The sequence below is a fragment of the Acinetobacter radioresistens DSM 6976 = NBRC 102413 = CIP 103788 genome, from assembly GCF_006757745.1.
Taxonomy (GTDB): domain Bacteria; phylum Pseudomonadota; class Gammaproteobacteria; order Pseudomonadales; family Moraxellaceae; genus Acinetobacter; species Acinetobacter radioresistens.
The window spans coordinates 173,015-1,095,760 of record NZ_AP019740.1 but is presented as its reverse complement, the minus strand read 5'-3'; the positions used below and the strand labels follow the sequence as shown (position 1 = coordinate 1,095,760).

Here is a 922,746-nt window from a genome sequence, read left to right as displayed (position 1 = left end):
AGCTGATTTTCAGTTGCCTGATGAGCGACCACCGCAGTATAAAGCTTAACAATTTCAAAATCAGGGTCAGATAAACTACTTTTTACTTTAGGCAACTGGTTAGCCCGTAGTCTTGCTTCGCTCATGCGCTGTGAGGTTAAGGGATGAGTGAGCCAAAAGTCTGGCATAAAACTGACACGGCTAGTAGAACGGTTCATCAGCTCAAAAAAATCTGCCATGCCTTGTGGATTGTAGCCAGCCGAGTACATATATTGCATGCCTATACGGTCTGCTTCACGTTCCTGGTTGCGGCTGTAGGTTAGCTGTTTATCCATTAAGGCAGCTTGAGTACCGAGCATAACTGCTGTGCCTGCTTCTCCATCAGCCTGTGAAGCAATGGCTGCTCCCACCAAAACACCAGCCAGTGCAAGCAGCCCTTGGCCTTTAAATGCCTCTTTAGAACGGCTGTAATGGCGCTGGGTAACATGCGCAATCTCATGCGCCATCACCCCTGCCACCTCATCAATATTACGGGCGGAAGTTACCATCCCCGTATTAATTGCAAACAGCCCGCCCGGCACAGCGAAAGCATTAATTTGAGAATCTTTAATTAGTACTAGTCCAATTGGCTGCCCTGCTTGAGTCTGACTTAAAATACGGGTGAAAATAGAATATAACTGGTCTTCAAGCCAGGGGTTTTGCATGACCGGCATTTGTTTATGAACTTCACGATAAACTTTTTCACCAATGAAGCGTTCTTGCTGCTGATCAATTAACCCTACTCCTCCACCAATATCAGGTACTTCTACCTGACCAAATGAAGAAGGAGCGTCAAAAGTAAGTGCTGGACTGAAAGTGGTCAGACTGCTCAGTCCTGCTGCAAGCAAAAACTTTTTCAATCTTGATTCCATAGCTGAATTCATCTTTAGCTAATATAACACTCAATATTGAAGAAAAATGCAGTGAAGTGTTATGAAGCTTTAGTTAAAGCCAGGGTTAACCAGATACCGTGGAATTTGGCCTTCTAGAGCCTGTACCAAGTTCTGATAAGCCAGCTCGGCCATTTTTTTACGGGTTTCTCCAGTTGCAGAACCCACATGAGGCAGAGTAACAACATTCGACAGGTTAAAAAGTTCAGATTCTTGTAAAGGTTCTTTGCTATAAACATCCAGACCGGCAGCAAAAATCTTGTTCTGTTTTAGAGTATTGATCAGTGCTGCTTCATCTATAACTGAACCACGTGCAATATTGACGAATACAGCATGGGATTGCATCTGATCAAATTCTGCCTGGCCGATGAGAGCTTTAGATTCATGATTTAAGTCGACTGCCATGACTATAAAATCAGAGTGCTGAAGCAGTTCACTCATTGAACAATATTTTGCTGCAAGAGGCTGGGCAAGTTCAGGTTGCTCACGGCGGTTATGATACAGAATATCCATATTAAAACCATAATGTCCACGACGTGCGACTGCCGCACCAATATTCCCCAAACCAATAATACCTAAAGTTTTGCCAAAAATATCTTGACCAAACTGCTCAGTACCCGCCGTACGTTTCCACTGACCCTGCTTGGTCCATTGGTCCAGATAAGGTACTCTGCGTGCTGCACTCATCAATAAACTAAAAGCCAAATCAGCAGTAGTCTCTGTTAAGACATGCGGAGTATTTGAAAGCCAGATTTTTTTCTGGTTTAGATAATCCACATCATAATTATCATAACCAACACTTACAGTTGAAATAACCTTAAGCTGCTGTGCACTCGCCAGGTTAGATTTATTCAGCACTCGTCCCGAACCAATCATGCCATCAGCATTTGTTACTGCCTGACGGATTTGCTCATTAATATCACCTGATTTAGGATTTAATACCTGAACTTCATATTGCTGTTGCAAACGCTCAAGAATGGCCTGATCAATCTGGCTAAATACGACTACGCGCTTTTTATCCATTTTTGTATTCCTATTTCTCTGCTATTCCATCTTTTTATACATAAATTGCCACAGGCGTTTCTTCAGTAACGGTTTATCCAGCATTTCCTGCAAACTGGCTAAACGGATAACTTTTGAATGATTCAGATATGGAATATCACCTAGGCTTAACACTGATTTTTCATAGGCAATAGCATCAATAAAACCTTGTACATAGCAACCTACACCACGATTATCCTGAAAATTGGGCAATGGGAAAGGCCATTCCAGCAAACTATACTGTCCTGACAAGCTACGCTGAATATTTAACCATAGCTGTTGCTGCGGCTCAGTTAGACGGGTAGCATTTATTAAAATTGTACAGTGCGCCAAACTATAAGCCTGCACACTAAAAGCTTCAACTTCTACTATAGGATTGACAGCCTCTACAGCATTTGCATCCTTGGAAGCTGCTGACAGGTGCTCTTTTTCAGCTTGGGGTGGTAGTTTATCAACAGCTACCTGCTCAACAATATCCGTGATTTTTTTTTGCAGGTTTTCTGTAGCAGAATCAGGCTTAACATCTTTTACATGATCATGAAAATGTAACGGCTCAACCCGTGCTGTCTGATCACGCCAGATTGGTGTATTGCCAAGGCGTGCTGATACAGTACCTCGAGGAATCCAGACATCAATTCCTAAAGTTGCCAGTATTTTCCGCTCATGCCCAATCATGTTACTACCCTAATTTTCCTGAAAGCTATTCTAACGGGCTTTTATATGCTTTGCTGTAGTTTCTGGCCGGTTCAGATATTTTATTCATTCATCATGGTGCATATTCTGATTTAATAAAATCGTCACCAGTTTCAAATAATCATGACACTATTCTTCTTTTGCATCTGGTCAATAATTTCTCTGGTTTCAAAACCCAATCGCCAGTAGAGCAACTCTAGTACATCGAGCTCATCTTGGGTAATAATCCGGTCATGCCACAGGCAAAGCTCGGCAATTCCCAGCATACTTAACCGGTCACGCAGTAATAGCCCCGCAATATCATTTAAAATCTCTGCCAAATCGAGCGGCTCATCAGAAATTTCTTCATATAAAGACAGCTCATCCAGAGTAAGAACCTGCTGTAAAATTCTATATCGCACATCTAGCTGGTTTGGACTATTAATCTGCTGTACATGCAATAGTGCGTCGACCAGCCGTACAATCTGCGGTTTAGCGTCTTCTAAAGATACAGGCATGTGCAAAGGCATCAGATTTAGCTCATATTTAACTTTTTCGAGCAATAAAGCATCGAGTAGTCCAATTTCGCCATCTTCTTGAATAATTTTTGCCAGTCGGGTTAGAAATTGACGGGCAATAGATGCGGGCATATGACCAATATTTTTACAGGCCTCTAAAAAAATCTGGATATGTACACGACCGTCCAGATTCAGCAATGCATCCACAATTGCACGGCTAACTTCAGCTTCTTTAGGAATAAATTCCCGATATTGACGAATCATCAAGATCGCAACCATAACTTCTCTTGACCCAGTAGCAGTCAACATAGCACGCTGGATCAGCTCGGGGCGCTTCATGCCACGACGTATTTCAGGCTTGAGAGGTTTGATTGCATCATTAATAGCAAAGCTGATAGGAGACAAACGTAATAAAGGTAGCGGTTGTGGAGAAGTCCAAGGATTGTAGACTTCGCCATTAATTTCTTCTAGAGAACGAAACAGGCTAAAAAATGGTTGGCTACGCAGCTTTTTCAGGTTTTCAAGCTGCAAGTCTTGTAGTAAGGCAGGATTTAGTTCATAAATTCTTTCTTCAATATTGGGATGAATATTCATCCAGCTCTGCGGACTCAATGAGTTGGCAAAACACATATGGGCAATTGATTCTGAATATTCACTATGAATCTGTGAACCTGCATGATGCACATAAATTCGGAGTAAAGTCTGAATATTGGCATCGTTTTGAATGAGACGCTTGGTTTTAAAATCATTCCGGAAGGTACGTCCACCTAAAGTCAGATATTTGATCAGACGAGTCACCAACACGCCCAAACTGCCAACCAGCCAGATAATACCTCCTATTGCGACAAACGTTGTTTCAAATTGGTGACGTTTATTAATAGTAGTTTTTCGAAACCCCAATTTGGCAATTTTACTCCCCCATTGGCTAAAAGTAGTCAGGCTACTATAAACGATCTTAAGCCGGGTATTTTCAGCTGTTTCGCCAGAAAGTATCTGATTAAACTCATGACTGAGTAACCCGTAAAGTTCTAGCTCATCGAGGTTTTGCAATGCTCCCCATGTCAACACAATTACAATATCCTGGGGATGGAAGCCAGCGGTTAAAGCATTTACACCGATCTCATCCGGCAGCACATATAAAGTCGGAGGATTGATCATGAACTTTTGCGCCAAATGTTCATTTAAATGAATGGCTACACTTTCCTCAGGTGTGCTTTCAATCAGATTAAGACGCCGCGCTTTTAGCTGTTTAGCAAGCGTATGCCCTCCGGAACGAAATACATAGCGTTCATAGGCAACCGAACCACCCATTACCAGTAATAACAATAAGATCAGATAAGGGCTGAATACATGCCACATGACAGCTTGTTCAGGATCAAAAAAATGAACTATTAGACCCAACAGACTATTGAGAATAAATATACTTAAAATGATCGCAAGCAGGCAAATGCTCATAGACCACATCATATTTTTATTAGTAATTAAATAATGGCTGACGTCTTTCAATGTAAAATTTCCTGATTACATTGTTTTGCCTATCTTAAAGTAAAAAAGCGGGCAAAACCCGCTTTTTAACGTGTTCGCGCTTACTCTTCCCTGATTCCGGTCAAATCAACAGAAGCGGCATCAATATTGACATCGATATACGGGTCTTTACCCTTTTTGGCCATATCGTTTCTCAATTTTTCCAGATCTTCCAGATAAATTTCATCAATATTGCCTGTCACATATATACCATCAAATACAGAACAGTCAAACTCGGTCAGATGAGGAACTTTCTTGGTACGAACAGCATCTTTCAAATCTTCCAGATCCTGAAAAATCAACCGGTCAGCACCAATAATTTCACGCACTTCCTCAACACTCCGGCCTGACGCAATCAGTTCAAATTTGGCCGGCATGTCAATCCCGTAAACATTCGGATACATGACTTCTGGTGCAGCCGAAGCAAAAAAGACCTGTTTGGCTCCAGAATCACGCGCCATCTGAATGATTTCGTTACAGGTAGTACCGCGAACAATTGAGTCATCTACCAGCAAGACATTTTTGCCTTTGAACTCCAACTCAACCGGGTTTAATTTTTGGCGTACAGATTTCTTACGCTGCTGCTGCCCCGGCATGATGAAGGTTCGTCCGATATAACGGTTCTTCATAAAACCTTCGCGGAATTTCACCCCGAGAATATTAGCCAACTCCAATGCAGATGTACGGCTGGTATCTGGAATAGGAATCACCACGTCAATATCATGATTTTCGCCCCATTCACGCAAAATTTTTGCTGCAAGTGTTTCTCCCATGCGTAAACGGGATTTATACACCGAAATACCATCAATAATGGCATCAGGACGTGCGAAATAAACATATTCAAAGATACATGGGCGATAAGAAGGGTTCTTGGCACATTGCTGGGTAAATAGCTGACCTTGTGAATCAATAAAGATGGCCTCACCTGGTGCTACATCACGCTCGATTTTAAAACCCAGCGCAGTAATTGCCACAGATTCTGAAGCAATAATATATTCAGTACCTTCTTCTGTTTCACGGGATCCATAAATTAAAGGGCGAATCCCGTTAGGATCGCGAAACCCGACTACACCATGTCCGGTAATCATGGCTACTACACCGTAAGCTCCCTTACAGCGATCATGCACACGGCTTACAGCATGGAAAATATCTTCTGCACATGGCTCTAACTTGCCACTCTTCTGTAACTCATGGGCAAATACATTAAGCAGCACTTCTGAATCCGAATCAGTGTTCATATGACGCAAGTCAGTTTTGAACAGGTCTTCATGGATATCTTTTGCATTTACCAGATTACCGTTATGTGCCAAGGTAATCCCATAAGGTGAATTTACATAGAAGGGCTGTGCTTCGGCACTACTTGATGAACCCGCAGTAGGATAACGTACATGTCCGATGCCGTAATTACCCAGTAAGGCACGCATATGACGCGTATGGAATACATCGCGTACCATACCATTATCTTTTCTCAAGAAAAGACGTCCTTCATGGCAGGTTACAATCCCAGCTGCATCTTGTCCACGATGTTGCAACATCGTCAAAGCATCAAACAACATTTGGTTAACTGGCGCTTTACCGGCTATACCAACTACTCCACACATAACAACCTCGCAGACAGGCTAGGATTAATAAAAAGGATTATTTGTTGAATGGTTTGAACGCTCACTGGCAGCTGTATCATTGGACTCACGCCGAGAAGGAGAAGATGCAGGCTGTTGTTCAGACTTCATTTCATCTAATGCATGATTCGCCACATTTTTAGAAATTTCAGTTGCCATAGGCGCATAAGGTAATAAGGCTTGTATCAGTCTGGACTGCTTCCAGTGAGGAGAACTTTCCACCCAAGGGCCTAAGCCTTGCATAGTAATCAAGACTACCAGCAGGCCTTTAAGCGAACCAAAAGCTCCACCAGCCAAACGGTTTAATGGACCTAATTTAAATGTTTTCAGAATACCATTCAGAAATGCGGTGACAATCCAGGTCAGCACAACAATGATCAGGGCAATAAATGCAAAGGCGGCAATTTTCTGGACCACCGGATCATGACTGAGTACCACCATAGAAGGCGCGAGAATATTGGCATATTTTGCACCAATAATCAGTGCAAATACCCATCCTACCAAGTTCGCAAAGGCCTTTACAAATCCTTGTCGCAAACCGTTAAGCCCTCCAATGAGCAGGATAATCAGGATAACTATATCGATGGTATTCATAAATTAATTCATGGCATCAACACAGTCTTTGATCAAATTTGGTCCAGTATAGATAAGACCACTGTAAATCTGTACAAGCTGGGCACCATACTGTTGTTTTACAGCAGCCTGGTTTCCAGACACAATCCCACCCACACCCACCAGAGCGACCTGACCTTTTAGCCTTTTCGCAAATTCCTGCAAACACTGGTTACTTTTCTCAAATACTGGTGCACCAGACAATCCACCGCTCTCATCTGCACAGGCCAAACCCTCTACTCCTTCACGGGATAAAGTAGTGTTAGTCACAATCAGCCCATCAATTTTGAAGATAACCAGCTGGGAAGCAATAAATTCGATATCCTGCTGGCTCAGATCCGGCGCAACTTTTAAAACTAGAGGCACATAATGCTGATATTGCTCTGCGAGCTCAAGCTGTCGGTTTTTCAATGTTTTAAGCAACTCGGTCAAAGCATGACCACTTTGCAGATCGCGTAAATTTTTGGTATTTGGGGAAGAAATATTTACTGTCACATAAGAAGCATAATTATATACTTTTTCAAGACAGGTCAGATAGTCCGAAACTGCATTTTCTACAGGGGTATCAGCGTTTTTACCGATGTTAATTCCCAGAATGCCTTTATATTTCGCTGCTTTTACATTCTCAACCAGCCGATCAACACCATCATTATTAAAACCCATACGGTTAATGATGGCCTTTGCCTCAGGAATCCTAAATAAACGTGGCTGAGCATTACCGGTTTGGGGACGTGGAGTAACTGTTCCGATTTCAATAAAACCGAAACCCAATGCAGCTAAAGCATCAATATAAGCGCCATTTTTATCCAAACCTGCTGCTAGTCCGACCGGGTTGGGAAATTCGATTCCCATACAGGTCACAGGCTTATGGGCAACTGTCTGATGTCCAATTCCAAACTTATGGGCTGATTTTAGCAATGATAAGGTCAGTTCATGTGCACGCTCTGGTGCTAGCGAAAACAACATGGGGCGGGCCAGAGAATAGAACATATCAGCAAAAATCTACCGCTTTACAAGTTGCCATATTATAGGCACAGGTTACATAAAAGGCTATGCCTGAACTATGTTTATTTTTACAGCTTATTGCACGGTCACAACGAGCCTGATTTGCTGGTTTTGATTTATAAGCTCCATTTTTTCAATATTTAAACCCATCTGTGCCATTTGGGTTAGGAAGTTGGCTAATACAGCATAATTATCATGCTGCACTGAAATCTGAAGCTGCTTTCCGGTGGCCTGGATACTGGCTGATAACCCCTGCTGTTGAGAAATACGCTGCACCTTCTCTACCGGCGTCAGCTGCGACTCTCCCGCTGGTTTCATGGTTACTGCATTGGTCTGCATCCGGACCATAAGATCCTTGAGGTCATTTAAACGTTTTTGCTGGTCATCCGCAGCTTTATGCATGGTCCAGAGTGACCATCCAACGGCTGTGACCAGCACAAAGACTGTGGTAAAAATTACCATGATTCTTTCGCGCAGAGAAAGTCCGTCCAGATAGTCTTCTATACGCTCAGCTAGGTTTTTCCATGAATGGTCTATTTTCTCAAATATTTTCATTATTGTACTTTCACCAAACCGATTACTCCCGCCCCCTGGGTTTGTACATTACCAAGTTCAGCTTTAAAACCTTGCTGGTTTAACTGCTGGGTAAGTGCCTGCAACTGTTCAGATGAACTGGCTTTCAAATCAAGACTTAATATTGATGACTCATATCCTACCCGCTCTGCCAGAATCTGCTGCTGGGCCAAGATTGGGCCAACCCGGCTCAAAATTTGCAGTGCCTCAGTATTTGCACTACGGCTCATACGCAATTGGCTTTCAAACTGACTTTGTATATTTTCTTCAGTAATACGGCTATTGGGTCCAAACCAGTCTTGATACTGGTCAATTGCCTGTATCGCAGTCTGATCAGCCAGTTTTTTTAATTTTGACCAGCGTAATACATCATAACTCAACTGTACTATAAGAATGGCACAAAATACTGCTGCACAAGCTTTCCAATAACCAGAAAACTGTTCACTTTTTTGTGCTTTAGGCAAAATATTGAAGGGATGCTGTTTAGGCTTTTTAATAGGCTCGAACTGATAACTAAAGTACTGTCTCTGCTCTTGAGTAGTTACTGCATCTAGTACTATTTGCTGATCTGGACTCAGCCCGCTACAACGGAAACGGGTCTCCGGATGAATAAATTCCAGATAAACTCCAAGCTCATCTATTGAATTGCCACTAAACTCATTTTCACGTGCAAGTAACCGCTGATGAATATTTGCAAGTATAGTTTCACCGGGATCAGGCTGGGGTAAAACCAGGAAATCTGGCAAAAGTGCAGCAACTTTTAAAGGAAGTAAATTCAGTGAATGCAGTAATGTTTCTACTAAATTCAGTGCTACTCCCATGACTGTTAATCGTTCTTCAGCAGCCTGAAAATAGTGCAGTACTTTTAGCTGATCAATCGGCTGTATTACATACTCTTCCAGCAGATAGCGTACCCCTTCTGTACCAAGCTGCTTATATTGAGATTTACTCATCTGCTGCTGAAGCAGTTGTAGCCCGCGACTTGGGAAAAAAACAACTATTTCTTCACCTTGATATATTTTAATTTCCTGAATCAGCTGTTCAAGACTCGAGCTCTCACTCCAGGCATCCCCATTTGACCATTGCCAAACTCCATTGGCTTCTGGCATCCATAAATACAACATTAAGTCTGATCTACCATTTTTCTAATTTATTTTAATGTACTGGAATAAAGTTCTGCTGTTGGACTGCCAGGCCATTTGCAATTACGGGAAGTTCATAAATTCGCGCTTCAGCCAGTGCAAAAGGATGAAATGGCTCATGAATAAGCTGCTCGGCAATATGTGCAATAACATTCATATGACACACGACAGTAATCGACTGGTAAGGTAGTTGTGCTAGCCAGTCAATCGCATCTTTTGCCTGATCATCTGGTTTAATTTTATCACAGACCAGTACCGGAACATCAGGGAAATTCTTTTGAATATGGACCAAGGTTTCTTGTGCCCGTAATAACGGACTCACAACAAAAACCTCTGGCTGTATCAGATCTTTCAAATATTTTCCAGTTTCCTCAGCCTGTGTATGACCCCGCTCAGTCAAAGGTCGCTTGCTGTCGGTTACTTGCAGCGGATGGGCTGCCTCACCATGTCGAATCAGAACCAATTGCATATACTATCCCCATTACTTCAGACCTATCATAACGTTTTTTCATGACATTTATGATATGTCTTGATGATTAGACCTGATTATGTGGCAACACAAATTCTACATCACTGCGATGACCATTTTTCATCAAAGATAAGGCTATTGTTAGTGGCGGCGCATTTTCAAAAATAACTTCATACAAAGCATTAGTGATCGGCATATATACCTCAAGCTCTTGTGCTCGTGTACGTACCTGAACGATAGTATTGATCCCTTCCGCAGTTTGTCCTAATTCCTGCGTAGCCTGTTCTAAAGTTTTGCCTTTACCCAGAGCAAAACCCACTTGATAGTTACGGCTGAGTGGACTGTTACAGGTAGCAAACAGGTCACCAACACCAGATAAACCTAAAAATGTTAAAGGATTAGCACCCAATTTGACAGCAAAACGGCTCATTTCAGCCAAGGCACGTGTAATAATCATACTTTTGGTGTTTTCACCTACATTATAGGCCGCCGCCATTCCCATCGCGACTGCATAAATATTTTTTAAAGCACCGCCAAGCTCTACTCCATGTACGTCATCACTGCCAAAAACACGAAATAAAGCGCTATGTAAAGCCTGTTGCATCGCATAACGCACCAGTTCCGAGTGGCTGGCGATTACTGTACCCGCCGGCATACCTGCCATAATTTCTTTTGCCAGGTTCGGGCCTGAAAGCACTCCATAAGGAACTTCTGGCAACTCATCACGAATAATGTCACTCATAAAGCTAAAGGTTTTAGCTTCAATTCCTTTCGTAAGCGAAACCACTGCCTGCGCACTGATAAAAGGTTTAATTTTTTGTATAACATCCCGAAAAGAATGGCTTGGAATGGCTACCAGAATAATATCACGGTCGCGTACTGCCTCTTCAAGATCAGATACTGCCTGCAATTCTTTCTCTAAAGGATAATCTGGCAAGTAGCGCTGGTTGATATGTGTCCGGTTAATTTCCCGGGCAATTTCTTCATCGCGAATCCAGATCTTGGTATCACAACCATTGCGTACAGAAATATTAGCCATAGCTGTACCAAAACTTCCACCACCCAGTACAGTGATTCTTAATGCAGTTTTACGGTCAATTTCAACAGGTTCAACCAGATCGCTAAACTTCAACTCTGACATTATTTTTATCCTTCATGTTCCATACTATGGAAACAAAATCATTCAGACCAGTAACTTACAAAATTCTGTGTATCTATCTCTGTACGCGGTGCAATTGCTTTAGCTGCTGTACCAATATAGATAATGCCTGAAATTAAATCATGTTCACGCAAATTCAAAGCTTTTTTTAGCAAGCTGGACTCTACCACAGCACCTGAACGCCACATTGTTGAAAACCCTTGCGCTTGCAGGGAAAGCAAAAAGTTCTGGATAGCTGCTCCTGAACTTAATGTTTGTTCAAAATAAGGAACTTTTGGGTGATCTTGAAAACGGGTTAACGCCAAGACCAGTAACGGAGCACGCAAAGGATGATTCTTTACCCGTTCAATCTGTGCTGCTTCCATTGTACCCATATCAGCCACTGCCTGTGATAATAGTTCACCAAATGTTTCGCGCTGCTCAGATGCAATAACCACAAAATGAGTCGGTTTTAAGCGGTGATGGTCTGGTGCTGTTAATGCTGCCTGAAAGGCGAGTTCAAGCTGTTCTGCATTTGGAGCAGGTTCAACCAGATGTCCAATTGATTGCCGCTGATGAATATTGTGATGAATCAGCTCTACAGTATTGTCTGCCATTAATTTTTAAATATAAGATTCAAGATCAAACTAGATTAGCACAATCTTTTCATTTTATTGAGTTACAGACAATCTGCCAGTAGCGCTTTTAACAGCTTTCACAAATAATATCTATAAAACTTCAATTTCCATACAACCCATTCAATATGATTCAGAGTAAATATGCTCAAATAGTTCCAATCTTTTAATAATAGTTTTAGGGTGTATGATGAAAAAAATTCTAAGTTTGGGTTCCCTATTTGCAGCTTCGCTCATGCTGACCGCCTGTGCTACCACCCCAAAAAACAGTCTGGCAATTCAGAAGGAAAATAATCAGTATGAAGTGACTGGAATTGGTAAAACCAATATTATTTCTAAAAATAATGCTATTAGTGCAGCTAACAGCACTTGTGGCAGTAAAGCAACTGCTGTAGTTGTAGATGAGAAAACCAGTTATAACGGTGTACTCAAAGGCGTGGTGGATGAGCAGACTGGCCAAATGGTACAAGCTGCTGCTGGTGTGCTCGGTGCGATTACCGGTAACCGTACAGATATCTCCCGCGACGACGATTATCAGACTGTATTAACGTTTTACTGTCGCACTAATTCATAAATAAGCTTCATAGAAAATCCCGGCATATTGACCGGGATAATTCATTTAAACACTTTAATTAACAATAACCATCTAAACGAGTAAGTGGCAGTTTCTGTCCAATTGCTTTTTCAATGGCTGGCAGATAAAACGCATCGTCTTCTGATAAAAAGCTGATACTAACACCCTGTGCACCAGCACGACCAGTACGACCAATACGATGAACATAATCATCTGACTGTTCAGGTAAAGTAAAATTAATAACATGTGAAACATTATCAACATGAATACCGCGTCCGGCCACATCAGTAGCAATCATAATGTTATGCTTGCCATTTTTGAACTGATCCAGCATTTTCAGCCGTTTATCCTGAGCAATTTCACCTGAAAGCATAACGACTTTGTAACCATCCTTTTTCAAATGATCATAGAGACGGCGCACCTGGTCACGACGATTTGCAAAGATCATAACCTTTTCAATTGGTTCATCACGTAAAATTTCTTGTAGCAGCTTATATTTGTCCCGGTTCGCTACCATATACACACGTTGTTCAACGTCGGCATTGGTTTTCTTTTCAGGTTCAATTTCTACTGTAACAGGCTCGAATAACCATTGCTGAGCCAAGTTCAGTACATCATAACTGAATGTAGCCGAGAACATTAGAGTCTGACGTTGTTCTTTACGAGGTGAAAACCGTACAATCCTTTTCACTGAAGGAATGAATCCCATATCCAGCAGACGGTCAGCTTCATCAATCACTAAAAATTCGATCTGGTCCAGCCAAACCTCTTTTTGTTCTACAAAATCTATCAAACGTCCTGGAGTTGCCACAATAATGTCGACAAAATTCTGATCAAGCTGCTTTTTCTGCTTATCAAAATCTACACCACCCAGTAATGTAACCAGATGCAGATCTGTGAATTTGGTTAACTCTTTAGCATCACTTTCAATTTGCAGAGCCAGTTCACGTGTAGGAGCCAGGATTAGGGCTCTTGCCTCACCACGATAACGCTGTTCTTTAATCGGATTATTAAGCAGATCATTGATTACACTGATCAGGAAGGCTGCGGTTTTACCCGTACCAGTTTGCGCACGACCAATTGCATCGTGTCCAGCCAAGGTATAATTTAACACCTTCTGCTGGATAGGAGTCATTTCCTTGAACCCTAAAGCATCAATCGCTTTTTTCAGTTTCGGATGTAAATTCAAGGTTTCAAAACCAGATGCCATATACGTGCTCTAACTATTAATCACCCAAATTGGCGTTCATTATAAACAAAAACGCCCCAATACGAAAATTGGAGCGCCTCTCATCAATCAAAATTGATGAATTAGTCTAAAGGCTGCACTTCTTCAGCCTGAAAACCTTTTTGACCTTTTACTACGCTGAATTCAACGCGTTGACCGTCACGTAGTGAGCGATGGCCTTCACCCATAATCGCACGGAAATGAACAAATACGTCATCACCACCGTTACGCTGAATAAAACCAAAACCTTTAGTGTCGTTAAACCACTTTACTACGCCTTGTTCACGAGCTGTCATAAGTCAATCCTCAGTTGCTTCAATTAAAGGACCTTCCGGTGTTGCAAACAGCAGAGCAAACAAGATTTAAAAATAGTTATTATTTCTAAGCTTGTAATCATTCTGTAAAACTATTAACAAATTCCCGGTTACATCCATAAATATTTAAGTTTCACCACAATTTAGGTAGTGGTAATCCCTAAGTACGCAACGAGCTTAGCATGGGTTTATGACAATTAATAGTTTTTTTAATGAATTCTTCTTTACGTTCGTTTATGTTTTTGTATGATAATTGAACTGAATTCTATTTTTAAATATTTTACTATTGATTCCTAATGCAAATTCAGTCAGCTGATTTTATTTGCTAAAATACCTTTTATGAAAGCTAATTTTTTCTGAGTTCAGATTATGAACGAAACTTTTGGGGCAACCCCTGTAGAAATCGATGCATTGGGTCAGCCCTGCCCAATGCCACTACTAATGTTAAAACGGGCCTTAAAGCAAACCAAGGCGCCATTTATCTTTATTTTAAAAGCTTCCGATCCAAATAGCGAGATAGATATTGTACGTTACTGCCGGCTCCATCAGATTAAATGTACCCTGACTCAGAATCATGCTCAAGAATACCACTATTTAATTGAATCTTAATTATTTTCCTTTAAGATAATACAGTGTTAAAGGTATAAAACTTTACATTTTTCTACCCAATATTCCTTAATTATGGAAATCTTTCCGATTAAGATAAATGCATTGGTACGATTATCGTCCTACAAGGAGAACTCATGAGTGACAGCAGCAATCAATTGATGCCCCTGTCATTATCTGCGCCAGGGGTCAATCTCGGTGCATATATTAGCACCGTTAACCAGATCCCCATTTTAACAGCCGAGCAGGAAAAAGAACTTGCTGAACGTTATTATTATGATCAGGATCTAGATGCAGCGAAAATGCTGGTCATGTCGCACCTGCGTTTCGTTGTTCACATTGCACGCAGTTATGCAGGTTACGGCTTGCCTCAGGGTGACCTGATTCAAGAAGGTAATCTGGGACTAATGAAAGCAGTCAAACGCTTTGATCCAAGCATGGGTGTACGCTTGGTGTCTTTTGCAGTTCACTGGATTAAAGCCGAAATACATGAATACGTTATTCGTAACTGGCGTATTGTAAAAATTGCCACCACTAAAGCACAGCGTAAATTATTTTTTAATTTGCGTAGCTTGAAAAAGTCCAGTAAAAAGTTAACGCTCGAAGAAGCGCGCTCAATCGCAAATGATTTAAATGTAACACCAGAGCAGGTTCTGGAAATGGAAGGCCGTCTTACTGCCTATGATGCTGCTTTTGAGGCACAAGGTGATGACGATGATGATTCATCTAGTCATGTGGCGCCGGTACTTTATCTGGAAGACAGCCGCTATGATCCTGCCCGTCTGGTAGAAGACGAGGACTGGGAAGAACAGAGCAACTCGGCATTACATAATGCTATGGATCAGTTAGATGACCGTTCACGGAATATCCTGCAACGCCGCTGGCTCGATGATGACAAGTCAACCCTACATGAACTGGCAGCAGAATATAATGTTTCAGCAGAACGTATCCGTCAGTTAGAAAAAAATGCGATGGAAAAAATCAAGGTTGCCATGTCTGCAACCTGATTATTTTCTCAAAAGCCAAGGGCATTTATTGCCCTTTCTTATTTTTTAGTTTCTCATTTTTGTTATTTATTAGCCTTATTCTCTATATAAATCTATGTTAATGTTCATCTAGTTTTTCAGGTGGTTATGGCTTATGTGGATTGCAATCTCCGCACTCAACCTTGCCTTGGCGGTCATGGTAGGTGCTTTTGGTGCACACGGTTTAAAGACTCGTGCCAGTGAAGCTCAACTGGCTTGGTGGCACACAGCAACAGAATACTTTTTTTATCATGCTTTAGGCTTATTGATTTTAGGTGTGATAAGTAAGACTTTGCCTCAACTCCCAATTAAAGGCAGTTTCCTGCTCATCCAGTTTGGTATTTTTCTGTTTTGTGGCTCACTATATATTATGGCTCTAGGGCTTCCGCGTGGTCTTGGCGCGATTACACCTATTGGGGGGGCGCTGATGATTGGTGGATGGTTATTGCTGGCCTGGAATGCATTTAAATATTTAAGATAAGAATGGAAATAATGGTATGCAGATCTATTTAAATGGCGAACTTATGCATACGCCCTGCCAGAACCTTTTAGAATTGGTCCAGTCACTTGCACTAGAGGGTAAGCGTTTTGCAGTAGAAATGAATGAAATGATCATTCCTAAAAGCAAACTGGAACATACCCCTATTTCGGATCAAGATCGTATTGAAATTATTCACGCTGTCGGTGGCGGCTAATCTGGAGCTCTTCCATGCAAGATACCCCTTTAATTATTGGTTCCCGTCAATTCAGTTCACGTTTGCTGGTTGGCACCGGAAAATATAAAGACTTAAATGAAACTGATTTGGCTATTCAGGCAAGTGGTGCTGAAATAGTAACTGTTGCCATCCGGCGCGTGAATATTGGACAGCATCCAGATCAACCTAACCTGCTCTCTGTTATTCCTCCAGAAAAATATACGATCTTACCGAATACAGCAGGCTGCTTTGATGCTGATAGTGCCATTCGTACCTGTATGCTGGCACGTGAATTACTTGATGGCCATAATCTGGTCAAGCTTGAAGTACTAGGTGATGAAAAAACATTATATCCGAATGTTACAGCTACACTAAAAGCTGCACGTACCCTGATTGACGATGGTTTCGAGATTATGGTTTATACCTCGGATGACCCAATCGTAGCCCAAGAACTCGAAAGTATGGGCTGTGTAGCGATTATGCCACTTGGTAGCCTGATTGGCTCAGGTTTGGGAATTCTGAATCCTCATACTATTTCGATTATTAAAGAAAATGCCAAAGTCCCGGTACTGGTTGATGCAGGAGTAGGTACAGCAAGTGACGCTGCAATTGCTATGGAGCTTGGTTGTGATGGTGTACTCATGAACACTGCAATTGCTGCTGCACAGCAACCGGTAGTAATGGCCTCTGCTATGAAAAAAGCAGTTGAAGCTGGCCGTGAAGCATATCTGGCTGGTCGTATGCCACGTAAACGTATGGCAAATGCTAGCTCCCCAGAGACGGGCTACTTCTTTAAATAGTATTAATAAAAAAAGGACTCAATATGAGTCCTTTTTAAAGCAACCAGCTTAAGGAATCAAGCCTTCATCACGCATTGCAATCTGAACAGATTGACGTTCTGCAATTTTGTTGCGTAAAGCCACAATATTCTTATATGGGCTCAGGTCATGTTCAATATGATTTGACCAGTTGGTGAGTACAAATAGATAAGCATCAGCCGGACCAAAATTATCATCAACCAGATAATCGCATTCCCAGTTTTCTAGATAATTGTCAATATACGTTAGTAGTCGGTCAACCTCAGCATAGGCCTTTTCTTTTTCATCATCCCCCAGTTTACCTGTAAAAAATACAGCGTAAGCGTCATGCAGTTCAGAATTCAGATATCCCAGCCATTCAAGTACTTTGGCACGTCCCATGCCTGATGGCGGAATTAGATCCTGTTTTGGGTCATGCTGGGCAAGAAAAGGAAGAATGGCTACATTTTCAGTTAAAATTAGACCCGGATTGATCTCAAGCGCAGGCACATAACCCTTTGGATTGATTTCGTAATAATCAGTACCTTTTTCTGTTTTATGAGTTTTTAAATTCACTCGCTCTAAATCAAAATCAACATTAATTTCATTTAAAATAATATGCGCTGCGAGTGAACATGCACCTGGAGAATAATAAAGCTTCATATATGATCCTTGTTATTTAACTCATAATGTTTTAAAACGCTTCATAAAGACTTTCAAGTCAACAAAGTTATAAATTGCAAAAAAGCGTAAATATTGAAATAAAATTTACTTTATACAATATTGAGAATATTCAATAATTTTTCAAGTTTTAAAGTGCTATTTTTAGTACCTGCATGTTTTAAGCTTAAGTGAGTGCAAAAAATTTGACTTGCCCTTTTCAGTCTTTAAAATAGCGTTTTCAGATTTTAGTACTGCCAAGATTATGTCAACCGATCAGTTAGAAACGCAAATTACCGAACTGGACAATTTGCCTGAACATCGTGAAATTGTGACATTTATGCGTCGCTCCTCACCGCTAAATACTTCACAGCGCACAGCTCTGGAACAGTATCGTAATTTGATTTTAGAGTATCCAGTGGGTGACTTACGTCAACACTTTGAATACCCTGAACGCCCGCTGACTGTAGAAATTGGTTTTGGTATGGGCCGTTCGCTAGTGCTTATGGCCAAAGCCAATCCTGAGCGTAATTTTATAGGGATTGAAGTACATGTGCCCGGTATAGCACAATGTGTCTATGAAGCAGGTATGGCAGGACTAAAAAATCTGCGTTTACTGGATGCCGATGCTATTCAGGTACTGCGTGGAATGCCAGATAACAGTATCAACTGCATTCAGCTGTATTTCCCAGATCCCTGGCAGAAAAAACGCCACTTCAAACGCCGTTTTGTAGCTCATGAACGTATGGAACTGGTTGAACAAAAGCTTGAACTCGGTGGTACCTTCCACTCGGCTACTGACTGGGAACCTTATGCAGAATGGATGCTTGAGGTTCTAGACAATCGTCCTAGACTGGAAAACCTTGCAGGAAAAGGTCATAGTTATCCACGTCCGGACTGGCGTCCACAAACCAAATTTGAGCGCCGTGGCATTGAAGCGGGCCACAAAATTAATGACTTTATTTTTAAAAAGATTCAATGATTGAAAAAACAAGCTGGTGAATTAAAGTATTCGCCAGCTTAACGCTGTACAATAAACCCCTCATAACATAAAAGCTGGGTAAATCTTTTGACTTGGCTAAAGCCAGCCTGTTTTAAAAACTGGAAAGTCTCCTGTTCAGACAAAGCGAAAAAATCATCTTCTAAACGTTGAAGCATGGTTTCAGTCTGCTTTTCACTGAGACCGTTATTTTCACATATATACTTTAAGCTGAGTTTTTCCTGCAGTGATACTATTTTTACCAGATCAAAAGTTATAAACATTCCGCCTGGTTTTAAGGTCTCATAGATCTGTTTTAAAAATTTAGATTTCTCAGTATAACTAATAAAATGTGTGACTAATATAGATAAGGCTGCATCAAAATTCTGATCAGTATCTAGCTGACTCATATCACCCAGAATAAAATTTACTCGATTATTGCCATCAAACTGTTGAACATATTGTTTGGCCTTATCAAGCATGGTGTCAGATATATCAATTGCAGTAAATTTCCATTCTGGAAATTGCTGAAGCAGATAACCCAGCTCATAGCCAGTACCGCAACCTATAATTAATAGGTGTACTTTGTTACCGGCAATATAAGCTTTCAATAAAGCCTGAATTTGCTGATGTACCAACTCATAACCTGGAATCAGTTTACGGATGTGCTCATTATAAGTTTTCACAACTTTGGAGTTATTAAAATCCTTTGCCATACTTCGGTCCTGTTTTTTTACTGCTCCGAGTTTGAGCGAGTTCAATCTTTTTATTTAATACATTGATGTGATTTTAAAATACTTTGACTCATCACTTGGTATATTTCCCTTAAATCTTCACGCTCAGCGTGATTAAGTAGCTGCATATGCATATTAAGAATATTTTGGTCTCCACGCACTGCAGGACCAGTTTGCATTAAATGTGGATCATGTTGCAGTGCCTTCTGGGCAGTTTCACTGATCAAGGGATAAAGCAGCGAAAAATCCACCTGTTGCTGGTCTACTATCTGTTTGGCCAGATCATAACAATAGTTAGTAAAATTACAGGCAAATACGGCAGCGAGATGCAGGCTTAAACGTTGGGCTGAAGAATAATTATATATCCTTTGACTTAGGCTATTTGCCAAATATTTAAGAATTTCCAGATTCTTAGCTTCAGTTGCCTCAATAAATATTGGAGTAGCCTGCCAGTCAATCTCACGTTCAAAACTGAAAGTCTGCAACGGATATAGAACACCCGCATGAGAATAATGTTGCGATAGTATATTTAAAGCAGTACTTCCGGATGTATGTACGACGAGACTGCTTGATAAATACGGAGCTAACTGAACAATTGTTTCTGTAATTGCCTGATCACTTACTGCAATAATTATCAGGTCAATCTGTGAATTGATATCATGATAGTGGTCAATTGGTTCAGCATTGAATTGCTCTGCAAGTTGTCTGGCATGATCCAGATTACGGCTGAACACCTGAACAATTTGATGCTGTTTTGCAAGTCCCCGTGCCAGATGAGTCGCTACCTTGCCTGAACCGATAAAACTAATACGCATAGAAGACTGATAGTGAAAAATAATGCTCTAGCATGCCAATAAAAAAAGGGCGAATCAATCCGCCCTTTTTTTTTCAACAGTCATCCATTAAAACAGGTTATTGAGATAGACACTACGTTCAGCAGTTTTCTGATTAAAGCATTTGGTGTACTGCATATCCTGATTTTGCTGCTCCATGGCTTTATCCCAGTAATTTGACTGCTTTTGATAAACCTCGCGTTCTGCTTCAGGAATCTGATAAACACTTCTCTGCGAGATTACCTTACAATCTACATCACGTTTTTCAAACCAGTCAGACTGGTCTTGCTTTAACTGAGTACGCTGCTCTTCTGTCAGACTGTCCCAAATCTGGTTCAAACGTTCTACCTGCTTCTGTTTTTCAGCATCCAGTTCTTTTTTGCGGATATCCATTGCTTTTTGTGCAAGTTCAGTCTGGACAGTATTCTCATGAACAGATTCTTTGATAGAATTTTGAATTTCCTGATTTTCTTTGACGTAAGCTGCATATTGCACTGCTTTTACCGTCACAAAAACCACACCATCGATGACTGCGTTCTGATTAGGAATATCCAGACTCAAGCCTTCTTTGTCAGTCTTGCTAATGTCATAAGAAAATGTACCGCGCAACTGGTTATTATTTAGGGATAAACCTGATTCACCTTCTTCCAGATAGTCAGCTATAGTCGTTCCGCCCTCACATTCTTCACAGTTTTCCAAGTATTTCTGATAGGCATTTTCTGCACGTTGCAATAAGCCTTTTGGAAAATGTACAACCAGCTGACTTTCACAGTTTAACTGATTCGCATTCTTAGGATCTTCGGTCACAGTACGCACATTTTTAACCTCAAATCTTAAGCTCTGGTTGATCTTAGCCAGAAGCTCCCGGTCTGCTTCATAATAGTCAGACTGCCTGAGGTGCTTTTCAACTTCTTTTAAATATTCACTTTTAAGGTATTTTTGAATCTGGTTCAGATTATCCTGATTGGTACAGCTCCAGTCTGCCATATCCTGAACAGCTGCCTGATCCTGTTTATCTTTATTTTTAAAGCCATCACATCCCCCTAATACAGCAATACATGAAAGCATTGATAGGGCTAATAATTTTTTCATCTTTAATCCAGAGTGTATTGTAATTTTATGGGGCGTATTTTAATCAAGTTTTGAGGTAACTGACCAGATTTCTCATGCTTATTTTTATCTACAGTTCAAACTAATAAAATAATATAAACCTTTTTTATATTTTATTATTAAAGCGCTTTATAAAACACCAAGAATAAATCTGCTTTAATCTATCAATCGTTATTTTAAATTTTTATCTTCATTAAAATATGAAAATTCAAATGATATAGAAAGGCCAGTTTAACTGACCTTTTTAAAAATATTTGTTTTATCTAATATTAAAATCATGAAGCAGGTTTAACGCCTTGTTCATTTACTTCACGAACTACACCCGTATCCGTATTCAAAATTTCAAACTCAATCCGGCGATTCTGAAATTTGCCTTGACTGGTTGCATTATCAGTGACCGGCTGGTCCTGACCATATCCTAAAGCTTGCAGCTTACTTGGGCTCACCCCCCGGCTTACCAGATAATTCACTACAGCCTGGGCACGCTGTACAGACAGATTGTTATTAACAGCTTCACTGCCTTCAGCATCGGTGTGACCTTTTACAGTGACGACTACATTTGGCACACGTTGCAACAGGGCGGCCGCCTGATCAAGAATCGGTTTATTAACATCCGGTACTTGTGCAGAACCGCTGGCAAAATGAATTACTTCAAGATTCAGTGCGGTAGCTATATCTAGTGGTTTAATATTATCAGGATTAATTTGTGATAAGGTACGTTCAGCATCTGTAACTCCAGCATGGGTTGGCTGAGGATTGCTGGCAACGAGTTGTTGGGTGGTGATAGTCATATCTGGTACGAGCAAGCGAATCTGACTAACCAGACTCTGTGCATCACTATTACGGGAAGACTGGATATTAATTTCTTTACCTGTCCAGGTAATTGAAGAATTTGGTACACCCTGTACGATTTTCAATACGCTTGGTAAAGCATCCTGATTCATAAAACTTGCATGATAGATAGACTGGGTATCTACACCACAACCAGAAGGATGACTAAAAGTATACTTAACCTCGCCTTGTAAAATATCTACATATTTTAAATCACTGATTCTTATCTGGCAGGTAATCAACTCACCTTCATCTCCAGTGGTTAACTGAAAGTATGCTGGCTGGGTTCCATTGACTACAGCCTGCTGATCAGTCTCTTGATCATCATCACACGCCCTGAGCATCAATGCTGCCAGAATTGCTAAAACAACAATACCAATCAATGGCCATAAAACATTGGTTCTTCGATCCTCTATAATGACCGGATCTGGTTCCCGTGGCGCCTGATAAAGAGTTTCCCCTGCGGCAGGATTAATACCTAGACCGGCTAATAGCGCCATTGCCCAGTGTGGTAATACTGCCAGAATAATATCCTGATGAGTATAAAGCAGATGTCTGATCGCTTCCGGGTCTGGACTACCCGCCTCTTCGATTAAAACAGCCATTGTCGGTGTAATAGACTGGTTTAATATGCGCTCGGTTTCGAGATGAGGAATACTACCACTTACCTGATTTAAAAATTGTTCTTTAAGAGCGATATGATGTCCGAATAATTCATTTAGAGTCGGATTTAACTGGTTTTCTAAAGAAGGTATCAGCTCAGGCCGAGCTTTTAAAATGGCCAGTAAAACTGGATAAAATTGTGCCAGTGCATCAGACTTTTCTACCAGATAAGTGGTCTCACCTTCTAGAACAATAGCTGAAACCTTTTGCCTCAATAATTCAATAAAATTTATACTCATCATCATTCTCTCTTTTATTGGCATTATTATTGGAATTAATGCATTTAAAATAAGCTGTTTTTTATACTATGCTGAATATTAATACGGTTACTAGCGAAACTCTTTAGAAATAACAAAATGTTATAGAAATTTTAATAAATCACTGAAAAACTCAATAAGAAAGCCAGCTTATGCTGGCTTTTCTATTTCTTCCATATCATTCTGTTTAAGGCAGGAATATTTCTACAACCTTACCTTGCACCTTTTGCTGAATCAGTGGTGTATTTTTACCTTTAGACAGCATATTTTCCTTACTGACTGTCCATTCCAGATCAGGATCAACCAGTACCCAGCCTGATTCTGACTGCCAGCGTTTTACCATATTGGCTACTCGTGCCGGCTCCAGCGTTACTTTTTCTACCCATTCTAACGGGCTGAACAGGCCTTCTTTAACCAGCTGGATACCAAACGGAATATAAGTATCAAATGCACTGATTCCCGGCAAGGTTTCTGCAAACGGCGCCATTTTAGCAGAACCGGATAAGGGTTCATGATGCGTACAAATGGCATCAATTATTCCCGATTTCAAGCCTTGGCGTAATAGTTCCTTATCCTGTGCTGAGCGTAGAGGAGGACGTACATGCGCCAGTGAATTGAATCCATCTGTTAACTGGTCAGTTAAATGCAACTGGTGCATGGCAACATCAGCAGTTACAGGTAAGCCTTTGGCCTTAGCAATCTGGATCAGTTCAACAGATGCGCCACAAGACAGCAGACCAAAATGGGCACGTACTCCGGTTGCCTCTATCATAAGCAGATATTTAGCAATAGCGACGGTCTCTGCCATAACCGGAATCATAGGCAAGCCTTGGCGTGAAGCGACAAAACCTTCATGGGCACAGCCATCTTTGGCAATTTGTGGCTCTTCAGCATAAAACACAACGGTCATATCCAGACCCGCTGCATATTCCAAGGTACGGATAACTACATCATCATTCTCAAAAGGTGCATGAGCATTAGAAACTGCAGTACATCCACCTTTTTTCAGACCCGCCATATTAGCAGGCTGCTTACCATTTAGACCTTGAGTCTGTGCACCGATAATATGCAGATAAATACCACCATCTAACATAGCTTTCTCTTGTAAGCCATGGATCAGCGAGCCATTATCCTGAACAATCGGCTTGGAGTCTGGCGGTGTAATCACATGCAAAATACCATTATGACGTGCAGCCCGGCCTTCAGATTTTAATGTCCCATGCTGCTGCTGACCCGGTTCGCGCAAACGTGCACACAGGTCAACCATAGTTGGCATAAGCCATTTACCTTGTCCATTAATAGTTCTTTCGACATCATCACTGGCATCGACACGCGTACCATTTTGCAAAAAGATTGTTTCAATCCTGTCAGTTTTGGCGATCGGGTCAAGAACGCGTACATTTTCAATTTTGACAATACTCATTTCTTTACCCTTATATCGCCAACGCTTCAATCAAACCTTTCTCTTCTAACTGCCCTTGCATTGTTAGTGCCAGCACAGCCATACGTACTGCTATACCGTTGGTCACCTGACGCAAGATTACTGACTGCGGACCATCAGCGATGCTGGAGTCGATTTCTACGCCACGGTTCATTGGGCCTGGATGCATGACAATACAATCCGGTTTTGCTAATGCCAGCCGGTCTTCATTCAGTCCATACATTTTATAAAATTCAGACTGTGAAGAAAGTGCAGGTGAATCAATACGTTCATTTTGGATGCGAAGTGCAATAATGACATCGCAATCTTTTACGCCTTCATCCATGTTATTAAAAAGTCGGACTTCCGGACCAAATTCCTTAAAGCCAAAAGGTAATAAGGTATTCGGCGCAATGACGCGGATATCTTTACAGCCTAAGGTCTGTAGCGCGGCTACATCCGAACGTGCTACCCGTGAATGTTTGATATCACCAATAATGGCAACACTTAACTCTTCAAATGGCCGGGCAGTTTCACGACGGATCGTAAGCATATCCAGCATAGCCTGGGTGGGATGGGCGTGACGTCCATCTCCCGCGTTAATGATCCCGATATTCGGGCACACATCTTTCGCAATAAAATGTGCAGCACCTGAAGATGAATGGCGTACAACAAAAAGATCGGCCGCCATTGCTTCAAGATTCCACAGCGTATCACGCAGGGTTTCACCTTTAGATGTACTGGAACGGGCGATATCAATATTTAGCACATTGGCTGATAAACGTTTAGCAGCAGCTTCAAAAGTTGTGCGGGTGCGGGTTGAGTTCTCGAAAAATAGGTTCATGACCGTACGGCCTTCGAGTAAAGGTGAGGTTATGAGTTGATTTTGATCACTAAAAAAGGAAGAAGCAGTATCGAGAATTTTTATGAGGGTTTGCTGGGAAAGGCCTTCAATGGTCAGAAAATGTTTAAGATGACCGTATTGATTGAGCTGAATCTGACTCGGCGTATGCAGTGCAGCCAAATGCATGAGAGATTCCTTAGACGTTAAGTTAATGCATTATATAGATTCTCCCTCAGTTTGGGCAGCCAGATTTTTCAAAATTTTTAGTAGAATTATTTATTTTATGAACTATTAACCAGCTATTTCAAAAAGATAAATTAAATCAGTTCTTCATATTAAGAAATTATTTTTCTTTATTTAAATTAAAATCCAGATTAAGTCTTAAAACTTCCCTGTTTAGAGCATTATTATCTGAGTGCACCAATATAATGATGAGCTACCTGCGCCTGATAATCTGGCTCTTTCGTCACCTCTCTATCAAACAACTCAGTGCTCTCTTCATTATTTTGTGCTTCCACCTCTGCCATGATTGGCGGACAAACTAGAGCAGAGAGACGTGTTACCAAACGGATGAGTTCTGCATCCTGCGTTTTCTTGGCCAACTCCATGACATACTGAGTGTAGCTTTCACTTTCCACCATATACATCACATCAATTACGCGTCCAGATACACGGCGTAAGCGTGTATAAATTAAAGTTGCGATAGAAAAAATATCACTGTGATTTGAAGATAAAATATTCATAAAATCCCCTTATTTTATTTTAAAAAATATTAAGTCAGTTTTGTACATGGTTAGTACATCTGCTTGTATGGCAAATAAACACTAATATGCTCAAGAATTTAGCAAGATACATACCAGAAATTTAAAATATGAAAGGAATTAAGTTTAAACCTGTTTAGCTTCATCAAGAGAAATCATTCTCTTTAATAATGCGTGGGATAATGAAGATAAACAATTTCTGAAATAACTTCTTAAGATCATCCGCCTAAAACAACGAAAATACGTTAAAATTGTCGTTTGCTTGTCTGGTTTGGAAATTTGCATGAATGCATCGCAACGTTTATCTACTTATTGGGTCACCTGTGCTGATGGTTTGGAGCTCTTGCTTGAAGAGGAAATCGCACAACTCGGTGCGTCAAATGTAGAACGTAAACCAGGCCGGTTAGTTTTTCAAGGTTCTCTGGAGACTGCTTACCGTATCTGTATGTGGTCACGTCTGGCCTCACGCGTATTGTTACCCATTCATACCCAGGAAATCGAGTTTAGTCATGATGCCCGCGATGTGGCTGAAGAACTGTATGATGGTGCGCTTAGCTTTGACTGGTCACTTATTTTTGCACCTCAAAGTACTTTTGCTATCCGTCTGCACGTAGAGCGTGATATTAAGGTCAATACCCAGTTTGCCACCTTACGTGTTAAGGATGGTGTAGTCGATGCCTTTATGGAAGCAGTAGGCCGCCGTCCTAGTATTGATACTAAGCAACCGGAAATTACCTTATACGTATTGGCTGGTAAAACTGAACATACTTATTGTCTGGATTTATCCGGAGATTCCCTGCATAAACGCGGCTATCGTCGCTATATGACCGATGCACCGATTAAAGAGAATCTGGCAGCAGCAATATTACACAAGGCTGGTATTGAAAAAAGAAAGCCGGATATTATTTTAGATCCAATGTGCGGTTCAGGTACGTTTATTATTGAGTCTCTCATGATTCTGACTGACCGGGCTCCGGGCCTGGTACGCCGTTTTGGCTTTAATGGCTGGCATGGTCATGACCGTGAATTATGGATGTCACTTAAAGCCGAAGCAGTAGAACGCCACGAGCAGGCACTTGAACAGCCTTTACCTAAATTTTATGCTTTTGATGCGGACTGGGAAGCGGTTAAAGCTACCCGCCAGAATATTGCTGCCGCCGGATTCGAGAAACAGCTGGAACAGATTCAGGTAGAAGAACGTACACTTGCTGACTGGCCTGAATTCGATGCAGCTGAAAAAACTGCATTTATTGTCACCAATCCCCCATATGGCGAACGTTTAGGCGAGAAAGCTTCTAACCGGGCACTTTATCTCGGTTTATCTGGCCAGTTACAGAAACACTTTCCTAACCAGTATGCAGCAGTAATTGCAGCACAAGTAGAACAGGCAGATGTTCTGGCATTTGAGCATCCTGAAACTCTACGCCTGATGAATGGTAAGCTGCCAATTTATATTCGTTTTGGAACGATCAAACCTGCATCCGATAACGTACCTTTCTTAGAAAAATGGCAGCCTCAAAATGTAGAAATTGAAGGTGCTCAAGATTTTGCTAATCGATTGCAAAAAAATATGCAAACCTTGAAAAAATGGGCAACCAAGGATCGTGTGTTCTGCCTGCGTCTTTATGATGCAGATCTGCCTGATTTTAACGTTGCAGTTGACTTGTACGGTGACCGTTTGCATGTGCAGGAATATGCTCCACCAAAAACGATTGATCCGGAAAAAGCCAAGAAACGTTTTAATTTGGCACTTGCCGCTATCCGGACAGTGACGGGCCTGGGGCGTGATGCGATATTTATTAAAACCCGTGCCCGTCAAGCAGGTAAAGCACAGTATGAAAAGCAGAGTACGGCGTCCAAACGGTTTATTGTTCAGGAAGGACAAGCCAGAATTTTAGTGAACCTGACAGATTATCTAGATACCGGACTGTTTCTCGACCACCGTCAAATGCGCCTACGTATTGCACGTGAGGCTAAAGGTAAACACTTCCTGAATCTGTACAGTTATACTTCTACAGCCAGCCTGCATGCTGCACTCGGCGGGGCAGCCAGTACAACCAGTGTAGACCTGTCAAATACCTACTTAAACTGGTCTAAAGAAAATTTTGTTTTAAACGGCTTAACTGTTGACCATCCTGACCAGCAGCACCAGTTCTTTGCCAGTGACTGTTTTGAGTGGCTTAAAGAAGGCCATGAACAGTATGATATGATTTTTATTGATCCGCCCACTTTCTCAAACTCGAAAAAGTTCTACGGAACCTTTGATGTACAACGTGACCATGTTTCATTACTTAAACGTGCCATGAACCGTCTCACAACCGAAGGTACGCTTTATTTTTCAAATAATTACCGCGGTTTCGAGATGGATGAAGAAATTGAAGCCATGTTTGATATTGAAGAAATCACTCAGGAGACTATCGGGCCGGATTTCAAACGCAATCAGAAAATCCACCGTGCCTGGAAAATCCAGCATTATCCAGTAAATTAAATTTTATCTAGATAAAGTTATGTATAAAATAAAAAAGCCCACATTTAATGTGGGCTTTTTTATACAAATTTAGTTAAGTTTGAGCTTATCAAACTCAAGATGACCATGTTCCCCTTTGATCAAAATATTATCTCCAGCCTGGAATTCACCAGAGAGAATTTTTTGTGCCAAAGTATTTTCTACCTGTGACTGGATAGCACGTTTCAATGGACGCGCGCCATACACCGGGTCGAAACCTGCATCAATTAACAGATCAAAGGCTGTATCATCTATTGTCAAGCTCATATCGCGTTCAGCTAAACGTGAACGTAGACGTTCCAGTTGAATGTCAGCAATACCACGAATCTGTGATTTTTTCAGTGAATGGAAAATCACCAGCTCATCGATCCGGTTAATAAACTCCGGACGGAAATGATGGCTTACTGCATTCATAACCACAGAACGCATTTCTTCATCACTGGCGCCTTCACCCAGTTCCCGAACATCTTGTGAGCCCAGATTCGAAGTCATTACAATGACAGTATTTTTAAAGTCAATCACTCGTCCTTGCGAGTCAGTCAGTCGGCCATCGTCCAGTACCTGTAATAAAATATTAAAGACATCTGGATGAGCCTTCTCGACTTCATCAAACAGAATAACACTATAAGGCTTACGGCGTACTGCTTCAGTCAATACCCCCCCTTCTTCATAACCTACGTAACCTGGAGGTGCGCCTACCAAGCGGCTGACTGAATGTTTTTCCATAAACTCAGACATATCAATCCGGATCATGGCATCGTCACTATCAAACAAGAAATTCGCTAAAGCTTTAGTTAATTCTGTTTTACCTACACCCGTTGGGCCAAGGAACAGGAATGATCCGCTTGGACGGTTTGGATCTGACAATCCGGCACGTGAGCGACGAACAGCATTAGATACCGCAACTACAGCTTCATCCTGCCCAACTACGCGATTATGCAAAAATTCTTCCATATGCAGCAGTTTTTCACGCTCACCTTGCAGCATTTTCGCGACAGGAATACCTGTAGCAGCACTGACGACTTCTGCAATCTCATTATCAGTCACTTTATTACGCAGCAATTTAGGCTCTTCGTGGTCTTCAATCACTTCGTCCTGCTCAAGCTGTTTTTGCAATTCCGGAATAACACCATATTGTAAACGGCTGGCTTCAGCCCAGTCTCCTTCACGTTGGGCTTTTTCTAAAGCAACCCGAGCCTGATCCAGCTCCACCTGTGCTTTTTTGGTTCCCTCTACCAGCGTTTTTTCAGCCTTCCATACTTCTTCAAGATCGTTATATTCTTTCTGAACTTCTTCAATCTGTTTTTCCAGATAGTTGACTTCGGACTTACTTCCAGCATCTTCATCTTTCTTAACGGCTTCAAGCTGCATTTTCAGTTGAATCAGGCGACGGTCCAGCTTATCCAAAGCTTCAGGCTTAGAGTCCAGCTCCATTTTAATTCGTGAAGCTGCCTCATCAATCAGGTCAATGGCTTTATCCGGCAGCTGCCGGTCAGTAATATAACGATGCGACATTTTCGCTGCAGCAATAATCGCCGAGTCTAAAATTTTGACACCGTGATGCACTTCATAACGTTCTTTTAAACCACGCAAAATTGCGATGGTATCTTCTACACTTGGTTCATCTACAAGAACTTTCTGAAAGCGACGTTCAAGTGCCGCATCTTTCTCAATATACTGACGGTATTCATCGAGTGTAGTAGCACCCACACAACGCAGCTCACCACGAGCTAGAGCAGGTTTGAGCATATTACCTGCATCCATGGCGCCATCGGTTTTACCTGCACCTACCAGTGTATGTAACTCGTCAATAAACAGGATCACCCGACCCTCTTGTTTAGCCAGGTCATTTAAAACCGCTTTCAGGCGCTCTTCAAATTCACCACGATATTTTGCACCAGCCAGAAGTGAACCCAAGTCTAAAGACAGTACCTGTTTATCTTTCAAGCTTTCTGGGACTTCACCGTTTACAATACGCTGAGCCAAGCCCTCTACAATGGCTGTCTTACCTACTCCGGGTTCACCGATCAGTACCGGGTTATTTTTGGTACGTCGTGACAAGACCTGAATCGTACGACGAATCTCATCATCACGGCCAATAACCGGATCAAGTTTTCCGGCCAGTGCACGTTCAGTGAGGTTAATGGTATATTTATTTAATGAGTCGCGTTGTTCTTCATGATTATTACTCATGACTTTCTCACTACCTCGAATTTTTTCAATTACAGGGCGTAGCGTCTCTGCAGTTACGCCCACGCCGTTTAAAATAGTTTTACTATTTCCTGACTCTGCTAGTGCCAGCATGACCCAATCGGTAGATATAAATTCATCTCCTGCCTTTTGTGCATAACGGTCAGCCAGATTTAATATTTTTACAGCATCAGGATTTAAATTAATATCTCCAGTAGGGTTAGATAACACTGGCGCATCATTGAAGGCTTTTTCAAGCCGTTGCTGTAGTTCACGAAGATTGGCACCTGCCTGTTGTAGCAAACTTAAGTTGGAAGGTTCCTCAATTAAAGTTGCCAAAATATGGATACTGTCAATTGCAGTATGATCTTTACCCATTGCTAGAGACTGGGCATCAGATAGAGCCTGTTGTAACCGGTTAGTAAATTTTTCGAATCGCATTCTTGTTATTCCTCACAACAATTCTGTACTTGAGTAATAGATGGGAACACTTTTGTAAAATTCAAACAGAATTATATATATTTTTCAAAAGCTTATTAAAACAAAAACATTAGATTTCAGTTATAATATGAGCTCACATCATGAAGGTTTCAAGTATAGGGAGTTCTTTTTCATAAAAATAAACAATAAAAAAATGCCGGTAAAAACCGGCATGCTGATTCAGGCAGTCTAGACTGCTTAAACCGTTTCAATAATTTCATAATCGTGAGTAATTTCTACGCCGCCGTCGGAAAGCATTTTACTGGCAGAACAGTATTTTTCAGCAGAAAGCTCAACTGCCTTGGCAACCTGTTTTTCTTTTATATCTTTACCTGTCACAACAAAGTGCAGATGAATTTTGGTAAACACAGCAGGAATGGTATCAGCACGTTCAGCTTTAAGCTGGCACACCACGTCCTGAATATCTTGGCGAGATTTTTTCAGAATCGTCACAATATCAAATGAAGCACATCCACCCAATCCCATCAGGATAAGTTCCATCGGGCGCGGTCCACGGTTCTCTCCACCATATTCCGCTGACCCATCCATGACGACACTATGACCACTTTCAGATTTAGCTTCGAAAGCAACATTCTCTAGCCAATGAACACTTGTTTGCATTGCAACTACCTAAAAAAAGCTATAAATTTACCAAGTACCTGTACACTAACATAAAACGAGTTGATAAGGAATTTCATCTCTGCTGTGTGACAAGTTCATCTTAGGTCTTGTGCGATCTTCTTATTATCCCCTTCGGAACTCTAGGCATGAATTCTAATTTTTCACAACTCAGTACTGACGCCCTTTCTCCAGGTCAACTACCTGAATCAGTGAAAGCACTACTAAAACGAGCAAAAATTAACAGATTTCCAAAACGTACTACCATTATTGATGCCGGTACAGAATCCAAATCTTTATATCTCATCCTTAAAGGTTCTGTTTCTATTGTACTGCGCGAAGATGATGACCGTGAAATTGTGGTAGCCTATTTAAATCCAGGTGACTTTTTCGGAGAAATGGGGCTTTTTGAAGCCAATCCACAACGTACAGCTGAAGTTCGTACCCGGGAGATGTGTGAAATTGCAGAAATTAGTTATGAGAATTTTCATGAACTGAGTAAACAATTTCCCGATTTAAGCTATGCAGTATTTGCCCAGCTCGTGCGTCGCCTGAAAAACACTACACGTAAAGTAACTGATCTGGCTTTTATTGATGTGTCTGGACGAATTGCGCGCTGCCTGATTGATCTGGCATCTCAGCCTGAGGCCATGATTTTACCTAATGGCCGCCAGATCCGTATTACCCGTCAGGAAATCGGCCGTATTGTAGGCTGCTCACGTGAAATGGTTGGCCGTGTCCTCAAAACTCTTGAGGAGCAAGGTATGATTGAAACAGAAGGTAAAGCGATACTGATCTTTGATAGTTCACTTGAACAGAATAATGAATCATCTGCCTCAGATTTTGATACTGAAGATGAAGAATAAACTCTAGTTTTTATCTATTGAATTAAAGGCAAATCTTCGGGTTTGCCTTTTTCTTGGTAAATATTCTATGAACTATTCTCATACTATCGACCAGTTAGTTATCTATTTCTCATTATTGTGTCGAGTACTATTTTTTCATCCAGAATTTATAGATCAGGCAACGCTTAACTAACCTTAAGACCAAGTTGGCTATCTCTATACCCTGTATTATGCTAATAACAGACTTTTAAAGGGATCATTATGAAATTTCATCCACTTGCCCAGACAGGGATTAAATTACCAGAAATCTGCCTAGGTACCATGACTTTTGGTGAGCAGAATACCCAGTCCGAAGCTTTCCAACAGTTGGCATATGCTTTAGAACAAGGTCTGTACTTCTGGGATACTGCAGAAATGTATCCGGTTCCGCCTAAACCAGAAACCCAAGGTGCCACTGAACGTATTATTGGTAACTGGATTTCCCAACATGGTGGCCGTGATAAATTATTCTTGGCTTCTAAAATTGCAGGCCCCTCTCAAGGCGGTAGCCATATTCGTGATGGTAATACCCGTTTTATTGCTTCAGACATTTCTACTGCACTAGACCAATCCCTACAAAGATTACAAACTGATTATATCGATCTGTACCAATTACACTGGCCACAGCGTCCGACCAATTTTTTTGGTCAACTTGGTTATGGTAACCAGCATGTAGAACTATCTAACCAGGTTACTCCACTAGAAGAGACACTTACTGCCTTAAATGATGAAATTAAGAAAGGTCGTATCCGCTATATTGGCCTTTCCAATGAAACCCCATGGGGGACCATGAAATTTTTACAATTAGCGGAAAAAATGGGACTAGAAAAATTTGTAAGTGTTCAAAATCCCTATAATTTATTAAATCGCACTTATGAAATTGGCATGGCAGAGATTGCCCAATATGAAGGTGTCGGCTTACTGGCTTACTCTCCCCTGGCATTCGGTTATCTGACTGGCAAATTCCGCAATGGCGCACGACCTGCAAATGCACGGGTAACACTCTACTCGCGTTTTTCACGCTACTCTAACCTGCAATCCGAGTGGGCCACCGAACAGTATGCTTTGCTTGCAGAAAAGCATGGGTTAACATTAACCCAGCTAGCACTGGCATTTATTAAGCAGCAGTTCTTTGTCACCTCAACAATTATTGGCGCAACCAATCTAGATCAGCTTAAAGAAAATGTAGATGCCTTTAAAATAGATTTGAGTCCAGAAATTCTGAAAGGTATAGAAGAAATTCATAAGCAGCAACCTAATCCGGCACCTTAACGCAGCCCAATAAAAAAAGGATGCCGTGGCATCCTTTTTATAAAATCAATTTTATTTACGCTGATTATAAATTGCCTGTGCTGCTGGCAGATTCTTACGCATTGCAGCAATACGCTCACCATTTGATGGGTGCGTCGATAACCATGAAGAGCCACCTGCCCCTTCCAGCTTGTTCATTTTTTCCCATAAGGTAATTGCAGCTTGCGGATTATAACCAGCACGTGCCATTAATATTAAACCACCCTGATCGGCACGGCTTTCCAGACTACGTGAATAGGGTAAACCCACGCCTACCTGAGCACCCAAGTCAAGCGCTGCAGAACCTAGGCTTCCAATAGCATCACCCGCATAAGCCTTGCCTACATTTAATGCCAAACCAGTTAAAGCCTGTGCACCAATCTTGCTTTTAGCATGCTCTTCAAGGGCATGGACCATTTCATGCCCCATAACTGCAGCAATTTCTGCATCAGTCAGGTTAAGCTTGTTGACAATACCGGTATAGACCACCACCTTACCGCCTGGTGCAACATAGGCATTAATCTGGTCAGATTTCAAAACAGTTAGCTGCCAATCAAATTTCACACCAGTCTGGTTCATCTGGTCAGCATACGGACGCAAACGGTTAAATACAGTATTTACACGACGGTAGGTACTTGAAGACGTATCTAGCTGATTCTTAGCACGTGCTTCCTGCACCATTTGGTTATAGCTTTGTGCGGCTGTTGCATTTAGGGTCGCAGTATCTGCGCCGGCAAAATCAGCAAGTGTGCTACATCCTGATAATGTCACTGCACCAGCAGCAAAAAAGCTGAGTAGAATTTTGTTGTTCATTATAATGCTCTCCACATGGATGACACGGTCATCCTCAATATAAACAGATGCATTATATTGAAAGCGTCATCACCTTAAAATATATAAACACTTCATAATCATAGGATTTATGTAATTAGTATTTTTTGATTATAAAGGTATTCTTTAGAGCCAATGACTAAGCGCATCAGTGTTTAAACTGCTTAAGGCATGATGTTTTCGTTAATATCACTCATGTCTTGGTTTACAAAATGAGCTTATTGCTTGTTTTCCATTATTTCCTATTATTCTCAAGATCTATCTCAAATAAACCAGTTCATCTTAACCGGATAGAATTATTAGAGAAAACTGATAAGAATCCATGATACTAAACACACCAGATCCAGTACAAAATAAAAGTGGGCAATTGGCTCAATCTTGTCCTCAATATCAACTTTTTTTCGTTTCCATAATATGTAAAAATTCTGAATCAGGATGAGAGGCGCAATGATCGCAGCCAATACAAAAGATAAAGCCAGTAAAGTTGTCCAGTGTTGTTCAAGAGCACCATTAGTCTGTATGTAAATCATCCACATCGCTAATGTGGGTGCGCCTCCAATGGCAAAAAGCAATGAGTAAAACATGGTTTTAGACGTGTTACTTTGCATTTTCTTTCCTGAACATATTCAACTAAAAATTTTAAAAGGCAGATTAATTAGCCTTTACATTTTTTACAGCACGACTTTAGTCGGTGAGTAGCTTGGTGTGCATAAAAAAGCCCCGCTGAAGCGAGGCTTTTAACCGTTTATTATTTAGGCATCAAACGGATGGCGCAATACAATAGTTTCTGCACGGTCCGGACCAGTTGAAATGATGTCGATTGGACATTCAATCAATTGCTCAAGACGTTTTACATAGTTCAATGCAGCTTGTGGCAACTGATCCAGTGATTTCGCACCAAAAGTTGACTCAGACCAGCCTGGCATAGTTTCGTAAATCGGTTTTAAAGTTTCGAATGCAAGCGCATCAGAAGAACCAACACAACCAGAATCTGCAGCTTCATAGCCTACACAGATTTTCACTTCTTCCAAACCGTCAAGAACGTCAAGTTTAGTCAGGCAAATACCAGAAAGTGAGTTTACATCAACTGAACGGCGCAGAATTTCAGCATCGAACCAGCCACAACGACGTTGACGACCAGTAGAGGCACCAAATTCATTACCAATCGTACCTAGGTGTTTACCAATTGCATCACCTGTGTCATTTGCAGCGTCATACACCAGCTCAGTTGGGAATGGGCCTGCACCTACACGCGTTGTGTACGCTTTGGTAATACCCAGTACATAATCAAGATGCAATGGACCTAGACCTGAACCAGAGCTTACACCACCAGCAGTTGTATTCGAAGAAGTTACATACGGGTATGTACCGTGATCAACGTCAAGAAGTGAACCTTGCGCGCCTTCGAACATGATGTTGTCACCGTTTTTACGGTAGTTATGCAATTCAGTAGTTACGTCCACAACCAGTGGAGCAACAACCTTACGCCATTCATCACACAGTGCCAGCACATCTTCCAGTTTAACTGCTTCAACACCGTAGTATTGAGTCAACTGGAAGTTATGGTAGTCCAGAAGTTCAGTCAGCTGAGCTGTAAGATGTTCACCACCACGTACTAGGTCAGCAACGCGGATGGCACGACGTGCAACCTTGTCTTCATACGCAGGTCCAATACCGCGACCAGTCGTGCCAATTTTAGCATTACCGCGTTTTTTCTCACGTGCCTGGTCAAGTGCAATATGGTTAGGCAAAATAAGTGGGCAGTTAGGAGAAATACGCAGGCGCTCTTTTACCGGTACACCTTCTTTTTCCAGAATACTCATTTCTTCAATTAGTGCTGCTGGAGAAAGCACAACACCATTGCCAATCAGGCACAGAACATTTTCACGCAAGATTCCTGATGGAATGAGGTGTAAAACAGTCTTTTTACCACCGACCACTAGTGTATGGCCCGCATTGTGTCCACCCTGATAGCGAACAACTGCAGCCGCCTGATCAGTGAGCAGATCGACGATTTTACCTTTACCTTCGTCGCCCCATTGGGTACCAAGTACCACAACATTCTTGCCCATAATAGCCTCATTACATCATGCTGTTAAAATTGAAAACCAGTTCGAATGACATGAACATTCAAACAGGCGATTAAATTTTTTCGAGATTCCAGTGACCTGCAACTTGCACTAACTGGTGTGTTGCATTCGGTACAGAACTCAAGTCATCTTGTCCAAGCAGCTGAACTACACTTAGCCCTTCAGTACGTAACCGCTCAATCATCTTTAACAAGTCGGTATCGGTACCTTTAGGGGCAACAACAATACTTAACTCATTAAACTGGCCTGCACTTAAAGCATATAAGTCACAGCTAAAACCAGTTGCAGGGCGCGCCCGTCCGAAATGCTCACCAATACCATCATAACGGCCACCCTGTGCCAGTGGTGCTGCACGATTTGGCGCATACACGGCATACATCAGACCAGTATGATAATGGTAAGAACGCAGTTCGACTACGTCGATACCGATATGCAGGTTCGGCCAGCGTGCCTGAATTTCAGACTGCGTCGTTTTCACTGCATCAAATGCCTGTTTAAAGGCTGCATTCTTTAAAATTTCAGCACTTAAATTTGCTTCTAAAGCACCCAGATCACTGGCATAGCGTCCAAGTACATAGAAATCTGAACCAAAATGAAGTGTTTGGGTAAATTCTGCCAGCTCTGGTAGAGCTTTACGCTGGTATAAATCCGAAAGTTGGTGTTCAGTAGCTTTATTTAAGCCTGCCTGTTTTACCAGACTACGGAACAGTCCTACATGGCCCAGATCCAGGTGAATACCATCAGTCAGGTCAGCTTTCTGAATCAGGCTGATCATCAGGTCAACCATTTCAACATCAGCATCTATACTTTCTGAACCAAAAAGCTCGGCACCCAGTTGCAGCGGTGCACGGGTGGCACTAAAACCCTGAGGTTTAGTATGCAAGACAGTACCTGCGTAGCAATAACGAGCCACACCTTCTACCGGACGCACATGTGCATCAATACGAGCCACTTGCGGAGTCATGTCTGCACGTATACCCAGTAACCGGCCTGTTAACTGGTCAATTACCTTAAAAGTGGCAAGGTCCAGGTCTTGATTTGCTTCTGAAAGAGAAGATAGAGATTCGATATATTCTATAAAAGGTGTATAGACTAACTGATAACCTCGTGAGACGAGGAAATCTAAAGCTTTACGGCGCAGTTTTTCAATTATTTGCGCTTGTTCTGGCAATACATCAGCTACACCATCAGGTAATAACCATGTCTCTGAAATGGGCATGCGGTAAACCTAAATTCTTGTCAGCGCGGAAATGATCCGCATAAAAAAATCGGGAACACACCCGATTTCTCCTATCTTAGCACGATCATTTCAGTCATGCACCAGAGTTTTTCAGTTTTATAAAAGCTTTCTAAGCTTGGCCTAATTTTTATGTTTAATGAAATAAAACAGAGACTTTTACCGAGCTTTTACTCTACTGCCTAAACTTTTCATACAGAAAGCAGCTACACTTTATATTTTGTATCAGACTTCAAAGCACAAAATGAATTTTTGAAAATTCAAAATTATAAAGTCTGTTTTAAATATAAATTATCAATTTTACTCTTTTATTTTAGTTCAGTCTTTCCAAGCAAAGCCTGGTATTTTTTAAGCAAAATCACCAACTCTGCATTTTGTTGTTCGAGCGCATTTAGTTTAGTTACGGTCTGGCTAAGAATTTCACGATCAGCATGTACACTTTTAACCAGTTCCTGCATGATTTCTAGCGTACGTTTCAGATTCCCTTCCAGAAGAACAATTTTTTCTTCCAAATGGTGTTGCTGATCCAAGTCCGTTTCCATATTCTGTTCTTTGCGAAAGTTTAGCCAGAACAGAAAAATGACCGCAATTATTAATACAGCAATAAAAGCCCACATCAGTAAAAACATCGTATTATCCCCAAGAAAAAGTTAAAGGCCGTGTTGTAAATATTTTGCGGGTAGTCCTTCTTAATTCATCCTATATATCTGTTATTCAAAAGACTGGCATAAATCCAGCAAACGGTTGGCATATCCCCACTCGTTATCATACCAGGCAAATACTTTGGCCTGGTGCCCGACCACCAGAGTCTGTGATAGATCGACAATTAATGAATAAGGTGAATGGTTAAAATCACTTGACACCAGAGGCTCATCGGTCACCGCCATAATCTGGGCATAATCATATTGCGCGGATTTGATTAATACTTCATTAATTTTATGTACTGTAATAGGCGTATGCGAAATAAAGGTCAGATCAATAGCCGCGACATTAATTGTAGGTACACGAATCGAATAACCTTCAATCCGGTTTTCCATTTTGGGCATAACCCGTTTTAAGGCCCCCAATGCACTAGATGTAGTAGGAATAATATTCTGACCTGATGCCCGGGCACGACGCAGATCGCGATGAGCTTTATCCAGTACGGTCTGGTCTGCAGTGACGGCATGAATCTCGGTCATCATGGCCGTATCTATGCCAAATGCGTCATCAATAATCTTGACGAGTGGTACTAAAGCCTGCGTGGTACAAGACACGCTAGAGATAATCTGGTCACTGGCTTTAATTTCGTGGTGATTCACCCCATATACAATTGCAGCATCCACCGTGTCAAAAGGTGCAGCACCTATAATAACGCGTTTCGCACCAGCCTTAATATGTCGGGTAGCCGCCTCACGTGAACGGAATAGTCCGGTACATTCCAGTACAACATCAACATTAAGCTGCTGCCATGGAAGCGCTGCCGGTTCCGCGATATTTAATACGCGCACATTGAGTGTTTTTGTACCGGCAGAAATATTTAGCACAATCTGTTCATTTTTCTGTGATATTTCTACATTCCCAGCAAAACGGCCGTGAGTAGTATCATACCTGAACAGATGAACCAGAGTTTCTACATCAGCAATATCGTTAATGGCTACAATATCAAAATTAAAGGCTTTCGGGTTTTCAAACCAGGCACGCAGTACATTTCGACCGATACGTCCAAAACCATTGATGGCCACTCGCTGCATGACAGATCCTTGTTTTACCCAGTAAAAGAACGATGCCTATGTTAAAACATCCAGCTTGTACTTGGACACAGCATTTTTGAATAATCCTGGTTTTATCGCTATTTTGATGGTAAAAACGTTGGTGCCCCTTATATTTTCCGGTATAATTTGGCGTTTTTTTAAAGTTTTACCTTTACATCAATCACTAAGCTGTCACCTTTTGACCTTAGAATTAGATGTACCTAACCAAATTAAGACTAAGGAGTGACTTGGTTGTGAGTACTCGTTTTATGACATCAGCTGAAATTCGTGAAGCATTTTTGCGTTACTTTGAATCGCAAGGGCATACACGTGTCGCGTCAAGTTCACTAGTACCCGCCAATGATCCTACCCTGCTTTTCACCAACGCAGGCATGAACCAGTTTAAAGACTGCTTTTTAGGTGCAGAAAAACGCGATTATGTACGAGCAGTCTCTAGCCAGAAATGTGTACGTGCTGGCGGCAAACATAATGACCTCGACAATGTAGGCTACACAGCCCGCCACCATACTTTCTTTGAAATGCTGGGTAACTTTTCTTTTGGTGATTATTTTAAGCGTGATGCCATCAAGTTTGCCTGGGAATTCTTAACCAGCGAGCAATGGCTGGCACTTCCTAAAGACCGTTTATATGCGACGGTTTATCATACTGATGATGAAGCTTTTGATATCTGGAACAAGGAAATTGGTCTGGATGCCGAGCGCATTATCCGTATTGGTGATAACAAAGGTGAAAAATACGCTTCGGATAATTTCTGGGCAATGGGTGATACAGGTCCATGTGGTCCATGTTCTGAAATTTTCTATGACCACGGTGACCATATTTGGGGCGGACTGCCAGGCACTCCTGAAGAAGATGGTGATCGCTTTATTGAAATATGGAACAACGTTTTCATGCAGTTTAACCGTACTGCTGACGGAGTTTTACATGCACTTCCGGCACCTTCTGTGGATACCGGTATGGGACTCGAACGTATTTCCGCAGTTTTACAGCATGTTAATTCAAACTATGAAATTGACCTGTTTCAGCACTTACTTAAAGCTGCTGCCGAAATTATTGGTGTAGATACCGCTTCACTTGAAGCCGAAGCTAAAGAAAAAAATACGCCTGTTCAGTACCCGGCTTCTTTAAAAGTAGTTGCAGATCATGCCCGCTCTTGCTGTTTCCTGATTGCTGACGGTGTTAACCCGTCTAATGAAGGCCGTGGTTATGTTCTTCGCCGTATTATCCGTCGTGCTGTACGTCATGGAAACAAACTCGGCGCAACAGGTACATTCTTCTATAAAATGCTACAGCCGCTAATTGAAGTAATGGGTACAGCTTATCCGGAACTTGAAGCCAATAAAGCACGTATCGAAGCTGCACTGATCAAAGAAGAAGAGCAATTTGCAAAAACACTCGAGCAAGGTTTAAAACTTCTTGAAGGTGAATTGACTCAGCTAAAAGGCTCAATAATTCCAGGCGAAATTGTATTTAAACTTTACGATACTTATGGCTTCCCGGTTGACTTGACAGCGGATATCGCACGTGAACGTGACTTGAGTATTGATGAGGCAGGTTTTGAAAAAGAAATGGCTGCCCAGCGTCAACGTGCGCGTGAAGCAGGCAAGTTTGCAGTGGACTATAACAGCATTGTTAAAGTTGAAGATGAAACCGAGTTCAGTGGCTATGATGCCACTGAAGGTCAGGGCCAGATTATTGCCATCTATAAAGATGGGACTCTAGTCGATGAAGTTACTGAAGGGGACGAAGCTTTAATCGTATTAAACCAGACGCCATTTTATGCAGAAAGTGGCGGCCAGATTGGTGATACAGGTATCTTCAAAAATGAAACAGGTATTTTTGAAGTTCAGGACACTAAAAAATCTGGCAATGCTTTTGTTCACCAGGGCATCGTGACGATGGGTAACCTAAAAGTTACTCAAAATGTAGAAGCAACCGTGAAAGCAGAACTTCGTGCAGCAACTGCGCGTAATCACTCAGCAACACATTTGTTGCATGCTGCGCTTCGCCAAATTCTGGGTTCGCATGTACAGCAAAAAGGCTCTCTGGTTGCTTCCGACATTTTGCGTTTTGATTTTGCCAATGACCAGCCTGTCACTTTCGAGCAGCTTCAACAAATCGAACGTCTTGTTAATGCTGAGGTTATTGCAAATACTGCTGTGACTACCGAACTGCTGGATATTGAAACTGCCAAAACCAAAGGTGCAATGATGCTGTTTGGCGAGAAATATGGCAGCGAAGTGCGTGTGTTATCTATGGGTTCGGTTATTGAAGAGAAAAACTTCTCGGTTGAGCTCTGTGGTGGTATTCATGTTAAACGTACAGGTGATATTGGTCTATTTAAAATCACTTCTGAAAGTGGTGTGGCCGCAGGTATTCGACGTATTGAAGCAGTGACAGGTACGAAAGCGCTTGAGCTGGTTCAAAAGGCAGATTCTGATATTCATCAGATTAACAGCTTGTTAAAAGCACAAAAAGATCAAACTGTAGAGCGTGTTCAAACTGCGGTTGAAAATGTATCCGCATTACAGAAGCAGATTGAACAGCTCAACCAAAAGTTGGCAAACTTCCAGGCAGCTGAACTTTTAAGCCAAGTTCAGACTGTGGCAGGTCGTTCTACACTGATCACCACTGTTCAGGGTATGGATGCGAAATCTCTTCGTAACCTGCACGACAGTACCAAGTCTAAACTAGACCATGCAGTGATTGTACTTGCAGGTGTAGACGGCGACAAAGTCAGCCTGATTGCATCTGTAGCAAAAGACTTCACTTCATCTATCAAGGCAGGTGACATCATTAAACATCTTGCAACGGAACTCGGTGGCAAAGGTGGAGGTAAACCTGACTTGGCACAAGGTGGCGCGCCACTTAACGAGAAGTTTGAACAGGTCATGGCAGATTTAACTGCTTGGCTTGAAGCAAAATAAACTTCACTTTTTGTGTAACTGACCCTGATCGGTGAAATCGGGGTCATGGCTTATATGGAACAACTATGGCATTAATCGTTCAAAAATATGGCGGTACTTCTATGGGTACCCCCGAGCGCATTTTAAATGTTGCTCGTCGTGTGAAGCGCTGGCATGAGCACGGCCACAAGGTAGTGGTAGTAGTGTCAGCAATGAGTGGTGAAACCAACCGCTTACTTGCTCTCGCGAAAGCCATTACCGAAAATCCTGACCCACGCGAACTTGACCAGATGGTTTCTACGGGTGAACAGGTAACGATTTCCATGTTAGCAATGGCGCTGAACTCTATTGGCGTTGACGCTAAATCATTGACCGGACGCCAGGTTGGCATTAAAACCGATAGCGCATTCACCAAGGCACGTATCGAATCAATTGACACTGACGTTATGACCCAACACCTCGATGCAGGTCGTGTGATCGTGGTTGCCGGCTTTCAGGGTGTAGACGAATTGGGCAATACCACAACGCTTGGTCGTGGCGGCTCAGATACAACTGGTGTTGCACTTGCTGCAGCACTAAAAGCAGATGAATGCCAGATTTACACCGATGTTGATGGTGTCTATACCACTGATCCCCGTGTTGCTCCAAAAGCTAAAAAAATTGACCGTATTTCTTTTGAAGAAATGCTGGAAATGGCCTCTCTTGGTTCAAAAGTACTGCAAATCCGCTCTGTAGAATTTGCAGGTAAATATCAGGTTCCTTTGCGCGTATTATCAAGTTTTGACAATGACGAAGATGGCGCATTTGACGAAGAATTCAAAAAGAACGTGGGCACACTCATCACTACAGAAGCGGAAGATAACATGGAACAGCCAATCATCTCAGGTATCGCGTTTAACCGTGACGAAGCAAAACTGACTATTCTAGGGGTTCCTGACGAGCCAGGTATTGCATCTAAAATTCTGTCTCCGATTGGTGCAGCCAATATCGAAGTCGACATGATTATCCAGAATGTTGAAGAAGATGGAACTACGGATTTCACCTTCACTGTTAACCGTGGTGAGCTGGCTAAAGCAAAAGCTATTCTTGAAGAAACAGCTAAAGCGATTGGTGCGCGTGAAGTTGCTACTCGTGATGATATCGTCAAAGTTTCTATTGTCGGTGTTGGCATGCGTTCCCATGCAGGCGTGGCAAGCAAAATGTTTACTGGCCTGGCTGAAGAAGGCATCAATATTCTGATGATTTCTACATCTGAAATTAAGATCTCTGTCATCATTGAAGAGAACTATCTGGAGCTGGCTGTACGCTCTTTACACACTACGTTTGGTCTAGACCGCGAGCATGGTGAATCCAGCGTTCGCGCTTAAGTGCCTTTTCTGAAAGAACAATAGTTATACTGTTCTTTCAGAGAATAAGAATAAAAAATCAAAGCCACTATAGTTTTTTCTATAGTGGCTCTGTTATATTACCGAGGCTTTGTTGCATAAACATTCAAAAGCTGAGTTCTCCCCAATCCATTCAAATTTAAGACACAACTTGGGTGCGAGGTCTACCTAATTCCGTAAATCTATTCAGAACTGCCACACGCGCATGAATTTCATTGACCTGACTTTGAAAATGTCTTGCCGTCAGCCTATCACCTAATAATTTGATGCAATGCATCTTGGTTTCCACCAAACTACGACGGTGATAACCCGACCATTTTTTCCATAGGGTTCTACCTAAATGTTTAACCGTTTGAAGTAACTCATTTCGTTCTATTGAACTTATTTTAGAATCTTTCCAGGGCTTGGCATTCTTTCTGGGTGGAATTACTGCATGTGCTTGACGATCTGAAATCACTTTTCTGCAGCACTTCGTGTCGTACGCGCCATCGGTATAGACAGAATCTATTCGCTCATCTAGTGGAATTTGATCCAGTAAATCACCTAGTACTTGTGAATCACTGACATTATTTGTAGTAAGCTGAACGGCACGTATTTGCAGTGTTTCAGCATCTATACCAATATGCAGTTTACGCCATTGCCGACGGTATTCAGGCTGATGTTTTTTACGCTTCCATTCGCCTTCACCTAAAAACTTTAAACCCGTAGAGTCGACAAGTAGGTGTAACCCATCATGACTTTTCTGATAGCTTATCGCAATATCAATATGCTTTTGTCGTCTACAAAGGGTGGAGTAATCTGGTGCTGTCCAATTCAAGCCACAGAGTTTAATCAGGCTTTGAACAAAGCCAGTAACCATACGTAAAGAAAGACGGAATAGAGATTTGATCATTAAACAGCATTGAATCGCTGTATCGGAATAAGTTTGATTTCGTCCTTGCTTGCCTTGTGGTTGTGCATACCATTGCGTCTTAGGATCAAACCAGATTGAAATATTTCCTCGCTTGATTAAAGCTTGGTTATACGAGGACCAATTGGTTGTACGATAGATTTTAGGTGTAGGCTTCTTCATCTGGAAATTATATTACTGAAGAAGCCTTCAAGAATAGCTTTGTGCAACAAAGCCTATTACCGATTAAGGTTATTGGAAAATTTTAGTAGAATTTATTCAGCTACCTAATTTGTCATATAATCCTGTTAAAATTTTCTCTGATACCAAGGTTGTGACTTTTCGCTTTTTTGATTAGAGCTTTTGCAGGTTTAGCGTTTAGCAAGGAGATAAACATGCTGATTCTGACCCGTCGCGTCGGAGAAACATTAATGATTGGGGACCAAGTCAGTGTTACTGTACTTGGAGTAAAGGGCAACCAGGTCCGTATTGGTGTCAATGCTCCAAAAGAAGTATCTGTTCACCGGGAAGAGATTTACCAACGTATTCAGCATGAACGTGCGATGCATGAACATCTTCAACACCTCGACCAAGACTATCAGCCTTCTTTCGAAGATGAGAATTATTCACAAAATGATTTTAATCGATAGCAGATGGCCATTCTTGATTAGTAAAGCGGCTTTATTGGCCGCTTTAATATTTTAAGGTGATTGAGAAATTAGATAAAATTATTACTCATTTAACAAAGCCAAGACCTTCTTAACCGGCGCATAGCTACGCCGATGCTCATCAATTACACCATGTATACCAATTGCCTCAAAATGAGCTTTGGTCGGATAACCTTTATGTTTGGCAAAACCGTAATGTGGGTAACGTTGATCTAGTAAGACCATTTGCCGGTCACGTGCTACTTTAGCCAGAATACTTGCGGCCGAAATTTCCTGGTATAAAGCATCCCCTCCTACTACAGCTTCACAGCTCATCTTTAGGCCAGCAGGTTCTTTATTACCATCGACCAGCACTTTATCCGGTTGAATTGATAAACCTTCCACAGCACGACGCATTGCCAGTAATGAAGCCTGCAAGATATTTATTTCATCAATTTCAGCAGCGCTTGCTTCTGCAATGCACCAAGCCAAAGCTTTTTCCTGAATCTCGACAAAAAGCTTTTCACGTTTTTTTTCTGTCAGTTTTTTGGAATCATTCAAACCTTCGATTGGACGAGCTGGATCGAGAATGACTGCAGCTGCCACGACAGCACCTACCAATGGTCCACGCCCTGCTTCATCTACACCTGCAATTTTCATCAAACTATTTACTCATAAAAAAGCAGGCTGATTGTATCATCCTGCTCAATACTGAAAAAACTTAATTTAAAACTTCTGCTACACATGCATTAATTGTTTTAGTGACTGCATTGGTTATGATGGCGGTACGTGCAGCCGGATCAATCGCTGCTGTAGCCAGATCCACAGTTGTTATATTTTGTGGAGCCTTATCACTCACACAACCACAAATATCTGCCTGAACTGCCTGTTTCTGCTCAGCTGTCATTACCTTAGTTATATTTTGCCAAGCGGGCTGGTTGTTTAGTTCAGTATTACATTTTGCATTTACTGCCACTTTAATGGCAGCTGCTCCTAATTGCTGTGTAGTTGTGGTGGTATTAGCCGATTGCTCTATTCCTGAAGTTGTACACGCCGATAAAATTAAGGCTAATGGTGCCAGTACATATATAGATTTCTTCATGTTTATCCTTTATCAGTGTATATATAAATTTTGGACCAATTTTAAAGATTATGAAGTATCTGAACACTGTTAAATGTAAATAACTGCCTAAAGAATCTTCAAATCACATATTATCGAGCGCTACTGCCTGTTTAATATCCTTATAAATACTTGGACAAGCTGAATGTACGCGGTTCCAGCTTGGAATAAACGACTGCTGATTTGGAAAATTCATAAACTGCTCTCCCGCCTCAACAATACTCTGAGCAAAAAGTTCAACCGTATTTTCTTCACTATGCCGGTCATAATGTAAACCATTGGTTATTGCATCATAATAATAGTGATCAATCATATCTAAAGCATTTCGATAATAAGTTGCACGAATAATCCGGATATTATCTAGGCTAACTGGAACGCCCAGCGTGGCAAGTTTACGAAAAAGTGCTAGAGCAATATCACGGCTCATACGCTTCAAGCCACCCTCTCCATTTGAATTCACTACATTTTGATGCTTATGTTCATAGCGGTCAGCAATATCTACCTGACAGATCCGTTTGGTAGAATAATTACGATAGATTTCAGAAAGAACTCCAATTTCCAGCCCCCAGTCACCTGAAACTTTTAAATCACGTAATGCATCCAGATGAATTGCCATTTCGCCTGAAAGTGGATAACGGAAGGCTGAAAGATAAAGCAGATAATCCAGTGGACCAAAGACTTTCTTGAGTGCAAGTAAGAGTGGAGAAACCAGCAGACGGGATACCCTGCCATTCATTTTATGCTCAGCTACGCGGGCATAATATCCGTTAGAGAACTGGAAATTAAACTGTGGATGAACCATGGGGTAAATCAACCGCACTAGCATATCACGCTGATATGTACTGATATCACAGTCATGGAGTGCCACGACCTTACTGTTACTTTCAGCTAGCGCATAGCCGGCACAATACCAGACGTTACGGCCCTTTCCACGTTGTGAAGGTGCAACTTTTAATTCTTCAAGATGCTGATGGATTTTCTGTAAACGCGGTCCGTCGTTCCATAAAATGGTATGCGGCTGAGGTAGCTCGGAAAAAAACTCCTTGGCATGCTTAAATTGTTCAGGATTAGCTTGATCCAGTCCGATGATAATCTGCTGGATATAATCAGCTTCTTTCAATTCCTGCACAATTTTAGTAAGTGCAGGCCTTTCCAGCTCAGAATAAAGTGAAGGTAAAACTAAGGTAACCGGTCTATATTTAGTAAATTCACGCAATTCATTTTCATAATCTTCCAGCTGGCGCTGCTTTAGATCATGAATCGTCGTAATCATACCTTCTTGTGCAAAATCGACCATTATTTTCTCTCCATTTATTGTTGTAAAAAGTATTCAAGACCTTCTTTCCACCCTGCTGGAGCCATTTTCTGAGTGTAGTAGACAGAATTATGCGCAAATTGAAGGACTGGTTTATAAGGACGCTTTACAACCACAGCATGCTCACAGGCTTTTAGCATATCAATATCATTCTCACTGTCTCCCAAGCCAATCCGGACAGCTTCAGCTGGATAAAATTGCTGTAGCCAGCGTACTGCTATAGATTTATCACATGCTGTACTCAATACATGACTGAAGCGCCCGCCATGTACTATATGCAAGTTTTTGGCCAAGTGCCGGGCAATAATTTGCTGTTCATATTGTGGATTGCTACCCCAGATAATCACTTCACTATAAAGCCGTTGTAGGGCTTGACATGATTCAGCTAAGCTTAATCCGGTTAACTCAGCAATCTGCTGGGATGTATATTCACTAAAAAGCTGAAAATTCAAATGGTACTGTATACGGAGTTGTTGTAATGCTTCAGTAATGGCTGCCTGCCTGACCGGACTCTGAAACTGATAGAAAGAATTAAAAAATATATATGCCCCGTTTTCTGCAACAAACGGCATATCTACTAGACCTAATTTTTTTTGTAAATTTTTAATTTCTAATGCGGTTTTACTGCTGCATAAAATAATAGGGTAACGTCTTTTAAGCTGTCTGATTAGCTCCAGATTTTCCGTATAAGTATAAGTATCGTGGCCTAATAGTGTTCCATCTAAATCTGTAAAAATAAGATAATCAGGCATAATAAATAATATTGATCAGTTAAATTGCACATTTGTTTCCTGATCATATAAGGCTTTTATCACTATTTTTTTCAGCTTACTTTTTATAACAATAAATCAACAGGCCTACATAGAGTAAACCTATTGATTTCATTTTATTTGATTACAGAGCCTGAATTTTCTTAATCCATGATTGCTTTTCAATATTGTCTATGAAAGCCGCCTCAAAAGAATTAATCGCTAACTGCTTAAGTTCAGCTTTAGACAAATTCAGTGCTTTTTGAATAGCAAAGAAATTATCATTCATATAACCACCAAAATAAGATGGATCATCTGAATTTACTGTTACTTTAACGCCCTGCTGTAACAGACGGTGAATATTATGCTGCTGCATATCATCCACTACACAAAGTTTCAGATTACTCAGCGGACAAACTGTAAGAGGCATTTTTTCCTGAATCAGCCGCTGCATGAGAACCGGATCTTCCTCAGAACGCACACCATGATCAATCCGGTTAACCTTTAACAGGTCTAAAGCCTCCCAAACATATTCTGGTGGACCTTCTTCACCCGCATGTGCGACCACCAGAAAGCCTGCTTCGCGGGCTTTGGCAAAAACCCGGGTAAATTTGGCTGGTGGATGGCCGACTTCACTTGAATCCAGACCTACTGCAATAATCTGATTCTTATAAGGAAGTGCCTGCTCCAGAGTTTTCAATGCTGCTTCTTCACTTAAATGGCGTAAAAAACACATAATAAGGTATGAGCTGATACCTAATTTTGCTTTTGCATCATTACAGGCTCGTTGCAAACCATTCAGAACTGTTTCAAATGCTATACCACGATCTGTATGAGTTTGCGGGTCAAAGAATATTTCAGTGTGTACTACATGATCTTCAGCACATTTTTTAAAATATGCCCAAGCCAGGTCATAGAAATCCTGTTCATGAATGAGTACATTTGCCCCTGCATAATAAATATCAAGAAATGACTGCAGGTTATGGAAATTATATGCCTGTCTTACCTCTTCTACAGACTTATAAGGAATATCAATCTGATTACGCTGTGCAATTTCAAACATGAGTTCAGGCTCAAACGTCCCTTCAATATGTACATGCAGTTCAGCTTTAGGTAAAGCACGAATGAGTTCAGTATGACTCATGGTCTCTCCTTGGAATTCGCAATAAATAAAAAGGGTGCAAACTTCCGTTTACACTCTGAATGATGTATAAAAATTAGCCACCAAAAGCAACAAATTTGATTACCCATAACACGGCAATGATCCATACCATGTAAGGAACCGTACTTGCTTTGCCTGTAAAAAGCTTCACCAGTGCATAGCTGATAAAGCCCATAGCAATACCATCAGCAATTGAATAGGTAAAAGGCATGAAAACGATAGTCAGGAAAGCAGGAACCGCTTCAGTAATATCATCCCATTCAATATGGGTAATACCCTGGATCATTAATACCCCGACAAACAATAAAGCCGGCGCTGTCGCGAAACCCGGTACAGACTGGGCTAACGGTGCCAGGAACAAGCACGCCAGAAACATAAAACCGACGACAACAGCAGTTAATCCAGTACGGCCGCCTGCAGCCACACCCGATGCAGATTCAATATAGGGCGTAGTGGATGAGGTGCCTAGTGCGGCCCCAGCTACAATGGCAGTAGAGTCAGCAAATAATGCTTTCTTCAAGCGTGGTAACTTGCCATCTTTAAGCAGGCCAGCACGATGAGAAACCCCTACAAGAGTACCGGTAGAATCAAACAGGTCAACCAGGAAGAATACAAAAATCACCCCTACCAGACTGGCCGTAAACAGGCCCTCAAAGTCCATTTGTAACAATGTTGGAGCCAATGATGGCACTGCGCCTACTATACCTTTAAATTCATTCAGGCCTAAAGCAGTTGCAATTGCAGTTACGACCAGAATACTGAGAATGATTGCACCACGGACCTTAAAATGGTGCATGATCACAATAAGAAAGAAACCTAACAGGGCCAGTAAAACTGTTGGCTGTTTGATATCGCCCAGTCCCACCAAAGTAGCCGGATTATCTACAATAATGCCGGCATTCTTAAGCGCGACCAAGGCTAAAAACAGCCCAATACCGCCGCCAATCGCCAGTTTTAATGACATGGGAATGGCATTGACGATTGCCTCACGGATTTTGAACATACTGATAGCAATAAATACCAGACCTGAAACAAATACCGCAGCTAGTGCCGTTTGCCAAGGCACCCCCATCCCTAAACACACTGAATAAGTAAAATAGGCATTTAGTCCCATACCTGGTGCAAGGGCAATTGGATAATTGGCCACAATTCCCATAACCAGACAGCCAATTGCGGCTGCAAGACAGGTTGCGACAAAGACAGCTCCATGATCCATTCCGGTTTCGGATAAAATCATTGGATTAACAATAATGATGTAACACATTGTCAAGAATGTGGTTACACCTGCTAGAACTTCTGTTCTAAAACTGGTTTTATTTTCGCTGAGCTTGAACAAGCGCTCAAGCATACCGGCTGAGGTATTGGGAGTTGTCATTACATCGCCCCTGAGAATTAAGATCTTTGCGATTGAATCCTCGGCCTGAAAAGCCTCAAATCACCACACTGCTATAAAATTTAAATGCATCAAAATCAGATATTGTGCAAGTAATTCTGGATAAAACAGCAAGACCTATGCCATCCTAATTACTTCCCATCTTCAAGCTGCACCTGAGCCCAAACTTACTAAACACTTGATGAGTGCCACTAATAGGCGAGGCAAACAAAAAAGCTGCATCATCTTATGCAGCTTTTTCATCTAACCTGTAGAAAAAAGTGCGAACTTAAATCTACCCGCTAAATTTTTTCGGCCAGATTATAACACACTGATTTTATTTTTGATTATCAGGTTTAATCTTCTTAGATTAATTTGGAACACTTACTGTTTTTAAAATATTTAAAATCAGGCGCTTAATTTTAAATAAACTTGCAAGTTTTTTATTTTCTTTCCCGTTAACCCCAAAAACGTATAAAAATCTCTACATTTTTTCAGTCTGAACGGATTTCCCTGCAGTATCAAACGCCGGGAAAGTACTCCGTTCGAGATGATGCGGGTTGTGCTGAGCCTGCTCTAAAGAGCTCTGTGCTTCCTGGATGACCTGCTTGATCTCCTGCTGACGCTTTTGCTGAATAGTATGATAGGTTATATAGCCTACCGAGACGACTGTAACTGCTGCGATTACCGTTATAACTGTTTTCATATCTCTTATCTTTAGTTGTTATCGAAAAATCTTGATGTAATTTTATCAAGAGCGTAATGCTTCATGCATTTTAAAACTGAATTTCTTTTAACACTATGGCCGATAAGATCAGCACCAATTTTCTAAGAACTTGAAACGTGTTATTCTCGGTGCCCTATAATCTAAACCTTCTTACTATTTTCTATGTTTCTTACGCCACCTTGATTACTCATTTCCTAGAAGTAATTTCTCATTGCTATATTAAAGGTTAGTGGTGTGGCGTAATTATGTCTTTTTCACAATATTGTCACCTCACTCGCCTGTTCCAATAAAAATCGGGCTTTCTTTATGTTGTCTTCTTTCCGTGAACAGTGGTTTTCAAACATTCGTGCTGATGTGCTGGCTGGACTGGTAGTAGGTCTGGCACTTATTCCCGAGGCAATTGCCTTTTCAATTATTGCCGGAGTCGATCCGCAAGTCGGTTTATATGCTTCATTTTCTATGGCAGTAGTAATTGCCATTGTAGGGGGCAGACCTGCCATGATTTCAGCTGCAACTGGAGCTATGGCTTTAGTTATGGTTAATCTGGTTAAAGAGCATGGATTACAGTATCTACTTGCGGCTACCATACTGACTGGCATCATCCAGATACTGGCTGGTTACCTTAAACTGGCCAAGCTGATGCGTTTTGTATCTAAATCTGTGGTGATTGGATTTGTAAATGCCCTCGCCATTTTAATTTTTATGGCTCAATTACCTGAACTCATCAATGTCAGCTGGCAGGTTTATCTATTTGTTGCTTTAGGCCTCAGTATTATCTATCTATTTCCTTATGTTCCAAGACTTGGCAGCTGGTTACCTTCCCCGTTGGTGTGTATTGTGGTGATTAGCCTGCTTTCAATCTGGTTAAACAGTGATATACGTACTGTAGGCGATATGGGTACTTTACCTGATAGTCTGGCTGTATTTCTTATACCAGACATTCCGCTTAACCTTGAAACGCTCAGAATTATTCTGCCTTATTCTATTGCTCTGGCTGCAGTAGGCCTTTTAGAGTCAATGATGACTGCCAGTATTGTGGATGAAATGACTGATACTTCAAGTGATAAGCATCAAGAATGTAAAGGACAAGGTATTGCAAATATTGTTACCGGCTTTATGGGGGGTATGGCTGGCTGTGCCATGATTGGACAGTCAATGATTAATGTGAAATCTGGCGGTCGACAACGTTTATCGACTTTTTGTGCAGGGATATTTCTTTTAATTCTGGTGGTATTTATCAGTGATTGGCTTAAGTTGATACCAATGGCAGCTTTAGTGGCAGTCATGATTATGGTTTCAATTAGCACATTTAACTGGCAATCAGTCATACAGTTTCATAAAAACCCGAAGAGTAGCAACAGTGTAATGATCGCAACTGTGGTGGTCGTAGTTGCCACTCATAACCTGGCTTTGGGCGTATTGACTGGTGTATTGCTTTCTGCACTGTTTTTAGCCAACAAACTGGAAAATGATATTCGAGTTGAATCTACTTTAAAGGAAGGTGTCCGAAGTTACAGCTTGGTGGGGCAGATTTTTTTCAGTTCATCCGAACGTTTTTACCAGAGTTTTAATTTTAATGAACAGGTGGAAAAAGTAATTATTGATCTTACCCATTCCCATATTTGGGATGTAACCTCTGTAGCCATGCTGGATTCCGTCATCAAAAAATTTACTGAACGCGGTACTTCCTGTGAAGTAATTGGCTTAAATGAAGCAAGTTCGATCATGATCGATAAATATGGAACTCACGCCAAGATCTGACACCCTCATCCGATTCATACCAAATTATATATCAGAAGTACGAAGAAAGGGTGGCTCCAAGCAACCCTTTCCTTTTAAAAAATTATCTAAAGACTTCTTAATAAAATTAAAGTCCTTGATAATTATCTATCATTTTTGTGGCTTTGTGAGCCTGCTTCACGAGCTTCCTCTGAGGTAAACTCATGTGCATTACCACTTTCATGGGCTGCTTTACCGCCTTTACTAGCGATTTCGCGCTGTTTATCTGCATCCATACTAGCAAAGCCGCGTCCTGAGCTGTTATTACCACTTTGTTGACTTTGCTGACGACTATTTTGGCCGCCACCACCTTGCTGTTTCTGATTATTACTGCCACTTTGCTGTTGCTGATTATTGCTGCCCTGTTGCTGGCGCTGGTTATTGTCGCGTTTATTATCTTGATTAGCCATTTCACACCTCATAACAAATATTGAGTTGGTTTCAGGTTGGTCGTTATCAAACGAACATCTTCACTATAAGGGAGTCAGCAATAAGTTTTGTTATAACTAAGGATGAGTTTTATTTAAAGCATTTGAGTTAGGTATTCATAGGTGTGACTTCAATATACTTATATAATCATTTTTCTAGGATATAAATTTAGACATACTTATAACTACTTTAATATCAATGCTTCATTTATTTTAATGTAAATTTTACCTACTTTTAATTATTATAAGTTTACATTTAAATAATTTTTTACCTTATTTTAAACATCATATGAAATTATAAATCCAGAATATTTTTTATAAAAAAAGGCCTGTTTTCTGGGGTTGAAAACAGGCCTATAGAGTAGCTTTATTCTTTTGTACAATTGTTAATATAGTGGAAATAATTTTAACCAAAATTAAACTCAAATAGAGTTACATCTTTAAGAATAAATGTTAATACATGTTATAGTTAGTATAATTTAATTAATATTCGCATATAAATTAAGCAATTAGCCCAATAGTAAAAATTAAAAAAAACTGAATTTGCTTAAATGGTTAATTTTTCAAATAAAGTCTAAATCTAATTTTAAATTTATCTTATCAATTTAATTAATCTACTCTCTATGCTTTTTCTTCTAGTAACTAAATTTTTCTACTTTTAAGTTCTTTACATTAATTCTTATTATTCCTCTTCTAAAAATTTATAATTTATTGAAATTATCACTTCTTAGCAAATAAAAAAGCCCACTAAAGTGAGCTTAATATTTATAACCGGTACATCTGATTAGGCGCAACATAAAAGCTTTGGCCATCTAGATTAAAATTAATCTCTCTTCCGGAATCAAGTAGAACTTTTTCACCTACTTTTACCCATTTAAAGCCACCAGAAATATTTTGTTTTCTTTCTGAAGCTATAATCTGAACATGAATAATATCACCGTCGATAGATTTCGCGGTACGAAAATTTGGATATTTCAATATATACACCAATACAATAAACTTTAGTAAACTCTTTAGAGCAGTTTTCGAACAATTATTTGATTAAAATAAAATTGTTTTAATTTTAATAACTACAAAATCTCAAGAAAATCTTGAAAAATGGGAGTGGCATCGTATGAGGTTTGCCTTCATTAAGTTTTATATCTTAGCACAGCTTTCCAAAATAACAAGCTTATTAGAAATAATTATAGGTTTTTATGATCAAAAAATTTTTTTAATTTGGTAATAAAGAATATAATAACTATATAATTTATATTCATAGATAAATAATTTTTCCATTTTTTAATTAGAATTTAATTTTAATATTTTTAAAGAAAATCTTATTATTTATCTTTTAATTTTTTAAAATTATAAATCTTTCAAATTTAATAATATAATTTTATTAACTTCTTATATAAAAAATATTATCTATGTTATTTTTATTAATAAAGTATTGATAAAAAGTAATTTACCTCTGTACTTAGTTAAATTTGTTCTATGCTGTAGTAGTTAATCTAAGAATATAATTTAAAGTTTTATAGGAGAAAAAATTGATAAAACAACTTTTTATAGCCTCTAGCATTGCATCCACTTTAGCTTTTGCCGGTTGTGCTACTATGAACAACCCATCTACTGACCGCAACTTGGCTTTATTACAAAACAAGACATGGATAGTAACTCAGATCAATGATGTAAAATATAAGGCTGATCCTCAGCAATCTGATGTTCCAAGTTTAATTTTTGATAATACTCAACTTAGCGGAACTGATGGCTGTAACCGTCTTATGGGAGGCTATGCAGTGAAAGGTACACAAATTACTTTCTCAGAAATAGCCAAAACACGAAGAGCTTGTTTAAGCCCTACAAATTTACCAGATAAATTTACTAATGCTTTGAATCAGGTTACTCAATATAAGGTGAGTGAAACTGAGCTAAAACTGATGGACAGCAACAAGAATACAGTGCTTGAATTTAAAACTCAGCGTTAATATAAAAAGTCCTCACTATGAGGACTTTTTTACGTTCTATATCTATGACAGCGCATATAAAATTAAAAACATTTTATTTTATGAATGCCAGATATTAAAAAAGGCTTCAAGTACTTGTATTTCCTTGAAACCTTTACACCATAAGGTGTCATATTTGGTAGGCATATCCAGACTCGAACTGGAGACCTCTACGATGTCAACGTAGCGCTCTAACCAACTGAGCTATACGCCTAAGTGTTTTGCATCATATGCATTTTTTATTTTTCTGACAAGTTTTTTTTATTCAGCTTTAAAGCAAATGCACAGTCTTTAAGCAATTTCTTAAACATTTTAAGATTCTCTGGCGTGTCCTGTTGCATGAACCGAATTTTCTGGTCAAGTTGAGCTAGTTCATAAAAAGAACTTGTGTCATTACTGTATTGAGCCAATCTTATCATCCACTGTTGAAAAGTCTCATAAGAGTACTTATGCAGTTCAACGGGAAGATTTTTAGTAAATTTTCTTATAGAACGTTCATAAGGGGTCATTTTTTGTAGATTTTGACGATACTGTATCAACAAGTAGATTAGAACCAGCATCACAATACTAATAAATAAAATCAGAATATAGCTATAAATAGATTTTAAACCTAAACGTGCAAGCCAGTTTTTTTGTTTATCAGTATCATATCCTACGACCTTGCTTTGCCATTGATAGGAAGCATAATCACTCCATACCCGAATATTTTTAAGCAAGGCAAACTGTTGATATTGCAAGCCAGAACGGTGATTATTGCCTAGTGTAGAAGGCTCCTGTTCCAGATAGTCCTGCATGCCCGACCCTACCCGTTCTGGTGCTACCGCAGCTGTTGCATCAACCCGATGCCACTGGCCATTTAAATAGACTTCCGACCACGCATGAGCATCCATCTGTCGCACCTCCCAGCTTTGTCCATCTGGAGCCGGTTGTCCTCCCTGATACCCGACTACTACCCGAGCAGGAATACCGGCATAGCGCATCAACATTGTAAAACTACCTGCATAATGCTCACAGAAACCCTGCCGGGACTTAAACAGGAATTCATCTATTCTGTCTTGCCCGAGACGGCCTGGACTTAAAGTATAGACAAAGCCATTGCGACGATACCAGTTCAATACATTCTCTACATACCGGGCAGGTTGCTGATTACTCTGTTTAAATAAATTGCTGGCTAACTGCCGGGTCCGGGGATCAGTGCTACTCGGTACTTTCAGGTTTATAGCCTGAACTGTATCCGAATACTGGGGTGCTACCGTCTGAGCTGACTGTCCCAACCATTGCAGTCGAATGGGCTGTGCACCCTGATTTGGACGGGTTGGAGTAATACTCCAGTCTTGATGTAACTGGAAGTTCGCCTGTAAAGGAATAGACTTTTCAAGCGATATTACCCATTGCTGTTGTGAGTCAGCAGGCAGATACTGGTAATCTAGCCCGTCAGTTATATGAAGAGATGGCAATGTCTTAGGTTGCTGATTAATAAAATGGCTAGTCCAAGTCCGTCCATCAAATTCATCCAGCACCATCGCGCGCCAGTACAGCTGCTCACGCTCAGGTAGTTTCTGTATATTGCCTAAAATCCGGAATGCCAGCGCACTGGATTGAGAAATCTGGGCGATATCTCCTGGTGACATCCGGTCACTTATGCCGGTGGTGGCAAGATCGGTCTGTAATGGTACTGACCAGAGTGGAGGCAACCGTGGGAAAAAAATAAATAGTACTATAAAAAATGGTATGGCATACAGAATCAGCTTAGTTACATGCTGAAAGTCCTTTCTTAAACGGCCTTTAACCTGCTCTTGTTGAAAATCACTTATCTGAATCCGGTACAGCCCGATCAAGCAGCTGATGAGTGAACATAAGATCAGGATAGCCATCCCGATGTTTTGGCTGTAAAGGAACAGGCTGGCGCTTACAAATAGTGCAAAGTTAAAAATAATTAGATAATCACGCCGAGTTCGAGTCTCTAAAGCTTTACCATACAGGCCAACTGCTAATAGTGTTACCCCTGCTTCTACACCGATGAAACTCCGATACTGCCAGTAAATCGCAGCAAAGCTGAATAGAACAAAAATGACCTGAAAAATTTTAGATTGTTTTTTATGGAGATTTTTATGATATTGCCATGCCAAGCTTATTATTACACAAGCAAATAGAAGGCTGTTCATTATAGGAGTGAAAGCCAGTTGTGCCAGCCAGATCAGCCCGAGAGCCAGCAGCATGGCGCCATGAACAGGTCGATTTAACATGGTTAAGCCTGCGCCAGTAATTTTTGTGCTTTCTGAAATTGAGCCTCACCTGATCCGGTGGCCAGCTCGTCCTGTGGTAAAACCAAACGATAAGGGCATTGTTGCTGTTCGCATTGATCTACCAGCCCCATCATTAAACTCAGTTTTTCCTCATGCTCTGAACTTGGCATATGCTCATAGCAAATTTCTATCTTATTCTGCTCGGGATAGCTTTCAAATACCTTGATATAGAGGCCCTGACCTCGAGCAGCCTGCTTCCATGACACCGCATGGTAAGAGTTACCCGTTTTAAAATCACGTAGTTCTTGAAATTCATCCATATCCTGTGCCTGTTTTAATGCATTTTGTGCAGCATTCTCAGCTTTAAAATCTAAAGCCTGGGGAGCAATCCAGCTCATTTGCTCCAGATAAAGATAGGTCCAGGCACGAACCAATCCGAAAGGATAAGTAGAATATATCTGTAGGCGCTGTAAATGTAATGGTCCGCGTTCTTCTGGCCACACCAGTAAATGAAAACGCTGCTGTTTATGCTGTACTAGAACTGGAATGATTTGCTTTGCATAATACAGGTTTAAATAACGTACAATCTCTCGCTCCTGATAAAAAATAATCTCTATTTGCATGGCTTGGCCTACCCGGCCGACTTCAGGCACGATCACTTCTATTTTGAGTTGATGCAACTGTTTAAAAGCAAGATAAAAACTGATACAAAGTACAGCACTGATTAAAAAGCAGAAACCCAGTATCAGGTTATTGGCATAGTTAACGCCGGCAATAAAAGTAATCAGTATGAGAACCAAATACAGGTAACCCTGCTGATACATAAAGACCAGTATATCCCGCTGCTTGAGGGTTCTTTGCCCATCAATCCGGAAACGCTTGGCAAGCCAGCCTTGGATATGTTTCTGCAAATGGTGTGCTCCTAACTAACCGCCACACTTTGCAGAAGCTTATAGCTTTCTGCATCAGTTGTTCCGAGACGATGAGAAACCACAGCATTAAATACGGCCTGTACATCATCTGTAGTCGCATAACTGCGCTTTTCTAATAGAGCATAGGCCTGCGTAGCTTTTTTTAAGGCCAATATTCCGCGGGTAGATAACCCATGTCGGCCTTTACGGGTCATTTCAGCCAAATCCAGAATATAATCCAGCACTACATCACTTAAATAAATATTACGTGCCAGTTGTTGAAGATTCAGAATATCCTGCTGGCTAAAGACATGCTCAATTGTTGATATTAATGCCTGACGCGAGTCCTGTTGTAACAGAATCCTTTCTGCCTGGCGCGATGGATAGCCCAAGGATAATCGCATTAAAAAACGGTCCAGCTGGGACTCTGGCAAGGCATAAGTTCCACTCTGGAATAAAGGGTTTTGTGTAGCAATCACCCAAAATGGCTGAGGTAAAGCATGTCGGACACCGTCTACCGTGACACAACCTTCCTCCATAGCCTCCAGCAAGGCACTCTGTGTTTTCGGACTACAACGGTTAATCTCATCAGCCAGTAAAATCTGGGTAAAAACCGGGCCTGGTTTAAACTCAAAAATATGTTCAGCCTGATTAAATATATTAATTCCAATTACATCACTGGCCAACATGTCATTGGTAAACTGTATACGCTGAAATCTTAAACCGGCAATATGCGCTAATGCACTCGATAAAGTAGTTTTACCTAATCCGGGCAAGTCTTCAAACAGGACATGCCCACCTGCTAGCAAACAACTTAAGGCCAATTTGGTTTGCTGCGGTTTATCCAGAATAATGGTATTGATCTGCTGTAAAAAGCTGTCTATTTGTGAGGCATACTCTCCTATCTGCCTGGCTAGTTTTTTATTCTGTTGATCTTTTTCATTCTTTTGAAGCCTGTTGGTTCCCCACATCCCCTTCCTTCCTGAATAAAAAAACGGTGTATATTTAACATACACCGTTTTTATGTTTTTCTAAGTTACTAAATTATTACTAACATGGACATTTTTTTAAATCTCCACCTGCCGATGGATAACGTGAATCTACACAGTGGCGATAAAATGTTTTAGCGTCCATTGCTTCAAGATCTGGATGGTGCTGTTTCATGTGTTCTAAATAAGTCTGATAATCAGGCACCCCTACCATCAGGCGAAAACTTTGTTGCAAACGTTGCCATAAAGTCGCGATACGTGACCAGTTCTTTGGAGAGAAAATCAGATGCTTTTGCGACAAAAGTGTAAACTTGATTATCTTTGCCAGAACAGTCGTACTATTTTTTGCAAGCTTCAATTTCATTAAGACTCTCCTCTGATCGAAGTTACAGGCGCTGTCTCATCACGATATACCGCGGGTGCTTCATTTACTGTCGGTGTTGGGCTAGCCAAAGCACGACGTACTACACGGATAGATGCAATGACCATCACAATTGCCACAATCATAAAGAAACCGCAGAGGACGGCATTAATCTGATTCGACATGACAATCATCTGCATCTCAGCAATACTTTTTGCCGGAGCCAGTATCTCATTACGAGCAATTGCATCAGAGAAGCGATTAGCCTGCGCCAAGAAACCAATTTTCGGATTTTCATGGAAGATTTTTTGCCAGCCTGCTGTCATTGCAGTGATGAAAAGGAAAATAGTAGGCAAAATCGTGACCCAAACATATTTTTCTTTCTTCATTTTGAAAAGGATGACTGTACCTAAGATTAGTGCCATTGCTGCCAGAATCTGGTTACCAATACCAAATAATGGCCACAAGCTGTTAATACCGCCTAGCGGATCGACAACGCCCTGATATACAAAGAACCCCCAACCGGCTACAGCTACCGCAGTCCCCAGCAGGTTTCCAAAGAAATTATGAGACTGTTTTACAGCCGGAATTACAATACCTACTGTATCCTGTACCATAAAACGGCAGGCACGTGTACCGGCATCGACTGCTGTCAGGATGAATAAAGCCTCAAACAGAATAGCGAAATGATACCAGAATGACATCATGGCACGGCTGTTAAAGATTTCGGAAATAATATGAGCCATACCAATTGCAAATGTTGGCGCTCCCCCTGTACGGGACAAAATCGTAGTTTCTCCTACCTCTTTTGCGAGCAGTGCTAATGCTTCGGGTGTCACAACAAAGCCCAGATTACGTACAGCTTCTGCTGCACTTTCAACTGTTGTGCCCAAAACAGCAGCAGGAGCATTAATTGCAAAATATACTCCTGGTTCCAGTACCGTTGCACAGATCATTGCCATAATTGCAACAAAAGATTCCATCAACATACCGCCATAACCAATCATGCGGATATGAACTTCATTTTCAACCAGCTTTGGTGTGGTACCTGAAGAAACGAGCGCGTGAAAACCTGAAATTGCACCACAGGCAATAGTAATAAACAGAAATGGAAAGAGCGAACCGGCAAATACAGGCCCAGTACCATCAATAAAGTGTGTTACAGCTGGCATTTTTAGTTCTGGCAAGGCAAAAATAATACCAATAGCCAGCCCGACAATTACCCCAATTTTCAAGAAGGTCGATAGATAGTCACGTGGTGCAAGCAACAGCCATACTGGGAGTACTGAAGCCACAAAACCATAAATAATCAGACACCAGGTCAACTGTGTACCTGAAAGTGTAAAAAATGGCCCCCAGTATGGATGTGCAGCAATATTTCCTCCATACACAATGGCTAGCATCATCAGAATGAAACCAATCACTGAGACTTCTGCAATCTTGCCCGGGCGTATATAGCGCATGTAAATGCCCATGAAAATTGCAATAGGAATAGTAGCTGCAATACTGAATACCCCCCAAGGGCTATTCGTTAAAGCCTTGACTACGACCAGTGCCAGTACTGCCAAAATGATAATCATCACCCCAAGTGCACCCAGCATCACAATCACACCGGCAAAAGATCCAAGCTCCTGTTTTGCCATTTCCCCCAGTGAGCGTCCATCACGCCGGGTAGAAATAAACAGGACCAGAAAATCCTGTACAGCACCGGCCAGTACTACACCAGCCAGCAACCAGATCGTTCCGGGCAAGTACCCCATCTGGGCTGCCAGAATCGGTCCTACCAAAGGTCCCGCACCGGCAATTGCAGCAAAATGATGGCCAAAAAGTACATATTTATTGGTTGGGACATAATCCAGGCCATCGGTCATCCGATAAGCTGGAGTGAGCCGTCTGGCATTAAGCTCAAACACCTTGTTGGCTATAAACAGGCTATAAAAACGGTAAGCAATACTATAGACACAGGCAGCAGCAAGCACTAACCAGACTGCATTAACATGTTCACCACGACTGACAGCAAGTATCCCGAAAGATATTGCCCCGATAATTGCTACAATCACCCAGATCAATTTTGAAAAGGGGGATGACTTAGTTTGAATTGATTCCATCTTGACCTCGTATTTCAATTATTTAAGCAGGTTAGTTATTGTTATTCATCGTGCTACTTTCCCTTTGCAAATTTCCTTTTTTGACTCTACTCCTCATCTTTTTGTTTTCATCTAATACTTTGGCATTAAAAAAGGGATGATCATGATCATCCCTTTTGATAATAGTCTATTTTTAAACCATTATGCACGTTCTAAGTATTCACCAGTACGGGTATCTACACGAACACTTTCTTCTTGCTGTACAAATAATGGAACACGTACTACTGCACCAGTTTCCAGTTTTGCCGGCTTACCGCCACCACCAGAGGTATCACCACGTACACCCGGATCAGTTTCAATAATCTTTAAGGTTACGAAGTTTGGTGCACTTACGTTTAAAGGTACACCATTAAACAGCATAATTGTACAGGTTTCATTTGAATCATCTTTTAACCATTTTGCTGCATCGCCCATAGCGTTTTTATCAGCAGCAATCTGTTCAAAAGATTCAGGGTCCATGAAATGCCACATTTCACCATCGTTGTACAAGTAGTTCATTTCTACTTCTACAATATCGGCGCCTTCGAGTGAATCACCTGACTTGAATGTTTTTTCTAATACTTTGCCCGTTTTCAGGTTACGCAGTTTAACGCGGTTAAACGCCTGCCCCTTACCCGGTTTTACGTATTCGTTTTCCATGATTGAACATGGGTTGCCATCAAGCATAACCTTGAGGCCTGATTTGAAATCATTTGTAGAATAATTGGCCATGACTGGCACGCTCCAAACTTACTAACTTAAATCTATTAATGCTAGACTAGCATTATTTTTAACGTGTGGCATGATAAACTATTTATATCAAGAGCAAAACTGGCAATCACAACTCAGTGACCTAATTACTGACCCGCTAGAATTGTTACACGCGCTTCAGCTTTCACCCGAACAGTTATTATCAGGGGCAGTTCTGGCTTCTGAAAAGTTTAAATTACGCGTACCGCGCGCATTTGTTGCAAAAATGTGCATTGGTGACCCTCTTGATCCTCTTTTGCTGCAAGTCTTGCCACATCATCTTGAACTAGAGGATTTTCCAGGATTTGTTACTGATCCTTTAGGTGAAGAGGCAGCCAATCTCTTACCTGGTGTTTTGCATAAATATAAAACACGTTTCCTGCTTACTTTAACAGGTGCCTGTGCAGTTCATTGCCGCTACTGCTTTCGACGTCACTTCCCCTATCAGGAAAATTTACCTAAAAATGAAGACTGGCCAGCAATTAAAAATTATATTTTAAGTCAACCTGAGGTTCATGAAATTATTTTAAGTGGTGGTGATCCACTGACTTTATCCAACCGTAAACTCGGCTTATGGCTGGAAAGGCTTGAGTCTATTCCCCAGATTGATACGCTTAGAATACATTCACGTGTGCCGATTGTGATTCCAGACCGTATTGATCATGAGTTAATTTCTCTTTTGGAAAACAGTAGGCTACGTATTATACTGGTGGTACACTCTAACCATGCTTCAGAACTCGATGACTTCACCTGTTCAAAATTGCATGAACTGGCACGTCGTCAGGTCACTGTGCTCAATCAGGCCGTTTTACTTAAGGGTATTAATGATTCAGCGGAAGTATTAATCAATTTAAGTTATAGACTGTTCGAGGCACGGGTTATGCCTTATTATTTACATGTGCTGGATAAAGTTAAGGGGGCCCATCACTTTGACTTGCCCTCTTCAAAGATTGATGAAGTTTATAAAGAGGTCCTAGCAAGTCTGCCAGGTTATTTAGTACCTAAACTGGTTAGGGAGATTGCAGGTGAGAAGAATAAAACACCGCTGTTTGGGACTATAACAATTTGAGTTTCTATAATAAGTATGATGAATAGTACATTTTCAGAAATATTTCATTCCCCCAATGTTCTTGATAGGGAAAAACTTAGCTTTGCACCTGCTACAGTGAAAGATCTGGAAATGTGGGCAGGTAATCTGTCTTTCATGCAGCTTGGTGACACCTCTAAGTCGCTGTTTCATGCCGTACTCGAAATCTCTCGCTTAAAATGTAGTGAAACACTCAGATTTGACCTGATTCATAGTTTGCATCCTACCATCGATAAAGTACTGGCCAGCTTAGAAAAACATTTTTTTAATCAGGGTCCTATCAGTACTGACCGTAATGAGCATATTATTGAACTGGCTATGCTACTACGCTGTCACTTTGCAGGAGTTTATATTAATATTGCGCGTTCTGCGCACGAGCAGCTCGCTCATCAAAAATTTTCTCTTTTTGCTTTTAATCAGAAAAAAAACTTATCTATAGCTCGAACATTGGCAATTTATTATGCCCTGCAACAACTTGTCAGCCTACTGTATCAACAGCAAATACTTTATAGTCACTATTTTACCGGTCAATGGCTCATTGCTCATCAGCTGTATGATATTGCTTTAAAAAATGATTTTCATATGAACAGTATTAACCAGATACAGGGCACTCAAAATATTTTAGCCAATATTAATCAGACCTATGCCCAGCTGATCTTACTGGACATTTTTAATGCCCATCAAATTCGGCCCTCTGAAATTCAGTCACTTTATGAATGCAGTTTTGACTGGGCCAAGCTGATCCAAATTTTACCTAGAGCAACGACTCTCACCAAATATGTTGTAGATTGCAATAAAGACTACCCACCAATTCACCAGAAAAAACAGAATCCGGATTTTGAACCCAGTTTTTTTATTACTACTCAGGAATTGCTGGAACACATCAATGCGACTTTTGGAAGAACGCCAGAATTTTTATCAAAACATGAACAGAAAAATTTAAGTTTGGCACTCAAATTCCATGTACAAACCATTTTAGGCAGCACGACAGAACGCCGTCATGACCGCTATCAATATTCTGCACAGCTAGATATCTGTTTTAGTTTATTGTCCGCACATTTCTATCTTTCAAAAGCCAAGACTTTTAATGAAACATTAATGCTGGAAAATAATTATGGCTTTCAAAGTGAATCAAAATTATTATTAAACTGGGATAAAGATACGCCTGATACTCTTCCCCAAGTCAATTCTAGCCGGCTATTGGATCGGGAAGCCAAACAACTTTATCAGACCAGCGTGCTTGATGTCAGCTTAAATGGTTACCGAATTAAATGGAAAGGTGAAACCCCAAAAAATTTACGCACAGGCGAATTTATACTGGTTAAGGAAGAAACCCAAGAGAAATGGCGAGGTGGAGTCATTCGCTGGATTAAGCAGTCTACTAATAAAAGCCTGGAACTTGGACTGGAAATTTTGGCACAAGAGATGTATCCGTGCGCAGTTCGAATGCAGATTGATCTTCATACAATTAATTATCATCCTGCTTTACTTATTCAAAAAGCCGTCTTTCAGCAGCAGGTCACCCTTATTTTACCAGGTTCACAAACCTTTAAAGAACACCAAACTATTTACTTGCGCTTGGGCCAGGAAGAAATCAAAATTTGTCTTACCAAGGCATTGTTGATTACCCAAAGCTTTATCCAGTTCAATTTTGAGTTGATTAACGAGCAGCAACAGGGGTTACTCGATCAGTTTATGGATAAACAGGCGCAAGAATTAAATAAACAAGATTTATGGGAAGCATTGAAGTGAGAAACCCGCTACTCTCCAAAAAATTCAAACGTACTGAAACGCGTCTACTCATTATTGATGATAATCAGATCCGTTATAACCAGATTATAGAGATTTTTGCTCAGCAAGATCACCTGGTACAGGCAGTGCTGTTGGATGACTTAAAAAGTTTTGAAAAGCAGCTTCATCTGGATTGGGATCTGATTATTTTCGGCCGGGCCTATGATCTTAAAGTTGAACAGGCTCTTTCAATCGTACAGGCATCAACCCAGCCAAGTTTGCCGGTGCTCCTTATAAAACCTGATCAATATGAACCGGCACAATATAATCACTATATATATAAAGGTATCTATGATGTCATCAACTTGGATTTTCCAGAACGTTTTTATATAGGGCTGGTACGGGCACTTTCATATTACCGACTGGTACAGGCTCAACAGCGTTTAAGTATTGAACTTGAGATGGCCCAGAATCAGGCGCAGACCCTGGTTCAGGAAAGTCATAAAGCTGTTGCTATTATTCAGGAAGGAATTCATATTCAGGCAAATAATGAATACCTGAATTTATTCGGCTTGGAAAAAGAAGATGAAGTTATTGGATTACCTCTTTTAGATATATTACAGCCTGAAGATCTGAATGATTTTAAACAGCGTTTTAAAAAAATCAGTCAGGGGCAGTTTGATCAGGGGCATTTCGAAATACGCACTCTAAACAGTCAGGTTGCCTGTTCATCCGCACTTGAACTTGAATTTGTATCTGCTGCTGAGGAAGACGCTCTACAAATTAGAATTAATTGTGACTCAAGTAATTCTAATACCTTGCTCTCTAATAATAGCTCACCCCAGATATCAGAGAAAAACTCAAATTCAGTTAACCCTTTTCAGCTGGTCAACCGTTATTTAATTAGCCAGCCTGCAAAATTTAATGCTCTGGTGGTATTTAGTCTGGCCACCTGCTCTGATCAGATTTTCAAGAGTGACTGGAATACTTTAAAAACTTACTTTTTGAATATTGAAGACTTTATTAGAGAGCAAACTCATACGCTGGTCTTTAAAGTTCATACCATATTATATGGTGCCCTGTTTCAAGCAGAATCTGAAGAAATATTAGAATCTCAGTTAATGAGTCTGCGCGCCCTCGAAAAAGCCCAGCTTCTGACAGTTAATGATGTGAATTTCTCTTTGCAACTACAAATTGGTTATACACTCATTCCAGATGAAATTCGGGACAATGATCATTTCGAAGAGCTTCTGGAGTATGCATTTAACCATCACCTGCCTGAGCTGGAACATGAGCCTGAACTAGAATTAACTGCTCCGCTTGAAGTTGAGCCGGCTCCGGTACCTGAAGTTCCAGAAACCGCTCTGAGCGCAGCCACCTCTACCCCTTCACTGGTACAAGTATTGGCCCAGAAACTCCAGCAGGCAGATATTCATTTAAGATATCAACAGCTTTATGATAAGCAGGATATCAATCTTTATACTTATGAAGTTACCAGCGGTATTATTTATGAAAATCGCTGGCAAGAATTTTCTGGTTTAGCTGACCTACAAGGAAACAATGAGCTTTCAATCAAACTTGATCGCTGGGTACTGGTAGAAGCCTGTAAACAATTACATAATTTTATTCGCCAGTATCCTGACGCCAGACTGATTGTTAACTTGAATCAGCATATTTTATTTAATGACTCACAGCTTCCTGAATTGGTGGCTAAACTTATTACCATTATTGGTAGTAAACAGTCCCATCCACTTATTTTGCAATTTGCTGAGGAAGAAATTCTTTACAATTTACCGGCAGCACAAAAGCAGATTGCGCTATTACGTCAATATGGTGCAGAGATCTCAATCCGGAATTTTGGAAATTCTATTTATAGTGAATCATTACTAAATCAGATAGAGCTACAGTATGTCACCTTAGATCAACAGTTAACACAATTGATTTCTAATGATAAAGAACTAGGCAACCTGCAAGAAAAAATTATCAATTTCCTGGCAATTAAGCCTGTTGAAATTATTTTGCGTGAACTTGATGACATGAACCTGTTTGCCAATGCATGGAATATTGAAGCACGTTATTTGGAAGGTAATTATTTCCAGAAAAAACTAGAATTCTTAACTGATGTACAGGATCAGTAATTCAGGCTGCTGTTTTGAAGCGTAAAAAAAACGGGCTTACTGCCCGTTTTTTTTTCTAGTATTAACGTTTGATAGAACGTGACATACCAGCGAAACGTTGTTTGAACTTGTCAATACGACCGCCAGTGTCAACATTCTTCTGCTTACCAGTATAGAATGGGTGACAAGCTGAGCAAACGTCCAGATAAAGAGTTTCTTTACCTAAAGCAGAACGAGTTTCGATTACGTTACCACAAGAACAGGTAGCAACAAGTTTTTCATATTTTGGGTGAATATCGGCGCGCATCGTCGATTACTCCTAAGTAAAGAAAGGTTTTGCTATCATCGCAATTGACCACTCTCAAATCATTTGAGGAAGGCCGGGCTTAATAAAAACCACAGCAGATCAACACCACAACAGACCATTCTCTTGGCCCACCGAGACGGTTTCCGTCAGGGCTAAGCACAACAAGTGGCCAGTATTATAAATTAAAAATTAATTTATAGCGAATTATTCTGCCGCCTCTTCACCTATATATTCCTCAGTGTCCTGTTTAGACCAATAATTAGCAATTACGCCGCAGACCATAAGTTGAATCTGATGAAAGATCATAATCGGTAGAACAATCATGCCAAGTGGCTGCCCTGCAAACAGAATCTGTGCCATAGGTACACCACTAGCCAAGGTCTTCTTTGAACCGCAAAAAAATACTGCAATCTGGTCTGGTCTGTTGAATCCCAGCCATTTAGGAATATACCAAGCCAACAACATAATCACTGTCAGAAACACTGAACATATTAAAGTCAGGTTAAATAGAGTCAGCCAGCTTACCTGTTGCCAGAGACCTGTTACAACAGCACCACTAAATGCGCCATAGACCACCATTAAAATAGTGCCCTGATCAAAAGTTTTTACAATGCTTGGCGCTTTTTGCATAAGGGGAAAAACATAAGGCCTTAATAACTGTCCCGCAATAAATGGAACAAGGAGTAATAAAGTAATTTCTATAATGGATGAAGTCGGATCATAATCATGTTTGGATTGTCCAAAAATAAAAAGACTGACAAGAACCGGAGTAATAAACATACCCACTAGATTTGAAAATGAAGCACTACATACTGCCGCCGCAACATTGCCTTTGGCAACTGAAGTAAAAGCAATTGAAGATTGAACTGTAGATGGCAAAAAGCACATAAACAGAAAACCCAAGTATAGTTGCTCACCAAGCATCGGAAGTAGCACAGGTTTGGCTAATAGGCCAATGATAGGAAATACAGCAAACGTAAAAGCAAAAACCACTACATGCAACTTCCAGTGCAATATACCTTCAACAATTGCCTGGCGTGATAATTTTGCTCCATGCAGAAAAAATAAAATGGCAATTGCTATATTGGTAATAACCCCGAAGACTTTAGCTGGCTCACCACTTACTGGTAAAAAAGTTGCCAGTACAACCATTACAATCAGCAATATAGTAAAGCGGTCCAATGCCAGTAATTTTAATATATTCATAATCAACATCCTGTTTTTTTATAGGCTGAAAATTAATAATAGAAAAGCCCAGTCAGACGATTTTACCTTTAGGTAAAGTTTCATCTTACTGAGCGTAATTATTTAAGCTAGTGTTTAGCTAAAATGTTCGGTATTTTCTTTGAACACTTAGTCTTTTACTTAATTGTTCCTGGCATTGTCATCCTGTTGAATTAGCTCAATCTTATAACCATTTGGGTCTTCAACAAAGGCAATTACGGTAACTCCGCCTTTCATCGGTCCAGCTTCACGAACCACATTACCACCACGTGCTTTAATTTCCTCACATGCCTTGTAGGCATCTTCTACTGCAATGGCGATATGACCGTAAGCATTGCCCAATTCATAACTTTCTGTATCCCAATTGTGGGTTAACTCAAGTACTGTATGGTTTGCTTCATCACCATATCCTACAAATGCCAGAGTAAAGCGGCCCTCTTCATAATCACGTTTACGAAGTAAAGTCATACCGAGCACTTCAGTATAGAACTTGAGAGACTGTTCTAAATTGCCTACTCGTAACATGGTATGCAGCATGCGCATGATTAATCACCTTTATGTTCAGATTCTAGAGATTGATGTTCTCGCAGTAATTTTGCTACCCATACGACTAATACCAAAATCGGAATACCGATTAGTGTAGTCATAAGGAAAAACTTCGGATAACCGATATTGGAAACAATAGTACCTGAATACCCTCCTAAAATCTTAGGAGTTAATGTCATAAGTGAACTAAAAATAGCATATTGAACAGCGGTAAAAGAAACGCTGGTCAAGCTAGATAAAAAGGCAATAAATGCCGCACCTGCCAGACCGGACGCCAGATTATCAACAATAATGGCAAAATATAACCAGAGCGAGCTATAAGGTTTAATGACTTTACCACTTACAACTGTTGTGTCTTTTTGGGGGTCAACAACAGAAAGTGGCTGAATATCGATATCAAGCTGTTTGGCTGTTTTTAAATTATTCACTTTATAAGAGTGTGTGGTTTGTAATTTTACCTGCTTGTTTTCTATCAACTCCGCAACAACTGTTTTACTTGGAGAATTGACTAGCAGATGAGCATCTATTGCTGCGCTAAATATACCGTTGTCATCAAGTTTGGCATCGAAATTATGACCATCCAGATGTAAAACTATTTTTTGCTCTGGATTAAAAGCAGGGCCAGCATACTGTCCTCTTACCACCAGGCTATTTTTCTGCTCCTGCTGATCTAGCTGGTTATCACTGGTAATGGGTAGCAACAGCAGTTGAGAACGGTTATGATCCTGAGTTAAATAAGGTATATAGGCATTAACCTGCTCAGGACTATCTGTATACTGAGTTTTTACTGAAATCTGGCTTTGCTGTGCAAGCTGGTTGTTGGGTATTGCTACACTCCAAGTTCCTACTTCATCCGTAGTAGTCTGATAAGTTTGATGACCCACTGAAATTTCAATATCACCTAATGGCTGACCAGATTTAACCAAGCCAATAAAGATTAAGTTGGTAGAACTGGCCAATACTGCTCCTACAAACATTAATTTCATAATGTTAATGCGCTGCGCCAGCAAACCGCCCAAGAAACCACCGATTAGGCTAAAAATTACGCCATACACTTTAACCGCTTCGGCAATCTGTTCTTTACTAAAATTGAGATCCTGATAAAACACATTAGATATAACACCAGCAATAATATCGGAAATTCGGTAAAAACCAATTAACAGCAATAATACCAGAGCTAGTTTTAATCCATAGCGTTTAAAAAAATCTAATATTGGATTTACCCAGGTTTCAAAAGCCATCTGCCGGTTTACAGCGCCCAGTTTTACCAGCGTAGCACCCACCAGTATTGATACTGCGCCTGAGCCTAAAAAGCGCAAAGCTTCAAACAGGAACAAAAGAAAACTATCTTCAATACCCATATTATGAACAAGTGCTTCAACGGCAGTACCTGAGTAAATATAGGCAGTAACGAAGCTGATGACCGCAACAAAAAATACTGCCACCAGCCGGTAGTAATCACTACGTTTATATTCTTTATAGATACGGTTTACTTGTGGCTCGCGAATAATAAGTGTAGTCAATACACCAACTAACATGACGGCTGCCATAACCAGATAAGTAGTCTGCCATGCAGTATAGATGTAATTACCTTTAGCAGTTCCTAAATATGCTGCCAGGAATAAAGCACCTGCACCGGCGACAATCATACCAATCCGGTAACCGGCATTATAAGTAGATGCAAGGACGGTCTGCATTTCTGTTTCAGCAAGCTCGATTCGGTAGGCATCAATTACAATATCTTGTGTTGCTGCCGAGAAACCTAGTAATACGGCACCTGCTGCCATCTGGATCAGATGACTCTGCCCGAGCGCCGGATCAGAAAAAGCCATAATACAAATTGCAGTAATGATCAAACACTGTGCAATGAGCAACCAGGCTCGGCGACGCCCTAGAGTTCTGGTCAGATATGGGACAGGCAGCTCATCAATTAAAGGTGCCCATACAAACTTAAAAGAATAGCCCAATGCTGCCCAGCTAAAAAAAGTCACTGCACTTTTATCTATCCCTGCCTCGCCCAGCCACAGTGACAGGCTTGAAAAAATCAATAAAATAGGGATACCGGCAGAAAAACCCAAAAACAGCATAATAAGGGCTCGGCGGTCAAGAAAGGCTAAGAAAGCAGCTTTCCATCCTGAACTTTGTGTGGACATTGAATAATTATTTTCCAGTGAATCTTAAATTTTGCTATTCAAACGTTTAATTGATCAGGTTTCAATGCTTTTTATGAAATCCGCTGTCTTTTATAATGAAAGCTGATTCGCCTGCTTGATATTTTCCCTTAAACCTGTATACCTTTAAAACTCTAGCGAATATTAAGTTTTGGATTTTACAGTGACCCAAAGACTCGATCAAATGACATCTTCTTTATCTACCACTACTACAATTAATCTTGAGAAACAACTTGATCATGCCTATCCATCAGCATTGGACCGGACTGAAATTCAAAATACTTTAAACTTAACTGCGCTCAAGCCAGAACAGCTTACTCATATTCCTGATCTGGAGAAAATTCCTTCCTCAACAAAACGGATCAAGCCTCTTAATAATTTTTTAGGTCAAGACCGGGCCAAAGCCTCTGTCGAGGCCGGAATTACGCTACCTTATTCAGGCTATAATATCTTTGCTGTAGGTACAGCAGGTCTAGGTAAACGTACTATGATCCGGCGCCTGTTACAGCAGCATGCCAAAGCCATGCCTACGCCAGACGACTGGGTGTATGTCAATAATTTTGAAAATGCCCGCCAGCCCATACTACTACGTTTTCCGGCCGGACATGGACCCAAGTTTCAAAAAGCCCTGCATCAAACCTGGCAGGTTGCACTCAAACAGTTAGAACGGCGCTTTAGTGCCGAGACCTATCACAACCAGATCGAGTTAATTCGTCAGCAAACCGGCAATGAACAACAGCAGGCACTGGTAGAATTAACCAAAGAGGGCGAAGGCCTTGACCTTAAACTGGTCTCCCATCAAGAACAGCATTGCTTTGTTCCTGTACAGATTAAAGATGGCAAACTTGAAGAACTGAGCCAGACCGAAATTAATGCACTGAGCAGCAAAGAACGTGCTGAAATCGCATCCAATATGCGTTATATGGATAAAAAACTGGAGCGATTGGGCTTACATTTGGGTGATCTTGAAGATGAAGCCAGAGATCAGGTATCAGACCTGAACCGCGAAATTGCTAAACAGGTGGTAATGCCGCGAATTGAGAGTATTCTCAATAAATACGCTGAAGTTGCCGGCTTAGAGAAATACCTGAAGCAATATGCAGAAAACATTATTGAAAATGTCGAGATGATTCTGGATCAGGAAGAAGACGAATTCTCGCCTGCTTTATTCAGTCGTGTCCCTTCCCGCTATCAGGTCAATACTATAGTCAGTAATAAGCCAAACAGCGGCGCCCCTGTTATTTTTGAAGATTTCCCAACCCACTACAATCTTTTAGGCCATGTTGAGCAGCTAACTCAAAATGGTACGATCAGTACAGATTTTAGTCTGATCCGCCCTGGTGCACTGCATAAAGCCAACGGCGGATTCTTAATTTTAGAAGCAGAACAGCTTTTAGAACAGCCTTATGCATGGCAGGGTTTAAAACGTGCCTTAAAGTCTGGGCAGCTTAAATTATCATCGCTTGAACATATGCTAACTTTGACTGGCAGTATTTCAATCGAACCTGCACCCGTACCTTTAAACTTAAAGGTGGTTCTACTAGCTGAACCTGAAATTTATTATGAGATTCTGGAGGTTGAACCAGAACTCGACAGTATTTTTAAAATCCGTGCAGATTTTACTGATACATTACAACGTAATGACACTAACGAACAGGCTTACATGCAGCTCATTGCAGATTATGTACAGGCAGACAAGTTATTACCCGGCAGAGTAAAACTTGAAGTGCGACATAAACCACCTAATTAATTTAAAGGGTTTATGGAGTATATAAAATTGTCATACCATCATCTTAACTTTGAAGATCGTACTGCATTAATGCTTGAGTCAAGAAAAGAAGGCTTTTCAGCCAGAAAATTTGCTGAACTCATTAAAAGACATCCTAGTACGATCTATCGTGAGCTTAAAAGAAATAGCATCAATGACGTTTATCAAGCTCGATATGCTTCTGATAACACCTTCGCTAGACGTAGACGTGGTCACAGAAAACTCAAAATCGATTCAATCCTCTGGAAATTTATTGTTGAAGCGATCCGTTGTTTATGGTCTCCTCAGCAAATAGCAAAGCGTTTAAAGACATTTCCTGATTTGGATCAAACAATGAATGTAAGCCATACAACGATTTATTCAACGATACGAGCATTACCAAAGGGTGAGTTGAAAAAAGACTTATTATCCTGTCTGCGTCATGAAAATAAAAAGCGAAAAGCTAACGGTGAACCTAAAAAAGATTCTATATTACAGGATATTAAAACTATTCATGAGCGCCCAGCCGAAGTTCAAGAAAGAAAAATACCGGGTCATTGGGAAGCTGATTTAATTAAAGGTAAAGACAATAAAAGTTCGATAGCAACACTTATTGAACGAAATACACGGCTCTGTATCTTGGCAACATTACCTGATGCAAAGGCAGAATCAGTGCGCAAGGCTTTAACTGAAGCTCTGAAATATTTACCTGCAGAACTGCGTAAAACGTTGACCTATGACCGTGGACGCGAGATGGCAGAACATAAAATACTTGAAGAAGATTTAGGCATAGATGTATATTTCTGTGACCCACATTCACCCTGGCAAAAAGGCACATGCGAAAATATGAATGGTTTAATTAGGCAATATTTACCTAAAGGGATTGATTTAAATCAGGCAGATCAGCATTATTTAAATCAAGTTGCCATGTCACTGAATACTCGTCCTAGAAAAGCGTTAGATTGGCTTACACCATTAGAGAAATTTGCTCAGCTTGTTGATTATCATAAGACTTTTCAAACTGTCGCACCTCATGTTTGAATTCGCCCCCTTTGACCGCTCTGCACTTGCTGCGCTCCTGACAGACTCAAGCCGCCAAGCAGAAGATCAAAGTTCTCTGTCTTTACATGCACTGACTTTAGGTGACCTAATACGTGAAGCTCATCATCATGCCCATCAGGCGGGTGACAAGGTGGTTTCTGCCAAATACATCAATATGGCACTTGATCACCGTAAATATCGCTTAGGTTATTTAAGGGAGCTTTATTGGCAGGACCTGTCCCGCGGTACTCAGCTGATTGAAACGTCTGGGCACCGTCTGGGCCAGATTAATGCCTTATCTGTAATTCATTATGCAGATGTAGAGTTTGGTCTGCCTTCCCGCCTGACTGCATCGGTATACCAAGGCGGTGGAGATATTCTTGATATCGAACGCAGTGTTGAACTTGGTGGTTCTTTGCATGCTAAAGGCGTACTACTGATGTCCAGCTTTTTGAAAGCACATTTTGGCCGCGAGCAAATGCTTCATTTCTCGGCAGCATTGGCTTTTGAACAGAGTTATGGACAAGTAGATGGAGATAGCGCCACTGTTGCAGAGTTATCGGCCCTGCTCTCTGCTATTAGTCAGATTCCGATTGACCAGTCTTGGGCAATTACAGGCTCTATGAACCAGCTTGGACAGGTACAACCGGTGGGTGGCGTCAATGCCAAGATCGAAGGCTTCTTTGATGCATGTAAACTGCAAGGTCTAACTGGAAAGCAGGGCGTCATTATTCCACGCCAAAACATGCAGCACCTGATGCTACGCCAAGATGTGATTGATGCTGTCAATGCCGGCCATTTTCATGTCCATGCTATTAGCACGATTGATCAGGCGCTAGAGATTTTAATGGCCCAACCTGTAGGTATATTAGATAAAAAAGGCCGTTATAGTAAAGGTTCCATCTATGCGGCAGTTATGGAGCAGCTTGAATACTGGCAAGCACTTGAAGATGGTGAAGAAATGAGTGAGGATCCTAAGAAGAAGAAAAAAAAGAAGAAAAAAAAGAAGAAAAATGAAATAAAGATTGCCATTGAAGGGAATACAGTCGATCAAATACCAGCAGGTAATATATCTGCTGAACTTTCTGGTCAGCCCTGACCTCTTAATAAAAAAGCGCCTTTAACAAGGCGCTTTTTTATGGTTGGGCAGTTACTCAAGCTTCTGGAGCTGGGCTATACTGCTCGACCAATGGCTTGAGCTCACCATTTTGAAACATTTCCAGCATAATGTCACTTCCGCCTACCAGCTCACCATTTACCCAGAGTTGTGGGAAAGTTGGCCAGTTAGCAATTTTAGGCAGTGTTGCACGAATATCCTGATTTTCCAGAATATTTACATACGCAAATGGACGGCCAATTTGACTGAGTGCTTCTACAGCACGCGCTGAGAAACCACACTGCGGAAATTGTGGAGTGCCTTTCATATAAAGAAGTACAGCATGTTTAGCGATTTGATCGCGAATTAACGCTTCAGTATCACGTGCTTGTTCAGTCATAGATCAATCCTCAACTATTCTATCGGCCATTATACCTAAAACTGAGGAAAACTGGGTCCGTGTCAAAGATATTTCTATGTTAATTTGATTTTTGGCCTTTTATTCTGAGGCTGTTTTTGCTTATATAAACTTTTTAATCCACCTAACATCAAGAGTTAGCCATGAATAATATTACCCTCGCCCCTGTACAAGCTGATCAACCATCGCATCTGATGCCAGTCTTTGGCCGTCAATCGATCAGTTTTGTCCGAGGTCGAGGAGCGTATCTTTATACCGAAGATGGCACCGAGTATCTGGATGCACTTACCGGTATTGCCGTATGCGGTTTAGGCCACGCTCACCCAGTACTGGCCGAAGCAATTGCCGAACAGGCGATGACTCTCATTCATACCAGCAATCTGTTTGAAGTGCCTTGGCAAACAGCTGCTGCGCAGAAACTGGCTCAGGTCTCTGGTATGGAAGAGATTTTCTTTTCAAACAGTGGTGCTGAATCCAATGAAGGTGCTATCAAAATTGCACGTAAATACGGTTATCAGCAAGGTATAGCTACCCCTAAAATTATTGTAGCGGACAAGTCTTTTCATGGACGGACTTTGGCAACTTTATCTGCCACAGGTAATAAAAAGGTCCAGGAAGGCTTTGCTCCACTGGTAGAAGGCTTTATCCGTGTACCATTTGGCGACCTCGAAGCCATTGAAGAGGCTGCACTTCAGCATCCGGATATTGTCGCTATCCTGATTGAGCCTATTCAGGGTGAAGGTGGCGTGAATACTGCAGCACAAGGCTTCAGCTATCTGGAAGATGTACGTCGAATTTGCAACCAGCACAACTGGCTGATGATGCTGGATGAAGTACAAACCGGAAATGGACGTACTGGCAAATATTTTGCTTACCAGCATACCAATATTATTCCAGATGTACTGACAACTGCTAAAGGCCTAGGCAACGGTTTTCCAATTGGTGCGGTAATGACTCAAGGCCGTGGTGTAGGCGTACTTGCTGCTGGAAATCATGGATCAACCTATAGTGGTTCAGCACTGGGTTCACGTGTGGTTTATACCGTACTTGAACTTTTGGAAAAGGAAAATGCACTGGAGAACGCAGCTCAAATCGGTCAATATATTGTGGACCAGATTCGTGAACAGCTGAAAGAATATCAGGTTAAAGTCCGCGGTTTCGGAATGATGATTGGTATTGAATTACCGAAAGACTGTGGCGAACTGGTAAATATTGCACGCGACGAGTACAAACTGATTATTAATGTAACTGCTGGTTCTGTGGTCCGTTTATTGCCGCCACTTAACATGACACAAGAGCAAGCCGATGATCTGATTCAGCGTCTAATCCCGGCAATCAAGAATTTTCTTGAGGCTTAACAGATAAGAAAGTAATATAAAAAAGCCGCTCAGTGCGGCTTTTTTATACTCTTGTTTAAGATGCTTCCTGATAGACTCTGCCACCGGGAAGTTGACTAAAATACTGTTTCAGAGCATCCAGACAGCGATGAATTTTCATTGGCTGCTGTTCACGTCGAGAGATAATTGCATAAAGAGTAAAAGCAGGCAGTTTCCACTCAGGCAATACCTCAACCAAAGATCCATTAATCAGATCTTTCTGCACATCCAGATAAAGAATACGCGCCAAGCCATGTCCATGCTGACATAATGATTTCGCGACCAGCACATTGTTACTGTACAGACGGCAACGCATTTCCAGGTCAACAACTTCACTTGTCACACCATGCTGGAATGAAAACTGCTGATAATTATTCATGACATTAATTGGAATAAGATCATGATTTTTTAAATCTTCAGGACGTGATATTGGAGCAGACTGGTTCAGGTAACTTGGAGAAGCAACCAGAATCTGCTCAACCCGGGCCAGCGGCACGGCGGTCAGATTAGAATCCTCTATTTTTGAACTCATGCGTACAGCAATATCAATACGGCCTTCAATCAGGTCAATATATTTATTCTCAGCCTCAAAATGAACAGATAAACCGCGATGTGCAGATATCCAGTGAGACAGAGCAGGTACAAGATGCATGGCACCTATTTCTGGCGTGGTCGCAATGCGCAGGTCACCGACCAGTTCATCGCGCAGTTCATTAATTCGAACCTTTCCACGTTCAGCAGCAGCGAGCATTTCTCGACAGCTGTGGAAAAAAGCTTGTCCCGCTTCGGTCAGACTCAACTTCCGGGTAGAACGATGCAGAAGAATTACTTCCATTTCATTTTCTAATGAGCGGATTTGCTGACTGACGGCGCTTGTCGTAATACCAAGTTCACGAGCCGCACCGCTAAACGAGCTTTTTTCAACAACGCAAGCAAATACTCCCATTGCCCGGAGTTGATCTAACATAAAATTCCCTCTGAACTTTGAGCTGTCTTTATTATTCAATATTTGATAAAAACAACTCGTTGTATTATACGGGGATTTTCTAGTTTTGCATTAATTTATTAATTAATTGGTAAAATGCTTGCCGGATTGATCGGTTTACCATCCAGACGGATCTGGAATTCCAGCATAACCTGATTCGTACCACTAGAACCCATTTCAGCAATTTTTTGTCCTGCTGTTACATTATCACCGCTTTTTACCAGCATTTTACTATTATGTGCATAAGCACTAATATAACCATCTATATGCTTAATCAGGACCAGATTTCCATACTCTTTCAAGCCATCTGCCGCATAAACCACCTGTCCGTCTGCTGCTGCAAATACTGGATCGCCCAGATTTCCTGAAAAACGGGTTCCTTTAATATTACTTGCCGGATTATAAGCCTGAAGTACAGGCCCATTGGCCGGTTTCACCCATCGTAATGTCGTACTACGAACCGGTATGCTCGGTGTAGGGCTGGTTGGCTGGACAGTCGTACGAGTAGTTGTGGTTACAGGCGGCGGTGTTGGCAGAGCAACACGCTGACGCTGAATTGGGGCAGCCTGGGTAATCGGCTGGGTTTGACTACGGCGTGTACCTGAATTTTTCAGGCGCAGTGACTGGTTTACATAAATCCGGTAAGGGGCTGAAATATCATTCATTTCAGCAATACTTAAATAGCTCAGACCATAACGCGCTGCAATACCGCTTAAGGTGTCACCAGAGCGTACTGTATAGTAATCTGGTGCAGTTGCATAACGAGTCGGATTATTGATCTGAGGTTTAGAAGCACAACCTGTAAGAATCAGGGTAGAAACAACAGCAACCGACAACACTATTTTTTTCATGATTGTTGTAGTTGGAACAGGAAATAGGCGGTGTTGTGGAACCAATTGCATTGATCTCCCTCTCTTATATAGACTCAAAAAACAACTGCGCTAAGGGTATCAAAAAAGTCCGGTGAAAATCATTTCACCTTTCCTTTTTCACAAACTTATAACATAACTGGTTTGTCCGTGTTTAGCTGAGCTCAAGATCTGTTTGTAAACTCTCCAGTATTGCATAGTTGGTGGCGTCCATCTGAATTGGCGTAATACTCACATAACCATTGGCAATTGCAAAAAAATCTGATTGAATCTGGTGAATATTTTCTCGCGGTTCTGTTACTGCCTCACCAGCCAGACCAATCCAGTACACTTGGCGGCCACGTGGGTCTACATGGCTGGTAATCGGTTTAGATTGAGAACGCTGACCCTGATAAGTAATCTGGGCACCTTTAAGTTCCTGTAGGTCTGGAATATTAATATTCAAGATATGACGTGGCGGTAACTGGGGCAAACCACGAGCAATAAAATCATGAACCCAACGAGCAGCAACCTTGAACTCATCAGGATGTACATATGAGCGTACATTACCGCCAGCAAGTGAAACGGCAATAGCCGGCTGCTTCATGAGACGGCCTTCAAAAGCAGCACCTACTGTACCAGAGTACAGTACGTCATCGCCTAAATTAGCTCCACTATTGATACCACTGACGACCAGATCAAACTCGAAATCAAACAGGCCATTCATAGACAGGTAAACACAATCTGCAGGTGTGCCATTAACAGCCCAAACATCTTCAGCAATAGGTACCGGTCTTAAAGGACGGTCTAGGGTTAACGCACTCGAATAACCACTCCGCTCGGCTTCAGGAGCAACCACAACTACACGACCTAAAGGTTTCAAGGCCTGTGCAAGCGCCTGTAGGCCTGGAGCAAACACACCATCATCATTGGCAATTAGAATATTCACACAAAAATCTCGGTTAAAAAAATGACTGTAGAGGACATTAAATTGAATTATTCAATAAATTATATATATTTGACTCTCTACATCTACCTATAAATTTGTGAAAACAATGATTAAGTCATTTTTATTACGGGGACTAATGAGTCTGGGGTTTGTTGCAGTCATGTCTCAGGTGGCACTGGCCAATGAGGGCTTGACTCAGCAAGAGGCTGATACACTGGTCAAAGAAGATATTGCAGGCACTCAGGTACTGGCAGAGGTATGTCCAGCAATCTTGGGGAAAAATACTCGTCTGGACACTAATATCCAAAAGCTGATTAACAGCTATCTGGGAGAATACTCTGATTCCTCAATGACTTATGCCCGTTTGCAAAATGATATAGAGTATAAGCGTGTGCTTGCTGAAGCACGTTCAGCTGCAAAAGAAGCTGATCAGGAAGAACAGAAATCAGTATGTCAGGATGTTCTGGACTTTGAGTAAAACATCGACTTAAAAATATAACCTGTTTTAGAAATCCCGGCTTTTCCAAGCCGGGATTTTTATGGTGCATGTACAGGCTAGATACACTTTATCTATTTTCTTTCCATGATTTTTGATTAAGCTGTTTTGCTAATTGCTTGTATTATGAGACTAAAACTGTATGAAATTAAAACACTTCTCTAAAATGGGTTTAGGTTTGTTCACAGCTCTTATGTTAACTGCGCCTGGTACTTATGCGGCAGAAAACAACAAAGCTGGTTCTGAAAATATTGATGTAACACCACAGCAGCAGGTTACCCAAGAAGAGCTCGCCGCTATTTATGTGTTGTCTGAGATTTGTCCGGGACTGATTGGTAAAGACCAGAAATTTAATGAGGGATATAGCCGTCTGGCTCAGGCACATATGCCTGGCGAGAAAAATGCAGTTTCTGCCCTAGAAAAACGCAGTAAAGCAAAAAATTTCCAGAGTGTTCTGAAAGAAGCACGTCAGGATGCTAAAAATGCAGGCAAATCTAAAAACACCCAAGTTTGCCGTGACGTCGCTAGTTACGGTGCCTAATACCCGATAGTTACAATACTGTATGAAATAAGCTGGCTTCCTGGTAGAAGTCAGCTGTGCTTTGGCCTAAAATGCTAGCCTCTTTTTGTGCTCATATTAAGTATTGGAACCTCCTAGAATGACCCGAAAAAGTGCCATTGCTGCCCTACTCTTATTACCATCTTTCTCATATGCAGCAACAGTCCTCTCTTCTCCACCAGAATTGAATAATAAATCCTATGTTCTGATGGACTATGAGACCGGGCAAATCCTGGCTGCAAAAAATGAAAATGAAAAGCTGGCACCTGCCTCAATGACTAAAATGATGACCAGCTACATCATTGAGCAAAAATTATTAAAAGGTGAACTCACCGAAAACGAACAGGTTCGTATGAACGAGTCAGCCTGGTGCCGAGGAAGCAGTTCTGAATCATGTATGTACGTTCCTTTAAATGGAACAGCCTCTGTCCTAGAAATGCTGCGAGGTATCATCGTACAATCTGGTAATGACGCATCAAAGGCCGTGGCTGAACACGTAGCTGGGAATGAAGGTACCTTCGCCCATATGATGAATCAGGAAGCAAAACGTATTGGCATGGTAAATACCCATTTCGTTAACTCGACAGGTATGCCAGCTGAAGGTCATGTTTCTACGGCCAAAGATATGGCCATACTTGCACAGCACATCATTAAAGACAGCTCTAAATATTATCCGATCTATTCAGAAAAAGAATTTACCTTTAACGGTATCAAACAGGGTAACCGTAATGCCCTGCTTTATACTGACCCAAGTGTGGACGGCTTGAAAACAGGACACACTGATGAAGCTGGCTTCTGTCTGACTACTTCATCAAAACGTGGTCCAATGCGACTAATTTCAGTAATCTTTGGTGCGCCAACCATGCAGGAACGCGCAACTCAGACTCGTGATCTGCTGGGATGGGGTTATGCCAACTTTGAAACTGCCAATGTACAACCTGCAAAACAGGTTCTGGCTAAATCAAAAGTCTGGTTTGGTCAGGAAAATGAGGTTGAAGTAGGTCTTGCCGAGAACTTTAACGTGACTATGCCAAAAGGTCAGGCCGACAAAATTAAAACCCAGCTGGTGGTTCAGCCTAAACTAAATGCTCCCCTCCAAAAAGGCCAAGTAGTAGGTAAACTGGTGGCTAGCCTAGATGGTAAAGTTATTGCAGAAAAGCCATTAGTCGCATTAAAATCGGTAGAAGAAGCAGGTTTCTTTTCACGTATGATCGACCATATTAAACAGTTCTTTAGCAACTTGTTCTAATTACACTTTTTAAGCTTATGCTAAAGTTAGGGCATCTTTACTGCGGTATGGATGCTTTTTATTTTATACTGACCTGATTTTTGATTGGTTCCCCAGAAATGAATAACAATATTCGCTCCTACCTCGAACATACACCACAAGTTGATAACAGCTGCTACATCGATAGCATGGCAGTCGTTATTGGAGATGTGCATTTGGCTGAAAATGTTTCTGTCTGGCCTTTTGCAGTGGTACGTGGCGATGTAAACAGTATTCGTATTGGAAAGAACAGTAATGTACAAGACCATTGCATGCTGCATGTTAGCCATAAAAAAGCTGATAAACCTGAAGGTTCTCCACTGATTATTGGTGAAGATGTGACGATTGGACATCATGTAATATTACATGGCTGTACTATAGGAAACCGGGTACTGGTTGGCATCAAGACCGTTATTCTGGATGATGTCATCATTGAAGATGACGTAATGATTGGGGCAGGCAGTCTGGTACCGCCACGCAAGCGACTGGAGAGCGGTTATCTATATGTAGGGAGTCCTGTACAAAAAGTTCGACCACTTACAGACAAAGAAAAAGAATTTCTTCCATACTCAGCAAGACACTATGTGAAAGTCGCAAATAATTATCAGGAAAATTAATTTATAGCCTAATGATATCTCTTCTATCATTTAGGTTTAAAATTATCTTGTCCAAGAAAAAATCTATGAAATCTGCTCCAGATCAACACTAACCTAAACATAGTCAGCTATGAGAAAAGACTAAAAATGATATTAAAAAGTATAGCTTCGAAGGCATTTCAGTAAATGCTACGGACAGCTCTCTTTTATATAGTATTAGGCTTTTTAGACTTATCAGCGTTCCGAAAATTATATGATTGAGCTTGTCTGTCGTCAGTAGCATAATCAGCCCTGTAACTGAGCCGGTTGAGCAAGGTGAATTTTATAACTGGAAGAAAAGCTATAATCATTTTTTAAGGAAAGTCGATCCAATTTTTTATTGATCGATGAAAAAAGTTTAAAGACTATTTTGGTATAGCACTCAGCTACTATAACAGCGCTTTTATCCTGCACTTCATCAATCTGGACCATCTGTAAAAGCAGATTCGTTTGACAAGGTTAACTCTGATATAAAGTTTCTGTATGATCAGCCGCTACTTGACCGGAATAATACAGCTATCAATTTTTTAAATCTAAAAATTCAGTTATATCTATAGTTCAGAAGTAAATAAAATTTAAGGGATTAATATTACTAAAGATATAAGTATGGTGGCTTTGGAACACCGGATCTTGAAACATCTGACTGTAAATGACGTTTGTGACCTGTAATATGGATAGGTAGCCAAGTGAAAAAATTTCAATAATTGATCGATATTTTCCAGCACAGATAATAAGCAATAAAATATTATTCAATACTTAGTCTGGCATGAGCATAGCCATATCCACCTAAATTTTGTAGAATACGGCTTTTACCTTACGGTGCTTTTAAATGACTGCTTGGACACCACATGTGACTGTCGCAACCGTCGTAGAAAAAGATGGTAAATTTCTGTTTGTTGAAGAACAGGCTGAAGGCGTAACTCATACTGTATTTAACCAGCCTGCAGGCCATGTCGAAGCAGGTGAAACAGTCGTTCAGGCTGCTGTGCGTGAGACCATGGAAGAAACTGGTTATGAGGTAGAAATACACTCTTTGCTAGGCATCTATACTTATACCCCTCCCATGTTTCCTGATCGTACTTATTATCGTTTCTGCTTTCTTGCCAAGGCAGGCACTTACAATGCTGATGCACCACTAGACACTGGTATTGTCGGCGCAGTATGGATGACTCTAGACGAGCTGACCGAGACAGCCCGTGCACGCAGTCCACTGGTCATCAAAGCAGTTCAAGACGCACTGTCAGGGCAAAAATTTCCTTTATCGCTCATCTATGAGCACCAAAATTCTCCCCTTATTTCAAATCTGGATGCTTAATCCTATGCAACAACGTGTCATCGTCGGTATGTCTGGTGGTGTAGATTCTTCTGTTTCTGCAGCACTTCTTCTTCAACAGGGTTATCAGGTTGAAGGTCTCTTCATGAAGAACTGGGAAGAAGATGACGGCACGGAGTACTGTACTGCAATGAAAGATCTGGCTGATGCACAGGCTGTCTGTGACAGAATCGGCATCAAGCTGCATACCGCAAATTTTGCAATGGAATATTGGGATCGTGTATTCGAACATTTTCTGGCCGAATATGCTGCAGGCCGTACGCCTAATCCGGATATTCTTTGTAACAAGGAAATTAAATTCCGTGCATTTCTAGATCATGCCGTAAAACTGGGTGCAGATTTTATTGCTACTGGTCATTATGCTCGCCGTGGTGAAACTAAATATAATTCGCAAGGTGAAGCTTATGCAGAACTATTGCGTGGCGTAGATACGAATAAAGACCAGACCTACTTTCTGCATGCTGTTCATGGCCGTGAAATTAACAAGACTCTATTTCCAGTAGGAGAAATAGAAAAACCGCAGGTACGTAAAATCGCAGAAGAGCTTGGTCTGGCCACAGCAAAAAAGAAAGATTCAACCGGTATCTGCTTCATTGGTGAACGCCGCTTTAATGACTTTCTTAAACAGTATCTGCCAGCACAGCCGGGGAAAATCGTTCTCGATGATGGTAAAGAGGTTGGTGAGCATCACGGGTTAATGTACTATACACTCGGCCAGCGCGGCGGTATTGGAATTGGTGGCTTAAAAGGTGCGGCTGAAGGTGCGTGGTTTGTGCTGTATAAAGATATTGCGGGTAACCGTCTGGTAGTAGGCCAAGGCCATGAGCATCCTCTTATGCAGAGTACAATTCTTTGGAGTGAAGCGATTGACTGGGTTGCGGGTGAACAGGAAATTCCTGCATCCGGATTACGTTGTACAGCAAAAACTCGTTATCGCCAAGCTGACCAGGATTGTACGGTTTATAAAGATGATTCTAGTACGCAAGGGGTACGGGTTGAATTTGATGATCCCCAACGCGCAGTTACACCAGGACAAAGTGTAGTATTTTATAGTGGTGAAGTTTGCTTAGGTGGTGGCGTGATTCATCATACCAATGCACCTGTTCCCGATTTTATTTAGCAAGGAAGTGATCAGGCATGGTTGATTTCCCCTTTCAACAGCCTCAAACCCTGAGTGAGCGCCAAAACAGGGCTTTAGCCTTGGCAGCCGTATTCCAGGCTACTCAGCTTACTCATATGACCGCCATGTCCGGTCAAAAAAGTATGGGCGAAAGTGGCAATTTCTATTTCGAACAGCTGATTAAAGCCAGTTTGAATATTCGCCCAACTGTTAATCATTCTAGCCAGACACTCGATTTTTTTAATCACCTTGCCGATATATCTTTAGGTTTAAAAACGCTGGAAAGCAGTATAATCCAGCCTTTTTCAAGCACCCCCAAATCTCGTATTCCTAAAATCTCGGCAGCTAAACTGCCCATGTCGTATGCTATGGCCTTGCTGCAATTAGAAAAGAAGGTTTATCGGAATCCGGAATATGTCCAGATTATTGAAAAATCTCAGCAAAAAATATTAAAACAGCTTTCTTTTTTCGATAATAATTATTTGCACCCCAGTATTCTTGCCAATCTTGCCCAGACCTATGTCGATACAGCAGGACAGATTAATCCGCGTATTTTAGTTCGTGGTAACGCTGAAGCATTTAAAGACACACAACATACCAACCGGATTCGCGCCAGCCTGTTTACTGGTCTGCAAATGGCACATTTGTGGCGTCAGCTCGGTGGCAGCTCCTGGAATATGATTTTCAGGAAACGTAAATTACTACAGGATATTCAGGATCTCGCTCGTTTACAGTATCAGGCGGTTTAACTGATGCAAAATGGGCTTGCTGCTTAGCTTTAATTCCAGACTTCAAGGAATCACTATGAACGCTTTAACTGCACTTTCACCACTCGACGGGCGCTACGCAAGCAAATGCGATGCATTACGCCCTTATCTTTCTGAGTTTGGCCTGATCCATGCCCGTGTTACTGTTGAAGTGCGTTGGTTACAAGCGCTCGCAAAACATCCTGAAATTACTGAAGTTGCTGATTTTAGTGCTGCAACCAATGCTGCTCTTGACCAGATTGTTACAGAGTTTTCTGAAGCTGATGCTAACCGGATCAAGGAAATAGAGCGCACCACTAACCATGATGTCAAAGCAGTCGAATATTTCTTGAAAGAAAAAATTGCCGGTATTGATGAGCTAAAGAATGCAGGTGAATTTATTCACTTTGCCTGTACATCTGAAGATATAAATAATCTGTCTCATGCATTAATGCTGAAAAATGGCCGCGATGTGCTACTGAAAAGCATGCAACAGTTATTAAACTCAATTATTGCCCTGGCTGAAACGCACGCAGACCAGCCAATGTTGTCCCGTACTCATGGCCAGACAGCCAGTCCGACTACCTTGGGTAAAGAAATGGCAAATGTTGCCTATCGTCTGGCGCGTCAGATCAAGCAATTTGAAAATGTTGAACTGCTTGGGAAAATCAATGGTGCAGTAGGTAACTATAATGCCCACCTTTCAGCTTATCCAGATATCAACTGGCCAGCACACTCTCAGGCTTTTGTTGAGTCTCTAGGTCTCACCTTTAATCCGTATACAACTCAGATTGAACCGCATGACTACATGGCGGAACTCTTTGATGCCCTACGCCGCTTCAACACCATCCTGATCGATTTTAACCGGGATGTATGGGGTTACATTTCTCTAGGTTATTTCAAGCAAAAACTTAAAGAAGGTGAAGTTGGTTCATCCACCATGCCACACAAAGTTAACCCGATTGACTTTGAAAACTCTGAAGGTAACCTCGGTATCGCTAATGCAGTACTGGCTCACTTGGGTGAAAAATTACCTGTTTCTCGCTGGCAGCGTGACCTGACGGACTCTACCGTACTTCGTAATATGGGTGTAGGTTTTGCACAAAGCCTGATTGCGTTTGATGCATGTCTTAAAGGTGTAGGTAAGCTTGAGCTAAATGCTAACCGCCTGCTTGAAGATCTTGATCAGGCACAGGAAGTACTGGCAGAACCGATTCAAACAGTAATGCGTCGTTACAACGTAGAAAAACCTTATGAAAAGTTAAAAGCATTGACTCGTGGCCAGGCTATGACGCGAGAGATGATGGTAAACTTTGTAAATGGCAATGAGCTGGAAGCCGTGCCTGCTGCTGATCGTGCCCGTCTTGCTGAAATGACCCCCGCAACTTATACCGGCAATGCTGCTGAACAGGCAAAACAGCTTAAAGAGCTGATTGAAAAAATCTAATTGAAAAAATAAAAAAGCGGAGCTTTGGCTCCGCTTTTTTATTATGATGACTTTAACTTATATATTTAAACTTAAAGTTTTCTAAAATTAAAATGATTGATTACCATTTACATGCGAAACATTGGGGTGTCTTTATAATTTTAGCTTTGGCTGTGATGATTGCCAGCATTCATCCAATGGAGCTATCTTCTTATCTTCTCCATCAACTCGGCACCCTATTGATGTGGATTGCTCTGATTATTCTTATTAAGAAAATCGGACTCGGCTTTGGTAGCGTAACTTCTTATATTATCTTTCTGCTGATTCATGTATTAGGTGCCCATTATCTCTATTCTTATGTTCCTTATAATGAATGGTTCATTCAGTTATCAGGGATAGATTTGAATCAGATGATGGGCTGGCAACGTAACATGTATGACCGTCTGGTACACTTTGCTTATGGTTTACTACTCTATCCGGTATTTTTAAGGTTACATCAGGTTTGGCTACCAGATTTGAAACCTTGGATATGGTTTATCCTTGTGATTGAGTCTGTCATGAGTACCAGCCTGATTTACGAATGGATAGAATGGCTGATAGCAATTAACTTATCACCTGAAGCTGCAGAAAACTATAATGGCCAGCAAGGTGATATTTGGGATGCACATAAAGATATATTGCTTGCAACTCTCGGAGCAATAATGACAGGTATCATCGTTTTAATTAAGGAGAATTATAAAACTTTATTAAATAGATCTTGAAATATTATTAAATAATTTTTTTTAATATTTTTATAACATGTAGTTATCTAGATTTATGCTAATATCCTTTTAAACAAAAATTTATTTTACTTAGCTGAAATAAATATACACACATTAATATCCAAAATAAAAAATTAAGCTTGAAAAATTAAATTTATTGTTCATAAATAATTACAATCTACCCTTAATAAAGTTCTAATTTGTATATTACGAGCAATAATTATATTTTATTGAGATTATAACCCTTTTCTCTGTAATTATCATTTACTCTAAAAATACACTTAACTTTTTCTTTGATTATCTTTAATTTTATTAAAAATTATCACAACTTATATAATATCCATTATTAAAACTAACTTTATCAAAAATGTTTTATTAGAAGCTGAATACTATTCATTTTTATAAAAAATAAGAAACAAAATATTAGTATTAATTTTTAATAAAATTAAATATTATAAAAATCAAATTAATACAATATAATTTTTATTATATTCACAAAAGTTAACTATTTCTCTTATTTTAATATTGTATGAATATTATACACATTATAATCAATACAGGTGAAGAAATGGCACATAATATTATTTTAGTTACTTGGAATGAATCAGCACAAGCCTTTGAAAATTTTAGTAAATTTAAAGACTCCCCTATTAAGGATATTAATGAAGTTACGCTTTTAAAACGCCAAGAAAATGGTAGTTTTAAAATTGAAGAACAAATAGATCCCAAACAAAATAATGGGATTTTAAGTGGCAGCCTACTGGGTTCTTTAATTGGAATATTGGGTGGCCCACTTGGCTTACTTTTAGGTTTTACCACGGGTGCATTAATTGGTGGAACCTATGATATTAATCGTGAACAAGATGATTTAGCTGTACTGGCTAGAATTAGCCAAGCATTACCCCTCGGCACTGTGGGTATACTCATTGATATTCATGAAGCGTCTGAAGATTTTATTGATGCGCTTTTTGAAAAAACCGGAGCAACAATTTATCGCTGGGATTATGAAGATGTACAGGCAGAAATTGAAGCCAGTATTGAAACCTGGCAAGAAACTCAACGTATTGCAAACTTGACTTTGAAAGAACAGAAGAAAGCTGAGCATAAAGCAAGACGTCAAGCTAAATGGGAAGCTTTTAAATCCCATTTCCATCGTGAGCATGCTAAATAATTTCTCTGTATAATTGTCCTGTTTTTACATCAATATAATTTCCTATTAAAAAAGCTCACTTTAGTGAGCTTTTTTAATAGGACTTCACGATAATCTTAAAGTTCTGGATCACGCATCTGTACCAGATTGGAACTGGCTTTAGCCAAGGTATCCATTACTTTATTTAGTACTGCTGGCACCAGTGCATCTGCCATTTGCGCGGCCTGAAGACCCAGTTTTTCGCCTAAGGTTGGTTTACGGCGAGTTGAAATAACATACACATCATGCTGTGGTAGAGCACTCAGTAAATACTCATCTGAAGTTTTCAGCTCATCTACTAAATTTAAATCTAGAGCATCCTGACCATACCAATGCTCACCTGTTGCTACTTTCTCAACATTTAGTTTTGGGCGGTATTTTTCTACAAAATGCTTAAACAAAGCATGGGTCTGTTGCAGTTCCTGCTCAAATTTGGCTTTACCTTCTGGCGTATTTTCGCCGAACATAGTAACAGTACGCTTATATTCGCCTGCAGTATAAAGCTCAAAATCGACATTATGTTCTTTTAATAAACGGTTAAAATTTGGTACCTGAGCCACAACACCAATTGAACCAACAACAGCAAATGGTGCGGTAATAATTTCATTTGCAATACAGGCCATCATATAACCACCGCTGGCAGCAACCTTGTCTACACAGATAGTTAAGTGAAATCCTGCATCACGTAAACGCACCAGCTGTGCTGCTGCGAGTCCATAACCATGTACCATTCCACCCGGACTTTCCAGACGCACCACTACACGGTCTTTTCCTGCTTTAGCCGTTGCCAGAATCAAGGTGATTTCTTCACGCAGATTTTCAACAGCTGAAGCTTGTACGTCGCCTTTAAAATCGATGACATAAATTTTCTGGTTATTTTTTTTACGTGCCCGCCCTTCTTTTGCCAGTTGTTGAGCAAGTTGCAATAATTCGAGTTTAGACGCTGTTGTCTGCGCAATTTTTTTTCGTTGTTCATTGACACGCGCATTAAGATGGCTAATACGAATCTCTGCGGGTAACTTTGGCGTATGAAATAACATAAAAAATCTATTCTCAGTTTAATTCGGTTTGTATCTTTAGATTAGGTCACTACTGGCATTTTTCAATAGCTTTATTATGTTTGTTATTTGCTCGTTCTTGTCTGATCAATAAAGCATATTGATTCATGATTGCTTTGATGGCGAATAAACGGAAATATATCCAGAATAATCCTGAATATAATACACCTATAATGAAGGCATTTATTGGCCACCAAGTTTGAATCCAGAAGTTACCACGTCGACCATTTTCAAAAGGGGTAAGCAGTGAGTACATCAGAATAAATAAGGCCAGGAACAGAAGAATAAAGCAATATTCTTTAAAAGGGGTATGCATAAAAGGTTCTTTACCTTTAAGTTGAGCAATGCGATAACGATACATTTTAAAATCAGAATTTGCCTTAATATAAGCTCGCCATTTTTGGCCAACCTTAATATTACTTTTTTGTCGTTTTAATCAAAAATAAAGTACAAAGCCGATTAAACTCGATACAACCACAAAGATGTCATATAACCAGCGATGATAATTGGTCATTCCCGGACTTTGAGATGTTGCAAACAAGCCATGATGGGGTATTAAAGTTGCAAGAGCTATACTCAATCCTACCATCAGCATAGCAAAATATTGATCTATATATTTGGTGCCAAACAGAACCTGGAATAAGTCTTTTAAAGCATGTTTCGAAATTTTTGCGTATTCTCGTTCTTCCGGCGTCAATTGCATTATTTTTTTAGCATGAAATTTTTATATCTCGCATCATAACAAAAAAACAGAGTATCAAGACTCTGTTTTTTTTAATATCTCAGGTTAAATAATTAGCCGAAGCGTCCTGTAATATAAGCTTCAGTCAATTGATGATCAGGCTGTGTAAAAACCTTTTCCGTAGAGTTGACCTCAATCAGATCACCTAAATGGAAATAAGCTGTCCGGTCAGATACACGCGCTGCCTGCTGCATCGAGTGAGTTACAATCGCAATGGTATACTGATTCGAAAGCTCCGAAATCAGTTCCTCTACCTTTGCAGTCGCAATCGGGTCAAGTGCAGAACATGGCTCATCCATTAATATCACTTCTGGACTTACCGCAATAGTACGGGCAATACATAAGCGCTGCTGCTGTCCACCTGAAAGTCCTGTACCAGGCTGATTCAAACGGTCTTTGACCTCATCCCAAAGTCCAGCCTTACGCAGGCTGTTTTCGACAATTTCTTCAAGGTCGTATTTGTCACGTGCCAGACCGTGCAGTTTAGGCCCATAAGCAACATTATCAAAAATCGATTTTGGAAACGGATTCGGCTTCTGGAACACCATTCCGACCTGTGCACGCAGTAATACGACATCCAGATTTGGATCATATATATCTTGCTGATCCAGTGTTACTTTTCCTGTAACCCGGCAGCTGTCAATAGTATCGTTCATGCGGTTCAAAGTACGCAAAAATGTTGATTTACCACAGCCTGATGGTCCAATGAATGCAATCACTTCATTTTCATAAATTTCAAGGTCAATTCCTTTGATCGCTTCTGTTTCGCCATAATAAACATGGACATCATCAGTGCAGATTTTGACTTTGTGTGCTGTTTCTTTTTTAGACGCTGCAGATGTATCGAACTGGGATACAAACGAAGTTGCAGATGTCTTGCCTGATCCGGTGACAGGTATTTGGGTTGGTTCTGAATTCACGGACGGTTCCTGCTTGTAAGCATTCATAACATTAGTATTCATATCTTGTCCTCAATTACCAGCGTACTTCAAATTTCTTACGTAACCAGATGGCCAAGCTGTTTAGGCCAATCATGAGTGCCAGCAGTACAATAATGGCGGCTGCTGTACGCCCTTCAAAAAAGTTACGTAATTCATTGCCCTGCCACAGAAAAATCTGTACAGGTAAAGCCGTGGATTGATCTAATGGGGAGGTTGGCACACTGGCCACAAAGGCACTCATACCAATCAATAATAGAGGAGCTGTTTCACCTAGTGCCTGCGCTACCCCAATAATTGCACCGGTTAAAATTCCTGGTAATGCAAGAGGTAACACATGATGAAAAATAGTTTGTACACGGGATGCACCCAAACCTAATGCAGCTTGACGAATTGAGGGAGGTACAGCTTTTAACGAGGCCCGTGTTGTGATAATAACCGTAGGCAATGTCATCAAACTCAGTACCAGACCACCCACTAACGGTGCCGATAATGGCAGATGCATCCAGCCAATAAAGATCGCAGCACCTAGTAAACCAAATACAATTGAAGGTACAGCGGCCAGGTTATTGATATTTACTTCAATAATATCGGTAATATAATTTTTTGGCGCAAATTCTTCCAGATAAATCGCACTTGCCACACCGATTGGAATCGAGATAAAGATGACAATCAGCATCATAAACAGCGAACCCATAAAAGCGCCAGCCAGTCCTGACGTTGCAGGAGAACTACGCGAATCGGGATTCGTAAAGATTTGAGTATTAAATGAAGTGGTCAATACACCTTGTGCTTCCATTTCATCTGCAAGCTTGCGTACTTCTGGACTTAACTGCTGCTGCTCATCCGGAAGATCACGGTCAATCTGGCCATGCACCCAGACATCCACATTGGCATCAGCCAAAATCTTGATGTCTTGCGTTTTACCAATTAAAGTGGGATTTTCAAATACCATATCGCGTAATCGGTAAGATTCCGAGCTGGTATAAATCTCCCCTAGCTCATCACGCTGTGGCGCCAGTGCAGGTGCTTTAGAGATAATACCATTTACGATCAAGGCATCCCAATCTACCATACCCATCTTTGTTTGCCAGGCAATGTAACGCTCCTGGAACTGGGCTGGACTTTCGCCTGCTTTTTGAACTGGACGTGGTCCGGCGTCAATAATATTAGGGTCAAAATATACAGGTACCGACATACCAGCTTGCCAGAACGCGGGCAAACCTTTAATCAGAATACTGCCAAAAAGTAAAGCCACAAAGAATAGCCCGGCCATTACTGCACTAAAGCCAGCAATACGGAAGATTTTCTCTTTACGATGACGCTTACTGAGTGATTTGGCAATTCTGTCTTTACGTTTTGCGCGCAAATCGGCAGCAGCTTGAGCATCGAATATATCTTTTTGGCCCAGCGGAGAAGTATTGGATGTACTCATTCGTATTGCTCGCGGTATTTACGCACAATGTAAAGTGCAACAATGTTAAGACCCAAAGTAATTACAAACAGGGTTAAGCCCAAGGCAAACGCCACCAGTGCCTGTGGACTGGCGAAATCAGTGTCACCAGTAAGTTGGTTAACGATAGTAACTGTTACTGTAGAGACAGCTTCTAGTGGGTTACCGTGCAGGATTGGACTGTTACCCGCAGCCAGCACCACGATCATGGTCTCGCCAATGGCACGTGAAGCAGCTAGCAAAAAGGCACCAATAATTCCGGGTAAAGCTGCTGGAAGTACCACCTGCCTAATGGTTTCAGACTTGGTCGCTCCAAGTCCCAGTGAACCGTCCCGTAGTGAACGCGGCACCTGAGTAATAATGTCATCTGACAGTGAAGAAACAAAAGGAATAATCATAATTCCCATCACAAAACCGGCAGTCAGTGCACTGGTTGCATTGATATGCAGGCCAACCGTATCTCCCAGCATCTTAAAGAACGGGCCAATGACCATTAAAGCAAAGACACCATAAACAATCGTCGGAATACCCGCCAGAATCTCAATAGTGGGCTTCGCCCAGGAACGTAAACCTGGAGATGCATATTCAGCCAGATAAATCGCAATTAACAGTCCAATTGGGACAGCTACCAGCAAAGCGATAGCACTGACCATGAGTGTGCCCCAGATCAGTGGCAACAAACCATAACTGCCTTCTGCGCCACCTGATGTACTAAAGCCCGGATTCCACTCTGTTCCAAAAAAGAATTCCAGAGGACTGACGAACTGGAAAAAGCGCATTGCTTCACTAAACATCGAAAGTACAATGCCAATCGTGGTCAGAATAGCAACTCCTGAACATAAAATCAGGCCAATATTAATGGCTTTTTCGACCTGATTACGTGCTCGGTACTGCTGACTTACATGTTTTTTTGCCCAGACCAGACCACCTAGCGCTACAGCAATAACCACAGCCATTTTGGAAAAGTTACCAATCATCTGGAATTTGGCTAACTGTTCTGCCGCTGCAACCTCATAAGCTGCTGGTTGATCACTTACCCCAAAACCTGATGCAATTGCCCTGATTCGCTCAACGATAACATCCAGTCCAGCAGGGTCCAGTGCCGTTACAGTCGCTGCCGGTATATTATTAAGGATAATATGCTTTAGAATATTTGGCTCAACCAGATTCCACACAATTAAAATTATAAAAGCCGGTATACCACACCATAATGCAACCAGTGCGCCATAATAGCCCGGACGCGAATGCAGACTGGCAGAATTATTCTCTTTACCTGCCAGTTTACGGCTTTTGGTGAGCCCAACCTGATAAGCAATTGCAATCAGCGCCAGTAACACTCCAATGAGCAGCAGATTCATGTATTCTCCACAATTCTTTCACATGACCGCATGAAAAAATCTTATTTACGCGAAAGCTGATGGCAGGTCTTCCCTGCCATCAGTCTTGAATAAGTCCACCTTACTGAACAGTTTTACCTGCTTTAAAATTTGCCAGTACTTTGGCACGTTCTGAGTCAGACAGTGAAATCAAGCCAGCCTTTTCAAGTTTAGAACCTTTACCTGAAACCTTTTTATTCAGGAAGTATTCTACATACTGCTCAAGTCCTTTGATTGATTTCAGGTGCTCACCTTTTACATAGAAGAACAGTGGACGGGAAACAGGGTACTTACCAGAAAGGATAGTTGCTTCAGACGGTGTTACATTATTTACTGATGCTACACGCAGGCGGTCACGGTTCTGGTCATAAAAACCTAGACCAAATACACCAACTGCGCTCGGATTTGTTTTCAGACGGCTGAGTGTTTCAGTATAGTCACCTGAGATTTCAATGACACGACCATCTTTACGGAAAGTCGAACATACAGTTTTTTGAGTATCTTTATCTAGATTCTTGTTGTACTCATATGCCTTACAGCCCAGATCAACCATTTTTTCCTGGAACACTTCACGTGTACCATGGTTAGATGCAGGAATAACTAAAGTAATCGGTTCATTTGGCAAGGTCTTGTCAATCTGGTTCCAGCGAGTATACGGGTTAGCAACCAGTTTACCTTTAGAAGGCAGTTTTTCTGCCAGTGCCGCATATACATGGTAAGGCTTTAACTTGAATGCTGCCTTGTTGGCATTTGATGCAAATACAATACCGTCATAACCGATCTTGATTTCCTGAACTTTGTTTACACCAGCTTTTTTACAGCTAGCAAGTTCAGTATCTTTAATTTCACGTGATGCATTTGCAATATCAATTGTATTGTCGCCTACACCCTGACAGAACTGTTTTAGTCCGCCTGAAGTGCCACCAGAACCTACAACTGGTGTTTTAAATTGTGGAAAAGTATTACCAAACTCTTCAGCAACAATACTCACATATGGAAGGACGGTTGAAGAACCGGCAATCTGAATGGTATCGCGAGCCGCATTCGCGGTTGTTGCTGCAGCTGCCCCAGTAACTGCTAAAATGATGCCAACATGACGTGGATTTAAGCGCATTCTCTTCTCTCTTAATTTTGCAATTTTTCCGTACTCCACTTGTTTACAGTGTTAGTACATTTTGGATAAGTGCATTTTGAGTTTAAAATATGACAAATAAGTTACACCTTTATGACACTTTCATGATCTCATCTAGAGCACTTCATATATTAAATTAACTATATAATTATATTAGAATTTTTATTTTAAATTTTTTCAAATAACAAGATTAACATTTAAAATTATATTAAAGAGATTGGGTCAAACATTTAATCCCGACATCTTATAAACTAGAATTAATTCTGTATCACTTTTATTAAGGTAGTTTTTCACTGTAATAGATCTATACAGATTCTGAGTTATCTTAAAAAATTTCAGTATGACTAATCTATAAAAGTTAGAATTGAGCTTTCTATATTTATAAGATGTGATATAGCTCACTACATAAATAGTGTACTAGCTAACAGATATTTAAGCCTAATAAGAATTTCATCAATGAGTCCCCTGCTATGGGAGTGCGATCAAGCAGAGCATTTGTATACCTTCTCCAGACCTATAAATAGAAATTTATAGATTGAAGTATTCTAATAGGCTCAGTTAAAAAAATTTTAAAGGAAAGTGATTAATACCTGAAATCTAAAAACTGGACCATTGGTTTATAGATTTGTCTTAAAATATTTATTGTTCATTAATTTATAGTTTTAACATAAAAATATAAAATCCACTTTAAAATCAGGACTTACTCCAGTTTTCAAATCTCCTCTTGAATTGAAAAAAAGAGATCATTCGATCTCTCTTTATATAGAAAACAAAATACTTAAATAACTGTTTTTAAGGATTAGGCTGGATCCCCCCAGTCAATATAACATTTCTTTTGCGATAATAGACAAAATACATAATGGCCAGTGCACTGAGCCATACAGGTGCCAAAATAACGGCTGAGCGCATATCTGGTGTCAGGCTCATGATCGTTAAAATGAAAAACATAAAAGCAATCGTTAAATAATTTGTCCAAGGACTGGCAATAGCTTTAAATGCAGTCAGCCTGTGTTGCTGCTTCATCACTTTTACAAACTTCAAATGAGTGACTGAAATCATAAGCCAGTTAATTACTAATGCAGCAACCACCAGCATCATAAGAAAACCAAACGCTTTTTCTGGAATAATATAGTTAATGACTACGCAAAGTGCAGTAATCGAACCGGATACAGCCAAGGCTGCGACTGGAATTCCACGATGATTCACTTTTTTTAGAAACTGCGGTGCATTGCCCTGTTCTGCCAGTCCGTGCAGCATACGACTATTACAGTAAATACAACTGTTATAAACTGAAACTGCTGCGATCATTACGACCAGATTCAAGACATTGGCTACACCATGATTATTTAAAGACTGGAAAATTAGTACAAATGGGCTCCCCCCTTGTGCCACCTGATTCCAGGGATATAAACTCAACAGAATACCGATTGCGCCAATATAAAAAATCAAGATACGGTAAACAATCTGGTTCGTAGCTTTTGGAATATTTTTCTCAGGATTTCGTGTTTCTGCGGCTGCAATTCCAATTAGCTCTAGTCCGCCAAATGCAAACATAATAGCTGCCATAGCCATTACCAGGCCAGAAATACCATTTGGGAAAAATCCGCCGTGCTGCCATAAATTGGCTATTCCGGCTTCTGGCCCAGCGGCACCTGAAAACAATAAATAGGCACCAAAACCAATCATACTCAAGATGGCAATAATTTTAATGCAGGAAAATAAAAATTCTGTTTCTCCAAAAAAACGGACATTAATAAAGTTAATGCCATTAATCAGTATAAAAAACCCCATTGCAGTAATCCAAGTGGGTATTTCAGGCCACCAGAACTGTATAAATGTTCCAATAGCACTCAATTCAGCCATGCTTACCAGTACATATAAAACCCAGTAATTCCACCCAGACATGAAACCTGCCATACGGCCCCAATATTTATTAGCAAAATAGCTAAATGAACCGCTCACAGGTTCCTCTACCACCATTTCTCCCAGTTGACGCATAATGAGGAAAGCGATGATGCCTGCAATTGCATACCCCAGTAAAACTGAAGGGCCAGCAAGTTTAATGGTTTGTGAAATTCCCAGAAATAATCCGGTTCCAATAGCGCCTCCTAGTGCAATCAGCTGTATATGCCGGTTAGAGAGACCTTTCTTCAATGTATTTTGATTTGTGTCCACAGTTTTATCTCCATTGAAGGCGTAATATCCTTTACACCCTTTATCATTGTTTAGAGAAATTAAGTCAGGAGCACCGAGTAAAAACCAGTGCTCCTCAAGGTCGGATTAAAATAATTTATAAAAAAATAACCGATTGATTTTTAAAAAATTAGAAAGATATTGCATTTTTGCATTCTACATAGTGCTGTTGTGTTTTAAGTTTTTGGTAGCCGAAATTACCATAGTCATAACGCGCTACGACATCAGCAAATTTAAGCAGGCTCACCGGAGCATCCATTGCCGGTAATTTAAGTTCAATCAGGCTTAAACCATCATATGCCTCTACCTGATCTAACGCATTTTTTAGCTGGCCAGCGGTCTCGACCATACAGGTCTGATATTTTTCTTTACCATTGAACACCTGTACCAATTCAGTATATTTCCAGTTCTGAATATCGTTATAGCTGGCATTTTCACCCAGAATTAATCGTTCAATCGTATAACCCCCATTGTTGAGTACAAAAATAATGGGTTTGAGACCATAACGGATAATCGTAGAAAGCTCCTGCACTGTAAGTTGCAATGAACCATCGCCAATAAATAAAATTTGCCGACGTTTTGGTGCAGCGAGCAAACTGCCAAGTAATGCAGGCAAGGTATAACCGATTGAGCCCCATATAGGCTGGCAGATATACTTGGCAGTTACCGGTAAACGTAGCCCAGATAATGCTGTATTTGATGTTCCCACTTCACCCAGAATTACATCATCTGCTTTAAAGAAATTACCAATATATTTCCAAAGGATTTCATGCGACAGCTTCTGGTGTTCTGCTACCTGAATTCGCTCAGTGGCTGGCGTCTCAAGTGTAGGTTTAAGTGACTTTTTAGCTGTGACCCGTAGATTCAGTGCTGTCAGCAATTCGCCCATTTCAATTCCCGGGAAGTTTTTACGTGCAGTATTGACTTCATACCGTTTAATTTCAATATAGCTGTCTTTATTGATTTTATGTGAAAACATACCTGTACCAATATCGGTAAATCTGGCTCCGATTCCAATCAGGCAGTCTGTACATTCGATCAGGTTTCTTACAGATAGTTGACTGGCCGCACCAACATACACACCTGCATAATGTGGTGATGATTCATCCATAATATTTTTAGCTGTGGGAAGACAGGCATAAGAGATACCTGTTTTGGCAGAAAGTTCAGCTAATAATGTTGTGACATTAAAAATATCGGCTTCATTATCAATTAGTAGAGCAGGTTTTTTTGCTTGAGATAAGCATTTAAATAATTCGTCTACTGCCTGTTCAAGTATTTCAGGATCACTTACCGGACGTTCCAGACACAGCGGTTGATCATCTATCTGAATCTTCACATGGGTAATATCGGAAGGCAGCTGAATATGTACCGGACGGCGTTCTAGTGCGCACTGGCGCAGTACCCGGTCAATTTCTGAAGCAGCATTGGCAGGTGTCAGACGGGTCTGGGCTACCGTAAACTCACGCATGCAGTTCATGATATTGTCATAATTACCATCAACCAAGGTATGATGTATTAAAGCACCCTGAGTAACAGCATGCAGTGGTGGAATGCCTGAAATATGGATCAGGGGTACATTCTCTGTATAGGCCCCCGCAATTCCATTAATGGCGCTCAGGTCACCAACACCGTAAGTGGTGGCCAATGCAGAGAAACCATTAATACGCGCATAACCATCAGCAGCATATGCTGCGTTAAGTTCATTACAGTTACCAATGAATTCAATTTTCGAATCAGCTTCAATTTGTTCCAGATAAGATAGATTGAAATCACCTGGCACACCAAAAATATGCTTGATACCCAGTTCGCTTAACCGTTTATTTAAAAAATTACCGATTTCCATGAACATTTTTATCATCCTTCTCATCTATTTTTATTCCATAGAAAGATAATATTTCATCTAAAACTTATATTTCATGCATAATAGAAACGGATTTTAATAAAAATACATGATATGTGTATCATAAAGGAATAAGGTGCATATAATGGATAAATTTGACTGGCAAATCATTCAGGCGTTGCAGAGAAATGGCAGATTGACCAATCAGGAAATGGGTGAGCTTATTGGACTGTCAGCATCACAATGCTCGCGCAGACGGCAATTTCTAGAACAGAAAGGAATCATCATCGGGTATACCGCACGTATTCACCAGCAAGCCTTAGGCCTTGAAGTTACTGCAATGGTCCATGTAAATTTAAGAGTACATGAAGCCAAAAACCAGCTAGCATTTCAGGAGCTGATTGAAAGTGAAGAATGTATACAGGATGCTTTTTCTTTAAGTGGCGATGCAGATTTTATTTTAAAAGTAGTAGCAGAAAATCTGGAGCAGCTTTCGCACTTTGTGACAGAAAAATTATTATCTTGTGATTTTATTGGTCACATAAAATCTTACATTGTTTTGAAAAAATTTAAAGAACAGAATCACTTTATGCTCAAGAATAAAGTTCCCTCCTATACTTCCTAAATTATTCTATGTGAAAAAATCTATTACGAGAGAAACTCCAGGTTATTAATTCACCATGATAAAAAGCCGGTATCATAGACACCGGCTTTTTATAGGAACAATGTTTAGGCAATCGGCGGAGTATAACTACCCTGCTGAATTGATTCCTTGATTCGGTCAGCTTCGGCTAAAACCAGATCAAGTAAATTCTTTACATTTTCTAGTGTTGCTACCGGGCTCAAGGTCGTCATTTTCAGAGACTGTACCTGCCCCACTTTAGTTACGCCAATATTAGCTTCACCGCGGGCAAACAGCTCATCTGCTACATTCTGATTCAATGCATCTAAAAATTCAGCTGGATATCCTGCTGGAACAACACGGAACAATACTGATGCGAATTGTGGTTCAACCAGAAGTTCCAGACCATCAGTTGCTTTGATGTAGTCTGCTACTTCACGTGTCAATTTCACGCCATGATCAATCATTGAACCATAAAGCTCTTCACCCAGTGCTTCAACCGTCATCCATAATTTCAACGCATCGAAACGACGTGTTGTTTGTAAAGACTTAGACACCAGGTTCGGCACGCCATGCTCTTCATCATAAGCTGAGTTCAGGTATTCTGCTTCATAGTGCATGAAACGGTAGTTCGCTTCATCTTTAAGCAAAAACGCGCCACAAGAAATGGTTTGGAAATAATGTTTATGAAAATCGAGTGTCACAGAATCAGACAACTCGATACCATCTAGCATAGAGCGATAATCATTAGACAGAATCAGTGCACCACCCCATGCTGCATCAATATGCATCCACGCACCATATTTATTGGTAATTTCACGGATCTGTTTTAAAGGATCGATTGCACCGGCATCGGTTGTACCTGCGGTTGCCACTACACATGCCACAATCTTGCCTTCAGACTGAAGGTGAGCCATGGTTTTTTCCAGTGCATCGACATCCATCTGGGCATTTTCGTTCACAGGAACAGTGACTACTGACTGGAAACCCATCCCCATCATTGCCATGTTCTTCTGCACAGAGAAATGTGCATTTTCAGAACAGATGACTTTGACATTACGCATTGCTTCTGCAGGAATACCATCACGCTGAACAGACCACGGATTACCGTTTTCATCTTTCCAGTTTTTCGCGATACAGGCATCACGCGCAAGTAATACGCCCATCAAGTTTGATTGTGTACCACCTGAGGTAAATACACCTGCCTGACCTGAACCATAACCTACTTTTTGGCGTAACCAGTCAATCAGTTGCACTTCCATCAATGATCCGGCTGGGCTTTGATCCCATGAATCCATTGACTGGTTAGTTGCATTGATGAGTACTTCAGCAATCTGGCTTGCCACCATAGTTGGGCAATGCAGATGCGCCAGCGAATGTGGATGGTGTACTTTCAGACTTTTATTCAGAAAAAGCTCAACCATACGTTCAAGCGATTTCTGTACACCCAACCCTTCTTTAGAAGGATGAAAGGCGATTGCTTCACGGAGTTCCTTGATACTGCCGCCAGTATACATTTTATCGTTTTGCAACCATGCTGCTACGGCTTTAGTCGCCTGTTCCATTGCTGACTCATAGTCAGCAATGGATTGAGCATCATTGCAGAGTAACGCTTTACGGTGTTCTGCAAAATCTACCATGAATTATGCGCCTCGAACTGCAACAAGAGCTTCAGCAACTGCTTTCTTAAAGCGAGCAATTACTTCTACACATTCTTCCTGAGTAATGATCAGCGGACAAAGTAAACGAATTACTGTACCGTTACGACCACCTTTTTCAAGCAACAGTTTATGATTAAAACACGCTGCCTGAATTGCAGCAGCCAGTTGACCATCAGCAGGATAAGCACCAATATGATTTGGCTGCTGGCGCTCGTCAACGATTTCGATACCGATCATCAAGCCGCGACCACGTACATGGCCGATACATGGAAATTCAGCTGCCAGATTTTTCAGTTCAGACTGCAAGAACTCACCACGATCATGAGCATTCTGTGCAAGATTTTGCTCTTGAATGACCTGAAGTGACGCAAGACCTGTACCCATGGCCAATTGGTTACCACGGAATGTACCAGTATGGCCTGCTGGCTGCCATGCATCAAACTTGCGCTTAATACCTAAAACTGCAAGTGGCAAGCTACCGCCAACTGCTTTAGACATCACCACAACATCAGGTTCAATTCCAGCATGCTCAAAGGCAAACATCTTACCTGAACGCGCAAAGCCTGCCTGAACTTCGTCCAGAATCAACACGATATTGTGTTTTTCAGTCACTTCACGAATCTTTTGCAGCCATTTAGTTGGGGCAACAACTACGCCACCTTCACCCTGAATTGCTTCAAGGATAACAGCCGCCGGCTTGGTAACACCACTTTCAACATCTTCAATAAACTGTTCAAAGTAATAAGTTAAAGCGTCTACGCCCGCTTCACCACCTAGACCCAATGGGCAACGGTATTCATGCGGATACGGCATAAACTGTACACCCGGCATTAAACCATTGACTGCATTTTTAGCAGACAGGTTGCCTGTCATGGCAAGTGAACCATGTGTCATGCCATGATAGCCACCAGAAAAACTGATAACAGAGCTACGACCAGTATAGGTTTTTGCAAGTTTAATTGCTGCTTCAGTTGCATCGGCGCCTGATGGACCGCAGAACTGTAAACAGTAAGCCTCCTGACCACCTGGCAGAGATGCCAGTAGTGCTTCAGTAAAAGCATCTTTTAAAGGAGTCGTTAAATCCAGTGTATGTAATGGAAGACCACTTGCAAGTGTCTCCTGGATACTTTGAATCACCGCAGGATGATTATGACCTAAAGCCAATGTACCTGCCCCAGCTAAACAATCAAGGTATTTTGTACCTTCCACATCGGTAACCCAGCAACCATGTGCTTGTGCGATCGCTAACGGCAATTTGCGCGGATAACTACGTACATTCGATTCCATCTGACTTTGGCGAGTCAAATAATATTCGTTGGTGGAATTGGTGGCAGGGTTTACAGAAGTAACGCTCATATCGGATTACCATCTCTGATAAGGGTAAAAGAAAATAAGTCTGGTGACTTTTGGTCCTTTGACTCGGTGCTTGTTAAGAATCTAGTGAAGACACAAGGTTTTAATATCTTATTACTAGGAGCGCGATGATACCTAATTTTTAAAGAAAAAAAACATTTTTTGTGTACTTTCATAACCGCGTTTTATTGGAAAAAACGTAGAGGTTAAGCACTAAATAAAATTATCTATTGAGTATGTGACACGCTCAAGAATTTACCAAATCAACTATACATAATGGTCAACTCATGATTACAAGCTATTACTTTTATAAAATACTGATAATAAAAAATTTATCCTTAAATATTTTTTATAAAATGCTGACTTGGCTATTACAAAGCCACTACGATTTCTTCAAAAATTCAACATTTGTTATCATTAATATATTTATATAAAGCAATAAAACTTTCTAAAACGAACAAAAGGCTCTCTCATGCGTTATCTTGCTCTTGCCACCTTAGTTACCACTGCTGCTCTTAGTACTCATATTTTTGCTCAGGAAAATGAGAAACTGAATTATAACCTGGTCAATATTCAGGCCGAAGCGAGCCGTCAAATTTCAAATGATGAAATGCATGCTGTACTTTTCATAGAAAAAAGTAGTAAACAGCCTGCCGAGCTTTCCACACAGATTAATCAGTTAATGAACTGGGCCATGAATATTGCGCGTAAATATCCGCAGGTTAAGGTAGAAACAGGTTCACAAACAACCTATCCGGTATATGACAATGATAGTCGTAAACTCAAAGAGTGGCGTGGTCGTGCAGAAATTCAGCTGGAAGGTACAGATTTTCGTATGACCAGCCAACTCATTAGTGAACTGCAGCAACAATTCCAGACAGAATCAATTAATTTTACGGTATCCGATGCGCAGCGCAAAAAAGTTGAAAATGAGCTGATGGTAGAAGCTTCCAAAAACTTTCAGCAGCGTGCACAGCTGCTCTCGCAAGCATGGAATAAAGGCTCATATAATCTGGTTAGTTTAAACCTGAATACCAATAATTATTTCCCCCAGCCTTTAATGCGCAGCAGTATGGTAAAATTTGCTACAGCTGAGGCTGCTCCTGTACAGGATGTTGCCGCTGGTGAATCTAAAGTTACAGTTAATGCTAACGGTACCATTCAGTTCAGATAATCTATTTTTTGCTAACACTGCCTGAAAGTTAATTTCTTTCAGGCATTTTTTTATACACTAACACCGGTTTTTTCTTTCTAGATATTAAATTTTAAAAATTCTTTTTACATAGAGACCAAGAAAACTAAGGCTTATATAAATATCTGAAAATTCCTATATTAACTTTAAAAAATATAAATAAATTAGAAAGTTATTAAAGGTTAATTCTTCATACTTCTCAATCCTGAGTATATTCATCAGTATTTTCTATTTACAGAAAATAAAATTTGAGTTTTAGAGAATAAGAAAGGCTATCTTTAGATAGCCTTTGTGATAGTTAAGCAGACGCTTAAATTGGTTTTACAATATCTTGGTCTAACTGTTTTAACTTTATTTCTTAAAGGGAAAAGCATATTTAACAATACGCCCTACCACTTGACCAAACTGTTTGGCTAAACTGGCATTATTATAATTCAGACCAAACTTGTTACAGACTGCTTCAACCTTAGGCGCCATTTGACGGTAACGGCGTGCAGGTACGTCTGGAAACAAATGGTGTTCAATCTGATGGCTTAAATGGCCTGTTAAAATATGAAATGCTTCTGAGCCTTTAAGATTTGATGAGCCACGAATTTGACGCATATACCAATGGCCACGGCTCTCATCTTTCAGAACAGTTTTTGGAAAAACTTCCACATCCTTGGTAAAGTGTCCGCAAAAAATTACACTGAAGGTCCAGATGTTGCGCACACCATTCGCTACCAGATTACCTGTAAATACAGGTAATGCTGCTGGTCCGGCAATTAGCGGGAAAAATACATAATCTCGGAACAACTGTTTAGTAATTTTTTTCTGTAACGGTTTCCACTCTTCTTTAAACTCTTCTTTTGATTTGCGCTTCATCCAGACTTTACCAATCTCAAGATTCTGGATAGCGACACCCCACTGAAACAACAGGCAGAATGGAATACTATATAGGGGCTGTAATAAAAAGCCTGGTTTCCAGCGTTGTTCTGGAAATAAACGTAACAAGCCATATCCGATATCATCATCCATACCCTTAATATTGGTATAGGTGTGATGTTTATAGTTATGTGTCTGACGCCAGTTTTCAGAAGTCCCTACAATATCCCATTCATATTTCGGACCATTGAATTTCGGATCATTCATCCAGTCGTACTGACCGTGCATAACATTATGGCCAAGTTCCATATTTTCCAGAATTTTGGAAAGGCTTAACAAGCCAGTGCCCAGTACCCAAGCAGGTGGAAACCAGCCAGCAAACAATAGTGCACGTCCAGCTGCACCGGTATAGCGGATAGTTGAATAAATACGACGAATATATTTGGCATCTTTCTCGCCAATATCATCTAATACTTCCTGCTTGATGGCATCCAGCTCTTTGGCGAGCTGATTCATTTCATCTGCAGTTAACTCTCTATTTTTAGGATTTTTAAAAAACTGGTTTTTTATAGGTTTTGCTGTAGAAAAATTTACTGACATATTCATAATGCAAACTCACTCAAAGATCAATAACAAGGTCAGTCTGTGCGGAACTCACACAAAGTTTCAGCAGGTTTCCAGGCTCGGTACTTTCAGCACCATTCACAAGATTTCTAGTTGAACCTTGCACTTTGTTACATGCACATTTATTACAAATACCCATACGGCATCCATGTTTTGGTTTAAGGTTCATTTGTTCCAAACCTGCCAAAATAGACTGACCTTTTGGGATGGCGACTGTTTTCTCGCTTTGTAGCAAAGTAATATTTACGAAACCTGTATCAGAAGAATCAGCCTGACTTAAACTGAATGCCTCACCTTTGAATAGCACTGCCTGACTGAATAGCTCTTCAGCCAGAGAGACAAAACCTGATGGACCACATGCGTATACCGCGCTCTGTTCAGGCTGGCTTACCAAAGATAAATGTTCAGTATTTAAACGCTGATCTGTCTGCTGAGTATAAAAAATCTGGAAGCTGAAATTTTCATTTGTCTCAGCAACTTTTTTAAAGTTTGCTTCAAAAGCTGCATCTTCATAATCTTTAACCCAATACAGCAACTGAACTTTAGCTAGAGCATCAGGCTGCTTTGCCCACGTTTCAATCATGCTTAACATTGGTGTAATACCACTACCGGCTGCCAGCAGCACCAAATTTGAAGCTTCGGGTAATATCATATCGCCATAGGGTTGGCCGAATTCGACCAGATCGCCTACTTGAGCATGTTTAGCCAGCCAGTTACTCACTACGCCCTGTTCAACCTGTTTTGCAGTTAATAAGACATGCTGCTCATCTATACGATGCAGGCTATAACTACGTTCATAACGTCGCCCATCTATTTCTATAAATACGGGATGATGCTGACCCGCCTGCCCCATACGAAAATGTCGGTTACACTTTATTTTCAGACTGAATATGCCATTTGCCGCTTTTTCTTTATGCACAATCTGTCCTAATGACTGGTTAACTGACCATAAAGGATTTAGTTTCTTTAGCCAGAAATTTGCTGCATCCGTATCGAATACGGAACTAGTTAAAAAGGATAAAGGCGAATGTTGCTTTTTTAGAGCTTGCATAGTACATCTGAACTCTGTGGTTTTTAATTATTATACACATGTATATACATTTGTATATAAGTTTATCTGCTGTATTCGTTTCACAACGTTACGCTCTACCGCTATAATAGAATCACTCTTTCAATGTATTGAAATATATGAGCGCATCTTCAATTTCGGCCGAACTAGAGCTAGATACTCATGCAGAAACTGTTCTGCATGAAAAAATGCCTGTACGTACGGTCGGGAGAAAAGCAACCATTACCAAGGAAGAACTGTTTCAGGCGGCTTTAAATCTGATTGGTCCACAAAAAAGTATTTCTTCTTTAAGTCTGCGCGAAGTTGCGCGTGAAGCAGGAATTGCACCTAACAGTTTTTATCGGCATTTCAAGGATATTGATGAACTGGCAATTGCCCTGATTGAACGTTCGGGTATTGTATTACGTCAGATTCTACACCAGGCACGTCTTAAGGCTCTGAAACAGAGCAGTATTATTCGAAGTTCAGTGAACGTATTTATAGAGCAGTTAGATGCAGATGAAGGTAACCTCAGCCTGCTATTACGCGAAGGTTATACCGGTTCACAATCTTATAAGGCAGCAGTTGACCGACAGCTCAACTTTTTCCAGCAAGAACTCCAGGAAGATCTGGTGCGACTGGAACGCTTAAATCATAGCAATATGGCACATCCAGATATAGCAGCAAAAGCTATAACACAGCTGGTGTTTAATATGGGTGCACAGGTTATTAATTTGCCATCAAGTGACCGGCAGGAAATTGCCGAGCAAACTATGATCATGATCAGAATGATTCTTGAAGGTGCCCGTCATCTGGATGAATCAAAAATTCGATAATCTTTTTATAGAGCAGTGAAAATAGCGGCTAAATAGGCCGCTTTCTTCTTTCCGAAAATTCAGTTTAAGTCTGGTTATTTAAAATATTTACTGCATTTATTTACGCTTTCCTTGTAGTTGTTTGCGGTAAAAACAGCTATAAAAAATCCATCTGGTGAGTTTTAAAGGAGCTGAAATGCGCCTGATCAATACTTTCCCTAAACTTCGGCAGCAGTATATACAACTGGATTTATCTCAGCCTCAATCCTGTATTTTAGAAACTATCCATCAAAACTGTGAGAAATTTGACGCAGATATTATTGTTGCTTCTGAACAGGAGGCAGATTATGCCCTGTCCTATGCCTATATTAATCCTTTTATAGCTATAGCCATCAAACGGCCAGCATTAGAAGCAGTTAATTTAGCAACCCTTCCAGCCCGATCACATGTCTGGGTGTATGTAGATGCAGCTCATCCTGCCTATGCAGGTCTAAAGAACCGTTATCGCATGCTAAATAGTGAATATGAATTTGACCATGAAATAGAGCAGCTGGGGCGTTGCCTGTTTCAGTTACCTCAGACATAAATACAAAATACTTATACAAAGAAAGAGCCTCTACCAAGGAAGCTCTTTCTTTAAATATTTTTAAGGTTTAACTACAACCAGCACCTGAATTGCTTCTGGCGTAACCGATAGGCCATCAAGCAAGTTCAAGCCTTCTCTCTGCAGTTTTTGCAATCGTTCAATCTCATCCTGCCGGATACTAGGGTTAAACTGTTTCAGATAACTCAGACGGTCAATTTCATACTGCCATTTGCTACCATAAATTTCTTTTGCCTGCTGCTTAAGCTCAGGCAATGCAACTCTGGCAATATCCAGCGCCTGTTTATAACGTGCATCAATGACTTCACGGCGTGCCTTGACCACCTGACGGCAACTATTACCATCCAGATGATGTAGATAAGGTTTCAAAATCGAAGGATCAATCTTTTCAGATAAATCCTGGCCATTTTCACTCAGTAATACACGTACTAACTGTTTTGGCAGGCTTGACTGTAAATTTAATGCCTTTGGCGCTACTACATCGACCTTAAACCATATTTCAAGCAATACTGAGCCCTGCTTTAATGCATTCGACTTAAGTACTGCAACATTGGTACTCCCGAAAGACTGTGTACGGATCACTTCCATTACACTTTCAGTAAATGGATGCTCAAGTGTCAGATATTGAGCATCTTCACGGATCTGGGCCTGATCGCGATAGAAGGTTGCAGTCATGCCTTCTTCATCTAGAGTCAGACCTTGAACCTGCATCTGGTCAGTTGGTTTAATGATTACTGTACCATTACTTTGCTCATCAAAATCAATATTGGTTGAAGCCATAAAACGCTTCATAAACATTGGCAAAGTGGTATTGTCATCATAATCTTCAAGTGCCTGAACAATTTCCTGTGCAACAATTGGCCGACAAGAGTTATATTCCAGCAAGCGGTCACGACCAGCCTGCAGTTCACTCTCCAGTGCCTGACGTTGTACATTCACTTCTTCCAGTAAATCCTCAAAGGTTTGCCCCTGATCAGACAGTAAACAATCCTTCAGCTCAACAATAAAGTTTTCCTGCAGAGTCTGTGCAGCTGGTGAAATATTACTAAAAATATTCAATGCTTCATTGTACCAGCGGAACATACGCTCTTGAGCTGTACCCACCAGATAAGGTACATGAATCTGGATACGGTTCTGCTGACCTATCCGGTCCAAACGACCAATTCGCTGTTCCAGAACATCGGGATTCGCAGGCAAATCGAATAAAATCAGGTCAGATGCAAACTGGAAGTTCCGCCCTTCAGAACCAATCTCTGAACAGAGCAGAATCTGCGCACCATAGCTTTCTTCAGCAAAATATGCAGCAGCCTGGTCACGTTCCAGCAGGCTCATGCCTTCATGGAACATGGCTGTACGAATACCTGCATGTAGACGTAACGCATTTTCCAACGCTTCAACTACAGGTCCGCTGCGAGCAATGAGCAACACCTTATTATGTTTCAAATCTTTGCGCAGCATTTCCATTAACCATGCAACGCGCGGATCACTTTCCATCCATGCGCCATCGATTTGACCTTCTTCCGGCCACATCTGTTCGCGAAGTTTACCGTCCATTGACCAGGTTTCAGGTGCTGGCAATGGTGCCGGACGGCAGTCACGACCAGGAAAGCCCTGGATGGCCTCCCGCGTATTACGGAACAGAATACGGCCAGTGCCATGCCGGTCAAGTAACTCGTGAATGGCCCGGAAACGCTGTTCAGGCTGGTCTTCAATCTGGTGGCCCAACAGGTCTTGAACAGCATTTAAATGCTGTTCAGAAAGCGGCTCATCAGACATTAAGACTTCAGCAATCTGGGCTGTATGCTGGTACTGCGCTTCTTCATCCAGAAAACGTTCAAGTGAGCTGAAACGTTGAGGATCAAGCAGACGTAGGCGAGCAAAATGGCTCTCTACCCCTAACTGCTCAGGTGTTGCGGTTAATAGCAGCACGCCCGGGGTCTTTTCAGCCAGTTCCTCAATCAGGTCGTAACGGTCATTCCCGCCTTCTTCCTCGCTCCACATCAGGTGATGTGCCTCATCGACAACCAGTAAGTCGAAGCCGGCTTCTACCGCCTGTTCACGCAGGTCATCATGGTCAATCATCAGATCAATACTGGCAATGATGCATTGTTCGGTCAGAAACGGATTTAACTCAGGATCATGTTCCTTGATCGCGGCAGTACGGGTTAAGTCAAATAGCGAAAATTGCAGATTGAAACGGCGACGCATTTCAATCATCCACTGATATTGCAGTGAATCCGGTACTAGAATTAAAATACGTTCAGAACGACCAGTTTTAAGCTGCTGGTGAATAATCAGGCCAGCCTCAATTGTTTTACCCAATCCGACTTCATCGGCCAGTAAAACACGTGGTGCAAAGCGTTGTCCTACTTCATGGGCAATATAGAGTTGGTGAGGAATAAGCCCGACTCGGGGCCCAATCAGCCCTCGTAACGGACTGGTCTGCATTTGTGCCTGCATGATGAGTGCTTCAATACGCAGGTCATACCACTCTTTATAGTCAATCTGACTAGCCAGCAGTCGGTCTAAAGGCTTGGAAAGCTGAATCTGGGCACCTACACGGGTTTCATTCAGCGCTTTGCGTTCCTGTTCACCATTTTCCAAGGTACGGACAACATTATAACGAACTACCCCGTGGCGGTCTTCAAGCGACTCGACCAGCCATTTATGGCCTTCCTGATCCTGAATTTCATCATTAATATTGAAAATGATACGGGACAATGGTGCATTATTTCGCGCATAAACACGAGTTTCATCGCTTTTTGGGAATAAAATGCTGATCGATCGCTCATCAACATCAATAAGAACACCTAAACCGAGTTCTGTCTCTGTATCTGATAACCAACGTTGACCAATAGCGAACTGCTGCAATTTTTCCACCTTTATTTCAAGTTAGCACTACATTTTAAAACTCAAACCCGATAGTTTTTGAGTATGTTTATGTAGTCTTTAAGCAATGTATTTTGGCATAAAGCTCGCCCGAAGGAGAACTCTAATAAATCTCGAAAATATGTATTTTATTTAAAATGGGACCGGGCAATAGAAATTTAAAGCCTCACCGGTCTGCGGATGCGCAAATCCCAGCTGCTCGGCATGCAGGCATAAACGGGGCATCAACTGTTGCTGCTCCAGATCTGCATATAAGGTATCGCCAACAATAGCATGGCCAAGATACTGCATGTGTACACGAAGCTGATGCGAACGACCGGTAACTGGAACCAGTTTGACACGCGTCACCTGCTGACCGTTTATTTCGAATTGCTCAATTGCCTGCCAATGTGTCAATGCTGGCTTATTATGATGAGCATCTGCAATATGCAAAGGCGGATGAGCTGGATCATAAACGACAGGAACATCTATAGTTCCTTCACCTTGCAGATGCCCTGCTACCAGCGCCTGATAGGTTTTCGTTGTCTGGCGTTCCTGAAATTGTCTGGCAATTGAATTTTGTCCACGCCGGGATAAACCGAAAACCAGAATACCCGAGGTATCCCGATCCAGACGATGAATTAAAAGTGTTTTAGGTTCAATTGCGACCAGACGTGTCAGAACGCTGTCAGACAATGCTTCACCTTTACCGGGAACACTGAGTATGCCTGATGGTTTATGAATTACCATAAAGTCTTCATCACGATGAATCAGGTGTTCGGCTAGAAAATTACCCAATGCTTTATTCCGATCGCGAATTTAAAAACAAGCCGGCAATAATAGAAATCTTGGAGAATAATTACAATGCGCATTTAGGCAATTGGTGATGAAATTTCCGATTATGTTAAGAAAACTGCTCAATCAGGGCCAAAATTTTTGCTAACTGCAAAATATAATCGAGCAATTCACTTAGGAAACTATATAACTTGATGGAGCACTCAAATCCCAAAGCCGGGTTAAACTATAACTGTTCATATGGTGCAAACCTTCTTTCGAGATATTTTCTATCCATTGAATATGCTGTTCCTGATTAGCCAGCAAGATGGCATCATCCACAATACAGAGTTGATCCGTCACGCTTTGCAGATGCGGCAGAATCTGTTTGAGCATCGGTGTTACCTGTCCTGTGAAGACTAATTGGGGATGAGTGGAAGTATATTCACCAAGCTGCTGCATACCTTGTATCAGGTCATCGCCATACAGGTCGACCACAGGAATATTTAAAGTTACAGCCTTGTTATTGATTTGAACAAGATTACTCATAAGATCAGTTTTCTGAACCATAGCCTGCATTTTTAAATTATGTAATCCAACCAGTACCAAAACCGAGCCTGATGATGAAATTTGCCATTTGGCTTGAGATGGGGCAAGCTGGATTTTCTTGGGCATCGCGTACAGCATTAAGGACTCTTTAGAAGGATTAAGCACCCATTATAATAACTGATGGGCCGGATTAGAATTTGGAAGTTTTATATATCAGTTATTTAATAAATGTGAGGATTTTTTACGCTAGTATTATTCAGTTAGAGATCATTATTTTTATGATATAAATCTCTCAAGCAAACAGATTAATTTAAAAATATTATTATGGTCACGCTTTATATTGAAAATAAAAAGGATCCTCTTATAAATGATGAGGCGCAGGAATTAATATGCTTTGCTACTGTTCATGAAGTTAAATCCTGGCAAGCTCTCCTTGATCTATATTTCCAGCTTAAAAGACAAAATTCTGTCAAAAAAGTACTTTTTCTTTTAGAAGATATTGGACAATGTGAATACACTTCCATGCATGCGTCCATGGAAGATAGACTATATTTCGATACCACTGAACTTGTTAAAGATGATCTAGACAGTAGTTGGGATAATGTCAAATCCTTTGAGTTTCAATATCATATCCAGCAACTTTTAAAACCTGAACATCTAATAGAGATTAACAGGTTGTATAATAAGTTCAATTATAGTGAGCAGGATTTATCTCTTCTAATTAAAATCAACAAATATCCTGAACAGATTCTAGATGAAATTATTCAAGTAAAATTGGTGGATACTACCAATGAAACTTATAAATTTGCAGCACAACTTAATGGCTACTTTGCTGGTAATTTAAATCCTTTTGAGACCTTTAGCCTGATTCAGCACTTAGATCAAAATTTTGGCTTAGAGTATATAGGTCTAGGCGCAAGTTTATTATTTTTTATTAAAACCACAAGGTTTAATGAAAGCAAAATAGATGAACTTCTGAACGAACTAAAGAAAATTTATCAGTCTAGTCAAATAGGCTATATACAATTAAAACAGCATTTACTTGCTCATCAATATCTTATTTTACCCTACGTAGAGTCGCTAGAAATTTTTGATTTTCACGAATAGATTAAATAAAAAATCTATTATTTCTGCTTTACTGAGAACACACATGAGCAAATAGGTTGAAAAAACCCGACCAGGATCGGGTTGTTCCTGCATGACTTCAAAACTGTTAAGCTTTCATTTCTTCAAATGTTTCTTTTGCTGCCTGAATAGTAAAAGTTATATCTTCATCACTATGGGCTGCCGAGATAAATCCAGCTTCAAAAGCAGAAGGTGCAAGATTAACACCACGTTTTAACATACCGTGGAAAAACTTTTTAAAAGCTTCTACATCACAGGCCAGCATTGAATCAAAACTGGTGATATCTTCCTGATCAGTAAAGTACAGACCAAACATACCGCCGGCCTGCTGGGTTTTAAAAGGTATACCAATCTCATCTGCGGCTTGCTGTAAACCTGTTAACAGTTTCTCGAGTTTAACTGTAAGATTTTCATAAAAACCCGGTTGGCGTAAATTTTTAAACATTTCAATACCAGCACGCATGGCAAGCGGATTACCAGATAATGTACCAGCCTGATATACCCCACCCAAAGGCGCGATGCATTGCATAATTTCGCGCTTTCCGCCGAAAGCACCTACGGGTAACCCGGCCCCAATAATTTTACCCAGTGTAGTCAGGTCAGGCTTAACATCGTAAAAAGCCTGTGCACCACCTAGAGCAACCCGGAAACCTGTCATTACTTCATCAATGATAAAGACGGACTTGTATTCATCACAGACATCACGGATTGCTTGCAGGAAACCATCAATAGGCTTAACCAGATTCATATTCCCTGCAACCGGTTCTACAATGACACCAGCAATTTCATGGCCAAATTTTGCAAAACACTCTTTTAAAGCAGCAATATTGTTGTAAGGCAGAGTTAAGGTATGTTTGGCAAAATCTGCTGGTACACCTTTAGAGGTTGGCTCACCTTCCCCTTTGGTTAACAAACCTGAACCTGCTTTTACCAGTAATGAATCCGAATGGCCATGATAACAGCCTTCAAATTTAACAATCTTGTCTCGACCGGTATAACCACGAGCTAAACGGATCGCGGTCATGGTAGCTTCTGTACCTGAGTTGGTCATACGCACCATTTCAATAGATGGCATGATCTCACAGATAATATCTGCCAGTGTAGTTTCATGAACAGTAGGTGCACCAAAACTCAAACCATCCTGAGCGGCGTTTTGTACTGCCTGAATAATATCTGGATGTGCATGACCCAGGATCATTGGACCCCATGAGCCTACATAGTCAACATAACGCTTATCATCTTCGTCCCAAAGATAAGCACCTGCAGCTTTTTTAATAAAGACCGGCGTTCCCCCTACACCATTAAATGCACGCACCGGAGAGTTTACGCCACCCGGAATATGTTTACTGGCTTGCTTGAATAACTGCTCTTGCTTTGGAGATAAGCTCATGGAAGGTCTCAACTAATAATCACAATAAAATTAAAATATTCAGCTTATATAGCAGGCTGGGTCTCTGCAAATAAAATAGCCCAAGCCTGTACGCGGCCTGGAATTTCTTCGGCCGGCAATGCCAATATATCACTAATGACTGCACAAAGGTCTGCTCCAGCTTGAATCACAGGCTGAGCATTTTCAACCGTTAACCCCCCAATGGCACAAATAGGCAGACTAAACTTCTGGCGTGCCAGCTTTAAAGTTTCCAGCCCGATATTACCTGCTTCAGGTTTGCTGCAAGTCGCATAAATTGCACCAAATGCAATATAGGTTGCCCCATCTGCAATTGCCTGTTCAGCCAGTTCAATTGAGTTAGCGCAGGTCCGGCCAATGATCATATTTTCTGGTAACTGAGTTTTCGCCTCTATAATTTCACCATCGGTTTGCCCCAAGTGCACGCCTAGACCAAACTGTGCGGCCAGTCTAATATCATCATTAATCACCAAAGGAACCTTATAAAAATCGCATAGGGCTTTAATCCGTTCCACTTCATGCAATTGGTCAGCTTTTTCTACTTTTTTACGACGGTACTGCAATATTTCAATTTGATGAGTGGCTAGCGCAGCCTCCAATTTTTCCAGTAAGAGCTCAATTGGATCATCATTGGTAATGAGATATAGACCGCGCATAAAACCTCACTTTTAAATTTAAATAAAAATATCAATAAAGTATAACAAATTTCAGGCTTTTATCAGCTCTGCTTATGAGTCAATTTTATCGTAGCGGCGATCTTTTAGACTTAAATTACCACGCACGACATCGGCAAACATACGCCAGTCTGAAATAAAGCTGTATAAGGGCTGTTTGAAGCTGGCAGGTTTGTTTTTCTCAAACATAAAATGCCCTACCCAAGCACAAGCATAACCAGCCAGCAAAGCAAGTGGAAGATAACGTTTTTTAGATTTAACCAAACTTACACCGAGCAGTAATAAACCTGTACTGCTCCCAGCTACATGTAGACGTCGGCTCATAATATTACGGTGCTCTGTCAGATAGAACCTGTAAAATTCGTGATAATTACGTATTGGCAGCTGATATTTGATTTCTGTGCTCAGTTCATGGGTTGAATGTGTAGTTGTCATGGAATCATCCTGATACCGGTTATTTATTTTCTTTCACGTTACTGCATTTCTTGAGCAAAATAAAGCTGAGCATTTTGAATTGTAATCTTTATAGATTCAAGATAGCAAAAAGATACAATACGCTTATATATGAATAAAAATAAATTAATATAATCAAATAATTAATAATATTATTTTAAATCCGGAAATTTGGTGGTTTATTTTTTTTATGTCATAGTGAAAATTCATGTTTATAGCTGTTCAGCTGGTAGAGCTGATCTGATTAAAATTTTATATCACTATTTTTTTAGCGTGATTGAGAACTCGGAGACTGTTCAATGCTGGAAATCGAATTAAAATTTCAAATTCCTGAGGCTCAACAAAAATCACTCAAGCAGGCTTTGCAGCCAGATACTGCACAGTCTATTCACCTGCAAGCCAAATACTTTGATACACCAGAACGATTACTCTCTAAAAATGGGATGGCGCTGCGGCTACGCAAGGAAGGTGAAGACTGGGTTCAAACTTTTAAGGCAGCTGGCAAAAATCATCTGCATCGTATTGAAGCAGAAGTTGATCTTGGTATATGTAGTGAAGAGCCTGAACTTCCTGATCTGAATTTTTTTGCAGAACATCCTGAAGCTCAAACTCTTCTGGAAAATACACTGGGGAACCAGGTAACCGAGCTAGAATTACAGTTTGAAACTGATGTGCAGCGAATCTACCGGATTTTTAACTTTAATAATGCAGAAATTGAAGTATGTCTCGACCAGGGAGAAGTCCGTACCCAAAATGATATCGATGTTATTCACGAAGTTGAATTCGAACTTAAACAGGGCCCTGCTGAAAGCCTGATTCATTTTGCACAAGGCTGGGTCAAGAAATATCAACTCTGGCTCGATGTTAGAAGTAAAGCTGAACGGGGCACGCTACTGGCGCTCGGCCAAAAAGCCTCCAAAGCAGTACATGCCAAGTCTATTGAATTATCGAAAGAAGACAGTACTGATACTGTTTTAAGAAAAATCGTGGCCAATTGTCTCGATCAAATTTTACCGAACCTGGCAGCAGTTGCTGCAGAGGTTGCTGATGCCGAACATACTCATCAGGCGCGTGTAGGTATCCGCAGATTGCGTAGTGCCCTCAAGATTTTTAGTAACTGGTCTGATGCTGTAGACCCTGTCTGGGAAGAAAATCTGAGTAAGCTCTTCAGCCAGCTTGGTTCAGCACGTGACCGCGATGTAGTAGAAGCAGACATTCTGCCTCAGATTGTCCAGGAAGGTTTAATTACTATTGAATTACCGTCAGCATCTGATGATTCAGAACATCCTGCTGGATCAGTTGTACGTTCAGTCATGGTAATGAACACATTGCTCGACCTGATGGCTTTTGCATATACAGGCAGCTCTGCCAATGAAAACCAGCATAAGTCCACTAAAGTAAAGAAAAAAATTAAAAAACGTTTGGAGAAAATGCATCAGCAGATCGTGCATGATGCATCGCAATTTATGCAGCTCGAAGCTGAAGAACGGCATCGTACCCGCAAACGTGCTAAACGCTTACGTTATGGTATTGAATTTGTGAGCAGCTTATATTCTGAAAAAGAGGTCCAGCACTATCTAAAGCAGCTACGTCCGGTGCAGGAGGCTCTCGGGCATTATAATGATCTAATTATTGCAGAAGAGGTTTTCCGTGACGCAGCTGCACAACAACCTACTGCCTGGTATGCCGCTGGCTGGGTTAAGGCCAGACAAGAATCTGCTTTACGTGAGGCAGCTCAAGCTCTAGAAAAATTCTGCACTGCTCAAACCTTCTGGTCATAGTCTTGAGATAAATTTTTTATATCATAGTGATTTTAAATGCTGCTCAGGATTGGGCAGCATGTATTAACTAGCGATATTTTCCGTAGATTTTCCACACCCCGTTATCAGCCAGTGGATCACTATAGCTGTCACTGCGCTGTTTGCGTGGCTTGTCACGGGCATCTACCAGTTTAAAGTCAGGTTCTACACTCAGCACAATGCCATTTACATAAAACCGGGTACGGGTATATTCACTCTGGCCGTGCTGAAATACATAGGTACGCAGGTCAATAAACTCACGATGTGCTACCAGTGCAGCGGTATCATCACTTTCCAGCCACTCTTTCATAGCGAATACCTGTTCAGGTTCGAACTGGCCACATTTCTCTAGCAGACTGGCAACACCGCGAAACGTTTTAGACTCTTTGGCGCGGGTTTTATTAATACGGATCCGGTCTACATGAAAGAAAAAAAGCGGTAAATTTAAATGACTGGGCAGATGAATTGCATCTAAAATTTCATCTTCCATAAAAGGCTGGAACATTTCTTGAGCACGCTCAATTAAGCCTTGCCACTGCTGATAATATTCTGCCACTTCAGATTTTGAACCATAGTAAATAGGCAAACCTTCCACATGTTCCAGGTGATTAGGTGGCCATATATGCTGGCGTAATAAGGCTATGTCACTTTTCAGACTTTGTACAGCAATGGCATCTTGCATGAGTTTACCTCATTCTAGGCTTAGGCTATTTTTAGATTAAGACAAAGGTTCAGTTTCTGCAAGGCTTTGCCTATAATAGAACATTAAATTTTTGAGTTGGAAAATGTCATGTCTCAAAAGATTCAAGCAACGGATGTTACCGAAGAAGAAGTGTTAAATGCTGCTTTCTTTGAACGTGCCGATGAATTTATTAGACAGGCCAATGAATTTTGCCGTCCTCCCAAAGGTGAAAAAGCCAATCCTACAGAACTTCGTGGTCAGGTTAGTGCGGCCATGTTATTTGCTGCTGCCCGTTTTAACACATGGGTTGCAGCTAACAATTTTAAAGATGGCAACGAGATGCGTGAAGCGAAAGAACAGGTTATGTCCTATCTGATTCAGCAGTTTCAAATGATGCTGGAAGATAACTTTGATGAATATTGCGAACAGTTTGAAAACTATCTGCGTTTTCGTAAAAATGAGGAGTTCCATACTCATAAACATGATCACAAGCATGACCATTGAAATCATTGTTTAGGCCCTGCGGGGCTTTTTTTATGTTTACAGATTTATCTAGAATAAAAAGATGATTCATCATAATCTGTGCTCAGGATATTCAGAAATAAAAACAACATGGAATGATTATGCAAGATCTGGGTTTTAATTTTATTGATTCACATATTCACCAGTGGGATCCACTCAATACTCCACATAGTGCCCGTATGGCAGTTAAAGTTTTTGGTAGGTATCCGGCTGTACTCGACAAAGTTATACGCCTGGTTAAACCTAAAGAACTGATCGAGAGTTTAGGTCAAACTGTCTATGTAACTTCTCCTTACCTCCCCCAGAATTACCAGCAGGATCTTGGTCCCTATCAGTCTGAGCAGGTAGTACATATCGAAGCTCACTGGCATGATGACCGAGGTAAAGGAGTAGTCGGCGAAACCCGTTTTATTGAATCCTTGCCTTTTGATACAACCCGTACTCAACTGGGTGCCATTGTGGCAACAGCTGATCCGCGTCAGAGTAATTTTAAAAAGATTCTCAAACTCCATGCAAAGAATTCTTCACGGCTGCGCGGTATACGCCGAATGGGAGCTGTACATGAAGATAAAGGTATTCTGGCATGGGCAGATCAGCCCCATCTTTATACTGATAAAAAATTCTTAAAGGGATTTGAGCAATTGGCTCAACACCAGCTCAGTTTTGATGCCTGGGTCTACTCTACCCAGCTTCAAGACTTGATTCAGCTGGCACGCAAGTTTCCAGAAACTTCGATTGTTTTGGATCATCTTGGAACACCTGCGGGTATATTTGGAAAAGTCGGAAAAAATACCGGACTGACCCAAACCGGTCGTGACAATATTTTTTATCAATGGCAGGAAGATATTGCAGAACTTGCTACCTGCCCAAATGTTTATACCAAAATGTCCGGACTAATGATGCCGGTTTTAGGACATCAATTTCATAAAAATAAACGTCTGGCCACCAAACAGCAAATGATCGATCTGCTTAGTCCAATGATTCTACACGCACTCAAGAGTTTCGGGACCTACCGGGTAATGTTTGGCTCCAATTTTCCCATGGATAAAGTAAGCACCAGTCTGGTTAATCTGATCGATGCTTATAGTGATATTGTGGCAAGTTATAATGCTAGCGCTTTGAAAAATATTTTTTATGATAATGCACGGCAATTCTACCGTCTGTAAAAAACAGGCTGGCTTTTGATAGCCAACCTGCGTATACATTTATATTCTTTAAGATGAAATAAGCCATAACCGGCTTATTTCATATTTCATTTAGGAGCCTTTCTGAGGCTGACCATACTGGTCTGCCATCACTTCAACCAAGTGCTCCGGCTTGATGTATTTACGAATTACTGTATCAATATCAGCTTTATTCAAACCGGCAATAGCCATATCACGCTTTGCACGGCTTTCCATTCTTTTGCCGCGCTCCAGCTGGCTATTTAGCATGCCATGGATATTACGTTCATCTTCCAGTGCAGTAACGCGCTGTTTCATAATATCAGCTTTGGCTGCTTCAAGTTCCTGCTCGGTTACGCCCTGCTTCAGAAGATCATCCAGTACTTTATGTACCGACTGTGACACCTGTGCAGAACGGCCGGCTGTATAATTTGCTTCAATACTTAAACCTCCAACCGCTGCATCCGGATCAAGCTGTAAATCACTACCAAAACCATAGACCAGTGCATTCTTTTCACGTAGCTCTTGTGCCAAGCGTGATGATAACTGAGAATTGCCCAGAATATGGCTAAAGATGATCAGTGCAGGTGCATCAGGATGGTCCACCCCTACCGGAAAAGTCAGTATGCTCTGGTAGTTGCCAAATTCACGCTGCTCAGAAAGCACATGTACTTTTTGTGCTTGATATACCCTATGTTCAGAGGTCAGCTTTTTATAAGGCTGGCCCCCCTTCCAGTTACCCAGTTCACGCTGCAACAGTTTTTTAATCTGTTCAGGCTTAAATTCACCAGTAACTGCGACCTGAGCATGGTCCATAGCAAAGAACTGCTGATATAGCTGTTTGACCTGCTCTACTTTGGCGGTCTGTATTTTGGATTTCGCCAGTTCGGGTTCAAAATGATAGCGCAGGTCGCCCGGTTGATAAATTTCAATTAAACGTGCCATAGTTAAAGCAGCAACAGTATCAGGTTCAGTATAAGGCCTGTCCAGAGTAGCGAGAGTTTGTGATTTGATCAGATCAAACTGTGACTGCTCAAATTTGGGTTTCTTCAGCAACTCAATTACAAATCTGAAAAAATCATCAAATTTTTCTTTTTTTGCCTGTATCCGGATCACAATACCGTTTTCATCCGCACTGGCACTGGCCTGGCCTCCGGCTTCTATCGAACGGTCTGCAATGTCTTGTAAACTGTACTGATCTGTTCCTCTTAGTAGCAGATAAGCCATCAGTTCCAGAGTTTCTCCACGGTCAAAAAGCGTTTTCTCATCACCGAATTGCAGGGTAATAGTGGCGTAAGTTTTGTCATCACGAGTAGCGGTTGGAAACAGCGCATATTGCATGCCATTTTTGAGGGTTCCCCGCTGAATTTTCTTTTCAGCTTGGTCCAGAAGCTGTTTCGAGTTAGTCAGATACTGGGTAACCTGTTGCTTGTAAACACTGGCGTCAAGCAAGGGTTCAGCTGATACTGCCTGCTGATCAAGTGTTTTTGGCTGCTCGGCAGCCTGCTTTTGTTCCAGTGCCTTCTTCTGTTCTTCTGGTGTAGGCTTGATGTCACCTGAAATCCGGTGTTGCGGTACCAGAAAGCTTTTCAGGGTCTGGTTCAGCTCGGCAGTGTTTAAATTACGCACGGCCTGTAAATCATTGAAATACTGGTTCCAGTTACCCTGACTTGAAACAACATAATCACTGAGCCGTGAACCAATAGCAGTCGCATTGTTCATAATACTGTCTGCCTGATTCTGCATCAGACTTTGAACCCGTTTTAGCTCTGTATCATTGAAATTCTGGTTTTTCTCTACACTGGAAAGCAAAGTATTTTCAACTTTATTTTCATCATGACTTGGCGCATAAATAGCTCCCATAAAGACCAGATTAAAATCCTGATCTAACCAGGTAGTAGACTGGACAGCAGTACTTAATCCGGATTCGACCATACTCTGGTAAAGATGACCGCTTGGCTGCATGGTATACAAATATGGTGCCAATGCCAGTGCCGGCTGAATTTTGGTATTTTTTCCATCCATATAAATATGGAACTTGGCCAGATCGCTGCCTTTTCTGACAATAAAATTACGGTTCTTGATCTGGGTCGAGTCCAGTTTTGGCACTTTAACCTGCTCAGGCACTGAACGTGCTGGAATTGGACTAAACTGCTGATCAATCGTTTTTAATATGGCTGCCTTGTCAAATTTTCCGGCAATGACCATGACTGCATTGTTAGGCGCATACCAGGTACGGTAAAAGCGGTTAAGCTCATCCATTCGGATTGATTTAAGTTCTTCTAGATCTCCAATTGGTAATCGCCCAAGATACTGGTTGCCATAAGCAGATTTCCACATTTGGTCCATGAGCACAGCGAAGGGCTGGTCCAGACGGATTTCGCGCTCACGTTTTACAATCTCGATTTCAGAGGGAACAAACTTTTGCTGTAGTACCAGCTTATCCATTCGCTCTGCTTCAAGATACAAAACTTCATTCAGGGCTTTGCTGTCAGGTCGGACAATATTAAGGTAACGGGTAGAGTAATAGTCAGTACTGGCATTTGTCATTAATGTATATTGGTCCAGACGCCGCTGAAACTCCTCACCTTTTACATTTTGAGTACCTTTAAAAGCCAAATGTTCCAAAAGATGAGCCAGCCCTCCTTTTCCTTGCGGATCATTCAGGGAACCGGTCAAATAAATTGTGTTGATATAAACTTTATTTTCTTTATCATTCGGGGCAAGTACAACACGGAAGCCATTGTCCAGTTTGTATTCCTCGATTTTTTGCTGGGATTTAACCAGAATCGGCTGTGCAAATACTGCTGTATTTAAACCGAGAAGACATAATGAGAGAGTAAGAGTCTTAAACCGCGTTAACATAATTATTCCAATTATTTCAGCTCAGTGAAGCTATTTATTCATCATCATAGGTAATGATTGTTATATTTAACAGCCTATTCTAAAAAAATAGCCGCTTATTTCAACGGCTCAGTGTATAGAAAATATGCCTGTAAATATCTTGGTATAGCAATATTAATGATGTGCCAGTTCAATTTCTTCACGGCTATTTAAAATACTTTTATCGGTCTGGCCCATCAGTTGACTAGTAACAATACCGGCTGTCATTGAACCATTTACATTTAATGCAGTCCGGCCCATATCAATTAAAGGCTCGATAGAAATCAGGAGCGCCACCAAAGTTACTGGCAGGCCCATAGCCGGCAATACGATCAGCGCTGCAAAAGTTGCTCCGCCACCCACTCCGGCTACACCGATTGAACTTAAAGTCACAATTCCAACCAGTGATGCGATCCACATCGGATCTAGAGTATTGATTCCTAAAGTTGGTGCGACCATCACTGCCAGCATGGCTGGATATAAACCTGCACAGCCATTTTGACCAATCGTGGCTCCAAAGGAGGCTGAAAAACTGGCAATCGACTCTGGAACGCCCAACCGGCGAGTCTGCGCTTCAATATTCAAAGGAATACTGGCCGCACTTGATCGGCTGGTAAAGGCAAATGTCAGTACAGGTGCTACCTTTTTAAAGAATTTTACTGGAGAAATGCCAGTAAGAAGTAAAATAATAGCATGTACAGCAAACATGATGGCCAAGCCCACATATGAGGCTATCAGGAAGCCACCCAGATTTAAAATATCAGCAAGGTTAGAACTGGCTACTACTTTTGTCATTAAAGCAAAAACGCCATACGGTGTTAAAGTCATAACCAAACGTACCAGTTTCATTACCCAAGCTTGCAAAGTCTGAATAGCATTCAGAATTCGCTGGCCTTTTACCACATCATCCTTCATCAGGTTTAATGCAGCCATACCTAAGAATATGGCGAAAATCACCACACTGATAATTGAGGTCGGGTTAGCTCCGGTCAACTCGGCAAAAGGATTACCCGGAATAAACGATAAAATCAATTGTGGCACACTTAAATCGGTTAATTTTCCAACGTAATCAGACTGAATAGTATTTAAACGGGCCGTTTCGGCCGCTCCCTGTACCAGACCCTGAGCAGTCAAACCGAATAGATTGGTTACGAAAACCCCGACTAGGGCCGCAATTAAAGTGGTAAACAATAAGGTTCCAATTGAATAGAAACTGATTTTACCTAATGACGAAGCCTGATGTAGTTTTGCCACAGCTCCTAAGATAGAAACAAAGACCAGTGGCATCACGACCATTTGCAAAAACTTCACATAGCCATTGCCCACAATATTAAACCAACTGATAGATTCGGCTAGAACTGGGTGGTTTGCGCCATACACGGCGTGTAATCCGAGTCCAAATATAACTCCCAGAACAAGACCAGCAAGTACTTTTTTAGACAGGCTCCATGTGGTTTTGCGTGTTTGGGCAAGCAAAAATATCAACCCGATAAAAACCACAATATTAATGATTAGGGGTATATTCATTCCCAAACTCCATCTAGTTGCCGGTGCATTCTTTTAAGGTGGCATATTTGACTATAGTCTGTCTTAAACACCTAGCCTTTTTAACAATTTTATAGCATCAAAATTACTACCGATCTGTTTGTAATGCTTAATTATTTTTAAATATATAATTAGCAGTTTAAATGAAGACTAATTTGATGAAAGGATCAAACCGATATGCTTCTTTATCTTCCTGATAGTTTTAGTAAATTCTGATGTTAAGAATCTATTTAAAGCTCTAGCTGGCTATTTCGGTTTTTTAGATATTAGATTGGAATAAAAATTATAGACAAATGATTTTAATCACTATATTAATAACCAGGTCATTTTCATGCATTTATTATAGTGCCTATATTTACCCTTTATTTAATCTGTTCAGTCTGCGGTGTGAATAAAAGCATTTTTCAATTACTACAGTAAAAAGTATTAAACAAGCAAAATATAAAAATAAAAGGTTCTCGAGGCCGAGAACCTTGAATGATAATTTCCAGGTTGAAAAGTATATCTCTAGTCTAAAAAGATTTCTGCAACCATATATAGCTTCGCATAACCAGAAATTTCTATACGTTGATTATCTTTTAAATCACAGTACAGTAATCCGCCGCGAGCAGAAGCCTGATAGGCAACCAGTTGCCGTTTTGAAAGTTTATCGGCCCAGAGTGGAGCAAGACCAGTATGCATGGAACCTGTTACAGGGTCTTCATCAATCCCTTTATGCGGTGCAAAATAACGAGCAATGTAATCATAATGCTGTGCCTTGCTGGTAATGGAAATATCAAGGTCAGCGGCAGTAATTGCTGTGCTGCGCTGATAGGCTGCTGCCAATTCTTTAATTTTATTAAAATCTGGTTTTGCATCACGTACAGCCTGTTCAGATTCACAGACCAAAATAAAAGCTTGCTGGTTTACATAAACTTCATTAAAAGGGCAATCTACTACCTCATTTAACAAGGCAGGATAATCTGGCAAGGGCTCAGGTACACGTACTGGAAAATTCATGGTGATTTTGCCATCTTGTCCTTGTGTGACAATAAAGACTCCTAGGTCTTTTACATGAAAATGAATCGTTTTTGTGGTGGTAAAATCTTTAAAAAGAACAAAACTGCTGGCTAAGGTAGCATGACCACAGAAATCTACTTCAACACTTGGAGTAAACCAACGAATCTCATAATTTTCATCATTTATTATTTTGACGAAGGCAGTTTCTGAAAGGTTGTTCTCCAATGCAATGTTTTGCATAATCCTGTCATCTAACCACTCTTCACATACAAGCACAGCAGCCGGATTTCCCTTAAAAAGTTCTGTGCTAAAAGCATCAACCTGATACATTTTCATAAGATTTTTCCTACGTTCTTTGCTCTGTATCTTAAGGCTTTTTCTGCTAGGCTGGGCAAAATTGTTTTACTGAGAATGCAGATGTTAAATCCACACATTCAACATGTTCCCCTAGAGAAAGCTTATCGTCTGCTGACACACGGTCCTACTGTTTTAGTCTCGAGTAAAGACCATAAAGAGACAGATGTGATGGCTGCTGCATGGGCATGTGCACTTGAGTTCAATCCAGCCAAAGTGACTGTAGTGCTGGATAAAAGTACAAAAACCCGGCAGCTTATTGAGAATTCGGGTTATTTCGCCTTACAGATTCCCAATCTTAAACAACTGGAACTCGTATACAAACTCGGCACTACCAGCAAGATGACTGAACCTAATAAGCTGGAGATTTGTCAGGTTGAGCTGTTCCAGTTTGAAAACTCCGATCTTCCCGTGGTTGCAGACTGTTCAGCATGGCTACTGTGTGAATTAATTCCGGAACCCCATATCCAGCAGGCACATGATCTGTTTATTGGAAAGGTTATTGCAGCCTATGCAGATAATAGGGTTTTCAGTCAGGGCCGCTGGCACTTTGAAGATGCAGATGAAGAGTGGCGAACCATTCACCATGTAGCAGGAGGACACTTTTATAGTATCGGTAAAGCAGTCTCTGTAGAAGAAGCAAATCTGGAGTTATAGATTTCTAGTAAAAACCCGCGATTGTCGCGGGTTTTTATTGGGGAAAATAGAAATTACTCGCCCATATTTTCAATAATTGCCTGTCCGAATTCAGAACAGCGCAGAAGTGTTGCATTTGGCATTAGACGCTCAAAATCATAAGTCACAGTCTTGGCCGCAATAGCGCCAGCAATTCCTTTAATAATCAGATCAGCAGCTTCTATCCAGCCCATATCTCGCAGCATCATCTCAGCAGAAAGAATGATTGAACCCGGGTTGACTTTATCCTGTCCGGCATATTTAGGCGCAGTACCATGAGTCGCTTCATATACTTGAATTGCCCCACCGATATTTGCACCGGGCGCAATACCAATGCCTCCAACTTCTGCTGCAAGTGCATCAGAAATGTAGTCCCCATTCAGGTTCAGCGTAGCAATCACAGAATAATCTGCCGGACGCATTAAGATCTGTTGCAGGAATGCATCAGCGATGACATCTTTAATAATAATATCTTTACCAGTCTTAGGATTCTTAATTTTAACCCACGGACCACCATCTAGCAGTTCACCACCAAAGCGCTCAAGTGCAACTTCATAGCCCCACTCTTTAAATGCACCTTCAGTATATTTCATGATATTACCCTTGTGCACAAGCGTTACACTCGGTTTATCATTATCAATTGCAAACTGAATAGCCTTACGTACCAGACGCTGCGTACCTTCTTTAGAAACAGGCTTAATACCGATACCACAATTTTCTTCAAAACGGATCTTGGTTACACCCATTTCTTCTTTTAAAAACTTTATAACTTTTTTAGCTTCCGGAGAACCGGCTTTCCACTCGATTCCGGCATAGATATCTTCCGAGTTCTCACGGAAGATCACCATATCTGTTAATTCAGGATGCTGGACAGGTGAAGGTACTCCTTCGAACCAGCGTACTGGACGTACACAGACATACAGGTCCAGTTCCTGGCGTAATGCGACGTTTAGTGAGCGGATCCCGCCACCAACCGGCGTGGTTAAAGGACCTTTAATTGAGACAACAAATTCACGCAGGGCTTCGAATGTTTCTTCAGGCATATAAGTGCCGTAAATTTTATTGGCTTTTTCACCGCAATATACTTCCATCCACTCGATCGAACGTTTGCCACCATAAGCTTTTAAAACCGCAGCATCTACCACTGCTTTCATTGCTGGTGTAATATCCACACCAATACCGTCACCCTCAATGAAAGGAATGATCGGATGGTTTGGTACATTCAGTGACAGGTCTGCATTGACTGTAATTTTATTACCATCTGCAGGAACTACGATCTTCTGATAACCCATTGTGCAGGTTCTCCCTTATGTAGCTGACGAATAAAATGTATGCCATGCAGGCACACTCTTCAACTTTCCTTACATGATATACTTTAATCGATCTTAGGGCTTGGTTGAGATTTATACGAGAAATAACAACATTTCTCTATTAAATAAAACGTCGTTATTTTTTGTTGTATACACTGAAGTTGAAATTCCGTATGAAAATTATCATTTTTAATAAGCCTTATGATGTGCTTTCACAGTTTCGTGAAGACTCTAAGCATTTAACACTCTCCCATTTTATTCATGATCCTGAATTACGGCTGGCTGGTCGTTTAGACTTGGACTCAGAAGGTTTAATGTTTCTCACCGATCATGGCGGTTTGAATCAGTTCATTACTAATCCCAAGAATAAAAAGTTTAAAACCTATCTGGCACAAGTTGATGGCGATATTACAGAAGAAGCTCTCGAGCAGTTACGTCAAGGGGTCGAACTGGCAGATGGTATGACTTTACCGGCCAAAGCCCGTAAGGTTGAGCAGCCGGAATGGTTATGGGACCGCGATCCTCCTGTGCGCTTTCGTGCCAGCATTCCTACTAGCTGGGTTGAGCTGCAAATCTGTGAAGGCCGAAACCGGCAGGTGCGCCGTATGACAGCTGCAGTAGGCTTTCCGACTTTACGTCTGATTCGCACACAAATTGGCACTATTGACTTGGTAAAACTTGGTCTCCAACCAGGTGAGCAGTTTGAAATTGAGCCTCTGCTTTATCCGGACTTTAAAGATGTGCCTGCAGATAAGCCTTATACAGGCCGCAGTGCACCACGTAATGCAGCAAAAAAGCCCTTTGAACAGAAAGATGGCAAGTCCAAATTTAATAAAGAACAGCCTAAAGACAAAGGTGCAAACAAAGCAGGTAAAAAGTTACCATCCGGCGGAACAAAACGCGTATGGCAAACAGAAGAAGGTGAGGCGAAGCCACGTCGCAAGACTAATGGGACTACCCGTCCAGGAAAAATTCGTCGATCTAACCGCTTTGGGTAATTAGAGTTAAGAGCAGTTGAATAATCATATAATTCTCTGCTCTTTTTCAATTTTATAAATTATTTTAGAAACTGTATTTTTATAGCCCTACTCTATAGAAATTTCTTGTTGAAACATATCACTGCTATAGACATGGAGCATAATAATAAAGGCTGAGCTACATATATATGCAGTACTTACAAAAGGCTGAATTGTTGCAATCTAAAACTCTTAAAATTGTAATTTGAGATACAATAGTCTGTTAAATCTGACATTTATATAAATTTTTCCTGCATCTAGCTACCATTTTTTTGTTTATTCTGTGCTCAATAGATTAATCACAGGATAGAACGGATGATCAGAGAACTTTCGAGCCAATCCCAAATTTTGGTAGTGCATGATGGTCATACTGGTCATTTAAACCCCTCTCTTGCAATTGGAGAGATTCTTGAACAACAGTTTAGAAATTCTTATGAAACCTTAAAAGTTCCAGTAAATCTGGGCAACTCTATGGTCAGTCTATTAAAGCGCCTTTCTTGGTTTCCTAGATTATTTCGTGTAATGGCAAAGCTAATATTTGGTGCTGCCCCAGTGCATATTGCCCAGTATCGGTTGATTGTGTGTTCAGGTATGTCCAATCTGCTGTATTCAGCTTATCTGTCGCAAGAGTTCGATATCCCTTTAGCATTTTCAGGTGATATAGGTAGTTTTAATGAACACTTAATTCACTGGACTATTAGCGCATTGGCTCAACCTACTCAGGTTGAACAGATTATTTTACCTACACTTCCGGTCAGAAAAAAATTTATTGAACTCCGTGCCCAACCTCACTGTGGTGAGGCAAGTTTGCTATTGGGCGGCCCTACCCACGAATATCCCTTTACACAAGCAGACTATCTTAACATTATCCGTCATTTTGATTTTTTTGTGGAGGCTTATAATATCCAGGGTTATATTGTTTGCTCGAGGCGTACGCCTGCCTTTAATAGCCGAATTAAAAAATATCTCAAGACCTCAGGACTAAAATTTGTGTCTATAAACGACACTACACCAATTGAACATCTGGTTGCGAGAAGCAAATATATTTTTGTGACTGAAGATAGTAGTACTATGCTTTCTGAAGCAATTCAGAGCGGTCGGATTGTACGGTCAGTCTGCCTGAATCCCGAACACAACAACTTGTTGATTGAAAAGTATTTACATAATCATCTTATACAGCGCCAGCCAGCAAATCAGCCCTTTTATACAGATGAACGTTTTCCTTATATTGCCGATCTAGATCTGATCCGCCCACTGGGTAGTCATTTCCGCAATTATTTATTATTTGATGATCATTATGCGCCTTATGATCTGCGCAGGAAATTTGCTTAAAAACAATTTATAAACTCAAGCATTTAAGGAATAAAGATAGGAGTAATAATGTTTAGAGTTCTATCTTATAAATCTAATTAAAACATAAAAGTTAAAAATAACAGTGATATCCTTAGCATATAAAAAATTCATTCTATAAAAGTTTTTTTAGTATTTGATTAAAAAAGCCAGTGCATGTGCACTGGCTTTTATATTATCAGCAGGTTATCCGGCTTTATACAATGTTAAACAGCAACGCTCGAAATTACATTATTGAATGTGGTACTTGGACGCATTACCGCATTTACTTTTGCCTGATCAATAGCGTAATAGCCACCAATATCAGCTGGTTGACCCTGCACTTGTGCAAGCTCGGCAATAATTTTCTCTTCATTTTCAGCTAAGGCTTGGGCCAGTGGAGCAAATTTTGCTTTAAGTTCAGCATCTTCGTCCTGTGCAGCAAGTGCCTGAGCCCAATATAGTGATAAATAGAAGTGACTACCGCGGTTATCCAGTTCACCAGTACGACGTGATGGAGATTTATCGTTGTCGAGCAGTTTACCAGTAGCTTCATCAAGTGTTCTGGCTAACAGCTTGGCACGGTCATTACCTTCCTTAATTCCCATTTCTTCTAAAGAAACCGCCAGTGCCAAGAATTCACCTAAAGAATCCCAGCGTAAGTGGTTTTCTTCAACTAACTGCTGAACATGTTTTGGTGCAGAACCGCCAGCACCCGTTTCATACATGCCGCCACCAGCCATTAATGGCACGATAGACAGCATTTTCGCTGATGTACCCAGTTCCATAATCGGGAACAGGTCAGTCAGGTAGTCACGTAAAATATTACCTGTTACTGAAATAGTATCGAGACCGCGAGCTACGCGCTCAAGCGTATAACGCATTGCACGTACTTGAGACATGATCTGGATATCCAGACCAGTCGTATCATGATCTTTTAAGTATTTCTGTACTTTCTTGATCAGCTCATTTTCATGTGGACGGTATGGGTCAAGCCAGAAGATAGCCGGCATACCTGAGTTACGTGCACGATTTACAGCCAGTTTTACCCAGTCACGGATTGGCGCATCTTTCACTTGGCACATACGCCAGATATCACCTTTTTCCACATTCTGAGACATCAGCACTTCACCTGTTTCAAGATCAGTGATGTTCGCGATACCCGCTTCAGGAATCTCGAATGTCTTGTCGTGGGAACCGTATTCTTCAGCTTTTTGCGCCATCAGACCAACGTTAGGTACCGTACCCATCGTACGTGGATCGAAATTACCATTCCACTTACAGAAATTAATCATTTCCTGATAGATACGTGCAAAAGTCGATTCAGGCATTACTGCTTTACAGTCATAAGGTTTGCCATCAGCGCCCCACATTTTACCGCCACCGCGGATCATTGCCGGCATAGAAGCATCGACAATGACATCATTTGGTGAGTGGAAGTTAGTGATCCCTTTTGCAGAATCAACCATCGCAAGCGCTGGACGGTGCTCTTGACAAGCATGCAGGTCAGCAATAATTTCTTCACGTACAGAGGTTGGTAAAGTTTCAATTTTCTCGTAAAGACCGGCCATACCGTTGTTAACGTTAATGCCTAGCTCGTCAAACAGTTTACCGTGCTTTTCAAATGCATCTTTATAGTAAATACGCACACAGTGACCGAATACGATCGGGTGTGATACTTTCATCATGGTCGCTTTTACGTGTAAAGAGAACAGGATGCCAGCTTCTTTACAATCATCTAATTCTTTTTCATAGAAGTCACAAAGCGCTTTTTTGCTCATGAACATTGAGTCGATAATTTCGCCATCTTGAAGCGCTACTTTTGGCTTCAGAACAATGGTTTCACCAGACTTGGTGATCAATTCCATTTTTACATTACGCGCACGATCAAGTGTCATCGACTTTTCGCCGTGGTAGAAGTCCCCTTCCTGCATATGTGAAACATGGGTTTGTGACCAAGGCTTCCATTCACCCATAGAGTGCGGGTGTTTTTTCGCATAGTTTTTGACTGCAGCTGGTGCACGACGGTCAGAGTTACCTTCACGTAGTACAGGGTTTACTGCAGAACCCAAACATTTACTATAACGTACCTTAATTGCTTTTTCTTCTTCGGTTACCGGGTTTTCTGGATAATCCGGAATTGCATAACCTTTTGATTGAAGTTCTTTGATACACGAGATCAACTGCGCAACAGAGGCACTGATATTTGGAAGCTTGATAATATTAGTATCTGGATCTTGGGTAAGACGACCTAACTCTGCAAGATTGTCTACTACCTTCTGCTCTTCACTGAGGTAGTCCGAGAATTCAGCGAGCACGCGTGCAGCCACAGAAATGTCAGTTTTAACAACTTTAACACCGGCCGGCTTAGTAAAGGTCTCAATGATCGGCAGTAGCGAATAGGTCGCCAGCAGTGGCGCCTCGTCAGTCAGTGTGTAAATGATAGTTGACTTTCCACCAGCCATATATAGCCCCTTGCGTTGGATTGAGTGTTTAAGGATTGAGCTTTTGGCCCTGCCCCTTTAAACCGAAATGCTTAAATAAACCTTGAGAGTATCAGCCCTCATGACCTTTCAGTCAACGCAAGATCTTGTGATAACGACATTTCGATACGAAATAGTAGTGTATAGCTTAAAAGCTTTACTATGAAATATGGTTAGTTTAGGTAAAATATAATATTACTCTTCCAAATACTGAATACTTTTTATACAATTCATCAAAACTGTTATTTCGCCAAGAAATACTATTAAGTTAAGTTGCTTACAAGCTAGAGCAAATATATTACAGCTTGGTGTCTAAACTCTGTTTATAAAATGATGAGCTATTTCTTATAGTTTATATCAAGCAGATCCTATTTTAAGATTTGCTCTACTAAATAATAAGTTCACTCTATAAGATAAAACGAACTATATCTAATTTTAAAATTACAGAATATAAAAAACCGGTACATGAGTACCGGTTCAAGTGATATGTAGCACTTGTTAGACATTTAACCAAGTTTCAATCTTGGCTTGATTATCTACTTTTAGCTCTACAGTAGTTAGATCTGTAGAACCACCTTGCACTTCAAACTGCATCAGTTCATCACGACGGAAAGCAAGCAAGCTATAATTTCCTTGCTGTTTTGCATATTTTTCAATCAGTTTAGTGGTGGCTTTTAAACCATCAATTGCAATAATAATATCATGGGCAGAAAGTCCTGCTTTTGAACCGACTCCATCACGGCGTACAGTCTGCACAACCACCCCCTCGGCTTTATCTGCCAGTTTTAAACCAAATGGTAGAGACTTGTCATTTTTCAAACTGTAACTAAGACCAAACTCCGGCAAGAGCTGCTCAAGTGGCAATTCATCAGTCGTGTTAATCAGATAATTAATCTGTTCAATCCACTTATCACCAGTCAACTGCTCGCACAAATCATAAATAGTACGTTCATTTACCTGTATGCCGTTTTGAGTGTTTTCATACAGTTTACGCATTAAAGCGTCGAGGCTCGAACCACGTAAACGCAGGCCCAGATCCAAACATAGTGCTACCAGGCAGCCTTTGTTGTAATAGCTGGTGCCCGCATTGTTTGAATTTTCATCCTGACGATAAAATTTCACCCAGGCATCAAAACTTGACTCTGCTACGGTCTGCACAAAACGGCCCGGATTTTGTAAATAGCGATCTATCTGGGCTTTGAGTAATTCTAAATAGGATTCCTGCTTGATTACGCCGCTACGCAATAAAATGAGATCGTCATAATAAGAAGTGAAGCCTTCAAAAATCCATAACAGTGAAGTGTAACCTTCCTTGTTCAGATCATAGTCAGCAAAGTTTTCTGGACGTATAAATTTGACCAGCCATGAATGAAAATATTCATGGCTGCACAGTCCTAAAAAGCGCTGATAATCCTTGGAGGGTTCTTCAGGCTCATCAGCCTTAGGCAAATCATCACGTGGAGTAATCAAACTGGTACTGTTCGGATGTTCAAGACCACCATAACTGTTACCTGTAGCCATGGTCATAAAGGTATAATGTTCAAACGGCGCTGAGCCAAACATGGAAATTTCTGTCGCACAGATTTTTTCAATATCCTGCTGCATGCGCTCAACATTCAATGCATGTTTGCCGGATACCACAAACTCATGTGGAATACCTTGTGCTTTAAAGCTGAAACGGGTCTGCTCTGCCAGTTCAAATGGCGCATCAATAAGCTCCATATAATTCTTGGCTTTTAAGGTATAACGGCCTCGAACCAGTGTCTTAGAGCTTAAAGCGGTGGCAAGCTGAAAGTGTTTCAACTCTTCCGGTAAAAATACCTCAGCCTCAATGGCTGTGTCTTCTTGCCCCTCCAGCCCCAGACAAACACAGGCCGGATTTACGTAAAGACGGGTTTGGTCAACATAAGCTCCGCGAACTGAAAGATCATAGGCATACACATCATATTCAACCGTAATCAGCTCATGGTCTGTATTAAACAGGCGCCATTTATTTTTTTCAGTCTTACTGATGTTTAAAATCCGGCCTGCTTCATCATAGGCTTTCACTGCTTCGATATGCTTTGAGAACTCACGAATCAAATAACTGCCCGGAATCCAGGTCGGTAACCACAGGACCTGATTTGGATTGGCCAAGAAGCGTAAAGTTACGTGAATCAGGTGCTGGCGATAGTCATCGAACTCGATTTGATAATGCAACATAAGTCGTAATAAAAGATCAACAGAAAGAAATTAGCATTTAGCTTAGCATTTTTTTACAAAGTGATGCGGATAAGTCTTATTTGTCCTTAAAAGTCGCTAGCATTCAGAAAAAAAAAGGCATAGCATGCCTGTGTTTTTCGCATCATCTGCGATCAATCCGGCATATAAAGGTACTTCCCGTTGAGAATATTTGCTTACCTCTTTATTTTATTTAGCTTGTGCTGTGCCAGTCTGGCCAACGCCCGCCTGCTTCAGGTGGTCCCTGAATCAGTTGAAGCCGCAGCCTGGAGCATTCTGGACCCGCAGTCGGGACAGATAATTGCCGAATATAATAGTGAGGTACAGCGCTCACCTGCTTCACTTACCAAGATGATGGTGGCTTATATTGCCCTCAAGGAAATTGAGAACGGGAAACTGAATCGAAATGAAATTCTGACTGCGACCCCGGTGGTAAAAATGGTCATGTGGGATGAATCTCAGATGTATCTGAAGGAAGGCGAGCAGATTTCAGTTGATCAGCTTCTGGCTGGTCTTATTGTGATGTCAGCCAATGATGCTGCGGTGACTTTAGCAGAGCGAATTTCTGGAAACGTGCCTGCATTCATTGAACGCATGAATCAGGAAGCTCAAAAGCTTGGAATGAAAAATACTCATTTTACCAATCCGGCTGGCATTACTATGGATGGGCATTATTCAACTGCGCATGATCTGGCACTGCTGGGCCAGGCACTGGTAAATGACACACCGGATTATCTCAATTACTCCAAACAGCAGAGCTTTACCTATAACAATCATTTTCATCGTGCTACCAATTTGTTACTCAAGCAGGATGCAACAGTAGACGGACTAAAAACCGGTTTTACCAAAGCTGCGGGTTATAACCTTGCGCTTACAGCCAGTCGCCCTACCATGAATGCAGATTTACCTAACCGCCGCCTGATTGTGGTAGTTATGGGTACAACCAGTGCTGTAAAACGTGCCGAGGTAGCTTATAAGTTGCTAAATCTGGGCTATGCATATACGCGAGATGAAGTTGCGATCAAAGACAAACAACTACTCGGTGAACTGCCGGTAGTCAAGTCAACCTTAAAAATGTTTAAGGTAAAGTCAGCCCAACCGAAGATTATAACGACCTCTTTATATAACCAGCCTTATGCAATTGACCTACAGACTTTTGATAATGCAACCCAGCGTATTATGCTTAATACGGGTAATGGTATATTGCAAACCATCGAACCCTTGCAGACGACCAACACTCATATCAATATTGAACTGAATACCAAGCAGTTAACTGCCCCGTTAATGCAGGTCATGAAACTTGCAACTGTGCATGTCTATCAGAACAACCAGCTGATCAGCACATTTGATATTGAAAATGAAGTGCATATTGAAGAAGCTAATTTTTTTCAGAGAATCTTTTTATGGTTGGTCAGCTTATTTCCGTTTATGAGTAATGATGAGATGAAAACTGCACCAGAAGTATTTAATTCTTAACTGTTAAAATCTATAAACCCATATAAATATAACAAAGAATCAATCAGGAAGATGGCATAGTTTTGCCATCTTCTTTTTTATGTTTCCTTAGAAATAAAATATAAACAGGTACAAAATGGCTCAAGAATTACATCATATCGTCGTGGTCGGCGGTGGCGCAGGTGGCCTCGAACTGGTGACCCGGTTAGGCAATAGTCTGGGCAAGCAAGCTAAAGCAAAAATCACGCTAGTTGACCAGAACCTTACTCATATCTGGAAGCCTCTTCTTCATGAAATCGCTGCCGGTACGCTGGACCCATATAGCGAGGAAGTCAATTATTTTGCTCATGCCGCCAGACATCACTACCAGTTTGTATCAGGCAGTCTATGTAATGTATTACCCGAGAAAAAACAGATTCAGCTTTGCTCCGCCACAGGCAAAAACCTTAAAACGTTAAGCTATGACACGCTAGTACTTGCTGTAGGTTCGGTATCAAATGATTTCAATACCGAAGGAGCTAAAGAATATTGCTATTTCCTGGACAACCGTGCTCAGGCGGACCAGTTTCAGAAAGATTTATTGAACACTTATCTAGATGCACAGTATTCCCAACAGCCTAATCATCTTAATATTGCAATCATTGGTGCTGGTGCAACGGGTGTAGAGCTTGCAGCACAACTGGTCGAGGCTAAAGAAAATTTTTACCGTTATGGCCTGAATCATATACATCCTGATCTGGTTAAAATTACTTTAATTGAAGCAGCAGACCGAATTTTGCCTGCCCTTCCAGAAAAAGTGGCCGAAAATACATTACGACAAATCAAAACGCTAGGCATTGAAGTCCTGACTGGCTATAAAGTACAGCATGTCGCTAAAGACCATATATCTTTTCAGGATGGAAGTGCCTTGCAAACTGATTTGAATATCTGGGCAGCCGGTATCAAGGCACCGCAGGTCATTGAACAGCTAGAAGGTTTTGAAAAAGATCACTTAAACCGTATTAAAGTCTATGCCACCCTGCAGTCTTATAATTACCCGGATATTTTTGCTTTCGGTGATTGTGCACATTGTCAGCTTGAAGCAGACCAGCCACCGCTTGGGCCCCGTGCTCAGGTTGCCAGCCAGCAAGCAACTTTTCTGGTTAGAGCTTTAACAGCCCGTATTGCGGAGAGGCCAATACCCATGTTCCATTTTTCTGATAAGGGCTCACTGATTTCATTAAGCCAGAATAAGGCTGTGGGCCAACTCCTGGGCCAGGTAAATGTCCAGGGATCGGTCGCCAAAGGCTTATATATCTCACTATACCGCTTACATCAGGCTAATATATATGGCTACAGCCAGGCTGGTGCACTCACAGTGAGAGATTTTGTTACACGAAGAATTCGGCCGAAAATAAAATTGCATTGAAATTTCATCACACAACCCCATAATTGAATAAATTGGCTTCAAAAAGATCGAAATCACAGTTTTTTTAGGATTTTTCTTCTAAAAGCGCTGTGTTTCATCTTATGATGTACCCTTCAAAAAATTGACTGGATCAATAATATGACTGCTATTGCAAATAATCATGTGGTTTCATTCCACTATACACTGACCAATGCAGAGGGCGAGACTCTCGACCAATCTCAGGGTGAACCACTGGCTTATTTGCACGGTGCGGGTAACATTATTCCTGGTTTGGAAAATGCGTTGGCTGGTAAAACAATAGGCGAGAAATTTACTGTAAATGTACCTGCTGCTGAAGGTTACGGTGAATATAATCCTGACCTTGTACAGGAAGTTCCAGCTCAAATGTTCCAAGGTGTAGATAATATCCAGCCTGGTATGCAGTTCCAAGCACAAACTGATGACGGTGTTCAGATTGTGACTGTTAAAGCAGTTGAAGGCGAAAACGTACTGGTTGATGCGAACTTCCCGCTAGCTGGTCAAGACCTGACTTTTGAAGTTGAAATTGTTGATATCCGTGATGCAACTCAAGAAGAGCTTGATCATGGGCATGTTCATGGCGCGGGTGGTCACCACCACTAAGATCATCTGATCAAAAAAGGCAAAGCTCAGGCTTTGCTTTTTTATAGTTATTTTTCAGTATTAGAAATAGCTTCAGCTTGATTTTTTAACCATTTTTCTTAATGATAAACATAATGTTATTTTAATTACTGGCTTTTATGTCTGCATATCAACTGGTCTGGTTCCGTCAGGATTTACGTATTGTTGACCATTCTGCATTATGGCATGCCAGACAGACTGGTCCCTGCATTGCGCTTGTTACCCTTTCACCAGTTCAATGGCGGCAACATGATGATGCCGTGATCAAAATTGATCTTTATTTAAGACAGCTTAAAGTTTTAAAAGAACAGTTAAAACAGCTCAATATCCCTATCATTATACAAACTATTCCTCTCTGGAAGGAAGTTCCTGAGTTTTTGCTTGAATGCTGTCAAAGTTTAAGCGTTCAGCAAATACATGCCCATATTGAGGCAGGTATAAACGAGCAGCAACGTGATCAGGACTGTCAGCAACTGCTCGATACATCAGGTATTGCTTTGACTTTATACCAAGACCGCACTCTATTCCCTTTCGGTAGTATTACCAATCAAAATGGACAGCCTTATCAGGTCTTTGGTGCCTTTAAAAAAGCCTGTTATAGCCGTTTAGAAATAGCGCTACCAAAATGTTATACAGAAATTACAGCTCAAAATCCTATAACTCTCCCTGCTCTTGATCAGTTTCAGCAGACAGTGCCAGATATCAGGCAGCTTTGTGACATACCTGTTCCAGAATCCATTCAACAGCTCTGGCCTGCTTGCGAAAACCATGCTCATACATTACTTGAACAATTTCTTGAAAATCATATTCAGCATTATCATATTGAGCGAGACTTTCCTGCACACTCCGGAACCAGTCAGCTCTCTGCCTATTTGAATATTGGCGTACTTTCTATACGCCAATGTATACAGGCTTTATTCCGGCATCAAAGCGGGTACTTTGTGCCTGAACAGGAGGGCCAGAGCATCTGGCTAGATGAGCTGCTATGGCGTGAATTTTATCAGCATATTCTTTATCTGTTTCCAAATGTCTCAAAATATTTACCTTTCAAAGCCAATGCTCGGAATATTCCCTGGCAAGATGATAAAACTGCATTAACTGCCTGGCAGCAAGGCCAAACTGGTATTCCAATTGTAGATGCAGGAATGCGGCAGTTATTGGTCACTGGCTGGATGCATAACCGGGTCCGCATGATTACAGCCATGTTCTTGTGTAAGAATCTTCTGATTGACTGGCGCCAAGGTGAACAGTGGTTTATGCAGCATTTGATTGATGGTGACCTGGCGGCAAATAATGGGGGATGGCAATGGTGTGCTTCCACCGGCACGGATTCAGTGCCCTATTTCCGTATTTTCAACCCGGTCAGTCAGTCCAGAAAATTTGATCCTGAAGGTCAATATATCCGTACATGGATACCGGAACTGGCACATCTGGATGCTAAAACAATTCACGCACCCTATGAAAGTAAAACTGTCCAGCAACTGGACTATCCAAAACCCATAGTAGATTTAAAATACAGTCGTGCTCGGGCTATTGACCACTTTAAACAGTATTTGTAGAACTTCTACTCTTAAAAAGAGACTGGATATTATGCAGATATATGTATTTTGCAGAGATAATATTGATGCTTTTTGACAGCAGATTTCACGTCTGGACTTTAAAACCTGATATAAAAAATTGCATGTCGGGTATTCACTATTCAGATTAAAAATAATATTTATTTAAGTGCAAATTGTATCATGACTTTTAACTGGTAATAAGATTAAAAACTGTAATGCAATTTTTAAAACTACAACCAAAACAGGCAGACTTTTGACCAGTCAAAACCTTGGTATAAGGAAAATAAATAATATTGCATCTTATAACTTGGAACGTTTTTAGAATCCAAGTACAATACTGCGCTAGTCGAGGGATGCTGCGACGTTTTACAGGCACTAAATGTAAAATCGCCAGGCTCGACGATCGGTATGTCTGTTCAAGCTTACCAACAACGGCATCCGCGAACTGAATGATCCATACTATTTTTTCTAGGAGATCCTGATGAACGCGGTTACTGCTTCATTTACAGATTATAAAGTTGCCGATATTTCACTTGCTGATTACGGCCGTAAAGAAATTAAACTTGCTGAAGCTGAAATGCCTGCCCTAATGGGTCTGCGTAAGCGTTATTCAGCAGCAAAACCACTGGCAGGCGCGAAAATTCTCGGCTGTATCCATATGACTATTCAAACTGCAGTTTTAATTGAAACACTGGTTGAATTGGGCGCAGAAGTTCGCTGGACTTCATGTAACATCTTCTCGACTCAAGACCACGCTGCTGCTGCAATTGCTGCATCTGGTATTCCTGTTTTTGCCTGGAAAGGCGAAACTGAAGAAGAATACATGTGGTGTCTTGAACAGCAAATCAATGTAAACGGCAAACCTTGGGATGCCAACATGATTCTGGATGACGGCGGTGACCTAACGGCTGTTGTACATGAAAAGTATCCTGAACTGATTGCAAAAATTCATGGTATTACTGAAGAGACTACTACGGGTGTTGCACGTCTACTCGAAATGTGGAAAGACGGTTCACTGAAAGTTCCTGCCATCAATGTCAATGACTCCGTAACCAAGTCTAAAAATGATAACAAGTATGGCTGTCGTCACTCACTTAACGATGCCATCAAACGTGCAACAGACATGCTGCTTTCTGGCCGCCGTGCACTTGTTATCGGTTATGGAGATGTAGGTAAAGGTTCTGCACAATCACTTCGTCAAGAAGGCATGATTGTACGCGTAACTGAAGTTGACCCAATCTGTGCAATGCAGGCCTGCATGGATGGTTACGAAGTAGTATCTCCATATAAAAATGGTGTTCAGACCGGTAATAAAGAAGATATTAATGTAGATCTTCTCAAAAATACTGATCTGATTGTTACTACAACCGGTAACTATCACGTATGTGATGCTGCGATGCTGGATACACTAAAAGCAGGTGCAGTGGTTTGCAACATCGGGCACTTCGACACTGAAATCGATACAGCTTACCTGCGTGGATATAAATGGGTTGAAGTTAAACCTCAGGTACATCAGGTATATCGTTCAGAAAATGAAAACGATTATCTGATTCTTCTTTCTGAAGGTCGTTTAGTGAACCTGGGTAATGCTACAGGCCATCCATCTCGTGTGATGGATGGCTCTTTTGCCAACCAGGTTTTAGGCCAGATGCACCTGTTTGCCGAGAAATTTGCTGATCTTCCAGAAGATCAAAAACAAGCAAAAATCCGTGTAGAACTGCTACCGAAGAAACTGGATGAAGAAGTTGCTGCCGCAATGGTTGTAGGTTTTGGTGGAGTACTGACACAACTGACCACTGAGCAGGCAGCTTACCTTGGTGTACCGGTAGAAGGTCCGTTCAAGTCTGACGCTTATAAATATTAAGATATCTTAAGGGCAGATGTTTAGGCATCCTGCCCTTTTCTTTGTCTGGCATATTTATAAATTAAACAAAGGATTTGAAAAATGACTAAACGTGTTCCGATTTCTTTTGAGTTTTTTCCGCCAAAAACTGATGCTGGCGCAGAAAAGCTCAAACTGGTTCACCAGGATCTTCAACATTTGAATCCGGAATTCTTTTCGGTGACTTATGGTGCCGGAGGTTCCACCCGTGAACGTACCTTGGCTGCAATTGAAGAGTTTAATGGCAAGGGTACACCGGTAGCACCTCACCTTTCCTGTATCGGGGATGATAAGGCACGTATAGCAGAGCTGCTGGATCTGTATAAATCTCAAAACATTAAACGTATTGTTGCCCTGCGTGGTGATTTGCCATCCGGTCAGGTCGGTCTGGGCGAACTTCCATATGCACAGGATCTGGTACGTTTTATTCGTGAACATTCAGGTGATCACTTTCATATTGAAGTTGCAGCCTATCCGGAGATGCATCCTCAGGCAGAAAGCTTTGATGCTGATATTCGTCGCTTTATTGAAAAGGTTAATGCTGGCGCAAATGCGGGTATTACCCAGTTTTTCTTCAATCCGGATTCCTATTTTTATTTCTTGGATCGCCTTGCAAAGGAAGGGATTCATATTCCTATTGCACCAGGTATTATGCCCATCATTAACGCCAGCAACCTGATCCGCTTTGCTGATGGCACAGGTGCAGAAATTCCTCGCTGGATTCGTAAACAGCTCTCTGCTTATGGCGATGACAGTGTCGCAATTAAGGACTTTGGTCATGAAGTCGTGCTAAAGCTTTGCGAACGTCTGATTGCTGGTGGTGCACCAAGTCTGCATTTCTATTCAATGAACCAGACCGAACCCACCCGCCAGCTTGTACTTGACCTGGGTTTAGCCTGAGCTAAATTAATCATCTGCTTTTTTGAAGAGTAATACATTCATGCCACGTTTTTATATTGAAGCTGATTTAACTGTAGGAACAACAGTTGAGCTTACAGAAACAGTGTTTCATCATTGGGTGAAGGTATTACGTGCACAGATTGGTGACAGTGCCACCCTGTTCAATGGACGGGGTGGTGAATTTGAAGCGAATTTGACAGAAATCAGCAAGAAAACTGCATCTGTTGCAATCAGGTCGTCTAACCCGGCAGATCGTACTCCACCTTTTACAACAGTATTGGGTCAGGTCATGAGCAAAGGTGACCGAATGGATTATGTCATTCAGAAAGCCACAGAACTGGGTGTTACGACCATTCAGCTGTTAACATCAGAACGATGTGAAATGCGCTTAAAATACGATCGCGATCAAAAAAAGCTTGATCACTGGCAAGCTGTTGTAATTGCAGCCTGTGAGCAATGTGGCATGAACCGGATTCCAGAGATATTACCCCCTGTTCCACTCACAGACTGGCTACAGCAGAATTTATCAGCAACCCGGCTAGTGCTTGCTCCCAATAAGCGTCAGCAGAATGTTTTAACCGATGCTCAAACAGATCTGGCACTGTTAATCGGTCCGGAAGGCGGGTTGAGTGAAGCAGAAATAGACATGGCCAATCATGCTGGCTTTAAAAACTGGTGCATTGGAGAACGCATACTACGTACTGAAACAGCGCCTGTAGTCGCTTTGTCTATCTTAAATCACCATTTCTCAACATACTAGACTTATACCAATATACGAAGTTAAATTAAGTCATTATTCATCACTTTTAACTCAAGCTTGTAAATACGTGATTAACTAATGACTAGTTTCAGTTATATTCGTATTTAAAAAAACCCGTAATCATTTTGATATAAGCTCTTATATCCTCTGGGCATTGTGAGCTTTTATTTTCAGCTCGCTTTTTTCTTAAAATATTTTAACTATAAAGCCAGACATTATGACTATAACTTGAGTGAATGGAAAAAGCCTGGTTTTACGCTGGGATAAGCGCTCAAGTAATGGTATATTCGATAAAATTTAGCCAAAACCGACCAGCATGCTGCTGGGCCAACACATGTAACAATCGAGATTCAAATGGACGATCAATCATTAAAACAGCAAGCTTTGTACTATCATGAATTCCCAACACCAGGAAAAATTAGCGTCACTCCAAGCAAACAGCTTGTCAACCAGCGTGATCTGGCTTTAGCCTATTCTCCAGGTGTTGCAGCTCCGTGTCTTGAGATTGAACGTGACCCTTCAGCTGCCGCAAAATATACGGCACGGGGCAATCTGGTTGCTGTGGTCAGTAATGGTACTGCTGTTTTAGGACTGGGGAATATTGGTCCATTAGCCTCTAAACCGGTAATGGAAGGCAAAGGTGTACTCTTTAAAAAATTTGCCGGTGTCGATGTATTTGATATTGAAATTGCTGAAAATGATCCCGACAAGATTGTTGATATTGTGGCAGCACTTGAGCCTACATTCGGCGGTATCAACCTTGAAGACATTAAAGCACCAGAATGTTTTTATATTGAGCGCAAACTCCGTGAGCGCATGAATATTCCGGTATTTCATGATGACCAGCATGGTACCAGTATTATTGTAGGTTCTGCCCTGCTAAATGCCTTGCAACTGATCAATAAAAAAATTGATGAGATCAAGATTGTAGCCTCAGGCGCCGGTGCTGCTGCGTTATCTTGTCTTGATCTGCTGTGTGCGCTGGGCGTAAACAAAGACAATATTATTGTTGCTGACTCTCGAGGCCTGCTAACTACCTCACGTGATGGGCTAGATGAGTCTAAAAAACGCTATGTACAGGACATTCCGCAAACCCAGCTCCATGAAGTCATGGCCGGTGCAGATATGTTTCTGGGGCTTTCTGCCGCAGGTATCCTGACCAAAGAAATGGTCAAGCAAATGGCAGAGAACCCGATTATCTTCGCACTTGCCAATCCGGACCCTGAAATTCTGCCTGAACATGCTCATGAAGTTCGTCCTGATGTCATTATGGCAACTGGCCGTTCAGACTATCCGAATCAGGTCAATAACGCCCTGTGCTTCCCGTATATCTTCCGTGGCGCACTTGATGTGGGTGCAACTACAATTAATGAAGAAATGAAAATTGCCTGTGTACATGCGATTGCACGTATGGCACATATTGAAGCAGATGCAGCGACATATGGCGAAAAATCAGCTTCATTTGGCCGTGAATATTTAATTCCGCGTCCACTGGATCAACGCTTGATTCTGGAAATTGCTCCTGCTATCGCTCAGGCAGCGATGGATTCTGGTGTAGCTACCCGCCCGATTGAAGATTTCTCAGCTTATCGCCAGCGTTTGTCCGAGTTTGTTTATAACTCGGCATTTATCATGAAGCCAATTTTTGCACAGGCGAAGACTGATCCGAAACGCATTGCTTATGCTGAAGGTGAAGACCTTCGTGTATTACGTGCTGTTCAGATTGCAGTAGATGAAGGTCTGGCTAAGCCGATTCTGGTTGGACGTACTGCGGTTATTGAAGCTAATATCAAAAAACTAGGATTGCGTCTTGAACAGGGCGTAAATATTGAAATCGTAGATCAGGAAAAGAATCCTGACTATGAAAAGTTTGCGGACGATTATTATCAGCTAATGCAGCGTAAAGGTGTAACACCCGAATATGCACAGCGTGAGGCACGTCGCCGCTCCACTTTGATTGCAGGCATGCTGGTACGTCATGGCAAAGCAGACGGTATGCTGTGCGGTACATATTCAAGCTATGACATTCACCTAGATTTTGTTAAAAATGTCATTGGGTTACGTGAAGGTCGTAGTACGTTCTTTACTTTAAATGCATTAATGCTTGAAGACCGCACCCTGTTTATTGCAGATACCTATGTCAATACTAATCCGACTGCCGAACAGCTCGCTGAAATGACAATTCTGGCAGCTGAAGAAGTACGCCGTTTTGGGATCGCGCCCCGCATTGCTCTGCTATCACATTCAAGCTTCGGTTCTGACCAGACGGATGCAAGTGCACAAAAAATGCGTCAGGTATATGAAATTCTGTCACGCATTGCACCAGAGCTAGAAGTTGAAGGCGAAATGCACGGTGATGCAGCACTTGATGAGAATATTCGTCATTTTGCATTCCCGAATTCACGCTTCAAAGGTTCTGCCAACTTGCTGATTATGCCAAATCTGGATGCAGCCAATATTTCGTTTAACCTGCTTAAATCTACTTCAGGCAATAACGTAACAATTGGCCCGATTCTGCTGGGTGCTGCCAAACCGGTGCATATTTTAACCCCAACCGCCACCACCCGTCGTCTGGTTAATATGACTGCACTGACTGTTGCTGAAATTCAGCAAGCTGAGGTATAAGCTTTAACTGAATAAAAGCTAAAGTTCTTTACTTGAGAAAACCTCTATTCTGTTGCATGATTGCTTGAAGAATAGAGGTTTTTTCATGCAAGTTTATTTAGTAGGCGGTGCTGTCCGGGACCATTTGCTTGGCCATCCCTATCAAGAAAAAGATTATGTTGTGGTAGGAGCAACGCCTGAGCAGCTTCTCGCTCAGGGTTTTATGCCAGTTGGTAAGGATTTTCCAGTATTTCTGCATCCTGATACTAAGGATGAATATGCTTTAGCGCGTACTGAGCGTAAATCCGGTCAGGGCTATCACGGTTTTGAATTCCATACGGATAGCAGCGTGACTCTGGAAGAAGATTTAATCCGTCGCGATTTAACGATTAATGCTATGGCCATGGATGAACAAGGTCAGGTATATGATCCATATCAAGGCCGGCAAGATCTCAAAAATAAAGTTTTACGCCATGTTTCCGATGCCTTTATTGAAGATCCGCTTCGGGTATTACGTGTTGCCCGTTTTGCTGCTCGCTATGCTCCTTACGGTTTTAAGATTGCTGAAGAGACCATGAGCCTCATGCAGCAACTGGTCAATACGGGCGAATTGGATACTTTGACCCCAGAGCGGGTCTGGAAAGAAACCTCTCGTGCCTTAATGGAACAGCGCGCTGATGTCTATTTTGAAGTTTTACGTGAATGTGGCGCCTTAAATATCCTGTTACCCGAACTGAATGCCCTGTTTGGAGTTCCTCAACGGCCAGAATATCATCCTGAAATTGACTGTGGTATTCATACGCTGATGTCCTTACAGCAGGCATGTCAGGCGAATTATTCACTTGATGTACGTTTTGCGGTACTGGTTCATGACCTTGGCAAAGCTCTTACGCCAACAGATATTCTACCCCGCCATATCATGCATGAAGAACGTGGTGTAAAACCCGTAACTGCTGTATGCGATCGTTTAAAAGTTCCTGCTACTACCAAGCAACTGGCTCTGGCAGTCTGCAAAGAACACTTAAAATGCCATCAGGCTTTAACTCTAAAACCTGGAACCTTATGGCGCCTGCTGCAACGTTTAGACGTTTTACGCCGTCCGGAACGGGTCGAAGCTTTTGTACAGGCATGTGAATGTGACTCTAGAGGCCGCTTAGGTCTAGAAAACCGTCCTTATCCGCAAGCCAGCTACATGTATCAAGTCATCGAGATTGTCCGTTCAATCAAGGCACAAGACTTACCTCCGGAAATACAAGGGCCGGATATTGGAGAAATGTTGATTCAGCGCCGAATTGAAGCTATTGCCACATTTAAGGCTGAGTTTCTTTCTTCTCAATCCTCTAACCAGTTTTAGTTTTAAAATAAATATAAAAAAAGCCTCCATATAGAGGCTTTTTACTGGAAGATTAACGGCGAGGTAATGGAATAAACTGGGAGTCCTGATTCTGAACTTCACGCTCTCCTACATTTACGTTTAAGGTCTGCTGCTTACCTTCGCGCTCCACCAGAAGCTGGATAGTGCTGTTCGGTGCTTGCAGAGCGACATAATTGATTAAATGAGATGTTGAGGTAATCTGCTCATTATTCACTTTTAAAATGCGGTCCCCTACCTTTACACCGGCTTTGGCAGCTGGGCCATTACCCAGTACTCCCGCAACCACGACACCTGGCTCACGTGGTGCCAGTACATCAGTTTGTGCAGGTGGGACCAGACTGATACCTAGCCATCCTCTTACTACGCGGCCATCTTTCAAAATGGCATTTAACACCTGCTGACAGACTTTAGCCGGAATGGCAAAACCTATTCCAAGTGAGCCACCGGTCTGTGAGAAAATTGCCGTATTTACCCCAATCAGATTACCTGCAACATCGATTAATGCACCGCCTGAGTTACCCGGGTTAATTGCAGCGTCTGTCTGGATAAAGTCTTCATAGGTATTTATTCCCAAATCAGAACGACCAGTTGCAGAGATAATTCCCTGCGTTACCGTTTGCCCTACCCCAAACGGGTTACCAATTGCCAACACCACATCACCGACTTCATTACCACTGAGTTTAAAAGGTAAAACAGGTAATTTATCCAGTTCAATCTTGATAACGGCAAGGTCAGTATCAGGATCAGTACCAATAATTTTTGCTTCAGCACGGCGACCATCATTTAAAGCCACCACAATCTGTTCTGCTTGTGCCACTACATGGTTATTGGTCAGGATGTATCCATCAGGACGTACAATAACACCTGAGCCAAGACTGTTTTCATTCTGCTGGCTATTAAACTGGTCTGGTAGCTGGTCCCCAAAAAATTCACGAAATGCCGGATCATTTAATAAGGGATGATTCATCTGCCGAACTTTTTGCGTGGTAAAAATATTAACCACCGCAGGTGCAGCAACTTTTACTGCCGCATTATAAGAGACTACTCCTCCAGAACGGGAGGTATCAATTAAAGGTTCAACTTTTTCAGCAGGCATTTTTACGCCATCAGCAGCGACTGGCGCTTTGGGCTGATGGAATTTCTGCCAGCCAATAAAACTGATAATCACAATGACCAGCAGTACCCAAGGTAACCAGGCAAAGGTTCGGCGCACGTTATTATCCTCTAGATTCTTTTGATTTGTTAATGCGTAATAGATCTAGGTGATTGTAATACAAATACAAAATATACGCTTTAAAACACACTAAAGTTTTGTCTGGCTTTAGTTACAAGATAAAATATGTTTCTATATCCCATTGTCCAGTTTAATTATTAAGGTAAATCATGGCCAGGTTGACTGATATTCTTCAATGGTGTGATCAGACATTGAAAACTTCCGAATTTCGTGACTATGCGCCGAACGGTTTGCAAATTGAAGGCTCGCAGGAAGTAAATAAAATTTTGTGTGCAGTTACTGCATCACAAGAAGCTATTGATGCGGCGATTGCACAAAAAGCAGATCTGTTATTGGTTCATCATGGTTATTTCTGGAAAGGCGAACCCTATCCGATTACCGGTATGCGCGGCAAACGTATTAAAACTTTAATACAGAATAACATCTCTCTTGTCGCTTTTCATTTACCTTTAGATTCGCACCCAACATTGGGTAATAATGCTGCCATTTCTGATTTACTTGGCCTTGAGCATCTTGAAGCACTTGATCCATCTGAACGGCATCCGGTGGGTAACATTGGTTATTTACCAGAAGCATTAAGTCCGGAAGCATTTAGAAATTATCTGGCAGAACGTTTAAACACCCAGGTACTTCATCTACCTGCGGAAAAGTTATCTGTGCAAAAAATAGGTTTTTGTACTGGAGCTGCTCAGGATTTCATTACTAAAGCAGCTGTCCAGGGTTGTGATGCTTATATTTCCGGTGAGGTTAGTGAGCGAACTTATTATGAGGCTCAGGAACTAGATGTGCATTACTATGCCTGTGGGCACCATGCGACTGAACGTTATGGTGTACAACGCTTAGGTCAAGCACTGGCTGAACAGTTTGCCCTCGAATATCATTATCATGAACTGAACAATCCGGTTTAAACCTTATGTTACGATTGGAATTGTTTACAAGTTTATAAATTCGGCCTTTATTATGTATTGTTATTTAAAAAGCGTGGCCTACCATGCAGATAATCAATTACAATAGAGGCACTTAATTGTATAACCCAGCAAATGCAAGGAATTAGAACATGACAACCATTACTTTACCTCCTCTTCCTTATGACTACGATGCGCTTGAGCCGCACATTAGTAAAGAAACTTTAGAATTCCACCATGACAAACATCACAACACTTATGTGGTGAATCTGGTTAAAGCAATCGAAGGTACTGACCTCGAAGGTAAAGAGCTGGACGACATCATCAAAGCAACTGCGGGTGATGCATCTAAAGCAGGTATTTTTAACAATGCAGCCCAAGTATGGAATCATACATTCTACTGGAACTGTATGACTAAAAATGGTGGCGGTAAAGCTACTGGTCCTGTTGCTGAGAAAATTGATGCAGCTTTCGGTTCTTATGAAAAATTTGCTGAAGAATTCGCAACTGCGGCTACTACACAGTTTGGTTCAGGTTGGGCTTGGTTAGTGGCTGATGAAGTAAATGGCAACCTGTCAATCATGAAAACTTCAAATGCAGATACGCCATTGGCTCATGGTAAAGTAGCGATTCTGACCATTGATGTATGGGAGCATGCATATTATATCGACTACCGCAATGCACGTCCTAAGTACATCTCTACTTTCCTTGAAAGCCTGGTAAACTGGGAATATGTAAATGCAAAACTTGCAGGCCAGCCTGCTGGAGTTGAGAAATAATCTTTCTCTTGCCTTAAAAAGTCACCCTGCGGGGTGATTTTTTATTACATTATTTTATAAATGAATATTTATAGATCAATCAGTTTATTCTTATAAATTATTTAATTGACGCCTATATAATTGATCCGTAGAATGGCCCACAGATTCTCCCATAGCTCAGTCGGTAGAGCGACGGACTGTTAATCCGCAGGTCCCTGGTTCGAGCCCAGGTGGGAGAGCCAAGATTCTAAAAAGCCCGCTTATTTAAGTGGGCTTTTTTTATTACGCCAAGAATATATCCAAGTTATTCCTATTGATGGGTCTTATTGTTCGCCAAGATTCACTTACTGAATATTTTTAAAACAAACGCTTTAAATCTAATGATTTTTTAGCTGTTTCCACTTGACCATTTATCTCTTCCTCCATAGAATAGCCCACAGATTCTCCCATAGCTCAGTCGGTAGAGCGACGGACTGTTAATCCGCAGGTCCCTGGTTCGAGCCCAGGTGGGAGAGCCAAGATTCTAAAAAGCCCGCTTATTTAAGTGGGCTTTTTTTATTACGCCAAGAATATATCCAAGTTATTCCTATTGATGGGTCTTATTGTTCGCCAAGATTCACTTACTGAATATTTTTAAAACAAACGCTTTAAATCTAATGATTTTTTAGCTGTTTCCACTTGACCATTTATCTCTTCCTCCATAGAATAGCCCAAAGATTCTCCCATAGCTCAGTCGGTAGAGCGACGGACTGTTAATCCGCAGGTCCCTGGTTCGAGCCCAGGTGGGAGAGCCAAGATTCTAAAAAGCCCGCTTATTTAAGTGGGCTTTTTTCTTATAGAAAGATCTTACTGTGTCAGAATTTATTCATAATTCATTTCTAATTATTGGTATCTTGGCAAGTCTTGGACTCGTATATTTAAGTCTTCAGCAGTACCTTACTTCTAAAAAGCAGTTTTTGGCTAAACCGGTCATTACTGCCTTTGAGAAGCGCATGTTTATTCGCCTTAAAGAGGTTCTCCCACAGCAGCATATACTGGCTCAAGTGGCATTTAGTGCACTCATTACGAGCGATGACTATAAAATCCGTCAGAAATTTAATCGCAAAGTTACAGATTTTGTCGTTTTAAACACTCAGTTTGAAGTGATTGCCATAATTGAACTTGATGACCCTACACATCTTTATAAAGAAGAAGAAGACCGGCAACGGGATACGATGCTCAAAGAAGCGGGCTACAGGATTATACGATATACAGAAATTCCAACTATTCGACAGCTTCAAAAAGATATACTTTAAGCTTTTGAGAATATATTTAATAACTCTGCTTGAAATTTCATTCTTTCTTTAATTTTTCTGCTTCTTCACGTGCCTTGATTTTTGCCAGTTGTTCAGCTTGTTGCTGTCGGTACTTTTCCTGATTCTTGGCATCACTGTTTACTGCAATATAAGCCATACTGACCAGAAAAATTGGAATCAATAAACCCAGTCCCATCAATACCCATAACTTAGCTTTCGATTGCACCGTTTCTTTATTCATAGAAATATTAAAGATAAATAATTTAAAACTGACCCAATATAACAAAAAAGGGCCTTCTTTAAGACCCTTTTAGTTTGATTATTTTAAATACAAGAAATTATTGAGCTACTCCAGTACATTCAACATTTTTACTTGCATCTATTACTGATGGATCAAGCACTATATTGGTTCTAGCTGGCATCTTAGATTGTACAAATTGATAAATTTCAGCATTTCTACATACAATCGCCTGAGTATGAGCGGCTCCGTTAACAGGGACAAATGTCACATCAGTTCCCATTTTTTTAAGTCCCTCTTGTAAGGTATTAGTAACAGGATATGGTACAGCCATATCAGCAGTTCCCTGAACAATCATAACAGGTGAATTAATTTTTTTAGTAGCAGGCTGATTATCAGCCAAGAATTTCTTCACCGTTGGATTCTCTTGGAAATTACCAGCGAGACCAGGATAGTCCATAACTGTTTTACCAGCATTAGTCGCAAGAAAATCACGGATATCATCTGCAAATTTGTTATGCAAATCAGTTAAACACATTCCATTTTCGCCCGTAGTGCCTTCTGCAAACTCGGCTATACTTTGAGAACGTTGCTGGAAGATTTCACGATAATTAAATTTAGGTTCATAAGCAGTAATACCCACTGTGGTATATGCAGCATATGCAAGTAGCTCGGCATATACTTCTACAGCTGTGCCAACAGGCGCAGTACCCGCCTGTTCTCTTCCAAGAATATCTTGAATTGCCTGTGGTGCAACTACAGAAATAATATAGCCAAGGCTGGAAGCTGGTGCTGCTGCAACCGCTCCTTTATAGTTACTGTCGTTATTAGCAAACTCAGCTGTTCCTAATGAGGCATGCCCACCTTGAGATTGCCCAATCGACATCCATGAACTATTCAACTGACTGCCGTACTGATCTTTAGCAGCTTTTACTGCTGCAATTGCAGATTTAGCTTCACTTCCCAAATTAAGGTATGGATGGATTCCTCGAGTACCTAAACCTTCATAGTCCGGAGCAATCACCACATAACCAGCTGCCAATAATGTATCAGCTAAAATTTTGAAGCGTGGATTAATAGTATTATTGCTTGGTGCACAGCTATCCCCTACGCCTACAGTACCGTGTTCCCAAACTACTACTCGATAACCATCCTTAGGTTGAGTAACTTTAGGGAACATCACTAGCGCAGTGGCTTCCGCTGTTTTTCCTTGTACATTGACCATATTATAGGACATGATTTTTATAGATGAAGCGCCACTCAAGCTATCTTTAGAATAAGACTTTTCAGAAATAAATGTCTGATCCGGATTTACCCCTCTATAATCGTCATTCTCATCATTACAGGCTGTAAGAAATAAAGCCGAAACTAAACTTGTTATAGTTAAAGCAATTCTTGAACGTCTCATAAAATATCCTTTTTATCAATTATTTATTCTGCATAAATTTATGCACAAATATTAAGACACAAAAAAAGTGTCCTGCATAGAACACTTTTCAACCTGAGTACTATTTTTACGATATAAAATTTAAAAATATTCCCAGAAAAATTATGAATCCAACCCAACGATTATGACGAAATGCCCAAAAACATATTTGGGGATTGCGGTCCTTGGTTTTAATTGTTTGATATATAAAATCGAATGCAACCACAACTAAAGCGATCATCGACCATGGAAATAAAATATTTTCTAAATACAGGGCTGTACCAATTAGAATAAGACTGCATAACTGTAAAAGTACGATAATTTGAATGTCATAACGACCAAAAAGGATGGCTGTAGATTTTACACCAATCTTTAAATCATATTCACGGTCAGTAATGGCATACTGCGTATCATAGGCAACAGTCCAGCACAGATTTCCAAAATAAAGCAGCCAGCAGATTAAATCTGGTGTCTGGCCCACTGCGGTATAGGCCATAGGAATAGACCAAGAAAAAGCTGCACCTAAAAAGACTTGTGGCAAATGAGTATAGCGCTTCATGAAAGGATATATGAATGCAAGCAATAAAGCGCCAAATGACCAGTAAAAAGCTTGAATAGGGAGGAAAAATAACAGACACGCGCTGGCAGCAACCAGAACCAGAAATACTAAAACCGCTTCTTTAGCACTAATTATACCAGTCGCCAAAGGCCGGGATTTGGTACGTTCTACATGTGCATCGACCTTCCGGTCAGCAAAGTCATTAATAGCACAACCGGCAGCACGCATAAAAATTACGCCTAAAGTCATAATAAAGAGAATTTTTAGGTCCGGTATACCTTTTGACGCTATCCAGAGTGCCCACATGGTTGGCCAGAAAACCAGTTCGGTGCCAATCGGTTTATCAAAACGGCATAAATAGTAATAAGCTTCCAGGCGCTCACGCCAAGTAATCTGATGCACAGTTGCCATGACTGTCCTTAACGAGGTTATTGCTGAATAAAATACTCAAAAGCTGGCAGGAATGTCTCCTGCACAATAAATTTGCAGCCATGCCAAGTATAGCAGCTCTGACGGGTCCAACCCTCTTCCAGATAAACTACACGCCGCTCACAGGCGGGCCGGGTACGCTGAAATAAAAAATGTCCAATTGGCTTTTGACCAATGTGTTGAAATAAACGTGCCCGTCCTTGCAGGCTTAGTATCGGAAAGATACTTTTCGCCTTGACCCACGGCTGTGTCTCACAGCCATATAGATAAGTATCACGTACCCAGGAAGTATGCTGAGCTGGCATTTTCATCCACTGGCTGTCAGCGAAGTTAGGGCGTTGAAAATATTCATTAAGCGTCTCGACCCTAAACTTTCCGCCAGCCAGATCGGTTAACTGTCGGGTTAAGGAACCTGATGCATATAACCAAATTTTTAGTGCTGCAGGAATCTGCTCAGCATGCTTGTTTTTATATTTTGAACTCACAACTTTCCCAACTTCACAATTAACCATTATCTGTTTTAGCAATGACTACATATGTCCCGCTCGGTAATTTCTTTAAGATCAAGCCCTCGGTAGTGAGATAAAAACTTTTTGGATAATCATAGTCCAGAGCGAATTCAGGATGTCGCAGTGCAACAAATTCTGCCTGTTTATAACCTTCAGGTGTACGTCCTATTTCTATATAAGTCACTTCAGAAAAATTCAGTTTAAAACCTTTATTGTGATCCTGAGGATCAATCCATGGAAAAAATCCAGTATTTTTTTTGCGTGGTGCCATAACATCATATCGTTTATCAATTACAGCATCATACAAAAAAACCCGCACAAAGGCGGGTCTTTTTACAGTGAAATTCAGAATAGATTTACAGGCTGTAGTACATATCAAACTCAACTGGGTGAGTAGTCGTATTAAGACGACGCACATCTTCAGTTTTAAGTTCGATATATGCATCTAACATATCTTTAGTAAACACGCCACCTTTTAGCAGGAATTCGTGATCTTCTTTCAGTGCTTCAAGAGCCATATCGAGGCTATGGGCAACTGTAGGAATTTTTGCTTCTTCTTCAGGAGGAAGATCATACAGGTTCTTGTCAGCCGCTTCACCCGGATGGATTTTATTCTGAATACCATCAAGGCCTGCCATCAACAATGCTGCAAAACCCAAGTACGGGTTCATCATTGGATCTGGGAAACGTGCTTCAATACGCTTGCCTTTAGGGCTAGACACGTAAGGAATACGGATAGAAGCAGAGCGGTTACGTGCTGAGTAAGCCAGCATAATTGGTGCTTCAAAGTGAGGCACTAAACGCTTGTACGAGTTTGTAGAAGGGTTAGTGATTGCATTCAGTGCACGAGCATGCTTGATTACACCACCAATGAAATACAATGCCATTTCTGAAAGGCCTGCATATTCATCACCAGCGAACAGGTTTTTGCCATCTTTGGAGATCGACATATGCACATGCATACCTGAACCGTTGTCGCCTACCATTGGTTTAGGCATAAAAGTAGCAGTTTTTGCATACTGATGTGCAACATTCCAAACTGCGTATTTGAACTGTTGAACTTCATCTGCTTTGCGCACCATGGTATTGAAGCTCACACCAATTTCTAACTGGCATGATGCAACTTCATGGTGATGTACTTCTACACGGCCTGGTCCCATGATATCTTCAATTTTTGCACACATATCTGCACGCATATCCTGTGAAGAATCTACTGGCGGAACTGGGAAGTAACCACCTTTTACACGTGGACGGTGGCCAGAGTTACCTGCTTCATAATCTTTACCTGTAGACCAGGCAGCTTCTTCAGCGATCAATGTATGGCGTGCACCAGACATATCGATGTCCCATTTTACTTCGTCAAATACAAAGAATTCTGGTTCAGGGCCAAAGAATGCAGTATCGCCGATACCGGTAGATTTTAAATATTCTTCTGCGCGACGAGCAATGGAGCGTGGATCACGTTCATAGCCTTGTCCAGTTGATGGTTCAATCACATCACAAGTTACTACAACTGTTGGCTCTGCAAAGAACGGGTCGATAAAGCCAGTTTCTGCATCTGGACGTAAAATCATGTCCGATGCTTCAATCCCTTTCCAGCCAGCGATTGAAGAACCATCAAACATTTTGCCATCTTCAAATGTATCTTCATCAATACTGTCTGCCGGGTAAGTAACATGCTGTTCCTTGCCTTTGGTATCAGTAAAGCGAAAATCGACCCATTTTGCGCCACTTTCTTCTATGAGTTGAAGGACCTTGTTCGCCATGCTCATTTTGCTCCGATGAAATTTTGTTGCACTTATCGAGTGCATGTTAGTAGTTGCTCAATATAAAGCAATTCCCATACCAACTTTAGAATACTAAGCTAATGCTTTGAATTTCTTAATAGTGTGAAGATTAAAAAAACCTTAGCTATGCGGGTATTATACTGTGTGCAGATTGAATTGCACTATCATCAATCATTCTTAAATTACTTTATTCAGAATAATAGAATTATTGAACCAAAATAGTGCATTTTTTTAGAAGTTAAGACTGTGTTTAGTTATTTTTGTATGATTTTATTTTTAAGGAGCTCTAATAGATATTCTAAATTTAATAAATTATTTATTTTTTAATTTCTATCGGGAATTTAGCTCAAAAATTTTGATGATAGTCAGCTTTTAACAGTTATTGTTTATTTTTGATTCATAATAGCTGTAGCTCAGTTACTCACTGTTTTTTTATTCTCCCTACGCATGATTTTTTTAAGTCTTAGGCCATCCTTAATTTTTGATTTAAGAGAATTTGCCAGATTTTTTAATATTAAGTATAAGCCTCAACACCATAATAGAAATAGTTCAGCAGCAATTCATGATTTTTTGCTATGATATTGTTCGCTCTAATTTTTCTTTTTGCATTTATTTCTAAATCTGGGTTTCCTGTTTTTAGTCAAATATTTTCTTAGAGTTCATCCGAATTAAAGACACATAGGTGTATACATTTCAAAAGGTTAAAAGCTCATGCTTCTAATGATCGACAATTACGACAGCTTTACTTATAACATCGTTCAGTATTTTGGCGAGTTAAATCAAGAAGTTAAAGTCGTTCGCAATGATAGTGTCACATTGGATGATATTGAGCGATGGCAACCCAAGTATCTTGTGATCGGTCCTGGTCCCTGTTCTCCAACAGAAGCTGGTATTTCTATTCCAGCCATCCAGCATTTTGCCGGTAAAATTCCCTTACTTGGTGTGTGTTTGGGGCATCAAAGTATTGGACAAGCATTTGGTGGAAAAATTATACGGGCAAAAACCGTCATGCATGGCCGTCTATCTGACATGTATCACAATGATACTGGAATTTTCAGTCATTTACCTTCACCCTTTTCGGCAACTCGTTATCACTCTCTGGTGATTGATCAAGCGAGTTTACCAGACTGCCTGGAAGTAAATTGCTGGACGAAGGAAGCAGATGGCTCGATGGAAGAGATCATGGGTGTAAAACATAAGACATTACCAGTAGAAGGTGTGCAGTTTCATCCTGAATCAATCTTGAGTCAGCATGGCCATAAAATTTTCCAGAACTTTTTAGAAATTTACGCTTAAGTGATTTATATGAACATTCAACAAGCTCTTAATCATATTACAAAAAATATTCATCTGACTCAGCCGCAAATGGAAGAAGTCATGCGTAGCATTATGCAAGGCAGTACAACAGAGGCCCAAATTGGTGCACTGATGATGGGTTTGCGCATGAAAGGTGAAAGTATTGATGAAATTACTGCTGCCGCACGAGTTATGCGTGAGTTTGCTATTAAGATTGATGTAAGTGATATCCCTTATCTGGTTGATATTGTGGGTACAGGTGGAGATGGTCAGAATCTGTTTAATGTATCTACAGCATCAGCATTTGTTATAGCAGCAGCGGGCGCTACAATCGCCAAGCATGGCAACCGCGGTGTATCAAGTAAGTCTGGTTCTTCCGACCTGCTTGAAAAAGCAGAGATCAATCTTGATCTGAACATGCAGCAAACTGAGCGCTGTATCCGTGAAATGGGAATAGGTTTCCTGTTTGCACCTAACCATCATAAAGCCATGAAATATGCAGTAGGCCCACGTAAAGAACTGGGTATTCGCAGTATTTTTAACTTGCTTGGCCCGCTTACGAATCCGGCCGGTGTCAAACGTTTTGTAATTGGGGTATTTTCTGATGAACTTTGCAGCCCAATTGCAGAAGTAATGAACCAATTAGGTGCCGAGCATGTCATGGTGGTACATTCCAAAGATGGCCTGGATGAAATCAGTCTTGCAGCACCAACTACAGTCGCTGAACTAAAGAATGGTGAAGTTACCGAATGGATACTGAATCCTGAAGATGTGGGGATAGAATCTCAGACATTGACTGGTCTTGTAGTAAATAGTTCTGATGAAAGTCTGGCGTTAATTAAAAACGCATTAGGCAAAAAGAAAACGCCGGTAGGTGAAAAAGCTGCCCAGATGATTGCTCTAAATGCAGGTGCCGGACTGTATGTTTCTGGGTTGAGTCAAAGTTATAAACAGGGTGTCGCTTTAGCGCATGACATTATTTATGGTGGACAGGCACTTGAAAAAATGAGCGTATTATCAGAATTTACTAAAACTTTGAAACAGTACGAAGTATAACGGTCAGGAATAAACAGTCATGGTAGATATTGCAAACACAATTCTTGGTAAAATTGTTGACCGTAAAACTGAAGAACTGGCTGCGCGTTTAAAACAGCGCAGTTTAAAAGATATAGAAGGACTGGCACAGGCCGCGACACCTGTGCGTAGTTTTGTGCAGGCACTGTCATGCAAGTATCCTGGTGTAATTGCAGAGATCAAGAAAGCTTCTCCGTCTAAAGGAATCATTCGTGAAAATTTTAATCCTGCAGAAATCGCCCGGCAGTATGAACAAGCAGGTGCAGCCTGCCTTTCAGTACTAACTGATGTCGACTTTTTCCAGGGTGCTGATGAAAACATCCAAATTGCGCGCACGCACTGCGGCCTGCCCGCATTACGTAAAGACTTTCTGATTGATCCCTACAATGTTATTGAAGCTCGTGCTCTTCATGCTGACTGTATTTTACTGATTGTTGCTTCATTATCTAACCAGCAACTTGAAGAAATGTCTCAAACCGCTTTTGAACAGGGAATGGATGTACTGGTAGAAGTACATGATGAATATGAACTGGAACGTGCTTTACAGCTTTCAAACCGTTGTTTGCTTGGCGTAAATAACCGTAACTTGAAAACCTTTGAGGTTGACCTCAATACATCATTACGTTTAAAGAAACTACTCGACCCTGCTCGACTGTTAGTCACAGAAAGCGGTATTGCCAGTCCGGATGATGTAAGGCTAATGCAGGAATATGATATTCATGCATTTCTGGTTGGGGAGAGTTTTATGAAGCAGCCATATCCTGATCAGGCTTTCACGGCCCTGTTCGGTCAGCCACAGAGAGTTAAAACCTTATCTTATGAGTAAAAAAGACTCTACACTTTCTAAAGACCAGCAAAACCTGCTGAAACAGTTTAGAAAGCAGATTTCTATTCCTCAGTCTTCACCTGAAGCGAAGCAGACTGAAGTTCAATCAGCCCGGGATGACAAAGACTCTGGTGAAGACTTGGATCTGTTTAAAAAAGCCTTGCAGGGTGTACAACCTCTGCAGGGTAGTAATATTGCTCAGGTGGAAAAAACACGAAAGTTTAAACCCAATGCCCAGATCTTGGCTAAACGTGCAGCTGCTGAGGGGCCGCGTGAAGTTGAGCTGGCTGAACTCTCAGATACCCAAGCTGTATTAAATCCGGTTGGAAGCCAGTCTAAACTGAGCTATCGTATCGCGACCTTGCAACATAAGGTATTTGAAGACTTAAAAGCGGGAAATTTACGCTGGTTTGAAGCGGTCGACCTCCATGGCTGCACGGTAGAAGAAGCACGTGAAGCAGTTTTGCAAATTATTCAGATGGCAAAAGATGAAAATCAGAATGTCATCAAAATAGTGCATGGTAAAGGTCCAGAAGCTGTGCTTAAAACCTATGTAAATGGCTGGTTGCGTCAGCACCGTGATGTACTGGCCTTTGTCAGTGCACCTGAAAATCAGGGCGGTACAGGCGCAGTGTTGGTACTACTTAAGCGTGCTGAAAAAAATCTGAAATTTAAACAGTAATTGGCATGCTTATTAACTCTCAGACTTTTGATAGTTTTCTGTTACAATGTCGCCCTTGTTCAACCAGTGTAAGTGAACACGCCTTATGTCTATGCAGCAATCCTACGCAAATATCCTAACCGCCGTTGGTGAAGACCTGAATCGTCCCGGTCTTAAAGATACGCCGATGCGTGCTGCCAAAGCGTTCTCATACCTCACGTCAGGTTATAGCAAGACACTGGAAGAAGTGACCAATAATGCGGTTTTCCCTTCGGATAACCGTGAAATGGTACTGGTTAAAAATATCGAATTTTATTCACTCTGTGAGCACCATCTTCTGCCATTTTATGGCCGTGTACATATTGCTTATTTGCCAGAAGGTAACGTTTTGGGTCTGTCCAAATTCGCCCGCATTACTGAAATGTTTGCCCGTCGTTTACAGATTCAGGAAAATTTGACCCAACAAATTGCTGAAGCAGTAGCAGAAGTGACTCAAGCACGAGGTGTTGCGGTCATGATTGACTCTGCACATATGTGTATGATGATGCGTGGCGTAGGTAAACAGGAATCTACTACACGCACAGTTTCTTTTATAGGTGACTTTAAAACAGATAAAGAAGCTCGCCGTGAATTCTTGAGTGCTGTGCCTGAAAGTTACTAAGCTTAAAATTAAAAAGCCTTGCAAACGCAGGGCTTTTTTTATCTCTTGCTGTATAGGTAATGCCGTTATTTATCCCATATATACATTGTTTCGACCATTGTTTTTAGCCGCATATAAAGCCGAATCTGCGGCATCTAAAAAGCGTTGGTAATCAGGATGCCCATCATATAATACGGCGCCTACACTGACTGTAAAATTAAAGCTGACACCCATAGTAGACCGTATAACGGTTTCTTCAATCCGCATACGGATATTTTCAGCAACGCTTTGAGCCCGGCTCAGGTCGCTATCGACCAATAACAGCAAAAACTCCTCACCCCCTATACGAAAAGCATAATCACTGCCTTTGGTACATTCGAGTAAAACTTCAGCCAGAAACTGTAAGGCCAGATCCCCTGCTGCATGACCAAACTTGTCATTAATGCCTTTAAAATGGTCAGCATCAATTGCCAGTAAAGTTAAGGGCGAACCATTTTTACGGGAAAAATTAATTTCCCGGTTAATAATCGTATTTAAATAACGACGATTAAGTAGCTGGGTTAAAGAATCATTACCCGAGCCGATCTACTCGGAAACCTGAAATAACTGATCAACCAGATGCTGTATTTCACGATTTTTTTCACGAATCTGCTGTATCAGGGCAATCGCATTGGCTTTATCCTGGCTCTTAAGTACCGCCAGATTAAGTTTATCTACCTCATATATGCGATCAATAATAATCTGTACCTGGTCTGTGCCAGAAAAAGCATAGGCTGCTTTATGAATAAACCAGAGACCAAATTCTGATTTGGACAATAGCAGATGATTAAAGCTAGCACTGTCTGAAAATACTTTAAACATCAGCTCATTTTCCCAGTCTAACAAGGAACTGCGCTGTTTATCCTTTTGAATCGATACATCCTGCATCGCAGAAAATAAACGGTAGGTATGTTTAATATCATTATTAATTTCAATATTTGCTTCGTAGGAACGGCACATAATTTCAGAGGCAAAACCAATGCTCTGTACAATATAGTTGGTTACAGTATAAATATTCTGCTGGGTTCTAGAAGCTTGCAGAGAAAAGACTTTTTTTTCGATTTCACGTATTCCTCGCATGATTAGCCAAGATGGAATACCAATACGCGCATGCACATTGCCAATCACCAGTTGACGTTGTACAACTTCTTCATAATTCTGTTTAAACGGCATATTAAAACAATCGAGTAACCACTGATTTAATGTAGTTTTCAGGCGGCTTTGTACAATCTCATCAGATAAAAAATAGGATGCCTCTTTCTCCTGCATCATATTTTTATAAAACTCATCGACCAGTAAAAACGAGTTATCCTGGATAAATTGGGCAGTATAGTTTAAATCAGTTGCAGAATATTGCCCGCATATATCCTTCCATTGCTCGGCAAGCATGGTAATACATTGTTCATTCATACAATTGATTCCAGAGGGCCTAAATTATCCTTTAACAGGCCCACCAATATAACAAATTATCGTATGATGCGCTTCAGGGTATTTTAGATGTAGTCTACTAAAACCTATCTTTTTAATTGGATTTAGAAATATCTGATATATCCTAAACTGGTTTTAGTCCAGTTTTTATGGTCCTGCTGTTGATATTCCCAACCCAAACGCAGAGCATTTTGTGGAGTAAAGGCATATTGCAACTGGGTGTTAAGTTTTAACTGCCATTGGTGAGCATCCTCCCAGTAGGGTAAGGCCACCTGCACCAAGCTGTTCACTCGTTCTGTCCAGATATTCTGACATCCTAACGTTGGTCCGGCGCCAATGCGCCATCCTTTATCTAGAGCCTTCCCAGCTTGTAAATATGTCTGAGCTTGTACATAACATAAATGTTCACGGGCCTGATCAGCATAGCTATACCCGCCCTGAACATTAAAGTTTAATACACCGTGTTGACGGTCTTCACTAAACTGTCCATCGTGTTCCACACTTTCTTGTTGCCAACCAAAATTGAATCCCCATGATAAAGGAGTTTTAAAAGGGGTAATCGGGTTATATGAATTTACTGATAAAAAATCAAAATGCTCCAATTTTAACTGGTCATTCCGATACTGTATTGAACCATCCCAGAAATTTAACTGCGTGCCGGTGCGAAATCCGCCCTGTGGATCAATAAGATCATGATAAGCCTGACGGTGACCAAGTTCTATAAAAGACTGGCCCTGCACCTCACCGGTTTTAACTGAAATATTACGTGCTTTATGACTCTGAGTAGGATCAATTTTCGGTCGTTCAGGTTCCTGACGCTGTTTATCCAGATTAATCTGGCTTCTTAGGCCCAACAGCTGACGAAAACGTGGCTGGGCAAAACTTTCATCAACCTTGCGTCTTAAAAATTGTAGATAGAGGTCATCATAAGCCATTTCCAGGATTTTAGCCTGATCATTCGCTGGATAGTCCCCTACAAGACTAGGCATTTCTTCAGTTTCGGAAAAAGCAACCTGATGAGCAGTTTTAGCTAGAGTTTTACCATGTTGCCGTGCCTGTGCCAGTAATTGGGTTTCTAAAGCCGGACGATATATTTTGTTTTTAACGAGCTCCTGCTCATCCATTGCTTTTAAGGTTTCTACCGGTATCGCAGCATAATCGAACTGTTCCTGTAAATTAGCTTCTGGACGTACCAGATCAATTAAGCCTAATAAACGGTAAGCACAGTTGTCACTAACAAAATAATAGGGGAATGTCACTTTCTGCATTTCCCAGATATGTTCAACCATAAACCGGGTTTCTTCTGGATTTAAATCCAGTTCATATTCCCATAGATCACGGCTTTCAAAATCTCCATACTCTTTTACCTTACGGTAATACGGCATGAGGGAATATTCACCAGGATACCGGCCAGTTAAGCCTTTCCAGGCAAAAGACCAGTTATCTGTACCGTTTACTGTAGCTGCATAGTTGACTGCATAAGAGACCAGATTTAACTGTTTCTGGTCTTTAGGGTCCAACCGCAATAAAGTGTGCCCAAACATGGAGCTTGGGTTGCCCATAAAGTCTGTAGCATAAATAAGGGTAGCCTTATAAGGCTTAACCTGCTCGATCCAGCTTTCAAATTCAGGACAGCTGGCTTGAGGCAACTGGTATTCGGAAATTTGTAGTTGCTGCATTAACCAGCGGCTACGGGCGGGAAATTTGCATCGGACAGATTGATTCGGTTCAGCGACCTGAAATAGGGCTTGAATATCCTGCTGCATTTCCTGTTGCAGATTTCTCTTTCCATCTGGCGCAAGAAAATATCCTTTATAGCTCACCTCACTGTGGCCGGCAGTATTGGCATACATTAAGCGCTGCCAAGTGATATCTTGGGCCAGCTTTTTCTGTTGAGCAAGATTTAAATAGTAGGATACATCTGGTGTCGTATCTGCTGCATGGCTCAGGCCAGCTACCGTCAGGGCAAGGATCAAAAAAACAGGTTTCATGCAGTAATCTTTTTCTCTTTATATAAGAAAAACCCTGTCTTTAAGACAGGGTTTTTTGAATATCTAATTAGACATAAGCTTTAAGAACTTCATCTTTTGCCATTACGGTTTGAAGGGAAGCCAGTACCTGTAAAGTATTCTGGTTATCAGCCGAATAAATTTCAGAGAAATTCTGTTTAGATACCGCAAAGAAACGTGCTTTATCTTCCTGTTTAATATTCATTAGTTCAGCCAGCACATTCAGGCTTTCACCTTGGCCTACAGACATATCACGAGCTAGCGTCTCGGCATTTTCATTAGTAAAAGTCACGACCTGAGCAGTTACTGTACCGCCTTGGCTACAACCTAATGTACCGAAAGTAATCCCGAGCCATTGGTTGGTAAAAATCACGTTTGTGGTACCAGCGAACAGTTTAGGAATAATCCCACTCTGACCTTGCCAAACCTGACTACCTACACCACAACCAACATCATTGTCAGCCATTGCTACACTTGAACCTGCCGCTAATACAGCAGCCAACATCAGTTTTTTTAACATACTTATTCTCCAGTTATTCTCATGCAGTGTTGTTATCGCTATACATGTGTAAATTTTATTACACAGTAGTGAGATTATCCGGAAGTGAAGCGCTTCGCAATTAAAAAAATGCACTGTTAAACAGAAAGATAACAATTCATTTATCTGCTGTTTTTTTTAATTGCCATCGGCCTCGACGATCTCTGTTGCCCAGTATTTTTAATACCAGTACCAAACTCAACAGTAGCAGTAAATACCAAGAACCCAGCTTGCCCCACCCTACCATATGCCATGCATCGACTTGGCTCGGATATAACCAGATTTTATAAAATGTACTAATATTTTCGGCAATCCAGATAATAAAAGCCAAAATCAGAAGAACTGGCAACATCGGTAGTTCAAAACGGCTATAGCTCAACTGGAAATACACCCGGGTTTTCCAGAATAAGGCTATACTCCAGAAAAACAGAAGATAACGAATATCTGGAATGAAAAACTTGCTCATAAAATTAATATAAGACAAGAGAGCCAAAACCAGCATAGGTAAAAAGCCTGGCAGATGTGTAAAGACGACTTGATATAATCGTAACGATCTTGCAAAGAAGCTGCCTACGGCAGAATACATAAACCCGGCAAATAGTGGAACAGTCAATATTTTAAAAACAGCTGGCTGTGGATACTGCCAAGAAGCAATCGCAGGATGGGTAAGAAAAATTTCCATCAGCATTGCCATGACATGAAATAAGGCTATTACTTTAGCTTCTGCCCAAGATTCAAGCTTTAAATACAGCAGACAAAATTGAATGATCAGAGCATATAACAGCAGATAGTCATACCGGAACAAACCATAGAAAGCCTCACTCCCCATATTTGCCGTCAACATAAAAGCCAATAGCAATAAAATTCCAAATAAGGCAGCCGAAGCTGCCTTATAAAGAAATTCAAATATGTTTTTAAGAAGCAGAATCATCCGTACATATTATCCCAGATATTTAGCACTGTACTCGTGTACAGTATCAATAAATACTTTCGGATGTGCTGGGTCTACCCACTGGGTAATTCCATGTCCAAGATTTGCAATATAACCCGTCTTTTCACCATTCAGATAGGCATCATCCAGCATAGCTTTGGTGGCTTTCTCAATTGTAGCTGCTGAACCGTATAGAGTCGCCGGATCAAGATTTCCCTGTAGCGCAGCCCGGCCATTTACAGTCTGACGTGCTACATGAAGTGGCGTGGTCCAGTCCAGTCCAAATGCATCTGCGCCAGTCGCAACCATCTGTTCAAGCCATTGTCCGCCGCCTTTGGTAAACAAGATCACCGGAACATGTCGGCCATCTTTTTCACGTTGCAAGCCAGTGATAATTTTCTGCATATAATTTAGCGAGAATTCAAGATATTCACGATGTGCTAAAGCCCCGCCCCAGCTATCGAAAATTTGAACCGCCTGTGCCCCGGCGTCGATCTGGGCATTTAGATATTCAGTGACTGCTACTGCCAGACGATCCAGCAAAGCATGTAATACCTCTGGCTGCGCATACATCATCTGTTTGGTAAAACGAAAATCCTTACTTGAGCCGCCCTCTACCATGTAAGTTGCTAACGTCCATGGGCTTCCCGAGAAACCAATTAAAGGCACTTGGCCGCCTAGAGCAGAACGGATAGTACTGACTGCGTTCATGACATAGTCTAAATCCGATTTGGCATTAAATGCGGGCAGATTTGCCACATCCTGTTCTGTACGTACTGTCTTTTTAAATTTTGGCCCTTCACCTGCCTCAAAATACAGACCTAGTCCCAGAGCATCAGGAACAGTTAAAATATCGGAAAATAAAATCGCTGCGTCAAGTTCATAACGGCGTAAAGGCTGTAGAGTTACCTCACAGGCAAACTCGGTATTTTTACATAAAGACAGAAAATCACCAGCCTTGGCCCGGGTCTCACGATATTCAGGTAAATAGCGACCTGCCTGACGCATCATCCATACTGGCGTAGAATCTACAGGCTCACGTAACAGGGCACGGAGAAAACGATCATTTTTCAGGGTCGTCATTTACTTTCCTAACATGGTCTTGGTCTTGTTGCCATCATAGCAAAAAGGCCGCATTTTGAATAACTTCTTCCCATGTTTATACAGTTTCATAAAATCACTTAAAAACAGTTTTAAAAGTATGAATTACACAAAACAAATACTGCATCTCCGTAATTTTTCTGCAATACTTAACTAAATTTACACCCAGCATATGAATAATTCTTAAGGTTGATTTCCATGTTTGTTCGCTCATTACTCGCTATGAGTTTAAGCTGTATTATTACTGGTACAGCCCTGGCTGCTCCAACTGCTGAACAGCCGCTCAATCCTAAAGTTGCCGCAACAAATACGGTCGAAGATCCAATCGACCCTCTAGAAGTCGGTGAAGATACACCAGCGAATAAAACAGAAACTGCAACGACCGATTCCCGTATTACTGCTCAAGAAGAGCGTGATCTGGACCGCGCTTCAACCACCTTGCAAAATCTGGCCCGTACTGAAGATAAAAAGGCGGATGTTGGTACCGCTCCTTCTGCTGCAAGCAAGACCACCAATACTCCGGCTAACGTAAATCAAGCCGCTAAAACTGCTTCATGGACTTTGGAAGGACTGAATAATGCCGAGTGGTATGATGCAATTGGCAAGGGCCAATTTCCAGTCTATGCCCGTGCCCATGTCATGTTAAATAATGCACATGCTTCACCTGGTGCAATCGATGGTATGAGTGGTAAAAATACATTAAAAGCAATTGCCTCTTTTCAGCAAATGAATGGTTTAAAACCTACAGGTGTTTTAACCAAAGAAACCTGGGACGCATTAGTTGCTAAAACTGCCGGTAAACCAGCTTTTGTTGAATATACAATTACGGAAGATGACCTAAAAGGGCCATACGCCAGCTCAATACCTTCAGACTACGCGCTACAGGCCAAAATGAAAGGTTTATATTATGTACGTGTTTCTGAAATGCTGGGCGAAAAGTTTCACATGGATGAAGATTTTTTAAAGAAACTTAATCCGAAAGCGACTTTTAAAAAAGCTGGTGAGAAAATTATTGTAGCAAATGTACGTAATGACTTGCCTGAAGATATTCACTTAATCGTTGCCCATAAAGGTGCAAAACAGCTGTATCTGTTTAATAGCCGTAATCAGATGATTGCTTCTTTCCCGGCAACTATTGGTAGTACGGATACTCCTTCTCCAGCAGGTACCTATAAAGTTACAGGTGTAGCACCGAATCCATGGTATAGCTATTCACCAAGCAACTTCGTTCAGGGTAATAACAAAAAGCCTTTATCATTGCCGCCTGGTCCGAACGGCCCTGTAGGTAATATCTGGATTGGCTTGAGCAAAAAGTCCTTTGGTATTCATGGTACCCCGAATCCATCACTCATTTCTAAAACAGCTTCACACGGCTGTATTCGTTTGACCAACTGGGACGCTAATGATTTAGGTAAAAAAGTACGCTCTGGCGTTACTGTCAAATTCCTTGAGTAATCGCTATCAGTTAAAAAACCACCTTCGGGTGGTTTTTTGTTTAAAGAACATAGCTATAGATACCAGATGTATTCTCTTACAAAACTGCTATCAACTTTCACGTTTTTAGACAACTTGGCAATTTCTTTAAAATGCTTTGATGCTAGATTAGACCTAAACCTATAGTAATTAGAATACTGTACCTGATGCTTAATATTTCATAATGACTCTTGATTAACCAGTTATCAAAATGGTTATTCAAGCAGTAGAAATGACTCATCCTAGATATAGAAGAGGTCAGCCATGAGAAATGTATATGAAAAATTTAAAGAATTTATTGGTCATCAACCTGATCACCTGGATATGACAGCTAAAGCTGAAATTAGTGAAGATAACGAAGATTATTATCTGATTACCCAAGGTATGCCTTATTCCTTCCACCGTGATGGTGAAACCACTTATATCACCTTTAATGGTGAAACCGAGAATATTGGAATGGATACTTTCCAGCAGCACAAAGATCAGATTCTGGCATATCTACAGCAAGTCACCAGACAAATTTAGAATCAACTTAAAAGTTCAGTTTTAGATAGAAAAACTCTCCTGCATAAGCTGCTTAGCTAGAGCCTTATATGCAGGAGAGTTTTTAATATTATTTCTTTCATCAAGCTGCCTGTACAGTTTGCTGACCAGATAGTCTGTCTTGTGTATCACCAAATTGTGTAAAGAAATCTGCGATTAAGCGATGAGCCCAAGAGCTGGCTTTCCAGCCTTCATAATAGGCACAGTGACTTCCTTTTGGTGTAGTGACCAGCATGATATTATCTTTTTCGCAAATTTTATCCAGATAGGCTTGAGCATTTTCCAGGCGGCAGACCGGATCATCTCCTGAATTGAGCATCATCAGTGGGCTGGTTACCTGATCAAAAACATAAATTGGGTTTGCTGCTTTCTCATAAACTTCATAGCTTTCAAACCCTGCCAGCTCATAAACCGCAAGTTGAAATTCATGCAAATCTCTGGCGGATATTAGCGCCTGATAAGTTGAAAGCTGAGAGGTTTGATCCTGATGAGCTAAAACAAATGTTTTAATAAGCTGATGCGTCATATATTGACTGTAAGCTTTATGTGCAACTTTAAATACTTCATTTAAGTTATAACCGGGACAATAGGCGAAGGCAGCTTTAAAGGCAGATTTCTTGCCCATTTCTCCTAAATACCGGACCAGCAGACCTGTTCCTGCCGACACGCCAACACAATAAAGTGAGGACGTTTTAAAACGTTCCCGCACAACAGATATTTGCTCACGCAAGTCATCGGTAGAGCCGACAATACTTAAACGTGGAGTAGTCAATTTTAAGTCAGCATGTCCTCGCCGTAAACATAGTACTACCCTCCATCCTGTCATCAAACGCAGATCACGTACCAGTTCTCGCATACTTTGTGGCGTTCCCATTATAGTGTGCAGTACAAAAACCGTAGGTACATCATCCGGTAAATCATAACCCGACCAGTAAAGCGCGGTTGTACCTCCATCTTGCATGGTAAGAAGTTCTTCATGATCATATTCTAGTTGGGTAGTTTTTTTGCGGATCATATCAAAGTAGAAGAGCTGTAGATGAGTATTAAATAGCCAAGGTGTAGGTATATAGGGCTGATTCAGGAGAGCAATCTGCTCGGCCCATCTCTTGGCCTGTCCTGTAGGGTTATAGTATAAAGTGGGTTGTGCAGCTCCACTAAAATTTTCAAAAAGCTGGGTTACCGTGTTTAATTTTTCATACAGAGACTGAGTATTTAATTGTAGGTGTAACATAGCAGGCTCCTTATCTCTTTTTTATTAGTAAGAACGCTATTACTTTGTCACCCGCCGCTTATAACGGGCCGACTTTGAGTCTTTCCTAGACTTAGGATGATTATTAACGATAAAGACACGGTCCAGTTTGATCTAATTGTAATTTTCTGGGCTTATTATGTGAATCTTGCCACAGTTATTTATTTTTATTCTTTTACTCTTTAGGCAGTTTTAGGTTTAATTTGTAGCACTTTAATTTTCTCCTATTACGCTATTCTGTTTTGGCAATAGTTTACATCCGCATGCCAATACATCATTTGCACGTGCTACAGCTTTGCCCATGACTTGCATGTGCGAGTCACCTGATATAATTGTAGTAACGGTTTTATGTTTTGGACAAGTTGCTTTATCTCCTACACACGCTACTGGAATACCTTCCACCAGAAAAGTATTATTTCCGCTGATAACTTTTCCACCACCTGTGGTCGGACAACCAATTACAATATAAGGAATTGCCATTTTAGTTTTCCTTTATTTTTTAAGAGGTACTAAAGTACCTCAAACTCAATACGACGATTTTTCTTGCGGCCCTCTGCAGTTGTATTATCAGCAACCGGTTTGCTTGAACCCATACCTTCCGTACTCAGATTTTCTGCTTTAATATTTTTAGCAATAAGATAATTGCGTACAGCCATCGCACGTTCCTGGCTTAGTAAAAAGTTTTTATTGCCATCCCCCGAACTGTCTGTATGACCAATGATTTTAACTTTTTTTCCGCCTACCTTATGTAAGGCTACTGCCATTTCTTCCAGAATCTGACGTCCAGCCGCTGTCAACACCGCACTGCCTGATTCAAATTCAACAATCCGGTTTTTTAAAGCATCATCAATAATTTTCTGCTCGGCCTGATTTACAGATAATTGGGCATTAAAGCGATATGGTTGCTGTATAAGCATTTGAAAATTTGCAGTAGTAGGTTGAATATCATTCGGATGACTAACCTTACCATTAAGCTCGATTTGTGTACCTCGTACGCGCAGCTGTCCCTGTCTGACTTTTTTAAGTTCTGGCGTAATTACACGAGCCACAGAATCACTCCAGCCATTTGGGGCTGCTACAGGCCGCACCTGAATTTTGTCAATCACTTGGTTTGCACCATATACAGACTGCATTCTCATCAGAATCGCCTGTTTACTGGCTTCATTTGGTACCACTCCCTCTACAACTACAGGTTCTGCCCAGACTAGCGAACCTCCTCCCAAGCCAATAACACAGACTACAGCATATTTTAATTTTTTATAAGATCGCATATTTATTCATCTAAAAAAGTTTGGCGAAAGAGTTTTAAGCCTTGATTTAAACTTAATTGCCGCTGGCATAAAGCCTGTTCTAGAGTAGCTAAACCAGCATTCTGCTCCAGATATGGATCAATCCATTGGGCCTGAACTAATGATACCCAGTGTTCACTCTGCATATTGTTAACAAAAATATCACTGAGGGCCAATATGTCAGCACCTTGAAAGCCAAATAATAGGACTGGCTTTTCTTGATGCAAAATACCAATGAGAACTTCAGTTTGGGCTTTTTTTAAAAAATGCCCGATCATACTTACCCATAGGGTCGCCACTTCATAACAATATATATGGCTATTAATTGGAAGAATCAGTATCTTATTTAATCGACTGGTTCCATTTTTCAAAATGGGCTGTAATAACAGACCTAAACCAATCATACTTTGTACCAGTTCATATACACTAATTTTCATTAACTGAGCAAATGTATGCATCGTATGATTTTCATAAAATGCCTGTGCTTCAGCTATGGTAAATGACTGAATCTGGTCAGGGAGATTTGCCAATTTATTCAGCATGATATCGCTATTATGAATTGTTCTTAGTACCCTGTTTCTCTGGAATAGGTCAACTAAAACCGGTTTATAACAATAAGGTGCTAGGAGTAGATTCTGATAGGGTTGTTCAACTTCCAGTAAGTGACTTAATACCATAGGAAAAGGCCGGCCCGAGCTATCTTCACTGGTGATGAGATTAGCCACCAAAAACATTTTTTCGTGAGGGTTAGCGATAAAAAAATCTAGAGATGGTAAAGCTGCATAGTGCTGCTTAAAGCCAGTATTCTGCATGGCCTGTTCCAAAGCTTCTGTAATCCACTGATCAATAACCTGTATCAGTGCATACTGCCCCTTTGATTTCAGGAAGTCGCCGCGTGCAGGGGTTTTTCCATAATATAAAGGCGTACTTTTTAAATACTGCATTGTTTCGTTCCTTGAATATCCTTATTCTCTTGCATCAGGAAGTACCTCCTGTCTGCGGTACGACAGCAGATCCAGCTGGTTTTAGTCCAACTGTAGATACTGCCGGTGCAGGCTGTGCAGAAACAACTCGTACTGCCTTGTCAGTTGTGACTTTATCGACCAGCTGCAAACCTGAGTATCCACGGCTTGAACCGATTCCTCCTGAACTGCTACCACTAATCAGGCGGAAATTCACTTTTACAAATACCGATGGATCAGTTTTACTGCGCCATACCATTTCAAAGCTGCCATTTTGCTCCTTACGCTGAGCAGAATCGATCAGGCGATTAATGCCATATTCACCTGGCTCATCAAAAATTGTATGGGTTTGCCCTTGCAGGTCTACAGCAGTAATACGCGCTCCAGGAATTGCACTACGGTTCGGCCAGACAAAGTTTACCCACTGCTGAATCCCATTTTCATAGAGCATACGTTGACCATCAATATCGATGGTATAGGACAGAAGCTGTGGATTCTGTAATGGATAGAACTGGAAATTCGACTGGTTCGCTGCGGGCGTAGCAGTCGGCTGGTCAAGTGTACCTGTTGCCATACCATTGATTGGAGCAACATAACGCTGAAAGTTTAGGACAAATTGTGGATTCAGGCTAATACCCAAATCTTTCCAGGTTTTGGACGTTAAAGTATAACCACGGCGAATGACCAAGGGGTCTAATATTTCTTTTACAAAACGGGCAATACTACCGGTATCGCCAAAAATTTGCCCGATTTCATTACTGGTAGCTTGTAATGAGACAGAGGAATTAAATGGATATTTTTGGCTTAAGTTCGCTTGAAATGGCTGATATGCCTGAATTATCCAAAGCTTATTAATCTCTTCTTGTGCAGGTGTAATCAGGCTGGCAAAAGACTGGGTCAAAGGACTCACTAAAAGTTTCTGTATCATCTGCTGATCAATATCGTTCAGTCCTACCAGCATTCTCTCATCAATATGCTTTTGTGCAGTATTAAAAACTGAGTTCTGATCACTGATAGTCTGTTTAACCAGTGCCATAGCACTCGGACCAATTTCACCAGCATTCTTCAGGTCATTAAATTTACTTCGCACCTGGGCAAGATTCTGCATGTATTCATCAAGCAAGGATTTATTCTGCTGATCGTCACGTTTACGTACCAGTTGATAGAACATCTGATATTCCTGTGAGATTGGTCCTTGAGCTTTATTTGATACCTGTTGTGACATTTGCGCATCACTGCGGTTTAACACTTTACGTTTAAACCAGGCAATAAAACCTTTTTGTGGCACAGCCAGTTCAGCCTGTACTACCGGGTTATCCCAATTTGTTTCAATAGCAATACGCTCAAATAGAATACGGATTGGTGAGTTCTGTGGTTCACCCAGTATGTCAATATTTTTAGACTGCTGACTAAACTGGGGAGCTTTTGCATAATAAATACCATTCAGGAATTTTTTCCACTCTGCAATATATTCCTGCTTGTAGAGAGCAACTAGCTGCTTACGGATCTGCTCTGGACTGCCAGAGAACGTCAGGTCATCTGACTGACGGCTGTTGAGTACCCAGTCTTTACTATCTGTCGGTTTATTGGCTGCTTCATCAATTGCACTACTAACATATTCATCCCATGCCTTTTGGGTAAAAACGCCTGGAAGAGCATAACTGCCGAGCACAGCACCTTTATTATTTTCGCCAACAATCTGGCCCGCTGTTAAGGCAGGAAAGCGTACAGCCGCACGCATCTTGATTTCATTATAGACACGGTCACGTGCAGGCATACCGCGAATGACAGACAATAAGACCTGACGGGTCTGATCTACCAGCTGAGTATCTGCATCAAGTACCGGAAACTGCTGATCACCAGTTAATGTCATAGCATAAGAGAGTACCTGTTCAGCCTGCTGGATCATATCTCCCCGAGACATTTGACCACGGTTAGCATCCACCCATGACCGCCAGAAACGCGTAACCTGATCACTTAAATGCCCTGCATCCATATATTGCGGGTTGCTCATCATCAGATAAGCTTTCAAAGCATTATAAGCATCTTGTGGATTGGTATCTAAAGGTTCCAGATATTGCCCAGTCTTAGCCACCTGCTTGACTTCAACATTGATATGATTAGCTTTAAGTGTTTCTTCATTATTTTTAACCCGCTGCAAATATTGCGCAATATTTTGCTGGGTGGGCTGCAACACAATCTGACGAATACCTTTTAAATACTCAGCCTTTAAAGTCTCACGGAGTTGGTTTCCCTGATACAGGCCAAAGCGGAACTTTAAAGGGCGATGTTCATCAAACTCATCGAGCTGCTGTAAACGCTCCTGCAAGATGAGTAGAGCCTCAAGCTGCGTAGAAAGCTGCTGGCCAGAAGCCTTTTCTAAATGTACCACTTTATCTAAATCAGCCTGCACATCTGCAATCAGCTGCTGGTTGTTACGATATGACCATACCCATAAACCGAGAATAATAGATACACCAAGCAGAGCTCCTATAAATGCCAGATAGCGCTGACGTTTTCTGCTTGGATTAATATGCTGTTTTACCAGATTTTTATCTTTTAAAATAATATTAGAAAATAGTCCCTTCAGAAAATATCCATGATTCTGTAGAGCAATGTTATGATCACTAGGTTCAGCTTGGGTAATTTGAGAAAGATGAAATTCCTGTGCAATCTGCTTTGTCATCGGACTTTCAATTATACCTTCTTGCAAGGCACTGGTGAAATAAAACCCCCGGAATACGGGCTGAAACTGATAAGGATTATCTTCAAACAATGTGCTGATAAAGCTTTTTAATGCCGGTTTTAAAGTTTTAAACTCGAGCGGGAATGTCATTACACTTGGTGAAATATTCTGTGAATGACGACGACTCAGATGCGTCGTACTGACCCCCTTTAATCCATTGTAAAGTAAATTGTAATGGTGTTCGAAAAGCTCAACCGCATTTTGTGATGAATTCTGTTCATACGGCAGAGTTGCACCCCAAGCCTGGTTATATTCTTGTGCTTCATAACAATCAAAAAACTCAGTGAAACCTGCGATCAGATCCATTTTTGAAAAGACCAGATATACTGGCACCACTACTTCCAAACGCTCGGTTAAATCCTGAATTCGGGCGCGCAAGTTTTTTGCCAGTTTAAGTGAATTTTCTGGGCTCTGACCAATCAATTCAGCAATACTGACAATAACAATGAGCCCATTTACTGGTGCCTTAGAGCGATTCTTTTTGAGAATATTAAGAAAACCCAGCCATTCAGAATGATCTTCTGCATAGACAGAATAACGTCCAGCAGTATCCAGTAAAACGCCTTCTGTAGAGAAGAACCAGTCACAGTTCCGTGTGCCGCTTAAACCTGCTGAAATCATTTTCTGGTGCGTCTCCTCAAATGGAAACTTTAACCCCGAATTGTAAATTGCTGAACTCTTGCCTGCTGCCGGATTACCAATAACCATATACCAAGGTAATTCATAAAGTGCGGCATTACCTTTTTTATCTCCCAGCTTTGACTTGCGAATTAACTGGATAGAATCTTTCATCTGCTGGTTAATCAGTTGAAGTTCTTCTTTATTTTTTTGCTGGCCATACTCGGCTTTTGTATCCTGCTGAATTGCATTAGCAAGTTCTTCCCCTTGCACCGTATGACGTCTGCGCTGTACCAGCCAGTAAATACCATAGCAAATAAGTCCCAGCATGTAGCTGGCTGCCAGTGCCCAGAAAATGTGTCGTGGTAAAACAGAGTAAGATGATACCAGAGCAACAAACAATGATAAGGCAATAATAGCCCTAGGATTGGTAATGTACTGCCACAAGTAACCTAAAATGATATACATTGAGTTCTCGTATTTCTAAAAATAATTAATCAGCTATCAGTTATTGCTTCCCGAGGTCCTATCTCCTCAGGAATATCTTGGATAATTGCCTGTATATCCTGTCCAAATACCACAGCGACCTGTTCCGGCGGCAGTAACATACCAAGCATCATTCCATAAATTTTTTCCAGATTTTGTGTATGACCTAAACTTGCTCTACAGTATAAATAGTGGTGTGGCTCAATCGGACTCTGCTCAAAATATTGCTCTATTCTCTTTAATGTCTTGATCTGTGTAATATCATCAAGTACCACCACAAAAGGTTCTTCATTTTTATACTGTGGTAGTTCATCAATATTCAGTTCTTTCAGAATATGTCTGACCTGATTCTGGTTTATAGCCAGCACTAACCTTTTTAAAGGTAAGAGCTGTTCAAAATTGACCTTTGTAGATGCTATACAACAGCTGCTCGAAAATTCTGCTGGCAGATAATGGTCAGAGATCCAGATGCGCTCATCAATTATCTCCTGATCAATTTCAGAATCAGCACTAATGATCAGAGAAATTTCCTGGGTCTGATCCTGCTGCTGTTTCAATAAAATTAAAAAATCATGTACTACTGTTTCTGCGCCAAGAAAATGATATGCCAGATGTATTTTTTGCGGAATAATGCCAAGGTTACTGAAAAACTCCTGTAACCGGTTTTGGTGAGCCGTTTCATTCCAGACGTGCTGTAAATCTTCAGATAAAAGAATATGCAGATTAAGACGATCGAGTCTTTCCACCTGTTTAAGTTCTGGTACAGCAACTTCATCTGGATCATATTCTGCGCCTGGGTCTATCCAAGCAGGATGCATACGGTAGTCATGAATTTGTTGAGTTTCATAGAACAGACTGGAGTATTTTAGATGTTCAGCAACCTGACGAAGTACCTCAACATTTTTTTCAAGCTGATGCTCTACTAAAGCCATAATACGTTGTTGGCGTACCGAAAATGTGGTAAGCCCATCTGCATCTTGCTCCGGTCCAAGTTCTTCATCCAGCTTTTCAATACGGTAAGAGAGAATTGGCAGCCCATTGCTATTTTGTAATTTCAGGTCCAGTTCAGGACTTGTATATTCTTTTAACTGCTCAAGAATGGCTCCATCTTCACCTAAAGCACTGTAAACATGCGCAGCATAAATGTTCAGCTTTAGCCACTCAATCTGTTGCGTCACCTGAGTACTTGGTGCTTCTTGTGCTTTCTGTTGTGCCAATTCAGCCTGATTTTTTTTACTCTGATAGGCCTGATAAGCTAGATAAATCAACCATGGCGAGAGTAAAAGACATGTTATAGCAAGAGGTAAGAGCCCGAAATAGATCAGGAAATCCTGACGTTCTGGTTCATATTGAACATCTCTCCAGTACAGAATGATCAAACTACTTAGCGTTAAAAATACACCAATAAAAGTCGCCAGGATTTTTTTCAACATGAAACCGCTCCTATCAGACTATAGCAGGTTTCATAGTTATGCTGGGGTTGCTCCGGTGGCATCAGAAAACTACCTTGTCCCAGACCAGCAGACTGTTGATGCTCCAGATGCGTGGCCTCAATTTCACTCCGGTCCAAGATTAATCGCACATCAATAAATAATGTTGGACTACACCAAGACTGCACCAGACGTTTAAGTTTTATGTAAAGCGGCTGCTGTGGTAAAAATTCCAGATACTGTGCCCGTTTCATAGGGCCTATCTGTATTTCAATTTTTCCATCAACCTGCTGAACGGTATCGCCACAAAATGTATTTAGTCCCAAAAGGCTGGGTTTGTGACTATTGAGACGGGTTTTTTGTTCATCGGCTAATTTAAAGGTTTCCCTGATGAATTCCCGTATATGTATGTTCTGCTTAAAGATACAGCTCAGCATGGTTTTCAGCGCATGAGGAGTATTATTCTGTCCCTGCATCAGGCCCGCGAATTCCGCAAAATACTCGTCCAGCTCAGTTTGCTGATGCTGGGTACGAATATAACCATTTAATGCATGCAAGATATCCAGATAGCGGTTTTCCTGTTCAACTTCATAACGTATAGGTAAATTATAGCTAATACTCGAATCTACGTACTGTGCGGCCAGTTTATGATTAAATAAGCCCAAAAACTCTTTCACTTCCAGGCGTTGCTGCCGGGTACCCTGTTTAACCTTACAGGTATAAGCATAAGGTAAAGCACCCTGAACACCAGTAAGTCCTACTACCAGATTAGTCAAATGCAGGTGCTGCTCTTTAAATTCCAATTGCTCCACTTCTGATGCAGGGAAACTTAGATTAAAAGCAGGTTCAAACTTAAAAGTATCTGCCCACGCAGAATTGCCGCGTAAATACGGAACATGTCTCAACAGACGTGTTGTCTGAATAAACTCAAAAGTACCTGCTTTATTAAATAACTGGTCAATTACAGAAGAGTTTTGCCACCAACGTTCTGCACGCATTGGTATAACTCCTGCTGACTTAAACTGTCTGTGATTACCACATCAACGAAGCTGTTGATCTGGACCTTCAAATTAAAGATATGACTAAGTAAATAACTGAATATATATAAACTATGGCCCCTGAAGACACTGCTATTTATACTTAACTCTGCTTTAACACCCCGAATAAACATGGGAAAAGGTTTTGCATCAACCAGTTTATGGGTTAATGAAAACTCTAATTGATCAATTGCATTAATAATTAAGTGATTTTCTTTAGAAGACGGCAGATTATATAATGCAAGCAATTCCTTAACATGGCTTAGGCTGTCGCCTTTCATTAAAGCTAGCGTATTCAGTGAAAGATGAGAAATAATACGCCACTGTTCAGTTTTATTCTGATCAAAACTATAAGGTACCGTTGGACGTTTAAGTATTAATGCCCGGCGTGCCAGACTGCTATCATTCAGATTTAAAATATTATTAGACTGGCTTAATGCCTCATGAGCTAAATCACGGTTCGAACATAATAAACGGATACTGATAAAATCAGATTTAATCTCAAGGGGTTTTAAATGTTTAGAGATGATTGAGTAGCGCATCTCGACAAAATTGGTTTGTATTGGCTGATAATCCAGCGCATAAAAAAACTGTACCTGTTCATTTTTATAGTGGCTGATAGCAAAAAATGGTAAAACACTAGTATAGACCTGCTCCTGATTGGTTTTCTCACGCACCATATTCATTTCAAGAATTGAATATACTTGATAAGATTCAGGATGATGTGTATCCGTAATTAATGGATAATATAGCTGGGTATGAGTGATTTTCTGTGGTTCAGCTTGCTTTTCAAACAGGTTGATGGCTGGTGAAGTAAACAGCTTAAAATTTGCAACATTCAGTTCAGAATAATTACGAATCATTGATTGGTCATTCAGATTCAGCTTAAAATAAATTAGAACCTCAAAACTCTCATACTGCTGAATACGGCCTTTTAAAATACCAAGATCAAGATTTAAATAATTAAATTTTTCGGGAAAACAAAAATATTCCATCAGTAGACGATAGGCATGATGGGTATGCTGATCTACTGGTAACAGGCATTCTTCTTCTGCAAAACCTATGATACTAAAAGGGTTATCTATTTTTAAGATCTGTTGACCAATTCGCAAGGCAAATCCAGTCTCAGGCCTAAAAATACTGTCTAAAACCTGTAAAGGGAAATTTGAGATTGCATCCAGGTAGATAGATAATCTTTCCTGTATCAGAACAGCTTGTGCATTATTAAAAATGTCAAATTTTAAGCTCAAGCTTGCATTCTGGCTTAAATGTATATGTGCACTTGGTGATGTTTTAAATTCAAGTTGACTTAAGGCAACAGGAAGCAATATTACCTGTTGACTGGTATTAAACTCACACTGTACCCCTCTAAAACTGCGCGACTTCAGGGTTGTCTTTTTAGGAATAATATGTCGGCCAGTCAACTGTCTGATTTTATTTTCGTCTTCAAAACTTACTATCGTACAGGCTGGAAAATGCCGCAAATACTGCGGAAACATTACTTCAAATAATGCCCGAGTAAATACGTCATAACTATCTTCAAGCTTTTTATCAATCCGAGCTGCAATTAAAGAAAAAGCCTGAATTAACCGTTCAATATGCGGATCATCAATCTGTTCTTGATTTAATGATAAACGCTGGGCAATTTTAGGATACTTCTGTGCAAACTCTCGTGATTGCTGACTGAATTCTTGTAATTGCTTTTCATAATACGGTAAGAGTTGTTCTATCACAGGAGGCCCACATTAAGTTCTTGCAGAGATAACGTATTGTTGTGTTGTTGGTTTTAATAAAGCATCAAAAAGTACAGGTTCATATAGAGGATAAATATTTAAATAAGCCTGAATGCTCAAGCAAAGTGACCCCATATTATGCCCATCAAGTAACATTTCTACTTTGACCTGCTTAAGACGTGGCTCATGTGCTTCAATAGACTGCTCGATAGAATGACAAATTGTCTCCCGATCCAGTGGATTAGCTGTAGAAAGTCCCACAAAGTCAATAATCCCAAACTGTAAAACAGATTTACGGGCCAGTGGATAAGCTGCCATCTCTTGATCAAATTTTGCCACACGGCTGTTTAATAAATCTTCTAGATCATGAGCAACAGATTCCCGTAACTGCTGGATTGAAAGTCCCTGTAAATAGCGGTCTTGCTCTGGAATCAGGCGATCAAACAATGTCGAACGGAATCCATAAGGGTATAAATGGTCTAGATTCATTTTTTAGTTATAAATAAAAGCTTAATAGAAATAGAGGTTAACCAGGTGTTAACCTCTATTCAGGGTAATCACTTGACTATTATGCAGCGTAAGATGCTGTATTATTAGAAAGTGACCATTTCTTAGTAACTGCGCCTTTTGCTGTACCATTAATATCCTGTTGGTTATAAGTCCACTCAACAGCGGCATATTTCAGACCAAACGCTTCTGTTGGCACACCCTCTTCATTTACAGTGGGTGTTACGCTTGAAACAAGTACATGCTTTAACTTGATTTGCAGATATTTAATACGTTTATCGCCATTGGCCCGATAAAAGTCAATCTGTACTTCATCAAAGGTATAGCCCGCAGAACATGCTTCCCATAATTTAGGGCTGGTTGCATCCAGATCTTTTACAAATATCATGTCTGAATGCTCAACACGTTCAGCCGTATGCCCCCCTACACTACTTGAAGTTGCAGATTTAGGCTGACGAATATTATGAGACCAAGAGTTAACCTCAAGCCATCCCTTATGCTCACTGTCACGTGACTCACCATCTACTTTATATTTACCTCTAAATTCGATATAAATATCTTTCATTTAATAAACTTCCTCTTTTAATTTAAAGTTATTATGTGGTTAGGTTCTTTTTAGTTGGAAGACTGGGGTAATTCAGTCACGAGTCGCAAAGAAACAGACAACTCATCCAGCTGGAAATGCGGTCTTAAAAAGACCACCGACTTGTAGTGTCCCGGTTGCGCCGGATCTTCTACAACTTTTACTGATGCTTCACGAAGCGGATACTGTGCCTTGGCTTCTTGTGATGCACCATCATCAAGTAATACGTACTGCGATAGCCATTCATTTAGAAATGCCTCTACATTACCTGCTGAAGCAAAGCTGCCGACCTTGTCACGCATCATTGCTTTTAGATAGTGAGCAATACGTGATACGGCCATGATGTATTGGATCTGGCTAGACAGTGCAGAATTTGCATTAGCTGTATCGTTGTCATATTTTTTTGGTTTCTGAGCTGACTGGGCACCAAAGAAAGCTGCATAATCTGTATTTTTGCAGTGAACCAGCGGGATAAAACCAAGGTCGCTTAACTCTTTTTCACGTCGGTCAGTAATGGCTATTTCTGTTGGGCACTTGAGTAACACTTCGCCATCTGGGGTCTTAAAAGTGTGCACAGGCAGTCCTTCTACCAGGCCACCGCCTTCTACACCGCGAATTGCTGCACACCAGCCATATAAATCAAAAGCATTTGTCAGACGCGTACCGAATGCATAGGCTGCATTCATCCATAAATATTCGTCATGATGCTGACCAGATACTTCCTCAGCGAAATTAAAACCCTCTGTTGCAGTACCCTCTTTAGGATGATAAGGCAAACGTCCCAATACGCGTGGCATAGTTAGAGCAACATAGCGCGCATCTTCACTATCCCGAAAGGAACGCCATTGTACATATTCAGCAGTTTCAAAAATTTTGGAGACATCTCTTGGACGGTCAATATCAGTAAATGACTCAAGACCCAGAATACTTGGACTGGCTGCGGAAATAAAAGGTGCATGTGCTGCAGCAGCGATATGAGAGATCTGCTCAAGCAGATACATGTCTGAAGGAGTACGGTCAAATTCAAAATCACCGATCAGGGCTGCATATGGAGCACCACCGAAGGAGCCATATTCCTCTTCATAAATCTTTTTAAACAATGTGCTCTGGTCAAAATCAGTTGCACCCTGAAAATCTTTTACCAGTTCCTTCTTAGTAGTATTCAGCATCCGGATTTTGATCATCGGATTAGAAGGTGTTTCTTGGCAAAAATAATATAACCCGCGCCAAGTCGACTCGATCTTCTGAAATTGTTCATTGTGCATGATCTGGCTAAGCTGGCCGGAAATCAGTGCATCAATTTCTGCAATACGCTTGTCAATTGAAAGCGTCATATTTTCAGATACTGTAATGGTTCCTGCCATTACTTCTTTTGCCAGCTCGCCAATCAGGCTTTTAGCACGGTCATGTTCTTCTTCATTTCGCGCAATGCGGCTTTGTTCAACAATAGAGTCCAGCAGATTGACCGGTTCATTTTCCAGAGCAAATGCAGTAGCTGCCTGAGTATTATTCATGTTCAGCCTCCGCGCTCAGTTTACGTATCTGGTCAGTACTTTTAAGTACTTCATCCAGTAAGTCTTCAAGCTTTTCACTATTGGATATCTTGTTACGCAAATCTGTCAAACGTTCACGCGCTTCCACAAGTTTGCGCAAAGGTCCTACCTGCTGAGCCACCTGCTCCGGCCGAAAATCCTTCATAGACTTAAATATCAATTCTACAGACATGCGGCCGCCCTCCTCAGTCAGAGTGTTATTTACCTGAAAAGCAGCACGTGGAGCAAGTGACTCCATGACTTCATCAATGTTATCCAGATCAACATTAATGAATTTCTTATCTTTTAATTTAGTCTTTTCCAGTTCAGAAGCAGCAGAAAAATCCCCTACTACTCCAACTACAAAAGGTAATTCTTTGGCTTCTTTACCATCACCAATTTCAACGTCGTAAGTGAGCTGAACACGTGGTGGACGAATCCGCTGAAGCTTTTTCTGTACGCTTTCTCTTTTCGCCATAATGTTGTATTCCGAATAATTTATTTAAGTGATTCAAATGGATTCGTGCCAGTTTTACTTATACTTGCTGAATTTGGCTGTTTAGTTGCTGTACTTTGGCGGGCTTTCACCGGCGCTGTACGAATGTTGCTATTACGGGAAGGCTTTGCTGTGGTGGTACGTTTGGTTGACTTTACTACTGAACGCGCTTCGCGAGTTTTTATCGTCTCATCAGTAATAGCTTTGGTATTTATCGTCTCAGGTACGGGCATAGCCATACGGATCGTATCACTTAACTCTTTGGCAGGTGGGTAAGTCAAGTCATTACTCAAGAACCGCATTTCATTAGTACGCATATCCTGTAAGGCCTGTTTGGCAATTCCTATTCCTGCAAGAAAGGTAACATCTGTTAAACCTGCACCTCGAACATTTTGCTGTTTGAGTTGTTGTGCAAGCGCTAGTGCATTTACGGGCTGATTCAACTCGTACATACGCAAGGCAGCCTGAACAAGCAGGTCATTTTTACGCGCAGCATTATTTTTATCACAAACTTGTTGATAAATTGATAATAACTCAGGATCTGTTTGCCCTGCAGCCAGTGGATTCTGCTTAACACATTTGCTTTTTAATTTGATGGAGTTCACATTATCTGCTGCATAAGCCAGATTAATTCCACTTGGTAAATTTATACCTGTAAATAGGAGCGCTATTAAAATACCTTTCTTCAAAACATGCCTCATTTTTTATTTAAGTTTTTAATTGATAGGCTAAAAATTATTTTTAAAAAATACTTATCTATCAATCTTTATACATTAACAAAATAGATTTGCCGAATTTAACAAAAAAACTACGATTAATGTCAAGTTGAGTTACGTTTATTAAACAATCTCCATATTTCCTCTAGAAAACTGCCCACAAGCTATTTTATGTAATATACATGTATATTTTTTTACACAAACTTCACATTTTTATTGTAGAATAATAAGAGAATTCAGTCATGGCATACAAGTTATTGAAATATATAATTTTATCCATTTAAAATATTAAAAGAATATCAAATTAATATTATTTTCTAGATTTTGATATTCAAAAAATTTGCGAGTTATAAATGAGTAATTTAAAAATTCTAATTACAAAATTATCTTTTCCTGCCCGTACAGCCTTAGAAAAATCAGCAAATTTTTGTATTAAGTTACAGAACTATGAAATTGAAATTGAACATTTATTTATAGAATTATTAAATCAGGAAGTGCCCAATGATATACAGTTATTATTAGAAAAATATAACATTTCTAATGATAATCTAATCAATGATTTAAAGGAAACTATTTGTTCTTTACCGAAAGGAAATACTCGTACTCCTATTTTTGCCAAGTCAATTATCCGATTATTTGAACAGGCATGGTTAATCGCTTCAGCTGACCAAATTCCAGTTATTCGTAGTGGACACTTACTGGTAGCTCTATTAACGGCGCCTGATCTTTATCAGATTGCAACTCGAGCTTCAAGTCTGTTTGATTTACTGCCAATCGACAGTATGAAACACAAATTTCTGGAAGTATGTACATTAAGTACAGAACATAAAGTTGAGCGGTCTTGCTCTACAGAGCAGAACCATCTCCATACTCAACAAGAGACCATACCCTCTATATCACCTGCTATTAAAACGCCAGCACTCGATCAGTACACTATTAATCTGTCTGTAAAAGCCGAGACCGGTAAAATTGATCCTGTGATTGGGCGTGAACATGAAATCCGTTTAATGCTGGATATCCTATTGCGTCGTCGCCAGAATAATCCCATTCTAACTGGTGAACCGGGAGTTGGAAAAACTGCTGTAGTGGAAGGTCTGGCACTAAAAATTTCTCAAGGACTGGTTCCAGAGGCGCTACGTAATGTACAGCTTCATGTTCTTGATATGGGGTTATTGCAAGCAGGAGCAAGTGTTAAGGGAGAATTTGAAAACCGGTTAAAACAGGTTATTCAGGAAGTACGAGCCTCACCCCATCCTATTATTTTATTTATTGATGAAGCACATACCCTTATCGGTGCAGGTGGCCAAGCTGGGCAAAATGATGCAGCGAACCTCTTAAAACCGGCTTTAGCCCGAGGAGAGTTACGTACAATTGCAGCTACGACCTGGGCCGAATATAAACAGTATTTTGAAAAGGACGCAGCACTAAGCCGCCGTTTTCAGGTCGTAAAGGTAGAAGAGCCCAGTGAAGAAGTAGCAATTGATATGCTGCGCGCCATGATTCCCGTTATGCAGGCTCACTTTAACCTGCAAATTGATGATCAGGCAATTATTACTGCGGTACAGGCATCTCATCGTTATATTAGTGGTCGGCAGCTCCCTGATAAAGCTATTAGTGTGCTAGATACTGCTGCGGCACGGGTGGCTCTTACACATAATGCTCAGCCAGTGAAACTAGATCAGCTAAAGGCTCAACTGCACAATTTGACACTGGAACAACAGATTCTGCAAAATGAACATCGCCAGATCCCTATACACCGTGAACGCCTAGATGAGCTTGAACAGTGTTTGGTAAGACTGCAACAGGAAATTCAGGAGACAGAAGACCAGTGGCAAGCAGAGCTGAAACTGGTCAAAAATATTCAAAGGCTTAAACAACAGGATACTGATGAACAGGCTGCTGTTCAAAATGAGATTACCAGATTACGTGCAGATTTAAACGCATTGCAGGGACAACAGCCTCTGGTCTTTGAACGTGTTAACGCCCAGATAATTAATGAAATTATTTCTGACTGGACCGGTATACCAGTTGGCAATATGATCAATGACGAAATCAAGCAGATTTTGACCTTAGAAAACAAACTTGCGCAGCGTGTTATGGGGCAAAGTTGTGCACTTGAGCAGCTGGTACAAGGAATTAAAACTTCAAAAGCTAAACTTGAAGATCCCAATAAACCTCAGGGTGTATTTCTGCTTATCGGTCCAAGTGGTGTAGGAAAAACTGAAACTGCCTTAGCTCTTGCTCACGAACTCTATGGTGGTGAACAGCATCTAATTACTATTAATATGTCAGAATATCAAGAAGCCCACACCGTCTCTTCTCTCAAAGGTGCTCCTCCGGGATATGTCGGATATGGTCAGGGTGGAGTTCTAACTGAAGCAGTGCGTCGTAATCCTTATAGTGTGATCCTACTTGATGAAATTGAAAAAGCGCATAGTGATGTGCAGGAATTGTTTTATCAGGTCTTCGACAAAGGCACACTAGAAGATGGTGAAGGCCGTGTAATCGATTTTAAAAATACTATTATTTTACTGACTTCAAATATAGGATCTAGTGCCATTATGCAGGCCTGTCTGAGTCAGGAAGTCCAGCAATGGCCAAGTACCGAAGAGCTGGTCGAATATTTAAAACCAAGCCTGTATAAACAGTTTAAGCCTGCATTTATTGGACGTATGCGCATCGTGCCCTATTTCCCACTGCATGATGATTTACTGGTTCAGATCATTGAACACAAGCTGAATAAAGTTACTGCCCGCATCGAGAAACAGTATGCAACTGTGGTGCAATATTCAAATGATCTGATTGAGTTACTGCTTAGCCGGTGCACCGAAGTCGATAGTGGAGCGCGTAATGTAGATAACATTTTGAATTCTAGCATATTACCGGCTCTGGCTACCCATTTATTAATAGCGTTAGCGGAGCATCAACTTCCTAAAAAAATTACAATCGATGTTGAAAATGATGAAATTATTTATCGATTTGATCCGATTGAGAAAGTAAAAAAGAAACGTACAGTAAAGAAAACCAAGATAGAAGCTTAAAAAATTAAGAGTCACGTATTATATGAGTATCAATATCTCAAATTTTCTTGAGCCCATTAGTGAAGATAAATCTTGTGGAGAGGATTTTTCCTTTTCTAATGATTTTCACGAAATCAAGAAGGCAAAAACTCAAGATGACTTTTTGCTGGATCAGGGTGACTGGATTACCGAACGCAAGCAAGCAGACTGGGACTTTGTATCCAATAAATGTAGTGATCTTTTACAAAGCAAAAGTAAGGATATTCGTCTATTAACTTGGATTAATGAAGCTTGGGCGTATCTTTTTGGTTTCGAAGGTATTTCGAAAGGGCTGGAATTAAGCCACCGCATGCTTGAGCAATATTGGCAGTCCATACATCCTGAAATTGAAGATAATGATCTGGACCAGCGTATCGGTTTATTACAGGGTCTTCTTAACCAGTTAATACCTTTAATTAAAAAAGTTCCGCTGGTCAATACTGCACCATTTTACACTCTGCTGGACTATGAAAATTTTTTATATCATCAGAATATTCGTCGCAAGCAGGTAGATGAAGATTACTCTACAGAGCATGCTGCTGAACTGGAACAGTTCGAACAGGCACTTTTTAATACCTCCAAAAGCTTTCAATACCAGAATTATCAGCATTTTAGTGAGATTTTACTGCAATGGAACATAATCAAACAGGTATTAGATAATTTGATGGGGCTAGATGCTCCAAGTTTTGCTGCAATTGACTCAAGTTTGGCTGATATTCATGCAACATTAAGAAAAATCTATAAAGCAGAAGCTTTCGGTAGCATCATGACCCATTCTGTACCAGATACAGTCACTGAATCTGTCCCCTTGACTCCTCATATGATTATATCTGAGGAGCCAGCTGTGTTGCAGAACTCACTGGCCTTTCAGCCTCAGATTCAATCTCACATAGCAAACCGTGAGCAGGCTATGCGGGTTTTACAGGATATTGCTGATTATTTTCAAGCTAATGAACCGCACAGTCCTGTCAGCTATATGCTGCAAAAAACAATTAAATGGAGCCAGATGCCATTACATGAGTGGCTGGCACAAGTGATTAAAGATGACCAGCCGTTACAGATGGTAAAGGACATACTGGGTGTACAACCAAAGAATGAATATGAATAAGATTGGTAATTAATTATGTTTAAAGCAGAAAAAGTTCTTTGGGGCGAGGGTCTATTTTTACGCCCTCAGCATTTCCAGCTACAGGACTCTTATCATGAGCAACGTTTAAACCATACGATTCGTGCCACTATTCCTTTTGCGTATGGCATACAAAAATTGCAGTTTGATGAAGTTCAGCTCAGCACACATGTGCTGGCTTTAGAAAATATTGAAATGATCTGGCAAGATGGCGAGATTTACCAAGCACCAGCTCAGGATCTGTTACCTGCTCCTGTACTACTCGACGAATTAAGTCTACGTGGAGAGATGACAATTTATCTGGCTTTACCTATCTTACAGGCAAACAAGAAGAATGTTTCAGATGAACAGGCGTCACAGTCCAGCCGTTATCATGACTATTTGGTAGAAACACATGATTTGTTTACTACCGCTATGCCAGCAGATATTACTTTGTTACGGCGTCGTGCAGAATTTAAACTGCTTGAGACACATGTTCATCCGAATCAAGAATTAGAAGGTTTTTTATATTTGCCTGTTGGAAAATTAAAACGACAAAGTTCCGGTATATTTGAGTTGGACCGAAAATTTATTCCTCCAATTCTACAGGTTGAGGCCTCAGAAACCTTAAATTCTAATTTAAGACGAACTCTAAATATAATTAAAGCCAAGATTAAAACCATTCAGAACAATAATCGTGAAAACGAGCAGAAACTCATTGAATTCCGTTCGGGTGATATTATTTCATTCTGGCTGGTAAATGCACTAAATACTGCACATGCAGGATTAAACCACTTATTGCAGAACCCACAGGTTCATCCTGAGCGGCTCTTTTTTGAATTATTACGGCTGACAGGCTCATTGCTGACTTTTTCTACTGCTTATGAAGTTGAACATTTACCACAATATAAACACCATCAGCTACAGGAAAGTTTCCAGCAGCTCGATGTTATTTTAAGAGATTTACTCGATACCATTATTTCTAATCGTTACATTAGTATTGCCCTCAAGGAAATTCGCCCATCTTATTGGCTGGGTAGCCTAGAATCAGACAAAATTAATCGTGACACACGACTCTATATTGCTGTATCAAGCAGCATGATGCAGACACATGAGTTGATTCAAATTGTTCCTTTACGATTTAAAGTAGGTAGTACTGTTGATGTAGAACAGCGCGTGGTTGCAGCCTTACCGGCTATTCCACTGCATCATCTTGTACAGGTCCCGACTGCAATTCCAGTACGCTCAGGGGTAAGTTATTTTGAAATTGAAGCTCATCATGAATTATATCAGCGCATGATTGAGTCTGAAGCAATCTGTATTTATGTTCCTGCTGGCTTTCAAGACATCAGTATTGAACTGATTGCTGTTGTAAACGCTTAGAGAGGCTGGCTATGACACAACATCCTATGGGGGCACCTTCACTTTTTGATGATGGTAAAATTGGCACAGGTATACCAAGTTCCAGTCAGCCACAGAGTAAAGTCCAGACTATTAACCTGATTGATTTAATGCATGACGGTTTTTACATTGTATTTCTAATTCGAAATCAATACTTACCTGGGGATCCGGCTGAGTTCCGTCAGAAAATTCTGGACCTGCTTAACCGCTTTGAACAGCAGGCCAAAAAACTGCATTTTTCTGCTGATGACATTCAAGATGCGAAATATGCTTTTTGCGCACTGATTGATGAAACTATTGTAACCCAGCAGGATCCTGCGTATTTTAATCTGCAAAATGCATGGTTAATTAGCCCCTTACAGCTGAGCTTATTTGGTTCTCAGCTAGCTGGTTACCGTTTTTTTGAAATACTGGAAGAACTGCACAGACGTGGTAAAGACCGCCTTGCGGCTCTGGAAGTTTTTCATTATTGCCTATTACTGGGGTTTCAGGGTAAATACCGGATTGAATCCATTGAGAGTCTCAATCATCTGGTAGCCAGGGTGGGTGACGAAATCGATTATCTCAAAGGAAAAAAGGCAGCTTTTTCACCTTTCTCGGCTATTCCAGACCAGATCAGGCATATTATTCACCGCGAACTCCCATTTTTCTGGATTCTGTTTTTTCTGCTGCTTTTTGCACTGTTAACCTTTGCCGGTTTACGTTTTATGCTGTCCAAACAAAATCAGCAGGCTTTGTTGCCCTATCAGAATGTGATTTCAGCACCTGCAGAAGAAGCTCATATTACTATCCATTTACCTTAGTAGATTAAAATGATTCAAGAGAAACCGACCTCCTTACGAATCTTGCAGCCATCCAAGAAAAATTCTCTATCACCTGCTCTATATATTCTGATCGGATTTATTTTAGGTATTTTATTCAGTGGTATAGCCATGCTCTTTTTATTTAGAGACTCTTCTGCACCCGCAGTAGTGGAATCTTCTGAAAAGGCTTTTACCCAGAGTAACTCTTCTTTAGCAGCGCATACTGCCCATGCAGAATCCGCGCCAACTTTGTTAGTTACACAAGAGCAGATTCAGGCTACTGAAGAAGAACTAGCCTCAGCTAATGATAATGATAATGATAATGATAATGATTTTATACAGCCTAAAGAGAGTGAACTCAGCAAGCTATTTACTCCCCCTCCGGTTACTCCAACTGCTACTCCACCGCGAGTTTCACCTTTTGAACATAAAGCTGCTGAGGTGAAAAATCTTCATACAATTCCTAAAACCGCACCTCATCTGGAAACTAAAAAAAGAGAAACTGCTCCTGCTAATGCAAAAATTGAAGCTAAATCGGAAATCATACCTGTTAAGGAAAATGAACCTGAGCTACCTAAAGCGTCGTTACAAATTAAAGTAACTCAAAAACCATTTTCCTTAGATGAATCCTAACTAGTATGATTTTTCTAATTTTCTTCTGTTTTATTTGCCTAGCAGTCGGACTGGGCTTTTTAATGTCTTATGAACTACGGGCACAAGGTTCACAGTTTATTAAAATGCTTTTACCGCAAGGCAGAAAAAAACTTTTAAACGTTCAACAGTTCGCCCATCATATGCACCATGCTGCTGCACCAGACAAATTACAGTCACACTGGTACTTGCAACAATGGTGGATACTTTTTGCAGGTTTTTTACTTTTTTCCAGTATTTTAATTTTTGCCTTTACCCGACCTGTCAGTTCGACACGGATAGAAGCGGATTATTTAAAAGAAGTTGATCCACAGATTTATGCTTTGCTCAATGGTGAAATACTGAGTTCTCCCCCTGAAGTTGATGAAACATTAATTCAGGAAGCTATTATAGAAGCCTCTCAACTAGAACAAGCCTATATGGCACAGAACATTAACTCTGTCAGTGCTGCTAATATAGAAAATCCAGCTGATCATCATCATGGATTATTGGATACCACGATGGTTAATCGTAAATGGGAGAAAATGAATCCGCGTTATAAGCAGCGCTTGCTGATGGTTTTTAAAATCATGAAAGAGCAGCACAATTATGAATTGGTTCTGCTGGAAGGTTACCGTAGCCCATCAAGACAGAATTTACTTGCTGGAAATCCGAACACAACACGCGCTAAAGGCTACCAAAGCTATCATCAGTTTGGTCTAGCCGCAGATGTAGCGTTCAAACGTAATGGTAAAGTAGTTATTTCCGAACGTGACCCCTGGGCAATGCGAGGTTATCAGATTTATGGAGAGGTTGCGGAATCTGTAGGGCTTACCTGGGGAGGTCGCTGGAAGTCCATTCAGGATTATGGCCATACAGAATACCGGATGCCAGGGCTGAAGAAAACACGTGAGATGGCTGAGAAATTAATTGCTGAAGCCCAAGTTAATATCAGTACAGACGGTTAATGATTTTATAAATAAGAAGAGGAAAAAATATATCATCCTCTTCTATAAATCTGTCTTATCTATACAGAATACTGTTTTGGTGTTTTTTGTAAAGTTACCCAGTGAACCGGAGTAAACTCTTCAATTACCTACTGGTCATTAAAGCGTCCCTATCCTGAATTTTTTCTCCACCAAATGGTGCAATGGTCTGATCATCTACTGAAGTATCATTGATATGAGTCATACCTGCTTCTATACCTAAAGCAAACTTCCAGCCTAGCTCATAATCTTGAGTGCATACAGCACTCGATAACCCATTTTCTGTATAATTTGCCAGAAACAGTGCATGAGTTTCGTCTTGAGCTTTGAGTACTGGAAGTATCGGACCAAAGCTTTCTTCCTTGGCAAGTACAGACTCAGGATCAGTTTCAGTAAAAATATACGGAGATATAATATTACCCTGAATCTCCCCTTTTAAAGCCAGTTTTGCACCTTGGGATATACCATTATCCATCAGGTGCTTGATATTTTTAACCTGTTTACCGTTGATGATTGGCCCAATTAAGGTGCTCTCTTGAGCAGGATTACCATAGGGTAAGGATTGTACTTTTTATCAGTTTTTCTAGGAATTCGTTGTGACTTTTTTAATCCACAATTATCCGTAACCATACTAGTTTTTACCCTTATTTAAATTCATTATTCCATGTAATTTTCAAATTTAAGATAAATTAAAGCTTGTATTCCTGCTGACCAATATGATGATAACAGCGATTGAAATATATCAAGCCATGACAACTCTCTTTATTCTCATTCATTTTAATGGCCTCAACCTCACAGTAAAAAATTGTATGTGTCCCAACATCATTCATTTGTCTGATCCGGCAGTCGAAACTGACCAGCGCATCTGAAAGAACTGGGGACCCAGTCAGCAGTGTAGTCCATTCTCCATGGGTAAAGCGTTCGTCCATAGGTATTCTGGAAGCAAAAGCTTGAGAAATCTGCTGATGATGTGCGCCCAGCACATTGACCGATAAAATTCCATTATTCTTAAAATGACAGTGAGAACTTGATGAACGATTCATGCAGACCAAAAGTGTGGGAGGCGTGTCAGTTACGCTACACACAGCCGATGCGGTAAAGCCGAACCGTCCTGTTTCCCCTGCTGTGGTAATTACATTGACTGCGCCCGTCAGCAATGACATGCCATTACGAAAATCTGTTGTTTCTACCATGACTGTCTCCTTTGTCATCAGATATCCAGTACCAGGCGAGCCGACTTAGAACGCGAGCAGCACACCAGAATCTGTTCATTACTTGCCTTTTCTTCATCGGTAAAATAAACATCCCGATGATCCGGCTCTCCTTCAATTACATCACACATACAGGTACCGCATACACCCTGCTCACAGGACATTTCTATTTCAATACCTTCTCTGGCTAAGGCCTGTAAAATGGTTTCTTCGGCATTGACCAGAACAATTTTACCACTACGCTGAGCCATAACTTCAAACGCTTCGCCGCTGGTGTCAGTATCAACCTGAAAATATTCTTTATGGATCTGCTGCTCTGGGAAATTCTGGGTTTGTGCCAGATTAATCAACCAGTCCATAAACCCGGACGGACCACAGGTATAAATATGGCTCTGTCGATCAAGATCCTTTATAGCTGACTGAAAAAATTCGCGGTGACTGGCACCTTCAGATTTGAAATGAAACCGGGTAAATGCAGCCAGTTCACCATTTCGAATTTCATTCACGAAAGCACAGTGTTCGGGGCTGCTGCCACAGTAATGCAGTTCAAACGATGCGCCTTGATGCAGCAATTCATAAGCCATGGTAATAAGAGGCGTAATGCCAATTCCCCCACCAATCAGCACAGTATGTTTAGCCTGAACCAACGGAAATAAATTACGTGGTTCACTGACCTGAATCTGCATGCCGTTTTGAATATCGTCAAATGCCGAGACCGAGCCACCACGTGATGCCGGATCTTTCAATATACCCAAGCGAAAAACACCCTGCTTTGCCGGGTCCTGACACAGTGAATATTGACGGACCATCCCATTAGGCAGGTGTACATCAATATGTGCGCCTGCTTCCACTTTAGGTAAAGGCTGGGCGGTTGCCGATTCAAATTCCATGACTGCAATATCACCGCCTTCGATATGCCGATGTTTCACGACTACATCATAAAGTGCTGTCATTCCAAACTCCTTTTACTTCATCAGCCGCAGGGCTATCGCATAAATAATCCACCATTAATGTCCCAGGTAGCACCTGTGACAAAATGGGCATTCGGGCTGGCCAGCAAGGCACAGGTTTCAGCAATGAACTCCATACTGCCGAGTGCCTTGACCGGAATATTCTGGATGAACTGCTCTATCTTTTCATCCGGCACTACGCTATGCACAATGGGTGATTCCATCGGTCCAGGCGCTACCGCATTTACGGTCACGCCTTTGGCCGCGAACTCCTTGGCGAAAATTTTAGTCAGCGTCACGATTGCCCCCTTACTTGCTGCATAATGTGCGCCTGTAGCCGTCCCCCCATTTTGACCCGCCAGTGAAGCTATATTGATAATCCGGCCATAGCCCTGTTCAGCCATGTATTTGCCAATAATTTGACAAGCCTGGAAAGTCCCGCGCTGGTTTACCTGGGTGATCCAGTCAAAATCCGCAGCAGAAATCTCCAGTACAGGAGTAGCTTTGGTTACAGTGGCATTATTAATCAAGACATCAAGCTGGTTAAATTGCTGTCTGATGCACTCAACTGCTTTATGAAAATCTGTTTCTACAGAGATATCCAGTTTCAGGGGAAAGATATTTTCCAGAAAGCGGCTATTTTTTTTTGCATTTTCAGCTTTTTCCAGTGTGCTGGCAGAAAGAATAACCTGATGGCCCTGCCCGGCAAAATGCTCCGCAATTACATTGCCAAGGCCGGAAGCAGCACCTGTCACTAAAACCACTTGTTTCATCTATATGCTCCTACAGGATATAGCTAATACCAGCCAAGGTATCAGTTGAGTTGACCAAGCTGATAATCTTTCGATGGATACGAAAGCTGTTGTCCTGATCGCGCATCAGATGATAGGTTACATCTGCCGTATAGTGACGCAGGTTTTCTTTACGGAACTCACGCAGATTTTGGGCACAGCGCAGGACAATCTGGTCATCCTGCTCGTCAATAATCCGTATCCGTGAGATACTGCGCACCGTATTGGCTTTAGGTGAAGTTGAAATGGCTTCACCATTAATCAGACGCTGAACACGTAATGTACGCATATGATGATCGTCATAGGCATAGTTCAGGTTATTTTCATAATCAGTCAATGCCGGATCAATCGGGATAATATATCTACCATCTTCATTCCAGAGAGCAAGCCATTGCTGGTATTCAGCATGATCCAGCATATCTGCCTCAGTCCAGATAAAAGCAGTGGCTTCATTTAACAGGTCTAAATTGATTTTCATTGCTCTCTCCTTAAGCCGTCATCATCTTTTTCCACTGCTGATAGGCACCGCGCATACCTGTCTCAGCACTGACATCGCTTTTTAAACCATCCTCAGTTTTAACTTCGCCTGGCAAGCCGCGGTTTAACATGATCCATAAATCATTTCCGGCACTGGCTCCATGCTGTACACGTTCCCAGGCTTCTGCATCATCAGGTGTACCAAATCCAAATGGTCCCTGAAAATGTTCATGCAACCGCAAGCGATACTGGTTGGCAATCTGTGGGCCGCCATCCATGGTAATAACTGAATGATGAATCTCAGTTTCCTTGACTGAAACTGGCTGTAAAACGCGGAAAAATGCCATAGAGCAGGCAATGTTAGGGAACAGGTTCAGGTTAAAACCCGAGCCTCCTACTGCACGGACAATACGTCGCACTTGTAGTTCTTCATGGCCTTCATTGCGCAGGGCCTGTGCCAATTCTTCAAAACGTTCCTGAATCGGACGTTCCATCAGGTCTTCTTCAAGATCAACCAGCTCAGGTATCATAACCATAACGCTGTGGCCATTGCCTAAATCTTCTACGAAACCTGGCTGATTTTCAAAATTAAATAACTCTTCAGTTTGATCATCAACCGAGCTTAAGAATGACTTGTGCACTAATGGGAAATGATAGGCATCAGTTGTATTTTCCAGCTGTATTTTCCAGTTACCCGGAAAGCGGAAACGATGTTCGCCTAGTACCTTGACCGGATAACCGGCACCCTGTTTCATAAACAGGTCGATCCATTTCTTGGCTGGCCCCAAGAATTCTTCCAGAGATTGAATATCCCGCTTAAATGAGGCAAAAATCATACCGTTATATTCTTCAACGCGCAGGCTGATCAGAGGGAATTCAGATTTATCCAGACATTCGCCATAACTCTCTGGTGAGGGCACACCACGCAGGCTGCCATCCAGGGCATAGCTCCAGCCATGATAAGGACAGACAAAACTATTAGTTTTGCCCTTTTTATGTTCACACACGGTAGCGGCACGATGACGGCAACGGTTTAATAAAACGTGAACTTTCTTTTTACGGTCCCGTACAGCCACGACTGGCTGCTTACCAATATTAATCGTTTTATAACTGCCCGCCTCAGGAATTTCGCTGGCATGGGCTACCCATACCCAGGTGCTATAAAAAATTTTTTCCATTTCATCTTCAAAGATTTTTTCATCTTTATATAAAGAAGTATGGACACGGTCATGCTGGACCAGTTCATTATAATCGGTATCAATGTTATGCATCGGAATAATACTATTCATGGCAACTGTCCTTTTAAATTTTTCCTGTCTTCATTCCTGAGCCGGTACTGGCAGTTCAGCTTCACTGTTCCAATGCGAAACAGGACGGCTAAATATATTTTCAGTCTGGAAATGCTTGATTTTCCACAAACCGTCAGACTGTTTTCTAAATTTCACAGTGAGCCTGGCTGCATTTAAGTGGCTATGGGTATCACGGAAGGTCGAGGTCTGTAACATCAGCCAGCGACCTGTCGCCTCATGGCCATTGATATCAATCTGTTCTGAGCTGACAAAGTGCGCATTCAAGACAAAATGTGATTCTTTCTGGGTATAGCTTTTGAACATGTCATAGATTGCTTGCCATGATTCAAACTGACCGAAGGACCTGGAGTATTTTTCTCCGATTCCTTCCCAGATACTGTGACGGTCAAACAGGCCCATTAACTCGTTCAGGTCAGTATCTGCATCTAGAGCATCGCAGATTTCCATATAACGGTTTATGCAGTTACGAATCGCATTTTGTGCCTCAAGCTGTTCAAGCCGCATTAATACAGAGGCCAAGACTACTCCATCAGTCATTTATGTTCATCCTTAACGCTGGATCACCAGTTCACGGCCTACACGTGCTTCAACCTTGCAGTATTTCCAGAGCTTGAATGGTCCTTCTCCTACCACTGTGGTTCTAAACAGGTTGCAGGCTGCATGAACCGTTTCTATATCTGGCACATCTGCCAGCAAGTAGGTTGTCCATGGCCAGCCAGCACTTGGCCCTACCATACTTTGATCATCGTCTAAACTTCCATATACGGTTACGCCCGGGAGGTCATGAATACCATGCCACATTTCACCAAAAGCAGCCCAGACTGCCTTAGCTTCTGCTGGCTCTGCATCAAAAAAGTTCTGGTTAATCCCCATACAGAACAGCACACGTAAAGTCTTTTTCGCTTCCATTTCAAGATTCCTTTTTTAAATAATGCGTTAAGTTTATAAATAGCCGGGTGTCGGATTCAGCCCAAAACTGATTGCACCTGCATTTTGTAAAGTAGCGTCTCCCATAAAGGCATGCTGGGTGACCACGTTGGTATCATTTACAAAACGGCTAAACGGATGATTGGTATAGATCGCGGTCATACCGGCAAGCATTTGCATCTTTCGGGCGACTTTGGCTGCTATACGGGCAGCATGTGTGCATGACAACCGCATATCGCTAACCTGCTGGGCGGTTGGTTTGCGCCCTTCACTTACTTCCTTCCATACCACATCCATAGTCTGATAAAACCAGGTTCGGGCAGCCAGAAATTCGGCTTCTGACTGGGAAAATTCATATTGGGTGACTGGTCGCTGAGCGATCTCTGCCCCGCCCGTAATTGATGCCTTACCCGGTGCAAGCTTTTTAAACTCATCCAGGGCTGCAGCGGCCACTCCAATCCCTACCACCGTTAATACCTGAGTGGCTAAAGATAATGATGGGTACTTAAAAAATGGCTCGGGTAATTTTGAAGGCTCACCACGAACAAAGGTCCATTCCTTGGGTACCAGTACATTTTCCACAACCAGGTCATGACTGCCCGTTCCTTTCAGGCCCACAGTATCCCAAGTCATTTCAATTTTAGCTTTACTGGCGGGCATAACTGCCATACGTGGCAGGCCATGTGCTTCATTATCTTTTCGTGGTGCAATACCCACGCCGACAATATCAGCGCCCATGCAACCGCTTGAAAACTTCCAGCGTCCCTTGACCAAAACCCCGTTATCCGTAATTTCTGCCGGCTGAGGTGGAAAAATCCCCCCTGCAAAAACTATATCAGGGCTATCCTTGTAAAGTTCCTGAAGAGTAGTTTCAGGCAGGCTGCCCAAATAAGCCGGACTCATGCCGAAGCTTGCAACCCAACCGACTGAACCATCTGCCATAGACAGCTTTTCAATCAGTTCGCAGAATTGACGTGGTGAGCACTCATCTCCACCAAAACGTCGTGGTACCAAAGCACGATATACGCCCAACTGCTTCAAGCGCTCAATAATATCTTGGCTGACATACGCCTGATTATCAAATTCTCCAGTGCAGGCGCGCTCACGAATTTCCTGACATAAGGCATCCAGATTGACCACTGGCCTGACTTTTATATCCAATTCCTTGGCAGATAATTGATTCATTAGCTAACTCCTTGTCATTTAATGCGCTGCCTTAATAATAAAATCCGCGACCGCACATAGCTGCTCGTCTGCATTTTTCCTGCCTACCAACTGCAAGCCCACTGGCATACCTGTCATAGTTTGTAAAGGAATATTCAAAGCAGGATGACCTGATAAATTGAATGGACGCACCAGTGCAGTAAGATTTAAAAATGCTACAGTATTTTCAGCCTCTGCCACTCTAGGGGGTATCTGCGGTAAGGTAGGTAGAATCAGGACATCATACTGTTCAAGTAGCTCATCAATTTCCTGAGTAAACCTGGCTTTTACATCTTCTGCCTGCCGAACCTGCTCTAAAGTCGTTTTCGCCGCGTTAAGTAGTCGCTGTTGAACATCTGGACTGATTTTTCCGCTTTCTGTAAGCGTTCCATAAGCTTGCCAGTTTTCATAATTAATAATCTGCATCCCGGCTTGAAAGGCTTCACTAAACGTAGTTACCTGTACTGGCTCTACTTTTAAATTTGTCTGAGTCAGATAGTCTTTAACACAATCCCAGACTGCTGAATCCGCTTCTACATTAAGTACCGCCAGTTTAGGTTGATGCTGGATTTTTTCTGAAGACTTAAAAGTAGGGTCAATAATCTGCATTGCGGTAATAATCATTTCGACTGAACTGGCAAATGGTCCGACACAGTCCAGTGAGCTTTGCACAGGATAAACACCTTTACGGCTTACCCGCCCAAAACTGGGTTTAAAACCAAATACGCCACAGCAGGCTGCCGGCATGCGGATAGAACCGCCCGTATCTGTGCCCAGACTAAAATCGGCCAGGCCAGCAGCCACCGCGGCAGCCGAACCGCTGGATGATCCCCCTGGAATCAGATCTGGATACTTTGGATTAACAGGTGTACCAAATACAGGATTAATTCCTGTAATACCAAATGCCAGTTCATGCAGATTGGTTTTTGCAGTTATGACGCAATCAGCTTTCAAAATAAGGTCTACAACTTCTGCATTTGCCAATGCAGGCTCTACCTCCATGAGTGCCTTACTTCCTGCCATAGTTCTTAGGCCCCGAATGTCGATAGAGTCCTTAACCATGACTTTCAGTACACCTGTACCTTCATAGACTTCCTGTGCGATAATATTCATTCACTTTTCCATGTATTTTTATTTTATAAGCTTAATATCTGAAAATTTAATGTAATTGTCAAGTAACTTTTATGAATGATAAGAAAGAAAATATTTCATAATTTTGTTTATAATGAATTTACATTTTTTCAAAGATATGGCTTTGTCATGCTGAGTCAGCTAGAACAGTTTTTACCTAATAAAGATCCAAATAGCTTAAAAAATTTCCCATTTTTCTGGATTTCTCAAATTAATGGGAAATATACTCAACTTATTGAAAAATCTATAAAAAAATTAGGAATAGACAATACCCGACGTAAAATTATTTTAAGTGTAAATGCAGTAAGTGAAGCCAGTATTACTGAAATTGCCAATCTTTCCACAATTAAATTGACGACCGCAACCAAAGCTGTTTATCGTCTGGTTGAAGACGATATTGTGGAAGTTTTTTCCTCACAACTTGATGAGCGGGTGTCTATGGTGAAACTTACTGAAAAAGGCCAGCAGATGGTTGAACAGATCAACCAGATCAGCCAGGTAACCCTGGCCGGAATTCTGCATGCTTTTGAAGAGGATGAGCTGCATGACTTAAACAAGCAGTTAAAAAAATTGTTTGATCTGATGCCTTCTAATTGATGCCAGTCTTATTTATTGATACCGGATGCTTTAAAATATCCGGTTCAGGCTGTAGACCTGCTACAGCAATGCGAGTGGTAAAGGCCTTCAATACCTGTAATTTATAGCTATCAATATCTACCGTATGATAATTATAAAAGCCCTGTTTTTCACGTAGCCCATTTCTTTTATTTTGCATGTTTTCAGCAATAATAGCCGGGGCACTATAACGTGTACCCAGTTCTTTTTCCAGATACTGTGAAGCATAAAACAAAATATCACCTCCACCCCAGTCAATAAACTCAAGCAGGCCCAGTACAGAAAAACGCAGACCAAATCCGGTTCTAATCGCAATATCAATATCTTCTGCCGAAGCTACGCCTTCTTCAACCATACGGGCAGCTTCATTCATGGCCAGTGCCTGAATACGCGGCACAATATAGCCCGCACTGGCCTGACATACGACGGGTACCTTACCAATAATTTTTAAAAATGCTTTAAGGCGCTCTACCACTAAATCTGAGGTTTCTGCTGTCCGGCTTAACTCTACCAAAGGCATCAGATAAGCCGGATTTAGCCAATGTGCATTGATTACCCGTTCCGGTACAGAAAGCATCTGGGCAATCTCGCTCACCAAGAAAGTCGAAGTAGTAGATGCAACAATACATTCTGATGGCAGATACTGATCCAGCCATTTAAATATTTCCTGTTTAATCTCTTTAAGCTCAGGGACAGCTTCCATTACCAGCTCACAATGACTTAAAAAGTTCTGTGATTTATTTCTGCTGGTTACTTCAATACGTTTTAAAATAGTTTCAACGTATGTTTCCTGAATAAAGTTGATACTAACCAAGAGCTGCAACTCCTGAGAAATATCGCTAATAATCTTCTGTCTGTATATATGGAATTCTTCTGGATCGCGTTCTCTGGCATCTATCAACTGAATATTTAATCCTGCATAGGCAAAAGCAATCGAAATTGCCTTCCCCATACGCCCTGCTCCAACCACAGCAATTTGTTTGATTAACTGCATATCAGGCTCCCTGCTGTAAAATGGCAGACATTTCCTGACGGCTTTTTTGTGCTAGTTGCAGATTTTCCAGGGTACGACCAGTTTGATAGAAATTCTCTCCTGTGACTGCCGAGGCAAGATTCAGTAAACCCTCGGCAACCGGTGTCGGTACTCCAGCCCAGCGCCCAACAGAAACTAGAAAAGACAACCCCAACTTGGTATCTTCGAGCATATATCGGTGGGTATGCAGATCGATATCTTCACGCCAGTCTCCACTGTCGGTCAATTTTCCATGTGCCCCGCGGCCATACATCCACTCATCACCCTCTCCTTCTTTATTATAATGATCTGCCAGAGGAAAATGTGGTGCACTATAACCAAGCGCTTCACGAACTTGAATACGTTCAGTATCCAGCTGAGTAGTCACCCTGCGAATAGACTGTTGAGTCCCTTCATTGTGAATATCCCAGGTTTCAAAATACTCTAGTGCTCCGGCATTCATTAGTATCAGGGGTGGATGGATTACTGGTCCGGCATTCATCAGTGCTCCACTTAGGCTATTTTCAAGTGGCTCAATACTCGGATAAGCCTGCTGAAGTATCTGAAAAGCCCGCTCAGATAACTGGCTCGGAAAAACACCGGTAGGTAATCGGGTAGCGTAGCCACTCACCACAATCTGGTCAGCAGCGTGTTTACGGACCAGATAAGGTAACGTACCTGTTTCTGCAAATGCGACTTGGGCATAATTTTCTGCCTCTTTCATGGCTTGCGCGAAGATATAACTTCCAAAAGTCCCCGGCGGCAGAAAAACCACTTGTCCTTCCTGCAAGTAGGGCGCTATCTGTCGGGCCAGATCCTCATGAGTTGTCGCTGGTAAAGGTATAACGATAAGCGCTACCTGTTGAACCGCTTGCTGTAAATCCTCACATAAAGTGATCTGACTATTCTGAAATCCGACACTGACTGAACGGTTACCCTGATAGTCCTTGATTTTTAACTTGCCTGCTTCTGCTAGCCGCTTTAGAGCCTGTGTATCACGGCGCCACCATATTACCTCGTGATTTTTTTCAGCCATTTCTACTGCTGCTGCATAACAGCCATGGCCACCGCCCAGTACCGTAATTTTCATTGGTAATTTTCCTGATCTGCTTTTACTTGATGCTAAACAGGAGAAATCGGGCTGTCTTACCCGATTACGAACAGATTGTTCAGTTTACGAAATAAGATGAGCAATGCGGATGTGCCTGCCTCAAAGTCTGTGATGGCAGACAACCGTACCGTTTTTTATAAAGTGTAGAAAAATGCCCTAAACTGTTAATACCATTACGCAGCAGAATATCAGTTACAGTTTCATGCGCTTGGCTATGCTGTAACTCATGATGGATGAGTTTAATACGCAAGTCTCGAATATAGTCAATTGGGGTTTGATGGAAATACTGGTTAAAGCCTTTTTGCAGGGTCCGCACCGATACTCCGCACTGCTTGCCCAGCTCTGCCAGTACAATATTATTTCGGATATGCCGGGCAATATACTGTCTGGCTTTGTTCATATAGCCAGGTAATATAACTTTCCCCCTTTGCTGCAGTTGCGCAGTATAATTATTCGGAACCTTCAGTAAAATCAGCTCAATCAGATATCGGCCGAAGCTTTCAGAAATAGTATCCCAATGCTGGATGTTGTAATGGGCATGACAAAGATAGTTCAGAGTTTCGATAATCGCCTCGACACCTTCTGTCGTACAGGATATACCGCAGTCAAACAGTAGTGGCTCTGCTACCATATGGCCGAGCATTTTGTAGAGCTGTGTATCAACCTCCTGTCTGGACAGCTTCAGAATAATATTACGACAGTGCTGGCTGGTAATAATCCGATTTTTACTATGGGGATGTGAAACCGTCATAATACCAGGTGACTGTATAATCAGCCGGGCATCATGTTCGATCTTGCACTCGCCCTCAAGCGTAACTCTGAACAGATAATGGGCAGAAGATTCATCTATAGTAATTGCCACAGGCGCACTGTATTTCAGATCATAGAGTGCTGATGTGCCAAAGCTAAAACCATTAAGACGCGTATTTAGAATCTGGCTGGAATCTACCTCAAACTGATGGGGGCACAGATAATGGCTGATCTGCTGTTTAATAGTGTGATAGTCGGTCGAACTGAACAATAAAAAATGATCAAGATAATGCAGACGGTCTAGTTGTGAAATCAGGCTCATATTCCAGCTCCATCTAAGTTTTATTTATTTTTAAATAAAAAATGCCTACTGCAAGCAATAGGCATAAATATGATATGTTCTCTTCCTAAGCTGCATGTTCCTTTTGCATACTTTGGGCAAACGCTTTACAGCCAAATTTCAGCAGCAGAAAAGCCACTACACATGAAATTGCGCCAACAATTGATAAAGACATGCCTACCATCAATGGATTTTCAAAGATTTTGTCAGTAATTAATGCAACCAGTGTCGTTCCAATTCCTACTGCAACCAGATTACTGATTAGCAGAAAAATTGCCGAGATCTGAGCACGTAACTGGTTTGGTGCCAGCATTTGCATCGCCGTAGTGGAAATAGGCATTGGAAATGACGCAAAGAACATTGCAGGCACCAGCAAGGTAACAGAGAGCCATAATGGTTCAACTTGCGTAAAAAACATGATCGGCAAAATTAACCCTGTGATTCCAATAACACCTGTAATCATAGGGGCATCTTTACGGCCTTTTTTAACAAACCAGTCATTTAACCAGCCTGCACAGAATACACCTAAAGTATTAGCTACCAGCAATACACTACCTAGCATATAACCGGCTTCTGTCGGGGTCATTCCATATTTCCGCATATAAAAAGCAGGTGTCCAGCTGGTTAAACAGTACAGTGCCATCGCATAAAATGTAAAACCCAGATAATGGCAAGTAAAAGTTTTACGGTGCTTTCCAATAAAACTGAAGCTGGATTTAAAACTGACTTTTTCTACTTCACCCTGAGCATTAAGACGCTGACCTTTACGCTTTGGCTCTTTCACAGTGAGTATAAACAGCAGGCCAATAAAAATGCCGGGTAATCCAACAATAATAAATGCCATTTGCCAGGCTTTTAACATACCAAAAAATGGCACATCAATCAGGCTTGTGTCCTTCAGCAATCCAATAACATAGCCACCGACCAGAAAGGCAATGCCGCCTCCAACAAAAGAACCAATCGAATAAACTGCTACTGCACGTCCCAGTTTTTCTTTGCTAAACATGTCGCTAAACATTGAGTAAGCAGCAGGTGACAGAGCAGCTTCACCAATTCCGACCCCCATACGGCTCAAGAAAAGCTGCACGAAGTTTTTACTGAGTCCGCAGAATGCTGTAGCCAGACTCCAGAAAATAATTCCGATAGAAATCAGTTTTGGCCGGGAAAAACGGTCAGCAATATAGGCAAGTGGCAATCCCATAAAGGCATAAAACAGGGAAAAAGCCAAACCATGCAGCAGGCTAAACTGGGTGTCAGTCAGATTCAGGTCAGCCTTGATCGGCTCGATCATCAGTGCCAGAATCTGCCGGTCAATAAACGAAAAAATATAGGCCAGCATACACAGCAGTACGACGTACCAGGTATATACACTTGATTTACTTATACTTCCTTCTGTCTGTATATTGAGATTACTCATATACTTACCTCCATGTCGGTCCTGTGTATCGGTTCAGGACCATTTTTCTGTTCAGTACTTATCATTTTTATATAATCTTCTTCTCATACTGTGCTCTACACCTGATCCGTGGCGCTTGAATAACAAAATCTAGTGAATGTAAGCCTTATTATTCAAAATTATTGTTATTCATTGAGCTAAATTGCTGCTGAGCTCCGGGTCTATATTATGAAAAGTACTCCCCCTCTATACTGAATAATTATTTGCTTTTTATCTGTAATTTTCCACAACTTTTTAAGTATAATTTTATACCTTAACTTGTTTTATCTCTAAGTATTCCTGTTGGTAGTTTTAATAAGTTAATGAAAAAATTAATTAATCTAGAATTATTTTATTTCTAGAAGAATAAAGCCCTAAATAAATGCATTATTTGTTTAATATGATGGTTTTGATTAGCCTTGTAATCTGTTTTTTCACCGCCTTAAATATAATTATATTTATTATTTTAAAACATATAGTTAAATTAAAAAATATAAACCAGTTTTAGCTTGAAATTCTATAATTACTCTTCTGCTTTGTAGGCTTGGCATTCATTTTGCTTAATCAGTATTACGTTTTATAAAATTTGTAATATTGAGGGGCAACACTATGAGTTACGTTGCACATGAACTCAGTTCAAGAAACAAACTGCTATTTGGCTTGGGGTCTTTTCTAATACCAGTTTTAATTTGGTGTGCAGTCAGTTATTTACCTTGGATCTGGCATCCACAAGTCCAAATTACGGATTCAGGTAGTGTTGCCTATTTACAGGTTGATAGTCGTATTGATAAAAATACCTTTTTTTCTGCTGCCCAGTCTGCAATAGATCAAGGTCTTGCTCCACCGCAAGGTATACTCGTCAATCCAATTTATTTGCCCGCACCGCACGAAGTTGCAACTGCACTGGTCACAGCTTTTACCACTGCACCTGCTCAGGCCAATGTTCCCTGGTTTCATGAAAGCCTTTGGCACAGTATCAAGCTGGTGTTTACGGCATTCTTTATTTCTTCACTGATTGGTATTCCACTCGGTATTTTATGTGGTTTTTCCAATAAACTTTCCCAGTTGACCGAACCTTTTATCGAGTTTTTCCGCTACCTGCCTGCCCCGGCCTTTGGCGCGCTTGCCGTCGCTATTTTAGGAATCAATGATGCACCCAAAATAGCCATCATTGTCATCGGCACCCTGTTCCAGCAAATTCTAATTATTGCCAATACCACACGTCTGGTCGATCGTAGTCTGATTGAGGCCGGTTTCACTTTGGGTACTAATAAAATTAAAAGTCTATTTCATGTGGTGATTCCGGCAGCCATGCCAGAAATTTATCGTAATCTGCGCGTGCTGCTGGGTTGGGCATGGACCTATTTAATCGTGGCTGAACTGATTGGTAGTACCTCGGGTATTACCTGGTTTATTACCCAACAGGCTCGTTATCAGAACTTTGCAAATGTCTTCGCAGCTATCTTGATCATTGGTGTGATTGGCCTGGTTTGCGATTTAATTTTAATGAAACTGGGACAGCGCCTATTTAAATGGAAACCGGGAGCAAACTAATGCAACACACTGAATTTAATACCCGTGAATACTTTGACAAAATTTACGCCCGTCCGGTGATTCTTGAAGCAAAGCAACTGACGCAAAAATTCAGTCATGGCAAAACCGAGCGTACGGTTTTAAATGCACTCAATTTGAAAATTCATAAGCGGGAGTTCATCTGTGTGATTGGGCCTTCCGGTTGTGGCAAGTCAACCTTTAGCCGTGTAGTTGCAGGACTTGACCCTTATAGCAGTGGTGAGATTCTGGTGGATGGCCAGCCGATTACCAGCCCAAGTCCGGAGCGTGGCATGGTGTTCCAGGGCTATACCCTGTTTCCATGGAAAACCGTCAAGGAAAATGTCATGTTTGGTCCGCGCATGAAAGGCCAAAGTAGTGCAGTAGCCGAAGCACAGGCCCGTGAATGGATCAATATTATTGGTCTGGAAAAGTATGAAAACCAGTATCCGCATGAGCTGTCTGGCGGGATGAAACAGCGTGTCGCGATTGCCCGTGCATTGGTCAATGAACCGAAAATCCTGCTGATGGATGAACCTTTTGGGGCACTTGATCCGCATACGCGGCAAAAAATGCAGCGTCACCTGATGGATCTTTGGCAAAACATTGATATCACCATCATTTTTGTGACTCACGATATGGATGAAGCCATTTTACTGGCTGACCGGATTGTGGCACTGAAAGCCAATCCGGGTGAAATCAAGGAAATTATTGAAGTAGATCTCCCTCGTCCACGCCACCCGGAACTGATGCTGACTCCAGAATTTAAACAGTTAAGACAGCATGTCGATCATCTGGTGCATGCTGAAGAAGATGAACTGGATCCGGCACTGGCAGAACTGCCGGTCATTCCGCGTATGACCAAGGTCAGCAGCAAGAAATAATCTTATTCAAAATGCCTTTGGGACGACCTGAAGGTTTTAATCGCTGTGTTGGACGACCAACATTAGAGGTGATTGTCATGCAAGCGCAATATGTACTCCCACTGGTTGATATTTCAAAATTGCAAAGTCCGGATTTAGCTGATCGTATTGAAGTTGCTCATGCTCTGGATCAGGCTTGTAAAGAGGTTGGCTTTCTTTATCTCAAGGGTGACCAGTTCAATTTTGATCACGCCAAAGCCCTGATTGAAATGGCCCAGTCCTATTTTTCTCAGGATCTAAACACCAAGATGCAGCACTATATTGGCAAATCAAAAAACCATAGTGGCTATGTGCCGATTGGCGAAGAACAGTTTGCAGGCAACAGTTATGATTTAAAAGAAGCCTATGATGTCAATTATGATTATCAGGGTACACAAAAAAACTGTCCTTTACTTGGCCCTACCTTATGGCCAGACCATCCGGATTTCAAGACTGTTGTCAGCCAGTATTATGGCCACTTGCGTGGAATCAGCCAGCAGATTTTTTCTGCCTTTGCACTGGCATTGGGCGTTCGTGAGGATTTTTTCGAAAGCAAAATTACTGATGCACCAAGTCAGCTACGCTTGATTCATTATCCCTATCATCCGGAAGTGCAAGATGCCGAAGGTATAGGTGCCCATACCGATTACGAATGCTTTACCTTGCTGTTACCGACCGCACCCGGCTTACAGGTTTTGAATAAAGCCGGTGAATGGATCGATATTCCATTGATTGAAAATACTCTGGTGATGAACATTGGTGACATGATGGAAATTCTGTCCAATGGTAAATATCTGGCCACCAAGCATCGGGTGAAAAAAGTGTCGGAAGAACGTTATTCATTTCCGCTGTTTTGTGCCTGCAATTATAACACCGTGATTGAACCGGTTATTCACACTGAAAACAGCAAATATGCTGCCCTGATTGGTGGTGAGCACCTGTTTAATCAGACCGCCCAGACCTTTCAATATTTAAAACAGCGCGTCGCTAGCGGTGAATTGGTCTTAAAAAATGCTGTACCACTTTCCTCTTTTGGACTTGAAGAACAGGCGGAGACAACATCATGAATCTGTTCGAAGTGATTAAGACTTTAAAACCTACGACTACTCAGCCAGAGATGATTCCGGACTTTTTATATGGGGCTTTCCGGCGTAAAAGCATCAGCTTTTTTAATGGCCTGACTGATGAAAATACCATTGTGTATTGGTTTCAGTCGCGCAGTTTTACCATTGATCTTCGTCTAAAAAGCCAGACAGGAACAGCTGTTCAGGAACGCCAAGGCTGGATTGGCAATACGCTTTGGGATAGCGCCAGCCAACTTTTGTCCTGGGAAGTGAAAGACTACGCCAATTACCAGAATCATGTGCAGTGGCCGGAACCAGCCAAGTTACATGCGATTGGCAACTGCATTCTGGAATTTTCTCCAAGTCATGTCTATGTCGAAGACTGGCGCCAGCAGGTACAACGTGGCCTGTTTTTAAGCTTGCGGCTTCAGTCTGCAATTGAAGTGCAATCTGGTCAGACACTGGAAATGGATGGTGGCCTGATTATTTGTGCTGATCATATTGCCTATGCCCTGACGCGTTTGCCTGAAGTGCAAAGCGCAGTCGCTCAAATGGACTTTAAAGCTGTCGATCCGACCGTGTTTGCCTTGTTGGAAAGTTTTGAGGTTTCTATCGGGACTGATGCTCAAGCTAAAACTTACAGCACCCGCACAAGCGAAACAGGCAAAGCCTTTAATCTGGAAAATTTTGAAGTGCTCAATGAAAGCAGTCTGATTCAGCGTGTGGTTCTCGATGACCGTAAAATCGATCTGATTTTTGAGCTGGATATATACCAGCCGGATTACCACTTTCAATATACAACCTCCACGACTACACAAGCTGAAAACTGGCTGAAATCAGAACAGGATCACCTGATGCATCATGCAGAACGGGTGCTATAGGGAGAAATATGTCTTTTTTATATCTTTCAATTGCCATTATTGCAGAAGTTATTGCAACATCTGCACTCAAAGCTTCAAATGGTTTTAGCGTGTTCTGGCCTTCACTTGCCACCATTGCCGGCTATGCAATTGCCCTGTTTTTTCTGTCACTGACTATGAAAACCATTCCGATGGGTATTGCTTATGCGATCTGGTCAGGGGCTGGTATTATCCTGATTTCAACAGTTGGCTTGCTGGTATTTAAACAGCAACTGGATCTTCCTGCACTGATCGGTCTGGCGTTTATGATCATTGGCATTATTTTTATCAATGTCTTTTCCAAAAGTACGCAGCTTTAATTTTTTAATCTTCATCTGACTATAAAAATCCCCAATCTGGGGATTTTTTATAGCTTTAGTTTACATTCCGGAATGAGGCGGCAAGCTCTATTTGAGTTCTTGTACCAAAGTTGGAACAATCACACCATCCACATTCATTTCCGTTGTATAAATGCCGTTAGCCACATTGAACTTGTTCACATGATAGGTTGAGCCATAAATTGAATCAAAACCATTACCTTTGGTAAATACTTTCTTGTTGGCTGCCAGATCCAGTAAATGTGTACCGTCAATAAACTGCATATAGGTTTTTGGGTCAACACCGACCCGTTTGGACATGATCTGTGCAGCGTCTTCTCGAGTCGCCGGATCATTGATGTATTTGACGGTTTTATCCCAGACCTGAATTACCTTTTTCCATTGCTCTTTATTGGCTTCCAGATGGGCCGGGTTTACAGTCAGGGTATCGTAGATCAGGCCAGGTTTATCTTTAGAGGTAAAAATGATTTTTGAACCAGCTACCGCAGATAGAGCCTGATTTGCCACCGGCTGCCATACAGCAATCGCATCAATATCAGGTGTGGCAAACACCTGTGGCAATTCATTGGTCATGGTATTGACCAGCTTAACCTCATTCAGGCCAACTTTGGCATCATCCAGTGCAGTGGATAGCAGCAAGTGATCCACCAGACCTTTTTCAGTCGCAACAGTTTTTCCTCGCAAGTCCTCTATAGAGTTAATTCCGTTCTTGGCAATGATTACATCATTTCCAGCTGAATAGTCAGTTGCCATGATCATCACGCCTTTGGTACCCCCTGAACCGGTGACCAGATTATCGCCATTAGTGACCATTACGGCATCCAGCTGATTGGCTGCAAATGCAGAGAGTGAAGAAGAATAATCAAACCACTTAAAATCGGCATTGATACCTGCTTCTTTAAGCCAGCCTTTTTCAATCGCTACCTGCCAGGCTACAAAGCCCGGCCAGTCGCTATAACCAATCCGAATCGGCTGGTTTTGCGTACTCTCACTTGCTTTGGTATTTGATGCAGGAATTTTTGCAGTATTGTCACAGCCACTAAAAAGGATTACAGACAGTACGGAAACGGACATCAGTGCTTTTTTGATCATTTTGCGACTTCCCCTATGCATTCACATTTAAATTTGGTATTTGAAAGTTGTCTAGATTTCATAAATTCGCGCCAGCCACCGAAATGACTGATATCTGTGGCATCTTCAAGCGCATAACCTTCACAGATAAAACTTTTGACCCAAGTACCATCAATCAGCTGGGCATTGCCAATGCCCAATGGTGCCGGTACTTCTGCAACAATGTCCCCGAATAGGGCACGCGGAATGTCCCAGACCTCTACTTCAATCGAGGAACCTGTCGCGTTGTATTGCAGGCCAGGTTTTGGCGGTGTGGTATTTTTTAAGGCATAGAGTTTGTAATGCGAAGCAGTCCGGGTCTGTTTGATCAGGGTGCCACCACGTGTGGTCAGCTGAAAATTCAGCGGCATGCCGGTCAGATGTGTACCGACGACAGCCAGTTTGACGCTGTGACCCGATGAGATTTCAGTTGTTTTTTCATAGTTGCGTTCAGAAGTTCCCAGTTTTAACTGGCTTGCCTGCTGCCATTTTTGCCCGAATTTGGCCAGTGCCTCATCCATCCAGGCTGGCGCAATAAAGGTCACGCCCGTTGGCAAACCATCGGCACGAATGCTATTTGGTAGCGCCAAAGCCGACAGATCGGCAAAATTGACAAAATTGGTATAAGCGCCCATGTGGCTGTTTTTGACCAGAGGATCAGCTTCTACTTCTGCAATACGATAAATGGTAGGTGCGGTCGGCACCATCAAGGCATCATACGCTGCCAGCGTATTTTGAATAACACGGCTCAGGCGGGCGCGTTCATATTCATCCTGCATGACATCGACCGCACTGAACCGGTCTGCCTGCGCAATGATTTGACCAATGACCGGATGGGTCTGCTTGCGTTGCACCATTTTTTCCACGGCACTGGTACGTTCAGCCACCCAAGAGCGATTATACAGGGCCGCTGCCAGTTGCTGAAATGGAGTAAAATCAATCGGCTCAACCGTATAACCCAAACTTTGCGCACGTGTGATTGCCAGTTGAAATACTTTTTCAGTTTCGGCGTCGCCATAAAATTCTAGTGTATCCGGAATGGCAATTTTCCCTTTTGAAAATTGGCTCGGTACATTCTGAGGATGCATTCTGGAATAATCATCGCTGGCATCATAGCCCTGCATGACTTGCGCTACCTGCCAGGCATCATCCACCGTTAAGGCAAAAATCGAAATCACATCGATGGTGCGACAAGCCGGAATCAGGCCGGTAGTCGAGAACCAGCCTTTGGTCGATTTGAGCCCGACAATGTTATTGTGCCCTGCCGGTACACGTCCTGAACCTGCAGTATCTGTACCCAGTGAAAATGGCACTAATCCGTTTGCGACGACTACACTGGAACCCGAACTCGAACCGCCACTGATATATTCAGGATTAAAGCTGTTCTTCACCGCGCCGTATGGAGAGCGCACCCCAACCAGACCCGTCGCAAACTGATCCAGATTGGTTTTACCCACGACAATCGCACCGGCAGCTTTTAATTTGGCTACTGCTGTTGCATCGGAAGTCGCCAGATAAGCTGCCTCTTTACATGCTACTGTGGTATAGAACCCTGCAACATCAATATTGTCCTTGACCGCAAATGGCACCCCATAAAGTGGCAAGCTTGCACTATCTGCACCAGTCAATGCATCAATTTGTGCCTGTAATTGTGCTGCCGTCGCAATTGAAATCCAGGCATGATCCTCATTATTCAACCCGGCAACATACTCAATCAGGTCACTAAGCTGGATATTGTTATTCTGGTAGGCGTGTTGCCAGTCCTGTACAGTCCATAAATTGTGCACAGCTGTTCTCCTTAAGTGTGTTCGGTATTTTGTGGAATGGGCGGCATGACGGCATCCATCAGTTCGAGATGGCCTTTAATCACGCCTTTCAGTGCAATAAATTGTTCGCTAATTTCTTTCAGATCACTGCTCGCGCCCTGCATCAGCATGACTTGCAAGATTTTTTCATCATCCAGCTGGATATGAAGTGAATTGATCACTTGCGCCAGATACTGCTGCTGCAGATCGACCAGCTGACTGCGCAGCGGTTTCAGACTGACGTCATAGAGCAAAGTGAGTGTGCCAACCATGACTTCATCGCGAATCACCAGATCATCAATCAGGTGACGGTTAATCATGTCGACAATGGCTTGCGAGCGGCTTTCATAGTGCTGCTCGACAATTTTTTGATCCATTGCATGCAGTGTGGTTTCTGGCACGGTAATACTGATACGTGCCAATTTTTGTTTAGGCACGATGTTGATCCTTGGATTGATATTGTGAAGATTGTTTAATGTGAAAGCCTGCGCGTACGCTAAGCAGCTCAACCAGAAAGTGAAGCCATGGATGCATTTTTTTATTTGATGTCGGATTGTTCATGTGCATCTCCTGTGGATATTACAAAACCAGAATTTCGTATTACTTAGGAAAATGCAGAAAGCGTGCCAGTTTTTACTTATTTGGATGAGGTAAATAAAGTTACATAAAAGGGTGAAAAAAAGCCCCATAAGATTGAAATGGGGCTTGTTCTAAAGCAAAAGTAAGTTTTGTATTTCACCGGTTTATTCCATTTTGATTGCTCATGTCCTTGCTATTCTTTTTATACATGAATGGTTAACCGATGTTTGGAATTTAGTGGTCAAGTGCTTTATTCTCCTCTATTTATAGTTGTATATAAATAAAAGCATAAAGCATGCCATAATATAAAATAGAATAGATTTAAGCAGAATGCGTGGGGAATTAATTACATACGCAAATTGAGGCAAAACAAGAATGATTTATTTTTTAAGTATGCCTAAAAAATATGCCATTTTGCACCATTGGGGTTCGAGTGTGCATCAAAGTGTGGCTAAAGGATGTTTAATAATGGCAAGCACTTCTTAGATAATTTTTTACATCTTTTATAGATGGCATCTCGACGATCTACATCTAGTACCAAAACGACAATTTTGAAGTCGATAAGCTGATATACTAAGCGATAGCCTGCCGATCTAAGTTTTACTTTAGATAAATCAAATGATCCACTAAGTTTATTTTTGGAATCTTAGAATTTTCCAAAAAAATGGTTTCGAGCTTACGAATGAACAATCGTAAAATTTAAAACCGTTATTTAATTTCTGAAATTAATTTTTTTGTAAGTTAAAAGCCTCTAAAGAAACCTCTCGATTTAAATAACTAGTTTCATCCTTAGGTAGAACCTTATACTTATATTCTATTCTACCTTCTTTATTTTTTGTTTTTTCAACCACCTCAAAAAGAGGATTAATAATGGTAGTTTTTATATAAATCTTGGTTGACTTAACCTTAGTGTCTAACAATATGAAATTACTCAATTTTCTATTTTCAAGAATAATAATTTCATAGTCTTCTTGTGCAAAGATTGCATCTAATTCTTGTTTTTCATTATTTGGAATAAAATTACTGAACGCAGAAAATTTCTTTTCGTGACTTTTATTTGCTAACAACTCAACTATTTCGTAAGAATTGTTAATTTCTGTATTATTTAGTGGAAAATCAGACCTAAAAAGAACATCTACCTTTAATTTTTCGCTGATTTTTCTAGCATTTTCTACATATTCTAATAATATATACATAGAGTTTATCCAATCTTTTTGAAAATTTTCAGTAATTACAGATGATATTTCAATTCCATTTACTGAAAGTCTAACCTTTAATTGATTACATTCTGCGAGAAGCTTATATACTCTTTTAATCTGATTAAAATAAGTTAGTCGTTCGACTGGTATATCATCCCAATTTTTAAGATGGATAGAAATCTCAAAATGTATTTTATTCGGCTCTCCAATTTTGATAGGTGAATTTTTATACTTTATGGTCATTAAACCTTCAAATTTCGTAATTTCTAAAGAATGTGATTTTTCTCCATAAACCACCTCAGAATTACCACTCAAGATAAGATTTTCTTTTTCATCAAAAAACTCTAACTCTCCTCTTAAATCGCTATTTTTCTTAACATATAGCTTTCCATCCTTTATCTGAGAAGGAAAAATAACATTTAAAGCTTCTGAATTAGAACTAATGGCATCAACATCTATTTCAAAAGTTTCCCCACCTTCAATTAACTTAGTATATTTCTTGGTAAACTCTTCAGCACTATTAGGTTTAAAATTAATTTTTACTGACTCTTCACTATCTTCTGCCACATCTATTCTATAATGAGTTGTGCTATTGATATAGTCACAGGAAATATTTAGTCTTGGATCAAGTATCCTAAGCTCTTCTTGAACTATTTTAGAAATAGTATTTAAAGAAGAATTTGCCACACCTATAAAGCTTTGACCTGATCTATGACTTTCAAGCACCCTTAATTGTGCTTCCTTTTGAAACTCACTTTCCGCATATAGAGGACTATTACTATTCGCCAATAATTTAAGCTCAGCTTTATTTTTCCACTCTTTTAATAACTCAACAGAATATGCATCAGGTTCTATATCAATTTTTCTAGCACAATGATTACATAACCAAATTCCATTCTCTATAGATTTTCTCTCTTGCTGAGACATAGTTTCATCATATCTTGGTCCTCCTACACTTGCTGCACATATATGTGCGGCTGTACCAGTAAGATTAATTTTATCTAAGGTAGCTTTTTGTGGCTCAATTGTTTGCTTACCACAATCTGGATTAGAACAAAGATTATTTACCCGTTCTCTTAATGCTCTCACAACAGGTTTTGAAAAATTATCTCTTCGTGTATTTGTCATAACATTAGAAAATTTATTGTAAGTATAAATATCATTTTAAACTAAACTATTAATTCATTGAATAAAAAAACCGCCCTTACGGACGGTCTTTTTTATTCCTATCTCATCAAGCCACTGGTGCCAATGTAAACAACACCTGCCCCGTTTTCACCGTTTGCCCTTTTTCAATGGTAACCGCATCGACACGCATACGCTCAGGCGCAATAATTGGAATCTCGATCTTCATCGCTTCAATCACCGCAAGCGTCGCACCTTCTTCCACAATATCACCCGACTGACATTCAATTTTCCAGATTGAACCGGGCATATGCGATTCCACCGCACAACCACCTTCAGGCACTTCAACACCTTCACCATCATCCACAGCATCTAGGCTTTCAGAGACATATTCCGCCAGTCCTGCTTCATGCCAGCGACGGCGCTCTGCATCAAAATTAGCTTGTTGCACCGCTTTAAATGCTGAAATAGATTCTTGGTTTTCAGTTAAGAATTCGTTGTATTCTTTAAGGTTGAGTACGCCTTCTTCAATGCGCAGTTTTAAACGCCCTGCTTTAAAGTCCTCACGCATGTGCATCAACTCGGACTCAGACACTTCATAAAACTTAATTTGGTCAAAGAAGCGCAATAACCACGGCATATCTTGTTCAAAATCAGGGTTTTTACGGTAGCGTGACCACATTTGCGAAGTACGACCCACAAACTGATAGCCACCCGGACCTTCCATGCCGTAAACACACATATACGCACCACCAATACCGACGGCATTTTCAGGTGTCCAAGTCCGTGCAGGGTTATATTTGGTGGTGACTAAACGCTGACGTGGATCAAGCGGTGTTGCCACAGGCGCACCCAAATACACATCACCCAAGCCCATAACCAAATAACTCGCGTTATACACCACATCTTTCACGGCTTGTTTGTCTTTTAAACCATTAATACGGCGGATAAATTCGATATTGTCCGGACACCACGGTGCATCTGGACGTACGGTTTGCATATAACGCTCAGTTGCAAGCTGTGTTTGTGAATCTTCCCAAGCCAGTGGTAAATACACAGTACGTGATGGCACTTGCATTTCCGTCACATCAGGCAATTGTTCTTCTGCGACTTGAAGCATATGCAATAAATCAATTTGATCGAGCTTGGTCGAATCAAAATGGATTTGCAGTGAACGAATACCCGGTGTCAGGTCAATAATGCCTTGGATATTTTGCTCTTTGACCCATTGCATCAGCGCATGAATACGGAAACGCAGGTTTAAATCTAAAACCAGATCGCCATATTCCACCAGCATATAGTTGTTGCTCGCAGGACGATACACCACATCAGGCGTACCATTTTGACCTTTCAAAGTGTCTAAAATGGCGGTTTTCAGCGTACTGATTTCAGGATAGAACGATTCATTAAAAGTGACTATTTGCGTATCTGTTGATACCAATTGTGCATGATATTTTTCATTGAGTACTTTGGCTTGGGTATAGCTCACAGGCACAAATTTCACTTTATCGCCTGCTTTGAGCTGACCCAATTTCCACAGTTCAGAATTGATCACCACCGCAGGACACACGAAGCCACCAAGGCTTGGACCATCTGGACCCAAGATAATCGGCATATCACCAGTGAAATCAATCGCACCAATGGCATAGGCATTATCATGAATATTGGATGGATGCAGACCTGCTTCACCACCGTCCTGACGAGCCCATTCAGGTTTTGGTCCAATCAAACGGATACCGGTACGGCTTGAGTTAAAGTGAATTTCAAATTCATTGGCAAAGAAGGTATCAATGTCATTTTTGGTAAAGAAATCAGGCGCACCATGTGGACCATACATCACTGCAATTTCCCAAGAATTTGAGAATGTCGGGATTTGATCTTGGCTTAATGCTTTGCCATCACTTGATGTAAATGCCGTGATTGGAAGCATATCGCCAATGAGTAAATTACGCCCTGCATGCCCACCAAACTGACCTAGGGTAAAGGTTGCTTGTGAGCCTAAATATTCAGGGACATTGAGACCGCCGTTAATACCAATGTAGGTACGACAACCTGTGGCGATCTTGCCACACTTCAGCACCTGACCTTTACGCACATTCACGGTTTGCCACATTGGTACAGTTACGCCATCCAAAGTCGATGGCATATCGCCACCTGCAAGCACGATTTGACTGTCACAATGGAATTTTAAGCTTGGTCCTTGCAAGGTACATTCTAGACCTGCGGTATTCGGTGCATTACCTAACAGTTGGTTGGCGACATTTAAAGACAGCGGATCGATTGCACCCGATGGTGGCACACCGACATCCCAATAGCCCAAACGCCCTGTAACATCCTGCACGGCGGTTTGAATGCCTGCTTGCAGGACTTCAATCTTTTGGGTTTTCCACTCAAAGGTATTTAAGAAGCGTGTGGTTTGCGTACCCGCTTTAAATACATCACAGTCGATAATGTTTTGTAGATATTCAAGGTTGGTTTCAATGCCTGCCACAGAAGTTTTGGCAAGTGTATCGGTCATGGCTTGAATGGCAGAATCACGATCATCCGCAGTCACAATAATTTTGGCAATCATTGGATCATAGAATGACGATACGTTGGAGCCTGTTTCTACCCACGTTTCATTACGGGCATTGGCATCAAACTCGACATGAGTCAGTAAACCTGCGCTTGGTTGGAAGTTTTTAATTGGGTCTTCAGCATATAACCGCACTTGAATGGAATGACCTTTAGAATCAAGCTGTGCTGTTGGTGGCGTCCAATCACCACTGCCTAAAGTCACCATCCATTCAACCAAGTCCACACTAAACACTTGTTCGGTGACACCATGTTCGACTTGTAGACGAGTATTCACTTCCAAGAAATAGAATTCTTGCGTGTCGGTATCCATCACAAATTCAACCGTACCTGCCGAGCGGTAGTTCACCGATTGCATCAGTTGGATCGCAACATTTTGAATATAGGCACGTTGTTCATCGTTTAAATGTGGTGCAGGTGTTTCCTCAATCACTTTTTGGTTACGACGTTGTACCGAACAATCACGCTCGCCCAAAGCCAAGACTAAACCGTGACCATCACCAAAAATTTGCACTTCAATATGACGGGCATTTTGCACGAACTTCTCTAAGTACAAACCTGCATCTTTAAAGTTGGCTTGCGCTAAATATGACACCGTTGCATAAGCATCTTTCAGCTCTTCAGCATTCCAGACCAAACGCATGCCGATGCCACCACCGCCTGCGGTACTTTTCAGCATCACAGGATAGCCAATACGTTCCGCTTCTAGCAGTGCTTCGGCTTCATCAGCCAACAATTGACTGCCCGGAAGTAATGGCACATTGGCTTGAATTGCCAATTCACGTGCGGTGTGTTTCAGACCAAAAGCTTTCATTTGTTCGGCATTTGGCCCTAAGAATACGATGCCTTGTGCTTCACACAGATTACAGAATTCGGCATTTTCAGAGAGGAAGCCATAGCCCGGGTGAATCGCTTCTGCACCGGTTTGTTTTGCGACTTCTAAGATTTTATCGACATTTAAATAGCTTTGGCTCGCAGGTGCATCACCAATGAAAACAGCTTCATCTGCTAAAGTCACATGTAATGAATCACGGTCGGCTTCTGAATAGACGGCAACCGATTGGATGCCTAATTTTTTAAGGGTACGAATAACACGACACGCAATTGCACCACGGTTGGCGATGAGAACTTTATTAAACATGGCTTATTCCTCGCCTTCACGGACAATCAGTTGAATTTTTGTCGGGTTATAGGCATTACACGGATTATTCAGTTGTGGACAGTTTGAAATGAGGACAATCAAATCCATCTCCGCTTTAATCTCCACATATTTCCCCGGAGCAGAAATACCATCATCAAATTTCAAATGACCATCTGAAGTTACAGGTACATTCATAAAGAAATTAATATTTGGACCGATATGGCGCACATTCAAATCATGCTTTTTCGCAATCGGATGTTGTGACAATGCAATCATGAAATTGTTACGGCAACTGTGCATTGGGTATTTGTCATGGGCATAGCGCACTGTGTTACTTTCACATGAACATGCACCGCCTAAGGTGTCATGGCGACCGCAGTTATCATCGTTGATGGTGGCGATTTTATTGCCAAAATTGGTGTATAACGCTGTGCCTTTTTCTAAATATATTTGACGATTCATCGCCAAAGTATCGGTTGCGCTATAACGCTCTTCAGGGTTATGTGCGGAGATAAATAAGGTATCTACCGCCTGGTTGCCTTCTAGATCTACAATACGGAAATACTGTCCTTTTTTGACTTCGCACATCCACGCTTCACCGGCAGGACAAACTTCGCTGAGTACTGGTTTTTCATGATTTTGTGTTGGGTTTACGAGTGCAGTCATGATCATTCCCCTTAAGCAGTTAAAGCGTAGTAGCGGTTATTATTTTGGAATGCACGCTGATTTTGCGGGCATGAATCACGGCAGACATCTGTCTCGCCTAAAGGAAGTGCTTTAAAGAGTGATAGTTGAATATCAGCTGGTGCATATTCAGATGAGTTATCTAAGGCATGCGGTGCACTCGATAAAAACACCAGACAATCCATTTCAAAACGTAGTTCAATCACTTGATGAGTATTGTCAGATGCCACATAGCTGAGGTTGCCGTTATCATCAGGTTGAACTTTAGAAAACAGATTTAAAGTACTGCTGAGGTCAGTTGCCGATAATCCAAATTTGGTCATTTCCAGTAATAAACTGTCTTTGCCGTTGCGGTACATCTCATTACGGGCATCTTGAAACGTTTTTGAACCAAATTGATTTTCGATTTGCTGTGCAGTACTTGGTGCGCAGAAGGCATCATTCCAACCGTGATCATCTTTCACAATCGAGATCATGGCACGACCCAAATCAGAGGCTAAAATGTGCCCTGTACTTAGAAATGCGGTATGTTGCCCTTTTAAGCTGTCTGGCATGTTATAGGCTTCCAGCTTGTCTTCTGCATTGACACAGAACAGCGAAACATTGGCATTTGCGCCCAAGGATTTGAGTTGTAAAACTGCGCCACGTTGAATGCGCGCAGACCAGTGATGGCCACCCGGTAAAAGTTCAGTCCACAGTGCGGAATCTTCGTGATAAGTAGTCGTGCTCATAACAGCCTCTGCATCTAACTTGTACGGTTTACCTCCCGGGCTTTTATCCCTCCGTGTAGCTTTGGTTTTGGAAAACCTAGCCGTGAACTCTCGGTCTCAGACGCAGGCTTTAAAAAATAACTGCCGGAACCCTAGATCACTTTATGCTGTAGAGGTAAATGCAAAGGGTATGCCAACTTAATCATACGGATTTGGTATTTCGTAATACTTTTCTATAACACTTGTAGTGCGTTTCGATAATGATGCACTGTTACTGAGCACTATATACAAACAACTCTTGAGTTGATGCTTGATAAAGGCTGTAATGCTGATAAGTGTATGTGCACTTTTTCAAACATTTTAATAGGGTCAATTCTTAGACTCGTATTTAAAACTCAGAGTCATCAACTGGATTAATTTAAAGCAGCCCTGAATTAGAAATATTCAACGATAAAATGGGTTTAATTACTAAAGCCTGTAGAGATAGAGAAATAATTTCTATTTATAAATTGGTAAAATATATCTTGAATAAAAATAAAGATCTTTGGGGAGCATTTTGAAGATGATGTAGAAATGCTTTATTTGCTTGACAGGGTTTAGTGAAATTTTTATTAAATACAGATTTTTCACTAAATTTTCACGATAAATATATGAAAGATAGCCTACTTTAAATTATATTTTTAGTGAGTTCTGGATAGCTTTCTGGGCTCTGATTCTTGCGCTTCTTTATGACTTGATCAAAATTTAAATTTAAACCTGTTTAATATAGAAACCTTTCTCTCTCAACTTTCTCCTATAGGTCAGGCTCTAGAATTCTCAAATTAAGAATCAAGCCTGTTACCAGGCAGATAGAACAGACTCATGATCAGAAATTACAGGCTTAATCACTTCTCTTTAAAAAACCTGATAAAACATAATTTTTGAAATAAATTAATTTATATCCAATATTTTAAATAATAAAATTAGCTTTTCGAGAAGTTTAATGACTGTTTTTATATATAAATCATAGCAATTATTATTTTTTATCATTATGGCTTAATAAAACGAAATAATTAGGATCTTTATATTCTTTAAGACCAATTGATTACATAAATAGTGACTAATTACATCTAAATTATCTTATCAAAAGTTAAAATTTCATTCCTATTTATTTATACTTCTATGTATGAATACATATTTAGAAAAATGAATACTATATGGCGAAGAACTGGCTTATAAGAACAAATCAGTCTATTACCTTTTTACCTATGATCATTGTTATATTTATAGGTTTAATTGGCTATGAATGGTTGCGTGCCGAGTTAGTAGGTAGCTGGGCGCTTTTTATTGCCTTGTTATTATTAGGACGTTTTCTTAATCTGGTTCAAGCTGTTATTCTTAGTGTACTGATATTTCTACTGTTCTTTATTTATCTTTTATTTGATATTCAAAATACCAACTTTGATACCAGTACTAAAATTCTACAACTTTTTATTTTACCTATCGCCCCGTTATTTCTAAGTATCTATTATGAAATTATGTCGACTAATCAGGAGACAGATAATTTACTGGATGCTTATAGAAAAAATTTGACCTATAGCATTTTACCAATTGGTAGCTACCAATATAACCATCTACAATTTCAGCGTATGCTTTCACTTAACATGATTCAAAATTATGCTGAAATTAGGGTGGATATTACCAATCACGAATTATTGCGTGACATGCTGCAAGTTGACGAGTTTAAAGCAGTACAGCAAAAGATTTTTGATGTACTGGGAACCCAGCGTACTTTACCTCACTTTTATTTCACAGATACCCGCCTTTCCATTATTCGGATTATCATTATTACAGATGGAGATTTTAGCAAGGTTAAAGAACTGGCTGAACAGCTCAGAGTACTTGACCTGCTTAAGATGCAAATCACAATAAACACGCATACGGTAGAAGAATCCTCCTCGGAGGTTCTCCAATGAGCACATTAATCTATGTTTGCGGCCTATTGCTTTCGGTCAGTACCTTACCGGATCTTACTCTCTCATCTTACTATCAGACCTATTATGATTGTCCGTTGCGGCCTGCGAATACTTTAGAATCCAAAAATGTTTCCAGTATTTATCAGATACCAGAACACTTTCCTACTGAAAGAAAATTATGGCCTGTATTTACTGTTGATCAGGTTCATTCAAAAAACTTTAAACAGATCATGGATCAGGGCATTAAACCGGGGTTATTGATTCCAGAAAATTTTATGAATCCTCTCATTTATTTCCAGTTAAAAAGACAGATAAATAGAGGTGCCATACCTTTACTTGACTTTAGTAGCGTGGAACCTTCACGTTTTAACAGCCTGGCTACTCTAGCGACCAGTGCCGGCCTGCGGCCTATGGGTGCTTATGTTCATGATGGCTGGAATCCTTTATTAAAAACTCTTCCAAAAGGGTTATATATTATTCAGGCCAACGAAGGCCAGATTCCCCTACCTGCTTTACCAATTCAGAGCGGACAGCATTTATTTTATACCGCTTATCCCAATTCATATGGTTTTAATGGGACGGGGATTTTATTAAATCCGGAAGGCAATCTTTCAAATGAAGATATTAATTATCCGGTGTTAGGAATTGGTTGGAAATTCCTGAATGTCTCCTTTTACAGTCAGCCCGACCGGATCCATACCAGTATTGCTGGGCGTATGCTGCTAGCTGCTGGTCTAATGATTCTACCGCTCCATCTGATCTTGTCTCTTCATTATCCTGAATTACTGGGTTTCTGGGGTACATCCACATCCTGGTTATCTGTATTCATGATTATTGTATTAATGATTATCCTTGTAAGTACCATGCTATGGAGGATATTCAAGAAATCATGAATACAATTGATATCTGTTTTATTGTTGGCTTTATTGGTATCTGGATTCCCCAAGCTTTTTGGGCTTGGCTGAGTTTTTCGGCTTGGCGTTATTCGATTCGGGCCAATCAGGAACTTTCGAATTTACCTGTACCCGAACGTTGGCCAATGCTGAGTGTACTGATACCGGCTTACAATGAAGAAGTAGTTATTGAAGATACATTGCGGGCTTTAGCAGCACAGGACTATCCGCCAGAAAGCTATGAAGTACTGCTGATTAATGACGCTTCCAAAGACAGGACACAGGAAATTGCTGACCGGATGGCAGCCGAGTACCCGGTAATTCGTGTCATCAATGTTCCTAAAGGCCAAGGTGGTAAAGGTAAGTCCCGCACTCTGAATAATGGCCTAAAACATGCCCATGGTGAGCTGATTGCAGTTTATGATGCAGACAGTACCCCTGAACCAGATTGTGTAAGACTTATTGCTCAGACCCTTCTGGCTGACTCAAATCTGGTTGCGGTTAATGGTAAAGTTCGGACCCGCAACTGGAAAGACAGCCCGCTAAGTACATTTATTGCCATAGAATTTATTTATTTCCAGTGGATTTTTCAAGGTGGTCGCTGGTTACGCTTCCGTCTTTCTACCCTCATGGGAACCAATTATGTAATCTGGCGTGATGCGCTGGATATTCTAGGGGGATTTGATGAAAAATCCCTGGTTGATGATACCGAAATGAGTTATCGCATTTTTCTGGGCCATAAACGCATTAAATGGGTACCTTATGCAATTGGATGGCAGCAAGACCCGGGTGATCTAAATATTTTTATTAAACAACGCTCCCGCTGGACACAAGGAAATTTTTATGTCACACGCAAGTATCTAAGTACGGCAATACGTCATCCTTTCCCGATTGGCATGGAAATTGGCAACAATATCATGTGTTATATCATGTTTGTGCCCGCTTTATTTTTAAGCCATATGACACTGGTCGTAGGACTGCTCGGTATTGATGGCACAACTATACCTGGGCCTTTTACTTTACTCTTTATTCTTGCATTCATTCTTTACCTTACACAAATCTGGTTTACTCTAAGTCTGGAAAAAGAAGTTCCAAAACGTTTTTATTTTTACGCGTTCATCGCTTACTTTACTTACTCACAGGTGTTTCTTTTAATCGTGTTTAAAGCTGCCTGGGATATGCTTAAAAGTAAAATTAAAGGTGAAGGTATAACCTGGTATAAAACAGAGCGAAAAAAGGAAAAAAAATGATCAGTCACTTTAAAAAATCCCGTTTTACGGTGTTATCTTCTGTTCTTCTTTCCTTATATGGCTCTCAGGTCTATGCTGATACCTGGCAGCTAGATGACCTGATATCACGTACTGCCCAGTACCAGTCTCCTTATTTCTTTTATGTGGGCAAGGGTGAAACCTGGCAAAACATACAGTTCAATAGCCAGTTTGACAGTCATGGCGAAAGCACGCTGGTAGTCCGTTATGATAATCAGATGATTCATAGACAGGATTTAAATGGTAAAGGTGAGTTGAGCTTTACCTTACCTGCAAGTACTGCCGGTTTTCATCGCCTCGATGTCATGCTTTTACAAAAGCCGTCAGTTAACGGACCCATCAGCAATAATTACTGTGTAGAGTCCACTAATCTTTATACAGCCCTAACCAAACTGACATTAAACTATCAGGCTCAGCATGGCATATTACAGCTCAATCAACTGCCTGATGCCCTGTTTAATACACAGCTGAGCCGTACAGCGCCAATTAAGGCTTTACTACAATTTAATAACCAGAACCGTTTAGAAGCATCCATGATTGCCCGCCTGGCTACAGCATGGAAGTTTAACACCCCAGTTCAGTGGCAAGTTACTGAGTCTACCCAGCAAGAAGCACCTGATTTTGTAATTAGCATACAACAGGTAGAACAGCCTCTAGCAGGTGCAAAAATCAGTTTAAGCCGGAATAATGAGATTCCCCGGCTAAATATTGAATACTCATCAGAATCCCAGCTGCTTATGGCAGTTAATGCTTTAATAAACCAGAATTATCTGCAACAGCTTAATACAGCTACTGCTACATTAAGCGAACCGGTTGCCGAGCCAGCATGGGCGGTAATACGCAAATTTGAGACGCTGGCTGACTTGGGTATTTCTGATTTTGCTCTCGACAGTTCATCTAAAAATATTTCTCTAGTTTTCCCGCCTGTATGGGAAGCAACTGATGTGTTAAAGGGAAAATTAGCCTTTCGGGCACAAAGTGGCTTATTACAAGGCTCAACTTTACAGGTCTGGTTAAACGAATATTTGGCCGGCAGCTTAAGTCTGGCTAAACTAGATTCAAATCCGGTTGAGCGCCGTTTTGATTTCGTTGGTGCGGATTATCCTTATGTCAACAATTACAATATGACTTTAATAAACTCTCAATTAAACAATGAAGCCTGTTTGCCAAATGCGGGCACTGCACTATGGATTGATGCAAATAAATCACTTGTTAACCTCCCCCATCAGATGAAACAGGGCGTAATCAATCTCTCTACCATTTTCGCCAGTACTCCAGAGATAGCCATCAACAATCCGGCTGCCACCAGTATGGCCATTACTGTAGCAAATGTTGCGAAAACAATGCTGTTAAGCGACCAGCCTGTACCTGTAAACATTACTGAGCTGAATGCTAATAGGCTTAAAAAAATCAATATATTAGTTAATACAGCCCGTTTTAATGATGAATTACAGCGATACAGCCAGCTACTTTACTTACCTGCTACGGCAGGCGGATTTATTGTTTCTGTGAAAGATGGCAGATTCTGGATTAATACGGATAGTGCAGCCGGAGCACAGACTTTTACCCGTTTTTGGCCCGTAATCCAGCAAAGCATTCCCAACAATACAGCAGTACTATTTGTTTCAGCACAAGGCCAGATTACGGTTTTGAGTAAAAATTCGGTGAATAAAGCTAAGGCGCCCGTTGTCGAGCAAGTCTCTACCCGTACTCTTGTTATTGTTCTCACCATAATTACACTGATTATTATCGCTTTAATTCTATGGCGCAGAAGCCGTCGTAAAGTCAAGGGAACAGGTGAATGAGTATAAGGCAGTATGCATTTATAGGTTTACTGATATTTATATGTTTTCCTGTGGCCGTGTTTGTACTTTCTGCTTTATTAATGGAGCAGGCAGATGCCAATACAGCAGCACCTAAAATTGAGGGTATTTTTTGGCAAGTCGACCAGATGAGCCAGCCTTCTGGTAACTGGCAGCTTTTGGGTGTAGATACGCTGGTTAACCAGTGGAGTATTGTAGACGGACGGTCTTTTTTTAATGAAATTCCGGTGCAGCCATGGGATGTGCAACCCGATTGGCAACATATTGGTAAACAGCCTTGGGCAAAACATGTAATTTTAGGGCTGGCCGGCAGATTTCAGGAACCTGTAGCCCGTGAAAATATTGATCAGCTTTATCAGCAGTCTAGGCAGATTATTCAAGCCAAATTACCTGTACCAGTCACAAGCTACTATTTTCCTGTAGAAGCTGACCCTACATGGAATGGTGTCCATACTCTAGGACAATATATTGCTCAGTTTAAATTACCTGTCTGGGTAAGTATTTATAGTGCAGAACCTGAAGCCCCATTTCTAGAATATTGGTTAGAAAGCTGGCTGCCCCCCAATGCAAAAGTTTTTTTCCAGGATGGCGTGGGTGTAGGAACGCGCAGTCCTGAAGAAGCTGCACAAATTTATGAAACTTTAAAAGAGCAATTTGGTGAAGACCGGGTGGTAATTATTTTAGAGGCATTTCGACTAAAAAAAGATGGAACATTCAGAGCTGCCTATCCTTGGGAAATCAGTAAACAGCTTAAAGCCTATTCCGGACAGCGAATTTTCATTTTTGATGGTCCCCACTATTTAAATAGAGCCAGTGTTTTATGGCTCTATATATGGATGAAAATCAATTTTTAAGAGGAAGCAGGGTTTAAATCTTTGATAATCTGCTCAAGAATGCGACCCGATGCCCGGCCATCACCAAATGGGTTTTCAACTTCAGCATGCTGAAGGTAATATGAATGATCATCCATCAGTCGTGAAAATTCCTGAACGATTTTAGTCACATCTGTGCCAACCAGAACACCACAACCAGCCTCCACTACTTCTGGACGTTCAGTGACATCCCGTAAAATAAGAACTGGTTTTTGATAGGTTGGACTTTCCTCCTGAATCCCTCCAGAATCTGTCATAATCAGATATGAGGCCTGCAAAATAGCAAGCAGGTCAGGATAATCTAATGGACTAAGTAAATGTACCTGCGGATGTTGAGCGAACTCCTGATGAGCAACTGTATGCACATGCGGATTAAGATGAACTGGCCAGGCAAAATGCAACTCTGGATAACGTTGACATAGCTCATGTATGGCCTGACATATATTCTGTATACCCTGCCCAAAATTTTCACGTCGATGGGCAGTAATTAGAACCAGTTTATTTTTTTCCTGCAGATTTAAGCTAAGTCTTTTTAAACGCTGTTGAGATTGTTGTGAAGAAGCCTGCATAATCTCACGCGCACTGTATATGGCATCTACTACCGTATTACCTGTGACAAAAATATGTTCTTCAGGCACATTTTCCTGTAACAAGTTACTGGCCGAAAGTGCAGTCGGGGCAAAATGCCAGCGTGCCAGACGAGATACTAACTGACGATTTCCTTCTTCTGGAAAAGGATGCAGCAAATCGAAAGAGCGCAAACCAGCTTCTACATGAGCCAGTCCAATATTTAAATTAAATGCGACTAAAGCACCAGCCAGTACTGTTGTTGTGTCGCCCTGCACCACAATAGCATCACATTTTGACATTTGGGTATAGACACGGTCCAGTTCGGTTAGAGCCGTGCTCAATAAAATATTCAAGCTTTTGCCCGGCTGCATGACCTGTAGATGATGGTCAATTTCAATCTGGAAAAAATCTATAGCATCACGTACCAATTCTAGATGCTGCCCGGTAAATACTACACTTACTTCGAAACGGAAATCTTGTCGTGCTTGTAAAATTACTGGAGCCAGCTTAATCAGTTCAGGGCGAGTTCCGAAAATAAAAGAAATATGTATTAGCATTATTAGAAACTCCGGTAAAACGTTAATTCAACACGGGTATTATCAAAGCTACTATCTACAGATGCCGGGGTTCCATTAACATATTTCCCGTACATTTGTTCAATACGTAGTTTTAACGGCAGCCCTGCTGGTTGCCATGCGATGCCGGGCCCTATTTCTGCTATGTTATTATAATATTCCTGTTCACTATCATTAATGGTATGCAGTTTCACATAAGCCTGTATATTACCCCAATCATTATAGTTAAAATTCCAGCCTGTCCGTAATCGCAAATCACTGATCAGATTATAATCCTCACGTGAATAAGCAGCGGCATTACCATAAAGTTCAGCAAAATACTGATTACTTTGCTGAGCTGGCATATGGCTGGCCTGATCCATCCCCCAGTACCACTCCTGATAGCCTGTTAAACCACCATTAATGCTTTCCCTAAATTTTTTCCGGTTCAGATCAATCAGATCATAGCTACCACCTGCTTCCAGATATAGGTAAACAGGCCATTTCCACGGACGGTAGTTTACCCCCAAACCTACTATGGCGGCATTCTGGTCAATAATTTCTGGACGGGCGCCGCCTGTGGAACGGGTATCACGATTGACACTGGCAAATCCATAGATCTGGCCTTGATTGTTTTCATCGAAATAACGGCCATAACGAATCTTTAACGGTAAAATTGTAGTGTCATAACGTCCTTCATAAGAAGGCGAGAAATAAACATCAGCAAAGGTTTTCTTGGCTGACGTATTACCTGTTCCTGACAGGTTCTGTACCGCCTGTTTAGACTGGGATGCAATTTCCTGATTGGAAGAGCTTTGTAATTGCTTGAATATAACGAGTGCTTCATCATTTCTATTCGCCACATTTAACAAATAAGCTTTTTGCATGAGAAGCTGATCATCAGATGAGTCTAAGGCAAGCGAACGATTAATATATTCTAAGGCTTTATTATTATCATTTTGACGCAAGGCCAAGTATGCCCAAGTTTTCCAGACTTTAGGATCATTTGGTGTCTTTAGGGCAATCTGGTTAAGTAAACTGTCTGCTTTATTAGTATCCTGACTTTCAACCTGGTAATACTGCTCCCACAATGGATAAACGTCAGCGGTATCCATTGGGTTATTTTGAGCCTGTACCCCTAAACTTATCACAAACCCAAAAATCGTTAAGTAGATTTTTTTCATTGTTTTATAAATACTATAAAGTCACCGAGATAATGATTATCTTATATTCTCTAAAATAAAAATACAGATAAAACCGATAGTACTGTGAGAAAATTATTTATTGATTACATATTAATTTTATTTAAAACAGGGAATTAAATAATAAGAAGACTAATCTTTTTAACAAATTCTAACATTCAATAATAAGGATTAAATAGAAATTATTTTGCTACATTAATTTTTATATTTTTATTGTCTACACTACTCTTATTAATAAATGGCTATTATTAAAGAGACAATGATAAAAAAATAAGCCGCTAGATAAGCGGCTTATTTAGAATTCTGGCGGAAGCGGTGAGATTCGAACTCACGGAGGGCGTGAACCCTCGTCGGTTTTCAAGACCGGTGCATTAAACCACTCTGCCACGCTTCCAACGAGCGCTATCATATAAACTATTCGTAAAATTGGCAAATCATTTTGTAGATTTAATTGGACAAGTGTTCAAAATAGAACCAGATATTATAAATTTTATGGTTTTTCATAACGAATTGCATTGATATACCACTGCTTCTTCCCTGAAGGGGTCATAACTTCAATCTCATCATTCACCTGTTTTGAAAGTAATGCCCTAGCCATAGGTGAATCAATTGAAATATGTTGAGGATGATAATCATAAATCTCATCTACCCCGACAATTCGTAAAGTTTTCTGTTCACCATATTCATTCTCAATATCTACCCAGGCACCAAAGTAAACGCGCCCGTCCTGTTCAGGTGAATGGTCAACAATTCTCAGCTCTTCCAGCCGTTTTCCTAAATATCTTACCCGACGATCAATCTTGCGTAAGAGCTGTTTATTATATTGATAATCGGCATTTTCACTACGATCGCCCAGGCTGGCAGCCCAGTTAACTTTCTTGGTTATTTCCGGACGTTCTTCGTGCCAGAGCTGTTGTAATTCAGCCACCAACCGGTCATAGCCGGCTCGAGTAATTAAGTTAGATTTCATTATGAATATTCAGTTTAAACACGTATTCAATTTATATAATTATCTATTATGCCATACAGTTTCAACATATTATCACAATCTTAATTTAAAATTTATTAATATCAATTATTTATATAAATATCGCCCAGCTATTTTTGATCAAAATTTGACATAATAAAATTTGCACTTTATTATCCGTTCACTTTTTAGTATTTATGTTCTTTTTATCTATGTAGTTAAACTACACAGTTTTATTTCATCCCTGTCATTTTAAATGACTTCATGACTGCCCATCCTCTTATTGAATTTATCAACTTATAAAAGTTGCAGACCCGTTTTTGTCTGCCTTTTAGGGCATAAGTTACTTTAGCGGAGACACCATGCACAGTAGTTCAACTTTTGGGTCAAGGCTTAGCCTTAACTCTTTATTTTCTACTCTCCCTGTTCGATTACTTGTATTAAGCACAGCTCTTGTACCTTGGCACAATATTAATGCAAGTAAAGCTTCACAATATAATTCCGTTGTGAATACCAATACGTTAACTGTGGTCACGGTGGAAAGCCCAACGACCTTATTTAAAGATGGCAAGATTATGTATGGCTTCGGCTATGATCTTGTCCGTAATTATGCTCAAAACCTGAATGTCAGGCTCGAACTAAAGACAGTTGCAGACAACGCAACAGCTTTAAAATGGGTCGCTCAAGGCAAAGCCAATATGGCAATGACTACGGCTGACTTTAATACTATTGAAAAGCACCAGCTGACGTCTTTCTCTGCAAGCTGTGGAGATACAACCAGTCTGGTTAAAAATGGTTTAAACCCAGCATTGAACTGGGTATTCAAGCAGGCCGAAGAACCGCTAGCTGCTACTGCAAGTGGCTATATTTGCCAAGGTAAACAAAATGGGGCCATTCGTCAGTTGGCTTCTTTTTACAACCGTAATGTAGTACAGCCTGATGCCTGGAAAACCATTCAGCGTGATTTGTCAAAACGTATGCCGATTTATAAAGCGAGTTTTCAGCAAAGTGCTGAACGTTATGACCTGGACTGGCACCTGCTGGCTGCAATTGGCTATCAGGAATCTTATCTAAAGCCCAATTCAGTTTCACCTACAGGCGTACGTGGCCTGATGATGCTCACCAGTAGTACAGCTAAAGCTATGGGAGTACAGAACCGTACAGATCCCCATCAGAGTATTCAAGGCGGGGCCAAGTACTATGATTTAATGCTCGACAAGTTTTCTGACGTTCCTTATCCGGACCGTCACTGGTACGCCTTGGTAGCTTATAATATGGGTCCTGGTGCTGTTGGCCAGATTCAAAAACGTATTCAAACCCAAGGCCGTAATCCAAATAACTGGGTAAATCTTTATGATTATCTGGAACGCCATCAGACCAGTAATGGTCGTTATCATCAGGCTGTGCAATATGTTACCCGTATTCGAGCCTATCTTGAACATATCAAGAAGTCTGAGCTGGTCACAATTTAGACAAAAGTGTTATATATGATATAGAATGTAAGACAAAGAATTTAATTCATAAAAAAAGCTTACCTTCACGGTAAGCTTTTTTTCTCTTAAACTTCTTTTTTCAAGAAGTTTGCGCAAGGATATTCTTAAACAGGTCTTTCTGCTCTTGGCTTGGCTTTACAGTCTGTAATGCCATCAATTGTGACATATCGCCCTGCACCTTAATTTTGCCTGTCATAAATGCTTGCATCGCAGCTGCCATATCGAATTCAAGGAAGACTTTACGCAGGGTTTCGCCATCCATATTCAAAGTAGTTTTAGCATTTGAAGACAGACCTTTCTGGATTTTTCCACCATCTAATGAAAGTTCAGTCGTATTATTGTCTGCATTTACAACTACAAGATTAATTGCCAGATTAGCCAAGGCTGGTGGCAGGTTCAAATCACCTGCTTCAGCAGTTAATTTATCAACAGTTGCAAACCAATCATCAGTGAGTAACGCAGGCATAATTTTTCCTCAAGTATATTTTTCAATTTATAGAGCTGTCTTTCCAGACAGCATATTCATGAAGCTGTGAGCTTTTATTTTGTTATAGCATGTAATGAGGCAATTAGAACAATTTTTTTGTACTGATCATTCAGTTTTTGATGTTTTTATGTATTACTGATTTAAATAGGCACCTTAACTGGGCAAGATGCCTAATATTTGCTTTTATTCAGCAGCAAAACTCAAATTAACTACATCCAGACGATTAGTTTTTTCCGGTTCTTTGAAGTCATACTCACGTTGCGAATCAAGTATCTCAAAATCGAACAGTTCACGGTCAGCCAGCTGAGATGGTGATACGTTCTGCAAAGCGCCGAAAATACTGTGCAGACGTTTCGGATGGGCTTTATCCCAATCACGCAACATATCATTAATGATTGCGCGCTGCAGATTTTCCTGAGACCCACAGAGATTACATGGAATAATTGGGAACTGGCGCAGCTCCGCATATTTTATAATGTCTTTCTCTTCCACATAAGCCAGTGGACGAACCAGAATATTCTTTTTGTCAGATGACAACAGTTTTGGTGGCATGGCTTTTAGACTGCCACCATGAAACAGGTTCAAAAAGAAAGTTGCCAGAATGTCATCACGGTGATGTCCAAGAGCAACTTTAGTTGCGCCGATTTCCTGGGCAAAACCGTATAGGGATCCACGGCGTAAACGAGAGCACACAGCACAGTATGTTTTACCTTCCGGTGTCAAGCGTTTGGTAATGGTATAGGTGTCTTTTTCCAGAATGTAATATGGAATATTGTTTTCTTCCATATAACGCGGCAAGACATCCTCCGGAAAACCAGGCTGCTTCTGGTCTAGGTTGACAGCAACTACATCAAAGTTAATTGGTGCAATACGCTTGAACTGTAGCAAAATGTCCAGCAAGGTATAACTGTCTTTACCACCCGATACGCACACCATTACCTTGTCGCCATCTTCAATCATCTTGAAGTCACGAATAGCATGGCCAACTTGGCGACGCAGCTTTTTAAGCAGACGATAATAGGCTGAACTGGTTGGCAGTTCTGGCTTGAAATTAAATCCCTGGTTGGACTCAACTGGCGAGTACATAGAACAGAATTACCCATAAAAGAAATACCGCGCGATTTTAGCCGATCTCCCTCCGATTCGCATCACCGAATTACAATTAATGTGGAACACCACTGGTCAGAAAAAAATAAGCCTTTGTATAAAAAATAGACGCTCGCGTTCAAAATTGTATCAAAATGCTTATATTTTGGACTTTTCCACAGTTTTCCACAAAACCTGTGGATAAAATTGTGGATTTCTCTAGGCTTGACAGGGGGTGTAATCGGCCTATTAAGGGTTTTATTTAAATTGATCATTTTTTGATCAATTAATATTTATTAATAATTACAATTACTTATATATGTCAAGCTATACTTTTTAAAAAATTTTTTTTATTTATTTGGTTATTTTCAAAACAAATAGTCTTGCTTTTTTTTCAATTTTTTTTGTTAAAGAAACTCAAGTTTTTGGTTTCCATTGTAGAGTTTTTTGTTAAACTCAGACTGAATTTTGAGCTCCAAGTTGCTTACAGATTACTATGAAAACTTACTTTGATATTTCACGCTTGGGTATCTGGGGATGTGCCGTACTTGTACTGACTTCAAGCTATAGTAGTGCAGGTCAAATGTATGTCTATAAAGACCAAAGTGGCAGCACCCTCCTGACTAACCGTAAAATGAATGACAGTTCATTAAAGAAAGTTAAAGTTACTTATTATCCCGAGAGTAATATTCACAGTTATAGTAACTGGGGAAAGTCAGAAGCGGCGGTATTGCCAAGCTATAGCAAAAATCGTGATGCTTTTGATCATATAATCAAACAGGCGGCTCAGCAGCATGGTGTCAGTGAAGGTCTGATTAAAGCAGTTATGCACACTGAATCAGGCTTTAATGTAAATGCCCGCTCTCCTGTAGGTGCACAGGGCTTGATGCAATTAATGCCTGCAACAGCACGGCGCTTTAATGTCTCAAATGCATATGATCCTTATCAGAATATTCTAGGAGGAGCCAAATATTTAAGCTGGCTCCTGAAACGTTTTAAAGGCAACACGCATCTTGCTCTTGCAGCCTATAATGCAGGAGAAGGTAATGTTGCTAAATACGGTGGTATTCCCCCATTCCGTGAAACCCAGGATTATGTTCGTCGGGTCACCAGTCGTTATAGCAACCTTTACTCGGGCGGAGCTCTAAACCTTACTGCCAGTAATAATCCGGAAAACGGGTTGCTGGTTCAGGAAACAGTGAATTCTGCTGCAAATACTCAAGCTGCAGGCCGGAGCTATGCACCCCGGCAAATTATTACGCTGGCAGATGGCTCCTATACAGATGCACCAGGCACTTATGTCAGCTCTAACGCTACAGCCTCAGCACGTATTCATATTTCTAACTGATCTTTTGATTCATTTTTTCTATATATATTTTTCAAGTTTTTCTTGAATTTTAACGAGCATCACCGCATATTAGTTTTACGATTTATATTTCAAAATCGATTTATTTTTTCTATCAAAAGAGGATTATCTCAATGATGCGGATTGGTTTGTTCTTGCTAACCAACCTCGCGGTACTGGTAGTAGCTGGCATTATTTTGTCGCTCTTCGGAGTCGGAAGTTATCATGGTGCGGGTGGCCTTAATCTGGGCAACCTTTTAGTCATCTGTTTTGTATTTGGTATGGTGGGTTCTCTCATCTCCCTCTTTATGTCCAAATGGATGGCTAAAAAGGCGACCGGTACACAAATTATTGACCCTAATGCTCCTCAAAATCAGGCAGAAGCCTGGTTATTGCAGACCGTTGCTGAATTATCACAGCGTTCTGGCATTCAAATGCCAGAAGTGGGCATTTTTCCGTCTTATCAGTCTAATGCATTCGCAACAGGCTGGAACAAAAATGATGCACTGGTCTCGGTCTCTACCGGTTTGCTTGAACGTATGAATAAGGATGAACTGCGTGCAGTACTGGCGCATGAAATCGGCCACGTCGCTAATGGCGATATGGTTACACTTGCCCTGATTCAAGGGGTAGTGAATGCTTTTGTCATGTTCTTTGCCCGTGTAGTAGGCGACTTCATTGACCGTAACGTATTTGGCCGTGAAGATGGTGAAGCACCTGGGCTGGCTTACTTTGCAATTACGATTGTACTGGATATTGTATTTGGTATTCTTGCCTCTGCAATTGTCATGTGGTTCTCACGTTACCGTGAATATCGGGCCGATGAAGCGGGTGCACAGCTTGCCGGAAAACAGGCTATGATTTCTGCCCTGTTACGTCTACAGGCAGAGTCTGACATGCCAGATCAGATGCCTAAAGAAATGAAAGCCTTTGCAATCTCTTCTGGTAAAGAAGGTGGTTTTAGTCTGGCTGCTCTGTTTATGACACACCCGACTATTGAAGACCGGGTAGCTGCTTTACAGCGTCTCAACTGTCCATAAGTTTTTCTGTTGATTCATCCAGATTCAAAAAAGCCTCCTGCGTGGAGGCTTTTTTACATTTAACCTTTTAAGCTAATGCAGTGTATATTTTAAAAATACTGCTGTGCCAGCCTGATAGCAAACCACAAACCGGCTGCAAATAGAATCAGGAACAGAACTCCGACCAAGTCAGGTATATGTAGCCATAACCAGGCCACCACTGGCTGGCGCCAGAAAGTAGAATGTTGCTGTTTACGTTCTAACTTCTCATGCAGATAGGGATGCCTTAAATGAATATCTGTAGTCATCTGATATTCTATGCGGATATGTTCATGCACAATATCAAGTGCCTTGCGGCTCGGCCGGATAAATATATCAAATACCGTACCGATTACAGGCACAAAACCGACTACTGCATCCAGGGCAGCCATTTTAATAACTGGCCGCAATTTATGGGAAGGCACGCCAATCTGGCGCCCTTTGTAAACTGCATAACAAGTCAGGGCAAAGCCTGCCAGATCTCCTGCAATTGGTACCGTGCTCAAGGCTGCATCCGCACCGATTCCCTGCTTGGTAAAAGGAATACGAACTAAAGAGTCCATGATATTGGCAAACTTGGCCAGATCACGCTCCAGACGGATCACTTCTTGCTGAGTAAGTTTTTTTTGTTTTTCAAGCCCGGGCATTACCAATTCCAGTCATTAGAGAGTCATCAGCATAAAACAGATTAAAACACGAGACGTATTAATCTGTGTACTAAAACAATAATTTGGATGCTACAAATAAGTAGATAATCACGCCTGTAGCATCACAGATTGAGGTAACTAAAGGTGCTGAAGCACTGGCAGGGTCCAGTTTCAACTTATTTAAAATAAAAGGCAAGCTCATACCCGTCAGACAACCCATGAGTACAATCCCTACCATGCTAATTGCCAGTACAATCGCGACCATGAGATCACTGCGAATATAACCTAGCATGGATACGGCACAAGCCATCGTTACGCCTAAACAAAGTGCCACCACAGTTTCACGGCCGAGCAAGCTGAACCAGTCTTTAAACTGTACATCTCCGGTCGCCAAGGCACGCACCATGAGAGTAGCAGACTGCGATCCGGCATTTCCCCCACTGCCCACCAGTAAAGGGAGAAAGAATACCAATACAATGTGAGTTGAAATAATCTCTTCAAAATGTGCAATTCCAATTCCCGACAGTAAACTGCCAAAGACCAGAATAACCAGCCAAAATACCCTTTTTTGGTATAAGGTTATGATGGGAGCAGTTTTCAGGCTGAGCTCAGCTAACGGACTGACTGCACCGGATTTTAAAATATCTTCGGTAGTTTCTGCCTCTACAATATCCATCACATCATCATAAGTGATAATGCCCAGCATTCTTTCCTGCTCATCCACTACAGGTAGAGCGATTAAATCATAGTAAGCCAGAGTTTTAGCAACGACTTCCTGATCATCATAGGTATAGACATAAATCACATCCCTTTCCATTACCTCTGCAATTGTAGCTTCGGGCCTGGCCTGAATAATCTGGCGTAGAGAGATGACACCTATCAGCTGATTCTGCTCATTTACAATATAAACCAGATAAAGGGTTTCCCGTGTTGCGGCGATTATACGCAGCGCCTGGATGGCTTCATCCATGCATAAGTCTTGGTGTAAGGTAACAAAGCTGGAACTCATCATCGCACCAGCTGTACCTTCAGGATAAAGCGCCAGTTTTCTTAAGGTATTTTGAGACTCCTCAGATAGCAGTGTTATAAGCTGTTGTTTTAATTCTGGTGACAGTTTTTTATAAATATCGACAAAGTCATCAGAATACATATTATCAAGAATAGGGATGAGATCAGGAACAGGTATAAATTCAGCCAAAACAGCTTGCTGGCTGAGCGGCAAATATGCAAACGCCTCACTTGGCTCATCCAGTTTCTGCAGGATCTTGACCTGTTCTGTAGGGGTCAATCCTTTTAATACACTAGCCTGATCAGCAATATTTAATTCATTTAAAAGGCCAATAGCCGTATTGAACTTTTCAGAACGGAGCTGTTGGCGAACATATTGTATTTTCTCTGCAATCTGCGGCATGCCTGTCTCATGATAATTTATTGATTAAATAAAAATTTATTTTTGATCAGGGGGATTAAACTACTTTTATCATGCTCTGGAGAGTTTTCACTATAATTTTGCAATACGCCTACATTTATCGAATAAAGTCATAAACTGAGGGCGGTCTTTAAAGTAAGAAAACCTGATCTCGTCAGGTTTTTTGAAAGACAAATCAAGATAAATCAACTAGCCAAGGTGCTGTTTTCTTGTCATCAGATTCCGGACCAAAACATACATGAATGGAATGAATATTACTACCAAGACCGTTCCAAACATGACTCCACCTAGAACACTGGTACCAATTTCCTGACGGCTGGCAGCTCCTGCACCAGAGGCAAACACTAGCGGTACTACACCAGCACCAAAAGCCAGAGAAGTCATCAAGATCGGCCTCAAGCGCAAGCTGGCGCCTTCCAGAGCTGCTGCTACTGCATCTTTGCCACGTTGCTGGGCCAGTGCAGCGAATTCAACAATAAGAATGGCATTTTTGCATGACAGACCAATTGTTGTCAGCAATGCGATCTGAAAGTAAATATCATTAGGAAAGCCAGCTAGATAACTGAACAGGATATTCCCACCAATACCAAGTGGTATTGCTGCCATAACCGCTGTCGGTATGCTCCAGCTTTCATAAAGGGCAGCGAGGCACAGAAAAATAAAGCCAATCGACACCAGATATAACCAGATTGCCTGATTACTGGACTGCTGTTCCTGAAAAGATAAACCGCTCCAGGCTAAGTCAATGTCAGGAAATTGATCAATCAGGGCCTGGACATCCTGCATCGCTTCACCGGTACTAAAACCAGATCCTGCATCTGCTTCCATTTGTAATGCAGTATAGCCCATGAAACGGTTAACTACTTCTGGCCCGCCAGTCCATTCAAAACTGGCAAATGTAGAAAATGGAACCATTTGACCAAGATCATTACGGACAGACCAGAAATATAAATCTTCAGGTTGTGCCCGATAAGCTGCATCACCTTGCATAATGACCCGCTTAATCCGTCCCCGGTCAATAAAATCATTAATATAACTACCACCCCAAGCAGCCGCCAGAGTACTGTTAATCGCAGGCTGACTTAAGCCTGCTGCCATTGCCTGTTTCTGGTTAATATTGACCTTCAACTCAGCCTTATCCGGATTAGCTTTTTTGTCCAGATTTTGAAAACTGTCATATTGATTAGTTTTGGTCTGTAATGACTTAAACTGCTGTTCTAGATAAGTCCGGCCTTGGCCGTTAATATCGCGAATCCAGAATTCCAATCCATCTGTCTGCCCGAGACCACGAACAGCTCCCGGCATATTGACCATAATTCTGGCATCAGGATTATTACTGAAATACTTTGTAGCACGCTCACGAATTGCCTGCGCAGAATTTTCCTGCCCCGGACGATCATCCCAGTGCTTGAGCGCAATGAAACCCTGTCCAAGATTTTGACCTGTACCAGAAAAGTTACGGCCATAGCGGATAAGTACCAGTTCAACATTCTCTTGTTCTTCACTCAGGAAATAACGCTGAATCTCTTCTCCTACTTGCTGGCTTTTAGCCATTGGAGCGCCATTTTGCAAGCTAAACTGGATATTAAGCGTGCCCTGATCTTCACTTGGAATAAAACTGCTAGGTAGTGCACGATAAAATAGCGCAAATACAGCAATCAAGGCTATAAATACGACTGAATAAATCATTTTGTGCTGCATGGAACTCTGGATCACTTTGAGATAATACTGTCTAAGTCGCTCCAGTTTTTTATTGAACCCATTGGCCCAGCGAGCATGTTGCTGCTTGGGTTTTAAAATCAATGCACATAAAGCAGGAGTCAAAATCAAGGCGACTAGCAATGACAATGCCATTGCTGCCACCAAGGTAATTGAAAACTGCCGGTAGATGACACCAGTTGAGCCACTAAAAAATGCCATCGGAATAAAGACAGCAGTGAGAACCAGCGTAATACCCACTAGTGCACCGCTAATTTCCTGCATTGACTCTAAGGCAGCCTGTTTTGGGCTGAATTGCCTCTCTTCGATCAATCGCTCGACATTTTCAACCACAACAATCGCATCATCTACCAGCAGGCCAATCGCCAGTACCAGAGCAAATAGAGTCAATGTATTTACACTTAAACCTAATACGTACAGTATGGCAAAGGTTCCTAAAATTACTACAGGTACAGTAATGGTAGGAATTAAGGTTGCACGCCAGCTTTGTAAAAACAGGAACATCACCAAAATTACAAGAATCACTGCTTCAATCAGAGTTGTAACTACCTCTTTAATTGACTCTTGAACAAAAGGTGTATTATCACGTGGATAAACAATTTTATAACCGGCTGGTAGCTTCTCGGTAAGACGGTCTATGGTCTGTTTAATCAAGGCGGAAGTCTGCAAAGCATTTGCGCCTGTAGCCAGTGAAATGCCCAGACCTGCTGATGGATAACCATTAATGGTATTAAATGACTGGTAGTTCTCTGCCCCAAGTTCAATTCGGGCAATATCTTTTAAATATACAAAGCCGGCATTAGCAGAAGATTTAATTATAATATTTTCAAACTCTTCAACCGTTTTTAAACGTGAACCCGAACTGACTTTAGCATTCAGATACTGTTCACTAGCTGTAGGCAAGTCTCCAATACCCCCTGCTGCCACCTGAGTATTTTGTGCTTCTACAGCTGCACGAATATCACTTGGCATTAAATTATATTGTTTTAAACGATCTGGATTCAGCCAGATCCGCATTGCATATTGCGAGCCAAAAACATCGACTTCACCAACTCCTTCAATTCTGGAAATTTCCTGTTCCAGATGGGTCATCATATAATCAGATAATTCGATATTATTACTTTTACCAGTCTGGTCATAAAGGCCTATGACCATATGCGTATCGCCTAGCGATTTCCATACATTAACACCTTGCCGCTGTACATCCTCCGGCAGACGGCTGAGCACGCCATTAATACTATTTTGTACCTGAACTTGGGCCGTATCTGGGTCTGTCCCATTCTCAAAACTAATACTGATCCGGCTACGTCCCGCTGAATCACTGCTGGAGCTAAAATATAAAAGATGATCAATGCCTTTGATTTGCTGTTCAAGCAGCTGCGTTACACTCTCTTCTACGGTTTCTGCAGAAGCGCCATTATATGTAGCCGCTACTGTAATCTGCGGTGGAGCAATATCCGGATAGCGTTCTACAGGCAGGTTTATGACAGAGAAAATACCAAATGCCATTACAATAATGGCCAGTACTCCTGCAAAGATGGGACGTTCAATGAAATATTTCGACAACATAAATGTTCAGGCCACCTGCTCGGCTAGAGTGAACGAAAAAAGAATATGGCGTACCACAGTCTGGCAGATTAAAGTTATAACATTGAACAGGTATGACGAAAATTCATTATTCTTACGCATTTACATAAATTTATATAATCTAATAGATGAGGAGAGAATATGAAGAAAAGTGGTTTAAACACTATTACTATAGATGTAATTGAAGTTATTGGGGCTTATAAACCATTTTCTTAGTCTGAGCTGCTGCTCATTAGAATAGTTATTTAAGAGATCATTATGAAAATAAAATTAGCGAAATTTTGGATATAACGACCTTGCCAATTTACAAGGTAATAAAAATTAAAAATGGCTTCACATGAAGCCATTTATTAGAAATTATTTTTGCAAGACATTATTAAAATAGACAGGTATCCAGAGATACTGTTCATTGGCAACCTTAGAAATATGTCCAATACCCGGAAAAGGTAAATGTGGTGCAGCCACCCAGCTACCTTCATCTGCAATTTTACTGAACAGTTTAAGTCGGGTTTTTACAGCCTCATCTGGCTGGATATCATACTCAATAGCAGTACGCGGCGCTTCAAACTGCACACTGTGCGAATGCACTGTATCTCCAATAAAAACCATTTTATCTTTATTCTGCTCCAGCACAAAACTGTGGTGGCCGGGTGTATGGCCACGTGTATCCATCACCTGAAGGCCAGCAATCGATTGCCCCTCTTTAAAAGTTATAAATTGTTTATCTTGTTGATAAGGTGCTATCGCGTCCTGAATTTTGTTGCGGGTTGACTGATAATTTTCCAGTTGTTCTTTAGACAAATTTACTGGTGTCTGACCTAACCAGTAATTTACTTCACGTTCATGAGCATAGACTTTAGCGTTTGGAAAAACTTTTTGGCCCTCTTTAGTTAAACCGCAGACATGGTCAGGATGTAAATGCGTCAGTAACACTACATTCACGTCCTCAAGCCGATAGCCTGCCTTGACCAGATTACTGCTCACTGAACCGAGATGGGGACCAAAACAGCTAGCAGCACCACTATCTACTAAAACTAGCGCTGTTCCAGTATTAATTAGAAAAGCATTTACCGATGTTTGTACACCCTGTTGCTGATCATTATGGTATTTTTTTAAAATCTGCTGAATATGTTTTACCTGAGAATTATTTAGCGTTTTAAATAGACTAGGTGACATATAATTGGTGCCATCCAGTAAAGCGGTAACTGTATATTTACCCCACTGCTGATGATAATAACCCGGCACCTGTTCAGTTGGTGTAGCTGTTGAAGCCATGCCAGTTGAAGAAAGCACTGTAAAACTAACCAAACTGATGAGTGTTTTAAATATTTTCACTGCTTACCTGCTATATTAATTAAGAGCATGAACTGTTTTTAATATATTTTACCCCATTAAGCGAGTCTGTTTTTGGGCACTCGCCAATTTTTATACCCTTCTGATAACCGATAAGCTCGTTACAAAAAGTTCTATACTGATTTAGTTTATAATATGGAAGAACATTATATTTTTTATCAACCGATTTTTACCCTATAGGTTCTATAGAAACATTGTTAAAGTAGCAATGAACAACCCTATACATAGTCCTAAAATAATTAAAATCATCTTTTTTTGAAATTCAGCAGCTCGTCTATCTTCAATTAGAATATCCTGTTCAAATTGCTTGAACTCTCGATAAAGCTGGTCACCTGATTTGGAGCCCGGTGCACCTTTTAATTTAAAATTATGCATACCACTCTTTCTCGCTTTCGCAAACCTGAAAATCTATTCTCATAGAGAAAATCTAGTAAAAAATCTGCTTTTTCTAAAATAACCAGGATATTTGCTTTGAGACAAACTAATTTTAAAAAATGAAAAATTTAAATCTATATCCAGCTAATTATTTTATAATTCAATTAAATAGTTACACTGGCAACACATTACACTTTTATAAAAAACTTAAATCTAGGTATCTTGGACTATTTCTTTATATTTAGCTTATACCCTTACTATTTATAAGGGTTTTAATTATTTTTAAAATCTTTCTCTAAAATGAGCTTAATTTCGCAATAATTTTTTAAATTATCTCTATGGTATTTTTTTCCAAATTTAATTATTTTTCTAAAATTTTATATATTAAAAATTTTTTAGCAATAGGAATAAACCATAGGACTGAACTCTTAAATTAAATATTTTTCAGGTAAGCCTCTCTGTTTTAACTAACGATTCATAGAGTAAATATTTCAGGAAATAAAAAAGGTCGCACAAAGCGACCTTTTTTATTCACTCCACTATATCAAGAAAACTTTTGTAGTGAAGCGATAAATATATTCAAGCCATATCCATATATGAAATATCAATGGCTTAAATAAAGCTTGGACAGATTACATCATGCTTCACAACCATGTCCGCACGTATAACCTTGCATTACCATGATACTTAACCAATTGTTTTTAATAATGTTCCGGAATTACCACGCGTCACCTTAGTACACGTGACATTACTAAAATCTGTGAGTAACCTTGTGAGTAACGAAATCAATTATAAGGTCTTACTCACATCCTCATGTTAAATGATTTTCAAATCAAGCAATTAAAAGCCAAAGATAAAATGTATCGTGTTGCAGACCATTTTGGGCTATGCATTGAAGTAAGAACATCAGGAAGAAAATTCTGGCGTTACCGCTACCGTTATTTAAACATCCCCAAAATGTTAACGATTGGTGCCTACCCAGAGATTAGCTTATCTTACGCTCGTGATAAGACACGTGAGTATCGTAGTCTTTTAGCTCAAAATCTCGACCCTGTAACAGAGCAAAAGAAAGCGCTTGATTCCGCATTGGATGCAATACAGCATACTTTTAAAAGTATCTCGAATGAATATTTAGAAAAGTACAAGGACACTCACTCACAAGAATGGTATGAAAACAGGCTGAGATACTTTAAAAAAGATATCTATCCCGTCATTGGCAATAAGCCAATCAAAGAAGTGAATTCAAATGATATTCGAGTGATTTTGGATAATACCATTACACGAATTCGCAAAAGCAAAAGAGGTACTGGTGAAGTTAAAGCAATCTATGTAAGACAAATCTGCGCTGAAGTCATGCAATACGCAATTATCACACTGAAGATAATCAATGATCCTACAATTGCGCTACGCAGCTATATCAGACGTCCTCCTGTTAATCACGCTACCCCTTTAGAAGAAAAAGATAAGAAAGTGATTCTGGCTTTGATCAATCAATATGGTGGAACTACTGGCACACAGAATGCTTTAAGGACTGCCTTATACAGTATGCTACGTACGATAGAAATACGCAGGGCTAAAAAGTCTTTTGTTAATCTAAAAGATGCGACCTTAACTATTCCTCGTGTATCAAATGCACAGATTAAGGATGGTAAAAGGAATATGAAGAAGAATAGGACGCATGTTGTACCTTTATCTACACAAATGCTAGAAATTATAAAAGAGCAGTTACAGCTTTACCCTGACAGTATTTACTTATTCCCTGGGGATGATGGCATATCAATGTTGGGGAAAAATACACTCAATGAAGCACTCGTTAACATGGGTCTAGGCCATATTACCATGCATGACTTCCGTGCAACTGCATCCACCTATTTAAACGAACAGAATTACAGTAAGGACTGGATTGAATTACAGTTAGCCCATGTAGATGGTGACATGTCCCGAGCTTCTTACAACCATGCAAGTTGGTTAAAAGATCGAAGACAGATGATGCAGCATTTAGCTGATACTATTGATCATTGGCATGAATGACATCAAAAATAATACTGTTAGATTAAATCACCCATGACATCTAACAGTCTTTGGTTTTTATGACGTTCAATGAGCCTTGCCTTCATCCCTAAGGAAATAGGTGTTTCAACATCCAAAATGGGATGATCTCCAATAAAGAGCATTTCTGGAAAATCACAGCCAAAATGTGCCTGAATCACCTTATAAATTTGATGTTCAGGCTTTATGGCTCCAACCTCATAACTAAATACAACAGCATCAAGAAAATCAGGGAGTAGTTTTCTAAGTTGTTCACCATAAGGCATCGCCAAGTTGGAACAAAGCGCAATTTTAAAACCTCTTTCTTTTAAAATTTGCAGCGTAGGCATTGTATCTTCATACAGTTGAATTGTGCTTAATTCAAGCTGAAGATCATTGTTGATCTCCCTCAAAAGTTGCCCTGGTAGTTCTACTCCGAACTTCATCGCTAATTGTGCAACATCAACAGGATTTGACATGATGATCTTTGCATCTTGTGCACTTGGTTTTCTACCATTAGCTTTTAGCCACTTCATCAACTTACGATATGGGGATCGGCTCTCACCAATTTTGACAAGTGTCCCAAAAGCATCAATCACAATAACTTTAGGAAAGTGATTCATCATTCTTACTATGGATAAATATTTTATATTGAGTTTAGCCCAGTAAAGACGAAGAGAGTTTGTAAAATTAAATAAAGTTGCGTTGAATAGCCATCTATCCAAATAAGCAGAAGTGCAGCAGGAATTGATACAGTTAGTCCATGTAGATGGAGATATATCACGAGCACCTTATAACCACGCAAGCTGGTTAAATGACGGAAGAGAGATGATGCAGCATTTAGCTGATACTATTGATAGTTGGTAAAAAAAATAGTTAATTATTTGTTCTAGCTCAAATCTGAGCTAGAACAAATAGAATAAGATCAAACAATACCATCAATAAAAAGCTTTAAAATATTTTTTTCAATCGTGAGCAGTCCTGTAAAGCAGTTGATGGCAACTACCCTATTATAAACAATGATAAGAACTTTGATTTTCCTACTCATTAACTTAATAAAATAAGGGGATTACCCTTATAAACTAATTCAATATAAAAAGATCTTGCTGAACTTTTTGAATTACATTCTCTTCAGGTTCTTTATTTACCCAAACTCTTTGCTCTACATCTTGAATTAAACTACTAGCATGATTCGTAGGTTTAATACTCATTGCATTGAGTTTCTCAATCAAAGACTGAACCATATTTTCACGTTCAATTGACCAACTCGATGCAAAGCATCTCCAGAATGTCCATCCTGCACGTTCTAAAGCACGTTGACGAATCATATCATCATGCCATTGTTCTGGCCCATGATAGCTATCACCATCACACTCAACTGCTAAACGCTGATCTCCATCCGATTCAACCACTAAATCAATTCGATAGCTTCCAACCTTGACCTGTGGAGTAACTGTGTATCCCATTTTATGTAATACCATGAATACAGATTTTTCAAACTCTGATTCACATAACTCTAATTTTGCTTCAAATGATGCTTTTTGATCCTCTTGCAAATCATAAAAATGATTGAGTAAATTCAGCCTTAAATCTTTTGGTGATATATGATCACCACTCACGGAGTGGACAAGATACATCCGTTCACGAGCACGGCTTGCAGCCACGTTAAATCTCTGTTCATGATCGGATCTACTCAAAGCATGACAATTCTGAGGATCTGCTACCATAGATAGGAAAATAATATCTCTTTCTGCACCTTGGAATGCTGAGGCATCCCCACAAGCAAATTGAACTTGGGTAAGAGCCCCTGCACCAAATTCATTCAAAGCTTCTGATTGAATGAACTCAGCCTGTGCTGGCCCCAATAATGAGATCACGCCAATTGATCTATTCGCATATCGTTCATCTTTAAGAAGAAGCTTCATTTCCTCAATAATTGCTTTCGCTTCTATTCGATTAATATGTTTGCTGTTTTTAGATTCTCTATACCCCTGCGGTGTATAAATTGCGACTAAGGCTGGGCTTAACTGCTCAGATTTCTTCGATAATCGCATTGGCTTAATACGGTTACCATAAAAGTTTTTATTACTGTAACTAATGATCGCAGGATGACAGCGGAAATGCTCTAGAAGCATCACGCTTGACTCATAGATAGAAGAAGCCATGTCGTATAAAGACATATCTGGTGTTAAATATGCAGCATGTGGCTGACCATGTAGATAACGATTTCTTAATACATCAATTTGAGCACTTGCTAGACCGACATTACTTGGAGAAACCTGTTTATTATCCCCTACAACTAATAATTTTTTAGCACGCATTAAAACAGGTAATACGTCAATTGATGATTGTGACGCCTCATCTACAATCACTAAATCAAAGAGACCTAATTCAGCAGGCATAGATTCAGAAACCTGAAGATGTGACATGACCCAGCAAGGAATAGCTGCTGTTGCCTCTTTAAGGGCCGCTTGAGCATCTTTTCTATAACGTGGAGCGTTCTTGCCTGTCCCTTTTCCATAGTGTTGTACAGCAATTTTATAGCGCTGTAATGCAACTAAAATTTTATCTGAGGCATTTTCCTTTAATGCCAACCACGTCTTGTTTGCTGCCAATTGAGCGTAATTCTGAGACAGATTCTTCTCGTGAATACGACGACGCTCATACAAGTTTTCAATTCGACTTGTATTACTAATAGTCATTACAAAAGTCTCAAGACGCTTCCATTCCCAAGCCTCGACCAATGTGTTACGTAATATAGGATCCTCAATTTCTTGGGCGTAAGGAATCTCTAGAATATCTTTACTAAGAATCACAGCATTTGTTTGGCTCAATTTAATACTGGCCAATTTAACTCTGTCAAAATCCTCAGTTAGATCTTTCAAATGAGCTAATTTCTTTAATAGATCGGCATATTCTCTTAATTCATTTTCATATAGCGAATCTGAATCAACCTGGGACACAATTTTTTTCAACTGATTTGATATTTTATTATCAAACTCTGATAAATAAAGTATTTGATCAGCCAGTTGCTGTTGATAGACTTCTAAATTAAATATTTTTAACTTCTGACCTAATAATTGAATCAAGTCATCAATATTTTTAGGTAATCCATAGAAATCAAAAGATTTAGCTCTACTAAAAACTTTTAGATAATTGGCACTAAATACATCCAAATACTTATTTTTCAAATCTAGGCATTTTTGGGTTCTAATGATGAGCTGCGTGAACTCTTTTAATATTTCATCAATACCACGATTATTTAACTCGATTAAAGGGATATCTAATTGTGCTGCAATACTATTCCATTTACTCATAAAAACATTAAGAGTTTGCCTTCTATCAATATATTCTTTAACTCTTTTCCACTCATCTGATGTATCAGGATATTTTCCAGAAACTTTAATTGACTTAAATAATTCTTGTAATTCAGCAGTACCAAAATGATACCAATTAAATGGCTTACCTATATCAACAGCACGTTGAACAGCTTGGTATTCTTTTGAGTTTGGTTGTATCTCAAAATTCAGCTCTATGGGATCAGTTAATAGCGATTTTCTGTATTCCACTAAAGGTTGAACTTCTTGAATAAGGTTCGTATAGATATCCAGCTCCATACCCTTATCTTCTGAATTTATCTTTTTGAAATAACTCAATAACCATGGTTCTGCATGATCAAGAACAAGATTTAGATCTTCCAGATAAATCTTTAACCAATCTCTTAGCTCATTAATTTCTACTTCAGAAGTAATTTCCTTGAAACTATGTTTGTCATTTTTCTTTAAGAATTCCTCAATCTCATCCTTTTCTTTTAAGAATTCACTTAATTTTTTTAGACTCGTCGAATCTAATAATCTCTCAGGAACTGGCAGAGAGCCATAATTTATGAATGGTAAATCTGTACCTATTTTCTTCCTTGAGTCTCTCAGTTGAATCAATTCAATCTGGGAAAAAGGAAACTGGTCTTTATTCTCTAAAGTTAATTGGTCGGTAAACCATTCATAGGATGCTCTACTTTCTAATACCGTCTTCACGATATCCATAGGTAATTTTTTATTACCATCTACCTCAATATTCTGATAATGCTTTTCTGCAAAGTTATATATTTCTCGATCAATCAAAGCCATTTCATGATGATTATGATCCACTTGTTGTTTTAAAACTTCAATCGTTCTTTGAACCTCACCAACATTCATCTGAGTAATCTTTTGGACAATCAGATCAATTGAAGATTCAAGCTGATTTTTACTTTCTTTACTTGAGCCAATTCTACTAACTACTAAAGGTTTTAACTCATCAGGAATCTTCTCATGTACTGTTTTCAGAACATGTGACTGCTGTGCAGTTACTAGTACTTTTTTTCCATTCGCCAAATAATGGCAGATAATATTTGCAATGCTATGTGTTTTACCCGTACCTGGCGGACCTTGCACCACTACACCACTGCTAGTTAGCAGGTTCTGAACAATAGTAATTTGTTCTTTGTTATAAGGCAGTGGGAAATAAAGCTCTTCAACTTTTGATCCAAATCCTTCAGTTCCAGAACGCCCCCTAAAACTGTAAGTCTCCTTTTTATTAATATTATTACTTAACTCTGTCACTAATGATAAAGGTTGTTCAGGTATAATTACTGATGGATCATTAAGCCTAGTTTTTAATAACTCAATATCATCACTTAAAATAGAATTTCTTTTAGGGCGACTAAACAGTACCGATGTTAATGTCACTGTTAAGTTCTTAGATGGTATCGCTCTATTCTCTGCCTCAACAATTGTTCCTCTTGAGAAGATATTAGCAACAAAGGCTTCGACTAGATCTGAATATGTTTCTCCTTCAAATAATGCTAGTGAACGCCCATTATCTAAGTTTTCTTTTAAAGCTAATTTCACTTGCCCTGAAGTGGGTATATCATCCTCTAATAAAATGGCATCCATTTCGATATTGGCACGTGTATCTTTAGCACCTACACGTATTAATCCATTTTTTTCTATTTCCATTTCTAAAGGAATAGTAATTAAAGGATATGAATAAGATTTTTGAGTAGTAGGAAGTACCCAATCAACTAAACCAAAACCTGCAACAATTTCCTCACCATCGCCTGTTCCACCTAGGTTAATTGCAGTATTCCAAGAGAATAATTTGTCATAAACAATAATGGATTTTTTAATCTCATCATTGTCTTGTTTCCAAAGTTCCCAATTATTTCGATAATTTTCAAATTCTTTAAACAACTTCTGAATTATGCCAATTTTAGTGATCAAATCATTTGCCACTAAAAAGTAAGCTAATCGCAAGTGATCAACTCGCTTAAAAGATACTAGCTTATTTAAACTAGCATAATTAAAAGTCGGTACTTTTTCAGTTTCAACATGGATGTGCAAAGACAGTTGTTTAGATGGTATAGGCATCGATTGAAGTTGTAAGCGTTCAATTTGAAACCACCAATCACTATCATTCAGAATCTTTAAACCACGAAGTTTTTTAAGATCATAGGAATAAAATCTATTACCATTAATTTCATATTGAATTTTTTGAGTATCCTCAGCTTGATGAGATACATAGTCCAATAATTGGATCAGCCTATTCTTAGCAAAATTACTAATTTCATGTTCATGCTGCATAATCAAATTTTCTACTTTCTTAGGTACTTCTATTTCGGATATGGAAGAAATTATTGACCATCTAAAATTGTCATCTTTGAAAAAATATTCTTGATTTTTATCAAGGAAGGAATTTACCTCCTTCTTTTCAACACCAAGAATTTTAGCAATTTCCCTTCCCGTTAAATTAGGTTGAGTATGCAGAATATTTGCAATTACATCCTTCATGCTAAAAATACTTCCTGATGATCTAACAGTTACAATAAATCATATATCAAAACTTCTAATCCCCACTTAATTATTTAGTATGGATACTAATGAGCAATTCATTTGAGGTAGATCAGAAAATTAACAACTATATTTAATATGAATCTTAATAATATAAATAAAAAGCTACTCATATTTTATATAAATCAATAACTCTCCCACTTCTACTTCTAAAGCAGTACAAATCTTATCAATCGTCTCAAAATCTATACGAACGGACTCGTCGTTATACAGTTTATAAAGCGTACTTTTATTAATACCTGTCTCTTTTACAAGATCTGCAACACGCATTTTTCTTTCAGCTAACAATACAGCCAAGTTCGACTTAATCATACTTTTTCCTAGTTAAATAGTAAAAAATACTTGAAATCCCGTAAAATTATGATAATTTACGTCTAAGGAATAAATTTTCCTACTTTCCTAGTACTTTTTATGAGGTTGATTATGCCATAGCTGCAGATAATTCCCCATATATTTTACGAAGAACAAAAAATTCAGGCCTGTGCAAACAACTTATACCTCTCTCGCCAAAGTGAACCATAAGTCGTGCAAACAAGCCTGAGATACCACCAAGACGTAAATCATGAGGTACTTACCAATGATAAAGAAAATAAAATCTAAACGAAATCCCTATTTCCTTGTACTGCCTAATTCTGGCTGTCAGGAGATTCACCATGTTTGATAAATCAGTATTTGATGGTGTCGTCGTATGTGAAGCTGCCGATGCAATGGCAAATCATATTATCACTGAGTTTGAAATCCCTCGTTTAGATCGTTTGGCTACTAAGCTCAAAGTAAATAGCTGCTTCAATGATCATCAAGCCCTTCGTCTTTGGGCTGATCGTTTATGTGAAAACTATCCCATTACCAATGATTTCACCGTATACGACTTAGAAGATCTCATACAAACGGCTCGTATACTTTTTTTAAAAATATTTTCTTAATTCTCTTCTGGGGCATGTTTGAAATGCCCCTACCTTTTGTAGGTTCAAAATGAATACTGACGCAACAATTTGGATGCCACTGTATATTGGTGATCTTCAAGCGAAATTTACTCGACTTTCGAGCGAACAAGTGGGTGCTACCCTTTTTCTCATGATGGACTTTTGGAAGAATGGTCCTATACCAAGTGAACCCAACATTTTGATGAGTGTGACCAAACTAACTAGTCCTAAAACCAAGAGCCTAATAACTACATTAAAAATCCTGAATCTTTTTGAAGAAGTAAATGGATTTATTCAATCTAACTACATCACTACATTAAAAGAACAAGCTATTCTCAATCAAAAGATGAAATCTGAACGTGGGAAATTAGCAGCACAAGCTCGTTGGAATAAAAGCTCAAGTAATGCTGATGCATCAGATTCGGAGTGCTCTAGCAATGCACAAGCATTACTTAAAGAATGCCCTTCACCTTCACCTTTACCTTTACCTTCATCTTCATCTTCATCTTCATCTTCATCTTCATCTCAAAGGAAGGATGATAAAAATGAAGAAAAACCGATTAATCGAAAATGGATTTAGGAGTAGATGATGAATATAGGAATTGATCTTTTAAAAACTCCTAAGGAAGTTTTAAGCACCCTCTGTACAAAACATGGCTATCCATTAATAAAAATAGGTAGTCATCAAGTGTGCAAAGTCTGTGCGAAAGAAAATCTTGAACAAACGAATAGAGAACACAAGGAAGAGTTACAGCAAAAGTTGTTACAACACCGTATTCATAGCTCAGGACTAAATCAACGCTACTTGGAATGTGGTTTTTCTAATTATAGTGCTAGTACTATTGAACAGCAGCAAGTTGTCGAATGCTGTCAGAATTTCACACAGCAATTATTAAACGGATCGAAATCCAACCTTATCCTTTATGGCACACCAGGTACTGGAAAAACGCACCTAGGATCAGCGATCATTCGCAATGTTATCTATAAAACCAAAATGTCATCTCGTTATATAACGAGTGCTCAGATAGCAAAAACCATTATGAATTCATGGAGTATTGAAGACCAATCTGAGGAGCAATGGATTCAATTTTTTGCTGATTTTGATTTACTCGTCTTAGATGAATATGGGCTACATGATCGTCATTCATCTCGTTTAGAACTTGTTCATAAAGTGCTATACAAACGCTATGACATGATGAAGCCAACTATGATTATTTCTAATTTTGTCCTTGATGCGCTTGAGACTGATTTAGGTATGAGGCTTTGGTCAAGATTACATGAAAATCAATTAATCACTTTGCCTTGTTATTGGTCTGACTACAGAATGAAGTAGCAAAAAAAGCCTTGGCAGTACCAAGGCTTTTTAATAATGGTCTAAAGTTTTACATTTCAAAACCTGAGTGAGTTATTCGATTTAGAGATCGGTTGTTTACGTTACTGTTTAGGATCAGCTGATATCAAACCATTTTCTTAAAGAATTAAACTAATGATGTAACGATTATTGCCTACATCGACAACCGCATAATCGTATGCACTAGTAGCTTGCTTCACTGCTAGGTTTTCCTAAAAATCAAAATCGGCATTCGAATCATTTTCCTGTTTGGTTTTTAATTCAGGTTGAGGTTGAATATCTGTGATCTTCAATTGAGCTTCATTAGAACTTTGATAGATAGTAAATGTGAAGGTTTTAATTCGCTCTTTGATTTCACCGAAGTTTTTGAGGCACGAGAGATATGAAGCTCTTTGATCTTCAAGATGATTATTTTTATGGGAGAGGATTGAATCACATTTTAAGTAGTTCAGCATCCTTTCATCATTTTTGATGATTTCTGCGATTCTTTCATAGTCATGACTGTTGATATGTCTTCTAGCTTCCGTCATGTATGCTAGGAGTTTTTCGGTTTTTTGCTCCGTGATCTCAATTAGCCACAACGCTTTTTTATCCTCATAAGCCTGTTGTTGCTGTGCTGATAGCTCTTGGTAAGCTCTAATATAACCAGGATAGTATCCATCAAATCTTAGCTGCCAATCTGTTGCTGGCTTTGGCTTGCATCGAATTTCAGCAACGATAGGTTCTAATTGCTCAAGTTTTTGATTAAGGTCATCAAGCGTTCTACAGTTTCCCCAAGCATATTGATCTGCTTGCTTTGCATCTCTAAGTCTTCGTAAAAGTCGTTTGGTGGCTGAAATTGCAATATTTCCGAGAGTGCTTTCTCCAAATCTATCTGTTGTTTGCTGATTACCTGTTGAAAAGGGCTCAATTCGCTCTGCACTAAGTTTCTGACAGTGTCTTTCAAATTCAGCTGACTTAATACTATCGTTAATTGCCTGTGCAATTGGATATTCAAGTTTTCTTGAAATTCTCGCTGTAATTGCTCCGAAAATTCGCCCTGTTCTAAATTTGAAAGTTCTGCTTTCATTGCTGAAATCAAAGCGGTTTGAGCTTCTTTCTCTATATTCAATGTCTCGATTTTCTTCACTAAACGCTGCTCTACTTCGTTGTAGCTGATCAAAATGCTTTTTAATGAACTGACCTGTTTGCTCAAGGCTTCGTTTTGTTCTGCTAACAAGCTGTTTTGTTGTTGCAATAAGTTTGTTTGTTCTATCAAATATTGATCTATTTCGGTCTGCATGACTTACCTTTGTAATCTCTTCAAATACTCGATTTGGGCGGTGATTGATTCTGAATTCTGTTGAATCACCTGTTGTTGTGCTTTGATGGTATTGACGTTTGTACCTGTTTGATAAGCCGTAAATAAAGCGATTAAAAGACTCAGCAGTCCAATCAAGATCCCCCCACCCAACATGTATGTCGCTTTTTGCGTATCCAGTTTTTCCGTAATCAACATCGCTATACTGCTCTCTATCGGCTTGCTTTGGTTGGCGATCGCTTGCTGTATCTGGACTTGAATACTCTTTTGTAAGCTGGGTTGGTCTATTGAGATCTTCTGCAATTGGGTGTTTATTTTGGTCTGTAATTCTTGAATTGATATTGAAAATGAATCTATGCTCGATTTCACTTTTGAAACTTCCGCAATATCTATATTGGCAAGTTGAGACTGGAGTTGATTGATTTGTGCTGTGTAGTCCTCTGTCAGTGTTTGTATGGCTTGGGGTGATAGATTCCCTATCTCTTTCAAAAATGAGTTGAGATGCATTTCCAATGCTATTGTCGTCCCCTGTACGCTGTGCAAAAGCGTAGTGCTTTCGATTATAGGCTGCTCGCTTTGCTCTATAAGTTTCTCGAAATTGATCAGCGTCTGAGAGAGCTGCTGCAAGCTCATTTGGAGCTTTTCGGCTTTCTGCTGCTGCTCGGAGACGCTCTGAATAAAGTCCAATTTCGAATTGTTCATGATAAAAATCACCTCTGAGTCTGTGTGTTTTTCCGTTGATAAGTTCAACTGCTAAATACTCTTTGCTTTGGTCAACGGACTTAACAGCTTTGAGTTGCGATATACATTTGACAATATCCGCTCTGTTTTGAATTGTTTGTGTCTTTAACAGCGTTTTGACGTGATTATCAATCGTCTTGCAAAACTGTTTTTTTGTAAGTGCAATAAAGTCTTCCCTTGCGTAGAGTTTTTCAGCTTGTGCATTGATTTTGGCCACATGATTTGGCTCCTGTGTGGTCTGCATCAAAAGCAAATCATCTGGCCGTGACCACTGATATTTTGTATTGAAGTAATCTCTTAATGCATCAAAGTGTTTTTCATGCCCAGGGGGAGCAATATTGAGTGATTTCCCGCTTTGAATGTCGAGCCGTGGTGCTAAAACATGAATGTGCTTTGAGCCATCATCATCTGTGTGTAACACAGCAAATAGGTGATACTGTGATTGTTCCAATCCTGCAAATGAATGCTCCTCAAAGTCCGTTAAAACTTCCATAATCTGAGCATCAGTCGGATCATCATCTTTGGACCAAGCGATGACTCCACTCGTATATTTCCATAGGTGTGGACTCGCATGACAAATAGCATTGAATGTGGTGGCATCGCCCAGTAAAACCTGAACACCTGCACGAACATTTCCACGATGATCAAGTCGCTCTAAAAGGTATGCGGAAGCATGTGCAGCTGACCCTTTGCCATGCTCTAAAAATTTAATATGCACTTTCATCCTTCTCCGCTAACACGATAGAAGGTTGTGTCTGATCAACGTTTAGATTTTCGAGTTGCTTGCGAAGCCTATTCGGACGTTGCCTACTGATTTTTGGTAAAGTAGGAAATATTTGTTCTAACTCATTTTGAATACCTTTTAAGACCAATAACACATGAAAAATATCAAGCTTACGCTGATCTCTTGGATCCGCATTTTTGATGATGTTTAAAGCACGGGCTATTTGATTCAGGTTATTCCCAATTTTAGATAAGGCCAGTAACAAATCAGGATCAGTGATTTGATAAAGTTTAACGATTTCAACTTCGGTTTTAATTTTGAGTCTCGGCTCCTTCTCATCTTCAATCATCCCTCGAACCGTAACAGCATCATGCATCACTTCACGTTGAATTAAGGAATGAATAAAGTCAGTAAAGTTAGTACGTTCTTTTTCAATGTGTAGCTCCAACTGCTCTAGCTGCAATTGAGTAAGTCTAAAATTTTTGGTTTTACTTCTCATATACAATCACGCTAACCGTTCTTTGCTTTTGCTTTTAAGTCAATGAAGTTGACTTGCCCATCTGTGATGGGCTGGGAGGTCTTAGGAGGGTTTCCCTCCTAACAAGCCCTGTACATAAAAAATTCGAAGAATTTGTATGTACAGGTAGGCTTGCTTATTTCCATCACGGATTTTTATGACATTAGCAAAGAACAAAATTACGGATCGGTTTTGGTGGTGATTTTGAATTTTTTAGCTAGTTTTTAAAAAAATGGTAATCCAATTAAAAAATCCCATTTAAACAAATGGGATTTTTATTAACTTTGAAACCTGTTTAAAGAGAGGGTGTAAATAATTCTGTGTAAATACAGTTTTAAAAATACTTGGTTACACGCTCTTCAAACATGATACTAAAGCGATTCATGGCAGCTTTCCAATTCTGAATAGGCATCGTCCATTTTTTGCTTGCTGCCATAATTGCTAAATATACCACCTTTTTCACGGAATCATCAGTTGGGAAGATTTTTCTTTTCTTGGTTGCATGGCGGATAACGCTGTTCAATGATTCAATCGCATTGGTCGTGTAAATCGCTTTGCGAATATCCATAGAGTAAGCGAAAAACGTGTTTAGATTCGACCAGTTGGCAAGCCATGACTTGCTGATTTGAGGATACTTCTCATCCCATTTTTGTCCAAATTCATCTAAAGCCTGTAAGGCTGCGTCTTCTGTAACAGCTTGATATATCTTTTTTAAATCGGCTGTGACAGCTTTGTAGTCTTTCCAACTCACATATTTAAGATTGTTGCGTACCATGTGAATGATACACAACTGAATATGCGTATCAGGGTAAATTGTATTAATCGCATCAGGAAACCCTTTCAATCCATCTACGCAGGCAATCAGAATATCCTTTAAACCACGATTTTTCAGTTCTGTAAGCACTGAGAGCCAAAATTTAGAACCCTCGTTTTCTGACATCCACATACCTAATAGGTCTTTCTGTCCGTCTGTATTGACACCTAATGCCAGATATACCGCTTTGTTAATAATCGTACTATCTTGACGCACTTTCACGACGATACAATCCATATAGACAATAGGATAAAGGGCATCCAATGGTCTATTTTGCCATTCTATTACTTGTTCTTTAACTGCATCCGTCACTTTGGAAATAAGCGTTGGGGAGACGTCCGCATCGTACATTTCCTTGAATGTGGCAACAATATCTCGTGTCGTCATGCCTTTGGCGTATAGGGATAGGATTTGGCTATCCATTTGTGTGATACGGGTTTGACTCTTCTTGATCAACTGGGGCTCAAAAGTGCCATCACGATCTCTAGGCGTGTCTAGTTCAAATTCACCATCATCAGTAAATAGCCGTTTAGTTGTATAGCCATTACGTGTATTTTTGCCTATACGAGGGCTATTCTTCTCATAGCCTAAATGTTCAGTCAGTTCAGCATTGAGTGCAGTTTCAACGGTGAGTTTCTTTAAAGCTTTACTGAAATTATTCAGGTCAGCTTCTGTTTTTAAGTTCTTAGCAAATTCTTTTGCCAATGCCAGCATTGCTTCATCTTTCATGGTAAACACCTGTGTTGCCCCCAACAGCGTTGAGGGATAGTTTAAGCGTTTACACAGTTTTATTTACAGTCTCTTTAAAGATTAAATTTTCTCAAATAGTTCATTTGCAATTTTTCTTGCTAAAGCATCTTGAGCTTCTGGCAAATCAGGTAAGTTAATGACATATTGAATTGCTTCACGACCTGAAACTTCCATAGGTCCATAGTCATCATATGCTTCGCCTGTATAGGCATTGTAAGCTCGTAAATCATCTTGCGTAAAATCAACATCACATAACTGAGCTAGATAAATATATAGCCATGCTTCACCAGTATTCTTAAATAGTCTTTGGTAAAGGAAGTGTTCAATTGCCTCAGTATCACCTTGATTGCATAGATACAACATCTGCTGATAGACCTCATCCTCATCTACATCAAAATTTATTTCCGCAAGATTTAATGGATAATCTTTGATATACGATTCGTATAATTCGGCTTGCTTTATATATTCATCATATTTTTCTTTATTCTTTGTAGTTTCCTCAGATTTTATATATTTTTGTTTGTCATTATCCCAACAACTACCGAAATTCGAACCATTTCTACCATAAGGTGCAATTTGATTCGCTAGGTAACGATAATATCCAGCAACTAACGCATAAGCATCTAGATTCTTACGATCTTTTGCATAAGACAATATACTCTCAAGATGCTCTCCTATTATATTGAACTCGAAATCATCACCTTCAAAATATCCATAGTCAGACTCATACCTAAGTTCAAATGTATTTAGTAATCCATTATCAAAGTAAACATGACTCAAACTTTCTCGCATCACTCTAAAATTTATAACTTCTATATTTAGATATAAAAGCTCCTGATAGACAGTTTTAGCAATCGAAAAGTGAATCTCTTCTGGAATATCTAATTTCGATAAACTTTGCAAACGAGTGATAAGATTTTTGATTTGATCTAGTAATTGACGACCTTCATAGTCATCCCAATGTAGATCATCTTCATCATAATTCGAATAGTCTGATTCAGGTGGATTTTTAAATACTTCTAAGCTTAATGCGTTGACGAGCTCATGCTGATAATATTCTTCAGAATCATCATATTGGACTTGAATAATTAAATTTTGACTTACAAATGCATTGTACGTTTTATAGCCTTGGTCTAAAGCGATTAATTCATAAATATGCGAACGACTAATCTTTACAGAATGCTGTTCCTGAATTTTTTTTGATAATTTAAATGCGAAATCTTGAATAGACATAATTTTCTCTACAGCCAACTCTAAATTCTTTTGTTCAAAGAATTTCTTGGTGTCATATGACTTATAGCAACGCATGTTTAAATGCTAAGAACCAAACGAGTTGATGCTTAAGAAAATTAAAATATAGATGTGGTTTGTAAAATTAAACCAATAAAACTCAACCCCTTTTCTACTCATGCGTAAGTACGGTAGGCGACCTTGTTTTTAATTTAACATTTTTTTTGAAAATTACAATCATATAAATCAAAATAGATGTTCTTTGAAATATAAAAAATTATTTATCAAATCAGTTATCCTAACTCACACAACTATTCACCAACCCAAGTCATCATCTGTTGGTAGATTTTGATTAGTTTTACGACTTGCTCTTTGTCGAATCTTGCCTCGTAATTTCCATAGCTGAATTGGTGAAATTAGCTGTTCTGGTAAAAATAAATCTAAATGATCAACTAGGTCTAATGTCATCAAAATCGCGATCAAGTTTTCTAATGTGACCTGTCCCGCTTCTGCATTCATCACAACTTTTCTAGAGACTCCTGTGTGTTGAGCTATCTCCAGTTGTGTCAGATTTAAGTTGAGTCTAGCTCTTTGTAATCTTTGCCCTAACTCAATAGCAAGAGCATGCGCTGTCTTAGAATTATGCCGTGTCATGTAAAGTCACCTATATGGTACTTAGATCGCTGAAATACCAATTAAAGTTCAATTTAAGGCACTTTAGAACATATACTATTTTCATTATTTATTTCAAAAAATTCACACAACCAATTACCGTAAGAATTCTAAAGTCCACACTCAATTTAGAAATTAACCATTTTTTTGAAGTTTTGCATAAATATCCTTTTTCAAAATTTGATCCTGCTATGTTTAGCTTAGTGGCATATTTCATGTGATGAACTCATAAAGAAATGATGCGCATTAAAAACTTTAAACACTAGCATATAGGAATTGAAATGCTTGATTTAGCAATATTTTTAATAGATTACTTTAATCTATCTCTCAAACATCATTTGTTTTCTGTTGTTAGTCATTAATTCAGGGGAATGGTATGGGATTTACAATAGACCTCACCAATACTGAACGACGGGTTTCTACCGCTGAATTTGCACTACGTATGAATATCAGTGAAAAAGAGCTCTATCAACGTATCAAAGATGGACGTATACAGTCACCGATCAAGGATGGTCGTAAAAATTTTTGGCTGAATAGTTATGTACTCGCTTGCATCACAAGCTCAGGAACTTATCTTAAGCCCCTTTGAAAAAGCTAGAATAAAAAAGGTCGCTATAATAGCGACCTTTTTTTACAACAAATTATTTTGTGAGTAATACTGTGAGTAACTTATAAAAATTTTATGAATAAATATATAAATTACAAAGTATTAATCACAGCATAGGCAGATTACATCATGCCGCCCATGCCACCCATACCGCCCATATCTGGCACAGCTGGTTTGTCTTCTGGAATGTCAGTAATCATGCATTCAGTGGTCAGCATCAGGCCAGCAACAGAAGCAGCATGTTCAAGCGCAGAACGCGTTACTTTTGCAGGGTCAAGAATACCCATCTCCAGCATGTCGCCATATTCACCTGAAGCTGCGTTATAACCATAGTTACCTTCGCCGCTCTTCACTGCATTGATTACTACTGAAGGCTCATCACCTGCATTAGAAACAATTTGACGAAGTGGTGCTTCAATAGCACGACGCAGAATATTGATACCTACATTCTGGTCATCATTGTTACCAGTTAGGCCATCAAGTGCTTTTGCAGCACGAACCAGCGCTACGCCACCACCAGCAACTACACCTTCTTCAACCGCAGCACGCGTTGCATGCAATGCATCATCTACACGGTCTTTCTTCTCTTTCATTTCAACTTCAGTTGCAGCACCAATTTTGATCACTGCTACACCACCAGCTAATTTAGCAACACGTTCCTGAAGTTTTTCTTTATCGTATTCAGATGTAGATTCTTCGATCTGTGCACGGATTTGCTGTACACGCTCAGCAATTGCATCAGCATTACCTGCACCATCAACAATCACTGTATTTTCTTTAGATACAGTAACTTTATGTGCAGTACCCAGATCTTCAAGGTTAGCCTGCTCAAGAGACATACCCACTTCTTCAGAAATTACGGTTGCGCCAGTCAGGATAGCAATATCTTGCAGCATGGCTTTACGGCGGTCACCAAAGCCAGGAGCTTTCACTGCACACACTTTAATAATACCGCGCATGTTATTTACAACCAGAGTTGCCAGCGCTTCGCCTTCTACGTCTTCTGCGATGATCAGTAACGGCTTACCTGTTTTTGCAACAGCTTCAAGTACAGTAATCAGTTCACGGATATTACTGATTTTTTTGTCAACCAGAAGAATGAACGGATTTTCCAGCTCAGCCGTCAGAGTATCTTGCTTGTTTGCAAAATATGGAGAGATATAACCGCGGTCAAACTGCATACCCTCTACAACATCAAGCGAGTCTTCAAAGCCTGAACCTTCTTCAACGGTAATTACGCCTTCTTTACCGACTTTTTCCATTGCCTGAGCAATCAGCTTACCTACAGTCTCATCAGAGTTTGCTGAAATTGAACCCACTTGTTCAATAGCTTTAAAATCATCTGCTGGCTTCGCTGTAGCGCGGATATTTTCAACTACAGTCTTCACTGCAAGATCAATACCACGTTTCAGGTCCATTGGGTTCATACCCGCAGTTACTGATTTAATGCCTTCATTCAGGATTGCTTGCGCAAGTACAGTTGCGGTTGTTGTACCGTCACCCGCGATATCATTGGTTTTTGAAGATACTTCACGTACGAGCTGTGCGCCCATATTTTCGAATTTATCTTTTAGAGAAATTTCTTTAGCAACGGTTACACCGTCTTTAGTAATATGCGGTGCACCAAAAGAACGGTCAATCACTACATTACGGCCTTTAGGACCTAAAGTTACTTTAACAGCATCTGCCAGAGTGTTTACACCAGCAATCATTTTTGTACGGGCTGAATCACCGAATTTTACGTCTTTAGCTGACATTTTTAACTCCAATTTTTTAAGAAATACTTGATCTGATCACAAATGAGTTAAACGTAAATTAGCCTTCTAACACCGCAAGGATGTCAGACTCTTTCATAATAAGAAGCTCTTCCCCATTTACTTTTACAGTTGTACCGGCATAAGTTCCAAACAGAACCTTGTCGCCAACTTTTACGTCAAGTGCACGTACACCATTATCAGTAATTTGACCATTACCCACTGCAATGATTTCACCTTGAGAAGGTTTTTCTGCCGCAGAACCTGGCAATAAAATACCACCCGCAGTTTTTGTTTCTTCTTCTACACGACGAACTACTACACGGTCATGTAATGGACGAATATTGCTCATAATTAACTCCATCAGACTAAGTCTTTTTTAAGTAATCAGTTATTACTTTATTTATAAGTCTAAGTAATAACCTAAAGTGTTTTGATGACACTTTTGTGGGGATAGAAAAAAACGCTTCAAGGGGAAAAATAAAAAAAATTTGTATTTTTGTATTTTTTTTAACCGCTCGACAGATCTTGGGTAATTATTTAATCACATCTGTCCGTAAAACAAATGATTGACTCTCTTCATTAAACCAGTATTGCAGAATTTCACCAGATATTGAAACAGTGTTAAAACTGTTCGGCAGGTTCTTGTGCAAGCGCCAGGAAGTCGCAGTACCGGCATGAATATTATAAATAGGATGATCAACTTTTAAATTATACAGTCGGGTCAGATCATAGATCGCGGTTTTATGTAAATGGCCATGTAAAATACCAAACAATTTATATTGTCCCCAAACCTCTAGAGCCATACGGCCGAGTACCGGACAGTCTTTTAAACCATGGGGGTCGTCAGGTTCAGTATAAAACGGCTGATGTGACGTAATAATTTTAAGTTTATGTAAGGGGGCCTGTTCTAGTTTCTCACGGGTTTCATGAATTTGCTCTAGTGAGACATGACCACGTGTATGATAACGCCGTCTTACACTATTGACTCCAATAACATAAAAGTGTTCGGTTTCTAGTACATTTTCCAAATTACCGAAAAAATACTGGTAACGGGTAAACGGGCTAAAGACACGATTCCACAAATGATAAAGTGGTATATCATGATTGCCAGGTACAACCAGATAAGGAATCTGGAGACTCTCTAAAAACTGCTTACAATAATAAAACTGGGTAAACCGGGCACGTTGGGTCAGGTCCCCACTTACCACGAGAGCTTCGGGTTGTTGCTCTTTACAGAATACTCGTAAGGCCTTTATACATTCTGGCCGCTCGGTACCAAAATGCAGATCAGAGAGATGGAGCAGCATAGGGCACCATTATGTTAAGCGCATTTTTTTCAACTGTAATTTTTAAAGGTGTCTGCAACTCGACAATTTCTCCATCAATCGCCACTTTAATATTTTTTTTAGCTGCATGTACCTGAACCTGATCTGCGCAGAAGCTATAGACCTGTGAAGCCTGTTCAAGCTTGCCTTGTATCAGTTGAAATAGCAGTTTAAACAAAGTTCTTTTATCAGTATTTGCTACAGCCACACCGGCAACCCGGCCAGCTGCCGCACAGTCAGCAACACGCAGACGCATTTCCTGTAGCTGAAGTTGATTATTACCAAAAAAGACCAGCGGTGTATTTAAGGGATATCTTTTACCATCCACTTCTAAAGTCAGTTTTAAAGCTTTGCGGTCTCGAATCATGACATCCAGAGCTGAAGCATATGCATTAAATGTGAAGCGGCCAAACCGCTGGTTATATGCCTCCCTTCGCTTAATAAAGAGTGGATATAATCCTAGACTTGCATTGTTCAAATAAATCTGATTATTAAGTTTTGCCACATGAATCGCCTGAGGCCGACCAGAAATAATTACCTTTGTAGCTTCAAGCAAATCTAAAGGAATATTCAGGGCCCGCGCAACATAATTAAATGTCCCTAAAGGTAATAAGCCTAGCGGTATGTCAGTATGCAATAACTTTGCCCCTACTGCATTTAGAGTACCATCCCCCCCAGCTGCGACCACAACCCCTACATCTGGCCCATTTAAATGACGATCCAGCACATCCTGCATCAGCTGGTCAAAATCTGAGTTTGAATGTAATTCCAAGACCTGAATTTCGAAGCCATGTGTACTGAGTTGAGTTAGTATTTCTTCATAAAGCTCATCGCGACGGGCTGCATGAAAACCAGAATTTCTGTTATAAATAATAGTTAGAGGGCGCAATTGCTCATTCATAAACAATAAAAATTAAAGTAGTTGCTCTAATTTCGTCCAATTAATAGACAATTAAAATAGGCATTATGTAAAATTTAAATGAGTATGATTTATTTTACCAATAATAGTAAATTCAATTTTTTTTAACGTAATTATTTTATTTTTAATAAAATTTTTTAAATAAATACCATATATTTTTATTAAAAATAATTTGATATAAATTTCTTAATCTAATTTAATATATTGATTTTAAGAAGATTTATATAAAGATCTATATGTAATTACTTTCAGCCTTTAGTCTTATTTTTTTTATTAATTTATGCTTTAATACTGCCACTTTTTTTATTCATTTTGTTTGTCTTGTTTAGACAGACGAATTTGTACTTGTACTTTGTACATATTTTTAATAGGCCTCACCATGACCCAAGTGAACGCACCAGAATTCGTTCGTCATCCTAAGCTTATTGCATGGGTTGAAGAAATTGCAAAATTAACGAAACCTGCAAAAATTGAATGGTGTGACGGTAGCGACGAAGAATATCAACGTCTAATTGACCTGATGATTGCTAACGGCACCATGAAAGCATTAAACCAAGAAAAACATCCTGGTTCGTATCTTGCAAATTCTGATCCTTCCGACGTTGCTCGTGTTGAAGACCGTACTTACATCTGTTCTGAAACGCAAGAAGATGCCGGTGCGACCAATAACTGGGAAGCTCCAGCCGAGATGCGTACCAAACTGAATGGTTTGTTTGACGGTGCTATGGCTGGACGTACCATGTATGTCGTACCTTTCTCTATGGGCCCGCTGGGCAGCCACATTGCACATATCGGTATTGAATTGACCGACTCTCCTTATGTTGCAGTGAGCATGACTAAAATGGCTCGTATGGGTAAAGCCGTTTATGATGTGTTAGGTACTGATGGCGAATTTATTCCATGTGTACATACAGTAGGTGCACCGCTTGCAGAAGGTCAAAAAGATGTTTCTTGGCCATGCAACAAAGAGAAATACATTGTTCATTACCCAGAAACCCGTGAAATCTGGTCTTACGGTTCTGGTTATGGTGGTAACGCATTACTTGGTAAAAAGTGTCTGGCACTTCGTATTGCCTCCGTCATGGGTCGTGACCAAGGCTGGCTAGCAGAACATATGCTTATTCTGGGTGTAACCAACCCTCAGGGCGAAAAACACTATATCGCTGCAGCATTCCCATCAGCCTGTGGTAAAACGAACTTTGCCATGCTGATTCCACCTGCGGGTTATGAAGGCTGGAAAATTGAAACTGTAGGCGATGATATTGCCTGGATCAAGCCAGGTGAAGATGGTCGCCTGTATGCAATTAATCCAGAAGCTGGTTTCTTTGGTGTAGCACCTGGAACCAATACTAAAACTAACCCGAACTGCATGGCAACGCTGCATAAAGACGTCATCTATACTAACGTTGCTGTGACTGAAAATGGGGAAGTATGGTGGGAAGGTCTGTCTAAAGAAATTCCAGCAAATCTTACGACCTGGAAAGGACAGCCTCATGCTGAAGGCGAAAAAGCTGCGCATCCGAATGCCCGCTTTACTGTTTCAGCAGCTCAGTGCCCTTCTATTGATGCAGACTGGGAAAACCCGGCAGGCGTACCTATTTCTGCATTTATCTTTGGTGGACGTCGTGCCGATACAGTACCTTTAGTTTCAGAAGCTTTTGACTGGGTAGATGGTGTATACAAAGCAGCAACTATGGGTTCAGAAACCACTGCTGCAGCTGTAGGTCAACAAGGCATCGTACGCCGCGATCCGTTTGCAATGCTTCCATTTGCTGGTTACAACATGGCCGACTACTTTGGCCACTGGCTAAGCATGGGCGAAAAAGTTGCTGCGCAAGCTGAAGCACATGGCAACCATTTACCGAAAATCTTCAATGTAAATTGGTTCCGTCGTGACGCTGAAGGCAACTTTGTATGGCCTGGTTTTGGCCAGAACATGCGTGTTCTAGAGTGGATCATTGACCGTTGTGAAGGTCGTGCAAGTGCAGTTGAAACTCCAATTGGCTATGTTCCAACTTATGAACAGCTCAACTGGACTGGTCTAGACTTTAGCAAAGAACAGTTTGATACTGTAACTTCTCAAGATAAAGACCAGTGGATTAAAGAACTGGAAAGCCATACTGAGCTATTCAGCAAGTTAGGTGACCGTTTACCACAAGCACTGAAAGATCGTCAGAATCAGCTGCTTGATGCTGTAAAATCAGTTTAAATCAATAAAATAAAAGAAGGTCGCAATTGCGACCTTTTTTTATTTTAATTTTATCCAAGCTCTATTGATCAATCACCAGAGAAAAATTGCTATTATCATTTACCCATTAAATTGATGTCTTTAACATTTACTTAAAATTTCTTCAGCTTACTGAAGCATATCAGTCCTTAAGATTGCTTATTTCCGCTAGTTCTATGCCATACTTGAACCTATAAGGATAAAAGGCTTTCTAATTATGAAGAAAATAACTTTATTGGTTACTTTACCATTATGTTTTATTATAACGGCATGCCAGACTAGCCCTCGCCAGTACAATGGTATTACAGGCTATCAGATCGAGAACAAGTCTGCCCAATCAGCGACGATTGCCTATACTTTGGCATTACGTGCCAACCAGTCTATAGATGAAAATAAATTGCAGATGGCTTGTCAGCAAGTATTAGGTACTGGTAAAACTTATAAAATTTCAGTATTAAGCGCCAATGAGATTCCAAATCCTGCTGCTACCCAGCAGGACAATTATGGTATACAACTCGGCCAGAGTCGGGCCTTATTCAGTTTATCTGATACCCCAAGTTTAAATAACAGTGAAGATTACGCAACTCGACAGGCGCTTGAAGCCAAGCCTGCAATTCTACGCGTCATTCGCTATACCTGTTCGTAATATTTTATGTTTTATCAGCTCAGACGTTATTTAAACTTATAACGTCTTATAAAAGCTGACATTGCGAAATTCTTTAGCTTCATCGAGGTCTGGCCAGGTGGTGGCACTACGTTCTTCAGTTTTGCAGTAACGAGAGTGGCTAAAGTTTTTTACCCGACTATCTGCCACCCAGACCGTTGAAGTGAATTTCAGAAATTCATCCAGAAAGAAGCGGTTACTCTGATCGTAAAGTACATCAGCCGCTAATAGCACATCAACCTGCTCTGCCTTATACAAGTCATCCAAATACTCAAGCTCGACATCATTAAGCTTTGCATTCTCGCGACAAGCCGCCAGACTGACCTGATCGATATCACAACAGATTACGCGCTTGGCACCTGCCATTTTAGCGGCAATAGCTACTACTCCAGAACCAGCACCAAAATCCAATACCACTTTATCTTTGACATGCTGTGGCTCGGCAAGCAACCACTGTGCCATAGCAAGTCCTGAAGCCCAGCAGAAAATCCAGTAAGGCGTATCATTCCAGATACGTCGAATAACCTCATCATCGAGGCGGTCAGTAGGAAAAACTGGCGGTATTAACCATAATAAAATAGGGGTTTCAGGTAATTGCTGTACCTGTAGTTCACACTGTGGTATAACCTCATGTAAAGCTTGAAGAAGATGCTCAGAAGCCTTAGCCAGTTGAAAAGTACAACTCATCAAAAATTTAACCTTTATTAAAGCGATTCAAAGTTATTAAAGCTTAATATGATACGCACTCTAGTCATACCCCACTGTTTAAAGCCAGAGTTTATAATAAAAGAATAATTCTGCGCCCTATAATTTTTTTAATACTTTTTAACGAGTTTCGCAGGCCGCAGATAGTTTTTCTGCCTTTTTCAAAACAGAAATAAAGTGACCAGCCGATTAATTCAAATAAAGATCAGGATAAACAGGCGATGAAAATAACTTTAAAAGCTTTATTAAAATAAAAGCCATGCAAACTTAATATTTACATAGCTTTTAATAATGCTTTTAAAATCAAGCCAAGGCTTTCTCAGCAGCTTCGACTGTCTGGCGAATTAAAGTCGTGATTGTCATTGGCCCTACGCCACCTGGAACAGGAGTATAAGCAGAAGCCAGCTCTTCAATACCTGCTAGTTGAATATCCCCTACACCACCGCCATCACGCGGATGAAAACCAGCATCAACCACCACAGCACCCGGCTTGATCCATTCCTTTTGTATAAACTCGGCTTTTCCAACAGCCCCTACAAGGATGTCAGCCTGTTTAACAAATTCAGAGAGGTTCTGTGTACGCGAATGGCAAATCGTCACTGTAGCATTAGCCTGAAGCAACATCATTGCCATTGGCTTGCCCAAAATAGCAGAGCGGCCTACAACAACGGCATGTTTACCTGCAATTTCAATATTATTTTCTTTTAAGATCGTCATGATTCCAGCAGGTGTTGCAGAGCCATAGGCAGCCTCTCCCATTGCCATACGACCAAAACCCAAGCAAGTCACGCCATCTACATCCTTTTCTAGCGATATGGCATCAAAACAGGCACGTTCATCAATCTGTTCCGGAACAGGATGCTGAAGCAGAATACCATGTACATCAGGGTTTTCATTTAGCTTTTCAATTTCTGCCAGTAACTGCTCGATAGTTGTTTCTTTTGGTAGTTCCACTTTAAGAGAATCCATACCAACACGACGACAGGCATTCCCTTTCATACGTACATAAGTAGCTGAAGCACCATCATCTCCTACCAGGATAGTTGCCAGAATTGGCGTACGACCTGTTTTTATCTTTAACGCCTCTACACGTTGTAACAAGTCAGCTTCTATCTGTTTCGCCAGTGTACGACCGTCTAAAACCAATGCCACAGCACATCTCCCAAGTGGATATGAATCAATTTTGCACATAATACATGATTATTTAACCGTTTTTATTTTAGTTGCTGTTTTTATGTGCATATTCACCATACATCCTATTGTTTTTTTTTCAAAGATTGCTAATATGTGCATCACCAAGAGATGGCGGGGTGGCAGAGTGGTCATGCAGCGGACTGCAACTCCGTGTACGCCGGTTCGATTCCGACCTCCGCCTCCAATCTTGTGTAACGCCCGGGTGGTGAAATAGGTAGACACAGGGGATTTAAAATCCCCCGCCCACAAAGCGTGCCGGTTCGAGTCCGGCCCCGGGCACCATTTTAAAGCTAAAATAAAATGGTGTAATAAAAAATCCAGCATTAAGCTGGTTTTTTTATGCCTGTAATTTCTTGAATATAAAAATATAAATTTTACAATGATCAAGTTTATTCAAATTACGATTTCCTGCTCTTGTACCTCAACAGTTTAGTAGCTTGAGTATTCAGACATTTTTAAATACAAGTTCTGGAATTATTTAAAAAATAGCTCATCAAGTAGATAATCATCGCATATCACAGTGCTGTACTCTCAGTCACAGCTACTGTGCTTTAAAATTTAATAATTAAGGAAATAAATAACCATGAGAAAACAAGAGTGATAATTCCGGCAAAAGTTAAGGATGTATACCCTTAAGTGGAGCAAATATTATATTTAACGATGACAGGATTGCAGAAAAACATTTAGGACAATACTGCCAACTATAGAATGTCCTTAAAAAACTATAAGGCCTTGCAATAAAATTATCTTACCACTCCCTATTGGCAACCAGTTCTTCCATATCAATATCCAGATAACCAGCCTCCTGTACCACCATCATCATAGCCTCAGCAATATAATCAGCTGCTGCATCATCTAGAGATGAATCCATCTGCTCAAACTTGGGTTTCATTTTATTGATTTGAACTATGATCTCCTGAGCAGAAGAATATATATCTATCTGACTCAAAGAACTTGCTGTAATTTTTTCAGAAAACTTTAGCAGCAACTGTTTAATACGTGATACCAGCTCATCAGGATAGTATTCATCCTCAAACATAGGAGTTAATAACTCATCATTCATTACTTATTCTCAAAAATAAAAATCCGAGCCTAAAGAACCCGGATTCAGTCAAATATAGAAACCATCAGGCAGACAGTGTAGCACACCAGATTTTAATCGCATCACTGGTAGCCTTCACATCATGTACCCTTACGATAGATGCCCCCTGCTGTATACTCAAAAGATGCGCTGTGACACTGCCAATTATACGATCTTCTACCTCTGCGCCCTCCAAGGCCTCACCAATGAAGCGCTTACGCGACAGTGCAGATAGAACCGGATAACCTAATTCATTAAGCCGCCAGAAATCCTGCAACAGTTTCAGGTTATGGCTAGCATTCTTGGCAAAGCCAAAGCCTGGATCAATAATGATATTATCTGCCCGCACTCCTGCTGCAATGGCTGCCTCAACTCGTACAGTCAACTCACGAAGCACTTCTTCAACTACATCTTCGTAATTGGCCAGCTGGTTCATTGTGGTAGGCTCACCACGCATATGCATGATGACTACAGGTATATCCAGCTCTGCCGCCACTGCAAGTGCATCTGGGCGACTCAATGCCCGCACATCATTCCAGATATGAGCTCCCTTCTTCACTGCTTGGCGGATTACCTCAGGCTCACTGGTATCAACAGATATAATTACATCATGTTGCGCCAAAGCTTCCACTACAGGAAGTACACGTTGAAGCTCTTCTTTAACCGATACTGGAGTAGCGCCTGGCCGGGTAGATTCCCCTCCAATATCAATAATAGTTGCCCCGTCTTTTATCATCTGTAAAGCATACTGGAGAGCTTGCTCTTTATGGTTATATTTTCCGCCATCACTAAAGGAGTCAGGAGTAACATTTAAAATCCCCATAATATGCGGGCGAGCTAAATCCAGACTTACATCTTTGCATTGTAAAGTCTGTTTAGGTAATGGCATTAGCCGCATTGGTCTCTCCTGATCTTATGATTGATACATTTTAACAAGTTAAATTCAGGCTGAGTGTTAAGTTATTTTCATGCTTCTGTTTTTACATAATAAAAAAGAGCCACTTGAAGTGGCTCTTTTCTAAATAACTGTATTTAGTTCATTGCTGGCAATGGAGGCGGTGTAGACGGACCATTTTTAGGTGGCTCCAGATCTGCAACCGGATTATCTGCAACATAAACTTTAGGTGGCTGAGGATCACGACCTTCCATAATGTCACGGATCTGCTCACGATCAATAGTTTCCCATTCCATCAGAGCTTTAACCATTTTATGTGCAATATCCTGATTACCTTCAAGAATATCCCAAGCAACTTTATATTGCTCATCCAGAATACGGCGCACTTCCTGATCGACTTGTTGCTGGGTAGCTTCAGAAATAGTGCGACTATTCATACTGCCCATAAATGACTGCTGTGAATCATCTTCATAGACCATTACACCCAGTTTGTCAGACATACCGTATTTGGTGACCATCGCGCGTGCCATTTTTGTTGCACGTTCAAAGTCGTTAGATGCACCCGTTGACTGCTGATGAATAAAGATCTCTTCTGCAATCCGGCCACCGAACAAAATAGATATCTCGTTCAGCATTTTGTCCTTGTAATGGCTGGTCTGATCAAACTCTGGTAACTGCCAGGTTACGCCTAAAGCCCAACCACGCGGCATAATTGTTACCTTATGGACCGGATCAGTACCGGGCAGCATCTCAGCAACGATTGCATGTCCTGCCTCATGGTAAGCAGTAGCACGACGCTCTTCTTCACGAAGAACCATCGATTTACGCTCTGGCCCCATATACAGTTTATCTTTTGCATCCTCGAAGTCATGCATGTCGACTGTGTTCTTGTTGCGACGTGCCGCAAAAAGAGCTGCCTCATTGACCAGGTTTGCCAGTTGGGCACCCGAAAAGCCAGGTGTACCACGCGCCAACACTTTAACATCTACACCGGTAGTTGAAGGCAGTTTTCTTAAATGAACATTCAGAATCTGTTCACGACCCTTAATGTCTGGTAGACCCACCATTACTTGGCGGTCAAAACGACCTGGACGAAGCAAGGCTTTATCGAGTACATCAGCACGGTTAGTAGCTGCAATTACGATAATACCTTCATTTCCTTCAAAACCATCCATTTCAACCAGCATTTGGTTAAGAGTCTGCTCACGTTCATCATGTCCGCCACCTGTACCTGAACCACGATGACGACCCACTGCATCAATCTCGTCAATGAAAATAATACAAGGTGCATGACGTTTAGCCTGCTCAAACATGTCACGTACACGCGAGGCACCAACACCAACAAACATTTCAACAAAGTCAGAACCGGAGATGCTAAAAAACGGTACTTTTGCTTCACCGGCAATAGCTTTGGCGAGCAAGGTTTTACCTGTACCCGGCGGGCCTACCATTAAAACACCTTTAGGAATGGTTGCGCCTAGACGCTTAAATTTTGCCGGATCTTTCAAGAAATCGACAATTTCAACCACTTCCTGTTTGGCCTCATCACAGCCCGCCACATCGGCAAAGGTTACTTTGATCTGGTCTTCAGATAACATTTTTGCTTTGGACTTACCAAAGCTCATTGGCCCGTTCTTGCCACCTGCACCGCCACCCATATTTCGCATAAAGAACATGAATAACAAGATGATTAGAAGTACAGGAAAGCTTGCAATGAGTAATTGCATCAATAAACCTTGACGTTGCGGTGCTGTACCCTCAACGACAACATTATTTTTGATAAGGCTCGGCATAAGCTCAGGGTCTTGAACCGCAGGACGAATGCTTTCAAACTCTGAACCGTTGACTTTTTCGCCATTAATACGCTCGCCATCAATTGTGACTTGCTTAATTTGACCGGCATTAACCGCTGCCACGAATTCGGAATAATTCATCGCAGTCGGCTTGTTGCGGTCACTGATGTTACTGAAAATCAAGATCAGAACACCCAGTATTATTAGCCACAATACGGCATTCTTGAAGAGATCGCTCAAAGCTTTATTCCCATATCAATCTAATTTGATCATGCCCAAAATTTCTGGGGTGACCCTAACAAAAAACTGTAAAACAGCATGCAATGTCTAAAAAAGTACAAAATGCACAATTTTTGACGGGTTGGCAAGTAAAGTTTATTGCAACGCTTTTTTACGGCCTTGTCCAATTAAAAACACTTCTTTCGAACGGGCTCGTGACGCGGCGGGTTTAACAGTTTTTAACACATCAAAACTATCAACCACTTGCTTGCGAAACTCATCAAAGCCAGCCCCTTGGAATACTTTTACCACAAACTGTCCGTTGGGTCCGAGTACCTTTTGTGCAAAATCTAAAGCAAGTTCACACAAATATATCTGGCGGGGCTGATCAACCGCCCTATTACCAGATGTATTGGGGGCCATATCCGAAATTACAACGTCTACCTGACGTCCATTTAAAATATTTAACAATTTTTCGAATACTTCTTCTTCACGGAAGTCACCCTGCAAGAAAGTGACATCTGCCAAAGCATCCATCGGAAGAATATCGGACGCAATTACCAGTCCTTTATCCCCTACCAGTTTACCCGCTATCTGCGACCAGCTCCCTGGAGCCGCTCCCAGATCAACTACAGTCATACCCGGTTTGATGAGCTTATATTTTTCCTGGATCTCAAGAAGTTTATAGGCAGCGCGTGCACGATAGCCTTCCTTTTGCGCCTTTTTTACAAAAGGGTCGTCCAGATGCTCTCTCATCCACGCACGACTACTTTTAGATAACTTCTGGTTGGTAATGCGTGTTGCCATAACTACTAAATATTGAAATAACTTCTATTTTTTTATTGTACGTGAAAAATGTGCAGCTTGCAGTATACATCTGTATCTAAAGCGCCCTCCCCAACGGATATTTTTAATAAGCTTCATCGATAATTTAAGAGTTTTAGAGTGTTTGAATTCGGTTTTTGCTATACTGGGGCGTTTTTAAATTTAGGTTATATTTCATGGCGGCTCTCTCTATTCAAGAACGCAAGCGTTTACGTCAAATTGGACATGCTCTTAATCCAGTAGTAATGATCGGGGGGCAAGGCCTGACCGAAGGCGTGATTGAAGAAACCAACCGCGCATTAAACGATCATGAACTAATTAAAGTGAAGATTGCTGGCGAAGATCGTGAAGCACGTGGACAGGTTATTGATGCGTTAATAGAAGCTACTGGTGCTCAAGCAGTACAGAAAATTGGTAAAATTGTTCTGCTTTATAAAAAGGCAGCCAAACAGAATCAGCATTTGTCGAATCTGGTTCGTCACGCGCATCTTTCAAGCTGATCATTTTCTCTTATGGCTAGTTACGAACTTAATCCTTTTAAAAGGTTTTCTGCTATTTCCTTGGTAGGTGCAGTTGAACAGCAAGATCAGGCTTCTTTAAATATCGGTTTCTGGATTAGTGACCCAAACCAGCTAATCCTTTGGCCAGATAAAGTCGCATCAAATCCACGCCGTGACTATCTATGGGAAAATACCTGTTATGAAATTTTCATTGGTGTAAAAGATCAAGATTTTTATCGGGAAATTAACCTTTCCCCTTCTGAAGCTTGGCAAGCCTACCAGTTCGAAGAGTATCGCTATCCGGAAGATATTCCTCCAAAACCAGCTTATGATATTGAGTTAAATCAGCTCAAGCGGACACATTATGGTTTAAATGTGAGTCTGGATCTGGGACGGTTTATGGCAGACCATGAATTGAAGTGGTCAGATTTATATCTTGGCTTGTCGGCAGTACTTAAGACTTCACAAGAAGTACATTATTTCGCTATGCAGCATAGTAGCCCGCAACCAGATTTTCATAATAAGCGTGACTGGCTACATCAGTTTTGAAACTTCCAGTAATAATTTAAAAAAGTGAGTTTATACTCACTTTTTTATTATTTATTCAACTTAATTATGACGCTGAACCTTATTCCACACTTCAACAGCATTTGCTTTAGAGCGTTTAAATGTCTCGGTAAGGTTTTCTTTATGTTTTAATGAAATCTGGCTGATGTCTGCTTTCAAATCTTGGCTTAATTTGGCAAGCTCATCCACCAGATGAGTAAATTCACTTTTAACCAGATTTTTTAATTCAGAAATTTCTTGGCCCGAAAAGGTTAGTTGACTTTTTAATGACTCTAAACGCGCCCATAACGCCTGGTTGGATTCACGCGCAGGCTCCTGCTGTGTTAACGCTTCTGATGCTGTGTTGACAACTGGTGTAGTCTCAATTACTTCATTCTTTTGTTCTTTAGCCAATGGCTGAGCTGCTTTTTTAGCTTTCTGAGAAGAATTAGTCATAATAATATTCCCTGCTTTGATGAAAATTATAAAATCATCTTAATTTATTGAATAAAAAATGATCTATTTATTGTCTGACAATTATTAAAAATCTTGCTTGCTCTCTCATTCTTTTCTCATGGAAGGCTTGCGCTTGTGTTTATTTGAAGTTACAAGCTCCCTATCTGATATAAACATTATAATTAGCGTGGACTTTTAGACTCTTCATGCGTACAATACGCTGTTAAGTTACAAGCGAGCAGACCAAAAGGAGGGCGTGTTTTTTTTAGACAGCCACCCTTTTTTTATGTCTACTCGCTTTTTTACAGCCTAAAATTCAGGAGCTTTGGTTTGAGCATCCCCGCCATTTTAGCCCTTGCAGACGGAACTATCTTTAAAGGTAAGTCTATCGGTGCATCGGGTTGTACGACTGGTGAAGTCGTTTTTAACACCGCCATGACTGGCTATCAAGAAATTTTGACTGACCCAAGTTATGCACAACAGCTTGTGACATTAACTTATCCTCATATTGGCAATACTGGCTGTAATGCTGAAGATGCCGAGTCCGGCCGTATTCAGAAAGTCTGGGCCAATGGCCTGATTATTCGCGACCTGCCTTTATTACATAGCAACTTCCGTGCAGATATGTCTCTTGGTGAATATCTTGAGCAGAATAATGTTGTTGCGATTGCAGATATTGATACCCGCAAACTGACCCGTATCTTGCGGGATAAGGGCGCGCAGAATGGCTGTATTCTTGCAGGTGAAAATATTACTGCTGAAGAAGCATTAGAAAAAGCGCGGGCTTTTGGCGGTCTTGAAGGTCTAGACCTGGCAAAAGAGTGCTGTGATCCAGAAGGTTTTGAATGGACCGAAGGCTCATGGGCATTAGGTCAAGGCTTTACCCAGCCTGAATTAAAATATCATGTAGTAGCATATGACTATGGTGTCAAAACCAACATCTTGCGTATGCTTGCAGATCGCGGCTGTAAATTGACCGTTGTACCTGCTCAGACCCCTGTTGAAAAAGTACTGGCACTTAATCCTGATGGCGTTTTCCTGTCCAATGGACCAGGTGACCCGGCTGCATGCGGTTATGCAATTAAAGCTGTAAAAACTATTGTCGAAACAACTACACTACCGGTCTTCGGTATCTGTTTAGGGCATCAAATTCTGGCTCTTGCAAGTGGAGCAGCTACCCTCAAGATGGGTCATGGTCACCATGGCGCCAACCATCCTGTACAGAATATTGAAGATGGTACAGTGATGATCACTTCGCAGAACCACGGTTTTGCGGTAGATGAAAGTACCTTACCTGAAGTGTTACGTGTAACTCACCGTTCGCTGTTTGATGGTACAAACCAAGGTATTCATCGTACTGATAAACCGGCTTTCAGTTTCCAAGGACATCCTGAAGCGAGTCCTGGTCCGCATGATTGCGCACCGCTGTTTGATCATTTCATTGAACTTATCGAAGCATCTAAGAAGTAATTAAGGAGCGAAATAATGCCTAAACGTACGGATATTAAAAGCATCTTAATTATTGGTGCTGGCCCTATTGTAATTGGTCAGGCATGCGAGTTTGACTATTCAGGTGCACAAGCATGTAAAGCGCTGCGTGAAGAAGGCTACCGTGTTATTTTGGTGAACTCTAACCCGGCAACCATTATGACCGACCCTGCAATGGCAGATGCTACTTACATCGAGCCAATCACTTGGCAGACTGTTGCCGCGATCATTGAGAAAGAGCGTCCGGATGCGGTCCTTCCAACCATGGGTGGTCAAACTGCGTTGAACTGTGCGCTTGCACTTGACGCAAATGGTGTATTAGAGAAATATAATGTTGAATTGATTGGGGCGACCAAAGAAGCGATCGAAAAAGCAGAAGACCGTAAACTGTTCGACCAAGCAATGCGTAAGATTGGTCTTGAGTGTCCAAAAGCTGCGATTGCAGAGTCAATGGAAGAAGCGCTTGAAATTCAAGCTCGTTTCGGTTTCCCAGTGATTATCCGCCCATCATTCACCATGGGTGGTTCTGGTGGCGGTATCGCTTATAACCGCGAAGAATTCCTTGAAATCTGTGAACGCGGTTTTGACCTTTCTCCGACTAAACAGTTATTGATCGATGAGTCTTTAATTGGCTGGAAAGAGTATGAGATGGAAGTTGTTCGTGACAAAAACGACAACTGTATCATCGTATGTGCGATCGAAAACTTTGATCCAATGGGTGTACACACCGGTGACTCGATCACGGTTGCACCTGCACAAACATTGACTGATAAAGAATACCAATTGATGCGTAATGCATCTTTAGCAGTTCTTCGTGAAATTGGTGTTGAAACAGGTGGTTCTAACGTTCAGTTTGGTATCAATCCAAAAGATGGTCGTATGGTGATCATCGAGATGAACCCGCGTGTATCACGTTCCTCTGCGCTTGCATCGAAAGCAACAGGTTTCCCGATTGCAAAAATCGCAGCGAAACTGGCAGTTGGCTATACCCTTGATGAACTGAAAAATGATATTACTGGTGGTACAACTCCAGCATCTTTCGAACCAGCAATTGACTATGTCGTCACCAAAGTTCCACGTTTCAACTTCGAAAAATTCCCGCAAGCTGACGCGACTTTAACAACTCAGATGAAATCTGTCGGTGAAGTCATGGCCATTGGCCGTAACTTCCAGGAATCTGTGAATAAAGCACTTCGTGGATTAGAAGTGGGCGCTTCTGGTTTTGATGAAAAAATCGAAGTGGGTACTGAAGGTGCACGCGAGAAGATTCTTCAGGAACTTAAAGTTCCAGGTCCAGAGCGTATCTGGTATGTAGCGGATGCATTCCGTCATGGTTTCACTTTAGACGAAGTATTTGCAGCGACCAATATCGACCGCTGGTTCCTGGTCCAGATCGAAGACATCATCAACACTGAAAACCAGATCAAAACTTTAGGTTTCGGTGACTTGAACGCGGACAACATCCGTTCATTCAAACGTAAGGGTTTATCGGACCTGCGCATTGCGAACTTGATGGGTATTTCACAAAAACAATTCCGTAAACACCGTTGGAACCTGGGCGTAACCCCTGTTTACAAACGTGTGGATACCTGTGCAGCTGAATTCGAATCGGATACAGCATACATGTACTCAACTTACGATGAAGAGTGTGAGTCTAACCCATCGAACCGTGACAAGATTATGGTGATCGGCGGTGGACCTAACCGTATTGGTCAAGGGATCGAGTTCGATTACTGCTGTGTACACGCGGCGCTTGCAATGCGTGAAGATGGCTATGAAACCATCATGGTGAACTGCAACCCTGAGACTGTTTCTACGGATTATGACACATCAGACCGTTTGTACTTCGAACCGATTACCTTGGAAGATGTACTTGAAATCGTTCGTACAGAGAAGCCTAAAGGCATCATCGTACAATACGGTGGTCAAACGCCGCTTAAATTGGCTCGTGCTTTAGAAGAAGCGGGTGCGCCAATTATCGGCACATCACCTGACGCGATTGACCGTGCAGAAGACCGTGAACGTTTCCAGCAAATGATTCAACGTCTGCAACTACGTCAACCAAACAACAGTATCGTAAAATCTGCTGAAGAAGGTATGGCTGAAGCAGCGAAAGTCGGCTACCCGCTTGTGGTACGTCCTTCTTACGTTCTTGGTGGCCGTGCGATGGAAATCGTATACAACGACGAAGAACTCAAACGCTACTTACGTGATGCGGTTCAGGCATCTAACGAAGCGCCAGTTCTGCTTGACCGCTTCCTGGATGACGCAATTGAAGTTGACGTTGACTGCGTGTCTGACGGTAAAGACGTTGTGATCGGCGGGATCATGCAGCATATTGAACAAGCGGGAATTCACTCAGGTGACTCAGCATGTTCTATTCCTCCGTACTCGTTATCAAACGAAGTACAGGACGAAATGCGCCGTCAAACCATCGCGATGGCGAAAGAGCTTGGCGTAATCGGTTTAATGAACGTACAGTTTGCGGTGAAAGGCGACGATGTTTACATCCTGGAAGTGAACCCACGTGCATCACGTACAGTGCCTTTCGTTTCTAAGTGTATCGGCGAATCTTTAGCGAAAGTCGCTGCACGTTGTATGGCAGGTCAATCTCTTGAGTCACAAGGCTTCACGGCTGAGATTATCCCTGAGCACTTCTCTGTAAAAGAAGCCGTGTTCCCATTCAACAAATTCCCTGGTGTTGACCCGATCCTTGGCCCTGAGATGAAATCGACAGGTGAAGTGATGGGTGTGGGTAAAACTTTTGGTGAAGCATTCTATAAAGCAGTGCTAGGTGCAAATGAACGTTTACCTGGTCTTCCAACTGAAGGCGAAGTGAAACATGCATTCATCTCTGTACGGGACTCAGATAAACCGCGTGCTGTCGGTATTGCGAAACAATTAATTGACCTAGGCTTCAAGATTCTTGCGACTGATGGTACATTTAAAGTGATTAGCGAAGCTGGTCTTGAATGTGAACGCGTGAATAAAGTGACTGAAGGTCGTCCTAACATTGTGGACCGTATCAAAAACGGTGAAATCCACCTTGTCATTAATACGACTGAAGGCAAAAAGGCACAAGAAGACTCATTCTCGATCCGTCGTTCAGCACTTCAAGGTAAAGTGTATAATACAACTACATTGAATGGTGCGGACGCTGTATGCCAAGCTCTAGCAATTAAATTGCCAATGGATGTATATCGTTTGCAAGACCTAACTAAAGGTTAATTCGCTTCCAAGAAGTCCCGCTACCTTCTTGGTGGCGGGCTTTTTTTTATTTATATATTTTACATCCTTCCACTGACTTTTGAGGGACAACATGCAACGTTATCCTATGACCCCTGAAGGCAAAACTGCCTTAGAGAAAGAATTACACCAGCTTAAAACTGTAGAACGTCCACGTATTACAGCAGCGATTGCAGAAGCACGTGAACATGGCGACTTGAAAGAAAATGCAGAATATCACGCTGCACGTGAACAGCAAGGTTTCTGTGAAGGTCGTATTCAGGACATTGAAGGTAAACTGGGTGCAGCTCAGGTTATCGATATTAAAGATCTTGAGCAGAATGGCCGTGTAGTTTTCGGTGTAACAGTAACTATTGAAAATCTTGATACTGAAGAACAGAAAACTTATAAAATCGTTGGTGATGATGAAGCTGACTTTAAAATTAATAAAATTTCTGTGAACTCACCTATTGCACGCGGACTTTTAGGCAAAAGCGAAGGTGATGAAGCAAAAATTGTTACGCCTCAAGGTGAAGTAGAATATGAAATTGTGAGTGTTGAATATATTTAGTCAAACACGATACACATGAAGCCCCTTTCATCAGGGGCTTTTTATTGACAATATTATTTTCGCTCATCTCAAATTTTAAAATTTTTCAGATATAATCTGCTGCTCTTCAGTATTTAATTTTTCTTATGGATCAGCTGATCAACTCTCCGGTTAAACACTGGTGTGAGTTCGAATTCATCTCGAAGACAGTAAAGAATCCGAATATTCATATTAAAGGCAATTATAGTTATTACTCAGCCTATTGGGATCAAGGGTTTGAACGTTGTGTAGTGCGTTATCTTCATGATAAACCTGCTACCCCAGATAAACCGATTGATCAGCTTTATATTGGTAATTTTGTCTGCTTTGGTGCTGAAAGTGTCATTATGATGGGGGGGTAATCAGCTACACCGTACAGAATGGATTTCAGTGTTTCCCTTTGATACCCGTAGTTTTGTGCCAGCAGGAGATACAATTATTAGTGACGGTTGCTGGATTGGTAGCCGTGCCATGATTATGCAAGGTGTAAAATTGGGAGAAGGCGCAGTAATAGCAACAGGTGCTGTAGTAACTAAAGATGTTCCACCTTATGCAGTTGTCGGTGGTGTACCTGCACGAATTATTAAATACCGTTTTTCTCAAGAAGACATCCAGAAGCTGCTTTCCCTTAAGCTTTATGATATGGACGAAAAGCAGTTATTAAAAATACGCGGGCGACTACAGTCAGATAACGTTTCATCTTTAATAGCATTTTTAAATGAATTTTAATCCGCATCTGATAGAGACTGTATATTAATTTTTATCTTGCTAATTTCCAGACAGAGAGAATTGGGGATCTTAAGTTGATTTGGAAATTCAGGGTAGCCACTGAAATTTTTTTAAGTTTATCTTTCCATTTATGACTGTCAGTCCCTCTTCAATTAATAAAACGGACTGTATATTTTGACCTTGTGTATTTAATTTACTTAGGCTAATTCTACCTTGACTATTAATTACGCGATGCCATGGAATATCAGTTTCTATAGGCAGATTTTTGAGTATATAGCCGACTAATCGTGCATGTTTTGGCAACCCGGCAAGACGCGCAACCTGTCCATAAGTTGCAACTTTACCACAAGGAATCAGACTAATAACTTCTAAAATCTGTCCATATAATTCATGTGCAGAAGAAATAATATCCTCCTTAAAATTTATAACTTTATAAAGTATAAGAAAACTCAAAATTCTAAATAGACTATTACTTAAGTTTAAAAAAATTTTAACTAAAGACAAAAAAGGACCCGAAGGTCCTTTTTTGTTACCTTATATATTTAGAAAATAATTTGGCCATTCTGTAACAGTTCATCCAATGTAATGGCACTTGGCTGATTGGTCAGCTGTAATAATGGAGTGGCAATAAAAGTAGTTCCGGTTCCATCCCGGTCGATGGACAAGGTTACAGTTGATGACGTTGAATTATAGTTTAGCTGGATATATTGTCCCAGATTATTAGCATTAACCTCGCCTCCTAGCAGATCTGACACATCAATCCGGTCAGCCTGGTTATCGGTACGAATATTACCTACATGGAAGTCTGTCCAGGTATCAGTACCATTACCGCCTGTTGCATTAGCGGCAACCAGTAAATCAAACACTACAGTATCAGCGCCTGAGCCACCAGTAATAGTGTCATTGCCTGCACCACCATTAATATAATCATTACCTGCCCCTGCATTTAAAGTATCATCACCATTACCACCTCGCAGGATATCATTTCCTGAACCGCCATTTAACGTATCATTTCCATCATAACCATAGAGGCGCTGAGATACAGTACTATTGCTATTACCCAAGATATTGGCATTAGCATTACCCTCAACAATCGGTGAAGCGCTTCCTGAAAGTAGACCGCCCAACAGATCTACACTTGCGATCTCACCTCGGCTATATGAGGTAGATGAGCCTTGGCTATCTGTAGCAACCACATTCAAATTATTCAGTAAATTCAGATTTAAGATGCCTCCCAGCAAACCACCCGATAATTTGACTGATGCCAAGAATTCATTAATTTCCTGATTATCAAATACCTGCCCTTGTGCAGCTTCAATTGTAATACGAGCTGGACGTCCTAACACAGTGCTACTTTGAGTAGTAACATTATAACCAAACAGATTACGTAACCCTGTTGAGAAGCTAAAATTCTCTCCACCCAGTGATACTGCAGAATTTAATGTAATTTCTACTCTTCTTAAATCGCCATTTGCATCTGCCGCTGCAAATAGTTGCTGATTTAAATCAATCAGACCTGCTACATCTGCGCCTACAACGCCCAGTAGAGCATTACTGTTAACAGCTGCAACAGGTGCAACCTGGCCAATAATATTCAAGTTAAAGTTAGCAGTTGTAATATTACCTGCCGTATCTGTTACTCTAGCCTGCCAAGTATGATTTACACCGGTCGCAGATGAAGACAGCGCTGTGGCAGGCGTATAACTCCAGTTACCACTAGCATCTACAGTAATTGGCGTAGTTATTGTTACACCGTCCTGAATAAGCGTAATGGTACTGTTCGGCGCTGCCCTGCCAAAGATTGTTGGCGTATTATCATCAGTAATCGCACCAGAATAAATATTGCCTTGAATATTACCTACATTATCGCCTGCACCTACGATTGTAACTACTGGCGGTGTAGTATCTAGAGTAATATTACCTAAAGAAGAGGTATTCGCATGATTGGTAGTGTCTGTTACGGTAGCCGTCACATTATAAGTACCATCTGCAAAACCAGCTGGAGGCGTAGCAATCCACCTGCCAGTTGCGGTGTCATACACGGCATTGACGTTCACTCCAGTACCGGAAGCAGATGTATACCTTACCACTACTGTGTTCACATCCGGATCTGCGGTCACCGCGATGCGACCATCTTGGGTGATCAGGTCAGTATTACTGTTACCCGTATCATTAACTAAAGTAACTCTAGGGGCTGTTGTAGAAGTATCTGCAATGTTAATAGTAAGTTTTGCTGTATCTACTGTATTTCCATCAGATAATGTATAAGTAAATACTTCAGAACCGCCTATAGACGCTGGATCTCCATAAGCTGTATAAGTATAGGCTCCTGACGAATTAATGGTAAGTACACCATATAGTCCTTCGACTGTAATATTGCTTCCATTTGATGGAATGACTACGATAGGTCCATCAGCAATTTGTACCTGAGTAATTACACCTCCCTGTGCATCATCTGTACCGCCGTTACTGCTACCCGCACCTGTAATCACATTACCACCTGTTAAGGCTTCATTAGCAAAATCGGTTTCGGTAAGCTGGGTCGTAATATCAGTAGCTTGCAATAGTGTAAGTGTATTACTTAAAAGAGCATCTGCTAGTGAACTCAAGACTGTATTGAGTAATCCGGTAGCAGCAACATTATTCAAAATAGTGACTAATGGATTAATAATCTCATCAACTGGCAAACCATTCAATGTAGTTAAAACAGGAGATAACAGCGTAGTAACTGTTGGCCCTAAAACTGGACCTAATGCATTAGAAACTGTATTGAGTACCAGCGTCTGATTTTCAGGCCCTAAAATGACGCCTGAATTTCCAAGCTCTTGTAAAGATACTCCACCACTATTATCTGAATCTAGCAAGTCAGTTAATGTACTCTCGTCATTACGAACCACAACACGATATGTACCTGGTTGCAAGCCTCTGACTGTAGCAGTTAAAGTATTATCTCCTGTTACACCTAAGACATTTAAACCAAGAACATCACCTAATAGCGAGTTTTGTGTTACTGCAGAATAGACAACATTACCATTTGCATCAACAATATCTAACCGGAAGGCATCTGCAACTGCGGCGAGTGCAGTTTGGCTTATTTCAATATTGAGTACACCAAATTGATCAGGTCCTACAATTACAGTCACACCATTGTCAGTGCCATTATCCGACTCTAATAAACCCAATACCTGAACATCTGTATCGGTCACTTCGGGATAGACTGTAGTGATCTGACTTACAATGTCCAGGTTTACGACATCATCTATGGCATTTGGTGGTGTCAAATCTATTCTTACTGGGTCTGTAGCAACGTTTCCGGCAATATCTGTAGAATTCACGCTAAGCAGCTGGTTATCCGCTACGGAAGCTGTCGGAACATTAAATGTATAGGTGCCGGTTGAACCTACTATCGTACTAACAGGATTGCCCAGATTATCTAAAATTGCTACACCTGTAGTTGTGGTTAAAGTAACAGTAGATCCTACCTCTGCTGTGCCACTCACAATGACAGTCGTCGGATCTGGATTGCCATTATCTGAATCTAAAGCAAAGCGCGCAGTAACCGTAGTGATAGTATCTATAGTAACGCCTACCGCATTAGTTATACTGCTGTTGCCATTAACATCAGTCACGACAGCTCTGTATTGATAGGTGTTATCTGCGACTCCAGTCTGTGCGGCTGTTGTTGCCACCCAGGTATTTCCGCCATCCGCAGAAATCTGGTAGACCACGGTAGAACCTGTTTCCTGACCCGTTAATGTCAAATTAAATGTATTGTCATTACTGATTCCATCAGAGAGGCTGATGCCTGTATCGGAGAAATCTGCCAGACTCAGGCTTCCAGGAATTGGTGCAATATTATCTATTGCAGTCGCGGTATCGGTGGCAATGTTGCCATTAATATCGGTTGCGGTGGCGGTGTAGTTACCGGCGAGAGCTGGCGCGGCAATGCTGCCACTGATGCTGCCATCTGGCGTCACTGTGACCGGCACTGCTGCTCCATCCGGGCCCCGTACGGTTACACTGGCACCCGGTTCGGTGGTACCGCTGAGAGTGGCACTGCCATCAGCATTGATCACCACATTCAGCTCTACGGCTGGTGGCGTGCTATCTGTTGCGGTCGCGGTATCGGTGGCAGTGTTGCCATTAATATCGGTCGCGGTGGCGGTGTAGTTACCGGTGAGAGCTGGCGCAGCAATGCTGCCACTGATGCTGCCATCTGGCGTCACAGTGACCGGCACTGCTGCTCCATCCGGGCCCCGTACCGTTACACTGGCACCCGGTTCGGTGGTACCGCTGAGAGTGGCACTGCCATCGGCATTGATCACCACATTCAGCTCTACTGTCGTAATAGTATCTATAGTCAAAGTTGCTGTATCTGTACCCGTATTACCTGCCTGGTCTATGGCTCTTACAGTAAGGTTATATGTCCCGTCCTGTAATACCGGCAAAGTATTATCTGCTAAAGTCCAGGTGCCATCACCGTTATTTACGGCTTCATAATCAGTACCATTGAGAGTAACCACGATTCGTGCGGTAGTATCATTAACCGTACCACTCAACGGTGGGGTATTATCTCTGCTGGAACTATCATCCAGCACCACCACTGGCGCTGTAATATCAGCTGAAACTGTACCGCTACCCGATAATGATGCATTCCCTGCAGGATCTGTTGCTATTGCAGTAATAATATCACCATTAGCAAGACCACCCGGGTTAGCTACACTCCAGCTGCCACTTTCATCTGCAAGTGCGGTAGCGATCGTGCCATCTGGGAAGGTAACAGTGACAGTAGCCCCAATTTCTGCTGTTCCACTAATCGGATCAGTTACGTTAACCGGATCAAGCTCAGGAGCATCTGGAGCAGCTGTATCTACAGTGACATTAACTGTATCTGTGACACTGCTGTTGCCATTAACATCAGTCACGACAGCTCTGTATTGATAGGTGTTATCTGCGACTCCAGTCTGTGCGGCTGTTGTTGCCACCCAGGTATTTCCGCCATCCGCAGAAATCTGGTAGACCACGGTAGAACCTGTTTCCTGACCCGTTAATGTCAAATTAAATGTATTGTCATTACTGATTCCATCAGAGAGGCTGATGCCTGTATCGGAGAAATCTGCCAGACTCAGGCTTCCAGGAATTGGTGCAATATTATCTATTGCAGTCGCAGTATCGGTGGCAGTGTTGCCATTAATATCGGTCGCGGTGGCGGTATAGTTACCGGCGAGAGCTGGCGCGGCAATGCTGCCACTGATGCTGCCATCTGGCGTCACAGTGACCGGCACTGCTGCTCCATCCGGGCCCCGTACCGTTACACTGGCACCCGGTTCGGTGGTACCGCTGAGAGTGGCACTGCCATCGGTATTGATCACCACATTCAGCTCTACCGCCGGTGGCGTGCTATCTGTTGCAGTCGCGGTATCGGTGGCAGTGTTGCCATTAATATCGGTCGCGGTGGCGGTATAGTTACCGGCAAGAGCTGGCGCGGCAATGCTGCCACTGATGCTGCCATCTGGCGCCACTGTGACCGGCACTGCTGCTCCATCCGGACCCTGTACGGTTACACTGGCACCCGGTTCGGTGGTACCGCTGAGAGTGGCACTGCCATCGGTATTGATCACCACATTCAGCTCTACCGCCGGTGGCGTGCTATCTGTTGCAGTCGCGGTATCGGTGGCAGTGTTGCCATTAATATCGGTTGCGGTGGCGCTGTAGCTACCGGCAAGAGCCGGCGCGGCAATGCTGCCACTGATGCTGCCATCTGGTGCCACATTGACCGGCACTGCTGCTCCATCCGGACCCTGTACGATTACACTGGTGCCCGGTTCGGTGGTACCGCTGAGAGTGGCACTGCCATCAGCATTGATTACCACATTCAGCTCTACCGCCGGTGGCGTGCTATCTGTTGCAGTCGCGGTATCGGTGGCAGTGTTGCCATTGATATCGGTTGCGGTGGCGGTGTAGTTACCGGCGAGAGCTGGCGCGGCAATGCTGCCACTGATGCTGCCATCTGGTGCCACATTGACCGGCACTGCTGCTCCATCCGGACCCTGTACGATTACACTGGTGCCCGGTTCGGTGGTACCGCTGAGAGTCGCGCTGCCATCAGCATTAATGATTACTATAAATTCTAAACTTGGAGCTGTAATGTCTGCATCAACCGTCGCGCTGGCCGGGGCCGAGCTGTTGCCGGCCGCATCGCTGGCCACCACGCTGATTTGCTGGCCATCGCTCAGGTTGCCCGGGTTGGCCACGCTCCAGTTCCCCGTAGCATCTGCCACGGTGCTGGCCGTGGTGCCGTTCGGATAGGTCACCACGATCCGTGCACCCGCCTCTGCCGTGCCGCTGATCGGGTCAGTGACATTGACCGCATCCAGCAGCGGTGCTGCCGGGGCGGTGGTATCAATGCGGATGCTGCCGGTCACTGCACTGCGGTTCCCCGCCGCATCGGTGGCTGTTACGGTTACGTTAATCAGGCCTTCCGGCAGGACCGCGATGATGTTGTCAGCCAGGCTCCAGCTGCCGTCGCCATTGTTGATGGCCTGGTAGGTGCTGCCGTTAATGCTGACTTCAATCCGGGCTGCCGGGTCATTTACCGTGCCACTCAGGCCCGGGGTGGTGTCATTGCTCAGCAGTGCATCCAGGCTGACCTCAGGTGCGGTGATGTCTGCATCAACCGTCGCGCTGGCCGGGGCCGAGCTGTTGCCGGCCGCATCGCTGGCCACCACGCTGATCTGCTGGCCATCGCTCAGGTTGCCCGGGTTGGCCACGCTCCAGTTCCCCGCAGCATCTGCTACGGTGCTGGCCGTGGTGCCGTTCGGATAGGTCACCACGATCCGCGCACCCGCCTCTGCCGTGCCGCTGATCGGGTCAGTGGCATTGACCGCATCCAGCAGCGGTGCTGCCGGGGCGGTGGTATCAATGCGGATGCTGCCGGTCACTGCACTGCGGTTCCCCGCCGCATCGGTGGCTGTCACGGTTACGTTAATCAGGCCTTCCGGCAGGACCGCGATGATGTTGTCAGCCAGGCTCCAGCTGCCGTCGCCATTGTTGATGGCCTGGTAGGTGCTGCCGTTAATGCTGACTTCAATCCGGGCCGTCGGGTCATTCACCGTGCCACTCAGGCCCGGGGTGGTGTCATTGCTCAGCAGCGCATCCAGGCTGACCTCAGGTGCGGTGATGTCTGCATCAACCGTCGCGCTGGCCGGGGCCGAGCTGTTGCCGGCCGCATCGCTGGCCACCACGCTGATTTGCTGGCCATCGCTCAGGTTGCCCGGGTTGGCCACGCTCCAGTTCCCCGCAGCATCTGCCACGGTGCTGGCCGTGGTGCCGTTCGGATAGGTCACCACGATCCGCGCACCCGCCTCTGCCGTGCCGCTGATTCGGGTCAGTGGCATTGACCGCATCCAGCAGCGGTGCTGCCGGGGCGGTGGTATCAATGCGGATGCTGCCGGTCACTGCACTGCGGTTCCCCGCCGCATCGGTGGCTGTTACGGTTACGTTAATCAGGCCTTCCGGCAGGACCGCGATGATGTTGTCGGCCAGGCTCCAGCTGCCGTCGCCATTGTTGATGGCCTGGTAGGTGCTGCCGTTAATGCTAACTTCAATCCGGGCCGTCGGGTCATTCACTGTGCCACTCAGGCCCGGGGTGGTGTCATTGCTCAGCAGTGCATCCAGGCTGACCTCAGGTGCGGTGATGTCTGCATCAACCGTCGCGCTGGCCGGGGCCGAGCTGTTGCCGGCCGCATCGCTGGCCACCACGCTGATCTGCTGGCCATCGCTCAGGTTGCCCGGGTTGGCCACGCTCCAGTTCCCCGTAGCATCTGCTACGGTGCTGGCCGTGGTGCCGTTCGGATAGGTCACCACGATCCGCGCACCCGCCTCTGCCGTGCCGCTGATCGGGTCAGTGGCATTGACCGCATCCAGCAGCGGTGCTGCCGGGGCGGTGGTATCAATGCGGATGCTGCCGGTCACTGCACTGCGGTTCCCCGCCGCATCGGTGGCTGTTACGGTTACGTTAATCAGGCCTTCCGGCAGGACCGAGATGATGTTGTCAGCCAGGCTCCAGCTGCCGTCGCCATTGTTGATGGCCTGGTAGGTGCTGCCGTTAATGCTGACTTCAATCCGGGCTGCCGGGTCATTCACCGTGCCACTCAGGCCCGGGGTGGTGTCATTGCTCAGCAGTGCATCCAGGCTGACCTCAGGTGCGGTGATGTCTGCATCAACCGTCGCGCTGGCCGGGGCCGAGCTGTTGCCGGCCGCATCGCTGGCCACCACGCTGATCTGCTGGCCATCGCTCAGGTTGCCCGGGTTGGCCACGCTCCAGTTCCCCGCAGCATCTGCTACGGTGCTGGCCGTGGTGCCGTTCGGATAGGTCACCACGGATCCGCGCACCCGCCTCTGCCGTGCCGCTGATCGGGTCAGTGGCATTGACCGCATCCAGCAGCGGTGCTGCCGGGGCGGTGGTATCAATGCGGATGCTGCCGGTCACTGCACTGCGGTTCCCCGCCGCATCGGTGGCTGTCACGGTTACGTTAATCAGGCCTTCCGGCAGGACCGCGATGATGTTGTCGGCCAGGCTCCAGCTGCCGTCGCCATTGTTGATGGCCTGGTAGGTGCTGCCGTTAATGCTGACTTCAATCCGGGCTGCTGGGTCATTCACCGTGCCGCTCAGGCCCGGGGTGGTGTCATTGCTCAGCAGCGCATCCAGGCTGACCTCAGGTGCGGTGATGTCTGCATCAACCGTCGCGCTGGCCGGGGCCGAGCTGTTGCCGGCCGCATCGCTGGCCACCACGCTGATCTGCTGGCCATCGCTCAGGTTGCCCGGGTTGGCCACGCTCCAGTTCCCCGCAGCATCTGCTACGGTGCTGGCCGTGGTGCCGTTCGGATAGGTCACCACGATCCGCGCACCCGCCTCTGCCGTGCCGCTGATCGGGTCAGTGGCATTGACCGCATCCAGCAGCGGTGCTGCCGGGGCGGTGGTATCAATGCGGATGCTGCCGGTCACTGCACTGCGGTTCCCCGCCGCATCGGTGGCTGTTACGGTTACGTTAATCAGGCCTTCCGGCAGGACCGCGATGATGTTGTCGGCCAGGCTCCAGCTGCCGTCGCCATTGTTGATGGCCTGGTAGGTGCTGCCGTTAATGCTGACTTCAATCCGGGCTGCTGGGTCATTCACCGTGCCGCTCAGGCCCGGGGTGGTGTCATTGCTCAGCAGCGCATCCAGGCTGACCTCAGGTGCGGTGATGTCTGCATCAACCGTCGCGCTGGCCGGGGCCGAGCTGTTGCCGGCCGCATCGCTGGCCACCACGCTGATCTGCTGGCCATCGCTCAGGTTGCCCGGGTTGGCCACGCTCCAGTTCCCCGTAGCATCTGCTACGGTGCTGGCCGTGGTGCCGTTCGGATAGGTCACCACGATCCGTGCACCCGCCTCTGCCGTGCCGCTGATCGGGTCAGTGGCATTGACCGCATCCAGCAGCGGTGCTGCCGGGGCGGTGGTATCAATGCGGATGCTGCCGGTCACTGCACTGCGGTTCCCCGCCGCATCGGTGGCTGTTACGGTTACGTTAATCAGGCCTTCCGGCAGGACCGCGATGATGTTGTCAGCCAGGCTCCAGCTGCCGTCGCCATTGTTGATGGCCTGGTAGGTGCTGCCGTTAATGCTGACTTCAATCCGGGCTGCCGGGTCATTTACCGTGCCACTCAGGCCCGGGGTGGTGTCATTTGTTAACAATGTGTCTAATGTAGCTTGTGGGACAGTTTGGTCGCCTCCTGTAACCGGAGATTGTCCTGAACTGTTGCCAGCAGGATCTACTGCTTCAATTGTCCCCTGTTCTCCTTCATTTAACGGATTCGGCTCAATGCTCCACTTGCCGTCTTCTCCTACCTTAATTTCAGTCTGATTGCCTTGGCTATCTTTAACAATTACTGTACTGCCGGCTTCACCTGTACCACTTAAACCATCACCATTATTTTCAGTAATAATTGGTTTCTGTGGTGGTGTAATATCATTTCTTGTATCATCGGAAGAATCGCTAGTAGAGGTTACCGCTGCAGCCAATCCTCCTATTCCTACTGCCCCAACTAACCAGGGAACAAAAGCTTCACTCTCTGCTCCATATAAAAGTGGTGTGACTTCTTCTAAGTTTAAATAAGAAATTGGATCTAATATTGCACCACTGGCATCAGTAACTTGAGCCAGTAAAAGCTGATTCTGATCATTTTTAAAGACCAGACTATTATCAGCGGCAAAATAATTTTCTATATAAATTTGCTCACCATTTTTCAAGGTGATAGTAAGGTTATTTCCACTACGATCAATAGATGCTACCTCCTCTGGAGCAACATCAATAACGACAACTACAGGCTCCCCTAATTTAAAACTATTACCTATATGCTCTACTTGCTGAGCTGTTTCTTTTGAAATTATAGAAATATCCGCCATTATATTCTTCCTTACATATTATTAGAGGAGCTAATTTCCTGAATTTTTTATTAAAAATTAGCTTTATTAGATTTTGCTTTGTAACTATTTTCTTCCTAGAAAATTTAATAAGCTTTATAAATAGATAGCATGAAACAAGTAAGTTTTTTATTAAGTTGAGTAAGCAAGTCTGCTTTAAAGTTAAAATATATAAATCAAATACATATATTTTTTATTTTATTAAGTGATTGTTTTAAAGAGATAAAAAAAAGATATGTAAATAAGAAATATTTTCATTTTTTACATAAAAACAACACTGAAATACACGGTAACACTTAGGATAAATTTATTAAAAATAGTCAATCTAGTATCTTGATTTTTATTATTCTTAAAATAGTCTGCATATCAAATTGCCTTTAAAAATTATCAGGACTTTCCAGACGTTTGACTTCTTGTGCTTTTATCGGATGATGGACAGCCGCGATGCCATCATCAGTTTTCTGGTCCATTATTTCCTCGGGCTGATACACAGTAATGGTTTCATTACCATTCGCATCTTCTCCTACAATATATTTAAAACCTTTACGATTCATTTTGTGGCATAAACGTTGATACCATCCTTTAAAGCCTTGAGTCTCTTCATTTGGATTATAGTAAAAAGCATTCATAACGGCTGGTAGTCCTAAACCGCAAACCACACCTGAAAGCAATACACTAATGAAAGTATAGCCAATCAAAATACTGCTATATTCACGTAGTTGTGGAATATTAGCCACAGCTAATATGAGTGCCAGTGAAATACCACCCCGCACTCCTCCCCACGATAAAATGGTTAAGCTACCGTTATAACTCTTTTTGCGAAAAGATGGGAAAAAGGCGAAAGATAAGAAATTTGCGGCAAACCGTGAAATATGCAGGGCAAAAAATGCAAATATTCCTCCAAGGATCATGCTACTACTCAAGTCCAGAATGAACAGCTCCAATCCGATTAATGTAAACAGAAATGAATTAATAATGCCTTCTACAGTATGCCAAAAGTGATTTACTTCACGAATTTCACGATCATGCAGGATTTCTTTCCATTTATTCCCAACAATGAGACCACCAATAACACAAGCAATTGGTGCAGAAGCATGAGCAAACAGGGCAACCAGGTAAGAACCGCAGGCCAGCAGCGCAGTTGTCAGGATCAGGGACTCCATTTCATGCTTGCCGCGCAATAAGCGTAAAATTCCTAAACCGAACCCCCAACCGATAATTACAGCTACCACAATTTCATAGAGAAAATTTTCTAATGTGCCCAATAAGGTAAAATGTTCGCCTTGTAATACATTCAGTAAAGTCATGAAGACGGCGATACACATTGCATCATTAAACAGTGACTCACCTTCGAGTTTCACAATCAAATGATGAGGTGCTCTAACTGAACTTAACACCCCTTTAACTCCGATTGGATCTGTTGCACCTAAAGCAGATCCCAATAACAGCAAGACTAAAATAGGGACCGGATTTCCAATTAATGCCTGAAAACCATAAAGGATGCCACCGAAAAATACAGCACAGATTACCAGTGCAATCGTGGCTAGAATTCCAATGGGTTTCCAGTGACTTCTTAAGTCAGAAATTTTAAATTTAAGCGCAGACGAGGTCAGGATAAAACAGATTACGCCATTAATAAGAAAGTCGTAGAAATCAATCCCGCGTACAGCTTCTTCAATATTATGAATATTAATGACTATAAACTGGTTACCATTAAGTAAGCTCGCACCCCACTGCAAAATAAATACAAAAACTGCCGAGACAATTGGCACACCAATCGCCTGAGGAAAGTCTAAAATACGTTTATTAAAAATTGTAGTTGCGATTGAAAGTGCAAAAATAACCGTTAAAGCTTGAAGAAGAAAAAAATTGCCCATGCGAATCCTTGAATATAACTGCTGGCTTTCTTAAAACGCATCCAATCAGTCACTTCTAGATGAATATCAGTTATAAAACTCTTAACTGGGAATTTTACTCCCATTTCTAGGGGTAGGTCATGGATAATTTTATTTCATTTTAAATAGACCTGGTTCTCGCATAAACAATTCGGCTTTTGCCGTTTCCAGATCATTTCAAACTATAATAATATTTCTCATAAATACTGGCTGTATATTTCTTTTCATGCATCAATCTTTAAAATTCATTTTTCGTCTTATCCTGGCTTTAATCATTTTTACTGTAACTCTGGCACTATTACTGACCTGTTACAGCAAATTCAACACACTGGCACAGGCGAATACGTGGCTAGAGTACCGCCAACAGATTGAGCTGGTTTCAAGCAATCAACAGTCTTATCTGCTCCTGTCTAACAGCCAAAAGCCAGATCGAGCAATTTTTATTGTTTTAAAAGGCAAAGGATATATCAGTAAAATCAGTTGTGAGCATTATCAGACTACGCTCTGTCTTTCTGGCTATGATAAAAGTCCATATAGAGAAGTTCGAAAAGCAGTTCTACAAATTATTGGCCCTTATCAATATATTCAGTCTATAAACTATGTAGATACTCAGACTAACATGCCAAGCAACTTAACCTTAACACAACAACAAGTGATTAATTTCTATCAACAGGATATGTCTGCCCTTAAATATTACTTATTAGGAGTTTTTCTGTTTACGATCATTGCATTAATTTCAAGTATTCGTATCTTGAAAAATTTTCGCAGTTTTTTAACAAAATAGATTATTGAGTACAGTAATAATCTTTTCTGTACTCAATAATTCTTTTAACTGCCTTAAACTGGCTGGTTAAAAGTATCGCACCGGTTAAGATCACCACTCTTCAAGCCGGTCTGGAACCACTGCATACGTTGTGCACTGGTTCCATGCGTAAAGCTATCAGGTACAACTTGTCCAGTTGCACTTTTTTGCAAATAGTCATCACCAATTTTATGGGCAGCATCCATTGCTTCCTGAACATCACCCTGCTCTAGAAACTGGGTACGCTGCTGGTTATGATGTGCCCACACTCCGGCCAAACAGTCTGCTTGAAGCTCTTGCCGGACTGAAAGCTGATTTCCTTGTACTTGACTAGCACGGCTGCGAGCCTGTTGCACTTGAGAAGAGATACCTAACAGGTTCTGTACATGGTGACCCACTTCGTGTGCAATTACATAAGCCTGAGCAAAGTCTCCGGCTTGGTCTTGTCGAGAGAGTTCTGTCTGGTTCTGCTCACCAGAAATTCCCATCTGCTGGCGCATATCTTTAAAGAAACTGGTATCTATGTAAACTTTTTGGTCAGCTGGACAATAAAATGGCCCCATTGCCGCCTGTGCAGTACCACAACGTGAATTAACCACGCCACTGAACAAGACCAGTTTAGGAGGGGTATAATTTTGCCCCTGCTCCTGAAAAATTGCCTGCCAGGTGTCTTCGGTATCAGCAAGAACAGTCCCGACAAAATCTGCGGCTTCTTGCTGCTGGGGCGTTGGATTTTCCAGGCCGACGCTTTCTACCTGCTGTCCGGCGGTTACCTGTTTTGTTGCCTGATAAGCCTGCTGCGGATCTACACCAAAAAACTTCCAGGCGACAAAGGCAACAATCAGACCTAATATACTGATACCCCCTGCTTTTGCTCCGCCTCCACCCCGGCGATCTTCCAGATTAGTACTGACACGGCGACCTTTCCAACGCATAGTTTACCCCTTCCCTATTATTACGATGTCGCAAAAGCTGATAGCTTAAGCAGATTTCTGTTTAGATTTTGGCCAGATTTTTTTAACTCCACTGACTAAAAGCAGAACAATAAAACCCGCTACTATGCCGATTCCCAAATTTATTAAAGTTGGTGTAATTGCTCCTACGATATGCCCCAAAGTAGGAATCAGTTCAACATGATCAACAGTATCTTCAGTAAAATGATGTATTAGAGGAACAGCATGATTAATAATGCCTCCCCCGACCAGAAACATAGCAATGGTACCGACGATTGATAAAGTCTTCATCAAAATCGGGGCAAAGCTCAAAAGAGCCTGACCAATACGCTGTTTAAAATTTGAAACCTGTTCAGTCAAATGCAGGCCCAAGTCATCAATTTTTACGATCATGGCTACCAGTCCATACACGCCTATAGTCATTACAATAGCGATAATACTTAGTACTGTAACTTTAGTCATAAAACTGGCTGCTGCAACTGTACCCAAGCTAATTACTACAATTTCAGCAGAAAGAATAAAATCTGTTCGAATTGCACCTTTGACTTTATCTTTTTCATAGGCATGCAAATCAATCTCATCCTGTTCGAGCTTGGCAACTGCTTCTTCAGGACTATGTGGCTTTTTACGCTGTAGTGAATGCAAAACTTTTTCTATACCTTCATAGCACAAGAATAAGCCACCAATCATTAACAATGGGCTAATTAACCATGGAGCAACTACACTGATAAGCAACGCTAAAGGTACTAGAATAACTTTATTCACAAATGAGCCTTTTGCTACGCTCCAGACCACTGGCAATTCCCGATCTGAACGGACACCACTGACTTGCTGGGCATTTAAAGCCAAGTCATCACCTAGCACCCCTGCGGTTTTTTTTGCAGCCATTTTACTCATGACTGCGACATCATCCAGAATTGTGGCAATATCATCTAATAATAAAAGCAAGCTGCTCGCCATTTTATGTTCCCAATCTTATCGTTATATAGCTAGTTTAAATCGCTTTAATCAGAGAAAGTGTATAAGCTTTATATGTTTATCTATTAAATTTCTCACTTTTTACCAGCTGGAGTTTATTGTAAAGAGGCACTGCCAGTATTTATGCCTTACAATAGACTTCATCAATTAATATATTTTGCTTAATTTACAACCGCTTTGGAATGCATCATGAGTGATCAAGATACCCGCCCAGTTATTTTGACTGGTGACCGCCCGACTGGACAGCTCCATCTAGGACATTTCGTAGGTTCACTACGTTCTCGTGTAGGCTTGCAAGACTCCCATCACCAGCACCTGTTACTCGCCGATGCTCAAGCTTTAACTGATAATGCCGATAATTTTGAAAAAGTACGTCGGAATATTCTGGAAGTCGCTACAGATTATTTAGCAGTGGGTATTGATCCGGAAAAAACCACCATCTGTGTGCAATCTCAATTACCAGCACTCAATGAGCTGACCATGCTCTATCTGAACTTTGTGACGGTGTCGCGTTTGGAACGTAACCCAACGATCAAGTCTGAAATTCAGATGCGAGGTTTTGAGCGCGATATCCCGGCAGGTTTTCTATGTTATCCGGTCGCACAGGCTGCCGATATTACGGCATTCAAAGCTACTGTTGTGCCGGTAGGAGAAGACCAGATTCCAATGATTGAACAAACGAATGAAATTGTTCGTCGTCTTAATCGTCAGATTGGCCGCGAGCTTTTGCCTGAATGTAAAGCCTTACTTTCTAACATGAGCCGTTTACCGGGATTTGATGGTAAGGCCAAAATGTCTAAATCTCTGGGTAATACCATTGTTCTGGATGCTTCAGATAAGGATATTAAAAAGGCAGTTAATGCCATGTATACTGATCCTAATCATTTGCGTATTGAAGATCCGGGTCAGGTAGAAGGTAATGTGGTTTTTACCTATCTTGATGCTTTCGATACCAATAAAGAAGAATTAGAAGAATTAAAAGCCCATTATCGTCGTGGTGGTCTAGGTGATGGCACTGTGAAGAAGCGTCTAGAAGGTATTTTAAAAGAGCTGATCGGTCCAATTCGTGAACGTCGTGCAGAATTGCAAAAAGATCCGGACTATATTATGGATGTTTTACGTCAAGGCACTCAAAAATGTCAGGTTATTACCCAGCAAACTCTAGATGAAATTAAAAGCGGTTTAGGAATGTTCCACTTTTAAAATTGTAGTATTAATACAGGCCCTGCTTTAAGGGCCTTTTTAATTGGAATATTAATTTTTAAAATTCAACCGCATAAAATTTCACAATTTAAAAAATTACAATATAACCTATAGTTTAACGTGATTTAACACTTGTTAACGTGAATACCAAGGAAGTTACTCAGGTATTCAAATATTATACTTTCATGATTTAGAAAGCTTCTAAATTCATGACATTTCTCCTTAACCGAAACTGTGTATGCAGATTCGTTGTTCTGCGCAATGATCACCCCAATCATTGCGTATTTTTTTTGTCTATAAAAAATATGATATATCAAAATCTACAAGTTATAGACTTAAATTAAAGCAAATTACTTATCTAATCTACTTAAATAGTTTGCTTTAAGGTGGACAACTATAGGGTAAACTAAGCTTGAGTTAAACTTACAATCCTAATAGCATTGAAGAAGAATTAATTCTCTCCATCATTCTCATAATAAAAAAGCCCCTTTCGGAGCTTTTTTGCTGTCTACTTAAGCTAGGCCTTTATCTTTCAACACCTGTAACATGGTAGAACCTAGTTCTGCCGGACTCCGTGTATATGCCATACCCGCTTTTTCAAAAGCAGAGAATTTTTCTTCTGCTGTTCCTTTACCACCAGAAATAATTGCACCTGCATGGCCCATACGTTTGCCCTTTGGAGCTGTTACACCGGCAATATAACCCACAACTGGCTTGGTCACATTTGATTGAATATATTCAGCAGCTTCTTCTTCGGCTGTCCCACCAATTTCACCAATCATAATGATCGCATCAGTCTCGGGGTCATCCTGAAACAATTTAAGCGCATCAATCTGGTTCATTCCTGGAATTGGATCTCCGCCAATACCAATACAGGTAGATTGGCCTAATCCCAGACGGGTAGTTTGTGATACCGCTTCATAAGTTAGCGTACCAGAACGGGAAATAATTCCAATACGGCCTGGCTGATGAATGTGTCCCGGCATAATTCCAATTTTGCATTCACCCGGTGTAATGATACCCGGACAGTTTGGTCCAATCAGACGCGTACCGTTACCATTGGTTTCCAGATAACGCTTGGCTTTAAGCATATCAAGAGTAGGTACACCCTCGGTAATGACTACAATAAGTCCAATCCCTGCATCTACTGCTTCTACAATAGAATCCAGTACAAATGGTGCAGGCACATAAATCACAGACGCATCTGCCTGTGTTTCCTGTACCGCCTCGCGCATAGTATTAAATACAGGAAGATTTAAATGACTCTGGCCGCCTTTACCTGGTGTTACACCACCGACTACTTTTGTACCGTATGCAATGGCCTGTTCTGAATGAAAAGTTCCGTTTTTACCTGTAAAACCCTGTACCAATACTTTGGTGTCTTTATTTACTAATACGCTCATGATTGATACTCCTTATGCTTTTACTGCTGCAACAACTTTTTCTGCGGCATCAGCTAGGCCCTGAGCAGAAATAAGTGTTAGACCGGATTCATCCAGTAACTTGGCGCCAAGCTCGGCATTGTTACCTTCAAGTCGTACGACTACAGGAATAGTTACGTTCACTTCCTGAACCGCAGCAATAATTGCTTCTGCAATCATGTCACAGCGTACAATACCACCAAAAATATTGATTAATACTGCCTGAACAGAGCTGTCAGCAAGGATAATTTTAAATGCTTCAATCACCCGCTCTTTCGTTGCACCACCACCTACATCTAGAAAGTTAGCTGGTTGTCCACCATATAATTTGATGATGTCCATAGTTGCCATAGCAAGACCGGCACCATTTACCATACAGCCGATATTGCCTTCTAAGGCTACATAGTTCAGGTCAAATTCAGAAGCTTTAAGCTCGCGTTCATTTTCCTGAGACTTATCACGTAGCGCAGAGACTTCTGGTAAGCGATACAGTGCATTGGAATCAATGCCCACCTTGGCATCTACACAAAGAATGTCACCATTTTCACGTACAGACAGCGGGTTAATTTCAAACAGGGCAAAATCATTTTCTACAAAAGCATGGTAAGCCCCTGTCATCAGCTTAACAAACTGATTAATCTGGCCATCTTTCAAACCCAGTGCAAAGGCTACTTCCCGTGCCTGAAATGGTTGCAGGCCAACCAGAGGGTCTACTGTAACTTTAATAATTTTTTCAGGTGTTTCTTCTGCAACTTTTTCAATTTCAACACCACCTTCGGTGGATGCCATAAAGGTAATGCGACGAGTAGAGCGGTCAACCACAGCACCCAAGTATAATTCACGCTCCACAGGATAAACGTCTTCACAGACCAGTACGCTATTGACTGGCTGGCCATTGGCATCTGTCTGGTAGGTGACTAGGCGTGTACCAATAATACGACTGGTATAATCTGCGGCTTCTTCTTTTGACTTAACAACCTGTACACCACCGGCCTTACCACGGCCACCTGCATGCACCTGGGCCTTAATGACTGCAAACTTTCCACCAAGCTGTTCAAAGGCAGCAACAGCTTCATCAGCATTGGTTGCTAAAATACCTTCCTGAACAGGCATACCATATTTTTTTAATAGCGCTTTGGCTTGATACTCATGTAAATTCATTTACTTACCTTTTACTAGTTCTACTTTCTTATCCATACTTCTATGTACCCTTCCATCACGGTACACATTAGCAATTATTTAATCTTGTCTTTATATTTAGAGGGTTGTGCCAATCATTGCAACCCATGAAGCAAAAAAGAGCGGCTCTTGAACCGCTCTTTCTTTAATCTTATTTACGTTTACGCTGAATTGCGTGAATTGCACGTCCATCGACTGCAAGAGCTGCTTCATGCACAACTTCAGAGAAAGTTGGATGACCAAAAGTCATTAACTGCAAGTCTTCAACACTTGATACAAATTCAAGGGCAATCATACCCTGATGAACGATGTCAGAGGCAGCCGGACCTACTACGTGCATACCCAGTAGACGGTCAGTTTTAGCATCAGCAACAAATTTTACAAAACCTGCGCCCTCACCTGCAGCAAGTGCACGACCATTCACAGCAAACGGGAATTGGCCAGTTTTAACGTCGTGGCCTTTTTCTTTTGCCTGCTCTTCAGTTAAACCGACCCATGCTGCTTCCGGATGGGTATAGATTACACTGATGATAGTGTCATAATTTACTTGTGCAGCGTGGCCATGGATACGCTCAACAGCCATTACGCCTTCTTCCATTGCCTTATGTGCAAGCATTGGACCACGAACCAAATCACCAATCGCATAAACACCTTCAAGAGAAGTTGCGCAATGATCATTTACTTCTACCAGACCACGTTCTGCCAGTTTTATACCTGAGTCTTCAGCTAACAGACCTTCTGCATAAGCTTTACGACCTACACACACAATCAGCTTATCAAAAGTCTGTTCTTTATCTTCGCCGCCCTGGCTGTATTTAACAGTTACTTCGCGACCATTGATCTCAGTACCAGAAACTTTCGCACCAATACGGATGTCCAGACCCTGCTTAGTCAGGATTTTCTGGAATTCTTTAGCCAGTGCTTTATCGGCCATTGGTAAGAATGCATCCATAGCTTCAAATACAACAACTTCTGAACCCAGACGACGCCATACTGAACCTAGCTCAAGACCAATTACACCTGCACCGATTACCCCTAAACGCTGAGGAACTTCAGGGAATTCAAGTGCACCGGTAGAATCTACAATCAGATCTTGATCTACAGGAGCAACAGGAATATTTACTGGTACAGAACCCGATGCCAGAATTACATATTTAGGTTCTAGAACCTGAGTCTCACCTTCAAATGGTACAAACTCAACTTTTTTACCTGCCAGCAGTTTACCTGTACCTTGCAGCCACTCGATCCCATTACCTTTAAGTAGCTGAGCTACACCACCGGTCAGTTGCTCTACCACTTTGTCTTTACGAGCAAGCATCTTTTCAAGGTCAAATTTCACTTCAGCTGTTGTAATACCATGATCACCCAAATGATGAACGGTATCTTCATAACGATGAGAAGAGTCAAGCAATGCTTTAGATGGGATACAGCCAACGTTTAGACAGGTCCCACCCAGAGATGGTTTACCTTTATGAATACGTTTTTCAATACAAGCAACTTTGAAGCCCAGCTGTGCAGCACGAATTGCTGCTTCATAACCACCTGGGCCACCACCGATCACAACAAGATCAAACTGTTGAGACATATTTATCTCCAAGTACCAGGATAAAGGGAGACTTTATCCTGGTTTATTTTGCTGGTAAGTATTAAAGATCAAGGATAAGTTTAGCTGGCTCTTCTAACAATTCTTTGATTGTTACAAGGAAGCCTACTGCTTCTTTACCATCGATTAAACGGTGATCATAAGATAATGCCAAATACATCATTGGCAGAATTTCCACCTGTCCGTTTACAGCCATAGGACGCTCTTGGATTTTATGCATACCCAGAATCGCAGTTTGTGGCGTATTCAAAATCGGAGTAGAAAGTAGCGAACCAAAAGTACCACCGTTGGTAATTGTGAAAGTACCACCAGTCATATCTTCAATTGCAAGTTTGCCTTCACGCGCTTTGCCAGCATATGCACGAATACCGTTTTCAACTTCAGCATAGTTCATACGATCAGTGTCACGCAGGACAGGTACTACAAGACCGCGATCAGAAGAAACTGCTACGCCAATATCATAAAAACCGTGATATACGATATCGTCGCCATCAATTGAAGCATTGACTGCCGGATAGCGTTTTAACGCTTCAGTTGCTGCTTTCACAAAGAAAGACATAAAGCCCAGACGCGCACCATGACGTTTTTCAAACGCATCTTTATACTGGTTACGCATATCCATGATTGGCTTCATGTTAACTTCATTAAACGTAGTCAACATTGCTGTTTCTTGTGTTGCTGCAAGCAGGCGCTCAGCAACACGTTTACGCAGACGTGTCATCGGAACACGTTTTTCAATACGCTCACCTACAGCTACGCTAAGCGCTTGAGGCTGAGCTGCAGCAGCTGGTTTAGACTGATGGTTTGCTACGTCTTCTTTAGTAATACGACCACCACGGCCTGTACCAGAAACATCAGAAGCGTTAATACCTGTTTCAGTCAAAGCTTTACGTACAGCAGGTGCCTGATCCTGTACAGGCTGGCTGCGCTCAACTACAGGAGCTGGACCAGCTTCTGTATTAGCAGATGCATTTTCCACATTTCCATCAGAAGTTACTGCTGTTTGAGCTGGCTCTGCTGTAGCTCCAGCACCTGCTTCAAACTGTGCAATTACTTCATCAGAAAGAACTGTGTCGCCTTCATCTTTAACAATAGCAACCAGAGCACCGTCTGCAGGGGCAACCACTTCTAGAACAACTTTGTCAGTTTCGATGTCACAGATGACTTCATCACGTGAAACAGCTTCACCGACTTTCTTGTGCCAAGTTGCGATCGTGCCGTCAGCAACTGACTCTGGGAATACCGGGGCTTTAATTTCGGTTGCCATTATTTAGAATCTCCTGATTGTTCAGCTTCGATTGCTAGAGCATTATTGATAAGCTGAGCTTGTTGTTTTGCGTGCAAATAAGGTGAGCCACATGCAGGTGCTGCAGATGCTTCACGTCCTGCGTAACTAATACGGACTTGCTTACCTGTTTTCATTACGTCGTCATATAAACGCGGCGCAATAAATAACCAGGCCCCTTGGTTTTTCGGCTCTTCCTGACACCACACGAGTTCTTTCACGTTTGGATAAGAGGCAAGAACTTCAGCAAGGCGTTTTTCTGGGTATGGATACAACTGTTCAATACGAACGATTGCAGTATTGTTCAGTTCCTGCTCGCGACGTTTTTCAAGCAGATCATAATAGACTTTGCCACCACAGAGCACCAGACGGGTAACGTCGGCCTTGTTAAGTGTATCGATCTCATCAATCACTGTCTGGAATGAAGTCGTTGCCAGCTCTTCCAGAGTCGAAGTTGCCAGTTTATGACGAAGCAGCGACTTAGGAGACATAACGATCATTGGTTTACGGATCGGGCGTACTGCCTGACGACGCAGCGCATGGAAAATCTGTGCAGGCGTTGTTGGAGTAATCACCTGCATGTTGTCTTCTGCACATAGCTGCAAGAAGCGCTCAAGACGAGCAGATGAGTGCTCAGGGCCCTGGCCTTCGTAACCATGTGGAAGTAACATGGTCAGACCACATACACGCTCCCATTTAGTTTCACCAGAAGCAATAAACTGGTCAATCACGACTTGGGCACAGTTTGCGAAGTCACCAAACTGTGCTTCCCAAATAATTAGGCCATGCGGAATAGTGGTTGCATAACCATATTCAAATGCAAGTACAGCCTCTTCAGACAGCAACGAATCATATAATGCAAAACGTGGCTGGTTTTCTTTTACATGGCAAAGCGGAATGTAAGTGGAACCATCTGTCTGGTTATGAAGTTTGGCATGACGATGTGAGAAGGTACCACGACCTACATCTTCACCGGTAATACGTACCAGATAACCTTCGTCTAGCAATGTTGCATAAGCCAGAGTTTCAGCAGCACCCCAGTTTAATGGCATTTCACCAGTTTGCATTTTCAGGCGGTCATCAATTACTTTTTGAACCTGACGCTGCATTACAAAACCTTCAGGAAGTTTACGCATGCCTTCGCCCAACTGTTTCAGGCGAGTCAAGTCAAATGAGGTATCCCAGTCATCGGTATAGTCATGGCCAAGATACGGAGCCCAGTCCACAAACATTTTAGTATTTGGCTCAAGAACCAGTGCACTGGCAACATGATTACCTGCTTCAAGATCAGCACGATAATCTTCAACCATCTTGTCAGCAGCAGCACGGTCCAGAACATTTTCCTGAACAAGTTTGTCTGCGTATAAAGTACGGGTTGTCGGTTTCTTGCTGATAACCTGATACATGATTGGCTGAGTTGCTGCTGGCTCGTCCGCCTCATTATGGCCACGACGACGATAACAGAACAGGTCAATTACTACATCTTTACGGAAAGTATGGCGGAAATCATGCGCCAATTGAGTAGCAAAAATTACAGCCTCAGGATCATCACCATTCACATGGAAGATAGGTGCCTGAATCATTTTGGCAACGTCAGTACTATATTCAGTTGAACGCGCATCACGCGGGTCAGAAGTTGTAAAACCAACCTGGTTGTTCACAATGATATGAACCGTACCGCCTACAGTATAACCACGGGTCTGTGACATCTGGAAAGTTTCCATATTCACGCCCTGACCTGCAAATGCAGCATCACCATGTACAATTAATGGCAATACATCGTCACCACCGATATCTTTACGACGTACTTGACGCGCGCGCACTGAACCTTCAACTACAGGTCCAACAATTTCAAGATGGGATGGGTTAAATGCCAAGGCAAGGTGTACTTCACCGCCTGGGGTCATTACGTTTGAAGAAAAGCCTTGGTGATATTTAACGTCACCAGAACCTTTCTTATTCAGCATTTTGCCTTCAAACTCACCAAACAGGTCAGCCGGGTTTTTACCCATAATATTGACCAGGAGGTTTAAACGGCCACGGTGTGGCATGCCAATCACAACTTCTTTACAGCCTACTGAGCCGGCACGCTGGATCAGTTCATTGACCATAGGAATGAAAGATTCACCACCTTCCACACCAAAGCGTTTAGCACCTACATATTTATTACCCAGAAATTTTTCTAGGCCTTCAGCTGCAGTTAAACGCTCAAGAAATAATTTTTTCTGGTCAGCAGTAAAATCATATTTACCGCGTACACCTTCAAGACGTTGCTGAATCCAGCGCTTTTCCTTGGTATCAACAATGTGCATATACTCGGCACCGATTGAGCCGCAATAAGTCGCCTCCATTGCTTCAATCATTTCACCAAGGGTAGCTTCCGTCTTGCCAATTGCCAGATTACCTGTATTGAATACAGTATCCAGATCAGATTTGGTCAAACCATGTGCAGACAGGTTAAGATCAGGAACATCTTCACGTTTTGCCAAGCCCAACGGATCCAATTTGGCTTTCTGGTGCCCACGGTTACGGTAAGCTGCAATTAATTGCAACACCCCAATCTGACGACGTTCATGTTCAGAACTTACTGCACTTTGCGCAACTGGTTGTCCACGGCTACCATTACGTCCTAATAATAGGAATTGCTCACGTACATTGCTGTGAGGCTGATCACCTTTAGGGAATTTATCAAAATACTGGCGCCAATCCTCACCTACTGAGGTCGGAGAAGTCAGGTACTGCTCGTAAAGCTCTTCAATATACGCTGCACTATCAGCGGAAAGTTCAGTGTCAAGACGCAATGCGTCAGCAACTTCTTGCATTTGTGGACCCATTTCCTATTGCAAAAACATTACAGGTTGCTTGTTAAGCATACCCATGCTTGATAATGCCAAATTGGTAAAATGACATTAATACCCACTCGGTACTCAGACCACGGGCGCTATAATCACACCAGAATTGACCGGTGTGTGTTATGAATCATAACGCTCTTACCTGCATCATCATTCATTTATATACTCGGCAATACCGAGCAATTTTTTTGCAAAATCGTCTTAGAAAAGATAAATCGGCGAATTAGCTTTTCTAAAGCAACTTTTAGTAAAATTTTGCTCAACCATCCTCAATATGCTTAATAAATAAACAATAGAATAGCCATTTTTTTCAAATATAACTGTGTGTTATATCGTAACATGAACTCCAGATTGAATTGATTTTTTTGACACATACCTCCTATAAATTGGCTAAATACATTAAAAATTTTATGCTTTAACATACGGTGCTTTATATAAAAAATAGAGCGAATTACAAATAAAGTCCCCTATCTTTTACACAAATGAACAAAAAGAGCGCACACCTGTGATGTACGCTCTTCTTTAGGGATTAATTAACCGGCTTGATCAAGTAGCATATTACGGATATGACCAATTGCCTTAGTCGGATTCAAACCTTTAGGGCAAACAGATACGCAGTTCATAATACCTTTACAACGGAAAAGACTGAACGGGTCATCCATACGTGCCAGACGGTCCTGAGTCGCTGTGTCACGCGAGTCAATAATAAAACGATAAGCATTTAGCAATGCTGACGGTCCCAGGAATTTATCAGGATTCCACCAGAATGATGGGCATGCAGTAGAACAGCATGCACATAAAATACATTCATACAGACCGTTCAGATGATCACGCTCTTCCGGAGTCTGCAAACGCTCTTTTGGCGGTGCAGGCTGATTATTAATCAGGAATGGCTGGATCTTGTTATACTGCTCGTAGAACTGGTTCATATCAACAACCAGATCTTTGATTACTGGCAGACCCGGTAATGGACGAATAGTAATTTCATTTGGCAGGTCATTCAAGTTTTCAAGACAAGCCAAACCATTTTTACCATTGATATTTACACCATCCGAACCACAAATACCTTCACGGCAAGAGCGGCGAAAAGTCAGACTTTCGTCCTGTACTTTTAACGCCAGCAGAGCATCAAGCAACATACGGTGCTTATCAGTCAGCTCAAGCTTGAAAGTTTGCATGTACGGCGCTTTATCCTTATCAGGATCATAGCGGTAGATGTGAAATGTACGAGTACCTCTACTCATCTTTATACTCCTGATCAGAATGTACGCGGTGCTGGTGGAATTGGATCAACAGTCAGCGGGTTGAAACGCACTGGCTTATATTCCAAACGGTTATCTACCGAGTACCACAGAGTGTGTTTCATCCACTCATCATCACGACGACCATATGAATAGGTCGGGTGATCTGCTGGTAACTCATAATCAACCACAGTATGAGCACCACGACATTCTTTACGCGCAGCTGCTGAAATTAAGGTGGCTTTTGCTACCTCATACAAGTTTTCAACTTCCAGAGCTTCAATACGCGCAGTGTTAAATACTTTAGATTTGTCTTTCAAGTGAATATTACGAACGCGTGGTTCAATCGCAAGAATCTGCTTAACACCCTCATCAAGCAAGGCTTGAGTACGGAATACGCCTGCATGATCCTGAACAATATCACGAATCGCATCAGCTACTTCTTGTGCATTTTCACCAGTAGTAGATTCGTCCAGCTTGCGTATACGGGCTACGGTCTGCTGTAAAACATTAGTTGGCAGCGGAGCATATTCATCACCGTGATGTTTAGTCACGTAATCAATAATATGTTCGCCCGCAGCCTTACCAAATACCACTAGGTCAAGCAATGAATTTGTACCTAGACGGTTTGCACCATGTACAGATACGCAAGAACATTCACCAATAGCATAGAAACCTTTTACCGGCTTGGTGTAGTTGTCTGTACCTGGTTCAGGCAGTACAACTTGGCCATGCATATTGGTTGGGATACCGCCCATCTGGTAATGGATAGTGGGCACCACCGGAATCGGCTCTTTAGTAATATCAACGTTTGCGAATTTTTTACCAATCTCGAATACAGACGGCAAACGCTTCATGATTGTATCCGCACCCAAGTGAGTCATATCAAGCAAGATATAATCACCCTTTGGACCACAGCCACGGCCTTCTTTAATTTCCTGGTCCATAGAGCGTGATACAAAGTCACGTGGTGCCAAGTCTTTTAAAGTCGGTGCATAACGTTCCATGAACGGTTCGCCGTCTTTATTACGAAGGATTGCACCCTCACCACGACAACCTTCAGTCAGCAATACACCTGCGCCCGCGACACCTGTCGGGTGGAATTGCCAGAATTCCATATCCTGTAATGGAATACCAGCACGAGCAGCCATACCCAGACCATCGCCTGTATTAATATAAGCATTAGTAGATGCACGGTAAACACGACCAGCACCACCTGTAGCAAACAGTGTTGCTTTTGCCTGGAACACAGCAATATTACCTGTTTCCTGGTCAATTGCTGTTACACCCAGTACCTCACCTTCTTCGTTACGGATCAAGTCAAGAGCGATCCATTCAACGAAGAACTGAGTTCCCATTTTCACGTTGCTTTGATATAGCGTATGCAAAAGTGCGTGACCAGTACGGTCAGCTGCTGCACAGGCACGTGGAACTGGCTTTTCACCATAGTTTGCAGAGTGACCACCAAATGGACGCTGATAAATTGTACCATCTGCGTTACGGTCAAAAGGCATACCTAAGTGTTCAAGTTCATAAACAACTTTCGGTGCTTCACGGCACATGAACTCGATTGCATCCTGGTCACCCAACCAGTCTGAACCTTTTACAGTGTCATAAAAATGGTAATGCCAGTTATCGTCCTGCATGTTACCCAGTGATGCGCCGATACCACCTTGCGCTGCAACTGTATGGGAACGGGTCGGGAATACTTTGGTCAGTACTGCAACTCGCAAACCTGCTTGAGCAAGCTGGTAAGAAGCACGCATACCTGAACCACCACCACCTACAATGACTGCATCGAAAGTGAGGTTTTGAATATTTGAATAATCTTCTTTAGGGGTTATCGCGCCCATGATATCTTCCTATCAATTCGCCCAGAAAATCTGGATACCCCAGATTGCGTACACAAACACAGCAATAATGACTGCAGACGTAAGCACAAGGCGTAAACCATTAGCTGAAGGTCCCATCTGACGGGTAGTTACATAATCTGTAAACACCTGCCACATGCCAATCCATGCGTGTCCGATAAGTGATAAGATCGCCAACAATGAAAATATTTTCATTGGCACTGTCATCATAAAGCCAGACCATTGCTCGTAAGTGAATCCGCCATTTAGTAGGATCCATCCTAAAACCACAACAGTATAAGCTGCCAGTACCACAGCACTAATACGCTGAATGTACCAGTCGCGAGAACCCGAACCTGTTAATCCTGTAGCACTTTTCATCAGAACATAATCCATACAAAGGCTGCGATGATACCAATCACAGACAGAGCCAATGAAATTGTAGCTGCAGTACGACCACTTTGCAGGCCTTCACCCACACCGATATCAGCAAGCAAGTGCTTAAGACCAGTGAAGAAGTGATAAATCAAACCAGCTACAAATACCCATACGATAAAACGTACGAAGAAACCGCTAAAGATTTCCTGAACTTGAGCAAAACCTTCCGGTGAAGATAATGACTTATCTAAGAGCCATAAAAGAACTGGAACGAGTAAGAATACGATCACACCGGAAATACGGTGCAAAATTGATGCAATAGCCACGGGTGAGCGTAAGTTTACTGCTAACACCTGACCCATGGACAAATTGACAGGTCTGTTGCTTTTCACAGCGGGCATCCTGTAGGTAAAAACTCCAGCTGGAGTTTGTTGGAATTAATTCGAAGGAAAGCTGGCATTGTCAGGCAAGCAAATGCCTAAGACTTATAAACGACATCGAATTATAAAACGTGGTCTGTCAAAATACAAACAATCAACTGGCGCTTTTCTATAAAAATCTTATTAAATAAGAATCATTAACAATAAAATAAGTACTTATAGCTTACCATAGAGCAGAAAAATTCAAGCTAAGTCACTCATTCATTTAAATTAATATACAATTTAACCTGATCGGAAAATATAAAAAGATAAAACAAATGTTTTAGACTAAAGATGAATAAAAGCAAACACTTATATTAATTAATATTTTTATTAAACCTTATGTGCTTTTAAAGTAATTATAGACTGAAATGCTCTTAGAACAATTGATAAAAGCAAACTACACGTTTGCTGACTCCATTATTTATGGCTTAAACAGTCATAATTTAAACTTTTTAAATGCCTTTCTTTGTTTAGAAATGGATAAGCTCAATCGATTATAAAATCCGAAATGACTATTTTATAAACAATTTTAGATTAATTTATGAGTCATTTTTTATACAATCAAACGTTTTTTTCGAAAGTATTTATTTGTTTTTTCTATGACCCATAAAAGTCTTTTAAATCTCACTAAACTAAATAAGTTAAAGGTTTCATCATCTTTTGTCACAATCATGTTTCTCTTAAGAAGGAAATAAAATACATTTTAAGGATAAAAATTTGCTTACATTTACGGCAACCACCCTATTTTTTTCTGCACCTGCCCTGTAATTTGACTTATTATAGCCAGCTGGTGCTGTGATTTTATTCATACTTTCCTTACTTGATTATAATGACTAAACCCATGTGGCCACGTCATTTTTTATCCATAAGTATAATTGACAAAATTTCAGTACTCACTAATCTTAGTAGCAATTTTTGATCCGTCTGGTTCGCATTAAAAGATTAGTAACGAATCAGATAAAATATCCACCAGGACAGGAGATCTATTGAATGTCTGAAGCAACTGGCAAAAAAGCCGTTCTTAAGCTTGATGGCAAAGAAATTGAATTACCAATTTACAGCGGCACATTGGGCCCAGATGTAATCGACGTTAAAGATGTGTTGGCCTCAGGTCACTTTACTTTTGATCCTGGTTTCATGGCGACAGCTTCTTGTGAATCTAAGATCACGTTCATCGATGGTAATAAAGGCATTCTTTTGCACCGCGGCTATCCGATTGATCAGCTGGCAACTAAAGCTGACTATCTTGAAACTTGCTACCTGCTTCTAAATGGTGAACTGCCAACTCCTGAACAAAAAGCAGAGTTCGATGCAAAAGTTCGCAACCACACTATGGTTCATGATCAGGTAAGCCGTTTTTATAATGGTTTCCGCCGTGATGCACACCCGATGGCCATTATGGTAGGTGTGGTTGGTGCGCTGTCTGCGTTCTATCACAACAATCTGGATATTGAAAATGTTGATCACCGTGAAATCACTGCGATCCGCTTGATCTCCAAGATTCCTACACTTGCTGCGTGGAGCTACAAGTACACCATCGGACAGCCTTTCGTTTACCCTCGTAACGATCTGAGCTATGCTGAAAACTTCCTTCACATGATGTTTGCGACTCCGGCTGACCGTGATTATAAAGTTGATCCGATCCTTGCAAAAGCAATGGACCGTATCTTCACGCTGCACGCAGATCATGAACAAAATGCTTCAACGTCTACAGTACGTCTAGCAGGTTCTACTGGCGCTAACCCGTATGCATGTATCGCTGCTGGTATCTCTGCGCTCTGGGGACCAGCTCATGGTGGCGCGAACGAAGCTGTTCTTAAGATGCTTGATGAAATCGGCTCGGTAGAAAACGTTGCTGACTTCATGGAAAAAGTGAAAACTAAAGAAGTTAAACTCATGGGCTTCGGTCATCGAGTTTATAAAAACTTCGATCCACGTGCTAAAGTCATGAAAGAAACTTGTGACGAAGTACTGGGTGCACTTGGCATCAATGATCCACAGCTCGCTTTGGCTATGGAACTTGAACGTATTGCCCTGTCTGATGAATACTTCATTAAACGTAACCTATACCCTAACGTAGATTTCTACTCAGGTATCATCCTTAAAGCGATTGGTATCCCGACTGAAATGTTTACTGTGATCTTTGCACTTGCACGTACCGTAGGCTGGATCAGCCACTGGTTAGAAATGCATTCTGGTCCATACAAAATCGGTCGCCCTCGTCAGCTTTATACTGGCGAAACTCAACGCGACATCGAAGGTCGTTAATTCATCTCAACATGAATTAGACTTCAGGAAGCCACCTCAGGGTGGTTTTTTTATACTATCTGTTTATTTAAAAAAGGGATGCAGGCTTCATAAGCCGAACACTCCTGCCCTTTGACTCGCCTTAAAAAATAATCCTGTACCATCTGTGCCTGCTGCTCTATACCATATTCAAAAAACTGCTTTCCTTGTTGCAGTATGTATTGATAACGACGGTTAAATACGGCATTACGGATCACGTTCATTCCCTGCTGGTATTGCCAAACGTGAGTAAGTTCATGGATCAGCCAGGACTGTATGGACAATGGAGCCATAGAAAAATCTTCGCGCCAGTCCTGAATGTTAAAATAGATATGACCATTTGGGCTCATTGCATAGTTTTTTAAAATCGCGTGATGAGCAATGATTTCAATATGATCAAGTTTCAAACTGGAGTGAAATACAGAATAGGCTAATTCACGCTCTCCCGGAGTAAGCAAGCGTCTTTTAATAATAAATATATTCGTTAAACGTTTAGCTACATGCTGTAAAAAAAGTGCCATAAACCTTTGCCTGAAATAAGATATTTTATAAGTACATATTTAAATACTAGAATATGTATTTTTTTCGACTACAATACGGCAAAATCTTGTTCTTTTTTCGTTGTATAGCAGACAAGTGTGTTATATCAACCTATTAAATTTTATTTGTTTAATTGTTTTTAATATGTGTACACGAAGTTGGAAAATTATAACTTCTAAATCAACATGTTGTGTATTTTATACCCTATAGAAATAGGATTAGGTGTGAATGAAAAGTTTTAAGATCGCCCTGGCTCAGTTCTCTCCACATACTGGTAACTTTGAACTTAATGCTCAGAAAATGGTTGAGCAGGCAAATGAAGCGAAAAAACAGCGTGCTGATATTATTGTTTTTCCAGAACTGTGCACAGTAGGTTACTCAGCTGAAGATTTATTGTTGCGTCCAAGTCTGAGCAAACGTACACAAAAGGTCTTTGAAATTCTGGGACAAGTTAAAGATATCGTCATGGTATTTGGCTTTGTTAATCAGGCTGAAACCGGGCAGCGATATAACTCGGCTGCTGTGGTTAAAGATGGTCAAGTACTGGGGGTTTATAATAAACAAAACCTGCCGAATTATAGCGTATTTGATGAAAAACGTTATTTTGCTTCTGGTAACCAGCAACTTGTATTTGAATATATGGAACACAAGTTTGCTGTATTGATCTGTGAAGATATCTGGTCAATTAATACAGTACAGCAGCTAACCCAGCTTAAGGCGCAGACCGTATTGGTACTTAACTCTTCGCCATATGAAGTAGGCAAGCCACAGCATCGTATTCAGACCATGCAGCAGCTGGTCAAACAGCTCAATTTTAATCTGGTGTATGTGAACCAGGTATGCGGCCAAGACGATATTATTTTTGATGGGTCAAGTTTTGTATTAAACCCGCAAGGTGAACTGGTTACACGTGCACCTAGCTTTCAAGAATGCCTGCACTACGCCGAATATAGTGCAGATAAAGACGCCTTTATAGTTCAGGAAATCGCACCTGAGCTTGACACTATGGCCGAGATTTATCAGGCGTTGGTAATGGCAACCCGTGACTATATCCAGCGCTCCGGCTTCCCCGGCGTTATTCTCGGGTTATCTGGCGGAATCGACTCTGCCCTGACCTTGGCTATTGCTGTTGATGCGATTGGAGCCGACAAGGTCCAGGCAGTAATGATGCCTTATACTTATACCGCACAAATTTCTGTTGAAGATGCTGCAGCACAGGCCAAGACTATGGGTGTAACTTTTGGCATTGCTGAAATCAATCCGATTGTGAATGGCTTCTTGCAGACTCTATATCCATTCTTTGGAAACAGTCCGGCAGATACGACAGAAGAAAACCTACAGGCACGTGCCCGTGGCACTTTGCTCATGGCACTATCTAACAAGTTTGGTAATCTGGTTCTATCTACCGGTAACAAGTCTGAAGTAGCTGTAGGTTACTGTACATTGTATGGTGACATGGTAGGTGGTTTTTCGGTATTAAAAGATGTTTATAAAACTATCGTTTTCGAACTGGCCAAATATCGAAACAGTTTAAGTGAAGTACCAGTTATACCTGAACGTGTAATTACCCGTCCACCTTCAGCAGAATTAAGTCCAGATCAGAAAGATCAAGACTCTTTACCGCCTTATGATATTCTGGATGCAATTCTTTATGCTTATATCGAAGAAGATATGAGTCAGGAAGATATTATTGCCAAAGGATTTGAACGGGCAACCGTTGAGAAGGTAATTAAACTGGTTGACCGTAATGAGTACAAACGCCGACAAGGTGCGATTGGTCCGCGGATCAGCTCACGTGCTTTCGGACGGGATCGACGTTATCCGATAGTAAATGGCTGGAAACCTGGTGTCTAATAATCAAAAGACTTATAAAATCACTCCAAATGAACTTGCTCAAGCACTTTTGCTTGAGCAGGTGAAGTTTTTAAAACAACACTATATTTATTCTAAAGATCATCCAGCTTTAAAAATTTTGATCCAGCAGCTTTATCATTATTCGGAAAAGGTGCAGCTTAAACAAGTAATCAATGTGTCTCAGCTCCATGCTGTGGTACAACGCTACGCCTTTGAAATGAATCTGGGTGCAGAAATACTGGAACTGATCGGAATAATGTCGCAAAAGCTGCATCAGTACGCCCTACAGTCGGATACTGAACTTCAAGATCTTATTTCAGATCAGCAATATCAATTCTGGCTTACAAAGCTCGTCGAGCTGACAAATGTCCGCTTATATTTACGCGATTTATTACTACAGAGTCAGCAGGTAGATGAAGTCTGTTTGCAAATGGCGACTTATATTATTGAAAGCAAGACCCCGTGGTTAAATCAGTTACGTTATAGCAAATATAAAGTGGCAGGTATTCAGCAACGGGTTTTACAGTTTATGCAGGAACAGCAGCAGACTATTGAAGCCAAGCTCGAATTCAGGCTTGCAAATATAATTAAAGAACAGCTCAGTGAGCTTCTGCTGCTTCCTTCAGAAGATCTGTATGATATTGCAATGCATGTATGGCAGGAATTCAAATACAAGAGTCTGCAAGACAGTATGTCGCAATTTACTGCAATTGATATAGAAGAGTTCTTTGTATTACTTTATGAATCTTGGCGGGAATTACGTGAAAGCAGCTATTTACAGCAACTGATCCTTGAAGGTGTGAATATTTTTTATCACTACTTCCAGGAACATTCATTAAAAGAACTGCTGAATGCCGTAGGATTGACCCAGGATGACTTAATGAATGAAGGTTTACGTTTCATTCCATCTGTACTGCAAGCGCTCGATCAAAATGACATACTTGACCCATTATTGCATCAGCTGTTATCACCATTTTATGCAGCACCGCACACAATAGAGCTCATCCGGCAGTATCAGGTAAACCAATAAATATATTGAAGCTTAATTTTTATAAGATTGGGCTGATGATTAATCAAAAATATTTGACAATAATTTTTAGGCACAAAAAAAGAGACCAGACTGAGAGCCTGGTCTTTTAAAATGGTGGCTATGACGGGACTCGAACCTGTGACCCCAGCATTATGAGTGCTGTGCTCTAACCAACTGAGCTACATAGCCGTAAACTGTGTGCGCATTATCTAAACTTCATTGCTCAGCGTCAAGAACTATCTTTAATGAATGCTCAGTCTTTAAGCAAAAAGATGTGTTTTGCTGAAAAATAATACACATATTTGATTTTACGTAGAAAATAATTTGAGAACCTTATCAGGACACAACATGAAAATTAAAATGATGATCGCCAGTACTGTCTTGTCCGGATTTACAGCCTGCAGTGCGATTAGTCCAATCTTTGTAGATTATAACGGCGTACGTATGGATGTAGCCAAATGGATTAATCACCAGCAATTACTTAGTATGCAGCAAAAGCGCAGCTTGGCACAGCTCAGTCGGGCACAGCAGAAGCTTTATCGAATTGATGAAATTACAGAGAGTCAAAAACTCAGTATTGCCAAGGAGAATCAGATAGCACTGCACTGTGCTAGACAATATTTGAGTGAAAAGAAAATTACACAGCTACAGGAACAGGTCTTTGGCAAAGATCAACGCCAACAGATCTTAAATACATATACAGAAAGGTTTCCACAAATCAAACTGGATACCGGCTCAATAACCTGTGACTAGTAAAGTCCTCTACCCGCTACTCAAACGATAAAAACACAGACAAAAAAAGACCACGTTTTAGAGAACGTGGTCTATAAAAATGGTGGCTATGACGAGACTTGAACTTGTGACCCCCGCATTATGAGTGCGGTGCTCTAACCAACTGAGCTACATAGCCGAAAACTGTGCGCGCATTATCTGCATTTATCTTTAGCAGGTCAAGCTTTATTTACAGGAAAATTGTTGAAGTGAGCCTGTAAGCCGGGTTCTGTCGAGGACGGTCATTCCTCTAGGCGTACAATCACTCATACGCTCAAGCGACCTACCCGAATCCAGTACGGGCCGTACCTCAGGATTCCTATTTGGTCTTGCTTCTGGTGGGGTTTGCCATGCCGTATACTGTTACCAGATACGCGGTGCGCTCTTACCGCACCCTTTCACCCTTACCTCACGAATGAGGCGGTCTACTCTCTGCTGCACTTTCCGTCGGCTTACGCCGCCCAGGCGTTACCTGGCACCCTGCCCTATGAAGCCCGGACTTTCCTCCCCTGCTTTAGTCACGAAGACCTCCACAGCAGCGACCGTCCGGCTCACTTCGTCGCGCATAGTATCAAATTTATCTGTTAATTGCTCGCACTTTTTTGAGCAGTCAACATTTTATATTTCTGCATTAGCTCATCTTCTGTTTCCACATGGTTTGGATCATGGGGAATACAGTCGACCGGACAGAACAGCTGGCACTGAGGCTGCTCATGATGTCCGACACACTCAGTACAGAGGTCAGGATGAATTTCATAAATCATCTCCCCCATAAAGATAGCTTCATTGGGACATACGGGCTCGCATACGTCACAATTAATACATTCATCAGTAATATATAAAGACACGCTACCAACCTTGCTGATGTTTACGTTCAAAGGCTTCAACGACTGCCGGGGGTACAAACTTGTTTACATCACCTTTTAAGCGGGCAATTTCACGAACCAGTGTCGATGAAATAAAGGAATATTGTTCAGAAGGTGTTAAGAAAACTGCTTCAAACTGAGGGTCTAACTGCCGGTTCATATTAGCCAGCTGAAATTCATACTCAAAATCGGAAATCGCACGCAGTCCACGTAGTACTGCAGTTGCCTTCTGCTCATGAAAGAAATTGACCAGCAGCCCATCAAAACCCACAAACTCGACATTACTTAAATGACTTAAGGAAGCTTTCGCCAGTGCTACACGCTCCTCCAGACTAAATACCGGATTTTTATGATGTCCTATCGCAATGGCAACCACCACTTCATCAAACATCTTGGCTGCACGGGTTACCAGATCAATATGGCCATTAGTAATTGGATCAAAGGTTCCCGGGTAAATAACGCGAGCTTTAGACATCGCTTGATACTCTAATTTATTGTGCAGGGCCCTAGTTTAACAAAAACTTGATTTTTTAGCGAAGTATCCCCATCTTTTTGAAAAAACTTTCTCTTGCTGGCACTTTACGGCACAATAAGTACAACTTTGGAATTTAATGATTATGGCGAACGTAAAAGTTGTGAAAAAAAATAATGGTGGAACAATTGCGCAGAATAAACGCGCACGCCACGATTATTTTATTGAAGAAAAGTTTGAAGCCGGCATGTCGTTACAGGGTTGGGAAGTTAAATCATTACGTGCTGGACGTATGAGCCTGACAGAAAGCTATATCCTTTTGAAAAATGGCGAAGCTTATCTGTTTGGTGCCCAGATTCAGCCTTTACTTTCTGCTTCTACCCATATTGTTGCTGAAGCAACCCGTACCCGCAAGCTGCTTTTATCTAAGCGTGAAATTGAGAAATTAATGGGTGCAGTTAACCAGAAAGGTTATACCTGTGTGCCGTTGGCCTGTTACTGGAAAGGACCTTTAGTCAAACTTGAAATCGCGCTGGTTAAAGGTAAACAGCTTCATGATAAACGTGCAACCGAAAAAGACCGTGACTGGCAGCGCGACAAGGCACGTATCTTCCACAAATAAGTATCCTGCAATGAAAAAACCTCCACAACTGGAGGTTTTTTCACACCGGAAAAATTTACAAATGAGTTTGAAGTAGCGAGCACAAAGGACCTGACTGGTTTATCCTGATGATTGCATAAAAACAAATGTTGCCATACGTCCGGTCTGGGCGTTTCGCCGATATGAAAAATACTGATCAGATTGCTGATATGAGCACTGGTCGCCTCCTAGTACCATCTTTATACCTTGTTGTTGCAGAATATAACGGGCAATTGCATAAAGATCGGCATAATACTTCCCTGAGCGCCCTGATATAAAGGCCGATTCAACTTCCGCATATTTATGACAGAATGCTGCCTTGACCTCTGCACCAATTTCAAAACAGGACTGACTAATCGCCGCACCTAACCAGGCCCAACTAGGCCTGTCTTGCATGGCAGTAATGGTATTTTCAATAATACCACCTGCAAGTCCACGCCAACCCGCATGCAGATTGGCAACTTCAGTGCCTTGTGCATTTCCCATCACTACAGGCAAGCAGTCTGCTGTCATCATCATCAAGGCATGAGCTTTCTTCTGGGTAATTAAACCATCACCAATAAGAGCTTCGAATGGAAGTGCTTCATTAATCGTATGACAGATCGTGCTATGAGTTTGAGTCATCCATGTGATTTTATCTACACCATAGCCTGCCAGTCCTTCCAGCAAAATCATCCGGTGAGCTTGTACTCGCTGCGTATCATCCTGCACGTGCAAAGCCAGATTAAAGCCCGCAAGTTCCGGTTTTGCTGAAGTTAATGTACCTGGATGCCAGATACGTGTCTGTCCTGCATATACACCTGATGGAAGCCCTGAAACAAACTGCATGTCAAATTTCCCGTGTTAATGAATTAATAAGCAGCATTCTCTTGACGAAGTACTTCAATTAAACGCTTAAAGTCTTCAGGCCACGGCGCCTCAAACATCATATTCTCGCCTGTACGCGGATGAACCAGACCAAGCTTGGCAGCATGTAATGCCTGCCGTTTAAAACTACGCAAAGTATCAGCCAGCTCTTCAGAAGCTCCGGCAGGTACACGTACCCGGCTCATATAGACCGGGTCACCAACCAGGCCATAACCGATATAACTAAAATGGACCCGGATCTGGTGAGTACGACCGGTTTCAAGCTGCGCCTGAACACGGGTAAAGTCTTTAAATCGCTCTTTCACGTTATAGTGAGTAACCGCTTCTTTACCACCCGGTAATATGGCCATTTTAACGCGATCGACAGGATGGCGTTTGATTGGTTCATCGATGGTTCCACCGGCTACAATATTTCCATAAACAACTAAATCATAAATCCGGTAGACAGTCTTTTTTGCCAATTGTTTGCTTAAAGAGAACTGGGCCTCAAGGTTTTTTGCAACCACCAGCAGACCGCTAGTATCTTTATCAATCCGGTGGACCAGTCCGGCACGGGCCAGTTCATTAGATTTCGGATAATGGTAAAGCAGCGCATTGACCAGAGTGCCCGACCCATTTCCTGCACCTGGATGTACGACCATTCCTACGGTTTTATTAATGACAATAATGTCATCATCTTCATAAATAATATCAAGCGGAATATTTTCTGGCTGACTGGCAGTCTGAATTTCCAGCTCTGCCTCAAGCGTAAGCAGCTCATTGCCCTCACACTTGTATTTAGGTTTGACATTGTTACCATTTACTAACAAATGGCCATCTTTAATCCATTGTTTAAGTTTCTCTCTGGAAAATTCATTCCAGACTAGTGCTGCTGCTTGGTCAATACGCTGCCCGAGATAGCTTTCATCCAATTGAAACTGCAACGATAAACGTGTTGCAGTCGGCTCTGAAGTATGGTTATCTGCATCCTCAGAATCTTCAAGTAAATTGAAATCAGTTTCAGGGAAAGTAGAATTAGAAGATTGTGCTGAAGTCATTTGATCATCGAGACAAAAGTGGTTTAATAGCGCAATTGTAGCTCATTGCCCGATTAACAGAGGAGTTTTTATGTCGCTACCACGTTATAAAGTTACGATGCTTGCTTTATCTTTAGGCATAGCATCTGCATTAGTGGGCTGTAGCAGCAATCCAAAAAAAGAAGTTGTCGATACTGGCCCACAGTCAAGCGAACAGGTTTATTTCAATAAAGCCGAACGTGCGCTTGAACGTGGTCAATATTCTGATGCTGCAAAACAGCTAGAGGCACTGGACACCTACTTCCCGACCGGACAATATGCGCAGCAGGCACAACTTGAGCTGCTTTACGTTAAATTCCAGCAAAAAGATTATGAAGGGGCGATTGCTCTGGCTGAACGTTTTATCCGTTTAAATCCACAGCACCCTAATGTTGACTACGCTTATTACGTACGTGGTGTAGCTAACATGGAACAGAATTATGATGGCTTGCTGCGTTATACTTCTTTGCAGCAATCACACCGTGATGTTAGCTATTTAAAAGTAGCTTACCAAAACTTTGTTGATTTTATTCGTCGCTATCCAAGCAGTCAGTATGCAGTAGATGCTGCACAGCGCATGAAGTTTATTGGTCAGGAACTGGCTGAAAATGAAATGAACGTAGCACGCTATAATCTAAAGCGTAAAGCTTGGGTTGCTGCTCTGGAGCGGGCGCAGTGGGTAGTTGAACATTATCCGCAGACTCCTCAAATTCCAGAAGCTCTAGCTACCATGGCTTACGCTTATGACAAGCTGGGTGATCAGGCTTCATCACAGCAGTATGTAGACGTCTTAAAACTAAACTATCCGGAACTGGTGCGTAGTAATGGCAGTGTAAACCTGCGTGCCGCCCGCAAAGATGCCAGCCTGCTTAACCGCGCCACACTGGGAATTTTTGGCCGTGAAGCCAAAAACAGTACTGCAAGTGAAGTATCGCAGGAAACCTCTAGTCATTCTTCAGAAGAACGTAGCTGGCTCAACCGTCTGAGCTTAGGTATGCTCGGTAAATCTGAAAATGGACAGCAACATACACCAATGCTCGCCAAACCACCGGCTGATATAGCTACAGAAACTCCAAACGAATAATCTCGACCAGATGGTCGCTTTTTTCGGGGGGGAAAGTTAAAATACTTTCCCCCTTCTCTTTTTCAGTAAAGACGGCTAGATTCTGTACAGGACTGTTTAGTTCAAGTGATAGCAACTGAATAGTGCTTAAAGCAAGACTTCAGGTCAGCGTTTTTATGGTTAAAGTATATAAAATAATGGCTTTTTCTTATGGCAATTCCACAGCATACGATTGATCAGATCCTGGATCGTACTGATATTGTTGATCTGATTGGCCAACGCGTAAAACTTAAAAAAACCGGACGGACTTATTCTGGCTGTTGTCCTTTTCATCAGGAAAAGTCACCTTCTTTCCATGTCTACCGTGACAAGCAGTATTACCACTGCTTTGGCTGTCAGGCCAACGGCAATGCTATACGTTTTTTAATGGATATCGACAGCCGTAATTTTGTTGATGTTATGAAAGACCTAGCAAACCAGACTGGTATTGAACTACCAAAAGACAATCAGGACAATAAGCGCCTGTCCTATAAACGTGAAATCAAAAAAGTTAGCAAGCCGGTTCAGGCTCCTGCCGCGCAGGCTAAAGAACAGATCCAGTCTCCTATCACAAATACACCTTATACTCCGATTGATCCTTTCGCTGAATTTCAGAGTTTTGATCCGTTTGAACAATTTGAAAATGTGACAGATGTGCAAGTACAGGAAGGTAACCTGTATGACCTGCTAGAGAATATTGCTCAGTTTTATGAACAGCAGTTACCTAAAAGCCAAAGCGCACAATTTTACTTTAAACAGCGCGGCTTAAGCCAAGATACAGTCCAGTTCTGGCGCTTGGGCTATGCACCAGAGGACTGGCAGCATCTGGAAAAGGCATTCCCCTATGATATTGAAGGTCTGAAACAGCTAGGGCTGATTCGCTCTAGTGAGAGCGGACGTGACTTTGACTTACTTCGTGACCGGGTTATTTTTCCAATCCGGGACAGTAAGGGCCGTGTAGTCGGTTTTGGGGGGCGCGCATTAAATGATGAGATCAAACCCAAATATATTAACTCGCCAGATTCCGAAGTCTTCCATAAAAATCAGTTATTGTACGGCCTTTATGAAGGTCGCAAGCAAAAAGCTCAAGACTGGTTAATGGTCGAAGGCTATATGGATGTTATCGCATTGCAGCAATACGGGATTAGCGGCGCAGTAGCAACTCTTGGAACAGCCAGCAATACTGAACATCTTAATATTTTATTCAGACAGAATAACCGGATTACGATTGCCTTTGATGGGGATGCTGCAGGTCAAAAGGCAGCCCGGCGAACACTGGAAATTGCTCTGCCTTTATTAAATGATGGCCGTGAACTGAAATTTTTTGTTTTACCCGACCAGCATGATCCCGATTCTCTGATCCGTCGTGAAGGACTGGAAAATTTTCAGCGTTTACTTGAACAGGCTCCCCTATTATCCGATTTTGTATTTGCACATCTCACGCAACAGCGAGATGTTTCTTCACCTGAGGGTAAAAGTCAGGTAATGGGCGAGCTCAGGGAGCTTACCGACCTGTTACCTAAACAGGGATCATTTCGCTATCTGCTCACTCAGTCATTTAAAGAAAAGCTCGGCCTAGGCAAGCGTTTTACTCCGAAACTTAGCAATGATGCATCACTCTCTTTTAATATCCGCACCAAGGATGAAGATTTCGCCATCGCTATGCTGATACGGCATCCTTATCTGTATATTCACTTTGAAACTCTGCGTGCTTTTATTCATCCGGATGAATTGCTGGCACAAATACTGGCAATATTAGATAAAATCTTTGATGAACTACCGGATGATCAGGAACTGGCTGTCTATTATGTGCTTGGCGCGTGCAGTATGTATTGTCATGCGGTTGCGGATATTTTACAGCGTACCAATATTGAAAGCCTGATTCCGGCACCAGAAATGGCAGACAAGCTTGCTAAAGAATATGCCTTGGGCCTGCAGGAAAAATACTTAAAACAGAAACTAAAATCACCCATTTCACTTATTGAATCACGCAATCTGCGGCAGCAACTCAATGAACTGACCAAGAAAATCAGCTTAAGACTATTGCATTCATAAGGTTTAAGCTGTTTTCAAATTATTTTTTAAGTTTACGCTGACGGTCAAATATCCCCTGCAAACCGTCCTGTAACCACTCAAAACATGAGGGATCTTCTTCCTGAGCTGCCTGCTTTAGCAGAATTGAAGTCGGATGTAATAATTTCTGAGTGAGACGATGGGAAAAGTTTTGCAGGACTTCAGCTGCATCTTTTCCGGCCTGCAAATGCTCCAGCGCCAACCGCAACTCATATTCAGTCAAGTGCTGGCCCTGTTCACGATAAGCAGCGATAGTACTGCCAGCCTGCTGGACCTTTTGATGGGTAATAAGCTGGGTCGCCAGCTGGTTAACCATAATTTCAGCTTCAACCGCAGCCTGACGTCGCTGGGCAAGGTTCTCATCAATAACACTTTGCAGGTCATCAACGCCATACAGATATACACCATCTAGTGACGCGACTTTTGGCTCAATATCACGCGGAACAGCCAGATCTACCATTAACATCTGCTGGTAGCGCCGTTTTTTTAATGCTGTTTTCACATCACGATAAGAAATTACCTGATACAGGCTGCCTGTACAGCTTGAGATTACATCAGCACGGTACAAGTTACTGGCCAGTTCCGAAAATTCCAGAATCTCGACCTCTACCTGATGAGCAATCTCCTGCGCCAAATTCTCTGCCCGCTCGCGACTACGATTACAGATCAGGATTTTACCTACACCCATTTCAGCTAGGTGTTTAGCTACTAAACTGTTCATCTCTCCAGCAGCCACAACCATTACAGTCAACTCTTGTGGCTGGCTAAAGACCTGCAGGGCAAGCTGAGCAACTGCATAACCCATAGAGACTGCATGACTACCTACAGCAGTTTCTGAACGTACACGTTTAGCTGCATAGAAGGCATATTCAAAAATGCGGTTTAGTGCCGGTGAAACCATATGGGCTTCTTTTGCAATCGACAGTGCCTGTTTTACTTGACCCAGAATCTGCGGTTCACCCAGCATTAAAGAGTCTAAACCGCTGGCAACACGCATCAAGTGAGTAATCGCCTGAGCATCTTCATAACGGTAAGTATGTTTGATGAGCTGATTGACATCTAAACCATTTGCATGGGCGAGCCAGTCCAATACCATATCAGCATGCTCTGCCATGGCATAGACTTCTGTTCGGTTACAGGTCGAGACCACCACCATATCATTCAAGACAGGATGCTGACTTTGCTCGGCAAATAAAGCGTTTAACCGCTCAGGGTTAAAAGCGATCTGTTCTCGCAACTCTACAGAAGCAGTTTGATGGTTGACCCCTAATGCAAAGAAAGACATATCAGATCATCATTTCACTAAATTTATGTTATTGTGCAACATCGGTGTCATAAAAAGCATTAGCTGGATCAATAAAAATTGCGTCAAATCAATAGCCGACTATCCGGCATGACTATACGGCGATATTCTACCACAGTCTTACTGGTAGGTAGCATAGCCTCGACCGCTCATCTTAGGGCATCGGGCGATATTTATCATGAAAATCCTAACTATAATGCCTTAAAACAAAGCATGATTGCCGAATTTGCACTCGCTTACGGTGATATTCCTACTGCGTTGCATAACTATACTGTACTGGCCATTAAAAGTAATTCAACCACTATCAAACAGCGTGCCCTGAATGTTGCCCTCGAACAGAATGATCTGAAAGCAGCCTTAGACATCGCGACACACTGGGTGGTTCAGGAACCTCAAGATGTTCCGGCTTTATTTTATCTGGCCCATATTTCTCTGAAAGCGCATGAATATGAGCTTGCCGCCGATACCCTGAATAAAATTCTTAATATTGATCCAAATGCTGATCTGGAACAGATTCTGGCAGGGATTGCCCCAGAGCTTCCAGAAGATCGCGAGATACTTTTAAATGCCTTACGTAGCAGTAAGGAAAAAAATAATCCTTCTATTCTGGTTTTAATCGCTGGCCTGGAAGCACAAAATGGTCAGCTAGAGCAGGCTTTAGTGACTATCAATCAGGCACTGCGCAAGCGGCCCAAAGTTACTGGTTTTATTCTGATGAAGGCCAACCTGTTAATGGCTCAGAATGACCAGCTAGCAGCCCAGCAATGGCTGGAAAAATCAAGCCGCAAACAGAAATATAATTTGGATATCCGGCTGGCAGAGGTCCGCTTTCTGGTCAAATCCAATCAGGCCGAATCAGCCTTAAAAAAGCTTCAAGGTATTTTAAAACAGTGGCCAGATGCTGAAGAAGCATTATTTATTGCCGGATTAACCAGTATTGATCTCAAGCAATATGAGCAGGCAGAAAAATATCTGGTAGAGCTACGTTATTCTGATCAGTATCAGAATGAGGCCTATTACTATTTAGCAGTAAATGCCGAGCGGAAACAGCATTACGAAACAGCGAAAGCTTATTATCGTCTAGTGGACGGTAGTCTATACACTGTATCGCGGCGGAATCTGGTCACTATTTTTGAAAAGCAAAACCAGCTGAATGATGCCTTGCGTTTTCTTACTCAAGAACGTGTCAATTATCCACAGCATGCCAGTTTTTTATACCAGGCTCAGGCAGAAATCTTGAAAAAGACGGGAAATAAAAAAGCAGCGCTGGCTTTACTTGATGAAGCAGTTAAAAACCTGCCAGATGACCCGGAGCTGATCTATGCCCAAGTCTTATTGCTTGATCCTTTTCAAGACCGGGAAAAACTGGACCAGACACTCAAACATTTGCTGGAAATAGAACCAAACAGTCCAACTTACCTGAATGCATATGCTTACACTCTCGCTCTGCAAAACCGGCGTCTAAATGAAGCGCGCCAGTATGCAGAGCATGCACTTGAGTATGCGCCGGAACAAGCCTCAATACTCGACACACTCGGGTACGTCTGCATATTGCAAAATGATTATGATACTGCCGTCCGGGTACTGGCCAAGGCCTACAGCCTAAGTCAGAACCTGAAAATTGGCGTACGCTACGCTAAAGCACTTTATATGCAGGGTTCACTCACAAAATTTAGTGAAGTGTTAAAACAGCTTAAACAAAAATATCATAATGATCCGCAATTGGATCAGTTAGATGCGTTATTGTTACCTCAACAATTTAAATAGAGTTAAACTTTCATGCGTTCTTTTTCTAAACTGGGACTCGCTTTGTGCGCTACGGCAACTCTGGCTTTTACCGGCTGTCAGCAATATACACAACCTCAAAATCCGGTTAACACCCAGCCAGAAAACAATCAATTTAATCTACAGGGAAAAATTGGGGTAAAAACTCCCAAGCAGTCAGGGAGTGCATTTTTTAACTGGGAACAGCAGCAGGATAATTTTGATATTGAACTGACGGGAATCTTAGGCGTAGGCAGAACACAAATTCAAGGCCGTCCGGGAGAAGTCACGCTGAATAGTGCAAAGACAGGCCTGATTCGCGCAACAACACCTGAAGAGCTATTGGAGCGTGCTACTGGATGGCAGGCACCGATTACTCACCTCGTACACTGGGTCCAAGGCAGACCGGCAAGCTTGAATGCTAAAATTAAAAAAGATGAACAGCAACGGATCAGTACCATTCAGGAACAGGACTGGAATGTCGAATTAAGCTATAATGGCAGTGCCCAACAACCTAATAAACTGATTTTAAAACAGCCACTTGCTGATGGCCAAGAAAACCGTATTACAATGCTAATCCAGAATCGCTAATCTGTTTTCAGCTGTGGTATTTAGTATGATCCGAGTTCCTTCACCCGCTAAACTTAACCTGTTTTTACATATTACAGGTCGTCGTGAAAATGGCTACCATGAGTTACAGAGTATTTTTCAACTAATTGACCTATATGACTGGTTGGAATTTGAAGTCAACATGACTGGAAAAATTCACATTGAAGGTCTAGGTAATGTACAGCTTGAACAGAATCTAATCTACAAAGCTGCATTATTACTTAAATCACACACTAAAAATTCTTCTGGTGTACAGATCAAAATTGAGAAAAATATTCCGATGGGTGCAGGATTAGGTGGAGGATCATCCAATGCTGCCACTACACTGATTATATTAAATCAGCTCTGGGATTGCGGTTTAACAATTGAACAGTTGGCTGAATATGGTGCACATCTTGGTGCGGATGTACCTGTTTTTGTATATGGTCACAACGCTTGGGCGGAAGGAATTGGAGAACAGTTAAGTTTCATTAACTTAGAATCGAAACAATACATAGTGCTCAAACCTGACTGTTTTATCAGCACTCAACTGCTTTTTTCACAAAAAACATTGACAAGAAATACGAAGCCCACTACATTTTGCGCCTATCAGTTAAAGCCATCTGCTTTCGGAAATAACTTTGAGCCACTGGCCAGAAGTTTATATCCAGAGGTTGATGAAGCCATGCGTTATCTCGATCAATTCGGTACTGCACGGCTTACAGGTACAGGTGCTTGTGTTTTCACTGAACTGACTTCTGACATGAAGCCAGACGATATTTTAAAGAATGCACCATGTAAAGCTTACCTGGTTCATAGTTTAGATGAGTCTCCATTGTGTCAGTTGAAAGTAAATTGATAGGGGCGTCGCCAAGTGGTAAGGCAGCGGGTTTTGATCTCGCCATCCGTTGGTTCGAATCCAGCCGCCCCTGCCATCAATACAATCATCCATTTTAGGGGCGTCGCCAAGTGGTAAGGCAGCGGGTTTTGATCTCGCCATCCGTTGGTTCGAATCCAGCCGCCCCTGCCATTTTCCTGTAAAAAGATAGAACGTTCATTTGCAAGTTCGTGTTAATTTACCTTGACATAACCATGCAAAAATATTAAAGTTCTGCCGCATTAGGGGTATCGCCAAGTGGTAAGGCAGCGGGTTTTGATCCCGCCATTCGTTGGTTCGAATCCAGCTACCCCTGCCATCTCATTCCATACATGCCAACCGCCAAGGGTGCTTCATGCCCAATCTTGTCGTTTTTAGTGGAAACGCTCATCCACAATTCGCTCAAAAAGTCGTAAGCCATTTACACATTCCGTTGGGAGCTGCTTCTGTAGGCCGTTTCTCTGATGGTGAAATTGCAGTAGAAATTACTGAAAATGTACGTGGTAAAGACGTCTTTATTGTTCAGCCTACCTGTGCACCGACCAACGATAACCTGATGGAAATTCTGGTTATGGCTGATTCATTGCGCCGTGCAAGCGCTGGTCGTATTACTGCTGTCATTCCTTACTTCGGTTATGCTCGTCAAGACCGTCGTCCACGTTCTGCTCGTGTGCCTATTACTGCTAAAGTTGTTGCTGACATGCTCACCACTGTCGGTATAGACCGTGTAGTGATGATTGACCTGCATGCCGACCAGATCCAGGGTTTCTTCGATATTCCTGTAGATAATATCTATGGTACCCCTGCACTGCTTGCTGATCTTCGTCAACAGTCACATCATAACCTGATGGTGGTTTCACCTGACGTAGGTGGTGTTGTACGTGCACGCGCAGTTGCAAAACAGATGGGTGATATCGATCTGGCCATTATTGACAAGCGTCGTCAAAAAGCCAATGAATCACAGGTAATGCATCTGATTGGTGATGTAAAAGACCGTGATTGTGTCATTGTTGATGACATGGTTGATACTGCCGGTACGCTTTGTAAAGCAGCTGATGCATTGAAAACTTTCGGTGCCCGTAAAGTGGTTGCTTATGCAACTCACCCGGTATTATCTGGTAAGGCTCTTGAAAACCTGAAGAACTCTGTGATTGATGAGCTGGTCGTATGTGACACAATTCCTCTTTCACAAGAAGCACTTGAGCTTGGCAAAATTCGTCAGGTATCGGTAGCTAGCATGGTTGCTGAAACAATTCGTCGTATCAATAACGAAGAATCTATTAGCGCAATGTTCGATAGTTACTTATAATAGCGCAGATTTTTTATAAACCCTGGCATAAGCTGGGGTTTTCTATTCACCAGACTGGTCGCAAGTCTGGTTTAACTTAAACTCAATGAGGAATATCTCATGGCTAATTTTACATTAAACGCTCAAGCGCGTGCTGCAGACGTACAAGGGAAAGGTGCGAGCCGCCGCCTTCGTCATGCTGCTCAACTTCCAGCAATTATCTATGGTGGTGATGCTGAACCTGTAGCAATTACCCTAGAACTTCGTCAGCTTGTAAAAGCTTTAGAAAACAATGCTTTTTTTGAAGAAGTTATTGAAATTGTTGTAGGCGACAAAACTGAAAGCGTAAAAATTCAAGCGCTTCAGCGTCACCCAGCTAAAAATACACCTATGCACGCTGATTTTAAACGCGCATAAGTGCTAAAAGGCAAAATTAGTGTCTAACATTTCACTGATTATTGGTTTGGGCAACCCAGGTACTGAGTATGCCCAAACCCGCCATAATGCCGGATTCTGGTTTGTCGAACGTCTGGCAGAACAATATGGTATTACTCTTAAAAATGATCCTAAATTCCATGGAATTAGCGGTCGTGGTCAAATCGAAGGACAAGATATCCGACTCTTGTTACCCACTACATTTATGAACCGTTCGGGGCAGAGTGTGGTACCCTTCGCAAAATTCTATCAAATTACTCCCCAGTCAATGCTAGTAGCGCATGACGAACTCGATATGAATCCTGGTATTATCCGGCTGAAAACAGGTGGTGGCCACGGCGGACATAACGGGCTTCGGGACATTACTCCGCATACCGGTCCTGACTTCCATCGTTTGCGTATTGGTATTGGACATCCAGGTTCTAAAGAGCGTGTTTCAGGACATGTCCTCAGCAAAGCCCCGCGCAGTGAGCAAGAGCTTATGGATGATGCGATTAGCCATACATTAAGTAAAATCAAGTTACTGGTTAATGGTGAAATACAGCAGGCCATGAACCAGATTAATGCTTACAAACCGGGCTGATAAAAACCTGCATTACTGAATAATCCATCTTGCCTTGACGCTCATTTAAGAGCAAAATGCGCAGCAGTTGCTTTATTGCACTCTGTATCAAGTGATTGATTTAACCCTAAGACCTATCCTGGTCGACCAAGGAGACGCTAGCCATGCTATCTCGTTTATTAAAATGCAAAATTCATCGTGCGGTAGTAACTCATGCTGAACTTCATTATGAAGGTTCTTGTGCAATTGATGGCGTTCTGATGGATCTAGCTGGCATCCGCGAATATGAAGAAATCCATGTATGGAACGTAACTAATGGCAAACGCTTTGCCACTTATGCAATTCGTGGTGAAGAAAACTCAGGGATTATCTCTGTAAATGGCGGTGCAGCCCATCAGGCAGATGTTGGAGATTTAGTTATCATTGCCACCTTTGGTGATTTTACCGAAGTTGAAGCCAATGCGCATAAACCGCGTCTCGTCTATGCCAATCCTGACAATACGGTAAATCACACTGCTAACTGTATACCGGTTCAGGTCGCTTAAAGTAAAAAAGATAATCTTAAAAAGCCCATGTATGGGCTTTTTTATATTTATAGCTGCACTTTACAGAAAAAGTATCTTAAATTTCATACAGTAATAACATACCCAAAAGGCATTTAGACTAATTTATTCTAAATATAGAACCGATCGTTCTATAGAAAAACATGATTATTCACTTAAAATTGCATTATAATTGAGCTACATCGCTTCAGGGCGGGGTGAAATTCCCCACCGGTGGTAAAGTTGTTTCAATATAAAATCAGCAAGCCCACGAGCGTATTACCTATTTAAAGTACTACGCAGATTTGGTGCAATTCCAAAGCCGACGGTATAGTCCGGATGAAAGAAGACGAGATTACCCTTATGTATATTTATATAGGGGTCGTTATATATTTCATATCTGTCCTGAAATGTTCCACTGTATTTTCATTTACGTGAGCGTTTCATATGTCTAGTTTAATTCAACCCGAACTGTTTTTTTCCGCTTTATCTCCTGCTGAGCAACGTATTCAGCAAGCTCTAGAAGATATTCGCCAGGGTAAGCCTGTACTGGTCATGGATGATTTTGACCGGGAAAATGAAGCTGATCTGATTGTAGCTGCTGAAACCCTCAATGTTGAAACCATGGCTCGCATGATTCGCGATGGTTCTGGCATCGTCTGTTTATGTCTTACCGAACAAGCTGCAGATCACTTAGAACTTTCGCCAATGGTGAAGCACAATTCCAGCCATTTTCATACTGCTTTTACAGTAACTATTGAAGCAGCTCAGGGGGTGACGACTGGCGTTTCAGCAAAAGACCGGGTAACTACTATTCATGCTGCAATTAAAGACGGCGCTGTGGCAAGTGATTTAAATCGTCCTGGCCATGTTTTTCCCTTGCGCGCACGAGACGGCGGTGTGCTGGTTCGTCGCGGACATACCGAAGGTAGTATAGATCTGGCACGTATGGCTGGCCTTAAACCGGCAGGGGTGTTATGTGAGCTGACCAATCCTGACGGAACTATGGCTACAGGTATTCAGGTACTGGCATATGCCCAGACTCATCACCTTACCGTAATTACCATAGAAGAGCTGGTTCAATACCGCATGCAACATCAAATCTAAAACTTAACAGACTTTTAGAATAGCCTCTCAGGAGGCTTACTCATCATCTTCCATATACAGCAGATTTTGTCGTATATCCCCTGCCCGTAACCAAGCCAGTTCATAACTGGCTTTAGCCAAAGCCAATACTTTTTGCTCAAATAGTTGCCATAATGGTTTGATCTGCTCAGCACTGATACCCAAACCACTCTCTTCAGCCAGATTCTTATTTTTTTCACAGATTTTAAGTGCATGGTATAACTTGCGTCCCTGACTTGCATTTTCCAGCAGACGTACCCGTTTTGATAAAACGAACTCCTCGACTTGTGCCAGCTGGGCCATCGGGAGCATAGGTACTAAAATCTGGTCCAGCTGGGCATCGAGTCGTTGCCACACTGCCATACGCTCTTCAACCGTATACGTATTCCACTGGATCACTTCATGATTAAAACGCCGGCACCCCCGACAGACCTGATCACCAAATACAGTTGAACAACGTCCAGCACATGGTGTCAGGGATGGGATACGGCGTTCAGTATTCAAGACAGGCTCCTTTCAATAAAAACCATAACAGCCATATGGTTTTCTCGCTTCTTCATAAAATTCGCGCTAAAATACGCGCCTTAATTTCCTATCTTAATACATTTGGAGTCTTCCATGAACGCTACTGTAGAACAGCTTGCACCTGTAGAACAGCAAGCGACCACTGACTGGGTTGTTGCCGCACTATATCAATTTAAAGAAGTCCAAGATCCAGCCGATCTTCAGCAGCGTCTTCTTGATCTGGTACAAGCTATGAACTTATGTGGGACTCTTATTGTAGCAGGAGAAGGTATTAATGGGACTGTAGCAGGCGACCGCAATGCTATTGATACTCTTCATCAGTTTTTGCTGGGCGAAGGGTTTAACGAAATGGAATATAAAGAGTCCCATAGTGCGGACAAACCATTTCGTAAGATGAAAATCAAGCTAAAAAAAGAAATCGTAACGCTCGGTGTACCGGTAAAACCACGTGACCTGGTCGGCCATTATCTTGACCCGAAAGAATGGAATGAGCTCATTGCACGCGATGATGTAATTCTGATTGATACACGAAACGACTATGAGTATAAGGCGGGTACATTTAAGGGCGCAATTGACCCTAAAACCGAAACCTTCCGTGAATTTCCCGAGTACGTAAAAAAGAACCTTGAACAGCATAAAGACAAAAAAATTGCAATGTTCTGTACCGGGGGCATTCGATGTGAAAAATCAACTTCATTACTTTTACAAGAAGGTTTTAATGAGGTTTACCATCTCAAAGGCGGTATTTTAAAATATCTAGAAGAAACACCACCGGAAGAAAGCCTCTGGGAAGGTGAATGTTTTGTCTTTGATGGGCGTACTGCTGTTACTCATGGCGTGGAAGAAGGACAGCACAGTAAATGCCATGCATGTGGATGGCCATTAACGCCTGAAGAAATTGAACTGCACAGCTATGAACATGGCGTATCTTGCAAGTACTGTATAGATAAAACAACAGAAAAACAGAAGGCAGGTTTCCGTATGCGTCAGTCTCAAATTGCTGCAGCAAAACGTAAACGTCTATAATTCTTTAATGTAATCTATATGTTAAAAACCGCATTAGTTTTGATGTGGTTTTTACGTTTTATCACATTCACTCGCAAACCCGCTATAGTTTTCTACATTTTCACTATCTGAAGCTTATTGTATTACTCATTAATCTTGCTAATCTACACACTGTTAGGTTTTGTTACCTTCTATTCACCATAAAAAATTTATAAGTCTATAGATATTACTCTTATAGGCAAATATGTGAATAAAACCATTCAGATTCATTTGCAGGAAGGCCAGATTTATGGAAATTAGTGAGCATACTGAATATCCAGCTTCTTCAAGCATTCATTCTTTACAGTCTAATCAGATTCAGGCTGAGCTAGAAAAACAACCCCATATTTTTATAGTCTTATTAGGTGCAATGATCGGTATCATCTTTGCGCTGTTTATTGCCTATCATTTGGAAGGAATGTTTCTTTCCTTACTCTGTATTGGTACGCTGCCTTTGTGTTTTGCCTACTTCTTGCGAAAAGTCTATATTCATACTTTAGTCAATTATCAGGAATAAACTCATCTACTTACATGATTTAGACAGAATAAAATAAAAGATTGGTTTTCACTGCAAAGTATAAATACCTAAACTGAATGGCGTGAGCTGGTCTATGAATCTTGATGAGTGGGTTATTTCAATCATGGAACAGTTAGGCTATCTGGGAATAGCCTTACTGATGTTTCTGGACAACATTTTTCCTCCTATCCCTTCTGAAGTTATTATGCCGTCTGCCGGTTATGTGGCGTCAAAAGGTGAATTGCTTCTAGTGGGTATTATTATTGCTGGTAGCTGTGGTTCATTACTGGCAGCGGCCTTACTCTACTGGATTGGCAGAAAAATACCTCAAGACAGGCTGCTTGATCTGGTAGACCGGTACGGTAAATATCTTTTCATCAAGAGAGCTGATGTTATTAAAGCCTTGAAATGGTTTGAACATTATGGGCATCGGATTGTATTCTTGGGCCGCATGGTGCCTGCCGTACGCTCACTGATCAGCATTCCCGCAGGCATGAGCCGAATGCCATTCTGGAAGTTCATGCTTTATAGTGGGCTGGGCACAGTGATCTGGACGACATTTCTTGCATGTGTGGGTTTTTATCTGGGTGAAAATCAAGACAAGATGCATGCGCTGATGAGTAATGTCGGCAATATGGTCATGGCTATTGTTGTAATTATTGCACTCTGTTTTGTATTTAAGCGCTACTGGAAGAAAAAACATTTCTCTTAGCAGCATTTCTTATCATAGCTGAACTTTCACAGCTATAATTTTAGTCTGCTAAATTTTGACGAAATTCCCTGTGAATTATAACTATGCTCATGATAACTATCTGATTCTGGCAAAAAACTATAAAAAAACACCCTGCATGAGGGTGTTTTTCTTTGAGAGAAACTATTCTGGCGTATGGTACATCAGATAGAGTTCATTGAGATTCTCTGGAATTTCCTCTGCCAATTCATCCATCAACTGGCCATTACGACGGAAAGATTCCATCTGCGGATCTTCTTCATCAACGCCACTGAACACCATAATCGGCAAGGTTAAGTCTACCAGCTGATCTTCAAACTCTGGCGTAAACCAGGCTTCCTCATTTAAGAACATGGCATCGACAAAACCAACTGACCAGTCGCCCAAGCTGGATTCTACATCAGCTTCCTCAATTTCAAAGGGAAACTCGATACCCTCTTCATTGGCAAGATTTTGCTGAAGTGAAGTCAACCAGAGCTTAATTTGGGTAATAATTTCTGCTGGCACTTTCTTGTGATTATTATCAAACAGCTCTTCAAGCCAGCGATCAAACTTCGGGCCAACCGCAATAGCACATAAAAAACCGTGAGTTGCTGCAAAATCTAGACCATACTCATTTTGGTCACCATCTAGATACTCGCTCAACAGGTCTAAATCTAAAGCACTCATCTTGAATCCAAATTAATAAATTAAGCCTAGAATAGCATTTCTCGACGGGATGCCCAATCGGGTTTATTCGTCATCGTCGAGATCATCGTCATCAAAGTCGTAATCAAAATCTTTCAGTTCTCGTTCCAGGCGACGTTGAGCTAGCAGGTCATCGATCAGACGACGTTTTTCCAATGATTCTTTCGCGCTGATTTTACTCGACGCCTCATCAAAGCTGACATCATCATCACCGTAGTTATCATCTAATTCAAAATCTGTAGAAGACACTAAAACTACCTCGTAGTAGAAAAATGTGAATGGGCCTAGGCGCTATTTATCTTTCTTCATTTTAATTGTCAAGATTTATTTGTTTTTTTTGAGAATTCCAGTTAAATAACTCTTTTTTTTAACGGCAAAATTGTGTATTTATGGAGGACTAACTGAGTGATGGGTTTAACCTGACAAAATTTAGGCCATTCACTTGAAAAAAATAATTTTAGCCCAACATTCAACAATAATTGTGAAATGAAATCTATTTATAAAATCATGCTTGACTGATCAAATCAGAAAATTTTGATGCGATTTGTGCTATCATGCACGGTTTTTCACTGCCACAGATTCAACGAAGAGTAAGCAAAGATGAGCGATATGCATTCCCCTACTTCTCAAGTAGCGGCTCTGATTAGCCGAGGCAAAGAACAAGGTTACCTAACTTACGCTGAGGTTAACGATCATCTCCCAGACTCAATCACTGAAAGTGAACAGATTGAAGACATTATCCAGATGCTTCAGGATGTGGGTATTCCTGTACACGAACGTGCTCCTGAATCTGATGATGCGATGTTTGAGGATAACGCCGAAGCTGCCGATGAGGTAGCCGAAGAAGAAGCTGCAGCTGTTCTTGCTTCAGTTGAAAATGAGCCAGGCCGTACTACAGACCCTGTACGTATGTATATGCGCGAAATGGGTACTGTCGAGCTTTTAACCCGTGAAGGCGAGATTAGCATTGCTAAACGTATTGAAGAAGGTATTCGCGACGTTCTTCACTCTATTGCTTACTGGCCAAATGCAGTTGAAGTTGTATTAAAAGAATATAAAGATTATCAAGAAGGCGAACGTCGTCTGGCCGATATTCTTTCAGGCTATCTTGATCCGGAATCTGATGAAGAAATTCCTGAAGTGATAGAAGATGCTGTACTGGAAGAAGATGAAGATGAAACTGCTTCGAAATCGACCAAGGAAGTTAAACTTGATGACGATGAAGAAGAAGAGGAAGAATCTGAATCAGATGATGATTCAGAAGCAGATTCGGGCCCGGATCCTGAAATTGCCAAAGTTCGTTTCACCGAGCTTGAGACAGTCTGGCAAGAAACTAAGTCAGTAATTGAAAAGCATGGTCGTGATAGTGCAGAAGCAAAGGCTGCACTTGAGGCTCTGGCATCTGTATTTATGATGTTTAAGTTTACTCCGCGCCTATTTGATATTATTTCTGAAATGATTCGTGGTACGCATGAGCAAATCCGTACTTCCGAACGTGAAATTATGCGCTACGCAGTTCGTCGTGGCCGTATGGACCGTACCCAGTTCCGCACCTCCTTTCCAGGACAGGAGTCAAACCCGGGCTGGCTTGATGAACAAATGGCAAAAGCATCTCCAGATATTAAAGGTCATCTAGAAAAAGTTCGTCCTGATGTTTTGGCATTCCAGCAGAAGATTGCTGATATTGAGAAAGAACTTGGTCTGAACGTTATTGATATTAAAGATATCTCTAAACGTATGGCAATTGGTGAAGCTAAAGCTCGTCGTGCCAAAAAAGAGATGGTTGAGGCCAACTTGCGTCTGGTAATCTCGATTGCCAAAAAATATACCAACCGTGGACTGCAATTCCTGGATTTGATTCAGGAAGGTAATATTGGCCTGATGAAAGCCGTAGACAAGTTCGAATACCGTCGTGGCTATAAGTTCTCAACTTATGCTACCTGGTGGATTCGTCAGGCAATCACCCGCTCAATTGCCGATCAGGCACGTACCATCCGTATTCCGGTGCACATGATTGAAACAATTAACAAGATCAACCGTGTATCACGTCAGTTACTTCAGGAAATGGGCCGCGAGCCAACACCGGAAGAGCTGGGTGAACGTCTGGAAATGGATGAGGTGAAGGTACGTAAGGTACTTAAAATTGCCAAAGAACCGATTTCAATGGAAACACCAATTGGTGATGATGAAGACTCGCATCTAGGAGATTTCATTGAAGACCAGAACATTACCTCTCCGGTAGACGCTGCAACTTCAGAAGGGTTAAAAGAAGCAACACGTGAAGTTTTAGAAAACTTAACCGAACGTGAAGCTAAAGTTCTGAAAATGCGCTTTGGTATCGACATGCCAACTGACCATACATTAGAAGAAGTGGGTAAACAGTTCGACGTTACCCGCGAACGTATCCGTCAGATTGAAGCCAAAGCTTTACGTAAATTGCGTCATCCATCCCGCTCTGAGCACTTACGTTCATTCCTGGAAAATGACTAACCGGGCTGGGACCGGTTTGAAATATAACCCGCTGCCCTCATATTTTAACTAACTGTTCAAGACGCCTGCTTCAGCAGGCGTTTTCTATCATTTTGAGGTGTCTTATGCTTGACCGTACCCCATCGCGTGAGCTGCGTGAAGAACTTTGGGTTTTCCCGATGGATTATCCTATCAAGCTCATCGGCAATGCTGGCGATGAACTGCGCATAGCAGTAATTGAAATTCTGCTTAAACATTTCCCTGATTTTGATGAAGCAACCTTAAAGATACAACCATCACGTACAGGAAAATACCACTCTCTTACTGCCCAGTTACGTTTCGATGAACTGGAGCAGGTTCATGCACTTTATGCAGACCTGGCCGCTTGCCCTTATATTAAAACCGCGCTTTAATTCAAAACCAGATATGAACAATATCTGGTTTTTTACTTTCTGATAGGGTCATTTTACTATGGCGGAACAAGTAACTGAATCTAAGCCCGCATTAACTGTACGCTGTTTTAAAGGATTACAGGACTATACCCCAACTTTTGAAGCCATGAAGCGCTTCACCGAGCAGCGGGATAAAGATACGCCCGATGAATTATGGTTATTGCAGCATAATAATGTTCTTACTCAGGGACAGGCTGGGAAACCTGAACATATCCTCCAGCGTCCAGATATGCCAGTAGTGCAGAGTGATCGTGGCGGTCAGGTAACCTGGCATGGCCCAGGTCAGCTAGTAGCTTATTTCATGTTTGATTTGAATCGATTGAAATGGAACGTGCGTACGCTGGTCAGTTTTGCCGAACAGTTCATGGTCGATCTGCTTAAAAAGTATGGAATTGAAGCATATGCCAAGCCAGATGCGCCGGGTGTCTATGTTGCTGACCGTAAAATCGGTTCTTTGGGATTCAAGATTCGTCGTGGCCGTAGCTATCATGGACTGGCATTAAATATTGACTGTCAACTGGACGGCTTTCATTGTATTAACCCTTGTGGTTATGCCGGTCTGAAAATGGTACGGTTAAATGATCTGCTGGATGACTACCCTACCTTTGAAAAACTGTGCCAGGACTTCATTGAATATCTAGACAACACCCATTACTTTAGTGAACTGCAAGTCAATAATGAATAAATGACTTTGCGAATGTTATAAAATACATTAGAGTATTTACTCTAAATAATAATATTTTTCAATAAAGGGATAAGCGAGTGATTTCTATAAACTCTGTAAAACCCGCTTTGCAGCAGGCTTATGTCAGGCTGATGATGGATATCATTGGACGCGGACTGGTCATGGCCAGTCAGGTTGACCATGAAATTCAGCAGGAAGTTGCAAAATTTCCAGAAGGATTTGTGTTGTCGATGACCGTATATCCAAATGGTCCGGCCTTTGTGGCACAAGTGACAGCAGAACGGCAACTTAAACTGTTAAATGATTTTAATGGCAAACCCGACCTGACCATCATGTTTAAACACCTGAGTCATGCATTCTTAGTTTTTTCCTTTCAGGAAAGTACTGCACAATCGTTTGCAAATGACCGTATGGTTGCCGATGGCGATGTAAGTTATGCAATTCGTCTGGTACGTTGCCTCAACAAAATGGAATCTCTGATCTTGCCAAAACTGGTTGCAGAGTTTGCAGTAAAACAATATCCGGCCAAACTTGGCTTAAAAGAAAAACTTAGTGGCGCTACCAATATTTATTTAAAAGTTGCCCAGTCCTATTTCAAACGGAGTACTTAACATGGCTAAACCTTATTATGAATTTTTCTGTCCAGTTAAAGTAATTGCAGGAAATGCCGCGTTAGAACATATTCCTTTTGAACTGGCTACTTTAGGCGCCAAGCGGCCGATGATCATCACTGATAAAGGCGTACGGGCTAATAATTTATTACAGCCGATTGAAGCAGCTTTTGAGTCAACTGACGCTGTGATTGGATGTATTTTTGATGATGTGCCACCGGATTCAAGTCTGCAGACTGTGCGTAATGCGGCACAGGCATACCGTGACAATAACTGTGATGCCATCATTGCTGTTGGTGGCGGTTCAGTGATCGACACCTCCAAAGCTACCAATATTTTAGTCTCTGAAGGTGGCGATGACCTGCTGAAATATTCCGGTGCACACAATCTGCCGAAAGCTTTAAAGCCATTTTTTGTAATTCCTACTACTTCAGGTACAGGTTCTGAAGTAACCATGGTAGCTGTTGTATCTGACACAGAAAAGAATGTGAAACTGGCTTTTGCTTCTTATTATCTGATGCCACATGCAGCTATTCTTGACCCGCGCATGACTTCCAGCTTGCCCCCCCATCTGACGGCCATGACCGGTATGGACGCACTTACACACTGTGTCGAGGCATACACCTGTCTCGCCTCCAATCCTCTAAGTGATGCTTATGCTGTCGCCGGTATCAAAAAAATCAGTGAAAACCTGTTTAAAGTTCTGGATCAGCCCAATAATGCACAAGGTCGTCTGGAATTGGCACAAGCCTCTACCATGGCTGGTATTGCATTTTCTAACTCTATGGTCGGTCTGGTTCACTCGCTTGGGCATGCACTGGGCGCGGTAGCTCATTTACCGCATGGTTTATGTATGAATCTGTTTCTGCCTTATGTACTGGAATATAACAAAAGCATTAATGGCAATAAAATCGGTGAGCTGCTGTTACCGCTTGCAGGTGCAGATACCTATGCCCAGACACCAGCAGAGCTGCGTGCAGACAAAGCTATTGCAACTATCCTGACCATGCGTGACCATCTATATAGCCTGACTAAACTCCCGAGAACCCTACGTGAAACTGGTAAAGTCACTGAAGAACAGCTCGATGAGGTGGCAGAAAAAGCCTTAAATGATGGCTCGATTATCTTTAATCCGAAAGAAGCCACTCTAGATGACCTGCGTGCGATTTTACAAAAAGCTTGGTAAAGGCTGGTTTATATAACTTTTGCGTCCAAAATTTAGACCAATTTTGGACGTTTTTCTTTTAAAACAGAAGACGACCTATCTGGGTAATATTTTAACTAACCAAAAAAATGCTAAAAAATCCTGCAAAGCTACTGACAATATAAATCATTTAAGATAGATTGGCGCGCACTTTGCTTTATTTCGTAGGGGGGATCGTTCGTCTCAAACGATCCTTAAATATAGCTGATCCTTGATCAACGATTATGAGGATAACGCCGTTGACTAATTTCACTGGGACGCAATCGGCAGCCAAACTGCAAAAAACGCTAGGCCTCTGGCACATTATTATTATTGGTTTGGCCTATATTCAGCCTATGACCTTGTTTGATACATTCGGTCTGGTATCTGAAGAAAGTCATTATCATGTACCTACTTCCTACATTATTGCCCTGATCGCAATTCTGTTTACCTCGATCAGTTATGGTCATATGATCCGTCGCTATCCATCTTCCGGGTCTGCATATACTTATGCCCAGAAATCCATTCATCCGAATGTCGGCTTTATGGTGGGCTGGTCATCCTGGTTAGACTATTTATTGTCACCGATGGTAAATATTATTCTGGCGGTCATTTATCTGGAAGCTTTATTTCCGGATGTGAATCACTGGGTATGGGTAATAGGCTTAACTGCCTTTATGACCGGTGTAAATCTGCGTGGTGCCAGATTTGTAGCGAATTTCAATAGTATAATCGTGTTTATACAGTTGGGCGTAATTGCCTATTTCACCTGGATGGTCTACAACCTCCTGATTGGTGGAGTAAATGCTGATGGTACTCTGGTCAATGCAAAATACCAGTTATGGAGTCTGGAACCGTTCTGGAACGAGATGACTAGCCTGGGTGCTTTAATTACCGGTGCAACTTTACTCTGCTTCTCATTTACCGGTTTTGACTCCTTAAGCTCACTGGCTGAAGAAACAAAAGATACTGAACGCACTTTGCCTAAAGCAATTTTCCTGACAGCTTTAATTGCAGGTGTGATCTTTATTATCAGCACCTACTTCATGCAAATCTATTTCCCGAATGATCCGAAGACTTACTTTGAAGATGTAGCGGCAACCCAGCCAGATATCCTGCAAGCTGTAGGCGGCGTGGCTTTCAAGACTGTTGTCCTTTATTTTGCAATTGTAACAGTCATGGCTTCAGGAATTTCAGCACATGCTGGCGTATCCCGCTTGATGTATGTCATGGGACGTGATGGAGTAATTAATAAAAAGATCTTTGGTCATATCAGTCCTAAAAGCTTCACTCCGTCTTACAATATTATGATTGTAGGTGCAGTTGCCTTAACTGCTGGGTTCATGGACCTGGATATTGTGATCTCAATGATCAGCTTTGGTGCGCTGACAGCATTTACATTTGTCAATCTGTCCGTAATTTCGCGTTACGCACTACGTGATGGCCGCAGCAAGAACCTCAAAGATATTTTTAACTTTGTAGTTATTCCAATGCTCGGTTTTATCAGCATTTTTGCAATGTGGCTAGAGATTGAAGAAACAGCATTGAAATATGGTTTATGGTGGGCCATGTTTGGTATTTTATACTTAGGTTATAAAACTAAAGGCTTTAAATACCCTGCTCCACAGCATAATGAATATGATGATCGCTGATCATAAAATATAAGAAAAGGAGGCGCATTGAGCGCCTCTTTTTTATAGGTTAATTTAGGTTAAAGCGGTTGAAACCCCTGCTGGCGCCATGCTTCATATACAATAACAGCAGTCGCATTTGATAAATTTAAACTGCGTGATTCGGGTGCCATTGGTAAACGAATCCAATGCTGTTCTGGAAACATCAGGCGTACCTGCTCAGGCAAACCACGAGTTTCCGGCCCCATCAGCAAAGCTACCGGACGGTTAAGATCAGCAGTATGCGGCGTTTCAAAGCCTTTAGTGGTTAATGGATAAACCGCATCTATACCAATTCCTTTGGTCTGCAAGTGTGCAAGGCATTCTTCAATATTTTCCCAGATCTGCATACGAGCCCATTCATGATAATCCAGCCCTGCACGTTTAAGCTTTTTATCATCAAGTTCAAAACCTAACGGTTTCACCAAATGCAGTTGAGCGCCAGTATTGGCACACAAACGGATAATATTTCCTGTATTTGCAGGAATTTCGGGCTCAAATAACACAACATGAATCACAAATATCTACTCTTTAAAATGGTACAGTTAAGTATTACTGCCACTGCAACTGTTCACGTAAACGAACAACTTCACCAATGATCGTTAAGGTCGGAGCCTGAATCTGATGTTCTGAAACTTTAGAGACAATATCTGCCAATGTGCCGATTACTACTTTCTGCTCTGGTGTAGTACCTTTAGAAACGAGTGCAACCGGCATATCTGGGCGCTGGCCATGTTCTATCAGTCTTTCACAGATTTTCTCAAGTCCTACCAGACCCATATATAGTACTAGTGTCTGATTCTCATACACCAGCTCTGACCATGGCAGTTCCGGTGAACCTTCCTTTAAATGCCCCGTCAAAAAACGTACACTTTGAGCATAATCGCGATGAGTTAATGGAATACCGGCGTAAGCAGAGCAACCAGATGCCGCAGTAATACCCGGCACGACCTGAAATGCGATACCTGCTGCAAACAGCTCTTCAATTTCCTCACCTCCACGTCCAAAAATAAACGGGTCACCTCCCTTAAGACGGCAAACCCGCTTTCCTTGTTGTGCGTACTTTACCAATAAGGCATTAATTCCTTCTTGCGGTACGGCATGGTGGGAACGCGCTTTACCAACATACACCTTTTCTGCATCACGTCGGCAAAGTTCCAGAATAGGTCCAGAGACCAGACGGTCATAAATGACTACATCGGCCTGTTGCATCAAACGCAGGGCCTTTAAAGTAAGTAATTCTGGATCACCGGGACCTGCCCCGACCAGGTAGACCTCACCTTTTGGCGTTTTCCAGGTTGAGAGGGCCTGCTCGATTAGCTGCTCTGCATCGGTCAACCTGTCATTAAACACCTGTTCTTTAAGCGGACTGGCATACAACTCTTCCCAAAATATTCGGCGCTCATCAGGATTGACTATTACTTCCTTAACGCGACTACGCCATTTTCCAGAGAATTCAGCCAGTTTACCCATTCCATAGGGAATAGCCGCTTCGAGCTGGGTTCGAATCTGGCGCGATAATACTGGTGATGTCCCGTTACTGGCAATCGATATTACCAAGGGTGAACGGTCAATAATTGCTGGCACCATAAAACGGCAATGTGGAGGGTCATCGACACTGTTCACTAAAACATGATCTGTCTCACAGTCCAGAAAAACCTGCCGGTTTACCTCTGCAACATTAGTTGCGGCAATAACCAGACGATACTGCTTTAATTTAATATCAGCCGGATAACTTAGTGCAATATGCTGTCCGGCTGTTTGCATGACAATCTCTGCCAGTGCCGGGTCAATATCGGGTGCCAGTACATCAATGATGGCACCTGCCTGAGAGAGCAAGACCGCTTTGCGGTAAGCAATCTTTCCTCCTCCTACAATCAGACAAGGTTGCTGCTGCAACTTTAAAGAGATTGGAAAAATATCCACAAATTTTACCCTCATATCACTGCAATATTTTATCATCATCCCTTTGAACCGGGATGTTAAAAAGTAAATAAATAGCAAAAAACTTGCCATTTTTGGTTTATCAGCTGGTGCAAAAATGGATAAAGCTTGAACTCAATTTGGATAGTCAAATTTCCTGATGATGTCGATGATAGATCTAATTATTCAGGAGATTACTATCATGGCTGGATCTTATATTGACGTCCAAACAGCAACAGGTTCGTTTAAAGCATATCTTTCCGTTCCAGAAGCAGGCCAAGGCCCAGGCCTGATTTTGTGCCAGGAAATCTTTGGTGTAAATGAAGTGATGCGCCAAAAAGCAGACTTTCTGGCGGAAGAAGGTTACACCGTAATCGTGCCAGACTTATTCTGGCGCATTCAGCCTAATGTTGAACTCGGTTATACCGATGACGATTGCCAGAGAGCATTCGACTTATATACCAAGTTTGATCAAGACACAGGTATTGAAGATATTCAGTCTACTATCAATACCCTTAAACACTTAGAAACTGTAAATCAGGAAACAGGTATAGGTTTAGTCGGTTATTGCTTAGGCGGGAAACTCGCTTATCTGGCTGCTTGCCGTATTCCGGAATTAGGTTGTGCAGTGTCGTACTACGGCGTAGGTATTGAACAGAATCTTGATGAAGCGAAGAATATCAACTCTAAGCTAGTTTTGCATTTTGCAAAACTTGACCAATTCTGTGATACCAACACACGGGAAAAATTCTTTCTGCATTAAAAGATAATACAAAGATCGAAACCTATGTCTACCCAGGCGTAGATCATGCATTTGCTCGTCCGAACAGTATGCACTATGACAAACCAAGTGCATTAATGGCACATGAGCGCAGTATTACGGCACTCCGCAAAGCGATTGGTCCACACTATGACCTCGCTGCCCTATGGGAAGAACACGTCCGTTTCGAATTTGATACGCGAAATGTGCCAGATACGATGGCAACCATGGTTGCTGAACCTTATGTAAATCATATCCCAACTTTAACAGGTGGTGTGGGTTATAAACAACTTGCACGCTTTTATCAGTATCACTTTATACATAACAATCCGAAAGACATGAAATTAACTCCAATTTCACGCACTGTCGGCTCTACGCAAGTGGTGGATGAATTCATCATGAGCTTTACCCATGATGAAGAAATCGATTGGTTAATTCCAGGAATTAAGCCAACAGGCAAATATGTCGAGATTCCGATGCTCGGAATTATCAAATTCCGTGGACCAAAACTTTGCCATGAGCATATCTACTGGGATCAGGCAAGCCTGCTTGTACAAATCGGGGTACTAGACCCAACCGGCCTACCAGTTGCAGGTATTGAAACTGCGAAGAAACTTCTGGATGAAACGCTCCCCTCAAATGAATTGATGCCCACTTGGCCGTCAAGTGAAAACAAACCTGTTGGCGAATAAGGAATAAGGTTCTGACTCTTCGAGCCTCTATGAAGGAATATGATTATGCTGAATGTAATGACCCCAGTAATACAACTTGAACCACGGTCACTTCGCCAACTACTTGGTCAATACGCCACAGGTATTACGGTAGTGACTGCCCTGGATGTGAATCAAAGAAAAATAGGAATGACAGCCAACTCCTTCACATCAGTTTCACTTGATCCCCCGCTTATTCTCTGGAATATCGCAAAGTCAGCAACCCATTTTGAAGATTTCAAACAGGCAGAATACTTTGCAATCAATATTCTTAATGAAGATCATTATTTAGAATCAAAACATTTTTCTAAATCTGCGGATGACAAATTCGAAGGACTTGATGATGTAGATGAGTACATGGGCATACCAATTTTAAACAAGTCCCTCACGACTTTTGTGTGTCGTCAGTATGAACTGCATGAAGCGGGTGATCATTACATCATCGTTGGTCAAATTGAAGCGTGCCGCAATCAAATGGGTAATCCACTGGTATTCCATAACGGACAGTATAAACAGGCTAATGTACACCAGGCTTTTGCTGGTGTGTAACCCGGCTCATTTGTTTAAAGGATTTTTAGAATGAAACAACATCACTTTTTTAAAGATAACCGGTTTTTATTAGGTTCATTTGCTTCAAACTGTTCAGGTGGCATGACCGTTTCAACACTTGAAGATCGTTGGAATGCAAGTTGGGAGAAGAATTTAGAACTTGGTAAAATGCTGGATGAGGCAGGGATTGACTTCATGCTACCGATTGCACGCTTTACTGGCTATGGGGGGCAGACAGATTTCCAGGGTACAATTTTGGAAACCATGACGTGGGCAGCTGCTTTACTAGCCTTGACAAAAGATATTACTGTCTTGGCAACAATTCAGACAGTACCTAACCATCCTGTAGTTGTTGCCAAACAGATTGCAAAATTATCTGAAATCAGCCAAGGTCGTATTGGTTTAAATATTGTCGCCGGATGGAACAAACCTGAATATGAAGCTTTAGGATTATATTTACCCGATGACCATGAAACACGCTATGGGTATGCACAAGACTGGTATGATTTAATTAAAAAAGTATGGACCAGTGAAGAAAAATTTGATTTCGAAAGTAAGTTTTTCAAAACTAAAGGAACTTATGGAAAACCGAAACTCCTAGTCCACCCTCCAATTTTTAATGCAGCAGGCTCTAAAAATGGTCGTGAGTTTGCAGTAAACAATGCAGACTTCCTGTTTACGCCAGCCTCTGATTTAGGCCGGAGTAAAACTGAAATTGAAGAATTAAAACAAACAGGTCTTAAAGTGAATCGCAAGGTTAATGTGATGACCTGACCTTTTCACACGTGATTTGCCGTCCAACGCAAGAAGAAGCCCAGGCTGAATGGGATCGTCAACTCAACAATGCCGACGTGGTAGCTGTCGATAACTTGATGAGTCTAATGTTCGCGCATGCTCAAAGTTTTCCAAAAGAAGTTCAACAATCGATTCGTGAGGTCATGAGTGTTGGCCATGGGGGTTTTCCTCTGCTAGGGACCCCAGAACACGTTGCTCAAGGCATTATTGACTTACATAAAGCAGGCTTCAGGGGTACAACGCTTTCTTTCCTTGATTATAGCCGCGAGTTTCCATACTTCCGTGACCATGTTTTACCCATACTGGAAAAATATAATATTCGTTAACCCCCTAAACCGACACATTTACTGTCGGTTTATTTTTTTAAGGAGGATTTTATTGTGAAATTTTTATTACATGAGTTAAGTGCAGGTGTCTTATGCTGCTTTCTTACGACAACTACATTGGCGGCTAATTGGAGCAATACCTCTTTAGTAGCCAGTTATGGAAGAGACTTTTCTGAACCTTTTAAAAATGATGCACAAGGTAATGCGATTGATATTAAAAAGTACATATTTAGTTTGGTTTACTTAAGTGGCTATACCTATGGGACCAATTTTTTCCAATTAAATATGCACCAATCATCCAATGAGCCGAATACCAATAAAGCATCTGGTCATGGAGCTCAAGAAGCTTATGTTATTTATCGGCACACCTTGGATATTCCAAGTATTACACAACACAAAATCGAAGATTCTGCCTGGTTAAAAAGCTATGGCTTCACTGTTGGTTTTGACTGGAATACCAAAAATGATGACTATGGTTCTAATCGTCAAATGTATGTTGCTGGTCCAAGCATCACCCTAAATGTACCTGGTTATTTAAATCTAAGTTTACTGGGCTATTATGAAAGCAATGATGCCAATGTTTTAACCAGTAAATACACGTATGATCCATATCTTGCCTTACAAGTACTTTGGGATTTTCCAGTAATGCAAAGTAATTGGAATTATCAGGGAATTGGTGTTTGGATGAGTCCTAAAGGCAAAAATGAAACCGGTGGCAAGACGGCAAGTGAAATTTTTGTCGATATGTCAGTCATGTATTCTTTATTGAAAGACAAATCTGTTCACCAGCCAAAATTGAAAGCTGGGGTTGCCTATCAATACTGGAAAAACAAGTATGGTAATAATGAATCAGGGGAAGCAGGACGGGGAGCAACAGCAAGTAGCCCCATGCTTCGGCTTGCCTATCACTTTTAAATAATAACTTACCTGTACTCTAATGAATTACCAGATCAGTATTTTTATATTATTTTGATTTAAATAAGTTTATTTAAAATGAGATAAAACACAAAAGCAAAGATTATGGATTGATTTTTGCATAGAAAATATCAGCAAGCTAAGGATAGAGGTAATTATGTATAGTCAGAAACATAGGTCTATTTCTAGAATTCAGTCTCACACGCAGAATATTCATGATGCCAGGCACTGTCTTGATTTAATTATTGGTCCACATGATTTAGTTGACTCGAATAAATATGAACCTCTAGATTTTAGTTTTCATGGTTCACAGATCGGTCGTATGATTATTGGTGACTTAACTTACGGTAAAGATATTATTTTTAAAACCCATGACCAAGAGGATATGAACTATTTTTGTATTACACGCCCTAAAAATGGGCGCCCCTTGTTTAAAAAAGATGGTGCTATTTTCTATGCATGTCATGATCAGGCTTCAATTGTTTCTCCTGAAGATAAATTTGAATTAATCATCGATAAAAACTGTATTCAAACCTTCATTTCTTTTTCAAAAACTTTTGTTGAAAAAATCTTATCTGATTTAATTTCTCAACCCGTAATACAACCTCTTATTTTTGAGAATGTAATGGATAGTCACAATCCCAAAATTAAAGCCTGGTGGGATTTAATCGATAGCATTAAGAACTTTACGCATAATTTTACCAATGCCTCTTTCTTTCAAGAAATGCGGTCAGATTTTGAATATATTATTGTCAAATCATTATTATTGTCACAGCCAAACAATTACAGTGATTTGATTTATAAAAATACTCTGGACTACCCTGATTTTCTTAATCGGTTATTAGAGTTTATTCAAAAAAATATACAGCAAAAAATTGAAATTTCAGATCTGGAATACGCTTCGGGTTTAAGTAAAAAGAAATTAAATACAATTTTTAAAAAATATTTAAAATGCAGCCCGAATGCCTATATTCGACATTACCGACTTAAATGTATTTATAATGAAATTTCCCAATCAAGCTATAAAATTAATATTACTGAGATTGCATACAAATGGGGAGTTACGCATTTAGGTCGCTTTTCTATTGAATATAAAGAAGTATTTGGTGAAAAACCTAGCGAGACTTTAAAGAAAATTATAGAACGCTAATTAGCACATCATAACTTAGGTATTAATTCGAATTTATTGATTCATAAAAAAAGCTAAATCAGATGATTTAGCTTTTTGAATTGATCAATTAATCAATAAATTCTTGTCCGCCCATATATGGACGTAATACCTCAGGAATTTCAATCGAGCCATCAGCACGTTGGTAATTTTCCATCACAGCCAATAGCGTACGTCCAACAGCCAAACCTGAACCATTTAATGTATGCACAAATTCAGTTTTTTTCTGGTCTACACGGTAGCGGGCCTTCATACGACGAGCCTGAAAATCCCCCATATTAGAACAAGAGGAAATCTCGCGATAGGTATTTTGGCTAGGCACCCACACTTCCAGATCATAGGTTTTAGTGGCACCAAAGCCCATATCTCCACCACATAGCAAAATTTTACGATATGGTAAACCCAGTGCCTGCAAAATGCTCTCTGCATGGGCAGTAAGTTCTTCAAGTGCCTGCATGGATGTTTCAGGCTTAACGATCTGTACCATTTCCACTTTATCAAACTGATGCTGGCGGATCAGGCCTCGGGTATCACGGCCATAAGAACCGGCTTCACTACGAAAACATGGCGTGTGCGCTGCATATTTCAATGGAAGGCGAGCAGTATCAATAATCTCGTCACGCACAAAATTCGTTACAGGTACTTCTGCAGTCGGGATCAGGTAATATTCTTTTTCCCCCTGCAATTTGAATAGGTCTTCTTCAAATTTTGGTAGCTGGCCTGTGCCACGCAGGGAATCAGCATTTACCAGATAAGGCACATACGCTTCGGTATACCCGTTTTTAAGGGTGTGCGTATCGAGCATAAACTGGGTTAAAGCACGTTGCAGCCGCGCCAGAGGACCTTTAAGTACACTAAAACGTGAGCCGGTTAATTTGGTGGCTGTTTCAAACTCCAGTCCACCCATCCACTCGCCCAGGTCTGTATGATCCTTGATTTCAAAGTCAAACTGACGTGGAGTACCCCATGTTAAAATTTCAACATTGTCACTTTCATCTTTGCCTGCTGGTACAGACTCATCTGGCAAATTAGGAATATTCATTGATTTGGTTTCAAGCTCGGCTTGCAGTTCAGCCAGTGCCAGTTCAGCAGCTTTGATTTCATCACCAATTGCTGACATACGTGTCATAATCTCTGATGCGTCTTCACCTGCTTTTTTAAGCTGACCAACCTGCTTTGCTCCGGCATTACGTTCTGCCTGCAAATTTTCAGTCTTCTGCTGGATTTCCTTACGGCGCACTTCCAGAGCTGCCCATTCTTCCACATCAAGCTGAACACCGCGTTTTGCCAATGCTAAATTTACAGCCTCAATATTATTTCTGAGTAATTTCGGGTCAATCATAGCCAATCATAAATAAGGTAAAAAACTGGCTATAGTGTAAGCTCTTCAAGGCAAAAAATACAGACAGCACAGGAAGTTGTTCGGATGATTCGCATAATAAGCCCACAATTTCAACTATAGTGCCCTTCCTTTCTATAGCGGATATATAAGAGAAATTGTAATGAAAAAGCTGCCACAAGGCAGCTTTTTAAATTTAAAAGAATTTATTTACTGGTCAATAATATCGGTGCCTTTTGGTGGAGTGAAATTAAAGGTAGAGGCCGGAATAGAAGCATTAACTTTTACATTGCTAAATTTTACATAGGTGGTCTGGCCAAGTGAATCTTCTAAAATCATCAGGCTTGGAGCTTTGTTGGTACCAAAGCTAATAGTCAGGCTCTGAAAAGCCCCTTCATTATTCTTTGGATAAAGGGTGTAATAGGTTTTGGCTTTATTTGGTTGCGTTACCCGATAAGACTGCATAATTTGGCTGGTATTACCAGAGAGCAGTAACGCTGGTGTATTTGAGACCTGTTCATCTAAAGACTGACGGACTGCCTGCTGAAGATCGGGGTCATAAATCCAGACTGTTTTACCGGTAGTAACAATTGTCTGTTTAGACGGGCTGCTGGTTTCCCAGAAAAATTTTCCAGGACGCTCAACTTTCATTGTACCTTTAAAGGTTTGGTTCATATGTTGAGCTGTCAGGCCTTTCTGCTTTTTAGGCGCATTGCCACTAACTTTAGTGGTCTGTTCAAAATTGGCGCTCAGACTTTGTATACCTTTGAGCTGCTGAACCAGATTTGCAGTTGCCTGCTGCTCCGATGCCGCCACAGGCGCAGCGATAACAGAGGTACTGATTACTGGCGCCAAGGTGGCTGCACCCACTGTCATAGCACATATGGTTTTACGAAGCATATTCATATAATCACCTTTATATTTGCCTGATCTCATTTATTTGAGTTTCATCTTAACTGACAAACTCTGCCCTAATCATTGAGAATATAAGATATTTTGTTATGTTCTTCATGCAGTTTGTTGAAATTTATCCATCATGATGAAGATTTTTTCTATAACTTTAGATATAAAAAAAGCCCACATTTATAGTGGGCTTTTCTCAAACAGTTTAAACTTATACAGCTTCAACTGTTACGTAGCGACGGCCAAATTGACCTTTCACTTCGAATTTTACTACGCCATCAGCAGTAGCAAATAAAGTATGGTCACGGCCCATACCTACATTTGCACCAGCGTGGAATTCTGTACCACGTTGACGAACGATGATGTTACCAGCAGTCACAGTTTGACCACCATAAATTTTAACACCTAACATTTTTGGGTTTGAATCACGACCGTTACGTGTCGAACCACCGGCTTTTTTGTGAGCCATGTCTCTTACTCCTCGTAATTAGCCTGAAATACCAGTAATTTTCAACTCGGTAAACCATTGACGGTGACCTTGTTGTTTACGGTAATGTTTACGACGACGCATTTTGATGATGCGGATTTTGTCGTGACGACCATGGCCAACTACTTCTGCAGTTACTTTAGCGCCAGCGACTACTGGAGCACCGATTTGAATGCTTTCGCCGTTCACAACCATTAGTACGTCATCAAACGTAATAGTTGAGCCAGTTTCAGCTTTCAACAATTCAACTTTAAGGGTTTCACCCTCAACTACACGGTGCTGTTTACCACCGCTTTGGATTACTGCGTACATGATGTACTCCAATCATGCCCGTGTCGTCGTGCCGGCAAAGGGATATACCGATCTTAAGACGAGCGCCACTGGGGTTATACAAGGCCAAAGATTTTAAGTGAAAACCGATCAAACAACAAGTAATTTACCCAAAATATTCAGACGACATTTGTATACACACTATTCTTTTTCCCTTACCGGTATTTTCAGTGATTTTTCTTTGCATTTTTAAGGCCACGCTGTATCTTGTCTGGCGCAACAGCATCATGGCAGCAGTTCTTTAGAAGAATATACTCAAAGGCAGCGGACCTTAAACTAAAGGCTCCCGTCTGGTTTAAGCCCTAGAATTTTGGCTACCTTCCTGGCTGCTTTAGGATACAATAGCTTTAATTTTTTAAGTATCAGCTATCTAAAAGCTGGTTACGGTGTTTAGACGTCTCACTGTTTAACTGTGCATCCGATTACTTTCGCAAGAGGTTCTTCTTCATATGGCCATCGATTTCAAGCAAGATATTCTCGCTCCTGTTGCTCAAGATTTTGCAGCGATGGACCAGTTTATTAATGAAGGAATCAGCTCCAAGGTCGCACTGGTCATGTCAGTCAGCAAGCATGTCGTTGAAGCAGGTGGAAAGCGCATGCGTCCGATTATGTGCTTGCTGGCCGCTTATGCCTGTGGTGAAACCAATTTAAAGCATGCACAGAAGCTGGCGGCCATTATTGAAATGCTGCATACGGCGACTCTGGTACATGATGATGTGGTAGATGAGTCTGGCTTACGCCGTGGCAGACCAACAGCAAATGCGACATGGAATAACCAGACTGCGGTACTGGTGGGGGATTTTCTGATTGCCCGGGCATTTGATCTGCTGGTTGATCTGGACAATATGATCCTGTTAAAGGACTTCTCTACAGGAACCTGTGAGATTGCTGAGGGTGAAGTATTGCAGTTGCAGGCACAGCATCAGCCAGATACAACAGAAGATATTTATTTACAGATTATTCACGGTAAAACCTCACGGTTGTTCGAACTGGCGACCGAAGGCGCTGCAATACTGGCAGGCAAACCTGAATACCGTGAACCTTTACGTCGTTTTGCCGGACACTTTGGCAATGCTTTTCAGATTATTGATGATATTCTGGATTACACTTCAGATGCTGATACGCTCGGCAAAAATATTGGCGATGACTTGATGGAAGGCAAACCCACCCTGCCGCTGATTGCAGCAATGCAAAATACTCAAGGTGAACAGCGCGACCTGATCCGTCGCAGCATTGCCACTGGCGGTACTTCACAGCTTGAACAAGTTATTGCGATTGTACAAAATTCGGGAGCGCTGGATTATTGCCATAAGCGTGCTACTGAAGAAACCGAGCGAGCATTACAGGCACTAGAAATATTACCTGAGAGTACTTACCGGCAGGCGCTGGTTAACTTGACCCGCTTAGCTTTAGACCGAATCCAATAATATTATTAAAAATTTTATGCATTTAAACTTTCAAGATCTTTTTCTCAGAATGCACCAGCAGCTTGAGCAACCTCAAGCTGTATTAGATGAAAATATTCTTATTGAGCTGGTTAACCGCCTACGCCCCGCTGATACCAAAAATACCGAAGAAATTGAAAGAAAATTTCAGGCATTTATTCAGTCGCTTTTAATTACACCGGCTGCTGCCTGTACATTTCAAACTTTTGTTCTACGTATTATTAATCATTACCGGCAAACCGCACTTTATGCTGACAGCGGCATTTTATCGTTAGATGGCTTCTGGAATCAGTTTACCCAGCGTTTAGGTGCACACTTTTTGCCGCTGATCAATGATGAAACCCAGCTGACCGATCTGCTGCACCGTGTCTTTCATCAGCGTACCGACAAATACTGGCTAGAAAATATTGATAGCCAGGACTGGCAGCTGTTCTTTAGCTTGATTAGCCGCAGTAATGGCAATATGGCAGAGAAGCAGTCAGTCCGTGATGAAATGATCCGCGCGATTACCGTTTTATCTTACCGGATTAGTGGTATTGGACTCTATCCGGAGTTTATTAATGCCTATCCTGAACTGACCGAATACGAATCCCCCTTTCTGGTCCAGAATCGGGAAGTCGTGGAATTTATTGTCCGCTATAAAAAGCTGCTTCAAAATCTGGACCAGTTTGCCGTGATGGAGCCACCAGATGCATCACAGGCATTTGTGATGTTTGAACAGTGCCGGGATGTCGTGTTCAAGATTCGCCGGTCTACCAAGCGTATTGGGGTAAGTTTAAGCCTCGCCTATCTGCTTTCACTGCTTGAGCAATGTCTGGACCGGATTGAATTGCTGCTGCATATCGTCACTGTAGAAGATATTTATACTTATGATGCACTCAGCCAGCTGCTGAGTGAGCTGGTCAAGGCACATTATAGTGAAAAAAGTGTACGGGCTTTATTGACCACTACCAGTGAGCTGATTGCCTTACAGGTAACTGAAAATGCCAGCCGGACCGGTGAACATTATGTAAGTACCGATAAAAAGGGCTTTTTTTCAATGTATAAGGCCGCAGCAGGGGCCGGGGTAATTATTGCCACAATGGCAACCCTTAAAATCCTGATGGCGCGTCTGGCCATGGCTCCGCTCATGCAGGCCTTTATGTTCAGCATGAATTACTCTTTAGGCTTCGTACTGATTCATGTCTTGCATTTTACAGTAGCGACCAAACAGCCAGCTATGACCGCAGCAGCGCTCGCTGCCACGGTACAGCATAAGAAAGGCTCTCGCACCGCACAAATTGCAGAACTGGCAGCCCTGATTATTAATATTATCCGGACTCAGTTTATTGCAATCTTGGGTAATATCTCGATAGCCATACCAACCGCAGCGCTGATTACCCTGCTATGGGAAGCCGGGATGCAAGAACCTCTAATGACCCATATGAAAGCTACCAAGCTTTTGCATGACTTGAATCCCTTTACTTCCCTTGCTCTGCCCCATGCAGCAATTGCCGGTGTTTGCCTGTTCCTCTCGGGACTGATTGCCGGCTATTTCGACAATATGGCAGTTTACCGTAAAGTAGGACCACGCCTGAAAGCGCATCCCCAATTAAAAAATCTGATGGGACAAGACCGCCTAGACCGTTTTTCTGCCTATATTGAACGTAATCTAGGAGCACTTGCCGGTAACTTTCTATTTGGGATTATGCTGGGCAGTATGGGAACACTGGGTTTTATTTTAGGATTACCCCTAGATATCCGGCATATTGCCTTTGCATCGGCCAATTTTATTCAGGGTCTGATGAATATTAATGGCGGGCCAGATCTTGGCCTCATCATTGTTTCTTTTATGGGCGTCCTGCTTATTGGCTTAACTAACTTGTTTGTCAGTTTTAGTCTCACCATTATTGTAGCTCTACGCGCACGACGGGTTCGTTTTGAGCAATGGAAACCTTTGGCAAAGTTAGTTTTGACACATTTTATGACCCGTCCTAGTGATTTTTTCTGGCCCCCTAAAATTGAAGAAGCAGCAAATTCTGTAGATAACTCGCTGTCTAAACCAGAAAAATAACTTAATTTTGTTGCGTTTATGTGATATTGCTTCTAACTGCTCAGTTAAAAATAAGATAATTCTAGAGACTTGAAAAAAAGTGTACCAGTCAGTACACTTTGCTTCAATTTATGGCTCCTAACTGATCAGTTAGAATACAAGGTTGCTGCATGCCCTACCTGTTCTTGCTTATTGCTTGCCTTATGCTTGTCCTTAGCGGACTGGTATCTTACATCCCTGCGCTTCAGGGATGGGATGTGGCACAAGTAAAGTGGTTCAGCCAGCACCGAACAGAATCCCTTAATATTGTTGCAATGTTCTTATCTAAAATAGGTGGTTCAGTTGTCATAGGATTTGTTGTACTGCTTTGGTGCTCAAGACTGGCATGGTATAAAAAATATAAAACCGTTATTTTTATTAGTTTCGGAATGATCGGCAGCGGCACGCTGGTCTGGTTATTGAAATGGTGGATTGCAAGGCCCCGACCCTTAGAAATATATCACCTGGTTCAGAGCTACGGCGCCTCATTTCCAAGTGCCCATAGTGTATATGCAGCAAGCCTTGCTTGTCTGTTGCTCTTCCTACTTCGCAAGCATCGTTATTATGTTTGGATTTCCCTTGCTGCGAATAGCTGGTGGATCATTATGGGAATTTCACGGGTTTATCTCGGGGTTCATTACCCAACCGATGTTTTAACGGGTTGGAGTATTGGTTTTATTTGGATCTCTCTGCTTTGGCTATGGTTTCGTCATAATCAGTCAGGCAAAAATAATTTATTTTTAGATAAAAATCTAAATGAGGTGGAACAATGACATCGGCAAAGCTTTGGGCACCGGCCCTTACCGCTTGTGCTTTAGCAACAAGTATCGCACTTGTGGGTTGTAGCAAAGATCCAAAGGATGCACAAACAGGCGCGGCTGCTCAACAAATGCCACCACCTGAAGTAGGTGTCCTGGTTGCTCAGCCACGAAGTGTAGAACAGTCTGTTGAACTCTCTGGACGTACCTCACCCTATCAGATTTCTGAAGTACGGCCACAGGCAAGCGGTGTAATCCAGAAACGTCTGTTTACTGAAGGAAGCTATGTCCGTCAGGGACAGGCTTTATATGAAATTGACTCGCGTACCAACCGCGAAAATGTAGCCAGTGCTCGTGCTACATTGAACCGCCAGCAGGCAAACCTGAATGTTCTGCGTGTAAAAGAAGGCCGTTATCGTCAGCTGGTAGGTACCAATGCGATTTCAAGACAGGAATATGATGATATTGTAGCTCAGGTAAAACTGGCACAAGCTGATGTTAACGCCTCTCAGGCAGAACTGCGTAATGCAGAGATTAATCTGGGCTACTCTACTGTACGGGCTCCAATTTCAGGTCAATCTAGCCGCTCTTCAGTTACAGCAGGCGCACTGGTAACGGCCAGCCAGACTGAACCTTTAGTTACCATTCAGCAGCTTGATCCCATTTATGTCGATATTAACCAGTCAAGTGCTGAACTGCTGCGTCTGCGTCAACAGCTGAACCAGGGTAACCTGAGCAGCAGTAACAACACTAAAGTTAAACTGCGCCTTGAAGATGGAAGCGAGTATCCGATTGAAGGGAATCTTGCATTTTCTGGCGCCAGTGTTGATCCGGAAACCGGTACAGTGACTCTACGTGCAGTATTCTCTAACCCAAATCACTTGCTGTTACCGGGTATGTATGCGACTGCAAAAATCGTACAGGCAGTGATTCCAAATGCAATGCTGATTCCACAGGCTGCAATTACCCGTCTTCCGACAGGACAGGCGGTTGCCATGATCGTAAATGCTAAAGGCCTTGCAGAAAGCCGTCCGGTACAAACTGCCGGTGTGCAAGGTAAAGACTGGATTGTGACTAGCGGTATTCAGGCAGGTGAACGTGTCATTGTAGAAGGCATTGCCAAAGTTAAAGAAGGCCAAAAAGTGAACCCTAAACCTCTACAGCCTCAGGCGGCGGCCCAGGGAAGCAATAACGCAAAACCAGCTCAACAGGCCAAACCACAAGCTGAACAAAATGCTACTTCAAATACATAAGGGGTAGACTGAATGGCTCAATTTTTTATTCATCGCCCCATATTTGCATGGGTGATTGCACTGGTGATCATGCTGGCGGGGGTACTTACTCTCACCAAAATGCCGATTGCACAGTATCCAACGATTGCTCCACCGACCGTGACGATTGCGGCGACTTACCCGGGCGCTTCTGCTGAAACTGTTGAAAATACAGTGACCCAGATTATTGAACAGCAGATGAACGGTCTGGACGGGTTACGCTACATTTCCTCAAATAGTGCTGGGAATGGTCAAGCGTCTATCCAGCTGAATTTTGAACAAGGTATTGATCCGGACATTGCACAAGTTCAGGTTCAAAACAAACTGCAGTCTGCAACGGCTCTGCTTCCTGAAGATGTACAGCGCCAAGGCGTGCGGGTAACCAAATCTGGTGCCAGCTTCTTGCAGGTCATTGCATTTTATTCACCTGATGATTCTCTGTCAGATGCTGATATTAAAGACTACGTTAACTCAAATATTTCTGAACCTTTATCACGTGTTGCAGGTGTGGGTGAGGTACAGGTATTTGGTGGCTCTTATGCCATGCGTATCTGGCTCGATCCTGCTAAACTAAGCAGTTTTCAGCTGACTCCAAGTGATGTAGCTAATGCAATCCGTAGCCAGAATGCTCAGGTGGCAGTGGGTCAGTTAGGCGGTGCGCCACTGACTAAAGATCAGGTGCTAAATGCTACAGTTACTGCACAAAGCCTGTTGCAGACTCCTGAAGAATTTAGCAATGTATTTTTGAAAAATACTGCAAGTGGCGCACAAGTCCGTATTGGTGATGTCGCCAAGGTGGAACTGGGCAGCGCAGATTACGGTTTTATTTCAAAATATAATAATAAACCAGCGGCCGGTGTAGCCATCAAACTTGCGACAGGCGCCAACGCACTCGACACTGCTGAAGCAGTCGAGGCACGCTTAAAAGAGTTACGTACCAGCTATCCTCAAGGGATGGTAGACGTGCTGGCATTTGATACTACTCCGTTTATCAAACTTTCAATTGAAAGTGTGGTTCATACACTGGTTGAAGCAGTCATTCTGGTCTTTATCGTGATGTTCTTGTTCTTGCAGAACTGGCGCGCCACCATTATTCCAACACTTGCTGTTCCGGTTGTTGTTCTAGGTACTTTTGCTGTAATTAATGTTTTTGGTTTCTCGATTAATACCCTCACCATGTTCGCCATGGTACTGGCAATCGGTCTGCTTGTAGATGATGCGATTGTTGTGGTGGAAAACGTCGAACGTGTCATGGCAGAGGAGCATCTTGATCCGGTTACTGCCACAGAACTGTCAATGAAACAGATTTCTGGTGCCCTGATTGGTATTACATCAGTGCTAACCGCAGTATTCGTACCCATGGCGTTCTTTGGGGGCACTACCGGGGGTCATCTATCGGCAGTTCTCGATTACGCTGGTTACTGCGATGATCCTGTCATTGATTGTAGCGCTTACCTTTACGCCGGCGCTCTGTGCGACCCTGCTCAAACAGCATGATCCAAATAAAGCACCAAGCAATAATGTTTTTGCCCGCTTCTTCCGCTGGTTTAACCATAAGTTTGATCGGATGTCTCACCGTTATCAAAATGGTGTAAGCAAACTCCTGCATCACCGTATTATTTCTGGTGTGTTTTATGTTGTGGTGATTGGCATACTGGTGCTGCTGTTCCAGAAACTGCCTTCTTCATTCCTTCCAGATGAAGACCAAGGCGTAGTCATGACGCTGGTACAGCTTCCACCTAATGCATCACTAAGCCGTACTGAACAGGTGGTTGACACCATGACCGGCTTCTTCCTTGAGAATGAAAAGGAATATGTCCAGTCTGTATTTAGTGTCGCAGGCTTCTCGTTCACCGGTGTAGGACAAAATGCGGGTCTGGCATTTATCAGATTAAAAGACTGGAGTGAACGTACTACCCCTGAAGCACAGATTGGTGCAATTATCCAGCGTGGTATGGCACTGAACGTTATTGCTAAAGATGCCAGCTATGTTATGCCTTTACAATTACCTGCCATGCCTGAACTGGGTGTGACTGCGGGCTTTAGCTTCATGCTGAAAGATGCAGGTGGTAATGGCCATGAAAAATTGATGGCCGCTCGTAATGCAATTTTGGGTATGGCTGCCCAAGACCCACGCCTGATGGGTGTGCGTCCAAATGGTCAGGAAGATACGCCACAATATAAAATTTCGATTGACCAGGCTCAGGCCGGTGCAATGGGAGTAAGTATTGCTGATATCAACAGTACTATGAGTATTGCGTGGGGCGGGTCTTATATTAATGACTTCGTAGATCGTGGCCGTGTAAAACGTGTCTATGTACAGGGTCAGGCAGACACCCGGATGATGCCTGAAGATCTGGACAAGTGGTATGTGCGTAATAACCAGGGCCAGATGGTCCCATTCTCAGCCTTCGCAACTGGTGAATGGACTTATGGTTCACCTCGTCTTGAACGTTATAACGGTATCTCATCGGTTAATATTCAGGGTACACCTGCCCCGGGTGTGAGTTCTGGTGATGCCATGCTGGCAATGCAGGAAATCATGGCCAAGCTGCCAAGTATGGGTATGCAGGGATATGATTATGAATGGAGCGGTTTATCACTTGAAGAAAATGAAGCTGGCTCGCAAACTGCTGCATTGCTTGCCCTTTCGATCCTGATCGTATTCCTGTGTCTTGCAGCACTTTACGAGAGCTGGTCTATTCCATTCTCGGTACTCATGGTTATTCCATTGGGTATTGTGGGTGCCGTGGTACTGACGTTCTTAGGTATGATGATTTCGAAAGATCCTAACCTCTCGAATAACATCTACTTTAAAGTTGCAATTATTGCGGTAATTGGTCTGGCTGCGAAAAACGCTATTCTGATTGTCGAATTTGCAAAAGACCTGCAAGAAGAAGGTGAAGAACTGTTAGAAGCTACGCTGCATGCCGCAAGAATGCGTTTGCGTCCAATTATCATGACCACATTAGCATTTGGTTTTGGTGTACTGCCGCTTGCCCTGTCTTCAGGTGCCGGTGCAGGCAGCCAGCACTCGGTAGGTTACGGTGTATTGGGTGGCGTCATCAGCTCAACATTACTGGGTATCTTCTTTATTCCAGTATTCTATGTATGGATCCGTAGCATTTTTAAACAGAAACCAAAAAACAGAAATAATCAGGAGCAAATATCGTGATGCAAAATTTCTGGACTTTAACAGGTCGCGGTTTTGCTTTGTCTGTTCTAGCGCTTGCCCTGACTGCATGTCAGAGCATGCGCGGTCCAGAGCCAGTCGCTAATGCCAATATTCCCAACAATTATATTGAAGCAGATAGTGGAACCTCGATTGCGGCACAGGGCTATAAAGACTTTTTCTCAGATGATCGCCTGAAATCGGTGATTGATCTGGCCTTGACCAATAACCGTGACCTGCGTACGGCGACCCTGAACATTCAGCGAGCCCAGCAGCAGTTCCAGATCTCTGAAAATAACCAGCTCCCTACCATTGGTGCCAGTGGTAGTGTACTACGCCAGGACAACCTGAACAGTCAGGGCCGTGGTCCGACTACTTCATACAATGTAGGGCTGGGTGTAACAGCTTATGAGCTGGATTTTTGGGGTCGTGTCCGTAGCTTGCGTGATGCAGCACTAGACACCTTCCTGGCTACGCAGACTGCTCGTGACTCTACCCAGATCAGCCTGATCAGTCAGGTATCCCAAGCCTGGCTCAACTATTCATTTGCCAGTGCCAATCTGGACCTGGCTGAACGTACACTGGCTGCCCAGCTTGAATCCTACAATCTGAACCGGAAACGTTTTGATGTCGGGATTGATTCTGAATTACCCGTACGTCAGGCACAGATTTCTGTTGAGACTGCTCGCAATGACGTAGCGAATTATCGCACGCAAATTGCGCAGGCCCGTAACCTGCTCAATTTACTGGTGGGTGAACAGGTTCCTGACAACCTGTTGCCACCGAAGCGTATTAGCCGTGTAACGAACCAAAATGTCCTTTCGACCGGTCTGCCAAGTGACCTGCTGGTTAACCGTCCGGACATCCGTACTGCTGAATATCAGCTGAGTGCCGCCGGAGCCAATATTGGGGCTGCACGCGCACGCCTGTTCCCGACGATCAGTCTGACTGGTTCGGCTGGCTATGCCTCAACTGACCTGAGTGACCTGTTCAAATCAGGTGCATTTGTCTGGTCGCTTGGCCCAAGTCTGGATATTCCAATCTTCGACTGGGGTACGCGTCGTGCCAATATTGCTATTTCTGAAACAGATCAGCAGATTGCCTTGTCAGATTATGAGCGTTCAATTCAGGCTGCATTCCGTGAAGTTAATGATGCACTGGCTGTTCGTAAAAATATTGGTGACCGTGTTGCTGCACAGCGTCGTCTGGTAGAAGCCACCAATACTTCATATCGTCTGGCAAATGCACGCTTCCGTGCCGGTATTGACAGCTATCTGACTGTACTTGATGCACAGCGTGCTTCATATGCAGCCGAGCAAGGCTTGTTGCTCCTTGAACAGGCCAATCTGAATAATCAGGTAGAACTGTATAAATCTTTAGGTGGTGGGGTTAAAACCACTAGTTCCGATTTGATTGCTCGCCCGGCTTCAACTGCTGAACAAAAAGCAAACCGAGAAGCGAAAGCTGTACAGTAAGCATAATTTATAAGGGAGCCCACTTCAGTGGGCTTTTTTATTGCTTTTCAAGTTCAAATTTTCTATCTTCAATTATGAACAAAAGGAAAATAAGATGTTATTAAGCAATCTAGAATCTGTTCCGGGTCACCACATTACCAGGCAAATTGATGTGGTCTATGGCAGTACGGTCCGTTCTAAGCATGTCGGACGTGACTTTATGGCTGGTCTGAAAAATATTGTAGGCGGAGAACTTAAAGGTTATACCGAATTATTAGAAGAATCCCGTCAGGAAGCCATGAACCGCATGATTGAAAAAGCCCAAAATCTGGGTGCCAATGCAATTGTCGGGATTCGTTTTTCTACCTCAAATATAGCACAAGGTGCTTCTGAACTGTTCGTATATGGGACTGCAGTCACCGTAACTCCAGTTGCACCTTCAATTCCAGATCCGTTCTCTTCATAAAATCACACAGGATGCCGGGTTATGGACGCTTTGATTTTTAAGATCGGAATTTTTATAGTGCTGTTCGTGATTGGCTGGGCATTTGGGCGCCATGTCGAATACAAACATCTGCGTGAACTCGAAGAAAAAGAAAATATGCTGGCACATATTACTGTTGATAATCAGCGCTTTCATACCACCTTGAATACCGGACAGCTCGTCTCGAGCAATGTAGTCATCTCACACGACTATTTTAAATATGTGATTGCCAATATTCAGAATTTTTTTGGTGGCCGGCTCACTGCTTATGAAAGTATTGTAGAAAGAGCTCGGCGTGAGGCAATTATACGTTTAAAGCAAGAAGCTCAGCGTACAGGAGCAACCCATATCATGGGTTTACGCCTGAGTACCACTGAACTCGGAATGCAGGGTGGCATGGTTGAAGTATTTGCCTACGGCACAGCAATTAAAACCACATAAGTCATTTTTAGCAGGGGGACTGAACAGGGTTTGCAGTTCTCCCCCAGCCCTCCAAAAAAAAGCACAGATCACTTTACTTTCATTTTACGGATCATTTTATATAGCAGTTTGGGTGATAGGCGAGATACCAGTACGCCCAGCTTTTCCTTGTGGCCTCCTACGACAATATATTCTTCCCCAGCCAATAAGGCCTCAACCGTAATTTTGGCAAACTGTTGTGGTTCCAGACCATTTTCTATTGCTTCATCCTGATGACCTTGTGGCTTGCCTTCTCCATTTAAGGCATTAAATGACACATTGGTTTTCACAAAACCGGGGAAAATTACAGAAACGCCTATACCCTCCTGAGCAACTTCAGCACGCAGACTATTGGCCCACATATGGATTGCTCCCTTGGCCGCCGAATAGGACGCGCGATACTGAGTACCCAGTAGTCCTGCTACACTTGAGACAAAGGCAATCTGTCCAGACTTCTGCTGGATAAAAGTGGGCAAGACTGTTTTGGTCAGAAATACCTGTGAGAAATAATCGACTTCCATGATGGCACGTTCGGTCTGCATGGTGGTATCCTGAATCAAGGCGCGCTGGCTGAGGCCTGCATTATTGATGAGCCAGTCAATGCGGCCTTTAGCAGCCAATACCTGATCATAAGCATGACGTACCTGACTTTCATCTGTTATATCCATAGGAACAACCAGATGATCTTGCGCATTTGGCAAAGCCAGACGAACTTTTTCCAGCTCATCATAACGGCGCGCGCTCAGGACCAGCTTTGCTCCTAATGCTGCACATTCTTGTGCCAGCGCCTTACCCAGGCCTGAAGATGCGCCAGTGATCCAGACGATTTTATTATTTAATTGCGGACTTACCATTTTTCTCTGCCTTTTATTCCTGGTCAGTTAACAACTTTTTATCAGGCTTTTTGCATAAAGCCCATGAAATGTTCAATATATGCATTGGCCTGTTCCTTTTGGAGCTGAGTCCCAATTTTTTCCAGACGTTTATAGCCTAAATGGGTAGTCATATGAATTACGCCACTTAAGGTCTTGTCGATAAATACATTAAATTTAAGCTGCTTCTTCGGTTCACGGATCAGGCAGGTCACGCCAAGATCAATAATATGAATAAGCAAGGCAAAAGCTCGTGGCACTGCACTCAGCTGGCCTGCACGAATCTGTTCAACGGTCTCCAGTACATCCTGCATGAGCTGTATATGTACGTCATAGCGGATCCAGATTTGCCGGTCATGTTCACAGATCAGTCCTGCAAAATAGTTGACCAGTGGCAGCAGGCGCTCATTACTAAAAAATGAAATCGCCCAAGGCAGGTATTTACGTAAAGTTTCCAGTATCTGCCTGACCACCTGCCGGTTTTCTTTAATTTCTTTTGTATCCTCAGCGTTTATGCTATTGACCTGCTTTAAAATCAGTTCGCTAAAGGCCTGCTCAATAATTTCACAGGCAATTTCGCTGAGTACCCCACCCAGCATTTCAGCCTGACTTGCTTTTACCCCGGCATTTAACTGCATGCGAATAACTTCAAAACGGCTGTAAGAGGATTCACTCAATTTGAGAAATACAGCATAGCTCATGAAGGTTGTTTCCTTATTTTTCACTACTTATATTTTTTATCTGAATGCTTAAAGACCTCGATACGGCCTTAAAGCAGCTTAAATCTACCGTGTTTCAGCATAAATACAAAATTATTTGTCGGGTTTTACTGCATTAAAAACAGATATTTTTTTGCTACAATGAGTACAATTTTTTATTGGCTTTTGATCTCTTAAAACTATGACCGATTCAGCTCAGAATATTGCAACAACCTACGATCCAACCGAGATCGAGAAAAAATGGTACCAGACCTGGGAAGAGCGTGGCTATTTCAAGCCATCTGAAAAAGGTGAGTCATTCTGTATTATGATTCCGCCGCCAAATGTCACTGGTAGCTTGCACATGGGTCATGGTTTTAATAATGCCATTATGGATGCCCTGACTCGCTATAACCGTATGTCAGGTAAAAATACACTTTGGCAGCCAGGTACGGACCATGCTGGTATCGCAACCCAAATGGTGGTTGAGCGCCAGCTGGCAGCACAAAATATTAGCCGTCATGACCTGGGCCGTGACAAGTTCATCGAGAAAGTCTGGGAATGGAAAGAACAGTCTGGTGGCAATATTACCCGTCAGATCCGTCGTCTGGGTTCTTCGGTGGACTGGTCACGTGAACGCTTTACCATGGATGACGGTTTATCCAATGCAGTTAAAGAAGTCTTCGTAAAACTGCATGAAGAAGGCCTGATCTACCGTGGTAAACGTCTGGTGAACTGGGACCCGAAACTGCAAACGGCCCTGTCTGATCTTGAAGTTGAATCGGTTGAGGAAAAAGGTTCTCTCTGGCACTTTAAATATTTCTTTGAAGATAAAACGCTGCGTACCCAAGACGGCCATGATTACCTAGTGGTCGCCACCACACGTCCAGAAACCCTACTGGGTGATACGGCAGTTGCTGTACATCCTGAAGATGAACGCTATGCGCACCTGATTGGTAAAAATATCGTATTACCGATTACTGGCCGTTTAGTACCTGTGGTTGCCGATGAATATGTAGAAAAAGATTTTGGGACCGGCTGCGTAAAAATCACCCCTGCACATGACTTCAATGACTATGAAGTAGGCAAGCGCTGCGAACTGCCCATTATCAATATCTTCAACAAAAATGCAGAAGTACTGGCTGAGTTTGAATATATTGCCAAAGCTGGGGAACAAATTTCTAAAACCATCCCTGCCCCAGCAGATTATATTGGTCTAGAGCGTTTTGAAGCACGTAAGAAACTGGTTGCACACGCCGAAGCCGAAGGCTGGTTAGACCAGATTCAGCCTTATGACCTCAAAGCACCACGTGGTGACCGTTCAGGCGTTATTGTTGAGCCATTGCTGACTGACCAATGGTATGTAAAAATTGCCCCTCTTGCGAAGCCGGCCATCGAAGCAGTGCAAGACGGTCGGATCAAGTTTGTTCCTGAGCAGTACAGCAATATGTACATGGCGTGGATGAACAACATTCAAGACTGGTGTATCTCGCGTCAACTGTGGTGGGGTCACCGTATTCCGGCCTGGTACGATGCTGAAGGCAATGTCTATGTGGGCCGTGATGAAGCAGAAGTTCGAGCAAAAAATAATATCCCTGCCGATGTTCAGTTAGACCAAGACGAAGATGTACTGGATACCTGGTTCTCATCTGGTCTTTGGACATTCTCGACTTTAGGCTGGACTGGCGATGAAGCCAAAGATAAAGCCAACTATTTCTTAAATACTTTCCACCCGACTGATGTACTGGTGACAGGTTTCGACATCATCTTCTTCTGGGTTGCCCGCATGATCATGCTGACCATGCACTTCATGAAAAATGAAGATGGTACGCCTCAGGTGCCGTTCAAAACTGTGTATGTACATGGTCTGGTACGTGATGGCGAAGGTCAGAAGATGTCTAAATCTAAGGGTAACGTACTTGACCCATTAGACTTGATTGACGGTGTGGATCTTGAAACTTTGGTACAAAAACGTACTACAGGTTTGATGAACCCGAAACAAGCGGCGAAGATTGAAAAATCGACGCGTAAAGAATTCCCCGAAGGTATTCAAGCTTACGGTACTGACGCAGTTCGTTTCACATTCTGTGCGCTTGCCAACACCGGACGTGACATCAAGTTCGACATGAAGCGTGTTGAAGGCTACCGTAACTTTGCCAACAAGATCTGGAACGCAACGCGTTTCGTGATGATGAATGTCGAAGGTCAAACCATTGGTTCAGAAGCACGTCAAGACCTTTGGGAATTGCCTGAACAGTGGATCGTAAGCCGTCTGCAAAAAGCGGAACAAGCAGTGCAAACAGCATTTGCAACCTACCGTTTAGACTTGGCTGCGCAAGCGATTTACGAGTTCATTTGGAACGAATACTGCGACTGGTATGTAGAGTTAACTAAACCAGTATTGAACGATGCGAACGTATCTGATGAGCGTAAAGCTGAAGTTCGTCGTGTTCTTCTTGCGGTGATGGAAGCGTCTTTACGTCTTGCACATCCGTTAATGCCGTATTTGACAGAAGAAATCTGGCAAACGCTTGCACCGAAACTTAACATTTCGGGCGAAACGATTATGCTTGCACAGTACCCTGTTGCTGACCAAGCACTTATCAATGACCAAGCTGAAGCAGATATGCAATGGCTTCAAGGTTTGATTGGTGCGGTTCGTAACATCCGTGGTGAGATGGGTTTAGGGAATGCGCGTTTGTTGCCTGTTCTTCTGCAAAATACTACTGATGCTGAAAAAGCACGTATTGACCGTATTGAGCCGTTGTTTAAAGCATTGGCAAAAGTTGAGAGCATTACATTCTTAACTGATGGCGAACAACCACCATTGTCTTCTTCATCTGTAGTCGGTCATGTATCTGTATTCGTTCCAATGAAGGGCTTAATTGATCCTAAAGCGGAATTGGGTCGTCTACAAAAAGACTTAGACAAGGTTCAAAAGCAACATGACCAAATTGCAACTAAACTTGCAAACGAAGGTTTTGTAGCGAAAGCACCTGCTGCTGTGGTTGAAGGCGAGAAAGTGAAACTTGCTGAATTTGCTGATCAGTTAGCGAAGATTAAAGCGAATATGGAGCAGATTGCGGCGCTTTAATTTATTGCTAAATTATTAAAAATAAAGCTAAAATCCCCTCATAATTGAGGGGATTTTTTTAGTTAAATAAGTCTCTAATAATACGTCTAGAACTAGATTCAAGCTTAAATTTTTTCATCCGATCATAATAATTTGGAACTGATACACCGTGCTGCCGATACTCAAATATCTCTTCTTGGATATCTTTTAACATGTTATTAATACACTTAGGGTCATCTGAATCCACTATATGCTTTTGTAAAGCACTAAATTTCTTATTAGCATTTTCTAACAATACAATGGTCTTATAATTACTTAAAATATTTTCTCCTAAGAAAAAATACAACGATAATAATATTACAAAGATTTCATAAATTTTCTTCCACATTGGATATTCACTGTAAGTGATAAACATGAATATACTTAATGCAATAAAAATTAGTAAGCTTATAAAAATCAATACATTAAAAAGTATGTAATCTTTACGCACTGAATCCGTCCAAAATAGATTCTGTTTTTGAGCCGCCAATATATCTTTCGGGTAAGTTAAATTTTGAATTTCATCGTTATACCAATTGCGAAGCTTTTCGATATTTTCATCTTTTTTATGCTTGCAATATAGGTGCTCTATTTCAGTTTTATCTTGTTTAATTTTCCATTCAAAGGATAAGTCAAAAATATTAGTGTCAAATTTTTGCTGTATATTTGCACCCAAAATTTGGTATTGAGAAGATTTTTTCATCAAAAAACCTCCCATTACTAAAACAAATAGATCTATCAAGAAACGTAAAACAGAATATTGATCTGTTGCATCAATATAAGAATTAAGAACTAAGAAGCTTATTAAAAATGGCACAAAGACCAAAATTCGATAACCTGATCGATATAACTTAGCCTCATTATAACTTTGTCTCTGAGCAGCTAATAATCTTAGATTTTCTTCTAAATTCTGCTTATATAAGATATTAGACATCTAACTCACCCATAAGCAGGAAAAAATGAACCCAATACGTTTTCCCAATACTCGAAAGCTTTCTCTTTTTCCCCAATATCTTCATAGTAATTACCATTCTGAATATTCTCTAGGTCATTACTAGTGCGTACATAAATTTTATTTTGAAGATCTCTATCCAAGCGATTGATATTACCTTCAATACCTTTGGGATCGGTCACATCATAATAGATATTATCTTTTATGTAATTCAGACATTGTTGTACTTCAACTTGCAACGTTCCACATGGTTGCCAAATATTAGATCTATTCTTATAAAAATTTAGAAGCATAACTTCTAGTAAATAAGATGAGGGGATCGAAGTCTTTCTATCTATCTTATTCCAATATTTGATTAAGCGAATAATTTCTAAAATTTGCCCATTGTATTTTTGATTCACTTCTGTTGCTAGAGTTTGATCCTTTCTTGGATCCGTTTGCATCCAATAATTTCCATTACCACTTGGGATTAAATAGACTCCACTTTGAGTATAAAAACATGGAACTAAATCGAAGTTCCATTCATTACTGGTCATTTGAAATGTGACTGCCTGCTGACGTCTATTTAATTGAGGATTTTGATAGCCACTCATATTACTTAGCATCCTTTTAAATCTATTAAGAACTTTAATAGGACTCAAAGTATCGTCATCATTCAAAAGTTGTGACCAAATGCCTTTGTCCGATGGATTACTAATCGAAATAATGGCTTCATCATAATTACTAGCTTCATTCCATACGAATTTTCCACCATTCAAACCAATCATTTGATCAATATCATCAAGTGGCTTCACTTTAGTTCTTCTAGAAAAAGAGCCAAATGGCAAATTGTAGGTTTCAGCAAAATCTAACTTTTCTGCACTATTTGCATTTAATAACTTTATTTGTGCAAGCAAATGATCTCGACTTCTTCTGCCAGCATCAGTGCGACTTTTCAATAAATTAACTTTATCTTGTACTAATTCATTAAGCGCACCATTAATCGTACTAGCCATTTTTATATCTCTTATTCCTGCGTACATTTTTTATAAATATGGGCTTAATACATTTTTTCAACAATAAATCATCATTTTTTTACAATATTCACTATACCACTGTTTTTTATAAAATTTAATATATTCTACAGAAAGAGAACGTAATTTAATTTTATTCCTGCATAGCTTTCACAATGGATGTTCCCTATCCTGAGCAAGCTTTAAAGTAATGCTTTAAAACGAAGCGCAAGTAATGAGTATCCTCAAAATATATTCTGAGTGCGCAAGAGAGGAAGAAACGCATTAAAGCACTCCATTCTCCATCAACATCTCTACCCCACTCATCTTCTTCATATACTTCAACCGTTCCTTTTCCCCTTTTAACTGCTTTTTCATTGCTGAAGTATCCGCATCTACCTGCTTATATAAATCTGTAATTTTCACTTTGCCTATATATGCTTTTTTATTCCAGCTCAATGATTGAATAATTTCTTCTATCTGATCATCCAACTTTTGACTTTGCAGATCTAAGGCCAATTGGTAAAACTTCATTTGTTCCGCACTTAGACCCTTTTGTGAAGTACCCCGATTCTGCTCAATCTGGATTTGCAGTTTCAGTAAATAAAACAAATCCTGCGCTGCATAAGCCTCATTCGCTCGCTGCAGTAACTCAGTCTTTTCAACTTTTTTGCTTTCATCCGGTTCACGGTCTGGGTGAATAGTTGCAGCAATTTTTAAGTACACTGTTTTTAAAGACTGCTCGGCCAGCTTTGTAGCCTGCTCCAGTTTTTCCTGCTGGCGTTTAAGCTTGGCTTGCTCTCGTGTCTGGCTGTACTTTTCGCTATCCCATTCTTCAAAATCTTCAGATGCTATCTGTTCCGAATTATTTTCTTCATCAAAAAATAGCTCTATTTCCTCTGCACTTTGCTTTCTATTTTTTCTGGCTTGCGTATGTTCAATATGCTGTTGATAGTAATTATAAATGTCGTCAATAATCTCGGTTTGCTGCCTTGATAAAGATTGAGAGTTTTTTAAGTAAGCTGCAAGATACTGAATTTTAACATCCAGTTGCGTTGCCTCTGCCTTGGAGAATTCTGCCTCATGCAAATGTTTCCATAGCTGTTCCAATTGTTGAAACAGCACTGCATGCAACTCTTGATAGACCGGCATTAAAGTCTGACGGGTATATTGCTGAATCTGTTCCTGCGCCTGCTGCCACTGCTTCAGTTCAAGCTGTTGCTTCTCAATTTTATCAATTAGCCGGTTCAGCTTTCTCTGCTGCGGTGAAAGCCCGACATCGGGCTGAAGCGTGTTTTTTAATTCAAGTGCCATATGAATAATGCAGCAAAAGAAAAATTATACCTGATTTAAAGTCCATCATCTGATCCTTTACTTTACATCACCCAAGCAATTACAAGCGGCAACGTTATGGCAGCGCATAAGGTCTGTAAACTGATAACAGCTGCCATAAGCTGACTATCACCCTTTAACACTTTAGTCAGAATATAAGCTGCCGAGGCTGTCGGTAATGCGAAAAAAATCACCAGAATCTGCGTTTGTAACACAGGAAGCTGCATCCACCAGCAAATTCCTATAGCCAACGCCGGCATTACCAGCAAACGGGCAAAAGTATCCAGCATTAAGGTAAGAATATCTTTTTTCATTTCCATAAACTGTAAGGCTGCACCGACACAGAGTAGGCCCAGTGGCAGGCTTGCAGCAGAAAACAGTTTGATCAGGTTAAATACTCCTTCCCAGACAGGAATCTTTAATACATTTACGATCGCCCCTACCAGACAAGACATGATCAAGGGATTCTTCAACAGAGAAATAATGACAGGTCGTAAGCTCATCTGCTCGCTAGACGTCAGTGACAGCACAGAAATGATATTAACCAGTGGTATACAGACTGCCAGCAGAACCGCCAGTATGGCCATACCTTCCTGTTTAAACAGTGCTGCCACCAGTGCCAGCCCGATGTAAGTATTAAAACGGACAATACTTTGTGTATGTACGCCAAAGCGGGCAGGCTGAATGTGTTTTATATAGCGCAGCAGGTACAAGACAATCGTGGCAGTCAGCACTGTAATAAACATTGCCGCCAGCAGCATTTTCAGACTGTCAAATTCAATTTTTGCAGTCGCTAAAGTGTGAAACAGCAGCGCCGGAAACAAGATATAGTAATTCAGCTTTTCAGCGCCTGACCAGAATTCGGTACTTAAAAAATGATATCTTTTAAACAGGTAGCCCGTAGCAATCAATGCAACCAACGGAACAAGGGCCAGAATTATATGTGTCATGTGAAATACTATATGCTGGGGCCGCATTAAAAAATATCAAATTAATTTTTGATCCAAGCAGCAAAAATAAATAATGTTTTAAACAACATATAAGCTCTGCAAAGGATACACAATCTGTATTTCTAGCTCTAAGTGAAAAAACAGTTTTTTATTTTTCCTGCTTCATAAAAACAAGCCAGTCTCATCATGAGAGAAATGGAGTATAAAGTTGAAATGCTATACACGATCAAGCTCCTCTTACAGCCGTCAGTTGTAAGTAAAACTAATCATCCACACCCCTTTAAAATGATGCTTTTTTCATCATAATTTCTTTTATTTACAAACATTTGGATAAAAGTCCCTACAACTTCAGTCGTGGATATCTTCCACACCGATTATTAACATGCTAAAAGATAAGTTGAAAGATGTATAAAAATATTTAATCGTTTAAAACAGGTAAACATTCAGGTGTTTATCTTGGGCAGGAACAGCAAGCTCACAACAATAGAAAAGGAGTTTTACCATGTCAAATAAAGTACGTGCAGCCTCAGTGCTGTGCCTGAGTACATTGATGCTCGGCCTTGTGGCCTGTAGTAACAATAATAATGCTCCTGCTAGTGAAAATAATGCTGCATCGGGGAATGCTGCAAATACAGGTTCAGCAGGTTCGGGGACATTGGAGAAAATCCGTCAGTCTGGCACTGTAGTACTAGGACACCGTGATTCATCTATTCCATTTTCTTATATTGCAGATAATCCAAACCAGCCGGTGGGTTACGCTCATGACTTGCAAATGAAGGTCGTAGAAGCTCTCAAGCAGAAACTGAACAAACCGGATCTGAAAGTGCGTTATAACCTGGTGACCAGCCAGAACCGTATTCCTTTAGTTTCAAATGGTACCGTCGATCTGGAGTGTGGCTCAACCACCAACAATAAGGAACGTCAGCAACAGGTCGACTTTTCAGTTGGTTTCTTCCAGGTTGGTTCTCGTCTGCTTACAGCGAAAGACTCAGGTATTAAGGATTTTTCTGACTTAAAAGGTAAAAAGGTCGTAACCACCGCCGGCACAACTTCTGAACGTTATATCCGTCAGCATGCACAGGAACTGGGGATTGGTGAAGTTATTTCTGCCAAAGACCATGCTGATTCATTCTTGATGCTGCAAAACGGCCGTGCGGCAGCCTTTATGATGGATGATATTCTGCTGGCTGGTGAAAAGTCTAAAGCCAAAGAACCAGACAAGTGGGTGATTGTAGGTACACCACCGATTCAGGAAGTTTATGGCTGTATGCTGCGTAAAGGTGATAAAGAATTTAAACAGGTAGTTGATGACGCAATCAAGGCCACTTATGCCTCTGGTGAAATCAACGATATGTATAAAAAGTGGTTCCAGCAGCCAATTCCACCAAAAAATATTAACCTGAACTTCCCAATGTCGGAACAAGTAAAAGCCCTGATCAGCAATCCGCATGACCGGGATCAGTAAGTCCTGATTTTAGACAGTCATCGTCAGGCCAGATATCTTCTGGCCTGCTTCTGTCAGGAGTTTTCATGAATTATAGCTGGAATTGGTCAGTACTGTTTCAGTCGACTGGTGTAGGTGACAGCACTTATTTGCAATGGGTATTAATCGGTCTGGGCTGGTTACTGGTCATTGCGCTGGTGGCCTGGAGTATTGCCATGGTGCTGGGGAGCATCCTGGGAATTATGCGCACCCTGCCCAGTAAGACTGCACGTACTATCGGCACTGCTTATGTAACACTTTTTCGTAATGTTCCCTTATTGATCCAACTGTTTATCTGGTTCTATGTAGTCCCGAACTTTTTGCCTGGCCCGGTCAAGGACTGGTGGATGAATGACTTAAGCTCAAATGCCAGTGCACTCATCTCGGCCAGTGTCGGATTGGGCCTGTTTACTGCCGCACGTGTCTGTGAACAGGTACGTACCGGTATTGAGGCATTGCCACGTGGCCAGATCAATGCAGGTTATGCCATGGGCTTTAGTACATCACAGTTATACCGCTATGTCATTCTGCCACAGTCATTCCGGACGATTTTGCCGCCGCTCAGTTCCGAGCTGACCAACTGTGTTAAAAACACTTCAGTTGCTTCACTGGTCGGGGTAGCGGAAATCATTTCACAGATGAAAACCATTAGTGAATATACCCAAAATACTATTGAAATTTATACCTTTGTGACCCTGATTTTTATTGTGATCAATGTCTGCCTCATTTTACTGATGACCCTGTTGGAACACCGTTTACGTGTTCCGGGCCTGATTGCAGGAGGCAAATAATATGGAATGGCTCACTTCGTTTCTACAGGATTTACAGGCTTCTGGTCCGGCACTCTGGTACGGCATGACCATCACCCTGAAAGTTGTCTGTATTGCCACCCTTGGCGGAATTCTGATTGGTACCCTGCTGGCCCTGATGCGCCTGTCTTCTTTTAGAATACTTAATCTGGTGGCACAGGCGTATGTAAATCTGTTCCGTTCCATTCCCCTGCTGCTGGTGCTGATGTGGTTCTACTTTGCAGTTCCATTCATTTACACCACAATAACCGGACGTTTCCTGACTATAGATACTGCTTTGGTTTCTAGTATTGTAGCCTTCATGCTGTTTGAAGCAGCCTATTTCTCGGAAATTGTACGTGCAGGCATACAGTCAATTCCACGCGGCCAAAGTGCTGCGGCTTATGCTCTGGGAATGACATATAGCCAGAACATGCGGCTGGTTGTTTTGCCTCAGGCCTTTCGCAAGATGACTCCTTTACTGCTACAGCAGACTATTATCCTGTTTCAGGATTCAACCATGGTTTATGCCATTGGTCTGCTGGATTTCTTCCGCAGCAATTATGTTCGCGGTGACCTGATGTCACTGCTCACTCAATACATCCTGTTTGCCGGTCTAGTCTATTTCACCATTAGTGCACTGGCAACATATACCGTAAGAAGATTACAAAAAAGGTTACATGTATGAATGATCAAAAGATCATGATTGATATGCACAATGTCAGCAAGTGGTATGGCAAGTTTCAGGTACTCACAGACTGTACCACCCAGATTCGTCAAGGTGAAGTGGTAGTAGTCTGTGGCCCATCAGGTTCCGGGAAATCCACTTTAATCAAAACAGTCAATGGTCTGGAAACTATCCAGCAGGGACAGATTCTGGTTGATGGTATTGCGATTAATGACCCCAAAACCGATCTGAACAAATTGCGTAGCCGGGTTGGTATGGTATTTCAGCATTTTGAACTGTTTCCTCACCTCAGCATTACTGAGAATCTGACTATTGCCCAGATTAAGGTATTGGGTCGCAGTGAAGCTGAGGCCAAGAAAAAAGGCCTGGCATATCTGGACCGTGTCGGTTTAAGTACTCAGGCAAACAAGTACCCGGCCGAGCTTTCCGGTGGCCAGCAGCAACGTGTGGCAATTGCCCGTGCTTTAAGCATGGACCCAATTGCCATGCTATTTGATGAACCCACCTCTGCTCTTGATCCGGAAATGATTAATGAAGTACTGGACGTAATGGTTGAACTGGCTAAAGAAGGTATGACCATGATGTGCGTAACTCATGAAATGGGTTTTGCCCGTCAGGTCGCAGACCGGATTATTTTCATGGATCAGGGTAAAATCGTGGAAGACTGTAGCAAGCAGGAGTTTTTCACAACGCCTCGGGGTGAACGTGCTCAGCAGTTCCTGAACAAGATTCTGCATTAAAAAAATTGATGAGAACAAGCAGATCATATGATCTGCTTTTTTATAGTGTTTAAGATTAAATCCAGCTTTACAGTTAGTTTTGTTAAATTTTCAACCTGATTCTCTACTGTTTATCTTTAGCTTGAAAATGCACTTTTTCATAGCACAAACTCATAACCAGCCTTATACCCATTAAAAATAATTTATATTTATCAACAAATTAAATCATAAATAGACTATATTCTCCTGCCCCATCTTGGCGCAAAACCATAATTTAAATCTAAGTAATTGCTTTATATCGAGTCTTGTTATTTCTTAGCAAAACTTAATCAATATTTTCCGTCTTCTTCTCTCTTTTACTTAAATTTGGCATGGTTATACTGACTGAGTTTTAGATCAGTTGCACCGAATTGGAACCTCATTATGCAGAATATGGATTTATTTTTTCTCCTTCTTGGTGCAATTCTGGTACTTGCAATGCATGCCGGATTTGCTTTTTTAGAATTGGGAACTGTACGTCATAAGAATCAGGTGAATGCCTTAAGTAAAATTCTGACAGACTTCTCGATTTCTGCCTTGGCTTATTTTTTTGTTGGTTATTATATTGCCTATGGTCATCATTTTTTTCACCTAGGTGCAACGCTGGCTGAAGATCATGGCTATAACCTGATGCGCTGTTTTTTTCTGCTGACTTTCGCGGCAGCCATACCTGCCATCATCTCTGGCGGTATTGCTGAACGTGCCAAAATGCGCTCTCAAGCAATTGCGACTCTAGTTCTGGTTGCCTTAATTTACCCGTTCTTTGAAGGTATGATCTGGAACGGGAATCTGGGCCTCCAGGACTGGCTCAAGTCCAGTTTTGGTGCAAGCTTTCATGACTTTGCCGGTTCAGTGGTAGTCCATGCGATGGGCGGCTGGATTGCCTTGGCAGCTGTAATCCTTTTAGGCGCGCGTCGTGGCCGCTATAAAAAAGATGGACGGATCAGTGCACATCCCCCTTCTTCAATTCCTTTTCTGGCGTTGGGTTCCTGGATTCTGATTGTGGGCTGGTTTGGTTTTAATGTTATGAGTGCCCAGCGTCTGGATGCTATCTCCGGTCTGGTGGCCATTAACTCCCTGATGGCCATGACAGGTGGAACGCTGGCTGCCAACTTTATAGGTAAAAATGACCCTGGTTTTTTGCATAACGGACCACTTGCCGGATTAGTGGCTATCTGTGCCGGGTCAGATATTGTTCATCCAGTAGGTGCCTTAATTATTGGAGCACTGGCAGGTATTATTTTTGTCAAGCTGTTTACTTATACCCAAAACCGTCTAAAGGTAGATGATGTACTCGGTGTGTGGCCATTACACGGCGTATGTGGCGCTTTTGGTGGAATAGCAGTGGGAATATTTGGACAGCAGATATTGGGTGGTCTGGGCGGTGTTTCATTCATTTCACAGTTATTCGGTACTTTGCTGGTAATTGTTATTGCACTGGGCGGTGGTTTTTTAGTCTATGGCGTACTTAAACTGACTGTGGGTATCCGATTAAGTCAGGAAGATGAGTTTGTTGGTGCAGACCTCTCTATCCATAAAATTTCTGCTAATTCGGATGATAGTATGTTTTAAAATTCTGCTTATATGTGGCGGCCATCCAGGCCGCTTTTTAGCTTTATTAACCAATAAATTGCCAGATTTCCTCAAGTTTTTTAATTCTGGGGCTTATTAACTGAGCGTCATATGGATCTACTTCATGAAAGCCTTCCATCCAGACCGGATGCATTCCTGCATTTTGTGCGCCCTGAATATCATTTATGGGATGGTCACCAATAAACAGACATTCTTCAGGCATAACATTCAGCCGCTGACATACATATTGAAAAATTTCTGGCTCCGGCTTTTTAGAACCTGCTAGCTCCGAACTGACAATCAGGTCAAAATAGTGAGCGATATTTAAACCCTCTATAATTTTGAGTCGTGTGTCATGACCGCCATTTGACACTATTGCCAGTTTAAAACCCTGCTGTTTTAGCTCTTGCAATACTTGTTCAGAGCCTTCCATCGGTACTGCATGCAGGCCAAACTGTTCAAACCAGAATGCCGTCAACTCATCAAAATCTACAGCATGATGCCATTTAAGTTCATGTTGTAATGCCTGTGCAACGGAAGCAGCAATACTCGGATGAGTTAGCAATTCCTTTTTGGGATAGCCGCCATTATCAATCCGGTTGATGATAGCTTTAATCTGCATTACATCCACCTCTCCCAGGTGCCGCTGATAATATTGGGCCAAATAGTAACTATAAGCCTCTACACTCTGGTCACGGTGTGTCAGAGTATTATCCAGATCAAAAAGGATGGCTTGAATCATACATCATATTCATAACTTAAAATTTAGAAAATTAGAGTAGCCTAATTGAGAATCGGCGTTATACTAATTTGTGTTAAAAACATACAGCAATTGCAACTATAACAACCAGCTCGATCATGACAGGGCTATTAGTCATCACAATAATTTAAATCATTTATCTTTTGCCAAGAATGAGTTACATGATGAAAAAAAGAGCATTTGCCTTCAGTATTAGCTTAGCCTCAATATGGATGAATTCAAGTTTTGCCGAACTTGTTTCCAAGACGACAGCTTCAGACTCAACTTTAAATATGCCCTTAGTTTATAACATGATGGCTACATCAACTCCGCATCAAACTGCTGAAAGTTTTACTGCATCTACAGCTGAAACGGTTTCCCCCATGAACAGTGCAAAGCAGACCCTAAATGATAATATGCACGTGATGAATGGTCCTAATCGTACTGCTTTGGATAAACTTTGTCAGGGAAAAATAATGGGAGAGAAAATTACCAGTAACAGTTATCGTCTGTCTGGCACATGCCGGCTCAGCTTCAAACCGAATAACCCTCGTGACTGGTCACGTCTGGAGCAGCATCAGTTCTACAATACAAGCGCTGATCCTACCAGCCGTTTGGGAATATATTCAAAATACCAACAGCTCTGTAAAGATAAAAAAGTAGGACAGTCAATTTATGTCGTAGTGAATAGACAAAAAATTAAAGGGGTGTGTCAGGCTCAGTTTCAGCCTGATTTACCTCAACGTAATTAACCGGTTTTTTCACTTGATTTAGCAAACTGCTGCTCATACGCTTCATTCGATATTGGTAAAAAACCGGGCTCAACAGTGCGAACCATATTATTCATTGGTCCTGTTCATACATAGAATTTTAGAATTTATATTCAAGTCCTATACCCCCTAGAGGCTGTTTATTTTTACTTTCACCCTGCTCGAGCGTTAAATAACCCGCATAACCATAGGTTTTGACCTGTTTATTTAGGGTATAGTCCGCACCTACCATATACTGCTGTGCTTCGTAATCTGGTGTGGCATTCTTAAATGAGGTGGTATTCTGGCTATATTGTGCCTTTAGAATCCAGTCTTGGGCCTGAGGCAGTTGATACTCTGCTCCGATCAGCCAGCCTTGTGCATCATCAATTGTCGCCGCACTCGTTGCATTTCCGGCTGCATCCGCCACTTTTGAACTCTGATAGAGTACTTTCAGATACAGAGGCTGGTTCAAATGAATCCGTCCCACTGCCCGAACGGTATTTGCTGCTGCGAATATACCGCTGCTTAAGGGTTCCGGCTCGGAAGCATTTAAAATACCTCGTCCAAGAAAATTACTTGGGATAGCTTTATCATAGGCAATGCCTGCATTAAACAGTTGATGGTCATAGATGATCGCTGTAGAGAACGCATCACCTAAACCACGCCCAGCTGTTTTAACACCGCCACTGGATTTTTTAATACCTGAAGCTTCTCCAGTTGCCAGTAGCGTATTTATTTTAAGATTTCCTTCCGCTACAGGAATAGCGGGTGATTCATAAACCAGCACATTGTCTACCCTGTTTTCACCAGTAAAAATACCGGCAACATCTGCCTTATTAGCCACATAATTATTAAAGCTATCTACCACACCGGACAGCTGCTTAAGGGGTGTATCATGTTTGCCCAGCTTGAGTGTACCAAGTCTGATATCTTTTAAGCCTATAAAGCGGTTACGCTGGTCAAAATCGGTGTTATCACCATCTGCATAAAAGGTCCATTCAGCAGCATAGATTGCACTTAAACGCTCGTTCAGTTTTTCCTCGCCCTTGATTCCAATAAAGCTACTATTACTATTAATTTCCCAAACGTCTTTATCAGAAACACCCGAACCATTATTTTCTGGAAGATAATCCAGACTTACATCGATCTCCCCATAAATGGCTGGTGCAGCGAAAGATGTGCTTGTAACCAGACTCAAGATTAGCCCCGTTAAAATTTTCATTTTCATGATTTACTCGTGATTGGTTTGTAACGGATCTTAGCGAGCCCTGTGATTGAATAAAATCAATTATTTTTTATTTAAAAATCTGATTTTATTATTTATTTTTTTATTAAAAGCTTAGTTGTCTGCTCAAGAAAGGTATAGTTGTACCTGATACCTTTTATCTCCGCATGAGGTCCATTAAGTTAGATCAACTGCTAATAGTATCTGAATATAGAAAACAACTGAATGAGCGGTATTACAGATAAATACTGGCTGCATATAGTTATTTATTAAGATGCTTCAATATAAAACACTAGAATAATTTATTATTAAGTAGACGACTGGTCTATTATTAATTTATAGTAAAAGTATGAAACGATCAGACAAAAGTGAAGCAACGCGCCAACATATTTTAAGCAGTAGTTTTGAATTGGTACTGCATAAAGGCTTTGTTGGAGTGGGCTTACAGGAAATTCTCAAGAATTGCGATGTGCCTAAAGGCTCATTCTATTATTACTTTGCTTCAAAAGAGGCTTTCGGCTGCGCACTTCTACAACAGTATCTGGCTGATTACACGGTCAGGATTGACCAGTTGATGCAGCAAAAAGGCGGAAGCGCTTACCTACGTCTTCTGGCACTTTGGAAAGCATGGATTAACCCTCCTGCTCATGTTGAAGAAAGTATTCATGGCAGAGGCTGGGCAGAAAACTGTCTGATCGTCAAGTTAGCAGCAGAAGTTTCAGATTTATCTGAAGATATGCGTCAAATTTTGAACTTTGGCGTGCATAAGTTAACAGAACGTATTACGAGTCTACTTAAAGAAGGACAACAAGACGGTTCAATTTCCTTACATATTGAACCTGAAAAACTGGCGCAAACAATGTATCAACTATGGTTGGGTGCAGCTTTATTGGCAAAACTTGCACAAGATAAGCAACCACTCTATCTCGCCTTGGAAACCACCCAACAATTATTAAAACCTTTAAAGGAATAGCAAATGCAAAGTATTATTCATCATCAGTTTGGCGAACCCGTTGAGGTTTTGGAAACTGCCGATATGCCACAACCCGAGCCGAAAGCTGGCGAAGTACGTATTAAAACAATTTTATCTCCAATGCATAACCATGATATATGGACTGTGCGTGGCAGTTATGGCTATAAGCCCACACTTCCCGCAATTGGTGGTAGTGAAGCTGTAGGGATAATCGACGCACTGGGTGAAGGTGTGCAAGGTGTAACAGTGGGTCAGCGTGTGGCAGTTGCTGGAGTTCATGGTAGCTGGGCCGAATATTTTATTGCGCCAGTGCAGGGTCTCGTCCCTTTAATTGATGCAATTGATGACGAAACTGCGGCTCAGTTAATTGGGATGCCAATCAGCGCATTAATGCTCTTAGACTTTATCAATCTGCCTGCAGATTCATGGCTAATTCAAAATACTGCAAATGGTGCGGTGGGTAAAACTGTGGCTATGATCGCAAAAGCGCGTGGTCAGAAGGTAATTCATCTGGTTCGTCGGCACGAAGCAGTCACTGAAATGCAAGCCTTGGGTATCAAGAATGTAGTCGCAACAGACCAGGCAGATTGGAAAAATCAGGTGAAAGCCATTCATGCTGATCAGCCTCTTATAGCCGGTGTAGACTCAATTGGTGGTCAAGCCAGTGGTGAAATGCTCGCTTTACTGAGCGATAATAGCCTATTGGTTTCATTTGGCAGTATGACAGGTGAAACCATGCAGATTTCCTCAGGAGATCTGATTTTTAAACAGGCCACTGTCAAAGGCTTTTGGGCAAGCGTCGTCAACAAGCAGTTATCTGTTGAACGCAAAAAGGCGCTAATTACAGAATTATTGACGCTTGCAGCGCAAAAAAAATTACTACTTCCTGTTGAAGGTATATTCAGCTTTGCACAAATTAAAGAAGCTGCACTGAAAGCCACTCAAGGTGCACGTCAGGGCAAAGTACTTCTTAAACCGTAATTTTTTATCCCAGATCAGCTACGAGGCTGATCTGGCGTTATTCATCAATAATAAGGATAAAGTATATGATCGGACAAATTCTGATTGTTTTGATTGCACTGCTACATCTCTATATTTTAGTTTTAGAAATATTTTTATGGGATAAGCCCTCTGGTTTAAAAGCATTTGGTAATACTCTTGAAAAAGCACGGTTGACTAAAGTCATGGCGCAAAATCAAGGCTTATATAATGGTTTCTTGGCAGCTGGCCTGCTCTGGTCATTGTATGCACCTGAGAGCTATGCACTGGCACTCGCCAATTTCTTCTTAGGCTGCGTCCTGGTTGCAGGAATATACGGTGGACTGACCGCAAGTAAGAAAATTATATATATTCAAGCACTACCTGCCCTTGTTGCCTTGATTGCAGTGAATCTTTTCTAAATTTATTAATTAATAAAAATTATTTATAAGGCAAAATGAAAATATTTAATTTTCACACACCATACTAAATTTGGTTTATATAACTTTTATTGTTTAAAGTTCTTATAAGAATAAAACCATATACTTTTTTCTATCACCTGAATACAGCACAACAAATAGTCCTTATACATCCGAAGGATGCTAACTGGCTTTCGTCCAGAGCCAAATTGGATACATACACAATATTGAAATGCCTATAATAATATTCAGATAATAGGCATAACCTAGCCAGTCTCCGGCGATACCACTTAACGTGTACAGTAGCCCACTGATTGTTGCCATAACGGCAACCTGAAAAGTGAAATCTGTACCGGCATATTGTTTTCTTGAATATTGCATTACCAGTGTGAGCATGACCACCAGTAACATGGCAGAAATCATGTCTTCAGCTGCATTAATGCAATAGATTAACCAGTGACTTACCTTATACCGCTGGTCATAACAATAAGCCAGCCAAGCGTATGCGATTAAACTTAGAACCTTGAAAAAAGAAAACAGGAATAAAGCCTGTGTACGACGCATCCATCTTAATAGCGTACCAGCCAATACTGCTCCGAAAAGTGCTGCAACAGCACCTAATATTGTAATGTAAATACCAATCTGTGAAAGGCTGAGTCCCAGATCGACCATCAGTGGTTTTAACAGCGGTCCGGATAGTCCATCTGCCACTTTAAAAGTGACTAACACGCCTAACCAGGATTTTAAAATCCGGTTATTCAGGAAATAGTTAAAATACTGTCTGATGCTTTGCTTGCAGGATATTTTTTCGTAAAAGACCGATACTTCTTTTGCGGGCTCTTTAAATAAAACAATGGGTAGCGTATTTAAAAGAACCAAAGCTGCCAGTACTAAAAATGTAGGTTGCCAGCTTAACCAGTCCAATGCCCAGAGCAAAGCTCCGCCTCCTACTATAAAGCCCAAACGTGAGCCAATGACCTGAAAAGTGTTACCCCAATGCTGTTGTTTGAGGGTAAGCAAATGAACAGCCAGTCCATCTGTAGCTACGTCTTGGGTGGCACCTGCCAGATTTAGCAGCATCAAGGCAGCAAAAAAAGTGAGTAAAAAAACGGGCTGGTCAAGTGCCTGAATCGGCAAGAATGACAGGGCAATTAATATTAAAACACTGCATAACTGTGTAGGGATAATCCAGCTACGATAATGTCCAAACCGTTGAGTACCATAACGGTCAATCCAGGGTGCCCAGAGAATTTTGATTGACCACGGCAGCATCAACAGGCCAAAGCCGCCAATATGTGCCAATGATACCCCTTGCATACGAAGAATGACAGGTAAGGCATGTGTCATAAAACCAACAGGTAGGCCTTGCGCCCAGTACAACGAAAACAGCAGCAGATAAAGATGCCGGGACATTTACTTTACTCGGTTATTCAGGAGTATTTTTGTGCTGCTCACACTGTCCATGATGCTCATTCCCATAAACCAAGCTTCAGATATTTTGCCAATGTATCAGCTGTGACATCGGATTAAGATTTAAAATACGCCACTACTTAAAAAACCAAAGCATGTTACAACATTTTCCCCGTCTTCCCAATCTGGTTCCCTCACGCGGTACAGCAGCTACTCGGCTTTTATGCCAGAAACTGTTTCTGGCACAGGGCTGGACTTTTGAGGGTAAATTTCCCAATCTGCCTAAAGCTGTTGCAGTGGTATCACCCCACACTTCCAATATTGATGGCTGGTACGGTTTTTTGGTGATTGGGGCACTGGGATTAAAAGTAAACGTGTTTGGAAAAGATAGCCTATTCAGATTCCCTTTTAAGTCTTTACTCAAATGGATAGGTATTATTCCAGTCAAGCGTAACAGTAACAATGGCCTGACTGTACAGGCAGTGGAAAAAATCCACTCTACTGACAAAATCTGGATTGCCCTCGCCCCAGAAGGCACCCGAAAACGTGCCGAGAAAATCAAAAGCGGTTTTTACTGGATTGCTTATCAGGCAGATATTCCAATAGTCATGTTTTCTTTCGACTACAAGCACAAAAAAGTTTATTGCCTAGGCGCCATGCAGCCTACAGGCAACTATGAAGCAGATCTGGAGTATATCCTGAAACAATATCAGGGGAAATTCTTTCCCAAAAAACCAGAGTGGCTGGCCCTACCCTTACAAAAACTGCTGGAAAATGCTGGCAAAAATTAAGCAAATCTGCTGTGATGGACATATCTTTTCTGATCCAAGTCACTACTAAACTAAAGATGAAATTTGCACAGCTTACTTTTGCAGGAATACTGGCACTAGCTCTTGCTGGATGTGACAAGACCGCCCAGACTCCACCGGTTACAACACAATTAAAGGCTCGTGAGCCCGTTATTGCCTTAGCACTTGGTGGTGGTGGTGCTAAAGGTTTTGCTCATATCGGTGTAATTAAAGTACTCGAATCTCACGGTATTAAACCTAAAATTGTTACAGGTACCAGTGCCGGTAGCTTTGTCGGTAGTATTTATGCCAGTGGTAAAACCCCATATCAGTTACAGCAGCTGGCACTTCAGCTTAAAGAGGCTGATATCCGTGATTTAACCCTTAATAGCCAGGGTATTATTTTAGGCCAAAAATTGCAGAACTATGTGAATAATCAGGTCAGCAATAAACCAATTGAAAAATTTCCAATCCGCTTTGCTGCAGTCGCAACACGTCTTGATAATGGTCAAAAAGCAGACTTTATTAAGGGGAATGCGGGACAGGCTGTACGGGCCTCATGCAGTATCCCGAATGTATTTGTGCCGGCAACTATTGGTAAAACCAAATATATTGATGGCGGACTGGTGAGCCCGATTCCGGTAAAAACTGCCAGGGATATGGGAGCGGACATTGTTATTGCGGTTGATATTTCAGCCAGACCAGATGCCAGCCGCCCGGTAAATATGTGGGGTTTACTGGACCAGACCATTAATATCATGGGCCAGCAAAGCATTAATGAAGAACTTGCACAGGCTAATGTGGTCATCCAACCTAAAGTCGGGCACTTAGGCGTACTTGACTTAAAAGCCAGCAATGAATCTATTTTAGAAGGCGAGAAAGCGGCGCAGCTTAAGATACGGGCTATTCAAGGTGCGATTCAGCAATTTAAGAAGTCACCTGCGGCCTTTAAGCCAGCCCCACGCCCAAAATTCTGAACAGCTGAAAATTTTTAAATTTTCATTGAGTTATTGATCTGTTACAGTGAAGACTCATCTTTTTGCTGTAACTTTAATCACCGGACAAAATTATGGAATTTGTAATTGAACCTTGGCACTGGTTTGTACTCGGCATTTTACTGATTCTGTCCGAGTTAATTCTTCCTGCCTTTGCCGCATTATGGTTTGGTATTGCTGCAATCATGGTCTGTATTTTGTTTTGGCTTTTTCCAATGATGAGCCTGACCACTCAGATCGTGATGTGGATTGTCCTGTCGATTCTATGTACCCTGCTCTGGTTCAAGTTTATCAAGCCTCTGTCTATCGATAAAACCAAGGCCGGGCTCTCAAGGGAGGCCACTATCGGCCAGATAGGCATGGTTATTCAGACCGGTATGGAACATGGCCAGATTAAAGTCCGTTTTCCCATGCCGTTACTAGGGTCGGATGAATGGAACTGCCGTACGCAAGATATTGTTCAAGTCGGTGATCGGGTACAAGTGACGGATATATCGGGAAATAACCTGGTCGTGCAGCGACACGGTTAACTGCACGTTACTATTATGAAAATATAAAGAGAAACCATCATGTCAGTCAGCACCATTATTGTTTTAGTCTTTTTACTCTTTGTAGGCGTAACTATTTTTAAAGGGGTGCGTATTGTTCCTCAAGGTTATAAGTGGATTGTTCAACGTCTGGGTAAATACCATACTACTTTGAATCCGGGTCTGAGTTTTGTAATTCCCTACGTCGATGAAGTCGCCTATAAAGTGACCACCAAAGATATTGTTCTGGATATTCCTTCACAAGAAGTGATCACCCGAGATAATGCCGTACTGCTGATGAATGCAGTAGCTTATATCAATCTGACTACACCAGAAAAAGCCGTCTATGGTATTGAAAACTATAGTTGGGCGATTCAGAATCTGGTACAGACTTCTTTACGTTCAATTGTTGGTGAAATGGATCTGGATGATGCACTTTCTTCACGTGATCATATCAAGGCCAAACTTAAAGCAGCCATTTCTGATGATATTTCAGATTGGGGTATCACTTTAAAAACTGTAGAAATCCAAGATATTCAGCCTTCTGCAACCATGCAGGCTGCAATGGAAGCGCAGGCAGCGGCTGAACGTCAGCGCCGTGCAACCGTAACGCGTGCTGATGGTGAAAAACAGGCTGCCATTTTAGAAGCTGATGGTCGTCTGGAGGCATCTCGCCGTGATGCAGAGGCACAGGTCGTATTGGCCGAAGCCTCACAAAAAGCTATTGATATGGTCACCTCAGCAGTAGGTGACAAGGAAATACCGGTAGCTTATTTGCTCGGTGAACAATATGTAAAAGCCATGCAGGATATGGCAAAATCCAACAATGCTAAAACGGTGGTTCTACCGGCTGATGTACTCAATACCATCCGCGGAATTATGGGTCGTCATAACTAATCTTGACTGATTTTATTAAAACAGGTGGCTTGCTTAATAGCCGCCTGTTCTTATTTTATTAATATTAAATAGAGTTTAATAACAAATAACGGAAGTAAAACTTGAGTCTCGGCAGAAAGACTTTGAGCAAAACACCCATAAATTACTCAATAAAAACTGCTTTAAACAGACTGATAGTTAGAAAAAATAGTTTTATGAGCGCATTTTTTATATAAAAAGGAGCTTAACATGCTCCTTTTTAATTACAGGGTTTTATTGGCCAGATCTAGCTTTTACGTGACAGTAAGAAGCGGGATATTGTATTGAGCTCTTCAGCAGCCTCTCCAAAATATTCAAGCGCACTAAAAGCCTGATCATGGAGTTGCTTGGCATAAAGCTGTGCCTGTTCAAGCCCCATCAAAGCAGGATAAGTTGACTTTTCGACCTGCTCATCTTTACCGGCCGTTTTACCCAGTACTTCTGTTTCAGACACAATATCCAGAATATCATCCTGTACCTGAAATGCCAGACCAATTGCCTGTCCATATTGGCGAAGTTGTGGAATAGCCTGATCCGTACCATTAAATATAGTCACCGCAGCCATCATGATCGCCGCCTGAATCAATGCGCCTGTCTTATTGCGGTGAATATTTTCCAGCTGGCTTTGGTCTACCTGCTTGCCTTCAGCCTGTAAATCCATCACCTGGCCACAAACCATTTTTGAGCTTGCAGTAGCCAATATCTGCATCTGTCTTAATACAACTGCCTGGTCTACCGCCACACCTTGATCAAACAGGCGGCTACCCAGAACTTCAAATGCCATTGACTGTAATATATCACCAGCCAGTAATGCAGTGTCTTCACCAAAAGCAACATGACAGGTAGGCTGACCGCGGCGCAGCAGATCATTATCCATACATGGCAAATCATCATGTGCCAGCGAATAGCAATGGATCATTTCGATCGCGACCGCAGCACGGCGCACAGCTGCAAAATTGGAGTTGGGCTGCAGGGCCGCTGTTGCATAACAGAGTGCAGGACGGACCCGTTTACCTCCGAGCATGACTGCATGATATACCGCACTTTTTAAAGGCTCTGGTAAGGAAAACGCCTCCAGCGCACTGAGCAGGTCCTGCTGGATACGTTCTTGCGCCTGTTTTAATATCTCTGCTTTAACTGCGGGTATTGCTGACACAAATAGCCTCAATATCTTCTGTTCGGTTAGACTTTTTTAACAAATTCGGATTTAAGTTTCATGGCTCCAATTCCGTCAATCTTACAATCAATATTATGATCACTATGCTCAATCAGGCGAATATTTTTAACTTTTGTACCTATTTTTACGATCTGTGAGGAACCTTTAATTTTCAGGTCTTTGATCACACTGACTGTATCCCCATCCTGAAGCAGATTACCTACCGCATCCTTAACTGTAAAAGTTTCGGTCTCTATCATGTTGGATGCTGGCCACTCGTGCGCACATTCAGGACAGATATAAAGTTCCTGGTCTTGATAGGTAAATTCAGAGTGACACTGTGGGCACGCAGGAAGTTGGTCAGTCATGAGGTTATCCTTATCAAAAGTAAGAGCATCATACTGCTTTCCGCCTGTTTTCTCTATGGCTCAGTTCGAAAGTATTATAGCACCCCCTATTTTAGGGAGAAAATCACATTGGCTCTTTATAATCAAAAGAGGAAATATAAAAAATACCAGCCTGACTTTGAAGACTGGTATTTTTTAATTTAATGTCTTTGGTTAAAAACAGTCGCCCGGTACACGAACCCAGCCTTCCATCAGCACACGGGCACTCCGGCTCATAATGGCTTTCCTGACAGTCCATGTTCCCTGCTGCTGTTCAGCTTGTGCGCCCACACGTAAGGTCCCGGAAGGATGTCCGAAACGGACGACTTCACGCTCTCCCCCACCAGCAGCGAGATTTACCACAGTGCCTGGGACTGCCGCCGCTGTTGCTATAGCAACTGCAGCAGTACCCATCATAGCATGGTGTAGTTTACCCATCGACATCGCACGGACCAGCAGGTCAATATCTTCCTGCTTGACCTGCTTTCCACTGGAGGCCATATAAGTAAGCGGGGGCGCCACAAAAGCAATTTTCGGCGTATGCTGACGGGAGGCTGCCTCAGCTATATCCTGTATCAGTCCCATTTTAAGAGCACCAAAGGCACGAATAGTTTCCAGACGTGCTAGCGCTAAAGGGTCAGTATTAATCTGTTCTTGTAACTCCGTGCCGGTATACCCTAAATCTGCTGCATTTAAAAAAATAGTGGGAATGCCTGCATTAATAAATGTAGCCTGAAAACTGCCTTCTCCAGGAACCTCGAACATATCGATGACATTGCCGGTAGGAAACATACTGCCCCCCTCACCATCATCATCGGAAGGATCTAAAAACTCAATTTGAACTTCGGCTGCCGGAAAGGTCACACCGTCCAGCTCGAAATCTCCAGTTTCCTGAACCTGCCCTTGCGTTACAGGTACATGTGCAACAATTGTTTTACCAATATTGACCTGCCAGATTTTTACGGTACATATACCATTTTCAGGAATACGATTAGCATCGACCAGTCCGTTACTAATAGCAAAAGACCCAACTGCTGCGGTCAAATTGCCACAGTTACCACTCCAGTCAACGACAGGCTGGTCAATTGAGACCTGTCCAAACAGATAGTCGACATCATGTTCTGCGCGGGTACTTTTAGACAGGATCACCGTTTTACTGGTGCTTGAGGTCGCTCCACCCATCCCATCAATCTGTTTGGTATAAGGGTCTGGACTGCCGATCACACGCAGTAAAAAATGATCACGCGCCTGACCTGCTTCGCGAGCCTTCTCAGGTAAATCATCAAGTTTAAAAAATACACCTTTACTGGTTCCGCCACGCATATAGGTAGCGGCGACTTTAATTTGTGGTACTGAACTCATTGCTGTTTTAATTCCTGTCATTCTTTATGATTATTGCTGGGCAAATGTGGGCTATCCAATCCCGGTTCATATTAAAGGTTTTTTAAACTGCTGTGCAGGCTATTCCTGTTCGAGTCTGAAACCGGCAGAATTATTTTATAGACTAGTCAGACTAAATTTAAATACTCAACCATCCCGATTCTATAAATAACAGCCTTACATCTCGCTAAGTTATTTATTTTTATTAAATTTATAAAAGAGCTTAAGATTCAGCAGCAAGCAATTAGTCTGACTAGGCTAATAAGTTGCAATACATTACAATACTTGACTTAGTCATCGTCGAGCTGAGCACTTTGAACAATAATACATCGCAACTTCAGCGTGGCTTAAAAAACCGTCATATCCAGCTTATTGCCATGGGTGGAGCTATTGGTACCGGTCTGTTTTTAGGTTCTGCGCAGGTTATACAGTCTGCTGGTCCATCCATTATTTTAGGTTATGCGATCGGTGGATTAATTGCTTTTTTAATTATGCGCCAACTAGGTGAAATGATTGTACATGAGCCGGTTGCTGGCTCTTTTAGTCATTTTGCGCATAAATACTGGGGTAACTTTCCGGGCTTCTTGGCAGGCTGGAACTACTGGATTCTTTATATTTTAGTTGCAATGACAGAGCTGACTGCTGTTGCCAAATATATCAATTACTGGTGGCCGCATATTCCTGCGTGGGCTTCGGTACTCTTCTTTTTTGTAATCATTACTTTAGTTAACTTGGGTAATGTCAAGTTTTATGGTGAATCAGAATTCTGGCTATCCATTATCAAGGTGGCAGCAGTCATTTCCATGATTGTGTTTGGCCTTTATCTGATCTTTACTGCAGATGCCAGTTCTGGTGCATCTTTTAGCAATCTGTGGAGTCATGGCGGCTTTTTCCCGAATGGTTTTGACGGCCTGTTTTATATGCTGGCTTTCCTGATGTTTGCCTTTGGCGGGATTGAACTGATCGGAATGGCAGCTGCAGAAGCAGAAAACCCGGAAAAAACTATTCCTAAGGCTATTAACCAGGTAGTTTTCCGAATTTTACTGTTTTATGTAGGTTCACTCACCATCTTACTGTCACTGGTACCATGGAACCAGCTGGAACTCGGTGGTCTGGATAAAAGTCCATTTGTAATGATTTTTAGCCAGTTAGGTATTGGCTGGGCAGCTCATCTGCTGAATTTTATTATTCTGACTGCAGCCCTGTCAGTTTATAACAGCGGCATGTACGCCAATAGCCGTATGCTGTATGGTCTGGCTCAGCAAGGTAATGCGCCAAAAATATTCTTGAAGGTTAATAAGCAAGGTGTACCGATTCCTGCTGTGCTTTTTTCTGCACTTCTGATTTTCGGTTGCGTATTACTAAACTATCTGATTCCAGAAGATGCATTAGGTCATCTGATGTATGTGGTAGTAGGAGCTTTAGTACTGAACTGGGCCATGATTACGTTAACCCACTTAAAGTTTAAAGACTATATTCAGAAAAATGGAATTTTATCCAAATTTCCGGCACTGTTTTCACCTCTGAGCAACTATATCGTTTTAGTATTTATTGCTGTTGTACTCTACATTATGTGGACACAAGGCTTTAAAGAGTCTGTGCTGATGCTACCAATCTGGGTGGTTCTGATGCTAGTGCTTTATAAAATACTTAAACCTCGTGTGTAAAGTCCATAAAATTCTATTTTGAAAAAGTTATTGTTGAGACAGTAACTTTTTCATTTATAATAAGTCTTCTTTGTGCCTTTAGCTTAACTGGATAGAGCAGTTGCCTCCTAAGCGACCGACGTGGGTTCGAGTCCCGCAGGGCACACATCCTTTTAAATCAGTATACATCTCTTTAATGATTGCAAAGTCTTTTGCATATTTTGTCTCTCCTCTTCCCTGATTTAAGTATCATTTAAGTTTCAGCTTTTACATTAAAATTCCATACAAGCTGAAAGTATCAATGCCTTTATGATATTCAGACGACTCCAGAACAAGTTTCCGCCTATTTCACTTAATATCTTCAATTTAATCCTGTCTATATGGTTTGGCGTTGCCCTGAATCTTTCTTTTTATATGAAGATGATGCAGCTCACACCTTACCAGGGAATCAAGGCATGGTTATTTTTAATGGCAACAGTCATTGTAGTGGTGAGTATCTACAACCTGATTTTTCAGTTGCTGCAGTGGAAATGGAACATTCGATTCTTTGCTGTCATCTTCATTCTTTTAGGCGGTTTTTCAGCTTATTTTGTTAACAGTCTGGGCATAGGTATATCAGCTGACCAAATTCAGAATGCATTACAGACCGATCAGCACGAAGTATTGGATCTGCTCTCCTGGCAATTTGTTTTGTGGAGTCTTGGCTTTGTCTTGCTGCCTTTATCATTGCTAGGCTTAGTCAAAATAAAAACTGAAGCTTTATCTAAAGTTTTTATTTCTAAAATGTTCGGTGCGCTTACCTCATTGGTTCTGGCCGGCTTGATGCTATTTACCTTCTATATTGATTATGCAGCTATCTTTCGTGAACATCGTGATCTAAAAGGTATGATCAGCCCACAAAATGTAATCGCATCTAGCATTTCGTATTATAAAAAGAAAGCGCCAAGACAGAATTTGCCGCTTATTAAATATGGAGAAGATGCACATTTAATTTTACCGGTATCAGATTCGAAAAAACCCCAGCTTATGGTTCTGGTAGTAGGTGAAACTGCCCGTGCCGAAAGCTTTGCTTTAAACGGATATACCAGAGCGACCAATCCAGAACTATCTAAACTGGATATTATAAATTTCAGTCAGGTCAGTTCTTGTGGAACAGCCACGGCAGTTTCAGTTCCCTGCATGTTTTCCGGTATGCCGCGCCAGCAGTATGATGAACAGCTGGCATCACACCGGGAAGGCTTGCTAGATATTGCCCAGCGTGCGGGCTACAAAGTAACCTGGGTAGATAATAACTCAGGCTGTAAAGGCGTCTGCAACCGCATAGAACAATATGAATTCAATAAATCCCTTAAACAGAAGTGGTGTATAGAGGGAGAATGTCATGATGAAATCTTGCCTGAGGCACTCCAGGCTTATCTGGCCAGTATTCCAGAGACAGATAAGACACCACGCCTGATTGTTCTGCATCAGGCAGGAAGTCATGGCCCGGCTTATTTTAAGCGCTCAACAGCAGCATACCAGCCGTTCCAACCGACATGTAATACCAATGCCATTCAGGGTTGTAGTGCCGAGTCTTTAATTAACAGCTACGATAATTCAATAGTTTACACCGATCATGTGCTTGCCGAGCTTATACAAACCTTAGAAGGAAACCAACACTATCAGAGCGCGCTATGGTATTTGTCGGATCATGGTGAATCTACTGGAGAGCATGGTTTATATTTACATGGTTCGCCTTATGCCATTGCACCCAGCCAGCAAACCCATATTCCAATGTTAATGTGGTTTTCAGAGAGCTGGAAACAGCAGCACCCTGTGCAGTTCGCCTGTCTGGCCAACCAGAAACAGCAAAATCTGAGCCAGGATAATTTATTTCCTACCCTGCTCAGTCTGCTCAACATTAAGAGTGCAGTGATACAGCCACAGCATGATATGCTGCAACAATGCCATCATCTATCGGGCCTGAGGATATAAAAAATGAATAAAATCCTGATTATTGAAGATGATTTTATGATTGCCGAATCCACCATTACACTGCTGCAATATCAGCAGTTCGCAGTGCAATGGGTAAATAACGGTATTGATGGCCTAAAACTGCTTAAAACACAGGAATTTGATATTGTCCTGCTAGATCTGGGCCTCCCTCTTATGGATGGAATGCAGGTCCTCAAGCAGATCCGGCAGCAAAAACCGACTCTTCCAGTTTTAATTATTTCTGCACGCGACCAGCTACACAACCGGGTAGATGGCTTGAATCAAGGTGCAGATGATTATCTGGTTAAGCCTTATGAATTTGATGAATTACTGGCACGTATACAGGCTCTATTACGTCGCAGCACTATAACCAGCATTCAGACCGAAACCGTACAGATATTACAACATGGCGACCTGATACTTGATCTGGAACAGCATTCTGCCCTGTTTAAAAATGAACATATTGACTTGTCCAAGCGTGAATGGGCTATCCTTATTCCCTTGATGAGTTATCCCTATAAAATTTTTTCCAGAAGCAGTCTGGAAGATAAGCTCTACGATATAGATTCTGAAATCAACAGCAATACCATTGAGGTCTATATACATCATTTACGCACCAAGCTCGGCAAAGACTTTATCCGGACTATTCGCGGTTTAGGTTACCGTCTGGGTCAGGCCTAAGCTTAAACAGCGAAGTTTTTATGTCATCAAATTACTCCTTAAAAAAACGGCTCATACTCTATATTTCATTCTTTAGTATCAGTCTAGGCTGTGTACTGGTCTTTTCAGCTTATCGTATTGCGCTTGAAGAAATTAATGAAATTCTGGATGCCCAGATGCAGAATCTGGCTGAACGTATTGCCGCCCATGGTCCAGAGCAGATCCAAAGCCAGTTTGATGAACATCAGCGCTACCATGAAGAAGATTTATTTGTAGATGTATGGGCATATACTGATCAAGATCATCAAAGCCAGTCAAAGCGGCTGGTTGCACCGGTAGAAAAAGCCGGTTTTTATACACACCAGACTGCAAGTGATATCTGGCGGACTTATGTGCTCCCACTTGAGCATGACCAGATACAGGTTAGCCAGCAGCTTTCTGTCCGCCGGCATCTGGCACTAGAACTTGCGGGTAATATGTTTATTCCCTACTTGCTGTTTATGCCCTTGGTGCTCTGGGGATTAGGCTGGATCATCAGCCACAATCTTAAACCTTTAGACGAATTTAAAGAAGAAATTGCAAAGCGTGAGCCACATGAATTAGAACCGGTTCAAATATTTAAATATCCCCAAGAAATTGTACCAGTCCTTAATGAAATCAACTCTCTATTCAGCCGGATTCAGTATTCACAGCAAGAGCAGCGGCAATTTATAGCAAATGCAGCTCATGAGTTAAGAACACCGATTACTGCATTAAATTTGCAAATACAGATTCTGTTACAAGAGTTTCCTGACCATCCTGATTTAAAGAACCTCAATAGAGGTTTAATGCGTGTCCAGCATCTGGTCAGTCAATTACTTAGCCTGGCTCAACAGGATGCAAATATTTTAGAAACTGAGCATGGTGTGCAGGTCAGAGTGAGCGATATCGCTACAAATTGTGTAGAGGAGCTCATCCAGCTGGCAATACAAAAGAATATCGATCTGGGCATGGAGCAGCAGGATCCGGTGAGTATCTTGTCGGAACCCGCTATCATACACTCAATCATTTTTAATCTGATTGATAACGCCATTAAATACACGCCAGAGAATGGTGTAATTAATGTTTCCGTATATGCCAGAGAAAATGGAGCACTGATACAGATAGAAGACAGTGGACCAGGTATTGACCCTATGCTATACGAAAAGGTGCTTCAGCGTTTTTACCGTGTTTATCAGCATACAGAAATTGGGAGTGGCTTAGGTCTGTCCATTGTTCATAAGGCAACCCAACGTTTAAAGGGACGGCTTAGTTTTACACACAGCCAGACATTAGGTGGCTTACAGGTCAATATATTTTTACCAGATAATATTCTTTAAAAACCTGTAGAAAGTAGTGAGCCAGAATCTCTAGTCAGTACTTAAAATTTGAGGATAATCTGGTATATCAGAACATTTACACACCAGCAGATCCACAATGTCCATAGATTATGACTTAAAAAATGGGCACCACGCATCATCTGTGCCCAGCCCATTGCAAAACCAAGTATTAAGCCAGCCACAAGAAAGAAACAGGCCTTTTTTATATTAGATAAGCGGTAAACAAAATAACCTGTTAATAAAGCAAAACCTGTTGAAGCATGGCCGCCTGGAAAGCAATGCCCATTTTTTGCTGAAAAATCCCAAGTAAACCCTGAAATAGAAGGGATAGTCATATTCCATGGACAAGCATATGCAGACTGCGACTTGATGAGACCAACGATACTGGTACATAACAGGGAGACCAGAAAAAAATAGCCCCACTTCATTTGATACATTTTAAGTTTTTGGCACTTAAATGAGCTTAACCAGCCCATAAAATAGCAGATATAAACAGCCATAATTATATCTTTTATATAGCTATGGTTGAGTTTCGCCAAATACCAGCTATCACGAAATAGGAATTCTCCCGAGTGGCTTACCCACGGTTGTATAAGAGATAAATCGATTAACCCGCCTACAGGGAAAAAAAATTTTAAGATAAAGAAATTTATAAATAATAAAATGTACTGATAAGACAAAAAATAGTTTGAGTTTTGCATCACAGAAAATTTAAATAAATATCCTCTTTATCTGAACAGATATTACTTAAAATCATCTTAAACTGCCCCACTACTTCCTACTTAAAATCTTGTTTAAAGAAAATTAACCCATTCCTCCCTACAATGAATTCACTTAAATTAATTATTTGCTTAAATTTTGCTCTTGATTTTCTTGATTATTTTTAAAAATCTGAATAGTCAAATTTTAAATTTTAATTGGAAAAAGCGATTATTACATAATAACGATAAATTAATATTTTTATATTTCAATTACTTAATTTATTATTCTTTTTAAATTATAGAACATTTACTCCAGTTAGCATGTTTTTTCAACATATTTTTTTTATTTTTAAGTTCAAATAGAGCATTTACTCTTGGTTTAATTGTGCTATTTTTGTCACATGGAGTTAAGTTAGATTTTATCCCGGAAGAGGATGATCTCCAAAATTAAAAATCATAGATCATGCACGTAAAACTTCCCGTATCTCAAGGAAAGACTAGAATGAAATTAAAAACTCTTAGCACAGCAATGATTTTAGCAATGCTACCTGCAACTGGGGTATTTGCAGCAGCTTTAGATCGTTCAGGTCAGTCGATCTCTGCATTCTTACAGCCAGGTAATTATTTTGAAGCGGGGATTTCTGTTCTCGACCCAGATGTATCGGGACGCGAAGCAGGTTCTTCTACTACTCGTCGTGATATTGGAGATATGGCTGGTGATTATTATTTTCCAAGTGCTGCTCTAAAGCTTCAACTTACAGATAATTTTTCCTTCGGCTTAATCTATGACCAGCCATTCGGAGCTGACGCAGAATATACTGGTAATAATATATTCGTAGCTAACCCTACTGATCCAATTTTAGGTACTTTACCGATCACAACAGCAGATGTAGGTGGGGTTACTGGTGACACTAAAGTTGAAGTAGATACACAGAATATTTCTATGATTTTTGGTTTTCAACCAAACGAAAACTTTAATATCTATGGTGGTCCTGTTTATCAGTCTGTTAAAGGTAGCGTAAGCTTACGTGGTAGAGCTTATAGCTTATATAACGGTTATGATGCAAATATGAAGGAATCTAGCGATATAGGCTGGTTAGCCGGTGCTGCTTTTCAAATTCCAGATATTGCGCTAAAAGCATCTGTTACTTACCGATCTGAAATTGAGCACGATGTTAACTCTTCTGAATCAATTACTATTGCTGATAACTTAAGCTCTCTTACTCCTGGTCAATTAGGCGGCTTACTAGGAAGCTTAGGGCCAAGTGGTGCAGCTTTAGCGCCTGTATTGCAACAAGCATTAATTGCTAATGCACAAGAAGGCAAAACTAAGATTACCACGCCACAGTCTGTAAACCTTGATTTCCAAAGCGGTATTATGGCAAATACAGTAGCCTTTGCTAATGTGCGCTGGGTCAACTGGAAAGACTTCTCAATTCGTCCATATAAGTTTGGTCAAGTATCAGAAGTTGTAGGAAAATTACCTCAAGTTAATCGGCCAAATGGTTTCAATCTGGTTGAATATTCAGATGATCAATGGTCTGCCACTGTCGGTGTTGGCCGCAAGTTAAGTGACCAGTGGGCAGGTAATGTATCTGTAGGCTGGGATTCAGGTGCAGGTAACCCCGTCTCTACCCTTGGTCCAACTGAAGGATACTGGAATGTTGGTCTCGGTTTACAATTCTCACCTGCTCCTAACTATTTCATTGCAGGTGGTGTGAAATACTTTATGTTAGGAGATGCAAAAGCGCAGACTGGTGCTCAGGCCGGTAGCGATGTTTACGTTGCCGAATTTGAAGATAATGATGCTTGGGCTTATGGTCTAAAGATCGGTTATCGTTTCTAAGTTAAATTATTTTAGAAAGGCTATCGCTTGCGGTAGCCTTTCTATTACTGCTCTACTATACAAATTTCAAGTGTTGCTAATTTAGCCAAAAAAATTCGGTTTTACTTGGTATATTTTTAAAACATTTACTCTAATTTTTTATTTATAAATCATTTATATACATCAGTATTCTTAGTCTTTTTACTCTAATCAAGTATATTTCTTGCATTCATCAGTTCATTTTTTAGACCGAGCTGAGCATTTACTCTTTTTTGTTTTGTGTTACTTTCCTTCAACTTTTTTGTTACAGATGGCATCAGGGAAAGACCATGAAGCTCAATAAAATTTATTCCGCTATTCTTCTTAGCTCACTCCCTCTCACTGCGGTTAATGCGGGTGGTTTAGACCGTTCAGGTCAATCTATTCAGGCATTTTTACAGCCTGGAAACTATTTTGAGGCAGGTATTTCTATCCTTGATCCTGATGTTTCAGGTACTGACGCAAATGGGAATGTTGCTGGTGATATGGCTGGTGACTACTATTTCCCATCAGCGGCTTTGAAAATTCAGGCTACTGATAAAATTTCACTTGGTCTGATCTATGATCAGCCATTTGGTGCTGATGCCGAGTACAAAGGAAATAATAACTTTGTTGAAAACCGTATGGTTCCATTTAAAGGTGGTACTACCGTTGAAGTAGATACTCAAAACCTGAATTTTCTGATTGGCTATCAGCCTACTCAAAACTGGAATTTGTATGCAGGTGCTGTTTATCAGACAGTTGATGGTACGGTGAAATTACGCGGTAATGCTTATAGCGCCTTCAATGGATATGATTTAAAAACAGGTGAAGACGAATCGGTAGGCTGGCTGGCTGGTATTGCTTATCAAATTCCTGAGATTGCCCTAAAAGCTGCTATAACCTATCGTTCTGAAATTGAGCATGATATGAATGCTTATGAGAATTTTGGCGCGGCAGGACTCACTGGTAATCCTCGACTTGATGGTGCAATGAACCAGATTAGTGCTACTTCTGGACGTACTGAATTAACCACGCCACAGTCAGTTAATATCGATTTTCAAACGGGCATTATGGAAAATACTGTCGCATTTGCCAATGTACGATGGGTAGAATGGTCCAAGTTTGCAGTTCAACCTTATAAATTCGGCAAGTTATCGCAAGTCCTTGGTCAATCAACTCCAGCTCTTGGCAAACCAAATGGCTTTAATCTGATTGACTATAAAGATGATCAGATTTCAGCAACGGTCGGTGTAGGTCGTAAATTTAATGATCTGTGGGCAGGTAATGTATCAGTAGGTTGGGATTCTGGTGCAGGTAATCCTGTAACAACTCTAGGCCCAACTGAAGGTTACTGGAGTATAGGTACAGGCGTACGTTTTTCACCGGCTGAAAATTACTTTATTGGTGCAGGTGTAAAATACTTCTGGTTAGGTGATGCTGATGCAGTAACAGGTGCTCATACGGCGGCAGGTACTTTTGAAAGTAATCATGCTATCGCTTATGGTCTAAATATTGGTTACAAATTCTAAAAATCTCATTAGACAATTTATAGAAAAAGGGCGCTTCAAGTGCCCTTTTTTAAGCTTATTTATAAAATCTTAAGCTGGAATATCGCGCAGTGACACTGAACGGATTGCCTCTTTTAAAGCAGCGTAACCATGAATTGCCTGGAACTGCGGGAACTCAGCGATTACATTTTCTGGCGCATCAAACAGGAAACCATGGTCTGCTTCACCCAGCATGGTTGTATCATTATACGAGTCCCCTGCTGCAATTACACGAAAGTTCAGGTTGTGGAGTGCCTTTACTGCCTCACGTTTCTGGTCTGGCTGACGTAATTTATAGGCAGTGATCATGCCTTTTTCATCTGTTTCCAGCTTGTGACAAAAAATAGTAGGCCAGCCCAACTGTTGCATCAATGGATGGGCAAATTCATAGAAAGTATCAGATAAAATAATCAGCTGGAAATGGGTACGGACCCACTCTACAAATTCTTTGGCGCCGGGTAATGGACCCATATCTGCAATTACGGCCTGAATATCATTTAAGCCTAAACCATGCTGCTTTAATATATTTAAACGCTGAGTCATCAGGACATCGTAGTCAGGAATGTCTCGAGTAGTGGCTTCTAGTTCTTTAATCCCTGTTTTTTTTGCAAAGTTAATCCAGATTTCCGGGACTAATACCCCTTCAAGATCGAGACATACAATTTCCATGAATTCTCCAAGCATCATAAAAAAATCGGATTATCATAGCATTAACCCGTTATATTTTGCGCAACTGTTTATTAATCAGTTTTATTCATAAGCTTTGTAGTTAATGTGCTAAGCAGCTTATTTCATTTCCCTTAAAATGTATTGCACTTTAGTGAATATATATTTTTACAGCGTCCAAGCCTTTGAGCCAGGAGCCTTCATGACCGCTATCCCAACCATTGATATAGTGGATGCCTTGGCATCTGAATATGCTGACAAATCTCCAAGCGAGATTCTGGAACTTGCCTTGAGTCAGGAAGGTGAAATTGCTATTTCATTTTCAGGGGCTGAAGATGTAGTTCTGATTGATATGGCCTCCCGCTTGGGAAAATCATTTCGGGTATTCAGTCTGGATACTGGCCGGCTGCATTCAGAAACCTATCAGTTTATTGAAAAAGTCCGCAATCATTACAACATTGAAATTGAAATTTGTTTTCCTGAAGCAGAACCCTTACTCGATATGGTAAATCGTAAAGGCCTGTTTAGCTTCTATGTTGATGGCCATCAGGAATGCTGTGGTATTCGTAAAGTTCAGCCATTACGCAAGAAACTAGCGACTTTAGATGGCTGGATTACCGGTCAGCGTCGTGACCAGAGTCCAGGAACCCGTACTGAAATACCAGTAGTTCAGGCAGACACAGGTTTTTCTGGGCAGGGTAAACAATTAATCAAGTATAACCCGCTGGCCAACTGGTCAAGCAGTGATGTCTGGAGTTATATCCGTTTAATGGAAATTCCATATAATGCCCTGCATGAACGTGGTTTTATCTCAATCGGCTGTGAACCTTGTACTAAAGCTGTTTTACCAAATCAGCATGAACGTGAAGGGCGCTGGTGGTGGGAAGAAGCCACCCATAAAGAATGTGGTCTGCATGCTGGTAATTTAAAGAAGTAATATCAGTCAAAAAACCGCTCATACCTAACTGAGAGTCTTAACAGTTGATTGGGCGGTTTTTTATTTAACTGATGAATTCACATAAATTTATGCTGCGTCTGGACTGAAAGATTATATACTGTAACGCGTGTTCTATAATTCTAACAATGAGCAGCTCAATAAGAGCTGACAGATCCATTGCAGTGAGGCAATCAACGCTATGCGTCCATTACACCCAATTGATTTCATTTTTTTATCATTAGAAAAACGTCAACAGCCCATGCATGTAGGCGGTCTATTCCTGTTTGAAATTCCTGAACATGCACCCGCGACTTTTATACAAGATCTGGTACAGGATATTCGTAACTCAAAATCAATTCCGATACCACCCTTTAATAACCGGCTAAGTGGCCTGTTTTGGGATGAAGATGAAGAGTTTGATCTGGATCATCACTTCCGCCATATTTCACTGCCTCATCCAGGACGTATTCGCGAACTATTAGCTTATATTTCTCAAGAACATAGTACACTTATTGATCGCGCAAAACCGCTCTGGACCTGTAATATTATTGAAGGTATTGAAGGCAACCGATTTGCTATGTACTTCAAAATTCATCATGCCATGGTTGATGGAATTGCAGGAATGCGACTGGTTGAAAAATCACTATCTAAAGACCAGCAGGCTAAAAGTATTGTACCGCCATGGTGTGTAGAAGGCCCACGAGCCAAACGCCTTAAAGAAGCTAAAAAAGGAAGTACAAAGAAAATTCTTGGATTACTTAAAGACCAGTTTGAAGCTGTACCTAAAGTAATGTATGAACTGTCACAGACAGTGATGAAAGATATGGGCCGTAATCCGCACTATGTTTCTAGCTTTCAGGCACCGAAAAGTATACTCAATCAGCGGGTCAGTGCTTCACGACGTTTTGCAGCACAATCTTTTGAGTTGAACCGTTTGCGTAGTATCGCAAGTGCATTGGATGTAACTATTAATGATGTAATTCTGGCAGTGTGTTCGGGTGCTTTACGTGAATATCTTCTTAGCCAGAACAGTTTACCGGCCAAGCCATTAATTGCCATGGTTCCAGCTTCTATCCGGGATGATGACTCAGATGTGAGCAACCGGATCACCATGATTCTGGCCAATCTGGGTACACATCAGGCAGATCCACTGAAACGGCTGGAAACTATTCGCCGGAGTGTACTAAATGCTAAACAGCGCTTTAAACGGATGACATCAGGTCAGATTCTGAATTACAGCGCATTGGTATACTCTGCCGCAGGACTTAATATACTTTCAGGAATGATGCCTAAACGTCAGGCCTTTAACTTGGTAATTTCTAATGTGCCGGGTCCACGTGAACCCTTGTACTGGAATGGTGCAAAGTTGGATGCACTTTTTCCTGCTTCGATTGTACTGGATGGACAAGCTTTAAATATTACCATGACCAGTTATCTGGACAAACTCGAGGTCGGCTTAATCGCCTGTCGCAATGCATTACCCAAAATGCAGAATCTGCTTACCCATTTGGAAGATGAAATACAACGTTTTGAATCACTGATTGAAGCTGAAACGTTTGAGAAGAATCTGACTGTAACAGGTTAAAGGACAGTAGAAAATTGAGGGGCAGAATTAAGCCCCTTATTTTTTAATAGTACGGCACTGTTTTAAAAGCTGGTGACAAACCGAGCGGATCATCGCAGTAGTAATCTGGATTTCTCGACCATCATCATCAAGCATATAGCATGTATTGACTTTTTTTGAATCAAGTACGTGTTGAAAACCTTTATGAATAATTCTTTCACTAACATTCATGTCATTTACCTCATTTGCTAAGACTACATAGGGGAGAAAAGTCTTTGGCTACCCAATGCATCTAGTATTGAAAATTCATGCATGAAAGTAAAATTTCAGTTGTAACAAGGATTAAGCGAAATTCTGTTACAACTTTAGCTTAAGATGATGTCATATTGCTCTTGCGTATACAGATTTTCGACCTGGAACTTAATTACCCGATTTACAAAATGCTCTAAATCAGCCACTGCTGGTGCTTCTGCTGTTAATAGACGGTCTATGACCGCAGGATGGGCAACTACTGTAAAGCCACTTTGTGATTCAAATGCCCGAGCATAGCGCATAATTTCTCGAAATATCTCGTAACATACTGTTTCTGCTGTCTTCACATATCCCCGTCCCTGACAGGTTGGGCAAGCTTCACATAATAGATGTTCTAAAGACTCCCGAGTTCGTTTCCGGGTCATTTCTACCAGTCCCAATTCGGAAACTTGTGTAATTTTAGTTTTGGCATGATCCCGTTCCAGCATTTTTTCAAACTGGTGCATGACTTCATTGCGGTGGTTCGCTTCCTGCATGTCAATAAAATCAATAATAATGATGCCGCCCAAGTTGCGTAGTCGTAACTGCCGGACAATCACTTGAGTGGCTTCCATATTGGTTTTAAAGACCGTATCTTCAAGTGAACGGCCGCCCACATAGGAACCTGTATTAACATCAATAGTAGTCATGGCTTCAGTCTGATCAATCATCAGATAGCCACCTGATTTTAAGGCCACTCGTGTCTGCAAGGCTTTTTGCAGGTCTTCTTCGACATTATACAAGTCGAAAAGTGGGCGCTCACCTGGGTAGTGAATCAGACGATCTTGCATACCCGGTACGAACTCTTCAATAAATTCGCTCAGTTTGGTATAGATTTCCCGCGAATCAATATAGATTTTGGCAGTTTCTTCATTGGCCAGATCACGGATAACACGCTGAGGCAAAGGTAATTCTTCAAAAATCAGAGATGGGACAGTGGTAGCACGCTGTTTGCGCTGAATATATTCCCAAAGCTTGGCAAGGTAGGCCATATCTTGGGCAATATCTGCTTCATCGACGCCATCAGCTGCCGTACGCACAATTACACTACCTGGTAAATCGTGCTGTTGCTGAATTTTCTCAATCAGTGAACGCAGCCGGTCACGCTCTTCTTCTGATTCGATTCGCTGTGAAACCCCAATGTGATTTCCAAATGGCATCAGTACCAGATAGCGGGAAGGAATTGAAAGGTCAGTAGACAGCCGCGCGCCTTTAGTACCCAGCATATCTTTCATAACCTGCACCGTCAAAATCTGGCCGGGCTGTAATAATTCAAATACATTGGGAGTAGACTGGTTGCGGGGCCAGATCATGTCATTGATATGTAAAAAAGCTGTACGTGAAAGGCCAATATCGACAAAAGCAGCCTGCATGCCAGGCAATACACGGACTACCTTGCCTTTATAGATATTTCCCACCAGACCACGCTTGACAGTCCGTTCAACAAACAGTTCATTGACCGTACCATTTTCAACTAATGCGACCCGACATTCCATAGGGGTGACATTAATGAGTAGCTCATCAGACATACTAAAACTCAAAACATTATAAAAATTCTTTCCAGCGGTTAATTTAGTGCCTTAACTGCTTTTAATAACTGTATTGTCTCATGTAACGGCAACCCGACTACATTGGTGTAGCTGCCAAAAATCCGGGGAATATATTGCGCTGCAATGCCCTGTATGGCATATGCACCCGCTTTGCCTTCTGGCTCTCCGGTCGCCCAATAACGCTCCATGTCGTTTGGACTGAGTGTTTGAAATTCAACCTGGGTATGTACCACTATACTCGAAATCTGCCGGGATGTGGCAATACAGACCCCTGAAAAAACATCATGGTGTCTGCCAGATAATTTTGACCAGATTTCAAAGGCATGCTGCTTCGATTCAGGTTTACCAATAATGGTACCATCCAGCCCGAGACTGGTATCGGCAGCAATAATCACAGATTCAGGATATTGTGCAAGTACTGCCTGTGCTTTTTGACGAGCCAGACGCTCTACGTACTCACCGACACTTTCACCTGCTCTTGTGCTCTCGTCAATATCAGGACTGTGAATATCGAATTCCAGTCCTAATTGCCTGAGCAGCTCCTGTCGCCTTGGCGAACTTGAGGCCAGAATCAGATGCGCCATTTTCGCAGCAGGTAATAAAGGATGGGCCAGCACAAAATACTGCTAAGCAATGGCTGCCAGTGCCGTGCAATTGAAAAATGCAGCCCGGCCATAACCTGGGTAAACCAGGTAAATAGCAAATGGGCAAAAATTGCTAGCGTTGCCAGTACCCATAAATTACCAAAGGTTAAAATCCGGCGTTCACGAGTAAACCAGCGTACGACAAAGGTGATCAGCACAAAACTGAGTGCATTCATTCCCAGGGGCGCATCACGTAGCAAGTCTGTAAAAATGCCCACTGCAAAGGCAAACCAGACACCTGTCCAGCTTGGCTGACACAATATCCAGAACAGCATGATCATCAGCATAAATAATGGCCGCCATCCGGAAATGTCATAAGACAGTGGATAGACCATTAATACTGACCCGACTATGACTGACAGGATAATGACAATCAATGGATCTTTACGCTTTTCATAACGCAACTTAGCGATTGGCATAGGGTTGCTCCATCGCTAGAGAGTCCGAAAACAGGATCACCACATGATGTCCACCAGCCAGCTGTGCAGCTGGAATCACCTGAATCTGGGCGAACTCACCTGAATTATGGCGTCTGACTTTAGATACGGTACCCACCAGATAGCCTGCCGGAAAATGTTCACCTAACCCTGAAGTATAGATTTTGTCTCCCGGTTTGATATCTGCACTGGTCGGCACGTATTCCATTTTCAGCAGCCCGAGATCGCCTGTTCCTGCCACAATGGCACGCATACCGGTCCGTTCCAGACGTACAGATAGCGAATGTTCCTTGTCCGAGAGCAACATTACACGGCTAGAATGCGGATAGACATCAATGATCTGCCCCATTACTCCACGGTCATCCAGCACAGTCTGCCCCACCTTGAGCTGATTGCTGGCTCCCCGGTTAATAATAATGATATGTCGTAAGGGATCAGCATCAGTACCGATGACTTCTGCAATTTCCATACGACCATCAATAATAAGTGGCGTATCGAGCAGACCGCGTAAACGTGTATTCTCGGCAGAGAGCTCTGACAGTTTCTGTAGACGCACCTGAGCCTGTAACAGCTCGGCCTGCATCGCAGTATTTTCACGGCGCAGCTGGGCTTCAGATTTGGTTTGTTGACTCAGCCATTCTCTCGACAACACGGGATAGCTTGCCAGTGCATAAATAGGATTATATGCAGCGTACAGGACTTCCCTGGCAGGTTGCACCACATGCGGCATGCGCCAGTCAAAAAACAGCACAATAAGGCAGGTGATCACCGCTATGATGAATGAGCGAAAAGATGGCGGTTGTCTTGAAAAAAGATTCGGTTGCACCGCCTGGTTCCTAACTTAACCTACAAACAGCATGTCATGATTCGGGTTATCGAAGAATTCGAGTACCTTACCGCCACCGCGAGTCACACAGGTCAGTGGATCTTCTGCAACCATAACAGGCAGTCCGGTTTCCTGAGCCAGCAGTTTGTCCAGATTACGCAGCAATGCACCACCGCCTGTAAGCACAATTCCGCGCTCGGCAATATCAGAGGACAGCTCTGGTGGAGTCTGTTCGAGTGCCGATTTCACTGCACTGACAATATTGGAAAGCGGATCAGCAATCGCCTGAGTAATTTCATCAGAGGTTACAGTAATTGAACGGGGAACGCCTTCAGCCAGGTTACGGCCACGCACTTCGATTTCAAGTGTTGTACCGTCTCCGATCGCCATACCCACTTCTTTCTTGATCAGTTCGGCAGTTGTTTCACCAATCACGCAACCATGTGCTTTACGCACATAATTAATGATCTGCTCATCAAAAACATCACCGCCAATACGTAAAGAATCTGCGTACACACACCCCTGTAGGGAAATAATCGCAATTTCAGTGGTACCACCACCAACATCAACCACCATAGAACCGCATGCCTGCTCAACCGGCATACCTGCACCGATTGCAGCCGCCATCGGCTCTTCAATCAGGCGGACATCACGCGCACCTGCATTAAATACCGCTTCACGGATAGCACGACGCTCAACCAGTGTCGATTTGCATGGTACACACACCACAACACGTGGTGCAGGTGGAAACAGGCGCTTCTCATGGACTTTGCCAATGAACTGGTTCAGCATGGTCTCAGTTACTTCAAAGTCGGCAATTACGCCATCTTTCATCGGACGTATGGCAGAAATATTTGCCGGGGTACGTCCAAGCATCTGTTTCGCATCCAGGCCTACGGCGGCAACAATTTTCTGTGAACCACTGTGACGGATCGCGACAACTGTCGGTTCATTCAGAATGATGCCCCGCCCTGGTGCATAAATAAGTGTATTTGCTGTACCTAAATCAATGGCTAGATCCGGCGAAAACAAGCCAATTAGTCGTTTTAGAATCACGGGTCGTTCTCAGTTAAACTTTATGTGGACGCAAGGTGGCAACTTTAACTAAATGTAGTGCGTTGAACAAGTCAATCGCTTATTATAACGCACGATATTTTGAATTTTTTAATACTGATTAGGTGATGGTATGTCTACACCGGATGCTCAGCATTCTGCAGATTTAAATGCACAAACAGTTTCAGCAATCGCCAATCTTGCACGTCTTTCGCTCAATGATACGCAATCTGCTGAATATGCTCAAAGTCTAAATAAAATTTTAGGCATGATGGATACCTTAAAAGCAATCGATACTGAGGGTGTTGAACCGCTAAAAAGTCCATTTGATCACCCTCAGCCATTACGTCAGGATGTTGTGACTGAAACCAATCATCGTGAAGAATATCAGGCAGTTGCCCCAGCTACTGAAGCGGGCCTGTATCTGGTTCCACGTGTAATTGAATAATTATCTGGTCAACTTCTGTACTTCAAAACTGAACCTAAAAGAATTTAACTCATGACTGATTTACATCGTTTATCGATTCGTGAACTTGCCGAAGGCTTAAAAACAGCCCAGTTTTCCTCGCGCGAATTGACTCAGCACTATTTAAACCGTATTGAAAAAATTGATGCGCAGGTTAACAGCTATGTCACTGTAACTGCCGAACAGGCACTGGCTCAAGCTGATGCTGCTGATGCTGCGATTAAAACCGGTACCGCAACTGTACTTACTGGCGTACCTATCGCACATAAAGATATTTTCTGTACTCAAGGTATTAAAACCACTGCCGGCTCTAAAATGCTGGACAACTTTATTTCCCCTTATGATGCTACCGTAGTTGCCAAGGGCAAATCAGCTGGTCTGGTCACACTGGGTAAAGTGAATATGGATGAATTCGCTATGGGTTCAACCTCCGAGAATTCATTTTACGGCGCGACCAAAAACCCGTGGAATTTAAGCTGTGTGCCGGGTGGATCATCGGGCGGATCGGCAGCGGCTGTGGCAGCAGATCTTGCTCCGTTTGCCACCGGCACCGATACCGGTGGTTCAATTCGTCAGCCTGCATCTTTTTGTGGTCTTACCGGTCTGAAACCTACCTATGGCCGTGTATCCCGTTTCGGAATGATTGCCTATGCCTCGTCACTGGATCAAGGTGGCCCGATGGCACGTTCTGCTGAAGACTGCGCTTATTTGATGAATGTCATGGCCGGCCATGATGAAAAAGACTCGACCTCCATGAATCAGGAAGTCGACGATTATGTAGCCAACTTGAATACAGCTTCTGTTAAAGGTTTACGTATTGGTATTCCTAAGCAGTATTTTCAGGTTGATGGGTTGAATGCTGAAGTAAAAGCGCGTGTTGAAGAGTCATTGAAAAAGCTCGAAGAAATGGGCGCGATTCTGGTTGAAATTGACCTGAACATGACTGAGGCTTACGTTCCGACTTATTATCTGATTGCTCCGGCCGAGGCCTCATCCAACCTGTCACGTTATGACGGCGTGCGTTATGGTTATCGCTGTGAAAATCCGATGGACTTGATGGATCTTTACAAACGTTCGCGTTCGGAAGGTTTTGGTACAGAAGTCCAGCGCCGGATCCTGATTGGAACCTATGCCCTGTCAGCCGGTTATTATGATGCTTACTACGTGAAAGCCCAGAAAGTTCGTCGCCTGATTCAGCAGGATTTTCTGAAAGCCTTTGAACAGGTCGATGTCATTGCGGCTCCAAGCGCACCGACTACTGCCTATCAACTGGGTGCTGCACAAGATACGGTAGCCATGTATCTGGGCGATATCTATACCCTTGCGGTCAACCTTGCCGGTCTGCCAGCTATTAATGCGCCAATTGGTTTCGATGCCAACCAGCTGCCTGTAGGCCTGCAACTGATTGGTAATTACTGGTCTGAGTCACAACTGCTGTCTGTAGTACACCAGTATCAGCAGGTAACCGACTGGCACACCCAACGTGCGGCAATTGCTGAGGAGAACGCATAATGGCTAAGAACACTGCTAAACCAAAATCTAACCTGATTGATGGTTGGGAAGTCGTTATTGGGATCGAGATTCACACTCAGCTTGCGACCAAATCTAAAATTTTCTCAGGTTCATCGACTGAATTCGGTCAAGACCCAAACACTCAAGCCAGCCTGGTTGATCTGGCCATGCCGGGCGTATTGCCAGTACTCAACAAAGAAGTGGTGGATTTAGCGATTCGCTTTGGTTTGGGTATTGATGCCTACATCGACCAAGCTTCTGTGTTTGCACGTAAAAACTACTTTTATCCGGATTCTCCAAAAGGCTACCAGATTAGCCAGATGGACAATCCGATTGTGGGCTTGGGTCATATTGACATTCAACTTGAAGATGGTACGGTTAAACGTATTGGCGTGACGCGTGCGCACCTTGAGGAAGATGCTGGTAAATCAATCCATGACCAGTTTGAAGGCATGTCAGGCATTGACTTGAACCGTGCAGGTACGCCACTTTTAGAGATCGTATCTGAACCGGATATGCGTTCTGTTGAAGAAGCCGTTGCCTACATTAAAGCGATTCACACGCTAGTGCGTTGGTTAGGGATCTCTGACGGTAACATGGCTGAGGGTTCGTTCCGTGCTGACTGTAACGTGTCTTTACGTCGTCCGGGTCAACCTTTCGGTACACGTTGTGAGCTGAAAAACCTCAACTCCTTCCGTTTCATTGAACAAGCGATTAACGTGGAAATTGAACGTCAAATGGAAATCCTTGAATGGGATGGCACCATTGAACAAGAAACACGTTTATTCGACCCTGTGAAGATGGAAACGCGTTCAATGCGTTCTAAAGAAGAAGCGAACGATTACCGCTACTTCCCTGACCCAGACTTGTTGCCTGTCATCATTGCTGACGAGCAAATCGAAGCGATTAAATCGACCATGCCTGAGCTGCCTGCTGCACGTCGTGCGCGTTTTGTAGCGGACTTTGGTGTGACTGAGTACGATGCGCACGTATTAACGCTTACGCGTGAAATGTCAGAATTCTACGAAGACGTCGTTAAGGCTGCTGGTGGCGCTGCACAAGGTAAGATTGCGGCGAACTGGGTGATGGGCGAATTCTCAGGTGCTTTAAATAAAGCTGGCTTAGAATTGGCTGATTCTCCTGTATCGGCTGAGAAATTGGGCTGTATGGTTGCACGTATTGTCGACAACACGATTAACGGTAAGATCGCGAAACAAGTGTTCGGCTTTATGTGGGAAGAAGGCAAAACTGCGGACGAGATTATTGCGGAAAAAGGCTTGAAACAGGAAACTGATACAGGCGCGATTGAAGCGATTATTAAGGAAGTTCTTACTGCCAACGAGAAGATGGTTGACGAGTATAAATCTGGTAAAGAGAAAGCCTTTAACGGTCTTGTTGGTCAAGTGATGAAAGCAGCGAAAGGTAAAGCGAACCCTGCGCAAGTCAATGAGTTGATGAAGAAATTGATTGGTTGAGGCTGATTGATTTTGGAATAGAAGACCCGCTTTAGAGCGGGTTTTTTTATTCAATATAAGTAGTGTTTAAAAGGGCCTCAGAGGTTTATGAAACATGTCGCCTACTTCTTCTTATAATATCTTTCAATGATTCTATGCCTTGTAAGAAAGTGAATAAATGACTCGACTCTAGAAGCAAAAGTGTTGTTCTTCTACCTGATGCTTCCTTAATAGCTTGGGAAGAATAACCAGACATCGAAACAAAGATGCCCATTGTGTTGTCAGCCATTTTATCAATTTTAGCTTTAAAACTATCAATGACTTCTGAACCAGTTTGGTTTTTCGTAAACTTTAATTCAACTAAATAAGTAGTCCCATCTATCGTTAATGAGCCATCTATCTGCCGACCATCTACTTTATATGGTGTCCTAGATTGAATATCAGAATAGTCTAAGGCTTCATAAAACCATTTTTCAAAATCATAACCACCTTGTTGAGTACCAACGAATGGCAGCAGGCTATAAAGTTGCTGTTGTAAACTTTCCCTATCAACAAGTGATTTTCTAATTTCATTTTGGATTTCTTTAACGTTATCTTTTGTCTTTTGCTTTTCTTGCTCTGATTTAAGATCGTCTAATTTCTGATTTATATAAGATCTTAACTCTACAACAGACTTATGCGCTTGCTGTATTTTTAAATCTGAATCCTCCCATCCACGAAGATCAGGAAAAGTTCTTTGTTCAGACAATTCATAAGCCCATTTAAGTACAACAGATTTACCTTTCTGATTTTTTGATAAGGCAGTAAATAGTCTATCTAAAAATTCACGTTTTGATTCTCCATCTCCCCAACTTGAAATTATATGTTCACTTATACCTGTATTTCTTAAAAAATTCTTTAAGGTCTGTTTTCTCCAAAAAGATCTTAATAATGCTTCGTATACAAGTAAAACTAAACGTGCATTAACCTCAAGTTCAGCAATCCCTATTATAAATTTTGCCTCTTTTTATTGATCACCTTTTAGATTAAATTATAACCCATAAAATAATGAAAATTTAAAACTGAGGGAAAGCATTATCATTTAATTTTCATAAATTTAATCCAAGCACTTCACACCAAAAACAACATGACCATTAAAAAGTATCATCTATCGCCAAACTCGAAGACTTAGGAGACGCCTAGCTCCCTCACCCCTTGCGCAGCAGTGCTGCTCATCCCAGTGGGAGAGGGAATGTCATTTGATTAATTTGATACGCGAAGTTCCCTCTCCTTTCTTAAAGGAGAGGGTTAGGGAGAGGATTATTTTTATGCTATAAAACAAAAAAGTCGCAGAAAAACAAAAATGACACCTGAACTCTTACTCACCATCATTCAAATTGCCATTGGCATATTTATAGCAGTGATCATCATTTTGCTGATGATTCCAAAAAGCCGTAAATGGATCGCTGAAATGCAACCTACACCCCACAGAAAACAACGTAGCGAAGACTTTGTCTTTGGAATGGATTTTATTCTCTACCCGATTTACTGGTTGATTAAACTCATCATCGGGATATTCAAATCATAAAGCTATTCTTAACGGAAATTTAAAATCTGCTCAAAAAATGCCACTTTTCCCATATTGGAAATTGATTAATTAGAATAGAATCTGCGCATTCTCCCATCCCCCCATTACCATGTCCAAAAACCTCGCTACCCTGATTGGCTTCAGTGCTATTTTACAGTGGTCGTCTATCGTGGGTTTACTGAAAAAAGTTAGTGCAAATATCGGTGCAGATTTAGCTGTGCTATTTATGTATAGCTTAAGTGCGGTACTACTGTTTGCCCTGTTTCGTATTCCTAACTTAAAACAAATTCCGCGTAAGTACCTCTTTGGGGCAACAGCATTATTTGTAGTGTATGAAATCTGCTTTTCCTACGCCATTGCCCTTGCCCAAAACGCACAACAAGCCATTGAAATCAGCCTAGTCAATTACCTGTGGCCGAGTATGACCATCTTGATGCTGATTCTATTTAAAGAACTGAACTTCAATAAGTGGGTGATTTTAGGTTTAGGGATTAGCCTTGCAGGCGTGTTCTATATTCAAACTGGGAATGGTGCGATTGATCTTGCTACGGTGATTAGCCATATGCAAAGTAATCCGCTCAGTTATGGACTAGCATTTGTAGGCGCAAGTTTATGGTCACTGTATTGTGTGATGACTAAAAAATACAGTCAGGGACATAACCCGATTAGCCTCTTTTTTATTGCCACCAGTCTAGTGCTGTGGCTCAAAATGCTCGTACTACATCCTGAGCAATTTGTACACATCGTTCAGATCGATGCCACAACATTGATGTATATGCTGATGGTCTCTACCGTGACAGGTTTAGGTTATGCCGCATGGAATATTGGCATTAACCGAGGCAATATCACCATGCTGGTCACGCTGTCTTATTTCAGCCCAATATTTTCATCCATCATGTCGATGTGGATTTTACAAACACCTCTATCGAAAACCTTTTGGCTTGGGGCAATCATGGTGACTTTGGGTTCTTTTGTGTGCTGGATTTCGACCAATTGGCATGAGCTTAAACAACGTTTTATCACGATGCGGTTAAGACAAACTTGAACCGCAGCTTTTTACTTATACAACTTATTTTTATCCGAGATTTTAACGGGTAACACCCAACTTATTCCAAAGATCCGGCGTCAAGAAAGTTGTTACCAGCTTATTCAAATCTACATATTTCAGAACACCATTAAGCTGCTGTTTAATTTCAGGCGTTTTAAGAATTTCTTCACCTGTAATACTGCCTAACTCTTGAAAACTATCTCCCACCGCCTGCAAACCTTCAGTCTGAATCACTGCTTTGGTCTGTGCCGAACATTGCTCTACCAGTATGCGTTGCAGCACAGTGGCCAGATTCTTATCTAATGCTTCCTTTTGTGTCGCAGTCACATTACTAAAGGCCTTTAAGTCGGGATGATTACCCAATGCCACAAAGGTCCATTGCAGAACTACGGTTTTATCGGTGGCGGTGGTCGATTTCATCAAACAGTTACTGAGCTGATCCACCGTTGGGCCAGCCAATGCAATCTGAGAGGCCCCTAGTAAGGTTGCCCCTATAAAAAGTCCGCGAAACTTGCTCAAGGATATAAGCGCCATAGTATTTCCCTGCTTTTTAATATTTGGCCAATTATATAAAACCGTTTATTTGTAGCATACTGGCTGCTGGCTTACCTATTATGACTGTGTAAATAGGTGCATTAGAAAGTTTATAGCGAAACCATGAAGATAATGTTCCAAAGACATCAAAAGTTTGTAATCCCTTAATAATAAGCGGAATACTGTAGCGTAATAACAGACTACGGCTTACGGTCAGTAAAACCGGTATATAAGGAATTGACCAGATTTTTTATATTGAAAAACCCGCCGAGGCGGGTGGAGTAAAAGCAGCTTTAATCATCTAATACGGCTTCAAAGGTCTTGAGACGTTTATAGATCGATAACAGCTCGATAATCGTTTTCCAGGACATAATCAGATACTGAAATGATTCACGGACTTTATCGAAAACATTACCAATCTGGTTGATCAGGCCCAAAGTCATCTTGCCGGCTGCAATAGCAGGGAAAAGCACGACCAGACTGTAGAGGATATCAAGCTGGCGGTACCAGGTTGCCACCAGATTAAAATAGGCGTAATGAAAATATAAACGGAAATAGTTCTGGCGTACGCGGGAAAACAGCTCTTTTAAGGTTGCCGGCTGGGCTCGGTCTGCATAGTCTTCACCATATACCAGCTCTTTACGGTAAGCTGCCTCAACTTTCTGGTTATTAAACTCAAGGCCCGGTAACTTGACACCCACCACCATGAGCAGAACCGTACCAAAGATAGCCCAGACAATGGCTGCCCAGACCAGTGAGTGTTCTACCTGCCCCACCAGCGGCAATTCCGGTACATGCCGGGAGAGCTCAAATAGGATTGGCAGGAATGCAACCAGAACCATAACCGCTTTAATCAGCTCGACCCCTAAATCTTCCATAATAGTGGCAAAACGCATGGTGTCCTCCTGAACCCGCTGTGATGCTCCTTCAACATGACGTAACCGGTCCCAATGCGCGGTATAGTACTCATTCATTGCGGTACGCCAACGAAAGATATAATGACTGGTAAAGAAAGCATTAATGACCATAATAGTCACTGCTACCATGGCAATATATAAAAAGGTCAAGGTACCCATATACAGGTCACGGATATTACCGCCACCGCTACTCAGCATTCGCTGAATTAAATCCCAGAATGGCCCATACCAGGCATTAATGGCTACACTGACCTGTACGCTAAACCAGATATTAAACAGAATAAATGCCGAGCCCCATACCGACCAGCGCTGCCAGGGATGATTTGCTTTAAATCGCCAAAAAATGGCAAAGATCGCAGTAGCTACGAAGAACCACAGGTAAAACCAGAGAAATGCCGGAGACCAGAACCGGCTAACCCCAATAGGCAGTTCAGCCTGAGCATAATCTGATGGAAAGCCCAGCCAGCTTCCCCACTCCCGTCCGCCTGCTACATACCAGAGTAGCAGGTTGACCATGAACCAGAACAGCAATGACAGAAAAAATACTTTGGGTTGTGGAAAAAAAGATTTAAACATGCAACCTGTGATTCCTTTTATTTTTTATAAACGGCATTGAACCGATAAATTACACGTGTGGCTGGCCAAGTACCAGTCTCTTGATGAATGCACCGGTCATTTTTAGTTTATTATTTTTCTATAGCAGGTTTCCAGCAGTTCTTCTTTGACTGTCAGCATCAGTATTTAAGATGCTAAATATCACAAAAAGCAGGGCCAGTGCCCTGCTTTTTATAAGTGTACCAGATTAGGAAACCTTTAAATTGAGTTCCTGTTGCATCATTTCACGGATTTTATATTTCTGGGCTTTGCCTGAAGCAGTTAAAGGAAAAGCTGTTACAAACCGGATATAACGCGGCACTTTCTGGTGCGAGATATGTTCCTTGCAGTACTGTCGGATAATTTCTTCACTGGTATTACTATGCGGATGCAGGATAATACAGGCGCAAAGTTCCTCACCATATTTCTGGTCAGGCACACCTACAACCTGTACATCAGACACATCGGGATGAGTATATAAAAAATCCTCTATTTCTTTAGGGAACAGGTTTTCCCCTCCCCGAATGACGACATCTTTAATACGGCCCTTAATCTGGATAAAGCCCTGCTGGTCCATTTCCGCCAGATCTCCGGTATGCATCCAGCCAGTCTGATCAATCACTTCTTTAGTTTTTTCTTCATCTTCCCAATAGCCCAGCATCACTGAATAGCCCCGGGTACATAGCTGGCCAAGTTTGCCACGCGGTACAATCTTGCCGTTACGGTCGATAATCTTGATTTCTACGTGCGGATGTATGCGTCCCACTGTATTGACCCGGGTTTCAATCGGGTCATCTACCATACTCTGGGCACTTACCGGCGAGGTTTCAGTCATGCCATAGCATATGGTCACTTGTGACATATGCATACGGTCGATCACACGCTGCATAATCTCACGCGGACACGGACTGCCCGCCATAATTCCGGTACGCAGGCTGCTCAGGTCAAACTCATTAAACTGCTCATGTTCCAGCATGGCAATAAACATGGTAGGCACACCATAAGCAGCCGTACATTTTTCCTGTTCAATAGCTTTTAAACTGCTAAGTGGATTAAATACATCACATGGATAGACCATTGCAGAACCATGAGTTACACAGGCCAGATTTCCCATGACCATACCGAAACAGTGAAATAGTGGTACCGAAATACATACCCTGTCCTGCGGGGTAAGTAAAATTCGTTCACCAACAAAATAGCCATTATTCAGAATATTGTTATGGGTCAGCATGGTCCCTTTGGGGTTACCGGTAGTACCAGATGTAAACTGGATATTAATAGTTTCATCGAATTGTAATTCCTGACCGATATTTTGCAGCGCCTGCAACTGCTCTGAGGTAGGTGAAGTCAGTAAATCATCGAAACAGTGGAAAGCAGGATGAGCCTGATCATCAATTTTAATCAGATGTTTTAAGTGTGGCAGTCGCTGTAAAGACAGTTCACGGCTTTGAGTTTCATGCAGCTCAGGAACAATCTTGAGTAAAATTTCCTTAAAGTTACTTGTTTTGCACTGTACTGCCATAATCAGGCCAACACAGGACACCTTGTTAAGCACATATTCAAGTTCATGACTGCGATAAGATGGATTCAGGTTGACCAGAATGATACCTGCCTTAGCCGTGGCAAACTGTGCAATGGTCCATTCCACACAGTTGGGTGCCCAGATTGCAAGGCGATCACCTTTTTTTAGTCCCAGCTCAAGCAGATTACAGGCAAAGGCATCAACCAGTGTTCTCAATTCTGCATAACTGATGCGACGATTTTGGTGAACCGAGACAACGGCATCCTGTGCAGTATATTGCGCACATGCCTGATCAAATTTCTGTCCAATGGTCATGCCCAGTAAAGGTTGCTCACTTGCACCAGATGCATAACTTAATTGTGTATCTGTCATTGAATCCTACTCCTTGATTCATTGTCATTGTGTTTTTCAGATTGTTATTAGGGGTCGATACATGACCCCGGTTTTCATTGTGTTTTACGTATTTTTATGTGCAATTCTTTGTTCAGTTCTTTCTTATCCATACAACAGGCATATTTAGATGTTAATTTTCTCCTTGTACCGGTTGAGGTACACGAACGACTGCCTGCAGACAGAACTCGGCTACATAACGGACAAAGTCCTGCTTATCAAACTTTTTACGGCGAGCCGGGTCAATCGGCTCGACTACAGCAAAAGTCATGGCGCCAACAATACACAGGGCTGCGGTATTGACATCGTCAAAACTGAAATCTCCACTTTCCTGCCCTTCTTTCAAAATATCAATAATGGCATTCTTGATTAGCTGTTTAACCCGTACACGCTCAATTTCGATAGCCACATCCACCGGTTCGAAGATGAGTGAATAAGCCAGCTGCGGTCCGGTAAGTGCGCGTTTTACAAAGGCTGTAACTGCCTTAAACAGTTTTTCTTTTGGCGGCAGGTCTTCCCGGTAAATGGACTCAAGAATGCGGATTTCCTGCATGGCAGCGTCGGTCAGGACTTCCACCAGTAACTGGTTTTTTGAATTAAAGTAACGGTAGACCAGACCGCTTGAAATACCGGCCAGTTCTGCAATGGCATTAATCTGGGCATCTTTAAATCCCCCACGAGCAGTCAGGTCACGTGTAGCCTGTAAAATGGCCAGCCGGTTCTGCGCCATCCGTTCTTCCATCAGAGAAGATCTTTTATAGTTCATAAGAAAAATATTATTTACTTCACGCCTTAAAATGAATTATAAATCATTTTATGAATAAAGGTTCACTTTTTTAAAAAATAATTGTATTGTGAACTCAGGTCACAACAAATATAGCTGCGAAATAACAAATACAGTTCTACAGGATGGTAGAGAATGAATTTACAAACAATTGATTTTGGAATAGATAATACCCTAAAGGCCCTACAGGAATCGGTTCAGAACTTTGCCAGAAAGGAAGTGGCACCTCTTGCGGCCAAGGCCGATCAGGATAATCTGTTTCCAGCGCAACTCTGGAAGAAAATGGGTGACATGGGCCTGTTGGGCATGACCGTTTCTGAAGAGTACGGCGGCAGTAATATGGGTTATCTGGCACACATTCTGGTCATGGAAGAAATCTCGCGGGCCAGTGCATCTATTGGCCTGTCTTATGGTGCACATTCTAATCTCTGTATCAACCAGATTCACCGTCATGGTACTGAAGCACAGAAACAGCGTTATCTGCCAAAACTGGTATCTGGTGAATATGTAGGAGCGCTGGCAATGTCTGAACCGAATGCTGGTTCGGACGTGGTAAGTATGACACTTCGTGCTGACCAGAAAGGCGACCACTATGTATTAAATGGTTCAAAAATGTGGATCACCAATGGCGGTGATGCTGACGTATTGGTGGTCTATGCCAAAACCGATCTGCAGGCAGGTGCCAAAGGCATGACGGCCTTCTTAATTGAAAAAGACATGAAAGGCTTTAGTCATGGCCACCACCTGGACAAACTGGGGATGCGCGGCTCTAACACTTACCCTCTGTTTTTTGATGACTGTGAAGTACCTGCCGAGAATGTACTGGGTGGAGTGGGTAACGGTGTCAAGGTACTCATGAGTGGACTTGATTATGAACGTGCTGTACTAAGCGGCGGCCCACTTGGCATTATGGATGCCTGTCTGGATATTGTAATGCCCTACCTGCATGAACGTAAGCAGTTCGGTCAGGCACTAGGCGAGTTCCAGTTAATGCAAGGCAAAATTGCCGACATGTATTCGACCTGGCTGGCCTGCAAGGCTCTAGTATACAGCGTAGGTCAAGCCTGTGACCGTGCAGATCATGGCCGTGCTCTGCGTAAAGATGCAGCGAGCGCCATTTTATATTCAGCTGAAAAAGCCACTTGGATGGCCGGTGAAGCAATTCAGACTTTAGGTGGTAATGGTTATATCAATGACTTTGCTACAGGGCGTTTATGGCGCGATGCCAAACTGTATGAGATCGGTGCCGGCACTTCAGAAATCCGACGCATGCTGATTGGCCGTGAGCTGTTCAACGAAACAGCCTGATCCCTTTAACCTTAATGCACAAGGATGACTGCCATGAACCAGATTGCAATCAAGATGAATAGCCGTAGTGAAGAATTCAAACAGAATAAGCAGGCTATGCAGGAACTGGTCGATGACCTAAACCAGCTGGCTGCCAAAATCCAGTTGGGTGGTGGAGAAAAAGCCCGAGAAAAACATCTGGCCCGGGGTAAACTGCTACCACGTCAGCGTATTGAACGCCTTCTAGATACAGGCAGCCCTTTTCTGGAAATTGGTCAGCTGGCTGCCTATGGCTTGTATGACAATGATGTACCTTCTGCCGGTGTAATTGCCGGTATTGGTCAGGTGCATGATGTACAGTGCATGATTATTGCCAATGACGCCACAGTTAAAGGCGGTACCTATTATCCGCTTACAGTCAAAAAACACCTTCGGGCCCAGGAAATTGCCGAGCAGAACCGGCTGCCCTGCATCTATCTGGTAGACTCGGGTGGAGCTTTCCTGCCTCTCCAAGATGAAGTATTTCCAGACCGCGACCATTTTGGCCGGATTTTCTATAATCAGGCACAGATGTCTGCCAAAGGCATTCCGCAAATTGCAGTGGTCATGGGCAGCTGTACCGCAGGGGGTGCCTATGTACCGGCCATGTCGGATGAAACTATTATTGTGCGTAATCAGGGTACAATTTTTCTGGGTGGCCCGCCACTGGTCAAGGCAGCCACAGGCGAAGTGGTTACTAGCGAAGATCTCGGCGGTGGCGATGTCCATACCCGTCTTTCCGGTGTTGCCGACCATCTGGCTGAAAATGATCTGCATGCACTTGGAATCGCCCGCAGGATTGTAGCCAACCTGAACTGGAAAAAAGCAGCACAGCTTCAGCTAAAAGAGATTGAATCACCATTATTTGATGCCGAAGAGCTATATGGCATTATTCCGAGTGACAGCCGCAAACCTTTTGATGTACGGGAAATCATTGCACGAATTGTTGATGGTTCACGCTTCGATGAATTCAAGGCACGGTTTGGAACTACGCTTATTACAGGCTTCGCTCATCTGTATGGTATGCCAGTTGGAATTATTGCCAATAATGGCATTCTCTTTTCCGAATCTGCCCAGAAAGGCGCGCATTTTATTGAACTGTGTACACAACGCAAAATTCCACTGCTATTCATTCAGAATATTACCGGCTTTATGGTTGGCCGCCAGTATGAAAATGAAGGAATTGCCAAACATGGTGCCAAACTGGTCATGGCAGTTGCTACAGCCAAAGTTCCTAAAATCACGCTGGTAATCGGCGGCTCGTTTGGGGCCGGAAACTATGGCATGTGTGGCCGCGCATATTCACCACGTTTTATGTGGACATGGCCTAATTCACGTATATCGGTCATGGGTGGCGAGCAGGCTGCTAGTGTTCTTGCCACTTTACGCCGCGATGCCATTGAGAGCAAAGGCGAAAACTGGACTGCCGAGCAGGAAGACGAGTTCAAAAATCCGATTCGACAACAGTACGAGCGCCAGGGCCATCCTTATTATGCCTCTGCCCGACTGTGGGATGACGGGGTAATTGATCCTGCACAAAGCCGTCAGGTACTTGCACTCAGTTTGTCCGCGGCCTTGAATGCTCCAATTGAAGAAACCCATTTTGGCGTATTCCGCATGTAGGAGAGATTCATGAAGCATTTTGAACTGATTGAAATTGAAGAGCAGCCTAATGGAGCCACCTATATCTGGCTAAACCGTCCAGAACTGCACAATGCCTTTAATGCACAATTAATTGCCGAGCTCAGCCAGTGTTTTGATGCGCTAGAGCAAAACGTGAATACTCGTGTGGTGATACTGGCAGGCCGCGGCAAAAATTTCTCTGCTGGCGCAGACCTGAACTGGATGAAAGCAGCCCGTCATTTTAGTAGTGAAGAGAACCAGCAGGATGCCATGAAGCTGGCCACCATGCTGCATAAACTGGCTCATCTTAGACAGCCCACCATTGCCCGTGTGCATGGTGCAGCACTAGGAGGCGGGTTAGGCCTGGCCTCGGCCTGTGATATATGTATTGCCAGCGAAAACGCAATGTTTGCAACCTCTGAAGTACGTTTGGGACTGGCTCCCTCTACCATCAGTCCCTATGTGATTCGGGCCATTGGTGCGCGTCAGGCTTCACGTTACTTTTTAACTGCTGAGCGGCTTTCAGCACAGCAGGCTAAAGCCATCGGACTGGCTCATGAAGTCTATAGTGCCGAAGCACTGGATACAGGCATTCAACAAATAATTGAACAGCTGCTATTAGGTAGTCCGCAGGCACAAACGGCTTCCAAACAACTGATCGACACTGTAGCCGAACAGGAACTGACTGCTGAACTTATGCAGCAGACCGCAGCTCATATTGCAAGATTACGGCTGGGCGAAGAGGCACAAGAAGGCCTGAGTGCCTTTTTGGAAAAACGTACACCGCACTGGTGCGCTTAAGGCCATTTTCCACAAAATCATAAAAAGCAGGATAAAGGATTATGTTTAAGAAAATTTTAATTGCGAACCGTGGTGAAATTGCCTGTCGTGTCATCCGTACTGCCAAGGAACTCGGCATTCAAACTGTTGCGGTTTATTCTGAAGCTGATGCCGAGGCACAGCATGTTAAACAGGCAGATGAAGCCATCTGTATTGGTCGTGCCCCAGCCAGTGAAAGTTACCTGCAAATTGAACGGATTATAGAAGCAGCACTGCTAATCGGTGCAGAAGCCATCCATCCGGGTTATGGCTTTTTATCTGAAAATGATGATTTTGCACTGGCCTGCCAGCAAAATGGTATCGAATTTATTGGGCCGCCGGTGGAAGCAATCCGGGCAATGGGTCTAAAAGCTACCTCTAAAGCACTCATGGAAGAGGCCGGTGTGCCATTGACACCAGGTTATCATGGCAAAAATCAGGAGCCAGATTTTTTAAAACAGCAGGCCGATGCGATTGGCTACCCGGTGCTGATTAAAGCCAGTGCAGGTGGTGGCGGTAAAGGCATGCGTCTGGTGGAACGCAGTGAAGACTTCTTAAGTTCTCTGACCTCATGCAAGAGCGAAGCTCGATCAAGTTTTGGTAATGAAGATGTATTAATTGAACGTTATGTCACGCGCCCAAGACACATTGAGGTTCAGGTTTTTGGTGACAAGCATGGCAATTATGTTCATCTGTTTGAGCGTGACTGTTCAGTACAGCGCCGTCACCAGAAGGTTCTGGAGGAAGCCCCTGCTCCGCTGATGCCAGAAGAAAAACTTGAGGCCATGCGCCAGGCTGCAATTGACGCCGCGCGTGCTGTTAACTACGTAGGTGCCGGTACAGTCGAATTTATTGTCGAGCAGGATGGTACAGCTTATTTTATGGAAATGAATACTCGCCTGCAGGTCGAACATCCGGTAACTGAAATGATTACCGGACAGGATCTGGTCGAGTGGCAACTACGGGTTGCCTATGGTGAGCCTCTACCTAGAGCTCAGGCAGATCTTTCTATTCAAGGTCATGCCCTGGAAGCTCGGATTTATGCAGAAGATCCAGATAATGGCTTTTTACCCTCGATTGGTAAAATTCATTTCCTGCAATACCCACAGCAGAATGCGCATGTGCGGGTAGATAGCGGCATTATTCAGGGCGACAGCATCAGCAGTTTTTATGACCCGATGATTGCCAAGCTGATTGTCTGGGGCAAAACCCGTCAGGATGCACTGCGCCAGATGCAGCATGCCTTGCAAAACTTTTATATTCAGGGTGTGGGTAATAATGTAGCTTTCCTGCACCGTCTGGTGGGAACTGGATCATTTAGCCAGCCAAACTTAGATACTGGACTGATCGAGCGTGAAAATATCCAGCTGTTCAGTTCAAAGCCTGAGATTAAACCATCTCTACTGGCACAAGCTGCTGTCCTCCATCTGCTTCAGCAGACGTTAAAGCACTCCCTGCCGCATGATCCTTGGCAACAGCCTAACTTCTGGCGATTGAACCAGCAGGCTAAAACCCATGTTCAGTTACGCCATCAGCAGGAAATTTATGATATTGAACTGGCTATCTTAAAACAGGGCTATCTGGTCAAGGTCTATAATCAAGATTATAAAATTTCTGGCGAACTGACTGCATCTAATACAGCCCATCTCCAGATAGATAATCATCAACATAAGCTATGCTTTGTAAAGTGTGACTCAAGTCTGGTGCTCTTTGAACAGGCACAACCCTATGAGTTTGAAATTATTGATCCGTATGCCCATGTAGAAGGTGAGGCTGAAGAAGCAGGTAATCTTAAGGCACCTATGCCAGGCATTATTACTCAGGTACTGGTAGAGCAGTTTGCTCAGGTCAAAAAAGATGAACCGCTCATGACACTGGAAGCTATGAAAATTGAATATACCATCCGGGCACCACAGGACGGTATCATTAACAATCTGTTCTTCCAGTCGGGTGATCAGGTCGCTGCCGGTGATGAATTGCTAGATTTCTGTATTGAAGCGGAGGCCTCTGCATGAATGAAAGTATCAGGATTGTTGAAGTCGGTGCACGTGATGGCCTGCAAAATGAAAAAAGTGTGATCACTTTTCAGCAGCGTTACGAGTTTCTTACTCGCCTGATGGCAACGGGGATTAAAGCGATAGAAGTGGGCTCTTGTGTATCGGCAAAGTGGGTTCCACAAATGGCTAACAGTGATGAACTTTATGCACAGCTCCCGAAACAGGATGATATTTCACTGAGTCTGCTAACTCCTAATTTGAAAGGTTTTGAAGCCGCCCTTCAGGTGAAGTGTCAGGAAATTGCAGTTTTTACGGCAGCCTCAGAAAGCTTCACTCAGAAAAATATTAATTGTTCGATTCAGGAGAGCCTTGAACGTTTTCAAGATATTATACAACAGGCCAAACAGCATAATATTCGGGTGCGTGGTTATGTATCGTGTATGGTGGACTGCCCTTACGAGGGTGCAATTTCCCCTCAGAAAGTTGCAGAAGTTGCAAAGACTTTATATGACATGGGCTGTTATGAAGTATCGTTAGGTGAAACTATTGGAACCGCTACACCGTTAAGGGTTCGCGCAGTCTGGAAAGAATGCTTTGAACTCCTGCCAAAAGAAGCTCTAGCTGGGCACTTTCATGACACTTATGGCATGGCAATTACTAATATCTATGAGTCGATTCAGCAAGGAATCCGTAGCTTTGATTCTTCAATCTCAGGACTTGGTGGCTGTCCTTATGCCAAAGGTGCTTCAGGTAATGTTGCAACTGAAGATGTCTATTATCTGGTTAGCCAGATGGGTTTTGATACGGGTATACAGCTCGAAAAACTGATGGCAGCCGCAGACTATATTGCAGAGGTATTGCATCGGCCTAATCCGTCTAAATTTGCACAGGCCTATAAACAAAAACTTTGCACAGTATAAAGTCTATAAAAAATTAAGGATGAGGTCCTATGAATAATAAAGTTTATCCCTCAGCATCCGATGCGTTAAAAGATATTGTACAGGATGGTCAACAGATTGCTGTAGGCGGATTCGGCCTATGTGGTATTCCTGAGGCTCTGATTTCAGCTCTAAAAGAAACCGGAGTAAAAGACCTGACCTGTATTTCCAATAATGCAGGAGTAGATGACTTCGGCTTAGGAAAGCTTCTGACTACCCGTCAGATCAAGAAAATGATTTCATCCTATGTTGGAGAAAATAAAGAATTCGAGCGTCAATACCTGAGTGGTGAACTTGAAGTTGAACTTACCCCTCAAGGTACGCTGGCCGAAAAACTGCGGGCCGGCGGTGCTGGTATTCCCGCTTTTTTTACCCAGACCGGCGTAGGCACTCTCATTGCTGAAGGGAAGGAAGAGCGAGAGTTCAACGGCAAAACCTATATTCTGGAAGAATCACTGACAGCCGATATATCGCTGGTTAAAGCCTATAAAGCCGACAAAGCCGGGAATCTGGTCTTTCGCAAAACCGCGCAGAACTTTAATCCGGTCTGTGCCATGGCCGGAAAAATTACTGTGGCTGAAGTTGAACAGATTGTCGAGATTGGTGAGCTGGATCCGGATGCTATTCACCTGCCGGGAATCTATGTTAACCGTATTATACTCAATGCCACACCTGAAAAACGGATTGAACAGATGACACTGAAAACGGCGGAGGGATAAATATGGCTTGGTCACGTAATGAAATGGCACAGCGTGCCGCACAGGAGCTTGAAGACGGATTTTATGTCAACCTGGGTATTGGATTGCCGACCCTGGTCGCCAACTATATTCCAGAACAGGTCAATGTCTGGCTCCAGTCTGAAAACGGTTTACTGGGGATTGGGGAGTTTCCGACTGAAGAAACGGTGGATGCTGATCTGATCAATGCGGGTAAGCAGACCGTAACAGCCCGGCCCGGCGCTGCATTTTTCTCAAGTGCTGAATCCTTTGCCATGATTCGTGGTGGACACGTCAATATTGCGATTTTAGGGGCAATGGAAGTTTCCGAACAGGGAGATCTGGCCAACTGGATGATTCCGGGCAAGAAAGTTAAGGGCATGGGCGGAGCTATGGATCTGGTTGCAGGTGTACAAAAAGTCGTAGTGCTGATGGAGCACTGTGCGAAAGATGGAACACCAAAAATTGTAAAACAGTGTAGCCTGCCACTTACAGGTAAAGGTGTAGTCCACCGGATTATTACTGACCTTGGTGTGATGGATGTCACCGAACAGGGAATCGAGCTGATTGAACTGACTGAACAGGTAAGTTTTGAAGATATTCAGGCTGTAACCGGAGTCAGGCTCATCAATACAATTTCTACAGAACTGGCAGATTAAAATATTTGAATACAAATTTTAAAGTGGTTGTAAACAGCCACTTTAATAAGCTTTGGGAACTAAAAAATTTAATTCAATTAGGATATAAATTTAAAGTGAATAATTAACTATTAAGGACGTGTTAAACTTTGTAAAAAAAAATTAAGAGTGTATCTATAATATATTTTTTTTATATTACATATAAGCAAGGAATCCAAATAATAAGAATTATTCTCTTTTAAATCAATCTATAAAATTGCCTATAATTTCTACAAAATATAAAAATTATCTCTAGTCAGCTAATTTTATAAATAAATTAAATACTTATAAAAGTTTTTATTTAGCCTGCATTTATACTGACAATGTTTACATAAGTTCTCGAATTAGTTGCATTTTTCAATATACAGTTTGCCAAGCATATTGCAAACTGATCATGAGCTTATCAATGACCCTTTTATTTCACTCCAGAGATCTCAAGGTCATTGTTCTCCTCAGCTGGGATAAGAAAGTCAGATAATGGCTTTCTTAGTTCCCATTTAGGGCCCCTTCACTCTCGCTCCCAACCAGGGGCTCTTTTTTTACCTATTAGTTTTGACAGCAGCCGTATCATTAAGCGCAGTAAGATTTTTCTGGTCGTCTCTCTGCTGGTTGTTATGTTTAGTCTCAATAGCCAGTTCAATCATTTCCAGTTTTTCCAAGGTAGCCTCCCGACCAGCTTGCATGCTGGCTTCACGTCCACGCACATCAAAAATATGGGCTTTTTCACGTAAGTCAGGCTGGATTACTATATCAGCATACTTCAACTCTTCATTAGCTAGCCGGTTCTGCATGATATTAATATTCTGATTAAACAGACCCCAGACATTTGAAGTTTCGGTATGAGTGGGCTGTGCCAGAATATCAACTGCAATAATAATATCAGCGCCCAGATCACGTGCCACCTCAACCGGCACCGGACTGGTCAGTCCCCCATCAACATATTCTTTATCACCAATACGGGTAGGAATAAACATGCTCGGAATAGATGCCGATGCGCGTACTGCCTGTCCGGTATTTCCATAGTTAAATACAGTACGGGCACCCTCTTTGAGTTCAGTGGCTACTGCATAAAAAGGTATTTTCATTTTTTCCAGCGGCATGTTATCAACCTGCTGGTTAATATAGTCTTCAACTTTCTTACCATCAAAAAAGCCTTTCATATCCAGGGTAATATCGCGTACATCGGTGGCTTTCATATTAAGAGCAATACTCCGCAGCTCTTTTGCAGATTTTCCACTGGCATATATAGAACCTACAATACTGCCTGCACTGGTTCCCACAATAAAATCTGGACGGATTCCCTGCTGCTCCAGAACCTCAATTACCCCTATGTGCGCATAGCCCCGGGCACCGCCGCTACCCAAGACCAAAGCCACAACTGGCCGCTGCTCTACTGTTTTAATCTGAGCAAAAGGAACCTTTTCAAACTGTGCCCGTGCATCAGTGACCATCTGTGCAGCCTGTGGCTCAGATGTTTTAAAATGTTGGCAGCCGGTCAGGCCGACCAGACTCATCCAGAGTAAGCAGAATGTGAGCTGTTTCATGGGCACTTGAGAGATCTGAGTTATTTTTCTGAAAAAGGAATTGTAGAAGTACATTTCAGAAATTGCTGTATAAAATTTATTTAAATTGTCATGATTGGACTCTAAACTCAAGCCATTTGTGAGAAGAATATCGATCATGAATTTATCTGTTCAGTATCTCACTATTTTTCTTATTTTTTTAAAACTGGGTTGTACCTCATTTGGAGGACCAGCTGCACACCTGGTCTTTTTTCACCGCACCTTTGTTGAAAAATATCGCTGGCTGACCAGCGATGAATATACGCAACTGGTCGCATTAGCCCAGCTTCTTCCCGGCCCTACCAGCAGTCAGGTTGGACTCGGTATCGGTTACTTACAAAGGGGTTATGGGGGCGCTCTTCTGGCTTGGCTTGGTTTCACCTTACCCTCTATAATTTTAATGCTGGGCTGTGCACTACTGAGTGTTTCCCTGTCTTCCTGGCTTTCTTCATCAGTTTTTCATACAGTACAACTCGTCGTACTGGCCGTCGTAATTTTTGCTTTCTGGCAAATGTTAAAAAACTTCTGTAGTACGGTTTGGCAATTTATTTTGATGCTGGCTTCAGCCCTTATTATTTATTTTATACCGCTAGCCATGAGCCAGCTGCTGGTGATTATCTTGGGTGGCGTGGCAGGATTATACTGCGTTCATACAGCGAAACTTGCTGTACCAATAGTTGTAAAAGATCAGTCAGAAATACAAAAGACTGTCTCTACACCCTTTCGTGCCTATTATTGGCTGTTGATATTTGTTAGCCTGTTTATATTACTTTTTATCATACAATGGTGGGCACCTTCTTTTGCTGTACAAATATTTGAAAGTTTTTACCGTTCAGGCTCACTGGTATTTGGCGGAGGACATGTTGTGCTTCCTCTCTTATACCAGGAACTGGTAACGTCCAGACTAATTGAAGAATCAAATTTTGAACTAGGTTATGCCTTTGCACAGCTTGTACCTGGACCTTTATTTACTTTTGCTTCTTACTTGGGTGCATTCTTACCGGTTACTTCTTCTCCATTAATTAATGCAGCGATTACTACAGCCGCCATTTTCCTCCCTTCATTTTTACTGATTTTCGGAACACTGCCTTACTGGTCTATCTTATTAAGGCAGACAAAAATTCAGGCTGCAGTTTATGGAATCAATGCCGCAGTAGTCGGTTTACTGCTGGCGATGGTAGTGCAGCTCGGACAAAAAGGTATCCAGCACTGGAGTGATATAATTTTTGTTGGACTTGTTATTGCTTTACTAAACAGTAAAATTCCGGTTCTATTGAGTTTACCACTCTCATGTTTAGGCTATTTTTTATTTTCACTTTATTTCTGATCATAAAAAAGCTCCTCGCAAGGAGCTTTAAACAAGTTTTACCAAATATCTGAATCGACTTTCTTCTTGAGTTCCGGATACTTATCTATTTTAAATTCCGGCTCCTTAATGCCTTTTTTAAGCTGAGAGCTATAATCTTTCAATAACATTCGCAAGAAAGGCGTCAGGAGTAAAATAGCAAACAGGTTAATTGTTGCCATTAAGCCCATGGATAGATCCGCCATTGACCAGACCAGTGGTACGCTGGTAATCGCGCCAAAATATACCATTGCCAGTACCAGAAGACGAAATACAAACATGACTTTTGGCTGATTATTGATAAATTGAACGTTACTCTCAGCATAGGCGTAATTCCCGATAATAGAAGAGTAAGCAAACAAGAATAAAATCAGGGCCAGAAAATCATCACCCCAGCTACCGATCTGACTGACCAATGCCATCTGGGTGAGCGTAACGCCCTCAAAACCTGCTTCATGATACAGACCGGAAGCCAGAATGATAATCGCAGTACATGAACACACTACAAAGGTATCTACAAATACCCCAAGCATCTGTACTAGCCCCTGGTCTACCGGATGTTTTACATCTGAAGCAGCTGCAGCATTCGGTGCAGAACCCATGCCGGCTTCATTTGAAAACAGGCCACGTTTGATACCCTGCATCATGGCCATCGATACCATTGCACCAAAAAAACCACCCGCAGCAGCATCAAACTTAAAGGCTTCAGTAAAGATCAGTTTGAATATATCTGGAAGAATACTGAAATTTATTATGGCAATATAAAGTGCAACTGCCAGATAGAGCACAGCCATTAATGGCACCATACGCTCTGCCACGACCGCAATACGCTTGATTCCACCAAAAATAATTGCTGCGGTCATAATGACCAGTACTACGCCAACCCAAGAAACTTCAAAACCCAGTCCACCCAGATCAAGCATAACATTTGCACGGTCCCAGCCCCAGGCATGAGCAGTTGCATCTACAATCGAGTTAGCCTGTACTGCATTAAATACAAAGCCATAAGCTAAAATAAGAGAGAGTGCGAATACAACGCCTAACCATTTCTGCTTTAAACCTTGGGTAATGTAATAAGCTGGCCCGCCACGGAATTGCTGGTTCTGATGATCACGTACTTTAAATAGCTGTGCCAATGAGGACTCAACAAATGCTGAACTCATCCCCAGAAATGCAGTAAACCACATCCAGAATACGGCGCCCGGACCGCCAATTGCAATTGCAATTGCGACACCTGCAACGTTCCCTACCCCAACCCGACTCGCTAGACCCGTAACAAAAGCCTGAAACGGGGTAATACCATGCTGATCGTCACCTTCTTTACGGCTGCCCTTCATTACACGGATACTGTGTAAGAATAGGCGAATCTGAACTGCGCCGGTTAGAAGTGTATAAAACACTCCAACCACCACCAGAAAGACCACCAAAAAATCCCATAAAGGATCATTAAAGAAACTTACCCAAGCCATTAAACGGGTATTTAGTTGTTCATCCATACAATCTCTTGCTACTCAAATTTGTAAAATATCGCCGACTTCAACCTCAATAAAAAAGCCCCGTATGAGGGGGACTTTTTTATGAATGCCTGTTAAGCAAAGAATTTTAGAATCAGCTGAATCACGGTTGCGTTGATCAGGTCAACAAAGAAAGCACCACATAATGGTACGATCAAAAAGGCTTTATGTGATGGACCATACATATTGGTAATCGCCTGCATGTTTGCAACCGCTGTTGGGGTTGCGCCCATACCAAAGCCACAGTGGCCAGCAGCCAGTACTGCGGCATCATAATTCTTGCCCATTACCCGGAAAGTAATGAAAGCTGCATACAATGCCATAGTTAAAGTCTGTGCGCCTAAAATCACTACCAGTGGGCCTGCCAGATCAGCCAGTTGCCACAGTTTTAAAGACAGCAGTGCCATAGCCAGATAAAGTGACAGTGAAGAATTACCAAAGACATCAATTGCACGATCAAAGATATCAACCTTGAATATACTTTCTAGAACGTTACGCAGAACTACCCCACCGCCCAAGGCCCATACAAAGGTTGGCAGTTCAAACCAGGTACCTTTACTGTAACCTGTCATAAACTCAGCAAAGGCCAGACAGGCAGCGAACATGCCCAAGGTCGTAATCGCATTGTCAGCAGTAATCAGGCGTACCTGATGCGGATTTTCAAAAGGTGCAAGCTCGGGAAAATCGGGTGCAGGATGTGTATCCCGATCATTAATCTGACGCACGGTGCGTGGCTGAGACAGGTTGTATCGGTTAATTAAAAGTTTAGCCAATGGGCCGCCAATAATACCGCCAATAATCAGACCGAATGTTGCACTGGCCATCCCCAGAGCAAGTGCGCCTTGAATACCATGTTCAACTTCCAGGATTTCGCCCCAGGCACCCGCTGTACCATGCCCACCGGTCAGAGTAATTGAACCTGCTATCAGACCGATCAGCGGATCAACCCCCAGCAAACTGGCCAGACTCATACCGACTGCGTTTTGTACTACAATAAATGAAGCAACACAGATCAGGAATACCACCAAACCGATACCACCTTCTTTTAGCTTCATAAAGTTGGCACTTAGGCCAATGGAAGCAAAGAAAATCAGCATGAAGCTGGTCTGTAATTCACTGCTAAAAGTAATACTGTAACCCCAGAGGGAATGCACAAGTAACGAGACTACCGCAGCAACCAGACCACCGGCCACAGGTTCGGGAATGTTATAACGACTCAGAAAACCGATCTTGTTTACAAGGAAGCGGCCAAGAAGTAAAACAATTACTGCTGCAATAAGCGTGTAAAACGCATTAAAGGTAAATTCCATAAGAAGATCCATCAAATATGGCTAATGTCTTTCTTCATACTTTATTTTATATAAAATGCCGATTTTATAATCTATAGGCAACTTTACTTCAAATAAATTAAAGCATGCTGTAATCACAAGAATGTATCGCGTCTTTAAGTTAAGAATACATGAACTGTTCTATCTAAGAACGGAAAGTATCAAAACTCGACTGTATTACATCTTGCCTTATATTGAAGAAACATGGCCTTTGCATTTGGACCCCCATCCGGGATGCAAAACACAGCAACTTTAATGTATGGGTAAATACATGTTGAAACTGCTGAACAGGCTTAATACTGAGAGATAAACTCATTATAAGCTCCAAACTGTTGAATGAGTTCTTCTATAGAATACTACCTAGAAGTTGACTCGATGGAAGTTAAATTATCTTGGGTGTACAGATTAAAAAATTTTCTGATTATGCAGTTTTTTTTAAGGGATGTCTTGGGGGGATTGCAAATTTATCTACGACCTTAGTCTGACCTTTTTACTTCATTTTTATTTGAATTAGTCGAAAATATAAGAAAAATTCTTATTTGAATATAAAAAAACTGAGGCATGTGCCTCAGTTTTTAGTTTATTTACAATGATTTAGAAATCGTATTTAGCCATCATGCCAATGCGATTATCTTTACCTTTTACACCGGCAGCGGTTTCACGCTCACCATACACATATTCAGCACCAAAAGTGATTGGTTTAACCGGATTAAACATTACGTTTAACCAGCCTTGTTGTAGCTGATCATTTTGCGAGCCAGTTGCATCATCATAGAATATTGCGCCGTAGCCCAAGGTACTACGCCACTGCGGTGTGAACTTGTAGGTCGCGCCTAAAGACACAGCATTAAATTCATTCAGCTCAATACCATCGCCCTCAGGGGTATAACGGTTTTCTGTGTAAAGCAGGAACTTGTCATCACCCTTAACATGAGAATAATCAGCATTTAAGGTTAACTGGTCAGTTGGTTTAAAGTTGGCACCCACTGCCAGACCCCAGCCTAATTCTGTTTCATCGAAATAAGGCGCTGGTTGATTTGTTGTGCTATTTAAAGCTCTCGCGCGCACTTCCTGTAACAGCGCACGACCAGTTACTACGCCTGCACCATCAGCAAATTTATGGTTAATTTTAGCAGTAGCTGCTGGCAGACGGTTATCATCATTACCTTTTTCCAGACCCAGGAAGTAGCGGGTATTGGCATCTAGAGTATGGCTATAACGTACCATTGGAGTACGGTAGGTTCCGATACCAAGCGGTGCATTAAAGTCCAACATTTCTGGTGTGGTTTCAGAAGAAAGGAATGAAGAAGTAGTCTGACCAAACAGCCAGTCATTATAAGTCAGGTAGGCATGACGAATACGTACTGTGTCATTGTTGCTTCCACCACGGAAATCGACTTCAACTTTACCCCCAATATCTGCACCCTGGATTGGAGTTTTAAAATCCACTCCGATACGTGTAGTAGTCGCAGTTGCATCAAACCGATCTTCAGTGGCTTCCTTATCTGACGCATTGTCCAGAGTTACTGTATTAATGCGGTTAAAGATCCCTCTTCCACCTTCAAACTGATAAGCTGCATCACCACGGACAAAACCGTAAAGCTTAACTTCCGCCCCATTTGCTGTGCGGGCTGTTAAACCGGTTGCAGGCGTAGCAGGTGCCGGCGGGCTGGCATTATTACCAGACTGCTGAGATAAAGGTACAACTTGAGGTGTAGCTTGCAGTGCTGAAGAACTTGCTACAGTATTTTGTCCCTGATTGGAAGCTTGAGGTAAATGCTGGTGAATCAATGCTTTGAGTTCTTTAACCTCAGCACGAAGCTGTTGAAGCTCTTGTTGTTCTGTCATGGCATGTGCCGAGTTCATCATCAGTGCAGCAACTGCAACCGCGAGTCCCTGTGGCAGAAAAGCTTTTCGGCTAGATACTTTGCTCATCCTAATCTCCAGAAATATTATTATGTCCGCATCCGTGCAAGGTTGGCCAGGTCAGCCTGCAAGTTCAATTATGCTATTCCTTAAGTACTGCCAAACTCTTTTAAAAGTACTGCACTTAAATGCTTACAAAAATTAAAATAAAAACGCTAAAATTCCGTTGTTAGTAACATAATGTGTATTATTTAGGGCTAATGTAACAAGTTCTCTTTGTTATTAAAATCAGTTTTAACGTCTATTTTTAAATTTACGATCGTTTTTCGTGATATAAAACACAAATACCTTATTATTCTTAAGGTTATAAACCGGTATATAAAGCTATTATTTTATTTATAAGACTATTGTATATAGTAGAAGTAACTATAAATCAGCCTGAACCCGGTATTTTTATGAACCCTGAGCAAGTTCGCCATGTCGATGAAGCCATCACCTCCCGTCATTCAGTCCGCGCATTTTTATCCACTCCAGTAGACCTAAAACTGATTCGGGATATTCTTTCAGTAGCCAGCTATGCGCCTTCCGGTACCAACACTCAGCCTTGGAAAGTATATGTTGTTTATGGCCAAAAGCGTGATGCTCTAGTTGAAGCCGTATGTCAGGCTCAGATTGAAAGCAGTCAACATCCAGAACTGGCAGCACAATATAAAGAAACTTTTGCCTACTATCCCTCTACCTGGATTTCCCCTTTTATTGACCGGCGTCGTGAGAATGGCTGGGGACTATATGGTTTGCTAGGCATTCAAAAAGGAGAAAAAGAAAAAATGGCTGAGCAGCAGTTACGTAATTTCAAACTATTCGATGCACCAGTTGGTCTGTTTTTTACCGTTAACAAAATTATGGGAATCGGGTCGAAGATGGATATTTCCATGATGATCCAGAATGTGATGGTTGCCGCTAAAGCTCGCGGTTTAGATACTTGCCCGCAAGCTGTCTGGAATCATTTTCATCCTCTGGTTTTAGAAATTCTGGGCGCTGCGGAAGATGAAGAACTGGTTTGCGCAGTTGCGCTAGGCTACGCCGACCCAGAAGCACTGGTTAATACGTTTATTACTCCACGCGAACCGGTAAAAAATTTTGCAGTTTTTCTGGATTAAACCACAAGAGATCTTTTATATATAGATGCCTTTAACTTTAATCCTTAAAGAGCTAGAGAGTTTCTGCTTTTAAATATACTGGCCACACCAATTACGATAAAGAACAGCATTACCAGTGCCATATTTAGCAGGGGGCTCCAGAACAGAAAATTCAGGATTAATCCGCCAAGCAGGCCACAGGCAAATTGCATACTCCCCATGATTGCGCTGGCTGTACCGGCGCGACTGCCCTGCTCGGCCATCGCCAAGGCCATTGCATTTGGTCCGGTAAAACCAATACCCGAGACAGCCAGAAACAGACCTGACATCACAATAGCAAGTGCAGTATCGTCATACAGTCCTGCACCAAGCAGAATAAAAACACCCATTAACTGGAGAATTCCACCAAGCTTTAAACGCTGTATGATCGACATATTTCGGGCCAAGCGTTTATTAATGGATGAAAATAGGGTAATCCCTACGGCATTAAATCCGAAAGCATAGGCAAAATGCTGCTGACTTAGATGATATTGATCAATCAGGACGGATGCAGCTGAACTGATATAGCAAAACAGTACTGCGCCAGTAAAACAGCCAATCACCATCGGACCACGAAAACTTTTATCCTGAAAAATTGTTTTATATAAACTGAGCACCTGTCTCGCACTTAACTTTAAACGACGTTCAGGTTGCAGGGTTTCCTTAAAAAACAAGGCGACACAAATACAGCAAATTATCCCAATCAGAGCTAAGGCAACGAAAATAGCATGCCATTCAAAATAGATGAGGAGCCAGGCGCCTAAGGCCGGTGCCATGACAGGTGCGATTCCCATCACAATCATCATACTGGCAAAAGCCTGTGCAGAAGCTTGAACATCCAGCCGGTCACGGATTGCAGCACGGGCAATCACAACACCCACACATCCGCCTAGGGCCTGTAATATTCGGCTGAAAATCAGGCTCCATTCACTGGTAGCGAATGCACATAGCAGACTGGCCACGACGTACAGAAGCAAACCAAAATAGAGAGGTTTTTTCCGTCCAATACGGTCACTGACCGGACCATAAATCAACTGCCCGACAGCAAGTCCCAAGAAATAGGCTGGCAAGGTATTGGCCACCATTTGTGTACTGACGCCAAATTCCTCTGCCATGCCGGGTAAAGCCGGCAGATACATGTCGATCGAAAGCGGGCCTAAAGCAGTCAGCGAGGCCAGCAGCATCAGCCACGGCAAGCTGTAGTGCGAACGGCTATTATCCTTGGATAGGTCCATAGATGATTGATGAATTTATAAGATTAAAGACAAGCTTACACGCTCCATAGTATGATTTGTCATAGTGATTCGTGAAGTTTCACATTATGCAGTGCCTTTGAATAATTTTTATACAACCTGTTCTTAAAAAGGTGTCGATTGAAAGCTTGGCTTACCCGTGTTCAGCAGGCCACGTACAATACGTCCTTCATGTATAACGTGCGCATGATTATTGCCTTTACTGCAACCGCATTTGTGCCTTATCTGCTGGGTCAGCAACTGGCGACCATTCCTTTAACTTTAGGTGTAGTCGCGGCTGCACTAAGTGATATTGATGACCGTTTTTCAGTCAGGATTATGAATCTGGTCTATACCTATATCGGGTTCTTTATCACGGCTGCTTCCATCCAGTTTCTGTTTCCCTATCCAGTCCTGTTTGCAATCGGGCTGATCATTTCCTGTATTGGCTGGATATTGCTCGGTTCTCTGGGCCGGCGTTATGCCACTATTTCATATGGCTGTCTGGTTATTTCAGTTTACTCAATGCTGGGAGTACACCTGTTTGATCACTGGTATAACCAGCCTTTGCTCTTGGTCGCAGGCGCAGTCTGGTATGGAGTGATTTCCACCATCAGTTTCCTGCTGTTTCCAGTACGTCAGGTACAGGATAAACTTTCCCAATGCTATTCGGCATTGGGTGATTTCCTGTTTGCCAAATCTGCCCTGTTTGATGTTGATATGACATCCGACAGCTATCAGCAAAGTATGATTGACCTGTCACTTGAAAACGGCAAGCTTGTGGGTATTTTCAATGAAATGAAAACTGCCCTGCTCACCCGATTAAAAGGTGACCGGGGTCAACGTGATACCCGTCGCAGTCTGCACTATTATTTTGCGGCCCAAGATATTCATGAGCGGGTTGACTCAGCTCATATTGACTATCAGAAACTTGCGAAAATCTTTGAACATAGTGACATCTTGTTTCGTTTTCAGCGCATTCTCACTATTCAGGGCAAGGCCTGTAAAGACTTGGGTGAAAGTATTTTAAAGCGGACGACGTACCAGCATAACCGCCGCTTCAAGCATGCATTTGAAAACCTGCGTATTTCATTAGAGAAGCTGCGGGACGAACAGTATTATGATCAGGTTTGGGTAAATGCACTGTTTGCCTTGTATCGCAACCTAAAATCGATTGATGCCCAGCTGCGTAATGTTGAAACTGAACGTTATGTAGTTGAAAGAAGCAGATACCTTGAAAACCAGCTTAAAGATGATGATTTAAAAGGCTGGGATGATATTGTAATTCGTATCAAGCAGCATCTGACACCAGAATCTGTCCTGTTTCGCCATGCTGTGCGTTTATCAATTGTACTGTTTATAGGGTATGTGTTCGTACAACTCACCAATATTCAATATGGTTACTGGATTTTGCTCACCGCCCTATTTGTAAGCCAGCCCAACTTTAATGCTACCAAGCGCCGCTTACGTTTGCGTATTGTAGGTACACTGGTCGGTATTATTATTGGATATGCCATTTTATATTTTGTACCTTCAATAGAAGGCCAGCTTTGTTTACTGGTATTAAGCGGCGTTCTGTTTTTTGAGCTGCGCAGTAAACAATATGCCCAAGCTACTGCATTCATTACCATCTTAGCCCTTATCAACTTCAACTTGGACGGAATGGGATTTACCGCCGCCTTACCGCGTATGATAGATACCCTAATCGGCTGCGCGCTGGCATGGTTCGGTGTCAGCTTTATCTGGCCTGACTGGAAATTTCGCCGATTGCCACGCAGTATTCAGCGAGCACTCAGTGCACAGTGCGACTATTTAAATGAAGTCGTTCAGCAATATCATGAGGGCCGTAACAATGGTTTAACCTATCGGATTGTTCGCCGTAGCGCGCACAATACCGATGCTGAAATGGCATCTCTCATTTCTACCTTGGCAACTGAACCCGATTTTGATCCGTTACAGAAAAGTCGGGCATTCGAATTTTTATGTCTGAGCCATACCTTTTTAAGTTACATCGCAGCATTAGGTGCTCATCGGGAACAGGTAAAAGACCAAGAGATTCTTAAACTGCTAGATCAGGCTTTAGATGACATACGCGGCGCTCTGTTACGTGATGAGACACCAGACCTGAGTGCCCAGAATATACTCATTGCAACTCGCGAACGTCTCAGACAAAATCATGAAGAAGATCAAAAGTCTCTGATTATTCTGCAACAACTTTCACTAATGCTCAGTATTTTGCAACAGCTCAGTACGCTCAAGCAAAGCCTTAGCAATGAGCAGGATAATGCTGCGACCGAATTGGCTTCCTTGTAATTCAGTCTTAAATTGGCACAATATACTCCCTGAACGGGCAGAATTAATGCTAAACTTTGAAGAGTTTACCATTCATTATTTGCACTATGAACGCGAAAAATACTTATAGCTATACTTTACAGCCGGTCAATTACGAAGTTTCAGAAGCCGAACAGCGTCAGGTTCAGTTGCTGATCTGGCGTAGTACCAACAAGATCGGTATGAAAGCCTGGGCCATTATGGGCGTAATTGCCGTTCTGGCTATTTTGGGGATTATCTTTCTTAAAAACTACTCAACCATTTTCTGCTGGGTAGCTCTGGTTGGTGTAGCGCTTTACCTGCTGGTACGCAAATATGGTCTGGAGTGGTATGTTAAGCGCAAAATGACTGAATTTCCGGTTCAGGAAATCAAGGGAATTCGTTTGGGCGTTCAGCCACATGGCATTGTTATGCGCCAGAAAATGGGTATGCAGGAAGGTGTAGGAACCATCGGCTGGAAAGATGTTTATGAATGGTATGATGCGCCGGACTTTATTCTGATGAATTTTAAAGTAAAAGATCAGCCAGGTGCATATATCCTGCCAAAGCGTATGGACAGCAAGAATTTCTCTTTTGCCGTTATTCGCAAGCATCTCAAAGAAGCGGTGGGTGAACCTAAAACCATCTGAGTATTTTAAAATTCAGAGTTAAAAAACCTCCTGCTTATGGAGGTTTTTTATAAATTACTTAAAATAAATGATAATGAGAATGTCTATTAATCGCAAAATCCATTTTATCTACTTAATTTTTGTTTATAATCGGTGCCATTCTTGGCACATGATAATTCCACTACGCACATGTTTAAAAAAACATTTTTCCAAGTTCACTGGTTTCTGGGGATTACTGCGGGGCTGATTCTCTCGATTATGGGAGTAACGGGAGCAATTTACTCCTATGAACAGCAAATCTTAAAATGGATTAATCAGGACAGTTATGTAGTTCAGGCCGAACAACGTGACAAGCTGACACCTGCCGAGCTGTATCAACATTTCCATCAGCAGTCGCCTGAACTTAAAATTAACAGTATTACAGTCGACACTGATCCAGCTGCTTCTTCTACAGTCAATATCGAGAAAAAAGGAGAGCGCCGCGGTTATAACATGATGGTAAACCCCTATACCGCAGAAGTTCTACCTGAAATTCAAGGACGCAAGTTTTTCCAGTTTATTCAGCAGCTGCACCGTAATCTAACAGTAGGCCCGGTCGGCAAACAGATTACCGGTGCCTGTACATTAATGCTGATTTTCTTTGTGCTAAGCGGACTCTATTTGCGCTGGCCCAAAAAACATTCATGGCGTCAGTGGTTTTTCATTAAACCCCGCTTAAAGGGACGCAACTTTATCTGGGATTTGCATGCCGTAGTTGGGACTTGGGTAGTGATCTTCTATCTGATTTTGGCCTGTACCGGCTTATTCTGGTCATATGAGTGGTGGCGTAATGGTATGTTTAAGGTACTGGGTGTAGAACGTGAACAGCCTGCTTTACAGGGAGGTAACCAGCCACGAGGGCAAGAAAAAGAATTGCAAGCGTCTACCGGTAGAAGCGGTGGACAGCAGACAGGTGACTGTGAAGCTGATCGTAAGCGTGGTCAGGGCCTTCCTCCCGAACAGGTTCAATTGGCACTGACTCAAGCCTGGACAGGCTTTAATGCACAAATTGAACGTGAATATTCAAGTCTGACCCTGACATTACCTAAAAAACCGGATGGTAAAATTGAGCTGTCCTTTACAGATGCTGTGCCTCAACATGAGCGCGCCCGCAATAAAGCAGTCTTCGATTATCGGACGTCTCAACTTGAAAATCTTGAGCTTTATGAAGATAAAAAGCTGAATGAAAAAATCATGAGCAGCATGTTACCCGTGCACCGGGGCAGTTTCTTTGGATCGGTTTATCAGTTTTTGGTTATGCTGGCAGCACTGGCCATGCCACTCTTCTTTGTTACAGGCTGGATGCTGTATTTAAAACGCCGCAAGCAGAAAAAACTGACACAGGCTGCACGTAACAGCAGTACTGCTCATTCTATTGATCCGAATGCAAAATCCTGGCTCATTACCTATGCTACTCAAACCGGTATGTCTGAACAGCTGGCGTGGCGTACTGCAACCAGCTTACAAGAAGCCCGACAACCGGTTACTGTCAAACCGATACAGCAGCTGCATGAGGCTGACCTTAAACAGGCAGAGCATGTATTATTTGTAGTGAGTACCTACGGTACTGGTGAAGCTCCAGATCTGGCCACTGGTTTTGTTAAAAAGCTAATGAAGAGTGATCTGGATTTAAGCCACTTGAACTATGCTGTTCTGGCCTTGGGTTCACAGGAATATCCTGACAGTTATTGCAGCTTTGGGCATGAGGTGAATCACTGGTTAAAACGCTCTGGTGCTCATCCCCTATTTGATGTCATTGAAATTAATAATGGCAGTAATGAAGATATTCAGCGTTGGAATCAGGCCCTGGCTCGGGCTACCCGGCTTGATTTAAGCAACATGAATATTGAAAAAGTATTTGACCAGTGGATACTGGATAAGCGCGAGCTGCTTAATCCGGGCAGCTTGGGTCGTCCGGCCTATAATGTCGAGCTGAAAGCCAAGCATGATGTAATCTGGCAGGCGGGCGATATTGCCGAGATACAGCCGGGCAATAGCCAAGCACGTATTCAAGACTTTCTGAACCAGCATCAGCTGGATGGCAATACGCAAGTAAATTCAATAAATATGAGCCTTGCAGAGGCTTTATGGGATCGTGACCTGACCGGAACGGTTGAAGTCTTTAATAGCGTTGATCAGTTACTGGAACAGTTACCTGCCCTGCCTTCACGCGAGTATTCGATTGCCAGTATACCTTCACAGCAGGTTTTGCGTCTGGTGGTACGTCAGTGTGAAGGAGCAGATGGTCTTGGTTTGGGGTCAGGCTGGCTGACCAAGCATGTACCCTTACACTCACCGGTGGCACTACGCATTCGTACCAATGAATCTTTCCATCTGATCGATGATAATCGTCCAATTATCTGTATTGGTAATGGAACAGGTATCGCAGGACTGATGAGCCTGCTGCACAGCCGTGTACGCCAAGACTATACGCAAAACTGGCTGATTTTTGGTGAGCGCCAACGCAACTGTGACTACTTCTATCAGTCTACCCTAGAAGCCTGGCAAACTACAGGTATGTTGCAACGTCTGGATCTGGCCTTTTCACGTGATCAGGAGCAGCGTATGTATGTACACCATATTTTACGTGAACATAGCGAAGAGCTAAAAAGCTGGATTGAACGTGGCGCAGTAATTTATGTCTGCGGCAGTATTAACGGAATGGCAAGCGATGTAGATCAGGCCCTGATCGATATTTTGGGTGAGTGCTGTGTGGATGATCTTCGCCAAAATGGCCGCTATCGCCGTGATGTTTATTAAACTTTAGACTAGATGTAAAAAACCGGGCATATAGCCCGGTTTTTATTTACAGTTTTTGAAATTAACGGAAAAGACCCGTCTGATAATTGGCCTGTCCTACACCCGTCGAGGCCTGATAAGGATGAGTAAAGTCTTGCAGACCAGCCGCAGCTTCCTCAACATCTTTACCTTCCTTAACTACGAAACTGTCAAAGCCGGAACGTTTCATATAGTTCAAAACGTCCTTAAAAATATCACCTACTGCACGTAGTTCACCCTGAAAGCCCTGACGACGCAGTAACGCTGCAAAGGAATAACCACGGCCATCATTAAAACCGGCAAACTCAATAAAGATGGCATCCAGTGCATCTAACGGAAACTGGTGATCTTCTGGTGAGTCATTGACTGTCAAATAAAGTGCCTTTTTACCTTGTACTTGTGCCAGCTGCTCCAGCTGTGCTGTAGTCAGTAGGACATCTCCCGTAGGTAACTGACCATCTTCACCAATCAGCTGATAGGTATTATCCGCAATCGTGCCATCTTTATAAAGTACAGGTAATGCTGTATTAAGCATATGCACGCTCCTTAAAGGTCTGAATTCCTACGCGGCGGTAAGTATCAATGAATTTTTCATTGTCTGTACGCAAATCCAGATATGTATTTAAGATTTCTTCAATAATATCTGGTACCACTTCAGCTGCAAATGAAGGCCCGAGAATATCGCCAATAGAAGCGTCATGGTCAGCATTACCACCGAGTGTAATCTGGTAAAACTCAGCGCCTTTTTTGTCTACCCCTAAAATACCGATGTTACCGACATGGTGATGACCACAGGCATTCATACAGCCTGAAATATTCAGATCAAGCTGACCCAGATTATACAGCGTATCCAGGTCTTCAAAACGGCGGGTAATCGCTTCAGCAATCGGAATAGACTTGGCATTTGCCAGTGAACAGAAATCTCCGCCCGGACAGCAGATAATATCTGTCAGGAATCCGATATGTGCACGTGCCAGGTTCTGTGCATCAAGAGTCTGCCATAATTCAAACAGGTCTCTTTGCGGCACATCGACCAGCGCAATATTCTGCTCGTGCGTAGTACGCAGTTCACCAAATGTATAACGGTCTGCCAGGTCAGCAATCAGATTCATCTCTTCCGTAGTCATATCACCAGGCGCCACACCAGCACGCTTGAGCGAAATGGTTACAATACGGTAACCCTGCACTTTATGAGCATGGGTATTGATATTAAACCAGTGCTTGAATTTAGGATGAGCTTCAAACAGTTCAGTAAAGTCTTCATCAGCCAGATTCTGGTAATCAAATGGTGTGAATTCTTCATCCAGCTTTTTAAGAACTTCTGGCTGAATTTTCAGACTTTCACGAGTATGTGCAAATTCGGCTTCGACTTTCTCTGCAAATACTTGTGGTGTCAGGGCTTTAACCAGAATCTTGATCCGTGCTTTATATTTATTGTCACGGCGTCCATGCAGGTTATAGACACGTAATACTGCTTCCAGATACGCAATTAGGTCTTCACGTGGCAGGAATTCACGGATTACACTGCCAATGATAGGAGTACGGCCCAGACCGCCACCTACCATAATTTTATAACCCAGCTCGCCCTGTGCATTACGTACGATATAAACACCAATATCGTGAAACGCAGTCGCAGCGCGGTCAACTTCTGCAAGTGCTGAAACAGCAATCTTGAATTTACGCGGCAAGAAAGCAAATTCCGGGTGAAATGTACTCCACTGGCGGATCAGCTCGCAAGTTGGTCGCGGATCAGCAATCTCGCCTGCAACCACACCGGCATACTGGTCAGTCGTCGTATTACGGATACAGTTACCCGAAGTCTGGATTGCATGCATCTGTACTGTTGCCAGTTCAGCCAGAATGTCAGGCACATCTTCAAGTGCCGGCCAGTTCAGCTGGATGTTCTGACGGGTAGAAACATGCGCATAACCACGGTCATATTTTTTTGAAATTTCAGCAATTTTTCTTAACTGCTTGGAATTCATCAGGCCATAAGGTACTGCCATACGCAGCATAGGTGCGTAACGTTGTACATATAGACCATTCTGGAGGCGCAGTGGACGGTATTCATCCTCGGTAAGTTTACCGGCTAAATAGCGTTCTGTTTGATCACGGAACTGTGCAACGCGTTCATTGACCAGCTGTTGATCGAAATCAGTATATAAATACATGGCGTACGGCTAGATTCATTATAACGGCTGATAGCATAACGAGCTTTGGTTCATCAACAAAATGCGTTTTTTACATATTTAATAGCGGTTTTATTGATAAAGAGCCAAAACACGATGATCAGCTGTTATTCTACCTGTTCCTGTGCAATTTACTGAGACGATTCAGGCCAGTTTCCCTCTCCTAGGCTCTGACCGCTAAATGTATAGCGTGCTTGTGATCGGGAGAACTTGATAGGACAAGCCAGCTGCGGTTCGGTTTTTTTCAGGTCTGCTGCTACAGGCACTTGAACAATCCATTTACGGGCTTGTGCTAAAGGAGAATTTAGGGCCTCATCCAGCCTCAGCACCGGTTCGACACAAATATCCAGTGCTGCAAAAGTATTACTCCACTCTGCCCAGGTTCTCGTTAAGATTTTGGCTTGAATAGCCTGTTTGACTTGTTTTCGGTCATCACTATCAAAAGAAGTACCTTTTTCCAGCAGAACAGGAAGATCCAAGACTTGGGCCAGACCTTGCATAAACTGCGGTTCCAGACTGCCGACAGATAGATAACGGCCATCTTTAGTCTGGTAATAGTCATAATATGTGCCGCCATTTAAGTGTTCCTGTTCTGGCATCTGCGGAGTTTTCCCGGCCAGAGCAGCGGAAGCAGCCATACTGTTTAAAGTCGCTACACAGTCTGTCATGGAAATATCAATATATTGTCCGAGACCGCTTTGCTGACGCTCGATCACTGCGGTGAGAATACCGATGACTGCATGGAGTGAGCCTCCTGCAATATCTGCCACCTGAATGCCCAGAGGGGGTGGACCATCTTTTTCTCGTCCGCTATGGCCTGCGATACCAGCAACAGCAAGGTAGTTAATATCATGTCCTGCCCGGTCCCTATAAGGACCATCTTGACCATAGCCAGTGATTGAACAATAAATCAGTCGCGGATTAAGTTCGGCCAGTACAGCATAGTCTAAGCCTAAACGTTTCATTACGCCTGGCCGGAACTGCTCCACTACAATATCGAATTCACTTATTTTTTGCCTGATCAGTTCAATACTGGTCTTATCTTTCAAATCCAGAGTTACTGACTGTTTATTACGGTTTAAATAACTGTGTGCAGTTGCCTGTCCATTAGCATAAGGCGGTAAAAGCCTGATCAAGTCGGGGCGAGTTGCAGACTCGACATGAATAACTTCTGCACCGAGATCGGCCAGATACAAACTGGCAAAAGGTCCAGGCAATAAAGTCGAGAAATCCAGTACCTTCAGTCCATTTAAAGGGGTAGTCATTATTGTTTTATCCAGATAAGGTTTCATTTCATCTTAAAAAGATAAAATCGGGTAAACAATGTCATGTTCAGCCATTTACCTTGATCATTTCGGCAATTTATCATGTAAAAATGGTAGTCTACCTATTGTAAATTGCCAATTAAATAATTTTTAGCGTCATTTAGGTCAACCACACGTGAACATAAAAGAGACTGAAGGATTTAACATGAGCCGCGATACGATCAGTATCCATTTCGTCAATGCGGCTCTGACTGGTGTAAAACGCCTCGGCATGGATGTAGAAACCTTACTTTCACATGTCGGTATCGAGGCCGAACTGCTACGCCAGCCGAAAGCTCGTATCTCGCCTGAACAGTACACCCGTTTCATTAAAATGCTATGGATGGTCACTCAGGATGAACACGTCGGTTTTGACGTACAGCCACGTCGGCTCGGCACCTTTGCCATTATGTGCCAGCTGATTATACATGCCAAAACTCTCGGTGATGCACTAGAACTTTCTTCACAGTTTTATAAGCTGTTTGGTGATGAATGGTCAGTTACGCTAGAGCGTGACAAGCATGAAGCACGGTTGGTGCCATTAATTCCTAAAAGTATGGACCCGGACCACTTTATTACTGAAAGTATGCTGATGATCTGGCATGGTCTGGCTTCTTGGCTGATCGGACGCCGCATACCGCTAGAACGGGTACATTTTGGTTATGGCCGCCCTGCCCATGCAGATGAATATGATGCGCTATTTTTTGCGCCGGTCATGCAGTTTGATGCACCACGTACTGAAGTAACTTTCGCTGCCGACTATCTGGACCTGCCCATCCGTCAGAATGATGAGTCACTGGAAGAGTTCCTGAAAACTGCGCCAGCACAACTGCTGGTGAAATTCAAAAATGTAAATTCTCTTACATCGCGTATTCGTGATGTGTTAAAGAGCCAGATTGGCGAAGAGATGCCAACCTTAAACGATGTTGCTTCCATGCTTTATCTGTCACCGCAGACCCTGCGCCGCCGTCTGGCTGCAGAAGGTAAAAGTTATCAGGGAGTTAAAGATGCCTTACGCCGCGATGCTGCCATTCACCTGCTGCTTAATCCGGAATTAACCTTGGAAGATGTTGCACAGCAGGTCGGTTTTAGTGAAACCAGCACCTTCCACCGCGCTTTCAAGAAATGGACTGGTGTCACCCCGGGTCTGTACCGCCAATTACATGGTTATCATTAAGTCTTAACTCAATTTCCGAGTTTTCCTCCGCCCAGGTGTAAACACTTGGGCTTTTTTATAATTATTTATATTCAGTATTGGCAAAAACCAACATTTAGCCTGATTCGTTCTCGTCATTGCACTCTGTTTGCTTTGCAGTACACTCAAAAATTAGAAAAACCAGTCATTCAATATAAAAAGGAAAAATTATGAGCGAGGCTTATATTATTGATGCCATTCGCACCCCGCGAGGAAAAGGGAAAAAAGACGGCTCACTTTATGAAGTTAAACCGATCAGTCTGCTCACCGGATTACTCAACGAATTACAGCATCGTCATCAGCTTGATACTTCTAAAGTTGATGATATTGTTTTGGGCTGTGTAACGCCTGTAGGTGACCAAGGGGCAGATATTGCCAAAACCGCAGCTGTCGCGGCGGGCTGGAATGATGACGTTGCCGGTGTACAAATTAACCGCTTCTGTGCTTCAGGCCTTGAAGCGGTCAATATGGCGGCAATGAAGGTTCGCTCTGGCTGGGAGGATCTGGTGGTGGCAGGTGGTGTCGAGTCTATGTCACGTGTACCGATGGGCTCAGATGGTGGACCTTGGGCACTTGACCCGGAAACCAATTTATACAGTGGTTTTGTGCCACAGGGTATCGGAGCTGACCTAATTGCTACACTGGACGGTTATACCCGTGAAGACGTAGACCACTTTGCGCTACATTCACAGCAGAAAGCTACACAAGCACAGGCCAGTGGTTATTTCAAAAAGTCTGTAATACCGGTTAAGGACAAAGCAGGTGTTGTCATTCTGGCAGAAGATGAATTTATCAAGCCGAATACCACGGCTGAAGGGCTAGCCAAACTTAATCCGAGCTTTGAAATGATGGGCCAAATGGGCTTTGATGCAGTAGCCCTACAAAAATATCCGGAAGCACAAAAGATTCATCATGTACATCATGCCGGAAACTCTTCTGGTATCGTTGATGGCGCTGCACTGGTACTGATTGCCTCTGATAAAGCAGTGAAAGAACAGAATCTGAAACCTAGAGCTAAAATCTTGTCGACTGCTCTGGTTGGCACCGATCCGACGATCATGCTAACCGGGCCAGCACCTGCTGCACGTAAAGCACTAAAAAAGGCTGGACTGAGTATTGATGATATTGACCTGTTTGAAGTCAATGAAGCTTTTGCAGCAGTGGTCATGCGCTTTATTCATGAACTCAAGGTTGACCCAGCCAAAGTAAATGTCAATGGCGGTGCAATTGCAATGGGACATCCGCTAGGTGCAACTGGCGCCATGATTCTTGGGACCTTACTGGATGAACTGGAGCGTCAGGATAAAAAACGTGGCCTGGCGACTTTATGTGTCGGCGGCGGCATGGGAATTGCTACTATTATCGAGCGCGTATAAGGAGAATAACATGAGCGCAATTCAATACGAAAAGAATACAGACCAGATTGTAGTGCTGACCCTAGATTCCAGCGGCCAGTCAGCTAACACCATGAATGCCGAGTTCCGTGCATCGCTAGATAAAGTTGTTCAGCAGCTCAGAGCTGAAACTGAAGTAAAAGGTATTATTTTCCGTTCAGCCAAAAAAACATTCTTTGCCGGTGGAGATCTTGACGAGCTGGTGACTACCACACCGGCACAGGCAACTGAATTTTTTCATATGGTACAAAAACTCAAAGCAGATTTACGCTATATCGAAACTATGGGTATTCCAGTGGTTGCCTGTTTAAATGGTACAGCTTTAGGTGGTGGCTGGGAGCTGGCACTTGGCTGCCATTACCGTATCGCTTTAAAAGACTCTAAAACCAAATTCGGCTTACCTGAAGTGACCTTGGGTTTGTTACCGGGAGGTGGAGGTATTGTCCGGATGATCCGACTGCTGGGCATTCAAACTGCCCTGCCTTATTTAATTGAAGGAAAACAGTTTGGTGTAGAAAAAGCTTTATCACTGGGTCTAATTCATGATACGGCAGATCATGAAGAAGAACTATTACAAAAGGCCTTTGACTGGATTCAGGCTCATCCGCAGTCACAGCAGCCTTTCGATGTTAAAGGCTTCAAGATTCCGGGCGGAGATCCAAAACACCCTGCGGTTGCCCAAATGCTGGCGATTGCTCCAGCCATACTGACTGATAAAACGAAAGGCTGCTACCCTGCCCCTGAAGCGATTCTGGCAGCAGCTGTTGAAGGTGCACAAGTCGACTTTGATACTGCACTTACGATTGAATCACGCGCTTTTACATATCTGGCCACCGGACAGGTGTCTAAAAATATGATCGGAACGTTCTGGCATGGCTTAAATGCCATCAAGTCAGGGGCTAGCCGTCCGGCAGGATATGAAAAATGGCAGGCTAAAAAGGTAGCTGTTTTAGGCGCTGGCATGATGGGAGCAGGAATCGCCTATGCAATTGCAATTAAAGGAATTTCAGTAATACTCAAAGATGTATCTATAGAAAATGCTGAAAAGGGTAAAGCCTACAGCCAGAAACTGCTTGATAAAAAAGTCAGTCAAGGCCGTATGAGTGCTGAAAAACGTGACCAGATTTTACAGTTGATCCATCCTACAGCTGATATGAGCACCCTGGAAGGTTGTGATCTGGTAATAGAAGCTGTATTTGAAAATCAACAGCTTAAAGCACAGGTTACCCAGCAAGCAGAAATCTATTTAAATGAAACGGGTGTGATGGCATCAAATACCTCGACCCTACCCATTTCTGATCTGGCACAGGCCAGTCGTAATGCTGCGCAGTTTATTGGTCTGCACTTTTTTAGCCCGGTCGACAAAATGCAACTGGTCGAAATTATTAAGGGACAGCAGACCTCGGCAGCCACACTGGCTAAAGCCTATGACTTTGTGCAGCAGATTGGTAAAACTCCTATTGTGGTCAATGATAGTCGTGGTTTCTTTACCAGTCGGGTGTTTGGCAAGTTTGTACAGGAAGGTCTGCGCATGCTGGCTGAAGGAATCCATCCGGCGAGTATAGAAATGGCAGCGCTCAAGGCAGGTATGCCCGTCGGTCCACTCGCAATTCAGGATGAAGTTTCACTGACTTTAAGCGAGCATGTCGCAAAAGAAACCCGTAAAGCGTTACAGGCCATAGCTCAAGATTTACCCCTGACACCGGCTGATGAAGTGATTCAAACCATGATTCATGAATTTGACCGTAAGGGTAAAGCCGCAGGTCAGGGTTTTTATGAATATCCGGCACAAGGTAAAAAATATTTATGGAAAGGCTTGAGCCGCTGGAATAAAAATAAGGAAGTACCAGAGCAGGAGCTGATTGAACGCTTTCTTTTTGTGCAGGCTCTAGATACATTACGCTGTTTAGAGGAAGGTGTGCTGGAATCTGTAGTCGATGCCAATGTAGGCTCTATCTTTGGCATCGGTTATGCACCATGGACCGGTGGTGCCATACAGTACCTGAACCAGTACGGATTGGAACGCGCCTTGGCTCGTGCTGAACAGCTGGCTGCAGAATATGGCGAGCGTTTTGCTCCACCACAGCGATTAAGACAACATGCACAATCTGGACTACCAATCGCTGCTTAATGATCAGAACAAAAAGACGCGATTGCGCGTCTTTTTTGTTTCTCATGTAGACATTTCATATTTAACCATTTTTAGCTTTTATATTTTAAACAAAAAATTCTTTTTTCATTTTCAGTATATTAGAAATCCCCAGTCTATTTCTTGACAGTTTTATGCTATAACTATACCCAGTTTAGTCAGTATTTTTTCTTACTTTGGATATTTATTATGGTAGATCATTCTTCTCCTGAGCATTCTCCATGGGGCTGGAAAGCACTGATTGTTGCCGTGATTCTAGGCTGTTTCTTTATGGGCTTTTTTTATCTGGCTGTAACCAATGAGCCAGACTATATGCCAAGTCAGCAGCAAAAAAATACTCAGCAGCATGCCTTTAAAAATGCACCGGCCATGTCACCTGAAGCCATGCAGGCAGCACAGGCTAACCAGCAAAAGGCTAATGCAACTCAGCAGCCGGATCAGCCCTCTACTGAAACCTCAACCGCTCCGGGCGAACATATTGAACATAGCCACGGTGATCAGGAACATTCTCATTAAACTGATGAATTAAAAGCATATGACAGATCTAACACGTAATGCACTTGTAGTAGAGGGCGGCGGTATGCGCGGCTCTTTCACCTGTGGTGTGCTCGATGCTTTCTTAAAACATGATTTTAATCCTTTCAGTTTATTTGTCGGGGTTTCTTCTGGCTCAACCAATGTAGCCAACTATCTTGCAGGCCAGATAGGAAGGAATATTGATATTTATCTGGATCATTCCCTGCGCCGTGAGTTCATCCACTATGGCCGTTTTCTTAAAGGGGGTGATCTGCTAGACATGCAGTGGATGTGGGATGTTGTTGAACAGGAATCACCTTTGGATCAGAATGCACTGTTCAGGCAAAATCCAGATTTTTATATGGTTCTGACTCATGCCATTCATGGCCATGCTGAATATGTACGTGCCAGCCAGGAGAACATTTTCGACGGATTACGTGCGTCTAGTTCCATCCCGGTACTGACCCGTCAACCCGTACTGGTAAATGGTGAACCTTATTTCGATGGTGGCGTAGCAGATGCCCTGCCAATACAGTGGGCAGCAGCCCAGCCTGATGTTACGCAACTAATGGTGATTCGTACCCGGCCAAAAAACTATTTTAAAGCCAGCAGTAAGGGTGACCAGTTTCTGGCAAAATATATAGTTAAAAAGAATCAAGGATTTGCCTTAAGTTTGCAAGAACGCTGTGAACGCTATAATCAGTCGGTAAAGTTCATTCGACAGGCTCAAACTGCACCGGTGACACAAAAGATTCTGGAAATCTGCCCACCAGATGACAAACGGCTTGCCAACCGTCTCTGCAAGGATAAACGAAAACTGCAATATACCTATGAAGTGGGATTAGATGTGGGTCTGCAGGCTATTGAGGCATGGAAAGCCTTGAGATAGTCCAAGGCTTTTATAATATTTTCAGTTTTGCGCTATTTCATTCTGGTTCACAGTGCACTAGTGCTTAGTTAAAGACTGAACAGATTTTCCAGGTTAACATTTGCAACCAATATCCTGTTGATCCCATTGGTCATTTAACAACAGTTCCAGAGAATGCTTGCGGATACCATACATCTCCTTTAAAGCCCTGATCTGTTCCAGTACAGACTGGTCAGGCTGCTTGAAGTTCTTGCGCTTGGTCGCGAGTATCATTTTGTTCTTACTGGTATGTTCTAAAGATATAAATTCAAAGACTTTGGTATCATAGCCATAAGCTTTGAGTAATAAGGCACGGATAGTATCTGTCAGCATCTCGGCCTGTTGTCCGGCGTGAATTCCAAATTGCAGCATTGGCTGGAGAACCTCAGGACTTTCTAGCTGAGGGCGTAATTCTTTATGACAGCATGGTGCGCACATAATCATGGATGCATTTAAACGGATACCGGTATGAATGGCAAAATCGGTTGCCACATCGCAGGCATGCAGGGCAATCATGACATCAAGATGCTCAGGATGATAGGTCCGCACATCTCCTTCAAAAAAATCAAGATGTTCAAATCCAGATTTCTGTGCGATTTCCTGACAGAAACTGACCAGATTAGGCCGCAGTTCTACTCCGGTAATTAAAGGCAATTTCTGTTTCTGTTCTTGCAGATAGTCATATAGAGCAAAGGTTAAATAGCCCTTGCCTGAACCAAAATCAACAATTCGTACTTTATCTTGTGTAGTAATCTGTTCAAAAGCACCTGAGAAAATTTCAATAAACTTATTAATCTGTTTCCATTTACGCGCCATGCTCGGAATAATCTGGGCCTTTTCGTCGGTAATTCCTAAATATTTTAAAAATAGGCGATCTTGTGCAACATAACGCTGCTTTTCCCGGTCATGAGTAATAAGTGGTGTATCTTTGCTGGTTATGTCTTTTCTTTTTGTACGGGTAAGCATGACCTTTTTCTTGTTTTTCTTCAGCTGTAGTTCATGAGATGCAATCAGCAGGTTAGCCTGTTTACAGTCATGAAGCAGAGATGTAATGTGCAGCACTGCCTCTTCTAGAGTATAGTTTTTTGTGACATCTTGAGTCTGATAATGATACAGGCCAGAGAGTTTTACTTGATTTTGCAGCTCAACCAGACGGAAAGTAATCTTTTGCAGCCCCTCAAGCTTACCTTGATACTGACTTAATATCAGACGTTCAAAATGATTTAAATCAAGGGATTGCTGAAATTCTTTTAAAAATTGCTGTTCCTGTTCAGAAAAGCTTTCAGGAGATGTCATGGAAAGAATCCTAGATAAATTAGTAATAATTTTAAATGTTCTTACCTGAAAAGCAAAACTGCATTAATATACACTTGTACTTTTAAATATATTGGTTGGTTTATGACTTCTTCACTTGCGGAATCTTATCATCCAAGAGAAGAACAGTTTAATGCATATAGCCATGCAGTCGGTGCAGTACTTGCCGTGATCGCCGGTGTCCTGATGGTCATAAAAGGCAGTGATCTCCCGACTGGCCAGTGGATTGGATTATGGATATATGCAGGCAGCATGGTATTACTGTTCACAAGTTCAACGTTATATCACTTTTCCAGAACCGAGCAGCGCAGATTCTGGTACAAGAAACTGGACCACACAGCCATTTATTATCTCATTGCAGGTACTTATACGCCTTTTTTAAGTATTGCATTGCCTACCACTAAAGCACATAACCTGCTTATTGCCTTATGGGTCATTGCTGGTATTGGCACAGTATTTAAATTGATTTTTATTCACCGTTTTCAAAAGATTTCCCTGCTGGCCTATCTGTTGATGGGTTGGATGGCATTGCTAGTTATGGATGACATGCGACAGTACCTGTCAAAACAGACCATAACCCTTTTAATTGCAGGTGGTTTGGCTTATACGATTGGTGCATTGTTTTATGCCTTAAAAAGAGTAAGATATACTCATGCTATCTGGCATATTTTTGTATTGTTAGGCGCAGGATTACACTTCCTGGCGATCTATCTTTACGTAATCTAATTCATTTGTACTCACTTTTCAGTGACCCTGAACGAGATTAATGGATTAATTTTCGTTGTTTTTTTAAGAAATTACGCCTTTTTTAAAAAGATTACGCTTTTAAAACTAATATTTATTTTTACGAAGTGTAAGGTTACCCATGGCGTCATCAACTACTACAGCTGCTACCACCGAAGTAGCGACTAACTCTAAGGCTCGTGTTTTATTCGCGAGCCTCGTCGGCACGACGATTGAATTTTTTGATTTTTATATCTATGCGACTGCCGCAGTGATTGTTTTCCCTCACCTGTTTTTTCCGGCAGGAATCGGTAGCGCGGCAGTACTCCAGTCTTTAGCGACTTTTGCTATTGCGTTTATTGCCCGCCCAATTGGTGCAGCACTATTTGGCCATCTCGGTGACCGGATTGGCCGTAAGGCAACACTGGTAGCTGCCCTTCTGACGATGGGTATCTCCACAGTCTGTATTGGTTTATTACCTACCTATGCACAGATTGGTATTATAGCTCCGTTATTATTGGCACTTTGCCGTCTGGGCCAAGGTTTGGGGCTGGGGGGTGAATGGAGCGGTGCAGTATTGCTGGCTACTGAAAATGCACCAGAAGGCAAGCGTGCCTGGTATGGCATGTTTCCTCAGCTTGGTGCTCCAATTGGCTTTATTCTGGCGACTGGCTCATTTCTGCTGCTAGGCGCCCTGATGTCTGAAGAAGCATTTTTGCAATGGGGTTGGCGTATTCCTTTTATTGCAAGTGCAGCACTGGTTATTGTAGGTCTGTATATCCGACTGAAATTACATGAAACCCCTGCTTTTCAGAAGGTGCTTGATAAACAGAAAGAAGTTAACATTCCATTTAAAGAAGTATTTACCAAGCACTTTTCAATGCTGGTTTTAGGTACTGTGGCTGCGATCTGTACCTTTGTTGTCTTTTATCTAACCACTGTATTTGCATTGAACTGGGCCACAACACAGTTAGGTTATTCACGGGGTGAGTTTCTTGAACTGCAACTGATTGCAACTTTATGTTTTGCTGCTTTTATTCCACTCTCCGCAGTATTTGCAGAAAAGTTTGGCCGTAAAGCTACTTCTATTGGGGTATGTATAGCGGCTGCCTTATTTGGTCTGGTATTTTCTTCCATGCTGGAGTCAGGTAGTACCTTGGTTGTATTCCTGTTTTTATGTACCGGCCTTGCAATTATGGGAATGACTTATGGGCCAATTGGTACGGTTTTATCTGAGCTGTTCCCGACTTCAGTACGGTATACCGGTTCTGCTTTAACATTTAACCTCGCAGGTATTTTCGGTGCATCATTTGCACCGCTGATTGCGACTAAATTGGCTGAAAATTATGGCCTGGCAGCAGTTGGTTATTATCTCTCAGCTGCTTCTATTCTTTCACTGATTGCGTTTATGCTGATCCGTGAAACTAAAAATGAAGATGTAAATAACCAGATCTAAGCTGAAGCAGTTATAAAAAAGACGGGCTTCTCCCGTCTTTTTTATATGATGAATCTGCCTGTATCAAATTAATTCAATAATATCAATAGTTGGCGGTACACGAAAACGAAAAGGTACCCCAACCATTCCAGTCCCTACCGTTACAAATACATCTGCATGTTCGTGCTTGTACAAACCGCGTTTATGCCCCAGTATCGAGACTTTCTTCATAATATAGTTGGTTACCCAAGGCAATTCGACCTGTCCACCATGAGTATGGCCTGAAAGCATGAGGGGACGTGTCGGTAAAGCAGGTACCATATCTACTGTATCCGGATTATGCGACAAAATTAACCAAGGCTTGTCTTGAGGTAACTCTGGAAGTAAGCGCATGTCTGTTTTACCTGCCCACAAGTCACCTACTCCAATCAGTCGGAATTCATCAAATTCAACAATCTTCCCCTCAATGTCGATGACATTGTTACTCTCTAATGCGTGTCGTAATAATTCCTGAATAGGTGGTCCCGGATACTGTTCATCATGATTGCCGGTCACCGAATATACGGGTGCCTTAATCTCACGCAACATCTCAAGTTCTTTTGCCAGCTGGTTTTCAGGTTCATATGTCCAGTCTCCGGCAACCACAACAATATCAGGATTTTCCTGATTAATTTTATTTACAATAATCTTAAGCTGGCGTTCATGTCCGGAAAATAAACCTATATGCAAGTCAGCAACCAGAGCAACCTTAACCGGTTTTTGGAAAGGTTTTTCAGGATTTAAAGAGAACTGGTGCCGATGTACATGCACTAAATGAGGCTCAATAAAACGTGCATAGATCAGCACACTGCTGAGAAGAAAGACAAATACAGCTTCATGGATACTGAAATAACCACTCCAGCCTGCATACAGGCTAAAAAAGAATAAGGGAAAAAGCAGATAAGAAAGATAGAAAGCCAATAGATGCACAAAAGCTTTAAAAGGATGAATCGTTTCGGTACGCGACTGGCTGATCCAGGCTTGAGAGACTGCCCAAAGCGCAATGAGTCCAAAGCTCAGATAAAAGTAAAATACTAGGGATGTCAGTTTCAGCATACTCTATCTCTGATCCATATCGCCCCGAATGGGCTATATATTTATATTTTGTTACGACCCAATTATACTCTAGCTCAGTTCTGTACTCGTAAGCATATTGCTACGGTTTCTTCTGTCCTATCGGTCACTCTTATTTATGCGTTTACGATCTTTGAAATCTTCGTCTGGCGCTGTGCTATTAGCGAGCTGCAGTTTACTGCTCACTGTTCCGGCTTGTACCACGCTACCTCGACAAATGCCTCAGGTTCCTCAGTACGCCCATGATATTGATGCAAGCCAAACCAGCCTTTCGCAGATCGTTACACCACTACGTGAACAGAATCCGGGCCTGACCGGTTACCATGTGCTATATGATCCACTTGAAGCATTGGCAGCACGTCTACGTCTCATCGATAAAGCTGAAAAATCTTTAGATCTGCAATACTACATCTGGGACAACGACCGGATTGGTGCACTGGCTCTGCATGCCCTGATTCGTGCTGCAGACCGCGGTGTTAAAGTCAGGCTCCTGATAGATGATAACAATGCCAAGAACATGGAAGGAATTTATTTAGCGTTATCACAACATAAAAACATTGAAATTAAACTATTTAATCCGTATCGCTTCCGGAAATACCGTGCCATGGACATGGTTCTTGACCTAAAACGCATCAACCGGCGCATGCATAATAAAAGTTTTATTGCTGACCACCAAATTGCCCTGATCGGTGGACGTAACATGAGCAACCAGTACTATAACGTTAGTGAAACCTATCAGTTCTCAGATGTTGATGTCATGCTGGTGGGTTCAGCAGTTGATGATATTGTGCATTCCTTTGATGACTACTGGAATGATGATTATGCCTATCCGGTTAAGGAAATTGTCAGTGCACAGCGGCATCATTTACGCTATGAAAGTTTAAAACGTCAGCTCGACATCCATAATCAGGAAGTGAGTGTACAAAACTATCTGGATCTGACGAACCGTTCTAAAGCATTTGATGAATGGCTTTATCATAAAATTGGTTTTGACTGGGTAAAAGCGGAGGTCGTTAAAGATCCACCTGAAAAAATTAAAGCAAAAGCAAAAAAGGAAGGTTTACTCAATTTTCAGTTATTAAAATATCTGGATAAACCAGAACAGAGTGTTGATCTAATCTCGGCCTATTTCGTTCCTGAAAAACAAGGTGCGAAAATGCTGAGCCAGCTGGCAGAAGACGGTATTAAAGTTCGGGTACTTACTAACTCTTATGCAGCAAATGACGTCGCCGTTGTACACGCATTTTATGCCAAGTACCGTCAACAGTTGCTCGAAAATGGTGTACAGCTTTATGAGTTTCTACCTGCTGTCACGGATGAAGAACTAAATGAAGTGAATCAGGAGATTTCAAAAAAAGCCAAAGTCAGCATGAAAGGACTCAGCCGCTCCAGCCTGCATGCCAAAATGATGGCACTAGATGAAAAACAGGTATTTATCGGTTCTTTTAATTTTGATCCCCGTTCAGCCTATTTAAACTCTGAAATTGGAGTCATTCTTAACAGCCCTCAACTGGCGAACGCTGTGCATAAAACTATGGATGAAAATCTTAAAAAATATGCATATAAACTGGTTTTAGATGCCAACAATAAACTGACCTGGGAATTCCAGCCACAAGAGCCAGGTGGAAAGATCTATCATAAAGAGCCACGAATGAAATGGTGGGAACGTGCCGGCATTAAGGCCCTGTCTTGGTTACCTCTAGAAGGCTTTATGTAAAGTATTCAGAACAGAAAATAAAAAGCTCAGACGACCGAGCTTTTTATTTTTAAATTAGCTATTCAATTTAAGATATAGCAGTAGTTTTTAAAACATTCTGATGTAGTTCGGCCAGACCGTTGACCATAGCCTGCTGGACTTCAGCAGTTAAGCTCTCAAGCGTATGGCCTTCTACTGAAATAGCGGGTAAAGCCATCAGGTGGGCTGTAACAGGTGGCATTTCAAGTACACGGCGCACATGTTCAGCAAAAGTCAGATCATCAATAAACGGAACAATCGTATCTAACTTTCCCTGCTGGTTAACATAACAGATCAGCGCAATCTGTACCGGTTTGTGTGCAGCCAGTGCGGCGCCCAGCAAACGTCCATATACCCGCTTGATATAACTGCCATCAGATGTAGTGGCCTCAGGAAAAAATAGAACCGGAATATCCTGTTTCAAAAAATCGGTAAGCTGCTCACGAATTCTGGTTGAATCACCAGAACCCCGTTTAATAAATAACGTACCGCCTGCTTTAGCCAGTTTACCCAGCACTGGCCACTGTTCAATTTCGGCCTTGGCCAAGAAAAATACCCGTGCTGCTGAACCAATTACTGCGATATCTAACCAGGAAATATGATTACTGACCCAAAGTGCTGGCTGGCGAGGAATAGTGCCATGAATCCGGACCTCGACATTAAATACCTCGCCAAGACGACGACAGAAATACTGTACATAACGGGTATTTTCTACTTTATTAGGATGCTTATATAACCTGTGACGATAAACCAGATAAAAGCCCTCTATGATAAGTGCTATACCCGTGACGATTTTTTTACTGTAAAGCCAGATTTTAGAAAGCCCGGAGACCGGCACAGGCTGAGTGGAAAGCTGAGACATAGAGTTATCACTAAAACTGATCATATTTTAACAATTTCAATTGCAGCTCCATTCTATACTTTTAAAGCACTCCTTGCATTGATGATAAAAACCGAACATAAGGATAAAAAAATTCAATTTTAATTATTTTATCCAATCAAATATTATATATTCATCGGATTAATAAATAGAGGTAAGGTGATGAAAGTATCTAACCAGCAGCAGCCCCCTGTAGAACATATTGAAATGTTTTCTACCTTAAAAACTATTTTAGGCTGGTCAATTCTGTATGCCGGTGGAATGATCTTAACAGCTCAGGCCTTTTCCAGCATGATCTAAAGCTTGTTACCGAATTTAATTAATTAAGCTCGCGTAGGATACAGCTTTTATTTAAAATGAAGTTTTAATGCTAGAGAGTCTACAGATTAGTGGAATATTTTGAGCGACATCAAGGTGGTGAACGAGCAATCCTGGTCAGTGTTTCGGTCCAGTTATTGGAAGATATCGATACCGAAGAGTTTCGCCTTTTAGCTCAATCAGCAGGCGCTGAAATCCTACACCATGTAACTGCACAACGTATTAAGCCAGACCCAAAACTTTTTATTGGTTCAGGTAAAGCAGAAGAAATTGCTGAACTGGTCAAGACTGAAGAGATTGATCTGGTTATTTTTGACCATTCCCTGTCTCCTGCACAGGAACGTAACCTCGAACGAGTCATGCAGTGCCGTGTCATTGACCGGACTGGCCTTATCCTGGATATTTTTGCACAGCGTGCTCGGACTCATGAAGGTAAACTGCAGGTTGAGCTGGCACAACTTGAACATTTGTCTACCCGTCTGGTGCGTGGCTGGACTCACCTAGAACGACAAAAAGGCGGGATCGGCTTGCGTGGTCCGGGGGAATCACAGCTAGAAACAGACCGTCGCTTACTGCGGATCCGTATGGGCCAGCTAAAAGACAAACTTGAAAAAGTACGCCAGACCCGCATGCAAGGTCGTGCTGCACGTCAGAAAGCTGCTATTCCAACTGTTTCACTAGTGGGTTATACCAATGCCGGTAAGTCTACCCTGTTTAATATATTGGCAAATACTGAAGTCTATGCGGCTAACCAGCTCTTTGCCACATTAGATCCAACCTTACGGCGACTGGAATGGGATGGTATTGGCAGTCTGGTACTGGCTGATACGGTAGGGTTTGTACGTAACCTGCCCCACTCTCTGGTAGAGTCATTTAAGGCTACGCTCGAAGAAACACTGGAAGCGACTTTGTTGCTGCATGTGATTGATAGCAGCACCCCTGATATGATGGAACAGATTGATGCCGTAGAGTCAGTGCTTAAAGAAATTGGAGCTGATGTACCTGTACTGCGCGTATACAATAAGATCGATGTAAGTGGTGAAGCAGCCAAAATTATCTATGCCAAACCGCACATGCCGGAACGGGTGTATGTATCGGCACATTCAGGCCAGGGACTTGAACTGCTACGTCAGGCTGTTCAGGAATGTCTCATGGGCCAACTCCAGCAATTTGAACTGGTCCTCAAGCCTGCTTATGGCAAGCTACGTACACAGCTTTATGCTCTGAATGTGATCCAATCAGAAGCCTATGATGATGAAGGTCAACTTCATCTGACTGTGAATATGGCCCCCCACAAACTCGAGCAACTGATCAAGCAAGCTCATTTACCCATTGATGAAATACTTGGTCAGAACTCTCAACAGTTCAAACGACCACTGGAAGAGTTTGAAATCAGGGACCAGATAGGTTAAAACGTGATAAATAACGTTTTAAAAAAGCTGAATAAGACATGGACCGAATTGAAAATATAGACTGGGCCGCTTGGGCAGGTACGCTTGCCCTGATTGTTATCTTCCGTGAAGCTGCTGTTTGGGTCATGTCAATCTGGAATCATCCTGAACTGGGTAATCTGACTGGACTGATCAGCCTGCTGATTATCCTGTTGATCTGGCGTAGATTTAAAAAATTGCCACACCGTCTGGTGGATACCAATAATAAGATCATGAAAGAAAGCGCTTTTGCCTTTTTACCCATCTGTGCCGGCTCACTTATGATGCTGATACATATGGGTAAAGATATTCCGTTATTTCTGGTAGTGCTGGTGATCAGTACCCTGTTCCCGTTATGGGTTTATGCAAAAATGGCAAAACGCTGGTTATAAGGAATAAAAACGATGCTCATGATTATTTTTGGCTTTTTGCTGACTACAGTCAGCTACTTCTGTGCAAAATATTTGAATCAACGATTTCCTCAGGTTCCCCTACTGGTTTTTGGTATGTTTATTGTGGTCGGACTGCTAGCCTTGCTTCAGCAGCCTTATGAAGATTACATGCAGAATGTCAATCCAATTTTTAATCGACTGCTGGGTTATGTAACTGTTGCTTTAGCTGTCCCGCTGGCGGCCATGCGTTATGACGATCTTCCCTTAAAATCAATGGTCGGCATTCTGGTCTTTGCCAGTGTTAGTGCGGTTGCATTACCCATGACTCTTGCTTATTTATTGCACATGTCTGAATCCACTGTTTTAGCTTTTGCAACCCGGGCAGTCACAACACCAATTGCACTGAACATTGCTACCTTGTTACATGCACCTTTAACTCTCGTCACCCTGATTGTAATTCTATCTGGTGTGATTGGGGCTGCTTTTTCACCTTTGCTCTTGAGACACATTAATGATGAACGGGCATCTGGCCTTGCACTGGGGTTAGCAGCACATGCAATTGGTACAGCTCAAGCTTGGCAACGTGGACAGGTGGCCGGTCGTTATGCAGCATTTGGTATGGCTGTCAATGGTGTGTTTACCGCAATCTGGCTTCCAACATTCTTGCTTTATTTACAATAAATGTGACCTGGTAATCATAAATAAAGATTGAAGAGTTTAAAGTTTAACCTTACTATAACATTTGTGATCATTTTCATACAAAAAGGATTTGAATGATGCAGAAAATTAAGTTTGCCAGCGCCATCATTTTTTCCGCATTGTCGAGTGCAGCCTTTGCACAGGATATTTCGGGGACCTGGAAAAATATTGACGATAAAACTGGCTCATCTAAAGCATTGATTGAGATCAGGCAGGAAGCCAATGGTTCATTTACTGGGCGTATTATCAAAGTTACACCACGTCCAGGTTATACACCTAAAGAAACATGTGTAAATTGTCCAGCGCCTTATACCAATAAACCAATTCTTGGTATGGATGTATTAACTGGTCTAAAACATACTGAAGGTGAAAACTATACGGGCGGCCGTATTATTGATCCTTTAAGTGGAAAAATTTACAGCATGAAAGCCAAACTGAGTTCGAATGGTAAACGTCTTCAGTTACGTGGTTATGTTGGCGTTTCTGCTTTGGGGCGTAATCAGACCTGGATTCGTCAGGACTAATTTAATCTATAAAATTTTTTCATTAAAAAACCACTCATACCGAGTGGTTTTTTATAGGTTATTTCTAACAATTTTTTCTAGCATATGGCTCATCAAAAAACCAGAATAAGCCTCTTAGTCAACGCAAGGATTATCGACTTTAAATAATTGCTGATCTTCCAGACGAAATGCAACCAGCTGATTTCCCCAGACACAGCCTCCGTCAACATTCTGAATATTCGTACTGACAGTCTTAGCCTGTAAGGCTGCCCAGTGACCAAATACAACCTGATGTGTTTCTGCGGCTTTAGAATCAAATTCAAACCAGGGCTGAAAGCCTACCGGCATTGGGTCATCTAAAGAATCCTTAAAGCTGAACTCAAGACGGCCTTCCGCATTGCTAAGGCGCATCCGGGTCAAATAATTGGTAATACAGCGTAAACGCGCATTACCCTGCAATTTATCTGACCATGTGTCTGGTTCTGTGCCGTACATCGCGCTTAAAAAGTCATCCAATACTGTAAAATCTTCATGAGCCAGTATAGCCTCCACCTCATGGGCCAAGCAGGCAGTCTGTTCTGCGGTCCAGATACAAGGCACGCCGGCATGGGTTAGTATTGTTTTCTCGTCAGGAAATAGACACAGGGGTTGTTTTCGTAACCAGTCAATCAGCTCGTCACTATCTATAGCATCAATCACTTCCTGAGTTTTATCTTTGGGTTTGGTTTCTTTCAAACCACGGGCACAGGCCAAAAGATTCAGATCATGATTTCCCAGAACTGTAGCTGCTGCCCCATTCTCAACCAGTTTTTTGACAAAGCGCAATGCACCCAGTGAGTTTTCACCACGTGCGACAATGTCTCCAGCAAACCAGATAAAATCTTGGCTAGCGTCAAACTGAATATGCTTGAGTAATGCTTTTAAAGCCTTAAAACAGCCCTGTATGTCTCCGATAATATAGTTATAGCGTTTTGCCATATCTTAGTTCACCATATTGTCAGAAAGAGCAACAAATTCGGCAAGTGTTAATGTTTCCGGACGTGCCATCGGATTAACCCCGGCTTTTTCAAAACCATTTTCTGCCAGCATTCCTTTTAAGCTGTTACGCAGAGTTTTACGACGCTGGGTAAAAACATGCGAAACTAAACGTGCCAAAGCCTTTTCATTCTGGGCTACGATCGGTTTGTCTTTGTAGGGTTCCAGTCGAAATACTGCAGATGTCACTTTGGGTGGTGGATTAAATGAACCGGGTGGCACTTCAAACAAATAGGTCGGCTTGCAATAATACTGAATCATCACTGACAGACGCCCATATTCTTTAGTATTTGGCTCAGCGGTAATTCTATCCACAACTTCTTTTTGCAGCATAAAATGCATATCTTTGACTTTATCGCCAAACTCCAGGAGATGGAACAATAATGGCGTAGAAATATTGTAAGGCAGATTGCCTACTGCACGTAATGGCTGACCTTCTTTAAAAAGCTGACTGAAATCATATTTTAATGCATCGGATTCTATAATGGTCAAACGCTCAGGATAAGGTACCCGTCCAGGCAAACCTGCTGCAAGATCACGGTCCAGTTCCACCACGGTCAGTGCTTCACACTCGGCAATAAGAGGTGCAGTTAACGCAGCCAGTCCAGGACCAATTTCTACAATATTATCACCCGGCTGAGGATTGACTGAACGTACAATCTTTTCAATTACCCGTTGATCATGCAGGAAGTTTTGGCCAAAGCGTTTTCGCGCCTTATGCCCTTCATCTTTAGGGTTTAGGGCATTAATATGATACATAGAACGATTTCCAACAAAAATTAGTGAGCTAACTCAAGCGCCAGGTCAACAGCAACCTGCAGACTTGAACTTTTTGCCCGACCAGTTCCGGCAAGCGATAATGCAGTGCCGTGATCAACTGAAGTACGAATAAACGGTAAACCCAATGTAATATTAATGGCTTCACCAAAACCTTGAGATTTTAGCACAGGTAGTCCTTGGTCGTGATACATGGCCAAAACAGCATCAGCATCTTTTAGGTTTTCTGGCGTAAATAATGTATCAGCGGGCAGGCTCAGACTCATATTAATATCTTGTGCACGGTAATGTTCTAATACCGGGTTAATTACTTCAATTTCTTCACGGCCCAGATAACCATTTTCACCTGCATGCGGATTTAGACCACAAACCAGAATCTTCGGTTGCTCAATCTTAAATTTAGTTTTTAAATCATGAAGCAAAATATTGATCACCTGATGCAGGCGTTCTTCTGTAATGGCATCGGGAACAGCACGCAAGGGCAAATGAGTAGTGACCAGTGCCACTCTTAAGGTTTTGGTTGCCAGCATCATCACTACACGCTCTACCCCGGCAAACTCCTGATAGTACTCAGTGTGACCACTAAAGTTTATTCCAGCTTCATTGATTACAGATTTTTGTACAGGTGCAGTCGCTACCCCCGCGCTTTTTCCTGTCATGGCATAAGCTGCCGAGCGCTGTAACTGCTCAAGTACATATGCTGAATTTTGGGGGTTTAACTTACCATTTTTACAAGGTACTTTTAGAGGAACATGTTCGATATATAATTCACCCGGAACACAACCTTGCTGCTGTCCTGTATAGTCTATCAGTTTAAGGCTATAGCCCAGCTGTTCCGCACGGTCGAGTAATAATGTGCGGTCAGCCAGAATAACAATCGGCCGTCGATCCATACGTTCTGCCAAACCAAGGCAAATATCTGGACCAATTCCTGCTGGCTCACCACTGGTCACATATAAAGGCAGCATACTTAACGACTCCTGAGTTTTAAGGATGATTAACTTCAGACCTAATCATCTTTAATTTATATTGTACAGCTGAGAGCATTGTATAGGGTCTTAAATTGTATGTAGCAGCGTTATGCTGATTAAAATAAACAAGCTTCCAGATAAAAGATTCTATAGCTTCATCAATTTTATTTAAAACTCTATAGATATAGAGAATACTAGCAGTAAAATTAATATTTAAAATATTAGGGCTCGTCATATAGTGCTAATACAGACTATAAACTGACTAGCCCTTTTGGAGCCCCGTTATTCTTTATGAAGTACAAGCACTTCACACAAATTTAGTGCCGTATTTTTAAAAAGGCCTACCTTTCTTTAACTAAGATATCTTTATACAAATTTGCTTTAGAAGGATCCAGTAAACAACCTTCTCTTTTTATAATTTAAAGCGTAACATTAGAAGCCTAATACTCGATTTTTTTATTGTGGTTCTCCTGATTATCGGGTAGAATTCGGTCTCCTTTTTGTTTGGACAGCTTCTTTGTCCAAACCAACTATAATAGGTAGTGGTTGAATGAAAACTCTCAGCGCGAAGCCAGCTGAAGTACAACACGACTGGTACGTTGTTGATGCTTCTGGCAAAACTCTTGGTCGTCTAGCGACTGAAATCGCTCGTCGTTTACGCGGTAAACACAAGACTTCTTATACTCCTCACGTTGACACTGGTGATTACATCGTTGTGATTAACGCTGAGCAAGTTCAAGTAACTGGTAACAAGGCACTTGACAAGAAATACTATCGCCACACTGAATTCCCAGGCGGTTTAAAAGAGACTAACTTTGAAAAGTTAATCGCTCACAAACCTGAAGCAGTTCTAGAAAAAGCTGTTAAAGGTATGTTGCCAAAAGGTCCTCTTGGTTATGCAATGATCAAGAAGATGAAAGTGTACGCTGGTAGCGAGCATCCACACGCTGCTCAACAGCCACAAGTTTTGGATATCTAAGGGATACAGCACATGGCTACTAACTATGGCACAGGTCGCCGTAAGACCGCAACTGCACGTGTTTTCCTATCAGCTGGTACTGGTAAACTCGTGATCAACAACCGTTCTTTAGAGCAATATTTCGGTCGTGAAACTGCTCGTATGGTTGTACGTCAGCCTTTAGAGCTTCTTGAAGCTACTGAAAAATATGACCTTTACATCACTGTTAAAGGTGGTGGTATCGGTGGTCAAGCTGGTGCAATCCGTCACGGTATTACCCGTGCTCTGATCGCTGCTGACGAAACACTAAAACCGTCTCTTCGTCAGGCTGGTTTCGTAACTCGTGATGCTCGTGAAGTTGAACGTAAGAAACTTGGTCTACGTAAAGCACGTAAACGTCCTCAGTTCTCTAAACGTTAATTCGTTTACCGAATCGGTCAAAGAAGCTCTGGTTTTTATCAGGGCTTTTTTATTGATTCATCCCTCTATTCTAAAGTAGACGATTAAATTTTTATTGTTCATGAACATCCTTACCCCAGATTCCTTCATGACACCAGAATGACTTGTTTAGATAGTAATTAATTACTCCGATCATAACAAAAAATATTAATAGCATTAATTTAATCATCATTTTATCCCACTCCTGTCATTTTTCTTATAATCTATCCCGTCTTAATAGGATTAGTCCTTTATGGTTCGTGCTTTTTAGGTTGAATTTTAGTATCCTAATTTATCCACTTTGCTTCTTGCTGGTTTATGTCTTTGGAAAATACACCACTACAGGGTATTACGTTATATAGTCATGCAGATGACTTCCGCTCACACTGGATTCGCTTGGTACTGGCTGAAAAACAGATTAAATACCATCTGGTATTGGTTGATCATGAAGATGAAGACCTAGCCAGCCTGAACCCTTATAACCGCTTACCAATGCTGGTTGAACAAGATCTTAAGCTCTTCAATACAGTCATTATTTCTGAATATATTGATGATCGCTATAGACAAAATAAGCTTTATGCGGATGCACCTATGCAGCGTGCAGAGCAGCGTCAATATATCTGGCGTCTTGAACAGGACTGGCTCAGACTTGCAGACATCCTGCTATGCCATACCGACACATTGAGCCAGCCAGAACAAAAACAGACACGGCAGGAGCTTAAAGATACCTTGGTTTCTTTAACTCCGCTTTTTCAACATTTTCCCTATTTTATGTCTGAAAACTTTACAATATTAGATTGTATGCTGGCACCTATTTTTATACGGTTAAAATCTATGGGAATTGAACTGCCAAGACAGCATTGCCGGCCAATCCTGCTTTATTGTCAGCGTATTTTTAGCCGTCCTGCTTTTGTCAAATCGATGACCCAGCAAGAAAAAAACCGTTTCAATGAAATTCTAGTTAATCAATAGAGCTCGATTATGACTGAACAAGAACTTAACTTGTCCCCTACCCGTCCTTATCTGGCCCGGGCAATATATGAATGGATTTGTGATAACCAGTTAACACCACACTTGCTGGTCAATGCAACCCATCCTCAAACGATGGTTCCAGAACAGTTTGTTCAAGACGGACAGATTGTGCTTAATATTGCACCTCATGCAGTACATCAATTTCATATGAGTAATGAGGCTATTACTTTCTCTGCACGTTTTTCCGGCGCATCTCGCGAACTTTATGTTCCTATTGAGGCAGTACTAGGCTTATATGCACGAGAAAATGGTCAGGGCTTATTTTTCGATCCAGCAGAATATCCAGATACCCAAACAGAAAAAGATACTTTAAAATCTGCTGAACAAGAAACAACTGATTCACCTAAGAAAAAACCGAGTTTGAGACTTTTAGATTAAAAAAATTAGGGAGTTCACCATGGCTTTTGATTTAGTCCAATATTTCGCTGAGCAAATACAAATTCAAAAGCCTCAGCTGCTTAAACAATACCCAGCTGACCAAAGAAAAAAGTATATTTGTGAAATTAATACGCTTGCTTTAGCAAAGCTGATTACTTTATGGCGTTATGATGCTAATAAGGTTTATCAAGAAATTCGTACTCAAGATCAGCTGTATATACAGGAAATCGCCCGGCATTTAACCACCTGCCCTAAGAATCAGTCCAATTTAAGTAAATCTGAGCTGGAAGATGCGATTACACAGGTATTATCAGTACAGTTCTCTGAAATTAAACAGTTAGATGATACAGGGAATTTCGGACCTTCAGGACTAAAAGAACTCTTACTAGGACAAATTGAACACTTATCCGGACAGGCAGATGACTGGATTTGGGCAACAAGTGAGTTAACTGAGTTGATAGGTTCTAAACCAATTGAGCAAGAAGAGTTATCATTAGAAGAAACCATGAAGGAGTTTAATCAAATGGTAAATCAGCAAAATATTCAAGAGAGCCCTCATCAGCAGCCTGTACAGGCACTACAATCGACTGCAGAGTCTACTCCACTTGTGCCTGGATGGGCGCGGGTCCTTGAGCCAATTGTAGCACTTGTGATTCTTTGGATTCTGTTTAGTGTTTATCATAATCTGATGGGTTAACTAATATAAAAATTATAAGAACTAGGGCTGAACTGCCCTTTTTCTTTATCCTCACAATTTTTTATTCGATTAATTTATGAATAAATTGAATATATAAGAATAAAAAAGTTCTATTTTTTTATAAGGTTAAATAATTTTTTTAATACTCAGCCCCTTAAAAGAAATTTAAATATTAAAATGTTTATACGCTAGAGCAAGCTTCTTGAATATTCATTAAATTTTATATTGTTTAACCCTTATATAGGGCTACTTAACATTAGATGAATTATTGACTATTATTTAAAAGAGTTCAAAAAATATCATTCTAATATTATTTAACCCCCGCATAAAAAAAAGCCCCCTCGATGAGGGGGCTTTTTTAGAATAATGAGCTGGCGATGACTTACTCTCACATGGGTAACCCCACACTACCATCAGCGCTAAGAGGTTTCACTTCTGAGTTCGGGAAGGGATCAGGTGGTTCACTCTTGCTATGGTCGCCAGCACAACTGTTGATGGACTTGTTCGGGTCTGATTTAACTGCGGTGCAGTATGTGCCGTACTTTGGTCCAAATGAGTTATTAACAGAGGGCAGACCCGGGTCTGAATTGTATGTTCCAGCATTAGGCTGAATCAAGGGATATTGCATATTTATGAATCGATTGATGCTTTGTATACAACTGTTTGGGTGTTGTATAGTCAAGCCTCACGAGCAATTAGTATTGGTCAGCTTCACATATCACTATGCTTCCACATCCAACCTATCAACGTCCTGGTCTTGAACGGCTCTTTAGGTGACATAAAGTCACGGGGAAATCTTATCTTGAGGTAGGCTTCCCGCTTAGATGCTTTCAGCGGTTATCCCTTCCGAACATAGCTACCCGGCGATGCGACTGGCGTCACAACCGGTACACCAGAGGTTCGTCCACTCTGGTCCTCTCGTACTAGGAGCAGATCCTCTCAAATTTCCAGCGCCCACGGTAGATAGGGACCGAACTGTCTCACGACGTTCTAAACCCAGCTCGCGTACCTCTTTAAATGGCGAACAGCCATACCCTTGGGACCTGCTTCAGCCCCAGGATGAGATGAGCCGACATCGAGGTGCCAAACACCGCCGTCGATATGAACTCTTGGGCGGTATCAGCCTGTTATCCCCAGAGTACCTTTTATCCGTTGAGCGATGGCCCTTCCATACAGAACCACCGGATCACTAAGACCTACTTTCGTACCTGCTCGACTTGTGGGTCTCGCAGTTAAGCGCGCTTTTGCCTTTATACTCTACGCGTGATTTCCGACCACGCTGAGCGCACCTTCGTACTCCTCCGTTACTCTTTAGGAGGAGACCGCCCCAGTCAAACTACCCACCAGACACGGTCCTCGACCCAGATTATGGGTCAGAGTTAGAACCTCAACATTACCAGGGTGGTATTTCAAGGATGGCTCCATAGGAACTGGCGTCCCTACTTCAAAGCCTCCCACCTATCCTACACAAGTAAGGTCAAAGTTCAGTGTCAAGCTGCAGTAAAGGTTCACGGGGTCTTTCCGTCTAGCCGCGGGTACACTGCATCTTCACAGCGATTTCGATTTCACTGAGCCTCTGCTGGAGACAGCGCCGCCATCATTATGCCATTCGTGCAGGTCGGAACTTACCCGACAAGGAATTTCGCTACCTTAGGACCGTTATAGTTACGGCCGCCGTTTACTGGGGCTTCGATCAAGAGCTTCGCTTACGCTAACCCCATCAATTAACCTTCCAGCACCGGGCAGGCATCACACCCTATACGTCCACTTTCGTGTTTGCAGAGTGCTATGTTTTTAATAAACAGTTGCAGCGGCCTGGTTTCTGCGGCTGCCGACAGCTCAAGGAGCAAGTCCTATCACCATCAGCAGCGTACCTTCTCCCGAAGTTACGGTACCATTTTGCCTAGTTCCTTCAGCAGAGTTCTCTCAAGCGCCTTGGTCTACTCGACCTGACCACCTGTGTCGGTTTCGGGTACGATTCCTGTGTAACTGAAGCTTAGAGACTTTTCTTGGAAGTATGGTATCGGCCACTTCGCCAGTAAACTGGCTTGCTATCGACTCTCAGCATAGAGCACCCCGGATTTGCCTAAGATGCATGCCTACTGTCTTCCACCTGGACAACCAACGCCAGGCTGACCTAACCTTCTCCGTCCTCTCATCGCATTACACAGAAGTATTGGAATATTAACCAATTTCCCATCGACTACGCCTTTCGGCCTCGCCTTAGGGGTCGACTCACCCAGCCCCGATTAACGTTGGACTGGAACCCTTGGTCTTTCGGCGAACGGGTTTTTCACCCGTTTTGTCGTTACTCACGTCAGCATTCGCACTTCTGATACCTCCAGCAGACTTCTCAATCCACCTTCATCGGCTTACAGAACGCTCCCCTACCACGCACATAAATGTGCATCCGCAGCTTCGGCACATAGTTTTAGCCCCGTTACATCTTCCGCGCAGGCCGACTCGACTAGTGAGCTATTACGCTTTCTTTAAAGGGTGGCTGCTTCTAAGCCAACCTCCTAGCTGTCTATGCCTTCCCACATCGTTTCCCACTTAACTATGATTTTGGGGCCTTAGCTGGCGGTCTGGATTGTTTTCCTCTTGACTACGGACGTTAGCACCCGCAGTCTGTCTCCCGGATAGTACTCATTGGTATTCGGAGTTTGCATCGGTTTGGTAAGTCGGGATGACCCCCTAGCCGAAACAGTGCTCTACCCCCAATGGTATTCGTCCGAGGCGCTACCTAAATAGCTTTCGGGGAGAACCAGCTATCACCGAGTTTGATTAGCCTTTCACCCCTATCCACAAGTCATCCCCCGGCTTTTCAACGACGGTGGGTTCGGTCCTCCAGTTAGTGTTACCCAACCTTCAACCTGCTCATGGATAGATCACCCGGTTTCGGGTCTATACCCAGCGACTAGACGCCCTATTAAGACTCGATTTCTCTACGGCTCCCCTATTCGGTTAACCTCGCCACTGAATATAAGTCGCTGACCCATTATACAAAAGGTACGCAGTCACACCACGAAGGTGCTCCCACTGCTTGTATGCATGCGGTTTCAGGATCTATTTCACTCCCCTCACAGGGGTTCTTTTCGCCTTTCCCTCACGGTACTGGTTCACTATCGGTCAGTCAGGAGTATTTAGCCTTGGAGGATGGTCCCCCCATATTCAGACAAGGTTTCACGTGCCTCGCCCTACTCGTCATCATTATGTGTGCCCTTTCGTGTACGGGACTATCACCCTCTACGGTTGCACTTCCCAGAGCATTCCGCTAAAACACACATAACTTAATGGGCTGATCCCCGTTCGCTCGCCGCTACTGAGGGAATCTCAATTGATTTCTTTTCCTGAGGGTACTGAGATGTTTCACTTCCCCTCGTTCGCCTTGCATGACTATGTATTCATCATGCAATACCTACCTTATGGTAAGTGGGTTTCCCCATTCAGACATCTCCGGATCACAGGATATTTGCCGCCTCCCCGAAGCTTTTCGCAGGCTATCACGTCTTTCATCGCCTCTGACTGCCAAGGCATCCACCACATGCACTTAATTACTTGACTATACAACCCCAAACAGTCGACGTTACCTACAAGGAGCAACTTCAACATTACAGTTTAGAGCACTGTGCATTTAAGCACTGTACAGCTTCAATCTAAATTCATATACCAAAACGCTTGATTCAGTTAATTTGCTAGTTCTCAGTTCAATCTACGTTAGTCAACAGGTTGCCCTGTAACGTCTATTGAATGAGTTGAACAATTTATTTCAGACTCAAATTTGCCAATCTGTTAATGATTCACTGCATCCTCGTCGGATTGCAGTCAACTGTGATAAATCACAGAAGTTAATAAACCAGGATTCTTGAACCTTCCATTTACTAAATTCTGTAATCTCTAGCTTCGAATCAAATCATGTTTGATTCGTGGTGGAGACTAGGAGAGTCGAACTCCTGACCTCCTGCGTGCAAAGCAGGCGCTCTACCAACTAAGCTAAGTCCCCAGCTTATCAATAAGTCAACATATCTGTTTTTCTGCATTACTGCTTTCGTCAGTAGTGGTGGGTCTGACAAGACTTGAACTTGTGACCCCACGCTTATCAAGCGTGTGCTCTAACCAACTGAGCTACAGACCCTCAGATACATCGTCATGAAGAACAACTTGTTGTGGATTCTTACCAATCGTCAATCTTTCGTTAAGGAGGTGATCCAGCCGCAGGTTCCCCTACGGCTACCTTGTTACGACTTCACCCCAGTCATCGGCCACACCGTGGTAAGCGTCCTCCTTGCGGTTAGACTACCTACTTCTGGTGCAACAAACTCCCATGGTGTGACGGGCGGTGTGTACAAGGCCCGGGAACGTATTCACCGCGGCATTCTGATCCGCGATTACTAGCGATTCCGACTTCATGGAGTCGAGTTGCAGACTCCAATCCGGACTACGATCGGCTTTTTGAGATTAGCATCACATCGCTGTGTAGCAACCCTTTGTACCGACCATTGTAGCACGTGTGTAGCCCTGGCCGTAAGGGCCATGATGACTTGACGTCGTCCCCGCCTTCCTCCAGTTTGTCACTGGCAGTATCCTTAAAGTTCCCACCCGAAGTGCTGGCAAATAAGGAAAAGGGTTGCGCTCGTTGCGGGACTTAACCCAACATCTCACGACACGAGCTGACGACAGCCATGCAGCACCTGTATCAGAGTTCCCGAAGGCACCAATCCATCTCTGGAAAGTTCTCTGTATGTCAAGGCCAGGTAAGGTTCTTCGCGTTGCATCGAATTAAACCACATGCTCCACCGCTTGTGCGGGCCCCCGTCAATTCATTTGAGTTTTAGTCTTGCGACCGTACTCCCCAGGCGGTCTACTTATCGCGTTAGCTGCGCCACTAAAGCCTCAAGGGCCCCAACGGCTAGTAGACATCGTTTACGGCATGGACTACCAGGGTATCTAATCCTGTTTGCTCCCCATGCTTTCGTACCTCAGCGTCAGTATTAGGCCAGATGGCTGCCTTCGCCATCGGTATTCCTCCAGATCTCTACGCATTTCACCGCTACACCTGGAATTCTACCATCCTCTCCCATACTCTAGCCAACCAGTATCGAATGCAATTCCCAAGTTAAGCTCGGGGATTTCACATTTGACTTAATTGGCCGCCTACGCACGCTTTACGCCCAGTAAATCCGATTAACGCTCGCACCCTCTGTATTACCGCGGCTGCTGGCACAGAGTTAGCCGGTGCTTATTCTGCGAGTAACGTCCACTATCCTAAAGTATTAATCTAGGTAGCCTCCTCCTCGCTTAAAGTGCTTTACAACCAAAAGGCCTTCTTCACACACGCGGCATGGCTGGATCAGGGTTCCCCCCATTGTCCAATATTCCCCACTGCTGCCTCCCGTAGGAGTCTGGGCCGTGTCTCAGTCCCAGTGTGGCGGATCATCCTCTCAGACCCGCTACAGATCGTCGCCTTGGTAGGCCTTTACCCTACCAACTAGCTAATCCGACTTAGGCTCATCTATTAGCGCAAGGCCCAAAGGTCCCCTGCTTTCTCCCGTAGGACGTATGCGGTATTAGCGCTCCTTTCGGAACGTTGTCCCCCACTAATAGGCAGATTCCTAAGCATTACTCACCCGTCCGCCGCTGAATCCAGTAGCAAGCTACCTTCATCCGCTCGACTTGCATGTGTTAAGCCTGCCGCCAGCGTTCAATCTGAGCCATGATCAAACTCTTCAGTTAAAATCATTTGTACCTTATTTATAGACAAGGTACCAATTCTGGCTCATTAATCTTCTGACTAAAAATTTACTCAAATAAACTTCGAGAAATTTCTACCATTCAATCAATGAAAATTATTTCGATCGATCAACCAGTAAAAATCCACACAAGTTGTTCTTCATATTCTCTTAATGATCTTCTTACTGCTTCGTCAGCAGCAAGCTAGGTCGGCTATATTACGCTTTCTTTTCAGAAAGTCAACTGGTAATTCAGATTATTTTAAACTTATCTAACAAAACCCGACTTAACTATATTTAACTAAGTTGCTGTTTTATCAGAAGTTTTAATCTTCATCACCGCCGATGGATGTGCATTATAGGCCATTTATTCCCTAACGCAAGCGGTATTTTACAAAATATCGTTCATCTGGATAATTCTTAAACAAAACATCTTTTTTTCACCATATTTCAAACAAATTTGCTTTAATACTGCTTGTAGAAGTTTTAGGAATTTTTATGCCTCACTTTCATTTTTTATGGGCAAGCTTACTGGCTGCCGGTTTTGCTTCTTCTAGTTTCGCTCAGGAGATTGCCCAGCCTGTTTCGGCTTCAGCAGAACAGGTTCCTGATGCTGAGGTGATTGATCCGGATCATCCGTCTCATCCTTCTCGTTTAGAAGCTTTAAGGCAGCTCAAGAATGTTACCCGTCAAGACTTAAAGGTAAATGCTAATGCAGCACAGCCTGAGGAGGTCAAAGATCCTTTACAACCTCTGAATCGTCAGATCTATGAATTAAACGATGCGCTTGATCGCACTATTATTCGACCGGTTGCTGTGCAATATGTAGAAAAGATACCTACTGATGTGCGGGGAACCTACCGCAATTTCCGCAAGAATTTAGGTGAACCCTGGAACGCAGTAAACCAGCTTATGCAAGGACGTCCGGCCCGCGCAGCAAAAACTCTTGGTCGTTTTACAGTAAATACCCTATCCAGTTTAGGTTTTGCTGATCCAGCGAGACGTGTAGGTTTAGAGAGTGAAGACGAGAACTTTGGTACAACTTTGGGCTATTGGGGAGTGCCGTCCGGGCCTTATCTGGTATTACCTGTTTTAGGTCCGAGTACTTTTCGTGATACTGTAGGTCGCGTAGTAGACAGTCAGGCACGACCACAAAAATATATTTTTGAAGATCACGAGGGCCTTTACTGGGGGGACCAGATGCTACGTGGTATCGATATTCGTTCCCAGCTACTTGATGTTGAAGATGTCTTACAGGGCGACCGTTATGCTGCCATCCGTGATATTTATTTACAGCGTAAAAACTATGAGATTGCCCAGAAAAAGGGCACTGATGCTGAAATCACTTTTATTGATGATGAGGCAGATGATGAAAATGCGGATCCTGAAATTATCTCGGATTAACTAATTGATAAATAGTTTTGCTAGATCCTTTTCAGTTACTCTAGCAACACTTTGATTTATATAATTAGTATATCTATTATGATGAACTTAAAATTTGTTTAAAACAGGTAAATCAACGCCTCTTATGTATTTTATTCAGCCCACTCGCCCTATTCCTTATTTGGATCGGGCTTTACATGCGCTTCCGAATCTGCAAATGATTCATATTGAGGATATCGATTTATACGACCCGACAATTATTGCAATTGCAGATGTAGAAGATTTCCTGGTTTATCAGTGGAATTTACCTACTGTAGTTATTGCTTTTCAGCATGAGGGGGCTGCACTTGCCAAAGCCTGGGAACAGGGAGCGTTAGCTGGCTGGATTTGGAATGATCTACCGGATCAGCCTGATCAGGCGTTGTTAAAAATAGATGCACAGTATAAACGTAATCAGGATAGTCGTGATCTGCCCTCAGCCGCAGAACTGCAAAAACGTCTTTTACCTAATCCTTTAGCCTTAAAAGATTATGAAATAGAAACTTTTTTTCAACCTTCAGCCTATCTGTCCGGTGACTGGTATGACTACTGGAAGCTGAATGATAAAGAAATTATTTTCTATTTAGCAGATGTTTCAGGCCATGGGGTAACCAGCAGCTTGTTAACCTCATGGATGGCTGCCTTTCATGGACGCTCTAAAACACCCTGTGAACTGATCAAGAAACTAAACGGTATGCTGATGCAAGAAAATATTGAAAAGCATATCACCATGATTGCCGGAATTTTAAACCTCGAAACCCATCAACTCCGCTGGTCCAGCGCGGGACATTATCCGCCCGCTATTTTGTTTGAACCACATAAACCACCGAAAATTTTAAGTACGAGCAGCTTTCCATTAGGCTTGACAGATGATCTAGAAGTTGAAGAGTTTGAATGTTATCTGAACCAGCATGCACGGTTCATTATCTGTTCAGATGGCGCCCTTGAACCCTTTGATGGGCGTTTGAATGAACAGTTTGAACAACTGGTCCAACATCTGGAAAAACAGTCATTTGAGCCTCCGAGTCATGTTGCAGATGACATTGCTATCTTAAGTCTATGTCGAAAGAATTAACTGATTTATCAATATAATACTCTTTAGCTATAGCTATGATGACTATCGGCCACTTGAGTCTGTAGCCCCCCTATGTGATAATTTTCATATCCTTCTCTGCAAATGGCATTTATATGTCAACAGGTCATGTTGAATATGCAAGCTTGAATGGAACGCATATTTTCAAACTTATTGGTGAAGTGCGAGCCCAATCTTGTATAAGTCTAGACAAACTACTTGGTAAAATTGAGCAACAAGCAGGTGTCGTGGGTGCAATCGTCGATTTGACCCAGACCACTTTTATTGACAGTACTGTATTAGGTATTTTGGCGAAGCTGGGCTTAAAACTTAAGCAGACCCATAATATTCAGGCTGTCATGCTCTCTACCAATTCCGATATTACGACTCTGGCCAATAGTATGGGGCTGGGGCAGGTTTTTGTAATTTTAAATTACTGCGGTGATCCAAACGTTTGCACACGTACACTTGTTGAAGAGCATGTAACTCATGGTGCTATGTTGACTACTGTACTCGATGCTCACCGAACCCTAATGAAACTCAACCAGAATAACCAGAACATGTTTGAACCTCTGGTGAAACAGTTGCAAAAAGAACAGGATACACTGGATCAGGTATCTGAACGTAAAAATGCGCCTTCGACCTGAAGCCTAAACAAACGGAGTAGCTGATGCCATTACTTTCTGTTGTTCAAATGAATTCCCAAAATCTGATTGAAGATAACTTCATCGAGATTGAACGTTTGATGCAGCAGAGTAAGGCTGAAGGTGCCGAGCTTATTGTATTTCCGGAAAATTTCGTCTGTTTTACAGCAGGTAAACAGCGTGAAACGGCTGAACAGTTTGAACATATTCAGCGCCGGTTAGAGCAGCTGGCACATCATTATAATCTTTGGATCATTGCAGGTACATTGCCCTGCCCGTTTCGTCCTGATGGCTCTACCATAAAAGATGGTCGGGTACGTACGACCAGTTTATGTATCAGTCCGGAAAAAACCGAAGGACGTTATGACAAAATTCATCTGTTTGATGTTCAGGTTGGGGATGCTGTAGGTGGTTACCAGGAATCTAAAGTATTTGAACCTGGTGACGAGCCTGTAGTTATTCATACACCATTTGGCCAAATCGGGCTTATGGTGTGTTATGACCTTCGCTTTCCAGAGCTGGCTCTAACCCTACGTCAGCGTGGTGCTAATATTTTAACTGCGCCAGCTGCTTTTACTTACACTACAGGCCAATTACACTGGCAGTTACTTTTACAAGCTCGCGCAATGGATAGCCAATGTCAGGTTTTAGGTGCAGCGCAGCAGGGTTGGCATGGTGAAAAGCGCCAGACTTGGGGACATACAGCCGCAGCAGACTCACGCGGCCAGCTGCTGGCTATGGTTAACAATGAAGGTCCGGGCCTGATTACCGTTCCTTTTGACCTGCAAGAACAGCAGTCTGTACGTAGCTCTATGCCTCTCATGCAACATCGAAAACTGGTCACGTTCTGATTTAATTTAGTTTTAGATTTTTTTACAAAAAAACCAATTTATTCTGGTCTTTAATACGCCACGATAACACTACAACTATTCGCTTATAGGTAATAAAATGGCTTTAGAAAAAGTAGTTTATCGTGCACATGCAAAAGCAACAGGTGGCCGTGATGGTCGCGCAACCTCATCTGACGAGATTTTAGATGTAAAACTGGCTGTACCAAAGGAAATGGGCGGTCCTGGTGGTGGCACTAACCCTGAACAATTATTTGCGGCTGGCTATTCTGCCTGCTTCTTGGGTGCAATGAAATTTGTTGCGGGCCGTGATAAATATAGCATGCCTAAAGATGCTTATATTGACGGCGAAGTAGGAATTGGGCCGATACCGACCGGTTTTGGTATTGAAGTCACACTCAATATTCATTTAGAAGGAATGGACCAGACTGAAGCGGAAAAACTGGTTGAAGCTGCTCATATTGTCTGTCCATATTCAAACGCGACTCGCAATAATATTAATGTTGATTTAAAAATTACGACTTAAAAGTAAAATGGCATTATAAAATTCAAAAACAGAATTTTATAATGCCCTGATTAATATTCTTATAAAATGACTTATTCGGCTGCTTCATTGGTAACGCGAAGCACTTCTTCTAAAGTTGTTTTACCCTGCAATACTTTACGCAAGCCGTCTTCGCGAATTGAACCTGCATGTCTGCGGGCAAAATTTTCCAGCTCATACTCTGCTGCATTCCCATGAATCAGACGGCGCATCTGCTCATCAATCGGAACAATCTCATAAATAGCTGTACGCCCAGTAAAGCCGGTATGGGCACAGTGTTCGCAGCCCTTAGGTACAGGTAAACGAACTGGTTCTATCTGTTCAAAAGAGTTAAAGATATGCTGCTCAAAACTATCAGCCTCACGCCAATTAACACAATGTGCACATAAAGTACGTACCAGACGCTGAGCCACCACACCAATTAAAGAACTTGAAAGTAAAAAAGGTTCAATGCCCATATCTTTTAGACGTGTTACTGCACCAATAGCGGTATTGGTATGGAGTGTAGAAAGTACAAGGTGGCCGGTCAAAGAGGCCTGCACTGCGATTTCAGCTGTTTCCAGATCACGAATTTCCCCGACCATAACCACATCTGGGTCCTGACGCAGCATAGCTTTTAAAGCCCGCGCAAAAGTCATATCTACTTTGGTATTAACCTGGGTCTGGCCAATTCCTTCAAGTTGGTATTCAATAGGATCTTCGGCTGTCAGGATATTACGGCTACCATCATTCAGATCAGACAAAGCCGCATATAAAGTCGTGGTTTTACCAGAACCGGTTGGACCGGTCACCAGAATAATACCATGGGGTCGGTGCACCAAAGTTTTTAACCGTTCATAATCTTCTGCAATCAGGCCGAGATGCGTCATATTAAGACGACCCGCCTGTTTGTCGAGCAGACGCATAACAACCCGCTCACCATGCGAAGAAGGTAAGGTCGAAACACGAACATCAACTTCGCGTCCGGCAAGACGAAGTGAAATACGGCCATCTTGTGGAATACGTTTTTCGGCAATATCCAGACGGGCCATTACTTTAATCCGGGACACCAGCAAAGGTGCAAGCTCCCGCCGTGGCTGAACGATTTCTCGCAACTGTCCATCGACCCGCAGACGAACTGAAAGTTTTTTCTCAAAAGATTCAATATGGATATCGGATGCACCGACACGAATTGCCTCAGACAGCAAGGCATTAATCAGACGAACGATGGGTGCATCATCTTCCTGATCCATCAGGTCTTCTGCTTCAGGTACCTGATCTGCCAGGCTCAGCAAATCCGGATGGTCTTCGAGCCCTGCAGCTACCTGCTGTGATTCACCGGTATCACCGGCATAACTGGATCCTAATAAACTATTGAACTCTTGCGCACTGCATAACTGATAATGTACCGGGCGGCCCAGTAGCCGACGAGCCTCCTGCAAAGCAAGGGGAGTCGTGTCTTCACGACGCATGATATAGACTTGGTCCCCTTCATAACGCAAGATGACGCCATGACGTTTTGCAAAACTGTAAGGTATTTGTAGTTGTTTAAGTATTTGCATCACAACTTATAATAATAGAAAAATTGGTTTTGAGTGTACTCTATGCATATGACAGCGTGAAGTCTGTTTTTTGCTAAAGATGTGATGAAAGGAATAACTGGTCTTGACAAATTACAATGAAAATTTCGAGCCTGAATCTTCTACTATCAAGTGGTGGGGTGAACAGCAATTTGATATGAACCAGAATAAAGCCTGGCAGTTCGGTTCATTATTTTTTCGTCTGACTCGCAGTCAGCGCGAGTGGCAACTTGAATATCATCGACCACAGTTTCAGCATGATGATGAGCAGGAATGGCGTATCATTGAAGAACCAGATTTTATCTTTCCACAGCCGGTTGAGATTGAACGTTATATGTTTAAAAAAACACATAGCAAATTCCAGCTCATGCCTCGTCTGGCTGACCGCTCTGTCGTAATTAAACCGGTCAATCCAATTTACATTCCAGCAGGGCAACGCGGTACGCTTTATATCAGCACTCCCTTATGGATTGCCGGTTTTGTAGAAAGTCAGCGAGATCCTTTATTCGATTTACCGGTCATTCTTTCTAAAGATACTTGGTTTGGCCCAGACCAGCGTACCGGTGAAATGTGCTATGCCACTGCAGTGGATGGCCGTACTGAACTAAGCCAGCTTAAACCGCGTGCTTTTCGCGCAGTAACCCCTATTCATTTTCATAATACCAGCAATCAGCAGCTGCGTTTTGACCGCATGAATGTGCCTGTACCTGCCTTGCCTTTGTTTTATAGCGGAAAAACTGGCCGTTTATGGACTTCACAGATTAAAGTTCTGCATGAAGGACTGGACCGTCCTCCGCGGGTAAGAATTGAAAACCAGACCCCGCCTCTGGCTGGCGAGGTTCAGTATATTCATCCCCCGCGCTCTCCAGGTGGAGCACTATTTAACATGTTTGATTCATTCTTCTAAGAGGTGGTCATGGCTGATACAAATATTCCAAAAGAAGTGACCCAAAGCCTCAAAGGAATCTTTACCAATATTAATCTGGACCGTTTAAGTGAAATCTTGGTGGGGCTGGTACTTTGCCTGATTGGTTTCTTGATTGCCCGGGTAATTTCCAATACTTTTATCCGTACGGTAGGTTTACGTTTTAATGCTCATCAGCGCCTAGTCTGGCGCCGCGGTATTTTTTATTTTATCTTTCTGCTTTTTGTAATTGCCAGTTTAAAGGAAGCCGGTTTCAAACTTAGCGTTTTTCTTGGCGCCGCCGGTATTTTAACAGTAGCTTTAGGTTTTGCTTCGCAGACCTCTGCAACCAACCTGATTAGCGGTCTCTTCCTGATTGGTGAAGGTTCCTTTGAGGTCGGTGATACCATCCAGATTACTCTCATCCGTGGCCATGTGATTGAAGGCGAGGTTCTGTCAATTGATCTGCTTTCGGTCAAATTGCTCACCCTCGATAATGTTTATGTGCGTTTGCCGAATGAACAGCTGATTCGGGCACCAGTCATGAATCTGTCAAAATTTCCTATACGGCGCATCCCCATTACCCTCGCGATTAATTTCCATGAAGATATTATTAAAGTACGGGAAGTTCTGCTGGAAGTTGCCAATAAGTATCCTCTGGTTTTGGACGAACCTAAACCGGCAGTGACAGTAACGGCATTTCGAGAATCATCAATTGAACTATTGTTCGCCGTATGGTGTAGCCGGGAAAATTATCTGCAGGTCCGTGATGAAATGCAGGAATTGATCCGTAATGGCTTTGTCGATAATCAGATTGAAATTCCTGTTCCCAAAATGGGATTTGTTGACCGCCCCCCTCTCACTGCTGCATTGGCTAATGAAGATATTGATACATATGCGAATGCCAGAGAAATAAAACGTGAGCCTAAACTTTAGGCTCATCATCTGTCGACTGTTGTATGGCAGGTGGCAGAGGTGCCAGATAAGCAATAATCAGCATCACGATTCCGGCCCCAATAAACGAGAACACCCGGGTAATAGTGCCACTTTGCGATAGATCCAGAAAGACCAGTTTTGCCACTACAATAGCCAGTAAGGCTGCACCGATAAACCAGATCTGTCGCAACAAGCGGCGACTGGCCAGCGTCATCAGGATAAAAGCAAGGATAACCCACAACAGGGTTAAACTGAGCTGAACTGTCCCATTACTCCAAATTGCTGTTCCCCAAAGTGGCGTACCCATGTAATGATGTAAGCCACGTACCATGATACTGCTCATAACCAGCAAGCTCACCAGAATCGAACCAATCTTGAATGTCCATTCCAGATTTTTATCATGGAATCGATATTGATAAATCGCCCAGAGTAAACCAGCCATTACTCCAATCGAAAGCAGATCGGCAGGATTAAGAATTACTGTCCAGTAGGCATATTCAGCAACCTGAACATCAATGCTCAGGCCAGTCAGCCACAACAGACTTAAACACCACACTGTAATAGAATGCATCAGTAAAGGTGTTTTTGAGTAAATTACCCAAGCGCCATACAATGCAGGAATTAAGCCCAGTGCCAGAAGTGGCGTTGTTGGCAAAATAGCCAAACCAGTAACAGCCAACAATAACCAGCTAACCGCAGCCCAAAATTCTTTTACTGATTGACTGTTATGTTCAGGTTTTGTCCATAATGTTATAAAAGCAGTAACGGCCGAAGCAAACAGGAACGAATATTGAGACCCCGATGTACTCCATGCCAGATTAGTCCACAAATTTTCCTGCCAGATCGCAGCACCTAAAAATAATAAAAATAGCGTATTGATAAATAACTGTACCAGCAACCAATTTACTTGGGTTTTCCAGTGCATAAATGCTGTAAATACTGCAGATAAAAGAGCTGCCATAGCCAGATATGGGCTTAAACCCTGCCCTTGCAGACCAAGACTGTGTACAGCGGCGGCGGCTCCCGCATAAAGACCTAAAGCCAGTAAAATACAGCTTAATACACTGCTACTAAAATACCTTTCTTCAGAGGGCTGATGCTGTAACAGGTAATATACTGATATCAGCTGGGCAAACGCATAAATTGCTGTACTTAAAACCGGAAACTGGATTTGGCTCCAGATTTGATAAAACAGGGTCACTGAACTTAGCAAAAGTAATGCTACCCCAATATAACGGCTAAATCGGTAGCGTTCAGTTACGCCCCAGACAATTAGAGCGGCGCCCTGTACGACCCAGCCAATGGTGCTCCAGTGTGCCCCTTGGGCCAGCGGAAAAATTAGCGCAATAAAAGCAACCGATAAAATAAAGAAACTTTTAGCGAGTAAAGATAGCTCCTGCTGTCGCTGACGAATCCAGAGTGTTAATCCGGCATAGATGAGCGCCAGCAAGGCAGCACCTAGAGTCAAAGCAAATGTGTTATCGCGCATTAACCAGGCATGCAGGGAAAAACCCAGCACGGGCACACTAAAGATCAGGCTCACATCAAGCAATGGCTGTAAACGGCCCTGTTCTTGCTCAGGATGGCTAAGTAATTGTCTTAAACTTAATGCGTGTTTACGTGCAATTAACTGGCTGTAGCGAATACTTAGCCAGATAAAGAGCAGAATATGCAGCCAGATGATGAGATCAAGGATGAGATACTGTTTTGCTTCGCTATATATGACGATGACACTACCACCTAACAGCATGGTGACGAAGAATGCAATGTGATTAAGAATTTTCCAGGACTGAACAAAATTAACTACAGCCACTGCCAGATTAATTAATAAATAATAGCCCAGTAAAAACACTGTATCCGGATGATACTGTGGAATGACCAGGGGCGCCGCATAGGCCATTCCTAAAGCTAGTATAGCCAGATAAACAGCATGCTGTTTGAGGCTCAAATAACTGGTCACTATCAACAGTGCTGCAAAGAGCATACTGGCTATAGACAGGCTGGTAATAACTCCATAATGATGGGCAAATACCAGTGTCAGGAAAATAACAGCGAGTCCTACCCCCTGTAATGCAACAGCAAATAAAAGATTTCTCTTTTGCAGACTATAGCCAAAAAATGTAATAGCACCGCCAATACAAGCAATAAACCCTAAGCGAAAACCCAAGCTGAGTTGCCAGTGTTCACTGGCAAAGCGGAGTAATAATATGACTCCGATCATCAGCACTGCCACAGCGACTCGCAAGATTGGATTACCATGTACCATCCAGTTAATGGCAGGCTGCCACCAGCTTGAAGCAGCCGGTTCTGGTGCTACTGCTGGTACTCTATCTGGTTCGGTAACAGAAGATCCGGTATGAGCTGGCCCTGAAGGAGAAGTCTGTTCGGAAAGTATTTCTGCTTCTTGCCTGCTTTGCAGTTGCCGGGCGGGTAACGGAAGTAAAGAAGGTTCAGCCAGTGAATGATGCTGCTCCAGATTAGCCAAACGTTGTTGCAACCGGTTAAGCAAATGAATCAGACAAATGATAAAAATTATAATTGCAAGCCAGAGCATACTGCGCCAGTCACTTAAATAGATCACTGCCCCAAACAGCACACTTGCATATATCCCTGCTTTTTGCCAAACCAGATCGGTTACTGGCTGTATAAATTTCGCCCGCTGTTCTAGCTGCTGCAAACGCTGTTGCATATTTGAAACCAGCTGGATGAGTAATATGCTGAAAAATAAACTGGCGCCGACCATGCCAAGCTCAAAATTAACAACTGCAGAGCCAGCAAAAATAACGACAAGTATGATCAGAAGAAAAATGAAATATCCCTGCTTATCTTTGTTATACATGGGCAAATTGAGTATTCCTGTCCAATTTTGGCTATCTTAACCGATCTCTTATCAGATAAAAGAATTTGCATACAAACTGCTGCAAAATTCATATTCTGCATTGCAGAGAAAATTCACGTAGAATAAAGCCATTCGATTGTAAGGAAGTATTCAATGCCACCATTTGTCTTGGTTGATGGGTCCTATTTTTTATTCCGGGCATTTCATGCGCTGCCTCAATTAACCACTTCAACCGGGTTACATACCAATGCAATCCGTGGCGCGATTTCTGCAATACAAAAACTGATGCGCCGCATCCAGCCCACCCATATGGCTGTAATTTTTGATACACCCGAGCCTACTTTCCGCCATGAGCTGTCGCCACTTTATAAAGGTGACCGCCCAAGCATGCCAAGTGAACTCTCCCAGCAAATTCCTTATCTGCATGCCCTGATCCGGGCTTTAGGTATTCCCCTTTATTCCCTGCCGGGTGCCGAAGCTGATGACATCATTGGAACACTGGCAAAACGCGCTGAAGCTGCCGGCCATCAGGTCCTGATCTCTACTGGTGACAAGGATATGGCACAGCTGGTCACAGATAAAGTGACACTGGAAGACAGTTTTAAAGACAAACCGATGGATATTCAGGGAGTCTTTGAGAAGTTTGGAGTATGGCCTCACCAGATTATTGACTACCTGACCCTGATGGGTGATGCCTCAGATGGTATTATGGGTGTACCAGGTGTAGGGGCAAAAACTGCTGCTAAACTACTCAATGAATACGGTTCACTTGGGGGCATTCTAGAAAATGTAGAACATATTAAGGGTAGAGTCGGCCAGAGTATTAAGGATAATCTCGAAGGTATAACCATTGACCATCAGCTGGCTACCATTGTATGTGATCTTGACTTGAATATAAGCTGGGAAGACCTAAAACTGGCAGATCCGCATGTAGAAACCTTGCGTAATCTGTATACCGAACTTGAGTTCCGTAATCAGCTACAATCCCTAGATCACCCCCATAATCCAAATAACACTACTTATAAACAGGCTTCAGCTCAAGCTACGGCTTTACCTGCAAATAAAGATATACCAGATGAACATGCTACTTTGAGCAGTGAAGAAGACCGGCTGGGCGAAGCAACTTATCATACCGTGCTGACCCAGGCAGACTGGGAACTGTTATTTCAGCGTATGTCTAGCGAAACCCGCTTTGCTATTGATACTGAAACAACAAGTCTGGACTACCGGGTAGCAGAAATGGTCGGCTTCTCTGTCGCCTTTGATGCAAAAGATGCATATTACGTTCCTCTGGCACATGACTATGCAGGTGCACCTGAGCAGCTGAACCGTGAACAGGTTATGGCTCAAATCAAGCCTATTCTGGAAAATGATCAGGTTGAAAAAATTGGCCATCATCTTAAATATGATGCCCATATCTTTGCCAATCATGGAATTGAACTCAAGGGCTGGTTTTTTGACACCATGCTGGCCTCTTACGTGCTGAACTCGGTGGCTACCCGTCATGGTATGGATGATGTCGCGCGCCTATATTTAAGTCACCTGACCACTACCTTTGAGCAGGTTGCGGGGAAAGGTGCCAAGCAGAAGATTTTTAACCAGATTGAGCTGGAAGTGGCTTCACCTTATGCAGCCGAAGATGCCCACGTTACTTATCGCCTCTATGAAGTACTGGCTGAAAAATTAAAAGCTCATCCGGAACTTTGCAATATTTTATATAATATTGAAATGCCGGTTGCCCGTATTCTGACGGGTATGGAAGAAGATGGTATACGTCTAGACCACGGCTTTCTGGACCAGCTCAGCGTAGAGTTTGCCAAAACCATGCAGGAGCTGGAACAGCAAGCAATGGAAATGGCTGGTGAAACGTTCAATATTGCTTCTCCGAAACAGGTAGGTGAAGTACTTTTTGAAAAACTCGGCATTAAAGGTGGTAAAAAGACTGCCACAGGCCAGTTCAGTACTAGCGAAAGTATTCTGGAAAAAATCGAGCATCCAATTGCTGCTGTAATTCTGGAACACCGCAGTCTTGCTAAATTGAAGAGCACCTATACAGATGCTCTGGTCAAGCAGTCCAATAATTCTACCCATCGGGTACATACCAGCTACCATCAGGCACTTACTGCCACCGGACGTCTGTCATCATCTGATCCGAACTTACAAAACATTCCAATTCGCGGAGAAATTGGCCGACAGATTCGTAAAGCCTTTATTGCTCCGGCTGGTCGTGTCTTGCTGGCTGCTGACTATTCGCAAATCGAATTGCGTTTAATGGCCCATTTCTCGCAAGATGATGCCCTGCTAGATGCTTTCCGCCACGGTCAGGATGTTCATCGCCGTACAGCAGCTGAAGTTTTGGGAATCGCCCTTGAAGACGTCACCAATGACCAGCGCCGGCAGGCTAAAGCTGTAAACTTTGGACTACTGTATGGCATGTCTGAGTTCGGTCTGATTCGTCAGCTTGGTTTTACCCGTCAGGAATCGCAGGATTATATCAAACAGTATTTTCACCGTTATCCGGGAATTTATGAGTATATGCAACGTACCCGTCAACTGGCTTTGGAACAGGGCTTTGTAGACACGCTATTTGGTCGCCGTTTATACACACCAGATATTGATGCCCGTAACATGATGGTACGCAAAGCAGCTGAACGTGCTGCGATTAACGCACCATTACAGGGAAGCGCGGCAGATATTATTAAACTGGCCATGATTTCGGTAGATAAAATCTTACCGAAAGATCAGGCGCGTTTATTACTTCAGGTTCATGATGAACTGGTATTCGAGGTTGATGAAAATATCGCAGATGAGCTGGCCCCTCAACTGGCTGAGGTTATGGAGTCGGTAGTCGAAATCTCTGTACCTTTACTGGTAGAAGTAGGTAAAGGTTGTAACTGGGAAGAGGCACACTAAGTTACGACTTGCTTTACCCAATCACCAGAAAATAAAAAAGGACCTAACGGTCCTTTTTTATTTTAGCGCTTTATAAACCCACTAACAAAATCCGGGCAACTTCATTCATCAAAATCTCGGCAATATAGAGCGCCAGGAATGCCAAAATTGGAGACAGGTCAATCATCCCCATATTAGGCATCAAGCGGCGAAACGGTGCCAATAAAGGTTCAGCCAGATCTTGAATGACTTCAATATAAGGCCCGCGCGACTGGGTAAACATCACCACCCAGCTTAGGATGATCGTTGCAAAAATCAGATAGCGACAGAAACGTAATAAATCCTGAATCATGGTCACAAAAGTCAAGATCACCAGATGCACAGGGCTGTTTGGCATAACACCAGACAGATACATCAGGCCGAAAATCTTGAGCAGATATAACACCACGATCAGAACCAGAGCTGCCAGATTTACACGGCCTTTACCGAGTGTTGGCAGGATACGGCCGAACACATCAACAATCTTGGTTGCCTTGACCGTAGACATTACTACCGGGTTGTAAGGATTCACCGCAGCCAACTGGACCAAGAAACGGAAGAAGACGAGCAAAATCGCTACGTTAATGATAATGCCAAAAATTAGCGCAGAATTTGCACCCATACTTTAACTTTCCTAATCAAATCAAATTATTTAGTGCTTTCACTCAGCTCTTGTGCGAGTTCCTGGCTGCGTTTTTTCGCTGCAGCAAGTGCAGCCTGAATATTCTGGGAAATCTGGGCACGATCAAACATTTCCAGTGCAGCCTGTGTTGTGCCGTTCGGTGAGGTTACATTTTTACGTAACTCAGACGGTGAGCTGGAGCTGGTAATCGCCATTTGTGCAGCACCTAAAGCTGTTTGTAAAGTCAGTGCGGTAGCTACTTTCTCATCCAGACCAAGATTTTTACCCGCCTGTATCATACTTTCCATCATATAGAAAAAATATGCCGGGCCAGACCCAGAGACCGCAGTAACGGCATCAATCTGTTCTTCGGTATTAACCCACAAGGTCAAACCGGTCGATGCCAGAATCTGGCTAGCCAGATCACGGTCCGCCTGCTGCACAGCAGGGCTGGCATATAATCCGTGTGCACCAGTCTGTACCAGTGCCGGTGTATTCGGCATTACCCGTACCACCTGATCACTCTCGACCAGCTCAGCGATAGTTGCAATCTGAGCACCTGCTACAATTGAAATAAGCAGTTTTCCAGCAAACAGACCTTTTAAAGGTTGCAATACCTTAGCCAATACCTGTGGTTTAACAGCCAGAACGACCACATCGGCATCATGAATAGCTGCAACATTGTCTTCAGTCACATGGATATCTTTTTCCTGAAGCAATGAACGAATCTGTTCAACCGGATCAGCTACTGTAATACGGGTAGCAGGCAACCCACGTGCTAACAGGCCACCAATTAAGGCTTGTGCCATATTGCCACCGCCAATAAAACAGATATTGCAATTTAAAGCTGTGCTCATGTTCAATGCTCGTCATTTACATTTGTTGTTGCTGAGTGATTAATACCGGTTGCCAGCCACCTCGCTCACAATATGGAGATTGCGCCAACCAAAACCCTTTGGGCGTAAAAACCCCAAGCATAACATTATCTCGGCTTAATATTTGAATCTGATGACGCTGCCAAGGAAAAATTTGTGCTTCCTGAATAGCCTTTTTGAGCGGCCATGCACCTACCCGGCCATAAAGATGAATTCTTTCCCCACCTTGCCGCGATGTTAATACAAGATTCTGCTTCAATAAATCTGCTGATAAACCGACTGCTTGCAGTTGAATCTGATAATGGCCAGAAGCAGTTTGGTAAACATGAGAAAGCTCGGGAATAAGACTTTGTTCAGAAATGAGCTGACTGTTTTTCTCAGCCATATATTCATCTGTCTGTAAACGGTAAAGCTGCCCATGATAACGAACATAATAATACTTGTTCCAGTGTAGCGCCGCCTGTGCATCGGCTTTGGCAGCAATAACTTCATGCTGAATCCGCTCAACCATTTCAAAAGCTGGCCGATATATACCTTCACCTTTCATCCATACTGAAAGCAGTTGTCGCTGTCGGGGTTTTGAAAGTAATTTTAATCTTGCGAGATCAAGCTGCTGTGCATTGCCACAATTTTTTAAATCCTCTTGTAATACTTCCTGCAGAATCTCATCGGCATCCTGCATTAATGAAGCTGTGCGGGTGACTGCCTGCTGCATTTTAGAAAAGCGGGAAGCTAAGAGCGGCCAGAGCATTGTTCGGCACCAGGCACGGTCGTAATAGGTATCATTATTTGAAGGATCATCAATAAAACTGATGTTTAATTGTTCAGTCCATTGGCAAATCTGCTCACGGGAGAGGGACAGCATCGGACGCCAGATTGGCATTTCATGACGCTGATCCAGCTGTTTCATAGCAGAGAGTCCAGAAATACCCGTGCCAGAAAACAATCTTAACAATACGGTTTCTGCCTGATCCTGCTGATGATGGGCAAGAACAAGTACTTCGCCAGATTTAATATGCTGATGATAAGCCTGATAGCGCGCTTCACGGGCCTGACGTTCAAGATTACCTGCATTTACATGTACAGGCTGCACAATGCATGGAACATCAAGCTTCATACATTCAGCTTGCACATGAACACCCCAGGCCCTACTCTGAGCCTGTAACTGGTGATCAACATAGATAGCCCTGATCCGTCCGGGGCAAAGCGCCGCCATAAAATATAATAGGAGCATGGAATCCATGCCCCCACTACATCCGATCAGGAAAGAAGTTTCTGGTGAAAACTGCTCAAGCTGTTTTAAGCAACCAGACCTGAATTCTCGCTGCCAAACTTCATTAAACGTTGGTAACGTGCCTCGCATCGTTCGCTAGCATCCATTCCTTTCAATTCATCAAGTGCCTGTTTAAGCACTTCTTGAAGACGGTCCATAACCAGTTCGGGATGTAAATGTGCTCCCTCACCTTCATCGACGACATATTCTACAATACCCAGTGCCTGAAGTTTATCTGCTGTTAATGATAACGCTTCACTGGCCTGTTCTGCCTTTTCAGCAGTTTTCCATAAAATAGAGGCACATCCTTCTGGCGAGATTACAGAATAAATACTGTGTGACAGCATAATCACGCGGTCTGCAACCCCGATTCCCAGCGCTCCGCCAGAACCGCCTTCACCCAGTACCGTTGCAATAACCGGAACTTTCAGGCTTGAAAGCTGGGCAAGACTACTGGCGATAGCTTCAGCCTGTCCCCGCTCTTCAGCCCCTACACCCGGGTATGCGCCCATAGTGTCAATAAACGTAAATACCGGCAGATTGAATCTCTCTGCCATATCGAGTAGACGTTGTGACTTGCGATAGCCTTCAGGATTGCACATCCCAAAATTATGTTGCAATTTCTCACGAGTGCTACGACCGCGGTGCTGTCCTACCACCATCACCGGCTGGCCATCAAAACGAGCCAATCCGCCGATCATCGCGCCATCATCGCCAAAAACGCGATCACCATGCAACGCATCGAACTCTGTAAAAATTTCGCCCACATAATCCAGAAATTGCGGACGTTCCGGGTGACGTGCAATTTGAACTGTTTTCCATGCTTTAGATTGAGCAGCTTTGTTCTTCATAGGCCGAGTATTATTCCTGAATTAACAAAATTGAGTTAATTGATAAATTTTTCCGACTGAATATTCAACTCAATATCCCAATGCTTGAACTGCACTTGCTCATCCTGCAAATCTGCAATCAGCAGAGGCCATTGTTTGGCATCACCCGAAACACTGAGTTGCCATTGTTGATCATTTACTACAGACAGTTCAATGGCAGGAAGCACCTGATCACTGCGACTATGATTGATTAAAACTGCTAAACGTAATAACAGGCAAAGATAGGCCAGTTTTTCGCCTCCTGCCCGCGTTACTTCAATTTTTGCTTCATGACGCAGCTTGCGGCGATGAAAGCCCACCAGCCGAGACAGATGATTTTGATCAATCTGGGAGAATCCCGGAATATCGGAATGTTGAAGTAAATAGGCACCATGACGATGATATCCACCATGACTGATTGCAAGACCAATTTCATGCACATAGGCGGCACGACGTAGCAGATCGCGATCATCACAAGTCAGATTTAATGATTCTGCCACGCCATCAAATAGTTGCTGGGCAGTTTTTACTACACGCTCTGCCTGTTTCGGATCAGCGTTATAGCGTCCCATCAATGCCTGTACACTACGGTCCCGAATATCTTCATGCTTAAAACGTCCCAACAGGTCATACATCACCCCTTCACGAAGTGCACCATCTGAATACACCAGTTTATCTAGCTCCAGGACTTCAAATACAGCATACAAGATGGCAATCCCGGCAGGTAAAACAGCACGCCGGTCATCTTTTAAACCTTCGAAATCAATTTCAGAAGCATGCTTAAACTTAAGCAGTTTCTCTTTTAATTTATATAGACCTTCACGGGTAACTTTTTCCTGCTCGTCACTCAACCCCATATTAACCATAATCTGACGGCAGGCCTTAATGGTTCCACTTGAGCCTACGACAGTATCCCATCCTTCAGTTTTATAGGTATTAGCTATTGCAGAGAGCTCTTTACGTGCAGCAACCACAGCTTTATCAAAAGCTTTTACAGAAATAGAGCCGTCAGCAAAATAGGCTTTGGTATAGGCCACACAACCCATCTGTAAAGATTCAGTATGCAAGGGTTCAAACTCTTCACCAATAATCAGCTCAGTTGAACCGCCACCAATATCGACGACTAGCCGGCGGCCACCATTAGCAATAGTATGTGAAACTCCCAGATAAATCAGACGGGCTTCTTCACGCCCTGCAATGATTTCAATCGGCTTTGGCAAGATTTCGGCAGCTTTTTGAATAAATTCATGCCCGTTTTTCGCTTGACGCAAGGCATTGGTTGCTACAATTCGCATGCGGGTAGGTTGTACTGAACCCAAACGCGCCACAAAACGGGCAAGGCAGGCTAAACCCCGCTGTTGTGCAGCTTCAGTCAAGTTTTTATTTTCATCAAGGCCGGCCGCCAGTTGAACTTTTTCTGACATTGAGGCAACTTTTTTGACTTCCCCATGATCAACTCTGGCAATTGCAAGATGAAAACTGTTTGACCCCATGTCTATGGCAGCAAGCAATTCTTCATCGATCAAAAAATCAGACATTCTTTACACATACCTTCACCGAATTGTCGCTTAGAGTAATTCACATGCTATGAATTTAAAAGACGTTTACTCAACATTTACTCGAGTTTATATTTTTTGTTTTACTTAATGATTGTGTATCACGATTGTCAGTATCGTGAGCTTCCATTAGACAAAACAACAGATAAGAGGAAAAATAACTTTAACTCTTTCATTGAACCTGATGGCTGTGTAATATTCGCAAAATTACAATGCTATCTTTAAAATACTTTTGGAGTCATACCCATGTCTGCTAATATTGTTAATACAACTGATGAAAACTTCCAGGCAGATGTTCTGGACGCTGAAACTCCAGTGCTGGTAGATTTCTGGGCAGGATGGTGTGCCCCATGTAAGGCAATTGCTCCTGTACTTGAAGATTTATCACGTGAATACGAAGGCAAGGTCAAAATCGTTAAAGTTGACGTGACTTCATGCGAAGATACGGCTGTAAAATACAATATCCGTAATATTCCAGCACTGTTGATGTTTAAGAATGGCGAAGTTGTAGGTCAGCAGGTAGGTGCTGCTCCACGCTCGAAACTGGCTGCATTTATTGACGAAAATATCTAATCTGGTTTTAAACATCCGTTATAAAAATACGCTGTTATAAAATAGCGTATTTTTTTCATGCTTAAATTGACAAACTTCCTGTTCTGACTTATATTTCATGCTCAAGAAACGTTGGAGCAATTCTCGCTCTCCACTTTCTTAAAAGATACAAAACATAAGATCGCCGCTCGGCAACAGAAAGTGTTTTATACATTTCTCTTCGATACAACTAATCAGTCATCTGAGTTTGTTATTGTGCAATTACGACGGACTTACTCATATTGCATGCGGCCGACTTTTGCTTCTTCTTAACTTCCACTTCATATGTCCCTTTTTAGACCTATCTGACCATCTATGAACTTAACCGAACTCAAGAAAAAACCGATTGGCGAACTTATTAAAATTGCTGAGTTTATGGGCCTTGAAGGAATGGCTCGTAACCGCAAGCAAGATATTATTTTTGCCATCTTGAAACGTCATGCTATGAATGGCGAAGAAATTTTTGGTGATGGTGTACTTGAAATTCTCTCTGACGGTTTTGGCTTCTTACGTTCAGCTGCGGGTTCGTATCTCGCAGGCCCAGACGATATCTATGTCAGTCCATCCCAAATTCGCCGTTTTAATTTACGTACGGGTGATACCATTACAGGTACTATTCGCCCGCCAAAGGAGGGTGAACGTTATTTTGCCCTGCTTAAAGTTAACCAGATTAACTATGACACACCTGAAAACTCACGTAACAAGATTCTCTTTGAAAACCTGACCCCACTCTTTCCAACCGAACAGCTGGTAATGGAACTTGGTAATGGTACAACGGAAGACTTGACAGCACGTGTGGTTGACCTGGTTGCTCCGATTGGTAAAGGTCAGCGTTCAATTATTGTAGCGCCACCAAAAGCCGGTAAGACCATGTTGCTGCAGAATATTGCTCAGTCAATTGTTCGTAACAACCCGGAAGTTTTTCTGATCGTGCTGCTCATCGATGAACGTCCAGAAGAAGTAACTGAAATGGAGCGGACGGTTCGTGGTGAAGTAGTAGCATCTACCTTTGATGAATCACCTGCTCGCCATGTTCAGGTAGCTGAAATGGTTATTGAAAAAGCTAAACGTCTAGTTGAACATAAAAAAGATGTGGTAATCCTGCTTGACTCGATTACCCGTCTGGCCCGTGCTTATAACACGGTAATTCCATCATCAGGCAAAGTACTGACTGGTGGTTTAGATGCACATGCTTTAGAACGTCCTAAACGTTTCTTCGGTGCTGCACGTAATATCGAAGAAGGCGGCTCTTTGACGATCATCTCAACTGCCCTGATTGAAACTGGCAGCAAGATGGATGACGTCATCTATGAGGAATTTAAAGGTACAGGTAACCAAGAAATCACCCTAGACCGCCGTATTGCAGAAAAGCGTGTTTTCCCTGCCATGAATATCAAGAAATCAGGAACGCGTCGTGAAGAGCGCCTGATGAGTGAAGAGAATCTGCGCAAAGTCTGGATTCTGCGCAAACTTCTTCATCCTATGGATGAACTGGCAGCTATGGAATTCCTGCTTGACCGTATGAAAGAAACCAAGACCAATGATGATTTCTTTGATCAGATGAAACGCAAGCAATAAGCAAGAACTGTAAAGTAAGTACTCATAATATAAAGGCCATCTATAACGATGGTCTTTATATTTTAGTTGACAAGTTTTACATATTGATACAAACGACTTAACTTCATGTTTAATTTGTTTACAAGCTTTTGATTAATAAAGCCTTCATTTAAAAAAACCTATAACTTTTAAGCATTTATTTAGTACTTGTCCAATGTATTTTTCATTTTCCATTGTTATTTTCTGTTAAAAATCAGACGTTTTTTTGCATTTTTTGACCTTTTTTTAAGGTTAGGCAGTAGTAATTAAAAAATGGCAGTGATAGCATATTTACAGCCCAGTTAGTCTGCTCCATGCGTTGTTACCTATCTAACGTTAGGAATAATAAAAGCACAAAACAGGCTGGCTCAGGTTTTTTTTAATCTCAACTTTTTTATGAGAGTGATGCCATGTTATTCAAGAAAATCGCTATTGCTGCTGCAGTTGCTACTACCCTAGCTTTCGTTGGTTGTGCTAAAAAAACTGAAGATGCTGCTGCTGATGCAAACGCTGCTGCTACTGAAGCTACTGCTGCTGCAAACGAAGCAGAAACTGCTGCTGACGCTGCTGCTGTAGAAGCTGCTCCTGCTGCTGAACAAGCTGCTACTGATGCTGCTCAAGCTGCTGACCAAGCTGCTGACGCTGCTACTGATGCTGCTGGCGCTGCTACTGATGCTGCTGACGCTGCAACTAAAGCTCCAGCTGCTGATGCTAATGCAACTAATGCTACAGCTACTGACGCTCCAGCTACTGAAAAAGCTGCTCAATAATCTATACGATTATTTGTCAAAAAAGAGAGCCTTTGGCTCTCTTTTTTATTGTCTAAATCTTTAAAAAATTATAAGTTATCTTTCTATCTAACATTTTTATTATCTTTCAGGCTTTCCTCTCTTCTTCTATAGTTTTTAAAAATTTCTGCTCCAGTGTCTTACAATTCAGAGCCGACCTAAAAATAATTAAAAAAAAGCAGGTCAATCGACCTGCTCATTCCCCACACGTTGTCTAAATTTCTGTCCTGCTCGGAAAGTCACTACACGACGTGCTGAAATTGGAATTTCTTCACCTGTTTTTGGGTTACGACCTGGGCGCTGGCGCTTATCGCGTAACTCAAAGTTACCAAAACCGGAGAGTTTTACCTGTTCACCGGCAATCAAAGCTTGACTAATCTCATCAAAAAATAACTCAACCATTTGTTTCGCTTCACGGCGGTTCAGGCTCGTAAGCTCACTAAGATGATCGGCCATTTCTGCTTTAGTTAATGCTGTCATGAGGCCCTCAATGTCGCTTGATAAGTGTTTTCCAACACTTCAATAATTTTATCCATACCTGATTTAATTTCAGCATCTTCAAGCGTACGTGTTGGGTGTTGCCACAACAGCGCAAATGCTAGTGAGCGTTTGCCCTCTTCAACACCTTGACCCGTATACACATCAAACAGCCAAGCTGAGTGAAGCAGCTCACTGCCTGTTTGTTCGATTAACTGCTGAATTTCACTAACATTTATCTTATCACTAATTAAAAGTGCAATATCACGTCGAACCGATGGAAAACGTGATAATTCTGTAAAATTAGATACATAAGATTGCAAAACAGCCTTTTGATCCAGTTCGGCAACCCAAGTGATACCTAAATCAAGCTCATCTTCTAGTGAAGGATGCAAACGTCCCAGATAACCCACGGTTTTTCCATCCACCAGAATTTCGGCTGACTGACCAGGATGTAACCATGATCGTTCTGAAGGAACATACTCTACCTTAATCCGGCCTGCTGCCAAAATTGCTTCTACATCACCCTTTAAATCAAAGAAATCCATCACTTGAGTTTTAGCATGCCAAGATTCAGGTACACGGGATCCAACTGCAATAAGGGCCAGAGTTGGAATTTGCTGAAGACCAGAGATATCAGTTGCATTCTGATAGTCAAAGCGCAAACCCAGTTCAAACAGGCGCACACGGTTTTGCTGACGGTTCAGGTTATATTGTACACATGGAATCAGGCTCGATAATAAAGTACTTCGCATGGCAGCGAGATCACTTGAGATCGGATTTGCCAACATTAATGGATGTACCTGTGGATTAAGCTGCTTTTCAAGTTTAGCATCAGCAAAACTGAAGCTGATGGCTTCCTGGTATCCCAAGGTTGCAATAGTCTGACGTAATTGCCCAAGCTCAAGCTGATCCTGATATTTTGCCAGTTTGACATCAATGACCGGTAAACTGATCTGGATGTTGTCATAACCATCTATTCGAGCCACTTCTTCGATCAGGTCTTGATATATTGCCAAGTCATAACGATGTGAAGGTGGCACAACTATCCAGTGTCCTTCAGCTTGTGTTTCAACCCAGCAGCCTAAACGCGTTAAAGCATCTGCAATAAACTCTCCATCAAGCTGATAACCCAGTAATTGGTCAACCTGTGTCTGTTTCAGCTCAATGGCATCACGTGCTGGTAAAAGCTCAGACTGTTCCACCACTGTAATTGGACCGAATTCACCACCCGCCAATTCCTGAATCAATTGAGATGCGCGGTTCATGGCCAGCATTGGCAACTCAAAATCCACGCCACGTTCATAGCGCTGTGAAGCATCCGTATGCAGTCCGAAACGGCGGGCACGTCCAGCAATAGCAAGTGGTGCAAAGAATGCAGACTCAAGGAAGATTTCCGTAGTTTCATCAGAAACTGCAGAAGACAGGCCTCCCATAATTCCGGCAATTGCTAATGCTTTTTCATCATCAGCTATGACCATTATATCCTCAGAAAGTGTAACTTCCTGCTCATTGAGCAAGACCAGTTTTTCTTGCGGGTTTGCCTGACGGACATGTACCGCACCTTGTACATTGCCAGCGTCAAAAGCATGTAATGGTTGGCCTAGCTCCATTAATACATAGTTGGTAATATCGACCAGAATACTATACTGACGAATTCCGGAACGGGCCAGAGCCTGCTCCATCCAGAGTGGAGTAGCTGCTTTGGTATTTACATGTTTAATAACCCGGCCCAGGTAACGTGGACAGCCAGCAGTGTCCACAATCACTTTCTTTTCATCGGCAATAGTGGCTGCAACGTCTGCAACTTCAGGTGCAGTAACTGCCAACTGGTTAATTACTCCAATTTCACGGGCAATACCGCGAATGCTGAAGCAGTCACCACGGTTAGGTGTAATACTGATATCAATGACATGATCGTCAAGATTAAGATATTCACGGACGTTCATACCAATCGGTGCATCATCTGGCAGCTCAAGCAGTCCATCAAGTTTATCTTCAAGATCAATTTCAGAGGCACCACAGAGCATTCCCTGAGATTCAACACCACGAAGTTTGCCTTTTTTAATTTTGAAATCACCAGGCAAAACTGCCCCAATTGTTGCGACTGCTGCTTTCATACCTGCACGCACATTAGGTGCACCGCATACAATCTGTAAAGGTTCATCCGAACCAATATTAACAGTCGTTACACGCAGACGGTCTGCATCAGGATGCTGCTCTACACTTAGAACTTCACCCACGACAACTCCGGTAAAAGGTTTTGCTGCCGGTGACATATCATCGACTTCAAGACCGAGCATTGTCAGTTGATTTGACAGCGTTTCACTATCGATGGCCGGATTTACCCAGCTACGTAACCAATTTTCGCTAATTTTCATATCGATTAAACCTTACAAATTTTCAAATCTTGTCTTAAGCAAATTGGCGCAAGAAACGCACATCATTCTGGTAGAACATCCGCAGGTCATTGATGCCATAACGCAGCATAGCGAAGCGCTCTACTCCCAGACCAAATGCGAAGCCTTTATATTTTTCAGGGTCTATACCAGCAGCTTGCAGTACGTTCGGATGTACCATACCGCAGCCCAGCACTTCCAGCCAGCGGCCACGTTCATCCATAATATCCACTTCCGCACTAGGCTCAGTAAACGGGAAATATGAAGGGCGGAAACGGACCTTCAAGTCCTTTTCAAAGAACTCATTAAGCAGGTTAATCAGCAGGCCTTTAAGTTCTGCAAAGCTGGTATTTTCTGCGACATATAATCCTTCAATCTGGTGAAACATTGGTGAATGGGTCTGGTCCGAATCACAACGGTAAACGCGGCCCGGGCATACAATACGAATAGGCGGCTCAGACGTTTCCATAGTGCGAATTTGTACACCCGAAGTATGCGTACGCAATAAATGCTTGGCATCAAAATAGAAAGTATCATGCATGGCACGTGCCGGATGGTGGCCAGGAATATTCAACGCTTCAAAGTTATGATAGTCATCTTCAACTTCTGGTCCGGTTGCAATAGTAAAACCGGCTTTAGTAAAGAACTGACAGATGCGCTCTTGCACCTGAGTCACCGGATGGATACTGCCCATGCGCTGGCCACGGCCTGGCAAAGTAATATCAATAGTCTCACTGGCAAGTTTTTGTTGTAATGCAGCCTGCTGTAATTCTTTCTGACGTTCTGTTAGCGCAGTATTGATCGCTTCACGTACGGCATGAATGGCAGCGCCCTGAATCTTACGTTCTTCAGGGTCCATTTTGCCCAGTGCCTTGGACTGTTCTGCTAGCTGGCTTTTTTTACCCGTAAATTGAACGCGTACTTGGTCGAGTGTAGCAAGGTCTTGAGCCGCTGCAATTGCAGCCAGCGCTTCAGTGGTCAGGGCTTCCAGTGACATATTAACTCTCAAAGCATCAAAGTTGGAAATATAATAAAACTCTGCATTCTAACAGTTTTTATCCGGATTGATGAAGCCATCAGGCAGGAAAATTAGATTGGCAGGATGATTTATAAAAAGTATAAGATAAGATGAATGACAATGAGATCAACCCTAATGGCACTCGATCAAATCTGGAAACAACAATTAAGTCTCGTTACTTATGGCAATGAATATTTAAGCCATGACCTGCCCTTTAGCCGCTGGCTACATCATTCTATTTTTCAGCAACATATCTTCAGTTTTCGCAACTTGCATACACAGCACTTGCTAGCCCAGCATTTTCAAATCTGGCTGGAGGGTTTAAAGAAACGTGGGGTTTACCGTTTAAGTCTGCATAGTTCAAATTTATTGATTGATGAGAAAAACCCGAATGCAAATGTTGAGCTGTTGCCATTTGCTCATTTTATTGTCAGTCATGAGCATCAAAAAAAGACAGCATGGATTTTCGGAAAGGAACTGGCTGAATGGTATATTGCTGAAAACGATTTTGAAGCACCTGCTGGACAACGTCTGGATAAGCGTCATGAAACATTCTGGAGCTATGAGTTACCAGGGCGTTTATCCAAACTGGTTGATATTGACCTGCAAGATGCCAATTGGGATGAAATACACCAGTTCATTGAACAGGAACTTTTCAGAACCCAATTTGCCCAAGGTTATGTAGAGCCTGCAAACCGCCACCTACCATATTACGGTGTCAGTGAGCCAGCATCCCAAGTAGCGTCTGACAGTATATCATTACAATATTTGGCCTTAATTCCAACTGACTATTCTGCCGATATTGCACATGAACTATTACACCGGGTAACTGCACTGTCAGAATTTGTCGAGTATAAGCGTAAACATCCTTTTGATGAGCAGGGTACGACTTTAACGCCTGAAGAACAGATTAACCTGAGACATTTTTCTCAAAAAATTGATGACCTGCTCAGCAAGCTGATCGTTAAAGTTGCCAATCACTATAAATCTGCACAGTTAACTTATGTAGAACCGGTAGCAACCCCACTAGATAGTCCAGCAGTTACCCTGGCACAACCCGTACGTAAAGAAAAAGTACCAGCAGGTACACATAAAGCCGGCATGGGAAATGTGATTAAATTGCTTCTTTTAACAATCGTAATTTGTGTCGTCGCCTATTATTTTGGATTGTAACTGCTAAATATTTTTCTAACCCAAAGTTGTGTTCATATTGAGTCTATGACCCAGTATGAACGCAATGTCAGAACTCTAATAATCAGCTTAGAGAAACTTGGTACAATTTATGAATTAAATCAGTTTCTATTTTTAGATTTACTCATCATTATTATCAGTCAAAATAAAAATTTAAAGTTTTATACAAGATTTATAAGCGAGTTGCTCCCGCTCATGATAAAAATTAGTGCTGGAAGAATAATTTTGGGCCTTATAGTAATAAATAAAATATTTTAACTATTTTCAACAATTTAAAGGCTTACTTTACTTACGACCAGATGTTTTTAAAGATAATAAAAAAGACTGCAAAAGCAGTCTTTTTTAGATCATCGAAGATGATTAAGCAGCTAACGCACCTTTAGCTTTTTCAGCTAAAGCAGCAAAAGCAACTGCATCATGCATAGCGATGTCAGCAAGTACGCGACGGTCGATGATTACCTGAGCTTTTTTCAGACCAGAAATCATACGGCTGTAAGACAGACCGTTTTGACGCGCACCAGCATTGATACGTGCAATCCATAAAGAACGGAACTGACGTTTCTTCTGACGACGGTCACGGTAAGCGTATTGACCAGCTTTGATTACTGCTTGGAACGCTACGCGGTAAACGCGTGAACGAGCGCCATAGTAACCTTTAGCACGAGCAAGAATTTTTTTGTGACGGCGATGAGCCTGTACACCACGTTTTACACGAGCCATTTATAATCTCCTTAGATGTATGGGCACATACGACGAACTGAAGCAACGTCACTTACGTGAACCATTACACAGCCGCGCAATTGACGGATACGCTTAGCAGATTTTTTGGTCAAAATGTGGCGTTTGAACGCTTGTTTACGCTTGAAACCGTTTGCAGTCGCTTTGAAACGTTTAGCTGCACCACGGCGAGTTTTTAACTTTGCCATAACAACCTCTTTAAGCACCTGTTCGGCTCGTCTGCACCATTGCAATAACGACCTGCAGGTAAGGAAGGCGACATTTTATAGCAACTCTGCCTAAAACAAAAGCAATTAATCGGATTTTCATGATTTTAATCGGGCTTCAATACAGAAGATATATTTCTTGAATAATTTAGAAATGATGGAAATTTCAGCTTTTATTCAGGAGTATAATCACTACAAAAATATGTAGAACCCTCTTATATGTCTAACCAGCATGATGCTTTTGCCGCCTTGCGGTATCGAGACTTCTCGATTATTACACTCAACCAGTTTTGTCTCACTCTTGCCATTCTGATTCAAGAAATTATTGTTGCCTATTCTCTTTATCAAATTACCAAAGATCCTCTCACATTGGGGCTGATTGGACTGGCAGAAGCCATACCATTTATTGCACTTTCCTTATGGGGTGGCTATTTTGCTGACCGTTTTAACAAGCAGACGATTATGAAAGTTTGCCTGTTTTTTGCAGCCCCCTTGCCGCTTATCTTATGGTGGCTCTTTCATGCCTATGCAATAGATTCGATCACAATTAACAGTCTTTCTTGGGGAATCTATGCAGTTATTTTTGGACTAGGCACCATTCGCGGTTTTTACAACCCTTCTGCGACCTCCCTAAAACCTTTTCTGATTCCCAAAGCCATCTATGCCAATGGCGCAACATGGACCACCATTGGCTGGCAAAGTGGTGTAATTTTAGGCCCGATGCTAGGTGGTTTTATGTTGGCCTTTCTTGGCCGTGAAACCAGCCTGATTGCTGTTTCAATATTACTTGCCCTATGTTTTATGCTTATTAATCTGCTTCAAAAACGTAATTTTCCTGTGATGGAAGAGCATCGAGTGCTGGATTCACTGGGTGAGGGTTTTCGCTTTATCTGGAAAACCAAAATTGTACTGTGGGCCATTTCTCTGGACCTTGTTTCAGTCCTGTTCGGTGGTGTCATCGCACTGCTGCCCATTTTTGCAGAAGATATTTTGAAGGTCGGACCCGAAGGCCTAGGCTACTTGCGTGCTGCTCCTTCAATTGGTGCCCTGGTTACCATGATAGCTTTAACCAAATTCCCTCCCACTCAGCATGCCTGGCGCAACATGTTACTGGCAGTTGCTGGTTTTGGTATATTTACCCTGCTGTTTGCCTTTTCAGATCATGTGTGGCTTTCACTTTTCGCTCTTGCCATGACTGGAGCTTGTGACAGTATTTCTGTAGTTATCCGACAGACTATTTTACAGATTTTTCCTCCCGAAAATATGCGGGGCCGTGTAGCTGCCGTAAATGGAATGTTTGTTTCATCTTCAAATGAACTGGGCGCATTTGAATCGGGCCTGGCGGCCAAATATATGGGTACAGTTATGGCGACAGTATTTGGCGGCTGCATGACCATGGCTGTAGTCGTAGTTAGTTGGGCCAAAACCAAAGATCTATTTGATATAGATATAACCCAGAGTTCAGATAATCAATTCAAATAGATATTTGGCTTGGGGCGCCTAGGCCTTTTCAGACTTCTTTTATATTGTCATCTGGATAGAAACAGATAATACTTAGCCGCCAGAGCTGGCCGAACGGGCAATGGCTCACTTTATCTAATAATGAAATGAATAAACTTATGAAATATGCTCTTCCTGTTCTATTTCTAATGGGCCTGCCGTCAAGTATAAGTTATGCTGCGGCACCAGCAACCATGAAGCTTACTCCACAAACCAGTTCTGCATTACCTGCACATTTAACAACACGCATTCAATGGATCCGTTTTCCTCAGCCAGTTTATAAAGATGAGGATTTAAAGGGCCAAGATCGCCACGCCATCATTCGTATTTATGCAGATGAAACAGGTAAGGTTAATAAAGCTGCAATTCAGGAAAGTACGGGTATTAAAACTCTTGATGACATCCTGCTGAATGCTGTGCAACAAGCTCAAGTCAAAGCCTATATTGAAAATGACACAGCTTTGCCAGTGATTGGCTATCAGGCTTTTAGCCTGAAATTAGACGACAATGCCGATCAGGACTGTCTTTATAATTTTAATTCAGAAAACTGGCGGGCTCAGCAACAGAATAAAAAAGTTCCTTTCAAGTATCTAAATCAGCCTCAACTGGAAATTAATCGCGACCAGTTGAATGGCTATGATCGTAGCATTAAATTTAGTTTTAAAAGCAATAAACAGGGTAATATCAAAAAAGTAAAAATACAGCAGGGTTCAGGAACCTACGCACTTGACCAGGCAGTAATACAGGCGGTTTCACAGGTACAAATTTCTGCTCCGCGTAAATTCTGGATTTATAAAAAGTCACACTTTAAAGACCAGATTCATTTTAAGCTGGAAGAATGCCAGTAAATTTCCAGAAATACAGGGAGTAGCTATTCTACTTCCTGTATTAAAATAAAATATAAGCTAAATAAATAAAAAGATAACGTCCTGTTTTGGCCACGGTCACCATCAACAGAAATCTTAAAAAATTTTCTTTTAACAGCCCCGCAATTAGGGTAATCGGATCACCAATGACTGGTAACCAGCTAAGTAACAGTGACCAATATCCATATTTATAATAAAAGTTCTGTGCTTTTTGTATCTTGGCTTCAGATACCGGAAACCACTTCTTATGCTTATAGTGTTCAATATGAATTCCCAGCCACCAATTTATGCATGAACCTAAAATGTTTCCGGCACTGGCAACCATTAATAGCAATAGAGCTGAATAATGTTGTTGCGCAAGCAAACCAAGCAATACTGCCTCAGACTGCAAGGGCAATAGAGTCGCTGCACCAAATGCAGATATAAACAGTAGAAGGTATGCCATTGAAGATCAGTCCCAGATAAGGACTGAAGTATAAACTGTCTCTATGGCTGGGTTATCTACTCTACAATAAATTAAAGCTGAATAGATAAAGCCCGCTGTATGGCAGGACGTGCTGTTAGGCGCTCTACATATTCTTTCACATATGGATAGTCTTCTAACTGAATTCCCTGCCATTCATAGCGTAAAATCCAGGGTAAAATTGCCATATCTGCAATAGAGTACTCCCCAGCTACAAATTTTTGGCCGATGAGCTGTTTGTTTAATACGCTATACAAGCGCTTTGTTTCATTTAGATAGCGCTCTATGGCATATGGAATTTTTTCCGGCGCAAAACGGCTAAAATGATGATTTTGCCCAAGCATCGGGCCAAGTCCGCCCATTTGCCACATTAACCATTGTTCAACCTCTACCCGTTCCTGCTCATCCTGTGAATAGAAAAGGCCTGTTTTGCGACCTAAATATTGCAAAATTGCGCCTGATTCAAAAACAGAAATAGGTTCACCACGTGGCCCATCCTGATCAACAATTGCCGGAATTTTATTGTTAGGAGAAATTTTCAAAAAGTCTGGCTGAAACTGGTCATTTTCCATAATATTGATCGGAAAAATCTGATAATCCAGCTCCATTTCTTCAAGGGCAATCGTAATCTTATGGCCATTTGGCGTAGCCCAATAATACAGATCAATCATTTGTTATCCTTTCACTGCTATAGTTATTGTCATGAACAAACGCATTATATCTGTCTTTATAACACAGTTTTATAAATAACTTCTGTGACTGCACCATTAAAACGTTGAAGTTTATGACTAAAACAACCCTATTTAAAGTGCACAAATTCTCATAGCAAGAGATTTGAGAATTTTTTAAAAAAATCTCTCTTGATTTTTTTACTGGCATACCGATATATCTAGTACAGCAATGATCTTCCGGATATTGCTGGTAATTACTGTTGATGCCAAGCGTAACAGTAGTTCTTGTTTATACAACTTTGCTGAACTCATCAGGAGGTTATATCAATGAGTAGCGTAAGCCTTAGTCCACTCTTCCGTCGTAGTATTGGTTTTGACCGTTTAAATGATTTATTCGACTACGCCATGCAAAGTGAGGCACCGAACTATCCACCTTACAATATTGAAAAGCTGGGCGATAATCAGTACCGTATTGTGGTGGCAACTGCCGGTTTTAAACAGCAGGAATTGGCGATTAATCTGGAAAACCGGGTTCTGACTATTACCGGCAAGCCAGACAATGAAACAGGTGATCATAGTGTTGAGTACCTGCATAAAGGGATTGCACGTCGTTCCTTCAAGCTTTCATTACGTCTGGACGAGCATATTGAAGTACAACAAGCTGATTACGAAGATGGCTTATTGATCATCGAATTGCAGCGAATTGTGCCTGAAGAGAAACTGCCACGCCAGATTGCAATTGGCCGTAAAGCTAATGAAAGTGAAGCTGGCAAAGTCTATGAGATTCCTGCTTCTCAAGAATAAAGGGTTAGATTTTTAACTCTTCAATAAAAAAGCACCGCATTCGCGGTGCTTTTTGATATGAGATAATTACTTTTTCTTTTTCGGTCCAAGTAACATACCCATTTGACGGCCTTCCATTTTTGGTGCCTGTTCAACTACACCAATTTCAGCGACATCTGCTTCAATCTTTTGCAATTGAGCCAAACCAAGTTGCTGATGAGCCATTTCACGGCCACGGAAACGTAAAGTAATCTTTACTTTATTTCCTTCTTCCAAGAACTTGATAATTGCACGCAATTTAACTTGGTAATCACCAACATCAGTAGCTGGACGCAACTTGATCTCTTTGACTTGCACCTGATGCTGTTTTTTCTTTGCATCTTTTTGCTTTTGCTTTAGGTCAAACAAGTGCTTGTTGTAATCCATGATTTTACAAACAGGCGGTTCTGCATTAGCAACGATCTCGACCAGGTCAAGATCTGATTCTTCTGCAGCACGCAACGCTTCAGCAAGTGAAACGATTCCTTTTTGTTCACCATCCGCAGCAACGAGGCGTACTTCTTTCGCACGGATCTCGTCATTAATGGCAGGACGGTTACTCTTAGCACCTTGTTGCTGGTTACGGTCAGGCTGTTTAATCTTTATTACTCCACAATATACCGGCCGCGTTCGGCTACGGCTACTTTCACTAAGTCATTGAAGGCATCAATAGACATAGTACCTAAATTTTTTCCTGAGCGGGTACGCACGTTGACCGTACCTTCCTCTACTTCCCGATCACCTAAAACCAGCAAGTAGGGAATGCGCTCAAGTGTACGTTCACGAATCTTAAAGCCGATTTTCTCATTTCTCAAGTCAGAAATTGCACGAATTCCGTTTTCCTTGAGTTTGGCCACTACCTGCTCGCAGGCCTGTGCCTGAGAATCGGTAATGTTCATGACACATGCTTGAACTGGCGCAAGCCAAGGCGGCATAAAGCCCGCATAATGTTCAATAAGTATACCAATAAAACGTTCAAAACTGCCAAGAATTGCACGATGTAACATAACCGGCTGATCACGTTCATTATCTTCAGTCACAAATGAAGCATCTAAACGTTCTGGTAAATTAAAGTCACACTGGATTGTACCACATTGCCAGACACGGCCTAAGCAGTCTTTCAGTGAGAATTCAATCTTCGGACCATAGAATGCACCCTCACCCGGCTGCAGCTCCCATTCTAAACCTGCCGCATCAAGTGCATCTGCCAGAGATTTTTCAGCCATGTCCCAAAGTGCATCATCACCTACACGCTTTTCTGGACGTGTAGACAGCTTCATCTGTACATCTTCAAAACCGAAATCTTTATAGACGTCCAGAGTCAATTTGATGAAGTCTGCAACTTCAGGCCCGATCTGCTCTTTGGTACAGAAGATATGTGCATCATCTTGAGTAAAGCCGCGAACACGCATAATACCATGAAGTGAACCAGACGGCTCGTTACGGTGGCACGAACCAAATTCAGCCAGACGGATCGGCAGGTCACGATAAGATTTCAGGCCCTGATTAAACACCTGAACATGACATGGGCAGTTCATTGGCTTTACGGCATAGTTACGGCTTTCAGAGTGGGTCGTAAACATATTGTCGGCATAGTTAGCCGCATGACCCGATTTTTCCCAGAGTGTAAAGTCTACAATCTGTGGAGTCTTGATTTCTAGATAGCCATTATCCTGCTGTACTTTACGCATGTACTGCTCAAGAACCTGGTAAATAGTCCAGCCATTCGGGTGCCAGAACACCATGCCTGGTGCCTCTTCCTGCATATGGAACAGATCGAGCGCTTTACCGATTTTACGGTGATCACGCTTTTCAGCTTCTTCAATACGCTTGATATAAGCCGCAAGCTGTTTCTTGTCTGCCCATGCAGTACCATAGATACGTTGCAGCTGTTCATTCTTGGCATCTCCACGCCAGTAAGCGCCAGAGATTTTAGTCAGTTTGAATGATTTCAAGAATTTGGTATTAGGTACATGTGGTCCACGGCACATATCCAGATAGTCCTGATGATAATACAGCCCCATCTGGGTTTCTTCTGGCATGTCTGCAATCAGACGTAATTTATACTCTTCTCCGCGTGCAGTAAATTCAGCAATTACTTCATCACGGGGGGTCATTTTCTTGATGACATCATAATCCTGATCGATGAGCTTTTTCATACGCTCTTCAATCGCTGCCATATCATCCAGAGTAAACGGACGTGGCATCCAGATGTCGTAGTAGAAACCTTCTTCAATGACCGGACCAATCACCATTTTTGCTTCTGGAAACAGCTGCTTAACTGCATGACCCACTAAATGTGCGCAAGAATGACGGATAATCTCGACGCCTTCTTCATCTTTCGGAGTAATGATTTGCAAGGTTGCATCTTCTGTAATGAGGTCAGAAGCATCAACCAGTTGACCGTTTACACGACCGGCAACTGTATTTTTTGCAAGCCCGGGTCCAATGCTTTGGGCAACGTCCATAACAGAAACAGCTTGATCAAACTGTTTTTGATCGCCGTTTGGCAACGTGATAATTGGCATAAAATGAATCCTTAAGGAGTGATGCCCCGTACCATAGGGCATTTCACCGCGAGATTATGATCGAGGAAAACCTCAAAAATATAAAAACGGTGGATAGAACAAATTTCGTTAAGAATTTTACACGTCTTGGCTTTATGAAGAAACAGCAAAAACGATAAAATCCTGTGTTGTGAGTGATTTAGTTTATTGTACATAATGAACTGAACCTACAAAACAGCTTTCACCATAATTTGAAAGAATAATATCTTAGTTTTAGAATCAAAATTAAATATTTGATTTATATAGTAATTAAACAGAAACTAAGACTAAAGCATAAATGAAGTCTGGACCTGAAAGACCTATCTTTTCATAAACTGAAAGAATAAAACAATGATGAAAGGGAGTTATAAAAATGGTGAGTGCTTATGATGAATTACCGCGCACCCCTGCAAATTTCGTGGCACTTTCCCCTCTACGTTATCTAGAACGTGCGGCATATATCTACCCTCATCAGGCAGCGATTATTCATGGTTCACGCCAGATTAGCTGGCGGGAAACCTATCAGCGCTGTCGGCAGTTTGCCGATCAGCTGCAAAAGCTGGGTATCCAGAAAAACGATACTGTATCGGCGCTTTTGCCAAATGTGCCTGCGATGATTGAGGCACATTTTGCTGTACCAATGGCAGGGGCAGTTCTGAACACCTTAAATACCCGCCTGGATGCCAAAACCTTAGCGTTTATGCTCGAACATGCAGAGAGTAAAGTTTTACTGGTCGACCCTGAGTTTTCTACTTTAGCAAAAGAAGCGCTGGGACTGGTTTCACAAGATATTTATGTCATTGATGTGGATGATGCCGAATATGAAAACTGCTTTAATGCACCCATTGGTGAAATTGAATATGAAGACTGGCTGACTGAAGGCAATGCTGATTTTGAATGGCATCTACCGCAAGATGAATGGGATGCTATTAGTCTGAACTATACCTCAGGCACTACCGGCAACCCCAAGGGAGTGGTTTATCATCATCGCGGTGCGTATATCAATGCTGCAAGTAATATCATTGCCTGTGGCATGACGCCACGTGCAACGTATTTATGGACCCTGCCCTTATTTCACTGTAATGGCTGGTGTTTTGCCTGGACCATGGCAGCAAATGGTGGGACCAATGTCTGCCTGCGCAAAGTTGACCCAGAACTGATCTTTAAACTGATTGCCGAGCATAAGGTGGATTATTTCTGTGGAGCTCCAATCGTGCTTTCCATGCTGATCAATACACCAGCAGAGAAACGAACTTATTTTGATCATCGCGTTGAAGTCATGGTGGCTGGTGCTGCGCCACCTGCTGCAATTATTGAAGGCATGCGTAATATTGGTATCAATGTTACGCATGTTTACGGATTGACAGAAACTTATGGCCCATCTGCACTTTGTGCATCACAGGCAGGCTGGAGTGACCTGACCATACAGGAGCAGGCACAATTACATTCACGTCAAGGTGTTCCATATCCGCTTCAAGATGGTATGAAGGTACTTGACCCAGAAACCATGCTACCTGTGCCAAATGATGGACAGAGCATGGGGGAAATCATGTTCCGCGGTAATATTGTCATGAAGGGTTATTTAAAAAATCCGGAAGCAACAGCAGAGGCGTTTAAAGGGGGCTGGTTCCATACCGGTGATCTCGCCGTATGTCAGCCTGATGGCTATGCCAAGATTACTGATCGTGCCAAGGATGTAATTATTTCGGGCGGAGAAAATATTTCATCACTTGAGGTTGAAGAGGTGCTTTATCAGCATCCGGCAGTGCTAACTGCTGCAGTAGTTGCCAAACCGGACCCACGCTGGCAGGAAGTACCCTGTGCTTTTGTGGAGTTAAAAGAGGGTATAAGTATTTCTGCGGAAGAACTTACTGAACACTGTAAACAGGGACTAGCCCGCTTCAAGGTGCCTAAAGAGATCATCATCACTGATATTCCGAAGACCTCCACCGGAAAATTGCAAAAATTTATTTTACGTGAATGGGCCAAGGAGCGCTCAGTAGGTGAATTTGGCTAAAATAGCCAATTCTAAATGACGTACTCCATACCAGCCAGCTTAACTGCTGGCTTCCATTAAAAATAGGAGTAAGTAAAATGGCGGATTTAAACCGTTTTATACAAGCTCAGGCACAATATTATAATCAAGCACTGGATGAGCTTAGAACCGGACATAAGCGCAGCCACTGGATGTGGTTTATCTTTCCACAGCTTAAAGGATTAGGGCATAGCCATGCCGCGACCTATTACGGTATCAATAACCTGGAAGAAGCCCAAGCTTTTCTGCGTCATCCAATTTTGGGCCAGCGTTATCTGGAACTCTGCCAAGTTCTAGCTGACTTATCTGAAACAGATATTCATATAATTTTCGGCTCGCCTGATGACATGAAATTAAAATCCTCTTTAACACTGTTCAAGAGAGCCAGTGAGCACAAAAATCCTTTATTTCAAGTTTTGCTAGACAAATATTTTCAGGGAGCTGAAGATCAGCGAACGTTGCAGCTTTTATCCCATTCTTGAAGTAAAGATATAAATCTCTATATAGTTATATACATAGCAAGTTAGATAAATTATTAAACTTTATCTATTTCATTATTTTAAATACTATAAAAATCCTATTTACATAAGGAGAATAGCAGTGAGCAGTAAAACTACTACGCGCATGACCCATTTATTTCAGCAGCTCGGGCTTGATTCTTCTGAAGCAGCTATTGCTCAATTTATTGAACAGCATCAACTGGCTGCTCCTGTCTATATCAGTGAAGCTAATTTCTGGACCACTGCACAAAGCCAGTTTATTCGGGAACACATGAAGTCAGACGATGACTGGGCCATTGTCATTGACCAGCTCAATGAATCACTGCATGAAGATTCAGTTAAAAAATTATAATGCATTCAGTGATTATAATAAAAAAGCGGCATATATACCGCTTTTGCTTAACTGTGTTATCTCTGATCCGAGATTAAAGCAACCTGCTGGATATAGTTGACCAGTTTGTTTTTAGATTCAAGCAATTCTTCTTCACTTACCTGCTTGGCAACATCACGCTGAATTCGCAGCAGATGTTGACGTAAAGTATGGCGTTCAGCAGCATTATAAAGTTTTACAAACTCATTAATAACCGGATTACCCTGGTCAATAATACGGTCTACCCAACGCATGAGCTGTGCCTGTTTTTTTGCACCTTGCTGTGGCGTCAGGTAAGAGAGAATCATGGTTTCATCTTCATTACGCAGCAGCTTACCGATCCGCTGGAATTGACGCCGACGGGCTTCATGTGAAGTTATTGATTCAACTTCCAGTAAAGCGTCTATTAAACGCTCTTCTACCGGCAGCTTCTCAATTTGCTTACGTGGCAGCTCTGCCAGTTGTGCACCTAAAGCAGCCATGCGCTGAACTGCTTTTTTTTGTTCAGTTTTACTTGCACGTCCCTCTAAAACTTCAAAGTCTTCTTCAGTAAAACGTGTTGGACGACGCGCCACAGTTATTCAGCCTCATAAAATTTTGCTGCAAATAATGCCTGAATTTCCGATAAAGCTTTTTCTTCATCCGGACCGTCAATCACAATTCGCAAAGTGGTACCCTTACCTGCACCAAGCATGAGTAAGGACATAATATTTTTTGCATCAATCAGTTTATCATTTTTACCGATCTGAATTGAAGAACGAAACTTGGTCGTAACCTCAATCAACTTACCTGATGCACGCGCATGTAAACCTAGTTTGTTAATTACGTCAACTGTTGTATCAATCATGACCAGTGCTTCATTTCTCTATGTAAGACCTGAATAGACCATTGTGCCTCAAGCGATTTTTTTAGTCTATCCACGATATAAACTGAACGATGTTGCCCACCCGTACATCCGATCGATACTGTCATATAATGACGATGGCCTTTGGCAAAGGCCGGGAGCCACTTGTTGAGAAAGTGGTAAATATCCAAGAACATCTCATTGGGTTGATCACTTGATTCAAGGAATTTTCTTACCGGCTCATCCAGTCCCGAATACTTGCGTAATTCCAGGTCCCAATGCGGGTTGGGCAAATGCCTTACATCAAATACATAATCTGCATCTAATGGAATGCCATGCTTATAACCGAATGACTGTAAAATCAGGATTAAACGGTTAGCTTGGCCCAATTTTGAAAGCAAGGTGTGTTTCAGGTCATGTACACTTTTATCAGTCGTATCAATATGTACAGTGGCACGAAACTGAATAGGCATGAGCAGCTGTTTCTCTTCCTGAATACATTCATTCAGGCTCTTAAACCGGCTCGCCAAAGGATGCGGACGTCGTGAAGCACTAAATCGCGCAATCAGTTCCTGATCCTGTGTAGTCAGATAAATGACATCAACTGACCCATGCTGTTGTAACTGCTCAAAAACCTGATCAAATTCTTGTAAATCGGCCCGGGTACTACGTACATCTACACCAAGTGCCAGCTGCTCAAGATTATTTTCACGATCTAATTTTAAAACAATTTCTGTCAGCAATGCCAATGGCAGGTTGTCGATACAGTAATAACCCAAATCTTCAAGAACCTGCAATGCAGATGATTTTCCTGAACCGGATTGTCCTGTCACGATCAAAATACGCTTCATGGCAATAACTGTCCTTATTATATCTTTATGCTTCAGTGAGAATAATTGACCTGCAAGTTGTCAATCAGACGTGTATTTCCAAGCTTGGCTGCTACAAACAATACAAGACTCTGATTAAACTCATGTACAGCCTGGAGCTCAGGCGTGCGCGCCTCTACATACTCCACAACCAGACCCGCCTGTGTCAATTGGCTTTTCACATGATCTAACACTTGTGATAAAGCTTGGCCCTGCTGTAACTCGAGTTCAGCATTTTTTAAACTTTGATAAATTGACGGAGCAAGCTGACGTTCTTCAGTACTCAGATAACCATTACGTGAACTCAAAGCCAGTCCATCTGCAGCTCGGGTAATTGGCACTCCAATGACCTCGAGAGGCAAATTCAAATCACGTACCAGCTGGCGAATGACTGCCAATTGCTGATAATCTTTCTGGCCAAAAAATGCATAATTCGGCTGTACTATATTAAACAGCTTGGTTACGACTACAGCTACACCATCGAAGTGACCCGGACGTGATTTCCCACACAGATCATCCGTAATTTTACCCACGCTAATATTGGTCAGACGAGGTTGTGAACCATACATTTGCTCTACACTTGGTGCAAAAATTATATCGCAGCCAGCATCTGCCAGCAGGTGACTATCCTGCTCCAGGGTACGCGGATAATTTTCGAAATCTTCATTCGGCCCAAACTGGATTGGATTTACGAAAATACTGACGACAACAACATCACATAATTTACGTGCCTCACGCACTAAATTCAGATGACCTTCGTGTAAATTTCCCATAGTCGGTACAAAACCGATAATTTTACGCGCTGTACGAGCAGGATTTAGAGAGGCACTTAATCCTTGAATGGTCACTTCAGTTTTCATAAATTACAACTCAACCTGGAAAGTATGTTCTCTAGCTGGAAAAGACTGATTCTGTACTGCCTGATGGTAGGCCTTGAACGCATCCAGAATCGCAGTTTCACCACTTTGCTCTTTCATAAAATTACGCACAAAGCGTGCTACACGCCCAAAAGACAGTCCCAACATATCCTGTACGACCAGTACTTGGCCATCCGTCTCTGCACCAGCACCAATACCGATCACTGGAGTATGCGGAAACAGTTCAGTAATTTCTTTACCCAGCTGGGCAGGTACACATTCGAGTAATAATACCGCTGCCCCTGCTTCAACTAATGCTTTACAGTCAGCAATTAGCTGATCAGCGGCTTCACGACTTTTTGCCTGTAGCTTGTAACCACCGAGAACATGAACAGACTGCGGCGTTAGACCAAGATGTACACAAACCGGAATACCATTACGGGTCAGATTCTGTACTGTTTCAGATAACCATGCCCCACCTTCAATCTTGACCATCTGAGCACCGGCCTGCATTACGATGCGAGCATTTTTGAGCGCATCTTCCAGAGTGGCGTAACTCATAAAAGGAAGATCAGTCATAATCATGGCATGCTGATTACCACGACGCACTGCAGCAGTATGATAAGCCATATCTTCAACCAGTACCGGTAATGTTGAGTCATGACCCTGAATTGTCATTCCCAGTGAATCACCAATCAGAATAGAATCAATTTCAGCAAGTTCCATGGCTTTTGCCATACTGGAATCATAGCAAGTCAGGCAAGAAAATTTACGCCCCTGAGCTTTGAACTGTCTTAAATCACTCAGACTAATCATGAAGATATCCTCTTGCACAGTATCTTAAATATATAGATTAAATGCTGGCCCATTGTTCATCGGCCAAAACAGTAAGTTCTGATTGCTGGACCAAATCCAGTTGTTGAAGTAGCTGTCCATTTACGCTGAGACTCACATTCAGATCAAGCAGTGGAATAACAACAAAATCCCGCTCCAGCAGTCCAATATGTGGCACATTCAGCCGTTCATGTTGTATAGACTGCTGACCATAAAGCAAAAGATCCAAATCTAGTGTCCGCTCGCCCCACCTGCGTAGACGCACCCGCCCGGCTTCCTGCTCAAAAGCTTGCAACTGATCTAATAGAGGCAAAGGCTCAAGCACAGTTTCAAGCTGTGCTACGGCATTATAATAATGCGGCTGGTCTTGAGGCCCCATAGGCGGACTCTGATATAACCTGGAAACTTTTACCGGCCCCAACGTACTAAGTCTTGATACAGCTTGAGTTAAAATCTGGCGTGAGTCACCGAGATTGCTGCCTAGGCCAATATAAGCAATGGTACTCATTGTGTTGGTCCAAATACCACTTGACTGAGGTCACGCTTTACCCGTTTGCGCTTCATAATCGGATGATCACTATTGAAGTCTCCCACAGATTCTGCTGCTTTAACCGCTTCATGATCAACCTCCGGCTTACGTGCTTTTCTAGCACGTCGGCTACGCGGTTCGGGGATATCGACTAAGGGTTCAATTTCCAGATGCTTTACTTCATCCAGTACATCTTCGTTCTGTTTACGGCGATTCTTGGCACGCTGCCGGTTATACTGACTAATAGTTTTTTCTTTTTCATCAGCTCCCATATTCTGGTAAGCATCCCACCATTGCCCCATTCCCTGAGTCGTTGGGTCCCCTGCCTTCTCACGCAATAATAAAAAGTCAAAGCCGGCACGGAAACGCGCATGGCTGGCCAAGGCTTCAATTTGCTGAGGTTTCGGGTTCAGCAAACGGCTCTGCATTTCCCAGACTTCACGAATAAAGGTTTCTGCAAAACGTGGAATAACAGTACGTGTGGCTTGACGCTTAAGTACATCCAGCCCAGCCTGAGCACGCGCCTCAGCAGCGACAATACCTTTACCGCTATAAAATTCATAGCGCTCCAGGAAGGGCTCCCAAAGTAGTACAGCATAGAAGAATGCTGGATTAATAGTTTTACCGATCTGAATACGATGATCAGTATTTTTCGCAGCCAACTCTATAAAGGCAGTAATATTCGGGCGGATATCTGCAAATAACTGCTTCCAGATATCAAAATCAATAAGCATCGGTAGCACACGTGCCAGGTGCCCCATAGTAAACAGCTTTTGTGATTCGTCATACAAACGGTGCGGAGACACATCACGGAGCAGTTGTGCCAGCTCGGCTGTAAAAATTTTCAGAATAGCTGGATCAATTTTGAAATTCAGTTTAGCTGCAAAACGCAAAGTGCGTAGCATCCGTACTGGATCTTCTTCAAAACGCTGTACCGGATCACCAAGCAAACGCAAGGTTTTATTTTTGATATCCTGAACCGCATCACAAAAATCAAGCACAATACCTTTATGCGGCTGATAATACAGGGCGTTAATAGAAAAATCACGGCGGGAAAAGTCTTGTTCGATACTGCCCCAGTTATTATCACGCAGGATCATGCCTGAGGCACTGGTCACAGCTTTTTTAGGAGGAGCACGAAAAGTTGCCACTTCAATCAGTTCACGGCCAGAATACACATGAGCCAATTCAAAACGGCGGCCAATAATACGGCAGCGACGCCCAAATACATCCTTGATCTGTGAAGGAGTTGCATTGGTTACAGCATCGAAATCTTTAGGGTTTAACCCCAGCATCAGGTCTCTTACACCGCCACCAACGATATAAGCTTCATAACCGGCCTTGGTTAAACTTTCGATAACATCTAAAATAGAAGAAGGTAATTGAGTGGTTGATAAACCACATTTTGACGCGCGCAAAGTTTGCAAAAGACGCTGTCTCCTACGTCAGGACGTAAATTTGCTAAGATGCTGTAATCATAGCTCCAACATGATTAAAGGGCAATTTGAATCTCAATATTGCCCTATTGTTTGTTGAGTTCTTATATCAACTAGCGTAACAACTTACAATGTCAGACGCGATTTATTTTTTTCAAATAGCTTGGGCCCAATGCCTTTGACCTTCTGCAAATCTTCGATGCTATTGAATTTTCCATTTTTGTTACGATATTCCACAATTGCCTGAGCTTTCTTTTCGCCCACGCCACTCAGTGCCTGCTGCAACTGATCAGCAGTACCACGGTTCAGGCTCACTTTTTCTGTACTGATCTGGGCTGCTGCTCCCGATGACATCGTCATTGAACCAGTTTGCTGCAATAGGCGGCGGTCGTGATCCAATTGCTGGTTTTTCCATTTCAAATAAGAATCATCAAACTGTTGTGCCTGTACCTGACCGGCACTTGCTAGCCAGAGACATGCCAGCAAACCCAACATTAAAGATAATATTTCTTTTAACCGGAAAAATTTATTGCTGTTTTTCATCACGATATAGAGCTCTTCATTTTAATTGTTGTTTAGCTTGCTCCCAGAGTTGATCCATTTCTTCCAGACTCAGCTGTTCTAAAGTTCGCTGTTGCTGTATGGCCTGATCCTCGATAAAAGCAAAACGGGTTCTAAATTTATGGATGGTTGAAAGTAAAGCCATCTCACTGGGAACATGAAGTTTACGGCCTACATTGATCAGTGAAAATAGACAATCGCCAAACTCATCCATAATTTCATCGGAATTTTGATGATATATCGCCTCTTTCAGTTCGAGCAACTCCTCTTCAAGCTTTCTATAAGCACTATTTACATCCGGAAAATCAAAACCGATTTTTGCCACATTCTTCTGTATTTGTTCGGCCTGAACTAATGCTGGGCCATGCTTGATTTCATTTAGCCGGGCAGCAGGCTTACCTTGTTTTTCCTGCTGCTTAATCTGTTGCCAGAGCTGGCTGACATCTTCTTGAGTTAGACGATCAGATTGTTCAGTTTTAAACACATGGGGATGACGACGCACAAGTTTCTGACAAATCGCCTGGACCACATCCTGAAAATCAAATGCACCTTGTTCACTGTACATCTGCGCCTGGAATACTACCTGTAGCAGCAGATCTCCTAATTCATCACGGATTTCGCTTATATCGCTTTCACGTATTGCGGCTTCGACCTCATAGGCTTCTTCAATTGCATAGCGTGTCAGGCTTAAAGGTGTTTGTTCGCGATCCCATGGGCATTTTTGCCGGAGTTCCTGCATAATCGCCAATAGCTCCTTAATTGACTGCTCTGAATTTTTCATCTTTTGTCCTGCTTTACATTCACCTGTGCCAAATCATGTGGCTTTTGTTAAGATAGGCCTGCAATAACAGTCAGGCTGATTGTTAATAATTAAAATATCAATAAAGAGAATAAGTATGACAAACAGTATATTGATCAGTGGTGCAGCTCAAGGAATTGGCGCCGCAGTTGCACGGCTCTTCTACCAGAAGGGTTACAAAGTTGGTCTATATGATATTAACTACGCACAAGCACAGCAATTGGCACAAGCTTTAGGACCCAATGCAATGGCGGGGCAACTGGATGTTTCCGACTATCATCAATGGAACATGGCATTAGACGACTTTGTTAGCTGGGCTGGAGAGCTCAATATTCTGGTTAATAATGCAGGAGTTTTATACTCTGGTGCTTTTGAAAATACACCAATTTCTGCCCATCACCGTACAGTTGACATTAATATTAAGGGTGTAATAAATGGTTGCCATGCAGCTCTACCCTACTTAAAAACAGCCACTTTTTCCCGCGTGATCAACCTCTCTTCTGCCTCAGCTATTTATGGACAGGCTGACCTGGTTTCCTATTCAGCCAGCAAGTTTGCAGTACGCGGTATTACCGAAGGGCTTGATGTAGAGTGGCAAAAATTTGGAATTCGTGTTTTAGATGTTATGCCATTATTTGTGCAGACTGCTATGGTAAAAGATATGGATGCCGGCACCATCCAGAATATGGGTATTTCATTGACACCAGAAGATGTTGCTCAAAAAATTTATCAGCTTGCCAATATGAAAACTACTTTTTTAACTCCTACACATCAGCCAGTTGGCCTAAAAACCAAATTTCTTTTTCAGCTTTCACAAATCAGCCCGCAATTTATAAACCGCCTGACTAATCTTGCTTTAAGCCGAAAAAAATAGATTAAAAAATTTCTACTTCTACCGATTAAAATAAAAATATGCTTCTCACTGGAAGCATATTTTTTCAGAAATTTTAGATCTAATTACCTTGAACCAGACGGCGTGCGCTGATAATTCCTGGTTGCTGCTCCAAACGGGCAAGCAAACGTGATAATTGTGCCAGCCCTTTAACCTCAATTAACAACTTCATATTGGCAATACCATCAGCTTCAGAGATAGTATTGACCTGCCGGATATTGATCTGGTCTGCAAAGATGACCTGGGTTAGATCTTTAAGCAGACCACGACGGTCATAGGCTTCTACCACAATCTGCACACTCTGGCCACGAGTAGGCTGCATTTCCCAGTCTGCTTCAACTGCACGCTCAGGCTCTTGACTGATCATACGCATATAATCCGGGCATCCTACCTTATGAATGCTGACTCCTCGGTTTAAGGTAATATAGCCTGCAATACTTTCACCATGTACTGGCTGACAGCATTGGGCAATATGCAACTCGACATTGTCCAGCCCGTCGATCAGAATACCATGCGCCGATAAAGTATGACTGGCACGTGGATTCAGTGTCGGTTTGAGTACCAGCTCAGGCTCATCCTGATCGAGATGCATGTGGCGGTTCACCTGATTAATCAGGGCATGCAGGCTCAGGTCTCCATTCACCAGCCCAATCAGAATATCATCACCACTTTTAACGTTAAAATGATTGCAATAATCACTTAAATCAATACTCTTTGGATGAATTGCCAGACGCGATAACTCTTTATTCAGCAGGTCACGCCCCACTTCAAGATTTTTGCTCCGGTCCTGCTGTCTGAACCAGTGACGCAACTTATCGCGTGCTCGCGCGGTGCGAATATAACCTAGAGAATTCACCAGCCAGTCCCGGTTCGGTTCCCGGTCTTTTTTGGTAAGAATTTCTACCTGCTCACCTGTTTTCAGGCTGTAGGTTAAAGGGACGTAACGCTGGTTGACCCGTGCGGCATAGCATTTGTTGCCGACTTCAGTATGTACATGGTAGGCAAAATCAAGTACGGTCGAACCCCGGGGTAATTCTTTAATGTCACCATCACGGCTAAAGACATAAATTTTCTCAAAATCCTCAAATTCTTGAATATGCTCAAAATTCTCGGTTTCATCACTCTGCTGATAGCCACTACTTTCATTACGCTCCTGATAATGCTCAAGAACCGCCCGTAAAGAATGCAAGCGATGATTAAAGGAATGGTCAGTGGTTTTAGAACCTTCCTTATAGTTAAAGTGTGAACATACACCAAGCTCAGCTTCTTCATGCATGTCATAAGTCCGGATTTGAACCTCTAGAGACTTATTTTCTGCAATTACTGCGGTATGCAAGGAGCGGTAACCATTGCCTTTAGGGTTGGTAATATAGTCATCGAACTGATGCGGTATATGTCGCCAGATTTGATGCACGATCCCGAGAGCGTGATAACACTCTGGTACGCTGTGCACGAGTACCCGCAAAGCACGAATATCATAGAGCTGATCAAAACTTAAGCTCTTGCTTTTCATCTTACGGTAAATTGAATAAATATGTTTGGCACGGCCGGTAATCTCTGCCTCGATCCCGTAATCAGCCAGTTCATTTTTCAGTTTATCGATGACAAATTGAATATAATGTTCACGTTCCAGACGTTTTTCATTGAGTAAAGATGCAATTTCTTTATAACGCTCAGGAGCCAAGTAGCGAAATGCCAGATCCTCAAGCTCCCACTTAAGCTGTGCAATGCCCAAACGGTGCGCCAGTGGCGAGTAAATCGTCAGAATTTCCCGTGCTACCCGCTCCTGACGCTCTTTAGAAGACTTAGCCAGTTCACGCAAGGCATACGTACGTTCAGCCAGCTTAATTAAGACCACACGCACATCTTCAGTGACTGAAATCAGCATTTTATAAATGCCGGTCAAATGCTCGCGCTGATTATTATTAAAATGATCTTCGAGACGTTTATTTTTTTCAATCAGTTCAGAGAGTTTACCCATGGCCAAGGTGCCCTTGACCAAGTTATAGACATTCTCACCAAATCGTTCCTGCACCAGTTCAAGACTGGTAATCCCTTCACGTACACTGCGGTACAACATAGCCGCTGAGAGCGTATCTTCATCTACATGCAGATGCGCCAGAATATCTGCCATTTCCACACCCGTATAAAAGGTGTTGGATCGGTGATTGACGTTGGTTTCCAGCTCTTTTTCTAATGTTAGCTGAGCGACTTCTTCTAGCTGCTTCAGCTCTGCCCCACCCAGAATATCACGCACGCGGTCTAGCCATGAGACTAAATCCAGCTGTGCTTCTTCGGCATGCTCGACAGTCGCTTCATCAGACAACTCGGTTAGTCGTCCAGGAAGCTGCTCACGTACTGTGACCATACCCTTCTCCTATACACATGTAACTCATGTTTTTTAATCGGTTATCTTGTTAATTTTTTCAAATAACACAATTGATTCTACGTGCCCGGTATGAGTAAACATATCCATCACACCAGCTTTTTTTAACTGATACCCATGCTCTACCAAAATACCTGCATCTCTTGCCAGAGTTGCTGGATTACATGAAACATAAACGATTCTTTTCGCATTAAAATTAGGAAGATAATGCATTACTTCTTCTGCTCCTGCCCGCGGAGGATCAATTAATAATGCATCAAAACCCTGCTTTGCCCAAGAATGAGAAGAAAAATCTTTTGTTAAATCTTGTGAATAGAAATGCACGTTCAATAATTCATTGCTACGGGCATTTTCAGTACCGCGTTTAACCATATCTTCACTTCCCTCTACAGCAATTACTTGACCGGTCTCACCTACACAGCGAGCCAGAGGTAAAGAAAAGTTTCCTAATCCACAAAACAGGTCAAGTACACGCTCACCTGGCTGTAGATTTAGCAAATTACATGCCAGACTGACCATTTGCGAGTTCACTGTAGAGTTAACCTGAGTAAAATCTAGTGGAGAAAAAGCAAAATCGATATCGAACTCTTCCAGACGATAATGCAAATAATTTGATGCATCCGGCTGATCTAGCCGATACAAACTCTCTGGTCCAGCAGGCTGCAAATATAGTTGCCACTGCCTGCTTAACGCATATTGTGTTAACTGGTTGACATCAACTTGAGGTAATTTCTCTATATTACGAATGACCAAAGCAATATCGTGATCACCCATGGCCAATTCTATATGCCCAATGGCTGCTTTGGCTGTTAGACTTTCGAGTAACAATTGTAGCCCATTTAAGTGGTCAGCCATAGCTCGGTCCAGCACCTTGCAGGTCTGAATAGAGACCAGATGATTAGTTTGACGCTCACGAAAACCAAATTTCAGCTTTTGCTCTTTAGCTAAAAAGCGCACCCCTATACGGGCTTTACGACGGTAGTCTTCTCGGGTCGAACGTAAAGCGGGTAGCCACTCTTCAGGTTCAATGGCAGCAAAATGCTTAAGATGTGAAGCTAGGACATCTTGCTTGAAACGGATCTGTTCATCTGGGTGCATATGTTGAAGACTGCATCCTCCGCATAGACCAAAATGCGGACAGACGGGTTCAATCCGATATGAGGATGGCTCACTCAGTAATTGAACACTGTCTGCTTCTTCCAATCTTTTGGTGTGATGAGTGATTCGGGCCTGAACAGTTTCGCCTGGCAAGGCACCGGTAATAAAAATCTTTTTACCCTGCTTTTCTGCCGGATGTCCCGGCTCATTTCCATAGTGAGCAATACCCCGTCCTTCATGGGAAAGCGCCTCAACCTTAAATACATAGTGCGCAGGTTGAGCCGAACGCGGTTTAGCTTTGTGTCTCAAGGAAATAACCTAATCTCTAACTGTAGGAAAAATATAATGTGAAGTAAATTCGGTATGTTGCGAACTGTCTTGCCACAGGCGAACAAACTCGGCCTGTTGCGGCTGCTGGCTTAAATACGCAATTGTGGATTGAATCCAGAAACGATGATCCTCTGCAAGCAATTGACCTTTCAACAGTAGCCAGCGCAGATAGATCAACCAAGTATTTAGCACATCTCCTTCACAGTGTTGGCTTAGCTCTAGCCATTCACCATGCTGTACCTGCTCAGACACTCGGTAACCTTCTGTACGCTTGCCCGGATAACCCAGCAATTGTGCAGCGTCATCAAGTTTCTGAAAATTGCGACCATTAAACATGGCCATCACGTCCATTAGATCGACATGACGGTGATGATAACGGTTCTGGTAATTATTATAGCGCTTCTGAATATCAATTTCGCCCTGATCAAACAGGCTCGGAGCAGAAAGACCATGATACATGGTGCGAAATAAAATAACGGGTAAGTCAAACTGTGACCCGTTCCAGCTCACCAGAATTGGATGACGCTTTTCAAAAATGGAAAGAAACTTTCTGAGAATCTCTGCCTCAGCATACTGCTCCTGACTAAAAGAAAATAGCCGCATGCCATGTTCATCAACCCAGAGGCCTGAAATACAGACAATCTCGTGTAAAGACAGACGCTGAAAATCGGTCCCTGCTTCTTGGCGACGCAGCTTAATCAAAGCCTGTTCAAGCTCATCATCCGGTAAATCCAGATTGTACAGGTGCGCACCTGCCTTCAAGTCGGTCAGTGTTTCGATATCAAAAATCAGGACAGGTAAGCGCATGTAATTCTCTTGAATAATTATTTATCTTCAGCTGAAAACAAACCGGTAGACAGATAACGGTCACCACGATCACAAATTATACAAACGATGACGGCATCCGGATTTTCTTCTGCAAGCTGTAAAGAAGCCCAGACCGCTCCACCTGATGAAGTTCCGGCACTAATTCCCTCTTCCCGGGCCAATCTGCGCATAGTGCGTTCAGCCTCAATCTGTGGAATGTCGATCGTGCGGTCAATACGGCTACGGTCAAAAATTGTAGGAAGATATTGTTCGGGCCAGCGGCGAATACCTGCAATACTTGAACCCTCAGATGGCTGCAAGCCCACAATCTGGATATCCGGGTTCTGCTCTTTAAGATATTTTGATACCCCCATAATGGTACCGGTCGTACCCATAGAGCTGACAAAATGGGTAATTCTACCCCCCGTCTGTTTCCAGATTTCTGGTCCTGTGGTGAGATAATGGGCCTCTACATTGTCCGGATTTCCAAACTGGTTAAGCACCAGACCTTTACCGTCCTGCTCCATTTGCAGCGCGAGGTCACGGGCACCTTCCATTCCCTGCTGTGGTGTCACCTCAATCAGCTCAGCACCATAAGCCAGCATAGCATCTTTACGTTCCTGACTCATATTGCTCGGCATGATCAGCTTCATTTTATAACCACGCATAGCCGCTACCATTGCTAGCGCTATACCGGTATTTCCACTTGTGGCTTCAATGAGCGTATCACCCGGTTTGATCTGTCCACGCCTTTCAGCCTGCATAATCATATTATAAGCAGGGCGGTCTTTTACCGAGCCAGCTGGATTATTTCCTTCAAGCTTGGCTAGCACAGTCGCTCGAGTGTGGCTAGCCAAGCGCTGTAAACGTACCAGTGGAGTTTTTCCAACATAATAGTCCAGCAGAAATTTATCCGCGGTAAAGTCAGGGGTCATCGTTGTCATTGTATGCACCTATATCGAGGTGATCAGTATTGTATGAAAAAATGCTTGCGCCTGCACTCATTTAACGTGCTTTTCTTAAAACCACTTAATGCACGGCCAGTTTTATATAAAGCATGCTAATATGCCTGCATGGGGAATGAACAGCTCAAGCCATGTCGAATCTGAATAAGAAACTATCCAAGCGCCTACATTTAAATCATGCCTATGGGCAGCTTATTGCCTTGATTTTTGTCCCCATTATGGTTCTTGCATGTGTTGGCGCGGCACTGGTTTTAACTGAAACTTCGAATGCGGCTAAGGCCCAGCAGCGCCATACAGCCACTGCAATTCTGACTCGCTATGAGCATGTAGCCCAGCAGTTGTTTTATTTGCTTAGTCAAAACCCCGACCGTTACACTCAAGCACGTAACATTCTACAGTACATGTTTATTGAGCAGCACCTGCAAGGTGCCATGATTATTGATAAAAATGGTAAAAGCTATTTGGATATAGGCTTCCAAAGCGAGCCATCCCAAATAAAGCCTCCACAAAACTCTATCTTTTTTGGACCTGTTTCCTATCATCACAATCATCTTTATGGCTTGCAGATATCTTCTGATCCAGCCAATAAAGCTTGGCTGGTTATTGAAATGGACAACCAGCCATTGGAAATTGCGCGTTACCGGGTCATGATAGTGTTGATCGCTACCGGGCTTTTAACCTTATTATTGCTGTTACTGTGCCTGAATTTCTATTCACGGCGCTGGATTGCACCGATGTATGAGATCCGCATGCAGCTACAGCGGTTAAATGTCGATACTTTAGACCAGCACATTATTATTAACAGTACTGGCGAGCTGAGACTCTTACAGCGCGATATTGCCAATGTAGTGAAACGCCTACATTTTAGCTTTCTGGAGCTAAAAGAACATACCGAACAGACTGAAGATGACCTGCGCCGGACACTGGACACCCTAGAGGTTCAGAATATTACTTATCGTCAGGCACGCGATCAGGCAATTTCTGCAAATCAGGCCAAGTCAGTATTTCTAGCCAATATCTCGCATGAATTACGTACCCCGCTAAACAGTATTGACGGTTTTATTCACTTGATGCTAAGGCAGGATAATCTTAGCAATGAGCAGAATCTGTATTTGCAGACTATCCGTAAATCTTCTGCTCACCTGCTGGCCCTGATTAACGATGTACTGGATTTTTCTAAAATTGATGCCGGTAAGCTTGAGCTTGAAACTGCACCATTTGACCTTGAGGAAGCTATTTTTGATGTAATGGATATGCTGTCACCCCTTGCCGCACAAAAACAGATCGATATGGCATTTTATTATGGTGATGATGTTCCGCAATATATTGTAGGTGATGTACTGCGCTTCAAGCAGATTCTGACCAATTTGATTTCCAATGCAATCAAATTCACCCCAGATGGCGAGATTATTGTCCGGGCGCGGATGGAACAAGATGGTATGGAACAATGTCTCTTACATTTCAGTGTGCAGGATAGCGGCATTGGTCTGAGCGGTACTGATCGCAAAAAACTGTTTGAGTCTTTCTCACAGGGTGATACTTCGGTAACACGCCAGTTTGGAGGAACAGGTCTAGGGCTTGCAATCTCTAAACAGTTAGTACACCTGATGCAGGGACAAATCGGATTTGAAGATAATCAGGAGCGTGCACCTACAGAAAAGGGCTCAACATTCTGGTTTACCGCCATGTTTGGCGTAGAAGATGAGCATGAACAGCAACATCCGAATTTCGAACATATTCATGTTTTATCCTTCTTGGCCCATCCAGCTACTGCTAACGTATTGCGTCATTATCTGGAAAATTATCAGGTTAAGCATACTGAGACACAGTCAATCCTGGATCTGTTCAGCCGCCTGAACCAGCTAAAAGACCAGAGTGAGAATACTTGGCTCATTGTAGACCATAGTGGTGACAGTGAAGCATTACTAAAAGAAATTCGTAGCCGCTATTCGGGACATCTTGCTGTTTATGGATACCAGATGGTGCTTGAGCCGAATATTCTTACTGAATATCGTGCACGTCCTCTGTATCAGCCTCTTAGCCGTACCGCATTAATTCAGCTACTCAGCAACCAGCCAGTATTTGAACAGGATAGCCTTGAAAGTTTTAATGGCCGTGGCTTGCATATATTGGCTGTCGATGATCACTTACCAAATCTGATTGTACTTGAGGCATTACTAGGCGAGCTTAACGTTACAACCACCAAAGCGCTCAGTGGGCAGGAAGCACTAGATATCCTGCATCATCAGATTGAGCGCAAAGAAAAACTATTTGACCTGATCTTTATGGATATCCAGATGCCGGTAATGTCGGGAATTGACACCACCCGGGCTATCCGCTCACTGGAGTCAACGCTAGAGGGAGAAGTCCATCTACCGATTATCGCCCTGACTGCTCATGCTTTAGCCGATGAAAAAAATAAACTGCTGAAAGTAGGGATGGATGACTATGTCACCAAACCCATTCAAATTGATCAGCTGATTCATATCCTGACGCAGTGGACCAATAATCAGTTTAATCAGCCTCCCGCAATTGAAAGCGGTATTTTACTTGATGCTCTAGACCCTGAAGTTCTGGACTGGCAACAAAGCCTTCAACTGGCAGCGAACAAGGAAGACCTGGCCCATGATCTGCTTAAGATGTTGGTGGACAGTTTTCCGGCTGAACTGGCTGAAATGCAGCAATTGATTGAGCTGGAAGATTTTCCCCAGCTTGAACATGTACTGCACCGTCTATATGGCGCCACCCGTTATGTAGGTACGCCCAAGTTACAGGAGACCAGCGGAAGTTTTGAACAGTTTGTCTCTACCTTGCGCAAAGAACGCCGTAAGGCAGATGAAGCTTTTATTCAGGAAACCTTAAACCGTTTTGATGAACTAACAGCAATCATTCATGAAGTTGAGACTGCTGCCCGGCACATTCTGGATGCTTCTTAAAGCAAATTAATTGACTTAAATGCAAGACACAGCTCATTTACGTGACTCGGCTGTCATGCATCTGAGGTCATGCAATGGTATGCTCAGCCTCAAGAGAGAAAATAAGAGTTAGAAAAATGGCACTACTGCGTATAGAAAAAAATAATGGGATAGCGATAGTCTATCTGAACCGGCCAGAGAAACGTAATGCAATGAGTTTTGCTTTGTTACGTGAACTGGTCAGTACAGCCAAAACTATAGAAAAAGATCGTTCCATCCGCTGTGTTATTCTAACAGGTGAGGCCAATGTATTTAGCGCGGGTATTGATCTGGGTGACCTCAATAATCCTAAAAACCGGGCCTATGCTGTTTGGGAGCTGCTCAAACCCGGTCAAAGCCTTTTCCAGAAAGCCTTTCTGGTCTGGCAAAACCTGCCAGTTCCGGTAATTGCAGCCCTCGAAGGTTTCTGTTTTGGTGCTGGAATGCAGCTTGCACTGGCTGCCGATATTCGCATTGCCCACCCTGAAACAAAGATGTCGATCATGGAAAGTCGCTGGGGCCTAGTTCCTGATATGGGTCTGTCACGTTCTTTAAAAGGTCTGGTGGGTATAGATCTGGCTAAGGAATTAACACTGACCGCACGGATTTTCAAAGCTCAATATGCCAAAGAAATTGGTTTAGTAACTCATTTGGATGAACAGCCTCTAGTACGGGCTCAAGCTTTGGCACAAGAAATGCTGCAACGCTCACCTGATGCTTTACTGGCTGCAAAACGGGTTCTGGAAGCAATGCAACATCAGCCAAAACAGTCATTACGGCTAGAAAAAATCTGGCAATTCAAGTTATTACTAGCAAAAAACACACGTCTTGCCCGTCAAAAAGATAAACGTCCTGAAATTGAATATCTGCCGCGTCAATACAAATAATAGAGAGCGAGACTGATGAGTTTTAACCGTGACACTCCAATAGCATTTTTAGGCATGGGACTGATGGGAAGCCGCATGGCTGCACGCCTGATTCATGCCGGCTTTCAGGTCGCAGTCTGGAACCGGACAGCTTCTGCTTGCGCCCCCCTGCTTGACACAGGTGCAAAAGCATTAGATCTGGAGCAACTGGGACGTTATAAAATTATTCTGACTTGTCTGGCAGATGATCAGGCTGTCCAGCAAGTTTTCAACCAGATCCAGCCCTATTTAAAACCCGGCCAGACCATTGTAGATTTTTCCAGTCTATCAGTAGATAAAACCCTGGAACTGGCACAGGCAGCCCGACGGCAACATGTCAACTGGATTGACTCTCCCGTATCAGGGGGTACAGCAGGAGCCGAACAGGGAACACTAGTGATTTTCGCTGGTGGAAATGCTGAAAAAATTCAGGACCTCACCTTAGTCTACAATGTTTTGTCACAACGTGTGACTCGTATGGGAGAAACAGGCACAGGTCAGGCGACCAAAATCTGCAACCAGCTCATTGTTGCGGCCAACAGTACATTAATTGCCGAAGCAGTTGCACTAGCAGAACAGGCTGGTGTTGATACCCGGCTATTAGCTCCTGCACTTGCAGGTGGTTTTGCCGACTCAAAACCGTTTCAGATTCTTGCTCCGCGTATGGCTACTCATGTATTTGAACCGGTACAATGGAAAGTGCAGACTTTATCAAAAGATCTAGGAAATGCAGTTAAGCTGGCAGAACAGTTCAAACTTGATATACCTGTAGCAAAGCAGGCCTTAACACAGTTAACTTCACACCAGCAAAATGGTTTTGCGAAAAAAGACCTGGCTACCGTGATTCAGCAGGTCAAATCTTAATTGTTCAAGGAATGAAAATATGAGCAAGCTTGCAGTCAATCTGTCTATGATCTTTACTGAAGTGCCACTCATTGAGCGTTTTGCACTTGCTCATGCGCATGGCTTCCAGCATGTCGAAATCCAGTTTCCTTATGAGCTCGAAATAGAACAGATTGCCAGACAGCTGCACAAATACAAATTGGGTCTATGTCTGATCAATGTACCGGCTGGCGACCTGATGCAAGGCGGTAATGGCCTAGCAGGAGTCCCGGGGCAGGAAATTGCCTTTCATCGTGCTCTTGAACAGGCCATTGATTATGCTATAGCACTTAAAGTACCCAGTATAAATATACTGGCCGGCAAACAGCCCGAAGATGCAGATTTACTGCCTTGTCTAAACACCTTGGCACACAACTTGAAACTGGCCTGTCACCTTGCGACAGAGCAGGGAATTCAGCCAGTTTTTGAGATGATCAATGCCACAGACATGCCACGCTTCTTGGTACAAAACATAGCACAGGCTCAGGAAATGCTTGAAGCAGTCAACCATCCAGCCTTAAAAATGCAATATGATTGCTACCATATGGCAATGATGGGTGAAGATGTGTTGGCATCCTTGCAAGAAAATATTGCTTCAATTGGACATATCCAGTTTGCTGACTGCCCGGGACGACATGAGCCTGATACGGCCCAGATTTCTTATTCAGAGATTTTCACTTGGTTAAAGCAAAGTAAATATTCAGGATTTATTGCCGCAGAGTATAAACCAAGAGCTCACTCAAACGCTTCTTTTCACTGGAAAAATAAATATTTTCCTGATCAGATTTAATACATAAAATGTTACGCGCGATAATTTGAAATCTGTTCATAAAAGCGCTATATTAGATACTGAATAATAGTCTGGAAAATATGTTTTTTATGAATTTAGAACCATCGCCCAGCGTGTCTAATTCTTACGATCTCGCCATGAATTCTCAAAGCCAGAGTGTGCAGGAATGCTTAAAAGTTGTGCACAATGCTTTAACCGATGTAAAAGCTAAAGATATTATTGAACTTGATGTCAGTTCAATCAGTAATGTTGCTGATGCAATTGTAATCGCAAGTGGTACATCAACACGTCATGTAAAAGCTTTGGCTGATAATGTTGCTGATGAAGCACGTAAAGCCGGTTTCCGTCCTATAGGTATTGAAGGTGAACGTGATGCAGAATGGATCCTGATTGATTTAGGATATGTAGTGGTACATGTGATGCTACCTACTGCACGTAAGTTCTACGATCTAGAAAGCTTATGGCGTAATGCACCCGAATCTGTAGCGTAAAACTCCCTGAAAAAGCGACCTCTTCGGTCGCTTTTTTATATTTAATACCTTTTTAATAATTCATTATATAAAGCTGTTAAAAAACCGATATGCCACTTATTTTTTGGATATGATCTGTTTTTTTTGACCAGTTTAAGTCGAATAATGCATAAAATTTCAAACCGGTTAAATCCTCCTGAATAGCAATATTTAAAACTCCCTATTCTCCCGCATTCAATATGAAAAGGTGAGGCAGCATATTGCCCACCATTTTAAAAGTATTTATTTCGAGCAAATATACTATGCATTACTACTCCTATTAAGTAAGGTATACGGATTAAAGATAGAAGATATAAGGCGTAAAACAGATCAATTATTTTCTTTAATATATTTTTTATAAAAGAAATAGCAATTTAAATTAAACCTGCAGGCTTAACCCTGCCAGTCTATAAGACAGTAGATTCAATATAAATAATAGAAAGGGTTATAAATGATTTCTTTAATTTTTAATAAATACCATAAAACAGATGAGGAAAGCTAAATTGAATACTATATAGTAGTTTAGAATAAATTTTGTTTGCCTACATTAAATAAGATTATAAAAAAAGCCACCCTAAGATGGCTTTCATTATTTTTTAGAAATTAGTGACCCGTGCCATTAATTGCTTTGGTCATATCCTCGACCACTTTCTTCGCATCACCGAAAATCATCATAGTTTTTTCGTTGTAGAACAGGTCATTATCGAGTCCAGCATAACCAGTTGCCATTGAACGTTTGATTACCATGATAGTACGTGCCTTATGCGCTTCAAGAATTGGCATACCATAGATTGGCGAGTTTGGATCATCTTTAGCAGCCGGATTGACCACATCATTTGCACCAATTACCAGTACCACGTCAGTTGCTGGGAAATCTGAGTTAATCTCATCCATTTCCAGAATATCTTCATAAGGTACATCAGCTTCAGCAAGTAAAACGTTCATATGCCCCGGCATGCGGCCTGCAACCGGATGAATTGCAAACCGTACAGTAACACCCTGCTCTTTTAACAGATTGGCTAATTCCTTGACCGCATTTTGCGCACGGCCTTGCGCCATTCCATAACCTGGCACAATTACTACACTGTCTGCATTTGACATCAGGAAGCCAGCATCATCAGCTGAACCTGAACGGTGGTTACGCTGCACCTGCTCACCTGCGGCTGCACTTCCTGCGACCGCAGTACCGCCCATTGCGCCACCAAACAGTACATTAATGATAGAGCGATTCATGGCTTTACACATGATATAAGATAAAATAGCACCTGATGAACCCACCAGTGAACCTGCCACTATCAGCATATTATTTTCCAGGGTAAAACCAATACCCGCAGCCGCCCAGCCAGAAAAAGAGTTAAGTAACGAAACCACTACCGGCATATCACCACCGCCAACCGGTGCAATCCATACCCAGCCAAAGACCAGTGCCAAGATAGTCATTGCCCAGAATGCCTGCATGTTTCCTGTTGTAAAGAAGTAAAAACCGCATGCTAACATGGCAATAAAGATAATCGCCTGTACTGGTTTTACCCAGCCACCAGAGATCGTTTTAGCCCATTTCTTTGCAGCCAGTTTACCGTAAGCAAATACTGAGGCTGTAAAGGTAATTGCACCTACAAAACAACCCACAAACAGTTCAAACAGGTGAACCTTGTTCATATGGGCATGTTCAACTCCAGCAGCAGTCAGGGCCGCTTCATTTTGTAAAAACAATGCGCTGAGCTGGTTATTATGCAGAATGGCTGCTATCGCAATCAGAACTGCTGCCAGACCCACCAGAGAATGCATTAAAGCTACAGTTTCCGGCATCTGAGTCATCGGTACAGTACGTGCCCGGGCAATACCAATTAACCCGCCCAGTACCATTGCTCCTACAATCATCCAGATGACTGGATGATCTGCAACAAAGAATGTAGTGATTACCGCAATCGCCATAGCAATCATGCCATAACGGTTACCAGCAATCGCTGTTTTAGGGCCTGATAAACCGCGTAAGGTCAGAATAAAAAGAATGGCACCAATCAGGTAGAACCAATCCGCATTTGCTCGAATAAATTCCATTTATTAGCCCTCTTTTTTCTTTTGCTTTGGCTTAAACATTTCAAGCATGCGTGCCGTTACAGCGAAACCGCCAAAAATATTAATACTGGCCAGAAAGACTGCGATTGCACCAAGTACACTCACTACATTGATGCTCTGGAACGCTACATTTGCATCTACACCAAACACAGGCATACCTACTGTCTGAATCATGGCACCCACAATAATAATTGAGGAAAGTGCATTGGTTACTGCCATCAACGGTGTATGTAATGCCGGAGTAACGCCCCATACCACGTAATAACCCACAAAGATGGCTAGGACAAAAATTGTAATAGTTTCAACCATGAGCAGTCTCCTTAACCACGTTTAAGCAGGACTTGGCCATTGTGAGTGACCAGCAGGGCTTTTTGAATTTCGTCTTCCAGGTTAACCGTAAAGTTTTTTTCTTGATCAAACAGGGTTTCGACAAAATTGAATACATTACGGGCATACAATGCTGAAGCTTCTGTCGCCACAGTGGCAGGAATATTCGGCACACCCAGAATTTTTACACCATTACTGGTCGTGACTGTCTCACCACATTTAGAGCCTTCTACATTACCGCCTGACTCAACTGCCATATCCAGAATGACTGAGCCCGGTTTCATCTTGGCCACAGTTTCAGCTTTAATAAGACGCGGCGCATCGCGGCCAGGTAGCAGTGCCGTAGTAATTACAATATCGGCATTGGAAACAGCTTTATCAACAATAGCGGCCTGATCTTTAATATATTGTTCACCAGGCATCCAGCCGTAACCATTTTTTGCAGCTTCCGCAGCACGTTGCTGCTCTTCTGCAGACATGGGTACATCCAGCCATTTGCCACCCAAAGACTCAACCTGATCTTTTGCAGTTGGACGCAGGTCAGTTGCTTCAACTACTGCACCCAGGCGCTTCGCTGTTGCAATTGCCTGCAGGCCTGCAACACCCACTCCCATGACTACTACACGGGCGGGCTTTACAGTACCAGCCGCGGTCATCAGCATTGGGAACATACGTTGATATTCATTGGCCGCCAGCAATACCGATTTGTAACCGGCCAAGTTGGCCTGTGAAGACAGTACATCCATATTTTGTGCACGAGACAAAGTACGGGGCAACAACTCAAGGGCAAATGCAGAAACCTGTTGTGATGCAAACTGATCAAGCTCAGTATTACGATATGGATCAAACATTGCCACAACCGTTGTATGAGGAGAAAGTTTCTGAATCTCCTCCCCTTTAGGTGCCCGAACTTTTAAAATAATCTGGCTATTCTGATAGGCATCATCGGTTATGGTTGCACCAACCTGTTCATAAGCGCTATCTATATAAGCAGCTTTAACCCCTGCTCCACGTTCAATAACGACACTATGACCAGCATTGATCAACTTTTTTACTGTCTCTGGCGTAGCAGCCACACGATTTTCACCGATAACAGTTTCGGTTGGGATTCCGATCTGCATGAGCGTTCCTCAAGCTAATTTTTCTTAAGTAAACATCGCCAAAAACGATGTTTCCCCCAGGATGTATTCTTGTTGAATTTCTGGATTCTAATTGAACCGTTTTAAAATACTACCCAATATTTATTTAATAAATACCTATATTTTGAACTGATGATTCATAAATATAAAAAATCCAACCATAAAATATAATTATTATTTATACATTAAATGAATATTTTTTATTCATTCTGTTTATTTTTTCTCCGTTCTTTCTTTTAATTTCCTTGTTATATATTTTTTATAATTTTCTATAGCAACATTGAATGGCATTTCTGACAATGAATGGAACACTTTTAAACATTCATCACGCCACTTGCCGACTTTATTTTCCGGCAACCTGTACTTAATTTAATTCTATATGAAGGCATATTTTGCTTTTCTGACAGAATAGTGAGTTCATTAAAATAAGAAAATAGCAGTGTTCTTTAAAGTTCTAGGCAAAAAAGTGAATCATGGATAAAGCATATTAAACTGGTTAGCTACACTTAGTAGTGATAGATATTTTGTTAAATCTAGAGCTTTATCATAGTTTGAAAAAAATATAGAAATTTACAGAAAAAGTTTTTTCATCATTTTATCTGATGATGAACAGCTGATCTATTTCTATTTTTTGATTTAAATTGCACTATTTTTGGGCATAAATACAACAAGAGTTAAGACTGTATAAGTTAAATTTCTATATAGTGATTATTCTGCTGTGTTCTGATCAAGCAAAACTTTCTCTAATAAATGATCTTAACAAATTGACTTATTCCCCAAGCTTTAAGGATTAATGACTTTTTTATATTTTCTCTCACCACGGTAAAACTTTATAATTCAAGTATCGATACGTTTGCCGCTCTGGCTGTATCAGGCAACGTGATTAAACAAGACTATAAAATGAAATTCTCCATTACCCGGATACAGCTTGGCTCCCTGTTTGCCATTTGCTCTGCTTTTCTATTTAGTACCAAAGCAATTTTTATCAAGCAGACTTATGCTCTTTCTCCACTGGTTGACGCTACGCTATTGATGGCGCTGAGAATGGCGAGTGCCTTGCCCTTTTTTCTTGTTATTTGCTGGCTGAATCGTCACCGTAATCAGGATATCAGACCGCGAGAATGGTTATTACTGGTGTTGGCGGGCATACTTGGCTATTACCTTGCCAGCTGGCTTGATTTCTTAGGATTAATGTTTATCAGTGCCTCATTGGAAAGGATTATCCTGTTTTTATATCCAACTCTAACGGTACTGGCTTCTAGTCTGATTTACCGGCAAAAGCTCGCTCCAAAAATGCTTTTTGCAATTTTACTCAGCTATAGTGGTACAGTTTTAGTGATGTTACAGGAACATCAGTCTGGTCCTGAAAACTCTTTATGGTTAGGTGCAGGACTGGTTTTTGCCAGTGCTGTGGCCTTTTCAGCTTACCTTTTGCTTACACCGCACCTAATCCATAAATTTGGTTCCTGGAATTTTACAGGCCTAGCCCTGAGTGTGGCTTGTAGTGGTACTTTAATACATTATTTTCTTGCTACCCCCCAACCTTTAGTACTGATTACACAGTTACCTGCCTCTGTGATCTGGTACGGTATTGCACTAGGAATTCTGGTGACAGTATTGCCTACTATTTTACTCATGCAGAGTATAGAGCGATTGGGTGCAGCGCAATCAGCCATGATTGCCTCTATTGGACCAATTTTGACACTGCTTCTGGCCGTAGTATTTTTAGACGAATACCTGAATGGCTGGCAGTGGCTAGGATGTATCTTAAATATTGTTGGTGTAATGATAATTACATTAAGTAAGCGAAAGCTGCAGCATTGAATTTTACTTTTATGGAAGTTAGATATTCTGCTTGTCTATAATAGTTATTTTCATAATGTGCTAAAAGAGTGCATGAAGAATCTTAAATAACTGCGTATCAAAGTAGAATAGCAGCAACTTGATGTAAGCTGGAGCTGCCCTGCATCTCTATAGCAAATACAGTTTCAGAAAAGTAACCGCCAGATTTGGCCATTTTTTAATTCCGGAAAAGTAAAATGGATAACTCTCAGGATATTAGCCAGAACAGACCACTGCTCTGGCTAATGGCAATCGCATGTGGGCTATGTGCAGGAGTAAATTATTATTGTCAGCCACTGGTACATTCTATTCAGCAATATTTTGCCGTAACTGAGGCCCAAGCAGCTTTAACTGTTACTTTTGCTCAGGTCTCTTATGCGCTAGGCTTGCTGTTTATTGTACCTTTAGGGGATATTCTCAATAAAAGCAGATTTATTCCTTTACTCATGTTTTTTGCTGCTATTGGTCTGCTTCTTTGTGGTTTTGCTATCAACCTGCCTATGCTCTGGGTTGGCACTGTTATAGCAGGTCTGTTTTCAGTTGCTGCTCAGGTGCTTATTCCACTGGCTACCATGGCGGTTCAACCGGAAAAGACCGGAGAGGTTGTTGGTTTTTTAATGAGTGGCCTGTTAATTGGGATACTTCTTTCAACCAGTCTGGCAGGCGTATTATCCAATCTATTTGAATGGAACATTATTTATTTGGCTAGCGCGGTCATGATGTTATGCCTGGCTTACCTGCTAAAAAGTCGGCTGCCTTATGTCATGCGTTTCAAGATGGGCTATCTGCAAATCTTTAGTTCAATGGCCAGCCTGATTAAAGAAGAAAAACGTCTGGTCTTACGCTCACTCGTCGGTGGGTGCGCATTCGCTTCGGTCAGTACACTTTTTTCAACAATTGCAGTATTACTTTCAGGGCCTGCATTCCAGCTACCTGACTTTATGATTGGCTTGATACCTCTTATGGGGATATTTGGTGCCTTATCCACCCAGTGGATTGGTAAACAGGCAGATAAAGGTTATACCCGGATTCTTACCTGGATCGGTTGCGGGCTATTAGGTATCAGCTGGATTGCATTTTATTTTACCCAGTATAGCTTAATAAGTTATATCACCGGCTTCGGTATAATCCATCTAGGTTTGGCAATAGTGCATAGCTGCAACCAGAATATTGTCTTCCGGCTACGCCCAGATGCCAAATCCCGTTTAAATGCCATTTACATGACCATGTATTTTATTGGAGCTGCGGGCGGTTCTGCATTAGGGATTTATGCTTGGCATCATGGGGGATGGCTGATGACCTGTCTCGCTGGTTTCTCTTTGGCTCTAGCTGCAACAGTATTTGCCCTGATTGACCAGTTGATCAAGCATGAGCCGCAGCAGGCTTAAAAAATTTTGATCACCTAGAAACTAGCAAACAGCAACTTGAGGATAAAAAGGCTGCTGGCTATGGCTAAAACATTCTCCATGTTCCAGCATGATTAAAATTAACACAGGAAGCAATGTAGTCAGGATACGGGAAGCCAGCTCATTCAGCTCAGCCTGTAACTGGCTTTTGCAGGTGATGCCACCTTGCAGAATTTGAGTATGTAGCGTTATTAATCTTGCAAATACTATTTCTAGTAATGCAGCAGTGTCTTTATGTCTGAATATCTGTTCACAGTTTTGCTGCTCCTGTAAATCTTGCATCTGCCATTCTGGCTGTGTTAGCTGGCCATGACGATATTGCCAGTAGGACTGCCGGCTATATTGACTCATCAGGTAAGTCTGTATAGCTGAATAAAGCCTTCCCCATAAAGTTCGCTCAAGTTTCCCTTCTACATCATATTGCAAGAGTGATTTTAAAAATAGGCAGAGTTCTTCTTGATGTGAAATTTGGTTTATTTTTGAAGTCACATATAGGGCCTGTAAGCTAATCCACAGGCTAAGTATCTTTAGCTCGAGATTTTCATCGAGATCAATCGATTGCTTCAACCAGCTGATGCTACGCTGCATCCGCAAATTAAAATGCTCAGGATATTCGGCTTTTTTTGCTCTGAAAACCTCTTCTAGCACTAACATTGCCTACCCCACTTATGATTATTTTATCTTGTCTATATTTTTAAAATAGCGCTAAAGCTGAGGTTACTTCAAATACTTATTGTGACCAGAGGTTAATTTTATTTTATACCTCGTGATTTGGCCCTACAGTTAAAAGCTTACCCTGTTGTATCAGATCTAAACCCCGTATAATACGCCTCTTCGTTTTTCTGTTAGCTTCAGGTCCGGATATGCAAATTCTTCAGTCACCTCAGCCTCGTATTTCGGTTGCGCCGATGATGGACTGGACGACCCGTGACTACCGTTTCTTTGCTCGCCTGTTTAATCCAAATGTGATCCTTTATACTGAAATGGTCACGACTGGAGCGATCTTATTTGGAGATGCTGGCCGCCATCTAAATTACAATCAAGAAGAACATCCGGTTGTACTCCAACTCGGTGGCTCTAACCCAAAAGATTTGGCCACATGTACAAAGATGGCTGAGGACTGGGGTTATAATGAAGTTAACCTGAATGTCGGCTGTCCAAGTGACCGGGTACAAAATAATAAAATTGGTGCCTGCCTGATGGCAGAGCCTGAGCTGGTGGCAGAATGTATTTCAGCGATGCGCCAGGCAGTTAATATTCCGGTTACGGTTAAACATCGAATCGGAATTGATGACATGCAATCTTATGAAGAGATGCTGCATTTTGTGGACACAGTAGCAAAAACTGGTTGTAATAATTTTATTGTGCATGCCCGTATTGCCCTATTACAAGGATTATCTCCAAAAGAAAACCGTGAAGTTCCACCTTTGCGTTATGAGGATGTCTACCGGTTAAAACAGGAACGTCCTCACCTCACGATTGAAATTAATGGCGGCGTTAAAACTTTAGCTGAGACACAAGAGCACTTGAAACATGTAGATGGTGTCATGATTGGCCGTGAAGCCTACCATAACCCTTATCTGCTGGCCGAATTAGGTGAGCTCTGGAATTTACCCATGCCAGACCGTTTTGAAATTATGGAACAGATGCTTCCTTATATTGCCAAACGGCTAGAAGAGGGTGCACCACTATCTGTGATTACCAGGCATATTTTAGGTTTATTCCAGTATTTACCTGGAGCCCGAAAATGGCGTCAGGCTTTAAGTGGAGGGAATGCCAAAACTTATGCTGATGTCGAAAGTGCGATTCAGAATATTAAGGCTGCCATGCAGCGCACTGAAGATTACCTGAAAGAACAACATATTTTTTAAACTTTAAAGCCCCTGTTTAAGGGGCTTTATTTCTAAAAGCATATTATAAAATACAAGCAGTAGCGTTACTGTTTTGCCTTAATTGCTTCAAGTTTTCTCAAAACCTCTGCGACTGCCACCATGGCAAAACTTGAAGTTACCACCACAGCAGAACCATATCCTCCACAGCGCAGCCCTGCACTAGCACAAACTTCGCTACTGGAAAACGGATTATCAATTGAATAAATACAGGTAATCCCGAATTTCTCTTTTGGCTTTTTGCAAATTCCTTTACTGCGTAACTGGGTACGTAGTTTAGCCAGCATAGGGTCCTGTTCGGTTTTTGACAGATCTGCCACTCTGATTTTAAGCGGATCAAGCTTGCCTCCTGCTCCACCAGAAACAATTAGAGGGATTTTATTAAAGCGGCAATGCAGCATGAGGGCCAGTTTAGCTTTGACATCATCAATACAGTCCAGTACCAGATCAGGCGCCATGGCAAGTATCTCTTTTACATTGTCTGAAGACAGGTAGTCATCAACCAGGTTGACCTTAATTCTGGGATTAATGGAATAGCAACGTTCAGCCATGACAGCAATTTTTTCCTGTCCCAAGGTAGCGGTCATAGCAGGTAACTGTCGATTAATATTAGATGCAGCTACCACATCCATATCGACCAATGTCAATTCACCTATGCCGGAACGGGCCAAAGCTTCTACTGCCCAAGAACCTACACCGCCGATTCCAATCACCATAACATGACTGTGTTCATAGTAATTAAATGCCTCATCTCCATAGATTTTGGCCACACCCGCAAATCGGCGCTCATATTCATCGTTTTGGAGAAGTTCAGTCATTACATTCCATGAAAATATTACAGATCACTCTATTTTAACGGGAATGACCTCAGTGTGACAGCTCATAAGATCCAAAAAAATTCTGCTGTCTGAACCATACAAATGATATGAAGCTCAGGCAACTACTCTTCAGGAAGCAATCAAATGCCGAAGCACATAATGGAGAATGCCACCGGCCTTAAAATATTCGACCTCATTAACAGTATCGATACGGCACAGAACCTTAAAACTTGACTGCGTTCCATCAGGTTGTTTCAGCTCTACCCTTAGTATCTGCTGCGGCGACAAGTCATCAGATAAACCATGAATTGACAGAATTTCATCACCATTAATATTGAGTGAAGTCCTGCTTTCATCTGGCATGAACTGTAAAGGTAACACTCCCATACCCACCAGATTGGAGCGGTGAATTCGCTCAAAACTCTGGGCAATAACAGCTTTCACTCCCAGTAAATTAGTTCCTTTAGCTGCCCAGTCACGTGATGAACCTGTGCCATATTCCTTGCCTGCTATAATAACCAAGGGTGTGTTTTCTGCCTGATATTGCATGGCCGCATCATAAATAGACATTTTCTTATGGGTAGGTATATGGAGTGTATTGCCACCTTCTTCACCACCCAGCATTTCATTTTTAATCCGGATATTGGCAAAAGTTCCGCGCATCATTACTTCATGATTACCACGGCGTGATCCATACGAATTAAAGTCTTTTGGCTCTACACCCAGTTCCTGCAAATAACGGCCTGCCGGGCTGTCTTGCTTGATATTTCCCGCCGGTGAGATATGGTCAGTAGTGACTGAGTCCCCCAGAACAGCCAGTATTCGTGCTTTTTCAATATTTTTAACCGTTTGTGGGAGCTGATCAATTTTTTCAAAAAACGGTGGATGACGGATATAGGTAGAGTGCTCATCCCACTGATAAGTTTTAGTTTCGGGAATTTGCAGAGATTTCCAGTTTTCTTCACCTTCAAAAACAGCCGCATATTCTTTATGAAACATTTGGGTATTTACATAATGCAAAGCCTCTTCAATTTCAGCTTGGGTCGGCCAGATATCCTTCAAATAAATTTTTTCGCCATTTTTTCCTTCACCAATCGGTTCAGAGCTTAAATCAGTGCGAATATTTCCAGCCAGACCGTAGGCGATCACCAAAGGAGGAGATGCCAGCCAGTTTGTTTTTACCAGTGGATGAACACGCCCTTCAAAATTACGGTTCCCAGAGAGTACGGCGGCTACATTTAAGTCAAAGTTCTGGATTGCCTCTTCGATAGGTTCTGGCAAAGGGCCTGAATTTCCGATACAGGTGGTACACCCATACCCTACCAGGTTATAACCTAGCTGATCGAGATAAGGCATCAGTCCAGATGCTTTCAAATAATCAGTCACAACTTTGGAGCCTGGAGCCAGAGAGCTTTTTACCCATGCTTTCCGTTGCAAGCCTTGTTCTACTGCTTTTTTAGCCAGCAAACCTGCTGCCAGCATGACACTCGGATTTGATGTATTGGTGCATGAGGTAATGGCTGAGATCACCACATCACCATGAGAGAGGAAGTAATTTTTCCCCTCTATTACGCAGCAAGGATTAGAGTGGGGTAAATTGGCCTGTTCTGCCTCAACAGCTGTACCACCGCCCCCTTCATTTTCCAGTCGTTCCTTTTCAGCTTTAGCAGGCTTTAAATGCAGATCCATGAGTGCCTGAAAAGTATGAGGCACATCAGAAAGTGCCACTCTGTCTTGTGGACGCTTTGGTCCAGCCAGGCTTGCTTCGACTGTACTTATATCCAGGGTTAACGTATCAGTAAAGACCGGTTCATCTCCTGTCTCGCGCCATAGGCCCTGCTCTTTACAATAGGCTTCAACCAGTTCAATCCGTTCAGCATCTCGGCCGGTCAGGCGTAAATAACCCAAGGTGACCTCATCAACCGGGAAAAAACCACAAGTTGCACCATATTCGGGGGCCATATTGGCAATAGTGGCACGGTCCGCCAATGGCAGTTCCGCCAAACCGTCACCATAAAACTCGACAAATTTTCCAACCACCCCTTTCTGGCGTAGCATCTGGGTAATCGTCAGTACCAGATCTGTAGCTGTAATTCCTTCGCGCAGTTTTCCGGTGAGCTGAAAACCGATCACCTCAGGAATGAGCATGGAAATGGGCTGTCCTAGCATGGCTGCTTCTGCTTCAATTCCACCTACGCCCCAGCCCAGCACTCCCAAACCATTGATCATGGTTGTATGGGAATCTGTTCCTACCAGCGTATCTAGAAAAGCAAATTCTTTTCCATCTGATTCACCAGTCCATACAGTCTGTGCGAGATACTCAAGATTGACCTGATGACAGATTCCTGTGCCTGGAGGAACGACGCTAAAATTATTAAAAGCAGATTGCCCCCAGCGCAAAAACTGATAGCGCTCGCCATTGCGTTGCATCTCTACAGCAACATTGGCTTCAAAAGCATATTCATCTGCAAAATGGTCAACCATAACAGAATGATCAATCACCAGATCAACAGGGCTTAGCGGATTAATCTTTTCTGGATCAGCTCCTGCCTTTTCGACTGCTGCACGCATGGCAGCCAAGTCAACTACAGCTGGTACTCCAGTAAAATCCTGCATTAGAACCCGCGCTGGCCGATACTGAATTTCCTGAACCGAACTGCGATTCTGCTGCCATGCAACTAAAGCCTGTATATGTTCCTGCTTTACTGTAATCTGATCTTCAAAACGTAGCAGGTTCTCGAGTAATATTTTTAAAGATTTAGGTAGCCTGGTAAAATCATCCAGATGCTGCTGGGCCTGTCTTAAACTGAAGATCTGATAATTTTTTTTTGTTGTTTTTAAAGTCGTCAGTGAATTAAAACTATTAATTGTACTGTACTTAGCCATACGGCAATCCTCCGGCTTCAACTTTGTTCTTGTCAATCATGCTCCATTTAATGTATGCCAAGAATAGGAATACAGTGTTATTGATTAGTTAATATCTGATTTTACGTTTCTAGTTCTTCGTCGGTTTCTGGCTTATATGCAAGGCAGTGAATGAGTTATGCCATAAAGTTTTGGCTAATTCCTCATGTGAGATTCCAAATATTACAGACAGTTCATCCAGTACATAAGTTAAATTACCAGGTACATTACGGGTACGCTGTTCGGTTGAAGTCTGGCAACATAGAGGCGTCATATCAGGACAATCTGTTTCAATAACCAGATGTTCAGGTCCTATATCTTGCACCACTTTTCTTAATTTTTTTGCATTGGGATTAGTCACCTGCCCTGTAATACCCAGTTTAAAACCCAAGTTTACAAATGCTTTTGCCTCTTCAATACCGCCACTAAACGCATGGGCAATACCGCCCAGTTTAAATTTGTGTTTCTTGAGTAAGTTCAGTACATCAGCATGTGCTTTACGGATATGTAACAGCACCGGTTTATGATGCTGTGCTGCCAGCTCGAGCTGTGCAGAAAAATAATCCTGCTGCTTTTGAAAAACTTCTGGCTGCTTATGCTGTTTAAGTAAAGTATCCAGACCGATTTCCCCTACAGCGACACTCTCATGAGTTTTTAGTAGATTTTCCAGCCGATTCAGATCTGAAAACTGATGCTGTTCAATATAAAAAGGGTGCAAACCTGGTGCGAGATAACTCTCTGGTGCATCTTTTAAACTATTCATATAATGATGGGTATCAACCAGGTCATTAAAGCGCGACTCCACAAAACCGATTAATACCAGCTTTTCAACTCCGGCTGCTTTAGCCTGATAGGCCAGATGTTCACGGTCTGCGTCAAAATCTGGCACATCAAAATGTGTGTGAGTATCAAATAACGCCAGCCTGCCCATAAATTATTTGTCCGCTTCGGGCGTAGCCGGAACTGCAGTAGTTTTGATATCTGGTGGCAAGTATTCTGTTTTGATCACATCCTGTAGCTCACTGTAGGGTACTACAAGACGTGGCAGGCCAACCACATAGGGACCAATTTCATATTCTCCATATTGTAAAATCAATCCCTGCTTGGCTAAAAAGAAATTATTAGAGAGCTTGAATTTCCAGACCTGTTCATATTCTTCTACACTACTGGCGAGCTTGTTCTCCATCACCCAGTTCTGGAAGGCACTATAAAATTTCTTTTCCAGTACTGCCTGTTGATTGCCATTTAAAATATCTTTTAGCTGTAGCTGCTGCTTCTTCACAAGATCAAAATTATAATATTGCTGAGATGCTGAGCCATGGGCACCGCCCAGGTAACTGCTAGTATTTAACACAACTGTCACCAAGGGACCTTTACTTTGAAGTACCTTGGGCGCCACGGTCAGACTGATCTGCTGGTTGGCACTTAATGTCTTGATTTCACGGTCTAGATCTAAAAAGACATCGGCATAACGCTGCACCTGAGCGTCAAAGTTTTGCTGATCAATTGGGGTAGTGGTTGAATTTGTCCGACTGATTTTAGGTTGGCTTTCAGCAGTATCTTTTTTTGACTGAACTTCTGAATTTTCAACCGGTTTTTTTACCATTTCACTGACGTCAAGAATCTGCGCCAGACTGCTTAAAACAGCCTGGTCTACTGCATCATCTACAAAGGCGTAATTAGAGCTGAGGCGTTTTACATCAAACTGTGGGCAGGTATTACCTTTACATTCCGGCATAGTGACAATCACATCAACCTGTTTCGCCTCTAGAACCGGTTCTCTCTGTTGAGGCACCGCAGACTTTTGTTCAGTCTGTGGCTTTTGTTCCGGTTTATCCTTCGGCTGGCATGCCGTTAAACCTATAACTCCGACCAATAAACTTAAGCTTAATACCTGTTGAGTTCTTAACATTGCTCCCCACCCATTTTCGTCTTACTTTAGACCGCCTTGTATTAGCCTAATGGCTTCATTCAGTAATTCACAATTTTTTTTGTATCTCAACTTAAAACATTTGTTGATATATTTCAGGTTTAAGTATCTGCTGAGTCTGTTTGCGGTTCAGATAGATATCCAGCTGGCTGGCTTCAGGCGCTATCTCATGTGCACGATAATGTATACCAATCCCTTCTTCATCAAAAAACCAGTCTGACTGAGACCAAGATAATTTTTTAGGAGTATCTTTACGAACCTCGGCTGTCTCTTTTTCTAACCAGTCCTGATAATGCTGCTGAACCAAGGTGTTTAATGTAGTTTTTTGCTCAGGCTTTAAAATATCATTTAAACTCAAAGCTTTCTGGACTTTGCGGTCTGCTACAAAAAAATATTGCCGGTCTTTAATAGTTAGTTCTTCAATTTTACTGTCTATGCCTATTTGCAACAGTACATATTGATTACGCTGTGATGCAATACGAGTCTTCATTTTCAGCTCGTATGCACGGTTTTTAGAATATTTCGCCTGCCACTGATCTGAAGCTTTTATAAAAGCATTGACTGCCTGTTGTAAACTCAAATTCTGATTCAGATCAATCTGCTGCTGAATAATCTGTGCCTGATTTTTAGCGATCCACTGATTTAGCCAGACATCCTGAGTATTGATAGTTTGAATATCGATATCAATACAGTTTTTCTTTTCACAAAATGGCAAAGCATACTCAGCACGTTGCTCTTTAATATTTAAATAAGGAAGCACATCTGCCTGATCTATTACTTTTTCAGCATAATGTTGCTGGCCTTTTGACTCAGGGGCCTTATGTTTTTCTTCACAGCCCATAAGGCTTAGTACCGAGCAGATCAGGATAAGTGTAAAGTAGGGCTTGTTACGCATTTTATATTCCTTCTGCTCAATGAACTTTATAATAAAACAGCCTCCGAAGAAGCTGTTTTATATCATGACTATTTAGTGTTCACGTGTATTGCGGAATTCAATATCTGGCCAGCGTTCCTGCATGAGTTGCAGATTTACCCGACTCGGCGCCAAGTAAGTCAAATGTCCACCGCCATCTACAGAGAGCTGATCATGAGCTTTTTTCTTGAATTCATTCAAGATTTTTTCATCATCACAGTAAATCCAGCGCACCGTATTAATACTGACCGGCTCATAAATACAGTCCACCTTATATTCTTCCTTGAGGCGATAAGCCACTACATCAAACTGTAGTACCCCGACTGCTCCCACAATCAGATCATTACTGATCTGTGGCATAAATACCTGAGTTGCACCTTCTTCAGAAAGTTCTTTCAGCCCCTTTTGTAGCTGTTTGGATTTTAGAGGGTCTTTAAGACGGACTCGACGGAACATTTCAGGTGCAAAGTGTGGAATACCGGTAAAATGCAGACTTTTGCCCGAGGTAAAAGTATCACCAATCTGAATAGTCCCGTGATTATGAAGCCCAATAATATCACCCGGCCATGCTTCTTCCAGATGCTCACGTTCACCTGCCAGAAAGGTCAGTGCATCACTGATCCGCACTTCCTTTCCAATACGGACATGATTCATCTTCAGACCTTTTTCATATTTACCTGAACAGATTCGCATAAAGGCAATCCGGTCCCGATGCTTTGGATCCATATTTGCCTGAATCTTGAAAACAAAACCAGAGAATTCTTCTTCAGTCGCTTCAACTACACGCTCCTGTGCCGGATGTGCCTTAGGCTCAGGTCCCCAACCAATAAATGCATCCAGCACGTGATCTACACCGAAGTTGCCCAATGCAGTACCAAACAGCACAGGTGTCTGTTTACCTTGCAGGAACAGGTCACGGTCAAATGGATCGCTCGCCATTTGTACCAGCTCCAGCGACTCTTCAAAAGCAGCAAAGGCCAAATCACCTACTTTTTCACGAATATCGGGATGATCGTAGCCGTCACGTACTTCAATCTCAGTAATCACTGAGCCGAAGCCATGCTTGTATAGGTACAGCTTGTTTTCCGCAATGTGATATACCCCGGCAAAATCACGCCCCATACCCAAGGGCCAGGTAATTGGCACACAACGGATTTTGAGAACATTTTCAATTTCGTCAAGTAATTCTAGGGGCTCACGGATTTCACGGTCCATTTTATTGACGAAAGAAATAATCGGCGTATCACGCATCCGACAGACTTCCATTAATTTAATGGTTCGCTCTTCTACACCTTTCGCCCCATCAATCACCATTAATGCAGAGTCAACGGCTGTCAGTGTACGATAGGTATCTTCCGAGAAATCTTCGTGCCCTGGCGTATCAAGTAAGTTAATTACATGATTTTTATAGGGAAACTGCATCACCGATGTAGTAATCGAAATTCCCCGCTCTTTTTCCATTTCCATCCAGTCAGAAGTCGCTGCACGGTCCGACTTACGACTTTTAACCATACCTGCTACCTGAATAGCTTTACCCCATAACAGGAGTTTCTCGGTCATGGTCGTCTTACCGGCATCGGGGTGCGAAATGATGGCAAAAGTCCTGCGCGCCTTTACCTGACTGATTAATTCATCTTTAAACATTGATAAAAATCTGCATTTGTACACATCCTGTCTAAAACATCAACGTGATGTTCTGAAAGCATGTGAGAGAAAAATTTGAAATTGGCGCAATTGTAGCAGATCAAGACTGCTTTTAAATCGGTAGTTGTATGGCAGTTTTATTTTTGAGAGTTTTTATCTTTTAGAGTTGAACGCTTTGTTTATAAACTTTTAAGCGCTCAACCTCAACAGGCGCACCTAATAGATAACCTTGTAATTGCTGACAACCTAAACGTGTCAGAATTTCCGCCTGCAGTGGTGTCTCCACACCTTCGGCGGTGACAATCAAGCCAAGTTTTGTCGCTAACTGAATAATACTTTCCAGAATAATTTCTTCTTTATTCCCTGGCTTTAACCCGACAATAAAACCTCGATCAATCTTCAATTCATCTACAGGTAAATCTTTTAAATACAGCAGACTTGAATGTCCGGTACCAAAATCATCAATCGCAAGACGGATACCCATTTTCCTGAGCCGCTCAAAACTACGAATACTCAGTTCAATATGATGCATGGCAGTAGATTCAGTAATTTCAATAATCAGGTTATTTGGCTGGATCCTGTACTTTTCCAACAGGTTTTCCAAGGTATCAAACAGCTTCTGATGCTCAAATTGGATTGCAGAGAGATTAACAGCAACCGGACAGAGGCTGATTCCATTTTGTTCCCAATACTGGATCTGTTTGCAAGCTTCCTCAAGCGCCCAATATCCCATCGGAATAATCAGACCGGTTTTTTCAGCCCCTTCTATAAACATATTAGGGCTAAGCAGGCCCAAGGTAGGATGCTTCCAACGAATTAAAGCTTCTACCCCACAAACTTCATAGGTTTTAGCTGAAAATTTAGGTTGATAAAACAGGATAAATTGCCGCTCTTCTACAGCTTTATACATATCATTAATCAGTTTAGACTGACTTTGAGCTTCATACTGATGCACAGAATAACTAAAGACAGCATAGGTATTGCGACCCTGTTCTTTCGAAGCCAGCATAGCAGCATCTGCATTGATCAACAGATCCTGCAAATTAGTACCATGCTCTGGATAAATCGCAATACCGATACTGCACGAAATATTGATTTCCTTGCCTGCGATCAGATAGCTTGCCTGAATCAGGCTTAAAACTTTTTCAGCATAATAAATGGCACGTTTACGTCCAGTATTTTCAATGATCAGGAGAAATTCATCTCCCCCTACACGTAACAGTTTAGCCTCAGGGCCAAGATTTTGATGAATACGGGCAGCTACCTGAATCAATAACTGGTCACCTACCTGATGGCCAAAAGCATCATTTACTGCCTTGAAACGGTCCAGATCAATATATAAAAAGGCAAAACTCTTTTTATTTATTTTATGCTCAATAAATAAATATTGGGCATAATCTAGCAGAAAAAGGCGGTTAGGAAGCCGGGTCAAATTGTCCTGAACAGCCAGGTTGGCCAGTTCTTTATTAATTTCCATAAGGCGCCGGTTACGTTCTTCCAGACGCTCTTCCAGAATCGCTACCAGAAATGCTGTCATGAGTACCAGACAGGTAATAAAAACAATAGTAAATAATAAGAGTGTACGTCCTGCCTGGTAATGTTCCAGAACTTCAATCTGTCCACCGGTATAGAAAACGACACCAGCCATGGCAATATAATGAACACTGGAAATACTGAGTGCAAATACCAGTGCTACACCCAGTTTAACACAGAAGCGGTATTTAGTGGCATGCTGATATTTAAAAGCCAACCAGAATGACAATCCTGTTCCCAGTATTCCAACTAACACTGAAAGAATTACCAGCAAAAGCTGGTAATAGATCATATAGCCATGCAGGATGAGACCCATCATCCCGGTATAATGCATACCAGAGATTCCAAGTCCCATCACTACTGCAGCAAGTACCAAACGTGGTAGGGACAGAAATTCACGAGAAGTTAACCAGAGTGCAAAGATAGAAGCAGCGGAAGCAACTAAATATGAAACGATGGTTAAGGCAGGGTCAAATACTGACTCTTGGGAAAGATGCACAGCGAGAAGCCCGGCAAAATGCATTGAACAGATCGCCAGGCCTAAAAACAAACCGCTCCCGGCAAGAACTACATTATGATACTTAGGAAAAGTATTTTGAATTAAAAGCTCACGTAGCGAGATTGCAATATAACAGACGGCTACGGCCACCAAGACCGAGCCTAACACCAGTATGCTGTTATAATGCATATGAACCATAAACAATCCAAAACAAAATGATAATTATTCTTCTTGCAATTTAAGTACCTTAAAGCATACCTGTTATGAGTAGCGTAAAGAATTGGTAAGATTATTTATTCCTGTATTTAGGTTAATTCTTTTTATTTTCATTATCAATTAAATAATTTCTTAAATAATGCTTTAAAAATTACCTTTCATCTGGAAAATTCTATAGAACGTTAAAATAAAAATAAATGACCAGAAAAACAGCACAAAATAATAGATGATTTATTTTCCAGTCCTTTTTAGCTTATCATTTTAAAACTCATAATAGCCATACATCCAATATGAAATATGTATTTTGGAACCCGGTAAATTTTTTCGTTAACTTAGCCTGAAGTTATTTTTAAATTTGGTATTTTATAAGTCTTGAGAACAATTAAAAAAGATCATTATTCAAAAATTTTAAGTCTCAAGATGTTTATCATGAAGTAGAATTTAAGAAAGAGTACTTAATAAAAAATTAAAAACAGAATATTTAATAACCACTAACTAGGTATTCTAATTTTTTCACTTATAAAATAAAAACCCTACATAATGCAGGGTTTTTATAAATAAAGACAGAAACTTAGTTTTTCTCTTTATCAACAATCTTGTTAGCTTGAATCCACGGCATCATTGCACGAAGTTTATTGCCTGTTACTTCAATACCATGAGCAGCATTTTGACGGCGACGCGCAGTCATAGACGGATAATTTAAGGCGCCTTCCTGAATAAACATCTTCGCATATTCACCTGACTGAATACGTTTTAATGCATTACGCATTGCTTCACGAGACTGTTCATTAATAACCTCAGTACCAGTCACATATTCACCATACTCAGCATTATTTGATACTGAATAGTTCATATCTGCAATACCACCCTCAAACATCAAATCTACGATCAGTTTAAGTTCATGCAGACATTCAAAGTAAGCCATTTCTGGTGCATACCCTGCTTCAACCAGTGTTTCGTATCCCATTTTAACCAGTTCAACCGCTCCGCCACAAAGTACAGCTTGCTCACCAAACAGGTCAGTTTCAGTTTCTTCGCGGAAAGAAGTTTCAATGATACCAGTACGGCCACCACCTACACCCGAAGCATAAGACAACGCAACATTACGTGCATTACCTGAAGCATCCTGATGGATCGCAATCAGATCAGGAACGCCTGAACCACGCTGGAATTCTGAACGTACGGTATGGCCTGGTGCTTTCGGTGCAATCATGATGACATCAAGATCTTTACGCGGAACAACCTGGTTATAAAGAACAGAAAACCCGTGGGCAAATGCAAGTGTTGCACCTTCTTTAATATTTGGTTCAATAACATCGCGATAAAGTTGTGACTGGAATTCGTCTGGAGTGAGGATCATAACCAAATCAGCCTGTTTGACTGCTTCAGGAACTTCTGAAACTTTAAGGCCAGCATTTTCTGCTTTTTTCCAAGAGGTAGAACCTGCACGCAGGCCAACCGTAACGTCTACTCCAGAATCTTTCAGGTTCAGTGCATGTGCGTGGCCTTGTGAACCGTAACCAATAATCGCTACTTTTTTGCTCTGGATGATTGATAAATCACAGTCTTTATCATAAAAAATTTGCATTTGTTATCTCCACTATAATGCTTTTTAAATTTAGTTAGATGGTTAAAACTTTTTCGCCACGCGCGATGCCTGATACACCAGAGCGAACCACTTCAAGAATGGTATTCTCTGCAAGTGCATCAATAAAACCATCTATTTTTTCTGTTGTCCCTGCAATCTGGATGGTATAGGTGGTCGGGGTTACATCCACTACCTGGGCCCGGAAGATGTCTGCGGTACGCTTGATCTCGGCTCGCGCTGCACCTAATGCTTTGACTTTAATCAGCATCAGCTCACGTTCAATATGAGCACCTTCAGACAGGTCGACCACTTTTACTACTTCAACCAGCTTATTCAACTGCTTGGTAATCTGTTCGATCTTATGGTCATCACCATAAGTTGTTAAGGTCAAACGTGACAAGGTTGGGTCTTCAGTTGGTGCCACGTTAAGGGTTTCAATATTGTAGCCACGCTGACTGAACAAACCGACCAGACGGGAAAGCGCGCCGGCTTCGTTCTCTACGAGTACAGAGATAATATGTCTCATTTCGTGCGCTCTCCTTTTGTCAACCACATATCTTGCATAGACTGACCTGCAATCAGCATAGGATATACATGCTCAGTACGATCTACCATGACATTGATGAAGACACACTTGTCATTGATCGCCATCGCTTCGGCTAGTTTAGACTCCAGTTCATCTGCATGATCAATTTGGATTCCAACATGACCATACGCTTCCATCAGTTTTGGAAAATCAGGTAAGGACTCGACATAAGAACTAGAATGACGACCTTCATAATTCATATCCTGCCACTGTTTTACCATACCAAGTGCACGGTTATTCAGGCAGAGAATTTTGACATTCAGGCCATACTGTTTACAGGTTGATAATTCCTGAATACACATCTGGATAGAAGCTTCACCAGTAATACAAACCACCTGCTGTTCTGGACAGGCCAGTTTGGCAGCCATGGCATATGGTAAACCTACGCCCATGGTACCCAGACCACCAGAGTTGATCCATTGACGTGGCCGCTTGTACTTATAATAAAGTGCAGCAAACATCTGGTGCTGCCCTACATCAGAAGTAATAATGGCATCTCCATTGGTCAATTTGCACAGGGTTTCTACTACCTGTTGCGGTTTCATTGAACCATCATTAGCCATTTGATATTTCAGGCCGTGTACCTTGCGCCATTCATTGATCTGGCTCCACCAGTCAGCAATTGCTTCAGGATTCGGCTTGGAAACATTCATCTGCTTCAACTGGGCCAGCATTTCCTGTAGTACCGGCTCTACTGCGCCTACAATTGGAATGTGCGCCATAATCGTTTTTGAAATGGTCGCAGGGTCAATATCAATATGAATAACTTTAGAATTTGGGCAGAATTTTGCCGGATTATTGGTAACACGATCATCAAAGCGCGCACCAATCGCCAGAATTACATCAGCATTATGCATCGCCATATTGGCTTCATAAGTTCCGTGCATACCTAGCATACCAATAAACTGAGGGTCATTACCCGGGAATGCTCCCAGTCCCATCAGGGTATTAGTTACCGGATAACCCAGAGTATGTGCCAGTTCAGTCAGCAGATGAGAAGCATTGCCCTGTACTACGCCACCGCCAGTATAAATTACTGGACGTTTAGCCGAGATCAGTTCGTCAATTGCTTTACGGATCTGACCTGCATGACCACGTGAAGGCGGCTGATAAGAACGCATCTTCACTTTTTCCGGATACTCGTAGGCAAATTTTTCAGCCGGATTGGTCGCATCTTTAGGAATATCAACTACAACAGGACCCGGACGTCCAGATGCTGCAATATAGAATGCTTTTTTAATAATTGCCGGAATTTCACTGGCATGACGGACCTGGAAACTGTGTTTTACGATTGGACGGGAAATACCGACCATATCTGTTTCCTGAAATGCGTCTTCACCGATGAGATGGCTTGCAACCTGGCCAGACAGAATGACCATTGGAATTGAATCCATATAAGCAGTTGCAATTGGAGTTACAGTATTGGTTGCGCCTGGACCTGAGGTAACCAGAACTACACCAGTTTTACCGGTAACACGTGAATAAGCATCAGCCATATGACCTGCAGCCTGTTCATGGCGCACGAGGTAATGCTTGACTTTGTCTTGTTGAAATAGCGCATCGTAGATATGTAAAACTGCGCCGCCTGGATATCCAAAAACATGTTCAACGCCTTCATCCGCGAGTGCGCGAACGAGCATTTCACCACCAGATAAAAGTTCCAACGTGATTCACCCTAATCTTATTTGCATTATCATATGGAAGGCATAGATAAGTGCTTAATTCATTAACTGTCTGCACTGTTATAGCACACATATTTCATAGTTTTTGCCGCAATAGGAAAAAATTCTGATCGGGCTGCTGTTTGAGCGGCACAGTGATCTAAAACATGCTGGGATAAACATATTTTACGGTTTTGTACATCTCCTCGGCTAGAGGAAATGCCCATTGCGTATCATGTCATTTATTCGAAGGGTGATCGAACAGATGCATATAAAACCTGAGCAAGCATTTTTCTTGTTTCAGACTGTAAAGTCAAGATGAAAGATTGGCTTTTTTTGCTCAATAAATAGTTCGAACAATTTTTCTACTATTTTCTTAAAAAAATTATAAATATATTTTTTAACAAATAGAATCAGTATTTTAATTATAAAAAAAAGTTTAAGCTCTCTTAAAAAAATTGAATATAAAAAGTTATATGTATAATTCTCTGTATAAAAAATTACCCATATTCTTCTTTCTAAATTAAATATAATGAGGCAGATTAGTCACTGATAATTACTACCTATTTAAACAGGTGTATTTTAATAGTATCTATTGCTTGGAAACGCTAAACCCTTCTCTGATTTTTATAAGGATGAAAGCCATGGTATTGAGTTCATTAAAGCGTAAAAGTTTGATACATCTAATTATTATCAGTATGGGTGCAGGCCTTAGCCAACCGTTATTAGCACAGCAATATTATAAATGGGTAGACCGTAAAGGGACAACTCACTATACGACCACTCCACCGCCCAAAACAGCCAAGAAAAAAGGCAAAGTGGAAACTTATGGCTGGCATAATTCAGCCCCACTCAATACAAACCAGCCTAATACTCAAGATAGCCAAGCTGTCGCATTGCCGCAGAATATGCAGACGCCACAAGTTAATTCTGTACCATCCAGTAATTCTCAGCAAAATGGACAAACGCAGGCTATTCCAGTCCTTCCTGCTGCTGCCCCTCAAACACTGGCAACTCCTTCAGAAAATGTGAATCAGCAGCCTCGTTAAGCCAATCTTTGATTAAAGTACAACTTTTCATAAAGAAAGCATCTGCAAAATTCACATTTAGGTATATTTTGCGCTATGCTTTCCACAAAATTTTTATTGCTGTTCATTAGACGTTTATGACTACTCACATTGACCCTGAATATCAAGCGAGCGCGATTGAACCTCAAGTCCAACAAGACTGGGATAATCGTAAAGTATTTAAAGTTGCCGATACGGTTGAAGGTAAGCACCGTTACATCCTTTCGATGTTCCCTTACCCAAGTGGCAAACTCCATATGGGTCATGTGCGTAATTATACGATTGGCGATGTCATTAGCCGATTTTATCGTCTGAAGGGTGAAACCGTGCTTCAGCCTATGGGTTGGGATGCGTTTGGCCTACCTGCTGAGAACGCGGCAATTGCACATAAAGTTGCTCCAGCAAAATGGACATTTGAAAATATCGCTTATATGCGAGACCAATTAAAAAAACTCGGCCTGTCTGTAGACTGGGATCGTGAATTTGCAACGTGTACACCAGAGTACTATCACTGGGAACAATGGTTGTTCGTTCAGCTTTATAAAAAAGGTTTGATCTACCGTAAGCTTTCAACAGTAAACTGGGATCCGGTTGACCAAACAGTTTTGGCCAATGAACAGGTAGAAAATGGCCGCGGCTGGCGTTCTGGTGCATTGGTTGAAAAACGCGATATTCCAATGTACTACTTCCGAATTACGGATTATGCACAAGAATTACTAGACGATCTGGACACGCTCAAAGACGGCTGGCCTCAACAAGTGTTGACCATGCAACGTAACTGGATCGGTCGTTCTACAGGTATGGAAATTACTTTCCCATCTGCCAATACCGAAATTTATGCTGACGGCCTAACTGTTTATACAACACGTGCTGACACGCTTATGGGCGTGACATACGTGGCGGTTGCAGCAGAACACCCTCTTGCGCTTAAAGCTGCTGAAAATAACCCTGAATTGGCTGCATTTATTGAAGAATGCCGCATGGGTTCAGTTGCAGAAGCTGACTTGGCTACAGCCGAGAAGAAAGGTATGACAACAGGTTTGTTTGCAAAACACCCTGTAACTGGCGAAGAGCTTCCTGTCTGGATTGCGAACTACGTATTAATGTCTTACGGTTCTGGCGCAGTGATGGCTGTACCAGCACATGACGAACGTGACTTTGAATTTGCTAACAAGTTCAACTTGCCAATTAAGCAAGTGATTGATGCCAAGGGCACTGATGATGCAGAGTATTCTGCAACTGAATGGCAAGAATGGTACGGTTCTAAAGAAGGTAAACTTGTTAACTCTGGCGAGTTTGATGGTTTAGAATTCCAGGCTGCATTTGATGCATTCCTTGCGAAATTAGAGCCACAAGGCTTAGCAAATTCTAAAGTTCAATTCCGTTTACGTGACTGGGGTGTTTCTCGTCAACGTTACTGGGGTTGTCCAATTCCAATGATTAACTGTGATACTTGTGGTCAAGTCACAGTTCCAGAAGACCAACTTCCGGTTGTATTACCAACTGATGTTGTTCCAGATGGCTCAGGTAACCCGCTTAATAAAATGCCTGAGTTTTTCGAGACCAAATGTCCTTGCTGTGGTGGCGATGCACGCCGTGAAACAGATACATTGGACACATTCGTAGAATCATCTTGGTACTACGCACGCTATGCATCTCCAGATTTTACTGGCGGTATGGTTAAACCTGAAGCTGCTCAAAACTGGCTTCCAGTCAATCAATACATTGGTGGTGTTGAACACGCGATTCTTCACTTACTTTATGCACGTTTCTTCCACAAGTTAATGCGTGATGAAGGTGTTGTACAAGGTAATGAGCCATTTACCAACTTGTTAACTCAAGGCATGGTACTTGCAGATACTTTCTATCGTGAAGCAGAAAATGGTAAGAAAACTTGGTTTAATCCTGCTGATATCGAACTCGAACGTGATGAGAAAGGCCGTATCATTTCTGCAAAATATACAGGGGATGGTCAAGAAGTGATTATCGGCGGACAAGAAAAAATGTCCAAGTCAAAAAATAACGGTATCGACCCGCAAGCGATTATTGACCAGTACGGCGCAGATACAGCTCGTGTATTCATGATGTTTGCTGCCCCACCAGATCAGTCACTTGAATGGTCGGATGCAGGTGTTGAAGGTGCAAACCGCTTCCTGAAACGGGTATGGCGTTTAGCCACTGGCTTCCTTGAAAAAGGTAACAATGCATCAAACATCGACAAAACTGCATTGTCTGCTGCCGCGCAAGACTTGCGTCGTAAAACACATGAAACCATCCAGAAAGTTAGTGATGATATTGAACGTCGTCATGCATTTAACACAGCCATTGCGGCAATGATGGAACTGTTGAATGCCAATAACAGGTTTGAGGCAAAAGATGATAATGATGTGGCAGTTGCACGTGAATCTATCATGGCACTGCTTACATTGCTTGCTCCTTTCGCGCCACACTTAAGTCAGACATTACTGGCCAAGTTTGGAAGTGATTTAACCGCTGCACTGTTCCCTGTTGTGGATGAGTCTGCATTGGCTCGTAATACGCAGACTATTGTGGTACAAGTAAACGGTAAACTTCGTGGCAAACTTGAAGTTGCTGTCGATATTTCTAAAGAGGAACTGTTGGCTCAGGCCAAAGCCCTGCCAGATATCCAGCAGTTCCTGACAGGACCAACCAAAAAAGAAATTGTTGTGCCAAACAAACTGGTTAACTTGGTCGTTTAATTAAATATATAGCAAAGGGGAAATGGCATGCACCTGGCCCAACGTTTAGCAGCAATTGTTTTAACTTTAGGCTTAAGTGCAGGCCTGGTTGGCTGTGGGTTTCATCTCAAAGGAACAGAACCTACAGCAATGCCTCTGGCCTATCAAAAATTAAGTCTTGTCTTGCCTGCAAATGCTGAAGAGCTACAGAGTCAGTTAAGTATTTATCTGACTGCCGCAGGCATTCAGCTGACCAATTCACCAAATGCTTATGTACTTCGGGTAGTAGAATATACACCAAGACGCCAACTGCTTAATGGTAAGCTCACGGAGGTTTTACTGCGTCTGACTGTCACCATCCAGATTGAAGATCATCAGGGTAATCCGGTCACCGAACCACGTACCCTTACTGCATCACGCAGCTACCAGTATGATGTGGAAACTGTAAATACAGATAATCAGGAAGAAGGCTATTTACAGCGGCTACTAATTGATGATATTGTCCAGCAAATCAGTCGCCAGATCAGCTCTAACCGCTTGCCGCGTATACAGAATGTATCCTGACAGCCTGTAAATACAGTTTATGAAAATTGATTACCTCCAAGCTTTAAAACGTGTCACGGATGCTCGCGGTACGTGGATCCTGCACGGGCAGGAACCATTACTGGAACAGAACCTGCTTGATGCATTTCGCCAGTCATGGCAGGTACAGGAAACTGAACGGCAGCGTTATGATATTTCCAGTGTTTCTGACTGGAAGCATGTCTTTAACGCACTTAATAGCCTGTCATTATTTTCACAGCATCTTGCCGTTGAAGTACACGGCAATATCAAACCAGATGCTGGCGCCCTCAAGCAGCTGAAAAACTATATCCAGCATAATGAGTCTAACCTACTGTTAGTGGTGATGCCAAAGCAGGACAGTAGCAGTCTCAAATCTGCCTTTTTTCAAGTAGTTGAGGCAAATGGTGTAGTGGTGCCACTAGTGGCGAATTATCCTAAGGAACGCCAGCAGATTTTAAGTATTGAGGCAGAAAAGCTAGGTATCCAGCTGGATCAGGAAGCCTGGCAGTGGCTCATGCAGCACCATGAACATAATCTGCTTGCTGCAAAAAACAGCCTGATGCGTGTTAGTGATACGTTTCCCGAACAGCGGTTAATTCTCACTGAACATTTATATGCCTGTTTACAGGACCAGTCACGTTATAGCACCTATGATCTGAGCGATGCTTTGTTAGCTGGCAATCTGGCACAGTCAATCCGTATTTTCCAGTATCTGCTGGCCTCAGGTGAACCCATGAGCCTAATACTCTGGACTATTAGCCGTGAAATGCGGCTATTGATGCAGTTATTTGAGCAACCACAGAATGCACTGCAACTGGGCATCTGGAAGACTAAAATCTCCAGTTACCAGCAGGCTTTACGCCGTCTTAATCCGAGACAGTTTTTAACCTGGCCGGGTTTGCTGTTGCACATTGATGCTGCAATTAAGGGCATGAGTGAAGAAAATGCCGAGCATCTCTGTCAGCAGGCAATTGCCGAACTATGCGGTGTTAGCCTATTTGAATACTCAGCCTGATTAAAACAGTTGAGTAAATGTAACTCATTATCAGATATTTAAAAAAATTCAATATTTATCCTCATTTTATTCTTATACTTAAACAAATTTTTTCCCTTAACCTGAATCATCATGCGAAAAATAAAGCCAACCAAAGCGATTATCATCGCAGTCAGTATTGCCATAATTGCAGCCCTTGCCTGGTATTTTCTGAAGCCGGAACCTGAACAGCCGCAATATATTACCGCTGAGGTCACACGCGGCAATATTGAAGATTCGGTACTGGCAACAGGTATCCTGGAAGCGACTCAAATGGTTAATGTCGGGGCCCAGGTTTCTGGTCAGGTCAAAAAAATGAATGTGAAACTGGGAGATCAGGTAAAGCAAGGCCAGCTGATTGCACAGATTGATTCGATTCGTCAAGAAAATGAAGTTAAGACTGCTGAGGCGAATATCAAAAACCAGCAGGCGCAGCTGGCGGTCAGACAGGCCAATCTGGCTAAAGTTGAAGCTGAGTACCAGCGCCAGCGGAACATGTACGCACAGGATGCTACCTCACGTGCTGAATATGAATCTGCTCTCGCCAGTTATCGTACTGCTCAGGCAGAAATTGCAGCAATTAATGCCCAGATTGAACAGTCGCGTTTAACCTTAGCTACTGCGCGTGAAGATTTAGGCTATACCCGCATTGTAGCACCAATGGATGGTACTGTCGTTGCGATCGTGACTGAAGAAGGTCAGACCGTAAACGCAAACCAGAGTGCACCTACCATTGTTAAGCTGGCAAAACTCGACAATATGACTATCAAGGCTGAAATTTCTGAAGCTGATGTAATGAAAGTAGAGCCTGGCCAAAAAGTCTATTTTACGACACTAGGTGATAGTGAAACTAAACACTATGCCAGCCTGCGTCAGGTTGAGCCTGCGCCAACCTCAATCAATTCAGAAACTACCAATAATACTTCAAGCTCATCCAGTACTGCAGTGTACTATAACGCACTATTTGATGTGCCCAATGAAGATGGCAAGCTGCGTATTGATATGACTGCACAGGTCTACATTATTCTGGCAGAAGCCAATAACGTGTTAACTGTACCGGCTTCTGCCCTTACAACTGCCAACCGTCCACAACGTACACGTGGTGAAGGCAGTAGCGCAGCAGGCGGTGATAAACGCCCAGATAGAAATACTGATAATAAATCTGCAAACCCGAACCGCCCGCAACGTCTTAACCTGACTGCCGAGCAGCGTCAACTGGTGGCACAAGGTAAAGCCAAACTCTCGAGTGTCAGGGTATTACAAGCTGATGGTAGTAGCCGTCCACAACAGGTACTGGTGGGTCTGAATAACCGAGTCACTGCAGAAATTATTGCAGGGCTCAAACAGGGTGATCAGGTCATCATTGCAGATGGTTCCGATAACTCGAATGAAAATGCCAAACGCAGTAACCGTGGCGGCCCAATGAGAATGTAAGCATGAGTCAGAATCAGCAGCAACCTTTACTGGAGGTCAGCCAGCTCACTCGTGAATTTCCGGCGGGTGAAGGCACTGTCCAGATTCTTAAAGGCATTGATCTAAAAATTTATCCAGGTGAACTGGTGGCTATTATTGGTCAGTCCGGTTCCGGCAAGTCGACCTTGATGAATATTCTGGGATGTCTGGACAAGCCCACCCAGGGTAGTTACAAGGTCAATGGTAAAGAAACCCGCAAACTGGAACCAGATGAGCTGGCTCAGTTGCGCCGTGAGTATTTTGGCTTTATTTTTCAGCGCTACCATCTGCTGGGTGATTTGAGTGCAGCAGGGAATGTAGAAGTTCCAGCAATTTATGCAGGTGCAGACAGCACTGAACGGCATGAACGTGCACAGAAGTTACTGACAGATCTAGGCTTAGGAGATAAGACCCAAAACCGTCCAAGCCAGTTATCTGGCGGACAGCAGCAGCGTGTTTCAATTGCCCGTGCACTTATGAATGGCGGTGATGTCATCTTGGCTGACGAACCAACTGGCGCGCTGGATAAGCATAGTGGTGTAGAAGTAATGCGCATTTTGCGTGAACTGAATGCCAAAGGCCATACGATTATTCTGGTAACACACGATATTAATGTTGCCAAAAATGCCACACGAATTATCGAAATCAGTGATGGACAGATTATTGATGACCGGCAAAACATACCGGAATATCAGGAAAATGAAGCAGCGCTAGAGCCAGTACAAACCTTAGTAAAAGAACCGCAAGCGAAAATTTCATCTTGGCGCTCGGCCTTGGATCGTTTAGGTGAAGCATTCCGTATGGCCTTACTGGCCATGAATGCGCATCGGATGCGGACCTTTCTGACTATGCTGGGTATTATTATCGGGATTGCTTCGGTAGTGTCAGTGGTAGCACTCGGTAATGGTTCACAAAAACAGATCTTGGAAAATATCAGCAGTCTGGGTACCAACACTATTACCATCTATCAGGGTCGTGGATTTGGCGATAATTCGCGCTCTTCTCAGGTAAAAACCCTGATTCCGGCTGATGCCGATGCATTAGCAGATCAGCCTTATGTCCAGGGTGTTTCTCCGACAGTCAATAACAGTGTCACTGGCCGTTTTAAGGATACTGAGGCTTCGATTACTGTAAATGGAGTCAGTGATCAGTTCTTTGATGTGCGCGGTTTAAATTTCACTGCAGGGCAGGCATTTGACAAATTTGCTATTAATGAACGCTCGCAGGATGTGGTCATTGATAGTAATACTCAAAAGACCCTGTTTGCAGTTGGTTCCGATCCGATTGGACAGGTCATTTTGCTCGGAAGCGTACCAAGTCGAGTGATTGGTGTAGTCGAAGCCAATGCCGGTATGTTTGGTTCCGACAGTTTGAATGTATACCTGCCCTACTCTACTGTAATGAGCCGGATGCTGGGTCAGTCCAATGTACGTAGTATTATTGTACGGGTAAAAGATGAATATTCCAGTTCGGCCGCTGAAAATGCCATTCTATCTTTACTGGAACAGCGTCATGGTGCTCAGGACGTTTATAGTCAGAACTCGGATAGCATCCGCGAAACCATTGAGAATACAACCAAAACCATGACCCTGCTGGTGTCTGCAATTGCAGTAATCTCTCTGGTCGTGGGCGGAATAGGGGTTATGAATATTATGCTGGTTTCAGTCACCGAACGTACCCAGGAAATCGGGGTACGGATGGCGGTAGGAGCACGCCAGAGTGATATTCTGCAACAGTTCCTGATTGAAGCCATACTGGTCTGTATTCTGGGCGGGATTCTGGGCGTTTTGCTTTCCCTCGGTTTAGGCCAGCTGGTTACCAAGCTCTCTAACGGGTCTTTCCAGATGGCTTACTCCACCACCTCCATGATTGCAGCCTTTGTCTGCTCCAGCATGATTGGTATTGTATTTGGATTTTTACCGGCACGTAATGCTGCACAGCTTGATCCTGTTGCCGCCCTTTCAAGAGAATAAGGAGAATTTCATGTCTTTGCAGTTGACTAAACTTGCTGCCGCACTTTTTCTGACAAGTTCTCTGGTCGGCTGTGCGGCAATGGTAAAAACACCATATGAGCAGCCAAATATACAAATTCCGGGCAGCTTTCAGAACAGCCCGGTAAATGGCAAGCAAATTCATGCCAATGTTTATGCAGATCAATGGTGGACACTGTTTGGAGACCAGCAGTTAAACACTCTGGTAAATCAGGTTTTAGCCAGCAACACAGATTTAGCTGTCGCGGGACTAACTCTACGTCAGGCGCGTTTACGTGCCGAGCTGGCACGTAATGCCGAGTTACCCCGGGTAAATGCGGGTGTCTCGACAGGACATCGGATTGATCTGAATTCAGGCGATGACCAGTCGCAGGGGGTATCACTCAGCAGTGGAGTGAGTTATGAAGTGGATCTGTTTGGTCGCTTAGACCGGCAGACTGAAGCTGCACGCTGGGAAGCCGCAGCAACGGCTGAGGATTTACAGGCTACTGCCCAAAGTCTGATTGGTAACACAGCAAATCTTTACTGGCAGTTAGGCTATCTGAATGAGCGCCTGGTTGTACAGAACCAGAACCTGCAAAGCTCACAAAAGCTTTTAGATCTGGTCCGGGTACAATACCGTGCAGGTGCTGTATCTGGACTGGAAGTAGCCCAGGCAGAACAGGCTGTACAAAGTCAGCGGGCCAGTTTGAGCCAGTTACAACAACAGCTGGTGGAGACACGCACTGCACTCGCTATACTTCTACAGATTCCGGTACAGCAGTTAAATATTCAGGAACCGCAGCGCTTGCCTGTCATCCGCCTGCCTGTTCTTGGCGCGGGTCTACCTGCAGAAATTTTAGCGCGTCGCCCAGATTTACGCGCTGCCGAGTTACGTTTACGTCAGGCATTGGCAACCAAAGATGCAACTCGAGCCAGCTATTATCCTTCAATCAGCCTGACTGGAAATCTGGGTTCAACCAGTACTTCCCTGACCCAGCTTTTACAAAATCCTGCGCTAACGCTGGGAGCGAATTTAAGCCTGCCTTTTTTGCAGTGGAATGATATGAAGCGTGATTTAGCTATCAGTGAACTGGATTATGAAAAAAGTATCTTGAACTATCGACAGACTCTTTATCAAGCTTTCGCTGATGTAGAAAATGCACTCTCAGCCCGGACTGAACTGGATAAACAGGTTCGCTATCAGGAACAGAATCTGGCTTTGGCGGAACGGACTGAACGTTTATATGAGGTACGTTATCGCAATGGTGCTGTGGCTTTAAGCAACTATCTGGATGCTCAAGAAACTACTCGTAATGCTCGTATTGCCTTGGTTCAGGCTAAACAGAACCAATATAATGCTTATGTTACCTTAATGCAGGCTTTAGGCGGCAGTCCCATTCAACAGCTTCCTTAAACAGAGAAAAACTTTAAAAAAGCTCATTGTTGGGCTTTTTTACTGCTTAATACCTGTTGTTTTGAATTTCGTTAATAATCAGTTTTTAATTTCTCAAGTATTTATATATTATTCAGTATTTAAACTTAGCCATAAATTTTTATTTCATCAGCCCGTTCGATTCTAGAAAAACTTACTTTTATAAACGCCCTTAAGAACTTAAGACTAGCCCTTTTTAGATTTAATGAAAATAGGACTATAAAAATAAAAACGGCCTGTAATGGCCGTTTTTAAGTGAATATTTTTTATTCAGTTTCTAGTAAAGCCTGGCTCATGCCAACTGTATTAAAACCAGAATCAACATACAGGATTTCGCCAGTGATACCAGATGCCCATGGAGAACACAGGAATAAAGCCGCATTTCCGACTTCTTCAATAGTGACATTACGGCGTAATGGCGCAACACGTTCATTAGCATCTAGCATTTTACGGAAAGATTTAATTCCGGAAGCTGCCAGTGTACGGATTGGACCGGCAGAAATGGCATTGACACGAATACCTTTAGGACCCATGCTTGATGCCAAGTAACGAATACCAGCCTCTAATGAGGCTTTAGCCATACCCATGACATTATAGTTAGGCATCACGCGCTCTGAACCTTGGTAGGTTAGCGTGAGTACACAGCCCTGACGTGCCTGCAGTAAAGGCTTGGCAGCACGTGCCATGGCAATCAGGCTGTAAGCACTAATGTCATGTGCAATACCGAAACCTTCACGGTCTGTAACCTCGGTAAAATCGCCATCGAGTGTATGTGCCGGAGCAAAGCCAATTGAATGCACTAAACCATCCAGACCATCCCAGTGCTTTGCCAGCTCGGTAAAGGCTGTTTCGATTTCAGCATCATTCGCCACATCACAAGGAAATACCAGTTGAGAACCGAACTGTTCAGCAAAATCATCCACACGTTTTTTTAATTTTTCATTCGGATAGGTAAAAGCCAGCTCAGCCCCTTCACGATGCAGTGCCTGTGCAATACCAAATGCAATCGATAACTTACTCGCAATACCCGCAATTAAAAAGCGTTTACCTGCCAATAATCCTTGTGCCATGGGATTCTCACTTTAAATAATTTGTCTGCATAATGCCAAGTCTTGAATAATTGTGAAATTGCATAAAGCACCTTTTTTTATATTTTTTCTTTTTATAAAAAATTGCCTCAATACATGAGGCAATTTTTGCAAATTTTATAGAGAAGATCAGTCATTCGATAACAGACCGATCAAACGCAGGAATGATATATACATCCAGACTAGAGTAGCCAGCAAGGCAATACCACACAGCCATTCCATGGATTTTGGTGCACCTTGGGCTGCGGCTGTCTCAATCAGGTCAAAATCCAGAATCAGGTTTAATGAAGCAATGACTGCAACAAATACGGCGAAACCAATACCTAGCCAGTTACTCTCAAACAGGTAAGGAATGGCCGAGCCAAAGGCAAACTGCATGATGAGCTGAATGACGAAGACAATACACAGCGCCAAGGTTGCAGACATCACCACTGCTTTAAATTTTTCAGTCGCACGGATAATCTGCATACGGTACAGGGCAAACATGACCAGTGTAGTCACAAAGGTAGCCAGTAAGGCCTGAAGTGGTGCGCCTGGGTATTTCAGTTGAAATACAAAAGAAATACCACCCAAGAAAGCACCTTCAAATAAAGCATAAGGAACGGCCAGTGTGGGAGCAGTATTAGGCTTAAACGTTGTCACCAATGCCAGAATCAGCCCCCCGAACATACCGACCAAGGCTGCTGAATAGGCTAGGTTGGCATTGGCAGTCATAGCGCAGTAAAAGAACAGCGCAATACCGACTACAGCAGATACAACAGTCAGCATCACTGATTTTTGAATTGCGCCACGGATGGTCATAGGCCGGTTGAAATCACTATAGGTTTCAACCCGGGTTAATACAGGGTTATTACTTTGCATAATTGAACTCAACATTTATTGTAATTTAGAGATAATCAAATTTTAAACCGAATTTCTTTTGTGCCGATGAAGAGCTTGCTTCTTTTTGTTAATTTAAGCTATTTCATTATAAATAGATTTATCTTTTATTAAAGTTATCAAAATAAGCACTTGAATTACTTATCTCTATTTAATACTCATAAAAACTACTGGTCTCTGAATTTATACACAGTTATTGAACTGGAACCAGCTGATAGTAACCAGAGGATAGCACCCAGCGGTAACCTCTTGGTGGAGCAGGTAATTTCGGCTCACTTCCCTCATCAATAGTATATTGGCTTCCCTGATACTGAGTTGGAAATTGACTATTCAAGATCACCTGTCGCTGATTACTGTATTCATAGTGTCTCGGTAGCTCATAACGGTACTCAATATAAGGCCCTCTCTGCTGTGGATAAGAATATTGAGGATAAGGCCGATGTGGACCTGTGCCCCATTGTGGAGGTCTTTGATGAGGCGGACGGTACTGTGGCGGAGGCAATGGCTTGACAGGGCGCTCTACACCGCGATAATTTCCCCAGCGGTTACTGCTGTCAGCAAAAACAGATAATGCCATTCCCAGACACAGGCTGCCAAGGACAGCTAGACGCAATAAGTTATGCATGGCAGTACTCCAGATCCATATATTTCTATCTTAGCCCTAAAACATGAATAAAAAATAAACATTTTTTAAAAATCTTATGCTCCAAACTGAAAGAACTAGCTGAAATCGGGTAAAAGCAAAAATATGCTAAGATGCGTTTTTGTTTTGCTATGGGAAACAGGTCTGTGTCTGACTTAAGCTTTGAACGGCTCTATCAATTTTTCAGTAGGGTTCCATGTGTACAGGAACAGCGAATTGCAGCACATGGAAATGATGGTGAACATGCCTGGTGGTTCAAATTTTACATCGATATTGAACACCCGCTAGCTTGGCAAACCGTACAGGAACTGGGCCATGTTTTGAATTATCTATCGACCAATGAACGCCTGCCCACACAGTTTTTACCCGTTTCACCTCCACCTTACATGAATGGAGCAGCCAAGGACTTTCTCGCTTGGGTAATTCAATGTAATCATGTAGATTTTCCGCCTGATGTGGTTTGTGACTGGCTAGAAGCCCGCTTGCCGAATCCAGTGGATGATGAAAGTCAGTGGCATATTAAAACTGACCTGAGTGAACTGGAGAATTTGACACCTGCCGAACTTGATCAGTTGATCCCCCCCACTCACTGATTATTTTATCGGGCACGAGATTATATAAACCTCCTGCCCTTCTTAGAATATTCTAAAAAGTGGATATACCACTCCACTCCATAAAACGATATGTCCAGTATTTTAATTTTGAGTGATCAGCATATTGAGAATAAGGCACGCTCATAGACCGTCCATTCAGATTAGACCAAGCTGTATCAAAATAGCGTTGAGCATCAACAAAAACCTGTGCTTGCGGCTGACCAACTACTCTTAAATCTGTTTCCAGATTATAATTTTTCAAATTTCTTGCAGTAAAGTTAGCAGAGCCGGCAATTATTTCACTTTGATTCTCACCACGTTTCAACAGTATTTTGCTATGACATTGCTCGCCTTGGGTATTACACCAGCGTAAAGGAATCCCCACCTGATGCAGCTCCATTGCTACTTGACGGTTAGGTATACCATTTTTCTGGCGGCCAAAAGCATCTTTATTCGGATCAAGTAGTATCCGCAATTTTACCCTCCGCTCATGGGCAGCAATTAATGCCTTAATAATATGCCGTTCCGAAAGGTAGAACATGGCCAGATCAATCTGTTCATTAGCCTTGGCAGAATTGATTAAATCCAGAGCTTTCCGGTAAATTGCTTCTTCTGTAAGAACTTGAACCTGAGGATAATTTGAATCCTCTTCAAACTCACCGACTACTACAACTGGCGCTTCTCCTTGAGACATTCCGGCTACAGCCTGCTCAGTTTTCAGCACATCCATAGCAGTATTGCCTGTTACGACCAGTCCAATGTTGGAGTGACGTGAACTGCCATCATGCGGATTGGCTGAAGTAACCAGTGCTTTCCAGCCAGCTTCAGTGTCAACCACCAGTGTTTTACGATGATTGGCTTTAAAATTAATGAGATGCAAATAGCTGCGTAAAGTTACCTTTTCCTGCCCGAACGGGTTGGGAAGCCAGCCTTTCTCTGGATTATTCCCTAATCCCTGACAACAGATATACCAGAAACCTGACCATAATGGATTAGAAGCCCGCAATGGTGTTAAGTCAGTTTCTATAACCTCAATACCACTTTTACGCAATTGTCGGTAATGTTCAGGCGCAATTCCCCCATAGACTGAATTTATCGGGTCAGTAATCACGGTAATATCAATACCCGGAATTTGTCGGCGCTTACTGATCAGCGCATTGGTGAGTTCTTGGGTGAGAGGACGGTGCGTAGTCTTGGCGGCACCAATTTCGGGATTATATAAAAACATATCCAGCACAATGGTCGTGCGGGCTTCCTGAATCAGTTTCAGCATTTCATTGAATATCTGCTGGTCCGCCTGCTGCCGTCCCTGAATATCAATATAGGTTTCATCGGCAAGAAACTTAATATTGGCATGGCGCAACCGGCCTTCGAAGTCCAGTCCTTCTGGTAGAGGTTTATAAATATGATAAATGGCTGAAGCGAAGTACCCTACAGCCATTAAGGCTATAATCGTAGCGATATAACGGCGGCCTGACCAGTTCAGTTTATGATGAATTCGATGAAAGATACGCATATGATAAAACCTAACCCAATCGGTTCAGGCTAGGTTTTATCAGCTGATTTTTCAAGAGCTTTTTCGTGAGCCATTTTTATTTAAATAGCTCAAGCCTTTTATTTAAAAGTTAAAATCCAGCCCGACAGTAAAGTTACGGCCAACCTGTGGAATATTTGAAAGGAAAGAAGCGTGGTTATAAACCGTTTCATCCAGCAGATTATTGGCTTTCACATAGATGCGGTAATCGGTTTTATCTGTCGCTCGTGCCGAATAGGCCAAGCCCAGATTGACCATATTATAGCCTTCTGTTTCAGTTTCATACGCAGCAATTTTGTCTTGGGTAAAGACATGGTAATACTCAGCCATACCAGAGAAACCATGACCAAAGTCCGCATCAATCTTGCTACCTAGACGTCCGCCCGGAATCCGTGGTGCATTACCTTCTGTTTCGATCTTGCCACGAACATAATCACCAAATAGACTGGCTTTATAGCGTGGCGACAGCTGATAGGACACTTCACCTTCAGCACCATAAAAACGTGCTTTATCTTGTGTATATTCAACCAGGCGGAAGTTTTCGAAGCGGTCCAGTGTCTGAGCATAAATATAGTCATCAAACCAGTTATGGTAAGCATGAACATGATAATTCAGCTTGTCGCCCTCATAATGAAAACCCAGTTCGATGTTATTTGATTTTTCTATGTTCAGATTCTCATTACCGATTTCATAGGTATTGGTGGCCAAATGCTTGCCTTTGGCATAAAGTTCCTGAGCCAGAGGTAAACGCTCCTGATGCGAGGCAACCAGTGACAGTTTATAATCAGGCAAGAATTCCCAGTTAGCAGCGCCTGAATAAGAAAAGGCATGATCATCATAATTTTTTTGTGGTGAATCAATCTCAATCTTTTGCTGATCAAAACGCGCTGCCAGCTCAAAATGTACATCATTCCACTGGGTGTGTTCTAAAGCAAACAGGCTCCACTTATCTGTTGTGGTTGGCCCGGCAAATAAAGATTCTTCACCAGTAATATTCAGCTTCTGACGACCAAATTGCGTACCGATGACGCCTTCCCATGCTGCGACCGGCTGATGCACCATTTCCAGACGCGCATCATAACCCGTACTTTTAAATGTGGTAGCTGCTTCACCCTCTTCAATTTCATCATGTTTATAGTCGGTATAGCTGGCTTGAGCACGTAATTTTTTAAATCCGGCAAAAGGATCATCCAGCTCGGTTCTAAAATCATAGCGTTCAGACTTCAAATCAACCCAAGGACCGGCATGATCATGATCCTTTTCATGACTGTGCTCGTGTTCATGTCCCTCTTCATCATGATGATGTTCATCACCACAATGTAGATGAGGCCTACCGGATAAATAGGCTTCACAGCTTTCATATTCATGACTATGTCCAGGTAAACCATACTGGTCCTGGCGGTTCGTATAGGAAAGGCCGGTAAACCCGCGATCATGAATCCAGGAAAGTCCGACGCTGGCTGTATCGGATTGTGCGAAGGTATTATCAACCCTGCGTTCTTTTACCAGATGGCTGTGGTCGCCGTGGCTATGCTCATGATAATAGTCTGGCGCAATATAATTGTTGGCATCACGTTTTAGCCCTTCAACCCGAAGTGCCACCTGTTCTCCCAAAGCTAATGTCACACCTGCTGTTTCAAGCTTCTCATCATTACCACTGTTGTAACGCAGCCCTGCACGACCTTCATAACCATTATCAGGTATGCGTGTCGGAATTTTACTATCTGTAACATTAACCAGCCCTCCCACTGTACCGGCACCATACAGCAAGGTAGATGGCCCACGCACGATCTCTACCTGCTTGGCAAGCGCAGGGTCAACCATAACAGCATGATCAGGCGACAAGGTGGAGACATCCATGGTTTCTGAGGCATTTTGCAGTACCTTCACTCGTGCCCCCTCCTGCCCGCGAATTACAGGGCGGCTAGCACCGGGTCCGAACTGGTTGGAATATACCCCCACCTGATCACTTAAAGCTTCACCAATTGTTGTACCGCCCTGGATCAGTTGCTCTTTTTCAATAATATTATCTGCCGCCACGTAATCTACAGCGCTTTGTACCAGCGGATGAGCTGTTACCTGTATTGTTTCCAGCTGCTGAACAGAGCTATTTTCTTCAGCAAAAATTACCGGAGAAACCACCGCCATAATCGATAAAGTTAGAAAGTTCTTAGAAAACTGCATCTTGTTGACTCAAGTGTACTTTTAATAAAATGTTATATTATAACATTTCACTATTTTTGCAATAAAAAACATTCTAATAAAAAGTTTTAAGTAAACTGTGGTTCATTATTTTTAGTCTTTATCAGTTTTCATGCCTTTTACGCTCTCTCATGCAGTTTTGGCGCCACCACTAGCAAAACTTAGTGGTAACCGCCTGCCTCTGGCTGCATTAGCCATTGGCTGCATGGTGCCTGACCTGATCCGTTTATTTGTTGCAGATGCTGCAGGTTATACTCACCAGTGGGCCTCAATACTGCATCCTAATTTATGGATTGGCCTAGCTTTCACGCTGGTTTGGTATCTGATTTACCGGCCTGCGTTATACCGTTTTTTAGGTATCCAGAAACCTCTAAATATTCATAGCCCTCTGCAAGCGCTTATTTTTTTAGTAAGCTGTAGTATTGCCATTTTACTGGGCACAGCAACGCATATCCTTTGGGACGGGCTAACTCATGCTGACTACAGAACTTTTGCCTTCTATAATTTTTTAAGTCAGGACATAACTCTTTTTGGTAATACTTATCCTGTCCATCTAGTGTTGCAGATTGGTACTTCAATATTGGCATTACCTGTTCTGTTTTGGTTTTCCTGGCGTTATTACCTGCATTATCGGCAGCACTTGAAAGTGTCTTCTAAAATTAAAAATTATTTTTGGATATTATTTGGTTTGGCATTCCTAGCTGGTGCATGGTCTGTTTATGACTACCTGAGCTATTTCAAGCCAGAGTTAATCTCATCTGAGCTTTATTTTTTTACTGGTAAATCTATTAACGAGTTCAGTCAGGCCTCACTGGCTATTTTCAGCTTGGGATGTATCCTGTTTTTAATTATAGATCGGCAACATCTTATGGATTAGTCATATTTTTTCTCTTAAATATTACTAATCTGACCAGAACCGATCCAAGATATTTCTCTTAAAAGCTATAAGCACAATTTATCAGGGTTTTTTGATCTAGTTCTTGTGACAGAATCTTCTAAGAGGCATAATCTCCCATTACCTTAAGGCGGTACGCTGTTTACGTATACGCTTTCACTAACCCATATAGTTGGATTTTAGACGCTATGATGCGAACTCATTACTGCGGTTCTTTAACCGAAGCTCAAATTGACCAAACCGTAACTCTGTGTGGCTGGGTACACCGTCGCCGTGACCACGGTGGTGTGATCTTCCTTGATATGCGAGACCGCGACGGTCTAGTTCAAGTGGTTATTGACCCAGATACACCTGAAGCGTTTGCAACAGCGGACAAAGCTCGTTCTGAATATGTATTGAAAATTACTGGTCGTGTACGTCGCCGCTATGCGGGTACAGAAAATGCCAATATGATCAGTGGCCAGATTGAAGTATTAGGTAAAGAAATTGAAGTTTTGGCTCAGTCTGAAACACCTCCATTCCCGTTGAATGATGAAAATACGAATATCTCTGAAGAAATTCGTTTGAAATACCGCTTTTTAGACATTCGCCGTCCGGAGATGCTGGACCGTTTACGTTTCCGTTCTAAAGTTACCAATCTGATCCGTAATTATCTTGATGAGAATGGCTTTCTTGATGTTGAAACTCCAATTTTAACTCGTGCAACGCCTGAAGGTGCACGTGATTACCTGGTACCAAGCCGTGTTTCAAATGGCAGCTTCTATGCCTTGCCACAATCTCCACAGCTATTCAAACAGTTATTGATGGTGGGCGGTATTGACCGTTACTACCAAATTGCAAAATGTTTCCGTGATGAAGACTTGCGTGCAGACCGCCAGCCTGAATTTACTCAAATCGATATTGAAACATCGTTCATGAGTGACGATGACATCATGGATTTGATGGAAGGTATGACTGTTAAGATGTTCGACGAACTTCTGGGCATCAAATTCGACAAATTCCAACGTATGCCGTATAGCGAGGCAATGCGTGACTACGCGTCTGATAAACCAGACTTGCGTATTCCCTTGAAACTCGTTGACGTTGCAGATTTAATGCAAGACGTTGAGTTCAAGGTATTCGCAGGTCCTGCAAAAGATCCGAAAGGCCGTATTGTCGCACTTCGCGTTCCTGGCGCGGGTTCATTGCCACGTAGTGCAATTGATGAATACACTAAATTTGTAGGCATCTATGGTGCGAAAGGTTTGGCGTATATTAAAGTCAATGAGCTTGAAAAAGGCATCGAAGGTTTACAGTCTCCAATCGTGAAATTTATTGAGCCAATCGTGCTTGATTTATTAAAACGTGTAGGCGCTGAAAATGGCGACATCGTATTCTTTGGTGCGGACAAAGCTAAAATTGTAAATGATGCAATGGGTGCCCTTCGTGTCAAGATCGGTCATGACTTGAACCTTGCGACTTGTGAGTGGGCTCCACTTTGGGTTGTTGACTTCCCAATGTTTGAAGAAACTGACGATGGCAAATGGACTTCTGTTCACCATCCATTCACATTACCTAAATCTAGCGTAGAAGACGTGAAGAGCAATCCAGGCGAAGCACTTTCTGTTGCTTACGACATGGTATTGAACGGTACTGAAGTTGGTGGTGGTTCACTTCGTATTTACACATTAGAAATGCAAAAAGCGATTTTTGAAGCGCTTGGTATTTCTGATGAAGAAGCAGAAGAAAAATTCAGCTTCTTACTCAATGCACTTCGTTACGGCGCACCTCCTCACGGTGGTTTGGCATTTGGTCTTGACCGTTTAGTAATGCTTATGACTGGCGCGACTTCAATTCGTGATGTTATTGCGTTCCCTAAAACGAAAACTGCTGAATGTCCACTTACTCAAGCACCAGCTCCTGTTGAAGCAAACCAGCTTCGTGACTTGGGCATCCGCTTACGTGAACAACAAAAGAAAGAAGCTTAATTGCTCTTTAATAAAAAACCCTGCAATTGCAGGGTTTTTTATTAGAAATAAGATATATATTCGACTTACCTAAGCTATGCTTTGCGAATAAGCTGGTCAGTGGCATAATAAGGAGCTTTTAATTTAGAGGTCAGCTTTATGGCTATGCGCCCAGATGTACGACGACATGCTTTAGTCGTGATTGTATTCTCCCTCGCACAATGGTTTTTCATGCGCTACATCCTTGCGAATGAATTATTTAACCTCACGACGAACCAACGTATTCTTTATTTCTGTGTAAGCAGTTTAGTCGGTGCATTACTTATCTTTGTTGCACTGATTTATATGGTGCTCAAAGGTAATGCGGATAAAAAGTAATGCAAAAGAAACTGCTCATCATTGGTAAACGCAGCGGTATTTTGCAGTGGTACGAAAATATTCTTGCTGCTGCCCATCAAAGCCCTGATTATGAAATCCAAGGCTTTGCCTTAAATCATAACAATACCACCGATCGGTTTCTGAAAAAGCTATTACCAAACAAAGATATATATACGGCAAATTTACTCAAAAAGAAACTGCAAACGTTTCAGCCAGATTTGATTCTCATTGCCGATCTTTTTTATTTTAATGATCATTTACTGCAAGTTTTGGCAGACTTTCCATGCAAAAAAGCACATTGGATTGGTGACTTTTTTGATGAACGCTTATTAAAATCTAAAGACGTCATTGATTTATATTGCTTTACCGATTCTAGCTTTATCGAAGATGCGAGAGCAATGGGACTAAATCATGCCATTTATCTGCCTCTTGCTTATAATCCAAATGTCTTCTTTTCTAGCAATGAACAAAAAGATGATCGTCTTTTATTTGTAGGCGCATGGTCGCCTGATCGACAAGAGCTCATTGAACAGATTCCCCTTCCCCTCACTGTCTATGGGAAAGGATGGGATAAACTCAGCAAATCAAACAGTATTGTTCACCCTCACAATATTCCTTTGACTGAAGTTGCCGAACTCTACAGAACGCATCGTTACATCTTGAATGTCATTAACAAGAAAAATATTCGTCAAGGTATGAATATGCGTTGTTTCGAAGCTCCGGCTTGTGGTTGTATTTTGGTAAGCGAGTATGTTGAAGATCTAAACTATGCTTTTGATATCAAAAATGAAATTATTTCATTTGAGAATCCGCAAGAATTGCAATTGAAGTTAAAAGATCCAATAATCAGCGCTGAAGCAGCCATGTATAAAGTTCAACAGAGTCATACTTATAAAAATAGGATAGAGACCGTCGTTGACTTATTGCTTCAAGCTTAAGTTTTAGCTTTTTTAATTTTGTATAGGCCACCCTCACGTGTTTGTTAGTGTTATTGTTCCAAGTTATAACCATGACCAATATTTAGAAGACAGAATTGAGAGCATTCTTAACCAAAGCTATTCGCAATTTGAAGTGATTCTTTTAGATGATCTATCACCCGATCATAGTGCCGAAATTTTAGCGAAATACAAAAGCCATCCGAAAGTTTCACATTGCATCATCAATGAACAAAATTCAGGCTCAACATTTTGCCAATGGAACAAAGGCATGCATCTAGCAAAAGGCGATCTGATCTGGATTGCAGAGTCTGATGATGTTGCCGACTTACAATTTTTGGAAAAATTAGTCCCTCATTTTGAAAAAAATCCTAAGCTTGTTCTTGCCTACAGCCAATCTCATCGAATGAATGCACAAGGTGAAGTCACGGGTTCATGGAAAGATTTTACTGATCAAGTTGATTCAAAATTATTTGAAAATGATTTTGAAATGAATGGTCTCGAATATATCGAAAGATTTTTAAATGCTCAAAACACCATTCCAAATGCCAGTGGTGTCATTTTTAAAAAACAGACTTATTTCGATGTAGGTGGAGCTAATCCAAGTCTACGCTTTATTGGTGATTGGGAAATTTGGGCAAAAATCGTATCGCAAGGTGACATCTTCTTTACGCATGAGTGTTTAAATTATTTCCGCTACCATGACACCAGTGTTATTGCCCAAGCCAAAAAGAAAAAAGATCATTTTGAAGTAAGACGGCAAGTGATTTTGCTCCGCCAAAGCATGTCTCAATTCTTAAAAGACTATTCCAAGACACATCCAGAAGCCAAAAAGGCTTACTGTATTAACCAGCAGAGCTTATCTAAAGAATTGAGAAAAAATGCTTCTTTGGCAATTCGTCGTCGCTATTATGATCGAATTATTCCAACGAGTATCACTGCACTACAGACTCTACCTTTTTATGTTGTCCCTTTTTACATACTCAAATTACTTATTCAGTTCATTTTATCAACCTGTTTAGTCGCACCATATAAAATAATATTGAAACAGCCTCGATAAAAAAAGAGGAGATAAACTCCTCTTTTTTTATGCTTTAAATGCATCTGCAATCTGATCTTTATCACTCACCAACACCTCACCAACCTCATCAAGAGGCCAGTTAATCGCTAGTGTTGGATCATTCCAAATAATAGCGCCTTCACTTTCTTTATTGTAGTAATTGGTGGTTTTGTACAAAAACTGGGTATTGTCTTCAAGTGCGATAAAGCCATGAGCAAAACCTTCCGGTATCCAAAACATGGTTTTATTTTCTGCACTCAGTTCAACACCAACCCATTCACCATAAGTTTTTGAGTCAGGTCGAATATCTACCGCAACATCCCAAACACGACCTTGTACAACACGTACCAGTTTTCCTTGCGCATAAGGTGCATTTTGATAATGCAACCCACGTAACACACTCTTTTGAGACAATGAATGGTTATCTTGTACAAAAGTTGGAACAGGCAAGTTTAATTGTTCAAGTGCTTGTGCAAAACGTTGCTGATTAAAGCTTTCCATAAACCAGCCGCGATCATCACCAAATACATTTGGATGTAGAATCAAAAGCCCTTCTATTTTAGTCGTTTCAACCTGCATTTGACTCTTCCCAGATTTTTTTCAAATATTGACCATATTCTGTTTTTTTCAAAGCTTCAGCACTTTCTAAAAGTTTCTCTTTGCTAATCCAACCTTGATTGAAACCAATTTCCTCTAAACATGCGACTTTTAATGACTGACGCTTTTCTACAGTATAGATAAAGTGACCTGCTTCTAAAAGCGATTCATGCGTGCCCGTATCCAACCATGCAAACCCTCGCCCTAAAAGCTCCACATTCAATGAACCATCTTTCAGATATGCATTATTGATGTCAGTAATTTCAAGTTCGCCACGTGCAGATGGCTTCACTTGTTTAGCAAACTCTACAACACGATTGTCATAGAAGTACAAACCCGTCACGGCATAAGGTGATTTTGGCTTTAATGGTTTTTCTTCAATGCTGAGAACTTTTCCAGTTGGGTCAAACTCGACAACACCAAAACGCTCTGGGTCTGTCACATGGTAACCAAATACTGTTGCACCATGCTCTCGATTACTCGCAGCTTCTAATTGTTTGCCAAAACTTTGACCATAGTAAATATTGTCACCCAAGATCAAACAAACATTATCTTGACCAATAAACTCTTCACCAATTAAAAATGCCTGTGCCAAACCATCTGGAGAAGGTTGTACTTTATAAGTAAGTTCAATACCAAATTGAGAACCATCACCGAGCAGTTTTTCATATTGGGGTAAATCTTCTGGTGTCGAAATCAATAAGACTTCACGAATACCGGCAAGCATCAATACAGACAATGGATAGTAAACCATTGGTTTATCGTAAATTGGCAAAAGCTGTTTCGATACACCTTTGGTAATTGGATGTAAGCGTGTACCTGAACCACCCGCTAAAATAATACCTTTACGTTTGAGACTCATTTATTTAATAGCTCCACTATGGTTCGCTTTACACCATCTTGCCAGTTAGGTAGACAGAGTTTAAAAACATGCTGTATTTTTTGGTTGTTCAATCTTGAATTGTGTGGTCTGGTTGCTGGTGTTGGGTAAGCCTTTGTTGGAATTGGATTAACCTTTTGTACAATCAGCGCCTGTCCTAATGACCGTGCTTGCTCAAATACATAACTTGCGTAGCCAAACCATGATGTTTCACCACTCGCCACCAAATGATAGACACCAGCTTTACTCACATCGGCTACGACTTGAGGAATAGCATGTGCGGTAATATCAGCAATTAGCTCAGCAGAAGTTGGAGCACCAATCTGATCATCAATAATCGACAACTCTTCACGTTGCTGAGCCAAGTTCAACATCGTTTTCAAGAAGTTTTTTCCTTTACTTGCATAGACCCATGATGTTCTGAAAATTAGATGCTGACAGCCACTCTCAACAATTGCCTGTTCGCCTAATGCCTTGGTTTTACCATAGACATTTAATGGTGCAATTGCATCTGTTTCAACAAAAGCTGTTTCACCTGCCCCGTCAAAAACATAATCGGTAGAGTAATGCACAAATAAAGCTTTAATTTGCAAACATGCATCGGCTATAGCCTTTACAGTTTGATGATTCACAAGATCAGCCGAATCCTGCTCAGTTTCAGCCAAATCAACAGCTGTATAAGCAGAAGCATTAACGACTACATCGGGTTTTAGCGCCACAATCGTGTCAAAAATTGCCGATGGTTGAGTCATATCGCCAGATAGACCATTTAAACCATGACGGTCTAATGCAACTACCTCGCCCAAAGGAGCAAGCGCTCGCTGTAGCTCCCACCCAACTTGTCCATTTTTTCCAAGCAATAAGATCTTCATAGTTATCCTTGATATTGCTTGTTTAACCAAGACTGATATTCGCCACTTTGAACGTGTGCAACCCATTCAGTATTACTTAAATACCATTCAACGGTTTTACGCAGGCCCGTCTCAAACGATTCTTGCGGAACCCAGCCTAAGTCATTTTTAATTTTTGTCGCATCAATTGCATAGCGCACATCGTGACCTGGGCGATCTTTGACATAGGTAATTAAATCTTTGTACTGTGCTACACCTTCCGGCTTATTCGGTGCCAATTCTTCAAGTAATGTGCAAATCGCATGAACAACTTCGATATTGGCTTTTTCATTGTGACCGCCAATATTATAAGTTTCCCCAACCACACCTTGCGTTGCAACAGTAAAGAGTGCTCGTGCATGGTCTTCTACAAATAACCAGTCACGAATTTGCTGACCATTGCCATATACAGGGAGTGGCTTGGCTTGCAAAGCATTTAAAATCATAAGCGGAATCAATTTTTCCGGGAAATGAAATGGCCCATAGTTATTTGAACAGTTGGTCACCAACACCGGTAAACCATAAGTACGGTTCCATGCACGGACTAAATGGTCTGAGCTGGCTTTGCTTGCAGAATATGGTGAACTTGGTGAATACGATGTTGTTTCGGTAAATAGGTCGGTTGTACCTTCTAAATCACCATAGACTTCATCGGTTGAAATATGATGGAAGCGGAATGTTTCCTTTTTTGAACCATCAAGGGTTAACCAATAAGTACGGCTTGCTTCCAACATTTGGTATGTACCAATAATGTTGGTCTCAATAAAAGCATAAGGTCCTGAAATTGAACGATCTACGTGCGATTCAGCAGCAAGATGCATCACTACATCAGGTTGAAAACTTTTAAATAATTCATCTAAAGCTGTACGGTCACAAATATCGGTCTGAGAAAACTGATAACGTGGGTGATCGGCAACAGAGCTTAAAGACTCTAGATTTCCCGCATAAGTGAGCTTATCGACATTTAATACTTCATGTTCAGTATTTTGAACAATATGACGAACCACCGCCGAACCAATAAAACCTGCACCACCAGTAACCAAGAACTTCATAATAAATCATGTAACTCCATTTTCTTAGTCACGGATTTTATCACCTATTTCCTATTTAATTTAGCGTTAACCTCAGAAAGCCCTACGCAGTTTGACCATTATTACAAAAAATAAAATATAAATACTTAGCTAAACTTATTTGTCCAAAACCCGATTTAACTTCCGAGTTATTTCGCTGGTATGATCTTGCATCTCTAACTCTTGAACAACCTGAGAGATTTGATAAGAATCTGAAACAGTTAATAAATATAGCCAATGTTGCTGTGCTAAAAACTTTAATTGGTGCTTAATCTGTTCATCCTGCATGGACTGCTCATCATAAAGTACCAGCAACTTACTTCCTGACATGACCACTTCTGCCACCATCGAAGTCGAGTCCGGACTCGTTAGAATCCAGTCAGCTGCTTTAATATAATCTTTGATATCACAGCTTTGGCCTTGTGCTACCCATGTTAACTGGTCATGAGGCTGAAAAATGCCGTACTGCTCAGCAAGCTGCTGTAATTCTTTTTCAAAAGTAATCGGTGTTCTTCGTGATGTTGTCAGTAGCAATCTCGCTGTAGGATATTGCTTTCGAACCTGCTGTAAAACAGTTGCCCATTGTGCCGCTTCACCAATTTTTACTGTTTTAGTGTCAGCACCAATCAAAATTGCAATCGTTTGCTCAGCATTTTGAATACCCAAATGTTCCCGCGCCCGCTCACGTGTTAGAGGTAAAGCACTCATTTTATTCGGTGCAATTGGATAATAAAAATAATGAGGCAATACGGCTTGTTGCTCATGAATGGTAAATACCACATCAAACAAGTCAGCACGAATCCCCCGTAATGAACTTGCGACCAGATTTTTTACAGGCTGATCTTTGAGCAAATGTTGTTTGAGCAGTAGATTGGCAAGTAGAGTGTTTCCCCCTGCCGATACAATATAAGCAACCTGTTTCTGCTCTAATGCACTTAGGGTTTGGGAGTCAAGAAAATAACGTAACCACTCTGTATTTATTGAAAACTTGATCAATAACTTGAGAACACGATACAACCATTTTTTAGGTAGATTTAATTGAACCCATTCCACCTGATAATCTTGTTGTTGATTCAGTAGCTGAACTATTCCTTGTGTTTGAGTTTCATGGCCTGCTTTACCATCGGTCAACGCTAGGATGAAAGGTTTTTGTTGTGTCATCAATCCATCATCCTATGCTGAAAGCAATGATTGATAGACTTTGACCGTATTATCGATCATTTTTGTAAAAGTCAATTGTTCTTGTGCCAAGGCATAAGCCTGTTTAAAACTTGCTTCAGGGGCTACCACATCCAAATAGTTTTGAATCACTTGTTGCAATGCTTCAATATTATTTGGTTCACATAGAAACTCAACAGGAATAAACTCAGCCATCATTCCGACATCAGTCCCTAACACAGGACGTTGAAGCAATAAACTTTCAGCAAGTGTATACGGGCCCCCTTCACGCAAGGAAGACACAATCAAAGCCTCATGGTCTATAATCAATGGGTGAATATTGTCGCTATACCCATACAAGTGAACCCGATCAGCTAATTGGTACTCTTGAATCAATTGCTCTAACTTCTTTCGTTCTTCACCATCACCAACAATAGTTAATTGGTGTGAAATGTTCCGCCAAGCAGCCAGTAAAAGATCAAAACCTTTCACTTCATTTAAACGTCCAATGGCAATAAATTTTCTATTTTTTACAAATGATTGAGCAGGCATATTCAAAGAAATACCATTATAGACCACACTGAGTTTTTCCGGCTGCCCCACAATCTGCGCGAGTCGCTTACTCACACAAATGATATGATCAAATGCCAAGTAAGAATCAATCTTTTTCTTTGCACCATGGATAGTCACCACACAAGGGAAATTAAAACCTGCAATCATGCCTTGCAACAGTTTGGCCGTTTTAGAAGCATGAGCATGTAGCACTTGTGGTTCTGTCCCCAATATTGTTTTTTTAAGCAGATATTTCGTCCACGGGTTATAACGACTGCCACTCATATCAAAAGCAACAAAGTTCACCGAACTTTCTACCCGACTTTGATATTTCTGATGTGCAATTAAAGAAACTTCATGTGCTTGTGATAAACCAGCAGCCAGCTCAAGTACATGCTTTTCTAGGCCACCTTCCTCATCACTTGCCATCACAAGCGTAATTTTCATGATTAGCCCTCACGCGTACCAAGTTTTAAACGAAGCTTGACGGCAAATAATGAATCTTTTCCGCTGATCTTAATACGTTGTAGTTGCATAAAGTCCGGCTGTTCATCATCAATGCCTTCGATTGTGGTCACTGCATTGCTATACCCTGACTGTTTTGCCAGTTTAACATCTCGGTCTGAGTAAATACCAAATGGGTAAGCAAAACTGGTTACTGGCTTTTCTATCAGTTGTTCAAGCCACTGCTTTGAATCAGTTAGTTCTTTTAAACAATCCGTATCATCCAGTTTGTTTAAATTAGCATGCGTTAACGTATGTGAACCAATTTCGATCAGTTCGCTATCTGCCAGTTGCTTGACTTGAGCATCATTCAACTTAGCTTCACGCATGAGTTCACCACTATTATGATGTTCTTTTTTATAGGTTGACCAATCACGATCATGACGATCAACCACCACATATATGGTTGCCTTGGCCTGATATTTTTCTAAAATCGGATAAGCATTTTGTAAGTTGTCTAAATAACCATCATCAAAGGTAATGGCAACTGTTTTGGCTGGGTGATTTCCCCAGTTCTCTTGCAATTCGTGCATCGTTACAAAATGGAAGCCTTGCGCTTTCATCCAAGCAACTTGCTTTTCAAACTCAGCGGGCTTGACCCGAAGCTTATTAAATTTGGCACCATTAATATGGTCTCGTACCATGTGATACATCAATACACGTGGTCGATTCCAATCCACTGCTGGCTTCCACCACGCATACTTATAGCTAAATAAAACGGTAAGCAAAACCAGTAAAATCAGGATATAAATCACAATGCCAAACTCATTATTTCGCTAAAAGATATGTTGCCACACGGTCTGCTTCTTTAAAAGCATAAGGTTGTGGTAACTGTACGACACAAGTATTCTGTGAGATTAGTTGTGATTCTATCATTTGATCAATCGAGTGCGTAATTCTATCGTCTTTCAACCGATCGATTGCTATGACCCCTACGCGACAACCCGCAGTAAGTGCTTCAAAAACCATAGAAACGCTATCTTCTGTTACCCATACAGCTTCTGCTTTTTGCATCTCTTCAAAAATCCAGCCTTGAGGTGTTTGCTCAACCGGAAATATTTGTAAATGCTGGGCAAAACTTTGTTGTCTTAAAATATCAATAAACTCTGCTGGTGTTCGACGTGAAGTCGTTAGAATGATTTCAGAGGCCGGATTATACTCTACAATGTCATGAATGGCTGTGAGAACTTTCTGTTCATTCCACTGATGGCGTTTTGATGTGCCTCCCAGCGCAATCAAAATACGATCCGTCTGGTGTCGTTGTTCATTCACAATTGGGTTTAATGCACCTTGAGTGAGAATAATATTGTTCCGTTTAGCTAGCCCATCATGCTGTGGCACCACTACATAATCAAACCATATATATGGATAATTAGGTTTCATTAAAATAACAGTTTTAGCTTTTGGGTAAATTTTTCCTAAAAGCAGCACTCGAAGCTGGGTATGACTTCCCACCCCAACAATATAATTAGGCGTCTGTTTTAAAAAAGGAGATTGTTTTTTGAGAACAGAAAGAAATAAGCTGATTAATGGCAGCTGTTCAATTGAAATTTCCTCAAAACTGACTTTATGCACAGATTGCCTTTCTATAGCGCGGTAAAGTCCCAGCGCCTGTGAACGGTGCCCCGCCTTTCCATCACTAACATAAAGAATATGCATAACCCAATTCCATAATAAAAAAAGGCGAAATAAAATTTCGCCTTTTAATCATATCGGCTTTACTTATTTTACGTAAGTTAACCAGTGTGCATATTTCGGATCTTTACCCTGCACTGCATTAAAGAATGTACTCTGGATCTGTTCAGTGATTGGCCCACGTGCACCACAACCAATCTCACGGTCATCATATTCACGGATTGGTGTAACTTCAGCTGCAGTACCGGTGAAGAATGCTTCATCAGCAATATAGAATTCATCACGGGTAATACGACGTTCTACCACGTCATAGCCTAAATCCTTAGCAATTGTAATGACGGTCTGACGGGTAATACCATCCAATGCTCCACCCGCAATATCCGGAGTGTGCAGCACACCATCCTTAACTAGGAAAACATTTTCCCCTGAACCCTGACATACATAGCCTTGCGGGTCCATCAGCATAGCTTCATCATAGCCTGAATGTGCTACTTCTTGGTGCGCAAGAATAGACAGCGTATAGTTACCCGAAGCCTTGGCCTTACACATGGTCACATTCGGATGATGGTGAGTAAAGGAAGAAGTTTTTACACGAATACCTTTAGCCATTGCCTCTTCACCCAGGTAAGCACCCCAGCCCCAAGCTGCAACTGCCGCATGAATCGTATTATTGGTTGCAGCAATACCAAGTTTTTCAGAACCAATCCAGATTAATGGACGTAAATAGCAAGATGCCAGCTTATTTTCACGAACCACATCGATTTGCGCCTGCTCTAATGTTGCCTGATCAAATGGAACTTTCATCTGATAAATTTTTGCAGAGTTTAACAAGCGCTTGGTGTGGTCCTGTAGACGAAAAATGGCTGTGCCTTGTGGAGTTTCATATGCCCGGACGCCCTCAAACACGCCCATACTATAGTGTAAAGTATGAGTCAGGACGTGAATTTTTGCATCACGCCAGTCAACCAGTTGTCCATCTTGCCAAATAAAACCATCACGATCAGCCAAATTCATGGCACACACTCCAAATTTTTACACAGTCAGTCACTATCCAAAGCAAGTATTGCTGTGGGATCTATTAATCTTTGCCATAACTTGCAAACGATCTCGCGGGTATCGTGCCAGTCCGCAGCATTGACTTGCATGGATTGATTTGCAAGTGCTAAACGGTGGCTCTCGGCTCGTTCACTGAGATAAGCCTGAATCAGTGCTGTTGCATCGTCACTGGATAAGTAACCGGCTTTCGCAGCATCTTCTAGGATTCTTACATTGTCGGAATAGTGAGCGAGATCCGGTTTCGCCCCACCCCATGCCAACACAATATACTGTGCCATAAATTCGATATCAACGATACCACCCGCATCCTGTTTTAAATGAAAAATTCCACCTTTTTTCTGTTCTTTGGAAGAACCCAGATGGGCTTTCATCTTCTGACGCATTTTTAAAACTTCAGTACGCACAAATTTTTCATCACGCGGCAGAGTTAAAATACGGCAGCGTAACGCCTCAAATTTTTGTCGTAAACTGTCATCCCCAGCAATCGAACGGGCCCGAACCAATGCCTGATGCTCCCAAAGCCAGGCATTTTTTAATTGATATTGTTCAAAGGCTTTTAAACTGGTCACCAGCAGACCAGCTTCTCCAGAAGGGCGTAACCGTGTATCTACTTCATATACTCGTCCATCTAGGGTCTGAGTCGTCATAAGAGATATAAATTTTTGCCCTACTCGCATGGCAAACTCGAAACCGCTGATAGGTCTCAGGCCATCTGTATCCGCCTGTTCGCTCATATAATGAATAAACACCAGATCCAGATCTGAGCCATAACCCAGCTCAATACCACCGACTTTACCATAACCCACCACAGAAAATCCGAGATAGTCCAAGGAGCAGCGTCGTCCGTCAGCGTCTAGTGGATAACCATGTTTTTTTGCCACGATCTGATAGGCCAGATTCAATGCAGCAATAATAGAAACTTCAGCAATGTCTGTCAGGGCATCAGATACTTTCATAAGCGGACTTTCTGCCAGTACATCGCTGGCTGCTACAGCCAAGACATTAGATTTTTTAAACAGGCGCAAGGCCCGCATCTGGTCTTCAACCTGCTCAAGCTCAATGCGTATGAGCTGCTGCCGTAGTGAATCTTCAAGATCACGGCGTTTGGGCAACTCGAAGTCCATTGTGAGAAACTCATCCAGCAATACCGGGTAATGAGTCAGCTCCTCCAGTATCCATGGACTCACTGTGGCCATCTTTACCAAACGCTGTAATGCTCCCTTACTTTCAATCAGCATTACCAGATAAACCGTACGGCGCATTACAGATTCAATTAAAGGCATTAAACGTAGTAATGCAACTTGTGGTTTATCCGACTGTAATACTGCATCGACCAGATAAGGCCAAAAAGTTTTTAAACGTTGAACGGCCTTAGCTGGTAACTTATTCAAGGCGTGGCCATGCCAAAACTCATGAATCAGCTTTTGTGCATTGGAATCAAGCACACTCTCCAGCTCTTCTTCGAGATGCTGAAAGTTCTCTACTGGTGCTTCCCTGTCACGCTCCTGAATCAGATGTGCAAACTGGTAAGAGACTTTAGACCGTTTCTGATTAAGGACTTCCAGAAAACTCTCCCAGCTATCAAAGCCCAAGGTATCAATCAATCGCTGCCGCAGCTCCGGCTCAGTCGGCAGGGACTGGGTCTGCTGATCATTCAGTGCCTGAATGGCGTGTTCCAGACGACGCAGAAACAGATAGGCATCTTCCAGATCCGCTACAGCTTCTGGCTCAAGCAGACCTGATTCGCTCAGATGCGTCAAATTTGCCAGACACTGGCGTTCCTGTAGTTCAAGTTTGGAACCACCATAAATCAGCTGAAAAACCTGCACAATAAATTCAACTTCACGGATACCACCGGCACCGAGTTTAATATCGTCTTCGATATTGCGGCGCATGACTTCACGTTCAATCATGACCTTCATTTCACGCATGGCCTGAAACGCGGTGTAATCGACATAACGCCGAAACACGAAAGGACGGGTCATTTCCAGTAACTCTTCGCCCGCCCTTCCACCAGACACAATACGGGCCTTGATCCAGGCATAGCGCTCCCATTCACGCCCATGCTGGCTTAAATATTTTTCTAATCCTGCATGGCTAATGGCCAGTGCCGAACCATCTCCCCAGGGACGTAAGCGCATATCTACACGAAAGACGAAACCCTCAGCAGTGATATGCTCCAGCAAATAAATAATTTTCTGGCCCCACGCAATACAGAACTGTTGTACATCAATACATTTACGGCCATTGGTCTCGCCTTGCTCATCAAAGGCAAAAATCAGGTCAATATCGCTCGACAGATTAAGTTCCTGTGCTCCCAGTTTTCCCATAGCAATAATAATCAGGTCCTGGACTTGGCCCGAATAACCGATTGGTTCGCCATGCTTTAATACCAGTGGAATACGGGCGAAGGCCTTTGCTGCACAAATACAGGCATCAGCAAAATCTGAGAGTTCTTGTGTAAGTGTAACTACATCAGTCAGGTGGTTAGCATCTTGCCAGATCCAGCGAAACATGAGACGAGCACGGAGTATTCGGATCGCTCGCATCCATGCGTGCTCATCCTGAATTGAGTCAAGTACAGAAGACACCCGATCTTTAATCTGTTCATGTGATAGCGGGGTTGCAAACTGATCTACAGTATAATCTTGTTCAAGTTCGTTTTGATAAAGACCTAGTATCTGTTCAGCATATTGACTGGCTCTTAAAGTCTTTTGCAACTGCTTCGCGTTCATAAACCACCCTTCACCTGTATTTATATGTAGTTATAACAGGTGAATTTGGCTTTAGGAAAATAATTATACTAAATTTGTAGTGCTGTCTGACTTCGCCATATCAAGTGGCAAAACCGTATGCTGGTCAGTTGCTTCCGGCAAAGTAACTTTGAAAGTAGTACCTTCACCTTCCTTAGACATGACACAAATTTCACCTTTATTCAGGTCTACAAACCGCTTACAGAGTGTCAATCCCAGACCTGTTCCTTTTTCACCCGCCGTACCTTTAAGGCTGACAGTAATCCGCGGCTGAAAAATATTCGCTATTTGTGCTTCAGACATACCTAGGCCGGTATCCCGGATATAAATTTCCACCCCATCTGGGCCGGGCTGTGCTTGAATGGTCACTTTACCCGTACCGTCCATTGGCGTGAATTTTAATGCATTTGATACCAGGTTCTGGATAATCGAAGTCAGCATATTAATATCTGCATATACCTTGAGATCATCCGGCACTTCATCAATTAACTGAATGTTTTTCTTAATCGCTAGTGTATTAAGTACATCACGAACAATTTTGGTGACCTGCTTTAAATTGAAGTTGATCGGATGATAGACAAACCGGCCGCCTTCTGCCATTGCCCAGTTGAGCAGGCTTTCTAAAAGGTTATAAGTCGACTGTGCAGTATCATAAAGATAATCTGCAATATTCTGGATACTGGAGTCGTCAAGCGTATTGCGCTCTTGTGACAATACTTCAGAGAAACCGAGCAACCCATGAAAAGGTGCACGCAGGTCATGTGCAATAATCTGGAAAAACTTGGTTTTACTAAAATTTAATGCCGATTGCTGTTCATATAATTCCTTAAGTTCAGCATGCTCGAATTTTAACTCTAAATAGCGAACCAGACGTTCACAGTAATCTTTAACTATCTCAATATCTTCATTTTCAAAAGGCTCAGAGCTGTCATCAAAAAACAGAATCTGTCCAATTGATTCTTTATCAGTCTTGAGCATATCAAAAGCAACCATGCGCTGATGCTCTACACCCAAGTGACGAATATGCTGACAAAAGCCGTGATAATCAGAATGTTGCTGGTCTATATAAGGTTGACTATTGAAATAAGGTCCTAAATCTGCATCAGGATGGCTATGAAAAAGTCTCATACCCTTTGAAGAAAGATACCAGATATAAGGCTCTGCCTTAAAAGTTAAAATAGCGTTTTTACTTCTTAAAATACGTCGAGCAAAACGTAAACAGGATTCCACCTGGTTATGCGGTTCGAAGATACCCAGTAATAACGATAATTTACAAGCACTGAGCTGATCAGCCTGATCTAACTCTAATAATTGTAATGTCATGCTCGCCTCATTAAAAATATTGTAGGTAATAACCGCAACTTCAGTAAAAATCAGTTAAAAATAAATCTTTATTAAACAATTAGCAAACTTTAGACATAGATACAACGGCAATAATAACAATTAAGAAACAAAACATGTTATATACTGGTAAATATTTGAAATAAAGGAAATTATAATAATAGATATTTGGATCTAATTATAGTGGTCCCGAGGGTCGGACTCGAACCGACACGTCATCTCTGACAGCGGATTTTGAGTCCGCCGCGTCTACCAATTTCACCACCTCGGGAAGAAGAGTGGGTGTGTGTATAATAGCGTCTTTCCAAATGTTGTCAATGTAAAGTACTGACTGTTTGCCTATTTTTAAATCACTATAAAAGCAATAGCTGAACAAAACCGTATTTTTTCCATCATTAATCAAAAAGCACTATACTAGGTACAATTTTTTAATTGTTTTGTGTCATGCAACTTTCTGACTTTTCTTTTAACCTCCCCGATGAATTAATTGCACGTTACCCTCTAGCACAGCGTAGTGCTTCAAGGCTTTTACACTTAAATAGTGAGGGCCAATATAGCGATCGTCACTTTACCGATATTCTGGAATTGTTTGAACCCGGTGATCTGCTGGTCCTGAATGATACCAAAGTTATGAAGGCTCGACTTAAAGGCAGGCGTGCAACTGGTGGAGCAGTTGAAATACTGGTAGAACGTATTTTTGATCAGACTATTGCCCACTGTCATATTAAAGCCAGTAATTCACCTAAAGCTGGTGCAGAGCTGTTTATTGGTGCAGATGAGGTTAAAGTCACTGTACAAGGCCGCCATGAGAACCTGTTCGTTGTCGAGTTTTCACAACCGATTTTGCAGGTCCTGGATCAGCACGGGCAATTACCCATTCCGCCTTATTTTAACCGTGAAGCAGAGGCGATTGACAGCGAGCGTTATCAGACGGTATTTCACGATCCAGAGAAAATTGCCAGTGTTGCTGCACCTACTGCCAGTCTGCATTTTGATGAAGTCCTTTTAAACAAATTATCAGAAAAAGGTGTACAGCAAGCATTTGTTACCCTGCATGTAGGCGCTGGTACTTTTTTACCTGTTCGTAGTATAGATATTGAAAATCATATTATGCACAGTGAATGGTGTGAAGTGCCCGAGAATACGGTAGAGCTGATTAAGCAAGTACAGGCTCGCGGTAATAAAGTTATTGCAGTAGGTACTACTGCTACACGTGCACTTGAAAGCGCAGCGCAGGCTCATAACGGTAAAATTGAGGCATGGACTGGAGATACCCAGATCTTTATTTATCCGGGTTATCAGTTCTGTGTAGTAGACCGGCTGATCACCAACTTTCATTTACCGGAGTCTACCCTGCTGATGCTGGTTTCAGCACTTTCAACACGTGATTATATTCTGGCAGCGTATGAGCATGCCGTAAGAGAGCATTACCGTTTCTTCAGTTATGGTGACGCCATGCTGATCGATAAAACAGTGAACAGGTAAATAGTTATGCCGGTTGAAACTGTTAAATATACGCTACGTATTCATCGCAAGATCAACCGGCAGGTTCTGGATAATATTGCCCGGCTGTGGCAAGTGGGCCAACAGGCAAAAACCTATCAGGATATTCTAGATGGACTCCATCCCTGGGGAGATCATCCTGGCCTGAAATTCAATAATGTATTACCTTTCATACTGCTCGTTATAGCAAGTGGCTTTACATTATTTGGAATATTTTTTATACAGCACAGCCTTATTGCCGGATTAAGCTTTTTAACTGCCTTTGTTTTGGGATTATTTGCCTATCTCTGTTATGAGTCGGATCAGCCACTCACTGAAGTGATTCAGTTTCTGGAACAGCAGATACTCGAGAAAAAATATCAGCTCAACTTTCAGGAATTACCCCCTCATTTTCCAGATTCTACGCAGCCTTTTTTCTTTATCGCCCGGCTTAAAAACCTGTTTCCTGTATTTCAGCAGGGTTCTGTATCAAATATGCTACCTGTATATGCCAGTACCACCTGGAAAGATCAACAGGGCCGAGAGCGGCCAATCATGCTTTTTCAGTACGATTTCATCAATGAAATAAAAATCGCCGGGCAGGATACACAGCAAGTAGCGGTACAAAGAACGCAGAAGACTTTATGGGGTATCTTTGTTTTTGAAGCTCCCACACTTGGGCTGGCAGTAACCACATCCAATAAAGAGTTTGGTGCTCCGTATAGCTCTGCCTGGTATAGCAGTGACCTACAGATTAACCAGAAATTACGTATTTATGGTCTTGAACCGCTTGAGCTCGCTAAAACCATGACTCCAGCTATGACTTTACGTTTAGATCAGTTCTTTACACAACATTCTGGCGAGCTGCTGTTTCATCATGAACATCATATAATGTGCTTTTTAAACCGGCAGAACCTTTTTAAAATTCATACAAAAGCGCAAAATAGAGAAGATATCTCCAGTTTGCGCGGGCACCTGCGAACATTGCGTTTAGGCGCCTATGAAAAACTGCTAAATAACTTAGAGCAACTTTTACAATAAATAGACTTGAGGAAAATAATGATGGGGTTAGGGCTCTTTATTTTATTTTTTGTGGTTTTGATCATTGCAGTGATCTATATCCGGAACTCGATTGTCCGGCATTATAATGCTGCGCAGCGCGCCTGGGCAGATGTAGCCACCTATGAACGGCAGAAAGTCAAGGTTCTTGACGGACTGGTCCCACTAGTCGAACAATACGCAGGCTTTGAAAAAAGTACCTTAGAGCGGGTTACCGAACTACGTCAGCAGATTATGCAACTTAATCTTAAAAGCACTGATATCTCTCAGCTACAACGGGTAGAAAGCTTGAGTCATGAACTCATGCGTAATCTGAATGTTATAGTTGAGAACTATCCTGAGCTTAAAGCTAATGAAATTTATCTGCGCATGATAAATGAAATTGATGAGCAAAATGAAAATGTCAGTGCCGCTATCAGTATTTTTAACCGTAATGTGGAACTGTTTAATAATCATATCCAGATATTTCCGAATAATATGATCAATACGCTGACTACAGGTAAAAAGGCTATTCGCCCGTTTCGCGACCAGTCTACCCTGCAAAACTTTGACTATCGTCCAAACTTTTAAATACGCACCGCTTTGCAACATATCGGTCTGTCTAGTTTTTCATATGCTGCGGCTACATTTAACAGTAGAACTCCATGACAGAATCAAGGACAATAGACCTCTTTTTTATTTTGCACATCAGCGAACTGTTTTTTCGCCTTGATTTGGACATGGTATGAAGTTTGAAAAATTGGGTCAGTCGGGTCGTGCCCGCCGTGGCCGTTTAACACTTGAACATGGGGTGGTTGAAACACCGGTATTTATGCCAGTGGGTACTTACGGTACTGTTAAAGGCATGCTTCCACGTGATATTGAAGAAATTCAGGCACAAATCATTTTAGGAAACACCTTTCACTTGTATTTGCGTCCAGGCCTGGATGTTGTAAAAGAACACGGCGGTCTGCACGAATTTATTAAGTGGGATAAGCCTATTTTAACTGACTCTGGTGGCTTTCAGGTATTTAGTCTGGGCGCCATGCGCAAAATCAAAGAAGAAGGTGTGACTTTTCGCTCACCTATTGACGGCTCAAAAGTTTTTCTCTCACCTGAAGTTTCTATGGAAATTCAGAAAGTTCTGAACTCCGATATTGTCATGATTTTTGATGAATGTACGCCTTATCCAGCGACCCATGAAGAAGCGCAGAAATCATTGCAGCTGTCTTTACGCTGGGCTAAACGTTGCAAGACCCACCATCATGAAGTTCTGGACAATAAAAATGCGTTGTTCGGTATTATTCAGGGTGGCATGTATGAAGATCTTCGGGATGAATCACTAGAAGGCCTGCTTGAAATCGGGTTTGATGGCTATGCAATTGGTGGCTTATCTGTTGGTGAGCCGAAAGAAGAGATGATCAAAGTGCTGGATTATCTTCCTAACAGAATGCCGCATGATAAACCTCGCTACCTCATGGGTGTTGGTAAACCTGAAGATATTGTTGAAGGTATCCGCCGTGGGGTTGATATGTTTGACTGTGTCATGCCTACCCGAAATGCGCGGAACGGTCATTATTTTGTGACAGATGGTCTGGTCCGTATTCGCAACAGCAAATACCGTCATGATCAGAGCCCGCTTGACCCGCACTGTGACTGCTATACCTGCAAGAATTTTACCCGGGCTTATCTGTTCCACCTCGAGAAATGTGGTGAAATGCTGGGCTCCATGCTAGGAACCATTCATAACCTGCGCTATTACCAGCGCTTCACTCAAGACATCCGTGATGCACTCGACAATGATACCTTTGAAGCTTTTGTTGAGGACTTCTATACACGTCGTGGAATGGAAGTACCGCCTTGCCCTGAAGATTGAGAAAGCAGTATTTGCGCTCAACAAAAAGACAAGGTAAATTGCAGGTCAACTCAATTTAAATGTCATGACAATGGCAACAGTTTTAATATTTAATAGGAAATCGACATGAGCTTTTTAATCTCTACTGCTCACGCTGCGCCGGCGGCTCAGCAAGGCCCGAGCATGATGGCTAACTTATTGATGATTGCAGTATTTATTGCAATTTTCTATTTCCTGATCTGGCGTCCACAGGCCAAACGTGCCAAAGAACACCGTACCCTCGTTGAAAGTCTGGGTGTAGGCAGTGAAGTGGTTTTTGCCGGTGGCTTGATGGGCCGTATTACCAAGCTTGAAGGCGATTTTGCAGTAGTAGAACTAAGCCGCGGTGTAGATGTAAAAATCCAGCGTGCTAGTGTCATTTCAGTTTTGCCTGAAGGCACCCTGAATAACCTTTAATCATAAAAACAGTCGTGCACCCCGCACGGCTTTTTCATTTTAAGAAGACAGCAAATGCGTTACCCTGCATGGAAATATCTGCTGATCCTGGTGGTTCTGGTGATCAGCACCCTGTACGCACTGCCTAGCTTGTATCCCGATGAACCGGCGGTCCAGATTTCTGGTGCAAAAGCCGGCACTCAAATTGATCAGAGTGTGATACAAAAAGCAGAGCAAATATTGAAAGAGGCAAACATTCCGTCTCATGACAATACCTTTACCAATAACGCTGCCCTATTGCGTGTAGACTCTACTGATGCACAACTCAAAGCAAAAGATGTGCTACGCCGCGCTCTGGGTGAAGAATACGTTGTGGCCCTGAATTTGGCGCCTACTACACCTGAGTGGCTACAGAAAATTGGCGCAAAACCAATGAAACTGGGCTTGGACTTGCGTGGTGGTGTACACTTCCTGTTAGAAGTGGATATGGATAAAGCCCTCTCACAGCGTATGGAAACATCCGCGACCGACTTGCGCCGTCAGCTTCGTGAAAATAATCTCAAGTTTAATAGCCTGACTCTGAATAATAATCAGATCAATCTCCAGTTTGCACAAAATGACGACCGTGAAGCTGTAATGGACTTTTTACGCCGCAATGGCAATGAGTTCACCCAGCAAGCACTGGCTAGCAGTACTGGTCCTATGTTGCGCCTCACGTATACTGATGCACGCAGACAGGAAATCCAGTCATATGCTGTTAACCAGAACTTAACCACACTGCGCAACCGTATTAACGAACTGGGGGTGGCGGAAGCACTGGTTCAGACCCAAGGCAGTAATCGTATCGTAGTCGACCTGCCAGGTGTACAGGACACAGCAGAAGCAAAACGGGTACTTGGCCGCACAGCTAACCTGGAGTTCCGCTTAGTTTCCGACTTAAATGATCAGTATATTGATCCCTATACCGGGAAATCTAATGGCCAGCCGTTACCTCCTGGTACAGAACTGTTTGCTTATGAATCGCTAGACAGCGGTCGCCAATTACTGTTACAGCGTAACCGTATCTTGACAGGTGAACGGGTCCAAAATGCCTCTTCAGGCTTTAGCCAGGATACAGGTGGTGCTGAAGTTAATATTACTTTAGACAGTGCTGGCGGCAAACTGATGGCAGATGCCACCCGTAATGCTGTGGGTAAACGCATGGCTGTACTGTTTATCGAAAACAAACAGCGTATCAGCTATGTCACTGATCCGGTTACCGGCACACAGACCGAAGTACGTACACCTTATGCAGAATCTGTAGTGATTAACGCTGCAACCATTCAGGCCGTACTAGGGTCGCAGTTCCGTATTACCGGACTCGATTCTCCACAAGAAGCGTCTGAACTGGCACTTATGCTACGTGCAGGTGCACTTGCTGCTCCAATGTACTTTGTTGAAGAGCGTGTAGTTGGCCCGTCACTAGGTCAGGAAAATATCGACAAGGGTGTGCTTTCTACTCAAATCGGTTTCTTGCTGGTCGCTATCTGGATGGTGGTCTTCTTCCGTTTATTTGGTCTGATTGCCAACTTTGCTTTGGTTTTTAACCTGGCAATGACTTTAAGCATCATGTCATGGATTGGTGCCGCACTAACCTTGCCGGGTATTGCAGGTATTGTTATTACAATCGGTATGGCCGTCGATGCGAACGTACTGATCTGTGAGCGAATCAGAGAAGAAATGAAATGGGGGGCCTCGCCCAAACAGGCCATTGTGGCAGGTTATGATCGAGCCTATAACACCATTTTTGACTCAAACCTGACCACCTTCCTCGTCGCCTTTATCCTATTTGCGATCGGTACTGGTCCAATCAAAGGTTTTGCTGTAACACTCATGATTGGTATTGCCTGTTCGATGTTTACTGCAATTACGGTAACGCGTGCGATCGTACAGATCATTTATGGCAAGCGTCGTAACTTGAAGAAGTTGAGCATTTAAGGAGATCGATGATGACTGAGAATACTCAACCAAAGCAAAAACAGTACGGCCGTCCTGATAATGAGCGCGTTATCGACTTTATGAAAATTGCCTTACCGGCAGCTATTATTTCGATAATCCTTACTGTCGGTAGCCTGTTTTTTATCGTTACTAAAGGCCTAAATCTCGGGCTGGACTTTACAGGCGGTATCTCTGCCGAGCTGAACTATAAACAGGCAGCCAATCAGGGAGAAGTTATCCGTGCGTTAAATGATGCCGGTTTTAAAGATGCAGTTGTACAAACCTTGGGAAGCAATAGTGATCTCTTGATACGTATGCCCGCACAAGACATAAATGTTGAAGACCTCAACAGTACCTTGACTAAAGCAGCCCAACTGCCAAATAACCCTGCTGAAGTTAGCAAGATTGATTCGGTAGGGGGTCAGGTTGGTAATGAACTGTATGTACGCTCAGCAGGTGCAGTAGCGCTAGCACTTGTCCTGATGCTGATTTATGTCACCATCCGTTTTGAGTTTAAACTGGCAATCGGGGCAGTATTATCCTTGTTCCACGATATCATCGTGACAATCGGTATTTTTGCCATGATGCAGTGGCCATTTGACCTGACCGTACTGGCAGCACTTCTGGCACTTATCGGATTTTCGCTAAATGACAATATTGTAGTCTCTGACCGTATTCGGGAAAACTTCCGTAAAATTCGTGGTGCCGAGCCACGCGAGATTGTTAATATTGCGCTTACCGAAACCTTGCGCCGTACTGTTCACACCTCGATGACCCTGTTACTCGTGGTTATTGCCATGATGCTCATGGGTGGTGAAGGTCTACACTGGTTCTCTGTAGCCATGTTTGTAGGCGTATTTGTAGGTACTTATTCTTCTATTTATATTGGTACTTCATTTGCACTGTGGCGTGGTCTGAACCGTCAGGACTTTATCGTACAGGTAAAACCAGAGTTCGAGGATGAAATTCCATAATTTCATCCCGGAGCAATATTTCATTAAAGCCTATCTCCGGATAGGCTTTTTAATTCCGATAAATCTGAATACGCGGGAAGATAAATTCACCACAGCCCTGTCCGGTGCGCCAAGCGACGGTGATCAGGCTCTGGGCAACTTCAAAATGCTGGTAAGCAAAATACCCAAGAGATTCATGCTGCATCTGTGAGTTATCATACATGGGATGGACTCTGGTATTTATATCTTTCAGACTTAAACGGATGCCTAAACCACTGGCCTTTAAAATTGCTTCTTTCGCTGTCCAGACTTTAAACCAGTACAGCCTGTCTTTATCCATAGACTTCCAGGTTTGATATTCTTCTTCATGAAATGCATGTTGTGCCAAAGCATCCAGCTTTACTTGACGTTCCAGATCCTCAACATCAATTCCTATGTCCTGCTGCTCAGAACTGGTCACTAATGCATAGATTTTTTTACTATGGGTATGATTGATTGCCAGATTATGTTCTTTTAAGTACGGTTTACCGTGGCATGTACAAGCAAAACTTAAGGCAGTGATGGGCTGTCCCAGTATTTCACTCAGCAGACGATTTCGATAAGCGTAAATAGCCTGCTTACGCTGCTGGATTTGCTGGCGCAGTTCCTGTTGTGGATCAACCTGCTCGAAACGCTTCATAGCACAGATATCAACACGCAGCATATTTTATCCGGTTCACTAAATTAGAAGCAGTATAACGGTTCATGATTAAACAAAAAAACCCAAATTGAAATTTGGGTTTTTAAATTATGTTAAAGCACTATTTAGCTTAACGCTTGAATTTTTTCTCAGCTTTTTTAAATTTCTGGATATAACGACGGCGACGTGCAGCAGTACGCTCATCAAGCTGTGATTTACGTCCTTCGAATGGATTTTCTGAAGTTTTAAAATCGATTTTAACCGGTGTACCTTCAAGCTTATAAACTTTACGGAAAACATTTTCCAGATAACGGCGATAATCTGCAGGAGTCTTGTCGACCTTGTTACCGTGAATCACAATCGTTGGCGGATTTTGTCCACCCATATGAGCATAACGCATTTTAATCCGGCGGCCACCAACCATAGGTGGCTGATGTGCTTCGGTTGCATCATTAAGTATCTGTGTTAATTTAGCTGGTGATACTTTCAGGTGAGATGAATCATAAGCCCGATGGATTGAAGGATAAAGATCACCTACACCAGTACCATGTAATGCTGAAATCAGATGGATACGCGCCCAAGGAATAAAATCAAAACGGCGGTCTACATCCAGTTTACACTGCTTGCGATCATATTCAGACATGTTGTCCCATTTGTTGATCGCAATTACCATGGCCCGGCCAGCTTCAAGTGCATAACCGATCAGGTGTAGATCCTGCTCTACCACGCCCTCACGGGCATCGAGCACCACTACCACTACATGTGCATCTTTCATGGCTTGCAAAGTCTTTACTACCGAGAATTTCTCGATCATTTCATCGACTTTACCTTTACGGCGTACACCAGCAGTATCAATGAGAGTATATTGACGACCATCGCGCTCAAATGGAATATAGACTGAATCACGTGTAGTTCCAGGCTCATCATATGCAACTACGCGCTCTTCACCAAGCAACCGGTTAACCAGAGTAGATTTACCGACATTCGGACGGCCAATAATAGCCAGACGCAGGCCTGTAGCTTTATCATGTTCTTCCGGATTCTCATCTTCAGGTACATCTGCCAGCACTTCTTCCAGCATCTGTGCCACACCGCGACCATGACTTGCTGCAACATGCATGGGCTCACCAAGACCGAGTTTATAAAACTCGACCACAGCTGCTTCTGCATGTACGCCATCTACCTTATTGGCTACCAGAAAGACTTTTTTGCCAAGTGTGCGTAGTTCACGCGCAATCTGTTCATCAGAGGCCAATAGCCCCGCACGCGCATCAACTACAAAAATAATGAGATCGGCTTCATGAATTGCAGTTTTAGACTGCTCTGCCATGTAAGAATCAATTCCCTGTTCGCTTTCGCCAATACCGCCTGTATCGACTACGATAAAGGATTTGTTTTGATACACAGCATCGCCATATTTGCGGTCACGTGTTAGGCCGGCGAAGTCGGCTACAAGGGCATCACGGCTCTTGGTAATCTGGTTGAACAACGTTGATTTTCCGACGTTCGGACGACCAATGAGCGCAATTACGGGTTTCATAGATTAACCTTTATTCAAGATCAGCCAGTTGGTCTGGTCTGAACATCAGAAACTTTGGAAGAAAATAATAGATCACAGATCTAAATAAAAACACGGGGCATTGAAATTTCAATTACCCCGCGTTTCAAAAAATACGGTTGGGTTTATTTTAGCACAAGCAGAGAAGAATTAACGATTCTGCCAGACGCTTAACGCTCCCTTTCTGGTAGAAACGTAGAGCTGCCCATCAATTACCTGTAGTGAACGTACTTCGCCACCGGTTTTAGAGCGACCTACCAGTTGCCCAGAGGCTGGATCAATCAAATGTAATACACCATCCAGATCACCAACCACCAGCTCTTGACCAAGTATCACTGGATTACTTAAACGACGGTTGAGCAGGCTATCATTCTGCCAGAGCTGTTCACCTGTCGTGAGATTAAATGCCGTGACTTTACCATCGTTCTGTGCAACAAAAACCGTGTTGTTAAAAACTTCCGGACGCTGTGTACTGCTGGCATCTTCACTCCAGACTACCTGTTGTGATGCCAGATCAGTTACAGTAACTTGCCCCTGATAACTGGTCGTCACCAAAAACTGGCCAGCCATCACAGGATCACCATCAATATCAATCAGGCGCTGCACATCCGAGCGACCGCTACTGACCGCTACACGGCGCTGCATACGCGGCACACCCGTTAATACATCCAAAGCATAAATATAGGCATTAGATGAAGCAATCAGTACTGTACGCGGATCAGCAGAAACTGGGGCTGCCTGGCCACGCAGACTAAACTGTGCATTTGGCAACCGGTATGCCCAGACCTCTTGCCCAGAGGCCAGGTCATGTGCAAAGACATTCCCATCATTTGCCACAGTAATAACACGACCAGCTTGTATCAGTGAGGGGCTGAGTAAAGCCCCTGATAACTGCGCAGTCCATAATTGCTTGCCTGTTGCCTGTTCCAAGGCAAACAGCTGACCTTTACGGTTACCAACAATAACCACGCCATCAGCTGCCTCAGCTCCGGCACTTAACCCTTGCTTGCTGACACGAGTCTGCCAGAGACGCTGTTTACCACGAAAAGCTGCTACTTCGCCTTTAGGATCTACTGTAAAAATAACGCCGTTATCGACTGCGAGTCGTAACCGGAGTGGATCAGCTTCATCGGTAGAAGAAACATTTTGCGAAAATACAGGCACCAGACTTTTTGCTTGCGCAAGCTTTGGCAGTGGATTCGGTTTGGCCTCTTCTACTTTAATTTTATTACTTGAGCAACCGATCAGCGCAGCTGATAATACTGCCATTGCAAATGATATTTTATATTTTCTATCCATTAAGACTCATCCACTTGTGTTTCCAAAATAGGGCGTTCGATTGCAGGATCATCAACTAAAACGCCTACACTTTCGAGTTTAATTTGTAAAATTTGTCGTTCTTTTTTACGCTCAGCAAGTGCATCCCATGCGCTCTGATAAGCTTTTCTTGCTGAGGCAATATCATTTTTTGCCACATACACGTCGCCACGTGCTTCTTCAGCAGTAGCTTTAAAAGCCGGATCAGTTACATCAGCCAGAGTTTTAAGTGCCGCATCATATTTGTTTTGAGCCAATTGGGCATAAGCCAAGCGCAGTTTCAATACATGAACCAGACCTTCATCCTTGAGTTTAGTCGCTTCCACCCGCTTGAGTGCTTTTTCTGCTGCAGCATAATCACCACGGTCATAAGCCTGCTTAGCCATTACAAACTGGGCCTGAAGTGCATGTACAGAATCAGGCGCTTCTTTCACAATCTTGTCAGCAGATTGTGAAAGTGCATTCAGGGCATTAATATCCTGACTATTTACATTTCTGGCTTCATCCATAAGCTGCTGCACCTTGGCAGTACGCATCTGGTTCTCAGCCAGAGTTTTCTTTTGCCAGTATTCCCAGCCAAAAAAGGCAATTAACGCAATTAAAATACCGCTAATAATGGCAGAGCCATATTTTTTGGTAAATGACTTTAAATTATCTAGCTGGTCTTCATCACTTAATGCGTTCATGTGATTATCCTTTTTTGTTTATATTCTCGGCTTATTCGGAGGCAAGCTGTTCAATCAGGTACGGCGTAAGATTATCTATTTCAACTTCAACCTGCTCTGCATTTTCCAGACGTTTTACTGTCAGCTTCCGGTTTTCCCATTCGCGCTGCCCCAGAATCACGGCAAAAATTGCTCCAGACTGATCGGCCTTTTTCATTTGGCTTTTCATGCTGCCCTGTGATCCGGTTTTTAGGCGGAATGGACTGTTAGCTGCCTCAAACTGGTTACGGAACTGTTCTGCCATGACTAGGACTTTCCCCTGATAAGCAGGTTCTGCCAGCAAGAATATCTCGCAGTCACGCACGGCAGTATTATCTTCAACCTGTTCAAGCAGAAGTAATAAACGTTCCATTCCCATAGCAAAACCCACAGCCGGTACAGACTGGTCTGCTTTACCTTTAAGCTGGCCTACTAAACCGTCATAACGGCCGCCGGCACACACTGTGCCCTGTGAGCCTAAATGAGTGGTGGTCCATTCAAAGACAGTTTTGTTGTAATAGTCGAGACCCCGTACCAACTTTTGATTAATGACAAAACTAATGCCTGCATCAGTCAAATACTGTTGCAACAGGTTAAAGTGCGCCAATGTTTCCTCACCCATAAAGTCATGAAGTTTTGGCGCATTTTCTAAAATAGATTGAGTTTTAGCATCTTTGGAATCCAGAATTCGCAAGGGATTCGTGGTTAAACGGCGCTGTGAATCTTCATCCAGATCTGCTTTATGTGATTCTAGAAATCCGACCAGTGCTGCACGATAAGCTGCACGTTCATCAGCTTCACCCAAGGTATTTAGCTCTAACTGAACTTTGTCTGCCACCCCCATACGTTTCCACAGACGTGCAGTCATCAGAATCAGCTCTGCATCCATATCTGGCGTTGCTACACCAAAAGTTTCGACCCCAAACTGATGAAACTGACGATAGCGGCCTTTTTGCGGTTTTTCATAACGGAACATCGGACCGATATACCACACACGAGGCGTCGCTCCGCGCAGCAGGTTATGCTCAAGCATTGCACGCACACAGCCTGCCGTTCCTTCAGGACGTAATGTCAGAGACTCCGGCGGATTACCTTTGTCCAGAAATGTATACATCTCTTTTTCAACAATATCGGTTGCATCACCGATCGAACGTTTAAACAGATTCGTCTGTTCAACTATCGGCAAACGGATTTGTTGATAGCCATATGCATCCATCAAAGATGACAGATGCTGCTCTAGACGTCTCCAGGCCGGGGTCTGTGCTGGAAGAATGTCATTAAAACCTTTGATTGCGACAATTGAACTCATGATGAACTACGAATGATCTCTTTAGATTTAGCTTCTTCAAGCTCGGAAACACGTTGACGAACCATAGTTTCGATTTCATCAACCAGCTGATTGGTATCAATTAAATGACTTTTTTCACCATTACGGTACACCAGTGAACGTGGACTTGCACCCACTACACCAATATCGGCTTCTTTAGCCTCGCCCGGACCATTGACCTTACAGCCAATTACGGAAACATCCATAGGTGTACGGATATCTTCCAGACGCTCCTCTAAAGCCTGCATAACTTTAATCACGTTGAATTCCTGACGTGAGCAGCTTGGACAGGCAATAAAGTTGATACCATTGGAGCGCAGACTGAGCGATTTTAAAATATCAAAACCGATTTTAATTTCTTCTTCAGGTTCAGCCGCCAGGGAAATACGCATGGTATCTCCGATGCCTTCCATTAACAAACCGCCTAGCGCAATGGCGGATTTGACAGAGCCTGTCCGGTAGACACCTGCCTCAGTCACACCTAGATGCAGCGGATTATCAATCTGCTGTGACAAGAGGCGATAAGCATCCATAGTCAGAAATACATTAGAAGCTTTAACCGAAACTTTAAACTCCTGAAAATTCAGGCGATCAAGAATGTCAATATGGCGCATCGCTGACTCAAGCAATGCCTGCCCGGTCGGTTCACCATATTTTTTCTGAATGTCCTTTTCCAGTGAACCAGCATTTACTCCAATACGCATAGAGATATCATGATGTCTGGCTGCAGCGACTACTTCACGGATTTTGGCTTCAGAACCAATATTTCCAGGATTAATACGCAGGCAATCTGCGCCAAAATCAGCAACAGCCAAGGCAATTTTATAGTCAAAGTGAATGTCAGCCACCAAAGGCACACTTACTTGCTTACGGATTTCACCAAATGCCTTTGCCGCTTCCATACTTGGCACTGAAACCCGCATGATATCCGCTCCAACATCTACACAGCGCTGAATCTGTGCAACTGTTGCAGCCACATCACAGGTTTCGGTATTGGTCATACTCTGGATACTGATGGGAGCATCACCTCCCACATACACTGAACCGACACGGATTTTACGTGTCGGCCGGCGTTTAATCGGATTTTCAATCATTGCATCGCTCTACTGTTGCGAATTAGCGAGACAAACGGAATTCTGCTTTTCCGTTCACCGTATATGGAGACAATGAAATCTGCTCACTATTTAAACTGAGTGATACTGCGGTCGCATCATCAAGACGGATCTGATATGGGCTTTCACCGCTTAGTGTCAGGGTGGAATCCTGACGTCCTGTCGCCAGCACCTTACCTGTCGCATCAACTATATGAACAGAGGTAGGCCGGGTAAAATTCAAGACCAGCTGATCACCAGATGCTGCTGCATTCGGACTGTTATCCAGATCAACAACCTGAACCTCTGACTGGGCTACAGCTGGACGCTCAGTTTCGTCCTTTTTACCTGATGTCCAGTTCTGGATAGCAGCCACCACCAGCCAGACTAGCAGTAGAATCACAGCTGCCACAATAGCCCGTTTTATCCATTTCCGGTTACGGTCACTGTTAGAACCAGGCAGTTTACCCATAATTTTAATCGGGGAGTTATTCAGTGCATGATTTGGCAGCAGGCCGGTATCATTGGCATAAATCTCATCAAACCGCTGGATAATAGCAGTTGCATCCGTACCCAGATATTTAGCATAAGAGCGGTAATAACCTTTAATAAATGCTGCCTCAGGCAGGGTTTTATAATCATCCTGCTCAAGCGCCTTCAAAGTCTTTAAAGGTATTTTAAGGTCAGCCGCCACAGTTTCAAGTTCAAGGTTTTTTGCAATACGGATATGGCGTAAATACTCACCAGGACGTTGAACATTTCCTAACGCATTCGGCGCTACGTTAGAGCTAGAACCAGTAGGTTGCTGTGAATTAGGATTTACTTCCATACGGCCTCAGTACTGTGCTGTAATTGCAAATAACGTTGATATTCTTGGCTGTCCGGGAACAAGGCACGTAACTGGTTCACCAAAACTTGTGTTCCCATTTTATCATCATTGGCACGCGCAATTCGAATTCCGATCCAAAGAGCACGCGCACCCTGATTCTTTTGCCCTACACGACGCACATATTGTTCATAAAGCTGTGTAGCAGCAGGAATCTGTTGCCGCAAATAGAAAATTTCCGCTAACTCTAACATTGAAATGGAAGAATCGCGGTTAGCTTGCAATGCCTGTTTGAATGTTTTTTCAGCATTCGCAACATTGCCGAGCTTAAGATAAATTCGTCCCAGATTTTCAAGCGCCTGGTAACGCTGCTCATAGCCTAAAGTTGCACCAGCAATTTCCAGTTGTTCGATCGCATCTTTATAACGACCGATCTGGTACAAATAGGCGCCATAATTATTACGCGCCTGTGCATTTTTAGGCTCAATTGAAATAGAGCGTCTGAAATAACTCTCAGCCTTGTCCAGATTTAGCTGACTCCCCTCTTGCTGGAGCAGTACTCCCATCATCATGTTCGCAGTGGCGTCTCTGGAATCAACTTCAAGTGCCTGGTCTAGTGCCCGTTTAGCAGCATCCAGATCACCCGATTTAATATATTCCGCTGCCAGCTGGGTTCGAACCTTGACTGCCTTTTCTGGATCCTTACTGAGGGTATCAGGAGTCTGGCAAGCAGTAACAAGCAAGGCCGACAAAGTCACTGTAAGTAATACAAATGTTTTATACACCGGCTTTCTCAACTGCTTTTCTCCTCTCAGGTTTATCTATCCATGAGAGCGCATAATTTCATTGCGCTCTGCTACTTTCTTTTTCCATTGTTCAGCACGACGGGTACGGTCCGCAACCTGTCCCACCAGCTGGCCGCAGGCTGCATCGATATCATCACCACGAGTCTGACGAATCGTACACACAAAACCCGCATCCGACAAAGCTTTTTGAAAAGCAATAATACGGTTGCGGCTAGAGCGGCCATAAGGAGCATGCGGGAACGGATTAAACGGTATGAGGTTAATTTTGCTTGGCAGGTTCTTTAACAGCCTGATCATCTGCTGGGCATGCTCAAGTGAGTCATTTACCCCGTCCAGCATGACATATTCAATCGTAACGTGTTTGCGTGCACTTTCATTGCCATCTTTATTGATGTAACGCTGACAGGCAGCAATCAGCTGCGCCAACGGATACTTTTTATTGATGGGAACCAGCTCATTACGCAGTTCATCATTTGGCGCATGTAAAGAAATTGCCAGGGCTACATCAATATCCTGTGCCAGCTGGTCAATTTTAGGCACTACACCTGAAGTCGACAATGTGACACGGCGCTTGGACATCCCATAAGCAAAATCATCCAGCATAATATGCATGGAGCTTAAAACCGCATCATAGTTTAAAAGCGGTTCGCCCATTCCCATCATGACCACATTGGTCACGGAGCGGGTGCGTTCAGCTACCGGTACATCTTCCATATAAGACTGGTTAGCTACCCATAACTGCCCGATAATTTCATCAGGTGTTAAGTCACGCTGAAAACCCTGTTTACCGGTAGAGCAAAACGAGCAGTCCAAAGCACAACCGACCTGTGAAGAAATACATAGGGTTTTGCGCAAACCGGTCTTATCTTCTGCTGGAATCAGTACGGTTTCTACCAGTGAGCCTGTGCCATCTCCAACACGAAAAACCCATTTACGCGTACCGTCTTTAGAATAATGACGGTGCACCACTTCAGGTGCCTTGATTTCACATAACTGTTCTAGCTTGGCACGCAGCTTTCCAGAGATATTGGTCATCTCGGCAAAGTCGGTCACAAAATATTGATGCATCCATTTCATCACCTGACCGGCACGGAACTTTTTCTCTCCAAGCTTTTCGAAAAAATTTTCCAGCTCAGCACGAGACATGCCCAGCAGATTCACCTTTTTCAGCGCACTATTTGAGGCTTGAGTAGCAGGTGAAGGCTGTTGTTCATCTGTTGACGGAGATGAAACGACCACTTCAGAACTCATGTGTATTACCTAACTCATGTCAGAGATCAATGGGAGTTGCTCAATATTCAAGCAATAAATTCTTTAGAGAATAAAAAAACCAGATAAGTATAATAACACTTATCTGGTTTAAATGCTGTCAATTAACGAGTGCGTGGGCAGATCTCGTTGTCAGCAAAGAAGTAAGCAATTTCACGCTCAGCAGATGCAACTGAGTCTGAACCGTGAGCAGCATTTTCATCAATAGAAGTTGCGAAATCTGCACGGATAGTACCAGGAGCTGCTTCTTTCGGGTTAGTGGCACCTAGAATGTCACGGTGAGCAAGCACTGCATTTTCACCTTCAAGTACAGATACAACTACTGGACCAGAAGTCATGAATGCAACCAGGTCACCAAAGAAACCGCGTTCTTTATGTTCAGCATAGAAGCCTTCAGCTTCAGCTTGAGTCAGGTGTTTCATTTTAGTTGCAACGATTTTTAGGCCAGCTTTTTCAAAACGAGCAAAAATATCACCGATGTGGTTTTTAGCTACTGCATCTGGCTTAACAATAGATAGAGTACGTTCAACTGCCATGATTGGCTCCTTAACTGAAAATTTAAACGTCAAAAAATTTGGCGCATTATACCTGAGGTCATACGCGATAAGCAGCTTTGAATATGTAAAAAGTTTAGGTTTTTTTAGCTATTTTTAGCGGACTTCATCAATCCAGGCCATTTGAATCGCTTCAAGTAGTCCTTCATTTGATTTTTCTGGATTATCACTAAACTCAGGTAATGCACAAACCCAGGCATGCAGGTCAGTAAAGCGCACCCATTGTGGGTCCACTTCAGGGTGTGCTTCAGAGAGCTCAATGGCAATATCAATGGTATCTGTCCAGCGTAAGCCCATAATCCAAGTTTCCATCATTTATTTACTGTTACGCTACTTTATCAATTCCATCTGGGTAGAGATAGTCTGGACATAAAAACTTATAACTTAAAGTATAAGCTCAAACCAAGGAGCGCAGTAGATCAATACTCCTGCAACGCCTGCACCCAGAATAGCGCCAACCAGTACATCACTCGGATAATGCAGTCCTAGAACCATGCGTGAAACAGCTACCAATACCGTAAAAGGCAGCATAAGTATCATGAGTACAGGCTGTACATAGCCCAAACTTACCGTCGCCAATACTGCATGTAGCGTATGTCCTGAAGGAAAGCTGAAGTGATCCAGAGGGCGCTCACCCAGAATGATGACCTGATGTACCTGATAAGGTCTGGGTCGAGTAGTTTTACATTTTAAGAATTTATAGAGACCTGTTCCAAGCAGCCCACCCAATGATAAATAGATAATTTGCAGACTATAAGCCAATCCTTTAAGCATCCAGACAGCTGCCAGCATTACATACCAGAAAGCTCCATCGCCTAGCCGGCTGATTATTTTGAAAAACAGGGCTATACGCTGTGAATGGGAAAAGTGATTAAGATATAGGCAACCTTTTAAATCAAGGTCTAATATTCTAATTTTGGCATTTCTAAATCTCATTATTATTCTCCTCTTTAGAAAAAGGATGCTAGGTGGTCATGACGGACTCCTGCACGACTTGGTAGAGCGCCTGCTCAAGCTGTTGTACCGGCTGCTGCCAGCCTGCATGCTGAACCCGCTTGCGGGCGTTTAGGCCCATTGTTCTTAAAACAGCATTCTCAGGCAGGTTCTCAATTGCCCTGCTTAAACCATTTATATCTTTTAAAGGGCTGAGCCACCCCGTTTGTCCGTGTTCAACATATACATGGGCACAAGCATAATCATAAGCGATTACAGGTAAACCGCTAGCCATTGCCTCTAAAACTACATTTCCAAATGTTTCGACCTGGCTGGCAAAAGTAAATACATCAGCACTAGCGTATGTAGTCGCCAATACTTCTCCACTTAGATTACCAGTAAAGATCACATTCGAATTCTGGACCATTTTTTGTAAGCGTAAACGGTCCGGTCCATCGCCAACAATGACTAATTTAGGTGATGACTCTTTATTGCTATAGAGCCGTGCATGACTTTCAATCAGCACATCCACTTCTTTTTCAGGAGAAAGCCGCCCCACATATAACAGAACTTTCGTATCGGCATTTACTCCCCAGCTTTTGCGCAACTGCTCAGAGCGTTTCTCCGGATTAAATTGTTGTGGATCTACTCCACGCGCGATCACTTTTAAAGGGCAAGAGACCCCCATATCTTTTAGCAACTGCTCGGTATCCTTGCTGGGTATACAGGTCAATTGGGTACTATTATGAAACCAGCATAAATATTTCTGGACAGGTTTCACCAGAAAAGCCAAATCAAAGAAACGGCTAAAATCCTGAAAAGGAGAATGAAAACCGCTTGAAACAGGAATACCAGCTGACTTTGCCGCCTGTAATGCTGTTAATCCTAGCGGCCCTTCTGTCACAATATGCACCACATGAGGCTTGAAATCATCTAGTGCCTGGGAGACCTTTAAATACTGGGGCCAGCCAAAATGCAGTCCCGGATAGCGTGGAATCGCTTGCGAAACCACCAGACATTCCCGGTTGGGAGTAAAATGTGGACATGATTGATGCTGATGTGGCCGGATGAGTAAAATTTTATGGCCTTGCTGTTGCAGACCTTTACAAAGCTGTAGCAAGGATAAAGCTACGCCATTAATTTCGGGTGGCCAAGTTTCGGTGACCAAGGCAATTTTCAGGCGTGGACGGACTATTCCCTGAATCAGCTCAACTTCAGAGGTAGGATTAAGCTGCTGGTTTTTAAAATAGAACCTGAAATTTTCTGGAAAATCCTGCTGCTTGAAGGCTGTAGCGTATGGATTAGACATACGTCACCTGACTGATCTAGTTATTCTCATATATTCACTATAGAAGTCATGCTTGACAGAAATATGATCAGGGCATGACAGTTTTCTGACAGCTCATATAAAAAGCACGCCGAAGCGTGCTTTTTTCACTGATACACCCTAGTGTTTTAAGCTTGACCTTTTAACTTGGCATAGTCTAAAAGCACATTTGCAGCTTCAGAAACAAAGGTTTCTTCCTCGGGTAATGGTGGGCGTTGAGTAGCTTTCATCTTGGCACGTGATTCTGCTAATGCTTCCAGTGAAGCCTGATAGCTTTCCCAATTAGCATAAGGTTTCTGGCCTGCGATCTGGCGACGGGCATTTTCAGCGGCCAAGGTTTTCTGTTCAAGATCCTTTAACTCAGCCTTGCGTTGATCAATGTCCAGCGCAAGCTGTTTTTTCTCTTTGCCGGCCTGGGAAATGGCTTTACGTTGATCCAGATACTTAAATTGTGGATCAAGCTTTACGCGCTGGCTGGATAACTGGGCCAGTTGGGCAACATAAGGCTGAATAGATCCTTCACGCTTGAAAGGTGCAGTTGGAATAGTATCCCACTTTAAGGCATTTTTAGCTTTACGCTCGCCAAATTCCTCATCATAAATATCGACCAGTTTAATATCAGGAATGACACCCTTATTCTGGGTACTGCCACCTGTAACGCGGTAGAATTTACGCTGTGTCAGTGTAGCCTGTCCATATGCCAGAGTATCCAGCTGCACTTGAGCAGTCCCCTTACCGGTGGTAGTACTGCCAATTACAATACCACGCTCATAATCCTGAATAGCTGCTGAATAGATTTCACTTGCTGAAGCAGAAGCCAGATTGACCAGTACCGCCAATGGGCCGGCATAGGTTTGTAATCCACCATCATTATCTTCAAAGACGCTGACATTACCGTTACCATCACGGATTTGCACTACCGGGCCTTCCTTGATGACCTGACCCAGCATACGTGCGACTTCTTCTAGTGAGCCTCCAGGATTATTGCGCAGATCAATAATTATTCCTTCTACATTTTTAGCAGAAAGTGCACGTAATGCATTATTGGTATCCTCTGAAACCGAGCGATACTCCGTACCTGCACGACGTGCGCGGTAGTTCAGGTAGAATGACGGAATTTCAATTACACCAAACACATGTTTTTTACCATCACGGTTGATTTCAACCGTCCGTGAACGGACTCCTGCATCTTCTTCCTGAATGACATCACGAACTAAAGTGACGGTACGGGCCTGTCCCATTGAAGCTCCACTACCTAAAAGCTTTAAGGTTACTTTGGTGCCACGCTTGCCTCGAATCAGTCCAACAATTTCTGCACTTGGCCAACCAATGACGTCAATCATTTTGCCGCCATCTTGTGACACCCCGATAATTCGGTCACCAGATTTCACTTGTCCCGATTTACCAGCCGGACCACCTTCTACAATTGTTTCAATTTTAGTGTAGTCTTCATTACCACGTTCCGGCCGGATTGATACCCCGATGCCTTCAAGCTGTAAAGTGGTCTGACGGTTCAGCTCCATTGCATCAATTGGCGGGAAATAGTTACTGTGCGGATCATAAGTTGCCAGCATAGCATTCAAGGTTTTGTCCAGCACATCGTCACTCTTAATGCGACTGATACGTTCCAGCTGACGGGTATACCGTTTGGTGAGGGTCTGAACCGGGGACAAGTCCTCAAAACTGGAAAGATCCTGGCCGTTTGCCAGCTCCGGGTTATCTTTAATCGCTTTTTGCTTGGCCAGTTCTTCTTCTTTAGTGATAGTCAGGTTAATCAGCTGGGACACCAGCATTTTCCGCCAAAAATCTTGCTGCTCGGCAGTTGTTTTAAAATAAGGTGCCTTCTCTCGGTCCGTTTCAATGAAGACATTCGGCTGTTTCAAATTCTGCTGTTTCTTAAGTTCATTAAGCATGAACTGGTAAAACGCAGCTAGACGCTGACGGTACTGTGCATGAATTGTATAGGGTCCAGACAGATCTCCCGCCTTTAAGGATGCGCCAAAATTTGAACCGTATTTATTTTTATATTGCTCGACTTCCGGCTGTAGAAATAGTGAATGGTCTGGATCAAGGCTGTCCAGATACATCTCCAGAATCCGATTGGATGTCTGGGCATCAAGACGCATATTTAAGTAATGCTGACGGTCTACCAAAGTTGCCAACTGACGTGAAACCAGAGCCTGTTCCTGGGTCGGCTGAAGCGATACAGAAGAAACAGCCGTTTGATTGGTTGCAGCAGTTGCCTGACTAATGGCATGTGAAAAGAACAGTCCCCCAGTTGCCACTGCAACTGCACAAGCGAGCATTTGAAGTTTCATAAATAATTAATACTTCCTTGGATATTCCCAATTACACCACGATGTTTCCGAAATGAACAAAGCGAATTCAATATCTTAAACAGGCCGAAAAGTTGTATCGTGTAGTTTTATCATATTCTGTACCCACAAAATGTAGCAAAACATTGCTGAATTCAGGTATTGTTTTAATTAAAGATCTTAATACGGAACCCCATATGATTGGCGCACTAATGCTCGATATCGCCGGTACAACCCTGACCTTAGAAGATATTGAACTATTAAAGGCTCCGCAAGTCGGCGGCATGATTTTATTTTCACGGAATATTGAGTCTCCTGAACAGGTCCGTACGCTGACTGATCATATGCGCCTGATTCGTCAAGATATTTTAATTGCGGTAGATCAGGAAGGTGGCCGGGTACAGCGCCTTAAAACCGGCTTCACCCTGCTACCTGCCATGGGCCGTTTTGGTGAAGTCTATCAGCAGAATCCAGAAGCTGCTCTGGACCTCGCAGAAAAATGTGGCTGGCTTATGGCAACTGAAGTTCTTGCTGTAGGGATCGATTTTAGTTTTGCGCCCGTGCTCGATATCAATGCCATTAGTGATGTCATTGGTGACCGGGGTTTTGCTTTGACCCAGGCTGATATTATTCCTCTCGCACACGCTTTTATTCAAGGTATGCACCGTGCCGGTATGGCCACTACAGGTAAACATTTCCCAGGCCACGGTAATGTCAAAGCAGACTCTCACGTGGCCGCTGCCATTGATAACCGTAGTTATGATGAAATTTATCAGAATGACATGCAGCCCTTTATTCAATTACAGTCCGAACTGGATGCACTCATGCCGGCTCATGTGATTTATGAACAGGTTGATTCTAAACCAGCCGGTTTTTCCGAGTTTTGGGTACAACATATTTTGCGTAACGAACTTAAATTTGATGGTGTATTATTTTCAGATGACCTGACCATGCAGGCCGCTTGTGTGGCTGGTGGTGCTGATGCGCGTATACAAGCTGCACTGCAAGCTGGCTGTGATATGGGTCTGGTTTGCAATGACCGTACAGCTGCCCGTCTGGCACTGAGCGCCATTCAGGATTTCCCATTACCAGACCAGCAACGCCTGGAACGGATGCGCGGTAAAATCCCAGATATTTTACCTAAATCAGGACTTGAACTGGGTACCGAATGGCAACAAATCAAACAGGAAATTGAAGCATTTAAAGCCAATAGCTGCCATTAAGCGGTTAAAGTCAAAAGAGCATTACACATGCTCTTTTTTCTTATATAAATAGCAACTGATTAAAATAAAAATGAGGATTTATTCATGACACGAGAGCTGTCTAGACACCGGCATATTTCTTTTACTGCTCATTATACTGGTTATATTTGGTATCAGATGGGAATTTCACATCCTGAACTTGCTACGTCCAAGGGTAAAAGTCTGGCGATGCTGGTTAAACCGGTAGAAAGCTGGGCAGAGAAATTTATAGGCGCCAGTATGCGCAGCTCTTTGAAACAGCGTCATGAAATGCTAGATGATGCGCTTAAACAGTTGCTTGAGCAAACACCAAATTTACAGGTTCTGGAAATTGCCTGTGGATTATCACCACGTGGTTGGTGGTTTAGAAAACATTATCCACAAATCGACTATCGTGAACTGGACTTGCCAGCAATGGCACACATCAAACAACAAGCACTACAACAGATTGACCCTAATAGCCCAGAAGTTTTATCTGTTGATTTATTTAGTGAAAACTTTAAACAGGTTTTTGAAATTTTTGATCCTAAACGTCCTTTAGTTGTTATCAGTGAAGGATTAGTCAACTATTTTGACCTGACTCACTTAAAACAGCTGATCAGCAATATTTCTCTTTATGGCAGTAAGTTTAGAACATTACATTATCTGACCGATCTTTATCCCCAGCCCCAAGGCAGACGTCTGGCAAAGGTCATGTGGAGCAGCAGTAAATTATTAAAATGGATGTCACGTAGTGCTTTTACTTTCCATTTTCAAAATCCGGCTGAAGTACAGCAATTTATACAGAACGCAGGTTTTGATGAGGGTGAGGTTATTCAACCTGCAGATTCTCTTTATTCAAAAGGCTCCAAGCCGGCTCAAGAGGCCCGGTCACACGATATTGTCTGGATGGTTCATGCACAAAAAAAACAGCGTATATGACGCTGTTTTTTTAATATTTTAAATCAAGCTAAAGTCATAGCTTCCTGCTGACAGGCAATAAAATGAAGTAAACGTTCTGCCAGTTCAAAACTGCCATGCTTGAACAGTGCACGTATACCCTGCTGTTCTGCTTCAAAAATCAGACACTCTATTTGAAACACTCCCTGATCATCTTCAAGGTGAAGTGCCAGATCACGTGGATATTGCTGTATCAGGTTTAATTGCTGCGGGTCAGGAATTTTTAAATACACACCAAAAAAGCTGATGTCAGAAATATTCACTTGAAATTCTACAGACAGGTAACGGTGTGACAGTTGTGAAAGTTGACCGTACATAGAGATACGTCTTTCTCCACGGCGCTCCATCGTCAGGATTTCTTCACGAGTCATGGGAATAATGCCTTCGAGTCCTTCCAGCGCTTCGGCATTTAGGAAGGCTGAAAAGAGACGCATAGTTTCTTTACGCCGCTGTAACTGTGGAACATGGTCAGCATTGGCAATCAGGGCAAACTCCATATCCGGACATTGCAAGGCAAAATATGCGTTTTCATGAGGTAGTGTAAAACTGTCATATTGTCCAGCTGCAACGAGTGTTTTACAGGCAGGAGCAGGAACATGCTGTAATCTGAGTAATCGACTGCAATTAATCGCATAACGCTCACGTTCAGTAGACTGAAACTCAGCCATTTGCCGAAAAAATAATCGTTTGGCAGTAGGTGACATACGGGTCTTATCTAACTTGGCATGATTAACCAGATACAGAATCACTGCCTGACCGAACTCTTCCATCCGGTCTTCCTGCATAAGTTTGAGTGATTCTTCTAAAATCATGCGCCAGCTTTTCCGGGTTTTTTGCATTACGCCCATCAGAATCATACGCTCTACCAGTTCAGGTCGCTGCTCAGCAAAATAAGCCGCTACTACAGACCCAAGGGACATGCCCATAACTGATACTTTTTCCAGTCCTTCAATGTCGAGCCATCGACCAAGCATAGCCGCCAGGTCTGGCAATTCCAGACTTCCGGCAGACACACCGCTGTCATGATTCATAATTTGCTGGTTAGCCCCCATAGAAGGCAAGTCAATCAGAATAATCGGACCACTGGCAAAAAGCTGTTCAACACAATACTTGTAGGAATTGAAATTCTGAAATGCTCCACCCACAATAACGATAGGAGTTTTATGCACTGTCGCAGGTTGGGCGATAGCCATATACTCAACTTTCCAGCCGTCAATCCAGGTCATGCGTGGAGGTTGTTTAAAAATGTCCTTATGGTAAAAATCAAAAAAATGACGGTGTTGCTTCCCTTCGGCATCCATGTCCAGTTGGATAATGGAATTCATACTCCCTCCTCAACGCTTGCTTTATTTTTTATTGTGCAAGTCGGTTTTTAAAACCAAGGTATTCCTCTACCTTTTATAGATGTTTTGTTTTCTATAATTTTTTATTCATTTTATAGAATGCATTTCATAGTATACAAATGCTTTATTTTTGGGCAACTGCTTTCGTTACCGTTCATCTAGTTTTAGCGCTGAAAGTATTTCCAAAACTTTTTTATACTGCACTACATGACAGTTTTTTTTGAGACAAGCCTTCATTGCGCAGGCGGAGACTGTTACTATCAAAGAAAATTCTGAGTGATCAAACCGCTATGCACAATTCGATTGAACAGTATATGCAAACGGTCGGACAACAGGCTCGTCAGGCTTCGCGTCTGCTGGCCAGTGCTTCTACCGATACTAAAAACAATGCCTTGTCCGCAATCTACACAGCGCTTGAGAACAGTGAAACACAAATTCTCACGGCTAACCAGATGGATATGACCAAGGGCCGTAACAATAATTTGGACAGTGCACTGCTCGATCGCTTGGAACTGACTCCCAGCCGTTTCAAAGGTATGCTGCAGGGTTTAAAGGATGTCATCGGTCTGGTAGATCCGATTGGTGAAATTACTGACATGTCCTATCGTCCCTCAGGCATCCAGCTCGGTAAAATGCGTGTGCCCTTAGGCGTAGTCGGTATGATTTATGAATCCCGTCCGAATGTTACCCTAGAGGCTGCCTCTCTTGCGCTTAAATCAGGCAACGCCATCATTTTACGTGGTGGCTCTGAAGCATTCGAATCGAATCAGGCGATTGCAGCGGCTATTCAACATGGTTTAAAAACTGCCGGACTGCCCGAACATGCGGTTCAGGTACTGGAAACCACCGACCGGGCTGCTGTAGGCCAACTGATTACCTTGACCGAATATGTCGATGTTATTGTGCCACGTGGTGGCAAGAGCCTGATTGAACGAATCACAGAAGAGGCACGTATTCCTGTGATCAAGCATTTAGACGGTAACTGCCATGTATTTGTAGAGGCACAGGCAGATTTGCATAAAGCCTTGCCAATTTCTTTAAATGCAAAGACTCATCGTTACGGCGTATGTAATGCCATGGAAACCCTGCTGGTCGATGAACAGATTGCTGATGACTTTCTACCCCATATTGCCGAGCTGTATCAGGAAAAGCAGGTTGAGCTACGTGGCTGCCCTGAAACCCGTCGTATTTTGGGTACTTCAGTCAAGGCCGCCACTGAAGAAGACTGGTACACTGAATATCTCGGACCAATTCTGGCAGTAAAAGTCGTGAGTGGTATTGATGAAGCAATTGAGCACATCAATAAATATGGCTCGCATCATACTGATGCCATTATTACTGAAAACTTCTCTCTGGCACGCAAGTTTCTGGCCTTAGTAGACTCAAGTTCAGTGATGGTCAATGCATCGACCCGTTTTGCTGACGGCTTTGAATATGGTCTGGGTGCCGAGATCGGCATTTCAACTGATAAGATTCATGCCCGTGGTCCGGTGGGTCTCGAAGGGCTAACCTCACAAAAATGGATCGTTTTAGGTGATGGACAAATCCGTCATTAATTTCCTATTTAATTAGGATTACCTGTATACAAATCCTGATGTTTAGCATCAAACTCTGGTGCTAAACAGCCCAAATACTCCAGAATTCCTCTTTTCAGTCTAATAATTATAAAAACAAGGAGATGGATATGTTCTTTTATTTAATGTTGAGTACTTTCATTTTAGCACTGCTGGTTTCCTTCATTGTGATGCGAATTTTTTCCAGCTCTATTAATACTATTTTAGCCCGTATTATTCATGATCCTATTTATACAGCTTGGGCCAAATATACAAAATTTGCCGGCATGGTCGTAGGTACCTCTTCCGGAGTTCGCATCTACGATATGGAAAAATATATTAATCCTGTCAACTACGGCCCCAAAGATGAACGTTTTATTATTGAACTGACGAATGAGCGCTGGTTTCTGGAAATTTACCGGACAATTATCGAAACTCTGCAAGGTTTAGCCTGGATGATGCTGGTATTTTTCATGGTGGCACTGATTGCCTATGTTCTGGTGAGATGGGCCGAGATGAAATATAAATCTCAGGGGCAAGAGTAATAAATAAAGAAATGAACTATAGATGAAATTTGCAACGATACTTTAGCTTTGCGTAAAACCGAATATGATTTTTTTATTCCTGTGCTACGCTATAACAATTAACTGATTAATATTAAATATTATTGAATAGACCATCCATAGTGCTTAAGTCTAATCGGCTAAAGTCTAGGTTGGACAGAAAAAATACACGTGTTAAAACATACTCATGATCTCTAGCCTGTACACTGGTTCAAGATCAGAGGGACAAGATTATTTCAATTAGAATTCGGGTATCCAACGTGTCTACATCAGTATTAGTCATCAATTGCGGTTCTTCATCTATTAAATATGCCTTAATCTCTGAGCAGGCAAAAGATCGTATCTATGGTTTGGCAGAAAATCTGGGCTCTGCTGATGCACGCATCAAAGGTGTTACCATTGGTGGACAACCACTTGAACTTTCGATCCCTCATGCTGATCACGAACAGGCACTAGAAACCATTTTAAGCCGCCTGTCACAATACAAACCGCAAGCAATTGGTCACCGGGTAGTTCACGGCGGCACACTAACCAAGGCCGAACTACTGACTGATACGATTGTAGAACGTATTCGTGAAGCAACTCCGCTCGCACCATTGCATAACCCGGCTCATCTGGTAGGTATCGATGCTACCATGCGCCTGTTTCCCGAGCTTCCTCAGGTTGCAGTTTTCGACACTGCTTTTCACCAGACAATGCCGGCGCATGCTTATCGCTATGCAGTACCAAAATTCCTATACACAGAACATAATGTCCGTCGCTATGGCTTCCATGGCACCAGTCATGCTTACGTTTCTGAGCGTGGTTCAGAACTGGCTGGAAACCTTAAACAAGGGGGCTGGCTAACTGCACATCTGGGTAACGGCAGTTCAACTTGCGCCATTTGGAATGGTCAGAGCGTAGATACATCAATGGGGCTTACCCCTCTTGAAGGTGTAGTAATGGGTACACGCAGTGGCGATGTTGATCCAAGTCTGCACAGCTTCTTAGCAGCCAACCTTGGCTGGGATGTCTATAAGATTGACCGCATGCTAAACAAGGAAAGTGGCCTGCTGGGCTTATCTGATCTTTCTAATGACATGCGAACTTTAATTGAAGCTTCTGAACAGGGCAATGAAGATGCCACGCTGGCAATTGAAGTATTCTGTTACCGTCTTGCCAAATCTCTTGCTGCCATCAGCTGTGGGCTGCCACGTATTGACGGACTGATCTTTACTGGGGGTATTGGGGAAAACTCAGCTTATATTCGTGAAAAGACGCTCTCCTATCTGCCACACTTTGGCTTCAACTTAAATAAAACCCAAAACAATGAATTAAAACGTGGTACTGAAGGTCGGATTGACCAAGGCCATGGCCCACAAATATGGGTGATTCCAACCGATGAAGAGGCACGGATCGCCCAAGAAACCCGTCAGGTAGCTGCACAGACGAGCTTACTATCAAAAAAGTCTGAACTTGCTGTAGAGCCTGCTTAATTGCGGGCTTTAACCTTCTGTGATTTATATTTTGTTTAATTTTTTAAGGCTCCTATGAATACAATTCTACTGATTCCAACTGGAGAAGGTGTCGGTCTGACTTCAGCCTGCCTGGGAATGATCTATGCACTGGACTGTAATGGTATTAAGGCAGGATTTTTAAAACCTTTTTCTGAATCTTTTCAGGAAAATGATCAGAACCGTACCACTAGCCTGTTTGAACATTTATTCCAGACCAGTACGGTTGAACCGATTGCATATGAAAGAGTTAGCCAGCTGATCGCACTGGAAGAAATGGATGAATTGCTTGAGGAAGCAGTCAGCCTGCATCGCAGTATTGCCACCAAACATGATGTGATTATTGTAGAAGGCTTACTGCCAAATCATGAAGACCAGTTTGCAGGTGAGTTAAATGCCGCCCTTGCACAGGCACTAGATGCCAAGGTAATCCTGGTCAGTACTGCAGACGTACAGAATCCGCGTAAAACTGCTGAAAAAATTGAAGCACATCTACGCCAGTTCGGTGGCGCTGCTTCAGAGCGTACAGCAGGTGTGCTGTTCATGCGGACTAAAGGCTTACCTGAAGAAGTTGCACAGATTCCGGTGACCATTGATCCTTCACTGCGTTTAAGTGCAGAAATTGCAACCTTTACGATAGAGCTGCAAAAATATAACCGTTATTTAGGGACTGCTGACTTACCGATTATTGGTCTGGTTCCATTTAGCAATACCCTGAGTGTTCCACGTACACTAGACATTGCCCGTCTGATTCAGGGCGAATGGATTCATCAGGGGGAAGCACGGCAGCGTCGTGTATTACATAGCAGCCTGATTACCTCAAGTATTGAATATGAGCTGAACAAATTTGTTGCCGGTGAACTGATTATCAGTGCTTCCGAACGTACCGATGTACTACTTGCCAGCAGTTTAGCTACCAGTCATGGTATACCGCTAGCAGGCCTGGTACTAACCGAGCGTCAGGCACCCAATGCCCAGATTCTGAATTTCTGCCAGAATGCTATCAAACAGGGACTGCCCATTTTACATACGCAGCTGACTACTCTGGAAACAGCACAGCGTCTGGCAAATCTGAGCAATGAAATACCGGTTGACGATACAGAACGTGCCGAGCAGGTTACCCGTTTTGTCTCCAGTCATATTGATCTGGACTGGCTGACCCAGCAAATCAATGGCAATGCAACTCCCCGCCTGTCCCCTTCAGCTTTCCGGCATGAACTGGTTCAGAAGTCGATTGCTGCGAAAAAGCGCATCGTTCTACCAGAGGGTGATGAACCTCGGACTATTCAGGCTGCGGCGATCTGCCAGTCTCGCGGAATTGCTCACTGTATTTTGCTAGCCAAACCAGAAGCAGTTTTAGAAATTGCCAAAGCCCGTAATATTGAATTACCAGACGATCTTGAAATCATTGATCCGGATACTATTCGTAGCCAGTACATTAGCAGTATGGTCGAGCTGCGAAAAGGCAAGATCAATGACATTCAGGCCAAAGAACAGTTACAGGATACTGTAGTGCTAGGCACCATGATGCTGGCACTGGATCAGGTTGACGGACTGGTTTCTGGGGCGGTACATACCACGGCTAACACGGTGCGACCGGCATTTCAACTGATTAAAACAGCTCCAGAATATTCGCTGGTCTCTTCAGTATTCTTTATGCTGTTACCAGATGAAGTCTATGTATATGGGGATTGTGCTATTAATCCCGATCCAGATGCCCAGCAGCTTGCTGAGATTGCCATCCAATCCGCAGATTCAGCCAGGGCCTTTGGTATTGACCCGCGTATTGCCATGATCAGTTACTCAACCGGAACCTCAGGTACCGGTGCCGATGTTGATAAAGTTCGTGAAGCAACAGAGATTGCCCGTCAACGTCGCCCTGATCTGTTGATTGATGGTCCTTTGCAGTATGACGCTGCGTCTGTTGAAAGCGTGGGCCGCCAGAAAGCACCTGAGTCACCTGTAGCAGGGCGCGCCAATGTCTTTATCTTCCCAGACCTCAATACTGGCAACACAACTTACAAGGCTGTACAGCGTGCTGCAAATGTCGTAAGTGTTGGCCCAATGCTGCAAGGACTGAACAAGCCGGTAAATGACCTGTCACGCGGCGCTTTGGTTGATGATATTGTTTTTACGATTGCTTTGACTGCCATTCAGGCAGAACAACAGGCGACAGTATAAATTTTTAAATAAAACAGCCCCAGTATTTCAATTGGGGCTGTTTTATTTTGCTCTAAAACACTTTCCTTTACATTAACTGGGCCAACCATATGGTATGTCGGGCGCAGTCAGGATCTTCAAACCGCATATTTACCACCCTAAAACCGAACATCTCAAACAGATTCTTATATTCATCCGGGTCCAGACTTGCATGATATAAAACCTCACCCTGCATTTCCCCTAGAGCTGTGCCATGACTCGGGCCAGTGGTTAACATTAATGCCGTACCGGTTTTTGCATGTTTCTTAAAAATATGAAACATTGCTCTCTGGTCATTATGAGTCAAATGAAAAAAGCTGTCCCAAGCGATAATGCCATTAAAGCTTTGCTTCAAATCCAGTTGACGCATATCAGCTTCTAACCAGTTATGCTCAGGAAAACGGTTCCTAGATATTTCGAGCATGGCAGCTGAACTATCTATACCTGTAATTTGACATTTTTTTGCAGAAAAATATTGAGCGGTTGGTATGCCAGTACCGCAACCCAGGTCAAGAATAGATGATTGATCAGGAATCAGATTTAAAAACTGTTCAAGCCAGACTTGTTCATAAAAATGCTGGGAGCGTACCTTATCCCATTCGATCGCATATTTTTTATAGATCGGAATAATATTATCTGCGTATTGTTGATCTGACATACCTGATGATAGTTTTAAAATTCAGGAAAAGAATAGCAGAATGCCAAGAGAGGTTACAGGCTAAAAGTAGATAAAGAAGAGAACAATCTAGAAAGAAGATAAAGCTTAGGCTTGATCTTCTAACTGACCATAGAACCAGGTTGCAGCAATAAATATCATAAATGCAATAACCATGAGAATGCTAGATACTGTCATTGTTGATGACTCTATGTAGTGGATACCGGCATTATGCGAAAGTTTTATGACAACTTTATGACAATTTTCTTAAAACTTATATTACTAAAATAACTTTATATAAATCAAATAATAATGACTAAAAAACCTTGATTTTCAGGTATGCAACTATTACCGAAGTGTCATATCACAGAAAACGCATTTAAAAGACCTGCCAAGAATTCGTTTTATGCCATCCTGCGCTACCTTTCTTTTTACTATTAAACTTTCGCCCAAAACCTTGCCGGAAATACCCACAGCGGATGCTTTTTGTCTTATAATTTTGGCCGCTAGCTAACAGCCCGCTCAAGAGACATTTGATATGACAACTATTATCAAGCAAGACGACTTGATCACTTCGGTCAAGGATGCGCTTCAGTTCATTTCGTACTACCACCCGCAAGACTTTATTCAGGCAATGAGCCGTGCGTATGACCGTGAAGAAAACCAGGCTGCTAAAGATGCAATTGCACAGATCCTGATCAACTCACGCATGTGTGCTGAAGGTCATCGCCCAATCTGTCAGGATACAGGTATTGTCAATGTATTTCTTGAAGTGGGTCTGGATGTTAAATTCGATTTAACCATGAGCCTGGACGATGCCATTAATGAAGGTGTACGTCAGGGTTATTTGGAAAATACCAATGTCTTACGTGCTTCCGTTCTAGCTGATCCGGCATTTGGTCGCAAAAACACCAAAGATAATACCCCGGCAGTGATCCACTATAAACTCGTTCCGGGTAATAAAGTAGATATTACGGTTGCAGCAAAAGGCGGCGGCTCAGAGAACAAATCTAAACTGGCAATGCTCAATCCATCTGACTCAATCGTGGACTGGGTTTTAAAAACTGTCCCAACTATGGGTGCAGGCTGGTGTCCTCCTGGAATGCTCGGAATTGGTATCGGTGGTACTGCTGAAAAAGCCATGATGCTTGCTAAAGAAGCTCTCATGGAAGAAATCAATATGGATGAGCTGCTACGTCGTGGCCCACAAAGCAAGATGGAAGAGCTGCGTATTGAAATCTTCGAAAAAGTTAATGCCTTAGGTATTGGTGCACAAGGTCTAGGCGGTTTGACTACAGTACTGGATATCAAGATCAAGGATTATCCTTGTCACGCTGCTGGCAAGCCAGTAGGCATGATTCCAAACTGCGCCGCGACCCGCCATGCACACTTTACACTAGACGGTTCAGGTGTAGCGCATATTCAGGCGCCGAGCCTTGAAGACTATCCTGCTGTAACTTGGGATTCCTCAACTTCTAAACGTGTTGATCTCGACCACATTACTCAAGAAGAGATGAATTCCTGGAAACCGGGCGATACCCTACTTCTTAATGGTACAATTTATACTGGCCGTGATGCTGCCCATAAACGCATGGTTGATATGCTGAACAACGGCGAAGAGCTTCCTGTTGATTTAAAAGGTAAGTTTATTTACTACGTTGGTCCGGTAGATCCTGTAGGCGATGAAGTGGTTGGTCCTGCCGGTCCGACAACAGCAACACGTATGGATAAATTCACCCGCCAAGTGCTAGAAGCAACTGGTCTCTACGGTATGATCGGTAAAGCAGACCGAGGTCCTGCTGCGGTTGAAGCGATTAAGGATAATAAAGCGACCTACCTCATGGCAGTCGGTGGCGCTGCATATCTGGTTTCTAAAGCTATTCGTGAAGCAGAAGTGGTGGCTTTTGAAGACTTAGGGATGGAGGCAATCTATAAATTTGTGGTAAAAGATATGCCTGTATCTGTAGCAGTCGATGTAAACGGCACTTCAGTGCATGCAACTGCACCTAAAATCTGGCAAGCTAAAATTGGTAAAATCCCGGTGGTGGATGCTGCTGCGGTTTAAACTGGTATAAATTAAAAAAGCATCCAATCATGGATGCTTTTTTATTTTTTTAATTAAAATATTTTCTCTAATCCTGTGCTTTTATTTGCTTAGTTAGATATTAAGAAAAGAAAACTAATTTTACCAAGTTAAAGGATTCCAGAGTTTAAAACGCTTCTTTAAAGCCAGCTCTTCACCTTCTTCATAATTTTGTTTGACAATTTTACGCTTGGGTTCAGTTAATTTACCCTGTGCATCAGTAAAAGCAGCGAAATTAAGTCCGGGACTTTTAAGCTGGGTAGTGCGAATTTCACGGAGTCCCTGTTTGACAGGCATTTGTATTAATGGTCCTGCGCGCAATAAACCAAGATTATGGTCAGGTGAGCCCCGAAATTTCTCTTCTTCATACTTCAGAAAATACTGCTGACCAGCACTCACTTTAAAGTCAGCCACTATCGGCTTTTGAAAATGTATTACGCCTAAGGGCCGGCTAATAGTCAGGCGGTAATGACCCTCGGCCAGTTCCAGCCAATAATAATGATTACTGATCAGACTCGGAATACGCTCACCATTCAGAAAAAAATTAGGTGCTACTACTTCCTGCCGGTTCCAGCGGCTATCCGGACGGTACAGATATACCACTGCAGCTTGCGGATGTTGGGGCTTAACTCGCTGAAAAAGCTGTCCCGGTTTCTGGTTTACCCAGGAACCAACTGAAAACATTCCAACCCGGTGCTGCTCTAGCATAGAAGGCGACTGACTCAGATCTATATTTTTTAACGTAGAGACCAAAGCCGGAGTTGGAGGCGAAACAGGTCGAGTATGACATCCCCATAGCATTCCGCTACCAAGTATTGTCAGCAATAAATAGCGCATGATTATCCCTTACCATGTTTTTCTTGTTTTAAATTTTTATCATGTTGCATTAACATTCTATTGAGCTTAACACCCGCATGTAAATTTGAAAATAAAAAAACGTGCCCAGCGGATTACACTCGGCACGTTTCAGATGAATAGCCAATCAGACTCAGGCAGATTTGGTATTCACAACCTTCAGCTCAGATTTAGGGACTGCCCCTTCTTCACCTTCTTGACGCGGCAAACGCTCAGAACGATATTCTGGCTCAGCACCATCATTGATTACTGCCTCATTAATGACCACTGTCCCGACATCGTTACGGCTTGGCAGGTCATACATGGTTTCGAGCAGGACATTTTCCAAAATAGAGCGTAGACCACGTGCTCCGGTATTACGTTCTAGTGCCTTTTTAGCAACAGCACGTAGGGCAGAATCTTCAAATACCAGATCCACATCTTCCATATTGAAAAGATACTGGTATTGACGGGTCAATGCATTTTTAGGCTCTGTCAGAATCTGCATCAGTGCATCTTCATCCAGCTCTTCAAGTGTTGCAATCACTGGCAGACGACCAATAAATTCTGGAATCAAGCCAAATTTAACCAGATCAGCCGGTTCTACCTGACGGAACAGCTCGGCAAGCTTTTTAGTTTCATCTTTGCTTTTTACTTCTGCAGTAAAGCCGATTCCACCTTTTTCCTGACGATGCTGTACAATTTTTTCCAATCCGGAGAAAGCGCCGCCACAGATAAACAGGACATTTGAGGTATCTACCTGGATAAATTCCTGCTGTGGATGCTTGCGTCCACCTTGAGGTGGAATAGAAGCAACTGTACCTTCAATCATTTTCAGCAAAGCCTGCTGAACACCTTCACCAGAAACATCACGGGTGATCGATGGATTTTCAGACTTACGAGTAATCTTATCAATCTCATCGATATAAATAATACCCTTCTGTGCTTTCTCGATATCGTAATCAGCTTTTTGCAAAAGCTTCTGTACAATATTCTCGACATCTTCACCCACATAACCGGCTTCAGTTAAAGTGGTGGCATCTGCCATAGCAAATGGTACATCCAGAAGACGGGCAAGAGTTTGTGCAAGCAGGGTTTTACCTGAACCTGTCGGTCCGATCAGCAAAATATTACTTTTGGCAATTTCAACCTTATCTTCTGTTTTCTGTCCATTCTGGCTGACTTTCAGACGCTTGTAATGGTTGTAGACAGCTACAGACAATGTTTTTTTAGCAATATCTTGACCAATCACATATTGGTCAAGCGCAGCACGAATCTCGTGCGGTTTTGGCAAAGGACGGCTTGCCCAGTCACCAGTTTCGACTTGCTGGCTGGTTTGTACAAGGTCCAAGCATACGTCCACACATTCATTACAAATATAAGCGTCCTCGCCTGCAATCAGTTTCCCGACTTCAGACTGCGTTTTACCGCAAAATGAACAATGCTTTTGTCCTTGAGGATGTTCGGACATATTTACTCCAATACTTGAATCTTAAAAATTAAGGGCGCTTGCTGAGAACTTCATCAACCAGGCCATATTCTTTGGCAGCTTGAGCTGTCATAAAGTTATCGCGGTCAGTGTCACGTGCAATACGTTCATAGTCCTGACCACTGTGTTCAGCCATCAGACGGTTCAGGCGTTCTTTAATAAACAGTATTTCACGTGCATGGATCTCAATGTCTGAAGCCTGACCACGGAAACCGCCCAAAGGCTGGTGTATCATGACACGGGCATTTTCCAGACAGAAACGCTTACCTTTGGCACCGGCATTTAATAAAAATGCCCCCATTGAAGCCGCCTGTCCCATACAATAGGTCACTACATCTGGTTTAATAAACTGCATGGTATCGTAAATTGCCATACCTGCAGTGACTGATCCCCCTGGTGAATTGATGTAGAGATGGATATCCTTGTCAGGATTTTCTGCCTCTAAAAACAACATTTGTGCCACAATCAGATTGGCCATGTTATCTTCAACTTCACCAGTTAAAAAAATTACACGCTCACGCAGAAGCCGTGAAAAAATATCAAAAGAACGTTCACCACGAGATGATTGCTCAACCACCACCGGAACTAAAGCATTTTCAATACTTGGGACATACATAGGGCTATTTATTCCTAAAATTCTTATGACTCAGCTCATAGCCACAATATGAGGGATAATTTGCAAAAATGCAAAATTTTCCCTAGTGAATATTGAATAAAAAACGGGGAAATATCGTGTATATAAACTAATTTAACAAATTTACGACGTGTATAAAAAAAGGCGCATTAAGCGCCTTTTTCTGTATCAGTCAGATTTAAGCACGACGAGCTTGCTGTTCTTTTAGCAAATCTTCATAGCTCACTTCTGTATCTGAAACCTGAGCTGCAGCAAGAATATAGTCAACAACCTGGTCTTCAAGCACAACAGCCTCGATTTGAGCACGTTGCTGTTTATCATTTTTGAAGTACTCAATAACTTCAGTTGGGTCTTCATAAGAAGAAGCCATATCTTCGATATAAGCCTCTACACGAGCCGGATCAACTTCAAGTTTAGCATCAGCCAAAACCTTGCTTACCAGTACACCAAGTTTTACTGATTTTTCTGCCTGTTCTTTAAACAGTTCATCAGGAAGCATGCTCTTGTCAAAAGTTTGCGCGTTTGCACCACCAAACTGCTGGGTAAACTGCTGGATCATCTGTTGACGTTGGCGGTCGATTTCCTGAGCAACCATGGCACTTGGAACTTCAACTTCATTTGCTTCAACCAGTGCATCAAATGCAGCCTGTTTTACCTGGTTACGAAGACCGTTACGAACTTCACGTTCCATATTTTTACGAACGTCAGCTTTTAACTTGTCAATTCCTTCTTCTTCAGAAACACCAAAGGTTTGCAGGAATTCAGCATCCAGTTCAGGAAGTTTTGCTTTCTCAACCTGCTTTACAGTAATTTTAAATTGTGCCGCTTTACCTGCCAGATTTTCAGCCTGATAGTCTTCAGGGAAAGTAACATCAATCACTTTCTCTTCGCCTTTCTTCATGCCAATGATGCCATCTTCAAAGCCAGGAATCATACGGCCTGAGCCTAAGACCAGTTTAAAGTCAGTTGCAGAACCGCCTTCAAATTTTTCACCATCGATTGTTCCTTCGAAGTCAAAAGTGACCTGCATGTCTTTTTTCGCCATACCTTTGGTCTCAACCCAGGTTTGACGCTGTTTTTGCAGGTTTTCAATCATCTGGTCAACATCTTTATCTTGAATTTCAGATGTTTTACGCTCAACAGTAAGAGTATCTAGAGCTTTAACTTCTACTTCAGGATAAACTTCTACAGTGGCTTCATATACCAGCGCATCATCTTTATTTTCAACTTTATCAATATTTGGCATGCCAACAGCATTGATTTTTTCTTGTTGAATCGCTTCAAATACAGTGTCACGAATAATATCGTTCACCACTTCCTGATAAATACCAGCGCCATATTCACGGCGTACAACGTTTACAGGCACTTTGCCCTGGCGGAAGCCGTTGATCTTCACAGTTTTGGCAGTGCGTTTCAAGCGAGCTTCAAACTGCTCGTTAATACGGCTCGTCGGTACAGAAACATTTAAACGACGGGCAACGCCCGAAACCGCTTCAGAAGTTACTTGCATGGCTTCCTCGATATGTGTGTTAGTAATAACAGTTTTAAAAAGTGCCACATTATATGACAACATTTAAAGATATACAAAATACACCGAAGAAACTACCTGAATTCGCCTGATTTGCATGAAATTAAGAAGATTATTTTAAATTTGGTCCCGAATTAAATATTAACTTCCTCCCTTAATATCGATAGAGAATTAAAAATATTGGAAACTCTGTCAAATTTGCCCTTTTAATAAAGCGCTGATCAATTTTAATTTTTATAAAGAAGTATTTAGTTTTTATTTAAATATCCTATTAAAAGCTATAAATTCCCGTATTCAACACAAAATATTAATTATCAAAAACTTATAAATTTTAAGTTACTGTATAACATTAATTTATTGAATTAAAGATATAAAGTTTATTGCCAATACCAATACAAAAATATGGTGATAAAAAATAAGAATCATTATTATTCGCATACAATTTCACACTATACATTTTGAGTAAGAAATGGCTTTCATCAAAACACGTAAGAAAATCGTATCTTCTGCGATTGTCTCATCACTTTCAGTGATGGCGGGGCATGCTGTTGCACAAGATCAAGTTGCTCAACTTGAAACTATTCACTCCCAAGCCACCACAGAACAACAAAGCTTAAAGGTAGATCAGTCTGCAAATAGCAAATTTGTTGCTCCTTTACTAGATACCCCTAAATCAGTTTCTATTATTTCGAATCAGCTGATTGAAGATACTAAAGTAACGACTTTAAGTGATGCCTTACGCACTGTGCCTGGAATTACCCTAGGAGCAGGTGAAGGTGGAAATCCAAATGGAGACCGACCATTTATTCGGGGTTATAACTCTGAAAGTTCAATGTATGTTGATGGCGTTCGTAACGCTACCTCTCAAAACCGTGAAATGTTTGCTGTAGAACAGGTTGAAGTCACTAAAGGTTCTGCTTCTGCTATGGGCGGAGCAGGTACAGTGGGCGGCAGTATCAACTTGATTTCTAAAGTAGCTAAAAAAGGCGACTTTCTAGAAGGCTCTGTTGAAAATGGTACAGATAATTATCAGCGTATAACGCTAGATGGTAATAAAGACTTCGGTAATGGGATAGCAGCCCGCGTTGCCATTATGGGGCACCACAATGAAAAAGCCGGCCAGTCTGATGGGGCTGAATATAAACGTGCCGGTATTGCACCAAGTATTACATTTGGTTTAGATACTTCTACTCGTGCGACCCTGAGCTACTACTACCTAAAAACAGACGATACTCCTGATTCAGGCGTACCATACAACAACCCTACTGGATATTCGCAATATTCAGGAAAGCCAATTGATGTCAAACAAGGAATTTATTACGGCTGGAAAGACCGTGATTTCCAAAAACAGGAAAATCAGGTTGGTACAATCAAGTTAGAACATGATCTGGCTGATAATCTAACCATTTCAAATACCGCAGTTTATAGCAAGTCTAAGAATGATTATCTGTGGACCAACCCGGATGATTCTCAAGGAAACATTTATAAAAATGGGAATGTATGGGCACGTGTAAACTCACGTATTGCTAATACTGATACATTTACTGACCAGTTAGCATTAACTGGAAAATTTAATACTGGCACTCTTAAGCATAGCTTTAACTTAGGTGCTGAGTATTCGGATCAAGAAACAGATCGTACTCAATATATTATTAATGGCTTGTCTGCTACAGGTGCAGAATACAACAAATGTACCCCTGCCGATATTGCTTCGGGCTGGTGTACTTCTGTTCAAAATCCTAATCGGGGACCATGGACAGGAAGTATCAGTACTGAAGGTGCAGACCAATATAATACACAAACTAAGTCTACTTCTATTTATTTCCTAGACAGCATTGAATTCAATCCACAATGGATTTTAGATTTAGGCTTACGTTGGGACAAGTTTGATACAGAACAAACCATGACATATGGCGCACGTAACAGTGCTGTTCTAGGTTCATCCACCACTCCTCCAACAAAACAAGTTGGCGAGCAAGTTAAAACTGAAAGTGATACTGATTTCTTTACTTATCAAGCAGGTATAACTTTCAAACCAGTTGAAAATGGTTCAATTTATGCCAGCTATGCAACATCTGCAAACCCTGTAGGTGTAGATGCTGGTGACGGTTCTGAAGGTATTGGCGCAGCGTATAGCAATTTAGATCCTGAAGAAAGCCAGACTTTCGAAATTGGGACCAAATGGGATCTTTTAGAAAATCGTTTAAATTTAACTGCTGCAATTTTCCGTACTGAAAAGCAGAATGCGCGTATTCAGTTGAGTCCTACTACTTATAGTAATATTGGCGAAAGCAAAGTTGACGGTATTGAGCTGGGCTTGAACGGTAAAATTACCGATAAATGGGATATCAGCGCCGGCTATACCTATCTAGATAGTGAAGCAACTAAGAATGGCGTAAGCTGTCGTGGCACAACCTGTACTGACCAAGCGGTATTTAACGGTAACCGGATGCCGAATGTTCCTAAAAACAGCGCTACACTTTGGACAAACTATCAGGCTCTTCCACAACTTCAACTTGGTGCTGGTGCAACTGCAATGGACAAAGTCTATGGTGACTTAGCCAATACCAAGTATGTACCGGGCTATGTCCGTTACGATGCCATGGCACGCTATAACGTAAATAAAAATGTTGATCTGCAGCTGAACCTTAACAATCTCTCAGATAAACGCTATTTCACTAAAGCCTATGCTTCTCACTATGCTACAGAAGCAGAAGGCCGCAATGCTGTACTGTCTTTAAACTTTAAATATTAATCTTGTGCCGAAAACCATAATATTTTTATGGTTTTTAGCTTAAAATAGCCTCTATATAGGGGCTATTTTTATATCCATATTTTACTAAGACAGGTGAAAGCCGTGATCCATCATATTCCTCATGTATTAACTCAAACCCAGGTCCAGCATTTTCGGGAAGAAATGGCTAAAATTGAGTGGGTCAATGGCAAAGTCACCGCAGGGACGCTGTCAGCCACGGTCAAACAAAATCAGCAGCTTCCAGAAGACCATCCTCTTACTCATCATTTAAGTACAATTATTTTAGAATCTTTAGGCCAGCACCCATTATTTTTATCGGCCGCCATTCCTCTTGATATCATTCCTCCGTTATTCAATCGCTATGAAAATAATGAGGCATTCGGTTTTCATGTCGACAACTCTATCCGCCGTATCCGTGGGACCAATGAGCGGTTACGGACCGATCTGTCCTGTACTGTATTTTTAAGTGAGCCGGAAGAGTATGTAGGAGGTGAATTGGTGGTAGAAGATACTTATGGTTATCACGAAGTCAAGCTGCCAGCCGGAGACATGATTCTCTACCCTTCAACCAGTCTGCATGAAGTCACACCAGTCACCCAAGGCTGCCGGATTGCTTCATTTTTCTGGGTACAAAGTATGGTACGTGATGATGCAGAACGTCATATGCTGTTTAATCTGGACCAGACTATACAAAACCTGCGCATGCAGCTGGGTGACCAGCATCAGGAGGTTATCAAGCTCACAAATCTGTATCACAACCTGATGCGTAAATGGGCAGAGCTTTAAGACAGTTAAAGAAAAAATAAACTGTTATTTTAATAGGCTTTTTCTATTAATTATAGTTGTCTGATTATTTTACAGATAACGATTGACAGCTTATTTTTTATCACGTAATTTTAAGGGCATGAATATATACCCGAATATTCTCGCCCTCCTCCCTACAGGCTCCCTCCTGAGCTTGCCCCTGATGCTGCGCCTCGCGCGCGCATAATATATACCTGCCTGTATAAGGCTAAAAGATACCTTGAAATTTTAAATAGTTTGACAAAATATAGTTAATATAAAAGTAGTACGTTGCGCTTAAATTCGATCCGAGCCACCTTGCTACATAAGGAGTTCCCTCATGATGTTGGCTGACCCAAGTAAAAAATACCGTCGTATGTATCAGCGTGTCGATTTACCAGACCGCCAGTGGCCAAATAAAGAAATCAATCAAGCGCCTATCTGGATGAGTACTGACCTGCGTGATGGTAATCAGGCCATTTTTGAACCGATGGATCTTGAACAGAAATTCAAGATGTTCCAGATGCTGATAAAGATCGGTTTTAAACATATTGAGATTGGTTTTCCATCTGCTTCACAGATTGATTTTGACTTTACCCGTAAGCTGATTGAAGAAAATCATATTCCAGATGATGTCTATATCGAGGTTCTGGTTCAGGCACGTGACCACTTGATTCAACGCACTTTTGAAGCGCTGGAAGGTGCCAAACGCGCGATTGTGCATATCTATAATGCCAACTCACCGACTTTCCGTAACAAGGTATTAAATGTAGATATCAATGGTGCCAAGCAGTTAGCGATTAATGCAGCACAAAAAGTGAAAGAATATGCAGCGCAGTATCCTGAAACTGATTTTATTTTTCAGTACAGCCCTGAATGTTTCTCTGCAACCGAGCTTGAGGTTGCCAAAGACGTTTGTGATGCTGTAACTGAAATCTGGGAAGCCTCTCCGGAAAATAAGGTTATTTTAAACTTGCCAGCTACTGTAGAAGTTTCTACGCCAAATGTTTATGCAGACCAGATCGAATGGATGCACCGCAATATTGAACGTCGTGATGGCGTAATTATTTCAGTTCATTGCCACAATGACCGGGGCTGCGGTATTGCTGCCTCAGAACTGGCCATTATGGCAGGTGCAGACCGTGTGGAAGGCTGCGTATTTGGTAATGGCGAACGGACTGGTAATGTTGATGTCGCAGCAATTGCCCTGAATATGTACACTCAAGGTGTGGCACCAAACCTGGATTTTTCCAATATTAATGAAATAATTGCTACAGTTGAAGAATGTACCGGTTTGCCTGTACACCCGCGCCATCCATACGCAGGTGATCTGGTCTTTACTGCATTTTCTGGCTCGCACCAAGATGCCATCAAGAAAGGTTTTGAATTCCAGAAAAATGAAGAAATCTGGGATATGCCTTATTTGCCAATTGATCCCAAAGATCTGGACCGTGATTATGATGCAGTAATTCGCGTCAACTCACAGTCAGGTAAGGGTGGTATCGCCTATTTGCTTGAATCTAACTATAACGTTGTATTGCCACGTCGCTTGCAGATTGAATTCTCACAAGTAGTACAAGAGCACACAGATGCGACCGCAACCGAGATTACTGCCCAGGAAATCTGGTCACTGTTCAAGCAGACCTATGTCGAAGCTAAAAATACTCACTACATTGCACAGAACTATAAGCTTTCCGACCATAATGGTAATCAGGTCATTGAACTTGAAGTGACCATGAATGGCCAGAAGCAACAGATCCGTGGAGAAGGCAATGGGCCAATTTCGGCTATTCTGGATGCCTTGCAACTGCCGATTGATGTATTGAACTATGAAGAACGCAGTATTGGTTCAGGTGCTAATGCAAAAGCACTGGCACTGGTCGAACTGCAAGTCAAAGGTTCGGGTAAAAATGCTTTTGGTGCCGGCGTACACGACAATATCGTAACCTCTTCAATTGAGGCCATCCTTGCCTGTACTAACCGCCTGATTGATCAGGGCGTATTACACCCTGAACAGGTCATTGCTGCCGCGATTTAATATACAATTCCTTTTGAAAGGATACCCTGAGCTTGGTATCCTTTTTATTATTCATTTTTAAAGATTTAAGGCGAACCATTCCCGTGTCTTTTCCAAGCGACTCAGTGGGCCTGGTCACCCCGCAAAAGTTTCAATTTGAAGAACCACTCGAACTAGAATGTGGACGTATTCTGCCCCGTTTTGACTTGATGGTTGAAACTTATGGTACCTTGAGCCAAGACAAGTCCAATGCGATTCTGCTTTGCCATGCATTATCTGGTCATCATCATGCCGCAGGTTATCATCATGAAGATGATAAAAAACCGGGCTGGTGGGATGCCTGTATTGGGCCTGGCAAGGCCATTGATACCAACAAGTTTTTTGTAGTGGCCCTGAATAATATTGGGGGCTGCCATGGCTCAACCGGTCCAACCTCCCCTAACCCTGATAATGATAACCTGCCCTATGGTCCGGATTTTCCACTGGTCACTGTACGTGACTGGGTAAAAACCCAGGCACTCCTGTCAGACCGGTTAGGAATTGATGTGTGGTACGCAATTGTGGGTGGATCACTCGGCGGCATGCAGGCACTACAGTGGTCAGTAGATTATCCGGACCGCTTGAAGAATTGTGTGGTGATTGCCAGTGCACCTAAACTATCTGCACAGAATATTGCTTTTAATGAGGTCGCACGCCAGTCTATTCTCTCTGATCCGGATTTCCATCATGGGCGCTATCTGGAACACGACAGTTATCCAAAACGCGGTCTGATTTTAGCGCGTATGGTCGGCCATATTACCTACCTTTCGCAAGAAGCCATGATGCAAAAATTCGGCCGTGACTTGAAGTCCGGAAAATTCATGTATGGTTTTGATGTCGAGTTTCAGGTTGAAAGCTATCTGCGTTATCAGGGTGAACAGTTTAGCCGTAATTTTGATGCCAATACTTATCTGATCATGACCAAAGCTCTGGATTACTTTGATCCCGCCCGTGAATATGAAGAGTCCCTAACCCGGGCCATGAGCCAGACCAAATGCCGTTTTCTGGTCATTTCCTTTACTACAGACTGGCGTTTTACTCCAAAGCGTTCACAAGAAATTGTAGAAGCTCTGATTACGAATCATAAACCGGTCAGTTATCTGGATATTGACGCTGAACAGGGCCATGACTCGTTCTTGTTCCCGATTCCGCTTTATGTAAAAACCTTGCGTGCTTTTCTTGGTGGCGAAGAACACCTGAAGTCCACCCCGAAGGAGACGGTATAATGCGTATTGATCAGCAGCTGGCAGAACGTTGGATCAAACCAGGCTCTAAAGTCCTTGATCTTGGCTGTGGGGATGGAGAATTACTCGCCCATATGAGCCGCCGGCATCAAATTCAGGCCTATGGACTAGAAATTGATCAAGAAAAGATTGCAATTGCCATCAGTCGCGGGTTAAATATTATCCAGCAGGATTTGAACCTGGGTTTGAGCCGTTTTGATGATCAGTCTTTTGACTATGTAGTCATGGCACAGGCTTTACAGGCGGTGGATGCACCAGATGTGTTACTTCGTGACATGGTGCGTGTAGGGAAACAGGCTATTATTACTTTCCCGAACTTCGCCCACTGGAAAACCCGTTCTTTTCTGGCTCTTAAAGGGAAAATGCCTGTTTCGGATGCTCTACCCTATATGTGGTATAACACCCCAAACATTCATTTATGTACGTTCCGCGATTTTGAAGCTTTATGCGCGGAAAATGATATCCAAATTATTAACCGACTCGCCGTGAATGGGAATCAGCAAGGTAGTTTACTGAGTAAACATGTTCCGAATCTGTTTGGTGAAGTCGCTATTTATCGAGTGAGCGCTCTATGAAAAAAACGACCTTAATTGGCACATTGGTATTTGGACTTTTAACTATCCAGGCGCATGCTGACTATATTCCACAACAACAATCTACAGCAGCCCAGGCAGCGCGTTATTCAACTATGGGGATCAATGATCTGGTTAAAGCTGCAAAAGCAGGCCAGCCAGGTGCCCAGTTCTATTTAGCCACCCATTACCAGTACGGTAAAGATATTCAAAAGGATGAAAAGCAGGCATTTGCCTGGTTTAAAGCTGCCGCTGACCAAGGTTTGTCTGCTGCCCAACTGAATGTGGGCCGGATGTATGCAGACGGGATCGGCGTAAAAAAAGATGAGATTCTGGCTCGCCGTTATTTTGAAAAAGCCGCCAGCAGCGGTGACAACCGTGCCAGCTTTAACCTGGCAATGATGGAAGAGCAGAAAAAGAACTATGTAGGTGCTTATCAGTGGTATGAACTGTCTACCCGCGACGGTATGCTCGACACTAAAGTTATTAATCTGTCTGAGGGCAAGAAAACTGCACTGGCAGCTAACCTTACCCAGGAACAGATTCGTATGGCACGTGACCGTGCAGACAAATGGATTCAGGCCCAATAATTTGAAGCTTGTATTTAAGGCGCCTTCGGGCGCTTTTTTATGGTCTCAATAAAGCATTCGATTTGAGGTAAAATATTTAAACTGTTTCTTAAAGTGACGAGCACAATAAAATGTCTGCAAATACATGGTTATCTCAGGAAAGTCTGGTTCTGGCCAGTAACAACAAAGGGAAAATTGCCGAGTTTGAAAAACTGTTTGAACAGCTGGCACTTCCAGTTGAGGTCATTCCTCAAGGTCAGCTAAATATTGCTGATGCAATTGAAGACGGGTTGAGCTTTGTTGAAAATGCCATTATTAAGGCCCGTCATGCTGCACGTATTTCTGGCAAACCGGCGATTGCCGATGATTCGGGGATTTGTGTCCCGATTTTAAATGGAGCACCCGGTATCTACTCGGCTCGCTATGCTGGAGAACATGGGAATGATGCAGCCAATAATGCTCGCTTACTGGAAGAATTAAAATCTCTGCGAAGACCCGGAGAACCGGTTGAAGCCATGTTTGTCTGTGTTTTGGCCTTAGTACAACATGCTGAAGATCCGCTACCGCAAATTTTTGAGGGCGTGTGGCAAGGAGAGATTCTGGAAAAACCACGTGGTGAACATGGCTTTGGTTATGATCCCCTGTTCTGGTTACCAGAACTTGGCCTGTCCAGTGCCGAGCTGCCAAAAGAAGAGAAAAATAAAATCAGTCATCGCGGGCAGGCCATGCAGCTATTTCAACGAAGTTTGCAGAATCATCAATAAGCCACAGTTTAAATTCGTTTTAAAGGGTGAAAAGTTCCTTTTCTTTAAGAAAGGAACTTTAAACGATGTGTAGTAGCAGACCATAAATCAGAATAATTGCGCAGCTCACCATAGTACCTGAAGCAATATACTTGGCAGAGATTCCAGTACCCTGATAATGAGTTTCTAGCGCCACAATATTTGCCGCCGGCGGCAAACAGAACAGTAGAAACATGACTCCTATATACTGCCCGATATGTGGAATAGAAATAAAAAAATAAGTCAGACTACATAAAACCAGTCCACAGCACAGTTTAAGTACAGCCAGTTTTAAACTATAAGTTATATCGTCTAGCTGAACTTTCGTCCGGCGCAGCCACATGCCTAGCACGCACATCCCCGCAAAGCTCATACCGATTTTGGCCAGACCGTAAAGCATATCAATCCATTTATGCTCAGGCATATACTGAAAACCGAATAAGCGGCACAATATAGCAATAGTCAGGGCAATTACTGGTGGTGATTGAAGCACTTTTTGCAAAATACTCTTCCAGGACTGCTGCTCCGAACTGACCGCAGTCACTGCCCAGATGTTGCCAAAAATTGAACCGCCAATATATAAAGCTACCATTGGTGCACTGATTTCAGGCCCAAATAAAGCAATCGCAAAAGGAAAACCGAGCCAAGCCATATTTACATAGCTAAAACATAAAGACTGGAGCTTGTCTTGAGAAATGAGCCAGAAAAAATAAAATAGAATTACCGCGACAATAAAACTAAATATCATCAGGCTAAGGCTGCCTGCCTGATAAAACACCATATTATAAATAATGACAGCGGGTATAAATACTCGTGCCAGCAGGGTTGCGAGCATAGTTTTTAATGCAGAGGCATATGCAGTTGTCGCCAGTCCCAGACCACATAAAAATGCAAAGAGGGGTAAAAGCAATGCCACGTGGTTTTCCTCTGGTGTTGTGGCGCTATGGTAGCACTAACATTAATTAAATGCTCTAAATGGCAGGCTGTCTTTAAACTGCAATATATAAGTCACAAGGCTGTCATACAGACCTGTTGAGATATCTTCTAGTTAAAACAGGAGAATTTTCTATGGCTGGACTATCTATTTGGCATGTGGTCATTTTTGCAATTGTCGTTATCTTGCTGTTCGGCACGTCAAAACTTAAAAATTTAGGTAAAGATGTAGGTGGTGTAGTTAAAGACTTTAAAAAATCTATTCGCGAAGATGAGCAGCAAACTGTAGCCCTTCAGGAACCGCGCACTATTGAACACCAGAATGTTAGTGCTGACACAAATTCAACCGTAAAACACTAGGGTATTTTTCATGCTCAATATTGGTATGACTGAGCTGCTGGCTTTTGGCATCATTGCTTTATTGGTGCTTGGGCCGGAAAAGTTACCAGAGGCAGCACGCTTTGCTGGCAGGTGGTATGGCAAGATCAAACGTATGGTCAGTAATGTACAGGCTGATCTGGACCGTGAATTGCGCCTTTCAGAACTCCGTGAGCAGATGCAGCAGGAAATGGCCCGTATTCAAGAGCTGGAACAGAAAATGCAAGCCCAGATGCATGAACTACAACAACACAAAAACTTTGCAGATAACGCTCTACAAGAACATGCAAATACTCATAATAAAAATTTATCCACGCAGTACTTTTTTATTGAGCAAGCCCCGTCTCTGGTCCTGACTCGTCAACCAGAACGGCCGGCCTGCTTTTGCCAAATTACTGAACAGCCAGAAAGCCCTGTACAGTCTTCTTATCCTGAACTCAAGGTGGCTGTATGAGTCAACTTTCTCCTTCACAGCTCCCAGGCCCAATATTAAATGAGCAGTCACAAACCCAACTTGAAGAGATGCCCATTACCCGGCACTTAATGATTTTGCGCCGTCATCTTTTTAAAATTGTTGCTATTCTAATTGCTCTATTTTTTTGTCTGCTGCCTTTTGCAAACCGGACTTATCAGCTACTTTCAGAACCACTAAGGGCCCAGTTACCCAGCTCGTCAACCATGATTGCGACCGATGTAACCGCGACGTTCATGGCGCCCTTCAAGCTGAATTTCTTTATCGCCCTCATGATTGCCATGCCCTTTATCATTTATCAGCTCTGGACATTTGTAAAACCGGCGCTATATGAAAAAGAAAAATCCTTAGCCCTGCCCTTATTGGTAGGAAGTATCAGCTTGTTTTATGCCGGCATTGCATTTGCCTATTTTGTTGCCCTGCCTTCAATTCTGCATTTCTTCATGAGTGTGTCACCTGAAACAGTGGCACCGATGACAGACATTAATAGTTACCTAGCTTTCTGTTTAAAACTGTTTCTGGTATTTGGACTGACTTTTGAAATTCCGATTATTACTTTGCTTCTGATTTTGATTGGGGTTGTATCTACACAACAACTGGTCGAGAAAAGACGTTTTATCATTGTCGGGTGTTTTTTTATCGCCATGTTTGTTACTCCACCAGATGCAATTTCCATGGTTATGCTGGCTATTCCAATGTGGCTACTTTTCGAAGCTGGACTTTTCTTTGGAAAACTCATTGAAAGGCGTAGAGCAGTCTAAGATCTTCAACTTTATTTCAGCAGACTTCGGTCTGCTTTTTTCATCATACTGTCTTATTTTCTTCACCTGAATGTCACTTAACCGTCAAGGTCCCGTCATATTTATCACCTAATTTAATTACAACTTAACAACACCTTACTTGTATTTAGGAAAAAACATGACGCAGCTGACGCCATATCATGAAGATCAAGAACTTGATAATAATACTTCATCTAATATCCATTTCCGTGACATTTTAGAGCAACGCATGACGCGCCGCAGTCTCATTACCAAGACAGCAAGTGGAGCAGTTGCCTTGGCGCTGGCTTCTACACTGACTGGCTGTAATGATGATGACGACAATAGTAATAGCGGAACAGCACCAGTTACTCCGAATGACCCTAACCAGAAGCCTAGCAAACTTTCATTTACTCCAGTGGCTAAAAATCTGGATGACATTGTGACTGTACCTGAAGGCTATCAAGCTACTGTAATCTATGCGTTGGGAGACCCAATTAATCCAATGCTTGGGGACTGGAATGATAATGATATTCCACCTGGTCCAAGCTTCCAGTTCCGTTCTGGTGACTGCCATGATGGTATGCATTTCTTTGGTTTAAACAGCGCTACAGACCGCTTTGATGATACGGTCTCAGCACAAGGTTTGCTGGTAATGAACCATGAATACATCAACCAGACCTTCCTTCATCCTAAAGGTCCAACCAAGGTTGAAGGACGCCGTCCTGAGGATGAAGTTATTCGTGAAACCAATGCGCACGGCGTATCTGTAGTCCATATTAAAAAGGACCCGGCAACTCAAAAAGTAGAAATTGTTAAAAACTCTGTTTTTAACCGCCGTATTACTGCCTCAACAGAAATGGATTTTGCCGGTGCTGCTGCAGGTTCCAGTCTGCTTGCTACACGTTTTTCACCTGCCGGACGTCAAACACGTGGTACACATAACAACTGTGGCAATGGCTATACACCTTGGGGTACTTATTTAACTACCGAAGAAAACTTTATTGGCTATTTCCAGCGTTCAGGACATGACGAGTACCAACGTACAAATGCCGAGAAAATCGCATTAAAACGTTATGGTCTGGGACTAAAAAAAGACGAACCTTATCTTTATGAGCTGGATGAGCAGGGCGCTCCTAAAAAGGGTGAAGATGGCAAAATTGTTTATAGAAAAGATTCAAATGGTAATTTAATACCAAATATTGATGATCAGGGTCGACCAGTCTATTTGGGCGCAAGCTCACGCTATGCTTGGGAAACTGTCATTGGACAGGTTGAGTCACAGGATCTATATGACCGCTGGAATGCTGATGTAAAAGCGGATCAGCCTACTCAGGACTATCGTAACGGACCCAATACTTTTGGCTGGATGGTCGAGATTGACCCGTTTGATGGCGGTCAGAGACCGGTTAAACGTACTTCTTTAGGCCGTTTTGCACATGAAGACAGTGCCTGCCGTGCAGTAGCGGGCCAACCTTTGGCATTTTATATGGGTGACGACTCTAAAGGCGAATACATCTATAAATTTGTCTCGAGTGCAGTATGGGACCCGAAAGATGTAAACCGCGGCTATACTGCTGGCGATAAATACATGAACTCAGGAAAACTGTATGTTGCCAAGTTTAACAGTGATGGTTCAGGCCAGTGGATTGAACTAAGCTATGGTAAAAATGGTCTGAATGAAAGTAGCAGTACTTATCCCTTCACCTCTCAAGCCGATGTGGTGACATTTGCCCGTTTAGCGGGGGATGCTGTCGGCGCAACAAAAATGGACCGTCCGGAATGGGCGACCGTTAATCCGGTAAATGGTGAAATCTACGTTACCCTGACCAACAACTCGAATCGGGGAACCAGTTACCCGACAGATGCAGCTAACCCGCGTAATTATGATGACCTTAAAGACAAAAAAACTCAAAGTGGCAACGTAAATGGTCATATTATCCGTTTTAAAGAAACCGATGATAAAACTACAGCTGAAACCTTCAAGTGGGATATTTATCTGTTTGGTGCCGAAGCCTCTATGGCATCAAATATTAACCTGTCTGGTCTGACTGATAACAATGACCTGTCTTCACCAGACGGAATGTGGTTTGACCCGCGTGGTGTGCTCTGGATTCAAACAGATGATGGAGCTTATACCGATGTCACAAACTGTATGATGCTTGCTGCTTTGCCAGGTCAGATTGGTGATGGTACTACCGCAACTACTTCAAGCGGACAGCAGACATTAATGGGTGCAAAAGTAACAGACTCAACCCTGCGCCGTTTCCTGGTAGGGCCAAAACAGTGTGAAATTACCGGGATTGCCATGACCCCTGATTACAAAGCTATTTTCATTAATGTGCAGCATCCGGGCGAAGACTCTGCCAGCTATGTAACTCCTGCAAGTCACTGGCCGGCAACCCAAACTGACCGGAATAACACTACAGCCCGCCCACGTTCGGCAACTGTCGTAATTACCCGTAAAGACGGCGGCGCAATTGCGGGTTAATCCTCTTTTTATGAATATGCCGGCCTATTGACCGGCATATTTATTTTTGTTGAGTCAGAGAAATCCGCTGCTGCACAATCTGCCCGCTCTGCTCTCCTTGCTGAGTCTTTTCCAGCCAATTCCATGCATGATGGTACAACCTTAAAAAATTTGAACACCGGGTTCCGTACATCGGGCTTTGAATAAAAGTAGAAGAAAGTAGCAGTTCCATATCCTGACTGATACCCGTCTCTGGCAGGGCATTCTGATCTACCTTGCGCTCATCTTCTAAAATATCCCAGACAGCTGACTCCAGTATGTGCTCAGCAACAGGACGCTGGAGCATAGGTAAAAATTCCTGGGTAAAGCGCTTTCGTAAATGCAAGGTCTTTTGCCAGGAGTCGCTCATGAGCCCGTTAGAAATTACGTATACGCCACTGGCCAGCACCTGAGGAGCCTCACCTCGGTTACTCATATATACTGCCTGCGTTTGATCTCCTATCACCAGGTTAAAACCAGCATATTCCTGCTGTTGTTTCTCAAGCATTTGAGCAAAGCGAATGGGTTTCTGCTCAGATTCCAAAAAGGCCTGCACTAAATGACCACGCGAGGTCGGATAATGCTGCCGGTCTGTGCCATCACGAAAATTGGTGATCACTGCCCAACGTCCAGATGCTGTAATACCCATCCACGTACCACCAGATTGTAAATCTTTGCCAGCTATAACCGGACTGTTCTCCCAGTGATTCAAGACTTGCGTAGGTCGCTGATAAAACTCATCCCGGTTAGAAATCAGGCATAATGGCATACGATCTAACACTTGCCAGGCTAAAGCCACAATACACATAGGCATCTCTCATGATCTTTACACATTGAATGTACAACATTTTTAGGAACATTCCGCTAGAATCTGTGCAAAACGAATACATAAAGGAGCTGTAATGCTGACCTATCCGAGTATTGACCCAGTCGCGCTGGCACTGGGTCCTTTAAAAGTTCACTGGTATGGGCTGATGTATTTATTGGCCTTCTTGTTTGCTTGGGGACTGGCCAGCTACCGGGTTAAACAGCGTGTAGGCTGGACCACCGATATGGTATCTGATCTGGTTTTCTACGGCGCACTTGGTGTTGTGATCGGTGGACGGCTGGGTTATGTGTTCTTTTACGGATTTGATCAGTTCCTAGCCAACCCGCTCTGGTTATTCGAGGTCTGGACCGGGGGCATGAGTTTCCATGGCGGTTTTCTGGGGGTTATGCTAGCAATGCTGCTCTGGTGCCGTAAATATCAGAAAACCTGGTTCCAGACACTGGACTTTATTGCGCCATGTGTCCCCACTGGTTTGATGTTTGGCCGCATCGGAAACTTTATCGGTGGTGAGCTTTGGGGTCGTCCAGTTATCAATCCAGACTATCCCTTCGGAATGGTTTTTCCGCATGTAGATAATCTGGTACGTCACCCATCCCAGCTTTATCAAGCTTTAGGCGAAGGCCTGATTCTGTTTATCGTGTTGTGGTGGTTTAGTTCCAAGCCACGTCCACGTATGGCAGTTTCAGCGCTGTTCCTGATCGGTTATGGTATTGCACGCTTTGTGGTTGAGTTCTTCCGTGAACCGGACAATGGCCAGCTCTTTATTGGCTGGATGAGTAAAGGCCAGTTCCTGACCCTGCCAATGATACTGATTGGTCTGTGGATGATGTGGTACGCCTACCACAGAAAAATTTATGACTGGGGTCCACAGAAAAATACCTGATACATAGAGGAGCAATTGCTCCTCTTTTTTATGCTAAAGTTCTGAGCTGTTCTGCTTGATTTCAAAAGACTATGCTTGAGTTCTGGTTTGATCCTAAAGTTTCCATCACACGTAAATTGCTGATCTTTGTATCTATTGCAATAATTACTGCTGTGCTGTATGGGATGCAGCCGTTGGCATTAGACGCTATTTTAATGTTTTCGGGCACAGGTATCATTTTTTTAATCTGCCGTTACTGCAAAATGCACTTTGCAGCCGGGCAGCCCGCTGGCTTGCTCTATCGTCTGTTAACCTGGATTCCCATAGCATTATTGCTTGCCCTGATTTTTATGAATATGAAAGAGGGCGAAATTTTACTGCCAGGTGCACAGGGAATTGGTTTTATGGCACTGGCCGTTTGTCTGTTCTCGCCTTTATCCCTTCTACATAAAAACAAAAATCCAGAAGAGAGTATGTAATGCTTGATTTTTGGTATTCGGCACGCTGCACCCGTCAGGTTAAGCTGATAGTTTGTATTATGACCTGTGCCATGATTTACCTGTGTTCTACTGTGCAGGCGTTGTCGGCTGTATTGACAGGATTTAGTCTTGGTTTGGGCATATCAATACATCTACTCAGGCAGCTGAATCTTAAAATAAGACAAGATAATATTTATAAAAATGGCCTTTCTATTTTGCTCTATAGCGTACCTTTGGCTGTTTTTCTTATTTTGCTTTATGTATTGCCTGATGAACATAAAATGATTTTAGGATTACAGGTGCTAGGGTTTACTGCATTAGGACTATTTATCGTATCGATCTATGAAAACCGCGCCAAACGCTTTAAATAAATTTTTCTCCAACCAAAACGCTAGATTTATATTTGAACTATAGGCATTTCAGGTTTCAGGACAATAAGCTGTAGTTTCAAGCTGTTTTAGAAAAGTCGAAAAACCTTGAGGTGTACGGGCTATTAAGCGGCTACTGGTCATGACCCTTACCCGGTTACTCCATATCACCTTGTATTGCAGGTTTAACATTCTTTTCACCAGACCTACATCCTCATGACAGGTTAGTGCTCCAAACCCGCCAGACTTGATATAGGCCTCGGCACTAAAACTCAAGTTGGCGCCATGAATATGTCGATGATCCATATCATCACAATAATGCTGCAGATAGCGCTGCCGGGTAAGTGACGACAGATGTTGCCAGCTATCTACCTCAACCACGCCACAGATTACATCAGCAGGCTGATGCAATAGCTGCTGCTTAAGCCAGAAGCGGTCTACTTTCGAATCTGCATCAGTGCAGGCAATCCAGCGGGCACCTGTAGCAATGAGAGTGCGAACACCCAGATCACGGGCATGGCCTACACAGCGCACTGCACACTGCAAGTAGTTTATACCTGCACGTTGTACCAGTTTCAGAGACTGATCGGTACAACTATCTAGCACCACCAAAACTCTTACCTGAACGGAAGCCGGCAGTTCATCTACAGCCTGTTGAATGGCCAGCAGGCAGTCAGACAGATGCTCTTCCTCATTATGGGCAGGAATGACAATGCCAATCATGTTAGTCCCTCCTGATGTGCCAAGCTACCAGACTCTGTAGTCCAGAGGTCGACCAGAAAATCCGGATCATCTAACCCAAGATAATGATAAAGTTTCAGGTGCTGCTTTAACAGCTGATGGACTAAATTCCCGTTTAAACTAAACCCGTCAATTGGGTAACGCCAGTGACAGCACAGCAAAGTACCGGTGTCATTTAAACTCCGTTGTACCCATTCAATCAGCTGTAACAGTTCATTCTCATTTAAATAGTAAGCAATCTCGCTAATCACGATGAGATCAAATTTTTCTTCAGGACACTGCTGGGGAATCCGTTTCTGCTGTATATCAATATGTAGCTGTCCTTTTAAGCGCTGCCGGGCCAACTCGACTGCTTTGCTGTTTGCATCCAAACCAAGCAGTTCGTCACAGCGGCTGGCCAGCTCTTGACTAAAAACCCCATTGGCACAGCCAAGTTCCAATATGCGTCCGTACCTTTGCCGGGGTAGCAAGGCCAGACAAATCTGCCGTTTGCGCTGTTCATACCAGCGCTGGGTATAACCCCATGGGTCATCATTATAATGATAGAGTGTATCAAAGTAATCCTGTTCAGGCATGTATATAAACCTCGCAGGGCATCAAGATTCGCTCTACCGTATGTGAAGATAAAATAGGTGCCTGTCCGGTACTTGGGTCTGTTTCAAGCTGGCTTTTAAAGCACTGAATCGCCTGTTTCTTGAGCCTGAGCTGTGCGGCTGTCAGTTCCAGCTTGCAGGCAGATTTCCAGGGAATACGGTTGTCCTGTGGCCTGGCCCAGTGCCATGACCAGATCAGGACTTGATAACAGCTAAGCTGCTGTTGATCTGCCAGCCGCTGTACAGTTTGACCAGTTGCTTCATGATCAGGATGACCATCCTTTGCAAATGTACACACCAGAATATCATCAGGTCTGACCAGCTCTTTTAGAGCAGCATACAACTTTTGCTGCTCAGCAGTCACTTCACCATCTGTCAGCTGCAGTGCAATCCGGTTTACCCGATTCTGCACGCCTAATACTTTAAGCGCATTCAGGCTCTCTTGAGGCCGCAGCTGATCCAGCTGCTGTGGTGTATAAAGCTGTGAGTCCGGATGGCTTTGTGTACCATTAGTCACAGCCACCAGCAGAATTTCACGTTCCAGTGTACTAAGCTGCTGTATCAGGCCAGCACATCCTAAAATTTCATCGTCTGGATGCGGCGCTATAATCAGTATACGTTGCCCTGCCGGAAAGGCTTGCTCAGGGACAAGCGTCTGTAATGACTGTAACCCGCTCCATTGCTGCCAAGCCCGTTTGGTCGTGCCATTTCCATAAATCAGGCGGTCTCCTACCGGACTATTTATAACATCCATGCAGTGTCCTCCATAACCGAACGCTCACCAATCTGTTCCAGATCAAAAGCCGCATGGCTTTGCCTTAAAAAAACCGGTAAATCTGCTGCCATTTGGGCAAACATGGTATTTTCACAGAAAGGTCGTGCTCCCAATGCCTTACCAACCAAGTCCAGAACCTTTTGTGCAGTCTGCTCAGTCTGAATACGCAACATCCGAATAATCAGCTCGTGACTTTGCGTAGGATGCTGATCAATTTGTGCTGCTACATATTTGAAATATTCACGGGTGGTAGCTAACGCACTATTTACTTCACCTAGATACATTAGCCGAAAAGTATTGGGTTTCTCCTGACAGGCCTGTTGTAATGTATGGGCCAGACGGGTAGCCGCACCATACCAGCAAGCTGCCACACCAGCAGCACCATGCCAGAATCCTGATCGGTCTAGATATTGTCCGGGCTGCCCTACCGTTTGTGCAACAACTTTATTAAAACTGATTTTTGCAGTCTGGGTATAAGCCATTCCTATAGCATTCCATCCACTATGGTCGATGCAAATATCTGGCTGGTGCATGTCAACAATTAACAGCTGTGAATTATTCTGTGTATCCCGATAGGTCATGAGTCCATAATCGACCAGCCCCGCACCCGAACACCAGTACTTATTACCTGAACATTGCCCATTTTGGTAATAAAGTGGTTGTATGCCACCCTCTGCAGCCCAGACAGCATAGACTCCCGCAGGCACCTTGCTGTAACCAAGCTCATGCAAAATACTCAAAGCATCCAGATGGGATTCAAACCATTTCACCAGATTCAGGTTAGTTGCCGCGACTTTTGCCAGAACTTTCCAGCGTTCATACGTCTGGCCGCTTGCAGGATGAGGAATTTCGCTACTCAAATTGCAAAGTTGCTTAAATGTCGTGATCAAACTGTCTGAAAGATGAGAAGAATCCTGCTCAAACTTGGTCAATATGATATTCAGGGTGGTCATAAAACTCCCAGATATAGCTGTATTACTTTAAAAAGAACACAGCGAGCTCAATGATTATGATGAATTTTTTATAATTAAAAACTTATAACATTGAATAACTTGATACTCATAGAGGTCTTATACCTTTCATTCAGTCAGGTTCTGTAAAAAAATATTATTAAAAGTAACTTACTCAGTAATTATTTTTATATCCGGTTCTGTTGATATTCAGGAACGTGGTTGGAAAATAAAACCATGATGAACCTCGTCTTTTAATGTAGCGGTTTTCAGTCAGGCTAAAAAAAGCTAATATGTACGGTCAGCTGATACTTATCTCTGATCTTCTTAAGCCCTTCGATTTTCTTAGGCCCTTCCTAGTGAGAGAACCATGCGCCAATATCTAGACCTTTTACAACATATCCTTGAACATGGTGGTGATAAAGGTGATCGTACCGGAACAGGTACTCGTTCTGTATTTGGTCATCAGATGCGCTTTGACCTCTCTAAAGGCTTTCCACTTTTAACCACAAAAAAGGTCCATTTTCGCTCTATCGTCGTTGAACTGTTATGGTTTTTAAAAGGCGATACCAATGTGAAATATTTACAGGATAACAAAGTAACAATCTGGGATGAATGGGCAACAGCTGAACAAACTGCCCGCTTTGGGCGTCCTGCCGGAGAACTGGGACCAGTCTATGGACATCAATGGCGTAACTTTGGTGCGACCCAGAATGAAGATGGCAGTTATCAGCAAAACGGGTTTGACCAGATTTCCTGGCTAATTAATGAGATCAGAACCAATCCGAATTCACGCCGGCTCATCGTTTCTGGCTGGAATCCTAAAGAAGCCAGCCAGGTTGCATTGCCACCTTGCCATACCCTGTTTCAGTTTTTTGTACAAAATGGCAAATTGTCTTGCCAGCTTTACCAGCGCAGTGCCGATGTATTCCTGGGTGTACCCTTCAATATTGCGAGTTATGCCCTGCTCACTCATATGATTGCTCAAGTCTGTGACCTTCAAGTTGGTGATTTTGTCTGGACCGGGGGTGATACACACCTGTATGCCAACCATTTTGAGCAAGCCAGATTACAGCTGGGCCGTGATCCGCTAGAACTGTGTCAGTTAAAACTGAATCCAGAAGTAAAAAGTATTTTTGACTTTAAATTTGAAGATATTGACATTATAAATTATCACTCGCATCCTGCAATCAAGGCACCGGTGGCTGTATGAGTTTTCAAGGCTTAGAAGTTGTACATGTAGTTGCGATGGACCAGCAGCGCTGTATTGGCAAAAATAATGATCTGCCTTGGCACATTCCAGCTGACCTCAAGCATTTTAAAGAGATTACTCAGGGCGGTGTAGTAATCATGGGCCGCAAGACCCTGGAATCCATGGGACGTGCTCTACCTAAACGGGTCAACTGGGTAATTACCCGTGATCCAGACTGGTCGTTTGAAGGTACCAAGGTTGCACATAGCATCGAGGATGCTCTAGAACAGGCCATCACTGATGTGAAAACCAGTGAAAAACCTGAGAGTTTATTCATCATTGGGGGTGGAGAAATCTTTAGACAGACGCTGGAGATAGCTGACCGTCTGGAGCTTACTCATGTTAAACTAAATGTGCAGGGTGAAGCTTATTATCCTGAAATTCCTGAATTTTTTAAAAGGATTCAAAGTACACCACAAAAAGATGACAAAAGCGGAATTGAGTTTGAGTTTGCAACCTATCAGAAATAGAAGGGACTCAGACTGACTTGATCACTTATGCACAATATTGGAAAACGTGATTTTTTTTATTGCTTTAGGCAAAGGGTTACTGCATTTTATCTTTAGCTTGTTTGTTATTCTTTCATCTATCTGGTTATGTCTGGCACTCTGGGTTCAGGAACCTGTTAGCTGGCTGGTTACCCGGATTCTGATCGGAAGCTGGATCGCTTTTGCACTTAGTGTGCTTGGTATTTATGCCAGCCAGCATTTTTTTAGCCGCCGTATAAACAGTATCATCTATATTTTGTGTTTTATGGGTGCCCTGTCTTGGTATATAGGACTGGATGCCCGGCAAGACCGCGACTGGAACCCGGAAGTTTCCCGACTTCTTGAATACGAGCGTCAGGGTGATCAAGTAACCTTACATAATGTCCGTAACTTTGCTTGGGAAGCAGACGGTAAAGTCCATGAGCGCTGGGAAACCCGGCATTTTGATTTAAACCAGATTACCGGAATTAATATCATCACCTCTTACTGGATGGGTCCACAAATTGCTCATACCCTGGTCAGTTTTGATTTTGCCAATCAGGAGCCCCTTACCTTTTCTATTGAAATTCGTAAAGAAAGAAATGAAGAGTTTTCAGCGATTGGCGGTTTTTTTAGACAGTACGAACTGAGCTTGGTGGCCTCGGATGAGCAGGATATTATCTATACTCGTAGTAATATTCGTCATCAACAGGTATATTTTTTTCCCATCAGGATGAGTGCCTCGGAACGTAAGGCTCTTTTTTTAGAATATTTAAAGACGGCAGATGAACTGCGGGCAGAACCGCAGTGGTATAACACTCTGACCAGTAATTGTACTACCATCATTTTTGATATGGTTCAGGCAATTAACCCGTATCAGTTACCCAAAGATTATCGGCTGCTGGCTTCGGGCTATTTACCAGAGTATTTGTATGATCTGTATGCTCTAGATCATCAATGGAGCATTCAGGAATGGTATCAGCATGCACATATTAACCCGCGCACTGAACAGATCAGTCAGAATCCTGAAAAGATTCAACAGTTCTCTCAACTGATGCGTCAGGGTTTACCCTCACCTCAGCCTTAAAAAGTGAGACTTTACTCATTTTATTTAGAAAATACACCTAAAGCTACATATTGAAGCTAAATTTTGCGTTATGTTTTTACTTTAATGTCAATAACATAATAAATGATGAGAACGCTAAAATGTTTAAACAGATTTTAATGGCGAGCGTGATAGGCAGTTCGGTTCTATTTACTGCATGTACGAATATGCCTGATCAAGGCAATACTACTGTCGACGTTGTTCAAGCACAATTATTGGATCGCAACTGGACCGTAACATATATCGGCAATACCGAGATTGTTAAAACTAGCCAAGCTGTCCAGACTCTCCCAAGCCTGATGCTTGAATCAGCCACACAACGTTTTAGCGGCACTGATGGCTGCAACCGGATTATGGGTAGCTATCAGCTTACCAATAAAGGACTGGTTTTTGGCCAGATGGCATCCACCCGTATGGCTTGTTTAAATCCGAGTAACCAGCAGGTTGCTGCAGCTTATAACGAGGCTCTCGCTAAAGTAAGCGCTTATCAGGTCTATCATAAAACCTTAAAGTTACTCGACCGTCATGGCAATGTAGTAATGCAGCTTAGCAGTCCAGCCCGACTACGCTAAGAATTGAATAGATTGATTTGCCCGTTTAGACGGGCTTTTTTACGTCTGTTGCACACAAGCTCTATTGTAGCTCTATGAAAATTTATTATAGTGGAGGAAATCTATTCAACAGGATAAGACTATGCAACAGGCATTATTTGGAGGCGGCTGTTTCTGGTGTGTTGAAGCAGTTTTTCTGCAACTCAAAGGTGTAGAAAAAGTCGTCAGTGGCTATGCAGGCGGTCATACTGAGAATCCGGATTATGAAGCTGTATGTAGCGGACAGACACATCATGCCGAAGTCATTCTGGTAGAGTTTGATGAACAGCAGATCAGCTATCAGCAGCTACTTGAAGTATTTTTTGCCACTCATGACCCAACTACGTTAAACCGTCAAGGCAATGACATTGGCACACAGTACCGCTCAGTGATTTATTATTTTGATGAAGAACAGCAGCAACAGGCACAGCAGATGATTAATGCGCTCAAAGCTGAGGGTTTAGATATTGTGACAGAACTGAGTCCGGTACCTACTTTTTATGAGGCTGAAGAGTATCATCAGAATTTTTTTGCCAAAAACCCTTCCCAAGGCTACTGTAACTTTATGATTCCTCCAAAACTGTTAAAGTTGAGAAATAAATTCCAGGATTTACTCAAATCTGAATAAAAAACATCTATAAAAAAAGCGGCTATACTGGCCGCTTTTTTAACGTTTTTATTTTAATTATCACTAACGAAAGCAATATCGCTGAGCCCGGCTTCGCTCGCACGAGACATTACCTGCGCTACAGTGTCATACCGTGAGTCTTTATCTGCTCTTAGCTGAACTGTGGGTTTACGTTCAGCCTGTCCGGCTTCTGCAAACCGGGTTTCAAGCTCTTGAAGACTGATCATCTGATCATTCCATGCCACCTGATTCTGGGCATTGATACTGATTGTAATCGCCTCAGGCGGCGGATCGATAATTTCTGCTGTAGTTTGTGGCAGATTTAATGGAATTGATGGGTTGGCAACGGTCGCTGTCACCAGAAAGATGATCATCAAAACCAGCATAATATCGATGAGCGGAATGAGATTCATCTCATTCATGCCAGCATCGTTATCTTCACCCAATTGAAAAGCCATTAAGCCTGACCTCCAGCATATTGCTGCTGTGCAGCATTATTTACTTCTGTTTTAGATACATTACTGTCCTGCTGTAACATAGTATCAATCAGCAAGCTATGTGCCTGATCTTGCAGGTCATGAGCAAGTCCACGATTGAAACGTACTGCAATGTTATAAGCCAGTACTGCAGGAATCGCTACGGCCAAACCAAGTCCTGTCATGATCAAGGCCTCACCTACTGGTGTTGCAACCTGAGCAAGACCGGCCTGGCCACTCTTACCTACGGCCACCAGGGCATGAAAGATTCCCCATACTGTACCGAACAAGCCAACAAATGGTGCAATAGAAGCAATAGTCCCCAAGACTGCCACACCTTTTTCTGCAGAAGCTTTCTCTGCAGAAATCTGGCGCAGTAGAGCCTGTTCAGCGACTGCTTTACGCTGCTCAAAACCGAGTGGTGCCAGTTTGGTTTTAAGTTTAGCCAAAGCCTGCGAGAGTTGAGCATAAGCTTGCTGTTTAAGTTGGCGGGTACCCATCAGACGTAAAATAAAGATGGTCCATGTCGCAATCGACATTGCCAAGAGCACGAAATACAGTGTTTTGCTGACTGCATCCGCATGTTGCCAATAAACTGAAAAGTTCATACTCGAACTCCTGAAAATGTTAGCCGTTAGGATTCAATGTTAATTCAAATGGCTGCTCGGCCCGGATCGGATAAGCTACACCATTTTCTTTATACGGTTTGAATTTTGCACTACGCACTGCGCGTAAAATCTTTTCATCGAGTGCACTAATCCCACTTGATTTGGTAATACGGGTCCGCTCTTTAATAATAGAACCTTTTTCATCTGCCTCGATATGCACCACAATTACCCGGGTTTCACCCTGCAAGTCTTTATTACTATAAGACGGTTTTGGTGAACGGCTCCACTGTACTCCTGCTCCACCAATTGAAACAGTTTTTGGAGACGGTGGCGAAGGCGGAGCCGGTGGTGCAGCAGCAGGTGCAGGTGGCGCAGCGGGTGCGGATGCCGGTTTAGCTATTTTAGTTTCTGAAGCTGTTGTGGTAGCTACAGGTGAAGGCACTGGCGGTATTTCTACCGGTTTCGCAACAGGTTTAGGTGCTTCAGCTTTTTTCACCTGCTGAACCTTCTCAACCTTTTTCGGTGGCGGAGGTAAAGGTTTTTCAACTACTTTTACTTCTTTAACCTCTTTTGGCTTGGCAGGTTCAGCTTTTTTTGGCTCAACCTTTGGTTTAGGTGGTAAAGGTTCAGGTGGCTGCTGGATCTTGACAAACCGGACCTGTAAAGGTTCTTTTTCAATCGGTTTAAGATCAGCAGTTTTAAGATGGCTCACACCCCAAAGCACACCGATATGCCCGACCATTACCACAGCTAAAGCTGCGACAATTTTCTTTTTCATCGGGTTAGAAGGGGGCATACTGGACACGGAGGAATGACTCATAAGAATCTGTTACCTAATAGATTGCTTTACTTCAATACAACAGGAGAAGAAGATAAAGCTCATCGGTTAGCACAATGAAAGTATCGCAATAATAAATGAGAAGTGTTTTCATTTGCAACCGTTATTTAATTTATTTTAACCAACTTTCTAATTCAGCAATAAAAAAAGGCATATCCCTAGATATGCCTTTTTTTAGTCAGACTTTAATTAGTTTTACTGAAAAACAACGGTCTTGTTGCCATCTACAATAATACGGTCTTCAAGGTGCCATCTCACTGCTCGCGCCAGTACGTGGCGCTCTACATCCTGACCAAGCTCACGCAACTGCTCTACTGTAAAGTCATGGCTCACCCGTTCTACATCCTGCTCAATTATCGGACCCTGATCCAGATCAGCAGTGACATAATGTGCTGTAGCCCCAATCAGTTTTACACCTTTGTCATAAGCTTGCTGATATGGATTAGCTCCTACAAATGCTGGCAGGAACGAGTGATGAATATTAATAATTTTCATCTCCCATTTGCTGACAAACTCTTCGTCCAGGATCTGCATATAACGTGCCAGTACCAACAGATCATTGCCCTGCATCAATTCATCAATCTTCGCATAAGCTTCACGCTTGTTTTCTTTATTGACGGGCACCACTTCAAATGGAATACCAAAGTTCTCTACTGCTGAACGCAGAGTCTCATGATTAGATACCACCTTGGTAATTTCACATGGCAGAGCTCCGCGGGCATGACGCCATAGCAGCTCGAGCAAGGCATGGTCGACTTTAGAGACTAAGATACCCACTTTTTTCACATCACTGACAAAAGCCAGACGCCAGTGCATGTCATAACGCTGGGCTACATTCACAGCAAAGGTCTGGATCAGTGTTTCCTTACGGGTCTGCAAATGTTCAAGTTCAAATTCAACACGCATGAAATATCGACCGCCCTGCGCTTCAGTTGCATATTGATCAAGTGCGGTAATATTTGCTCCCTGATGATACAAAAAGCTCGATACAGCCTGCACAATGCCCGGCTTGTCTTCACAAGTAATCAGGAGTCGTGCTGTATTGGCAGTGGTCATGTTCATGTCGGTTGATATCGCTTATAAGTCAAATTAAAAACAAGCCGCATATTCTAGCGCGTTTTTACGGCGGGCAGAATAGTTATGAAAAAAGCTGTATGCTATTTTGCTGAAGACAGGCTGGCAAACAGTTCTGAAGAGCCGAAGGTTTCAAGCAGACGCTCATAAGTCTCACGACTTTCTCCCATGAGGTATGGCCCTTCCAGAAAGACCATCTGGCGCAGCGCCTGCCATACCCATTTTTCTTCAAGATGGTTGCTGTCACTGATGTGGCCAGACATATACAGGAAATTGGTCCAGTTGGTCAACACAATCCACAGGTTAATAATGAGTGCCTCAATTTCTGAAGCAGTCATTTTCATTAGCCCTGCATCGACAAAAGCCTGATAAATTCTCTGGCCCTGCTGCATGACCTGGCCGGCAAAGCGTGGATACATCTTTCTAAAGTCATCATTGTTTTCGACCAGATGATAAACATCCCGATGCAAAAAGCGGTATTCCCATAACTGGCTGCTAAGAACCTGAAAATAACGAATCTTGTCATTGGCATTCAACTGACGGTCATCTGGCAGAGACAGCATGTCGAGTGTCTCTTTCTGGTATTGTTCCATCAGTTCCTTAATAATTTCCTGCTTGTTGCGAAAATGGTAATACAGGTTACCTGGACTGATTCCCAATTCGGCTGCAATATGGTTGGTGGTTACAGAACGCTCTCCACGCTCATTAAAGAGTTGCAAACTGATCTGCAAAATCCGGTCTTTAGTTTTCATGGTCTTGGAGTGGGACATTCTTAATAACCATCTATTTCAAAAAGTTAGTGGACTAACACATAAAGTGACTTGACTATTTAGAGCATTTACTCTAAAAAATTAAATATTAGATTTTATTTAATGGTAGCGTGTCATGAATAGTCAAACAAAAACAACTCAAATGACTCCACATTCACCTGATATTCAGCATATGCAAGACTTGCTTGAACATCAGAGATTGGCGTATCAGCGTCATCAGGTACCTTCGGCCAAAGAACGTATTGACCGCCTGTCCCGTTTAAGACGCGTACTGGTAAAATATCAGGACCAGTTTGCAGACGCAATCAATCATGATTATTACAACCGTTCAATTGGTGAAACTAAAATTGGCGAGCTGCTGACCTGTCTTGAACATATTAAATATTATAGCAAGCATTTAAGCCAGTGGATGAAACCATCTAAACGTCATGTTGCCATGATTCATCAGCCTGCCAAGGCATGGGTACAATATCAGCCTATGGGCGTGATCGGCATTATTGCGCCTTGGAACTATCCCCTACTTTTATCCATAGGCCCATTAATCTGCGCATTGGCAGCAGGCAACCATGCCATGATCAAGATTTCCAGCGCGTCTTCAAATTTTGGCCAGATTCTGGAACGAGCTCTGGCAGAAGCTTTTCCGCAAGATCTGGTCGCAGTAGTCAATGGAGGCGGCCCTATTTCAGATGCCTTTAGCCATCTGCCTTTTGACAAGATTATTTTTACTGGCTCAACCGCAGTAGGTAAAACTGTAATGGCAGCAGCAGCTGAAAATCTGGTACCAGTCATTTTAGAACTGGGCGGCAAGTCACCAGTGGTAGTACACCCTTCCATGAATATGAAAGATCTGGCACAGCGGATCGCTGTGGGCAAACTCTGGAATGCTGGACAGACCTGTGTTGCACCAGACTACATGTTTCTACCCAAAGGTAAGACAGAGGAATTTATAGCAGAATTCCGTACGATTGCCACGACTATGTATCCTCATTTACGTAATAATCAAGATTACACCTCCATCGTAAATGACAAGCAATACCGCCGGGTACAGAGTTATTTAGATGATGCGCGTGAACAGGGTGCGCAGATTGTGGAAATTAATCCAAAAAATGAACTGCTGGAAGATGTCTATAAAATTGCACCGACCCTAGTGACTGGGGTCACCAGTTTTATGCAAATCATGCAGAATGAAATTTTTGGGCCGGTACTACCCATCATGGAATATGATCAGATTGATGAAGTGATTGAGTTTATTAATCAACGTCCACGCCCACTTGCGTTATACTATTTCGACTATGATTCAGCACGCGCTGATTATATCGCACAGCGTACGCATTCCGGACATTTTGGTATGAATACCGTATTAACTCACGTTGCTCAGGATGACTTGCCTTTTGGTGGGATCGGGGCCTCCGGTATGGGTAAATATCATGGACCGGAAGGCTTCTTCAGTTTGTCGCATGAACGTTCAATGATGTCAAATTCCAAGCTCTATAGCTTAAAATTTATTCTGCCACCATTTAACAAGCCGCTCTACAAATTGATTTCAAAAACACTGTTGCGTTAAATGATCAAGGCATGATCTATCACACCAGATCATGCTGTGTTTTAACCGAATTCGCTTGTCTTTTAATCGGATTTTTGGTATAAAACGCCCCTTGAATGAATTCATCCGTTTATTTTATGACTGGCCACACATTTGCTGCTGGCTAAATCAATGGAGTTCCACCATGTCTAAGGTTTGCCAAGTTACCGGCAAGCGTCCAGTCGTTGGTAACAACGTCTCACACGCCAACAACAAAACCAAGCGCCGGTTCGAGCCGAACCTGCACCACCACCGTTTCTGGTTAGAAAGCGAAAAGCGTTTTGTACGTCTTCGTCTGACCACTAAAGGTATGCGTATTATCGACAAATTGGGCATTGAAAAGGTTGTAGCTGATCTTCGTGCTCAAGGCCAAAAGATCTAAGGAGTCATTGCAATGCGTGACAAAATTCGCCTAGTTTCGTCTGCTGGTACTGGTTATTTCTATACCACGACTAAAAACAAACGTACAATGCCTGAAAAAATGGAAATCAAAAAGTTTGACCCAAAAATCCGTCAACACGTGATTTTCAAAGAAGCTAAAATCAAGTAATCTTGATGAAGCGCCAAGAAACGATCTCCCTAGAGGTCGTTTTTTTTTGCATTTTTTTTGCTTGACTTGCTACACTTTTTATATCAATAGATTTTGGCATCTTTTGTGCTTTATTTTTATTATTTTCTTTTCACCTCCATCTTTAAGGAGTAGGTAGTGCCTCATGACGTAGATCTCATTATTTTACTGGCAGTCGGTTTTGGTATTGCTCTGATCTTTGGCTATATTGCTGCCCGTCTACGCCTTCCTCCCCTGATTGGCTATCTTATTGCCGGTATCATTATTAGCCCCAACACCCCAGGTATGGTGGGTGATATTCAACTGGCCAACCAGTTAGCCGAACTTGGTGTAATGTTTCTAATGTTTGGTGTGGGCATGCATTTCTCGCTTAATGACCTGCTTCAGGTTAGGCGAATTGCTGTGCCAGGCGCAATTTTACAGATTACAGTAGCAACACTGCTGGGAATCGGTATTAGCATGTTATGGGGCTGGAGTTTCGGCTCAGCTCTGGTCTTTGGTTTAAGTCTTTCCTGTGCCAGTACAGTCGTTTTACTTAAAGCACTGGGTGACCGTGGCCTGCTCGAATCAGTCAACGGCAAAATTGCTGTAGGCTGGCTACTGGTTGAAGATCTGGTTATGGTACTGGTATTGGTGCTGCTTCCTGCTACTGCAGTGCTTTTAGGCGGAACACCACTATCTGATGGTAGTGGCGATGAAAATATCTGGCTTACTTTAGGTCTGACTTTACTTAAAGTGACCGGTTTTATTGCTTTTATGCTGATTATTGGAAAACGCCTAGTCCCAATGATTATGCAGTTTGTCGCACGTCTGGGTTCTCGTGAACTTTTTACTTTAACTGTGGTTGCTGCGGCAGTTTCAATTGCTTATGGCTCATATGCGGTTTTCGGCGTATCGATGGCACTGGGAGCTTTCTTTGCCGGTATGGTAGTCAAGGAATCAGATTTTAGTCATCGTGCTGAAGAGGAAACCTTACCACTGCGTGAAATTTTTTCGGTACTGTTTTTCGTTTCAGTTGGCATGTTATTCGACCCTCGGATTCTAGTCGAAGAACCTGTTCACATTTTAGGTGTAGTCGCCATTATTATGATCGGCAAGACACTGGCAGCGATGGCACTGGTCCTGTTCTTCCGTTATCCGATTAATACAGCCCTGACTGTCGGTGCCTCACTGGCACAAATTGGTGAATTCTCTTTTATCCTGGCCACATTAGGCTTATCTTTAGGTCTGCTTAGCCTGGAAGGCCAGAATCTGATTTTGGCAGGGGCCCTCATTTCGATTAGCCTGAACTCATTTATTTTCTCTGCCATTGAACCAGCACAGCGCTGGATTCGTGAACGATCTCATTTAGCCCGGCTACTGGAGCGTAGCGGTGACCCGCTTGCGATGCTACCGGATGAAGTATCTCAGGATTATCTGCGCGACCAGGTGGTAATTGTTGGGCATGGGGAAGTTGGCCGTCGCATCACTCGCACTTTAATGCAAGAGAATATCAAAGTTGTTATTGCTGAAGAAAACCGCGAAATAGTAGAGAAATTACGTGAGCGGGGTATTGCTGCGGTCAGTGGCGTTGCAACTGAGCCTGGTGTATTGATACAGGCCCATATTATGCATGCACGACTGTTAGTATTGTCGCCCATGGACATTGTAAATGTGCATCGTATTATCGATATTGCCAAACAGCTAAATCCACAGATTCAGGTACTGATCTGTGCGGAAAGTAAGGAAGAGGCTGAAGTTATCCGGGCAGAAAATATTGGCGAGGTATTCTTTGCCAAAGAAGAAATGGCTAAAAATATGAGTAATCATATCTTGAACCAGATCGAAATTGCGCACCATACAGCCCCGACACACTAGTTAAAATGTTTAAAAAAGCGTACTTTGATGTACGCTTTTTTAGTATAAATTCTAAGTTTCCAGTGCTTACTAGCTCAGGTATTTTGGTTTTTCATCAATAACCTGAGCCTGCCACTGATTAACCTGTTTTTCAAGCAAACCAAATAATGCGGCCTGTATCATATGCTGTGCTACTACAGCAGTTTCATCACCAAGCAAGGCTTTAACTTCATCATTAAACTGGATTTTAACCAAGGGTTCTTTTTCTGAACCTGCATTGCGCAATGCCAATTCACCACCTTCGAGCTGTACCAGTTCCAATACTGCTTCCTGATTACCAAATAATTTTTTCAACTGTTGTATAGACATAACTCCTCCATGCTCCGACATGGTGGCAAAGCATTGATACTTTGCATCTCGAAATATTTATATAAGAGCGGGTCAATCAAATTTCAAGTCTATCCAATAGACCCTTTTAGAACTCAACCATTTCATTACGAAAACCATCAATCAGCTGGGTCAGTTCACGGTGCCATTCCCGCAGAATTTTAACATCTGGCAACCAGCTTTGTGGGCCTTGGGTGACTTTAATAATCAGATTGGATGAGGTCTCTTCTTCAGGTACAGGAGCATTAGGTTCAGGTGCATACTGGCATAAGCGATAAGCCCGCTTAAGCTCGGCAATAAAGCCATGTTTGGCCAGTTGCTGCATAACGACCACTTCAGGCGAAACCTGTCCTTTATCTGCCATCTGTTCCTCAATTGACTTTAAGGTAGGCTGTGAATCATTTAAGCGGTAATAACGGGCCAGTTCCTGTAAAAATGCCAGTAATGAACCATGCAGATGAAACACAGCAGCCTCACGATAAGCCTGTGCCTGCTGTACATGCTCAATCTGCTCTGCCTGCTGGCAAGCCAGACGTGCAAAATAGAGTTTCTGGTTAGTACGGTCAGCATGAAAGCGGGCAACACGGGACATGAAAAGTCTTCCTAAATTTTGTTTTTACTTACAAGATTAAGATAAACAGAATTAGCCGGGATTCACAATAAGAATTATGGATGAGTAACATAACCTGGATAGATTTTTTCTTTTGAATGATATGACTACATTGCTCTATAGTAATATTTTATTGATCGCTATCCATCTCAGCCAGAGAGTATTCTTCCACAATATAGGGTATATCAGATTTACTCCAATTATTCCAAGTATAAAAAAGGAGCATTATCTGCTCCATCTTTATTTAAGCCTTAGGCTTGTCTTCCGCAGCTTTTACGCGAATACCATGACCATGCAGTCGCAAGGTATTGAGACCCTTGATTGCTTTTACAGCTTCACGCCCATGTGGCATTTCAACAAAGGCAAAGCCTTTAGACTTGCCAGTTTGTGCATCAAGTACTAGCTGGCAGGAGTCAACCGTACCATAGGCCTTAAACAGCTCTAGCAGTTCAGCTTCAGTGACGGTACGTTCCAGGTTGCGTACTAAAATTTTCATAAATTACCTTTTCCAGCGGCAGGTATGTAACATCAAAAAGTATATGCCTATTCTACTTTTCGAGTGCATTAGCACAATCTGACTAGTTTAATCGAGATCTATACCAAAACCTAAATTTATTGCAGCTGAATTATTCCAGCGTTTTTGCACAAAACTGCGCGATGACGGTTGATGGATCTGCACATCGACCAGTGATTCAGGCAAGTCATTTAAAAAATAACTTTCAATGATACGGCCCTGTTCATCATATTTATCTTGTGCCCAGCTACTGAATTCCTGCTTGGTCAGAATCAGCTCATCCTGCGCCCGGGTCAATGCTACATACAGAACACGGCGCTCTTCTTCTACTTGGTCAAAATCACCCTGTGCACGAGCATGTGGATACTGACTTGGTGAAACATGAGGAACGTAACAGACTTTTTGCTCTGCTCCCTTGGCAGAATGGATAGTAATCAGGGTAACCAGATCCTGATCAGTGCTACGCTCCACTTCTGACACCGAAATAGGCTCCAGTACATATTCTTCAAGAAAACCGGCCAGGCTGTTATGTTTACGGGCTAATTGCTTGACCAGATCAAAGTCTTTCAGACGTCTGGACCATTCTTTGTTTTTGTAATTATCTTCTAGCTGTTCAGAGAGTGCTTCTACAGCAAGACTGATACAAACCTCGACTTCATGTTGTAAAACATCTAGCTGTTTCATCATCAGTATTGCTTTAAGTTCTACCCGGCCATGCTGTTCCAGCCGCTCACAACGCATATCAATATCAGACAACTGAATCAGTTCATGAGCGAGCTTGCTGGCACCTACATCTCCTACACCATTCCAGAGCGTCAGAAAACGCATCCAGGCAATATCATCCTGTGGATTAGCTACCACCCGCAGCATGCTCAGCATATCTTTTACATGCGCAGATTCAAGCAGTTTTACCCCACCCACAAATTTATAGGGGATATTGGCATTGATTAATGCCGCTTCCAAATGCCGTGCAGTAAAAGAAGAACGTACCAAAATCATATGCTCATACCACTGGGCGCCTGTGTATTGACGCTTGATCAGATCTTGAGCGATCCAGTTAGCCTCTTCAAATTCATTACTGAACAGGTGCAATTGTGGTTTTATTCCGCGGCCTCGAGCGGCAATCAGATGTTTATCGTAATGAAGTGGACTTTTATCAAGCAGCCAGTTAGATAAATCCAAAATCTCCTGAGTAGAGCGGTAATTAAAATCCAGATTTAATACCTCGGCATCAGGCACATGTTCTTTAAAATGATGGATATTCTCAAAATCAGCCCCCCGAAAGCCATAAATCGACTGTGCGTCATCACCCACACAGAATAGTTTGATTTTACCCACCAAGGGCTGTAGTAAAGCCCATTGCAGCGGATTAGTATCCTGCATTTCATCAACCAGCAGAACTGAACACAGTCGGGTTACCCAGTTAACCAGTGCTTCTGAATGTTGTAAGTGCACCGCTACAATTGCCAGAATATCATCATAGTCCAGAAAATTACGCTCACGCTTTCGCTGTTCATAAGCTTGCATGAGTTCAGCGATCTGTGCCTTATGTTCCAAAGCATCTGGCCATTGCTGTGCAATTGCTTCACTCAGTTTGTTCCGGGTATTACGGGCATATGAATAAATATCACAAAGCTGTGCTGCCTTGGGCAATACACTCTCTTTATCTTTGCCACGTAACAGCCGGAACATCAGTATCTGGTCATCACGGTCAATAATACTGAACTGGCCCAGTCCAAATGCCTGAGAATTACGGCGCAGCAGGTACATACAAAAGGTATGGAATGTTGAGGCACGCAGACCCCGGGCTTTTGCTCCGAGGTGCTGCTCTACCCGAGTGACAATTTCACTCGCAGCACGACGGGTAAAGGTCAAGATCTGAATCTGGTCAGCGGGTATACCCTGATCAATCAAGTAAGCAGCCCGGGCTACAATTGTTTTGGTTTTGCCACACCCGGCACCCGCCAGGACCAGACAATTCTGGGCAGTGGTGGTAGCCGCCTGTTTCTGTTCTAGATTTAACTCATCAATCAGGGTACTTAAACTCATGCTATCTGTTCATCCGCACTTGAAGCACCAGTTTAGCAGAGCCAATATAGAAAGGCAGGCTCATCTACCCTGCTTTTCAGCCAGTTTTAAAATACGACCGATATTTTCGCAAGTACGCTCCAAATTAATGGCTCCATTTTGGCAAGCTGCGATAATATCGCTGCACTGGTCCAGAATTCCGAAAATTGCAGTAAAACCTTCTTCATACAGAGTGTCAGCTTGTGGGCCAATACTCCCCGCACAGGCGATCACAGGTTTACCATACTGTCGAGCCAGACGAGCGACTCCCACCGGAGTTTTACCAAAACAGGACTGTTCATCCAGTCTCCCTTCACCAGTAAAAATATAGTCAGCCCGGGCAATATATTTTTCCAGCTGGGTTTCCTGTATAACCAGTTCAACACCTGACTGAATCCGGGCACCCGTAAAAACTAACAAGCCAAATCCAAGCCCCCCTGCCGCACCTGCGCCAGGAACTTCGCGTTTTCTCAGGTTTAACTGCTGTTCTACAATATCTGCAAAATGGCTGAGGTTATGATCTAGTTGTAAAACCATATCAGGCGTAGCACCCTTTTGCGGACCAAAAATATAAGAAGCTCCCTGCGCTCCAGTTAACGGGTTATTGACATCACTGGCAATAATAATTTCTGTAGACTTCAAGCGTGGGTCCAGTCGAGACCAGTCGATTGTTTTTACCCGATCAAGTTCCCTACCCCCTAAAGATACTTCATGGCCATTATTATCATAAAAATGTACACCTAGTGCCTGCGCCATACCTGCTCCGGCATCATTAGTAACACTCCCACCGAGCCCAATAATAATTCTGGATACACCTAATTCCAGTGCCAGACGAATCATCTCACCAGTACCATAGGTTGTGGTTAAAATCGGGTTACGTTCTGCCGGAGTAAGCAGATGAATACCATTGGCTTTAGCCATTTCAATCACAGCAGTCTGGCCAGCATCGATAAGACCAAAATAGCTTTCAACTTTCTGGGCAGGTAGAGGACCCGTGACCTGACATTTAACTTGCTGTCCCTGAGCAGCGGCAATCAGTGTATCTAATGTACCCTCTCCGCCATCTGCCATAGGAACTTTTATAAACACAGCTTCAGGAAATATTTTACTGAGTCCGTTTTGCATGGCATGACAGGCTTGTAGTGCAGTCATACTTTCTTTAAAAGAATCAGGAGCAAGTACAAAGGTAGGTGCCATAAAGTTTTCTTTTTGTGGATAAATTTAAACTTTCAATGAACAGAAAGAGGCTTATGTCTCTTTCTTGTTTTAAACATCTGCCGAACTTTTTGGAATACGCTTAATCGCAGCTGCCAGTGTTAAATAGTTAACTCCCTGAAAAAGGATATCGACAGCCAGAAACAAGCCTAACACCCAAAACGGCGCATCGGGCGACATCAAAATGATAATACCGGTAGCCAGAGTCAGCAGCCCGGAAAGCAGGATCCAGCCCCAGCCTATTAAGGGTTTTAATATAAAAGCATTTACACTTCGAATTACGCCGGCAATGATCAGAAAAATAGCCAAAATATTGGTCAGGACAATTGCTGTTTTAACTGGTGTACTAAAAGCATAGTAACCGGCTACCAGATAAAGAATTCCAAACAGTGCCCACAGCCAGCGTGAACCGCCTCTAAAAATTTTAAAGGCAGCAACAAAGTGCAAGATACCGCCTATCATCATCAAGATACCGAACAAAAATATTACGGACAACGTTGCGAAAGGCAAGGAGGCTAATAGTAATATTCCGAATAGCACCAGAAGGATACCAATACCTAAATACCATTTACGATTTTCATGTAATTGATGCCGGATGAGATCATTGCCTACAGTTTTCATTTTCATTACTCTTCTAGTTATTAAGTCTTTAACTACTGTAAGTAACAAGTCATCACTTGTCTGTATAAATAGTTTTTATACCGGTTTCATGCATTGTGGATAAGTTGGTTTTTATCCCCAGTTTATTTTAGCCAGCCAATTTCTGTAGCTGTTTGTCGACTAACCATCGTTTGCTGGAGGTTTTCTGCCATTCTGCTTTTATCGGCTGAAAGCGGAATATGGCCAGTCATAATCTCGGCACGCTTTTGCGGATATAAAGGTTGAAGATGAGGATCAGCATAACCTTGCGGATATAAAGGTAAACCAGTATTGAGATCATATTTATCGGATGCTCCAAATGCATGGAGCAACTCATGCGCTAGCACAATCTGATTCTGTTGTGCCTGCTTACTCGAAGCAAACAGATTGACTGAGCCGATCCGGCCTTTTTCAAGTGCTGTAGAATGTTTTAGTATCCGGTTAAATTGAGGATCATAGAAGTTCAGATAGAGCGTTACACTGGGGGAGCCTTCTTGGCTCATCGAATTTTTCCAAGCATAAAAGCGGAATTTTAAACTCCACAATATGACATCGATTAAACCCGCCTGTTCAGGAACTTTAGGTGGAAGCTGTTGTAGAGGCCGGCCCAACTGAAAATAAAAATAAACTGGTTGTATCCGGTACGGAGCGGCAGCATTGCTGAGATACTTCTGTATATCTTTAAACTGATCGATTGTGAGCTGATCAATATACTGCTGTGTTGAACTACGCTGGTCAGCATTAATAGGATGTAATAAAACAGTCACCGGGCGGTCCCAGTTCTGGTTCTGGTCACGCCAGGCATTTATGGCAACCACCAGCAAGATCAGCAATAAAACTACAATCCGAATACTTTTCCACACTGCTGTGCTTCCCCATCAATTTCTTAGAGATTCTATTATTTTCTTTTGTTTAGTCATAAAAAATGCCAGTCGAAACCGGCATCTTTTTAGTTAGATATCAGGCTTCGGTCCATTTACCATTTTGGAAGACTAAACTCCATTTGGTCTGTTTACCTTCTGGTGTTTCAGAGCCGATATACTGCTGTTGGTTTTTACGGCTGAATTTTACCACTGTCGGGTTACCTTCAGGGTCAGTATCAGGTGCCTGTAATAGAAACTGATATTTCGGATCCAGCTGTCCGGCTACTGTACGCAGCTCGGCAACTTTAGGTGCCCGGGTTTCACGGATTTTTGGAAACTTACTGGCTGCCAAGAACAGACCGGCTGCCCCATCGCGTAGGACAAAATAGTCATCATGCTTGGTGGAGCGCAGATGCTCCATCTTGATCGGATCAACACGCGGTGGCGCAGGCTGCCCGTTTTTCAAAACTTTACGGGTGTTGTCACAGTTATTGCAGGCAAAGTATGGACCGAAACGTCCAGTCTTAAGCTGCATTTCACCATCACATTTATCACATGGAATTGTTGGGCCATCATAACCCTTAATCTTGAACTCACCTTCTTCAACTTCATAACCGTCACAATCCGGATTATTGCCACAGATGTGCAGTTTACGACCACCATCGATCACATAGCTGTCCATAGCAGTTCCACAGATCAGACAGCGTTTTTTCGACATCAAATCGGCTGTTTCTGCTCCATCATCATCAGATAGTGCGGCCAGTGACTCAACTGGTACAAGATTCAATGTACCCTTACAGCGTTCTTTAGGGGGAAGGTTATAACCTGAGCAGCCCAAGAATACACCGGTGGTTCCGGTGCGGATCTGCATTGGACGATCACATTCCGGACAATGTACGTCAGGCACTTCAACCGGCTGATTACGACGCATCCCCTGATCACCCTGTGCATTATTCAGCCGCTGCTTAAAGTCACCATAGAAACTGTCCAGTAGTTCCTTCCAGTTGCGTTCGCCTGTCGCGACTTTATCTAGCTGTCCTTCAAGGTCAGCAGTAAAAGCATAGTTCATCAGGTTATTGAAACTTTCATCTAAGCGATCAGTAACAATCTCACCCATTTTTTCTGCATACAGACGGCGGTTTTCCAGTTTGACATAACCACGATCCTGAATTGTTGAAATAATCGCAGCATAAGTCGAAGGACGGCCAATTCCGCGTTTCTCCAGTTCTTTTACCAGAGAAGCCTCAGTAAAACGGGCGGGTGGTTTGGTAAAATGCTGACTAGGGTCAAGTTTCTCCAGTTTAAGCACTTCACCCACTTTCACAGCAGGAAGCAGTACATCATCATCAGATTTGTTTGCACCACGAATTTTAGTAAAGCCATCAAAAACCAGAATTCGGCCTTTGGCTTTCAACTCGACATCAGAAGCCGTGACCGTAAGAGTAGATGATAAATATTCGGCTGGTGTCATCTGGCAGGCTACAAACTGACGCCAGATCAGGTCATATAGACGCTGGGCATCACGCTCTACACCTGCAAGCTGGTCACCTTTAAGCTCTACACTCGATGGACGTATTGCTTCATGAGCTTCTTGTGCCCCGGCTTTACTGCCATAGCGGTTCGGTTTTGCCGGTAAATATTTATCACCATATTCACTTTCAATATGGTTACGTACCATTTTAATCGCGTCATCACTCAGGAAGGTTGAGTCCGTACGCATATAAGTAATGAAGCCGCCTTCATATAAGCGCTGGGCCAACATCATGGTTTTCTTGACTGAAAATCCGAGACGTGTGCTCGCTGCTTGTTGCAGGGTAGAGGTAATATAAGGCGCACTCGGATTAACCTTGGTCGGCTTGTCTTCACGCTGCGCTACGGTAAACTCGGACTTTTTCAGTACTTCAAGCAGCGTATCAGTCTGGGCCTTATTTTTTAGTTTTAAGGTTTTACCCGCCTGTTTTACGGCTTCCAGACGAATCTGGTCTTTTTTAGACAGGGTATCAGCAAATACCTGCCAGTATTCTTCAGGAATAAAGGCACGGATCTCCCGTTCACGCTCAACCACCAGTTTGACTGCAACAGACTGTACCCGGCCCGCCGACAGGCCACGGGCAATTTTTTCCCATAGCAAAGGCGAGATCATGAAACCTACAACACGGTCGAGGAAGCGGCGTGCCTGCTGGGCATGAACCTTATTGGTATCCAGGCGACCGGGCTGCTTAAATGCTTCCTGAATGGCATTTTTAGTAATCTCATTAAACACTACACGCTGGTAGCGCGATTCATCACCACCAATTACTTCTTTCAAGTGCCAGGCAATTGCCTCACCTTCTCGGTCCAAATCCGTTGCGAGATAGATTTCATCAACTTGTGATGCCAGCTTCTTTAACTCAGAAACTACATTTTCTTTACCTGGTAGCACTTCATAATGCGCTTCCCAGCCGTGTTCAGGGTCAACCCCCATACGGTTGATCAGAGCCTGCTGGGCCTTTTTAGCCTTGTCGGCTTCGGTCAGTTTGGTCCGGACAGCCGGTTTTTTGTCGGTATTTTTGGCTGAACCACCGGTAGGCAGGTCACGCACATGGCCAACAGAAGATTTAACAATGTACTGCGAACCCAGATACTTGTTGATGGTTTTCGCTTTTGCAGGCGACTCCACAATCACTAAGGCACGCTTGTTGGCAGCACTTGACGAACTTGCTGAGGTGCTTTTGGATGTGGATCGAGGAGCATTCGCCATAATTAACTGTTATTCCTGTAGATAAATTAAGAGATTAGTGAGCAGCCAAAGCATGCAGATAAGCTTTGATATCTTCTAACTGTGTAGCCCTGAGATCAGTTTCTTCATCCCAGTAAATTCCAACACAGTTTGCCTGCATATCAATAGCATAAATCCCTTTTAATGCAATGGGAGAATCATCCAAGCTTTGATCTCCCTCGATGACTTTAAGTTTCTGGTCAACAACACGCGCCCGCATTAAAGGCAGACGGGCATCTGGAATCAGGATGCTGTAATAAGCCACCATACTGGCACGGTTTTCTGTAGCCATCGGAATTTTAGTCCAGGCAGGGGCTGCAACCAGTCGCGGATGCAGGCCAATCTTACGGGCTTTTTCTCGCATCAGGCCGAGTGCTTTTTCTCGCGGGCTAACTCTTAACCCGACAATAGATCCAAACACAAAAACAATAATGACGATTGCGACCCAAATTCCAACGTTTTCCATAGTTCAACCTTTTTATTCCTTTATTAGAGTTGCACAAGGCCAATATAAAACGCAAGTTTACTGAATAAATTAATGCTGGAGCTGTTCGGGACTATAAATGAAGAAAACATATGATTTCTGTATAAATTTGTGTTTTTCAATATAAAAAGCATTTAGTACCAGATTTCCAGCTGTTCAAATTAGCTTCTGTTTTAGGCGGCCTAACAGTTTAAAATGCCTTCTCTTCATCTAAATCTATTGTTTCAATACTGATTTAAACTTAGTTCTAGCCCAAAAGTTTTAACATTCAAGGTATTAATGCAGTAGAATTTCCGGACTATAATGCATTTTATATCCATCCCAATAAATATAGCCTTTTTCAAGCATTTCCTTCAGTAGCAGCTGGATATTTTCCTCTGGAAAAATGCTTTTTAACAAATCACGCAAGGCATAGATATTGTCAGGTTTTTTATGTCCCGCCTGATCCAGCTGACGTATAATCTGCCATTGCAGCGGATCAATACGGGCAAATTCTGAATACAGGTCTTCCGTATGGCGCTGCTGTTTTAAAGCAGCTTCGAGTGATGCAGATGAATTTGTTGAAATTTCAGTAGTGTGGATATCAAAAGTTTCAACAGAAGGCTGTGAAGGTAAAGGCATCGTGTGCACTTCCGCCTGCATATACTCTTCAAGCTTTAAGTTCAGCCAGTGTGCCAGTATTCTTTTTCGATATGACACGTGTCCATCCTGTGACCTGACAATTTTCAGATTGATCAATAGCCCCACCAGCTGCTGTGCTGTTTCAGCGAATATATTCAAACTACTGATAATTGAATGTTTTAAGCCCTGTATAGTTGCCGGTTTACCCTGCATTTTCCCTAACAGATCACAATATTTTTTAACGAGCTGCAGCTGAGGCTTTTTTTCAAAGGCTTCTCTGCTCGGCAACCTGTAAATTACGGTTCTTGACTTCTGTTTTGCGGAAGCTTCCATTTTTATCAGGCTGCAACTGACTGCCGAAGCGCCCAGCAGCTGCACCAGTAACTCACTTTCTGGCATTGCTGAAATAACATCAACATGCACTTCAGCTTCCAGAAGAGCCAGACACTGCCCCACGGCTAACGCATATTCAAACTCTTTAAAATCTGCTTCTGCAGTTTCCAGTACCACAATCCGGCCTGACTGAATCCAGCCAGCCAGCTCTGTCAGGTCAACCAGTGCATATTCAAACTGTTTCTGGCAGTTGAACAGATACAGAGTTGAATAGTGCTGAAGCAGTTCACGCAGCAGACTGGCAGCCGGCTTATTTTTTTCAAGATCAAAGAGTATGACTTTATTCATGGTATTTCAGCAGTTGTAACACAGCGCGCTGCATTACAGCTGTATTTCAGTTCAAGGTCAAATGAATTTCAGATTAATAGTGTGGAGGAATATTGGTAGAAGGATCAAACGGGGCAATCCCTTCTGAAAGATCAGCAGCTTCAACACGCTGATAAAGTAGCTGCATTTGCTGCTTCAGATGGGTAATCTCGACACTCTGTCGGGTGACCTGTTCATTGAGCTGTTCAACTAAATCATCCAGAAATGCAATTCTTACTTGCAAATCTTCAATGGGTGCGGAAAATGTCGCCTGATTATTATGGTATGTTTGTTTAGTCATTTAATACTCCTCACGGATTTTTTCAGGAAACACTATGGCCTATATTACTTTAAGGGATGTCCAGCTTGCATTTGGTGGACCCGCCCTACTCGATGGCGCGAACTTTACATTAGAACGTGGCGAACGGGTATGTTTGATTGGCCGTAACGGTGAAGGTAAGTCTACTTTACTTAAGCTGATCGAGGGAAGCCTGCTACCTGACCGTGGTGAAGTTTCAATACAAAATGGCGTAACAATTTCAATGCTGGCTCAAGATGTACCGATGGATTCGGGCAAGGTTGCTGACATTGTAGCCGACGGAGCAGGCGAAGCTGCCCAGGTACTCAAGGATTATCATGAAGCCAGTGATGCCTGCGTACTTGGTGATATGGAAGCCTGTGACCGTATGGGCCTGCTACAGCATAAAATGGATCAGCTTGATGGCTGGGCATTAGAAAACAAGGTCAATAATATTCTTAGCAAGATGGGCTTAGATCCGGATGCTGATCTGGCTGATCTGTCAGGTGGACGTAAGCGCCGGGTTCTTTTGGCCCGTGCACTGCTTACCCAGCCGGATGTACTGCTGCTTGACGAACCCACCAACCATCTGGATGTCGAGAGTATTGAATGGCTAGAAAAATTTCTTATGGATCAGAATAATCTGACCTTACTGTTTATTTCACATGACCGTTCTTTTGTTGACCGGCTGGCTACCCGTATTGTTGAACTTGACCGTGGTACCCTGCGCAGCTTTGAAGGAAATTATTCACGTTATCTGGACCTGAAAGCCCAACAGCTTGAAGCAGAAGAAAAACAAAATGCCCTGTTCGAGAAAAAACTGGCTGAAGAAGAAGCCTGGATTCGTCAGGGTATTAAAGCCAGACGTACCCGTAACGAAGGCCGTGTCCGTGCATTAAAGACTTTACGTGAAGAATCCAAGGCACGCCGCTTCCAACAGGGCAAAGTCAATATGGGGGTACAGGAAGCTCAACGGTCTGGCAAACTGGTATTTGATATTGAGCATCTCAGTGTTTCTTATGATGACCAGGTGTTAATTAAGGATTTCTCGGCGATTGTACTGCGTGGCGACCGTATTGGTCTGGTCGGCGACAACGGTGTGGGCAAAACCACCCTGATCAAGGCAATACTCGGTGATATTCCACATCAAGGTACAGTCAAGGTCGGTACCCAGCTAGAAGTGGCTTACTTCGATCAGCTACGTAACCAGCTTGATCTGGAGAAATCAGTTTCAGAGAATGTATCCGAAGGCTCAGATTTCGTCGATGTAAATGGCCAGCGCCGTCATATTTACAGTTACCTGCAGGACTTCCTGTTTTCACCAGAGCGTGCCCGCACACCAGTTAAAGCACTATCAGGAGGAGAGCGGAACCGCGTATTGCTGGCTAAATTACTGCTTAAACCGTCTAACCTGATTGTCATGGACGAGCCAACCAATGACCTCGATATGGTTACATTGGAGCTGCTTGAGGAAATGCTGGCTGAATATAAAGGTACGCTGCTTCTGATCAGCCATGACCGTGCCTTTATGGATAATGTCGTAACATCGACTTGGGTCTTTGATGGCAAAGGCCACATTGAAGAATATGTGGGTGGCTATCAGGATTATCTGATGCAGCGGCCAGACCAGAAAGTAGTAGACCAAAAAGCGGATGTAAAAAAAGCTCAAGCAAAAGCAGAGACCGTAACCATGCCTAAAAAGGCAAAGCTGAGTTACAAGGATCAGCGGGAACTGGAACAGCTCCCTGCCGAAATTGAGCAGCTTGAAGCGGAACAGGCTCAATTAAATGAAAAACTGGCAGATGGTTCCTGGTTTGTAACAGATGCAGATGCAGCAACACAGGCTTCACAGCGTTTGTCAGAAATTGAAGAGCTCTTGCTTGAAAAACTGGACCGCTGGACTGAGCTTGAAGCAATGTCGCAAAACGGCTAAACAAATAGCCTGAACTTGTTACCAGATACAGGTTCAGGCTTCAATTTTCAATTTGAGTTCCTGCTGTTCCAGGAGCCGCTGCTTTAATAATTCTTCATACAATTCAAAATTCTCCAGATCAAAACATACCAGTGCAACTTCCTGTACTGTTTCCGAATTTTTTAATAGTGGAATCAGAGTATCAATAGCTATGGCAGCTGCTTCCACCTTAGGAAAGCGATATACACCTGTTGATATGTTGGGATAGGCAATGCCAGTCAGATAGTGCTGTTCAGCCAATGCAAAACTGTTTTGGTAAGCCTGCGAGAGTAGTGTACGCTCATTTGCCTTTCCCTCTTCCCATATTGGCCCGACAGTATGAATCACATACTGGGCTGGCAAGCGGCCCCCAGTTGTCATTACAGCTTCACCGACTGTGCAGCTTCCTTGGCGTGCCCTAATCTGTCTGCACTCTTCAATTATATCAGCCCCACCAGCCTGATGAATGGCACCATCTACACCATGACCTCCCAGCAGGGTACTATTGGCTGCATTTACTATGGCATCAATTCTAATTCCGGTAATATCTCCATGAATCAGACGAAACTGTTTCATGTACTGTCTCCTTCTTTATTTGAATTTTTGTTCTTTCATATTTAGCGGTAAAACACGTATGTAACCAGATAAGAAGTGCTACCAATTAAGTGTTTCAGGTAACGGACAGCGGTTTTTCTTTTCAAAAACAGTTCATGCTAAACTGTCGGCACTTTTGAGGCACAGTATTGTCAGGATTTATGAGCAAGAAGCAGCACTATACGCCAGGTGAATTTCAGTGGTCTTTTTTGTTACCACAGTATTGGGGCATTTGGCTTGCGATTGTCTTTCTGATGTTACTGGCAATACTACCTTGGGCAGTCCAGCACCGTATGGCAAAATTTCTGGGCAATGTAGCATTTGAACGGCTAAAATCACGTCGAAAAACTACTGTCCGTAATCTTGAAGTATGCTTTCCAGAGTGGACAGAGGAACAAGTTCAGCAGCAGGCCCGTGAGGTATTTATTGACATGATGCTGGGGGTTTTTGAAACCTTGAATGCCTGGTATAGCCCTACCTGGTTTAATGGCCGGGTGAGTATTGAAGGACTTGAATACTTAAACCAGGCACAAGCCCGACAGCAAGGTGTATTACTGCTTGGTACCCATAGCACCTTGCTAGATGCTGGCGGTTATATCTGCTCTCAATATTTCAGTCCAGATGTGGTGTACCGCCCTCAAAATAATCCGCTTTTAGATATGCTGATTTACCGCTGCCGGGCAACCATCTATACCCATCAGATTGATCATGATGACATGCGCGGCCTCATTCGACACCTGAAAAATGGCCGTGCGATCTGGTATAGTCCGGATCAGGATTTTGGATTAAAACAGGGTGTAATGGCGCCTTTTTTCGGAGTGCCTGCCGCTACAGTGACTGCTCATCGGCGCTTATTGAAAATTTCCAGGGCAGTTGCCATCCCCTTATATTTTTATCGTTATGGTGATATTAAGGATCCCAAGTACCGTATCTTGCTTGAGCCCGCACTTGAGCAGTTTCCAAGTGAAGACGAAGTAGCTGATGCAACCCGGGTAAATTCCATTATTGCGCAACAGCTACGGATTGCGCCTACACAGTACATGTGGTTTCATCGCCGTTTTAAAAGCCGTCCAGAAGGCTATGACAAAATTTATTGAGCTATTGAAAATAGTAATTCAACAGTGCAATGAGCCCCCTATTTAACAAGAGAATAAATATGAAAGTGATGCAACTGCTTCCAGAGCTCAATAGTGGCGGTGTAGAGCGCGGGACACTTGAAATTGCACGGGCACTGGTCAGCCAAGGTCATCAATCTCTGGTCGTGTCCAATGGTGGCCGGCTGGTGGCCCAGTTAGAAGCCGAGGGTTCTACTCACTTAACATTGCCTGTTCACAAGAAATCATTGTCCAGTTTATGGCAAATTCGCTCACTTCGAAAATTAATTATGCAGTATCAACCAGATATTGTTCATGTACGCTCGCGCGTACCGGCTTGGCTGATACATTTTGCCCTACGCGGCATACCCGCTTCACAACGTCCACATCTGATCAGTACTGTACACGGATTTTATTCAGTTAACCGTTATAGTGCGATCATGACTCAGGCAGAGAAAGTCATCGCAGTTTCCGATAGCGTGGTGCAGTACATTACTGAACATTATAAAAACTGCCCGCCTCAAGATATTGTACGGATTTACCGGGGTATCGATCCCAAAGCTTTTCCACATGGCTATCAGCCATCAGCGCAGTGGATTCATCAGGCTTTTGTAGATTATCCTCAACTTGAGCATAAATTTCTGCTCTGTCTGCCCGGACGGATTACCCGCTTGAAAGGTCATGAAGTACTCATTGAAGTGATGGCTGCGCTTAAACCCTTTTATCCACAATTACACGCTGTCGTTGTAGGCGGCGCCGACCCGAAAAAACAGGCCTATCTAGAAGAGCTGGCTAACACTATTCAAAACAAAGGACTGGGCGATGATATTACGTTTGTCGGCCATCGTTCCGATATCCGCGAATGGCTGGCTTTCTCAGATGTAGTGTTGTCACTTTCAACTCAGGCAGAAACTTTTGGTCGTACTGCTTTAGAAGCTTTATCAGTTGGAACACCAGTTATTGGCTGGAATCGCGGGGGTGTGGCTGAAATTCTGGCAGAACTTTATCCGCAGGGACTAATTCCCTCCGAAGATATGAATAATTTACTTGGCACCATTAAACAGCATATTGAACAGCCACAGCAGGTTTCACCTGTCACCCTGTTTAGCCTGAGTGATATGTGTCAGCAGACACTGGATTTATATCAGCAGGTGATCAATTCTAAAGAGCAGCAATATTGAAATACTGTAAACTAAAAGATTAATAGTATTTAATCTATCCAGTAGATTTTTAATACGGTTGCTTAAATTTCAAATGGCTTAAACTTGATTTCAAGCTATACTCTAAAACATAAACCCGAGTTCTGCTTCCTGCAAAACTCGGGTACATGAGGTTGTGCTTTCAACTTACTTTATTCTTATAGAGTGGTTTTCCCTACCAACATCTTATCCTTGATGTATACCATCAGCATTTAACTATCCTTAAGGGATTTTCCATTCCCAGTTCCTTGTGCTGATAGACTTAGAGTAAGCTATACTTTGTGTTGCTGCTAGCCGTTTGGCGCCTAAATCGATGTAAGCAATTTCGTACACTTTTCTATGGCTTGAAAGTAGGTGTAGGTACTTGTTCTTTATAAGGCTCTACAATTTCATCTGTTAATTTTTTTTCTTCCTGTTCAGCTTTGGCAACCCCCTGTTCGATGGCTTCTTGCGCTTCCTGCTCATCGGCTGCACTCTGCTCCAGTTCTTGCTGTGACTGCTCAAAAACGCGGCCACTTTGTAAAACGATATAAACTGGAAAGTGGTCAGAGCCGACATGACTTAGCCGCTGCATATCAACCAAAGCAAAATCAGTACTATGAAAAACATGGTCTAACGACCAGCGAAATAAAGGATAATTGGCATGAAAGGTATTTACAAAATGCCGGCCTACCCGCGGGTCCAGTAAACCGCTAATACGCTGAAACAAGCGTGTTGTACGTGACCAAGCCACATCATTTAGGTCGCCCATTACAATACAGCTCTTGTCCATGTCTTTAATCTGATCACCCACAATCAGCAGTTCAGCATCACGCAAGGTTGAATCTTTGGCCTCAGTTGGACTTGGCGGTTTGGGATGTAGACAGAATAGCTGTACCGGTTGTCCTGAACGTAAACGTACAGTGGTATGGATGGAAGGAATTTCATCACTTAAAATAAATTTGACTTCAGTATCTTCAAGCTTTAAACGGCTGTACAGATGCATGCCATATAAATTATCAAGTGGTACAGCTACCCGGAAGGGATAATCTTTTTCGATTCCTGATAGTTCATTTTGCCAGGTCTGATCAGTTTCCAAGGTAAGTACTATGTCTGGCTGATATTTTTGAATCTGCTCAATCAATAGGTGATATTGAGTATTAGGGGTCAGAACGTTCGAAACGATCAGTGAAATCTGCCGTTCGGGATCCAGCTGTTCTGGTTTGACCTTTTTGACCTGTTTTTTCCAGACAAATGTATAAGGCAAAACCATTTTTAGCTGATAGGCAATCGCTGCAATCAGGCCAACAATCCAGATTTCACGCCATATAGTCCAGTCCGCCTCCCAAACCAGCATTAAAACAAGTATGACCATACCTGCTGATAATAACTGTAGCCGTGGAAAATCTGCACCACGAATCCACCATTCGTCACGGGGGATCAAGGACCAGAAGCTGAGCCAGATCACCATACCGGCCATAATTTCTATCCAGATCATATTCACACCAATAATTTATAATTTTTTGAATAAATCAAACAAGTTAGCGTTCTACTATCTGCTCTATGTAGCACAGTTATAAAATTATTCACAATATTATTTATGTAGTGCTTGAAGTTGCAAACACTTTTGTTACACTCAAACCCCCTTTAATTTTTTAACGCACCGAGGCAAAGAGACAATGAAAGTAGGTCTGGTCGGTTGGCGCGGGATGGTTGGTTCTGTCCTTATGCAACGTATGGTTGAAGAGAATGATTTTGCTCATTTTGAGCCATTCTATTTTTCTACCAGTAATGCAGGTGGTGAAGCACCTGTATTTGGTGGTAAAACTGCCCCAGCACTTATGGATGCTTCAGACATTAGCAGTCTGAAGCAGATGGATGTCATTATTACCTGTCAGGGTGGCGACTATACCTCTGAAGTCTTTCCTAAACTGAAAGCGGAAGGCTGGAAGGGTTACTGGATTGATGCGGCCTCGACCCTGCGCATGAGTGATGATGCCATTATTGTCCTAGACCCGGTCAATCTCAACGTGATTAAGGATGCGCTGGTTAAAGGCACCAAAATATTTGTAGGTGGCAACTGTACCGTTTCCCTAATGCTGATGGGCCTAGGTTCACTGTTCCAGCATAATCTGGTGGAGTGGATGAGTGCCATGACCTATCAGGCAGCTTCAGGTGCAGGTGCACAGAACATGCGTGAACTGATCACCGGCATGGGATATTTATATAATAATAGTAAAGATCTGCTCGATGATCCCAAGTCAGCTATTCTAGATATTGACCGCAAGATTGCAGACTTGCAACGTGGTGAAGGTTTCCCTTCAGCCAACTTCGGTGTGCCACTGGCCGGTTCACTAATTCCATACATCGACAAGCAGCTTGAAAATGGTCAGTCGAAAGAAGAATGGAAAGGTCAGGCCGAAACCAATAAAATTCTGGGAAATTCACAGATAGTACCTATTGACGGGCACTGTGTACGTATTGGCGCAATGCGTTGTCACTCTCAGGCTCTCACCATCAAGCTCAGAAAAGATGTACCTCTTGATGAAATTGAAGATATGATCCGTTCTTTAAACGAGTGGGCCAAGGTGGTGCCAAATACCCGTGAAGCCTCAATGACTGATCTGACTCCAGTAGCAGTTACAGGTACTTTATCTGTGCCAGTAGGTCGACTGCGTAAACTGAATATGGGTAAAGAATATTTAGGTGCTTTTACTGTAGGTGACCAGTTACTTTGGGGAGCTGCCGAACCTTTGCGTCGTATGCTTCGCATTTTAATTGACTATAAAAATGTTTAATTAATTTTAAGTATTTTAATAAATAGAACCGGTCGACCATGGCCGGTTTTTTGTAATTGTAGTTTGAATAATTTCCACTGCCTTTATGGCAAGATCATGTATACTTTTTGTGTTTGCATTGTTTTCAAGCTCCAGATCAAGATGACTGTTTATAAGAAATTAAAAATTGCTGTCCTAGCCATCATGACATCGCAAACAGCTTCTGCGATCATCATTGAACCAATTCAAGTGCAGTCCGCACCTGGAGAGCTTCTGTATGCAGAAATGGCTTTCAGCCAAGCCGATACAGATGAAAACATGCAGGTCAGCCTTGCCAGCCCAGAAGATCTGGCGGGCTTGGGAATTCAGCATCAGCCACCGGGTCATCTTAATTTTTTTAACCGTCGTAACGGTCAGGGCGCTGGTGTCATCGTGATTACCTCTTCTCGCCCTCTCACCAGTTCCGAACTGAACATTGTGGTTAAGGTTAAAGAAGGAAATGCTACCCGGCTACAGCACATAAAAACCACACTTAAACCTAGCCAGACAGTGCCATTGCGAGCCTCGGTTAATGAAAAACCACTTGTGCCTGTCATGGTTACTGAAAAAGATATTGCCCTGAATTTGCCAGAGAGTACGGCGTATCAGGTCACCCAGCAGAAAAGCCGTAGCCCGCTCCCTAGCAAGCAGGACCGGCCATTGTTAATCAATAACAGCCGTCCCCCTGCATTAAGTGGTTCGGCTATTTCTATCGTTCAGCAGCCAAGTTCGGTTGCATCTTCTATCGTACAGCCAAAAGATACACTTCATAGACAAGAGCAGGCACTGAGAAATAAAACGCAGCTTTCCGCTACACCTAATACAAGGCCTAGCACAACAGCTTCTGCCAGACCGAACCCCACTACGCAGTCTGCATTAACAGCAAAAACAGGACCTAGCGCCAAGAAAACTGCTGAACCCCAACAACGGAAATTAGCTGTAAAACCAGCAATCACTTCTACTACCAGTAGCAGGGCTCCGGTAGAACAGCCCCATACTTATGTAGTTCGAAATAATGAGTCACTCTGGACCATTGCATCACAGGTTGCAGCCCAAACCCAACAGCCTGTTACAAACGTAATGCAGCAAATCAAGGAAGCGAATCAGCATGCATTTATTCAGGGAGATGTGAACCGGTTACGTCGTGGTGCAGTTTTAAATTTAAACACTCAACCTGTGATGACACAGAATAAATCTCGTCCCAAAGCTGTTTCTCCTTCTTATTCACCTAAGACAAAATACCGTCTAAATGAAGCAGAAATGAGCTTGGTCGCTGAAAGTACAAAAAATACAGCTCAAGGAAATGCTAAAAGAAATAACGACCAGTCCATGAGCAGTGCGGATTTAGTATTAAAAGTTATGACAGCTCGTGAAAAAACCGTTAAATTACAGAAGAACGTAACGCAGCTGGATCTGGCATTACAGAAAAAGGATCATAAGATCCAATTATTAAATGCCCGGCTGGCGCAGCTCGAACAGCAACTCAAAGCACAGCAGACAAAAAAATAGGTCAAGACGCAGTTAAAAAGATTTCAATCAGAAATTAGCTGCCATGATGGTTCAGTATTAAGGGGTTTAAATTATGTTGTTGTATGTGATTCCATTTGTCCTGCTCTTGGTCATCGCAATTTTTCTTAAAAAACGTGAAGCGGCCCAGCAGGATGACAGTTCTGCAACAAAAGGAAGTTCACGGAAAAAAGCGTCTAAAAAAGTTGCAAAAACCAAAGCAGTTAAAACTACTCACAAGCGTAAAGCGGCTCGCATTGTAGAAGATCCGATAGCAACTCAACAAAAAACGTCCACCCCTATTCCTGCTGATGTTCATCGTAAAATTGAGAATCTGATTGAACAGCGTAATTACTTTTCTGCTGAAGCACAGATTAATCAGGCACTAAACCGTGATAACACTCAGCATGAATTATATTTATTATTACTTAAAATTCATCTAGACCAAAAAGATGAATTTGCCATAAATCAGCTGATTCAGCATCTTCACTCTTTGGGATTAGAGGAAATTGCCAGACAGGCAGAACAGAAGTATCAAGCTTATAATCAGCAACAGCAACCTGATGCGATCGAGTTCGCTGTAACAACAGATGTTCCTGACCCTGCTCCTGTCACTCTATCACAGCCACATGCACACAATAGTGCTGATTTTGATGCTCTGGTACAGCAAGCTCCGGTAAATATTCCCGTTTTAACGCCTTCATTTGATGAGTTACAGGCAGAACCAGCCCCATCTGTACAACCCAAAGAAGCTGTAGTTGAACTTGCGCCCTTAGAGTTTAATTTCGGTGAAATCAACACTAAACCAACAGAAACCGAACAGCCGCCACAAGCCACTGTCCTTGATCAAGATAGAACTGTTGATTTTTCTTTCCCACTTGAGAGTCAAGAAGAGCGATCTACAGACAAGACAGCTCTTGCTCAGGAGCAAAGTCAAAACCAGTCCGTACCACTTGCGCTGGACTTCAATTTTGGTGAGCTTCATCTGAGTCCTCAAGAGGAAGAGAAACCTGAAAGTGTCAAACCGGTAACTCTTGATTTTGAAACGGTTCCGTCAGCAACCCATGCTCCAGCATCCGGTTTAGATTTCAAACTTGAACCCGTTGAAATTTCGACTGAACCTGCCCTGTCTGAGCCACAAGTTTCATCTGTTCATGCTTCTGAGACATCAGCTGTAGTTTCAACAACTGATATTCACCAGAATGATCCCCTAGTTCAGGCATTTCCCGAATTGGCACAGATCAATGCCATTAATTTGGATCTGGAATTGGCGCAGCGCTATGTCGAGTTGGGCGCCTATGAGTCTGCACGTCATCTGCTTAGTCAGAATCAGGACCAGTTCAATCCTGAACAGCAAGAACAGTCAAAAAAAATACTCAATCAAATAGCTTCTTGAGTGTGTTCAATTTAGTATAGGGCAGTCATATGACTGCCTTTTTTTATGATGAAAAAGATTGCTTTACTTTATATGGGAGGAACTTTCGGCTGTGTAGGTGAGCCATTGACGCCCATGCCGGAAACAGAATTTCTCCCTAAACTGCAAAATACTCTTCCTGCCAAGTATCAGGTCGACTGTCTTGCTGCACCCTTAATTAAAGATAGTAGTGCTTGCAGTGCTGCTGACTGGCTTTTGCTTGTACAGTATATACAGCAGCTTAAAGTACGCTACACTTACTTTGTGGTGATCCATGGTACAGATACGTTAAGTTATGCTGCAGCATTGCTGGCACGTTTTTTAGGCCAGTCTTGCCATGTAATATTAACCGGTAGTCAGTATCCGTTGCTTGATATCCAAGGCAATGCCCCCCGGGTATTTACAGATGCTGTCGATAATCTATATTTTGCCTTGGAACAGGTTTCCCGCAAACCAGCCGGAGTCTATCTAGCATTTCACCAGCAGGTTTTTCATGCCCAGTCTGTCATGAAAATGCATACTACTGAGCTGGATGCTTTTAAAGGAATAGAGGCTGACCAAGATTTCCCTGTTTATAAGGAAGAGATTTCCGTCCAGGATGACATAATTGAACAGGCGAAGAGTTTTAACCTGATCAGCTGGCAACTTCAGCCCCAGCCTGTAGAACATCTCATCAAGAATTTAAGCTTATTACAAGATGAACCCCCACACTTTTTAATTCTACAAGGTTTTGGCACAGGAAATCTGGCAGTTAACCAGGCTGTTATCGAATGCTTGCAAAAATTTCAGCATAAGGGCTGCTTACCTGTTCTGGCTACTCAGGTTCCTTTTGGCAGCATGGATCAACGCTATGCAGTCAGTAGCTGGGTTAAACAAGCCAATATTTTAGTCAATAATACATATAGCAATGCAGATCTTTATGCAAAAGCCCTGCAAATCTATTTAAAATATCCATCTTGCGAGCAACGGTATCAGGGCTGGTCTACGCAGTCTTAAAAGAGGAACAGTATGCAACGTTATGCAGTCGGTATAGAGTTTTGCGGCATTCGCTATCGGGGCTGGCAAACTCAGCAGGCCGGTGTCCCGAGTGTGCAAGAAACTCTGGAGCGGGTTTTAAGTAAAATTGCCGATGAAAAAATTATTCTGCATGGTGCCGGGCGTACTGATGCTGGTGTACATGCCACTAATATGGTTGCACACTTTGATACCCATGCCATTCGCACGGAACGTGGCTGGATGATGGGTTCAAACAGCCAGTTACCAAAAGATATTGCACTACAGTGGTTACAACCCATGGGTGAAGATTTTCATGCCCGATTCAAGGCCTGTGCCCGCCGCTATCGTTATGTCATTTACAATGCCCCATATCGGCCTGCCTTACTGCATAAACAGGTGACTCATGTTTATCAGCAGCTTGATATTGAAAAGATGAAGGAAGCTGCAAAAAAGTTTCGTGGTGTACATAATTTTGAAAGCTTTCGTGCTGCTGCCTGCCAGTCTAACCAGCCGATACGTGATGTAACTCACTGCGAGCTGTTCGAGCACGGACGTTATCTGGTCCTAGATATACAGGCCAATGGTTTTCTGCATCATATGGTCAGAAATATTGTAGGTTGTTTGCTAGAAGTCGGACAAGGCATGTATGACATTGGCCATATTGATAGTATTTTTGCAGCAGAAGACCGCCGTGCTGCAGGAATGACCGCCCCTGCAGATGGACTGTATTTTATTCAGGCTTATTATCCCGAGCAGTTTGCATTACCGCAATTACCACTTGGCCCACATTGGCTTAACTTGCCAGAATAGAAAATGCCGGTCTCAGACCGGCATTTTTTTAACGCTGTTTACGTTTTCGGTACTCTACCGGCGTTTCATTGGTCCAGCGCTTAAAAGCCCGATAAAAGGTACTCGGTTCAGAAAAGCCTGTCAGATATACAATGCGTTCTACACTTTCACTGGTATTGGCAAGAAGCTTTTTTGCCAGTCGGCAACGGTAATCAGAGAGTATTTGCTGAAAACTGGTATTAGCTTCACTCAGTTGGGTGCGTAGGCGTCGAGGCGTGATATTCAACTGGGCAGCTACAGTTTCCAAGGTTGTTTCACCACTTTCTAGTGTAGAGCCGATCGCACGCCGCACTTCTCCGACCAGGTCATAACGCGCCAGTTCCTGCAATTTTTCCAGTGCCAGCTGTTCATGTAGCTGTAATAATTCCGGCTCGGCCTGCCATAAGGGATAATCTAGAATAGAGGGTTCAAAATACAGGCGGGTTTCTTTCTGGCCCAGACTGACTGGACAACCGTAAACCCTCAGGTATTCATCTGGCGATGCGCCTTCACTAAAATTAAAATCAATGAAGATCGGGGTGAAATTCCCCTCGGTAATAAATTTGAAGAAGCGTAGCACGCCTGACATCGCACACTCAGAAAAATGGCGGTTAACCAGATTATCAGGAGAAGCTACTGATCCGTTTGTTAAATAGCAGCTGTCTTCTTCTATGATAAGTTTGGCATGGAAAGCATCACTGATCAGACGCTGATAAGCCAAAGCCCGTTTCAGGCCTTCGCCAAAATTATCACTACTAATAAAGAGATGTTCAATTACCTGGCCCCGATATAACGGCAGATGTTCACCTAGATGTAACCCGATATCAGCGTCTTTGCTGACTTCTTCAGCTGCTGTCCAGAAAGCATGTTGTGCGCTTAAAGGTGTACGTGCATTGATTTCAACCTGATTCAGTGCAACGCCTGCTTTTGTTAATATTTCTTCGGTTGGTAATCCCGCACGACGAATCGCTTGATAGCCAAATCGCAACACAACCGATGCATCAGTTAGCTGACCCACGCAATACCCTTCCTTGTATGTTATTCATTTATACTTAAAACATTAATTTTAGATTAACTGTGATTGGCCGAACTGACAACTCTATTCAGGTATTTTTTGTTGAAAATATTTATGAAATGACTTCGCTTAATTTACTAGCAGCTGGAACCTCGACAGGCCTGATGTGTCTTGTGTTTGACACAAAAATTGGCTATAATTTGCGCCTTTCCAATTTGATCATCAGGTAGGCTATGGCCAATAAAGAGGAACTCATTGAGTTCGAAGGCGTTGTCACCGAAACGCTTCCTAATACTATGTTCCGTGTCCGTTTAGAGAATGGTCATGAAGTGATTGCACATATTTCTGGCAAAATGCGCAAGCACTATATTCGTATTTTGACTGGCGACAGCGTTAAAGTTGAAATGACGCCTTATGACTTAACTAAAGGCCGTATTACTTATCGTGCCCGCTAAGTCTGAGTAAATATAAAAAGCCACCTCTATTTTGTGGCTTTTTTTATACCTGTTTTTATATTTTATAAATTACCTATCCGAATTTCTTTATAGATTCCTGTATTTGATCCCGCCTTTTATCGTGTTTTACTGTTCTATAACGCTTTATGGTTTTTAAAAATCTTAAGCTTGATATTGTTTTCTGATTTATAGGTTAGATCATGAACAGTTTAAAACTTGTTTTCCTAGGTCTGGGCTTTACCGGTTTATTGACTGCCTGCACCACAACCTATCAGGCACAGCCAAATCTCGATACTTATCTGGAACAGTTTATTGGGCAATCTGCTGAACAGATTAAAGCCAAGATTAATCTGCCAGCTTTAGGCTATGAGCTTAAAGGTTCACCAGTGCAGACTACAAACCAGCTCAGCTATACGATTTTGCGACCCCTTGCTGTACCTATTCCGTCTGGCCTGCAATCTGTAGGCACAGGTGGAGCTGTCATTGCCCCCCCTACCAGTTTAGGTGCCAACTCTTATGAAATTGATATGTATTGTCAGATCAGTTTTATTCTTCAAAATAATATTGCCAAAGATGTGCAATATCGTGGCCGTTCCTGTTAGCTCATCCTATAACTAAAATAAAAAACGCAGCATAAGCTGCGTTCTTTATTTCTTTTTTAAATTAGCCGAGTGCCTGCACTACTGCCTGGCCCATTTCAGCAGTTCCGATTTTCTGCATGCCTTGTGACATGATGTCTGCAGTACGCAAGCCCTGGTCTAATACCTGGCCTACTGCATCTTCAATCGCTTGAGCTGCAGTTTCTTCACGGAAAGTATAGCGCAGCATCATGGCAACCGACAAAATAGTGGCTAGCGGATTGGCAATATTCTGGCCGGCAATATCAGGTGCTGAACCATGACAAGGTTCATACATACCTTTACCATGTTCATCCAGTGAGGCAGATGGCAGCATTCCAATCGAACCGGTCAGCATTGCAGCTTCATCAGAGAGAATATCCCCAAACAGGTTACCGGTTACGATGACATCAAACTGTTTTGGCGCACGTACCAGCTGCATGGCTGCATTGTCGACATACATATGTGATAATTGGACCTCTGGATACTGCTCGGCCTGAAATGCAGTTATTGTTTGCTTCCAGAGTTCAGTGACTTCAAGTACATTGGCTTTATCAACCGAGCAGACTTTTCCACCACGCAGTCCAGCAATCTCAAAAGCGACTTTAGCTATTCGCTTGATCTCAGATTCGCTGTATACATCGGTGTTATAACCCTGCTTTTCACCATTTTCCAGTTCCCGGATTCCGCGTGGCTGGCCAAAATAGATTCCACCCGTTAACTCACGTACGATCAGGATATCCAGTCCAGCTACAATCTCAGGTTTTAAACTTGAAGCATCTGCCAGCTGGGGATATAAAATTGCCGGACGCAGATTAGCAAACAGATTCAACTCGCTACGGATTTTAAGAAGACCACGCTCAGGACGGATTGAACGTTCAATCGTATCCCATTTAGGCCCACCTACAGCACCAAGCAGAATCGCATCTGCCTTTTTTGCCTGCTGACTGGTAACTTCAGGGTAGGGTTCACCATGTGCATCAATTGCGGCCCCGCCCAACAGTCCCTGTTCCCAGCTCAAGTCCAAACTAAACTTTTCATTCACACGGTGAAGGACCTGTTCTGCTGCTGCAATAATTTCAGGTCCGATGCCGTCGCCAGCTAAAATGAGGATGTGTTTGGACATATGCATTTCCATAATTTTAAAACCAGCGTATATCTACAGCTGATGAGCGATTAAAGTTTCTTTTCCACAAACTCGCCCAAACCCGTCAATACATTATAAGGACGGCAGAACCGGCGAATCGTGCGTTTTTCCTGTTGCAGATCGACACAGAGCGGATCAGGTGCTGAAACATTTAGCAAGCTTCCGGTTCTGCTTGAACGATCACGAAACATATGAAAGGTATAGCGCTGATTAGCCTTGAACTGATGAATGACATGCAGTTTTTCAGCCCGATCCTGCGATATAGGATAAAAACGGATTACCACTTCATACTGTTTGGCTGGAACTGATAGGTACAACGGATTCGGCTGGCTGAGGGAACTGCCCTGCAAACGTACAATTCCTTCACGGATTGCTTCCGAATTTACCCGATGTGTTAAGGGATCAACGATTTGAATATCACTAATCCGCTCAAATTCACAGTTTTCTGTTCCTGAACAGTAAATCAGCGCATTCGTCTGAGATTCTGGTTTTTCCGCATATTTAATACGGACAGTGTCTACCGCGTTCTGAGTACTTTGACATGCACTAAGTAACACGCCACATAAACTGATAATAACACTATGGCCGAATATCCTGTTCATCGTCCGAGCCCAACCTCATATATAGAGAAACTATAAATATTTTTATAGTCAAACATGTTAGCAAGACTTGGACTCCTGCGCTACGCCTAAATGTCGAGCTTAACCTTGAATATTATTGAAAACCCATGGACGTGACTTTTGGATTTTCGCTTCATATTCACGGATTAAATCTGCATCCTGTAAAGTCAGACCGATATCATCAAAACCGTTTAACAGACAATGCTTGCGAAACGGGTCAACCTCAAAACTGAAGCTTTGACCATCAGGTGTACACACCTGCTGAGCGGCCAGGTCTACTGTGAGCTGATAGCCTTCATGGGTATTTACTTCCTGAAATAACTGATCGACCACTGACTCAGGTAAAATAACCGGCAGCATGCCGTTTTTAAAACAGTTATTAAAGAAAATATCAGCAAAGCTTGGCGCAATAACGGTACGGAAGCCGTATTCATTTAGCGCCCAAGGTGCGTGCTCACGGCTGGAGCCACAACCAAAGTTCTGACGCGCCAACAAAATTTTGGCATCCTGATAACGTGGCTGGTTCAAGACAAAATCCGGATTGATCGGACGCACTGAATTATCCTGACCCGGATAGCCTTCATCCAGATAACGTAATTCATCAAACAGGTTATCACCAAAACCGGTCCGTTTGATGGACTTTAAAAACTGCTTTGGAATGATCAGATCAGTATCAACATTTGCACGGTCTAATGGCGCAACGATTCCCTGTTCAACAGTATATGCTTTCATGGTGTGCTCCTTAGAAAGAACGAACATCAACAAAATGACCGGCAATTGCCGCAGCAGCTGCCATCGCTGGACTTACCAGATGAGTACGTCCACCATTGCCCTGACGGCCTTCAAAGTTACGGTTAGAAGTAGAAGCACAGTGTTCGCCTGGCTGTAACTTGTCTGCATTCATAGCCAAGCACATGGAACAGCCCGGTTCACGCCATTCGAAACCTGCTTCAATAAAGATTCTATCAAGACCTTCGGCCTCAGCCTGCTGTTTTACCAAACCAGAACCCGGCACCACCATCGCCTGTTTGATGCTTGATGCAACCTGGCGTCCTTTAACAACTTCTGCCGCTGCACGGATATCTTCAATACGGGAGTTAGTACATGAACCAATAAAGACACGGTCCAGCTGGATTTCAGCCAAAGGCTGTCCGCCATTTAAGCCCATATACTGGTAAGCACGGGTCCAGTCATTGCGTTGTACATCATCTTTAGCCTGTTCTAACATAGGTACAGCCTGCGATACAGGAATAACCATTTCAGGTGAAGTACCCCATGAGACCTGTGGTTCAATCTCTTCACCCTGTAATACAACTACCGTATCAAATACTGCATCACTATCCGAATGCAGGGTATTCCAGTAAGCCACAGCCTGATCCCATTCTGTACCTTGCGGGGCATAATTACGGCCTTTGACGTATTCAATAGTTTTTTCATCGACTGCGACCATGCCTACACGTGCACCAGCCTCAATTGCCATATTGCAGACAGTCATACGGCCTTCAATCGACATGTCACGGAAAACCTGACCACCAAATTCAATGGCATAGCCTGTGCCACCTGCGGTACCAATCTTGCCAATAATTGCCAGGACTACATCTTTTGGCGTGACACCCTGACCAAGCTGGCCATCGACACGAATCAGCATATTTTTCATTTTCTTCTGGACCAGACACTGGGTTGCCAGCACATGTTCAACTTCTGATGTACCAATCCCGTGAGCCAGACAGCCAAATGCTCCATGAGTTGCAGTATGTGAGTCGCCACAGACTACTGTCATACCTGGTAAGGTTAGACCCTGCTCCGGCCCAACTACGTGCACAATTCCCTGACGGATATCATTAATACCAAATTCTACAATATTAAATGTCTTGCAGTTGTCATCTAGGGTTTGCACCTGAATTCGTGAGGTTTCATCTGCGATACCGGCAATGCCCTGTGCCCGCTCTGCCTTGGAGGTAGGTACATTATGGTCAGGTGTTGCAACATTGGCACTTAAGCGCCAAGGTTGACGGCCTGCTAGCTGTAATCCCTCAAAAGCCTGCGGAGATGTCACTTCATGCAATAAATGACGGTCGATATAGAGTAGACATGAACCATCATCCCGCTGGGAAACCAAGTGATCATCCCATAATTTGTCATATAATGTTTTTGCTGCTGATTGATTGCCTGCCATGTCGATGTGCTCCAAGGACTGGGTATTTCCTAAATTATTTTAAATTATAATCGCTATTTTACATAAATCTAATTTATCATTTTTATTAATTATTAAACTTTTTGGAATTAAAAAAATTTTATTCATTAGAAATAACTTAAAATCGGATTTGCTTTATTATTTCTTAAATTTTATAAATAATACTGAATATATAAAAAATCCTTATAGGATAGAGTATCCACATGAATCTTGCCGCCTTCGAAGCTTTTGTCAAGGTAATGGAAACTGGTTCCATTTCCCAAGCTGCCGAACAACTATTTATCACCCAGCCTGCGGTGACCAAACGTATCCACAGTCTGGAGGATTACTTCGGAGTTAAACTTTTTGAATCTGCGGGACGAGGTGTACAGGCGACTCATGCGGCCCACTCTCTCTTGCCTAAAGTCAAAAACTGGTTAAATGAGTTAGGTGATATCCACCATACTTTGAGTCATGAACAAAGTCAGGTGCAGGGACGCCTAAAAATTGGCACCAGTCATCACATCGGACTGCATCACTTACCCCATCATTTGAAAAAATATGTACAACAATTTCCAGATGTGACCCTGGATGTACATTTTGTTGACTCTGAACAGGCACACGAACAGGTGCTCGCGGGCGATCTGGAACTGGCATTTTTAACCTTGCCGCCACAGGGAGATAGTCGCCTGAATTACAGTACCATCTGGAATGATCCTTTGGTTTTTGTAGCCGCACCTTTTCACCCACTCGCCCAGCGCAGTAACTTAAAGCTGGAAGACCTGATTGCCTATCCGAGCCTGCTACCTTCAATTCAGACCTATACCAGCCAGATTACGCTTGCAGAATTTGAAAAGAAGGGATTAAAACCCAAAATCACAATGAGCAATAATCCTTTAGAATCAATCCGCATGCTGGTTTCAATCGGTCTAGGTTGGTCCGTCCTGCCACAAAATCTGATTAATCAGGATTTACAACGCCTGAATATTCCGCTGGAAATGAGCCGTAAACTGGGTCTGGTATGGCACCCGGGGCGCAGCCAGTCCAGAGCCATGCTGGAACTGATCGACATGATGGATACAGAAATAAAAATATAGCACCTCGAAGTGCTATATTTTGAAACCGGATATACAGCTTAGATTGACCAGTCCTGAATTTCCCATCCCTGTGCCTCGGCCAAGGCCTGCAAGCGCTCATCCGGATTGACTGCAATAGCATGGCTTGCATATTCGAGCAAGAACCGGTCATTAATTGAGTCCGAATAAGCCCACGATTCGGTTACTGTACGGCCATTTAACCATTGTTCCAGACGAGCCAGCTTACCCTTCTGGTAACATGCTATTCCAGTTACCTTGCCAGTATACCGATGATCAATTAGTTCTGCATTGGTGGCAATAATCTCGGTAATACCGAATTCACGGAAAATAGGCGCAGTAATGAAGTCTGAAGTTGCGGTAATCCCGACAATTTCATGACCCAATGCCTGATGTTTTTTGACAGTTTCAAACCCTTGAGGCCGCATTTGTGCACGAATAACTTTTTGCATAAATCGTTCATGCAATTCGGTCAGGTAAGGTAAATCATGTTTTGTCAAAAACTCAAAAACAAATTCATTGTAAGCAATCGGGTCCAGCTGACCAGCTTTATAGTCTTCATAGAAGCTGTCATTGATCTGACGGTGACGTACCGGATCGACCAGTCCCTCATTGACCAGAAATTCTCCCCAAGAATGGTCAGAATCGGTGTTAAGGAGCGTATGGTCCAGATCAAATAAAGCCAATTTCATAAAAATTCTCGTTAAAACTGAAATTTAAAGCAAAAAAATGTAAATCTATCTCCGCTAGTCGATAGAAATTCGTTAAGATCATAGCAATTTTTAACATTTTACTTTGATCTTTTTTCGAGCTGGATGCAGTTATTTATCATCCCCGATTTCAAAGTTAAGCCAATAGATAAATTTAGGTAGCCAAATGATCGACTCAGAAGGTTTCCGACCGAATGTCGGGATCATTTTGGCAAACGATGATGGACAGGTGTTATGGGCAAAACGCATTGGACACAATGCATGGCAATTTCCACAAGGAGGGATCCAGTTTGGAGAAACCCCTGAGCAGGCACTTTATCGTGAACTGAGAGAAGAAGTCGGCTTATTGCCTGAACACGTTGAAATTATTGCGCAGACTAAAGGCTGGCTGCGTTATCGTTTGCCACACCGGTACATCCGCTCCGATTCAGAGCCTGTATGTATCGGACAAAAGCAGAAGTGGTTTTTATTAAAACTAGTGGCCTCTTCCGAGCATATCCAGCTGGACCTGTCCAATCCGCCAGAATTCGACCAGTGGCAATGGGTCAGTTACTGGTATCCGCTCGGACAGGTGGTAAACTTTAAACGGGATGTTTACCGTAGGGCCATGATGGAATTGTGTATGCAGTTACCACAGCAGCCATCCTGAAAATTCAGCATTTTCGCGAATGATTTTTGTCAGGGCTGCTGTTATAAAGAGTAAATAGATTTAAAAATATTTGGAGCATTCATCCATGTCAAACATGCAGCTGGACACCCTAAGACGTATTGTGCAGGAAATCAATGCGTCGGTCAGTCTGCATGAGTCCTTGGAAATTATGGTGAACCGGGTGGCCGAGGCCATGAATGTGGATGTGTGTTCGGTTTATCTGCTAGATGAACGCAATCAGCGTTATCTGCTTATGGCTTCAAAAGGTTTAAAGCCAGAATCTGTCGGGAATGTTTCGTTACAGGTAGGTGAAGGCCTGGTTGGACTGGTCGGTCAACGTGAGGAAATCGTCAACCTCGACAATGCCCCTAAACATGAACGATTTTTATATTTGCCAGAAACCGGTGAGGAAATCTACAACTCCTTTTTAGGTGTGCCGGTCATGTATCGCCGTAAGGTGATGGGTGTGTTGGTCGTACAAAACCGGGAATCACAGGATTTCAGTGAAGCGGCTGAGTCTTTTCTAGTCACACTGTGTGCACAGCTCTCCGGCGTTATTGCTCATGCCCATGCTGTAGGCAATATTGATGTCTTTCGAAAATTCAATAACTCTACCACTTATAAAACCTTTCAAGGCGTTTCAGGTGCAGGTGGAATCGCCTTAGGCCGTGCAATCATTTTATATCCTCCGGCTGATTTGGCTGCCGTGCCTGACCGTGAAGCAGAAGATATTAGCGATGAGCTGAATTTACTTGATCAGGCGGTACAGTCAGTGCGTACTGAAATCAAGGCACTGGATGAGAAAATGCAGGATTCCCTGATTTCTGATGAACGGGCGCTGTTTAGTGTCTTTTTACGGATGCTGGATGAAAATGCTTTGCCGGCCGAGATTAAAGAGTTGATTCGAAATGGCAGCTGGGCACAGGGCGCTGTCCGCCGGGTAATTGATAAACATATTAATCTGTTCTCCCTGATGGAAGATGATTATCTGCGTGAACGGGTGGCAGACTTAAAAGATTTAGGCCGACGTATTCTGGCTTATTTGCAGGAGGCTGAGTCTGGTCACCGTGAACTAAGTGCTGACAGTATTTTAATTGGTGAAGAAATCAGTACGGCGGCACTGGTAGAGCTACCTGTCGATAAAATTGCTGCGATTGTCACCTCTGAAGGCGCAACCAACTCACATATGGTGATTGTAGCGCGGGCATTAGGTATTCCGACTGTTGTCGGTGTAACCGAATTACCCGTTAATACGCTTGATGATGTCGAGATGATTGTAGATGCCTATCAAGGCCGGGTTTTTATTAATCCGCCACGGCGCCTGCGTCAGCGCTATAAAGATGTGCAAAAAGAAGAAGAGCAGATCGCCAAGGATTTAAAACAGTATGAGACTCGTGATGCGATCACGCCAGATGGACATGTGGTTCCGCTTTACGTCAATACTGGTTTAATGATCGATGTGGTCCGTGGTGTTCAACGCGGCGCCAAAGGTGTAGGCCTGTACCGCTCTGAAATCCCCTTTATGCTGCGTGACCGTTTTCCGGGTGAAGAAGAACAGCGTGCAATTTACCGCCAGCAGCTGAGCCACTTTGCCAATAAACCGGTAGTAATGCGTACGCTTGACATTGGTGCAGATAAAGATCTGCCATATTTTTCAATTGAAGAAGAAAATTCGGCGCTCGGCTGGCGTGGTCTGCGTTTTACACTAGACCATCCGGAAATTTTTTCCTCACAGATTCGTGCTATGCTCAAAGCCAGCATTGGACTCAACAATTTGCACATTTTGCTGCCTATGGTAACCAGTGTCAGTGAAGTAGAAGAAGTGCTTTATCTGCTAGAACGGGACTGGGTCGCGGTTCAGGAAGAAGAGCAGGTCAAGATCACTAAACCAAAAATCGGAATCATGGTGGAAGTACCGAGTGTACTGTTACAGATTGATGAATTCGCCGATCTGGTAGATTTCTTTTCAGTGGGTTCGAATGACCTGACTCAATATTTGCTGGCAGTTGACCGTAATAATCCTCGGGTTGCCAATGTCTATTCACATTTTCATCCTTCAGTACTGCGAGCCCTCTACCGCCTGGTGGGAGAATGCCGGAAATATAACAAACCTATCAGTATTTGTGGAGAAATGGCAGGCGATCCGCTTTCGGCAGTATTGTTAATGGCAATGGGCTTTAATACTCTTTCCATGAGTTCAAGTAATATTTTAAGGGTACGAAAAGCAATCTGTCATACACCGTTTAGTGATGCTGAACAGTTACTGGAAGAAGTACTGAGAATGAATAATCCGCTGGTCGTAAAAAGCTGGCTTGAGCATTACTTTAAAACGCATGGCCTGACTGATATGGTGAAATCTAGCCGTCTGGTGGTATAAATGTCAGCTTAACTTAAGCTGCAAAGCTGAAACAGGAAGGACGATAATCATCAGAATATCGCCCTTGCTTATGTTTGCTATAACCGCGTTTTGCATTTTTTTTGCGGTCTGTAAATACATGACTGCGGTTGACTTCATGCATATGTTTAGCAACAAAGTTATGAATAATAACTTCTGGCTGCTTCTTGCTTTTTGCCATAGTGTTTACCTATCAGGTCAGATTAATTCAGAGTATTATTTTTACACAGAGCCTGTGCCAGCAGATTATCGCCTATTTTACTCTGCTGGCAAGAGATATTGATGGGGGCAGTATGTATTTTTTAAAGTCACGCTACCCTCTCATCAAGATGCTTTTTTATACCCTTAAAATTATAGAAACTTTAAGCAGGAAAAGCCCGTTCCAGTACACGCTGCATATCAACTAAATGGAGATCGATCAGTCCTGTAACCCGACCATGAAATGCCGTATAGCGAGTCTGGATAAAGGCATTTGCTACAAAATCTGGAGCATATTTTTTCAATAGTACTGCTTGTGCCAGAATGACCAGGCGACTCACTAAAGTCCGTGCCATAAATTGCAGCTGATCTGGACTTTGTGCGAAAAGCTGTAGCAACTGCTGTAATTCCTGTTGTAACAATGGTTCATCCTGAATAGTTCCGGCAAATGAATGTATTAAAATCTCTATAGATTCGCGGTCACGCTGTACCGCACGTAATACATCCAGGCACATTACATTGCCTGAACCTTCCCAGATTGAGTTTACCGGTGCTTCCCTGAAAATACGTGCCATGATTCCGGTTTCGACGTAGCCATTGCCTCCAAAAACCTCCATTGCTTCGCCACTCAGTTCTACCACTCTTTTACAGATCCAGAATTTTGCAGCTGGCGTCATCAGACGTTGCCAGGCTTTAGACAGCGGATCATCTTGCTGGTAGCAGGAAGCCAGATGCATAGCTAACTGTACTGCTGCTTCAGATTCCAATGCCAGATCGGTCAGTACTGATTGCATGAGAGGCTGTGCTGCCAGAGGTTTACCAAAAGCCTGACGCTGCCGGGTATAGGCTAGACACTGAACCAGTGCCTGACGCAACATGGCACTACTGCCTACTACACAGGTCAGCCGGGTATATGCGGCCATTTCAATAATAGTCGGAATACCTCTGCCCGCCTCACCCAGCATGATTCCCCAAGCCTCCTGAAATTCGACTTCACTACTGGAATTACTGCGGTTACCCACCTTATCTTTTAAGCGCTGCACATGAATACTGTTTTTGCGACCATCCTCCAGCCAGCGCGGCACAAAGAAACAGGCCAAACCATCTTGTTCGGTATTGGCGACCACCAGATGTGCATCACACATCGGCGCTGAAAAAAACCATTTATGACCGGTAATCAGATAACCCTGCCCACGTCCGTGCTGTCCGACTGGTACTGCTTTGGTCTGGTTGGCACGCACATCGGAACCACCTTGTTTTTCAGTCATGCCCATGCCTAACCAGATTGATTTTTTCTGGCTTATGCGCAGGTCGCGCGCATCATAATGCTGCGACAGTAATTTATCACCCAGCTGTTGCCATAGCGCCGGTTCACGCTGTAGCAAGGGAATACTGCCAAGCGTCATGGCAGTTGGACACAGACTACCGCATTCGATCTGCCCATTTAAATAAAAACGTGCTGCCCAGTTCAGCCAGCCTTGTGCATCATCTGGTTTACTAAAAGGATAGGCATGGACTTCATAGCTGCGGTTGAGTACCATCCACTGATGCCAAGCCGGATGAAACTCAATTACATCACAGCGCCGGCCACGTGCATCAAACGCCTTAAGCTCCGGTGTATAGCGGTTAGCCTGTTCGGCATACTGATAATATTCGGCAGAACCGGCTATCGTACCTAACTGGCTTAGCCTGGCCTGATCTTGACTTTGATGGCGTTGCAATATTTCCTGTAATATCGGATCGGTATCAAACAGGTTATAGTCTTGAAGTTCATCAAACTGATTCTGGATTTGATGAGTCGCCCATGTATTCATTCTTCTTTCCATATAGTCATTCTTATCTTTCTTCAGTATAAAAGAATCAGCTCTATATAGTGTTCGGTTTCTCCTATATGAAAACACCAGCCTTTAAAGCTCGCCGCAAACCGCAACAGTCACGTGCGCGCATGACTCAGGCCGCCTTACTAGAAAGCTTTGTTCGGCTTTTAGATACTCAAGATTACCCTGATATCACTATTCGGGATATTACTGAGCTGGCAGGTGTCGGCTTGGGTACTTTTTATGAATACTTTGGTGATAAAGATGAACTGGCCGCACTTTGCATCCATCAGTACATTAAACAGCAGGCCAAAGCCCTAGAACAGTATGCCAATACCTTAGAAGCTTCTTTAGAATTAGCGTTATATATTGAAGCACTGGTTAATTTCCAGATTCAGAGTATTTGGCAAGAACAGCACATTTGGGCCACTTTATTTTTACTTGAACGTCAGATTTCCAGTTTGTCTGCCTATCAAAAACACTATCGCTTACATGTAGAAAGCTGGTGTAAGGTTCTTGTGCACCTCTGCAATTGTCCTAGGCAAGAACTCGAAAGTCTTGCCCTCAATCTGCACCGGATTATTTATGGCATGATTTCACAGACCCTGCTTCAGGAGCCGGAATACCAGCACTGGTTTGAACTGAAACAAGATATCCGGCGCGCTATCTCCGGCTTTTTACCCTTAAGCCCTTAAAATCTAATTAATTAATTAAAAATAAAATAATAATCGTTTTTACCTATACAAACCATTAATTTTTATCGTTGGTAAATCAATCAGATAACCTCTAAATTATGCTTAACAGAACAGATATACCGAACGTTTATATAGCTCGTAGTTCAAGGCAGAGCCAATACGCAGTGAACATGCCGGTATATAAGGTTCCTTACCGATACTGGAAACAGTGGCAGCTAGAATACAGTGATTTGATCAGTAGTTTAGTCAGAAGAACTGGTCCTATTTTAGAGCACCACTGCACCAGACATTCAAAGAATGGAGCATAGCATGAGTCAAGACATCAAAAAGTGTCCAGTCAGCCACTTAACTACAGACTTCGGTGCGCCCGTTGTAGACAACCAGAATAGTATGACTGCTGGCCCACGCGGTCCGCTTTTAGCCCAAGATATGTGGCTCAATGAGAAACTTGCCAACTTTGTCCGTGAAGTTATTCCTGAACGCCGTATGCACGCTAAAGGTTCCGGTGCATTTGGAACATTTACTGTCACCCAAGATATTACCCGGTATAGCTGTGCCAGCATTTTCTCTGAAATTGGTAAACAAACTGAAATGTTTGCACGTTTTACCACTGTAGCAGGTGAACGTGGAGCAGCTGATGCTGAACGTGATATTCGTGGCTTTGCCTTGAAGTTTTATACTGAAGAAGGCAACTGGGATATGGTCGGTAACAACACGCCAGTGTTTTTTCTGCGTGACCCGCGTAAATTCCCGGATTTGAATAAAGCTGTTAAACGTGACCCACGCACTAATATGCGTAATGCCACTTATAACTGGGATTTCTGGACCTTGTTGCCTGAGTCATTACATCAGGTCACCATTGTTATGTCAGAACGCGGTATTCCTGCCAGCTACCGACATATGCATGGTTTTGGCAGCCACACCTATAGCTTTATTAATGCCAGCAGTGAACGGTTTTGGGTGAAGTTTCACTTCCGTACCCAGCAGGGTATTAAAAACTTGACAGATGCTGAAGCAGAAGTACTGATCGGAAAAGATCGTGAAAGCCACCAGCGTGACCTGTATGAGGCCATTGAACGGGGTGAATATCCGAAATGGACTATGTATGTTCAGGTCATGCCAGAAGCAGATGCCGAGAAAGTACCATATCATCCTTTTGACCTGACAAAAATCTGGCCACATGCCGATTATCCACTGATTGAAGTCGGTAAGTTTGAACTGAACCGTAATCCGGAAAATTTCTTTCTAGATGTAGAACAGTCAGCTTTTGCGCCAAGTAATCTGGTTCCGGGAATTAGTGTATCACCTGACCGTATGCTGCAGGCACGCCTATTTAATTATGCCGATGCCCAACGTTACCGTCTGGGAGTAAACTATCAGCAGATCCCGGTGAATAAACCACGCTGTCCGGTACACTCTAACCACCGTGATGGACAGGGCCGGATTGATGCCAACTATGGCAGCCTGCCACATTATGAGCCAAACAGCTTCAGTCAATGGCAGGAACAGCCGCAGTATAGAGAGCCGCCATTAAAGATTACAGGTGATGCAGCATACTGGGATTATCGTCAGGATGATGCAGACTATTTCAGTCAGCCACGTGCACTTTTTGCTCTCATGAATACTGAACAAAAACAGGTTTTATTTGAAAATACGGCACGGGCAATGGGGGATGCGCTGGATTTTGTTAAATACCGCCATATCCGTAACTGTTATGCCTGCGACCCGGCTTATGGTGAAGGTGTTGCTAAAGCACTGGGATTAGAGGTAGCTGATGCTCAGGCTGCACGTGATTCGGACCCAGCCTATGGCCAGCCAGGTTTTCTTTAACCTGAAATAAACCCTTTAAAAAGAAACCATCTGGTATGGTTTCTTTTTTTGCTTGTCAGGCATAAGAGCATTAACTCTTTACAAAAAATTCTCGTCATGTGCGAGAATATTGCTCCTGAAGAAATCAATTAAAAATAATTTCTGAAAAGACACTACTAATAAATGCCAGGCATATTTTTATGCGTCCACTCTTTACCATTCAGCTCACGTTAGCCTTACTCTGGTTATATCAGGGGCTTGTTCCCAAACTTCTGTTTCAATCTCCTGATGAAATCATAATCTGGCAAAATATGGGCCTTGATCTGGTTCTGGCTAAAATTTTGCTGGGTCTGTCCGGGGGCATCGAAATGCTGTTCGGTTTATTCTTCTTGAAATGGCCTAGATCTATTCTCTTGCATAGCTTAAACATCATCGGACTTATAGGACTGCTACTGCTGATTATATGTATAGCACCTCTTCAACTTACAGCTGCGTTTAATCCGGTAGTCATGAATATTGCCATGCTGATGCTTTCTGTAGTGGCAGTTCAGCTTATTGTACAGGAACAGAATAAAGACCTTAAACAATGAGGCGTCTTCCTTCCCGTATGCAATAAAATGGCCCCAACAGTTTGGATGAATTCTGCATGGCTATATTCAGGTCCTGTTCAGGCTGCTCGCGACCTTCATCTGTGAGCTGGAAAGTCCGGTAATGGATTGCCAGTGAACGACGGGGTGCCAGATCCAAATGTGCCTGAAATGCTTCTTGAGGATTCATATGCATATATTGCATCAACTCTCGCGGCTCATATGCGCCGATCGGAAGCAAAGCGATCCGGGGAGCTCCCAGTTCGGCATGAATCTGTTTGAAATGCGGTGAATAACCTGTGTCACCTGCAAAAAAACAGTGACCGGTCTCATGTATGATTGAAAAGCCCCCCCACAAAGCCCGGTTACGATCACGCAAACCACGCCCTGAACCGTGTTGTGCAGGTGTGTACACTATTTGAAACTTATGCAACAACGCAGCCTGCCACCAGTCCATTTCTATTACCTGAAACTTTTTAGGCAGATAAAAACTGTTGCCAAGCCCGGTATAAATTGGCATGGCAAATTTTTTGTGCAGCCAGCGTAGAGTTGCCAAGTCCATATGGTCGTAGTGGTTATGACTCAAGAGTACGGCATGAATTTCCGGTAATTGTTCTAATGCAATACCGGCAGTACAGCTTCGTTTTGGACCTGTACCCTGCTGCGGACTGACATAGTCTGCCCACACCGGATCTGTCAGAAAATTATACGGCCCGATTTGAATCAGTACGGTAGCATGACCAATAAACCAGACCTGCCAGTCGTCCATACTGGCATGTGGCCGGTTCTGTGGACCCGCATGTGCCGGAATTTCTGTCTGTGTATTTTCCTCTTCCCATGGCAAAGGTTTACGGCTATATAACCACTTGATCAGATCACGGCGCCGATAACCGGCCGGATGAGCCACATAATTAAAGAACTCTTCTCCATTGTAATGGTCAGAAGGGCTGAAACTAAACTCAGGTTTTCTCAAGGTATGTAACCAGCAGGATTCCGTCTTTAAACGGTAAGAGTAATGAGCTTGCTTATTCATGAATAAAAATCTTTATATAAAACGGCAAATCTGTAGGTGCAAGTACTGATATCTGGCCGTGATTATGCTGTGTCATCGAGGCGATCTTTCATACGTTCCATCCAGACCTTCTGGGTTTGGGGTTTTACAAAAAGTGCCACCACTTCCGGATGCACTTTTTTTGTATTGGCCTCAATCCGGTTTACACAGGCTTCAATCTGGTCTGAAGTCAGATTATCTTTAAACTCAAGACTTAAGGCAGCCAGCACCTGATGTGCACCCAACTGTTCAGTAATCAGACCGTTTGCCGAGAGTACCGCCGGGTCCTGCTGTGCAATACTCAGAACATTTTGCCGCAGTAAGGGATCTGCAGTTTCTCCCAGCAGCAATCCCTTGGTTTCCCGGCCCAGCAATAGGGCTGCCACAGCCAGAATCACACCAATGAGAATTGAAGCAATACCATCAAGTACTGGCATATTCAAAGTATGAGAAAAATAGACACCGAGCAATGCAATTACCAAACCAAGCAGTGCAGCTGTATCTTCAAACAGAACTGTAAATGTAGTCGGATCTTTACTACGCCGGAATGCCTGAAAGTATCCAAGTTTACCCTTGCTTTTGCGAAAGCTTTTTAAAGCGATAAACCATGAAGTACCTTCTACAACAATAGCAATTCCAAGTACAACATAGTTAATCACCGGTGAAACGATTTCTTCAGGATGACGAATATGCTGAATCCCCTGATAGATCGAAACTACCGAACCTAATGCAAACACCATCAGAGCCACAATAAAAGCCCAAAAATACAGTTCTCGTCCATAACCAAAAGGATGACGCATATTGGCTGGCTGCTGGGATTTTTTCAGTCCATAGAGCAGCAAGATTTCATTGAGGGTATCAACAACTGAATGGATTGCCTCACTCAGCATAGCCGAACTGTTCGTCAGATAAGCTGCCACGAACTTGACCATTGCAATGATCAGGTTCCCGATCAGGGCTGCATAAACAACGACTTTATTGGATTCAGACATGGAAAATGACCTAATTTTATTTTTATCAGACCGGCTGATTCAATTTTCTAATGGACTTTCCTGATCTTAGCCAAACTTGGGCCTGACTTTTTTTATTTTTTGTTGTTTTCTCTGCTGTTAGTTATTACATCTTCATCAGCTAAAGTTGCAGGGCACGCCCGTGCTTTTATAGAAGCTACTTAACTATAAACATTTAAAGTTTAATATTTTTTTGCTCTATATTGGCTATGCCAGTCCTTCCAGAAGTACAGAACAATACCAAACATTACAACACTTACCCCAGCAAATGCATGTGAACCAATTTGTTCATTATTCAGTGTGGCGCCTAGCATAAGCGCCAATACCGGGGTAATCACATTACTTAAAGATACTGTAGAAGCATTTAAGCGCTTGATCAGCCAGAAATAACACAGCATCGCCACAATAGAGGACATAACCATGGTAAATAAGAAGCCGATTATGGTTTTAGTACCTGGTATAGCAGTCGGTATATGTTCATAAATAAAAGGAACCAGCAGTAGTGAAGCCAGTGCTGATACTAAAAGCGAGCCTGTTGCTTGAGACATAGGGGCCAAAGGCGCATTAATCTGTTTAACCCAGAAAATCGAGCTGATATAGGACACCATACTGATAAACATCAGTACAACGCCAATTGGATTTACCTGAGTTTCTGCCTGATCTGCAAAAACGAAACTTAACCCTGCAACTGCTATCGCCATGCCCAGCCATTGTAGTGCCACCAATTTTTGAGTTTTCAAGATGACATGACCAATCAGCCCGGCAACCAGTGGCGAAAAACCAAAAATTAAAGCCATTAACCCCGAAGTAAGATAATTAGCTGCTAAATAGATAAATAACTGTGCACCAATCAGGTTCAGGCTACCGGCCAGATAACTCTTCATGGCCATCTGATCAAAAGGTAATGGAGCACGCATCAGTTTTAGAATCAGGAATGCCAGTATTGAAGCGCCAAAATAGCGAATAATGAGTACCCACATCGGGTGAACTTCTTCTACACTCCAGACAATGGCCAGTGGCGTGGTTGCCCAGATCAATACCAGTAGTGCATAAACAGATGAAGTAAACAGTAACGATGCAGATGGAGTGCCTGAAGCAGTTGAACTCATAAAATCGCTCATTCTTTAAAATTGAGTTTTTACCAATAAAAAACAGACCTATAGTGGGTCCATACTATAGGTCTGTTCAATAGAAAGCCGTTTTATTTAGGCAATTTTACGTAGCTCTTGGGCAAGGTCCAAGTGTGTATCTGCATGAAAAGCGATACCTTTGCTAATCATTTTTTTCAGATGGCGCATATCTTTAGCGGCATTGACCGTAATACCAGCCACAATAATTCCATTACTGACTCCGTACAGAATAAAAGATGAGGCAGGCCCCTGGCTAATATCCATAGTACCGCGCACATGCCATTCTGCCGCGCTCATGTCACCGACAAACTGGAAATTGATACCGAGCTGATCAGTCCAAAACCAGGCCGGATTTGCTTTAGAATGTTCAATACCCATCACATGGCGTGCAAAGATACCTGCCTGCAGATTGGCATTTTCCCAGGTTTCAACCCGGCTATACTGACCATCTGCACGAAGCTGGGTAGCAACATCCCCTGCTGCATAAATATCTGGATTAGAAGTCTGGCAGTTCTCATTCACCTTTACAGCAAAATCAACGTCCAGCCCAGCCTCAACTGCCAGACGCGCATTTGGGATAATGCCGATGCCATATATGACTGCATCTGCACGTAGCTCTTCACCATTTTCCAGTTGAATCACCACCTCTTCACCCTGCAGGCTACAGCCTGCAATTCTGGTTTCAAGACGGATATCGATACCGGCCTGACGATGCTGGGCCAGCAAGAACTCACTGAGTAACCGTGGTGAGCAGCGACCCATCACCATAGGGCCCATTTCAATTACAGTTACATGACAATGTTTAGAGCGCGCTGATGATGCCAGTTCCAGACCAATCACACCGCCACCAACCAAGATAATCCGGCGCTCGGGCTGCAATACGGGCACCAATGCCTGAGAGTCTTCCAGATTACGCAAGGTATAAACATGTTTACCTAAAGCATCAAGGTCCGGCAAGCGGCGCGGCGCGCCACCGGTAGCCAGTAACAACTTGTCATAACCAAGTACTTCACCATTTTTCAGAGTGAGCTGATGGGTATCGGCATTAATTTTTACTGCGGCATTGCCACGGATGACCTCAACGCCTAGCTCTGCCAGCTTCTGCACTGAAAGAATCTCAACTTTGGTTTCTTCAGGCTTCAAGATTACATCTTTAGATAAAGGCGGGCGTTCATAAGGTAAATGAACTTCATCACCCACCAGTATGATTTTCCCTGTGTATCCATTGGCACGAAGTTCCAGGATAGCGCTCGCACCTGCCTGACCGGCTCCTACAATAACAATAGTTTCAATGCTCATCTGTCTGTTTCCTTAATCTTTCAGTTCAGCAGAAACAATACCGAAACCTGCAATCCACTCACTGATAGCTTCATAGACATGGGTTGTCATCTGGTACTGCCCCAGCTCGGCAAAAGCGGCAAAGGCTGCAATCCAGCAGCGGATTTCCTGACCGCCACGGCCACCCTCACGGCGGATCTCGTCTTCGGTCATAGCCTCTAGCGCGGCAAAGTCCGCTTGGGCAAATTTTTCTAGTAATGCCTGATCCCACTTGGCATTCAGGGGCACTGCCACAGAAGTATCTCCTGCTGCCAGCTTCTGACCGACTGCAATGATTTTGGCCTGGCGTGCCTGACGTGCTTCAGCAGTCGGGTTACGGCCGGCGATCAGAAACTCTTCTACTTCGGGGGGTACTGCGCCCATTTGCGGCGTAGGCGGATCATGAGATAGACCACCTGTACCCAGAATCAGTACACGCTCCGCCTCAAGATCCAGTGACTTGATAAACTGGCCAATTGCCCGACCAAGCGCTACAGTGCGTTTAGGGGTAGGCATCGGAGCGGCTGCTCCGTTTACAAATACAGGAATGGTAGGATAGCGGTCGAGTTGACCATCACATAAAAAATGCAGTGGCTGCGTGACACCATGATCAGCCTGCATACGGTAGGAGTAGGCAACATCGACGCCTTCATTTAGTACACAACGTACCAGACTCAGGGCGGTCTGCTCTGGTACATCAATTTTGCCCGGACCATAGTTCCAGTCTCCCGCTGCACTGGCCCGGATACCTACACAAAAACTTGGCATCAGGTCATAGAAGAAACCATTAAAATGATCAGGGCCAAAAGCAATAATCAGTGTCGGATTATAAGCCTTGACTTGTTCAGACAACTTGGCAAAAACGGTACGAACTTTTTGTTCCTGAGAACTGTCCTGTGGAGAAGCAAACTCCATTAAAGGGCTATGTGAAGCACAAATCAGTTTAACGGGCATAAGACGCTCCTTAACACAAGGCAGCCAACAGGCTGCCATTTAGTCCTTTACTGCATGGGAAGATTTTATTCATCGAAGAAGCCTGCACGTGGCTGACGCAAGCCACGAATTCCCAATCCACACTCGGCATTAATCAGGACGCCAGTCAATGGCCGGTTATTCTGGCGAGAGGCCAGCAGTACGTAAGAACCTGTCATTTCCTCAGGTTCTGGCAAAAAGTTAAGCGGCATACCGCGAGCAATTTTTTCCGGATCACGCGCATCCAGCAGCCCAATATTTTCCTGTCCCAATGACGCCGCACCTTTGATATTGATATTCATACCGGAGGGAGCCACTGCATTGCCCCGAACTTTAGGTGCAAGTTCATAAGCCAGTTCTTTCATGATACCCACACCAGCATGCTTGGAAGCGGTATAAACCGGGCCGCCACCTGCTGAATACAGTGCAGAATTAGACAGGGTAAAAACAATCGACCCTTCAGTTTTGACCAGCTCATTCAACGCAGCCTTGGCCCCTAGAATAAGTGACTTGGTGTTAATACCCATAATTTCATCAAAGGCTTTATCCAGCTGCTCGCCAGAGGTATTGACGATATCGGCATAGTGATCCCAGATGCCAGCATTACCAATGAAGCAGTCCAGCTTGCCAAATCGCTCTACGGTTGCCTGAACAGCACGGACATTGTCTTCATAGTTGGCCACATCACCAGCGACAGCCACAATCTGGTCACCAAACCGTTCTTTTAGGGCATCTACTTTAGACTGTGAACGTTGTAATACCCCCACATGCGCGCCTTCTTCCAGAAAACGCTCAACTAAAGCCCAGCCCAGACCTGAACCGCCACCAGTGATCAGTGCAACTTCACCTTTTAGCCAACCCATGATTACTCTCCTGCCATCTCTACATATAAAGCACCGTCTTCAATCATTACCGGAAAAGTCTGAATCGGATCGGTAGCCGGCAGGCATAGTGCCTGACCGGTTTTTAGACAGAAACGGGCTGAATGCAGAGGACACTCTACCGTCCCGTCATCTTCAAGATAACCTTCTGACATGGAAGCATTACCATGTGAACAACGGTCGTTCATGGCGAAGAAATCTCCGCCATTGTTGAATACTGCCAAGGCATCAATACCATTTATGCCGCAGTCTACTTTTAGCGCTTCACCTTCATCGAGCTCATCGACCTGGCAAACAAAAATCTTATTCATTAGAAGAATACACTCAGGTTATGTGACGTATAGGTCGCTTGATCAAGCGTGATCTTGCGGTTGAAAATCTGGAAGCCAAGACCACCTTCAACCTTGCGAATCTTGTCATGACGCTTGCCACAATAAATCGTCACGTCTTTTTCTTTCTGGGCACGGTACAATACATAAGTAACGTAGACATAGTATTCACCTTCTACGTCAGTTGGCTCAACAATAATATTTGAAACCATGTGGGTAGTACGTGATGGAGGCTCTTCAGCCCAAGCCATACCGGTTTCCAGACGTGCGACCCGGCGTTCCAGCAGGTCTTTGGTGTCATTAAAAACCCAAGTGGTTGGCGGTTGTACCGAACGGCGACGGTCACGGGTCTGCGCATTTGCAGTCGTACGCAGCGTATAAGAGATATCATCGGCCAGCATGTCTAGCCAGGCACGGAAATCCCAGTCGTCCAGTGCTTTGGCTTCACGGTATAAAAACTGGCTAATCTGATGATGAAGTTCTAAACTGATCTGACTCATTTCATTAGCTCCTTCTCATATTCGTCAGCGGCTTTCTCGACTTCTTCCCATGTTTCATGAATCAGCAGATCTGCCCAGCGGCGATATAAACCACGTGCTGCAGTTTCAGAGAAAATGTAATTGATAATCCCCGGAATGCCATCTTCACGAACTTTTTCATTGCCCAGACCCATTTTCATAATGAGCGGATTATTACGGGCCTTATAGCCGCGTAATACTTTCTGGATTTCGATCCAGTTCTCAGAGTCATCCTGCTCAAGAAAACCTGCCGGACCAAATGCACGTGTCGCAGAGCGTTCAAATGCTTCTTTAACTTCCTGAGAGGCTTCAGCATCAGCAATACAGAAAGCCCAGACTTCTGTCTTATTTGGACCACGCGGATGCCACACACGGAGTGTTGCTGTACCATTTAGCCATGACAATGTCGGGAACATATTATTGTGACCCGCCAAACGTAAAGCACGTACTTCACCCAGACGCTCTTTGACCTCTTCATAGGTTTCACGGAAATAATTGGCGACTTCACCATCTACCCATACATTTGCATCTGGCTTTTCCGTAAAGAAGAAGCCTGAACCGTGGCCACGCGAGCCATACTGGATAGCATCTTTCGCAGTTTCCCAAACTGGACGTGCAGTCTGTGCTGCGCCTAATTTCTTAGAAGTTTCATCATCCGGTTTTGCGCCCAGAACCTGAATGGCAGAAGCATGCGAAAACAGTGCATGGTACTGGTCAGAAGCAAACTGTTCCGCTGCAAATTTCCAGTTACATTCAATTTCCCATTTATGTACGCCGCCAATGATTTCTGTACCACCCGGACGACGGTCCAGCACCCCATCCAGATACCAGGCAATATCACCCATGTAGTCCACCAGATCAGGCGTGGTTTCATCCCAACAGCCAAAGATCAGGCCTTTATAAGACTCGACACGGTTGACTTCAATTAAACCCCATTTTTCTTTACAGGCACCTTGTGGAAAAGCACGGTCTTCCAGGGGAATATCTTTTAATGAACCATCTACACCGTAAGACCAGCCATGATACGGACAGGTAAATGCACGGGTATTACCACAATCAGCGAAACTGACACGCATTGAACGATGGCGACACTGGTTTAATAATGCTTTGATTGAGCCGTCTTTTTGACGTACCACAATGATTGGATCTTCACCCATATAAGTGTTGAAAAAATCACCCGCCTTAGGTATCTGGCTTTCATGACAAAGGAATAACCAAGTACGCCCAAATACGCGTTCCAGTTCCAATTCGTACAGATCCGGATCAGTGTAGATAGATGGCGAGATACGTCCATTTTGTGCATCGACCAAAGCATCGATTTCACGCACATCAATTTTGCGACTCATGAAAAGCACTCCTGTGACTGAGCGTCAACCAAAGTTATTAGACTCAACTAGACAGGGATAATGATTTTTTAACCGTTTTTAGTGAAATATTTATTTTGTTTTAATTAATAGATTTTTTAGATTATTAAGAGATAAAATTTCTATAGTAAAACTCGGGCATATTGTCAAATAGTATTTATTTTCTAAATAGTAGAATAATCTTCACGAGATAGTTGTTTATAGATTATACTTTTCGCCAATTATAATAAGACATTTTTTGGATTAGTCTTATGGAATTACGCCACCTTCGCTATTTCATTACAGTTGCAGAAGAACTGAACTTTAGTAAGGCAGCCTTAAAACTGTATACCGCCCAGCCCTCTCTTAGCCAACAGATCAAGGACCTTGAAGAAGATGTTGGCGTCAAGCTGTTACACCGTACCAAACGTAAAGTTGAACTGACTGAAGAAGGCGCTGTTTTTCTGGAACAGGCGCGTTTGACCTTGGCGCAGGCAGATAAAGCCGTAGCAATGGCGCGTCAGGTTTCTAAAGCCAAACAGCAGATGCTCAGAATCGGTTTTGTTCCGGTTGCTGAAATGAAAGTATTCCCTTATGTTCTACCTAACTTAAGGGTTCAGAATCCGGACCTTAAAATCGAACTGCTCAGCCTTAACAACAATGAACAGATGCGGTTAATTAAGAAGGGTGAACTGGACATTACCTTTACCCGGCAGAACTTTCAGAATGACGAAATTGAAAGCCAGTTTGTTCTGCGTGAGCCCCTGATTTTCATATTGCCTAAAGATCATCCGCTCACTAAATATGAGCGTATTCCAGTAAAAGCACTTGATGGCATAGATTTTATAATTCCAGCTGCGGAAGAGTCACTTACCCTGCATAACCTGATTCTCGATTTTGCCAAACAAAACGGTATTGAGTTCAATATCATACAAAAGGCAGATAACATCCTGTTTAATATTAATTCTATCGGTATCGGTCTTGGCTGTACAATTTTGCCGGGTTATATTGCGCCACTGATGATGGAAAATACGGTAATCCGACCGCTCAGTGTAGAGCTGCCTTTTTTAGATTTATATGTCAGCTATCGTAAAGACACGGCTTTAGTTACTGCGCATAAATTTATTGAACTGCTGACCAAGGTGTTTTATCTCGATATTAACCGTAATGATGCCTAATTTTTTTCCTGACTGATGCGTATACATTTTACCCTACTATTTTTTTAAAAAATATTAGGGTCTGTTTTTTAACTACCCAGCCATATTTTTTCAGGTACTAGCTCTCTTTTTTTACTATTTCAGCCTACTTAGCACGTATCTTAAAAAGCCAAATTTTAGTGCTGTATTTTTCTCATGATAAATTACAACTTAAGTCTAATATCTGAACCAGACTCTATAGTAAATTGAATCTAGCTTAAAGTTATAACAATAACCAATTGAAAAACTGGAGTTATATATGACGTTCGGTATTTTTCATTCTTTGATGAGTGGTATTAAAAATCGTCCGCAATTTTTTCTGGCTTTTCTGACAGCAGCAGTATTAAGTATGCTGTTATTCTGGTTAACGTCCTGGTCTTGGTCGACCAATTTATTGATTGGTTGGAATACAGCAATATGGTTATTTCTGGCTAATCTGGCTTATCGCATGTGGCAGGCAGATCATAGCGATATGCAAGAACAGGCAAAACGCCAAGATGAGAGTAAATGGATTATTCTGCTTTTAGTCATCATGGCTTTAATCATGTGTATGGTCGCCATCGGAGCCCAACTTTCAGACTTGCCTAAAACAGGCTGGCTCAAATTTGGTCATCTTTTACTGGCATTTTTAACGATCATGTCATCCTGGTTATTAATGCATAGTGTATTTGCCCTGCACTATGCTCATGACTTTTATCTTGCCCGCTCCAGGGGCCAGAATGATGGCTTGAATTTTCCGGAAACTGAACGTCCGACCTATCCCGACTTTATTCACTTTAGCTATATTATGGGTACGGCCGCCCAGACAGCTGACATTGAAATCACCAATCGGCGCATGCGCATGTTAAATACTTTACATGCCTTGCTGTCATTCGGTTTTAATACTGTGATTCTAGCTATTTGTATCAACGTTGCTTCAGGCTTACTTGGCGGTTCTTAAATAATTTACCTCATAAAAAGGATGGCTAAAGCCATCCTTTTTAAGTGAAATACTATACCGGTTAAACACCATGTGCCGTGAGATAGTTTTTAACAACGGTATTAAACTCATCAGCTTTTTCAACCTGTGACCAGTGACCGCACTGGCTAAAAATATGTGCGTCCGCATTTGGTACTACATTCAGGATATCCCAAGTCCGTGACACTGGAATCACCACATCTTGCGTCCCGTGAATCAGCAGTACAGGAACTGTAATATTTTTCATTTTCTCGAAATCAAGCGGGAATTCGAAACGGTCACGATCACGTGCGCCCACAACATCCATCAGACGGTCAGATGCATAATCATTTTTTGCAGAAGCAAAACGTACCTTAACCAGCTCATCGGTAATCAGGTCTTTGTTGACTACAAACATTGATAGGGTTTTCTTGATTCCGTCTTCGGTCAGCACCGGATTGGCATGCGCTTTAAGTGCTGCTGTCTGTTTTGCACCGCCTGTGCCCATCGATACGATTCCAAGCACACGTTCCGGATAGTCAAGCGCCAGCTGGAATGCCAGCCAGCCACCAAGTGAATTACCTACCAGCCAGGTCTTTTCAATACCCAGTGCATCTAGAGTACGGATAGCATGGTCCACCCAGGCACGAATACCATATGGAGTGCCCGGTGCCACTACAGTCTGTCCATAACCAATCGTATCAATTGCTATACAACGCGCCTGCTCGCCAAGCTGGGGCAGGTTTAACCACCAGTTTGCAGCAGCAGAGACACCAGTTCCCGACCCATGTAAAAACAGAATAGGTGTTCCCTCACCCACCTCATGATAATGGGTCAGCTCACCTTCAGCCGTCTCAATCCACTTATCTTCCAAACCAAAAAATGGGTCCGTTTTATAATCAGGGATTTGTACAGTGCTCATACTTACTCCTCGTACAGCCTTAACCTGTTTTTGCTTCATTCATAAAACAGGTCAAAAGATTCAATTTGATGATTTTACCTATTCATATTACATGTTCGGCAAAGTCCGACTGATACTTAATAACGATGACAAATGACAAAAAAACGATAATTTAAACTTTTGTTTTTTATAAAATTAATTTCATTATTTATTTAAAGATTCTGTATTTTCATTATAGCGTAAACAAAAAGAGGATGGCCTGTTTCAAGTCATCCTCTAGCAAGTCTCTGTGGCTAAAACTTATAAGTATAGGTTGTCGCTATACGATGTTCTTCCAGATCCATAAATCCTGGAATCTGCTCATAGTTCACATCAATATACATCCATTGCAGTCCTAAGCCCTTCAGCCTGCCTTCCGGTACTGTATAACCTATAATGAGATTATTCTCATCTTCTTTACCCCGGGTCCCGTTGCCATTATCTATATTCCAGCCTTCATAGTGGCGAACTGTTGCAGTTAATCCGGGTACACCAGCTTCTTTGAAATCATAGCTGTATCCTAGACTCCATGATTTTTCATCTTTACGGATAAAACTCGCCACTGACCAGTTGGCCAAGTAGGGTTGTGGGACCCAACCCGACAAGGTTGGAAAAAATGGAGCATGACTACCATGCTCACCAAACATTTGCTGATAACCGGCATCTAATGTATGCGAACCATGAGTCCAGGCAGCTTTTAATGACAGAGCCTGACTATCAATCTGGCCATATAGTGCTTCTCCTGATTCCTGATTGTCAAAATAGCGGACATGGGTCGCCAGCTGGTTGTGCTGGTCTAGTTTTTTGTTATACATGACGCCAATATAATGCTGACGATAGATTTCAGTGACGTCTCCGTAGAAATAACTGAGCCCAAGCTCGGGGCTAAGCTGGTAATCCACCCCAGCTATGATCATGCCATGACTGTCTCCCGCTTTGATCTGGTTTTTTTCTGTATTCAGTTCATTTGGCCACAATTTAAAATCATGCAACTGATTTTCATATCGTGCATTAATACCATCCAGATAACCGAATGTTATCTTGGTTTTATCAAGATCTTTAGATTCAAGCCATATGCCCTGATAAGTGGTCAACAGTTGCCGTGAAGGGTCAAAGTAGACTACTGGCGTCATGGGCAGGATCTCTCCGATCCGCAATTCGGTGTTACTAACTTTGGCTTTAAGAGTGATACCTAGCTTGAAATTATCGCGGGCCTGCTTTTTGCTAGCATAATCATAAGGCATGATATAATCATTATCTCCACGGTCATTACTCAGACGCAATGCATATTGCGCCAGCAGGTCTATGCCGACCTGAGCTTTCCCTAACTCCAAATAACCTGATTTTGCGTCCAGCGTGATTCCCTGTGACCAGCTGCCAAAATCTTGTGGCTTGTTCAGATCAGGCTGGCTAATCTGGCGGTCCAGATAAAAATTACGCAGCTTTAGCTGAACTTGACTGTTATCAGTAAAATCTGCATGAGTAATAGAAGTTCCTGAGGTTGTTACCGCAGCAAAAAGTGCTATCCATAAGTTGTGGGAATGCATGGCTCAAATCCATTGATCAAGTAAAGCAATGGCGCTATCATGCTGAACAATAATCTGATAAAAAATCAGACTACAGTATGAAGATTCTGATTAAAAAGTATTTTTTAGACAGAGTATAATGATCTTTTATTATTCTTTAAGAGCTTTTAGCAATAAGCCATTTTTCTGGATAAATATTAAGATATGATTTAAAACCTGACTAACTGGCATATTGCCCAGAAGAATCAGATATTTTTCTCAAATTATAATTTTTATAAGTGTTTTTAAGTTTAAGTATTTTATTCAGATTTAATATGTCTAAATTATACTTATAAGAAATAACTTTAATCTGAACGATATTTTCTATATTTCAGTTCTCAGATTTTGTATAGACCCGTTAGCTTTAAGTCAAAAAGGCTGAGTTTTAATGAGCTTAAACTGGCCGTTCTGCTCTATAAAGTATTTGGTAGAGCAGCCTTCCTCATTATCATAACCGCCAGAAGTAATAAAGAGACGGCTATTCGCCCGGTAATAGATTTCATAATCGGTGAAGCTCGCTTCTTTATAACATGCGGTCAATGCACCAGAAGGTAAAAACTGGGTAGCACCATTTCTCACATTAAATGCAATTCCAATAATACAGCTGGTCCCGCAGCCAAAAAAGTCAATAACATAATGTCCGGCAAAATTTGGCTTTTCATTTTTCAGATAGCCAAAACGGGTTCTATAATTTTTTGTATTTTCATTCAGTTGCATCGCCGCATTTTTACCCTTAAACACTGGAGCAGGATAATCAGAGAACTGCGGGACTTTTGCGAAAATAATACTGGAATTTAGCAGCAAAAATATAATCAGAAGTTTCTTCATACTTGTTTTGGTTTTATTGAATATATTGAAGCAGTGTATATGATATTGCTTTAAATAAAAAAGCGTCCGAACTGGACGCTTTTTAAACTGATTATTTTAAAGCTTAAACACTTGCTGTTTTGGCTTTTGACATGGTGAGTGCCAAGTCTTCAATCATATCCTCCTGACCGCCTACGGTACCACGGCGACCAAGTTCCATCAGGATTTCACGCGCAGAAATACCATACTTCGCTTCAGCACGTTTAGCGAACAACAGGAATGAAGAGTAAACACCAGCATAACCTAAAGTTGCCGCATCACGGTCGGCTCGGATCGGGTTGTGCATCATTGGGATCACTAAATCTTCGGCCACATCCTGTACTTTGAACAGGTCAACACCAGTGTCCATACCCATACGGTTTGCAACAGCAATAAATAGCTCAAGTGGTGTATTACCTGCACCCGCACCTAGACCTGCAGATGCCAAGTCTACACGAACAGCGCCTGCTTCAACCGCAGCCACAGTATTGGCAACCCCCATACCCAGGTTATGGTGACCATGAAAACCGAGTTCGATGCCTGAATCAAGTGCATCACGCAAACATGCTACACGGTCAGTGACATCTTGTGGCAGCATATAGCCCGCAGAGTCCGTTACATAGATACAGTTTGCACCATAAGACACCATTTTTTTTGCTTCTTCAAGCAGTTGTGCTGGAGTTGCCATGTGCGCAAGCATCAGGAAACCGACAGTATCCATCTCTAGCTTACGTGCAGCTGTAATGTGCTGTTCAGAGCAGTCGGCTTCAGTACAGTGAGTCGCCACACGAATGGTAGATACACCAATTTCATGTGCCATTTTTAAATGGTCAACCGTACCAATACCAGGCAGGAGTAATGCAGAAATTTTTGCATTTTTCATCCGTGGCACAACTGCAGACAGATATTCTTCATCCGTTGCGGCAGCAAAACCATAGTTCACTGATGAACCACCCAGGCCGTCACCATGAGTCACTTCAATTAAAGGTACGCCAGCATCATCCAGTGCTGTTGAAATCGCAATCATTTGTTCAACAGTAGTCTGATGGCGCTGCGGATGCATACCATCACGTAAAGTCATATCATGAACAATAATCTTAGACATTTTGGTATTCCTTTAAGCTTCAACAGTCTTAAACACGTGTTCTGCAAACATTTCTGCTGTACGTGCAGCTGCTGCAGTCATAATATCCAGGTTGCCTGCATATTTCGGCAGGAAGTCACCCAAACCTTCTACTTCTAAGTAAATTGATACGCGGTTACCATCAAATACCGGACCATTTACCAGTTTATAACCGGGTACGTATTTCTGAACTTCCTTGATCATCGCATGCACTGAATCAGTGATTGCAGCCTGATCCGGCTCGCCTTCAACCAGACAATGAACTGTGTCACGCATCATTAGAGGTGGCTCGGCTGGATTAATAATAATGATAGCTTTACCCTGTTTTGCACCGCCGACCTTCTCGATTGCACCCGCAGTGGTCCGTGTAAACTCATCAATATTCTTACGCGTACCCGGACCAACTGATTTGGTCGATACAGTGGCAATGATTTCACCGTATTCAACAGGCTGAACGCGTGATACTGCCGCCACCATCGGAATCGTTGCCTGACCGCCGCATGTCACCATATTAATATTTGGCACCTCACCTGTAGCCAGTAATGCCTCAAGGTTGACCGGTGGTACACAGAACGGACCAATCGCCGCAGGCGTCAAGTCAATCATTAGTACGCCAAGTTCATTTAGCTTGCGGCTGTTTTCAGCATGGACATAAGCAGAAGTGGCATCAAATGCAATCTTGATGTCATCTTCGATTATGTGAGGAAACAGACCATCGACACCTTCAGCCGTGGTTTTTAGACCCATTTTCGCTGCACGTGCCAGACCTTCAGAGGTTGGGTCGATTCCCACCATCCAGACTGGCTCCAACCATTCGCTGCGTTGCAGTTTATAAAGCAAATCAGTACCAATATTCCCAGGACCAATCATTGCACATTTAATCTTTTTCATGAATGTACTCTCTCAAAATCTAGCTTATTCAGCAGCGAATGCGGCTGTAACAGAGCCGAAACCTTCAATTTCAACCTTGAATTCATCACCTGGGTGAGCTACCACCATCGGGCCTAAAGCACCTGTTAAAATAATGTCACCTTTTAACAATGGTCGACCACGGCGCACCATCTCGTCTGCCAGCCATACTGCGGCATTTAAAGGATTAGCCAGGCAGGCTTTACCAATGCCTTGAGACACCACTTCTTCAGCGCGTGTCATCACCATCTTGCAGTTCACCAGATCAAGATTTTCTAATTTAACTGGCTGAGAACCCAGTACAAATGCAGCAGAAGAGGCGTTATCTGCTACGGTATCAATCAGGCTGATTTTCCAGTTTTCGATACGGCTATCGACCACTTCAATCGCGGGCAATGCATAATCAGTTGCACTGATGATGTCTGCATAGGTATGTTTTTCTTTGGTTAAGTCTTCTTTAATTACCAATGCAATTTCTGCTTCTACTTTTGGCTGAATTAGTTTGCCGGCAGGAATCAGTTCAGCATCGCCATACGCCATATCGGCAAATAGCATCCCGAAATCTGGCTGATCAACTCCAAGCTGAGCCTGCACAACCTTAGAGGTCAGGCCAATCTTTCGACCGACCAGACGGCGCCCTTGGACAAGTGCCCGTTCAGTATTCACATCCTGTACCGCATATGCGATATCAACATCAGCATTTTCACCACCCAGTTCCAGACGGATCGGGGCAATAGCCTGGACAGTAGTTTCAGCCTGATAAAGTGCTAAAGCCACTGATTCAACGACAGCAGAATTTGACATCAAAGTTCCCTTAACTGCAAAGATTGTTCAAATACCGTTTCAAATGGAAGCTCGTCTGTACATCAAGGAAAAATAAATCTGAAGAAAACAGATCAGTCAGCACAGTGGCTGGATAGGACCCTTCCAGAAAGCAGGTATATATAGACAGTTTAAGAATGGGAAAAAGCAGCAATGAATGCCAATACTTATTTTATTTATTGCTATAGTTAAAGACTATTATTGCTTTTAAAAAAATGTGTATGGGTATAACCATAAAAATATTATAGGAATAAGAAAAATTCCTGGTCAGGTGCTATGTAGTGTCTGACTAAATGACCAGGTGCTTATGTGTAATTAAACCGAAATACATTGGGCTCAATAGCCAAACTATATCTGTTAAAAGCAATCGAGACTTTCATGCTGCCGGTCTAGGTTTCCAGCTCCATGACAGGTTCTGCTTGCTGATCAGCTATATACTGCTGCAAGAAACGGTTTAGAGCACTCACATCATCTGCGATAAATAAAGGATCAAACTGTGCGAGGATTGCCCTGCTATGTACTCCATAACCTACTCCGACCCGTGGCATGGCTATATTTTTAGCCATTTCCAGATCATAAGAGGTGTCTCCCACCATAATGGCCTGTTCGGCATCAACACCGGTATATTCTAGTATTTCTGCCAACATTAAGGGGTTAGGCTTAGAACGCGTTTCACTCGCCGCCCGGGTTATATTAAACAGTTCCTGACTCATGGTCTGAGCTAATACCCGGTCAAGCCCTTTACGGCTTTTACCAGTCGCAACTGCAAGTTTAATATTCTGCTGTTTCAGGCCGTCCAGCATCTCAGCTACACCCTCAAACCAGGCATCTGTCTTGGAATGGGCCACGTAGTGCTCAGAGTAGCACTGTAAAATATCATGATGTAATTCTGGAACTGCAGGGAAAAGGCACTGCGCCACTTCAGGCAGACCCAGTCCGATTATACTTTTAGCAGCCTCGTCGGTTAAAGGTTGTTGGTACTGACGTGCTGCAAATTGTAAACTTGCTACAATCTGTCCGACTGAATCAAACAAAGTACCATCCCAGTCAAAAATGATGAGTTCCACAGGTTTTTTCATATTATTCTCTAGGTTCCAAAACAGTTATCCGGTACAGGTAAAGTGTGCCCGCAAGAGCTTATAATAATCCTGCCTGGAAGGAGATCAGCTCCCCCCATCATTCAGTTTAAGGGCTTTAGGGTATCAGAAAAATATTTTTTCAATCCTTCTTCTGCGCCCGAAGCTGTGCAGCCAGACTTTGCATATCCTCTGGCAAAGGCGCTTCAATAGTCGGATAGCCAGGAATTTCCAGACGCATGGCATGCAGACAGAGCCGACGTGGTTTTGGTCCTTTATATTCTGTTTCATGTCCGTATTTATCATCACCTACCAATGGATGTCCAATACTCAAGCCATGCACACGAATCTGATGAGTACGACCCGATAGCGGAGATGCATAAACCAGTGTAGCGTGCATAAAGCGTTCTGCTACGTTCCATTGGGTTTTAGAATCTTTCCCTTCTTTAGAAACCCGTACACGCCGTTCGCCATTGGCCAGTTCGTAACGGTATAAAGGAGCATCAATGAGCTGTTGATCCAGACTGACCTGCCCTTTCACAATTGCCGCATAAGTTTTTTTAATCTTATGTTCACGTAACAGGTCCTGTAGGGTTTTTAACACACTACGTTTTTTTGAAATCATGACCAGGCCTGATGTATCGCGGTCAATCCGGTGAACCAGTTCCAGGTACTTTTTACCCGTCGCTGCACGCAAACCCTCGATCAGGCCATACGCCACACCGCTACCACCATGTACTGCAATACCTGAAGGTTTATTGACCACCATCAGGCCTTCATCTTCATAAATCACACGGCTTAGCAGACCTTGAGCGACTTTGTCAGAAACAGGTACCGGTGTTTCATCTTTGGGCTCAAAACGGATAGGAGCGACACGAACCTGATCACCAATTGCAAGCTTACTTTCTGCTTTAATGCGCTTTTTATTGACCCGCACCTGGCCTTCACGAATGAGCCGATAAATGCGGCTTTTGGGTACGCCTTTAAGCCGGCTAAACAGAAAATTGTCAATCCGCTGACCTGCTTGATGCTCATCCACTTCAAACCATGTGACACTTTGCCATTGTTGTGTAGAATTCATACAGTTACCAAGACTCGAAATTTGTTGAATTTGAATAAAAAATGATCATTCAGGCTAGTGGTTTCACAAGAAACATAAGCTTAGCCCATAGGCAGATGATGCAAGGTTTGATATAGTCAGCGCACGGATACCGCCGTAAGTGATCGAAATGAGGTTATCTTCAATATTTTTGAATAATAACCAGAATTTGCATTTCACCCCAAGCTCGGAAAGGTCCTAAAAGAATATGCCGACGCCGAAGGCTTATTATATCGGTAAATTGACAAACTGTTGCGTTAAATTGTGCCTGTGCACATAAATCAGTTTGTCTAAAAAAAATATGTCGCCAGCACAAGTTGGCTTTTAAACGTAAACTGATACACATCAGACAAGTCGCCTCCTGATGTCGTCTTCAGGCTAAAGCGTGATGCATTGGATCTGCACATAACGCACCGATACGATGATTATTCCGTATCAAGATTCTTAAAAAGAAGGGATCTTCAAGCTTTGTGACAGTGAAAGTTATCATCCAATGCACCGCCTGTCCGCCAGTGAAACGCACAGGAAACTTTGATCGTTTAAAAGATTAAAGCAGTATTGCCAACATCAATACGCGAATCAGACCGCAGCCCTATGCAGGCCGGTAAAAAAAGCTCAGACCACAATCTGTTTTTTGAGATCTGAGCATTGATCCCGTCATGTTCGATGTTCGCAGAAACGGTATTGCGACAAGTTGGTGTGGATCACTATTAGGTGTTACACCCATGAAACGTATGTTGATCAATGCAACACATGCTGAAGAAGTACGCGTTGCACTTGTCACTGGTCACCGTCTATACGATTTTGATCTCGAAAATCGTACCCGTGAACAAAAGAAATCTAATATCTATAAAGGTCATGTGACCCGTGTAGAACCTTCTCTTGAAGCTGTCTTTGTTGAATATGGAGCAAATCGTCAAGGTTTCTTGTCGATGCGTGAAATTGCAAATTCCTATTTCAAAGCTGACTCGCGCCAGACTTCAAACATCCGTGAACTAATTACTGAAGGGACCGAGCTTCTGGTCCAGGTGGAAAAGGAAGAACGCGGCAATAAAGGCGCAGCACTGTCTACCTTTATCTCTCTTGCTGGCCGTTATCTGGTTCTGATGCCGAATAATCCGAAAGGTGGTGGTATCAGCCGTCAAATTTCAGGTGCAGTGCGTGAAGAACTCAAGGAAATGCTGGCCTCTTTAGATGTACCCCGCGGCATGAGCGTGATTGTCCGTACGGCAGGTATTGGTCGCAGCCAGGAAGAGCTGCAAACCGATTTACAGCATTTGCTTGACCTGTGGACCCAGATTCAGAGTACGGCTAATTCAGGCCCTTCCCCAATGCTGGTACATCAGGAAGCTGGTGTAGTAACACGCGCAATCCGTGATTATCTGCGTGATGATGTGTCCGAGATCCTGATTGATTCAGAACAGGCTTACAATGAAGCTTATAACTTTGTCAAAGCAGTTATGCCACGTCAGCTGGACAAGTTAAAAACTTATACTTTAAATGAGCCTCTGTTTGCACATTTCGGTATTGAGAGCCAGATCCAGACCGCTTATGAACGTGAAGTAAAATTGCCTTCAGGTGGATCAATTGTAATTGACCAGACTGAAGCGCTGGTTTCAATTGACATCAACTCGGCAAAATCAACGCGTGGTCATGATGTAGAAGAAACAGCACTTTCGACTAACCTTGAAGCGGCTGAAGAAATTGCCCGTCAATTACGCCTTCGCGATATTGGTGGTCTGATCGTGATCGATTTTATTGACATGACTCGTGACCGTAACCAGCGCATGGTTGAAGCCAAGTTACGTGAAGCTACCCAGAGTGACCGCGCCCGCATCCAGTTTGGCCAGCTCTCACGTTTTGGTCTTATGGAAATGAGCCGTCAGCGTCTGCGCCCTTCTCTAGAAGAAGCGACTGGCTATGTCTGCCCGCGCTGTCATGGTACAGGTATGGTACGTGACTTGCGTTCACTGTCGCTGTCTATCATGCGTAAAGTTGAAGAAATTGCGCTACATGAACGTCAAGGTGAAGTTCAGGTTGAAGTGCCAGTAGAAATCGCGGCCTTCATGCTCAATGAAAAACGTCATAGCCTGGTTTATCTGGAACAAACTTCAAATACACGTGTCACTGTACTTCCACATCCACACCTGGAAACTCCACATTACGAAATTTCATATAACCCTGAAGGTTTTGCACCGACCAGCTATGAACGTACTGAAGCTACGCGTTCGAGTGAAAAAAACCTGGGTTATGAATCTGCCGACTGGCATCTAGAAGAAGCTGAACAGGTTGGACAGAGCACGGCTGCCCCAGCTGACAAGCCAGGTAAACCACAAAACCGTAAAGCACAGCCTCAGGCTGCTGCCCCGCAACAACCTGCTCAAGTGCCTGCCGCAAAAACTGCAACTAGCAGTCCATGTGCGTGGCTGGAAAACCTGTTTGTACAAAAACAGGCACACACGGTAGATCATTCGCGTACAGCCAACAATGCCGCTGCTGCAATTGAACAGATGGTGAATACAGGTGCAGTTAGCCGGGGCCAGTTTGGCCAGATCAATAATACTGCTGTAGCAGTACAACCAGAAACGGTAGTTGCGCCAGTTGCTGCCAATAATGTTTATCTGTCACAACCGGCAGGTAATAGCGCTGCAAAAACTGATGCACAACCACTCGAAAGAGAAGAAAAAGCTTCAGGCCAGCAGCGTCATAACAAAAAACGTAATGGTCGCGATCGCGATAATCGTGACAGAAACCGTGAACCACGTGAGCAGCAATCTGAAACTTCAACTCAGGTTCATGAGGAAGTAGTTCAGTTATCACGTCAGGAACAGCGTGATCAGAAACGTCAACAGCAGAAACGTCAACCTCAGCAGGAACATCAGGTAGAAAGCCAGCAGTCTGAGCAGTCATACCCTGTACCACGCCGCGACCGCAATCAGCAACGCCCACCGCGCCCGAACCGCTATCGTGATCCAAGCGTGCTGAATGAGCAGCCTGTGGTAGCTGCCGCGCCTGCTGCAGTGACAGATAGCAACCAGGTAAAAGTTGATGTCATTGAAACCCCAAACAATGAAGCTCTTGCTACTGCACTGGTAATCAATATTGATCAGGGTCAAAGTGAAATCGTAACGCTAAATTCTGCAGATACAGCGTCAACTGTAAATGCAGAAGAGGCACCGGTTGAAGTAAAACCTGAGCCAGCTGCTCCAGCCAAGAAAGAAGCTGTAAATGCTCAACCAGCCCCGGCTGAAGCAAAAGCGAAAGCCAAAGTTGAAGAGCAACCACGCCGTGCCAGTAATGATCCGCGTATGCGTCGCAAGCAAGGTGGCTCACAGCAGAAACCACAGCAGGAAGTGCTACCAAAGCTTAGCCCTTCCCAAGTGCCACTCTTGGCGCAGTACACTGTAGGTAGTCTGATCCGTCATGTTTATGGTGAAGACTGTACGGTACTGATTGAACAGTTCGGACTGGTGCCAACATTCAATCGTGCTTTGCTGAAATTTACTGAACAGTACATCAGTACCCTTTCAGTAACCACTACAACAGAGCGCACTGAACCTGTAGAAAAAACGCCTGTTACCCGTGATGCTGCCGCGCCTATGGCTAAACCGGCTCAGGAACAGGAACCAGCGCCAGTTTTACCACTGACGCCTTCCCAGAATGCGACACCGCGTGTAGCAAACGATCCGCGTGAACGTCGTCGTCTGGCTAAACTTGCTGCAGAGCAGGCATTAGAGCAGAGTAAAGCTTCAGCATCTCAGGCAGAAGAGCAGCCTGCGGCTGTACAGTCTGAAAATCCTGTAGCGGAAAATCCTGCTGAGCATGTAAATTTAGAAATAAATGCTCAAGCAGATACAACTTCAGTCGGTACTGAGCAGGACGCAGCAGATGCAGCATCTCACCATGCCAAAGTGGTAGCTGAGACTCAGGCGCAGGATCCGGCAATTCAGACTGCTGCAGCTATGTCTGAAGCAACTACTGCTGCCTCGCCAAGTGCAATTGTTGAAGAAGCACAGGCTCAGCAAGCGGCCGAACCAGCTGCGCCAGCAGAAAAGAAAGCACCTAAACCGAGCAAGGTAGAAAAGTCTCAGCCGGCTGATCAGCAACCGGCACAAGCTTCAGTAGAAGAAACTGCCGAAGACAATAAGACGACTACTGCCGATAAGGATAAACCGGCCCGTCCGCGTCGCCCACGTGGCCGTCCACCGAAAAAGGCCACACCTACAGCCGAGTAAATTTGCACAATTACTCGTAATAAAAAAAACCTAGTCATTTCGGTGGCTAGGTTTTTTTTGATAATTTTGTTGAATTAGGTTGAATGCACTAGACTGAACAGATTAAAAAACACTTGTATAGCTGCATGGGAAGCTTAAAGCTGTGTTTAAGTTCAGCTGAACCCTAGTCGACCCAGACCTTACCGGGACTAATCAAAAAATAATATAGGATTGTTATGAGTCAAACCCAACAGAGCGACCTCATCAGTATTACCGATGTTGCTGCGAAATTACCCCAGTTTATAGCGAAAGTACCTCATCTTCTAGCTGGTCTGAAACAGGCTTATATCCGTACACCTGACACCCCGGCGGGACTAGGGCTAGCTTTTGAAAAAGCGGTAAAACGTAACCCGCGTGGTTATGCTCTCTTGTTTGAAGATCAAAAATATACTTATCTGGCCTTAAATGAATGGGCCAACCAGATCGCACACTATTATCTCTCGATAGGTGCGCGCAAAGGTGACGTGATTGCTGTCATGGTGGAGAACCGCTCTGAACTGGTCGCAACTGTACTGGGACTGGCCAAAATCGGAGTGACCATTGCTCTGGTCAATACTTCACAAACAAGTAAAGTGCTAACGCATAGCATTAATCTGGTTAAACCGATTGCATTGATTGTTGGTGAGGAAGTTCGCAGTGCAATTGATGACATTCGTCAAGATATTCTCTTGCCAGAAGACCGGTTTTACTGGTTTGCCGATCAGGCAACACGTGCAGATGTTGGTAAAGCACCAAAGTATTACCAAAATCTAGCAGAAAAAATTGAGAATTTTCCGAAATTTAATGTAGCCACTACCCAATCAGTACAGGGTAAAGATGGTCTATTCTATATTTATACCTCTGGTACAACCGGCCTGCCAAAAGCTGTGATTTTCACCAACAGCCGCTGGACTCTGGCTTATGGCACTTATGGTCATGTACTTGATCTCAAACCGAATGATGTCATGTATGTAACCTTACCGCTTTATCATGCGACTGGCATTGTTGTCTGCTGGTGTGGTGTGATTGCGGGCTCAGCCTCTCTGGCCCTACGGCGCAAATATTCAACTTCAAGCTTCTGGAAAGATGTGCATAAATATAATGCCTCTGCCATTGGTTATGTAGGCGAATTATGCCGTTACCTGATGGATGCAGAACCCACTGAACTGGAAACAGGCCACCGGGTTAAAAAAATGATTGGTAACGGCATGCGTCCAAATATTTGGGATAAATTTAAGCAACGTTTTGGCGTAGAGGAAATTCTGGAACTCTATGCTTCAAGCGAAGGAAATGTCGGCTTTAGTAATATTTTCAATTTCGACAATACAGTTGGATTTTCTCCAACTCCTTATGCAATCGTTGAATTTGATAAAGAAACGAATGAACCGGTACGTGATCAGCATGGCTGGTGCAAGAAAGTAAAAAAAGGAGAAGTAGGTTTACTTCTTGGAAAAATTACCCGTCGCTCCCCTTTCGATGGCTATACAGACCCTGAAAAAAACAAGTCAGTCATCTTAAAAAATGTCTTTAAACAGGGCGACCAATATTTTAATACTGGAGACCTGGTACGTCATATCGGCTTTCGCCATGCCCAGTTTGTAGACCGACTAGGAGATACATTCCGCTGGAAAGGTGAAAATGTTTCCACCACTGAAGTCGAGAATATCGTTTCAGAATATCCTAAAATTGCTGAAGCAGTCGTCTATGGGGTAGAAATTCCCCATACTAATGGTCGTGCAGGAATGGCAGCTATTACTTTGGCAGCTGGCGAAGCACTTGATGAGCATGACCTTACTGCAATGGTGGTTGAGTTTAAAAAACATCTTCCTGCTTACGCAGTTCCGGTATTTTTACGTGTACAGGAAAAAGTAGAAACTACCGGTACTTTTAAATACCAGAAAAACAAGTTGAAGGAAGAAGCGTTTCATCCCGATAAGACCACCGATCGTTTATTGGTTTTACTTCCAGGCAACTCTGGCTATAAAGATATTAGTATGGAGATTTACCAAAGTATTCAAGACTACCAGTATCGTTTCTAAATAGACTAAAAAGAGCGTATTCGTATAAAAATACAGCAGGCGACTTATTTCTAACCAACTAAAGCAATAAAATTTAATTTTTGCTTGTGCTGGAAAAATAAATTGCTACAATACGCTCCATCAAGAAAATACGGGTCGTTAGCTCAGTTGGTAGAGCAGCGGACTTTTAATCCGTTGGTCCCGCGTTCGAGTCGCGGACGACCCACCATTTTCTTAAGACCCCAGATGGGTCGTTAGCTCAGTTGGTAGAGCAGCGGACTTTTAATCCGTTGGTCCCGCGTTCGAGTCGCGGACGACCCACCATCTTTTTAGAATATCTTTTCAAAAAGAGCAGCTTCTAAATCAGCTTTAAGATTTATATATGGGTCGTTAGCTCAGTTGGTAGAGCAGCGGACTTTTAATCCGTTGGTCCCGCGTTCGAGTCGCGGACGACCCACCAAGATTCCAAAAAAATCCCGGTCATTACTGACCGGGATTTTTTATTCTTCAAGGAATTATATATTAAAAATATTGAATTCCCGAATGATATGATTAATGGCGAATACGGTTCCAGGCATCACGTGAAGCATGTTTTGCTTCTTCCCAAGACAGGCGTGATTCAGCTTTAGTCTGTTCCCATTTAGTGCGCAAATCTGGCTCAGCATCTTCAAAACGCGCATCTGGGCCATAAGCTGAACGATTTTCATAGCCCACTCGGTATGCACCACGATAATCGCGGTCATAATCCAGATCCGGATGAGTATTTCGTGTGGCAGAGTAGTAAGGCTGATTTATACTGTTTTCACGCCAGTAAGCATCTTCAACCGTTGGGTCCATTGCTTCACCAGCTGCATGGCCAGCTAATCCGCCCACGACGGCACCCACTGCACCGCCGACTACAGTACCCACTGGTCCAGCTGCACTACCAATTGCAGCGCCTGCGGCTGCACCACCTGTTGCACCTAAGCCTGTTCCTACTGGATGAGAACCTGGTTCACCTGTAATTGGATCAGCATTTAAATCTTTTTTTACATCATCCGATGCATGCTTAATACGATCGCGGTCATAATCTGAAGTCGCCATCATCATTCTCCTTATAATAATATTGTGATTCTGGAAATCTGCCGCTATGGTGAGATTTCCTGTTCGCTCGTTAAGTACACATTCAGCTTAGAAGGCATTTATGTAAAAAAACAGGCTTAAATAAAGAGCTTTCAGTTAAGCAATATTGTAGAAAGTAAAAAAAATTGGCCAAAATTACCTGTAAGATTTAAAAGCTTACGCATTTTTACTCAACCATTCACAACCTCTATTTTTCCCCCTACTTCTCTTCTTATTTTTTATAAAAATAAAAAGTCCGGCAATAAGCTGGACTTTTCAGGTATGAAAATTTATTTTAAGACAGCATGGTAGTTACTGATAAATAAAATTATTTATTTAAAATAAGATAACTACCAAATAAGGTAAAAATACCACCCGAAATACCGTCAATCCATTTGGCAGCACGCTGGTATGCCCGCTTGAAGGAAGGCAGGGAGAAAACAAAAGCTACAAATAGAAACCAGATTGCTGTCTCGACCGTTACCAGCAGGAGTAACCACCCATGTGCATGATCCAGAGCTGGATTGGCCAGAAAAAGTGAAAATACGCTACCAAAATATATAATGGCTTTTGGATTAGACAGATTGGTCAATAATCCCCGGAGGAAAAAACTCAAAGGGCTCTGAGGCAGGGAAATCTGTACAGGCTGGGTATTTTCTTCTTTACGAAAGGCTGAACGCAGCATCTGAAAGCCTAACCAGCATAGATAAATTCCACCTGCGACCAATAAGGCATGTTTTAGCCAAGCCATTTTTTCAAATAAAATATTCAGACCCAGCAAGGCCAATAATGACCAGATCATGACACTTACACTGATACCTACCACCACAGCAAATGTCTCCATCCGAGATTTACTGATTGCAGTTTGGGAAACCAGAAAAAAATCTGGTCCGGGCGTGATCAGGGCACAAAAATGGATAAAAATTAGTGTTCCGAGCGCAATTAACATTATGTATTTACCTGTAACCTGCATGTCTTTAGAACAAGAATACGCTGTATCCTGATCTGTTTATAAAAATTCTTCAAGCACCGAGTTTAAAAAAAGATGGCCATGTGCTGTACAGGCGAGTTGTTCAGTATTTTCTGAAAACAAATGACGTTGCCGTAATGAATCCAGCTTGGCCTGTATTTTATCCAGTTCATAGCCGGTTCTTTCTTTATAGAACTGGGCCGGCACGCCTTCATTTAAACGCAAGGCATTCATCATAAATTCAAAGGGCATGTCTTCACGCTCAATCTTTTTAAATTGTAAGTGTTCAGCAGGTATTTTGGCCAGATAATCTTTAGGTAAGCGGGTCTTCTGAAACCGGTAAACTCCGTCTCTCAGACTGACTTTAGCATGTGCCCCTGCTCCGATTGCCAAGTAATCTCCAAATTGCCAGTAATTCATATTGTGTGCAGAAGGCTGTTCTTTACGCCATGCCGAAATTTCATACTGTATGAATCCATGTGCCTTAAGATATGCTTCACCCTGTTCCTGAATGTGCTCTAGTACACTCTCTACCGGCAATACTGGTTGAGTCCGGAAAAATACTGTATTCGGCTCAATCGTCAACTGATACCAGCTGATATGGGTGGCTCCGTTTTCAACAGCCAGACGTAGATCTGTTAGAGCCTGCTCTAGCGTTTGTTGTGGCAGGCCATGCATCAAGTCAATATTGATGCGTTTAAAACCGGCTTCTTGTGCCTGATGTATAGCATTTATAGCATTCTCAACACTATGAATCCGTCCCAGTTGTTTCAGATGCTGCTCATTAAACGTCTGCACTCCAATGGATAAGCGATTAATACCAGCCGCAAGATAGCCGGCAAAAGGATCATGTTCTACTGTTCCCGGATTAGCTTCCAGCGTAATTTCACATTGCTCTTCAAAAGGCAGTAAACCATTTAGCTGCTGAAACAGCCACTGGTAACCTGAAGCTGATATCAGTGACGGGGTTCCACCGCCAATAAATATGCTATGGAGTTTGCGGCCCTGTGCAAAGTGGAGCTGTGTTTTAAAGTCTTCCACCAATGCTTGCAAATATTCCTGTTCCAGTTCCAGAGATAATTTTCCATCGGGTACAGCATGTGAGTTAAAGTCACAATAAGGACACTTTCGCACACACCAAGGCATATGGATATAAAGTGAAAGTGGAATACATGAAGGATCTAGGCTACTCAAAAATTTTTCTCGGAGAAGGATGGAGCGTCTTACAATTTTAACATGACTGCATCATTGTACTTAACGCAATTCACATGAAAATCTCCTACACTCTTTTGTAATATCGAGAATAAATAATGAATTCAATATGATGAAAATATCGAGTCAACTTTTATTATTATTTCCCCTGACTTTGGCCATCGGAGTAATGCTGACCATACAAACTGCATTAAATACTCAGATGCGTATGTATTTGCATTCACCATTCCAGCCGGCTTTTTTTTCTTTTTTAATTGGAACAATTGTACTGGCGGTAATGGTGATGTTGCAGTCTGCACCCAAACCTCAGTTAAATGAACTTGCCCAGATTCCTTGGCATTTATGGTTAGGCGGACTGATTGGGGTTTATGCTATTAGCATGAGCATTTATACTGCCCCCAAAATGGGTTTTCTCATTCTCTCCGGACTGGTTATTTTCGGGCAACTGCTCATGTCAATGTTACTTGACCATTTTGGCTGGTTAGGCGTAGAGAAAAATCCGATTAACTGGCAGCGTTTACTGGGTGCAATTGTTATTTTCATAGGTGTATTACTGACACTGCAACGCTAGTCTGCCGCTTACCCCATATGAGTAAAATTAGTGTCTATTGCTACCACTACACGCTTTGAAATCAAGAAACTCTTTCAGTTGATGTTGCCTATTCTGGTTACTCAGTTTGCTCAGGCCGGTCTTGGCCTGATCGATACAATTATGGCAGGTCATTTATCTCCTACTGACCTGGCAGCAATTGCAGTAGGAGTCGGTTTATGGATTCCAATCATGTTGCTGTTTAGTGGTATTATGATTGCGACTACTCCCTTGGTGGCTGAGGCCAACGGCGCACGCGATTTTAATAATATTCCCACCATTGCCCGCCAGTCATTATGGATGGCTTTCATGCTGGGCATACTGGCAATGCTGGTGTTACAGTTGATGCCTTTTTTACTGCCTCTATTTGGAGTTCCTGAAAATCTGCAACCCAAAGCTGGCCTGTTTCTCCATGCCATTGGCTTAGGCATGCCAGCAGTCACCATGTATGCAGCCCTAAGAGGTTACTCGGAGGCATTAGGTTATCCGCGTCCAGTCACAGCAATCAGCCTGCTGGCTCTATTGGTCTTGGTGCCTTTAAACATGATTTTTATGTACGGCTTGGGTCCTATTCCTGCTTTAGGTAGCGCCGGTTGCGGCTTTGCCACTTCTATCTTGCAATGGTTGATGTTGATTGCACTAGCGGGCTACATCTATAAGGGGCGTGCTTACTGCAAGACCCAGGTGTTTAGCCAGTGGGAAAAATTTAATCCGGTTTGGGCCAAGCGTATCTTGAAACTGGGTTTCCCGATTGGTCTGGCTATTTTTTTTGAAGTAAGTATTTTCAGTACTGGAGCAATCATATTAAGCCCACTGGGAGAAACTGTTGTGGCCGCACATCAGATTGCTATTTCCGTGACCTCGCAGCTATTTATGATTCCCATGTCCCTGGCCATTGCACTGACTATCCGGGTAGGCATGTATTATGGTGAAAAGAACTGGCATGCCATGCGCAAGGTACAACACCTCGGTTTAATTACCGCGACTGTATTTGCAGTATTGACCATGCTGGTTATGTGGATTTTCCGCTCAGAGATTGTCGCTGTTTATACCCGGGATCTTGCTGTTACCCATATGGCCCTATATCTGATCCTGTTTGCGATTGCCTATCAGCTGATGGATGCATGGCAGGTCAGTGCTGCAGGTTGCCTGCGTGGAATGCAAGACACTAAAGGCCCAATGTGGATTACTCTTCTGGCTTATTGGGTAATTGCCTTCCCTGTGGGTATTTATCTTGCTCGTTTTACCAGTATGGGAGCTGCTGGAGTCTGGACCGGACTAATAGTAGGTTTGAGCGTTGCATGCGTTCTTCTGCTGCTACGTCTTTATATGAATAATAAACGGCTAAAATTAAGTGCCTCTACTGTTTAACCGTATTTCCATCATGCTCTTAACCAGCCACACCGGCTGGTTTTTTAACTTTAAAAATAAAGATAGCCTGTTTTTATAAAGGTGTTTAATTAAGACCTAAAAAGTGAATCTATAAACAATAATAAGATCAGCTCTTTTCTGTTATGTGTTCTTACAGGAACTGAACAATTTCAACTAGGCAACTTTTCTATTGTCCCCTATGATCAAATAATTCATTCACTTTATTTTAATGATTGAGGTCTAATACCGATGGCTAAGAATGCAAGCTCGCCCGGCCGGCGTTTTATGAAACTTGCCGGCATGACCGCCAGTATTGCGACCCGAAGTGTATCTAATTCCATTCGTAATATCCGGGCAGATGAAGAACAAAAACAGGCCGCCAGAAGCCAGCTGTTTCAAGATATTGGAGTTCAGATTGCCAATACCTTGGGAGAGATGAAAGGCGCTGTCATGAAAGTCGGGCAAATTGCATCTCAATATAAAGATATTTTCCCGCCCGAGGTGGCTAAGGCAATTTCAAAATTACAGCGTCAGGCTCCTCCCATGCCTTTTCCGGCCATACAGAAACAGCTAGAAAAAGAGCTGGGACAACCGATTGATAATCTGTTTACATCTTTTGATCGGGAACCTTTTGCGGCAGCATCAATTGGTCAGGTACATAAGGCAATATTACCTAATGGCGAGCAGGTCGTAGTCAAAGTGCAATATCCAGGTGTGGATGAAGCCTGTGAAAGTGATTTGAAACAGGTTCGGCTGGCTTTACGCCTGATGGGTGTTTTAAAAATCGATAAAAAACTTCAGGACCGGCTGTTTGCAGAAATTCAAGACAGTCTAAATGCTGAACTTAATTATGAAATTGAAGCACAGAACCTGACTGTGTTTAAGACCTTTCATGAAGCATTAGATGAAAAAATTATTATCCCACGTGTCTATCCACAATATTCTACCCGTCGAGTACTGACTTTAAGTCTGGAACAGGGCAAATCTATAGAAACTGCCAGTACCTGGCCGCAGGATGTCCGTAATCAACTTGGCCGACGCCTGGTCCGCGCGCTAGGACAAGAAATTTTCTATCTTAAACGTTTTCATTGTGACCCACATCCGGGTAACTTTGCATTCCGTGAAGATGGCCATGTCATTGTTTATGATTATGGCGGAGTAAAGACTTTAAATACTGAAATTATTGAACACTTTAAAACTTTGATCAATGCTGCACGCCAACATGATATTGATACGCTTGAAGACCAGTTAATTACTTTAAATGCACTTTCAGAAAAAGGAAAATTTCCAAAAGAACTGTATGAAGAATGGCTAGATGTGTTACTTAGACCATTAACCACCCAGTATGATTTTGCTGAAAACTCTGCCCATCATGACGGGGTATTACTGGTGAAAAAGTCGCTAAAATACTGGGACCTGTTTAAGCCTTCACCGGATACTCTTATGGTGAACCGGACAATCTCCGGGCATTACTGGAATTTGATCCAGCTCAAAGTAAATGATGATTTAAGTGATTTATTTGAAGAACTGGTCGCCTCAGATCAACAAGATAAACTTTAAAATTGTTCTATTGCCCTGTTTGAATATGTAATTTAAATAGGGTGATGACTTGAAAATAATTATAAAATCCCTATATATTGTTATATTATAACATTTCATTTAGCTATGGAGTTTACCATGCGTAAAGATATCCACCCTGAATATCAGGAAGTATTATTTCACGATACCAATGCTGATGTATATTTTGTCATTGGTAGTACCATGAAGCCGAAGCAGACCAAAGAATATGAAGGCAAAACCTATCCATACGTTACCTTAGATATTTCGAGTGCCTCTCATCCGTTCTATACAGGTGAAGTTCGTCAGGTCGGCAATGAAGGCCGTATTGCAAGCTTTAATAAACGTTTTGGACGTTTTAAACGCAGCAATTAAGCAGTAATAATTTTTAAATTGAATTCTTCTTATTTGAAGTCTAAGTCTTTGCTCTCCTCCACTTAGACTTCTTTTTTACTTATCGATTATCTAATAAGAACTGGAACAGATAAAATCCTGCTGTCAGTAAGAGCATACCCATGATTAAACTCGACAGACTATAGGCAAGCCCCATTGTTATTTCATTCTGTCGCAACAACTGAAAAGTTTCCAGACCAAAGCTTGAGAATGTGGTAAAGCCGCCCAGTATACCCACCATCAGGAAAAGCCGTGTTTCCTGTTGTAGAACTGCGTATTTCTGGCTAATAGCAAAAAATATGCCTGCACAAAAACAACCTAACAGATTAATCCACCAGGTTGCCCAAGGAAATAAACTGCCTGTCTGGCTGAGTGATAATGTTATGCCATAACGCAGGCTTGCACCTATTGCCCCACCGCAGGCAACCAATAACCAGTTCATAATGATATATAGCTGATGTGGATAAGCCCTATTTTATCCACAAACTCAAAAAATATTCATTAAAAATTCGCCTTGAGAGGCTATACACAGCTCGTTAAATTCTGCATAAACCAAGAAAAATACTCATAAAAGCGCTATGCTAGGTTGCTTAATTCTTTATAGGGAATAGGATTTATGGCCCAGGAACTTCTTGAACAGCTACAAGCTGGCCAAGCAAATTTTACAGATGTCATCGCTTATATAGACTCTCGTTATATTCATAACCCTACTGATTTTCGTAACGGCGCACAGCATAATGCAGCGACAGAAAATCAGGGTAGTGCCAAAGTCTTGAGTTTTGCCAAACTCAACAGTCTAAGTCAGGAACAGACCTTAGCTTTATTTGCTGAGCACTATGCAGCAGTCTTAGCAACCCCTGAAGGTACAGATCATCAAAATATCCGGCAGTTTATGCAGCATGGCTGGGATGAAGTACAGTTTCAAGCCGAAGCTTTACAAGCCAGGTAAATATTAAAAAAAGGACCTCATGGTCCTTTTTTATTCTGGTCGCTCATTAAATTGTGGTAACTCATCACAAATAGTCTCCCACTCTTCTTTAGAGCCAACAAAAATATGTTTCCCCGGTCGCGTCTGGATCGGCGTATCTAACGTACCAATTCTAAGACGGTAAAAATCAGGAGTATCACTCTTAATACTGATAATTGGCGAGCCACACACACCACAGAAACAGCGTTCGGTCGTTGATGAAGACTGATATTTTTTTAAAAGGTTCTCACCCTGTATCCATTTAAACTGCTGGATAAGGACTGGTGCATTAGTCGCAAAAGCTGTACCATTGGCTTTACGGCATTTCTGGCAATGACAATAAATAATTTCATCAAGCTCAGTTTCAATTTCATAGCGAATCCCTTGACACAAACAGCTTCCCTTTAGGCTCATTCTAGTTCTCCATCATAAATTCTATTATCAGTACATACTATGAACTCTGTTGTTCCATCAGATAGGTATGCACGCCTTCACCAGCAGCCCGACCAGTAGCAAAACATGCTGTCAGTAAATAGCCCCCGGTTGGCGCATCCCAGTCTAGCATTTCACCACAGCAAAACACATGTGGCTTTGATTTTAGTTGCAGCCTTGCGGTCAGGGCATTCTGTTTTATACCACCAGCACAACTGATAGCTTCTTCAATCGGCCGGAAACCCTCCAGGACTACTTTCAAATGTTTGACCTGCCAAGCGAGCTGTACAGGATCTTTCCATAAGGTTTTATCGACCAGTTCACGAATCAGACCAGCTTTGGCTGCATCTAGGCCCGCCTTACGCCAGACATTACTCAGTGACTGCTTTCCTGACTGTAATTTTTTTATTAACTGTTCGTTATCTACATCGGGTAATAAATCCAGATACAGAGTTACAGGCTGCTGTTGCCGCTGTAACTTGCGTAAGGCCGGTCCGTGCTTGTAAATAAGGCCACTTTCCAGACCATAATGGGAAATTACGACATCACCCTGAGCTCTGTGTTTAGGGCTAACCCATGCTTCTACCCGCTTTAAAGGCTGGCCAAATAAAGGTTGCATAAAACTGGACCACGTTCTGACCACACCTGCATTGCTAGGTTGAAAAGGCTCAATTTGCTCTCTATCAAGCCAAGCCTGCCACTTGCCATCGCTACCTAGCTGTGGCCACGATACCGCGCCACAGGCCAAAATAATCGCGTCAAACTCCAGCTGAAAAGGCGTATTCTCAGGTTGTTTTAAATCCAGAAGTTGCACCTGTTTAGCCTTGAGACCTAAACACTGATGACGGTAATGAAAGTGTATGCCTTGCTGGTCCAAGCGTGTTAACCAGGCACGGAGCAGAGGCGCAGCTTTCATCTCTACGGGAAAAATTCGGCCAGAAGAACCAATATAGGACGCTATACCGAGTTCAGCTATCCAGTTCTGAATCCAGTGTGCATCCCAGCGCTGTATCCAGGGATACAGCCATTCAGGGTGATCATAGCGCTGGATAAATTCAGTAAGAGGCTCAGCATGAGAAATATTTAATCCGGTTTTCCCCGCCATTAAAAATTTTCGCGCAGCTGAGGGTTTCTGCTCAAATACATGAATCTCATAGGCATACCGGCTCAATACTTCTGCCGCCATTAACCCTGCCGGACCTGCCCCTATAATTGCAATACGTTTAGCCGACATCACTTTTTCCCTGTAATGGCAAAAAGTCATCAAAACGGGTGGAATAACCACAATGTTTGGTAATTATCAATTGCTGGCATGATTCACCACGCTCGAGATACTTGATTTCAAAATGTGTGCGTGCTGACTCTGGTCTAATCTGTTCTTTTTCATAGGACAACTGCCAAAGTTGCTGTAACTGCTGCTCAGCTTCCTCAATATACTCAGGAATATTGCTGGCCAGTGTGATCGTACCTTCCGGCTTGAGACGCGACAGTAAAAATTCAAAAAATGGCATATTTACCCAGCGTTGTGCCGGATTATGCGGTTCAGGATTCGGATATAAAATAAAGAATTGTTCAACCTGCTCCGGATACAGAGCATGAACTATCCATGGAATAGCGTCTGCATGTACAGGAGTCAGATTTTGTTGACCTTCGAGCTGATGCTGCTTTTGCATGGCCAAAAATTTTTCCCGGGTCCGTTCAATGGCAAACAAGCGCTGCTCAGGATACTGACCACTAAATAATAAGGCGTGTTTTCCTTTACCTGCCCCGATTTCAACACAAAGTGTCTGCTGATCAAGCGCTGAAAAATCACGTGGCGCATGCATACGATGGGCTTGAAATTGACGAATCGGCATATTCACATCAAACTATGGAGAATTTGACACAAGTCTATCAAGAGCTGATTACTTTGCCTAATAATCCTAGGCTCTCTACTGAAAGGATATTGATTATGCAGCAGCGTACCTTCCCTTGCCCACGCTGTGGCAAACCTGCCACATGGGAAAATAATGAATTCCGGCCTTTTTGTTCAGAACGATGTAAAATGATTGATTTAGGTGCTTGGGCCAATGAAGAATATCGTGTACCAACACAGGATTCGCCCAGCCGACAGGATTCCAGTTTTGAAGATGACTAAGCATCAACTCATACAGCCAGTCGAGTTACTAATATAAGCCAAGCTGCCCTACAGTACGCCCTTATAATTCTGTTCTTTTAGTTTTAACATTTTGGATGATATTGCTCCAGCAAGTGTATAAAATAACTAACAGATATTAATGAATAAATTTTTATCAATATTTATAAGTTTACTGCTTTTATGAATACTGCTTAAAAATAGTTACCACCTTAATAATCAAGTTAAATACTTGCTTAGGCAGTGATAAATATTCTACTTTTTGAATTATTTCACTGCCAAAAACCTTTAGCATTCTACTGATTATATTTTTTAGATTTATAATATACTGACCTAAAAATTTAAATATTGTTTGAGTATAGTTTGAATAAAGATGATATGCATGATAAAAGCTAAATCTCTTATAGATTGATTATCATAAATACTGGCTAATACTATTGCTCAAACTATATTCTTTAACTAGTTTATAATAATAAAGTTTCCTTATATTAAATATTTTATAAAAGTTACTTATATGCGTTTTATATACTTTTTCTTCCCTAAATTTTACTTAAAAAGTAGCGATAAAGCTGGAATAAAAGTTTAACCAATTTTCATAAAATTAATTTTACTTTTACAATGTATCTACTTTGTATATCTAAAATCTATGCTTTTAAGCTTTTTAAACAAAAAGTTATGTTATTTCAATAGACTCTAAACATCTGGTTATAAATTAAACATTTACTTTTTTAATTCAATACTTTTCTTAATAAAACCAAACATATATTTAAATTCAAGTTATAACATGCATAATTTCTCTTTTAGAAACTTTACTTTATCTCCTTGTTATGTCTTTATATCAATTACTTAAAATTCTATTTTTTATCTTTGTATTGCTGGCTATATTTTTTATTGGTTTAGGTATATATGCCTTAGACACAACACTTATTTTAATTGCAGTCTTATTTGCTACAGTTGCAGTTCTCATTGGCCTAGAGACTAAACAGATTCTTGCCAATCCATTTAGAAAGAAGTGAGCAGAAGCTTACTTCTTTCTTGGCTTGATTAACCTGCTTTACCCGCTAAAAATGGGTTATGTTGTTTTTCAAAACTAATTGTACTCATCGGACCATGGCCACAGATAAACTGTGTATCATCTGGTAAAGTAAAACACTCCCGCTGGATTGAATCCAGAAGTTGCTGATGGTTACCCCTTGGAAAATCAGTTCGTCCAATCGAACCTTTAAACAGCACGTCTCCCGTCCAGAGCAGGCCATGCTGTGCATTGTAGAAAATTACGTGACCTGGTGTATGTCCGGGTGTGAAGCGTACCTCAAATTCATTTTTACCCAGTTTAAGTGTTTCGCCCCCTTCCAGCCATTGGTCTACCTTAACAGGCTGCGGTATAGGAAAACCATAACGTGCGGAAACTTCTTGAATCATATCGAGCCAGAACTGGTCTTCCTTATGCGGTCCAATTACCGGCACATCCCACGTATTGGCCAGCTCTCCTACTGCACCGGCATGGTCAAGATGACCGTGTGTCAGCCACAGTGCTTTAACATTTATGCCCAATGCCTCGACTTCTGCCTTTAGCTTTTCAGCATCGCCACCCGCATCAATCAATATGGCTTCTTTAGTTTCTGCATCCCAGACAATGGAACAGTTCTGGGCAAACGCAGTAACTGGAACAATTTTGACTTGCAACATGGTATACCTCTGGCTATATAGCACTAGTTGGCTAGGGTTTGGGTTAATGTATCAAGATTAGCCTTAACCAGACTGGTGAGCAAATCCAGATGGTCTTCACGATTATTCAGCGCCGGAATATACGCATATTCTGCACCACCTGCATGCTTAAATGTTTCAGCATTTTCCATAGCCAGCTCTTCCAAGGTCTCCAGACAATCTGCAGAAAATGCAGGACTCATGACCTGAACTGATTTCACACCTTCTTGACCCCACTGTGCAAGTAGCTCATCAGTATAGGGCTTAATCCATTCCTGTTTACCAAAACGTGACTGGAAACTACAGGCCCATTCATGTGGCTGCAGATTCAGGCTTTTCGCTAAGCGCTGTGCAGTAATCCGGCAACGTTCTGCATAAGGGTCGCCCTTATCGGCATAGGGCTGTGGAATTCCATGAAATGACATTAATAGTTTTTCAGCACGTCCATGTACAGATTGAAACTCACGTACACTATTTGCCAGTGATTCGATAAATAAGGGATGCTGATAATAATCACGGATAATAGTCAGACCCGGCAGATTACGCTGTTTGGGTATCCAGCGGGCTACTGCGTCATAAAGTGGTGCGGTAGAAGTCGCCGAATATTGTGGGAAAAGTGGAAAAAGAAGTATATGATCTTGTGGATCTGCCTGAAGTTTAGCCAGAACTTCATTAATACCCGGGTTACCATAGGTCATGGCAGGTATGATTTTGAGTTCAAACTGTGGATATACGCTACCAAGACGGCTTTGCATCTGTTCAACTTGTTTAAACAGGACTTCACGCATAGGAGAATCCTGATTCCATACCTGGGCATAGGCTTTTGCTACGCGCTTGGGACGAAATGGCAGTACAAAAAGGTTAAGGATGACTTGCCAGAGCAGTTTGGGAATCTCAATAACACGCTGATCAGACAAAAACTGTTTAAGAAAACGGCGTACTGCTGGAACAGTAGGTGCATCTGGAGTACCCAGATTGGCCAGAATAATTGTGACTTTAGCTTTAGAAGCAGGCGTCATAACAGGTTTTCCAAAGTAGACTAAAGCGATGATCTTGTTAATTTAACAGCTTTTTATATATCTTAAAAATTAATTAATACCTAGAACCATATTGGTAAATACGATCAAAATCTGTATGCTGATTTTCAATCAGTTTTTGGCCTTTAGGAGTAAGTTTCCATAACATGCGCTGTCGGTCATCACGGCCGCTAGGCATAATCCAACCATTTTGACGCATCTGTAATTTAATATTGTGCAAGGCACGGATATTAATCTGTGAACGTGCAACGGCATGAGCACGTGGCATTTCAAGGCGTGCTTCCGACAAACCGGTATCATTTAAATACTCATTTAAAGATTTAGAAAAATATTCTTCCGGAGTAGGAGATTTGAAGGTATTGCCCAGAACTGCCAGCAGTTGTGCCCAAGATAATTTACGCTGCAACTTTAGTTCTTTAAAATTACCATCCTGATAAGCATGCAACCGGTACTCAAAAGTGTAAATCTCGCGTGGGCCGACTTTAGGCAAATCCAACAATGGGTCATGTTCACGTGTTCCCATTTCAGTTTCTAGCTGGGCAATTTTTTCTTTGAGCTGGTCAATTTCATCCTGCAAACGCTGAGTATTTTGCGGCCGTACCCAGCCTACCACGGGATAACGTTCAAGCATCTGTGGCATATTCAGACGCACCGCCATTTCCAGATCACGCAGAGTTCGGTAGCTGAAAACCTGATCCATATCCTGTTGTAGCTGTTTACGGAAATCTTTAAATTTTTCTCTTAATTCTGGTTTTTGGTCATACAACTCTTGTGCACGTGCTTCTGGCTGCTCGTGCATAAAGACAATAATCGGTTTCTGCTTGCTTACTGCATAGATATATTCAAGGTGCATATATCCCACGCCAGAGACAGACTGCTCACCATACTGGCTACCCAGTAAAATTACGACATAATCACAATCATCAATCTGCCGGCGGGCAAATGCTGTGGTCAAAGGTGTGCGTTGCTCGAGGCCCCAAGAAAAAAAACCCATCCCCACCAGAGTTTGTGCCAAGACGATGCGCTCAGGTTGCATATCACTACCCGAGGTCGATATGAATACTTGATAACGCTTATCGAGCATGGCATGTCCTCATTTTTCATAATAGTTATCTTCGCTCAGCTTACTTTATTAAACTATAGCAAGAGTGCTAATTTCCCCAATAAAATTTAAAAAAATTACCAAAAATTCAACAATCTTTCTTAAAGTTTCAGATTTTGAACACTCCAGCTCAATGTAGGAGAAATTAAGTGCTGTAGGATAGGTTTCAAATTCTCAGCATTGTGTCCACTGACATAACACTGAATCCGGGTTTCAGACTCACAAGACTGCTCACCAAGCAGTTCATTTTTTATCAGGATACGGGCTGTTTGTCGGGCCACGGCCTGTCCGGAATCAACTAAAGTAAGCTGTTGTCCGAATATAGTCTGGATAGCCGGCTTTAGAAAAGGATAATGGGTACAACCCAACACCAGATGATCTGCTCCCTGCTCAACTACAGGCTGCAAAATTTTCTTAAGCGTATTCAGACACTGCTGGCTCATCTGAAGCCCTTGCTCAACCAGCGGAACCAGCTCCAGACAGGTAATAGGTAAAACTTTAACTCCCGTGGGCATGGCAAAACGTTCAATTACATCTTTAATCAGGTTTCCACGAAAAGTGGCCGGCGTAGCCAGAACAGCTACAACTTTTGTTTTGCTTTGTAATACTGCGGGTTTTAAGGCAGGTACCAATCCAATAATCGGAAAAGACTCCCCATAATGCTCACGCAGGTAATCCAAGCTGAAGGCTGAAGCAGTATTACAGGCCACTACTGCCGCTTTGCAGCCTTGGCAATAAAGCCATTCAATCGCCTGTGCAGTCAGCTCACGGATATTTTGATCACTCCGCGGGCCATAGGGAACATGAGCAGTATCGGCATAATATAATATCTGTTCATTGGGCAAATGCCGGGCTATTTCCTGAGCTACTGACAGCCCGCCAATTCCCGAGTCAAAGATCCCAATGGGTGCATCCCGCGACGCATGTGGCATAGGGTTAACAAGAGTATAAAGGGGCTGTATGGCTGTCATGCGGGTTATTAGCAGTTCAGGAAATTCAGCTATAAAGCTTAAACCTCAGGTGCCTAATTGCAAGTGCAAATCACCACTTTGTAGATGCAAAATAGTCTTTCCCTCGGCATTTTCTTCAAGTTCACCATATTGAACCAGATGATAGAAACTTTGACGCTGAATCAGGGCATTGATTCCAAAGCGTACATGTACATAAGGTCGTAACTCACCCTCATATTCACGCATAAAAATTGGATGGTCTTCATCAACAATTACCACATCCTGATTAGTAGTGGTTAGCTCTATATATTGTTTACCATTGAGCTTGATCTGGTTCACCTGATTAACAAATAACGGTTCATCCTCTACTTTAATCTCAATCTGCTCGGCCGGAGTTTTTAAATAAAACTGATCATTCTCTTTCCAGAGCACACTTGAAAACAGGTCTAAAAGTGACTGTCTCTTAATCAGTTGACCTTCGTGCCACCATTCTCCATTGGCTTTTACGCTTAAATCCATTTTGCCACAACGCTTTGGCTGCCACTGGTCAACCGGGGGAATTGACCTTTTGTGACTTTGCTGTGCATCTTTTATGTATTGTGCAATGCTCAGTAAGTTTTTATCATCTTTTTGTGGCGATTCTTTCAGCTCTTCAAGCGAATTATTTTGTTTTACCATGGTTTATGCCTTGCTGACGGGAAATTAATACGACTCAGCCAATTGGCTTGATCAAGGTTTGAAACTATACTAGCCCAAACTATATTAAGACACGTTATGCAATTTGTGTCTCACAATCAAGAACACTCATGGCAGCGCCGAATTTTTCCAAGGATTACGGTGGCCACCCCTAGCGATATGAGGAGTCCTACATGGAACACGTCGAACGTGAATCGATGGAGTTTGACGTAGTGATCGTTGGTGCAGGACCTGCAGGTCTTTCAGCTGCGATCCGCATCCGTCAACTGGCGATTGAAAACAACCTACCCGATCTTTCCGTTTGTGTCGTCGAAAAAGGTTCCGAAGTTGGTGCGCATATTCTTTCAGGTGCTGTACTTGAACCCCGGGCCATGAATGAACTCTTCCCCGACTGGAAAGAGCTCGGTGCTCCGCTTAATGTCCCCGTGACTGAAGACAGAACCTTTTTCCTGCTCTCTGACACCACCTCCAAAGAAGCACCGCACTGGATGGTACCAAAAACCATGCATAATGATGGCAACTACGTCATCTCGCTGGGCAATATCGTACGCTGGCTGGGTGCCAAGGCAGAGGAGCTGGAAGTCTCGATCTTCCCGGGCTTTGCTGCATCAGAAATCCTCTACCATGAAGATGGTTCGGTCCGCGGAATCCAGACCGGTGACATGGGCATTGGCAAAGATGGACAGCCAACCCATAACTTTATGCCAGGCTACGAGTTGCTGGCCAAATATACCCTGTTTGCCGAAGGCTGCCGTGGCCATTTGGGCAAGCGCCTGATCCAGAAATTCAACCTGGATAAAGATGCCGATCCGCAGCACTACGGCATCGGTATTAAAGAGCTATGGGAAATTGATCCTGCCAAGCACAAGCCGGGTCTGGTGATGCACGGTGCCGGCTGGCCGTTGTCAGAGACCGGTTCGTCTGGGGGCTGGTGGCTATACCATGCCGAAAATAACCAGGTGACGCTGGGCATGATTGTCGACCTGTCGTACAAGAATCCGCATATGTTCCCGTTTGCTGAAATGCAGCGCTGGAAGACTCATCCCCTGATCAGACAATACCTCGAAGGCGGCAAGCGGATTTCTTATGGCGCGCGTGCAGTCACCAAAGGTGGCCTGAACTCGTTGCCAAAGCTGACCTTCCCGGGCGGCTGCCTCATCGGTGATGATGCGGGTTTCCTGAACTTTGCCAAGATCAAGGGTTCACACACTGCCATGAAGTCCGGCATGCTCTGCGGTGAAGCGGTATTTGAAGCGATTGCCCGCGGTGTAGAAAAAGGTGGTGAAGTGGGCTATGCCCGTGCGGCCGAAGGCGAAGACTTCTTTGAAAAGGAACTGACTGCCTATACCGACAAGTTCAACCATAGCTGGCTGAAAGAAGAGCTGTACAGCTCCCGTAACTTTGGCCCGGCCATGCACAAGTTTGGCCAGTGGATTGGCGGTGCATTTAACTTTATTGACCAGAATGTGTTTAAGGTTCCGTTTACCCTGCATGACCTGCTGCCCGACTTCAAGGCCCTGAAAACTGTAGAGGCAGAAAGCTTCAAGCCCAACTATCCGAAACCGGATGGCAAGCTGACCTTTGACCGTCTGTCTTCTGTCTTTGTATCCAACACGGTACATGAGGAAAACCAGCCGTCTCACCTCAAGCTGGCTGATGCGTCTATTCCGGTTGAGGTCAACCTGCCGAAATATGACGAGCCGGCACAGCGTTACTGTCCGGCCGGGGTTTACGAGATTGTTCAGGAAGAGACTGGACCACGGTTCCAGATCAATGCAGCGAACTGTGTGCACTGCAAGACCTGTGACATCAAGGACCCTTCACAGAACATCACATGGGTAACACCGGAAGGTGGTGGTGGTCCTAACTATCCAAATATGTAATAAGAAAAGCCCGCTTCATGAAGCGGGCTTTTTATAGAGATTGATAACAGGTATATATTTTTATAGAAAAGATCAGGCTTCAACGATCAGTGAAGCTGCAATTAGCCACATAATCATGCCAATTATAATATCCAGAATTTTCCATGCCTTGGGCTTTTCAAAAACGGGCTCCAATAATCTTGCACCAAAAGCCAAACTGAAAAAGAATATAAAGGATGCAGATACTGCGCCGCTGGCAAAGGCCATCTTATTACTATACTGGGATGAGATTGATCCGAGCAGAACCACGGTATCTAAATAAACATGGGGATTAAGCCAGGAAAAAGTTAAACATAGCAGTATAGTCTGACGCAGAGAAGCAGTTTTCTGTTTTGAAGCATGTAAACCTTCCTGTGCTCTATAGGCCTGATAAAAACTGCGTAGTCCGTAACCAAACAGAAAAATGGCGCCAAACCATTTCATCGCCTGAATGAGACCTTCCTGCTGGCTTAAGAGATGGGCAAAGCCAAAAACACCAAGAGAAATCAGTAGTGCATCGGACAGCGCACAAACTAGAGCTACTGCAAATACATGCTGACGAAGCAACCCCTGTTTTAACACAAAGGCATTTTGTGCCCCAATCGCCATAATCAAGGAGAACCCTAAAACCAGGCCAGATAAACAACTACTCACGCACCATTAACCCTTACGTACCAGGTAATGATATTCCTTATGCTGTTCAGTATCTGTTAATTCTTCCTGAAGCAGTAGCTCGTGACCCAAGTGCATACAGAATTTCGGGATATCCCAAGAGGTTGAAGGATCAGTTGCGAATACCTCGACGACATCACCCGTTTTTACTTTTCGAATAGCCTGATGCAGCATCATTACTGGCTCTGGGCAACGTAACCCACGAGTATTTAACTGGATATCAGGCGTTAACGCAGGTTCAGACATGCTCTATCTCGAATGACATAAACCGCTCTATTTTAACATAAAGCGCTCAATACTCTGACTGATTTATTTATAGGGTGCATTTTACTGGACCGTTTAAAACATATATACCAAAGCTATACATGCTTATAGTTTGTTACAGCCTTATAGCAATAGCACTGCACTGTTTTTTAGATTATTGCTAAGCTGATTATTCGCTATTATTAATTGATTGTTCTTACCTCCCACTTTTCTCTATAGCAATAGCAGGAGTGAATAAGATGCTTCATCAGGAAATGCAAAAAATATTACAGGACTTGCAAAAGGTTCAGGCGAAACCGGCGGTCAGTATCTTTGTCAAAACTCACCGTACTTTTCCAGATAATGAAAAAGATCCGATTGCTTTAAAAAATCAACTCAAAGCTGCTGAAGATTGCTTGAAGAAAAAACATGGTGCAGAAATTACCCAGCAGGTCATGCGAAAAATTCACCAGGAGCTGGATGACTTCAGACCAAATTATAATCTTGATACGCTGGCTATTTTTGCCTCGCCGGAACAGGCGCATGTATTGCGGTTTCCATTTGATACAGTGGAGCGTGTAGTAATCAATGATCAGTTTGCTGTACGTGATATTTTAAAAAGCCTATCTTCTGCTGTGCATTATTATGCACTGGTTATTACCCGTGAAAAGGGCCGTCTGATTGAGGCAATTGATGACAGGGTTATTCACGAATTTAACCCAGAAGATACTGATTTACTCGAAAATCTGCCTTATGGTGCTTTTCCGGTAGTAACTGACAGTTTGGCCACTACCAGTGCTGCTGAACGTTCTATCAATGAAGATAAATATCTCAAAGAGTTCTTAAATCACATTGACAAGAACCTGCAGGCAGTTTTAGGCAGACGTAACTTGCCTGTAATTCTGATCGGTGACAAACGTAATATCGGTTTTTATAAAGAAATTTGTGACCAGCCTAATGTAATAATCGCCACTGTTGATAATGTAACTTATCTGGATAACGGTGATGCCCAACATATTGTTAACAGTATTCAGCCTGCGCTACAGCACTACCAGCAGCAGCGGCAATTACAGGCACGACAGAATATGCAGTCGCTTTATGGCACCCCAAGAATTCGGACAGATCTCCAGGAAATTTATCGGGCAGCATTAGAAGGTAATACTGCAACGCTTTATGTGCGTCAGGGTCACACACTACCGGGCCAACTGGCTCCTGAACAGCAGAGCGTTATACTAAATGATGCAGGCGATACAGAACCCCGGACTAATGATGTTATTGATGACCTCATTGAACTGGTCAGAAAAAATAGTGGTCAGGTTATGTTTCTAGATCAGACCATGATGGAAGGTCATGACCCTCTGGTTTTAGCTACCCGTTATTAATGTGACGTCCCAGCCATAGTCCTCGAGGGCTATGGCTCTTTTGAATCTTTTTTATATAAAACCGGGGCTATTTTTAGATTTATCTATAAAAATTGGAATTTTTCTAAAATAAAACTTCTGACTCTGCCGTTTGCAACTTTTATCCTTTCGCTGATGTTTGTAGATGCACAGGTTTATTTTCTTCGGTATGATTAAATTACTTTTATTAGCTACCAAGAGTCTTTAGGAAAGATCATGCACGAGGAATCAGGCCCGTCGTGGGGTATGCGAGGCTTACGCAAATGGTTGGGCACCGCCCCCGGCACCCGCGATGAACTGTTAAAACTAGTACAAGATTCACGTCGTTTTTTGGAACCCGATACTGTCGCCATGCTTGAAGGCGTACTTGACCTGCCAGCCACTAAAGTACGTGAAGTCATGACTCCACGTACTGCCATTATTAGCCTGCAGGAAGACGATCAGTTACTTGATATCCTGCATGTCCTGATTGAATCGGCACATTCGCGCTTTCCGGTATTTTCATCTGATCAGCCAGATAATGTAGTCGGAATTTTGCTGGCCAAAGACCTCCTCCCGTTTATGACCACGCCAACACCTAAAATTGATGTACGTGCACTCATGCGTCAACCGCTGTTTGTACCTGAAAGTGCACGCTCAGATCAGGTATTGAGAATGCTCAAGAATACCCAGACCCATATTGCAATCGTTATTGATGAATATGGCTCGACTTCTGGTCTGGTAACACTTGAAGATATTCTGGAAGAAATTGTCGGCGAAATTGAAGATGAACACGACAAGATTGATGAAGAAGCACAATATATTATTCCAGACCAGACACATAGCACAGCCAATGCATGGATTGTTCAGGCACTTACACCAATTGAACACTTCAACACAGTTTTAGATGCTGATTTTTCTGATGATGAGGTAGAAACTGTCGGCGGTTTGCTGCTACAGGAAATCGGTCTGGTGAGTGACCTGCAAGGTCAGGTGATTGAACTTGGAGACTGGGAATTCAGTATTGTAGAAGCAGATGCCCGCACTATTCATCTGATTCGAGCTGTACGTAAATGAGAGCATATTTTGACAAGCTGTTATCCACTTCAGAACAAAAAAAACAGCTCCCCCTTATTTTTCCTTTATTAATTTCTTTATTTGCCGGCGCTATTTTTAGCTTTGCGCTGGCCCCTTATTACTGGTGGTGGCTGGCGATACTCTCACCAGCACTCTTGTATGCGTCATTACGTCATCGCTCAGCCAAGCAGGCGTTTGTACTTGGCTGGGCCTATGGTTTCGGCTTATGGTTTGTTGGTGCATTCTGGCTGTTTACCTCAATCCATACATATGGCGATACTAATGCAATCCTCAGTGTACTGATGATTGCCATTATGGCACTGGTTATGGGACTGTTTAGTGCCTTGCAGGCTTGGGCTTATCGGCGCTTTTTCCCTGAAACTCCTCTCACTTTTGCACCTCTCTGGGTATTTTCAGAATGGGCCAAAACTTGGGTGTTTACCGGGTTTCCATGGCTGTTTGCCGGATATGCCTTTACTGAACGCTTCCTAGACAGCTATGCCCCACTTTTTGGTGTGTTTGGGGTCTCTTTTGTTGTTATTACTCTGGCCTGTGCCTTGGTCGAAGTTTTAAATCGACGGGTATTCTGGGTGGTTCCCTCTGCCGTGCTATTGCTGGGAGCTTGGGGTGCTGCACAGCTTCACTTTGTTGAACAGAAAGCAACCAAACCGCTATCAGTTTCCCTGATTCAGGGCAATATTCCACAGGACCTAAAATGGTTGACTGAATACCAGGCCAAAACCCTCATGATTTATGTAAATTTGAGCCGGACCGAATGGGGGCGTGACTTGATTGTCTGGCCGGAATCCTCGATTCCAATGTTCCAGAGTGATATTGAACCGTTTTTAAAAGCTATGCAGGCTCAGGCAGAAAAAACTGATACTGCCTGGGTAACTGGTATTCCATATTGGGATTTGAAAGAATCCAAACAGACCGGTTATCCGATGTATTATAACAGTATTATGGCTTCTGGCAGTGAAGCAGAAGGTCTGTACAAAAAACAGCGACTAGTTCCATTCGGGGAATATATTCCGCTTTCAGGCTTACTCAGCTGGGTTTTACCAGGTGTACAAAATGATGTCATGCTCAGTGGTTTTTCCCGTGGTTCAAGCGAACAAAAACCACTGATGATTAAAAACCATCCCTTAGCATCAGCTATCTGTTATGAAATTGCCTACCCCAACCTGACTCGCCGCAACGCCAGCACCAGTGACTTTCTGGTGACTGTCTCGAATGATGCCTGGTTTACTGGTACAGCTGGACCTTGGCAGCATTTACAAATGGTTCAGATGCGGGCCAAAGAAAATGGACGCTGGTTTATCCGGGCAACCAATACAGGTGTAACAGCATTTATTGATCATACCGGTCATATAGTAAAACAGGCTCCAACTGATCAGGAGTTTGTACTGCGCGGCGAACTGCCGGCCATGCAAGGCCAAACTTGGTATAACCGTTTTAGCGACTGGCCGATTCTGGGCTTTTCACTTTTTCTTCTGGTCTTGGGCTGGATCTATCGTCCACGTAAAGTAGATGTTTCATTTAAATCGCGACGCTAAGGCCTAAATTTTTATTCTAGATAAAAAAACCGGATTTCATCATCCGGTTTTTTGTACATTTTAAATAGGCATTAAAATCAAAGCTGAACACTCAGATAAGAAAGTATGACAGCCAGAACACTCATTGGCAGATGGCGATATAATTTGAGCATACACTGCTCCCAGCGATTGGGTATTTTCATTGTGAGCTCTACAGCACTAGTTTTTAAAGCAGCCCAGAAACTTAAAAAAATTAAAGCACCTATTAAACTGGTTGCGAAGAAACCCACCATAATCTGACTACTGCCCTCTACGGTTTGCCAGAAGTCTAAAATGAAATGGCTGACAGGTAATAAGCTCAGCACCAAAAGCACAGATTTAAGCATGGTTAAATGCAGTGAGTTTAAATTATCTGAGAATAAGACTGCTTTCATATTTATGACTCCCTGACATTTACTGTCTATAAATATATTATTCAATCTTTTTTTAAATAAGAAGTTTATTTTTATTCATGTTTCACTATTATTGTAACTATTCGATATGAAAATAATTCTTATTATTAACATTAAATAAAATCATATCATAAAATTAATTAAAAACAATTATTTAAATAATATTAAATATCAAGAATTATTATCACTTCACTTAATATTTACTGTCTATATTAAGTGAAGCTATTTATTTACTATTTATATTTTAAATTTAACCCCATCATTCTATTCCTTTCGCCATACTCATTTTATTTATACTCGTATTAAATATTATAAAACTTACGGCTGGTAATAAATATCGGCATCTGTACCTTCACCACCCTGTTTACCATCTGCGCCAAATGAATACAGGTCATAGCTACGGCCTTCTGAACCGGGAATTACATACTGGATATCATTATCCCAGCTATCTTTAGGGTAGCCCCCTTTTACATAACCTCCCGGTAGCCAGTTCTTGGCTGTCGCTGGCTGATTAACCAATGCATCCAGTCCCCCATCCTGCATTGAAGGAAATTGGCCATTATCGAGTTTGTATTGATCCAATGCCCCTGCTACACCTTTTAAGGTAATGACTGTGGTATCAATCTTGGCTTTTTCACCTCGTCCCATTACATTCGGTACAATCAGCGCTGCCAGTACACCTAAAATCACAATTACCACCATGACTTCAATCAGGGTAAAACCAGACTGACGGGTTCGATAACTCTTGTTCTGCATTAAAATTTTCTCACTTTACTTATAGTCTTTAAAAAAATTAAACCATATTGTTCATATTCACGATAGGTAACATCACTGCAATTACTATTACCAGCACAATACCGGCCATGAGAACCAGCATCAGCGGTTCCAGCAAAGCCAGTAACGTAGATATAAAAGTAGCCACTTCACGGTCCTGCATGGTAGATGCCCGCTCCAGCATGCGGTCCAACTCACCGGATGCCTCGCCACTGCGAATCATCTGTACCATCATTGGTGGAAAATAACCGGCACGTTCAAGCTGGGTCGCCAGGTTACCGCCTTCTGTTACTTTTTCTGCGGCAAGATTGACAGAATCCCGGATTACCCAATTATTACTGACCGCCGCACCAATTTTAAGCGCATCAACCAAAGGTACGCCGGAGCGGGTTAAAATAGACAGGGTACTGGCAAAACGGGCAGCATTGATACCACGAGCCAATTTACCAAAGAGAGGCAACTTCAGTACAAAGCGGTCAAAGGTATAATGGCCGGCTGAAGTCTTTAAAAAACGTATCAGCAGCATAATACCCACTACACTGATCACCAGTAAAAATGGCCAAGCCTGACGGATAAAATCACTGGTCTTCATTAAAATAACCGTAATGGCGGGAAGTGCCTGCTTGCTCTGATCAAATGTTTTTACAATATCCGGCACTACATAGGTCATTAATCCCATTACGATCGCAAATGACATCAGCATCAAGATAATCGGATAAATCATTGCCCCCTGAATTTTCTTGTGCATGGCAAAGCGGTTTTCTGTATAGTCGGCCAGCTGATCCAGAATTAGGTCTAGATGCCCTGAACGCTCACCCGCTGCGATGGTGGCAATATAAAGATCAGGAAAACGCCCAGACTGTTGTATAGCCTGAGCCAGTGAATGGCCTTCGAGCACCTTGGAACGTACCGACATCAGTAAATTCTGTACATGTACTTTTTCACTTTGTTTGCCTACAGCCCGAATAGCTTCTTCTAACGGAATTGCGGCCGCGACCAGCACTGAAAGCTGACGGGTCATAAGTGCCAGGTCATAGGCATTTAAGCCTTTTTTGCGCCATGATCTGGTCTGACCTTTTTCTTTATTTTCTACTGGTTCGACACTGACCGGAATCCATGCTTTATCACGCAGCTGCTGTCGTATCTGACGTGCGGAATCGCCTTCCAGTATGCCTTTTTGCTGCTTTCCCGAAGCATCCATTGCAGTAAATTGATATGCTGGCATTGTAGTTTTCTAGTTTTTCCCAAAATTTATCATCATTGCTGTTGCATCAGGCAATACAGATCATTCATATTCATGTTGTTGTCCGCTTGCTCACTGTAATATAACCGAGTCGATAGCATGACGCCATTTTATCTAAAACCTTTAACGAAATTTATATGCCTAGCTCGTCCCATAATAACTGCTGTATATACCGTGTCCGGGTAGCTGTACCTGTTCATCTCTATGATAGTTTTGACTATCTGCTTAGTGCCGAACAATACTTACAGGCAGAAGTCGGTGCGCGGGTAGCAGTATCTTTTGGACGGCAGAATCTGATTGGTATCATTGTAGAGAAAATCTCTCCCGATGTTATGCCTGATCCGCGTATCAAGCTTAAGACTATTACTGAGCTGCTCGACAAGGAAGCCATTATAGACAACAAAGTTTTAAGTTTGTTGACATGGTCTGCACAGTATTATCAATTTCCTTTGGGTGAGGTAATGCAATGTGCTCTACCCGGCCTGTTGCGTCAGGGTAAACCGCTAAATCTGCTGGCTCGAGTCTGGAAGGTGGTACAGCCTGATGCAGAACAGCTGCTCAAGCGTTCAATCAAGCAGCAAGATGCTTATAAGATTTTAAAATTACATGCAGCCGGTACAACAGAAGACATTCTGAATTTAAGTGGTGTTGAAACTGCCACCTTAAAAACTCTTGAAAAAAAAGAAATTGTTCGCTGTGAATTAACAGCAATAAATACCACGCCTGAACCGGTGCAGCTGGCGCAAATGCCACTCACACCCAATGAAGAACAGCACAAAGCAATTCAGCGTATTTTAAAATCATTGAAGAAATTTCAGGCCTTCTTACTTGATGGTTTGACTGGTAGCGGCAAAACAGAAGTTTATTTGCAGGTGATGTACGAAGTACTAAAACAGGGCAAGCAGATATTGGTTCTGGTTCCCGAAATCGGGTTGACACCTCAAACCATTTCCCGGTTTAAATCACGGTTTAATGTAGATATTGTACTATTACATTCTGGTTTGAGTGAATCCAAACGTTTGCAAGCATGGCAGCATGCCCAAACCGGCAAGGCTTCCATTATTCTCGGAACCCGTTCAGCAATTTATACGTCGTTGCCCCGGCTGGGACTGATTATTCTGGATGAGGAGCATGATCTGTCATTCAAGCAACAGGAAGGCTTTCGCTACCATGCCCGTGACGTAGCTCTCTACCGTGCCCATCTGGAAAACTGTCCGATTATTCTTGGCTCAGCCACACCCAGTCTGGATAGCTATCATCTGGTAGAACAGAATAAACTGACACGACTGGAACTTAACCAGCGGGCTGGCAATGCGGTCTTACCCAAAATGCAGTTAATAGATCTGAAAGTAGCCAAAAAACAGCATGGAATTAGTGAACAGCTCATCAAGCAGATTCAGCAGCGGCTGGACAAAAAAGAACAGGTGCTGGTTTTTTTAAACCGACGTGGTTATGCGCCGGTACTGGTCTGTAATCATTGTGGCTGGCAGGCCAACTGCCCCCATTGTGATGCGCATTTTACTCTGCATACACAGCCCTATAATCATCTGCACTGTCATCATTGTGGTTCCATTCATCGTGTACCGGAAAGCTGTCCCGAATGTCAGCAAACGACCTTAAAAACGCTCGGGATGGGCACTGCCAAGGTTGAAGAAACCCTGACCGAGCTCTTTCCAGATTTTGATGTAATTCGTGTGGACCGTGACAGTACCAGCCGGGTTGGCCAATGGGACCGTATCTATCAGCGGATTCATCAAAGCCAGCCTGCTATTTTACTCGGTACCCAAATGTTAGCCAAGGGCCATCATTTTCCCTACGTGACCTTGGTTGCGATTCTGGATATTGATGCCGGACTGCTCAGCTTTGATTTTCGTGCGCCGGAACGTACAGCCCAGCTCATCATTCAGGTGGCTGGTCGTGCTGGCCGTGGAGACCGCAGAGGCGAAGTCTATCTGCAAACTTTAAGGCCTGATCATCCACTGTTAACTACATTGATCGAGAAAGACTACCGTGCTTTTGCCAAACAAGCACTCATTGAGCGCCAGCAGGCACAGCTGCCGCCTTATCGTTATACGGTACTGGTACGAGCCGACTCCAGAAACCAGCAATACAGTCAGGAATTTGTAGCTGAAATTGCTCGTAAGCTACGTGAACTTGCAGGTAGTCAGGTTGATATCTGGGGCCCTATCCCTGCCCCTATGGAGCGTAAGGCGGGTCGCTACCGGGCCCATCTGGTCCTGCTTTCAGCTGACCGGGCACAGCTGCATTTTTATTTACGGCAATGGTGGGCGATGGTAGTACAACAGTCACGACAGCATCAGTTAAAACTGAGTATTGACGTTGACCCGCAGGAACTCAGCTAGACAGATACGAGCGGCCTCTACAGCTTGGCAGTATTTTCAGGTTTAATAGTACAAAGAACAAAACAAACGCCCGGGATAAACTTATGTCTTTGATGTTATATATGACGATTTTTCTTGGAGCATCCTTAATCCTGGTAGCCCTGAGCAGACGTTTAGGTTTGACATCAGTGCTCGGCTATCTGGTGACAGGCTTAATTCTGGGTCAAAGCGGATTTAATCTGATTAAATTTTCCCTGATTCAGAATTTTATAGATTATGCATCGATTCTTCTTGTATTTTTGATAGGACTGGAACTCAGGCCGCAACGAATCTGGTTGATGCGATCACACCTGATTAAACTAGGTGGTATTCAAATTGTTATCACTGCAGGGCTCATCGTAACCTTGGGAATAACTGTATTGCAGTTACCGCTGCTGAACAGTTTTATTGTCGGTTTTGCTCTAGCCCTCTCTGCCATGATTCTGGCCCTGCAGTTACAGACACAATATGAACAGCTTAATACCACTACTGGTCAATACACACTTGCAGTTACTCTGGCACAGGCATTGGTCGCCATATTCCTAATTGCCTTATTACCCTTATTTACCCGTACTGAAAGTTCACAGCATGGGATTGCCTATTTTGCTGCAACTCTTGCAACTATTAGTGGCGTTTTTCTTTTTGGCCGTTATCTGATCCAGCCATTTTTAAATTATCTGGCCAAACAAAACAGTATCGAACTGATGGCCGCTACAGCCCTGTTTACCGTACTGGCCATTTTTCTTACCGTAGATGCTTTAGGGCTGCATGTGCTGATTGGTGCATTACTGGCAGGGATGTTACTGGCAGATACTCCTTTTCGACATGCGTTTGAAACCATGATCAAACCTTTTCGTAGCCTGATGTCCGGTTTTTTCTTTCTAAGTCTTGGTTTATATGCTTCATTCGCTGTGATTACACAGTCCCCAGTCTTTATTGTCTCTCTGGTTGCGGCCCTACTGATCATTAAGTCAATTGTATTAGCTGTACTTGGACATTACTCGCGCCTGAACTGGAGTAATGCAAGTTTGTTGGGTTTAGGACTTTGTCAGAGCGGAGAGCTAACTTTTCTAGTGCTGTATGCGGCATTAAAAGAACAGTTAATTGGACAGGTTATAATGAACCAGCTAACCGCAGTTATTGTATTGTCAATGTTGCTCAGCCCATTTATCTATTTACTGGCCCAGCACATTATAAAACAGCGACCCGAACGAACCAGACAAGATGATGTTAATACTGAAGCCTCTCCAGCACTGATCATTGCCGGTTTTGGCCGTTTTGGTCAAATTATTGCCCGAGTTGCCCATCAGCAGCTGCTGCCCTTTACCATCATTGATAATAATCAGCCTGGAGCAGAGTTTATTGAAGCGTATGGCGGACGGTTTATTGAGGCAGATATTACTGATTCTCAAACCCTGCAACAGGCCGGTATTGAACAGGCCAAGATACTCGTTATCGCCATTGATGATGTCGAGGACTGTATGAATGCAGTACGCTATATACGGCTGAACTATCCTGAACTAAAACTATTGGTACGGGCTCGCGACCGCTATCACGTACATTTGCTACGTGATATGGGAATAGAACATTTCTGGCGGGAAACCCAGCTTTCTGCATTAGATATGGCAGAATATATGTTACATGCTCATGGTTTATCCTTAGAAGAAGCCCATGAGCAAGTAGATGCATTTCGCCAGCACGACTTAATACTGCTTAAACAGCAACAACGTCTTAATCGTGATGATCATAAAATTTATGAAACCCATGGCAATGCTTTAGCAGAGCTCAAACATTTGTTTGCCTATAATGAGCAGGTACAGGCAAGATATGAAGAATCTGATTTAAACCCGAATGTGGAATATTATCGTAGTGATGTTACACAGGGTGGTCAAAATTAACTTGTATTTTAAAATAAAGACACCATAAAGACAGGGTTTGGAGAAATTTATGTCTGATTTACGTCAACGCTTCTATCTTGAGAATAGCCCTGTTCGTGGTGAAGTTGTTCATCTTGAAGAAGCCTTACAAACTATTCTGGCACAGCGTCCCTATGCACCCGCCGTACAGCTGTTAATTGGTGAAATGCTAAGTGCGACTGCACTGCTGGCCAGTACCCTGAAAATTAAGGGCCGTATCAGTTTACAAATTCAGGCTGCCGGTACTTTTAAATGGGCTATGGCTGAGTGTACTCATTTAGGTCAGGTCCGCGCCTTGGCTGAGTATGAAGAAGATCCACGTTTTGGCGAGGCCATAGATAGTAGTGTCGTACTCAGCTCTCTGGTCAATCCAGTGCTCTTTATCAATATCGAACCCGAATTTGGTGAACGCTACCAAGGGATTGTACCGCTTGACCGTTCAACTTTAGCAGAATGTCTCATGCAGTATTATGACCTGTCTGCACAAATTCCGACCCGGTTAGTGTTGGCCAGTAATGAACAGCGTTCCGGTGGCTTACTGATTCAGCTTTTACCACGTAACAGTGAAGAAGAACAGCAAATCGTGGATGAAGACTTATGGCCACGGTTAACCATGCTGACTGAAACATTAAAATCGGAAGAACTGACCGAACTTGGCGCCGAGGAAATACTTTATCGTCTTTATAACGAGGAGGACGTCCGCTTGCCTGAGGTTGAACATTTACGTTTTGGCTGTACCTGTTCAAAAGAGCGTTGTGCTGCTGCTCTTCAACAGATTGGCGTAAGTGCTGTGCGTGAAACACTTGAATTCCAGAATCCAATCGTAATGGACTGCCAGTTCTGCCAGGCACAATATACTTTCACTGCTGAAGAAGCCTTGGGCCTGTTTGGCGAACATCTCAGTTAAAAATTACTAAGAATCAGAATTTTAAAGCCCTAATTCCTTAGGGCTTTTTTATTATTTTCCTTATTCGCTTACCTGTTTCTCACGCTTTAATATTGAAGTTCTTATATCTTTATCTAAAAATAAGTTTTTGATTAATAAATAAAAAATTTAACTTCCTCTATACCAAAGCTGGCTCAGATTTTATGACTGTCTTACTACTTTCTCCTTATCGCAATATCCTATTGATTTTTTAGTTGAAATTTTAAAGATGAGCCGTTATAAATTAGGCGTTTTACTCTAAAACAAGACTGAAAAAATTATTATTTTATATTTGGGGTTCATTTCATGAAGAAACTATTGTCCTGCATGGCTGCGGGGATCTTTTTTACAACGATCAGCACTTTAAGTTTTGCAAGCGCTGATCCTTTAGTCGGTAAATGGAAAACGGTAGATGACCGGACGGGCTATTCCCGCGCTGATGTAATGGTCAAGAAAAATGCAGATGGTACTTATACCGGCACAATCGTAGAAACTCGTGCAGTACCTGGCCGCCCAAAAATGGAAATATGTGAAAACTGTCCAGGTGATTTAAAAGGTAAGCCTTTTATTGGCCTTCCCTTTATTTATAACTTTAAACAGAATCCAAATAATCCATATGAATACATTGATGGTCGTGTACTTGATCCGATCGGAGGAAAAATTTATAAGGGTAAGGCCAAGGTCAATGCAAATGGCAAACACCTCACGCTAAGAGGCTACGTAGGTGTATCCGTCGTAGGCCGTAGTGTGACTTGGGTTAAATACTAGAATATTTAATTGAAACTTAAATCAAAAAGCTCCAGTTCTCGGGGCTTTTTTTGTCACGCTTTGAAACAATATAACTAATGCTTTACTCTGGCTTTTTTTTATACAACTCCAATAATGAATTAAAACAGATAAATGAATAGACGTAGAGCTGATCTATGGAAAAAAATTATTATGAACAATTGGGTATCTCACGAGATGCCAGTCCTGAAGAAATCAAGAAAAGTTATCGAAAACTGGCCCGTAAATATCATCCTGATGTCAGTAAAGAAGCAGATGCGGAAGCACAGATGCAGGCCATTAATGTTGCCTATGATACGTTAAGTGATCCGAAAAAAAAGGCTGAATATGACCAGATGCTGGATCATCCACAAGGCTTCTCTGGCTTTAATCAGAATGCAGGTCAGGGTGGCTTTGATGGCAGCCGTTTCTATCGGCAAGGTTTTTCTCAAGGAGATGCTTCAGATTTTAATGGTTTTGAAGACCTTTTTGGTCGTTTCGGTACAGGATTTGGTGGAGGCCACTATCAGTATCAGCGCGAGCCTCGTAGTTATCGTGGTGAAGACCAGCACGCCAAGATCGAAATTGATGTAGAAGTCGGCTATCAGGGAGCGACTCAAAATATCACTTTGCAGATTCCGACTGTAAATGCATATGGGGAACCAGAGGTACAGCGCAAAACCTTACAGGTTAAAATACCTAAAGGTATGAAAGAAGGCCAGCAAATCCGCCTAAGCGGTCAAGGTCAGCTCGGTATTAATGGCGGCGAGAATGGCGATTTATATATTGAAATACAGTATCGCGATACTGACCGAATCAGGGTAGATGGTACGGATGTTTATTATACCGTCAATGTTACTCCCTGGGAGGCTGCACTAGGCAAAGCGATTACCGTAAATACACCAGCCGATTCATTGAATGTAAACCTGCCTAAAAATGCCCAGTCTGGCCAACAACTTCGCCTGAAGGATAAGGGAATTCCAAATAAAACACCGGGCCATCTTTATCTTATCCTGAACATTGTAGTGCCACCGGCAACCACTGCACAGCAACAGCAGGCTTATGAATCTCTGGCTGAAGCATTCGTATCTTATCAGCCTCGCGCTTATTAAGGAGCATGAAAAATGGCGATTATTCATTACCGTGAAGTTGTATATCAGGGCCAACATGACTCTGAAATTATTGACGAACAATCTATGCTAGATCTTGAACATTTTGCTCAAGTGTGTGGACAGAGTCAGGAATGGGTATTAGAATTGCTCGAATACGATATTTTACCAGTACGCTCTCAGCAATCTTCATATCAGTTTCTGGGCGAAGATGTAGCTCGTGCCCGGAAGGCTTACCGTTTACAGCGTGATTTTAATGCCAGTTTATCTGCAGTTGCAGTAATGCTAGATCTGATTGATGAAGTTCAGCATTTACGCAAACAGATTGGTTTATTTAAACCCAAATAGCTGTATAACTTGGGCCAAATAAACTATAAATTTAACTCTGGAGTAGAGAAAAATTAATCGACCGATTTACGTAATTTAAATCTGGCCCGTTTTCTCTGCTGCTGTGCTGAATGATACCTTTCTTCATCGAGTAACCAGGACAGGTTTACATTACGCTGATGATGCTGCTGAGCCAGCAGATCCAGAATACTGCGCTCTCCCCGTCCCAGCAAATGTCGCCGGTAAAATAGATAAATGAGCAAAACTGTGCAAAATAGCATAGCTACCAGCATGAGCCAAAACCCGTTCTCTACACTGAGTCCCGGCATATATTCAAAGTTCATTCCATAAACACCGGTTAATAAGGTCAAAGGCGCAAAAACAGTTGTAATAATCGCCAGAATCCGCATATTTTCATTGGTCTGGTTGGAAATAGCAGAGAAATGTAGGTTAATGGCACTTTGTATGGAGTTTCGAAGCCGGGTAGTATGCTTTTGTACCCGTTCAATATGGCCAGTTAGATCATCCAGTCGAATCAACAGGATATCCTGAGGATCAACCAGATCTTCTCCCATTAGATGATGATAGTTCTGAACAATTTCATCACGGATTTCCTGCATAGCCTCAATCTGTTCTTCACAGAGATTTTCAATTTGCTGAAATAGAGTCATTTCCTGAAATAATTGATGCCACTGTTTGAAACGTTTTCTGCCCTGCAGCAACTCACGCTGCCAGTATTCAACCCGCCGTGTTAATGGCATTCGGATATCGAGATAGTTATCGATAATGCTACATAAAAGACGTAATGCCAGATCAAAAGGAGAGGTAGCGAGTTTTTGTGGTTTTCCAGGATCATCAATATTGCAACTGAGGCTGGCCTGAAGCCGGTGGATAAAGACTTCCAGTATAGTATTGCCTTTTTCCCGCACTGTAATTAATAGATCAGGGTTAAAAATAAAACTGACTGGCGTGGTAGCCAGACCAAAAGCACTTTCCTGCGGTTCCAGTCCAAGATCAATATTTTTGATCTGGTCATCTGGCGTAACCAGTTTTCTAAGGATCAGTAAATTGTATTCTTCAGTACTATCGAAAGTACATGGATGCTCTACGTTTAAAATATCTTTGACATGATATTCAGACAGGGACAGCTGTGAAAGCTCATGAATTTTATTCTGCCAGTCTTTAACATGATTAATTACATCGTCACGGGTCGAATCAATCCAGATAAACTCAAGCTCGTGGCCTTCTTCGGGTTGATGACTCACAAAAATACACTGTTCGCTCAGATGTCGATAGAAATAATAAACCTGCATACCTGATAATTATTATAAAAATTTACATATGCATCATGACATAAAAAAAGCCTGCATCAAGCAGGCTTTTCTTTTCATTTCAAATTGATAACAAACTTAGTTAGAAGTTTGTTCAATATCTTTCATCGTCAGTTTAATACGGCCACGGTTATCTACATCAGCAACCTGAACTTTCACTTCCTGACCTTCTTTAAGAACATCAGTCACGTTAGCAATACGCTCATTTGAAATTTGTGAAATATGTAACAGACCATCAGTACCTGGCATGATATTTACAAATGCACCAAATTCAACAATACGGATAACTTTACCGTCGTAGATCTTGCCTGGCTCAACCTCAGCAGTTAGGGCCTGAATCTTGGCAATTGCAGCGTTCGCAGCAGCTTTAGTTTCACCGAAAACACGAACGGTACCATTATCTTCAATATCAATTGCAGCTTTAGTTTCTTCAGTAATCTGACGAATTGTCGCGCCGCCCTTACCAATAACATCACGAATCTTGTCTGGATTAATTGTAATCACAGCAAATGTTGGGGCATGCATACTAATTTCAGGACGAGCACGAGAAATGACTTTATTCATTTCATTCAAAATATGCATACGACCAGTAAATGCCTGATTCAGGGCAACTTCCATGATCTCTTCAGTAATACCTTCGATTTTAATATCCATCTGAAGGGCAGTAATACCATTAGCAGAACCGGCTACTTTAAAGTCCATGTCACCCAGATGATCTTCATCACCCAAGATGTCAGAAAGTACGGCGAAACGCTCTCCTTCTTTAACCAGACCCATTGCAATACCTGCAACTGGAGCTTTTAATGGTACGCCTGCATCCATCAGTGCAAGTGAAGCACCACAGACAGAAGCCATAGAAGATGAACCGTTTGACTCGGTAATATCAGATACTACACGTAGAACATACGGGAAGCGGTCAACCGGTGGAAGTACAGCCTGTACACCACGACGCGCCAGACGTCCGTGACCAATTTCACGACGTTTAGGACCAGATTCACGGCCAGTCTCACCTACTGAATACGCCGGGAAATTATAGTGCAGCATGAAGTTGTCAGTTTTGGTCCCTGACAGTGTATCAACCATCAACGCATCACGGGTATTACCCAGTGTTGCAGTAACCAGAGCCTGAGTTTCACCACGGGTAAACAATGCTGAACCGTGAGCACGTTCCAGTACGCCAACCTGTACATCAAGTGCACGTACAGTCTTAGTGTCACGACCATCGATACGTGGTTTACCTGACAGGATATTGTCACGTACGGTACGATATTTCAGCTCTTCGAACAGTTCGTTTACTTCATCAGCAATACCAGTCTCGTCATTTTCAGGAACAAACTGTGCAATAGCTTCAGCATGTAAGGCATCAAGAGCTGCATAACGCTCCTGTTTTACAGCAATTGTATATGCTTCAGAGATTTTAGCTTCAAAAGCAGTTTTTAGCTGTTCAAGCAGTGCATCATTTTTAGTAGGTGCAACCCAGGTTGACTCAGTCGCGCCTGCTGCTGCTGCAAATTCTTTAATTGCCTGAATAGCAATCTGCATTTCATCATGACCGAAGAGTACTGCACCCAGCATCTGGTCTTCTGAAAGCTCTTTGGCTTCAGACTCCACCATCAGTACCGCAGTTTCAGTACCAGCAACCACGAGATCAAGATCACTTTCTTTTAACTGTTCATGGTTCGGGTTAAGAATATATTCGCCATTAATTAAACCAACACGTGCGCCAGCGATTGGGCCACGAAATGGTGTACCAGCGATTGACAACGCAGCTGAAGTACCCAGCATAGCAGCGATATCGGCATCCATGGTCTTGTCAGAAGAAACAACGGTCGCAGTTACCTGAATTTCGTTGTAGTAACCTTCTGGAAACAATGGACGAATTGGACGGTCGATCAGACGTGAGATCAGAGTTTCAGCTTCAGATGCACGGCCTTCGCGTTTACCGTAGCCGCCCGGGATACGACCAGCAGCATATTGTTTTTCTTGATAGTTTACAGTCAGTGGAAAAAAGTCCTGACCAGCTTTGGCAGTCGGTTGAGCAACTACAGCAACCAGTACAGAAACACCACCCATAGTGATCAGCACGGAATTCGCCTGACGTGCTACACGGCCAGTTTCCAGTACAACCTGATGCTGACCAAATTGAAATTCTTTACGGACAATGTTAAACATCGACATATATTTTAATATCCTGATTTTATTCTAGTGGAGGCCCCTAAGGTTTGACATTCATATCATTCCCGACAGCAATGATAAATGACAAAGCTTAGAAGCCGCACCTCACTAGTTTTAAACACAAAAGAAGGGACGAACTATTCGCCCCTTCTCACTTTAACCTGCAAAAGCAGATACACTTTCATTCTCAGCAAACGAAAAATTGATCATTCGACTTACCGAAAACAAAATAGGAATTGCCAGATTAACGGCGCAGACCTAGAGCAGCAATCAAATCGCTATAACGTGTAGTGTCTTTACCTTTAAGGTAATCAAGTAGCTTACGACGCTGGTTAACCATACGGATCAGACCACGACGGCTGTGATGGTCATGTTTATGAGCTTTGAAGTGAGTCTGTAAATCATTGATTTGAGCAGTCAGCAAAGCTACTTGAACTTCCGGTGAACCTGTGTCGTTTTCAGCACGAGCAAATTTAGCAACAATCTCTGCGCGATCTTGATTTGTTAAAGCCATTCGATTTCTCCGAGATGCTTTGAAAAGAGTTTTGATACCTACCAGTTTGACCGAGCCAAACTGACTGCCGTGCATCACTACAGCAAGCGTCATATTTTAAGCGAAAAACGCTCTAATTGCAAAAATTGCAGGCTGTTTTTCTGATTTAACCCTTTACCCTGACCGATTTATGATTTTTCTCCGCCTTAAATTTTTTATGAATATCTCTTATGTTTTATAAAATTGAAACTCACAGAATCCCTTAATTATTTTAGTACTTTATTAAACTTTTTAAAGATAATATATTTTGCCAATTCTAAAAATAATTATTTAAAAAAAAGCCCAAGCTAGGCTTGGGCTTTTTTTGCGCTGTAGTTTCTTCTTTTCTCGTTATTATTCTTTAATTTATAGTTGTTCTTAACTTCTTTAAGCCAATCTTATTATGAATGAATTAATAATGTCCTGTATATAATTGTATATTTCCTTATGTGTAATATTTTGTCAGATCTAATTATGTATAAAAGTCGTATTTTACGTATCAATATGTAAGCTAAAACCTACAAATGAGTAAATTTTATCTATTGGTGTATTTATGGTTGAGTCCTTTTGACATTTTAACAAGCAATAAAAAAGCCTTGTAGTCTCTCCCAAAACTACAAGGCTTAGCGGCTGTAAGTTTCCTCTTTTTCACTTACTTCATGCAAGTTCGCTGTCATTCGACTGATTATAGTTATAATGCGATTATTGCTTAGCTTTCCGTGCTAGGCTTTTTATGTGAAGCCATCATCTCAGAAACTCTGCATTAGCTCTAGGCGCTAATTTCTCGAATTGATGTAAGCAAAAACTTACAACAAGGCTTATTATTAACTTTTATTTCACAAACTTAGTTTTCTATTAATTTTACTAACCAATCCACTTTTACGGGTGGTTTTTACTGTTAAAGACTGGACAAATGCTTCCGTGTCTACCAGTAAGCTCACTACTTTCTTAGCTCGAGTAATGGCTGTATAAATCAGTTCCTGACTTAACAAGTTTTTCGCTGTCTGGTCTAATACAACTGCGGTATGAGTAAATTCTGAGCCTTGTGACTTATGAATAGTCAGCGCAAATGCTGTTTCAATATTTTTAGGTAGCCGTGTAGCAGCCACCCATTTGTTCAGACTGGGAAAATAAACTTCAAACTGGTCAGGATGCTCCCGATGTCGAACACAGATACCGATATCACCATTTGAAAGCCCCAGCTGATAGTCGTTATAGGTCATCATAACTGGACGGCCAATATACCAGTCACCTACTGCAATTGTTTTCAAAGCCTGATTCAGCCATTGTTTAGCATACTGATTAAGTTTCTCAAGCCCTAATGCCCCGTGTCGGGTAGCTGCAAGCAGTCGGTAATGGTCAAATGCCTGAACCAGAGGTTTGACTGTATCCTCAGAAGTTTCTTCTGCCTGTAAATAATTTTTAAGTGCTTTAAGATAAGGTAAATAACCCTGCATCAGTTTTTCATAGAATTCTGTCCAATTCAGGCTTTGAGCTGAAGCAGGCAAGAATTCAAGTTGTACCTGATCCTGCATATCATGACTTAATGTAATAGCTGAAAGTTGGTCAGCCGGTACAATCTGTTGCTGGAAATAATCCAGAATCTCTGTATGAGGTTTTCCAGCTTGAAACTGCTGGATAAACTTGGCCATTTTTCCAATAAGTGCATCTTCTGTAAAACGACGGCTATTTACCAGATGGACCCGGTGTTCCGCCAAGGCAGGAATCTGTTGCAGGTCAGCAAGAACCGAGCCTACTTCAACTGAGGCTAACTGCTGAGCATCTCCAAGTAAAATAAGCCGGCAGTGATCTGGTATAGCTTCAAATAGTAAGGTCGCGAGCTCCAGGTCAAGCATGGAAGCTTCATCAATAACGATAACATCATAAGGTAACGGCTGCCGGCTATGAAAACGCGGTTGCTGGTTTTGACCCAGCCCAAGCAGCCGGTGAATGGTTTGAGTAGTCTGCATTTGCAGGCTCTGTGTGATCAAACCAGATTCCAGTAATTTGGGATCTTGAAAAGAATAACGTAGTGCTTCCTGCATACGCTGGGCAGCCTTTCCCGTAGGCGCTGCCATAGCAATACGGATATCGGGAATAGCCTGGTTAAGAACCGCGATAATACGTGCCAGTGTATAGGTTTTGCCTGTTCCCGGTCCGCCAGTAATAATACTCAGTATTTTTCCGGCAACCATTGTCAGAGCAGATTTCTGATATTTATCTTGTAACAGCCCAGAATAGGCAGTCAGGTCAACCGGAGGAATCTGCTGCTGCCACAGGCGTTCAATCTGCTTTGCCAGTCGGGTTTCCAAGTTCCAGTAGCGGTACAAGTATAATGAGCTACCATCAAATATAAATGGCGCAACCGGCAAGTGCTCCTGCTGCTCAAATCCTACCAGATTATTTAAAACCTTGACCTGATCCTCGGTGGCTTCAATACAGCTATTGCCCTGCTGAAGAGCCTCGAGAACCTGGACAATTATATTAGTAGCATTTTCATGTTTTTCACCCGCATGAAAAGGGGCCTGTGTAATAAAACTGCTCCATGTACTGATCCATTGCTGTTGGGAGTTTTCATGAAGCTGTTTATTTTCCACACAGTTATCCTCATAGTTATCTACAGAGTTATAAACAAATTTATCCACAAGTTAAATTTTTGTTTATAAAATATTTCAAATAACTTATTAAGCAATTTTACTCATTTTATCTTCAATAAAATAACCTAATAAAGCATCAAGTCGCAGGATAAATTCTGTACTGGGTTTCCAGTGATACACGCCATGATCCGGTTGACCGTTCATGCCACGCAGATAGAGATAGCTTGCTCCGCCCAGATCCCGGCTGATCTCGTAATTTTGCATCTGTATACTCAGATAACGATGCAGTGCAACCAGATAAAGACCAGCCTGTAACCAATAACTTGAATGTGACATACTGGCTCGGATTGAGGCATGATTATAGTCTGACTGATCACTACCCAGAAAATTACTCTTATAATCGGCAATATGATACTGATGACCATCAAAATAAACCAGATCGATGGAACCATTCAGATAACGCGCGGATTCGGCAGGATTTAGTTCAGGCATATCAATCCCGTATTCAGCAAACAGCTGGTGAATTCGCTGAATTGCCAGTACATGATCTGAAAGTGCCAGACAAAACGGAAATTCAGCCAAATGCTGTTCCGGTTGTAACTGCTTTAACTTAAAACCTGCGTGTAATGGGGTGGCAAGTACCTGTTGGAGCCACTCTGCCAGCCAGTTTAACAGTAGCTGTTCATCTTCTGCCTGTTCGGGAAAATCCCGCTGATATTTGTCCCGTAATTCATTCCACAGTCCACTATAATCATTTTTAAAACGGCGGCGGATTTCCAGTATCCAGTCTGCCGGCTCCTGAAAATCAATATGCTCAAAAATCTCATGCAGGAAATTACCAGCAACAGTACCCATTGGAAAGTTCTGTTTGATCCAGCTTAAGGGCTGGGTTGCCGGTAAGTACACTTTATCTACTACATGCAACTCGTCTTCGGCACTTTCTGGTCGCTTTACTTCATTTGCAAGCGGATCAAAGATTTTTCTAGTTTTGAGATGCTGCGCCAGATAGCTAAAGCTGGTTTTGGCCCGAGGATAAAAACGCTGCTGGGGCAGATTCAAGGCTTGGACACTGATTTGCTTTGAGACCGAACTGGCAGAAACTTTTGCCGGTAGCTGCTCTAGAAGCGGCTCATCCATGCAGTGACGATGTACAAAAGGCTCTGTCCGATTACGCCAGAAAGCCAGGCTGTCCTTGGCTTTACCTTCAGTATCTTGCAGCATGGCATAAACACGGTGACTGGCGCGGGTTAAGGCCACATACCAGAGACGGCGGTTTTCTGCTGCTGCACGTTCCTGATGCTGGTTTACTGCATTTTCATCTAGCAGGTTTTTGTCTGCTACCGCAATAACCCGCTGCTTTTCAAGCTGACCTGTTACAGGGTTTAACTGCTCAACCGTAGAGAAATTCAGGGTTTTATTCATTTCCTTAAATGCTTTGTCAGCACCCAGCAAAAATACCACCTTAAATTCCAGTCCCTTTGACTGGTGAATGGTCATCAGTTGTACACCTGCTTCATTAGACAGGCGTCGTTCCAGTTCCCATTCTCGCTCGCTTGGTGACTGTAACTGTTTAAAATACCAATAATACAGATTCTTGGCACCCGGATAAATTTCGCTATGCTGGCTCAGTACTTCGGTTAAATGCCGCAGATTTACTACAGCCCTTTCGTTATCTTTACTGGCAATGGCTACCAGTTTCTGCCAGACCTGAAAATGTTGCAGACAGTACTGCCAGGCACTCAGGAAACCACGTTCCAGCCATAATTCACGGATATCATCAAACTTGTGTATAAAACTGCTCAAACCATCAGTGCGCTGCTCCAGCTCGACCAGACTTTGCAAATTAAAATCGAGTAACCGGCTCAGTAAAGCCCGTTTAACCTTACCCTCATCATACGGATGCATGATAGCCGTCAACAGTGCTCCAACATCACGGGCCACTTGGCAGTCAAATACGCTACGCTTAGAAGGCCGGTTAACCCGGATACCTAAAGACTCTAAAGCATACTGGGCTTTGTCTAGCCCATCATGATTCTTGGACAGGATAGCAATATCATTTTCATTCAGAGGACGCTGACCGCCCGACTCGTCAAATAACAACTCTTTGGCTATACCATGATTTAATAATTGACGAATCTTCCAGGCAACCTGTTCGGCCTCTTTGTTTTTATCACTAAGCTGGACCCAGCGTAGTGGACAGTAGTTTTTACGCTGCCGGTCGGTCAAAGGCGGATGCTGACGTGCTCCTGCCTGAATCGGGGTATAAATAACCTCTTCACCAAAGTTGACTTCACGTTGAAATAGCGCATCGACCACTTCTACCAGTTCAGGAACTGAACGGTGGTTTTGTCTTAAGGTATAGAGTTTACCCTGTTTGATTAAAACATCCTGCCGGGCCTTGATATAAGTCAGCATGTCTCCGCCCCGGAAACCATAAATTGCCTGTTTTGGATCACCGACCATAATCATACAGCTGTGCTGATGTCGCTGTGGATGCCGCCAGATACTGGCCAGCATATTATCTTGATCCTGATTGGTATCCTGAAATTCGTCGACCACAATCAGGGGATAACGGGCTTGGACATACACTGCAAAACGCTGACCTTGTTCACCCTGCAAAGCCTCAGCCAAAGTCCGGATTTGCTGTGAAAATGTGGTTTCCCCACGCTGCTGCAGTAATTGTGGAAGGCGCTTACGCACTTCCTGACTAATATAAAACTGTAAATAGGTATCTAACCGGGAAAGATCAGTTTTTAAATTGGCTACACATTCGCAAAACCGGCGCAGACCCTGGATAATCTGATGATTTTCAAAGTATTCCAGCACCTCGGCAGCACATTTATTTAGAACCTTTTTTGTGGCCAGATCTGTAATACACTTAAAGATATCGGTCCAGTGTGCTGCAAATAAGGCATAAGAACGCTGGGTATGTAAAGCCTTAATAAAATCTGGCAGATTCTGACACAGCGTTGTTTCCATTAACTGCTCAGTCCGCCATTTTTTTCCGACTATACTATTGTGCTGTCCATCTGCCCGATAATAATCGGCTAGCCCTTCTACTAAAGACAGATCCAGTTTTAACAAGAGATCCAGCTCCGCTTCAAACTGTTCCAAATCCATGACTGGTGCGGCAACAGGCATAAACTGGGCTGAAGAGAAATTCAGGCTGTTTTCTACAATCGCCAGATAACCGTCAGTATTTTTGAGCTGTTTGCTTAACAGTAAATAGTCAATCAAGGGCTGCGGCTGAGCTTGAATCCACTCTCTTAAAATGTCATGGACGATTTGCTGACTATAGGCCTTAGCATCTTCAGTTAACTGTGCCCGTTCAATTTTGCCACTTTCAAAGGCAAACTCACGCAGCAATTTTTGGCTAAAACTGTCCAGCGTACTGACAAACAGTTCATCCAGCTGGTCTATGACCAGTTTAAGTCGTTCGCAGACATAACCAACCTGTGTCGAAAATTGTTTACAGAGCACCTGATACAGGGGATCTTTTTCCTGTTCCGCCTTATGCAACATTTCAATTTCTGTCAAATCCTGACAATCATTAAAATATTGATAGGCTTCTACCAAACGGCTACGAATCCGGCTTTTTAGTTCAGCTGCCGCTGCTCGGGTAAAAGTGGTGGCAATAATCTGGTTGGGAAGATATTTCTCAATGAGAATACGCACTATCAGGCTAGACAGGGTATAAGTTTTTCCTGTGCCAGCCGAGGCCTCAATCAGATGCAGGCCAGAGAAATACATATCAGCAATCGGATATTCCGAAATAGCCTGTGGCTCATTCATGTTGTTTCAACCCGCTGATATTCAAAAATAGGTGCATATAACTCATAAGAGAAAGTTTTACAGCAATGCTCCAGTAAGGCAGTGGCGTCCTGTTCCTGCAAGATAAACTGCCAGTCACGGTGGAGCCGTACCGCCTCATTTTCTGTTGCGGAAAATGAACTGTACTGATGGGTTTCATTCCAGTCTTTTAACAGCGCATCAAAATTATTAATGACTTTCTGGCCAGCTTCATTTTCAGTCCATTCATGCTTTTTACCCTTTTCAGCCACACTTAATATCAGGGCAGCCGGTAAAACCAGCGGCTGACTTTGGCCATATTGCCAAGCCTTAAACCAAGGATCAAGCAGCTTTCGTGCTTCTGCTGAACAGACACCCACACAGATTACAGTCTGGTCACTGAAGACGACCACACGCTGTAATTTTCGGCTTGTCTCTTCTGACTGGTTCAAATAAGCCAACCATAAAAGATATTCAAGCCAGACTTTGGCGCGGCGCTTAGCCCGTGCGCTAGATGGCTCCATACTGACCCAGTTAGTCATACCTGCTTGAGGAGTATTAATCTGCATATGCAGTTCAGCACTGACTTTCCACATCTGCTGGGTGACAGGAGTAACTTCGGGTGCATAACGTTGCAGACGAGCCTTTAAAGTTTCCTGTTCAGCCAGGCTGATCTGCCAGGTACTACGTGCCACTTTTCCAACCGGCAGCTGATGCATCAGTATTTGTGGTTCTCTCACACTATTCTGCTGATAGAGAAAATCTCGAATAGCATAGCGGCCTAATCCATCCAGTATTAAGGGTTCATGCTGGGCTGTACTTTCGCTCGAACTCAGATTTTCAACACCTAAGGTCTTTAAATACAGTCGCGCTGGAAAGATGACATCTTGTATCCATTGCTGGCTATGGAGAACCTTAATATTTTCAGTATTTAACGGATATGGTATGTTTGCCCACGGCTGGCGTTGTCCACGCGCCTGTAGTAAGTGCTGTGCCACATTAAACCATTGATCCTGATAGCGGATCAGCTTTTCAGTGGCAAAACCAGCCGGGTCAAAAGGTTGCAGGTGATGAACGTGATAAAGCTGCTGAAGCTGTCGGGGTACTTCAATCCCATTCAGGGAAATTTTTTGGTCTATCACCTCATCGGGCTGTTCAGAAGCGACAATCAATGCCAGATGCTGTACAAATTCCTGCAAGGTACTCGATGGCTCACGTACTTCCCCGTCATTAACATCAAAGCCATTATAAAATAGCCATAAATTTTCCTGAGCTAACAGTAATGCATCTAGAAATGCACCCTGATCATCTTCCAGTCGTGAGCGGTCACCCAGCTGTGGACGCAGTATATCCATCAGGTCAAAAGGTAACCGCTGGCTGCGACTTGGAAACGTGCCACTGTCCAGGTTTAGCATGACAACCAAGCGGTACGGTAAGGGCCGGATTTGCCCGATCTGGCTAAAGGTAATCTGGCCGGTAGGTTCCGCCTGCTCAATCTGCGCATCGAGCGCTGTATTAATTTCTTCAATGAGGTATGCCAAGGGTAAACAGATACCGCGTAAATTTTGCTCTTCTTGCTCACTATAAAAGTTGGCCAGTGTCAGCATTCTAATCTGTTTATGAATAATTTCGCGTACCGGTTTTAGTGCAGTAACGCCCTGTTGTTCAAATTCTGCAATATCTTCATTTAAACGCTGTAACCAGCTCTCAACTACTACTCGTTCTCCCAGCTCATGGCACAGTAGCCAGTCCCGGCGCCGGTCAAAGTCTTGATAAATTTCGATCAGCTTGGCGATCAGCTCAAAGTCACTCGGTTGTACCTGGGCAAAGCTTAGGGTTTCATTAAAAATCGTATGGTCAGGAATAGCAATGCCCAGTGCCAGCCGGTCTAGTGCAAATTTGAATGTAAAACGGAAGTCCTCATCATGTCGGCTCAGGCTATATTGTAAATGCCGGGCATCCAGTCCGCGTTTAAAGCCGGCTGCAGCCAGCAGGACCAGCATACGTTCACTGCGATTGACATCCAGTCCGTAACACTGTTGGGTTGCCGTCAGATTTAACCAGTCTGAAAATTCTTGCAAGGTGAAGCGGCCACGCACCAGCTGAATTCGTTCCAGAACTGCGCGCCAAGCATTGCTGGCATCAAGTTGTGCCACACCGGCAATTTTAATAGGCAGATGAACCTGCCGCTCTCTGTTGGCTGCCTGAAAAATATTAGAATCAGTGCTAGATATACCGTATTTAGGGGCAACAGCAAACACACTGCGAATTAAAGGTTCAAGTTCTTTTAGATTAGGTACCAGCACTAAAACATCGCTAGGCCTACGCTGCTGGTCTTTTGAGTTTTGCGAGAGCCAGTAAGTCAGCTGGTCTTTTAAGACTTCAAGCTGACGTAACGAAGAATGACAGACATGAATCTGGATAGAATCATCTGTTGCATTTAGTGGATATCGATGTTTCTGCGGTTCTGCCAGATACAGGATATCTGACTGTAATTTACCCAGCAGATTATCAGGAAACTCGTCAACAAAAGCATCTACCCATTGTCCTTCTTCCCCTGAGGATAAACTCGACAGCAATGAAAAATGGTCACGTGCCTGCTTGCCAAAACGGGTCAGCAGCGGATGACGCGACTCTCTGACTTCTGCATTAAAATGCAGGGTGAAATCCTCAAAAAACTTTTTGATATCGGCATCGGTTGCCTGCGGATTTTTGCTGATAAAACGCTCTTTTACGCGCAGGTCATAACGCTTTTTCCAGACCGGATCGACACTATCTGCCCAGTATTCCTGCGAAGGGTTGTAGTGCAGAATGAAGACATCAATATATTGTCCCAAACGGCGCAAAAACTGTAACTGGATCGGTGGCAGATCCAGTAATGTAAATACCACCAGTTGCTGAGGCAAACGTTTAAGCGCCTGCTTGCGCGTTGCTTCCTGCTCCAGCTGTTGCCAGAACTCGGCATCAATTTCCTGCATCAGCTCGAAGTCTTCATGAAATACTTCCTGCCAGAGCCAACGCTGCCAGCCTTCCAGTTCATGTGCCTGGTTCAAGGTAAAGACAGAGATTTCAGTGCCTGTTGTATAAAATAATGCTTCGATATCAAGTGGCTGGTTGTTCCCCCATGCTTTTAGCCAGTTGGTTGGACAACGACAAACTTCTGTACACCCTTTTTTAGTACAATAGCCACGGTAAACCATATAGTTGCTGAACAGGCTAGAGACCTGCTCAGCTACCCAGTACAGCATGCCTTGTTTCTTGAGCTGCCGGATGATACCCGGTTCAAGTCCTTCGGCTGTATCGTAAATCCGGCAAATAATCGGATATAGGGGATGCTGCTGATCTAGCTGTAATTTTTCAGCTTCAATAAAAGGACCCAAGGCCTGATAAACCCGCCACTTCATAATCAGACGTGGAATATTGGCTTTACGGACCTTATCTTTATCAGCCAGTACCTGTTGATAGGCATACCATTGGAAACCGCGTATACGCTGGTGAAACAGCTGGTTGGCGCTAATGCCCTGTTCTTCAGCCATTTTCTGGGTCAGCCACTGCTCGATAGCTGGAGTCGGTACCACAAAGTGTTGGGTTTTCAAGACTTCAAGCGGATGTACTGCCGGCTGGCCCAAGGTAGAAAGCACCCCGTGTACCAATACGTCAATACGCTGGCTTTGAATAACATGAATCCCCATATTCTTTTTACCCTAATAACAAATATTCAAGTTCTGTGCACAAAATCACAAAGATAATTCACTGTACAACATCTGCTGGCCATGTCACTTTTACATCATCCATAGGTACAAAATTTCTTTGAAATACGTATCTTAATAGTGATTCAATTGGAAAATTAACACTTCACTGAATAAGGTATTCATATAATGAAAATAGACAAGATTCCTGATGCCATTGATCCTACCCTGAATTTAGAACAGATTCGTCAAGAATGTCTGGAACTGGTCAAAAAACGTGCTTACGTATCCGCCGGGGCGGCCGTAATTCCAATTCCTTTTTTTGATGTCGTGATTGACATCGGTATTTTATCGCAATTATTGCCGGAAATTAACCATCGTTTTGGTCTGACCCCTGACCAGATCAGTGTGTATGACGCAAAAACCAAACAAATTCATTGGAATGAGCTGCGTAAACGTGGCGTAGAATTTTCTGGCTTGGTAGTTGCCCGTACTGCGGCAAAGCAGTCATTAAATGGAATGGTCGGTAAAGTATTGACTAAACAGGTGACCAAATTTATTCCGCTCGGTGGTCAGATTGTTGCAGCAAGTCTGGGTTATATTATCATGAAGAAGATAGCCGAAGCCCATGTTGAGGAAAGCTATAAAATGGCTAGAAATATTCAGCAGAAAATGCAAAAAGCTTAAAAATGATCTCTATAACTCAATATTAAAAAACTACAGGCTGACTAATCAGCCTGTAGTTTTTTCAGAATGCCTTCGAGTACCTGTATACGAGCGGCTTCTTTATTATTCGTCGCAATTACCTGCCAAGGCGCCCATGCAGGACTGGTCCGCTCAAACATGTCAGCAGCAGCTTTTAAATATTCATCCCATTTTTCGCGGTTACGCCAGTCTTCATCTGTAATTTTAAAACGTTTATGTGGCGTATCGGCACGGGCCTGAAAGCGCTTGGCCTGCTCGTCCTTACTGATCGCCAGCCAGAATTTGATCACCAGAGTTTGACTGTCAGTTAGGTCTTTTTCAAAACGGTTAATCTCATCGTAGGCTCGTTGCCACTCTGCCGGTTTGGCAAAACCTTCTATACGCTCGACCAGTACCCGGCCATACCAGGAGCGGTCAAAAATCATGATATCTTCATGTTCATCCAGCTTGTTCCAAAAGCGCCATAAGTAGGGACGGCGCAGCTCGTATTTTTCCGGGGCAGCAATGCTATAAATTGTATATTCACGTGGATCCAGCTTTTTAACAATCCGTTTAATGGCTCCCCCTTTACCAGCTGCATCCATGCCTTCAAAAACGATTACCACCTGACGTTCATCATGACGTAGTGCCGTTGCAACCTGACGACTTAATTCCTTTAAACGACTCTTATACTCATTTTCTGCCAGTTCTTCATTTTGGGGCTCCAGCAATAGTTGCGGAACAGCTGCCTGTTTCCAGTTAGCTGCTCCATTGTCCTGATGGACTGGCAGGCGTTGCATGGCTTCTAATATAGATTGCGCAAACTGCTGGTCACGGATTTTTTCATCCTCTCCATCAATGATCAGCCAGTCATCAGTAAAACGCTGACGTAACTTTTGCAGAGTTTCATACTGTTTTTTATTGCGCCAGTCCAGCCCATGCAGGCGGTGCCAGTGCAATTCTGAAGCATCGATATTGTCCAGACGCTTTTGCAGATTTTTCCAGGGCAGATCAAACCAGACTTTAACAACCTCGACATGATTATTCTGGAGGTCCTGCTCAAAGGCACGCATATTTTCGATATAACTGTCATACATGCCTTGGTCAAGCGGTTCAGAAACATGCATAGCTGTTGCCAGCAGGTCGCTGTACCAGTTCCCGAACATCACCACAATCTGCCCTTCTGCAGGTATGAAACGACTATATGGCTGCCAGAAAGCCAGCTTGGGGGTCAATAGATGTGGAGGATCAGCCTTGACCTGCAGATAACGTGGATCCACCCATTCACGAAGCTGCTTGACTGCCTCGCCCTTGCCAGCCAGCTCAATGCCACTTACCAAAATGACCAGACTTTTAGCCTGCGGTGTTCCCCGGCTTTCCCGCAGGGCATACTGGGCATCGATCAGGGCAAGTGATAACTCATCTTCATTCATCAGTTTAAAAGATCTTTTTTCTTGTCCGGCCATGCGTGCCTCATCATTTCTGTTTTGTTCAATATACTGTGATTTACACTAGCGCCCTGAAACTTAATGTATTATTTGTTTCACTTTATTTAGCGCATCTTTTATAGATTGACTGACTATTTTTTAATAAGTCCAGAATAATGTTGTCATAGCACCTGATTTAAACTCTGGCTATGCTTTTCTTTTTTTATATTTAAACTGGGTTGTGTTATCTCATGTCTAAACTCGACGCCCTTGACCAGCTTTTAAAACAATATAATGACTTAAGCTATCATCAGGATCCTGCTTTAAAAAAACGTTTATACGAGGCTCAAGCCTGGCTTAAAGCCCGAATCCAATCTACGCATCAGGGACTTTTTAGTCAGCCACAAAACCAGCTGATGGCTACATATTTTCTAAATCGTCTATATGGCGGACCAGAATTTGATGATCTGGCTAAACAGATTGAACGCTTACTCAAGTATGCACATAAAGCAGAGAAGCTATTGCCTGAAAATGCCATCAGAACCGGATTGAAATCCGTCAGTCTGGCAGTATTGGCAATGCAGCTTGATGAACAGGTGGCTGCACAGCTTCTTGAAGACTACCCGGCTGAGGAGCCTATTAATGATGAAATGATGCGTCTGACATTAATCAAATTAAATCAGTCAGATGCGCGTTACCATCAACTTGATTTACTTGATGAACTGGGGCTAAATCTTGATAAATACATGCGTTCTTTTGTTATGCATACTGCATTCAAAATGTGTAAAGGCGTAGCGCAAAAATACCAGTTCCAGCTGATGTACGATTTTATTGGGGAGGGGTTTATGGCTATGAAACCCATGAAATCAGCTGCTGCTTTCATTCATAGTTTCACCGAGAAAGAACGGCAAATCATCGACAATGTTCATTCAGGCAAGGCAGATCCGTTTAAAATATAATCTGTGCTAGAAACCGGATAAAAGATAACTCAACAGATGTTTTCTGTATATTATTCCGAGCAATTACAAGATGAACGCTGTAAAAATGGCAAGAATCTGTCATCATGCAATCTACTGCAAGATTTATTATTTCTGTGTTCAGGAGTGACTCGTATGTCTAATGAAAACCCTACATCCAGCCCAGCCACTGAGTCGGTATCCAATACAGAGAAAGTCAGTCCGTTCTTAACCGAGCCTTTACCGCAAGGTGCACCTCAAGGCCAGCAGCAATCCCTACAACAACAGCTGACTGATACTTCAACCAATACCCAGGTACCTAAATATAACCTGCCACGTGGTGCCAACACCGGCAACGTAGGTGAAGTGACTCACTTTGGCTATAAAAGTGTACGTGCTGAAGACAAGGCACAAAAGGTTGCAGAAGTATTTCATTCGGTCGCCAGCAAATATGATGTCATGAATGACTTGATGTCTTTCGGCATTCATCGCTTGTGGAAGCGTTTTGCAATTAACATGTCAGGTGTGCGTCGCGGCCAGCATGTACTAGATATTGCAGGCGGCACAGGTGATCTGGCTAAAGTTTTTAGCCGTGAAGTTGGCCCTACCGGTCATGTTGTTCTGTCTGATATCAATGAATCCATGCTCAATGTTGGACGTGACCGTCTGCTAGATGCGGGTTGTACTAATGTCGATTTTGTACTCGCTAATGCTGAAACACTGGAACCATTTGCAGATAACAGTTTTGACCTGCTGACTATCAGTTTTGGCCTGCGTAATGTGACAGATAAAGATGCAGCGCTACAAGCCATGTACCGTGTACTTAAACCGGGCGGCCGCCTGCTGGTTCTGGAATTTTCTAAACCGGTATTTGAGCCTTTTTCAAAACTCTACGACCTATATTCATTCACTGCCCTGCCGCTTATGGGCAAACTGGTTGCAAATGATTCTGAAAGCTATAAATATCTTGCTGAATCCATTCGTATGCACCCGGACCAGCGTACACTTAAAACAATGATGGAAAATGCCGGATTCCAAAACTGTGATTACCACAACCTGACGGGTGGTATTGTTGCGGTACACCGTGGATTTAAACTTTAAAAGGTAGAACGGTATGTGGTCGATTTTAGCACTGGGTGCTATCGAGCGTGTCATTCATCACTGGATTGAGCTGGATTCACTGACACGTATTCAGCTTAACCAGCTACAAGGCAAAATGCTAAGGGTTGTAATTGCTTCACCGCAGCTGTCTGTAGATATCTGCTTCGATGAAGATGAGGTGCGGCTGGAACCAACTATTACCGGGCATCCGGAGCAGTCTTCTGTTTTTGAACAGCGTCCTTTTGATCCAGAACATGCTTTTAGTGAAGCGACAGCAACCTTAAAGGTTGAAAATATAGTTGAACTGGCTAAACTTTTTCTGGCAGAAGAGATCGGTAATATTCCGGTACAAGGTGATTATCGCTTGCTACAGGAGTTACAGCGTATTATTCAGCAGGCCGAGCCTGATCTGGCAGCACATCTTTCCCCATGGATAGGTCCGGCCTTGGCACATGAGCTCGGCAAACTCCAGCTTGCACCTAAAATTTTAAAGCGTTCAATGCAAAGCCACTTCTTTTTTGCCGAAGATGCACTCAAAGAAGATAGCGGGCTATTTGCAGGCCGCTGGGAAATGGATGAGCTACATCACTCTACCCGGCAACTTAACCAGAATATTGACCGTCTAGAAGCACGTCTTCAGCAGCTTCAAGCTCAGCTTTTGTCTCAATCAGTCCAAAAACAAGACTAGGTAACACTCTCTATGATTCCGCACGTTACACGTTTACTCGAACTCTGGCGTATCGCAGCCCATTACAGACTCGACACCCTGGTTCCCGCGGAAGAAATACCTGTCAAAGCCCGTCCTATACTAAATTTAATCCGCCTGCATCCGGCTGCATGGTCGAGTAAAGAACGTAAAAACCCGCTCAAGCTAAAAGAAGCCCTAGAAGACATGGGGCCATTAGCAATCAAGCTGGGACAACTGCTTTCTACCCGTCGCGACCTGATACCACCCGAGATTCTGGCACAGCTGGTGCTGTTGCAGGACAGAGTCAAGCCTTTTCCAGTTGAGGTGGCTAAATCAAGAATCCAGCAATCCCTGAGAGCTGATATATATACCCTGTTTGCGCGTTTTGACGAGCAGCCGCTGGCTGCTGCTTCAATTGCCCAGGTACATACAGCTGCCTTGCATGATGGCCGTGAAGTGGTCGTTAAAGTAACCCGGCCCGATATCCGAGTGCAGATTTTACAGGATTTTGAAATTTTGGCCTGGCTGGGCCATTGGCTGGAAAGCCGGATTGAAGCAGCACGTGCCCTGCATTTATCTGAAATCATCCAGGATTATCGCCAGATTATCCTGAACGAACTCGACCTTACTCTGGAAGCTGATAATACGCGTCGTATGCGTCATTATTTTACTGGCTCTAGCATGATGTATGTGCCGGAAGTCTATATGGACAGTCCGGATGTAATGGTTGCAGAGCGTATTACGGGAGTTCCAATCTCAGATACGGCCACCTTTGACCGTATGGGGATGGACCGGGCCGATCTGGCTGAAAAGGGATTAACCATTTTCTTTACCCAGGTATTCCGTGACAACTTTTTCCATGCTGACATGCATCCGGGCAATGTCTTTGTGGAAACTATCAACCCGCAGAATCCACGCTTTATCGCACTGGACTGCGCGATTATGGGTGAACTCTCCAAACATGACCAGATGACTGTCGCACGAATGCTGCTGGCCGTGATGAACAGTAATTTTATGCAGCTGATCCAGATTGTGCATCAGGCGGGCTGGATCCCTCCAGGTACGGACCAGGATGCGTTGGCTCGTGAAATGCGCCGTACTGTCGGGCCAATGGTTTCCAAGCCAATGGATCAACTGGACTTTGCTGGTATTCTTATTCAGGTGATGGACATTGCCCGCAGGTTTCATCTGGAAATTCCACCACAACTGATGCTTTTGCTTAAAACATTAGTTCACGTGGAGGGTTTGGGTACTGACCTGTATCCACAGCTGGATATCTGGAAACTGGCCAAACCCATCCTGACCGACTGGATCAAGGCAAATATGCATCCCGTTAAGAATATTAAGGAAATAGGTCAACAAATTCCAGACCTGCTACTGGGTGCACAAGATTTACCAAGCTTATTGATTGACAGTCTTAATGGACTAAAAAACCAGTCATCCTGGCATGAAAAGCAACTGCGTGAGTTACAGGGTATGCGTCTGCAAATGAAACACCAGCAGCGACGTAGCTGGATTTTCGGCAGCCTCATAGCTATTTTTCTCAGTATAGCCATCATTGCGCCATGGTATTTGTCGGTTTTGCTTATTGCGTTTGCTAGCTTCTTAGCTTTATGGCGGGTAGTAAAATAATTTTAAATCAGTTTTAGTTTTTCTTGACTGACGCCATAGGATCAAATATTCATGGCGTCTAATCCTGTCGTTTTTTTCTTGGATAACGTTCTTATCTTCCGTGCTTTGCCGTACACTATAGCCTCATAAAAATTCCTGCCGGTCTTTTCACCGGTTCCATCTTTTATTGCGGTGATGTATTCATGAATAATTTGCAGTGGCTCGATGAAGTAAAATTTAACGATCAAGGTTTAGTACCTGCTATTGCACAGCATCATCAGACTGGCCGTATTTTGATGGTGGCATGGATGAATCGCGAAGCTCTGGCACTTACTGCTGAAAAAATGCAGGCTGTGTACTACTCACGTTCACGTCAGAAACTCTGGCATAAAGGTGAAGAGTCTGGATATTTTCAGACTGTATATGAAATCCGTCTGGACTGCGATGCTGATGTGATTGTTTTGCAGATTGAACAGCATGGGGGAATTGCCTGCCATACTGGACGTGAATCCTGTTTCTATCGAAAACTTACAGCCAATGGCTGGGAAATTGTAGATACCCAGCTCAAAGATCCAGAGCAGATTTATAATAAGAAAACACAGAATACACATACAGCAGTGATGTCTGCATCAAATGCTAAATCCGAACAGGTAGAGATTTTATCTTATCTGGGTGGGATGATGCGTGAGCGTAAAGCAGCTGATCCTGACTCATCTTATGTCGCCAAACTCTACCATAAAGGTTTAAATAAAATTCTGGAAAAAGTTGGTGAAGAAAGTGTAGAAACCCTGCTTGCAGCAAAAGATTTCGCTGCATTAAACAACCAGGACAATCGCAATGATCTGGTCTATGAGACAGCAGATCTCTGGTTCCATACTATTTTAATGCTCGGTTATTTTGATCTGGAGCCGCAACTGGTACTCAATGAACTGGCACGTCGCCAGGGTTTATCCGGACTGGTTGAAAAAGCCAGCCGCCAACATTAAGGCGTTTTGTGTCTATTCAAGAAAAACCTCAAGCCACTTATGAGCAGGCTGTCGCCATAGACAATGCCCGTCTTGGCCAATCCTTTAAAGTGATTGCCTATGCAGGAACAGGTAAAACCACAACCTTACAGATGATCAGCGATGCCATGCCACAAAGGCGTGGCATGTATCTGGCTTTTAACAAGGCAATTGCCGCTGAAGCACAGCAAAAATTTCACCGTAATGTCGACTGCCGTACTTTTCACTCGCTGGCTTTTCGTAGCGTACCGCGTGGTGTGACGGATAAACTGCGTCTACCACGTTTGAGTCCCAGTTTTATTGCTAAAGAATACCGGCTACAGCCTATTACATTACGTCGTTTAATGGGCGGACGCTATGAGAAGTATGTACTCATGCCCAGCCGTCTGGCGAGTCTGGTTGCCAATGCAGTCAGCTTTTTCTGTTCAACCAGTTCGCAATATCCGGCACCACGACATATTCAGGCTCCAAGCTGGTTACATGCAGATGATATTATTACTCTACAGCAACATCTGTATCCTGCGGTAGAACGGCGCTGGTTAGAATCAATTGATCCCAATCATCAAGCAGGTATCGGGCATGATATTTACCTGAAGCTTTGGGCCTTGTCTGAGCCGTATATTCCAGCTGACTATGTCCTCTTTGATGAAGCTCAGGATGCTGATCCGCTGATGCTTGGAATTTTACTTAAACAGAAAAGTACCCAGGTTATTTATGTGGGAGATGCCCATCAGCAAATTTATGCCTGGCGCGGGGCTATTAACGCCATGCAGCAGCTTCCCTTGCCAGAATCCCGTCTTACCACCTCATTCCGTTTTGGAAACGAGATCGCACAGGTAGCGAACTATCTGCTGGGTGCATTAGATGAAACTGTGCCCCTTCTTGGAAACCCTGAGCTAAAGTCGAGCGTAGTTAACAAGCCTCATATTAAAATGCGGGATGCTATCTTATGCCGGACCAATGCCCGGGCGATGGAGCTGCTATTGGCCGGTTTAGTACATGGAGATAAAGTCAGTTTACAGGCTGACCATCTTAAACTGAATCGTTTTGTCGATGCAGCCAGCCTGCTTAAACAGGGCAAGCGAGTTACCGATGTGCCTGAACTGGCTTGGTTTAATTCTTGGCATGATGTTCACGAATATTGCGAAACTAATGAAGGAAGTGATATTAAACCGCTGGTCAAACTGGTGGATGATCATGGTACGGATCCACTCAAGAGGGCACTAGCCAAAATTACCCCGATTGAGCAGGCCGATTATGTAATTTCAACTGCACATAAGGCAAAAGGACTGGAGTGGAACCGTGTCCATATTGAAGATGATTACCAGTTTAAAATAAATGGACTGGAACATAAAATCAGTGATGAAGAGCTAAGATTACTATACGTCGCATGTACACGTGCTAAAGTGAGCTTAAATATTCATCATATCTATGACCTGATCCAGCAGCTCAAGCTCAAGGCTCCTCAAAGTTTGCGCCGCTCCGTGGGTTAACTTATGCCGGGGGCATATGAAGCTCAAGTCTGTCCGTTTAAAACATATCAGCCATTTTACTGACCTACAGCTGGAACTTGATGAGCAGCCACTGACATTGATCATTGGTGATCAGGCTTCTGGCAAAACATCAATCCTTAAAAATATCTATCAGGCACTGACCTGGTTTCCTGCACGTTTAAAAGATCTCAGAACTGCAGGCGTAGTTATTCAGGACCAAGATATCATGCATAACCGGCTGCAGGCCAAAGTCGATATACAGGTGAGTATACCTGCCGAAATTGGTAACCTAGCTGAAAGTAGTAATGTTCAAGCCACAAGCTCGTCTCTGTGTTCATGGCAATTGTATAAAACTCTTAATACTCAAGGCACAGGTATCAGCAAAGTTGAAACTGTGCAGCTTGAACAGATGGTTATGCTGTACCAGCAGGCGATCAGACAGGATCCAATGCTGGGTTTACCGCTAATTGCCTATTACCCGGCAGAGCGCTTTACCAATGAAACCAATTTGCTGAGCAAAAATATTCCGACCATTTTTCAAGCGGCTTCAGCATACGATCTGGTATCAGTACCCTTCACCACTTTTATACGCTTTTTCGAATGGTTACGTGAAGTCAGTGATGTTGAAAATGCCCGGACTACCCAGCTTTTTCATGAGCTGCTCAAGCAACATCATGCATCCACTATAGAGTTCCAGCATGGACTCTCCCAGCTTCAGACACAGCTCTATGCCCCTTGTCTCAGTGCTTTAAAACATAGCCTTCAGACAGTCTTACCAGAATTAACCGAGATTTATCTGGAGTATCAGCCCAAATTACAGCTGATGGTCGTCTATGCAGGAAAAACGTTGATGTTCCAGCAGCTCTCCAGCACTTTAAAAACCTGGGTTGCCCTAGTCGGAGATATAGTACGCCGCCTTTGTTTATTAAACCCGCTAAGTCTATATCCATGTCTTGAAGGAGAAGGTATTTTGCTGATTGACAATATAGATGCACATTTAGATTTGCAAAGCTCGCACTACATACTTGAAGGTTTGAAGCAGGCTTTTCCAAGGCTACAAATTATTGCTACTGCCAGCCAGAGTGAGCTGCTGGAGACCAATCCCTTATACGCGCTGCGTTTAGACAACAGGCAATTATATAAAAAGCCAGAAAGTACCACCTGGACTGGCTTCACTACTCTCTATCAGGACTTAGAGGGACAAGAAACATTACCTGATTCAGCAAATACAAATGAGGCAGCGTGCTCGGCTTTGCCCCAGATTGTTGAGCTGATTAAGCAACTTTCAGCTACAGAATACGAAGAGCTTTTACGTTTGATAAAAAACGGTTCCTATTCACTTCCTATATCTGATGCTGATTTTAAATAAACCTGGTAATGAAACTATTAAACAGGCAATTGCCTTAGCAATATGAAAAAAATCTTGGGATCACGAATGAGTCGCGTATAATAAACAGGCGTAACACATAAGTCTTTGATGTTGTTATTTTCGTGTAATAAAATCAAATTTTACGTAATTTTTTATAGTAAGATTATTGATCGTTTTGCTATAGCATTTTACAAGTTGCGCAATACAACTTGTCCTTTTCTGATTTACATACAAGTTTCGGCTTTCAAGATTTAAAGCTTTGGATATCTCATTGATCTCCTATAAACCCTTGAAAGATAAGGTTCACCTTTAGGTCTCGACCTAATCATGACATGGATACGAGTGTGCTATCGATTATTATACTGCTCCCTTTAATACTTGGCACCACCCTTGTCTCGTGGCTGAAGAGATTCTCGCGCGGGGTAACAGCTTTAGGGGCGATTGGAGTCAGTTTAACCAGTTTTAGCTTATTACTGACTCACGCAAAAAGTATTTTAAATGGTCAGGTTTTTTCAGAAAGCTGGCCTTGGCTACCCGAATTGGGACTGAATCTGAGCTTGCGTCTTGACGCACTAGGGCTGATGTTTGCCTTGCTGATTACCGGTATCGGCACCTTAATTTATATTTATGCCTATTACTATCTTAGTCCTAAAAACTCCCTCAGCAAGCTCTACAGTCTACTCATGCTGTTCATGGCAGCCATGCTGGGCATCTCTTTATCTAATAACCTAATTCTTCTGGTGACCTTCTGGGAACTGACCAGTATTTCATCATTCCTGCTGGTCGGTTACTGGAGCAACTATGAAGCCGCCCAGCGTGGTTCACGTATTGCACTGACGATTACCGGTATGGGTGGACTGGCAATGCTCGGTGGTTTTGTTCTGCTTGGACATATTACTGGCACTTATGAAATTGACCAGATTTTAACTATGCGGGAGCAGATACAGAACCATTCTCTTTTTGTACCAGTCTTATTACTGGTTCTACTCGGTGCATTTACGAAAAGTGCCCAGTTTCCCTTTCATTTTTGGCTACCTAATGCCATGGCAGCACCTACCCCAGTTTCGGCCTATTTACATTCGGCCACTATGGTGAAAGCTGGTATCTTTCTACTGGCCAGACTGGCACCCATTTTTGTGGGGGCTGCGCTTTATCATAATATTGTTACTTTTATTGGCCTGTTTACATTAACCATGGCAGCTTTTTTTGCCATTTTTAAAGAAGATCTAAAAGGTCTATTGGCCTACTCTACCATTAGCCATTTGGGACTGATTGTTTGCCTGTTAGGCATCGGCTCACCGCTGGCTGTTGCTGCTGCTATTTTCCATATTATTAACCATGCAACGTTCAAAGCTGCATTGTTCATGATTGCTGGAATTATTGATCATGAATCAGGCACTCGTGATTTACGAAAATTAAGTGGTCTCTGGCAATTCCTGCCATTTACCGGCACCTTAACCATGATTACCGCTGCAGCAATGGCTGGTGTCCCCTTGACCAATGGTTTTCTGTCTAAGGAAATGTTCTTTACAGAGCTACTGGCTAATCTCTCAGGCCCAGTTGTAATAATTTTTGGCATCATGGCGACCTTAGCCGGAATATTTGCAGTTGCTTACTCTGTCCGGCTGGTTCATGGTGTGTTCTTCGATGGACCAATAAGTAAAGCGGTACCAAACCGCTCACCACATGAACCGCCATTTGGAATGCGGGCACCTGCGTTACTGCTGGCAATCTTATGTATTTTAGTAGGTATAGCTCCAGCCTTACTGGTTGAAGATATTATTAACTCAGTTACACGTGCCAGTTTAATGCAACCAGGATTTGAAGGTGCTCATTTGGCCATCTGGCATGGGTTCAACTTGCCACTGGTTATGAGTATCATCGCTCTGGCCGCCGGTGCAGGGCTATACTTTGGCCTGGCTAAAAATGGTCGTATCCGCTCAATTGATCTGGACCCGAAACTTGGAAAATTACAAGGCCGGGTACTGTTTGATCTTTTTCTAAAATACCTATTAATCAACTCACGTCGACTTAAACGCAAGACTGAGTCTGGGTCATTACAAAATTATCTGCTCTGGATCATCTTATTCAGTATCGCACTGGTGATGACCCCTTTATTTAATCAGGGCTTGACTACTGGAGCACGCGAACTTACTCATGCACCTGCTATTGCTATCGTTTTATGGCTATTACTGTTCTCATCCTGCTGGATGATGCTGTGGTTTCATCATGAGCGTATCAAGGCAGTCCTTATCAGCGGTGCTATTGGCTTAGTCGTCACCATGGTGTTTGTGGGACTTTCGGCACCTGATTTGGCATTAACCCAGATTACAGTCGATGTAGTGACCACCGTACTTTTACTGATGGGGCTGGGTTTACTGCCTCAGCTTACACCATACGAATCAAGCCGGACACGGCGCTGGCGTGATGCTGTGATTGCCATTGTAGCGGGCTTGGGTATTGGCTGGATTACCTGGTTATTATTAACCCGTGACCATGAATCTATTTCATGGTTTTTCCTCCAGCAGTCGCTGCCGCTTGGAGGCGGATCAAACGTAGTGAATGTCATCCTGGTTGATTTCCGTGGCTTCGATACCTTTGGTGAAATTACCGTTCTGGGTATTGCGGCAATTGGTGTGCTCTGTCTGATGGATGGTATGCGGGCACATGGCACCACCATGACTCAAGGCCTGACCTTCCGGTTTAATCCTTCACCGTTGATGTTGCGCTCTACGGCGTCTTGGGTATTGCCTCTTGCCCTGGTGGTAAGTCTGTATATCTTCTTACGCGGTCATAATTATCCAGGAGGTGGTTTTATTGCCGGGCTGATTACTGCAATGGCCTTAATTATTCAATACATAGCCTTGGGTCAGGACCAGACTGAACAGATGCTTAAAGTCCGTTCCGGGCGCCTCTACGAAGTCTGGATTGGTGTGGGCCTATTAATTGCAGGTCTGACTGGTATTGCTGCCTGGTTCTGGGCACGGCCATTTCTTACCAGTGCTCACATTTATATTTCTCCACCCGTTCTAGGTGAACTGCACTTAGCTTCTGCTGCGGCATTTGATGTAGGTGTATATGTAACTGTTGTCGGCGCTACCATGCTGATGATTTCTGTATTAGGCGACTCCAGACATTCCAGCATGTCAGGACCGATGCCAAGGGAGTAATTATCCATGATCAGTTTAGAATTCTTACTTGCCTCTGCGATTGGTCTACTGGTTGCTACAGGGGTCTATCTGTTATTAAGAGCGCGTACCTTTCCCGTGGTTTTAGGCCTGGCAGTTATTGGTTATGCCGTTAACATGTTTTTGTTTGCAACTGGCCGTATTCAGCTTAATGCCCCGGCAATTCTGTCACAGACTGTAAGAGTCACAGATCCATTGCCTCAGGCACTGGTATTGACAGCTATTGTGATCGGTTTCGCGACAACTGCTTTTATTGTACAGCTAGCTTTGCGTAGTCGCTATGAATCAGGAACTGACCATGTCGATGCTAAGGATGACCCGTCACCCAATCTTGATGCGCGCGGGGATGAGCCATAATGTCTGATTTCTTAAGTTTCTGGCATGCTCATACGCCAATTTTTAGTATTCTGATTCCGTTATTTACAGCAGTTCTCTTATTATTGTTGGGAAATCCGGGCTCAGGAGAGTTAGCGCAAGACTGGCGTCAGCCCTGGCGACGCGGTATCAGTTACTTTTCTGCACTTGCCGGGTTTGCTACAGCCATCAGCTATTTTATACAGGCCAGCCAAGGCAGCATTACTGTTTATAATTTAAGTGAATGGGCCGCGCCCTTTGGCATTATTCTGGTTCTTGACCAGTTATCTGCCATGATGCTAGTGCTTACCTATACCCTGGCGGTGCCTCTGCTCTGGTATGCCAGCAAGGACTGGGATACCCGTGGACGTTATTTTCATGCCATGGTTCACTTCTTGCTGATGGGGCTGTGCGGCGCATTTCTAACGGGTGACTTATTTAACCTGTTTGTATTCTTTGAAATACTGCTCATGGCCTCTTATGTACTGCTGCTACATGGTCAGGGGAAAGCACGTTTTCAGCTTGGGGTACATTATGTCACGATTAACCTGTTGGCTTCTGCCCTGTTCCTGATTGGACTTGGAATTATTTATGGCAGTGTAGGCAGTCTGAATATGGCTGATGTAGCGCGAATTGTACCTTCATTACCACCAGATCAGCATCAACTGGCAGTTGCGGGTAGCCTGCTTCTGTTTGCCGTATTTGCGATTAAGGCGGCGTTACTTCCGGTCGGATTCTGGCTGCCTAAAACCTATGCTGTAGCCACTACACCCGTTGCCGCATTATTTACCATCATGACCAAGGTAGGTATTTATGCCATCCTGAGGGTAAATGGCACTATTTTTGATGATTATTTTGCCCAGACTGCACTTAAAAGCTGGCTTCTACCACTTGCTATTATTACTGCTATTTATGGCACTATCGGAGCAATCGGTGCTGAACGCTTACGACGCTTCGTAGGCTTCATGATTGTATCTTCAATTGGTACTCTGCTGATTGCCATTTCGATGTTTAATACCGAAGCCTGGTCTGCGGCTCTTTATTACCTGGTGCACAGTACTCTGATTGGTGCTGCTTTTTATCTGCTGTGTGGCTGGATAACTTCGCAACGTGGCGAGTTTAAAGATCATCTGGATGTGTCACCAAAAATGAAACAGGACAAGACCATTGCTCTGGTTTACCTGATCATTGGTATGATGATGGCTGGCTTACCGCCATTTAGCGGCTTTTTTGGCAAGCTATTTATTTTACAGGCAACCGCTAATCATCCGCAGCAGGGAATTATTATTGCAAGCCTGCTGATTGTCAGCCTGCTCAGTATTATTGCTTTTGTCCGGGTCGGCTTCATCCTGTTCTGGCGAGCCACTACACCAGAAATGGACCCACGTGAAATTGCTTTCGAAGCGTATAAGGTTTTACCTGAAACAGCGCCGGTACGTAATGATAAAACCTTGTACCTGTTACTTCTGCTTCTGATCCTTTATGTGGTTTTTGCTGCACCGATCCAGCGCTATAACCATAATACGGCACTGCAGATTCAAAATGATCAGGCTTATGCAGATACGATTTTAAAACGTGGTCCGCTTAATCAGGTCATCAGTGTTAAACCTTACGATGCCAGTTATGTACCAGAAACAAAATATGGCGGCGAGAATAAAGACCGAAATGCCAATCTGATTCCATTTATGATCAGTGAAAATACACTAGAAGGTGGACACATCTCGGAATATAAATGGCGACAAATTCAGCAACAGCATAGTCTGGAACCTGCTGTTCCGGAAGATGCACAGCTTAAACCCATGGAGCCTTAATTAATGAAGAAATCCATGCATAAAATACCTGTTTTAGAGTGGTGTTTTCCACATCCCTTTGTTTCAATACTGGTAGGTTTAAGCTGGCTCATGCTGGCACATAGCAACGATGCCGCCAACCTGGCCATGGCAGTTTTACTGGGCATTGTTGTACCGAAACTGGTTCAGCCCTTTATTATTCGTACACCGGATATTCACTGGGGTATGGCCTTAAAACTGTTTTTTGTAGTGTTGTGGGACATTGTTACCGCCAATATCAAGGTAGCCATTTTAGTACTTGGCCCCTCTCGCAACCTTAAGCCAAAATGGTTTAGGGTACCGCTAGAGAGTGATCACGAACAGGTTAACAGCTTGCTGGCGATGATTATTACTACCACGCCTGGAACAGTCAGTGCGGGCATAGATCAGGAACGTGGTGATATTCTAGTCCATGCCTTAAGTGCCGAAAGTGAGGAGGAAGAAATTGAAACTATCAAGCAACGCTATGAAGCTCCTTTACTGATCATCTTTAATGTCGAGCCAGCTCAAGGAGAAATCGAATGATCTTACCTTATGCACTAGGAATCTGCCTGATCGCGATTATGGTCTCGATGTTAATGTGTCTCTACCGTCTGGTTACAGGCCCATCCATAGTTGATCGGCTACTTGCACTGGACACATTTTTCCTGAATGCCACCTGTCTGGTAGTTGTACTCGGAATTTACTGGATGAGCACTTCACTGTTCGAAGGAGCACTGCTGGTGGCCATGCTGGGTTTTGTTTCTACTGTTGCGCTTGCCCGTTACTTTACCAGTGGCCATGTAATCGACTAGGAGAACGAAATGCAAGAACAGTTCATTATGGAAATACTGGTTTCTTTTTTCCTGGTGGTTGGCTCATTTTTTATGGTGGTTGGGGGCATTGGCATGGTGCGTTTACCCGATTTATTTATGCGTCTGCATGCCCCGACCAAGTCCAGTACTTTGGGCTTAGGTAGCTTCTTGATTGCCAGTATCATCTTCTCGGCATTCCATGGCCGCTTTGGTTTTGCTGAGATTTTAATCACCTTGCTGGCTTTTATCACAGCACCTGTTTCCGCTAATTTGATGGCACAGGCTGCGCTCCATCTGCGTTTACGCTCTAGAAGTGGTGATGTACCGGAAGCACTGGACCGGCCTTTGCCTTGGGAAGGTTATCGACGCCGGGTAACCAAGCGGATTAGAGAGAGTCGAAGAGGAAGAAAAAACACCCCAGATTCTTGATGATTCTATTTCAGAATATTAAGGATCTGGCTGAATCATCAGGTCATGATCAAGGATGGTACTTGACCTGAGATCAGTTACTCACATATTAAATAGATTATTAGAATTTATAACCACATTCTGAGCTTTTAATTTCTAAGCATGTATTGCTAGATAAAGATTAAAATATTTATGGAATCAATCATTAAATAATTGATATAAAGTTTAGCCCAATAATTCAAGGGTTTAATTTATAAACTAAAATTTTCATTTCTGGCTTAACAGAAGCCACCTTTTATAGAATACGAGTAAAACCTGTAATAAAAGAACTTTTTTTAATTCTTCACGATGAAACCTTTTATTTTATATAAAATTATCAGTGATAAATATCAGGTCAGATTTTTACTCTAATAGCGTAATAAATAATTTAAATAAAATAAATTTTTCAATTAAAAAAAAGCGGACTTTAAAGCCCGCCTTTTTACCAAAAATTTTTTTAAAAGAATTCAGAATAAAAATTATTCTTCATCTTCTTTACGCTCAGGCAGGTCTTTCACTGCCTCAGCAATCAGCCCAAACATATAGTTGCCGTAGGCATTAGTCTTGTCATAATGGAAACGCAATCTTGGTGTAATGCGTGTCTTAATACGACGACTCAATTCCTGGCGCAGGAAACCTGAAGCCTTGTTTAGAACTTCAAGTGTCTGCTGATGTGCCTGTTCATTCTGGTCATCAGATAACTCACGACCCATAACTGTGACATACACATCGGCATAACCTAAATCTGGGCTCACTTTCACGGCCGAGATGGTCACTAGGCCACCCAGACGTGGATCTTTCAGCTCTTGGCGGATCAGCTCAGACAGCTCACGCTGTACACTGTCGCCCATACGCTTCAGACGTTGACTACCCGCCATTAAAGACTCCGTTTGATTTGCTGAACATCATAAACTTCGATTTTATCGAGTTCCTTGATGTCATTATAACCTTTAACTGCCAGACCACATTCGATACCCGCACGAACTTCGTTTACGTCATCTTTATAGCGGCGTAGAGATTCTAGTTCACCCTGGAATACTACAACGTCATCGCGCAGTACACGGATTGGTTTATTACGATAAATCGTACCTTCCATGACCATACAGCCGGCAGCAGCACCAAACTTGCTTGAACGGAATACTTCACGAACCTGAGCTACACCCAGAATCGTTTCACGATGTTCTGGAGCCAGCTTGCCGCTCATTGCATCTTTTACATCATCAATCAGTTGATAAATCACGCTATAGTAACGGATATCAATTCCATCAATGTCAGCTTTCTGACGTGCTGTGTTGTCTGCACGAACATTAAAGCCGAGTAGTACCGCTTCAGAAGATTCAGCCAGTGTCACGTCAGATTCAGTAATTGCACCTACACCTGAACCAATGATACGTACTTTTACTTCATCTGTAGCCAGATCGGCCAGCGCCACATGCAAGGCTTCTAAAGTACCTCGTACATCTGTCTTCAGTACCACGTTTACTACAGGCACATCTTTCTTACCCATAGACGCCATGATATTTTCCAGACGCATTGCACTTTGACGCTCAAGACGTTTTTGGCGTTCACGGTCCATACGGGCATCAGCAACTTCACGGGCTTTTTTCTCGTCATTCACCACAAGAACTTCATCACCCGCCATTGGCGCTTCTGGTAGACCCAGAATTTCTACCGGAATTGAAGGACCTGCAGATTTAATCCGTTTACCGTTTTCATCTGTCATGGCACGTACACGGCCATAAGATGCACCGGCAAGAACCAGATCACCGACATTAAGCGTACCATTTTGTACCAGGATCGAAGTAACTGCACCACGGCCCTTATCGACACGCGCTTCAATAACCACACCTTGCGCTGCACCTTCTTCAGAAGCTTTGAGCTCCATCAGCTCTGCCTGGATCTGGATCAAGTCAAGTAACTCATCAATCCCTTCACCACTATGTGCAGAAACTTTGGCAACTGGTACATCACCACCCCATTGTTCAGGCACGATTTCTTTAGCGGTTAATTCATTCAGTACGCGGTCTGGATCAGCCGATTCTTTGTCCATCTTGTTGATTGCAACAATAATCGGTGTTCCTGCAGCACGTGCATGATCAATTGCTTCTGCAGTTTGTGGCATGACACCATCATCTGCTGCAACGACCAGCACAACAATATCAGTCGCCTGTGCACCACGTGAACGCATTGCGGTAAAGGCAGCGTGTCCCGGAGTATCCAGAAAAGTGATAATTCCCTTGTCGGTTTTCACATGGTAAGCACCGATATGCTGGGTAATTCCACCTGCTTCACCGGCAGCCACTTTCGAGCGACGGATACGGTCAAGCAAAGATGTTTTACCATGGTCAACGTGACCCATAATTGTCACGACTGGAGGACGTGTAGTTTGAGCACCACGAGCCTCTTCAGCAGCTTCTAGCAGGTTATCTTCTGCCTGTGTATCAGAAACAAGTACCGGATTATGGCCCATTTCTTCTACAACCAGGGCAGCAATTTCCTGATCAATTGCCTGGTTCTGAGTTACCAGTTCACCCATTTTCATGAGTGACTTGATCACTTCACGTACTTTAACTGCCATTTTCTGTGCAAGATCAGCCACCACGATGGTTGAACCGATCTCAACATCATAAACCTGCTTTTTAACCGGTTTTTCAAAGCCATGTTTATTGGCCTGACTGGTTTTTAAACCACGTTTATGCTGATTCTGGTTAAATGACTGCTCTTCTTGACCACGACGACCACCTTTTTTCGGTGAACGTGTATTATTAGTATTGGTACCCCGCTTGATTTCACGGTCTTCTTTAGCAAATGAATCTTCATATGCCTGACCAACCAGACCTGCCGCGAGTGGAGAATCATCTACAACACGAATAGTTTTGGTGGCATCTTCATTTGAATATTTGGAAGCCATCTGGCGCATTTGTTCAAGCGTACGCTGTTGCGCCTCTTCAGCAGCCTTGCGACGCGCAGCTTCTTCAGCCGCTTTTAATTGTGCTGCCTGCTCTTCACGTGCTTTACGCTGCTCTGCAGTCTCGGTTGGCTTGACTACCGGCTTAACAATCGGCTTATTGGTTGAGCGTTTTTTCACCACAACTTCAGCTTTTTGCGGGCTTTTCGCAGTTTCCTGCTTAGCTGCTGCACGCATTGCTTCCAATGTTGCATTCGCTTTATTTTCACCACTAAGTTTTTGCCCGTCATTTTCCTGACGCGCTGCCTGTTCAGCTTTTTGACGTGCAATCATGTCAGCACGCGCCTGCTCTTGCGCATCAGCTTTAGCGCGCGCTTCAGCAGCAATCTGTTCAGGGTTCGGCTTAGTAAAAGTATGTTTTTTACGTACTTCTACATTAATCGTTTTCGCCTTACCTGAGGTACTGGCCACTTTAGCCGTACTAGTTGTTTTACGTTTCAACGTGATTTTTCCTACGCCACTATTCGCTTGCCCATGTACTTTTTTGAGATGACTCACTAGTACATCCTGCTGCTCGGTAGTAATAATATCTTCAGCTTGACGCTGTGGTAAGCCTGCATCGCGAACTTGCTCTAGGAGCTTTTCTACAGGACGACCTACGCTGAGCGCTAACTCTTGAATCGACTTGTCCGTCATATATTTCCTCCTAGTTAAACCATGATTCACGCGCTTTCATAATGAGCTGACCCGCACTCGCGGCATCCAAACCTTCAATATCAGCAATATCGTCAGTTGCCTGATCGGCCAGGTCATCTACAGTCACTACACCACGAGCGGCAAGTGAATAAGCAATCTCTCGTGTCATCCCTTCCATATTCAGAAGTTCTTCACTCGGATCTTGAATATTTTCCTGCTGTTTTAACGCATCCGCTAAAGCAGCTTCTTTGGCACGGCTTTGCAACAACTCGACCAGTTCGGTATCCAGCTCAATTTCATCGAAGGTTTCTGCTGGTACATAAGCCACTTCCTCAAGTGAAGTAAAGCCCATTTCAACCAGTGCCATCGCCAGGTCTTCTTCAATATCCAGACGTGAAACAAACATATCCAGATATTGCTGTGCTTCATTCTGCTGGCGAGCACGATACTCGTCTTCCAGCATCATATCCAGCTTGTAACCGGTAAGTTCTGAAGCAAGACGTACATTCTGGCCCTGTGAACCAATTGCACGAGCAAGCTGGTCACTGGTCGCAAAAATGATATCTGCACTATGTGTATCTTCATCCAGTACAATTCCAGAAACATCAGCCGGCTCTAGGGCACTGGCAATATACTGGGCCGGATCATCAGACCACACTACAACATCAATACGCTCACCGTTGAGCTCCTGCTGAACAGCCTGGATACGTGTACCACGCATACCAATACATGCACCCACCGGATCAATACGGTGGTCATTGGTTTTTACGGCAATTTTAGCACGAACACCAGGTTGACGTGCTGCTGCTTTAATCTCAATGATTTCTTCAGAGATTTCAGGAATCTCTTTTTTCATCAGGGCAATCAACATTTCAGGCTTGGCACGCGAAAGTAGAAGCTGAGCGCCACGGCCTTCACGGTTTACACTGTACAAAATGGCATTGATCCGCTGTTTTGGACGCAAAATCTCTTTAGCGATCATTTCTTCACGCGCCAGATAAGCTTCTGCATTATCTCCCAGATCAATGATAAAGCCATCTTTGGTCTGCTTCTTCACTTCACCGTAAATCAGCTCGCCTACTTTAGACTCATAAGCATCCGCAATGAGCGCACGCTCTGCTTCACGAATCTTTTGTACAATAACCTGTTTGGCAATTTGAGCTGCGATACGGCCAAATTCAATTGACTCGACTTCCAGCTCCCGAATATCGCCAATTGACCATTTTGCTGGGTCTACATCGGAAATCGCATCTTGACATGCCGGCATTTCATGGTCTTCGTCTGCAACCACTTCCCATTGACGGAATGTACGATAATCCCCAGTCTTACGATCAATTTCAACACGTAAACGTGCTTCTTCTGCGGTGGTACCTTCGTAGAATTTTTTCTTCGTCGCTGCAACAAGCGCCTGCTCTAAAGCTTCGAAGATCGCTTTCCGACTAACACCTTTTTCATTACTGACCGTTTCAACAACGGTAAGAATTTCACGGCCCATAAGTCACCTATTAAATTGAATTCTTCTTAATGGAATTAATTTAGTCCTGATAGATCAAATTTGCTTTATCGATATTGTTGCTATCGATTTCGAGCACCTTGCTGCCTTCTACTTCTACCTGAATCTGTTCTTGCTCCAGGTCCACACTCACCAGTTTAGCTTGAAATTTACGGCGGTTATCAACAGCACTAATCAGACGTAGAGCCACCTGCTGACCAATATAAGCCGACATCTGTTCAAGCTGGAAAAATGGGCGATCCCATCCTGGTGAAGAGACTTCAAGTGAATATTCACCTGAGATTGGATCATGCACATCAAGAATTGCGCCCACTTGCTGGGTCACCCGGACACAGTCCTGCACACCAATTCCACGGCCCTGTTCCAGCTCACCGTCTTCATTCAGCACAGGTTCTGCATTTTCATCTACAGGTTTATCAATAAAGATGCGGACTAAAGAACGTTTGCCCTGAGGAAGGAATTCGATTCCCCACAACTCGACGTCACAGGCTTCGACCGCTGGTGCAATTAAATCATGGAGGGCTTGGGTTTTATTTGATAATTTCATTTACTCTCGTCTTCTCGTGCCATTCAACCGGTCAGTACGTTCTGACCGATGCAGACTGTTATAGTGAAGCATCACTATTTGACCAATTGATGTCGACACTACACGATAGCCAATAAAAAAGGGCGTCAATCGCCCCTATATTTTACACAGAAAACTAAAGTCCACTGTGCAAAAAGGCCCACCTATTTGTGAGCCCTCTTAGAAACTTGGTAGCGGGAGCTGGATTTGAACCAACGACCTTCGGGTTATGAGCCCGACGAGCTACCAGACTGCTCCATCCCGCATCAACGTGCAAAAATTATAAACGAATTTCAAAAAAAGTCAATCTGACTTACAAGAAACTCTCAACTGCTTTACACTGCAATTGAATTGGTAGCGGGAGCTGGATTTGAACCAACGACCTTCGGGTTATGAGCCCGACGAGCTACCAGACTGCTCCATCCCGCATCAATGTTTTCTGCTGCATGCATCAACGATCTGGTTTATCGTTGGTGCGGAAGGGGGGACTTGAACCCCCACGCCCGAAGGCACTACCACCTCAAGGTAGCGTGTCTACCAATTCCACCACCACCGCAGCAGGTCGCATTCTAGTAGCTTCCCTAGTAAAAGAAAAGCTTTAATTTAAATTATTCACCAGTTTTTGGTGCAGTTGGTGAAGTTTCAGGCGAAACCGGTTGCACAGGCGCACTGGTTTGTACACTTTGCAAGCTATAAGCAGCTGTAGTCTGTTTTTTTGCAAAGACTGCCAGGGTCAGGCTGGTTACAAAAAACAGTGCAGTTAAAATAGCGGTGAGCCGGGTCATGAAGTTACCAGACCCTGAAGCACCAAATACGGTTGCCGCACCACCGCCTCCAAAAGAAGCTCCGGCGTCAGCACCTTTACCATGCTGAACCAGGATCAGTCCAATCATCAAAACAGCCAGAATAATATGTATTACCAATACAAACGTATGCATGCCGAACTCCTCATTCTTTTATTTGGGCAAATGCCTGAGCAATTTTATGGAAGGACTCGGCGTTTAAGGAAGCCCCGCCAACCAGTGCCCCATTAATATCCGGACAGGCTGCCAGCTCTACTGCATTCTCAGGCTTAACACTGCCACCGTAGAGGATGGCTATATTAGAGCCAAGCGGGGTGATTTGGCAAAGTGCTTCACGAATTTTTTCATGCATGGCCTGTGCATCTGCGGCAGAGGCAGTCTTACCCGTACCAATTGCCCAGATCGGCTCATAAGCAATCATGATATTTTGCCATTGCCCGGCCTGTACAACTTCGGCAATGTCACAAATCTGTTGCAATACCACTTGTGCTGCCTGCCCTGCCTCACGCTGCTCCAGGCTTTCCCCTACACAATAAATAATTTTCAGACCGGCATTTAATGCATTTTTAATTTTTTCTTTTAAAATCTTTAGATCATCACCCAACAGTTCTCGACGCTCTGAATGGCCTATGAGCACCCAGTGAATCTGACTGTCTTTTAATAGCTCTGCACTAACTTCGCCGGTATACGCCCCAGTTCCTGCTATACGTGAGACATCTTGTGCCACTATATGCACCGGACTTGCAGCATTTCCAAGCTGCTGTTTTGCAGAGGTCAGCGCAATTGCCACAGGCGCTATCCCCAACTGACATTGCTCAGGACTGATGTGCTGTTCTATAAGTAATTGCTTAAATTGTTCAATGAGTTGCTGGGCATCTGCGTGCATTGGGTTCATTTTCCAATTACCAACAACCCAAGGAATAATTGTCGAACCCGACATACTTCTAACCTTTCATCAAAAATGCACCACATTCTACACGGAATTCATCTATTTGAAGATAAATTTCGTAACTCCATTGCTGCTATTAGGCTTTTAAAGTTAAGCTTATTGTTCTGTGATATGTCCTGACGATCTATATAGAAAATTCTTCCTAAAGATAGCCATTGTTCAGGTTAAATACATGATTTCATACCAGAGCCCTTATTTAAACTGTGGTATTTTTCGGCAACAAAAGTATAATTTTACAGAGATCTATAAATCGTCGGTCATTTAAAGGCGCAATAAACAATGACAGTTAATTTTACTCCAAAGTTTTCCGGTTTTATTCGCCGTCTGGTTGAGGATAACCACGTGTCTGCTGCTGAAATGCAGAATGCGGTCGATACTGCTAAAAGAAACCGGCAGGATATCGTGCCTTATCTGATCGATCATTTTAAGCTTTCACCCTTACTGATTGCAGAATTTATCTCGATTGAATTTGGTGAAGCTTTATTCGATTTGGCTGTTTACGATACTGTCCAGATTCCACGAGATGTAGTTGATGAGAAACTGATACTCAAGCATCGGGTCTTGCCCCTCATTAAGCGTGGTCATACTCTGTTTGTTGCTACCAGTAATCCCACCAATATTGAAGCTTTAGAAGCTATCCGGTTTAACAGTAAACTGAATATTGAAGTTGTTATTGTCGAGCATGACAAACTGCAGCGTACTATTGAGCAGAATTTTTCTGAAGAAAGCAATTTTGATTTTGGTGATGAAGAACTCAATATTGATGTTTCAACCAGCAATTTAGATGAGGACGACAGTCAAGATAATGCGCCTCAGGAAGAAGAAGCTCCAATTGTTAAATATATTAACAAGTTATTGGTAGATGCCATTCGTATTGGTGCATCAGACTTACATTTCGAGCCTTATGAAAAATATTACCGAGTACGTTACCGGGTCGATGGCGTGTTAAGACAGGTGGCAACACCACCTTTACAGCTGGCCACCCGACTGGCTTCACGTTTAAAGGTTATGTCACAGATGGATATTTCCGAAAAGCGCGTTCCCCAAGATGGCCGGATCAAATTAAAACTCTCTAAGACCAAAGCTATTGATTTCCGTGTGAACTCACTGCCTACACTATTTGGAGAAAAACTGGTTCTGCGTATTTTGGATCCGTCCAGCGCCATGCTGGGTATTGATGCATTAGGCTATGAACCCGAGCAAAAAGCCCTGTTTATAGAAGCTTTAGAAAAGCCGCAAGGTATGTTACTCATTACCGGGCCTACCGGTTCCGGTAAAACCGTATCGCTTTATACAGGCCTCAATATTTTAAACCGTGAGGATACCAATATTTCAACTGCCGAAGACCCGGTAGAAATTAATCTTGAAGGTATTAACCAGGTCAATGTGAATAATAAAGTCGGGTTAAGCTTCTCTGCCGCGCTAAAGTCATTCCTGCGTCAGGATCCAGATATTATTATGGTAGGTGAGATTCGTGACTTGGAAACAGCAGAGATTGCCATTAAAGCAGCTCAGACCGGTCACATGGTTATGTCTACCCTGCATACCAACAGCGCTCCTGAAACATTAACACGCCTAAGAAATATGGGCGTAGCAGCATTTAATATTGCCACTTCAGTTAATCTGGTCATTGCACAGCGTCTAGCTCGACGTTTATGCAACCAGTGCAAGGTACCAGCAGAGATTCCTAGAAATAGTCTGCTTGAGATGGGCTTTACCGAAGATGACTTGGCCAACCCTGATTTTCAGGTTTATCAACCTGTCGGTTGCCCGGAATGTCGTGATGGTTATCGGGGTCGTGTGGGTATCTATGAAGTAATGAAAGTTACACCGGAAATTTCAAAAATTATTATGGAAGACGGTAACGCCCTTGAAATAGCAGCAACAGCAGCACGCCTGGGTTTTGATAACTTGCGTCGTTCTGGCCTAAAGAAAGTCATGCAAGGTGTAACCTCTTTACAAGAAATTAACCGTGTGACCAGTGAATAAAGTCAGCATTTAAAAATAAGGATAAAGCAATGGCAGTCAAAAAAGCACAAATGATGCCGACTTTTGCTTATGACGGCGTCGACCGTAAAGGAATTAAAGTTAAAGGGGAGCTGACAGCCAAGAATATGGCGTTGGCTAAGGTGACTTTGCGCAAGCAAGGAATAACTATCAAAACCATTCGGGAAAAACGTCGCAATATTCTAGAAGGCTTGATGAAGAAAAGGGTTTCTACACTAGATATCACTATCTTTACACGTCAGTTGGCCACCATGATGAAAGCGGGTGTGCCCCTTGTACAAGGCTTTGAAATTGTCGCTGAAGGTCTCGAAAATCCGGCTATGCGTGAAGTGGTTTTGGGTATTAAGGCTGAAGTTGAAGGAGGCAATACATTTGCCGGTGCACTGCGTAAATATCCCCAATATTTTGATAACCTGTTCTGCTCACTGGTCGAATCTGGTGAACAGTCTGGTGCACTTGAGACCATGCTCGACCGGGTGGCCATCTATAAAGAAAAGAGTGAACTTCTCAAGCAGAAAATTAAAAAGGCGATGAAATATCCCGCCACAGTTATTGTGGTTGCGGTGATTGTAACGATTATTCTGATGGTTAAGGTAGTTCCGGTATTCCAGGACCTGTTTAGCTCGTTTGGTGCAGATCTGCCTGCATTTACCCAGATGGTTGTCAATATGTCGAACTGGATGCAGAAGTACTGGTTTATTCTCATTATCGCAATTGCTGCTCTTATTTTCGGTTTTCTTGAAGCCAAAAAGCGGAGCCAGAAGTTCCGTGATGCGCTTGACAGAATGGCTCTTAAACTGCCAATTTTTGGTGATCTGGTCTATAAAGCAATTATTGCCCGTTATAGCCGTACGCTAGCAACCACATTTGCAGCCGGCGTACCACTTATTGATGCGCTGGAATCTACTGCAGGTGCAACTAATAATGTAATTTATGAGCAGGCTGTCATGAAAATCCGGGAAGATGTAGCAACCGGTCAGCAGCTTCAGTTTGCTATGCGTGCCTCTAACCGTTTTCCGCCTATGGCAGTACAGATGGTTGCCATTGGAGAAGAATCGGGCGCCCTTGATGCCATGTTAGATAAAGTCGCGACACATTTTGAAAATGAAGTTGACAATGCCGTTGACGGTCTGACTTCCATGATGGAACCCCTGATTATGGCAATTCTGGGTGTATTAGTGGGTGGCCTTGTGATCGCCATGTATCTGCCAATTTTCCAGATGGGTTCAGTTGTTTAATGCAAGAATTAATTACCTTATTAAGTAATAACCCGACTGCGCTCTACATTGTGGTTGGGCTTTTCAGTCTATGTATTGGCAGTTTTTTAAATGTCGTTATTCTTCGCACTCCTAAAATGATGGAGCAGGAATGGCGCAATGAATGTCAGTTGTTGCTTCATCCAGATCAGCCCCTAATTGATGAAACAAAACTCACGCTCAGCTATCCGGCTTCTACCTGTCCCAACTGTCATACGCCGATTCGCTGGTATCAGAATCTGCCTTTAGTCAGCTGGCTGCTACTCAGAGGCAAATGTGGTCAATGCCAGAATCCGATCAGTATCCGTTACCCTCTAGTTGAACTTTTAACTGCTCTGTGTTCACTTATTGTAGTAGCTGTCTATGGCCCTACCCTGCAAATGCTATTTGGTCTGTTACTGACTTGGGCATTAATTACCCTGACCTTCATCGATTTTGATACACAACTGCTTCCAGACCGGTATACCCTGCCGCTTGCCGCCCTAGGCCTAGCTCTGAACAGTTATGCATTATATACCTCGGCAAGCTCTGCTATTTGGGGTTATGTGATTGGGTTTTTATGCTTATGGATTGTATATTATCTGTTTAAAGTCATCACCGGTAAAGAAGGCATGGGATACGGGGACTTTAAGTTACTGGCCGCACTCGGAGCCTGGATGGGTCCTTTAATGCTGCCTTTAATTGTGCTACTTTCATCTTTAGTCGGGGCAATTATTGGTATCGTACTGCTCAAGATTCGCAAGGAAAACCAGCCTTTTGCCTTTGGTCCCTATATTGCGATTGCCGGCTGGATCGCTTTTTTATGGGGTGAGCAAATTATGAAAATTTATCTGGGAGGCTGATATGACATTTATCTTGGGGTTAACAGGAGGAATAGGCAGTGGAAAGTCAGCTGCCAGCCAGTGGTTTGAGTCTCAAGGTATACAGGTCGTAGATGCCGATGTAGTAGCACGTGAAGTGGTACAGCGTGGCCAGCCAGCACTGGCACAAATTCATGATGCTTTTGGTGACTGGGTGTTACAAGAAGATGGCGAGTTAAACCGGCGGGCATTGCGTGAACATATTTTCAAGCTACCGGAAGCGCGTCAGACTCTGGAAGGAATTACCCATCCTGCTATCCGCCAGGCGTTAATCCAGCAGCTACAGGCTGCCCAAAGTCCTTATGCCATACTGGTTTCTCCTCTTTTATTTGAAACCAATCAGCATGAACTTGCCCAGCATACACTTTTAGTCGATACCAGCGAAGATATTCAGATTATGCGTGCCTGTGCGCGTGACCAGCAGTCTGAGGAGCAGATCCGTCAGATCATTGCCGCACAGATGCCTCGCTCACAAAAACAGACTCTCGCTCATGATATTGTAACCAATGATGGCCATCTGGAGCATCTATATGCTCAATTACAGCCTCTTCATCAGCTTTACCTCATCAAGGCCGAAAAGCTAAAAGCAGATTAGGAGATGCGAGAGTCTGAACCAGAACCTTTTTTCTGGTTTTCCAGCTGCGCCTGTAAAGTATCTTTGCGGAACCAGCGCCATGGCTGTAAAGCTCCAAAACTCATCCCGATTAATCCAGCAAGCACAGAGAGACTTAATGATTCGCCGAGCAATGGTATAGCAAGCAAGGCTGCAATAAAAGGTGCCAGAGTTACAATACTTCCAGTTTTAAAAGCCCCTAAACGCTCAATGGCTGCCACATAAGTCAGGGTAGCAATGATTACCACAAAAACGCCGTGGAAAAGTGTCTGGATAACCAGATGCAGAGGTTCTGGCTCACTGAGATGTTTAGGTATAAATAACAAGTAAATTGGAACATAGATAAGGGCTGACCAAATTACGACGCTCGCCATAGAGTGCCACGCAGACAGCTTCCATTGCTTGAGCAGTACAGTAAATACGCCCCACCAGATGGCACTGGTAAATAGAAGGATATCTCCTATACCAAATGCATGACTGCTTGAGCGTGAAATCAGATAACTCATGACAGCTAAAGCAAGTAGCATAATGCCAAGACTTAGCCAGGTATGCTGATCAAAAGGCTGTTTAAATAAAATCCATGCTGCTACAGCAGTGGTTAGTGGAATACAACCGTTGAGAAAAATCGCGGCATGGGCAGCAGGAGCATACAAAAATGCTGTATACACTGTTAAGCAGTACCCTAAGCCGCCAATCAGTGCCAACAGAACAGACTGCCTCGTCCATAAAAATGCCGTATCTTTTTTATACAGCAGAATAGGCATGAGAATGAGAAAGGCCAGACCGAAACGTAAGGCCGTAATATCCCAAGGACTGATATGCCACTGGGCATTTAAACGGGAGAATAAAGTGAAACCGCCCCAGATACACATGGTAATCGCCACAAACAGATAACCTTGAACCCGGGGAGTCATACTGAATCCTTTTAATTAATTAACTTAACTTTTAGCATTACGCTGACGACAGGCTTCATAGAGTGCCATACCGGTCGCCACACTGACATTTAAACTTTGCAGATTTCCAGCCATCGGAATGTAAACCTTGTGGTCGCACTGTGCCTGGGTGATAGGTCTTAAACCGGTATCTTCAGCACCCATTACAATCACTATAGGTCCGGTCAGGTCACATTGCTGAAGCGGCAATGCCTGTTCGTCGAGCATGGTTCCTATCACTCGTACCTGTGACTGCTCTTTCATCTGTGCAAGCGTACGGGCCAAATTGGTAACCTGAATAAACTTGACTTTCTCCGCCCCACCGGCTGCCACTTTCCGTGCCGTCGGTGTCAGACTGGCTGAACGGTCACGTGGCACAATAACTGCCTGTACACCCATTGCTGCGGCTGTACGGATACAGGCCCCCAAGTTATGCGGATCAGTTACCTGGTCTAGCGCCAGCAATAGAACATCTGGTGTTTGTTCAAGTAACTGTTCTAGATCTTTTTCATTCATAACCGGATGTGGACGGACAGCAGCCACAACCCCCTGATGAAAGGGTAACCCGGCCAGCTTTTCAAGACTGTCCCGGCTGGCTTTTTGCACGCTAATTCCGAAAGGTTCAGCCAGTTCCAGAATCTTTTGCAAACGCTGGTCTTCACGCCCTTTTAGTGTAAACAGGGTCAGAACCCGTTCTGGCTCCAGTTCTAATAATGACTCCACTGCATGAACGCCATAATAATATTCAGGTTTCGCCATGAACGACCTCTAAGCTGGTGACTTGTGAAAAACAAAAATCCTGCAAAGTAACTTCGCAGGATCTCCTATATCAGTCTAGTGTACCTGATTTATTGCAGAATGCTTAGCCTTCTAGGTGGCAAACATAATCAAGCACATCATCAGTTTCAATTTTAAAGGTGCTGTTACCTGGTACATAAAAAGACTGACCGGCGCGGAACAGTTCAGCCTCTTCATTATTGGCAATTTTAACACGGCATTCACCAGAGATAATCTCCATACGCTCAGGCACATGGGTTTCAAAGGTAAGCGGCTGCTCTGTCGGTAAAATGACCCCCAGAGTTTTTTTAGTACCGTCTTCAAATAAAATTGTATGGCTAATACATGAACCACCAAAATAAACATTTGATTTTTTTATTACTGATACATGATCAAACTGTGCTGACATGCGTATTCTCCAGATAATGCGCATTTATATACGTTATGATTGCGGTAGTTTAATTGCGGCAGCGCAACTAATCAATTGCCGTTTCAACAGGAAAAATCAATATTTTCCATTCCTTGCCGTTCAGTTTATTCAGATCTACAGGCAGCCTTGAACCAATAGTTGAAAGATCCAGCATAACGGTTGATGAGCGACCATTTTTTATCATTCTCTGTCTATAACTTACTATGATATTGTGTCTGCTATATTTGTTGCACTTGTGCTTATAAAGATGAAATTTTTAGTTAAATATCTAATTCATCATTACATTTTTGATCAAACCGTATTTTTCATTTTGTAATTCTAACCATCAACAATATATGACTGGCATAACAACAATGGAACACTGATCTTTGCTGGCAATATATTCTCTTAATTAGTTTTCAGTATTGTTAAAGCGAATACAGCTTTTTGCCAAGAACAGAACAACTGTATTTACAAAATTTTTATTCGCATATTTATTTTAAGATCGCGTTATCATATTTTGAATGTCTTAAAATAAAAGCCATCTTGTGACCACAACAAAACTTGACTATCTTAGACACAAACCTTTCGCAGCCTGGATGCGTTTATGCTGACACATTTAACACTGATCAATTTTGCGCTTGCTGACCATCTAGCCCTTGATATTGAACAAGGTTTTAACGTACTCACAGGTGAGACCGGTGCTGGTAAATCCTTATTACTTGATGCGCTTTCTGCCTGCCTCGGTGAACGTACCGATACCAACTATGTTCGTTATGGCACAGACAAGGCCGACATTACTGCCGTCTTCAGCTACCAGCCAGATAGCCCTGAAGCAGGGTGGCTCAGTGCGCATGAGTTAAATGATGAATCAGGTGAAATACATTTACGCCGGGTAATTTTTGCTACAGGCCGCAGTAAAGCCTGGATCAATGGCCGCCCGAGCAGCCTATCTGAACTGAAAGAAATTGGACGTCTTCTGGTTCAGCTTTATAGCCAGCATAGTCAGCAGCAGCTTCTGGAACCACCTTATCCACGCAAGTGGCTAGACCGCTACAGTAATTTTTATAATGAGGCCCAGCAAGTACGTGATGCATATAGCCAGTGGCAGAAGAATATTCGCCAGCATCAGGCTGCGCTTGAAGCACAGGCTAGCCGATTACAGCGGATCAGTACGCTGGAGCTACAGCTTGAAGAACTTGAAGATATAGTTGCTATTCACTATAAAGAAATAGAGCAGGAATTTGACCGTCTCAGCCATCATGAACATATTATGCAGGACTGCGCTTACAGCCTGAATATACTCGATGAAGCAGAATCCAATCTTTCTCAGGAGCTCTCTTCGGTAATTCGCCGGCTGGAAACACATGCTGGGCGTAGTGAACAGCTATCCAGTATTTATAATGCATTATTAAATGCGCAAAGTGAACTAGATGAAGGGACAGCGCAGCTACGCCAGTTTATTGACCGGCAGAGCTTTGATCCAGAACGTATGGAAGAGTTGAATGCCCAGCTTGAAATTTTTCATCGTTTGGCCCGTAAGTATAGAACCCAGCCAGAGCAGCTAAAAGAAGAATATGAACTCTGGCAGCAGGAACTGGAAAAACTGCAACAGCTCGATGACCCAGAAATGCTGGCCGAACAGGTTGAACACGCTCATCAGGACTTTTTGCAGAAGGCTGAGCATCTGGACCAGATTCGACGTGAAGCCGCGATACCACTTGCCAAACAGCTGACTGAACAGGTAAAACCACTGGCCCTGCCCGAAGCTTATTTTGAATTCCGTTTTGATGCACTGGAACAGCCTACTGCAGAAGGCCTGAGCTTTATCCAGTTACTGTTTACCGCCAATAAAGGCATACCGGCCCAACCACTGGCACGGGTAGCTTCAGGAGGTGAGCTGTCACGTATTGCACTGGTAATGCAGGTGATGAATGCCGAGAAAACTGAAGCTGAGGTTCTAGTGTTTGATGAAATCGATGTCGGGATCAGCGGCGGTACTGCCGAGATTGTAGGACGACTGCTTGGAGGGCTGGCACAGCATGTACAAATTCTGTGTATTACCCATCAGGCCCAAGTGGCGGCTCAATCTGACCAGCATCTTCTGGTAAAGAAACTGCAGACTGATCCGGCCAGCAGTACCATCATTGAACTGGATGAAGATGAAAGGATTCAGGAACTGGCCCGTATGACAGGTGGCGTTGAAATTAGTAACACCACCTTGCAGCATGCCAGACAGTTGCGTCAGCTTAAATTCCAGCAGGCTTAATAGATAATATCTTTTAGCAATCAGCAGCCAGTTTGAGCTCTTGATTTTTATAAAATCGCCACAACTATCTTCAAGCAGCAGCTTTTATATTCTAGTCTGTCCCCATTCTGCAAGCCTTGAATAGACAGTATTTAAGGCTACATCTGACCAATAAGTTTCTGCTTTTTTGCTGAAAGGCACAGATGCTTACGTGCAGAGGATTGTATTCTCGACAGTAGTCACTTATAAGTGAAGAGACCATACTCTGTAATTTTATTGAAATTTATCTTTTTGCCTCAATTTTTGTCCAGACAAAACTTTATGCTGACAATTTAGGAGAACAGCTTAGGTGACCAAACAATATTTGACGCATCGTTGTCTTATCGCTCCTCCAGAAATTGCCGATGATTTCTTTGCTCATACGGTCATCTATCTGGCTCGACATGATGAAGACGGCGCACAAGGGATCATTATCAACCGACCTGCTGGCATTCAGATCAAGGAATTGTTGAATGACTTGGAAATTGATGCAGATAATGTCCAACCTCATGATGTGCTTCAAGGCGGTCCATTGCGCCCGGAGGCAGGTTTCGTTTTACATACCGGTCAACCCGTTTGGCATTCGTCTATTGCTATTGGTGAAAATGTTTGTATCACCACTAGTAAAGACATTCTGGATGCAATTGCACACAATGAAGGAGTGGACCGTTACCAGATAGCGCTGGGTTATGCCAGTTGGAGCAAAAATCAACTTGAAGAAGAGATTGCACGCGGTGACTGGCTCATCTGTGATGCAGATATGGACTTGATTTTTAATCTGCCTTACGATGACCGCTGGGACGCTGCCTATAAAAAAATGGGCCTAGACCGTACCTGGCTAGCTTCCGAGATTGGTCATGCCTGATGCCTCTCATCCGGGCCTGATTATGGCTTTTGACTTTGGCACTCAGAAAATGGGCATGGCTATCGGACAGGCAGCTATTCAGAGTGCTAATCCCTTGACGCTCTTCCCGATGAAGGATGGAATCCCGAATTGGGAACATTTGCTGAAGATTGTCAAAGAATGGCAACCGGACCTGTTTCTGGTCGGTTTACCCTTAAACATGGATGAGAGTGAGTCAGAACTTTCTGCCCGTGCCCGCAAGTTTGCACGGCGACTGCGTCATCAGACCAATATTGAGACCCTGATGGTGGATGAGCGTCTAACGACTCGTGAAGCCCGTAGTGAACTGAATCAGTATCAGGCTCAGGGTGGGAACCGTAAACTTGCGGCTGACAGTATTGCAGCTGCCCTGCTGATTGAAAGCTGGTATCGGGAACCAGATGGACTTAAGCCCTGATATTTTATCTTCTATAAAAAAAGAAGAGTAATACTCTTCTTTTTAATGATTTTTGCCAAGACCGGTCAAATATGATCTTTGGCTTCAATGATTCGTACTGTTGCGGTACGGCCTGATACCAGGGTTAACCGGTTTTCTGGCAATTTATCAATCATGATTTTGACCGGTACCCGCTGTGCCAGACGCACCCAGCTAAATGTAGGGTTGACGTTGGCCAGCAGGTTAGAACTGTTGCCACGCTCACGGTCCTCAATTCCTGTTGCTATACCCTGCACATGACCATAAATCTTTTCCGAATCTCCCATGAGCTGTACTGTGGCTTTATCTCCCACATGTATTCTGTCAAGTTTGGTCTCTTCAAAATAACCGACCACATAGAGCTGCTGGCGGTCGACCAGGGCAGCCACTGCCTGTCCAGATTTCACGTAATTACCAGGACGCATATCGAAATTGGATAAAGTGCCGTCTGCCGGTGCAATAACTGCTGAGCGGTGCAGGTTGAGTTCAGCCAGATGTACCTGGCTGGTGGCAGCTTCAATCAATGCTTTCTGCTGACGGATAGTGGCCTGCGCCTGCTGAATAGCAGCCTGCATCTGTTCATGCTCAGCACGCGCCTGGTCACGCACTGCGAACATCTGGTCTTGTTCCTGCTTGGAAATTGCACCATTCATTAGGCTGGCATAACGCTGTGCATTTTTCTCTGCCAGCCGGATATTGGCTTGAGACTTGATTGAGTTGGCATGTGACTGGGCTAGAGCAGCTTCAGCTTCGGCCAGCCCTGCCCTGGCTTTAGCCAGATCAGATTTAGCCTGTTCAACATCTAGCGCCTGACGGGCGACATCTATTTTAAACAAGACCTGACCTTTTTTTACCGTCTGGTTATCTTGTACCAGAACTTCTGTGACCAGTCCGGAAACATCTGAAGAAACCTGCATCACATCACCCTTCACCCGACCGTCACGGGTCCAGGGTGCAGCATTATAGTAGTTCCATAAATGTATAATGGCATAGAGAGCAACTGCCGCCACCAGCAGCAGAGATAAGGGACGAAGCAGCTTGCGCGCATCAAATGAGTTCATCACGGTCAACCTATCACCAGAGAAAATCAAGCAGAAAAATAAAGAAAGAGCCAGTGGATACAGAGCAGTAGCACTAGATACCAGCAAAGATGAAATATGCCTGGCCACATAATCCAGCCATTTGTAACCCAGCGATGGGTAAATACATCTGTAAGCTTGAGTAATCCGTAAGCCAAAATCGCCTGTATCAGCAGAATCGGAACATAAAGTCCATAAATATTGACTTCACCCATCTCAAGCTCCTGCCATATTAAAATGTGGTTGTGTATTGCTTATCCCGATATGGCAAATACTGCACTGGATATTGTTCAGTGAAATTAGCAGTCGAAGTCGCAGCTCATTATCTTCAACATTTGTGGCAAGTAAACGTAACTCTTGGAGCTGCCGTACAAGTTCAGTGGATGGTACAGCGTTCCACAAGCCTGCCTGCTCACGTAGTTCAAAATAGTGCTCGAGCTGCTGGCCCAGCTGTGCAATCTGTTTCACCAGCAGCTCATGATCAGATAACTGACCTGCCAGTTCCTGCAGCCGGCTTAAATCGACAATCGCACTACATTCAACCAGTGCTGCATTAATCGAAGAACGAATCTCAGATGACTGAACCATTTTGGTATTCAGTACACCGATTCGGTCGAGCATACTTCTAAGATGAATCCTGAACTGGGTACCATAAGGCAATACAAGTGCTTGGTGCATGGCTTTACTATGCAGGGCCAGTATTCGTGTTGCGCTGGTTTCTGGTGACATGGCGCGTACAAAATAGATCACAATCAGTGAGACCAGAACACCCAGAATCATGGCAAAAGAGCTGTCAAAATAGGTCACTGCATCCATATTGTAAGAATTACGCAAATTTAGCCCCATCATGGTATTAATACCCAGTACCATTCCTACTGGCATCAGAGAAGGATTGGCCATCATGGATACAGAAAACAGGAACATGGGCAGAAGCACCAGTGCCAGCTCCCAAAACGCCGTAATATGTGGAAAAATACCAAAGGCATATACAAACACCAGCCCAGCCGAAACCAGACTGCCCCAGATAAAGATACGCAGCACGGGTACCGGGTTATCAAGTGCTGTCAAAATACATGCTGTTACTGCCCCCATCTGTGCCATCATGAAGCCCATGCGCCAGCCAGAAAGGATCCAGAGCGCACAAACGATCAGTGTAATCAGAAAAGCGCTGACTCCTCCGCGCACTGCCACGCCATAATCACGATGTAAACTCGGATAAGTTGTAGTAATTGGAGTAATACTCTCAGGGATATTTTTCTCACCTGCCTGAATCAGCCCCCACAATAATTTAACCGTCCGGATATTATGAATAAAATGCCGGATGTCCATTTTTATACTGCTTAAAACGATATATTGTTCAGGGTTAACATCTCGCAGCAATTCATTGAAGTCAGCCTCGAACTCTGCAGGCAATTCAGTCAGTTGGCTCTCGGCTACAGGCTGCTTTTGATTTAGAAAATTCAGCACATGCTGCTGAAGTTTTTCCAGATACTCAGATTTTTTAAAATCAAGTTGATGAAGCTGTTCGCGCTTTTCCGACATGGCGACCAGATTGGCAATTACCATGGACATTTGATGCAGCATTTCCTGCAACTGTTTGGTCATGCCCTGCAATTCACCCTTCTCGTAAGACAAGTGCACAGCAAGTGCATGAATATCACTACTGTCACGGGTTATTCCAGCCAGCAGTTCGCTATAGTTCTGGTCTGGATGCGGATTTTTCAATAAATTACTAAACAGGTTTTCAGTATCATTCAGAAGTTTAGTGACACGCTGCCTGATGACCGAGCCAATATGTATCGGTAAAACTGTCGCTGAGACCACAGCATGGGCAATCACCCCGATTGAAATTTCTAGTACCCGAGCCAAAGCCAGATCAAAGATGTTATAGCTGTCTATATAGCCAATCGCATTACATACGATCATGGCAGTAGAATAACCGGCCAGCATAAATACATAACTGCGCGGTGTACGGTCCAAAAGAGAAATATAAAGTGCAAAACCGACCCATAGCGCCAGTATAATAGAAAATAGCCACGGTGTATTGATCAGGGGTGGAGTCAATAGCAATGCGATTATTGCCCCGGCAACCGTTCCGATAAGCCGGTATACACATTTGGAAGAGACCATGCCTGAGAATGGACTGGCAATAATCATCACTGTACCAATCGACCACATCGGGTTAATCAGATCCAGACGAAAAGATACAAATAGAGCCAGCATGCCAGCAATAAAAGTTTTAAGCGCAAAAGTCAGTTCCATCCGGCCCGGACGAAAGGCCAAGATTTGTTTAAATAGCATGTGGTATCTCGAAAATAGAAATCCGTTTTAAGGCGTACTTCCAAGTCAACAACAACTTACCCTTGCCTAGACCTGCTAAATATCGCACATGGCAGGGCCCTAGCTTTTAAGCCCTGATATAGATATTGCAGCAGTCAACACATCCCCGTTTTAAAAGCAGGATCAATGTTCAGGTAAGTTTTCTTTCAGACGAAAGAAAAGGAGAGAATAAACAGCACTTATTTTAATCTTGATAGTTTCTAAATAAGATACTTAATGTGAGTATTTTTTCAAATAAACACGAAATAGTCAATAAAGTATCTTATTATGATAATAAATAAATTATTTTGATTACTAGTTATTCCTTAAGCGTACTTTAATAGGCCAAGTTTTCCAGCCTGAAAATATATTCACCGGTCTCTACAATTTGTTATAAAGGTAATAGCTCATCATTAAGATTTTGGACAACAGTAGGTATACATGGCACTTTCTAGTTTTGGCAAGATTCTGACGGTTCTTGATTTATTTTCAGTTTCACGGCCTGTCATCAATGTTGACATTATCTGTGAGGAACTCGGCCTGTCCAAACCGACCAGTTATCGCTACCTCAAGGAACTGGTTTCTTCAGACATCCTGCAGCGTATTAGTGGTACATCAGGTGATTATACGCTGGGTTCAAAAATTGCTGTACTGGACTATATTTCACGTACAACTGATCCTGTAGTACAGGCCAGCAGTCCGTTTATGAGTGAAATTGCAGAACGCACCGAATTGTGCTGTCTGCTTACTCACCTTAATCAGGATTACTGCATTGATGTGCATCATGAGGTTTTCCGTAATACCGACCTGCTGTCCTATGGTCGTGGTTGTCCACGTCCGGTATACGTCGGGTCTTCTCCCAAGGTTATCTTGGCACATCTGCCAAAACAGCGTCTCCATAATTATTATGAACGCTTTGCTACCCAGCTCTCTGAAGTCGGCTTTGCGCAGGACCTGGAAAGCTTTATACAACAGATGAAAAAAATTAAAAAACAGGGTTATTATTTTTCTCAGGGCGAGCTCGACCCACGGGTATCCGGTCTGTCTGTACCCATCCGGTTTTCTTCTAAAGAAGCGCCTATGGCATTAACTGTACTGGCTTCAAGAAGCCGCTTTGAGTTTATTAACGTCAGTAAACTGATTGAGACATTGAAAGAAAATGCTGCACAAATCGAGAAGAAATTTTCTGTTATTTCAGAAGAAGGGAACTGATCTATTAAGTAATAATCTATACGATAATTTACATAAATTACTCGAAGAGATTTCTTGTAATTTTAAATAAATTCTCATATGATGATTTTGTTCTTCAGTAATTGCCAAAAGTGTTCCATGACATTACTGTTCTGTTTTTTCGAAAACAGCTCCTCTGAATAAAACAGCCCATGTCCTCCACACATGGGCTGTTTTATTTTATTGTCTCTGCTGGTCTGCCCTGCTTTTTAGCCCTCTGGCCAGAAATACCGAAATGTAAGATTAATACGGGGTTCCTGTACCCGAGTGCTTTTCATTAAGGCATGTTTCCAGAAATGCTGGGTTTCATCGCGCATTAACAGCAATTGCCCATGCTGTAATAAGACCTCTATCTTGTCATTTTGGGTTTTATGCCTAAAACAGAATTTACGGGTTGCCCCCAGACTGACAGAAGCAATCACCGGATTTTGACCTAGAGTTTTTTCATCATCACTATGCCAGCCCATGCCTTGGCTGCCATCTTGGTACAAGTTGGCCAGACATGAGTTAAACTGTTGGCCCGTCAGTTTTTCAATATACTGTTTAAGTTTCCAGAGACTGTCATCCCATATATGTCCTTTTCGTGTAATACCTGAATAGCGGTATTCAAATTTTTCATCACCATACCAGGCGATCATACGGCTGGTTCGTATATGCTTGCCATAAAGGATAACTTCATCATGCTGCCAGGCCAGCTGTTGTAGAAAATATTGCAGATAGGCTGTTGCGTCTGTCTCGGTCAGTATCTGACCATAATCTTTAACAGAGCCGTTATAAGGCAGCAGATTTGATCGGGGCTGGGCCGCAAAGAGCTCAAGGTTCATTACTGCTCCGGTCAGATCAGGGTAATACTTATTTTAAACATGGTTTTATCACTTTGCTCAATTCACAAATTGTCACAGAGCGGTGGGTTGAGCCGGTATATTTAAATCCTTAGACTGAATTTAGAACTTAAGAACAAGAACGACCTGCATGAATTTATGGCATTTATTTAAAAAGATCTCCCCTTTTGTCAGGCCGTACCGCCTGCTGGTTATGGCAACACTGGGCTTGACGCTAATCGGTGCATTTACGGCCCAGGTCAATGCACTGACCTTGCAGTATGCTGTCGACAGTATTAACCGTCTGGTCGAAGCTGGTCAGGGACTGAATGCAGGCTGGCATATTCTGGTTACCATTAGTGTAATTCTGCTGGGGAAGGAAATTATTAGTGCACTGGTTTCCTTTGGCCAAAAATTTTATGGTGAAAAACTTAGAATTCTGGTGTCACAAGACTTGGCCCAAGGCATTATTGAAAAATTTTTGACCTATCGGCTGGCCTTTTTTAACCAGGAAAATAATCAGGCAGGCAAATTACAGACACGAATTGACCGCGGAATCGGGTCTTTGACCCGACTGGTACAGATTTTTTTTATTGATATCTTGCCTCTATTTACCAGTGCAATTGTCGCGCTTGGTCTCATGTTTTATGCCAATGTCTGGGTAGGACTTGTGGCCCTATGTATCGTGCCGGTATATTTCTGGCTAACCTACAAACAAGCCCAGAAGCTGGGAGGATGGCGGCGCAACCTGCGCGATGGAAGAGAAAAAAAGAGTCAGGGCATTTTGAGTATTATTAACTCAATTACCGTAATTAAATCTTTTAATCGCGAGTCGATAGAAGCAGAGAAACAGCTCAAGCTACAAAAAGAACTGACCCAAAACCAGATGCGTACCCGTCAGACCAGCTTTTTGTTTGATGGCATGAAAACCTTTATTGAACAGATCGGTATTGTTCTGATCATTATTCTGACTGCGTATTTTGTTCTGTCCGGCCAGATGAGTATAGGGATGATCATGTATCACGTACTACTCTTCAATAACGTTTCTGCCCCTATTCGCTCGTTGCACCGTATTTATGATGAAGTTAATGATGCCATGATTTATTCAGAGAGTTTTTTCCAGATTCTGGAGGCTGATGATGAAATTGAATCAAGCGGTACACGCAAGCCGGTTATTCAGGGCCAGTTCGAGCTAGAAAATGTCGATTTTTATTATCCAAATGGACATCATGCTCTCAAGAATATAAATATGCAGACTCAACCCAACCGTATTACTGCACTGGTAGGCCTGTCTGGTGCCGGAAAATCCACTCTTATCAGTCTGCTGGATAAATTTTATCTTCCAGCCTCAGGTAAACTCTACCTCGACGGAGTTCCAATTGAAGAGATTGATACGGCCTATCTGCGTGACCATATTGGTCTAGTGCTGCAAAAAAACCACATTTTTCAGGGTTCAATTCTTGAAAATATTCGTTATGGTAAGACTGATGCATCGCTGGATGAAGTCATCGAAGCGGCACGGAAAGCATCTATCCATGAGCAGATCATGCAGTTGCAACATAGCTATGAGACGGATGCCCTGATGCTTTCTGGTGGTCAGCAGCAGCGCATTGCTTTGGCACGGATGTTCCTTAAAGATCCACCGATTATTTTTCTGGATGAGCCCACTGCAAGTCTGGACGCGATTGCTTCCGAGCAGATCAAGCAGAGCCTAGACAAGATCAAGCAGGGACGGACGGTTATCATTATTTCACATAGCCTGTCACAGATCATTGACGCCGACTATACGTATGTCATGAAAGAGGGACGAATCGTCGAGCACGGCGAACATGATGCACTTTATCATCAGGACGGAGTTTATAAGGAAATTTTCAATGCCATGGCGAAAAGCCTAAATATTGAAAAAATTGCCAAGACTTTTGGTGAAGAGGCTGAGGAAGAAACTCACAGTTAAGGCCTGTATTGGCTTAAAGAAAGTTATAAAAAATCCCCTGTATCATGGGGATTTTTTATAGGGCCACTGTTAAGGCTGCTTTAAATAAGGCCAGGCGGCCTTTAGATAAATAAACATTGACCATAAGGTTAAAAGCACTGCGGTATAAAGCAGTGCATAAGCAATTAATTCAAGCGGCGGCCAGTTCAGCAGAAATACAGAAATCGCAATCATCTGAAATGCTGTTTTGTACTTACCCACCGTAGAAACAGCTACGCTGGTCCGAGCTCCCAGTTCTGCCATCCATTCACGTAAGGCGGAAACTGTAATCTCACGAGAAATAATAACAATCGCAGCAAAGGCCATTGAAATTGTCGGTTGCCATTGCACCAGCACAATCAGTGCCGCTGCAACCATCAGTTTATCTGCCACAGGGTCAAGAAAGCGCCCAAAGGCTGAAGTCTGATTCAAGGTTCGGGCCAGATAGCCATCGAACCAGTCGGTTACTGCAGCAAGCACAAAAATTGCAGTCAAAATAATATGCCGGGTCATACTGCTTTCATGCCCACTTACCTGCATTGCAGGTGGCCAGTAAACCACCAGCAAAAATACCGGAATCAATCCGATACGTGCCAAAGTCAAGATGTTCGGAATATTCAGGATACGACCTGTAGTCATAGACACCGCCAGTGTTTCCCCCTACCACATGATCATGTAATAGAAAATTTTGAGGATTTATCCATTTTTAGTAGGGTCACTTTATACGAAATGATATTTAGTGTCACTAGGCAAACACTGTTACAGTCTGCCGGGAAATCGCAATCAGGCGATTTTCGGCATCCCAGATATGGGCATATTCGGTTGAATAGCCGTCCCCTGCAAAATCTGTAAAAGCTTTATATTTAAACCAGTCATGCAACTCATGCTGGACCGGATGTACCAAAGTGATATGCCACGTCAAGGAACTGGCAGGAGCCACCTGTTTAAAGAGCGGTATCACAGCAGGTGGCCAGATATCCATCAAGGTCAACAAATGAGCCAGCTCAAGTTCGCTATTATCATGAAATTCGGGCTTAAACCGGAACCAGCCACCAAAGTCTGGAGTTTTGCTGCCACTACAGGGTAACTGCCCTTCGGCCCAGCACAGTTCAAACTGCTGATAACACAGTGGTAAGAAGCCCTCCCGATAAGGCAGACAGTTTAATTGTTCAGGCAACGGATAGTCAGGAGCATGACGCTCCTGATGGACTTCAATTGCAGATGGGCGCTCAGCACCAAAGCTGGCCAGCAGAATACTTTGGACTTCATCATTCTGCCATAACCTTACCTCTACCGTCGTTACGGATTTACCTTCACGTAACACCTCAGCGGTGATTCTGGCACGACTCTCCTGTACCGGGCCAACAAAGGTCACACTAGTGCTCAACAGCCGTTTTTGCAGATCATTGACAGTTGCTACAGCCTTGTGCATCAGGATTCCCGCTACCAGTCCGCCATAAATGGTCCGGCCCTGTAACCAGCCTGCTGGAATATCAATCTCTTCTGAAACTGTCACAGCCTGAAAAAGTTGTTTTAATGACATCCCTTGCCTCAATTATTCTTGTGCTCGGGCCATCATGACAAGTTTTTTAAGTGCTGTGAATGGCTGCTGACTCGGGAGTCATCCTCTACTTTGGTAATTTTTGCCTATTATTCATGCAGTATTTTATAAATCGTTCGAGCCAGTGCCGGACCCAAACCGGGAACTACCATTAACTCTTTTTCTGAAGCCTTCAGTACACCCTGAATCCCACCAAAATGGGTAAGCAAGTCACGCCGGCGCTTTGGACCAAGTCCAGGTATGACTTCTAGAACCGAACCTGCACGGCGTTTGTCCCGCTTGGCACGGTGCCGGGTTATGGCAAAACGATGTGCCTCATCACGTACCTGCTGAATCAGATGCAATGCTTTATGGTCTTCAGCGAGCTGAATCTTGCGGCCATCCGTAAAGTGCAGGGTTTCTAGTCCCGGTTTACGTCCTTCACCTTTAGAAACACCTACCATGAAAGCATCCAGGCCCAAGTCTTGCATGACTTCCATTGCCATATGTAACTGGCCTTTACCGCCGTCAATCAGCAGCAAGTCTGGTAATAGACTTTTTTTATAACGCCGGGTCAGAGCTTGCCGCATGGCTGCGTAATCGTCTCCCCCGGTGATATCCTGAATGGCAAACTGCCGGTAGTCACGTTTACGTGCTCCTCCCTGATCAAATACAACACATGAGGCAATCGGTGCTTCACCCATAGTATGCGAAATGTCAAAACACTCAATTCGGTCAACTGGCCGGCCCATGACCTGCTCTAGCTGGTGAAAGCGTTCATGCAGTTCAAGATGGTTGCTCAGCTGCCCCTTAATGGCATGCTGCACGTTCATGACTGCAAGCTCCTGCCATTCGGCACGGGTTTCCCGTACTTTATGCTTGATCTGTACTTTCTTGCCAAATTCAGTCTGAATAGCCTGTTCAAGTTCCTGTGTGTTAGGTAAGGCTACATTTACAATCAGCTCAGCCGGAACCTCATCAGCTACCTGAAAATAAAAGTTAGCCATAAAGTCACTAAGCATCTGTCCCAGGTCATCACTTTGCATGTCGGGAAAATAGCTTTTACCCCCTAACATCCGGCCATTACGCACATGCATAATCTGGACACAGGTTACTCCGGCCTGATAGGCAATTGCCAGAATATCGGCTTCACCCTTGACCTTATAAACTGCTTGCTGGGCCTGTACTTCGCGCAACAGTCCCAGACGGTCCCGATAAAATACGGCCTTTTCAAATTCGAGCTTTTCTGCGGCCTCTTCCATTTTGGCAATCAGTTCCTGATTCAGCTCTTTGGTATCACCTTGCAGAAAGCGAATGGTATTCTTTACATCTTCCTGATAATCCTCAGGACTTACCAGTCCGACGCACGGTGCAGAACAACGCTTAATCTGATATTGCAGACACGGCCGTTTGCGCTGGGCAAAATAGCTGTTTTCACACTGGCGTACATTAAACAGCTTTTCCAGTACCACTAAGGTGTCACGAGCACTATATGCACTGGGATAGGGTCCAAAAAACTTGCCAACCTGATGCTTGCCCTTGCCCCGGCCACTGGCTACCCGTGGATAAGGCTTGTCACTCGACACAAAAATATAGACATAAGATTTATCATCACGCAGCATGATATTGTACGGCGGACGGTGCAGCTTGATCAGGTTTTGTTCAAGTAATAAGGCTTCTGTTTCAGACCGGGTGATTAGAGTCTGAATATCATAAATACGTGCCACCAGTGCCTGAGTTTTGGGATGCTCGATAGTTTTAACAAAATAGCTCGACACACGATTTTTTAAATTCTTGGCTTTTCCTACATATAAGAGTTCACCATCTTTACCCAACATACGGTATACCCCGGGTAAAGTGGTCATGTTTGCCAGAATTTTTTCTATATGTTCGCGTGCATTTTCGTTCACATGGGGCCTATATTGACAAGATCTTGCTCTTCACATGATGTGATGCTTTTACTGGCTTTTTCAAGCATCTTCACAATTTTCAAAGAAATTCACTAGCCTTTAACATCAAACTCATTACGTATAGATATATTATTTGAAAAATCAAATTTTGCTGGTCATTTAAGAAAACACCTGTGAAGAAATATTAATCCCTGATCTTGCTAGCCGGTTTTGTTTATACTTAAAAAATTGAATATTAGTTATCAAATAATGGTCTGAATATTTTAAATTTATTTAATTTTCAGAAATATCAATTATAGAACAGGAAACTGTATTAAACAGAGTAAAATAGCTTACGACTTATAGCAATGGGTTCATTAGTCCTGATTCAAAACACCTTTAAAAGTGCACATTCTATTTTTATCAAAATTGATCTATCTGTTTTGATGTACATCCTGCTAAGTTATGCCTGATTTATCAAAGCATTCGAATATAAAAATGCCCCGCAGGGCATTAAATTTTTAAGTAATATATGGCCGGATAAAAATCAGGAAGAAAATACCCAGCATTAAAAACCATTTTAAAACGTAATAAAGTTGGCGATTGGTCTTTTTCAATGCTTTAGCTTTAAGCCTGATCTGGTAGACATAAGCAAACAATTTATTTAAACCGCCTGTCTGGTCGCCAGCCTCATTCGGCGAGCTGGCCGCAGTCATCACTTTTTTACCAAACCAATGATTAAAATTTTGCATCAAACGTGTTTTTAATGGACGCTCTACATCGCAAAACAGAATAATCCGGTTTTCATCTGTCTTGTTCTCTGCATAATGGATATAGGTTTCGTCGAAAACTACACTCTCCCCGTCCCGCCATGAGTAACGTTGACCATCTACATCAATAAAGCAGCGATCATCATTAGGTGTCAATAAACCCAGATGATAGCGTAATGAACCAGCATAGGGGTCGCGATGTCGAACTAACCGGCTATCTGGGGCCAGCTCAGTAAACATGGCAGCTTTAATGGTCGGTAATGTTTTTAATAGGGCCGTGGTTTTTGGACAGAGTTCTGCTGCAGACGGATGGCTAGAATCATACCATTTCAGGTAAAAACGTTTCCATCCAGTCTTAAAGAACGAATTAAAACCCAGATCGTTATAACTGCTGGCTGCCTTGATCCCGCCCTGCTGGTACAAGGCTCTGGCCTCATCCCGAATCATTTCCCAATGCTCGTCCAAGGTTTGCAAATCCTTAAAATGCTGGGTAGCAATATAAGGCTGGTTAGGTACCTTGGAAAACAGGTACATTAAAAAATTAATCGGTGCGAGAAGCGTTGAATGGTCAAAAAATTGACGATAGAACGAATGACGCACTTTACCGCGATTTTGGATATACAACGCTGAAATCACAAAAATCGCCAATACGATCCATTTAATCATATAGCTACTCTGCAACATAAAAAGAGAGAGATTAGAGCTGCTCGACAGGTCAATGGCTCTGTAAATGGCGGCAATTTTATCAAATGTTGATAAAAAAGACGATAAAGGGTAGCCAAAATAGAACTCTATCTAATGATGTATTATCAATAACAACTCCCAAACATAACAATTTCAGTGCATTCAGAAATTTTAAAATTGAATTTAACAGGTTACTAAAACATAACCTGAGTATTTAAACTGCCTATTACGGTAGATATTCTCTTATTTTCTATAAATAGTTTACATCAACTGATTAAAATAATAATTATTATAATTAATGACTTATTTCAAATAATCTATCAAAGATTTACTTATTGGAATCACAACCAGAATATTGTCCTTTAAAATTGATGACCCTTGCGTCACGGCTTGATACAACTTGTTATGTTCTTTTTGGATATAGTTATCGTAAGATTAGCGGAGCATCGATGTGTGCGGGAAATGTACACACGCTTCATTACATCAACTTAGAAGTCCTCCAAAATAAAGGAGATCAGGGCATGATCCACGCTGGCAATGCCATTACCGTCCAAATGCTTGAGGACGGGATTGCAGAATTCCGCTTTGACTTACAAGGTGAGTCGGTTAACAAATTCAACCGTGCAACGATTGAAGATTTCAAGGCTGCGATTGACGCCGTATCCGCTGCTGATATTCAGGGTTTAATCGTTACTTCAGGCAAATCTACATTTATCGTTGGTGCTGATATCACTGAATTCGGTGATAACTTTGCACAAGGTGAGCAGGCAATTGTTGATTGGGCGATGCCTGTCCATGAAATTTTTAACAGCTTTGAAGACCTGGACATTCCTAAAGTGGCTGCTATTAATGGCATGGCACTGGGTGGCGGTTTTGAAATGTGTCTGGTCTGTGACTACCGTGTCATGTCAGAACAAGCACAGGTGGGCTTACCTGAAATCAAGCTGGGGATCTTCCCGGGTTTTGGCGGTACAGTTCGTTTAAGTCGTGTTATTGGTATTGATAACGCTGTTGAATGGATGGCAACTGCTGCACCGAAAAAACCGGCTGCTGCACTAAAAGACGGTGCTGTTGATGCTGTTGTGTCAGCTGATAAGCTCAAAGATGCTGCTGTTGATCTGGTTAAGCAGGCTATTCATGGCCGTCTGGACTGGAAAACCAAGCGTCAGGAAAAGCTCGACCCTGTAAAATTGAGTACACTTGAGCAAATGATGGCGTTTAATACAGCCAAGGGTGCGGTACTGGCTAAAGCTAATCCGGCTCAATATCCTGCTCCAAAACTACTATTGGATTCTTTGCAGGCAGGTGCAAGCTTACATCGTGACGAAGCTTTGAAAGCTGAAGCTGAAGGTTTTGCCAAAGCAGCCATTACTCCGCAAGCAGGAGCACTTATTGGTCTGTTCTTAAATGACCAGGTTGTGAAAAAAGCTTCTAAACAGCATGAAAAAGGTGCACATCCTGTAAATCAGGCAGCTGTTCTGGGTGCAGGGATCATGGGTGGCGGTATTGCTTACCAAGCGGCAAGCAAAGGTACACCAATTATCATGAAAGATATTGGTAACCCGCAACTGGCCCTGGGTATGTCTGAGGCAAACAAACTGCTGACCAAGCAGGTTGAACGCAAGAAAATGAAACCTGCGCAAATGGGTGAAACCCTGGCACGTATCCGCCCGACTTTAAGCTATGAAGAGTTTAAAGAAGTAGATATCGTGATTGAAGCAGTCACTGAAAACCCAAGAATTAAAGAAGCGGTTCTGGCAGATACTGAAAAATCGGTACGTGAGAATACGATTATTGCATCCAATACTTCTACAATTTCGATCACGCGCCTGGCAAAAGCCTTACAGCGTCCGGAAAACTTTGTTGGCATGCACTTCTTTAACCCGGTACACATGATGCCACTGGTTGAAGTCATCCGGGGTGAAAAGACATCTGAAGAAGCAATCGCAACAACAGTAGTTCTTGCCCAGAAAATGGGTAAAACGCCAATTGTTGTTAACGACTGTCCGGGCTTCTTGGTTAACCGTGTATTATTCCCTTACTTCGGTGCATTTGACCTGTTACTTAAAGATGGTGCTGACTTCCAGCAAATCGATAAAGTCATGGAAAAATTTGGCTGGCCGATGGGTCCTGCCTACCTGATGGATGTTGTGGGTATCGATACCGGCGTACATGGTGCAGAAGTCATGGCTGAAGGTTTCCCTGACCGTATGAAGCCAGATTACAAAGGTTCTATCCAGACCATGTATGAAGCAAAACGCCTGGGTCAGAAAAATGATGTCGGTTTCTATAAATATGAGCTCGACCGTAAAGGCAAGAAAGCCAAAACTGTTGACCCGACTGCCTATGATGTCATTGCTCCGGTAATATCAGGTGAAAAACGCGAATTTGATCCTCAGGAAATCATTGACCGCATGATGCTGGCTTTCTGTAATGAAACAGTTCGTTGCCTGGAAGACAACATTGTGGCTACTCCTGCTGAAGCAGACATGGCGATGATCATGGGTGTAGGCTTCCCTCCATTCCGTGGTGGCCCATGCCGTTACATTGATCAGACCGGTGTTGCTGAATATGTAGCGCTTTGCGATAAATATGCGCACCTAGGTAAAGCTTATGAAGCGCCACAAATGTTGCGTGACATGGCAGCTAACAATAAAAAATTCTACGGTTAAGGAGTGACGTGAATGGCTACTTTAAATCCACGTGACGTTGTGATTGTTGATGGTGTACGTACAGCCATGGGCAAATCGAAAAACGGTATGTTCCGCAATGTACGTGCCGACACCATGTCTGCTGAACTTATCCGTGCACTAATGGTACGTAACGAATTCGACCCGAATGAAGTTGAAGACGTGATCTGGGGCTGTGTAAACCAGACCCTTGAACAAGGTATGAACATTGCCCGTAATATTGCTTTGCTGGCAGACCTTCCAAAAACTGTTGCCGGTCAAACCGTTAACCGTCTTTGTGGTTCTTCCATGCAAGCCATTCATACAGCAGCTGCACAGATTGCAACCAACCAAGGTGATATTTTTATCATCGGTGGTGTAGAGCATATGGGCCATGTAGGCATGATGCACGGTATCGACCTGAACCCGGCTGCTTCCAAGCATTATGCTAAAGCATCTAACATGATGGGTCTGACTGCTGAAATGCTGGGCCGTATGAACGGCATTACCCGTGAAGAACAGGATGCCTTTGGTGTGGAATCACACCGTCGTGCTTGGGCTGCGACTGAAAATGGTCTGTTCCAGAACGAGATTGTGGGTATTGAAGGTCATAATGCTGACGGTTATAAAGTATTGTGTGATATCGATGAAGTAATCCGTCCGGATGCCAATATTGAATCTTTCCGTGCTTTACGCCCAGTATTCGACCCTAAAGGCGGTACAGTCACTGCTGCAACCTCTTCTGCATTGTCTGATGGCGCATCTGCCATGTTACTGATGTCTGCTGAACGAGCTCAGTCTCTCGGCCTGAAACCACGTGCCGTAATTCGCTCTATGGCAGTTGCAGGCTGTGATGCTGCGATCATGGGTTATGGCCCGGTTCCAGCAACCCAGAAAGCACTAAAACGTGCTGGTCTCTCGATTGCTGACATGCAGACAGTTGAGCTAAATGAAGCATTTGCCGCACAAGGTCTGTCTGTACTGAAAGGTTTAGGCCTTTATGACAAACAAGACATCGTAAACTTAAGTGGTGGCGCAATTGCGTTAGGACATCCACTGGGCTGTTCTGGTGCGCGTATTACCACTTCTCTGCTGAACATTATGGAACAGCAAGATACACAAATCGGTCTTGCGACCATGTGTATCGGTTTAGGTCAGGGTATTGCTACCATTATCGAACGTGTTTAATTCTTAAAATACTAAACTTAAAGAAACCCTGCTCAATGCAGGGTTTTTTTACAATTTTTTTAATAAAAAACTTGGCTCTGCAACAAAAAGGAATCAATATCAATACTCAATGTGACGAATAATAACTTATTGCACATTTTTCTTTCACAATTAATCTTATATTTCTCAAATGAAAAAAATTTTATTCAGCTTAAGCTGTGCTGTAGTACTTACAGGTTGTAATACTATGGCGATTAAACCCGAAACACGTAGCGCTTTAGACCGTCAACAAAATGAGCTCCGACAATCTTCTGTAGCAATTTTAACTGATAGCTGTTTATCGCGTGCAGAGTTAGGGACTTCTCACATTATTGGTCAAGAAAGTGCTCAACTGGCCCTAGGCTTTAATGAGGCTCTTGCCCAGCAATTAAAAGAAGTTTCGGTTAATACAACTGTGAAATCAGCACCCTTCATTTGCGGTTTTATGCCAAAGAAACAGATAATAGGGTATGACATCCGTTTACATCCAAAGGATAAACGGCAGGAAATTAATCAGTTTCCTGTGCTTAACGCTTTAAATCACACTACGCCCAATCTATCTCAACAAGACACCCTTTTACGTCTGTTTGAAAAATTGAATAAAACCACTGTTTCACCCAACCAGAATACTTTTCAACCAGTCAATCTGGATTTATCTGCTGAAGATTTAAGTACGCTTAAAACCTTTACTCAGGCAGATAAAATGTTTGTTGTGAATATTTCCGGAGCTCAGCCGTCTTTCGGGCGTAAATTCTCACAAGCGACCTTGAGTGCAGGCGTATCACTGGCAACCATGGGAGCAGGCGCTGGACTAATTTATTATTCAATGCCGGTTGAAGGTCAACGTTATGCTTTAAATCTGATAGATCTCAGTAAAAATCAGATAGTGTGGCATCAACAAAATAACTTTGCTGGAAAACTTTATAAAGTAGAGAAAGTGGATTTTGTCGCGCCTAATTTCCTGGATCCACTTTTCCCTGCTACAGTCGCGAAAAAATAAATCGCCTTTTATTTTAACCCTAAAAAAGAATCATCCCTGAACACTACAGGGATGATTCGAGCTAGAAATAACATGATTTCGAGGTTCTTAAGCTATAGTTCTTGCTTCAAGGCTTCGACATTTTTCTGTTCAATCTTTTCGATTTCAGCATTAAGCTGTAATACTTCCTGATATAAAGTGTTGAACTGTTTTACCTGCTCATCTTCATAAAACAGAATTGTTTCACCTTGCTTGACCCATTTGTACTTTTTCAACATTTCAAACATGGCTTCTGCTTTTTCTAGAATTTGTAGTTCTAACTGAAAAATTGCCTGATCTTCGTCACTTTTCTGGCTACGTTCGAGCTTGGTAAGCATAGCTTTACGCAAATCAGTACGAATGGGTAACTGCTCTACTTTTTCTAAAGTCTGCTGTTTAATCTGGCTGGTTTGCTGCTGATACTGCTGCGAAATCTTGCGAACCTGCACCAGCATTTGCTCAGTTTCCTTATAATTCTGTTTCCGGTCTTTATCGAGCCGGTCTACATCCAAAAAATCAACCCAGTCAGATTTCTCCAGTTCCCGTAAATAACGGTTACGTGCCTCTGCACTATTTACCCAATAACTGAGCAAAGTATCAGCCATGAGCTGGTAATCTCCGGACAAACGCTGGTCTTTCGTTTGTAAATGTATAGGGGTGGTCCAATCTTGAGCCTGAAGATACAGCTGCTGCATTTTTTCAGTCATCACTGTTTCAAACTGCTGTGCCTGTACCTCATCCTGACGCTGTGCTGAGTACTGATAAAATAATAGAGCAAATATCGCAAAGGTCACTACACCTAAAATCATGAATATACGTGGCATATTTAGCTCCAGTGACCGCTTCATTTTTATACTAACCTGAATCAGAACACAGCACTGTTTGACTTTTATGACTAAAAACAGTTCTTTATATTTTAAAAAATGAAGGAATCCGGGCTGACTTGCATTTTATTACAGCCTCTCTCTTTAAAAGCGCTCATGTCGCCCTTATCATTTGAAATGAAGCATAGAAAAGAGAAACAGCATGCGTGTAGATATCTGGTCAGATGTAGTCTGTCCTTTCTGCTATATCGGAAAGAAACGTTTAGAGTCGGCAGCTGAACAGGCAGGAGTCGAACTTGAAGTCTATTGGCATAGCTATGAGCTTGATCCAGAAGCACCAGTCAAGCATGAACAGTCCAATACAGAGCGTCTGGCCCAGAAATACGGGCGTACAGTTGAAGAAATGGAAGAAATGCAGCAAAAAATTGCTGCTATGGCCGCAGAAGAAGGAATTGAATTTAACTGGAAACAGGCCAACTCAGGTAACACCTTTGATGCTCACCGTATTATCCATCTGGCCCAGAGTAAAGGTTTAGGCAATCAGGCCGAAGAAGCATTTTTCTATACTTATATGACACAGGGCTTAGCCATTGGCGAGCGCGAAACAGTAGAAGATGTGGCAGCGCGGATCGGGTTAGATGCAGCGGAAGTCGAATATGTACTAGATACTGATACCTTCGCAGATTTTGTGCAGCATGATGAGAAGCTGGCTCGTGAACAGCTTAAAGTTACGGGCGTTCCTTTTTTTGTGTTTGACCAGCGTATTGCTCTGGCAGGTGCACAGCCACGTGATGTGTTCATACAAGTTTTTGACCAGGTTTTAAAGACACAGCAGGAAACAAGTATAAATCAGCCAGAAGATGGCGTAGTTTGTACCGATGAGAACTGTGAGATACCTGATCAAAAATAATTTCATTAATAAATCCCCACAAGCTGGGGATTTTTATATAAAAGTTTATAGATCTAATTTATTTTACTGACTTTTAAAAATAAATTATTAAAAATACTTAAGATATTTATAATATTTAATAATTTTTATTTTCTAATGTGGATTAAAATCTAATAATAAAAATTAAATTTCTAATTTTTAAATTTATTTTAATATTAAAACAACAATTTAAACTTAAATATATTTAAATTATAATTTATCCTGATTTCAATAAGTCATATATTACTTACCAAAATTTAAAATAACTTTAATATAGCTACAAGAGACACTTTTTATTAACTAAAAGCAAGGTCAATATAACAGCACTTCAACATTAAAATTTTCTATTTTCCTTAATATAGATGACTAACCTGTTTTATTTTTACATGAGGGAAAATATATGACTACTGCAAAAAATGATAGCAATACTTCAAATACTCATGCATCTACACAACATGACAATCAGCAAGACTCAAGCGTAATGAACAATGTCATGGAAAAAGTAGATCAAATTAAAGAAAAGGCACAAGATAGCCTAGAGAAGATCAATAAAGATGCAGCAGAGCATGGTGGTGTAACCAATATGGTTAAAGATAAAGTAACTCATATGATGGATAACGCTGGTGGTCAAACAAATAATAAAGGCAAATCTGGCTATGACACATCTGCTGGCAAAAAATCACGTTTTTCCCCTACAGTTAAAGGTGTAATGATTGGTGCTGTAGCCGGTAGTGTATTACCTGTATTTGGCACATTTAGTGGTGCGATTATTGGTGGTATTGCAGGTAAAATGTATGACCGTCGCTGCAAGATGAAACTATCTCACTCTTAATTCTGTGAACTGAATAATAATTTAAAATCAGCTGTATCTCTTTCCTACTCCTCATCCCCCCATGAGGAGTTCTTTTTATCTAGTTAGCCATTTTTTGAGCAGTTTGATTTTTATATAACTTCTCACGCGAACATAGTTAACATCAGCATCTGTAGAGCAAATGTAATTAATGTCCGTTTTTTAGACAATTTTATAAAGTTGCGGCTTTTTAAAACAGCAATTCAGATAATGAAGTATTAAAATAAACCTTACTGTTAAGATAGTCACTCTTATACAGACCGTTTTTTTTAATGAAGGAATTTTTTCATGGGCTTTATGAAATCTGTAGTTGCTGTTGCCATAATTATGGTATCGGGACAGGTATTGGCTGCAGGCGAAGCTATGAATACTCAGCCCATAACAACAGAAGGCAAGGTATCCGATAATCAACTACAGAATAAAACCCGTTCAGCGGCCAAATCTGAACTTTCGGTTGAAAGTAGCAAGCAAGAAGCACAAGCTCCTTTGAGCAAAACAGAACAGGAAAAACAGAGAGCGGCGGCTCAAGAACAATTAGAAAAAATGAAAGAAAAAACAATTGCTGAAAGCTCACCTAGAAAAGGCTTTTTTCAATGGTTTAAGAAGTCTGCTGTCTAGTTATTAGAAAATTTTTAAAGAGAGCCATATTATTGGCTCTTTTTTTATAAGCGTCTTTAGATTTAGCGTTCTATACTGCCAGCTTATAGGCTCATAAAATGGGCTTAATTTAAGAGTCTATAACATATAAATTAGTCTAAATGCTCTAACGTTAAAAGAATAAAGGATTTTTTTTTATTTTGTAGCTATATCTTGCATTTATAGGACAAATCAACAAAAGTGTTAGCCGACAAATGTAACAATAATGATTTTACAATGAAAAAACTTAAGGTTTTAAATTTATTTTTACAAGGGCTAATCTTTGCGGCTGGGGCATTAGGTAGTGCATATAGCTTTGCTGAAACTAAAACAGCCACTCTTCCCTACGCCAATTATCTAGGCGATAAAAGTCAGGATAATGAACCTGACTTGCCTGTTGAAGAGCGGGGACCAGAATGGCTGGACTATATCCCATCATGGGTAGATAAAACGCCTACTCTATTACCCAAGCAGTCTGATGAACCTATTGTGCCTCCAACCGAGGTAACTGAAGACAAAAGTTGGGCCGACCGCAAACAACGTCAGATCCGCAACTGGGCTGATAGATCTTCAAATAAAATTGATAACTGGTTTGGTGAGACAGATCCAAACAAACCAGCAGATGCAACACTACGAATTTTAATTGATAACCGCTGGGATAAACATGATGGCTATGAAATTAAACCGCGTATTCGGGGTAAAATTAATTTGCCCACCTTGGAAAAACGTTTAAGCATTGTATTTGGTGATGAATCTCTTGATAACGAGATTCGTAATAATGTCGCAATTAGTAATGAAAACCGTAATGAGCCGGGTAAATCTCTTGATACGCGTCGTACCCGTGAAGAAAATTCTTCTCTTGCTTTACGCTGGTCGAATTTTGCCAAGCGCCTACCCTTTGAAATTGATGCTGACTTAGGTATCCGCTCAGGTGATGATATCTATGCGCGGATAAAGGCCGAACGTGATTGGCAACTGCGTAATGATTTTACTTTCCATGCTGAACAAATCTATCGTTATGGTATCGACAGTGAAAATTATTTAAGGACCAATCTGGAACTGGTGCATGCCCGTCCAGAGCAACCTGTGCTTGCTAACCAGTTTTCACTGGTCTATGCCGATGAACAGGATGATGACCTCACTTGGGACAACCGGGCCTATCGCGAACACCAGTTCTTTGCCGGAAACCGTTTTAACTATGGTCTTTATACGGGCGGTTTTTATAATAATAGCGACCTGCGTTTAAACAGTTGGGGGCCCTTTATTTCATGGCGTCAACCGCTTTGGCGTGAATGGTTCTATGTACAGGGAGACCTGAATTATCAAAATGATCAACGTGAAGACCGGAGTCATTACTTAAGTACACTGGTCCGTCTGGAAGCAATTTTTTAATTTAACAGTAAATTAATAGGTAGAAAGATATTGTATAGGTCTACAGGAGTCATTAAATATAATACGCTGCTATATATAGGAGTGTATTCCAATATTATGAGTCTTCATAGAAACTTATTTAAATATCCAGTTTATAGAACTTAAAGGTTTAGTTTTTTAGTCATATTAATAGATATTAGTGTGGCTAAGATGATAAGGTAATCACTAAAATTATATTACCCCTATTAATTCTATAATTTGAATTGATTTTATAGATTATTTATTTAAGCCTAAGCTGAATGAAAGTTTATAAATAGATTTATAACCACACCATATAAAAAAGCCTCCCAAAGGAGGCTTTTTTATAAAAATTTTATTTCAGTAATAAACTGTTGATACGTTTTAGATAGGCTGCCGGGTCTTCCGGTAAGCCCCCTTCTGCAATCATGGCCTGATCAAAGATTACGTTTGCCAATTCATCAAACTGCTCAGTATTTTCAAGCTTTTGTACCAGCGGATGTTCAGGGTTAATTTCCAGAATTGGTTTGCTCTCTGGAATAGGCTGCCCAGCCTGTTTCAGCATACGAATAAGTTGCGGAGAAAGCTCACCTTCAGCTGTAACCAAACAGGCCGGTGAATCAACCAGACGCGTAGTTACACGGACTTCTTTGGTTTTATCTTTCAAGGCTCCACTCAGCTTTTCTACTACCGGCTTAAGCTGTTCCTGTGCTTGTTCAAGAGCTTTCTTCTCTTCTGCATCCTGAAGATCACCCAAGTCCACTGCCCCTTTGGAGATATTCTGCATCGGCATACCATCGAACTCATTTACAAAGTTCATAGCCCATTCATCAACACGCTCAGACATCAGCAGAACTTCAATTCCTTTCTTTTTGAATAATTCCAGCTGAGGTGAGTTTTTGGCAGCAGTTAGACTATCGGCAGTAACATAATAAATTGCCTTCTGACCATCCTTCATGCGTGCTTTATAATCTGTCAGAGAAGTGGTGATTTCATCATTGTTTGAAGTTGCATAGCGTAATAGTTTAAGAATACGCTCACGATTGCTGAAATCTTCTCCTAAGCCCTCTTTCAGCACTGCACCAAACTCAGTATAGAACTGCTTAAATTTTTCCTGGTCTTTTTCATCTTCAGATTTAGCCAAGGCATCAAGCATGGTCAAAATACGGCGCGCATTGCCTTCGCGGATGGTTTTAACATCACGGCTTTCCTGTAGCAATTCACGACTCACGTTTAATGGAAGGTCAGCACTATCTACCACGCCCTGTACAAAACGCAGATAATTTGGAATCAGGTTATCTGCATCGTCCATAATAAAGACACGCTTTACATAGAGCTTGATACCAGCTTTGGCCTCACGAGTGAAAATATCATGTGGTGCTTTACTCGGTACATATAACAACTGGGTATATTCGGTACTGCCTTCAACCCGGTTATGTGCCCATGCTAAAGGAGCTTCAAAGTCATGCGTTAAATTTTTATAAAATTCGATATATTGCTCTTCGGTAATCTCGTTTTTATTACGGGTCCAAAGTGCGCTGGCTGAGTTGATAACTTCCCATTCATCAGTTTTGACCATCTTGCCACCCTTGGCTTCTTCACCTTCGGTCGCTTCTTCTTCCTGCCAGACTTCTTTTTGCATCTGTATTGGCAGGCTGATATGGTCAGAGTATTTATTCACAATCTGTTTAACTTTATAGCTTTCCAGATACTGCAACGCATCTTCACGCAAATGCAGAATAATATCTGTACCGCGAGATACTTTTTCAATTTGCTGAACTTCAAATTCACCAGTACCACCGCTAATCCAGCGTACGCCTTCATTTGCTTCGGCACCAGCACGGCGCGATTCTACTGTAATCTTGTCTGCTACAATGAAACCCGAATAAAAACCGACACCGAACTGTCCAATCAGCTGAGCATCAGATTTTTGATCGCCTGTCAGTTTAGACATAAAGTCTTTCGTACCTGATTTGGCAATCGTACCCAGATTATCAATCGCTTCCTGCTGACTCAGACCGATACCGTTATCAGAAATGGTTATGGTTTTATTGTCTTTATCCAAACTGATACGTACATGCAGATCTGGATCGTTTTCATAATATTCAGGATGGTTGATACCTTCAAAACGCAACTTGTCACAGGCATCTGATGCGTTAGAGATCAGTTCGCGAAGAAAAATTTCAGGATTGGAATAGAGAGAATGAGTAACCAGATGTAATAACTGGGCTACTTCAGCCTGAAAGCTATAGTTTTGTGATGTGCTTTGTTCACTCATGATTCACTCCTTCAGATAAGCAGTCATTTTTATTGAATGCCTTATCAATGGAGTGTGGCTTATATTTTTCAATAGATCCGGGTAAATATTTTTATTTTAAAAAGGTCTTTGTGGGTATGACTATAATCTGTAGCCCTCCGGTTGCTGTAACTTGTATACGTCCTGAAAGCATGCGATAGAGGCAACATACTGGTCACGCAGATACAACTATTTCACCTATTGTTTCTAAATAATGGCAGGAATAGCCATCAGTACTCACTGCTTCACAACAGAATAAATTATCGCTATTTTATTATTCGCATCAGGTAGAGTCTGGTATTGGCAGATGATAGGCTCACTTGAAGTCTGAGTTTTTTCATAAAAAGAACTATGGCAGTAGTGTAAAACTGATATTTCTAAAAATAGTCAGACTGCAATCACATATTTCAATTTAACCGCCTCTTATCTGAAATTAATTTAAAACCGGATTAAAAAGAAACTCTATAGATTAGGGGCAGTGATTTTTAATAAGAATAAAATGAATAAAAGCTCTGAATGATTTTTAATCTTTTTATTGTGTTATACCCTGACGTCCTGTCTGGGTATATGGGTTTTACATATTTCAAAAATTTAGAATTTATAGCTATAGCCGAGTGTATAAACCCACGGATTAATATCCAGCGTACCAATATCTGTACCATTTAAACTCAAGTCAGATTCAACCTGTGCATAACGTACATCGACAAATACTCCCCAGTTTTGTGCATCAGCAGGCTGGAAATTAAAGCCCACCTGTCCGGCTACACCATAGGTCACATCAGCTTCAAGTTTTGCATCAGAACCTTTGAGTTTTTCATCCCATGGCACGGCTACTGTGGCACCGATGCCAACATAAGGTGTAAAACGGCTGGCATTCTTGAAATTATATTTTGCAGTAAGCGTTGGTGGTAAATGTTTAAAACTGGCTTCCCCTACATTTTCCAGAATAACATCATGTTTAAATGGTGTAGCAAGCAGAAGTTCTACAGAAAAAGGGGAATCTGCAAAGAAATATTCTACCGATGGAGTAAAACCAATTTCATTGCTCACGGTTGCTGTTGTGTTTGCAATCGTCCCATTATCATCATTTTGAGGAGCCAATACACTAGCGCCCATTTTCACTTGCCAGTCCCCAGCAAACACAGAAGTAGATAATCCCAGCAAAGCAAAAACAAGTATATTTTTTAACATATTTAAATCACCTCAACAATTAACATTTTTATAATAATCGTGTGTATTAATAATATGCAATAGCATAAATAATATAAATTTTATTTTATTTACATTCCATTGATTTATAATGTTTTTATTTTAAATTTACTAAAATACTAGGTTTTAAATTAAAAGAAAAAATATTAATCCGAGTAATACAATATAGTTTATTTAAAATATATATTATCAATATAATTATTTATAGGCTTAATTATTCATATTAATTTAATCGGATTTATTTTAATTTTAACTTTATATTAAAATAAAATAGGCTCTAGATTTTCTCTTTAAACAGCTCATTTTTAAGATGAGCTTAAGAGGATAAATCGGAGCCTTGAAAGAAGCTAATAACCAGATGGATTTAAAGTACCATCGCAGCAATCCAGCCGAAGATAAGCAGCGGAATATTAAAATGGATAAATGTAGGTATCACTGTATCCCAAATGTGATCATGCTGACCATCTATTCCCAAACCGGCAGTAGGCCCTAAAGTGGAATCTGAAGCAGGAGAACCGGCATCACCTAGAGCAGCCGCTGTACCAATCAATGCAACTGTGGCTAAAGGACTAAAACCGAACTGTACACATAGCGGAACATAAATTACTGCCAGTACTGGCACACTCGAGAACGATGAACCAATACCAATGGTGACAAATAGGCCGATAAACAGCATAAGAAATGCAGCCAGTGCATGGTTATCTCCAATTAGATGCACAACCCCATTAACCAGACTATTAATGTCACCGGTATGGGTCATCACTGAAGCAAAACCAGCAGCCGAGATCATGATAAAGCCGACCAAGGCCATCATGCGCATACCCTGTACAAATACGTCATCAGCATCTTGCCACTTAAAGATACCTGAAGCAGAAAGTACTGCAAAACCGACTAGACCACCCAGAATCATTGAACCTGAATAGAGTTGAGCAGCCAGAGTTAATGCAATTGCCAGAAAAGCCATGATCATGGTTTTCTTTGAAATAACTGGAGCTTCACTCGCAACCTGCTGCAATTCTTTGGCATCTTCCTCAAGTTTTACTTCACCAATGCGAACAGGTTTATCTAAATCAATAGTGGTGACACGGGTGACCGCTTTATCTATGTAATGGCGTGGTTTACGGTAACTGATGAATACAGCCACTAAAGTACCAAGAAGCATACCTAATACAGGAATAGCCATACCCATAGGCATCATCCAGCGGTCCACATGCAGATTATAAGCAGCCCCAATCTTGTTAATATTTCCCATGAGAATCTGCTCAAGGAAAATCGCCCCAAAACCGACTGGCAGGAAGATATAAGTCCCCACTAAACCTAGTGTTAAGACACAAGCAGCTGCTCGACGATCCAGATTAAGATGATTCATGACCTTAAGTAAAGGCGGAACCAAGACCGGAATAAAAGCGATATGAACTGGAATCAGGTTTTGAGAACAGATAGCTGAAATTAGTAATATTCCTAACAGCAAAAACTTTACTTTCTTAGCACGTGCCTGAGAGACTTCTGCTCCGAGCAAGCCGATCAGTTTATGTGCCAGTAAATCTGGTAAACCTGATTTAGATAAAGCCAGGGCAAAAGCACCTAATACCGCATAAGCGAGTGCTACTTCGGCACCATCACCCAAGCCTGCATTAAATGCACTTACTGTATCAGATAGGCTTAAACCAGCAACCAGGCCCCCAATCATTGCTGAAATGACTAGTGTCAAAACAACAGAAACTCGCGCGATGGATAAAATAAACATCACGGCAATTGCGATTACGACTGCGTTCATGAATTTAATGAAGAAACAAAAAGTGCCTCATTTTAACAGAATTTTTTCAGTCGCAAGCTTACTATCCGCTGCTATAGAAAACTCATAGGGACCATGCAGATAAGAACCAAATTTAGTCAATATTTTTCAAATATTTATAGTTATTTTGAATTTATTTACTCTAGAGTTTTTATTGATAATTTAACTAATCTGGTTGCAAATTTATATAGATTGACCATTTATTTAGATGAGAACAGTATATGATCAATGCGAGTTTATCTTAGTTAACTTAATATTATTTTATAAAGACAAAAATTATAGGTCCGTATGAATCTTTTAAAGAAACTCCAGAATATTCCTGCAGTGTCCAAATTCATGATTAACCGCTATTCCCCTTATCGCGGTGCCGGAATTATGATCGATCAGATTGATCTGCCCAATTATCATATCCGGGTTAAAATGCCACTGACTCGTAAAAACCAGAATATCGTAGGAACTCATTTCGGTGGTAGCCTTTATTCCATGGTCGACCCATTTTATATGCTCATGCTTATGCACCACTTAGGCAATAAATATATTGTATGGGATAAAGCAGCCTCTATCAGTTTCCTTTCGCCAGGACGCAGCACTGTATATGCCGATATACGTCTAAGCCAGGAAGAACTTGAAGAAATCAGAAGGCTGGCCCACAATTATGAACCTGTCCTTCGTCACTACACCTTAAATATTCTGGATGATCAAGGCGTCAGAATTGCTGAAGTGCAAAAAACCTTATATATCCGCCGTAAAAAATCTAAAACGCTGATTAAACCCTATACTCAAATTTAATCTATGCAAAAAAATAAGCGCATCTAGCGCTTATTTTTTCTGTGCTGTTAGCGACGTCTTTCCTGGATAACTACACCGGCGCCACCACCAAGCGCCCCACCAATTGCAGCGCCAGCATTACCACCAATGACTGCTTCACCAACGACTGCTCCCAGACCTGCACCAATTGCACTACCTGTGGTACTGCCGCGCGTGCCACCTTGAGAATTAGTACCTACGCCTGCGCCAGCCGCTGCACCTAAACCAGCACCGACTTTACCGCCTACTGCATTCCCTGCTCCACCACCTACCGCACCACCTAAAGCCGCCGCACCAATGCGCTGCTCACGAGGTGACATGTTTTCACAACCTGCCAACATAAATACTGATGCAGTGGTCACTGCCAATACGCTAACTAATTTTTTCATGGTTATTATCCCCTGCTTCTATGCTTTATTAGCTTAGTTTAAATTTATGCAGCAATTCTGATGAATATGTTATGAACTAAGTAAGTATTCAGTAATTTATGTAAAAAACTCATGCACTTTATCAGGTATGATTTATCAAGAAATATCATTTCGCAGCTATAAAAAAAGCACCCTTAGGTGCTTTTTTTTAAATTCTAGAACTTAAAGCTCTTCATTCAGTGCTTGAGAAAATGCCTGATCTACTTCAGAGAAGTCATTAGCCAAAGCGAATTCTGCAGCTTCTGCTTCCTGACGACGACGCTCCAAGTGATAAGCCAAGCCTGTTCCTGCCGGAATCAGACGGCCTACTACCACGTTTTCTTTCAGGCCGCGCAGATCATCTTCCTTACCTGTTACAGCTGCTTCAGTTAACACACGAGTGGTTTCCTGGAACGATGCAGCAGAAATGAAGGAGTCAGTCGACAATGATGCTTTGGTAATACCCATCAGTTGACGTTCAAACTTCGCAGGGAACTTGTTCTGAGACAGAACTGCCTGGTTCTCTTGAACCACGCGGATATAATCCACTTGTTCACCTTTAATGAAGCTTGAATCACCACCATCAGTGATTTCAACCTTACGCAGCATTTGACGTACGATGACTTCAATATGCTTGTCATTGATTTTTACACCCTGAAGACGGTAAACGTCCTGAACTTCGTTCACGATGTAGTTGGTCAATGCCACTTCGCCTTTCAAACGCAAGATATCATGTGGATTTTGTGGACCATCAGAAATGACTTCACCACGATTCACATGCTCACCTTCGAACACGTTGATCTGACGCCATTTAGGAATCAGCTCTTCATAAACTTCAGCACCATCATCCGGAGTAATTACCAGACGGTTTTTACCTTTGGTTTCTTTACCGAAGCTTACTACGCCTGATACTTCTGCCAAGATCGCATGCTCTTTTGGCTTACGTGCTTCAAACAGGTCGGCAACACGTGGCAGACCACCGGTAATATCACGAGTACGTGAAGATTCCTGTGGTACACGGCCAATAACATCACCTACGCCAATTGTTTCACCGCTGCGTACAGTCACAATCGTGTTCTGTGGCAGGAAGTAGAACTGTTCACTGCCATCTGCTGTATCAAGTACGATCGCTGGACGCAAATCTTTACCTGATGCAGGACGAGCAGTCACTGGCAGAATCTCAACAGTAGTCATACCTGTTGCATCATCTGTTTTCGATGTTGCAGTCACACCATCAGTAATTTGCGAGAAACGCGCCTTACCAGCCACTTCTGTTACCAGCGGATGGGTATGCGGATCCCAAGTTGCCACAATACCACCAGCTTCTACAGCTTCACCTTCTTTCAGCAGAATGCTTGCACCATACGGCAGTTTGTAACGTTCACGCTCACGACCCAGCTCATCAGCAATACCAACTTCACCCGAACGGGAAACTGAAACCAAGTGGCCTTTAGCATGCTGTACAGTTTTCACATTATGGAAACGTACAGTACCTTTATTACGTACCTGAACACTGTTTGCAGCAGAAGTTCGGCTTGCAGCACCACCCACGTGGAAGGTACGCATGGTTAACTGTGTACCTGGCTCACCAATCGATTGCGCTGCCATAACACCAACAGATTCACCTGGATTCACCAGATGACCACGTGCAAGGTCACGACCATAACATTTTGCACATACACCAAATGCCGAGTCACAGCTGATCACTGAACGTACACGGATTTCATCGATACCTGCTTCTTCAAGCTGAGTAGCAATTTTTTCGTCAATTAACGTATTACGCGGGAAGAGAACCTCTTCACTGCCTGGACGGATCACATCTTCAGCAATCACACGGCCTAGTACACGATCACGTAACGGCTCGATCACGTCACCACCCTGAATGAGTGGAGTCATCGTCAAGCCACCCACAGTGCCACAATCCGGCTCAGTAATGACCAAATCTTGCGCTACGTCAACCAGACGACGCGTCAGGTAACCCGAGTTCGCAGTTTTCAATGCAGTATCGGCCAGACCTTTACGTGCACCGTGAGTCGAGATGAAGTACTGAAGTACAGTCAAACCTTCACGGAAGTTCGCTTTAATCGGCGTTTCAATGATCGAACCATCCGGTTTCGCCATCAGACCACGCATACCTGCGAGCTGACGAATCTGTGCTGCACTACCACGCGCACCAGAGTCAGACATCATATAAATCGAGTTAAATGATTTCTGCTTTTCTTCCTGGCCTTCACGGTTGGTTACACTTACAAATGACAGGTTATCCATCATCGCTTTTGCAACCTGGTCATTAGTACGTGCCCAGATATCCACTACTTTGTTATAACGCTCACCTGCGGTAACAAAGCCCTGTTCAAACTGCTGTTCAATTTCACGAACCTCAGTTTCCGCCTTGTCAATAATTGCCTGTTTCTGTGGCGGAATAACCATGTCTTCCATACCAACAGATACACCAGAGCGAGTCGCTTGACGGAAGCCCAAGTACATTAACTGGTCAGCAAAAATAACAGTATCTTTCAGGCCCAGCTTACGGTAGCAAGAGTTAATCAGTTTCGAGATATTTTTCTTGGTCATCTCTACATTGATCTGCTCGAAGCTTAAACCTTCCGGCACAACTTCCCATAGCAGGCAGCGGCCTGGCGTGGTCTGTACAATGATTGTCTGCTGCTCGCGCTCACCATTTTCATTGATAATGGTCTGGTGTACACGTGCTTTTACGCGGGCATGCATCGCTACCTGACCGGTAGCCAGTGCACGGTTTACCTCATGCGTATCAGCAAACACCATGCCTTCACCTTTGGCATTCACTGCATCACGGGTGATGTAGTAAAGACCTAAGACCACGTCCTGAGACGGCACAATGATAGGTTCACCGTTCGCAGGAGACAGGATGTTATTAGTCGACATCATCAGTGCACGTGCTTCAAGCTGGGCTTCAAGCGTCAATGGTACGTGTACAGCCATTTGGTCACCGTCAAAGTCGGCGTTAAATGCGGTACATACCAGTGGATGCAGACGGATTGCCTTACCTTCAATCAGGATCGGTTCAAACGCTTGAAGACCCAGACGGTGAAGTGTTGGCGCACGGTTTAGCATAACCGGGTGCTGACGGATAACGTGAGCAAGAACATCCCAAACTTCTGGAGTTTCGCGCTCAACCATTTTCTTGGCAGCTTTAATGGTGGTTGCTTGGCCTGAAGCCTGCAGTTTTGCAAAAATAAATGGCTTGAACAGTTCAAGTGCCATTTTCTTAGGCAGACCACACTGATGCAGACGTAGAGACGGCCCTACCGTAATTACTGAACGGCCAGAATAGTCAACACGTTTACCCAGCAAGTTCTGACGGAAACGACCTTGCTTACCTTTGATCATGTCTGCCAAAGATTTTAAAGGACGTTTGTTAGAACCAGTAATGGCACGACCACGACGTCCATTATCCAGCAATGCATCTACAGATTCTTGAAGCATACGTTTTTCATTACGTACGATAATATCTGGAGCAGCCAGGTCAAGAAGACGTTTTAAGCGGTTGTTACGGTTGATCACACGACGGTAAAGATCATTCAGATCAGAAGTCGCAAAACGGCCGCCCTCAAGTGGAACTAACGGACGAAGATCTGGTGGAAGTACTGGCAGTACATTCATCACCATCCATTCCGGCTTATTGTTCGACTCTTTAAAAGCTTCCATCAGTTTAAGACGTTTTGATGCTTTCTTGAGCTTGGTCTCAGACGTAGTTTGTGGAATTTCTTCACGCAAACGAGAGATTTCTGCTTCAAGATCGATATCTTTTAACAGGTCTTGAACAGCTTCCGCACCCATTTTTGCGGTGAATTCATCACCGTGTTCTTCAAGTGCGTTGTAGTATTCTTCATCAGTAAGCAACTGGTATTTCTCAAACGGAGTCATACCCGGATCAGTCACTACATAAGATTCGAAATACAGTACACGTTCAATATCACGCAAGGTCATGTCAAGAAGCAGACCAATACGGCTCGGCAATGATTTCAGGAACCAAATGTGTGCCACTGGAGAGGCAAGCTCGATGTGACCCATACGTTCACGACGAACTTTCGCAGTTGTTACTTCAACGCCACATTTTTCACAGATGACGCCTTTGTACTTCATACGCTTGTATTTACCACACAAGCATTCGTAATCTTTTACTGGACCAAAAATTTTGGCACAGAATAAACCGTCGCGCTCCGGTTTAAAGGTACGATAATTAATTGTCTCAGGCTTTTTCACTTCGCCGTGAGACCATGACTTAATCATTTCTGGTGACGCAAGACCAATACGGATACGGTCAAATTCAACCGGTGCATGACCGTCTGAATCCGTTTTCTTACGCATGATATCGAGCAAGTCTTTCAATTTTTTTCTCCGTGTACCGGGGGGCACATTGCCCGCCCGGCTGGGTCACAAATATTGTTTTTACCTGAAAAGGTGAAGGGTCCTAGACCTTAGTCACCATTTTTCAGTTCAATGTTGATACCTAAAGAACGGATCTCTTTGGTCAATACGTTGAACGATTCAGGCATGCCCGGATCCATATAATGGTTTCCATCTACAATATTCTTATAGATGCGGGTACGGCCTTCAACGTCATCCGACTTCACGGTCAGCATCTCTTGAAGAGTATATGCTGCACCGTAAGCTTCAAGTGCCCAGACTTCCATCTCACCGAAACGCTGACCACCGAATTGTGCTTTACCACCAAGCGGCTGTTGCGTTACAAGAGAGTAAGAACCGGTAGAACGCGCATGCATCTTGTCATCCACCAAGTGGTTGAGTTTAAGCATATACATGTAACCTACAGTTACCGGACGGTCAAACTGTTCGCCTGTACGTCCATCAAACAGGATCTGCTGGCCAGAACGTGGCAGTTCTGCAAGTTCAAGTAACTCTTTGATCTGGCCTTCTTCGGCACCATCAAATACTGGAGTTGCCAGTGGCACACCCTTGCTGAGGTTTCCTGCAAGTTTCAAGATTTCATCATCAGTCAGTGTATCAAGCTGTTCTTGCTCACCACCGACTTTATTGTAAATCTTATCAAGAAAATCACGCAGTTCAACAATAGCACGCTGCTGTTTAAGCATCTTGTCGATCTGCTCACCTAAACCTTTTGCAGCAAGACCCAAATGTGTTTCCAGAATCTGTCCCACGTTCATACGTGATGGTACACCTAGCGGGTTTAATACCACATCAACCGGAACACCATTGGCATCATGTGGCATGTCTTCTACAGGCAGGATTTGTGATACCACACCCTTGTTCCCGTGACGACCCGCCATTTTATCACCCGGCTGGATACGACGTTTAACTGCTAGATAAACCTTCACAACTTTCAATACGCCATGAGTCAGCTCATCACCCGTAGAAAGCTTGCGTTTCTTCTCGGCAAACTTCTCGTCAATCTCGGTGCTTTTCTCTTTCAAGAACACCTGGATCTGGGTTAAACGTTCAGCAATCGCTTCATCGCTTGGCTGGATTTCGAGCAGATCAATCAGTTCAAGGCCAGATAGCAATTCTTCAGACAGTTTCTCACCACGTTTAGTATTTCCACCGCCGTTAGACACCTGATCTTTCAGCAAACGTACAATACGTTCACGAGCCGCTTCTTCAAAGATTTTATATTCTTCTTTCAAATCTTTACGATAAGCGTCAAGTTGTGCTTTCTCAATCGCCAGTGCACGGTCATCTTTTTCCAGACCATCACGTGTAAACACCTGGACGTCAATTACCGTACCTTTGGTACCTGATGGAACACGTAAAGATGAATCTTTTACATCAGCTGCTTTCTCACCGAAGATAGCGCGAAGCAGTTTTTCTTCAGGTGTGAGCTGAGTTTCACCTTTAGGTGTCACTTTACCAACCAGAATATCGCCAGCCGTTACTTCTGCACCGATATAAACAATACCGGATTCATCCAGTTTAGAAAGCGCAGCTTCACCTACGTTTGGAATATCCGCAGTAATTTCTTCTGCACCCAGTTTGGTATCACGTGCTACACATGACAATTCCTGAATGTGAATAGAAGTTAAACGGTCTTCCTGAAGTACACGTTCAGAAAGCAGGATTGAGTCTTCGTAGTTGTAACCATTCCAAGTCATGAATGCAACACGCATGTTCTGACCAAGTGCTAATTCACCACCATCCGTAGACGGGCCATCAGCCAGTACATCACCACGACCAACTTTATCACCCAGATTCACCAGAACTTTCTGGTTAATACAGGTATTCTGGTTTGAACGTGTGTATTTGATCAGGTTATAGATATCTACACCCGCTTCACCCGCAATCATCTCGTCTTCGTTAACACGAATAACTACACGTGACGCATCTACGAATTCAATGGTACCGCCACGTTTTGCAATTACACATACACCTGAGTCACGTGCAACATTCGCTTCCATACCTGTCCCTACTAGCGGTTTGTCCGCAATCAGTGTCGGTACAGCCTGACGCTGCATGTTTGAACCCATCAATGCACGGTTGGCATCATCGTGCTCAAGGAATGGAATCAGAGATGCCGCTACAGAAACTACCTGCTGTGCAGAAACATCCATATGCGTAATACGCTCTGGAGCCATACGCACAAATTCGCCCTGGTAACGTACAGAAACCAGCTCTTCGGTTAAATAACCATCTTTATCGAGTGCAGAGTCGGCCTGAGCAATCACAGTTCCTACTTCTTCAATTGCAGACAGATATTCAACTTCATCTGTTACACGGCCATCTACCACTTTACGGTAAGGCGTTTCCAAGAAACCAAATTCATTGGTTTTTGCGTATACAGACAGCGAGTTAATCAGACCGATGTTTGGTCCTTCAGGGGTTTCAATCGGACACACACGACCATAGTGGGTCTGGTGTACGTCACGCACCTCAAAGCCTGCGCGCTCACGGGTCAAACCGCCTGGTCCAAGTGCCGATACACGACGCTTATGTGTAATTTCAGATAGCGGGTTATTCTGATCCATAAACTGGGACAACTGGCTTGAACCAAAGAATTCTTTGATTGCAGCAGCTACCGGTTTAGCATTGATCAGGTCCTGTGGAGACAGGTTGTCAGTTTCTGCCTGTGACAGACGCTCTTTAACTGCACGTTCAACACGGACCAGACCTACACGGAACTGGTTCTCAGTCATTTCACCTACAGAACGGACACGACGGTTACCCAAATGGTCAATATCATCGACCTCACCCTTACCGTTACGAATTTCAACTAAAGTACGTAATACATCGATGATATCTTCATTCGAGAGAATACCTTCAACTTCACGTGACTTCTGGTCAGTTCCTACTTCGTATGGGCGACCTAAACGACGGTTGAACTTCATACGACCAACAGGTGACAGGTCATAACGCTCAGAAGAGAAGAACAGGTTATTGAACAGGTTCTCAGCAGCTTCTTTTGTTGGCGGCTCGCCTGGACGCATTACCTTATAGATCTCAACCAGGGCTTCTTCACGGCCACTTGTTGTATCTGCACGTAAGGTATCTGCCACGAATGAACCACGGTCAATATCATTGGTATACAAGATATTAAACTGCTTCACGCCACCTTCAGCAATCTTCACCATGATTTCATGGCTCAGCAAGGTATTCGCAGCAATTACATCGCCTGATTTCAGGCTAATATCTTCAGCAGTAATCCGTTCGTACAGGTACTCATCAGGAACTGGCAGTTTAGTCAGGCCAGAAGCTTCCATTTGACGTACATGACGTGCATTGATACGTTTACCCTGCTCAACAATCACTTTGCCATCATTGTCAGCAATATCGAACTGCGCCATTTCACCACGCAGGCGTTCAGGCACGAGATCAATCTGATAACTGCCCATATCCAGATACACAGGGACTTTCTCATAGAACAGATCCAGAATCTGTTCATTGTTATAGCCCAGTGCACGCATAACTACAGTAGCAAGTAATTTACGACGACGGTCGATACGTACATATACCAGGTCTTTGGCATCAAACTCAAAATCAAGCCATGAACCACGGTAAGGAATAATACGTGCTGAATACAACACTTTACCGCTTGAGTGGGTTTTACCTTTGTCATGGTCAAAGAATACACCCGGTGAACGATGTAACTGAGATACGATTACACGCTCGGTACCATTGATGACAAAGGTACCATTTTCAGTCATGAGTGGAATTTCACCCATATAGACTTCTTGTTCACGAACATCTTTGATTGATTTCGTTTCGCGATCTTTAATGATCAGACGAATCTTTACGCGCATTGGTGCCGCATAGGTTGAGCCACGAAGAATACATTCGCGGACATCAAACTCGGGTTTACCAAGGCTATACTCAACAAATTCTAAAGCAGCATTGCCAGAATAACTTTCTATAGGAAAAACTGAACGAAATGCGGCTTGGAGACCGATATCTTCGCGGTTTTTTGGAGTTTTGCCGTCTTGCAGGAAAGTACGGTACGAGTCGACTTGAATAGACAACAGGTACGGTGCTTCCATGACTTGGGGCAATTTACCAAAATTCTTACGGATCCGTTTCTTTTCGGTATATGAGTATGCCATCTGGAGTCCTCGGAAAGTAAACCAAGCCCGCCTGCAGAACGGGCTCAGAAGGAATTACGCAGGCCGATATGGCCACCACTTTTTACAAAAGCTGCAATCTTGAGTGGTATGAAAACGCTTATCAATATTTTCAAATCAAAAAATATTGGTAAGCGTTTGAATTTATTTGATTTATTATTAAATTAACCGATATATTCAGCAAACTAACAAAAATCGAGCCGATTATTGTAACGCAAAAAGGCTGATGACCCAAGAGCCATCAGCCATTTTATGGAGCCGATTAAAAAATCGACTCCTTAAAGAATTACTTAAGAGTAACTGTAGCACCAGCTTCTTCAAGTTTTTTCTTAAGCTCTTCGCCTTCTTCTTTAGAAACGCCTTCTTTAACAGCTGAAGGAGCGCTTTCAACAAGATCTTTAGCTTCTTTAAGACCAAGGCCAGTTGCTTCACGAACTGCTTTAATTACAGCAACTTTGTTCGCGCCGAAAGAAGTCAACTCAACGTTGAATTCAGTTTGTTCTTCAGCAGCAGCAGCGCCAGCACCTGGAGCAGCAGCAACAGCTACAGCAGCAGCAGATACATTGAATTTCTCTTCGAAAGCAGAGATCAGTTCAACAAGCTCAAGAACAGTTTTTTCAGCAACTGCATTTAAGATTTCTTCGTTAGTTAAAGCCATGAGAGTAACTCCAAATGGATATTGAATGGTGTGAAAGTAGATTTAAGCTTAAGCAGCTTCTGACTCGTTTTTCTCTTTGAGCGCAGTAATAAGGCGACCCAATTTCGAGATAGGAGCCTGAAGAACATTAGCAAGCATAGTAAGTGCTTTTTCTTGGTTTGGAAGATTCGCGATTACACTAACTTCAGCACCTTCATAAACCTTGCCATCAAAGGCAGCAGCTTTAAGTTCAAATGCTTTGTTAGTTTTAGCAAATTCTTCAAACAAGCGTGCAGCTGCACCCATGTCATCTTCAGAAGTTGAGAAAGCCAAGATTGTTGGGCCAACAAGGTTGTCATTCAAGATATTGAATTGAGTATCTTGAAGAGCACGCTTAGCCAGAGTGTTACGCACGATACGTGTAGTAACACCAAGCTTACGAGCTTCAACACGAAGAGCAGTTAACTGCCCAACTGTCAGACCTTGGTAGTCAGCAACAACAGCTGAGAACGCTTTAGAAGCAACTTCACTTACTTCTGCAACGATCTGTTTTTTGTCTTCGATAAGAAGAGCCATTGTAAAACCTCCTAACGGTGATTTATGTACCCAAACAGGTACACTCCCAATTCGTAAATCCAATCACTGGACTTACACGCGGAGGAGGAATAAATCACACCACCGCGTCTACGCAGGCTGGGCTATTAAGAGTTCAGGTACAGAACCTTCCCTCGCCTGAGGTCTTTGACGCTAATAGGCTTTAACCTATCAATTCAAAGTCCACTCCAGTTGCTAAAAATTTATATTTCCAAGCTACTGGAGATTTTAAGAATTCTGTCTAAGAATAAACTTAGTTAGAAACGTTGCTTACATCAACAACCAGACCAGGACCCATAGTAGAGCTTAGTGTGATTTTCTTGATGTATACACCTTTTGAGGTCGCTGGTTTAAGTTTTTTCAAATCAGCAATCAAAGTTTCAACGTTTTGACGAACAGCAGATGCTTCAAAGCCAATCTGGCCGATTGCAGCATGGATAATACCTGCTTTGTCTACACGGTAACGTGCTTGACCTGACTTTGCATTTTTAACTGCATTTGCCACGTCAGGAGTTACAGTACCCACTTTCGGGTTTGGCATTAAGCCACGCGGACCAAGAATCGTACCCAATTTACCTACAACGCGCATAGCGTCAGGCGCAGCGATCACAACATCAAAGTTCAGATCACCACCTTGGATGCTCTCAGCAAGGTCATCAAAACCAACAATATCAGCACCAGCTGCTTTAGCTGCTTCTGCTTGTGCACCTTGAGCAAAAACTGCAACACGTACAGTTTTACCAGTACCTGCAGGAAGCGTAGTCGCACCACGAACAACCTGGTCAGATTTACGTGGATCTACACCAAGGTTTACTGCGATATCCAAAGATTCTTTGAATTTCGCTGCTGGAAGGCTGCTTAGAACCTGTACTGCTTCTTCTAAAGTGTAAACTTTGTTTGCTTCAATAGCAGCAGCAATGGCTTTTTGACGTTTAGTTAACTTTGCCATGTCTTATAGCTCCACTTCCAAGCCCATAGAACGCGCAGAACCAGCAATGGTACGTACACGTGCGTCTAAATCAGCACCAGTTAGATCTGGTTCTTTAGTAGTCGCAATTTCTTCTAATTGAGCACGAGTCAACTTACCCACTTTAGTTTTGTTAGGTATAGCTGAACCTTTTTGGATACCAGCAGCTTTCTTAAGAAGAATTGCTGCAGGTGGAGTTTTCATGATAAAAGTGAACGACTTGTCGTTGTACACAGTGATCACGACAGGAATTGGCAGACCTGGTTCAACTTTTTGTGTAGCAGCATTGAATTCTTTACAGAATGCCATGATGTTTACACCACGTTGACCTAATGCAGGACCAATCGGTGGAGATGGATTCGCTTTACCAGCTGGAACTTGCAGCTTGATATAGCCGTCAATCTTCTTAGCCATTATTAAATACCTCTGGGTACAAACGCCGTCAGGCTCCCCGATTTATTCATGTAACAGTAATCGTTACCATAACAATGCCCGACGAATCGGGCGTTTTAACACCAACCTAGCTTAAACTGATTTTTCGACTTGGCGAAACTCGAGTTCAACCTGTGTAGGTCGGTTAAATACATTGATGGTCAGCGTTAAACGTGACTTATCGTATTGAACTTCTTCCACCACGCCTTTAAAGTCGGTGAATGGACCGTCAACTACGAGTAATTCTTCACCTGGCTCGAACATTGTCTTAGGACGAGGTGCTTCACCAGTATTGCGAACACGTGCAAGAATCGCATCTGCTTCACGCTGAGTGATGGGTGCAGGTTTTTCAGGCGTACCACCGATAAAACCAAGCACTTTTGGACATTCTTTTACAATATGCCAAGTATCATCATTCATTTCCATTTCGACTAACACATAGCCTGGAAAGAATTTACGTTCAGATTTACGTTTTTTGCCATCCTTCATCTCTACCACTTCTTCGGTAGGGACCAGGACTTCACCAAAGCTGTCGGCAACAGCGCTACGCTGGATTCGATCATTAAGCGAACGCATCACTTGTTTTTCATAGCCCGAATAGGCATGAATAATGTACCAACGTTTCATAGCTCTTTACCCGATAATTAGCTTAATCAACCAACCCAATCCGTAGTCAAAACACCACAGTACCACTGATGCAATGATAACAACCACAAGAACCTGCCAAGATGTGGTCACGGTTTCTTGCTTGGTTGGCCAAGTGACTCGGCGCAGCTCAACTCGCGCGTCTTTCAACAAACGAATAAAGGCTTTGCCTTGATGGGTGGCGTATAATAAACCTAAAGCCACTACGATACAAGCCAAAATTACCCCAACGCGCACCCAAATATCATTTGCAGGTGCCCAATACGCTGGCAGATGCTGGTTCACCAAAGTCGCACTGATTAATAAGGCTAAAGCAATAAGCCATAGCACAACATCTAGCACAGACCCGGAACGGACAACTTCAGCAGGATTATTTCTTTGAGGAATTGGCGCGTCGCTCAATGCGTCACGCGATTTATCATTCGACATTTTTGTACTCGTCGTAGGATTCGCGACTTATTATATGACAATTCAGCCAGCATCAAGCTTTTTTATTCAGAAAAAGTGGCAGGCCAGGAGGGACTCGAACCCCCAACATTCGGTTTTGGAGACCGACGCTCTACCAATTGAACTACTGGCCTGTAAGACAAGCCGAAAATCAGGGTTCACGGCTTGAAGATTCAACTATTATATATTATGCAGTTACTTTCGCAACAACACCAGCACCTACTGTACGACCACCTTCACGAATCGCAAAACGCAAACCAGCGTCCATCGCGATCGGGTGGATCAGCTCAACTGACATCTCAACGTTGTCACCTGGCATAACCATTTCAACGCCTTCTTTCAGCTGGATCGCACCAGTTACGTCAGTTGTACGGAAGTAGAACTGTGGACGGTAACCATTCAGGAATGGAGTGTGACGACCACCTTCTTCTTTAGAAAGTACATATACTTCTGCATCGAATTTAGTGTGCGGCTTGATTGTACCTGGTTTAGCCAGTACCTGACCACGCTGAACGTCTTCACGTTTAGTACCACGTAGCAGAACACCACAGTTCTCGCCTGCACGACCTTCGTCAAGCAGCTTACGGAACATTTCCACACCCGTTACAGTCGTTTTAACTGTATCTTTGATACCAACGATTTCAACTTCTTCGCCGACTTTAACAATACCAGACTCAACACGGCCCGTAACTACTGTACCACGACCTGAAATTGAGAATACGTCTTCGATTGGCATCAGGAATGCTTTGTCGATTGCACGTTCTGGTTCTGGAATGTAAGTGTCAAGCGCTTCAACCAGAGCAAGAACTGCAGACTCGCCATACTGACCGTCGTTGCCGTTCAGTGCTTGAAGAGCTGAACCACGGATGATTGGAGTGTCATCACCTGGGAAGTCATAAGTAGACAGAAGTTCACGAACTTCCATTTCTACTAGTTCAAGTAACTCTTCGTCATCAACAAGGTCACATTTGTTCAGGAACACGATGATGTAAGGTACACCAACCTGACGAGAAAGCAGGATGTGTTCACGAGTCTGTGGCATTGGGCCATCAGTTGCTGCACATACAAGGATCGCGCCGTCCATCTGAGCAGCACCAGTGATCATGTTTTTAACATAGTCAGCGTGGCCCGGGCAGTCTACGTGAGCGTAGTGACGAGTTGGAGAGTCATATTCTACGTGTGAAGTATTAATGGTAATACCACGCGCTTTTTCTTCTGGTGCAGAGTCAATTGCTGCGTAATCTTTCGCTTCACCGCCGTAAGTTTTTGCACAGATTGTTGCAATCGCAGCGGTTAAAGTTGTTTTACCATGGTCAACGTGACCGATTGTGCCCACGTTTACGTGTGGCTTATTACGTTCAAACTTGGCTTTAGCCATGATGATCTTCCTCGTTTACGTCGAAACCAGCTTAAGAAAACAGCCCTGAGATAACTCAGCTCATCGACCCATTGTCTAAAAACAGACACCCAATACTTGAAAAGCAGACTTAAAAGCCTGCTTTTTAAAAACTTTGTAGAAAAATCTACTAAACTGTATCTGGAGCTCTTATCCAGATTTGAACTGGAGACCTCTCCCTTACCAAGGGAGTGCTCTACCACTGAGCTATAAGAGCGAAATTTAGCTTTAAATGGAGCGGGAGACGAGGTTCGAACTCGCGACATGCAGCTTGGAAGGCTACCGCTCTACCAACTGAGCTACTCCCGCATTGTTGGTAATTGACCACTACATTTAAAGTAAAAGTTGGTGGTGGGAGAAGGATTCGAACCTTCGAAGCTTACGCGGCAGAGTTACAGTCTGCTCCCTTTGACCGCTCGGGAATCCCACCAATCGCACTTATTTCAGTGCTTTCCTCTACAAACTTACACACTTTAGATGGTGCCGGCACACGGATTCGAACTGTGGACCTACTGATTACAAGTCAGTTGCTCTACCAACTGAGCTATGCCGGCGCTTCTTAGTGTTTCGTACGTTTCGTATCGGAACGGTGTGCAGTTTAGCAAAACTTCGCAGGCATGCAACAGTTTTTTTAAAAAAAACTCTCAAAAACTCATAAAATCAATCCGTTTGATGATAATTCAACCGCTTTGATCACTGCGCGAGCTTTTATTTGAGTTTCATTCCATTCAGATTCAGGATTCGAGTCAGCGACCAGCCCCGCTCCAGCCTGTACATAAACCTTATTTTCACGAATCACACAAGTTCGAATGGCAATCGACATATCCATTTCACCATGCCATCCCAAATAACCTACAGCCCCACCGAAAATCCCACGTTTAACTGGCTCGACTTCATCAATAATTTGCATTGCACGAATTTTAGGGGCGCCAGAAAGTGTTCCAGCCGGAAAAGTAGCTTTAAATACATCTAGTGCATCAATATCTTCACTTACTTCACCTTGCACATTTGAAACAATATGCATGACGTGTGAATAGCGTTCAATAACCATGCGGTCCGTCACCTGTACCTTACCAATTTGTGAGACTCGACCGATATCGTTACGCCCCAGATCAATCAGCATTAAATGTTCGGCAATCTCTTTTTCATCAGATAAAAGGTCCTGTTCAAGCGCCAAGTCCTCTTCCTTGGTTTTACCACGCGGACGGGTTCCTGCAAGTGGCCGTACAGTTGCTATCCCATTTTCCAGACGAGAAAGAATTTCAGGCGATGAACCTACAACATGAAAGGGCTTGCCATCAGTTAAAGTTTGGCCTTGTACTAAAAATAAATAAGGTGACGGATTAAGGTGACGTAATGCACGATAAACCTGTAACGCCTCTCCATCAAACTCAGATACCATACGGTGACCTGGCACTACCTGCATTACATCACCAGCCCGGATATACTCCTTAACTGTCTCAATCGACTCAAGGAATCTATCTTTTCCGGTGAGAGACTCAAAATGTGGTGGGGTGTGTGGATAAGCCTGCAAGCTGATTGGTGTATTCAGTGTCTGTTCCAGATGATCGAGTTGTAACTGCGCGCGCTGATAGGCTTCAGGATCATTGATATCTGCATGCACAATCAGAAATAGCGTATCTTTAAGATTGTCAAAAATAATGACTGTTTTTGACAGCATCATCCATATATCTGGCAAGCCCACTGGATCTGCTTGCGGCATATTATTGAGCTTGGGTTCAATATAGCGCACTGCATCATAGCCAAAATAACCGACTAGCCCTCCTGTAAAACCGGGCAATCCAGGTAACAACTGCGCATCAGGTACTTTAAACTGAGCTTGGAAGTCTCGAATAAACTGGAATGGATCATCACACATTTGGGTGGTAAGCTGGCCATCAGCAGCTTTTACAGTGAGTTCTCCCTCATTACAAGAAAATACTACAGATTCACCCAAGCCAATCATTGAATATCTGGCCCAGTTTTCACCCCCCTCAACTGATTCAAACAGATAAGCTTGACTATGGTGTTTTAAACGCGCAAATACGGACAGCGGAGTTTCGGTATCTGCCAGGCGCTGACGGTAAACAGGGATCAGGTTATAGCCGGCATGTTTAAGTGATTCAAACTGGTTTAGGGTGGTCATACAGGGACTCTTGATTGTTTTTCGGTAAGTTAGGCATCAGGCTTTAAAGCTATGTTATGTCGCCATCGAAAAACCATACTGTCGTCCATTGTTGTATCCTTCACTTTCTAAACTTTTTCAATGATCAATTAATTCTCTTAAATCATCTACGACCTGCTGTGGAGCCGAGTCATGAATATCTTCACCATGATTATAACCATAGCTTACGACAATACAATCAACCCCTGCACGGCGTGCTGCCTCAATATCATTGCTTGAATCACCAATTAATAGTGTCTGTTTCGTATTACTCTTGAGAACATCCATACAGTGCAGTAGAGGTAGAGGATGCGGTTTTTTATGTTCCAAGCTATCACCACCGACCACCAATTTAAAATACTGGTCCAGCCTTAATTCATAGAGTAAGGCTTCAGCCAGTTTTTGTGGTTTATTGGTCACACAAGCCAAAGTAATATCTTGCCGGACGGCATAGTCAAGAAAATCAAATACCCCAGGAAATGGCTTACTGTCCACACAAATACCAGCAGCATATACTTCTAAAAATTCTGCGTAGAGCTGCTGATGCTGACTCGGTTCAACTTCACCCAGAAGATTAAGTAATACGTCTTCACATAGTTTAGATGCACCTTTACCTACCCATTGCCGAATCTGTTGTTCTGTAACCATCGGGAGTTGCAGGGTATTTAAGCTAATATTCATCGCTCTAAACAGATCAGTGGCTGAGTCTACCAGCGTTCCATCCAGATCAAACAGGATTAAATTGCGTGTTGTAAGTTGAGCAACTGTCATATTTTTTATCCGGATAAAAAGGCATGCGAGCATGCCCATGAATGTGACTATATAATTATTTAAAGAATACCCATGCAATTACTGCCAGAATAATCAGCATGATCACTGTCATTAAGCCTACTGATGCATTTTTCTGTTGCTCTTTTTCTTCAGCAACACGTGATACAGGCTGTTCCAGTGGCACGGACTGAGGTTCCGGCTGCACTTTAGGCTGGGCAGTTTCAGGAATTGGCGCTGGCTTAGGAATATCTACTCGCTGCGGCATCCCTTCACGGCTAACCGGAACTTCTGCACGTTCAGTCAGGCTCGGCATACCTTGCTCGTTCATCTGCTCTGCAGCAGTTTTTTCAACCACAACTGACTCGGTAGACTCAACCACTGGCTCCATTTCAACTTCTGGCTCATCATCCTGCACTGCATCTGCTACAGGTGCCAAAATTGAGAACTTAAGGCTGGCAAATTGCAGAATGTCACCATCTTTTAGCAAGGTTTCATGGTCAATCCTGACATTATTAACAAAAGTGCCATTGGATGAATTAAGGTCTTGTACCCAAAGTCCCTGATCTTTTAACAACAGGGCAGCATGGCGGCGGGAGATTTCCGCAGACTGTAACAATACATCAGCGTCCTGATGCCGGCCCACCAGCATGTCATGGGTAATACTGATCTCCTGCCCCGTAATATCACCTGTAATTGCTTGTAATTTCCAAGTCATAAACTCATCTCTTGTGATTTTTTTATATCATAACATGCCTTATTTCATGTTCCGTGCCTTGTCTGTTAAGAAGCCGGACGCAGAGTAGTTGTAGTTACTGTATTTTTAGTACGTTCTACCTCCGGTTGAGGCAAAGCTACACTACGTTGTCCAATACCAGGTTCAATTGCTACAGGAGTCGTCTTTACCACAGGAGTAACGCCCCCTGAAGAAAGCTGCTTGTACACATTAGGTTTATCAGAGGTAGCAGGAACCGGCAAACGTTGCTGATAGACATCCTCTACATTTTCAGGCAATTTGGCGAAATTCCCGTCTTTATCCATAGCCAGCTGTAAGCTATAAAGCTGATCATAACGGCGTTGCGTTAATCGGCGTACATCATTAGCATCGCCGACAATGGTCGGATGGATAAATACCAGCAGGTTTCGCTTTTCATTACTGTTACTGTCAGACCGGAACAGGCGGCCTATGCCCGGGATAGCCCCCAAACCCGGTACAGCCTGTCGACTGTAAATAGAATTATCTGAGATTAGTCCACCGAGTACGACTGTTTGACCATGTTCAGCCAAGACTGCTGTTTTAATTGCACGTTTACTGGTAACCAAGTCTGTAGCCTGTCCTTTATTAGGCTGTACATTTGATACTTCCTGCTCCACCTCCAGCCGGACAGTACCATTTTCACCAACATGTGGAATAACTTTTAGAGTCACACCAACATCTTTACGTTCCACAGTTGTATAAGGATTTACACCATTTGCATTTGTTGTCACTGAACCGGTAACAAATGGGACATTCTGGCCGACAACGATATAAGCCTCTTCATTATCCATGGTAACAATAGAGGGTGTGGACAACAGATTAGACTTGGTATTGTCCTTTAAGGCCTGAATCAGGGCGCCATACAAACGTCGTGAGCCATCAGCACCTTCACGATAGTCACCTAAAAGAAGTGATGAACCTCTTAAATTACTGGCTGCATTAGCAAGTGCTGAACCACCAGCCAGATAACCAGCAGCAAGACTGGCGAGACTGCTTCCTACATTTGTAAAATTAACCAAGCCAATTCCACTGCTGATATCACCGAGTGCCCACTGCACTCCAAGCTGATCTGCATCATCACCAGCAACTTCAATAATTGCAGCTTCAATCAGAACCTGCTGGCGACGTATATCCAATTGCTGAATTGCTGATTCAATTTCACGCATCAGCTGGGGATCAGCCTTAACTACCAGAGCATTCTGGTTAGTATCCGCAATAATGCTAACCCCATTGGCATTAAAACTACTGATCGGATTTTGCCCGGAATTAGTGTTAGCGTTGAGGTTAATACCCGGTGTAGAAATTCCAGAGCCAGTGCCGCCCTGATTATTAGTGCCAGTATTATTAGTCAGGTTATTAATAGAATTACTGGAACCAGAATTATTTGAATTATTGTTGCTATTTACTGCCTGCCCGGTCACCAGTCCTTGCAGGATCTCGGACAGGTTCTGGGCACTGGCATATTTCAAGCGGAATACTTTAAGTCCCCCCAGACGGTCTGCTGAGGGTACATCCAGCATCTCAATCATATGCCGGATACGTTTACGTGTCGCCGGATCGCCTTTAATCAAAATACGGTTAGTCCGGTTATCTGCCATAATTCTTACCCGTGCCCCACTAAAATCTTTAGCAGCGCCCGTTGAACTCATGGACTCCAACAGTCCAATCACTTCTTCTGCCTGGCTCGACTGCAAGCTAATTGCTTCAATATCATTTTGCCCGGTACCATCGAGATTGCGGACAATTGTTTCTAATTGCGCAATATTACTGGCACGATCAGAGACAATGAGAGCATTTGTTCCTGCCACTGCAGCAAGATGTGCAAACTGTGGCATTAATGGACGTAAAGCTGGTATCAGGTCATTAGGATTCGTGTTTTCCAGCCAGATTACCCGGGTGACCACCTGATCACCACGTGCATTACGTCGTGCATCATAAGGAACACCTGAGCTTTTTATATTACTATCTGGAACCAGTTTAATAGTATTCCCTGATGGAATTGCCACTACACCGTTGACATTTAATACACCCAGGAACAGATCATAAACTTCATTTTTATTGAGTGGCTTATTAGAGATGACCGTCACATTTCCGCGGACCCGTGGATCAACTGCAAAATTTTTCCCTGTGATATCGGCAACTTCATTGATAAAAGCAGTCAGGTCTGCATCACGCAGATTAATTTTCCAGGTTTGTGCATAGGCTGCAGTGCTTATAGCAGCGATGACTGGTGCTGCAGCCACTAAAGCCCAAAGTGGACGATGATGTTGTAATAAAGCCATAGCCTGTTATTTTTCCTAACACTACTGTGAGGTATCCCCACTTAAAAACTTTGTTGGATGGTCATCACCTGATCACCACGTTTTATTTCTATTCTGACTTGCCCTTCACGTCTGGCTTGTTCAAGTAACTGAATATCACTTTGTCCCTGGCCGACAGGCTGACCGTTTACAGACATAATCCGGTCACCTGGGCGTAAACCCAGCTTACTGCGCAATGCGGCCGGTGTACGGCTGGTGACCTCATAACCGTTACCGGTCGAGCTTACACCCATTTCCTGCAAATATTGTTCACGGTCTTCCTGAATTTTTTGTATCGCCTGTCCTAAAGCAGATTGAGAAGAATTTGCAGGTGATGGCGAAGGAGCTGCCGAAGTGGCAGAGTCAGCGGGTGGCACAATCGGCTGGTTCAGGCCATTTTCAATTCCTTTAAACTGAACTTCACGAGATGTACCATTGGGTTGACGCAATATCACCCGGTCCCAGTAAACCTCTGCCAATTGAAATGAAGAATTAGCAATGGTTTCTCCAACCCGATAACGCTCTGCAATCTGGTCTACTTTAATTACAGCTGAGGAATAACGGTTTGGATAACCAATGACCACACCCTGCAACTCTATATTTAAACTTTCAGCAGATGTATTCGCCGCAGCACTTTGACCTGGTTCGTAAAACAGGGAAAATGAAGAAATATTTGGAACTTGTGGCTGCTGTGAGCCCAGCATGACGCGCTCAAACTGTATACCTTGTGGCGGTGCTACCACCCACCAGAACAACGCTGCCAGCTTCCAGCAAAAGATCAGAATTAATAATGCCAGCACGAACGGTCCAGCCCGGTCCAGTTTAGACCAGGAAATATCCTGGAGTTTATTCAGATAGGTTTTCATCACCAGTTGCCCCGTAATAGAGGCTGACGGGAGCTAATCACATAGGTATCAAGTCCAGCTTTACCGTCATAAGAAGGGACATTCAAGAGTAGACGCTGGGTTAGTTGCACATCCAGCATCATGTCCGGGTCAAGAACCAGATTTGCCATTTTCTGTCCACGCTGATCTTGTATATTAAAGATGAGCTTTCCACCGTCGTCTTGAATCTCTCCTTTTAAAGAGGGTATATTCATTCGGTCCTGCCGTGAGCCCAAGCTATACAGGAGTTGTCCGCCTGCCCATTGCAGCTGGCCAGTTGCATCGCTAAAGCCATCATTTTTCTGATAACGTAAATTAATATTTTGAAGCTGAATACTATTGGCTGGCCATTGCCAGTCTACTAAGGTCTTTAAGGTTTCTGGCGCTATCTGGCCCTTCATCTCTTGAATAATTATTTTTTTACCTAAACCATAGGCCACTGTACCATTTAGCTTTGTATTGGCACTATGAATTTCCAGGTCTGCTCCCAAGCGTAATAGCAATAAGTCGAGAGGCCTGGTTTTCCAGCTGACTGATCCACGCAATTTATCTTTATGCCAGTCTGCCTGGCCCTGCCAGATATTACCGCTGACATTTTGCAAGGTTTGATTATCTTTTGAAAATTTTGAAATAATCCAGGCAGCAGGTATCTGTAACACTACAAATAATAAAAACGCCAGGACTGCAAATATCCACCACGTTAATTGCTTCGTTCTTTTATTCATTCAGCAATAACCAACATTTAATTTTTTTCCTATAACTATATTTCTCCCCTGCGTCCCATTATGCATAATTTTTCTACCTCGCCAATTCACTGCTATAAAAAAACCAAGCATTCATGCTTGGCTTTTTTAACATTCTAAGGCAGTCGAATGACAGTTCGATGAAACTTAGATCAGAAAATCTTCAAGTTTTGCACCTTTTTCAAGGGCTGCTACTAACCAGCGTGGCTGCTTACCACGTCCTGTCCAAGTTTCTTCAGGATTTTCAGTATTACGATAACGTGGCTCTACTGATTTACGTGTTGTTTTCTTGCGCTTTTGCGCTCCAAATTCTAGCAACTGTTCAATAGTCAGACCCACATTTTCAGCAATTTCTAAAACCTGTTCATAAGCTTCATCTACTGCTTGATCTTTTTTGCTGGCGATTAATGCTTCGGCTTCAAGCTGTAATCTTTTGAGATCTTCTACCGAAAGTTCACTAATATCTGGCTTCATTAATATTGGCTCCGCAACACAGGTTAATCATATTTATTTGAATTAATATTCAAACTCATATTATGTATTTTAAATACAATTATCAAGACTATTTAATTAAATTAATAACAATAACTCAACATAGCCAAATTAATATGAAATAGGAGGTTTTATTTAATAAAACTAATCATCGGTTATTTAAATCATGCTTAACAGTTTTTTCAATCTTAATGATTTTTTCTCTTATTATTTCAGGAATGAGTGTCTTTTGCATATTCTCTTTATCTACGCAAACAATTACTGCTTCTCCTAAAGCGACATTTTGTTGTTGGGCACTACTCCATATCAGGTAATTCATGCGAAAGGCACTATTCCTAATCTCTTCAACCCTGACGCCAATTTTCAACTGATCTGGATAAAATACCGGTTTAAGGTATTTACACTGGCTTGAAGCCACAACAGTATTAATATCAAGCTTGAATATATTCAAGCTATCAAGATAACAAATACGGGCACTTTCTATATAACGGTAATAAATTACATTATTGACATGCCCAAATGCATCCATATCTCCCCAAGCAACATTCTGTTCATAAATTACTGGGTAATCTGTTAACTTGGTCATATTAATTCCTTAAATCTTTAACTGCATAAAATTAGCGTCATTTTCAAAAATCAGATTTAATTGCTGAATTAAATCCTCATTTCCTTTAAATACTGTTTTGATCCTTAAATAAATCATCAATATATTATCTGGATAGAGTTCAAGTAACTGCTCTGCCTCCAATGCACGGTCAGTTGCTTGATATATGTGCCATTTTGCAAAACTTAATATAGGGATACTTGGGTACTTGTTTTCTAAAAATAAAATACGCTGCTCGACATATTCATAGTCAGGTTGCTGCTTAAGTAATTGTTGCTGAAACCATAAATAGAAAACATCTTGATCAAAATTATCAGCCAGCAGTAAATTGGCTAGTGATTCATGCTGCTGACTCATTTCAGGCATACGTGCCAGTAACTTAAGCCATAGAATCTGAATATCAGGTGTACGGTTCTGTATCTGACCTGCCATGTCCAAATAACGTTGCTGCAATGCTTGCAGATCATCAAGAGTTGCTTGGTCAAACTGGCCCAGCAGTTGCTGTAGCCACTGTTCTTTATAGTCGTGACTTAAGTGACCATATTTTCTGGAGCGCAAGTAGAGCCATGGATACTGAACTGCGAATTCCCCCCAGAGCTCATTAATCCTGTATTGATAGGCACTTTCCACTTGTTGTAACCAGGGAGACAAAGCATGTTGACTCAGAAATTCAAGATGAGTTAATGCCTGTTCAGGATCTTGCTGATGCAAAAAGATTTCAATCCGTTGTAGCTCTGCCAGTTCAAATGCATGGGGAGATGCCTGATTCAAGCTTTTCAATGCAAGGTCTGTCTCGGCATTACCTAAGAATAAGCGTGATTCAATCACTCCTCTTAATAGACCTGATTGAGAAAAGACCCGTTGAATAAATAACTGCTGATCCTGTTCCGCTTGTAACAGCCAAATCACTCCCAACTGCTCGTAAGGATGTAAGGTTTTGAAGTCAAGTACAGTTTCTGTTTTACGCTGTTCCCGAGCCAGATAACGTTTTAGTTGTAGCCAGACCAGCTGGATAATCAAACCGAATATTGCCAGTAAAGCTAGCCATATCCATAAATTGGTCTGCATTTGCCAGTTGCGCCATTGCACATAAACATAACCAGCACCGTAGCCATAACTTAGTACACTTAATAAGGCCAAAACCAGTAAGCTAACCAGTGTATAAGCAAGAAAAATCTGTTTCATACTGCCCCCTTAACCCAGTAATGTCATAGCACCAAGTTTCGGATTTGGTATGACTGGCAGATACTTCATATTCATTAAACGTTTTTTTAACTGCTGGCTGTCATAGTCGGGTAGCTGATTCAGCTGTTTAATTACATCATCCAGGCCCTGCTGGTATTCTGCATATTGCCCCTGCATAAGTGACTGTCTTACCAGTAACAGCCTTAGCTGTACCTCTTTGAGAACCAGTTGCCGATTCATCAATATAGCTCCTGGACGCTGAACTGGTTCAATCTGCAACCAGCGCTGCCAGAAATGTTGCGGCTGAATCTTGGCAGGACTTAAATTATTTTGCTGTATGGCCTGCTTCAGTAACTGGTCAGTTTCTAACAACAGTGCATCTAAAGATTCTTGTTGCCGAGTTTTAGCCTGCACGAACTGTTGAATCGCTAACTGATCTGTATGAATCACCTGATGTAGACTTTGTTTGAGTTCAGGTGCCAGTACATAGCCATGTAAATCACGATCCAGTTCTGATAATTTTTCCAGCGCATACACATACTGCTGCTGCCGGACAGCAAACTGAACCAGCTCTAAACGTTCACCAATTAATGCGACCGGGCTAAATTCTGCTAAAACGTCTGGACTTGACTGCTGCTGGGGAGACTGAGAGGGATTAGTGGAGGTAGTCACTGCTATCTGGCTAATCTGGCGCTGCAGAGCTACTACCTGGTCGTTGAGGCTTGCATTGAGCTGCTCAGTTCGATGCAAACTAACTTCTACTTCCGGTAATTGGCGGGAAACCTGAAACAGGTCATAACTAATTTTTGCCAACCAAGCCAACGCCAGAATGATTATACAGAATAAAAACTTTCTCATAATTTCCCTTGCAACTCTGCAATATACTGGAGTATGACCTCAGGTTTTAAATATTCTATTTTTGAAACCTGAAATTTGGCCTGATGCTGGATTTTATAACCGTGTATCAACTGATATAAACGCTCTCCCAGCACCAGATAATGACATAGCTGCAAAACAGACTGCTGATTCTGGCATAAATCCAGCCAGTTAGACCAGCTGGCTTCACTAGTAATAGGGACCAGCACCTGATTTCCGTATTGTATAATCTGTGCTGCAACTTTAGAAAAATCATGAATGCTTTGTGTCGGGCAGGACCGTTCGTATAAAATAAAGTTTAAAACCTTTATTCCCTGCTGATGCAGATTTTGCATCATAAACTGGCGCCCCCCCTCTCCGCGCCAGAATGCTACACTGTGCAGGTCATTAAATTGTCTGAATACATCAAGCTCAAGCATCCCCTCTGAGGTCTCAAGTTTAGGGACCTGACTGGAAATACTGTAATGCTTCAGGTGTTCAGCTGTAGTTTGGCCTACCGCTATCCATTGTAATTGTCTTAAATCGTTCAGGCTGATGCCACTTTGCTGAAGATACTGCATCCCAATATCTGCTGCTGCAGGACTCACTACCACAATTACCTGACAGAATGGCAGATTCTGATAGAGTTGTTGTAGCTGGAGTGAGTAAGCAGTTGGTGTTAGTTCAAGTAAAGGCAACTCAAGTACTTGATGACCTGCTTGCAGTAAGGCAAGACTTAATGCCTGACTGCGTTCTTGCGGGCGGGTATTAATAAATAGCATAAAACTTACTTATAAAGGGCTTTTAGCAGCTCGCCAGCACCTTGTGACAATAAATTTTCTGCCAATTCAACCCCCAACTGTTCAGCATGTTCCGGCTGTCCTGAAACTTGAGATGAAAGTAATATTAAGCCATCCACACTTCCTACACGGCCTTCAAGCTGGAGCTGGCCATTTTCCAGAGTCGCGTAAGCAGCAATCGGAACCTGACACCCTCCTTCCAAATGACTATTAAATGCTCGCTCTGCCCGTACACATATACTTGTCTGCTCATGCTGAAGTGGAGAAATCAGATCAAGTATGGCCTGATCATCTGTACGGCATTCTAGTCCTAGCGCACCTTGCCCAACAGCGGGCAGACTTAATTCCGGAGACAGGGTATGTTTAATGCGCTCACTCAATCCCAGACGTTTCAAACCAGCACTAGCCAGAATAATCGCATCATATTCACCTGCATCAAGTTTAGACAGACGGGTACCCACGTTACCACGTAAATCGAGAATATTCAGATCTGGACGGGCTTTCAAAATCTGGGTTTTACGGCGTAAACTTGACGTCCCGACTGTTGCCCCCTTTGGTAACTGCTCAAAGCCTTCAAAACGATTTGAAACAAAAGCATCACATGGATCTTCACGTTCACAGATCACAGGTAACGATAACCCTGTTGGCAAATGCATAGGCACATCTTTCATCGAGTGCACTGCCAAATCAGCACGCCCATCCAGCAAGGCAGCTTCAAGTTCTTTTACAAACAGGCCCTTACCCCCAATTTTTGCCAGAGGAGTATCAAGAATCTTATCGCCCTGGGTTACAAACGTGACCAGTTCTACCGTCAAGCCAGGGTGAAGTTCCTGCAAACGGGCACGAATATGTTCAGCTTGCCAGAGCGCTAGAGGGCTTTTACGGGTTGCAATTTTTAAGGTCATCATCATAATTCAGGCGTTAAAAAGTCCCTTTAAACTTAACGTGATCCCCTAAAAATGCAAGTAAATTATCGTCCAAAGCCGATAAAACCGTCCTATTTTAGTTCTTTAAAGCTTTTGTATCCGCTCACGCAGACCAGGTAAATGGCGACGGCTTACGGCCAGCCGCTCGTCAAGTTCACGGCAGCGTACCTGATACTGTCCGGAAGTCACAACCTCAAGCCCATCCAGATAGTCAACAGATACCAGTGCATTACGATGGATCCGGATAAACTTCTCCGAAAATTCCTGTTCAAGTTCTTTTAAGGTCTCATCAATCAAAATGCTGCCATGTTTATGACGTACTGTGACATATTTCTGGTCAGCTAAAAAATAGTAAATATTCTCCACAGGCACCAGCTCAACACCCCGATAACTTTTTGCAGTAATTTGCTGACGCTGTAATTTTGCCGTATCTATATCTTTCTGCTTCAGGCCCGACATTTGTGCCTGGTTCAAACGGGTCAGCCTGTCCAGAACCTGCTGCAGCTCACTGACCTCTATGGGCTTGAGCAGATAACCTTCCGCACTTGATTTAAAAGCTTCCAATGCATGATCTTCATAAGCCGTACAAAAGACAATCGCCGGCATAAGGTCCAGCTGGTTTAGCTGTTCAGCACATTGCAAACCATCCATTTCCGGCATTTGAATATCAAGCAATACAACATCAGGCTGATACTGCTGGACCAGTGCAATCGTATGCTGACCACTTGATGTTGTAGCGACTACATGGTGCCCGAGCTGGGTAACCAGACGAGATAAGCGTTCGACGGCCAATGGCTCATCATCACAAATCAGGATATCCATTTTTTCTCCTTGTCTAGACCAACTTCATTTAATTTATATATGTTGATCTGGACTCTGGTTTTATTCTTTTATTTATAATGGTACTGCACGATAGTGGTATAAATCCCCTCACCGGCAAAAGTTTGAAACTGTACAGACTGTCCAAAATAGGCCTGTAACCGCTCCCGTACACTTTGTATAGCAATACCATGACCTTTACGTAATGTTATTTTATCTAAAGAGTAAGGATTGGTAATGACTATAGTAACTTGATTTTGAAGTATTTCAACCAGTATACCGATGGTACCTTGAGTATAGACACTTTCAACTCCATGGAAAATACTATTTTCAATCAAAGGCTGTAAGGTCAGAAGTGGAATATAAACCTGATTTAAAGAGTGAGTATTTTCTATTTTCCACTCTACCTGGAGCCGTTCACCCAGACGCATCTGCTCAATTGAAAGGTAATGCCGGCACAAATCAATTTCCTGCTGTAAGCTGACCAGCTTGAGGTCTTGCAGGCTGGCACGAAAAAGTTTAGACAAGCTGATCAGCATTGTTTCAGCCTTGTCAGGGTCTGTACTGATGAGACTTACTACACTATTTATACTATTAAATAAAAAATGCGGATGAATACGTGCCTGCATGGCCTGTATACGGGCGTTTAATCCACTACTTTGCTGTCTGAACCATTGCTCCCGCATATACAGATAACGTAGAAAGATAACTCCCATCAATATCCCAAAACTGAGATTTAAACCTATATCTTTAAATGAAATATCGGAATCTATTCCCGTCCAGCTCAAATGACTACCCCAATAGTTCAGCATATTCAGACTGAAGGTAGATACCAGAACAATGCACTGAAGTAGCAGAAAACCGAACAGTAAGGCATAAAAATGGTTGAGCTGTCTGAACTGGTTTTGCCAGGTATCTACCAAAGCAGTAAAACACAATACTACCCATTGAATAAAAAAAATGTACTGTGCCAATTGGTCAAGCTGAAGGTTTTGCCATGTCCCCGCTTTTGCCAGAATAAGGATCAGTGACAACAGCGTACTGACCAGAAATAATTCGATTAGATATTGCCAGCGTCCACGCTTTGTAAAAGAATATAAATTATTCCGGTTATTTATTGATGGTATTGCGGAATTATCACGCTGTGCTTCGGCAAGCGCTGTTGAATTTGCTATACTCTTTTTTATTTTGCTGAGCCGACATGACCACATCTTCTCATTCCTCCAATACGCCTGCCCAGAATCAGACTTCCGGTATGTGGGGCGGCCGTTTTTCCGAAGCTACCGATGCTTTTGTGGCTGAATTTACCGCATCTGTACAATTTGACCAACGTTTTTATAAACAGGATATTGCCGGTTCAATTGCTCATGCGACCATGCTTGCCAAAGTAGGGGTACTGACCGAACAGGAACGTGATGACATTATTGAAGGTCTAACTGCCATTAAAGCAGATATTGAGGCAGGAAATTTTGAGTGGCGCATTGACCTTGAAGATGTACATATGAACATCGAGTCACGCCTGACCCAGCGTATCGGCATTACAGGTAAAAAACTCCATACCGGCCGTAGCCGTAATGACCAGGTCGCAACTGATATCCGTCTTTATGTCCGTGATGAAATTGATGCCATTTTAGATCTGCTGGAAAAATTACAAAAAGGTATTTTGGGTTTGGCAGCTAAAAATACCCAAACCATCATGCCCGGTTTTACCCATCTACAAACCGCACAGCCTGTGACTTTTGGTCATCATTTATTGGCCTGGTTTGAGATGCTGGTTCGTGACTCTGAACGTCTTATTGATTGCCGCAAGCGCGTTAATCGCATGCCATTAGGTTCTGCGGCACTTGCTGGTACAACTTATCCAATTGACCGTGCATATACGGCTGAACTTTTGGGTTTTGAAACAGTTGCTGAAAACTCGTTAGATGCCGTATCGGATCGTGACTTTGCGATTGAATTTAATGCTGCTGCATCTTTAATCATGATGCATTTATCACGCATGTCCGAAGAACTGATTCTATGGACTTCAGCACAGTTCAAATTCGTTAATATCCCGGATCGTTTCTGTACGGGTTCTTCAATCATGCCACAAAAGAAAAATCCCGATGTCCCTGAACTGGTACGTGGTAAAACCGGTCGTGTCTATGGTGACCTGATGAGCCTGTTGACCCTAATGAAAGGCCAACCATTAGCATACAACAAGGATAATCAGGAAGATAAAGAGCCATTATTTGATGCAATTGATACCGTACGTGGTTCATTGATGGCATTTGCTGACATGATTCCAGCTCTGGTACCCAATATCGATATCATGCGTGAAGCAGCCCTTCGCGGTTTTTCTACTGCAACAGACCTTGCGGACTACTTGGTAAAAAATGGAGTCGCTTTTCGCGATGCACATGAAATCGTAGGTAAAGCAGTGGCTCTGGGCGTTCAGGAAGGTAAAGATCTCTCTGAACTTAGCCTTGAACAGCTTCAACAGTTCTCTGACCTGATTCAGGCAGATGTATTTGAAAAAGCACTAACTCTGGAAGCTTCAGTAAATGCGCGTAACCATATTGGCGGTACGGCCCCGGCTCAAGTAGAAGCAGCTATTGATCGTGCGCATGCGCGTTTAGAAAAGCTTTATGCTTAAACGCTATATCTTAACTTTGGAGTATTGATATGTCTCGACAGGTGTTTTGCCGTAAATATCAAAAAGAAATGGAAGGGTTAGAATTTGCGCCCTTCCCCGGCGCTAGAGGTCAGGAACTATTTGACACGGTTTCTAAACAGGCTTGGCAGGAATGGTTACAGCACCAGACCACCCTCATTAATGAAAAGCGTTTGAATGTATTTGAACCCGACGCAAAAAAATTTCTTGAAGAGCAACGTGAAAAATTTTTCAGTAATGATGCAAGTGTAGAAAAAGCTGAGGGCTGGAAACCAGAAAATTAATCTTTGTTTTGACCCACTTTAGAGTGGGTCAAGATATTGTTGTTCAATTTATACTTTTAATAAATAAAGACAAAGCTTATTTTTAAAGCAATTAATTACACTATATTAACTTAATTTACATGCCCTTCACATCAAAACACATGAACTATAATGAGTAATAAACCTGAAATTCTTATACTGATTTTAAGAAAACTTATATAAAGCTCTGATGAATTCTGCATAAGTGAAATTTTGAATGAGCTCCTCTTTCGTTCCCAGATTTCCCCCAAAGTCTGGGACTTTTTTATTCTATATTTAATTTTTTGCTTACTCTTGTATAAGCTTTAGCTTACAGTGATATCAGATTTTTACTTCTACGATATTTACTTAATTCCATTAGACTAAAGTTGTAGCCAAGCAGGAAGCTAGGTGAGCATAGAAAAATAATTAAAAATTGCAATGGGTACAGGATGTGATGATTTTTCCTTACTCTTGACTCAAAGGTCCGGGAAACTTTCCCCGGGCCTTTTCACTTTTTAAAACGTCTGTTTAGCGGCGTTGTACGTGTTCTTCAATTTCATCTAGGCTGGTATGACGTACATCAAGTCCTTTTGCAATATAAATTACTTGTTCCGAAATATTACGGGCATGATCACCAATACGTTCAAGTGAGCGCAATACCCACATCACGTTCAGTACCCGGGAAATATGGCGTGGATCTTCAATCATATAAGTCATTAGGGTACGGGTGGCTGACTGGTATTCACGATCGATATCGGCATCGGCTAAAAGTACTTTAAGCGCCTGCTCAGCATCGACCCGAGCAAAAGCATCCAGTGCATCATGGATCATAACCCGCACCTGATTGCCAATATGCCGGGTTTCCATATAACCCCGTGGCGATCCGCCTTCTTCACATAAGTTTTGGGCAATACGGGCGATTTTTGCGGCTTCGTCTCCAATCCGTTCCAAGTCAGTATTTGCTTTGCTCATCGCGATCACCATACGCAGGTCAATCGCAGCCGGATGACGGCGTGCCAGAATCAGGGTTAACCCTTCATCAATTTCCCGTTCATAACGGTTTACTACGTTATCCTGAAACTGTACGTCGATAGCCATATTGGTATCTGTATCCAGCAAAGCCCGTATTGCATTGGCCACCTGCTGCTCGACCAGACCGCCCATAGTCATAAATTTAGTCGTAACACCTTGCAGTTCTTCATTAAACTGTGAAGAAATATGGTGACTTAATACAGGGTTATTCAAGCTCAAGATAAAGACTCCAGCCAGCTAAAAAGAAAATTCTGATGCATCTTGTATTAAAGCATAGCTATGATGAAACTTTGATGACAGTTCATTTATGAATAGCTGTCAAAACTTTTCAACCAGCCAGCTGTTCATTTCCTGCAAATCCTGTTCATTGAGCTGACCTGCGGCGGCTTTCAAACGCAATATATTAATCAGATGATCATACTGTGCATTTACATAATCCTGCCGGGCAGAAAAAGCATTACGCTGAGCCAGCAATACATCTACTATAGTTTTTAAACCTTCATTATATTGAGCACGTGAAGCGCGTGATACCAGCTCGGATGATTGCATCGCAGCCTTACGGGCCTCTAATTTATTCTGGTCAGTTTGAACCTGCAGGTAGGCCTGTTTGGCATCAGTTGTACTTTTACGGACAGCAGCTTCCAGCTCTGCTTCAGCACGCCGGATATCGACTGTAGCCTTTCGTATATTTTGTTGTGTGCGTCCCCCATTAAAAAGATTCCAGTTCATTTCCACGCCAATCTGGTCAAACTGACCATCACCAGAGATAAGTGTTTCCGGTGACTGTTTGGTATAGCCATAGGTAGCTACTGCTTCAAGCTGCGGATATAAGGCTGCCCGTTCAATCCGGCGTTGGTCATCATTATATTTTTGTTGCAAACGTGCCTGCTGTACTGAAAGATTCTGATTTTGTGCCAAGGTAGTCCATTCTTGCAAATTAGCCGGATAAGGTTGCTGATAGCTAAAATTTTCTTGAAGCACCGCCAGACTTTCCTGATATGGCCCAATTAGTTGTGCAAGCTGTTCCTGCGCCAGAAGCAACTGTACATTACTTGAAATCCGGTTGGCCCGGGCATTTTGGTACTGGGCATTGGCTTCACTGACATCACTACGGGCAACCAGTCCTTCACGTAACTTGGCGTTCATCATTTCCAGCTGCTCTAATAATGCTTTCTCTTCCTGTAAATGAGAGCTGGTCAGTGTCTGCTGACGTAAGACATTAAAATAACTCTCAGCCACATTGAGAATATGGTCCTGCTGGCGCTGGCGTAACTGTACTTCACTCAGCAGTACGGAGGTTTGTACCTGTTTATAACCCTCCCAGGCATCTTTACGGAATAAGGGCTGACGTGCCGTAATCGAAATTTGCTTCGTGGTAGAGGTCGAGGACATTAAGGCATCACCAAAATTTTCAAAACCTGGAATGGTCACACTATTGCTTTGGTCACTTCCCTGATGTTTACGGGTAATATTACCGCTGACACTGACTGTCGGCAAAAAATTAGTACGCGCAATACCCAGATTAAGCTGATCGGCCTGATACTGGTAAAGATTAGCCTGCCAGCTTGGGTCTGACTGTTTGGCACGCTGATAAGCCTCTACCAGATCAAGTGCATAAAGCTGTGAACTTGTAGTTAGAAAAAACAGGCTCAGGAAAATTTTTTTCTTCATTTTTTTAAATGCCCATCTACACCGCAAAAAACCGAACTATCTTTTTCAGGACAGTTTTCAGGTATGCCATATTACTCATGAATAGCCAAGTTTAAGTATGATTTTTATTAAATTTTCCCAGTTCTTGACTTCAGGCAGTTTCAATAGGGTAAGAATATAGTAAAATCCAGCTATCTTGCCTAAATCCATACTACATATTGCTTACAAATAATTTAAACAATACTACAGCTTTTACTGGGTTTTTAAAGATAATCATCATCAACCATATTCTGCTAGTTTGCTCGCTCTTAGTACGCTGTTGTCTTGCTCACGCATCATACAACCTGAGTCAAGTAGTCCCCCGCCTTGGAGGAAAAAACGTATGAAGCCTCTTGCTTATCTTTCTCTCTCCCTGCTGGTGTTAGCTATGGCTGGCTGCCAGAAGCCCGAAATGGAGAAAACAGCCAAGCAAGAAACGCCGCCTCCTACCCGTATTGCTCCACAACAGGATGATACCCGCTGCCTGAACCTGGCAGAACAGATGCAGAAAATTAATTCGGAAAGTACAGTAGAGTCCTTAGATCAAGTCAATGCACAAATTAAAACCTGTTTGCCACAGCTAAAATTTGAACAGCAAAAACAGATTCTCAAAGCCTCGAATGCCATGTATCAGCGCTTTTTGACAGTTAAGCGTACTCCTGAACAGCAGACAGCATTTGAAGACTATGCTTTTAACCAGTCCCCTCATCCGACGTTACAGCAAAGTTATACCGAAAAATTTTCACCGCGTGATCAGTACCTGCTCAAGCATCAGGGCAAAGTATATTATGAGCTATATGATGGTGGAGAAGGCATGTTCAGTTATCGCCGCCAGCCACAATATCTGGCACAGATTTTTGCCCCCTATTTACCGACTGCCGAGCGAATCTTTATTGAAAAACTGGCTAGCCAGAACCAGCAGAGTCCTCTGCGTGATGGCGCACTGACAATTTCTTGGGATGAAATCGCACAGCGTGCACAGTTCTGGGAAAGCTATGTCAAGCAATATCCGAATAGCAGCTTTATAGATGATGCCAGACTGCTGCTTTCACTTTATACCTCATTTCTGTTTAAAGGTATGAATAACACCCCAATCTCTGATACCTATACTGGTGAGCTTTCTATACGGCCAGATGCACTGACTGTGATTCAGCAAGTTGCTAAACAGCGCGACTCGGAACTGGCCGCCCAGTCCAAACGCTTTTTAGAATTTGTAGAGATGTCACCCGCCCAGCGTAATCAGAAAATAAAAGTTCAGCTGACTGCGCCGGAACGTCTTTCAGGACAGGAAAATATTTTGACCTTACGGCAGCTGGAAAAATATGTTCAGTTACGTGACCCGTATGCCAACTCCCCACGTGACCAATATCGTGACTGTTTTAGTGATGCTGTCTGTATAAGTTATTAAGACCAAAGAACTACATTGTTACTTCAAGCATGGCTGTTCATTCTGAAAATCCATGCTAAGATCTTTACATGCTTGACGGAGCGCGAGTAATTACTCGCTGAGATCATGTAATTCCTTTTTTCAGGAATTGATCATGAGTACCGTTGAACCTGATCAGGTTAAGACCTGCGTAGGAATCAAGCCATCTAAAAACTGAAGCTCTTCTTTTATTCTTACAGGATAAATCTGCCACCGTTTTTGGTCGTGCTTGATTCGTTGATATCATTCATAAGGATCATGTACATGAACCAGTTAACGAATCATTCTTCTTTACCTTTATCTAGTCAGCATGAGCAAGAAGCCAAAGAACTGACCCGTATTTTGCCTGCTTCAAGAAAAGTCTATATACAGGGTTCACGTCCCGACATTCAGGTTCCCATGCGTGAAATCAGTCTGACCGACACCCCAACCGGTCTAGGCGGTGAACACAACCCACCAGTTATGGTCTACGATACATCGGGTGTTTATACCGATCCGAGAATCAAGATTGACCTGAAGCAGGGCCTGCCAGATGTACGTAAACGATGGATTGAAGAGCGTGCAGACACCGAAGTCCTGAACCAGCTTTCTTCAGAGTTCGGACAGGCGCGCTTAAAAGATATTACTACTGCCGAAATCCGCTTTGCCCATATCTCACAGCCCCGTCGTGCCAAAGCAGGTAAAAATGTTACCCAGATGCACTATGCAAAACAGGGTATTATTACGCCAGAAATGGAATATATTGCTATTCGTGAAAATCAGCGTCAGTGTCACGGCGTTGACACCCGACAGCATAGTGGCCAGAACTTCGGTGCACAGAATTTACGTGAAATCACGCCAGAGTTCGTGCGTCAGGAGGTAGCAGCAGGCCGGGCCATTATTCCTGCCAATATTAATCATCCAGAAATTGAACCGATGATCATCGGTCGTAACTTTCTGGTCAAAATCAATGCCAATATCGGGAATTCGGCTCTGGGCTCATCAATTGATGAAGAAGTTTCTAAAATGACATGGGCAACCCGCTGGGGTGCCGATACCATTATGGATCTGTCAACTGGTAAAAACATACATGAAACCCGGGAATGGATTATCCGTAACTCCCCGGTACCGATTGGAACTGTTCCAATTTATCAGGCGCTGGAGAAAGTAAATGGAGTAGCCGAAGACCTGACTTGGGAAATTTTTAAAGATACCTTGATTGAACAGGCTGAACAGGGTGTTGATTACTTTACTATTCATGCTGGCGTATTACTGCGATATGTTCCACTGACTGCTCAGCGTCTGACCGGTATTGTATCGCGTGGCGGCTCGATTATGGCACAGTGGTGCCTGGCCCATCATCAGGAAAATTTTCTGTATACCCATTTCGATGAAATTTGTGAAATCATGAAAGCCTATGATGTTTCTTTCAGTCTGGGAGATGGCTTGCGTCCGGGGTGTATTCAGGATGCCAATGATGAAGCGCAGTTTAATGAACTACGAACTCTAGGCGAGCTGACTCAACGTGCCTGGGAGTATGATGTGCAGGTCATGATTGAAGGCCCTGGTCATGTGCCTATGCATATGATCAAGGAAAACATGGATTTGCAGCTTGAAGTATGTAAGGAGGCGCCATTTTATACATTAGGGCCGCTGACTACCGATATTGCTCCGGGATATGACCATATTACCTCGGCTATTGGGGCTGCCATGATTGGCTGGTACGGTACTGCCATGTTGTGTTATGTCACGCCAAAAGAACACTTGGGGCTTCCAAATAAAAAAGATGTAAAAGACGGGATTATCACTTACAAGATTGCAGCGCATGCAGCAGATCTGGCTAAGGGTCATCCCGGAGCCCAAGTGCGTGATAATGCTCTATCCAAAGCCCGCTTTGAATTTCGCTGGGATGACCAGTTTAATCTGAGTCTGGACCCTGATACAGCCCGCAGTATGCATGACGAAACCCTACCCAAAGAGGCACATAAATCAGCTCATTTCTGCTCAATGTGTGGTCCAAAATTCTGCTCAATGAAAATTACCCAGAATGTCCGGGATTATGCTCAGAATCAGGCAAAGAACCAGGAACTCGAAATAGCACAGCAGGTAGAAGAAGGCTTTGAAACGATGAAGGCGGCTTACCATGAGGCAGGCCAGAAGCTTTATCATAAAGTCTAAATTTCTAAAAAAACATTTGAGTAAGTCTTAATCTCAGTTAGGATGAAGTAAACATTTCTTCATCCTGATTGAACGTATGACCATCATTGAACAGGCCAGCTATTCTGCAACCGATGTTAAGATTGAAGCACGTGAAAGTGTGTACCAAGGTTTTATACAGGTCGAGAAAGTCGCCTTGCGTCATCGCCTGTTTGGCGAGAATACCTACACTCCTGTATTACAGCGCGAGCTGATTCATCGTCCAGAGGCGGCAGGTGTCCTGATTTATAATGATGAACAGCAGAAATTTGCTTTGATTGAGCAGTTCCGTATTGGTGCTGTCGATGACCATGAATCACCATGGCAGCTTGAAGTAATTGCGGGTGTTCTTGATGCAGGTGAATCTGCTGAACAGTGTCTGTACCGTGAGAGTCTTGAAGAATCAGGTTGCGAAATTCACACCCTGCAACATCTTTTTAGCTTTTACCCTTCTGCAGGGGCCTGCTCCGAGTTATTTCACCTATATACAGCCCAAGCAAAGCTCGATCTAAACGGAGGAATCTTTGGTATGCCCGATGAAGGCGAAAATATTCGTCTTCATATTTTGGACTATCAGGACATTGACCCGCTATTTCAGCAGAATCGGTTATGTAATGCCCCAGTCATCATGGCCTTGCAATGGCTTAGGCAGCATGTAGTCACAATAATAAAGAACTGAAGGATAACGATGATAGTCTCTCATTCAATGGAGCATCGAGATACTTGGGTGATCATACAAATCACCGATACGCATCTGATGGGGCAAGCTGAAAAAGAATTTGTACAGATGAACCCCGAACAAAGCTTTCATGCAGTCATACAGCAGATTCTTCTCCAGCATCCCCACATTGATGCGATTATTCATACAGGAGACTTGGCCCAGGAACCCGAACACATCACATACCAGCGTTATCTCAGCTATATGCAGGGTTTAGGAATACCCTTTTTTCAGGTTCCAGGCAATCATGATGATCTTGATTATTTTCCGTTTCAGCAGAGTTATCATGAACCGGGTATTGTCGAGCTTGGAAACTGGTGCTTGTTTTTATTAAATAGTGCAGTGGATGGCCGAGTAGATGGCCACATTAGCCAGACACAGCTTAAGGCACTTGAACAGCAACTTCAGCAACATGCGCATCAGCATGTCTTAATTGCCTGCCATCATCACCCTTTCGAGATGCGATCCCGATGGATCGACCAGCATAAACTCAAGAATACCCCGGAATTGACAGAAATATTGGCTCAGCATAGTAATATACAGGCTGTAATTTGTGGTCATGTACATCAGGACTCCATCCATATCTGGAATAATATCCAGTTTTTATCGACCCCATCTACCTCTGTTCAGTTTAAGCCACTCAGTGACCAGTTTGCGCTAGATGAGCAGGCTCCAGGCTACCGGATACTCAAGCTGCACAGCAGTGGCCAGTTAGATACGCAAGTACATCGCTTAAAAGATTTTCATCACAGAATTGAGACAGAAATTTCAGGCTATTAACTTTTCATTTCTTAAATTTTGGGCTAATTTAAGACCCTTAAATTTAGTATTAAGCCGATAGTCTGAGAGAGTGTGACTATCATCTTAATTAAAATATCTATATGATGACCGCCCCTGATGGGAAAATTCACCCTAGGGGGATGGATATAATACTTGCATATCACCATATTTTTTGCGTATAGATATACGTATATGATGAGGAATGCCCTATATGGCGAATGACAACCAGAATCAAGTCTTAGACGAACATACAGAAGCTGCAGATAGTGAAAAAACTGCTGCAAAACGTACCCGTAAGCCGAAAGCTAAAACTTCAGAGGCAGGTACAACAGCAAGCTTGTTTGGTATAGCGCCTTATCAGCCTAAAAAAAATGAAGAATACATGTCTGAAGGGCAGCTTGAGCATTTCCGCCAGATTCTAGAAGCGTGGAAAGCTGAATTGATGTCGGAAGTAGACCGTACTCTAAACACCATGCAAGATGAGAATACTGCCCTGCCTGATGTAAATGACCGCGCTACCCAAGAAGAAGAATTTGCAATCGAGTTACGGACCCGTGACCGCGAACGTAAACTGATCCGCAAGATTGAACAGTCTTTACAGACCATTAAAGATGAAGACTATGGTTTCTGTGAAACCTGCGGGATTGAGATCGGTTTACGCCGCTTAGAAGCGCGTCCGACTGCTACGTTATGTATTGATTGCAAAACACTGGCGGAAATCAAAGAGAAGCAGAATAACGGCTAATTCTGTGAGCAGTGATTCCTTTCTGATCTCTTCTTTACAAAGGAAAATGTCAATTCAAGAGCATTACGTGGGTCGGTTTGCGCCATCGCCAACCGGCCCTTTACATTTCGGCTCACTTATTACAGCGGTGGCCAGTTACTGTGATGCCAAAGCCCGACAGGGTAAATGGCTGGTCCGGATTGAAGATACAGACATCCCGAGAATCTCTCTTGGTAGTGAACAGCATATCCTTTGTGCCGTTGAGGCCTTTGGTTTCGAAGTAGATTCACATATTATTTTCCAGAAAGACCGCCTTGATATTTATGAGTCGGTTTTGACACAATTGCGAAAGCAGGGCCTAGTTTATGCCTGCCAGTGTACCCGTAAAATATTAGGCTCCAATCATATCTATACAGGTACCTGCCGCCATCTCAATCTGCCATTTGAGCATCAGGCCATCCGTATTAAGGTAAGTGACGAAGAACTGTGCTTTACAGATCGACTGCAAGGCAAGCATTGTTCTAACTTGGCTTATGATTTGGGTGATTTTGTGCTCAAACGTCGTGATGGGATTATTAACTATCAACTGGCTGTAGTAGTGGATGACTACTTACAGGGCGTTACTCACGTGGTACGCGGTGCCGATTTGCTCGACAATACGGTCCGGCAAATGTGGCTGGGTTCAGTGCTGGGTTATCCTGTACTGCATTATATGCACCTTCCGCTTGCAATGAATAGTCAAGGACAAAAGCTCTCCAAACAGAATCTGGCATTAGCACTGGATTTAAGCCAGCCCTCTGTCTTACTACAAAAAGCTTTAAATGCTCTAAATCAGCCTGCTGTTGATTTGGATACGCCTTCTTTAATGCTCAAACAGGCAATTAGCCAGTGGAGTGTTGAGGCCATACCTCACAGCTTGATGCTAAATGGTCACTATCTGTAACATGAAAAGATTGCTTGAATCTGAAAAGTAAGCTGCAATGGAGCAGAACAGATCAGTGGAGCAGCAAGATGTTTTTTATTTTCGGTATCGGGCCCAAAACAAAAACAGTTGAAAATGGACAGTTTGTGTGTCCAGTTTGCCGGACACGCAGCGCTTATGAACTGAAGCAGCAACGTCAGTATTTTTCCTTATTTTTTATACCTCTCCTGCCCCTGTCAAAGGCTAAAGGAGAACTTGTAAAATGCCTGCATTGTGGCCATGAAATGCCGGGCATGGTACTGGAGCATGCCCGGATTTAGAAAATTTAAAAGCTGGATTCTTCACGGTTTGGATTGAGGACCTGAGTAGAGGCATCAATTTTTAAAATCAGGCTGATCATTACAGCACACATCATGAGTGAGGTTCCTCCATAACTAATGAAAGGCAGCGTTAGTCCTTTGGTTGGCATAAGGCCCATGTTCATGCCAGCATTAACCAGAATCTGCAGCAGAAAAATAATACTGATACCATAAGCCAGATAGCCTGCACGCAGGTATTGATGTTGCAATGCACGATGGCCAATTTTGATACAGCAGGCAAGCATGGTAAAAGAAAGGCCAATGACTACAAAAATACCAAAAAAGCCCAGTTCTTCACCCAAGACGGCCAGCATGAAGTCAGTATGCGCTTCTGGTAGATAAGACAGTTTTTGTACACTATGCCCAAGTCCGGTTCCAAACCACTCCCCCCGGCCAAATGCCATTAATGCATTAGACAACTGATAACCGGCACCGAGCGGATCTGCCCAAGGGTCGGCGAAAGAAATCAGTCGCTGGAATCGATAAGGCTCAAACAGGATCAGGAATACGATTGCTGCAACTACGGCGCCTAAAAAGATCAGGAAGGTTCGTGGCGGTGCACCGGCCAAGAAGAAAATACCCAGCATCATCATGACAATAACCACCGTAGCGCCGAGGTCTGGCTCTGCCACAATCAGGCCTACAGTAATAGCCATGATTGCACCTAAACGCACCAGACCTTTCCAGTGATTTCGCACTTCTTCAGCACGGCGCACCACATAGTCTGCGGTAAAAATTGCCATCATTACCTTTGCAATTTCGGTGGGTTGCAAAGTAAAACCGCCCAGCCTGATCCAGCGGGTAGAACCATTTACCTCAGTCCCGATGACCAGCACGGCGGCTAGTAATACAATAGTAATGAGCCATAATGGGAATGTATTTTTAAACCAGACATTCAGGGCAATTTTATAAGTCAGAAATGCTGCAATTGCTGCAACTACAATTGAAAGAGCGTGACGTATAATATAATGAAACGGATTTTCATGCAGATACTCGGCATAGGGCATCGAGGCGGATGCAACCATCACCGACCCGAGACATAGCAATGCCACAACACAGAAAATCAGAACATTACGCGCTGTAATTTCAGCCGGTATTCGTGGTGCACAACGCTCATACCACTGCTGGACCTTGTTAATGGTTGTCTGAGCAAACCCAGCCATAGACCTTTCCTTATCTTTCTTCTTTTAGACCAATGCTTTTACACAAGCAACAAACTGATGACCTCGATCATCATAACCTTTAAACATATCAAAGCTGGCACATGCAGGAGACAGCACGACCACATCCTCTGCATCTGCCTTGGCATGGCATAGCTGTACCGCCTCTTGTAAAGTTGCAGCTTTCAGAATTTCAGTACTGCCTTCGATTGACTGTTCAATCTTCAGTGCATCTTCACCAATCAGTACCACTGTTTTGACATATTGCTGAACTGCTGCGCGAAGAGCCTTAAAGTCCTGCCCTTTGCCCTGTCCGCCTAAGATGACCACAACCTTACCTTTACGGGGTGCTATGGCTGCGCCTAAGCCCTCAATTGCCGCCAGAGTTGCACCGATATTGGTTCCCTTAGAATCATTGTAATAGCGTACGTTATTCACCGTATCGACATATTCACAGCGATGAGCCAAGCCTTTAAAGCTTTTTAATGTTTCTAGCATAGAATTTAAAGGTAAACCGATAGCTTCACCTAAAGCCAGACAGGCTAGTGCATTTGCAATATTATGCGTACCCTGGATATACATTTCTGTGCTTTTCAGCAGGCGCTCGCGGCCACGAGCTAGCCAGAGTGTACCGTCTGTATCACGCAGTACACCATACTGGTTCATATCTGGTGCATTCAGCCCAAAACTTTGTACTGGCACAGCATCAGGAACTAAAGGGCGGCTCAAGGCATCATCACGGTTAAAGACGACTTTTTTAACGCCCTGAAAAATCCGGTGTTTGGCTGCATGATAACCCAGCATATCACCATGCCGGTCCAGATGATCTTCACTCATGTTAAGCACGACTGCCACCTCGGCATTTAACAGTGAAGTGGTTTCTAACTGAAAACTTGATAGTTCCAGAATAATCAGTTCTGGCTGATCTTTAAGTAAATCAAGCGCCGGACGACCCAAATTCCCGCCTATTGCGACTTTTTTCCCAGCCTCTTTTGCCATTAAACCAATCAGTGTGGTCACGGTACTTTTAGCATTCGATCCGGTAATCGCTACAATTGGCACCTCGGTGGCGCGGCGCAACAACTGGATGTCACCTACTACTGGAATTCCTTTTGCTATAGCTTGCTGAATTTCAGGAAGCTGTGGCGCGAGACCGGGGCTTAAAATGATTTCTTCAGCCTGTAGCAGTAACTCGGTATCTAGTTGTCCGAAACTGGTCTGGATACCTGCAGGAATCTGGTCATGCCCTGGTGGATGGGTCCGTGAGTCTGTCACAGCCACCTGATAACCACGCTCATGAAGTAAATTCACGGCAGATACGCCCGAGATGCCCAAACCGGCCACGACTTTTAATCCGCCACGCTGTATTAACATTTTTGCCCCGCATCTATGTGTATTTAGAAACTGACGAAATGGTAGCACTTTGAGATTTTGAAAGCTTTTTCTGTTTTGCTTTTAACCTCATTTTTTTTGTGTCAGCGCGTAAAAAAGCCGTCATCTTGGACGGCTTTTTATAGTTGCAGTTATTGTTATTTAAAGATTAGTGCCATTTTATAGGCTTTACCTCATCATTTTTTATCTGTTTCATATCTGGTTTGGCCTCACAACCACAGCTCCCACCACAGCCACTACTGGTCGACTTTGGTTTTAACCATTTTGCCAGTGTATACCACTGTTTCTGCTCACAGAAACGAGAAAGGCTGAGGAAGACCGAATTGGCAGTTTTTGGGAAGACCTTTTTGAAGACAACCACTGCGCTCCAGATCACTACCAGCGCGACTATAATCATTTCAACCATCTCAACCTCCTCTCTTCACTTAAGCAAAATAATGTGAAGCAATTTGATAGGTCAGGAATGACATAAAATATGCCAGACCAAACAGATATGTGGTCATAAAGGCCACTGTTTTCCATGAACCGGTTTCACGGCGTACTGTTGCCAGTGTTGCCAGGCAGTGCGGGGCATAAATAAACCATACCAGAAGAGACAGACCGGTGGCCAGTGACCAGCCACTACCATCTGCACTGATCAGCTGTGAAAGTCCCTGTGATACCGCATCTTCATCAGTTGCAGACAGGGCATAAACGGTTCCAAGAGCTGCAACCACTACTTCACGCGCAGCCATGGCCGGAATCAGGGCAATACAAATCTGCCAGTTAAAGCCAAGTGGGGCAAAGATTGGCTGCATCAAGTGGCCAAGCATCCCGGCAAAACTATAGTCAATATCTGGCATAGTCGCGCCTGCTGGTGGCTGCGGAAATGTACAGAGAAACCAGAGCAGAACCGACAGTGCAAAGATAATGCCGCCCACGCGTTTCAAGAAAATCTTGCCACGGTCCAGCAAGCCAATCCAGATATTTTTAATATCCGGAAAGCGGTAACTTGGTAATTCCATTAGCAAGGTATGCTGAGATTTATCTTTATAGAAGAACTTCATGATGGTCGCCACCAAGAGTGCACTAACAATACCAGCCATATATAAAGCAAACAGGACCAGGCCCTGCAAATTCATAAAGCCCCAGACTGTCTGCTCCGGAATAAAGGCAGCAATTAATAATGCATAAACTGGCAGTCGCGCCGAGCAGGTCATCAGTGGCGCCACCAGAATAGTGGTTAAACGGTCACGTGGATCACTAATACTGCGGGTTGCCATGATACCGGGAACTGCACAGGCGAAACTGGACAGTAAAGGAATAAATGCCCGACCACTCAGTCCTGCCTTGAACATCAGTTTATCTAGCAAAAATGCTGCTCTAGGTAAATATCCAGACTCTTCCAGTACTAAAATAAAGAAAAACAGAATCAGAATCTGTGGCAAGAACACCACAACCCCGCCTGCGCCGGCAATAATACCGTCAACCACCAAACTGTTGAGAAGTGGCTGCGAAATATAAGGACTGATAGTTTCACCCAGCCAGCCAAAGAAAGTTTCGATCCCGTCCATAAAGGGCGCAGCCCAGGCAAAAACCGCCTGAAAAATCACAAACATCATCAAGGCAAGACTCAGCAGCCCCAAGACTGGATGCAAGAAGATCTTGTCAAAAAAGTCGGTACGTTTATCTTCCTCATCAATATAGTTCACCACATCTTTTAAAATATGGGTGATCTTTTGATGAGTACTGCCTGATAAGCCGCTGAGTTCGGTATGTGGCACATCAAACTTGCGCTGATCCAGTGAATTGATCAGGCTTTCAACCCCGGCATTACGTACAGCCACAGTTTCAACCACATTTACACCCAGGCGTTCAGAGAGCTTTTGTGTGTTGATCTGCATGCCGCGACGACGTGCTTCATCCATCATGTTCAGAACCAGCAGAATCGGACGGCCAAGCTCGATCATTTCCATGACCAGCCCTAAATGCAGTTTCAAATTGGTTGCATCCACCACACACAGAAATACATCCTGCTGGCCTTCTTCGATAATTTTGCCTTGCACTACATCGCGGGTAATGGCCTCATCCGGACTGGTAGCATTTAAACTGTAGGTTCCAGGTAAATCCAGTACACGCACCTGCTGACCCGAAGGCAGCTCGAAAAACCCGGTTTTCCGTTCAACCGTTACCCCGGCATAATTAGCTACTTTCTGGCGGGTACCGGTCAAATGATTAAATAAAGAAGTTTTTCCGCAGTTAGGATTTCCCACAAGGGCAACACGTAAGGGCTCACTCATGCAGGTGTTCCTTCTTTACTGATTTCAATTTTCTCTGCTTCGGCTCTACGCAGGGCAAAACGGGTAAAACCAATCTGGATCAGGATTGGATCACCACCGAATAGCCCTTTAGTAATGACCTGAACCTGAGTTCCCGGAACAAAGCCCAAGGTTTCCAATCGGCTTGCTACAAGGTCAGACTGCTCTGAAGTGCCATCCAAAGTCCGGTTGACCTTGGTAATGATGGCAGTTTGCTTAACTTTTAGCTCTGATAAACGCACCGCATCTAATCCTAATATTTTTTGCCCGGCCAGTATAACAAACAAATGAGAATAATTAACAAATAGGGATCGATTTCAATTCTATTTTTCTGCACAAATCGACAATCACCCTGTTTTAAACTACAGTTTGACCAGTAATGAAGAGATGGATTGGAACAGATTAAATGCTCAATAAAAAACCACGTATCCCCTCTCCGGTGCAGATTCCGGAACATTTAAGTTTTTTACAGGGTTTTCGTGATTTTTTAATTGCACAGACTGTTAGTCCGCATACCCGGAATGCTTATTTATCCGATCTGATCCAGTGTAGTGAATATTGTCCCTCTACTCCGCTACCGCTCTGGAACAGTGAAGATATTGCTGATGTTCTGTTTGAACTCACTAAACAGGGCAAAAGTCCCCGTTCAATTGCACGGACACTGTCAGCCTTACGTTCATTTTTCAAATTTATGCGTGAACAGCAATTACGAAGCGATAATCCGGTTGCCACACACAAAACGCCTAAGCTTGGCCATGCGCTTCCTAAAGATCTGTCTGAACTCGATGTTGAACACCTGCTGCATGCTCCTGACATCAATACTCCACTAGGACTGCGGGACCGGGCTATGCTGGAAGTTCTATATGCCTGCGGACTGCGGGTCACTGAACTGTTAAATTTAAGGCTGGAGCTGATTAATCTGAAACAGGGCTATTTACGTATTACCGGTAAAGGCAACAAAGAACGTTTAGTCCCTTTGGGACAGGTTGCCATTGAATGGGTCGAGAAATATCTCAATGAAGCACGGCCACAACTCTATAAAAGTGCCACAGACTATCTGTTTTTAACTCAGCATGGCGGGATTATGAGCCGGCAAAATTTCTGGTATGCCATCAAGCGTTATGCTCTTCAGGCCGGTATACAGGCAGAGCTCTCCCCACATACATTAAGACATGCTTTTGCCACACATTTACTTAATCATGGTGCTGATCTTCGTGTAGTGCAGATGTTGCTGGGCCATAGTGATTTATCCACTACCCAGATTTATACTCATGTAGCTCAGATCCGTATGCAGCAATTGCATGCAGCTCATCATCCTAGGGCTTGAGAATAAGCTGGTAAAACAGCACATGAAGATTGAACTCACGCCCCATATTTTTGTTATGCTAAACATCTTCAAATAACACAATGTTTAAAATAAGGGTTGTCTATGTTATTTACCCGTTCGAAAATTTTTATGGCGTGTGCCATGAGTATTACTCTCCTGCTAGGCGCCTGTTCTAATGACAAGAATAACCAAGGCAATACCAATACCTTAACTGCAACTGCTCCTGCAACAGGTGAAGCATCCAACCTATCCGAGCGTAATGCCCAGCAACGTCTGATCAAGACACTGCAACAGCATTTCAAGAAGGCCAACATTAATGCCAAAGTGGTTGATGTCAAGGCAACAGAAGTGCCAAACCTGTACTGGGTTTCACTCGAGGGAATGCCGTCAGTTTATGCCACCAGTGATGGTAAATATCTGATTCAAGGTGATGTGATCCGTCTAGGGGACAAGGAGTTGCATAGTGTGAGTGAAAACCTGCAATCAGTTGAGAATAAACGCTATCTACAGGAACTGAAAACTGAAGATCTGATCGTTTACCCAGCTAAAAATAAAACCCAGCACATAATTTACGTATTTACCGATGTTAGCTGTCCATACTGCCAGAAACTGCATGCGCATATGGATGAAATCACCGCCAAGGGCATCGAAGTACGTTATATTGCCTGGCCACGTGGAGATCAGCTTTTCCCTGCGATGGAAAGTATCTGGTGCAGTAAAGACCGCGCTGCTGCATTTGAGCAGGCTATTCAGGGAGTACAGCTTCCTGCTGCAACCTGTAAAACTCCAGTTCGTGCACAGTATGAATTGGGCCACCGTATGGGAGTTAATGGAACACCAGCGATTTATAATAGTGAGGGTGAATACCTAGGAGGCTACCTTGCACCAGACGAACTGTTAAAACGCTTAAATAATTAATTTTTATATAAAACCTAAATATTTTTTATAGGTGAAGATAATCAATCTTCACCCTAGAGTCTGGCGGTTTTTTTAGCTATGATCTAGGCCTATTCAAGTTTTTAATGATGTATGGAGTGTGACGTGAAACCAGTTCGTCTGGCGATACTCGGTCTTGGGACCGTGGGTGGTGGAGCCCTTAAACTATTAGAACAAAACGCTGCTGAGATTAAACGTCGCACCGGTCGAGAAATTCAAATCACCCACGTCGGTACCCGCCGTCCACGTCCTGACCTGGATTTACCGGCTACAGTCAAGCAAAGCGCTGATCTGCTTGAAATTGTACGTCAGCCTGATGTTGATGTAGTGGTAGAGCTTATGGGCGGCATTCATCCGGCCTATGAAGTCATCATGGAAGCCATTAAACATGGCAAACAGGTGGTTACTGCCAATAAGGCGCTGCTGGCCGAACATGGTAATGAACTGTTCAAGGCAGCCGATGATCATGCAGTACAGATCGCTTATGAAGCTGCGGTTGCGGGCGGCATTCCGATTATTAAGGTAATTCGTGAAGGTTTAGCTGCTAACCGTATTGACTGGCTGGCTGGCATCATCAACGGTACAGGTAACTTTATCCTGACCGAAATGCGTGAAAAAGGCCGTGCTTTTGCTGATGTACTGAAAGAAGCACAGGATCTGGGCTATGCAGAAGCTGACCCGACCTTTGATGTCGAAGGGATCGATGCTGCACACAAGCTGACGTTACTGGCCTCAATTGCATTCGGTATCCCACTGCAGTTTGATAAGGTGTATACCGAAGGTATCAGCAAGATTACTGCTCAAGATGTCAAATATGCTGAAGAACTAGGTTTCCGTATCAAACATCTGGGTATTGCCCGTCGTACCAGTGCTGGTATCGAGTTACGGGTACATCCAACCCTGATTCCTCAGGAACAGCTTATTGCAAATGTAAATGGTGTGAAAAACGCTGTACTGGTTCAGGCCAATGCTGTTGGCCCTACCCTGTACTATGGTGCCGGTGCCGGCGCCGGACCAACAGCCTCTGCAGTAGTGGCTGATGTAGTTGATATCGTGCGGGACATTTCCTATACCGAAGATGGTGCAGGTACTATTCCGCAGCTGGCTTTTGAGGCATTGACTGACCTGCCAATCCTGAGCCGCGAAGAAATGACTACAGGCTATTATATCCGTGTTGATGCTGAAGACCAGACTGGTGTTCTGGCCGATATTACCACCATATTAAGTCGTGACGGTATTAGTATCGATGCCATCATGCAGCAACCGCGCCTTAAAGATATTATTCCAATCGTCATCATGACTGATCCGATTGTAGAATCAAAAATGGATGAAGCTCTTGCAAAAATTCAGGCTTTATCTGCCGTTCGTGGCGAAATCGTGCGAATTCGTTTAGAATCGCTTGATAGTTAATCAGGTGGAGAGGGTTTAACCCTCTCACCAGCTCTACCTCATATTTGGAACATCATCATGTCTAATGCCAACCGTTATACCGGTCTTGTAGACCGTTATCGTGACCGTTTGCCCGTTTCAGCAACGACTCGTGCTATTTCTCTGGGCGAAGGTAATACGCCGCTGATCAAGCTTGAGAATATTCCACGTATTATTGGTAAAGATGTTGAAATTTATGTGAAGTATGAAGGTCTTAATCCGACTGGTTCATTTAAAGACCGTGGCATGACCATGGCAGTAACCAAAGCGGTTGAGGAAGGCTCTAAAGCAATTATCTGTGCATCTACAGGCAATACTTCGGCAGCTGCGGCTGCTTATGCAGCACGTGCCGGTATCAAAGCTTTTGTTTTGATTCCTGAAGGCAAAATTGCGATGGGTAAAATGGCTCAGGCTATGATGTATGGTGCAATCACTATGCAAATCCGTGGTAATTTTGATGATGGTATGCGTCTGGTGAAAGAAGTTGCCGATCAGGCACCAGTAACTATTGTTAACTCAATTAATCCATTCCGCTTACAGGGCCAGAAAACGATTGCTTATGAAATTGTAGAAGCTCTTGGCCGCGCACCGGATTATCACTGCCTGCCTGTAGGTAATGCCGGAAATATTACTGCGCACTGGATGGGCTATACTGAAGCTGTTGCCAATCAGCCTGCTGACCAGTTCGAGCAAGTGATTTATGATGCCGTAACAGATACCTTTACTGGACCTAAGCCTGAAGGCCTACCTGTTATGGTGGGTTATCAGGCTTCAGGTGCTGCTCCTTTCCTGCGTGGTGCTCCCGTAGCTGCGCCAGAGACTGTGGCTACAGCCATCCGCATTGGTAATCCACAAAGCTGGAACCATGCTAAAGCAGTTGTACGTGATTCTGAAGGCTGGTTTGATGAACTGCAAGATAGCGAAATTCTAGACGCACAGCGTATGTTATCGATGTATGAAGGTGTATTTGTAGAACCTGCTTCAGCCGCTTCAATTGGCGGTGCGATCCGTGATATTAAGGCGGGTAAAATTGCTGAAGGTTCAGTTATTGTCTGCACAGTCACAGGAAACGGTTTGAAAGATCCAGATACAGCAATCAAGCAATGTGCTGATGCGGTCATGCTGACGATTGACGCCACAATGAATGATGTTAAGACCTCTATTCTCTCCAATATGGAAAAATAATCTGGTCTGAATATAAAAAGCCCTGTTTCTACAGGGCTTTTTATATGCTTAAGAGCTAAATTCTATCATCAGCTCGTGAGGTTTGGGTTAAATATTCTTAGGAAGCTGATTAAGCCAGCTAAATAAACGGGTTGCATCATTATTACGAGACTGGGTATCTGACGCACCTAATAGCACCACAATAGCCGGACGCTGATTTACAGTTGCATGCATAACTACACAGCGGCCTGCTTCATTAATAAATCCGGTTTTAGACAGGTTAATATTCCAGCCCCCGTTACGTACCAGTGCATTGGTATTATTCGATTTAAGCACACGGTAGCCTAGATTAAAATCATAGGTGGGTGTTGTTGAAAACTGGCGGATCAGGCCGTACTGAGAAGCAGCACTTACCAGAATACCCAAGTCACGGGCAGATGCGACATTACGTGCATCCAGACCCGTAGATTCATAAAACTTGGCACTATGCATGCCAAGCTCGCGTGCCTTGGCATTCATTGCTGCTACAAATGCCGGTTTTCCGCCTGGATAGGTCCGTGCGAGAGCCGCCGCTGCCGGGTTTTCAGACTTCATTAAAGCAAAAAGCAGAACTTCTGCACGGTTCATTTTGTCACCGGCACGCAGAGTAGAACTGGCTTTTTTAGGACCAATAAAATCAATAGGTTGCAAAGTAATTTCTTCTGACATATTTAGACGTGCATCAGAAGTCACTACGGCAGTCATCAATTTAGTGATTGATGCAATCGGTAATGCTGTGTTGGTGTTTTTACTGAACAACACCTCACCTGTTTGTGCATCCATGACCAGTGCTGCACGGGCATTCACTGAAGGTTGGTTCACATACGAGGTTGAGTTAATAATCTGAACCGTTTTAGGTTTCAGAGTGGCTGCTGGACTATTTTGCTGACGAATAGTGGTAGTAACGCTGGTAGAACCTTGTGGGGATGGTTCATCAGCATTCATAAACTGGCTGACATCTTCTGATGACCAGTTAAGTGATGCAGAGTTACTGCCTCCCGGAGAGGAGTTCACAATGAGTTCTGCAAAGCTCGTTGAACTCAGGCCAAGCAGGACAGACATGCTTAGCACATGCATTAAAGACTTTTTAGAATTTTTCACGGCGGTATACTCGTCTTGGAGAGGCAAAACGCGATTTGCTAATTACCTCAAATATGCCTTACATTTGTACAAAACCCGTAGCTTTTTATCGCTTAGGTAATTGTGCATATCTATTCGTTCAATTTTAGAGATAGGATTGCTAATTTTGTCGTTTCATTGCAAGCTAATTTTGCTTTATGTAACAAAAATCATGATTTTTTAGTTTAAGGAGAGCCAAGTTGATCACTATTTTAGTCGTCGATGACCATGAATTGGTACGTACTGGCATTTGTCGTATGTTAGAAGATCATGCAGATGTACAGGTGATCGGGCAAGCAGAGTCTGGAGAAGAAGCCATTGCTTTGGTCCGGCAGCTTCATCCTAATGTAGTTTTACTTGATGTGAACATGCCAGGTATTGGCGGAGTAGAAACGACCCGTCGTCTTTTACAGACTGCCCCTGAAACCAAGGTTCTGGCGGTCAGCGGTTTAGCTGAGGAACCTTACCCGTCTTTGTTACTTAAAGCTGGTGCCAAAGGTTATATCACTAAAGGTGCACCTATTACAGAAATGGTACGTGCTATTAATAAGGTCATGCAAGGAGGCAAGTATTTTAGTGCTGATATTGCCGAACAGTTGGCCAGTTCTTATCTTTCTGATACACAGCAGTCTCCTTTTGATGCCTTGTCTGAACGGGAAATGCAGGTCGCCATGATGGTAGTGAACTGTATCAGTGCTCAGGAAATTGCAGACAAGCTCTTTGTCAGTGTTAAAACAGTCAATACTTACCGTTATCGTATATTTGAAAAACTTGATATTGATAGTGACGTGAAACTCACCCATCTGGCGATCCGCTATGGCTTGATTAAACCTTAAGTATAGGCGTAAAGATGGCCCCTCTACGCCCCGCCTCACTGCTTCAGACCATCTACCGTCTGGGAGAGTGGTACAGTGCTTATCGTCTTGTTTTAGCACTTAGTCTTAATATTATTTTTGCACTAACCCTTGAGACTGTTGCTCAAGACTACCAGCATCCTGACCTGTACTTTTATAGTATTGTCGGTTATGCCCTGATCAGCTGTATCCAGCTGATTTTTTATAAAATTCTACCTTTTGAAATTTCGAAGCAGCTTATTTTACTGTTTATAGTAGATGTATGCTGTTTTAGCCTGCTAAATTTTGCACTGGGTGGACCCAATCTGCACTTAAGTCTACTTTTTGTGGTGACGGTCTTTGCCGCAACAATTTTACTCAGGCCGCAGCTTGCTTTAATTATCACACTGGTTGCTGTAATTAGTGTGATCTACCAGCAGGTAGTAGGAAGCTTTTTTAACAGCTCCCATCTCAACAGTATCAGTAATAGTGCTTTATTAGCTTTTTTATTTTTTGTGATGTATGGCATTGGACAGATTGCTGTACAGCGGTTTCGCCTTTTGGAAAATCTGAATTTTTATCAGTCTATTGAGCTTAACCAGCTACAGAATATTAACCGGGCTATTTTGGAGCAAATTGAGGTAGGCTATTTAGTTTTAGATGAGCAGCAGCAGGTGATTTTAAATAATCCGGCAGCCTGTTCATTACTAGGTATTCCACCGATTTTTACTGATGAAAAGTATTTTCTACGTAAACTCCAGCCAGACCTGTATACGCTTATCCGGTTTAGTGACTTAAAAGATGGTGAAAGATTCTTGTTTGAATCGCAGCTTTCACCTTACAGTGTCGATATACAGGTTCAGAAACTTCTTGTGCCTCATCAAGCTTTAACCTTGTTGATATTGCAGGATGCCCAGAAAATCAAGCAGCAGGTACAACAATTAAAACTGATGGCACTGGGACAGCTTTCGGCCAGTATTGCCCATGAAATTCGTAATCCTTTGGCAGCTATTGTTCAGGCTAATGAATTATTAGCTGACAGCCAGCCAGAACAGTTGCAGATGCTCACTAGCATGATTGACCGGCAGTCACAACGTATTGACAAGATTATCCATGATACCTTGAATATGGCACGTAACAGTCCGACTGAGCCTGCTAAAATCAGATTATCAGGTTTTCTTGCCCAAGTTTTAAATGAAGACCTGATCGATATAAAACAGGCTGTACAGCTACAGATTGAGCAGGATATCTGGATTTATTTTGATGAACTCCAGCTACGTCAAGTGCTTATTAATCTGATCCGTAATGCATTAAGGCATAATTCAGCAGAGCAGTCTTTTATTATTATACGGGTACATGGCACAGAAGAACGCGGCTGGATTGATGTCATTGATTTTGGTCAAGGCGTAGCAGAGCGCGATATTTCACAATTGTTTAAACCCTTTTTTAGTACCGAAATCAATGGAACTGGTTTAGGATTATATTTATCTCACAGTTTTTGTGAGGCTAATCATGCAAAACTTACTTATGTTAAGCAACAACAAGGCGCATGTTTTCGAATCGAATGCTCCATTATTTATTAGAATTAACCAGGTTTTTCGAACATCATGACAAATCAGCAGGCACTTATATTATTGGTCGATGATGAGGAAGACCTTTGTACTTTAATGCAAATGTCTTTGGCCAAAATCAATATCAGGACCCACATTGCACATGGACTGGAGCAGGCAAAGAAACTTTTTCAGCAACATGCTTATGATGCCTGCCTGACTGATCTGAATTTGCCAGATGGCAATGGGCTGGAATTAGTCCATTATGTTTCACAACTTTATCCTTGTACACCGATCGCCGTTTTGACCGCCTATGGCAATATGGAAATTGCTATTTCAGCACTCAAGGCTGGAGCTTTTGATTTTGTCAGTAAACCTGTCAATCAGGCCCATCTACAGCAACTGGTTCAAAAAGCACTCAATACGCCTCAATCGGCTCAGCAACTGGTTCAAGATGCTTTGGAAAATCGGATGTTGATTGGCACTTCTTTGCCAATCCAGCAGCTCAAAATTGCCTTGAAAAAAATTGCCCGCTCACAGGCACCGGTTTTTATTACTGGTGAATCCGGTACAGGCAAGGAAGTAGTGGCTAATCTGGTGCATCGCTTAAGTAACCGCAGTGACGGGCCATTTATTGCTATTAACTGTGGCGCTATTCCAGGCGATCTCATGGAAAGTGAGCTGTTTGGACACAAAAAGGGAAGTTTTACCGGCGCAAGTCAGGACAAACAGGGACTAATTTATTCTGCCCATGGCGGTAGCTTGTTTCTGGATGAAATTGCTGAACTGCCTCTGGCCATGCAGGTTAAATTACTCCGTGCCGTACAGGAAAAGAAAATCCGTCCGATTGGTAGTGATCAGGAAATTGATGTGGATTTTCGTGTAATTAGTGCCAGTCATCAGGACCTGGAAATACTAGTACAGCAAGGTAAGTTCCGGCAGGATCTCTTCTTTCGGATTCATGTCATGGATATTGTTCTGCCCCCCCTGCGTGAACGTGAAGATGACATTCTTCTGCTGGCTAAACATTTTATTCAGGAAGTATGTAAGGAGTGGGATATTCCCAATAAAATTCTGACCGAGCGCGGCCAGCAATTTCTGATGCAGCAATATTTTCCGGGGAATGTGCGTGAACTGCGTAATATTATCGAACGTGCGATCACATTAAGTGATAATGAATATATTGATTTACCCCAACTACAAAGTGCACCTTTGCGCAATGTCCAAAATTTTGTAGCAGGCCAAATTAATCATGAACCGCTAACGGACCAAGTCATTCCGTTGAGCCCTCACAGGAAAATTCCTGCCGAAGGCCTGGAGCAATATCTGGAAAATATTGAAAAAGAAGTTCTGCTCACTGCACTGAACCAGACACACTGGAACCGGACTTTGGCTGCTAAAAAACTTGGAATGAGTTTTCGCTCTTTACGTTATCGACTTAAAAAATTTGGGCTGGATACCGATGATGAGTAGTCAGGGATATTTCTTTAATAGTAATTCTGCCACATTGTCCAGATAAGTTTCTTCTTTAATACTTGGGCTCATCGGAAATAGCTGATCCGGTTGAATACCACGGCCTTCAATCATGTTGCCGTCTGGAGTGTAATAATGTGACACCGTCATCTGTAGTGCTGCACCATTAGGTAAGGGAAATAACTTCTGGACTACACCTTTACCATAGCTTTTTTCACCAATAACCCAAGCTCGTTTCTGAGCTTTTAGAGCTCCTGTAAACACCTCAGCCGCAGAAGCAGAACGGTTATTGATGAGAATACCCATTTTCAGGTTCTGGAACTCATTGCCCGGTAAAGCCTGAAACTGCTGGCTGCCTTCTGAACGACTTTTGGTGGAAACAATAACGCCCTGATTCAGGAATAGATCTGCAGTCTCAACCGCAGCCGAGAGTAATCCACCCGGGTTATTGCGCAGATCAATCAGGACTGTTTTCAAACGTGGTGACTGGTTCTCTTCAATAAGTGATTTAATCTGGTTAGCAGTATCCTGCTGGAATACATGTACCTTGAGTACCAAAACCTGCTGGTTATGAATCAATATCGGCTCAATATCGGCTTCAATCTTCTTGTTACGGACCAAACTGATCGGTGTGGCGTTATTGCCCAGCTGCATTTCTAGCGTTGAACCGACAGTACCATATAACAGGTTATTGACCTGGCTATGGTTCAGACTCTTAAGTTCCTGGTTATCAATACGCGAGACGGATACACCGTTGCGTAATCCCAGTTTGGAAGAGTCCGAGCCATCTTTTAAATCACGGATCCGCCACTGGCGATCATGCGCATCATAATTTAAATTAAAATCAATTGAAGCAATATCTCCTTCAGTATATTGAATCAGTTCACGGTAATCCTCTGCTGAAAGATAGCGTGAGTAACGGTCCAGCCCACTGACCAATCCTCTAATTGCCTGTTGGAACAGTTCATCATCAGTCTTATCGGAAACATAGTTATCTTTTACAATTCCATAAATCTCGACAAACTGCTGAATGGACTCAACCGGAATTTCAGCAAAATCTTCTTGCGTCACTGGTGAATTTAACTCAGGCACAAATGCATCATTAGCCGTATTGGCAGCCAGAATAGTACTACTCCAACACCCTAATAGGCCGGCAATTATTGCCCTGTATTTCCAGTGCTGGAGCATATGATTCACCTATCGTTGTTTAAGAGGTACTTAACTGAATCAGATTACGTCCCTGCATTTCTGCCGGTACAGGTAATTTCATAAGATTTAGCAAAGTAGGTGCAACATCGGCAAGTACTCCCCCTTCGATAATCTCTGCAGAGGTCGGTCCGACATAGATGAAAGGAACCAGTTCAGTGGTATGCTGGGTATGGACCTGACCACTTTGGTAATCTTGCATTTGTTCAACATTACCATGATCGGCTGTTACCAGCATGTGTCCATGCTTGGCCATTACTGCTTCATAGACCCGACCAAGACAAGTATCTACTGCTTCAACCGCTTTTACTGCGGCATCAAATATACCGGTATGGCCGACCATGTCACCATTTGCATAGTTTACTACCAGCAGATCATATTCACCTGAATGAATAGCCTTGACCAGTTCATCCGTGACTTCATAGGCACTCATTTCAGGCTTAAGGTCATAAGTTGCCAAATTTGGAGAAGGTATCAGGATGCGCTTTTCACCCGGATATTCTTCTTCACGGCCGCCACTAAAAAAGAAAGTCACATGAGCATATTTTTCAGTTTCGGCAATACGGAGCTGGGTTTTGCCCAGATTGGACAGGTACTCGCCCAGAGAGTTAACCAGAGCATCCGGCATATAGGCAACCGGTGCATCAATAGTGGCCTGATAACGGGTCAGCATCACAAATTTGGATAATGCTGGCACAACCTTCCGTTCAAACCCCTGAAAATTCTTTTCCACGAAAGCACGGGTCAGTTCGCGTGCGCGGTCTGCACGGAAGTTCATAAAGACCACTGCATCGCCATCCTGAATTTTTACAGGCTCACCAATACGAGTAGCTTTTACAAACTCATCTGTCTCATTTGCTGCATAGGCCTGCTCTAGCCCTTCAGTTGCAGTCATTGCTACGCGCAGTGCTTCACTTTCAGTTAACAGCCGATAGGCCTGCTCTAAACGATCCCAGCGGTTATCACGGTCCATAGCATAATAGCGGCCAATCAGGCTAGCAATACGCCCCTGACCCGGGTATTGGGCAAATAAGGCATCCAGCTTCTGCAAAGATGACTCGGCACTTTTTGGTGGCGTGTCGCGGCCATCTAGAAAAGCATGCAGATAGACCTGTGCACCACGTTTAAGCGCCAGTTCACACATGGCCATAATATGGTCCTGATGTGAATGCACTCCGCCTTCGGATAGCAGCCCCATAATGTGTACTGCACCGTTAGCTGTCTTCGCTTTCTCTACAGCATCAACCAGCACTTCATGTTCAAAGAATGCTCCGGTACGGATTTCCTTGGTAATACGAGTAAAGTCCTGATATAGCACTCGACCAGCACCCAAATTCATATGGCCCACTTCTGAATTACCCATTTGTCCATCTGGAAGCCCCACGTCCTCTCCAGATCCAGAAATCAGACCATGCGGATGCTTTTGCTTCATAGCGGTCAGATTGGGTGTTTTTGCCGCAAGAAAGGCATTGTCCTTAACCGCTTCACGATGACCTATGCCATCCATGATGACCAGTACGTGTGGAATTTTGCCTGTTGTCGCATCCGTCATGTTTTTACACTCTTTTCTGTTTGCAAATTCATCAGGCTATCTTAACCAATTTTGGCTTAAGACTCTATGTAGTCGAGATGAGTTTAGACGATCCCGTCTATCAGTTCCTTCAATTGGTCTAGCGTGCCCGATATAACAAATAACTACCACCGATAAACATCAGCAGAATCGGGAAAAAGACAAACCAGACTGGAGAAGGTGAATAGACCAGACTGGCATAGCCAAGAAAATCCTGCAGATAGTAAAAGCCGAGACCGATAAACAGCGCAATAACCAGCCGGAAGCCCATCGATTGCTGACGTAAAGGACCGAAAATAAATGAGCAGGCAATCAGTACCAAGGTAATCAGGGCAAATGGTGAAGCCAGTTTCTGCCAGAAGGCCAATTGATAGGTTTTGGGTACTTGACTGTATTCTTCCATATAACGCATGAAGCTTATTAGTTGACTTGGAGATAAATCTTCTGGGTCTAGTGTTACCATATGGACATATTTAGGTTTTAACGCCAGTGCGAGAGGCTGCTGTTCAGCAATATGCTGTACTGCATTACCAGCTTCCAGAATGTCTACCTGTACAGAATTCTGTAAACGCCATTGGCCATCTTGTTCAAACTGGCCAGAGTCAGCATTTAGTAAAGCCTGCAAGCGGTAATCCTGATCGAAGTCGACTACCTGTACATTACGCAGATTTCCTTGCGAGTTAGCATAATCAATATAAATAAAGCGCTGGCCTTCCCGGCTCCAGTAGCCTTTGACTTCACCCAGCTGTGCAACTGAACGGTGACTTTTTACACTTTCGGCACGCTCATTAGTTACAGGAATAACCCATTCACTCAAGGCAAAAGATAAAATCACCAGTAATAAGGCTGAACGCATTACCCAGCTAACAATCCGCCAGAGACTGATACCGGCGGCACGCATGATAATTAATTCACTGTTTGAAGCTAGCGTCCCTAAACCTAAAACTGCACCGATCAATGCCGAAATCGGTAGAATTTCATAAATATAACGTGGTGCGCTCCATAACACATACAATAGTGCCTGCCAGGCATTATAGCCTTCTTTCAGATTTCCCAGCTCCCCCAGATAAGTAAACAGGACCTGCAAAATAGACAGCACGACGGTTGCCCCCAGCATGGCGAGCGCTGTGGTTTTGGTAACATGTTTTGCAACAATTCTACGTGCCAGCATTAGGATCTTACTCGCTTGATCTGTTTCTTAAGTTTAGGGGCCAGTTTCTGCTTTCTGGAAAAGAGAGCGCCAGCAACAGCATATACCAGCAAAACTGCCGGATAGGCCCAGATTCCGATTTCATCCTTACTGGCCCGGGTTTTAATGGCCATCAGCGCTACAATCAGACTGGCAAAAATAAGCAAAGCCGGAAATAACTTCATGTAGCGTCCCTGGCGTGGGCTGACCTCAGAAAGCGCCATCGCCAGAATTAATGCGACCATAATGGCAAACGGTACAAATATCCGCCACCCCAGTTCACTTGCCACCACCGGGTCAGCCCGCTGTTCCCAGAGTTTACTGGTGGTAAGTGCAGCAACATCATCACTTTCAAAATTTGCAGTCTTGTCATTTTCCAAACGTAACCGGTAACTTTCAAACTCTGCCTGTGAATAGCGAGGTTGACCCGGATAAATCTCGTAACGGCGGCCCTGCACCAGATCAACAACATTGGCGCTGTCATCCATCATTTCTACCCGGGTAGCTTCTTTGGCCAGAATCATGACATCAGGTTTACCCGGCTTTTCTGCCCGTTGATAAAAAAATATCTCTTTTAAGTTTTTATGATCTTCCGAAAGTGAACCGGCATAAATCGTATAAGGACCTGAAGAAATAAATTCTTTAGGCCTGACCAGATCAAAACCGGTACGCACAGCCTGACTGGTGGTCAACTGCTCAAACTGGCGGATTCCCCATGGCGACATCCACAGCATCAATATGCTCTGTACCAGCATATAAACCAGTGTCAGGGGAATTAGAAGACGTGCTAGCCGGTTACGGCTAATACCACTTCCGTTCAGCACTGCCATTTCATGGTCAACATAAAGACGGCCAAAAACCAGCATTAAACCGATAAAAAATCCCAGTGGAAGAATCAGGGTCAAGAATTCCGGTAAACGGTAGCCAATAATACTCAGCAGAATACTGGCATCAAGCCGTCCTTGCGCTGCGACGCCGAAATACTTGATCAGACGCCCGCCCATCATGATCAGGGTCAATAAGGCAATGACCACCAGTGAAGTCGAAACTACTTGCTTGACGAGATAACGCCGGATAATCAAAGTTAATCTTCCAAAAAGGCCAATCGGAACTAGCGCTAGTTTACCCGAATGTTAAAAATATAAAACCTATCACGGACTTGCTTATTGAAACGCTATCAAAGGAAATGTTTCAATGGTTTAATAAATCAAGCTATTGAATAGGCATGAAAGACATATGAAACTGACAATTAATACCTCTTCCTCTACTCTGACTTCCAGTCAACATCTGATCATTCTGACTGATGCTGAAAACCTTGAACAGCCTGCCACAGCCTACCAGTTCAATGAACTAAAGGCTTTAATAGACGCGACACAGTTCAAGGGTAGTTTGAATGAATGCCTGCCATTAATCGCTCAGACTTCAGCTCATCAGAATGCTGTACTGCTGGGGCTCGATAAGGTAAGTGAGTTTAAAACAGCCAAGTTAGCAAAAATTGCACAAACTGTTATTAAATCTACACAAAAAAAATTCAAGCACATCACTATTGATATTTCAGCACTACCTGATGAATTTCACTACCTTTTTGCTCTTGGACTGACTCAGGCGGCTTATCAGTTTGATGAATTTAAATCAAAGAAAAATGAGTTCCTGCTGGAACATATTGAACTGGTTGCACCTCAGAGCAGTCTGAGCCAGCAACAGTTAACGCTTTTACATGCCGTACAGTCGGGACAAAATTTTGCTCGGGATTTAGGTAATCGTCCGGGCAATATCTGCTTTCCTGAATATCTGGCTGAACAGGCACAGGCACTGGCGGCTCAATATCCTGATCTGTTAAAAGTTACTGTACTTAATGAACAGCAGATGGCTGATCTGGGCATGAATGCTTTTCTGGCTGTAAGTAAAGGTTCAGACCGTCCGGGCCGTGTCATCACATTGGAATATAAAGTGAAAACCGAAGAGGCACCAGTAGTACTGGTGGGTAAAGGTGTTACCTTTGATACGGGCGGTATTTCACTTAAACCTGGTTTAGGCATGGATGAAATGAAATTTGATATGTGTGGTGCCGCTTCGGTATTAGGAACCATACGTGCTCTGTGTGAAGCAAAACTGCCAATTCATGTTATTGGAGCAGTTGCTGCTGCTGAGAATATGCCTTCCGGACACGCTACCCGTCCGGGTGATATCGTTACCACCATGAGTGGCCAGACTGTCGAAATCCTGAATACTGATGCTGAAGGCCGTCTTGTACTCTGCGATACCCTCACTTATGTAAAACGCTTTAATCCTGCACTGGTGATTGATATTGCTACTTTAACCGGAGCATGTGTTGTAGCGCTGGGTAAAGTACTTTCTGGCCTGTTTACACCAGATGATGAACTGGCAGCCGAAATTACCCGTGCCGGAGAGCAGAGCCATGACCGTGTATGGCGTATGCCGGTTCTGGACGATTACCAGGAACAGCTTGACTCACCATTTGCAGATATGGGCAATATTGGCGGGCCACAGGCCGGTTCAGTGACTGCAGCCTGCTTTTTGCAGCGCTTTACCACAGATTACCGCTGGGCACATCTTGATGTTGCTGGTACTGCGTGGTTATCTGGAGCAGCAAAAGGCGCAACTGGCCGCCCTGTTCCAATGCTGATGCAATTTTTAGCAAACCGTGCAGCAGCTAATGGCTAAGGTCAGTTTTTATCTGTTTGAAAAAAGTCAGGAACGGCAAGTAGAAAGTGCTTGCCGTTTATGCCGTAAGATCTTGCGGCAGCCTGCCAGAATCTGGCTATATTGCCCCGATCCAAGTATGCAGCAGCAGCTGGATGAAGCATTATGGAATTTCGATACAGCCAGTTTTATTGGTCATGGCATTGACCAGGTTAATGCACCGGTGTGTATTTCTGCCGAGCTGCCTGCTGAATTAGAATGGCTGGTGTTTAATTTTTCTGACAAAGCGCTTGGTTCAGTTGAAAAATTTGGACATATAATTGAAATTATTGAAAACAATGAAACTGCCAAGCAAACTGGTCGGGAAAAATATAAAACTTACCGGCAACTGGGTATTCAACCCCGTACATTTAAACTGTAAATCAGCTTTGTACCATATACATGAAATGATCTAGAGGAGAATCAGGTGGCCCTTAATATTGGTCAAGACTTTAAAAAGCGCTGGCTGGATACTCCGGAACCTGTCCGGCAAATATATGAAGATGACCTCAAGCGAATCTGTGAATTACTGCGACCAGAAACTTCTATCCAGAACTGGCAGGCAAGGGAGCAGAGAGCTCAGCTTGAATCACAGCAGAGAATTGAAACTGCTTACACTGAACTCAAAGCAGAACTGCTGGAACAGGCCCGTATTCGCAAACAACGGGCTCTAGAAAAATCTCTGGCGAAAAAACGCGCTGACCAGGCTGCTTATAATGCCGGGCTATATGAAGATGAAGCTCATCAGTTTCATCAACAGACTGAGCAGCTGTATATTTTGAACCAGATGCTGAGTCAGGAAACACTAGAGTACAGTTCACGTTATCATAAAAATCCTGAGCTTCCAGCCATTGATTACGCCCAGAAATATTTTCTGAAAGTTCAAGATGAACAAATTCTCACTGAACTTGAAAGTGTACGCCTGCGTTTAGAGCTTGAAGCAGATACCCAGATCGAACAGGCGGTGAGTGCCTTTCGTGCCAGGTTACAGGCAGCAGCTCATGAAGAGATCGAATACATCCTGAAAAATACAAAGTTTAAGACATCTATCCAAGATTAGATGCTTAAAACCGGTAAGGCTGGTGAGCTCTCATAAGACTGGCATAGCAACAAGGTAATGCAATAGATATATACTGCCGAAATCGTGCTCATTACAGCAGTAGGACCAGTTATCAGATGCTCAGGAAGATTTATGGATACACTCAACCAGCCCGCTCTCTGCTCATACTTCACAACTTTCTCTTCACAACTTTCTATGGGTGAACAGTGGTCTATCTCCACACAGAATTTATTGATTAGCCGTGCAGATTTCCCTCTATATCTGTATTTTTATCTCATGCCTCTGAAACAGGCTGATTTAGACTGAAAGAAACTGCCATTTTAAAAAGCCCAGCAGTATATCCTGCACTTATTATGATCAAATTTTAATATAAAAAACCGGTCACAATGGCCGGTTCTTTATATTAGAAGCAAATTATGAGGCTTATTTCAAGAAACCATTTTCTGCCAGAAATGCCATACTGATAGAAGACTCAGGTTTCTGTTCAGCAGCTTTATCACCTAGCAACAAACGTTCAATGTAGCGTGCCAACACATCTACTTCCAGATTAACTTTGCTGCCTGTTTTCCAGGTACTGATATTGGTGCGCTCGGCAGTATGCGGTATCAGATTCAGGCTTAAGATATTACCCCGCAGATGATTAATGGTCAGGCTGATACCGTCTACAGTGATCGAGCCTTTTTCGGCCAGATACTTGGCAATTTCTTTTGGAGCAGTCACTTCATAGTAAACAGAACGCGCATCTTCACGGACCAGGGTGATTTCACCAACCGCATCAACATGGCCACTGACAATATGGCCACCGAAACGCGTAGTCGGTAGCATAGCCTTTTCAACATTGACCGGTTGTCCGACTTTCCATTGCCCTAATGTAGTACGGTTTAAACTTTCTCGTGAAACATCCGCCGCATACCAGTTCTCGCCCCATTCAATCACGGTCAGACAGATACCATTGGTCGCGATCGAGTCTCCCAAATGTATATCAGACATATCAAGGTCAGTCTGAATCCGTAACCGTACATCTCCGCCTACGCTCTGCAGGCTCTGTACTTTTCCAAGACTTTCAATAATGCCTGTAAACATAGATCTCTTCTCTTAAATAATTTACCACAGGGCTAATTGCGTACTCACGCCGGAGGTATCTACACCACCAAGTTCAGCAAAATGATAAAGCTGGCTGAGCAGCTGACGTAAAGGCGGACCGGATTTGGCATGGGTATCGGTAATGACAATAAACTCAAGTACACGTGCCCGCTCTGACTGACGCTGCTTGCTGACCCGATAACGTGGTACATCCTGCGTGAGCAGTGTCACTTTGCCACGCTCCAGATTGGCCTTCAGCAAATCCTTGGCTTCTATATTACCATCAGTTGAATAACTGGTCAGAATATAGCGTGCATTAATCGTTGACAGCAGCTTTTCATAAGCTTTTTTAGCATGTTTAGATGAATTGTATGGACTTGGACGTTCTTTGCGCCAAGCACGGTCAATCCCACTTTTATAGCCTTTGGTATCCGGGCTCGGCAAGTCCACCTGGTCCCATAAAGTTAATGCATTTAATACATGATAGTTACTGCTATAGGCATGCTGGTTATAAGGCGGGTCCAGATAGGCGACATCGACCTCAAAGCTACTCATCTGATTAGCCAGATGCTGGGCATCTACACACCACATTTCAGCAGCCGGCTTGTTCGGCTCACCTACTTCGCAGAAACGGCCAGGCGTTAGCCACAATAATGATTCAATTCGTTCCAGGGCTGTTTGGGTCTTTCCTCCCCAGCCCTGATGAAAACTTTTAAATACACCACTGGTATTACTGACAAAACTGGCAGAATAAAGCAATGGCGCAAGCAGGGCACTCATCTCAACATCATCAATTGCACCTTGTGCCTGCCAGGTTGCAATCTGCTGGCGAATAGCGTCAATACGCATACCGTTGCGACGCTTAAAGAACAGTCTGTCACGAGTCGGATCATAAACTTCGTCATTACGCGGACACAGATTATGGGTCACCCAGCCTTTGACTTCAGGCAAACGGTTTAAATAATCAATTGCTTTTTGATAGCCGCCCAGCTCTTTAAAAGCAGGCGCCTCTACACAGGACAAGATTGCATGATTCAGTGCATGACTATAAGGTTCCCAGTCATTGGCAATCACACGATAGCCATTTTGACGGGCCAGACGTGAAACCACTCCGCTACCAGCGAAGAAATCAGCAAAAATCGGGGCACGTTTATTGCCCTGATTCAGGGTACCAGTAATTTCAAGTGCTTCTAAAATCAGGTGGAGTAGTCGGCGCTTGTTACCCAGATAAGGAACCAGCTGATGAAAAAGATATTCATCTGTCGTGCGGGCGGCATGACGACGCTTGTGATAAACCGAAGACTCTGAATTCATACTGTCTCTTGAGTAGGGATTAACCTTAAGCGGAGATCATCACCTACAATTGTAGCATCTTCCAGCTTAAAACGAAGTTGCTCAGCCATACTGATAAATTCAGCATTAAACATCGCACGGGCAGATTGCCCCAAAAAAGTGGGTGCAACATAGCTGATCATCTCATCAACCAGTTTTTCCTGCAAGAAGGCAGAAGAAAGCGTTGCTCCCGCTTCAACCAGCACATCAAAAATCTGATACTGGTTACATAAGGTCTGTAATAACCCTTTTAAAGGCTGTAACGGTAATTGTATCACGCCTAAGTCGGCAAGTTCCTGCCGGAAGGGTCCCATTACCATAAGTTGTTCCGGACTAGCCAATATTCTGGCCGTTAACGGTAACTGCCCCTGACGGTCCAGTACCAGCCGTTTGGGCTGCACAACGGTCTGCAAATCAGTTCCGGGTAAACAACGTACATTCAGCTGGCAGTCATCAGCCAGCACTGTCTGTATACCGGTAATCACTACTCCTGAAATTGCACGCCAATGTTGCACATCCTGCCGGGCAGCTTTACCTGTGATCCATTTTGACTCACCTGAAGCCATTGCTGTACGACCATCGAGACTGGAAGCTACTTTGAGGCGTACATAAGGCATGCCTACAGCCATGGCTTTCAAAAAGCCGCAATTAAGCTGTACCGCTTCATTTTCACAGATACCACTCTCCACATCGATACCAGCTTGTTTTAAAATGGCTATACCCTTACCTGCGACCAGCGGGTTCGGATCAGGGCAGGCAATTACTACTTTTTTTAATTGATGTTTGACCAATGCTTCTGCACATGGAGGAGTACGGCCATAATGTGCACAGGGTTCCAACGTGACATATGCAGTTGCGTCTTGAGCCTGCTCACCCGCCTGACGCAACGCAAATACCTCGGCATGAGGCTGTCCCGCGCGTGGATGATAGCCTTCACCAATAATTTGGCCATCCTTGACAATTACACAGCCAACATTCGGATTGGGCTTGGTTGAATACTGACCGAGACGCGCAAGCTCAATGGCACGCCGCATATAAAAATAGTCTTGGTCAAGTCCGCTATTCACTACCTTTCTCCGCTTCTGTTAACGTTGCTGCATCTGTTCAATTTGGCGCCGAAATGCCTCAACATCCTGAAAGTCCTGATATACCGATGCAAACCTTACATAGGCTACATGGTCCAGTGCAAACAGAGACTGCATGACGATTTCACCGATAGTCTGCGATTTAACATCACGTTCACCCAAGCGACGGATTTGAAGCTGAATATCGCTCAGTACCGTTTCAATCTGCTCTTGAGTCACCGGGCGTTTTTGCAGGGCATGCATCAGGGAACGACGAAGCTTGGCCTCATCAAACGGTTCATTTTTTCCATTGGATTTAATGACACGCGGCATGACGACTTCATAACTTTCGAACGTCGTAAAGCGCTCACCGCAATTGATGCACTCTCTTCGCCGGCGGATCTGGCAGCCCTCGGCAGCAAGACGCGAATCAATGACTTTACTGTCTGCGGCATTACAAAATGGACAATGCATAGACTTGAATAGAAATGATCAACTTAACCTAGTGTAGCAAAAATTCTGCATATTGCTGCACTTTCGCCAGTTCTGCCATAAAAAAACAGCCCCGTAGGGCTGCCTGTCATCAGGTTCCCGCTTATTCGATGCGTTCCCCATGCTGGCTTAAATCCAGACCCATACGTTCATCGTCAGAAGAGACACGCAGGCCAATCACCAGATCAATAATTTTTAGAATCACGAAGGTCAAGATGCCGCTATAAGCAATAGTCGCCAGCACACCCTCTACTTGTACCCACAACTGTTTCATCATGTCGGTAGGAACTGCATCACCCATAATCAGTTCACTGGCAAATACACCGGTTAAAATTGCCCCGACAATACCGCCTACTCCATGCAGGCCAAAGGCATCCAGCGAGTCATCGGCTTTGAGTAACCGTTTAAGAGCTGTAGTGCCCCAGAAACATGATACTCCACCAATCAGCCCCATAATTAATGCGCCACTTACTGTCACAAAACCTGCGGCCGGAGTAATAACCACCAGACCAGCTACCGCTCCTGAAACAGCACCCAGTACTGAGGCCTTGCCACGTACAAATTTTTCTGCCACCAGCCAGGCGATTGTAGCTGCGGCTGCTGCCACCTGAGTCACGATCATAGCGTAGCTTGCTGCTCCATTTGCACCCAGTGCAGAGCCGGCATTGAAACCAAACCAGCCTACCCACAACAGGCTGGCGCCCAGAATAGTGAGAGTCAGATTATGTGGCGCCATAGATTCACGGCCTAATCCCATCCGTTTACCCAGCATATAGGCAGCCACCAGACCTGCTACACCAGCATTGATATGAACTACAGTACCACCAGCAAAGTCCAGCGCACCATCATTGGCTAACCAGCCACCACCCCATACCCAATGGGTAATCGGGGCATAGACCAGCACCACCCAGAATGCGACAAAAGTAATAAATGCGCCAAATTTCATCCGCTCGGCAATCGAACCACTGATGATAGCTACCGTAATAATGGCAAAGGTCATCTGGAATACAATAAACAGAATTTCCGGGATGGTGCCTTGCACAGCAGACGGCCCGATTCCCATAAGCATGAGCTTGTCCAGTCCACCAACAAAGGCATTACCTTCGCTGAATGCCAGACTATAACCAATCACAATCCAGACTATACTTACTACGGCAGTAGCCACAAAGCTGTGTGCCATCGTACTTAAAACATTTTTCTTGCGGACCATACCGCCATAGAATAGAGCCAAGCCTGGAATTGTCATTAGCAGAACGAGTGCGGTAGAGATAAGCACCCAAGCGGTATCACCTGAATCGGCCTGCGCCTCTTCTTCGGCAGGAGCTATATTAGCCGGCTGTTCGGCCGGAGTTATTATTGTAGAGTCAGATGAAGTTGAAACCACAGTTTCAGTAACGGCGGAATCAGCTGGTGTTGGTTCGGCCCAAGCCGCTGATCCACCTAAAAGTGCGCCCGACAGACTGAGCGCAAGCAGCATTTTTTTCATTTGTGTCCCCCAACCTTTATTTCTGAGTTATCAGTTACTCAGCAAACTTTATGCCAACTTAGACAGCATCCGGTCCTGTTTCGCCAGTACGAATACGGATGACCTGTTCCAGATTAGTCACAAAAATTTTCCCGTCGCCAATTTTTCCTGTGCTGGCAACACGGGTAATAGATTCAATCACTGAATCCACCAGATCATCACTGATCGCAATTTCGATTTTTACTTTTGGCAAGAAATCAACAACATATTCTGCACCACGGTATAGTTCAGTGTGGCCTTTTTGACGTCCAAAGCCTTTGACTTCAGTTACAGTAATACCTTGAACACCGATGTCAGACAGGGCTTCACGCACGTCATCCAATTTAAATGGTTTTACAATTGCAGTTACGAGCTTCATTTCAGTTTCCTTCGGCTTGTTTCACCAGTAAGGTTTTATGTTCAATTTTCATGCCAAGAATCTCTAAAGGTTGGGGAAAATAGAATTTTTTGGCATGAGACGTACGCTTGATTATACTTGATCAGCTTGACTAAACTTTAAAAAATAAACATTTTTATATGTAATTTTAACTCGTTCAATATATAAAATTTTATATGTACTCAACAGGCTAGGGTATACCCCTCAGCAGTGTTAAAGTATGCCCATATTTATAATTTTCTGGATTCCCTATGATTGAAACCCTATTACAGGCCATTCTTGAGCAGATAGACCAACCTAAAAAAGATATTGAGAAAAATCTAAGGGCTTTATTAAATGAAGCTGTAGAAAAAATGGATCTGGTTTCTAAACAGGAAATGGAACGGCAGCGTGTTGCCCTACAAAATGCCAATTTGCGTCTCGAACAGCTTACGCAACAGGTCAATATGCTGGAAGAGACTTTAAAGAACAAAAAATAAGCACTTTAACAGTGCACTTGAAGACCATAATCAACAAAAATAAGATCATAACGGAACAATAAAATGTCTTTTGCCAAAATTTACACCCGGGGGGTGCTGGGGCTACATGCGCCTTCTATTGAAGTTGAAGTTCATGTGAGTCAGGGGCTTCCCTCCCTGACTATTGTAGGCCTTCCTGAAGCTGCGGTACGTGAAAGTAAAGATCGGGTTCGCTCGGCGATCATTAATAGTGGTTTTCAGTTTCCCACCAAACGCCTTACTATTAACTTGGCTCCTGCCGATTTGCCCAAAGATGGATCACGTCTAGATCTACCGATTGCCTTGGGAATCTTGGTTGCTTCAGGCCAGCTCCCTGAACAAAGTACAGAACAGATTGAATTTATTGGTGAACTGGCTCTAGATGGCTGCTTGCGTCCGGTAAGCGGCACACTGGCAATTGCCATGGCATGTCAAAAAGTACGGCATCAGCTGATACTGGCAGAAGCAAATGCAATGGAAGCAGCGCAGCTCCCTGACTTTCAGGTCTACGGAGCACAGCACCTAAAACAGGTTTGCCAGCATTTACTACAGCAACAGCCATTATTACCGGTTAAAAGGAAACTATCTAAAGCTGCTCAAGATTATAAACTGGATTTGGCAGATATTAAGGGGCAACTGCGCCCACGGCGTGCTTTGGAAATTGCAGCAGCAGGCGGTCACTCTCTACTTTTTAAGGGCCCTCCTGGAACTGGAAAGACCCTGCTGGCTTCAAGGTTACCCAGCATTTTACCTCCGCCCAATGCCCAGGAAAATCTTGAAGTTGCCAGTATCTATTCAATTGCCAATGTTCAGCATCCCTTTGGACAACGGCCTTTTCGGGCTCCACACCATACTGCATCTGCTATTGCGCTGGTCGGCGGCGGCTCGCAACCCAAGCCTGGTGAAATCACTCTGGCACATTTAGGTGTTTTATTTCTAGATGAGCTTCCTGAATTTGACCGCAAAGTACTGGAAGTTTTACGTCAGCCACTCGAGTCTAAAGAAATTGTTATTTCTCGGGCTTCCCGGCAAATGACTTTTCCGGCCAACTTCCAGTTGGTAGCAGCTATGAATCCTTGTCCATGTGGTTATGCATTTAATCAGGATAACCGTTGCCAGTGTTCAGCCGATGCAATCAAGCGCTATCAGAACCGTATTTCCGGTCCATTGCTGGACCGGATTGATCTGCATATTGATGTGCCACCCTTGCAGGCGCATGAACTCCAGCAAACCACACCTGCTGAGAATTCAGACACAGTCAGGAAACGTGTCATCTTAGCTTATGAACAGCAGCTCCAACGCCAAGGTTGCCTTAACCAGCTGCTTTCCCCTAAACAGCTCCAACTGCATGCACAGCTGGACCAAAGCTCACTACGTATAATTGAAATGGCACAGCAACGACTCAATCTCTCTGCCCGTGCTTATCATCGGGTTTTACGTGTAGCCAGAACAATTGCTGATCTGGCACTTTCCAAAGAAATCCAGACAAGTCATTTAAGTGAAGCGCTTTCTTACCGCAGTCAGTCCTGAACTAAAAAAGCCAAGACAGATTCAGATCAGCTTGGCTTTTATTTCTGAGAATGCTTAAAAACTGTATTTTAAGCCAAGTACCACTTTATTCTTTTGTTTATCATCCATACGGTCATATCCACCAATAATATAATCCAGACTCATATTGGCTCCGGTATCTCCTAAAGGGTGACTTAAACCGACAGTAAAATGTCTGAAATTGAAATCTTCTGTCGTCGTAATAAATTCGTCATCATTACCATAGTAATAAGCGCCCAGAGCAAAATTTGCAGTAAAAGCTTGTGGTAAAGCCCGACTGTAAGTGGCTAGCAGATAGGTATCACCCTGATTACCCCAAGTGGTATTTTGGGTCAGCGTCTGGGCAGTAATACCAAAATCTTTATAATTTAAGCCAAGCAGTGTTTCAAAGCCGTCAGAGTCAACATCTGAGTTATAGTAATAATAGTAAGTACCGCCTATCGTGAAGCCGGTATCTTCATTGATTGAACCTTTATAACCCAGATAAAAATCATGCTCAAAGGAGTCACCACCCTTATAGCTTTCAGTCAGTGGAGCGTAATCAGCCAAAGAATAGTCCAGACTGGAACCCCAATACCCCGCATAAAACCCAGATGGATGGCTATAATCCAGCCCACCTTGTATAGTTGCATCCGAGTTCTCAGGAACATTCGTTAGACCACGCAGGTTATAGCTGGAAAATACTCCGATATTTCCGGTAACCTCTCCCGGAAAAGGAAAAGGCCGGGTTTCTTCTGCGAGACTTAAGCCAGAAACTCCACTGATAACTGTAAAAAGAGCAGCTTTAAGAATATTTTTTGACATCTTGTATCCCCTTTAGAGAGTGGCGTGTATTGTTTGGTTTGTTTTTAAAATTCACGCCTAAGACTTAGCAATAGTTATGCCAATTTATTGTTTTTAGAATGATCAAATAATAATAAATTAAAGTTTGCTATTGGGCTGGGTCCTACTTAAAAAATCAAATAAATATCTAAATAACAAAATTTACTTCAGTGGGCCTTATTATTTTTAATAATGTAAACAGAATACTGCGACTTTGGTTTTGAATTTTAATTCAGATAAAGCGATACACTTTTTATTAAAGACAATAATTCAAATTAATAATAATGATTATTATTATATAAAAATACTTTTATTTAACTCTCTTCTTAAAATAATATTCTGATATTGAAAGTAAATTTTAAAATAAAACATCTTATAATGAGTTTTTTAAAAGATTACTTAAATTATTATAAATGTAAATATTGCATAACTTTAGTGTAATAAAGATAATAAAAACGTTATTTTTTATAAACTTTATATAAAATCTAACCTGTTTTGTGTTTTTTCTGGCAAAATAGTAATTTATCTTATTTATGAGGCTCCAATGCTAAAAGTCCAAAAACTTACTTTAGCAGTTCTAATTCATGCTATTGGCCTAACCTCAGTCTACGCTAGCGAACAAAGTGAAGCGAAAGGATTTGTCGAAGATGCTGAAGGATCAGTTTTATTCCGCAACGGTTATCTTTACCGTGATAAAAAAAATGGTGTTCATGACACAAGTTCATGGGCACAAACAGCCATTTTTAATTTAGAGTCTGGTTTTACTAAAGGTATCGTTGGCTTCGGGGTAGGAGCTGTCGGTGATTTATCATTTAAAATCGGGGATAATAAAAACTCTGCTAACAATATGATTCCTCGTGACAGTAATGGGGAACCTTATGACCACTGGGCTCGTGGTGGCGCAAGTGTGAAAGCTCGTATGTCTAACACCACAGTCCGCTATGGTACTCAAGTTCTGGATTTGCCAGTACTGGCAAGTAACACTGCACGCTTGGTCCCTGAATACTTTACAGGTGTACTGGCAAACAGCCGTGAAATTGAAAATCTGGAACTGATTGCCGGTAAATTTACTAAAGACCAGATGTCTGATCAGATTTCTACAGACGGAAATAACCTTGATCGTGCAGTAGTTTGGGGCGCCAAGTACAAGTTTAATGACCAGATAAATGCTTCATATTACGGTTTAGACTCTAAGGATAAATTAGAGCGTCACTATATAAATGCTAATTACAAGTTGCCTTTAGCTAATGACAGTTCTATTACTTATGACTTCAGTGGTTATCACACTGAATGGGATAGAGATGCAGTAACTGGTTATACGACAGCAAGTAATCCGGCAGACCGATCAAATAATATTTGGGCAATTTCTGGAACTTATAACCAGAACGCGCATACGGTAATGCTCGCCTATCAGCAAAATACAGGCAATACTGGTTATGACTATGCTTATAATGCTGATGGTTTCCAAAGTATCTATTTGCCAAACTCATACCTTTCTGACTTTATTGGAAACCATGAAAAGTCAGCTCAAGTTCAATACAATCTTAACTTCAATGACTACGGTATACCGGGCTTAAACTGGACGACTGCATTTGTTTACGGCTGGGATATCAAAACTCCAACTACGGATGATGCTCAAGAACGTGAATTCTTCAATCAGGTAAAATATACTGTTCAATCTGGTTTTGCTAAAGATGCAAGCCTTCGTATCCGTAACTCGTACTATCGAGCAAGTGATGCATACCAAGGTATGTACATTGGTGATACTAATGAATGGCGTATATTCTTAGATGTTCCTGTGAAATTATTTTAATTTTTAGAACTGTTTAAGTGAAAAAAACCTGCACATTATGCAGGTTTTTTTATTGCGTCCTTAATTATCAGAATAACAACGCCGCGCCTAAGACAAATTATTTATTTGCTTCAGCATAGGCAGAAATTGAGCTCAACACTTCTTGTTTAGCTACATCTGCACCTTCCCAACCACTTAACTTAACCCACTTACCTGGTTCAAGATCTTTATAGTGCTGGAAGAAATGTTCAATTTGGCTGATCAATAAAGGTGGCAGATCGGTATATTCTTGAACGTCTTTATAAATTGGCGTTAACTTTTCGTGTGGTACAGCAACAAGTTTGGCATCTACACCGCCGTCATCTTCCATGTTCAATTTACCGACTGGACGGCAACGAATAACTGAACCTGGTTCAACCGGATATGGTGTAACAACCAAGACATCTAGTGGGTCACCATCCAACGATAAAGTATTTGGCACATAACCATAGTTCGCTGGATAGAACATGGCGGTACCCATAAAACGGTCTACAAATAGTGCATCAGAGTCTTTATCAATTTCATATTTGATCGGTACTGCATTTGCAGGAATTTCAATAATTACATAGATGTCATTTGGTGCATCTTTACCCGCTGGGATATTGCTGTAGCTCATAGCCGTACTCTTTAACAGTGAAGTCTTCAGATCCTGTCACTATTACGGACAGGATCAAACCGATGAAATTATAACGCCAGCTCACTAAAAATGAAGATTTATCTGAGCAATGCTTTAATCAACTAATCTTGATGGTAATAATCAGCAGAAATATTGGACAGAGTAGTGAAAGGCACCAGATGATCGAGCGTAACATGGCCAGATTGGCCAGGTAACAAATACCATAGATGACCCGTAACACCAGATAGGCCAAACCTAAGGTCATAATAATGCCCTGTGGTACGACCATGTACTCTGCCATTAACACTGCCGCAATAAAAAGCGGTAAACTCTCAAAACTGTTCTGCTGTGCCGCATTGGCCCTGGCAGCAACACCTTTGGTCTGGGCAAGAAATTCACGTGGATTCTGGTTATCTCTGGCTTTAAATCCACCAGCCATCTTGGCAATGCCTGTAAATACATAGGGCAACAGACAAGCTGCTAAAATGATATAAATGATCCCGCTTATGCCATGCATGAATATTGTTCTCATCAATTCCCAGTGAAAGATATATCATAGCATGGTGTTTTAGCGACAAATTTTGTTAAATATAGTGTTTTTATAAATCTGATGAGTGAACACGGCATGTTAGCACCTGATGAAAAAGATATGTTTGAAGTGCTGGAGAAACAGCAGCAGCATCAGCGTCAAGTTGACCGCGTTTTTAAGATCGTACTGCCTATTACTGCATTTTTACTGAGTGTTATCTGCGCCAATATGAACTGGACATCCTGGTTGGGCACTTTTATTATCCTGACTATAGCCTTTTATGCAGTTGGTATTAAACGTTTACCACTCTGGCACTGGCTGGTCATTGTACTCATCTACTGTCTGATTGATAACTTTCTGACCTATAAAACTCTTCATATTTCAGGTTTAAGTCGTCAGTTTGGTACGATGTTTATTTTTCTCGGTATAGTGGGTATTGGACGGCCTTATTTTGACCGGTGGTTAATGAAAAAATAATTTTGGGGCAATAAAAAAGCGCCCGAAGGCGCTTTTATTTTAAGCAGTTTTTCGTAAATCTTTACGCAGGATTTTACCAACATTTGATTTTGGTAATTCTTCCATAAACTCCACATAACGCGGGCGTTTATAACCGGTCAGATTTTCTTTAGCAAATGCCAGAACTTCTTCAGTTGTTAAGGAAGGATCTTTTTTAACTACAAACAGTTTAGGCACTTCACCTGATTTCTCGTCTGCCACACCAATAGCAGCCACTTCCAGTACTTTAGGATGTTTAGCAATCACTTCTTCAATTTCAGATGGATAAACATTAAAGCCAGAAACCAGAATCATATCCTTTTTACGGTCTACAATTTTTACATAGCCCCGGTCATTCATGATGCCGATATCACCGGTGCGGAAAAAGCCGTCTTTAGTCATGACTTTTTCAGTTTCTTCCGGACGATTCCAGTAGCCTTTCATTACCTGTGGACCACGGATCGAGATTTCTCCCTGCTCACCCAAAGCAACTTCGTTACCATCATCATCCAGAATAGCCACTTCTGTTAATGGCAGTGGGATACCAATCGTGCCGCTAAATTCTGTAGAGGCTGGTGGATTAGCAGTTGCCACTGGTGAGGTTTCAGACAGGCCATAACCTTCAATGATAGTAGTTCCGGTAACCCGTTTCCAGGCTTCAGCCGTAGATGGCAGTACAGCCATACCGCCCCCCATAGCCATTTTCATTTTGCTATGGTCAAGCTGCTTGAACTCTTCGTTATGCACCAGTGCATTGAACAGTGTATTAACCGCCGGGAAGAATGATGGCTGATATTTACGCAGCTCTTTAATAACGCCTGGTAGATCACGCGGGTTAGGAATCAGAACGTTTGCTTGGCCTTTATACATGCCATACAGGGCACAAACCATAAATGCAAAGATATGATAAAGCGGTAGCGCACAGAAAATACGGTCATTTTTGTCCCCATCTGTTGCACCAAATTTGCTCTGAAAAATACCGTCACATTGCAACATGTTGGCAACCAGATTCCGATGTGTCAGTTCGGCGCCTTTGGATACCCCTGTAGTTCCGCCCGTATACTGAAGAACTGCAGTATCACTTAAGGTCAGATTGGGGCGCTTATAATTGCTTGGATTAGCTTTTGCCAGTGCTGCATTAAACTTGATATGCCCCGGAATATTCCATTCTGGAATCTGCTTGCGTACTTTGCGCAGGACAAAGTTTACCAGTGTGCCTTTCAAGGTACCCAGCATGTCGCCTACGGAAGCAACCACCACATGCTTGACTGGTGTTTTACCAATAATTGCCTGATAGACAGAAGCAAAGTTTTCTACAATAACCAATACTTCAGAACCTGAATCATTCAGCTGATGTTCAAGTTCACGCGCTGTATAAAGCGGGTTGACGTTGACTAATATGAGGCCGGCACGGAATACACCGAGTGCAACAACAGGATATTGCAGGACATTTGGCATCATAACCGCAACACGTGTGCCTTTTGCTAACCCCAAGCTTTGCAAATAGGCAGCAAACTTGCGGCTTGCTTCCTCAAGTTCATTAAAGGACATGGCTTTATCCATAAAGATAAAGGCGTCACGTGTACCAAACTTTTGGAAATTACGTTCGAAAATATCGACCAGCGAGGTATCTTCTGGGGGTAATTCTACAGTTTCCGGTATCCCTGTCTTTTGGTATTCAGCGAACCAAATCTTTTCCATAATGCCATTTTCTCCAATCAATATCCTTAGTCAAATATTTTTCAATGACGAGCCTATTTTTTAACTTGTTTATGCTCGATCATCGCATCCATCTTCACGAATACATTCACATATATAACGTATTTATGAACATGGATGCTAGTATTATCTTTGAATCAGGAGTCTATTTACTTTTTGATATCCTCTTGGCAGAAGTTGCCCTTTAGACGCTCTTTTTCCTAAGTATTTATCTAAATCGCCCGGTTTTATATTAAGAATTTTCTGACCTGCAATTACCTGAATTATTTCATTTAAATTCAAAGTTGTCATAGATAATAGCTGCTCGTCCTGCTCAAGTTGTATCAACTTGTTTCCTTTACCCTTGTTGAGACTTGGCAATTCTGACACGGGTAAGACCAGCAAGCGGCCTGTATCAGTTAATAAGGCCAGATGAGAGCAATCTGGATTTACCAGTAACGGTAAAGCTTTGCCACCTTCAGGAATACTGAGAAATGCCTTACCGGCTTTGGCATTAGTATCCAGCTGTTTTGCCTGGGTTTTAAAGCCATAACCCTTAGAACTAATCGCGATAATTTCCTGATCATCTTCTTCAACCAGTATCTGAATAAAGGAAACACCATTCGCTGGAGAAAGTTTAGAACTGAGCGGTTCTCCCAGACCTCTTGCAGAAGGCAGGCTGTTGATAGCCAGTGCATAACTCCGGCCGGTTTCATCCAGAATATAAACACGCTGGTTACTTTTACCAGAAGCATGACTTAAATACTGATCTCCAGCGCGATAGTTAAGTTTTTCTGCATCGACATCTGCACCTTTAGCAGAGCGAATCCAGCCTGCTTCTGATAGAATTACAGTGACTGGTTCTGCCGGAATCAGGTCCTGTTCACGCATCTGAACCGCACCTTCACGCTCCACAATAGGAGAACGGCGCTCATCCCCAAATTTTTTGGCGTCTTCTTTTAATTCACCAATAATCAGATTCTTTAAAGACTCAGGATTAGCCAGCTGTTCACGAATAAGAGCAGCACGTGCCGAAAGCTCATCCTGTTCCTGACGGATTTCCATTTCCTGAAGCTTGGCCAAGTGCCGCAGTTTTAATTCAAGAATTGCCTCAGCCTGGGTTTCATCAATTTTAAAGGTCTGAATCAGTACGGCCTTGGGATGATCTTCTTCACGAATAATGTGGATTACAGTATCAATATCCAGATAGGCAATTAAAAGTCCGGCCAATATATGCAGACGTTTTTCAATCTTGTTGAGATGATACTGCAGTCGGCGGGTAACTGTCTCTTTACGGATTTCAATCCATTCCAGCAGGATTTTCCGGATAGATTTAACCTGTGGACGCCCATCGGCACCAATCATGTTCAGATTGACGCGGTAACTACTTTCCAAATCCGTAGTAGCAAACAGATGGCTCATCACGGTGTCGGCATCTACCCGGTTAGAGCGCAGGACAATGACCAGGCGGGTCGGATTGACATGATCAGACTCATCCCGAAGATCACTAACTAATGGCAGCTTTTTGGCCTGCATCTGGTCAGCAATCTGGGTAATAATTTTGGAGCCTGAAACCTGATAAGGCAGCTCGGTAATAATAATTTCATTTTTTTCGACCGTATACACTGCACGCATACGATAACTGCCACGCCCGGTAGACTGGATTTTTAGCAGTTCATCTTTTGAGGTGATAATTTCAGCTTTAGTCGGCAGGTCAGGCCCTGGAATATACTCGGCCAGTTTGGCCTCGCTGGTATTCGGATTACGGATTAATGCAATAGTTCCCTTAATGACTTCACGCAGGTTATGCGGCGGAATATCTGTTGCCATACCAACCGCGATGCCTGTAGTACCATTCATAAGAATATTAGGTACGCGGGCAGGCAAGGTTACCGGTTCTTTAAGCGAGCCATCAAAGTTATCCTGCCATTCTACTGTGCCCTGCCCAAGTTCAGATAATAATACTTCACTATACTGGGACAGCTTCGCTTCGGTATAACGCATGGCTGCAAATGATTTTGGATCATCCGGTGAACCCCAGTTACCTTGGCCTTCAATAAACGGATAACGGTAGCTGAACGGTTGTGCCATCAATACCATAGCTTCATAACAGGCCGAGTCACCATGCGGATGATATTTACCCAGCACATCACCCACTGTACGCGCGGATTTTTTTGGCTTGCCACTGTGTTTCAGACCAAGTTCACTCATAGCATAAACGATACGGCGTTGAACAGGTTTAAGGCCATCACTAATATGCGGCAAGGCACGATCCATGATTACATACATGGCATAGTTCAGGTAAGCCTGTTCGGTAAATTCTGCTACTGAGCGGTTTTCTGTCGCATGATGCGCAAGGCTTGTCATAACAACCTATAATCCTAAATCAATCGTTTTTATCTGGGTTCTTATGCTATGCCGCACCTGCCAGATACACAAGAGTATGCCGGAATACAGTGCGACAATTTATGTCTTATGATGTGAAACTAAACGTTTTAGAATTTTTAGGCAACCGGAAAACCATGAGATAGCCCAACTTTACAGGCCAATTGACTCCAGTGTTTTACCCTTGGTTTCTTCACCCAGAATAATGATCACCAGCGCTACAGTAACCAGGACCAATGTAAACATCAGGAACACATGGCTAAAGCCATGGTCTGCTACCATCATTTGTGTCACTACCAGTGGCGCCAGTATGCCGCCCATGCGGCCAACGGCTGAAGCCCAGCCTGAACCAAAAGCCCGGATATTGGCCGGATACTGTTCCGGGGTATATGTATAGAGTACGCCCCATGCGCCGAGGTTGAAGAAAGACATCAGACAGCCCCAGAACATGATCATACTGACACTAGAAGCCTGACCGAAGAAATAGGCCGAGACTGCACAAAACCCAATAAAACCCGCCAGAGTGATTTTACGGCCTAATTTCTCGACCAGCCAGGCTGCCACAATATAACCTGGAAGCTGGGCCAAAATCATAATCAGGACATATTCAAAGGACTGGACAATACTATAACCCTGTTTAACCAGCAGGCTAGGTAACCAGGTAAAAATTCCATAATAAGAGTAGACGATCCCAAACCAGATTAGCCATAACATCAGACTGCGACGCGCAAACTGCCCTGACCAGAGCTGTTTGAACGAAACACTTTTCTGGCTAGCAACCGGTTGAACCTCTAGTGTTTCTATTACCTCTACACCACACTGGCGTTCCAGTTGCTGTACTAATATATGCGCCTCATTAATCCGGCCACGGTTAATCAGATAAGGGACAGACTCCGGTACTTTTTTAAGAATAATAAAAATATATAAAGCAGGCAGTCCACCAATTAAGAAAGCCACATGCCAGCCAAAGCTGGGAATAATAAAATAGGATATCAGAGCTGCTACCAGCCAACCTAAACCCCAAAAGCTTTCCAGCAGTACAATAAAACGGCCACGCACATGTGCCGGTACATATTCACTGACCAGTGTTACTGCAACCGGTAACTGCCCTCCCAGCCCCAAGCCCACAATAAAACGAAAAATCAGCAACCAGGTAAGATTCGGTGCTACAGCACAAAGTGCGGTAGCTACGCTATAAACTCCCAGCGTAGTCGCAAATACTGTACGTCGTCCGAAACGGTCAGCCAGCCCTCCTGAAAAAACAGCACCAATAGCCATTCCTACAAAGCCGATACTGACAATCCAGCCACTCTGTACCGGTGTCAGTGCCCAGTCCTTGACCAGAGTTGCCATGATAAAAGCAATAATTCCGGTATCCATGGCATCAAACATCCAGCCCAGACCCACTACCCATAACAGGGTATAATGAAATCTGCCAATCGGCAGGCGCTGTACTCGTGAGACTAAATCCATGCTGCAGTACTCTGGTAATTCAAGTTTTGATTGATGGTCAGGACAAATCTTTAGAGGATGCTGAACTATCATCTTCATCTTTATAAATAAATTTTGGCATTTCCAGACCAAAATAAATAGCAATCAACCGCAAGGTAAAGCCAAATACCAGAGTTGCAATCACTGTCAATTCAAGCGATAAACCCAGATTCAGACAGCTCCAGTAGCAGATCACTGCCACAAAAGAGATACTGGCATACAGTTCACGGCGGAATACTAGAGGCACGTCGTTACATAGAATATCTCGCAAAATACCACCAGAGACCCCGGTAAGCACTCCTGCAACTGCCGAAACCACGAAACCATGTCCCATTTGCAGGGCAATCTGACAGCCAATAATAGTAAAACCAATAAGGCCCAAGGCATCCAGAACCAGAAAGATATTCCGTAAATGACGCATCCATTTAGCAATCAAAATAGTAAAAAAAGCTGCTGCACAGGTCAGCACCAAATATTCAGGATGTTTCACCCAAGTGAGAGGATAATGACCCAATAGCACATCCCGGACCGAACCTCCTCCTAATGCAGTCACGCAGGCAATCAGCACTACACCAAACCAGTCCATGCTGCGTCGCCCGGCAGATAAAGCGCCAGTCATGGCTTCGGCTGTAATTGCAATAATATAAATTATAGTGAGAAGCATTGCCCTGTGTTCCGTCCAGGCTAAAAATAGCGCTATTTTAAGTTAAAGTTGCCAGAAAAGGGGCACAGCATTGCTTAAATTTTTTACCTGAACCACAAATACATGGCTGTTTCATGGTAACCGGCATATCAACCGTCGGGTCCAGAAAAAACCATTGTCCAGCCTGCTGCACAAAATACGATATTTCATGATGAAGTTGTGGCTGCTCGCCATCATAATAATGAGCTCTAAATTCGACTTCAGCATGATGTTTGGTCAGCTTTTCTTTAAAGTTGATTACTTCAAGTCCTAACCAGCGATTTGTCTCACTCCACTGCTGTATAGCAGGTACTTCGAGATAAGGCTGTTGGCCAGATGCTGTAGTTTTTACGATATAGCCAATTTGCTGTAAAGCAAAAGCACTGTAGCGCGAACGCATCAGCTGTTCAGCATGTACCGCTCGGGTTTTGCCACTATGGAGAGGTTCACAGCAATCTTTATATAAGCCTTTACCACATGGACATGATGCGCCTGACATAAGCTGAATCCAAAAAAATAGCCCTTATGAAAGGGCTATTGTAGCGAATTTTCTAATACAGCTTCTAACGATATTCTTCATCAGATGCCGGCTGGTCACTGGTCATAATATGGATTTTCTCAATTTTATGACCGTCCATGGTGACCACTTCAAAGATATGCCCATCTGCCTGTAGCTTTTCACCATTTACAGGTAAGTGGCCCAAGTGATACAGCATATAACCCGATAACGTTGAATACTGCTCACTTTCGTCAACCAAATTACGGCCCAGCAATAAGGAAACATGTCGAATATCGGTTGAGCCTTCCAGCATCAGTGAACCATCCTCGAGGCTCTCTGCAGCCGCTTCCAGCTCATCTTCATCCGGAAATTCACCGGCGATGGCTTCAAGTACATCAATCGGTGTAGCGATACCTTCAATAGAACCATATTCATTTAAAACAATTGCCATCTGTAAGGGTGCCTGACGTAACTGTTCCATTACCATCAGAACCTGAGCATTTTCATGCACAATCACCGGTTCACGCAGATGTTTTTCGAAATTTAGAGTCCCGGTTTCAATGTATTCATTCAGGACTTTATGGGTCAATGCAATACCGGCAATATTATCAAGCTCTCCATGCGCCACAATCAGGCGGGAATGCGTCATGCTTAAGAGACGCTCTTTAATGACTTCAGCATCTTCATCCAGATCAATCCATTCAAGCTCTGGTCGTGGAGTCATCACGGATTTGACCGGTCTTTCGGCAAGTCCAAGTACGCCCTGCACCATTACACTGTGGTATACACCATTTTTTTCATCAAAAACTTCATCGGCAAAAGCGCGTGTTGCCAGCACATCTTCCGGCTCGTTTGATGGTGACTCATTACTATTGCTAGTATTTTTACCGCCGAGCATCCGCATCACTGCTGAGGCAGTGCGATAACGTAAATCAGTGGTGGTTACCAGCTTTTCCTGGTTACGACGCATGGTCTGGTTGACCATTTCTACCAGCACCGAGAAGCCAATTGCAGCGTACAGATAGCCTTTTGGAATATGGAAGCCAAAGCCTTCAACCACCAGCGAGAAGCCGATCATCATCAAAAAGCCTAGACACAGGATCACTACGGTCGGGTGGCGATTGACAAACTCCATGAGTGGTTTAGATGCCCACAACATGATTCCCACAGCAATAATGACTGCAATCATCATGACCGAAAGCTCTTTCACCATGCCTACTGCCGTGATCACGCTGTCAAGCGAGAATACCGCATCAAGCACAACAATCTGGACAATAACCATCCAGAAAGCCGCATGTACCGGATTTTCTTCTTTATGTGCATGATTACTTTCAATCCGTTCATGCAGTTCCATAGTCCCCTTAAAGAGCAGGAATACCCCACCGAACAGCAGAATCAAGTCACGGCCGGAAAACGCATGATCAAAAATATGGAAGAGAGGATCAGTTAAGGTGACCACCCAGGCAATAGAAGCAAGCAGGATCAGCCGCATCCCCAGAGCCAGGATCAGACCCAAAATACGCGCGGTATTTCGCTGATGTGGCGGCAGTTTTTCAGCCAGAATAGCAATAAATACCAGGTTATCAATACCCAGTACAATTTCCAGAACGACCAGAGTAACCAGGCCTACCCAAGCAGAAGGATCAGACATCCATTCAAAAATCATTGAACATGCTCCTGCTGGCGACTTACACTTTCTCTTGGAGAACTGTTACTGAAGTCCCGGATTCGGGTCACTATTTTTTCTTTATAAAAGTCAGGATATTCGGAGCGACTACAACCACTGCCCATGTTGATCAATATGTTGTTTAACAGATTTTCAGTATAGGCAAGATTTTTTAGAAATTCATCTTTTTTTGTTTTTCAATCTTGTGCTCTTCACCAACTTGATACAAACCCTATCTAAAACCATTATAGCCTTCTACTGAAGATGTCATATTTTTTACTTAAGCTAGAGCTAGAGCGAGAAAAAAGAACATGCTAAGGTAAAAATATAATGATGAATAGTGTACTAGAAATGAGAAATACCCCAGTTAATCCTGAACCAAGAACAACTCAGCATTTGGTAGCTTTATATTGTGGTTCGCGTCCGGGCAATAATACAATTTACCGTGAAAAAGCAATTGAACTTTCCCAAGGCTTGGCACAACATGGGTTTGGCATCGTTTATGGCGGTGCCAGTATCGGCCTGATGGGTCAAGTGGCTGACAGCGTATTGGAAGCTGGCGGTGAAGTCGTAGGGGTAATTCCAGAATTTATGCTGGATTATGAAATTGCCCATAACCAGCTGACAGAGCTGCATATTGTTGCAAGCATGCATGAACGTAAAGCACTCATGGCAGAACGAGCCAGTGCTTTTGTT

At 42.7% G+C, this 922,746-nt stretch carries 799 protein-coding genes, 27 tRNA genes, 3 rRNA genes, 1 other RNA gene, 12 pseudogenes and 3 riboswitches (2 of these 845 only partly in view); of the genes and pseudogenes, 372 read left to right on the top strand and 470 right to left on the bottom strand.

Annotated elements, in window-relative coordinates:
- The 12 genes from ACRAD_RS05015 to ACRAD_RS04960 all read right to left on the bottom strand — a co-directional run.
- Positions 1-890 carry the 5' portion of a M48 family metalloprotease gene (locus ACRAD_RS05015; protein WP_005014892.1) on the bottom strand. 565 nt of this gene lie to the left of the window's left edge, so 890 of the gene's 1,455 nt are visible here — the first part of the coding sequence; it begins with the start codon at positions 888-890; the stop codon falls past the left edge of the window.
- 69 nt (positions 891-959) lie between these two features.
- A complete protein-coding gene (locus tag ACRAD_RS05010) occupies positions 960-1,931 on the bottom strand; it encodes a 2-hydroxyacid dehydrogenase (protein WP_005014893.1) in 972 nt (323 codons plus the stop codon).
- A gap of 21 nt (positions 1,932-1,952) precedes the next feature.
- On the bottom strand, positions 1,953-2,624 hold the full coding sequence (locus ACRAD_RS05005; protein WP_005014895.1) for a hypothetical protein: 672 nt from the start codon (positions 2,622-2,624) through the stop codon (positions 1,953-1,955).
- Between the two features lie 131 nt (positions 2,625-2,755).
- A complete protein-coding gene (locus ACRAD_RS05000) occupies positions 2,756-4,645 on the bottom strand; it encodes a M48 family metalloprotease (protein ID WP_005025418.1) in 1,890 nt (629 codons plus the stop codon).
- Between the two features lie 80 nt (positions 4,646-4,725).
- Positions 4,726-6,264: an amidophosphoribosyltransferase gene (purF, locus tag ACRAD_RS04995; protein WP_005014903.1), complete on the bottom strand. Its 1,539-nt coding sequence runs from the start codon at positions 6,262-6,264 to the stop codon at positions 4,726-4,728.
- Between the two features lie 24 nt (positions 6,265-6,288).
- A complete protein-coding gene (locus tag ACRAD_RS04990; protein ID WP_005014905.1) occupies positions 6,289-6,876 on the bottom strand; it encodes a CvpA family protein in 588 nt (195 codons plus the stop codon).
- Between the two features lie 3 nt (positions 6,877-6,879).
- A complete protein-coding gene (locus tag ACRAD_RS04985; RefSeq protein ID WP_010700201.1) occupies positions 6,880-7,884 on the bottom strand; it encodes a quinone-dependent dihydroorotate dehydrogenase in 1,005 nt (334 codons plus the stop codon).
- A gap of 90 nt (positions 7,885-7,974) precedes the next feature.
- Positions 7,975-8,454: a type II secretion system protein GspM gene (gene gspM / locus ACRAD_RS04980; protein WP_005025414.1), complete on the bottom strand. Its 480-nt coding sequence runs from the start codon at positions 8,452-8,454 to the stop codon at positions 7,975-7,977.
- Positions 8,454-9,596, bottom strand: a complete 1,143-nt coding sequence (gene gspL / locus ACRAD_RS04975; RefSeq protein WP_005014911.1) for a type II secretion system protein GspL — start codon at positions 9,594-9,596, stop codon at positions 8,454-8,456. The genes gspM and gspL overlap by 1 nt, the downstream gene beginning before the upstream one ends.
- 31 nt (positions 9,597-9,627) lie before the next feature.
- On the bottom strand, positions 9,628-10,083 hold the full coding sequence (locus ACRAD_RS04970; RefSeq protein ID WP_005014914.1) for a phosphoglycerate mutase family protein: 456 nt from the start codon (positions 10,081-10,083) through the stop codon (positions 9,628-9,630).
- 67 nt (positions 10,084-10,150) lie between these two features.
- On the bottom strand, positions 10,151-11,224 hold the full coding sequence (locus ACRAD_RS04965; protein ID WP_005014915.1) for an NAD(P)H-dependent glycerol-3-phosphate dehydrogenase: 1,074 nt from the start codon (positions 11,222-11,224) through the stop codon (positions 10,151-10,153).
- Between the two features lie 38 nt (positions 11,225-11,262).
- Entirely contained in the window at positions 11,263-11,838 is a 576-nt protein-coding gene (locus ACRAD_RS04960; protein WP_005014917.1) for a nitroreductase family protein, read from the bottom strand.
- A 208-nt stretch (positions 11,839-12,046) separates the two neighbouring features.
- Here ACRAD_RS04960 and ACRAD_RS04955 point away from each other — a divergent pair, with 208 nt between their 5' ends.
- Positions 12,047-12,430, top strand: coding sequence for a hypothetical protein (locus ACRAD_RS04955; protein ID WP_005014919.1), 384 nt, complete (start codon positions 12,047-12,049; stop codon positions 12,428-12,430).
- A gap of 58 nt (positions 12,431-12,488) precedes the next feature.
- Here ACRAD_RS04955 and rhlB read toward each other — a convergent pair whose 3' ends face one another.
- Positions 12,489-13,640, bottom strand: a complete 1,152-nt coding sequence (rhlB, locus tag ACRAD_RS04950; RefSeq protein WP_005014921.1) for an ATP-dependent RNA helicase RhlB — start codon at positions 13,638-13,640, stop codon at positions 12,489-12,491.
- A 101-nt stretch (positions 13,641-13,741) separates the two neighbouring features.
- Positions 13,742-13,954: a cold-shock protein gene (locus ACRAD_RS04945; RefSeq protein WP_005014923.1), complete on the bottom strand. Its 213-nt coding sequence runs from the start codon at positions 13,952-13,954 to the stop codon at positions 13,742-13,744.
- A gap of 387 nt (positions 13,955-14,341) precedes the next feature.
- Here ACRAD_RS04945 and ACRAD_RS04940 point away from each other — a divergent pair, with 387 nt between their 5' ends.
- The 5 genes from ACRAD_RS04940 (at position 14,342) to ACRAD_RS04920 (ending at position 17,098) form a co-directional block, all read left to right on the top strand.
- A complete protein-coding gene (locus ACRAD_RS04940) occupies positions 14,342-14,581 on the top strand; it encodes a sulfurtransferase TusA family protein (protein WP_005014924.1) in 240 nt (79 codons plus the stop codon).
- A gap of 134 nt (positions 14,582-14,715) precedes the next feature.
- The gene (gene rpoH, locus ACRAD_RS04935) at positions 14,716-15,585 is read left to right on the top strand and encodes an RNA polymerase sigma factor RpoH (RefSeq protein ID WP_005014925.1); all 870 of its coding nucleotides are present in this window, start codon (positions 14,716-14,718) and stop codon (positions 15,583-15,585) included.
- Between the two features lie 133 nt (positions 15,586-15,718).
- A complete protein-coding gene (locus tag ACRAD_RS04930) occupies positions 15,719-16,084 on the top strand; it encodes a DUF423 domain-containing protein (protein ID WP_005014926.1) in 366 nt (121 codons plus the stop codon).
- 16 nt (positions 16,085-16,100) lie between these two features.
- The gene (gene thiS / locus ACRAD_RS04925) at positions 16,101-16,298 is read left to right on the top strand and encodes a sulfur carrier protein ThiS (RefSeq protein WP_005014927.1); all 198 of its coding nucleotides are present in this window, start codon (positions 16,101-16,103) and stop codon (positions 16,296-16,298) included.
- A gap of 14 nt (positions 16,299-16,312) precedes the next feature.
- Positions 16,313-17,098, top strand: a complete 786-nt coding sequence (locus tag ACRAD_RS04920; protein ID WP_005025409.1) for a thiazole synthase — start codon at positions 16,313-16,315, stop codon at positions 17,096-17,098.
- Positions 17,099-17,146: 48 nt separating this feature from the next.
- On the opposite strand, the gene ACRAD_RS04915 is transcribed toward ACRAD_RS04920, so the two are convergent.
- Entirely contained in the window at positions 17,147-17,758 is a 612-nt protein-coding gene (locus ACRAD_RS04915; protein WP_005014936.1) for a glutathione binding-like protein, read from the bottom strand.
- Between the two features lie 262 nt (positions 17,759-18,020).
- On the opposite strand from ACRAD_RS04915, the gene trmB reads away from it, so the two are divergent.
- Entirely contained in the window at positions 18,021-18,737 is a 717-nt protein-coding gene (gene trmB, locus ACRAD_RS04910) for a tRNA (guanosine(46)-N7)-methyltransferase TrmB (protein ID WP_005025408.1), read from the top strand.
- Between the two features lie 38 nt (positions 18,738-18,775).
- Here the strand turns inward: trmB and ACRAD_RS04905 are convergent, their stop codons facing one another.
- The 7 genes from ACRAD_RS04905 to ACRAD_RS04875 form a co-directional block, all read right to left on the bottom strand.
- Complete coding sequence (locus ACRAD_RS04905) at positions 18,776-19,450, bottom strand: class I SAM-dependent methyltransferase (protein WP_005025405.1); 675 nt, start codon at positions 19,448-19,450, stop codon at positions 18,776-18,778.
- A 50-nt stretch (positions 19,451-19,500) separates the two neighbouring features.
- A complete protein-coding gene (locus ACRAD_RS04900) occupies positions 19,501-20,283 on the bottom strand; it encodes a Rossmann-like and DUF2520 domain-containing protein (protein ID WP_005025403.1) in 783 nt (260 codons plus the stop codon).
- Between the two features lie 87 nt (positions 20,284-20,370).
- Positions 20,371-21,393: a lysozyme inhibitor LprI family protein gene (locus ACRAD_RS04895; RefSeq protein ID WP_005025401.1), complete on the bottom strand. Its 1,023-nt coding sequence runs from the start codon at positions 21,391-21,393 to the stop codon at positions 20,371-20,373.
- 293 nt (positions 21,394-21,686) lie between these two features.
- Positions 21,687-23,147 carry an OmpA family protein gene (locus ACRAD_RS04890; RefSeq protein WP_005025399.1) on the bottom strand — a complete coding sequence of 487 codons (1,461 nt, stop codon included), beginning with the start codon at positions 23,145-23,147 and terminating at the stop codon, positions 21,687-21,689.
- A gap of 202 nt (positions 23,148-23,349) precedes the next feature.
- Positions 23,350-24,585, bottom strand: a complete 1,236-nt coding sequence (locus ACRAD_RS04885) for a dihydroorotase (protein WP_005025398.1) — start codon at positions 24,583-24,585, stop codon at positions 23,350-23,352.
- Between the two features lie 10 nt (positions 24,586-24,595).
- Positions 24,596-25,612 carry an aspartate carbamoyltransferase catalytic subunit gene (locus ACRAD_RS04880; protein ID WP_005025396.1) on the bottom strand — a complete coding sequence of 339 codons (1,017 nt, stop codon included), beginning with the start codon at positions 25,610-25,612 and terminating at the stop codon, positions 24,596-24,598.
- A 221-nt stretch (positions 25,613-25,833) separates the two neighbouring features.
- Positions 25,834-26,169, bottom strand: a complete 336-nt coding sequence (locus ACRAD_RS04875) for a hypothetical protein (RefSeq protein ID WP_005014948.1) — start codon at positions 26,167-26,169, stop codon at positions 25,834-25,836.
- Between the two features lie 301 nt (positions 26,170-26,470).
- Here ACRAD_RS04875 and rlmKL point away from each other — a divergent pair, with 301 nt between their 5' ends.
- Positions 26,471-28,675: a bifunctional 23S rRNA (guanine(2069)-N(7))-methyltransferase RlmK/23S rRNA (guanine(2445)-N(2))-methyltransferase RlmL gene (gene rlmKL, locus ACRAD_RS04870; RefSeq protein ID WP_005025394.1), complete on the top strand. Its 2,205-nt coding sequence runs from the start codon at positions 26,471-26,473 to the stop codon at positions 28,673-28,675.
- A 69-nt stretch (positions 28,676-28,744) separates the two neighbouring features.
- Here rlmKL and clpB read toward each other — a convergent pair whose 3' ends face one another.
- Both clpB and ACRAD_RS04860 read right to left on the bottom strand, forming a co-directional pair.
- The gene (gene clpB / locus ACRAD_RS04865) at positions 28,745-31,324 is read right to left on the bottom strand and encodes an ATP-dependent chaperone ClpB (protein ID WP_005025391.1); all 2,580 of its coding nucleotides are present in this window, start codon (positions 31,322-31,324) and stop codon (positions 28,745-28,747) included.
- Between the two features lie 237 nt (positions 31,325-31,561).
- On the bottom strand, positions 31,562-31,984 hold the full coding sequence (locus tag ACRAD_RS04860) for an OsmC family protein (RefSeq protein WP_005025388.1): 423 nt from the start codon (positions 31,982-31,984) through the stop codon (positions 31,562-31,564).
- A gap of 146 nt (positions 31,985-32,130) precedes the next feature.
- Between ACRAD_RS04860 and crp the strand changes: the two genes are divergently transcribed.
- Both crp and ACRAD_RS04850 read left to right on the top strand, forming a co-directional pair.
- On the top strand, positions 32,131-32,847 hold the full coding sequence (crp, locus tag ACRAD_RS04855; RefSeq protein ID WP_005014956.1) for a cAMP-activated global transcriptional regulator CRP: 717 nt from the start codon (positions 32,131-32,133) through the stop codon (positions 32,845-32,847).
- A 240-nt stretch (positions 32,848-33,087) separates the two neighbouring features.
- On the top strand, positions 33,088-34,137 hold the full coding sequence (locus ACRAD_RS04850) for an NADP(H)-dependent aldo-keto reductase (RefSeq protein ID WP_005025386.1): 1,050 nt from the start codon (positions 33,088-33,090) through the stop codon (positions 34,135-34,137).
- A 51-nt stretch (positions 34,138-34,188) separates the two neighbouring features.
- On the opposite strand, the gene ACRAD_RS04845 is transcribed toward ACRAD_RS04850, so the two are convergent.
- The 6 genes from ACRAD_RS04845 to ACRAD_RS04820 form a co-directional block, all read right to left on the bottom strand.
- Positions 34,189-34,968, bottom strand: coding sequence for a M48 family metallopeptidase (locus tag ACRAD_RS04845; RefSeq protein WP_005014959.1), 780 nt, complete (start codon positions 34,966-34,968; stop codon positions 34,189-34,191).
- A 317-nt stretch (positions 34,969-35,285) separates the two neighbouring features.
- Entirely contained in the window at positions 35,286-35,594 is a 309-nt protein-coding gene (locus ACRAD_RS04840) for a phosphoethanolamine transferase domain-containing protein (RefSeq protein WP_005014961.1), read from the bottom strand.
- Positions 35,595-35,738: 144 nt separating this feature from the next.
- Positions 35,739-37,058, bottom strand: coding sequence for an adenylosuccinate synthase (locus tag ACRAD_RS04835; RefSeq protein ID WP_005025384.1), 1,320 nt, complete (start codon positions 37,056-37,058; stop codon positions 35,739-35,741).
- Between the two features lie 70 nt (positions 37,059-37,128).
- Complete coding sequence (locus tag ACRAD_RS04830; protein WP_005014965.1) at positions 37,129-38,295, bottom strand: ATP phosphoribosyltransferase regulatory subunit; 1,167 nt, start codon at positions 38,293-38,295, stop codon at positions 37,129-37,131.
- Between the two features lie 326 nt (positions 38,296-38,621).
- A complete protein-coding gene (locus ACRAD_RS04825; RefSeq protein ID WP_005014968.1) occupies positions 38,622-38,942 on the bottom strand; it encodes a hypothetical protein in 321 nt (106 codons plus the stop codon).
- 81 nt (positions 38,943-39,023) lie between these two features.
- Positions 39,024-40,046, bottom strand: a complete 1,023-nt coding sequence (locus ACRAD_RS04820) for a type I glyceraldehyde-3-phosphate dehydrogenase (RefSeq protein ID WP_005014969.1) — start codon at positions 40,044-40,046, stop codon at positions 39,024-39,026.
- Positions 40,047-40,300: 254 nt separating this feature from the next.
- On the opposite strand from ACRAD_RS04820, the gene alaS reads away from it, so the two are divergent.
- Together alaS and ACRAD_RS04810 are read left to right on the top strand one after the other, a co-directional pair.
- Positions 40,301-42,994, top strand: a complete 2,694-nt coding sequence (alaS, locus tag ACRAD_RS04815; RefSeq protein ID WP_010700203.1) for an alanine--tRNA ligase — start codon at positions 40,301-40,303, stop codon at positions 42,992-42,994.
- A 65-nt stretch (positions 42,995-43,059) separates the two neighbouring features.
- Positions 43,060-44,340, top strand: coding sequence for an aspartate kinase (locus ACRAD_RS04810; protein WP_005014971.1), 1,281 nt, complete (start codon positions 43,060-43,062; stop codon positions 44,338-44,340).
- Positions 44,341-44,497: 157 nt separating this feature from the next.
- On the opposite strand, the gene ACRAD_RS04805 is transcribed toward ACRAD_RS04810, so the two are convergent.
- Positions 44,498-45,430, bottom strand: coding sequence for an IS5-like element ISAha3 family transposase (locus ACRAD_RS04805; RefSeq protein WP_004812228.1), 933 nt, complete (start codon positions 45,428-45,430; stop codon positions 44,498-44,500).
- 212 nt (positions 45,431-45,642) lie between these two features.
- Between ACRAD_RS04805 and csrA the strand changes: the two genes are divergently transcribed.
- Positions 45,643-45,897, top strand: a complete 255-nt coding sequence (gene csrA / locus ACRAD_RS04800; RefSeq protein ID WP_005014972.1) for a carbon storage regulator CsrA — start codon at positions 45,643-45,645, stop codon at positions 45,895-45,897.
- Positions 45,898-45,978: 81 nt separating this feature from the next.
- Here the strand turns inward: csrA and rnhB are convergent, their stop codons facing one another.
- The 7 genes from rnhB to ACRAD_RS04765 form a co-directional block, all read right to left on the bottom strand.
- Positions 45,979-46,554 carry a ribonuclease HII gene (gene rnhB, locus ACRAD_RS04795; RefSeq protein ID WP_005025380.1) on the bottom strand — a complete coding sequence of 192 codons (576 nt, stop codon included), beginning with the start codon at positions 46,552-46,554 and terminating at the stop codon, positions 45,979-45,981.
- Between the two features lie 61 nt (positions 46,555-46,615).
- Positions 46,616-46,996, bottom strand: a complete 381-nt coding sequence (locus tag ACRAD_RS04790) for a hypothetical protein (RefSeq protein WP_005025378.1) — start codon at positions 46,994-46,996, stop codon at positions 46,616-46,618.
- Positions 46,997-47,099: 103 nt separating this feature from the next.
- Complete coding sequence (locus tag ACRAD_RS04785; RefSeq protein ID WP_005025375.1) at positions 47,100-48,311, bottom strand: glycosyltransferase family protein; 1,212 nt, start codon at positions 48,309-48,311, stop codon at positions 47,100-47,102.
- A gap of 14 nt (positions 48,312-48,325) precedes the next feature.
- Entirely contained in the window at positions 48,326-49,081 is a 756-nt protein-coding gene (locus ACRAD_RS04780) for an HAD-IIB family hydrolase (protein ID WP_005025372.1), read from the bottom strand.
- A 142-nt stretch (positions 49,082-49,223) separates the two neighbouring features.
- A complete protein-coding gene (locus tag ACRAD_RS04775) occupies positions 49,224-50,222 on the bottom strand; it encodes an adenosine deaminase (RefSeq protein WP_005025370.1) in 999 nt (332 codons plus the stop codon).
- A 73-nt stretch (positions 50,223-50,295) separates the two neighbouring features.
- A complete protein-coding gene (locus tag ACRAD_RS04770; RefSeq protein ID WP_005014984.1) occupies positions 50,296-51,615 on the bottom strand; it encodes an NCS2 family permease in 1,320 nt (439 codons plus the stop codon).
- 481 nt (positions 51,616-52,096) lie between these two features.
- The gene (locus ACRAD_RS04765; RefSeq protein ID WP_005025367.1) at positions 52,097-52,318 is read right to left on the bottom strand and encodes a hypothetical protein; all 222 of its coding nucleotides are present in this window, start codon (positions 52,316-52,318) and stop codon (positions 52,097-52,099) included.
- A gap of 327 nt (positions 52,319-52,645) precedes the next feature.
- Between ACRAD_RS04765 and ACRAD_RS04760 the strand changes: the two genes are divergently transcribed.
- Complete coding sequence (locus ACRAD_RS04760) at positions 52,646-54,100, top strand: SulP family inorganic anion transporter (protein ID WP_005025364.1); 1,455 nt, start codon at positions 52,646-52,648, stop codon at positions 54,098-54,100.
- A gap of 137 nt (positions 54,101-54,237) precedes the next feature.
- Here the strand turns inward: ACRAD_RS04760 and ACRAD_RS16670 are convergent.
- Positions 54,238-54,375 (bottom strand): annotated as a pseudogene (locus ACRAD_RS16670) (KGG domain-containing protein); the annotation flags it as partial.
- Positions 54,376-55,311: 936 nt separating this feature from the next.
- Positions 55,312-55,524: a hypothetical protein gene (locus ACRAD_RS04750; protein ID WP_005405128.1), complete on the bottom strand. Its 213-nt coding sequence runs from the start codon at positions 55,522-55,524 to the stop codon at positions 55,312-55,314.
- Positions 55,525-56,075: 551 nt separating this feature from the next.
- Between ACRAD_RS04750 and ACRAD_RS04745 the strand changes: the two genes are divergently transcribed.
- On the top strand, positions 56,076-56,513 hold the full coding sequence (locus ACRAD_RS04745) for an META domain-containing protein (RefSeq protein ID WP_005025362.1): 438 nt from the start codon (positions 56,076-56,078) through the stop codon (positions 56,511-56,513).
- Between the two features lie 155 nt (positions 56,514-56,668).
- Here the strand turns inward: ACRAD_RS04745 and ACRAD_RS04740 are convergent.
- The 7 genes from ACRAD_RS04740 to efp form a co-directional block, all read right to left on the bottom strand.
- Positions 56,669-56,745, bottom strand: a tRNA-Val gene (locus ACRAD_RS04740).
- 25 nt (positions 56,746-56,770) lie between these two features.
- Positions 56,771-58,777 carry a transglutaminase family protein gene (locus ACRAD_RS04735; RefSeq protein WP_005025360.1) on the bottom strand — a complete coding sequence of 669 codons (2,007 nt, stop codon included), beginning with the start codon at positions 58,775-58,777 and terminating at the stop codon, positions 56,771-56,773.
- Between the two features lie 2 nt (positions 58,778-58,779).
- Positions 58,780-59,688: a DUF58 domain-containing protein gene (locus ACRAD_RS04730; RefSeq protein ID WP_005025358.1), complete on the bottom strand. Its 909-nt coding sequence runs from the start codon at positions 59,686-59,688 to the stop codon at positions 58,780-58,782.
- 11 nt (positions 59,689-59,699) lie between these two features.
- Complete coding sequence (locus ACRAD_RS04725; protein WP_005025356.1) at positions 59,700-60,659, bottom strand: AAA family ATPase; 960 nt, start codon at positions 60,657-60,659, stop codon at positions 59,700-59,702.
- 79 nt (positions 60,660-60,738) lie between these two features.
- Positions 60,739-61,041, bottom strand: coding sequence for a YbdD/YjiX family protein (locus ACRAD_RS04720; protein WP_005014997.1), 303 nt, complete (start codon positions 61,039-61,041; stop codon positions 60,739-60,741).
- Positions 61,041-63,146 (bottom strand): carbon starvation CstA family protein, encoded by a 2,106-nt coding sequence (locus ACRAD_RS04715; RefSeq protein WP_005025354.1) that lies wholly within the window; start codon positions 63,144-63,146, stop codon positions 61,041-61,043. Before ACRAD_RS04715 ends, ACRAD_RS04720 begins: the two co-directional genes overlap by 1 nt.
- A 180-nt stretch (positions 63,147-63,326) precedes the next feature.
- Entirely contained in the window at positions 63,327-63,896 is a 570-nt protein-coding gene (gene efp, locus ACRAD_RS04710) for an elongation factor P (protein WP_005015000.1), read from the bottom strand.
- A 70-nt stretch (positions 63,897-63,966) separates the two neighbouring features.
- On the opposite strand from efp, the gene epmB reads away from it, so the two are divergent.
- From epmB to ACRAD_RS04695, 3 genes are read left to right on the top strand one after another with little or no spacing between them, the layout of a single operon-like run.
- Complete coding sequence (gene epmB / locus ACRAD_RS04705) at positions 63,967-64,983, top strand: EF-P beta-lysylation protein EpmB (RefSeq protein WP_005015001.1); 1,017 nt, start codon at positions 63,967-63,969, stop codon at positions 64,981-64,983.
- Between the two features lie 15 nt (positions 64,984-64,998).
- Positions 64,999-66,753: a hypothetical protein gene (locus ACRAD_RS04700; RefSeq protein ID WP_005025352.1), complete on the top strand. Its 1,755-nt coding sequence runs from the start codon at positions 64,999-65,001 to the stop codon at positions 66,751-66,753.
- Entirely contained in the window at positions 66,735-68,870 is a 2,136-nt protein-coding gene (locus ACRAD_RS04695) for an EAL domain-containing protein (protein ID WP_005025350.1), read from the top strand. Before ACRAD_RS04700 ends, ACRAD_RS04695 begins: the two co-directional genes overlap by 19 nt.
- 61 nt (positions 68,871-68,931) lie before the next feature.
- Here the strand turns inward: ACRAD_RS04695 and rpmE are convergent, their stop codons facing one another.
- The 4 genes from rpmE to ACRAD_RS04675 all read right to left on the bottom strand — a co-directional run bounded on the left by rpmE (position 68,932) and on the right by ACRAD_RS04675 (position 73,079).
- On the bottom strand, positions 68,932-69,156 hold the full coding sequence (rpmE, locus tag ACRAD_RS04690; protein ID WP_005015004.1) for a 50S ribosomal protein L31: 225 nt from the start codon (positions 69,154-69,156) through the stop codon (positions 68,932-68,934).
- A 204-nt stretch (positions 69,157-69,360) separates the two neighbouring features.
- Entirely contained in the window at positions 69,361-70,362 is a 1,002-nt protein-coding gene (locus ACRAD_RS04685) for a bile acid:sodium symporter family protein (protein ID WP_005025348.1), read from the bottom strand.
- A gap of 159 nt (positions 70,363-70,521) precedes the next feature.
- On the bottom strand, positions 70,522-70,923 hold the full coding sequence (gene gloA / locus ACRAD_RS04680; protein ID WP_005025346.1) for a lactoylglutathione lyase: 402 nt from the start codon (positions 70,921-70,923) through the stop codon (positions 70,522-70,524).
- 2 nt (positions 70,924-70,925) lie between these two features.
- Positions 70,926-73,079 (bottom strand): AmpG family muropeptide MFS transporter, encoded by a 2,154-nt coding sequence (locus ACRAD_RS04675; protein WP_010700345.1) that lies wholly within the window; start codon positions 73,077-73,079, stop codon positions 70,926-70,928.
- A 181-nt stretch (positions 73,080-73,260) separates the two neighbouring features.
- Between ACRAD_RS04675 and ACRAD_RS04670 the strand changes: the two are divergent.
- From ACRAD_RS04670 to ACRAD_RS04660, 3 genes and pseudogenes are all read left to right on the top strand, one after another.
- A pseudogene (locus ACRAD_RS04670) lies at positions 73,261-74,805 on the top strand (AAA family ATPase); the annotation flags it as partial.
- A 54-nt stretch (positions 74,806-74,859) separates the two neighbouring features.
- Positions 74,860-75,885, top strand: a complete 1,026-nt coding sequence (locus ACRAD_RS04665) for an IS30-like element ISAba125 family transposase (RefSeq protein WP_010326927.1) — start codon at positions 74,860-74,862, stop codon at positions 75,883-75,885.
- 7 nt (positions 75,886-75,892) lie between these two features.
- Positions 75,893-76,984: pseudogene (locus ACRAD_RS04660) on the top strand (Lon-insertion domain-containing protein); the annotation flags it as partial.
- 55 nt (positions 76,985-77,039) lie between these two features.
- Here the strand turns inward: ACRAD_RS04660 and grxD are convergent.
- Complete coding sequence (grxD, locus tag ACRAD_RS04655; protein ID WP_005015011.1) at positions 77,040-77,381, bottom strand: Grx4 family monothiol glutaredoxin; 342 nt, start codon at positions 77,379-77,381, stop codon at positions 77,040-77,042.
- A gap of 161 nt (positions 77,382-77,542) precedes the next feature.
- Here grxD and ACRAD_RS04650 point away from each other — a divergent pair, with 161 nt between their 5' ends.
- Complete coding sequence (locus tag ACRAD_RS04650; RefSeq protein ID WP_005025340.1) at positions 77,543-78,757, top strand: aspartate aminotransferase family protein; 1,215 nt, start codon at positions 77,543-77,545, stop codon at positions 78,755-78,757.
- A gap of 55 nt (positions 78,758-78,812) precedes the next feature.
- On the opposite strand, the gene ACRAD_RS04645 is transcribed toward ACRAD_RS04650, so the two are convergent.
- The 3 genes from ACRAD_RS04645 to surE form a co-directional block, all read right to left on the bottom strand.
- Positions 78,813-79,742 carry a LysR family transcriptional regulator gene (locus ACRAD_RS04645; protein WP_005015015.1) on the bottom strand — a complete coding sequence of 310 codons (930 nt, stop codon included), beginning with the start codon at positions 79,740-79,742 and terminating at the stop codon, positions 78,813-78,815.
- A gap of 98 nt (positions 79,743-79,840) precedes the next feature.
- Positions 79,841-80,662, bottom strand: a complete 822-nt coding sequence (locus tag ACRAD_RS04640) for a peptidoglycan DD-metalloendopeptidase family protein (RefSeq protein ID WP_005025337.1) — start codon at positions 80,660-80,662, stop codon at positions 79,841-79,843.
- A 121-nt stretch (positions 80,663-80,783) separates the two neighbouring features.
- Positions 80,784-81,557, bottom strand: a complete 774-nt coding sequence (surE, locus tag ACRAD_RS04635) for a 5'/3'-nucleotidase SurE (protein ID WP_005015018.1) — start codon at positions 81,555-81,557, stop codon at positions 80,784-80,786.
- Between the two features lie 106 nt (positions 81,558-81,663).
- Here surE and ACRAD_RS04630 point away from each other — a divergent pair, with 106 nt between their 5' ends.
- The 10 genes from ACRAD_RS04630 to ACRAD_RS04585 all read left to right on the top strand — a co-directional run bounded on the left by ACRAD_RS04630 (position 81,664) and on the right by ACRAD_RS04585 (position 91,071).
- Positions 81,664-82,035 (top strand): MCR_0457 family protein, encoded by a 372-nt coding sequence (locus ACRAD_RS04630; protein WP_005025334.1) that lies wholly within the window; start codon positions 81,664-81,666, stop codon positions 82,033-82,035.
- Positions 82,036-82,195: 160 nt separating this feature from the next.
- Positions 82,196-82,594, top strand: a complete 399-nt coding sequence (locus ACRAD_RS04625; protein WP_005025333.1) for an MCR_0457 family protein — start codon at positions 82,196-82,198, stop codon at positions 82,592-82,594.
- Between the two features lie 118 nt (positions 82,595-82,712).
- Positions 82,713-83,861: a D-alanyl-D-alanine carboxypeptidase PBP5/6 gene (dacC, locus tag ACRAD_RS04620; protein WP_005025331.1), complete on the top strand. Its 1,149-nt coding sequence runs from the start codon at positions 82,713-82,715 to the stop codon at positions 83,859-83,861.
- A gap of 98 nt (positions 83,862-83,959) precedes the next feature.
- Positions 83,960-84,496, top strand: a complete 537-nt coding sequence (locus tag ACRAD_RS04615; RefSeq protein WP_005015027.1) for a gamma carbonic anhydrase family protein — start codon at positions 83,960-83,962, stop codon at positions 84,494-84,496.
- 847 nt (positions 84,497-85,343) lie between these two features.
- Positions 85,344-85,829: an NUDIX hydrolase gene (locus ACRAD_RS04610; RefSeq protein WP_005025328.1), complete on the top strand. Its 486-nt coding sequence runs from the start codon at positions 85,344-85,346 to the stop codon at positions 85,827-85,829.
- A 4-nt stretch (positions 85,830-85,833) separates the two neighbouring features.
- Positions 85,834-86,967: a tRNA 2-thiouridine(34) synthase MnmA gene (gene mnmA / locus ACRAD_RS04605; RefSeq protein WP_005025326.1), complete on the top strand. Its 1,134-nt coding sequence runs from the start codon at positions 85,834-85,836 to the stop codon at positions 86,965-86,967.
- Positions 86,968-86,984: 17 nt separating this feature from the next.
- Positions 86,985-87,716, top strand: coding sequence for a high frequency lysogenization protein HflD (gene hflD / locus ACRAD_RS04600; protein ID WP_005015036.1), 732 nt, complete (start codon positions 86,985-86,987; stop codon positions 87,714-87,716).
- Positions 87,717-87,771: 55 nt separating this feature from the next.
- Entirely contained in the window at positions 87,772-89,160 is a 1,389-nt protein-coding gene (purB, locus tag ACRAD_RS04595) for an adenylosuccinate lyase (RefSeq protein WP_005015038.1), read from the top strand.
- A gap of 92 nt (positions 89,161-89,252) precedes the next feature.
- On the top strand, positions 89,253-89,900 hold the full coding sequence (locus ACRAD_RS04590) for a DUF2238 domain-containing protein (RefSeq protein ID WP_005015040.1): 648 nt from the start codon (positions 89,253-89,255) through the stop codon (positions 89,898-89,900).
- A gap of 568 nt (positions 89,901-90,468) precedes the next feature.
- The gene (locus ACRAD_RS04585) at positions 90,469-91,071 is read left to right on the top strand and encodes a DUF1269 domain-containing protein (RefSeq protein WP_005025323.1); all 603 of its coding nucleotides are present in this window, start codon (positions 90,469-90,471) and stop codon (positions 91,069-91,071) included.
- 95 nt (positions 91,072-91,166) lie between these two features.
- Here the strand turns inward: ACRAD_RS04585 and sohB are convergent, their stop codons facing one another.
- The 9 genes from sohB to ACRAD_RS04540 all read right to left on the bottom strand — a co-directional run bounded on the left by sohB (position 91,167) and on the right by ACRAD_RS04540 (position 101,833).
- Positions 91,167-92,129, bottom strand: a complete 963-nt coding sequence (gene sohB, locus ACRAD_RS04580; protein WP_005025322.1) for a protease SohB — start codon at positions 92,127-92,129, stop codon at positions 91,167-91,169.
- Between the two features lie 49 nt (positions 92,130-92,178).
- Entirely contained in the window at positions 92,179-92,508 is a 330-nt protein-coding gene (locus tag ACRAD_RS04575) for a hypothetical protein (protein WP_005025320.1), read from the bottom strand.
- A gap of 75 nt (positions 92,509-92,583) precedes the next feature.
- Positions 92,584-92,850, bottom strand: a complete 267-nt coding sequence (locus ACRAD_RS04570; RefSeq protein ID WP_005025318.1) for a hypothetical protein — start codon at positions 92,848-92,850, stop codon at positions 92,584-92,586.
- A 92-nt stretch (positions 92,851-92,942) separates the two neighbouring features.
- Positions 92,943-93,851 (bottom strand): phosphate ABC transporter ATP-binding protein PstB, encoded by a 909-nt coding sequence (pstB, locus tag ACRAD_RS04565; protein WP_005015045.1) that lies wholly within the window; start codon positions 93,849-93,851, stop codon positions 92,943-92,945.
- A 13-nt stretch (positions 93,852-93,864) separates the two neighbouring features.
- Positions 93,865-95,262, bottom strand: a complete 1,398-nt coding sequence (gene pstA / locus ACRAD_RS04560) for a phosphate ABC transporter permease PstA (RefSeq protein ID WP_005025316.1) — start codon at positions 95,260-95,262, stop codon at positions 93,865-93,867.
- A complete protein-coding gene (pstC, locus tag ACRAD_RS04555) occupies positions 95,259-96,638 on the bottom strand; it encodes a phosphate ABC transporter permease subunit PstC (RefSeq protein ID WP_005025314.1) in 1,380 nt (459 codons plus the stop codon). Before pstC ends, pstA begins: the two co-directional genes overlap by 4 nt.
- A gap of 100 nt (positions 96,639-96,738) precedes the next feature.
- On the bottom strand, positions 96,739-97,770 hold the full coding sequence (locus tag ACRAD_RS04550; protein ID WP_005025312.1) for a substrate-binding domain-containing protein: 1,032 nt from the start codon (positions 97,768-97,770) through the stop codon (positions 96,739-96,741).
- An 810-nt stretch (positions 97,771-98,580) separates the two neighbouring features.
- Positions 98,581-99,963 (bottom strand): amino acid permease, encoded by a 1,383-nt coding sequence (locus ACRAD_RS04545; RefSeq protein ID WP_005025310.1) that lies wholly within the window; start codon positions 99,961-99,963, stop codon positions 98,581-98,583.
- A 148-nt stretch (positions 99,964-100,111) separates the two neighbouring features.
- Complete coding sequence (locus ACRAD_RS04540; RefSeq protein ID WP_005025308.1) at positions 100,112-101,833, bottom strand: alpha-keto acid decarboxylase family protein; 1,722 nt, start codon at positions 101,831-101,833, stop codon at positions 100,112-100,114.
- A gap of 136 nt (positions 101,834-101,969) precedes the next feature.
- Between ACRAD_RS04540 and ACRAD_RS04535 the strand changes: the two genes are divergently transcribed.
- Positions 101,970-102,449, top strand: a complete 480-nt coding sequence (locus ACRAD_RS04535) for an Lrp/AsnC family transcriptional regulator (protein WP_005025307.1) — start codon at positions 101,970-101,972, stop codon at positions 102,447-102,449.
- A 104-nt stretch (positions 102,450-102,553) separates the two neighbouring features.
- On the opposite strand, the gene ACRAD_RS04530 is transcribed toward ACRAD_RS04535, so the two are convergent.
- Positions 102,554-104,086 (bottom strand): pyridoxal phosphate-dependent decarboxylase family protein, encoded by a 1,533-nt coding sequence (locus tag ACRAD_RS04530; protein ID WP_005025304.1) that lies wholly within the window; start codon positions 104,084-104,086, stop codon positions 102,554-102,556.
- Between the two features lie 3 nt (positions 104,087-104,089).
- Positions 104,090-105,463 carry a diaminobutyrate--2-oxoglutarate transaminase gene (locus ACRAD_RS04525; RefSeq protein WP_005025302.1) on the bottom strand — a complete coding sequence of 458 codons (1,374 nt, stop codon included), beginning with the start codon at positions 105,461-105,463 and terminating at the stop codon, positions 104,090-104,092.
- Between the two features lie 469 nt (positions 105,464-105,932).
- On the opposite strand from ACRAD_RS04525, the gene ACRAD_RS04520 reads away from it, so the two are divergent.
- Positions 105,933-106,634: an SIMPL domain-containing protein gene (locus ACRAD_RS04520; protein ID WP_005025299.1), complete on the top strand. Its 702-nt coding sequence runs from the start codon at positions 105,933-105,935 to the stop codon at positions 106,632-106,634.
- A gap of 369 nt (positions 106,635-107,003) precedes the next feature.
- Here the strand turns inward: ACRAD_RS04520 and ACRAD_RS04515 are convergent, their stop codons facing one another.
- Entirely contained in the window at positions 107,004-108,116 is a 1,113-nt protein-coding gene (locus tag ACRAD_RS04515; RefSeq protein WP_005404239.1) for a fatty acid desaturase family protein, read from the bottom strand.
- 19 nt (positions 108,117-108,135) lie between these two features.
- Complete coding sequence (locus tag ACRAD_RS04510) at positions 108,136-109,191, bottom strand: flavin reductase family protein (RefSeq protein WP_005025296.1); 1,056 nt, start codon at positions 109,189-109,191, stop codon at positions 108,136-108,138.
- 137 nt (positions 109,192-109,328) lie between these two features.
- Here ACRAD_RS04510 and fabR point away from each other — a divergent pair, with 137 nt between their 5' ends.
- Positions 109,329-110,024 (top strand): HTH-type transcriptional repressor FabR, encoded by a 696-nt coding sequence (fabR, locus tag ACRAD_RS04505; RefSeq protein ID WP_005025294.1) that lies wholly within the window; start codon positions 109,329-109,331, stop codon positions 110,022-110,024.
- 175 nt (positions 110,025-110,199) lie between these two features.
- Positions 110,200-110,589, top strand: coding sequence for a hypothetical protein (locus tag ACRAD_RS04500; protein ID WP_005025291.1), 390 nt, complete (start codon positions 110,200-110,202; stop codon positions 110,587-110,589).
- A 60-nt stretch (positions 110,590-110,649) separates the two neighbouring features.
- Here the strand turns inward: ACRAD_RS04500 and rapA are convergent, their stop codons facing one another.
- The 3 genes and pseudogenes from rapA to ACRAD_RS04485 all read right to left on the bottom strand — a co-directional run.
- Positions 110,650-113,487: an RNA polymerase-associated protein RapA gene (rapA, locus tag ACRAD_RS04495; protein ID WP_010700104.1), complete on the bottom strand. Its 2,838-nt coding sequence runs from the start codon at positions 113,485-113,487 to the stop codon at positions 110,650-110,652.
- Positions 113,488-113,628: 141 nt separating this feature from the next.
- On the bottom strand, positions 113,629-114,273 hold the full coding sequence (locus tag ACRAD_RS04490; RefSeq protein WP_005025287.1) for an RluA family pseudouridine synthase: 645 nt from the start codon (positions 114,271-114,273) through the stop codon (positions 113,629-113,631).
- A 174-nt stretch (positions 114,274-114,447) separates the two neighbouring features.
- A pseudogene (locus ACRAD_RS04485) lies at positions 114,448-114,936 on the bottom strand (isochorismatase); the annotation flags it as partial.
- Between the two features lie 186 nt (positions 114,937-115,122).
- On the opposite strand from ACRAD_RS04485, the gene ACRAD_RS04480 reads away from it, so the two are divergent.
- Entirely contained in the window at positions 115,123-115,905 is a 783-nt protein-coding gene (locus ACRAD_RS04480) for a hypothetical protein (protein WP_005025283.1), read from the top strand.
- Between the two features lie 106 nt (positions 115,906-116,011).
- On the opposite strand, the gene hemL is transcribed toward ACRAD_RS04480, so the two are convergent.
- The 3 genes from hemL to ACRAD_RS04465 form a co-directional block, all read right to left on the bottom strand.
- Positions 116,012-117,313: a glutamate-1-semialdehyde 2,1-aminomutase gene (gene hemL, locus ACRAD_RS04475; protein WP_005025281.1), complete on the bottom strand. Its 1,302-nt coding sequence runs from the start codon at positions 117,311-117,313 to the stop codon at positions 116,012-116,014.
- Between the two features lie 44 nt (positions 117,314-117,357).
- Positions 117,358-117,987, bottom strand: coding sequence for a thiamine phosphate synthase (gene thiE / locus ACRAD_RS04470; protein ID WP_005025279.1), 630 nt, complete (start codon positions 117,985-117,987; stop codon positions 117,358-117,360).
- A gap of 72 nt (positions 117,988-118,059) precedes the next feature.
- Positions 118,060-118,440, bottom strand: a complete 381-nt coding sequence (locus ACRAD_RS04465) for a DUF962 domain-containing protein (RefSeq protein WP_005025277.1) — start codon at positions 118,438-118,440, stop codon at positions 118,060-118,062.
- A 317-nt stretch (positions 118,441-118,757) separates the two neighbouring features.
- Between ACRAD_RS04465 and ACRAD_RS04460 the strand changes: the two genes are divergently transcribed.
- Entirely contained in the window at positions 118,758-120,239 is a 1,482-nt protein-coding gene (locus ACRAD_RS04460; RefSeq protein WP_005025275.1) for a CYTH and CHAD domain-containing protein, read from the top strand.
- 67 nt (positions 120,240-120,306) lie between these two features.
- Here ACRAD_RS04460 and ACRAD_RS04455 read toward each other — a convergent pair whose 3' ends face one another.
- Positions 120,307-120,939, bottom strand: coding sequence for a hypothetical protein (locus ACRAD_RS04455; RefSeq protein WP_005025273.1), 633 nt, complete (start codon positions 120,937-120,939; stop codon positions 120,307-120,309).
- 108 nt (positions 120,940-121,047) lie between these two features.
- Between ACRAD_RS04455 and ACRAD_RS04450 the strand changes: the two genes are divergently transcribed.
- Together ACRAD_RS04450 and ACRAD_RS04445 are read left to right on the top strand one after the other, a co-directional pair.
- A complete protein-coding gene (locus tag ACRAD_RS04450; protein ID WP_005025270.1) occupies positions 121,048-121,443 on the top strand; it encodes a DUF3144 domain-containing protein in 396 nt (131 codons plus the stop codon).
- Between the two features lie 119 nt (positions 121,444-121,562).
- A complete protein-coding gene (locus ACRAD_RS04445; RefSeq protein WP_005025267.1) occupies positions 121,563-122,627 on the top strand; it encodes an amidohydrolase family protein in 1,065 nt (354 codons plus the stop codon).
- 90 nt (positions 122,628-122,717) lie between these two features.
- Here ACRAD_RS04445 and ACRAD_RS04440 read toward each other — a convergent pair whose 3' ends face one another.
- From ACRAD_RS04440 to ACRAD_RS04430, 3 genes are all read right to left on the bottom strand, one after another.
- The gene (locus ACRAD_RS04440) at positions 122,718-125,489 is read right to left on the bottom strand and encodes a M16 family metallopeptidase (RefSeq protein WP_005025265.1); all 2,772 of its coding nucleotides are present in this window, start codon (positions 125,487-125,489) and stop codon (positions 122,718-122,720) included.
- Between the two features lie 153 nt (positions 125,490-125,642).
- Entirely contained in the window at positions 125,643-127,034 is a 1,392-nt protein-coding gene (locus ACRAD_RS04435; protein WP_005025263.1) for an L-cystine transporter, read from the bottom strand.
- A gap of 525 nt (positions 127,035-127,559) precedes the next feature.
- On the bottom strand, positions 127,560-128,387 hold the full coding sequence (locus ACRAD_RS04430; protein ID WP_005025261.1) for a PhzF family phenazine biosynthesis protein: 828 nt from the start codon (positions 128,385-128,387) through the stop codon (positions 127,560-127,562).
- An 81-nt stretch (positions 128,388-128,468) separates the two neighbouring features.
- On the opposite strand from ACRAD_RS04430, the gene ACRAD_RS04425 reads away from it, so the two are divergent.
- Complete coding sequence (locus ACRAD_RS04425; protein WP_005025259.1) at positions 128,469-129,062, top strand: flavin reductase family protein; 594 nt, start codon at positions 128,469-128,471, stop codon at positions 129,060-129,062.
- Between the two features lie 53 nt (positions 129,063-129,115).
- Here ACRAD_RS04425 and icd read toward each other — a convergent pair whose 3' ends face one another.
- A complete protein-coding gene (gene icd / locus ACRAD_RS04420) occupies positions 129,116-130,372 on the bottom strand; it encodes an NADP-dependent isocitrate dehydrogenase (RefSeq protein ID WP_005015085.1) in 1,257 nt (418 codons plus the stop codon).
- A gap of 191 nt (positions 130,373-130,563) precedes the next feature.
- Between icd and ACRAD_RS04415 the strand changes: the two genes are divergently transcribed.
- Entirely contained in the window at positions 130,564-131,388 is an 825-nt protein-coding gene (locus ACRAD_RS04415; protein WP_005025256.1) for an rRNA large subunit pseudouridine synthase E, read from the top strand.
- 333 nt (positions 131,389-131,721) lie between these two features.
- Positions 131,722-132,738, top strand: coding sequence for an ELM1/GtrOC1 family putative glycosyltransferase (locus ACRAD_RS04410; RefSeq protein ID WP_005025254.1), 1,017 nt, complete (start codon positions 131,722-131,724; stop codon positions 132,736-132,738).
- A 224-nt stretch (positions 132,739-132,962) separates the two neighbouring features.
- On the opposite strand, the gene ACRAD_RS04405 is transcribed toward ACRAD_RS04410, so the two are convergent.
- Together ACRAD_RS04405 and ACRAD_RS04400 are read right to left on the bottom strand one after the other, a co-directional pair.
- On the bottom strand, positions 132,963-135,200 hold the full coding sequence (locus ACRAD_RS04405) for an NADP-dependent isocitrate dehydrogenase (RefSeq protein WP_005025252.1): 2,238 nt from the start codon (positions 135,198-135,200) through the stop codon (positions 132,963-132,965).
- A 516-nt stretch (positions 135,201-135,716) separates the two neighbouring features.
- On the bottom strand, positions 135,717-137,420 hold the full coding sequence (locus ACRAD_RS04400; RefSeq protein ID WP_005025250.1) for a M61 family metallopeptidase: 1,704 nt from the start codon (positions 137,418-137,420) through the stop codon (positions 135,717-135,719).
- A 180-nt stretch (positions 137,421-137,600) separates the two neighbouring features.
- Between ACRAD_RS04400 and ACRAD_RS04395 the strand changes: the two genes are divergently transcribed.
- From ACRAD_RS04395 to ACRAD_RS04355, 9 genes are all read left to right on the top strand, one after another.
- The gene (locus ACRAD_RS04395; RefSeq protein ID WP_005015094.1) at positions 137,601-138,914 is read left to right on the top strand and encodes a D-alanyl-D-alanine carboxypeptidase PBP6B; all 1,314 of its coding nucleotides are present in this window, start codon (positions 137,601-137,603) and stop codon (positions 138,912-138,914) included.
- A gap of 115 nt (positions 138,915-139,029) precedes the next feature.
- A complete protein-coding gene (locus tag ACRAD_RS04390; protein WP_005025248.1) occupies positions 139,030-140,301 on the top strand; it encodes an NAD(P)/FAD-dependent oxidoreductase in 1,272 nt (423 codons plus the stop codon).
- Positions 140,302-140,439: 138 nt separating this feature from the next.
- On the top strand, positions 140,440-140,922 hold the full coding sequence (locus tag ACRAD_RS04385; protein ID WP_005025246.1) for an FKBP-type peptidyl-prolyl cis-trans isomerase: 483 nt from the start codon (positions 140,440-140,442) through the stop codon (positions 140,920-140,922).
- Between the two features lie 137 nt (positions 140,923-141,059).
- Positions 141,060-142,499 (top strand): cryptochrome/photolyase family protein, encoded by a 1,440-nt coding sequence (locus tag ACRAD_RS04380; RefSeq protein WP_005025244.1) that lies wholly within the window; start codon positions 141,060-141,062, stop codon positions 142,497-142,499.
- Between the two features lie 481 nt (positions 142,500-142,980).
- Positions 142,981-144,363 (top strand): adenosylhomocysteinase, encoded by a 1,383-nt coding sequence (gene ahcY, locus ACRAD_RS04375; RefSeq protein ID WP_005025242.1) that lies wholly within the window; start codon positions 142,981-142,983, stop codon positions 144,361-144,363.
- A gap of 81 nt (positions 144,364-144,444) precedes the next feature.
- Entirely contained in the window at positions 144,445-145,281 is an 837-nt protein-coding gene (gene metF / locus ACRAD_RS04370; protein WP_005025240.1) for a methylenetetrahydrofolate reductase [NAD(P)H], read from the top strand.
- Positions 145,282-145,321: 40 nt separating this feature from the next.
- Positions 145,322-146,041: a 16S rRNA (uracil(1498)-N(3))-methyltransferase gene (locus ACRAD_RS04365; RefSeq protein ID WP_005025238.1), complete on the top strand. Its 720-nt coding sequence runs from the start codon at positions 145,322-145,324 to the stop codon at positions 146,039-146,041.
- Positions 146,042-146,395: 354 nt separating this feature from the next.
- On the top strand, positions 146,396-148,666 hold the full coding sequence (locus ACRAD_RS04360) for an NADP-dependent malic enzyme (RefSeq protein ID WP_005015102.1): 2,271 nt from the start codon (positions 146,396-146,398) through the stop codon (positions 148,664-148,666).
- 85 nt (positions 148,667-148,751) lie between these two features.
- Complete coding sequence (locus ACRAD_RS04355; protein ID WP_005025235.1) at positions 148,752-149,999, top strand: multifunctional CCA addition/repair protein; 1,248 nt, start codon at positions 148,752-148,754, stop codon at positions 149,997-149,999.
- 52 nt (positions 150,000-150,051) lie between these two features.
- Here the strand turns inward: ACRAD_RS04355 and ACRAD_RS04350 are convergent, their stop codons facing one another.
- Positions 150,052-151,233, bottom strand: coding sequence for a S1C family serine protease (locus ACRAD_RS04350; protein WP_005015106.1), 1,182 nt, complete (start codon positions 151,231-151,233; stop codon positions 150,052-150,054).
- A gap of 170 nt (positions 151,234-151,403) precedes the next feature.
- Here ACRAD_RS04350 and ACRAD_RS04345 point away from each other — a divergent pair, with 170 nt between their 5' ends.
- The 6 genes from ACRAD_RS04345 (at position 151,404) to ACRAD_RS04320 (ending at position 154,212) form a co-directional block, all read left to right on the top strand.
- On the top strand, positions 151,404-152,162 hold the full coding sequence (locus tag ACRAD_RS04345; RefSeq protein WP_005025232.1) for a Nif3-like dinuclear metal center hexameric protein: 759 nt from the start codon (positions 151,404-151,406) through the stop codon (positions 152,160-152,162).
- A gap of 149 nt (positions 152,163-152,311) precedes the next feature.
- Positions 152,312-152,938 (top strand): superoxide dismutase, encoded by a 627-nt coding sequence (locus ACRAD_RS04340; RefSeq protein ID WP_005015109.1) that lies wholly within the window; start codon positions 152,312-152,314, stop codon positions 152,936-152,938.
- 145 nt (positions 152,939-153,083) lie between these two features.
- Positions 153,084-153,159, top strand: a tRNA-Asn gene (locus ACRAD_RS04335).
- A gap of 200 nt (positions 153,160-153,359) precedes the next feature.
- A tRNA-Asn gene (locus tag ACRAD_RS04330) sits at positions 153,360-153,435 on the top strand.
- Positions 153,436-153,635: 200 nt separating this feature from the next.
- Positions 153,636-153,711 (top strand) — tRNA-Asn (locus ACRAD_RS04325).
- 57 nt (positions 153,712-153,768) lie between these two features.
- Entirely contained in the window at positions 153,769-154,212 is a 444-nt protein-coding gene (locus ACRAD_RS04320) for a DUF2726 domain-containing protein (protein ID WP_005025229.1), read from the top strand.
- 37 nt (positions 154,213-154,249) lie between these two features.
- On the opposite strand, the gene ACRAD_RS04315 is transcribed toward ACRAD_RS04320, so the two are convergent.
- From ACRAD_RS04315 to glnA, 6 genes are all read right to left on the bottom strand, one after another.
- Entirely contained in the window at positions 154,250-154,453 is a 204-nt protein-coding gene (locus ACRAD_RS04315; RefSeq protein ID WP_034431652.1) for a hypothetical protein, read from the bottom strand.
- 97 nt (positions 154,454-154,550) lie between these two features.
- Entirely contained in the window at positions 154,551-155,858 is a 1,308-nt protein-coding gene (locus ACRAD_RS04310) for an alpha/beta hydrolase family protein (RefSeq protein WP_005025225.1), read from the bottom strand.
- A 106-nt stretch (positions 155,859-155,964) separates the two neighbouring features.
- Positions 155,965-156,846, bottom strand: a complete 882-nt coding sequence (ubiA, locus tag ACRAD_RS04305) for a 4-hydroxybenzoate octaprenyltransferase (RefSeq protein ID WP_005025222.1) — start codon at positions 156,844-156,846, stop codon at positions 155,965-155,967.
- A 17-nt stretch (positions 156,847-156,863) separates the two neighbouring features.
- Positions 156,864-157,376 carry a chorismate--pyruvate lyase family protein gene (locus ACRAD_RS04300; RefSeq protein WP_005025220.1) on the bottom strand — a complete coding sequence of 171 codons (513 nt, stop codon included), beginning with the start codon at positions 157,374-157,376 and terminating at the stop codon, positions 156,864-156,866.
- The gene (locus tag ACRAD_RS04295; protein WP_005404889.1) at positions 157,369-157,644 is read right to left on the bottom strand and encodes a hypothetical protein; all 276 of its coding nucleotides are present in this window, start codon (positions 157,642-157,644) and stop codon (positions 157,369-157,371) included. The genes ACRAD_RS04300 and ACRAD_RS04295 overlap by 8 nt, the downstream gene beginning before the upstream one ends.
- 85 nt (positions 157,645-157,729) lie before the next feature.
- Positions 157,730-159,145, bottom strand: a complete 1,416-nt coding sequence (glnA, locus tag ACRAD_RS04290; protein ID WP_005404245.1) for a type I glutamate--ammonia ligase — start codon at positions 159,143-159,145, stop codon at positions 157,730-157,732.
- Positions 159,146-159,871: 726 nt separating this feature from the next.
- Between glnA and ACRAD_RS04285 the strand changes: the two genes are divergently transcribed.
- From ACRAD_RS04285 to folE, 5 genes are all read left to right on the top strand, one after another.
- Entirely contained in the window at positions 159,872-160,456 is a 585-nt protein-coding gene (locus ACRAD_RS04285) for an aminodeoxychorismate/anthranilate synthase component II (RefSeq protein ID WP_005015125.1), read from the top strand.
- Between the two features lie 9 nt (positions 160,457-160,465).
- Entirely contained in the window at positions 160,466-161,512 is a 1,047-nt protein-coding gene (gene trpD, locus ACRAD_RS04280; RefSeq protein WP_005025217.1) for an anthranilate phosphoribosyltransferase, read from the top strand.
- A gap of 19 nt (positions 161,513-161,531) precedes the next feature.
- Positions 161,532-162,356, top strand: a complete 825-nt coding sequence (trpC, locus tag ACRAD_RS04275) for an indole-3-glycerol phosphate synthase TrpC (protein ID WP_005025215.1) — start codon at positions 161,532-161,534, stop codon at positions 162,354-162,356.
- Positions 162,349-163,038, top strand: coding sequence for a Smr/MutS family protein (locus tag ACRAD_RS04270; RefSeq protein ID WP_005015133.1), 690 nt, complete (start codon positions 162,349-162,351; stop codon positions 163,036-163,038). Before trpC ends, ACRAD_RS04270 begins: the two co-directional genes overlap by 8 nt.
- A gap of 91 nt (positions 163,039-163,129) precedes the next feature.
- The gene (gene folE, locus ACRAD_RS04265) at positions 163,130-163,678 is read left to right on the top strand and encodes a GTP cyclohydrolase I FolE (protein WP_171053875.1); all 549 of its coding nucleotides are present in this window, start codon (positions 163,130-163,132) and stop codon (positions 163,676-163,678) included.
- A gap of 69 nt (positions 163,679-163,747) precedes the next feature.
- On the opposite strand, the pseudogene ACRAD_RS04260 reads toward folE, so the two are convergent.
- From ACRAD_RS04260 to hemE, 5 genes and pseudogenes are all read right to left on the bottom strand, one after another.
- Positions 163,748-165,106, bottom strand: a pseudogene (locus ACRAD_RS04260) (diguanylate cyclase).
- Positions 165,107-165,228: 122 nt separating this feature from the next.
- A complete protein-coding gene (locus ACRAD_RS04255) occupies positions 165,229-167,115 on the bottom strand; it encodes an Lnb N-terminal periplasmic domain-containing protein (protein WP_005025210.1) in 1,887 nt (628 codons plus the stop codon).
- 67 nt (positions 167,116-167,182) lie between these two features.
- Positions 167,183-167,653, bottom strand: coding sequence for a DUF3015 family protein (locus ACRAD_RS04250; protein ID WP_005015141.1), 471 nt, complete (start codon positions 167,651-167,653; stop codon positions 167,183-167,185).
- A gap of 136 nt (positions 167,654-167,789) precedes the next feature.
- Positions 167,790-168,602: a DUF817 family protein gene (locus ACRAD_RS04245; RefSeq protein ID WP_005025208.1), complete on the bottom strand. Its 813-nt coding sequence runs from the start codon at positions 168,600-168,602 to the stop codon at positions 167,790-167,792.
- A 9-nt stretch (positions 168,603-168,611) separates the two neighbouring features.
- Positions 168,612-169,685 carry a uroporphyrinogen decarboxylase gene (hemE, locus tag ACRAD_RS04240; RefSeq protein ID WP_005025206.1) on the bottom strand — a complete coding sequence of 358 codons (1,074 nt, stop codon included), beginning with the start codon at positions 169,683-169,685 and terminating at the stop codon, positions 168,612-168,614.
- Between the two features lie 216 nt (positions 169,686-169,901).
- On the opposite strand from hemE, the gene ACRAD_RS04235 reads away from it, so the two are divergent.
- Positions 169,902-171,158, top strand: coding sequence for a L,D-transpeptidase family protein (locus ACRAD_RS04235; protein WP_005025203.1), 1,257 nt, complete (start codon positions 169,902-169,904; stop codon positions 171,156-171,158).
- Positions 171,159-171,440: 282 nt separating this feature from the next.
- Positions 171,441-171,701: a hypothetical protein gene (locus ACRAD_RS04230; protein ID WP_005025201.1), complete on the top strand. Its 261-nt coding sequence runs from the start codon at positions 171,441-171,443 to the stop codon at positions 171,699-171,701.
- Between the two features lie 100 nt (positions 171,702-171,801).
- Here ACRAD_RS04230 and ACRAD_RS04225 read toward each other — a convergent pair whose 3' ends face one another.
- From ACRAD_RS04225 to ACRAD_RS04165, 13 genes are all read right to left on the bottom strand, one after another.
- Entirely contained in the window at positions 171,802-172,950 is a 1,149-nt protein-coding gene (locus tag ACRAD_RS04225) for a YheT family hydrolase (protein ID WP_005025200.1), read from the bottom strand.
- Between the two features lie 231 nt (positions 172,951-173,181).
- Positions 173,182-173,448: a PAAR domain-containing protein gene (locus ACRAD_RS04220; RefSeq protein ID WP_005025196.1), complete on the bottom strand. Its 267-nt coding sequence runs from the start codon at positions 173,446-173,448 to the stop codon at positions 173,182-173,184.
- Positions 173,449-173,477: 29 nt separating this feature from the next.
- Positions 173,478-174,239 (bottom strand): OmpA family protein, encoded by a 762-nt coding sequence (locus tag ACRAD_RS04215; RefSeq protein ID WP_005025194.1) that lies wholly within the window; start codon positions 174,237-174,239, stop codon positions 173,478-173,480.
- A 2-nt stretch (positions 174,240-174,241) separates the two neighbouring features.
- Positions 174,242-175,201 carry a type VI secretion system-associated protein TagF gene (tagF, locus tag ACRAD_RS04210; RefSeq protein WP_005015160.1) on the bottom strand — a complete coding sequence of 320 codons (960 nt, stop codon included), beginning with the start codon at positions 175,199-175,201 and terminating at the stop codon, positions 174,242-174,244.
- A gap of 34 nt (positions 175,202-175,235) precedes the next feature.
- A complete protein-coding gene (gene tssM, locus ACRAD_RS04205) occupies positions 175,236-179,051 on the bottom strand; it encodes a type VI secretion system membrane subunit TssM (RefSeq protein WP_005025192.1) in 3,816 nt (1,271 codons plus the stop codon).
- Between the two features lie 29 nt (positions 179,052-179,080).
- Positions 179,081-180,502: a hypothetical protein gene (locus ACRAD_RS04200; protein ID WP_005025190.1), complete on the bottom strand. Its 1,422-nt coding sequence runs from the start codon at positions 180,500-180,502 to the stop codon at positions 179,081-179,083.
- Positions 180,496-181,497 (bottom strand): type VI secretion system baseplate subunit TssG, encoded by a 1,002-nt coding sequence (gene tssG, locus ACRAD_RS04195; RefSeq protein ID WP_005025188.1) that lies wholly within the window; start codon positions 181,495-181,497, stop codon positions 180,496-180,498. The genes ACRAD_RS04200 and tssG overlap by 7 nt, the downstream gene beginning before the upstream one ends.
- Complete coding sequence (gene tssF, locus ACRAD_RS04190) at positions 181,461-183,269, bottom strand: type VI secretion system baseplate subunit TssF (RefSeq protein ID WP_005025186.1); 1,809 nt, start codon at positions 183,267-183,269, stop codon at positions 181,461-181,463. Before tssF ends, tssG begins: the two co-directional genes overlap by 37 nt.
- Before the next feature lie 12 nt (positions 183,270-183,281).
- Positions 183,282-183,758: a type VI secretion system baseplate subunit TssE gene (gene tssE, locus ACRAD_RS04185; protein WP_005025183.1), complete on the bottom strand. Its 477-nt coding sequence runs from the start codon at positions 183,756-183,758 to the stop codon at positions 183,282-183,284.
- Between the two features lie 79 nt (positions 183,759-183,837).
- Entirely contained in the window at positions 183,838-184,341 is a 504-nt protein-coding gene (locus ACRAD_RS04180; RefSeq protein ID WP_005015188.1) for an Hcp family type VI secretion system effector, read from the bottom strand.
- Between the two features lie 50 nt (positions 184,342-184,391).
- On the bottom strand, positions 184,392-185,873 hold the full coding sequence (gene tssC, locus ACRAD_RS04175) for a type VI secretion system contractile sheath large subunit (protein ID WP_005015197.1): 1,482 nt from the start codon (positions 185,871-185,873) through the stop codon (positions 184,392-184,394).
- Positions 185,866-186,369 carry a type VI secretion system contractile sheath small subunit gene (gene tssB / locus ACRAD_RS04170; protein ID WP_005025179.1) on the bottom strand — a complete coding sequence of 168 codons (504 nt, stop codon included), beginning with the start codon at positions 186,367-186,369 and terminating at the stop codon, positions 185,866-185,868. The genes tssC and tssB overlap by 8 nt, the downstream gene beginning before the upstream one ends.
- A 20-nt stretch (positions 186,370-186,389) precedes the next feature.
- Positions 186,390-187,076: a hypothetical protein gene (locus tag ACRAD_RS04165; protein ID WP_005025177.1), complete on the bottom strand. Its 687-nt coding sequence runs from the start codon at positions 187,074-187,076 to the stop codon at positions 186,390-186,392.
- Positions 187,077-187,456: 380 nt separating this feature from the next.
- Between ACRAD_RS04165 and tssH the strand changes: the two genes are divergently transcribed.
- The 6 genes from tssH to ACRAD_RS04135 all read left to right on the top strand — a co-directional run bounded on the left by tssH (position 187,457) and on the right by ACRAD_RS04135 (position 195,069).
- Complete coding sequence (gene tssH / locus ACRAD_RS04160; protein WP_005025176.1) at positions 187,457-190,144, top strand: type VI secretion system ATPase TssH; 2,688 nt, start codon at positions 187,457-187,459, stop codon at positions 190,142-190,144.
- 22 nt (positions 190,145-190,166) lie between these two features.
- Positions 190,167-191,270 (top strand): type VI secretion system protein TssA, encoded by a 1,104-nt coding sequence (tssA, locus tag ACRAD_RS04155; protein WP_005025173.1) that lies wholly within the window; start codon positions 190,167-190,169, stop codon positions 191,268-191,270.
- A 15-nt stretch (positions 191,271-191,285) separates the two neighbouring features.
- The gene (gene tssK / locus ACRAD_RS04150; RefSeq protein ID WP_005025171.1) at positions 191,286-192,650 is read left to right on the top strand and encodes a type VI secretion system baseplate subunit TssK; all 1,365 of its coding nucleotides are present in this window, start codon (positions 191,286-191,288) and stop codon (positions 192,648-192,650) included.
- 11 nt (positions 192,651-192,661) lie between these two features.
- Complete coding sequence (gene icmH, locus ACRAD_RS04145; protein ID WP_005025169.1) at positions 192,662-193,471, top strand: type IVB secretion system protein IcmH/DotU; 810 nt, start codon at positions 192,662-192,664, stop codon at positions 193,469-193,471.
- A gap of 129 nt (positions 193,472-193,600) precedes the next feature.
- Positions 193,601-194,104: a hypothetical protein gene (locus tag ACRAD_RS04140; protein WP_227548693.1), complete on the top strand. Its 504-nt coding sequence runs from the start codon at positions 193,601-193,603 to the stop codon at positions 194,102-194,104.
- A gap of 5 nt (positions 194,105-194,109) precedes the next feature.
- Positions 194,110-195,069, top strand: coding sequence for a M15 family metallopeptidase (locus ACRAD_RS04135; RefSeq protein WP_016801175.1), 960 nt, complete (start codon positions 194,110-194,112; stop codon positions 195,067-195,069).
- A 124-nt stretch (positions 195,070-195,193) separates the two neighbouring features.
- On the opposite strand, the gene ACRAD_RS04130 is transcribed toward ACRAD_RS04135, so the two are convergent.
- The 10 genes from ACRAD_RS04130 to ACRAD_RS04085 all read right to left on the bottom strand — a co-directional run bounded on the left by ACRAD_RS04130 (position 195,194) and on the right by ACRAD_RS04085 (position 203,069).
- On the bottom strand, positions 195,194-195,598 hold the full coding sequence (locus ACRAD_RS04130; RefSeq protein WP_227548701.1) for an aldehyde dehydrogenase family protein: 405 nt from the start codon (positions 195,596-195,598) through the stop codon (positions 195,194-195,196).
- Positions 195,599-195,776: 178 nt separating this feature from the next.
- Positions 195,777-196,280, bottom strand: coding sequence for a flavin reductase (locus tag ACRAD_RS04125; protein WP_005025161.1), 504 nt, complete (start codon positions 196,278-196,280; stop codon positions 195,777-195,779).
- A 17-nt stretch (positions 196,281-196,297) separates the two neighbouring features.
- Complete coding sequence (locus ACRAD_RS04120; protein WP_005025159.1) at positions 196,298-197,251, bottom strand: PDR/VanB family oxidoreductase; 954 nt, start codon at positions 197,249-197,251, stop codon at positions 196,298-196,300.
- Positions 197,252-197,283: 32 nt separating this feature from the next.
- Positions 197,284-198,021 carry an SDR family NAD(P)-dependent oxidoreductase gene (locus ACRAD_RS04115; RefSeq protein ID WP_005025157.1) on the bottom strand — a complete coding sequence of 246 codons (738 nt, stop codon included), beginning with the start codon at positions 198,019-198,021 and terminating at the stop codon, positions 197,284-197,286.
- Between the two features lie 10 nt (positions 198,022-198,031).
- Positions 198,032-198,517, bottom strand: a complete 486-nt coding sequence (locus ACRAD_RS04110) for an aromatic-ring-hydroxylating dioxygenase subunit beta (protein WP_005025156.1) — start codon at positions 198,515-198,517, stop codon at positions 198,032-198,034.
- 10 nt (positions 198,518-198,527) lie between these two features.
- Entirely contained in the window at positions 198,528-199,805 is a 1,278-nt protein-coding gene (locus ACRAD_RS04105) for an aromatic ring-hydroxylating oxygenase subunit alpha (RefSeq protein WP_005025155.1), read from the bottom strand.
- Positions 199,806-199,835: 30 nt separating this feature from the next.
- Positions 199,836-200,363, bottom strand: a complete 528-nt coding sequence (locus tag ACRAD_RS04100) for a nuclear transport factor 2 family protein (RefSeq protein WP_005025153.1) — start codon at positions 200,361-200,363, stop codon at positions 199,836-199,838.
- 12 nt (positions 200,364-200,375) lie between these two features.
- Positions 200,376-200,735: a hypothetical protein gene (locus tag ACRAD_RS04095; protein ID WP_005015237.1), complete on the bottom strand. Its 360-nt coding sequence runs from the start codon at positions 200,733-200,735 to the stop codon at positions 200,376-200,378.
- A gap of 33 nt (positions 200,736-200,768) precedes the next feature.
- Positions 200,769-201,938 (bottom strand): acyl-CoA dehydrogenase family protein, encoded by a 1,170-nt coding sequence (locus ACRAD_RS04090; protein WP_005025150.1) that lies wholly within the window; start codon positions 201,936-201,938, stop codon positions 200,769-200,771.
- 18 nt (positions 201,939-201,956) lie between these two features.
- Positions 201,957-203,069: an amidase gene (locus ACRAD_RS04085; RefSeq protein ID WP_005025147.1), complete on the bottom strand. Its 1,113-nt coding sequence runs from the start codon at positions 203,067-203,069 to the stop codon at positions 201,957-201,959.
- 147 nt (positions 203,070-203,216) lie between these two features.
- Here ACRAD_RS04085 and ACRAD_RS04080 point away from each other — a divergent pair, with 147 nt between their 5' ends.
- Complete coding sequence (locus ACRAD_RS04080) at positions 203,217-203,684, top strand: MarR family winged helix-turn-helix transcriptional regulator (RefSeq protein ID WP_005015243.1); 468 nt, start codon at positions 203,217-203,219, stop codon at positions 203,682-203,684.
- Here the strand turns inward: ACRAD_RS04080 and ACRAD_RS04075 are convergent.
- The 4 genes from ACRAD_RS04075 to ACRAD_RS04060 all read right to left on the bottom strand — a co-directional run bounded on the left by ACRAD_RS04075 (position 203,677) and on the right by ACRAD_RS04060 (position 208,332).
- Positions 203,677-204,696 (bottom strand): 3-hydroxybutyryl-CoA dehydrogenase, encoded by a 1,020-nt coding sequence (locus tag ACRAD_RS04075; protein ID WP_005025144.1) that lies wholly within the window; start codon positions 204,694-204,696, stop codon positions 203,677-203,679. The genes ACRAD_RS04080 and ACRAD_RS04075 overlap by 8 nt on opposite strands.
- A gap of 1 nt (position 204,697) precedes the next feature.
- On the bottom strand, positions 204,698-205,804 hold the full coding sequence (locus ACRAD_RS04070; RefSeq protein ID WP_005025141.1) for an NAD/NADP-dependent octopine/nopaline dehydrogenase family protein: 1,107 nt from the start codon (positions 205,802-205,804) through the stop codon (positions 204,698-204,700).
- A 79-nt stretch (positions 205,805-205,883) separates the two neighbouring features.
- Positions 205,884-206,897, bottom strand: coding sequence for an AraC family transcriptional regulator (locus ACRAD_RS04065; protein ID WP_005025139.1), 1,014 nt, complete (start codon positions 206,895-206,897; stop codon positions 205,884-205,886).
- A gap of 85 nt (positions 206,898-206,982) precedes the next feature.
- Positions 206,983-208,332: a spinster family MFS transporter gene (locus ACRAD_RS04060; protein ID WP_005015253.1), complete on the bottom strand. Its 1,350-nt coding sequence runs from the start codon at positions 208,330-208,332 to the stop codon at positions 206,983-206,985.
- 627 nt (positions 208,333-208,959) lie between these two features.
- Here ACRAD_RS04060 and ACRAD_RS04055 point away from each other — a divergent pair.
- The 5 genes from ACRAD_RS04055 (at position 208,960) to ACRAD_RS04035 (ending at position 213,086) form a co-directional block, all read left to right on the top strand.
- Complete coding sequence (locus tag ACRAD_RS04055; RefSeq protein ID WP_005025137.1) at positions 208,960-209,904, top strand: ABC transporter permease; 945 nt, start codon at positions 208,960-208,962, stop codon at positions 209,902-209,904.
- The gene (locus ACRAD_RS04050) at positions 209,904-210,785 is read left to right on the top strand and encodes an ABC transporter ATP-binding protein (RefSeq protein ID WP_005015262.1); all 882 of its coding nucleotides are present in this window, start codon (positions 209,904-209,906) and stop codon (positions 210,783-210,785) included. The genes ACRAD_RS04055 and ACRAD_RS04050 overlap by 1 nt, the downstream gene beginning before the upstream one ends.
- A gap of 77 nt (positions 210,786-210,862) precedes the next feature.
- Positions 210,863-211,870: an isopenicillin N synthase family dioxygenase gene (locus ACRAD_RS04045; protein ID WP_005025134.1), complete on the top strand. Its 1,008-nt coding sequence runs from the start codon at positions 210,863-210,865 to the stop codon at positions 211,868-211,870.
- Positions 211,867-212,748, top strand: a complete 882-nt coding sequence (locus ACRAD_RS04040) for a hypothetical protein (RefSeq protein WP_005025133.1) — start codon at positions 211,867-211,869, stop codon at positions 212,746-212,748. Before ACRAD_RS04045 ends, ACRAD_RS04040 begins: the two co-directional genes overlap by 4 nt.
- An 8-nt stretch (positions 212,749-212,756) precedes the next feature.
- Positions 212,757-213,086 carry a DMT family transporter gene (locus ACRAD_RS04035; RefSeq protein WP_005025131.1) on the top strand — a complete coding sequence of 110 codons (330 nt, stop codon included), beginning with the start codon at positions 212,757-212,759 and terminating at the stop codon, positions 213,084-213,086.
- An 87-nt stretch (positions 213,087-213,173) separates the two neighbouring features.
- Here ACRAD_RS04035 and ACRAD_RS04030 read toward each other — a convergent pair whose 3' ends face one another.
- From ACRAD_RS04030 to ACRAD_RS03995, 8 genes are all read right to left on the bottom strand, one after another.
- Positions 213,174-214,196 (bottom strand): ABC transporter substrate-binding protein, encoded by a 1,023-nt coding sequence (locus ACRAD_RS04030; RefSeq protein WP_005025128.1) that lies wholly within the window; start codon positions 214,194-214,196, stop codon positions 213,174-213,176.
- Positions 214,193-216,001 carry an allophanate hydrolase gene (atzF, locus tag ACRAD_RS04025; RefSeq protein ID WP_005025125.1) on the bottom strand — a complete coding sequence of 603 codons (1,809 nt, stop codon included), beginning with the start codon at positions 215,999-216,001 and terminating at the stop codon, positions 214,193-214,195. The genes ACRAD_RS04030 and atzF overlap by 4 nt, the downstream gene beginning before the upstream one ends.
- A gap of 11 nt (positions 216,002-216,012) precedes the next feature.
- A complete protein-coding gene (locus ACRAD_RS04020; RefSeq protein WP_004280384.1) occupies positions 216,013-216,456 on the bottom strand; it encodes a CopG family ribbon-helix-helix protein in 444 nt (147 codons plus the stop codon).
- Positions 216,449-216,553 carry a hypothetical protein gene (locus ACRAD_RS16665; protein WP_372410767.1) on the bottom strand — a complete coding sequence of 35 codons (105 nt, stop codon included), beginning with the start codon at positions 216,551-216,553 and terminating at the stop codon, positions 216,449-216,451. Before ACRAD_RS16665 ends, ACRAD_RS04020 begins: the two co-directional genes overlap by 8 nt.
- A gap of 770 nt (positions 216,554-217,323) precedes the next feature.
- Complete coding sequence (locus tag ACRAD_RS04010) at positions 217,324-218,925, bottom strand: hypothetical protein (protein WP_005025118.1); 1,602 nt, start codon at positions 218,923-218,925, stop codon at positions 217,324-217,326.
- A gap of 106 nt (positions 218,926-219,031) precedes the next feature.
- Positions 219,032-222,637 (bottom strand): urea carboxylase, encoded by a 3,606-nt coding sequence (uca, locus tag ACRAD_RS04005; protein ID WP_005025115.1) that lies wholly within the window; start codon positions 222,635-222,637, stop codon positions 219,032-219,034.
- 3 nt (positions 222,638-222,640) lie between these two features.
- Complete coding sequence (locus ACRAD_RS04000) at positions 222,641-223,303, bottom strand: urea amidolyase associated protein UAAP2 (RefSeq protein ID WP_005025112.1); 663 nt, start codon at positions 223,301-223,303, stop codon at positions 222,641-222,643.
- An 11-nt stretch (positions 223,304-223,314) separates the two neighbouring features.
- Positions 223,315-224,052 carry an urea amidolyase associated protein UAAP1 gene (locus tag ACRAD_RS03995; RefSeq protein WP_005025110.1) on the bottom strand — a complete coding sequence of 246 codons (738 nt, stop codon included), beginning with the start codon at positions 224,050-224,052 and terminating at the stop codon, positions 223,315-223,317.
- Positions 224,053-224,082: 30 nt separating this feature from the next.
- Positions 224,083-224,198: riboswitch (guanidine-I (ykkC/yxkD leader) on the bottom strand.
- Between the two features lie 1,029 nt (positions 224,199-225,227).
- Between ACRAD_RS03995 and ACRAD_RS03990 the strand changes: the two genes are divergently transcribed.
- Genes ACRAD_RS03990 through ACRAD_RS03970 form a run of 5 tightly spaced genes read left to right on the top strand, consistent with a single transcriptional unit; the run spans position 225,228 to position 230,824 of the window.
- Complete coding sequence (locus ACRAD_RS03990; RefSeq protein ID WP_005025107.1) at positions 225,228-225,986, top strand: hypothetical protein; 759 nt, start codon at positions 225,228-225,230, stop codon at positions 225,984-225,986.
- Complete coding sequence (locus ACRAD_RS03985; RefSeq protein ID WP_005025106.1) at positions 225,983-226,879, top strand: hypothetical protein; 897 nt, start codon at positions 225,983-225,985, stop codon at positions 226,877-226,879. The genes ACRAD_RS03990 and ACRAD_RS03985 overlap by 4 nt, the downstream gene beginning before the upstream one ends.
- Entirely contained in the window at positions 226,876-228,129 is a 1,254-nt protein-coding gene (locus ACRAD_RS03980) for a glycosyltransferase family 2 protein (RefSeq protein WP_005404254.1), read from the top strand. Before ACRAD_RS03985 ends, ACRAD_RS03980 begins: the two co-directional genes overlap by 4 nt.
- A complete protein-coding gene (locus ACRAD_RS03975) occupies positions 228,126-229,952 on the top strand; it encodes a hypothetical protein (RefSeq protein ID WP_005025104.1) in 1,827 nt (608 codons plus the stop codon). The genes ACRAD_RS03980 and ACRAD_RS03975 overlap by 4 nt, the downstream gene beginning before the upstream one ends.
- Positions 229,949-230,824, top strand: a complete 876-nt coding sequence (locus ACRAD_RS03970) for an alpha-amylase family protein (RefSeq protein ID WP_005025102.1) — start codon at positions 229,949-229,951, stop codon at positions 230,822-230,824. The genes ACRAD_RS03975 and ACRAD_RS03970 overlap by 4 nt, the downstream gene beginning before the upstream one ends.
- Here the strand turns inward: ACRAD_RS03970 and wecB are convergent.
- The 4 genes from wecB to greB form a co-directional block, all read right to left on the bottom strand.
- On the bottom strand, positions 230,821-231,969 hold the full coding sequence (wecB, locus tag ACRAD_RS03965) for a non-hydrolyzing UDP-N-acetylglucosamine 2-epimerase (RefSeq protein ID WP_005025099.1): 1,149 nt from the start codon (positions 231,967-231,969) through the stop codon (positions 230,821-230,823). The two genes, ACRAD_RS03970 and wecB, sit on opposite strands and share 4 nt — an antisense overlap.
- A 2-nt stretch (positions 231,970-231,971) precedes the next feature.
- A complete protein-coding gene (locus tag ACRAD_RS03960) occupies positions 231,972-233,150 on the bottom strand; it encodes a tetratricopeptide repeat protein (protein WP_005025097.1) in 1,179 nt (392 codons plus the stop codon).
- Between the two features lie 322 nt (positions 233,151-233,472).
- Positions 233,473-233,562 (bottom strand) — tRNA-Ser (locus ACRAD_RS03955).
- Between the two features lie 96 nt (positions 233,563-233,658).
- Complete coding sequence (greB, locus tag ACRAD_RS03950; protein WP_005025095.1) at positions 233,659-234,138, bottom strand: transcription elongation factor GreB; 480 nt, start codon at positions 234,136-234,138, stop codon at positions 233,659-233,661.
- Positions 234,139-234,497: 359 nt separating this feature from the next.
- On the opposite strand from greB, the gene ACRAD_RS03945 reads away from it, so the two are divergent.
- Complete coding sequence (locus ACRAD_RS03945; protein WP_005025093.1) at positions 234,498-235,607, top strand: transglycosylase SLT domain-containing protein; 1,110 nt, start codon at positions 234,498-234,500, stop codon at positions 235,605-235,607.
- 100 nt (positions 235,608-235,707) lie between these two features.
- On the opposite strand, the gene ACRAD_RS03940 is transcribed toward ACRAD_RS03945, so the two are convergent.
- Both ACRAD_RS03940 and ttcA read right to left on the bottom strand, forming a co-directional pair.
- The gene (locus ACRAD_RS03940; protein WP_005015601.1) at positions 235,708-236,094 is read right to left on the bottom strand and encodes an SCP2 sterol-binding domain-containing protein; all 387 of its coding nucleotides are present in this window, start codon (positions 236,092-236,094) and stop codon (positions 235,708-235,710) included.
- A 204-nt stretch (positions 236,095-236,298) separates the two neighbouring features.
- Entirely contained in the window at positions 236,299-237,201 is a 903-nt protein-coding gene (gene ttcA, locus ACRAD_RS03935) for a tRNA 2-thiocytidine(32) synthetase TtcA (RefSeq protein ID WP_005025089.1), read from the bottom strand.
- Between the two features lie 568 nt (positions 237,202-237,769).
- On the opposite strand from ttcA, the pseudogene ACRAD_RS03930 reads away from it, so the two are divergent.
- A pseudogene (locus ACRAD_RS03930) lies at positions 237,770-238,343 on the top strand (lytic transglycosylase domain-containing protein); the annotation flags it as partial.
- Between the two features lie 337 nt (positions 238,344-238,680).
- Positions 238,681-239,586 (top strand): protease HtpX, encoded by a 906-nt coding sequence (gene htpX, locus ACRAD_RS03925; RefSeq protein WP_005015604.1) that lies wholly within the window; start codon positions 238,681-238,683, stop codon positions 239,584-239,586.
- Positions 239,587-239,675: 89 nt separating this feature from the next.
- Here the strand turns inward: htpX and ACRAD_RS03920 are convergent, their stop codons facing one another.
- The 5 genes from ACRAD_RS03920 to ACRAD_RS03900 form a co-directional block, all read right to left on the bottom strand.
- Positions 239,676-240,251 (bottom strand): DUF4112 domain-containing protein, encoded by a 576-nt coding sequence (locus tag ACRAD_RS03920; protein WP_005025087.1) that lies wholly within the window; start codon positions 240,249-240,251, stop codon positions 239,676-239,678.
- A gap of 70 nt (positions 240,252-240,321) precedes the next feature.
- Positions 240,322-241,662, bottom strand: a complete 1,341-nt coding sequence (gene mgtE / locus ACRAD_RS03915; protein ID WP_005025086.1) for a magnesium transporter — start codon at positions 241,660-241,662, stop codon at positions 240,322-240,324.
- Positions 241,663-241,869: 207 nt separating this feature from the next.
- Positions 241,870-244,968: a multidrug efflux RND transporter permease subunit gene (locus ACRAD_RS03910; protein WP_005025084.1), complete on the bottom strand. Its 3,099-nt coding sequence runs from the start codon at positions 244,966-244,968 to the stop codon at positions 241,870-241,872.
- A 375-nt stretch (positions 244,969-245,343) separates the two neighbouring features.
- On the bottom strand, positions 245,344-246,321 hold the full coding sequence (locus ACRAD_RS03905) for an MBL fold metallo-hydrolase (protein ID WP_005025082.1): 978 nt from the start codon (positions 246,319-246,321) through the stop codon (positions 245,344-245,346).
- A 201-nt stretch (positions 246,322-246,522) separates the two neighbouring features.
- Entirely contained in the window at positions 246,523-246,714 is a 192-nt protein-coding gene (locus tag ACRAD_RS03900; RefSeq protein ID WP_005015619.1) for a hypothetical protein, read from the bottom strand.
- A gap of 813 nt (positions 246,715-247,527) precedes the next feature.
- Between ACRAD_RS03900 and ACRAD_RS03895 the strand changes: the two genes are divergently transcribed.
- Positions 247,528-248,745 carry a tyrosine-type recombinase/integrase gene (locus ACRAD_RS03895; protein WP_005025080.1) on the top strand — a complete coding sequence of 406 codons (1,218 nt, stop codon included), beginning with the start codon at positions 247,528-247,530 and terminating at the stop codon, positions 248,743-248,745.
- A 17-nt stretch (positions 248,746-248,762) separates the two neighbouring features.
- Here ACRAD_RS03895 and ACRAD_RS03890 read toward each other — a convergent pair whose 3' ends face one another.
- From ACRAD_RS03890 to ACRAD_RS03880, 3 genes are all read right to left on the bottom strand, one after another.
- Positions 248,763-249,365 carry an HAD family hydrolase gene (locus ACRAD_RS03890; RefSeq protein WP_010700110.1) on the bottom strand — a complete coding sequence of 201 codons (603 nt, stop codon included), beginning with the start codon at positions 249,363-249,365 and terminating at the stop codon, positions 248,763-248,765.
- Between the two features lie 459 nt (positions 249,366-249,824).
- Entirely contained in the window at positions 249,825-254,570 is a 4,746-nt protein-coding gene (locus tag ACRAD_RS03885) for an AAA domain-containing protein (protein ID WP_005025077.1), read from the bottom strand.
- Between the two features lie 165 nt (positions 254,571-254,735).
- The gene (locus ACRAD_RS03880) at positions 254,736-254,942 is read right to left on the bottom strand and encodes a helix-turn-helix domain-containing protein (protein ID WP_005025075.1); all 207 of its coding nucleotides are present in this window, start codon (positions 254,940-254,942) and stop codon (positions 254,736-254,738) included.
- A gap of 341 nt (positions 254,943-255,283) precedes the next feature.
- On the opposite strand from ACRAD_RS03880, the gene ACRAD_RS03875 reads away from it, so the two are divergent.
- From ACRAD_RS03875 to ACRAD_RS03865, 3 genes are read left to right on the top strand one after another with little or no spacing between them, the layout of a single operon-like run.
- Positions 255,284-255,553 (top strand): hypothetical protein, encoded by a 270-nt coding sequence (locus tag ACRAD_RS03875; RefSeq protein WP_005025073.1) that lies wholly within the window; start codon positions 255,284-255,286, stop codon positions 255,551-255,553.
- 49 nt (positions 255,554-255,602) lie between these two features.
- Positions 255,603-256,133 carry a DUF1376 domain-containing protein gene (locus ACRAD_RS03870; RefSeq protein WP_005025071.1) on the top strand — a complete coding sequence of 177 codons (531 nt, stop codon included), beginning with the start codon at positions 255,603-255,605 and terminating at the stop codon, positions 256,131-256,133.
- Positions 256,134-256,142: 9 nt separating this feature from the next.
- Complete coding sequence (locus tag ACRAD_RS03865) at positions 256,143-256,886, top strand: ATP-binding protein (RefSeq protein ID WP_005025070.1); 744 nt, start codon at positions 256,143-256,145, stop codon at positions 256,884-256,886.
- Positions 256,887-257,116: 230 nt separating this feature from the next.
- Here ACRAD_RS03865 and ACRAD_RS03860 read toward each other — a convergent pair whose 3' ends face one another.
- From ACRAD_RS03860 to ACRAD_RS03840, 5 genes are all read right to left on the bottom strand, one after another.
- Positions 257,117-259,669, bottom strand: coding sequence for a hypothetical protein (locus ACRAD_RS03860; protein WP_005025068.1), 2,553 nt, complete (start codon positions 259,667-259,669; stop codon positions 257,117-257,119).
- Entirely contained in the window at positions 259,653-260,168 is a 516-nt protein-coding gene (gene mobC, locus ACRAD_RS03855) for a plasmid mobilization relaxosome protein MobC (RefSeq protein WP_005025066.1), read from the bottom strand. Before mobC ends, ACRAD_RS03860 begins: the two co-directional genes overlap by 17 nt.
- A 352-nt stretch (positions 260,169-260,520) precedes the next feature.
- Entirely contained in the window at positions 260,521-261,729 is a 1,209-nt protein-coding gene (locus ACRAD_RS03850; protein ID WP_004672268.1) for an IS256 family transposase, read from the bottom strand.
- Positions 261,730-261,810: 81 nt separating this feature from the next.
- The gene (locus ACRAD_RS03845; RefSeq protein WP_026056645.1) at positions 261,811-262,983 is read right to left on the bottom strand and encodes a hypothetical protein; all 1,173 of its coding nucleotides are present in this window, start codon (positions 262,981-262,983) and stop codon (positions 261,811-261,813) included.
- Between the two features lie 312 nt (positions 262,984-263,295).
- Positions 263,296-263,634 (bottom strand): helix-turn-helix transcriptional regulator, encoded by a 339-nt coding sequence (locus ACRAD_RS03840; protein WP_005025063.1) that lies wholly within the window; start codon positions 263,632-263,634, stop codon positions 263,296-263,298.
- Between the two features lie 394 nt (positions 263,635-264,028).
- Between ACRAD_RS03840 and ACRAD_RS03835 the strand changes: the two genes are divergently transcribed.
- On the top strand, positions 264,029-264,241 hold the full coding sequence (locus tag ACRAD_RS03835; protein ID WP_005025061.1) for a hypothetical protein: 213 nt from the start codon (positions 264,029-264,031) through the stop codon (positions 264,239-264,241).
- A 140-nt stretch (positions 264,242-264,381) separates the two neighbouring features.
- Here the strand turns inward: ACRAD_RS03835 and groL are convergent, their stop codons facing one another.
- From groL to ACRAD_RS03815, 4 genes are all read right to left on the bottom strand, one after another.
- Positions 264,382-266,016, bottom strand: coding sequence for a chaperonin GroEL (groL, locus tag ACRAD_RS03830; protein ID WP_005015664.1), 1,635 nt, complete (start codon positions 266,014-266,016; stop codon positions 264,382-264,384).
- Positions 266,017-266,074: 58 nt separating this feature from the next.
- Complete coding sequence (locus tag ACRAD_RS03825) at positions 266,075-266,365, bottom strand: co-chaperone GroES (protein ID WP_005015665.1); 291 nt, start codon at positions 266,363-266,365, stop codon at positions 266,075-266,077.
- 184 nt (positions 266,366-266,549) lie between these two features.
- Positions 266,550-267,323 (bottom strand): metallophosphoesterase family protein, encoded by a 774-nt coding sequence (locus ACRAD_RS03820; RefSeq protein WP_005025059.1) that lies wholly within the window; start codon positions 267,321-267,323, stop codon positions 266,550-266,552.
- A complete protein-coding gene (locus ACRAD_RS03815) occupies positions 267,304-268,242 on the bottom strand; it encodes a diacylglycerol/lipid kinase family protein (protein ID WP_005025058.1) in 939 nt (312 codons plus the stop codon). Before ACRAD_RS03815 ends, ACRAD_RS03820 begins: the two co-directional genes overlap by 20 nt.
- A gap of 397 nt (positions 268,243-268,639) precedes the next feature.
- Here ACRAD_RS03815 and ACRAD_RS03810 point away from each other — a divergent pair, with 397 nt between their 5' ends.
- Positions 268,640-270,469 (top strand): phosphoenolpyruvate carboxykinase (GTP), encoded by a 1,830-nt coding sequence (locus ACRAD_RS03810; RefSeq protein ID WP_005025056.1) that lies wholly within the window; start codon positions 268,640-268,642, stop codon positions 270,467-270,469.
- A 235-nt stretch (positions 270,470-270,704) separates the two neighbouring features.
- The gene (locus ACRAD_RS03805; protein WP_005025054.1) at positions 270,705-271,133 is read left to right on the top strand and encodes a hypothetical protein; all 429 of its coding nucleotides are present in this window, start codon (positions 270,705-270,707) and stop codon (positions 271,131-271,133) included.
- 36 nt (positions 271,134-271,169) lie between these two features.
- Here ACRAD_RS03805 and ACRAD_RS03800 read toward each other — a convergent pair whose 3' ends face one another.
- Together ACRAD_RS03800 and folD are read right to left on the bottom strand one after the other, a co-directional pair.
- A complete protein-coding gene (locus ACRAD_RS03800) occupies positions 271,170-271,838 on the bottom strand; it encodes a class I SAM-dependent methyltransferase (RefSeq protein ID WP_005025052.1) in 669 nt (222 codons plus the stop codon).
- A gap of 321 nt (positions 271,839-272,159) precedes the next feature.
- The gene (gene folD / locus ACRAD_RS03795; RefSeq protein ID WP_005025050.1) at positions 272,160-273,008 is read right to left on the bottom strand and encodes a bifunctional methylenetetrahydrofolate dehydrogenase/methenyltetrahydrofolate cyclohydrolase FolD; all 849 of its coding nucleotides are present in this window, start codon (positions 273,006-273,008) and stop codon (positions 272,160-272,162) included.
- Positions 273,009-273,160: 152 nt separating this feature from the next.
- On the opposite strand from folD, the gene ACRAD_RS03790 reads away from it, so the two are divergent.
- Both ACRAD_RS03790 and ACRAD_RS03785 read left to right on the top strand, forming a co-directional pair.
- Positions 273,161-273,234 (top strand) — tRNA-Cys (locus ACRAD_RS03790).
- Positions 273,235-273,246: 12 nt separating this feature from the next.
- Positions 273,247-273,332, top strand: a tRNA-Leu gene (locus tag ACRAD_RS03785).
- Positions 273,333-273,798: 466 nt separating this feature from the next.
- Here ACRAD_RS03785 and ACRAD_RS03780 read toward each other — a convergent pair.
- The 4 genes from ACRAD_RS03780 to rlmE form a co-directional block, all read right to left on the bottom strand.
- Positions 273,799-274,113, bottom strand: coding sequence for a DUF5713 family protein (locus ACRAD_RS03780; protein ID WP_005025048.1), 315 nt, complete (start codon positions 274,111-274,113; stop codon positions 273,799-273,801).
- Positions 274,114-274,177: 64 nt separating this feature from the next.
- On the bottom strand, positions 274,178-275,029 hold the full coding sequence (gene folP / locus ACRAD_RS03775; protein ID WP_005025046.1) for a dihydropteroate synthase: 852 nt from the start codon (positions 275,027-275,029) through the stop codon (positions 274,178-274,180).
- Positions 275,030-275,163: 134 nt separating this feature from the next.
- Complete coding sequence (gene ftsH, locus ACRAD_RS03770) at positions 275,164-277,059, bottom strand: ATP-dependent zinc metalloprotease FtsH (RefSeq protein WP_005015684.1); 1,896 nt, start codon at positions 277,057-277,059, stop codon at positions 275,164-275,166.
- Positions 277,060-277,194: 135 nt separating this feature from the next.
- Positions 277,195-277,845 carry a 23S rRNA (uridine(2552)-2'-O)-methyltransferase RlmE gene (rlmE, locus tag ACRAD_RS03765; protein WP_005015686.1) on the bottom strand — a complete coding sequence of 217 codons (651 nt, stop codon included), beginning with the start codon at positions 277,843-277,845 and terminating at the stop codon, positions 277,195-277,197.
- Positions 277,846-278,039: 194 nt separating this feature from the next.
- Between rlmE and yhbY the strand changes: the two genes are divergently transcribed.
- Together yhbY and ACRAD_RS03755 are read left to right on the top strand one after the other, a co-directional pair.
- Positions 278,040-278,363: a ribosome assembly RNA-binding protein YhbY gene (gene yhbY, locus ACRAD_RS03760; RefSeq protein ID WP_005015688.1), complete on the top strand. Its 324-nt coding sequence runs from the start codon at positions 278,040-278,042 to the stop codon at positions 278,361-278,363.
- Positions 278,364-278,375: 12 nt separating this feature from the next.
- A complete protein-coding gene (locus ACRAD_RS03755; protein WP_005025044.1) occupies positions 278,376-278,912 on the top strand; it encodes a DOMON-like domain-containing protein in 537 nt (178 codons plus the stop codon).
- Between the two features lie 60 nt (positions 278,913-278,972).
- On the opposite strand, the gene ACRAD_RS03750 is transcribed toward ACRAD_RS03755, so the two are convergent.
- Positions 278,973-279,365 (bottom strand): hypothetical protein, encoded by a 393-nt coding sequence (locus ACRAD_RS03750; RefSeq protein ID WP_005015692.1) that lies wholly within the window; start codon positions 279,363-279,365, stop codon positions 278,973-278,975.
- 330 nt (positions 279,366-279,695) lie between these two features.
- Between ACRAD_RS03750 and carA the strand changes: the two genes are divergently transcribed.
- The 4 genes and pseudogenes from carA to ACRAD_RS03730 all read left to right on the top strand — a co-directional run bounded on the left by carA (position 279,696) and on the right by ACRAD_RS03730 (position 285,396).
- Entirely contained in the window at positions 279,696-280,835 is a 1,140-nt protein-coding gene (gene carA, locus ACRAD_RS03745) for a glutamine-hydrolyzing carbamoyl-phosphate synthase small subunit (RefSeq protein ID WP_005025041.1), read from the top strand.
- A gap of 15 nt (positions 280,836-280,850) precedes the next feature.
- Complete coding sequence (gene carB, locus ACRAD_RS03740) at positions 280,851-284,081, top strand: carbamoyl-phosphate synthase large subunit (RefSeq protein ID WP_005025037.1); 3,231 nt, start codon at positions 280,851-280,853, stop codon at positions 284,079-284,081.
- 91 nt (positions 284,082-284,172) lie between these two features.
- Positions 284,173-284,649, top strand: coding sequence for a transcription elongation factor GreA (gene greA, locus ACRAD_RS03735; protein ID WP_005015697.1), 477 nt, complete (start codon positions 284,173-284,175; stop codon positions 284,647-284,649).
- A gap of 125 nt (positions 284,650-284,774) precedes the next feature.
- Positions 284,775-285,396, top strand: a pseudogene (locus ACRAD_RS03730) (CatB-related O-acetyltransferase).
- An 87-nt stretch (positions 285,397-285,483) separates the two neighbouring features.
- Here the strand turns inward: ACRAD_RS03730 and ACRAD_RS03725 are convergent.
- The 5 genes and pseudogenes from ACRAD_RS03725 to ACRAD_RS03705 all read right to left on the bottom strand — a co-directional run bounded on the left by ACRAD_RS03725 (position 285,484) and on the right by ACRAD_RS03705 (position 297,735).
- Entirely contained in the window at positions 285,484-285,849 is a 366-nt protein-coding gene (locus ACRAD_RS03725; RefSeq protein WP_051005729.1) for an MGMT family protein, read from the bottom strand.
- A gap of 89 nt (positions 285,850-285,938) precedes the next feature.
- Positions 285,939-292,793 carry an Ig-like domain-containing protein gene (locus ACRAD_RS16425; protein ID WP_227548692.1) on the bottom strand — a complete coding sequence of 2,285 codons (6,855 nt, stop codon included), beginning with the start codon at positions 292,791-292,793 and terminating at the stop codon, positions 285,939-285,941.
- Between the two features lie 94 nt (positions 292,794-292,887).
- Positions 292,888-293,724 (bottom strand): annotated as a pseudogene (locus tag ACRAD_RS03715) (Ig-like domain-containing protein); the annotation flags it as partial.
- Positions 293,618-295,840: an Ig-like domain-containing protein gene (locus tag ACRAD_RS03710; RefSeq protein WP_142093787.1), complete on the bottom strand. Its 2,223-nt coding sequence runs from the start codon at positions 295,838-295,840 to the stop codon at positions 293,618-293,620. The gene ACRAD_RS03710 and the pseudogene ACRAD_RS03715, both read right to left, overlap by 107 nt.
- A gap of 395 nt (positions 295,841-296,235) precedes the next feature.
- Positions 296,236-297,735 (bottom strand): cation:proton antiporter, encoded by a 1,500-nt coding sequence (locus ACRAD_RS03705; RefSeq protein ID WP_005015707.1) that lies wholly within the window; start codon positions 297,733-297,735, stop codon positions 296,236-296,238.
- Positions 297,736-297,979: 244 nt separating this feature from the next.
- Here ACRAD_RS03705 and ACRAD_RS03700 point away from each other — a divergent pair, with 244 nt between their 5' ends.
- The gene (locus tag ACRAD_RS03700) at positions 297,980-298,537 is read left to right on the top strand and encodes a hypothetical protein (RefSeq protein ID WP_005025024.1); all 558 of its coding nucleotides are present in this window, start codon (positions 297,980-297,982) and stop codon (positions 298,535-298,537) included.
- Positions 298,538-298,590: 53 nt separating this feature from the next.
- On the opposite strand, the gene ypfJ is transcribed toward ACRAD_RS03700, so the two are convergent.
- Positions 298,591-299,490, bottom strand: coding sequence for a KPN_02809 family neutral zinc metallopeptidase (gene ypfJ / locus ACRAD_RS03695; protein WP_005025022.1), 900 nt, complete (start codon positions 299,488-299,490; stop codon positions 298,591-298,593).
- A gap of 45 nt (positions 299,491-299,535) precedes the next feature.
- Entirely contained in the window at positions 299,536-300,468 is a 933-nt protein-coding gene (locus ACRAD_RS03690; RefSeq protein ID WP_005025019.1) for a DUF808 domain-containing protein, read from the bottom strand.
- Positions 300,469-300,675: 207 nt separating this feature from the next.
- On the opposite strand from ACRAD_RS03690, the gene trpS reads away from it, so the two are divergent.
- The gene (gene trpS, locus ACRAD_RS03685) at positions 300,676-301,689 is read left to right on the top strand and encodes a tryptophan--tRNA ligase (RefSeq protein WP_005015726.1); all 1,014 of its coding nucleotides are present in this window, start codon (positions 300,676-300,678) and stop codon (positions 301,687-301,689) included.
- 512 nt (positions 301,690-302,201) lie between these two features.
- On the opposite strand, the gene sucD is transcribed toward trpS, so the two are convergent.
- The 9 genes from sucD to sdhC form a co-directional block, all read right to left on the bottom strand.
- Entirely contained in the window at positions 302,202-303,092 is an 891-nt protein-coding gene (sucD, locus tag ACRAD_RS03680; RefSeq protein WP_005025017.1) for a succinate--CoA ligase subunit alpha, read from the bottom strand.
- A gap of 12 nt (positions 303,093-303,104) precedes the next feature.
- Positions 303,105-304,271 carry an ADP-forming succinate--CoA ligase subunit beta gene (gene sucC, locus ACRAD_RS03675; RefSeq protein WP_005015729.1) on the bottom strand — a complete coding sequence of 389 codons (1,167 nt, stop codon included), beginning with the start codon at positions 304,269-304,271 and terminating at the stop codon, positions 303,105-303,107.
- 169 nt (positions 304,272-304,440) lie between these two features.
- On the bottom strand, positions 304,441-305,874 hold the full coding sequence (gene lpdA / locus ACRAD_RS03670) for a dihydrolipoyl dehydrogenase (protein ID WP_005025012.1): 1,434 nt from the start codon (positions 305,872-305,874) through the stop codon (positions 304,441-304,443).
- A 61-nt stretch (positions 305,875-305,935) separates the two neighbouring features.
- The gene (gene odhB, locus ACRAD_RS03665; protein ID WP_005015734.1) at positions 305,936-307,159 is read right to left on the bottom strand and encodes a 2-oxoglutarate dehydrogenase complex dihydrolipoyllysine-residue succinyltransferase; all 1,224 of its coding nucleotides are present in this window, start codon (positions 307,157-307,159) and stop codon (positions 305,936-305,938) included.
- Complete coding sequence (locus tag ACRAD_RS03660; RefSeq protein WP_005025010.1) at positions 307,159-309,999, bottom strand: 2-oxoglutarate dehydrogenase E1 component; 2,841 nt, start codon at positions 309,997-309,999, stop codon at positions 307,159-307,161. The genes odhB and ACRAD_RS03660 overlap by 1 nt, the downstream gene beginning before the upstream one ends.
- 563 nt (positions 310,000-310,562) lie before the next feature.
- Complete coding sequence (locus ACRAD_RS03655) at positions 310,563-311,273, bottom strand: succinate dehydrogenase iron-sulfur subunit (RefSeq protein WP_005015737.1); 711 nt, start codon at positions 311,271-311,273, stop codon at positions 310,563-310,565.
- A gap of 14 nt (positions 311,274-311,287) precedes the next feature.
- Positions 311,288-313,123, bottom strand: coding sequence for a succinate dehydrogenase flavoprotein subunit (gene sdhA, locus ACRAD_RS03650; protein ID WP_005025008.1), 1,836 nt, complete (start codon positions 313,121-313,123; stop codon positions 311,288-311,290).
- A 12-nt stretch (positions 313,124-313,135) separates the two neighbouring features.
- Complete coding sequence (sdhD, locus tag ACRAD_RS03645) at positions 313,136-313,501, bottom strand: succinate dehydrogenase, hydrophobic membrane anchor protein (RefSeq protein ID WP_005015742.1); 366 nt, start codon at positions 313,499-313,501, stop codon at positions 313,136-313,138.
- Positions 313,501-313,899, bottom strand: a complete 399-nt coding sequence (gene sdhC / locus ACRAD_RS03640) for a succinate dehydrogenase, cytochrome b556 subunit (RefSeq protein ID WP_005404293.1) — start codon at positions 313,897-313,899, stop codon at positions 313,501-313,503. The genes sdhD and sdhC overlap by 1 nt, the downstream gene beginning before the upstream one ends.
- Positions 313,900-314,910: 1,011 nt before the next feature.
- Between sdhC and gltA the strand changes: the two genes are divergently transcribed.
- Positions 314,911-316,188 carry a citrate synthase gene (gltA, locus tag ACRAD_RS03635; protein WP_005015746.1) on the top strand — a complete coding sequence of 426 codons (1,278 nt, stop codon included), beginning with the start codon at positions 314,911-314,913 and terminating at the stop codon, positions 316,186-316,188.
- Positions 316,189-316,238: 50 nt separating this feature from the next.
- On the opposite strand, the gene ACRAD_RS03630 is transcribed toward gltA, so the two are convergent.
- The gene (locus ACRAD_RS03630) at positions 316,239-316,727 is read right to left on the bottom strand and encodes a hypothetical protein (protein WP_005025006.1); all 489 of its coding nucleotides are present in this window, start codon (positions 316,725-316,727) and stop codon (positions 316,239-316,241) included.
- 247 nt (positions 316,728-316,974) lie between these two features.
- Between ACRAD_RS03630 and ACRAD_RS03625 the strand changes: the two genes are divergently transcribed.
- Together ACRAD_RS03625 and ACRAD_RS03620 are read left to right on the top strand one after the other, a co-directional pair.
- A complete protein-coding gene (locus ACRAD_RS03625) occupies positions 316,975-318,600 on the top strand; it encodes an NAD+ synthase (protein WP_005015749.1) in 1,626 nt (541 codons plus the stop codon).
- Positions 318,593-319,630: a hypothetical protein gene (locus tag ACRAD_RS03620; RefSeq protein ID WP_005406995.1), complete on the top strand. Its 1,038-nt coding sequence runs from the start codon at positions 318,593-318,595 to the stop codon at positions 319,628-319,630. Before ACRAD_RS03625 ends, ACRAD_RS03620 begins: the two co-directional genes overlap by 8 nt.
- 112 nt (positions 319,631-319,742) lie before the next feature.
- Here the strand turns inward: ACRAD_RS03620 and ACRAD_RS03615 are convergent.
- A tRNA-Met gene (locus ACRAD_RS03615) sits at positions 319,743-319,819 on the bottom strand.
- Between the two features lie 159 nt (positions 319,820-319,978).
- On the opposite strand from ACRAD_RS03615, the gene ACRAD_RS03610 reads away from it, so the two are divergent.
- Complete coding sequence (locus ACRAD_RS03610) at positions 319,979-320,383, top strand: hypothetical protein (RefSeq protein WP_005025002.1); 405 nt, start codon at positions 319,979-319,981, stop codon at positions 320,381-320,383.
- A gap of 80 nt (positions 320,384-320,463) precedes the next feature.
- Here the strand turns inward: ACRAD_RS03610 and ACRAD_RS03605 are convergent.
- The 4 genes from ACRAD_RS03605 to coaD form a co-directional block, all read right to left on the bottom strand.
- Positions 320,464-320,540, bottom strand: a tRNA-Met gene (locus ACRAD_RS03605).
- Positions 320,541-320,603: 63 nt separating this feature from the next.
- Positions 320,604-320,959: RNase P RNA component class A (gene rnpB / locus ACRAD_RS03600), an RNA gene on the bottom strand.
- A 26-nt stretch (positions 320,960-320,985) separates the two neighbouring features.
- Positions 320,986-321,249, bottom strand: a complete 264-nt coding sequence (locus tag ACRAD_RS03595) for a YfhL family 4Fe-4S dicluster ferredoxin (protein WP_005015756.1) — start codon at positions 321,247-321,249, stop codon at positions 320,986-320,988.
- Position 321,250: 1 nt separating this feature from the next.
- Positions 321,251-321,742: a pantetheine-phosphate adenylyltransferase gene (gene coaD, locus ACRAD_RS03590; protein WP_005025000.1), complete on the bottom strand. Its 492-nt coding sequence runs from the start codon at positions 321,740-321,742 to the stop codon at positions 321,251-321,253.
- 142 nt (positions 321,743-321,884) lie between these two features.
- Here coaD and smpB point away from each other — a divergent pair, with 142 nt between their 5' ends.
- Positions 321,885-322,361: an SsrA-binding protein SmpB gene (gene smpB, locus ACRAD_RS03585; protein ID WP_005404295.1), complete on the top strand. Its 477-nt coding sequence runs from the start codon at positions 321,885-321,887 to the stop codon at positions 322,359-322,361.
- Between the two features lie 99 nt (positions 322,362-322,460).
- On the opposite strand, the gene pgeF is transcribed toward smpB, so the two are convergent.
- Together pgeF and rluD are read right to left on the bottom strand one after the other, a co-directional pair.
- Positions 322,461-323,207, bottom strand: coding sequence for a peptidoglycan editing factor PgeF (gene pgeF, locus ACRAD_RS03580; protein ID WP_005024998.1), 747 nt, complete (start codon positions 323,205-323,207; stop codon positions 322,461-322,463).
- A 23-nt stretch (positions 323,208-323,230) separates the two neighbouring features.
- Positions 323,231-324,283, bottom strand: a complete 1,053-nt coding sequence (gene rluD, locus ACRAD_RS03575; RefSeq protein WP_005024995.1) for a 23S rRNA pseudouridine(1911/1915/1917) synthase RluD — start codon at positions 324,281-324,283, stop codon at positions 323,231-323,233.
- Positions 324,284-324,353: 70 nt separating this feature from the next.
- Between rluD and ACRAD_RS03570 the strand changes: the two genes are divergently transcribed.
- Positions 324,354-325,385 carry an outer membrane protein assembly factor BamD gene (locus ACRAD_RS03570; RefSeq protein ID WP_005024992.1) on the top strand — a complete coding sequence of 344 codons (1,032 nt, stop codon included), beginning with the start codon at positions 324,354-324,356 and terminating at the stop codon, positions 325,383-325,385.
- 189 nt (positions 325,386-325,574) lie between these two features.
- Positions 325,575-327,458 carry a DNA primase gene (locus ACRAD_RS03565; protein ID WP_005024990.1) on the top strand — a complete coding sequence of 628 codons (1,884 nt, stop codon included), beginning with the start codon at positions 325,575-325,577 and terminating at the stop codon, positions 327,456-327,458.
- Between the two features lie 19 nt (positions 327,459-327,477).
- Here the strand turns inward: ACRAD_RS03565 and hemA are convergent, their stop codons facing one another.
- Entirely contained in the window at positions 327,478-328,761 is a 1,284-nt protein-coding gene (gene hemA, locus ACRAD_RS03560) for a glutamyl-tRNA reductase (protein ID WP_005024988.1), read from the bottom strand.
- Between the two features lie 108 nt (positions 328,762-328,869).
- Between hemA and ACRAD_RS03555 the strand changes: the two genes are divergently transcribed.
- The 11 genes from ACRAD_RS03555 to ribB all read left to right on the top strand — a co-directional run bounded on the left by ACRAD_RS03555 (position 328,870) and on the right by ribB (position 335,942).
- A complete protein-coding gene (locus tag ACRAD_RS03555; RefSeq protein ID WP_005024986.1) occupies positions 328,870-330,546 on the top strand; it encodes a tetratricopeptide repeat protein in 1,677 nt (558 codons plus the stop codon).
- Between the two features lie 12 nt (positions 330,547-330,558).
- Positions 330,559-331,134, top strand: coding sequence for a lipoprotein insertase outer membrane protein LolB (gene lolB / locus ACRAD_RS03550; RefSeq protein ID WP_005024984.1), 576 nt, complete (start codon positions 330,559-330,561; stop codon positions 331,132-331,134).
- Positions 331,135-331,159: 25 nt separating this feature from the next.
- Positions 331,160-331,990 (top strand): 4-(cytidine 5'-diphospho)-2-C-methyl-D-erythritol kinase, encoded by an 831-nt coding sequence (gene ispE, locus ACRAD_RS03545; protein ID WP_005024982.1) that lies wholly within the window; start codon positions 331,160-331,162, stop codon positions 331,988-331,990.
- A 1-nt stretch (position 331,991) separates the two neighbouring features.
- Positions 331,992-332,066, top strand: a tRNA-Gln gene (locus ACRAD_RS03540).
- Between the two features lie 20 nt (positions 332,067-332,086).
- Positions 332,087-332,161, top strand: a tRNA-Gln gene (locus tag ACRAD_RS03535).
- A gap of 91 nt (positions 332,162-332,252) precedes the next feature.
- Positions 332,253-332,327 (top strand) — tRNA-Gln (locus tag ACRAD_RS03530).
- Positions 332,328-332,363: 36 nt separating this feature from the next.
- Positions 332,364-333,317 (top strand): ribose-phosphate pyrophosphokinase, encoded by a 954-nt coding sequence (locus ACRAD_RS03525; RefSeq protein WP_005015785.1) that lies wholly within the window; start codon positions 332,364-332,366, stop codon positions 333,315-333,317.
- Positions 333,318-333,416: 99 nt separating this feature from the next.
- Positions 333,417-333,713 carry a 50S ribosomal protein L25 gene (rplY, locus tag ACRAD_RS03520; protein WP_005015793.1) on the top strand — a complete coding sequence of 99 codons (297 nt, stop codon included), beginning with the start codon at positions 333,417-333,419 and terminating at the stop codon, positions 333,711-333,713.
- A gap of 19 nt (positions 333,714-333,732) precedes the next feature.
- Positions 333,733-334,314: an aminoacyl-tRNA hydrolase gene (gene pth, locus ACRAD_RS03515; RefSeq protein ID WP_005015797.1), complete on the top strand. Its 582-nt coding sequence runs from the start codon at positions 333,733-333,735 to the stop codon at positions 334,312-334,314.
- Positions 334,315-334,457: 143 nt separating this feature from the next.
- Positions 334,458-334,838, top strand: a complete 381-nt coding sequence (gene panD / locus ACRAD_RS03510) for an aspartate 1-decarboxylase (protein ID WP_005015800.1) — start codon at positions 334,458-334,460, stop codon at positions 334,836-334,838.
- Between the two features lie 198 nt (positions 334,839-335,036).
- Positions 335,037-335,190: riboswitch (FMN riboswitch) on the top strand.
- A gap of 92 nt (positions 335,191-335,282) precedes the next feature.
- Positions 335,283-335,942 (top strand): 3,4-dihydroxy-2-butanone-4-phosphate synthase, encoded by a 660-nt coding sequence (gene ribB / locus ACRAD_RS03505; protein ID WP_005024979.1) that lies wholly within the window; start codon positions 335,283-335,285, stop codon positions 335,940-335,942.
- A 36-nt stretch (positions 335,943-335,978) separates the two neighbouring features.
- On the opposite strand, the gene ACRAD_RS03500 is transcribed toward ribB, so the two are convergent.
- The gene (locus tag ACRAD_RS03500) at positions 335,979-336,464 is read right to left on the bottom strand and encodes a DUF1289 domain-containing protein (protein WP_005015805.1); all 486 of its coding nucleotides are present in this window, start codon (positions 336,462-336,464) and stop codon (positions 335,979-335,981) included.
- A 114-nt stretch (positions 336,465-336,578) separates the two neighbouring features.
- On the opposite strand from ACRAD_RS03500, the gene trhO reads away from it, so the two are divergent.
- The 3 genes from trhO (at position 336,579) to ACRAD_RS03485 (ending at position 338,758) form a co-directional block, all read left to right on the top strand.
- A complete protein-coding gene (trhO, locus tag ACRAD_RS03495; protein ID WP_005024977.1) occupies positions 336,579-337,511 on the top strand; it encodes an oxygen-dependent tRNA uridine(34) hydroxylase TrhO in 933 nt (310 codons plus the stop codon).
- 268 nt (positions 337,512-337,779) lie between these two features.
- Positions 337,780-338,046 (top strand): hypothetical protein, encoded by a 267-nt coding sequence (locus ACRAD_RS03490; protein WP_005015809.1) that lies wholly within the window; start codon positions 337,780-337,782, stop codon positions 338,044-338,046.
- A gap of 94 nt (positions 338,047-338,140) precedes the next feature.
- Positions 338,141-338,758 (top strand): DedA family protein, encoded by a 618-nt coding sequence (locus tag ACRAD_RS03485; protein ID WP_005024975.1) that lies wholly within the window; start codon positions 338,141-338,143, stop codon positions 338,756-338,758.
- A 162-nt stretch (positions 338,759-338,920) separates the two neighbouring features.
- Here ACRAD_RS03485 and ACRAD_RS03480 read toward each other — a convergent pair whose 3' ends face one another.
- Positions 338,921-339,445, bottom strand: coding sequence for a YecA/YgfB family protein (locus ACRAD_RS03480; RefSeq protein WP_005015821.1), 525 nt, complete (start codon positions 339,443-339,445; stop codon positions 338,921-338,923).
- 63 nt (positions 339,446-339,508) lie between these two features.
- Positions 339,509-339,712, bottom strand: a complete 204-nt coding sequence (locus ACRAD_RS03475; protein ID WP_005015822.1) for a PA3496 family putative envelope integrity protein — start codon at positions 339,710-339,712, stop codon at positions 339,509-339,511.
- Between the two features lie 351 nt (positions 339,713-340,063).
- On the opposite strand from ACRAD_RS03475, the gene rpoD reads away from it, so the two are divergent.
- The 6 genes from rpoD to ACRAD_RS03445 all read left to right on the top strand — a co-directional run bounded on the left by rpoD (position 340,064) and on the right by ACRAD_RS03445 (position 346,515).
- Entirely contained in the window at positions 340,064-341,953 is a 1,890-nt protein-coding gene (gene rpoD / locus ACRAD_RS03470; RefSeq protein ID WP_005015823.1) for an RNA polymerase sigma factor RpoD, read from the top strand.
- Between the two features lie 104 nt (positions 341,954-342,057).
- Positions 342,058-342,345 (top strand): YbeD family protein, encoded by a 288-nt coding sequence (locus ACRAD_RS03465; protein WP_005015824.1) that lies wholly within the window; start codon positions 342,058-342,060, stop codon positions 342,343-342,345.
- Between the two features lie 58 nt (positions 342,346-342,403).
- Positions 342,404-343,069 (top strand): lipoyl(octanoyl) transferase LipB, encoded by a 666-nt coding sequence (gene lipB / locus ACRAD_RS03460; protein ID WP_005024972.1) that lies wholly within the window; start codon positions 342,404-342,406, stop codon positions 343,067-343,069.
- 77 nt (positions 343,070-343,146) lie between these two features.
- A complete protein-coding gene (locus ACRAD_RS03455) occupies positions 343,147-343,680 on the top strand; it encodes a hypothetical protein (RefSeq protein WP_005024971.1) in 534 nt (177 codons plus the stop codon).
- A gap of 1 nt (position 343,681) precedes the next feature.
- Positions 343,682-344,866 (top strand): iron-containing alcohol dehydrogenase, encoded by a 1,185-nt coding sequence (locus ACRAD_RS03450; protein WP_005015831.1) that lies wholly within the window; start codon positions 343,682-343,684, stop codon positions 344,864-344,866.
- A gap of 257 nt (positions 344,867-345,123) precedes the next feature.
- A complete protein-coding gene (locus tag ACRAD_RS03445) occupies positions 345,124-346,515 on the top strand; it encodes an APC family permease (protein WP_005015833.1) in 1,392 nt (463 codons plus the stop codon).
- A gap of 59 nt (positions 346,516-346,574) precedes the next feature.
- Here the strand turns inward: ACRAD_RS03445 and ACRAD_RS03440 are convergent, their stop codons facing one another.
- Both ACRAD_RS03440 and cysG read right to left on the bottom strand, forming a co-directional pair.
- Positions 346,575-347,051, bottom strand: a complete 477-nt coding sequence (locus ACRAD_RS03440) for a tRNA (cytidine(34)-2'-O)-methyltransferase (protein ID WP_005015835.1) — start codon at positions 347,049-347,051, stop codon at positions 346,575-346,577.
- A 34-nt stretch (positions 347,052-347,085) separates the two neighbouring features.
- Positions 347,086-348,459, bottom strand: a complete 1,374-nt coding sequence (gene cysG, locus ACRAD_RS03435; protein ID WP_005024968.1) for a siroheme synthase CysG — start codon at positions 348,457-348,459, stop codon at positions 347,086-347,088.
- A gap of 199 nt (positions 348,460-348,658) precedes the next feature.
- On the opposite strand from cysG, the pseudogene ACRAD_RS03430 reads away from it, so the two are divergent.
- From ACRAD_RS03430 to ACRAD_RS03410, 5 genes and pseudogenes are all read left to right on the top strand, one after another.
- A pseudogene (locus tag ACRAD_RS03430) lies at positions 348,659-349,908 on the top strand (dienelactone hydrolase family protein).
- 45 nt (positions 349,909-349,953) lie between these two features.
- Positions 349,954-350,475, top strand: a complete 522-nt coding sequence (locus tag ACRAD_RS03425; RefSeq protein ID WP_005024959.1) for a flavin reductase family protein — start codon at positions 349,954-349,956, stop codon at positions 350,473-350,475.
- A gap of 30 nt (positions 350,476-350,505) precedes the next feature.
- A pseudogene (locus ACRAD_RS03420) lies at positions 350,506-351,596 on the top strand (LLM class flavin-dependent oxidoreductase).
- 54 nt (positions 351,597-351,650) lie between these two features.
- A complete protein-coding gene (locus ACRAD_RS03415) occupies positions 351,651-352,511 on the top strand; it encodes a hypothetical protein (RefSeq protein ID WP_005024952.1) in 861 nt (286 codons plus the stop codon).
- Between the two features lie 157 nt (positions 352,512-352,668).
- Positions 352,669-353,661: an AraC family transcriptional regulator gene (locus ACRAD_RS03410; RefSeq protein ID WP_005024951.1), complete on the top strand. Its 993-nt coding sequence runs from the start codon at positions 352,669-352,671 to the stop codon at positions 353,659-353,661.
- Positions 353,662-353,749: 88 nt separating this feature from the next.
- On the opposite strand, the gene serS is transcribed toward ACRAD_RS03410, so the two are convergent.
- The 4 genes from serS to rplU form a co-directional block, all read right to left on the bottom strand.
- A complete protein-coding gene (serS, locus tag ACRAD_RS03405; RefSeq protein ID WP_005024948.1) occupies positions 353,750-355,021 on the bottom strand; it encodes a serine--tRNA ligase in 1,272 nt (423 codons plus the stop codon).
- 207 nt (positions 355,022-355,228) lie between these two features.
- Entirely contained in the window at positions 355,229-355,924 is a 696-nt protein-coding gene (gene lolA / locus ACRAD_RS03400) for an outer membrane lipoprotein chaperone LolA (protein WP_005015860.1), read from the bottom strand.
- Positions 355,925-356,132: 208 nt separating this feature from the next.
- Positions 356,133-356,390: a 50S ribosomal protein L27 gene (gene rpmA, locus ACRAD_RS03395; RefSeq protein WP_005015863.1), complete on the bottom strand. Its 258-nt coding sequence runs from the start codon at positions 356,388-356,390 to the stop codon at positions 356,133-356,135.
- 18 nt (positions 356,391-356,408) lie between these two features.
- Positions 356,409-356,720, bottom strand: a complete 312-nt coding sequence (gene rplU, locus ACRAD_RS03390) for a 50S ribosomal protein L21 (RefSeq protein WP_005015865.1) — start codon at positions 356,718-356,720, stop codon at positions 356,409-356,411.
- Positions 356,721-357,187: 467 nt separating this feature from the next.
- Here rplU and sdsA point away from each other — a divergent pair, with 467 nt between their 5' ends.
- The 8 genes and pseudogenes from sdsA to ACRAD_RS03350 all read left to right on the top strand — a co-directional run bounded on the left by sdsA (position 357,188) and on the right by ACRAD_RS03350 (position 367,834).
- Positions 357,188-358,165: an All-trans-nonaprenyl-diphosphate synthase gene (gene sdsA / locus ACRAD_RS03385; RefSeq protein ID WP_005024945.1), complete on the top strand. Its 978-nt coding sequence runs from the start codon at positions 357,188-357,190 to the stop codon at positions 358,163-358,165.
- Between the two features lie 16 nt (positions 358,166-358,181).
- Positions 358,182-360,236: a site-specific recombinase gene (locus tag ACRAD_RS03380; RefSeq protein ID WP_026055437.1), complete on the top strand. Its 2,055-nt coding sequence runs from the start codon at positions 358,182-358,184 to the stop codon at positions 360,234-360,236.
- Positions 360,237-360,385: 149 nt separating this feature from the next.
- Entirely contained in the window at positions 360,386-361,027 is a 642-nt protein-coding gene (locus ACRAD_RS03375) for a phosphatase PAP2 family protein (protein ID WP_005024937.1), read from the top strand.
- Entirely contained in the window at positions 361,024-362,265 is a 1,242-nt protein-coding gene (locus tag ACRAD_RS03370) for an efflux RND transporter periplasmic adaptor subunit (protein ID WP_005015877.1), read from the top strand. The genes ACRAD_RS03375 and ACRAD_RS03370 overlap by 4 nt, the downstream gene beginning before the upstream one ends.
- Positions 362,266-362,277: 12 nt before the next feature.
- Positions 362,278-365,458 (top strand): annotated as a pseudogene (locus tag ACRAD_RS03365) (efflux RND transporter permease subunit).
- Positions 365,458-366,930, top strand: coding sequence for a multidrug efflux RND transporter AdeIJK outer membrane channel subunit AdeK (gene adeK, locus ACRAD_RS03360; RefSeq protein ID WP_005024931.1), 1,473 nt, complete (start codon positions 365,458-365,460; stop codon positions 366,928-366,930). Before ACRAD_RS03365 ends, adeK begins: the two are co-directional and overlap by 1 nt.
- A 94-nt stretch (positions 366,931-367,024) precedes the next feature.
- On the top strand, positions 367,025-367,375 hold the full coding sequence (locus tag ACRAD_RS03355) for a YbjQ family protein (RefSeq protein ID WP_005015884.1): 351 nt from the start codon (positions 367,025-367,027) through the stop codon (positions 367,373-367,375).
- Positions 367,376-367,396: 21 nt separating this feature from the next.
- A complete protein-coding gene (locus tag ACRAD_RS03350; RefSeq protein ID WP_005024928.1) occupies positions 367,397-367,834 on the top strand; it encodes a YbjQ family protein in 438 nt (145 codons plus the stop codon).
- 68 nt (positions 367,835-367,902) lie between these two features.
- On the opposite strand, the gene ACRAD_RS03345 is transcribed toward ACRAD_RS03350, so the two are convergent.
- Both ACRAD_RS03345 and ACRAD_RS03340 read right to left on the bottom strand, forming a co-directional pair.
- Positions 367,903-368,706, bottom strand: a complete 804-nt coding sequence (locus ACRAD_RS03345; protein ID WP_005024925.1) for an SDR family oxidoreductase — start codon at positions 368,704-368,706, stop codon at positions 367,903-367,905.
- Positions 368,707-368,747: 41 nt separating this feature from the next.
- Positions 368,748-369,425, bottom strand: a complete 678-nt coding sequence (locus ACRAD_RS03340; RefSeq protein WP_005024922.1) for a hypothetical protein — start codon at positions 369,423-369,425, stop codon at positions 368,748-368,750.
- A 199-nt stretch (positions 369,426-369,624) separates the two neighbouring features.
- Between ACRAD_RS03340 and ACRAD_RS03335 the strand changes: the two genes are divergently transcribed.
- A complete protein-coding gene (locus ACRAD_RS03335; RefSeq protein ID WP_005024920.1) occupies positions 369,625-372,516 on the top strand; it encodes a valine--tRNA ligase in 2,892 nt (963 codons plus the stop codon).
- 58 nt (positions 372,517-372,574) lie between these two features.
- On the opposite strand, the gene ACRAD_RS03330 is transcribed toward ACRAD_RS03335, so the two are convergent.
- The 4 genes from ACRAD_RS03330 to ACRAD_RS03315 form a co-directional block, all read right to left on the bottom strand.
- Entirely contained in the window at positions 372,575-373,468 is an 894-nt protein-coding gene (locus ACRAD_RS03330; protein ID WP_005015894.1) for an S-4TM family putative pore-forming effector, read from the bottom strand.
- A 5-nt stretch (positions 373,469-373,473) separates the two neighbouring features.
- Positions 373,474-374,481 carry an SMODS domain-containing nucleotidyltransferase gene (locus tag ACRAD_RS03325; protein ID WP_005024918.1) on the bottom strand — a complete coding sequence of 336 codons (1,008 nt, stop codon included), beginning with the start codon at positions 374,479-374,481 and terminating at the stop codon, positions 373,474-373,476.
- 282 nt (positions 374,482-374,763) lie between these two features.
- A complete protein-coding gene (locus ACRAD_RS03320; protein ID WP_005015898.1) occupies positions 374,764-375,792 on the bottom strand; it encodes a molecular chaperone DnaJ in 1,029 nt (342 codons plus the stop codon).
- 62 nt (positions 375,793-375,854) lie between these two features.
- Positions 375,855-376,760, bottom strand: coding sequence for an AEC family transporter (locus ACRAD_RS03315; protein ID WP_010700121.1), 906 nt, complete (start codon positions 376,758-376,760; stop codon positions 375,855-375,857).
- A 502-nt stretch (positions 376,761-377,262) separates the two neighbouring features.
- On the opposite strand from ACRAD_RS03315, the gene ACRAD_RS03310 reads away from it, so the two are divergent.
- The 5 genes from ACRAD_RS03310 (at position 377,263) to ACRAD_RS03290 (ending at position 382,049) form a co-directional block, all read left to right on the top strand.
- Positions 377,263-378,225, top strand: coding sequence for a transporter substrate-binding domain-containing protein (locus tag ACRAD_RS03310; RefSeq protein WP_005015903.1), 963 nt, complete (start codon positions 377,263-377,265; stop codon positions 378,223-378,225).
- A 65-nt stretch (positions 378,226-378,290) separates the two neighbouring features.
- Complete coding sequence (locus ACRAD_RS03305; protein WP_005015905.1) at positions 378,291-379,034, top strand: amino acid ABC transporter permease; 744 nt, start codon at positions 378,291-378,293, stop codon at positions 379,032-379,034.
- Between the two features lies 1 nt (position 379,035).
- Positions 379,036-379,719 carry an ABC transporter permease subunit gene (locus ACRAD_RS03300; RefSeq protein WP_005015907.1) on the top strand — a complete coding sequence of 228 codons (684 nt, stop codon included), beginning with the start codon at positions 379,036-379,038 and terminating at the stop codon, positions 379,717-379,719.
- Positions 379,720-379,733: 14 nt separating this feature from the next.
- Positions 379,734-380,459: an amino acid ABC transporter ATP-binding protein gene (locus ACRAD_RS03295; protein ID WP_171053876.1), complete on the top strand. Its 726-nt coding sequence runs from the start codon at positions 379,734-379,736 to the stop codon at positions 380,457-380,459.
- Between the two features lie 402 nt (positions 380,460-380,861).
- Positions 380,862-382,049: an ammonium transporter gene (locus ACRAD_RS03290; RefSeq protein WP_005015913.1), complete on the top strand. Its 1,188-nt coding sequence runs from the start codon at positions 380,862-380,864 to the stop codon at positions 382,047-382,049.
- A gap of 46 nt (positions 382,050-382,095) precedes the next feature.
- Here the strand turns inward: ACRAD_RS03290 and ACRAD_RS03285 are convergent, their stop codons facing one another.
- On the bottom strand, positions 382,096-382,791 hold the full coding sequence (locus tag ACRAD_RS03285) for an HAD family hydrolase (RefSeq protein ID WP_005015915.1): 696 nt from the start codon (positions 382,789-382,791) through the stop codon (positions 382,096-382,098).
- Between the two features lie 182 nt (positions 382,792-382,973).
- Here ACRAD_RS03285 and ACRAD_RS03280 point away from each other — a divergent pair, with 182 nt between their 5' ends.
- Entirely contained in the window at positions 382,974-383,540 is a 567-nt protein-coding gene (locus ACRAD_RS03280; protein WP_005015917.1) for a hypothetical protein, read from the top strand.
- Between the two features lie 118 nt (positions 383,541-383,658).
- Here the strand turns inward: ACRAD_RS03280 and ACRAD_RS03275 are convergent, their stop codons facing one another.
- Positions 383,659-384,768 (bottom strand): porin, encoded by a 1,110-nt coding sequence (locus tag ACRAD_RS03275; protein ID WP_005015922.1) that lies wholly within the window; start codon positions 384,766-384,768, stop codon positions 383,659-383,661.
- Between the two features lie 346 nt (positions 384,769-385,114).
- On the opposite strand from ACRAD_RS03275, the gene ACRAD_RS03270 reads away from it, so the two are divergent.
- The 3 genes from ACRAD_RS03270 (at position 385,115) to ACRAD_RS03260 (ending at position 387,138) form a co-directional block, all read left to right on the top strand.
- Positions 385,115-385,738 (top strand): TetR/AcrR family transcriptional regulator, encoded by a 624-nt coding sequence (locus ACRAD_RS03270; RefSeq protein ID WP_005015924.1) that lies wholly within the window; start codon positions 385,115-385,117, stop codon positions 385,736-385,738.
- A gap of 3 nt (positions 385,739-385,741) precedes the next feature.
- Positions 385,742-386,719 carry a zinc-binding dehydrogenase gene (locus ACRAD_RS03265; protein ID WP_005015927.1) on the top strand — a complete coding sequence of 326 codons (978 nt, stop codon included), beginning with the start codon at positions 385,742-385,744 and terminating at the stop codon, positions 386,717-386,719.
- A gap of 65 nt (positions 386,720-386,784) precedes the next feature.
- Positions 386,785-387,138, top strand: a complete 354-nt coding sequence (locus ACRAD_RS03260; protein WP_005015929.1) for a DUF1304 domain-containing protein — start codon at positions 386,785-386,787, stop codon at positions 387,136-387,138.
- A 180-nt stretch (positions 387,139-387,318) separates the two neighbouring features.
- Here the strand turns inward: ACRAD_RS03260 and ACRAD_RS03255 are convergent, their stop codons facing one another.
- Positions 387,319-388,548 (bottom strand): MFS transporter, encoded by a 1,230-nt coding sequence (locus ACRAD_RS03255; RefSeq protein ID WP_005024908.1) that lies wholly within the window; start codon positions 388,546-388,548, stop codon positions 387,319-387,321.
- A 152-nt stretch (positions 388,549-388,700) separates the two neighbouring features.
- Between ACRAD_RS03255 and ACRAD_RS03250 the strand changes: the two genes are divergently transcribed.
- The 4 genes from ACRAD_RS03250 (at position 388,701) to ACRAD_RS03235 (ending at position 391,752) form a co-directional block, all read left to right on the top strand.
- Positions 388,701-389,336, top strand: a complete 636-nt coding sequence (locus tag ACRAD_RS03250) for a 1-acyl-sn-glycerol-3-phosphate acyltransferase (protein ID WP_005015935.1) — start codon at positions 388,701-388,703, stop codon at positions 389,334-389,336.
- Positions 389,337-389,392: 56 nt separating this feature from the next.
- Complete coding sequence (locus tag ACRAD_RS03245) at positions 389,393-390,310, top strand: patatin-like phospholipase family protein (protein WP_005404309.1); 918 nt, start codon at positions 389,393-389,395, stop codon at positions 390,308-390,310.
- Between the two features lie 92 nt (positions 390,311-390,402).
- Entirely contained in the window at positions 390,403-390,858 is a 456-nt protein-coding gene (locus tag ACRAD_RS03240; RefSeq protein ID WP_005015941.1) for an NfeD family protein, read from the top strand.
- Between the two features lie 39 nt (positions 390,859-390,897).
- Positions 390,898-391,752, top strand: coding sequence for an SPFH domain-containing protein (locus ACRAD_RS03235; protein WP_005015943.1), 855 nt, complete (start codon positions 390,898-390,900; stop codon positions 391,750-391,752).
- Between the two features lie 265 nt (positions 391,753-392,017).
- Here the strand turns inward: ACRAD_RS03235 and ACRAD_RS03230 are convergent, their stop codons facing one another.
- The 3 genes from ACRAD_RS03230 to prpF form a co-directional block, all read right to left on the bottom strand.
- Positions 392,018-392,926 carry a polyprenyl synthetase family protein gene (locus tag ACRAD_RS03230; RefSeq protein WP_005015945.1) on the bottom strand — a complete coding sequence of 303 codons (909 nt, stop codon included), beginning with the start codon at positions 392,924-392,926 and terminating at the stop codon, positions 392,018-392,020.
- Between the two features lie 26 nt (positions 392,927-392,952).
- Positions 392,953-393,294, bottom strand: coding sequence for a zinc ribbon domain-containing protein YjdM (locus ACRAD_RS03225; protein WP_005015946.1), 342 nt, complete (start codon positions 393,292-393,294; stop codon positions 392,953-392,955).
- A 192-nt stretch (positions 393,295-393,486) separates the two neighbouring features.
- Positions 393,487-394,674, bottom strand: coding sequence for a 2-methylaconitate cis-trans isomerase PrpF (gene prpF / locus ACRAD_RS03220; RefSeq protein ID WP_005015951.1), 1,188 nt, complete (start codon positions 394,672-394,674; stop codon positions 393,487-393,489).
- A 332-nt stretch (positions 394,675-395,006) separates the two neighbouring features.
- Between prpF and ACRAD_RS03215 the strand changes: the two genes are divergently transcribed.
- The 5 genes from ACRAD_RS03215 to ACRAD_RS03195 all read left to right on the top strand — a co-directional run bounded on the left by ACRAD_RS03215 (position 395,007) and on the right by ACRAD_RS03195 (position 400,330).
- Positions 395,007-396,359 carry an amino acid permease gene (locus tag ACRAD_RS03215; protein ID WP_005015952.1) on the top strand — a complete coding sequence of 451 codons (1,353 nt, stop codon included), beginning with the start codon at positions 395,007-395,009 and terminating at the stop codon, positions 396,357-396,359.
- A 72-nt stretch (positions 396,360-396,431) separates the two neighbouring features.
- A tRNA-Arg gene (locus ACRAD_RS03210) sits at positions 396,432-396,504 on the top strand.
- Positions 396,505-396,647: 143 nt separating this feature from the next.
- Positions 396,648-398,312 (top strand): phosphoethanolamine transferase, encoded by a 1,665-nt coding sequence (locus ACRAD_RS03205; protein ID WP_005015953.1) that lies wholly within the window; start codon positions 396,648-396,650, stop codon positions 398,310-398,312.
- 3 nt (positions 398,313-398,315) lie between these two features.
- Positions 398,316-398,993, top strand: a complete 678-nt coding sequence (locus tag ACRAD_RS03200) for a response regulator transcription factor (protein WP_005024902.1) — start codon at positions 398,316-398,318, stop codon at positions 398,991-398,993.
- 20 nt (positions 398,994-399,013) lie between these two features.
- The gene (locus ACRAD_RS03195) at positions 399,014-400,330 is read left to right on the top strand and encodes an ATP-binding protein (RefSeq protein ID WP_005024899.1); all 1,317 of its coding nucleotides are present in this window, start codon (positions 399,014-399,016) and stop codon (positions 400,328-400,330) included.
- A gap of 41 nt (positions 400,331-400,371) precedes the next feature.
- On the opposite strand, the gene ACRAD_RS03190 is transcribed toward ACRAD_RS03195, so the two are convergent.
- Positions 400,372-401,031: a phosphatase PAP2 family protein gene (locus ACRAD_RS03190; protein WP_005024898.1), complete on the bottom strand. Its 660-nt coding sequence runs from the start codon at positions 401,029-401,031 to the stop codon at positions 400,372-400,374.
- 502 nt (positions 401,032-401,533) lie between these two features.
- On the opposite strand from ACRAD_RS03190, the gene ACRAD_RS03185 reads away from it, so the two are divergent.
- A complete protein-coding gene (locus ACRAD_RS03185; RefSeq protein ID WP_005024895.1) occupies positions 401,534-402,877 on the top strand; it encodes an outer membrane protein transport protein in 1,344 nt (447 codons plus the stop codon).
- Positions 402,878-403,185: 308 nt separating this feature from the next.
- Positions 403,186-404,406, top strand: a complete 1,221-nt coding sequence (locus tag ACRAD_RS03180) for an OmpP1/FadL family transporter (RefSeq protein WP_005024893.1) — start codon at positions 403,186-403,188, stop codon at positions 404,404-404,406.
- A gap of 69 nt (positions 404,407-404,475) precedes the next feature.
- On the opposite strand, the gene thrH is transcribed toward ACRAD_RS03180, so the two are convergent.
- A complete protein-coding gene (gene thrH, locus ACRAD_RS03175; RefSeq protein ID WP_005015962.1) occupies positions 404,476-405,093 on the bottom strand; it encodes a bifunctional phosphoserine phosphatase/homoserine phosphotransferase ThrH in 618 nt (205 codons plus the stop codon).
- Between the two features lie 199 nt (positions 405,094-405,292).
- Between thrH and ACRAD_RS03170 the strand changes: the two genes are divergently transcribed.
- Positions 405,293-406,027, top strand: a complete 735-nt coding sequence (locus ACRAD_RS03170; protein WP_005024891.1) for a phosphoadenylyl-sulfate reductase — start codon at positions 405,293-405,295, stop codon at positions 406,025-406,027.
- Between the two features lie 199 nt (positions 406,028-406,226).
- Complete coding sequence (locus ACRAD_RS03165) at positions 406,227-407,612, top strand: WS/DGAT/MGAT family O-acyltransferase (protein ID WP_005015966.1); 1,386 nt, start codon at positions 406,227-406,229, stop codon at positions 407,610-407,612.
- Between the two features lie 36 nt (positions 407,613-407,648).
- On the opposite strand, the gene ACRAD_RS16415 is transcribed toward ACRAD_RS03165, so the two are convergent.
- The 6 genes from ACRAD_RS16415 to ACRAD_RS03140 form a co-directional block, all read right to left on the bottom strand.
- Positions 407,649-407,822: a PA1571 family protein gene (locus tag ACRAD_RS16415; RefSeq protein WP_005015969.1), complete on the bottom strand. Its 174-nt coding sequence runs from the start codon at positions 407,820-407,822 to the stop codon at positions 407,649-407,651.
- Positions 407,823-407,956: 134 nt separating this feature from the next.
- A complete protein-coding gene (gene rng / locus ACRAD_RS03160) occupies positions 407,957-409,411 on the bottom strand; it encodes a ribonuclease G (RefSeq protein ID WP_005015970.1) in 1,455 nt (484 codons plus the stop codon).
- Between the two features lie 38 nt (positions 409,412-409,449).
- Positions 409,450-410,016 carry a Maf-like protein gene (locus tag ACRAD_RS03155; RefSeq protein ID WP_005024888.1) on the bottom strand — a complete coding sequence of 189 codons (567 nt, stop codon included), beginning with the start codon at positions 410,014-410,016 and terminating at the stop codon, positions 409,450-409,452.
- Complete coding sequence (gene mreD, locus ACRAD_RS03150) at positions 410,004-410,495, bottom strand: rod shape-determining protein MreD (RefSeq protein WP_005024886.1); 492 nt, start codon at positions 410,493-410,495, stop codon at positions 410,004-410,006. The genes ACRAD_RS03155 and mreD overlap by 13 nt, the downstream gene beginning before the upstream one ends.
- Complete coding sequence (gene mreC, locus ACRAD_RS03145; RefSeq protein WP_005024884.1) at positions 410,482-411,339, bottom strand: rod shape-determining protein MreC; 858 nt, start codon at positions 411,337-411,339, stop codon at positions 410,482-410,484. Before mreC ends, mreD begins: the two co-directional genes overlap by 14 nt.
- A 15-nt stretch (positions 411,340-411,354) precedes the next feature.
- Entirely contained in the window at positions 411,355-412,395 is a 1,041-nt protein-coding gene (locus tag ACRAD_RS03140) for a rod shape-determining protein (protein WP_005015988.1), read from the bottom strand.
- Between the two features lie 130 nt (positions 412,396-412,525).
- On the opposite strand from ACRAD_RS03140, the gene gatC reads away from it, so the two are divergent.
- The 3 genes from gatC to gatB are packed head-to-tail and all read left to right on the top strand — an operon-like array spanning position 412,526 to position 415,845.
- A complete protein-coding gene (gene gatC, locus ACRAD_RS03135; protein ID WP_005015990.1) occupies positions 412,526-412,840 on the top strand; it encodes an Asp-tRNA(Asn)/Glu-tRNA(Gln) amidotransferase subunit GatC in 315 nt (104 codons plus the stop codon).
- A gap of 51 nt (positions 412,841-412,891) precedes the next feature.
- Positions 412,892-414,370 (top strand): Asp-tRNA(Asn)/Glu-tRNA(Gln) amidotransferase subunit GatA, encoded by a 1,479-nt coding sequence (gene gatA, locus ACRAD_RS03130; RefSeq protein ID WP_005024882.1) that lies wholly within the window; start codon positions 412,892-412,894, stop codon positions 414,368-414,370.
- Positions 414,370-415,845: an Asp-tRNA(Asn)/Glu-tRNA(Gln) amidotransferase subunit GatB gene (gatB, locus tag ACRAD_RS03125; protein ID WP_005024879.1), complete on the top strand. Its 1,476-nt coding sequence runs from the start codon at positions 414,370-414,372 to the stop codon at positions 415,843-415,845. The genes gatA and gatB overlap by 1 nt, the downstream gene beginning before the upstream one ends.
- 85 nt (positions 415,846-415,930) lie before the next feature.
- Here the strand turns inward: gatB and ACRAD_RS03120 are convergent, their stop codons facing one another.
- Positions 415,931-416,572, bottom strand: coding sequence for a restriction endonuclease (locus ACRAD_RS03120; protein ID WP_005024877.1), 642 nt, complete (start codon positions 416,570-416,572; stop codon positions 415,931-415,933).
- 594 nt (positions 416,573-417,166) lie between these two features.
- Between ACRAD_RS03120 and ACRAD_RS03115 the strand changes: the two genes are divergently transcribed.
- Entirely contained in the window at positions 417,167-417,391 is a 225-nt protein-coding gene (locus ACRAD_RS03115; protein ID WP_005024875.1) for a hypothetical protein, read from the top strand.
- A 109-nt stretch (positions 417,392-417,500) separates the two neighbouring features.
- Positions 417,501-418,436: an aromatic amino acid DMT transporter YddG gene (gene yddG, locus ACRAD_RS03110; protein WP_005024874.1), complete on the top strand. Its 936-nt coding sequence runs from the start codon at positions 417,501-417,503 to the stop codon at positions 418,434-418,436.
- Between the two features lie 42 nt (positions 418,437-418,478).
- On the opposite strand, the gene ACRAD_RS03105 is transcribed toward yddG, so the two are convergent.
- From ACRAD_RS03105 to ACRAD_RS03090, 4 genes are all read right to left on the bottom strand, one after another.
- Positions 418,479-418,973, bottom strand: a complete 495-nt coding sequence (locus ACRAD_RS03105; protein WP_005024872.1) for a hypothetical protein — start codon at positions 418,971-418,973, stop codon at positions 418,479-418,481.
- A 293-nt stretch (positions 418,974-419,266) separates the two neighbouring features.
- Positions 419,267-420,466, bottom strand: a complete 1,200-nt coding sequence (gene sbmA / locus ACRAD_RS03100) for a peptide antibiotic transporter SbmA (RefSeq protein ID WP_005024869.1) — start codon at positions 420,464-420,466, stop codon at positions 419,267-419,269.
- Between the two features lie 226 nt (positions 420,467-420,692).
- Positions 420,693-422,378 carry an AMP-binding protein gene (locus ACRAD_RS03095; protein ID WP_005016010.1) on the bottom strand — a complete coding sequence of 562 codons (1,686 nt, stop codon included), beginning with the start codon at positions 422,376-422,378 and terminating at the stop codon, positions 420,693-420,695.
- A gap of 151 nt (positions 422,379-422,529) precedes the next feature.
- The gene (locus tag ACRAD_RS03090; protein ID WP_016801191.1) at positions 422,530-423,162 is read right to left on the bottom strand and encodes a TetR/AcrR family transcriptional regulator; all 633 of its coding nucleotides are present in this window, start codon (positions 423,160-423,162) and stop codon (positions 422,530-422,532) included.
- A 153-nt stretch (positions 423,163-423,315) separates the two neighbouring features.
- Here ACRAD_RS03090 and ACRAD_RS03085 point away from each other — a divergent pair, with 153 nt between their 5' ends.
- From ACRAD_RS03085 to ACRAD_RS03055, 7 genes are read left to right on the top strand one after another with little or no spacing between them, the layout of a single operon-like run.
- On the top strand, positions 423,316-424,488 hold the full coding sequence (locus tag ACRAD_RS03085; protein ID WP_005024866.1) for an isovaleryl-CoA dehydrogenase: 1,173 nt from the start codon (positions 423,316-423,318) through the stop codon (positions 424,486-424,488).
- A gap of 33 nt (positions 424,489-424,521) precedes the next feature.
- Positions 424,522-426,129: a carboxyl transferase domain-containing protein gene (locus ACRAD_RS03080; protein ID WP_005024864.1), complete on the top strand. Its 1,608-nt coding sequence runs from the start codon at positions 424,522-424,524 to the stop codon at positions 426,127-426,129.
- Positions 426,130-426,138: 9 nt separating this feature from the next.
- Positions 426,139-426,930, top strand: coding sequence for an enoyl-CoA hydratase-related protein (locus ACRAD_RS03075; RefSeq protein WP_005024862.1), 792 nt, complete (start codon positions 426,139-426,141; stop codon positions 426,928-426,930).
- Positions 426,931-426,971: 41 nt separating this feature from the next.
- Positions 426,972-428,963, top strand: a complete 1,992-nt coding sequence (locus ACRAD_RS03070) for an acetyl/propionyl/methylcrotonyl-CoA carboxylase subunit alpha (protein WP_005024860.1) — start codon at positions 426,972-426,974, stop codon at positions 428,961-428,963.
- On the top strand, positions 428,960-429,865 hold the full coding sequence (locus ACRAD_RS03065) for a hydroxymethylglutaryl-CoA lyase (protein ID WP_005024857.1): 906 nt from the start codon (positions 428,960-428,962) through the stop codon (positions 429,863-429,865). Before ACRAD_RS03070 ends, ACRAD_RS03065 begins: the two co-directional genes overlap by 4 nt.
- Positions 429,866-429,894: 29 nt before the next feature.
- A complete protein-coding gene (locus tag ACRAD_RS03060) occupies positions 429,895-430,602 on the top strand; it encodes a CoA transferase subunit A (RefSeq protein ID WP_005024856.1) in 708 nt (235 codons plus the stop codon).
- A gap of 2 nt (positions 430,603-430,604) precedes the next feature.
- Positions 430,605-431,258, top strand: coding sequence for a CoA transferase subunit B (locus ACRAD_RS03055; protein ID WP_010700113.1), 654 nt, complete (start codon positions 430,605-430,607; stop codon positions 431,256-431,258).
- Positions 431,259-431,815: 557 nt separating this feature from the next.
- Here the strand turns inward: ACRAD_RS03055 and ACRAD_RS03050 are convergent.
- Positions 431,816-432,820 (bottom strand): patatin-like phospholipase family protein, encoded by a 1,005-nt coding sequence (locus ACRAD_RS03050; RefSeq protein WP_005016034.1) that lies wholly within the window; start codon positions 432,818-432,820, stop codon positions 431,816-431,818.
- Positions 432,821-432,956: 136 nt separating this feature from the next.
- Between ACRAD_RS03050 and chrA the strand changes: the two genes are divergently transcribed.
- Entirely contained in the window at positions 432,957-434,165 is a 1,209-nt protein-coding gene (gene chrA, locus ACRAD_RS03045; RefSeq protein ID WP_005024853.1) for a chromate efflux transporter, read from the top strand.
- Between the two features lie 38 nt (positions 434,166-434,203).
- Here the strand turns inward: chrA and ACRAD_RS03040 are convergent, their stop codons facing one another.
- The 3 genes from ACRAD_RS03040 to ACRAD_RS03030 all read right to left on the bottom strand — a co-directional run bounded on the left by ACRAD_RS03040 (position 434,204) and on the right by ACRAD_RS03030 (position 438,960).
- The gene (locus ACRAD_RS03040) at positions 434,204-435,679 is read right to left on the bottom strand and encodes an alanine/glycine:cation symporter family protein (protein ID WP_005024851.1); all 1,476 of its coding nucleotides are present in this window, start codon (positions 435,677-435,679) and stop codon (positions 434,204-434,206) included.
- 92 nt (positions 435,680-435,771) lie between these two features.
- Positions 435,772-437,007, bottom strand: coding sequence for a sodium/glutamate symporter (gltS, locus tag ACRAD_RS03035; protein WP_005016037.1), 1,236 nt, complete (start codon positions 437,005-437,007; stop codon positions 435,772-435,774).
- A 612-nt stretch (positions 437,008-437,619) separates the two neighbouring features.
- The gene (locus ACRAD_RS03030; RefSeq protein ID WP_005024850.1) at positions 437,620-438,960 is read right to left on the bottom strand and encodes a DcaP family trimeric outer membrane transporter; all 1,341 of its coding nucleotides are present in this window, start codon (positions 438,958-438,960) and stop codon (positions 437,620-437,622) included.
- A gap of 386 nt (positions 438,961-439,346) precedes the next feature.
- Between ACRAD_RS03030 and ACRAD_RS03025 the strand changes: the two genes are divergently transcribed.
- Complete coding sequence (locus ACRAD_RS03025; RefSeq protein WP_005024848.1) at positions 439,347-440,051, top strand: nitroreductase; 705 nt, start codon at positions 439,347-439,349, stop codon at positions 440,049-440,051.
- Positions 440,052-440,095: 44 nt separating this feature from the next.
- Here ACRAD_RS03025 and ACRAD_RS03020 read toward each other — a convergent pair whose 3' ends face one another.
- Positions 440,096-441,304 (bottom strand): multidrug effflux MFS transporter, encoded by a 1,209-nt coding sequence (locus tag ACRAD_RS03020; RefSeq protein ID WP_005024846.1) that lies wholly within the window; start codon positions 441,302-441,304, stop codon positions 440,096-440,098.
- 138 nt (positions 441,305-441,442) lie between these two features.
- Here ACRAD_RS03020 and yccS point away from each other — a divergent pair, with 138 nt between their 5' ends.
- From yccS to ACRAD_RS03005, 3 genes are all read left to right on the top strand, one after another.
- Positions 441,443-443,614 carry a YccS family putative transporter gene (gene yccS / locus ACRAD_RS03015; protein WP_005016050.1) on the top strand — a complete coding sequence of 724 codons (2,172 nt, stop codon included), beginning with the start codon at positions 441,443-441,445 and terminating at the stop codon, positions 443,612-443,614.
- A gap of 86 nt (positions 443,615-443,700) precedes the next feature.
- Entirely contained in the window at positions 443,701-444,261 is a 561-nt protein-coding gene (locus tag ACRAD_RS03010) for a hypothetical protein (RefSeq protein ID WP_005016053.1), read from the top strand.
- A 168-nt stretch (positions 444,262-444,429) separates the two neighbouring features.
- Positions 444,430-447,039, top strand: a complete 2,610-nt coding sequence (locus ACRAD_RS03005) for a PepSY domain-containing protein (protein ID WP_005024841.1) — start codon at positions 444,430-444,432, stop codon at positions 447,037-447,039.
- A gap of 61 nt (positions 447,040-447,100) precedes the next feature.
- Here ACRAD_RS03005 and ACRAD_RS03000 read toward each other — a convergent pair whose 3' ends face one another.
- The 3 genes from ACRAD_RS03000 to ACRAD_RS02990 all read right to left on the bottom strand — a co-directional run bounded on the left by ACRAD_RS03000 (position 447,101) and on the right by ACRAD_RS02990 (position 450,511).
- Positions 447,101-447,592 (bottom strand): DUF934 domain-containing protein, encoded by a 492-nt coding sequence (locus tag ACRAD_RS03000; protein WP_005024839.1) that lies wholly within the window; start codon positions 447,590-447,592, stop codon positions 447,101-447,103.
- Positions 447,585-449,228, bottom strand: coding sequence for a nitrite/sulfite reductase (locus ACRAD_RS02995; RefSeq protein ID WP_005024837.1), 1,644 nt, complete (start codon positions 449,226-449,228; stop codon positions 447,585-447,587). The genes ACRAD_RS03000 and ACRAD_RS02995 overlap by 8 nt, the downstream gene beginning before the upstream one ends.
- 149 nt (positions 449,229-449,377) lie before the next feature.
- Positions 449,378-450,511: a CaiB/BaiF CoA transferase family protein gene (locus tag ACRAD_RS02990; RefSeq protein WP_005024835.1), complete on the bottom strand. Its 1,134-nt coding sequence runs from the start codon at positions 450,509-450,511 to the stop codon at positions 449,378-449,380.
- A 205-nt stretch (positions 450,512-450,716) separates the two neighbouring features.
- Here ACRAD_RS02990 and ACRAD_RS02985 point away from each other — a divergent pair, with 205 nt between their 5' ends.
- The 5 genes from ACRAD_RS02985 (at position 450,717) to ACRAD_RS02965 (ending at position 456,693) form a co-directional block, all read left to right on the top strand.
- On the top strand, positions 450,717-451,727 hold the full coding sequence (locus tag ACRAD_RS02985) for an AraC family transcriptional regulator (protein ID WP_005024833.1): 1,011 nt from the start codon (positions 450,717-450,719) through the stop codon (positions 451,725-451,727).
- 188 nt (positions 451,728-451,915) lie between these two features.
- Positions 451,916-453,121 (top strand): acetyl-CoA C-acetyltransferase, encoded by a 1,206-nt coding sequence (locus ACRAD_RS02980; RefSeq protein ID WP_005024831.1) that lies wholly within the window; start codon positions 451,916-451,918, stop codon positions 453,119-453,121.
- Positions 453,122-453,131: 10 nt separating this feature from the next.
- The gene (locus ACRAD_RS02975; RefSeq protein WP_005024829.1) at positions 453,132-455,270 is read left to right on the top strand and encodes a 3-hydroxyacyl-CoA dehydrogenase NAD-binding domain-containing protein; all 2,139 of its coding nucleotides are present in this window, start codon (positions 453,132-453,134) and stop codon (positions 455,268-455,270) included.
- Positions 455,271-455,477: 207 nt separating this feature from the next.
- On the top strand, positions 455,478-455,804 hold the full coding sequence (locus tag ACRAD_RS02970) for a hypothetical protein (protein WP_005016067.1): 327 nt from the start codon (positions 455,478-455,480) through the stop codon (positions 455,802-455,804).
- A 19-nt stretch (positions 455,805-455,823) separates the two neighbouring features.
- Complete coding sequence (locus ACRAD_RS02965) at positions 455,824-456,693, top strand: patatin-like phospholipase family protein (RefSeq protein WP_005024827.1); 870 nt, start codon at positions 455,824-455,826, stop codon at positions 456,691-456,693.
- A gap of 93 nt (positions 456,694-456,786) precedes the next feature.
- Here ACRAD_RS02965 and ACRAD_RS02960 read toward each other — a convergent pair whose 3' ends face one another.
- A complete protein-coding gene (locus ACRAD_RS02960) occupies positions 456,787-458,007 on the bottom strand; it encodes a class I SAM-dependent methyltransferase (protein WP_005024824.1) in 1,221 nt (406 codons plus the stop codon).
- Between the two features lie 102 nt (positions 458,008-458,109).
- Here ACRAD_RS02960 and trhA point away from each other — a divergent pair, with 102 nt between their 5' ends.
- Positions 458,110-458,751, top strand: a complete 642-nt coding sequence (gene trhA / locus ACRAD_RS02955; protein ID WP_005024821.1) for a PAQR family membrane homeostasis protein TrhA — start codon at positions 458,110-458,112, stop codon at positions 458,749-458,751.
- A 139-nt stretch (positions 458,752-458,890) separates the two neighbouring features.
- A complete protein-coding gene (locus ACRAD_RS02950) occupies positions 458,891-460,204 on the top strand; it encodes an MFS transporter (RefSeq protein WP_005024818.1) in 1,314 nt (437 codons plus the stop codon).
- 63 nt (positions 460,205-460,267) lie between these two features.
- Here ACRAD_RS02950 and ACRAD_RS02945 read toward each other — a convergent pair whose 3' ends face one another.
- Complete coding sequence (locus ACRAD_RS02945) at positions 460,268-461,278, bottom strand: metallophosphoesterase (RefSeq protein ID WP_005024816.1); 1,011 nt, start codon at positions 461,276-461,278, stop codon at positions 460,268-460,270.
- A gap of 136 nt (positions 461,279-461,414) precedes the next feature.
- On the opposite strand from ACRAD_RS02945, the gene ACRAD_RS02940 reads away from it, so the two are divergent.
- Positions 461,415-463,013 (top strand): phospholipase D family protein, encoded by a 1,599-nt coding sequence (locus tag ACRAD_RS02940; protein ID WP_005404333.1) that lies wholly within the window; start codon positions 461,415-461,417, stop codon positions 463,011-463,013.
- A gap of 67 nt (positions 463,014-463,080) precedes the next feature.
- Here the strand turns inward: ACRAD_RS02940 and ACRAD_RS02935 are convergent, their stop codons facing one another.
- Positions 463,081-463,893, bottom strand: a complete 813-nt coding sequence (locus ACRAD_RS02935; protein WP_005404334.1) for a lysophospholipid acyltransferase family protein — start codon at positions 463,891-463,893, stop codon at positions 463,081-463,083.
- Between the two features lie 180 nt (positions 463,894-464,073).
- Here ACRAD_RS02935 and ACRAD_RS16410 point away from each other — a divergent pair, with 180 nt between their 5' ends.
- From ACRAD_RS16410 to ACRAD_RS02915, 5 genes are all read left to right on the top strand, one after another.
- Positions 464,074-464,211: a hypothetical protein gene (locus tag ACRAD_RS16410; protein ID WP_005024813.1), complete on the top strand. Its 138-nt coding sequence runs from the start codon at positions 464,074-464,076 to the stop codon at positions 464,209-464,211.
- A gap of 89 nt (positions 464,212-464,300) precedes the next feature.
- A complete protein-coding gene (gene hflX / locus ACRAD_RS02930; RefSeq protein ID WP_005024810.1) occupies positions 464,301-465,641 on the top strand; it encodes a ribosome rescue GTPase HflX in 1,341 nt (446 codons plus the stop codon).
- A gap of 38 nt (positions 465,642-465,679) precedes the next feature.
- Positions 465,680-466,051: a hypothetical protein gene (locus ACRAD_RS02925; RefSeq protein ID WP_005024808.1), complete on the top strand. Its 372-nt coding sequence runs from the start codon at positions 465,680-465,682 to the stop codon at positions 466,049-466,051.
- A 12-nt stretch (positions 466,052-466,063) separates the two neighbouring features.
- Positions 466,064-466,732, top strand: a complete 669-nt coding sequence (locus ACRAD_RS02920; protein ID WP_005024806.1) for an LrgB family protein — start codon at positions 466,064-466,066, stop codon at positions 466,730-466,732.
- A gap of 95 nt (positions 466,733-466,827) precedes the next feature.
- A complete protein-coding gene (locus ACRAD_RS02915; protein WP_005404335.1) occupies positions 466,828-467,274 on the top strand; it encodes a DUF2147 domain-containing protein in 447 nt (148 codons plus the stop codon).
- Positions 467,275-467,388: 114 nt separating this feature from the next.
- Here ACRAD_RS02915 and ACRAD_RS02910 read toward each other — a convergent pair whose 3' ends face one another.
- The 3 genes from ACRAD_RS02910 to pdxA are packed head-to-tail and all read right to left on the bottom strand — an operon-like array spanning position 467,389 to position 470,033.
- Complete coding sequence (locus tag ACRAD_RS02910) at positions 467,389-468,231, bottom strand: symmetrical bis(5'-nucleosyl)-tetraphosphatase (protein ID WP_005024805.1); 843 nt, start codon at positions 468,229-468,231, stop codon at positions 467,389-467,391.
- A 3-nt stretch (positions 468,232-468,234) separates the two neighbouring features.
- Entirely contained in the window at positions 468,235-469,047 is an 813-nt protein-coding gene (rsmA, locus tag ACRAD_RS02905) for a 16S rRNA (adenine(1518)-N(6)/adenine(1519)-N(6))-dimethyltransferase RsmA (RefSeq protein WP_005016100.1), read from the bottom strand.
- 20 nt (positions 469,048-469,067) lie between these two features.
- Positions 469,068-470,033, bottom strand: a complete 966-nt coding sequence (gene pdxA / locus ACRAD_RS02900) for a 4-hydroxythreonine-4-phosphate dehydrogenase PdxA (RefSeq protein WP_005024803.1) — start codon at positions 470,031-470,033, stop codon at positions 469,068-469,070.
- Between the two features lie 553 nt (positions 470,034-470,586).
- Between pdxA and rplM the strand changes: the two genes are divergently transcribed.
- The 5 genes from rplM to ACRAD_RS02870 all read left to right on the top strand — a co-directional run bounded on the left by rplM (position 470,587) and on the right by ACRAD_RS02870 (position 473,539).
- Positions 470,587-471,015, top strand: coding sequence for a 50S ribosomal protein L13 (gene rplM, locus ACRAD_RS02890; protein WP_005016108.1), 429 nt, complete (start codon positions 470,587-470,589; stop codon positions 471,013-471,015).
- 12 nt (positions 471,016-471,027) lie between these two features.
- Positions 471,028-471,414 carry a 30S ribosomal protein S9 gene (gene rpsI / locus ACRAD_RS02885; RefSeq protein ID WP_005016111.1) on the top strand — a complete coding sequence of 129 codons (387 nt, stop codon included), beginning with the start codon at positions 471,028-471,030 and terminating at the stop codon, positions 471,412-471,414.
- Between the two features lie 336 nt (positions 471,415-471,750).
- Entirely contained in the window at positions 471,751-472,404 is a 654-nt protein-coding gene (locus tag ACRAD_RS02880) for a glutathione S-transferase N-terminal domain-containing protein (protein WP_005024799.1), read from the top strand.
- 9 nt (positions 472,405-472,413) lie between these two features.
- Positions 472,414-472,842, top strand: coding sequence for a ClpXP protease specificity-enhancing factor (locus tag ACRAD_RS02875; protein ID WP_005024797.1), 429 nt, complete (start codon positions 472,414-472,416; stop codon positions 472,840-472,842).
- 19 nt (positions 472,843-472,861) lie between these two features.
- The gene (locus tag ACRAD_RS02870) at positions 472,862-473,539 is read left to right on the top strand and encodes a hypothetical protein (RefSeq protein ID WP_005024795.1); all 678 of its coding nucleotides are present in this window, start codon (positions 472,862-472,864) and stop codon (positions 473,537-473,539) included.
- A gap of 369 nt (positions 473,540-473,908) precedes the next feature.
- Here ACRAD_RS02870 and rrf read toward each other — a convergent pair.
- The 5 genes from rrf to ACRAD_RS02845 all read right to left on the bottom strand — a co-directional run bounded on the left by rrf (position 473,909) and on the right by ACRAD_RS02845 (position 479,272).
- A 5S ribosomal RNA gene (gene rrf / locus ACRAD_RS02865) occupies positions 473,909-474,023 on the bottom strand.
- A gap of 190 nt (positions 474,024-474,213) precedes the next feature.
- Positions 474,214-477,103 (bottom strand): 23S ribosomal RNA (locus ACRAD_RS02860).
- 363 nt (positions 477,104-477,466) lie between these two features.
- A tRNA-Ala gene (locus tag ACRAD_RS02855) sits at positions 477,467-477,542 on the bottom strand.
- Positions 477,543-477,597: 55 nt separating this feature from the next.
- Positions 477,598-477,674: transfer RNA gene (locus tag ACRAD_RS02850), tRNA-Ile, on the bottom strand.
- Positions 477,675-477,735: 61 nt separating this feature from the next.
- A 16S ribosomal RNA gene (locus tag ACRAD_RS02845) occupies positions 477,736-479,272 on the bottom strand.
- Together the 16S, 23S and 5S rRNA genes with 2 tRNA genes alongside form the textbook arrangement of a ribosomal RNA operon.
- 494 nt (positions 479,273-479,766) lie before the next feature.
- On the opposite strand from ACRAD_RS02845, the gene ACRAD_RS02840 reads away from it, so the two are divergent.
- The 5 genes from ACRAD_RS02840 to ACRAD_RS02820 all read left to right on the top strand — a co-directional run bounded on the left by ACRAD_RS02840 (position 479,767) and on the right by ACRAD_RS02820 (position 483,780).
- Positions 479,767-480,672: an MlaA family lipoprotein gene (locus ACRAD_RS02840; RefSeq protein WP_005023548.1), complete on the top strand. Its 906-nt coding sequence runs from the start codon at positions 479,767-479,769 to the stop codon at positions 480,670-480,672.
- A 124-nt stretch (positions 480,673-480,796) separates the two neighbouring features.
- Positions 480,797-481,765, top strand: a complete 969-nt coding sequence (gene gigA, locus ACRAD_RS02835; protein ID WP_005016128.1) for an RsbU family protein phosphatase GigA — start codon at positions 480,797-480,799, stop codon at positions 481,763-481,765.
- 113 nt (positions 481,766-481,878) lie between these two features.
- The gene (gene gigB, locus ACRAD_RS02830) at positions 481,879-482,409 is read left to right on the top strand and encodes an anti-anti-sigma factor GigB (protein ID WP_005016131.1); all 531 of its coding nucleotides are present in this window, start codon (positions 481,879-481,881) and stop codon (positions 482,407-482,409) included.
- 23 nt (positions 482,410-482,432) lie between these two features.
- On the top strand, positions 482,433-483,257 hold the full coding sequence (locus ACRAD_RS02825; protein ID WP_005023547.1) for a carbon-nitrogen hydrolase family protein: 825 nt from the start codon (positions 482,433-482,435) through the stop codon (positions 483,255-483,257).
- A gap of 97 nt (positions 483,258-483,354) precedes the next feature.
- Positions 483,355-483,780, top strand: coding sequence for an organic hydroperoxide resistance protein (locus tag ACRAD_RS02820; protein ID WP_005016136.1), 426 nt, complete (start codon positions 483,355-483,357; stop codon positions 483,778-483,780).
- Positions 483,781-483,851: 71 nt separating this feature from the next.
- Here ACRAD_RS02820 and gspE read toward each other — a convergent pair whose 3' ends face one another.
- Positions 483,852-485,339 (bottom strand): type II secretion system ATPase GspE, encoded by a 1,488-nt coding sequence (gene gspE, locus ACRAD_RS02815; RefSeq protein WP_005023546.1) that lies wholly within the window; start codon positions 485,337-485,339, stop codon positions 483,852-483,854.
- A gap of 103 nt (positions 485,340-485,442) precedes the next feature.
- Between gspE and ACRAD_RS02810 the strand changes: the two genes are divergently transcribed.
- Both ACRAD_RS02810 and ACRAD_RS02805 read left to right on the top strand, forming a co-directional pair.
- On the top strand, positions 485,443-486,264 hold the full coding sequence (locus tag ACRAD_RS02810; protein ID WP_005023544.1) for a hypothetical protein: 822 nt from the start codon (positions 485,443-485,445) through the stop codon (positions 486,262-486,264).
- 9 nt (positions 486,265-486,273) lie between these two features.
- Entirely contained in the window at positions 486,274-487,197 is a 924-nt protein-coding gene (locus ACRAD_RS02805) for a mechanosensitive ion channel family protein (protein ID WP_005023542.1), read from the top strand.
- Here ACRAD_RS02805 and ACRAD_RS02800 read toward each other — a convergent pair.
- Positions 487,187-490,036, bottom strand: coding sequence for a DUF2339 domain-containing protein (locus ACRAD_RS02800; RefSeq protein ID WP_005023539.1), 2,850 nt, complete (start codon positions 490,034-490,036; stop codon positions 487,187-487,189). The two genes, ACRAD_RS02805 and ACRAD_RS02800, sit on opposite strands and share 11 nt — an antisense overlap.
- Positions 490,037-490,189: 153 nt before the next feature.
- Here ACRAD_RS02800 and polA point away from each other — a divergent pair, with 153 nt between their 5' ends.
- Positions 490,190-492,949: a DNA polymerase I gene (polA, locus tag ACRAD_RS02795; RefSeq protein WP_005023537.1), complete on the top strand. Its 2,760-nt coding sequence runs from the start codon at positions 490,190-490,192 to the stop codon at positions 492,947-492,949.
- A 70-nt stretch (positions 492,950-493,019) separates the two neighbouring features.
- Here polA and ACRAD_RS02790 read toward each other — a convergent pair whose 3' ends face one another.
- Genes ACRAD_RS02790 through ppx form a run of 5 tightly spaced genes read right to left on the bottom strand, consistent with a single transcriptional unit; the run spans position 493,020 to position 498,144 of the window.
- Positions 493,020-493,589, bottom strand: a complete 570-nt coding sequence (locus ACRAD_RS02790) for a YggT family protein (protein WP_005016149.1) — start codon at positions 493,587-493,589, stop codon at positions 493,020-493,022.
- 26 nt (positions 493,590-493,615) lie between these two features.
- Positions 493,616-494,446, bottom strand: a complete 831-nt coding sequence (proC, locus tag ACRAD_RS02785) for a pyrroline-5-carboxylate reductase (RefSeq protein ID WP_005023535.1) — start codon at positions 494,444-494,446, stop codon at positions 493,616-493,618.
- A 16-nt stretch (positions 494,447-494,462) separates the two neighbouring features.
- Positions 494,463-495,827 carry a tRNA lysidine(34) synthetase TilS gene (gene tilS, locus ACRAD_RS02780; RefSeq protein WP_080633061.1) on the bottom strand — a complete coding sequence of 455 codons (1,365 nt, stop codon included), beginning with the start codon at positions 495,825-495,827 and terminating at the stop codon, positions 494,463-494,465.
- On the bottom strand, positions 495,764-496,588 hold the full coding sequence (locus ACRAD_RS02775; protein WP_005016159.1) for an acetyl-CoA carboxylase carboxyltransferase subunit alpha: 825 nt from the start codon (positions 496,586-496,588) through the stop codon (positions 495,764-495,766). Before ACRAD_RS02775 ends, tilS begins: the two co-directional genes overlap by 64 nt.
- Before the next feature lie 35 nt (positions 496,589-496,623).
- Entirely contained in the window at positions 496,624-498,144 is a 1,521-nt protein-coding gene (ppx, locus tag ACRAD_RS02770) for an exopolyphosphatase (RefSeq protein WP_005016160.1), read from the bottom strand.
- 264 nt (positions 498,145-498,408) lie between these two features.
- Between ppx and trxA the strand changes: the two genes are divergently transcribed.
- From trxA to ACRAD_RS02755, 3 genes are all read left to right on the top strand, one after another.
- Positions 498,409-498,735, top strand: a complete 327-nt coding sequence (gene trxA, locus ACRAD_RS02765; RefSeq protein ID WP_005016162.1) for a thioredoxin — start codon at positions 498,409-498,411, stop codon at positions 498,733-498,735.
- A 333-nt stretch (positions 498,736-499,068) separates the two neighbouring features.
- A complete protein-coding gene (rho, locus tag ACRAD_RS02760) occupies positions 499,069-500,331 on the top strand; it encodes a transcription termination factor Rho (RefSeq protein WP_005016165.1) in 1,263 nt (420 codons plus the stop codon).
- A 428-nt stretch (positions 500,332-500,759) separates the two neighbouring features.
- Complete coding sequence (locus ACRAD_RS02755; protein ID WP_005016168.1) at positions 500,760-501,119, top strand: hypothetical protein; 360 nt, start codon at positions 500,760-500,762, stop codon at positions 501,117-501,119.
- Between the two features lie 201 nt (positions 501,120-501,320).
- Here the strand turns inward: ACRAD_RS02755 and ACRAD_RS02750 are convergent, their stop codons facing one another.
- The 3 genes from ACRAD_RS02750 to pheS are packed head-to-tail and all read right to left on the bottom strand — an operon-like array spanning position 501,321 to position 505,010.
- Positions 501,321-501,617, bottom strand: coding sequence for an integration host factor subunit alpha (locus tag ACRAD_RS02750; RefSeq protein ID WP_005016170.1), 297 nt, complete (start codon positions 501,615-501,617; stop codon positions 501,321-501,323).
- Entirely contained in the window at positions 501,614-503,995 is a 2,382-nt protein-coding gene (gene pheT / locus ACRAD_RS02745; RefSeq protein WP_005023530.1) for a phenylalanine--tRNA ligase subunit beta, read from the bottom strand. Before pheT ends, ACRAD_RS02750 begins: the two co-directional genes overlap by 4 nt.
- 34 nt (positions 503,996-504,029) lie before the next feature.
- On the bottom strand, positions 504,030-505,010 hold the full coding sequence (gene pheS, locus ACRAD_RS02740; protein ID WP_005016174.1) for a phenylalanine--tRNA ligase subunit alpha: 981 nt from the start codon (positions 505,008-505,010) through the stop codon (positions 504,030-504,032).
- Between the two features lie 156 nt (positions 505,011-505,166).
- Here pheS and ACRAD_RS02735 point away from each other — a divergent pair, with 156 nt between their 5' ends.
- Positions 505,167-506,204, top strand: coding sequence for a hypothetical protein (locus ACRAD_RS02735; RefSeq protein ID WP_005016177.1), 1,038 nt, complete (start codon positions 505,167-505,169; stop codon positions 506,202-506,204).
- A gap of 378 nt (positions 506,205-506,582) precedes the next feature.
- Here the strand turns inward: ACRAD_RS02735 and rplT are convergent, their stop codons facing one another.
- Both rplT and rpmI read right to left on the bottom strand, forming a co-directional pair.
- Positions 506,583-506,942, bottom strand: a complete 360-nt coding sequence (gene rplT / locus ACRAD_RS02725) for a 50S ribosomal protein L20 (RefSeq protein WP_005016178.1) — start codon at positions 506,940-506,942, stop codon at positions 506,583-506,585.
- A gap of 11 nt (positions 506,943-506,953) precedes the next feature.
- A complete protein-coding gene (gene rpmI / locus ACRAD_RS02720) occupies positions 506,954-507,148 on the bottom strand; it encodes a 50S ribosomal protein L35 (protein WP_001096359.1) in 195 nt (64 codons plus the stop codon).
- A 237-nt stretch (positions 507,149-507,385) separates the two neighbouring features.
- On the opposite strand from rpmI, the gene ACRAD_RS02715 reads away from it, so the two are divergent.
- Positions 507,386-508,648: an MFS transporter gene (locus tag ACRAD_RS02715; protein ID WP_005023527.1), complete on the top strand. Its 1,263-nt coding sequence runs from the start codon at positions 507,386-507,388 to the stop codon at positions 508,646-508,648.
- Between the two features lie 137 nt (positions 508,649-508,785).
- Positions 508,786-509,514: a TonB family protein gene (locus ACRAD_RS02710; protein ID WP_005023523.1), complete on the top strand. Its 729-nt coding sequence runs from the start codon at positions 508,786-508,788 to the stop codon at positions 509,512-509,514.
- Positions 509,515-509,554: 40 nt separating this feature from the next.
- Here ACRAD_RS02710 and ACRAD_RS02705 read toward each other — a convergent pair whose 3' ends face one another.
- Together ACRAD_RS02705 and ACRAD_RS02700 are read right to left on the bottom strand one after the other, a co-directional pair.
- Entirely contained in the window at positions 509,555-509,977 is a 423-nt protein-coding gene (locus tag ACRAD_RS02705) for a YqaA family protein (protein ID WP_005023519.1), read from the bottom strand.
- Between the two features lie 71 nt (positions 509,978-510,048).
- The gene (locus tag ACRAD_RS02700) at positions 510,049-510,666 is read right to left on the bottom strand and encodes a glutathione S-transferase N-terminal domain-containing protein (protein ID WP_005023517.1); all 618 of its coding nucleotides are present in this window, start codon (positions 510,664-510,666) and stop codon (positions 510,049-510,051) included.
- Between the two features lie 327 nt (positions 510,667-510,993).
- On the opposite strand from ACRAD_RS02700, the gene ACRAD_RS02695 reads away from it, so the two are divergent.
- Positions 510,994-511,470 (top strand): Hsp20 family protein, encoded by a 477-nt coding sequence (locus ACRAD_RS02695; protein ID WP_005016188.1) that lies wholly within the window; start codon positions 510,994-510,996, stop codon positions 511,468-511,470.
- 66 nt (positions 511,471-511,536) lie between these two features.
- Here the strand turns inward: ACRAD_RS02695 and infC are convergent, their stop codons facing one another.
- Both infC and thrS read right to left on the bottom strand, forming a co-directional pair.
- Entirely contained in the window at positions 511,537-512,088 is a 552-nt protein-coding gene (gene infC, locus ACRAD_RS02690) for a translation initiation factor IF-3 (protein ID WP_080548202.1), read from the bottom strand.
- Between the two features lie 5 nt (positions 512,089-512,093).
- Positions 512,094-514,016: a threonine--tRNA ligase gene (gene thrS / locus ACRAD_RS02685; protein WP_005016194.1), complete on the bottom strand. Its 1,923-nt coding sequence runs from the start codon at positions 514,014-514,016 to the stop codon at positions 512,094-512,096.
- Positions 514,017-514,407: 391 nt separating this feature from the next.
- Between thrS and ACRAD_RS02680 the strand changes: the two genes are divergently transcribed.
- The 3 genes from ACRAD_RS02680 (at position 514,408) to ACRAD_RS02670 (ending at position 516,921) form a co-directional block, all read left to right on the top strand.
- A complete protein-coding gene (locus tag ACRAD_RS02680; protein WP_005023514.1) occupies positions 514,408-516,051 on the top strand; it encodes an acyl-CoA synthetase in 1,644 nt (547 codons plus the stop codon).
- A gap of 77 nt (positions 516,052-516,128) precedes the next feature.
- Positions 516,129-516,551, top strand: a complete 423-nt coding sequence (locus ACRAD_RS02675; protein ID WP_005023512.1) for a DUF1810 domain-containing protein — start codon at positions 516,129-516,131, stop codon at positions 516,549-516,551.
- A gap of 142 nt (positions 516,552-516,693) precedes the next feature.
- The gene (locus tag ACRAD_RS02670; RefSeq protein ID WP_016801106.1) at positions 516,694-516,921 is read left to right on the top strand and encodes a DUF2789 family protein; all 228 of its coding nucleotides are present in this window, start codon (positions 516,694-516,696) and stop codon (positions 516,919-516,921) included.
- Between the two features lie 56 nt (positions 516,922-516,977).
- On the opposite strand, the gene yjgA is transcribed toward ACRAD_RS02670, so the two are convergent.
- The 9 genes from yjgA to mazG all read right to left on the bottom strand — a co-directional run bounded on the left by yjgA (position 516,978) and on the right by mazG (position 523,629).
- On the bottom strand, positions 516,978-517,514 hold the full coding sequence (gene yjgA / locus ACRAD_RS02665; protein WP_005023507.1) for a ribosome biogenesis factor YjgA: 537 nt from the start codon (positions 517,512-517,514) through the stop codon (positions 516,978-516,980).
- 2 nt (positions 517,515-517,516) lie between these two features.
- Positions 517,517-517,786 carry an HPr family phosphocarrier protein gene (locus ACRAD_RS02660; protein ID WP_005016209.1) on the bottom strand — a complete coding sequence of 90 codons (270 nt, stop codon included), beginning with the start codon at positions 517,784-517,786 and terminating at the stop codon, positions 517,517-517,519.
- Positions 517,783-518,634: an RNase adapter RapZ gene (gene rapZ / locus ACRAD_RS02655; RefSeq protein ID WP_005016211.1), complete on the bottom strand. Its 852-nt coding sequence runs from the start codon at positions 518,632-518,634 to the stop codon at positions 517,783-517,785. The genes ACRAD_RS02660 and rapZ overlap by 4 nt, the downstream gene beginning before the upstream one ends.
- Positions 518,635-518,666: 32 nt before the next feature.
- Positions 518,667-519,512 carry a pantoate--beta-alanine ligase gene (gene panC, locus ACRAD_RS02650; protein WP_005016212.1) on the bottom strand — a complete coding sequence of 282 codons (846 nt, stop codon included), beginning with the start codon at positions 519,510-519,512 and terminating at the stop codon, positions 518,667-518,669.
- 3 nt (positions 519,513-519,515) lie between these two features.
- Entirely contained in the window at positions 519,516-520,325 is an 810-nt protein-coding gene (panB, locus tag ACRAD_RS02645) for a 3-methyl-2-oxobutanoate hydroxymethyltransferase (RefSeq protein WP_005023504.1), read from the bottom strand.
- A 37-nt stretch (positions 520,326-520,362) separates the two neighbouring features.
- Positions 520,363-520,851, bottom strand: coding sequence for a 2-amino-4-hydroxy-6-hydroxymethyldihydropteridine diphosphokinase (gene folK, locus ACRAD_RS02640; RefSeq protein ID WP_005023499.1), 489 nt, complete (start codon positions 520,849-520,851; stop codon positions 520,363-520,365).
- Complete coding sequence (gene pcnB / locus ACRAD_RS02635; RefSeq protein ID WP_005023496.1) at positions 520,848-522,299, bottom strand: polynucleotide adenylyltransferase PcnB; 1,452 nt, start codon at positions 522,297-522,299, stop codon at positions 520,848-520,850. The genes folK and pcnB overlap by 4 nt, the downstream gene beginning before the upstream one ends.
- A gap of 135 nt (positions 522,300-522,434) precedes the next feature.
- Positions 522,435-522,851 carry a ComEA family DNA-binding protein gene (locus tag ACRAD_RS02630; protein WP_005023494.1) on the bottom strand — a complete coding sequence of 139 codons (417 nt, stop codon included), beginning with the start codon at positions 522,849-522,851 and terminating at the stop codon, positions 522,435-522,437.
- 16 nt (positions 522,852-522,867) lie between these two features.
- Positions 522,868-523,629, bottom strand: coding sequence for a nucleoside triphosphate pyrophosphohydrolase (gene mazG / locus ACRAD_RS02625; protein ID WP_026055423.1), 762 nt, complete (start codon positions 523,627-523,629; stop codon positions 522,868-522,870).
- Between the two features lie 136 nt (positions 523,630-523,765).
- Here mazG and ACRAD_RS02620 point away from each other — a divergent pair, with 136 nt between their 5' ends.
- Positions 523,766-524,542 (top strand): SDR family oxidoreductase, encoded by a 777-nt coding sequence (locus tag ACRAD_RS02620; protein ID WP_005023489.1) that lies wholly within the window; start codon positions 523,766-523,768, stop codon positions 524,540-524,542.
- 79 nt (positions 524,543-524,621) lie between these two features.
- On the opposite strand, the gene ACRAD_RS02615 is transcribed toward ACRAD_RS02620, so the two are convergent.
- Genes ACRAD_RS02615 through cysM form a run of 4 tightly spaced genes read right to left on the bottom strand, consistent with a single transcriptional unit; the run spans position 524,622 to position 530,125 of the window.
- On the bottom strand, positions 524,622-526,928 hold the full coding sequence (locus tag ACRAD_RS02615) for a RelA/SpoT family protein (protein WP_005016224.1): 2,307 nt from the start codon (positions 526,926-526,928) through the stop codon (positions 524,622-524,624).
- Positions 526,929-526,961: 33 nt separating this feature from the next.
- Positions 526,962-528,353, bottom strand: a complete 1,392-nt coding sequence (rlmD, locus tag ACRAD_RS02610; protein ID WP_005023487.1) for a 23S rRNA (uracil(1939)-C(5))-methyltransferase RlmD — start codon at positions 528,351-528,353, stop codon at positions 526,962-526,964.
- 9 nt (positions 528,354-528,362) lie between these two features.
- The gene (locus tag ACRAD_RS02605; protein WP_005023485.1) at positions 528,363-529,181 is read right to left on the bottom strand and encodes a 3'-5' exonuclease; all 819 of its coding nucleotides are present in this window, start codon (positions 529,179-529,181) and stop codon (positions 528,363-528,365) included.
- Between the two features lie 17 nt (positions 529,182-529,198).
- On the bottom strand, positions 529,199-530,125 hold the full coding sequence (gene cysM / locus ACRAD_RS02600; protein WP_005023482.1) for a cysteine synthase CysM: 927 nt from the start codon (positions 530,123-530,125) through the stop codon (positions 529,199-529,201).
- Positions 530,126-530,277: 152 nt separating this feature from the next.
- Here cysM and ACRAD_RS02595 point away from each other — a divergent pair, with 152 nt between their 5' ends.
- From ACRAD_RS02595 to rsfS, 5 genes are all read left to right on the top strand, one after another.
- The gene (locus tag ACRAD_RS02595) at positions 530,278-533,082 is read left to right on the top strand and encodes a GacS-like sensor histidine kinase (protein WP_005023479.1); all 2,805 of its coding nucleotides are present in this window, start codon (positions 530,278-530,280) and stop codon (positions 533,080-533,082) included.
- A 116-nt stretch (positions 533,083-533,198) separates the two neighbouring features.
- Positions 533,199-533,987 carry a crotonase/enoyl-CoA hydratase family protein gene (locus tag ACRAD_RS02590; protein ID WP_005023477.1) on the top strand — a complete coding sequence of 263 codons (789 nt, stop codon included), beginning with the start codon at positions 533,199-533,201 and terminating at the stop codon, positions 533,985-533,987.
- A 15-nt stretch (positions 533,988-534,002) separates the two neighbouring features.
- Complete coding sequence (locus ACRAD_RS02585; protein ID WP_005023474.1) at positions 534,003-534,869, top strand: NAD(P)-dependent oxidoreductase; 867 nt, start codon at positions 534,003-534,005, stop codon at positions 534,867-534,869.
- A 19-nt stretch (positions 534,870-534,888) separates the two neighbouring features.
- Entirely contained in the window at positions 534,889-535,677 is a 789-nt protein-coding gene (locus ACRAD_RS02580; RefSeq protein WP_005023472.1) for a hydroxypyruvate isomerase family protein, read from the top strand.
- An 89-nt stretch (positions 535,678-535,766) separates the two neighbouring features.
- Entirely contained in the window at positions 535,767-536,168 is a 402-nt protein-coding gene (gene rsfS, locus ACRAD_RS02575) for a ribosome silencing factor (RefSeq protein ID WP_005016239.1), read from the top strand.
- Between the two features lie 621 nt (positions 536,169-536,789).
- On the opposite strand, the gene ACRAD_RS02570 is transcribed toward rsfS, so the two are convergent.
- From ACRAD_RS02570 to ACRAD_RS02560, 3 genes are read right to left on the bottom strand one after another with little or no spacing between them, the layout of a single operon-like run.
- Positions 536,790-538,247, bottom strand: coding sequence for an NAD(P)(+) transhydrogenase (Re/Si-specific) subunit beta (locus tag ACRAD_RS02570; RefSeq protein ID WP_005023470.1), 1,458 nt, complete (start codon positions 538,245-538,247; stop codon positions 536,790-536,792).
- Between the two features lie 3 nt (positions 538,248-538,250).
- Complete coding sequence (locus ACRAD_RS02565; protein ID WP_005016254.1) at positions 538,251-538,574, bottom strand: proton-translocating transhydrogenase family protein; 324 nt, start codon at positions 538,572-538,574, stop codon at positions 538,251-538,253.
- Between the two features lie 11 nt (positions 538,575-538,585).
- Positions 538,586-539,713: a Re/Si-specific NAD(P)(+) transhydrogenase subunit alpha gene (locus tag ACRAD_RS02560; protein ID WP_005023468.1), complete on the bottom strand. Its 1,128-nt coding sequence runs from the start codon at positions 539,711-539,713 to the stop codon at positions 538,586-538,588.
- Between the two features lie 918 nt (positions 539,714-540,631).
- Here ACRAD_RS02560 and ACRAD_RS02555 point away from each other — a divergent pair.
- Positions 540,632-541,555, top strand: coding sequence for a DMT family transporter (locus tag ACRAD_RS02555; RefSeq protein ID WP_005023465.1), 924 nt, complete (start codon positions 540,632-540,634; stop codon positions 541,553-541,555).
- Positions 541,556-541,770: 215 nt separating this feature from the next.
- Positions 541,771-542,961, top strand: a complete 1,191-nt coding sequence (locus tag ACRAD_RS02550) for an MFS transporter (RefSeq protein WP_005023463.1) — start codon at positions 541,771-541,773, stop codon at positions 542,959-542,961.
- Positions 542,962-542,982: 21 nt separating this feature from the next.
- Here ACRAD_RS02550 and ACRAD_RS02545 read toward each other — a convergent pair whose 3' ends face one another.
- The gene (locus ACRAD_RS02545; RefSeq protein WP_005023461.1) at positions 542,983-543,633 is read right to left on the bottom strand and encodes a HEPN domain-containing protein; all 651 of its coding nucleotides are present in this window, start codon (positions 543,631-543,633) and stop codon (positions 542,983-542,985) included.
- 209 nt (positions 543,634-543,842) lie between these two features.
- On the opposite strand from ACRAD_RS02545, the gene dusA reads away from it, so the two are divergent.
- Positions 543,843-544,850: a tRNA dihydrouridine(20/20a) synthase DusA gene (dusA, locus tag ACRAD_RS02540; RefSeq protein ID WP_005023458.1), complete on the top strand. Its 1,008-nt coding sequence runs from the start codon at positions 543,843-543,845 to the stop codon at positions 544,848-544,850.
- A 65-nt stretch (positions 544,851-544,915) separates the two neighbouring features.
- Here the strand turns inward: dusA and ACRAD_RS02535 are convergent, their stop codons facing one another.
- The 10 genes from ACRAD_RS02535 to ACRAD_RS02490 all read right to left on the bottom strand — a co-directional run bounded on the left by ACRAD_RS02535 (position 544,916) and on the right by ACRAD_RS02490 (position 559,163).
- On the bottom strand, positions 544,916-545,686 hold the full coding sequence (locus tag ACRAD_RS02535; RefSeq protein WP_005023457.1) for a tRNA threonylcarbamoyladenosine dehydratase: 771 nt from the start codon (positions 545,684-545,686) through the stop codon (positions 544,916-544,918).
- Positions 545,687-545,815: 129 nt separating this feature from the next.
- Complete coding sequence (acnA, locus tag ACRAD_RS02530) at positions 545,816-548,572, bottom strand: aconitate hydratase AcnA (protein WP_005023454.1); 2,757 nt, start codon at positions 548,570-548,572, stop codon at positions 545,816-545,818.
- 109 nt (positions 548,573-548,681) lie between these two features.
- A complete protein-coding gene (locus ACRAD_RS02525) occupies positions 548,682-549,521 on the bottom strand; it encodes a TatD family hydrolase (RefSeq protein ID WP_005023452.1) in 840 nt (279 codons plus the stop codon).
- A gap of 3 nt (positions 549,522-549,524) precedes the next feature.
- Complete coding sequence (locus ACRAD_RS02520; protein WP_005023450.1) at positions 549,525-550,502, bottom strand: RsiV family protein; 978 nt, start codon at positions 550,500-550,502, stop codon at positions 549,525-549,527.
- A 91-nt stretch (positions 550,503-550,593) separates the two neighbouring features.
- Complete coding sequence (locus tag ACRAD_RS02515; RefSeq protein WP_005023448.1) at positions 550,594-551,415, bottom strand: DUF3298 domain-containing protein; 822 nt, start codon at positions 551,413-551,415, stop codon at positions 550,594-550,596.
- Between the two features lie 72 nt (positions 551,416-551,487).
- Positions 551,488-553,077 carry a peptide chain release factor 3 gene (locus ACRAD_RS02510; protein ID WP_005023445.1) on the bottom strand — a complete coding sequence of 530 codons (1,590 nt, stop codon included), beginning with the start codon at positions 553,075-553,077 and terminating at the stop codon, positions 551,488-551,490.
- Positions 553,078-553,237: 160 nt separating this feature from the next.
- Positions 553,238-555,307, bottom strand: coding sequence for a bifunctional diguanylate cyclase/phosphodiesterase (locus tag ACRAD_RS02505; protein ID WP_005023443.1), 2,070 nt, complete (start codon positions 555,305-555,307; stop codon positions 553,238-553,240).
- 589 nt (positions 555,308-555,896) lie between these two features.
- Positions 555,897-556,913 carry a ketol-acid reductoisomerase gene (gene ilvC / locus ACRAD_RS02500; protein WP_005016389.1) on the bottom strand — a complete coding sequence of 339 codons (1,017 nt, stop codon included), beginning with the start codon at positions 556,911-556,913 and terminating at the stop codon, positions 555,897-555,899.
- Between the two features lie 34 nt (positions 556,914-556,947).
- Positions 556,948-557,439, bottom strand: coding sequence for an acetolactate synthase small subunit (gene ilvN, locus ACRAD_RS02495; RefSeq protein ID WP_005016393.1), 492 nt, complete (start codon positions 557,437-557,439; stop codon positions 556,948-556,950).
- Positions 557,436-559,163: an acetolactate synthase 3 large subunit gene (locus tag ACRAD_RS02490; RefSeq protein WP_005016394.1), complete on the bottom strand. Its 1,728-nt coding sequence runs from the start codon at positions 559,161-559,163 to the stop codon at positions 557,436-557,438. The genes ilvN and ACRAD_RS02490 overlap by 4 nt, the downstream gene beginning before the upstream one ends.
- A 641-nt stretch (positions 559,164-559,804) precedes the next feature.
- On the opposite strand from ACRAD_RS02490, the gene ACRAD_RS02485 reads away from it, so the two are divergent.
- The 7 genes from ACRAD_RS02485 to ACRAD_RS02455 all read left to right on the top strand — a co-directional run bounded on the left by ACRAD_RS02485 (position 559,805) and on the right by ACRAD_RS02455 (position 569,362).
- Positions 559,805-560,209 (top strand): DUF4124 domain-containing protein, encoded by a 405-nt coding sequence (locus ACRAD_RS02485; protein WP_005023440.1) that lies wholly within the window; start codon positions 559,805-559,807, stop codon positions 560,207-560,209.
- Between the two features lie 116 nt (positions 560,210-560,325).
- Complete coding sequence (gene leuS, locus ACRAD_RS02480) at positions 560,326-562,947, top strand: leucine--tRNA ligase (RefSeq protein WP_005023438.1); 2,622 nt, start codon at positions 560,326-560,328, stop codon at positions 562,945-562,947.
- A gap of 27 nt (positions 562,948-562,974) precedes the next feature.
- On the top strand, positions 562,975-563,490 hold the full coding sequence (locus ACRAD_RS02475; protein WP_005023436.1) for an LPS-assembly lipoprotein LptE: 516 nt from the start codon (positions 562,975-562,977) through the stop codon (positions 563,488-563,490).
- A 19-nt stretch (positions 563,491-563,509) separates the two neighbouring features.
- A complete protein-coding gene (holA, locus tag ACRAD_RS02470; RefSeq protein WP_005023431.1) occupies positions 563,510-564,505 on the top strand; it encodes a DNA polymerase III subunit delta in 996 nt (331 codons plus the stop codon).
- A 111-nt stretch (positions 564,506-564,616) separates the two neighbouring features.
- Complete coding sequence (locus tag ACRAD_RS02465) at positions 564,617-565,957, top strand: MacA family efflux pump subunit (protein WP_005023429.1); 1,341 nt, start codon at positions 564,617-564,619, stop codon at positions 565,955-565,957.
- Positions 565,958-565,959: 2 nt separating this feature from the next.
- A complete protein-coding gene (locus tag ACRAD_RS02460; protein ID WP_005023427.1) occupies positions 565,960-567,948 on the top strand; it encodes a MacB family efflux pump subunit in 1,989 nt (662 codons plus the stop codon).
- Positions 567,949-567,958: 10 nt separating this feature from the next.
- Positions 567,959-569,362 (top strand): efflux transporter outer membrane subunit, encoded by a 1,404-nt coding sequence (locus ACRAD_RS02455; protein ID WP_005023424.1) that lies wholly within the window; start codon positions 567,959-567,961, stop codon positions 569,360-569,362.
- A gap of 284 nt (positions 569,363-569,646) precedes the next feature.
- Here the strand turns inward: ACRAD_RS02455 and ACRAD_RS02450 are convergent, their stop codons facing one another.
- From ACRAD_RS02450 to ACRAD_RS02440, 3 genes are all read right to left on the bottom strand, one after another.
- Entirely contained in the window at positions 569,647-570,450 is an 804-nt protein-coding gene (locus ACRAD_RS02450) for an enoyl-ACP reductase FabI (RefSeq protein WP_005023422.1), read from the bottom strand.
- Between the two features lie 147 nt (positions 570,451-570,597).
- Entirely contained in the window at positions 570,598-571,329 is a 732-nt protein-coding gene (locus tag ACRAD_RS02445; RefSeq protein WP_005023419.1) for a Bax inhibitor-1/YccA family protein, read from the bottom strand.
- A gap of 211 nt (positions 571,330-571,540) precedes the next feature.
- A complete protein-coding gene (locus tag ACRAD_RS02440) occupies positions 571,541-571,972 on the bottom strand; it encodes an RcnB family protein (RefSeq protein ID WP_005023417.1) in 432 nt (143 codons plus the stop codon).
- A 164-nt stretch (positions 571,973-572,136) separates the two neighbouring features.
- Between ACRAD_RS02440 and ACRAD_RS02435 the strand changes: the two genes are divergently transcribed.
- Positions 572,137-572,583 carry a hypothetical protein gene (locus ACRAD_RS02435; protein WP_005016416.1) on the top strand — a complete coding sequence of 149 codons (447 nt, stop codon included), beginning with the start codon at positions 572,137-572,139 and terminating at the stop codon, positions 572,581-572,583.
- Positions 572,584-572,635: 52 nt separating this feature from the next.
- Here ACRAD_RS02435 and ACRAD_RS02430 read toward each other — a convergent pair whose 3' ends face one another.
- Both ACRAD_RS02430 and znuD read right to left on the bottom strand, forming a co-directional pair.
- The gene (locus ACRAD_RS02430) at positions 572,636-574,099 is read right to left on the bottom strand and encodes a phospholipase D family protein (RefSeq protein ID WP_005023413.1); all 1,464 of its coding nucleotides are present in this window, start codon (positions 574,097-574,099) and stop codon (positions 572,636-572,638) included.
- Between the two features lie 102 nt (positions 574,100-574,201).
- A complete protein-coding gene (znuD, locus tag ACRAD_RS02425) occupies positions 574,202-576,301 on the bottom strand; it encodes a zinc piracy TonB-dependent receptor ZnuD (RefSeq protein WP_005023410.1) in 2,100 nt (699 codons plus the stop codon).
- 130 nt (positions 576,302-576,431) lie between these two features.
- Here znuD and ACRAD_RS02420 point away from each other — a divergent pair, with 130 nt between their 5' ends.
- The 5 genes from ACRAD_RS02420 (at position 576,432) to ACRAD_RS02400 (ending at position 581,533) form a co-directional block, all read left to right on the top strand.
- Complete coding sequence (locus tag ACRAD_RS02420; RefSeq protein ID WP_005023409.1) at positions 576,432-577,196, top strand: DUF4184 family protein; 765 nt, start codon at positions 576,432-576,434, stop codon at positions 577,194-577,196.
- 206 nt (positions 577,197-577,402) lie between these two features.
- Positions 577,403-579,181 (top strand): aspartate--tRNA ligase, encoded by a 1,779-nt coding sequence (aspS, locus tag ACRAD_RS02415; RefSeq protein ID WP_005023407.1) that lies wholly within the window; start codon positions 577,403-577,405, stop codon positions 579,179-579,181.
- A gap of 138 nt (positions 579,182-579,319) precedes the next feature.
- The gene (locus tag ACRAD_RS02410) at positions 579,320-579,538 is read left to right on the top strand and encodes a hypothetical protein (RefSeq protein ID WP_001251491.1); all 219 of its coding nucleotides are present in this window, start codon (positions 579,320-579,322) and stop codon (positions 579,536-579,538) included.
- Positions 579,538-580,476 (top strand): CgeB family protein, encoded by a 939-nt coding sequence (locus tag ACRAD_RS02405; protein ID WP_001170031.1) that lies wholly within the window; start codon positions 579,538-579,540, stop codon positions 580,474-580,476. Before ACRAD_RS02410 ends, ACRAD_RS02405 begins: the two co-directional genes overlap by 1 nt.
- A 37-nt stretch (positions 580,477-580,513) precedes the next feature.
- The gene (locus ACRAD_RS02400; protein WP_000498151.1) at positions 580,514-581,533 is read left to right on the top strand and encodes a glycosyltransferase family 2 protein; all 1,020 of its coding nucleotides are present in this window, start codon (positions 580,514-580,516) and stop codon (positions 581,531-581,533) included.
- Between the two features lie 27 nt (positions 581,534-581,560).
- Here the strand turns inward: ACRAD_RS02400 and rfbC are convergent, their stop codons facing one another.
- The 12 genes from rfbC to ACRAD_RS02340 all read right to left on the bottom strand — a co-directional run bounded on the left by rfbC (position 581,561) and on the right by ACRAD_RS02340 (position 594,240).
- Positions 581,561-582,112 (bottom strand): dTDP-4-dehydrorhamnose 3,5-epimerase, encoded by a 552-nt coding sequence (gene rfbC, locus ACRAD_RS02395; RefSeq protein WP_001195721.1) that lies wholly within the window; start codon positions 582,110-582,112, stop codon positions 581,561-581,563.
- The gene (gene rfbA / locus ACRAD_RS02390) at positions 582,102-582,992 is read right to left on the bottom strand and encodes a glucose-1-phosphate thymidylyltransferase RfbA (RefSeq protein WP_000054001.1); all 891 of its coding nucleotides are present in this window, start codon (positions 582,990-582,992) and stop codon (positions 582,102-582,104) included. Before rfbA ends, rfbC begins: the two co-directional genes overlap by 11 nt.
- Positions 582,989-583,882, bottom strand: a complete 894-nt coding sequence (rfbD, locus tag ACRAD_RS02385; protein ID WP_000698332.1) for a dTDP-4-dehydrorhamnose reductase — start codon at positions 583,880-583,882, stop codon at positions 582,989-582,991. Before rfbD ends, rfbA begins: the two co-directional genes overlap by 4 nt.
- 2 nt (positions 583,883-583,884) lie before the next feature.
- Positions 583,885-584,952, bottom strand: a complete 1,068-nt coding sequence (gene rfbB / locus ACRAD_RS02380) for a dTDP-glucose 4,6-dehydratase (protein WP_000670932.1) — start codon at positions 584,950-584,952, stop codon at positions 583,885-583,887.
- A 135-nt stretch (positions 584,953-585,087) separates the two neighbouring features.
- Positions 585,088-586,131 carry an ELM1/GtrOC1 family putative glycosyltransferase gene (locus tag ACRAD_RS02375; RefSeq protein WP_000193719.1) on the bottom strand — a complete coding sequence of 348 codons (1,044 nt, stop codon included), beginning with the start codon at positions 586,129-586,131 and terminating at the stop codon, positions 585,088-585,090.
- A gap of 12 nt (positions 586,132-586,143) precedes the next feature.
- Entirely contained in the window at positions 586,144-587,127 is a 984-nt protein-coding gene (locus tag ACRAD_RS02370; RefSeq protein ID WP_000705222.1) for a glycosyltransferase, read from the bottom strand.
- 2 nt (positions 587,128-587,129) lie between these two features.
- On the bottom strand, positions 587,130-587,939 hold the full coding sequence (locus ACRAD_RS02365; RefSeq protein ID WP_000639362.1) for a polysaccharide deacetylase family protein: 810 nt from the start codon (positions 587,937-587,939) through the stop codon (positions 587,130-587,132).
- Between the two features lie 13 nt (positions 587,940-587,952).
- Positions 587,953-588,843 (bottom strand): mitochondrial fission ELM1 family protein, encoded by an 891-nt coding sequence (locus ACRAD_RS02360; RefSeq protein ID WP_005023403.1) that lies wholly within the window; start codon positions 588,841-588,843, stop codon positions 587,953-587,955.
- A gap of 63 nt (positions 588,844-588,906) precedes the next feature.
- A complete protein-coding gene (locus ACRAD_RS02355; protein ID WP_005023402.1) occupies positions 588,907-589,833 on the bottom strand; it encodes a branched-chain amino acid transaminase in 927 nt (308 codons plus the stop codon).
- Positions 589,834-589,859: 26 nt separating this feature from the next.
- Positions 589,860-592,610, bottom strand: coding sequence for a bifunctional [glutamate--ammonia ligase]-adenylyl-L-tyrosine phosphorylase/[glutamate--ammonia-ligase] adenylyltransferase (gene glnE / locus ACRAD_RS02350; RefSeq protein ID WP_005023401.1), 2,751 nt, complete (start codon positions 592,608-592,610; stop codon positions 589,860-589,862).
- A 63-nt stretch (positions 592,611-592,673) separates the two neighbouring features.
- Positions 592,674-593,951: a sensor histidine kinase gene (locus tag ACRAD_RS02345; RefSeq protein ID WP_005023400.1), complete on the bottom strand. Its 1,278-nt coding sequence runs from the start codon at positions 593,949-593,951 to the stop codon at positions 592,674-592,676.
- A 202-nt stretch (positions 593,952-594,153) separates the two neighbouring features.
- A tRNA-Leu gene (locus ACRAD_RS02340) sits at positions 594,154-594,240 on the bottom strand.
- 173 nt (positions 594,241-594,413) lie between these two features.
- Between ACRAD_RS02340 and queA the strand changes: the two genes are divergently transcribed.
- The 7 genes from queA to secF all read left to right on the top strand — a co-directional run bounded on the left by queA (position 594,414) and on the right by secF (position 601,730).
- Entirely contained in the window at positions 594,414-595,454 is a 1,041-nt protein-coding gene (gene queA / locus ACRAD_RS02335; protein ID WP_005023399.1) for a tRNA preQ1(34) S-adenosylmethionine ribosyltransferase-isomerase QueA, read from the top strand.
- Positions 595,455-595,460: 6 nt separating this feature from the next.
- Complete coding sequence (locus ACRAD_RS02330) at positions 595,461-596,492, top strand: hypothetical protein (RefSeq protein ID WP_005023398.1); 1,032 nt, start codon at positions 595,461-595,463, stop codon at positions 596,490-596,492.
- 21 nt (positions 596,493-596,513) lie between these two features.
- Positions 596,514-597,080: a LemA family protein gene (locus tag ACRAD_RS02325; RefSeq protein WP_010699868.1), complete on the top strand. Its 567-nt coding sequence runs from the start codon at positions 596,514-596,516 to the stop codon at positions 597,078-597,080.
- Between the two features lie 154 nt (positions 597,081-597,234).
- A complete protein-coding gene (gene tgt, locus ACRAD_RS02320) occupies positions 597,235-598,365 on the top strand; it encodes a tRNA guanosine(34) transglycosylase Tgt (protein WP_005023396.1) in 1,131 nt (376 codons plus the stop codon).
- A gap of 105 nt (positions 598,366-598,470) precedes the next feature.
- Positions 598,471-598,800 carry a preprotein translocase subunit YajC gene (gene yajC / locus ACRAD_RS02315; protein ID WP_005016486.1) on the top strand — a complete coding sequence of 110 codons (330 nt, stop codon included), beginning with the start codon at positions 598,471-598,473 and terminating at the stop codon, positions 598,798-598,800.
- Between the two features lie 54 nt (positions 598,801-598,854).
- Complete coding sequence (gene secD / locus ACRAD_RS02310) at positions 598,855-600,756, top strand: protein translocase subunit SecD (protein WP_005016490.1); 1,902 nt, start codon at positions 598,855-598,857, stop codon at positions 600,754-600,756.
- An 8-nt stretch (positions 600,757-600,764) separates the two neighbouring features.
- Complete coding sequence (gene secF / locus ACRAD_RS02305) at positions 600,765-601,730, top strand: protein translocase subunit SecF (protein WP_005404573.1); 966 nt, start codon at positions 600,765-600,767, stop codon at positions 601,728-601,730.
- Between the two features lie 49 nt (positions 601,731-601,779).
- Here the strand turns inward: secF and ACRAD_RS02300 are convergent, their stop codons facing one another.
- The 14 genes from ACRAD_RS02300 to ACRAD_RS02235 all read right to left on the bottom strand — a co-directional run bounded on the left by ACRAD_RS02300 (position 601,780) and on the right by ACRAD_RS02235 (position 616,418).
- A complete protein-coding gene (locus ACRAD_RS02300) occupies positions 601,780-602,412 on the bottom strand; it encodes a 4'-phosphopantetheinyl transferase family protein (protein ID WP_005023395.1) in 633 nt (210 codons plus the stop codon).
- Positions 602,413-602,518: 106 nt separating this feature from the next.
- The gene (gene der, locus ACRAD_RS02295) at positions 602,519-603,928 is read right to left on the bottom strand and encodes a ribosome biogenesis GTPase Der (RefSeq protein WP_005016493.1); all 1,410 of its coding nucleotides are present in this window, start codon (positions 603,926-603,928) and stop codon (positions 602,519-602,521) included.
- 168 nt (positions 603,929-604,096) lie between these two features.
- On the bottom strand, positions 604,097-605,245 hold the full coding sequence (gene bamB / locus ACRAD_RS02290) for an outer membrane protein assembly factor BamB (RefSeq protein ID WP_005023394.1): 1,149 nt from the start codon (positions 605,243-605,245) through the stop codon (positions 604,097-604,099).
- Positions 605,245-605,949, bottom strand: a complete 705-nt coding sequence (locus ACRAD_RS02285; protein WP_005023393.1) for a YfgM family protein — start codon at positions 605,947-605,949, stop codon at positions 605,245-605,247. The genes bamB and ACRAD_RS02285 overlap by 1 nt, the downstream gene beginning before the upstream one ends.
- A 31-nt stretch (positions 605,950-605,980) precedes the next feature.
- Positions 605,981-607,276 (bottom strand): histidine--tRNA ligase, encoded by a 1,296-nt coding sequence (gene hisS, locus ACRAD_RS02280; RefSeq protein WP_005023391.1) that lies wholly within the window; start codon positions 607,274-607,276, stop codon positions 605,981-605,983.
- Entirely contained in the window at positions 607,273-608,388 is a 1,116-nt protein-coding gene (ispG, locus tag ACRAD_RS02275; RefSeq protein WP_005016500.1) for a flavodoxin-dependent (E)-4-hydroxy-3-methylbut-2-enyl-diphosphate synthase, read from the bottom strand. Before ispG ends, hisS begins: the two co-directional genes overlap by 4 nt.
- Before the next feature lie 22 nt (positions 608,389-608,410).
- The gene (locus ACRAD_RS02270) at positions 608,411-609,214 is read right to left on the bottom strand and encodes a helix-turn-helix domain-containing protein (protein ID WP_005023389.1); all 804 of its coding nucleotides are present in this window, start codon (positions 609,212-609,214) and stop codon (positions 608,411-608,413) included.
- The gene (gene pilW, locus ACRAD_RS02265; RefSeq protein WP_005016505.1) at positions 609,205-610,008 is read right to left on the bottom strand and encodes a type IV pilus biogenesis/stability protein PilW; all 804 of its coding nucleotides are present in this window, start codon (positions 610,006-610,008) and stop codon (positions 609,205-609,207) included. The genes ACRAD_RS02270 and pilW overlap by 10 nt, the downstream gene beginning before the upstream one ends.
- Before the next feature lie 24 nt (positions 610,009-610,032).
- Positions 610,033-611,268 (bottom strand): 23S rRNA (adenine(2503)-C(2))-methyltransferase RlmN, encoded by a 1,236-nt coding sequence (gene rlmN, locus ACRAD_RS02260; protein WP_005023387.1) that lies wholly within the window; start codon positions 611,266-611,268, stop codon positions 610,033-610,035.
- Positions 611,269-611,390: 122 nt separating this feature from the next.
- Positions 611,391-611,822 carry a nucleoside-diphosphate kinase gene (gene ndk, locus ACRAD_RS02255; protein ID WP_005016515.1) on the bottom strand — a complete coding sequence of 144 codons (432 nt, stop codon included), beginning with the start codon at positions 611,820-611,822 and terminating at the stop codon, positions 611,391-611,393.
- A 114-nt stretch (positions 611,823-611,936) separates the two neighbouring features.
- Positions 611,937-612,137 (bottom strand): Fe-S cluster assembly protein IscX, encoded by a 201-nt coding sequence (gene iscX / locus ACRAD_RS02250; protein ID WP_005023385.1) that lies wholly within the window; start codon positions 612,135-612,137, stop codon positions 611,937-611,939.
- Positions 612,138-612,224: 87 nt separating this feature from the next.
- Positions 612,225-612,776 (bottom strand): phosphatase PAP2 family protein, encoded by a 552-nt coding sequence (locus tag ACRAD_RS02245; RefSeq protein WP_005023384.1) that lies wholly within the window; start codon positions 612,774-612,776, stop codon positions 612,225-612,227.
- Between the two features lie 28 nt (positions 612,777-612,804).
- On the bottom strand, positions 612,805-614,082 hold the full coding sequence (locus ACRAD_RS02240; RefSeq protein ID WP_005023382.1) for a glycosyltransferase family 4 protein: 1,278 nt from the start codon (positions 614,080-614,082) through the stop codon (positions 612,805-612,807).
- A gap of 146 nt (positions 614,083-614,228) precedes the next feature.
- Complete coding sequence (locus ACRAD_RS02235; protein WP_005023380.1) at positions 614,229-616,418, bottom strand: carboxy terminal-processing peptidase; 2,190 nt, start codon at positions 616,416-616,418, stop codon at positions 614,229-614,231.
- A 194-nt stretch (positions 616,419-616,612) separates the two neighbouring features.
- On the opposite strand from ACRAD_RS02235, the gene nagZ reads away from it, so the two are divergent.
- A complete protein-coding gene (nagZ, locus tag ACRAD_RS02230; protein ID WP_005023378.1) occupies positions 616,613-617,638 on the top strand; it encodes a beta-N-acetylhexosaminidase in 1,026 nt (341 codons plus the stop codon).
- A gap of 84 nt (positions 617,639-617,722) precedes the next feature.
- Positions 617,723-618,577, top strand: a complete 855-nt coding sequence (locus ACRAD_RS02225; RefSeq protein WP_005023376.1) for a class I SAM-dependent methyltransferase — start codon at positions 617,723-617,725, stop codon at positions 618,575-618,577.
- A gap of 23 nt (positions 618,578-618,600) precedes the next feature.
- Here the strand turns inward: ACRAD_RS02225 and ACRAD_RS02220 are convergent, their stop codons facing one another.
- On the bottom strand, positions 618,601-619,920 hold the full coding sequence (locus ACRAD_RS02220) for an alpha/beta fold hydrolase (RefSeq protein WP_005023373.1): 1,320 nt from the start codon (positions 619,918-619,920) through the stop codon (positions 618,601-618,603).
- A gap of 308 nt (positions 619,921-620,228) precedes the next feature.
- Here ACRAD_RS02220 and ACRAD_RS02215 point away from each other — a divergent pair, with 308 nt between their 5' ends.
- The 4 genes from ACRAD_RS02215 to pta all read left to right on the top strand — a co-directional run bounded on the left by ACRAD_RS02215 (position 620,229) and on the right by pta (position 625,728).
- Entirely contained in the window at positions 620,229-621,494 is a 1,266-nt protein-coding gene (locus ACRAD_RS02215) for a glutamate-5-semialdehyde dehydrogenase (protein ID WP_005023370.1), read from the top strand.
- Between the two features lie 128 nt (positions 621,495-621,622).
- Positions 621,623-622,036, top strand: a complete 414-nt coding sequence (locus ACRAD_RS02210; protein WP_005023368.1) for a hypothetical protein — start codon at positions 621,623-621,625, stop codon at positions 622,034-622,036.
- A 278-nt stretch (positions 622,037-622,314) separates the two neighbouring features.
- Entirely contained in the window at positions 622,315-623,529 is a 1,215-nt protein-coding gene (locus ACRAD_RS02205) for an acetate/propionate family kinase (RefSeq protein ID WP_005016542.1), read from the top strand.
- Positions 623,530-623,583: 54 nt separating this feature from the next.
- Positions 623,584-625,728, top strand: a complete 2,145-nt coding sequence (gene pta, locus ACRAD_RS02200; RefSeq protein WP_005023366.1) for a phosphate acetyltransferase — start codon at positions 623,584-623,586, stop codon at positions 625,726-625,728.
- A 67-nt stretch (positions 625,729-625,795) separates the two neighbouring features.
- Here the strand turns inward: pta and ACRAD_RS02195 are convergent, their stop codons facing one another.
- Positions 625,796-626,404: a class I SAM-dependent DNA methyltransferase gene (locus ACRAD_RS02195; protein WP_005023364.1), complete on the bottom strand. Its 609-nt coding sequence runs from the start codon at positions 626,402-626,404 to the stop codon at positions 625,796-625,798.
- Positions 626,405-626,939: 535 nt separating this feature from the next.
- On the opposite strand from ACRAD_RS02195, the gene ACRAD_RS02190 reads away from it, so the two are divergent.
- Positions 626,940-628,466 (top strand): fumarate hydratase, encoded by a 1,527-nt coding sequence (locus ACRAD_RS02190; protein WP_005016550.1) that lies wholly within the window; start codon positions 626,940-626,942, stop codon positions 628,464-628,466.
- Positions 628,467-628,586: 120 nt separating this feature from the next.
- Here the strand turns inward: ACRAD_RS02190 and ACRAD_RS02185 are convergent, their stop codons facing one another.
- The 4 genes from ACRAD_RS02185 to tig all read right to left on the bottom strand — a co-directional run bounded on the left by ACRAD_RS02185 (position 628,587) and on the right by tig (position 632,951).
- Positions 628,587-629,321 carry a DUF2846 domain-containing protein gene (locus ACRAD_RS02185; protein WP_005023361.1) on the bottom strand — a complete coding sequence of 245 codons (735 nt, stop codon included), beginning with the start codon at positions 629,319-629,321 and terminating at the stop codon, positions 628,587-628,589.
- 151 nt (positions 629,322-629,472) lie between these two features.
- Positions 629,473-630,789 (bottom strand): ATP-dependent protease ATP-binding subunit ClpX, encoded by a 1,317-nt coding sequence (clpX, locus tag ACRAD_RS02180; protein ID WP_005023359.1) that lies wholly within the window; start codon positions 630,787-630,789, stop codon positions 629,473-629,475.
- A gap of 28 nt (positions 630,790-630,817) precedes the next feature.
- Positions 630,818-631,423: an ATP-dependent Clp endopeptidase proteolytic subunit ClpP gene (clpP, locus tag ACRAD_RS02175; RefSeq protein ID WP_005016556.1), complete on the bottom strand. Its 606-nt coding sequence runs from the start codon at positions 631,421-631,423 to the stop codon at positions 630,818-630,820.
- 196 nt (positions 631,424-631,619) lie between these two features.
- Positions 631,620-632,951 (bottom strand): trigger factor, encoded by a 1,332-nt coding sequence (gene tig / locus ACRAD_RS02170; protein WP_005023356.1) that lies wholly within the window; start codon positions 632,949-632,951, stop codon positions 631,620-631,622.
- A 487-nt stretch (positions 632,952-633,438) separates the two neighbouring features.
- On the opposite strand from tig, the gene ACRAD_RS02165 reads away from it, so the two are divergent.
- The 7 genes from ACRAD_RS02165 to rdgB all read left to right on the top strand — a co-directional run bounded on the left by ACRAD_RS02165 (position 633,439) and on the right by rdgB (position 641,712).
- Positions 633,439-635,724 carry a TonB-dependent receptor gene (locus ACRAD_RS02165; protein WP_005023353.1) on the top strand — a complete coding sequence of 762 codons (2,286 nt, stop codon included), beginning with the start codon at positions 633,439-633,441 and terminating at the stop codon, positions 635,722-635,724.
- Positions 635,725-635,826: 102 nt separating this feature from the next.
- Entirely contained in the window at positions 635,827-636,510 is a 684-nt protein-coding gene (locus ACRAD_RS02160) for a Fe2+-dependent dioxygenase (protein WP_005023351.1), read from the top strand.
- A 337-nt stretch (positions 636,511-636,847) separates the two neighbouring features.
- Entirely contained in the window at positions 636,848-638,545 is a 1,698-nt protein-coding gene (gene leuA, locus ACRAD_RS02155) for a 2-isopropylmalate synthase (protein WP_005023350.1), read from the top strand.
- Between the two features lie 83 nt (positions 638,546-638,628).
- Positions 638,629-639,789: a homoserine O-succinyltransferase MetX gene (gene metX / locus ACRAD_RS02150; protein WP_010699871.1), complete on the top strand. Its 1,161-nt coding sequence runs from the start codon at positions 638,629-638,631 to the stop codon at positions 639,787-639,789.
- Positions 639,789-640,382: a methionine biosynthesis protein MetW gene (metW, locus tag ACRAD_RS02145; protein ID WP_005016574.1), complete on the top strand. Its 594-nt coding sequence runs from the start codon at positions 639,789-639,791 to the stop codon at positions 640,380-640,382. Before metX ends, metW begins: the two co-directional genes overlap by 1 nt.
- Complete coding sequence (locus ACRAD_RS02140) at positions 640,379-640,969, top strand: tetratricopeptide repeat protein (RefSeq protein ID WP_005016576.1); 591 nt, start codon at positions 640,379-640,381, stop codon at positions 640,967-640,969. Before metW ends, ACRAD_RS02140 begins: the two co-directional genes overlap by 4 nt.
- Before the next feature lie 110 nt (positions 640,970-641,079).
- The gene (rdgB, locus tag ACRAD_RS02135; RefSeq protein ID WP_005023345.1) at positions 641,080-641,712 is read left to right on the top strand and encodes an RdgB/HAM1 family non-canonical purine NTP pyrophosphatase; all 633 of its coding nucleotides are present in this window, start codon (positions 641,080-641,082) and stop codon (positions 641,710-641,712) included.
- Positions 641,713-641,770: 58 nt separating this feature from the next.
- Here the strand turns inward: rdgB and ACRAD_RS02130 are convergent, their stop codons facing one another.
- Positions 641,771-642,646, bottom strand: a complete 876-nt coding sequence (locus ACRAD_RS02130) for an AEC family transporter (protein ID WP_005023343.1) — start codon at positions 642,644-642,646, stop codon at positions 641,771-641,773.
- A gap of 152 nt (positions 642,647-642,798) precedes the next feature.
- Between ACRAD_RS02130 and tatA the strand changes: the two genes are divergently transcribed.
- From tatA to ACRAD_RS02110, 4 genes are all read left to right on the top strand, one after another.
- Positions 642,799-643,023, top strand: coding sequence for a twin-arginine translocase TatA/TatE family subunit (gene tatA / locus ACRAD_RS02125; RefSeq protein WP_005023341.1), 225 nt, complete (start codon positions 642,799-642,801; stop codon positions 643,021-643,023).
- A gap of 10 nt (positions 643,024-643,033) precedes the next feature.
- Positions 643,034-643,495 carry a Sec-independent protein translocase protein TatB gene (tatB, locus tag ACRAD_RS02120; RefSeq protein WP_005023338.1) on the top strand — a complete coding sequence of 154 codons (462 nt, stop codon included), beginning with the start codon at positions 643,034-643,036 and terminating at the stop codon, positions 643,493-643,495.
- Positions 643,492-644,274: a twin-arginine translocase subunit TatC gene (tatC, locus tag ACRAD_RS02115; protein WP_005023337.1), complete on the top strand. Its 783-nt coding sequence runs from the start codon at positions 643,492-643,494 to the stop codon at positions 644,272-644,274. Before tatB ends, tatC begins: the two co-directional genes overlap by 4 nt.
- A 157-nt stretch (positions 644,275-644,431) precedes the next feature.
- The gene (locus ACRAD_RS02110) at positions 644,432-646,762 is read left to right on the top strand and encodes a PhoX family protein (protein ID WP_005023335.1); all 2,331 of its coding nucleotides are present in this window, start codon (positions 644,432-644,434) and stop codon (positions 646,760-646,762) included.
- Positions 646,763-646,802: 40 nt separating this feature from the next.
- On the opposite strand, the gene ACRAD_RS02105 is transcribed toward ACRAD_RS02110, so the two are convergent.
- Positions 646,803-647,588, bottom strand: coding sequence for an NRDE family protein (locus ACRAD_RS02105; RefSeq protein ID WP_005023333.1), 786 nt, complete (start codon positions 647,586-647,588; stop codon positions 646,803-646,805).
- Positions 647,589-647,682: 94 nt separating this feature from the next.
- On the opposite strand from ACRAD_RS02105, the gene lgt reads away from it, so the two are divergent.
- The 3 genes from lgt (at position 647,683) to ACRAD_RS02090 (ending at position 649,321) form a co-directional block, all read left to right on the top strand.
- Positions 647,683-648,492, top strand: coding sequence for a prolipoprotein diacylglyceryl transferase (gene lgt, locus ACRAD_RS02100; protein WP_005016611.1), 810 nt, complete (start codon positions 647,683-647,685; stop codon positions 648,490-648,492).
- Positions 648,493-648,563: 71 nt separating this feature from the next.
- Entirely contained in the window at positions 648,564-648,950 is a 387-nt protein-coding gene (locus tag ACRAD_RS02095; RefSeq protein ID WP_005016614.1) for a hypothetical protein, read from the top strand.
- Entirely contained in the window at positions 648,950-649,321 is a 372-nt protein-coding gene (locus ACRAD_RS02090; RefSeq protein ID WP_005023331.1) for a hypothetical protein, read from the top strand. The genes ACRAD_RS02095 and ACRAD_RS02090 overlap by 1 nt, the downstream gene beginning before the upstream one ends.
- Before the next feature lie 48 nt (positions 649,322-649,369).
- On the opposite strand, the gene ACRAD_RS02085 is transcribed toward ACRAD_RS02090, so the two are convergent.
- From ACRAD_RS02085 to ACRAD_RS02070, 4 genes are read right to left on the bottom strand one after another with little or no spacing between them, the layout of a single operon-like run.
- Complete coding sequence (locus tag ACRAD_RS02085) at positions 649,370-650,041, bottom strand: glycosyltransferase (protein WP_005023329.1); 672 nt, start codon at positions 650,039-650,041, stop codon at positions 649,370-649,372.
- Entirely contained in the window at positions 650,038-650,634 is a 597-nt protein-coding gene (locus tag ACRAD_RS02080) for a class I SAM-dependent DNA methyltransferase (protein WP_005023325.1), read from the bottom strand. Before ACRAD_RS02080 ends, ACRAD_RS02085 begins: the two co-directional genes overlap by 4 nt.
- Positions 650,627-651,406 (bottom strand): PIG-L deacetylase family protein, encoded by a 780-nt coding sequence (locus tag ACRAD_RS02075; protein ID WP_005023323.1) that lies wholly within the window; start codon positions 651,404-651,406, stop codon positions 650,627-650,629. Before ACRAD_RS02075 ends, ACRAD_RS02080 begins: the two co-directional genes overlap by 8 nt.
- Positions 651,394-652,380, bottom strand: coding sequence for an acyl-CoA/acyl-ACP dehydrogenase (locus ACRAD_RS02070; RefSeq protein WP_005023320.1), 987 nt, complete (start codon positions 652,378-652,380; stop codon positions 651,394-651,396). The genes ACRAD_RS02075 and ACRAD_RS02070 overlap by 13 nt, the downstream gene beginning before the upstream one ends.
- 367 nt (positions 652,381-652,747) lie before the next feature.
- On the opposite strand from ACRAD_RS02070, the gene thyA reads away from it, so the two are divergent.
- The 5 genes and pseudogenes from thyA to msrA all read left to right on the top strand — a co-directional run bounded on the left by thyA (position 652,748) and on the right by msrA (position 656,419).
- Complete coding sequence (gene thyA / locus ACRAD_RS02065) at positions 652,748-653,590, top strand: thymidylate synthase (protein WP_005023318.1); 843 nt, start codon at positions 652,748-652,750, stop codon at positions 653,588-653,590.
- Positions 653,587-654,099 (top strand): dihydrofolate reductase, encoded by a 513-nt coding sequence (locus ACRAD_RS02060; protein ID WP_005023315.1) that lies wholly within the window; start codon positions 653,587-653,589, stop codon positions 654,097-654,099. The genes thyA and ACRAD_RS02060 overlap by 4 nt, the downstream gene beginning before the upstream one ends.
- Positions 654,100-654,126: 27 nt before the next feature.
- Positions 654,127-655,183 (top strand): annotated as a pseudogene (locus ACRAD_RS02055) (Lnb N-terminal periplasmic domain-containing protein).
- 119 nt (positions 655,184-655,302) lie between these two features.
- Complete coding sequence (locus tag ACRAD_RS02050) at positions 655,303-655,773, top strand: META domain-containing protein (protein WP_005023310.1); 471 nt, start codon at positions 655,303-655,305, stop codon at positions 655,771-655,773.
- A gap of 121 nt (positions 655,774-655,894) precedes the next feature.
- Positions 655,895-656,419: a peptide-methionine (S)-S-oxide reductase MsrA gene (gene msrA / locus ACRAD_RS02045; RefSeq protein ID WP_005016635.1), complete on the top strand. Its 525-nt coding sequence runs from the start codon at positions 655,895-655,897 to the stop codon at positions 656,417-656,419.
- A gap of 53 nt (positions 656,420-656,472) precedes the next feature.
- Here msrA and ACRAD_RS02040 read toward each other — a convergent pair whose 3' ends face one another.
- The 5 genes from ACRAD_RS02040 to ACRAD_RS02020 form a co-directional block, all read right to left on the bottom strand.
- Positions 656,473-656,877 (bottom strand): ExbD/TolR family protein, encoded by a 405-nt coding sequence (locus ACRAD_RS02040; protein WP_005016638.1) that lies wholly within the window; start codon positions 656,875-656,877, stop codon positions 656,473-656,475.
- Positions 656,877-657,503 (bottom strand): MotA/TolQ/ExbB proton channel family protein, encoded by a 627-nt coding sequence (locus ACRAD_RS02035; RefSeq protein ID WP_005016640.1) that lies wholly within the window; start codon positions 657,501-657,503, stop codon positions 656,877-656,879. The genes ACRAD_RS02040 and ACRAD_RS02035 overlap by 1 nt, the downstream gene beginning before the upstream one ends.
- A gap of 19 nt (positions 657,504-657,522) precedes the next feature.
- Positions 657,523-658,323 carry a TonB family protein gene (locus tag ACRAD_RS02030; protein ID WP_005023308.1) on the bottom strand — a complete coding sequence of 267 codons (801 nt, stop codon included), beginning with the start codon at positions 658,321-658,323 and terminating at the stop codon, positions 657,523-657,525.
- A gap of 213 nt (positions 658,324-658,536) precedes the next feature.
- On the bottom strand, positions 658,537-659,403 hold the full coding sequence (gene purU / locus ACRAD_RS02025; RefSeq protein WP_005404562.1) for a formyltetrahydrofolate deformylase: 867 nt from the start codon (positions 659,401-659,403) through the stop codon (positions 658,537-658,539).
- Between the two features lie 95 nt (positions 659,404-659,498).
- Positions 659,499-660,185: a TetR/AcrR family transcriptional regulator gene (locus tag ACRAD_RS02020; protein ID WP_010699874.1), complete on the bottom strand. Its 687-nt coding sequence runs from the start codon at positions 660,183-660,185 to the stop codon at positions 659,499-659,501.
- A gap of 115 nt (positions 660,186-660,300) precedes the next feature.
- On the opposite strand from ACRAD_RS02020, the gene ACRAD_RS02015 reads away from it, so the two are divergent.
- The 4 genes from ACRAD_RS02015 (at position 660,301) to ACRAD_RS02000 (ending at position 664,192) form a co-directional block, all read left to right on the top strand.
- Entirely contained in the window at positions 660,301-661,749 is a 1,449-nt protein-coding gene (locus tag ACRAD_RS02015) for a coniferyl aldehyde dehydrogenase (protein ID WP_005023304.1), read from the top strand.
- A gap of 163 nt (positions 661,750-661,912) precedes the next feature.
- Positions 661,913-662,149, top strand: coding sequence for a 50S ribosomal protein L28 (gene rpmB / locus ACRAD_RS02010; RefSeq protein WP_000048256.1), 237 nt, complete (start codon positions 661,913-661,915; stop codon positions 662,147-662,149).
- A 12-nt stretch (positions 662,150-662,161) separates the two neighbouring features.
- Positions 662,162-662,317, top strand: coding sequence for a 50S ribosomal protein L33 (gene rpmG, locus ACRAD_RS02005; protein WP_001205031.1), 156 nt, complete (start codon positions 662,162-662,164; stop codon positions 662,315-662,317).
- A gap of 156 nt (positions 662,318-662,473) precedes the next feature.
- On the top strand, positions 662,474-664,192 hold the full coding sequence (locus tag ACRAD_RS02000; RefSeq protein WP_005016649.1) for a cation:proton antiporter: 1,719 nt from the start codon (positions 662,474-662,476) through the stop codon (positions 664,190-664,192).
- Positions 664,193-664,261: 69 nt separating this feature from the next.
- Here the strand turns inward: ACRAD_RS02000 and ACRAD_RS01995 are convergent, their stop codons facing one another.
- The 11 genes from ACRAD_RS01995 to ACRAD_RS01945 form a co-directional block, all read right to left on the bottom strand.
- Positions 664,262-664,540 carry a hypothetical protein gene (locus ACRAD_RS01995; RefSeq protein ID WP_005016657.1) on the bottom strand — a complete coding sequence of 93 codons (279 nt, stop codon included), beginning with the start codon at positions 664,538-664,540 and terminating at the stop codon, positions 664,262-664,264.
- 106 nt (positions 664,541-664,646) lie between these two features.
- Complete coding sequence (locus ACRAD_RS01990; protein ID WP_005023301.1) at positions 664,647-665,150, bottom strand: DUF6586 family protein; 504 nt, start codon at positions 665,148-665,150, stop codon at positions 664,647-664,649.
- A gap of 262 nt (positions 665,151-665,412) precedes the next feature.
- Positions 665,413-665,664, bottom strand: coding sequence for an RNA recognition motif domain-containing protein (locus ACRAD_RS01985; protein ID WP_005016663.1), 252 nt, complete (start codon positions 665,662-665,664; stop codon positions 665,413-665,415).
- Positions 665,665-665,751: 87 nt separating this feature from the next.
- Positions 665,752-667,731 (bottom strand): ATP-dependent helicase, encoded by a 1,980-nt coding sequence (locus tag ACRAD_RS01980; protein WP_005023296.1) that lies wholly within the window; start codon positions 667,729-667,731, stop codon positions 665,752-665,754.
- 60 nt (positions 667,732-667,791) lie between these two features.
- Positions 667,792-668,946 carry a glycerate kinase family protein gene (locus ACRAD_RS01975; protein WP_005023294.1) on the bottom strand — a complete coding sequence of 385 codons (1,155 nt, stop codon included), beginning with the start codon at positions 668,944-668,946 and terminating at the stop codon, positions 667,792-667,794.
- A gap of 69 nt (positions 668,947-669,015) precedes the next feature.
- On the bottom strand, positions 669,016-669,585 hold the full coding sequence (locus ACRAD_RS01970) for an HdeD family acid-resistance protein (protein ID WP_005023291.1): 570 nt from the start codon (positions 669,583-669,585) through the stop codon (positions 669,016-669,018).
- A gap of 122 nt (positions 669,586-669,707) precedes the next feature.
- Entirely contained in the window at positions 669,708-670,466 is a 759-nt protein-coding gene (locus ACRAD_RS01965; RefSeq protein WP_005023288.1) for a hypothetical protein, read from the bottom strand.
- 97 nt (positions 670,467-670,563) lie between these two features.
- The gene (gene topA / locus ACRAD_RS01960; protein WP_005023286.1) at positions 670,564-673,206 is read right to left on the bottom strand and encodes a type I DNA topoisomerase; all 2,643 of its coding nucleotides are present in this window, start codon (positions 673,204-673,206) and stop codon (positions 670,564-670,566) included.
- A 34-nt stretch (positions 673,207-673,240) separates the two neighbouring features.
- Positions 673,241-673,690, bottom strand: coding sequence for an ammonium transporter (locus tag ACRAD_RS01955; protein WP_005016678.1), 450 nt, complete (start codon positions 673,688-673,690; stop codon positions 673,241-673,243).
- A 294-nt stretch (positions 673,691-673,984) separates the two neighbouring features.
- A complete protein-coding gene (locus ACRAD_RS01950) occupies positions 673,985-675,010 on the bottom strand; it encodes a hypothetical protein (protein WP_005023283.1) in 1,026 nt (341 codons plus the stop codon).
- Between the two features lie 73 nt (positions 675,011-675,083).
- The gene (locus ACRAD_RS01945) at positions 675,084-675,329 is read right to left on the bottom strand and encodes a SlyX family protein (protein ID WP_005016680.1); all 246 of its coding nucleotides are present in this window, start codon (positions 675,327-675,329) and stop codon (positions 675,084-675,086) included.
- A 34-nt stretch (positions 675,330-675,363) separates the two neighbouring features.
- Between ACRAD_RS01945 and ACRAD_RS01940 the strand changes: the two genes are divergently transcribed.
- A complete protein-coding gene (locus ACRAD_RS01940) occupies positions 675,364-677,259 on the top strand; it encodes an ATP-binding cassette domain-containing protein (protein WP_005016681.1) in 1,896 nt (631 codons plus the stop codon).
- Positions 677,260-677,292: 33 nt separating this feature from the next.
- Here ACRAD_RS01940 and ACRAD_RS01935 read toward each other — a convergent pair whose 3' ends face one another.
- Positions 677,293-677,853 (bottom strand): O-acetyl-ADP-ribose deacetylase, encoded by a 561-nt coding sequence (locus ACRAD_RS01935; RefSeq protein WP_005023276.1) that lies wholly within the window; start codon positions 677,851-677,853, stop codon positions 677,293-677,295.
- A 179-nt stretch (positions 677,854-678,032) separates the two neighbouring features.
- On the opposite strand from ACRAD_RS01935, the gene ACRAD_RS01930 reads away from it, so the two are divergent.
- The gene (locus tag ACRAD_RS01930; protein WP_005406023.1) at positions 678,033-678,968 is read left to right on the top strand and encodes an LpxL/LpxP family acyltransferase; all 936 of its coding nucleotides are present in this window, start codon (positions 678,033-678,035) and stop codon (positions 678,966-678,968) included.
- A gap of 59 nt (positions 678,969-679,027) precedes the next feature.
- Positions 679,028-680,146: a glycosyltransferase family 4 protein gene (locus tag ACRAD_RS01925; RefSeq protein ID WP_005023271.1), complete on the top strand. Its 1,119-nt coding sequence runs from the start codon at positions 679,028-679,030 to the stop codon at positions 680,144-680,146.
- A gap of 355 nt (positions 680,147-680,501) precedes the next feature.
- Here the strand turns inward: ACRAD_RS01925 and ACRAD_RS01920 are convergent, their stop codons facing one another.
- Positions 680,502-681,641 carry an endonuclease/exonuclease/phosphatase family protein gene (locus tag ACRAD_RS01920; RefSeq protein WP_010699875.1) on the bottom strand — a complete coding sequence of 380 codons (1,140 nt, stop codon included), beginning with the start codon at positions 681,639-681,641 and terminating at the stop codon, positions 680,502-680,504.
- A gap of 181 nt (positions 681,642-681,822) precedes the next feature.
- Between ACRAD_RS01920 and asd the strand changes: the two genes are divergently transcribed.
- From asd to truA, 5 genes are all read left to right on the top strand, one after another.
- Positions 681,823-682,941, top strand: coding sequence for an aspartate-semialdehyde dehydrogenase (gene asd / locus ACRAD_RS01915; protein WP_005023266.1), 1,119 nt, complete (start codon positions 681,823-681,825; stop codon positions 682,939-682,941).
- A 141-nt stretch (positions 682,942-683,082) separates the two neighbouring features.
- Positions 683,083-684,468, top strand: a complete 1,386-nt coding sequence (locus tag ACRAD_RS01910) for a type IV pilus assembly protein FimV (RefSeq protein WP_005023264.1) — start codon at positions 683,083-683,085, stop codon at positions 684,466-684,468.
- Positions 684,469-684,541: 73 nt separating this feature from the next.
- On the top strand, positions 684,542-685,861 hold the full coding sequence (locus ACRAD_RS01905; RefSeq protein ID WP_005023263.1) for a hypothetical protein: 1,320 nt from the start codon (positions 684,542-684,544) through the stop codon (positions 685,859-685,861).
- A 48-nt stretch (positions 685,862-685,909) separates the two neighbouring features.
- Positions 685,910-686,875: an asparaginase gene (locus tag ACRAD_RS01900; RefSeq protein ID WP_026055457.1), complete on the top strand. Its 966-nt coding sequence runs from the start codon at positions 685,910-685,912 to the stop codon at positions 686,873-686,875.
- A gap of 12 nt (positions 686,876-686,887) precedes the next feature.
- Positions 686,888-687,685 carry a tRNA pseudouridine(38-40) synthase TruA gene (gene truA / locus ACRAD_RS01895; RefSeq protein WP_005023258.1) on the top strand — a complete coding sequence of 266 codons (798 nt, stop codon included), beginning with the start codon at positions 686,888-686,890 and terminating at the stop codon, positions 687,683-687,685.
- Between the two features lie 28 nt (positions 687,686-687,713).
- Here truA and ACRAD_RS01890 read toward each other — a convergent pair whose 3' ends face one another.
- Positions 687,714-688,721 carry an AraC family transcriptional regulator gene (locus tag ACRAD_RS01890; RefSeq protein WP_005023255.1) on the bottom strand — a complete coding sequence of 336 codons (1,008 nt, stop codon included), beginning with the start codon at positions 688,719-688,721 and terminating at the stop codon, positions 687,714-687,716.
- Positions 688,722-688,951: 230 nt separating this feature from the next.
- On the opposite strand from ACRAD_RS01890, the gene infA reads away from it, so the two are divergent.
- Entirely contained in the window at positions 688,952-689,173 is a 222-nt protein-coding gene (infA, locus tag ACRAD_RS01885; RefSeq protein ID WP_001284370.1) for a translation initiation factor IF-1, read from the top strand.
- Between the two features lie 200 nt (positions 689,174-689,373).
- Positions 689,374-689,775 carry a hypothetical protein gene (locus ACRAD_RS01880; protein WP_005023252.1) on the top strand — a complete coding sequence of 134 codons (402 nt, stop codon included), beginning with the start codon at positions 689,374-689,376 and terminating at the stop codon, positions 689,773-689,775.
- A gap of 61 nt (positions 689,776-689,836) precedes the next feature.
- Here the strand turns inward: ACRAD_RS01880 and leuB are convergent, their stop codons facing one another.
- From leuB to leuC, 4 genes are all read right to left on the bottom strand, one after another.
- Positions 689,837-690,916: a 3-isopropylmalate dehydrogenase gene (gene leuB / locus ACRAD_RS01875; protein ID WP_005016753.1), complete on the bottom strand. Its 1,080-nt coding sequence runs from the start codon at positions 690,914-690,916 to the stop codon at positions 689,837-689,839.
- Positions 690,917-690,966: 50 nt separating this feature from the next.
- Positions 690,967-691,539, bottom strand: coding sequence for a hypothetical protein (locus ACRAD_RS01870; RefSeq protein WP_005016754.1), 573 nt, complete (start codon positions 691,537-691,539; stop codon positions 690,967-690,969).
- Between the two features lie 99 nt (positions 691,540-691,638).
- The gene (gene leuD / locus ACRAD_RS01865) at positions 691,639-692,289 is read right to left on the bottom strand and encodes a 3-isopropylmalate dehydratase small subunit (RefSeq protein ID WP_005023249.1); all 651 of its coding nucleotides are present in this window, start codon (positions 692,287-692,289) and stop codon (positions 691,639-691,641) included.
- A gap of 10 nt (positions 692,290-692,299) precedes the next feature.
- Positions 692,300-693,733: a 3-isopropylmalate dehydratase large subunit gene (leuC, locus tag ACRAD_RS01860; RefSeq protein ID WP_005023247.1), complete on the bottom strand. Its 1,434-nt coding sequence runs from the start codon at positions 693,731-693,733 to the stop codon at positions 692,300-692,302.
- Positions 693,734-693,954: 221 nt separating this feature from the next.
- On the opposite strand from leuC, the gene ACRAD_RS01855 reads away from it, so the two are divergent.
- Complete coding sequence (locus tag ACRAD_RS01855; RefSeq protein ID WP_005023244.1) at positions 693,955-694,827, top strand: LysR family transcriptional regulator; 873 nt, start codon at positions 693,955-693,957, stop codon at positions 694,825-694,827.
- A 38-nt stretch (positions 694,828-694,865) separates the two neighbouring features.
- Here the strand turns inward: ACRAD_RS01855 and ACRAD_RS01850 are convergent, their stop codons facing one another.
- Complete coding sequence (locus ACRAD_RS01850; RefSeq protein WP_005023241.1) at positions 694,866-695,516, bottom strand: HAD family hydrolase; 651 nt, start codon at positions 695,514-695,516, stop codon at positions 694,866-694,868.
- 184 nt (positions 695,517-695,700) lie between these two features.
- Between ACRAD_RS01850 and ACRAD_RS01845 the strand changes: the two genes are divergently transcribed.
- Both ACRAD_RS01845 and ptsP read left to right on the top strand, forming a co-directional pair.
- Positions 695,701-696,183 (top strand): RNA pyrophosphohydrolase, encoded by a 483-nt coding sequence (locus tag ACRAD_RS01845; RefSeq protein ID WP_005016769.1) that lies wholly within the window; start codon positions 695,701-695,703, stop codon positions 696,181-696,183.
- A gap of 85 nt (positions 696,184-696,268) precedes the next feature.
- A complete protein-coding gene (gene ptsP / locus ACRAD_RS01840) occupies positions 696,269-698,560 on the top strand; it encodes a phosphoenolpyruvate--protein phosphotransferase (RefSeq protein WP_005023238.1) in 2,292 nt (763 codons plus the stop codon).
- A gap of 13 nt (positions 698,561-698,573) precedes the next feature.
- Here the strand turns inward: ptsP and ACRAD_RS01835 are convergent, their stop codons facing one another.
- A complete protein-coding gene (locus tag ACRAD_RS01835) occupies positions 698,574-698,759 on the bottom strand; it encodes a DUF7230 family protein (RefSeq protein WP_005023237.1) in 186 nt (61 codons plus the stop codon).
- Between the two features lie 181 nt (positions 698,760-698,940).
- Entirely contained in the window at positions 698,941-700,590 is a 1,650-nt protein-coding gene (locus ACRAD_RS01830) for an acyl-CoA dehydrogenase family protein (RefSeq protein WP_005023235.1), read from the bottom strand.
- A 77-nt stretch (positions 700,591-700,667) separates the two neighbouring features.
- On the opposite strand from ACRAD_RS01830, the gene ACRAD_RS01825 reads away from it, so the two are divergent.
- The 3 genes from ACRAD_RS01825 to ACRAD_RS01815 all read left to right on the top strand — a co-directional run bounded on the left by ACRAD_RS01825 (position 700,668) and on the right by ACRAD_RS01815 (position 703,687).
- Positions 700,668-701,288: a TetR/AcrR family transcriptional regulator gene (locus tag ACRAD_RS01825; RefSeq protein ID WP_005023232.1), complete on the top strand. Its 621-nt coding sequence runs from the start codon at positions 700,668-700,670 to the stop codon at positions 701,286-701,288.
- A gap of 309 nt (positions 701,289-701,597) precedes the next feature.
- Positions 701,598-703,118 carry a catalase gene (locus ACRAD_RS01820; protein WP_005023229.1) on the top strand — a complete coding sequence of 507 codons (1,521 nt, stop codon included), beginning with the start codon at positions 701,598-701,600 and terminating at the stop codon, positions 703,116-703,118.
- Between the two features lie 179 nt (positions 703,119-703,297).
- On the top strand, positions 703,298-703,687 hold the full coding sequence (locus ACRAD_RS01815; protein WP_005023226.1) for a DoxX-like family protein: 390 nt from the start codon (positions 703,298-703,300) through the stop codon (positions 703,685-703,687).
- Here the strand turns inward: ACRAD_RS01815 and ACRAD_RS01810 are convergent.
- The 9 genes from ACRAD_RS01810 to hcaE form a co-directional block, all read right to left on the bottom strand.
- On the bottom strand, positions 703,677-704,717 hold the full coding sequence (locus ACRAD_RS01810; RefSeq protein ID WP_005023224.1) for an MBL fold metallo-hydrolase: 1,041 nt from the start codon (positions 704,715-704,717) through the stop codon (positions 703,677-703,679). The two genes, ACRAD_RS01815 and ACRAD_RS01810, sit on opposite strands and share 11 nt — an antisense overlap.
- Before the next feature lie 62 nt (positions 704,718-704,779).
- The gene (locus ACRAD_RS01805; RefSeq protein WP_005023221.1) at positions 704,780-705,727 is read right to left on the bottom strand and encodes a cation diffusion facilitator family transporter; all 948 of its coding nucleotides are present in this window, start codon (positions 705,725-705,727) and stop codon (positions 704,780-704,782) included.
- 200 nt (positions 705,728-705,927) lie between these two features.
- Complete coding sequence (locus tag ACRAD_RS01800) at positions 705,928-706,854, bottom strand: DMT family transporter (RefSeq protein ID WP_005023219.1); 927 nt, start codon at positions 706,852-706,854, stop codon at positions 705,928-705,930.
- A 96-nt stretch (positions 706,855-706,950) separates the two neighbouring features.
- Complete coding sequence (gene hcaD / locus ACRAD_RS01795; RefSeq protein ID WP_005023218.1) at positions 706,951-708,174, bottom strand: 3-phenylpropionate/cinnamic acid dioxygenase ferredoxin--NAD(+) reductase subunit; 1,224 nt, start codon at positions 708,172-708,174, stop codon at positions 706,951-706,953.
- Positions 708,175-708,186: 12 nt separating this feature from the next.
- The gene (locus ACRAD_RS01790) at positions 708,187-709,146 is read right to left on the bottom strand and encodes a 3-carboxyethylcatechol 2,3-dioxygenase (protein ID WP_005023216.1); all 960 of its coding nucleotides are present in this window, start codon (positions 709,144-709,146) and stop codon (positions 708,187-708,189) included.
- Positions 709,147-709,211: 65 nt separating this feature from the next.
- Positions 709,212-710,027, bottom strand: a complete 816-nt coding sequence (gene hcaB, locus ACRAD_RS01785) for a 3-phenylpropionate-dihydrodiol/cinnamic acid-dihydrodiol dehydrogenase (protein WP_005023214.1) — start codon at positions 710,025-710,027, stop codon at positions 709,212-709,214.
- 2 nt (positions 710,028-710,029) lie between these two features.
- The gene (hcaC, locus tag ACRAD_RS01780) at positions 710,030-710,356 is read right to left on the bottom strand and encodes a 3-phenylpropionate/cinnamic acid dioxygenase ferredoxin subunit (protein WP_005023212.1); all 327 of its coding nucleotides are present in this window, start codon (positions 710,354-710,356) and stop codon (positions 710,030-710,032) included.
- Positions 710,356-710,874 (bottom strand): 3-phenylpropionate/cinnamic acid dioxygenase subunit beta, encoded by a 519-nt coding sequence (hcaF, locus tag ACRAD_RS01775; protein ID WP_005023210.1) that lies wholly within the window; start codon positions 710,872-710,874, stop codon positions 710,356-710,358. Before hcaF ends, hcaC begins: the two co-directional genes overlap by 1 nt.
- Positions 710,871-712,238 carry a 3-phenylpropionate/cinnamic acid dioxygenase subunit alpha gene (gene hcaE, locus ACRAD_RS01770; RefSeq protein WP_005023208.1) on the bottom strand — a complete coding sequence of 456 codons (1,368 nt, stop codon included), beginning with the start codon at positions 712,236-712,238 and terminating at the stop codon, positions 710,871-710,873. Before hcaE ends, hcaF begins: the two co-directional genes overlap by 4 nt.
- A gap of 269 nt (positions 712,239-712,507) precedes the next feature.
- Here hcaE and hcaR point away from each other — a divergent pair, with 269 nt between their 5' ends.
- Together hcaR and ACRAD_RS01760 are read left to right on the top strand one after the other, a co-directional pair.
- Positions 712,508-713,413, top strand: a complete 906-nt coding sequence (gene hcaR / locus ACRAD_RS01765; RefSeq protein ID WP_005016808.1) for a DNA-binding transcriptional regulator HcaR — start codon at positions 712,508-712,510, stop codon at positions 713,411-713,413.
- Between the two features lie 277 nt (positions 713,414-713,690).
- A complete protein-coding gene (locus ACRAD_RS01760; RefSeq protein WP_005023206.1) occupies positions 713,691-714,371 on the top strand; it encodes a DUF1345 domain-containing protein in 681 nt (226 codons plus the stop codon).
- 61 nt (positions 714,372-714,432) lie between these two features.
- Here ACRAD_RS01760 and ACRAD_RS01755 read toward each other — a convergent pair whose 3' ends face one another.
- From ACRAD_RS01755 to ACRAD_RS01720, 8 genes are all read right to left on the bottom strand, one after another.
- Positions 714,433-715,290: an alpha/beta fold hydrolase gene (locus ACRAD_RS01755; RefSeq protein WP_005023204.1), complete on the bottom strand. Its 858-nt coding sequence runs from the start codon at positions 715,288-715,290 to the stop codon at positions 714,433-714,435.
- 272 nt (positions 715,291-715,562) lie between these two features.
- A complete protein-coding gene (locus ACRAD_RS01750; protein ID WP_005023202.1) occupies positions 715,563-716,855 on the bottom strand; it encodes an OprD family outer membrane porin in 1,293 nt (430 codons plus the stop codon).
- Positions 716,856-717,242: 387 nt separating this feature from the next.
- Positions 717,243-717,701, bottom strand: a complete 459-nt coding sequence (locus tag ACRAD_RS01745; RefSeq protein ID WP_005023200.1) for a hypothetical protein — start codon at positions 717,699-717,701, stop codon at positions 717,243-717,245.
- Between the two features lie 103 nt (positions 717,702-717,804).
- Positions 717,805-718,824 carry a 4-hydroxy-2-oxovalerate aldolase gene (dmpG, locus tag ACRAD_RS01740; protein WP_005023198.1) on the bottom strand — a complete coding sequence of 340 codons (1,020 nt, stop codon included), beginning with the start codon at positions 718,822-718,824 and terminating at the stop codon, positions 717,805-717,807.
- A gap of 12 nt (positions 718,825-718,836) precedes the next feature.
- On the bottom strand, positions 718,837-719,733 hold the full coding sequence (locus ACRAD_RS01735) for an acetaldehyde dehydrogenase (acetylating) (protein WP_005023196.1): 897 nt from the start codon (positions 719,731-719,733) through the stop codon (positions 718,837-718,839).
- Positions 719,734-719,757: 24 nt separating this feature from the next.
- Complete coding sequence (locus ACRAD_RS01730; RefSeq protein WP_005016825.1) at positions 719,758-720,555, bottom strand: 2-keto-4-pentenoate hydratase; 798 nt, start codon at positions 720,553-720,555, stop codon at positions 719,758-719,760.
- Between the two features lie 407 nt (positions 720,556-720,962).
- Positions 720,963-721,652 (bottom strand): HAD-IA family hydrolase, encoded by a 690-nt coding sequence (locus ACRAD_RS01725; protein WP_005023194.1) that lies wholly within the window; start codon positions 721,650-721,652, stop codon positions 720,963-720,965.
- Positions 721,653-721,791: 139 nt separating this feature from the next.
- Complete coding sequence (locus ACRAD_RS01720; protein WP_005023192.1) at positions 721,792-722,730, bottom strand: RluA family pseudouridine synthase; 939 nt, start codon at positions 722,728-722,730, stop codon at positions 721,792-721,794.
- A gap of 743 nt (positions 722,731-723,473) precedes the next feature.
- Here ACRAD_RS01720 and ACRAD_RS01710 point away from each other — a divergent pair.
- The 5 genes from ACRAD_RS01710 (at position 723,474) to ACRAD_RS01690 (ending at position 729,479) form a co-directional block, all read left to right on the top strand.
- Positions 723,474-726,983: an Rne/Rng family ribonuclease gene (locus ACRAD_RS01710; protein WP_005023190.1), complete on the top strand. Its 3,510-nt coding sequence runs from the start codon at positions 723,474-723,476 to the stop codon at positions 726,981-726,983.
- A gap of 215 nt (positions 726,984-727,198) precedes the next feature.
- Complete coding sequence (locus ACRAD_RS01705; protein ID WP_005023188.1) at positions 727,199-729,040, top strand: long-chain-acyl-CoA synthetase; 1,842 nt, start codon at positions 727,199-727,201, stop codon at positions 729,038-729,040.
- Between the two features lie 132 nt (positions 729,041-729,172).
- Positions 729,173-729,248: transfer RNA gene (locus ACRAD_RS01700), tRNA-Lys, on the top strand.
- 19 nt (positions 729,249-729,267) lie between these two features.
- Positions 729,268-729,343 (top strand) — tRNA-Lys (locus ACRAD_RS01695).
- Between the two features lie 60 nt (positions 729,344-729,403).
- A tRNA-Lys gene (locus ACRAD_RS01690) sits at positions 729,404-729,479 on the top strand.
- Positions 729,480-729,571: 92 nt separating this feature from the next.
- On the opposite strand, the gene ACRAD_RS01685 is transcribed toward ACRAD_RS01690, so the two are convergent.
- The 3 genes from ACRAD_RS01685 to hemW form a co-directional block, all read right to left on the bottom strand.
- Positions 729,572-730,105: a glycine zipper domain-containing protein gene (locus ACRAD_RS01685; RefSeq protein ID WP_005405965.1), complete on the bottom strand. Its 534-nt coding sequence runs from the start codon at positions 730,103-730,105 to the stop codon at positions 729,572-729,574.
- A gap of 343 nt (positions 730,106-730,448) precedes the next feature.
- Positions 730,449-731,069, bottom strand: coding sequence for a threonine export protein RhtC (gene rhtC, locus ACRAD_RS01680; protein WP_005023184.1), 621 nt, complete (start codon positions 731,067-731,069; stop codon positions 730,449-730,451).
- 60 nt (positions 731,070-731,129) lie between these two features.
- Complete coding sequence (gene hemW, locus ACRAD_RS01675) at positions 731,130-732,236, bottom strand: radical SAM family heme chaperone HemW (RefSeq protein ID WP_005023182.1); 1,107 nt, start codon at positions 732,234-732,236, stop codon at positions 731,130-731,132.
- Positions 732,237-732,411: 175 nt separating this feature from the next.
- Here hemW and ACRAD_RS01670 point away from each other — a divergent pair, with 175 nt between their 5' ends.
- The 4 genes from ACRAD_RS01670 to ACRAD_RS01655 all read left to right on the top strand — a co-directional run bounded on the left by ACRAD_RS01670 (position 732,412) and on the right by ACRAD_RS01655 (position 736,194).
- The gene (locus ACRAD_RS01670; RefSeq protein WP_016801232.1) at positions 732,412-732,873 is read left to right on the top strand and encodes a DMT family transporter; all 462 of its coding nucleotides are present in this window, start codon (positions 732,412-732,414) and stop codon (positions 732,871-732,873) included.
- A gap of 81 nt (positions 732,874-732,954) precedes the next feature.
- Positions 732,955-734,262, top strand: coding sequence for an MATE family efflux transporter (locus ACRAD_RS01665; RefSeq protein WP_051005727.1), 1,308 nt, complete (start codon positions 732,955-732,957; stop codon positions 734,260-734,262).
- A 249-nt stretch (positions 734,263-734,511) separates the two neighbouring features.
- Complete coding sequence (locus tag ACRAD_RS01660; protein WP_005023176.1) at positions 734,512-735,822, top strand: ABC1 kinase family protein; 1,311 nt, start codon at positions 734,512-734,514, stop codon at positions 735,820-735,822.
- 117 nt (positions 735,823-735,939) lie between these two features.
- A complete protein-coding gene (locus tag ACRAD_RS01655; RefSeq protein ID WP_005023174.1) occupies positions 735,940-736,194 on the top strand; it encodes a type B 50S ribosomal protein L31 in 255 nt (84 codons plus the stop codon).
- Positions 736,195-736,273: 79 nt separating this feature from the next.
- Here the strand turns inward: ACRAD_RS01655 and crcB are convergent, their stop codons facing one another.
- Complete coding sequence (gene crcB, locus ACRAD_RS01650) at positions 736,274-736,654, bottom strand: fluoride efflux transporter CrcB (RefSeq protein WP_005023171.1); 381 nt, start codon at positions 736,652-736,654, stop codon at positions 736,274-736,276.
- Between the two features lie 174 nt (positions 736,655-736,828).
- Between crcB and ACRAD_RS01645 the strand changes: the two genes are divergently transcribed.
- Positions 736,829-737,161 carry a HopJ type III effector protein gene (locus tag ACRAD_RS01645; RefSeq protein WP_005023169.1) on the top strand — a complete coding sequence of 111 codons (333 nt, stop codon included), beginning with the start codon at positions 736,829-736,831 and terminating at the stop codon, positions 737,159-737,161.
- A gap of 30 nt (positions 737,162-737,191) precedes the next feature.
- Here the strand turns inward: ACRAD_RS01645 and ACRAD_RS01640 are convergent, their stop codons facing one another.
- Genes ACRAD_RS01640 through ACRAD_RS01630 form a run of 3 tightly spaced genes read right to left on the bottom strand, consistent with a single transcriptional unit; the run spans position 737,192 to position 739,473 of the window.
- A complete protein-coding gene (locus ACRAD_RS01640; protein ID WP_005023167.1) occupies positions 737,192-737,593 on the bottom strand; it encodes a GFA family protein in 402 nt (133 codons plus the stop codon).
- A gap of 37 nt (positions 737,594-737,630) precedes the next feature.
- Positions 737,631-738,845, bottom strand: a complete 1,215-nt coding sequence (locus tag ACRAD_RS01635) for a TIGR03862 family flavoprotein (protein WP_005023165.1) — start codon at positions 738,843-738,845, stop codon at positions 737,631-737,633.
- Positions 738,835-739,473, bottom strand: a complete 639-nt coding sequence (locus tag ACRAD_RS01630; RefSeq protein WP_171053897.1) for a class I SAM-dependent methyltransferase — start codon at positions 739,471-739,473, stop codon at positions 738,835-738,837. The genes ACRAD_RS01635 and ACRAD_RS01630 overlap by 11 nt, the downstream gene beginning before the upstream one ends.
- An 89-nt stretch (positions 739,474-739,562) precedes the next feature.
- Between ACRAD_RS01630 and ACRAD_RS01625 the strand changes: the two genes are divergently transcribed.
- Positions 739,563-739,748, top strand: a complete 186-nt coding sequence (locus ACRAD_RS01625) for a DNA gyrase inhibitor YacG (protein WP_005016860.1) — start codon at positions 739,563-739,565, stop codon at positions 739,746-739,748.
- Positions 739,749-740,789: 1,041 nt separating this feature from the next.
- On the opposite strand, the gene ACRAD_RS01615 is transcribed toward ACRAD_RS01625, so the two are convergent.
- The 5 genes from ACRAD_RS01615 to ACRAD_RS01595 form a co-directional block, all read right to left on the bottom strand.
- Entirely contained in the window at positions 740,790-741,434 is a 645-nt protein-coding gene (locus tag ACRAD_RS01615) for an MBL fold metallo-hydrolase (protein ID WP_005023162.1), read from the bottom strand.
- Positions 741,435-741,457: 23 nt separating this feature from the next.
- Positions 741,458-742,471 carry a ferrochelatase gene (hemH, locus tag ACRAD_RS01610; RefSeq protein ID WP_005023159.1) on the bottom strand — a complete coding sequence of 338 codons (1,014 nt, stop codon included), beginning with the start codon at positions 742,469-742,471 and terminating at the stop codon, positions 741,458-741,460.
- Between the two features lie 73 nt (positions 742,472-742,544).
- On the bottom strand, positions 742,545-743,573 hold the full coding sequence (locus ACRAD_RS01605; RefSeq protein WP_005023157.1) for a DUF4062 domain-containing protein: 1,029 nt from the start codon (positions 743,571-743,573) through the stop codon (positions 742,545-742,547).
- Positions 743,574-743,692: 119 nt separating this feature from the next.
- On the bottom strand, positions 743,693-744,562 hold the full coding sequence (murI, locus tag ACRAD_RS01600; protein WP_005023156.1) for a glutamate racemase: 870 nt from the start codon (positions 744,560-744,562) through the stop codon (positions 743,693-743,695).
- Positions 744,563-744,607: 45 nt separating this feature from the next.
- Positions 744,608-745,219, bottom strand: coding sequence for a DUF1285 domain-containing protein (locus tag ACRAD_RS01595; RefSeq protein ID WP_005023153.1), 612 nt, complete (start codon positions 745,217-745,219; stop codon positions 744,608-744,610).
- Between the two features lie 191 nt (positions 745,220-745,410).
- On the opposite strand from ACRAD_RS01595, the gene ACRAD_RS01590 reads away from it, so the two are divergent.
- On the top strand, positions 745,411-747,120 hold the full coding sequence (locus tag ACRAD_RS01590; RefSeq protein ID WP_142093784.1) for an electron transfer flavoprotein-ubiquinone oxidoreductase: 1,710 nt from the start codon (positions 745,411-745,413) through the stop codon (positions 747,118-747,120).
- Between the two features lie 72 nt (positions 747,121-747,192).
- Here the strand turns inward: ACRAD_RS01590 and ACRAD_RS01585 are convergent, their stop codons facing one another.
- Positions 747,193-747,792, bottom strand: a complete 600-nt coding sequence (locus ACRAD_RS01585; RefSeq protein ID WP_026055491.1) for a LysE/ArgO family amino acid transporter — start codon at positions 747,790-747,792, stop codon at positions 747,193-747,195.
- A 6-nt stretch (positions 747,793-747,798) separates the two neighbouring features.
- The gene (tusA, locus tag ACRAD_RS01580) at positions 747,799-748,056 is read right to left on the bottom strand and encodes a sulfurtransferase TusA (RefSeq protein ID WP_005023146.1); all 258 of its coding nucleotides are present in this window, start codon (positions 748,054-748,056) and stop codon (positions 747,799-747,801) included.
- A gap of 257 nt (positions 748,057-748,313) precedes the next feature.
- Between tusA and ACRAD_RS01575 the strand changes: the two genes are divergently transcribed.
- The 3 genes from ACRAD_RS01575 (at position 748,314) to lnt (ending at position 752,065) form a co-directional block, all read left to right on the top strand.
- Positions 748,314-749,435, top strand: coding sequence for an AOC03_06830 family ribosome hibernation factor (locus ACRAD_RS01575; protein ID WP_005023144.1), 1,122 nt, complete (start codon positions 748,314-748,316; stop codon positions 749,433-749,435).
- A 234-nt stretch (positions 749,436-749,669) separates the two neighbouring features.
- Positions 749,670-750,509 (top strand): HlyC/CorC family transporter, encoded by an 840-nt coding sequence (locus tag ACRAD_RS01570; RefSeq protein WP_005016900.1) that lies wholly within the window; start codon positions 749,670-749,672, stop codon positions 750,507-750,509.
- Positions 750,506-752,065, top strand: a complete 1,560-nt coding sequence (gene lnt / locus ACRAD_RS01565) for an apolipoprotein N-acyltransferase (RefSeq protein WP_005023142.1) — start codon at positions 750,506-750,508, stop codon at positions 752,063-752,065. The genes ACRAD_RS01570 and lnt overlap by 4 nt, the downstream gene beginning before the upstream one ends.
- Positions 752,066-752,142: 77 nt before the next feature.
- Here the strand turns inward: lnt and ACRAD_RS01560 are convergent, their stop codons facing one another.
- The 3 genes from ACRAD_RS01560 to gspF all read right to left on the bottom strand — a co-directional run bounded on the left by ACRAD_RS01560 (position 752,143) and on the right by gspF (position 754,495).
- Positions 752,143-752,478 (bottom strand): hypothetical protein, encoded by a 336-nt coding sequence (locus ACRAD_RS01560; RefSeq protein WP_005023139.1) that lies wholly within the window; start codon positions 752,476-752,478, stop codon positions 752,143-752,145.
- Between the two features lie 336 nt (positions 752,479-752,814).
- Positions 752,815-753,252: a type II secretion system major pseudopilin GspG gene (gspG, locus tag ACRAD_RS01555; protein ID WP_005023137.1), complete on the bottom strand. Its 438-nt coding sequence runs from the start codon at positions 753,250-753,252 to the stop codon at positions 752,815-752,817.
- A 37-nt stretch (positions 753,253-753,289) separates the two neighbouring features.
- On the bottom strand, positions 753,290-754,495 hold the full coding sequence (gspF, locus tag ACRAD_RS01550) for a type II secretion system inner membrane protein GspF (RefSeq protein WP_005023135.1): 1,206 nt from the start codon (positions 754,493-754,495) through the stop codon (positions 753,290-753,292).
- 155 nt (positions 754,496-754,650) lie between these two features.
- Here gspF and ACRAD_RS01545 point away from each other — a divergent pair, with 155 nt between their 5' ends.
- The 6 genes from ACRAD_RS01545 to ACRAD_RS01520 all read left to right on the top strand — a co-directional run bounded on the left by ACRAD_RS01545 (position 754,651) and on the right by ACRAD_RS01520 (position 761,957).
- Complete coding sequence (locus ACRAD_RS01545; protein WP_005023133.1) at positions 754,651-756,876, top strand: primosomal protein N'; 2,226 nt, start codon at positions 754,651-754,653, stop codon at positions 756,874-756,876.
- An 83-nt stretch (positions 756,877-756,959) separates the two neighbouring features.
- Positions 756,960-758,792: a cation:proton antiporter domain-containing protein gene (locus ACRAD_RS01540; RefSeq protein WP_005023131.1), complete on the top strand. Its 1,833-nt coding sequence runs from the start codon at positions 756,960-756,962 to the stop codon at positions 758,790-758,792.
- A 49-nt stretch (positions 758,793-758,841) separates the two neighbouring features.
- The gene (gene hslO, locus ACRAD_RS01535) at positions 758,842-759,717 is read left to right on the top strand and encodes an Hsp33 family molecular chaperone HslO (protein ID WP_005023129.1); all 876 of its coding nucleotides are present in this window, start codon (positions 758,842-758,844) and stop codon (positions 759,715-759,717) included.
- A gap of 324 nt (positions 759,718-760,041) precedes the next feature.
- Positions 760,042-760,503: a DUF2147 domain-containing protein gene (locus tag ACRAD_RS01530; protein WP_005016918.1), complete on the top strand. Its 462-nt coding sequence runs from the start codon at positions 760,042-760,044 to the stop codon at positions 760,501-760,503.
- 155 nt (positions 760,504-760,658) lie between these two features.
- On the top strand, positions 760,659-761,612 hold the full coding sequence (locus ACRAD_RS01525) for a DnaJ C-terminal domain-containing protein (RefSeq protein WP_005023127.1): 954 nt from the start codon (positions 760,659-760,661) through the stop codon (positions 761,610-761,612).
- A 12-nt stretch (positions 761,613-761,624) separates the two neighbouring features.
- Complete coding sequence (locus tag ACRAD_RS01520) at positions 761,625-761,957, top strand: chaperone modulator CbpM (RefSeq protein WP_005016922.1); 333 nt, start codon at positions 761,625-761,627, stop codon at positions 761,955-761,957.
- Between the two features lie 53 nt (positions 761,958-762,010).
- Here the strand turns inward: ACRAD_RS01520 and ACRAD_RS01515 are convergent, their stop codons facing one another.
- The 6 genes from ACRAD_RS01515 to ACRAD_RS01490 form a co-directional block, all read right to left on the bottom strand.
- Entirely contained in the window at positions 762,011-763,249 is a 1,239-nt protein-coding gene (locus ACRAD_RS01515; protein ID WP_005023124.1) for a magnesium transporter CorA family protein, read from the bottom strand.
- 96 nt (positions 763,250-763,345) lie between these two features.
- Positions 763,346-765,439 (bottom strand): polyribonucleotide nucleotidyltransferase, encoded by a 2,094-nt coding sequence (pnp, locus tag ACRAD_RS01510; protein WP_171057104.1) that lies wholly within the window; start codon positions 765,437-765,439, stop codon positions 763,346-763,348.
- A gap of 247 nt (positions 765,440-765,686) precedes the next feature.
- Positions 765,687-765,956 carry a 30S ribosomal protein S15 gene (rpsO, locus tag ACRAD_RS01505; protein ID WP_005016930.1) on the bottom strand — a complete coding sequence of 90 codons (270 nt, stop codon included), beginning with the start codon at positions 765,954-765,956 and terminating at the stop codon, positions 765,687-765,689.
- Between the two features lie 854 nt (positions 765,957-766,810).
- A complete protein-coding gene (gene recD / locus ACRAD_RS01500; RefSeq protein ID WP_016801151.1) occupies positions 766,811-768,571 on the bottom strand; it encodes an exodeoxyribonuclease V subunit alpha in 1,761 nt (586 codons plus the stop codon).
- An 87-nt stretch (positions 768,572-768,658) separates the two neighbouring features.
- Positions 768,659-772,363 carry a UvrD-helicase domain-containing protein gene (locus ACRAD_RS01495; RefSeq protein ID WP_005023118.1) on the bottom strand — a complete coding sequence of 1,235 codons (3,705 nt, stop codon included), beginning with the start codon at positions 772,361-772,363 and terminating at the stop codon, positions 768,659-768,661.
- The gene (locus ACRAD_RS01490; protein ID WP_005023116.1) at positions 772,360-776,052 is read right to left on the bottom strand and encodes an exodeoxyribonuclease V subunit gamma; all 3,693 of its coding nucleotides are present in this window, start codon (positions 776,050-776,052) and stop codon (positions 772,360-772,362) included. Before ACRAD_RS01490 ends, ACRAD_RS01495 begins: the two co-directional genes overlap by 4 nt.
- Before the next feature lie 186 nt (positions 776,053-776,238).
- Between ACRAD_RS01490 and ACRAD_RS01485 the strand changes: the two genes are divergently transcribed.
- Positions 776,239-776,736: a hypothetical protein gene (locus ACRAD_RS01485; protein WP_005023114.1), complete on the top strand. Its 498-nt coding sequence runs from the start codon at positions 776,239-776,241 to the stop codon at positions 776,734-776,736.
- A 41-nt stretch (positions 776,737-776,777) separates the two neighbouring features.
- On the opposite strand, the gene pap is transcribed toward ACRAD_RS01485, so the two are convergent.
- Positions 776,778-778,199, bottom strand: coding sequence for a polyphosphate:AMP phosphotransferase (pap, locus tag ACRAD_RS01480; protein WP_005023111.1), 1,422 nt, complete (start codon positions 778,197-778,199; stop codon positions 776,778-776,780).
- A 212-nt stretch (positions 778,200-778,411) separates the two neighbouring features.
- On the opposite strand from pap, the gene ACRAD_RS01475 reads away from it, so the two are divergent.
- The 13 genes from ACRAD_RS01475 to ACRAD_RS01415 all read left to right on the top strand — a co-directional run bounded on the left by ACRAD_RS01475 (position 778,412) and on the right by ACRAD_RS01415 (position 792,976).
- Positions 778,412-779,119: an FFLEELY motif protein gene (locus ACRAD_RS01475; protein WP_005023108.1), complete on the top strand. Its 708-nt coding sequence runs from the start codon at positions 778,412-778,414 to the stop codon at positions 779,117-779,119.
- Positions 779,120-779,272: 153 nt separating this feature from the next.
- The gene (ubiE, locus tag ACRAD_RS01470; protein ID WP_005023106.1) at positions 779,273-780,217 is read left to right on the top strand and encodes a bifunctional demethylmenaquinone methyltransferase/2-methoxy-6-polyprenyl-1,4-benzoquinol methylase UbiE; all 945 of its coding nucleotides are present in this window, start codon (positions 779,273-779,275) and stop codon (positions 780,215-780,217) included.
- 13 nt (positions 780,218-780,230) lie between these two features.
- Positions 780,231-780,905, top strand: coding sequence for a ubiquinone biosynthesis accessory factor UbiJ (locus ACRAD_RS01465; protein ID WP_005023103.1), 675 nt, complete (start codon positions 780,231-780,233; stop codon positions 780,903-780,905).
- Positions 780,906-780,917: 12 nt separating this feature from the next.
- Complete coding sequence (locus tag ACRAD_RS01460; RefSeq protein WP_005023100.1) at positions 780,918-782,537, top strand: ABC1 kinase family protein; 1,620 nt, start codon at positions 780,918-780,920, stop codon at positions 782,535-782,537.
- Between the two features lie 182 nt (positions 782,538-782,719).
- Entirely contained in the window at positions 782,720-783,502 is a 783-nt protein-coding gene (gene hisIE / locus ACRAD_RS01455) for a bifunctional phosphoribosyl-AMP cyclohydrolase/phosphoribosyl-ATP diphosphatase HisIE (RefSeq protein WP_005023099.1), read from the top strand.
- Between the two features lie 8 nt (positions 783,503-783,510).
- Positions 783,511-785,013 (top strand): UvrD-helicase domain-containing protein, encoded by a 1,503-nt coding sequence (locus ACRAD_RS01450; protein ID WP_005023095.1) that lies wholly within the window; start codon positions 783,511-783,513, stop codon positions 785,011-785,013.
- 16 nt (positions 785,014-785,029) lie between these two features.
- Positions 785,030-786,382 (top strand): ATP-binding protein, encoded by a 1,353-nt coding sequence (locus ACRAD_RS01445; protein ID WP_005023092.1) that lies wholly within the window; start codon positions 785,030-785,032, stop codon positions 786,380-786,382.
- A gap of 332 nt (positions 786,383-786,714) precedes the next feature.
- Complete coding sequence (locus tag ACRAD_RS01440) at positions 786,715-789,552, top strand: monovalent cation/H+ antiporter subunit A (protein ID WP_005023090.1); 2,838 nt, start codon at positions 786,715-786,717, stop codon at positions 789,550-789,552.
- Positions 789,553-789,558: 6 nt separating this feature from the next.
- Positions 789,559-789,927: a Na+/H+ antiporter subunit C gene (locus tag ACRAD_RS01435; RefSeq protein WP_005016960.1), complete on the top strand. Its 369-nt coding sequence runs from the start codon at positions 789,559-789,561 to the stop codon at positions 789,925-789,927.
- Positions 789,927-791,735, top strand: coding sequence for a monovalent cation/H+ antiporter subunit D (locus ACRAD_RS01430; protein ID WP_005023088.1), 1,809 nt, complete (start codon positions 789,927-789,929; stop codon positions 791,733-791,735). The genes ACRAD_RS01435 and ACRAD_RS01430 overlap by 1 nt, the downstream gene beginning before the upstream one ends.
- Before the next feature lie 3 nt (positions 791,736-791,738).
- Positions 791,739-792,278: a Na+/H+ antiporter subunit E gene (locus ACRAD_RS01425; protein WP_005023086.1), complete on the top strand. Its 540-nt coding sequence runs from the start codon at positions 791,739-791,741 to the stop codon at positions 792,276-792,278.
- Complete coding sequence (locus ACRAD_RS01420) at positions 792,275-792,547, top strand: monovalent cation/H+ antiporter subunit F (RefSeq protein WP_005016968.1); 273 nt, start codon at positions 792,275-792,277, stop codon at positions 792,545-792,547. The genes ACRAD_RS01425 and ACRAD_RS01420 overlap by 4 nt, the downstream gene beginning before the upstream one ends.
- A gap of 9 nt (positions 792,548-792,556) precedes the next feature.
- The gene (locus ACRAD_RS01415; protein ID WP_005016970.1) at positions 792,557-792,976 is read left to right on the top strand and encodes a Na+/H+ antiporter subunit G; all 420 of its coding nucleotides are present in this window, start codon (positions 792,557-792,559) and stop codon (positions 792,974-792,976) included.
- A gap of 497 nt (positions 792,977-793,473) precedes the next feature.
- On the opposite strand, the gene ACRAD_RS01410 is transcribed toward ACRAD_RS01415, so the two are convergent.
- The 9 genes from ACRAD_RS01410 to tpiA all read right to left on the bottom strand — a co-directional run bounded on the left by ACRAD_RS01410 (position 793,474) and on the right by tpiA (position 800,419).
- The gene (locus ACRAD_RS01410) at positions 793,474-793,872 is read right to left on the bottom strand and encodes a ribosome-binding factor A (RefSeq protein WP_005016973.1); all 399 of its coding nucleotides are present in this window, start codon (positions 793,870-793,872) and stop codon (positions 793,474-793,476) included.
- Positions 793,872-796,598 carry a translation initiation factor IF-2 gene (gene infB / locus ACRAD_RS01405; RefSeq protein ID WP_005023082.1) on the bottom strand — a complete coding sequence of 909 codons (2,727 nt, stop codon included), beginning with the start codon at positions 796,596-796,598 and terminating at the stop codon, positions 793,872-793,874. The genes ACRAD_RS01410 and infB overlap by 1 nt, the downstream gene beginning before the upstream one ends.
- 10 nt (positions 796,599-796,608) lie before the next feature.
- A complete protein-coding gene (gene nusA / locus ACRAD_RS01400; protein ID WP_005023080.1) occupies positions 796,609-798,093 on the bottom strand; it encodes a transcription termination factor NusA in 1,485 nt (494 codons plus the stop codon).
- Between the two features lie 40 nt (positions 798,094-798,133).
- The gene (gene rimP / locus ACRAD_RS01395; protein WP_005016981.1) at positions 798,134-798,658 is read right to left on the bottom strand and encodes a ribosome maturation factor RimP; all 525 of its coding nucleotides are present in this window, start codon (positions 798,656-798,658) and stop codon (positions 798,134-798,136) included.
- 207 nt (positions 798,659-798,865) lie between these two features.
- Positions 798,866-798,942, bottom strand: a tRNA-Met gene (locus ACRAD_RS01390).
- Between the two features lie 86 nt (positions 798,943-799,028).
- Positions 799,029-799,105 (bottom strand) — tRNA-Met (locus ACRAD_RS01385).
- 42 nt (positions 799,106-799,147) lie between these two features.
- Positions 799,148-799,232: transfer RNA gene (locus ACRAD_RS01380), tRNA-Leu, on the bottom strand.
- 52 nt (positions 799,233-799,284) lie between these two features.
- Positions 799,285-799,614: a preprotein translocase subunit SecG gene (secG, locus tag ACRAD_RS01375; RefSeq protein WP_005023077.1), complete on the bottom strand. Its 330-nt coding sequence runs from the start codon at positions 799,612-799,614 to the stop codon at positions 799,285-799,287.
- 10 nt (positions 799,615-799,624) lie between these two features.
- A complete protein-coding gene (tpiA, locus tag ACRAD_RS01370; RefSeq protein WP_005023075.1) occupies positions 799,625-800,419 on the bottom strand; it encodes a triose-phosphate isomerase in 795 nt (264 codons plus the stop codon).
- 288 nt (positions 800,420-800,707) lie between these two features.
- On the opposite strand from tpiA, the gene pilB reads away from it, so the two are divergent.
- Genes pilB through coaE form a run of 4 tightly spaced genes read left to right on the top strand, consistent with a single transcriptional unit; the run spans position 800,708 to position 805,146 of the window.
- On the top strand, positions 800,708-802,417 hold the full coding sequence (pilB, locus tag ACRAD_RS01365; protein ID WP_005023073.1) for a type IV-A pilus assembly ATPase PilB: 1,710 nt from the start codon (positions 800,708-800,710) through the stop codon (positions 802,415-802,417).
- A 29-nt stretch (positions 802,418-802,446) separates the two neighbouring features.
- Positions 802,447-803,673: a type II secretion system F family protein gene (locus tag ACRAD_RS01360; RefSeq protein ID WP_005016988.1), complete on the top strand. Its 1,227-nt coding sequence runs from the start codon at positions 802,447-802,449 to the stop codon at positions 803,671-803,673.
- Entirely contained in the window at positions 803,673-804,533 is an 861-nt protein-coding gene (locus tag ACRAD_RS01355) for a prepilin peptidase (RefSeq protein WP_005016989.1), read from the top strand. The genes ACRAD_RS01360 and ACRAD_RS01355 overlap by 1 nt, the downstream gene beginning before the upstream one ends.
- Position 804,534: 1 nt before the next feature.
- Positions 804,535-805,146 carry a dephospho-CoA kinase gene (gene coaE / locus ACRAD_RS01350; protein WP_005016991.1) on the top strand — a complete coding sequence of 204 codons (612 nt, stop codon included), beginning with the start codon at positions 804,535-804,537 and terminating at the stop codon, positions 805,144-805,146.
- Here the strand turns inward: coaE and ACRAD_RS01345 are convergent.
- From ACRAD_RS01345 to ACRAD_RS16405, 4 genes are all read right to left on the bottom strand, one after another.
- Positions 805,143-806,078, bottom strand: a complete 936-nt coding sequence (locus tag ACRAD_RS01345; RefSeq protein WP_005016993.1) for a DMT family transporter — start codon at positions 806,076-806,078, stop codon at positions 805,143-805,145. The two genes, coaE and ACRAD_RS01345, sit on opposite strands and share 4 nt — an antisense overlap.
- Before the next feature lie 24 nt (positions 806,079-806,102).
- On the bottom strand, positions 806,103-806,855 hold the full coding sequence (gene rlmB, locus ACRAD_RS01340; protein WP_005023068.1) for a 23S rRNA (guanosine(2251)-2'-O)-methyltransferase RlmB: 753 nt from the start codon (positions 806,853-806,855) through the stop codon (positions 806,103-806,105).
- A 103-nt stretch (positions 806,856-806,958) separates the two neighbouring features.
- Positions 806,959-807,282 carry a pyrimidine/purine nucleoside phosphorylase gene (gene ppnP / locus ACRAD_RS01335; protein WP_005016998.1) on the bottom strand — a complete coding sequence of 108 codons (324 nt, stop codon included), beginning with the start codon at positions 807,280-807,282 and terminating at the stop codon, positions 806,959-806,961.
- A gap of 67 nt (positions 807,283-807,349) precedes the next feature.
- Entirely contained in the window at positions 807,350-807,487 is a 138-nt protein-coding gene (locus ACRAD_RS16405) for a hypothetical protein (RefSeq protein ID WP_016801149.1), read from the bottom strand.
- Positions 807,488-807,889: 402 nt separating this feature from the next.
- On the opposite strand from ACRAD_RS16405, the gene recN reads away from it, so the two are divergent.
- The 3 genes from recN (at position 807,890) to ruvX (ending at position 810,870) form a co-directional block, all read left to right on the top strand.
- Positions 807,890-809,551, top strand: coding sequence for a DNA repair protein RecN (gene recN, locus ACRAD_RS01330; RefSeq protein ID WP_005023065.1), 1,662 nt, complete (start codon positions 807,890-807,892; stop codon positions 809,549-809,551).
- Between the two features lie 328 nt (positions 809,552-809,879).
- Entirely contained in the window at positions 809,880-810,434 is a 555-nt protein-coding gene (locus tag ACRAD_RS01325; protein WP_005017002.1) for a YqgE/AlgH family protein, read from the top strand.
- Positions 810,427-810,870: a Holliday junction resolvase RuvX gene (gene ruvX / locus ACRAD_RS01320; protein ID WP_005023063.1), complete on the top strand. Its 444-nt coding sequence runs from the start codon at positions 810,427-810,429 to the stop codon at positions 810,868-810,870. Before ACRAD_RS01325 ends, ruvX begins: the two co-directional genes overlap by 8 nt.
- Positions 810,871-810,935: 65 nt before the next feature.
- Here ruvX and ACRAD_RS01315 read toward each other — a convergent pair whose 3' ends face one another.
- Genes ACRAD_RS01315 through ACRAD_RS01305 form a run of 3 tightly spaced genes read right to left on the bottom strand, consistent with a single transcriptional unit; the run spans position 810,936 to position 814,268 of the window.
- The gene (locus tag ACRAD_RS01315) at positions 810,936-811,949 is read right to left on the bottom strand and encodes an HlyD family secretion protein (protein WP_005023060.1); all 1,014 of its coding nucleotides are present in this window, start codon (positions 811,947-811,949) and stop codon (positions 810,936-810,938) included.
- A gap of 26 nt (positions 811,950-811,975) precedes the next feature.
- On the bottom strand, positions 811,976-812,182 hold the full coding sequence (locus tag ACRAD_RS01310; protein ID WP_005017009.1) for a DUF1656 domain-containing protein: 207 nt from the start codon (positions 812,180-812,182) through the stop codon (positions 811,976-811,978).
- A 1-nt stretch (position 812,183) separates the two neighbouring features.
- Positions 812,184-814,268 carry an FUSC family protein gene (locus ACRAD_RS01305; protein ID WP_005023056.1) on the bottom strand — a complete coding sequence of 695 codons (2,085 nt, stop codon included), beginning with the start codon at positions 814,266-814,268 and terminating at the stop codon, positions 812,184-812,186.
- Between the two features lie 459 nt (positions 814,269-814,727).
- On the opposite strand from ACRAD_RS01305, the gene ACRAD_RS01300 reads away from it, so the two are divergent.
- Complete coding sequence (locus tag ACRAD_RS01300) at positions 814,728-815,498, top strand: IclR family transcriptional regulator (RefSeq protein WP_005017013.1); 771 nt, start codon at positions 814,728-814,730, stop codon at positions 815,496-815,498.
- Positions 815,499-815,725: 227 nt separating this feature from the next.
- On the opposite strand, the gene ACRAD_RS01295 is transcribed toward ACRAD_RS01300, so the two are convergent.
- Positions 815,726-816,340 carry an alpha-ketoglutarate-dependent dioxygenase AlkB family protein gene (locus tag ACRAD_RS01295; RefSeq protein ID WP_005017014.1) on the bottom strand — a complete coding sequence of 205 codons (615 nt, stop codon included), beginning with the start codon at positions 816,338-816,340 and terminating at the stop codon, positions 815,726-815,728.
- 148 nt (positions 816,341-816,488) lie between these two features.
- Here ACRAD_RS01295 and ACRAD_RS01290 point away from each other — a divergent pair, with 148 nt between their 5' ends.
- On the top strand, positions 816,489-818,291 hold the full coding sequence (locus ACRAD_RS01290) for an ABC transporter ATP-binding protein (protein ID WP_005017016.1): 1,803 nt from the start codon (positions 816,489-816,491) through the stop codon (positions 818,289-818,291).
- Positions 818,292-818,360: 69 nt separating this feature from the next.
- On the opposite strand, the gene pgsA is transcribed toward ACRAD_RS01290, so the two are convergent.
- From pgsA to lpxO, 4 genes are all read right to left on the bottom strand, one after another.
- A complete protein-coding gene (pgsA, locus tag ACRAD_RS01285) occupies positions 818,361-818,948 on the bottom strand; it encodes a CDP-diacylglycerol--glycerol-3-phosphate 3-phosphatidyltransferase (RefSeq protein WP_005017019.1) in 588 nt (195 codons plus the stop codon).
- A gap of 106 nt (positions 818,949-819,054) precedes the next feature.
- Entirely contained in the window at positions 819,055-819,852 is a 798-nt protein-coding gene (locus ACRAD_RS01280) for an acyl-CoA thioesterase (protein ID WP_005023051.1), read from the bottom strand.
- Between the two features lie 107 nt (positions 819,853-819,959).
- Positions 819,960-821,759, bottom strand: coding sequence for an excinuclease ABC subunit UvrC (uvrC, locus tag ACRAD_RS01275; RefSeq protein ID WP_005023049.1), 1,800 nt, complete (start codon positions 821,757-821,759; stop codon positions 819,960-819,962).
- 500 nt (positions 821,760-822,259) lie between these two features.
- Positions 822,260-823,174, bottom strand: coding sequence for a lipid A hydroxylase LpxO (gene lpxO, locus ACRAD_RS01270; RefSeq protein WP_005023047.1), 915 nt, complete (start codon positions 823,172-823,174; stop codon positions 822,260-822,262).
- A 539-nt stretch (positions 823,175-823,713) separates the two neighbouring features.
- On the opposite strand from lpxO, the gene fadB reads away from it, so the two are divergent.
- The 3 genes from fadB (at position 823,714) to ACRAD_RS01255 (ending at position 828,067) form a co-directional block, all read left to right on the top strand.
- Positions 823,714-825,864, top strand: a complete 2,151-nt coding sequence (gene fadB, locus ACRAD_RS01265; RefSeq protein ID WP_010700180.1) for a fatty acid oxidation complex subunit alpha FadB — start codon at positions 823,714-823,716, stop codon at positions 825,862-825,864.
- 12 nt (positions 825,865-825,876) lie between these two features.
- Positions 825,877-827,049 carry an acetyl-CoA C-acyltransferase FadA gene (gene fadA / locus ACRAD_RS01260; RefSeq protein ID WP_005017032.1) on the top strand — a complete coding sequence of 391 codons (1,173 nt, stop codon included), beginning with the start codon at positions 825,877-825,879 and terminating at the stop codon, positions 827,047-827,049.
- Between the two features lie 169 nt (positions 827,050-827,218).
- Entirely contained in the window at positions 827,219-828,067 is an 849-nt protein-coding gene (locus tag ACRAD_RS01255) for a lipoprotein (protein ID WP_016801148.1), read from the top strand.
- A 92-nt stretch (positions 828,068-828,159) separates the two neighbouring features.
- Here the strand turns inward: ACRAD_RS01255 and ACRAD_RS01250 are convergent, their stop codons facing one another.
- Positions 828,160-828,909, bottom strand: a complete 750-nt coding sequence (locus ACRAD_RS01250; RefSeq protein ID WP_005023040.1) for a hypothetical protein — start codon at positions 828,907-828,909, stop codon at positions 828,160-828,162.
- 202 nt (positions 828,910-829,111) lie between these two features.
- On the opposite strand from ACRAD_RS01250, the gene ACRAD_RS01245 reads away from it, so the two are divergent.
- The 4 genes from ACRAD_RS01245 to ACRAD_RS01230 all read left to right on the top strand — a co-directional run bounded on the left by ACRAD_RS01245 (position 829,112) and on the right by ACRAD_RS01230 (position 832,715).
- Positions 829,112-829,819: a DsbA family oxidoreductase gene (locus tag ACRAD_RS01245; protein WP_005023037.1), complete on the top strand. Its 708-nt coding sequence runs from the start codon at positions 829,112-829,114 to the stop codon at positions 829,817-829,819.
- A gap of 628 nt (positions 829,820-830,447) precedes the next feature.
- On the top strand, positions 830,448-830,669 hold the full coding sequence (locus ACRAD_RS16715; RefSeq protein WP_392388351.1) for a hypothetical protein: 222 nt from the start codon (positions 830,448-830,450) through the stop codon (positions 830,667-830,669).
- A 306-nt stretch (positions 830,670-830,975) separates the two neighbouring features.
- A complete protein-coding gene (locus ACRAD_RS01235) occupies positions 830,976-831,305 on the top strand; it encodes a hypothetical protein (protein ID WP_005023032.1) in 330 nt (109 codons plus the stop codon).
- Between the two features lie 255 nt (positions 831,306-831,560).
- On the top strand, positions 831,561-832,715 hold the full coding sequence (locus ACRAD_RS01230; protein ID WP_016801146.1) for a hypothetical protein: 1,155 nt from the start codon (positions 831,561-831,563) through the stop codon (positions 832,713-832,715).
- A gap of 352 nt (positions 832,716-833,067) precedes the next feature.
- Here ACRAD_RS01230 and htpG read toward each other — a convergent pair whose 3' ends face one another.
- The 3 genes from htpG to ACRAD_RS01215 all read right to left on the bottom strand — a co-directional run bounded on the left by htpG (position 833,068) and on the right by ACRAD_RS01215 (position 837,994).
- Positions 833,068-834,990, bottom strand: coding sequence for a molecular chaperone HtpG (gene htpG, locus ACRAD_RS01225; RefSeq protein ID WP_005023027.1), 1,923 nt, complete (start codon positions 834,988-834,990; stop codon positions 833,068-833,070).
- Between the two features lie 609 nt (positions 834,991-835,599).
- A complete protein-coding gene (locus tag ACRAD_RS01220; RefSeq protein ID WP_005017049.1) occupies positions 835,600-836,199 on the bottom strand; it encodes an OmpW/AlkL family protein in 600 nt (199 codons plus the stop codon).
- A 382-nt stretch (positions 836,200-836,581) separates the two neighbouring features.
- Positions 836,582-837,994 carry a Na+/H+ antiporter family protein gene (locus ACRAD_RS01215; RefSeq protein ID WP_005017052.1) on the bottom strand — a complete coding sequence of 471 codons (1,413 nt, stop codon included), beginning with the start codon at positions 837,992-837,994 and terminating at the stop codon, positions 836,582-836,584.
- Between the two features lie 306 nt (positions 837,995-838,300).
- Between ACRAD_RS01215 and ACRAD_RS01210 the strand changes: the two genes are divergently transcribed.
- Positions 838,301-838,801 carry a DUF4442 domain-containing protein gene (locus ACRAD_RS01210; RefSeq protein WP_005017053.1) on the top strand — a complete coding sequence of 167 codons (501 nt, stop codon included), beginning with the start codon at positions 838,301-838,303 and terminating at the stop codon, positions 838,799-838,801.
- Between the two features lie 47 nt (positions 838,802-838,848).
- On the opposite strand, the gene ACRAD_RS01205 is transcribed toward ACRAD_RS01210, so the two are convergent.
- The 29 genes from ACRAD_RS01205 to ACRAD_RS01065 all read right to left on the bottom strand — a co-directional run bounded on the left by ACRAD_RS01205 (position 838,849) and on the right by ACRAD_RS01065 (position 867,422).
- Entirely contained in the window at positions 838,849-839,208 is a 360-nt protein-coding gene (locus tag ACRAD_RS01205) for a hypothetical protein (RefSeq protein ID WP_005017055.1), read from the bottom strand.
- 201 nt (positions 839,209-839,409) lie between these two features.
- A complete protein-coding gene (gene rpoC, locus ACRAD_RS01200) occupies positions 839,410-843,600 on the bottom strand; it encodes a DNA-directed RNA polymerase subunit beta' (protein WP_005023025.1) in 4,191 nt (1,396 codons plus the stop codon).
- 89 nt (positions 843,601-843,689) lie between these two features.
- A complete protein-coding gene (rpoB, locus tag ACRAD_RS01195; RefSeq protein ID WP_005023022.1) occupies positions 843,690-847,778 on the bottom strand; it encodes a DNA-directed RNA polymerase subunit beta in 4,089 nt (1,362 codons plus the stop codon).
- 304 nt (positions 847,779-848,082) lie between these two features.
- Positions 848,083-848,454 carry a 50S ribosomal protein L7/L12 gene (gene rplL / locus ACRAD_RS01190; protein WP_005017060.1) on the bottom strand — a complete coding sequence of 124 codons (372 nt, stop codon included), beginning with the start codon at positions 848,452-848,454 and terminating at the stop codon, positions 848,083-848,085.
- A gap of 48 nt (positions 848,455-848,502) precedes the next feature.
- Positions 848,503-849,009, bottom strand: coding sequence for a 50S ribosomal protein L10 (rplJ, locus tag ACRAD_RS01185; protein ID WP_005017063.1), 507 nt, complete (start codon positions 849,007-849,009; stop codon positions 848,503-848,505).
- 271 nt (positions 849,010-849,280) lie between these two features.
- Positions 849,281-849,976, bottom strand: a complete 696-nt coding sequence (gene rplA, locus ACRAD_RS01180) for a 50S ribosomal protein L1 (RefSeq protein WP_005017065.1) — start codon at positions 849,974-849,976, stop codon at positions 849,281-849,283.
- A gap of 3 nt (positions 849,977-849,979) precedes the next feature.
- Entirely contained in the window at positions 849,980-850,408 is a 429-nt protein-coding gene (rplK, locus tag ACRAD_RS01175; RefSeq protein ID WP_005017067.1) for a 50S ribosomal protein L11, read from the bottom strand.
- 111 nt (positions 850,409-850,519) lie between these two features.
- Positions 850,520-851,053 (bottom strand): transcription termination/antitermination protein NusG, encoded by a 534-nt coding sequence (gene nusG, locus ACRAD_RS01170; RefSeq protein WP_005023018.1) that lies wholly within the window; start codon positions 851,051-851,053, stop codon positions 850,520-850,522.
- A 6-nt stretch (positions 851,054-851,059) separates the two neighbouring features.
- Entirely contained in the window at positions 851,060-851,500 is a 441-nt protein-coding gene (secE, locus tag ACRAD_RS01165; RefSeq protein ID WP_005023016.1) for a preprotein translocase subunit SecE, read from the bottom strand.
- A 76-nt stretch (positions 851,501-851,576) separates the two neighbouring features.
- Positions 851,577-851,652: transfer RNA gene (locus ACRAD_RS01160), tRNA-Trp, on the bottom strand.
- Positions 851,653-851,705: 53 nt separating this feature from the next.
- The gene (gene tuf, locus ACRAD_RS01155) at positions 851,706-852,896 is read right to left on the bottom strand and encodes an elongation factor Tu (protein ID WP_005017071.1); all 1,191 of its coding nucleotides are present in this window, start codon (positions 852,894-852,896) and stop codon (positions 851,706-851,708) included.
- Between the two features lie 160 nt (positions 852,897-853,056).
- A tRNA-Thr gene (locus ACRAD_RS01150) sits at positions 853,057-853,131 on the bottom strand.
- A 16-nt stretch (positions 853,132-853,147) separates the two neighbouring features.
- A tRNA-Gly gene (locus ACRAD_RS01145) sits at positions 853,148-853,223 on the bottom strand.
- Positions 853,224-853,260: 37 nt separating this feature from the next.
- Positions 853,261-853,344, bottom strand: a tRNA-Tyr gene (locus ACRAD_RS01140).
- 48 nt (positions 853,345-853,392) lie between these two features.
- Positions 853,393-853,468, bottom strand: a tRNA-Thr gene (locus tag ACRAD_RS01135).
- A 98-nt stretch (positions 853,469-853,566) separates the two neighbouring features.
- Entirely contained in the window at positions 853,567-855,060 is a 1,494-nt protein-coding gene (trpE, locus tag ACRAD_RS01130) for an anthranilate synthase component I (protein WP_005023013.1), read from the bottom strand.
- Between the two features lie 117 nt (positions 855,061-855,177).
- On the bottom strand, positions 855,178-855,849 hold the full coding sequence (locus ACRAD_RS01125) for a phosphoglycolate phosphatase (protein WP_005023011.1): 672 nt from the start codon (positions 855,847-855,849) through the stop codon (positions 855,178-855,180).
- A 55-nt stretch (positions 855,850-855,904) separates the two neighbouring features.
- A complete protein-coding gene (locus ACRAD_RS01120; RefSeq protein WP_005023009.1) occupies positions 855,905-856,564 on the bottom strand; it encodes an FHA domain-containing protein in 660 nt (219 codons plus the stop codon).
- A gap of 65 nt (positions 856,565-856,629) precedes the next feature.
- Positions 856,630-858,885 (bottom strand): type II secretion system secretin GspD, encoded by a 2,256-nt coding sequence (gene gspD / locus ACRAD_RS01115; RefSeq protein WP_005023008.1) that lies wholly within the window; start codon positions 858,883-858,885, stop codon positions 856,630-856,632.
- Positions 858,886-858,926: 41 nt separating this feature from the next.
- Positions 858,927-859,769: a type II secretion system protein N gene (locus tag ACRAD_RS01110; protein ID WP_005023006.1), complete on the bottom strand. Its 843-nt coding sequence runs from the start codon at positions 859,767-859,769 to the stop codon at positions 858,927-858,929.
- Positions 859,769-860,512, bottom strand: coding sequence for a type II secretion system protein N (gene gspN, locus ACRAD_RS01105; RefSeq protein WP_005017083.1), 744 nt, complete (start codon positions 860,510-860,512; stop codon positions 859,769-859,771). The genes ACRAD_RS01110 and gspN overlap by 1 nt, the downstream gene beginning before the upstream one ends.
- Positions 860,513-860,677: 165 nt before the next feature.
- Positions 860,678-861,004 carry an H-NS histone family protein gene (locus ACRAD_RS01100; RefSeq protein WP_005017085.1) on the bottom strand — a complete coding sequence of 109 codons (327 nt, stop codon included), beginning with the start codon at positions 861,002-861,004 and terminating at the stop codon, positions 860,678-860,680.
- A 166-nt stretch (positions 861,005-861,170) separates the two neighbouring features.
- Positions 861,171-861,608: an acyl-CoA thioesterase gene (locus ACRAD_RS01095; protein ID WP_005023004.1), complete on the bottom strand. Its 438-nt coding sequence runs from the start codon at positions 861,606-861,608 to the stop codon at positions 861,171-861,173.
- Between the two features lie 9 nt (positions 861,609-861,617).
- Positions 861,618-862,811: a membrane protein gene (locus ACRAD_RS01090; RefSeq protein WP_005023003.1), complete on the bottom strand. Its 1,194-nt coding sequence runs from the start codon at positions 862,809-862,811 to the stop codon at positions 861,618-861,620.
- A 9-nt stretch (positions 862,812-862,820) separates the two neighbouring features.
- On the bottom strand, positions 862,821-863,669 hold the full coding sequence (locus ACRAD_RS01085) for a hypothetical protein (protein WP_005023002.1): 849 nt from the start codon (positions 863,667-863,669) through the stop codon (positions 862,821-862,823).
- Entirely contained in the window at positions 863,666-864,448 is a 783-nt protein-coding gene (locus ACRAD_RS01080; RefSeq protein ID WP_005023000.1) for a uroporphyrinogen-III synthase, read from the bottom strand. Before ACRAD_RS01080 ends, ACRAD_RS01085 begins: the two co-directional genes overlap by 4 nt.
- 5 nt (positions 864,449-864,453) lie before the next feature.
- A complete protein-coding gene (gene hemC, locus ACRAD_RS01075) occupies positions 864,454-865,374 on the bottom strand; it encodes a hydroxymethylbilane synthase (RefSeq protein WP_026444029.1) in 921 nt (306 codons plus the stop codon).
- Positions 865,375-865,476: 102 nt separating this feature from the next.
- On the bottom strand, positions 865,477-866,214 hold the full coding sequence (locus tag ACRAD_RS01070; RefSeq protein ID WP_005022996.1) for a LytR/AlgR family response regulator transcription factor: 738 nt from the start codon (positions 866,212-866,214) through the stop codon (positions 865,477-865,479).
- Positions 866,215-866,282: 68 nt separating this feature from the next.
- The gene (locus ACRAD_RS01065; RefSeq protein WP_005022995.1) at positions 866,283-867,422 is read right to left on the bottom strand and encodes a sensor histidine kinase; all 1,140 of its coding nucleotides are present in this window, start codon (positions 867,420-867,422) and stop codon (positions 866,283-866,285) included.
- On the opposite strand from ACRAD_RS01065, the gene argH reads away from it, so the two are divergent.
- Complete coding sequence (gene argH, locus ACRAD_RS01060; RefSeq protein WP_010700193.1) at positions 867,413-868,846, top strand: argininosuccinate lyase; 1,434 nt, start codon at positions 867,413-867,415, stop codon at positions 868,844-868,846. The two genes, ACRAD_RS01065 and argH, sit on opposite strands and share 10 nt — an antisense overlap.
- A gap of 29 nt (positions 868,847-868,875) precedes the next feature.
- Positions 868,876-869,148, top strand: coding sequence for an oxidative damage protection protein (locus ACRAD_RS01055; protein WP_005022992.1), 273 nt, complete (start codon positions 868,876-868,878; stop codon positions 869,146-869,148).
- 528 nt (positions 869,149-869,676) lie between these two features.
- On the opposite strand, the gene phoU is transcribed toward ACRAD_RS01055, so the two are convergent.
- On the bottom strand, positions 869,677-870,399 hold the full coding sequence (gene phoU, locus ACRAD_RS01050) for a phosphate signaling complex protein PhoU (RefSeq protein ID WP_005017107.1): 723 nt from the start codon (positions 870,397-870,399) through the stop codon (positions 869,677-869,679).
- Positions 870,400-870,498: 99 nt separating this feature from the next.
- Positions 870,499-871,851 carry a multidrug efflux outer membrane protein AbuO gene (abuO, locus tag ACRAD_RS01045; RefSeq protein ID WP_005022991.1) on the bottom strand — a complete coding sequence of 451 codons (1,353 nt, stop codon included), beginning with the start codon at positions 871,849-871,851 and terminating at the stop codon, positions 870,499-870,501.
- Positions 871,852-872,212: 361 nt separating this feature from the next.
- Here abuO and ACRAD_RS01040 point away from each other — a divergent pair, with 361 nt between their 5' ends.
- From ACRAD_RS01040 to ACRAD_RS01010, 7 genes are all read left to right on the top strand, one after another.
- Positions 872,213-873,277, top strand: coding sequence for a hypothetical protein (locus ACRAD_RS01040; RefSeq protein WP_005022990.1), 1,065 nt, complete (start codon positions 872,213-872,215; stop codon positions 873,275-873,277).
- 66 nt (positions 873,278-873,343) lie between these two features.
- Positions 873,344-873,470, top strand: a riboswitch (TPP riboswitch).
- 89 nt (positions 873,471-873,559) lie between these two features.
- Entirely contained in the window at positions 873,560-875,452 is a 1,893-nt protein-coding gene (gene thiC, locus ACRAD_RS01035) for a phosphomethylpyrimidine synthase ThiC (RefSeq protein ID WP_005022988.1), read from the top strand.
- Positions 875,453-875,528: 76 nt separating this feature from the next.
- Positions 875,529-876,149, top strand: coding sequence for an NUDIX domain-containing protein (locus ACRAD_RS01030; RefSeq protein ID WP_005022987.1), 621 nt, complete (start codon positions 875,529-875,531; stop codon positions 876,147-876,149).
- A 9-nt stretch (positions 876,150-876,158) separates the two neighbouring features.
- Positions 876,159-876,968 carry a 3',5'-cyclic-AMP phosphodiesterase gene (cpdA, locus tag ACRAD_RS01025; RefSeq protein ID WP_005022985.1) on the top strand — a complete coding sequence of 270 codons (810 nt, stop codon included), beginning with the start codon at positions 876,159-876,161 and terminating at the stop codon, positions 876,966-876,968.
- A gap of 211 nt (positions 876,969-877,179) precedes the next feature.
- The gene (gene dksA, locus ACRAD_RS01020) at positions 877,180-877,713 is read left to right on the top strand and encodes an RNA polymerase-binding protein DksA (RefSeq protein ID WP_005022984.1); all 534 of its coding nucleotides are present in this window, start codon (positions 877,180-877,182) and stop codon (positions 877,711-877,713) included.
- A gap of 46 nt (positions 877,714-877,759) precedes the next feature.
- A complete protein-coding gene (gluQRS, locus tag ACRAD_RS01015; protein WP_016801156.1) occupies positions 877,760-878,635 on the top strand; it encodes a tRNA glutamyl-Q(34) synthetase GluQRS in 876 nt (291 codons plus the stop codon).
- 68 nt (positions 878,636-878,703) lie between these two features.
- Entirely contained in the window at positions 878,704-878,934 is a 231-nt protein-coding gene (locus ACRAD_RS01010; protein ID WP_005022982.1) for a zinc-ribbon domain-containing protein, read from the top strand.
- 5 nt (positions 878,935-878,939) lie between these two features.
- On the opposite strand, the gene ftsW is transcribed toward ACRAD_RS01010, so the two are convergent.
- From ftsW to ACRAD_RS00985, 5 genes are all read right to left on the bottom strand, one after another.
- On the bottom strand, positions 878,940-880,136 hold the full coding sequence (gene ftsW, locus ACRAD_RS01005; RefSeq protein ID WP_005017125.1) for a putative lipid II flippase FtsW: 1,197 nt from the start codon (positions 880,134-880,136) through the stop codon (positions 878,940-878,942).
- Between the two features lie 24 nt (positions 880,137-880,160).
- On the bottom strand, positions 880,161-881,507 hold the full coding sequence (murD, locus tag ACRAD_RS01000) for a UDP-N-acetylmuramoyl-L-alanine--D-glutamate ligase (protein ID WP_005022981.1): 1,347 nt from the start codon (positions 881,505-881,507) through the stop codon (positions 880,161-880,163).
- A 166-nt stretch (positions 881,508-881,673) separates the two neighbouring features.
- Entirely contained in the window at positions 881,674-881,931 is a 258-nt protein-coding gene (locus ACRAD_RS00995; protein ID WP_005022979.1) for a DUF6587 family protein, read from the bottom strand.
- A 19-nt stretch (positions 881,932-881,950) separates the two neighbouring features.
- Positions 881,951-883,804, bottom strand: coding sequence for a ferrous iron transport protein B (gene feoB, locus ACRAD_RS00990; protein WP_005022978.1), 1,854 nt, complete (start codon positions 883,802-883,804; stop codon positions 881,951-881,953).
- Entirely contained in the window at positions 883,801-884,064 is a 264-nt protein-coding gene (locus tag ACRAD_RS00985) for a FeoA family protein (RefSeq protein ID WP_005017133.1), read from the bottom strand. Before ACRAD_RS00985 ends, feoB begins: the two co-directional genes overlap by 4 nt.
- A 164-nt stretch (positions 884,065-884,228) precedes the next feature.
- On the opposite strand from ACRAD_RS00985, the gene xerD reads away from it, so the two are divergent.
- The 4 genes from xerD to thrC all read left to right on the top strand — a co-directional run bounded on the left by xerD (position 884,229) and on the right by thrC (position 888,698).
- Positions 884,229-885,149 (top strand): site-specific tyrosine recombinase XerD, encoded by a 921-nt coding sequence (xerD, locus tag ACRAD_RS00980; RefSeq protein ID WP_005022976.1) that lies wholly within the window; start codon positions 884,229-884,231, stop codon positions 885,147-885,149.
- A gap of 102 nt (positions 885,150-885,251) precedes the next feature.
- Positions 885,252-886,067, top strand: coding sequence for a DsbC family protein (locus ACRAD_RS00975; RefSeq protein WP_005022973.1), 816 nt, complete (start codon positions 885,252-885,254; stop codon positions 886,065-886,067).
- A 123-nt stretch (positions 886,068-886,190) separates the two neighbouring features.
- A complete protein-coding gene (locus ACRAD_RS00970) occupies positions 886,191-887,495 on the top strand; it encodes a homoserine dehydrogenase (RefSeq protein ID WP_005022971.1) in 1,305 nt (434 codons plus the stop codon).
- A gap of 57 nt (positions 887,496-887,552) precedes the next feature.
- Positions 887,553-888,698 (top strand): threonine synthase, encoded by a 1,146-nt coding sequence (gene thrC / locus ACRAD_RS00965; protein WP_005017146.1) that lies wholly within the window; start codon positions 887,553-887,555, stop codon positions 888,696-888,698.
- Between the two features lie 87 nt (positions 888,699-888,785).
- On the opposite strand, the gene pbpG is transcribed toward thrC, so the two are convergent.
- The gene (gene pbpG / locus ACRAD_RS00960) at positions 888,786-889,817 is read right to left on the bottom strand and encodes a D-alanyl-D-alanine endopeptidase PBP7/8 (protein WP_005017149.1); all 1,032 of its coding nucleotides are present in this window, start codon (positions 889,815-889,817) and stop codon (positions 888,786-888,788) included.
- Between the two features lie 218 nt (positions 889,818-890,035).
- Here pbpG and gacA point away from each other — a divergent pair, with 218 nt between their 5' ends.
- The 3 genes from gacA to ACRAD_RS00945 are packed head-to-tail and all read left to right on the top strand — an operon-like array spanning position 890,036 to position 893,691.
- Positions 890,036-890,671 carry a response regulator transcription factor GacA gene (gene gacA / locus ACRAD_RS00955; protein ID WP_005017150.1) on the top strand — a complete coding sequence of 212 codons (636 nt, stop codon included), beginning with the start codon at positions 890,036-890,038 and terminating at the stop codon, positions 890,669-890,671.
- 14 nt (positions 890,672-890,685) lie between these two features.
- Positions 890,686-892,251 carry a sensor histidine kinase gene (locus ACRAD_RS00950; RefSeq protein WP_005022968.1) on the top strand — a complete coding sequence of 522 codons (1,566 nt, stop codon included), beginning with the start codon at positions 890,686-890,688 and terminating at the stop codon, positions 892,249-892,251.
- A 24-nt stretch (positions 892,252-892,275) separates the two neighbouring features.
- Entirely contained in the window at positions 892,276-893,691 is a 1,416-nt protein-coding gene (locus ACRAD_RS00945; protein ID WP_005022966.1) for a sigma-54-dependent transcriptional regulator, read from the top strand.
- On the opposite strand, the gene ACRAD_RS00940 is transcribed toward ACRAD_RS00945, so the two are convergent.
- The 4 genes from ACRAD_RS00940 to lptF form a co-directional block, all read right to left on the bottom strand.
- Positions 893,692-894,879 (bottom strand): S41 family peptidase, encoded by a 1,188-nt coding sequence (locus ACRAD_RS00940; RefSeq protein ID WP_005022963.1) that lies wholly within the window; start codon positions 894,877-894,879, stop codon positions 893,692-893,694. It abuts the gene before it with no gap.
- Positions 894,880-894,898: 19 nt separating this feature from the next.
- The gene (gpmI, locus tag ACRAD_RS00935; protein ID WP_005022960.1) at positions 894,899-896,449 is read right to left on the bottom strand and encodes a 2,3-bisphosphoglycerate-independent phosphoglycerate mutase; all 1,551 of its coding nucleotides are present in this window, start codon (positions 896,447-896,449) and stop codon (positions 894,899-894,901) included.
- Positions 896,450-896,567: 118 nt separating this feature from the next.
- A complete protein-coding gene (gene lptG, locus ACRAD_RS00930; protein WP_005022957.1) occupies positions 896,568-897,638 on the bottom strand; it encodes an LPS export ABC transporter permease LptG in 1,071 nt (356 codons plus the stop codon).
- Positions 897,638-898,738: an LPS export ABC transporter permease LptF gene (gene lptF / locus ACRAD_RS00925; RefSeq protein WP_005022954.1), complete on the bottom strand. Its 1,101-nt coding sequence runs from the start codon at positions 898,736-898,738 to the stop codon at positions 897,638-897,640. The genes lptG and lptF overlap by 1 nt, the downstream gene beginning before the upstream one ends.
- A gap of 154 nt (positions 898,739-898,892) precedes the next feature.
- Between lptF and ACRAD_RS00920 the strand changes: the two genes are divergently transcribed.
- The 4 genes from ACRAD_RS00920 to ACRAD_RS16400 all read left to right on the top strand — a co-directional run bounded on the left by ACRAD_RS00920 (position 898,893) and on the right by ACRAD_RS16400 (position 901,725).
- Positions 898,893-900,341 carry a leucyl aminopeptidase gene (locus tag ACRAD_RS00920; RefSeq protein WP_005022952.1) on the top strand — a complete coding sequence of 483 codons (1,449 nt, stop codon included), beginning with the start codon at positions 898,893-898,895 and terminating at the stop codon, positions 900,339-900,341.
- A complete protein-coding gene (locus tag ACRAD_RS00915) occupies positions 900,334-900,741 on the top strand; it encodes a DNA polymerase III subunit chi (protein WP_005022950.1) in 408 nt (135 codons plus the stop codon). The genes ACRAD_RS00920 and ACRAD_RS00915 overlap by 8 nt, the downstream gene beginning before the upstream one ends.
- A 45-nt stretch (positions 900,742-900,786) precedes the next feature.
- Positions 900,787-901,419 carry a cell division protein BlhA gene (blhA, locus tag ACRAD_RS00910; protein ID WP_005022947.1) on the top strand — a complete coding sequence of 211 codons (633 nt, stop codon included), beginning with the start codon at positions 900,787-900,789 and terminating at the stop codon, positions 901,417-901,419.
- A 132-nt stretch (positions 901,420-901,551) separates the two neighbouring features.
- The gene (locus ACRAD_RS16400) at positions 901,552-901,725 is read left to right on the top strand and encodes a hypothetical protein (RefSeq protein ID WP_005022943.1); all 174 of its coding nucleotides are present in this window, start codon (positions 901,552-901,554) and stop codon (positions 901,723-901,725) included.
- 117 nt (positions 901,726-901,842) lie between these two features.
- Here the strand turns inward: ACRAD_RS16400 and ACRAD_RS00905 are convergent, their stop codons facing one another.
- From ACRAD_RS00905 to glnK, 6 genes are all read right to left on the bottom strand, one after another.
- Complete coding sequence (locus tag ACRAD_RS00905; RefSeq protein WP_005022940.1) at positions 901,843-902,502, bottom strand: riboflavin synthase; 660 nt, start codon at positions 902,500-902,502, stop codon at positions 901,843-901,845.
- Between the two features lie 21 nt (positions 902,503-902,523).
- Positions 902,524-903,816: a DNA adenine methylase gene (locus tag ACRAD_RS00900; protein ID WP_005017173.1), complete on the bottom strand. Its 1,293-nt coding sequence runs from the start codon at positions 903,814-903,816 to the stop codon at positions 902,524-902,526.
- Positions 903,813-904,868, bottom strand: a complete 1,056-nt coding sequence (ribD, locus tag ACRAD_RS00895; protein ID WP_051005726.1) for a bifunctional diaminohydroxyphosphoribosylaminopyrimidine deaminase/5-amino-6-(5-phosphoribosylamino)uracil reductase RibD — start codon at positions 904,866-904,868, stop codon at positions 903,813-903,815. The genes ACRAD_RS00900 and ribD overlap by 4 nt, the downstream gene beginning before the upstream one ends.
- Positions 904,869-904,919: 51 nt before the next feature.
- The gene (gene nrdR / locus ACRAD_RS00890) at positions 904,920-905,372 is read right to left on the bottom strand and encodes a transcriptional regulator NrdR (RefSeq protein ID WP_005017176.1); all 453 of its coding nucleotides are present in this window, start codon (positions 905,370-905,372) and stop codon (positions 904,920-904,922) included.
- 121 nt (positions 905,373-905,493) lie between these two features.
- Positions 905,494-906,876 (bottom strand): ammonium transporter, encoded by a 1,383-nt coding sequence (locus ACRAD_RS00885; RefSeq protein ID WP_005017177.1) that lies wholly within the window; start codon positions 906,874-906,876, stop codon positions 905,494-905,496.
- Positions 906,877-906,934: 58 nt separating this feature from the next.
- Entirely contained in the window at positions 906,935-907,273 is a 339-nt protein-coding gene (gene glnK / locus ACRAD_RS00880; protein ID WP_005017180.1) for a P-II family nitrogen regulator, read from the bottom strand.
- A 269-nt stretch (positions 907,274-907,542) separates the two neighbouring features.
- Here glnK and ACRAD_RS00875 point away from each other — a divergent pair, with 269 nt between their 5' ends.
- Together ACRAD_RS00875 and ACRAD_RS00870 are read left to right on the top strand one after the other, a co-directional pair.
- Positions 907,543-907,770 carry an accessory factor UbiK family protein gene (locus ACRAD_RS00875; RefSeq protein WP_005017183.1) on the top strand — a complete coding sequence of 76 codons (228 nt, stop codon included), beginning with the start codon at positions 907,543-907,545 and terminating at the stop codon, positions 907,768-907,770.
- Positions 907,771-907,833: 63 nt separating this feature from the next.
- On the top strand, positions 907,834-909,318 hold the full coding sequence (locus ACRAD_RS00870) for a YifB family Mg chelatase-like AAA ATPase (protein WP_005022934.1): 1,485 nt from the start codon (positions 907,834-907,836) through the stop codon (positions 909,316-909,318).
- Between the two features lie 54 nt (positions 909,319-909,372).
- Here the strand turns inward: ACRAD_RS00870 and ACRAD_RS00865 are convergent, their stop codons facing one another.
- Complete coding sequence (locus ACRAD_RS00865; RefSeq protein ID WP_005022931.1) at positions 909,373-910,140, bottom strand: TorF family putative porin; 768 nt, start codon at positions 910,138-910,140, stop codon at positions 909,373-909,375.
- A 562-nt stretch (positions 910,141-910,702) separates the two neighbouring features.
- On the opposite strand from ACRAD_RS00865, the gene ACRAD_RS00860 reads away from it, so the two are divergent.
- The gene (locus ACRAD_RS00860; protein WP_005022928.1) at positions 910,703-911,971 is read left to right on the top strand and encodes an OprD family outer membrane porin; all 1,269 of its coding nucleotides are present in this window, start codon (positions 910,703-910,705) and stop codon (positions 911,969-911,971) included.
- A 97-nt stretch (positions 911,972-912,068) separates the two neighbouring features.
- Here the strand turns inward: ACRAD_RS00860 and ppa are convergent, their stop codons facing one another.
- The gene (gene ppa, locus ACRAD_RS00855; protein WP_005022926.1) at positions 912,069-912,605 is read right to left on the bottom strand and encodes an inorganic diphosphatase; all 537 of its coding nucleotides are present in this window, start codon (positions 912,603-912,605) and stop codon (positions 912,069-912,071) included.
- A 118-nt stretch (positions 912,606-912,723) separates the two neighbouring features.
- Positions 912,724-913,122 carry an MAPEG family protein gene (locus tag ACRAD_RS00850; RefSeq protein WP_005022923.1) on the bottom strand — a complete coding sequence of 133 codons (399 nt, stop codon included), beginning with the start codon at positions 913,120-913,122 and terminating at the stop codon, positions 912,724-912,726.
- 108 nt (positions 913,123-913,230) lie between these two features.
- Here ACRAD_RS00850 and ACRAD_RS00845 point away from each other — a divergent pair, with 108 nt between their 5' ends.
- Positions 913,231-913,611 (top strand): membrane protein, encoded by a 381-nt coding sequence (locus ACRAD_RS00845; RefSeq protein WP_005022921.1) that lies wholly within the window; start codon positions 913,231-913,233, stop codon positions 913,609-913,611.
- A 39-nt stretch (positions 913,612-913,650) separates the two neighbouring features.
- Here the strand turns inward: ACRAD_RS00845 and ACRAD_RS00840 are convergent, their stop codons facing one another.
- From ACRAD_RS00840 to ACRAD_RS00815, 6 genes are all read right to left on the bottom strand, one after another.
- On the bottom strand, positions 913,651-915,330 hold the full coding sequence (locus tag ACRAD_RS00840) for a long-chain-fatty-acid--CoA ligase (protein ID WP_005017202.1): 1,680 nt from the start codon (positions 915,328-915,330) through the stop codon (positions 913,651-913,653).
- A 144-nt stretch (positions 915,331-915,474) separates the two neighbouring features.
- Positions 915,475-917,694 carry a DNA topoisomerase IV subunit A gene (gene parC / locus ACRAD_RS00835; protein ID WP_005022918.1) on the bottom strand — a complete coding sequence of 740 codons (2,220 nt, stop codon included), beginning with the start codon at positions 917,692-917,694 and terminating at the stop codon, positions 915,475-915,477.
- 171 nt (positions 917,695-917,865) lie between these two features.
- Positions 917,866-919,185, bottom strand: coding sequence for a niacin transporter NiaP (gene niaP / locus ACRAD_RS00830; RefSeq protein WP_005022916.1), 1,320 nt, complete (start codon positions 919,183-919,185; stop codon positions 917,866-917,868).
- 37 nt (positions 919,186-919,222) lie between these two features.
- Positions 919,223-919,867: a trimeric intracellular cation channel family protein gene (locus ACRAD_RS00825; protein WP_005017209.1), complete on the bottom strand. Its 645-nt coding sequence runs from the start codon at positions 919,865-919,867 to the stop codon at positions 919,223-919,225.
- Positions 919,868-919,904: 37 nt separating this feature from the next.
- Positions 919,905-920,384: a YchJ family protein gene (locus tag ACRAD_RS00820; RefSeq protein ID WP_005022913.1), complete on the bottom strand. Its 480-nt coding sequence runs from the start codon at positions 920,382-920,384 to the stop codon at positions 919,905-919,907.
- A gap of 64 nt (positions 920,385-920,448) precedes the next feature.
- Positions 920,449-922,050: a TerC family protein gene (locus ACRAD_RS00815; protein ID WP_005022910.1), complete on the bottom strand. Its 1,602-nt coding sequence runs from the start codon at positions 922,048-922,050 to the stop codon at positions 920,449-920,451.
- A 330-nt stretch (positions 922,051-922,380) separates the two neighbouring features.
- On the opposite strand from ACRAD_RS00815, the gene ACRAD_RS00810 reads away from it, so the two are divergent.
- Positions 922,381-922,746, top strand: partial view of an LOG family protein gene (locus ACRAD_RS00810; protein ID WP_005022907.1) — the 5' portion only. The gene runs 258 nt beyond the window's last position; 366 of the gene's 624 nt are visible here — the first part of the coding sequence; it begins with the start codon at positions 922,381-922,383; the stop codon falls past the right edge of the window.

What these genes read in the sequence shown, in the direction of transcription:
- ACRAD_RS05010 (WP_005014893.1), bottom strand. Translation starts at nt 1,931, where the DNA reads ATGGATAAAAAGCGCGTAGTCGTATTTAGCCAGATTGATCAGGCCATT.
- ACRAD_RS05005 (WP_005014895.1), bottom strand. Translation starts at nt 2,624, where the DNA reads ATGATTGGGCATGAGCGGAAAATACTGGCAACTTTAGGAATTGATGTC.
- purF (WP_005014903.1), bottom strand. Translation starts at nt 6,264, where the DNA reads ATGTGTGGAGTAGTTGGTATAGCCGGTAAAGCGCCAGTTAACCAAATG.
- ACRAD_RS04990 (WP_005014905.1), bottom strand. Translation starts at nt 6,876, where the DNA reads ATGAATACCATCGATATAGTTATCCTGATTATCCTGCTCATTGGAGGG.
- ACRAD_RS04985 (WP_010700201.1), bottom strand. Translation starts at nt 7,884, where the DNA reads ATGTTCTATTCTCTGGCCCGCCCCATGTTGTTTTCGCTAGCACCAGAG.
- gspM (WP_005025414.1), bottom strand. Translation starts at nt 8,454, where the DNA reads ATGAAAATATTTGAGAAAATAGACCATTCATGGAAAAACCTAGCTGAG.
- gspL (WP_005014911.1), bottom strand. Translation starts at nt 9,596, where the DNA reads ATGTTGTATTTATGGATGCCAGAAGCCAATGGAGTTTGGCAATGGTCA.
- ACRAD_RS04970 (WP_005014914.1), bottom strand. Translation starts at nt 10,083, where the DNA reads ATGCAATTGGTTCTGATTCGACATGGTGAGGCAGCCCATCCGCTGCAA.
- ACRAD_RS04965 (WP_005014915.1), bottom strand. Translation starts at nt 11,224, where the DNA reads ATGTCAGAGTTGAAGTTTAGCGATCTGGTTGAACCTGTTGAAATTGAC.
- ACRAD_RS04960 (WP_005014917.1), bottom strand. Translation starts at nt 11,838, where the DNA reads ATGGCAGACAATACTGTAGAGCTGATTCATCACAATATTCATCAGCGG.
- ACRAD_RS04955 (WP_005014919.1), top strand. Translation starts at nt 12,047, where the DNA reads ATGAAAAAAATTCTAAGTTTGGGTTCCCTATTTGCAGCTTCGCTCATG.
- rhlB (WP_005014921.1), bottom strand. Translation starts at nt 13,640, where the DNA reads ATGGCATCTGGTTTTGAAACCTTGAATTTACATCCGAAACTGAAAAAA.
- ACRAD_RS04945 (WP_005014923.1), bottom strand. Translation starts at nt 13,954, where the DNA reads ATGACAGCTCGTGAACAAGGCGTAGTAAAGTGGTTTAACGACACTAAA.
- ACRAD_RS04940 (WP_005014924.1), top strand. Translation starts at nt 14,342, where the DNA reads ATGAACGAAACTTTTGGGGCAACCCCTGTAGAAATCGATGCATTGGGT.
- rpoH (WP_005014925.1), top strand. Translation starts at nt 14,716, where the DNA reads ATGAGTGACAGCAGCAATCAATTGATGCCCCTGTCATTATCTGCGCCA.
- ACRAD_RS04930 (WP_005014926.1), top strand. Translation starts at nt 15,719, where the DNA reads ATGTGGATTGCAATCTCCGCACTCAACCTTGCCTTGGCGGTCATGGTA.
- thiS (WP_005014927.1), top strand. Translation starts at nt 16,101, where the DNA reads ATGCAGATCTATTTAAATGGCGAACTTATGCATACGCCCTGCCAGAAC.
- ACRAD_RS04920 (WP_005025409.1), top strand. Translation starts at nt 16,313, where the DNA reads ATGCAAGATACCCCTTTAATTATTGGTTCCCGTCAATTCAGTTCACGT.
- ACRAD_RS04915 (WP_005014936.1), bottom strand. Translation starts at nt 17,758, where the DNA reads ATGAAGCTTTATTATTCTCCAGGTGCATGTTCACTCGCAGCGCATATT.
- trmB (WP_005025408.1), top strand. Translation starts at nt 18,021, where the DNA reads ATGTCAACCGATCAGTTAGAAACGCAAATTACCGAACTGGACAATTTG.
- ACRAD_RS04905 (WP_005025405.1), bottom strand. Translation starts at nt 19,450, where the DNA reads ATGGCAAAGGATTTTAATAACTCCAAAGTTGTGAAAACTTATAATGAG.
- ACRAD_RS04900 (WP_005025403.1), bottom strand. Translation starts at nt 20,283, where the DNA reads ATGCGTATTAGTTTTATCGGTTCAGGCAAGGTAGCGACTCATCTGGCA.
- ACRAD_RS04895 (WP_005025401.1), bottom strand. Translation starts at nt 21,393, where the DNA reads ATGAAAAAATTATTAGCCCTATCAATGCTTTCATGTATTGCTGTATTA.
- ACRAD_RS04890 (WP_005025399.1), bottom strand. Translation starts at nt 23,147, where the DNA reads ATGATGAGTATAAATTTTATTGAATTATTGAGGCAAAAGGTTTCAGCT.
- ACRAD_RS04885 (WP_005025398.1), bottom strand. Translation starts at nt 24,585, where the DNA reads ATGAGTATTGTCAAAATTGAAAATGTACGCGTTCTTGACCCGATCGCC.
- ACRAD_RS04880 (WP_005025396.1), bottom strand. Translation starts at nt 25,612, where the DNA reads ATGCATTTGGCTGCACTGCATACGCCGAGTCAGATTCAGCTCAATCAA.
- ACRAD_RS04875 (WP_005014948.1), bottom strand. Translation starts at nt 26,169, where the DNA reads ATGAATATTTTATCTTCAAATCACAGTGATATTTTTTCTATCGCAACT.
- rlmKL (WP_005025394.1), top strand. Translation starts at nt 26,471, where the DNA reads ATGAATGCATCGCAACGTTTATCTACTTATTGGGTCACCTGTGCTGAT.
- clpB (WP_005025391.1), bottom strand. Translation starts at nt 31,324, where the DNA reads ATGCGATTCGAAAAATTTACTAACCGGTTACAACAGGCTCTATCTGAT.
- ACRAD_RS04860 (WP_005025388.1), bottom strand. Translation starts at nt 31,984, where the DNA reads ATGCAAACAAGTGTTCATTGGCTAGAGAATGTTGCTTTCGAAGCTAAA.
- crp (WP_005014956.1), top strand. Translation starts at nt 32,131, where the DNA reads ATGAATTCTAATTTTTCACAACTCAGTACTGACGCCCTTTCTCCAGGT.
- ACRAD_RS04850 (WP_005025386.1), top strand. Translation starts at nt 33,088, where the DNA reads ATGAAATTTCATCCACTTGCCCAGACAGGGATTAAATTACCAGAAATC.
- ACRAD_RS04845 (WP_005014959.1), bottom strand. Translation starts at nt 34,968, where the DNA reads ATGAACAACAAAATTCTACTCAGCTTTTTTGCTGCTGGTGCAGTGACA.
- ACRAD_RS04840 (WP_005014961.1), bottom strand. Translation starts at nt 35,594, where the DNA reads ATGCAAAGTAACACGTCTAAAACCATGTTTTACTCATTGCTTTTTGCC.
- ACRAD_RS04835 (WP_005025384.1), bottom strand. Translation starts at nt 37,058, where the DNA reads ATGGGCAAGAATGTTGTGGTACTTGGTACCCAATGGGGCGACGAAGGT.
- ACRAD_RS04830 (WP_005014965.1), bottom strand. Translation starts at nt 38,295, where the DNA reads ATGCCCATTTCAGAGACATGGTTATTACCTGATGGTGTAGCTGATGTA.
- ACRAD_RS04825 (WP_005014968.1), bottom strand. Translation starts at nt 38,942, where the DNA reads ATGTTTTTACTGATGTGGGCTTTTATTGCTGTATTAATAATTGCGGTC.
- ACRAD_RS04820 (WP_005014969.1), bottom strand. Translation starts at nt 40,046, where the DNA reads ATGCAGCGAGTGGCCATCAATGGTTTTGGACGTATCGGTCGAAATGTA.
- ACRAD_RS04810 (WP_005014971.1), top strand. Translation starts at nt 43,060, where the DNA reads ATGGCATTAATCGTTCAAAAATATGGCGGTACTTCTATGGGTACCCCC.
- ACRAD_RS04805 (WP_004812228.1), bottom strand. Translation starts at nt 45,430, where the DNA reads ATGAAGAAGCCTACACCTAAAATCTATCGTACAACCAATTGGTCCTCG.
- csrA (WP_005014972.1), top strand. Translation starts at nt 45,643, where the DNA reads ATGCTGATTCTGACCCGTCGCGTCGGAGAAACATTAATGATTGGGGAC.
- rnhB (WP_005025380.1), bottom strand. Translation starts at nt 46,554, where the DNA reads ATGAAAATTGCAGGTGTAGATGAAGCAGGGCGTGGACCATTGGTAGGT.
- ACRAD_RS04790 (WP_005025378.1), bottom strand. Translation starts at nt 46,996, where the DNA reads ATGAAGAAATCTATATATGTACTGGCACCATTAGCCTTAATTTTATCG.
- ACRAD_RS04785 (WP_005025375.1), bottom strand. Translation starts at nt 48,311, where the DNA reads ATGGTCGATTTTGCACAAGAAGGTATGATTACGACGATTCATGATCTA.
- ACRAD_RS04780 (WP_005025372.1), bottom strand. Translation starts at nt 49,081, where the DNA reads ATGCCTGATTATCTTATTTTTACAGATTTAGATGGAACACTATTAGGC.
- ACRAD_RS04775 (WP_005025370.1), bottom strand. Translation starts at nt 50,222, where the DNA reads ATGAGTCATACTGAACTCATTCGTGCTTTACCTAAAGCTGAACTGCAT.
- ACRAD_RS04770 (WP_005014984.1), bottom strand. Translation starts at nt 51,615, where the DNA reads ATGACAACTCCCAATACCTCAGCCGGTATGCTTGAGCGCTTGTTCAAG.
- ACRAD_RS04765 (WP_005025367.1), bottom strand. Translation starts at nt 52,318, where the DNA reads ATGAAAACAGTTATAACGGTAATCGCAGCAGTTACAGTCGTCTCGGTA.
- ACRAD_RS04760 (WP_005025364.1), top strand. Translation starts at nt 52,646, where the DNA reads ATGTTGTCTTCTTTCCGTGAACAGTGGTTTTCAAACATTCGTGCTGAT.
- ACRAD_RS04735 (WP_005025360.1), bottom strand. Translation starts at nt 58,777, where the DNA reads ATGTTAAATCGACCTGTTCATGGCGCCATGCTGCTGGCTCTCGGGCTG.
- ACRAD_RS04725 (WP_005025356.1), bottom strand. Translation starts at nt 60,659, where the DNA reads ATGTGGGGAACCAACAGGCTTCAAAAGAATGAAAAAGATCAACAGAAT.
- ACRAD_RS04720 (WP_005014997.1), bottom strand. Translation starts at nt 61,041, where the DNA reads ATGAAATTGAAGCTTGCAAAAAATAGTACGACTGTTCTGGCAAAGATA.
- ACRAD_RS04715 (WP_005025354.1), bottom strand. Translation starts at nt 63,146, where the DNA reads ATGGAATCAATTCAAACTAAGTCATCCCCCTTTTCAAAATTGATCTGG.
- efp (WP_005015000.1), bottom strand. Translation starts at nt 63,896, where the DNA reads ATGGCCAATTATTCTACAAATGATTTCAAATCAGGCCTCAAGGTTATG.
- epmB (WP_005015001.1), top strand. Translation starts at nt 63,967, where the DNA reads ATGATAAACTATTTATATCAAGAGCAAAACTGGCAATCACAACTCAGT.
- ACRAD_RS04700 (WP_005025352.1), top strand. Translation starts at nt 64,999, where the DNA reads ATGATGAATAGTACATTTTCAGAAATATTTCATTCCCCCAATGTTCTT.
- ACRAD_RS04695 (WP_005025350.1), top strand. Translation starts at nt 66,735, where the DNA reads ATGGGAAGCATTGAAGTGAGAAACCCGCTACTCTCCAAAAAATTCAAA.
- rpmE (WP_005015004.1), bottom strand. Translation starts at nt 69,156, where the DNA reads ATGCGCGCCGATATTCACCCAAAATATGAAAAACTTGTTGCTACCTGT.
- ACRAD_RS04685 (WP_005025348.1), bottom strand. Translation starts at nt 70,362, where the DNA reads ATGAATATATTAAAATTACTGGCATTGGACCGCTTTACTATATTGCTG.
- gloA (WP_005025346.1), bottom strand. Translation starts at nt 70,923, where the DNA reads ATGCGCATGCTGCATACCATGTTACGAGTAGGCAATTTAGAACAGTCT.
- ACRAD_RS04675 (WP_010700345.1), bottom strand. Translation starts at nt 73,079, where the DNA reads ATGTCCACACAAAGTTCAGGATGGAAAGCTGCTTTCTTAGCCTTTCTT.
- ACRAD_RS04665 (WP_010326927.1), top strand. Translation starts at nt 74,860, where the DNA reads ATGGAGTATATAAAATTGTCATACCATCATCTTAACTTTGAAGATCGT.
- grxD (WP_005015011.1), bottom strand. Translation starts at nt 77,381, where the DNA reads ATGACTGAACAAGCACGTGATACTGAAGCGTTAATTCGCGATCAAATC.
- ACRAD_RS04650 (WP_005025340.1), top strand. Translation starts at nt 77,543, where the DNA reads ATGAATAATATTACCCTCGCCCCTGTACAAGCTGATCAACCATCGCAT.
- ACRAD_RS04645 (WP_005015015.1), bottom strand. Translation starts at nt 79,742, where the DNA reads ATGTTAGATCAACTCCGGGCAATGGGAGTATTTGCTTGCGTTGTTGAA.
- ACRAD_RS04640 (WP_005025337.1), bottom strand. Translation starts at nt 80,662, where the DNA reads ATGCAATTGGTTCCACAACACCGCCTATTTCCTGTTCCAACTACAACA.
- ACRAD_RS04630 (WP_005025334.1), top strand. Translation starts at nt 81,664, where the DNA reads ATGATTAAGTCATTTTTATTACGGGGACTAATGAGTCTGGGGTTTGTT.
- ACRAD_RS04625 (WP_005025333.1), top strand. Translation starts at nt 82,196, where the DNA reads ATGAAATTAAAACACTTCTCTAAAATGGGTTTAGGTTTGTTCACAGCT.
- dacC (WP_005025331.1), top strand. Translation starts at nt 82,713, where the DNA reads ATGACCCGAAAAAGTGCCATTGCTGCCCTACTCTTATTACCATCTTTC.
- ACRAD_RS04615 (WP_005015027.1), top strand. Translation starts at nt 83,960, where the DNA reads ATGAATAACAATATTCGCTCCTACCTCGAACATACACCACAAGTTGAT.
- ACRAD_RS04610 (WP_005025328.1), top strand. Translation starts at nt 85,344, where the DNA reads ATGACTGCTTGGACACCACATGTGACTGTCGCAACCGTCGTAGAAAAA.
- mnmA (WP_005025326.1), top strand. Translation starts at nt 85,834, where the DNA reads ATGCAACAACGTGTCATCGTCGGTATGTCTGGTGGTGTAGATTCTTCT.
- hflD (WP_005015036.1), top strand. Translation starts at nt 86,985, where the DNA reads ATGGTTGATTTCCCCTTTCAACAGCCTCAAACCCTGAGTGAGCGCCAA.
- purB (WP_005015038.1), top strand. Translation starts at nt 87,772, where the DNA reads ATGAACGCTTTAACTGCACTTTCACCACTCGACGGGCGCTACGCAAGC.
- ACRAD_RS04590 (WP_005015040.1), top strand. Translation starts at nt 89,253, where the DNA reads ATGATTGATTACCATTTACATGCGAAACATTGGGGTGTCTTTATAATT.
- ACRAD_RS04585 (WP_005025323.1), top strand. Translation starts at nt 90,469, where the DNA reads ATGGCACATAATATTATTTTAGTTACTTGGAATGAATCAGCACAAGCC.
- sohB (WP_005025322.1), bottom strand. Translation starts at nt 92,129, where the DNA reads ATGTTATTTCATACGCCAAAGTTACCCGCAGAGATTCGTATTAGCCAT.
- ACRAD_RS04575 (WP_005025320.1), bottom strand. Translation starts at nt 92,508, where the DNA reads ATGTATCGTTATCGCATTGCTCAACTTAAAGGTAAAGAACCTTTTATG.
- ACRAD_RS04570 (WP_005025318.1), bottom strand. Translation starts at nt 92,850, where the DNA reads ATGCAATTGACGCCGGAAGAACGAGAATACGCAAAAATTTCGAAACAT.
- pstB (WP_005015045.1), bottom strand. Translation starts at nt 93,851, where the DNA reads ATGAATACTAATGTTATGAATGCTTACAAGCAGGAACCGTCCGTGAAT.
- pstA (WP_005025316.1), bottom strand. Translation starts at nt 95,262, where the DNA reads ATGAGTACATCCAATACTTCTCCGCTGGGCCAAAAAGATATATTCGAT.
- pstC (WP_005025314.1), bottom strand. Translation starts at nt 96,638, where the DNA reads ATGAATCTGCTGCTCATTGGAGTGTTACTGGCGCTGATTGCAATTGCT.
- ACRAD_RS04550 (WP_005025312.1), bottom strand. Translation starts at nt 97,770, where the DNA reads ATGCGCTTAAATCCACGTCATGTTGGCATCATTTTAGCAGTTACTGGG.
- ACRAD_RS04540 (WP_005025308.1), bottom strand. Translation starts at nt 101,833, where the DNA reads ATGTTCATGGAAATCGGTAATTTTTTAAATAAACGGTTAAGCGAACTG.
- ACRAD_RS04535 (WP_005025307.1), top strand. Translation starts at nt 101,970, where the DNA reads ATGGATAAATTTGACTGGCAAATCATTCAGGCGTTGCAGAGAAATGGC.
- ACRAD_RS04530 (WP_005025304.1), bottom strand. Translation starts at nt 104,086, where the DNA reads ATGGTAGATTTTGCAGAACACCGTAAAGCGTTACTCTGCAATGATGCT.
- ACRAD_RS04525 (WP_005025302.1), bottom strand. Translation starts at nt 105,463, where the DNA reads ATGAGCGTTACTTCTGTAAACCCTGCCACCAATTCCACCAACGAATAT.
- ACRAD_RS04520 (WP_005025299.1), top strand. Translation starts at nt 105,933, where the DNA reads ATGCGTTATCTTGCTCTTGCCACCTTAGTTACCACTGCTGCTCTTAGT.
- ACRAD_RS04515 (WP_005404239.1), bottom strand. Translation starts at nt 108,116, where the DNA reads ATGTCAGTAAATTTTTCTACAGCAAAACCTATAAAAAACCAGTTTTTT.
- ACRAD_RS04510 (WP_005025296.1), bottom strand. Translation starts at nt 109,191, where the DNA reads ATGCAAGCTCTAAAAAAGCAACATTCGCCTTTATCCTTTTTAACTAGT.
- fabR (WP_005025294.1), top strand. Translation starts at nt 109,329, where the DNA reads ATGAGCGCATCTTCAATTTCGGCCGAACTAGAGCTAGATACTCATGCA.
- ACRAD_RS04500 (WP_005025291.1), top strand. Translation starts at nt 110,200, where the DNA reads ATGCGCCTGATCAATACTTTCCCTAAACTTCGGCAGCAGTATATACAA.
- ACRAD_RS04480 (WP_005025283.1), top strand. Translation starts at nt 115,123, where the DNA reads ATGGTCACGCTTTATATTGAAAATAAAAAGGATCCTCTTATAAATGAT.
- hemL (WP_005025281.1), bottom strand. Translation starts at nt 117,313, where the DNA reads ATGAGCTTATCTCCAAAGCAAGAGCAGTTATTCAAGCAAGCCAGTAAA.
- thiE (WP_005025279.1), bottom strand. Translation starts at nt 117,987, where the DNA reads ATGCGCGGTCTATATCTCATTACCAATGATGATCCAATTGAGCTCTTA.
- ACRAD_RS04465 (WP_005025277.1), bottom strand. Translation starts at nt 118,440, where the DNA reads ATGACAACTACACATTCAACCCATGAACTGAGCACAGAAATCAAATAT.
- ACRAD_RS04460 (WP_005025275.1), top strand. Translation starts at nt 118,758, where the DNA reads ATGCTGGAAATCGAATTAAAATTTCAAATTCCTGAGGCTCAACAAAAA.
- ACRAD_RS04455 (WP_005025273.1), bottom strand. Translation starts at nt 120,939, where the DNA reads ATGCAAGATGCCATTGCTGTACAAAGTCTGAAAAGTGACATAGCCTTA.
- ACRAD_RS04450 (WP_005025270.1), top strand. Translation starts at nt 121,048, where the DNA reads ATGTCTCAAAAGATTCAAGCAACGGATGTTACCGAAGAAGAAGTGTTA.
- ACRAD_RS04445 (WP_005025267.1), top strand. Translation starts at nt 121,563, where the DNA reads ATGCAAGATCTGGGTTTTAATTTTATTGATTCACATATTCACCAGTGG.
- ACRAD_RS04440 (WP_005025265.1), bottom strand. Translation starts at nt 125,489, where the DNA reads ATGTTAACGCGGTTTAAGACTCTTACTCTCTCATTATGTCTTCTCGGT.
- ACRAD_RS04435 (WP_005025263.1), bottom strand. Translation starts at nt 127,034, where the DNA reads ATGAATATACCCCTAATCATTAATATTGTGGTTTTTATCGGGTTGATA.
- ACRAD_RS04430 (WP_005025261.1), bottom strand. Translation starts at nt 128,387, where the DNA reads ATGAAAATGTATCAGGTTGATGCTTTTAGCACAGAACTTTTTAAGGGA.
- ACRAD_RS04425 (WP_005025259.1), top strand. Translation starts at nt 128,469, where the DNA reads ATGTTAAATCCACACATTCAACATGTTCCCCTAGAGAAAGCTTATCGT.
- icd (WP_005015085.1), bottom strand. Translation starts at nt 130,372, where the DNA reads ATGGGTTATCAGAAGATCGTAGTTCCTGCAGATGGTAATAAAATTACA.
- ACRAD_RS04415 (WP_005025256.1), top strand. Translation starts at nt 130,564, where the DNA reads ATGAAAATTATCATTTTTAATAAGCCTTATGATGTGCTTTCACAGTTT.
- ACRAD_RS04410 (WP_005025254.1), top strand. Translation starts at nt 131,722, where the DNA reads ATGATCAGAGAACTTTCGAGCCAATCCCAAATTTTGGTAGTGCATGAT.
- ACRAD_RS04405 (WP_005025252.1), bottom strand. Translation starts at nt 135,200, where the DNA reads ATGGCTGGTGGAAAGTCAACTATCATTTACACACTGACTGACGAGGCG.
- ACRAD_RS04400 (WP_005025250.1), bottom strand. Translation starts at nt 137,420, where the DNA reads ATGTTGCATTATCAAATCGAGTTCGATGACTATCGCCAGCACCTGATT.
- ACRAD_RS04390 (WP_005025248.1), top strand. Translation starts at nt 139,030, where the DNA reads ATGGCTCAAGAATTACATCATATCGTCGTGGTCGGCGGTGGCGCAGGT.
- ACRAD_RS04385 (WP_005025246.1), top strand. Translation starts at nt 140,440, where the DNA reads ATGACTGCTATTGCAAATAATCATGTGGTTTCATTCCACTATACACTG.
- ACRAD_RS04380 (WP_005025244.1), top strand. Translation starts at nt 141,060, where the DNA reads ATGTCTGCATATCAACTGGTCTGGTTCCGTCAGGATTTACGTATTGTT.
- ahcY (WP_005025242.1), top strand. Translation starts at nt 142,981, where the DNA reads ATGAACGCGGTTACTGCTTCATTTACAGATTATAAAGTTGCCGATATT.
- metF (WP_005025240.1), top strand. Translation starts at nt 144,445, where the DNA reads ATGACTAAACGTGTTCCGATTTCTTTTGAGTTTTTTCCGCCAAAAACT.
- ACRAD_RS04365 (WP_005025238.1), top strand. Translation starts at nt 145,322, where the DNA reads ATGCCACGTTTTTATATTGAAGCTGATTTAACTGTAGGAACAACAGTT.
- ACRAD_RS04360 (WP_005015102.1), top strand. Translation starts at nt 146,396, where the DNA reads ATGGACGATCAATCATTAAAACAGCAAGCTTTGTACTATCATGAATTC.
- ACRAD_RS04355 (WP_005025235.1), top strand. Translation starts at nt 148,752, where the DNA reads ATGCAAGTTTATTTAGTAGGCGGTGCTGTCCGGGACCATTTGCTTGGC.
- ACRAD_RS04345 (WP_005025232.1), top strand. Translation starts at nt 151,404, where the DNA reads ATGGCCAGGTTGACTGATATTCTTCAATGGTGTGATCAGACATTGAAA.
- ACRAD_RS04340 (WP_005015109.1), top strand. Translation starts at nt 152,312, where the DNA reads ATGACAACCATTACTTTACCTCCTCTTCCTTATGACTACGATGCGCTT.
- ACRAD_RS04315 (WP_034431652.1), bottom strand. Translation starts at nt 154,453, where the DNA reads ATGAATAAAGAAACGGTGCAATCGAAAGCTAAGTTATGGGTATTGATG.
- ACRAD_RS04310 (WP_005025225.1), bottom strand. Translation starts at nt 155,858, where the DNA reads ATGAGACGTTCAAGAATTGCTTTAACTATAACAAGTTTAGTTTCGGCT.
- ubiA (WP_005025222.1), bottom strand. Translation starts at nt 156,846, where the DNA reads ATGGCAACTGTGCATCAGATTACTTGGCGTGAGCGCCTGGAAGCTTAT.
- ACRAD_RS04300 (WP_005025220.1), bottom strand. Translation starts at nt 157,376, where the DNA reads ATGGTTAATTGTGAAGTTGGGAAAGTTGTGAGTTCAAAATATAAAAAC.
- ACRAD_RS04295 (WP_005404889.1), bottom strand. Translation starts at nt 157,644, where the DNA reads ATGGCACCACGCAAAAAAAATACTGGATTTTTTCCATGGATTGATCCT.
- glnA (WP_005404245.1), bottom strand. Translation starts at nt 159,145, where the DNA reads ATGAGCATGGCGAACAAGGTCCTTCAACTCATAGAAGAAAGTGGCGCA.
- ACRAD_RS04285 (WP_005015125.1), top strand. Translation starts at nt 159,872, where the DNA reads ATGCTTCTAATGATCGACAATTACGACAGCTTTACTTATAACATCGTT.
- trpD (WP_005025217.1), top strand. Translation starts at nt 160,466, where the DNA reads ATGAACATTCAACAAGCTCTTAATCATATTACAAAAAATATTCATCTG.
- trpC (WP_005025215.1), top strand. Translation starts at nt 161,532, where the DNA reads ATGGTAGATATTGCAAACACAATTCTTGGTAAAATTGTTGACCGTAAA.
- ACRAD_RS04270 (WP_005015133.1), top strand. Translation starts at nt 162,349, where the DNA reads ATGAGTAAAAAAGACTCTACACTTTCTAAAGACCAGCAAAACCTGCTG.
- folE (WP_171053875.1), top strand. Translation starts at nt 163,130, where the DNA reads ATGCAGCAATCCTACGCAAATATCCTAACCGCCGTTGGTGAAGACCTG.
- ACRAD_RS04255 (WP_005025210.1), bottom strand. Translation starts at nt 167,115, where the DNA reads ATGAAACCTGTTTTTTTGATCCTTGCCCTGACGGTAGCTGGCCTGAGC.
- ACRAD_RS04250 (WP_005015141.1), bottom strand. Translation starts at nt 167,653, where the DNA reads ATGTTAAAAAAACTGATGTTGGCTGCTGTATTAGCGGCAGGTTCAAGT.
- ACRAD_RS04245 (WP_005025208.1), bottom strand. Translation starts at nt 168,602, where the DNA reads ATGATTCTGCTTCTTAAAAACATATTTGAATTTCTTTATAAGGCAGCT.
- hemE (WP_005025206.1), bottom strand. Translation starts at nt 169,685, where the DNA reads ATGACGACCCTGAAAAATGATCGTTTTCTCCGTGCCCTGTTACGTGAG.
- ACRAD_RS04235 (WP_005025203.1), top strand. Translation starts at nt 169,902, where the DNA reads ATGTTTGTTCGCTCATTACTCGCTATGAGTTTAAGCTGTATTATTACT.
- ACRAD_RS04230 (WP_005025201.1), top strand. Translation starts at nt 171,441, where the DNA reads ATGAGAAATGTATATGAAAAATTTAAAGAATTTATTGGTCATCAACCT.
- ACRAD_RS04225 (WP_005025200.1), bottom strand. Translation starts at nt 172,950, where the DNA reads ATGTTACACCTACAATTAAATACTCAGTCTCTGTATGAAAAATTAAAC.
- ACRAD_RS04220 (WP_005025196.1), bottom strand. Translation starts at nt 173,448, where the DNA reads ATGGCAATTCCTTATATTGTAATTGGTTGTCCGACCACAGGTGGTGGA.
- ACRAD_RS04215 (WP_005025194.1), bottom strand. Translation starts at nt 174,239, where the DNA reads ATGCGATCTTATAAAAAATTAAAATATGCTGTAGTCTGTGTTATTGGC.
- tagF (WP_005015160.1), bottom strand. Translation starts at nt 175,201, where the DNA reads ATGCAGTATTTAAAAAGTACGCCTTTATATTATGGAAAAACCCCTGCA.
- tssM (WP_005025192.1), bottom strand. Translation starts at nt 179,051, where the DNA reads ATGTATATCATTTTAGGTTACTTGTGGCAGTACATTACCAATCCTAGG.
- ACRAD_RS04200 (WP_005025190.1), bottom strand. Translation starts at nt 180,502, where the DNA reads ATGTTGAAAAAAATCCTGGCGACTTTTATTGGTGTATTTTTAACGCTA.
- tssG (WP_005025188.1), bottom strand. Translation starts at nt 181,497, where the DNA reads ATGCGTGCAGAACGTTGGTGGCAAAACTCTTCTGTAATTGACCAGTTA.
- tssE (WP_005025183.1), bottom strand. Translation starts at nt 183,758, where the DNA reads ATGAATCTAGACCATTTATACCCTTATGGATTCCGTTCGACATTGTTT.
- ACRAD_RS04180 (WP_005015188.1), bottom strand. Translation starts at nt 184,341, where the DNA reads ATGAAAGATATTTATATCGAATTTAGAGGTAAATATAAAGTAGATGGT.
- tssC (WP_005015197.1), bottom strand. Translation starts at nt 185,873, where the DNA reads ATGAATAATACTCAGGCAGCTACTGCATTTGCTCTGGAAAATGAACCG.
- tssB (WP_005025179.1), bottom strand. Translation starts at nt 186,369, where the DNA reads ATGGCGAAAAGAGAAAGCGTACAGAAAAAGCTTCAGCGGATTCGTCCA.
- tssH (WP_005025176.1), top strand. Translation starts at nt 187,457, where the DNA reads ATGAGTAATTTAAAAATTCTAATTACAAAATTATCTTTTCCTGCCCGT.
- tssA (WP_005025173.1), top strand. Translation starts at nt 190,167, where the DNA reads ATGAGTATCAATATCTCAAATTTTCTTGAGCCCATTAGTGAAGATAAA.
- tssK (WP_005025171.1), top strand. Translation starts at nt 191,286, where the DNA reads ATGTTTAAAGCAGAAAAAGTTCTTTGGGGCGAGGGTCTATTTTTACGC.
- icmH (WP_005025169.1), top strand. Translation starts at nt 192,662, where the DNA reads ATGACACAACATCCTATGGGGGCACCTTCACTTTTTGATGATGGTAAA.
- ACRAD_RS04140 (WP_227548693.1), top strand. Translation starts at nt 193,601, where the DNA reads ATGCTCTTTTTATTTAGAGACTCTTCTGCACCCGCAGTAGTGGAATCT.
- ACRAD_RS04135 (WP_016801175.1), top strand. Translation starts at nt 194,110, where the DNA reads ATGATTTTTCTAATTTTCTTCTGTTTTATTTGCCTAGCAGTCGGACTG.
- ACRAD_RS04125 (WP_005025161.1), bottom strand. Translation starts at nt 196,280, where the DNA reads ATGGTAGAAACAACAGATTTTCGTAATGGCATGTCATTGCTGACGGGC.
- ACRAD_RS04120 (WP_005025159.1), bottom strand. Translation starts at nt 197,251, where the DNA reads ATGACAGCACTTTATGATGTAGTCGTGAAACATCGGCATATCGAAGGC.
- ACRAD_RS04115 (WP_005025157.1), bottom strand. Translation starts at nt 198,021, where the DNA reads ATGAAACAAGTGGTTTTAGTGACAGGTGCTGCTTCCGGCCTTGGCAAT.
- ACRAD_RS04110 (WP_005025156.1), bottom strand. Translation starts at nt 198,517, where the DNA reads ATGAAAATCAATTTAGACCTGTTAAATGAAGCCACTGCTTTTATCTGG.
- ACRAD_RS04105 (WP_005025155.1), bottom strand. Translation starts at nt 199,805, where the DNA reads ATGAATAGTATTATTCCGATGCATAACATTGATACCGATTATAATGAA.
- ACRAD_RS04100 (WP_005025153.1), bottom strand. Translation starts at nt 200,363, where the DNA reads ATGACTGATGGAGTAGTCTTGGCCTCTGTATTAATGCGGCTTGAACAG.
- ACRAD_RS04095 (WP_005015237.1), bottom strand. Translation starts at nt 200,735, where the DNA reads ATGGAAGCGAAAAAGACTTTACGTGTGCTGTTCTGTATGGGGATTAAC.
- ACRAD_RS04090 (WP_005025150.1), bottom strand. Translation starts at nt 201,938, where the DNA reads ATGAATCAATTATCTGCCAAGGAATTGGATATAAAAGTCAGGCCAGTG.
- ACRAD_RS04085 (WP_005025147.1), bottom strand. Translation starts at nt 203,069, where the DNA reads ATGAATATTATCGCACAGGAAGTCTATGAAGGTACAGGTGTACTGAAA.
- ACRAD_RS04080 (WP_005015243.1), top strand. Translation starts at nt 203,217, where the DNA reads ATGCTGAGTCAGCTAGAACAGTTTTTACCTAATAAAGATCCAAATAGC.
- ACRAD_RS04075 (WP_005025144.1), bottom strand. Translation starts at nt 204,696, where the DNA reads ATGCAGTTAATCAAACAAATTGCTGTGGTTGGAGCAGGGCGTATGGGG.
- ACRAD_RS04070 (WP_005025141.1), bottom strand. Translation starts at nt 205,804, where the DNA reads ATGAAAATTACGGTACTGGGCGGTGGCCATGGCTGTTATGCAGCAGCA.
- ACRAD_RS04065 (WP_005025139.1), bottom strand. Translation starts at nt 206,897, where the DNA reads ATGAGCCTGATTTCACAACTAGACCGTCTGCATTATCTTGATCATTTT.
- ACRAD_RS04060 (WP_005015253.1), bottom strand. Translation starts at nt 208,332, where the DNA reads ATGAGTAATCTCAATATACAGACAGAAGGAAGTATAAGTAAATCAAGT.
- ACRAD_RS04055 (WP_005025137.1), top strand. Translation starts at nt 208,960, where the DNA reads ATGAGTTACGTTGCACATGAACTCAGTTCAAGAAACAAACTGCTATTT.
- ACRAD_RS04050 (WP_005015262.1), top strand. Translation starts at nt 209,904, where the DNA reads ATGCAACACACTGAATTTAATACCCGTGAATACTTTGACAAAATTTAC.
- ACRAD_RS04045 (WP_005025134.1), top strand. Translation starts at nt 210,863, where the DNA reads ATGCAAGCGCAATATGTACTCCCACTGGTTGATATTTCAAAATTGCAA.
- ACRAD_RS04040 (WP_005025133.1), top strand. Translation starts at nt 211,867, where the DNA reads ATGAATCTGTTCGAAGTGATTAAGACTTTAAAACCTACGACTACTCAG.
- ACRAD_RS04035 (WP_005025131.1), top strand. Translation starts at nt 212,757, where the DNA reads ATGTCTTTTTTATATCTTTCAATTGCCATTATTGCAGAAGTTATTGCA.
- ACRAD_RS04030 (WP_005025128.1), bottom strand. Translation starts at nt 214,196, where the DNA reads ATGATCAAAAAAGCACTGATGTCCGTTTCCGTACTGTCTGTAATCCTT.
- ACRAD_RS16665 (WP_372410767.1), bottom strand. Translation starts at nt 216,553, where the DNA reads ATGCATCCATGGCTTCACTTTCTGGTTGAGCTGCTTAGCGTACGCGCA.
- ACRAD_RS04010 (WP_005025118.1), bottom strand. Translation starts at nt 218,925, where the DNA reads ATGACAAATACACGAAGAGATAATTTTTCAAAACCTGTTGTGAGAGCA.
- uca (WP_005025115.1), bottom strand. Translation starts at nt 222,637, where the DNA reads ATGTTTAATAAAGTTCTCATCGCCAACCGTGGTGCAATTGCGTGTCGT.
- ACRAD_RS04000 (WP_005025112.1), bottom strand. Translation starts at nt 223,303, where the DNA reads ATGACTGCACTCGTAAACCCAACACAAAATCATGAAAAACCAGTACTC.
- ACRAD_RS03995 (WP_005025110.1), bottom strand. Translation starts at nt 224,052, where the DNA reads ATGAGCACGACTACTTATCACGAAGATTCCGCACTGTGGACTGAACTT.
- ACRAD_RS03990 (WP_005025107.1), top strand. Translation starts at nt 225,228, where the DNA reads ATGGCGAAGAACTGGCTTATAAGAACAAATCAGTCTATTACCTTTTTA.
- ACRAD_RS03985 (WP_005025106.1), top strand. Translation starts at nt 225,983, where the DNA reads ATGAGCACATTAATCTATGTTTGCGGCCTATTGCTTTCGGTCAGTACC.
- ACRAD_RS03980 (WP_005404254.1), top strand. Translation starts at nt 226,876, where the DNA reads ATGAATACAATTGATATCTGTTTTATTGTTGGCTTTATTGGTATCTGG.
- ACRAD_RS03975 (WP_005025104.1), top strand. Translation starts at nt 228,126, where the DNA reads ATGATCAGTCACTTTAAAAAATCCCGTTTTACGGTGTTATCTTCTGTT.
- ACRAD_RS03970 (WP_005025102.1), top strand. Translation starts at nt 229,949, where the DNA reads ATGAGTATAAGGCAGTATGCATTTATAGGTTTACTGATATTTATATGT.
- wecB (WP_005025099.1), bottom strand. Translation starts at nt 231,969, where the DNA reads ATGCTAATACATATTTCTTTTATTTTCGGAACTCGCCCTGAACTGATT.
- ACRAD_RS03960 (WP_005025097.1), bottom strand. Translation starts at nt 233,150, where the DNA reads ATGAAAAAAATCTACTTAACGATTTTTGGGTTTGTGATAAGTTTAGGG.
- greB (WP_005025095.1), bottom strand. Translation starts at nt 234,138, where the DNA reads ATGAAATCTAACTTAATTACTCGAGCCGGCTATGACCGGTTGGTGGCT.
- ACRAD_RS03945 (WP_005025093.1), top strand. Translation starts at nt 234,498, where the DNA reads ATGCACAGTAGTTCAACTTTTGGGTCAAGGCTTAGCCTTAACTCTTTA.
- ACRAD_RS03940 (WP_005015601.1), bottom strand. Translation starts at nt 236,094, where the DNA reads ATGCCTGCGTTACTCACTGATGATTGGTTTGCAACTGTTGATAAATTA.
- ttcA (WP_005025089.1), bottom strand. Translation starts at nt 237,201, where the DNA reads ATGTACTCGCCAGTTGAGTCCAACCAGGGATTTAATTTCAAGCCAGAA.
- htpX (WP_005015604.1), top strand. Translation starts at nt 238,681, where the DNA reads ATGATGCGGATTGGTTTGTTCTTGCTAACCAACCTCGCGGTACTGGTA.
- ACRAD_RS03920 (WP_005025087.1), bottom strand. Translation starts at nt 240,251, where the DNA reads ATGCCCGGGCTTGAAAAACAAAAAAAACTTACTCAGCAAGAAGTGATC.
- mgtE (WP_005025086.1), bottom strand. Translation starts at nt 241,662, where the DNA reads ATGCCGCAGATTGCAGAGAAAATACAATATGTTCGCCAACAGCTCCGT.
- ACRAD_RS03910 (WP_005025084.1), bottom strand. Translation starts at nt 244,968, where the DNA reads ATGTTGTCGAAATATTTCATTGAACGTCCCATCTTTGCAGGAGTACTG.
- ACRAD_RS03900 (WP_005015619.1), bottom strand. Translation starts at nt 246,714, where the DNA reads ATGCATAATTTTAAATTAAAAGGTGCACCGGGCTCCAAATCAGGTGAC.
- ACRAD_RS03895 (WP_005025080.1), top strand. Translation starts at nt 247,528, where the DNA reads ATGTTAAATGATTTTCAAATCAAGCAATTAAAAGCCAAAGATAAAATG.
- ACRAD_RS03890 (WP_010700110.1), bottom strand. Translation starts at nt 249,365, where the DNA reads ATGAATCACTTTCCTAAAGTTATTGTGATTGATGCTTTTGGGACACTT.
- ACRAD_RS03885 (WP_005025077.1), bottom strand. Translation starts at nt 254,570, where the DNA reads ATGAAGGATGTAATTGCAAATATTCTGCATACTCAACCTAATTTAACG.
- ACRAD_RS03880 (WP_005025075.1), bottom strand. Translation starts at nt 254,942, where the DNA reads ATGATTAAGTCGAACTTGGCTGTATTGTTAGCTGAAAGAAAAATGCGT.
- ACRAD_RS03875 (WP_005025073.1), top strand. Translation starts at nt 255,284, where the DNA reads ATGTTTGATAAATCAGTATTTGATGGTGTCGTCGTATGTGAAGCTGCC.
- ACRAD_RS03870 (WP_005025071.1), top strand. Translation starts at nt 255,603, where the DNA reads ATGAATACTGACGCAACAATTTGGATGCCACTGTATATTGGTGATCTT.
- ACRAD_RS03865 (WP_005025070.1), top strand. Translation starts at nt 256,143, where the DNA reads ATGAATATAGGAATTGATCTTTTAAAAACTCCTAAGGAAGTTTTAAGC.
- ACRAD_RS03860 (WP_005025068.1), bottom strand. Translation starts at nt 259,669, where the DNA reads ATGAAAGTGCATATTAAATTTTTAGAGCATGGCAAAGGGTCAGCTGCA.
- mobC (WP_005025066.1), bottom strand. Translation starts at nt 260,168, where the DNA reads ATGAGAAGTAAAACCAAAAATTTTAGACTTACTCAATTGCAGCTAGAG.
- ACRAD_RS03850 (WP_004672268.1), bottom strand. Translation starts at nt 261,729, where the DNA reads ATGAAAGATGAAGCAATGCTGGCATTGGCAAAAGAATTTGCTAAGAAC.
- ACRAD_RS03845 (WP_026056645.1), bottom strand. Translation starts at nt 262,983, where the DNA reads ATGTCTATTCAAGATTTCGCATTTAAATTATCAAAAAAAATTCAGGAA.
- ACRAD_RS03840 (WP_005025063.1), bottom strand. Translation starts at nt 263,634, where the DNA reads ATGACACGGCATAATTCTAAGACAGCGCATGCTCTTGCTATTGAGTTA.
- ACRAD_RS03835 (WP_005025061.1), top strand. Translation starts at nt 264,029, where the DNA reads ATGGGATTTACAATAGACCTCACCAATACTGAACGACGGGTTTCTACC.
- groL (WP_005015664.1), bottom strand. Translation starts at nt 266,016, where the DNA reads ATGTCAGCTAAAGACGTAAAATTCGGTGATTCAGCCCGTACAAAAATG.
- ACRAD_RS03825 (WP_005015665.1), bottom strand. Translation starts at nt 266,365, where the DNA reads ATGAGCAATATTCGTCCATTACATGACCGTGTAGTAGTTCGTCGTGTA.
- ACRAD_RS03820 (WP_005025059.1), bottom strand. Translation starts at nt 267,323, where the DNA reads ATGCTGCTCCATCTCTCTGATCTGCATTTTGGTACCGAGCGGCCAGAA.
- ACRAD_RS03815 (WP_005025058.1), bottom strand. Translation starts at nt 268,242, where the DNA reads ATGAATGAGCAATTGCGCCCTCTAACTATTATTTATAACAGAAATTCT.
- ACRAD_RS03810 (WP_005025056.1), top strand. Translation starts at nt 268,640, where the DNA reads ATGACCCAAGTGAACGCACCAGAATTCGTTCGTCATCCTAAGCTTATT.
- ACRAD_RS03805 (WP_005025054.1), top strand. Translation starts at nt 270,705, where the DNA reads ATGAAGAAAATAACTTTATTGGTTACTTTACCATTATGTTTTATTATA.
- ACRAD_RS03800 (WP_005025052.1), bottom strand. Translation starts at nt 271,838, where the DNA reads ATGAGTTGTACTTTTCAACTGGCTAAGGCTTCTGAGCATCTTCTTCAA.
- ACRAD_RS03780 (WP_005025048.1), bottom strand. Translation starts at nt 274,113, where the DNA reads ATGAATGATGAGTTATTAACTCCTATGTTTGAGGATGAATACTATCCT.
- folP (WP_005025046.1), bottom strand. Translation starts at nt 275,029, where the DNA reads ATGCGGCTAATGCCATTACCTAAACAGACTTTACAATGCAAAGATGTA.
- rlmE (WP_005015686.1), bottom strand. Translation starts at nt 277,845, where the DNA reads ATGGCAACACGCATTACCAACCAGAAGTTATCTAAAAGTAGTCGTGCG.
- yhbY (WP_005015688.1), top strand. Translation starts at nt 278,040, where the DNA reads ATGGCGGCTCTCTCTATTCAAGAACGCAAGCGTTTACGTCAAATTGGA.
- ACRAD_RS03755 (WP_005025044.1), top strand. Translation starts at nt 278,376, where the DNA reads ATGGCTAGTTACGAACTTAATCCTTTTAAAAGGTTTTCTGCTATTTCC.
- ACRAD_RS03750 (WP_005015692.1), bottom strand. Translation starts at nt 279,365, where the DNA reads ATGACTAATTCTTCTCAGAAAGCTAAAAAAGCAGCTCAGCCATTGGCT.
- carB (WP_005025037.1), top strand. Translation starts at nt 280,851, where the DNA reads ATGCCTAAACGTACGGATATTAAAAGCATCTTAATTATTGGTGCTGGC.
- greA (WP_005015697.1), top strand. Translation starts at nt 284,173, where the DNA reads ATGCAACGTTATCCTATGACCCCTGAAGGCAAAACTGCCTTAGAGAAA.
- ACRAD_RS16425 (WP_227548692.1), bottom strand. Translation starts at nt 292,793, where the DNA reads ATGCCACTGACCCGAATCAGCGGCACGGCAGAGGCGGGTGCGCGGATC.
- ACRAD_RS03710 (WP_142093787.1), bottom strand. Translation starts at nt 295,840, where the DNA reads ATGGCGGATATTTCTATAATTTCAAAAGAAACAGCTCAGCAAGTAGAG.
- ACRAD_RS03705 (WP_005015707.1), bottom strand. Translation starts at nt 297,735, where the DNA reads ATGGGCAATTTTTTTCTTCTTCAAGCTTTAACGGTTATTTTTGCACTT.
- ACRAD_RS03700 (WP_005025024.1), top strand. Translation starts at nt 297,980, where the DNA reads ATGCATCAATCTTTAAAATTCATTTTTCGTCTTATCCTGGCTTTAATC.
- ypfJ (WP_005025022.1), bottom strand. Translation starts at nt 299,490, where the DNA reads ATGCGTTGGAAAGGTCGCCGTGTCAGTACTAATCTGGAAGATCGCCGG.
- ACRAD_RS03690 (WP_005025019.1), bottom strand. Translation starts at nt 300,468, where the DNA reads ATGGCGAGCAGCTTGCTTTTATTATTAGATGATATTGCCACAATTCTG.
- trpS (WP_005015726.1), top strand. Translation starts at nt 300,676, where the DNA reads ATGAGTGATCAAGATACCCGCCCAGTTATTTTGACTGGTGACCGCCCG.
- sucD (WP_005025017.1), bottom strand. Translation starts at nt 303,092, where the DNA reads ATGAGCGTATTAGTAAATAAAGACACCAAAGTATTGGTACAGGGTTTT.
- sucC (WP_005015729.1), bottom strand. Translation starts at nt 304,271, where the DNA reads ATGAATTTACATGAGTATCAAGCCAAAGCGCTATTAAAAAAATATGGT.
- lpdA (WP_005025012.1), bottom strand. Translation starts at nt 305,874, where the DNA reads ATGTCTCAACAGTTTGATCTTGTTGTGATCGGTGGTGGCCCAGGTGGT.
- odhB (WP_005015734.1), bottom strand. Translation starts at nt 307,159, where the DNA reads ATGGCAACCGAAATTAAAGCCCCGGTATTCCCAGAGTCAGTTGCTGAC.
- ACRAD_RS03660 (WP_005025010.1), bottom strand. Translation starts at nt 309,999, where the DNA reads ATGCAAGAAGTTGCTGACGCATTGCGTCTTGACACTGAACTTTCCGCT.
- ACRAD_RS03655 (WP_005015737.1), bottom strand. Translation starts at nt 311,273, where the DNA reads ATGAGTAGAGGTACTCGTACATTTCACATCTACCGCTATGATCCTGAT.
- sdhA (WP_005025008.1), bottom strand. Translation starts at nt 313,123, where the DNA reads ATGGGCGCGATAACCCCTAAAGAAGATTATTCAAATATTCAAAACCTC.
- sdhD (WP_005015742.1), bottom strand. Translation starts at nt 313,501, where the DNA reads ATGAAAAGTGCTACAGGATTAACAGGTTCGGGTTCTCGCGACTGGTAC.
- sdhC (WP_005404293.1), bottom strand. Translation starts at nt 313,899, where the DNA reads ATGCCCGCTGTGAAAAGCAACAGACCTGTCAATTTGTCCATGGGTCAG.
- gltA (WP_005015746.1), top strand. Translation starts at nt 314,911, where the DNA reads ATGTCTGAAGCAACTGGCAAAAAAGCCGTTCTTAAGCTTGATGGCAAA.
- ACRAD_RS03630 (WP_005025006.1), bottom strand. Translation starts at nt 316,727, where the DNA reads ATGGCACTTTTTTTACAGCATGTAGCTAAACGTTTAACGAATATATTT.
- ACRAD_RS03625 (WP_005015749.1), top strand. Translation starts at nt 316,975, where the DNA reads ATGAAAAGTTTTAAGATCGCCCTGGCTCAGTTCTCTCCACATACTGGT.
- ACRAD_RS03610 (WP_005025002.1), top strand. Translation starts at nt 319,979, where the DNA reads ATGAAAATTAAAATGATGATCGCCAGTACTGTCTTGTCCGGATTTACA.
- coaD (WP_005025000.1), bottom strand. Translation starts at nt 321,742, where the DNA reads ATGTCTAAAGCTCGCGTTATTTACCCGGGAACCTTTGATCCAATTACT.
- smpB (WP_005404295.1), top strand. Translation starts at nt 321,885, where the DNA reads ATGGCGAACGTAAAAGTTGTGAAAAAAAATAATGGTGGAACAATTGCG.
- pgeF (WP_005024998.1), bottom strand. Translation starts at nt 323,207, where the DNA reads ATGCAGTTTGTTTCAGGGCTTCCATCAGGTGTATATGCAGGACAGACA.
- rluD (WP_005024995.1), bottom strand. Translation starts at nt 324,283, where the DNA reads ATGACTTCAGCACAATCTTCTAATTCTACTTTCCCTGAAACTGATTTC.
- ACRAD_RS03570 (WP_005024992.1), top strand. Translation starts at nt 324,354, where the DNA reads ATGTCGCTACCACGTTATAAAGTTACGATGCTTGCTTTATCTTTAGGC.
- ACRAD_RS03565 (WP_005024990.1), top strand. Translation starts at nt 325,575, where the DNA reads ATGGCAATTCCACAGCATACGATTGATCAGATCCTGGATCGTACTGAT.
- hemA (WP_005024988.1), bottom strand. Translation starts at nt 328,761, where the DNA reads ATGTCTTTCTTTGCATTAGGGGTCAACCATCAAACTGCTTCTGTAGAG.
- ACRAD_RS03555 (WP_005024986.1), top strand. Translation starts at nt 328,870, where the DNA reads ATGACTATACGGCGATATTCTACCACAGTCTTACTGGTAGGTAGCATA.
- lolB (WP_005024984.1), top strand. Translation starts at nt 330,559, where the DNA reads ATGCGTTCTTTTTCTAAACTGGGACTCGCTTTGTGCGCTACGGCAACT.
- ispE (WP_005024982.1), top strand. Translation starts at nt 331,160, where the DNA reads ATGATCCGAGTTCCTTCACCCGCTAAACTTAACCTGTTTTTACATATT.
- ACRAD_RS03525 (WP_005015785.1), top strand. Translation starts at nt 332,364, where the DNA reads ATGCCCAATCTTGTCGTTTTTAGTGGAAACGCTCATCCACAATTCGCT.
- rplY (WP_005015793.1), top strand. Translation starts at nt 333,417, where the DNA reads ATGGCTAATTTTACATTAAACGCTCAAGCGCGTGCTGCAGACGTACAA.
- panD (WP_005015800.1), top strand. Translation starts at nt 334,458, where the DNA reads ATGCTATCTCGTTTATTAAAATGCAAAATTCATCGTGCGGTAGTAACT.
- ribB (WP_005024979.1), top strand. Translation starts at nt 335,283, where the DNA reads ATGTCTAGTTTAATTCAACCCGAACTGTTTTTTTCCGCTTTATCTCCT.
- trhO (WP_005024977.1), top strand. Translation starts at nt 336,579, where the DNA reads ATGAACGCTACTGTAGAACAGCTTGCACCTGTAGAACAGCAAGCGACC.
- ACRAD_RS03490 (WP_005015809.1), top strand. Translation starts at nt 337,780, where the DNA reads ATGGAAATTAGTGAGCATACTGAATATCCAGCTTCTTCAAGCATTCAT.
- ACRAD_RS03485 (WP_005024975.1), top strand. Translation starts at nt 338,141, where the DNA reads ATGAATCTTGATGAGTGGGTTATTTCAATCATGGAACAGTTAGGCTAT.
- ACRAD_RS03480 (WP_005015821.1), bottom strand. Translation starts at nt 339,445, where the DNA reads ATGAGTGCTTTAGATTTAGACCTGTTGAGCGAGTATCTAGATGGTGAC.
- rpoD (WP_005015823.1), top strand. Translation starts at nt 340,064, where the DNA reads ATGAGCGATATGCATTCCCCTACTTCTCAAGTAGCGGCTCTGATTAGC.
- ACRAD_RS03465 (WP_005015824.1), top strand. Translation starts at nt 342,058, where the DNA reads ATGCTTGACCGTACCCCATCGCGTGAGCTGCGTGAAGAACTTTGGGTT.
- lipB (WP_005024972.1), top strand. Translation starts at nt 342,404, where the DNA reads ATGGCGGAACAAGTAACTGAATCTAAGCCCGCATTAACTGTACGCTGT.
- ACRAD_RS03450 (WP_005015831.1), top strand. Translation starts at nt 343,682, where the DNA reads ATGGCTAAACCTTATTATGAATTTTTCTGTCCAGTTAAAGTAATTGCA.
- ACRAD_RS03425 (WP_005024959.1), top strand. Translation starts at nt 349,954, where the DNA reads ATGCTGAATGTAATGACCCCAGTAATACAACTTGAACCACGGTCACTT.
- ACRAD_RS03410 (WP_005024951.1), top strand. Translation starts at nt 352,669, where the DNA reads ATGTATAGTCAGAAACATAGGTCTATTTCTAGAATTCAGTCTCACACG.
- serS (WP_005024948.1), bottom strand. Translation starts at nt 355,021, where the DNA reads ATGATTGACCCGAAATTACTCAGAAATAATATTGAGGCTGTAAATTTA.
- lolA (WP_005015860.1), bottom strand. Translation starts at nt 355,924, where the DNA reads ATGAATATGCTTCGTAAAACCATATGTGCTATGACAGTGGGTGCAGCC.
- rpmA (WP_005015863.1), bottom strand. Translation starts at nt 356,390, where the DNA reads ATGGCTCACAAAAAAGCCGGTGGTTCGACACGTAACGGTCGTGATTCA.
- rplU (WP_005015865.1), bottom strand. Translation starts at nt 356,720, where the DNA reads ATGTACGCAGTAATCCAAAGCGGTGGTAAACAGCACCGTGTAGTTGAG.
- sdsA (WP_005024945.1), top strand. Translation starts at nt 357,188, where the DNA reads ATGGCCATCGATTTCAAGCAAGATATTCTCGCTCCTGTTGCTCAAGAT.
- ACRAD_RS03380 (WP_026055437.1), top strand. Translation starts at nt 358,182, where the DNA reads ATGCATTTAAACTTTCAAGATCTTTTTCTCAGAATGCACCAGCAGCTT.
- ACRAD_RS03375 (WP_005024937.1), top strand. Translation starts at nt 360,386, where the DNA reads ATGCCCTACCTGTTCTTGCTTATTGCTTGCCTTATGCTTGTCCTTAGC.
- ACRAD_RS03370 (WP_005015877.1), top strand. Translation starts at nt 361,024, where the DNA reads ATGACATCGGCAAAGCTTTGGGCACCGGCCCTTACCGCTTGTGCTTTA.
- adeK (WP_005024931.1), top strand. Translation starts at nt 365,458, where the DNA reads ATGCAAAATTTCTGGACTTTAACAGGTCGCGGTTTTGCTTTGTCTGTT.
- ACRAD_RS03355 (WP_005015884.1), top strand. Translation starts at nt 367,025, where the DNA reads ATGTTATTAAGCAATCTAGAATCTGTTCCGGGTCACCACATTACCAGG.
- ACRAD_RS03350 (WP_005024928.1), top strand. Translation starts at nt 367,397, where the DNA reads ATGGACGCTTTGATTTTTAAGATCGGAATTTTTATAGTGCTGTTCGTG.
- ACRAD_RS03345 (WP_005024925.1), bottom strand. Translation starts at nt 368,706, where the DNA reads ATGGTAAGTCCGCAATTAAATAATAAAATCGTCTGGATCACTGGCGCA.
- ACRAD_RS03340 (WP_005024922.1), bottom strand. Translation starts at nt 369,425, where the DNA reads ATGAGCTATGCTGTATTTCTCAAATTGAGTGAATCCTCTTACAGCCGT.
- ACRAD_RS03335 (WP_005024920.1), top strand. Translation starts at nt 369,625, where the DNA reads ATGACCGATTCAGCTCAGAATATTGCAACAACCTACGATCCAACCGAG.
- ACRAD_RS03330 (WP_005015894.1), bottom strand. Translation starts at nt 373,468, where the DNA reads ATGTCTAATATCTTATATAAGCAGAATTTAGAAGAAAATCTAAGATTA.
- ACRAD_RS03325 (WP_005024918.1), bottom strand. Translation starts at nt 374,481, where the DNA reads ATGGCTAGTACGATTAATGGTGCGCTTAATGAATTAGTACAAGATAAA.
- ACRAD_RS03320 (WP_005015898.1), bottom strand. Translation starts at nt 375,792, where the DNA reads ATGGCACTTGAATTAAAAAACACGCTTCAGCCCGATGTCGGGCTTTCA.
- ACRAD_RS03315 (WP_010700121.1), bottom strand. Translation starts at nt 376,760, where the DNA reads ATGACACATATAATTCTGGCCCTTGTTCCGTTGGTTGCATTGATTGCT.
- ACRAD_RS03310 (WP_005015903.1), top strand. Translation starts at nt 377,263, where the DNA reads ATGTCAAATAAAGTACGTGCAGCCTCAGTGCTGTGCCTGAGTACATTG.
- ACRAD_RS03305 (WP_005015905.1), top strand. Translation starts at nt 378,291, where the DNA reads ATGAATTATAGCTGGAATTGGTCAGTACTGTTTCAGTCGACTGGTGTA.
- ACRAD_RS03300 (WP_005015907.1), top strand. Translation starts at nt 379,036, where the DNA reads ATGGAATGGCTCACTTCGTTTCTACAGGATTTACAGGCTTCTGGTCCG.
- ACRAD_RS03295 (WP_171053876.1), top strand. Translation starts at nt 379,734, where the DNA reads ATGATTGATATGCACAATGTCAGCAAGTGGTATGGCAAGTTTCAGGTA.
- ACRAD_RS03290 (WP_005015913.1), top strand. Translation starts at nt 380,862, where the DNA reads ATGCAGAATATGGATTTATTTTTTCTCCTTCTTGGTGCAATTCTGGTA.
- ACRAD_RS03285 (WP_005015915.1), bottom strand. Translation starts at nt 382,791, where the DNA reads ATGATTCAAGCCATCCTTTTTGATCTGGATAATACTCTGACACACCGT.
- ACRAD_RS03280 (WP_005015917.1), top strand. Translation starts at nt 382,974, where the DNA reads ATGAAAAAAAGAGCATTTGCCTTCAGTATTAGCTTAGCCTCAATATGG.
- ACRAD_RS03275 (WP_005015922.1), bottom strand. Translation starts at nt 384,768, where the DNA reads ATGAAAATGAAAATTTTAACGGGGCTAATCTTGAGTCTGGTTACAAGC.
- ACRAD_RS03270 (WP_005015924.1), top strand. Translation starts at nt 385,115, where the DNA reads ATGAAACGATCAGACAAAAGTGAAGCAACGCGCCAACATATTTTAAGC.
- ACRAD_RS03265 (WP_005015927.1), top strand. Translation starts at nt 385,742, where the DNA reads ATGCAAAGTATTATTCATCATCAGTTTGGCGAACCCGTTGAGGTTTTG.
- ACRAD_RS03260 (WP_005015929.1), top strand. Translation starts at nt 386,785, where the DNA reads ATGATCGGACAAATTCTGATTGTTTTGATTGCACTGCTACATCTCTAT.
- ACRAD_RS03255 (WP_005024908.1), bottom strand. Translation starts at nt 388,548, where the DNA reads ATGTCCCGGCATCTTTATCTGCTGCTGTTTTCGTTGTACTGGGCGCAA.
- ACRAD_RS03250 (WP_005015935.1), top strand. Translation starts at nt 388,701, where the DNA reads ATGTTACAACATTTTCCCCGTCTTCCCAATCTGGTTCCCTCACGCGGT.
- ACRAD_RS03245 (WP_005404309.1), top strand. Translation starts at nt 389,393, where the DNA reads ATGAAATTTGCACAGCTTACTTTTGCAGGAATACTGGCACTAGCTCTT.
- ACRAD_RS03240 (WP_005015941.1), top strand. Translation starts at nt 390,403, where the DNA reads ATGGAATTTGTAATTGAACCTTGGCACTGGTTTGTACTCGGCATTTTA.
- ACRAD_RS03235 (WP_005015943.1), top strand. Translation starts at nt 390,898, where the DNA reads ATGTCAGTCAGCACCATTATTGTTTTAGTCTTTTTACTCTTTGTAGGC.
- ACRAD_RS03225 (WP_005015946.1), bottom strand. Translation starts at nt 393,294, where the DNA reads ATGACTGACCAACTTCCTGCGTGCCCACAGTGTCACTCTGAATTTACC.
- prpF (WP_005015951.1), bottom strand. Translation starts at nt 394,674, where the DNA reads ATGAGTTCAGTACCACAAATTAAAGTCGCCGCTACCTATATGCGTGGC.
- ACRAD_RS03205 (WP_005015953.1), top strand. Translation starts at nt 396,648, where the DNA reads ATGATATTCAGACGACTCCAGAACAAGTTTCCGCCTATTTCACTTAAT.
- ACRAD_RS03200 (WP_005024902.1), top strand. Translation starts at nt 398,316, where the DNA reads ATGAATAAAATCCTGATTATTGAAGATGATTTTATGATTGCCGAATCC.
- ACRAD_RS03195 (WP_005024899.1), top strand. Translation starts at nt 399,014, where the DNA reads ATGTCATCAAATTACTCCTTAAAAAAACGGCTCATACTCTATATTTCA.
- ACRAD_RS03190 (WP_005024898.1), bottom strand. Translation starts at nt 401,031, where the DNA reads ATGCAAAACTCAAACTATTTTTTGTCTTATCAGTACATTTTATTATTT.
- ACRAD_RS03185 (WP_005024895.1), top strand. Translation starts at nt 401,534, where the DNA reads ATGAAATTAAAAACTCTTAGCACAGCAATGATTTTAGCAATGCTACCT.
- ACRAD_RS03180 (WP_005024893.1), top strand. Translation starts at nt 403,186, where the DNA reads ATGAAGCTCAATAAAATTTATTCCGCTATTCTTCTTAGCTCACTCCCT.
- thrH (WP_005015962.1), bottom strand. Translation starts at nt 405,093, where the DNA reads ATGGAAATTGTATGTCTCGATCTTGAAGGGGTATTAGTCCCGGAAATC.
- ACRAD_RS03170 (WP_005024891.1), top strand. Translation starts at nt 405,293, where the DNA reads ATGACCGCTATCCCAACCATTGATATAGTGGATGCCTTGGCATCTGAA.
- ACRAD_RS03165 (WP_005015966.1), top strand. Translation starts at nt 406,227, where the DNA reads ATGCGTCCATTACACCCAATTGATTTCATTTTTTTATCATTAGAAAAA.
- ACRAD_RS16415 (WP_005015969.1), bottom strand. Translation starts at nt 407,822, where the DNA reads ATGAATGTTAGTGAAAGAATTATTCATAAAGGTTTTCAACACGTACTT.
- rng (WP_005015970.1), bottom strand. Translation starts at nt 409,411, where the DNA reads ATGTCTGATGAGCTACTCATTAATGTCACCCCTATGGAATGTCGGGTC.
- ACRAD_RS03155 (WP_005024888.1), bottom strand. Translation starts at nt 410,016, where the DNA reads ATGGCGCATCTGATTCTGGCCTCAAGTTCGCCAAGGCGACAGGAGCTG.
- mreD (WP_005024886.1), bottom strand. Translation starts at nt 410,495, where the DNA reads ATGCCAATCGCTAAGTTGCGTTATGAAAAGCGTAAAGATCCATTGATT.
- gatC (WP_005015990.1), top strand. Translation starts at nt 412,526, where the DNA reads ATGTCTACACCGGATGCTCAGCATTCTGCAGATTTAAATGCACAAACA.
- gatA (WP_005024882.1), top strand. Translation starts at nt 412,892, where the DNA reads ATGACTGATTTACATCGTTTATCGATTCGTGAACTTGCCGAAGGCTTA.
- gatB (WP_005024879.1), top strand. Translation starts at nt 414,370, where the DNA reads ATGGCTAAGAACACTGCTAAACCAAAATCTAACCTGATTGATGGTTGG.
- ACRAD_RS03115 (WP_005024875.1), top strand. Translation starts at nt 417,167, where the DNA reads ATGACACCTGAACTCTTACTCACCATCATTCAAATTGCCATTGGCATA.
- yddG (WP_005024874.1), top strand. Translation starts at nt 417,501, where the DNA reads ATGTCCAAAAACCTCGCTACCCTGATTGGCTTCAGTGCTATTTTACAG.
- ACRAD_RS03105 (WP_005024872.1), bottom strand. Translation starts at nt 418,973, where the DNA reads ATGGCGCTTATATCCTTGAGCAAGTTTCGCGGACTTTTTATAGGGGCA.
- sbmA (WP_005024869.1), bottom strand. Translation starts at nt 420,466, where the DNA reads ATGTTTAAATCTTTTTTTCCACAACCCAAAGTATTTTTTCTGTCATTG.
- ACRAD_RS03095 (WP_005016010.1), bottom strand. Translation starts at nt 422,378, where the DNA reads ATGACAGATACACAATTAAGTTATGCATCTGGTGCAAGTGAGCAACCT.
- ACRAD_RS03090 (WP_016801191.1), bottom strand. Translation starts at nt 423,162, where the DNA reads ATGAACTATAAAAGATCTTCTCTGATGGAAGAACGGATGGCGCAGAAC.
- ACRAD_RS03085 (WP_005024866.1), top strand. Translation starts at nt 423,316, where the DNA reads ATGAATTTACAAACAATTGATTTTGGAATAGATAATACCCTAAAGGCC.
- ACRAD_RS03080 (WP_005024864.1), top strand. Translation starts at nt 424,522, where the DNA reads ATGAACCAGATTGCAATCAAGATGAATAGCCGTAGTGAAGAATTCAAA.
- ACRAD_RS03075 (WP_005024862.1), top strand. Translation starts at nt 426,139, where the DNA reads ATGAAGCATTTTGAACTGATTGAAATTGAAGAGCAGCCTAATGGAGCC.
- ACRAD_RS03070 (WP_005024860.1), top strand. Translation starts at nt 426,972, where the DNA reads ATGTTTAAGAAAATTTTAATTGCGAACCGTGGTGAAATTGCCTGTCGT.
- ACRAD_RS03065 (WP_005024857.1), top strand. Translation starts at nt 428,960, where the DNA reads ATGAATGAAAGTATCAGGATTGTTGAAGTCGGTGCACGTGATGGCCTG.
- ACRAD_RS03060 (WP_005024856.1), top strand. Translation starts at nt 429,895, where the DNA reads ATGAATAATAAAGTTTATCCCTCAGCATCCGATGCGTTAAAAGATATT.
- ACRAD_RS03055 (WP_010700113.1), top strand. Translation starts at nt 430,605, where the DNA reads ATGGCTTGGTCACGTAATGAAATGGCACAGCGTGCCGCACAGGAGCTT.
- ACRAD_RS03050 (WP_005016034.1), bottom strand. Translation starts at nt 432,820, where the DNA reads ATGAAACAGCTCACATTCTGCTTACTCTGGATGAGTCTGGTCGGCCTG.
- chrA (WP_005024853.1), top strand. Translation starts at nt 432,957, where the DNA reads ATGAATTTATCTGTTCAGTATCTCACTATTTTTCTTATTTTTTTAAAA.
- ACRAD_RS03040 (WP_005024851.1), bottom strand. Translation starts at nt 435,679, where the DNA reads ATGGATGAACAACTAAATACCCGTTTAATGGCTTGGGTAAGTTTCTTT.
- gltS (WP_005016037.1), bottom strand. Translation starts at nt 437,007, where the DNA reads ATGGAATTTACCTTTAATGCGTTTTACACGCTTATTGCAGCAGTAATT.
- ACRAD_RS03030 (WP_005024850.1), bottom strand. Translation starts at nt 438,960, where the DNA reads ATGAGCAAAGTATCTAGCCGAAAAGCTTTTCTGCCACAGGGACTCGCG.
- ACRAD_RS03025 (WP_005024848.1), top strand. Translation starts at nt 439,347, where the DNA reads ATGAACCCTGAGCAAGTTCGCCATGTCGATGAAGCCATCACCTCCCGT.
- ACRAD_RS03020 (WP_005024846.1), bottom strand. Translation starts at nt 441,304, where the DNA reads ATGGACCTATCCAAGGATAATAGCCGTTCGCACTACAGCTTGCCGTGG.
- ACRAD_RS03010 (WP_005016053.1), top strand. Translation starts at nt 443,701, where the DNA reads ATGAACGCGAAAAATACTTATAGCTATACTTTACAGCCGGTCAATTAC.
- ACRAD_RS03005 (WP_005024841.1), top strand. Translation starts at nt 444,430, where the DNA reads ATGTTTAAAAAAACATTTTTCCAAGTTCACTGGTTTCTGGGGATTACT.
- ACRAD_RS03000 (WP_005024839.1), bottom strand. Translation starts at nt 447,592, where the DNA reads ATGCTTAATACAGCATTACCTGTACTTTATAAAGATGGCACGATTGCG.
- ACRAD_RS02995 (WP_005024837.1), bottom strand. Translation starts at nt 449,228, where the DNA reads ATGTATTTATATACTGATTTCGATCAACAGCTGGTCAATGAACGCGTT.
- ACRAD_RS02990 (WP_005024835.1), bottom strand. Translation starts at nt 450,511, where the DNA reads ATGACTACCCCTTTAAATGGACTGAAGGTACTGGATTTCTCGACTTTA.
- ACRAD_RS02985 (WP_005024833.1), top strand. Translation starts at nt 450,717, where the DNA reads ATGAGCCGCGATACGATCAGTATCCATTTCGTCAATGCGGCTCTGACT.
- ACRAD_RS02980 (WP_005024831.1), top strand. Translation starts at nt 451,916, where the DNA reads ATGAGCGAGGCTTATATTATTGATGCCATTCGCACCCCGCGAGGAAAA.
- ACRAD_RS02975 (WP_005024829.1), top strand. Translation starts at nt 453,132, where the DNA reads ATGAGCGCAATTCAATACGAAAAGAATACAGACCAGATTGTAGTGCTG.
- ACRAD_RS02970 (WP_005016067.1), top strand. Translation starts at nt 455,478, where the DNA reads ATGGTAGATCATTCTTCTCCTGAGCATTCTCCATGGGGCTGGAAAGCA.
- ACRAD_RS02965 (WP_005024827.1), top strand. Translation starts at nt 455,824, where the DNA reads ATGACAGATCTAACACGTAATGCACTTGTAGTAGAGGGCGGCGGTATG.
- ACRAD_RS02960 (WP_005024824.1), bottom strand. Translation starts at nt 458,007, where the DNA reads ATGACATCTCCTGAAAGCTTTTCTGAACAGGAACAGCAATTTTTAAAA.
- trhA (WP_005024821.1), top strand. Translation starts at nt 458,110, where the DNA reads ATGACTTCTTCACTTGCGGAATCTTATCATCCAAGAGAAGAACAGTTT.
- ACRAD_RS02950 (WP_005024818.1), top strand. Translation starts at nt 458,891, where the DNA reads ATGGCGTCATCAACTACTACAGCTGCTACCACCGAAGTAGCGACTAAC.
- ACRAD_RS02945 (WP_005024816.1), bottom strand. Translation starts at nt 461,278, where the DNA reads ATGCTGAAACTGACATCCCTAGTATTTTACTTTTATCTGAGCTTTGGA.
- ACRAD_RS02940 (WP_005404333.1), top strand. Translation starts at nt 461,415, where the DNA reads ATGCGTTTACGATCTTTGAAATCTTCGTCTGGCGCTGTGCTATTAGCG.
- ACRAD_RS02935 (WP_005404334.1), bottom strand. Translation starts at nt 463,893, where the DNA reads ATGTCTCAGCTTTCCACTCAGCCTGTGCCGGTCTCCGGGCTTTCTAAA.
- ACRAD_RS16410 (WP_005024813.1), top strand. Translation starts at nt 464,074, where the DNA reads ATGAAAGTATCTAACCAGCAGCAGCCCCCTGTAGAACATATTGAAATG.
- ACRAD_RS02925 (WP_005024808.1), top strand. Translation starts at nt 465,680, where the DNA reads ATGGACCGAATTGAAAATATAGACTGGGCCGCTTGGGCAGGTACGCTT.
- ACRAD_RS02920 (WP_005024806.1), top strand. Translation starts at nt 466,064, where the DNA reads ATGCTCATGATTATTTTTGGCTTTTTGCTGACTACAGTCAGCTACTTC.
- ACRAD_RS02915 (WP_005404335.1), top strand. Translation starts at nt 466,828, where the DNA reads ATGCAGAAAATTAAGTTTGCCAGCGCCATCATTTTTTCCGCATTGTCG.
- ACRAD_RS02910 (WP_005024805.1), bottom strand. Translation starts at nt 468,231, where the DNA reads ATGGCAAAACGCTATAACTATATTATCGGAGACATACAGGGCTGTTTT.
- rsmA (WP_005016100.1), bottom strand. Translation starts at nt 469,047, where the DNA reads ATGTATCATATTAATGCCCTAAACCCTAAAGATGAAGGGCATAAGGCG.
- pdxA (WP_005024803.1), bottom strand. Translation starts at nt 470,033, where the DNA reads ATGCTGCCTTTATATGTGACCAGTGGTGAGCCAGCAGGAATTGGTCCA.
- rplM (WP_005016108.1), top strand. Translation starts at nt 470,587, where the DNA reads ATGAAAACTCTCAGCGCGAAGCCAGCTGAAGTACAACACGACTGGTAC.
- rpsI (WP_005016111.1), top strand. Translation starts at nt 471,028, where the DNA reads ATGGCTACTAACTATGGCACAGGTCGCCGTAAGACCGCAACTGCACGT.
- ACRAD_RS02880 (WP_005024799.1), top strand. Translation starts at nt 471,751, where the DNA reads ATGTCTTTGGAAAATACACCACTACAGGGTATTACGTTATATAGTCAT.
- ACRAD_RS02875 (WP_005024797.1), top strand. Translation starts at nt 472,414, where the DNA reads ATGACTGAACAAGAACTTAACTTGTCCCCTACCCGTCCTTATCTGGCC.
- ACRAD_RS02870 (WP_005024795.1), top strand. Translation starts at nt 472,862, where the DNA reads ATGGCTTTTGATTTAGTCCAATATTTCGCTGAGCAAATACAAATTCAA.
- ACRAD_RS02840 (WP_005023548.1), top strand. Translation starts at nt 479,767, where the DNA reads ATGCCTCACTTTCATTTTTTATGGGCAAGCTTACTGGCTGCCGGTTTT.
- gigA (WP_005016128.1), top strand. Translation starts at nt 480,797, where the DNA reads ATGTATTTTATTCAGCCCACTCGCCCTATTCCTTATTTGGATCGGGCT.
- gigB (WP_005016131.1), top strand. Translation starts at nt 481,879, where the DNA reads ATGTCAACAGGTCATGTTGAATATGCAAGCTTGAATGGAACGCATATT.
- ACRAD_RS02825 (WP_005023547.1), top strand. Translation starts at nt 482,433, where the DNA reads ATGCCATTACTTTCTGTTGTTCAAATGAATTCCCAAAATCTGATTGAA.
- ACRAD_RS02820 (WP_005016136.1), top strand. Translation starts at nt 483,355, where the DNA reads ATGGCTTTAGAAAAAGTAGTTTATCGTGCACATGCAAAAGCAACAGGT.
- gspE (WP_005023546.1), bottom strand. Translation starts at nt 485,339, where the DNA reads ATGCAAATACTTAAACAACTACAAATACCTTACAGTTTTGCAAAACGT.
- ACRAD_RS02805 (WP_005023542.1), top strand. Translation starts at nt 486,274, where the DNA reads ATGGCTGATACAAATATTCCAAAAGAAGTGACCCAAAGCCTCAAAGGA.
- ACRAD_RS02800 (WP_005023539.1), bottom strand. Translation starts at nt 490,036, where the DNA reads ATGTATAACAAAGATAAGCAGGGATATTTCATTTTTCTTCTGATCATA.
- polA (WP_005023537.1), top strand. Translation starts at nt 490,190, where the DNA reads ATGCCACCATTTGTCTTGGTTGATGGGTCCTATTTTTTATTCCGGGCA.
- ACRAD_RS02790 (WP_005016149.1), bottom strand. Translation starts at nt 493,589, where the DNA reads ATGGGTGCAAATTCTGCGCTAATTTTTGGCATTATCATTAACGTAGCG.
- proC (WP_005023535.1), bottom strand. Translation starts at nt 494,446, where the DNA reads ATGAGCACAGCTTTAAATTGCAATATCTGTTTTATTGGCGGTGGCAAT.
- tilS (WP_080633061.1), bottom strand. Translation starts at nt 495,827, where the DNA reads ATGCGAGGCACGTTACCAACGTTTAATGAAGTTTGGCAGCGAGAATTC.
- ACRAD_RS02775 (WP_005016159.1), bottom strand. Translation starts at nt 496,588, where the DNA reads ATGAAGAACAAAGCTGCTCAATCTAAAGCATGGAAAACAGTTCAAATT.
- ppx (WP_005016160.1), bottom strand. Translation starts at nt 498,144, where the DNA reads ATGTCTGATTTTTTGATCGATGAAGAATTGCTTGCTGCCATAGACATG.
- trxA (WP_005016162.1), top strand. Translation starts at nt 498,409, where the DNA reads ATGTCTGCTAATATTGTTAATACAACTGATGAAAACTTCCAGGCAGAT.
- rho (WP_005016165.1), top strand. Translation starts at nt 499,069, where the DNA reads ATGAACTTAACCGAACTCAAGAAAAAACCGATTGGCGAACTTATTAAA.
- ACRAD_RS02755 (WP_005016168.1), top strand. Translation starts at nt 500,760, where the DNA reads ATGTTATTCAAGAAAATCGCTATTGCTGCTGCAGTTGCTACTACCCTA.
- ACRAD_RS02750 (WP_005016170.1), bottom strand. Translation starts at nt 501,617, where the DNA reads ATGACAGCATTAACTAAAGCAGAAATGGCCGATCATCTTAGTGAGCTT.
- pheT (WP_005023530.1), bottom strand. Translation starts at nt 503,995, where the DNA reads ATGAAAATTAGCGAAAATTGGTTACGTAGCTGGGTAAATCCGGCCATC.
- pheS (WP_005016174.1), bottom strand. Translation starts at nt 505,010, where the DNA reads ATGTCACTGGAAGCCCTGACCACTGAAGCGCTGGCTGCAATTGCAGCG.
- ACRAD_RS02735 (WP_005016177.1), top strand. Translation starts at nt 505,167, where the DNA reads ATGGCACTCGATCAAATCTGGAAACAACAATTAAGTCTCGTTACTTAT.
- rplT (WP_005016178.1), bottom strand. Translation starts at nt 506,942, where the DNA reads ATGGCTCGTGTAAAACGTGGTGTACAGGCTCATCGCCGTCACAAAAAA.
- rpmI (WP_001096359.1), bottom strand. Translation starts at nt 507,148, where the DNA reads ATGGCAAAGTTAAAAACTCGCCGTGGTGCAGCTAAACGTTTCAAAGCG.
- ACRAD_RS02715 (WP_005023527.1), top strand. Translation starts at nt 507,386, where the DNA reads ATGTCTAACCAGCATGATGCTTTTGCCGCCTTGCGGTATCGAGACTTC.
- ACRAD_RS02710 (WP_005023523.1), top strand. Translation starts at nt 508,786, where the DNA reads ATGAAATATGCTCTTCCTGTTCTATTTCTAATGGGCCTGCCGTCAAGT.
- ACRAD_RS02705 (WP_005023519.1), bottom strand. Translation starts at nt 509,977, where the DNA reads ATGGCATACCTTCTACTGTTTATATCTGCATTTGGTGCAGCGACTCTA.
- ACRAD_RS02700 (WP_005023517.1), bottom strand. Translation starts at nt 510,666, where the DNA reads ATGATTGATCTGTATTATTGGGCTACGCCAAATGGCCATAAGATTACG.
- ACRAD_RS02695 (WP_005016188.1), top strand. Translation starts at nt 510,994, where the DNA reads ATGAGTAGCGTAAGCCTTAGTCCACTCTTCCGTCGTAGTATTGGTTTT.
- thrS (WP_005016194.1), bottom strand. Translation starts at nt 514,016, where the DNA reads ATGCCAATTATCACGTTGCCAAACGGCGATCAAAAACAGTTTGATCAA.
- ACRAD_RS02680 (WP_005023514.1), top strand. Translation starts at nt 514,408, where the DNA reads ATGGTGAGTGCTTATGATGAATTACCGCGCACCCCTGCAAATTTCGTG.
- ACRAD_RS02675 (WP_005023512.1), top strand. Translation starts at nt 516,129, where the DNA reads ATGGCGGATTTAAACCGTTTTATACAAGCTCAGGCACAATATTATAAT.
- ACRAD_RS02670 (WP_016801106.1), top strand. Translation starts at nt 516,694, where the DNA reads ATGACCCATTTATTTCAGCAGCTCGGGCTTGATTCTTCTGAAGCAGCT.
- ACRAD_RS02660 (WP_005016209.1), bottom strand. Translation starts at nt 517,786, where the DNA reads ATGATTGATACAACAGTTGACGTAATTAACAAACTAGGTTTACATGCG.
- rapZ (WP_005016211.1), bottom strand. Translation starts at nt 518,634, where the DNA reads ATGAAGCGTATTTTGATCGTGACAGGACAATCCGGTTCAGGAAAATCA.
- panC (WP_005016212.1), bottom strand. Translation starts at nt 519,512, where the DNA reads ATGAAAACTGAAGTGACCATTCAAGGATTAAGTGCCTCTCTAAATCCT.
- panB (WP_005023504.1), bottom strand. Translation starts at nt 520,325, where the DNA reads ATGATTAGTCTGAGTGATTTAAGACAGTTCAAAGCTCAGGGGCGTAAA.
- folK (WP_005023499.1), bottom strand. Translation starts at nt 520,851, where the DNA reads ATGAGTACCATTGCTTATATTGGCCTAGGCAGCAATCTCGGTGACTCA.
- ACRAD_RS02630 (WP_005023494.1), bottom strand. Translation starts at nt 522,851, where the DNA reads ATGAAAAACAGCAATAAATTTTTCCGGTTAAAAGAAATATTATCTTTA.
- ACRAD_RS02620 (WP_005023489.1), top strand. Translation starts at nt 523,766, where the DNA reads ATGACAAACAGTATATTGATCAGTGGTGCAGCTCAAGGAATTGGCGCC.
- ACRAD_RS02615 (WP_005016224.1), bottom strand. Translation starts at nt 526,928, where the DNA reads ATGGTCACAGTACGTGAGCAGCTTCCTGGACGACTAACCGAGTTGTCT.
- ACRAD_RS02605 (WP_005023485.1), bottom strand. Translation starts at nt 529,181, where the DNA reads ATGCGCTTACCTGTCCTGATTTTTGATATCGAAACACTGACCGACTTG.
- cysM (WP_005023482.1), bottom strand. Translation starts at nt 530,125, where the DNA reads ATGACAACGATGACCCCTGACTTTACCGCGGATAAATTTCTGCTGGAC.
- ACRAD_RS02595 (WP_005023479.1), top strand. Translation starts at nt 530,278, where the DNA reads ATGTCGAATCTGAATAAGAAACTATCCAAGCGCCTACATTTAAATCAT.
- ACRAD_RS02590 (WP_005023477.1), top strand. Translation starts at nt 533,199, where the DNA reads ATGGCACTACTGCGTATAGAAAAAAATAATGGGATAGCGATAGTCTAT.
- ACRAD_RS02585 (WP_005023474.1), top strand. Translation starts at nt 534,003, where the DNA reads ATGAGTTTTAACCGTGACACTCCAATAGCATTTTTAGGCATGGGACTG.
- ACRAD_RS02580 (WP_005023472.1), top strand. Translation starts at nt 534,889, where the DNA reads ATGAGCAAGCTTGCAGTCAATCTGTCTATGATCTTTACTGAAGTGCCA.
- rsfS (WP_005016239.1), top strand. Translation starts at nt 535,767, where the DNA reads ATGAATTTAGAACCATCGCCCAGCGTGTCTAATTCTTACGATCTCGCC.
- ACRAD_RS02570 (WP_005023470.1), bottom strand. Translation starts at nt 538,247, where the DNA reads ATGGAATTTATTCGAGCAAATGCGGATTGGTTCTACCTGATTGGTGCC.
- ACRAD_RS02565 (WP_005016254.1), bottom strand. Translation starts at nt 538,574, where the DNA reads ATGGTTGAAACTATTACAATTTTTGTCCTAGCCATCTTTGTGGGTTAT.
- ACRAD_RS02560 (WP_005023468.1), bottom strand. Translation starts at nt 539,713, where the DNA reads ATGCAGATCGGAATCCCAACCGAAACTGTTATCGGTGAAAATCGTGTG.
- ACRAD_RS02555 (WP_005023465.1), top strand. Translation starts at nt 540,632, where the DNA reads ATGAAATTCTCCATTACCCGGATACAGCTTGGCTCCCTGTTTGCCATT.
- ACRAD_RS02550 (WP_005023463.1), top strand. Translation starts at nt 541,771, where the DNA reads ATGGATAACTCTCAGGATATTAGCCAGAACAGACCACTGCTCTGGCTA.
- ACRAD_RS02545 (WP_005023461.1), bottom strand. Translation starts at nt 543,633, where the DNA reads ATGTTAGTGCTAGAAGAGGTTTTCAGAGCAAAAAAAGCCGAATATCCT.
- dusA (WP_005023458.1), top strand. Translation starts at nt 543,843, where the DNA reads ATGCAAATTCTTCAGTCACCTCAGCCTCGTATTTCGGTTGCGCCGATG.
- ACRAD_RS02535 (WP_005023457.1), bottom strand. Translation starts at nt 545,686, where the DNA reads ATGACTGAACTTCTCCAAAACGATGAATATGAGCGCCGATTTGCGGGT.
- acnA (WP_005023454.1), bottom strand. Translation starts at nt 548,572, where the DNA reads ATGGCTAAGTACAGTACAATTAATAGTTTTAATTCACTGACGACTTTA.
- ACRAD_RS02525 (WP_005023452.1), bottom strand. Translation starts at nt 549,521, where the DNA reads ATGGGCAGGCTGGCGTTATTTGATACTCACACACATTTTGATGTGCCA.
- ACRAD_RS02520 (WP_005023450.1), bottom strand. Translation starts at nt 550,502, where the DNA reads ATGTTAAGAACTCAACAGGTATTAAGCTTAAGTTTATTGGTCGGAGTT.
- ACRAD_RS02515 (WP_005023448.1), bottom strand. Translation starts at nt 551,415, where the DNA reads ATGCGTAACAAGCCCTACTTTACACTTATCCTGATCTGCTCGGTACTA.
- ACRAD_RS02510 (WP_005023445.1), bottom strand. Translation starts at nt 553,077, where the DNA reads ATGTTTAAAGATGAATTAATCAGTCAGGTAAAGGCGCGCAGGACTTTT.
- ACRAD_RS02505 (WP_005023443.1), bottom strand. Translation starts at nt 555,307, where the DNA reads ATGGTTCATATGCATTATAACAGCATACTGGTGTTAGGCTCGGTCTTG.
- ilvC (WP_005016389.1), bottom strand. Translation starts at nt 556,913, where the DNA reads ATGCAAATTTTTTATGATAAAGACTGTGATTTATCAATCATCCAGAGC.
- ilvN (WP_005016393.1), bottom strand. Translation starts at nt 557,439, where the DNA reads ATGAGACATATTATCTCTGTACTCGTAGAGAACGAAGCCGGCGCGCTT.
- ACRAD_RS02485 (WP_005023440.1), top strand. Translation starts at nt 559,805, where the DNA reads ATGGTATTGAGTTCATTAAAGCGTAAAAGTTTGATACATCTAATTATT.
- leuS (WP_005023438.1), top strand. Translation starts at nt 560,326, where the DNA reads ATGACTACTCACATTGACCCTGAATATCAAGCGAGCGCGATTGAACCT.
- ACRAD_RS02475 (WP_005023436.1), top strand. Translation starts at nt 562,975, where the DNA reads ATGCACCTGGCCCAACGTTTAGCAGCAATTGTTTTAACTTTAGGCTTA.
- holA (WP_005023431.1), top strand. Translation starts at nt 563,510, where the DNA reads ATGAAAATTGATTACCTCCAAGCTTTAAAACGTGTCACGGATGCTCGC.
- ACRAD_RS02465 (WP_005023429.1), top strand. Translation starts at nt 564,617, where the DNA reads ATGCGAAAAATAAAGCCAACCAAAGCGATTATCATCGCAGTCAGTATT.
- ACRAD_RS02460 (WP_005023427.1), top strand. Translation starts at nt 565,960, where the DNA reads ATGAGTCAGAATCAGCAGCAACCTTTACTGGAGGTCAGCCAGCTCACT.
- ACRAD_RS02455 (WP_005023424.1), top strand. Translation starts at nt 567,959, where the DNA reads ATGTCTTTGCAGTTGACTAAACTTGCTGCCGCACTTTTTCTGACAAGT.
- ACRAD_RS02450 (WP_005023422.1), bottom strand. Translation starts at nt 570,450, where the DNA reads ATGGCACAAGGATTATTGGCAGGTAAACGCTTTTTAATTGCGGGTATT.
- ACRAD_RS02445 (WP_005023419.1), bottom strand. Translation starts at nt 571,329, where the DNA reads ATGCAAAGTAATAACCCTGTATTAACCCGGGTTGAAACCTATAGTGAT.
- ACRAD_RS02440 (WP_005023417.1), bottom strand. Translation starts at nt 571,972, where the DNA reads ATGCATAACTTATTGCGTCTAGCTGTCCTTGGCAGCCTGTGTCTGGGA.
- ACRAD_RS02430 (WP_005023413.1), bottom strand. Translation starts at nt 574,099, where the DNA reads ATGCGTATCTTTCATCGAATTCATCATAAACTGAACTGGTCAGGCCGC.
- znuD (WP_005023410.1), bottom strand. Translation starts at nt 576,301, where the DNA reads ATGCAGTTTTCTAAGAACTTTCTAACTTTATCGATTATGGCGGTGGTT.
- ACRAD_RS02420 (WP_005023409.1), top strand. Translation starts at nt 576,432, where the DNA reads ATGCCTTTTACGCTCTCTCATGCAGTTTTGGCGCCACCACTAGCAAAA.
- aspS (WP_005023407.1), top strand. Translation starts at nt 577,403, where the DNA reads ATGATGCGAACTCATTACTGCGGTTCTTTAACCGAAGCTCAAATTGAC.
- ACRAD_RS02410 (WP_001251491.1), top strand. Translation starts at nt 579,320, where the DNA reads ATGGCTATGCGCCCAGATGTACGACGACATGCTTTAGTCGTGATTGTA.
- ACRAD_RS02405 (WP_001170031.1), top strand. Translation starts at nt 579,538, where the DNA reads ATGCAAAAGAAACTGCTCATCATTGGTAAACGCAGCGGTATTTTGCAG.
- rfbC (WP_001195721.1), bottom strand. Translation starts at nt 582,112, where the DNA reads ATGCAGGTTGAAACGACTAAAATAGAAGGGCTTTTGATTCTACATCCA.
- rfbA (WP_000054001.1), bottom strand. Translation starts at nt 582,992, where the DNA reads ATGAGTCTCAAACGTAAAGGTATTATTTTAGCGGGTGGTTCAGGTACA.
- rfbD (WP_000698332.1), bottom strand. Translation starts at nt 583,882, where the DNA reads ATGAAGATCTTATTGCTTGGAAAAAATGGACAAGTTGGGTGGGAGCTA.
- rfbB (WP_000670932.1), bottom strand. Translation starts at nt 584,952, where the DNA reads ATGAAGTTCTTGGTTACTGGTGGTGCAGGTTTTATTGGTTCGGCGGTG.
- ACRAD_RS02375 (WP_000193719.1), bottom strand. Translation starts at nt 586,131, where the DNA reads ATGACACAACAAAAACCTTTCATCCTAGCGTTGACCGATGGTAAAGCA.
- ACRAD_RS02370 (WP_000705222.1), bottom strand. Translation starts at nt 587,127, where the DNA reads ATGAAAATTACGCTTGTGATGGCAAGTGATGAGGAAGGTGGCCTAGAA.
- ACRAD_RS02360 (WP_005023403.1), bottom strand. Translation starts at nt 588,843, where the DNA reads ATGCATATTCTTTATGTTAGTGATGGAAAGGCGGGGCACCGTTCACAG.
- ACRAD_RS02355 (WP_005023402.1), bottom strand. Translation starts at nt 589,833, where the DNA reads ATGAATTTGGCTGATCGTGATGGTTTTATTTGGCAAGATGGACAACTG.
- glnE (WP_005023401.1), bottom strand. Translation starts at nt 592,610, where the DNA reads ATGAACGCGAAGCAGTTGCAAAAGACTTTAAGAGCCAGTCAATATGCT.
- ACRAD_RS02345 (WP_005023400.1), bottom strand. Translation starts at nt 593,951, where the DNA reads ATGACATTACAATTATTAGAGTTAGATCAGGCTGATCAGCTCAGTGCT.
- queA (WP_005023399.1), top strand. Translation starts at nt 594,414, where the DNA reads ATGCAACTTTCTGACTTTTCTTTTAACCTCCCCGATGAATTAATTGCA.
- ACRAD_RS02330 (WP_005023398.1), top strand. Translation starts at nt 595,461, where the DNA reads ATGCCGGTTGAAACTGTTAAATATACGCTACGTATTCATCGCAAGATC.
- ACRAD_RS02325 (WP_010699868.1), top strand. Translation starts at nt 596,514, where the DNA reads ATGGGGTTAGGGCTCTTTATTTTATTTTTTGTGGTTTTGATCATTGCA.
- tgt (WP_005023396.1), top strand. Translation starts at nt 597,235, where the DNA reads ATGAAGTTTGAAAAATTGGGTCAGTCGGGTCGTGCCCGCCGTGGCCGT.
- yajC (WP_005016486.1), top strand. Translation starts at nt 598,471, where the DNA reads ATGAGCTTTTTAATCTCTACTGCTCACGCTGCGCCGGCGGCTCAGCAA.
- secD (WP_005016490.1), top strand. Translation starts at nt 598,855, where the DNA reads ATGCGTTACCCTGCATGGAAATATCTGCTGATCCTGGTGGTTCTGGTG.
- secF (WP_005404573.1), top strand. Translation starts at nt 600,765, where the DNA reads ATGATGACTGAGAATACTCAACCAAAGCAAAAACAGTACGGCCGTCCT.
- ACRAD_RS02300 (WP_005023395.1), bottom strand. Translation starts at nt 602,412, where the DNA reads ATGCTGCGTGTTGATATCTGTGCTATGAAGCGTTTCGAGCAGGTTGAT.
- der (WP_005016493.1), bottom strand. Translation starts at nt 603,928, where the DNA reads ATGAAACCCGTAATTGCGCTCATTGGTCGTCCGAACGTCGGAAAATCA.
- bamB (WP_005023394.1), bottom strand. Translation starts at nt 605,245, where the DNA reads ATGGATAGAAAATATAAAATATCATTTGCAATGGCAGTATTATCAGCT.
- ACRAD_RS02285 (WP_005023393.1), bottom strand. Translation starts at nt 605,949, where the DNA reads ATGAACGCATTAAGTGATGAAGACCAGCTAGATAATTTAAAGTCATTT.
- hisS (WP_005023391.1), bottom strand. Translation starts at nt 607,276, where the DNA reads ATGAGTTCAATTGTCGCAATCAAAGGTTTTAATGACATTCTTCCAGCA.
- ispG (WP_005016500.1), bottom strand. Translation starts at nt 608,388, where the DNA reads ATGATTGAAAATCCGATTAAACGCCGGCCGACACGTAAAATCCGTGTC.
- ACRAD_RS02270 (WP_005023389.1), bottom strand. Translation starts at nt 609,214, where the DNA reads ATGGAAGTAAATCCTAATTCACAGCAACCTACTGGTTCTAGCTCTAAC.
- rlmN (WP_005023387.1), bottom strand. Translation starts at nt 611,268, where the DNA reads ATGAGTTCTGAAGTGGTCGTTTCATCTCCGTCAACAGATGAACAACAG.
- ndk (WP_005016515.1), bottom strand. Translation starts at nt 611,822, where the DNA reads ATGGCAGTTGAACGTACTCTATCTATTGTTAAGCCAGATGCAGTAGCT.
- iscX (WP_005023385.1), bottom strand. Translation starts at nt 612,137, where the DNA reads ATGGGCTTACGCTGGACAGATACCATTGATATTGCCATTGAGCTCTCT.
- ACRAD_RS02245 (WP_005023384.1), bottom strand. Translation starts at nt 612,776, where the DNA reads ATGAGATTTAGAAATGCCAAAATTAGAATATTAGACCTTGATTTAAAA.
- ACRAD_RS02240 (WP_005023382.1), bottom strand. Translation starts at nt 614,082, where the DNA reads ATGTCTAATCCATACGCTACAGCCTTCAAGCAGCAGGATTTTCCAGAA.
- ACRAD_RS02235 (WP_005023380.1), bottom strand. Translation starts at nt 616,418, where the DNA reads ATGAAACTTCAAATGCTCGCTTGTGCAGTTGCAGTGGCAACTGGGGGA.
- nagZ (WP_005023378.1), top strand. Translation starts at nt 616,613, where the DNA reads ATGATTGGCGCACTAATGCTCGATATCGCCGGTACAACCCTGACCTTA.
- ACRAD_RS02225 (WP_005023376.1), top strand. Translation starts at nt 617,723, where the DNA reads ATGACACGAGAGCTGTCTAGACACCGGCATATTTCTTTTACTGCTCAT.
- ACRAD_RS02220 (WP_005023373.1), bottom strand. Translation starts at nt 619,920, where the DNA reads ATGAATTCCATTATCCAACTGGACATGGATGCCGAAGGGAAGCAACAC.
- ACRAD_RS02215 (WP_005023370.1), top strand. Translation starts at nt 620,229, where the DNA reads ATGCACAATTCGATTGAACAGTATATGCAAACGGTCGGACAACAGGCT.
- ACRAD_RS02210 (WP_005023368.1), top strand. Translation starts at nt 621,623, where the DNA reads ATGTTCTTTTATTTAATGTTGAGTACTTTCATTTTAGCACTGCTGGTT.
- pta (WP_005023366.1), top strand. Translation starts at nt 623,584, where the DNA reads ATGAATACAATTCTACTGATTCCAACTGGAGAAGGTGTCGGTCTGACT.
- ACRAD_RS02195 (WP_005023364.1), bottom strand. Translation starts at nt 626,404, where the DNA reads ATGTCAGATCAACAATACGCAGATAATATTATTCCGATCTATAAAAAA.
- ACRAD_RS02190 (WP_005016550.1), top strand. Translation starts at nt 626,940, where the DNA reads ATGACAACTATTATCAAGCAAGACGACTTGATCACTTCGGTCAAGGAT.
- ACRAD_RS02185 (WP_005023361.1), bottom strand. Translation starts at nt 629,321, where the DNA reads ATGCGCTATTTATTGCTGACAATACTTGGTAGCGGAATGCTATGGGGA.
- clpX (WP_005023359.1), bottom strand. Translation starts at nt 630,789, where the DNA reads ATGTCCGAACATCCTCAAGGACAAAAGCATTGTTCATTTTGCGGTAAA.
- clpP (WP_005016556.1), bottom strand. Translation starts at nt 631,423, where the DNA reads ATGTATGTCCCAAGTATTGAAAATGCTTTAGTTCCGGTGGTGGTTGAG.
- tig (WP_005023356.1), bottom strand. Translation starts at nt 632,951, where the DNA reads ATGCAAGTAACTTCTGAAGCGGTTTCGGGCGTTGCCCGTCGTTTAAAT.
- ACRAD_RS02165 (WP_005023353.1), top strand. Translation starts at nt 633,439, where the DNA reads ATGGCTTTCATCAAAACACGTAAGAAAATCGTATCTTCTGCGATTGTC.
- leuA (WP_005023350.1), top strand. Translation starts at nt 636,848, where the DNA reads ATGATGTTGGCTGACCCAAGTAAAAAATACCGTCGTATGTATCAGCGT.
- metW (WP_005016574.1), top strand. Translation starts at nt 639,789, where the DNA reads ATGCGTATTGATCAGCAGCTGGCAGAACGTTGGATCAAACCAGGCTCT.
- ACRAD_RS02140 (WP_005016576.1), top strand. Translation starts at nt 640,379, where the DNA reads ATGAAAAAAACGACCTTAATTGGCACATTGGTATTTGGACTTTTAACT.
- rdgB (WP_005023345.1), top strand. Translation starts at nt 641,080, where the DNA reads ATGTCTGCAAATACATGGTTATCTCAGGAAAGTCTGGTTCTGGCCAGT.
- tatA (WP_005023341.1), top strand. Translation starts at nt 642,799, where the DNA reads ATGGCTGGACTATCTATTTGGCATGTGGTCATTTTTGCAATTGTCGTT.
- tatB (WP_005023338.1), top strand. Translation starts at nt 643,034, where the DNA reads ATGCTCAATATTGGTATGACTGAGCTGCTGGCTTTTGGCATCATTGCT.
- tatC (WP_005023337.1), top strand. Translation starts at nt 643,492, where the DNA reads ATGAGTCAACTTTCTCCTTCACAGCTCCCAGGCCCAATATTAAATGAG.
- ACRAD_RS02110 (WP_005023335.1), top strand. Translation starts at nt 644,432, where the DNA reads ATGACGCAGCTGACGCCATATCATGAAGATCAAGAACTTGATAATAAT.
- ACRAD_RS02105 (WP_005023333.1), bottom strand. Translation starts at nt 647,588, where the DNA reads ATGTGTATTGTGGCTTTAGCCTGGCAAGTGTTAGATCGTATGCCATTA.
- lgt (WP_005016611.1), top strand. Translation starts at nt 647,683, where the DNA reads ATGCTGACCTATCCGAGTATTGACCCAGTCGCGCTGGCACTGGGTCCT.
- ACRAD_RS02095 (WP_005016614.1), top strand. Translation starts at nt 648,564, where the DNA reads ATGCTTGAGTTCTGGTTTGATCCTAAAGTTTCCATCACACGTAAATTG.
- ACRAD_RS02090 (WP_005023331.1), top strand. Translation starts at nt 648,950, where the DNA reads ATGCTTGATTTTTGGTATTCGGCACGCTGCACCCGTCAGGTTAAGCTG.
- ACRAD_RS02085 (WP_005023329.1), bottom strand. Translation starts at nt 650,041, where the DNA reads ATGATTGGCATTGTCATTCCTGCCCATAATGAGGAAGAGCATCTGTCT.
- ACRAD_RS02080 (WP_005023325.1), bottom strand. Translation starts at nt 650,634, where the DNA reads ATGCCTGAACAGGATTACTTTGATACACTCTATCATTATAATGATGAC.
- ACRAD_RS02075 (WP_005023323.1), bottom strand. Translation starts at nt 651,406, where the DNA reads ATGGATGTTATAAATAGTCCGGTAGGAGACCGCCTGATTTATGGAAAT.
- ACRAD_RS02070 (WP_005023320.1), bottom strand. Translation starts at nt 652,380, where the DNA reads ATGACCACCCTGAATATCATATTGACCAAGTTTGAGCAGGATTCTTCT.
- thyA (WP_005023318.1), top strand. Translation starts at nt 652,748, where the DNA reads ATGCGCCAATATCTAGACCTTTTACAACATATCCTTGAACATGGTGGT.
- ACRAD_RS02060 (WP_005023315.1), top strand. Translation starts at nt 653,587, where the DNA reads ATGAGTTTTCAAGGCTTAGAAGTTGTACATGTAGTTGCGATGGACCAG.
- ACRAD_RS02050 (WP_005023310.1), top strand. Translation starts at nt 655,303, where the DNA reads ATGTTTAAACAGATTTTAATGGCGAGCGTGATAGGCAGTTCGGTTCTA.
- msrA (WP_005016635.1), top strand. Translation starts at nt 655,895, where the DNA reads ATGCAACAGGCATTATTTGGAGGCGGCTGTTTCTGGTGTGTTGAAGCA.
- ACRAD_RS02040 (WP_005016638.1), bottom strand. Translation starts at nt 656,877, where the DNA reads ATGGCTTTTCAATTGGGTGAAGATAACGATGCTGGCATGAATGAGATG.
- ACRAD_RS02035 (WP_005016640.1), bottom strand. Translation starts at nt 657,503, where the DNA reads ATGAACTTTTCAGTTTATTGGCAACATGCGGATGCAGTCAGCAAAACA.
- ACRAD_RS02030 (WP_005023308.1), bottom strand. Translation starts at nt 658,323, where the DNA reads ATGAGTCATTCCTCCGTGTCCAGTATGCCCCCTTCTAACCCGATGAAA.
- purU (WP_005404562.1), bottom strand. Translation starts at nt 659,403, where the DNA reads ATGAACATGACCACTGCCAATACAGCACGACTCCTGATTACTTGTGAA.
- ACRAD_RS02020 (WP_010699874.1), bottom strand. Translation starts at nt 660,185, where the DNA reads ATGTCCCACTCCAAGACCATGAAAACTAAAGACCGGATTTTGCAGATC.
- ACRAD_RS02015 (WP_005023304.1), top strand. Translation starts at nt 660,301, where the DNA reads ATGAATAGTCAAACAAAAACAACTCAAATGACTCCACATTCACCTGAT.
- rpmB (WP_000048256.1), top strand. Translation starts at nt 661,913, where the DNA reads ATGTCTAAGGTTTGCCAAGTTACCGGCAAGCGTCCAGTCGTTGGTAAC.
- rpmG (WP_001205031.1), top strand. Translation starts at nt 662,162, where the DNA reads ATGCGTGACAAAATTCGCCTAGTTTCGTCTGCTGGTACTGGTTATTTC.
- ACRAD_RS01995 (WP_005016657.1), bottom strand. Translation starts at nt 664,540, where the DNA reads ATGTCTATACAACAGTTGAAAAAATTATTTGGTAATCAGGAAGCAGTA.
- ACRAD_RS01990 (WP_005023301.1), bottom strand. Translation starts at nt 665,150, where the DNA reads ATGTCCCGTGTTGCCCGCTTTCATGCTGACCGTACTAACCAGAAACTC.
- ACRAD_RS01985 (WP_005016663.1), bottom strand. Translation starts at nt 665,664, where the DNA reads ATGAAAATTTTAGTACGCAACCTGGAACGTACCGTCACTGAAGCTGAA.
- ACRAD_RS01980 (WP_005023296.1), bottom strand. Translation starts at nt 667,731, where the DNA reads ATGAGTTTAAGTACCCTGATTGATGAGTTAAATCTAGAACAGAAACAG.
- ACRAD_RS01975 (WP_005023294.1), bottom strand. Translation starts at nt 668,946, where the DNA reads ATGGCACCTACCTTTGTACTTGCTCCTGATTCTTTTAAAGAAAGTATG.
- ACRAD_RS01970 (WP_005023291.1), bottom strand. Translation starts at nt 669,585, where the DNA reads ATGAAAACTGTAGGCAATGATCTCATCCGGCATCAATTACATGAAAAT.
- topA (WP_005023286.1), bottom strand. Translation starts at nt 673,206, where the DNA reads ATGGCGAATGCTCCTCGATCCACATCCAAAAGCACCTCAGCAAGTTCG.
- ACRAD_RS01955 (WP_005016678.1), bottom strand. Translation starts at nt 673,690, where the DNA reads ATGGAAAACGTTGGAATTTGGGTCGCAATCGTCATTATTGTTTTTGTG.
- ACRAD_RS01950 (WP_005023283.1), bottom strand. Translation starts at nt 675,010, where the DNA reads ATGAATAAAGTCATACTCTTTGATCTTGAAAAAAATAAGCCGGCTGCC.
- ACRAD_RS01945 (WP_005016680.1), bottom strand. Translation starts at nt 675,329, where the DNA reads ATGACTAAACAAACATACCATAATAATCAGGCGACATTTTCCGCACCC.
- ACRAD_RS01940 (WP_005016681.1), top strand. Translation starts at nt 675,364, where the DNA reads ATGGCCTATATTACTTTAAGGGATGTCCAGCTTGCATTTGGTGGACCC.
- ACRAD_RS01935 (WP_005023276.1), bottom strand. Translation starts at nt 677,853, where the DNA reads ATGAAACAGTTTCGTCTGATTCATGGAGATATTACCGGAATTAGAATT.
- ACRAD_RS01930 (WP_005406023.1), top strand. Translation starts at nt 678,033, where the DNA reads ATGAGCAAGAAGCAGCACTATACGCCAGGTGAATTTCAGTGGTCTTTT.
- ACRAD_RS01925 (WP_005023271.1), top strand. Translation starts at nt 679,028, where the DNA reads ATGAAAGTGATGCAACTGCTTCCAGAGCTCAATAGTGGCGGTGTAGAG.
- ACRAD_RS01920 (WP_010699875.1), bottom strand. Translation starts at nt 681,641, where the DNA reads ATGATCTGGATAGAAATTATGGCCGGTATGGTGATCTGGCTCAGCTTC.
- asd (WP_005023266.1), top strand. Translation starts at nt 681,823, where the DNA reads ATGAAAGTAGGTCTGGTCGGTTGGCGCGGGATGGTTGGTTCTGTCCTT.
- ACRAD_RS01910 (WP_005023264.1), top strand. Translation starts at nt 683,083, where the DNA reads ATGACTGTTTATAAGAAATTAAAAATTGCTGTCCTAGCCATCATGACA.
- ACRAD_RS01905 (WP_005023263.1), top strand. Translation starts at nt 684,542, where the DNA reads ATGTTGTTGTATGTGATTCCATTTGTCCTGCTCTTGGTCATCGCAATT.
- ACRAD_RS01900 (WP_026055457.1), top strand. Translation starts at nt 685,910, where the DNA reads ATGAAAAAGATTGCTTTACTTTATATGGGAGGAACTTTCGGCTGTGTA.
- truA (WP_005023258.1), top strand. Translation starts at nt 686,888, where the DNA reads ATGCAACGTTATGCAGTCGGTATAGAGTTTTGCGGCATTCGCTATCGG.
- infA (WP_001284370.1), top strand. Translation starts at nt 688,952, where the DNA reads ATGGCCAATAAAGAGGAACTCATTGAGTTCGAAGGCGTTGTCACCGAA.
- ACRAD_RS01880 (WP_005023252.1), top strand. Translation starts at nt 689,374, where the DNA reads ATGAACAGTTTAAAACTTGTTTTCCTAGGTCTGGGCTTTACCGGTTTA.
- leuB (WP_005016753.1), bottom strand. Translation starts at nt 690,916, where the DNA reads ATGTCCAAACACATCCTCATTTTAGCTGGCGACGGCATCGGACCTGAA.
- ACRAD_RS01870 (WP_005016754.1), bottom strand. Translation starts at nt 691,539, where the DNA reads ATGAACAGGATATTCGGCCATAGTGTTATTATCAGTTTATGTGGCGTG.
- leuD (WP_005023249.1), bottom strand. Translation starts at nt 692,289, where the DNA reads ATGAAAGCATATACTGTTGAACAGGGAATCGTTGCGCCATTAGACCGT.
- leuC (WP_005023247.1), bottom strand. Translation starts at nt 693,733, where the DNA reads ATGGCAGGCAATCAATCAGCAGCAAAAACATTATATGACAAATTATGG.
- ACRAD_RS01855 (WP_005023244.1), top strand. Translation starts at nt 693,955, where the DNA reads ATGAATCTTGCCGCCTTCGAAGCTTTTGTCAAGGTAATGGAAACTGGT.
- ACRAD_RS01850 (WP_005023241.1), bottom strand. Translation starts at nt 695,516, where the DNA reads ATGAAATTGGCTTTATTTGATCTGGACCATACGCTCCTTAACACCGAT.
- ACRAD_RS01845 (WP_005016769.1), top strand. Translation starts at nt 695,701, where the DNA reads ATGATCGACTCAGAAGGTTTCCGACCGAATGTCGGGATCATTTTGGCA.
- ptsP (WP_005023238.1), top strand. Translation starts at nt 696,269, where the DNA reads ATGTCAAACATGCAGCTGGACACCCTAAGACGTATTGTGCAGGAAATC.
- ACRAD_RS01835 (WP_005023237.1), bottom strand. Translation starts at nt 698,759, where the DNA reads ATGGCAAAAAGCAAGAAGCAGCCAGAAGTTATTATTCATAACTTTGTT.
- ACRAD_RS01830 (WP_005023235.1), bottom strand. Translation starts at nt 700,590, where the DNA reads ATGAATACATGGGCGACTCATCAAATCCAGAATCAGTTTGATGAACTT.
- ACRAD_RS01825 (WP_005023232.1), top strand. Translation starts at nt 700,668, where the DNA reads ATGAAAACACCAGCCTTTAAAGCTCGCCGCAAACCGCAACAGTCACGT.
- ACRAD_RS01820 (WP_005023229.1), top strand. Translation starts at nt 701,598, where the DNA reads ATGAGTCAAGACATCAAAAAGTGTCCAGTCAGCCACTTAACTACAGAC.
- ACRAD_RS01815 (WP_005023226.1), top strand. Translation starts at nt 703,298, where the DNA reads ATGCGTCCACTCTTTACCATTCAGCTCACGTTAGCCTTACTCTGGTTA.
- ACRAD_RS01810 (WP_005023224.1), bottom strand. Translation starts at nt 704,717, where the DNA reads ATGAATAAGCAAGCTCATTACTCTTACCGTTTAAAGACGGAATCCTGC.
- ACRAD_RS01805 (WP_005023221.1), bottom strand. Translation starts at nt 705,727, where the DNA reads ATGTCTGAATCCAATAAAGTCGTTGTTTATGCAGCCCTGATCGGGAAC.
- ACRAD_RS01800 (WP_005023219.1), bottom strand. Translation starts at nt 706,854, where the DNA reads ATGAGTTCAACTGCTTCAGGCACTCCATCTGCATCGTTACTGTTTACT.
- hcaD (WP_005023218.1), bottom strand. Translation starts at nt 708,174, where the DNA reads ATGAGCATTGAAACTATTGTTATTGTAGGAGCCGGTCAGGCAGGTGCG.
- ACRAD_RS01790 (WP_005023216.1), bottom strand. Translation starts at nt 709,146, where the DNA reads ATGCCCGTTAAACTGATTTGTGCTTCACATAGCCCTTTAATGGAGTTT.
- hcaB (WP_005023214.1), bottom strand. Translation starts at nt 710,027, where the DNA reads ATGGGTTGGCTAAAAGGTGAAGTTGCACTGATCACTGGTGGCGGTTCA.
- hcaC (WP_005023212.1), bottom strand. Translation starts at nt 710,356, where the DNA reads ATGAATAAGATTTTTGTTTGCCAGGTCGATGAGCTCGATGAAGGTGAA.
- hcaF (WP_005023210.1), bottom strand. Translation starts at nt 710,874, where the DNA reads ATGAGTCAGATCAGTTTAGAACTTCATCATCAGATTAGCCAGTTTTTA.
- hcaE (WP_005023208.1), bottom strand. Translation starts at nt 712,238, where the DNA reads ATGAGTCGCAAAATTGATGTGCGTGAAATCGATGCTTTGGTCGATGCA.
- hcaR (WP_005016808.1), top strand. Translation starts at nt 712,508, where the DNA reads ATGGAATTACGCCACCTTCGCTATTTCATTACAGTTGCAGAAGAACTG.
- ACRAD_RS01760 (WP_005023206.1), top strand. Translation starts at nt 713,691, where the DNA reads ATGACGTTCGGTATTTTTCATTCTTTGATGAGTGGTATTAAAAATCGT.
- ACRAD_RS01755 (WP_005023204.1), bottom strand. Translation starts at nt 715,290, where the DNA reads ATGAGCACTGTACAAATCCCTGATTATAAAACGGACCCATTTTTTGGT.
- ACRAD_RS01750 (WP_005023202.1), bottom strand. Translation starts at nt 716,855, where the DNA reads ATGCATTCCCACAACTTATGGATAGCACTTTTTGCTGCGGTAACAACC.
- ACRAD_RS01745 (WP_005023200.1), bottom strand. Translation starts at nt 717,701, where the DNA reads ATGAAGAAACTTCTGATTATATTTTTGCTGCTAAATTCCAGTATTATT.
- dmpG (WP_005023198.1), bottom strand. Translation starts at nt 718,824, where the DNA reads ATGTCTAAGATTATTGTTCATGATATGACTTTACGTGATGGTATGCAT.
- ACRAD_RS01735 (WP_005023196.1), bottom strand. Translation starts at nt 719,733, where the DNA reads ATGAAAAAGATTAAATGTGCAATGATTGGTCCTGGGAATATTGGTACT.
- ACRAD_RS01730 (WP_005016825.1), bottom strand. Translation starts at nt 720,555, where the DNA reads ATGTCAAATTCTGCTGTCGTTGAATCAGTGGCTTTAGCACTTTATCAG.
- ACRAD_RS01725 (WP_005023194.1), bottom strand. Translation starts at nt 721,652, where the DNA reads ATGAAAAAACCTGTGGAACTCATCATTTTTGACTGGGATGGTACTTTG.
- ACRAD_RS01720 (WP_005023192.1), bottom strand. Translation starts at nt 722,730, where the DNA reads ATGAATTCTACACAACAATGGCAAAGTGTCACATGGTTTGAAGTGGAT.
- ACRAD_RS01710 (WP_005023190.1), top strand. Translation starts at nt 723,474, where the DNA reads ATGAAACGTATGTTGATCAATGCAACACATGCTGAAGAAGTACGCGTT.
- ACRAD_RS01705 (WP_005023188.1), top strand. Translation starts at nt 727,199, where the DNA reads ATGAGTCAAACCCAACAGAGCGACCTCATCAGTATTACCGATGTTGCT.
- ACRAD_RS01685 (WP_005405965.1), bottom strand. Translation starts at nt 730,105, where the DNA reads ATGATGGCGACTTCAGATTATGACCGCGATCGTATTAAGCATGCATCG.
- rhtC (WP_005023184.1), bottom strand. Translation starts at nt 731,069, where the DNA reads ATGTTAATTGCGCTCGGAACACTAATTTTTATCCATTTTTGTGCCCTG.
- hemW (WP_005023182.1), bottom strand. Translation starts at nt 732,236, where the DNA reads ATGCCTTGGTGTGTGCGAAAGTGTCCTTATTGTGACTTTAACTCACAT.
- ACRAD_RS01670 (WP_016801232.1), top strand. Translation starts at nt 732,412, where the DNA reads ATGATGAAAATATCGAGTCAACTTTTATTATTATTTCCCCTGACTTTG.
- ACRAD_RS01665 (WP_051005727.1), top strand. Translation starts at nt 732,955, where the DNA reads ATGTTGCCTATTCTGGTTACTCAGTTTGCTCAGGCCGGTCTTGGCCTG.
- ACRAD_RS01660 (WP_005023176.1), top strand. Translation starts at nt 734,512, where the DNA reads ATGGCTAAGAATGCAAGCTCGCCCGGCCGGCGTTTTATGAAACTTGCC.
- ACRAD_RS01655 (WP_005023174.1), top strand. Translation starts at nt 735,940, where the DNA reads ATGCGTAAAGATATCCACCCTGAATATCAGGAAGTATTATTTCACGAT.
- crcB (WP_005023171.1), bottom strand. Translation starts at nt 736,654, where the DNA reads ATGAACTGGTTATTGGTTGCCTGCGGTGGGGCAATAGGTGCAAGCCTG.
- ACRAD_RS01645 (WP_005023169.1), top strand. Translation starts at nt 736,829, where the DNA reads ATGGCCCAGGAACTTCTTGAACAGCTACAAGCTGGCCAAGCAAATTTT.
- ACRAD_RS01640 (WP_005023167.1), bottom strand. Translation starts at nt 737,593, where the DNA reads ATGAGCCTAAAGGGAAGCTGTTTGTGTCAAGGGATTCGCTATGAAATT.
- ACRAD_RS01635 (WP_005023165.1), bottom strand. Translation starts at nt 738,845, where the DNA reads ATGTCGGCTAAACGTATTGCAATTATAGGGGCAGGTCCGGCAGGGTTA.
- ACRAD_RS01625 (WP_005016860.1), top strand. Translation starts at nt 739,563, where the DNA reads ATGCAGCAGCGTACCTTCCCTTGCCCACGCTGTGGCAAACCTGCCACA.
- ACRAD_RS01615 (WP_005023162.1), bottom strand. Translation starts at nt 741,434, where the DNA reads ATGTTGCAAGTCAAAATTGTTCCAGTTACTGCGTTTGCCCAGAACTGT.
- hemH (WP_005023159.1), bottom strand. Translation starts at nt 742,471, where the DNA reads ATGACGCCTGCTTCTAAAGCTAAAGTCACAATTATTCTGGCCAATCTG.
- ACRAD_RS01605 (WP_005023157.1), bottom strand. Translation starts at nt 743,573, where the DNA reads ATGCTCGATAAGCGTTATCAAGTATTCATATCGACCTCGGGTAGTGAT.
- murI (WP_005023156.1), bottom strand. Translation starts at nt 744,562, where the DNA reads ATGACAGCCATACAGCCCCTTTATACTCTTGTTAACCCTATGCCACAT.
- ACRAD_RS01595 (WP_005023153.1), bottom strand. Translation starts at nt 745,219, where the DNA reads ATGGTAAAACAAAATAATTCGCTTGAAGAGCTGAAAGAATCGCCACAA.
- ACRAD_RS01590 (WP_142093784.1), top strand. Translation starts at nt 745,411, where the DNA reads ATGGAACACGTCGAACGTGAATCGATGGAGTTTGACGTAGTGATCGTT.
- tusA (WP_005023146.1), bottom strand. Translation starts at nt 748,056, where the DNA reads ATGTCTGAACCTGCGTTAACGCCTGATATCCAGTTAAATACTCGTGGG.
- ACRAD_RS01575 (WP_005023144.1), top strand. Translation starts at nt 748,314, where the DNA reads ATGCTTCATCAGGAAATGCAAAAAATATTACAGGACTTGCAAAAGGTT.
- ACRAD_RS01570 (WP_005016900.1), top strand. Translation starts at nt 749,670, where the DNA reads ATGCACGAGGAATCAGGCCCGTCGTGGGGTATGCGAGGCTTACGCAAA.
- lnt (WP_005023142.1), top strand. Translation starts at nt 750,506, where the DNA reads ATGAGAGCATATTTTGACAAGCTGTTATCCACTTCAGAACAAAAAAAA.
- ACRAD_RS01560 (WP_005023139.1), bottom strand. Translation starts at nt 752,478, where the DNA reads ATGAAAGCAGTCTTATTCTCAGATAATTTAAACTCACTGCATTTAACC.
- gspG (WP_005023137.1), bottom strand. Translation starts at nt 753,252, where the DNA reads ATGCAGAACAAGAGTTATCGAACCCGTCAGTCTGGTTTTACCCTGATT.
- gspF (WP_005023135.1), bottom strand. Translation starts at nt 754,495, where the DNA reads ATGCCAGCATATCAATTTACTGCAATGGATGCTTCGGGAAAGCAGCAA.
- ACRAD_RS01545 (WP_005023133.1), top strand. Translation starts at nt 754,651, where the DNA reads ATGCCTAGCTCGTCCCATAATAACTGCTGTATATACCGTGTCCGGGTA.
- ACRAD_RS01540 (WP_005023131.1), top strand. Translation starts at nt 756,960, where the DNA reads ATGTCTTTGATGTTATATATGACGATTTTTCTTGGAGCATCCTTAATC.
- hslO (WP_005023129.1), top strand. Translation starts at nt 758,842, where the DNA reads ATGTCTGATTTACGTCAACGCTTCTATCTTGAGAATAGCCCTGTTCGT.
- ACRAD_RS01530 (WP_005016918.1), top strand. Translation starts at nt 760,042, where the DNA reads ATGAAGAAACTATTGTCCTGCATGGCTGCGGGGATCTTTTTTACAACG.
- ACRAD_RS01525 (WP_005023127.1), top strand. Translation starts at nt 760,659, where the DNA reads ATGGAAAAAAATTATTATGAACAATTGGGTATCTCACGAGATGCCAGT.
- ACRAD_RS01520 (WP_005016922.1), top strand. Translation starts at nt 761,625, where the DNA reads ATGGCGATTATTCATTACCGTGAAGTTGTATATCAGGGCCAACATGAC.
- ACRAD_RS01515 (WP_005023124.1), bottom strand. Translation starts at nt 763,249, where the DNA reads ATGCAGGTTTATTATTTCTATCGACATCTGAGCGAACAGTGTATTTTT.
- pnp (WP_171057104.1), bottom strand. Translation starts at nt 765,439, where the DNA reads ATGTTTAACATTGTCCGTAAAGAATTTCAATTTGGTCAGCATCAGGTT.
- rpsO (WP_005016930.1), bottom strand. Translation starts at nt 765,956, where the DNA reads ATGGCTTTAACAAATCAAGATCGCGCAGAGATTGTTGCTAAATTTGCT.
- ACRAD_RS01495 (WP_005023118.1), bottom strand. Translation starts at nt 772,363, where the DNA reads ATGAATGAGCCACAGGCTATTTCGGAATATCCGATTGCTGATATGTAT.
- ACRAD_RS01490 (WP_005023116.1), bottom strand. Translation starts at nt 776,052, where the DNA reads ATGGGGATTCATGTTATTCAAAGCCAGCGTATTGACGTATTGGTACAC.
- ACRAD_RS01485 (WP_005023114.1), top strand. Translation starts at nt 776,239, where the DNA reads ATGAAAATAGACAAGATTCCTGATGCCATTGATCCTACCCTGAATTTA.
- pap (WP_005023111.1), bottom strand. Translation starts at nt 778,199, where the DNA reads ATGGCCGGACAAGAAAAAAGATCTTTTAAACTGATGAATGAAGATGAG.
- ACRAD_RS01475 (WP_005023108.1), top strand. Translation starts at nt 778,412, where the DNA reads ATGTCTAAACTCGACGCCCTTGACCAGCTTTTAAAACAATATAATGAC.
- ubiE (WP_005023106.1), top strand. Translation starts at nt 779,273, where the DNA reads ATGTCTAATGAAAACCCTACATCCAGCCCAGCCACTGAGTCGGTATCC.
- ACRAD_RS01465 (WP_005023103.1), top strand. Translation starts at nt 780,231, where the DNA reads ATGTGGTCGATTTTAGCACTGGGTGCTATCGAGCGTGTCATTCATCAC.
- ACRAD_RS01460 (WP_005023100.1), top strand. Translation starts at nt 780,918, where the DNA reads ATGATTCCGCACGTTACACGTTTACTCGAACTCTGGCGTATCGCAGCC.
- hisIE (WP_005023099.1), top strand. Translation starts at nt 782,720, where the DNA reads ATGAATAATTTGCAGTGGCTCGATGAAGTAAAATTTAACGATCAAGGT.
- ACRAD_RS01445 (WP_005023092.1), top strand. Translation starts at nt 785,030, where the DNA reads ATGAAGCTCAAGTCTGTCCGTTTAAAACATATCAGCCATTTTACTGAC.
- ACRAD_RS01440 (WP_005023090.1), top strand. Translation starts at nt 786,715, where the DNA reads ATGGATACGAGTGTGCTATCGATTATTATACTGCTCCCTTTAATACTT.
- ACRAD_RS01435 (WP_005016960.1), top strand. Translation starts at nt 789,559, where the DNA reads ATGATCAGTTTAGAATTCTTACTTGCCTCTGCGATTGGTCTACTGGTT.
- ACRAD_RS01430 (WP_005023088.1), top strand. Translation starts at nt 789,927, where the DNA reads ATGTCTGATTTCTTAAGTTTCTGGCATGCTCATACGCCAATTTTTAGT.
- ACRAD_RS01425 (WP_005023086.1), top strand. Translation starts at nt 791,739, where the DNA reads ATGAAGAAATCCATGCATAAAATACCTGTTTTAGAGTGGTGTTTTCCA.
- ACRAD_RS01420 (WP_005016968.1), top strand. Translation starts at nt 792,275, where the DNA reads ATGATCTTACCTTATGCACTAGGAATCTGCCTGATCGCGATTATGGTC.
- ACRAD_RS01415 (WP_005016970.1), top strand. Translation starts at nt 792,557, where the DNA reads ATGCAAGAACAGTTCATTATGGAAATACTGGTTTCTTTTTTCCTGGTG.
- ACRAD_RS01410 (WP_005016973.1), bottom strand. Translation starts at nt 793,872, where the DNA reads ATGGCGGGTAGTCAACGTCTGAAGCGTATGGGCGACAGTGTACAGCGT.
- infB (WP_005023082.1), bottom strand. Translation starts at nt 796,598, where the DNA reads ATGACGGACAAGTCGATTCAAGAGTTAGCGCTCAGCGTAGGTCGTCCT.
- nusA (WP_005023080.1), bottom strand. Translation starts at nt 798,093, where the DNA reads ATGGGCCGTGAAATTCTTACCGTTGTTGAAACGGTCAGTAATGAAAAA.
- rimP (WP_005016981.1), bottom strand. Translation starts at nt 798,658, where the DNA reads ATGAAATTATCAAATAAAACCCAAGCCCTCCATGATTTAATTGCACCA.
- secG (WP_005023077.1), bottom strand. Translation starts at nt 799,614, where the DNA reads ATGCATACGTTTGTATTGGTAATACATATTATTCTGGCTGTTTTGATG.
- tpiA (WP_005023075.1), bottom strand. Translation starts at nt 800,419, where the DNA reads ATGTCGGGTTCGACAATTATTCCTTGGGTTGTTGGTAATTGGAAAATG.
- pilB (WP_005023073.1), top strand. Translation starts at nt 800,708, where the DNA reads ATGACAGTTAATTTTACTCCAAAGTTTTCCGGTTTTATTCGCCGTCTG.
- ACRAD_RS01360 (WP_005016988.1), top strand. Translation starts at nt 802,447, where the DNA reads ATGGCAGTCAAAAAAGCACAAATGATGCCGACTTTTGCTTATGACGGC.
- ACRAD_RS01355 (WP_005016989.1), top strand. Translation starts at nt 803,673, where the DNA reads ATGCAAGAATTAATTACCTTATTAAGTAATAACCCGACTGCGCTCTAC.
- coaE (WP_005016991.1), top strand. Translation starts at nt 804,535, where the DNA reads ATGACATTTATCTTGGGGTTAACAGGAGGAATAGGCAGTGGAAAGTCA.
- ACRAD_RS01345 (WP_005016993.1), bottom strand. Translation starts at nt 806,078, where the DNA reads ATGACTCCCCGGGTTCAAGGTTATCTGTTTGTGGCGATTACCATGTGT.
- rlmB (WP_005023068.1), bottom strand. Translation starts at nt 806,855, where the DNA reads ATGGCGAAACCTGAATATTATTATGGCGTTCATGCAGTGGAGTCATTA.
- ppnP (WP_005016998.1), bottom strand. Translation starts at nt 807,282, where the DNA reads ATGTCAGCACAGTTTGATCATGTATCAGTAATAAAAAAATCAAATGTT.
- ACRAD_RS16405 (WP_016801149.1), bottom strand. Translation starts at nt 807,487, where the DNA reads ATGATAAAAAATGGTCGCTCATCAACCGTTATGCTGGATCTTTCAACT.
- recN (WP_005023065.1), top strand. Translation starts at nt 807,890, where the DNA reads ATGCTGACACATTTAACACTGATCAATTTTGCGCTTGCTGACCATCTA.
- ruvX (WP_005023063.1), top strand. Translation starts at nt 810,427, where the DNA reads ATGCCTGATGCCTCTCATCCGGGCCTGATTATGGCTTTTGACTTTGGC.
- ACRAD_RS01315 (WP_005023060.1), bottom strand. Translation starts at nt 811,949, where the DNA reads ATGAACTCATTTGATGCGCGCAAGCTGCTTCGTCCCTTATCTCTGCTG.
- ACRAD_RS01310 (WP_005017009.1), bottom strand. Translation starts at nt 812,182, where the DNA reads ATGGGTGAAGTCAATATTTATGGACTTTATGTTCCGATTCTGCTGATA.
- ACRAD_RS01305 (WP_005023056.1), bottom strand. Translation starts at nt 814,268, where the DNA reads ATGCTATTTAAACAAATCTTGGCCTTTCGTCCGGGCCGGATGGAACTG.
- ACRAD_RS01300 (WP_005017013.1), top strand. Translation starts at nt 814,728, where the DNA reads ATGGCACTTTCTAGTTTTGGCAAGATTCTGACGGTTCTTGATTTATTT.
- ACRAD_RS01295 (WP_005017014.1), bottom strand. Translation starts at nt 816,340, where the DNA reads ATGAACCTTGAGCTCTTTGCGGCCCAGCCCCGATCAAATCTGCTGCCT.
- ACRAD_RS01290 (WP_005017016.1), top strand. Translation starts at nt 816,489, where the DNA reads ATGAATTTATGGCATTTATTTAAAAAGATCTCCCCTTTTGTCAGGCCG.
- pgsA (WP_005017019.1), bottom strand. Translation starts at nt 818,948, where the DNA reads ATGACTACAGGTCGTATCCTGAATATTCCGAACATCTTGACTTTGGCA.
- ACRAD_RS01280 (WP_005023051.1), bottom strand. Translation starts at nt 819,852, where the DNA reads ATGTCATTAAAACAACTTTTTCAGGCTGTGACAGTTTCAGAAGAGATT.
- lpxO (WP_005023047.1), bottom strand. Translation starts at nt 823,174, where the DNA reads ATGATTAAATGGATCGTATTGGCGATTTTTGTGATTTCAGCGTTGTAT.
- fadB (WP_010700180.1), top strand. Translation starts at nt 823,714, where the DNA reads ATGATCCACGCTGGCAATGCCATTACCGTCCAAATGCTTGAGGACGGG.
- fadA (WP_005017032.1), top strand. Translation starts at nt 825,877, where the DNA reads ATGGCTACTTTAAATCCACGTGACGTTGTGATTGTTGATGGTGTACGT.
- ACRAD_RS01255 (WP_016801148.1), top strand. Translation starts at nt 827,219, where the DNA reads ATGAAAAAAATTTTATTCAGCTTAAGCTGTGCTGTAGTACTTACAGGT.
- ACRAD_RS01250 (WP_005023040.1), bottom strand. Translation starts at nt 828,909, where the DNA reads ATGCCACGTATATTCATGATTTTAGGTGTAGTGACCTTTGCGATATTT.
- ACRAD_RS01245 (WP_005023037.1), top strand. Translation starts at nt 829,112, where the DNA reads ATGCGTGTAGATATCTGGTCAGATGTAGTCTGTCCTTTCTGCTATATC.
- ACRAD_RS16715 (WP_392388351.1), top strand. Translation starts at nt 830,448, where the DNA reads ATGGATAACGCTGGTGGTCAAACAAATAATAAAGGCAAATCTGGCTAT.
- ACRAD_RS01235 (WP_005023032.1), top strand. Translation starts at nt 830,976, where the DNA reads ATGGGCTTTATGAAATCTGTAGTTGCTGTTGCCATAATTATGGTATCG.
- ACRAD_RS01230 (WP_016801146.1), top strand. Translation starts at nt 831,561, where the DNA reads ATGAAAAAACTTAAGGTTTTAAATTTATTTTTACAAGGGCTAATCTTT.
- htpG (WP_005023027.1), bottom strand. Translation starts at nt 834,990, where the DNA reads ATGAGTGAACAAAGCACATCACAAAACTATAGCTTTCAGGCTGAAGTA.
- ACRAD_RS01220 (WP_005017049.1), bottom strand. Translation starts at nt 836,199, where the DNA reads ATGTTAAAAAATATACTTGTTTTTGCTTTGCTGGGATTATCTACTTCT.
- ACRAD_RS01215 (WP_005017052.1), bottom strand. Translation starts at nt 837,994, where the DNA reads ATGAACGCAGTCGTAATCGCAATTGCCGTGATGTTTATTTTATCCATC.
- ACRAD_RS01210 (WP_005017053.1), top strand. Translation starts at nt 838,301, where the DNA reads ATGAATCTTTTAAAGAAACTCCAGAATATTCCTGCAGTGTCCAAATTC.
- ACRAD_RS01205 (WP_005017055.1), bottom strand. Translation starts at nt 839,208, where the DNA reads ATGAAAAAATTAGTTAGCGTATTGGCAGTGACCACTGCATCAGTATTT.
- rpoB (WP_005023022.1), bottom strand. Translation starts at nt 847,778, where the DNA reads ATGGCATACTCATATACCGAAAAGAAACGGATCCGTAAGAATTTTGGT.
- rplL (WP_005017060.1), bottom strand. Translation starts at nt 848,454, where the DNA reads ATGGCTTTAACTAACGAAGAAATCTTAAATGCAGTTGCTGAAAAAACT.
- rplJ (WP_005017063.1), bottom strand. Translation starts at nt 849,009, where the DNA reads ATGGCTCTTCTTATCGAAGACAAAAAACAGATCGTTGCAGAAGTAAGT.
- rplA (WP_005017065.1), bottom strand. Translation starts at nt 849,976, where the DNA reads ATGGCAAAGTTAACTAAACGTCAAAAAGCCATTGCTGCTGCTATTGAA.
- rplK (WP_005017067.1), bottom strand. Translation starts at nt 850,408, where the DNA reads ATGGCTAAGAAGATTGACGGCTATATCAAGCTGCAAGTTCCAGCTGGT.
- nusG (WP_005023018.1), bottom strand. Translation starts at nt 851,053, where the DNA reads ATGAAACGTTGGTACATTATTCATGCCTATTCGGGCTATGAAAAACAA.
- secE (WP_005023016.1), bottom strand. Translation starts at nt 851,500, where the DNA reads ATGTCGAATGATAAATCGCGTGACGCATTGAGCGACGCGCCAATTCCT.
- tuf (WP_005017071.1), bottom strand. Translation starts at nt 852,896, where the DNA reads ATGGCTAAAGCCAAGTTTGAACGTAATAAGCCACACGTAAACGTGGGC.
- trpE (WP_005023013.1), bottom strand. Translation starts at nt 855,060, where the DNA reads ATGACCACCCTAAACCAGTTTGAATCACTTAAACATGCCGGCTATAAC.
- ACRAD_RS01125 (WP_005023011.1), bottom strand. Translation starts at nt 855,849, where the DNA reads ATGACAGTTGCTCAACTTACAACACGCAATTTAATCCTGTTTGATCTG.
- ACRAD_RS01120 (WP_005023009.1), bottom strand. Translation starts at nt 856,564, where the DNA reads ATGACTTGGAAATTACAAGCAATTACAGGTGATATTACGGGGCAGGAG.
- gspD (WP_005023008.1), bottom strand. Translation starts at nt 858,885, where the DNA reads ATGGCTTTATTACAACATCATCGTCCACTTTGGGCTTTAGTGGCTGCA.
- ACRAD_RS01110 (WP_005023006.1), bottom strand. Translation starts at nt 859,769, where the DNA reads ATGAAAACCTATCTGAATAAACTCCAGGATATTTCCTGGTCTAAACTG.
- gspN (WP_005017083.1), bottom strand. Translation starts at nt 860,512, where the DNA reads ATGAATAAAAGAACGAAGCAATTAACGTGGTGGATATTTGCAGTCCTG.
- ACRAD_RS01100 (WP_005017085.1), bottom strand. Translation starts at nt 861,004, where the DNA reads ATGAAGCCAGATATTAGTGAACTTTCGGTAGAAGATCTCAAAAGATTA.
- ACRAD_RS01095 (WP_005023004.1), bottom strand. Translation starts at nt 861,608, where the DNA reads ATGACCAAGTTAACAGATTACCCAGTAATTTATGAACAGAATGTTGCT.
- ACRAD_RS01090 (WP_005023003.1), bottom strand. Translation starts at nt 862,811, where the DNA reads ATGAAACAGATTTTTCTTGCTTATACACTGGTTAGCTTACTGGTTTTG.
- ACRAD_RS01085 (WP_005023002.1), bottom strand. Translation starts at nt 863,669, where the DNA reads ATGAGAAAGTTTTTATTCTGTATAATCATTCTGGCGTTGGCTTGGTTG.
- ACRAD_RS01080 (WP_005023000.1), bottom strand. Translation starts at nt 864,448, where the DNA reads ATGCTATTTATTAATACCCGCCCGCAAGAACGCAGTCAGGCATTAAGT.
- hemC (WP_026444029.1), bottom strand. Translation starts at nt 865,374, where the DNA reads ATGATGACCTTAAAAATTGCAACCCGTAAAAGCCCTCTAGCGCTCTGG.
- ACRAD_RS01070 (WP_005022996.1), bottom strand. Translation starts at nt 866,214, where the DNA reads ATGGATATCCTGATTTGTGATGATGAGCCATTGGCCGTCGAACGCTTA.
- argH (WP_010700193.1), top strand. Translation starts at nt 867,413, where the DNA reads ATGACCACATCTTCTCATTCCTCCAATACGCCTGCCCAGAATCAGACT.
- ACRAD_RS01065 (WP_005022995.1), bottom strand. Translation starts at nt 867,422, where the DNA reads ATGTGGTCATGTCGGCTCAGCAAAATAAAAAAGAGTATAGCAAATTCA.
- ACRAD_RS01055 (WP_005022992.1), top strand. Translation starts at nt 868,876, where the DNA reads ATGTCTCGACAGGTGTTTTGCCGTAAATATCAAAAAGAAATGGAAGGG.
- abuO (WP_005022991.1), bottom strand. Translation starts at nt 871,851, where the DNA reads ATGAAGAAAAAAATTTTCCTGAGCCTGTTTTTTCTAACTACAAGTTCA.
- ACRAD_RS01040 (WP_005022990.1), top strand. Translation starts at nt 872,213, where the DNA reads ATGAAGCCTCTTGCTTATCTTTCTCTCTCCCTGCTGGTGTTAGCTATG.
- thiC (WP_005022988.1), top strand. Translation starts at nt 873,560, where the DNA reads ATGAACCAGTTAACGAATCATTCTTCTTTACCTTTATCTAGTCAGCAT.
- ACRAD_RS01030 (WP_005022987.1), top strand. Translation starts at nt 875,529, where the DNA reads ATGACCATCATTGAACAGGCCAGCTATTCTGCAACCGATGTTAAGATT.
- cpdA (WP_005022985.1), top strand. Translation starts at nt 876,159, where the DNA reads ATGATAGTCTCTCATTCAATGGAGCATCGAGATACTTGGGTGATCATA.
- dksA (WP_005022984.1), top strand. Translation starts at nt 877,180, where the DNA reads ATGGCGAATGACAACCAGAATCAAGTCTTAGACGAACATACAGAAGCT.
- gluQRS (WP_016801156.1), top strand. Translation starts at nt 877,760, where the DNA reads ATGTCAATTCAAGAGCATTACGTGGGTCGGTTTGCGCCATCGCCAACC.
- ACRAD_RS01010 (WP_005022982.1), top strand. Translation starts at nt 878,704, where the DNA reads ATGTTTTTTATTTTCGGTATCGGGCCCAAAACAAAAACAGTTGAAAAT.
- ftsW (WP_005017125.1), bottom strand. Translation starts at nt 880,136, where the DNA reads ATGGCTGGGTTTGCTCAGACAACCATTAACAAGGTCCAGCAGTGGTAT.
- murD (WP_005022981.1), bottom strand. Translation starts at nt 881,507, where the DNA reads ATGTTAATACAGCGTGGCGGATTAAAAGTCGTGGCCGGTTTGGGCATC.
- ACRAD_RS00995 (WP_005022979.1), bottom strand. Translation starts at nt 881,931, where the DNA reads ATGGTTGAAATGATTATAGTCGCGCTGGTAGTGATCTGGAGCGCAGTG.
- feoB (WP_005022978.1), bottom strand. Translation starts at nt 883,804, where the DNA reads ATGAGTGAGCCCTTACGTGTTGCCCTTGTGGGAAATCCTAACTGCGGA.
- xerD (WP_005022976.1), top strand. Translation starts at nt 884,229, where the DNA reads ATGCTCAATAAAAAACCACGTATCCCCTCTCCGGTGCAGATTCCGGAA.
- ACRAD_RS00975 (WP_005022973.1), top strand. Translation starts at nt 885,252, where the DNA reads ATGTTATTTACCCGTTCGAAAATTTTTATGGCGTGTGCCATGAGTATT.
- thrC (WP_005017146.1), top strand. Translation starts at nt 887,553, where the DNA reads ATGTCTAATGCCAACCGTTATACCGGTCTTGTAGACCGTTATCGTGAC.
- ACRAD_RS00950 (WP_005022968.1), top strand. Translation starts at nt 890,686, where the DNA reads ATGGCCCCTCTACGCCCCGCCTCACTGCTTCAGACCATCTACCGTCTG.
- ACRAD_RS00945 (WP_005022966.1), top strand. Translation starts at nt 892,276, where the DNA reads ATGACAAATCAGCAGGCACTTATATTATTGGTCGATGATGAGGAAGAC.
- ACRAD_RS00940 (WP_005022963.1), bottom strand. Translation starts at nt 894,879, where the DNA reads ATGCTCCAGCACTGGAAATACAGGGCAATAATTGCCGGCCTATTAGGG.
- gpmI (WP_005022960.1), bottom strand. Translation starts at nt 896,449, where the DNA reads ATGACGGATGCGACAACAGGCAAAATTCCACACGTACTGGTCATCATG.
- lptG (WP_005022957.1), bottom strand. Translation starts at nt 897,638, where the DNA reads ATGCTGGCACGTAGAATTGTTGCAAAACATGTTACCAAAACCACAGCG.
- ACRAD_RS00920 (WP_005022952.1), top strand. Translation starts at nt 898,893, where the DNA reads ATGAAACTGACAATTAATACCTCTTCCTCTACTCTGACTTCCAGTCAA.
- ACRAD_RS00915 (WP_005022950.1), top strand. Translation starts at nt 900,334, where the DNA reads ATGGCTAAGGTCAGTTTTTATCTGTTTGAAAAAAGTCAGGAACGGCAA.
- ACRAD_RS16400 (WP_005022943.1), top strand. Translation starts at nt 901,552, where the DNA reads ATGGATACACTCAACCAGCCCGCTCTCTGCTCATACTTCACAACTTTC.
- ACRAD_RS00905 (WP_005022940.1), bottom strand. Translation starts at nt 902,502, where the DNA reads ATGTTTACAGGCATTATTGAAAGTCTTGGAAAAGTACAGAGCCTGCAG.
- ACRAD_RS00900 (WP_005017173.1), bottom strand. Translation starts at nt 903,816, where the DNA reads ATGAATTCAGAGTCTTCGGTTTATCACAAGCGTCGTCATGCCGCCCGC.
- ribD (WP_051005726.1), bottom strand. Translation starts at nt 904,868, where the DNA reads ATGCGGCGTGCCATTGAGCTTGCGCGTCTCGGTCAGTATTCAACCAAG.
- nrdR (WP_005017176.1), bottom strand. Translation starts at nt 905,372, where the DNA reads ATGCATTGTCCATTTTGTAATGCCGCAGACAGTAAAGTCATTGATTCG.
- ACRAD_RS00885 (WP_005017177.1), bottom strand. Translation starts at nt 906,876, where the DNA reads ATGAAAAAAATGCTGCTTGCGCTCAGTCTGTCGGGCGCACTTTTAGGT.
- glnK (WP_005017180.1), bottom strand. Translation starts at nt 907,273, where the DNA reads ATGAAGCTCGTAACTGCAATTGTAAAACCATTTAAATTGGATGACGTG.
- ACRAD_RS00875 (WP_005017183.1), top strand. Translation starts at nt 907,543, where the DNA reads ATGATTGAAACCCTATTACAGGCCATTCTTGAGCAGATAGACCAACCT.
- ACRAD_RS00870 (WP_005022934.1), top strand. Translation starts at nt 907,834, where the DNA reads ATGTCTTTTGCCAAAATTTACACCCGGGGGGTGCTGGGGCTACATGCG.
- ACRAD_RS00865 (WP_005022931.1), bottom strand. Translation starts at nt 910,140, where the DNA reads ATGTCAAAAAATATTCTTAAAGCTGCTCTTTTTACAGTTATCAGTGGA.
- ACRAD_RS00860 (WP_005022928.1), top strand. Translation starts at nt 910,703, where the DNA reads ATGCTAAAAGTCCAAAAACTTACTTTAGCAGTTCTAATTCATGCTATT.
- ppa (WP_005022926.1), bottom strand. Translation starts at nt 912,605, where the DNA reads ATGAGCTACAGCAATATCCCAGCGGGTAAAGATGCACCAAATGACATC.
- ACRAD_RS00850 (WP_005022923.1), bottom strand. Translation starts at nt 913,122, where the DNA reads ATGCATGGCATAAGCGGGATCATTTATATCATTTTAGCAGCTTGTCTG.
- ACRAD_RS00845 (WP_005022921.1), top strand. Translation starts at nt 913,231, where the DNA reads ATGTTAGCACCTGATGAAAAAGATATGTTTGAAGTGCTGGAGAAACAG.
- ACRAD_RS00840 (WP_005017202.1), bottom strand. Translation starts at nt 915,330, where the DNA reads ATGGAAAAGATTTGGTTCGCTGAATACCAAAAGACAGGGATACCGGAA.
- parC (WP_005022918.1), bottom strand. Translation starts at nt 917,694, where the DNA reads ATGACAAGCCTTGCGCATCATGCGACAGAAAACCGCTCAGTAGCAGAA.
- niaP (WP_005022916.1), bottom strand. Translation starts at nt 919,185, where the DNA reads ATGGATTTAGTCTCACGAGTACAGCGCCTGCCGATTGGCAGATTTCAT.
- ACRAD_RS00825 (WP_005017209.1), bottom strand. Translation starts at nt 919,867, where the DNA reads ATGCTTCTCACTATAATTTATATTATTGCAATTACAGCCGAAGCCATG.
- ACRAD_RS00820 (WP_005022913.1), bottom strand. Translation starts at nt 920,384, where the DNA reads ATGTCAGGCGCATCATGTCCATGTGGTAAAGGCTTATATAAAGATTGC.
- ACRAD_RS00815 (WP_005022910.1), bottom strand. Translation starts at nt 922,050, where the DNA reads ATGATTTTTGAATGGATGTCTGATCCTTCTGCTTGGGTAGGCCTGGTT.